This is a genomic window from Clostridium transplantifaecale, assembly GCF_900626075.1.
GTDB classification, from domain to species: domain Bacteria; phylum Bacillota; class Clostridia; order Lachnospirales; family Lachnospiraceae; genus Otoolea; species Otoolea transplantifaecalis.
On record NZ_UYZY01000002.1, the window covers coordinates 57,672 to 980,417 of the forward strand.

Consider the following 922,746-nt stretch of genomic DNA (forward strand, 5'->3'; position numbering starts at 1 on the left):
TACAGCGATGAATATTGCAAACCTGATGGACACGCCCAGAATATGCACGGCTATTGCCGAGTGGGCGGCGTGCGTCTCCTATATTATGATGATGAGGAGAAAAATTTCCGGAATCAAGCTTTACAGCGCGTTTGCCGGAATGCTTTTATGGTTTGTCCTCTATCAGCACCTGGCCGGAATTGCCCCGCTGTTTCTCTGGATACCCGGGATGCTGGGCGCCATCACCTGCATGTATCTGTTTATCTTCCGGGTATGCGATGTAACGCCCCAGGATGCAGGTTTTTGCTGTATCCGCGCGTTTGTACTGGCGGAATTTGCCGCCTCCCTGCAGTGGCAGCTTAATGTCTGGCTGGTGGTTCATTTCCAACTGTACAATTTCTTCATAACCGCGGCTATCATGACTGCGGTCTATCTGGCTGTCTATATCGTATACTGGCTTCTGGAACGTGAGCACATTCCGCAGGATGAGAATATGAATGTGGGAAATAAAGAGCTGGTGGGCGCTGCCACGATTGTACTGGCGGCATTTACTATCAGCAATCTGAGCTTTATCATGCCGGACACTCCGTTTTCCAGCGCCACCAGTTCGATCCTGTATGTCCGCACCCTCGTGGATTTTGGAGGCCTCGTCATGCTGGCCGCCCAGATGGAAAAACGGGAGGAGCTGCGGATGCGCGGCGAAAACCAGATCATGAACGTGATGCTCCAGAGGCAGTATGATCAGTACCGCATGTCCATCGACAACGTGGAGCTGCTGCGCCGGGAATTTCATGACTTAAAACACTACATGATTGCCATCCGGGCGGAGGAAGATCCTGAAAAACGCAATCAATATCTGGAGGAAATGGAACAGGCTATTCTCACGCAGGAAGCTCTGACCAATACCGGAAACCGGGTGCTGGACGTCGTGCTTACTACGAAAAGCACGTATTGCTCCCAGAAAGGGATTACCTTCACCTGTATGGCGGACGGAAGTCTCATTTCCTTTATGCATGTAAAGGATATCTGCTCTATTTTCGGCAATGCCCTGGACAATGCCATCGAATGCGTTTCCCAGTTTGAAGATCCGGAAAAACGTCTGGTCACCCTGTCCATGTTCAGGAAAAACCAGTTTTTAATGATCCAGTTTGAAAATTATACGGAAACACCGCTGGAGTTCAATTCCGGCCGGCTTCCCCGCACAACGAAGGGCAACACCCAGTATCACGGCTACGGCCTTAAAAGCATTCAAGCCGCCGCACAAAAGTACGGCGGCTCTATGACCCTTCAGTCCAAGGACAACTGGTTTACTCTGTCGGTTCTGATTCCTGTGGAGTGCCTTCCGGAAAAATAATCTTAAATACAAAGAAGAATATCACCATGGAAACTCCGCCCGTGATAAATGTCACAAGCAGATTATAAACTGCAGGCGGCATGTAACTGTAGGCAATGGGCATCCAGAGATTGTTAAATCCGTTGCAAATCAGGGAAATCACAATCCATGCGATAAAATACCACATCGCCTGATACGCGGGATTTCCATGGCTCTTGAAGGTAATATTTCTCTGCAGAGGAAAGTTGATACACTGGGCAAGAAATGAGCCCACCTCATAGCTGATAAAATATCCCAGTCCTCCGCCGATGACCACCGCTCCGGAAGCATCCCGCAGTACGTTATATCCCAGCAGGCTCCAGGTAAAATCCACGCCCAGGATGCTGAGATCCTTCTTCGGCCACATAAATTCCGTTCCCGCCAGGCCGATTCCCAGCATTCCCGGCATGAATGTGAACACCAGATACTGAAAGATCGTAACTCCCATGCTGAAAACAAAAAAGTAAAAAATCTGATAAACCCATTTCGACAGTTTGGGATGCTGTTCTTCAAATTGCTTATAACGACCCAACCAACTGTCATATATCTTTTTCAACTGTCTTGCGCCTCCTTATTATCCCGCCGATTCCGCTGATGAACACCCCGTGGGCAGCAGCCGCACAACTCGGGATTTTCACAAAAATCAAGGGAAAATACCTCGCGGATTACATCCTGTGTGTTCAGTTCCCTAATTTCTTCTCATACTGCTTATTGGCTTTTAAATTGCGGAAGAATCCGGCTATAATCCGTCCAATTCCCCGGAAGAAATGTCCGTTCACCACGGCCACGGCTCCCTCCGCCATTTCCATACTGACCATACCTCCCGTCATCTTGGCAATCGCCCGGAACGGGATATTATACTGGAACAACAGGTTGAGGTCCGGAGTCCCGGCAGCCTCGTTTTTATTCTTCTTATCGGTCAGCACCTTATAAATGAGCCTGGCGAGTCCGCTCTTTGCATAATACATCTGGCAGACCGCATCGTTGAGCCCCAGTTCTCCCATCCACTTGCCGGAGGGAAGAGGATATCCGAGAAGTTTCTCATACTCCTCCCGATCCACATTCTGAATAAAGCCGGTACGGTAAGACGGCAGTTCCAGACCTTCATAGGGCAGTCTGTCCGTTGTTCCCGTACGTGTAATGCTGCCGCTGAGCCGGATATCGAGCACACAGGCGCCGACCAGAATCTGGTAGGTTCCCGCCTCCCTCTCCCAGCGGTTTGTCGCAACATTCCAATACCGGAATGTCTTATCGTCAAACGGGATTGAAACCTGTTTTTTCTCTCCCTGCTTCAGAAACACCTTTTTAAATCCCTTCAGCTCCTTTTCCGGGCGGAATACGGCTCCGTCCCAGCACCCGACGTAAAGCTGCGCCACCTCCGCGCCGTCACATTCCCCGGTATTCTCAAGGCAGAAGGTTACCCCTGTCTCCGACACCGTCAGCCCGCTGTAGGCAAAGGACGTGTAAGACAGACCGTAACCGAAAGGATACTGCACGCGGACCCTGGCGGTGTCGTAATACCGGTAACCGATATACAAACTCTCCCTGTACTCCGAATTCCGCTCCGTACTCGGGAAGAAGCGGAATGCAGGGGTATCCTCATACCGTACCGGATATGTCTCGGCGAGCCTTCCGGACGGATTGACCTTGCCGGTCAGCACATCGAGCATAGCGCCCGCTCCCGCCTGGCCGCCCAGATAACCATGGACAATCGACTTGCAGCAGTGGTGCCATGACATTTCAACTGCGGAACCGCCGCTCAATACACCGACGATATTGCTGTTTACTTTTACGAGCGCTTCCAGCAATTCAATCTGGTTCTGCGGAATCCGCATATGGCTGCGGTCCATCCCCTCCGATTCACTGATCTCGTTGAGTCCAAAGCAGTAAATTACCACATCTGCGTTCTGCGCCAAATCAAGCGCTTCTTTTTTCAGCGCCTCATCCGCCTCACCAGTGCGCCGGTAGCCCGCCGCGCATCCGGCGTTGACGAGCGGATAGCTGGAAATCATGGTTTCCATTGTTGCGATTTCCATAATCGGATTCACCAGAGAGGAACCGGCTCCCTGATACCGCGGACGGATTGCAAAGTCTCCAATCAATGCCACACTGCATGATTTTTTAAGGGGCAGCAGAGGTTCCGGATCCGGTACATTTTTCAAAAGCACAATACTCTCCGCCGCAGCCTTCCATGCTATGGCATTATGAGCCGCCGCGTCGAATCCGGCTGCACTTTTACCTGACTTTCTATCTGCTGTTCCTACTGTCTCTCCGTCCGGCTTTTCCTCTGGCTTTGTCTCTTTGCCTTCTTCCGCTTCTGCGCCGTCCCGGCTGTTTTCCGTCAGCGTCAGCACCGCGTCGAGAAGATCGTCCACGCAGGTGTCCAGCTCCTCCATGGTCAGTCTCCCCTCGTCGAGCGCTTTGAGAAGCTGCCTTGCGGAATCCAGCCCCGGTGTCGGCATCTCCAGGTTTGAACGGCACGCCACACCGCGGACATGGTCGTTGGAACCGCCCCAGTCCGTCACTACCATACCGTCGAATCCCCATTCGCCCCGGAGGATATCCTTCAGCAAATGCTCATTTTCATTCGCATATGTTCCGTTTATCTCATTGTAACTGGTCATCAGGGCTTTGGCCCCGCCCTCTTTTACCGCAATCTCGAATCCGGTCAGATAGATTTCCCGCAGAGTACGCTCATCAATCACGGCGTTCATTGCCATTCGCCTGAGTTCCTGGCTGTTAACCGCAAAGTGCTTCGGGCAGGCCGCCACCCCCCGGCTCTGTATGCCCCTGATATAGGCCGCGGCCATTTTTCCCGCCTGGTATGGGTCTTCGGAGAAGTATTCAAAATTCCGGCCGCAGAGCGGGCTGCGCTTCATATTCAGGCCCGGGCCCAACAGCACATTCACTCCAAGGGCTGCCGCTTCCGCCCCCAATGTCCGTCCCAGTTCCTCACCCAGCTCCTCATCCCAGCTGTTTGCGACTGTTGCCGCAGTTGGGAAACAAGTTGCCGGCAGAGAGGGATTTAACCCAAGGTGATCCCCCTCGCCCGCCTGCTTCCTCACGCCATGAGGTCCGTCCGCACAGAAGATGGATGGAATGCCGAGATGCGGGATATCCCGGCTCTGCCATTCATTCTTACCGCTTAAGAATGCCGCTTTTTCCTCCACCGTCATTTTTTCTATGATATCCATATGTTTCATAAATGCACCCGCTCTTTCTTTTCCCTATTTAAAGCTTGGAATCCTCTGAATCATTTAACGGTGCGGATTCCAGGACTGCCGCCTCACCGCTTCTCTTTTTATAGCGTTTCACGGCCACAAGTTCCAGGCCAAGAATACCTGCCGCAAGGACGACATCAATTACAATCGCCATTATCTGCCATGGCAGCAATCCGGTCTGTAAATTCTCCGGTTCATAGGCACGGCTGTTTACTACCGTATACATCACATTTTTGCATGCCTGACGCATTGCCTTCACTCCGGTTGCACTCTTCGTATCTTTTACATGGTTTGTTTCTGTGTCGTATGCCACCAGCATGGCGTCGGTGCCGTTACGGATTGCCTGATCCGAACTCATGTAACCGTAAACACCAAAGTAGTCGGTCAGCACAAAGCCTTTGAATCCCCATTCATCCCTGAGTACCGTGTTGCACAGCTCGGAGGAACCGCCTGCCCATCTGGTGCCGATATAGTTGAAGGAAGACATGACTGCCTTTGCTCCGCCCTCTTTCACCGCAATCTCAAACGGTTTTAAGTAAATTTCACGGATTGCCTGCTCATTCGTCCACGTACACAGCATGCTGGTACGGTTTGTCTCCTGATCATTTAATGCAAAATGCTTGATATAGGCGTATACGCCGTACTGCTCTGCCCCGATGACTGCTTTTGCCGCAATTCTTCCAGACAGCACACCGTCCTCAGAATAATACTCAAAGTTACGTCCTGCAAATGCGGAGCGGTGGATGTTCATAGCCGGTGCATACCAGCCGGAAACTCCCATTTCATCGGCCATCTTGCCGATACTCTGTCCAAAGGCCTCCGCAATGTCTTCATTCCATGTACATGCGATCATTACTGCCGACGGGAAGCCGATGGAACCGGTTCCTGTAAAGTTATTATTGATGGAAGCCGGACCGTCACAGTCAATGGTCTGCACCTTTCCGACGCTGCCGGCTGCCGAGGTCTGGTATCCGCCAAGGGCAATGACCGTATCCATGTCGCCGACCGTCATATTGTCGAGCAGGTCTTCCCACCGCGTATCCTCATAGGATGCGCCGCGCAGATCGGCCAGTTTGATGCTGTTCTTGGCTCCTGTTACCGGCATCTCATCGTCCGCCAGGTTCAGACTCTCCGTATTATAATTGCTGTTGTTGATGAACAGCGCTTTTTCTTCGTCCTTAAGCGTCAGGCTTGCCGGTGCAGCCGTTGCCGCCTCATAGTTGGCAAATCCGTCCCTGCGTGAAAGGTAAGTCAGGTCTCCTGCCGCATAGTCAAACAGGTTGGTTGCTGTAAGTACATCGGTGGAACGTCCTTCCTCCCCTGTATAGCGGATGGTTTCATCCACGGTATAGGTCTGTTCTGCCAGGATATTGTGGGAATCACGGTTGATGCTGATAATATAGTCGCCCGCATCCAGTACATACCCTTTTGCATCCCGGTAATCATAAGATGCCATCTCTTCCGCTGTAAACGAGATTTTTAAAGTCTGGGAAGCTCCCGGCTCAAGCAAATCCGTCTTGTCAAATGCAATCAGATTAGCCGAAGCTTTTTCAATTCCGCCGTTCTCATAAGGCGGGTTGTAATATACTTCTACCACATCCTTACCGGCGGTATCCCCGGTATTGGTCACGGTCACATCAAAGCTTATTGTCCCATCCTGTTCCGAGATTTCTCCCATTTCCTGTGTAAATGCCGTGTAGGAAAGTCCGTATCCAAAGGGGTAAAGAACGGTTTTGTCATAATCTATCAGCCCCTCGGCCGCGGCCGTCTCGTAGAAACGGTATCCTACGTAAATTCCCTCCACATAATCGATAAAGGATGGTGTCGTGATCTCCTCCTTGCCGGTAAAGCCGGTCTGGGTCACTTTGAACTCATCCATGTTGTCATAGGTAAAGTTTCCAAAATTATTTGCCGTAGGCGTTGTTTCCAAATCAAATACAAAGGTATCGCTGGTTCTGCCGGATGGATTCACCTTTCCGCTCAGAACCGCTCCCAGGCCGTTAAAGCCGGACTGACCGGTTCCCGGACACCATACAACACTTTTAATCTGCTCATAATCATTTACAAAACCAAGCTCCATGGCATTTGCACCATTGTAAACGACAACGACGTTGTCGAAGTTGGAGCAGACCAGATCGATCATATCTTTCTCCGTCTTATCAAGCTGGAGGAAATGTTCTCCCGGCTCAAAATCGTTATAGCTGTCGGAGTTATTTGTATAAGTCACCTGGCTGACATCCAGCGGCAGATCCGCACCCTCACCGCCGACACGTGTAATTACCACCATTGCCGTATCGGAGAATACCCTGGCGTTATCCAGCAGTTCTGCACTGTAAGAATCGGCCGTCGGCTCAGGAAGCGTCCAGTCCTGTTCCCACATTCCGACTACGGGACGATCCGCACGGTAGGATGTGTAGAAATCGGAAAGTTCGGTATTTAACTTGAAACCGGCGTTTTCCAGGCCCTGAAGAAGGCTTACGGTCTCATATGCATCGGACAGGGAACCGGAACCCGTACCGCCGTAGCAAGGGTTGGTGGATGCCCAGCCAAATACATTTAAATTGCCGCCTGCCAGGGGAAGTGTGTTTCCCTCATTCTTCAGCAGTACGATTCCTTCCTCCGCAATCTCCGTACAAAGCTCCGTCGCCTCGTCGGACGTTTCCGTGGATATTGTGCCGTTACCGGTTGCGAGTGAAATCATGCTGGACATTGGACCCCAGCAGATTAAGTTTACGGTTACAACGAGCGCTAAAAGGATTGCGAGCCCCGCCTCGGCGCGCACCAGTTTCCTCTTGTGCGCCTGCATCTTGTGCGCTGCCACAATTGCAATAACCGCAAGTACCAGCACGACGGCAAACCCGATAAGATATGGTTTGCAGGTATTTAATACATTTACCACATCTGCCATATTGATTGCTAACATATTCTACCTCCCTGTATCTATGTGTGCACCGATAGAACCGCGGTGCTTTTGATGGTGTCACTTTACCATAATTTTTAGGGAATGTGAAAAATTCTGCACAACTTGCAGGAAATGAGGCATGATTGGTAAAGGTGAATTATTGGTTATGATAAGAATATCCCCTTCCTATGTATCTGTAAAATAAGATTACAGGTACATGGAAGGGGGCTGGAATGATGGTATAATAAAACGATGCAGTAATGGAATAGCACAATAATAGAATTAATGGGATAATAAAATGATATAGGATAAAAAGAGCCGGATATCAAATTTCGGAAATGATTAATCGTCAAATCTTATTTTCCACCCCTCCTTATCCTATTCCCCTGCATATATTCTCATAGCAGCCTCTTCCTCAAACTGCCTGGAATACAGTTCATAGTAGTATCCCTTTTTATTCAGCAGTTCCAGGTGGCTGCCCCGCTCTATAATCTTTCCATCCTTTACAACCAGGATTAAGTCCGCCTGTCGGATTGTGGAAAGGCGGTGGGCAATCACAAATGAAGTATGTCCCTTCAGCAGATGGTTCGTTGCATCCTGGATCAGCTTTTCCGTCTGTGTATCAATCGAGGAAGTCGCCTCATCCAGAACAAAAATGGCAGGGTTGGCAAGGACTGCCCGCGCAAATGAAATCAACTGCTTTTCACCGGTCGACAACAGGCCCCCGCTCTCGCCCACATCACTGTCATATCCCTTTTCCATTTTCGAGACCACCATATCCGCAGACACACTTTCAGCAGCCTCTTCAATCTCTTTATCCGATGCATCCAGGCGGCCGTATCTGATATTCTCCCTGACAGTTCCCGAAAACAGATGAGGGTTTTGCAGCACATAGCCAATCTGGCTGTGAAGCCACAACTGCGACCTCTCCCGGTAATCCACACCGTCAATCAGGATTCTTCCCCTGGTCGGCTCAAAAAACCGGCCCACGAGGTTTACAAGCGTAGACTTTCCTGCGCCCGTCTCACCGACAATCGCAACATTCATACCGGCGGGTACATGAAGGTTAAAATGCTCCAATACATATTCCTTACCATCCGGATACATAAAGGAAACATCCTCAAACTCGATATCTCCCCGGATCCGTTCCCAATTTCTCTTATTGGGTGAAAAGGCATCCCCATACTTTGCCAGCACATCGGGCCGGTCTACTACATTCGGTTTCTGTTCCAGAAGGTCCATCACCCGCTCAATATTCGCCTGACAGGAAATGAGATCAGCCAGCAGTCTGGCAAGCTGCTGGATTGGTTCAAAGATAACAACCGCATAAGAGATAAATACGGACAGTGTTCCAAGTTTTATAAGGTTCTCCTGTACCATATATCCGCCTTTTGCCAATACAACCGCGGATGCCACGGAACTGAAAAATAAAATGGCAGGGATATAGACCGCATTCAGCTTCGCCGAACGGATCGCCGCATGATGCATATCCGATGTTCTTTCAAAGAAACGGTTTTCATTGTCTTTTTCAATTACCATGCTCTTTGACGTCTTAACTCCGGTAATGCCTTCATTGTAAGAACTGGTAATCTGGGAATTAATCCGCCTCACTTTTCTGTTCCATTTCAGAATCCGGTTCTGGAAATACATAGTGAGCAAAGCGATGCATGGGACAATCACAGTAATAATCAGCGCCAGACGGGCATTCAGAATAAACATAATCACAAACACGCTGACCACATAAATAAGGGCCCAGAACATATCCACCAGCCCCCACGCGATCATGCCTGCAATCCTCAGCGTGTCGCTCATGACACGGGCATGAATATAACCCACAGGCGTCGTATTGTAATAGGAAAATGACAGCGTCTGCAAATGCTGGAACTGAGCTCTTTTTAAATCTTTTCCCACATTCATCTCGATCACCGTCGCCGCACGGACGGACAGGTAGACGCAGGCTGTCTGGCCTATAATGACCGCGATGTAAATCATTGCAAATATCCCAAGGCCATTCATACGGCCTGGTATGATGAACGTATCAATTGCATAGCTCTGGAACAGCGGCACAAGGATATCCACGCCCGCCAGCAGCATGTTAAGCCCCAGCGTAATTGCAAAAAACTTTTTATACGGTTTGAAAAACGGGGACAGCTTCATCCATATCCCGAAGCTGAAGGGACTGTTATATTCCTGTTCTTCGTACGCTGCCATCTGTTATTCCTCCATCTTCTCTCTGTCATCCCGGCTCATCTGGATTTCATAAATCCTGCGGTAGATTCCATTTTTCCGTATCAGTTCCCCATGGGTTCCGCACTCTTCTATTTCCCCCTGATTTAACACCATAATCTCGTCTGCTCCCATCAGTGAAGTTACACGATGGGATATCAGTATTACCGTTGCCTCCCTCATATGCTCTTTCAGCGCATGACGGATGTTATAATCCGTCTGGGAATCGACGGCCGACAAGGAATCGTCAAAAACCATAATCGGCGCTTTCTGAAGCAGCATTCTTGCAATGGCAATCCTCTGTTTCTGCCCGCCCGACAGAGTGACTCCCCGCTCTCCGACGAGTGTCTCATATCCATCCGGAAAGCTCATGATAGCGTCATTGATACACGCAATCTGCGCCGCATACCGGATCTCTTCCATTGATGCATCCGGAACGGAAGCCGCAATATTTTCCCGAATTGTCCTGGAATATAAAAACGGCTCCTGCAATACCATCCCGATATTTCTTCTGAGCGCCTCAATCGGGATATCCTGAATCTCTCTGCCGCCTATACAGATACTTCCCTTATTCCCGTCCAGCTCATACAGCCTTGAAAGAAGCTGGATAACCGTGGACTTTCCACTTCCCGTTCCTCCTAAAATGCCGAATGTCCGGCCCTCCGGGATCGTGAAGGAGATGTCCCGAAGCACCTCTTTTCCTTCCTCATAACCGAAGGAAACATGGCGGAAGGAAATATCATATTTTCCGGTGGTTTCTGTATTCTTGCTCCGGGATGCCTCACGTGATTTTCCTTTTTCGGATTCCTTTATGTTCCTGTAGGCCGGTTCTTTTCCGGATTTCTCTTCTTTTCTGTTTCCTGCTTTTTCTACGGATTTCTCTTCTTTTCTGTTTTCCTCTTCCTTTTCGTATTCCTCTTTTTTTCCATATTCCTCTTCCTCGGAACGAATGATATAGTCTACTCGTTCAAAAGAAACGCCGGCTTTACTCATATCCGACAGGATACGGCCGAGGCCGCGGATCGGCCACACGAGCGTAGAATTATAAGCAGCAAACGCGATAAATTCCCCTACAGATATGGAACCGTTTACCGCTTCCATGACTCCGAAAATAATAACCGCAACCACCTGCAGTCCCGTTATCAGATCTCCAATCCCCCAGTACAGGCCGGATAAAGTCCCCAGTCGGATCCACAGTTTTGCAAAAGCGTCGTTCTTCTCATCAAACCGCTCCATTTCAAACTGTTCACGGCCAAATGCCCGTACTACCCGGACTCCTGTTGCATTTTCCTGCACCACAGTGGAAAGTTCTCCCTCTGCTTCATCCGCGGTAGTAAACCTTTTTGCTATCAGCTTATAAAATACCGTGGAATATACGATTACGACGGGTACAAACAGCAGAACGATGCAGGACAGCTTCACGTTCATAGAAAACATCATAACAAAAGAAATAACCACAAGAAACGCCGTGCGAAACACCTCCAGAAGCTGTGTCACGACAAAACCGCGGATTACCTCCACATCGGAAGTACACCGCTGAATAATATCTCCTGTCTGATGCCTGTCGTGCCACTTCATCGGAAGTTTCTGAACATGGATAAATAATGTATCCCTTAAATTTTTCGCGAAGTTCTCCCCCGCCTTGGCCGTGTTGGTACGGCTTATATAGGTAAAAATTCCCGAAGCTACCGCAACGGCCACTATCATCAACGCCAACACCCAGAGTTTATCCGACAGATAATTACCGCCGTTTCCACTCAGAACTTCATCAACACTGAAACGGAAAATCTGCGGTGTCAGCGCGTTTAATACGGTCGATATCAGGGACGCGGCTATCGCCACTGCGAAGTAGCCTTTTGAACCTTGAAGGAATCTAAATATTAAATCGATTTTTCTATTTTTTGATTTCATGATTTTTTCCTTGTTTTTATTCTGGTATTTTGGTCTATTATTACGAATCGGAGGGCAGATGTGATGTTAAATGCTGTTCTGTAAATTGCTGTTTTGATAACTGCCGTCTTTTTAACCGCTCTCTTGTTAAATACTGTTTTGTTGACTTCTGCCTGCCTTCTTCATTCTATCATTTTTAAAGAAGATTACAACTGAATGACGAAGATATCTTTATAATAATCGTGTTACACATCCAAGCATTTATTCCATTTCTAATGTGAATTTAAAACTTTTTTATTTACAGCGTCATTTCCGGCTGCTTCTATTTGCTTGTATCTTTGGTCAGTCCGCAAAATATTGGGCCATCTCTAAAATATTATGCGTATTCTTTTATCATCTGTTTCATTGCCCATTCTTATTTATAGCAATCAAAAAAGCAGATATCCTCACTCCCAGCCGGAATGTGCAATATCTGCCTTCTTTTTATTGTTCTTATACGTCTGCAGCCATTATTATTTCATATCTGATTTCCGAATATGGGTCTATTCACTTCGTGAATAAGGGGCGGCCACGGAATTTAACACCCGGATTTCTGCTATAGGTACAGTAACCGGTATACGCCAGGCATAATGTCCACTTTACAGTTATTATGCCTTAATTTCATAGCTTCCATTATCCGATTTCTGAAATAACGGCAGCTTCTGCAAAAAGATGATGTCATCCCTGTTTGCCGCGTTTCCCTCTGCGAGAACCGCTGCTTTTTTAGCGACAATCCCTTCTGCACTTTCAACCAGCGCTTCCAGTGCATAGAGAGACTCTCCGGTAGAAATCACGTCGTCAACAATACACACTCTTTTTCCCCGGATCCTCTCCGCATCATGACCGTCCAAATACAAATGCTGCTCCCCCGATGTAGTGATGGAATGCACGGAAACCGATACCACTCCGCTCATATAAGATTTAATGCTTTTTCTTGCAACGATAAACTCTTTTTTCCCGAGGATTCTGCTGATTTCATAGGCCAGGGCAATTCCCTTGGCTTCCGCCGTCACAATCACATCCACGTCCCCGATCTTCTTAACAAGTTCCGGTGCACAGGCCATGATTAGTTCCGTATCTCCCATAATCACGAAACTGGCGAAGGCCAGATCATCCTCCAAATCGATAAAAGGCAGCTCCCGTTTAACACCAAAAAGATTCAATTCATAGGTTTTCATAAATGATTTCCTCCCTAATACAGTCCAAGAATTACAGTCCTAGAATTCTGGCTGCAATTCCGGCAAGCATACCAAGAAATGGATTGGAGATTGCCGTAACAACGAGTGCACTTCCGCCTACTGCCGGATTAACCGCTAAAGCCGCCGGTGCATCAAGGATAAATGTCTTAAACAGGCCAAGCACAAGCAGAAATCCTGCAATAGACGAAGCCGGAACATAATTTCCAATCTTAGGAAGCAGTCCGCTTAAAAGAATTACGCCTACCACCATCATCATCGCCACACCTGCCCATACCGGGTGGGGGGCATTCGCGGTAGCAGAGATAATCGACTCAACCGGCGCTCCGCCAAAGAAGGAGGAACCGATATCAGCAAGGGAAGAGATTAAAGTTAAATGATCCACATTAAAGGTGTCCGTTCCCGCCATACTGGCTGTGATTGCTCCGAAAGAAATATTGGAGCCAATATTTAAGCAGACCATGCCGAGAGCGCCGAAAATAACCGTTCCGTTTATTGTAAATTTCTGACGCGTAAATTTGTCATCGGCAACAACAATATTCTTCTTTTCTTTATTAAATATGGCCGACGCTATACTGGAGACGGTGACTGAGATAACAATTGTGTATACCAGTGTATTGGCACTGGTTCTGGTCAAAAGATAGGTAATCACCGCAGCGGCCAGAGAAACACCTCCTGCCAGACGATCCTCCTTAACCATGTTAACAGCCGCTTTTGTTAAAATCAGTCCTACTCCGGCCATCATTCCATTTGCAATATCCGTTCCGATAAAGTCCACGATCCTGGTCAGCATTCCGCAGGCTCCGACTACGGCAAGGATAACCGCTCCGATAAAGATCATGGTACACCGCTCCGAGCGGTTTCTTCCGCTGGTACCCGCGTACGTTATAGTCTCCGCCTGAAATGAAATCGGCGCCACATTTCCCGTAATTACGTTTCCCGCTGCCCCGATAAAAAATGCCATCGCCGTCGGGACGGCTGCAAATCCAAAAGAAAGCGCCAGAAGTCCCTGAGGCAGCGCGTTCAAAACAACACCAAATACGGCAAGTAAATCTGTCAGTAATGCATTCATTGTAATCTTTAGTCCCCCTTATTTTTTATTAATCAATATTAATTAGTATTACTTATAATATATACAGCTTTTATAAGTATGCTTTTTTAAAAACAATTTGCATTGTAGCATATATTTTAATATAATAAAACTATCATTTTTACATAGTTATTATAATAATTTTATTATGATACAAGGGAGTTTTTACCATGACTTTAGAATCTTACCGGAATTTTATTGCAATTGTAGAATGCGGAAGTATTTTAGCTGCATCAAATAAATTACTGATTGCCCAGCCTTCGCTCAGCAACCAGCTCAAAAATATAGAAGCTTATTATGGAGCAAAGCTGTTAATCCGAAACCGGCACAAGCTGGAACTGACCGATGCCGGGCGTGTATTTTATCTGCGGGCAAGAGAGATCTGTCAGGCTGAAGAAAAGCTTCACAACGAAATTCACAATAAAAAAACAGCATTTTCTGAACTGTTAAAGCTGTCGATCCCGGCGGGGAACTCAGCCTATTTTCTCCACCATCTGTTTGATGATTTCCGGGCCGAATATCCCAATGTCAATTTTGATTTTTATGAAATCCCCAGCGATTTCGCGATTCCCAATGTCCTGAACCATGTGACGGAAATCGGGCTCATACGCTCCAACCTCCCCGGCTATGCTTCTCTGGCCGTATATCCCTACGAGAAAGAGAAAATCGTGGCAATCTGCCGCCCGGAGCATCCTCTGATGCAAAAAGGTGATATGCTTGATATTTCCCAACTGGCAGATTATCCGCTGGCAGTCCCCTTTGACTGTCTGGATCTCGTCCGCTCTTCCTTTGGGCATTGCCTGCTGGCACCCAATATTTCGATTATTACTTCATCTAACGCAACTGCCATCGAATGGGCCCGATCCTTCGGCACAGTTGCCCTGGCCTCCCTGACAACGGCCGATTTTCAGCATATCCATGACCTGTCGATGAAACATTTTTCGGATGAAAATCTTTTTATTACCAGTGCTTTTATTGTTAATAAAGAATATCCGCTGTCGCAGGCAGCACGGAATTTTTTGGGGTTTCATGGGGTTGATGTTGTGTGAAGGGTGGGATAAGGAGCAATGTAGATTTGTTGTCTGATCGGGAAAATTAAATTAACAGTAATGTAATTATTATTAGAAAATGGTGGAGTTTTTAGATTCACTTACTTTGAGTCTGTAAGTCTCTGTAGAGTTTATGGCATTATGCCATAAATTCTAGTCACCAAAGGAAGAACTGCCGATTTCCTCGCGCAAGGGCTAAAGTCCCTGGAAATCGGCAGTTCAACACTACGGCGGAACTAAATTCCACCTACGTGATTTAAAATGAGGGTTGCACCCTCAAACTCCTGATATAAGGAAAATATAGTTTTTCGACAAGCTGAGCCAGTAATTAAAGTTACTGGCTTTCGTTTTGTTTATACTGCATAGTATTGATATTTTGATGCAAATAATTTCAATCCGCGTTCCCGCGAGGGGAACGACTCGATCACGATCTTATAGCAGAGATCGATAGATGATTTCAATCCACGTTCCCGCGAGGGGAACGACGAGTCTCCGACAAATATCGAGCTTGGCACAAAGACATTTCAATCCACGTTCCCGCGAGGAGAACGACACATTTGGTCTAGTCAAGTCGAGAGGATAAGGTGATTTCAATCCACGTTCCCGCGAGGGGAACGACAATGATGATGATTTAGAGGAGGGGCCATGAAATATATTTCAATCCACGTTCCCGCGAGGGGAACGACTACCCGACAAATTTGAAATAACATTCCCATAACGATTTCAATCCACGTTCCCGCGAGGGGAACGACGGTGTCCAGGCCGCCGGACAGCTCCACCTTGTCCTTATTTCAATCCACGTTCCCGCGAGGGGAACGACGTCGGGTCCTTTCAGCACTGCATCGTACTGGTCTTTATTTCAATCCACGTTCCCGCGAGGGGAACGACAGCAAATATATCCAACATTATAACACAAAACAGCCCTGTTTTTTGTATCATCTAAATATTTTCACAAAATACTCACATTAATTAAGGCTACTCCATCCTATCCCCTCCCCTTTTTGTGCATTTTTTCTGGTGCGAATCCCCTGGGCTTTTCATGTGCGCTATACATTCGTACTACAAAATAAGAGCATTATTTCTTGCCATTTCTTTGGCAAGAAAAGCAATGCCCTTATACTCCAGATTGCAGTATTGACGTTTTGATTTACAGTTCCCTCACCCGGAGTCATTTGGGACTCTTCCAGCCGAAAATATAAAGCACCCCTGTACTGTTCCTCTTCCCATTGCACCGGCCTGCTATCTCTTGGAATCTACTCCGCCCAGCTCTCTGTATACAATTTCAAAATCCAATTCCACTCCGCTTTTCATCGGACTAACAGTAATGACAAGTTATTACTTCTGCCATCAGTTATTCACGTATAGTTACCAGCTCTTCCACGCGGAAATCGGACGCATAAAAAGTCGAAAGATGGTATCTTCCTCTCTAACTTTCCATATAATTTTCGCAGATTTTTTCTTAGCCACAGGCATAGCTGCGGTTCCACTTTTTACTTTAACAGATATGCGCAAAATATTTCATAGGCAGCCTGCTTTTACTAAAATTCAGCTAACGTCATGTGAGAATAGGCAGTGTTAATACCGAAAATCCGCCGATACAGCCTGCGGCTGTTCCTAGATTTCTCCCGCAATCTTCTGAACCAACTCCGTAACTCTTTCTGCAGAAACCCCATTCCTTCCGGCATACTGAATAATCCGCCTGAGTCCTTCCATAACATATTTTTCAGGCTCGTTTTTCGTAATTCCAATAATCGTCCGACATTTTTTATATTCAGGCGGAAGTTTTCCTGGTATTTCAGCCATGGCTATAAACCGCTCAACCGCAATTGGTATAATCACAACTTTTCCGGCGCGTGACTGGCACATCACCTCTTCCAACGCCCTTCTTTCAACCTCTGTCATATCTTCTGATACGCATACGGCAACCGCCGGCTTGATAAACGTCTTTTTACCCCATACCTTTTCCAATAAACAAGTAAACAGCTGCACGGACACGAAATAATCTGCAACCGTTCCGCAGTGAAGCGGAGATATCACTCTGATATGTTCCGATTCTTTTCCGAGCATACGCTCCGCGTCCGAGCCCACTGCTAAAATTTTCCCGGTATTGGGCTCATAGGCCACGAAAGATTTTTCCCTCAGTACCATGCCTTTGTCCTGCATGTATATCACTATATCTGCCGGCTCATATTTTATATCGGTCATGCATTCCCTCTTTCTACATTTATCCGCCTTATCGTAACATCTCAATCTCGTGTACAAGCGAAGTTACTGCCGCCTCCACCACTGCCAATTGGGCTGTTTCAGAACTGATGCCATAATCAATATTTATCTCATCCACTACAACATTCAAGTTCCGCGCAGCCCCTTCAAAATACCCGGAATCTCATCATAGCGATCCACCCAGATAATATTAATCCCCAGCGATTCGTAATAACTCTCACGGATGTTATTATCAATCCGCTGATACTCCTCCAAAATTCCCTGTTTCACCCGTTCATCCTTAGGAGGCAGTTCCAACTTCTTCCGCTTCAGCACTGCATAGTGCCGCGCCTTTTCTTCTGTCCGCGACGCCACATCCAGCAGCCTGCGCATATTCGGATCCGTCAGGGAACAGCCGAGGAAAAGGCAGGTAGTATCGCGGAACGCATTGAGCTGTACCAGATTTGACCAGCCATAGGCGTCTCTGTATACGCGGTGGTAATCCTCCTCAGAGAAAACCAGGTTGAAATCCTGGCTCTCCCCATCCTCTGGCTCCTTTGGGAGAAATCCGTGAACATGATAGATACTCAGCCGGTTCCGATCCGGCATATCCTGTTCCCGGTAGATTGTTTTGTAATCCACCCCCGCCTGTTCCAGATTTTGCTCCAGCAAATCGTCAAAATTATAGCTGACGATACTCTTGACTCCTATATGGTTACGTCTCGGCGTACTAAGCCGGACAATGGCGTTCAAAAGAGCGCTCCTCGAATCGGGTTTATTTTCGTAGAGCACTTCCCGCACCAAATCATAATATTCATCGTCATCAAAGGCCGTCCGTATGTATCGCATCTGCGTCAATGGGGAGTCCTCCTGGTTCTGATAGGCCAATTCCCAAATTTCCTGTAAATGCTCATTTTCAAAATCATTATCCTTAAGCCGTTCGCTGATCATACGGAGCAGAAGTTTGCTGGTCAGCTCTCCCCAAAGCGGAACTCCGGCATCCTTCGATACACCGGCGCCCAAAAATACCGTGACATTCTCTTCATTATAGGCAGCCCGCAGTTTTGCAATTAATATATCTCTTTTCTTCTCTTCCTCCTTCTTCGTCAACTGGGTCGAAAGCTTATCCTCCACCAGCATCCGCTTCGGATTGAGCAGGTATTCTGCATGGGCATCCAGGCTGCCTATATGGTTGACCACATCCTCGTGGTCCCATATGGTTATCCGTGCATTTGACTGTTTTGGTCCATTTAAATAGTTGTTTGCCAGCTCTCGCTTTATCTGTCCGGAAATATGGGTGTTAAAAATGGTCAACAATTCTGCCTGTTCTTCCAAATCCGGAAGGCGTTTGACCGCTTGCTCGATCGACTGCTGATAAAACGTTTTCCCCGCATTCCCTCTCATCGGTTTCGAGCTGTGGTTTCTTTCCCTGTTTCAGAGCAAATTCTTTTAGCCCGGCAATGATAAACCGTTCAAATGCCTCATGTGATTCCAGATTCGTCATATCTTCCCGCTCTAAATTTTTAAAGCTCTGCTGGTTCACACTCTTGGCGATTTGCTTTTCATCGATCTGATCAATATCCTCGTCGAAACTCTCCGACAGCTTCCAGAATCCTCTGGACGGATTGTAGATCCACCCGTATTTCTTTAAATATGTCTTTGCCCATGCAATACGGTAGGACACCTCCGTGCATCTTCCGTTTCCGTGCGGGACTGCTCTTACCTGAGCGGGCAGATTAAGAATTTCTTCCACCCTTGCATCGATCGTCTCATTGTCTACTGCCTGTCCGGCTTCCGACAATACTTTTAAAACTGGCTTCATCATCATTTTAAATGAAGGCACTGTACTTTTATCAGCCATGTTTTACCTCTTTCAATGTATTCTCATCTATTCTGATCTCCCATATTGCAAAAACTCTATTTTTCTTCATCTGATTCTTCTTTATTCAAGTTCTTTTATCAGCGCTATTTCCAAAAGCTCTGCGCCCACCTAGGCCTATTTTGTTCTCATCAGGTTGTCCTAGGCGCCTGCCTTGCCCAAAAGATTCATACCTCCATGCCACAAAAGCTCATCATCCATGACTGCAAAACGCTCTGCTACCTCCTCCTTTGTAATCACACGGATTCCGCTCTGCTGCATTTCCTGTATAAGTTCCTGATAAAACTCCAGGCTTCCGTAAATTTTTTTTGAGGATCGGTTGTTATAACCGGCGTTCTCCCATCCACACAGGCTCTGGTATCTTCAGGAATCATATCGTTTCCGACCGGACTGTTGCTGATTAGAGAATACGCTTTATGAATTTCACTACTGTTTTCATCGGTATCAATTACTCTTGTATATCTCGGATAAACATAGTGGCCGCCCCCTGCTCTTTTGCCCGTTTCTTCGCCGTATAGCTGTGACGAACCGGTCCAAACAGCATATGAATTATTTTTTCCAGATTGTCGCTTCTTTTCGGCGTTACCGAAACACCATACACATACCTGGCGTTAATTTTCTGCATCACTTCCACTGAGATATTGAAACCGCAGTGATGACATTTATGCATCAGTACCATTCCATAGGAATTAATGTGGTCGTTGAATTTTCCCTTGCTGTACATAGAGCCAACCATTGCCACGTCAATAATGCCGATCAGCGTATTTTTATTCCCATAGAAAACTCTGATAATACTGTCTCTGCGTTTTTCCCTGCTGCTCTTTGTCCTGTAAACCGCCGGTTCCTCATCTATAATGAGGAATTTATTCAGTTCTTCCCCCACTGCTCAGCAGTTCCTTACTCTGAAGCAGGGTGAGTGTATTCACTTCTCTTTCAGAAATCAGATAGCTTCATACCACCGTTTTACCGAAAGCGGTATTGGTTCTTTCAAACGTCTGTTTTCGTCTTGCAGGCTCCACACTAATTTCCGAAGAGAATCCAGGTTGTATGCTTCTATCTGCATGAAATTAGCACCTACCTTTTATCTGACGTGATTTTTTACCGGTTTCATTTACTTTATCCTAAAATCCAACCCATTTTCTTCTGCCCACTCCTCAAAAATTTGAATATAAATATCTCCACAGGCATCGATAAAATCATTATATAAATCCAGCTCCCGGAGCTTATCCAGGTATAGGTCCATATATTCATCCCGCCTCAAAATATCAAACAGCTGCTTCCGAACCGCCTTATCTTCCACAAACTCTTTTACATAAAAGCGCATAATCTCCCCATGATCGATCTTCTCATAGGTGGGAAACCTGAAATTATTCAAATCTTTGTATGGAATCCGTGCATTAGGATCCAGTGTCTCCCGCTCTATTTCTGAAATTGGCCAGTAATCAAACTGATTCGTATCCTTGTGATAAAAAACCGGGCGGCTATCCCGGACTGCCAGCATTAAATCAATAACCGTATTCATTTTTACGCCTCACTACCAATACCGCTTCGTCATCATCCAAAATTCATCCATTCCTTTCAGACGCTTCACACGCCGCAGCCTGATGTTACAAACCTCACAGATTTGCTCTAAAGCTGCTTCCACGACAACATTAGACACTTTGATTTCCTTTGGCGCTCCCGCTTTAAAAATGAATCCAATCACCGACTCCGCAAGTCTCACCGCAGCATCTTCATCAAGGTCATTCATATCACAAGAAATAATCATTCCCGTATTAGCCTCTGTCAGAATACTCATGGCAGGGTTCGCAGGCTTATTGTACTTCTTGTCTGATACGGGAGCTCCCAATGGTCTCACATCCGCTTCCAGTGAAAAGGCTCCCTTCGGCGCATTGCTTAATTCTTCCAAAAGTTCTTCATCCGTGATTATGAGATTTCCAAAATTATACCCGGTAAATGGCAGCGGTTTCTCACCAAAATGCCATGTTTTCCTGTCTGCCGAATATATAAAGGAGAACATGTTTCCACTCTCAAAATCAACCTGGACGCCGGCCTCTCTATAATAAGTAAATGCCCGCTCCAGGTCCTCCAGATGTTCTGTCATCCGCAAGACTTCAGCTTGATCCAGGTTATACGGATAATATCCCGGTTCATAAGACTGGAAATACAGCCAGTTATTCTTGCCGCGATACTTATAACCCAGATTTTTAATGATTTCTCTCTGCTTCGCAGACAGTTCATCCCGATTGCCCCAATAGCAGGTAAGGTTCCTCTGATGAAACATTGCATATTCGATAGACAGATTCATCTTTTCATGCATGGTCAGCATTAAAAAACTATTAAATCCCTCATACCCTTCATAGGCTGCAATTCCATAGCACTCTCCGCCCTTTCCTAATATACTGTAAAATACCGTATTTTCAGGCTCTTTGCCTACTTGTATTCCAATGATGTCCATGTCCCACAGCAATTCCCACGGTTCCAGTTCCCGAATTCTTGTGGCTGTTTCGTATAATCTTGCCCACTCTTCCAACGTTGCCTCTGCTCTCATATCCATCTCCTTTATATGCTCGACTTGCTTTTGTTTCACCAAAACACATAATATTGAATCTTAAAATATGCTCCAGGAGCCCTTTGGTATGCTGATTTCTCATCGCGCAAGAACCGCGTTACTTTTTTGCGTCTTTAAAGCTTCTTTTTTCGTCGGCAGATATACCACATCTTCCTGATGTCTTTTCTCGGGATATTCCCCGGATACGTTTTACAGCAATTTCTACATTTATTGCAATTATAGCCTGCAAAAAGTTTCTGGTACAATTTAAAACTATTTATCTAATGTATCTTCATCAGTATGATTTTTTAGGAATGTACGCCCCCATATTTTCTTTTTTCCTGGCTTCTGCATTCACTTCGCTCGGATTTATCATCTGTATCATCCTCTCTTTTTTGCTACTTATCTTCATACATATAATAAATCAACTCTAATTTTTCTCAAATCCTTCATAAAAATTAATCAGACTATTGATCATGCCATACGCTCCTCTAAGGCCTCTAAGGCAGGTTTTACCCTTAACATAACAGCCTTTTTCCAAAAATCTCTTGCAACTCTAATACTAAACAAATGTACAGTCTAATTAAACGGTTTCTACTATCTTCCATACGAAAGTGACGGTACCACTGACATTGGTATCTTCCGGCTCAATGTCAATGGATGCTGCATACCTCGGAGCTTCACAGAGGCATCTCTTCTCTATTTCATATCTGGTATCGGAATAAAGATTCACTTCACCTCAGTTACAATCTATCGCAATCAGTTGTCTCAGCTTCACACCGGAAGCTTCACAGACACAGAGCAGTTCCACCTTTTTCTTTGCATTTATAGCTGCCTCCGCAGAAGAGCATCGTTCACTGCCACCGGGTCTCCAACCGTATATTTAATAGACAGCTCAGGGTGTATCAGCAGTCCGCAATGGCCGCCAATGCTCGTGACAGTTTTTTCATATCAAAGTCATTTGACAATTTCAGCTGATGACTACATACGAAACCATTGAATACCCGCTGATAATTCTTCTGCCTGTCCTTGCGGCTGTCGTAGTCTGTCTTGACATTAAAATCCGTGGTCTTGACAGTCTCTTTCTCAAAACCAATCCTGGCAAGGCAATCATTTAACTGGCTCAACCGCCCTGCCGCCATATCCATTGACTTATCATACTCCTTATCCTTAGCCTCCATCCTGTTTCCATGTATTCCTTTCCGATGCCTCATATGATGCAGCGCATGGCAGTATGCTTCTAAAAATATGTTTTTCGCAATGTTGCTAAACAGGCTTTTCCCTCCAGGCTCTAGAGACCCATCGATTACCCATAATCAATGTTTCCGCAAAGGGAACGACGGCGCAGTTGTTTGACGCGAGCAAAATTACAATTGGATTTCAATCCACGTTCCCCGCGAAGGGAACGACAATTCAAGACAGTGGTCATTGATACGATTAATGATTTCAATCCACGTTCCCCGCGAAGGGAACGACGGACAGTCAACCCCTTCTGCAATGGACTCATTAATTTCAATCCACGTTCCCCGCGAAGGGAACGACCATGCGCAGGAGTAAGCGCCAGAAAAGACGGAATGATTTCAATCCACGTTCCCCGCGAAGGGAACGACTATTTTCATTCAGGAAAGCTGTTGAAGCAGGAATAATTTCAATCCACGTTCCCCGCGAAGGGAACGACTCTGGTGCGCGCATATCCAACTACTTGGAAATTTCATTTCAATCCACGTTCCCCGCGAAGGGAACGACCTATACCGCACAGCGGAAAGGGGGTGCTACTTTGATTTCAATCCACGTTCCCCGCGAAGGGAACGACCATGCGTCGGCCGTTGCTTCAGGTAATACAACGGTTATTTCAATCCACGTTCCCCGCGAAGGGAACGACATGTTCGGCCGCAGCTCACGAAAGCGTAAAGAAATGATTTCAATCCACGTTCCCCGCGAAGGGAACGACGTTTTTTTTGACACGTTTGCATTGCTATTTTGATATTTCAATCCACGTTCCCCGCGAAGGGAACGACGGATTTTTGTATTTACATACTGGCCGCAATTGTATTTCAATCCACGTTCCCCGCGAAGGGAACGACGAACCAGAGCCAAGAGTCTCTAACTTCGTAAGGATAATTTCAATCCACGTTCCCCGCGAAGGGAACGACGCTGCACCGTTCTTTTTATGTCAGGGGGAAATTAGATATTTCAATCCACGTTCCCCGCGAAGGGAACGACAGGCATGACCTTTTGATGGCGTCATTTACTTTTTCCATTTCAATCCACGTTCCCCGCGAAGGGAACGACAGCAAATATATCCAATATTATATCACAAAACAGCCACATTTTTGTATTATTAGAATATTTCCTGCATAATACCACACAAGAATCTAACCAAACCTCTACTCCCTCTCCCCTTTTTGTGCACTTTTTCCGGTGCGAATCCCCCGGGATTTTCATGTGTGCTTCACATTCGCACTACAAAATCAGAGTGTCATCCGCCGCAATTCCTTTATCAACCCCTATATGCTCCACCTTCGTCTTATACTTATTGCCCAGATAATAGAACCTCAGGCTGTCGACCTCTTCATCTATAATCTCTGTCAAAATCGACTTCAGCAACACACACTGCGCATTGTCCAAGATACACTCAAACACGGAATTTTGGACTCGGCGACCGTAGTTCACACATTGCTTGGCAACCTTTCTGAGTCTCGTTTTTCCTCCGGCTGTCTCCGTATTCACGTCATATGTAATCAATACCAGCAAATTCTCTCCTCACTTCCACAAAAATGGCGGATACGCGTCCAGATCGCCCCGCAGGTATCTCGCAAGCAGCATAGCTTGAACATAGGGAACCATCCCCCACTCAACCTTTTCCTGTAAATACGGATGTGTCAGGGTTTCCTTTTTCCGGTTCTGCCACTCTGTGAGGAACCTTCTTCTGGCATCCTCCTTCATCAAAACAGCGCCATTTTCCTTTTTCAGGAAATCCCCCCGCTGAACGATTTTTTTATTAACCATAGACAGAACAAAACGATCCGCCAGTACAGGGCGCAGCTCTTCTATTAAATCCAGAGCCAGGGACACCCGGCCAGGGCGCTCCGTATGGAAGACGCCCACATAAGGATCCAGCCCGACAGTTTCCAGCGCGGCTGCAATATTATTTGTCAGCAACGTGTATACAAAAGACAGCATTGCATTTACATTATCGGTCGGCGGCCTCTTGTTTCTACCGGAAAAGGCAAAATCTTTCTTCTGCTGCAGAATCATTTCATCAAATATGCCGAAATAAACGCTGGCGGCCTCTCCTTCATAGCCCCTCAGGCGGTCCTTCGATTCGCTGGTGCGGATTCTGAGTGCGGCATCCTTAAGAAAAAGAGAGGCCCGTTTTACTTTCTCCGCATCAATCTGCATACCGTGATCCCGGACAGCGCGCTCCAGCACCCACCTCGCATTGTGTACCTTTCCAGTAATACAGTTTTTTGCAATCTCCAGACTCGCCGCCTCATCCATACACGTTCGGTACTGCTTGTCTCTCAACACTACATTCCCCTTTACTCTCCCCGTTACCCGTGCCAGAAATCTGCCGCTGGGGCTCACAAAGCAGAGAGAAATATTGCGCTCCGCACACGCTCCCATCAGGGCCGGGCTGGTTCCACGGTAACCGAACGAGACGATCCCCTCCAGATTATGGAGGGGAAGGCGCCCTATCTCCCGTTCCTTATCCAGCACAACAATATTTTCACCGTCCAGTGAAAGATAACTGTCTTCTGATGTCACATATAAGGTGTTCAGCAGTTTTTTCATTTCTCTTCCTCCAATGCCTGTTTTATATATGCTCCCACCGGCATGGTCTTTCCCAGCTTTGGCAGACAGATTTCTTTCAGAGAACAGCCATTACAGCTCTTACTCCATCTGACCTTCGGAGTGTACCGCCTCTCATAGTACTGATGCATTTCCTGAAACATATCGCGAACCCTGTCTCTCAGGTCATCTGTCATCTTTATGAGCTCACGGCGGCGTGTCTCACCGTAGAAAATAGCCGCTTCCGGTATGACCGTGGAAAACATTTCTTCCAGGCAGATTGTCTGGGCAGCAAGCTGCAGAATATCCTCTTCTGAAATCTTAGGTTTCCCCTTTTTATATTCAATGGGATAAATGCTGTATAGACCGCGATGTCCGTGAAGATGCACCCCATCTTCACTCCGATGAAATTCCACCACATCGCATTCCCCGCTTGCTCCCAGCGTCCGGGAAGAAACAGGCAGAGCCCTCGCAATGAGTATCTCCTTTCGGTTTTCCGTCAAATAAGGATCATGCGCTTTTTTGTGCATCAGCTCTCCCGTAACTGTATGCACATTTTCCGCCCATTGCTGCTCAATATGAATCAAGGCCCACTGCCTGCGGCAAAACACGAAATGCTGGATACCGGATATCATCAAATAATCTTCTTCCCTATATTCCACTATATTTTTTCTCTTTACCTCCACACATACTAATAATCTCTCGGAATCTCTAAGCCACTAAATTCAAGGCTTTCAGATTCACTTTTTATTAAAATCCCCCACTTTTTTGCCATAACACTTGACAACTTCATCGAAAAATGCGGCGCTCCGCGCCCTTGATTAAAAGTATATTTTTCGATTGGAGGCGATTTTCTTGTTACCTGTTAACTCTGGCGGTCACTCCGCCTATCAAGACTTTGTTCTTGAAAATCTTCGTATATACTATCCGAATCCTGATTCTATTGCCCGCTCCACTTGGGATATCATAGATCGGTTTTGGAACCTTGACCTTTCTTTCACGGATAGTTTTATGCGGGATAAATACTCTGTTTATGGTCCCAAACCCAGAACTCCCTCCTGTATGCAGCGGTCCTATCTGTTATCCCTTGATTTCAAAGTCTCTTCGCTGACTGACTGGGCCGCACAGCTTAAAATCAATCCTCTTTACGCCATCTTAAGTGGATTTGAGTTCGGGAACACTCCCGGTGTCGGCACTTTTTATGACTTCCTCGACCGTTTGTGGGATTCTGATGACAATCATCTTTCCCCTCATATCCAGCCTCTTAAGACAAAAGTTAAGAAGCCTAAAACCAAAGGCGCCAAGGCAGATTCTGTTGAGAAAATCAAAGTGGCGCAATTACTTCCCAAATTAGAAAACACCATTTTTGATATCAAAGACCAGCCTTATGCTTCCCTTTTTTCTCTTTATCAGAATGAATTCCTAAACAGGTCTGTTTCCAAGGGACTTATCAATCCCAAAGCTCTGGCTTTAGCTGGGGATAGAACTCCTGTTGTAACTTCTCACAGAGAGCGGAAACACCGCATCTGTGACTGTGCTTCGAACGGCATTACCGATTGTAACTGTGACAGATTTTTTTCTCAGCCTGACTGCGATATCGGTTGGGACTCCTCCAGAGACTGCTGGTATCATGGCTATGATTTATATATGCTTGTCGCATCGGATTCGGAAAGCGATCTTCCTGTCTTCCCTTTATTGAACTCCGCTTCAAAGCATGATTCTCACAGTTTTCTGCACACCTATTTCAGAATGAAAAGCTTTCTTCCCCATTTCAATGTCTCAAAGGTTCTACTGGATTCTGCTCATGACGCAATGCCTTACTATGAATATTTCAGGAAGGAAAACATCACACCTTTTATTGATCTCAATGAAAAGCGGGGCATCAAACTGCCTTACAAGGACGACTTCACCATTGGCAAAGACGGGGTTCCTGTATGCAGAGAAGGCAGATGTATGAATCATGATGGTTCTGAGCCTTCCAAACACCGTATAAAATTCAGATGTCCTTTAGCCAGCAGGAAATATGGATGCTCCTGTGAACATCCCTGCTCCCGTTCTAAATATGGAAGAACCGTACATGTGGCTATGAAAGATAATCCAAGGCTGTTTAATATTCCGCCTCGTGACTCGCAAGAATGGAAACTTGAGTATAACGCAAGAACTTCTGCTGAACGCTCGAACAAGCGTGAGAAAGTAGACTTTAAATTAGAAGACGGCAGACACCGCTCAACTAAGATGTGGTACTGCCGCCTCTACCACATCCTGATGCTGCAACATCTGGATGCATGGGATTTGCCTTTTGAATCTGCCCTAAGAAAGTTGATTCTACAAGCGGCATAATCCATTCCCTATTATAACTGATTTCTCAAGGCATAGCGACAGTTATGTCTATTTCTCCTACTCTTTTTTCCATTTTTTATTTCTTATCGGATAATAATCACTTTTCAATGTTCTGTTGCCAGCTTCGCTGGCATAATCACTCAAGATTCCGAGAGATCATACTACTTATATCTTTCTGATTACCTCCACCGTATCCGGAATCAGCTCTTCGTGAACCGTAACCTCATAGTCCTGGTATTTTCTCGGATAGAGAATTTCATCCTTTTTCTTTACTTCCACGGTCTCGAACAGTTTATAAGCAGGACAATCTCCCAGCTCTTTACTGTGTTTGAATACAATTAATTCCCGGACTGCCATCTTCCCCCTTGCCGCCGAATGATCGTGTTCAAACATATTGATAATTGCCTCCCACAAGAGTTCCAGATCCTCCTCCGAAAAGCCAGTCACTTTTCTGGCAAGATTGGCAGAAATATATCCCTCCACACGGTAGAGTCCGTAAGGCACGATATTCTTTCTGCCCATCTCCGTACTCTTATTCCCCGCATCCTTTTCCGTAGTGATAGCCACTCGCGTGATCGTCACTTCCTGGCTCACGATTGGGTCAATACTTCGGGCAAATCCCAATTGCACAGGCCCCCTCACCTGGCCGCAGTTTAGAGAAGCCTTTACAAATGTAGTCATAACTGCGCCGAATGTCCGGATATCAAAGAAGTTCTTACACATGAAATCTCTGATTTTCCGGTCTGCCTCGGGATCGTTTTTCTTTAAATCCTTTGTTTTGGACTCGTCAATATTCAAGTACTCAAATGCCATGCTGTCGCTCCGGTTCAACGGAATATTCTCTTTTATATAGATTTGATACCCTTCCTCCTCTTCTTTCACAATCTCCACATAATTGCGGATTTTTCTCTTTAAGCAGACATCCGTTACCAGTCCGTATCCGCTCTCCGGATCGATTCTCGGCATATTTCCGGCATCCGGATCTCCGTTCGGATTGCCATTTTCCACATCAAACAACACGACAAATTCGTACCTGTTTTTAATCACTTCACCCATTACTTCTCCTCCTTTTTCTCGAAACGCTTCTGAACCTGATGGTAATATCCCAGTATAAACATCCCCTGTTCTTCCAAGGACAATCTCCGCGGAAAAGCCAAAGGACACTCCTCTTCCACCTCGATCATCCCCTCGAGTCCGGTTAATATTTTTTCATAAAAAATCCGTTTCCCGGTCTCCAATTTTCGGATATGACTGTTTTTCAGCTTCAGCAAAATAGGAAATACTGACGCCGGCGCCGCGCAGGCCGAGTTAAAATACCGATCTTTAATCGTCGCATTGATTCCAGGATTGGCGTCCTCCTGAATGGCCTCCAGCACGGCAAATTCCCTGCCCAATACATAGGCCACATCCTTACACTGTTCATTTAATCCCACAAAGCTCCCCTCCTCTGTCCATTGTTTTCCGTGATTCCGAATCAAACAGGCCTTTATAATCGCCGCGCGCCCACGGGTGATTCTCCCCTGTTCCGCGCGAATCCGTATCAGCACATTGCTGTATAAGCTTTCCGGGTACTTTTTCCCGGACAAAATCGATTCAAACACCGATGCCGCCATGTTGGGCTGTGGTTTTTTTTCCTTGGATTTCTGGTTTACGGTCTCGAAAAGCACCCTCCAGGCACCCGGAAATTCAATTTTGTCCCAGGACGGCCTGATGATTTCCATCTGTTCATAGTGCTTTTTGATATTGGATAAAATTGTTCCAAAGTGATTCTCGTAAAAGAACCTGACCGACAGCCGCGCCGCATTGGGCGCCAGACCCAGTATGTAGAATTTCTGCTCCGGGTTGATATGGATTCCGTCTACATCAATCCCCCGGCCGGCCTGCAGGTTGGAAAAAATCCCCCTCAGCGCCTCCTGGTTCTCGTCCGTCGGCTCCATTACTCCCAGAAATAGCTCCTGATAGATCTCCTCGCCATCCTCCGACCAAAAGAGAATCGTCGTATCTCCCAGCATAAAGATGTATTTTCTCTGAGAGAGCAGGTAACCTAGCGCCGTCGTATAGGCAAACATCGCATATTTCCCGACTGGTGCGTTAAAACTCTGCTCCTTTCCATAGGATTCGAAGGACGGTGCGTTGAAAGACACCAATGCTGCCCCGCTGGACTGTGCGCCCTGAACACCCCGAATCACAGTATGAATCCGGGAAATCTCCGCCTTCTTTCCGGTCACAAGGCAAATTGCTTGGTTCTCGTTTCCAGCCGCCAAAAGAGCTTCATCCCAGGCATCACGTATATTCGGATCTTCTTGCGCGTACTGCGTTTCCACATAAAAAATCAGATTTCCGCCAGCCGTAATGTCTTCCCAATTCTCAAGCAGTTCCGGGGTTTCCTTCGCTTTCATGGGATCCCAATTCCTAAAGAAATTTTTCACCGCCACAGCGGCCTCGCTCTGTACTTGTTCAAGAATGGACTCATGCTTTTCTCTAGCTGCCTGAAAACATTCTAAAACGCGTTTGCCGCTTCCATCCTTATCGATCCCCAGTAGATATTTGGAATTATCACACAAAAAATTTGCCGATACTCCCGAGGAACGGGCCGCCATCTCCGGCACTTCCATCATCTGCGGCACCCAGACCGTCTTTTTTCCCCGCTCCTCTTCCTGCTTGAGTGGAATCAGCCCCAGCAGTCTGCCTTCTGCGTCAATATCCAGCGCATAGGTCACCTTTGCCCGGCACCACCCCTGTCTCGACACTTTTCCCTGCTCCGCTAAAGTCTCATAGTGCTTTACCAACGCCTGCAGTATCATCGAATCACCTCGCAGTCCCTCAAATCCACAACACCCCGACGCATGACAGCCCGAAAGAACATCGGCTGTATATCCTCCGGATTTGAGTAATCCATGTCGAAGAGCATAAATCCCAGATCCTTTTCTTCCACTACCTCATAGGCTCCATGGATCTCATCATCACAGAGACAGAAATTGACCGGAAATTCCCGGCAGCCAAAATAGGGTGTATGGTAGCATTCCCCCCGCTTTAGCCGTCTCATGATAATGTCCTTAAACTTTCCCGGATTGTCACTGTCATTTGCCTGATCCGTCATTTCAAAATGAGCCTCTATGACATACTCCACGTCCTTTAAAAGCAGCGAAGCTCTCTGGACAATCTCCTCTTTACTGCTGATGAACAAATCCTTTTTTGCCCCGTTATAGACAGAAAGAACATTGTTCGCCGAAACCTTGCTCTTGACCTCATTCCGTCGGATGGAGGTGAACTGAATCGGTTTCATGACGTGAATGCGGTCAATTTTCCACACCATGCCCGGATGCCAATAGACGGCCTCCAGAATCCCCCGGGCGGCAGACGGCGTCATGATATCATAGCTGCAGCGCTCCACTTTCATCTCTGGACGGCTGAAAAGTGCATAATCGCCCCAGACTTTCACTCTGACTCCTACGCTCATTGCAATTCCCCCTTTCATATTCAATTTCATTTTATATTAATGTTAATTACATAATAACATAAATTTTTATTTTTGCAATAGGAATCCATTCTCTTGTTAAATTACTGCTTATCTTTTTTTCGATTCTGTGGTAGGTTATATATGTATTGTCTTTTACCTTCCGGTAAATTCGGTTTAAAACAGGTAAATGCGGATTGAAATATTTTGGATTACTGTTAGGAATCCACATCGAGAGCCAGGTCCATTCTGGCTCTCGATGACATTTTACAACCACACATCCGTTCCCAGCTCCACATGAATCTGCAAGCCAGTCTCTTCCGAATAATTCCCACAGTCCGTTAAAACAAAAAACTCTTCTTTCAACTCCTCCGATACCCCAACAACCATCCCGGTGCCATACAATTTTTGAAAAAGATTATCATAAATATTAACGCAGTATTGCCCCGCCTCCCGGATTAATTTTTTTGACACCCCTTTTAACCTCAATTCCTCCGCAATTTCTTTGGCACGTTCTTCGATCGGAATCAAAATTGTTTTTGTATTCTGCTCGATCAGTTTAAATTCTCTTCCGACCGTGGAAAAAGCAAACCGGCCTTTTTGAAATTCATCTAAAATATTCTTTTTATCCAGGGCAGATCCTTTAAAACGATATAATCTGGTAAAATAATCCTGGACCGCCTCAAGGGAAGCTATGTCTTCATGATTTCGGATTACCTGTCTTGCCGTTTCGATCTGCAGTTCCTGTCCTGGAATCTTTCTGGACTCTTCCAACTGGAAATAATAGGCAAAGCTGGTCTGGGCAGGCCGGTTCCCCTCTCTGTTGCACCGGCCTGCCGCTTGTATCATGGAATCCACGCCGGCCAGTTCCCTGTAGACGCTCTGAAAGTCCAGATCCACGCCGGCCTCCACCAGACTGGTTGCTATGACAATACATTTTTTTCCCGCATCTAATCTCTCCCGTATATCCTTCAGGCGATCCTGGCGGTGATTGGGAAACATGAAGGTTGAAAGGTGATAGACTCCCTCCCCCTTGATTTCCTCATACAGCTTTTGTACATTATTCTTTGTATTCAAAATACACAGTGCCTGTTCTTCCGTTCTCAGTCTTTCTAAAAGCTCGCCCTCCGGTATTTTTCCTAAATTTTTAAAGTTGGCTCTCTTGAAAAAGCGAAACTGTTCTTCCATGCGCGGACACAGCTCCGTATGATACAAATCCTCTGGAAAGAATGGTTTCAAAGACGGCTGAGTCGCCGTACACAGCACAATGCTGCTCTCATAGTGCCGGATTAACTCTTCCATTGCGGCAATACACGGCATTAGATAATCATTTGGCAGCATCTGCGCCTCGTCAAATATGATAACGCTGTTTGCAATGTTATGTAATTTTCTGCATTTTGAAGATTTATTGGAAAATAGAGACTCAAAGAACTGGACATTCGTCGTCACAATGACAGGCAGATCCCAGTTTTCCGTCGCCAGCTGCTTTGGTTTCAGTTCCTCCGTGCTTTCATAATCAATGCCGCTATGATGTTCCAGAACATTTTCTTTCCCCAGAATATCGCTGAATACATTTGCATTCTGCTCGATGATGCTGGTATACGGAATCACGTAGATGACACGCTTCATCCCATGCTCCGCCGCATGGTTCAGGGCAAATGCCAGAGACGCCACCGTCTTTCCGCCACCGGTCGGAACGGTCAGGCGAAACAGCCCCTTCTCTTTCTTTCCCTGCTCGATACAGTATTTAAGTATCTCCGTCCTTCGCCCGTTGATCGTATCCTTTTCTTCATTTACAACCCATTTCTCGATATTGCGATTCAACTTTTCCAAAAGTACCGGGATACATTCTCCCGCTATCCGGCCTGTCCCGCCGTCCTTCATGAAGTCCTCCGTATCAAGATAATCGGCATCCACGAGGCAGGAATACAGCATGCGGATGAGAAAGCTCATGGTAAAGGTAGGCTCTCTCTTCCCTTCTCTCGTGAAAACAGGGGGTGAAAGAGGCGGCACTGAAATCTCCTCTTGATATGCTCCATAGTCTTCTATTTTCTTCTTCATCCTACCCGCGAAGGTTCCTCTTTCTCCCGTATCCGCGCTCGTCCCCGTGTCCGGAAGGCCGGCGTGATGGCCGGCAATACAGTACGCAGGGGCGACATAGAAACCGCCTTTTTGTTTGCCCAATTGCAGGCATAGCTGTGCTCCCGCCGTAGCATGATCTGCTGTCTCGCCGCTGCCTTTGATGCGCCTCTGAAATTTAGCCGAATATTTCCCAATGTCGTGGAGCTTCCCGCAGAAATAGCCCCAGTCTCCATAGCCAAACTCATTTGCAAACTTCTCTGCCAGGAGGGCCGTTCCCTCTAAATGACTTTTTATGCTCTGCTCCCGATTTTTGTCTTCGCTGATATGCGCAAGGTACTCCATAAGTGGCTCCTTTCTGGCTGAAATGCAGCTATTGGTTTTTTACTCCTTACCAAATCTTTTTCTTCTTTAAATTTTATTCAGTACTATTAAATCCCTTCCGAAGCTTCTTTTGGCACATATGTGCCATTTTATTCATATTGTAATGCCTGAGACAGCTCTTTAACTTCCTCAGACACCGTCTTCAGCAAATCTGTGATTCTTTCTGTAGAAATCCCATTTTCCCCCGCATACTTCAAAATCTGACCAAGTTCTTCTTTACCATAATTCTCAGGCTCGTCTTTTGTAATTCCAACAACTGTCCTGCATTTTTTATACGCAGGCGGAAGTTTTTCAGGAATTTTAGCCATTACCACAAACTGTTCTACTGCAAAAGGTATAATCGTAACATCTTTGGTGCGAGATTGACACATCACCTCTACAAGTGCTTTTTTTCCACTTCTGTCATATCTTCCGGTACACATACGGCCACCGATGTCCTAAATAAGGGTTTTTTACCCCATGCTTTTTCTAATAGCCAGGTAAATAACTGCACAGTTACAAAATAATCGGCAACCACTCCACGCCGCAGCGGAGACATTACACTGATATTTTCTGATTCTTTTCCTATCATACGCTCGGCATCCGTTCCATGGCTTACAACATTCACGTTTCGCGCAGGGCCTTCAAAATGTCCGGAATCTCGTCATAGCGATCCACCCATATTATATTGATCCCGAGCGATTCGTAATAACTCTCGCGGATGTTATTATCAATCTGCTGATACTCCTCTAAGATCTCCTGTTTCACCTTGCCGCCCGCTGCAGTCAGTTCCAGGCTCTTCCTTTTCAGTATCGCATAATGCCTTGCCTTTTCCTCCGTCCTCGCCGCCACATCGAGCGGCCTACGCATGTTCGGATCCGTCAGAGAGCACCCTAAAAAGAGACATGTCGTATCGCGAAATGCATTAAGCTGCACTAAATTTGACCAGCCATAAGCATCCCTGTATACTCGGTGATAATCTTCCTCGGAAAAGACCAGGTTTAAATCCTGACTCTCCCCCTCCTCCGGTTTCTGAGGAAGGAAGCCATGAACAGGGTAAATACTCAGCTGATTCCTATCCGGCATATCCTGTTCGCGATAAATCGTCTTGTAATCTACTCCCGCCTGTTCCAGATTCTATTCCAGCAAATCATCAAAATTATAGCTCACAATGCTTTTACGCCAATGTGGTTACGCCTTGGCGTACTGAGCTTGACAATGGCGTTCAACAGATCACTTTTGGGATCCGGCCCATTTTCATATATAATTTCCCGCACCAAATCGTAATATTCATCGTCATCAAAAGCCGTTCGTATATACCGCATTTGTGTCAACGGAGAATCTTCCTGATTCTGATAGGCCAGTTTCCATATTTCCTGCAAATGTTCGTTTCCAAAATTATTGTCTCTCAACCGTTCGCTTATCGTACGGAGGAGAAGTTTGCTAGTCAGTTCTCCCCATAGCAGCACCCCTGCATCCTTCAATATATCGGCGCCCAAAAATACGGTAACATTTTCTTCATTATAAGCGGTTCGAAGTTTTCCGATTAATATATCTCTTTTCTTCTCTTCCTCTTTTTTTGTCAACTGTATTGAAATTTTATCTTCTACCAGCATCCGTTTAGGATTGAGCGATACTCCGCATGGGCATCCAGACTGCCTATTTGATTGACTACATCTTCATAATCCTATATTTTAATTTTTATCTTAATCTGGGTTGATTATTTACATAACAGTTTACCAATTCCTGCTTCCGAGGACCGGAGATATGTGTATTAAAAATGCTCAGCAGCTCAGCCTTATCCCCTTGAGTCGGCAAACGCTTTACTGCTTGCTCAATCGCCTACAGATAAAATGTTTTTCCCGCATTTCCTCCCGGTATGTATTTCACGTCTACATATACGGGATTTGTACCCTCATCCATCCCACACGGAAAAAACGCATCCCAATCCATATCATCCGATTGGATCTGCATTTCCTTTCCATGTTTTTGAGCAAATTCTTTTAATCCTCCAACAATGAGCCGTTCAAATGCCTCGTGTGATTCCAGGTTCGTCATATCTTCCCGCTCTAAATTTTTAATGCTCTGCTGGTTTACACTTTTGGCGTTCTGTTTTTCATTAATCTTATCGATATCCTCGTCGAAGTTCTCCGACAGCTTCCAAAATCCTCTTGATGGATTATAGAGCCGCCCATATTTCTTTAAATATGTTTTTCCCATGCAATACAATAGGATACTTTCGTACGTCGTCCGTTCCCATGTGGGATTGTTCTTATCTGGTCCGGCAGATTAAGAATGTTTTCCATCTTTGCATCGATTGTATCGTTATCTAATGCCTGCCCGGCTTCCGACAGTACTTTTAAAATTGGCTTCATCATCTTTTCGAATGAAGGCACTATACTTTTATCAATCATGTTCCCCCTATTCTCCCTGTCATTCTACTTCCGAATAGCCAGCCTACATATGGCTTTCCCTTAACTTCAGCAGAGATATATGTTTCGGATATTCTATTATTACCTCTTTTATATAACAGTTTAATTTATTTGTTGTCCTGTATATTGCCCAACTATAAATTGCTTTTTGTAGAACTCATTCTTTCAATCAGTAATAATCACATTTTCCTTCTAATTGGATAAGGGCGTTTAGCAACTGTTCCTGAAGTTCTGATTTTGATAGACTTTTCATGTATACCTCCAAATCTTCATAGTGTTGCTGCTCCCTTTTTCTTCCTCTGCTTCATATTTCTCGACTTATTTGAGGAAATCTTCAGCAACATTAGGCTCTGCTGTAAACAGCACTGCCAGCATGTGTTTACAAATCACGCGTCTTTCATTTGCAAAAGCACAATTGCAAGTAGATTTTCTTGGATGCTGTTTGTCAATATAAACCGCATATGGTTCACCGCTACTGCCAGCTACGATGCCACTATATGAATCCTGGGTGACTTTTTCCCAAGAGATCACTTTTTTCTTGTTAAAATAGTCGATACCACGCCATATCGAATTTCCGCTGGCAAGCTCAAGTAATCCCATGTATACTCTCCTTTATCTATCCGCCACTATTTATACGACCTTTGTGTCATATCGTTTAACAAAGAATAATATTAGAATCCTCGCTCTCTACATAAAGTATCAATCTCTCTCCAGCTCATTCCACGCATAAAATCAGCGGATTCTTGCACTGATCGTTCTTCCATAAGTAACACACAAATACCAAGGCGCTTAATACGCTTACCTAAACGAGTGTACCTTTTCCGTTCCTCGGAAATCATCACCATATATAAAACAGAAAATAGAATATCAACATCCAAAGAATCAGAGTCATACTTTTTTGCAACAAGCGAAATTCTATCAAGTACTTGTGAGTCGATTTGACTTCCGGTTAATTCATAAACTAGAATATAATCTTCATACACTCGTTCTGCACTATATTTTATCGCCAACTTCTTGAGTACAATAAAACAATCTATATCTTGTGGTGGCTTACGACTTCCATTTGGCTGCGTCAAATAAACACACCAATCATCAAATTTTCCATTATCATATTCCAAATAGGAGCCATTTAAAAATCTCTTTATTATTTGACCCACAGCATACCTCCGATACAAGATATAGCCACTAATGAGCAGGATAATAATACGCAGCTATTTCAATACTTCTTTTTTAAGCATTCAGTATAAGAGTACCATTTTTATCTTTTGCCGAACCGTCATTTTCATTACCTCCATTCCGACACCGGCAATAAATCTCAACACAACCGAACAGAAGCGCGCGCGTTCATATCCTCCTCAAATCATCGAAAACCTTCGACTTACTGTTTTTCCAGCTATGCCACCGTTTCCAGATGCGGTTGTGTATAAAACTGATGCTTACAAGGCATAATTAGCCCTGGACGAACACGCGATCCTCCCTGCCGTATCCGACTTTACGACTGTTCTTTCATCCCACTCTTGCCATGCATTTAGATCGTTTCTAATTCTACCACTCCTTGTGACAGGAGCAATCCATGTCTTTTTCATTTCTTCAACACATAGCTAGGTACTCCGATTATCAAATTTAAGGTTCTGGAACAATTCCGATAGTTCAATGTCCGTTTTTGTCTGCAGCCATGCACAGTATATGCCTTTTACAAAATCTCTTCTATCTTTGGTACTATTCGCATGGTCTCTCAGTATTCTGCGCAAATCCGCAAGGCGTTCCTCTCTGTTTCTTCCTCTTCCACCTTCCCGGTTCAGTTCAGCCATAAGATCGTCATATACGTAGCCAAGTTCTCTGTTCCATCGCTTTCCAAGATGAAACAATCGCTCCATATTTTCTATTCTCTTCTCTGTATATGAATCTCCGTTTGGCCCCTTCTTCATAACAATACGCCTTTCACAGTCCTCCGATACACCAAATTTAATTTCATTCTTCCCCGGCCGCACATACGGTAAAAAAACAGTACATAGCTCTCCTGCCCCGATGTCCACAGAATCAATAGGATTCTTCACTCCCTTTAGCGCTCCATTGCAGTCGGAGCAAACAGGGAGGAGATTAAACGGATGAAACGCGAGTGCAGGAAATTTCTTACGAGAAAAATAGTGATCCGCCTGTCCCTCTCCCAGATCAAACAAATTATCTCTCACACATACAGGGCAGACACAACCATTTTCTCCGTTCTCCCGTTGATATTGTTCTTTTAATAAGCGGATATTAAAAGGGACTTTTATTTTCTTTCCATCCCTTTGTATTTCACTCATGACAATTCCTTTTTTAACATCAACAGCATCATAGAGTTCATTACAAAGTTGATTTAAAACCTCCATATATGCACCGGATCCACTTCCTCTTGCAGAGCGTTGATGTAACTGGTAATTGGTATCATCTATATGCCGTTGAAATTCCACGTCATTGCAGAAAGCGCAGAGCGCCTCTGTGCGCTCTAAAAAAGGCAATTGAAACAATTCCTCGATTGCTTTCTTAATTTTTCTGCGGTCAAGCAGCGGTGCCAGATCCGCCTCCACCAGTTTTCTAAGTTCATCAAAATCCAACTCCTGAAACAATGTTTTTACCGAATACTCCAGTATCATTTCAACCATTTTAATCAACCGATTTAATATCGCAGAGCATTCAGCCTGCTTTACAGGTAAAAACACAGCTTATCCCTTCTCTCTTCTCAAAATCTGAATTTTATCCAGCAAACGCATTCTTAGATAGCCGGAACCAATATATTTTAAACAGGTTTCCAGCTCCTGCACATCATTCACTTGATCCAGTATTTGCTCTATTTTTGCGTTTGAATAACTTCCCACCGAATGCCCGGTTAAAAACAATGCCTCCATTATCTCGTTTCTGCTGCCGCCAAAGGTAGATGCCTGAATATTACGGCATATCACCTGCCCCTCCCTCTGCTGAAAATAGTACAGCTGTTCAGGGAACGCATCCGTCAGCATCAGAGATGAATGAGTGGCTATTACAATTTCGTGCAGTGCCCCGGTACTCTCATATATTTGATGAATCATAGACACAAAATCAATGTCCCAGTGTTCATTTAGATAAACATCTGGTTCATCCATCAAATATAGGCATTGATTACTGCCGTCCTTATATCTTCCTAAAGCCAAAAGGCCCAGCCTGACAAGCAGCATAAACTCCCCCTCACTGAGAGCATTTTCCTCTACCACATCTTCTGTACTATTAATTTTAAATCCTATGTGCACACTCCTGATTAGTCCCTTATTATACGCGAGAATCAGTTTTGACAGAAATTCCATGGGACTTTCGTAGGCTTTGGACAGTTTATCGATATAAAAGGAGGCAGTGTCTCCCTCAAGTAAATGATCAAAGAGGAACGTAATGACCCTGTCCCCATGTGCATTTTCCACATCCGCGGCTTCATCCTGATATAACCGGACTGTATCCCAAGTGCCGTCTGTACCATCTTCTCCATCACTGTCAGCAATCAGCATATCAAACACCGCCCCATATTGCGCTACTTCCTGCCCCATTTCCTTCACCCGTTTTTCATCCAGAACAAAGGATAAGCTCATCGGCGCTGGACCACTGTCCAGCATCGATAATATCTTTCTCCTGCACTCAATATAACTTTTGATCTCAGTGTCACCTGCCGCCTTGGGAAGTATGGCAAAAAAAGCCGCCAGCACAAACACCGAGCTCTTTTCATCAATAAAAACGCAGATAGGGTTCTCTTCCAGGAGTTTTAAAGACAGGAGGAGTTTACCAATAGCCCTTTCGCGCTCTTTCCTGCTTTTCCTGCTTCTCCCCAATAAGCTCATATCGTACAGATCGCTATACAGGGAGGTCATCGGTGAGTGCACTACAATATCAAAAAAGTTATTATTGCTACCGGATGCACAGGTAAAAACATAATCCGGCAGCAAATAGCGGTGTTTTTCAAATGAATGCAATAAGTCCGGCTCGTTTTTCTCTTCAGCAAACACCTTTATGTCCAGCTTTTCACCTCCTGTTCCAGTTGAGACCTCCACCCGATATTCCTTGTCTCTCTGAATTTTGTATATGAGGTTAAACTGAAAACCCGGCACTTCATCCTGGACAATTCGTGAAAACAGAAGACAAATCCCCTCCAGAAATACAGACTTGCCGGACCCATTTAAACCAACAAAAAAACGAATGGGAATATCTCCAGTAAACATGACCCCGTGAGACTCCTCATTAAAGTTGACACAGGTACCTTTTAAATGTTTATATCCGTCTATGCTCACTTTTATCAATCGCATACCATCTTCCCTCTTACTTCTGCACAAATCCACGTATCCATAGCTATCGGACGCATTCTGTGATCCAGAATAATCCGGCGCTCCTCCCCCTGTTTATAATCCTCATAATAGTCCAAATAAAGCCCCTGTCTCTTTTCCAGCAATCCGGCGTTCTCCAATAGCTGTATGGCGGCAATTACATCCTGAATGCCGTATCCGGCAAATCTGTGTTTTCCTGCCCGGAATGTCACCTGCTTACTTACCACATGGGCTGCTAACGGTTGAATTGCCAAAAGAAACTCTTCGTAAACAACCTGCTGAAATGCAGATAACCGACTTATATAAGCACGGGCGGCAGCCGGAAGTTTTAAAAATCTTGAATATACTGTCTCGTGTTGTTGTGGCTGCCTTTTCATGAACTGTTCTACCATTTCAGCAGAATAAAATGGCACTTCCCTTCGTTCCCGTATGTAGCCAAAGTCCTGCTGGTCACTGAGAATTCCATCCTTCTCCAGCTGCTGTTCCACATTATCCCCAGACTCATCCCTGCCAGACCCATAGTCCACTGGTTTCATTCTGATAACCTGCACGGAATCAATTCCGATCCTGTTAAGCCTGATATGATCCAAAGAACCATAAGCCGGATCGGATGCATTTCTCACATCTTCTAAAAATTGTATCTCTACCTCCATCGGAAGCTGCGATAGACTAAGCGTTCTTTTCTCTCCCCCCGGAACCTGAATGCATCTCAGCTCTGAATCATAAAAGCACTCAACGCCTGACGGCGTAATCCAATAATTTTCTTTCTCATACTGAGAAGAATTGTTCAAAAACTCAGACTCTTCCATGCCTGTCTGCAACAAAAATCGTATCTTATCATACCATATTTGCCGCAGTTCTTTTAACGTTTCATTAATCTGCCTCGCTGTTTTGATGTATACAAAGTATCCCCTCAACTCCTCTGCAAATTCCCGCTGACGTGTCAGATTTACTTCCGGAACCGGCAGCTCTGTCAATACCCGTTTATTCAAAGAACTCTGAAAAGATGTTGAATTCTTAGAGTTCTGCTGGACATACTGTTTTACATAAGGATGTATCATCCAGGTAAAAAGGAAAAAAGGATCAATTCTTTCTTCATCCGCCCGTATTCTAACCGTATTTTGTCCAAACACCGATATCTGCTCCGGCTCTGATGCAACAATTCCGCATCTCCCCAGCCGCTCTACGCTGTTAATCCGATTCATTACAATATCACCGGTGTGTAACGTTGAGCGCCCGACCTGTTCTAATTCTACCTTCTCATGTGGCGCCTGATTATATTGTATCTCCCAATTATCCAACTGCGCGGTTGCGATATAGCAGACAGTCTCACCCACATCACCAGTCTGCATTCTCTTTGATGCGCCATTTAAAAGTATTTCAGTGCAATCTTTTAGATATGTAAACTTATTATCATATACAACACGATTAACTTCCTCATGAAAATATTTATCAAATATGGAGCAAACGGCACCCTTTAACGCTTCCTCCAAACATTTCTGCTGCGTTTCCGACTGATGCAAAGCTTCTAATTTTCCAGCCACCATTTTCTGGAATCTCATATCAGGTACTGGAATTTTAAACTTGCGGAAGACAGTAAGACGCAAGGAATCATAGACAGAACCTCTTGACTCAGCCTTGAACTCATTCTGCATGGCGGCAAGGCAGTACATACCATAAAGAGGCAGCACTTTCTGCGTATCAAACTCTACAGCAATAATATTGTTGCTTGGAGCCATGGGCTTATCCGAGATACCCACTTTTCCAATCGTACCTGTACCTGAGAAAAATACCGTTTGAGGCGGGGAAATTCTCATTGCCTCCATTCCCTCTCGTGTCAGGCTGCGTGTAGTTGTCTGCACATAAGTCCCGTTCAAATCCTCCACCCTCACCCACGGACACCCGCCCTCGCCAAATACGGTCTTACCGTTTTTTGAGTTTGTACCTGAATAAATTTTTGCTACTTGTTCCAACTTAAATAGTTTTACGTTCACAGCCATGATTCAAAATCCTCATCAAAATAATTACCAATCGCTCGCTCCAGTTTTTCATACCCATCAAATACCTTGTCTCGCAGTTCTTCCAGCTGTGTTTCCGGAAGCAAAAATTCGGGCTTTGTGTAGGAATCTGCGGCAAATATATAATCGTTGTGCCGGATTTCTTCCGCGGAAACACTCCAGGCGATATCATCTTCGTAAAGTCTCCAATAGCCATGATCCTTTTCCTTGTAATGCCGCCATGCATCTGCAATCCGGCCCATATCCTGTTTGTACACCTGGTCAGAAAACTCGTTATTCCCTCCGGCCCACTCGGGCAGACGGCTCAAAAATACAGTATAATCAGGTGTTGCCGATTGTTTTCTCAACAAAATAAGAGATGAATTGCTCTCCGTGTATGGCTTATAGATCTTCCTTGGCAAAGCCACAATCCCTTCCAGCGTGTATACTTCCAACAACCGCATTCTCATCTCAATAACTTCTCTAACTGTGCTGGTCAAAAAACCTTCGGGCACCAATATGCCGCAGCGTCCGCCCATTTTCAGCATCTCCATAATCTTATTCACAAAATCAATGGTCATGTGAATGTCATCCCCATAGGGCGGATTTGCAAGCACTGCGTCACAACGATTATATTCATTGAGATCCTCCAGGAAGTTCATGTGGTAAAGCCTTGCCGGAATTTTTCCATTAAAATACATATTAAAAAAAGTGAGCACTATCATTCTTGCATTCACATCGATCCCTGTTAGGACACAATCACTATTATACTTAGCCGCTGCCACCAGCAATCTGCCGCTGCCGCATACCGGTTCCAGAATGACCTCCCCCTGTTGAGGCGCTATCATGCAGGCCATCAGTGAACAGAGCGTTGATGGGGTAATAAAATCCTTTATATATTGTTGAGAAAACATGGTCTGCAGAAGATAACAAAATGCTTCTGAAGAATTCTCATATAAATATGTTTTATCTGAGATGAGATTTTTCAAAAAATCACTCAGATAGCTCACCCTTTTTTCATCCATAACCGCCAGCGCCCGGCCAAACGTGAATTGTTGCCTGCACAGCCAATGATTTTTACTGCACAATTTTCCCATGCCTGTTTGCCATTCATACTTGTTCGCAGACAACAATAGGGTACTGTCAATATCCTCTTCATTCATACCGTATAAAAGCAATGAAACATCACAGAGAAAATCTCCCGGTTCAGCTGACCCTAAATTTTCCAACAGGAAGTCTATCTGCTCATATATCCAATTTTGTTCCTTCCGTGTACTTGTCATCCTTTATCCTCATAATCGTTTCAGTATATGTAAAAAATTTTCTCTATTTTCATCCATCAGCTGTTTCAGTTTCGCTTCCAGCCTCTCCTCTTGAGCTTCCAAATTCTCAATATCCGGTAACTTTGACGGCGCGGAAACAATATATTGTTCAGGAGCCAGGGAATAATCCTCTGTCTCAATCTCATCTGCTTTAACAATTCTGCTAAATCCCTGCTGGTCTTCGCTACGCCCCTGTTGGTAGAATTCGTATGCCTGGCAGATTCTCTGCATCTCGGTTTCCGGCAATATTGTAGTCTTATCAACTGTCACGCCTAAATTTCTGGCATCAATCAACAGAATTTTATTTCTGCAATCGAGATTTTTACTCTTATTTATTATCCAATATGAGACTGATATTTTAGTGCAGTAAAATAATCCTGCCGGTAGTGTTACAATTGCCTCCAGAATATCATCTTTGATAATACCGGCCCTAATTCTGCGTTCAGCATTATTACTGCTATCTAATACGCCATTGCTCAATACAATGGCCATCTTCCCGCTCTCCCTCAAATGATACAACATAAGCTGCAGCCAGGCGAACTCACCTCTCTTTAAAGGCGGCATCCCGTATTTCCACTTTGGATCATATGGATCTAGCTGCTGTTCCCAGCTGTGAGTTCCAAAAGGAGGATTTCCCAATACAAAATCGGCCTTGAACGTATCACCTATGTCTTCGCCTGAATGAACTGTAATTCCCCTCAATGCTGCCTTCATACAGGTGATTCGCCACGCCGCGGAATCCGCTTCGTGCCCATATAATTGAAAACTCCCATCATGCTTTGATATATATTCTGCCGACTTAAGCAGCAAGGCACCAGATCCACAGCACGGATCGTAGACACGTCCACCTGTTGGCTGAAGAAATTGTATCATCAACTCAGACACCTGAAGCGGCGTATAGAATGCCCCTGTCGTTTCGCTTCTTTCAGGTGGCAAGTACGAGCATATATACTCAAAAACCTCAGCCATTCCACACGTTCCCTGAGCCTCACCATTTCCTGTGATCATACTGAATCCATCAAGTAACAGTCGAAGTTCCGGCTCTTCAACATTCCCCTGTACGCTCTCCGGAAATACTAAATTTCCGTAAATTTCGCTATTATCTTGCACTAATTGCAAGGCTCGATACAGGCCTCGCTTCAGCTCTGTATCCGGCATATTTTTTAGAAACTCCCATCTCAATTCAGAAGGTATGTATAAATCGTCTTCCTGATAATGGTTTTCCTGTTCTAATACGATATTGACCTGACGAAGAACCAGTAAACTCAAAATCAGGTTCCTTTTTTCTTCATCCCCCAGCCTTTTATCCAGCCGGTTTTCCAGCTGTCTCAACATAACAATGATATATCTTATTTTCATAAGCATTTACTTCCCCAATTATTTTTAGTATCAACCCTCACCCGGCACCAACACAGTCAAATGTAAGGCTTGACAGGCAGCGTGATATGCTCACGCTACCTGACAGTTAATTTTTAATAGTACTGTTCAATGTAGCTATAAGCTTTATCAAACATCTCCTTATCTTTTATTTTATATTTAATCCAGATGACGCTACGAAGTGCCTTCTTTACTTCATTTTTTCCAGTAGTAGTTTTTTGCCAGCCGTCAAATCTCACGATTTTAACAATATCATCAATGTCCGCAACAATTCTCTCTACTATTACTGGTGTTTTATCATTCTTAAGTCCGTTAAAGAGTTCTGTAAGAGCAGCTTTCCCCCTATCAATTTCTTCCTCTGGCACTACTTCTTTTTCCGCTTTTGCAGCTTCTTTCGCAAGTTCCAACAACAATTTAAGGAATTCAATGCTGGTTATTAAACCTTGTTCATGGCGGTCACGTAGTTCCTCCAGCTTTTCACCAAGCTTCTTAAATTTTGGATCATGGCTATGTTTTTGAATTCTCGCTACAAGGTCAATTTCTACTTTCATCGTTGTCTTCTTAATATCCTTTTGCTTTTGAATAAACTCGTCAATCAAGGCAGCATCAAGAGTAAGAATATCTACATCCTCATGAACAGCCCCAACCTCGATGTAATTGTGGACAAGTTCCAGTGTTTTTGCGCCCAGTGCCGCCCATAAAAGTGCACCCCTGTTATCCGTAGGTTTTACTGATTCATACAGCTTGCTTAACCATACATAATCGTACTTGAATGTTTCAAGAAATGGATCCGGTGATAAAGCATTCCATGCACGATTTAACACTCTATAATCTGCGGCAAACTCATCCTTTATTTTATTGTTTGGCAAACATTCCTGTGCTGCCAGTAATCCTTCCCAGCCTTCAACAGTACGGTCCACCCCCATAAAATAACTCAAGCATTTACGCATTAATGCCGGAACCTGCTTTTTAACCTCTTCAATATTAGTAACAACTTTTTTCATTCCCGCTTCATCAAAATTCAGCGCCTTAGCAACATTATCAAAAACGCCTATATAATCAACAATTAAACCGCTTGTCTTCCCCACATCATAGGTACGATTTACACGACATATTGCCTGAAGGAGGTTGTGGTCTTTCATAGGCTTGTCCAAATACATAACTTGAAGAATTGGCGCGTCAAATCCGGTAAGAAGTTTATTTGTTACAATTACAAACTTGAGCGGGTCATCTTGTTCTTTGAAATGCTCCAAGACCTTAGCTTCCTCGTCTCTGTTTCTCTTGTATTTTTTATATTTACCAGCTTTATCATCTCCTGTTGTCATAACAATTGTGGATGCGTCTGGAGATACAAGCTTATCAAGTTCTTCTTTATACATCAGACAGCACTCTCTGTCGTATACAACGATCTGCGCTTTATAGCCATTTGGTTCAATTTTAGTTTTATAATGATTTACAATATGCTCCACAACTTTTTTAATACGTTTGCGATCATACATAATCGCTTTCATTGTAACGTTCTTTGAAATCTCTCCCTTATCCTCATCTGAAAGACCATCTGTCATTTCTTCAAATTCCTGATTAAGCGCCTCTTTATTAACGTGTAAATCAATTGGTACCGGTTCAAAATTAAGTGGTAAAGTAGCCTTATCGCGGATAGAATCTGAGAAAGAATACTTGCTCATGTAACCGCTCTTGTCTTCAACGGCACCAAATGTCTTAAACGTATTCTTATCAAGTCTGTTGATAGGTGTACCCGTTAATCCGAAAAAGAACGCATTGGGTAATGCAAGGCGCATTTTTTCTCCCAAGTCTCCTTCTTGAGTACGGTGGGCTTCATCAACCAGCAATATAATATTATCACGGAGATTTAACGCTTTTTCCACATCACCGAAACGATAAATAGTTGTAATAGCAATCTTACGCATATCCTGTTCAAAGAAGTTCATTAAGTCTTCTTTAGATACAAGAGACTGCAAATTAGGAATATCTGCTGCGTTAAAGTCTCCCGTTATCTGCGTTTCAAGGTCAATCCTATCATCCACAATTACAACTGTTGGATTTTGCAATTCAGGTGTCATTCGGAGTTTCTGTGCAACAAAGACCATGAGTAAGGACTTGCCAGAGCCTTGGAAATGCCAGATAAGACCCTGTTTTGGATATCCGCTCTTTACACGCTCAATCAAAAGATTGGCAGCTTCATACTGTTGATACCTGCATATAATCTTAATCTTACGATGCTTTTTATCTGTAGAAAATAATGTGAAAAATTGCATTATATCCATTACTTTTTCAGGGGTAATCATATCTGCTGCGCTGTTCTTCACATCTGCCAGGCTTCCCTCTGTTTTATGGTCGTGTGTATGCCAAGGGCCCCACTTAGTCAATGGCATATTTACCGTTCCATATCGATAGCACTTACCTTCTGATGCGAAATTAAACACATTTGGAACAAACATCTCCGGCACGGATTTTTCGTAGTCAGAAATATCCTGGGCTCCATCAAGCCATGAAATAGCATTACGAACCGGAGTCTTGAGTTCACCAATTGCTACCGGAAAACCATTAACCAAAAGAACAATATCAAATCTCTTTCCATTTTCAACTGATGGGTATACCCATTGATTCGTTACAACGTATTCATTTTTAGACAATTCTTCCCTGGTAATAGTTCCAAAGAATGTAATAGGTGTTGATTTACCGTCTTTTCCAAATGGATATGAGTTTTCTTCAAACAATTTTTTCTTAAACGCTTCATTTTGAGCAACTAAGTTGTCAGCTGGAAACGGTTGGAGTAATGTTCTCAGCTTATAAATAACCTCATCTGCTCTTGATGGCTCTTCTGCTATCTCTGGATTCAATCTGATTAATGCATCTTTTACCATTGATTCAACCATTACATCGGTCAAATCACGTGGAAGTTGTTCGGCCGGAATATACTTCCATCCGTTTTTCTTTAAAGTTTCAAGAAATAATTGTTCAACCGTATTATCTTCATTAAACAGTGACATATTATCTTACTCCTTTCCTGCGGCAATTAAATTTTCTGCAATAATCTTCTTACTTAGTGCATCTAAATTGTTAATGGCGTCTTGTAGGGCGAATTTTGATTTGTCAGTCTGTCTTGCAAAATCAACATATACTTCCTGCTGTTCTCTCGAAGGAATTGGAATTTTGAAATTTCCAACATCCTTTAATGATAAATTAAGCTGAGCTACTCCTCTTTTTAACAACATATACTGGTTTTCAATATAACCAGATTGAAGTGCCGCCATTAGAAATTCTTTGCTTATTTTTGCATTATTTTTAAGTCTAATAATTGAAAGTGCCTGATTGGTGTTAGCGGGTAAGATATCCTCTGTAACCAACACACAACGCCCTATAGCACCCGCTATTGAAAATAGAACATCTCCAATTTTTAGCTGTGAACGTTTCATGGTTTCATTACAATCTTCGCCAATATACATCATTCCATCTTTTATAAAATGACCGTCCAATGATATATTTTCAATCTTAACAAAATTCACTCCCTCATCAGTAAAGTTATATCCAAGCGTCGTAGGCGTAGTTCCTTTTGTTATTAAAGCACATTCCTCCGATAAAGATTTCATAACGAAATCATTATCCCCAAACATTTCGACAAATTGCGACTTAACTAGGTCATCTGTCTGTTTAATTAAATGAATATAAGCCTGTTTCGTCTCGTTAATAGACCATAACGTTTCAGCTAACGCTTTTTGCTCCTTCATATCAGGCAGGTAAAACTCAAATTTTTTCAAATGCTCCCACTTTACACGAGGTGAAAGAGAACCGGCAGACTTTCCAACTGCATATTCAAAGAGAAAATCATTTTGAATAATAAATGGAAGTAAATCAGGAGCAACTTTATTCTCGATTGCTCTTATGACAGTAATATCTCCAGAGCAAATACCATCAAATGGGGCTACTGCAGCTTTTTTAAGATACGCACGTCTTCTGCCAAATAGCACATCGCCTTTTGAAAATTCTTTCGTAAAAGTATTATTCGTATCATCACTCCATTCACTAAGAGTTACCTCCATCGGAGTTAAATGTTCTAATCCTACTATCTTACATCCGGATTTATCACCCTTGTTTGATGATTTAACTTCCACAGCTACATCGCCCAATTTAACACTTATCATCCTTGGCACCTCCTAACATTTCACTAATCATATTATGGTACTTAATTGCTCGATTAGCCGAGGCTTCCCAATCTCTGTAACATTCCTGGACCGTTCTATCATCTGCTTCAAATTCTTTTGTAGTCTGTATGTATAGTGGAATACTAAGAGAAAAGTCATTTTTCTCGATATCCTTAATCGTCACCTTGATAGCAATATCATTATCTGATTCATATTTCTCATATGCATCAGCGATTCTCTTGATATGCTTTGATTCCAGATAGCTTTGAGCATTCTTTCTGGTAACTTCATTCAGTGCATTAATAAATAATACCTGGCCTTTTCTGTTATTCTCTTTCTTTGTCCTGCAAATTATAATGCAAGCCTCCATTGGAGAGTTATAAAATAAGTTAGGTCCTAAACCTATAACACATTCAACAATGTCTTTTCTAATTAACTTTTCACGCATATTTTTTTCTTCGTTTCTGAATAAAACTCCATGAGGAAAAAGAATTGCACATCTGCCTGTCTCTTCATTAAGACTCTTAATAATATGTTGAAAAAAAGCATAATCAGCACGTCCCTGTGGCGGCGTTCCTAAAAAATTACGTCCATACTTATCTGACTCAAAAGCGGTACGATCCCATTGACTGATTGAGTACGGAGGATTTGCGAGTATCAGATCAAACCGTTTTAATTTAGAATGTTCTGTAAATGCAGGTGTTTTGAGCGTGTCAGCATTTACGATCTCAAAATCCTGAACACCATGCAGTAATAAATTCATTCGCGCAATAGCGGATGTGAGTGTCACTATTTCCTGGCCATAAATAGAAAGATTTCTCCACTCTTTCTTCTGCTCCTTCAAGTACGCCACTGCTGAAATCAGCATACCTGCACTACCGCAGGTCGGGTCATAGATTGATTCTCCTGTTTGAGGTTTAAGTATTTCTGTCATTAAATTTACAACGGTACGATTCGTATAGAATTCCTGGGCAGTATGTCCACTATCATCTGCAAACTGTTTGATTAGATACTCATATCCCTGACCCAGCTCATCTGCCGGACAGTTTTCAATTGATAATGTCTTTGTGCTGAAATGCTCCAACATATCTTTCAACAGTCTATCTGGTAAACGGTTTTTATTGGTCCAGGAAGCATCTCCGAAAATTCCTTGTAATTTTTCAGGATTTGCAGCTTCAATCTTATGAAAAGCTTCAATAATTGCTTTACCAACATCTTGAGAAGTATTGCGGACATCACTCCAATGAGCGCCATCCGGAATTTGGAACTGATGATTTTCTTCCCAGTCAAGCGCTTCTTCCCCATATTCTGCTTTAATCTTTGCACATTCCTCATCATAAACATCACTCAAACGTTTAAAGAATAACAAAGGAAAAATATATTGTTTGTAGGCCCCCGCATCAACGTGAGTACGAAGTAAAACTGCCGATCCCCAAAGATACTTTTCTAATTCATCTAAAGTTATCTTATTTTTCATCAATGAATCCTCCTGCAATCAAATAAGCTTTCATACGTGCCTCGGCCTTTTTCACATTTTCTACCGCATTTATATACTCCATTCTAATAAGTTCAGGAGGTACTGCCTCTTGCTTTTTCTTTTCGATGTAAGTATTGACAGCCAGTGTGTTTCCCGCTGCATCTAAATCTTTAATTGTAGCAATTTTACATTTTTCAGCCTTATCCTCATATGCCTGATATAATTCAAACACCGCTTGAATATCTTTGTCTTCCATCACGTTTTGTGCACGTTTTGGAGTATAAATATTCGTAGCATCAATCAGACATACCTTACCTCTGTGTTCTGATTTCTTATGATTATTTAGGAAAATAATACACGCTGATACTCCTGTTCCATAAAATACTCCACCAGCGAGAGCAACAACTGCTTCAATCATGTCGCTCTTAATTAATTGTTCGCGGATATCGCCTTCTTTGCCGCTATGGAATAATACACCCTGAGGTAAAACAACTGCTGCTTTTCCTTCCATTGGTTTCATAGATTTAACCATATGCTGTAACCAGGCATAGTCTGCATTGGAATCCGAAGGGCAGCCCCATATATTGCGGCCATACTTATCACTTTCAAATCCGGATGCTCCCCATTTTTCCTGGCCAAAAGGTGGATTTGCAAGAACACAGTTAAATTGTTTTAGCTGATTATGTTCGATAAATTTCGGATTTCTAAGTGTATCACCTTGTGCAATTTTAAAATCGCTTGCTCCATGCAGAAACAGGTTCATTCTTGCAATGGCCGATGTGGACAGATTGTTTTCCTGCCCATAAATTCTCCCGTAAGTCATCTGTCTGTCATCTATATGCCTGATAGCCTCGATCAACATACCACCGGTTCCACAGGCCGGATCATAAACCGTATCACCAGGTTTAGGATCCATCAGCATAACCATAAGTTTTACAATCGTTCTTGGCGTGTAATATTCACCGGCATTCTTCTTTGAAAGATCAGCAAACTTCTTGATGAGGTATTCATATGCATCGCCCATTACATCAGCGTTATAATTTTTATTACCAACCTTCAATTTTGACATATGTTCAATTAAATTTTTTAAACGCTCATCCGTAAGTTTTGTTTTATCCGTCCATGTAACATCATCAAAACTTGAGAACACGCCGCTAAGTGTTTCAGGATTAGCTCTTTCAATGCCATTCATCGCTTTGACAATCATTTTACCAACATCTTTGCCGGCATTTCTGATATCAATCCAATGGCACTCTTTTGGAATTACAAAGCTATGATTTTCATCGAAAGAAGCATACTCTTCATCTCCCCCCGATTCATCAAGAGCTTTTTGTGTTTCTTCATCGTAAACATCACTTACTCTTTTTAAGAATAAAATAGGAGTCACATAATCTTTAAACTCATCCTGGTTAATTGGGCCCCTCAAAATATTACACGCTTCATATAAATGAGCAAACAATTGCTTTTTCTTTGTTTCTTCAATTTCAGATTCAGACTCTTTTAATTCCAAATCAGCAACTTTAACCGCCGATTGTATCATCGTTTCTCTGCCTCCTGTCCTAACCATATTATTTGCTGAACGTTTCACACTAACGCTCATGTCTTTACGTTTCTTTTCCATCATAGGTGGATATTTATTTTCAAATAAAATCAATAACTGTATTAAGCTCTTATCTAAAAATGTTAATGCATATTTTCTGATATCTGTAGGAATACCATAATATGCTTCAGCAACTCCTCCGCAGATTGCTGCAACTGTATCACTATCACCGCCAATCGATATGGCATTTCTTATTGCATCTTCAAATCCAGTAGATTCAAAGAAAGCAGTTAATGCCTGCGGTACCGTATCCTGGCAAGTCTCATTAAATTCATATGACTCTCTAATATCATTCAATGTAAACTCCATCGGATAATAATTCTTATCGATATAATCTCGTATTTCTAAAATATTGCTGCCTGACTTTGCCATAAAAATTGCAACTGCTGTAGCCTCAGCACCTTTTATTCCTTCGGGATGATTATGACTCACTTCCGTAACCGACCTTGAAAGAAACTTAGTTTCTTCTAAACATTTTGCAGCAAATCCTACCGCACTTACCCTCATTGCCGAATCATTCCCATAGCTGTTATATGGCTTTGGCTCGTCAGAAAAAATCCAGTCACGGAAACTTTCATCATAACCACAATTTGGATAATCTCTTCCTACCGCCTGCATACACTCGATTGCATTTTTTGAAAGATCGCTATAATCTATTTTACTTTTCATAATTGCCTGAGCAACTGCCAAGCTCATGACACTATCATCCGTTGTAGTGCATTTATATGTGAGGAAATCAAACTCCTTATTCCTATGATTATTCCGCTTAAAACGAGACCCTACAATATCTCCAATAATTGCTCCCAGCATTTATGTCCTCCTAAATTCTACCTTGAAGTCTTGACAGTGTAGAGTACCACCTCTTATCTGCTTCCTGTATAGATTTCTTGTAAATTTCAAGTTCTTTTAAATATTCATCTGCAATAGACTCTTGTTCTTCTATTGAAGGTAACGGAATCTCTATATTGTTTAACTCTTTATAGCTGATATTCATTACCGTTGTTCCTTGTTGTCTTGTAATAAGCATTTTTCTGCCCAATGGGCTATCAAAGAACAACTTTAAAAATGTTGTAGATAAGCTATCATCTATCGCTCTGACAACAATCACATTTGATGAAGCAATACATGGATATGGTTGTTCCTCAAAGATCGCCACTCTTATTACGGTTCCTCTTGCTGGAATAAGTAAATCACCAGTCTTTAACAAATAGTTCGTAATCTTGCGTTCTTCTTCCTCTAAATGGTCCAGCCCCGAATAATCTATTTCGTATTCTCCGATGTTTGAAATATTCACCACTCCAATGTTTCCATTCGGATCTTTTTTATTCACTGCTTTTCCCCTAAAGATAGAAGCTACCGTTCCAAGTTCCTGTTTTTTAACTCCGGACTCCTGAAATTTAAGCCAATCTTCATCTTGTGACTCAAATATTCTATCAATATTCCAGTCACCCATATCAGTAAGTTCATCCTCTAACACGAATGTATCGTCCTGTACAATTAATTTATTCAGTCCATTCTTGCGCGGATTCTCCGTATCCGCTATATAACGTTTTATAATAACTTCGTCGGTTCTTCCTGTCGTAATAGTTAGCAAATATATTTTTACACCTGTGTTTTCAAATATCCCTGATGGAAGATCAGCAATTTCCTTTATACAGTACATAGACTGTAAAAATTCTCGAAGTTCCTTAACATCTCCGCCACCAAAGGTAATTCTTGCAGGTAATATAATCGACAAAATACCTTCACTATTCAGATGAAGCGCCAAGTTTTCAACTGCGATTAAGTCATATTCTCTGCAAATAAATGTTGAATTTTCCTCAGCCTTATCTCTTACACCAAACACCGGCACCGACAATATTAAGTCGAATTTTCGTGATGAAAATTCGTATTCATATATACTGGTCTGAATTACATCAACCATATCATTGCCAAGAAACATTTCTGTAAGAACCTTATAATAGAAGGTGTCCATAGACGTTAATGTAAAATGCGAATCATAATGCGTCATAATTAAACGTTCTAAATAAGGCGAAAACTTTTCTGCTTCTGGAATTAGCACTTCCTGAAAGCCATCAATAAAGTTTTTTTCCATTTCATCAATCAATGCTTCCGGAACTCTAAATTTTGCTCTACTGTCACCGTATTCAATGATATCCGTCCATGTAACTTCTTCAAACCCCCGTAACGTTCTATAGATATCAATAAATCGATTTCTATCGGAAAACGGATTTGCAACACCAAAAGAATCCGCTACATCTCGCATGATTTCATATAAATCGTTATCACTTACTTCATCTGACATTTCTGAATGAATGTCTAATAACTTCTTAAGCACAGCTAGTGTGCTTTGATATTCATTTGGAGAGTTATTTCCTCTGATTGCATTAAAGAAGGAATACAACACATCTATTCTTTTCTTATCATTTTTCATTGTTATATCCATTCCTTTCGCTTCGCTCAGGCACAAAACGTAATGAAAATGTTTGTTCCTGGCGTATTTTTTCTTTATACTTGTTATTGTAGGGAACTCGGTATACTACAAATCACAGGGAGGTGAGTGGGCTGTCCGGCTTGCCGGATGACCGTATTGTTATATGTGTAGACTGTCTTTTCAGGCACAAATCAAGTGTGACACCAAGCACGAAATCTTATCTCTGTTTAAACAACTTCGTTTATGGCTTAGACAGTCAGTCAATGCTGTCTCTCCCTATAATCTTTAGCGAACCACTTCGGTTCTGAAAGGAGTCCCTATGGCTTTAAAAATCGTGTACAAAATCTGTTGTGGTATTGATGTCCACAAGACTTTTGTTGTAGCCTGCATTGCCTCTACTGACAAGCAGGGCGTTACCTCTTACGAGCGCCACCGTTTTTCTACCTTCACGAAAGGTCTGAAAAATTTGTTACACTGGCTGCTCGACCGGAATTGCAAGGATGTCTGTATGGAATCTACCGGTAAATACTGGATTCCTATCTATAACATCCTTGAAAAGGATTGTTCCATTGTCCTTGCTCATCCTAAATATGTTAAGGCTATTCGTGGAAAGAAAACTGACAAGAAAGATGCCAAATGGATTGCTGACCTGTTTAAGCATGACCTTGTTGCCGGTAGCTTTATGCCTCCTGCTGACATACGCCAGCTCCGTGACCTTATGCGTTACCGTTTCAAACTGACCTGCTTCAAATCAAGCGAAAAGCATCGTTTGCAGAACTGTCTCACAGTTTCCAATATCCAGTTGGGAAACGTTGTTTCGGACACCTTCGGCAAATCTGCTCAGGCAATACTGGATAAGATTTTAGAAAACTCTGAAGATACTTCCTTTGACCTTGAACCCCTTGTTTTCAAAAGTTTGAAAAAGAAACTTCCCGAACTGCGTGATGCCATTGACGGCTATATCACACCGGAACAGGCGGGGAAACTCAAGATAATTAAAGCCCATTACGAAAGCCTTGAATCCCGGAAAGCAGAGCTTGAAGAACTCATTCTTGCGCTCGCCGCTCCCTATCAGCAGGAACTTTCCATTCTCCAAACCGCTCCTGGTATCCGCAGTGAGTTCACTGCCATCGGTATCATTTCCGAAATCGGTACCAATATGGAGGCTTTTCCTTCGGCGAAACACTTATGCTCATGGGCTGGACTTACTCCAGCCAACAATGAAAGTGCAGGGAAGAAAAAATCTGTCCGGGTTTCCAAAGCCGGATGCTATATCAAACCGCTTTTAGTACAGTGCGCAAACGCTGTTGTGAAAAGCTCAAAGCATCCTGAAATACGTAACCGCTATCTCCGTATCAAAAAGCGTCGCGGCCACAAAAAAGCAATCATTGCCATAGCAAGAATGCTTCTTACCGCATTATACCACATGTTGAGAAACGGAGAAAACTATAATGCAGAACTTTACAGGAAATCCGATCTGCCTCCAGATGATCGTGAGATCACGGTAGAGCAGGCGATCCTTATCGCAAGAAATCAGGGTTATAAAATCAAGTCAGCAACTGCATAACCTTAACTTCTCAATATTCAATTTTTAAAGCAGCCACCAACAGATGGCTTATTTGTCGTGTGCTTAAGGTAATGGATACCCTCTACTTCCCATTTTCAATCTTACACCTCTGAAAAACTTATTTTACTTTCTAACTACAGTATATTACTATATAATTAATCCGTCAATAATTTTTGGTATTTTGATACCAAAAATTATCCATTGACTATTTCCTGTTTTTATTGAACATTCTGTTTCAATGCCCCCGATGATTTGTCTATCTTATCAATCCGGCAACACACTTTATACCGTAACCGTCAAATAACAGAGTGTATAGAAAAATCGCCAGCCTTCTGATCTTCTCAAGGTTGGCGGTTATCTACATATTTTCTGTATGACAGGTTCCCATGGCATATAGTCTTCCAGAAATTCCGGATACTGCTGGAATGCTGTTCCGGGGATATCACTCAAAATATACTGAATATATTTTCTGGGGTTTAGGCCATTGACTTTTGCCGTTTCCACCAGCGTATAGATACCTGCACTGGCCTCTGCTCCTTTGGGGCTTCCAGAAAACAGCCAGTTCTTACGTCCTATCGTAAAGGGACGGATGCAGTTCTCGGCAAGATTGTTTGAGACAGCGCAGTTCCCGTCCAGCAGATAATTCATCAACCCCTTTCTCTGGTTGAAGGCATAGGTAAATGCCTCTCCAAGTTTGGATTTTGGAAGGATTCCGGCAGATGCATCTTCAGCCCACGACCAAAAGGCATCTAATACAGGCATTTCTTGTATCAGACGCTGTTCCTTCCTGCCTTGGGGAGACAGGACTTCCAGTTTTTTCTCAATCTCAAACAGCTGATTGATGTAGCTGATGGCCTGTGCCGGTATGGTTGTTTCCCGGCTTTCCGTTTCTTTTGGAAGGGCATCCACAAAGTATCTGCGAAGGTGTGTCCAACAGAAACATCTTGTAATCCCAGATACTTTTTCATAGCCTTTATAAGCATCTGTGTGGATGTATCCGTGGTAACCTTCCAGAAACTTCTGGGGGAAAGTTCCGCTGCGTCCCGGCTTATAATCAAACAGCCTGGCGGGATGGCTGCTTTCTTTTATGGAGCAGTATACCCACATATAGGAATCCGTGGTGTTCTTCCTTCCGTCTTCCCCCAGCACCTGTAACGGCGTCTCGTCGATGTGCAGATATCCCTGTTCCAGAAGTCTTTTCCGTAACAGTCCGACAATCGGAGACAGCCAGTCCCGGTAACTGGCAAGAATCCAGTTGGACATGGTTGCCCGGCTTAAGGCCACACCAAGATCGTTCCATTCGTTTTCCTGACGGTACAGCGGTACGGCCAGCTCATACTTCTGATGGATGACCCAGGCAACCGTGGAAGGGGACGCATAAGAGTGCTGGATGACCGGACAGGGCATGGGGGATTTCTCCATATATGCTTTCCCGTTCTTACGACACTCCCTGCATTCGAATGTTTCACGGTAATAGTCAATAACACGTACCTTGGCAGGGATGAGCTCGATTTCCGTCCGGACGAATTCCTCCCCCACCGAAACAAGCGGCGAACCGCAGGTCTGGCAGAAACGGTCTTCTTCTGCAAGTGTGCAGAGTTTCTTTTCATGAGGGATGTCTTTGAGCAGTTCTTCTTTCTGACCTGGGAACCTTTTGCGCCGATAGGAAGCGACATCCTTCATATCCGGTTCAGCAGCTTTCGAATCGGCCTCCGTTTCCGCTTCATCAAAAAGAGACATCTGTCCCTCGATATCAAGGGAGGATGTCTGCTCGGTTGACCTGCCATAAAGCTTGCGGGTCAGGAAAGCTACCTTTTCCTGGAGGAGAAGATTTTCTTTTTCTAGCTCTGTAATGCGGGTTTCTAATGCTGAGATTGGTGTTCCGTCGTCCATGGAAATCGGTTCATTTTCGTATTCTAACTGTATTTAGTATAGCATAAAAGTGGCTGAGAATCCAGTATTTACAAGCTTTTCAGCCACTTTAAAGGATAGATTTCGGATGCAGCTTCTTTACCGCCTTTGGCTGGTCAATGGACAGTCCTTCCAGCAGCCAGCGCAACTCTTGAGCGGATATCCGGCGTACATCCGCCGGGGTCCTTGGCCATTGGAAGTTCCCATTTTCCAGACGCTTGTACAGTAGGACGAAACCGTCTCCCTCCCAAAACAGAGCCTTCATACGATTACGTTTATGACCGCAGAAGAGAAAGAGGCTGTTGGAGAACGGATTCAGCCGGAAGTTCTGCTGGACGATGGCTGCAAGGCCATCGATGGATTTCCTCATATCGGTATAACCACAGGCAAGATAAATCGTTTCTGCCCGTGAAAGATCCCCTAACATCTGGATGCAGCCAGAATGACGGACTGAATCAGGGAGTCTGGCGTATTCACAGCGATCTCAATCACTGCACTGCCGGAACGGATGATAACAGATGCGGGATTGGAAGGGCAATGGCTGATAACCGGAATCGATGCAAACACTGCAGTCTCCGGTGCTTCCGTGGAAACAGATCCTGCATTTCGCTTATGCGGAAGGTTCTCAATCGCCAACTTTCTGATCTTTGCGAGCCAGTAATAGTAGCTTTTCAAAGAAATGCCATTCTCTTCACACCACTGCTGGTTAGAAAGCCCACTGTCGCGGCATCGGTGAATGACTTCCAGCCATTTCTGGATATTGATTTGTGTCTTTGCTGATAATTCTTCCATGATATACCTCCGTGTTTTAGATTTTTAAGAGTAGACCCTAAAAACTCTAAGAGTAATTATCACGGATTATGGCAGGAAAAGAAATACACTATGTTATTTGACGCTTACTTTATACCCGTTCCGACGAGGCATAAAAACGAGCAAAAGAATAGAGCCTTTCCATGAATGTCAATACTAAATAACAATATCCATTGGAAAGGCTCATACTCTGCTTATTTTCTGCCCCCTATTTATCTTCCTTTGACAATAATTTTAATAATAACCTCTATCTAATACCCCTAATACTTGGTCATCATAATTTGTATTATATTTTTCTAAATAATCTGAACAAGATAATGTAATCATTCTTGCAATAAGATTAAAATAATAATCATGCTTTACACTAGGCCAAAGTTCTTCACGATTAACCGAAATGGTATCGCTTGTTAATGCACCTTGATGAAAATAAAACTTCTCTACAAAAGAGTATTTTGAAACATCCTCAATGCCTATCATTTTATCTAGAATCGCCAGACCTGGTTTATTTATGTTTTGTTGTAACTGTTCATTATATACTGTTGTAGTATTAACAGGTATTGAAGCCAGATAATAAATTGCAGAAATCATAAATCCACCACTTTGTTTAAACAGACGTGTTGTTTCTAAAAACTCTGTTAAAAAACCGCCTGAATTATTCTCCGAAACATATGAGTATATAATATCTCTAACTTTTGGAAAGTTAATCATAACAAATGGTGTAAATGTTATAGCAGGTCTATATGGTTTATATTCATCAATCAACATCATTTGTTGCTCATCCAATGCTTTTCGATGATGCCCAAAGAGGTACGGATATGGACTATTTATTTCAAATAACATGCTTTTCATAGTCTCAATACCTGTATAAGAGAATTGTTGTGTTCCCATTTTAAATCTGTATATGACCCCTAAATCATCTCCACCTGAATATATTTCATAATGTGGGTACTGGTGAGTAGCAAAGAAACATGCCGCTTTTAAATCTGACGTAATATCCAAACACTCTGAGTTAAGTCCATATTGTTGAGCTAATATATTACCAACATTCCCCCCAAACTCTTTATTTAAGCGTCTCATTTCTTGCAATTTCACCTGTTGTTGTGCGCTGTATCCACTAGTAGAATTATTGACAGGTAAAAACCCATATTTAACCTTTTCCTGGTTATTAGTAGTGGAATAGTTAGCAAAAATACAACCGTCGTCACTTGGCATAACGGTCGTGTTTTATGCAATATGCTTTCTATACAATGATGGTACCAAGAAATCATATTCCTTTATTTGACCTCGATAACAATAACTTTCAGAATGCTCCTTTAATAAATGTCGGTATAACACATTAACATTAGGTGCTGGATTCAAAATATCAAACACAATTAGTTCTCCTTTTATTTTATAATTAGAATCACAATCAAAGGTACAATATCGAGAACATTCATTTTTCCCTTAGCAAATTATCATTATACAAAATTACTATCAATATAATAAATACACACCCATATCTTGCCTAAAATCATAATTCTCTTTATTATCCCACGCCCGTAGTGAGAGCGCTCCATCGTAAGACATATATACTCTAACCACTGCCCTTAACTGAGAAATTGTTCCTTCTTCTATGTTCCGCAAGAGCTTCACAATCTGGTTTTACATGATCTTTTGATATAGTCATAACTATATATCGTGAAATATATTACCTAAATGTTTGTCTATGGTCATTTTTTTCGACACATATTCTAAAGTTGTCATTCAATGAATAATAACCCAATTCAAATGCTTCATCATGACTAGGACATCAACACAAACCATTTGAAGTTCCTCCACGCCTCTCACCGTTATCAGCCCATCTGGCAATATGAGAGGCAACTAAAAAATCTCTGTCTAAAATCTTACATTCGGAAAAGCAACAGTGTTTATTATAATTATTTTTACATTAGTTGAAAAACTTGTATACCCAACCCGAACTTTGATTTGTCTCATGACTACAGATGTCCGTACTGATACATCAACTGATGAAGTTTCCGCGCTAAATACTTCAGCATCATCTAAATATAATAGCAAATAATATTTCATCAACCTCAGACAGGTATCCCCCATTTAAGCATTGTAATCTCTAATCATTTTATAAAATCGCAGTGACAATAAGGTCTGATGATTAACTCAACTTTTGCCTAAATGTTCATTTTCCTTCCCCCCCAGTAACCGGAAACATATTTCACTCTGTCCACCCCCGAAAGCACACCTACATATCCGCCTCAAACCCCCGGAACCCTTTGATTTACTGGGCTTTCCACTCCAGTAAAACCACTGTTTCAACATGCCCCGTCATCGGAAACATATCACAACACCTAACCCTCTCCACCTCATACCCTCTCTCCCTCAGATACTTCACATCCCTGGCCAGCGTAGCCGAATCGCAGCTAACATAAACCACCTTCTTCGGCCCCATCCTGGCAATTGTATCAAGGCAGACGCTGTCACATCCCTTTCTCGGTGGATCCACAACGATCACATCCGCATAAACCTTATCCTTCTCATACTGCTGCGGCAGCACTTCCTCTGCCTTTCCAACAAAAAACTCGACATTCTCAATTGCGTTCAGTGCGGCGTTCTCTCTCGCATCCTCTATCGCCTGCGGCACTATCTCAACGCCATAAACTTTCTTTGCCTTTTGTGACAGAAACAGCGAGATAGTTCCAATCCCGCAGTATAAATCCCAGACCGTCTCCTCCCCAGTCAAACCGGCATATTCAAGCGCCGTTCCATAGAGCCGCTCCGTCTGGATTGGATTCACCTGATAGAAGGACAATGGCGAGATTCTGTACTTTACATTTCCAATAAAATCTGTTATATATCCCGGTCCATACAGATTTACAATCTCGCGTCCAAGAATTACATTTGTCTTTTCCGTATTCACATTATAAGAAATACTGGTCATCCCCGGAACTTCCAGCAGTTTTTCCACAAAAACATCCGAATGAGGCAGTTTTTTCCCATTCAGCACAAGACATACCATCACTTCTCCGGTCTTAAACCCCTTCCGGATCAGAACGTGCCTTACCAGACCGGAATGTGTCTCTTCCTGGTATGGTTTCATTCCATACTGGTTCATGACAGCTTTTACAATCTCCAGAATCTCCCTATTCTCCCGAACTCCCAGCAGGCAATCCTCATTTTCAATAATACAGTGGGTTCTTCCCGCATAAAATCCGGTTATCACCTGATTCTCTCTATTCATGCCAAATGGAAACTGCGCCTTATTCCTGTAACGCCAAGGCTCTTCCATTCCAATAATCGGTTCCATCACTACCGGCTTCTGTTCGGCCGCGGCAGACAGGCCGTTCTTATCACCCGATAAATCCTCTCCTGGTAAGTAAAGATTCTCCAATCCGCCGATCCGTTTCAGATTATTATATACTTTTCTCTCTTTAAATTTAAGCTGTTCGTCATAGTCCATCATCTGAAGTTGGCATCCGCCGCACTGGCGCGCCACGGGACATCTTTCTTTCACACGGCCTGCGGACGGTTCCAACACCTGTAACAATCTGGCAAAACCATAATTCTTTTTCATTTTCATGGCCTTTGCCTCAATCCTGTCCCCAATTATTGCGTCCTTAACAAACCAGATGTAACCATCCAATTTTCCAACGCCTTCACCGCTCTCGCTCATGTCCTCTATCGTCAATTCAAATACATCATTTTTCTTAATATCCACGCGTTTATCTCCACATTTCCCTTATAATATTTTCGACTTTCCTGTCTTAATCGCCTCTGTATCCATAGCACCCCCGAATTTATAGCCACTTAGTATCTATCCCTCCTGGGGCTCTATCCCCCCAGGGGCTATACACCTTGTATTTCCATCCCTCCCGAATTTTCACTCCCACCTTCTCCAACCTCAATACCACAGCTTCCTCTCCCGTCCTCTGCTCACATTCCTCATTCCCCATCAAAAATATCTCGCCCTCTCACCGCCGATATACTTAAGCCTGGTCCTCGCACAAACCACATGTGCCCCGCCGATCTCCTTCACCGAAATCCGCACCGGAACAGCAACCGCCCTCAAATGCATGCCAATTAGCGTATCTCCGATATCAATCCCTGCATGGGCCTGAATCCGTTCCACTGCGGCAGGCGCCTTCATCCCTGCATATGCCGCCGTTGCAAAAGAGCCCCCCGCCTTCAACTGAGGAACAACATTCACCATCTCATACCCATATTTTTCTGCCGCCTCTTTTTCCAGAATCAGCGCCCGGTTTAAATGTTCACAGCACTGAGCCGCCAGATAGATTCCTCTCGGAGCCAATTCCTTCATCAGTGCATTGTACACTGCCTGCCCAATTTCCGCGCTGGAATAGGAGCCAATCCTGTGTGCCGCGATCTCACTGGAAGAACAGCCGATAACCATAATCTGGCCTTTCCCCATTCCCGCTGTATCCAAAAGCTCTCTCACCGCAGTTTTAACCTTGTCACCTATTTCCTTTAACTGATCCGCAGTTTCTGCCTCTTCCGATATTCCTGCCTGATGCTTTTCCTCTAACACAATCTTTTCCTCTAACACGATCGTTCCTCCACCACAAACATTCCTCCACCGCAATCATTTCTTCAGAAAATACAACCTGTCGTCATCAATATCAAAAGAGACGCTGCACTCACTGCAGCATCTCCCACACTCCCTTATTTTAAAATCATAAACTTTATATCATATAAAATTCCCGAATCCTATCCATCCTCGACGTCATCCCCGCCAGCATCATATCCGCCACGGTAAATGCCGCCATCATCTCCACAACGACGACCGCCCTCGGCACAATAATCGGATCATGGCGTCCTTTAATAGTGACCTCCATCTCCTCGCCGTCCCGGTTGACCGTTTTCTGTACAGAGGCAATCGACGGGGTCGGTTTAAAAGCGGCCCGGAATACAATCTCACTTCCATCGCTGATTCCGCCCAGCACACCTCCGGCATGATTTGTTCGTTTCCCAATCTTCCCTGGCCCGGCCGTCTTAACCGCCCCAGCCACATTCACCGCCCCGGCCGTCTCCAAAAACCGCCCATCACCCTTTCCCACAACACAAAACTCGTCATTATTCACAGACCCAACCGTCTTAGCCGCCCCGAATCCGTCGCCTATCTCAAATCCTTTCACCGCTCCAATCGAGCAGATTGCCTTAGCCAGATTAGCGTCCAGCTTCTCAAACACCGGATCTCCGATCCCGGCCGGCACGCCCGATATCACACATTCCACGATTCCCCCGGCCGAGTCCTTCTGAGCCATTTTCTCTTCCAGAAAAGCCGCTGCTTCCGCAGCAGCCACGGCATCCGGCATATAGAGCTTGTTCCTGATGCATTCTTCCAGATCAAACCGCTCCGGCTGCACCGATATAGGGCCGATAGCCTTTGTATAGGCAGTCACCTTAATTCCCAGCCCCTCCAGCATCTTCGCGGCCACCGCTCCGGCGGCTACGCGGGCAATGGTCTCGCGGCCGGAGGAACGGCCGCCGCCGCGGTAATCTCTGAAACCGTATTTTTCATCAAAGGTATAGTCTGCGTGGCCGGGCCTGTAATAGCCGGCTATCTCACTATAGTCTTTAGAGTGCTGATCCTGGTTTCTGACCAGCATCGCAATCGGAGTTCCCGTCGTCTTTCCTTCAAATACGCCCGATAATATTTCCACGGAGTCGCTCTCACTTCTCTTTGTCGTAAACCGGCTCTGCCCCGGTTTTCTTCTGTCCAGGTATTTCTGGATGTCTTCTTCCGTCAGTGAAAGACCAGCCGGACAGCCGTCCACCACCACGCCGACTCCGGCGCCGTGGGACTCTCCCCAGGTGGTCATTGTAAGTATTCTGCCAAATGTAGAACCAGCCATGCTTATTTCCTCTTCTTCCCACCGGAATTTCCGTCCGGTACCTTTGTAATCACGCAGCAGTTCGGCTCGTTGACCGCAATGCTTCTGCAGCACATCACCAGCAGTCCCTTTTCATAGTCCACCTCAAAGAAGGATATGCTGTTGCTGGCGTGATTGATGGAAGCCAGATGCTTCTCATCCGGGAAAACGGCGACATCCTTTGGATAATCTCCGCTGATCGGCAGGCAGCAAAGCAGTGTCAGCACGCCCGTATCGGTATCTCTCCGGTATACGCTGACCGAGTTATCCCCCGCGTTGCTGCAGTAGAGATAATCCTCTTTCGGTGATAACCGGATAGCACAGGCTGCGGTCAACTGACTCAAACGCTCAGGAGCCGTCGATGCAATGGTCTGTATTTTTTCAAAACGGGGAACGCGGTCCCCTTCTTCATAATCATAGGTAAATACGTCGATTACGTTTCTGACTTCATACATCAGATAAATAAATTTGCCGTCTTTGCTGAACAGGAACTGCCGCGGACCCGATTCCAGTTCGCAGCGGAGGGCGTCTACCTGGGTGAGGAGGCCCTTTTTCTCATCAAAACGGTATACCTTTACCTGGTCAATCCCAAGATCGGCAACCAGTACGAAATGGCCGTCCGGCGTCCTGGCGCCGCAGCTTACATGCGGACGGAACGTACGCTCCGCAACACTTCCAAGGCCCTTATGGAATACACCGTCCGTAATCTCGCCGACGGAGCCGTCCCCATTCAGCCTCAGTACCGTCTCTTTTCCGTCGTGGTATCCTGATACAAAAATATATTCATCGGTCGCGTCCGTTGCGATATGACAGCCGCGCATCGCCTTGATATTCACGCTGTTCAGCCTGGACAGGCCCCCATTCTGCATGATGCGGAAGGAAACAATGCCTTCGTCTGCAATTGAATACAGGGTTCTTCCATCACTTGATACGGTCAGATAGGAGGAGTTGTCCACTTCCACTTCACACCTGTAATTAAAACAGCCCTTAGCCACATCCACGTCATAAACGGTGATACCCTTAGCCTGTCCGTTGTATGAATAAGACCCTACGTAAGCCATGTATTTATTCTGCATCTCTTTTCCTCCTCATAACTGTCCCTTTAATTTGTCGGCCGCATGTTGCCTTTCCCTGCGGTTATCTGTGTTCCTGCGCGCCGGTCCGGCTGCTCTTTCCCTCTATTTTACCAGCACCGCGTTATTTTTGCACCCATTTTAATCAGTTTTCGGGCATTTTTTACATCTATTATCATCTTTTTCATCCCTGTTGTCAATCGCCTCCTGAGGCAGTCCCGTTTCTCTTCCAATCCCTGCCATCCGGCGCCTTGCCTCCCCGCCAAAACCCTGCCGGAACGGCCTTTCAACACGCTTCGGCATTTTTCTCCGAATTACCCTAAAAACTATTGACAGCAGTCGCAGTTCCTGTATAATTATACTTGCGTCATGTTTATTATTGCTAAACTTTTAAGTTAATTTTACATTCATTTAGTAATGGTAAACTTTTTCCTTATAATAACAGAATTAAAACGCAAAATAAGAGTACGGTAATAACAGTGCGGTAATCACGCGCTGCGAAAAACATCCCGCACGAAAGGAGGAAGCCGTGAATATCGGAGCCAAACTGAAAGAGCTGCGGACATTAAAGGGACTGACCCAGGAAGAACTGGCGGACCGCGCAGAGCTTTCCAAGGGATTTATCTCCCAGCTTGAGAGGGATCTGACCTCTCCGTCCATCGCCACACTGATGGATATTCTGCAGTGTCTGGGTACTACCATCGGCGAATTTTTCAATGAAACGCCGGAGGAACAGATCGTCTTTGGAAAGAGTGATTATTTTACAAAAGAGGACACGGAACTTAAAAATGAAATCAAGTGGATTATCCCGAACGCCCAGAAGAACATCATGGAACCAATCCACCTTGTCCTTTCGCCCGACGGCTCCACCTATCCGGACGCTCCGCATGAGGGGGAGGAATTCGGCTACGTCCTGCAGGGCAGTATCTCCATCCACCTGGGAAACCGTACTTATAAAGCTAAAAAAGGGGAATCCTTCTACTATATAAGCGACAAGACACATTACCTGTCTAGCAAATCGGGGGCATCCATCATCTGGGTCAGCTCTCCGCCAAGCTTTTAATAATTATTACACACGGAGGAAAACTATGAGCCAGCCATTAATTGATTTAGTTAACATAACCAAGAGCTACGACAGCAATGTTGTCCTTGATGATCTCTCCCTCTCCGTTAAGGAGAATTCCTTCGTCACCCTCCTCGGCCCCAGCGGCTGCGGCAAGACGACCACCCTTCGCATCATCGGCGGTTTCGAATCCGCTGACAGCGGGAAAGTAATTTTCGGCGGAAACGACATTACCAAACTCCCGCCCAACAAACGCCAGCTAAACACCGTATTTCAGAAATACGCCCTGTTTCCCCATATGAGCATTGCCGACAATATCGCATTCGGCCTTAAAATCAAGAATAAACCCAAGCAATATATCGATGATAAGATCAAATACGCTTTAAAACTTGTTAATCTGGACGGCTTTGAAAACCGTTCCGTCGACTCGCTCAGCGGCGGACAGCAGCAGCGTATCGCCATTGCCCGCGCCATCGTGAATGAGCCGAAGGTCCTGCTTTTGGACGAGCCGCTCGGAGCCCTGGATCTCAAGCTCCGCCAGGACATGCAGTACGAGCTGATCCGGCTGAAAAATGAGCTGGGAATTACATTTATCTATGTAACCCACGACCAGGAGGAAGCGCTGACCATGTCCGACACCATCGTCGTCATGAACCAGGGCTACATCCAGCAGATGGGTTCCCCGGAACAGATCTACAATGAGCCGGAGAACGCCTTTGTAGCCGATTTTATCGGCGAGAGTAATATTGTGGACGGGCTGATGCTCCACGACGAGCTGGTGGAAATCTTCGGCGCAAAGTTTCCCTGTGTAGACCGCGGATTCGGAGTAAGACAGCCGGTGGACGTGGTCATCCGACCCGAGGACATCGACCTTGTGAAACCGGAGCTGGGAACTCTGGAAGGCGTTGTCACCCACCTGATTTTCAAGGGTGTGCACTATGAGATGGAGGTTACGACCCCCGACGGTTTTGAATGGCTGGTTCACAGTACGGATATGTGCCCGGTGGGCGAGAAGGTCGGCATCCACGTTGATCCTTTTGATATCCAGATTATGAATAAACCAGCCTCTGAAGATGAGGAGGCGGTAAGTATCGATGAATAAATCTGTAAAACGGCTTCTGGCCGGCCCTTATATCGTCTGGATGATCGGTTTTACCATCATCCCGCTTCTGCTGATCGTCTTCTACGGCCTGACCGACAAAAGCGGAGCATTTACACTGTCAAACGTGCTGGCAATCGGTACGCTCGAACACGCCAAGGCGCTTTTTCTCTCCCTTGGCCTGTCGCTCTTAAGCACACTGATCTGTCTCGTGCTGGCTTATCCGCTGGCTATGATTCTCCGTAAAAAGGACATCGGACAGGGCAGTTTTATGGTGTTTATCTTCATCCTTCCGATGTGGATGAATTTCCTGCTGCGCACCCTGGCCTGGCAGACCCTGCTTGAGAAAAACGGCGTTATCAACGGCATCCTGAACTTTCTGCACCTGCCGAATATCGCCATTATCAATACACCGTGGGCTATCATCCTGGGCATGGTTTACAACTTCCTGCCTTTCATGATTCTTCCGATTTACAACGTGCTTGCCAAAATCGACGACAACACCATCAATGCGGCCAAGGATTTGGGCGCCAACGATTTCCAGACGCTTACCCATATCTGGATTCCCTTAAGCCTGCCCGGCATCATCAGCGGCATCACGATGGTTTTCGTTCCCGCCCTGACCACTTTCGTTATCTCAAATCTTCTGGGCGGCAGCAAGATCCTCCTGATCGGCAACGTCATCGAGCAGGAATTTACAAAAGGAAGCAACTGGAACCTGGGTTCCGGCCTCTCCCTCGTGCTGATGGTATTCATTTTACTGAGTATGGCCCTCATTGCCAAATACGATAAAGAAGGGGAGGGTACGGCATTCTGATGAGAAAATATACGTTAAAACAGTTTTTCCAGGATTTTTACCTGGTGCTGATCCTGATATTTTTGTATGCTCCTATTGTCACAATGATGGTTTTGTCCTTTAATAATACAAAGTCCAGAACACTCTGGGGCGGCTTTACGACAAAATGGTATTCGCAGATGTTTGAGAACCAGGCGATTATGAACGCCCTCTATAACACGCTGCTTATCGCTTTCGCCTCGGCGCTCATTGCCACGATTATCGGAACCGTGGCCGGCATCGGCATTAACAGCATGAAAAAAGTGCCGCGCACCATTGTCATGGGCGTAAATAACATTCCGATGTTAAATTCCGAGATTGTAACTGGTATTTCCCTGATGCTGGCATTTATCGCCTTCGGTATCTCCCTGGGATTCAAAACCGTTTTAATCGCCCATATTACATTTAACATTCCCTACGTCATCCTGAGCGTCATGCCGAAGCTGAAACAGACGAACAAGTCCACCTATGAGGCGGCCATGGATCTGGGCGCAGGCCCGGTGCAGGCATTTTTCAAGGTGGTCTTCCCCGACATTATGCCGGGAGTGCTGTCCGGTTTTCTGATGGCTTTTACCATGTCGTTAGACGACTTTATCATCACCCATTTCACCAGGGGTGCAGGCATCGACACCCTGTCCACGCTGATTTACAGCGAGGTGAGGCGTGGGATCAAGCCGTCCATGTATGCTCTGTCCACGATTATTTTCATGACGGTCCTGGTGCTTTTAATCATCACTAACTTTTCTCCGGATGAACCGAAAAAGACCGCGGGAACGATTTCCCTGGATGAAAGTATCAGGCGCAGGAAGAGAAACAGCAACATTAAGCGCGGCGTACTCGGATTTGCCACGGCAGTGATCGTCTGCGTGGTCGGTTTTACCACCTACGGACGTTACTCTACCAAGCATTCCAACGAACTTTTCGTCTACAACTGGGGCGAATACATCGATGATTCCGTCATTGAGGAGTTTGAGGCGGAGACGGGCATCAAAGTCACCTATGACCTGTTTGAAACAAATGAGGAGATGTACCCCGTCATCGAGGCTGGGGCGGTAAATTATGACGTCGTCTGTCCGTCCGACTATATGATTCAGAAAATGGCCGAGAACGGTCTTCTGGCCGAGATTGATTTTGACAATATCCCGAACCTTGCTAACATCGATCCCAAGTTTATCGAAATGTCGCGGGAATTTGACCCGGAGAATCTCTACTCCGTGCCATATACCTGGGGCACCGTGGGAATCCTTTATAACACTAAGACAATTGAGGAGCGCGGCCTTCCGGTTCCCGAAAAATGGTCCGACCTGTGGAACCCGGAATACAAGGGAGAAATCCTTATGCAGGACAGCGTCCGCGACGCCTTCATGGTAGCCCTGAAAGCACAGGGGTATTCAATGAATACCGAAGATATCAATGAGCTTCAGGCCGCCAAGGCCGATTTGATTGCACAGAAACCGCTCGTCCAGGCCTATGTCATCGATCAGGTCCGCGATAAGATGATCGGCGGCGAAGCGGCCCTGGGTGTTATCTACTCGGGCGAGATGCTCTACATCCAGGAGGAGGTGGAGGCCCAGAATCTTGATTACTCTCTGGAATATGTCCTTCCCGAGGAAGGCACCAACCTGTGGATTGATTCCTGGGTCATCCCGGCCAGTGCAAAGAATAAAGAAAACGCCGAGAAGTGGATTGATTTCCTCTGCCGTCCTGATATCGCCCTGAAAAACTTTGAATACATCACCTATGCAACGCCGAATAAGGCGGCCAAGGCTCTTCTGGACGAGGATATGCAGAACAACAAAGCCGTATTCCCGGATATGGATAAGCTGGACAACTGTGAAGTTTACCGTTATCTCGGCGATGAGACGGATGCGGTTTACAACAATCTGTGGAAAGAAGTAAAATCAAACTGATTGAGAAGACTTGAAAAAGCGGCAGGAAAAACGTACAATCATACTTAGCCGGCCGTTTAAATTTCTCATTCTGTAAACGATACGGCCAGCTGAACGTTTTAATGCAGAAAGCATGGAAAGGAAGGCATCACATGAAAATTGCAGTACCTTACACAGACGGCCAGGTGTTCCAGCACTTTGGCAAATCAGAGAATTTTAAAATTTATGACACGGTGGATGATGAGATCCTCTCCTCCGAGGTTGTCGATACCAACGGAAGCGGCCATGCCGCTCTGGCAGATTTCCTCGCGGAGAGAGGCGTTAACGTACTGATCTGCGGCGGCATTGGCGTCGGAGCCGTGGCAGCTCTTAAGAATGCAGGAATCCAGATTCTGGGCGGCGCTTCGGGTGAGGCGGATGAGAGGGTAGCTGATTTTCTCGGCGGAGCGCTTCACTTTGACACAGCCGGTTCCTGCGCTACCTGCACCTCCTCCTGCGGCCATCATCACGAGGACGGCGAGGAAGAAGAATGTGACGGCAATGTGAGCGCCTGCGGCAGCTCCTGTTTTTAAAAAACGGCAAAGCATAAAAAGAACATCAGAAAGAGTCCGGCAAGCCGGACTCTTTCGCCGTGACCCCAAGACCGTCCCTACGGCATATTCTTAAACCCATGCGATGTAGCAACCGCCATCACCCGATCGGTGCTTCTCACCTCCCCTTTCTCAATCAGCTCTCTCAGTGCACCTAAAATCACTGCCGTTCCCCTACCCTCCCGGATTGCCTCTTCCTTTCTGGAATCGGGACAGCTCATCGAAATACCATACGCAGAATCCGAAAAAGGTCCGCGTGAGGAGGGTTTTCTCATCTATTCCCCAAAACGGGCGAAAGAACTGGAGCCATATATTGAAGAATTTATGAAATTCTCTTTACTGTAAAACAGCAGCACAACTATCTCCTGCATACCACTCTCATTTTTATGTGGTATGCAGGAGTTTTTAATTTGACGGAACGTTCTCAGAATTTGTTACTGTTCACTCCGCGAGACAGACTGCAGCGGGTGGAAAAAAAATAGATTTATTGTACTCTGTTGTAAAAAGTGCCGGAATACAAGCCTGTTTTCTCCTTTACCTGGAATCGTTATTGTATAAAAGGACGAAATTCAAAAGAAACTCTGGCAGAGCTGGCTATTTTCGACAAAAATTTCATTCGACTTTCAGCATGAAGCACAATTGACAGTGAAAAAGTAGTAGATTATACTTTATGTATTAAATAATACAAAGTGTACTGCGCAGAACATTTTGCCTTAAGGAGGTAATCAAACAAAGTCAATAAGGGAACAAAATTCAAAGTGAACGTAAGGAATCATGGGGAATACCGGATTAATTCCGGTAAAGTATGATACGTAAAGGAGATAGGTATGACGCTGGCAGATGTTTTAATTGACTTTTCAATGATCAGTATTCTTCTCGTAGCGGGGGCTTGGCTGAGAAGAAAAATTAAATTTTTACAGATATATTATATCCCGGTTTCATTAATAGCAGGGATTTTAGGACTGCTCCTCGGACCTCAGGTCCTGGGGAAATTTTCTCCGGTATGCTTTTCATTTTCATCATCCATCGGCCAGTGGGCGGGTGTGCTGAGCGCCATTGTTTTCAGTTGTTCCTTCCTGGGACTTAAGCTGGAAAAGGTGTCCGGGGAAGCAATGCAGACTTATTTTTTAGCCGGAACAATTCATCAGATGCAGATTATCGCCGGATTGACCGTCACCTTCCTTCTGGGCCTCGTCTTTGCAGACCTGAAATTCGGTTTTGGAATCCTGCCTGTTCTGGGATTTTACGGGGGACATTCCATGGCAATTGCAGGCGGAACCATCTTTGACGACGCGGGCTATATGGCGTCCGGCGAACAGGTGGGCGCCACCTTTGCCACAATCGGACTTCTGACCGGTGTCATCTGCGGAATGTTCCAAATCAACAGAGCGGCCCAGAAGGGCATAACAAAGGTAAAAATGAAACGGGAAGAGATGCCGGAAAGCATGCTGACGGGATTTTATCCGGAGGCTGAACGGCCTTCCATCGGCAACGCGGTGACATCCTCCGCAGCGCTCGATCCCCTTGGCTCCCAGGTCATGCTGGTCGGCTTTATCATCTTATGCGGCCATATCGTGAGGACGGGACTGATAAAAATCAATCCGTTTTTCAAGAATCTTCCTCTGTTTGCCTGCTGCCTGATCTTCAGCGCAATCTTCTGCCTGCTGACACAGAATGCGAAAAAGGTCAACGATATGATAGACCGCAAAACCGTCGTGAGAATCTCGGGAAGCGCCCTGGAGTACATGATAGCCGCCGCCCTTGCAACGACCAGCATCAGCGTTTTCACAACCTATGCGGTACCGCTTATCGTGGTTGGCCTCGCGGTCGCCGCAGTTACCTATTTTGCAAGTTTTATCCTGGCAAAATGGATCCTTCCGAAGGACGACTGTTTTGAGACATCGGTGGGGCTCTTCGGACAGTGCTGCGGAGTCCTGGCTACCGGCCTGCTGCTGTTAAAGGTAGTCGATCCCGATTTCCAGACGAATGCGGCTACGAACATCACTTCCTCCAGCACCCTGGGCTACACCTACCAGCTTCAGTATACGCTCGTATTTATCGCGCTGATTATGACCCGTCCGATGTTTGTATATCTGTGGAGCTGGGGACTTCTGCTGATACTTCTGGGAGCCGGAATCTTTTTCGGAAAGAAATACAGGAATAAGACTATATAAAACTACAGTTTAATGATTGAATTAAAAGAGGAGAAAAAAATGAAAAATACAAACTGGATAAAAGAAATGAGCTGGACCGAATTTGTAGAAAGGAAAGCCGGCTGTGATACAGTTATCATTCCTGCCGGAGCAATCGAGGTCTACGGCCCGCAGCTTCCGCTCGGTTCCGATTCCATCGTTTCAAAGGCGATCTGCGAAATGGTGGCGGAAAAGACGAACGCGATGATAGGACCGTTTATCGAGGTGGGCGAATCGGCCGCTCTCTATGGGTTCCCGGGAACAATCAAGATTATGCCGCAGACCTATTACCTGATGATGCGGGACATTATGGACTCCTTAGTCCACTGGGGTTTTAAGAACTTTATGTTCATCAACATGCACGCCGGCAACGTGCCGATTATCAGCCAGCTTTGCAGGGAATACCAGCGCTCATCCGGAATTACCTGCGCCCAGATTGACTGGTGGAGGTTCACCCAGCCAAACTCCGTTGGAATCTGTGAAAACACGGGATGGATGGCGCACGGACATGCCAGTGAGTGCGGCACCTCGGTAATGCTCTATCTCCACCCGGAATATGTGGATCTGACCAAAACAGAGTGCATTAAAATGCCGGAGGAATACACAAAATACCCGGATATCGTCACTTACACGGAGTTCATGGACAAGACGCCGAACGGAATCCTCGGAGACGCTACAATCGGAACCAGGGAAAAGGGCGAGGCGATCGTCGCCAAATGTGTAGACAGGATTGTCACCTTTATGAAGAACGAGTTTAGCGGCCAGCCATCTTAGAAGGAGAAAATACATGAATAAATTTACAGCCGCCGTCATCCAGATGGATTCCGGCAATGACATTGACCAGAACCTGAAAACACTGACGGCCTTTATCGGAGAAGCCGCCGCAAAAAATGCCGCTTTGATAGCAATGCCGGAAAATGTGAACTACGTGGGTGACGAGAGTGCAAAATACGCGGAAGAAGTTCCCGGAGGAAAGACATTCCTCACACTTTCGGCGCTGGCAAAGAAGCATCACGTCTGGCTCCACTGCGGAAGCATTTACGAAAAGAATCCAAGCGATCCACGGCCGTATAACTGCACGATGGTAATCGGGCCGGACGGGGAACTGAAAGCCAAATACCACAAGATGCACCCCTTTGATGTCGTAATTAAAAACGGCCCCACGGTCCGGGAATCGGACCGCATCTGTCCGGGGGAGGAAATTGTAACCGTGGATACGAAAGAGACAGGACACTGGGGTCTTTCCATCTGTTATGACATGCGGTTCTGTGAAATGTACCGCCTGATGGCCTTAGAAGGAGCGCAGATACTGTTTGTGCCGGCCGATTTTACCCTGAATACCGGCAAAGATCACTGGGAGACCATTCTCCGCACCCGTGCAATTGAAAACGGCTGCTATGTAATTGCACCCGGCCAGTACGGCATCAAGCCGAAGTTCCAGGCCTACGCAAAATCACTGGTCGTGGATCCGTGGGGAAACGTTATTGCCAAGGCGCCCGACCACCCCTGCGTCATCACCGCTGAGATTGATCTGGATTATCTGGACAAGGTAAGAAAACAGGTATTTACCCTGGAAAACCGGAGAGACGATATCTATCAGCTTGGCAGGCGGACGGAACGGTGAACTGCGGCCGGCGCCGCCCTCTTCGGGAAACCGGTAACGCCGCGTACGGCGATTGGAATAACGTGCATCCTGTGCGCCGTGCTCCTGATCGCCCGCGGTGAAAAGAACGTGAACGCGTGAGAAGACAATCAGCGAGAAGACAATCACAATAAGTTTTTGACTTATTAAATGTGCAATGTTAAAATTGTTAATAAAGAAGCTGATATGCGGCGTTCCGGCCCTGATAGCGGGCCGGAACGCTTACGTGATATTGCGAGGAATGCTCCAGGCCTCAGAATACGGAGGAGGAATACAAATGGCAGATTTTATTAACCGGGTAACGGCACATTTTGATGAGCTGACGAAGTCGCATAAGGAAGTTGCGAATTATTTTCTGTATAATCTGGATAAAGTAGCGGTGGGAACACTGGAAGATCTGGCCGGGCTGGTCGGAGTCAGCACCACGACGGTAATACGTTTTGCCAGGCAGCTTGGTTATGCCGGATTCACGGAGCTGCAGAAAGATGCACAGAATATTGTTTTAAATAAAGATTCCCTCCCCGGACAGACCGACGGCGAACCAGGAAAAGAGAAGGTGAACAGCAGACTGGCGGCATCCTTTGAGAGAGATATCAGAAACATAGAGAATACAATGAAGGATCTGAAGGAGGAGGAGCTTGACCGTGCAGTCGCACTCATGCAGTCCGCGGATTCTCTTTATATTATGAGTATGAGGATGGGATTTTCACTGTCCTATTACGCCTTTGCAAGCTGGGGAAGAATCAGGAAGAACCTGCATCTTATCCGTTTTACCGGGATGGAATATCCGGAGGAAATGGTCAGCATGAAGAGGGGGGACGTATGCGTTGTCTTTGCTTTCCCGCGTTTTACCTCCTTGGCGATTCATCTGCTGGAATGGATGAAGAAGAAACAGATAAAGGTAATCCTGATCACATCCGCGACGTTTGCCGCCGCCAGGGAATACGCCGAGATTGTACTCCCCTGCCGGGTAAAAACCGCGTCTTACCAGAATTCACACGTTGCGCCTATCTGTCTGATCAATTACTTTACAATGGCCCTGACCGCAGAAAATTATGATGAAGCAGCCGAACTCCTGAGAGACACGGAAGAACTTCTCGGCCCTGGTTTTTATATTGGGAACTGATATAATACGATTGAATTTTCATGAGGAAAGCAGAATGAAAAACGAGATTAAAATTATGATGTCTAATCATCACATCCATCTCTCCGGAGAACTTTCTGATATTCTGTTCGGAAAAGATTACAAGCTGACCAGGCAAAGGGAAATCGGTGACGGTGAATTTGTATCTGCTGAAACTGTCACAATTAAAGGACCTTCCGGCATCCTGGAAAATGTGCGCGTCGTAGGGCCTCTCCGTCCTCTTACTCAGGCAGAGCTGCTCGCCTCCGACTGCTGCAGACTGGGTGTCAACGCCCCTCTGCGTAATTCCTGGAATCTGGATGGCGCCGCCGCCCTTCTCCTGATTGGGCCAAATGGCCAAAAGGAAATCTCCTGCGGTATTGTGGCTGAGAAACATATCCATTTGTCTAAAGCTTTAAGCAGCCGTCTGGGAATTCGTGAGCAGCAGAGAATCAATATTCAAACCTGTAACGGCCTGGTGTTTGAGCACGTACTTGTACGTGTCCATTCAGGTAAAAGTTCCTTTATGCATCTGAATAAGGACGAGGGCCTGGCTGCCGGACTTCAGAACGGCGATATGGCGCAAATCATTCTTTGACACAGCGGTATCCTGCCAATAATGATAAGACCGCCATATTCACAGTTCCGGCTGAAGTCCTATTTCATCTATCCTGCTTTCCAGCTTTTCAATACAGTTTTCATCTCCAAACCCAATCTCCAGGATTTCTTCCGCTCCCGCTATCTCAAGAATTTCCCGTCCCGCTGCAATACGCTCCGGATCACAGCAGAGATCAGTTTTTGTAATCACTCCTATTACCGGTTTCCCGCTGAACATGGAGCTCATTCTGGGTGAAAATGTATTCTGCTCATCAATTGCTGAGAGAAGAAGCAGGATCACGTCGGCCTCTACCGCAGTAACAATCAGCGCACTGTAAAATTGTTTCTGCTCCAGATATTCTCCCGGGGTGTCCACAATCCCGTCCCCTATCACCTGGATAGACTGTGTTTTCTGATAACGGACCGTCTCTCTCATCAGCCGTTGCCCAAGTGTCGTCTTTCCGCAGCCTATCTTTCCGATCATCATAATTTTCTTCATGAGCTAAGACCTCGTAATTTCCGTCATTGTAAAATGCAGCGTCTCTCCGAGGACACGAAGGACATCTTTTAACGCCGCGTCCACCGCAGCCACATCACCGCAGATTACAAGGGAGCCGGAAAAACGGTCTACAAAAACAATCTCCACTTCGGCGGCTTTGGTCGCCACATCGGCGCCGATGATAGCCGCCTCGCTGGGAGTAATGGTTAAAATCCCCAGGGCTCCCCTGGATTTACTGACAACCCCCAGTTTCTTATACAAATCGTCGTTGGGGTTCGCAATCAGGTGGGCCATTGTCACCTGTTTTCCGGGAACAAACTCCTGGATAATCCTCTGTTTTGAATCAAAGGGGTTCTGTTCTGTCATACCGCCGTCTCCTTTATCATGTTACTGTTCACACCCCGGCTAAAAATCTCTGTGCTGCAAACACCTCCCGGAACATAACCGTAACTTTATAATAGCGCCTCAAAAATCTCTTTCCTTGGGCTTGGGATTACAGTGCTGGTCACGGCCAGGCCCTTTTCCTCCCCTGTCGCCATACCGCAGCGCACGGCCTCTTCCACCGCCGCCACTTCTCCGGTGAGAATAGCAAAGGATTTTCCTCCGATTCCCACGCCCAGGCGGACATCCATCAGTGTCACATCGGCCGCCTTAGCCGCCGCATCGGCCGCATAGACCGCAGCCGTGACGCTGAAGAATTCCATAACGCCGACAGCGTTCACCCCATCGGGCGTTGTGGAGAGATTGATTGCCTGGATTACCTGCGGATGGACGCGGGGAATCACAACAGAGTCCACAAGATGTGCGTCTACCACTGCGGCTCCCGCATCCAGGGAGGCGCTTACCGCTGCCACGTCGCCGTAAAACAGGATCGTATATTTACCGGGACATACCGGTTTTGCGTATAAAAGTGTCGTGTCCGCCGCCTTCAGAACCGCGTCCGCCGCTTCAATTCCCTTGGCAATACTATTGCTTTCAAGGATTCCGATTGCTTCCATTCTCTGTATGCTCCTTTATCTGAATACTGTCTGTTACGCATTGCCGTACAAAAACATATAAACTTTTTACGGCCTGATTACCAGGTACTGTTCCTCCAGCGCTGCAACTCCGCTTATGGAAGCGTGAAGCGCAGAACCGAGACTTCCCTCGGGGCAGACCGCAATAAGCTGTCCTTTTTCCACCCGCTCGCCGTCTTTTATGACCGGCTGCGAAGGCGCTCCGATACTTTGGCGGAGGGCCAGGCGGACCGTCCCTGATGACTCGGGAGTAATCTCTTTCAGCTCATCAATCTGAATCTCTTCAAACGCCGCCACCCCGGCTCTGGACGCTACCCTGGCCGTGGGCGCCTTGCGCATGTTCCGGTTCGGATCCGGCTCCCACTCACCTTCGGTACGCTGATAGCGGATGCCTGCCCTGGCCAGTTCCCCTTTCAGCAGGGAATTGACTTTTCTCGGCTGCAGTCCCATCGGACATGCATATACTTCACAGATTCCGCACTCGCAGCAAAGCGCCGCATTCTGTACGTCCCGATCGTCCAGTATCTCCGTCAAATCGCGGCAGGATGAGAGTTTGCGCATAATCCGGTGCGGTTCAAGCGGATGGCCGAGCAATGCCCTTGGGCAGAGCTGGGAACAGAAGCTGCACTGGATGCACGCCGATTTGGCACGGTTTAACATGTGTTTCAGCGTGACTTCGGAACGTCTGGCAATACTGCTGTCCGTGGAGAGCACGATAAGCCCCGACATGGTCTTTGTAACGCACGCAGACTCCGCCTCCTCCTTTGACATGAGTTTTCCCATCATCGGGCCGCCGTTTACCACCACATAGTCCGAAAGCAGCGGGCCTCCCGCCAGCTTCAGACATTCACCGACCGGTGTCCCGATCGGCACCTTTGCGATAACCGGATGTTTCACTTCGCCGGTCACGGTCAGATACTTCTGTGTGAAAGGTCTGCCCTCCATTGCCTCATAGATGCCGTACAGCGTGGCAACGTTATTTACAACACAGCCCACATTCAGCGGGATCCCTGCGGGCGGCACGACTTTTCCGGTCACCTCATAGACGATAGTCTGCTCATCTCCCGCCGGAAAAAAGCTCTCAAGCCTGTGAAGCCGGACGTCCGAACCGAGTGACCGGATTGCCTCCTCCAGAGCCGCTATTTCCCTTGTATAAGATGCTTTAAGCGCAATGACGCAGCCGCCTGCACCGGTCTCACGAAGCAGCATATCTGCGGCCTTAATCAGTTCCCCGGCCTTATTTCTCATGAGATATCGGTCCGTCTGCAGGAGAGGCTCACATTCTGCTCCGTTGATTATAATTGTTTCAATTGTTCCATTGTACTTTGCGTGGGTCGGGAAACCGGCTCCGCCGCAGCCGATAATTCCGGCCTGATAGATAAGTTTTGTCAGCTGCATATTACTCACCTTTTTCCTTTGAGATCTCGAGGGAATCAATAATGCCGACAATGGCGCTGTCAATCGGAGAATCGTCGGAACCGATTGCCCGTCTGGCCGTACTTCCGCTTACCACCAGAACCTGCTCTCCAATTCCCGCTCCAACGGAATCGGCCGCCACAAAGGTGGCCCCGTTTCTCCTGTTTGTCGTCACTTCCCGCACAATCATCAGTTTATGTCCGTTCAGGGCCTCTTCCTTTTTCGTCGCCCAGACATGGCCTACTACCTGACAAATCATCATATGGCCTACCTCCTCCCCTGCCAGAGGACTTCAATTCCCGACTGGCGCAAAACGTCTTTTGCCGAAGGCGTCAGAATGACTCCCTTGGCCACCGTGAGCGTTGATTGTTGTTCGGACGCAAACCGGCGCGCCACCGCCTCGGTGATCAGTTTTCCTTCAAAAACCGCACCGCCTGCGGCCGGCTTCGGCGCTTTCCTGTCCGCTTCTTCCACTGCCATCGCGGAAATTCCTTCATATTTTCCACTTCTGCATGCCTGCTCTGCGCATACGTCTCCCGAAACTCTCATTCTGGCGGTGGCATTTTTCGGCAGCATACACGCATTGGCCTCATCAAAATCAATATGCATGGCAAGCGCCGCCTGGCTGCTGACACGGCAGATGACATTTTCAAGTGTTATCTTCCGCTCTCCGCCAATGGTTACGGAAACTCTCTGTCCGTCCGTAATGCCGATTTCACCGGCCTCAGGCGGCGTGATATGGATGTGGGCCTGCGCTATGATCACGCTCTCTTTTGCAAATATCATTCCTTTGGGACCGATGATATACACATCGCCTGCTCCCGCCAGATCTCCTGACATGCAAATCGGCGCGTCGATTCCCAGCGACCGACAGTCCGTAAGAGACAGTTCCGTCTGGACTTCCTCTCTCTCCGGTCCCAGCACCGCCACGTTTTCGATTCTTCCTTTGGGCGTCACAAGAGTGACCCGTTCCTCACTCAGGAACTGTCCAGGCTGGGATAACGGCCTCTTTGGAGTCAGCTTTGCCCCAGCTCCAAACAGCTGTCCGACCGCCTCTTTCGTCAGATGAACGTGCTTGGCCGAAACCTCCACCGGAAAATCGAGAGGCAGTTCCCGGCCCGTCACCTGCTCTCCGCATTCTGCAAGAACACGGAGGATAATTTCCTGTATCTGTTGTCTATTCATAAAACCCTCCCAGGGATAAAGCGGGATTCCTGTCCCTCTTGTAATTCTATAATCCGGATACAACACGGCAGAAAAGAATATAGATGCCGCTGCTCAGCCGGTTTAAGTGTTCGATAATTCCAAGTGGATCGCCTTGCGGGAAAGCATTTGCCGCACTCAGCTCCGCCTCTCTTACCTGTGTGCGGAGAAGATTCAGCTCAAGAGCCGTTTCCCCCATCGTGCAGTCGGGAATCGGATGCTCTATCCCGAAGTTCTCCTTCACATTGTGGGACATACGCCTGATTTCACCGTGTTCCAGTCCAAACAGCCGCACCTCCCTAAGAGGCTCCTCTTTCACCTCAGCCCCGAGGATTTCCCTCAGATACTGCAGGACACTGTCCAGATCCCGGCAAAGCTCCCGATTATCCTGATTTTTTGCCTGCATCAGCAGTACGCGTGCCTGCAGTCCATCTATCTGGCCGCGGAGTGCAATGCGCGGGTGGGTCTTGGGAACCAGGAGGTTTTCACGCAGATGTGTCATATCCTCCGGTTTTTCCCCATACCCCTCGCCGGTCGCAGCATCAATATACGTACGGCCTCCCTGTTTTTTGATTGGAGTCCGGGTCATTGCGGCATGAGATGACGGGTTCACGCAGTCAAATATCAGTTCCACGCCGCGGTCACGGAGGAATTCTTTTGCCGACGGTGTGACAAAAGTCCCCTGCGGCACCCGGTATTCCCGGTCGGCCCGGGAAATCTGTTCCGTCCTTAAATCTGCTTCCGTCAATACTTTCATAGTTACGTTCCCTGTTCTTTAAATGCTGCAGTTGTAACGGTCCGCACAAGCCTGAACTGTTACCTTCCCAACGGTTACCTGCTGTTTTGCCGACTCTGCTGCCCGGTGTCCTACTCGGCGTTCTGTACCGGCAGAATCAGTTCAACCTCACCGTGCGGACGCGGAATTACATGTACGGATACGAGTTCTCCGATATTTCCCGCTGCTGCTGCCCCTGCGTCGGTTGCCGCCTTTACGGCTCCCACATCGCCGCGTACCATTACCGTCACAAGGCCGCCGCCCACATGCTCTTTTCCGATCAGTGTCACATTGGCTGCCTTCACCATTGCATCGGCTGCTTCGATTGAAGCAACCAGCCCTCTTGTTTCTATCATTCCCAGTGCCTGTAATGCTGCCATGATTTACTCTCCTTTATCTTGTAACTATTACCTTCATAGTTACCGTTTTTGTGTATCGCGAAGCGTGTTACTCTACATCCAGTTTCGGCAGAATCAGTTCTACTTCTGCATGAGGACGCGGAATTACATGTACGGATACGAGTTCACCCACGCGTCCGGCTGCCGCCGCACCCGCGTCGGTTGCCGCTTTTACAGCTCCTACATCGCCGCGTACCATTACCGTCACAAGGCCGCCTCCTACATGTACCTTGCCGATCAGAGTTACGTTTGCCGCCTTAACCATTGCATCGGCTGCCTCAATCGAACCAACCAGTCCCTTTGTTTCTACCATTCCCAGTGCCTGTAATGCTGCCATAATCTTTTCCTCCTTGGATTTTTTAATTATTGTTTGGTCATTTTCTTAATTAATGTTTCGCCCGCAGCCGTGCAATGACTGCGCGTGTAATTGCTTCTATGTCTTCTTCCCTCAAATCCTCCGTGCAGGACGGCGTCCCCGAAGAACAGGAACACTCTGCCGGAGCGCTTTCCCTCAAATCTGCCAGCTCGCAGAGGCCGTATGCCACGCGGCGGATATTGATCAGGTTGAGCGGTGTAATATTATCTGAAGTTGCGCTGCCTCCGACGGCTCCGCAGCCCAGCGTCAGCGCCGGGGCAAGTCCCGTTGTGGCTCCCACGCCGCCGAGCGCTCCCGCCGTATTGACGAGAATGCGAGAAACCGGCTTTTTGAGGGCAAATTCCCGGACTACTTCTTTATTCTTTGTGTGCAGTGTCATCGTGTGGCCGGCGCCCTCATTTTGAAGTATCCTGATGCAGAGCTCACATGCCTCTTCCCAGCTTTCTACCACAAAGTAAGCCAGAATCGGACAGAGCTTTTCCCGGGAATACGGGTTCTTCTTGCTGACATTAGCCGGATCCTGACGTGAAACCAGAAGGCGTGTCCCTTCCGGAACCCGGATTCCCGCCATTTCGGCAATTTTTTCAGCCGTTTTTCCTACAATCTTCGGATTCATTGTGCCATTGGCACGGAGCAGAAAGCCGGACAGCTGATCTGACTGTTCCTGCGTCAGGAAATAGCCTCCCTGCCGTTTCAGCTCTTCCTCCACCTGGCTCGTGATACAGCGTTCTGTGACGATTGACTGCTCTGAAGCACAGATCGTGCCGTTATCAAAGGTTTTCGAATCCATAATACGCCGGATCGCCGCCGGAATATCTGCCGTGTGCTCAATGTAGGAAGGGCCGTTGCCCGGTCCAACCCCAAGGGCCGGATTGCCGGAAGAATATGCGGCATGTACCATGGCCTCTCCTCCTGTGGCAAGGATGATGCTGACATCCGGGTGTTTTAAGAGGGTATCCGTCGCCTCCATGGTCGTAAGGCTGACACAGCATACCGTTCCCTCCGGCGCACCCGCTCGCTCGGCCGCTTCCTTTATAATTTTATATGTTTCTGTGATACAGTTTTTAGCTCCCGGATGGGGGCTGATTACAATGGCGTTTCCCGCCTTGATGGATATGATGCTCTTATACATTGCCGTTGAGGTGGGGTTCGTGGATGGAATCAGAGCGGCCACAACTCCCATCGGCACACCGATTTCACAGACTCCTCTCTCCTTATCCTCCCTTAATACGCCTACTGTTTTCATATCCTTCACGGACTCCCAGGTGATACGGCTGCCCAGTGTGTTTTTCAGGACCTTGTCCTCCCACTTGCCGAATCCCGTCTCCTGTACCGCCATTTTAGCCAGTTCCTCTGCATGCTCCATACATGCTGCGGCAATTGCCGTACAAATCGCATCCAGCTTTTCCTGAGGAAATGTGGAGAGTGTTTTCTCCGCCTCTTTTGCACGGGCTACCAAATCCCGCACTTCCTGGATGGATTGCAAATCACGATCCAATGTCAATCTGATCACGTCCTTTCTGTATATTCTTCGTAACAATTCAGACGGCTTCTTGACCGGCCTTTTGGTCAAGAAGATATTCCGTCTGAACTGTATCCATTGATACAATTCACTGCGGTTATCCCGCGGGATGTTTTCCAGTGTTTTCGGTATAATCCCAAATTATCAGTATGCCAGCGGCTCCTCTGCTATCCGGCATACCGTCTCTGCAAATGCCTCGCACGCTGCAAGGCAGGCCGCCTGGCTTCCGCAGAGCAGGCCTCCCGCAAAGTTTGTCTCGGTGGGCGGGCCGTAATACGTTTTAAGCTCCACATCTGCCGCTTTAAGCGCCGCGTCCAGCCCCACTGTCGCCTCCAGGGGCGGGGCAATCAGGTAAGCCATTGCCGTTCCCTCCGGTACTCCTGCCTGGGCAGACAGATAAGAACCGGTCCGTGAGATGCAGTGGGCAAAGTAGACGATGGAACCGTCCTCATTAGCCGTATAAAAATGTGCCTCATTTTCAATATAAGCAATCGCAGCCTCCAGGCCGCTCCTGACCTCTTCCGGATTCGGACCTGATAAAATGCCGATAAACTCTCCTGCAAGAGCCGTGTTTGCATTGGCAGAGCCTGCATACATGCTCTTTGCGTATGCAACCGATACATCAGCCTTTTTTGTAGCCTCATCTAACGCTGCATAAGATACGTCGTCGCAGTCCGTCGTAAAAATACCGAGACTGCGATCCTCCGGACGGATGTCCAGGTTCGCACGCAGCATCGGATCGGCATTTGGAAGAATGCGTACGCCGAGCACCTGCGTGCCGATTTGTTTTGAAACCATGTTTCACCTCCCGCCTTTGAGAACAAATACGCAAAGCACTGCCATGTGAACAGTAACCCTGCCTCTACTTTTTCAAGTCCACTCCGCTTGCCTGTTTTTCAAGAATCAGCGCCAGCAAATCCACGATGTAGGCTCCGGCCTCCACCGCCGGGACACCGTCTTTATGAATATTGGAAACAACCGTTCTCCTTGCCTCCGGCATTCCCACCTCGGCGTGATATGCAATATATGCGCTCATACTCTCCGCCGTTGCCAGTCCCGGCCGTTCTCCGATAAAGGAGCAGACCACCTTCGCCCCCACCAATTCCGAGATCCGGTCCTGGGCTCCTACGCGCCCATATTTCACAAAAATCGGCGTTCCTGCCGTCAGCCCCTTTTCCTTCAGCCCCTCCATCACGACGGGCAGAATACGCGCCGCATTGGCTTCGATGGCAGAGGAGGAAAGTCCGTCACTGATAATAATCTGTACATCCGGATGGGAGACACATTTTTCCTTGATATACACCTTGGTATCCTCATCGAAATCCCGACCCAAATCAGGTCTTGTAAGAAAATTGTTTTTGTCGGTACAGCATGTGGCCACCGAAAGCAGCCCAAGCTTTTGAATCAGTTCCTCACTGACATCCATGAGCACCGCATCCCTCGCTGCGGCATGATCGGCGCGAAGTGTCAGCAGCGTCTTTGTCTTCAGCCGCGGACCCGAGCGGCCGACGCCGATGCGGGCCGTCGTTTTGCCAATCATCCGCCGCAGGGCATCGGGATCCTGCGGATTTTCCAGAAGAGGCGCCTTTCTGTCTGGCTCCGGCAAAGGTTCTGAAATCAGTTCATTCCCTGTCTCTTTCCCATCCGGTTTTCCAGGCGGCATGCTGCCCGCAACCTCTTCTAAATCCTTTTTGGCTTTCTGCCTGGCTGCTTCCCGGGCGGCGGCCTCCGATTTGGCCCGCAGGTTTCCGCTTTCATACCGCCCTTCTCCTTGCAGCTCAGAAAGAATTTCTTCTGCAATCCGGTCTATCTCTGTCTGCCTCAGCATGCGCTCACCGTCCTCTCTTCGTAAATATCGTCGGATCCCCGGCCAGTTTTGTCAGCCTGCCGTTTTCCATGATTCCCATCCGTTCCAGCCACCGCTCAAATGCGGGAATCGGACGCAGTCCCAATATCTCTCTGATTGTGCCGATATCATGATAGGCGTTCGTCTGATAATTGAGCATGATATCGTCACTGGTCGGCACGCCTAGAATATAGTTGACGCCGGCCGCTCCCAGGAGGAGGGACAGGTTTTCAATATCATTCTGATCCGCCATCATATGGTTTGTATAACAGCAGTCACAGCCCATAGGCAGCCCGGAAAGTTTTCCCATAAAATGGTCTTCCAGCCCGGCTCTGATTACCTGCTTGGAATCATACAGATACTCCGGCCCGATAAACCCTACCACCGTATTCACCATAAAAGGATGATACTTTCTTGCAAAGGCGTAGCACCTGGCTTCCATCGTCACCTGATCCGCGCCCCAATGCGCATTGGACGACAGCTCGCTTCCCTGTCCGGTCTCAAAATACAGCACATTCGGTCCGGCAGCCGTTCCGTGGGTGCGCAGAAGGCCTAACGCCTCCTCCACGGTTTCCGATGAGAATCCAAAGGCCCGGTTACCTTTTTCACTTCCTGCAATCGACTGGAAAATCATATCGCAGGGCGCCCCCTGACGGAGAGCCTCTATCTGGGTTGTGATATGGCCGAGCACGCAGATTTGAGTGGGAATCTCCAGAGAATTCCGCACCTCATCAAACCGCTTCAAAACCTCCGCCAGACTGGAAACCGTATCATTGACGGGGTTCAGCCCAATCAGGACGTCGCCGCAGCCGTATGAAAGTCCCTCGAACAGGGAGGCGGTAATTCCTTCCACATTATCGGTCGTATGGTTCGGCTGAAGCCGCGTTCCCATAATTCCCCGTTCGCCCACCGTTGTGTTGCAGCAGGCCGTGATGCGGATTTTGCTGGCTCCGTATATCAAATCCATGTTTGTCATGAGTTTACAGACAGCTGCAACCATCTCGGCCGTGAGGCCCCTGGAAATCCGGCGGATTGCGCTTTCATCGGCATCATAGGACAGCAGCCACTCCCTCAAGTCACTGACCGTCCAGTTTTTGATTCCCTGATAAATCGTCTGGTTGAGGCCATCGATGTTGATTCTCGTAACCTCGTCTTCCTCATAGGGAGCCGCCGGATTCTCATACAGCTCCTGCAGCGTCATGCCCGCGAGCACTTCCTTCGCGGCAATCCGTTCTATATCCGACTGCGCCGCCACGCCTGCCAGGATATCTCCGGACTTATGTTCTCCGGCCTTTGCCAGGACTTCCTTCACGGAACCGAAAGTGAAGGTCTGCCCCGATAATATTGTTTTATATTGCATATGTACCTCCAAGGTTGTAGTTACTGTTCACAGCCGTATGTACCTGTCCCATATCCTGTTATCCAAAAATCAGGGTCTTTACAACCACCGGGATGACAAGTCCATTCATAATAGGACGGCCGAAATCCACGAAATTGTTCTGTTCCGCCTTCACGGTATCCACCGCTACCACAGGCCGTTTTCCGGCTATCCTCTGCCGTATTATCTGCCCCAGCGCTTTGGCGATATCCGTCTGGATAATTAGAATCAGCGGGGCGTCACCCGGCAGCGCCCGTGAAAGCGCATCCGCCGTCACCGCAGCCAGTTTTTTTAACTCCTGATAATCGGGATCGTTTCTGCCCTCCAGCGCCAGAACCATACGAGACGCATCGTTCTGCTCCAGAAACCATTTTGCTTTCTGATACAATGTCTCACCGTCGCCGTCCCAGCACTGCTTCTCTTCTTCCCGTGAAAGCTTCAATACCGGCACATTTTTCATTGGAAACAGCCCGTCCGTATAGGCAATTGTACTGCCGGAAATCGTGGTTGTATAACTCCCCGCCCCAATCACGGTAGCGCGTATCGTTTCGGCTGCGTCAATGACACGGAATGCCTGGAACAGACGGCCCCGGCGGATCGCGTCTCCTAACAGCACGCCGATATCCCCGTAGGCAAACGGTTCTCTGCCCGGCTGGTAAATACAGTCCGCAACGCCACCTGAAAAGCAGACGTAACGGACGGCCCGGACGGCCGGAAGTTGAAACGCCGCAGACCCCTGCGTCCTGACTTCATCCAGAAGAGGCGTGGCCTCCGAGGCTCCCAGCATCTGTTCCAGCACCTCGCTCATACCGTCACATAGCTTTTCCAGGATTTCCCGGTCGGCCGGTTCTCCTTCCCCAAGACTCAGATGACAGGCCCGTGCGATCCGCCGGGCGCTGGGACTCACATAGGCAATCCTGCCCTGTTCATCCACGGTTACCTGGCGCCCTCCAATATCAAGGCATCCCCTTGCGCGCACCTCTCCGCCATCGAACAGAACCACATTCGTCGTCCCGCCTCCGATGTCCAGGTTGACGACCACGGCTCCGTTCTCTTCAGAAAACTGTTCCGCTCCGCTCCCCTGGCCCGCAATCACGGATTCCAAATCGGGTCCGGCGGTGGACACCACAAAATCTCCTGCAAAGCCGCTCAGCCGTTCCAGAACCATCCGTGCATTCTCCTTGCGCGCCGATTCTCCGGTAATAATGACAGCCCCTGTCTCCACCTGTTCCGGCCTTACCCCCGCCGCCGAATATTCCTTTTCAATAATTGTGCGTAGGGCGTTTCCATCGATCAACGAATTATCAATCAGAGGCGTCCTGTAGACGGGACTCTGGTAAACGACTTCCTTGTCAATAATCGAGACAGAAGGCACGGAAAAATATCCGGCTGTATTCTCGACGGTCAGGCGGCTGAAAATCACCTGTGAGGTCGAAGTCCCAATATCAATTCCCGCGCTGAGCATCCGGGTATTTTCCATTCCCCACTCTCCTTTCCCAAAGCACATTTCACTGTTTTAAACCCGCTTAAACGATAAATTCTTAAAAAGGCAAAAAAGACCCAGAGTGCGGAACTGTTGGTTCCTCACTCTGAGCCTTATTGCTGTCACACCATACCCTGTTGTATGATGAAAATATTCAATTTGGGTTTACCAGAAATATATGGATTTATTATATCGCCAGGGTATGCCGGATGTCAAGATATATTTAGTTGCCGGAACCGGGAGTTCTGAAAATTGAAGATGATTATCCTCTCCATCCCCGGCAGCGCCCCATAGTTCAGCAGCAAAGAACAGCCCGGACGGCCGGAGCCGTTCGGGCTGTTCTTTATTTGTTCTGCATCAATTGTTCCTGCTGATAAGGGGCGGTAAACCGTGTATGAAGCTCCGGTTACTTCTCAGATCCATCATCCCACGTCACACCCCCCACTAGAATCAACTCTTCCCACCCTTGCCCCCGACTGCCTGTTCATGCCTTTTCCCGTTTGCCTTCCCCATCACAATCAGCACCGCCGAAGTGAGAACACAGGTAATACCTATGACAGTACGGAAGTTAAGCGTTTCACCCATCAGCGCAATCCCCAGAACAAGGCTGGTCATCGGCTCAAATGTACTAAGGAATGAAATTTTTTCCGCTCCGATTCTTTTTAAACTTTCCTGTGCTAATACAATTGCAAGAACGGTAACTCCCAATGCCAGAATTATGACAAATCCCCATGCTTTAAAAGGAAGCTTTGTAACAAATTCATCCCGCAGAACGGCAAAAAAGGAAGCCTCCAGGCCACAAATCACAGAAATGTAAAAACAAAGCTTATATGGATTCATGAGCGCCATCCCGCTTTTCTCATCAAATATAATGTAGAATGCATACGTCCACGCGGAACAGAATGCCAAAATCATACCAACTCCGGATGCCGCTTCTCCTGGAGTATAAAAACAGAACACTCCAGCCAGTCCCAAAACAGCACATATCAACTTAATCCGGTCAAACTTCTCAGATAAAATTGACACATGAATAAAAAAGACCAAAGCCGGATAGATAAAATGGATTGTTGTCGCCATACCAGATGAAATATAATTATAAGAAAAACACAGAAGTATATTAGTCAGAACATATCCCTGTGCTAAAAGAAACAATTTTCCAAACTCAACCGACGTAATTTTCAAAGGTATCTTCATTATACGGACAATCAAAAATACTATCGGTACTGCAAACAGAAAACGCAATGCAACCACCGTCAGTTCCGTCCCTCCGCAGGCGAAAATTTCCTTCGCAAGAAACGGCATAGTACCGTACAATACCGCGGAACCAATCGCAAATAAGTATCCCATTCTTTTTCCCCCACCCCTTTTTCCCGATTTTAACCTTTCCTTAAATAACATAATAGGAAAATTCGGAAATTCAGTCATGTTGAGAAAAGGTGCTTCCCTATAATCAGAAGCACCTTCCATTCATTAGCCCGCCCGTTTCCGGATCAGATTGTATAAAGCTCCGGACGGCGGTCCTTATAAGCCGGTAATTTTGCCCTTACATGATCAATGCGCTCCGAATCAATCTCAGCGCAAATCAGAGTCTCCACCTCGCCGGCGCTTGCAACCACAACGCCCATCGGGTCAACCACGACACTCTCTCCCATACCGTTTGCACCAACCTGATCGCAGGCCACCATATAAACGGTGTTCTCGATCGCCCTCGCGGAAATCAACGTGCGGAACTGGGAACTCTTTAACGGCCCCGGCACCCATGCGGTCGGCATGATAATGATATCCGCACCTTTTGAACGCTGGTAGCGGGCAACTTCCGGAAATCTCACTTCATAGCATACGAAAAGACCAATTTTTCCAAAGGGCGTATCAATCGGCTCAAAAAACTTGTCCCCCGGCTTGTTATCGTCGGATTCCTTATAGCCAAACGCGTCATACAGGTGGGTTTTCCGGTAGGTGGATACAATTTCCCCCTTGCCGTCGATGACTACAGTACAGTTATAATTACGGTCATCATCGGGATCTTCCACCTTCTCATTCATGCCGAAAATAATCCAGATTCCGTTGTCTTTGGCCAGATTTCTCATCTCCGTCACAAATGGCCCGTCCAGGGTCTGAGCGGTTCCGAGGCAGACGGCGCGATCCGTCCCGGTCGGAAAATGGCTCATGAAACACTCGGGGAAAATCATCATGTCCGGCTTATAAAGCTCCATGGCTTCGGCAACCGACTTCTTTGCATTTGCCAGATTCTCTTCCGGCAGTCCCTTCTGCTCAAGCTGCGCTAAAACAAATTTACTTTTCATAGGTTCCTACCTCTCTAATTGTCACTGTCCGATGGCCCGCAAAAAAAGCTCGCTGCGGGCGGAACTGACATTACTCCACCTTGCTCAGTTCACCGATAGCTCCTTTAACCCCTTCTTTAACAAGGCGCTCCAGGTTCACGAATTTATCGACATATCCGCCTTCTGCAAAGTTTTCTCTCCATTTTACTTCATTGGCATCCATCGCCTTAGCCGCCTTTACCAGCTCCTCAAACTGGGCTGCCGGGGCGCAGATAACACCGTCCACGTCACCGTAAACAATATCACCCGGGCGCACTACGCAGCCGCCGCAGTTGACCGGCACGCCGTATTCGCCGTCAAGTCCTTTAAAGGTATTTGTGACACAGGCGCGGCCCGTGGAAAATACCGGGAAACCCATGGCGCGGATCGCTCTGGTGTCGGTGTTTGGACCGTCCACAACGATTCCCGCCATTCCCAGGGTTTTAGCGGATAATGCCACCATCTCTCCGAGGCAGGCAATCCGCTTGTCACCCATTCTGTCTATGACAATCATGGAGCCCTTCGGCGCCAGTTTCATCGCATAGTAAAGCATTGCATTGTCTGTTCCTGGAAGACGGATGGTAAATGCCGGTCCGATGGCTTTGATTTCATCGCTGATTGGGTAAATGCCGGTCATGTACCCTCCCTGGACATGGTGTCCGATCTGGGCCGGATCCGTAGTAAGTGCAATTTCAAATAATTCGTTCTGTGTCATGATGTTTCTATCCTTTCTTTTCCTTTATTTATTATTTTTTATTTCTAAATTCGGTTTTCAGCCGGACTATGGTATTTTAATGCCGCAGTTCACAGGCGGTGTCCAGCATGGAAAGCCCGCCCGGACAGATATCAGCCGCCGGCCAGAAGTCCCATAATTGTATTGGGAACAAATGTTGTAATTGCCGGAATCAGCGATGTCAGGATCAGCGCGATTCCCAGAGGTATGTACATTGGCACCACCGATTTAATAACCTTCTCCGAAGGCACGTTGGCCACGCGGGAGACCGCATAGATGCAAAGCCCGAACGGCGGGGTGCTCAGTCCGATCATCAGGTTCATAACCATCATCACGCCGATATAAACGGGATCCATCCCGAATCCCTGCGTAATCTGAAGCACGATAGGAGCCGTCAGAATCAGAGCGCAATTGCTTTCCATAAACATTCCCATGATTAGCAGGATGATATTGACTATTAAAATTACAATTAACGGATAATTGGCAACCGGTCCCAGCAGTGCAATGATCTTAGCCGGGAGGTTTTCAAGCATCAGCGCTTTTGTAAAAATGCCGCCTGCCGTCATAATAACCATAATCGAGCTGACCGATTTACACGTCTCCTTCACGCATTTCCAGAAACCGCGCCAGGTCAGTGAACGGTGGAAGATTCCCAGCAGCAGCATATAAAGAACTGCCATACCGCCCGTCTCACCCGGGCTGAAGATACCGGAGAGCATGGTAATCAGAATCAAAACCGGAGCAATAGCAATTGGGAGGGCACGTAAAAATAATTCTCCCATAGACCGCTCCTCTTTCGCCAACGCTTTAGCCATCGGAGGATTCACCAGTTTCTTCTTATCTACAAGCAGTACATAGAACAGGAGCATCATGGACATCAGGATCCCCGGCCCCACACCGCCAAGCAGCGACTTAACGCTGGAAATCTGTGCAATGGTCGCATAGAGGACCAGAGGAATACTCGGAGGGAAAATAGGCCCTACGGTGGATGCGGCAATCGTCAGCGCCGCACCGTAGTCTCTCTCGTATCCTTCTTCCTCCATCGAATCTACGAAAATTGGTCCCAGTCCGCAGACGCCCGCAATAGCCGCACCGGACATGCCGGCAAAAATCAGGCTCAGAACGACTGCGATACGGGAAGAGTAACCGCGTTTTCCCTTTGACAGGGCGCGGGCAAAATCAAACGCCCTTGTGGTCTCCCCCAGTTCACTTACCAGGTTTCCCATCAGAATAAATGCAGGAACAGCCAGCAGAGAGAATGACATTGTGGACTGATAGAACGAATAGGCTACCAGTGAAAGTGAAGTTCCCGACACAATATAATAGACAATTGCAGGCAGACCCATGGCAACCACAATCGGAGCCCCCACGGCCAGCAGGCCCACAAAGCCGAGCAGCAGTAAAATCATATTCATGCTTTCTGTGTCCTCCTCTCTTTAAATATCTCAAACAGGCTGATGCATTCCTGTATAATCCACATGGCAGACCCCAGCACAATCAGATAATGTACATAGCGGATCGGGATATGGCATGCGGCCGTCGTCAGTTTCATTGTTGTGGGAATCAGCAGGGACTCACTGTAAATGACAAATGCGCAGTATATAATGCAGATTGTCTTCCCCGCCACATCCATGTAGAACTTCAATTTGGGCCAAATCTGGAAAAGAATTTCCAGCTGCAGGTGGGCTCCCTCTTTTTCGCACTGTGCCAGATAGCAGAAAATCAGGCCGACAAAGCACAGTTCCGCAACCTCCTCACTCCAGGTTGTCGAATATCCTAAAAAGGTGCGGCAGAAAATTTGTATGTCGAGAGCCGCAATAATGATGATACACCAAATCCCGCTTATGCCACTGATAAAGTTTCTGAATGCATTCCACGCTTTACCCAGTATTGACATATTAATTTCTCCTTTTCACTCAAAACGGTGTTACTGTTCACTCCGTGCCCAGGTAACGCGCTCCGCGATGCACAGAAACGGTAACATCATGCTGAACGCGAACCCTGATTTTTACTCGACTGCACGGATCAGGTCCGGCATCTCTCCCCAGTCCTCGCTGAAATAGTCGTAAACGCTCTCGGCCGCTTCTTTAAATGCCGCCATATCGAGACCGTTGTTCTCATCGATAATCTCCATTCCGTTGTCTTCACAGATTTTCTTATATTCCTCCACCTTATCCAGGATGTACTCGTCCATGTAAGCAGATGCGTCATAAGCGGCCTGCAATACTGCCTGCTGCTGATCCGGAGTCAGTCCTTCATAAGTGTTCCTGTTCATCCATAGGCCATGGTTCGTCGGCAGATGGTTTGTCTCCATACAGTACTTCTGAACCTCATATAAGGCATTGGTCACAATTACGGAATACGGATTCTCCTGGCCGTCAATTACATTCGTAATCAGCGCCGTCGCCACCTCGGAAAATGCCATCGGTGTTGCCGCCGCGCCGAAGGCGGTGAAAAGCTGCTGATAGAGGTCGGATGGAACCACGCGGATCTTCGCGCCCTTCATATCGTTCAGGTTCTTAATCGGGAAGTTGCATGTAATCTGGCGGTAACCGGAGTTAAAACTGCTGAGCAGCATAACGCCGTCTTCCTCCAGCGCCTCGTTGATTACTTTCAGCGGTTCTGAGTTAAACGGATCAAATACGGCGAGCCTGTGGTCGGCGTCCCTGTAAATATAAGGCGCATCAAACGCTCCAAGCCTGCTGTCCAGATCGCCCGCCGATGACGGGACATATTGGATGAAATCGCAGATACCGGCCTGCAAAGGCTGGATATCGTATCCGCAGAGTGTATTATTAAAATACAAATCGACCTGAATATGGCCTTTCGTATACTCCTTCACAAGATCGGCAAATTTCTGTTCCCACATGCCGGCCGGTGAATCCTCTGAGTTCTGATCCGTAAACTTTAATATCTTATCCGGAGTGGAAACCTCTTCCACTTCTCCTGCTGCTTCCGAGGCCGCAGCCGAAGCCGCCGGGGCACTGCCTCCGCCTCCGTTTCCGCTTCCGCAACCTGCCAGCAAACTCCCCAGCATCGCTACTGTCAGTGTCAATGCTAACCCTCTCTTCATACCTTTTCTTCCTTTCTTTTGTCTAAATGTCTCCGGAGTCTTCTCACTGTTCTCCTTGTTTACCCGGAAATTTCCTCCCCTCTCTTTTATTTGTTTTTGGAATTCGGTGTTCGGTATACCAAAAATACGTCAAATAAAAGAAGGACATTTTAATTCCCGTTTGACCACATTATATACCCATCTCATTAATTTTGCCACTAAAGTTTTAGAAAATATCTTTTTTCTCTATTTTTGACAAAATATTCCCTAAAACTTTAGTTACTTTTAATAAACTCTTCTTTAATCTCCGCATCACCGTCCTGCGGATCAAAGTTCAGCCGCTCCGGTATGACGAGGAGTCGTTTCTTCCAGGATCCATAATGAATATGGAGCAATTCCTTGCCCTTTTCCAGGTCTCCCTCTTCCACGCTGTTCAGAATCCCGATGTGATCGGCGGCAAAATTCCTTCCCCCGTGCATACTGTACTTCATGCTCAGCACGGATGAACGGACTACCTTCTCACTGATGCTGTCCTGTATCTTAATCAGCTGGCTGTTGCCGGTAATACGGGCAAAATAGTTGTGGAAATTGGTATCCATCTTCATCAGGGTGTAGTAGTCATTGGCATTGCGCACAGCAAAAAGATCCATCTCCTCGATAATTTTCCGAAGATGGGCGATATGTGCCGGAGTCACTTTTGGAAAAGCCAGCTCAAAGCACAGGATATCCAGAGGTTCACGTATCTCGAATAACTCCAGAATATCTCTCCACAGAAGAACTGCAATCTTACGGTTCTTCCCGGCCTGTTCAATCCACCCCTCATTTTCCAGTGATCGAAGTGCATCGCGCAGAGGAGTTCTGCTGACATCCAGGAGCTTTGAATATTCTCTCTCATTGATAACCGTTCCCGGCTTAATCTGACCGGTGATAATCAAAAGCTTCAGCTGATTATATATTTTAGAGCTGTATAACTCATTTTTTTCGATTCTCTCGATCTTTGTATCAATTTCAGGTAACATAAGCGCTTCCTTTTCCCTTTGGTTTGCAGTTTGGCCTAAGTAAAACTGTAACGATCATTATACTATTCCCCGCCTTTGCTTGTCAATCAACGATCTGCCGGGGAATTCTCCTTCACTCAGGAATCGCCACTGTTCACTCCATGCCCTGTGACCTGTTTATGTCCGGAAATCAAACGTGGCGGAAGTTCCCTCTTTGTCCGATGTGATGTAAAGTTTGCCGCCCAGCTTGCCGCGGACTGTCATCCTGACGAGAGACATGCCGAAACCGAAGCTGTCCTCCCCGTTAAAATCGAATCCGGTGCCGTCATCCTGAACGGTGATGGAGGAATACATCCCGCCTTTTTTCATAATCACTCTTATCCGGCCGCCCGAAAGCCCGGTAAACGCATGCTTATAGGCATTGGAGACGAGTTCGTTAACCACCAGGGCAATATCGGTTGCCTTCTCCTGGTCCACCGTCAGGTCGTCTCCTTCCAGAACAAGACTTACGGATGTCCCTGCATCATAAAGAAGAGTCAGATTCTGCCTGAGTTTTTCCAGGAACGGTTTCAGCGGTACGGGGCCGTTCTCCCCATAGGTCAGAAGCTCATTAATTGAGGCAATACTCAGGACCCTGGCCGTATTTTCCCGGAAGGCCTGCCTCACTTCCTCGCTCTCCGTATTGCGCGCCTGGATATTCATGATGCTCGCAATCAGCTGAAGGTGGTTTTTAACGCGGTGATGGACTTCACGGCGGGCCGCATCCTCCGGTGATGTCTGGATGAGATCCTGTTTTTCAACCCTGCGCGCCAGCGCCTCATACTTCTGTTCCTGTCTTATGTCGCGGCTCACATCGCGTTCTCCGATCAGCACGCCGATAAATCTGCCGTCCTCATCCGAGACAGGCACTACATCCTGGCGCACGGTCCGCTCTTCCTGGGTGACGGCCTTGATATCGCGCACCGGGGAGTTCGTCTCCATGGCGCGGTAGACAGCCGGTTCATCCTCCCGTTTGGCATAGCAGCCAACCACGCTTTTCTGGTAGGAGGACGGCATATGGCCCGGTCCCGCCTGCGCCGCGACGAACATCCGGCCGTCGGAGGGCTGCATGCAGTCGATAAACAGATCGGCGCCTACCAGATCGGCCACCAGCGGCAGAACGGCCTCGATCTGCTCCAGCTTATGGAAGCCTGATTCGCTGAGCTGCGCGCGGCTTATTATCTCGTCCCTGTTCATATTATTCCTCCCTGCTCCAGCAGTTGTCTTGCCGCTTCATTGACCGAAACCTTCCGTCTTGCCGCTTCCTGTGAAAGCAGCCTGTACGCCTCCGGTTCGGTAAGCCTTTTCTGCTTCATCAGATATTCTTTGGCCCGCACCGCTGCGTCCCGTCTCGTCTCCCGCTCCAGAACGGCTTTGGCAATCGTAATGATTGGTACACGTTTCTGCATGGCAGCCTTCTGCATTTCACGGTATGCATCCGACTCGGAAATCTTCTTTTCCTTTGAAAGCTTTCCTTTGGCCTGCTCAATCATCTTATTCTCTTCCAGACGCCGGCAGGCATCCTCCGCCTCCGCCCGTGTCTTTAAAAGCCGCTGTCCCTGAGCCCAGGCCACTTCCAGCGCCGGTTTCAGAATTCTCGGCTCAATCGGCTTTACCAGATAACCAGAGACGCCGGCGCGTCCTGCCCTCGCAATAAATTCTTCGTCTGCAAAAGCCGTGCAGATAACAACACAGCCCGCAAGATTCCCGTCAATAATCGTCTCCGCAGCCGTCAGCCCGTCAAAAAGCGGCATTTCCAGGTCCAGAAGCACCATATCGGGATGCTTCTGACGGCAGAGCTCAACGGCGTCAAATCCATCCTCCCCCTCCGCCACTACATGAAAGTCCAGTGATTCCAGCATCTGGCATAAATCCAGGCGGATTATCGGCTCATCGTCCACTACTATAATTGTACGCTGCATTTCCCCTCATCCCCAATCACACGGCCGCTTTGCACCTCTTAGACTGCATCATGGCCGTACCGTAAAAAATATATTCTCTGCTATGATTATATCGTTGTTTTTCATTGGTTGTCAATTACATGTCCGGTCGGAACCGGGAGTTCTGAAAAGTGAAGATTATTATTCTCTCCATCCCCGGCAGCGCCCCTTAGTTCAGCAGCAAAGAACAGCCCGGACGGACGGGGCCGTTCGGGCTGTTCTTTATTTGTTCTGCATCAATTGTTCCTGCTGATAAGGGGCTGTAAAACGTGTATGAAGCTCCGGTTACTTCTCCGCTCCATCAGCTCACGTCACAGCTCCCCACTAGAATCAGCTCTGCTCACTCTTGGCCCCGACTGCCTGTTCACGCCTTTTTCCGTTTGCCTTCCCCATCACAATCAGCACCGCCGAAGTGAGGACACAGGTAATGCCTATGGCAGTACGGAAGTTAAGCGTTTCACCCATCAGCGCAATCCCCAGAACAAGGCTGGTCATCGGCTCGAATGTGCTAAGGAATGAAATTTTTTCCGCTCCGATTCTTTTTAAACTTTCCTGTGCTAATACAATTGCAAGAACGGTAACTCCCAATGCCAGAATTATGACAAATCCCCATGCTTTAAAAGGAAGCTTTATAACAAATTCATCCCGCAGAACGGCAAAAAAGGAAGCCTCCAGGCCACAAATCACAGAAATGTAAAAACAAAGCTTATATGGATTCATGAGCGCCATCCCGCTTTTCTCATCAAATATAATGTAGAATGCATACGTCCACGCGGAACAGAATGCCAAAACCATACCAACTCCGGATGCCGCTTCTCCTGGAGTATAAAAACAGAACACTCCAGCCAGTCCCAAAACAGCGCATATCAACTTAATCCGGTCAAACTTCTCAGAAAAAATTGACACATGAATAAAAAAGACCAAAGCCGGATAGATAAAATGGATTGTTGTCGCCATACCGGATGAAATATAATTATAAGAAAAACACAGAAGTATATTAGTCAGAACATATCCCTGTGCTAAAAGAAACAATTTTCCGAACTCAACCAGCGTAATTTTCAAAGGTATCTTCATTATACGGACAATCAAAAATACTATCGGTACTGCAAACAGAAAACGCAATGCAACCACCGTCAGTTCCGTCCCTCCGAAGGCGAAAATTTCCTTCGCAAGAAACGGCATAGTACCGTACAATACCGCGGAACCAATCGCAAATAAGTATCCCATTCTTTTCCCCCCACTCTTTTTTCCCAATTTTAACCTTTCCTTAAATAACATAATAGGAAAATTCGGAAATTCAGTCATGTTGAGAAAAGGTGCTTCCCGATAATCAGAAGCACCTTCCATTCATTAGCCCGGCCGTTTCCGGATCAGATTGTATAAAGCTCCGGACGGCGGTCCTTATAAGCCGGTAATTTTGCCCTTACCTGCTCAATGCGCTCCGAATCAATCTCGGCGCAAATCAGAGTCTCCACCTCGCCGGCGCTTGCAACCACAACGCCCATCGGGTCAACCACGACGCTCTCTCCCATGCCGTTCGCACCGACCTGATCGCAGGCCACCATATAAACGGTGTTCTCGATCGCCCTCGCGGAAATCAGCGTGCGGAACTGGGAGCTCTTTAACGGCCCCGGCACCCATGCGGTCGGCATGATGATGATATCCGCACCTTTTGAACGCTGGTAGCGGGCAACTTCCGGAAATCTCACTTCATAGCATACGAAGAGGCCAATTTTTCCAAACGGTGTGTCAATCGGCTCAAAAAACTTGTCCCCCGGCTTGTTGTCATCCGACTCCTTAAAACCGAACGCATCGTAAAGATGTGTTTTCCTGTAAGTGGATATAATCTCACCCTCACTGTCGATAACCACAGTGCAATTATAATTGCGGTCATCCTCCGGATCCTCCACCTTCTCGTTCATGCCGAAGATAATCCAGAGTCCGTTGTCTTTGGCGAGTTTTCTCATCTCTGTTACAAAAGGGCCATCCAGGGTCTGTGCGGTCCCGAGGCAGACTGCACGCTCGGTACCCATAGGAAAATGGCTCATAAAGCATTCGGGGAAGATCATCATGTCCGGCTGATAGAGTTCCTTCGCCGTGGCAACCGCTTTTTTGGCGTTTTCCAGGTTTTCTTCCGGCAGCCCCTTCTGCTCAAGCTGGGCTAAAACAAATTTACTTTTCATAGAGTCTCACCTTTCAAATTATGTTTGTTTCAGGCTAACTGATCTGTCCCAGAATCCTGGGCAGAAAAAGTGTAATCTGAGGAATATAGGTTACTAATAAAAGCGTAATGACACTTGCAACTATGTACGGGATAACCGGTTTTACAATATCTTTAACCTGGATTCCTGAGACACCGCAGGCCACATACAGGTTACAGCCAACCGGCGGTGTAACCATACCGATGGCAACGTTCATAACCAGCACAACACCGAGAACCACCGGGTTATAGCCAAGCTGTAAAGCAACCGGCAGGAAAATCGGAACGAAAATGTACATAATCGAATTGCCGTCAATAAAGCATCCTGCAATCAGTATAACAATATTTACAACAATCAGGAAGATCACCGTGTGTCCTCCTGAAATCTGGACAACAAAATTGGACAGTGCATTGGAAATACCCGAAACCGACAGCACCCAGCTCATTAAAGCCGCATTGCCGACCGTCCACATAACCGCGCCGGTCTGCTTTCCTGAATCCACGACGATTGCCACTAATTCTTTAACCCGCAGTGTCCTGTAGATAAATACTCCAACTAAAAGGCCATATACAGCCGCAACGGCGGCAGCTTCGGTCGGTGTAAAGATTCCGCCGTAAATTCCGCCCAGGATGATAACGGGCATCATCAATCCCCAGAACGCATCCTTAAATGCTTTCCAGCGTTCCGCCGCGCTTGCTTTCGGAGCGCGCAGAAGGCTGCTTTTACGCGTCACCCACATGGATGCCGCAAACAGGGAAAATCCCATTAAAAGTCCGGGAATAATACCGGCCATGAACAATGTGCCCACCGATACATTTGCAATGGAGCTGTAAACAACGAAGGAAATCGACGGCGGTATGATAATTCCGATGCCTCCGGCCGTGGCCATCAGCGCCGATGCATCCCCCTTCGAGTATCCGACGGCCGTCATAGCCGGAATAATGATTCCGCCGAGAGCCGCCACCGTGGCGGGACCCGAACCGGAAATCGCCGCGAAGAAACAGGCTACCAGTACGCATACCAGAGCCAGCCCTCCGTTAATATGTCCGACAAAAGACTGGGCAAATGTAATCAGCTTGGTGGAAATTCCGGCTTTTTCCATGATGTTTCCCGCTAAGATAAAAAACGGAATGGCAAGGAGCAGGAATTTACTGATTGATGCATAGTAGTTGAACGGTACCATAGAAAGGCCCATTCCCGAAGTAAGCAGCGCGGAAACGCTGGAAAGGCACATGGCCGTTCCAATCGGCGCGCCGATGATAACGCAGAGGGAGAATACCCCCAGCATAATTACTGCTGTCATTTCTCTTCCTCCTCTGTATTTTTATATACCCTGACCATAAACTGAATGCTGCGGAACAGAATAAAAGCCAGGCCAAGGGGTACAAAAGAACCATATACCCAGTTTGGAATCTTAAGGGCAATCGACAGGCTGCCGATCTTCATCTGGCTCTGTACCATAGTAATCCCTGTATACATTAATACGGCAGCCGCTACACAGGTAAGCCCCGTATCTATGATTAAAAATACTGTCTTCATTCCCGGCTTCATCATCCCGGTAATCAGATCCAGTGTATAATGGCTGTTCTCTTTACTTGCCAGAGCGCCTCCCATTGTGGAAAGCAGAACAAACATCGCGCAGACAAGCTCTTCTGTAAATGAAAATGAGAAGTGGAGCACATACCGGGAAATGACACCCAGGAAAACTAATGTAAGCATGGTAAGCATTACAATCGTAGTAATAACCGATTCAAAATTAATTGAATTTTTTTTCATAGAGTCCCCTTCATCTATTTTTTATTCAACTCCCCAGGCTGCGCATGCTTCCGGTCCAACGATCTTTTTGTACTCTTCGATGGTCGGTGCAGCGCCCTCTTTGAATGCCTCTAACTCTTCTGCGGTCGGAACGTAAATGTTTACGCCATAGTCCGTCATAGCCTGTTTGACTTCCGCTTCCGTCTTGCTCATATAATCACGTCCCCACTTTGCCGCTTCGGTTGCGCACTCCTGGAGGAGAACCTGTGTATCCGGGCTCAGTTTCTCCCATGCAGCCTGGTTCGCAAGGAAATCATAAAGTCCAAGTGTTGCATTGACCTCGGTTATGTACGGCTGTACCTCGTGCATGGAACCGGAGTACAATGTCTGATAACCGTTCATGTTTCCGTCTACCGCTCCGGTCTGTAACGCAGAGTAAAGTTCGGACCAGCTTAACTGCGTCGGATCTGCCCCGAGAGAACGCATCAGGGACATCTGAAGATCACCGTAGGTACGCATTTTTAAATTCACCATATCAGCCGGTGTATGAAGCTCGCGCTTATTATTTGCAAACTGCATGATACCGTTGGGGAACGTGCTTAAATAGACAACTCCATATTTGGAAAACAGGTTTTTGCTGAATTCGCCGCCGGTGGAATCAGCCTTTTCCCATGCCTGATCATAGTTTGCAAAGGTAAACGGGATCGAAGTTACCTGGAAGGTCTGATCCACATCGGAGAAAGAGTTCTCACTGATAATAGCGAGCTCGAATGCTCCGCCTGATATCATCATTTCTACATGGCGCACCATATCTCCGCCGCTTAACTGGCAGTTGGGGAATCGGTCAATCTGCACCTGTCCGCCGCTCTTTTCCTCAACCAGACGCTCAAACTCAATTGCGGTAAGACCGTCCATTCCCGTATCGCCCGTTGCATAGCTGAGCTTTAAAGAAACCTTATCATAGCTTTTTCCGTCTGCCGCCGCGCTTTCACCAGGTTCCGCCGCCTGTGGAGCTGCCGCCGCCTGGGTTGTCTGAGCAGGGGCGCTGCTGCTTCCGCATGCGCAGAGATTCACTGCACATGCCGCCATTAATGCAATAGAAAGTACTTTTTTCATATCAAATTCTCCTTTTTCTTCAGGGAAAATCCCCAAACCGTATTTTAACCGTCCAAACTTTGAGTTCCGATTCAGGGACCTCCCCCATTTATTTTTTATTTTTCAAGATAATTTCTCACACAGTCTTCCATCTCGTTCAGCATCAGTTCCACAGCTTCCCTGCCCTTTTCGGCAGTGGCAACCTGCGCGTTGCCGAGTGTTCCCGTGTCGGTCATGCTGCAGTACGGAACGCTCTTCATAATTGCCGGCCATTTATCATCAAACATCATTGGAGTATTCGGAGCCTTGGACATGTCCACCAGTTCCGGGTATAAGTACATCAGAACAGAGGTCTGCGCCTCGCTTGCATGTGCATGAGGAGCCGGTGTATCCCACATTCCGGTCTTATCGGAAACGGCCGGAAGATACTGCCATACTCCCACCTGTGCGTATTTGATGCCATATTTGATTCTTGCGTCTTCCAGAACCTCATTTAACGGCTGGGTGTTGTGAAGGTGATTATTTACAATGAAAAACCTTTTAAAACCGAGACGCACAAACTCTGCAACCATCTCGCTGTATACGGCCTTCAGAGTCTCCGCTGAAATTGCGATCGTTCCCGGGAAAGAAGTCAGGCTCTTGGACTGGCCGACCTCCAGACAGGGACCGACAATTCCGTTTATACGCTCTGCCAGCATTTCCGACATCTTCTTTGCAACCAATATATCTGCTCCCAGCGGGTTGTGCGGGCCATAAACCTCACAGGCGCCCGATGGAAGAATAATTGTTTTTGCTGTTTTGCTTCTCTCTGCGAAATCACTCCATGACATGTCTCTTAATTTGTACTGCATAATACTTTCTCCTTTCAGAATATAACTTATTTAGTTACTACTCTTACTTAAAGCAATTCGCATGCCAACTCTGTCTCAGGTGAACTTTATCGTTAACTTTGCACAGTATTATCGGGTTTTGTTTTGTAATTATTATGCAATTATTCCAAATCATTTTATTGTTTTTCTTCTGGCTATCAAGTATGGTCTCAATTTTAAGACCATGCCCGTACACCAATTCTTATATTTGAGACTACTCCTCCATAAGCTCAGGTCTCGCCATCGGCTTTCAATACAAAAAGACCGGAACATCCGTTTGTCAGATGTTCCGGTCTTTTCTAATTCGCAGTATTTTTTATTTCATAGTTATTTTATAGTTCCGATTCCGATTTTCCGATAGTATGACGCCACGCTGATTTCCAGGCATTTGCAGATCTCCCTCACCTGTTCCTTTGTGGGATGTCCTCCATAGCGGTCTGCATAATTTTGCAGAATTTCCTGTTCCTTAAGCCGTATGCTAGTCTTCAACGGCCGAGAAGCTGTTTTATCTTCGGAATGCTCAGAACTTTGCGAAGTCTCATTATTGAGACCGCTGATTTTCTGAGGAAGCACTTCCAGAGACAGCACCGGGCTTTTTTCAAACGTCATCATGTATTCTATGCTGTTTTCCAGTTCTCTGACGTTGCCGGGCCATTGGTAATTTACCATCTTTTCCATGACCGAAGCCGAAGCTGCCCGGATCTCCTTTTCAAGGATTTTATTGTATTTGACTATAAAATGCCGAATCAAAAACGGAATATCATCCGGGCGTTCCCGCAGCGGCGGAAGATGGAGCGGCACAACATTGAGGCGGTAATATAAATCCTCTCTGAATTCCTTCCTCTCAATCATCTCTTCCAGATTCCGGTTTGTCGCGGCAATAATTCTCACATCCACATTGATCAGAGAGCTGGAACTGCTTCCGATGCGATCCACCTTTCTCTCACTGAGGACACGGAGCAATTTCGCCTGTAAATACAGAGGCATGTCTCCAATCTCATCCAGGAAAAAGGTACCATGGTTTGCCAGTTGGATTTTTCCAATTTTTCCGCCCTTCCTCGCCCCGGTAAAGGCCCCCTCCTCATATCCGAACAGTTCACTTTCCATTAAGGATTCCGGAATCGCCGCACAGTTCATCGCCACAAAAGGATGGGCCTTTCTGGGGCTCTCCGAATGGATTAGGCGGGCGAACATTTCCTTTCCGGTTCCGCTTTCTCCTGTGATCAGAACATTAGACGCGTGCTGTGCGGCAATTTTTGCCTGGTTGACAAGCATCCGCATCTTCTTCCCTGAAAAGATAAGCTTTTCCGCAACCCCCAGCCCCTCCCTCTCATTCTGCGTAATGCTGTTCTGGATCTGAGAGAACGGGTTAATAATACAGAGGACGCTGCCCTCGCTGTCCCGGATAAATTTCGTCTTTATCTGAAGCAGATACTGAAAACCGTCTATATTTTTATGTATTTCCTGAACCAGATTCGGCCGCTCCTCAGTCGTCCGCGAAGCCACCGATATCACCTCCGACAGCAGAGCGTCCTTTAGCTCATGATCGTTGAAATGGAGATATTTCTGCACATACATATTACTCTGGGAAATCCCTGCTGCCGGCGAGTATAGAAGTATCCCGTCCTCCATCGCCTCGACGACTGAGGTCAGCTGATTGTTCATGATCTGCATCTGCTCCATCAGCATCTCCTGCTCCAGCTTGCTTGAAATCAGATCCGATATCTTCTCGAGATAAGCCATAAGCTGCTGTTCTTTTTCCACGACAATCCGGTGCTGTTCTTCATCGAAAGAAGCAATGACAATCACGCCCTCCAGTTTCTCCCTTGTATTGATGGGGTAAGCCAGAACAGAATAAAAACGGCTGTCCACATTTTTCCTCATATTGGGAAACGCAAACACAAACTCTTTTGTATCAATCGCTACAATCGGCTTCCCCGTCTCAATGACCTTCATGGTGTAGCTGTTCTGCCACTGGGGAATCAGGCGGTTATTCTCATAGCAGACAAGATCCGACTGGTACCAGACCCCCGTTGCAGCAACACGTTCCAGCGGGTCCGAACTCAGAATCGTAAGTTCCAGATCCAGAACTGCCGAAAAAGATGCCAACAGTGTATTCAAATAATCCTTGATATCAGTAAGTTTCATCTGTTTCCGTCTCCGTTTCTTCTTTTGTTTCCGTCCGCTCCTTTGGCATTTTATAAAGCTTCATGCCCAGCCAAATAAACACCAGCAGATTTACGAGAAAAAACACCACTCCCTCTACGCGCCCCTTTTCCCTAAACAGAAAGATCAAATTTCCTGCAAAGCTATAGACAAGGTATGGGACATAAAAAAGAAAAGCCCACAGGACTCCTCTGCTGCGCAGTACATTCGCCCGGGAGCCATCAGACTTTTTTCGATAAATCAGGCGTCCGCCGATGTAATAAGCAAACAGGATGCCAAGGACAGCCACAAATCTTGCAAATGCCAGCCCGGCCGGCATTTCCCACCCCTCAGCCAGATATCCACGCACAATCGTCGTTGATTCCGTGAAAATCCATTCCACTAATGCTATAAGTATGAATACAATCTGCAGTCCGGTTATTTCCATTTGCTTCCTCCCTATCTCCCCTAATTAAACTAAAACCTCTGTTCGCCCGATTCAGCCATGATAGCAACTCTGTTTCTTTTTTATTTTGTTTCCACCATTCAATACTGCAACAAAATTCTTCATCTAACTTCTATTAAAATATTCTTATTTATTGATAATTTCACCTATATATTACCATATTTCCGCCTTATTCTCAACGCAATCTCAGATAGAGCCCAAAGTCACCCGACAACTACCTTTTCAGATTATACTCACAAAAAGAACACAGTTACACATAAGCCTCCGCAGGTCGGGCTTCTTACTCGTCTGGATCTTTCTGAAAATGGTTAAAGCATGCGGCTAAATTCCCATTATGAATCCTGAATTTAACCGCATGCTTTGTAGTTGTTATCTATATACCAGTAATCCGAATGATTTGTTTCCACTACCTATTTCCGCTGCCTGTCTGCACACCGCGTCAGCCCAGCAGCTGCTTTTCGCCCCTGCAGTACGTCTGGACCACCTCATAACCGTCGCCCAGAACCACCAGATCCGCATCATACCCCGTTGCCAGTCTGCCCTTTCTGTCGTCCACCCGCAGGCATCTGGCCGGATTGACCGTGCAGGAGTTGAGCGCTGCGTCAAACGGCACCATAGCTTCTTCCACAAGGAGTTTCAGCCCCCGGTTCATCTTCAGGGTGCTTCCGGCGATTGTTCCGGATTCTTTCAGCCTTGCCAGGCCGTCTTTCCCCACTTCAATCGCATGGCCGCCCAGGTCGTAGCGTCCTCCCGGCTCACATGATTTTACCCGGAGGGAGTCCGTGATCATGATAGCAAAATCCCTTCCCTTGGCCGTAAAGTAATTATTTAATGCAGCCAGATGGGAGTGACAGCCGTCACAGATAATTTCACCGTAGATATCCCTGATACGCAGGGCAGCGCCTGCGAGTCCCGGAGCCCTGTGGTTAAACGGCGTCATTCCGTTGTAGACATGGGTCATGGATGTCGCTCCGTTTGCAATAGCCAGTAACGCCTCCTCATAGGTTGCCGAAGAATGGCCAATGCTGACAACAACCCCCGTCTTGGCACAATATTTAGTCAAAGACAGTCCCTCATCGTGTTCCGGAGCCAGGGTGATATAGCGAATCATCCCCTTTGCCGCCATCTGGTATTCGCGGAACTGCTCGGCGGAGGGAACTGCAATTGCCTCCGGAGGCTGCGCTCCTTTATATTCCATATCCAGGTAAGGCCCTTCAAAGTGAATTCCCAGAATTTCGGCGCCCTCATAGCCTTCTTCCATCACCTCGGCCACATTCTTTAAAGCAGCCGTAAGAATTTCCGGCATCTGGGTAACGGTGGTGGGCAGAATTGCCGTCACGCCCTCCTCCGGCACTCTCCTGACCCAGTCCCTGAGACCTGCCGGTTCGGCGTCGTTTGTGTCAAAACCGTAGGCTCCGTGTGTGTGTACATCAATGAAGCCGGGGACGATACGGTTTGTGCCGTAATCTTCATCCGCCTCCTGAGTCCCATATGGCAGGATCCCCTGAATCACACCCGACTGAACTTCCAGCTGCAGCGGCGCAAACTGCCCCGCCACCCAGACTCTTTCACTCTGTATAATCATATCCTTGCCTCCTGTGTTCTACTATGGTCAAACAATAGTTTTATTTTCCCTCCGGTTTCCGGTGGGAATGTTCTTTGTATCCGGCGGGAATGTTCTTTATTTCCAGTCAAAATTCCTCAGATGGCCTTCCATCGTCATCTGCTCAAATCCATTCTGTCTCAGCGCCTCGTAAAGGATTATCGCCACAGAATTAGACAGGTTCAGGGAACGTGTTTCTCCCCACATCGGAATTCTGACGCAGGTCTCCTGGTTCTCCACCAGAATGTCCTCCGGGATTCCCCGGCTCTCCGGCCCGAACATGATATAGCAGTCCGGTTCATATTTCACATCGGAATACACATTCGGCGCTTTCGTCGTAGCCATATAAATCTTGGCTCCCGGATTGCGGTCCAGGAAATCCTTATAATCGCTGTAAACCGTCACATCAAGATGGGGCCAGTAATCCAGCCCCGCCCTCTTGATCTCTTTATCACTGAGACGGAATCCAAGCGGCTCAATCAGGTGGAGCCGCGTGTTGGTGGCCACGCAGCTCCTCCCGATATTGCCCGTATTCATCGGCATCTCAGGTTCATATAAAACAATGTTCACTGTTACTGCGCCGCCTTTCCGTCCAGTCTGTCTACAAAGCGCCTGATACGCGCAATTGCCTTCTGAAGGTCTTCCAGGGAATAGGCATAGGATACACGCAGATATCCCTCGCCGCAGTCACCGAATGCGGTTCCCGGAACGATGGCAATCTTCTCCTCCTGCAGGAGCCTGTTGGCAAACTCGTCGGATGTCATTCCAAACCGCTTAATGCACGGGAACATATAGAATGCGCCGTACGGTTCGAAACAGTCTATACCCAGGTCCTTAAAGGCGCGCATCAGATATTTTCTTCTCTCATCATATGCCTGCTTCATTCTGGCAATGTCTTCATCACCATTCTTCAGAGCTTCCACCGCCGCATACTGGCTGGTAGTCGGAGCACACATGATGGCAAACTGATGAATTTTCAGCATCTGGGTCAGAATTATCTCAGGCGCCGCAGCATAACCGATCCTCCATCCCGTCATGGCATAAGCCTTGGAAAATCCGTTAATCAGAACGGTTCTCTCCCGCATTCCCGGGATCGCGGCGATGGATACGTGTTCTCCCTTATAGGTCAGCTCGGCATACAGTTCATCACTGATGACAAAAATGTCCTTCTCCTCGATTACTTTTGCAATCTCCTCTAAATCTTCCCTCTCCATGATAGCGCCCGTAGGGTTGTTAGGGAACGGAAGGATCAGCACCTTCGTATTCGGAGTAATCTTCTCCAGCAGTTTTTCTTTGGTCAGCTTGAACTGATCCTTTTCCTCCAGTTCAATTACGACCGGTTTGCCGCCTGCCAGCGTGGCACAAGGCACATAGGATACATAGCTGGGCTGGGGAATCAGGACTTCCTCCCCCGGGTTTAACATGGCGCGCAGGGCAATATCGATGGCCTCGCTGCCGCCCACAGTTACAAGCACCTCTTTATTAAAATCATACTCCACATGCATGCGGCGCTTCAGGTAATTACAGATCTCCACCTTCAGCTCTTTAAGGCCCGCATTGGAGGTATAGAAGGTACGTCCTTTCTCAAGGGAGTAAATCCCCTCCTCACGGACGTGCCAGGGAGTGTCAAAATCAGGCTCTCCCACACCAAGGGAGATTGCTCCCTTCATCTCACTTACTACGTCAAAAAATTTGCGGATCCCGGAAGGCGGAATATCCACTATTGTATCTGATAAGGGGTTTCTCACGGTACGATCATCATCCTTTCATCCTGGGGCCCGTCGCAGAGTACGGTGCCATGGTCTTTATATTTTTTAAGTACAAAATGGGTAGCCGTGCTGAGCACAGAGTCTATTGTAGACAGTTTTTCAGCCACGAACTGGGCTACCGCCCTCATGGTCTTCGCCTCAAGCATCACGGTAAAATCATAACCGCCGGACATAAGATATACAGATTTCACTTCGCTGTACTGGTAGATTCTCTCTGCGATCTTGTCAAATCCCATCTCGCGCTGAGGCGTAACCTTCACCTCGATGAGAGCAATCACCTTCTCTTCATCTGTATTATCCCAATTAATCAGGGTATGGTAACCACAGATGACATGCTCACTCTCCATCTCAGCGATCTCGGCCGCGACCGCGGCTTCATTCTCCCCTAATAAATCCGCCAGCTCTTTAACGCTGATCTTGCTGTTTTTTTCAATGACCGCTAAAATTCTTTCTCTCATAGTTTACCTCCTGTTAATTGAGTTTCGTTTCACTGCCCTCCACGGCGCTTTCGCCCTTCTCCGTGCTGCGGACAGTCACTTTATATAGTTCATCGGGTTTAGGCCGATCCAGGAATGTCTGTATATCGCCGTTATAAATCTGCCTTTTAATTCCTGTCTGCGTCCTCCCGAGCACTACCGCATGTATTCCCTTTTTCTCCAGTTTGCTTACCAGAGCGCCGCCGTTTGCGGCCGTGAGGAGTGCGCACCCCTCCGATTGCAGCCTGTACGGATTTACGTCGAACACCTCGCAAACCTCCACCGTCTCCTGCAGGATTGGGAGTCTGCGCAGTTCCATCTCAAATCCCAGACCGAATCCGTCAAAATAGTCCCACAGCGCCGTCATGATTCCGCCTTCTCCGGCCAGACACCAGGACGCAGCTCCTGCGCTTTCAAAAACCTGAGCTGCAGAAACTTCAGTTGCAAAACCTTTAATTGCAAAACCTTCAGTTGTTTCCGAAGCTGAAATACCGGGGAGCTGAAACAGTCCCCGGATTTCATATAAGCTCTGGCAGCGCTTTACGTATTGTGCTGTAAAGCGTGCAAGCAGTTCTTCTTCTCTTTCAGCGGCAATTACAGACGTACCTTTTAGCGCTATGTACCCTGCAGCCACCAGATCCTGCCCGGTTTCCATAACACCGGACACTTCCGTCATTCCCTCTCTCATCATCATGCTCCTGCATCCGGAGCCGGCGGCGCCGGATCTGCTGCAGGCGCCGGAGCCGGATCTGCCGCTGGGGCCGGAGCCGGTTCCGCTGCCGGCGGTGCCGCGATTTCGGAAGCAGGGCCGTCGGAGGCCGGACCGGAAGGCGGAGCCTGGGTCTCGGCCGGAACAGCCGGCTGCTCCGGCGTTGTCGGTACAACCGGTGCGATCACAGGCGCCTCAGGGCCTACACGGTAAATTGCTTTCGATGCCATATAGCTATCGGTGTGGAGGATCTCTTTCTCTGTCTCCACTCCGTCGACATAAACATATTTCCACAATCTGGAACGGAGTCCTCTGTGAGCGGACTGCTCAAGAACTTTTGCTCCCGGACTCAGGGACGGATCCACCTTGATTGTAGGCGCTCCCGGGTCCGATGTGCCCAGAGTCTCCGACACGTATTTCACCTCGCGGTTAGCCGGTCTTGTCTCTTTTCCATAGATTGTAAATGTCAAGGTGCCGCCGCTTACGCCGCCTTCGATATAGACAGGCGTATCGTATGGGTTTTTAAACTTCAAATCCTTGATGGTTCCGGCAATAGCGGCGTCCTGTGACGGTTTCACATATGCTACCAGCATAGAATGGTTCTGTCTGTCCGTAATCTCCATCTCGGCCTGAAGCGCCGCATTATACATTGTTGTGCAGAGCTGGCAGGAGCCTCCGCCGATCGAATCAACCACACGGCCGTTCTCATAGGAACCGGCAGCCGCGTATCCGTTGGCGATGGTAAACGGCGTTAAAAGAGTATAGGCTGAGAATTCTTCTCCCGGCATGAGTACGACGCCGTTGATCTTTGACGAGCCGTTCGTCAGGTTTTTGGATCTTGAAATATTGCCCGTGCTGAAATTGGTGCTGAATGTTCCAAGCACATCCTGGATCATAGCCAGATCTTCCGACTTTCTCGCCGGCTGGGTCTCGGTTACAACCGCCGCCACTGTCACAGGGCTGTTCAGTCCGCCTTTAATCGCCTCATCGAGCGCTTTCTTTGTCGCATCTGCATCCACGGCCAGACCAACCACGGAATCCGTGATCTGGAACGCACCGTCCACTCTCGTAATCTCCGCATCCTTTGCTTCCCTTACAAAGGCGCTGCATCTGCTTTCGACAAATTCCGCCACTTTTGCGGCGTCCACAGAGGTCTCAATTTCCAGCTTGAGCGGCTGTTTCTCAAGACTCTTAAGATTTAAGTATCTTTCCAGCAGGTTGCCGCCGGCGTATTTCTCGGCCGCTTCCTCAATCTCCTCTTTATTGGTCCAGGAAAATCCTAGTTCCTCCGCCGTTGTGGTAATCTCATTCCCGTCGATCGTCAGAGTAATCTCCTGGTTCGACATTTCTTCTACATATTCCTCAATCTTCTGATCCGCTTCTTCCCCGGTCATCCCGGTCAGTTCAAAGTTCCCCACTCTGATGCCGGCTGGAAGCGTTCCCGCGGCAGCCGTTTCCGGCGGGAGCAGAAGTACCCCGGCTGCCAGCAAACAGGCCGCTGCGCCGGCAATCCAAAATTTCTTTTTCATATATATGCCCCTATTCCAATAACAATTGCGGTGAGATATGTCCGGTACGGTCCGTTCACCGCATAACGCTTATGACGCGCTCCCGCGTCCTGTCGAAATGTGCGGTTTACATTGCCATTGATAAACCGGCAAGTATAGTTCCACCTACCATTGCGAGAACTATAACGATAATAACAACGGAAGATACTACTTTCCTTGTCCTTTTATCACTGAAGTTAAACATTCCTTATCACCTCTTTTTATTCTTCCATACTGTGAGATAATTTTATCCGTCATCCTCGAAACTTCGTTCCGGGAGAGGTAGTCTATCTGCGCAGATACGTTTATTCTATGATATTTTAGTAAATCCCGCAAGACTTCTTTTTGCTTTTTTGTCGCCGGCTGCTCTTTTTTCACCTTATATACCAGAGGTCTACAGGAAAATGCCTCCGGCATTGTGGAAAAATGTATTTTTTTGACGGCCTGGTAGAGTAAATGGGCCGTCAGGGCATCCGCCATGGCGCGGTGGGCGCCCTCCTGTTTTACTCCGTAATAAAGGCTGGCATTACCCAGATTCTTCCTTTCCTCCTCCGGCATAAACCGGCGGCAGATCGTCAGCGTATCGATTCCTTTTTTTTCAAAAGACAGTCCCTGATTGACGGAGGCCCGCTTCAAAAAACTGTAATCGAAGATAATATTATGTCCCAGAAGTGGAAGGTCCCGGCAAAAGTCCACCATACGGCCGATCACTTCATTGATATCCGGTGCATCGGCCACCATATCCGAGGTAATGCCGGTCAGCTCTTCGATCCGTTCATCCAACTCTCTCCTGGGATTGACGAGGGTGGAAAACGTCTTCACGACTTCGCCTCCCAAAACAAGGGCGGCGCCAATCTCGATGATTTTATCGTGTTTCGGATCCAGACCGGTTGTCTCCAGGTCGACTGCCACGTAAGTATCCGGGCTGCCGCAGAAAGCTCCGGCCGTCTGCTTCCGGGAAATCATTTCTTCCCTTATTATGTGTGCAGATTCTTCCAAATTTATTCCTGCTTTCTCTCATTATTTAAAAATAACATTTCCTAAACTGTTATTTTGTACTTTTCCGGCTCTTTTTAACCTTTTCTGTCTCCGCGCCGGGGCAGTTCTCTCTCAGGAAGCACTCGCTGCATTTGGGGCTTCTGGCGATGCAGATGCTTCTGCCTAGTGTGATAATCTGGATATTCCACAAAATCCAGTGCTCTTTCGGCAGAACTTTCATCAGATCATATTCAATCTTTTCCGGTTCCGCCTCTTTTGTCAGCCCCAGTTTTCTGGAAATCCGCTTTACATGGGTGTCCACCACAATGCTCGGCTCATCGTAAATATTTCCCCGGATTACATTGGCGGTCTTTCTGCCCACCCCGGCGAGGGAAGTGAGCTCTTCTATGGTTCTCGGAACTTCCCCGCCAAAGTTTTCAACAAGCGATTTACAGCAGGCGATAATATTTTTTGCCTTCATATGGTAAAAGCCGATGGAGTGGATGTCCTTTTCCAGCTCCTTTAAATCGGCGTCTGCAAATTTCTCCAGTGTGTCATATTTTTTAAACAGATCGGCCGTTACAATATTCACCCTGGCATCGGTGCACTGAGCGCTCATAATCACCGCAATCAGAAGTTGCCACGGTGTCTCATGGTTTAAGTAACAGCGGTAGTCTGTCCCATATTCCTGATCAAGCAGTTCCAGAATCCTCCGGACCCGCTCATCCCTCTGTGCCTTTGTCTCCCTCGGCATCGGTTACCTCCTGTGTAGTTTAGTTTGTCAAATTTCTGCTGGTATAAGGGCGCCTTCTTTCATGACCAGCCTGAACGATCTGGCGTTTCCCAACAGGGCGTCCCTGTTTTTATAGTCAAACAGAACCACGCTGCCGTCTCCCATCCCCTCGGCATGGGCCATCTTGCTGATCTGCCTGGAATCGTACTCCTCATATCCTTTCAAAAGGAAAGGACATTTCGCCTCGCCTATGAAAAACTGCTTTACAGCCTCCTTAAACGGTGACTGTTCCCTTGCAAATGAGGGGCGGCTCTTCACATTTTCCCTGAGGTAGAGGTCGTACATCAAAAGATCACGGTACCGCTCCGCCTTTTTCCCATTCTGAATATCCGGGACATTTTCATTGATAAAACGGAACAGAATCTCATAACGGGCCAGGCGGCTGTGGCTGATTCCCGTAATCCGGTTTTCCTCATAGTAGTCCGCGAGCGCCTGGAACAGGTCAAAAGGCTCGTCAAATTCCTTCACAAGTTCCTTCAGAACCGTTCTGAACTGTCCGCTGTTATAGTGAACCTCCACCATCTCCTCCACGCCTTTTAACCTGATTACATCACCGTAACTGAGCCATCTGGTGGAAAGTACCTCGTAGGGCGGCTGCGACTTATAGAGCAGGCCGTATTCACCGGCCATCTCCTCCATATAAGAGCCCTTCAGCACCTTCAGGAATCCCAGCTGAAGCTGCTCCGGCTCCATGCGGTATACATCGTTAAATGATTTTCTGAAGCTCTCATAATCCTCATAAGGCAAACCGGCAATCAAGTCGAGATGCTGGTGGATATTGCGGAAGCTGTTGACCCGGTGCACGTTGTTTTCCAGTTTCACGAGATCCATCTTCCTCCGAATCTCCCGGATGGTATCGGGATTCGTGGTCTGGACGCCGATTTCAAGCTGGATTAATCCCGGCCTCATCCGTTGCATCAGCGCCATCTCATCCTCATCCAGAAGGTCCGCCGATATCTCAAAATGAAAGTTCGTCACTCCGTTGTCATGCTCCAGGATGAATTTCCAAATCTCCATGGAATGGCTTTTCTTACAGTTAAAAGTCCTGTCCACAAATTTCACCTGGGGCACGCGCCTGTCCAGAAAAAAGGAAAGTTCCTTCTTCACCAGGTCCAAATCCCGGAACCGCACCGTCTTGTCAATGGAGGAAAGACAGTAACTGCATGAAAAAGGACAGCCCCGGCTGCTCTCATAGTAAATAATCCTGTGTTCCAGCCCTTCCAGGCTCCCGTAGGAAAAAGGGATCCGGCTCAAATCCATCAGGGGAGCAGCCGTCCCGGTATGAATGCTGCCGTCCTTGTCCCTGAAGATCAGTCCCGGCTGCGCGGACAGAAGAGTTGGGTGTTCTTCCGACATATACTGCTCCACCAGGTGGTAAAAGGTCTCTTCCCCCTCACCTGCCATAATTCCCTTTACCTCCGGCAGTTCTCTGAGGACCGCTTCCGCATCGTAGGAAACCTCCGGGCCGCCGAGCCAGATCTGCACCTGCGGCAGCACCTTTTTCAAATCCCTGACAAGTTCCTTCACATAAAGAATATTCCAGATGTAGCAGGAAAATCCCACCACATCTGGACTGCGTCTGTAAATATCCTGTAATATCAATTCCATCTGATGGTTGATGGTATACTCCCCCATCTCTATCTGTATCCCGGGAAGCTCCTCCCCCTGCGCTTTCCTGCTTGCAAACATATCCTGCGCATACTTGATCAGGCTGTAGATTCCCAGATTGGAATGGATATATTTTGCGTTGATTGCCGCCAGTAAAAATTTCATTTTATAATGAAACCTCTATCTTTCTTCCCGTATGGTTATACTGATAATATCTGACCCCCGCCGAATCCAGCATACGCTTGGATGCGCGGACCGCCGGTGTGTTGCCGTATTTGTCGCTGTCGTATACCAGGGTTTTGATTCCGGCCTGGATAATTGCCTTTGCACACTCGTTGCAGGGGAACAGCGTCACATAAAGCTTACTGCCCTCCAGGCTGCCGCCCCTGTAATTCAGGATTGCATTCAGCTCGCTGTGGGTGGTGTAAAAATATTTTGCATTGTAGGGATCATCCGACTCATGTTCCTTTCCCCATGGGAATTCATCGTCCGGGCATCCCTTCGGAAAGCCGTTATATCCCATGGACAGGATTTTGTTATCATCGCTGACAATGCAGGCCCCCACCTGTGTGCTGGGATCCTTGGACCGCATTGCGGAAAGCTTGGCTACGCCCATAAAATATTCATCCCACGTGATATAGTCATTCCTCTTATCCGACATATGCAGCCCTCCCCGTATCTTTACCTGCTTCTCTTCCATTATAACCTCCCGTGTCCTTCAAAGTTCATGTTAATTATTGGTTACAGTTCAGCCTCCGGCCAAACCTTTACTATCCGGTATCCCGCAGCCTTGTTGAGCCTGTTCATAATCGCCTGTCCCAGATGATCGGCCGGAAATCCTTCCGAAAACAGATACTGGGCTCCTAAATCATCAAATTCCCTGAGGACGGCGTACAGATTATGGGCAACCGTCTCCTCTTTCGCCCTCTGGCCTATGCTCCTCACCATCCCAGCGGGGTATGAGTCCCTTGTCTCATCGGTGCAGATAATTCCTACCTTATATCCCTCTAAAAGCTTTTCAGCCGCCAGGCGGTTAATCTCAGAGACCACTCTGTCCTGCGGCCCCTCAACCAATGTCAGATCCGCATTGGGGGCATAATGCCTGTATTTCATTCCGGGCGCCTTCGGCTTTAAATCCGGACTTACCGGACCAAGAATCGCCGGGTCGACCCTGACTTCCCCGGCCACCGATTCGAGCATCTCCATGGTCACCGCACCCGGCCTCAGAAGCACCGGCACCTCTTCCGTCACATCCACAATTGTGGACTCCACGCCGATCCCCACCGGACCGCCATCGATAATCATCTCAATCCGGCCTTCCATATCCTGATAAACGTGCTCCGCCCTCGTCGGACTGGGCCGCCCCGATGTATTGGCGCTGGGAGCCGCCACCGGCACCCCGGCCAGCCGGATCAGCATTCTCGCCACCGGATCGGACGGCATCCGTATTGCCACCGTATCAAGCCCTCCCGTCGTTCCCAGAGGCACAAGAGCGCTCTTGGGAAATACAAGGGTCATCGGTCCCGGCCAGAACGCCTCGGCCAGCTTTCTCCCCATCTCCGGTATCCGGCTGACTAAGGGTTCAATCCCCTCAAAATCCGCCACATGGGCAATCAGGGGATTGTCCGAGGGTCTTCCCTTGGCCTCATATATTTTCCTGGCGGCCTTCTCATCCAGCGCATTGGCTCCCAGGCCGTAAACCGTCTCCGTCGGGAACGCGACAAGTCCCCCGTGTTTCAATATTTCTGCCGCTTCTTTAAGATATTCAAGCTCTTCGCCTGTAAAATTTCCTTCATCTGACACTTTTAATACTTTTGTATTCACTGCTGCGTCTTCTTTCTATAATAAAGTAAACAAATATTTTTGTTTTTTATCATAGCACATGGGCGGGTGGGGTGCAAGAGAATCTAAGGAGGGAATTGAGAAATGAGGACGCCCCCTCTCCCAACTAAACATCCTTTAATCCTGCATGAACAGCAAATCCCGGAATATACTTTTTATAACCGTTATTGATTTCAGGTGAAAATGTGTTAAAACGGATAGCAAAGCGGCTTACAGTAGAGGCGGCAGCCGGATTTGTGCTGCTGGCCGGTATTTTTATGATGACGCGGTACGCGGGCCTGTCTGTGTCCGGGACCAGCGTACATATCGGAAAGGAGAAGCCCGTTGTCGTGCTGGATGCCGGGCACGGCGGGAATGACCCGGGAAAAGTGGGTGTGGACGGGAGCCTCGAAAAGGATATCAACCTGGCGATTACGCTCAAGGTCAAGGAGTATCTGGAGCAGTCCGATGTGGACGTTGTGCTGACCAGGGATGATGACAAGGGGCTCTATAAGTCCAGCGACAGCAGCAAAAAAATGGCGGATATGAAACAGCGCTGCCAGACGATTGCGGAAACCGATCCCGACATCGTAGTCAGTATCCACCAGAACAGCTACCATCAGGAGGCCATCTCGGGCGGTCAGGTATTCTACTATAAAGGCTCAGATAAAGGAAAAAAACTGGCCGAAAAAATACAGAAACGGTTCGATTACGTTTTGGGTGAAAAAAATACGAGACTTGCCAAAGCAAACGACAATTACTATCTTCTCCTTCATGTGAAATGTCCTATCGTCATCGTGGAATGCGGTTTTCTGAGCAACTGGAGCGAGTCAAAAATGCTGAATTCCGAAGATTATCAGGACCGGGTTGCATGGACTATACATATGGGGATTATGGAGTATCTGAATCAGAGATAAAATAGGGGGTGGTTGAGAAATGAGGACGCCGCCGTCAGGCCGGGGACCGGGGTGGTGAGGGGGATCGATGCGTCTTTCGTCCCGGCGTCAGGTGGTCGCGGGCGGGGAATCCGGGCAGAAAAAGTTCCTGCGGGAAACGCTTGCGCTCGTTGGAGTACATAATGGTACTAACCTCGAAAAGACCTCGGTAAGTACCAATGAACTCCCAGGTTCCCTCCGGAATCTTTTTCTCCCTTCTTCCCCGCAGGAAGGTTATGACCGGGACGAAAGACCCAGCCAAGACGGCTGCCCGGCCCCCGGACTGCGGCGGCTGATCTGTCCTATTTCTTCAAGGGGGGGAGGCACTTGTCGCTGCCGCTACGTTTCCCCAGATGCCTGAAAACTACATTCTGTTCACTATGAGACTATGGAAACTTATAAGATTATAATCTTAGAGTATTTATTCTAATACTCTTTTTATGCAGCCCAGGATTTCGTCAGAATGTTAAATAGCTGCGACTATATCGTGGAAGCGACAAATACCACCACCCCACTTGACGAAAGAGACAATCAGCCCCTGAAGCCGGCGGACGGGGCAACAACCTTCCCTTAGTCTTCAGTCCCGCCGACCACCTGCCCGGGGAAGGAAGGAGAAAACTTTCCGAAGGGGACCTTGGAATCCGCCGGTGCTTGCTGAGGTCTTACACGAAGCTAGCATCCGCTGCGCATTCCACCAGCGGGAGCGAGTCCCCGCAGGAATTTTTTCTCCTGGATTCCCCCTCACCACACCCTACCAACCGGGACTGAAGACTCATATCCAACCTCCCACTCCCCCGTCCGCCATCTTACAGAGGCGTCCTCGCATCTCAACTAAACTAAATCTCTTTTTTTGCATCAAATCCCCCCGGCAGATACTGTTCCGGGATTATTTTCTCATAATCTATATCGGTAAAGCCGTTACAGAATGTCAATTCCACATAAATCAGCCTTTTCCCTGCCTCATCCGCTATTGCATAAATATAACCATAGTCACTGGCGCTGACGGCCAGGACGGGATAGTTGAACCCGGTGGCTCCGTAAATCAAATCATGTTTCGGGTATTGTTTCGCCTTCAGGCGGGCCGTCTCCGCTTCGTAGTCCTCCTCATCGCAGGTATAGACCAGATAACCCAGGTAGCATGGGTCCCAGGGATTATAATACTCATAGTAAAAGTCTTCCGTTTTGGCTGATTCCGGCAGCTTTTCCGGGAAAATATCATTAATTACGAGGTAGGACTCACCTGTTTTCTTTTTAATATCGGCGTGTTCCGTCCTGTGGATTCCCTCCGGTCCAAAATATGCTTCATATTTGGCAATGTCTTTTACTACCGTCCTCTCTGTCCAATTGGAAACAAAAAACAGAACAGCTCCCCCAATCAGAAGGAACACCGCGATAACGGTAATCAAAACAATCTTTACAGTTTTTTTCATAGATGGCTCTCCCTTTCTTTTACTCCGGGTAAATTGACTTCCATTTTGGGTACAGGCTTTCCTCCTGTATCCGCCTATCTTCCGGATTCCATAGCGCATATGGCACAGAATACGGGATGGCATATAGAATTAACTTATATATTTTGTAATTCTATCACATAAACCGATCATCCCGATGACAATATCCTTAAATTTCCATGACGTACTTTTTAATTTCCGGATTACTATTCCAGAATAAAAGAAAAAAGTGCATATGCCGAAGCACATACACTCTTTAATAATTGGTTTATCATGTTTTACTGTACCGCATCCGAAAAGTCCTTAAATCCCAGCCCGAATACCTCCGTCGTCTCCGTTACCATGACAAAAGCATTTTCGTCTGTTTCCTGGATAATTCTCTTGAGGCGGGAAAACTCCGATTTTCTCACCGTACACAGGACAACCGTAGTATCCTGGCCGCTGTATGCCCCTTTTCCGGGAAGTATCGTGGCGCTCCGGTCTAATTCCTGTATAATGCGCTTTGCAATCTCATCGGCACGGCTTGTGATAATGGATGCATTGCTCCCCGCATCACCTCCGTAAATGATGGTGTCGATCACTTTTGTCTGTGCATACAGGCTGATCATGCCAAACAGCGCCGCATCTACATTATGGAATACGAATGTGGAGAGCGACAGAATAATCCCGTCTATTATCAGCAGCGCACGTCCGATTTGGACATGGGGATATTTCTTCTGCATCAGATATCCGGCCACATCGCTCCCTCCCGTCGTGGAACCGGCCATGAATATAAATGCCATTCCGATCCCTACCAGGATTCCGCCGTAGAGACTGCTCATCATCCTGTCCCCCATGTAAAGCGGACATATCGGCGCCACCACATAATCCAGGATAAAAGAACAGATTCCGCAGGCCACCGCTGTGCGGATGGCAAACCGCCGGCTTAAATAAAACCATGCCAGGATGAGCAGCGGTAAATTGACCATGAGGGTCATCCGCCCCACCGGCAGTCCGGTAATATAATTGATCATCAGGGCGATACCGACCGCTCCTCCGGGTGCAATGTTAGCCGGCACAATAAAACTCTGAGTGCCTGCACTGTATATAAACGCTCCTATAATCAGAAGCAGTCCGTCTCTTACTGATCCTTTATTAATCTTTCCGCTCATGTTGTTATGCCTTTCTCCCCGCCGGCCCTGAAAAATTTCCTCGCTAAAGGTTTCCTTCCGGGCTTACGCGTCCCGAAGGCACTTAACGGAGGATTCCGTATTGTTGAATTTTTCTTTGCAGGGTCTGCCTGGGTATATCAAGAATTTTGGCAGCCTCCGAGATATTGCCCCTGGTGACCTTCATCGTCCGGACAATGATGCTCTTCTCGTAATCATCGACCGCCTCTCGCAAAGAGGAGCAAAGGGTATTTCCCTCCTCCGCATTTTCCTTTGGAGTACTTGTCATTTCGTTGAATTTATCCTCTATGTCCTCAAGCTTCAGCATATTGCTGTTCTCACCTACCATACTCATACCGTAGACAATGATATGCTCCAGTTCCCGGACATTGCCGGGCCAGTCATATTCCTCCAGCCTTGCTATCAGCTCTTTTGAAACGTATTGTACCTTCTTATTAAACGTCGTATTATGTTTGTTTACATAAAATTTGACAAAATGCGCAATATCCTTCTTCCGCTCCCGCAGCGGAGGAATTGTAATGGACATCATACTGAGCCTGTAATAAATATCACGGCGCAGGTTTCCTTGCTCAATCGCTTTCAGCGGTTCTGTATTGATGGCGGCGATAATCTTCACATCCACCGTCTTGACATCCCTCGCTCCCAGACTTCTGAAATGCCCGTCCTGCAGAACACGCAGCAGCTTGGACTGAAGGTGGATCGGCATAGAGTTAATCTCGTCAAGAAACAGTGTTCCGCCATCCGCCAATTCAAACAGGCCCTTATTTTCCGTAGCACCCGTGAAAGCGCCCTTAGCCGTTCCGAAAAGAATGCTCTCAAGCAGTGTGTCAGGAAGGGCGGCGCAGTTCTGGGCGATGAAAGGTTTCCCCTTTCTGGCGCTGGTGTTGTGGATCGCCTGGGCAAACACTTCCTTGCCAGTCCCCGTCTCACCGTATATCATGACAGGCAGATCACAGGCAGCGACAATTTTTATATACTCCCTGGCCTTCTGCATCTTTTCATCCACCGCGATAATGTCACCGATTGTAAAGGTGGCCGTGTCACGGCTGAGCAGCTTTCCCGAACCGCCTATGGGAAAAAAGGCAGAACTTAACTCAATCCGCTCCGAATCTTCTGTCTCCGCTGCATTTTCCTGCATGGACAGATCAATGGCGCCGACGATTCTCTTACCGCTTTTAATTGGAATGGACAGAGAGGTGATACGAATCCCCTCCTGTCCCTCAGCCTTCAGAAGCTGGTTCTCCACATAAACCGGCAGTCCCAGTTCCATGGCTTTGATGGTCGTGCTCGTCTTCGGATCCAGATTTTCGTAGACATCTAGAAACTTTTTACCGACCAGATCATAATTCTCCTCCTGGCTGGAGAGCTTGTTGTTCAGCTTGGCTGTGAACAGAATCTCTCCTTCCAGGTTTATAATTGTAATACCGTCAATATATCCTTTTCCGTGGAACAGTTTTTCCATCAATTCCATAGTTACATCCCCCTTTGCTCTGTTTCCCCGTCCTGTTTCCATAAAATAGCTAAAAACAACACTTAAGAAAATAGTATCAGAGTTTGGATGGGATTACAATATGTCAGATGCCCTGTTCCGTTTCATAACTTAGACCTCTCCGCCGTTCATTCCGCGTTCGACAGACGGTTTTTCCCCATCACTCTTCCCCTTCAGCGGGACGGTCTAACGGGAGCTTCAGCCACCACCATTTGAATACAATGTTGGCAATTATGCAGGCCGCCAGTATTGCCAGATAAATGCCGACAAACTTCCAGTGGTTTCCATTTAGCAGCATCATTGGACCTACGGACCAGGCAAACATCTCAATCGGCGTCGTAAACGGCGCGGCGAAAGCCGTATCATTCAGAGTTTTGGACAGATTATCCGGATCCACGATACGAAGAAGGATAAATCCAATAGCGAATACACCTGTGGAATAACCGAATACGAAGATGGAACGCTCAAACCAGCTCCCCTTGTTCATAGCAGGGCCGAAGAACATTAAAGTAATCACTACGATGACTATACCGCAGAGCAGCAGAAGCGCCAACGGAGCCGCATATTTAATAATGACCGAAATCTTGATGGATGCAATACCGAAAAATACAAGATAGTCCGTGGCAGTTCCCGAGATTCGGCTGATTATGTTCTCATCTATGTATTTGCTGACTCCCACCTTCTTAAATGCAAGGAACATGGCGATGGCAATCAGGAAAGCAACCAGATAGGTCGGCAAATCAAGGCCTGTCACACTAAGGATCCATTTATTAAGAAGCATGCCTGCGCCGGATGCCACCAGAAGAATAGCAAGATGCCAGGCCAGAGGATCTAAGACCATGGAAGATACCGTCTCCACACCCATGGATTTACGTTTTTCATTTGGAATCAGACCGGTTTTTAAGTCACCGGAGATATACTGGAAGCTCTTAATGTATTTTGTCCAGCCTTTCTTTGTACCCATCTTGATAAAGAAGAGGCCGCCGAAAATACCGGAGAGAATTCCTACTGTAGCGCATGTCATTGCGATATCCATGGCGTCCGGATCTCCCAGTCTCTGGAAGGTGGAACCAACTGCCGCCGCCGTTCCGTGACCGCCTGAAAAACCGGCTGCCAGAAGCAGGCCAAAGCCGTAGTTGATGTCCGGGAACAATTTGGAAATCACAAGGATTGCAAACAGCGGAGCAAGGCTGAACTGGATAACCTGGGCCAGTACTTTATAGGAGAAGTAGGAACCGATTCGGTCCACTTCCGATCGGAAATCATTTTTTGAAAATGAGAATCCGTTGATTCCGACTGCTGCAAAAATTACGATGATCAGCACACCGGCGTAAGAACCAATCCCTTCGGAAAACGGCAGGATATTCAGTCCCTGGCTTCCTAGCGCCAGTGCGATAAAACCGGCAATCATACTGGCCGGAACGAAGAATTTCTGCACTACCTTTACCTTTGCACGGATCAACTGCCCGATCATAATAAACAGCGACGCTAACGCAAAATCAAGTAAAAAATCATTTACACTCATATAACCCTCCTGTATTCGTATTTACCGGCCCGGGAATTACCCCGCATACCCGGGCCGTCTGTCTTCTGTATCAGGGTTCTCCCCAGAGATTCAGCTTTGTTCCAATTCCCTTTTCCAGTGCATTCCGGTAAATGGTATGGCCCCACGCCAAGTCCTCTATCGGCATCCCGTCCATGATAAATATCACCTTTTCCCTGTCGTTAAGCCTGCCTTCCGCCTTGCCTGCCGCCACATCTCCCAGTCCGGTGATATCCTCCTTCCGGATTTTACCGCTCCAGACCAGATCCATCATGAATCCGCAGATGCCGCTCAAATTCTTTGCAAAACCGCCAGGGACATTACCCAGTTCTTCCGCATATGCCTCGTACATCTCCCAGTTGTCAACCACGATACGCGAACTCTTCATCAGTGACTCACTGATATCCGCGCTGGCCGGCAGGGTCAAGAGAGCGCCCTCGCCGAGCCATTCGTCTTCGATGCGGGGAGACACGCTGCCCGATGTGGCCACATTAATCACATCGCTGCCTCTGACCGCCTCCTCCACGGAACCGGCCACCTTCACCGCCACACCGTACTTCTCTTTCAGTTCTTCGGCATACCGGGAAGCGGCCTCCATATCAATGTCGCAGATGCGGATTTCCCGGATTGTCTTCAGGACATCCATCAGGGAATCCAGACAGGCTCTTCCTATCACGCCGATACCGATGGCGCTCAGCACCTGAGCCTGGTTTTTCGCAAAGTATTTAGCTCCCACTGCCGGGATAGCCCCGGTCCGCGCCGCGCTCAGGGCGTTTGCGGACATAATGGCAATAGGCGCTCCCGTATCGGGATCATTTAGCACCGTAGTCAGAATCGAGCGTGGAAGTCCTTTATCCTGGTTGGCAAGATTGGAACCGTACCATTTCTCGCCGCAGACGTGGAAACGGCCTCCGAGATAAGCCACCAGGGCCATAAATCTCCGATCCGGCCCCTTTACCGGCATTCCCGGGAACTCCGTCTCTTTCGGGAAATAAATTTTAATTCCATGGGAGTTATGATTTGGGGCACCCATCAGATAATCTCCCTGTCCCAGAAGATCAAATACTTCATCCATCACCTGTATGCAGGTATGTACGTCGCCCGCTCCCGCCTCCACGGCCTCGGCCTCCGTCAGAAATAAAAAGTCCAGATTATGGTTCATCCCCGTATCCTCCTTTAAGTTTCTTAGAGTTTAATAAAGTTATCGGATTTCGTACTGGTTGCCGCCGGAGCCGGATCCAGTTTTTTATCCGCAATATTTAAAATGTCTTCCGGACGAATCCATGGTCTTCCCTGAATTCCGCTGGTTTCCTCATGTGTCAGGTAACCCTTGTATGCGGTAAGGCTTCTTCTCAGGAAGCCGTCCCTTGCGCAAGCCTCGGCTACTCCGTTGTTCATAATGCTTCTGAAGTGAGGAAGCACGGAAGCGGCGTATGCGATGGAAGTGGACTGTGAAATAGCTCCCGGGATGTTGCTTACGCAGTAATGTACAACTCCCTCCTCGATATAACGCGGGTCTGCATGGGTTGTCTCATGGAATGTTTCAATGGCTCCCACATCATTGCTGATATCAACGATAACGGAACCTCTCTCCATGGAACGCACCATCTCACGGTCAATCAGGAACTCTTTTGCCGTTTTCGGCCATTTAACGCAGTTGTAAACCACATCAACTTCAGGAAGAAGTTTCTTAATATTATAACGGTTGGAAATCTGAGTATTTACTTCCTCGTTAAACTGTTTTCCAATCTCACGGAGTGTTCCGATATTGATATCCATTACAGTTACCCAGGCTCCCAGGGAATGAAGAACGGAAGCAACGGATTTACCAACAATGCCGCCGCCAAGCACCAGCGCCTTGATGCCGGGCGCTCCGCCCAGACCATTGACGAATTTGCCCTTGCCGCCGTTGATGGCCAGAAGTGATTCCAGGCCCATCAGAGCGCCCTGCTTGCCTGCCGCCTCACAGTTCGGTGAGCCGTAGCGGTGGGAATCCTCTGCAGTGAAAGCGATGCATTTGCTGTCCAGGATTGCCTGAACCTCTTCGCGGTGGGCTGCCGGATGGATACAGGTAAACACGATCTGATTCTCGCGGAGCAGGCCGTATTCACAAGGCTCGAATTCTTTTACCTTGGCAACAAAATCACATTCCTTATAAATCTCTTCCTTTGTATCAACCAGCTTTGCGCCCTCGGCAGCGTAAGCTTCATCACTGAAACCGGAACCTTCGCCTGCGCCCTTCTGCACATAAACCTCATGGCCATCCATTGCAATCATGCTTACCTCTGCAGGTGTGGCAATTACACGGTACTCCCCAACTTTGATATCCTTCAGTACTCCAAACTTCATGTTCCTTCCTCCATATTATATAATTTTATTTTCCGGTGAAATACAAAGCCGAATGACAGTATCACCGTTTTTTCCGCGGGTGTCCGCAGTTTTTTTCTTTACATTTATATAATAAGCAACTTGCGTGCCAACTTTTCAAAGGTAGTGAAAAAGTGTTGTAAACGTTGTAAAATGGGGGGCTTTTCCCCTCGCCATAAGTCCTGATACTTGCAGGTGCTCATTTTTGAGCAAACAAATCGCCCGTTTGTGAGCGATATGTGCCCAAAAATGAGCATTTGTATTTTGAAAAGAGACGCCGAATTTTGCTTCCGGCGTCTCTTTCTTCTTCTATTTCTATAACTAGTTGATTCTCACCCGTTTACACTCTGATTCCTCTTAATAGCCAAACGACTTGCTGTCACGCCTGAAATCGGATCCTCCGTACAGCTTACCGTCCTCGCCGTAAAATACTGCATTGGCGTTTCCAAAGTATTTATCAATATCTTCTTTCTTATCAACCTCATATCCCATTTCTATCAGTTCATTGATTACGTTATCGTCAATCCTGCCTTCATAGGCAACGGCTCCGGTGGCAGTGTTGAATATTCTCGGGGCGTTGATAGCCTCCTGGATTGTCATACCGTGGTCAATTACATTGCTGATAATCTGTGTCACTGTTGTGATAATCCTGGTCGCTCCCGGCGTCCCAAGAACCATGAACGGCGTCCCGTCCTCCTTCAGCACTACCGTAGGACTCATGGAGGATAACGGAGTTTTTCCCGGCGCTATGGCATTTGGTGAATCCGGATCTGCTGAGAAATCGTCCATCTCATTGTTAAAAATAAATCCGTATTCGTTCATCGCTACGCCGGACGGATAATTGTGTGTCTGGGTAACCGCAACCATATTACCGGCCTTGTCCGCTACTGAAAAATGGGTCGTATCCTTGTGCTCATAGGTCCATGGGTTTACTTCTTCATAAACTGCAGCCTTGTCCGGCTGAATTTGCTCCGCCTGTTTTTTCGCATACTCTTTATTTGTCAGGCCGCCGATTGGCACATCCACATACTCGGGATCTCCCATATATAAAGCTCTGTCGTTAAACGCGATTTTAAATGCCTCCGCCAGGTAGTGAAGATTCTCGGCAGAATTATGCTCCATTGACGCAACGTCAAAGTTTTCCAGGACATTTAAAGCTTCTACGACATGGGTGCCCCCGGATGACGGCAGTGGAGATGAAATAATCTGATATCCGCGGTATGTGCCTTTGACCGGCTCCATTTCTTTAACGGTGTAATTCTCAAAATCTTCTACCGTAAAGACCCCGCCGTATTTATTAATTCTGTCCACCATAGCCTGAGCCATAGGCCCTTTATAAAATGCATCTTTGCCTTCCGCGGCAATCTTTTTCAATGTCTTTGCCAGCGCCGGTGTTTTAAACAGTTCACCCACCTCATAGGTCATTCCGTCTTCTTTTAAATAGATATCCCCAAATTCAGGATAATCCAACATCCACCCATAGTAATCTTTCCACACTTCCGCCAGGTTTGGAGCAACATAAAATCCTTCCTCAGCCAACTTAATGGCCGGCTGCATGACCTCTTCCCAGGTGACATTTCCGGATCCGTATTTTTCAAATGCATAGCTGAGACCTGCTACCTCTCCCGGTACTCCGACAGACTTTCCGCCGATGGCCTTCTGATTGCCGATGACATTACCCTCACTGTCTTTCGGCCACATCTCCGGCGTTGCGGCCTGAGGCGCTCTCTCACGGAAATCCAGGAAAACAACTTCGCCGTCCTCGCTGTGGATTGTCATGAATCCTCCGGCTCCCAGACCCGAGTAATTGCATTCCACTACGCCCAGGGCAAAACCGACTGCAACTGCCGCGTCTACGGCATTGCCGCCGGCTTTCAGGATTTCTACACCGGCCTGGGACGCTTCCACCTTTGCCGAGGCGATCATGGCATTTTCGCCCGTCGCGTCTCTGTCCTCCATATTTACCTGACCTTCTTCATCCCAAAGGTACCAGCCGTTTCCATCCGTAACCCGGCCTGTTTCCGCTCCATCCTGTACTTCTGCCTGACTTTCTGTCTCAGCGGCTTTACTGGTTTCAGCTTCAGTGGACGGCGCTGCCGTCTCCTGCGGCTTTGGCGCCGAACATCCGGCCAGAGATACCGCCGTCATTACTGCTGCAAGGGATAAAGCCGTCAGCCTTTTTCTCCTCATACTATTTCCTCCTTCTCCTGTACCTTAAAAACAACGGGTGATATATAACCCCATGATATCCCGCCGGCCCTTCAGTGTCTACTTTTTCTCATTTTTCTCTCAGATTTTATTGTAGTTTTATGTATGTTTTCTATAAAATTATGTATTTTAAACATTATTATCTTTAAATCTTTGAATAGTTCTTGTTTTTTATTATTTAACACAAAAAAGAGCGCCCTGTCGGATAAATTATCCGAAGAACGCTCTCAATCTTATATTCTATTCAATTGCCTTATCGCCACTCAAAATCCCGCCGCAATTAATTCAGGTACTCACCCAGCTTATGTCCGCCTGTTGTCAGCTCCTCATAAGTCGGCAGTCCTGTCATAACAATCTCGCCCTTTTCACTTCCGTACACCTCGGTAAAGGCCTTCATATATTCCGTACAGCCCTGCAGATGTCTTCCGACACGCAGTTCCAGCGGAACGCCGTTCTCGTCGTAAGGGATGTAAAGATAGCCGAGTTTGGAGGCCTTCATGTAGCAGTTATCCTTACCTGTCAAAATCAGGTTTTCATCAATCTTACCGTGTAAGCGGCCCTGTGCCGGGTTTCCCGTTTCCATTAACAGAGCAAGGGTACCCGTATGATCGCCCAGCTCACGGTGAGTTAAGCCGTGGAGTGAAACAGGTGACGGCTCGAGGGACATATTAATCCCTGCCATCTGCAGTTCCAGGATACCCATGGACGCCATATCCATCGCTCTCTCATGGGCTACGGTTGCATTGATTGTAGGATACTCAGGGGATGCTTCATGAAGGTCCATCTCCATATCAATATTAAGGGTATTAATCATGTTTGTAATTGCATAAGCAATCTGTTCCGTCAGCGTGCCGTCCTCTACGCCCGGATAGGCGCGGTTGATATTACGCATCTCACTTCCGGACAGCGTCTGGCCCGATGTATGGGTATATACGTCCGGGTCCGGCCACTGGTCAATCGGGTTGGAGGCACGGGAGCCGTATACAAACTGGCGTCTTCCGCTCTCCGTCTCAATGTGGAAGAAGTGCGGTGAACCCTCCTGCGGGTCATTGTGGGTAAATGCGCTGTTGTCGGTTCTCGGAATTACGTAAACGGTTCCGGATTCCACTTTTCCGCTCTCAACCACGGTTACTGCCGCCATATGACCCGACGGCTCATTCGGGTGGGTTCCGCCCAGTATCAGGAACGAACCGCCCTCTTTTTCACCCTGCATCACGTAAACCGTCGTGTCGCCGAAGGTGCCTTTTAAATTTGCATTATAATCACTTAACTGGAAAGTGGATGTCACTCCCTCACCCGGGATAATCACTTCCTGGTAATGTCTGAAATCGTAAAAATCTTTTCCCGCAACCACTGCAACGGCAATACTTGCCACAGCGCAGACTGCTGTAACGAGATTTTTATGTGTCTTAAAAAATTCCATTTTCAGTCCTCCTTATTTAATCATCAGGACGCGCAGTAAAAGAGGTACCATTACCATACAAGCGTTCACCTTCATTGACGGAGCATCTTCTTTGTACATATCAATAGCTGTAAATACAAGGAATAAAAGCGCTATGGCTCTGTAAATCAATGTAATCATATCTGTATCCCCCTTTTAGAACAACGCTGCAAGCGATTTTGAGAAGTAGATGAATGCCATTCCGTAGACAAGCATTACTGCCATCGGAACCATACATCTCTTCAGAACCTTCACGTAGTTTTCCACGCCCGTAATCTTGGCTGCGAAAAGACCTGCCAGAGCGGTCGGCGGCATCATGTCGCCCAGAGCTGCGATGAAGGACAGAGCTGCAATTGTAAATACGGTATCCATATTCAGGAATGCCAGAGCAAACGGCACGCCGAGTACGGAGGAAGCGCCAAAGGATGAAACAGCGCCGAATAACGGGATGGATACGCCGGCTGCCAGCAGACGCAGATTCTCAGGAAGTCCAAGGCAGGTCATAACAATAAATCCACGGACGCCCGTCAGTGTCATTACCTGGATAAACATACCTACACCCATCAGGATTCCCATAACGGGAAGGGAGCTGTGAAGCGCCTCCTGAATGGTTTCCACCGGATTAACCTTGCGTCCTGTGAACAGGCCGACCGCCGCGCTGACTAAGAACATCAGAGGCATGCCGATATCCGGAATTACCTTGAAAATCTTTGTGAGCATCATCAGAATAACCAGTACGAACAGAGGGATATAAACGCGGAATCCGTATTTCTCAGCCACCTCTTTGTTCAGATGGGGCTCCATTTTTTCGTAATCCATATTCTTTGCCTGTTTCAATCCCAGGAATAACGCTGAGAAGATAGCCACCGGAATGGTCAGAAGCAGAAGGGGGATGCCGAATCCTACAAAGGGAACGTCAATTCCGCCGCCGATGATCATGGCCGGAAGGTTAACAGGAGGTGCAATCATGCCCAGCAGTCCGCCCATTGCGATGAGAGCCGCTGCTGTTACCGTATCGAGTCCCATAATCAGAAGAACCGGAGCCATGATACTTCCTGCGGACAGAACGGCCGCTGTGGAAGAACCGGTAATCATACCCGGAAACATGATAACCGCCATGATAAGGATCAGCAGAATCGCCGGATGTTTGTGGAACTTTTTGATAATAACGGCGCTCAGTGCATCCAGAGTGCCCGATTTTTCAACCACCTTCATAAATACCATGGCAGTTGCGATAACAAGAATTGTATCAATATAAGAGAAGGTACCTTCTACGAGATGCCGGATCGGAAGTCCCTCCCCGGCTACCAGACAGCCGCCGATAGCTGAAAGCATCATAGACACACCTACAGGAAGTTTTGCCAGGAAGCAGCCAACCATGAAGATGCCAATCATTGCAACGAAAATTATAAATTCGTGAGTCACTTTTTACTCCTTTCTGTCCCCTTGTAAAATTAAGGGGCCGCTTTACTGCGGCCCCATTTGACAGACTTTACATTATTTACCGAAAATTGTCTTGAGAGGCTCTACTGCTCCAACCTGGTTGTCAATGAAAGCAGTTGGAATTCCATTTTCTGTAACGATTCCTTTCATCAGGCCGTCGCTGTCACCTTCAGATACAATGATAGCCGCATCTGATGCTGCCAGGGCGTCCGGAATGAATTTGTCCGATAAAGTACCGCGTCTTGCGCTTCCGCCGATATGAAGGGCGATGATTGTCATACCCTGCTCTTGAGCTTTTGCAATAACACCTTTCACACGGTCTAACTCCTGGTTCTCATCAACACCTGCTGCGCCGAGTCCTTTGGAGCTTCCTCCGATAGCCAGCACCAGTGTCTTGTAGTTTCCTAAATCATCTGCCGTGACGGTTGAGTTTAAATCGGTCTCGATCTCACACTTTTTCATCAGAGTCTGGACTACGTTTACATCGGCGCTCTGTCCTACGCTTGTGAGGACGATCGGGCTTTCTGCGATGGCTTCCGTAATCTCTTTTACTTCTCCGGACGCTGCCGCTTCACCGCCTGCTGCAGGGGTCTCCTGTGCCGCCGGAGCCTGTGTTGCCACCGTGCTGCTTCCGCCGCAGGCCGTAAGGGAACCTGCCGCCATGGAAAGGCATAATGCTGCGATTGCTAATTTCTTCTTCATTTTCATATCTCCTTCTTCTCTGTGTTTTTAACCTTTTTAATTTCGGTTATCACTGATTAATAACCGAGTGCTTTACCGTCACGTCTTGGGTCGGCGCCGCCTAACAGCGTTCCGTCCTCACCGTACATAACAGCGTTTACAGAACCGAAAGTACGGTTGAATTCTTCGTTAGGCTCTACCGTATTGCCAAGTTCCTCCAGCTTCTTGATGGAGTCTGCATTCAGACGTGTCTCATACTGGATTGCGCTTGTGGCATTGTTGTAGAGACGCGGAGCGTCGATTGCCTCCTGCATTGTCATGTCAAAGTCAACTACGTTACTGATAATCTGCGCTACCGTTGTGATAATCTTTGTTGCACCCGGGGATCCCAGTACCATGAACGGTGAGCCGTCTTCTTTCAGGACAATCGTCGGGCTCATGGAGCTTAACGGCACCTTTCCGCCTGCAATTGCATTTGGCGATTCAGGATTTGCGGAGAAGTCATCCATCTCGTTGTTTAATACAAAGCCGTATCCGTCCGGAATAATTTTTGCTCCGAAGAGGCCGTTTACGGTCTGTGTTACGGAAACCATGTTGCCTTCTGCGTCTGCCACTGAGAAGTGTGTGGTATCCTCATGCTCATACTGCCATGGGCTGATCTGCTCATATTTACTTGCAACAGCCGGGTCAATCTGTGCAGCCAGTTCTTTTGCACGTTTTTTAGAGAGAATTCCGTTGACAGGAACATCTACGTAGTCAGGGTCACCCATGAATTCTTCACGGTCGTGGAAGCACATTTTGAATGCCTCTGTCATAACATGAAGCTTCTCAGGGGAATCAAATCCCATTGCTGCAATATCAAAATTTTCCATGATATTCAGAGCTTCGATTACATGTGTGCCGCCTGAAGACGGAAGCGGGGAAGAAATAATCTTGTATCCGCGGTATGTACCGGTTACAGGTTCCATAACCTTAACCTCATAGTCTGCCAGATCCTGCATGGTGAACAGGCCGCCGTATTTATTGACAGTATCAACCATCTTCTGTGCGATTGCGCCTGTGTAGAATGCCTCTGCGCCGCCTTCGGAGATTGCTTTCAGTGTCTTTGCCAGATTCGGATTTTTAAATGTATCCCCTACCTGGTAGTTTAATCCGTCCTCGTTCAGGTAAACATTGCCGAACTCAGGATAATTTACCATGGCGTCGTAGGAACCGAACATATCATTGTAAAGTGTCGGTGTTACAATGTAACCTTCCTCGGCCAGTTTAATGGACGGTGCAATAACATCTGCCCATGTAACGTTGCCGGAACCGTACTTCTCAAATGCATATTCCATTCCTTTTACATTTCCAGGAATGCCGACTGATTTTCCGCCGATGGACTTCTGGTTGCCGATTACATTGCCTTCGGCATCCACCTGCCACATATCCGGTGTTGCCGCCGCCGGCGCTTTTTCACGGAAGTTTACGAAAACATCTTCTCCGTCTGCGCTGTGGATTGTCATGAATCCGCCTCCGCCGATACCGGAAGAGTTAGGCTCTGTAACGCCCAGTGCGAAAGATACGGCTACTGCTGCGTCAACCGCGTTTCCGCCTGCTTTCAGGACTTCAAGTCCTGCTTTGGACGCCTCATATTTACCGGATGAAACAACGGCTGTTTTTCCTTCCGCACCTCTGCCTTCCAGGGTCAGATTACCGTTTTCATCCCAGAGGTACCATCCTTCTCCGTCAGTCACACGGTTTCCGGCAGAAGCTTCGCCTTCCTCGGTTCCTGTCATCTCGGCTGCCGATTCGGCCGGCTTTGTCTCTGCTGCGCTTTCGGCCTGGGTCGAAGCCGTCTGGCCGCCGGAGCATCCTGTCATGACCGCCATCAGGGCTGCCATTGAGAGTGCAATAAGTTTTTTAGACTTTCTCATAAATTTCCTCCTTTTCCTGTTCCCATTAAAAAGTTGATAAGGTTATGATAACCATGCGAAACTGTTTTGTCTATTTTTTCCCATTTTTCTCGCAAACGGGGGGGAAATTTGTTCAAGTTTTACTTTTAGTTGATTGGGAGGACGCGGTGGGGCGGGGGAGTGATGGTGAAGGGGGAGGTTGTGAGTCTTCAGTCCCGGGGAGGGGAGTCGTTGAGGGGGAATCCGGGCGGAAAAGATTCCTACGGGGACTCGCTCCCGCTTGTGGAATGCGCAGCGTCTGCTAGAGCATGTTTGAAAATTGCTTTCCGTCAGATGTACGTCACACTTTGTGGGAGATTTTGTCGCGATGAAGGAGGCGTAGTGGGCTACGCTGACTGAATCGGGACAAAATATGCCGCGAAGTGGGGCGTGCAGATGGCGGGAATGAATTTTCAGACACGCTCTAGCTTCGATAATACCTCAGCAAGCAGCGGCGGATTCCAAGGTCCCCTGCGGAATGAATGGAGTGGGCGTATTGTCGCGGCCGGAGGAGAGGCCGGGTTGGGATAAGTGTCGTGGGGGCTCGTGGGAGCGTACCTCTTTTTTCTCATATTTCTCTCTAACAGTTGGGCCGGTTCTTTTTGATTTTTGGAGGTTTTGCTGATATGATGGAAGGAATAGGGGATGTAATGTTGCTGTTCACTCGGGATGTATTCCGCGAGGTGTTTTCATGTGTTTTTCGTAAAAATCCCCGATGTAATGTGGCAGGGGGTGTTATGATGGGGGTTTTTGTTGGATTTTTTACGGTTATGATTTTGTATTTTGTCATTGAAAACAGGATTAACCGCGCCTGTCTGGCTTCTTTTAAGGCTGTGATTCATGTGAATGGAATTCGGGGGAAAACTTCTACCTGCCGGTATATTGACGCTGCATTGAGGAGCCAGTATAAGGTTTTTACGAAGACGACCGGCACGGATGCGATGATGATTCATGCGGATGGGCGGGAGACTCCCGTCAGGCGGCTGGGGCCTGCTAATATTCATGAACAGCTTCGTATTATCCGCCTGGCCCGCAGGGAAGGGGCGGAGGTTCTTGTCCTGGAATGTATGGCCGTTAACCCGGAACTTCAGAAGATTGCCCAGGAACAGATCGTGAGGAGTAATATTACGGTAATTACTAATGTCCGTTATGATCATATTTTTGAAATGGGGGACTCTCTGGAAGAGATAGCTGCTTCACTGTCCTCAACGATTCCGGAACATGGGACGCTTTATACAGCCGACCGGAATGCCGCCGCCATGTTTGAGGAGAAGTGTAAAGAACGTGACTGCCGGCTTGTGTTCTGTCCTTCCGGTTGCGTGGCGGAGGAAAATATATCGATTGCCAGGGAGGTTTCGGCCTCTCTCGGGGTTACGGAAGAAGAATTTGCAAAGAGCCTTTCCAACGTGAAAGAAGACTTCGGAACGAAGCGGATTTACCCGATAACCAACAGGAACGGGGAAGTTTTCCACTTTCTCAACCTTTTTTCCGCCAATGATCCACAATCCACCAGAAATAATGTGGAAGATGCGGGAAACGGGTATTCCAGTATCTATTTTCTCTATAATCACAGAGAAGACAGACCCGACCGCGCCCTCCTGTTTGCCCGGTATTTTTTTCCGCACTATAAAAATTCTCCCGTATTCCTGACCGGAAAAGGAGCCTTTCTTCCAAAGCGCCTTTTCTCCAAAGCCGGGCTGACCGATCTCAGAGTGACTCCCAATTATAAAGACTGCCTTGATTTACCGGCCGGATCCCTGCTCATCGGCATCGGCAATATTAAAGGGCCCGGGTACGAGATGATAAAATCACTGGAAGAACAATCTTTAGAAGAGCGAGGTAGCCGCAATGAATGATATCCTTCTTTTGGGAATCTTTTTAAGTCTGCTGTTCACGGAACTGACCGACCTGTCTCCCGGCGGAATCATTGTTCCCGCCTATTTTGCCATGTATGCCTATGACTGGAAACGGCTGCTCGGAACGGTAATCCTCTCCCTTCTGTGCATGGTCATCGTCCACTTCATGTCCAAATATATGATTCTGTACGGCCGGAGGCGCTATGCCGTCTATGTTATGACCGGAGTCCTGCTCAAGTTTCTGTTTGGTTTCCTGGGCGCCGGAGCCGCCTTTTCAATCGGCAGCCTCATTCCCGGAATCCTGGGCCGTGACATGGAGAAACAGGGCGTTCCAAAGACGCTGATGGGGCTTGGCATCGTGACACTGCTGACGCGCCTGATTTACATAATCGTGAGATAGGTTGCAGTTCAGCCTTCGCCAAACTGCAACAAAATGATGCACAGAAACGGTGAAAAGCACCGTTGATTGTAATGAAAAGTCCGCATCGCGCACTTTTCGTTGCGTCGCGCCGCGTAACTCGGGATTTTCGCAAAAAATATGCGAAAACACCTCGCGGAATGCATCATGACTGAGCTGTTACTAAGATAGCCCTTTACGGGCATCCCAAACATGTGAGGTAGTTTAATGAAACTGAAACAATACTGGCGTTTCCTGATCGTATTCTTCTTTCTTCTCTGCTCCCTTCTCATCGTGGAACAGACGAAAACACTGACCAAAAAAGAGAACGCGGCCGTGATGCTGGACGCCTCAGCCCGGATGGAACGTGCTCTGTCCGCTCTGAACGAAGAAAAGCAGAACCGCGGATATAAGATTTCCCCCCTCGACGACCCGAACGCCACCGGTATGATCGGGGAATCTTACACGGAAATCACGACAACCCTCGGCAGCCTGGAATCCAAGCGCTCGACGACAAATCCCAATACCGCGGCCATGGTGGTGGATATGCTGACGCAGTGCGGCGTAAAACAGGGCGATACCGTTGCGGTAAACCTGTCCTCATCCTTTCCCTGCTTAAACATCGCTGTTCTCTGTGCGCTGGATGCCATGGGCCTCAAAGGCTCCGTCATGAATTCGGTGGGCGCGTCCACCTACGGGGCGAACCTGCCCAATTTTACCTATCTGGACATGGAACATTTTCTGCTGGAGCATCAGTACCTGTCAAACCATTCCTCCTGTTTTTCCCTGGGAGGACAGGACGACATCGGCAGGGAGATGCCGCAGGAAGTAAAGGATTCCATTACGGCCCGGCTGTCCGGCTATGGTTACCGATTCCTGTATTACGAAGATTTGGAGGAAAATATAAATGCCCGGCTGTCCATCTATGAGGACGGTGGGGAACCTGCCTGCTTTATCAACGCCGGAGGCAATCTCATGTCCTTTGGAGGCGGAACCGAGATGGTTTCTGCGGCAAACGGCATCATAAGGCCCGGCAGAACTGAGGTAAAAGGCCACGGTCTGATTCCTCTTTTCCTGAATAGAGGAGTCCCGGTTATTCACCTTCTGAACATGAAGGGCCTGCTGCCGTCCTACGGTCTTCCTTTTGATCCCTCACCGGTTCCGGTCGCAGGAGAAGGCGGCGTTTATGAAACATGGCAGTATAACCTGCCCCTGGCAGCCGCTCTCGTGGCCGTCGGCCTGCTTCTGCTTGTCTGGGCGTCCAAACATTACCCCCACAGAAAAATCCCCCTGTAGCTTCCGCTATGGGGGATTTCCGTTATATCCATCTGTACAGCGTCCTCGGACGGCCCATGTCACCATAGGAATACTGCTGTTCTACCCTGCCTTCTTTTACCAGATACTGCAAATAGCGGTACAGGGTCTTCTTCTTAATCTGCGTAATATCCTCCAGCATGTCGATATCCAGAAACTCCGTGATCCCCTTCATCTGATCCTCAATCTTCTGTAGCGTCACCTTGCTGATTCCCTTGTCGTAACTCTCATAATACTGGCTTTTCTCATGATACTGGAGATGAACCTTGATTCTGGAAATCAGATCCACCGCCTTAATCGGCTTCAGGGAATAGTCATTTGCCCCGGCATTCATAAACCTGGACACGATATGCTCTTCCTCTTCAATCGTCAGGACGATAATCGGAACCTTGGGCAGTTTTTTCCGGATTTCCTTTACTGCAGATATCCCATCTACCCCAGGCATGTGGTAATCCACCAGGATCAGGTCTATCTTTTCTTTCTTTATGTATTTCTCCGCCTCCTCATATCCGGCAGCCAGCAGAGGCCTCCATCCCTGAAAATTAAAAATCTGCTCCAGAGTATAGAGGATGTCCCTGTTATCGTCAATTGCCAGAATTGTTTTCATACTCTCCATTTGGCTGCTCCCCCTTCCGTAAACAAATCACCACTTTTGTGTAGCGTCCTTTTTCACTTTCAACCCGCACTTCGCCCTTATGGTTCTCGATCACCTGTCTGACAAAAGGAAGTCCCAGTCCGGTGGACTGTTTTTCCGAATATCCGAGTTCCCATATATGATCCATCTTCCACGGCTCAATGCCTGTCCCGTTATCGGCTACTGTGATGCAGACAAACTCCTCCTGCTCCTCCACGGTGAGGCAGATCTTTCCCGTTTCCTTGTTCACCGCGTTGTAAGCGTTGGTAATCAGATTGATTACCGCTCTGGACAGGCGGATTTTATTTCCCGTTATCACGGTTTCCGGACAGCCTATCTCATACTCCAGCATTTCCCTCGGCACCTGAATGGATACCTGGGCTAAAACCATCTTCATCAGTTCCTCCACCTTCATCGGTGAGTGCCTGTTTTCGTACAGAATTTCCGAAATCATCATGCTCATCGAAGTCAGGGAAGAAGAAATCTTCTTGAAATACTCCTGTATCAGTCCATCCTTCTCCATCATCTCAGCAAGGCTGACCAGCCCCTGGACAATCGTAAGAGGTGTTTTTAAATCGTGGACAAGGCTCTGGACCTCGCTTGAATTCCTCATCTTTAGAGCCTCTATCTGGGTATGGTACAGCTCTTTTTCCACCTGTCTCGTCTTCTCATTGGAGATTTTCAGTTTATGTTCCTTATAGAGCAGCTGTACCTGAATCAGCGACGTATACAGAAAAGAGAGAAACATACTTAATGCGAAAACGGTGAGCAGATTTTTTTCCTCCATAATTCCGGCTGCAATTTTCACATCCATGGAAATCTCGCCGCGGCCGAACCCATAATCGGATAAATGCGGTATTACATCCAGCCACTGGATGCTCATCAGCAGGGAGGCAACTATCAGCAGCTTATTAAGCATACTGACGGAAAACAGATTCATATAGGACAGCAGAAGGACAAAACCAATCAGAATAAGAGCCGGTATGCCAAGGTCATACCGGATTCCGTATATCCTGTAGATTACATCGTAAATCAGCACGATCAGAGACAGCGTAAAGACAACATTAAATGCAAAGCGCTTTTTCCCGTACAAATACACATGCACCGATTCATTAATCAGGAATGCCCCCAGATAATGGGGAACCGCACGGATTACATTCATCATAACGAGTTTAAGAGCTGCGATAATCAGGTAACTGGCCCTGTCGTTCATCATTCCGGCACGGAGTGATTCGTATATGCCAAGCTGCTCCTCCATGATGATCGCAGGTCCCGCCACACCCAGAAGAGCCAGGACGCAGCCCTGGATAAATAACTTCGAATTATACTGAATTCCCACTTTCTTTTCCATACCCATCCCTGCCTATTCATGCACATCGGTCCGAACGCCTCTCCCCCGACAGAAGCATCTCTTGCTGATAGTATATAATATTGCCGGCCTTTTTTCAATTCCTATACATAAAGCCCTGCCGTAAACTACTGTGCGGCAGGGCTCGTGTTCTTCTGAAAATATCGTTTTTATTCTTTTATATGCACGAAGTCGGGGCGGTTGTGGACACTCTCTGCTTTCGTTCCAAAGGTCCTGTTCCCGTCACGGTCCGCATGCGGACCATAACTTATTCCCACTTCATCACATCCCAGACATCCTGTGCTTCCAGTCCCAGTTTCCATCCAGAAACACCGGCCAAATCATACTTTTTCACCAGATCCATCTTAAGTCCCAGTGATTTGGCGTCCTCCATCCAGAGGTAATTCATTCCGTCCTCTGTCTTTACCTCACCGTAATACTGTCCCACCGTGTCGTCCCAGGTAAGTTCCATTTGGTTGTCCTCGGCCCACTTCTTTGCGGAACTCATTCCCATCGCCTTTGATGAAAGTTTCCCGTCCTTCTCCGTCCAGAGACGTGTGTAAAACGGAACTCCGTTGATTACCTTCTCCTTTGGCACCAGATCCAGGGTATTTTTGATTCCCGACTCAACATAGCCGAGGGAAGCGACGGATCCGGCATCTCCGCCCGCATAATGCTCATCGTAACCCATAATAATCACATAATCGGCCACAATTCCCTGCTCTCTGCGGTTGTAAAAACGGTTATATGGAGCCGGTACATAATTGTCCACAGACAATACCAGCCCTTTCTTCCTGCAGGATACGGACAGTTCTCTGATAAACTGAATATAGTGGACTCCGGCCGCCTCTTTCAGACTCTCAAAATCCAGGTTGATTCCGTCAAAACCATAGGTGTCGGCTTCGTCCATCAGACTGCTGATCAGCCTCTTCCTGACGGAAGTTTTAGACAGCAGTTCCTCGGACTGTACGTTTTTGCTTATTTCACGGCTGAAATTGTCCACTACGGCCCAGACCTGAAGTCCCATCGCATGAGCCTTTTCCACATAGCTTTTACTTGCCAGGGATTCATAATTCCCTTCATTGTCGCTCAGTGTAAACCAGGTCGGGGCGATTACGTTCACGCCCTTAGTGGAAGCAATCAGCTCCTCCATTGCATTATTGGCGGCATCGATTGTCACCTGATGCCAGACCATGCTGATTTTCTCGTCCAGTGATATATTCGTGTATTCCGGCGCCACAAATGTGCTGACCGGAGTCTCTTCATGAAGATTCTCGAGCTTTCTGTTCTCCATATATCCGATATGGCCGTCCTGCGTCATGACTTTAGCCCACTTATCCATGGTTTCCAGAACCACGACACTCTCGTCCTTTACAACCTCCGTGATGATCGGGCTCTTTACTCCGCCCTTAATCCGGAGCTTTCCATTCCGTCTGACGGTGGCAATCGGAACAGGCGACCAGGTATTCTCAACATAAATACGTTTCTGATCTCCGCTGTCATAGACATTCACCCGGATGTCCGTATAGTTCAGGATGAGTCCCAGCGCCAGGTAGACATTGTCGTTTTTCTCCAGCAGGATCTTCTTTCCTCCCGTACCGTCCGTCTCCGCATTCGCTGTGACCACCTCTTCCGGAAGGGCATAGACCAGCAGCTTCTCCCTGTCATCCCAGTAAAAGCGCTCGTTCAAATTGGCATTTACCCAGTCTATAGGCAGATAAGTCTGTCCGTCCTCGTAAATCCCTTTGATTTCCTGCTTCCCATAATTCAGGAAAACAGAAACTTCATCTTCCTTCCCATTATACAACCGGCTTAAATCGGCTCTCTCATTGGTAGGCATATATCGTTTATAGCCATAAACTCCGGCCGCACACACCACCAGGAGCAAAAGCACCAGAAACAGGGCTTTAAGCGGCGATCTTCTTCTCTTCATCTCTTCCTCCGGTATCCAATCATGTCTTTATATTACTATCATTAATACAGTTAGTATATCACACCTTTTCCGGGGATTGTTGAATTTTTTCTTACGTTTCTTAATGATCGGGCAATTCAGTTTCTTCCGTCTTCCTCCTGTTTTATTTATAATAAACCCTGTCAAAGCGAATTTCCATCAGCCGTCCGGTATCGGCTCCAATATAGTCTCCCATATAAAAAGAGCCGTCTTCTTTCAGTTCAAATATTTTATCGTACTCTTCGGGCGGACACTCTTTGCCGTCTATCAGGATCGGGATTCCCCTCTCCCTGTACTTCTTTAAACCTTCCACAAATATACGCTGCTGTTCTTTTTCCCGCCTTTCTTTCTCAAGCTGCCTTTTCTCTCTTTCGTTCATCGCTACCCCTCGAATCTCCGGGGACGGGATCCTGGGCGGTATAAGGCGCCTTTTGCGGGCCTTACACTACATCCTGTCAGAGACCTCAGGAAAGTATATTGTGATATATCAGTTCCCATCCCACTGGTATTTCAGGAATCTCCCAAAGAAAGCCATGACTTCTCCGGTAATGGTAAACGCATCCGGCTGCCAGGGAATACGGTTGACGCGGACCTTCAGACACCGCATAATCATATCTGCAGTCTCTTCATTTCCAAAAGCCGAAAAATATTCCCAGCCACTGTCACGTCTTGTCCGGGAAATCTGCTCCGTAAATGCCTCCAGCTTCCATTCGCTGAAAGCTCCGAGCAGAAATTTTCGGTCACATCTCGAAAAATCTTCTTCGATTCCGTCACCATATACTCCAAAATCCAGAATCACCGTGTTGAACCCCTGCCGTTGACATTCCAGCAGTTCTTTTCTGCCGGCTTTATTATAATAAGAGACTCCATAGGTAATAAACGTCTGATTCTGTCTATTTGTGACAGTTCTTGTCGAATAAATTTTCTGTATTTTCCCCAGATCGCCGCTGTCGTTCCACTCTAAAACCGCCGCTTTCCCAGCCGAAACTCCTGTCAGATAATTAGCTAGAAGAATGGAAAAATGGGTCACCCCGACGCAGCGGCTGCTTCCGGCAACCCCAATGAGCTCCGTCCTGCGGCGCTCTGTCCCTATCTGTCTTTTATTCCGTCCGCCTCTGCGGGGATGTGGAAAAATCCTGTTATCCTTTTCCGTACCGCACTTTTCCTCTCTCTCTTTCCTGTGCGCTCTTCCGCCAGTTTTCTTATTCTCTGCCCGCCTCTTGTACCGCCGGCAACCGCTTCAAAAAAACGGCCGAAGTTTGTATCCTCGGGCGCCGTAAAGCAGGGCATTCTGTAAAATGTGAGTCTTGCGATATCTTCCGGCAGTACAATATCTGTTCCGGAAGAAATATGATTAAAAATGACACGCAGATTTGAGTTCTGCGCCAGATAACGGATCGCCGTTATGGACTTCCCAAGTTCCCACCACTTTCCGCCGCATACAAGAATGAGAAGATCGCACTCCTCCTCGGAAACCGACTGGAGTTCGGTTCCAAAGTCCCCGACTACGGCGTCATATTCCGGCTGTTCCAGCCTGACGCGGCTTCCATACCTCGGTTTCATCTCCCAGTTTCCAATATGAAAAATTCCATACTGGTCCGGGTTTTGATCCAGATACCCTGCCATCGACGACACGGCCCCGGAGCCGTTATTCTCCTGGTACAGATTTGAGATTCCTTTTTTTGTCAGATACGACGATACGCTTAAAGATACATGGGTGGCCCCCATGCCGTGACTGCTGCATGCTACAGCAATTCTGAGAAGTGACATTTGCTTTTCTTTGAAAACACCCTGTTTTAATTCCATAAGATCCGTGAGCACCTGGCCGACATCCCCGTAACGCTCTTCTCTGTCCCGGTTCATACACCGCCCTGTTATGGCCTTCAGCCTCTCTTCCCATCCTGATACCGCCGCTTTGCCTCCCGTTTTCCCGCCTTCATCCTCAGACGGTATGTCCCTGGATCCAGCGCCTGCGTAAACGTCCGGCAGTCTTCCCTCCCACATATAACAAAGCAGGGCGCCAATGGCATAGATATCGGTCCTCACATCCACCGGCCCGTCCGTATATTGTTCCGGAGCGGCAAAACCGGGCGTCCCGTAACGTCTTTGGGGCATTGCGGCCTGGGCAGCTGAAACGGCCTGATCAAAATCGATCAGCTTCAGTGTTCCTTTGCAGATTAAAATATTATGGGGCTGTAGATCTAAATACAAAATTGGATTGGGTTTAAACGAATGCAGATACTCCATGATTTGACAAAGCTCCGTTCCGTATGAAACGATCTTTGTCCCTGTCAGACTGCCCTGTCGGTTAACAAGGGCATATAAGGACTCACCTTCAAGATATTCTTCGATGAGATAGTAATAATTTGAATCCTCTTCTAAGTCATATATAATCGGGATTCCCGGATGCTTCAGCTCCTTCAGTACGGCTGTCTCCCTGAAAAAACCTCCGTCTCCTTTCGGCACTCTCTTGATGGCCCGGAATTCTCCAAGTCCAAGATGCTCCGCCAGAAAAACGGTACCGCTTCTTCCTCCGCCAATCACCCGACATATCTGATATTTTCCAAATAAAATGGTGCTTTCTGCTCTTACACCTCCCTTCGGAAATATCACTTCTCAGAGCTTCATTTTAATACATTGAGGAGGGATTTACAACCTCTTTTTTGATTTTTTTTAAATATGAGGACAGAGCCAGGGCAGCCGGGACTCCGGGTTTGTTAGAAGGATGGTATGAATTTTTTTGTAAACCGGCTTAAATACCGTGTTTTGCGGTCTTTTTGCCGTTTAAAGCCATGCTTCCATAAATTTTAATAAATTTTTTTCATATATGAATTGCCAATTGCTTATATTATATAGTATATTGAATATGTAAGCTTGGTACTTTTAACCTGAAAAGACAAGGAAGTGAGCCTATGAAAATCGAACGTATCAATGAAAACCAGATTCGTTGTACACTTTCCAGTTTTGACTTAAGTGTACGCGACCTGAATCTGGGTGAATTAGCCTATGGCAGCGAAAAAGCGAAGAAGCTTTTCCGTGAGATGATTCAGAAGGCTTCCAACGAAGTAGGTTTCGAAGCAGAAGACATTCCGTTGATGGTGGAAGCGATTCCGCTGTCTAATGAAAGTATAATGCTTATCATTACAAAGATAGAAGATCCGGAAGAACTGGACACCCGTTTTTCCAAATTTTCTCCAATGGCCGAGGAAGACGAATCCCTGTCCTCGCTGGCCAGCGAACTGTTAGAAGGAGCTGACGGAATTCTTGGTCTCTTTACATCCAAGACTGCCGGTGATGCAGTACCCTCCCCGCTTTCCGCTGCCGCAGGATTAAAGAATGTGGAAAATACCGCCTCCGACGGCCAGCCCTCTGTCCGTTTTTTTACTTTTGACAACCTGGATCAGGTGTGTCATGCCGCCAGAATAGCAGGACAAGTGTTTGACGGAACCAACACGCTCTACAAGAATCCCAAGAACAACCGCTATTATCTGGTCATCAGAGAGCAGGAGGAAGACAATGACTCCTTCAAACGAATCTGTAACCTCCTGTCAGAGTACGGCAGCGCTCTGAAAGCAGATCCTGCTGCTGAAGCCTACTATCAGGAACACTATGAAATCATCGTAAAAGACCGTGCCCTGCAGACTCTTTCCAACCTGTAGGACACCATGAAGAACTCTTTTACAGTAAAAGTAAACAATAAAAAAGACTTCCGTTCAGAGGACTGGCCTTTGACGAAAGTCTTTTTTATTCAAATCCTGCTGCTCTTATTTCGCAGCAAGGTACTCGTTAATTGCAGAAACTACCGTGTCCACCTGGATTCCATGGACATAGCAAGCTTCCTCGAGAGATTCTCCCTGTGCGGAAGGGCATCCCAGACAATGCATACCTGCTCCCATAAGAATCGGGGCAATGCCTTCGTCTACCATGAGAAGCTGGCCGATTAACATATCTTTACTAACCTGCATGTTTCTTAACCTCCTTTTGTAATATATCAGATTCACGTCGTGATTATTAGTCTCCGACGGATTTCAGCGCCAGATTTTCTGCGGCAGGCGCAGAGCTCTGCATGCGCATGATATAATGTCCGCGTTGCGTACATTATATCATAACTGTTCTGAATCTTTGAACAGTTATATCTATCCATACTATAATACTTTTCCACAGGCTTGGCAAGAAATAAAATTACCTGTATTCCTTATTTTGCGCATTGCTCCTATTTTTAAACATAAAATACAGTAATTTCTTCTTGAATAATTCCCAGTAATAGTATAGAATAAATGCAAAAGTTAAATTCTAAAGGAGGTACTTAATCATGGCATATGTAATTACAGATACATGCGTTAGCTGCGGTGCTTGTGCTGGAGACTGTCCAGTAGGCGCTATCTCACAGGGAGACAGCAAATATGAAATCGATGCCGATGCATGCATCGACTGCGGTAGCTGTGCTGGTTCATGTCCTACAGGCGCAATTGAGCAGGCATAATTAAGCGTAATGCTTAAGATACATAAGAGGCTGTCAGAGATGACAGTCTTTTTATGTTATATAAAACAGGGATTTTTCAGAGACCGTAAAGAGAGGTGCAATATGAGTAAACCGGTGATTGGCCTGACAGCCTCCCACGATTTAAAAACAGATGATCTTAGAATGGGACATTTCTATATCGACGCCATACGGAAAAACGGCGCGATTCCCCTTGTCCTCCCTCTGACGTTAGATGAGGAGGAGGCAGGACAGCTTGCCGACACACTGGACGGTTTCCTGTTCAGCGGCGGACCGGATGTCCATCCGTTTCTCTTTGGTGAGGAAACACTGACCGGATGCGGGGATTTCTCGCCGCTTCGCGATTCTTCAGAGCTGCTTCTGCTCTCCCAGGTTTACGAAAAGAAAAAGCCGGTCCTTGGCATTTGCCGTGGAGCCCAGCTTCTCAACATCGCCCTGGGGGGCGATATCTATCAGGATATTTTTTCTCAGGTTCCGGAACGTTTTCCTATCGCACACAGACAGCCTTTTGGTGCGACGCATCCGGCTCACCGCGTAACACTGGAGAGCGGCTCCCGCCTGGCGCAGATAACACAGTCCCTTTCACTGGAAGTCAACAGCCTTCACCATCAGGCTATCCGGAATGCCGCCCCCTGCCTGAATGTCTGCGGGCGCGCTTCCGACGGCATTATTGAAGCAGTCGAACAGCCGGATCATCCTTTCCTGGTAGGCGTCCAGTGGCATCCGGAGCAGCTCGCCGGGAAGTATGAACATGCCGACCGCCTCTTCTCCTCTTTCATAAGCGCCTGCCGGAAAGTGTGACAGCGGAATTCCCTGCCTGGGATTTGATTCACGGAATTCCGCCGGACTTTCCTATTTTCAGCCGTGATGGAAACTGCTTAAAGCTTGTTTCCGTTGCGGCCGAATTTTTTCTTTTTAAAGCGAAAAAACGGAAATCCCGTAACAGAAGCGGCAGCTTCCGCCCTGCCCTGGTTGTCCCTCTGATAAGCGCGGATTACTTCATCGAGCTGTTTAAACCGCTCTTCTTCCCTTTCATCCGACACGCGCATCAGATACTCCATCTCCTTCATCAGCTTGTCATGTACCAGATAGCTGATGTCCTGGCTCAGCTTCTCGCTGTTTTCTTCCATAGCCCGTCCAATAATATGGTTCATCACCTTCTGGAACTGTTCCATCTTCTCTCCGGCCAGCAGAGCCTCCACGCTGTCCTTGTCGAGAGCGGTAAGTCCGGCCGGTTCGCCGTTTTCACTGGCTTGTCCATCCTTTACCCTGCCGTCCGTCTGCTCTCCTCCGGCCTTTTTTTCATTCCCTTTCTGCTCTTTCATGTCCTGTTCTCCTATACCTGTTTCTTTCAATGCGGCAATCACATCCTCTTCCAGGACCTCACTCGGGATAATCACCTTACCGTCCTGAAGAGATTTTGCCAATGCAGTCTTAATTGCTTTTAACTGATATCCCTTTTCCTTCAGCACTTTAACCTGTTTAAAAAGACGGATGTGAAAATCCGTGTAATATCGATGTCCCATCTCGTTTCTGGGGATAGGAAGCTCCAGCTCTTCCTCCCAGTACCGCAGCACATGTGCTTCTACATCCACTTTTTTCGACGCATCTGAAATCAGATAATGTATCTCAGCCATAATAAATCCTCTCCTTTAGTCCACAATATTTCGTAGCTTACTATTACTATATGCCGGGTTCAGAAGGAATATGAGTATCATGTAAAAATTTTAATGCCTGTTTTTTCTTATTTATACAGGAAATTTCTGTCTATTACTGGAAATTTTTTCTTTTTATTTGACAATTAACCCGGTGCGATGGTAGAATTTCAGTATAAGCACATTATGCCGTTATCTGTGTAATAGAATAAGCTTAGAGGAAAATTATATGAAAGGTGGCTTGAGGATGGATTATTACAATCTTGCTATTAAACGTGAATCAACGAGGAGTTTTAAGAAAAAACCGGCTTTAGAAAAACAGTTGAAGGAACTTCAGGACTATTTCCCGGAGTGCAGAAAACTGGTACAGGACATTCGGGTGTCCATCGAACTTCTTGGACCTGAAACCCATTCCATCCTGTCAGGATGCGCCGGATACCACAACTTTATGATCGAGGCCCCCCATTACATCCTGGTATCTTCACCAAAAGAGGATTACTATCTGGAAAACGCCGGATACATCGGCGAGGATCTTGTTATAAAGCTGACCGAACTGGAATTGGAATCCTGCTGGATTACAATCGGAGACAGCGCCGAGGTTAAGAAGCGCCTGTCCCTCCCGGAAGATATGGAACCGTGTGCACTGATCGCATTCGGCAACGCCACTATCATGCTCCCCTCCTCCAGACTGGACATCAAGAGCATATCCGACGTTTCAATCAAAAAACGGACCGGCTTCGTCGCGCCGAAACTTTCCGTAGACCACGCCGTATATACGAAAAACTGGGGCGAAAGCGCAGAGATCTCCTCTCTTCCGCTTAACAACAGCCTGTATCAGGCATTCATCTCCGCCTGCTGCGCTCCTTCCTATTTAAACCTGCAGTCATACCGCTTCATCCTGGATGGGGACATGATACTCCTTGTTACCCTCCCCGATGAACTGACCACCCCGGACGATACGCGCCTCAACGCGGGCATCACAATGCTCCACTTCGCCGGCACCATGGAGAATCACCACCTCTCCCAAACCGGCTGGACCCTCGGTGCGCCGGAAGGAAAATACGAGCTGCCGGAAGGGGCAAGGATTGACGGGTACTACAGCACCAGGTAAAACGAAACAAACTTTTAAAAGTGGAGGGCGCAGTTTTTGCACCCTCCACTTTATCTTTCTTTATATAATTATGATGCGCCCCTTAACTCCCGGTTCAAGATGTAATCTGCTATTTAATCAGTGATAAAAACTGTACTGCAATTAAACATACTAAAAACAAGTTGGCACCTGCAGCAATGGTACGGGCTGTTTTCTTTCTGACCGAATCTGGTTCACCACTGCCCGAGAATAAAAAGCTGACTAAAACAGGGGCAGCATCAAGATACAGGGCTATTATAGCCGACAGACGTGCCATTGATGAATGGCTGCTGGTAAACTGGCCGAGAGCTGTCTGTACATCACTTAGTTCCAGTAAATAGGTCTGTTTGAGCATGGAGAGTTCTTCAGTAAGGCCTTCTATTGCAGCAGTGTCTGAAACTCCTGTATAAGGTTCAACCGAACGAAGATAACTTTCCACAACAGATATCGTAGTGTTCCACTGGGTCCGCCAATCATCTTTATCTTCTTTTTTCATATGTCCATTGATAAATTTTTCAGCTTCATAAATAGCATTTTCACTTTCAAGCCAGTCCCTGCAGTTATTCACCGTTTGTAACAAAGACAGATTACTCTTAAATCTGGCAATTGTTTCTAACACAAGTGCGGACTGCTCCCCCTGCATACCATTACTTCGGGTAAGTTCATGAGATATTTCGGTAATAGCATTGTTAATTAACTCAATATTAGGTTCAGGGCTGAGAAGCTGGGTAAGGATTTCCGAAAACTGAACCGAAACCCGGGCACCAGGCTGAGCTTCCAGGAGATGCAGATAAGTAATTAATTCATTAAGCAAATTAATCTTTTCATTGTTCTTATCTCTGGCCAGAATTTTCTCTCCTTTTTCTTTCTCCGCTTCCTTCTGCTTCTCCTCTGCTCTCTCGATACTTTCAGTATAACTGATGTGGGCCGGGCTGTTAATATTCACTCCATAGCGAACATCAATAAGTGAGTTAATCTCATTTTCACAGGAAGCAATGGCATCCTTTAAATTTTCTATTTCCGTTTCAATTGTCACGTTATTCGCAGTGAGGTCTTCAACTTTTCCATTCAGGCTTTCGCCATATTTTTCAAAACTGCCGGCTGACGTGGTGTCGGCCGCTGAAAGAGCATCAGCAATATTTTTAACCTCACTGTCTGTATCAAAACCGGCTTTTATAGCGCTAAAATCTGGTTTTTCAATCTGATCTACATCTATCGGCAGAGAGTTCTGGACTGTAGTTATGTCTTTTGATAATTCTGTTGCGGTATTGCTGTAAATAGACGCTGTCATTGCTTCTAATTTACTCCGTGAGGTCAGAAAAGTATCCGTGAGCTCAAGGTGGGCATACTGAGTCCAGGTTTGAGAATATACCGACGTGGATATGTACGCATAATTGAAAAATGCTGACCCTAAAAGTGTTGCTATATATAAAACGACGACATACTTTTTTCTGACCTTTGCTCTTTCTGATATGAGCTTCGGAAGGTGAAGGTTAAATGTCAGGAGAAATACCTGCACTCCAAAGGATAAAGCATATGCTGCAAAAGGATGTCCCTTAAAAAAGGATCCTGTCATGCCATTCGCCGTTCCAAAAAAAGATACAATGGCAAAGAGTAAAGACCCCCATGCAAAAGGATACCAGATTTTCTTCTCGAGTCCCGTCTTGGAAACATCGGCATCAAAAAAATAATCTTTAATCCATTTGATCAACCTGGGGAAAAACGCTGCTGACAGCAATTTTATTATTCTCGGAACATCTGTGAACGGTACCAGCAGGTTAGACAGAACCCCCACGCCACACTTGAAGAATTGATCGCTGATTAGGTTTGCCTGTTTGCGAATGCATCCATCATGGCTAAAGAATGAATACAGCATTCTATAAGCAACCTGGCTTAACATCAGTAACAAAAAGATCATCAGAAGACCTTTAAGTACCGGAGCGATTTCATCCGGCCTCTTCATAAAAAGGAACCATCCGTCCAAATCTGTATTGTAGAACATTACGCCTAATACCATAATCATAGTGAAGCTGATTAACTTCAGGAAGGACGGATTGTCAATCGTGAAATTTTTGTCGCGGAGTGTATCCGCAACCACTGTTCGAATAAGCCAGATTACGTACGCCATACTGACAATCATCAAAGTCCCCAGACATAACACAAGCATTAACCAGGCAGAAGCATTTACAAAAGTCTTAACTGACTGCAGTTTAAGGCTCGTCAGTAACTGCTCGTTTTTAAGCAGGAAATATGCAGCGGCACTCAGTAATGTTACAGTAAGGACCAGTCCAATCAGAAAACCTGCCACCTGACGGAATGACAGCCGGTTCATCATTTTTCCGGCCATTTCCCCTGTGCCTGTTTCGGCAGGCTTTACCCCTTTTCCCGGATCCACTGTATTTGCTTTCCGCTCAGGCTGTCCGCCGGACGCAAAATGATTTGTCGGCTCCCGTCTTGTATCTTCCACCCAATGACGGACAAATACCGCCCAAATCCCTCCTATAGCTCCCGCTGCAATCAATCCTCCCAAAATCACCAGCATTGCTCTCTGCTGGGAGATATCTTCCAGAATAGGAAAGATCGACACAAGGGTTTCCCAGTTGAACATATCATAGGCAATCAGGCAGGAAAGAAGCAGCAATAAGATATTTGCCGCACTCAACGTTCTTCTCTCTTTATATTTAATAAGAGAATAAAATTGTGTGCAAATGCCTATGGCACACCCAACTCCCCACAAAAAACGCAGGTGCGGGTAACGATGGAAAAATGTCGGGACAGCCAGAAGAACTATGGCTGCAATAACCAGGTACAAACAACGAGTTGCGGTAGATTTGGATTTCATAAGAAAGTCCCCCTTTGTTTTTTTTATAGCAGAAAGGGAGCACACAGTGAAGTGATAACATACGGAGGACTATACATATGATAGCTGGAAATTTCTCTGAGAGTCAAAGTAAAAGTAAAAGTAAAAAGTTGTTGACAATCATTTTCACAACGTGTATAATGCTTGAGTGTATGTAATCTTGCATGAAAATAAGGATGAAATTGAAGTAGACGCGTTTTGTTAATCGTACAAAAGCACTCAACGACAAATCTGGGGACAGTATTAGCAGAGGACGGCAATCCTCTCTTCTATTGTGACAGATATTCCTTTTTTTCACGCTTTCATAGTAAAGGAAGAGAAATCTTTGACAGGAGAGTGCTCTTCCTTTTCGTATGCCCGCAGATATTTTTGAATTTGACACTTTGTCAAATATTCCGCTCTTTTCTGCTGGTTAGTTTTGACTTCATTCTATTATATTCTGCTTGGACAGGCAATAGGAGCAAGTTATAGAAAATAAGAGGAAAAACCTGGTTTTTTTAGGTCATTTCACAAAATAAGATGATAATTTTAATAAATACCATTGATTGATTTTAGAATATTTCGAAAGAATTTATTTCTGTATTTTTAAAATCAAAAGTCAATTCAGCTTAGTTTCTAATCAAATAAAGTCTTTTATAATTTCATGATATTTCTGTAAAGAAAAGGATTTTATTTATTCAACATTCACAAATGACACCTTCGACTACTCGAACGTATTACTGAAAAGAAAGTATTAACAAAAATATTTCAGGGGGATGCGAAAGATGAAAGAAGAAAAAAATCATGATATGGTCGAATTATACCGCCGATTTGAGAAAGCAGGGCTGAGTCATGCTGCTTTTTGCAAAAAAGCCGAAGAGATGGGAATAAAAATATCTCCCTCCACCATGACCAATTTGAAAAATGGCGTTCAAATATCTGGTGCCTCGGTAAAAAACGTATTGAAGGTTTTAGGCATCACACGTTCCGAATTTTACATGGATGTTGATAAAGAAGACAATCCGAAAAATCCGAAAAACAAAAAGAAAACCGTCATAGCGGAGTCTTCCAGAGGCGGATTTATTGTAGACTCTGATGATTCAGCATATTACGGATATACAGGGGATTTCCATGCCTATTTCTTCCATACCCAGAAGGAAAGAAAGGATTTGCTCCATGGTATTCTTCACTTAAGTGAGGAAATGAACGAACACGGTTTTTTCAAAGCAACACTTAAGTTGTACGCGGACAGCGTCTTCCCTAAAAGTAAACCGGTTGAAAAAAACTACACCGGAGGCTATATCATCTCAAAGCCTATGCTGTCTGTATACTGCTATCTGGAAGATGAGGATTTTGGTGAAATTTCATTTATTGTCTTCGAGCACTTCCACATTCGCAAAGAAATTTTGCACTGTAAACTTGGAAGCGCTATAACGGTTTCCAGCGGAGATCAAAAGATGCCCACTCTGCATCGAATCCTGCTGTGCAGGGAAGAACTTTCGAATGAGCAAATGAAAATTGTAAGAGGCCAGCTTCGTTTAAACGGCCCCAAAATTATTATAACCAAACAAAAATATAAAGAACTTCTTGAAAGCAATCGTCTCTCAGAAGCCTTTCAAAACAAACTCCGTGAAAATGTGCGCCTTGAAAGTTATTATGTTGTACAGGAAAGCCTCTTCATATCGGACGATACTGCCGGCTTGGATTTTGAAAAATCCCTCTCTATATTGAAGGACTACTCTATTGCCCCCCAATACAATAAAGTAGGTAAAAGTTCAAACACGCAGATGTTCGAACTTTACAAACAACTAACCTCCCACTATAAACAGAACCAGGATTAAACCAGTTTATCTACCAAAATGATAATATATTATTTATAAGAATAATGAGGACGCGTTATCCCAGCGGTCCTCATTATTTTATACAACAAATTTTATCCCTCCGCAATTTATAAAGAATTCCCGTACACTGCTGTATTTAAATATCCAAATCTGATATAATTTAAGCAGCTTTAGACTTAAATCAGCCTTAGACTTTAAAAAACAGGAGATATAACATGAACGGCGCTCTGCTTCTAATCCCATTTTTCTTAATCCGTTTCACCCTACTTTCCCATTTAAACAGGGGCGCCATAAAACGTGCGGCCCATTTTCCGCCCATGGTAGGAATCGAGATACCGGCATACTGGATTTATCAGCTTTCAAATGCCGCGCTCATACTTTATCTCTTTTTCCTCACCGTAAAAACATCTTCCTGGCAGTTCTATGCCGGTGCGGCGCTTTACCTGACCGGTCTGGCGCTATGCGCGGTCACAATCGCAAACTTCTCGGCCCCATCCGAAGACGGGGTGAACCGGAACGGCCTCTACAAAATCTCACGAAATCCAATGTACGTGTCATACTTTATCCTGTTCACAGGCTGCGCCTTCCTGACCCGCTCCCTGAGCCTGTTTGGAATCATCGTTCTCTTCCAGATTTCCGCTCACTGGATTATCCTGTCCGAGGAACGCTGGTGTCTTGAAACCTTCGGCGCCTCCTACAAGCAATACATGGAAACCGTCCGCCGCTACCTCTAAATCCCGTCGTCCCTGCTTATAACCGGGCCACCCCCGTCCTCACCGCCGCTTCCTTCACAGCCTTTGCGACAGCTTCCGCCACCCGGCTGTCGAATGCGGACGGAATAATATTGGAGGCGCGCAAATCCTCATCACCAATCAGGCCGGCGATCGCCCTGGCCGCGGCAAACTTCATTTCATAGTTGATGTCTCTGGCACGCACGTCCAGTGCTCCGCGAAATATCCCTGGAAAAGCGAGTACATTGTTGATCTGGTTCGGATAGTCGCTGCGCCCGGTTCCCATTACCTTCACTCCGGCGGAGACGGCATCCTCGTAGGTAATCTCCGGTGTGGGGTTAGCCATTGCAAACACAATCGGGTCGGGAGCCATTGTTTTTACCATTTCCGGCGTCAGGGCATTTGCAACGGAAACTCCGACAAAGACGTCTGCCCCCACTACGGCATCGGCAAGCGTTCCCTGTTTCCCTTCCGGGTTTGTAACCTGGCAAAGCTCCCATTTGTGCCCCTGCGGCTTCTCCGTTCTTTCCTTATGCAGGATTCCGTGCTCATCACAGGCAATCACATTCTTAACTCCGGCAAACATGAGCATCTTAATGATGGCGGTTCCGGCCGCTCCGGGTCCGTTCAGCACCACCTTCATGTCCTCAAGCTTCCGGCCCGTCAGCTTTGCTGCATTTAACAGGCCGGCGGTCACTACAATCGCCGTTCCATGCTGGTCGTCGTGGAAAACCGGGATGTCCAGCTCTTCTTCCAGTCTTCTCTCAATTTCAAAACACTTGGGTGAGCAGATGTCCTCCAGATTAATGCCGCCGAAGGTCGGAGCAAGCACGCGTACCGCCTGGATAATCTCCTCCGTATCCTGGGTTCCCAGACAGATTGGAAAAGCATCCACGTCACCAAACTGTTTAAATAAAATACTTTTCCCCTCCATGACAGGCATGGCGGCCTCCGGGCCGATATTTCCAAGGCCCAGCACGGCAGATCCGTCGGATACCACCGCCACCAGGTTCCCCTTGGCTGTATAACGGTAAACGTCCTCCTTATTTTCATGAATTTTCCGGCATGGCTCGGCCACCCCCGGCGTATAGGCAATGCAGAGTTCTTCCCTTGTCGTAAGCTCCACCTTGCTGGCCACCTGAATCTTTCCTTTTTTCTCCTCATGCATTCTCAAAGCTTCTTCATTGAAATACATTTTCTCATCCTCTTTTCTTCGATAATGCGGTAAGCATATTGTATAAAAGCTCCATTCTCGGTTCAACCGTGTTAAGCTGAAGTGACTCATTCTTCCCGTGAGCCCCGTCTCCTGCCGGTCCTGCCCCGTCTATGACAGCGGAGCCTGCAAAAGCCGCAAAGTTACCGTCGGAGCCTCCGCCCGTCTTTACCCATTTCATATCCATACCAATGAGCGCAGCCTGCTCCTCCATGAGCGCCATCAGGTCTTCTGTCTTTTCCGTCTTATTCATCGGCGGTCTGAAGCCGTCTCTCACTATAGTTACGGACGTTCTCGGGTTAACCCTTCGACGCTCCAGCTCCTTCAGGCTTTCCTCAATCTTCTCGTGCTCCCCGATGGTGTCAAAACGGGTGTCAACCACACATGACGCCAGATCACAGACCACGTTGGATGCCGTTCCTCCGGAAATCACTCCGACATTAACGCTGGTTCCGATCTCATAATTGTTGAGGGCCTGCAGCTTAAGTATCAGTTCGGCCAGCTCGTAAATAGCGCTTGCCCCATCCTGAGGCGCTATCCCCGCATGAGCCGCGACCCCTTGCACCGTCACCGTGTACCGCGCAAGACCTTTTCTCTCATTCACATACTCCCCGTTTTTTCGTCCCGGCTCCATTACAATGGTAATATCCGCTTTCTCAGCCAGTTTTTTAATCCATTCCTGAGATTCCAGAGAAGAAATTTCCTCATCACTGTTGTGGGCCACACAGATATTTAACCCTGTGCCGTCCTCCACCAGATTCTTAACAAGGTACCAGGTGGATAACAGGCCGGCCTTCATATCCATAATCCCCGGCCCATAACCCATCCCTCCCTCCTCCCGGTAAGGTCTCCGCTCCGGCTCCCCGGCTGGAAATACCGTATCCATATGTCCGAGGAAAAGGACGTCGATTTTCTCCTGATCGGCATGGTTGCGGATTTCCAGACAGGGTCCCAGGCTCTTTTCAGATTCGATCCGTTTCACCGTAAGGCCGAGTTCTCTATATTTTGCTTCCATGTAATCCGCCATGAGGGATGTTCCGCCCGGCACCCGGCTTCCGCTGTCAATATTAACCAGAGTCTCCAGTTCATTCAGGTATTCTCTTAAATTAAAGTTTTTCATTATCTAATCCTTTCGTGTTATTGCGGGATATCCCGCAAAGGTATCTTAAAACATCAGAAACGTTGACAGTAACAGGGCAACCAGACCGCCCGCCATTGGAATAGCCGTACGCTTTACAACGTCAACCGGGAACAGGTCTGCGCTGGCGCTTACCGCCACGATAACAGAGGTAATCGGGGAAATACTTCTGGCAATACCGCTTGCCAGCTGCATCGGCATAACCATCAGAACAGTAGAGATACCGAAGGCCGCCGCTACGGTCGGGGCAAGGGCGGCAAATGCGTAGAAAGGCGCATTTCCGGAACCCATAACAATGGAACATACGGTAATAATCAGGACCATTACAATGGTCATTGGGACAGGACCAAAGCCGGTAGCTTTACAGCTCTCGATAATCGTATCAATCGCCCCGATAGACATAAGACCTTTTGCGAAGGTCTCTCCTGCGATAATCAATGTTACAATTGTGGCAAACTGGCTGCCCATTCCGTTAAAGAACACCTGAATATCCTTTGCAACTGCTTTGCCGTTTCCTCTTTTTGTGATGAATTCAAAAATCAGGGCAATTGTTACGCCGAGCAGCATAGCCGTGATAACGTTCATGGAAATAGAGCTGATGACTAATTTACTGAACACAAAAAGGAATATCAGCGGAAGCAGAGGCAGAATCGCATAAATCTTTGGAACTGCCTTTTTCTCTTTTTTCCCGTCGTCTGCAGTATCCGGAGTAAAATTCATCTTCCTGTCACAATATTTCTGTACCAGATAGTGAAGAACTGCTATTGTCACCACAACCACTCCCGCTACCGGAAGCTGGTACTGTACAAAATATAACATCGGCTCCAGGCCCGCCGTTTGGGCCGCCATGTTCGAAGCGCCGGAAGCCGGTCCCAAGTCCAGACAGGCCGCGGTACCGATAAGGGCTGTCGCCGACAAGCGGCTGACTCCCAGTTCAACAAGTACAGGAAACAGCGTTGCCATCAGAAGTACGCTGAGTCCCGCCGCACTCGGAATAAATATGTTTAAGAACTGTCCGACCACATAGCTGAGAGCCAGAACCAGATACGGCTTATTGAGCGCCTTCAGCGGTTTAATACAAATATCCACCATTGCAGAACTTGCCCCAATGTGCTCCATGTAAACGGCGAAGCCGCCGACTGCCATGATAATCATACCGGTACCCGCCGCGTCGGCTGCAAAAACGGTTTTCATATATTCAAAAATATCAAAGAGCCAGAAGCCGGTTGACTTATCAGCCGCCATAATCTCTCCCATGTGGAACACGGAAGCAATGATCATCAGAAAAATTCCTGCCGCAAAAAGCACGGTCTGCGGTTTATACTTTTTGATAACGAAATACCCCACCACGATTGTTACAAGTAAAGCAATTAACACACTAAACATAACACCCTCCTATTTTGTTTCATCATCTGCCTGTTTATTTGTTACTTTGTTGTTGGTTCACTTATTTACGGTTATATTAAAGACGTCTTTTTATATTCACAATTATATCATGTAAAGTATCAAAGTAAAGACAAATATTTATTTTCGTTAAAAAAGGACAAATTAAACGTCTTTAATTTAGTAATAAATAACAAATTTCTTTTTTCTCCCGCTTACCGGTACCTGCACGCAGTTCCTCTGTTGTAATACCCTTTATTTTTTGCTATACTGTATAAAATTACAATGTTTGAAAAAGGTGGTGTTTTTGTGAGAATTGCGATACTGGCTACCGCATATCTAAAAGAATATTTAGAAAAAGAAGTTCAGACGCTTGATTTGGACTGTGAGACAGAACTGTTTGTCTATTATAATTATGAGCATATTGTGGAACTGTACCGCAGGCTGGAATCCGGGTTTGACGGCTTTATCACCACCGGCCCCGGTCCGATGCTTTCTATTCAGAAAAGCGTTCCGGACTGCAAGCCTATCAGCTTTTTCCTCTGTTCCGCAGGCAATTACTACAAGACTTTTTTTGAGGTAATCTATAAATACCAGGATTGGAATTTCGAGTACGGATACTTCGATTTCTGTGATTATCTCTGTCCGGGAGAGGAGAGTTCGCTGATTCAGTACCTGAGGGAGGGCACTTTCGAGGAATGGCTTCAGCGCAATAACCGGTATATAGGGGAGCTGTCCCCGGAGACGGTACAGAAAACCTCGAAGCAGAAGCTTCAAAAACACATTGAATTGTGGAATTCCAAGAAGATCAAGTATTCCCTGTCACGAATGAGCCCGATCATGCCGGAGATTCTGGAGGCAGGCGTGGAGTGTTACTATATTTCATTCAGCAGAGAAGATATCCTGGCCGGTTTTCGCCAGTTGACACACGAAATTCTGCTCAGCACCCTGAATAACAACCTGGCGGCTGCCATCGATCTGTTTCTGCCGGCCGCATCCAGGGAAGATCCCGCCTCCTGGGAGCAGTTCCAGAACCGATATGATTTGCTGGAAAAATTACTGACCGCCTTTAATAAAAAATATCTATACGATTTCATCATCCGGGATACCCGCTACGGTTTCCGAATCTCCACCAACCGAAAAACAGCTGAAAAGGTGACCGACGGCTTCACCTGCTGCCATCTTCGGGATTATATAAGGGAAAACGGTGGATTTGAGCTGGCGATTGGCTACGGCCTTGCCGAGGATTTATGTCAGGCGGAGGCCAATGCAATAGTCGCAGCAAAAGAATCCCGCATTACCGGGAACCGTGTCAGCTACCTTTTCTCTGAGAGTCAGGGACTCCTCAGCCTCCTGGGCGGGGAAGGCGCCGGCCTGTCAATCCAGAGCGCCGTCACGCCTTATATGCGCGAACTCGCCGACCGCACGGGGCTCTCGACCCTGACCGTGCAGAAACTTTGCTCCGCCCTCGCCGTAACCGGTACGGAAGAGGTTACGACACAGGAGCTGTCCCGCGTTCTGCACATCACGATGCGCAGCGTTAACCGTATTATTGCAACCCTCGTAAAATACAACCTTGCCGAAGTTGTATATACCCGCCAGACAAATACAAAAGGACGGCCAAGCAAGGTATACCGGATCTGTATTAAGACAAATTGAGCCTCTAACCGCCCCGTGTCCGGCTCTTCACTCTTTAAATAAAACACAAATGCCTCTCACTGCTGGAGAGGCATTTGTTATTTTGTCTGAAGTTGGCCGCAGTCACCCGGCGGCGGCTCTCTTATTCAAATCTATTTATCTTGAAAACAGCTGTCTGAACTCCTTCACCTGCGTTCTCCCAATCGGCAGCAAATCCTTCTCATAATATCTCATCTTAAGGCTGTATCCACTGTTATAGGTCGGGATCATCTCAAGAACATAGTCGAGATTCACCAGATAACTTTTATGTATCCTGAAAAACCGGCAGTTTCTCAGCCTGGTTTCATAATAATTCAGGGATTCATTCTGGAGGTACGCTTTTTTAGCCGTATGGATCTTGCATGAACGCTTTTCCGTCTCAATAAAAACGATATCTGCCACATCCAGCACCTGGAAGCTGGCTCCTGCATTGACCATGATCTTATTAATGGCCATCTCCCTTGCCCCTGCTGCCTCGACTCTTCTCTCCTCCAGCCTGCCCATCGTCTTCTTCACCCGGTCCAGGTCAAAGGGTTTCAGAAGGTAATCCGTGGCGCCCAGCTCAAATGCCTTCACCGCATATTCCCTGTATGCTGTGGCAAATATAATCTGAGCCTCCGGCAGCTTGCTTTTTATCATAGAAGCCAGCGTCGTCCCATTAGCCCCTCCCAGATCAATGTCCACAAAGCAGACGTCAAATTCCTCCGTATCAAGAAGCTGCATCAGCCTGTCACTGCTCTCGGCCTCTGTGATTTCCGCCTCCGGGCTGCACTGTCTGATCAGGTACACCAGTTCGCTTCTTGCAGGGCGTTCATCATCTACTACCGCTATCCTCATCCGTCTTCTCCTTCTGGTTTGGAATAATCATGCGCACGATGGTACCCGAACCGCCGGAAATAATCTGCAGGCCGGCGCTTTTTCCATAGATCCCGGTCAGCCGCCTCTGAACATTCAGCATTCCGATTCCATGGCTCTCATTCTGGTGCGGCAGCTCTGTGCTGCTCTCATAAAGCCGGTCCACGATCTCTTTATCCATTCCGGGCCCATTATCTATCACATCGATCATTGTTGACTTTTCTTCCTTCTGGATGCGGATTGTCACCTGTCCCTTATCCCTTTTCATCGCACCGTGGCGTACTGCATTTTCCACAATCGGCTGCAGTATCAGGTTCGGCACGCGGCAGGTACAGTCTTTCGGCTCAGCTTCGATTTTTATCTTCAGGTGTTCCTCGAACCTGGCCTCCTCCAGCATCAGATATGCCTTTACATGCTCAAGCTCCGTTTCCAGTGTCACGCTGCTGTCGATATCTTCCAGCATGTTTCGGAAATAGGAGCTTAAGGCCATCAAAAGTTCCCTGGCCTTTTCCGGCTTTTCCCGGCAAAAACATGAAATTGTATTTAAAGCATTAAAGAGAAAATGAGGGTTAATCTGGGACTGGAGCGCCTTGATCTCCGCTTTCCTCAGATGTTCCTTCTGTTTCTCCATATCCACCAGCTTAAACTGGGTTGCAAAATAATTTGCGATACCTGTTACAAATTCAATATCTGCCCTGTAAGAATAGGCATTCTTTCTGACCATCATGACAAAAGAGAGCACATCATCCTCCCCACGGACAATCGGAGCCGAAAGAATTACATTCTTTTCATACAGCGGATAAAAAGCATCCTCCGGCAGAGGTACTTTGCTGCTCCTTGTGGTCCTGTATGTTACAGTGGCCGTCAAAAGCCTGGGGTAAGAAGTCTTGTTAAGCTCAATTTCTTCAAATGCACTGCTTCTGCCCAGAAATTCATATCCTTTTATCACCGCCACCCCGACACATTTATATTCGGACATGACGATCTCAATAATCTTCTGCATGCTCTTGCGGTTCGTCTCCGCATCCCCCAGGTAAGGGGCACACCGCTCCGCCGTCCTCAGGGCCAGCGCCACATTGGCCGCCACCTTCAGGTCTTCATTGTTAAATATCGTCTTGAAAATACTGAAAAAAATAACCATTCCAAAGGAATTTATGATAACCATCGGCACCAGGACGATTTTTACAATCTCCAGCGCCTCAATAAACGGCCTTGTCAATATGAGGATTAGAATCATATGAATCGCTTCCGCGACAAATGTGCTCATCAGAAGAAACCAGTTTGAGTACTGCCGGTTCTCTCTCCTCGCATATCCAATCCAGGAACCGATAATGCCATGTAATACTGCCGCCAGTATACATGCCAGCGTACTGATACGTTCCGGAAAAATCAGATATCGGTGGATGGAGGCAATAACGGCCGTGGTCATTCCCGACACAGGACCACCTAAGAAACCGGCGGAAAGTACGCCTATGACACGGGCATTAGGAAGAGCGCCCTCCACCTGTATTCCGATATAGTCAGAAATAATGCAGAAAACACCGAAAATCCCTCCCAGTACAAGCTGATTACAGATTTTCCTCCTGGCGTTCCTGCCCCCGCTTCCATTCTCGTCATCCTCATTGAGCAGAAGCTCCTTGACAAACTGGATTTTGGTCAGCATCAGAGCCAGGACAATCAGCAGAGAGATATTCATACAGACACTCATAATAACATCATATACCATAGTGATCCCCCAATTCCGGCCTTTTAAAAGGATAGAAAAAGGGGTGCTGCGGAATCCTGTGCAGTCCCGCAGCACCCCATCATGCCGGTTTTAGTAACCTTTAGAAAAGCTACGTCACCATTGTAACATTTTTTTTCGCCAATGTCTTCTGTAAAATGACGATCGCCGCGCAGATGGCAATACCGATAATATCGGTAATCAGTCCGCTGTCGATCAGGAGATAAGCGCCGACAAAGCAGAGGAGCCGCAGTGCAACGTTTACCTTCTGGAACAGGAAACCTTCTACCGCCACACTGATCAGGAATACGCCGATAGCCGCCGTGATAGCTACCTGGATTCCTCTGGCAACCGGTGTGTCGAGGAGCAGAAGTTCCGTGTTATACACAAACATGTAAGGCAGGATAAATCCGGCCAGGGCCAGCTTCACCGACGCCCATCCCGTCTTCATCGGGCTTCCTCCCGCTATGCCTGCCGCAGCAAATGCAGCCAGGGCAACCGGCGGCGTCAGGTTTGCAAACATTGCAAAGTAGAAACAGAACATATGGGCCGCGATAGGCGGGATACCCAGCGTCACAAGGGCCGGAGCGGCAATCGTGGAAGTGATGATGTAGGATGGAATGCTCGGAAGCCCCATGCCCAGAATCATGCACGTTACCATCGTGAACATCAGGGTGAACATCAGGTTTTGGCCGCCGATCTGGATGATGGTGCTCGCCATATTGAGGGCAAACCCGGTGATACTGCTTACGCCTACAATAATGCCGACGCAGGCACAGGCAATGGCAACCGATACGGTCGACTTGGCGCTTGCCACCATGGCGTCGATAATGTCATCCAGGCTCATCCTCGTGTTTGGGCGCAGCTCTGCGACAACAATAGTGAAAATGATGGTATAGAATGCTGCCATAATTACCGTCTTACCGCTGAAGAACAGCATATAAACCAGGAAAATCAGCGGAATCGCCAGATGGCCGTATTCCTTCATGACCTCTCCTATCTTGGGAAGCTGATCCTTCGGCGTCCCCTGCATCCCCATTTTCTCGGCGCGCATCTGGATCTGGAGCAGAATTCCAATATAGTAAATGACGGCTGGAATAATTGCGGATACAAGCAGAGTACTGTATTTAATTCCCAGAGTCTCCGCCATGATGAATGCCGCTGCACCCATAACAGGAGGCATTAACTGGCCGCCTACGGAGCCGGTCGCAACAATAGCGCCCGAGAACTCATTGTCATATCCCGTTTTTTTCATAAGCGGTATCGTAAAAGAACCGGTTGTCACGACTACGGCCACCGCAGCGCCGTTGATCATGCCCAGAAGGCCGGAGGCCACAACCGCCACTTTGGCGGGGCCGCCTTTACTTCCGCCCGCGAGGGCGTTTGCAATATCATTGAAGAATTTGCCCATGCCGCATTTGTTCATAATCTCGCCGAATGCAATAAACAGGAATATGTAGGTCGAAGCCACGTTGACCGAGGAGCCGTAGATACCCTCCGTATTTGCAAAGAAATGGCTCATCAGCTTCTGCCAGGTGTAGCCTCTGTGGAGGAAGATTCCCGGAATATCAATCGGAATCATTCCCTGCTTCGTGCCCATCAGGCTGTATGCTATAAAAATAATGCCGAGAATCGGAAGCGCCAGGCCGCATACGCGTCTTGTTGCCTCCAGCACCAGGAGCGTAAGCAGGGTTCCTATAATGACATCCATGGAATTCGGCCTGCCCGCCCGGTTGATAATATTAAAGTAATCGAGCCACATATAAAGAGGCACCGCGGCCGAAAGCGCCATCAGGATATAATCATACCATGCGATCACCTTGCGGCTGGCCTTTTTCGTCGCCGGATACATCGCAAATGCCAGTATCAGAATCATTGATACATGGAGAGAACGGTGTTTCAGTGTCTCAGGCATCCAGAAACCCGATGCAAATACAAGGTGGTACAGTGTCACCGCAATCGCAAAAATCTTATAAACCCTTGCAACCATAGGTGATACAAAGGTACGCGTCTTGCTCTCTTTATCAAACTTTTCAAGGAGTTCCTGCTTTTCGGCATCCGTCAGCTCAGCCTCCGGTTTTCCATCGGCATTTGCCGGTTCCGGACTTTCCAAATCTTTATCCCTGAACGCATCGGCGTCCGTCCCAGAAGCAGGATCCTGTTTTTTCTCTTCATCGCTCATTTCATATCCTCCTTTCCTATTCGATACAGAGCACCATCTTCTCGTGGTGAGGCATATCCTCACCCCTGATCAGAAGCCGGCCGTTCAGGCCTATCTCTTTTAATGCCGTCTGTGAATTAATCCAGTTAAACTGAGGAAATCCACTCCCTATATCGTCCATATAAATCAGTCCGTCTTCATACCGATAGGTGCAGTCCATTTCCGCCGGAATTCCGGCGCCGAAACCCGCCACCGAGATTGTATTTAAAAGAAAACTTCCGTCTTTTTCCACCTCATAATATTCATTCCATGGGATATGCTCGAAAGAGTGCTCCCAGCCGAAGTTCAGTTTATCCCCGGTCTCCACCGGCACTCTCACGTAAGTCTCCCCCGTCTCCTGGTTCCTGATGACCAGGTACTCCCTCTGCCGCAGTCCAAAGGCGGCGGCAGAGAGAATAACCAGCGCTGATATGATCAGCGGGACGGTGAACTTAGTTCTGCGGTGTTTCATATCCGTGATCCTGCCACCATTTTGCGGCGCCGTCGTGGAGTGGGATTTTGACGTCATCGACGCCGAAGCTTATATCAATGTTTTTATCCGCCGTGTTATGGGAAGCTTTGATACTGCCGATATCATCAAAGATGCAGTTCATCATGTCATATACCATGTCATCCGAAAGGTCTTTGTTGACAAGCATGATGTTATAAACAAATACACTCTCAACATCTTCCTCATTGTTATAGGTATCAGCCGGAATCGTGCTTGCCGCAAAGAACGGATACTTCTCAACCAGATGATCTCTGCCCTCCCCATCGATCGGCACGATTACCATGTCGTAGCTGAACGCCAGCTCACTGACTGTGGAGTTTGGAAGACCCGAGGTTACGAATGCAGCGTCACACTGGCCGTTTTTCATCTGGTCAATCGCCTCTCCGTATGATAAATAGTCCACGTCACTGTCTTCATAGGTCATTCCATACGCCTCATATATCATACGTGCATTCAGTTCTACACCGGAGTTCGGCGCACCCACGCCGACACGTTTGCCCTTCAAATCCTCCACACTCTTAATCCCGGTTCCTGCCGTTGTTACAAGCTGGACATAGTTCGGCCAGAGACGCATTACTGCGCGGAGATCGGAATTGGGCGTATCAAAAGCTCCAAAACCTTCATACGCCTGCATAACGGAATCCTGCATTGCAATAGCCAGTTCGGCCTCCCCCGCGGAAATCAGGTTGATATTCTCAACGGATGCGCCCGTTGCCTGTGCCGATGTCTTATATCCCGCGTTGCCGAGAACGGTGGCAAAAGCGCCTCCAATCGGATAGTAAATACCGCTGGTAGGACCGGTCGCAATTGTAACAAATTCTTTTGACCTGTCAATGTCCACAGAAGACGCCTGGCCGCTGTCCCCTTCAGCTCCCTGCGTAGCCACGGTCGGTACCGGCGCGGCGGAACTTCCCGCATCGGATGTCCCCGTGCTGCCCGAGCAGCCCGCTAGCGACGCCGCCATTGCCAGACATGTAATACATGCAATAACTGTTCTCATTTTTTTCCTCATATCCCATACCCTCTTTCTTAAATATTCACTGACTTTTTATAATTATTTTATAATTATGAGCCAATTTTACATTTTCTTAACATCAGCGTCAACGGACCTTGTACAAACTGCCCAAAATGGCGCGTGAAGCGCAGAAATCTATGTATAAAATGCATGCGAAATAAGCCGTCCCTGCCGTTTCCTGAAGCGGCGGTATAATTTGGTGAGGACAATGTGTAAAACAGGGCTGGATCATGACGGAATGATTTGCTACAATAAGCGGAGATAATAGTGAAAGGGAGGACGATAGTATGGACTACCGCAGATTTCAGAACATAATCATAGCAAGGATTGACAAAGGGGAAGAAATCCTCGATAAAGTAAAAGAAATAGCCATAAAAGAGAACATTAAACTGGCCGGTGTCACCGCCCTGGGCGCGATCAATGATTTCACAACGGGAGTGTTTAAGACCGGGGAGAAAAAGTATTATTCCAATGATTTTAAGGGAGATTATGAGATCGTATCCCTGAACGGAACGATAAACACCATGAACGGCGAGTTCTATGCCCATCTTCATATGAGCGCCGGAAATGAAAAAGGAGAAGTCTTTGGAGGCCATTTAAACAGGGCGGTTGTAAGCGCAACCTGCGAGATGGTAATTACCGTGATAGACGGCAGCGTGGACAGGGCCTTTGACGAAGAAATCGGTTTAAACTTATTCAAGTTTTAAGAAAATATAGAAAAGGAGACAGAAACATGAAGAAAAAATTTGCTTTTATCCTGATGAGCGATGCTTATACCCCAGAGGAACACCAGGCGTGTTTTGAAAAGGGAAACATGACAAGCTACATTTACACGGTCCGCAGCTTCGACGAGGCCTGCACAAAAATGAAGGAACTCGCAGCAGAGGGCTTTGGGGCGGTGGAACTCTGCGGCGCATTCGGCCCGGAAAAGGCGCAGAAACTGATTGAACTGACGGACAACAAGATAGCAGTCGGTTATGTAGTCCACAACCCGGAGCAGGACAGCTTATTCGATGCATTCTTTTCAAAATAAGACTGTGAAAATTAAAAAGGACTGTGCGTCATCCCCTGAACCGACCTCCCAATCGTTAGATTTTTGGTCTAACTTTTGGTGAGCGGTTCAAAGGGATATAAGCGCAGTCCTTTTTTGGATTTAGAGTGAACCTCTTTATATAACTCTTTTACATGAATCTGTTATAAGGCTTGCCTACTTCGCCAGGTTAGCAAACTTCGTCAGCTCAGGCCTCCACATCAACTGAATGGTTCCGATTGGGCCGTTTCTCTGTTTCGCAATAATTACTTCCGCAATGTTCGGCATATCCGTGTCTTTATTATAATAATCGTCACGGTACAGGAACATAACAACGTCGGCATCCTGCTCGATAGCTCCCGACTCACGAAGGTCGGATAGCATCGGTCTGTGGTCGGGCCTTGTCTCACAGGCACGTGACAACTGGGACAGTGCGATAACCGGGGCATTCATCTCCCTGGCCAGCGCTTTCAGGGATCGGGAAATCTCCGAAATCTCCTGCTGCCTGTTATCCCCGCCCTTGCCGTTCCCCGACATCAACTGAAGGTAGTCGATAATAACGACGCTGAGCCCGTATTCCAACTTCATCTTTCGGCACTTTGACCGCAGTTCCATAATAGAAATACCCGGCGTGTCGTCAATAATCAGTTTTGAATTTCCAATGACTCCGATTCCTTCCACCACAGCATCCCAGTCCGAGTCGGTCAGAGTACCGGTACGCAGCTTCTGGGAATCCACGTTGGATTCCATCGAGAGCATACGGTTTACCAGCTGTTCCTTGGACATCTCCAGACTGAATACCATACAGGGCAGCCCTTTTTTGACTGCCACGTGATCCACGACGTTCAGTACAAACGCCGTTTTACCCATGGACGGACGGGCCGCAATCAGGATAAAATCCGATGGCTGGAAACCGGATGTCCGGTAGTCCAGGTCAATAAATCCGGTCGGCACACCGGTAACGGTTCCCTGGTTTTTAGATGCGGTCTCAATCTTTTCCAATACATTCAGGGCCACCTGCCGGATCGGCACGAAATCGCCCGAACCCCTGCTCTGAAGCAGATCAAAGACCGATTTCTCCGTGTGGGCCAGGATGTATTCCAGCTTATCCTTCCCCGCATAGCAGAGCCCTTCTATCTCCTCGTTAACCTTGATAAGCCGCCTTAAAACAGCTTTCTCTCTCACGATATTAGCATATGTTTTAACATTGGCGGACGTCGGCACGGTCGTGACAATATCCCGGACAAATTCCAGGCTGCTTACTTCCGGCGGCACATCCTTCTCCTTCAGACGGTTCTGAAGCGTTACCAGATCAACCGGCTTGCCCTCGTTAAACAATTCCACCATGGATTCAAACATCACGCCATACTGATGCTGGTAAAAATCGGCGCCTGTCACAATCTCAGACGCCGAAATAATTGCCTCTCTGTCCATCAGCATTGAGCCGATGACCGACTGTTCTGCTTCTACGCTGTGGGGGAGCACCCTTTTTATCAGCGCTTCATCCATCTGTAAACCTCCGATTTCCTCTGTGGGCAGTATTCTTAGCTTTCCACTACTTTAACAGCCAGCTTGCCGGTTACATCTTTGTGAAGTTTAACAGGCACTTCGTGGGTTCCAAATGTTTTAAGCGGTTCCGGAAGAATCAGTTTCTTTTTATCTATTTCCATTCCCAGCTGATCCTGGATTGCCTTTGCAATCTCCTTGGATGAAACAGAGCCGAACGCTTTTCCGCCCTCTCCTGCCTTGATAGAAAGTGTAATTGATTTACTTCCAAGCTCTGCGGCCAGATCTTTCGCTGCCTGAAGCTGTTCCGCAGCAATCTTGTCGGCGTTGGCCTTCTGCAGCTTTAAGTCGTTGAGGTTCTTTGAAGTTGCTTCAATTCCCAGCTTTTTGGGCAGGATAAAGTTTCTGGCATAGCCGTCGTTCACCTTTACGATCTGTCCCTTTTTTCCTAATGCTTTTACGTCTTCCAATAATACAACTTCCATTTCTATATATCCCCTTTCTCAAGCATTACTGTGATAATCTCTTTTAATTTGTCCTTTGCTTCCTCTATCGTTGCGCCTTTCAACTGGGCGCCTGCTATGGTTCTGTGACCGCCGCCTCCCAGTTTCTCCATCATGATCTGGACATTGATCTCGTCGATGGAGCGGGCGCTGAAATAGATGGTATCTCCCAGTTCCGTAAGGACAAAGGAAGCTTTAATCCCTACGATATCGAGCATCTCATTGGCCGCCTGGGCGCCGACTACCGTCGGGCTCTCAATTCCTTCGGCCGGGCATTCTGAGATGGCAAAATAATCTTTAAATATCTCCGCTTTCTGGATAGCCTCGGCTCTCGCCTTATAATCCTCCAGCCTATCGCGGAACAGCTTTCTAACCCTGACCACATCGGCGCCGTTCCTGCGCAGGAATGCTGCCGCCTCAAAAGTTCTGACTCCGGCCTGGTTCATGAAATTATTCGTATCGATTACAATTCCGGCATACATGGCGTCCGCCTCGGCCGGTTTAATCTTGATACCGTCGCCAATGTACTGGAGCACTTCCGCAACCATCTCACAGGTGGAGGATGCATATGGCTCCACATAGGACAGCACCGCATTGTCGATAATCTCGCTGCTCTGTCTGTGGTGATCCAGCACTACGATCGTCTTAATCTGTTTCAGCAGTTCAGGGGCTTCCGCTATGCTGGGCCTGTTGACATCGACCACTACCAGCATCGTATTGGCATCCGCCCAGTCCGCCGCCTCTTCCCCTGTCATCAGCAGATCGTCGGGATAATCAGGATTATTCTGAAATCTCGCCATCATCGGTTTAACGGAAGAATTGACGCTGTTGACCACAATCCTTGCCTTCTTGTTAAAGGAGGTGGCAATCCTGTAGATACCGATGGATGCGCCGAAGGAGTCAATATCGCCGATATGGTGGCCCATAATTAATAATTTGTCTTTTGTATCCATGAGTTCGCGCATTGCATGGGCTTTGACACGCGCCTTAACACGGGTCGTCTTCTCAAGCTGCTGGGACTTGCCGCCGTAATATCGGATTCTGGCCCCATCCTTGACCACGGCCTGATCGCCGCCGCGCCCCAGCGCCATATCAATGGCAGTTCTGGCATACTCATAGTTTGTAATATAGCTGCTTCCGTTCATACCCATACCGATACTGAGCGTAACAGCCATCTCGTTGCCAATGTTTACTGTTTTGACATCTTCCAGAAGGTTGAATCGGTTCTCCTGGATCTCTTCTGTATATTGCTGTTTAATAACAAACAGATACTTATCCTTCTCCAATTTCTTGACAATTCCGTCCATATTGGAGATATACTTATTAATCTTACGATCAATCAGCGCGGACAGCAGAGAACGTCTTACTTCCTCCACACTTTCCAGCGCCTCCTCGTAGTTGTCCAGATAAATCAGTCCCGCCACGAGCTTCTGGTTATCAATCTCCCTCTTATAAGAGAGCACTTCCGTCTCATCAAACAGGTAAACCGCAAGCAGCATCTCCTCGGGGATTTCCTGATTCAGGTCGAGCCTCAGCCCTTCATTCTCATCCACGTAAATCTGTCTGATATCAACGCGGTAAAACTTTCCGTCAAATGAAGAGTGGATGCTGGAATTTCCTTCTATCTCATCCAACATTTCCTTTGTCAGCTCCGGAAACAACGCCGCAAGGCTCTTCCTGCAGCTCTTATCCTCCTGGACAACATCCGCAAATGCCTTATTCATCCAAATCAGATGGCCTTCCGCATCGGCTATTGCATATGGCATCGCCATCTCGGAAAGCAGCTGTTTCTGAATCCCTGCATATTCTGCCGAGAATTCCACCAGCCCGCCCATGAGCCTCTTTCTCCTGTACAGGAACAGCCACAGGGCAACCACAACATAAAGTAACGTAAATCCGGACATGGCAATACCGGCCTTGGGACTTATCGCTCCCACAACCAGATTCGCTGCCATCAAAAAGACCGACAATATCAATGGCCATTGCAGGTAAAACCGCAATTGGCCTTTTATTTTTGTATTTTCTCTCATTCTCTGTCTCCCGTGAAAAAACACCCACCTATTCTCAACATTATATCATAAAGAAATCTGTTAGTCCAGAAATAGATTAAGCCACAGCCGGCGGGCAGTGACCGCAGTGTTTCTGTGCCTTTTGCTGTGCTCCGTTTCAGCAATGGCGGCGAAAAATAATGTGATTTGTCACCTCCATCTTGACTTAGCGGATGATATGATAAATGATAAGTAAAAAGGAGGAAATCTTTATGAAACTAAGCCATTCATTCAGTGGTTCATTGAGGCAATTTTCATATTGGATTGCAAATGGAACCGTGGGTTACCCGCTGTTAGAGGGGATTGACTATATTAGTGTTTTCAGGGAAGAACCGTCTCTCCTGGAGTGTGCATATGCAATTTTTGCAAACAACATTGAAATGGATGAAAACGGCACGGTGCTCAATGAAAAGTATGCCGAGCATCGGGCCGCGCAATATATCAGACAGTATTGTGACCCCGCCTATACTGCGACACCCGGTTTTGACGGTTCTGATGAATGTGAGCTGTACTGATTTCATCAAGGCCTGGAGCCGGGTGTATCTGCCGTAATATGCAAACAATAATTTATCGCGTACAAAAGAGGGCTAATGAGTATGATTCTATTAAGCATGATCGACGGGGAAGCAGAGCTCTCCAAATTTCGTCATATCTATGAGCGGTACAAAAATATGATGTATCAGGTTGCTTTTAATTTTGCCAAAAATCAACATGATGCAGAGGATATCGTTCAACTTTCATTAATCAAGCTTATTGACATTTTATACAGAATTGACGAAAATGAAGTTGAAACGCCGCGTTGTAAAAATTTACTGATAACAATAACAAAAAATACCGCAATTGATCACATCCGAAAAGCCAACCATACACCAATCCCCTTTGAAACGGTTGAAAAAACAGAAGCCGGCAGAAGCGCAGAGGACCTGTACATTGAGACAGAGGATTATAAAACAGTAATTCAACTGATAAACGAACTGGAGGACAAGTATAAGGAAATACTACGTCTGAGAATTCTTCACCACTTAACTTCCAAAGAAACAGCGCAAATCCTGAACATAACCGAATATAACGTCAACACTCGGCTTTCCAGAGCGAAAAAAGTACTGGCCGAAAAGTTAAAGGGGTGTAAAAATCATGAATGACGATTTAATGAAAAAGAAAAGTGATTATTTGTTAGAATTGGCTCTGGAAGAACAGCTTGAATCCGACGAAGAAATGAATGCATACAAACTCGACGCGGAAAGTATCCATACATTCTCAGATGAACATAACCACAGGGTCGATGAAATTCAAAAAAGAGCGGAAAAACGCAATTTATTCCCCAAAATATTTCCAAAGAAACGGCTGCAGGCCGTAGTCTGCCTGTGTTTCGCACTAACGATCAGCGTTTTTGCCGTAACCAGGGTAGAAGCATTCCGGTTACCGATAATCCAGTTTTTCACAGAGGTTAAAGAAAAGTCAACTAAATTTATCTTTCAGGGGGAGAATAATACTAACTTAACAAAAAACTATCAGGCTTATGAACCGGGATATATTCCTGATGGCTATAACATTGTTGAGGTTAATGAGGGAGATGGAACTTTTTATATGAAATTTGTGGACGATGAGGAAACAAAGTCCTACACTTTTTGGTATTATGACACTCCATCCGCCAGTGCTTTTGATACAGAAGAAGCCGGTGTGACAGAAATTCTAATCTCTGGAAACGAATCCTACGCGATTGAAAAGAACAATGAGTTAAGAATATTGATGAATAAAGACAATCACCAGTTTTTTCTTCGCGGCACACTTTCTCTAGATGAGGCCTGTAAAATTATGGAAAGTATAAAGTAATTATTAAAAATAAGAATATCAACATTTATCTAATCTGATTTTACCCATTTATCTCATCTGCTTATCTTACGTAAAAATAGCTGCTGGAAGTAGTAATCGACTTTCAGCAGCTATTTTTAGTTTGTTTAATTAGGATTCTATTTTGAATGAATTGGTAGGCAGCTATTATCAGGATTGTTTCTTTGATGCAAAAATAAATGTTCCCTTTCCGGCTTACCATTTCTCTCCTGTTTATTGTACCGACAAAATGGTCTTTACATAGCAATATTCTCATTTCTTGTTATATTTACGTTCTCATATTCGTATAACAAAGAGAAAACAAAAAGGAGGAATCTGTATATGAAAAACAAGATTCAAAAAATGATTGTAACTTTAGTTGTAGCTGTATCTATGGTAACCTGCCTTGCCATGACTGCATTTGCGAACACTCCTCAGCCAAGGTGGTCTCATTGGACGATGCTGAGCGGCGGCATAGAAATCCAGTCTGATAATTTGGCGCAATGCACTGTTTTATGTGACTGTAGCCCCGCGGAGGCCGATAATGTCAAAGTGACCTGCGAGCTTCAGCAGTACGATAAATCCTGGAAAACCATAAAATCATGGACAGAATCAAATAAAGACGGTACGGAGCTTCTGATTCAGAAATATTATGGTATTGCCAAAAACTACAGCTATCGGTTAAAAGTAACTGCAAAAGCCTATAAAGGTACAAAATTATTAGAAACGGTAACCGAGTATTTTAATTACGGTTATTATCAGTAAACAGCTTTTAAAATCATCAAAAATCCACAGGGAGACAGCGAAACATAAAAAGTTTGGCTGTCTCCTTTTTAATGGCGGCAGCCTGTATACAATATGTACATGCTATGTTAATTTGGAATAAAAGAACGTGAAGTGTTTTCCGTTATCATAAATCAGAAGGGTAAAATGGAAAGGAGCCGGTGGGTCTATTCCCACCGGCATGAGTATGAAAAAGTCTATGTAAAAGGGTGTTGCCCTGTTTGATTACTACTATACAGGAAATGTGTGACCAAAGTTTGACTAGTAGATAAAGAAAAAATAAAATAGATTAAGACTTTCTGGCAAAAATGTGAAGAACAGTAAAACAGCCCCAGGAAGAATCCGGCTTGAATTTATTTATATCATAGGAACACTTTTCTATGTATAAAAAGGGGGAGCCGGCCAGGATTGCTCCTGCCGGCATGAGTATGAAAAAGTCTATGTAATAGGGGGTTTTCCTGTTTGATTACTACTATACAGGAAATATATGGCCAAAGTTTGGCCTGGGGATAAAGAAAGAATAAAAAGAATAAAGACTTTCTAATAGAATTATTGACAAAAGTAAATTACAGTGTTACACTCACCATCAACAGGGAGCTCGTAAGCGGGCTGAGAGGAAGTAATCAAACTTCGACCTATATAACCTGATTTGGGTAATGCCAACGTAGGGATCATACAAGACGGATATTTAAAAATCAAGTCTGGGATCTGTTGGTCCCGGGCTTTTTTGTTTTATAGGAAATTACGTCCTATGAATCAAAAAATGCTCCGCAAGGATGCGCACGCCGCGCAGAGGTAAATAGTTGCTGAAGCAACCGCGCGGCAGCGCAAGAATCCCGCGTGCGGGATTCTTTGTTCTTGCAGTAATAATAGCCGCGATCCCTCCAAAACAAAAAAACAAGGAGGACATGAGTATGAATTACACCACCCAGATGGATGCTGCAAGAAAGGGCATTCTGACCAAAGAAATGAAACATGTAGCCAAAAAAGAACATTTTGAGCCCCAGGAACTGATGCACCTGGTTGCCGAGGGAAAGGTAGCCATTCCGGCCAACAAACTTCACACTTGTCTGGAACCGAATGGAATCGGCTCCATGCTGAGAACCAAAATAAACGTAAACCTGGGCACTTCCAGGGACTGCAATGATCTGGATATGGAGCTCGCCAAGGTAAATGATGCCGTAGCCATGGGCGCCGAGTCCATCATGGATCTGAGTTCCTTCGGTGATACCGGAAAGTTCCGCCGCAAGCTGACTTCCGAGTGCCCGGCTATTATCGGAACGGTTCCCATTTACGACGCCGTCGTCTATTATCACAAGCCATTAAAGGAAATTACATCCGATGAATGGATTGATATCGTGAAAATGCACGCCAAAGACGGTGTGGATTTCATGACCATCCATATCGGAATTAACAAAAATACGGCAAGCCGGTTCAAAGAGGCAAAGCGCCTGACCAACATCGTGTCCAGGGGCGGTTCCATTATCTTCGCCTGGATGGAGATGACCGGACTTGAAAATCCATTTTATGAACACTTTGACGAAATCCTGGATATCTGCCAGGAATATGATGTGACTTTGAGTCTGGGAGACGCCTGCCGTCCCGGCTGTATTGCCGACGCCTCCGATATCTCGCAGATAGAAGAACTGATTACACTGGGAGAATTGACCAGAAAAGCCTGGGAAAAAAATGTTCAGATTATCATCGAAGGCCCCGGCCACATGCCTTTGGACCAGATTGCCGCCAATATGAAAATTCAGCAGACCATCTGCCAGGGAGCCCCCTTCTATGTCCTCGGGCCGCTGGTAACGGATATCGCACCGGGTTATGATCATATTACCGCCGCCATTGGAGGCGCTATCGCCGCAGCTTCCGGAGCTTCTTTCCTCTGTTATGTCACCCCTGCGGAGCATCTGAGACTGCCGGATCTCGACGATGTGAAGGAAGGAATCATCGCTTCCCGAATCGCCGCCCATGCCGCCGATATCGCCAAAGGAATCAAAGGCGCCTCCGACTGGGATTACGAGATGAGCGAGGCCAGGAAACGGCTCGACTGGGAGAAAATGTTCGACCTCTCCATTGATCCGGAAAAAGCCAGACGCTACCGTGCCGCAGGCAAGCCTGAAAAAGAGGACACCTGCTCCATGTGCGGTAATTTCTGTGCCGTTAAAAATATGAACCGTATCCTGGATGGAGAAATCGTCAGCATTTATGACGAATAATTAAAAATTCTCCTCCACGCTTTATTAACCACAACCGTTCATTGTCCCTAACGCTTCATTGACATAACCGTCCCTTGTATATAACGCCTCATTGCTCATAACGGTGCATTGACAGATATTACCCGATACATAACCTGCATTTATAAGCAGATGTTACTGCGTTGTGAGCAGAATCTAAAATAGTAAGGAGAATTTCGATGAAAAATCAAACTACCACATTATTCGGAAATAAAGAAACTGCTGCCCCGTCTAACCATACACAGGATAGAGCTGCAAACACGCTGAGCCTGAAAAAAACAGTCCTGGGCGGCATGCTGGTGGCGCTTACCGTGGCGCTGTCCGGCTTCTCCGTTCCCATCGGGGCATCCAGATGTTTCCCGGTTCAACATTTTATCAACGTTATTGCGGGCGTTTTCCTTGGTCCTTTGTATGGCGTCTGCATGGCCTTCTGCACATCTCTGATCAGAAATCTGATGGGAACCGGAAGTCTTATGGCTTTCCCGGGCAGTATGGTGGGCGCTTTCCTGGGTGCTTTCCTTTTCCAGAAAACGGGCCGTTTTGTCCTTGCCTACCTCGGTGAAGTAGTCGGTACCGGAATCATCGGCGCCCTTCTCTGCTATCCGATAGCCGTTTTCCTGATGGGAAAAGAAATTGCTCTTTTCTTCTACGTGGTGCCGTTTTTAACCAGCACCGTATGTGGAACCGCCATGGCCGTGGTCCTTTTGGAAATTCTGCGCCGCTCGCCGTTATTTTCCCATCTTCACAAAATGATACAGGATTAATTCCGGCCATAAAAGAGAAAAGGTACAGAAAATTATGATAAATGATCCATGCTCAATAAACTCCCAATTCCCAAAGTCCGGCTCTCTCTTCCCGGATGAACTCCTGCACCTTCCGCAGCTCATCCGGGAACGGTCACCCCTGATTCACTGCATCACGAACTACGTGACCGCCTGTGAAGTAGCCAACATCATATTAGCCGCCGGGGCCGCACCCGTTATGGCAGATCACCCCGATGAGACCGCCGATATGACCTCCCGCAGTGACTGCCTGCTGCTGAACTTCGGAACTTTGAAAGAATCATCCGCTGCTGCCATGAGCCGGGCAGGCAAAAAAGCCGGAGAGCTGGGTCTTCCCCTCATCCTGGATCCGGTAGGAATCGGCTCTTCCCCATACAGGACCTCATCCATCCTGAACGTTCTCAGTCAGGTGAAGCCTGCGGTGATACGCGGGAATACCTCGGAAATCAAACGGTTGTACCTGGAATTGACACGCGGGACTGCCGCGGAGCGTAAAATCCCGGCCCTCCAGCTTCAGGATTCTCCACGAGGCGTTGACGCTTCAAGACAGGATCAGATTACACAAGTAAATCTTTCCTCCCTGATCGGCTCTGCACGCGGTTTATCGGATTTAACAGGAGCCGTTGTCGTCATGACGGGGGAAACTGATCTTGTAACCTCCGCTGATAAAACCATGCTGATCCACAACGGCTGTCCTATGATGTCGCGCATCACCGGCAGCGGCTGCATGCTGGACGGAATCATTGCCGCCTACGTCTCAACTGCGATACTTTCTGCTGCTTCTGCCACAGAATCCGCCGGAACCGCAATACTTTCCGCCACGGCCCTCGCAGTCTCGGCGGCAGGTCTATGCGGAGAGCTTGCCTGCCGGAAAGTGGGGGAACGCGGTGAGGGAACCGGGAGTTTTCTCCGGTATTTTACCGACTATGTCAGCCTGTTTGATGAAGAAACACTGAAAAGAGGGATGAAAATTGATATTTCATAGATCCGATTGTCTGCTGTATGCAGTGACAGACCGGTCGTTCACCGGTAAAAAGACGCTGGAGCAGATGGTCCGTGAGGCTCTGGCTTCCGGTGTCACAATGCTTCAGCTCAGAGAGAAAGACTTAGATGAGCGCCGTTTTCTGGAGGAAGCTCTGTTGATGCGAAAACTCACTAAGTACTACGGCGTTCCCCTGATAATTAACGACAATGTGGAAATAGCGCTGCGCTGTCAGGCCGACGGCGTCCATGTCGGACAGGATGATATAAATGCCGCCGAAGCGCGTTTGGCAATCGGTCCCGAGAGGATTCTGGGCGTCACTGCCAAAACCGTGGAACAGGCAAAACTGGCCGAAGCACAGGGGGCCGACTATCTCGGTTCCGGCGCAGTCTTCGGCAGCCAGACGAAAAAAGAGGCGCTTCCCATGACACTTGATACCCTCTCGGCTATCTGTAAAAATGTCTCCATTCCTGTCGCTGCAATCGGCGGCATCACTGCGTCAAATGTCACAAAGCTTTCAGGTACCGGAATCGCCGGAGCCGCTGTTGTATCAGGTATCTTCGGTCAATGCGATATCTCCCTGGCGGTCCGCACACTGAAAGACAAACTTATAGAGGTAGTTAATCCATGATGCGAGTTCCTTCCGTACTTACTATTGCCGGTTCAGACTCAGGCGGAGGGGCCGGTATCCAGGCAGATATTAAAACCATCACGGCGCTTGGTCTCTATGCCTCCAGCGTCATTACCGCCGTTACCGCCCAGAATACACTCGGTGTCCAGATGGTCCGTCCGGTCGCCCCTGAGCTTTTGGCCGCCCAGTTGGACAGTGTATTCTCCGATCTCATGCCCCAGGCCGTAAAAATTGGAATGCTGGGCACAAAGGGCGCCATACTGACCGTGGAAGACAGAATTAAATATTATTCACCTGCCCATATAGTCCTGGATCCCGTCATGGTCTCCACCAGCGGGAAAAGACTTCTGGATGAAGAGGCATTAGCCGCATTGTCGGAAAACCTAATCCCTCTGGCATCTTTAGTTACCCCCAATATTCCGGAAGCCGAGGTACTTTTGGGCGGCATCACAATCCAAAGCAGGGAAGACATGCAAAAGGCCGCCCTCCGGCTTTCCGGGTATTATCACGTACCCATCCTGCTCAAAGGCGGCCATTTATCCTCTGGAGCCTGCGATCTTTTATGCATCGGCGAAACGATCCACTGGTATTTTGCTCCCCGTATTGCGAATCCCAATAGCCACGGTACCGGCTGTACGCTCTCTTCTGCTGTCGCCTGCGGCCTTGCAGAGAATATTTCCCTGGAACAGAGTATCGCCCTCGCAAAACACTACCTGTCCGGTGCACTGAACGCAGGACTTGACCTTGGTAACGGAAACGGCCCCCTATACCATGCGTGGAATATTAACAGCGAAAACCGGTAGGCAATGCTTACCGGTTTTCGTTTACTCAATCAATCCGTTTACCCGATCAATCATTTATGCTATAAAACTGCTTGTTCTGCTTATCTGTCACCCTGGTACACGATTTTTCCGCCATTAACCGTAAAAAGAATTCCCTCCGGCGCCAGACCGCAGACATCCACCCCAAACTTTGCCCTGTCAGCAATGGTTTCAGGGTTAAAAACAACGAAATCCGCGTCGCATCCGACAGCCAGCCGCCCCTTGGAAGCAAGTCCCATGCGCCTGGCCGGAAGCAATGTTAATTTACTGATTCCGGTCATCAGATCCATCAATTTCCGTTCACGGACAAAATGTCCCAGAAATCTGGCTGGACTTCCCGCTCCTCTGGGATGACCCTTGATATGGCCGTCTTCCGTTGCCTGCATGTTGCCGTCACTCCCCAGCATTGCATACGGAAGCCGGTATACATTTTCCACATCCTCCATCGGCATTGCATTGTGGCAGGCCACCATGATATTCTCAGGTTCCTTCCTGAGTTTCTTAAAAAGTTCTTCGTTGCAGTATTGCCCGGCGTATTCTCCCGTCAGGATTTCCAAGTCCTCAACTGTAAAATTAAAGTTGTCAAAACCATTGTCAAAAACCGCCGACTGGATCGTTGTAGACCAAACGTTGAAAGGATACATATCGCAGGCAATATCGGCATCCGACTCCCTGATTCTCTTATCGGACCATGCTACCTTTCCACTGCCGTAAATGTTAGCCGCAAAATGGGATATTTCAAACTTTGCTCCTGTTTTCTCCGCCAGTCCAATTACTTCTTCCAGTGTTTCCTCCGCCTTTTCCGGGTAATCATATCGCATATGTACTGCGGCAACCTTGTCATTGGCCGCCACTATCCGGCACAGGGCCTCCTCCTCTTCCCAGCGGGTTCCCGGATCGTACTGCAGGCCGAACGACAGGCCCACGGCTCCCTCGTCAAACATCTTCCGGAGAATTGCACACATATCATTTATCTGAGCCTCATTGGCCCGGTCATAGCTTCCCAGCCCTGCCTGCCTTCTGAGCGCCACATTGCCTGCCAGCATATAGCAGTTGCATGGATATTCATTCTGCCTTACCGCCTCATAATATTTTGCCGGCGATGCGGAAGAACTTCCGCAGTTCCCTGTGATAATGGTGGTAACCCCTGTTTTTACCGCGCATTGCGATATCTGTCTTGGCAGCATCAGTTCCTGGTAATCGGAAATATCATCCTCATGGGTATGTATATCAATAAATCCCGGAGCGGTCACCATTCCCCCGGCATCTATCATCACAGCTGCCTCCACTGGCTCTCTTGTGACAGAAACAATCTTCCCCCCTGAAACTGCAACCGCCCCCACGGCATCGTATCCACTCTCCGGATCCATAATCCTGGAATTGTAAACACAAAGATCATACATAAATAATCCTCCTCTCATTTCCATATCAATCTGTTTTCATTATAGTCCCCGCCACGGCAAACTTCAATCCGTCAGACCTTTATACTCACCTGTTATTTCAAAAGGCCGGGAACAGTTGTCCCGGCCGGTATTTTAACAAGGTGCAATCGGGTTATCAATTAATGATGCAACCCTGAATTCATGAGTATGTCCATCTGCTGCAGTAGTGCACGCTTTGGCAAAATGAACATGTCTTCCGTCTCCTACCGGAATAGCCGTGGAGGAAGTTCCTGTAAATTTATGAAAATGTCCGTCGTATGCATCCGTACGGAAAGTCACTTCGTGAACATGGCTTCTGCCACATGGAATAGCTTCCCCGGAAACAGTCGCAAACCGATGGTTATGAGCTTCTTCACAGGACTCGGCGATAAATGTGCTGCCAACCACTTCGTGAACGTGCTGTTCCCGGCGAACGGGGTAAACAGCAGCTTCCTGGTAGTTGTTACATGAGTCATACATAGTTGAGGTCCCTTTCAGGTTCTTTTAATATTAGTATATGGACAAGAACAAAATGTGTGATAAATGCATATTACGCCTGCCCGCGGATACATATCTGCCCAATGGACAGATTTTTATTCTCCCGGGAACTTTCCCGTAAACTAACAAGGGGCCCGGACTCAACGTCCGGACCCTGCCGCCGCTCCCTTCAGAGCGCCTTGAAACTTACTGCCGCTGTTATTTAACGGCTTCACACAACAACTCTACACATTTCTCGAGGCCCAAGTCCCCGCTGTTCAGCATCAGATCGTAATTCTCGCGGCTTCCCCACTTCTGGTTCGTATAGTTCTCATAATGGATACGCCTTCTCTTATCAGTCTGGTACATAAACTCATCAATATATTCTTCAATCTCCCCGTACTCTTCGATGGCCCGCCTTTTTCTGATATCCCGGTCCGCGTAGATGAACACACGCAGTACATCCGGACGGCTCTTCAGAATATAATCGGCGCAGCGGCCTATAAAAATACAGGAGCCTCTCTTGGCCGCTTCCTCAATAGCCTTCTTCTGTGCCTGATAAATCTGCTCCGTCAGCGGAAGCTCTGTAATTTTAGGTTCTTTCGGATAGGAAATCCCGTACAGCGTTCCCATGGCAAAATTGTATAGCAGGCTGTTGGTCAGCCTCTGCTCCCTGTCGGCAATCAGATCAACAGGAAAACCGATCTCTTTTGCCGCGGCCTCAATCAGTTCTTTATCGTAGAACTCCATCTCAAGTTTCTTGGCCACCGTCAGTCCAACCTCGCGGCCTCCGCTTCCGTATTCACGGCTGATTGTGATAATCTTTTTTTTCATAATACAGGCCTCCTCCCATATATCTGCAGTTGATACAGCACTGTAATTCTTACTTATATAATACCACAACGGGAGGTGATTTACAATCAACTATGGTCCGCAGCGGGAGAACCGGTTCCTGCCGGTTCTCGGGCCCGCAGCGAGAAACAAGTCATACGGAATCTCTCTGCCCCAACTGCATACGGCTCTCTTCCACATCCAGAACAAAACTTTTATTCATCTTTTTCTGGATTGCCATGTAGATCCGGAAATCGTTCTCATCGAACTCCTCTAATTCCTGATACATCCGCATATAACAGCGGGATTCGAACTGTTCATGATCCTGAAAAATTTTCCTGCCTTCATCCGTCAGAAACAGGTTGTATTCCCGATTATTCTTCTCATTTCTCGTCTGTTCGATCCAACCTTTCTGGCGCAGCTTTTTAACTATCTGGGAACATGCGCTGGTGGTCTTTTTCAGCCTTGCCGCCAACTCGGAAGCCGTAATTCCCGGCATGCTGCCCGCCAGATGGATCAGCTTCGATTCCGCCTGGTATAACGTGGCACTCCCGTAATCATGGGGAACTGAATCATACTCCACCATTAGCTCGAACGCTTCATCCAAAACAGAAACCATTTCCCGGTACAGTTTATAGCGACTATTCATATATCTCCATCCTTTACCTTTAGACGCTTTACTATTAGATGCTTTACCATTAGATACTTTACTATTAAGTATATTTATATATTAGCACAGACTTCTAACATCTACAAGGCAAATCTTGACCGTAAGCAGGGTTATGGCCAAGCAGGTGATACCAGCCGGCAAGCGGCATAATTCCTATGATATAAAATGCCGGAGCTTCGATGTATTAGTACAACATCAAAATCTCCGGCACTTAACTGCATTTTATGAATTCTTATCTTCCGATTCTCCTGATTTCTTTTCTCAGTTTCGGTCCGACCAGAACGGCCAGAATAATCTTAGCGGCATCACCGGGAAGATAAGGTATCACTCCCACACCGAGACCGGCTGTGAAACTGATTCCAAGCTGTCCTGCCAGCCATACGGTTCCAAATACATAACATACCATTGTCCCGATAACCATACCCAGTACATGGAGCATGTATTTTCCCTGGAAATGGTCGATAACCCAGCCTGCAATGATTGCCATAAAGATAAAACCAACCAGATAACCGCCTGTAGGACCGGCCAGCTTTCCTACGCCGCCCGTAAAGCCGGAAAACACCGGGAGTCCGGCAAACCCAACCAGCAGATAAACGAGATAGCTTATTGTTCCTGCTTTCATCCCCAGCACGTATACGGTCAAATAAATAGCCAGATTGGTAAATGAAATCGGCACCGGGCTGATAGGCAGCGGAATCGCAATCGGTCCCAGAATGCAGGTCACTGCCGTCATTACTCCAATTAACGCCATCTGCTTTGTTGAAAGAGCGTTTTTCCTCGTCACTCCCTGATTTGCTGTTTTCTCCATGATTATCTGTCCTCTTTCCTGAAATTCATTGTTAATCCGGTACATTCCGAACCTGTACTTTCCAGTCTCTCCGCCAGCCGAAAGATTGTCCAATCTACACGGCCGCAAATCCCATTGCCGTCAGCATCTCGATGTCTTCGGCAATCTTATTGCCCGAAGTGGTCAGCATATCGCCTGTAATTGCGGCATTGGCTCCGGCCCTGAACGCCTTCTCGCCCGAATGTTCCATCCCGTTTCTGCCTGCTGCCAGCCTGACTTCCGCATCCGGGTTAATGTAGCGGAACATGGCGATGGTTCGCAGTATCTCTTCCTCGCTCAGAGGCGGAAGGGACTCAAACGGCGTGCCTTTAATCGGCTGAAGGATATTAATGGGAATCGAACCTATCTCCATCTCGTACAAACTGAATGCCATATCCAGCCTGTCTTCCCATGTTTCCCCCATACCTATGATTCCGCCTGAACAGACCGTTAAGCCGGCGTTCTTGGCCCTTCTAATCACTTCCAGCTTGTCATCATATGTATGTGTGGTACAGATGTTGGGGAAATTCCGCTGTGACGTCTCAATATTCGCATGGTAGCGGGATACCCCGGCCTCCTTCAGTCTCCTGAAATCCTCCTGGGAGAGCAGTCCGTGTGATGCGCACAGCTCAATCCTGCAGTTTTCCTTCATGTTTTTGTATGCTTCCAGCGCCTTATCCATCTCTTTGCCGCTCAGAGCCCTGCCCGATGTCACAACTGAATATCTGCCTACCTTTTGTCTCTCATGCCGTTTGCAGTCCTCCAGAATCTCGTCCGGTTCCAGGAACGGATACTCGTCAATCCTGGCATTATGGCAGGCCGACTGGGCGCAGAACTTGCAATCCTCGCTGCAGCGGCCGCTCCGGCCGTTGATTATCGAACACAAATCTGCTTTGTCTCCCCGCAGCTCACGGCGTATCTTATCCGCTCCCCTGCAAAGTTCATCGAGGTCTTCCTCCAGAAAAAAAGATAAATCGTCTGTCCGTGTCAGACGTCTTCCGTTTATTATTTCAACTGCTAATCTTTCGCTCATTGCAATCCCGCCTTTCGATATTGCCTATTATAAACAGGCTTCGCAAGATTGTCAACTATATTTTTATATATGGTTAACATTAGCAGTTCCCTCAGGAACTTTTCCGGAGAAATTAAGAAAGAGCCCGGCTTGCCAGACTCTCTCTTACTACGTATTTCTGCAGCCTATGAAAACAGTGACGTAAACGGCCTGATGCTCCTGTCCAGTATTTTTGTCATACATGCTATCGCAATCCCGTAGTTTGTCATAGGAACGTTCTGATCGACCGCCATTCTGAGGCGGTACTTCATTTCCCTCTCATTTAACATGCAGCCGCCGCAGTGGATCACCATATGATAACCGGACAAATCCTCCGGAAACTGGGTTCCGGATGTAAACACAAACTCCGGTTCCCGTCCCGTATATTCCCGGATCCAGGAGGGCAGCTTCTGCGTACCGATATCGCCGCATTGGCGGTGATGAGTGCAGCCCTCGGATATCAGAATCCGATCGCTGTCCTCCACCGTTTTAAGCGCCCTCGCCCCCTGGCATGCCTGTCGCAGGTCTCCCTTATATCTGGCAAACAAAATCGAAAATGAGGTCATTAAAATATGATCCGGAACCATTTTATCCACGGCCGCAAAAACCTGGCTGTCCGTAATGACAAGCTTCGGCTGCATGTTCAGGGAAGACAACACCGTTTTCAGCTCATTCTCCCTGCACATCACCGCTGATGCCCCGGTATCCAGAATATCACGGATTACCTGCTGCTGGGGCAGGATCAGCCGCCCTTTCGGAGCTGCCTTGTCAACTGGAATCACGAGTACGATCAGATCCGACGGTTTGATCAAATCCGCCACCAGTCTCCGTCCATCCCCTTCCGGGGTTACAAGACCGGCAATCCGCTCTTTGAACTCGTGAATATGGTATCCCGTAGCCGCGCTGACCCATATCTCATGCCGCTCTGCGCCAGCGTCTTCCGTGACCGATTCTCCGGTCAGATCCGTCTTGTTGTATACAATCAGGTAAGGAATATTCTTTTTACGGAAAATATGAATCAGTTCTTCTTCCTGCTCTCCCTTACCGGCTGCGGCGTCAACCACCAGAACCGCGATGTCCGTCTTATTCAGTATCTGACGGCTCTTTCCAATCCTCTTTTCGCCCAGCTCACCCTCATCGTCAATTCCCGGGGTGTCGATAATCATAACCGGCCCGAGGGGCAGAAGCTCCATGGATTTATAAACAGGATCCGTCGTTGTCCCCTTCACATCCGAGACAATAGCCAAATCCTGACCTGTTACCGCATTAACCAGGCTCGACTTACCCGCATTCCTCTTTCCAAAAAAACCTATATGTACTCTTTCTCCCGAGGGAGTCTGATTCAAGCTCATCCGCACACCTCCCGACTTGTGACGTTAAAAACGGAAATCTCTTTTACCATGTTCAATTTCATCCAGATTTTTCAGGACAATTTCACGCACCTTTTCCTTAGGAATGTTCTTTATCTCTTCAAGAATCAGTTTCTCCCCTATCTCCCGCGTATCCGGAGCCGCATAGTCCTCCAGGTACTCTTTAAGCGTCATCAGGGCATTAGGATGGCAGCAATTCTGTATCTGCCCGCTCTTACAGAGACTCATAAACCGATCCCCGGTTCTGCCTTCGCGGTAACAGGCCGTACAGAAGCTGGGGATGAATCCCTGATCCATCAGCCAGTGAACTACCTGATCCAGCGTTCGGTTATCACTAACGTCAAACTGGGCGGAATTTTCTTCCTCAGGCTCCTCCTCGGCATATCCTCCCACACTCGTTCTGGAACCTCCGCTGATCTGGGAAACGCCGAGTTTCAGCACTCTCTCCCTGCAGCTTTTACTCTCCCTGGTGGAAATAATCATTCCGGTGTAGGGCACAGCCACCCTGATACAGGCAACAATTTTTTCAAATGTGTCGTCATCAATTCCATTGTCAAACTGGGCCGGGTCAATATCGTCGGCTCTCTTGATTCTCGGCACGCTGATAGTATGAGGACCGACTCCCTGAGCTGCCTCCAGATGTTCTGCATGCATCAGAAGCCCTGCAAATTCATACCGGTAAAGTTCCAGCCCGAACAGCACTCCAATGCCTACATCGTCGATTCCGCCTTCCATGGCCCTGTCCATGGCCTCCGTGTGATAGCAGTAATCGTGTTTTGGGCCTGTCGGGTGGAGTTTTTCATAACTCTCCCTGTGATAAGTCTCCTGAAACAGGATATAAGTCCCGATTCCGGCATCCTTTAGTTTCCTGTAATTCTCTACCGTAGTGGCGGCGATGTTGACATTCACCCTGCGGATCTCGCCGTTTTTATGCCTGATTCCGTAAATGGTCCTGATGCTCTCCAGGACATATTCAATCGGATTATTGACCGGATCCTCGCCCGTTTCCAGCGCCAGTCTCTTATGCCCCATGTCCTGAAGCGCAATCACTTCCCTGCGGATCTCATCCTGGGTCAGCTTTTTCCTGGCAATGTGCTTATTCTTCAGGTGATAGGGACAGTAAACACAACCGTTAATGCAGTAATTAGACAGATAAAGAGGTGCAAACATGACGATTCTGTTTCCATAGAAATCCTGTTTAATCTGCCTTGCCAGCTCATATACCTCCTCTACTTTCTCCGGTATCTGACAGGCAAGAAGAACCGATGCCTCCCTGTGATCAAGGCCTTTTCTGAGTCTCGCTTTCGCAATAATCCGGTCTATCAGCTCCTCATTATCCTTGTTGGCCTCAGCATAGGCCAGAGTTTCCATGATTTCCTCATGACTGATAAACTCCTCCGCTTTCTTTGATGATGGATTGTACATACTTTTTTCCTTTCTTTGGAGTCAGAGAACGGAACCGGACAGCCTGTCGGCAGCACTGCTTTTACCGCATGGACCGGACATGCCGGACTTTTCTCTTCCTCTTTAGTTTGATTTATAGTCTCCACGGTTGACCGTAACCCTGTATCCAATCGCCTCCATGCTCCTTTTCAGAGAATTCAGGCTCTCGGCTGCTTCGTCTCCCGTACAGATTTTATTGTCATAGAGCAGATATTTCTTCCTGACGTCAAGCGGTGAAAGATTCGGCATCACCACATTGGCCCCGGCCAGAATTCCCATCTCTCTGCCCTGGGGATGGATTGTCCCAAGAGCCGTTGTGGCCGGTAACAGCACCCGCGGCATCATAAGGCGGATCAGTCCTAAAAGCCATAACGTCATCTCAAATGAACCTGCTTTTTCGTCCTTAAACGGCGTATCATGCTGTGGAATAAAAGGTCCGATTCCCACCATCTGCGGCTCTAATTCCTTTATAAACTCCATATCCTTTGCCAGACATTCCGCCGTCTGCCCCGGGGAGCCGACCATAAAACCGCAGCCCGTCTGGTAGCCGATGCGTTTCAGCTCTCTCAAACACCGGATTCTGTGTTCCAGTGTAAGTTCCCCCGGATGGAGCATTCCGTAGTGGCCGGTGTCGGCCGTTTCATGCCTGAGCAGGTAGCGGTCGGCTCCCGCATTGAAAAAACGCTGATATGCGGACGTGCTTTTTTCTCCCAGGGAAAGAGTCACTGCGCAATCCGGGAATTTCTCTTTGAGCCGGCCAACTGCCGTCTCCACCCAGTCGTCGGTCATCACAGGATCCTCTCCCGCCTGCAGTACGAACGTCCGAAACCCGAGCCTATAACCGTTTTCACAGCAGGACAGAATTTCTTCCCCGCTCAGCCGGTAGCGCTGCGCGTTCCTGTTTCCCCTCCTGATTCCGCAATAATAGCAGTCATTTCTGCAGTAATTGCTGCATTCGATCAGTCCCCGGATGTAGACGTCCTTCCCGTATTCCCGCTCTCTCACGGCTCTGGCATTTTCAAACAGATACTCTGCCAGTTCCGGTGTCCTTCCGTCAATCAGGCGGATCCACTCATCCCGGTTCAGCTTCCCCGATTCCCGGAGCCTGTCGATCAGCTCTTTCAGCTCAGCCGTTCCCATCCGTTTTCTCCTCTTCCTCCCTGTTCCGGGTGACCTTGGAATAAACAGCTTTGGAAGTCACTCCTGGCAGCATTCCAAGCTTACCCGACAGGGCGCTGATTACATCGGCCGGGGCGTCAATCACCACACTGATAATATTGATTTCCCTCTTGTGATAAGGAATTCCCATACGCCCCACAATATAATTGCTGTATTGATGGAGCAGTTTATTAAGCGCCTCCACCGAACTTTCTTTTTCTACCATTATCCCAATCAGGGCAACTCTTGAATCCATTTTTCTCCTCCCCTGCACAAAAAAAGCACCCTGAAAAAGGGTGCAAAAATACCGCTGTCTGCTCCTCTTTCACCTCAGAATCCTCTTTGTGTCAGTGCAACATCTAATTATTAAACCTATATGATTACCGTCATCCTCACCGGCAGAACGGGTCTTGCGGCTTGGAATATTTTGTTCATCGTATCACAGATGTAAGGGAGCGTCAAGATTTAAAATCCAAACGCTCCCGCCGCTCTTATATTAATAAATATGCATTACACCCATAAGCAAAGCAATCACACAAAGTGCAATACTGATGAGCCAGGCCTTGCCGAAATTCTTCCTCAGGTGTGCTGCCACTTCCACACCGGCAAGGCCGCAGGCCAGATAGGTAGTAGGCTGCAGGGGGCTGACAATCATACCCACATTTTTGCCGACCAGCATGGCAACTCCCACATCCAACTGAGGCACGCCGAATGCGGCTCCTGCTTCTCCCAGAAGAGGGAACACACCATAGTAGAACGTGTCCGCTCCCAATACTGCGCCTACAGGTACACTGACGAAACCTGCGATCAGGTTCATATAACGTCCCATAGCATGGGGAATGACAGCCAGTAGAACTTCAACCATGGCATCCAGCATACCGGAGTTCTGCATCACTCCGATAAATACGGCGGCAGCCAGCAGGGTAGCCGACATGTTCAGGGACTCACTGGCATGGGCTTTAAAACGTGCCTGCTGTTCCTTGAGGCCGGGATAATTCACCGTAATGCCGATGCCAAAGGCGATCATAAAGCATACATGGGTCGGCATAACTGATAAGCAAAGGCAGATAATAAGGATCAGGGTGAGCATGATATTGAACAGGAACAGCTTAGGCCGTTTAAGGGCTGCTGCCGCGTCATCCATCTTTGTCTCAGCCATCTCCTGAATTTCCTCAGCGCTGAACTGGCCCGCTCCCTTTTTCTTTTCAATAACACCGCAAATCACAGCTATCACCATAACAGCCGCCAGGCAGGCGCCCTGGAACGGAAGCAGCATATGCCACAGTTCTGTGACATCCATCTCCATCACACTGGCAACCCGGACGATAGGGCCGCCCCAGGGTACCAGATTCATCACGCCCATAGAACACCCAACGATTAAAAGCAGTGTATAGGGGGAAAGCTTCATCCTTTTGTATAAAGGCATCATCGCCGGAATCGTAACCAGAACAGTGGTGGCTGTGGCTCCGTCCAGATGGCCTAATACGGCCACAATAGCTGAAGCGACGGTAATTAGGATTACATTACCCTTGGCGTATTTAATCAGGCCGTCTACAATAGGGTCAAACATTCCCGCATCGTTCATAATTCCAAAATAGGACGTGGAAAATATAAACAAAACGGCAGTTTTCCATACGGATCCTAATCCTCCATTCACCATCTCTCCAATTTCAGCAAAACTATTGCCGAGCGCCAAAGCTGCCACAACCGGAATCGTAACAAAAATAACAATAGGCATCATTTTGTTCCGCATCAGAAGATACATGATGATAAACAACATAGCGAATCCAATAAATGCAGTCATAAGATTAAACCTCTTTTCCTGTGTATTTCACATTATAAATTTTATATCGTATATCGGGGATTGTGTTCTTATTTACCCAGAGTCTGATTCTTAATCTGTCCCGTCGGCAGCTCGCGGATTAAATCTTTAGCCTTTCCGGCGCGCAGCAGATAGCTGTCTGTGGAGTGCCCCACCAGCTCCACTACCTTCCGGCTGATCGCCATAGCCTGATCCAGGTTTATACCGGTCTCCACCCCAGATTCCTCACACATATGCAGTACATCCTCAGTCGCTACATTGCCTGCGGCACCCGGTACAAACGGACAGCCGCCCACGCCAGCAAAGCTCGTGTCAAACTGTGTAAAACCGGCCTGCATTCCCGCCAGGATATTAGCAATTCCCAAACCGCGCGTGTTGTGAAAATGGAGCCACCAGTTTACCTGAGGATAACAGCGGCGCATCTCGGTACACAGATTGTAAACCTGAATAGGATACGCCATTCCGGATGCATCCGACAGGCTGATTTCATCAATCCCCACCGATAAATAAGCATCCACTATATCTTTAACATCCTGAAGCGGAATCTCCTTATCCCAGGGTGAACCAAACGCCATGGAAATGGAACCGGAAATGCCGATACCCGCAGCGTTGGCTTTCTCAACACACTCTGAAAAACCGGCCACGCTCTGTGCCGGAGTCCGGTTCAGATTAGCCAGATTATGCGCTGCGCTGGCGGAGACATTCAGCTTCACCTTTTCACAGCCGCAGGCAGCCGCACGTTCTACGCCGCGGACATTAGCAATCAGCGCACGGTACTCCACTCCGGGGCTCTTTTCTATTTGTTGGAACACTTCATCTGTATTGGCCATCTGCGGCACTGCCTTGGGGCTGACGAAACTCCCCACCTCAATGACAGGAAAGCCGGCTTCAGACATGGTGTTGATCAGGCCAACCTTGTCTTCAGCAGAAATGATTTTCTTCTCATTTTGCAGCCCGTCACGGGGGCCGACCTCGCAGATACGAATTCTTTTTATAATTTTCATTCCCATAATTATGTCCTTTCCACCATTTTCGAAATGAATTCCGGTTTTCCCGCCGGATTAGAACAATCCGTCATATCGAACCTTCCTTTCTATTCTACATTAGATAGCTCCGCTCTCCATTAATCCAGCCAGTTCCTCTTCACTCTTCCCCAGCAAACCGCCGTAGATTTCCTGATTATATGAGCCCAGCTTGGGTCCGGCCCACTTTACCTGTCCCGGCGTTTCGCTTAGGACTGGAAATACCCCCGGCATCTTAATGCTGCCGAACTCCTCGCAGGGAACCGTGAGAATATCGTTGCGGTGATTGTACTGAGGGTCCTCGAAAATATCCTTCATACTGTAGATGGCGGAAATGGGCACGCCGCACTCATCACAACGTTTTTTTATCTCCTCATAAGTTAGACCGGCAATCCACGCTGTCACTGCGTCCATGATCGGCTTTGGTTCAGCTAGGCGCTCCTGGGCCTTTTCGTACTTAGGCAGCCAGTCGGAGCGGTCCATCGCATCGCACAGATGCCAAAAAACAGGATCGGTGCTGCACACCAGAATTACGTATCTGTGATCCTTTGTTTCAAAAGTCCCGATAGGACAGGAGGCACCGTTAGGCATCGGACTTCGTTCACGCACAGTTCCAAACTGATCGTACTGCGCCACCATGGCCTCTTCCATGCGAAAAATTCCTTCATAAAGACTGATATCGATTTCCTGAGGCATACCTTTCAAAACATCACGGTGGTACAAAGCAAACATAGTGCCGATGACTGCATTCAGTCCTGCTATATAATCCGCCAGCGCAAATGGAGGGCTGACCGGGGGACGATCCTGATATCCGGTCATGTATGTCATGCCGGAAAATGCCTGAAGTGGGGTACCGAGGCCGGCCAGCTTGGCATTGGGCCCCGTCTGTCCATATCCTGTAACATGTGTAACGATAATATTAGGGTTGGCTCTGCGCATAACCTCCACACCAATTCCCCATTTATCCAGAGTTCCGGTTTTGAAATTTTCGATCACCACATCGCTTTTTGCAACTAGCTCCAGAAAAAGTTTCTTACCTTCCTCTTTGTGGAAATCCAAGGTTATACTCTTCTTATTGCGCCCCATAGCCGGCCATCGGATACTGACTCCGTCTTTCAAGGGCCCCATGGCACGAAACGCATCTCCGCGTCCGGGCATTTCAATTTTAATAACCTCCGCGCCGAAATCCGCCATCAGACCGGCCGCCCAGGGAGCTGCAATGACAGTAGAAATATCAAGAACTCTGATTCCTCCCAATGCTTCCATTCTATTTCTCCTTTACATTCTGTGATTTTGTAATATTTACCAATAATTATTCAAATAGCCGGTACCGTTTTGTGAATTTCTTATTATGGCAATACTATATCATCCAATTCAGCAAATGAAAAGCTAATAAAATTTCAATATCGGCAAATTTAATTTGCAGCATAGAATGAACCGTGTTAGAATGAACTTAAAGCAGCCATATCACTGTCTGTGAGACTGTTTTCCACTGTAAACCTTATCTTTGAGGGACTATTTATGTTTAATAATTATCATTATTTTATTGTTCTGGCGGAAGAGTGCAATATTTCCCGCGCCGCAGACCGGCTGTTCATCACTCACCAAAATCTGAGCAAGTACCTGTCCAACCTGGAATCAGACTTTGGGGTGGCACTGTTTCAGCGCAAACCAACTTTTTCACTGACCTATGCCGGCCGCCTGATGCTGCAATCACTTAAAGAAACTGAACAAATTGAAAAAAACATCCGTGCACAGTTTGTTGATCTGCGCGGGGATGTCACAGGTGAAATCCGCATTGGCACTACAGAAGGACGGTTCCGTATATTAATGCCGGATATTATGAGCGCTTTCAGGGATGCTTTTCCTGATGTTCAGTTGCTGATCAGTAGTGCGGCATCACCGGATTTGCGCAAAATGGTGCAAAACAACCAGCTGGATCTCATGATCGCCGGGATTCCCCCCGAAAATAAGAATAAGCTGGATTATGTCAATGTATTAGATGAAAAGCTTTATTTGATTATCAGTGATAATATGCTTCAAAACATATTTGGAAAACAATTCCCAGCCTGTAAAAAGGACCTGAAGATGGGGGCAGATTTAAAATTATTTCAGAATATCCCTTTCGCCATGAACCTGCCCCACTTTAATTCCCACATTTTATTACAGCAGCACCTGGACAAACATGGAATCGTACTGAGCTGTGTGCATACCTCCAGTCATCCTGATTTGCACCATATGATGTCTGCCCGTGATTTTGCCGCCAGCTTCTGTCTAACCATGTATCTGCCAAGCCTGATGAAATTGAATAAGGAATTAGACAATAAACTTAATATCTTCCCTATCAAGGATTTTTACGATACGAATCCTGTAGCCATCTGCTATGCCAAGAATCGTATATTTCCCCGATACACCAGAGTTCTTCTTCAAATGCTGAAACAGCAGTGTAGACATTTTTCCGAATTTGATAGAATTGTTTTAGAATAGCTCGCTTTATAACGGTCACTATACCATCATAATGAGAAAAAGATTAGAAATTCTGCCTGCCGAACTCGCTCGCCGGGATGCTGCCGCATGCGGCATTCTGCCTCTTCGCGCGAGTGCGCATCCTGCCCGGAGGGCTATTTATTCTATATAGCGTTACACAAAACTTTCCTATAGAATAAAATAGGCTGCAAAGTAGGGAATTTTATGGTTTAGTTCCATAAATTGTCCTGCTTTGCAGCCATCTTGTTTTGATGATTGCGAAGTTTCCTGAAAAGGAAACATCTCATTTTCATTGAAAAAAATTAATACCAAATACCTTAAAACTCTTAGAAAATAAAAATTTTAATCACAGGTATATGGCATAAGAGCGATATGTCTTGCTCTCTTGATAGCTACTGTAAGAGCCCTCTGATGTTTAGCACAGTTTCCTGTGATTCTTCTCGGAAGGATTTTGCCTCTCTCAGATACGTATCTTTTTAATTTGTTAACGTCTTTATAATCAATTACTCCGTTTTTCTCTCCACAGAATACACAAACTTTTTTTCTTCTGCGCATGCCGCCTCTTCTCATCTTGGAAGCGTCTGTTCTATCACCTTTATTGAATGCCACTTAAGTTACCTCCTTCACAAATCAGATGTCCATATAGTCCTTGTCCGATCGACAGAGGACCGGTTTCCGTCTCTTAGTTAAACGGAAGACCTTCATCTTCTACTCCGTCAGGAATATTCATAAAACCATCACCGATTGCACTGGATGGAGCCGGGCGTTCTGCCGGGCGATAACCGCCTTCGCTTCCGCCTGCCGCATTCTTGCTCTCTGCGAATTCCTGATCCTCTACGATTACTTCTGTAGTATATACTTTCTGACCGTCTCTGTTAGTGTAGCTGCCAGTTTGAATCCTTCCGGTTACCGCAACTTTGGTACCCTGGTGGAAATATTTCTCAGCAAACTCTCCTGCTCTGTCAAATGCAACACATGTAATAAAATCTGCTGTCTGTGCGCCGTCGTCTCCACCGCTTCTGCGGCCTCTTCTGTCAACAGCCAGTGTATATCTGGCAATTGCCATAGCGCGTTCGCCCTGGGAGTATCTCACTTCCGGGTCTCTGGTCAGTCTGCCCATAAGAATAACTTTATTCATACGATCACTCTTTCTCTATTTATGCATCCTGTCTTACGCATAAGTATCTGATTACCGGCTCCATGATACGGATGTGTGCCTCAACTTCGTTAGGGCATACGGAATCAGACTCGAAATGGATGAAGTAGTAAAATCCTTCTTTCATCTTCTGAATTTCGTAAGCTAATCTCTTCTTACCCCATTCATCAATGTCTGCAACAGTGCCGCCGAAACGTGTAATGTAACCTGTCACCTTTTCGATTGCTGCTGCTCTCTCTTCATCTTCGAGTTTTGCGCTAAGAACAACTGCTAATTCATATTTGTTCATGCTCTTTTTACCTCCTTGTGGTCTCTGACCCCCTGACTCCAGCAGGGAGTAAGGATATTAGTTAATATATCACGAATATTTATGATACCAGATTTTTCAGGTGTTTGCAAGCACTTTCTTCCTGTTTTTTCACGGTTTTACATATGATTTCCTTAAAATTCCGCCATTTTTGCAATGGGTCATATGCCGTTTCCCCTAATTGCGTCATAACACTGTCCGGACCTGCGTTTTTACTGCGTTCCGGCCTGCTCCGGATTCTTCTTTTTGAGTCCCCTCGTACTTTTTTCCACCAGGGTCCTCGCCATCATGACCTGATGGCCGCATCCCGTACATTTCAGACGGAAGTCCGCCCCCACGCGCAGAATTTCCCATTCATGGCTGCCACAAGGGTGCGGTTTTTTCAGTTTGACGACATCACCTATCTCATATACCATCTATGTCTCTCCCCTTATTCATGCTTTCTGTATCTCACCGTATCAATCCAGACCGGCGGCCTCCCCCAGCACTTTTCCAATGCTGTCGCAAATGACGAGATTCGCCTGGCTGTCCCTCGATGTAACGGATTTATTAATCAGAACCAGCTTTGAGCCTCTGTAATAATCAATCAATCCGGCTGCCGGATACACAGTGAGGGATGTTCCGCCTATTATAAGGACATCCGCCTTTCTGATAAAGTCAACAGAACGCTGGATTACATCGTTGTCCAGGCCTTCCTCATAAAGAACCACATCGGGTTTTATCATACCGCCGCACTCACATTTCGGCACGCCGGATGCCTTTACGACATCGTCAAGGCCATAGAACCTTCCGCACCGTGTGCAGTAATTGCGGTGGACGGAACCGTGCAGTTCAAGAACCTCACGGCTTCCAGCCGCCTGGTGCAGACCGTCTATATTCTGGGTTATCACCGCTTTCACTTTCCCCTCCTGCTCCAGCTTTGCCAGAGCCAGATGGGCTCTGTTTGGCTTCGCATCGGGAAACAGCATTTTATTCTTGTAAAAACGGTAAAATTCCTCCGGTTTCCTGACATAGAAAGAGTGGCTGATAATTGTCTCAGGCGGATAGTCATACTGCTGGTTATAGAGTCCGTCCGTGCTTCTGAAATCGGGGATGCCGCTCTCCGTCGACACTCCAGCCCCGCCGAAAAATACAATATTATCGCTCTCTTTTATCCACTGTTTTAATACCGCAATCTCATCCATTCTGAAACCTCCCCTTTCCATCCCGGATTTTATATACATTTCTTAAATTTATACTGCTTACTTATATATTTTCTTAGGTTATATAGGCGCTTTACTTATATGCATGCTTTGCTTATATCCGTGCTTCGCTCATGTCCGTGTTTCGCTCATGTCCATGCTTCGCTTATATTTCCTTTTGTTACTTAGCTTTTCTTGATATATAACGTTTGTGTCATTACACAATTTCATCTATAAATGCCTGATTTACCGTCTCAATCTGAGCCAGTTTTTCCATCAGTTCCACAGACAGCTCAGGATGTATTTCTTCCAGCTTCCTGTAACCGCACAGCCAACCGATAAGCGCTCCCGGCGTCATGCACAGTGTCTCTCCATCCTCTCTGTGCCACTCTGCCTCTGCTCTGGCGGCTGACGAGCCGCTGTCCCAGAGTTTCCAGATATAGCTTCCATTTACGGCATCCAGAATATGATCTTCAATCTTTATCTTAATCTGAAGCTCTTTTCCCGCTTCACGCAGCCTGAACAGGGACAGAAATGTCTCCGCGCAGGTCACCCTTGCCATAATAGCTGGTTTTCTTTTAATTTCCTCAGTAAATTGCCCATCGGTGTAGAGAAGCCTCTGTTCTTTCCCGTCTGCTCCCCAGTGAGCTATAAGACCCGAGACCTGCTCTCCGTTGATGAGGAATTGAAGCGTTCCGCCCTCAGATTCCAGTTCCTTGATCAGACGGCTGACATAAGCTGCATCACGGCGGCAGTACATGTCATAGCGCCCGGCAAGCCACTGTTCCATATACTGGGCGGCCTTTTCACAGTCCTCTTCATTATCCCGGCAGTCCATCGCAGTCAGCCTCTCTCCGGCACTCTCCGTCAGGGACAGAACCGGCAGTTCACTGATATAAGCAAAGTCTAACGGCAGATAAATCCGTTCGTCCGCAGGCATGAGAAAGACGAATGGAACCTGTTCATGATTCATATCCTGCATCATGCGCATAAACACATCCCTGAAATGCCCCTCACGGCGGTGGCTTTCCTCCGTGGCGACACCCACCACATAGTAAGTTTCGACATCCTGCCCTTTGACACGGACACGGTATGGGTTCAACTGTGTCATGGATATAATTAGTCCGTTATCATTTTTCACCAGAATGCGGTTGTCCCTAGTCTTCTCGGAATAATAATACTTCACAAACTGCTCGGAGTCTTCCGGAAAACAGGAATGCCAGAGACGCTCCGTATCTGATTTATCATCGTCGGACAGGTATTCAATCCTGCTGCCCGATATGGTATTGCCAATCTGCTCAGCCCAGCGGTATCCTTTTTTACCGTCCAGAAGCTGCTCAACAAGGTATTTTCTCGCATAATCGGCCGGATTATAGGAAGATTTTGCTTTGCGCAGTCCTTCAAGTCCCATGTCATCTTCCCTGTTAACCCACTCCACTTCAGGGAATTCCTCGATTAGAAACTGCTGATTGATGAACTGGTACAGGCCGTTAATCTCCGGGTTAGCTTTCTCGATGTGGATGACGGCCATATTTTCCACCGGGTTAAAACTGCCGATGGTAAATGCCTCCAGCTGTCCGTCAATAAACACGCCTCCCATGCGCACATAGAGAGCCGAACAGTTTTTAAGAATGTCATGGATTCCGCGCACCTCATAGTCCAGATGTTCCTCCACGTCATCACCCTTCTGAAGTCTCCATTTATCAAGAAACTCCCAGACCTCATGGCTATCGGAACAACAGAGACGGCGGTATTCATATCGTCCTTCATACTCGCGTTTAAAAGCATTGACGCGGTTTTTCTTCTTATGCAGCTTCTTGCCTGCAAGAGTTCTCATTGCATTGCCGTCGTAGAGATAATCCCTGGAGTCCACCTGCTCTTCCACCAGATACTTGTCCTCCGGCAGGGCCAGATACTGTACTGCAAATTCATCCGCCAGATTGATGACCAGCGGGTATCCCAGTTCTTCATTAAAATATTGCTCTATTGCCTTAAATGCATCCGGAAGATCTTCCTCGCGGCAAAGCGGCATGGCGGAAAAACATTTGCCGCCGCTCTCCATCAGCCACAGGAGCGCTTTTCCCTCCCATATTGCATATTGTACATGATAATACTCTTTCCATATAAAACTCTCCAGGAACACGCTGTCACATGTCTTGTTGTGGCGTAAGTTATAAAAGGGAAGTACATCCCCGATATTGTCTATATTAACTGTCTTAAACTGTAAATCCATAGTTCCTCCTTGCGGTATCGTGGTTCACGTATTCAGGTATGACTCGCACTAGATTCGGAAAGACCTCATCAAGTGCTCATATTATACCGTTCTTACTAAGCTCGGTGGGACCTCGCTAAGTATTCAGGTATGACTCGCACTAGATTCGGAAAGACCTCGTCAAGTGCTCATATTATATCATACATTATATTATAAGTAAAAAAACTCTTTTTTAACATTATAAACGCAACTTAAAAAAAGAAAAAGCCCGGAGTTTCATATTTCTGGCGGATTTAAGTAAAAAAAACGGCGAAAAACGCGTTTTGCATTTCTTTCACCGTTTTTACCCAGAGGCGTGGAGACGTGTTCCGGGGCTTTGTCTTTGTATAATTCTTGTTTTGTTTTTCTGTTGTATTGCAGTATTTTATTCCGCCAGGCTGAACTCATGGGCAGGTTTGTCGTACTGGCGCTCTGTGATTACGCTGGCTGTCAAATCCGTATTGTTGTAAATAATAGACCACTGGGTCGCGTTGAGTCTTCCTGTCGTCTCAGACACATGCCAGTCGCTGGATGCCGCTTCGAGAAGATCCATTCCCGTCTGTGCATCCTTCAGCACGCCTCCGCACTCATCCAGTTTGTTTTTAAGTATCTCATAGCGATCCTGACCACTTCCAAAATTGTATTTCTTTTCGGATAGAAGAAAATTGGTCACCATCTGATAATTCTTCTCGGCTGCTATCACCTCGTATTCATTGTCAACATACTCAACTACAACGCTGTTCCCCTGCGCGTCCGATATCTGGAAGTGGTAACAGCTTCCTGCCGATGAATGCATATCATACTGCTCCAACAGCGCCAGCGCTTCGTCCACCGTAGCCGCCTTGTCGAGAATCAGACGGATTGCCGTGGTGGTTGTGACATCTGTTTTGCCCGTGTCCTGGTTGGTCGGTTCATCACCGATTCTTAAGACCGCTGCGGTCAGGCCTTTTTCATTAATTCCATCCAATGGCGCATAGGGAGCCGCCAAAGTGATAATTTTTTGTTTAAATGTTTCCGGCAGCTTGTCCTCTCCAAAACCCAGAAAAGCAAGGTTCACCGTAGAAAATGAGCGGTATCCATTATCCGGTTTTGTTTCCACGAATAATGCCGGGGAATACGTCAAGTCAAAATTGCGCCCAAAAATCTGGTCCCCGTCTTCCGTCTGGGCGCTAAACGTGGAACAGCCCAAATCCGGAATCGAAAATTCCAGAGGAACTCCCTTCAGGAGCCGATCCGTAACAAATTTCACCAGTTCCGCATCTGTGGATGCTCCTTCTTTCAAAAAGTCATCAAAACCATAATCACCTTCATATTTCATTGTATACAGGACGTTGTCATCCACCTTCTTCAGTGAATCCAGTGTCTTTAACTCATTCCGGAACATAAATGCACCTCCTGCCACAGCAATCAAGAGCAATGCCGCAAGGCAGCCCACAATGTAAAGCAGCCGTGTTTTCCATTTATTATGCTGCATATCATTCTCCTTCCATTTATCTTTTATACCTGACACGTAAAAAACCGTGTTTTTCATGCAAAAAGCCACGGAAACATAATGTTTCCGTGGTTCATAAAAGAGGCGACGACCGGAATCGGACCGGTGATAAGGGTGTTGCAGACCCGTGCCTTACCGCTTGGCTACGTCGCCAGAGTGACCCCAACGAGATTCGAACTCGTGTTACCGCCGTGAAAGGGCGATGTCTTAACCGCTTGACCATGGGGCCTCTATAAAGTATAAAATTTTTAATACAAAAAAACTCCCCGAGTAGGACTTGAACCTACGACAGCGCGGTTAACAGCCGCGTGCTCTACCGACTGAGCTATCGAGGAATAAAGGGGAATGTTTTGGCTATCTGAACCAGACTCCCTCTCGGTTATCATGCCCAGATTTCCATTACATATACCTTCAAAACCACATATTGAAATTCATCCGTTTAAACTTTGTTTCCCTAACCTAACCTTTTGGTTAAGCCCTCGACCGATTAGTAACAGTCAGCTGCACATGTTGCCATGCTTCCACCTCTGCCCTATCTACCTCGTCGTCTTCAAGGGGTCTTACTCTTGCGATGGGATATCTCATCTTGAGGGGGGCTTCACGCTTAGATGCCTTCAGCGTTTATCCCGTCCCGACTTGGCTACTCTGCCATAGGTTTGATACCTAACAGATACACCAGAGGTCAGTCCATCCCGGTCCTCTCGTACTAAGGACAGCTCCTCTCAAATATCCTACGCCCGCGCCGGATAGGGACCGAACTGTCTCACGACGTTCTGAACCCAGCTCGCGTACCGCTTTAATGGGCGAACAGCCCAACCCTTGGGACCTACTTCAGCCCCAGGATGCGATGAGCCGACATCGAGGTGCCAAACCACTCCGTCGATGTGAACTCTTGGGAGTGATAAGCCTGTTATCCCCAGGGTAGCTTTTATCCGTTGAGCGATGGCAATCCCACTTTCATACCACCGGATCACTAAGTCCTACTTTCGTACCTGCTCGACCCGTCAGTCTCGCAGTCAAGCTCCCTTATGCCTTTGCACTCTTTGAATGGTTTCCAACCATTCTGAGGGAACCTTTGAGCGCCTCCGATCCCCTTTCGGAGGCGACCGCCCCAGTCAAACTCCCCACCTGACATTGTCCCACCACCGGATCACGGTGGCTGGTTAGAAATCCAGTATCACAAGGGTGGTATCCCAACATTGACTCCAAGAAGACTGGCGTCCTCTCTTCTTCGTCTCCCACCTATCCTGTACATGCAATACCGAATCCCAGTATCAAGCTAGAGTAAAGCTCCATGGGGTCTTTCCGTCCTGGCGCAGGTAACCAGCATCTTCACTGGTATTTCAATTTCACCGGGTGCATTGTTGAGACAGCGCTCAAATCATTACGCCTTTCGTGCGGGTCGGAACTTACCCGACAAGGAATTTCGCTACCTTAGGACCGTTATAGTTACGGCCGCCGTTTACTGGGGCTTAGATTCAAAGCTTCGATTGCTCTAACCTCTCCTCGTAACCTTCCAGCACCGGGCAGGCGTCAGCCCATATACCTCACCTTACGGTTTTGCATAGACCTGTGTTTTTGCTAAACAGTTGCTTGAGCCTATTCTCTGCGGCCCACTCTCGTGGGCACCCTTTATCCCGAAGTTACAGGGTCATTTTGCCGAGTTCCTTAACAATGCTTCTCCCGCCGGCCTTAGGATTCTCTCCTCATCCACCTGTGTCGGTTTACGGTACGGGTACATATCACACAATAGCGGCTTTTCTCGACAGCCCCTACGCCAACTTCGCTACTAATAGTTCGCTACGCGTCACGTCCTCCTGTTGTTGAGCGGATTTGCCAGCTCAACCAGTCCTACGCTTGCCCCGGTCTTTTCATTCCCGGGTTTGGCACCGGTTCTGTGTCCCCACAGTTCTGATGATATGCAGTACAGGAATTTCAACCTGTTGTCCATCGACTACGCTTCTCAGCCTCGCCTTAGGCCCCGACTTACCCAGAGCAGATCAGCTTTACTCTGGAAACCTTAGATATTCGGCCTGGAGGATTCCCACCTCCATCTCGCTACTCATTCCGGCATTCTCTCTTCTTAAAAGTCCACAGCTCCTTATCGGTACTGCTTCACTCCTTTAAGAATGCTCCTCTACCAATTGTCTTACGACAATTCCTAAGCTTCGGTGTTGTGTTTTAGCCCCGGACATTTTCGGCGCAGGACCTCTCGACTAGTGAGCTATTACGCACTCTTTGAATGTGTGGCTGCTTCTGAGCCAACATCCTAGTTGTCTTTGAAATCCCACATCCTTTTCCACTTAACACACACTTTGGGACCTTAGCTGTAGGTCTGGGCTCTTTCCCTTTTGACTACCCAACTTATCTCGTGCAGTCTGACTCCCGTACATCATTTATGCGGCATTCGGAGTTTGATATTCTTCGGTAGACTTTGACGTCCCCTAGGAAATTCAGTGCTCTACCTCCGCTAAACTAATACGAGGCTAGCCCTAACGCTATTTCGAGGAGAACTAGCTATCTCCGGGTTCGATTGGAATTTCTACCCTATACATACCTCATCGCTACCCTTTTCAACGGATGTGCGTTCGGTTCTCCATTTCCTTTTACGGAAACTTCAACCTTGACATGGATAGGTCACCCTGTTTCGGGTCTGCACATGCTGACTTGACGCCATATTAAGACTCGCTCTCGCTTCGGCTCCGAACCTGTAGTGCTTAACCTTGCCAGCATCCGCAACTCACCGGACCGTTCTACAAAATGTACGCGGTCGCACCTTAACGTGCTTCCACAGATTGTAAACACAGGGTTTCAGGTTCTCTTTCACTCCCCTCCCGGGGTCCTTTTCACCTTTCCTTCACAGTACTATGCGCTATCGGTCACTAAGAAGTATTTAGCCTTGGGGGGTGGTCCCCCCGACTTCCCGCAAGGTTCCACGTGTCTCGCGGTACTCTGGATCCTGCTGCTGCCTATTGTTTTCATGTACGGGGCTTTCACCCTCTCTGGCCGGTCTTTCCAGGACCGTTCCATTAACAAATCGGCTCACGTATGCAGTCCGTAACCCCAGAGTGCACGCACTCTGGTTTGGGCTCTTTCCCTTTCGCTCGCCGCTACTCAGGAAATCGATTTTTCTTTCTCTTCCTCCGCCTACTTAGATGTTTCAGTTCAGCGGGTTCCCTTCCATACGTTATGTATTGGCGTATGGATACTTGAGGTCTTCTCAAGTGGGTTTCCCCATTCAGATATCTCCGGATCAAAGGATATTTGCTCCTCCCCGAAGCTTTTCGCAGCTTATCACGTCTTTCATCGGCTCTTAGTGCCAAGGCATCCACCCTGCGCTCTTATTAGCTTAACCAATTGACTCAAACCTGCGGGTGCGGGTTCTTGTCTAAGATTCATAGCGTTGAATCTTTGGTTTAGGTTTACAAATAAATTCGTTTTGGTTTGTTTTTTCGGTTACACTTTCGTGTAACACCTCGGATGTCTTGATTTTCTTCCATGAATTGCTCCATGAAATACTTATCTAGATATTATTTCAATATGCAGTTTTCAAGGTACATGCAGATGCTCTTTTCCCTGCGATGGCTCGCAGTTCTTTTTGCATCAAATGGAGATGGAGAGATTCGAACTCTTGACCCCCTGCTTGCAAGGCAGGTGCTCTCCCAACTGAGCTACACCCCCATGGATGCGGGCCTTCCCTAATTAAAGGCGATCCCATATTCATTTTGTTTATTATATTGAATTCAGCCGTTTATCCTGTCAGTATGCTGTTCTCGTTCCACGGCATTACCCTCTCGGGTAATGGGCTTAAGTGGACTCGAACCACCGACCTCACGCTTATCAGGCGTGCGCTCTAACCGGCTGAGCTATAAGCCCATTAATCTGGCAGCCACCTGCTTTCCCATATCGTTACCAATATAGTATCATCGGCCGCTTAGGTCTTAACCATCGTGTTCGGGATGGGAACGGGTGTGTCCCCTAAGCGCATCGCCACCAGAAATGTTTGAGTTCTTGAAAACTCAACAGTATATAAAACCTTTACTTCTTCTTCCTTAGAAAGGAGGTGATCCAGCCGCACCTTCCGATACGGCTACCTTGTTACGACTTCACCCCAGTTATCGGTCCCGCCTTCGGCAGCTCCCTCCTTGCGGTTGGGTCACTGACTTCGGGCGTTACTGACTCCCATGGTGTGACGGGCGGTGTGTACAAGACCCGGGAACGTATTCACCGCGACATTCTGATTCGCGATTACTAGCGATTCCAGCTTCGTGCAGGCGAGTTGCAGCCTGCAGTCCGAACTGAGACGTTATTTCTGAGATTTGCTCCACCTCGCGGTCTCGCTTCTCTTTGTTTACGCCATTGTAGCACGTGTGTAGCCCAGATCATAAGGGGCATGATGATTTGACGTCATCCCCACCTTCCTCCAGGTTATCCCTGGCAGTCTCCCAAGAGTTCCCATCACTACATGCTGGCTACTTAGGATAAGGGTTGCGCTCGTTGCGGGACTTAACCCAACATCTCACGACACGAGCTGACGACAACCATGCACCACCTGTCTTCTCCGCCCCGAAGGGAAGGGGACGTTACTCCCCGGTCGGATCGATGTCAAGACCTGGTAAGGTTCTTCGCGTTGCTTCGAATTAAACCACATGCTCCACCGCTTGTGCGGGTCCCCGTCAATTCCTTTGAGTTTCATTCTTGCGAACGTACTCCCCAGGTGGAATACTTACTGCGTTTGCGACGGCACCGAAGAGCTTTGCTCCCCAACACCTAGTATTCATCGTTTACGGCGTGGACTTCCCTGGTATCTAATCCTGTTTTCTCCCCACTCCTTCCGGCCTCAACTTCAGTTATCTTCCAGTAAGTCGCCTTCGCCACTGGTGTTCCTCCTAATATCTACGCATTTCACCGCCACACTAGGAATTCCACTTACCTCTCCGACACTCTAGTTCCATAGTTTCCAAAGCAGTCCCTCCGTTGAGCCGCTGGCTTTCACTTCAGACTTACAGTACCGTCTACGCTCCCTTTACACCCTGTAAATCCGGATAACGCTTGCCCCCTACGTATTACCGCGGCTGCTGGCACGTAGTTAGCCGGGGCTTCTTAGTCAGGTACCGTCATTTTCTTCCCTGCTGATAGAGCTTTACATACCGAAATACTTCTTCACTCACGCGGCGTCGCTGCATCAGGCTTTCGCCCATTGTGCAATATTCCCCACTGCTGCCTCCCGTAGGAGTTTGGGCCGTGTCTCAGTCCCAATGTGGCCGGTCACCCTCTCAGGTCGGCTACTGATCGTCGCCTTGGTAGGCCGTTACCCTACCAACTAGCTAATCAGACGCGGGTCCATCTTGTACCACCGGAGTTTTTCACACGGCATCATGCGATGCTGTGCGCTTATGCGGTATTAGCAGTCATTTCTAACTGTTGTCCCCCAGTACAAGGCAGGTTACCCACGCGTTACTCACCCGTCCGCCACTCAGTCAACTTAGCTTCCATCCGAAAACTTCCGCTAAATCGCTTCGTTCGACTTGCATGTGTTAGGCACGCCGCCAGCGTTCATCCTGAGCCAGGATCAAACTCTCATGTTTAAGATTTGATTCCGTTCAAAAATCGCTTGGCTATTTTTGTCCGTTTGTGTTCGCTTTTGTAGCACTTTCGTGCTCCGCAAGTGTATCACGTTTTTACTTGGTTTTGTTCTGAATGTTCTCTCGAACTTCTAGGCTTAACCAAAAGCCTTTGTTCTTTAAGAATTTTCAAGGTTTTACATACTGTTCAGTTTTCAAGGTTCTTTGTTGTTGAACGCTACCGTTTGTTCTCAGCAGCAACTTTTATATCTTACCATAATTGTTTTTGTTTGTCAACAACTTTTTTTATTTTTTTAATTTTCTTTTTTTGAACCGCCGCTCGTTTTCAGCAACTTGAATATCATACCACAACCCTTAATCAATGTCAACATTTTTTTTCAAACTGTTTTGCTTTTTTTACCTGGAGGGGATTCACGGATTCATTCCTGAAACTTCCTTTGATAATGAAAGACTGATTTGATTTCTGAAGTTGTGTTCCAACGCGCTAATTACGTTGGAACTAAAATATACCACTTGTGCCATAAAATGTCAATAGAATTTGTAGCTTTTTTTCGATCAATTTTTATGTTTTTCGCCGCACCACCAGATATGCTATTTTTTCAGTATATTCCCTATATTTTGTGGTGCGGGATTTTGTCTGTCTTTTTCTGTTTTTTCTCTGTTTTTCTTTTATTGTATCTTTTGTTGTAATTATATCTATTTTTTATTTTGTATAGAACCTTTTTATCTTCTCCCCAAACCGGATGCTATAAGATCGTTTTGACTACCGTCATGACAAAACTGCTCAATAGATTATGATCATATATATAAGAAAGAAGTGCACTGCTCTCTATCTGCTGTATTAATGCCTTCCCTCCCGCTGTTCCTGAGAAGGCCGTGACGAAAAGGCAGATAATCCATAAAAAAATCAGTCCCTCCGCTCCTCCCAGAAAACCTCCGGCTATTTTATTGATCCCCGACAGAATCGGCAGCTTAGCCACCAGGTCCAGCCATACCGTGATGATATTCAGCCCAGCGAAAACCACTACAAACAGGACCAGAAAACCGATAATATTGATAATGCTGTTTGCCAGGTAGCTTGCTATATACTGGGTAAATGTTTCCACCCCAAGCACTTTATAAACTTCGTTATTGTTATTCTCCAGCAGGGCTTCTTTCAGCTGCTTCGGCAGCTCCAGCCCTTCTATAATTGTGCGCTGTCCCGACGGCTCTTCCGAATCGGCGCTCTGCTCTATCTTCATCGCATCCATCATGCTCTCTTCAAACGCACTGTAGATTTTGGTATTGTTTTTCAAAAAGTCCGTTACCTGCGGCATTGCGACGTGTATTGCCGCAAAGGTAATAATCAGGGCGACTGCCGACACGGCCAGCTTGATAAATCCCTTGTAGTGGCCGTACAGCACCATCCCGATTAAATAGACTGCAACTGCAATCGATAACCAGTTTTCCATTATTGCCTCTTTTCCTGATGTGTTCCGCCGCCGTGAAAGAGAAGGGCGCTGCAGTACCAATTCCCCCTGCAGCGCCTGCTTTCCTTACCGTATATCGGAACATGTCCGTGAAATCACCCCCGCAGTCTGTGCACAGCACCTGGCTGCGGATATTCTCTGCGGCATCCTCTAGTCAAAAAAATGCTTTTCTTTTAATATCAACAGACCGTCTTTATCGTACTTGGAAGAGAACATGCCTCCAAATGAACGTTTTTCCGCTTTGTCTGCTGCTTCCTCTATCAGATCTTCTGCATTGGCTTTTGTAAGAGGCACTCCGTCCTCCTCCATCATTTCCGCCCTCTCATACAGCGCAAGCATGCTTTTGCCGGAAATGCTGCAGTCAATCTCTGTGGCGTACTTGCACGCGTACTGGGCAAATTCCTCCACATCCATCTCGCTTCCGTCATCCGGATCACGCGGATATTCTTCGTCCGGTTCATCCTGATAATCGTCCTCATCCGGCTCTTCAGGTTCTTCATCGTCCTCGTCTCCGGATTCATACTGATAACGGCGTTCGTTTTCTTCCATCTCCTGACGGCGTCTTTCTAAGTCTTCTTCATACTCAGCCTGGCGTCTGGCCTCATCTGCTTCCAGCTCCGCCTGCTGCTGCACCGCATTTGCCGCCTCGTATTCAGCCTGGCGCATTGCCTCTTCGGCTTCATATTCCGCGAGTCGTCTGCTTTCTTCTTCCTGGCGTCTGGCTTCCTCATCGCGTTCCATCTGCAGTCTTCTGGCATCTTCCGCATCACGGGCCGCCTGACGTCTAATCTCTTCTTCGCGCTCTGCCAAACGTTTTCTTGCCGCCTCGGCCTCACGCTCGTCCTGTAGTCTTAAGAGTTCTTCTTCATGAGCTCTCTCTGCCTCGGATTTTTCATTACGGCCCGGGCCGTAATGGGTATCTGATTCACCTTCACAGCCGATATACTGGAATTTTCCGGCCAGGGAAGGATAACTGTTATGCATCCGCTCCATTCTGGCAGGCGTATCGATCAGGACTACAATCATGCCCGTATTATCCTGCTCCATCAGTTCACTCAGTTCTCCGATCGTGATACGATCCAAATCGCCGGCTCTTTCCACTACTAAATCTTTTCCTGTAAGTCTGTCCGAAACCGCAAAAATTCCTTTTCTGTTCAGGTTGTCTCCGCTGATCTTAGCCACCGGATTCTTAGTTCCAAGTTCACGGTGGATCTTTTTAAGTGATTCAAGGGCAAGCACAAGTCCCTTTTCAGGATCTTCCGCCTCGATCATCAGGTGATTGCTCTGGTCGTCGTCCGGCTCCAGATCCCAATCCTCCACAATGGTCTCCTCTTCCTCCTCAAACCGGTTAATGACAGGCTCATCCGAAGCCGCCGCCTGGGCCGACGCAAGCTCATCATCCTCCAGTCCCGCATGGCCTGAAAGTCTGTATTCTTTAATATCACGGATATTGTCTAAAATCCTTGTCTCACCAAATGAGCCGCTCTCTTCCTCATCGTATGGCTCCATACGTGACATTTCCCTGGCCAGTTCTTCCTCTGCCCGGGCCTCATGGAGGCTGGAAACAAGATCGTCTTCCAGAAAGCTTCTCTCATCCGGATAGCGCTGTCCGTCATCATCTTTATCGCGTTCATCCGTCATCTCATTGTTATCCATATCATAATCGCCGTCATTCATATCATAATCGTCCGAACGGTCTCTGTCCATCTCACGGTTTCTTCTGCCGCGCTCACCCATATCCCGGCTGTCAATGTCTGCATCCTCCGCATCCTCGGAATCGTAGTACTCCTCTTCATCAGGCTCTCTTTTGAATGTCCTGCTGTTGTATTTCTCTTCCACGGCACGCAGTTTTTCTTCGTATTTCTCTCTGTTTTCCACCAGATCCATCTGATATTTTGTCAGAGGGGCAAACTGCAGCTTCAGTTCCATAGCCTTATCCACGTATTTGCCCAGGCCGAACATCAACATAATCCTGTCACACATGCTGACGCACTGGCTCTCCATACCGGCCTGCTGATACAGCTCCGCCAGATGGTACATCCACTTTTCATCCAGTTCCTCCTGGCAGTATTTCTCCAGGGAATGGATCAGTTGTTCCGTCGTCGCTCCCTTTGCCTCCAAAATCAGGAAACGGAGCAGGTTCTGCCTCGGATCATCCACAGCCAAATCACAGAACTCTCTGTAGTATGCCTCCGCTTCCGGCACATTACCCTCTCTCAGGGCAAGATCCGTAAGTTTAAATAACAGCCCTTTGCCGATTGGCGCGCGTTCAAATGCAAGGAGTAAAATATCCTTGGCATCCTGATACTCTGCATTCCTCTCATAAACCTGGGCGATTGTAGTAAGCAGGCTAGTGCTGCGCACCCTTCTCCAGTCTATGGTGTCTGCAATTTTCATGGCGGTTTCATAGTCACCTTTGTTTACCAGTTTTTTAATCTGTTCAACTTTGATGTTAAACTCGTACTTATCCATCTCTTTTGCATCTCCTAACCGTCCGCGCGGAGCGGACGACTTTTAATCCTTACAGTTCCGTCCGTCCGTCAAGAGCCCGGAGCAGCGTAACCTCGTCAATATATTCCAAATCTCCGCCCACGGGTACCCCGCTGGCGATTCTTGTAACCTTGATTCCTGTAGGCTTAATCAGTTTGCTGATGTACATGGCCGTCGTCTCACCTTCCAGACTGGAGTTGGTCGCTATGATCACCTCATTGATCTCGGCTTTTTGAAGACGGGTCATCAGTTCCTTCAGTTTGATATCATTCGGCCCTATTCCGAGCATGGGGGATATCGCCCCATGGAGCACATGGTAAACTCCCTCATATTTGCCGGTCTTCTCATAGGCTGCCAAATCTCTTGTATTTTCCACCACCATAATGGTGGCGTGATCCCGCCTGTCACTGCTGCAAATAGGGCATAGTTCTTTATCCGTCAGTGTAAAGCACTCACTGCAGTAGCGCACATTGTGCTTTGCGTCAATCATGGCCGTGGACAGGCGCTCCACCTGCTCCGGCGGCATATTGATGATATGAAAGGCCAGGCGCTGAGCCGACTTGCTCCCGATACCGGGCAGCTTTGACAGCTCCTCTATTAATTTCGTAATCTGATTGCTGTAATAATCCATAATTTAGAACGGGAAACCGCCTCCCAGGCCGCCTAAACCGCCTGTCAGTTTTGACATCGCCGCACTGCTCTCCTCTTCCGCCAGGCGGAATGCCTCATTGGTTGCAGCAACGATCAGATCCTGAAGCATCTCAATATCTTCCGGATCTACTACTTCTTCTGAAAGTTTAACAGACACAACTTCTTTCTTGCCGGAAACGGTAACCGCTACAGCTCCGCCGCCTGCGGAAGCAGTATACTGCTTTTCTTCCAGCTCTTTTGTCGTCTCTTCCATCTGCCGCTGCATCCTCTGCGCCTGCTTCATCAAATTATTCATATTGCCAGGCATTCCGCCTGGAAAACCGCCACGCTTTGCCATGGTGTCCATCCTCCTGATTATTAATCATCTTTTATAATATACTTGTTTTATGCTTTTTATCTCAAAATCCGGTCTGCCGGGAACCGGTACACCCTGATGTTCCTCTCTGCAAATCGGATTATCTGTGATCCTGTCAGTCCTCCACTACAATATCATCGTGAATGACTTTTAAATCATCGTCGCTCACATAGAGCGTTGTAGACTTTTTGCCGGAATCGTTCAGGCTGGCCTTGAAATCTATGCTCTTACCATAGTTTTTCTCCACCGCCTCTTTTAATTCCTGCATTACCGACTCCCGGTTTACGATGGAGAAATTACCGGCGTCGCTGAATGTGATGCTAAGACAGCTGTCACCGGCCGGCTCCACCTCCGTATCCCTGAGAGCCACGCGGACCGCGCCTCCCATCATCCTGGAAACCTTCTGCCATTCGCCGCGCATCAGCATCAAATCTTCATACTGGGCCTTGGGAAGTGAAACGGTTTTGGCCGGTTCTTCCGCTTTGCCCGGTTTCTGCTGTTCTGCCGTGCCTTCCTGTCCGGCCCCCGCTCCCAATGCCGCAAGCGCGGCCAGATCGGGCAGACTGGACGGAAGTTCATCCATTCTTTTCTCTATCATGTTAAGCCGCTGGAGAACGGAATCAAGATTCTGTTCCATCGACGGCCTTGTCAGCTTTATAAAAGCAATCTCCGCCAGGACACGCTTCTGGCTGGCATAGCGCAGCTGTCCCGACAGCTCCGAGAATATCCTGATATACCTCATCAGTGTCTCGCCGTCCGTCATATCCGCCTCTTCCTTTAACAGGGCGATATTCTCGGACGACATATCCAGCATATCTTCCGCATCATCTGTTGTCTTTACAATCAGAAGGTTTCTCATATACCAGACGAAATCATTCACCATCTGTGTCAGATCGCGTCCCTGGATTATCATCTCTTCTATCTTATAAATACAGCCCTTGGTGTCACCTGCCGTAACCGCCCTGAACAGACTGCTGAATACGCTGTTATCGACAGCCCCCAGCACTTCCAGCACGTTGTCATAGGTGAGCTTCTCCCCAAAATGGAATGCCGTGCACTGGTCCAACAGACTCAGTGCGTCTCGCATGGAACCATCCGCCGCTTTCGCCACATACCGCAGCGCTTTCTCATCTACGTCGATCTGCTCGGCCTGGGTCAGCTCATGAAGGCGGGCTGCAATGGTATCAATCGTAATTCTCTTAAAATCGTATCTCTGGCACCGCGACAGAATCGTGATCGGAATCTTGTGGACCTCCGTTGTAGCCAGGATAAATATAACATAGGACGGCGGTTCCTCCAGTGTCTTTAAAAGGGCATTGAACGCCCCGATGGACAGCATATGGACCTCATCGATGATGTAAACGCGGTAGCGTCCCTCCGTCGGCGGATACTGTACCTGATCGCGGATATCACGGATATTCTCCACACCATTGTTGGATGCCGCATCGATTTCCACCACGTTCAGTGAAGCGCCGGAGGATATCTGGCGGCACATCTCACATTCGCCGCAGGGGCTTCCATCGACCGGATTCTCACAGTTCACGGCCCTTGCATATATCTTTGCAATACTAGTCTTACCTGTTCCCCGCGTTCCGCAGAACAGATAGGCGTGTCCGATTCGTCCCGACGTTATCTGGTTTTTTAATGTCTTTACAATGTGGTCCTGGCCTTTGACCTCATTAAATGAGACCGGCCTCCACTTCCTGTATAACGCTGTATACGACATGACCCCTCTGCTCCTTCATTGTTGCTTACTATTCGTCGCCGAAGCTGATTCCCACAGACTTGGCTTCTTTAATTATGTCACTCTTTGGATCGACCGTCTTAAGCTTGCCTGCAATGTCCTCCAGAGGCACCTTGGTAATCTGGCTGTCGTTCAAAGCAACCATGTAACCATACTCTTCATTCGCAATCATCTGAGCGGCAGCCGCTCCGAGGCGCGTGGAAATAACACGGTCAAACGGGGTGGGCTCTCCGCCCCTCTGCATATGTCCCGGAACCGTGACGCGTATCTCCTGTCCTGTTTTCTCCTGAATCTGAGCACCCAGTGCGTATGCGACCGACGGATAAACCTGGCCGTTCTTCTTCTTTTCTTTCAGTTCCTTCTTGGTAAGCGCCGCATCATCCTTGGAAATAGCGCCTTCCGCCACCGCCAGGATGGTGAAATTCTTACCGCTCCTCACTCTGCCCTTGATAGCCTCCACGACAATATCGATGTCGTAGGGAATCTCAGGAATTAAAATGATGTCCGCACCTCCTGCAATTCCTGCATAGAGGGTCAGCCATCCTACTTTATGTCCCATTATTTCCACAATGAAAACACGGCCATGGGAAGCCGCAGTTGTATGAATGCAGTCGATTGCATTGGTCGCCACTTCTACGGCGCTGTGGAAACCGAACGTCAGCTCGCTTCCCCACAGATCATTGTCAATCGTCTTCGGAAGGGAAACGATGTTAAGCCCCTCCTCCCTGAGCAGGTTGGCCGTCTTCTGGCTCCCGTTGCCGCCAAGCACCACGAGACATTCGAGTTTTAATTTATAATAAGTATGTTTCATTGCAGCTACTTTATCCAAACCGTTCTCATCCGGAGTCCTCATCAGTTTAAACGGCTGTCTGGATGTGCCTAGAATGGTGCCGCCTCTTGTCAGTATTCCTGAAAACTCCGACGGCTTCATAATCCGGTAGTCTGCATACATCAGTCCCTTGTAGCCATCCTCAAAACCTACTATCTCAACGTCGTCATACATTTTATACAGAGCCTTCGCCACACCACGCATTGTTGCATTCAGGCTCTGGCAGTCTCCACCGCTGGTCAGCATACCAATTCTCTTCATGAATGACACACCCTTTCTTAACACTGTATTTTCATCCTGTCACCGTTCGTAACAACAGGCTGATCTCAGGTTACAATATACCCATTTTGTAATTATAATACAATCATGTTCCGTGGGCAAGGAAAATTTCTTTACGATCTTCTTTACTCCGCCTTACTCTTTTACGGGAAAGAATAAGGTTTTACAGCGCCTTCCGGGAAAGCGCCCACTGTAAATGCAGAGAACCGCACCGAAGCATAACCCTCCCGTGCAGTCCTGACCGTGAGGGCTTTTTTATATCATAGGAGTACTTCCTATGATATAAAAAAAGCCGTTCCAATCGGAACAGCTTATCATTGACACAAAAATCACGATATTAGAATATATTAAATCCGCACATCCCGCTTCGAACGTATGTCACAAACGTTACCCTCGCAGTTAACTCCGTCCAGGCAGCCTCACGGCACACAAGAGCTTCTGCTTAGTGCTGCTGCATTCCTGCCCTGACACGGTTCACAGATTCCTGTTGCGTAAGACCCAGACTTCAACGCCACTTACAAGGGGCAGCTCTGCAACAAAACGCCCTCGGCGAGGACATCACCCCTGCTGTAGCGGATTGCAGGTACAGGGCACCGCTAACTCCCCGGCTAGTGCGGAAACTTTATAACTTGATTATGGCTGATGATGTGAAATCTTCAGCTAGTTAAGTATACATGGAGGCCGACTTTTTGTCAAGCCACAACCGCTTAAGCTTCACAACTGTTACAGAGGTTTTTCGCCGCCTGCGCACACCTGTTTTCCCTGCAAGACAAGGTATAACAAAATAACATGGTAAATATGCCCAGATAGCATTTTATATTTACAGCAAAACCCTTTATAATAGGAAAAAAAGATACTGCCCCGCCGGTTGGAAGCAATTTTTCAGTTTTTTCAGCACATAATCTTGCAACGTGAGCCAGATGTTATTATAATAGGGGCAAACCATCATTTATCACTGTAACACGTTAACACCAGTTCAATAAACAAGAATGGAGTATCGCTATGGAAAAGAAAAATCTTGATTGGGCAAATATCGGCTTTAGCTATATTCAGACCGACTACCGCTATGTTTCACAGTTTAAGGACGGCGCCTGGGACGAGGGCGTCCTCACAACAGACGCAAATATTGTATTAAACGAATGTGCAGGCGTGCTCCAGTACGCTCAGACATGTTTTGAAGGTTTAAAGGCCTATACCACGGAAGACGGCCACATTGTAACATTCCGCCCCGACTTAAACGGAGAGCGTATGGAGAATTCTGCAAAAGGCCTTGAAATGCCTGTTTTCCCGAAGGAACGCTTTGTGGAAGCGGTCGCAAAGGTAGTGGAAGCCAACGCAGCTTTCGTTCCGCCGTACGGTTCCGGAGCAAGCCTTTACATCCGTCCATATATGTTCGGTTTTGATTCTGTCATCGGAGTAAAACCGGCCACTGAATACCAGTTCCGCATCTTCGCTACTCCGGTAGGACCATACTTTAAGGGCGGCGCAAAACCGATCACGATCCGCGTCAGCGATTTTGACCGCGCGGCTCCACACGGAACCGGCCACATTAAAGCTGGACTGAACTACGCGATGAGCCTCCATGCAATCGTGGACGCGCATAAGAACGGGTTCGACGAGAATGTCTACCTGGATCCGCAGACGAGAACGAAAATCGAGGAGACAGGCGGTGCAAACCTGATCTTTGTCACAAAAGACAATAAACTGGTTACTCCAAAGTCTTCCAGCATCCTTCCGTCTATCACACGCCGTTCTATCCTTTATGTTGCAAAAGAATATCTGGGCATGGAGACCGAGGAGAGGGAGGTATTCCTGGACGAGGTGAAAGATTTCGCCGAATGCGGCCTCTGCGGTACGGCAGCCGTTATTTCTCCGGTCGGCAAGATCGTGGATCACGGCAAGGATATCTGTTTCCCAAGCGGTATGGAGAAGATGGGTCCGTCTATACAGAAGCTTTATGACACACTGACCGGCATCCAGATGGGCCATATTAAGGCGCCGGAAGGCTGGATTAAGGTGATTATGTAAGTGTGCATGGAATCCATATAATTAAGAATCTGCCTTTTTTCCGCAGTCAGGCTCTTCATTAATAGAAGGAGAGTCCGGACCGTTACAGCTGACGATATGCCAAGTAACGGTTCGGACTCTCCTTTTTCATTCACTCTTTGCCTTCTCTTTGCCCTTCTTTCGCAGTTCCCTGAAGAATTCCTTCAGCATCTGTGAGCATTCCTCCCCTAAAAGCCCCGTCTCCATCTCTACCTGATGGTTAAATCCTTTTTCATCCAGCAGGTTCATCACCGAACCGGCACATCCGGCCTTGGGATTCATGGAGCCAATCTTCACCTTGGGGATGCGGGCCTGGACGATCGCCCCGGCGCACATGGGGCACGGTTCCAGTGTCACATACATTGTACAGCCCTCCAGCCGCCAGTCTCCCATCTTTTTACACGCCTTTTTGATGGCGTTTATCTCGGCATGGGACAGGACGTTCTTGTCCACGATTCTTCTGTTATAACCTCTTCCGATTATTTTTCCCTCGTATACAATAACGCAGCCTATCGGCACCTCTCCCAGTGCATACGCTTTCTTTGCCTCGCGGATCGCCGCTTTCATATATTTTTCATCGTCGGTCATTTTCATTTTTTCGCTCCATCTGACGTTATGTCTGATTTTTTCCGTTATTCCCCTAATAAGTATACAAACCATCCTCCACTTTGGCAAGTTGCACATACCGGAATTTCGTACTATAATTGTCCGTATGACCAATGTAATCCCGCCGCCGGAGCATTTTGTCCCGGGCTGTGCGGCATTTTGAAAGGATATGGAATTATGATTATTTCCGGGCTTTTAAAGACAACTTTACTGGATTACCCGCAGCATGTGGCTGCCACCGTATTCCTGGGCGGATGCAATTTCCGGTGCCCGTTCTGCCATAACAGCGATCTCCTGGAGGGCGGAAGTGAATTGTTTTCCGAAAAAGAGGTACTGGATTTTCTGAAAAAACGAGCCGGTATTCTGGAAGGCGTCTGTATCACGGGCGGCGAGCCTACCCTGCACCGCGATTTGGAACCGTTTATCAGGAAAATACGGGAGCTTGGACTACTTGTGAAATTAGATACGAATGGTTACCGGCCGGATGTGCTGATCGATCTCTGTGAGAAGAAGCTGCTGGATTATGTGGCTATGGACATTAAGTCAGGCCGGGCCGGATACGGAAAGACTGCCGGCCTGTCCGGCCTCGACCTGTCTCTGATAGAAAAGAGTGTTGATTTTCTGCTGAAAAATACGGTTCCCTGTGAATTTCGCACCACGGTTGTGAGAGAACTTCACAGGGAAGAGGATTTTAAAGAGATTGGGGAATGGCTTTCCGGGGCCTCCGCCTATTTCCTGCAGAGCTATAAAGACTCCGAGAATGTGCTGACACCCGGGTTTTCAGCCTGCAGCAAAGAGGAACTGCTGTATTTTGCCGGAATTGTCGCCCCCTATGTGCCCTCCGTCTCATTGAGAGGCGTAGATTATTAATAATACATACTATGTCTGCCGCCGGTTATCACGGCTGCAGTAATGTGTCTTTTAATCGCCTATCTTTATATCCGTATACCAGTATCCGAAACGGCCGTCTTTGGGCGGCTGTTTCTTTGCCAGGACAAAGTCTGAAAAACCGAACATGGACGCCATATATTTCTCATTGCTGAGATAATGTCCCGGGACTCCCAGCAGATATCTGGCTTTTCCGCCAGGATTGTTCAGCCTCGCAAGAATCAGGTAACGGTAATTATAATATCCGTGAAGCAGGAAACTGTTGCTGCCGTATATCCATTCCTCCCTGGGAAGAAGTCCGATATCCTGAGGTTTGATGGTAAGCACCTCACAGCCGTCGGCATAGTCGAACGCGAGTATTTTCGGATATTTTTTCCTCATGGTTTCCCATACTTCCTGTTCGCTGCATGTATCGCTCAGATCCTTAAAGGGCGCCGAAACGCCGGATGGCGGAGCAGCCTCTTTTACTACCGGCTGCGCCTCCTGGGCAATGGGATTTCCCTCCGTTATGGGGACCGGGGTTGCAGAGCCAGGATCCGCAGGTCTCAGTGTTTCAGGTCTCAGTGCTTCAGGTCTTGGTGCTTCAGGTCTTGGTGCTTCAGGTCTTGGTGCTTCAGGTCTTGGTGCTTCAGGTCTTGGTGATTCAGGTCTTGGTGATTCAGGTCTTGGTGATTCAGGTTTTTGTGCCTCAGGACTTAGTGATTCTGGTCTCAGTGTTTCGGGGCTCAGTGATTCTGGGCTCAGTGTTTCCTGCCTGAGCGCACCTGTCTGCATTCCCCTGCGCTGTGCGCCGTATCTCTGCTGCCCCCTCCCGCCTCTCTCCTGTCCGTGCTGCATCTGCCTGCCGGATTCCTGTATTACCATACCGGATGAGCGGACCGCCGTTCTTCCTATCCCCTGCCTCTGAACACCCGGGGAACGGACAAAGTTTCTGCCATTTTCCTGCATCTGGGCAGATTTACCGTCCGGTTCCCTCGTGACCTGTCTTTGAGGTTCGATGAACTCCTGGGCTGTTTCCAGTCCATCAACCGCAGAGACATATTCGGCCTCCATCCTATCTGTCATGTTGCCGCCGGACACAGGCGCCCCCGTCTCCTGCACCTCCGCACACGAAGCAAATGTCCCTGCTCCCGGCACATTGATTTCGGCATTTCTCTCTTCCGGTGCCTCCGCCTGTGCCGTTCCTGTTACCGTTGCTCTTGTTTCAATCATTACCGGAACCGCGGCTTCCGTTCCAAACACTTTTGCTGCTCTTGTGTCTGCAAATCTGATTTCCCCTGCTCCTGTTTCTACAGGTACCGCTTTCGTTTCCCATGCTCCTGCCGTCTCTGTCTCTATGGCTTCATTCGCTGCCGTTCCTGTTACTATGGCTTCTGCCCTTTCTGTTTCTGCTGGCCTTGCTCCTGTCGCCCTTATTTCCGCCGCCTCTGTCTCTGCACTGGCGGTTTCTGCCGTTTCTGCTTCTGCTCTGGCGGTTTCCGCCGCTCCTGCTTCAGCCTTAACAGATTCCGTCATTCCTGCGTCTGCCGCTCTCATGTCCGCCGTTTCTTTCTCAGGGTTTTCCGCCACAGATTCTGTGTCTCTTTGCTGTGCCTGAGTCATGATCATTTCCCGCAGGCCGGATACTGCCGCTCTGTTTTCTTCAGATGGCTCTTCACCCGGATTTTTTCTCGGGACTTCCGTGCTCAGATAGACTACCTTTTCCCGGCCGTATTTGGCAGCGTTATATTCTTCCGCCTTACGCATCGCTGCTTCATGTATTTCCGCCTCTTTTTTCGACGTTTCCCTGTCCATCTCCGCTTCTATTTCCCTGGAAATAGGCAGAAGGTCCTGCTCTTTTTCCTTATGCTGCAAAATTGTCGGTTTTTTTACCGGGCTTTCCAATTTTTCAGCCACTTTTTCCGAGGTTACATCGGCCAGCTCCACTTCTGCGGCATGAGCTACCGCATCTTCCCAGATTGTCGTGTAGGATCTCCATGCGCTTTCCACATCATGGACACTGAGTCCGTAAAATTCTTCCAGGCTGTGTCCTGAATTTTCCACATCCGCGGAATTAACCACTGCCCTGAATTCCCCTGCGCCGTTTCTGGCAAACAGAGTTCCTATCTTGACCTCATCCTGCCCTGCAAGCAGGTATACTCCTACCGGATTTCCTCCGACGAATATCTTTTTGACATTCACCGTGATTCTGCATTGGTTGCCTCTTGTTTCCAATTTTGCAAATCCAATGTTCTTTCCGCGTATCCCTCCTTCGTATGTATAGATATATGAGATTAGTCTCTGATAGTTAGACATGCTATCACTCCTTTGCTATCTATTTTATGCTGATATGCATTGAAACTATGACTTAAAAATGGTATTCTAATCTGGAAAGAGGCGACAATATTGTATGGAGGGTATTTTCATGAAAATTTACAAGGTTAAAAATTACGACGAAATGAGCAGGAAAGCAGCTAATATTATTGCTGCCCAGATCATCACAAAACCGGATTCTGTACTGGGGCTTGCCACCGGTTCCACCCCTGTCGGAACTTACAAATATCTGGTTGAGAAATACAATAACGGAGATCTGGATTTTTCTGAAGTAAAGACGGCGAATCTGGATGAATATAAGGGACTTACCAAAGACAGTGAGCAGAGCTACTATTATTTTATGTACAGCAACTTGTTTCAGCACGTAAATATTGATATGAATCAAACAAATATTCCAAACGGCATGGCAGACGACCCTGAAGCAGAGTGCAGCCGCTATGAGGATGTAATCCGTTCACTGGGCGGAGTTGACCTTCAGGTTCTCGGCCTCGGACATGACGGCCATATCGGTTTTAACGAGCCGTCCGATATTTTCGAGGGCCAGACCCACTGTGTTGATCTCACTGAGATGACAATCGAAGCAAATAAGCGTTTCTTCTCCTCCATCGAAGAAGTTCCGCGCCAGGCATTCACAATGGGTATCGGAACTATTATGAGGAGTAAAAAGATTATTTTCGCAGTTAGCGGAAAAGATAAGGCTGCTATTTTAAAGGAAGCTCTCTACGGACCTGTGACACCGAAGGTTCCGGCATCCATTCTTCAGTTCCATCCGGATGTCATTGTAATCGCCGATGAGGATGCCCTTTCCGAATGCTGATTTAAAGCAACCATTTTGTCCATTAACAGGAATTTTAAAATGCATCGGTTACCGGTTTTCCCGCCGTCTGCCGATGCATTTTTTGTTGTCCTGCAGGGAAAAGTCCGTCCGCGTACTTTTCGCTCATTTTTATCCGTGATCCGTTTGGGGAATCTGGGAAAGGAATTTCTGGATTTGCGGGTATCTGATTGAATTAAGAAATCTGTTTAGATTAAGAAGATAGATAAAAACTTTCGTGCTTATAGAAATGCAGACTGAATGATATTAGCGAACCGCATCCGGGCTGCCCGATCAGCAGATTTTATTCCCGTTTGCATTCAGTTTGAAAGTCATGCCAAGGACAGAAGCCGCTCTTCTGCACATCAGCATCCTCTGAAGAAATATTTCAAAATAATCCATCATTGAGCAGATACTCTCATCCAGCTCCAGTTCCAGTTTAAGCGTTTTTTTATCCTTCTGAATATCCAGGGAAGATGAGATTACCGCATAGTTTACGCGGTCATGTTTATCAAACGCAGCCTTATTTCTGTTCCTGACCCTGTCCCTGCGGACATCGGTTTTATCGGCCAGTATCAAAGCGGCGGACACAGCATCCACAGCTCCTCCCGACTTCTCGTCGTGCATTCCGATGGCGTTAATGATTACCGCTATGTCTTCATAATCCATATCAAGCCCCCTCAGGATCTGATGAGCCATCAACGCGCCGGAATGAGGATGATCCATACGGTTCACACAGTTTCCAATATCATGCATATAACCCGCAATTTTGGCCAGTTCCACGGTGTGGCTGTCATAATCCAGGCGCTCCAGGATTTTTCCGGCCATCGCCGAAACCTTCACCGCATGGGCCGCTGAGTGGTCCGTATATCCAAGCACCCCCAGTGTCGTGTTTCCCTTGTCGATATATGCGTTAATTTCTTTTGATTTCTTTATGTCCTTATACGTAATCTGTGCCAATTGATTCCTCCTTCTTCATTTCCGCCTTTTTAGCGGTACGTTACCTATCTTAACAGAAGGAGAAATAAACTGATATCAACAATATGCAAAAGTTATGTCAGAACAATGTAAAACGGAGCGCATCTCACGGCCTTTATGAATAATTCCAAAAATCAGGTATTTTTCATAATCGCCATCTCCACGGTATCCGCCACATGCTCGCAGCAGTCACAGCACTCCTCCAGGCAGTCATAGATCGTCGTCCAGACCAGGATCTGCACGGCATCCGTTTCCTCGGTATACAGTCTGTGGACAGCCCTGGTATAAAGCTGATCTCCCTCTTCCTCCAGACGGTTAATTGTAATGATTTTCTCCTTCAATGTGGCGGATCGGCGGAAATTGCGAAAATCCTCCAGCATCTCTTTCATCGATGCACAGCATTTACGGATCAGTGCGGCAAATTCCACTGCCTCGGGCCGCAGACTCCTCACATTGTACATATAAAGATTTCTTAAAACCTCGTCCAGCTCATCTGTCATGTCATCTATAATGTTCGTCAGAGCCATGATATCTTCCCGCTCAATAGGCGGCAGAAACTCTTTCATCAGCTTCTCCATCAGCAGGTGCTTTCCCTGATCTCCCCGGTGCTCAATCTCATGGATTGCCCTGATTTTTTCCGGAAGGCTCGTGTATTCATATTCATTGAGGTTTTCCCAAAGCAGCTCCGCCGCCTCGCAGGAACAATTTACGTTATCAACAAGCATTGCAAAATAGTCATTTCCCTTTTTCTGTGCCATACTGCACTCCTTTCATTGCCATACTCCTAATCTCAAAATATCCAGATGAACAGCTTTGCCGTCAGAAAGCCAATCAGGCCGCAGCCGGGAAATGTGAGCACCCAGGTCATTACCATCTCCTTTACGACTCCCCAGTTTACCGAGGACAGGCGTCTGGCTGCCCCGACTCCCATAATGGCCGTGGTTTTCGTGTGGGTTGTGGATACCGGAATTCCCGTGAGGGAAGATAAGAGCAGGCAGCCCGCGCCCGCCAAATCGGCCGAAAAGCCCTGATAGCGTTCCAGCTTCACCATATCCATGCCAACCGCCTTGATTATCCTGTAGCCGCCTATGGAAGTTCCAAGGCCCATCACGGCAGAGCAGAGTATCATCAGCCAGATTGGGATACTGAACTCTCCGACGTCGGCATTGCCTTTGGCCAGAAAAATTCCCAACATGAAAACGCCCATAAATTTCTGACCATCCTGGGCGCCGTGCATGAATGCCATGGCTGCGCCTCCGGCTATCTGGGCATTGTTAAAAAATCCCCGGCTCTTGTTCCTGTCTACGCCTCTGCATAAAAATTGGACGATTTTGGCAGTCAGATAGCCCATAACAAAACCGAGTATAGTGGACAGCACTAAACCGTAAAGCACTTTAACCCACTCGGATGAATGAATTCCCTCCAGGCCTCCGTGAAGTGCAATTGCCGCTCCGGAAACGCCGGCAATGAGGGCATGGCTTTCACTTGTGGGGATGCCGAACCACCAGGCGGCGGTCGCCCAGGCCACGATGGACAAAAGGGCCGCACACAGCGCAATCAGCGCCTCCCTTGAGTCACCGCCAAAATCCACCATATTGTATATTGTCGATGCCACTCCCGCATTGAACATCGTCATAACGAGAACGCCCAGGAAGTTGAAGACCGCGGCCATAATAATTGCGGCTCTGGGATGAATAGCCTGCGTAGAAACACAGGTGGCGATCGCATTAGGCGCATCGGTCCATCCATTAACCAGAATTACCCCCAGCGTCAGAATCACAGTTATGGCTAAAATGGGACTTGCCGTAAGCTGCGAAAGAAAATCTGCCAACGAAATTGTCATAGTTATCCTCACTTTTTGTGTAATATCAGGTACTGATTATAGTATTGCGCAATACTTTGCCAGTTTATTATAATATTTTTCTCCGCGCCGTACAGTGTTTACGGCAATCCTTTACTCTTTTTTTACGCCCCGTCCCGCAGAGAGACTCTTCTTGAATATTGTGATTGCATCTTCAGTTGTATAAACGTATATTGTTGTTCATCGTTCTTTCCACCATTATATTTTCTATTATTTTTTGTATTTTACAACCGAATTCTTCCTATTAGAATGATACCCTAAGAATATTTATGAATTTTATAGATGATTGGATGAATTTTATATATTAGATATTAAAATTCACAGATGTTATACTTTTTGTATATTATATCCGATTTTTTTACAAAAAATATAGTAATTTTATACATACGGCACACCCTGATTTAGATTTTAAACGCATGTTATGATCCGTACAGGATAAATCTTGCGTCTGTAAGTTACAGGAAAGGAGGAAACAAATCATAAAGATATTTAAAAACGAAGGAGTGCGAAAGGAGAAGGAAAAGCTATGCGAAAAGGTTCTGGAAAAATTCCGGTTTCAGTCTTTGCAGGATTGGCGCTCGCTTCAGTGCTGAGCGCCGGTACACTGGCTGCGCAGGAGGAAGCCCGTCCCGCGATGGGGGATGTAGAGCGCATTCAGGCGTACACAGACGATACCGTCTACGGCACCGGGCTTGTGAAGGTGGAGGTTACTTATAACGCCGGTGTCCGGCTGACGGGAATTAATGCGGAAAGTTATATTCTGGAAGACCGCGGAACGCTGTCCCCGGATTACGGCAGGATTAAAATTGCGAATGCTGTCGTGGACGGTCAGACCGTCATCTTAACTGTAGAAAACGGAACTGCCGCCACTGAAGATAATGTTCTCGTCTATACCGGTGAAAAACCGGCGGGAACCCGTGTGCGGAACGCCTTTGGCGTATATTGCACCGGTGCCTGGTATCGTGATGAAAACGGTGCAATTCATTACGGCGGCAATGCCGATAATGGATATCTGCCAAATACCACAGGAATGGGCTATCAGGCCAGGGCCTGCCTGGAACTGAAACTGCGCCATGCGTGGGAGGAGCCTTCCGCGGCAGCCTGTCTGGCCAACGAAGCCGACGGCCAATACAGAGAAGGCGGCCTGTGGGCAAAAACCATTGACCTGCAATTCGGCGAAAGAGGGTTCCGTTCCTTTGAGCAGGCGGGCATCAGAGTGAGCAGCACCGCGGGAAGGGTGTCTGACGGCACGGGCGACGATTATGTCCGCGGCTATTTCTACGTGCCGGAACATTACGATCCCGCCGCCGGAATTGTTTTTACGCTGCAGGGCCAGGGAATCTCATACTGGAAACTCGCAGACGGCTGCGATAATGATGGTACCGGAATCATGTATGACTCTGCCACCACCTCCTGGATGAACAAAGGCGCTATTGTGGTCAATATTCATGACCGGTCAAGCGCCGGACCCGGAGTATATTTTAACATCTACGATTTTGTGGCGGACGACGTCAATGTGATGAAATATTTTATCGATGCCTACGGTGTCACCGGAAATGTCGTGCTCCAGGGTAATTCGCGGGGAACGATGGCCTCTGCGCTTATTATCAAAGCGCTGGCCGGACAGCCCTATCATCCCATGAATCAGAAAATGGGAAATACTCAGAACGAAACACATAGACTTCCCACAGGCGTTTATAACTTTAACATCGATGCTTATATTTGTCAGAACGGCACCTTTGGTTATGGCTACGACGACGCCGACTGGGCCGCTGTTGCCGGAACGGGGTTGAAAGTATGGGTTTTTGATGGAGAGCAGGACACGGACAATATCGACAGCGTCGCCAAATACAGGGAGATTATGACCTCGTCCAAAGGCGCTGACTGGGCAGCCAAAAATATACGTCTTACCGGATATCCATCGGAGCTTTATGCTTACTGGGGCGAGAGTGATCACTCCACCACACGTCTCAACGGATGGTATTTCAGCGACTCCGCTTATTACGGCCCAGACTGCCGGATCGACTCCGATACCGGAAAGCTCATTTATCATACAAAACAGAAGGACGGTACATCCTATGAGCTGAAGTCCCGCGGGAAAGCTGCCGGAAGCAGCAAAGCCGGCTACCAATATACCATCTATGATGAACTTTATCAGGAGTGGGCGCTTAAACGCGAAGCCGTTCAGGACGGCGGAACAAGCTGAGTTCCGACGGCTCGCTTACCCGATACTACAGTGAATCGGCTTTTAAAATGGATGATGCGGTCGTAATTGATGTGACCAGATAAAAACATATTAAAAAAGACTGGGAAACCTTGATTTCTCAAAGTTTCCCAATCTGCTCAACTAATGCCGGCGACCGGAATCGAACCGGTACGAAGTTTAACCCTCGCAGGATTTTAAGTCCTGTGCGTCTGCCAGTTCCGCCACGCCGGCATTCATGATTACTCATGACTGGCAATATTCAATTACCAATGGATGGAGGTGGATTCGAACCACCGAAGCGTGTCGCAACAGATTTACAGTCTGCCCCCTTTGGCCACTCGGGAACCCATCCAAAATTACTCTGACAGTTAAAAATCATATCATAATAAGGTGAAAAAATCAAGGGTATTTTGTTTGTTTTTGTATTTTTTTAATATGCGGCGGCGCTGCCATCCGCATTCCGGTCATCATACGGCCGTGATGCGGACGGCGGCGCTCTGTTTTCCCCGTCTCTCCCATCAAAAGGACTGTCTTTTACAATTCCGCCGCCACCAATACCACCGAACCGACGGGCGGCAGTTCTATCTCCAGTATTCCTTTTTTCACTTCATATCGAACGGAGCCTGCGTTATATCCCTCCTCGTAGGTGAGCATCCTGCGCTCCATCTGTTCGGAATCGGTCACTCCCACACGCCAAACCGGTACCGAGTATGTTTTCGCCTCATGGCAGGTATTGATAATGACGACTCCACGGCTCTCTTCTCTCCCGTCCTCGCCGCGGTTAAAGCGGCCGTAAGCGATCATCCCCCTGTCTGCGGCAAGCTGTATCAGGGATCCGGTCCTAAATGCCGGATTTCTCTTTCTAATCCCCGTCATATAGCGGTGGAATTCGATCAGTTCCAGGTCTTCATTACCCCAGGGATATGTCCGTCTGTTGTCCGGATCCGTCCAACCACATACACCGGCCTCGTCGCCGTAATAGATGGTCGGCGCTCCCGGCCATGTCATCTGGATAACGACTCCCTGGCGGAATATGCCGTAGCTGATACCCTCGGAGGCGGCCGCTGCTCCTGCCGTAGCGAGTCTTCCCGGCCTCCTGTTAGTCCTGGTCAAAAACCGTGAGTGATCGTGGTTGGACAGCTCGTTCATCGCTGTCATCAGCGAAGGCGTCTGCATCCGGCACATATGATAACGCATTGTGTCAAAAAACGCCTGTCCGTCACCGTATAGAGCTTCGTTCACCTCATCGCTGTGTTTCTCAAGCCCCGTCAGGAACCAGGACACCGGCTCCATAAATGCGTCGTAATTCATCACCGTGTCCCACTCATCTCCCTGAAGCCAGCTGCTCGGATCCCCGTAATGCTCGGCAAGCACCACGGCCTCGGGATTTGCCTCCTTGACCGCTTTCCTGAAATCCTTCCAGAACTGGTGGTTGAATTCTCCGGTCCGGCCGAGGTCAGCGGCAACATCCAGTCTCCAGCCGTCTGCGTTAAACGGAGGAGAAACCCACTTTTTTCCAACTTCCATAATATACTGATACAGTTCCGGCGATTCCTCATAATTGAGCTTGGGCAGCGTCGAATGTCCCCACCAGCCGTCATAACTGTCGTTAAACGGCCAGTTTTCCGTATTATTAAACTTAAAGAAATGCCGGTATGGGCTTTTATCTGATACGTAAGCTCCCGGCGGATATCCGCCCTCGTGCTGGTATATAAGCTCTGCGTCCAGCCACTTGTTAAAAGAACCGCAGTGATTAAACACGCCGTCGATAATCACCCGGATTCCCTTCTCATGGGCCGCTTCCACAAACCTTGCAAAAAACAGGTCGCTGGCCAGCAGGTTCTCCTCATCCGCCGTTCTGGCCGTATATTTGCCCGCATTGTCATTGTCCAGCGCATTGGATTCCACCAGTAAATCCATATCGTGCTTAAGCACCCCGAAATGAGGATCGACGTGGTCATAATCCTGGCAGTCATACTTATGGTTGGAAGGTGATACAAATATTGGGTTCAGATAGATGGCCTCCACCTTCAGCCCTTTCAGGTAACTGAGTTTATCCCAGATTCCTTTAATATCACCCCCGTAAAACCGCCTCACGTCCATCGCGGAAGGCAGTTCATTCCAATCCCTGACCCGTTCCACCGGTTTTCCGATATAAATATATTCATTCGTCTCCACATCATTGGAAGGATCTCCGTTACAGAACCGGTCCACATAGATCTGGTATATAACGGCCCCCTTGCACCAATTGGGTACAAAAAAGCCAGGAGTCATGCAAAAAGATGCCTCCCGGTCCGGCTGTGCCACCGCTCCCATGCGTCCGTAAAAACAAATATCATCCTCACGGTCCACTCTGAAACAGTATCGCAGAGCCTCCTCGCTGAGTATATAATCACAGCTATAATAATCAAACAGGCTGTCACTGTGACTGTAGCCCATGTCACGCTCTTTCATTCTGCCCTGTCTGTCAAATTCTATAAAATAAACAGAATCCGCACCATCCCGTTCCGTACGGAAATAGAAAATTACTCTCTGTCCGGCATCCGCCTCGCAGGGATGTCGGTAATCCTCTGTCTCGTCGCAAAACAGCGCTTCTCTGTTAATCCTCTCCATGCCATTCCCTCTTTCTGCTATCATCTCTATTTTATATGATTCCCGTCAAATACACAACATAAAACCTCGATTCACTGACCGTTTCCGACAAAAAAGCTGTTTTTTTACCGCATTACCGGCCAGCGCCGCAATATGCCGTTTCAGGGCAGTAAAAAGGCCAGCGGGGTAGCTGGCCTTTTTAGGAGAAGGTATTTCGTTCTTATGGGGTGTAGCAAAAACTATATAATGTATTGGGGGGGGTTACGAGTATTATAATAGCACAAGCGCCAAAATAAGTGTGCACAAACATCGTAAAATTTATAACTCTTTTTTGTGCATTTTAGGCACGGTATTTTTAGCCTGCTAAAGCAGTTATTATCAAAACGCACAAAGGCCGCGGCAATCAACGCATTTTGATTGTAGCGGCCTTCCCGGGGCCATTAAAAGGCCCATATAACGTCATTCTAAAGCGTATTAATCGAACAGGGCCTCAAACTCTCCCTGGCCTATCTTTTCTTTCTCAAGAAGCAGTTCACAGCACCTGTGCAGGACGTCCTCATGTTCCAGAATCAGCTTTTTAGCCTTCTCATGGCAGCTGTCGATAATATTCTTTACCTCACTGTCAATCGTGCTGGCAACCACCTCGCCGTAGCTGCGGGCGTGCGCCAGGTCGCGGCCGATGAACACCTCGTTGCTGTCCCCGCCGTAGTTGATCATCCCGACTTTATCGGACATACCGTACTCCGTAACCATCGCTCTCGCTATCGACGTGGCCTGTTTGATATCCTGGGAAGCGCCGGTCGTGATATCGTCGAAAATAATCTCCTCCGCGATCCGTCCGCCCAGGGAAACCATAATGTTCTGAAGCATCTTACCCCTGGTCATATGAATGTCGTCCTTCTCAGGCAGAGGCATCGTATATCCTGCTGCGCCCACGCCTGTCGGAATGATAGAAACCGTATGGACCGGTCCGACATCGGGCAGCACGTGGAAGAGAATAGCGTGGCCCGCTTCGTGGTAGGCCGTGATTCTCTTATCTTTCTCGGAAATCACCTTGCTCTTCTTCTCAGCTCCGATTCCTACTTTGATAAAGGCCTTTTCAATGTCCGCCTGCATCAGGAACTTCCTTCCCTCTTTTGCTGCATTGATGGCTGCTTCATTCATCAAATTTTCAAGATCCGCTCCGGTAAACCCGGATGTAGTCTGTGCAATGCGGTGAAGATTCACATCTTCTCCCAGCGGTTTATCCTTCGTGTGCACGCCCAGGATTTCCTCGCGTCCCTTCACATCCGGTCTGCCAACCGCTACTTTTCTGTCGAAACGGCCGGGCCGTAAAATCGCCGGGTCAAGGATATCCACCCTGTTGGTAGCGGCCATAACAATGATTCCTTCATTGACGCCAAAACCGTCCATCTCTACAAGCAGCTGGTTCAGGGTCTGCTCTCTCTCATCGTGGCCTCCGCCCATGCCGGTTCCCCTCTGGCGGGCTACGGCGTCAATCTCGTCAATAAATACGATACACGGCGCATTTTTCTTGGCGTCCTCAAATAAATCGCGGACACGGGAAGCTCCGACGCCGACAAACATCTCCACAAAATCGGAACCGGAAATAGAGAAGAACGGAACTCCCGCTTCTCCGGCCACCGCCTTTGCAAGAAGTGTCTTACCTGTTCCGGGAGGGCCTACCAGTAATACGCCCTTGGGGATTCTCGCCCCCACCCCCGTATACTTCTGCGGATTCTTAAGGAAATCCACAATCTCTTCCAGTTCTTCCTTCTCCTCCTGGAGCCCCGCAACCTTTGTAAAATTGATATTGCTGGTATGGCTCATCTTGGCGCGGCTCTTGCCGAAGTTCATCATCTTGGCATTCGCTCCGCCGCCGGAACGGGAATTCATAAACACAAAGAAAAAGATGAGTACGCCGGCCGATAGTGCAATCGGAAGAATTACGGTCATGAAATAATTATCCTGCTGGACCTCTCCCACTTTGTACGTAATGCCTGCATCTCTCAGAGCCATCTCGATCTCTTTCGTATCGAGAACGTAAAAATCCTGTTTCTCACCGGATGACATATAAAGCTCGATCTCGCCCGTCGGAGTTTCCCGGTTGGGCTTAATGACCGCACTGCTGATGCTTCCGTTCTCCAGATTCACCATAAAGTCCGTATAGCTGATCTTTCCCGGTGTAAATATACTCTGGTTTCTTGTACTGAATAACATGATGAGGAGCATTACAAGGATCAGAAGTCCCATGCCTCCTCCAAATGACTGCCGCTGTTTCAACTGGCTTCCTCCTTATACTTCCACTACTCCTATATATGGTAAATTCCGGTATTTCTGATCATAATCAAGACCGTAACCCACTACAAATTCATCCGGTATTGTAAAACAGGTATATTTAACCTGTACCTGCTTCTTCACACGGCGCTCCGGTTTGTCAAGCAGAGTGCAGAGCTCAATGCTCTTCGGGTTTCTCTGTTTCAACACTTCGATCAGGTAGGCGAGTGTCCTTCCGGAATCAATGATGTCCTCTACGATAATGACTTCTTTTCCCTCCAGTGGTTCATCCAGATCCTTAACGATCTTAACCACGCCGCTGGACTTCGTTCCGGCTCCATAGCTGGATACGGACATGAAATCAAGGGATACGGATAAATCCAGGCGTTTCGCCAGCTCGCAGGTGAAAAACACACCGCCTTTTAAGATACAGATTAAATGAACGTGTCTTCCTGCATAGTCTGCGTTGATCTGCGCCGCCACCTCGCTGATTCTTTTATTTACTTCCTCTTCTGTTAATAATACCCTGATTTTATCGGCCACTGTCTGTTCCTCCGTCTAACTGTACTTGTAATATGTTTTTCGTCTGTTCCGTTACCTTGTAATATTCACTGATTCGGTATCCCACAATCCACAAAACATGGCTTCCCTCGGCCAGAAGCAAAATCTTGCTGCGCTTCTCCCGGGGGATTTTTTCGTCGATCATAAAGGATTTTACCGTCTTTCTGCCCCCCGGCGCCAGTGTGATATAATCACCGGTGCGGCGGTTCCTGACAGATAACGTATCTTTTATTTTATCATAATCAAACCATTTCGTATACTGGTTTTTAGGAATTTCCTCTTGATTTTGGAAGGGAAATATCTGAATATCCATCCGGGGAACCGCGTCCGTGCGCTTATCCTGTCCCCCGTCTGACCCGTCCCGGACATCCGGCCTGTCCCTCCTTCGGCTGAATTCAATTCTGCCGTAAATATGTTTTGCCTTCAGGCCGTATGGCAGATCCACTTCTTTCCCTGTCCCCTTTTCCATCAGTTCCAGGACACTGTCGATATGCCCGGCCGTGACGTCTTTTAGGGGGCAGCCCATATTCCGAAGGATCCCCCTTACCACATAACCTCTTATCACTCTATCTTCTTTCAGCAATTCCGGAACAGAAAAACCGGGCTGTCCATCTACGCTATGCAGTCCGATCCAATTCCATGCTGTTTTTTCCAGATATTCGTCGGCTTCCCGGATCCGCTCTCCCGCCCTCAGGATATTCCGTATCGCCTGCTCATTGACGGACGATGTAATAACAGGCAGAATTTCATTGCGGATTTTATTCCTGGTATAGTCATTCTCCCGGTTGGTGGAATCCTCCACATATTCAATTCCGCAGCTTCGGAGCCACTCCACGATATCTTCCCTCCGCGCCCACAAAACAGGGCGGATAACCCTTCCCCTGACCGGCGCAATCCCGGACAGGCCCTTTAATCCCGTTCCGCGGAACAGGTTATGGAGAATGGTCTCGGCGCTGTCATTGCCGTGGTGGGCCGTGGCGATCTTAATCTCACCGGCATTGCATGAGCCGGCCTCTTTCTTTTCCTGCTCCCACGAGAGGGCCTCTTCCTCCAGAATCCTGTATCTGGCCAGACGCCCCGCTTCCTCTACGGAGATTCCCTGCTTCTTTGCTTCCTCGGACGCCATGATTTTTACAAGCTTAAAAGGGATGTCCCGCTCTCTGCAAAGTATTTCCGAGAATGCGACATCCCTGTCCGCCTCCTCTCCGCGGAGGCCGTGATGCACGTGGACCGCCCGAAGTCCGATTCCAAGTTCTTCCTTCAGACACCACAAAACGTGCAGCAGACAGACGGAATCCGCTCCACCCGACAGGCCTACGATTACACCGTCTCCCCGTTCAATCATATGGTTCTTTTTAATATAATCAAAGGTTTCTTTCTTCATTTCCTCATTTCCTGCCGCTGTTTGCCTACAGTATACAGGAATTCCGGCGGTTCCACAAGGCCTGCCGCCGCTTTTAATGATGTTTTGCCTTACCTCTCAAAAATCCCGCCCACCAGGACGGTCATGTCATCGCAGGGCTCCTCCTCAAAGGAGGCGGCAAATTCAAGGATACGCTCGGCCATCTCCTGCGGGTTGCCCGCGCCGGTCCCCTCCAGAAAATCTATCATAGTCTCCTCCTTGCATTCTCCCGGCAGCGCTTCCAGAACGCCGTCGCTGACCATGATAATCCGGTCGTTGTCCCACATTTTTCGGGACAGCAGCACCGGCTCAACCGATTTTACAATTCCCATTGGGACGTCTCCCGCCTCCAGTACCTCCACGCCGTCGTGGCCCTGGATAAAAGTAGGCACGGCGCCCAGCTTCATGGCCTCCAGCACCCCCGTGTAGAGATCGACGCAGCACAAATCCAGCGTTGCCGGATTCTGCTCCGCCCCCGCAAGAAGAAGCACCGTATTGACCAGTTTCAGGGCAGACCTGGCGGAAAATCCTGTCTCCAGAAGCTGCTGTGTCAGCTCCACCACTTTACTGCTGTCCTCACACGCCAGAGGGCCGCTTCCCATGCCGTCCGACAGGCTCATAATGACCTGCCTGGGAAGTCCTTCATAGATGGTAAAATTATCACCGGACACCATCTCCCCTCCCTTAGCCGCTTTGGCGACTCCATGGAGCATTCTGTATTTCCCTTCCTCAATAAAGCGGAATGTGGCCGCATTCCTGGTGATAATGCTCTTGCTGTCTTTTGCTGCGCTCCATTTCCTTCCGGCCATAGCCCGTCCCACCAGTTCAGAAGCGTCGCGGGCGGTCATGCACTTGCCGTTGGTGCTGCGTATTGTGAGAAAAGCTTCTTTCTGCTCATTTTCATACTCCAGCATCAGCATATTTTCCACCTTCATGTGGTGGCGCCGGAAGATGTATTTAATCTGTTCTTCCCAGTCACCTGTGATGTCCGTCGCATTCTCCATCTGCCCCGAAAATTCTTCCAGAATCGATGCCAGTTCACGAAACTGCACGATCACAGTATCCCTGCTCTCCAGAAACCTGTTTTTCCATGACAGGTTCATTGTGGCCCGTCCGAGGTTCCTGTTCAGATGCAGCACATAGTCGTCTTTTTTTCTGCATGCCTCATTGAACAGCCGGGGCATGTCCTCCATATCAATCTTACCCTTCTGCTCAAAGGCCCGGAGAAGGTAATAAAGGTAATAGCTGTCATCCCTCCTGCTGCCGGAGTACAAGTTGCATTTCATGCACTCCCCGCAGACGGCCGCCGCCGCTGTCTGCATGGCCGCCAGGCCGTCATCCTTCGTAAGCTGCCTTCCGCCCCCGATTTCATCCGCAAACGCCTGCGCCAGACCGCTAAGTGACATCGCCATATCTTTCAGGCGTCTGGCCGTATAGACATTGACATCTGCCATGTCTCTATGTAAACTCTTCTTTTTAAGCACAAAAATCCCTCCTAACCTGCGTGAAACCATTATATACAGGCCGGAGGGAAATATTTGTCAAATTCATTGGGGGAATACCTGAAATCGTACGACAGATACCGCACGTTTCGCCGGATTCCCACTTCTTTTCCGGGCATTTACTTCTTTTCTGCCGGTTTAAGCAATATCTCGTCCTTATTGACAAGTCCCAGTTTTTCTTTGGCAACCTTCTCGATATACTGTTTTGTCTGGACATAAACGCGGTACTGTTCCAGCTCCGCCGCCCTCTCCTCCTCGGCCAAAACCTGGGCCTGAAGGTTTTCTTCCCGGATCTGGTAATTCAGATCCTTCTTCTTCATATCGATTCCTTTCAGGTGCACGGCTATCGCCAGGCTCAGAACGACCAGCGTAATGCCGACCAGCGCCATGCGGTTATTCAGATTTTCTTTCTTTTTTCTTCTCGCTCTTCCGCTTTCCCGCATCTTTTTTCTCTTCCGCCTTTCTGCTCCTGCGTGATTCCTGCCCCTGATCTTCGGTCAGGCTGTGCTGTTTCTCTTTCTGCCGTTTTTTCTGCTTCTCTTCCTTCTTTTCACGGAGACGAAGCTGTTTCTGCTCCTTTTCCTCGCGGAGAAGGCGCCTCTGCTCCTCTTTTTCTTCCCGGAGGCGGAGTTTCTCTTCTTTCTTTTTCTGCCGCTTCTGCTCTTCCAGAAGGCGTCTCTTCTCTTCCTCCTCAAGCCGTTTCTGCCGGATTTTTTGTCGTTTTATTTTTCTTATTGTAAGATATTTTTCTACTTTTTTCAAGAGCCTCAGCAAAATACGGCTGACCGTAAGGTTGTAGACGAGCATTCCCATAAGCACGCCTAATATTGCATACCATCTCAATATACCGTCATTTTGCCGGAACAGCAGGAGAAATGTCGTAATGCTGGATGCAGCCCAGTAGACCGCATCTTCTATGCCTGTCCAGAAATTCCCATGAGGGACCAGCGTCCTGAACACTCTCAGGCCGTCATATACCATCATCAGGCAAATGCCTACTGTCAGGCTCGCAAACAGCAGTTGCAGTTCATAGCGAATTGTCATGCTCATCCCGATTTGCCCCGCCTTTTCTTATTATTTAAACAGCCGGGTAAACAGGGATTCGCCTGATTTACGGTAATTCTCATTGGAGGAATAGGCAAAGCTGTCAAACGTCCCCTCGATATCGACCTCTCCCTTTTCCAGCGTCAGCCGGCTCACATGCAGATTCTTTCCCTTCACAGTCAGGAGACCCATATCCGTATCCAGGATAATCTGGTTCTCGTCAAAGGACACCACATCCTGTATACCGGTTACACTGCCCGTCCCCCTGCCTGTGACCTCCAGCTTATGAGGCCGCCGGTTTAACTTTTCTTCCATGCAAAAAACCTCCTGATATATCTAACTATTGTTAAATATATTAGGAGGTTATCCTCTTTATGTTTATGAATTATAAATAACGATAAAGATCTTTCGCTTCGTCCTTCTTCACGGTCTCTGTCACGTCCAGCACTTCTACTTTAACAGACTTCATTCCAAACTGAATCTCAATGATGTCCCCTGCCTTAACACTCAGGGACGCCTTGGCCGGCTTTTCATTAACCAGAACCCTGCCGGCATCGCATGCCTCATTGGCAATGGTTCTTCTCTTAATCAGGCGCGAAACCTTTAAAAATTTATCTAATCTCATAGAATTATGCGTTTACCATATCCTTTAATGCTTTTCCAGCTTTGAATTTAGGGGATTTGGAAGCTGCGATCGGCATTGTCTCGCCAGTCTTAGGATTTCTTCCTTCTCTTGCTGCTCTCTCAGCTACTTCAAATGTACCAAAACCAACTAACTGGATTTTCTCACCTTTTACTAATTCATCGGAAATAACTTCAGTGAAAGCCTTGATTGCTTTCTCTGCGTCCTTCTTGGAAAGTTCTGCTTTTTCTGCTACGGCAGCAATTAACTCTGTCTTATTCATTTGATATATTCCTCCTGTCATCTTCTCATATGAGCTCATACTACTCAACTTTGTTGTAATTCTTTACTTTACATTTATATACATTTATCCTTGCTTTGTCAAGGTTTTTTGCGCTTTTTTACTCTTTTCCTCGGATTTTATCCTGTTCCACAAATCGAGTCCTTCCTCCGCAGAATTCACTTTCTCGTCACCGAATACATTCGGATGTCTCCTGATCATCTTAGCGCTGACTCCGTCCACAACATCGTCAATTGTAAAAAGTCCCTTCTCCTCCGCAATCTGGCTGTGGCTCATCACCTGAAACAGAAGATCGCCAAGCTCCTCACATAGGTTTTCCGGGTCATTTTCCCGAATTGCGTCGATTACCTCACCCGCTTCCTCTTCCAGGCAGGGAATCAGGCTCTCGTGCGTCTGACGGCGGTCCCACGGGCAGCCATTCTCGGAGCGCAGGGTGCGCATGATGTCTTTCAGGTCGTCGAAGGTATATTTTTTCCCGGATTCGGCGTTTTTATCCATTTTACCGATTGTATCTGTATTTTTTTTATCTGATTCATTGTTCTGATGCATTATATTACCTCCCGTTCACTGGCGGATAGTAAAATAGTCTCTCTCCTTCCGCATACTTTCAGCATTAGTATAACACATTGGTAATTAGATGCAAACAGGGGAAAACTCCGGCGCAGCAATCCGTGATAGATGCACTGTGTTCCGGAGTTTTCTGTTACTATTTCCAGTCCAGTGGAATTACATTTCCTTCTGTGTCAAATCTGACTTCCTGGGGTTCCGTAACAATAGTCATATTGGTTGCTTTTTCCGCCAACGGAATAAGCGCTTCGGAAATCCAATAGCTGTGCATGCACAGAGTATTGTGAAGCCAGACTACTTTCGGTCCTGCCTGTGGATCCGCCTTATATCCCAGATTCAGGGCAAACTTCATGGCCAGCCTGTCATTTGGCATGATGGCGGGTAGCTTTACTCCTGGAGCATCCATACAGGTAATGGAGTTTGCATAAGTTGTTTCCTGATCAAACTTATTAAAAAATCTTTGTGTGGTGACATCGGCGTTTCCAATACCATTTCCGTTATGATGGGACTCATCCGTCAAATCAAAGACTGCAACCCCATCAAAATTCGGCTCCCATTGTCCCATAAAGACCGATCGTCCGGTAATATTAGGATCCATTCCGGGACCGCTGATATTTTTTCCTATCTCGTCCACAAACAAAACGTCACACTTTTCAAAAGGCAGCTTCGGCATCAAAGATTTTGCTTCCTCCAACAGCCCAGGCTCTTTTTCATCTATCTCTTTTCCCTTTAGTGCAACAATCTTATACGTTTCATGAAGTCCATTTTCCAAAATCCCCACACCGATCACAGCCGGTCTGTTCTGGATTACCGTTCTGGCAATGGAACGCACATTCTCAGCCATCATTGGAAATCCCATGGAATGGCAGATACTGGCCCCATACTGTTTTCCCATTCCTATGGTGATCATTTTCATTATCCCGCTTTCAATCGGGCCTCTGAAATCTGTGTGTGGTTTAATCCTTGCAGCTAATATTATCACATCGGCTTCTGCTGCATTCTTATCGATTCTCACATCCAGGCCGTTCTCCGTCTGCCCGATTTTAACGGTATCCATGGACGAACGTATTTCCGCTCCCACATATTCAGGGGTAAGTCCATATGTCAGAAGTATCTCTTTCTGCCCTTCTGCGGTCGCGCCTCCATGACTTCCCATTGCAGGAATGAGGAAGGGCTGTCCTCCCGCTTCCTTTACCTTTTCAACAATTGCTTTTACAATATCTTTCAGATTTGAGATTTCCCTGCTGCCGCACGCAATACAGACGGAACTTCCCGGACAAATGGCAAGCGCTGCCCGGCTTTCGTCAAATACACGTCTTGTTTCACCATAGGGATCTTCTATGTGGCTTTGAACGATTTCACAATGTACCTTAACAAATTTCGGTATTTTAACCTTTCCCAGCAATTCATCATAAATTCCCACTCTTGATTCCTCCCTTTATCCAAAGCAGCCGTTATCTTCCAACGTCTTTCTGGTTGTCTCGTATGCCCGGAAGATAATTTCTTCAGGCTGCTTCTCCCAGTATTCCGGGCGGAATGTCTCTATCGATACCATTCCTTCATAGCCCTTCGCCTTTAGTTCATCTAGAAAAGCCGTCAAATCAATTATTCCACTATCGCAGAAACGTCTTGCTTCCAGGCTTGGCTCCACAGGGTCAGCGTTATTAATATGAACGGCAAAAATTTTATCTATGTCCAACTGCCCTATTTCCTCATAGCGGCTGTCCATATATGCCATATACAAATTATAAGCATCAAGAACAATACCTATATTCGCTCTGTTAACGGCTTTTATGATAATATCCGCCTCACTGATTGTCCTGATGCTGCTTTTTGGCGCTCCCACAGGTTCCAGACACAGTTTCACATCGTAAACTCCTGCGATCTCAGAAAGCCTTCTCATAATCCTGATACAATCTTCTTCTGCCTGTTCTCTGGTTCCATCGTAAGGTACCAGGAATCCCGCAGGATTCATTGGCGGAACTACAATCAAATGACAAGCTCCTGTCTGCTGGGCCCATCGGCATACAGTAATAAACTCATCCAGAAATTTCTTTTCTTTCTCACAATCCCCGTTTCCGGAGAACAGCTCTCTGTATGTATAAACTGCATTAAGCGCATGAGGCCTGATTCCGCATTCCTTAAGCAGGCCGGCGAGCTCATCCAGGTTATGGTTTTTAAGATATTCCCTAATCATGTCCAGCCGCATTTCTATATAATCAAAACCCGCCTGAGCACAAAGTCTTACATCTTTTTCCAAATCGGAGCATCCTTTTGCGGTTGCTTCGTTAAACCCAATTTTCATTCATTCTCCTCCAGAGGAAATTTTACGGGAAGGCCAATCCGGGAACTCCTGTATATTGCTTCCAGAAGCTCAGCCGACTTCCTGCCGTCCTCACCAGATACAAGCGGTTTTCTTCCCTCAGACACTGCATCTATAAAATCCTGGATCTGAACCTGATGATAATGTTCTGTCGGATCATCACGAAAGAAGACTTCTGCATCCTCTTTCTTCCATACCTCCTTCAGAGCTTCTTCGCCCTGCACGGTCCACATATCATTAAACGGGGATTCTGTAATGGATGTCATACCTGCGATAAACATGGATCCTCCATCCGTCTGAACCCCCAGAGAAGCGCCATTGTCCCCATGAACGCGTACCTTACCATACTGGGCAGGATTCTGTGAATTACTCGCAGTGATGGTGGCCAGAGCTCCGCTTTTAAATTTAATGATAGCTACCGCAGTATCCTCCACCTCTATATATGGGTGATTGTAGTTTTTCCATACCCCGTACACCTCATCAATATCAGAATCCATAAACCACAAAAGTAAATCCAGCTGATGGCAGGCTTGGGTCGGAAGCACGCCGCCGCCTTCTCCCTTCCACGTTCCTCTCCACGGATCGGAATCATAGTATTTCTTATCACGCCAGCCAAGCATGGTAACGTCACCAAGAATCGGTCTGCCGATTTTTCCATCTTTTATTGCTTTTTTTATTCTCTGGCACGGTTCATAAAAACGTCGCTGAAACAGTGTCCCAACCTGAACATTATTACGTTTCCCCGCTTCAAGCATCTTGTCACAATCCAATATGTTTACGGCAAACGGCTTTTCAACAATTACATTGCAGCCACTGTCTGCCGCTTCCACACAGGCCTGGGCATGAAACGGGTGAGGTGTACACACGCTGGCCGCCTTTATTCCCTCTGTTTTAACCATTTCACTGATACTTGTATAAGCTTTCACTCCATACTTCGCAGCAAAACTCCCGGCCCTCTCCTTGTCTATGTCACATACGGCTGTAAAATCCGAATTTTTGATTACCTGATAAGCGTGCGCATGGGCATCGGCTACTTTTCCGCAGCCTATCACCGCAGTCTTAATTTTTTCCATTTCCCGTCACCTCTTCTTTATTCGAGTGAACCTCCGGAATTCACCGGAGGCCCTATTATTTCGTTTCAAAATATAACCCCACATCAGAAAACACCAAGCACACATGTAGTTATCTGCGGGATAAACAGCAGAAGCACTTCCATCAAGATAAAGTAACCGCACACCATAAAGATATCCGGAAACGTATCCGATACCTCCAGTCCCAGCGTTTTACATGATGTAAACAGGCAGGTAGCCATCGGAGGTGTACATGAACCGATACAGGTGGCAATTGAAATCAGAATACCAAAGTGGTACGGATTCATGCCAAAGTTCTGCACAATTGGAAGCAGAATCGGAGATAGCACAACGACAATGCTGAGTCCTTCCATGAACGTTCCAAGAAAAACAAGGAGCGCTATAATCATCAAATATATAATAGTAGGATTTGTGCTGATTCCCATAATAAATTTTGCCATTGTTGTCGTTACATTATGTGCGGTCATGATCCATCCAAAAGGCGCTGCAGCCGAAATAATAACCATGATAGATGCTGCAGACAGTGCACTATCCACCGCCACCTTAAAGAAAGACTTAAGGTTCAGCTCCCTGTATACAAAAAGTGCAAGAAATGCAGCATACACCGTAGCAAGCACCGCTGACTCCGTCGGTGTCGCTATACCAAAGAGAACTCCTCCCAGTATAATCAAAGGCATTATCAGGGGTGGGATTGCCTCCCTGATTATCTTTAACTTTTCTTTTCCCGTATAATTATATTCATCCGCATCATTAGCTCCGTAACCACGTTTTTTAGAAATAAACGTATTGAGCAGTATGAATCCGGCCACACACATAAATCCCGGAATCATTCCGCACATAAGCATACTGCCGATTGAAAGATTGACAGCCACCGCATACAGTACAAGGGTGATGCTTGGAGGAATGATTCCTCCGAGGGTACCGGACGCCGCAATAATAGAAGCTGTATATCCCTTGCCATAACCTTTCTTCACCATTTCCGGTCCTACAATTGAACCAATAGCTGCTGTTGTCGCTACCCCCGATCCGGATACACAGCCGAAGAAGCCGCAGGCTCCGATTCCGGCAGCTCCAAGGCCTCCCGGAATTTTATGGAGAAGCATGTTAGCCAGCTTCATCAATCTTGGGGTGCTGCCATAAATCATCAGGTTTCCCGAAAAAATAAACAGGGGCATAGCCAGATATGTAAAAGAACCTATTCCATCAACCATCTTCTGAGGTACAATGACGATTGGCGTCGTTCCGTTGGCCATCAAAAACGACATACAGGCAATCATAACAGCATATCCTACCGGTACCCCAATCAGAAGCATTAAAAGCAAAACTATAAATAAAATTCCAATCATTCTCCATCACCGCCTTTCCCCATGGCCAGCCTTAGATCCTGAACTGCCTGCCAGATGAAAAACAAAATCATTAATATTGCACTGATTGTGAGTCCTGCATACATAACTGCAATCGGAATTTTAATTCCAGGAGCCAGATTATGCCTGTTCAGCTGAATAATCATCCATGATTTCTGGCACATATAACCGGTAAATCCCATACAGATAAGCTGACATACAAAATCCAGGATATACTGCATCTTTGCCGGGAGCAGACGGGTAAAAAAATCTATCTTTATGTTGCTGCCTTTCAGTATATTAATAGACGCACCCAGGAAAACCATCCAGATCATCATATATATGGCGGCTTCCTCCGCCCAGGCGAAAGTTCCATGAAGCACAAACCTGTTAAACACCTGGACAAAGACAACTGCTGTCAGACCGATAAGCAGGCAGCCGCATACTACCTCCAGAAAAATTCTGATTCCGTTAATTATTTTATTTACACCGGATAAAGGATTCAACATGCAAACCGGCTCCTTTCTATGTCTATAGTATTTACTTGATATATTCCTCTGCAAGTTTGATAAGTTCATCACCACATGCGTTGATATACTTATCGTAAATCGGCTGCATTGCTTCGGCAAAAGCATCTTTATCCACTTCGTTGATTTGTACCCCTGCCTCTTCAAATTTGGTAAGAATTGTTTCTTCCTGCTCATCCATCAATTTTCTGCACTCCTTACTTCCCTCTACTGCTGCCTCCTGGAATGCCTTCTGATCCGCTTCTGAGAGGGAATCCCAAAGAGCCGGATTAACAATCAGAGTAGAAGTGTTATAAATATGTCCTGATAAAGACAGGTATTTCTGTACTTCGTAGAATTTGTTAGCCTCTATCATAGGCAGAGGGTTCTCCTGACCATCCACTGTACCCTGCTGAAGAGCTGTAAATACTTCTGTCAAAGCCATAGGTACGGCTGTTGCACCGAGTGCTTCAAACATGGCCATACGATATTCCCCCTGGTATGAGCGGAACTTAATTCCTTTCATATCTGATGGCTGATTAATCGGACGCTTATTATTTGTAAAATGACGGAACCCGGATTCCCAGAAGTTAACCGTCTTTACGCCTGTTCCATCCAGAATTTCTTTAAGGCGATCCCCGAACTTTCCATCGTATGCATTCCTGGCCTGTTCTTTTGTTTTAAAGAAGAATGGAAGTTCATCCACTGCCGTGCGCTCATCAATCCCCTGCCAGAATCCCATTCCTGTCAGCAGAGAAGCATCCGCCGTCCCCATCATAACCTGCTGCAGCACTTCATTTTCTCCGCCCAAAACTCCATTTGGAAGAATTTCAATTGTAACGCCGCTGTCCGGATTAGCGTCCAAAACAGACTTCATTTTCTCCAGAGCAACATGACCCGGCCATGTCGTTCCATTGGCATGTGCTACTTTGATTACTTTCTTATCAACTGCTGTCTGAGGCGCTTCGCTCTCCGCCGGAGCAGCCGATTCTTCTGCCTTTGTATCAGCCGCCTTTGTCTCTGTCGGCGCCGGTTTGCTGCTGCATCCTCCGAGCGCTACAACTCCCATCAGTACTGCCAGTCCCATTGCTAACTTTCTTTTTAACATAGTGTATCCTCCTCTTTCTTTAAATAAAGTGATAAATATTATTGAATACCTTTTGGTAATTCAACGTTCATTTAAGCCTCGATATATTCCGCAAGTTGCTCGCGCATGTTATGAACAATTAACTCTATTATCCCATCGTTTATGTCTCATGGCATTGGGAATTACTTCCATGCCTATTGCTCCCAGTCCGTATGGAAACACCCTTCCTTGTCCTCTCTCATATAGGTATGTGAACCAAAACAGTCACGAAGCGCCTGGATAAAATTCATCGGCATTCGTTCACTTCTGTAATAGTCGTAATAATTTAGAGAGGATGTAAAGCCCGGCACAGGCAGGCCATGCGCCACGGCGGATACCGTCATTTTTCTCAGTGAACCCTCCAAGTCTCCATATTGTTCGAATATTTCCGACAGAATCAAGGCCCTGTTTTCCGAATACTCCACCTTTTCAATCTCATTGAGAAGGCGGCTTCTGATGATGCATCCATTCTTCCATATGGCTACCAGACTGGACAGGTCTATGCCCCACTTCTCATCCGCAGAAGTTTTTGATATCAGTTCAAACCCCTGGCTGTAGGCAATTACGCAGGCCATTAGCAGCGCTTTCCCCAATTCATCTGGTGTAACTTCAGGAAAAGCCAAAGAATGAAACACCAGTTTTCTTTTTCCTTTTTCCCGCTCTTCTTTTTTTCCTGAAAATATGCGTGCTGCCTGCGCCTCATAGATAGAAGGGGTATAGACTCCTCTTTCGACACTTTCAGTGACCGTCCATTTTCCCGTTCCCTTCTGCTCTGCCACATCCAGAATGTGGTCTATCAGAAATGTGCCATCCTTTTCTTTTTTTTCAAGGACCCGAATACTGATTTCCATTAGATACGAGTTCAGGCTTCCTTCATTCCATTTCTTAAATATCCTGCAGATTTCTTCTATATCGGTGTTTTTCACTACCCTCAAATACTGATATGCCTCCGCTATGAGCTCCAGGAGTGCATACTCAATTCCATTGTGAACCATTTTAACGTAATGGCCCGCGCCTCCGCTTGCTATATACCCGCAGCACGGCATTCCATCCTGTTTTGCCGCAATTGTCTCAAGAATATCCTTTACTTCATTCCATGCCTCACTGCTGCCGCCTGCCATAATACATGGCCCTTTAAGCGCTCCCTTTTCTCCTCCTGAAACGCCAATTCCCATGTAATGAATGTTTCTCTCCCTACAGATACGACATCTGCGCTCCGTATCTTTATAGTAGGAATTCCCTCCATCCATAATAATGTCCCCAGCCTCCATCAGGGATAGGAGTTGGTCAAGTATTATATCCACCGGCTCTCCAGCCGTAATCATCATAAACACTCTTCTCGGCTTTTCCAGTCCCATAATAAATTTGCTCAATTCCGGGAACATATGATATTGCCCCTTTTGAGCGGAGAAAAGGTTGCGTTCACGCTCCGAAACGGAATAAAGCGCTGTTTTAACCCCGTTACGAATCATGTTTTTAGCGAGCGAGGAGCCCATTACCCCCAGTCCCAGCAATCCTATTTCACACTTTCTTTCCATTTCTTTGCCTCAGTCTCCTCTGTGTGTTACGGTTTACCTTTTTGCCAATTCCACTGCTTCTTTTGTCAACCTTGTTATCTCATCAAAGCGCTTCTCCAAAATGAGTTTTTCGGATACCATCCAACTTCCTCCGCATGCATAAATAACTTTATTATCCAGGTATTCCCTCAGATTCTGAGCGCTGATTCCTCCTGTAGGCATAAACCTTATTCCAGGAAATGGAGCTGCTAGAGCTTTTATCGTTTCCAGGCCTCCATACTGTTTTGCGGGAAAAAATTTAACTACCTTAAGGTTATATCTCATTGCCGCTATGATTTCGGTTGGCGTACAGCATCCAGGCAATACTGGGATATTTTTTCCGACAGCAAACTCAATCACTTCCGTTGAAAATCCCGGACTGACTATAAATGCTGCTCCTGCTTCTGCTGCTTCCTCTGCCTGCTCAATATTTACTACTGTTCCTGCGCCGCACAGCATGTCCGGATATTTCGACCGTATTAAATGTATCGCTTCTTTGGCAGCCGCTGTTCTGAATGTCACTTCTGCCACTGGCAGTCCGCCATCCATGAGGGCTTTTGCCAAAGGCAGGGCATCCTCCGCTCTTTCCAGTTTTACAACCGGAACAATTCTTTTTTCACTAATCACAGACATTACATCACTCATCTGCTTACCTTCTTCCTTTTTAGTTTCCTCTCGATTCACCCTTTTAGAAAACCAGATTGTTATATCACCCTAAATGGGCACAATTTTCCCTGAAGTATTGTAACTGCATTTTCCGCCGCCATAATGCTCATTTTGGATGATGCTTCCCTGGTTGCCGCCCCTGCATGCGGTGTCAATATACAATTATTGCACTGCATCAGCGGACTGTTATACGGTGGTTCATTCACTGTGGCATCCAAAGCTGCTCCTCTGATTCGGCCTGAAGATAGCGCTTCATACAAGGCCTCTTCATCGACAATACCGCCTCGAGCTGTATTAACAAGGACAGCATCCCTTTTCATAATGCCGAACTGTTCTTTAGATATCATATTCCTCGTCTCCTCATTAAGCGGAGAATGAATTGTGATAAAATCCGCCTCTCTGAGCAATGTCTCCATCGATACGTATTCGGCTCCTGTTTTTTTGATGAACTCCTCATTCCGACAGACATCGCATGCCAGAATCTTCATATTAAATCCCCGACACCGTTCCGCCACTCCACGTCCTATCCGTCCGGCCCCTATCACTCCCAGAGTCTTTCCGTACAGTTCCAGGCCCTGAGGCCGTATCTGATTCTGTTTTTTCATCTCTTCGTCCATAACTGTCACATTTCTGGCCACATCCAGCATTAATGCAACTGCCAAATCCGCAACTGAATTTCCGTTTGCTCCTGGTGTTATCGTAATCTGAATTCCTCTCGTTAAAGCCGCCTGTTTATCAACATTCTCATATCCTACACCATATCGGGAAATCACTTTAAGCTTTGGCGCGGCATCCATAAGTTCCTCACCTATGTATTCGAGTCCTGCTATCAGGGCATCCGCTTCTTTCATCGCCTCGATTTGCTGCCCCATATCTGTGCCCGTAAGCTTTATCCACTCACAGCCCGCTTCTCGCAGACATTGATATGCAAGGTTATCTGCTTCTCCAAATGATCTTGCAGTAATAACAACTTTATAATTTGCCATGTCTTTACCTCCGGTATTTACAAATCAGTGATTCTCAGAAATTGTTATAATATTCCAAATATTTTTCATACCGTCTTTTATAAACATCAGCCCGCTCCAGGTTTGGCTTGATAATCGATGCTGGTTTTAGAATAAAATCTTCAATGCTGCCGATCGCACCGGACAGTTCCATTGCCAGGACCACTCCTCCCATTAATGAACTCTGTATCTGTCGGTCTACCTCCATCTCTTTTCCAAAGATATCCGCACACATCTGGGTCCACAAGCAGGAATTTAGAATCCCTCCCGACAATTTAATTGATTCAGGAACACCGTTAATCTTTACCATTGTTTCATAGCATTGATACAAGTTAAACAGGATCCCCTCCTGAACTGCCTTATATAAATCCTGTGACGTATAATTACTTTGAAGATTTTGGAAAGCTCCTCTCCTGTCATCCTGCCATCCCGGACATCGTTCTCCAAATACAAATGGAAGAAATACAGGCAGATCATCGTCTGCTTTAAAATCCGTCTCAAGATTCTTGTATGATTCTGTTACGGCAAATTTTTCAAGGAACCAGTCAATACAGTTACAGGCCCCCGATGTAGCAGCTCCTGACAGCCACGACTTTGGTGAGAGATAACACCATGTGCTGGGAGTCTCCGGAATCACAGGTTTAGAGGTCGTCAGTCTTATTGCCCCGCTCGTTCCCACTGAAAACGTCATAACTCCTTTCCTCAAAGCCCCCACACCTATTTGATTCAGCCCTCCATCCGAATTTGAAGGAATTACCGGGATTCCCGATTCCAATCCCAGATATTCTGCTGCTTCACGGGTAAGCGGGTATGTTTTTTCATAAGTAACAATTTCAGGCAGAGAACTTTCAGTAATTCCCAGTTCATTCAGTAGGGCTGTCTCGTAACGCTTGCTGTATATGTTCATCAACCCTGTACCTGATACAGTGCATTCCGTTGCGACATATTTTCCCGTCATCCTGTAGGTGTTATATACCCCCTGTCCTCCTACTAGATACTTCTTAAGATTAAAACCCATTTTTTTCAGCATCAGCAGTTTAAAGAACGGGTAAATTGCATTGACCATGCACCCGGTCTTATGATAAAAATCATTTACATATTCCGGATTATCTCTGATTTCTTTACATAAATCAGAGGCGCCTGTATAGCACCACGGCAATACCGGTGTCTGAGGAACCATCTCCTCATCCATAAGACAAAGCGAATGCCACGTTCCTCCCAGTGATATCATATCAACATCACGGCAATCTCCCAGCAAAGTCTTTGCAGCCGTCATCATTTCCTCAAAAACGATTTGAGCATCATGAGTTGATTTGTTATCAAACATTTTAGGATATGGCCTGATTTTTATAGAAGATTCTTTTTTGTCTGTATCGTATAGCAGCGCTTTGGCCGACGATGTTGATGATTCCAATGCTAATATTTTCATATCACAGCTCATACCTTCCTGTTGTTGGTTCAAAAAATTAAAATAAATTTTATTTAGTTAAAATAAAATATTTTATACTTGAAATTATATATTATTTGTAATCAAAAAAACAGTGACAAAAAATACAATAATAATTTATTTTTTTGTGCATCTTGTATAAAACCCTCATTTCATTATGATGTTTTTTCACCTCTTTTCAGATTTCTTTTAATTTCGAGCCTAGTATGTACAAAATATTTATCTTAACATTTGATTATTATTATCGATACCAGCTCTTAGAAAATCATTATTTCTCTTGCTCTTATATGTTGAAACTTGCTTTTTAAATTGAAATTTAGTAAAATTTAGTTATTAAATCTAATTTGAATGCAAAAAAATTTTTTAAATTGTAGTATACAAAATAAATGTCTTATCAAACATGTAGACATAATAATCGGAGGAAAAGGGTATGGCTAAAGAAAAAAAGTCTAAAAAGGAATTTAGTAATGAAGATTTTCACGAAATCAGCGAATCGGAAGAGGGAAAAAAAGAAACTCTTGTGGATGTTATCTGCCGTAAAATCAGGCGTGATATTATTATCGGAGAACTCCAGCCTGGAAGTAAACTGATGTCAAAGGAGCTGGCCCTTAAGTATGGTACCTCTGAGACTCCGGTTAAACTGGCGCTCAACCGTATGATTTCGGAGGAAATCGTAGAAAATTTTCCTCGCCAGGGCATGGTGGTAAAACCGATTACTCTCTCCGACGCCGAAGAAGTTTTCGATCTGAGACTTATGATGGATTTGTACTATACGAGGGAAATTATCGATGCCGTCAGGGTTAATAAATCCTTGCGTCAAGAACTGGAAGAAAATATAAATGAACATGAAGAAATTATGAAACGATATATAGATACTAACGATGTCGAGCTCTTCGTCCAAGATTACAACCACGATTATGAATTCCACAGAATCTATCTGAAATGCTCCGGAAATCAAAAATTGGTAGATATGTACAAGCGAATCAATCCATTTATCTATTCCAACTATATCTTCCGCAGACAGTCTACAGAAAAAGACATGGCCGGGCTGGAAGAACACAAAGCCATTCTTCAGGCCATCATAAACGGAAACGAAGAAGAGCTCCGTTCGCGCATCAGTACACACATCCAAAATGCGGTAAAATCCATCCAGATTATTATGAAGTGTGAGCGTATAAAATAAATCTCTGTTGATGTTGTCGCAAAATTACTGAAATATAGTGATTGAACGATTCTCTCACTACATGTGGACAAAAAGGAGCTGCTGCTCCGGTAGATTATATATCTACTTTTGCAACAGCTCCAACTTTCAATAGAATGCTTTGCCTCTCGGCGGTTCTAAGTATCGCGCGGCAAGCAGAAGTCTTCTTCATCCTGCCGCCCGTAAGGTACAACCGGATTCTTCACTTTTACCCTTCCATCTGTCTTCCCAGGAACCCTGCCGCCGTAGCCGCAAGCTTCACTTCCGTATCGCCAAATCTGGTTCTCGGTTCTCTTCCAAGGATTACAACCGCTCCGATTGCATCTCCCTCACAGATAATCGGAACTACAACCTGAGCCGTAGTTCCTTCCGGTTCTTCTGATACAACAGTGATAAAATTCTTGTCCTCTTTCACCGCTGTGATTGTCATGCGCTCCGTGATTGCATTCTCAAGCTGTCTGCTGACCGGTTTCTGGAGGTAATCCTTTTTGGGGCCTCCCGATACTGCGATAACCTGGTCACGGTCTGTGATACATACCATAAGTCCGGTGGATTGAGCCATTGCCTCTGCGTACTGAACGGCAAATGCGGCCAGCTCTACCATCGGCGAATATTTCTTAAGGATTATTTCTCCTTCCCTGTCCGTAAATATTTCAAGCGGAGTACCTTCTCTGAGTCTGAGAGTCCGGCGGATTTCCTTTGGAATTACCACCCTGCCCAAATCATCAATTCTTCTGACTATACCTGTAGCTTTCATACAAAAATTCCTCCATCTTACATTTTCCACATTTATCTGTATCGTTTTGCATAAATGTAGTATCTGTAAAACAGAGGAATTTATACCAGCAAATTAAATTATAATTCAATTTCAGCAGGTTCTTTTTTTCAGTTTATACATTTAGTCAGCATCCCTGCTGTGTCACCGCGCAAACTTCGGATTGTTCCTGCGGTCCAGAATAATCAGGACAACGGTAAGGGCGATAAGACCCGTCAGGGTGCCGATCCAGCCATTCTGTGTAATACCGGCCGCCAGATATCCGATAACGCAGCATCCGGCCACACAGAGGACATAAGGAATCTGCGTGGAAACGTGGTTAATATGGTCACATTGCGCTCCGGCCGATGCCAGAATCGTCGTATCGGAGATCGGTGAAACGTGATCGCCGCAGACCGCTCCAGCCAGGATAGCCGATGTGGAGATGGTCAGTGAGTTCATATTCTCCGGACCTACCACTGCAAAGGCGATAGGAATCAGGATGCCGAACGTTCCCCAGGAAGTTCCCGTGGAGAATGCCAGTCCGCAGGCAACCAGGAACATGATGGCGGGCATCAGGGCTCCCACAAGCGCGCTTCCTCCGACAACGGAACCCACATAACCGCCTATATTCAGATAGTCGGCACTGCAGATACCGGACAGAGTCCATGCCAGGCACAGAATCATAATAGCCGGAATCATCGCTTTGATGCCGATGGTAAAACTCTCGCAGAATTCACTGAAGTGGATGACTCTTCTCGCCAGGTAAAAGATGAAGATAAACACCAGCGTAAAGAAGGAGCCTAACACCAGGCTCAGTGCGGAATCACAATTGGCAAACGCCTCGACGATTCCCACTCCGTCCATAATTCCGCCCGTGTACAACATGCCGCTGACACAAAATGCAATCAGAATAATGATTGGGGCAACCAGATCGATTACCTTGCCGTTGCCTGCAATGGTAACCGCATCCGCATCGATGGTCTTTTCTTTTCCTTCCCGTTCCACACGCTCATTGTACTTTCTCATTGCTGAGAAATCAAATCCGCCGATGATAATGAAGAGCATGAAGATAATCGTCAGGATGGCATAAAGGTTAAATGGAATCGTCCTGAGAAACAGTCCGAAACCGTCCACGCCGCTGCCCTCCGGAAGAGAGGAACCCACGGCTGCAGCCCAGCTCGATATTGGCGCAATAATACAGATAGGAGCGGCAGTGGCATCGATAATGTAAGCCAGCTTTGCCCTCGTTATCTTATGCTTGTCCGTAACCGGACGCATAACGGTTCCAACGGTCAGACAGTTAAAGTAGTCATCCACGAAAATCAGGGAACCTAAAAACATGGTGGCAAGAAGCGCGCCTTTCCTGCTTTTGATGGAGCGTGCCGCCCATTCTCCGTATGCCCTCGATGCTCCTGACTTAGTAATCAGAGCCACAACAATCCCGAGAAATGACAGGAACAGAAGAATGTTGACGTTGCCGCCAATCTTGTCCCCCATAATAGCAATAACGGTTTCAACCGCGTGAATCGGATTCAGTCCGGTAAAAAGAAATGCGCCCGACAGGATTCCAATCAACAGTGACAGATAAACCTCTTTCGTAATCAACGCCAGCGCGATTGCTACGATTGGCGGAATCAGTGCAAATATAGTACCGCTCATATTATAGTCCCCCTGGTTTTATTTTCGCATACGCGAATTTTTTTGTATAATTAATATAATAAAACGCCCCGGCTGCTTTGTCCAGCACCCCGGGGCAATTTCTTTTATATTTATGCAATTTTCACGTATTTCTTGTATCTATGCACCTGTCAAGCCTGCTCGTGTGCCTCTTCGTCAGCCATTTCCAGGGCAGTTGCTTCATATTTGGCAAGAATAATACTTTGAATCATGTCGCGCGTACAGGAATTGATTGGATGCGCGATATCACGGTATTCACCGTCCGCAGCTTTGCGGCTAGGCATTGCGATGAACAGTCCCTTCTCCCCCTCTATCACTTTGATATCGTGGACTACAAATTCATTGTCCAGCGTAATGGATACGATGGCCTTCATCTTGCCTTCTTTTTCAATTCTTCTTACTCTTACGTCCGTAATCTGCATAAATCTAACCCCTCTCCCGTCTGTTCATTATAATGTAAATCGCTCGTTCTTCTCGATGACAATCTTTAAGTTGTCCGGTGTGCCGATGTGCGTTGTATTGGCGCGGATGGTATCGCGGCTCTCCACAACACAGTTTTCGATTACAGTGTTATCCCCAATATATACGTCGTTTAAAATGATTGAATTCTTGATTACGCAGTTGTTGCCAACGTAAACCTTCTTAAAAAGAACTGAATTCTCAACCGTTCCGTTCAGGATACATCCGCTGGATACAAGGCTGTTCCTGACTACTGCGCCCGGATTGTATTTTGCCGGCGGCAGGTCGTCTACTTTGGAATAAATCTCCGGATACTCTTTGAAGAAATAATGTCTTACTTCCGGTTTTAAGAAATCCATGTTTGTCTTGTAGTATGCGTCAACAGAAGCAATATTGTTCCAGTAAGTCCCCAGCTTATATGCATAAATACGCTTCAGATTCTTATAACGCACCAGAATGTCCGTGACAAAGTCATATCTGTCTTCCGCTGCGCACCGCTCAATCAGTTCAATGAGCTGACGTCTGCGTATTACATAAATACCGCAGGAAATCGTGTTGGAGGTGGCAACCATCGGTTTCTCTTCAAAATCGGTGATACGGCCGTCGTCGTTGGTCTTCACAAGACCGAATCTTGTGACATCGGCCTCCGGTCCCATCTCTTTACATACTACCGTAATGTCTGCTTTCTTCTCGATATGATATTCAAGTACTTTGTTATAATCAAGTTTATAAACTCCGTCGCCGCTGGCAAGCACTACATAAGGCTCATGGCTTTTCTTCAGAAAATCCAGGTTCTGGAAGAGGGCGTCTGCCGTTCCTCTGTACCAGTCGCTGCTCTCCGCCGTAATCGTAGGCGTGAACACATACATGCCGCCCTGTTTTCTTCCGAAATCCCACCACTTGGAAGAGCTGAGGTGTTCATTCAGGGATCGGGAATTATACTGTGTAAGCACTGCAACACTCTGAATATGGGAGTTGCTCATATTACTCAGAGCAAAATCGACACTGCGGTAGCTGCCTGCGATAGGCATTGCAGCGATTGCTCTCTTGTTGGATAACTCTCTCATTCTCTTGCTGTTGCCGCCTGCTAAAACAATACCAATTGCTCTCATTGTACTCCACCTGCCTTTATTATGTAATCGCCGCTTTCAAGTACTCCGCCATGGTAATCGTCCGGTGTGGTCTCTCCGGAAATCGCCGTATTCCTTCCGATTCTGACTTTTCCGGGAATCGTGGAACGCTCTCCAACCACCACCAATTCAAACTGATATACCTTCGGATCATATTTACTCGGTGCCATCTCGCCTTCACCGAGCACTGCGCCTTCTCCAACCGTAACGTCCTCCGCAATGATAGCTTTATCCACTACGGCCCCCGCTCCGATTACACTTCCCTTCATAATGATGGAATCTTTGATTACGGCGCCTTCTCCGATTGTAACGCCTGCTCCAATCACAGAATTGCTGATCTCACCATAGATTTCCGTTCCCTCACCTATAATGCTTCTCTCAATCTTGGAATTCTCCGATATATATTGAGGAGGGATAATGTCACTCTTGGTATAAATCTTCCAGTATTCTTCATATAAGTTAAACTCGGGGATAATATCGATTAATTCCATATTGGCTTCCCAGTAGGATCCCAAAGTCCCAACATCTTTCCAATATCCGTTGTACTCATATGCAAAAATTCTCTTACCTGCTGAATGGCAGAACGGAATAATATGTTTTCCAAAATCACATCCAGGCTCTTCCGACAACTTAATCAGCGCGTCTTTCAACACCTGCCAGCTGAAGATATAGATACCCATGGATGCCAGGTTGCTCCTCGGGTTCTCGGGTTTCTCTTCAAACTCCGAAATACGGTTATTGTCATCTGTGATAACAATACCGAAACGGCTGGCTTCCTCAATCGGAACCTGCATGGCGGCAATTGTAACATCTGCATTATTCGCTTTGTGATATTCAAGCATTACCTCATAGTCCATCTTGTAGATATGGTCGCCGGAAAGAATCAGAACATATTCCGGATTGTAATTCTCCATATACTCAAGATTCTGATAGATCGCATTCGCTGTGCCGGTGTACCAGTCACTTCCAATACTTTTCTCATAAGGAGGAAGAACGGTAACCCCGCCTACGTTACGGTCAAGATCCCATGGAATACCAATACCGATATGCGCATTCAGACGCAACGGCTGGTATTGTGTTAAAACTCCGACTGTATCTACTCCGGAATTGATGCAGTTACTGAGCGGAAAATCAATAATACGGTATTTACCGCCAAATGAAACTGCGGGTTTCGCAACCTTCTGAGTCAAAACGCCAAGCCGGCTGCCTTGTCCTCCTGCTAAGAGCATAGCAATCATTTCTTTTTTAATCACGATATCACCCCTCGATGTGTAGATTTGTGTAGCTGTTTGTGTGCTTTCTATTATACCATACTTTTTCGAAATAGTGAACAAATCTTTACTAGAATTTGAACTTTTTTTGTGCATTTTCCGACATTTCTCTACTTTCATTCGTTATATTTTTTCAAATCCACCTCTCTCTTTCCTCTATTTACGCCTTTTTACATTAAAATTCGCGCATTCAGCCGGGCCGTCCTTCGTATTTTCCCCACCGGACGGCACATGCTTAGTTGTTTCTAACTTGAGTATTATCGCAGGAAAACAGGGGTTTTGTCTCTGGTAATATGTGGAACACAGTTGGAGCACAAAAAAAGGGAGTCTCCAAAGCCAATATCTGGCAATGAAGCCCCCTGGAACAGTGACGCCTTACCGTGTATCCGGATACACGGTAAGGCGGTGGTATTACTTATTAAAATCATTTGTCAAATTTTCTGAAAGAAGCGATCCAGCTCCCCGATCAGTTTTTCAAATACTTCATGATCGTCAAACATGAAGTCGTTGTGCTTTCCTTCGATTGCATAGAAGGTTTTTTCGCACTGCAGCTTATCGTAAAATATTTCGGATTCGCTGATTGGGTGGAGCAGGTTGTATTTGCCGTGTCCGATGAAGGCCGGTACTTTCACGTCCTCGATATTTTTCTCGGAGTTGAAGTCCATCAGGGAACGGCCCAGTTCCAGGGAAATCTCCTGTCCGTAGCCGTCCACCGTATACAAATTGTCATGGACTACTTCCTCTGTGTCGGGATCCAGCGGATAAAAATGGAACGGATTATCGAATCTTCTCGTGCCTTCCTTTACAATTCGGATCTCCTCCTCCTCTATCTCTTTCTGCATCTTTACAAAGTCTACATGGGAGAAGACCTGATGGAGCCATCTCTCGCCGCAGTAGAAGCCGTTTAAGCCTGCAACAGCCTTAACCCGCTTATCAAGCTGCGCCTCCCTGAAGGAAAGACCGGCTGCCATAGCCCAGCCAAGCAGCCCAATCCGGTCTGCGTCGACCTCGGGAAGTGTCCCGGCAAAGGTGACGGCGTTTCTGATATCTTCCACCTGCTCATCCAGCTTGCACACGCCGGCAGGTCCCTCGTTCTGAAGGAAACCGCGGTAATCAAAGCCAAAACAGGCATAACCTCTCTTTGTCAGCGCGCGGGCAAATAATGCGGGATAAATTGCGTTTAATCCGATATAACCGGAATTCGGGATAATACAGGGAAGTTCCTCCCCCTCTTTATAGTCGTCCGGAAGGTAAAGCGCTGCATCCAGACGGTAACAGTTGCTGTAAAAGTACATCGGTTTTGTTATCATTTCGTTCCCCCGTTAATCTCATTTTTTAATATGTCAGGCACTCTCAGCACCGCTCCCTGATCGGCTGATGTAACCAGTGCAGCGTATTTCTCCAGGGCCGGCGTTCTGGGCTTTACAAGCGGTTTCACCTTTTTCAGCCGCTCTTTAATCACTTCATCCGGCACATCCAAATCCAGTCTGCGGTTTGGAATGTCGATGATAATCCGATCCCCGTCCTCCACTGCGGCTATCGGTCCTCCCGCTGCCGCTTCCGGGGAGATATGGCCGATGCACGGTCCTCTCGTGGAACCGGAAAAGCGGCCGTCTGTAACCAGGGCACAGCTCTCGTCCATTCCTCTTCCTACCAGAAGCGAGGTTGTCATATGCATCTCCCTCATTCCCGGTCCGCCTTTGGGGCCTTCGTAACGAATGACTATCACATCTCCCTCTTTAATCTGGTCCGTTGAAACGGCATGGCTCGCATCCTCCATGGAATGGAATACTCTGGCGCGTCCCGTAAACTGGTACATGGACGGCTTCACGCCGGACTTTTTGACAACGGCTCCGTCCGGGGCCAGGCTGCCGTATAAGACGGCGATTCCGCCTTCTTCATTCTTAGGCTTGTCAAATGGGTAAATCACGTCGTTTTCCACAAGGGGCACATCCTTCAGATTTTCTATCATCGTCTTACCGGTCACCGTCATGTGGTTTGGTTCCAGTCTGCTCTCAATTGCCTTCAGGACGGACGGTACCCCGCCGTTTTCATGCAGAACGGAAAGAGGATATTTTCCGGACGGCTTGAGGTTGCAGAGATAGGGAACTTTCCGGCTGATGCGGTCGAAATCTTTCAGATCCAGCTTCACTTTGGCCTCATTTGCAATAGACATCAGATGAAGAACCGTATTAGTGGACGCTCCCATCGCCATGGCCGCGCTGATACCGTTTAACAGGGCATCCCTGGACAGGATTTTCCTGGCCGTCAAATCTTCCTTAATCATTTCTACGGCGCGTTTGCCTGACTGCTTTGCAAATCTGCGCTTATCGGCCGATACGGCAAGGGCCGTACAGCTGTGCGGAAGCGCCAGTCCCAGTATTTCCGCCATACAGCTCATGGAGTTGGCCGTTCCAAGCATAGCGCATGTTCCGTAAGTCGGAAGCGCTCTCTTTTCAATCTCCAGCAGATCGTCCACCGACATTTTCCCGGTCTGGACCTGACCGATGAATTCCCTCATATCGGTCAGTGTTATAACTTCCTTATCTTTATAGCTTCCTGCCATCATCGGACCGCCCGGCAGGATGATTGCGGGAATATTCACTCTGGCCGCCGCCATAATCATGCCGGGAACAATCTTGTCACACCCCGGCAGCATGACCATTGCGTCAAAATGGTGTGCCTCTATCATCATTTCTACGGCGTCGGCAATATTTTCCCGGCTGGGGAGCGGGTAACTCATTCCCCGGTGTCCCTGGCAGATACCGTCGCAAAGGGCTATGGTGCTGAATTCACGGGGAATTCCGCCTGCCTCCCAAATTCCCGCTTTCACATGCTCCGCTATCTCCCGCAGATGAATGTGGCCGGGAACCATCTCGGTAAAGGAATTCACCACGGCAATCAACGGTTTATGTAAATCATCCGTATCAAGGCCTGTACTGTACAGCAGGGCGCGGTGGGCGGAACGCTCGATACCGTTAATCAGTTCGCCGCTTTTGTATTTGCTGTATTGGAATCTTGATTCATCCATTCGAAATCCTCCTTATTTTAATTTGTTAGCCAGCGCTTGTCTGTTTGGCGCTTCATTTCTTATCTTTAATATACAACGTTCTTTATCCAATATCAAACAAGTATTTTTTGGATATAAACAAGTTATTGCTTGTTAATTTTAAAACGCCGCCTGACGGTCTGCAATGCATGACGGTACGGTATGGGACATCGTGATAATTTCTTTTTCGCTGAATCCTCTTTCGAGAAGCGTCCTCATAAAAAGCGCCATTCCGCGGGCCGGATGCTCGAATCCCTTCTGCCCCCTGTCTGTTGCAATATAGGTGTGTTCCACCCCGGACAGACGGATATTTGCGGCCATTTCTTCCGCAGTTACAGTGCCTTCCGCCAGATTGACCCAGTTCTTTTCAATCACAACTCCCAGGGCAGCCAGCTCTGCCTGCATGGCGCCGTCGATTCGGGTTCTGCTCCACTCGGGATGCGTCAGTATCATATTTACCCCGCGCTCTCTTCCCAAACGGCAGAGCCGTACCGATTCCTCCCGGCTTAAGTGCCCGGTTCCAAGATATGCTCCGTATTTTTTAACAATGTCCATAATCTCATAAACCTCCGGAAGAATCCTTCCCTCCCTGTCCAGGATCGTGATGCCAGGACGGCTGAAAAAATCTCCCGTCATCGGCCCGAATTCCAGGCAGTGCCCGGCATCCCGGGTGGGCATCCATATGAGAATCCCTCCCTCGTGGAGGCAATTTTCCACCGCATAGGGGTTCAGACCGCCCGTGGGCCAGTTGAGCGCCAAACCGCCGTACGCTTTTGCCCGGCAGCCGCTCTTTCGGTTGACCGTAGCAGCCCTGGCGGCCGTGCAGCCATAGTGTGATTTAATCAGAACACCGGCCATTCCCGCCTCGTCGGCCTCCTGCATCAGCTCCCAATCGTCCAGCGCCCGGGTGAATGCCGACGGCGCCGGGTGTACATGAAGATCATAGGCTCCTCTCAGCAATTCCTTTACCTGTTCTCCCCTGTCATGTTCCATAATATCTCCCTTCCGCCCAACGAATAACACCGGAAAATATACTCCGGGTTTATCCTTGACAATGAGCCGCAACCTGCAATGATAAGATGATAAAAGCCGGCGTCCATGGATACGTGGAATCACCGGCTTTTCAATGTCTCTTTTTTACTATCCTCCCGACGTTTAACAGGAGTCCGCTATTCGGTAATACGTGAATATAATTCCGGATGACGGTCGATCATCACCGTGTTTCCCATCCGCTCTTTGTGTACCATGCTCATATCAATATCCTGATAGAGAATCTCTTCACGATCCGGTGAACATCTTCCCAGCACCTTTCCAATCGGGCTTACCACCTGGCTGCATCCGCAAAACGGCGAATCAGGCAGTTCTCCCGTGAAATTTATCAGCGCCACAAAGACATTGTTATCCAGTGCGCGCACCTCCGTCACCTGGTTCAGCCAGTCCCTGAAATAAGATCCGTCCCTCCATGCCGCCGGACACAGGATCAAATCCGCTCCCCCGAGCGCCAGGATACGGGTTGTCTCCGGGAAACAGATATCATAGCAGATGACAATGCCGATGATTCCGTATTTTGTCCGGAATACCGGAAATTTCCTTCCCCTGTTTAAATGAAGCTGTTCCGCCCCTACCAGATGGGATTTGGAATAATGGCCGAGCACAACGCCCTCATCGTCGATCAGAACCGCCGTGTTTTCGACGATTCCGGTGCCGGCCGTCATCATAATCGGCGCCAGGAGATGGATCCCCAGTTCCTTTGCCAGACTCCTCATCTTAGTAATTGTTTCTCCGTCCAGGGGTTCGGCCGCATTTTTCATCGTCTCATAATCAAAGCAGTAATATCCCGTATTAAATCCTTCGGGCAGACAGACGAAATCGGCTCCATTGCCGCACGCCTCGCGGATCTTTTCTTCCGCCTTGCGTACATTGGCTTTCACGTCCCCTAATACCCACGATGACTGAACCAGTGCTATTTTAAATTTTTCCATCTTACCTCCTGTAAACTTATCACTTTGCGCTGAACTATTATGCTGCTTTTTTCTCCTGAATCTGTTTTGCTATCATAAATAATACGAAGATACCGCCGAGCACGCCGTATACGCCGTATACCAGTCCCAGAAGCTTGTCAAACGGGAGAAGCATGGAGCAGAGAACGGATGCAATGACCAGAATAACCGCAAATTTGTTGTAAGCCGGTGTTTTCTCTTCGCAGAATGATGCGCAGAGCGTAAACATGGACGGTGCACAGGATGAGAAAATCGCCATAAATATAACAATGATAAAGATAAATCCAAGAATCGGAGAAATCGTATTGGCCAGGTAGAGATTCGGAATCATCATTGTGCTGAATTCCTCGATGTTGGCAAAAAGAGCGGATGCCATAACGATATCGGCCGCAGCATAGAAAATAACTCCCACGATTGCGCCGTAAATCAGTTCTTTCCTTACCTTAAAACTCTTAGCCGTCGCCGAGAAGAACGGGGCCGACTGTAATGGTGTACAGGTGGTGTAATATAAACCGGCCAGCCACCATGTCGGTGCAATTCTCGAAAGATTCAGGGTCGGCGCCATTTCAATGCCCGCGGCAACTCCGCCCATATGCTGTGTCAGATAATAAATACCCGTTCCGATTGTCAGGACAATCATGAACGGCCCGATACTGCCGATAATATCAACGAGTTTTTTAAGTCCAAGAAGAATTGTAACCAGGCATAAAATTCCAAGAAGAACGGAACCCAGACGTGACGGCATGCCGAAATGCTGGTTGAGCGCCGCGCCGAAACCGGAAATCATAACAACGGGAGCCGAATATAAGAGTCCCATTGCCAGAAGCTGGAATACTTTACCCACCTTATCTCCGCAGTAGTACGTAAAAATGTCAAGCGGGCTCTTAAACTGCTTTCTGTGCCCCAGTTTAAAGAATGAAATCAACAGGAACAGATGCAGCAGCGCCTCCACTACGATTCCTGCATATCCCCATATGCCGTAACCGCAGAAATACTGCAGTGATGCCTGACCGGTAACAGAACCCGATCCGATTGCCCACGACACAAAAACGCCGGCAATTTTGATAACATTAATCCAACTCATTTTTTCATTTGTATCAACCATAACTTCCCCTCCATTTTGTAATCGACCTCTCGATGTACACCCATATCCCAGCTGTTACAATTATCATATATAATTCAAACGCCAAAATCAAACAAGTTATTTTTACAGTATCACAATATTTTTCTTGTATTTCTTCTATTCGCATGATACACTGCAATTATTCTTAATTCATACTGTAATTATTCTTATTAATATAGAAGAACTGTACTTCACGGTATAAGTATTTGTGAACGGCCGTCTGCCGTATTCCTGTTATTAGAAACACATAGAAAGGAGAACGCCTTGCAGTCAAATCAGGAAATCTTTTTATTAGTTGCCGAAGAAATGAGCATCAGCCGTGCGGCGCAGCGCGCCTTTGTCTCACAGCAGTGCGTCAGCGATCATATCAAGCGGATGGAACAAAATTACGGAGTTAAACTGTTTACGAGGAAACCCCGCTTCCAGCTCACAGAAGCCGGGCTGTCGATGCTCCACTCCCTTCAGAAAATCCAGGCCATTGAGAGCAGCCTGCAGGATAGCCTGGCCAAGCGGGCCAGCGGGATGAAGGGCAGCTTTACCATGGGAATCAGCGCGTCCCGCGCCCAAATCTTCCTTCCCTGGGTCATGCCGGAATACTCCCGTGCTTTTCCGGACGTGGAGATCCGCTTTTTCATGAACGACACCGTAGTCCTGGCTGAAAATCTCAGGAAGGGAAATGTGGATTTGTTTATGGGCGTCAATACCCCTTACGCCGAAGATTTTGCCATTACCCCGCTGTGTGAGGACGAGCTTTGCTTTATGATTTCAGACGGACTGCTGAAACGCCGTTTCGGCGATCAGTCCGGGAGCTTTCTGTCATCCGAGATCGATCTGCACCAGTTTACCGATATCCCGTTTATCAAGAGCTATTCCACTGGCGTCATCAACTCCGCCCTGCAGGAATACCTGGATCAGTGCCATATTGATCTCTATTCCCCTTACCAGATCAGTGACACGGACACCCAGATTTCCCTGTGCGCCAAAGGCGTGGGCGCCGGAATCGCTCCCTACATGTTATTGTCCCGGATTAACAGCCATAATATAAACTGCAGTAAAGAGGAATATATCCACATTCTTCCTGTTAAAAATTTCAAGAAATTCCTCCGAATTGATTTGATTTCACTGAACTATATTGAAAAACCGCTTTATATCCGGGCTTTTGAGGAGATGTCCGTACGGGCGGTGCGGGAAAATTATTTAAGGGGAACTCTAGATGAGTAATGAGAACGCGCCGGGACAGCCGGGGGGCGGGATGGTGAGAGGTTGTATATGAGTCTTCAGTCCCGGTGTAAAGGTTGTCGCTGGTGGGGAATCCGGGGTTATCGCCATTCCGCCCCGGCCTGCGGCCGCTGATTTGTTCTATTCCTTCAAGTGGGAAGGGTATTGTCGCAGCCACTACGTTCCTTTGAATTCCGGATGACTGGCTCCTGTGAGGTTTTAGAGTGTTTTGCTGGAATTAAGTATTAGTTTTGATGAATAGCGCCTCCGCATTTGACGAAAGAGACAATCAGCTTCTGAAGCCGGCGGACGGGGCAATACCTTCCCTGAGTCTTCAGTCCCGCCGACCACCTGCCCGGGGAAGGAAGGAGAAAACTTTCCGAAGGGGGCCTTGGAATCCGCCGGTGCTTAGACGGCGTTCTTTGACGTCTTAGCATCCGCTGCGCATTCCACAAGCGGGAGCGAGTCCCCGTAGGAATTTTTTCTCCTGGATTCCCCCTCACGACAATCTAAAAACCGGGACTGAAGACTCATATACACCTCCCACCACCCCGTCCGCCATCCTACAGAGGCGTCCTCACATCTCAACTAAAGACAGTACCCCCTTGAAACCACTGCAGAAATAAAGTATAATGACAACATTGATACGAAAATGCCAAAAAGCTATATAATTGAAGGAGTAACATTATGAATTTAGTAACCGTAAGAGAAATCTACCGTTCAAGCGAGTCTTATCTGGACAAGGAAATCCAGATCGGAGGCTGGGTCAGAAGTGTCAGGGGATCCAAGGCCTTTGGTTTCATCGTAGTAAGTGACGGAAGCTACTTTGAGACACTTCAGGTCGTTTATCATGATACAATGGAGAATTTTGCTGAGATCTCCAAACTGAATGTCGGCGCTGCCATCATTGTAAAAGGAACTCTAGTTGCCACACCGGATGCCAAACAGCCATTTGAAATCCAGGCAACGGAAATCCTTGTGGAAGGCCAGTCCGCATCGGACTATCCGCTTCAGAAGAAACGCCATACACTTGAATATTTAAGAAGCATCTCCCATCTGCGCCCGAGAACCAATACCTTTCAGGCCGTGTTCCGCGTGCGTTCGCTGGCTGCCTATGCGATCCACCAGTATTTCCAGGACCGTGACTTTGTCTATGTCCACACCCCACTTATCACAGGAAGTGACTGTGAGGGAGCCGGTGAGATGTTCCAGGTAACCACCCTTGATCTGAACGATATCCCGAAGACATCGGAGGGAGCTATAGATTTCTCCCAGGACTTTTTTGGTAAACCGACCAACCTGACCGTAAGCGGACAGCTGAATGCCGAGACATATGCAATGGCATTCCGCAACGTATACACCTTCGGCCCTACTTTCCGTGCCGAGAACTCCAACACGACCCGGCACGCTGCGGAATTCTGGATGATCGAGCCGGAGATGGCATTTGCCGACCTGAATGACAATATGGCCCTGGCCGAGAGCATGTTAAAATATGTTATCCGCTATGTGCTGGAACATGCGCCGGAGGAGATGAATTTTTTCAACCAGTTCATCGATAAGGGACTGCTTGACAGACTGAACCATGTATTGAATTCCGACTTCGGACATGTGACCTATACCGAAGCAGTAAAGATTCTGGAAGAGCACAATGAGGAATTCGACTACAAGGTATTCTGGGGCTGCGATTTACAGACTGAGCACGAGCGTTACCTGACAGAGAAGATTTACCAGAAACCGGTATTCGTCACAGATTATCCGAAGGAGATCAAGGCCTTCTATATGAAGATGAACGAGGACAACAAGACGGTAGCCGCCATGGACTGCCTCGTACCGGGAATCGGCGAGATCATCGGCGGAAGCCAGAGGGAAGACGATTACGATAAACTGGTAGCCAGAATGGAAGAACTGGGCCTTAAGAAAGAAGATTACGGATTCTATCTGGATCTGAGAAAATACGGTTCCACAAGACATTCCGGTTTCGGCCTCGGTTTTGAGCGCTGTGTTATGTACCTAACCGGCGTCTCCAACATCCGTGACATTATTCCATTCCCAAGAACGGTTAACAACTGCGAGCTGTGATTTTACCGCATCGCGAAGTGTGTTGCTGTTCGCAGAACCGTGCTTTTTGAGGGACTGTGAACAGTAACTTCTGTTACAGAACTCTTACGATGGAGCTGCCGCAAATAACCTTTGCGGCAGCTCTATCTGGTACTGGGTTACCATAAGCGTTACATGCAATGTACTTGAAAGGAAAGGGGAACAACGTGAAATTCATTCATACCGGCGATGTACACTGGGGCATGTCCCCGGACAGCGACAAATCCTGGAGCAGGGAGCGTGCCCGCGATATCAGGGACACCTTTTCTGCGATTATAGAAAAGACGAGAAAAGTGGGGGCCGATTTCCTGTTTATTGCAGGAGATTTGTTTCACCGCCAGCCGCTGCAGAAGGATCTGAAGGAGGTCAATTACCTCTTTTCCACCATCCCCGGCGTCCGGGTCATTATTATTGCCGGAAACCATGACAGGATCCGAAACAGCTCCGCCGTATTGAGCTTTTCCTGGTGCCCCAATGTAACATTTATCGACAGCGAGGAACTGACAAGCTATTATTTCCGCGACATTAATACCGAGGTGACCGGTTTCAGCTACCACACCGCCGAGATTACGGAGGCAAAGCTGAACCAGGCTTACGCACCCCATGACGGAAGGATCCATATCCTGGTCGGCCATGGCGGCGATTTAAACCATACTCCGATAGACAGGGCCGCCCTGGCCGATTCCGGTTTTTCCTATATCGCCCTGGGCCATATACATAAACCAGAAGTCCTGATCGACCGGAAGATGGCCTACTGCGGTTCTCCCGAACCGTTAGACAAGACGGAGACGGGAGCCCACGGCATCTATTACGGGGAAATCAATCCTTCCAGTCTCCAGGTTACAAAACTGGAATTCATCCCGATGGCCAAACTGCGCTACATCCCTCTGATTGTCAATGTAACCCCGGCCACCACCAATACTGAGCTGTGTCTTAAAATGTCCCACGAAATCGACAAGCGCGGCACGGACAATATTTACCGGTTCCGCGTGCGCGGCATGAGGGATCCCGACATTACCTTCGACCTGGATTCCCTGCTGCTGCGCTACAAAATATCCGATATCCTGGACGAGTCGGAACCCGAGTATGATTTCAGTGCGCTGTTTGCAGAGCATCCCAGCGATATGATAGGTTTTTACATCCGTGCGCTTCAGAAGCCGGATATGAGCCCGGTAGAAAAAAAGGCGCTGTTTTACGGAATCCATGCCCTTCTTCTCACCACCGATGAAAGGAGTTGACAAAGTGCGTTTTCTGGATTTATACATAAGCGGATTTGGTAAATTTCATAATACGTCTGTCTCCTTTGAGAATGGCCTCAATATCGTCTATGGCAAGAATGAAGCCGGCAAGTCCACGATACACACCTTTATCCGCGGAATGCTCTTCGGCATTGAGCGCCAGAGGGGCAGAGCCGCAAGGACGGACATTTACAGCAAATATGAGCCATGGGAGAACAGCGGCACCTATGAGGGCCAGCTCCGCCTGGAATCCGACGGCATCATTTACCGCATTGAGCGGAGTTTTCAGAAGAATAAAAAAGAGTTTATCATTATCAATGAAACCCTGGGAAAAGAAGTGGAAGCGACCAGGGCCTTCATGGACGAGCTGCTGGGAGGCTTAAGCGAGACAGCCTACAATAACACCATCAGCATCAGCCAGCTTAAAAGCGCCACCGAGGACGGAATGATTTCCGAACTTAAAAACTATATTGCCAATATGAACACCTCCGGCAATATGGCCCTGAATATCACAAAGGCAACCTCCTATCTAAAGGGGCAGAAGAAACAACTGGAAACCCAGTTAAGCCCGGAGGCCGCCAGAACCTACACGATGCTCTTAAGCGAGATACGGAACATTGAAAAAGAAATTTCCTCCCCCGAGTACGAAAATCAGATGCAGGAATATGTAAAAAAGCGTGATTCCGTCAAGGAGGAGATCGAATTAAACCAGCAGGAGAAGGACGAGCTGGCCGATAAGGTTCTCCGCGGACGCCAGATGTTAGACGATTACGAGTTCTCGGATGAGGCCTCCATCGCCACCTATCTAAATAATGCGGAGGAGATTTACAGCTATTACATGGAATCTAAGGAAGTTGCCGAGAGCAAATCCGGAAGAATGTTTCCAGTGCTGCTCTGTGTTTTGGCCGCAGCGCTGGCCATTGGCTCCGTGTACTCCCTATACTGGTATTTCTATCCGTATAATACCCTGCTGCCGGTCCTGCCAGTCGGCGTAGATCCTTATACTGCCGGTCTGGCCCTGGGGGCCGGGGCGGTACTCTCACTTGCAGGAGGCCTGTTCACACTGTTTCGCAGAAAGCGCCATATCAAGGAGGCCAAACTCTGCACGGCCACCCTGTCGGAGATTTTCAAGCGCCACCTGGGCGACAGTTCCATCACGGCCGAAGCCATGGAGGCGTTACGCACCCGCCTTTCCGAGTTTACAAGGCTCTGCCAGATGATGAAGAAGTCGGAGGAAACCCTGAAACTGCAGACCGAAAAAATCTCCACCCTGCGCGAGCAGCAGAATAACTGCAGCGAGGTCATTGAACAGCAGCAGCGCATCCAGTGGGAACTGGAGAAAAAGCTGGAGCACCTGACCGACTGTAAGGACAGGGCTGCCGCCCTGAAACGTATTATCACGGAGAATGACAGGCTGCGCCAGGACATCGCCGCCATTGACCTGGCCCAGGAAACGATGCAGGAGCTTTCCATGTCCATCCGCGATTCCTTCGGACTCTATTTGAATAAAACCACTTCGGAACTTATCAGTGAAATCACCGGAGGAATTTATACCAGCATCAGTATTGACGAGAACCTGAACGCATTTCTGAATACAAAGAAAAAACTGATTCCCCTGGAACAGGTCAGCAGCGGAACCGCAGACCAGATTTATCTGGCACTCCGGCTGGCTGCCGCCAAGTTCATCCAGAACGGGGATGACAGAATGCCCCTTGTCTTTGACGACAGCTTCGTGCTCTACGACGACGACAGGCTGCGCACTGCCCTGACCTGGCTGTCCAGGGCTTATGACGGACAGATTATTATCTTCACCTGCCATAAGAGGGAAGGACGGATTCTGAAAGAAGCGGGTGTGGAACATAATCTGATTCAGATATAAATTTTTACTCTTATGTACTAAATTTTTATCTCCGCACAGGATTCACCCTGACCGGAGATCTTCAAAAATGGAGGGAACCGCTCTTTACCGGAGCAGTCCCCTCCATTTTAGTTACCTGGCAAACGTTCTATTCAATTCGGTTCCGCCACCTTCAGCCACACTTCCATTTTTTTGGTCTCCGGGCTGTGGCTGGCATACCGTTCCGCACAGAACGGTTCCGTCACAAGATTATGGCGCGGGAGCCACACATTATATAGATACTGTTCCGCCTTGTACAGAACATCCATGACAAGAGCTTCAAAGTCTTCCGCCTCAAAGTCGCAGACAATATACTCTCCCTTCGGCAGTTCCCACTTTTTATAGCCGCAAGAGGTCACATCCGTACTGGCCCTGGCCCCTGCAAAATAGAGGAAAAAATCTTTTTCGTCACATGGGTACGCGACGCCCAGTTCCTCCTCACCGAACACTCCGCCTGCTGCCGCTTTCCCGTCATGGAAGTCTCTCCAGAGCGTATCCAGCGGATCCACTCCAGACTCTGTTCCCAGACCGCACATAAACCGGACGGGCATTTTTTTCTCCAGTCCTGTGTAGACTATCGGCTCTTTCACCTGTCTCCGGTGGATTTCCAGGACGATACCATCCGTAATCAGCGGCACCCCCTCATCGACCAGAGTATATTTGAGCATCAGTTCCGGTTTGGTCATCCGGTTGAGCGGGCCGGGATTGCTCCTGTACTCCTCGGGTGTCATTCCAAAGGTGGATTTAAAGGTCCGTGTAAAATGTTCGTGTGAAGAAAAGCCGAGTTCCACCGCAATATCCAGAATGCGTCTGTCTTTCTGAAGAAGGGCGTCCATGGCCTTTGCCATCCTCCTCAGCCTGATATATTCGGCCACCGGCTTTTTTACCAGACGGCCAAACAGCCTCTGATAGTAAAATGGTGACAGGCAGGCAAGATCCGCCAGCTCCCTGATACTGATTTCCTCTCCCAGATGTTCTTCAATAAATTCGATTGTCAGTTGTATCTGTTCCCATGCATGCATTTATAAGCACCTCCTGTATACACAGAATATCACAGCCCGGCAGGCTGCATTTGACTGTGGATGCCCTGATGCTCCTTTTTAAGTTACTTGTTGTTTCTGTCAGTTACTTGTTATTCTTGTCAAAATGCTGGTAGTCCTTCGGCGTATTCCAATCCCCGCCCCAGCGGAAACCGCGCTTTGTAAACAGTTTGTATGCCAAATCCTCATGGGTAATCACATGGGGCAGACCCGTGTCCCTGGCGATATAATCGTTTGCATTGGAATGCGACCATCTCGGCGATCCGGATGAGTAAGAAACATATGGGTTCTGCTGAGGATTCAGGTCGATTGCCCTGCCGTAGGCGTGGTTGGACAGATTGCCTCCTCCGGAAATCTCCCTGTAGCAGAAAGCCGACGTATTGTTCTCATCAATGGAGGCCGAATCCGACGTCTCGGCATCCCCGGTCCAGTAATTATCCACCAGATACATGGACTGGATCTGGTACTTCGCCTTAAACAGCTCTGTAAAGATACTGAAGACATCCTCCTGGATATCCTTGTTGACAATCATCTCCCCCACCTGAATCTGGCCCCTGAAATTATAGTGGGGCATCTTCAGATAACGCAGGGAACTAAGCGGAACGTGGTTATTGGCGCGGTAGGATTTGCCGTTAATCCTGTCATACAGGTTATCGCCTTCCTCGATCTTCCAGCTCATAAAATACCGGCTGAGACCGTCAAAATTAATCTGCTCCGGCTCAAGGATTGTCCCGGGCGCCAGTCCGCTTAAGCTCTCAAGCTGCACGGGAACGGCCTCCGTCGTTTCCTCGGTTTCGGGTTCCGTTTCCGTTTCCATTTCAGCCTCTGTTTCCGTACCGTTTTCCCCGGTCCCTGATGGCAGTGAAGCCGTTGCCCCGGTCTCGTCTCTCACATTCTCATTCCCCGGTTCTCCACCGTTCAGGCTCTCGCTGAGCTCACTTCCCGCTCCGTTTGTCCGACCGCCTGTACGGCTGGTTTGATTCATATAGATTACAGCGGCCACAACCAATAAAACGGCAAGAATCCCGGCCAGCAGCCATGTTGTGTTAAACCGGCCGCCACGGCCTGAACCATTCAGGTCTTCCTCATGTATTCCCCATCTGTCTCTGTTTTTCATTCTTTTGTATGCTCCTCCGAATTCATCCGGCTTTGTCCTTATTGCATTTTGCCTCTAATTATACTTCCCGCGCCGCGGCTTGACAATAGACAATAAATGTCACCCGGATCGCAGAATGCGTCCCAAAAGCCGCTACGGCCTTTGAAACGCACTCTTTACGGAGATTCTTTTTTTGTTCTGTTTTTTTCCGTTATTGACTACTCCGGTACAGCGTCGGCCGTAAATGGTCAGGGAGGCCAGGATAAAACAGCACCCTGAAAATATGACACATTTCCCTTTTTCATTTTATCTGCCGCCTCAGAAGAAAATAAACCCGATGGCCGCAGCCATAATCAGTGACAGAACCGTTCTCTCGAACCAAATCAGGAAGATATCTTTCATCTTAATGGGGATATCCGTGGACAGCAGACAGGGAATGGAGGCCGAGAAAAACAGGATGGCCGATACGCTCGTCACTGCAACCGTAAACTTCGTCACCATCGCGCTCTCCACCACCAGCATGGACGGCAGGAACATCTCCGCAATCTCAATAGCTGCCGCCTTTGCGGCCAGCATTGGTTCCGGCAGATGCAGAAGCCACGTTACCGGGTAAAAAAGGTATCCGACTACATCAAAGAGAGGCGTATATTCCGCGATCAGCATGCCGAGCAGACCGATTACCAGGATACTGGCCGTAACGGAAGAAGACATCTTGATAGCGTCTCCCATATAGTAATCTTTCAGATAGTAGGATAATGGTTTTGCCTCCCGGGCCTGTTTAACGCCCGCATGATAGGCGCGTTTCAGCAGCGGTTCACTGTAATCCATTGTACTTTCCGCCTTTTTCTCGTAATAATTGTTCGGAATTTTTGATATCGGATAAATACGGGCTGTAAGAGCGGTCACAAGAAAGGTTACAAAAAAGCATGCAAAAAAATACAGGGTCCAGTGCTCCATAAAACCAAGGGTATTGGCAATAACGATCAGAAATGAGATGGATACCGTTGAAAATCCGGTGGCAATAATCACACTCTCCTTTGCGCTGTATACCCCTTTTTTATACAGGTCGTTTGTCAAAAGCACCGCCAGAGCGTAACCGCCTGAGAATGATACAACCGCATCAATGGCGCTCTCCCCCGGAGTTTTCCATATTTTTCTCATGACTGGCTGCATGAATGCGCTGATAAATTCTACCAGTCCAAAATTCAGAAGCAATACATAGGCAATTCCGGTCACCGGAATCATCAGGGCAATCGGTATGACCACGCTGTTATATAGAAACGGAATCATGTCGGCACGCATAACCGCCTCTGGTCCCACATTGAAAACCGCCATAAAACCAATAACAGTGCCGAGCAGTTTAATTATCGTAAATACAAAATTAAACATTGATTTCTTATAGCTTCCGTTCATAATCGGCATAATTCCGCCGGCCATGACCATGACCAGTGTAAAATACGGTATGACAGGCCCGCACAGCTTCTTAATCAGGTTAATGATATGCTGAATCGGTATAACTGACACACCGCCTATTCTTACATTGACAAAAAACATGAATGCCCCGATTCCTGAAAAAAGGAGAAATTTCAGAACCGCCGAATTATCTTTCCCTTTTGTACTCTCCATTTTCTTTCCCCCTTACAAATTTCCCATCCTTACTCCACGTGTCTTTTCCTCATATTCTTTTCTGTCCGCCGTCAGACTGCCCGCTCCCTGATAGACGGGGGCCTCGTTGAGACGGCCGGCAAACGGATATTGTACATTAAAATATCTGAGCGAATTCAGATGCTGGTCCCTACCGTACTCCCTCTTAAGCTCCACCTGTGAGAAGTCTAGCGTCCTTGTCACAAGTGCGGGCGTCTCGGGACATTTGATGAGGACCTGGCCTTCCGGATCCACAATCACCGAGTTTCCGCAGCACGTCGAGGCCCCGAGCTGCCCCGTACCGCATGTCCAGATATAAAACAGTTCATTTTCCAGCGCCCTGGCTCTAGGCAGGATTTCCGGAACATGACGGTATTCGATGGGGTCTAACGCCGGACACAGAATCAGCTCCGCGCCCTTCAGGGCCAGAGTCCTGGAAATCTCCGGGAAAAACTGATCATAACATATCTGCAGCCCTACCGTAATCCCCTTCTCCCGGATTTTGAAAATGCAGTAGTCCTCCTCCTCATTGCTGGGCACCGACATCTCCCCGGGCCGGAACGGAACTTTTTTTCTGTACCGGCAAATCATCGTGCCGTCCGGTCCAAAAACAGGACAGGTATTGTATGCCTCGCCCTCCGCCAGCTCCTCCGACTTTTCGGCAAATGTCCCCGGCACCAGGTATACACGGTGCTTTTTTGCAAGACCTGCCAGGAACTTAATCGCCTCATCATCGATTGATATAGGGGACTTGCTGATTCCAAACTCCACACCCACAATCAATTCCGGTCTGACATATCCCATCATCAGGCTTTCTACGGAATCCCCGATTACCTTAAGGTTGGTGTTTAAGTCGGCCGATATCGTATGCTGCATGACGGAGACATTTAAAAAACGTTTTTCCATAGATACTCTCCTTTCTCAACTGCCTTAAGTGTAACCTGTTATCTTACTTGAATGTCAATACTTCCATTAAACTAATTTCAATTCATTTTTTCCTTATTTTACAGGCATTTAAACATTAAAGTCTGCTTGAATGTTTTGTCCTGTTATAGTATAACTGTCTTAGAACATGTTGTTTTGCAGCCGTCCGGCTGTTTTAATACGGCCGGGGAACCCGGCGGGAAAGGATGCATCCCCATGAACGACAAATATACCATAGCCGAGATAAGCCGTTTTTTAAATATTTCCAAATCGGCTCTCCGCTATTATGATTCCATCGGCCTGTGCAGGCCGTCCGCCCGCGATACAAACACGGGTTACCGTTACTATGAATACAACCAGCTTTTCCAGCTCAATATGATTGGTAAACTGAAAAAGCTGCAGCTCAGCCTGGAGCAGATCAAAGCCCACAGCAGCGCCAAGAATGTCGCCTCGCTGGAAAAACTGCTCCTGGAGCGCCGCAGCATCATTGAGGCCGAGCTGGCGGAATTGAATGAGTTGAACCGGCAGAATGAGGAGCTGATCAATAAAATCGAACTGTCAAAACATAAATCGTCTGCTTTTGAGGTGAGGCAGTGCCCGGAGCGGTATCTGTACAGGATGAATATTAATTTTTCCAGCGAAGATCTTTATGCCTGTATCAAACTCCTCTATTCCTCCTACATAAAGGCCCTGCACGACCGCCCCTCCTACGACAAAGGGGAAATCCTGCTGGAAATTCACCAGGAAAATCTGGAAAACCATCATTTTCTGACCTATAACTCCATTGGTTTCTTTGTAAAACCCTTTACCGGCATGGAGGCAAAACGGCTGTCTTCCATCCCTGCCGGAACATTTATCGTCGCCTGCCATACCGGAGGCTACCAGACCATATCCAGGACTTACCGCAAATTATGGAATTACATCGAGAAGCAGGGGCTGACCGTGACCGGTAACTCCATCGAGACCTCTATCATCAATATTTCCATGACCAACAACCCGAAAGAGTTTCTCACGGAGATTCAGATTCCAATTGAAACCGCCCGGCCATATCCGTAAAAAGAGCTGCCGCATCACTGCGGCAGCCCTCCTTTTATGTAAAACGTGACTTATTATTCATACATCGATGTTGTCTATCGATTTTATCTGTATTTTTCCAGTTTGCGTCCGGCTACCCATCCCTTGGTCATCCATGCAAGCAGCCACATAACAGCCACAATCGCAAAACATGCGCCAGTGACAATCCAGGAACCCGTGGTACCCATTGAGGTGATTAGAATTGGGGGAATCACCTGCAGGCCTATGATAATCGGACGGTTGAAAATATCGGAAATACCGGAATCCTCGATACCGCGGCTCTTAAGATCCGGATCCACGATACGCTGCAGCAGTACACCGGTAGCGGCAACGCCTGTGGCATGGCCCCACATCATCATATTCCGCTCAAACCAGTCTTCCTCTGAGGATTTTCCGCCAATCCAGATAAACCATACCCATACGGACAAAAATCCAAGTACGCATACGACAATCAGCGGAACCGCATAATTCATAACTACGGTCAAATTCAGTGAACCGATACCCGATATCATCAGGAAATCGGTGGCCGTTCCCTGAATTCTCTGTATGGATCCGCGATCCACATATTTATATGCTCCGCTCTTATTCAGAAGCGCGTTTATAATCAGTCCTGCGAACAATGAAAGACAGAACTCCGGGATTGATATTTTATAATTAAAGGTTGCCAGTGTCCATTTTGCAAACCCGGCGGATGCCATATAACCCAGCCAGGAAGCAAAGAGAACGATACCCAGGTGATATCCCAGCGGATCCAGGCAGATAGAGGCCACGGTTCCTTTGGAAGATGATTTTTGTTTTTCCGGCGGTACCAGTCCGGTACGCATATCAACCGGCAGTTCACTGGGATTTTCCACATAGTGGGTATAACCTTTACGCGTGCCCCAGTTAATGATTAGAATACCTGTGATAATTCCGCCCACGATTCCGATTGTGGCACAAGTATATCCCAGATCCGTCATATCGGCCACTCCAAGATCGGCCAGTGATTTACCGACGGCGGCAGCCGTTCCGTGGCCTCCGTAAAAACCGGTGGCCATCATCAGCCCAAAGTTTTCGTTCAGGGCAGGATAGAACTTGGTCAGTACCGTGATCGTCACCAGCATTCCGATCCCGTATTGGAGAACGGCAATACCGGAAATGTTGAAAAACATTCCCATAATCTTAGATCCGGCCATTGCTCCTTTCTTAGGCCTGTCCCCAATGGGTGTGGCAGCAAAAACCAGCACGATCAAAACGCTGGCGTAGGTTCCGAAGGAACTGGAAAGCGGCAGAATCCTGCATGCCTCCCACGGGCTTTTCGGCCCCAGTAAAAGAGCCAGAACACCGGCCAGGACAGCAGGCGGGATTAATGCCTTCTGAAACCATTTTACCTTAGCCCGTAAAAATTCCCCAATCAGCAGCAGCGTTCCCATAACTGCCGCATCAACCATTACCTGCCATATGGCAGAACTCATAGTCAATTCCATATAACATATACCTCCTCACAGATAGTCACTCCAAAATTATACTAAAGTCATTGATTCCAAGTCATGTTGCGTAAAATCCTTTTTATCCGGCAGAATCGCGGCCGTCTGCGAACAGGAGCAGGTTCCCCTCCCTGTCAAAAGGAACCTCCATAAATCCGCTCTCCACCTGAATCGGACGGCAGGCTGCATTAATTGCGGCTTCGGACAGATAGATCTCGTCCAGATGCTTTGTATCAGGAATGATCACCATACGAATCTCCTCATTCTTTATGCTTCCGCAGAGCTTGACGCAGGCTTTGAAAACAGCCCTGTCATCCTCCACCACCATCGGAAGCCGGGAGCTGTTGGGTTCCGTAGACGTCAGCGTGTTGACATAGGTACTGCCAAAATCAATCTGTTCATACATATGCCTGGGGATAAAATCGGCCAGTCCCATACCGTTGGCGTTTCCCTCCGATTTTTCCGTTATGTTCAGTACGCCCAGCTTTACTGTTCTGGGACCGCCCCCTGCGGCATTGGTGTGAAACCGGCCCACAATGTTGGTATCCATACCGGTTCCGCTGATCTCCTTGCCAATGGCTCCTACAACCAGCACATCAATTTCATTAAGTGCAAGCCTGGCCATCTTATTCCAGGCATCCTGAAGGTAATCCGGTTCATCGGCCATAATCTCATCCTTCCGGGAAACGTGTACCTTGGCCAGACGCCCATAACCGTTCTCAATGGTGGACACGCCGCAGATGACATTAAGCTTTTCCAGGGCGACCGAGGCCACGGCTATAATGTTTTCCGCCATATTCTCATACCGCAGAAAATGGGTGGCTTCCGCCCCCTTCTGCTTTGCAAGCCCTATTGCCAGCATCTTCACAAGGCCGCTTTCATAACGGCCGCGGAAGGACGTGTGGGGTTTCACCCTGTTGAACAGAATAATCCCATCAGCCTGACAGGCATTCCTGTCAATGTAAACGCCCAGTCCCTGCCTCGTCGTTCCAATCTGGTTTACCTCCATGCTGGAAACGACCGGAGCGCCTATGGTTTTCTCCGTAATTCCGTACTTTTCCAGCACCAGTGCCTGCCCTTTGGCCGTTGCTCCGCCATGGCTCCCCATTGATGGTACGAGAAAAGGAATTCCGCCCTTTTCTTTTACAAACGCAACAATGGTTTTAAGCAGCGGCACATACCGGTCAATTCCACGGCTGCCGCAGGTGATTGCAATTTTTGCTCCTTTTTTAATGGGAAGCTCTTTTTCCTCTAACAGTCTTTTAAGCTCCTTCTCAGGTTCCTTCAGTTCCTCACTGTTAAAAAACTGGCGTACCCTGGCTACCCTGGGTATCTCAAAGTTCTGCAAAAGCTGATTAATTTCCGTTGAGATGTTAATTCCCCCTTTCTCAATATCATTACAGCGCTTCTTAACTGGAAATCATTTTCTGCCCTGTGGGAAAGGGAGACGGAAGCAGATTCCGAAAGGATTTGTTAAGAAAGTGGCTGATTTCGCCCTCCGTTGCAAATAAGAAATCAAAAGGCTTATTAAAATATCTGCAATAGGCCCGGCACTCGCCCGGATAAAAGCTGCCGTTCAAAATCTTCCGGCTGTAATCGCTGCGGCTGACGCCTATGATTTCTCCCATATCCTGCTCAGTAAGATGAAAGAATTCTTTTTGGCCCAATAAATTGGGATACATATGTAGCATTCCTCCTTTCTTGGCGTATCGCCAAACCACAGTGTCATTATATTCTCAATTCGCCAACATGTCAATATATTAGAGGGATTTTATTGACGATACGCCAACCATATGTTATGATTCAGGCGAAAGTGAGGTGTCGTAATGAGTTTTACCGAAAGGTTAAAAGAAGCGAGAATTTCCATCGGGTACACCCAGCAGCAGGTAGCCGATGCCATGGGGATAACGAACAGCACTTACTGCGGCTATGAGACGGGAAAAAGACAGCCTGATGTGGCCAAGATAAAGCAACTGGCGAAAATCTTAAAAACCTCAGGTGATTTTCTTCTGGAAACCGGTTTTGTTCCTGTTGGCGGTGAGGGAGATATAATCGATCTTCCCGGCTGCCATGATGACTCCGTTGAGGAAATATTAGCGAATTTTGAACTTTTAGATATTGAATATAAAGATGTTGTGGAAAGTTTGATCCTGCAACTGTTGGACATTCAGAAAAAGAAACGGGGTGTTTAAGTAGGTATTAGTTGAGATGCGAGGACGCCTCTGAAAGACGGCGGACGGGGTGGTGGGTGTGTATATGAGTCTTCAGTCCCGGTTTGTAAGTTATCGTGAGGGGGAATCCAGGAGAAAAAATTCCTACGGGGACTCGCTTCCGCTTGTGGAATGCGCAACGGGTGCTAGATTCGAAAATACCTCATCAAGCACCGGCGGATTCCAAGGTCTCCCTTCGGAAAGTTTTCTCCTTCCTTCCCCGGGCAGGTTGTCGGCGGGACTGAAGACTCAGCGAAGGTTGTTGCCCCGTCCGCCGGCTTCAGGGGCTGATTGTCTCTTTCATCAAGTGGGGTGGTGGTATTGTCGCGTCCACTATATAGTTGCGATTTTAAGAAACGTAGTGGCAGCGACAAGCGCCGCCTCTTGAAGAAAGAGGACAGCGAAGCCGACGCAGGCCGGGGTCCGGGATGGTGAGAGGAGGTTGTAAGTCTTCAGTCCCGGATTGAGTTTGGTTGCGGGTGGGGAATCCGGGCAGAAAAAGTTCCTGCGGGAAACGCTTGCGCTCGTTGGAGGTTCTTCCGCAGCTATGGACATTAAGCTTTAAAACCAAAACGAGTCAGCAGTAGCTGGTTGAGATCGAAACCGGGCCGTTTTTCTAGAAAGGACAGGCAAAACTTTTTAAACAGGCTTTCCAGTTTCATTCTTCCATATTCATTCCGTTTCGTGAGTTTGAATTGATTGTTTCCCCCTTCCACAAATCCGGAACTTTCCGGATTCCTGATTGCATTTTTCACTGAGTCTATGTCTTTTTTTATGCTTTCACAAAAGGGCTGGATCCGGCTCTTCTCATACTTCCGGATGAACGGGGCTAATTCTTTCTCATTGGATCCCATCAGGATTTTATGGAATTCTTGGTACATGGTATGGATTTCTGATGTAATGGGATAGGCCTGTTGGATGGCGGAACTGTTTTTCTGCACTGTTTTATCCCGTTTGGTTTTCGCATTGACCGTCAACAAGTACCTTACCACCTGTCCCCGGCTGAGACGGATCACCCCTTCTGCCTCAGAAGAGCGATACGCACAGATCGCGTTGCTCTGTTTCCAGCCGGGAAAGTTATTTTCCTTTAGGCAGTGAATGTAATCCCATATCGTGTTCAGGCTCCCACTGTATCCTTGATACCTGATGTATTGATAAATCGTGAGATCACTTTCACCGTTTTGGATCATCTTGTAAATCAGGTTGGAATAGGCGGCTACCTTCGAACCTTCCTTCCGGATTTCTCTCCGGCCCAGGCGCATGATTTCTTCCTCTGTCATATGGATATATCGGTTTGCTGTCTCATATTTCATGTGGAACTCGTCCATCAGAGGGCGGATCTTCTTTTCTTCCATCTGGGCCCACCTCTCCTGTACGGCACGGATTCGTTCGCTTTTTTTTAATGGCTTCATCCTGTTTTTTCCGAACCGCGTCGCTCAGACGATGGAATTGGCTGTCGAAAACAAGCTCCGTCCCGTCCGTTTTTAAGGGGCAGGCGTTATCATAGTGCAGAGAGGCCATTTTAGCCGGATCGATGGTCCGTTCAACCCAGATCTTTTCAGGCCGTTTTTTCAGAATCTCTCCGTCCTTTAGATAAAGATGGTCCGGTATTTCGTCTTTAGCAAGTTTCGAAAGAGCGGTACTCAGGTTCTGCAAGAGATGAAAACGGTCGGCTATCTGGATACAGTTCGGGCGGGCCAGGCGGATTGCTTCCGAGTAAGCGCTCGCCCGGTCCCGGGCCACCTTGTTTACTTTTTTATGGGCCAGAAGCCATTCCCTCAAAGAGGCTCCGTCACGCCCTGGAAAAAGAGCGAGCGGCAGATGGGTCTGCGCGTTATAAATAACCGTCGCATAGGTCTGCCCTTTTCGGATCGCGACCTCATCCACTCCGATGGAAGTCACCTCCGGATCATCCGGCAGCTGAAACCGGCTGCCAAGCCGCAAGATGGAATCCCCGCTGACCTTTACCCCGATTTGGGCCAGCCTGCGGCTGCTGCCTTCGGCATTTCCGGCAAGAAAGGCGTCCAGGATCATTGCGTTCAGGGCGTCCGTCCTGGTTTGGGAATGTCTTGCGAAGGGAAGGGGTTCTACAAAGACCTTCCGTTGACAGTCCGGATTAGTACACTTATATTTATAAGATTTGACATGAAGGAGTGTGTGCTTGCCTCGGATGGGCGTATCCTGAAGGGTCCGGGTATAAGCCGAATTTAGGGTAGACGACAGGGCGCCGCAATCGGGGCAGGCACAAGGGTGGGACCTGGATTTTAGGTAGAGGTGCAGGGTGGAGCCATCGTCGTGCCACTCATAGATAAAGTGGTTTTCGTCAAACTTTAGGGGGCAGTTTTCCAGTTCCTTATATTTCATCATAAAAGATCCCTTCTTTCTACCACCATTATACCACGGCTGTCCATAGCTGCGGAAGAGCCTCGTTGGAGTTCATAGCGGTACTAACCTCGTGAAAAACCTCGGTAAGTGCCGATGGACTCCCAGGTTCCCTCCGGAATCTTTTTCTCCCTTCTTCCTCACAGGCAGGTTATGGCCCGGAACTGAAGATGCGAAGGTTTTCGCCACCCCGAACTCCAGGAGGATGCCTCCTGTATGGTATTAAATTGATGAGTCTGGCTTTAGCGCCTGACCTATCCTTAAATAACCATTGAATTTTTAGATTAAGCATTAAATTTAGCTTTGGACTTATCTCTGAACTCAGCCCGAAATACCTTCAAAAGGTTCACGACCATATAGTGGCCGCGTAAATACCTCTCCCGCACTTGACGAAAGAGACAATCAGCCCCTGAAGCCGGCGGACGGGGCAATAACCTTCCCTGAGCCTTCAGTCCCGTCAATATCCTGCCTGGGGAAGGAGGAGAAAAACTTTCCGAAGGGAGACCTTGAAGCCCGCCGGTGCTTAGCGAGGTCCTTTCGAGCTTAGCATCCGTTGTGCGCTTCACAAGCGGGAGCGTGTCCCCGCAGGAATTTTTTTCTCCGGATTCCCCCTCACCACAACCAACTGCTGGGACTGAAGACTCATATACAACCTCCCACTACCCCGTCCACCGTCTTACAGAGGCGTCCTCACATCTCAACTAAATCCTCATGCCTTTATTCCTTCTATAATTTTCCCATCCTTCCCTTCTACCACCACAAGTTCCCTCTTGGCATTCTGATCGCTGTCTTTGTACATCATCGCATACCGTTTCGGTGGCATTCCCGTCAGTTTTTTAAAGGTTCTGATAAAATGCTCGTTATTTCGGAAACCTACATTTTCTCCAACTTCCTGGACACGCATACCGTTTCTGAGAAGTGATCTGGCTTTCAGTATGCGGCAGTTGATGACGTAATCCATGAGACTGAATCCGGTGCCTTCTTTGAAAATATGGCACAGATGGTATTTACTCATATAAAAAGCGTCGGCAATAGACTGCGTGGTCATGGCCGCTCCCAGATGCTCCTGGATAAAAGTCAGGATCGGCGCCACTTTATCAAGACTCGGATTTGTGTGGACCTCCCCGTCCTCAGCCTCGTTAAAATGAGAAAAACAGGTGAGCAAAAAGGTCAGCAATGTGATCGTCTGCCTGATATCCCCACCGAATTCATGGCCGAAGTCTTCGGCAAGTCTGCCATAGAGCGTTTCCAGGTATTTTGTGTTCTCTTCCGTCAGTGTCGCAACCAGGCCGGACCGCTTGCTTCTCGCCTGGAAATTACTCTGAAGGGACGAAAATTCGTGCAGCATCTCCGATGAAATATGAAAAACCATACACCGGTACTCTTCATTCGCCACACTCCGGTGGAGGATCGATGAATCGATCAGGAACAACTGCCCCCTGTAAAGTGGAAACACTTCCGGCTCCAGAAAGAATACGCCTTCACCGGCAATACAGAGCACAATTTCAATATCCTCATGGAAATGAGGGCGATCCATGGAATAAGTGTCATTCTTACTGATATGTACCTCATATTGACATTGTATCATTCCGCCTTCTCCCCTCTCATTTCTATTTCTTACAGTCTATCCATTTCTCTTCTCCGTTACAAGTACTTTCCTTTCCCAGCGCAAGATTCATCATTAAAAAGGCAATTTTTTTACAAAAATGATAGATATTAAGCGCAACAACTGCACTATCTTATTATTTTTCTGCATTTTTCTGCCATTAATAAATCCAGATATTCCACTTTATCAATTGGATCTTTTATTAATATTGCACTATCAGATAGTACAAACGGTGTTTTTTCACACTGTTCTCTTTTTTATTACGCGCATTTCCCTCTTTTTTACCTTAAATTATATGATTTTTCTGGCAAATCCCAACAGCAAGATACATCAGTTTTATCCTAAGCAAATGCAGGTATTTGCAGATAAAAGGTGTTATAAATAAATCATAAAGTTGATGCGCAGAAACTTGACACACACAGGGGAGTTTAATCAAACGGGAGGTAACACTATGACACTATGGACAGTCTTTACTGACGTCTGCCTTATGGGAATGGTTTTTTTGGCAGGCCAGATACTTAGAGCGAAGGTAAAATTCTTTCAAAAATTTTTAATACCGCCTGCACTGATAGCAGGGTTTCTGGCTCTGATTTTCGGGCCCAACGGATTGGGGATTATTCCTTTCTCCAGCAGCCTCGGCACTTACGCCAGTGTTTTAATCGTCGTTATATTTGCGGCTATGGCAATCGGAGACAAACCGGCTAAGGGCGCCTTGTCCGGTCCCGCTATCGGCGGAATGTTCTTCAACATTACCGGCATTGCGGTTCTCCAGTATGCGGTGGGAATGTTTTTGACCATCTATGTACTGAATCACTTTTACAACCTGAATCCTGGATTTGGTCTTATGATGGCAACCGGATATTACGGCGGCCATGGAACAGCGGCGGCAGTCGGCCAGGCCTATGAGGCGCTGGGCTGGTCGGAAGCGACCGATTTGGCGTATACTACGGCGACCGTTGGAATTGTCGGAGGCATTATTCTGGGAATTATCATAATCAACTGGGGGGCAAGAAAAAATTATACCAATTATGTCCGCTCACCCAAGGATCTTCCTGCTTCCATGAAAACAGGCCTGATTCCAAAAGCAGAACAGACTGCCAGCACAAAAGGAACCATTTCAACCATATGTGCCGATCCGATGGCTTTTCATCTGGCGCTCGTCCTGGTTCCGTCCATAATGGGATATGCATTGTCAAAATACCTCGCGCCGATTATCGGCGTAGAAATTCCTGCATTCTGCACCGCATTGTTATTTGGTTTTATCATGAACTTCTGTCTGAATAAGACCGGTGGAGATAAATATGTGGACAGAGCCAGCATAAACCGTATCAGCGGCACTTCTACCGACTTCCTGATGATTTCAGGCATCGGAGCTTTAAAAACAGGCGTTGTCATCAAATACGCAGTTCCACTCCTTGTCATATGCGTGGCAGGCTTAATCACAAACTGGATCTGGTTCCTGGTAATCGGAAAATATTCTTCCGTTAAAGACTGGTTCGAACGTAACATGATGGTATGGGGCCACGCCTGCGGTGTTGCAGCCACAGGAGTAATGCTTCAGAGAATTGTGGATCCGGAGCTGAAGTCAAGAGGGATCGAGGATTCCGGTATTTCCGACCTGCTGAACCGTCCGATCATCATCGGGCTGCAAATTATCCCTCCGTTACTGATGTCCGCAGTGCCGGTATTCGGTCCTCATCTTGTAACCTGGGGCTGCTTTGGTATCGTAGGTGTTATGGGTGTCATCGCCTATGTATTTAAATGGTGGCGTCCCCCCTTTGGAGCCCGTAAAAATGATTCCGGAACGAGTTCCAATTCAACCCCTCTCTACGTTGGAGAAGAAGTCTTTGAATAAAAGCTGATTATCAGTTATCTGTAAAAAGTCAGCACAAATTGAAGGGAGTTTAATTATGAGCAGAAATTATGATATCATCCATTTTGAAGCACTCGGCGAAGAAGCCAGACATCTTGTAGACGAAACAAAGGCAGCGCAGGAATGCGGCCTGATTCCGGCAGACTTACGCTATCTTGTAACCCCTCAGAACCTCCAGGAATTTCTAAATCAGAATCCGGATGAGGAGCTGCCCGATATTATCAGTATTAAAACGCATTCCATCATCCCGTCCTCTTATCTTACAGGCGCAAAAAAGAGCATTATTACCAGAAGCGCCGGATATGACCATCTGGAGACACTGAGTGACAAGGCCAACATTACATCACTGAGAAATTACTGCGTCAACTCCGTCGCCCAGACCGCTATCAAATTCATGTACGCCGCGGCGGGGCTGCTCAACCAGTATACGGTAAATGCCGCCACATTTGAGCGTAACATGACCGCCTCTTTCATGGAATTCACCCCGGACAGGGTTGCAACCGTCTTTGGCGTCGGCAAAATAGGAAAGCGGGCCTATGACCTTGTAAAGGCAAACGGCCTCACCGCCCAGGCAGTTGATATCCGTGAGGAAGAGCTGAAACAGGTTTACGGCGACAGCGTGAACTTCGTATCGAAAGAGCAGGCCGTAAAGAACAGTGACATTATTATTAATGCAATGAATCTTACGAGAATTCCCGACAGCATCTTTTACAATGAGAATTACTTCTCCGAGGACGTTCTCAGGCAGGGTAAAAAGGGACTGATTTTCATCAATATAACACGTGGTGAAATTGCCCCCGAGGCAGGCCTTCTCCATCTCTACCAGGAAGGGATTATCGGCGGCATCGGCCTGGATGTCTTCACTGCAGAGAATGATTTCTCCCAGTCCTTAAAGTGCCAGAAGCCGGCCGGAGACATTAACCTTCAGTCAGCCAGAAGGCTTCTGGAAATGGCGGAAGACAGGACAGCAAACATCTATGTACAGCCTCATCAGGCATTCAACTCCGACCTCGCCGCCGCTGCCAAAGCGTCCGACACAGTCAAGCACATGATCGAGTGGTTCAAATGCGGCAAAAAGGGGTTTGAAGAACAGCTTCCTTATTACGGCAAAGCAGGCTGATCAGAGTTTTCTTTCATAACACTGTATAGTTTATCATCAGTCCACAAAAGACGGGTAGCCGGTATATCCCGGTCCCCGTCTTTTGTGGACTGACGATGGTAAAAGTCTCCTATCAATTCTTTTACCTGCTATCGCTATATTTAAAGAATCATACTGACAATACATGCCGCAACCAGCCCGGCAAACGCCATCACATGCTGCCCCACGCAGAGCGATTTCAACGTGGTCTTGGTGTCATACCCGAAGAGGTTTGCAAAGACCCAGAAAAAGCTGTTGTTTACATGGGAACCGAAGCCGGAACCCGCGCAAATTGCGATAAAGGCAACGATTGGGTGAATCAGTCCCGCATTGCAAAGCGGCAGTGTCAGGGTTGAGGCCATGATAACGGCAACCGAGGAGGAACCCTGGACAAATTTTGAAAAGCCGCAGATTAAAAACGGGATAATGATAACCGGCAGAGCGCTGGCTGCAAGGGAATCCGCAAAGAGCACACCGACTCCCGTCGCGTCGATAATTTTTGAAAGAGCGCCGCCTGCAGCCGTAATAAAGATAACCGGGCCGGCTGTGGAAAGGGCATTTGTCATCGCATCATACACCTCGTTCTGAGGAATACTTTTTTTCAAAAGCAGGATAGCCGTCACAATACCAAGGGCTAAAGCAATGTTTTTATCTCCTAAAAAGGAGCTGACGGTAAGAAGGGCCGCACCCTCAGGAAGAAGCATGCTGCATGTCGTATTAAAAAGGATTAAAACGATAGGCACCAGGATCGGAAGTATGGATGCCAGGAACGACGGCATAACGGCCGGAGCCGCATTACTCAGTTTAGTTTCCTCTCCGTCTTCGTTTTCACTGTCTTCCAATGCGGTGCTGTCTGAACGTACATACCAGTCGTCCGGCTTTTTCTGAAGGAAAAAGCGGCAGTATGCCCAGACAACCACAACTACAAACAGGGAAGCCGCCAGTCCCCAGAGAATGGACTGCCCCACATCGATGCCGAGTATGGATGCAATGGACAGCGGAGCCGGTGTCGGCGCCACATATGTATTTGTGATAAGAAGGCCCAGAGCCAGAACCGTCGCCAGGGCGCCCAGTTTTAAACGGCTCTTTTTTGCTACGGCCTTTGCAATCGGCGCCAGCATGATGAGCGCCACGTCACAGAAAACTGGAATCGATACCACGAATCCGGTGGCTGCCAGCGCCACATCAGCATTTTTGTCTCCTGTCAGACGCAGAAGCGTCGTGGCAATCTTTTGTGTAGCATTCGACTTTTCCAGGTACTCTCCCAGAATCGTTCCAAAAATGATTACAATACCAATACTTTTACAAGTGTTTCCAAATCCTCCCGCAATTGCGCTGATCGTGTCCGCGGAACTGACCCCGCAGCCCAGCCCTATCACCAGCGAGCCGAAGAGCATCGACATAAAAGGCCCGACCTTTGTCTTCAGCATCAGAAAAAACATTACTGCCAAACCAATTAAAAATGCAACCAATGTCCCCATAACCTACCATTCCTCCTGTGTAATCTCATTTGTTTTCTGAATAAAGCCACAGAGCGCCGTCCTCTGCGCCGCATACGCTTTTCCGGTATGCATTCAGGATCCCCCCTGCCTTATGATCCGGTTTTACAATCTCCTTTCTCCTCTGTTCCAACTCTTCCTCAGATAATTCCACCTCAATCCGTTTATTGTTCAGGTCAATTGTGATAATATCGCCGTTCTTAATGCAGGCAATCGGTCCTTCGTCCCATGCCTCGGGGGAAATATGGCCCACGCACGGTCCTCTGGAGGCACCCGAAAACCGTCCGTCCGTGATCATTGCCACCGAAGTATGAAGACCCATGCCAATGAGCATGGCGGCCGGAATCGACATTTCCCGCATTCCGGGGCCTCCTTTCGGTCCCTCATAGCGGATGACGAGGACGCATCCCGGCGTAATATCGGAATTGAGCATACGCTCCATCAGTTCCTCCTCGGAGTCAAAGACCACGGCAGGTCCTCTGTGGTAAAACATGGACGGTTCCACTCCGCTCTTCTTCACGACAGCGCCCTTTGGCGCCAGGTTGCCGTGCAGAATGGCAAAACATCCATCCTCATGCAGCGCCTGCTCCGGGCTGTGAATGACTTCCGGGTTAATTTTACCGGAAAACCGCTCAAGCATGTCCCCGAGCGTTCCCCCGAAGGCCATGGGAACCTGCAGATTGAGGAACTCCCGGATTGCCGTCAGGGATCCTCTGACTCCGCCCGCTTTATGATAATCATGGAGATTATACTTCGACGAGGGTTTGAACTTGGCAACGACCGGAACGCTCTCCTGAATTCTGTCAAATTCCCTCAGATCCATATCAAGGCCCAGCACCCGCGCCAGCGCCGTGACATGCATTACGGCATTGGTGGAACCGCCTGTGGCCGAAATATGCATGATGCCATTGCTGAGAGACTCCCTGGTCAGAAAGGTCCGGGCACAGATTCCCTCTTTTGTCAGGCCGACGATACGCTCTCCCACATCCCTTGCCTGCTTCTGTTTTGCCGAGGAACAGAAAAGCATTGTTGTGGAATCAACGGGACAAAGTCCCACCACCTCGGCGAACACCCCCATCGTGTTAGCGGTTCCGTACATGGAACACGTTCCGCAGGAATAACACATGTTTTCCTTGTAATCCCGAAATGTCTCCTCTGAGATTTTTCCGCTGTTCCTGGCTCCGATAGACTCTTTTAAATCCGATGTCACAAAGGTATTCTCCCCCGTTTCATAGGGAACCATCGAACCGGCCGTCAAAAACAGGGACGGCAGATTTAAGGACGCGGCCGCCATCAGCATTCCCGGAATAATTTTATCGCAGGAACACAAGAACACCATGCCGTCAAAGGAATGTGCCTCGGCCATAGCCTCGATTGACGCAGCAATGAGATCTCTCTGAGGGAGCACATACTGCATTCCACGAAGCTGGGCCATCCCGTCGCAGGGGGCCGGCACCCCAAACTCAGCCGGGACACCGCCTGCTGCCCAGATTCCTTCCTTTACATAATTTACAAGCTCCTTAAACGGCTTGTGCCCCGGATTCACGTCGTTCCAGGAATTCACCACACCGATTACAGGCTTCTTCAAATCCTGATCCCGGAATCCGACCGCGTTCATCAGCCCTTCATAATATCCATCCGCAATATTGTCCCGTATCTCTCCCATATTATCTCCTTCTTTCACGTTACGAGTTAATTTTTCAAAATGTCACTTCAGATCGTTTTTAATCTGATTTGTCATTCGGCAGAATTGTCATTATCCTGTCTTCCGATTGATTTATCGTCTGTTGAGATGATTATACCAGCAAATTCCCACCATGAAAAACAATGAAAGGCATCATTTGTCACAAATAAAATATTGTGCCATATCTTCTATTGTGTTAAGCTTTATGGAGTGGATATGGAAAGGAGAAGTTATGCAGACGAGCTATGAAATGTTTCTACTGGCTGCCGAGGAGACGAGTTTTACGAAAGCAGCGAACAAAGCCTATATCACGCAGCAGTGCCTGAGCAGCCACATCAAACGGCTGGAAGATTATTATGGGGTGAGTCTTTTTAACAGATCGCCGAAGCTGACGCTGACGCCGGCGGGTGAACTGCTCCTGCAGTCACTGCGCCAGATCGAGGTGATTGAGAAGGGCATACAGAATGAATTAATCAATACAAAAGAAGGGAAACAGGGTTCTCTGACTCTGGGAATTAATGCGACGAGGGCGCGGATTCTGCTGCCCGACGTGTTTTGCGATTACCATGAGAAATTCCCCCATGTCTGTCTGTCGGTCGTGCTGGACGATGCCAAACAGCTTCTGCCCCTCCTTCTGAACGGAAAGATAGATATGTTTGTTGGTGTAAACTGCCCCAGCCATGAACTGCTGGCGCGCAAAATTCTCAAAAATGAACGGATTTATATGATAGCAACAAGGCACCTTCTGGCACGGTACGGTAAATTGCCGGATAGCGGCACAAGTACGGGCGAACGCAGTATCAGGCTCAGTGATTTCCCCGGCCTTCCTTTCGTCGGCAACAACAGCAACAGCACATTTAACCAGTTGATTGAACGGTACCTGAACAACTGGAATGTGCAGTTGAATATGATTTTCTTTATCAGCGACTATGAGACGCAGCTTCAATTCTGCGCCAGACATCTGGCGGCGGCGTTCTGCCCGGAAATTGTACTGGAAAAAGTCGCTGCCTTTAACCAGGGCCGGGAGGCAGCGGAACAGATCCAGGTCTTCTGCCTGGACGATTTAAATGACTTCCTGAAAATAGAACTGGTCACTCACGCACAGGCTCATCAACCGCTCTATATGCGGGAATTTATTTCTCTGTTTGAACGGTTTTACGGGGAGCTGACGGATAAGGCAGTCTCTTGCCTGAAATAATAGGTTCTGAAGTAATAGGTTCTGAAATAATAAGTCCTGAAGCTGTAACTTATGAAACGATAAGTTTTAAAGCCATAACCCAGGCCGCTTATTCTCTCTATTCGTCGGCCGTAATCACCCATTTAATGCAGTTATCGTCCTTGGCTCCAAATACCCGGTATCCCTCCATGATCTCCCCGAGGGGGGAGCGGTGGGTAATCAGGAAATCCGTCCTTAAATCTCCTTTTTCTATCAGGGAAAGAAGTTCCGGACAGCGGTTCGCGTCCACGCCTCCCGTCTTGAACGTCAGGTTTTTCCCATACATGGACGGCAGCGGAAGAATCTGATTCTCCTCGTACATGGCAACCACGGAAACGACTGCATTCGGTCTTGCCAGCTTCCAGGCCAGTTCAAATGTATCTTTACCGCCTGCCGCCTCAATGACCGCATCGGCCCCCCTTCCCTCCGTCAATTTCCTGACTTCGTCTGCCGCGTCCTGCTTCCCGGTATTGACCGTCACATCCGCCAGGCCGTTCTGCACCGCCAGGTTCAGTCGGTATGCATCGCGGTCAACCAGGATCACTGTACCGGCGCCCAGGTATTTTGCCGATTCGGCCGCACACAGCCCTACTGGGCCTGCCCCAATGACGGCGACGCAGTCTCCCCTCTGAATCTCGGCGATATCGGCTCCCCAGAAACCGCTGGAGAGAATATCTCCCGTAAACAGCGCCTCCTCATAGGAAACCGTATCCGGAATCGGAGTAAGCCCCATGTCGGCATAAGGAACCCTGACATACTCGGCCTGGCAGCCGTCGATCCGGCATCCCAGTTCCCAGCCTCCATGCTCACAGTTGTTGACAAACCCTCTTTTACAGTAATAGCAGGTTCCACAGAACGTTTCGCAGTTGGCCGCCACACGCATTCCGGCTTTCAGCTTTGTAACCCCGGAGCCCGTCTCAACCACCTCGCCCGCAAATTCATGCCCCAGTATAATACCCGGCACCGCTCTTGGAACGGCTCCATTTCTGATATGCAGATCACTGGTGCAGATCGTGGAGCGGACCACTCTGACAATGGCATCCTTCGGATCCTGTATAACCGGAACCGGTCTCTCCTCCATGCGGATATCGTTGATACCGTGAAACACTACGGCTTTCATGGTCTGCTTTCTGTTTTGCTTTCCCTGATTCTGTTCCATCGTCTTACTCCTTCCCTTGATTACACTTTTTCTAAATATAAAGGACAGAAAGACTCCCCTGAATGAGAATCCCTCTGTCCTGTCTTCCTGTCTGATACGTTATAAAATTCACACCGGCCTGTCCGCATCCTCATAATGAAATAAAACAAGGTTGAGGCCAAAACGGCTGTATCCATTTTTACAATTAATCTCTGATTCCTGCCCTGTACTTTACAAGCAGCCTGTTAATTCTGCCGGTCGGGTTCAGAAGCTCGCTTAAGGATGCGTCATGGTTCAGGTTGTCGATGATAAGCGCAATATATTTACTCATATCCACATTGATATAATACGGCCTTGAAAGCAGCTCCGGGGTCTGATAAATCAGGTTCGTAGTCAGAATCCTGTCAATCAGGCCGTTGCCATAGTATTCGTCGAACTTCTGCAGTCCATTGGTGAAAAGACCAAAGGTGGAGCAGATAAATACCTTCCTGGCTTTTCTGGTCTTCAATTCTTTAGCTACGTCCAGCATGCTCTCTCCGGAAGAAATCATATCGTCCACGATGATGACATCTTTGCCTTCCACACTGGCGCCCAGGAATTCATGAGCCACGATCGGGTTGCGGCCGCCGACAATCTTTGTGTAATCGCGGCGCTTGTAGAACATCCCCATGTCCAGTCCCAGCACGTTTGCAAAGAATACGGCGCGTGACATGCCGCCCTCATCCGGGCTGATCACCATCATATGATCGCTGTCAATCTGAAGCTCCGTCTCGTACTTGAGAAGATATTTAATAAACTGGTAAATCGGCTGTACGGTCTCAAATCCTTTTAACGGGATCGCATTCTGGACACGCGGGTCATGGGCATCAAACGTGATAATGTTCTCCACTCCCATCTCCACCAGCTCTTCCAGGGCCAGGGCGCAGTCCAGGGACTCACGTCCCGATCTCTTATGCTGACGGCTCTCGTAGAGGAACGGCATAATGACATTGATCCTTCTTGCCTTACCGCCCACAGCCGCAATGATTCTCTTTAAATCCTGAAAATGGTCGTCCGGGGACATATGGTTTACCATTCCGCACAGGGAATAGGTAAGGCTGTAATTACAGATATCCACCAGGATGTATACGTCGTCACCCCGCACCGATGCGGAGATGGTTCCCTTTCCTTCACCGGAACCAAATCTCGGTGTGCTGGCGCCGATAATATAAGTGTCTCTCTGATAACCGGAGAACGCGATGGTTGTCTTATGCTCGCTCTCCCTCTCCCTTCTCCATGATACAAGATAGTCATCCACTTTCTTTCCAAGTTCAGCACATCCTTTGAGCGGGATCAGGCCAAGCGGGCCCACCGGAATCGTCTCAATGATTTTTTCTTCGTACAACATCTCTTTCCTCCAGTATGTCTATATATATTTTAATATGATCGGCCTTTGCTGTCTCCGGCCGTATTGTTCCCAATCAACGTTTCATTTATATCATTATGCACCAGATAAGTCAAGTAAATCAAGGGGTTTGTTATTTTAGTTGAGATGCGGGACGGCTCTGTTGAATGGCGGACGGGGTAGGGTGGAGTGGGTGAGTCTTCAGTCCCGGTTTTTAGGGTGTCGTGAGGGGGAATCCCGGGAAAACTTTCCCGGGCAGATTATGGCCGGGACTGAAGACAGGGCAGGGATCGGCCCCGGCCGTCACCGGCGGCGTTCTCATTTTTCAGCCTAATTTCCCCTTGCCTCTCTCAGTTTCTTCCTGATACGGATGTCCTCTCCATAGAGAGGTATCACCTTGTACTGGCTCACGATTCTGGACATAATCCGATCGGTGAACTCGTCCCTCATCTCGTTGACCGGCAGATTGGTGGAAATAATTGTGCCCAGCTTCCGGTTCATCCGTTCATTGATCACGTAGAACAGCTGGGATGTGGTGAATGTGTTGACCAGCTCTGTTCCCAGATCGTCGATGATCAGAAGGTCGCACTCCAGGAGGTAGCGGGAACGGTCCCGGTCCTCATCAGTGGAGTCATAGGAAAAGCGCTCTTTGGAAAATATCTCAAACATCTCTACCGCCGGCAGATAGACGACGGAATAGCTGAGTTCTATCAGCTCCCTGGCAATACAGTTGCTGAGGAATGTTTTGCCGAGGCCTGTCTTTCCGGTAAACAGTATATTGTCCTTCTTCTGTCCGAAATTATCTACGTACTGTTTGCAGGTGTCCACAACCTGCCGCATATATTCTCTCGCCGTCTTTCCGCTCCGCTCCCCAATCTTTGTATCGTCGAAATATTCATAGGAAAAACGCTCGAAGTTCTCCCTCTTTAATATCTCCCTGATATTGGACTGGGCGTACAGCAGGTTAATCTCCCGCTGGCGGAAGCAGTGGCATTTTCTTCCGTTGCAATAACCGGTGTCTCTGCAGTCGGGGCATTCATACTGCATCTCAAGGTAATCGGAAGGATATCCGTACGATGCAAGCAGAACCTGGCGCTCCTCCCGGAGTTCGGCAATAGTCTTCCTGAGTTTCTCAACCGCACCCTGATCGCCGGCCAAAAGCTGTTTTGCGCTCCGCACCGCAGCAGAGCTTATCTCATCATTCATCTCCCTGACGGCCGGTATCTTCCGGTATACCTCGCTGGTCCGCCGATCCAGCTCATGTTTATTGTTCAGTTGTTTTTGATTGTAGATCCGCATAATGGAATCATACTGTGAGTTACTGAGCGCCATCTCCACCTCCTGCTCACTCGGCGTGGCCCGTTCCCGGTTCCCCGCTCTTCTGTCCTGCATTGATCATGTCCCAGACCATCTCATCATAATCGTATCCGTGCTCCTCCAGATTATGGAAACGGTTAGAAGACCGGCCCTGACCGCCTTTTCCGGAACGCCCGGAACTGCCTGTCTGGCTGCGGCCGCCCTTATTCTCTTTTGTCTTTTCCTGTTCCCTGCGTATCTTGTCAAGAGCGTCGATATCACTTTTCGTCCTCACTCCGGCATCCTTCCAGTCCGAAAGGATCCGATCGGCATACTGGAAACTGGGGTTGTGAATCGCACGGATTGTCCTGTCGCATGCCTCCACGACAATCTCACGCGTGAAACCGTAGCTCCTGAACCACTTCTCCATCAGTTCAAATTCGAAATCCGCAGGGTTTCTGCCGGTGAGGCCCATGGCCTTCATAACGGCAAATGATTCCTTGGAAAAACTTCTGGAGTAGGCCCTGGCCTCTTCTACCGTCATAATCTTCTTCTCATGCCAGTTAAGGGCTACCTTTTCCACATAGCGCAGGCTGGTATGGCCGTTCTGTGCACAGTACTCCACCAGGAACTCGATGAGTTCCGGCGCCATGTTCAGGTTCTTATACAGATTTACAAACACCTGGCAGTCCACGGGCGTAAATGTTTTATTCAGATATTTCTGGGATATGTATACGAGCTGGGTGAAAGTCTCATCATCCGAAAGCGCCTCCATATCGCAGGCGCAGGCGGCGCTGGTCTCACGTGCCGCCTGGTTTCCGGCAGGCTGATTAGCGGCGGCCCCAAGTTCCGCCGCCCGGCAGACCGTTCCCTTCCTGTCCGGTACCGGGGCCTCACCGCGGTACGGCATACCGGACGCCCCGGCTCCCGATTCGCGTTCGCCGCGGGACGGCTCGAATACTCCGGCCTTCTGCCAGTAGGCAAATGCACGGCGTACGTCGGCTTCCGTATGGTTCAGCGCATCGGCCACCGCCTCCACCGTGATTGCCTCCCCTTCATGGCGGAGCAGGTAGAGGTAAACTTTTACATACTCTCCGTTGGCGTCGGCCATATATTCATCTATAAATTCATTTGCTACTACGGTAAATCTTGCAGAAAACCGGTTTGTAAACTTAAGTTCCATCCCCTCACCATCCCTCGCTTCGGTCCGATCATAATCCGGTATGGATAATAATCCACTGTTCATAACTATTCAGTACCTTCATAATTACCGCTTCACGATGCACAGAAACAGCAGAAAACGCCTCGCGGAAAACTACCTTCTGAACAGTTACCACTGTTCTTACATAATAACACAGGTCCCTGTAAAAGAAAATAGGCCCACTTATCCACCGATATTGGTGTGGATAATGTGGATAATGTGGACAAAATTGTGTACCGCCTCCGCGATATATACACATTTTTGTCGAAAGCCTTGATTTATCAACGTTCCTGCAATTTTGCCCATTTTACTCTGCAGGCAGAAAAAATCCACATAGCTTCTTTACATAAAATGTTGACAACTATGTGGATAATGTGGATAACTAGTGTCCCAACAGCTCTTCTCCAACCTTTACAATGTCTCCGGCCCCCATAGTTATCAACAAATCGCCTTGTGTACAATTTTTCAAAATAAATTTTTCCACATCGGCGAAGGTCGGAAGATACCAGGCATCGACTCCTTTTTCCTTTAAAAGAGCGACAATATCCGCAGAACTGACTCCAAGAGTGTCAGTTTCCCTGGCCGGATAAATGTCGGTCAGCATGACGCAGTCGGCCAGAGAAAGAGCCTCTGCAAACTGGTTTAAAAATGCCTTGGTCCTCGTATAAGTATGCGGCTGGAATGCACAGCAGATTCGCTTATGGGGATAATTCTTTGCGGCCTTCAGTGTGGCCTCTATCTCCTGTGGATGGTGCGCATAGTCGTCAATGATTGTAATTCCCTTCAGTTCACCCTTCTTCTCAAATCTCCTGTTAGTTCCCGTGAATTTGATAAGACCCCGGCTGATAGCCTCCATATCGGCTCCCGCTTCCAGTGACACGGCGATGGCGCCGAGCGCATTGTAAACATTGTGCTCTCCCTGCACGCCCAGGCTGAGACGTCCCCTCTTCTCTCCCTTAATATAGAGATCAAAGGACGGCCTTGCATACTCATCATACACAATTGCATCTGCGCTGTAGTCGTTTGCCCTGGAGCTGCCGAATGTAATGACCCGTCCGCCCACGTCTTTCGTAAGTTCCTGCCAGTTCTCTATGTCGCCGTTTATAATCACGGTTCCGTTCTCCGGCACTTTCTCCATAAAAAGCTTGAAAGAGCGGCGGATATCGCCGATATCCTTGAAGAAATCAAGATGGTCTTCTTCTATATTAAGTATAACCGCCATGGTCGGATAAAATGACAGGAAGCTGTTCGTATATTCGCAGGCCTCGGTTACAAAGAATTCGGGACCGCCCACACGGATATTGCCGCCTATGGAATTCAGAATTCCACCCACCGATATTGTGGGGTTATTGTCCGCCTCCAGGAAAATCTCCGTTACCATGGATGTGGTCGTCGTCTTTCCGTGGGTTCCGGCAATTGCAATTGCCTCCTTATAATTCTTCATCATCTGCCCGAGAAGATCCGCGCGGCTCATCAGGGGAATCCCTCTCCTCTTCACTTCCATAAATTCAGGATTATCCTCGTGGATGGCTGCCGTATAGACAACCACATCAATTCCATCCTTTATATTTTCAGCCTTCTGACTATAGTAAACCGCGGCCCCCCTGGCCTCAAGATGCTCCGTCAGCTCTGAACTGCGGGCATCGGATCCCGATATCTTAAATCCCTCGTCCATCAGAATCTCTGCCAATCCGCTCATGCTGATTCCGCCGATACCGATAAAGTGAACCGACTGTGGTTTTCCAAAATCAATCTGATACATACTGTTTTCCACCTTTATTCTCTATATTCTGCAGCCTCTATATATAATGTATATGCCGTTTTGATGTCCTTTGCCGTACCCTGTTTCTATGCGCTGTACGGCACCACTCTAATTTAACTTCTTTTGCTGGAAAATGTCAATAATTTTAAAAGCCCCGGAAAAGAATTATCTCTTTTCCGAGGCTTTTCATGACTCAAATTCCGGTATTTTTACCAGATACCGGTTCTGGCCGGCTTTTTCCCGTTCTATCCGGTTATCTGGCAGCCGTATTTTCTGCCAGACATCTGCCAAAAATAGTATTTTTATACCGTTCCAGTACGCGCAGGAGCATATTACCCAGAACTCCGATCGCCAGTATCTCTCCGATTCCCACTGTGACCATGGCAAATGGGATTAAATCCGCAGAGCCGTAGGCGAAGCGGAGAACCCAGGGGATAATGATCACGTTGGACAGAATCGGGGGAATGCATACCAGATTCCTGTTCCTGCGAAGCCCGTAGGAGCCTAATGCACCGATCAGCGTTGCCAGGCTTCCGAACACGACGTCTAACGGCGCCGCCCCGCTGAGCAGGTTCGACAGCAGGCAGCCGATAAAGACTCCCGGTACCGCCGCCGGCGTAAAAAACGGCAGGATGCACAGCGCCTCGGAAATCCGGAACTGCACCGGCCCGAAGGAAATCGGGGCAAACGGCACGGTAAGTGCGGTATAAATGGCCGCGATCACCGCTCCATAAGCTAAAAAGTAAACGGTTTTGTTGTTTCTCTCTCTCATATTCAGTTGTCTCCTTTAGTTTTGTTTTAGGTGTGGAAGGTCTCGAACACACCGGTCGGTTTGTGCAGAAAACTCCTGAAAGTATTGTATATTCAAGGTTTCTGCGACCTTATTGCAGAGGTTAATATATCATGATTTTTTGCAAATTGCAAGCTGTACCCACAATTTACCCACAATGAGCTTTAAAATTCAAAATGCCCCTGCTATCATGTTCATTTCTTCCGCTTTCGTCGTCGGTAAAACATGTGCATATAAATCCATAGTCATCGCCAATGAGCTATGGCCCAGGATAGCCTTAAGCGTCTGAGGTTTCATACCATTTTCTATTGCTCTTGTCGCAAACGTATGACGGAGCGCATGTAAAGTAAATGGCGGAAATACCACACCATCGTCATTTATTCTCTTAACAATCCGCTTAATTTCATTCTGCACTCTTTCTCGGCTAATTGGTCTACCATCCGGCAAATGAAATACGTATCCGTTGAGCTTTATAATATTGGGCTCTGAATAATATTTCCGCTGGTTCTCCAAGAGACTTATCATGTCGTCAGTTAGTGGAATATCTCTGATTGAAGTTCTGGTTTTAGGCGTATCTTCAAAAAAGCCGATTCCCGACTCGTATTTTAGCGTACGTACAATATGTATTAGTCTTTCACTTTTGTCAATATCCGAATATTTTAGCCCTCTCATTTCTCCGCCCCGTAAGCCTGTTCTTAAATCAAGAGCGAATAAATTATACAAATAGGAATTTTTTGCATACTTTATGAAAATCTTTTGTTCCTCTAACGTCAGCACTCTTCTTGCTTTTTTATTTTTCTCTCTAGGTATGGTGGCGAGCTGGATAGGGTTTCTTTCTATCAAGCCATTTTTCACCGCCTGCTTGAAGCACCCATTAAGTACCGCTCCGAGAGTTTTAATATTGGATACTGCCAAACCACGCTCTTCTAATTTGTTATAAAGCCTTTGTATATGTTCACCTCTTATCTGACTGAGTTTTTTGCATCCTAGGCTGTCTTTGGCATAATAATTGTAAAAATTGCTATACGTAATCACAGTACCGATCTTTACATCATTTTTTTTATATTCTTTCACCCAAATTAAAAACCACTCATCCAGAGTAATCTTTGATTTTTCCACAAAAATGCCATGTTCCAGTTTATAGCGGCAATCTACCATCTTCTTTTTAACTTCCGATATTGTGTTTCCATAAACGGAATAACTCTGATAGTCATGTTTTATCCGCCCTTCAAATTGGCCGTTTTTTCTTTGTCGGATTCCTACCGGCAGCTCCTTTCCTTTCAAATCTTTTGCCACTTGTTTGCACCTCCAGCTCAAAGAAGGGCGGAACCATATTCCGCCCACTGTTTTTCCATTATTTCGTTTGCTCATCCGCCCACTTATCGAAAGCGATTCTGTCGATTACGACGCGTCGGCCGAGTTTAATCCTAGCACCTGACAAACGAGCTAAATCGTATGCTTTGTTTCTTCCTATTTTACCGGCATAAATCTGAAACGCCGGAATGTCCATGAATCTGTTCTCCATATTTTTTCCTCCTACTCATTTTTAAAGAACCCGTCAGTTTTTTTTGCACGGGAAGTTCAACCGAGTTGTGTGAAACGCCTATTTTTCAACACATTTTTTGTCCGCTGTAACCGTTATGACACAGTCTTTTTCAAAATCATAAAAAAGTAGATTCTCTCTTTTCCGAAGCAAAACGACAGTTTTTTTACTGTCAATTATTCCCGAAGGGCAGTTTTTATACCTGTAAATTTTTCCATCCGTCGTCCGCATTTCTACCATTCCGCCGCTCCTGAATCTGTATCCAACGCCTGTTTCCAAATCAGCTAATGACACGACTCGCTCCGTCGGCCAGTAAGTTAATCTATCGAAAACCACTTCTGGCAAAAATGTTTTACCAATTCTAAAAGCCTTGATGCATGCCACGGCTTCTGAGTAAGAACTGCATGTTATGATGCTTTCAGCTCGGGCTCCCGCCTTTTTACATTTTGCCCGCACCGCCTGCTTTGAAAGGCTCAGATAAAAGGCCTTTTTACCAATTATCAAATACATTTTAATTCACCTCTTCCATCTGTTCTAGCAAATAACGCTCGCCTTTGCCCTTTATGTAAAATCCATATTTTTCACAGACTTCACGTACTTTTTTGATTCCTGGCAACCGTTTTTTATGTTCCACGCTAAGAGGTTCGCCCAACCGCTCGCACTCGTCCCGAAGCCTCTCACGAAACAAATCCCACTCTGCATCTGTTTTACATTTGCAACCGGCTTTTTGTTGCAAAAAAGCTTTAAGTTCTCGCCGTATCTCCCTCTGCCTTTTTTTTAATTCGTCCGACTCCTGATTGTATTCAATGCCGAAAAGATTCAAGATTTTTTTGACATAACTATCTCCGCCCTGCGCTATCAGCGCAATGTTTTCAGAAAGTTCTTCAATAAAATATTCTAGTGCTTTCCCCGCTAAAGGATTGACATAATGCTTTCCGCCCATACCCTTATTTAACATGCCTGACACGGAATCATTTCCCCACCGAAGAAGATATTCTTCCCGCTCCCATTCCGTCCCGGAATCAAAGACGTGAAATGCTCGTAGCCTGTTTTGAAGAGCGAATCGTTTTTTGTTAAAATAATCAGCACTGTGGCGGCAAATAAACAATTTTACCGTTTTCCCCTTTTTCTTTATACGCACGCGACCTGCTTGCTGAACAGCTGTAATCCCCTCGTAACCCGAAATAACAAGATTGGTGACTTGATTGTCCGTGATGCTTACTCCGTTGTCAATAACCGCCGTTGCTAAAAGTACCTGCACCGAAAATTTTCCCTCCTTTAGTAGCTGTTGCCACTCTACCGTATCATCCGGCTCCATTTCATCGGCAGATATAAATGCCGCCGAGATTCCCATAGCCTGCAGTCCTTCCTTTGTTTCCCGTCCTATTCGTTTCGAATCAACAAAGACTAACCACCGCCCCAGATTCCCGCCCTCTCTCTGGCTTTTAATCAGTTCTAACAGATCGTTTTGTTCTTCATAAATATATGGCAAAAAATATGAGAAATTTGGCTCCGCTCCCTTTAATTCAAGCACCTCCCGCGCAAAGGGGCCTCCTTTAATCATCGTCTCCAATAGTCCCGCTTCCATATATCGAACAGGGCTATATTTTTTTTCAAATTCATCAATGCCTTCATACAGATCCTCGATGCCCTCCATTTCCAATAGCAGTTTGCGAACCGGCTTCAGGGTTGCAGAGATGTAAATTCGAACAGCCTTCCAAAATGTTCGTGGCATTTTTTTTAAATGGCCAGTTTGTGCGGAAAAAAGGGAATCGCTGAACAGATAATGTATTTCATCTGCAACCATGAAATCAAAGTCTGCCGCTCTGGTCGCTCCAATTCGGACTTTATCAAACTCGCCAATGCGGTTTTCAAAGAGACGCTGCAAAAACTGATAACTGGTTACTGTCAGATTGTCAAATTCAATTACACCTTTTTCTTCAAAGGGCAGCCCCTCATTCACCCCGAACCGCTTATACAGCGTCGCTCTTAGCTGTCCGCGTAAAGCAGATCGGTTTACTGTCAGCAACATTTTTTTGTTCCAAACCTTGCAGTAGTACAAGAGTTCCGTGATACAAAAAGTTGTTTTTCCTGATCCCACCGGCGCATCCAGAAGAACAACCGTTCCCGGCTCCGCCGTCATAATCTGTTTTTTTACCTCCTCATCGATGTACTTCGCCATGTTTTTCCCTCCTTTTGAGTACATTTTAGCATCAAAAAAACCCCGGAGGTATTACCGGGGTTGCATACTTTTTCTGTCAAAAAACTACTTGACAAATCAGTTTTCTTTGTTCCACCATTCTGGAGAACGGCCTTCTGCAAACACAATATTATCGAAATCCCAAGGAGACGGAAACGAAACTGGCGTTCCTGTTTTATCTGATATGCTGGAATGAAATCCTATAATCCAATCCATAACTTGTTTCTGCAGCAAACACATGATTTTGTTTCCCTTATTCCTTTTATCTCCACTAATCTCTCTTGAAATTTCATTTACCCTAATTTTATCATCGTCACCAATCCAGAATTCATCCGAATTTACTACGGAACTATAATCTCGCCTTACAAAACTCGAGATTTCTTCTGCCCAGTTGTCCATATTTCTTTTATCCGTAACCAGCCAATCTCCCACTAACACCTTCAAGAATCCCCGGTATAACTTTAATAGATATTCGCCTATAGTTTCATTTGTTCCTAAGCATTGGAATATTTCACGATAAGGTTTAATATTTGGTTCACTATTCTGAAATATTGCTTCAAAATTCTTACTCGCCTCGTTTGCATTGTTCCAGTTCAAGAACGATTTCAAATTAATTTGCCGTGATTGCGCTTCTTCACCTTCGCATAAATCATAATTAAAGATGTTCTCTATATAATACCGCCTTACATGTACCCCTTTTATACTGCAAATCTGCTGAATCAGTATACTTTCTTCATCGTCGCTGAGCACCTTTTTCCCCAATACGGTATCTTTTTTCTCCATTTTTCTTTCAAATAAAGAAATCGCCATAGGATAACCGGTCAGACTCTGATACATATATTTTTCTTCAGCTGACAAACTTTCGTATATGTAATTACGTATATTTTCTGGTTTATATGTTTCGTAAAGCGAACTCCGTGTGTTCTTATTCCATATATCCGATTCCTGTATAACCAGATGTTTTAAATTCAGCCAAAGGGCATCCGTCTTAACAATCATTCCTTCTCCGCTTACCTGAAACTCGAAATCCACCTTCCAGTCTATGTCGCATATATTTTTTTCAGGCATCCAGTCCTTTTTATTTGATTTTTTTTTGCTCTTCCAGTAGTCACAAGTTAGTAAGACTAAACATAGTATATCTTTTTTTATGGCTTCACGAAATGCGGGTTCCTCCGAATAAGGTAAGTTTTTAATATCATCGTTCCACTCGCTGTCCAAATAAGATTCCAATACCGTTTCCACCGTATATTTATCTTTAGATGGCCATTCTGATGGTTCTTCTCCTGTTTGACTATATTTTTCTACACATTCAGATATTGACTTATTTTCTATCTGAGCACGCAGACCGTAATAATTACTTTTTTTCAGCTCATTAATCTCATCTTCGGAGCTAATTAACAAAAATCCTCTCATGTACCGTCTCCCTCTTGATCACAAAGTCACTTATTTACAAGGTATTTAAAAGTGTCTGCAGCACCCTATGACAGTTTTAAAAACTGTCACAGCGCACCACAGACCTCTCTCATCACAAATAACTATCCACGTTTCTTTTCCCATATAAAATTCTTCGTACCTCCATCACCTCGCCGAGAACCACATAATAAATTATGTAATTTCCTACATAAATCCGATAGTAGGGCTGTGCTCTTCTTTTGTGACTTTTGTAGGGTTCAAACGCTTCCGGACATTTTTTTCTCTGAATGATACTGCGTTCCACATCATTAATTAATTTCAGAGCCGCGTCCGGATTGTTCAGCTTCATAGAAACATAATCCACAATCTCTGTCAGGTCATCATAAAATAGTGGAAGGTATCGCAGTTTATACTTCTCTTCCATTCATCCTTCCTCTTATCCTATCAAACACTTCCGCATGAGTCAGTCTTTCAGCATCAGTTTCTGCCAGTTTATCGGCTTCGTCCAGTTTCATCTCCACATCATCCGTAAGTAATGCATATTGTTCCAGACTCAAGACAACCATTGTTCCATAACCATTCTTCGTAAGGTAAACAGGTTGCTGCTCTTGTATCACAAGTTCTTCAATCTCCGGAAATTTATTTCTTAAATCAGATACTGGCCTAATTTGAATCATTCAATCACCTCCAGCGTTTATTTATCTTTATTTTATCATAATTTTATCATAAAAATCAAGGCCCATATCTGTTTTTGTGTCCGAAAAGGCTCTGCATTTTGGAGATATACCCAGAATCAGCAGACAGAACCTTTTCGGACTTAATTTCAGACAGAATATTTACTGTCAAAAAGGTAGACCTTTTCAGACAGATATATTCTGCTTTTATTTTTAAGCATAAAATGTCCTGCCATCTGTCACAACGCGGACTTTTCCGATGTGCCTTTCAAACAGATAAATATTATCGGATAATACATCCTCCTCCGGCACATCCTCCGCATTGATACTGCAAACCATTTCTCTTAACCAGTTCCAATCCTGTCTGTTCTCTGCTTTCAGTAATATTACTTCATGAACGCTGGACGGCAAAATCAGAAGATCTCCGCCGATCCTCTGGGCTGCCTGTTCCAACACAGACGGGTACAGCATAGCGCCTGCTCCGTTGAATCCTTTCTCATTGGTCAGCACATACATAGGCAGTTGTTCTTCCGATAATTCGTGAGTCCGTTCCTCGCAGACATTCTCCCCCAGTTCCTCTCTCTCTATTTTTTTCAATACTTCAAATATTAATTCGAGCACAGACGGCATCAGCCGGGTCGTATTTTCACTGGCAAGGCGAGATACTTCTTCTAACGTCAGTCCCCACATATGGATATGCTTATTCTGAATTAGCGTTGTCAACTGCCCGCTCTCATCTTGTTTTAATAGCAGATAAAACACAACTGCCAGGTCACAAAAAGGTAAATGCGGTATCTCTTTCAGAAGTTCCCGGTTCTTTTCCGCATTGATAAGTTTAAAGCAGATCTTATTCCGGAGGCAAGAAAAATCCAGCAACATTTCATCAACCTCTTTTATTAAATTTTCGTTTATCTCCATTTCCGTTCTCCCTCTTTTTCTCCCTGTTATTTCAATCCCCTAATCGTCTGCATCAGACGAACTCCGTCTTTAATACCCGTCAGATAACAGCTTTCCATCGCCGTGGCCTGCGTTTCGGTAAGGTGGTTTAAAAACTCCTGTGTCTTCTCAAATGCCTCCGGATAGTCCTTCATAAATTTCTCCCAGCTGTTCAGGTACTCCTTCTCTTTTAAATAACTGTCCGGATTCTGGCTACGCTGTACGCTGCATACATCTGACACACGTTCCGTAATAATAAAACTGATGAGTTCTTCCCTATTCATTCCGTTTTCCTCCTTTAAACACCTTTTCATCTTATGCTGCCTCCGGATTCAAGTTGTCCGGCAGGCATTCATTATGTATTTCGCTCATATCCACGGAAATATCCGTTTTAATCGTCTCGTCCATTGACAAAGCCTTTTGGAAATCCGACGATACCGGCGCATATTTTAGAGCCCTTTTAATCACCGTCTTCTTGGCCATATCCTCATAATTGTCCGTCCATGGACTGTATTTACTGCCGAACGACTTGGCATATTTAGCCGCAAAGGCATCCATGTCTGCTTTGTTGCTGACTTCAAACCCGTATCCTCCGTTGGTCAGTTTAAACAGGCCATATATATAAGTAACTTCTCCGCGGTCGCCCTCTCCCGGACGGTGAATCAGACGTGAGTCAAGTCCGTACTGGTATTCAAAATAATCAAATTCGCGGACGGCCTGTGCCTGAATTATCTGTATCTGACCGGTGCGGTAGGCAAGGTCGATTAATCCTTTATAGCCGAGCTGGAACTGGCATTCCAGCGTTCCTTTATTTTTATATGGAATCAGGTACGCCTGACCTAAAGGTGTGTTGGGTTCCACTCCCAGCTGGGCCGCATTCATGAGCGCAGCAATAAAGGACATTGGGGTACAGTTTGCCAGTTCCGGTGTGTTATTGATAGCCGAAAGCGCCATTCTGGTAAACCGCTCCGGTGTAATCACAGCGGGAAGAGCCCTTCTTATTTCCGGCTCCAGTGTCTTTACCATGTCCGCAATTGTCATTCCCTTCGTCAGCCTTACAGGGCCGCTCTGACTGGTCGCCCGTTTCTCCAACTCGTTTTTAACGTCTATTCCCATTTGTATTTTACCTCCATTTGTATTTCGTTCCGTGTTATGCCGCTCTGACCGTGAACCGCCTTGAACTGGTGACTTTCGTAAAATCTCTGTATAGCTCCGGCCGTTCTGACTTAATTCTTTGCGTATCCAGTCTGGCCGTATCCACATTTGACCACATCACTCTATACCGGTCATTAAAAGCCGTCTCACTGTCCTTCATATAAAGCTTCACTTCCTGTTCAATCTGCCGCTGTTCCTGTTCCAGTTTTTCCTTCAGACGGATGATCTCCTCCCGTCGTTCCAGCTTTTCGTCAAAGCCGATTAAGAGCACGGATGAATCCTTCCGGGCCAGATGGAAATACTGTTCGAGTACCTCGTCACAAGCTTTGGAGCCATCCGGTTCCGGCATGATTTGGGGAATCACATGGTCAAACCAGAAAGCGGATTCTATGGCGATAAGATTGGAAATCAGCTCTTCGTCCCGCTCTATTCTTGTGTACTTAAACTCCTTTCCCAGCAGTACGACCGCCAGATACCAGTGGTCAGCTCCCATGACGGCCATATAGTGATGACACTGAATCAGATAATGGGGCGGTATCTGGCCGTCTTTCCATTTATCTGCGGAATAGGCACTGGCCGTTTTACATTCAAGGCCTGCATTTTCCCCTACTACCATACGGTCAATATCCGCCAGCATAAACGGGTACTTGTCATGCCGGTACATCGCATTGGAACGCCTTACCTTTAGTCCGCTGGCCTCCATGAAACGCTTTGCCACGTAGTCCTCCAAGTCCCGTCCCTGACGCATACTCTCGTTGTCCATATCCGGTGTGCTGCTGCTTATTTTATCCTGATATACATTCATTGGACTGGAAAATGGATTGAGTCCGGCCACCGCACCGGCATCCGAACCACCGATTCCCGTTTTTCTGTAGGCAAGCCATTCTTCATGCGGCAGATTCAGGGTGGAAATTATTTTTTTCATTATGCTGCCTCCTCTCTGTCACCAAACGGGTATATATCTCTGTCCTTAAAGCTGATGTAATCCTTCCCGAAACCGATTATGATATGGTCAACCAGCGGAATCCCGAGCAGTTCCCCCGCCTCCTTAATACGGGCCGTCGTTTCGGAATCTTCTCTGCTGGCTTCCATATTCCCCGATGGATGGTTATGAAAACAAACAATTTTGGCGGCATTGGAAAGAACCGCGTGTTTAAATATATCTCTGGTGTCTATGCTGCAGGAGCACAAGCCGCCCACCGCCACGATTTCCATGGCGATCGGCGTAAGTGTCGCATCCAGCGACATTACAACCATCATTTCACGGTCGGAATATTCAAAAAGAGGCCGCACCATATCTGCGGCCTCTTCTGCGGTTCGGAATCGTCTCGTCCCATATAAGGCGTGGCCCTCTCTGACCATCTTTAATTTTACGATTCCGACTTTTTTCTTCGGGATGGGGCGTTCCATCATGGATATTATCTGCTGTTCCTGTGTCTGTCGTTTCATTCAGATTCCCTCCTGTCTCTGTCCTCTGTACCGGCTTCCCTGATTAAAATTATACCGCCCTGTTCTCCCCGTTCCATATGGTATTCATTCCGAAACTGTTTCAAAGCTTCCATGCCTCCGCCATATAACGCCACCAACGCGGCCGATGCCAAAAGCGGTTTTCCGATTGACTTTGCTGCCGGTGTACCGGCTACCGCTCCCGAAACCATGGTAAAGGGGTATTCTTTCTGCGGCCTTATTTTAAGCAGAGCGGCAACGGCGGCAGTTAGGCTAAAAAAGCACAGCCACCACATAATCTGACTCATGGAATATAACCGTTCCATTTTAGGCGCAAAGCGCCCTGATATGTGTATGGTTTTTGCCTTCTGTTTTAAAGCGAAGCCCAGTTCCTGTTCATTATTTGCAGTCATTTTCTTCCTCCTACGCTGATTTCATCATTTCGTATGCCTTATCAATCAGCACATTTCCGTCTACCGTTCTTGCAAACAAGCTTTCTTTATAATTGGCCCGTTCCCGGAGCGGCTTTGCATGGGTGGCAAAATCGGACACCGCATTGACGAACCTGTAACAGTTTTTACCTACGTGCTGTAAATCCGGCGCATCAAAATAGCGTCTCTTCACGTCCTCTTTCATACGCAGCACATTTTTCTTTTGCTGTTCAGTCGGATTGCCCATGAGCGGAAACAGGATGTCGATATACTCACATACCTGACGGTCAGACAGTTTCTTCCGGTTTAGACGGTCAATCGCAAGGCCGAGTTCCGCCATATACTGCTCCGCATAAAGAAGCGTATTCCTGGCATCCTCCAGCTTACCGCTGATATTGCCGGTGTGGTTGGTAGCCCAGACGCGTTTAGCCGTATCTAATGCGAGGTTAAGCGTATTCTGGCACACCACCCGGATGGGCGTCATCGCCGCTTTTATCGCGCCGGAACCGTCGTGGGAATTCATAAAGACGAGATATGGCGTTATCTCGTCACCGCTGATAATGTAACGCTGCGGAAGCCTGGCTAGAAGCCATGTCCGCCGGCCATTCTGGAGAGAGCCGGCCGTTTCATAGGTGACCCCCTCCCCGAGAAGCTGGTCGGAAAAGCCGAACGCCTCGGTATTCTGCACTACCTTATAGCGGTCTGTGACCACCCCTAATACCTGTCCATCGGTATCTCTGATGTTTGCCCTGAAACCGGAAATGGGGATTCCGTCCTCCGTCTCAATTGGCTTCTGGATTACATTCCAGTCAAGCCCTGCAAGAGTCAGGGCCGTCTCTGATGTGGGGGCCTCCTGTACCATTGTTCCCAGACCGTGCCACGGTTTCTCTCTTGTGTAAAACATTGTTTCCACGTTTGCTGCCATAATTTTTTCCTCCTTTTTATTGAATGATTGTTTTGCGGTTCTACGCTCCTTTTGGAACGTAAAAAGCCCCCAAGCACCGAAGTGCTTGGGGACTGTGTGAGGGTTACTTGTCCTTCATGATAATATCTACGATTTCCAATACGACCTGAAAGACTACTGTGAGAATTTGTTTTATCATACGCTTTTCCTCCAAGATGTTTTGTTCTCACAGGTATAATATTTAATTAAAAATAGGGCCTTTTTACAAGGCTAATATTTCACTCTGTTTATGGCTTGAATATTCTTTTCTTTATGATATAATTACGCTCATATAATAGTATTCTAACTTTTATCATTCTTGTATATCATAAGGAGGCAATCTTATGTCAAATGTATATTTTCTACACGATGGAAAAACGCAAGGCATCCCCAGAAATTACCCACAGCGTCCATCAAAAGGCGGTTCTAAAACTGGCGGTAGTACCAAAAATAATGGTTCTCAAAAAGACAATACCAAATAACATAATTATTTAAATAATTGACAACTCCGTTCATTGTCAATAAAAAATCAGCTTGAATAATCTACACTTCCTGACAAAATGTATATACTCTCTCTGTATCCCAAAGCAACAATATAGAAAATCCAAAAAAAATCCGGCAGAATTAAATTTCCCTGCCGGATTAACATGTGCTAAGCCTTGCAAATATATTCCCAAACCTGCTACAGCCTTTTTAACTTTTTTATATTTAGTTGCTTTTACTATTACTTATCTTTTTCATCTCGAAGGCCATTTGTATTTACATAATAACCATCGGGTGTCTGTCTGTTCACGAACATGATTCCTTTCGTACCGTCTGATACTGTGTTGAAATAATACCAGTTTCCATTAATCTGCTGCCATCCTGTCAGCATTCCCTTATTAATGTCAATATAGAACCATCCGTTCAGTACCGGATCGAAGGTCAGACCGGATTTTGCATAACCGTCCGCACCAAATGCATACCAGGCACCATTGATCATTTCCCAAAGAGGCTGTTCCGTTACATTGCCCTGCGCATCCGCCACGTTTAAGCCAGCGGCATAAGTGCCGTCTGCATACTGTAATTTCCAACGGACATCCGTTTCTCCCGCCGCATTTACAGATGTTTCTGAAATCCATTTACTGTTGCTGTCGCTTGTTCCCGTAATAATTCCGGTCAGGGAATTTACGCGGCCTTTTTTACTGTCGATGGTGATTGTGCCGGAGGTGCTGCTGCTTGAGGAACCACGGTCTCCGCCTCCTCCGCCGGATGAAGTGCCGCCGGATGAAGTGCCGCCGGATGAAGTTTTATCCACGAAGACGAAGGTGCTGAACTCTGTGACGGCGAATGATACAGTTCCGTCACTATTTACGCGGGGATTGATTGTTTCGGCTTCTCCGTTATGTTTTATATGCACGATGGTCAATAAATTAGGTGAAATCCCATCCGGCACCGGCATAGTGATAAGAACCGGGTACTTTAATTCCCCTCCTGGAAGAGTGTTACTCTTATCCGTCAAAGAAATATTGATGGCACGCTTTATTTTATATTTAGACGCATTCGCATTAGTTAAGTCTTTCTCTTCCGTCTTTTCAAACTTGATGCCTGTGGCGCCGTTTAAAATGCCTCCCACAACTTCAACCTTTTCAGTATCTACTCCGCTTTCTCCGGCTTCGACACTGAGATCTGCTTTTTGCGCGGCAGATTTATATTCTGTCTCTAAGTCCGCATAACTCTGCGCTGCTTCTTCATCAACCTGAATCGCCAGCTTTAATGTATCCTTTTCTTCCGACTCTAGGTTTGTGTTTTCAATATTGGCCTTTATATCTCCATCCTTTAAATCATCAATAAGGCGCTTTCCCTCATTAACTGTATCATCCATAACAAACGGATCGCTAAGAGCAGAGAAATCGCTGTTCTCATAGTCTATTAAATCTCCAAGTGCCCTAACATTAAATTTGTATGTTTTACCATCTTCCATTTCATATGATAAATCCGCTTCATTCTCTACCGATGTCATAACACGGCTTTTCTCATATTCGCCTGTTGCCGGGTTCAATTCCCATAAATAAATAATATATAATTTATATGACGCACCTAATATATCATCCTTTTCCGGAACATCATCCCATGTCATGACCCCTCCCGAAATCCATTTCAAGTTAATCGGTGTAGAAACTTTCTTGTCCGGAATTTCATAGTTATATGGTTCACTATACTCAGACCAGTATTCCTCCGGAACATCCCAACCGTCTTTCACAAATGCAGCTCGAAACGTATATTCTCCCGGCTCTGAAAAACTCATACGGGCATCCCACTCCTCGTAGTAACCGGAAGAACTGGTAAATCCCTCTGTTACAGGTACACCATTATTATAGACCATTACTCTCGTATATAAAACATCTTCTGCTTCTTCATCTGAGAGTTGATCCCAATCGCCCCATCCTGGGTAATCAATACCATCCCATGCATTATCACCTACAGCCCAATGTGGATTTTTTGCCGGAATGAAAGCCGCCTCCGACGACGACGCTTTCTCAACATTCATAATGCTTCTGGTCAGCATCACTCCATCAAGAACTTCATCCGCCTCATCTTCATCTGATTCTGCAGGTTTTTCAGGTTTTTTCGATTTTTCTGATTCCTCCGACTTTGTCGGTTCTTCCGGCTCTGCTTCGGTCGGTGTTGCCGCTTTTCCTCCGCCATCAGAAGTTTCCGTTGTTTTGTTCTGCTCTGCCTTATCTGCAAAAGCAATTCCTGTCGTGGTCGAGCACAAGAGCATGACAATTATCATCATCTTGGCTATCCACCTTGTTTTCTCTTTCACTTCCTTCTTCCTCCTTGTTTTTAAATATATTTCATCAGGATAAATCTCTCCCCTTAGGGTATATTTCATCTATCCCAAAGAATTCACATTACAAAACGCAGATAATAAAAATTCGCCTCATTCATCCGAAAATGTTACCACCATTTATTTAATTATCTGCCATATTATGTATAAAAAACCTGTGTCGAGCAAACCTATAAATAATAACATATTTCTCATCTATGTTTTATCGTAATTACGATATAATTATACGTCTTTTCGCACCTATTGTCTATCGATAATTCGCAATAAAATATCGTTATTAGGTAATATTAGGAGGAAAATGCGATGTTCGATGTATTAGGAAGGATTAAAGAACTAAGAGAAGCCAGAAATTGGTCTGTATACAAGCTCGCGCTGCTTTCCGGAATACCGCAATCAACAATCGCAACGTGGTATCAGAAAAACTTATGCCCGCCGATTGATAAATTAGAAATTCTATGTAATGTGTTCGATATTACGTTGGCAGAATTCTTTTCAACTGAAGAATTTAGTGGATTGTCAAAAGAGCACTCTGAGTTGTTGCAAAAATGGATGCTCCTGGGCCACACTGAAAAAAACGCCCTGACTTCAGTAATTAATGCGTTTATTAATCAGCCAAGATAGCTATATCTGTGCTACAAATCTCAGCAATGGCCGGTTTCCATGATGTTGCAGATATGCGTTCTGGTATTGCAGTAAAATACCATTGAAATGATTCTGCCGCGCATTCAGAAGCCCTCGGTTGTCATGCCATTTAAGACCGTTCTCCAAGTTAATTGAGTTGATTACAAAATGAATATGTATGCCTATGTAGTCCTGATGGATAGCAAACAGTACCTGATTCCCTCTTTGATAATAAAAACTGCCCATGGAATTCGCCAACCAATAAATCCATCTTAAATCACATCCCAGCATGATATACTCTCCTTGAGTTAACAAAAAAACATTCTTATCGGAATAAACAAAAACCTTATGTGATAAACGCCTTCCCCTTCGTGTTGAAATATAATTCACATTCTGAACTTTTTCTATCTGGAATATGATTTCTTCTGCCGATTCATAAAAAGCAACACCGTATCCACTTGACCCAAGAAAATTCTCAGCGTCCGGTTTGTTTTCTCTCTGACACATGACATATTTAACCACATTGGACATAACGTCTATATTCGTATAATTTCCGGTTCTCGCCAAGCATAATAGTGCCATTTAAAATAAATGAATTTATACACACTTACAACCTTACTATCTCAGCGGTTTTCTTTCTATCAATATCTTTTGGTCTTTCTAATCAGCAAATCAACAAATTTTTGACTATCATGGCAGCCATTGCTGATATTCTGGATAACTTTAACTTCAACGATTATCAGTTATAACTGTGTAAAAACAAAGTGAAATAAGACCTATCTATTAAATCTTTTATACTGTACCATCGCTAAAAACATCTATATAAAGACAAAGCTTTATAAGGAGGTGTTTTAGCATGTTATTTGACAATTACGGTGATTTATTGAATCTAACTGACCTTAGCGAAATTCTGGATGTAAAACCTGCTACCGCTGCCCGATTATGCCGTTCGGGCAAAATCAAGGCTTTTAAAGCCGGAAGGGAATGGCGAACCACTAAACTTGCACTGGAAGCATATGTTCTTTCCGAAAGCTATTATCAACCATTAGCGTGATTTTATCAAAAGTCCCAGGCAATAATAATTGCCTGGGAGCATCTTTTTTAATAACCATAATAGCGTTCGCATGTTTCGTTAGCTTTCCTATTACTAATTAAATTATAATTACGTGAATCCATCCACGCATTCACTAAACTTGTCATCCATCGCTTCTCAAAGCTAAAGCTAAATCGCTTTCCATCCCTCCAGCCAATCGTATCAACAGCCAAATGAATATGAATTTGATTTGTATCCATATGAACACCATATGCTGTAATATAATTTTCTCCATAAATCTCCGCAATGTAGTGCGCTAAATCAAAAGCCTCATTTGGCATAACACTATCTGCATTATGAAAACTAATGATTCGATGTTTCAATAAATTTTCTTTTGCTTTTCCATAGACAAAATTATTTATAATCATTTGATTGGCTACCAACTCTGGCTGGATCTCTTGACACCTTGTTCCCATGAAATGTGCGCATCCCACAAAATCACTACACATATGACCTGTGCGCACCTCATCATAGAAGGTCTTACCCACATCAAAAATATATTCTATACAATTCCTTATGCTGTCCTCTGTATCGTATCGCTTGTTATTATCTTCATTTACAAATTTAATAATTGGCATGCATTAAAAACCTCCTCCCGTATAGAGTCAAATGATACGTTATTCCTATTTGCTGTTGGAAGTTCTTCCTCCGCCTTATCTACTGCACTAAGAATTTTGTGTAGGCTTTGGTAAAACTCCTTACTCTTCCCTATAACCTGTATTGGATTTGCATTAATGCAAGCTCTGATATAATCGCTTCTATTCATGCCCGAGTTCTCCATTCCCTGTTCTAGTCTTATCTCCTCTTCTTCTGTAATTTTAAAAGTAATAAGCTTCATCTTTTATGTTCCTCCTTTGGACGGTATCTCTGCAAGTAGGTGGAAGCGTATTACCGGCTCCAGTCTACTTTACTTTATTGTTAGATAGGGTTGTTAAAAATGATTTAGGAAGAATTAAATATCAGGAATCCAAAACAAAAAATAAACCCGGCAGAAATAATTCCCTCTGCCGGACTATACCGCATACCCATTTTTCCTTAATCCAACTTCAACAGCAGCCTGTCCATTTTGTTGCTACCGTGCGAAAGAACAGATAATCATGTTTGAAAATTATGATGAAATAATAACGATTGCTGAGCTATGCGAAATATTTGGCATAGGACGTAGTGCCGCATACAAAATCCTTCATGTGGGCGACATCAAAGCCTTTCGTGTCGGCCGGATATGGAAAATTTTAAAACGCAGAGTAGAAGAATACATTCAAAGAAAAAGTAAATTAAAAAACACCTCCTATAAGCTGCACCAATAAAGGCTATTCTCATACCCACTCTGTACCCACAAAGCAACAGCACACGGGAAACTTCAACAAAAAATAAATCCGGCAGAATTAAGCTTTTCTGCCGGATTAACATGCGTTAAACCTTGTTAAAATAGATGTTTTTCAAGTTTTGTTTTAGGTGTGGAAGGTCTCGAACACACCGGTCGGTTTGTGCAGCTTCTCTCGATGCGTGATTTGGCACGAGGGAATTGCGACCTTATTGCAGAGGCTAATATATCATGAATTTCTATAAAATGCAAGCTGTGCCGGCAATTCTTTCTTCGTCTGCTGCCTCCCGGCCAGACGAAGAAAACTAATCGAGCAGAGCGCTCTCCAGATCGGCCAGCATCACATCCAGCGCAGTGATACCACCCTCGGCGGTGTACCACACGGCCGGGTGCTCCAGATAAACGATATTGCCATTCTGATACGCTGCGGTGCCCATAACAAGCTCATTTTCCATAATTTCCCTGGCCAGCTGAGCGCCGTCCGTGTTAATGGCCGCATCGCGGTCCATCACGAATATGTAATCCGGGGCTTTTTCTACGATAAATTCAAAGGATGCCTCATTGCCGTGGGTTGCCGTATCGATTTCAGCGTCCACACCGATATTCTCAAAGCCTATTTCCCCGCCGATAATCGAGCAGCGGCCATCGTTGCCCAACACGTTAAAGCTGCCGCTGGTACTCATGCCCACAATGGCCGTCCGGCCTTCTGCAATGGCAGCCAGCGCTTCCACGCGGGAGGCAAAGCCGGTCAGCTTTTCCTCCACCTGACTTTCAAGTCCGAACATGGAGGCAATGGTCAGAGCGTTCTGCCCCACACTCTCCACAACGCCGATGGTGCTGTCGGTGGCCAGGTAGACAACCGGTGCAATTTCGCTGAGCGCGTCATAGGAGCTGCTCAGGCGTCCGCCGATGAAGATGACGTCCGGCTCGCAGGCCATGACGGCCTCCAGATCGGCTTCCTTAATGGTGCCCAGGTTTTCGATGCCCTCATCGGTGATATAGCTCTGCAGATAGTCAATGGAGGACCCCTTCGAAACGCCCACTACCCGGTCTCCCAAACCCAGATTATCCAAAATGTCCAGGGCGGCCAGGTCCATCACCGCAATGCGCTGGGGATTATACGGAATTTCCAGTTCGGCGGCCTTCTGATTACCGTCTAAGGACGTAATCGTAATCTTCTCAGGGCTCCGGTTCTCCGGCGCATCTGCGGCCGGCTCAGAAGCCGCGTTCTCTGTTCCATTATTGCCTATCGCGGTATTAGAATTATTTCCGCAGGCTGTAAGACTAAAAAGCATAAAGGCTGCAAGTGACAGCGTTAAAATTTTTCTCATTGTTTGATTCTCCCTTTCAAAAAAATACAGATAACTTAGTGTCTGCCGCAACGTCAATAATAAATGGACAGCGGCTTGCCTTCGATCTCCATGATCTCGAAATCGACCTTATAGATCTCGGATAGCGTCTGCCGTGTCATCACCTCCTTTACAGAACCGAATTTGGCGATCTTCCCATCTGCAAAAGCGCAGATATAATCAGAATAGAATGCGGCATAATTTATCTCATGCAGCACCAAAATCACGGTCTTTCCCAGTTCATCACAAAGGCGGCGGACCATTTTCATCATGTTGGTGGCATGATAGATATCCAGGTTGTTGGTGGGCTCATCCAGCAGGATGTAGTCCGTGTCCTGCGCGATTACCATGGCAATATAGGCCCGCTGCCGCTGCCCGCCGGAAAGCTCGTCGATGAACCGGTCCTCAAATTCCTTCAGCTCCATGTAGTCAATGGCACGCCGGATGATCTCTTTATCCTCTGAGGTGATACGGTTTCCCGAATAGGGAAACCGGCCGAAGGAAACCAGCTCCTGAACGGTGAGTTTCATTTGGATATTGTTGGTCTGCGTCAGGATGGCGAGACGCTTTGAAAGCTCCCGGCTTTTCCATTTGCCGATATCCCGCCCGTCAAAATCCACCAGCCCCGCATCCCGGGCGATGAGCCGGGAAAGCATTCCCATGACCGTAGATTTTCCCGCGCCGTTGGGACCAATCAGCGAGGTCACCTTTCCCTTCGGTATTTCAAAGGTAACGCCGTCTACCACCGGTTTACCGTCATATCGTTTTGTGAGTTCCTTTACAAACATTACAAAGCCCTCCTTTGAGTCAGCAGCAGATAGAGGAAATACACCCCGCCGCCTACGGTGATAAATACACTGACCGGAACAGAATAGGTAAAGATATGCTCCACCATCATCTGGCCGCCCACCAGCACGAGCATTCCAAACAGGGACGCCCCCAGTATCAGCTGGCTATGCCGGTAGGTTCGCAGAAGCTGCCGCGCCAGATTGGCAATAATAAGGCCCAGGAAGGATATGGGACCGACCATGGCGGTTGCCACGGCGATAAACAGTGTCACGCCCAGCAGCAGCCTGCGGATGCACTTATCATAGTCAACGCCCAGATTGACAGCCCGCTCCTTTCCCAGCGTCAGCACATCCAAAAGCGCCAGCTCACGGCGCAGTCCGATTATGACCGCGGCCAGCAGAATCAGTGCGAACACGATAATTTTAGAATTAATATTGCTGAAGCCGGCCACCAGCGTTGTGAGCAGCGCATCGTATTCGTTGGGATCCATTACCCGCGTCAGCGTCGTTTGAATGCTGGAAAAAAAGGAGGTCAGGACGGTTCCGATGAGAAGCACATACAAAACATTGTGTTTCGTCTTTTTAAACAAATAGCTGTAAATAGCCGTAGCCGCCGTGCCCATGATTATTAAGTCTACAGCAAAGGACAAATTGGCGTTGACGGCAAGGATACTTCCGGAACCGGCCACAAAAACGACCGCAGTATGGATCAGCGTATACAACGAGTTCATCCCCAGCAGACAGGGCGTGACGATGCGGTTGTTAATGACAGACTGAAATACAATGGAGGCTCCGCCGATGGCAAAGGCTGTAATGAGCATGGCGATCAACTTCGGAGTCCGGATTTTCATGGCGTATCGAACCAGCTTTTCGTTGCCGAAGCGCACGTCAACCAGCATATAGGCGGCAGCTGCCAGCAGCACCAACGCGGTTAAAATCAGCAGTTTGCGCACATTTGCGCGGTGGGCATCCGTTCTCATAACCGTTCACCTCCCTGTTCAGAGGCGGAAACAGCAGCCGCACAGCCGGAGCTGCCAGCCCCCGGCAGGCGGACTGCTTTCCGCCCGTTCTTCAGCCTGTAAAACAGCAGACCGACAAAAATAATGCTGCCGAGGATGCCCACAATCAGCTCGATGGGCAGCTCATAAGGCGCAATCACCACCCTGCCGATTATATCGCATACCAGCACGAACAGCGCGCCGAACAGGGCCGTGTCCAGCAGAGTGCCCCGAATTTTATCTCCCTTAAACATGGCGACCACATTGGGAACGATCAGCCCTATGTAAGAGATGGAGCCGACAACCACAACGATGGAGGCGGTGATCATGGCAGCTATGGTAAGGCCCATAAACAGCACCAGATTATGAGGTACCCCCAGATTTTGGGAAAAGTCCTTTCCCATGCCCACGATATTAAAGTGATTGGCAAAAATGAAGGCCAGTACAACAAGCGGCACTATCAGATATACAATCTCATAGCGTCCCCGGAGCACCATGGAAAAGTGTCCCACCAGCCAGGATGAGATCGCCTGTGTCATTTCATACTTATAGGCCAGAAAACTGGTAATGCCTCCGATGACGTTGCCGAACATGATTCCCACCAGCGGCACCATAATCACATCCTTAAACTGAACCTTCTGTATGAACCACACAAAGGTCCACGTGCCTAAAACGGCAGCGGCAAACGCGAATACGGCCCGCCCCCACAGGGTGGAAGACGGCATAAAAAGCAATGCCAGAAGAATCCCCAATTGGGCGGATGAAATGGTCGCTCCTGTTGTGGGAGAGACAAATTTATTCATGCAGAGCTGCTGCATGATGAGTCCGGCCACACTCATCCCTACGCCCGTGCACAGTATGGCCAGCAGCCTGGGCAGACGGGATATAAAAAATATCTCCAGCTTTCCGCTGTCGTGAAACAGAGAAGCAAAATCGATATCGATCACACCGACAAACAATGACAGCACCGAAGCAAGAATCAAGCTGACGGCTAAAAAAATAGTAAAAATTCGTCCTTTTATGGAAGTCTCCTCCTTTCAAGCTTAAGTTAGTTCCAGCTAACCCTCAGGTAAAAAAATACACTGCGCGAAAGCGGCGACCGGGCTTATATGCTTTCGAACAATGCTCATCGCTGATGATTATACTAAAACTCTTTTCGTCTGTCAAGTTATGACCTTGTGTCTGACGCATGAAAACCATCGCGCTTCGCCGCCAAAACAGGAACCTTCCTCTTTGGCAAAATAGCAGCTATGCCTTATTTTACAGTGAATTCCGGAAATTCTTTTCAATGCCGGAATTTTAAATACGAAACCGAATTGGAGGAAAAAATTGTCATTTGTTAAACGAGGGGAGACTGCCTGTGGTAAATCCCCCCCCCTTCTTCCCTGTTTCCCTGCCATGAAAACGTCCTTGCCTTCTCCGGAAGCATACCGCTATTTGTTATCAGTATCCTGTTTCACAGCCTGCATGTATTTTCCTTGCAGGATGAACTAACATGGAGGTAAAAGATCAAATACATGTTTTAGGGCAACCTGCTCTCCGGCAAAAGCCGGTAGTTTCCCGGAGATATCCCTGCCTCCTTCTTAAAAACGGCTCCCAGATAGCTGGTGGTCTGGAATCCCGTCTTCTCCGCAATCTGTGCAAGGCTTAAATCACTGCCCCGCAACAGCTTTTTGGCATTTTTAAGCTGAATCTCCCGGCTGTAGCGGACAAAATTCATTCCAAAACGCGCTTTAAAGGCGCGGCTGAAATAGGCCGGACTGTAACCGCATAAATCCGCCACTTCATTTAATCCCGGATTATTCATATAATACTGTTCCAGATAGGCGGCCGCCATATCGAGGGGCGTGCTTTTCGGAACCTCGGACTTTAAACTCCTCGACAGGCCCAGAAGGAACTGGTATGTCTCGGCCTTGACGTCGTTCATTGTATTGGCTTTAAAGATCGCGCCGGTGGCGGACAAGACTTTCGATGAAATATCCACCGCATCCAATCCCATGCCGACGCCGTATCCGGCCAGCTCGGAAAGGATGGAGACCGACAACGACTTTATATAGGAAGAATCCGCGTTCTGCATGGCAAGCCCGGCAAAGATATGGTTGAGTGTCTCCGCACAGAGAGAATCGTCCTGTGTTGTGACCGCAACGATCAAATCCTTTTTTCCCTGTTCCCGGAGGGCAGGCGAACCACCGGCCTTCGATGCTTTCCCCCTCTCGGAGGATGGGCTGTGATAGCGCAGAAGCTGTCCCGGCCCGGCCATAAATGACTGCTCTAGCGCCCGGAAGGACTGCTCATAGGCGCGGCAGAGCAATGCCGGAGCCGCACAAAAGCAGCTCATTCCGATTGAAACGGAATATCCCGTCACCTTTTTAATCTCCGACAGGAGCAGTTCGGCGCACCGGGCGGCGTAATCTTCCGCATCCTCCCCCGTTAAATCACGGCAGTTGAGTAAAACCACCACCTTGTCCGTCCCCATCAGCGTGGCGGACACGGCGCTGTATCCCCGCTCCAGTACCTTTCTGGTGCTGTTGAGCAGGGTTCTCTTAAGCCGGTACCGGTAAACGTTATCCCTCTTCTCGCAAACGGTCCAGAAATCATCGAACACAATGGTAAAGACAATCTGCGGATTTATCTTGATATGCATGGTCTGAAACAGGAAGTCCAGCTCCAGGATACGCTCCGGATGGCCGTATATCATGTCGTTCACATATTCCGAAGCCAGTATATCCTTAAACATCTCCGCAGAAAAGACTGCCCGTCCGTCCGGCACATTAGCCAGGCTGATCAGCCTGAACTCCGGATACAGCGTTTTCATCATCCCGATCTGCTCTGGCGACTCCGCAATAAGGCTTGCCAGGCAGGTATCTCTCTTCTCCCGAATCTCCTTCAAAATGCCCGGCGTAATATGGAGGGCATCAATAAATAACAGACACGGTTCAAAACCGGAAAGAAGTTCTCCGATCTCCCCGGCGCTCTCAGCAAAATATGGATTGAAATGTAAAAAAAACGACATTGACTCTTTTTTGACCGCACATATCACTTTCATAAAAATCCCCCTGCCTCCCTGTATTCCCGCCGTTTTCGTCTTATTACCTTTTCAAACCAAATTAACACAAATGTCAAAAAAACACAATAGCACCGCAAAAAATTGAATTTCAACTTTTTCACCGCTTTACTATAATAAATTTAAGTTAGGCGGCCGCCATACAGCACACATTTATTAGTACACTTTGATCAATACGTTTCCACCTGTACGTTTCCAACAATACATATCGCGAGTGGAATTTTGATTAAATCGTGTTTTATAACCAGAGGAGGATATCAGATGTTTTACGAACCATCAAAAAACAACCATGGATTGCAGAGAAATCCATTTAAATCCTGTTCCGTTCCGCGTGTGATCGGATGGATTTCCACGAAAAACGAGGACGGCAGCGACAATCTCGCGCCATACAGCCAGTTCACCAACCTGACCTTTGATCCGCCGATTGTACTTTTTTCATCTAACCAGAACGTGGTCGGCGACCGGAAAAATACCGTCAAAAACATTGAAAGAACCGGGGAGTTTGTCTACAATATGGTATCCTGGGACTTAAAGGAAGCGATGAACCGCTCTTCTATCTTTGAAGTTCCGGAAGGGGTAAAAGATAAATTTGAATATGCCGGAGTTTCGAAGGTTCCCTCCAACCTGATCGACGTTATGCGGGTGGCGGAATCACCGGTACAGTATGAGTGCCGTTACATGCAGACCATACGGATTCCCGGCAGCGACAACCTGGCGACGGTGGACTGCATCATAGCAGAAGTGATAGGAATCCACATCGCAGATGAATTTTTGCTTCCCAACGGCAAGATTGATATCTGCAGCATCAAACCCGTTGCCCGCCTGGGATATTTTGATTTTACCGTAGTCAATAATTCCTTTGAAATGGCTCCGCCGAAGGTGAGCCCGGAGAAACAGAAATTAGTGGACAAAGGACTGGAAGGAAAAGTGTAACGGACAGATAGAAGACAGATAGAATATTGGTAACAGATGAACCGGGGTTTAAGAAGGAGAATACAAATGAATGGGGCAGACTTAATTATAACAGGTAATTCAGTTTTTACGGCACTGGACGATGTGCCTTTTAAGGGCGGGGTTGCGATAAAGGGAAACCGGATCGCCCGGGTTTTCCAGGGGGAAATTCCGGACGGGCTGGCAGATGAACACACTGAGATACGGGAATATGGGGACAAGCTGATTATGCCGTCCTTTATCGACGCCCATACCCACTTTTCCATGGGCGCCGCCGCATCCAGCAGCCATGTGTGCATGGAGCTGGAGGATTCCTCATCACCGGAAGAATGCGTAAGGATTGCAAAGGAATTCGAGCGGACTCACCCGGATGAAAAGCGGATCATGGGAATCGGCTGGTATACTGCATGGTGGGGTGACATCCCGCTGCCGGACAAGACACTGCTGGACGAGGCATTTCCGGACAAACCTGTCTATCTTCTGTGCGCGGATCTTCACACGGCATGGGTAAACACACTGGCTTTACAGGAACTGGGGATCGATGAAAACACGAAACCGGAGTATGGGGAAGTGCGTCTCGGAGAAAACGGAAAGCCGGACGGCATTCTCTTTGAGATTGACCTAATGCTCCCTATCTTTGCCAAACTGGTGGATTATCCGCTGGAGATTCTGACCGAACTGTTCGGAGCATTTTTGAAGGAAGCCAACGGGTACGGAATTACCTGCTTAAGCGATATCACCGCGGCCAAATTGAACCCGGAATTTATCACCTATATGGATAAGCTGGTTCAGATGGAGGAAAACAACACCTTCACCGCCAGGCTCCATACATACACCAATCTGGGCGTAACGGGAAATTATGAAAAAGAGCTTGAAATGTATTCGAAATACCATACGGAGAAAATCCGGTATGCCGGTTTAAAGCAGGTAATAGACGGTGTCACCTCCACCTACACCGGACTTCTTTTAGAACCATATTCCGACCGTCCGGAAATGACCTGTGAGGCAAATTACCCGAAGGAAACATTCTTAAAATGTACAAAGGCAGCCAACAGCCAGGGGCTCGGCGTCCGCTATCACTGTATCGGGGACAAAGCCGTACAGTGGGCGCTGGACTGTTTCGAGGAGGCCAATCTTTATGCTGATAATGAAGGAAACAGAAAGCGTCTTCCAAATGCAATCGAACACATTGAAAATATCCATACGGACGATATCGGCAGATTTAAAGAGCTGGGCGTTATTGCATCCGTGCAGCCCTACCATGTGACCTTCGACAGCAATGAAAAGGTCAGCCGCATCGGCATGGAACGCTGCCGCTATGAGTGGCCGTTCAGAAGCCTGATTGACAGCGGCGCCAGGCTGGCCCTGGGAACCGACTACCCGGTGGTAGGCCTTAACCCGTTTAAGAATATTTATGCCGCCGTATCCAGGTGCGATGATGAGGGAAATCCTACGTCCGTCAATCCGCAGGAGGCAATCACGCTTACGGAGGCGCTTCAGGGCTACACCAGATGGGCCGCCTGCGCTTACGGAAGAGAGGATGAGCTGGGCACTCTGGAAAAGGGGAAATTTGCGGATATTATTGTCATAGACCGGAATATGTTTGAAATTCCGCAGAAAGATATACAGGATTGTCAGGTGGAACTGACGGTATTTGACGGAGCTGTTATATTTGACAGGGAGAAAAATGGCGTTTGCTAACAGAGGGGGAAATTACTATGGAGGAGAAAAACGGAAAGCTCAGTTTCCGCACTAAATTAAGCTACGGGGTAGCCGCCGCAGGGGACGCGGCAATCTACAATTTTGTCAGCATTTACTTTTTATTCTATCTCACAACGGTTGCAGGGATCGATCCGGCCAAAGCCGGAACCCTGTCTTCACTGTCACTTTTAATTGGGGCCATTGCCACCATATTTGTCGGATACCTGTCCGACAACAGCTCAAACCCACACGGCAGACGCCGCCCCTTTATCCGGATCGGCCTTCCGCTGTTTGCCGTTTCTTTTGTACTGATGCACTCCAGGATGGCAGGGGGCAGCATCCTTTATTACGGTATCTTCGCCACGCTGTTCTGGTCCGCCTATGCCATTTTCTACGTGCCTTATACCGCGCTCGGGGCCGAGATTACCGATGATTATGACGACAGGACGCGTCTTCGGACCTTCGCGGCGGTGGGAAGCTCCGCGGGCAACTACTTTGGCATGGTATTTCCGCTTCTCCTGGTAAGCCTGTTTGGCAGGCTGGGAAAAAGCACCGAAACAAGCTGGAGCATGACGGCCGTGATTATCGTCCTCTTTGCTGCCATTATGATTCTAACCATGCTGCGCGCAACGAGGGGGAAAGAACGCATCACGGAACCGGCGGCCGGCGCTCAGAAACCCGGTATCTTCAAGGATTATCTGAACGCGTTTCAGATTAAACCAATGAAATACCTGATTTTGTCCATCATATTCACCCTGGCTGCTTACACAATCTACTTAAGCAGCGTCGCATTTTTCATTACCTATAACCTGAACCTGCCGGAAAGCTACTCTTCCACTATCTTTTTAGTGGCCTGCATTTTTATCGTTATCTATGCGCCGTTTATCGACAAGGTGGCGACCGCCTGGGGGAAAAAGCAGTCCTTTATCCTCTGTATGGCAGTCACCTCCGTGCTGATGATCGTCATGAATTTCATCGGGATCCGGAGCCACATTATGCTGCTGATTTTTGCCGCAGTCCACACGCTTGGCGCTTCGGTCTACTGGCAGCTTGCCTCTGCCATCCTCTATGACCTGACGGAAGTGATTGAACTCAAATTCAACAAGAGAAGCGAGGGAACGCTTTCCTCTCTCCAGTCTATCTGCCAGCAGGTGGGCACCGCCTTCGGAATGCTCATCATGGGATGGATCCTCAAATTCTCCGGTTTCCAGGAAGGAATGGCCGTACAGTCCGCCGGGGCTCTGTCGGGCGTGCAGTTTTTACTGACTATCGTTCCGGCCGCGGGCTATCTGATCGCTGCGGCAATGATGTTTCTGTTCCCTCTCACGAAAAAACGGTATGAACTGGTTCAGAAAGCAATTGAAGAAAAAAATCAGACCGGACAATACTCTCTGGACGGACTGGAGCAGATTGTCTGATTTGATAAAAAGGGAGTCATTCATTGAATTTATTAAAGCAGTACCTCAAATTTGTCATTCCGTCCATCGTGTCGATGTGGGTGTTTTCTCTCTACACGATGGCCGACGGGGTGTTTGTAGCAAAAGGGGTGGGGGAGACGGCCCTGGCTGCCGTCAACCTGTCCATGCCCCTGACCAGCATGATCTTTGCCCTGGGACTGACCTTTGCCACCGGAACCTCGGTTCTGGTCTCCATCTGCATGGGGAAGGGCGATATGGATCGGGCTAACGGGCTGTTCAGCCAGAATATTGTAACAATGGCGGTTCTCGGAATAACGCTCACTGTCCTAATCCGGATGAACCTGAAATCCATAGCGCTGTTTCTCGGCGCGACGCCGGACACGCTCGGTTACGTCAAAGAATATACAGGGATTATTGCGCTGTTTGCCGTCTTTTTTATGGTCTCCTACAATCTGGAAGTGCTTGTAAAAGCGGACGGCGCTCCGCAGCTCTCCACAATAGGCGTAATGAGCTGCGCCCTGATGAATATAATTCTGGACTATGTTTTTGTCATGCACTTTCACTGGGGTGTGTGGGGAGCGGCTCTTGCCACGGGCCTCGCACAGGTGACGAGTACATCCATCTTTCTGCTGTACTTTTTGAAAAAATCACGTCACCTGCACTTTACAAAATTCCGGTTCCGGTTTTCCATCTATAAAAAACTTCTGCCGCTGGGAATCGGAGAAGGGATTTCCGATTTGTCCAGCGGCATCGTGGTTTTTCTTTTTAACCAGGTTATTCTCTCTGCGATAGGGGAGTTCGCTCTGGTCAGTTATACGGTCATTTCCTACTTAAACACCCTCGTACTGATGACAATGACCGGAACCAGCCAGGGAATCCAGCCGCTTTTGGGCTTTCATCACGGGCGGGGAGAAAACGGCGTCTGCCGTTCCCTGCTAAAATACGGAATTTGTACCGCGCTGATCTGCGGCGTCGCCGCATTTACCGTTATTTCGGCGGCTGCGCCGGGAATCGCCGGCTTTTTTATTAATGAAGACCGGGATTTGAACCTTTACGAATATACGGTCCGGGTAATGCGGATTTATTCGCCCGCATTTCTCCTCATCGGCTTCAATGTGGTCGCTGCCGGGTTTTTTGCGGCCGTCGAACGGCCGGTCTTTGCCATGACCATCTCACTGGGCAGGGGATTATTCCTGATTACGGTCTGCCTTGTGCTTCTTCCATGGCTTGTGGGGGAACCCGGCGTCTGGCTGGCGGCCGCTGCCTCGGAGGGCGTCTGCCTTCTGCTCACACTGCTGCTGGCAGCTAAGTATAAGAAACAGGCCGTTCCGGGATGCGGACTGGCGGCGGTTCCGTGAAACAACGAAAAGCACGCTCCGCGAACATTTAATTGCCACTCAATTAAAGGCTAACTGGGCAAATATTTCTGGTTGACCACATGCTCTAAGAGTTTTCCGGCTGCAAAATCCGTGATGTCCTTTACCAGCATGGGAATAATCATATCGCTGATATCCGCGGTTCCGCCACCTATGTGGGGTGTTACTATGATATCAGGAAGAGCCAGAAGTTCGTCATCCGCTTTCAGCGGCTCATTCTCCACACCATCCAGTCCAGCGCCTGAAAGTTTTCCGGCTTTTACGGCTCCGGCCAGGGCGTGATCGTCTACCAGCCCTCCGCGGGCCGTATTAATGAGAATCGCTCCGTCTTTCATCCGGGCCAACTCCGCTGCACCGATCAGGTGATGTGTCTCTTCACTCAGGGGAATATGAAGAGACACAATATCAGAGGTCTCCAGCAAAGTTTTAAAGTCTACGTAGTGCATTCCATACTTCTCCTCCTGTTCATATGTCAGCCGGAATGGATCGTAATACTGGACTTTTGCACCAAATGCCTGTACTCCGGCCGCCGTCCGGCGGCCGATATTACCGGCTCCCACAATTCCTACAGTCTTGTGGTTCAGGCAAAAAGAACTGTTCATAAACGTATTCTTGCTCCACATACCACTTTTTAAGCTCTCCGTGTGGCATAGAAGTTTTCTTCCTACCGCCATCATCAGCATCACAGCCAATTCTGAAACAGCCGGCGCATTGGCCCCGGGAGTATTGGTGACCACCACCCCTCTTTCTCCCGCCGCTTCAATATCGACCGAATCAAATCCAGCTCCCCAGCGGAGAATCATCTTCAAATTCCTGTTTTTTTCTATTACATCCCGCGGGGCTTTAAAAATGCGTAATATAATAATTTCCGCATCTGTCATTGCTTCATAAGCTTCCGCCGTATCCACCGGTATTAATTCAAAATCTTTTTCCGAAAGAAGTTTTCTGAGTTTTTCAAATGTATGTTCAGGGTAATTTCCTGCTAATACTACTCTTGTCATTTCTGTCACCCCATTCCATTATCTCATTTGTTCTGCCGTCTCTGCAATCAAAGCCCCGGAAGGACTTTTACGGTCAATGGCGGATACCTCGGTAATCAGTTTGAACAAATTCACCTGTTTTTCCTCTGCCGTCTTTTTAAAGGTTTTCACAAAGCTGGAATGACAGCCGGAAAGGCCCAGCGTCAAGTCGAGCGGCGTCACAGGATTATGGTAATGAAACTCTTTCATGGCCGGCTGAAGGCGGCTTTCAATAAAGTCCAGCATACCGAATAAATCAATTTCCTTCATCTCGCCGATCCGATGCATCAGAGCAACACAAATTTCCGTCGCCAGATTTCCAGCACTTCTGGCCATTCCCATCAAGCCACAGTCCAAAATGTCAGCTCCGTTCCGATAGGCCGCCAGGGCATTGGCTGCGGACAGACCAAGATTGTTGTGGCAGTGGAAGGCAACCGGAATAGATACCGCATTATGGAGTTTTTCCGTATAGGCCGCAACCTGGTCCGGCAGCATGGTTCCCGCCGAATCCATAATCGTAATCTGGTCAAGGCCTGCATTTTCCAGCATTTTTCCCTCTTCCGCCAACTCCTCCGGCGTCAGCAGATAGGCTTTCATTGCGGAATAGTACGCTTTTATCCCTCTCTTTTTAATTGCGTTGAGAGCGTCAAGTGCGATGGCGCCGTCACCGGCATCTGCCCCTACCCTCAAAAATCCGAGGCTATAATCCTTTGCCAGATCAATGTATTTTTCCCGGTAGCGTTTTGCGTTTAGAAACATTCCAAGTTCCGCTCCCCGGCCCATATACTTCTTGGCAATCTCCAGATATTCCATATCCGTGAGGGCCTCAGTAAATCCAGCCACCTCGTAGGCCCCAATACCGCCAGCATTGCCAAATTCAATAATCGGCACACCACAGGCTGTCAGGCCGTCCAGCACCATATCCGTAATTTCTGCTGAAAACCCCTTCCCAACCACATTGGCCCCGTCCCGGAGCGTGCAATCCATCAATGTCACTTTACTCATTTTATTTTCCTCATTTCTTCAACTTTTCCTAACAGAAATTTAATTTGTTATTTATTTAAATCATGCTATTCTTTCTTTAACAATTACTTTTTTATTTAGATTCCCATTTCACAATATAAATATTGTCACTGGAGGGTGCAGAATGAACCTTAGGAGTATCGAATACTTTTTACGGACCGTAGAGGAAATGAATATTACAAAAGCGGCAGACCGCCTTTTCATCAGCCAACAGGCCCTGAGCAGCCATATAAGACGCCTTGAAGATGAATATCATGTACGGCTTTTTGAACGGAAACCCTGCCTTCATCTCACACCTGAAGGGGAAGAGATGGCTTTTTACGGAAGACAGCTTTTGGAGGCGGAATCCAAAATGCGGGCGGCCTTCTCCGATATCAGCCAGGACTGCCGCGCTACTTTAAAGGTAGGCATCTCCCGTCTTAGAGGAGATGTCTTCTTTCCTCTGATCTGGAAATTCTATCATCCCTCGCACCCTAATATTTCCATAGAACTGGTAGACGGCAACAGCAAAAAACTGGACGAGCTCCTTCAGGCCGGTAAAATTGATCTCTATGTGGGCATTGATATCCCCTCCAGCCCGAACCAGCAGCGAATTGAACTGGCCGCGGAAAAAATTCAGTGCTGTTTTTCTGAAAAACTATTGAGACAATATTATCCCGACACCTGTGATGAACTCATGACCGGCTTTCAACACGGAGTGGACCTGACGAAAATCATCCGCCTGCCGTTTCTTACGCTCCGCCCCGGTAACCGCCTGAGAAAAGGAGTGGACCAGTTCTTTTCTCATTTTTCAAAGCCCCATCTTATGCTGGAATGCGATCAACAGGGCTTGATATACGAGATGTCGAAAAATGGGGATGGTGCCGGACTGCTGTCTCCCGTCATTTTTTATCAGCACATGCATGACAACAGGGATGACAGCGTTCCTTTTCATGTTTTTCCAATTATCAATGATATTTCATACAACACTTTATATATGGTGTATCGCAGCGATTACCATCTACCGCAATATGCCATGGACTTTATCGGTGATGCCAGCATGGTTTTCCGCAGCTATTCCCGTTCCATCGACCGGCACTTTACAAAGTAGGCCGGGCGCTCTTTCAGTCACCCGACTTCCACTGAAATACGTAGCTCATGACAAAGGCCACGATTGCAGTCACCGAACACATAATACATACGGGAGCCTCCAGATTCGCCTCTGCCCAGACAGTCAGGCTGCCGTTTGCGGTCAGGACTGCTGCCGCTTCCAGCACAACATATGCCGCGGCAAGGGCAAGGGCGGTACACAGGCACGCTATAAAGATACCGTTCAATATTTTTTTCATTTCTCATTACCCTCCTATTATCGGCAATATTCCCATGGCGACGAGCACTCCCACAAGTACGACCGGTATGACATAGTGGAATATCAAAGGCTTGAACATCACGCTAACATCCTCCACACCGGCAATACTGCTGGATACGAAGATGGGCGAAGACATAGGCGGTGAAGCTCCCTCCGTGGAAGCAAAAATCAGGAATGCCACGATTGCAGTCACTGGAGATACCCCTACCGCCACCATGGCAGAATATGCGACAGGACCAAGGCTGACCGTTGTGGATGTTGCATTAAGCGGGCCGGCTACCAGAGCGACAACAAAGCCGATAATTAAAATCATAATTACTTTTGGTAATTCCATGGCCGAAAGGAGGGTCGTCAAATCGTCTCCGAAACCGGTTGTCGTGAGAGCATTGCTGCCCGCCATCGCAAACAGTGAGACCGCGCCGCAGGAACAGCAGGTCTTTGCAGTGGAACCGAGGAGTTTACCAAAACCCTCTGCCGTTTTCGGGAGGAGCTTGCGCCCCTCTATCAGACAAATGAACATAATCAGCACTGGTACCCAGATAATGATATTCATGGCGCTGACACCGTCCTCGCCAAATGTGGCTTTCTTCTCCATCATCTTTCCTACCGGTCCGGTAATAACAACCAGTGGAATAATGATGCCTAAAAACATAGTCAGAGAAGTCCCTCCCTCCTTAAGCGCCCTGCCCAAACCTACTATATGATCTGCGGACACTGCAGGAATATGGTGACGGCCTACATAATAACGGGTCAGGAGAAGACGGTAAACCAGGGTCCACAGGCCTCCGCACATCAGGGCCAGGTAGAGATCGCCTGCTTCCACCGTTCCGGCTACTACCGGCAGCCCCAGCATCAGGAACATGGAGGAGGAGGGAGGAATGCAGATTCCCAGTCCCGCATTTCCCGTATTCATCGTAGCCGCCACACTTTTTGGCCATCCGGATTCCGTCATCCAGGGAATTGTGATAGACCCCACCGTTGCAGCATTGGCGCTGCTGGCGCCGGATACCATGCCGAACATGGCGCTGGCACAGGCCGATACATAGGCAGGGCCTCCCCTGAACCGTCCCAAAATTGAGTTTAAAATATTGACAAGTCTTGTGATAATTCCGGTCTGCATCATAATAGACGCCATTACCGTAAATAAAATGATTGCTGCCATAACATCCTGTTTCAGAGCCTTGTTTAAACTGGTTATAAAGGTCTGGGGGATTTGTGTGACTCCGTTAAAGGCACAGACAATAATAAGTCCCAGAAGCATAGCCTCCGCAATACTCCGCTTCAGCAGCAGATACCAGACCATAACAAATATGATGTAAACAGCAAAAGCGATAATACCAATACCGATTTCCAATCTACTTTCCACTCCTTCCATTCATTGCAGGATTATCTAATAACCAGACAGCGCTTATTCATAATTATGTAAAAATCCCGTACTCTTTTGATAGGCTTATCATATCATTGCAGACCATCGGAGTCTAACAGGATAATTTTCTCAAACCCACAACATAAATTTTGTGGCAAAGAAAGCGGCAGCACATAAAAGACGGTAAAAGGCACACATGGTGCGCTTATTACCGTCTTTTATTAAGAGTCACAGCTCCGGGATAGGGACTGTACCTTTTTATAAATCTTTAAGCCAGAAAATTCATAAACGTAGTGAGCAGAAGCCCGTTAACCACATCGATAATTACAGAGCCCACACCCGGGACTACGAAGAATGCCGTATCCGAGGGTCCCCATCGTTTTGTAAATGCCTGCATGTTGGAAACTCCGTTGGGCATAGCTCCAAGGCCGAAGCCGCAGCATCCCGTTACCATCACGGCGGCATCGTAATCTCTGCCCAGAATATAGTAACCGGCAAATACCATGAACAGTGCAATAAACGCCACCTGGGTAGCCAGAGTCACAATCATCGGAAGCGCCAGGGCTGCCAGCTGCCAGAGTTTTAAGGACATCAGCGCCATTGACACGAATATGGTAAGGCTGATATTGCCGATACAGTCAATCTCCGCGAGGGGCGTTTCAAATTTACCTGTATAAGCGCTGATATTGCGGAGCACGACTCCCATCAGCATACCGCCCACATAGGAAGGGAAGGTAATGCCTACCATCTTAAGCAGGATATAAATAATTGTGCCGATTCCCATTGAGATGACAATCTGATTCGTGGCATGAAACATGTTTCCGGCGCTTAACGGCGTCTCCTGCTTTGTCTCTGCCGCTCCCTCATTCTGTTCCCCTTTCCGGGCCGATGCGACGGCCTCCAGACGGTGTTTTCTCACAAGGATGTTACCCACCGGGCCGCCGATTAAACCGCCCGATACAAGCCCGAAGGTTGCGGCCGCCATGCCTACCGTCATTGCTCCGTCACAGCCGTAAAGCTCTTCAAACAACGGTGCAAAGGAACCGGCGGTTCCATGGCCGCCCGTCATAGCTGCGGAACCGGTGCACAGTCCCAGAAGCGGGTGAAGCCCGAACAGCTTCGCATATCCGACGCCGATAATATTCTGGAATATAACAAGCAGGAAAACGATGATTGTAAATTGAATTCCCCTTTTTCCATACTTCTTCAGCACCTTCAGATCACATGTAAAGCCAACCGCGGTGAAAAATACGGTCATAAAAACATTTTGCAGCGTCGTGTCCAGTTCGAGGACACACACTCCGGAACTGTAGCCCGCCAGCATCAGAAGCGAAAAGATAATGCCGCCGACCACCGGATCGGGAATGCACAGCCGCTCCAGGCATTTAACGTATTTTTTTACAAATCTTCCTATAAAAAGGACAACTACCGCGACCGCCAGCGTTTGGATGATATCCAGTTCAATTACCATAAATTTTTCCCCCTGCCCCATTTTCTTGTGTGCCGATTTCCTTTAATCAGCGTTCATAAATCCCCTCGTTCAAATAATTTAAAAGCTCTGTCCTGGACATATGATCGATTCCAAGATATGCAAGATTATACCTGCTTGTCTCGAAGAAATTCTTCTTGTGCATCGCGCCCGCCAGAGTAATCATGGAATCAATCACCGGGGTCGGCACATCGTACTGGACTCCCAAATCATGGTAAATCTTGCAGCCGACCGGCACATCCTCCGTCAGATACCTGTGATTGATGCTGTTAGGGCCTGTATTTCCTTCGTCGGATGGTTTATCTAACGGAAATACGACGTTATCTTTTCCGTCTTTATCAAGACCCATGTATTCCTGCGTCAGTACGCTGCGGCGGGAGAAGAAAGACTCATACGCATATTCCGGCGTCCCGACTCCAATGGCCTTTGCCAGCGCTTTCTCCTCCTCAAAGAACTGGTACTGTACCTCGCAGATGGACGGACACAGCCCGTGACAGTACATGGAATAACTGTTTTTATCATATCCCCCGAAGATGACGCCCCAGTTTTCCATCGTCGATACGCCCAGAACCGTTGCCGGAACATGGATAACGGGATTGATATTGGCAAATCCGGTATCCAGTACGGTAATGCCCGCCTCCGGCCCGTTGCCGTATGTCACGGCGTCAATACAGGGCAGATACTTGGATGATTCCATAAAAGCGTCAATATCGGACATTGGCAGAGAGGCTCCGCGCAGTGTAATTGCGCGGTATTTTACGCCCACATGGGGAAAAACAAATTTGCCTACCGTCTCGATACGAGTTCCATAGGGAGCGGAGGACCATCCGCCGATAATTACCTTCTTTGTGCAGCCCATCTCACGCATCAGGCGGCGCAGTATCAAAGTGCCGTAATTGTCGGTGAATATATGTACCACCTGGCCGTCCTCGAGAAGAGGCACGAGTTCACGGAAAAACGGCTCATGGGCAAAAGCCGGAACCGCGACTACAATCAGGCCGGCTCCCTTTACCACCTTCTCCATATCGCTGCTCACCAAATCCAGATAAGCTCTTCCCGAGCGCTCGAAGCAGTACAGGTTGCGCTGCACGCCGTCCAGAAGAATTCCCGTTTTGTCCAGATTTGCCAGTGTGTTTTCGGCAAACGGCATCATGTCAAAGAGGCGGACCTCCCGCCCGGCCAGCTTCATGTCGGCGGCACAAGTCTTGCCTACGGCCCCGCCTCCCAAAACGGCAATCGGCATATCCTTCAAATACTCCATGTCTCCCATCATCTTAAATACCCTCCTGAGTTCTAAATAGTGTATAAACTGTAATCTGTTTACACGCTAATTCTAATATGGTAGTATATATTTGTCCAACGATGGTTTTTGATGTCAATTATCAAATAATTTGATATGGGAGTCTTATGAATATACGAGTCTTACAGACCTTTATCCGGGTGGTTGAGCTGAAAAGCTTTACAAGAGCTGCCTGCGAACTGAATTATGTGCAGTCTACCGTTACCATGCAGATCCAGCAATTGGAAAAGGAACTGGGTTTTCCTCTCTTTGACCGAATCGGTAAAAAGATTTCCCTGACTGCCTACGGTGAAAATTTTTATGCCTATGCCAATAACATCCTGCAGACGATGATGCAGGTTAATAATCTGGGGAAAAAACCGGAAGAAATGAGCGGCAGCCTGCGGATCGGGATACTGGAATCCCTGCTTTCCGCCGCTACGCTTCATATTTTTCCGCGCTTTCAAGAACGCTATAAGAATATCGAGATTCAATTAAAAATAGGGCAGCTGTCCGATCTCAGGACTCTGCTTAAACAGGGACAGTTAGACATGATTTATATTTCCGGGGAGCTTAATACGGATCCCGATCTGCACTGCGGTTATAAACGGAAGGAAAACCTGATTTTTGTCACGGCCCCTGAGCACGAACTGGCTCAAAAATCCGGCGTCACTCTGGAGGAACTGCTGACATATCCTTTTGTCGTGACCGAACTGTCGGGCACCTGCTACGGAAAACTGAGCCGTCTGGCCTTTTCTCACGGCCTGATGCTGAAACACACGTTGATCGTGGACAGCACGGCCGCAATCGGGGAACTGATCAGCACTGGAATCGGCGCTGCCTTCCTGCCCGAGTATTCGGTGATGGAAATGCTCCAGCAGAACCGACTGGCAAAAGTGAACGCAGATGTCCCGCCTCAGACCTATTACAGCCAGGTGCTTTACTGTAGGGATAAGTGGCTTCCTCCCTTTATGGAGGAGTGGATTACCCTGATCAGGGAGTTCCGCCCCGAGCGCCTGGAGGTATGACAGGACAAACGAACCGTGCATGCGTCTTTTTCAAAGCATGCACGGTTCTGTATTACGGCCTATCTTACCGCTTTTATCCCGAGCGCTTCCGCTTCTCCGGGCCTTAAGTCTCCTGCTTTTCCTTTAAATATTCCGTACTTTTTCACACAGATACCCATCAGAATCAGAAATACAATAAAGCAGGCTCCTCCCGCCAGCATGCCATAGCCTTTGACAATAATAGTAGGCAGGACGGCAATCAGGCCAATCTCAATAAAGGACATAAACACATAAGCCATGCCGTAATCTTCCAGTGTTTTACTCTTGAACTCCGGATCCACGATCCGAAGCAGCGTAACGCCGATGGCAACAACGCCCGTAGACCATCCGAATATGAAAATCCCCCTCTCAAACCAGTAATTATGAAACAGCTTGCGTGATATTACCACAAGGTAGAAGACCACGGAGGCAATTCCCACCACTGTCATTAACAGGATCGGATAAAGATATTTGAGTACAACGGATATCTTAATTGAGGCAATGCCGAATGCCACGAGATAATCGGTAGCCGAGCTTCCAATACGGGTTACCACGTTCTTATCCACATACTTTGTAAGTTTCAATGCCTTCAGAATCATCTGGAGGATTACTCCGCAGATCATGGAAACGGAAAACATCGGGACGCTGAGTGACGGGAACAGGCCCTGGAGCCAGTTTGTGAGATAATAACCGGCGCAGGTGGCAATCAGGACCAGCATCAGGTGCCAGGTCAGAGGATCCAGCGTCATCGGGCTGACTGTATTGCGGCCCATGGACTCCTGCTCCTTCGGCGGCATCATACCGGTTCTCATCCCTTCCGGCAGCTCCGCCATGGTCTTGATAAAACGGGTGGCTTTTACGCGGGTGCCGATGTTAATTGCGATAACGCCGCCGATTACCCCGATCAGCAGCCCAACGGTGGCAAACGTCTGTCCGATTGGGAGTGCCTCGTCCCAGTTTAGCAGTTCTTTAAACGAACCGCCGAATGCTGCCGCCGTTCCGTGGCCTCCCATAAATCCTCCCGGCATCAGAATTGCAAATGCCTCGGGAACCTGGGGGAACAGCACCATCAAAAGCCCTCCTCCGAGCAGCAGCGCAGCGGCATACTGTCCAAAGTACACGCCTGAATTCAACAGAAATGTATCCCCCACCTCGTCCATGGTCTGTTTAAAGGAGCCTCCCCCTTCATTTCCGATAAAGAGAGACGCAAATAAAAATACAACCAGGAGATAAGCATAGGAACTGATAGCGGATGAAAACGGCAGAACATTTAAAAACTGGGGTCCGAGAAACAGGCCGAGGAATCCGGCCACAAGGGATGACGGAAGCAGAAGCTTCTGGAAAATAGTGACTTTCGCCCTTAAAAACTGGGCGACAAACAACAAAATCGACATAATGGCAAAATCCATCAATACATCATAGGGGCTTAAACTCATAGCGCTTCTCCTCACATTATAAATGATATCGGCTCACTGTTTGTGTGAACCGTTTCAATATTGACACGAGGGGAATCTTTTATGGCTGTGCGGCAGTTTCATTCCTGCCGCGCAGCGTATATCTGTTATTTACCTTCTATTACACTCCAAGCATTTGATTAATCCCTGCAACCTGGCTGCGCAGCGGCGCATCCAAATCGGCGGAGAGGCGGCGGATGAGCTCCGTCTGATCTTCCGGTTTCAGCATCGGTCCCGTAATCCTCATAAATTTATCCGTGATCCATTTCAGATCCACATGATCCGTATGCTCTCCCGGAGCCTCATACACCCTGGAACGGTATTCGCATCCGTCCTTCAGTTTTATACTCACCCATGCAAGACGTTTTGCCGGAAACTGTCTGTCTATTTCCTCATCCACACTGAACTTCAGGCGTTTCATCATATCCAGGACTTTCGGATTACCCAGTCCGCTTTCGTGCACCTGTTTAAAACCGACGTCTCCAAATACAAGCGCGGATGCCACCGGCCATGCGATATTGTACTGGGCCTCATCAGCAGACTCCGGAATCTTCTTGCTCAGTCTCGCTGCCGAGTCAAATGTATGCACCTCCACCAATTCCACGTCCTCACCGTCAAAACCATGTTCTTCCATTAAATCCACGCAGGCCGCAATCGGCTGGTGAGCCCAGCGGCAGCATGTGTATGGCTTAAAATACAAATTCATGATTTCATAGTCCGAACCCAGGGTCTCCGTCAGGCCGCGGTATTCCGGCATTTCCAGGATATTTCCCACACCGCTGCTTCCGGCAAGCGTTTCAAGCACGGCCGTCATTCCGACAAGTGAGCCGAAGGGGACACCGTCTTTATTCATGGAAGGATATTCGACCGAACGCATCACCGGCGTCATCGGCGCGTGAAAATCTGCGATAGACAGAGCATTGTTAAGCTGCGCTCTGCCAAGTCCCAGGATTCTTCCTGCTCCGGCCGCAGTCCCATAGGCGCCGTAAGCGCCCGTGCTGTGCAGATAACCGTAATGGTTCTGCATGGCCTTCGCCCAGCGGATTGACGTCTCATAGGCCGTCACAAGCACCGTAAGATACTCTCTGTAAGAAATGTCCTTCTCCAGTCCGGCTGCGAGAATTCCGGCCACAAAAGAGGTTCCCGGATGACCTTTTATCATATTATGTCCGTCGTCAATATCAAAGGAATTCGACGCGTGTGACATGGCAATCGTTGCACCCAGAAGGTTATACTTTTCCGCTGTCCCAACCGCCGCGGTCTCTCCCAATGCCCCTATCTTCTTTGCCAGACGGGTTCCGGCGGCAAACTGTCCGCCCCGGCTCCCTATAATGAGAGCCATCATCAGATCGATTCCGCACACGATGGCCCGCTCCCTGATATCGTCGGGAAATGAATCCCACTTTGTGTTTAATATATAATCCTCGACTCGATAATCAACAGTAAACTCCATAAAAATTCCTCTCAATATGCTGCCGCCCACGGCTTCGTCCTGATAGCCTCCTGCGTGTAACACCCCTGTAACCGCCGGGCAAAGGGCCATGGACAGCGGCAGCTTTTCCGTATCTCTTCCCGGTACGGCATTGCATAAATTACAATTCTATACTGCAATGCTGTCCTGCAATGCTGTCCTAGCGGTTGTAAACGCCCTGGTTGAGATACGCCAGCAGCTCTTCCTTCGGCATATTGTCAATGCCCAGGTAAGCCAGATTATATTTGCTTGTTGCAAAGAAACTCTTCTTGTGCATTGCGCCTGCCAGAACAATCATGGAATCGATGACCGGAGTAGGAACTCCGTACTGGACACCTAAATCATGATAAATCTTACAGCCCACCGGCACATCTTCCGTCAGATAGCGGTGATTGATGTTGTTAGGACCTGTGTTGCCCTCATCGGACGGCTGATCAAGCGGGAAAACCACATTGTCCTTGCCGTCTTTATCAAGTCCCATATATTCCTGGGTCAGCACACTCCGGCGTGAGAAGAAAGAGTCATATGCGTAAGTAGGCGTTCCTACGCCGATTTCTTTTGCCAGCGCTTTTTCTTCCTCAAAAAACTGGTACTGGACTTCACAGATAGACGGGCAGAGGCCATGACAGTACATGGAATATTTGGTCTTATCATATCCGCCGAATATAACGCCCCAGTTCTCCATCGTTGATACTCCGAGAACCGTTGCCGGCACGTGGATAACCGGATTGATATTGGAAAATCCGATATCAAGCACCGTATTTCCGGCCTCCGGGCCATTGCCCTGCGTAACGGCATCGATACATGGAAGGTATTTGGATGACTCCATAAAGTCATCAATGTCCGACATCGGCAGGGATGCCCCGCGCAGTGTGATTGCACGGTATTTTACGCCGACATGAGGAAATACGAATTTTCCGATGGATTCAATACGCGTGCCGTAAGGCGCCGAGGACCAGCCTCCGATAATCACTTTCTTCGTACAGCCCATCTCACGCATCATTCTGCGGAGAATTAAAGAGGCATAGTTATCTGTAAAGATATGTATTACCTGCCCGTCCTCCAGATGAGGAATCAGCTCGCGGAAAAACGGTTCATGTGCAAATGCCGGAGCCGCAACAACAATGAGTCCCGCGCCTTTTACCACTTCTCCCATGTCACTGCTCACCATATCCAGAAAAGCTCTTCCGGAACGCTCGAAACAGTACAGGTTTCTCTGCACGCCGTCCAGGAGAATTCCCGTCTTATCCAGATTTGCCAGAGTATTCTCTGCAAACGGCATCATATCGTAAAGTCTTACCTCGCTTCCGGCCAGCTTCATATCGGCCGCACATGTTTTACCTACCGCACCCCCGCCGAGAACGGCGATTGGCATATCTTTTAAATATTCCATTCTTCCCATAATGCAATCCTTCTTTCACCGTGTTGTTAAAACTACAATTGAATTAACTGCCCGCTCCTGTTATAATCCGAAGTAAATATGATATAATTGGAGCAGCCGATGGTTACCATCTCAGCGCTGAATTTGTAAACATCTTTGATGATTCTGATTATAGTACGGGCATATCGTTTTGTAAAACGAACGATTTAGAATGTATCGTTCGATATTTTCGAATAATAAAAAGGGGGATCCGATATGGAATTAAGAAATATCTCGACGTTTATCCGGGCTGCCGCCCTGGGGAATTTTGCGCGTACCGCAGAGGAACTGGGGTATGCCCCCTCCACGGTGACCACCCAGATCCAGCAGCTTGAGGAAGAATTGGGTTTTCCTCTCTTTGACCGAATCGGGAAACGCGTTTCCCTGACTTCCCTGGGGCAGCAGTTTCTGGCTTATGCAAATGAGATGGACAGCCTGTCGGAAAAAGCAAAATTATTGGGCGTAGAGCCGCATAACATCAGGGGAAACCTGCGCGTCGGAACCCTGGAGTCCCTGTTTTCCGCCGTACTGCTTCCCCTGCTGCCCAAATATTCCAGTGAATTTCCCAATGTGACCCTGGATTTCAAGACGGCGCCGTCCCAGGAACTTTTTTCCATGCTGAAGAGAAATGAGCTGGACATTATCTTTGTTCTGGATCGTAAAATCGTGGAACGTGATTGTATCAGGGCCTACGCCAATCTGGAGAACCTGGTGTTTGTCTGCACCGCCGGACATCCGCTGGCCGGACGGCGGAATGTTCCTTTGAGCGCGCTTCTGGAACAGCCCCTGATACTGACCGAAAAAATCGGCCTTTACAGACATGCCCTGGAGGAGCTGGCGGCATCGCAGAACCTGCTGGTGCAGCCTTATATGGCCATCGACAACACCGGTTTTATCATAACCCTTGTAAAACAGGGCCTGGGGATTTCTTATCTCCCCGAATATGCGGTCCGCTCTTTTGTTGATTCGGGAAAACTCGCGGTCATTCAGGCCGACGTTCCGCCCGTGCGGTTTTTAAGCCAGCTCTTTTACTACAAGAATAAATGGATTTCACCTCAGCTTCAGGGACTTATCTCCCTGATCGCCTCCCGGGCCGACGGATGATAGGCGGACTTTTATTGCCACCAAAAAAAGAGAAGCCCCCACACCGGGTATGAACCGGAGCGAAGCTTCTCTTTTTTGATGAGGGCTGGACCTCATCTCAACGTAAACAAATATTAGAAATCAATCCTGCGTCCTTCTTCAGCGGACTGATAAGCGGCATAAACAACTTTCATCGTCTCATAAGCCAGTGCAAAATCGGAGGATGGAGCCCTGTCATAGGCAATTGTCTCCACGAAATCCTGCAGCTCTCCCATGTAACCGCGGATAATCTCGTCGGATACAAAGGCCTTGTTCCATCCGAGTTTTGCCGGAAGCATCTCGGAAATGGTTACGTCCTCCAGACCGTCCTCATCCAGGAAATAGGTGTTCAGGATATCGGTAGGAGTAATGTTGCACATCAGGGCATTGTCATTGCTGTATACTTCTATGTAATTCTTGGTTCCGCCGAGCACGGTATCACTGGCGATTGTCATGCACTTTGTTCCGTCGGAGAACGTCACTGTTACGGTGCCGAAATCTTCAACGTCCTCAGGACGTGCGGAGATGTGGCGGTGTTCGTCTTCCGTCAGGCATGCGGTAGCAACGCCGCAGTCTGCCGTTACACTCTTAACGGTGATCTTCTCGCCCCGCGCCTCGGCCTCCTGCTGTTTTAACCACAGCATACCGGAAAGCGGATGGCAGCCCGTACGGATTAATGTGCCGCCGCCTGTTCCGTTCCATTTACCGGCAAGCGGGGAACTGGAACCTTTCAGGCTCTCCTCACCCTTCATGAAAAGCACTTTGCTCTTCTTGGCACGCAGAATCTCTGCTGCTTTCTGTACCGGAGTTGCATATACGAAGTTCTCCGCATAGAGAAACTTTTTACCGCATTCGTCCACGACCTTCTTAAGCTCGTCCATCGTGTTCATAACTTCCTCAAACATCTTGGACTTTGGTGTGCTCTTGCCCACGTTCTCTTCACCGCGCTGTCCAAAATATCCGGTCAGAGGTTTTTCACAGATGACGTGCTTTCCGGCCTTTAATGCCTGGATAGCCATGGAGCAGTGAAGGAATGGAGGCGTCACAATATCGATCACATCAATTTCGGGATCCTTTAACATCTCCTCATAGCTGGTGACTGCCTGCTCGTAGCCGTAGCGCTCTTTCACCTTTTCAGCCAGTTCCAGTTTCACGTCGCAGATGGTTTTCAGACGTACCGGGACGCCGCTTACTTTCTCATATCCGTTGCCGTGCAGGTACGCAGCGTAACCTGCCCCTATTGTTCCGATTACAACCGGCTTTACATTCTTTGTCATCTTTACCTCTCCTTTTGCTTTTAATTACTTTGTTCATATCAAGCACTGTTTTATAGTAGTATCATACCGAATAATGAGTAAAATATCCAATTGAACGTTTTCACCAACCCATCTGTTTTATTCATAGATCGGCTTTCACTTTAACGCATTAATTTTTAATAGTTTAACGCAAAAAACTCTTGACTTAAATCGGTTCTGCATTTATACTGTAACCAACATTTAACAGAACCCTTAGTTTTAAATTATTTAGGAGAAAATTGCCATGTCAGAAACCGTAAAAATCAGAAATGTCGTATTCGGAGAAGGAATCCCGAAAATCTGTATCCCGCTTACGGATACAAACTTTGAAGAACTGAAAGAATCCGTTGAAAAAATGAAAAGCGCTCCCTTTGACCTCGTTGAATGGCGTGCCGATTTTTATAAAGATATTGAAGATTATGAATTCCGATTTAAGGCCATGACATATCTCCGCGAACAGTTAGGTGACGCTCCAATCCTCTTTACCATCAGAACGAGTGTGGAAGGAGGCAAACTGGAGATTTCCACCGAGGACTACATAAGCGTTCTCACTTCCGCGGGCCGCAGCGGCCTTGTGGATCTGATCGACGTGGAACTGTCCAGAGGCGACGACACGATGGCCGTCATCCGGGATGCCGCCCATGAATCCGGGGCAAAGATTGTAGGCTCCCTTCATGACTTCTCTTCCACGCCTTCCAAAGACAGGATTGTGCACCATCTCTGCCAGATGCAGCAGCTTGGCGCAGACATTGTTAAATTTGCAGTTACGCCGCAGAGCGCAAGGGATGTCCTGACTCTGCTCGACGCCACCCTGACCATGCACGAGGAGCACAAAGAGACTCCGGTTGTCACCATGTCCATGGGCGGACAGGGCGCGGTAAGCCGTGTGTGCGGCAGCGTCTTCGGCTCCTGCATCACTTTCGGAACCGCCGGTAAATCATCGGCTCCCGGACAGCTTCCGGCCGACCTTCTCTCCACCTTCATCCGCCATATGTAGGCAGAACCCGGAATAGATTCCCGGTCAGCAGCCAAAGTCGGGAATAAAGTATGTATATGGAAAAACCGGAAATTTTATATGAATCATTTCGATTAATTAATTACCAATAGAAAAAAGCAGAGCGCCTTGCCTTACCGGTTATTCGGTAAAGAAAGCGTTCTGCTTTTTATTTATGCCTTAAGAAGCTTTGTCAAATCTTCAACCGAGGCGTCCATTCTCACCGACACTTCCTCCATCGTCATGCCGGAAGCGAGAAAACGGTTAATTACCATTTTCATATCCTCGCCCACTTCAATTATATGGCCGTCCAAATCATAGAATCTGACGACGCGCTGGCCCCAGCCGTGCTCAATCACTTCTCCCAGATATTCAATGTCAGGATACGCTTTGAGTTTCTCCATGAAGCCGTCAAAGTCCGTTTCTTCAAAGCAGATTTCCATATTATTGGAATTCTTCATCACTTTCTCTTTCGGCAGGTTCACAAGCCAGTCAAAATCCTGCTGAAGGGCTAAACCGCAGGTGAACGAAATGTTGATGCCGTAGTCCTGATAAACTTCCAGCCCGAATAAATCTTCGTAAAATTTCCTCGCAGCGTTGACATCCGCCACCGATATAACGATACAGGTATGTTTCATTTGTGTTTTCCTTTCAAAATCCGCTCTTTTGCAGAGTCTCCCGGCGGTGCGGCGCGGATTGTTCTGTTTTTCTTAAAGTATATTGCAGTTTCCGGTCTCTGTCAATTATGGCGGTTATGCGGCGGAGCACGGTATCTCCCCGCCAGAGTGCCGTTAATAACAACGAAAACAGGCTGCAGAGCTGTCCGCTGCTCTGCAACCTGTCTTTGTTGTTAACGGCCTGAAACACGTGAGGGGGCGCTTCAGTCCCGTACGCCCTGCCCTTTCCAGGTGGGAAGGCGTTTTTATTCATTCACGATCTGAGTCTTAATGCTTTACTATCACTTTTCACTATCAATCTTATTTTACTGCAGACTCCTGTTTTCCAGGCTCTTATTCTTCGTCCATACCCGGTTTGAAGAAGTCACCGAACAGTTCTTCATTGGACGGCATATCTTCCGGAAGAGGACGTGCTACCCATGTCGTGTTCATGTAGTGCTTTAATGCGATGTTCTCGGAAACAATGTTTCCTCCCCATGTTCCGCAGCCCATGGATGATGTTGGAGGCATTCCGTTTGTGGAGGAACCGGAGTTACCTCTGTTGTTTGGCTGACGTACCATAATACGGGATACGGGAGCTGCCATTCCAAGTCTGTGGATGTGCTCGTCGTCGAAGGAGTAGATACCACAGGAGTGGCCTTTTCCGCCTACGTTGAAGATGGCCTGCATCATGGTCAGGGCATTCTCAAACTCTCCCTCATACTTGAAGAGGCTTAACAGTGTGGTCAGTTTCTCGCTGGAGAAGAAGAACTCTTTTCCAATCTCACCTATTCCGCCGCCTGTTACTGCGATGAACTTGCGGTCTTCCGGAATCTCGAATCCGGCGATCATAGCCAGCTTCTGTGGGCTGATGGCTACGGTCTGCGGCAGACGGTGGCCTGTCTCATCCCACATAACCTTCTTGATCATCTCAGCTTCTTCTTCGTTGGCAAGGTAAGCGCCTTCTGCCTCCAGAGCCTTTACGAAATCATCGTAGATGGACTCGTGGATTACCAGGTTACCGTCACAAGAGCAGCCTGAACCGAAGTCGGATGTCTTGGAAATACGTGTATTGCTGGCTGCCTCTTTCTGACGCTCCGGTGTGTTGCAGGTGTCGTCGATGATGACAGTTGCATTTCCTGCGCCTGAACCGTATGCAGGAACACCTGCAGAGTAAGCGGATTTAACCATTGGGCGGCCGCCTGTTGCGATGATCAGGTCTGCACGCTTCATCAGCTCGTTGGTCAGGGAGATGGACGGCTCTTTGATACCCTGGATGATGTCGGCCGGTGCGCCTTCGCGTACAAGAGCCTCACGGATGATATCAATACACTTGTTGGTTACGTTTTTAGCACGTGGATGCGGGGAGCAGATGATTACGTCTCTTGCCTTGATAGCGTAGATAATCTGTCCTGCAGGTGTTAAACATGGGTTTGTGGTTGGAACCAGGGAAGCGATAACGCCGACTGGTTTTGCATATTTCACAAGTCCTTTTTCTTTATTCTCCTCGATGATGCCGACGCTCTTAGCGCGGAGGCAGTCTCTCAGGATCAGTTTAATTTTGTTGCGTTTGTTTCTCTTTGTGACTTTGTCGCCGAGGGATGTCTCATCAACAGCCTCGTCACAGATTGGAGCCCATACTTTCATATCGCATACAGCGGCAGCGACAGCCTGGCAGAGGCGGTCAACGCGCTCCTGGTCATATGTAGCGATAATGTCGGCTGCAACGCGTGCGCGTGCTACCATTTCTTCGATCATCTGGATCTGCTCTGGGGTTACTTCTTTTGCCATAACAAAAATCTCCTTTACACTATATTGTTTTTCTCGCGAAAGCAGTGTGCCTGGCGGCCATGCTTGCATGGTCAATGGCGGCTGCCCGCGGGGTCAAATGCTCCGCAATTTGCTCCGGGATATTTGACCTTTTACCTCGTCCTTACGGTAATTTCAGTATATATGCCACGGCCCCAAAAGTCTAATACCGGAATTCTCTCATGTTCATAGAGAATGTCTATAATTGAAAAGAACCCTTGTTTTACAAGGGTTCCCCGTTGAATCAGTGTTTGAATTCTCTCCGAATTTCTTCCCTGATCCCCTCTGCATCCAGTCCATATTTTTTCAGAAGCTCACCGGCAGGGCCGGACTCTCCAAATGTATCACGGATACCGATTCTGTGTACCGGGACGGGATATTGTTCCGACAGAGCCTCACAGACGGCGCTGCCCAGGCCGCCGATGATGGAATGTTCCTCCACGGTGACGATCCTTCCTGTCTTTTTGGCCTCCTTTAACAGCAGCTCTTCATCGATGGGTTTGATGGTATGGATATTCACCACCTCCGCGCTGATACCCTCTTTTGCAAGCATTTTTGCCGCCTCCAGACAGGCGGGAACGCACAGGCCGGTGGTAACAATCGTCAGATCGGTTCCCTCCCGCAGCACGATTCCTTTTCCCAGTTCAAACCGGTAACCTGCACCATCGTTAATCACCGGGACGGGAAGACGGCCGAACCGCAGGTAAACCGGTCCGTCGTACTCATAAGCGGCCTTCACCGCCGCCCTTGCCTCCACATCGTCAGCAGGGCAGATAACGGTCATTCCGGGAATTGTCCTCATCAGTGCGATATCCTCGTTGCACTGGTGGGTCGCCCCGTCCTCCCCAACGGAGATTCCCGCATGGGTGGCCGCGATCTTTACATTGAGATGGGGATAGCCCACGGAGTTTCTGACCTGCTCAAAGGCCCGTCCTGCTGCGAACATGGCAAAAGAGCTGGCAAAAGGCACTTTCCCCGACGCCGCAAGTCCGGCTGCAATTCCAATCATATTGCATTCCGCAATTCCGCAGTCGATGTGGCGTTCGGGAAAGGCGCTGCGGAAAATCGCGGTCTTCGTCGCCTCCGCCAGATCGGCATCCAGCACAACCAGATCCTTATGCAATTTTCCAAGCTCCGCCAGGGCGTTGCCGTAACTCTCCCTGGTTGCAATCTTTTTATTCTCCATCTCCACATCCCTCCTTTTCAAGTTTTTCCCCGAGACTTTCCAGTTCTTCCATAGCGGTTTCATATTCCGCGTCATTCGGAGCCTTGCCGTGCCAGGACGCTTTATCCTCCATAAAGGAAATTCCTTTTCCCTTTATGGTTTCCGCGATAATCGCGGTCGGTTTACCGGTCACCGTCCGGGCCTCCCGGAACGCGCTCCTCAGCTTTTCCATATCATTTCCGTCGTCCACACAGATGACATGGAAATGAAACGCCTCAAATTTCTTATCAATCGGATAGGCGGAGCAGACCTCCTCGAGGGAGCCGTCTATCTGGAGATTGTTGTTGTCCACGATGACCACAAGGTTGTCAAGTTCCCGGAAACCGGCGAACATGGCAGCCTCCCAGACCTGACCCTCCTGAAGCTCCCCGTCTCCCAGAAGCGCATACACCCGGTGGGATCGGCCGTCCATCTTAGCGGCCAGCGCCATCCCTACCGCCGCCGAGATTCCCTGTCCCAGGGAACCGCTGGACATGTCGACGCCGTTTATGTTTTTCATATCGGGATGCCCCTGGAGATAGGAGCCGGTGTGGCGCAGCGTCACCAGATCCTCCTTTGGGATATATCCTCTTTCCGCTAAAGCCGCATACAGCCCCGGCGCATTGTGTCCTTTGGACAGTACGAAACGGTCCCTGCCCTCCCAGTCCGGCCGGGAGGGATCGATATTCATCTCCTCAAAATACAGATAAGTCAGAATGTCCGCAGCCGACAGGGAACCGCCCGGATGGCCGGACTTTGCCGCGTGTACGGAAGTTAGGATTCCTTTTCTGACTTCATTTGCCGTTGTTTTAAGCTTCAATAGATTCATAGAAAAACTCCTTTTCTGAAAAGAGCCTGCTCCTTAATCCATTAACGGCAGGGCGCAGGCTCTCTTATCACTTACTGTCTTCTTTAAACTTTTCAATTCCCGCATCGGTCAGAGGATGTTTCACCATCTGCATGAGGACCTTATACGGCACGGTTGCGATGTCGCCTCCCGCCTTTGCACACTCAATAATGTGCAGCGGATGCCTTGTGGACGCGCAGATAATCTCCGTACTGATGTCCGGGTAATTGCCGAATATCTGCGTAATATCATAAATCAGGTCTGTGCCGCAGGTGGAAATGTCGTCCAGTCTTCCGAGGAAAGGAGACACATAAGATGCACCCGCCCGGGCGGCTAAAAGAGCCTGGCTGGCGGTGAAAATGAGGGTCACATTCGTTCGGATTCCCTCTGCCGAAAGCGCTTTCACCGCCTTAAGCCCCTCCGCCGTCATCGGAATTTTGACGACCATATTAGGGTGGATTTTGGAAATCTCCCTGCCCTGTGCAATCATATCCTCCGCTTTTTCCGCATCCGCCTTCACTTCCCCGGATACGGGACCGTCCACAATTTCCGTGATCTCTTTGATTACCTCAGAAAAGTCGCGGCCTTCCTTTGCGATCAGGGACGGGTTTGTCGTCACTCCGCAGATAACTCCCATCTCGTTCGCTTCCCTGATCTCGTCTACGTTAGCCGTATCTATAAAAAATTTCATACTATTCTCCCTTAAAAAAATGCTCTTTTCAGAAATAGCCTGTCTCTCTTCGACAATCACCGCGTCTCTTTATCAGAGACCATTCGCAGCGAGGTATTTTTTCGCCGTCTCCAGGCAGCGGCCCGCGTGTCCCAGCTTGCCTCTGGCTTCCATCTCGGCAGCGTTGGGCAGTTCGATGGCATAGTACGGGATATTGGCGATTCCATGCAGCATTCCGGCAATATCAATCTCTCCCTCTCCGACGTACAGACGTCCGGAACGGGCCACGCCGGTCATATCGGGATGCTCTAACGGAGGGATAAAACCAGGTCCGTCACACAGATGGACAAAGCCGAACCGCTCCGCCGGTATCTCTTTCAGCATTTCCTGCGTCACACCGGCTCTGTGGGCATGGAGCGTATCCACCATAAGCTTTAAGTTAGGACGCTTCAGAATATCCATTACCTCAAGAGCTTCTTCGAGGGTCCGCACATTGGCGAATGCCATAAATTCCAGGTTCACAAGCAGATCATACTTTGCAGCCATATCGCATATCATTTCAAGCTGGCGAAGAGCCGCCTCCCGATCCGGGGTCCAGACACTGGAAATCACGTACTTTGCACCCAGCTCGGCGGCTTTCTCAAAGTCCGCCTCGTAGGAGGCCACATCAAGTCCGTCCCCCACGCGCGCCAGCTCAATATCCATCAGGCGCACTCCGGTTCGTTCAAGGGCCGCCCTGACACTTTTAAAGATCACTTCATTTGCCAGACGAAAGTCGGGCTCTCCCGGCATTTTCATTGAAATCGGGCGCAGGCTGACTCCCTCGTAGCCGCATCCCGCTGCGATTTCTATCTGATCGGCCGGGTGGGTACCCGGCACGGTCAGATAAGCCAAAGAAAATATATTTTTCATCGTTTACCTCCGTTTCATGCAATTATGCATCATGAGATTTCGAATGGCTTGGCGCAACATAACGGCCGTTCTCTTTCTTAATCAGTTTTCCTTCTTTAACGAGTGCGTTCGGCGTGTAAATATCGTTGATATTCCAGCAGCCCGGTGTCGGCACTACGATGTTCTCCATTGGAGCCTCCACTAAGAACGGACGTCCCGCCTTGTTGGCTTCAATGGCCTTTTCCATGGCCGGTTTAAATTCTTCCGCAGAACTAATGCAGATGGACTCGATTCCGTAGCTCTTTGCCACGTCCGCCCAGGAAATGGTGTAGCGCTCTCCGTCGGCTTTATAGAATACCGTACCGAATTTTGTTTTATAATTGGCATTTTCAAGTCCTGCGATTGTGCCAAAGGCCGAGTTATTCATAACCACCCAGGTGCAGGCAATTCCCTGCTCTACCGCAGTGGCCAGACAGGACGGATTGATGCCGAAACCACCGTCTCCGGTCAGATTAAGCACAATCTTATCTGGAGCAGCCAGTTTGCCGCCCAGCACGGCCGACGGACCGAATCCCATGGTAGCCAGACCGGACGAGTGATGAATGGCGCCAGGACGTGTAATGTCGAATTCCTGTGCAACGCCGTTCTTGTTCCAGCCTACATCGGTAAAGATCACTGCATCCTCCGGAATCACTTCCTTGACGTCCTTAAGGATTCTCTGAGGCGTCATCGGGAAACGGTTATCACTTGAAATTGATGCGTTGGACTGTTTGAACTCTGCCTTGGCCCTGGCGATTCTGGCCCGGAGTTCCGGATTACTCCGTCCTTCCGGACAAATCTTTTTCACTTCTTCAAGGATCTGGGCAAGACCAATCTTTAAGTCTCCCATGGCTCCGATTTCTACCGGATAGTTGCGTCCAATCTCCATCGGGTCGATATCAATCTGTAAAAAGGTGGTCTTATCAGGGTCGAATGTGACTCCCTGATACCAGCTTGAACTGTCGGCCTCGCCGAATCTGGTGCCGAGGCCCAGGATTACATCGGCATTCGTGGTCAATGAGTGGGTGAATTCAAGACCCCAGAAACCGGTCTGTCCAATCATCAGCGGGTGCAGGTCGGATAAGCAGCCCTGTCCTGCCAGTGTACGTGATACCGGAATGTCCATGAACTCAGCCAGGGCAGCCAGTTCTTCGGACGCTTGGGATAAAAGGATTCCTCCGCCTGCATGGAGAACCGGGTTCTTTGCCTCCACCAGTTTCTTTGCGATTGCCTTTGCAGCCGCAGGATCCAAGGCAGGGCGCATGGTTACGAGATTACCCTTGTAGGTGCGTGCCCAAAGTTCTTCATCCATCTCTCTTGAGAACATATCCATCGGAACGTCCACAAGGACAGGTCCCGGACGGCCGGACTCAGCCAGGCGGAATGCCTTGTCGAGAATGTCTGGAAGCGCTTCCACGTCATCCACTCTCCATGCGCGCTTTACAACCGGCTCCAGCAGTTTGTACTGGTCGCCGTCGGCATGCATCTGCACTTCCTGGTGAGGATGGCGGCCGTAGTAGTAGCTCGGCACATCACCGGCAATGACTACCATAGGGATGGAATCCAGCGAGGCGTTGGCAACGCCTGTAATTACATTGGTAAGTCCAGGCCCCAGATGGCACATTACCACCGATGCCTTATGTGTCACACGGGCATAGCCGTCTGCGGCCGTAGAAGCCACGCTCTCATGTCTTGTTCCTATGTACTGGATTTTCTCGCTGCGGGACAGGGCGTCCAGCATTCCGATTACGGTATGGCCGCAAAGGCCGAATAACTTGGTAACGCCTCTGCGCTCCAGATAATCTACTAATAAATCAGATACTAATTTGCTGCTCATTTTAATCTCCTCCATTTACTCTTTTACGTCCGATTTCATACTTAATGTCCGGTTCTGTTGTTAACGTCCGGCTTTATTCTTAACGCCCGGTTCTATTCTTAACGCCCGGTTCTATTCTTAACCCCTGGTTCTATTCTTAACGCCCGGTTTTATCCTTATTTTTCTGCCGCAATTTCATTCAGCTTTTCGGCAATTCTTCCGTAGCCTGAGAAAAAGCTGCACAGTAAAGGTGTTTTTACGTCTTTTAAGTCGGGCAGCAGCGCGCGCATGGACACCTGGGCCATGACGATGGCGTCGTATCCCATTTTATCCAGCTCCCTGATGTTTTCCATCAGTATGCGGTTGTGCTCTTCCGGGTGTCCTGCCTGAAGGGCATCCCAGGCTGCGTTCTGCAGATACTGTGTGCACTCCATCTTTTTACCCTGTGCGGCGCCTGTCTTTTCAATCAGCCTCTGGCTGGGCCCAAGCGTTGTTTCCACCGTGGCAATCAGGGCAATCTTCGTTCCCAGGCTCACCGCCTCCTCGGCCATCGGCAGATCCACCTTCATAACAGGGACATTCACTTCTTTCTCATAGATGTCGGCCACTTCTCCCACCGTGGAGCAGGAGTTGACGATTAAATCCGCTCCGGAGATTTCCGCCGCTTTTGCGTAGAGAGTCATCCTGTCGATTACCGCCTGGCTGGGCCCGCCGTTTGCACGGACATCATTCAGCAGGGTGCTGTCGGTGATAAATTCCACCCTCACTCCCGGGACTTTTTCCTTCAGGAATGCGATGGTATCCTCCCGTTTGGCAAAACTGGTCTGTAAAATACATACATGTGGGGATTTCATATTTACCTGTCCTTTCCCGGCCGGGTTTACCGCCCGGTCTTATACTGTTTTATTTCATTTGATTGGTTTATTTTGTTTGATTGGCTTATTTTGTTTGATTGGTTTATAATGTTACACCGTTCACTTTTTTCTGGCGATAAGCGTCTTTGCCTTTGCCACGATGGAATCTACATCCATGCCGTGGTCACGGTAAAGCAGTTCCGGATCGCCGGATTCGCCGAATTTATCCTGGACGCCGATTCTCTGCATCGGGACCGGTTCCTGTTCCACCAGCACTTCCGCCACTGCGGAACCAAGACCTCCAAAAATGGTATGATCCTCGATTGTCATAACCGCTCCGGTCTCCCGCGCCGCCTTAATTACCGCCTCGTTGTCCAGTGGTTTGATGGTAGCCATGTCGAGCACCCTGACAAGGATTCCCTGCTCCTTCAAAACAGCGGCCGCATCCAGCGCTTTTTTTAGCAGTATTCCGGAGACTATCATTGTCATATCGTTTCCGTAATCCACTACGGTGCGCGCCTTGCCCCATTCAAATTCATAGGAGGCAGGGTCATAGATGTCTTCCACCGGATTGCGGTGCAGCCTGACATAGAGAGGGCCGGTAAAATCTACCGCCGCATGGGCCAGGGCTTTTGCGGATACCGCATCGGCCGGCTGTACCACCGTCATGTTCGGGAAGGAGCGCATGATAGACACGTCCTCAATCGCCGCATGGGTGGCGCCGTCACCGCCAACCTGAAGTCCCGTATGGGTTCCTATCACCGTCACGTTCAGATTCGGGTAGCACACGAAGGTTCTTACCTGCTCACAGGCCCTCATGGAAGCAAATACCGCAAATGTTGCAAGGAAAACCTTGTTTCCGCAGGCTGCCAGACCGGCAGCGCCTCCCACCATATTCTGTTCGGCAATGCCGAATGAGAACTCCCTCTCGGGAAAGTATTTTCCGAATTTTTCCAGTCCGCATGCCTTGGTGTCGGCGTTGCAGACTACGAAGTTTTCATTTGTTTTTGCGATTTCTATCAGTTCATGGCCGAATGCCATTCTGGTTGCAAGTGTCTTTGCCATCACACAACACCTCCTTCCTCTATCTCTGAGATTGCCTTTACAAGCTGTTCGTCATCGGGGGCCGCTCCGTGCCATGCTGAGTCGTCCTCCATGAAGGAAACTCCCTTGCCCTTGACGGTGCGCATCAGGATAACCGTAGGGTTCCTCATGGTCTTTGCCGTGTGGAGCGCCGTAAGCACATCTTTCATGTTGTGTCCGTTTACTTCCACAACCCTCCAGCCGAAGGAGCGCCATTTATCTCCCAGAGGCTCAACGGTCATGATGTCGTTCACCCAGCCGTTAATCTGGACGCCGTTGCAGTCCACAATCGCCACCAGATTTTTTAGGTTATGGTGGCTGGCCGCCATTGCAGCCTCCCAGACCATACCCTCCTGTATCTCTCCGTCACCCATCATGACATAGGTCATATAATCCTGATGGTGGAGCCTGGCCGAAAGAGCCATTCCCACGCCTGCCGAGAGTCCGTTTCCAAGGGAACCTGCCGTCATATCGATGCCCGGCACCTTATTCATGTCCGGATGTCCCTGAAGAATGGAGTGATACTGGCGCAGCGTGTTCAGTATCGCCGGGTCAAAGAATCCGCGGCGTGCCAGGGCTGCATACAGTACCGGGCAGGAGTGGCCTTTAGAGAGGATGAAACGATCCCGGTCTGCGAAGTCCGGCTCCTCCGGTTTAATGTTCATTACATGAAAATACAGGGCTGTCACCATTTCCACCGCCGACAGGGAGCCTCCCGGATGACCGGCTTTTGCAGAATGTATCATTGAAATGATATCCTGCCTGAGCTGTACCGCCTGTTTCTCCAGGCGTTCTACATCACGCTCTGTGAAATAATTGCGATTTTCCATAATTAATCCTTCCTATCCTAAAATATATAAAATCTTATGTTTTCTGGACTTTCAGGTTCCTCCCGGGTGGCAGCCTTTTTAGTTCAGTTCCTGTTTCTGACTTGATCTTACTACAGCCGCTCAGAAAGATCCAATTCTTCTTCCTGACAGTTACTATCACTAAAAATGATAGCTAAAAGGAGGTCATAACACCGCAGTATTATGACCCCCTTTTGTTTTCTTCTCCTCCTCACCGACCATGCTTCCGCTTTAACCTTGCCTTTGCTTCGGCCACCGACTCTCCTTTCCGCGTGAGATACTGATCCACAAAGCGATCCTCAATTTTTGTATAACCACCGATTACAGCATTGCTGATCTCACAGAATTTTGACGTTACGTTTCCGGCTATCTTTTCGTTCATCTGCACTAATTTTGATTTTGCCATTTTTATCCTCCTCACTTAATTCCTCTGACAAGCGGAATCAGGCTCATTAGAATCACGATTCCCGCAATGCCGATGATGATTCCAGGTATCAGACTGCCATATGCCGCTGGCCGCCGCCATTACTATTGCAACAAAACTGCTTTTTTTCATATTCATATCCTCAGTATTTTTTATTAATACAACAGTTGTTTGTTTATTGTATTTATACTATAATAAATCCGGAAACATAAAACAATCATCATTTTTCATACAAGTGTTGGAATAATGGAGTATCTATGAATACAAAAAATAATAAGCGGAGAAGGGAATCAAGAGAATCCATTGAAAAAGTTTTTATTGGGCTTCTTCAGGCAAAGGAACTAAACCAGATTTCTGTATCCGACATCTGTAAAAAAGCCGGATTAAACCGCAGTACCTTCTATGCCAATTACGTTGATATCTATGAACTGGCCGATACAATCCGGAACTCCCTGGAAGAGAATCTCAATGAGCTCTACCGTGAGGATATCGCCGCCGGTTTCAACAGCAATGACTATTTGCGTCTGTTTCAGCATATCCGCAATAATCAGCTTTTCTATAAAACCTATTTTAAACTCGGATATGATAACGACTATAAAATTGTTCAGTACGATACAAACCTGGCAAAAGCACACTTTGGCAACCGCTTTATTGAATATCACTGTGAATTTTTTAAACAGGGCATCACTGCCATTATCAAAAAGTGGCTGGCGAAAGGCTGTACGGAGACTGCCGAGGAAATGAATGAAATTATTATGAGCGAATACAGGGGACGGGCCGAATCGGTCCGGTAACCATGAGAGAAAAAAGGAGATATTTTATGGAACTCTATACGATGAATTATGTTCTGGCCGTGGCGGACTGCGGGAATTTTTCCCTGGCCGCCCAGGCCTGCCATGTGGGACAGCCCGCACTGTCCCAGCAGATCGCAAAACTGGAACGGGAGCTGGGCCTGCCCCTGTTTTACCGTAATTCCCGCGGCGCCACGCTCACCGACGCGGGTAAGGAATTCGTCCTGCGTGCGCGTGAGATCGTGCAGCGCACCGAGGCCCTGGAAGCCGAGATGGCATTCTATGCCGGTCTCCACAAGGGCAGCCTGACACTGGGGATTATCACCAGCCTGCAATGCATTGATTTCGGGGAGATGCTGTCGTCCTTCTGCTATAACTACCCCGATATTTCGGTAAATATTATCCAGGAGGGAACCCACCGCCTTGTGGATCTGCTGCTGGAACGGAAAATCGATCTGGCCTTCTTAAACAGGCCGCTGACGGAACTGCCGCAAAGCCTCGACTTTGCCAAACTGGGCGAGGACTGCTACTCTCTGGCCGTTCCCAGCCGCCATCCGCTGGCAGGCAGGAAAACAGTGAGCTTAAAGGAGCTTAAGGATGAGCACTTTATTTTTCACCAGAGCGGACAGGTTGCCTCGGAGCTGTGCCTCCTTGCCTGCCGGAACGCCGGATTTGAACCCGATATCGTCTGCCGCTCCGGCAGCCCTACCACCGGACTTTACATGGTCCAGGGCGGTCTCGGTGTGGCTTTCCTTCCATCCGAAGAATTTCTGTCCCGTACCCTGTCGGGTGTCGTAGAACTGAAAATAGAGGAAAAGATCACAAAAGAAGTGGGGATCGCCTGGCGCAGGGATGCGTCATCACCTCTCCTGGACGCCGCCGTGCGGTTCGCAAAAGGATGGGTCAGCGGCTGACGGGGGAGAACTTCCCTGTCAAACAGTAAAGGGACTTATTTTACAGCCCCATTAAAAGATGCTCCCATCCATACAGGTAAATGTTATAGTAAAACATGCCTGTATGGACGGGAGCATTCTATATTCCAATCCTTATATTTAGCTTTTTGCTCCTTGTTTTGATCCTTGTTCCGCTTTTTATTCTTTTCCTTTCTGTCTTTATTCTTTCAAATCATACTTTTTAATTCGCCGGTATACGGTCGCCCTGCTGATGCCCAGCTCGGCCGCCGCCTTCAACCGTCCTTCCTCGCTCCATCCAAAACGCTCCAGCGCCTTCTTAAGCTGTACAGCTTCTTCCGGCATAGATATGGGCGAAGGTAACGAGATAGGCAGAGAGGAATCTCCCACCGCATGAACCGCCTTAAATCCACTGGGGAGCATCCGGCGTGCCGCAGTGATCAGCGATTCCGGAAGATCCTGCAGGCCAATCTGGCTGCCCTCACACATGCAGACCGCATATTCCATCGTGTTCTGCAGTTCCCTGATATTGCCTCTCCACGGATAGGAAAGGAACAGGGACTGCACCTCTTCGCTCAGTCCGCTGATCTCCTTATGGAAGGTATGGTTATACCTGCGCAGCATAAACTCCGACAGATAAAGGACATCCTTGCCCCGCTCCCTCAGGGGCGGAATCTTAAGTGAAATCACGTTCAGGCGGTGGAACAGATCCTCCCGGAATGTGCCGCGCTCCACCAGCTCTTCCAGCGGCCGGTTGGTGGCGGCTATGATGCGCAGATCAACGTGAATCGGCCGTGAGCCGCCAAGGGGTTCTATCTCATGGGTTTCTAACGCCCGAAGAAGTTTCTGCTGAAGATACAGGGGCATGTTTTCCACCTCGTCGAGGAACAGGGTGCCGCGGTCGGCTGAAAGAAAACGGCCCTGCTTGTCCGTGGAGGCTCCGGTGAAAGCTCCCTTTTTGTAGCCGAATAACTCGCTCTCAATCAGCTGTTCCGGAACTGCCCCGCAGTTGATTGCCACAAACGGCCCGGAACTCCTGGGGCTCAGCTCATGGATTCCCCTGGAAAAGAGTTCCTTCCCCGTTCCCGTCTCGCCGGTCAGCAGCACCGTGGATGAATACCGGGCCAGTTTTGCCGCCTTCTGCTTAAACTGGATAAAAGACGGATCCTCCGACAGGATACGGGAAAATGGTTCGGCCGGCGGCAGGGAATTCTGTGGGACGATGATGGTCCGCGTCACCGGCGGGCTGCTGCTTCGAAACTGCATGTATCCGCTCAGAAGCTCCACAAAGGAGTCGGTAAACTGGGCCATCTCCTCAAAACGGCTGCTCAATAATTCCGCCTGTCTTTCATTGGTCGCCGTAACGCCGAAGATTCCCACCGGCTCATCGTTCACCCAGATGGAGGCGTGGACGGAAGCCATCCAGGGACACTTATGAAAACGCGGGCAGTTGCGGCAGCGCTCGTCACTTCCCGGATGGTGGATGATGGTGCGCCTCTCCTTCTGCTGGTAGAGAGCGCGGTTTAAAACACCGTTCGGGGTCAGATAGCAGCCTACCAGAGGCCGGGCATATCCGGTGCAGGCCACCCTTCTCAGGTTTTTATCAATAAATTCGATATCCAGGTTCAGGGCACTTGAAGTGTTGTCAGCTAAAATCTGAAGTTCATTTTGTATTCCACTAAGCAAAGTATTCAAACAGCAGCCTCCTTTCAGTGAGACACGATATGTCATGAGATATCACGCCGTACTCAGATGACATGTATGAGGATGATGAATCACCCTAATTACAGTAATTATTGCATAAGAAACGGGTTTTTACAACCGAATAGTGGCTATAAAATGGTTAATTTTTCCTATTTTACCCCTGCGAGGCATTTTGGCACGGAAGTTGCTTATTAATACAGTGCCATGGCAAGTTAAATAACTAAAAGGAGGGTTACAATGAGTTTTTGGGATGTTATATTGGACTTCGGCCTGATGAGTGCCCTGATACTTCTGGGACAGCTGCTGAGGGCAAAGGTAAAAATTCTTCAGGAGCTTTTTATTCCGGCATCACTGACGGCAGGCGTGCTTGGACTGATCTTCGGGCCAAACGGCCTTGGGATAATACCATTTTCATCTGCCTTCGGTTCCTACTCCGGTGCATTGATTGTCCTGGTGTTCGCAGCGCTTCCGCTTTCACAGGAAAACGTCAAAAAAGAGAAAAGCAGTTCAGGTGTTGTCCAGATGTGGAGTTTCCAGCTGGTAGCTTACCTGGGACAGCATCTGTGGGCTATGATTTTAGGCCTTTTACTGTTCGTTCCCGTTTTCGGCACTCACCCGGGCTTTGGCTACATGCTGCCCACAGGCTTTGTAGGCGGCCACGGAACGGCTGCCGCGGTTGGGGATTCCTTTGCCGGAATGGGCTGGGAAGATGCCGGGGCCTTAGGCATGACTTCCGCTACGGTGGGAATCCTGTCGGGACTGATAGGCGGTATTATTTTAATTAAACTGGCTACGAAAAAGGGCTATACAAACTATATCACAGACTTTGTCAAACTCCCCGAGAGCTTCCGTACCGGACTGATCCCGGAACAGGAGCGGGAGGTCATGGGCCGGGAATCCTTTTCCACCATCTCCGTGGATCCGCTGGCGGTCCATACAGCCCTTCTCTTCGTGGTAGCCTACGGAGCGAAGAAAATTGCCGATTTTGTACTTTACCTGAATCCGAAACTGAGCCTGCCGGTCTTTTCCCTGGCGGTGCTGGTCGGTTTTATCGTCATGAAACTGATGCGGCTTGGAGGAGCTGACAAATATGTGGACCGGAGGGTGATTACGCGTCTCAGCAGTACATTTACCGATTATCTGGTTGGTTTCGGCGTAGCCTCCATCCAGCTCGGCGTAGTGGTTAAATATGCGGTTCCTCTGGCTATTCTGTTCACCTGCGGTATCCTGTTCAACATATTTATAGCCGTGTGGCTGGCTCCCAGGATGTTCACCAAAGACTGGTTTGAAAAGGGAATCTTCACCTACGGCTGGGCCTCGGGCGTTACGGCAATCGGTATCACAGTTCTCAGGATCTGCGATCCGAACTTCAAGAGCGGCACCCTGGATGATTTCTCGCTCTCTTACCTGTTTGGAAATATGTGGGCGGAGCTGACGGTCGTAACAATGGGACCGATTTTAATCGCCACGGGACTTGCGGTGCCTTATACACTGGCCCTGGCGGGTGCATTCGTGGTAGTCCTGCTGGTTACATGGAAACTGAAAGGATTTCATAAGAGCGTTCAGAAATCTAACGCCTGAAATGAGAACAAATAATAATTTAATATATAAAGGAGGATTTTTATCATGAGCAGCACAAAAATTGATTTTTTGTATCTGGATGAACAGGAGATGATCAAAGCCGGCGTAAAGGACATGCATGAATGTGTCGGTGTAATGGAGGAAGTATTTACCCTCCTGGGTCAGGGAGACTATGTCATGGGCGGAAGAAACCACAATTCCCATGGCATCCTGATCTCATTCCCGGATGAACCGCAGTTTCCAAATATGCCTAAGAACGGACCAGACCGCCGTTTTATGGCGATGACGACTTATCTGGGCGGCCGGTTCCATGTTGCAGGAGAAAAATGGTATGGATCAAATAAGGCAAACCTGGAAAAGGGACTTCCACGCTCCATTCTCATGGTAATGCTCAATGACGCCGATACGGGAGCCCCGCTGGCCCTGATGAGCGCCAACCTGATCAGCGCAATCAGAACGGGAGCAATCCCAGGCGTGGGAGCAAAATACCTTGCCAGGGAAGACGCTAAGACATGCGCCCTGATCGCAGCCGGCGTTATCAGCCGCACCTGCTTTATGTCCCTCATCGACAGCAGGCCGGGAATTGAAACTGTACGCATCTACGACGTATTTCCGGAACCGGCCGGGCGCCTGGCCGCTTTTATCAGAGAGACTTATCCGACGGTTAAAAACGTGGAGATCTGCTCCAGCATTGAGGACGCTGTCCGCGGAGCCGATATTGTCAATGTGGCGGCTTCCGGAAAAGTTTACCCGCGTATTGAAGAAGACTGGCTGAAACCCGGCGTATTTGTCTCACTTCCGGCCGGTATTGACATGGATTCTGATTTCCTGATCAGTGACCGCTGCCGCCGCGTGGTAGATAACTGGAAAATGTACGAAGCATGGTCAGAGGAGCTTACAACGCCGTATTGGAATATCATGGGACTGATCGGCACAAAATATCTCGATTTAATTGATGAGGGTCTTATAACGAAAAAACAGATTGACAATCTCGGAGACATCACGGCAGGTAAAATCCCGGGACGCAAGAGCGAGGATGAGAAGATTCTGTTCGGTATGGGCGGTATGCCGGTCTATGATGTGGCCTGGGGATACCAGCTGCTCCAGAACGCAAAGAAACTGGGACTCGGCACTTCGCTGAACCTGTGGGAAAAGCCGGATCTGGCATAAGCGCCCCACCGCTTGGCCTTAACATACCGGAACGCAATTGAGGGAGCCGCCAAATCACATGAGTTTCAGTGATTTGGCGGCTCCCTTTACTTTATTTCTTATTTTGCATTGTGGGATTTGGCATGGCTTGGAGCTACGAACCTTCCGTGCTCATCTTTTACCAGCTTACCTTCTTTTACAAGGTCGTTCGGGCTGAAGATATCGTTGATATTCCAGCAGCCTGGGGTTGGAACCACGATGTTCTCCATCGGAGCCTCTACCAGGAACGGACGTCCTGCCCTGTTCGCTTCCATTGCTTTCTCAAGGGCGGGTTTGAACTCTTCTGCGGAGTTTACACAGATGGACTCAACGCCGTATGCTTTTGCGACATCGGCCCAGCGTGGTGTATAGCTTTCGCCATCCGGTGTGTGGAATACGGTACCGAATTTTGTATGGTAGTTGGCATTCTCAAGTCCTGCGATTGTGCCGAATGCAGAGTTATTCATAACCACCCATGTGCAGGCGATATTCTGCTCTACTGCAGTTGCAAGGCAGGTTGGGTTTACGCCGAAACCGCCGTCGCCGGTCAGTGTCAGGCAGATCTTGTCAGGAGCAGCCATCTTGCCGCCGAGTACTGCGGATGCGCCGAAGCCCATTGTCGCAAGGCCGGAGGAGTGATGGATGGTTCCCGGAATAGTGATATCATACTGCTGTGCAACGCCGTTTTTGTTCCAGCCTACATCGGTGAAGATTACTGCATCCTCCGGGATAACTTCTCTTACATCCTTTAAGATGCGCTGAGGTGTCATTGGGAAACGGCTGTCGTTGGCAATATCTGTTCTGCTTTCTTTGAAGGCTGCCTTTGCCTCCGCAATCATAGCTCTCAGCTCTGGATTCTTCTTGCCCTCCGGACAAATTTTCTTAACTTCTTCCAGAATCTGTGCCAGGCCAATCTTCAGGTCGCCGATGGCTCCGATTTCAACCGGATAGTTGCGGCCGATTTCCAGTGGGTCAATATCGATCTGAAGGAATGTCGTATAGTCAGGGTCAAATGTTACGCCGCGGTACCAGCTGGAGCTGTCTGCCTCTGCGAAACGTGTTCCAAGGCCAAGGATGACATCTGCTTTTGTGGTAAGGGAGTGTGTAAATTCAAGTCCCCAGAAACCTGTCTGGCCAATCATAAGAGGATGACGGTCTGAGAGACATCCCTGTCCCATCAGTGTACGGGATACCGGAATATCCAGGAACTCAGCCAGAGCGGCCAGTTCTTCTGATGCCTGGGAAAGCAGGATTCCGCCGCCGGCATGGAGTACCGGGCTCTTTGCCTCAACGAGCTTCTTGGCAATAGCTTTTGCAGCTGCCGGATCCAGTGCAGGACGCATGGTCATATGGCTGTCTTTATAAGTACGGTCCCAGAGATAATCTTCCATCTCGCGTGAGAACATATCCATCGGCATGTCAATCAGGACAGGTCCCGGACGGCCGGACTCCGCAAGGCGGAATGCCTTATCCATGATGTCCGGAAGAGCCTCCACGTCGTCTACACGCCATGCGCGTTTAACAACCGGCTCAAGCATCTTATACTGTGTTGCGTCGCCGTGCATATTTACTTCCTGATGAGGGTGGCGGCCAAAGTAGTAGCTCGGTACATCGCCTGCGATAACGACCATCGGGATGGAATCGAATGCCGCGTTGGCAACGCCTGTCAGCACATTTGTAAGGCCAGGCCCAAGGTGGCATAAAACAACGGATGCCTTGTGTGTAAGACGGGCATAACCATCTGCCGCAGTGGATGCCACCGCCTCATGTCTGTTTGAGATATATTTTACTTTATCATTGCGGGACAGAGCGTCCAGCAGACCGATTACCGTATGTCCGCAGAGGCCGAACACATATTTTACATCGCGGCGCTCCAGGTAATCCACCATCAAATCGGAAACCAGTTTCTTACTCATAGTTGTTCCTCCATTTAGATTCTTTCTTTGAATTAATGTGTGTTATAGTATCTGTTTTTGATTTTTTCTATGTTTCTAACTGTTTCTTAACACTTTGGATATTCTTTGATTCGTACTGTGATATCCGGATTTCCTATAGCAGCTTCCGCTCCGTCTATATCAGTCCGTGGTGTTCCATATACTGTTCGAACACCTCTCCGCTGCGGATGACATAGTCCCGGAAATACTTGGCTGCCGGAGGGATATACCGCTCCTTATTCCACTGCAGGTACAGCTTACGCTGGGGAATGTCGTTGGCAATAGGCAGAATCTTTGTATTGTAAGGCGCCCCAGCCAGCGGATATGGCACAATCGCTACCCCGCGTCTGGCTGCCACCATGCCGTATATTATCTGATCACTCAGTGTCTCCATGACAATATTGGGGCGGATTCCCAGCTCTCTGAAAATCTCATCCAGCTGGTTTCTCAATTGGCCGCTGGGGTCGAAGGCGATAAAGTTCTCTCCGGCCAGCTCCCTCAAATCCACGCTTCCCTCCCTGGCCAGCCGGTGCCCTTCCGGCGCCAGCACTACCAGGCGGTGCGTTCCTATGTAAGCAGCTTCAACCTGCGGGTGATTCAGTCTTGTTGAAAGTATCAGGTCGACCGAACCGTCCAGCAGCATGCTGTAGAGTGTCTTCCAGCCCTCCTGGCTGTACTGGAACTGTACGTCCAGCCGGTTCGTATCAGACTGGTACCGCACCATAAGATCCGGTGCAAATTGAGCCATTGACGGAAATCCCGCCAGGGATATCGTCCCTTCATTCGGATCGATATACCCTTTTAGAGTTGTAATGCCGTCCTCCAGTGAATTTATAGTCCTTTGAACATATGGCTGAAATATTTCACCATACTTGGTTAATTTGATATTGCGTCCCTGCCGCTCAAACAGCTCTGCCCCAAGTTCATTTTCCAGTTCCTTGATGGCATGGCTTAAATTTGACTGACTTACGTGCAGCTTTTCCGCCGACCTCGTATAGTGCTCCAGTTCTGCAATCGTGTTAAAATAATACAGCCACTGCAAATTCATATGTAATCCTCCTAACGCTTTTCTGCATGTTTCCCCGTCCCTATTATCTATAAGTTTCCGGGAAACCGCAACCGTTTTATATATTGGAGGATTCTCTTGCCGCCCGCTCTTTGTCAAGCTGGCGCGTCTCCCATGTATTGAGAACTACGTCCAGTGAAATCAGGAGCAGCCCGATGAAAAATGCAGGGGTAAAGGTTTCACCCAGAAGCCAAGCTCCTAAAAGCGCTGCAAATGCAGGCTGTAACGGGTAAAACAGGGAACAGGTGCTCGCCGGCAGTATGGACAGGCATTTTGTCCAGGTATACTGCGCCAGGCCGGAACCTGCAAAACCGAGATAAAGGATAACCGCCACACTGAGCGGGGTAACCGAAACCGGCTGTGTACAAACTGACACAATTCCCACGGGTATGTGGAAAATCAGGCTGATGGCCATACTGTAGGTAGTCACCAGTACCGCCGGATACTTTGCAGTCAGTCTGCGCATGTATACGGAGGCGGCGGCAAAGGATACAACTCCCACCAGAACCACGGCGATTCCAAGTGTTTCCCCCTGAGTGGAGGTGCCGCTGGTGATGACAATGGTTCCCGCCAGCGCCAGAACAAGGCAAAGGCATTTTACCGGAGTGATCTTTTCCTTAAGAATGAATGCCGCAAGGATGGTCACCGCTACCGGAGTCATTGCATTAATCAGGGCCGCCATCGATGCCCCCGTAAGTGCAATACCCAGCTGAATCATTTGAATCGTCAGAAAGTAACCGAGTGCTCCTACAAGAAAAAAGTACTTCCAGTCTGCTCCGTCGATCTTTGTTTTCAGATGTTTCCGTGACATGAGCAGCAAAGGAATCATGGCGGACACACATCTTAAACATGCCACCAGGGAAGCCGGTATATCGGCTGCAATCATTTTTCCGGTCACATAGATGCTTCCCCAGATGAAGAATGTGAAAAATAGTAATGGAAACGCCTGTTTCTGACTGGTCTGCGCCATATCTGCCTCCTGGTCTTTCCGCCGTCATCTGCGATATAAGGAGTCCCGGGCTGCGGCAGGCCGCTGCCCGGTGACTTCCGTCTGTTTCAAGCAGTAACTGCTGCTTTTATTTTGCCGCACTTTCCAGGGAATCCTGAAGAGTTGTTCCAAGTCCGCCGCACTGTGTGTCAATGTCGGAATAGAGTTTCTGAACTGTATCAAGGGCAAGGATTTCATCGTAGAAAGCGTTATCGTATTCGATGAGTTTCATGCCTTTGTCCTGCAGAGTCTTTTTATTGTTAGCATCGATATCTGCAAGCTGTGGACGAAGCTCAGCCATTGCCTCTGATACAGCCTGGTTAAGCGCTGCCTGGAAAGCAGGATCCAGAGCGTCGTAAGCTTCTTTATTGATGGACATCTGGTTTGCATAGAGAATATGGTTTGTGCAGGCCAGTACATTCTGAACTTCGTTCAGGTTTGCTCCCACGATTGTATCGGCCGCATTTTCTTCCGCGTCGATTGTTCCGCTCTGCAGTGCAAAGTAAACCTCGGACCATGCAAGAGGTGTCGGCTCTGCGCCGATTGCCGTCCAGAATGCCATATGGTTGCTGTTATTCATCGTACGAATCTGAAGAGTCTTGAAATCAGCCAGTGTGTTGAGTTCTTTATTGGCGCTTGTCAGACGGTATGTAGCGTTCTGAAGAATACCAAGCAGATGTGTGCCGGATGCCTCATAAGCTTCATTCAGCTCCTGACGGAAAGCAGAATCGCTGCCGTTTAAAACCTTGTCAATTGTGTCTCCGTCATATTTGGAGAATATCATAGGAAGGTCGAACACTGCCACGCCCGGTACAAAGGATACAACCGGAGCCGTCTGGCACACTACAATCTGGATATCGTTAGACTGCTGCTGACGGAGAAGGTCACCGTCATCACCCAGCTCACTGTTCGGGAAATATTCGATTGTCAGCTTGCCGCCTGTAATCGTATCTACTTTCTCCGCTACCAGCTCACCGAAAAGCTGTGCTGCGGCGCCTTTACTGCTGTTGTCCGCTGCAATCAGGGATACGGCATCCAGGTCATCATAGCTTGCTGCGTCTGCTGCCGGCGCTGCTGTATCTGCCGCTGCCTCTTCCGTCTTCGCAGCCTCTCCTGCTCCCTGTGTTGCCGCCGGTTCGGAAGTCTTTCCACTGCCTCCGCAGGCTGTTAATGATGCTGCCATCGCTGTGGCCAGAACCAATGCTGTAATTTTTCTCATTACTATATTCCTCCTTTAATTTGTTTTACAATTGTCTGTAAAAAATGTATCTTTATTTTTGTATCAATCCGTGCGTCCTGTCCTTAGAAGATATTCGGAAGGAATGTGGAGAACCACGGTACATATACGATAGCTAACAAAGCAACCAGGAAGGCCAGCATAAATGGAACAGCCTTCTTTGCCACCGCCATCGGCGGCTCTTCCGCAATATTACCTGCCACAAACAGGTCGAGTCCAAAGGGCGGCGTAGCCAGACCGATGGAAAGGCAGCAAACCAGAACAACACCGAAGTGTACCGGGTCAACGCCCAGAGCCTGAACAGCCGGGAGAACGACCGGAGCCAGAATAATAATTGCAGGGCCTGTATCCATTACCATACCAAGAATCAGGAAGATAATAGCCAGTACGGTCAGAATTGCAATACCGGAATGGAAGTTGCCAAGGATAAATGTTTCAACGGCTTTTGTCGCTCTCGTAAGGGAAAGCACGCGTCCGAATGCAGTTGCAAATGCAAGTACGAATGCCAGGCCGCCGTATGTCTTAACCGATTCGCAGAGGAAAGGAATCAGCTCGTTCACCTTAATGGATTTGTAGATGAACAGGGAAACAATAATTGCATAGAATACGGAAAGTGTTGCCGCCTCGGTTGGTGTAACAAAACCTGTGTAGATACCGCCGAGAACGATTACCGGGCAGAGCAGAGCCCAGAAGCTGTCTGCAAACAGTTTGCCAAGTCCGGTGGAACGGAGTTCTTTCATTCTGGCATCAATTAATTCTCTGTCCTCACCGTGGCGCACACAGTAAAATACCGCATAAATCATCAGGAAGAGACCAATCAGAATACCAGGGAAAACACCTCCCAGGAACAAATCACCTGTGGAAACTCCCGTTGCCAGCGAATAAAGTACAAACGGAATGGACGGAGGGATAATAACTCCCAATCCTCCGGCAACTGCAATCAGGCCGGCGCTCCATTTTTTCTCATATCCCAGATCCGTAAGGAAAGGAACACACATGGAACCTACGGCTGCTGTTGTAGCCGGACCGGAACCGGAAATGGCTCCGTAGAACAGACAGGTCAGAATTACCGCACAGGGAAGGCCTCCCGGCATCCTGCCTGCAAAATAGGAGAAAAAGTTAAACAGTTTCTTAGAAATACCACCTTTTGCCATAATGACGCCGCCCAGGATGAAAAGGGGAACCGCCAGGATAGGTGTGGAGTTGGCTCCGGCAAATGTGTTATTCAGGAGCTGAACAATTGTTCCTCCTTTGCCCATTGTCATAATGGGTGCGATGGAACCAAGAATCATGCTGACGCCGATCGGTATGGAAATCGCAATTCCAATCAGAAATACTATAAATACTAACAGTGCAGCCATCTATTCTTCTCCTCCTTTCGCCAGAGCAGCTTCTTCCGCCGCTTCAAGCATAGTCTGTTCGAGAGTGCTTAACTCTTTCTCGTTGAAATGCTTAATATGGAGTACAATCTGCTGAATTCCGCGAAGCACTGCAAGACAGAAACCAATCAGCATGACACTGTATACAATCCACATGGGCCACAGCATTGCCGGTGAAGGCTCACCGCTGGCCTTAATTGACTGAACAACCGTAACGGAATGGTAAGCCAAAAGAGCCATACTGCCCGTTGTAACGAAATCTACGATAATGTTAATTACTTTATGTACCACATTGGGCATCATATCTAAGAGAACCCCTACCCTCAGCATATTTCCCATCCTGATTGTGTATGGAAGGGACAGGAACACGCTCCAGATCCAGCAGAACCGGCAGAATTCTTCTGCCCAGGTCAGAGACGGAATCCACGGTGTCTTTCTGATAATAACCTGCAGAAGGCTGACGCAGGAAATTATTACCAGAAGGATGACCAGAAGAAATTCCTCCAGGTGCTCATCCAGCCATTTGACAATTTTCATCTTATACCTCCTCGTTTTTTACATACTCCCGGCCGATTGTAATATCAGCCGTTGCCCTCAGCCACAATTTTCAGCAGCTCCTGGCGCATCACTTCTACCGGGGCTTTCTTATCTGTCCACAGCTCAATCTGAGCCGCGCCCTGATATAATGACATTCCAAGTCCGTTCAGAATCTGGCAGCCTTTCTCTTCGGCATCCAGTAAGAACTGAGTCTTAGCCGGATTGTAACATGCATCAAAGTAGAACTGGCTTGGTTTGATATATTCTTTCGGAAGCAGGCTCTGGCCTTTCGTAGAGCCCATACCGATGCCGCTTGCATTCAATACAACGTCGCAGGCAGCCAGTTTTGAGAAATCTCCGGATGGTACAAACTCGGCAATCGGAGCAAAATTCTCGTTAATGTCGCTTACGAGAGATTTTGCACATTCCTCATAGGCATCTGTGATATAAATCTTCCTCGCCCCGTGGTAGGCCAGGATGGAACACATTGCCCGTCCCGCGCCTCCTCCGCCGAAGCAGAAGAATACGCACTCGTTCACTTTGATGCCGCCCTCCTCGGTCAGGGAAGTGTAGAAGCCCACACCGTCCGTATTGTAACCGACAAGCTTACCGTCCGGCGTTTTTACCACCGTGTTGCTGGAACCCATCTTCTCGCATAACGGGTCAAGTTCGTCCAGGTACTCAAGCACCTTTACCTTATTGGGCTTTGTTACCGCCATACCGGCAAAGTTCATATACCGAAGGCCGTTCACTACCTCGCCCAGATGCTCATTATCAATCTCTGTGTAGAAATAACACATATTCAGCCCGGCTGCCTCGTAGGCTTTATTCTGCATCCTGGCAGCGAAGGACTGGCTTAATGGTGTGCCCAACAGAGTGATCATCTTAGTATCAATATCGATTTTCATACTCTTTCCTTCTTTCATAATCTCGCTAAACACCGTTGTCTTTAAAGGCCTGCCTTCTGAAAAAGCGCTTTTGCATTATCCAGGCACTGTTTTGCATGGCCTGCCCCGCCGTACTCGGCTATGTATTTTGTATTTGGAAGTTCGATGGAACAGGTGTTGGCCGGAAGCGCTTTTAACAGGCCTTCCAGGTCAATGGCTCCCTTGCCGCAGTATTCCCTAGCCTCACGGACAACCTGAGGAATTTCCATTCCCTCCATATCCTTCGGGCAGTCACAGAGATGAATTACACCGAAGCGAGCCGGGTCAATTCCCTTAATCTTCTCTGCCGTTACATTATCCCAGTGGCAGTAAATCATATCCATCAGAAGCTTCATGTTTGGTGCATTCACCTTATCCTGCATTGCTATTGTCTCATCCAGTGTGGTCAGCCCCGATACGATTGGAAATTCCAGGTTAATCGTGAGCCCGAACTCTTTTGCCTGTTCACAGATTTTTCCATACTGTTCTACTGCAAATGCGTGATCCTTTGTCCATACACTCGACAATACGTCGGTGGCTCCCAGTTCAGCGCCGCACTCAAATGCTTTTCTGAAGTCGCAGGGAAGATCTTCACGTACGCGGACAAGTTCAATGTCGAACAGCTTCATATTATAATCCTTGAGAGTCTTTTTGACTTCCTTAAAAAGCTCAGGGTCTTTCTCAAGGCATATCTGCGGCTCTCCCGGCAATCCCATCGGTATGGTGCGAAGACTTACATAGTCATAACCTGCTTCAGCGGCAATTCTAATCTGGTCCAGCGGCTCCACGCCCGGGATTGTAAGATAGGCCAGGGAAAACTTTCTTTCCATCAATGATTCCTCCTCTTTCTATGTTGATACTTTAGTCATTTCAACCAATTACTTGCTTTCTGTATTTACATTCTATTGGATATTTGCACAAACGTCCAATGGGCAGTTTTCATCGATCTATCAATTTTCTGCATGGTTCCGTCATTTTGTTCACTTTTCTTCATAGAAACTAAGCAAATCATCTAAATTTCAGCCCGAATCATCACTTTTATCGATGATTCGATTCATATTAAGCATTGGATTGAAGGGTGAAACTCCGATATACTGAACTCATAAGGAATCTCAGACTGGAGCAGCGGCATTACTGTACGCATCTTACGCAGTAATAAAGTGGCTGCTTCTTGTCCTGCTGAAAACGATACCTAAAAACGAAACATATATTAAAGGAGGAACTATTATATGAAACTTCCCTCATCAATCACCCTGTGTGAGGTGGGCTTGCGTGACGGCCTTCAGAATGAAAAGTATATCTTAAGCACCGAGCAGAAGCTGGAACTGCTGCGCGGCCTCATTGATGCAAAATTTCCGGTCATTGAAGTCGGCTCTTTTATGCATCCGAGGGCCGTACCTCAGATGGCAAACACCGATGAAGTCTTTAAGGCCATCGGAGAGGTTCCCGGAGTTGAGCTGCGCGCACTCATCCCGAACCTGAGAGGAATCCAGAGAGCTATTGACTGCGGCTGTAAAAAGGTGAAGCTCAACGTCTCAGCCAGCCGTCAGCACAACTTAAAAAATCTGAACATGACTCCCGAGGAGAGTGTAGCCGGTTTCGCCTCCTGCGTGGAAGCCGCAGGTGAAAATGGAATTGAAATTTCCGGTTCCATCTCCATGCCGTTCGCCTCCCCATGGGAAGGACGCATTCCGATCGAGGATGTCGATGCCATCATCGAAGCTTACCTGAAGGTGGGAATCACCGAGATTTCCCTGTCTGATGCCTCCGGTATGGCGGTACCTAACCAGGTTTATGATATCTGCTGCCATGTCAAAGAGAAATATCCTCAGGCAACCTGGTGGCTGCATTTCCACAACACACGCGGCATGGCTATGGCCAACATCCTGGCAGCCATGGAAGCCGGAATGGACCGTTTCGACAGCTCCTTCGGCGGACTCGGCGGATGCCCGTTCGTACCGGGTGCGGCCGGCAACATTTCGACAGAGGACGTGCTCCACATGTGTGAAGAGGCAGATATCGCTACGGGAATTGACATTGCGAGGGTAATTGAACTTTCCAAAAATCTCCGAGAGGTTTTAAATCATGATATGGAAAGCTACATACTGCGCGCCGGAAGATCCAGGGATCTGATCCAGTCGCAGCAGGTGTAAGGTTAGCGGTAATAAAAAAAGCGCGCTCCTGAGGGGAGCGTGTTTTTTTATTGCCGCTAAAGGGGGTGGAGATGGGGCTTCAGTCCCGGCCATAACCTCCCTCTCACCATCCCGCCCCCGATCGTTTTGGCGCGTTCTCATTTCTCAATTAAAGGGTATATTGAACGTCTTCCCGCGTTCTGATATAATGAAATTAATAAATAAATCTGCGCCCCGCGTACCCTGAACCGCTCTTCATCTAAGGCCGGTTTTTAACCGCATCCCCTTGTCAGGAGGCTGAATCTATGAAAATGAGGACCTGTACCCGAAAGCCGGTACGGCTGCGCACGGCAAGTGCTGCAATCGTACCGGGAACTGTGACGTCGTTTACATCCCTTCCCCTGTTTCTGTTTATTTTTGTATTTACTCTTTTCTGCTCTTTCCCATCCGCCGCGGCTAACATAAACGCCCCGTCACCGGAATCTTTTATTGACGGTGTTTCGCTGCAAAAGAAAGTGATCGTGGACACGGACGGATTGCGGATCACTGCCGATCATCTGGAGATTACGGAGGATACCTTCGACTCCTCTTACAAGGTGTCCGTCATCTTCCGTGTGGAAAACCGTTCTTCGCAGAATGTTCATCTTATGACATCCGCTTTAGGATGTTATGTAAACGGTCAGCAGGTCGGCGGAGGCAGTGAGATGCTGGACATTCCCAAAGGCGAAACACAGTCTCCCGCTCTTGTCACCCTGACTCCATCCTCCCTGGCCGGAAGCGGTATCCGGTATATCAGTACGATTGAAAACTCACTGTTTGTCCGTATCGGTGAATCCGGAGGAAGTTCTACCCGTTTACTGAGTGAAAAGTATACGCTGGAGACAGCTTCCACGCGCTCTGATGAGTCCGTGGTTCCTTTCGCAGGTTCCTGCCTCCATGATGGGGACGGAATTAAAATTTATGCAGTGACGGAAGAAATCAACAGTAGAAATGCCGGCAAGTTATTTCTGCTCCGGGTGGAGAATTATTCCGGGCATTATCTAGAATTAAAAGCGCCTCTGGGCATGATGTACGGCGGCTCACTGAAGGCCGTCATCGGTCCTAACAAATACAGCGAGGTATCCCTGCCCGACGGTAAGACCGCCACCCTCACTTATTTCCCCGAGCTGGGATTCCGTTCCGACGGCTCCGGCTCCTCGCAGTTTGAACTGAATATCCAGGCGGAATTCTTTGACTTACTGGAAGAAAAGACTCCCGTCAGCACAAAGACGTACGGGCCGTTCCGGTTCCGGTACTGATTGTCCAGGCAAAGCCCCCTAAATAAGCACAGCCCCGGCAGAATTAAACAATTCTGCCGGGGCCGGCTTCTTTAGGGGGAATTATATCAAATAAGATACGCCTGCCGCAAAGCTGCTTTCCGGAATGCACATTTCCTTCCGGCGGCTTTTTGGGGATTATGATAAGCAGGGATATCGAATCTGCTCTGGTGTGGCTGTTCTCTAAATCTTAATCTCTCAGATATTTATCGACCAGCTCTTTGTAGTAATCGGCTCCAATAAATTTCAGATAGTCGGCAAATGCCATAAACTCTCCATTGTAGCCTTCATCCGTCTCATTTTCTTTGATGTACTTTAAGAGTGATAGAACGGACGCAGTCTGCGCAAACAGGCAGCTGACGGGGAACGTGATAATCTTGTATCCAAGTTTTCCGCAGTCGGCGGCTGTCATGCCGTCATTGATTCCTTTATTGGCATAGAGGCCAAGATGGATTGGACCGTTAACTCGCGGCGGGAGTGCTTCCAGTTCCTGCCTTGTCTTCGGCAGGATTTTAACCATATCGGCTCCGGCTGCCATATATGCATTGGCTCTTTCAATCGCCTCCTCAAAAGGCGCATCGGTCCGGGCAATAATCACCATATCCGGATCTTCGCGTGTTGCAACCGCCGCCTCAATTTTTCCAACCATTTCGTCGGTACTGATTAATTCTGGGGCTTTGATAAACGGACAGTTCGGCGGCTGCTTCTGATCTTCAATAAACAGTCCGGCAACGCCTGTCTTCTCATATTCCTTTACCGCACGGATTACGTTTAAGGCGCTTCCGTAACCACCCTCCGCATCGGCGAGGATCGGGATATCGACTGCATCAACCATCTTACTGAGAATGGAAACCGTTTCATTCAGGGCCAGAAGGCCCGTGTCCGGCTGTCCCAGCACTACTCCGTGCATTCCATATCCGGTTGTACCGGCGATGGAGAACCCGGAAGCCTGGATCGCCCTCGCACTCAGTGCATCATAGGCACATGGCGCGATTAGGTAATCGCGTTCCGCAAGAAGTTTACGTATTTTTTTACTCTGTTTTCCCATAAAAACCCCTCTTTCTTCTCTCTTTAACATTGTTTTCCGGCACTCTCTTCAATATTCACTTACACTGAATCACACTGCTGGTTTTGCTCCGTCCGGCTGGTATTACCGGTGTTCTAAATTGTTTTTATTATATCGCCTCCGCCTCACCAAAGTCTAATACCTGTTTTATATCGGTTTGATAGAATGATTCTATGAAGCTTTTTCAACGTTTTGTGGTATTTTTACAATTTTTTGCCGCTCAGAAGATAGATAACTATATAAATAGTACAATGTATTTTGTTTATTCTTCTTTATTATCATTGTAATCCAAAAAATGTATGAATAATCTAAATACTCTTCTTGACTTTACCATGCTACCATGCTACAATGCTGAGCATTACACAAATACGAGGGTCCATGCAGCCGGCCGTTTCTTAAATTCGGAGTTTTTCCATATTTCTGACAGCGGTGGGGACGGCTGTGGGATGTGTAAAAGTTTATGTGAGGAGGAAAAATCTATGTCGTACGTTGATGAAATCTACAGCAAAACAGTCAAAAAAAATCCTGGTGAGGAAGAATTCCATCAGGCGGTCAAAGAGGTACTCGATTCTCTCAGACCTGTTATTGAAGCAAATGAAAAGCAGTACCGTGAGACAGCCCTGTTGGAACGCCTTGTCGAGCCGGAGCGGATTATCTCTTTCCGTGTTCCCTGGGTGGATGACCAGGGCCGGGCGCGCATCAATAAAGGATACCGCCTGCAGTTTAACAATGCAATCGGACCTTATAAAGGAGGACTCCGCTTCCATCCGTCTGTAAATCAGGGCATTCTTAAATTCCTGGGTTTTGAGCAGACTTTTAAAAATGCCCTGACCGGTCTTCCAATCGGCGGAGGTAAGGGCGGTTCCGACTTTGATCCAAAAGGTAAATCAGCTCATGAGGTGATGGTATTCTGTCAGAGCTTTATGACGGAGCTTTATAAACATATTGGCGCAGATCAGGATGTACCGGCCGGTGATATCGGTGTCGGCGGCAGGGAACTGGGCTACATGTACGGCCAGTATAAAAGGCTGACCGGACTTTATGAAGGCGTCCTGACCGGAAAAGGGCTGACATTCGGCGGTTCCCTTGTGCGTACCCAGGCAACCGGCTACGGTCTTGTCTACATACTGGAAGAGATGTTAAAGAGCCATGGGGAAAGCCTGGAGGGTAAAACCGCCATTGTATCCGGATCCGGCAACGTGGCCATTTACACGGTGGAAAAGGCGGTGCAGCTGGGCGCCAAAGTAGTCGCCATGAGCGATTCCAACGGTTATATTTATGATAAAGACGGAATTAATCTGGATGTGGTAAAAGAGATTAAAGAAGTGCGCCGCGGACGCATCAAGGAGTACATGGATGAGGTTCCGGGCGCCGTATATACGGAAGGGAAAGGAATCTGGTCCATTCCCTGTGATATTGCCCTTCCATGCGCAACCCAGAACGAGCTGAACCTCGAAGACGCTAAACGTCTGAAAGCAAACGGCTGTATCGCCGTGGCCGAGGGCGCCAACATGCCTTCCGATATGGAGGCGACCGAATTCTTCCTTTCCAACTCCATTCTGTTCATGCCGGGCAAGGCAGCCAACGCAGGAGGCGTTGCAACCTCCGCCCTGGAGATGAGCCAGAACAGCCAACGCATGAGCTGGTCATTCCAGGAGGTGGACGAAAAGCTCCACGACATCATGGCCGGAATCTATACCAAGGTGGCCGATGCCGCAAAACGCTATGGCGAAGCCGGAAACTATGTGGTTGGCGCTAATATCGCCAGCTTTGAAAAAATCGCTAACGCTATGATGGCTCAGGGATTTGTATAAATAATGCTGATTTGAATTATGGATACAGACAAAAGAGCCTCCCTCCCCGGTATGAAACCATTCTGATTTTGTGCCGGGGAGGAGGGCCGTTTTCTATTTATTTATACACAAAAAGGGATACTGCTCCAGTAGGTTTTTCATCTACTTTTGCAATATCCCCATATTCTTTCATAAACTGTATTTAAAACTGCATATCCGCTAAGCCAAACCGATCAATTGTTTTATCTGGAGCTGCATCGTGAAAATATACATTATCTTCCTCGTAAGTTCCACTTTCCTCCTGCTGATCCATCAATCTTTTCCGGGCCTCCAGCCCCTCCAGATTTAAAATAGACTGATAATCATTTTCAAAGTTTAATCCATTGTCTTCGTGATTCGTACATCTTCCGTTGCTATCAAAATTGTAGACACGGCCATTTTCTGTTAACTCGTCATACCTTAATTCGCCTGACGGATTAAGATAATACCAATTCCCCTGCGTGGTCAGCACCCATCCTGTTTTCATGTAGCCGTCTGCATCAAAGTAATATAGTTTTTCATCAATTGTTACCCACTGAGAAGCCGGATAGCTCCCATCATCATTCTGATACCACCATCCTGTCGTATTCTGCTCCCACTGTCCTGCAAAAGATGTCATGCTTACCATCATTGACAAACATGCCGCTACAAGAAATGTGCTCAATTTCTTCATCCCCAACTACCTCCTCCTGCTATAATAATCTGTTTCTATTATAACGTGGATTAGAAATTAATTCCACCCCTTTCGTCCCTCTAAAAGCTCATACTGCTTATCTCTTCCATTTACTTTGTTACGTATTACTAATTTATTAATTACTAATCTTATTCTTACTTTATTTTCATAACTGTTTTTATGGCTTTCCCATACGCGGCATGCATGCTCTGCTGCCCTGTATCTACTTTTTTACAACCGGAATCCAGACTTCAAACTGCGCATTCGCCGGATCCGGGTTGAGGTAGACCTCGATATCCGGGGCGCTGCCATACTCATATCCGGACGAAGGCAGCCATTCCGTCACGATGCGCTGTTCCAACTCCTGAATGGAGCGGTTAGTTCCCGAGCCGGCGAATATCGCCCAGGTGGCAGCCGGTACCGTGAACTCTTCAAAAGAAGTACCCTCCACCGGATGAGAACTTGCAACAGCAATAAAGTACTTCCAGTCTTCCTCGTCATAGCAGGCGCTCACGCCCAAAAGCCCCATGGGGCTGCCGTCCATCATTGCAGCCAGTTTCTGCACCGTGCCATCCATAGCCGCCTTTTGCCACATACCGGGAACGACTGCGAAATTTTCCTCAATGTCTTTGCTCATGGAACCGGATACCCCAATAATACGGAACGCTTCTTTTTCTTCGATTCTGTAATTCATCTCTTCCACTCCTTTAATCGTGATTTTAAAGCTGAGCGGCGGAAAAGATTTGAGCGGCGTTCCCCCTTTGCGGACTGCCGAGGGCGCGATTCCCTGAACGCCCTGGAACGCCCTGTTAAAAGCGGTCGGGGAAGAATAGCCGTATTTCAGCGCTATGTCTATGATTTTTTCATCGCTTCCCTGCAGTTCCACCGCTGCCAGGGACATTCTCCTGCGGCGGACATACTCCGACAGGGACACTCCCGCCATATACCCGAACATCCTTTGAAAATGATAGGTGGAACAGCAGGCGATCTTCGCAAGCTGTCCATAATCAATTTCCTCCGCAATGTGCTCTTCGATATAATTCATTGCTTTATTCAGGCGTTCTATCCACTCCATCTTTTTTCCTCCTGCTCTTTGCTCTTTGCTCTTTGCTCTTTGCTCTTTGCTCTTTGCTCTTTGCTCTTTGCTCTTTGCTCTTTGCTCTTTGCTCTTTGCTCTTTGCTCTTTAAAGAGATTCTATCCGTTATTCCTGTTCTTTTCCTCTCTTTCCATGCACAAAAAAGAGAGGTTACCTGACCGTGGCCCGCCTGACATGACGGCTCACCGCCTCAATCCGTTCCAACTCCCGCTCCATAACCGCCAGAAACTTTTCTGCGGCCCCGTTCCGGTCCGTTTTTCTTTTTAGATAGTAAATAATCTGGGCCGGAGGGCCTTCTTCCAGGGGCCGGATTGCAATGCCCAGTTTTTCTCTCAGTTTCAGCGCGGCCGTAGCCGGGATAATAGCCCAGACATCCCTGAATCCAAGAAAATACTCCATAAGTGACATCTGGTCAAGCACCATCCTGGCACACGCAGAAGATTTAAACCGGAAATCATGCCACAAATCATATTCCGGGCTCCAGGGCAGCCGTATTTCATCGGATGCATTGAGCTGCGAGGGATGAACCGCCTCTGCATAACGTGTCCCCGGCCCCAGGGCCAGCAGCATGTCCTCCTCAAACAGAGGGACCGTCTCCACTCCCCTCACCTCCATATCGTCTGAGATCAAAGCCAGATCAATCTGTCCTTCCGCCACATGCCCATACGCCTCCAGGGAGTGATAATTGGAAAATTTCAGCAGATATTCCGGGTTCTCGGCCATAAAACCGGAACAAACGGTAGGGAACAGGTACGTACTGATACTGTTAACAGCCGAAACCCTCAGTGTTCCGGCCTGATCCATCCGGTCAATCTCTCTGGCCTCCTTCCACAGCTCCAGATACCTCTCCGCGACCGGCACAAACGCTTCTCCTTTGTCGGTCAGCTCAATCGTCCTCTGTCCTTTCCCTCTTTTTATAAGCCTATACCCCAGCTCATTCTCCAGCGCCTGAATCCGCTTGCTGAGAGCTGGCTGAGTTACATAAAGTTTTCCCGCAGCCGATGTAATGCTGCCCGACTGCAGAGCCGTGAGAAATGCCCTAATCTCAAGTTCTGTCATATTCTCCCCCTCCATGACCGCCACCGCAGCAGCGGCCACCCCCATAATGGCCTCTCTTGTGAGGACGGTTCCTGTAATAGTCGCCTATAATCCGTTCAAAATATAACTAATAGTTTATATTATAAGGCAATATTCAGAATTTTACAATACAGGCCGCCTGACTTATAATATCACCATACCGGCCGGGGCCACTCCCTTCCCTTTTCTGCCCCGCCGGTAGAGTCCTTGCTTCACATCTTAACTTAATTGCAGAAAGCAGGTAACTAAAATGCAAAGAGAAAAAGACTTACTCCATAGCGGCATCTGCTCCTCCCTCCTGTTCCTGATGGGTCCATTAATTATAGGGAATATTTTTCAGCAGCTTTATAACACCATAGACGCCGTTGTAATCGGTAAATATGCAGGATTAGAAGCCTTTGCAGCCATCGGGGTATCGGGAACTATTATGAATCTCTTTATCTTTGTAATCAGCGGCTGCTGTTCGGGCATTGCCATCATTCTGGCCCAATATTATGGGGAAGGGAATGATTCTGATTTCCGGAACGAGGTGTTCATGGCATTTACCCTGGGCAGTGCCGGCGTCCTGGGTATCAGCATCCTGGCTTTTTGCAGCGTCGGGTCCATCCTCCGTTTTCTTCAGACTCCTCCTGAAGTAGCCGCACAGGCGGCCGTATACCTCAAGATTATATTTGCCGGGCTGATTCCCGCCTTTTTTTACAATCTCTGCTCAGCCATCCTCCGTTCCATCGGCAATACGGTAATTGCTCTTTTGATTCTAATCTCTGCCATCGTACTGAACTTTGCCATGGATCTGCTCTTTATCAGAAACTTCGGCATGGGGATAGCGGGAGCCGCGGCCGCGACAATACTGGCCCAGATCCTGTCCGCCATTCTCGGAATTATTTATCTTGTGAAAAGTTACCCCTCCCTGCTCTTTCGGAAGGAAGATATGCATTTCAGCCGCGGGCTTTTTTTCAGGACTCTGCGCTACTGCTTTGTATCCGCGCTTCAACAGGCCAGCCTGTATCTGGGGAAGCTTCTGGTGCAGGGCACGGTCAATTCCATGGGAACGGAAATGATTTCCGCCTACACAGCTACGACAAAGGGGGAAGGTTTTGCCAACTCCTTCGGAGACAGCGGCACAGATGCACTCTCGGTCTTCATCGCCCAGAATACGGGGGCAGGAAACCGGGACAGAGTCAGAAAAGGATTTAATAAGGGATTTCTGCTGCTGGCTGCCATGGGAATCTCCCTGTCCTTTGCCATGTACATAACCGCCGGCATAAGCGTCTCCTTTATTTCCGGCACAGATAACCCGATCGTAATAAAAGAGGGAGTGCGCTACATGGCAGTCATCTCCCTCTTCTATCTCTTTAATTATATCGGCGCCGCTTATGTGGGCTTTTTTAATGGTATCGGAAAGGTGGGCGTATCGGCCGTCAGCGTTGTATTCCACATCTCCATCCGTGTCGTCATCTCCTGGCTCTTCATCCGGAAACTGGGGCTCATTGCCGTGGCTTTCGCCACCGGAACCGGCTGGGCCGCCCTGGCGCTGTGCCAGACCGTGCTTTATCTGGCACGTTACCGCAAACGTCAGTCAATTACCGCCTCCGCAGGAAGCCGCTGTGAATAAACCACCACGAGGTCCTGATCCTGTATCCCGGTATTTCCTCCCGGAATAATGACCTGATCCCCGCGCTTAATCATAACAATAATCGTATTTTTATAGAATTTAGCTTCGGATACCTTTTTATTGCACCAGCGGTGTTCCTGAGTGATCCGAATCTCCTTCAGAAGAATCTCGCGGTTGTCGGAAAAGCCTTCCGCGCCGAGAATAACCGTATCACCCGCAAGAATCTCCGTATTACCCTTGGGGACCACCACCTGCTCCCCCCTCTTAATTACGGCGATAAGCGTTCCCGGATGGAGACTAATATCGCGTATCTTCTGGCCTGCCCACGGATGATCCGCCCCTATCGGAAGCTGGATAAATTGGATCTGGGTATTTTCCGTATAGTCGGTAAATGTTTTCATAACATCGGCGTTCTCGTCTATCATGTCGCACTTCTTCGCCAACACTGGAAGCAGGGAACCCTGAAAGATGATGGAGAACAGAACCACACAGAACACGATGTGGAATACATCGATACTGGTATTACTGCCGCTCACAGTCACCATGATAGCAAACACAATGGATGCCGCTCCGCGAAGACCGGCCCAGGAAACAACAAAATACTGGTTGAGCGGCGTTTTAAATGGAGCCAGCAACAGCCCTACCGCTGCGGGACGTGCGACAAAGGTCAAAAAGAGTGCGATAGCAGCAGCCGGTAAAACGATAGCCGGCATCCGGGAAGGAAAAGACAGAAGTCCCAACAGGAAAAAGAGCAGAATCTGCATGAGTCCGGTACATGCATCGAAAAAGCTCACCAGCGTTTTCTGATTTTTAAGCGCCTGGTTTCCCAGGATAATGCCGGTCAGATATGTGCTCAGGTAGCCGTTTCCTCCTAGCAGGGAGGAGAGGGCATAGGAAATAATTGCGACGGCAAAGACGAATATTGTGTCAAAACCCTCGCCGTAAAACTGATATCTGTTCAGGAAACGGGACGCCACAAACGCCACCGCCACGCCGGTAAACAAACCGAAGAACAGCTGGCTCGCCAGCATTCCTACAATCTCAGAACCACCCATTGACCCAGACATGGCGGAGAGAATGATGATTGTCATCATATAGGAAAACGGGTCATTGCTTCCGCTTTCCAACTCCAGCATGGAGGCGGAACCGTATTTCAGGTTAAGTTTTCTGGATCTCAGGATAGAGAATACGGAGGCTGCATCAGTGGAACCGAGAACGGAACCGATCAGCATGCCCTCCAGGAAATCCACATGCAGGACAAAGTAACAGAAAAGTCCCGTCAGCACGGCCGTCAGTACTACTCCGATTGATGACAGCAGTATGGACTTAAACGCCACCGGCCTTGCCTCGCTCCATCTGGTGCCGAAGCCTCCGTAAAACATGATAAAAATAAGGGCAACCGAGCAAATCTGTTCTGCAAATTCGTAATTGTCAAATGCTATCTTAAAGACTCCATCCGAACCGAACAGCATCCCCAGCACAATAAAGACAAACAGTGTAGGTACGCCGAGCCGGCCTGAGATTTTGCTGCTGAGAATACAGATAAAGATTACAACAGATGTAATGAACAGTGCTAATGTAAGTGTAATAATATCAACTCCCTCTAACGCGATTTTATTATAGTTTACAACATTTTAGCAATAAAATACCAATAAAATCGCGTTCAGATATTGTTAAGAACGTATGAGTCCGGCCATGCCGCCTTTTTGCAGCATGGCCGGACCGCAGCTTAAGTCCCCGGCTGCTCCTCCCGGGCTTTTAAGAGTTCTTCAAATTTGTCTACCGTCAAAGGCCTTGCATAGTAATATCCCTGGGCCAGACAGCAGGAGTAACTTTTGAGCATTTCAACCTGGCTCTTTGTCTCAACGCCCTCCGCAAGCACCGGTATGGAGAGTGCTTTTCCCATGGCAATCACCATGTGGAGGATTGTCTCAGCACGTCCATAAGGATCGGACGCGCTTAAAAATTTCATGTCCAGTTTAATCTGATCGACGGGCGCCTCTTTCAGCATGTTTAGCGATGAATAACCGCTTCCGAAATCATCCATCAGAATCTTGAATCCCCGTTCCCGGAGCTGCTGAATATGATCATGGACCGTCCTGGAGTCGGAAACATATGCCGATTCTGTTACTTCCAACTCGATTAAATCAAGCGGGATCTGATATTTTTCGGCAATCCGATACAGATTATCACTCAGTTTTGGATTGTAAAAACCAACTCTGGAGAGGTTGACGGAAACGGGCACCGCCCCTCTCCCCTCATCCAGCCATTTTCTTAACAGTTTGCACGTCTCCTCAAACATGTAAGTGTCAAGCTGTCCGATAAAACCGTTGTGCTCAAAAATCGGAATAAAATCGGAAGGGGGAATGATTCCCCTCTCCGGATGCGCCCAGCGCACCAACGCCTCGGCACCGATGATTTCTTCCGTGTTCATATTGTATTTCGGCTGCAGGTAGACCTTAAATTGCTTTTCCGTCAAAGCCGCGTTCATCTCGCTCACGATAAGCTGTGTATGGATCAGCGTCTCCCTGTGGGAATCGTCATAGACGGCAACGCGGCGTGCGTAATTTCCCTTTACGCTGTTCACCGCCAGATGGGCCCTGTCACACATGATGTTAATGCTCTTGTCCACACTGTGCACATGATAAACGCCGCATGAGACATCAACAACCATATCGATAGGGTACGCTTCCAGCTCTTTTCTAATCTTCTCCGTGATCTCTTCCGCTGCCGCTTCATCCTCCTCAATGCATACGACAAAGTGATCCGCCTCAAACCGTGAGCAGACGCCTCCGAGACGGGCCGTCCATTCCTTAATAACGCCCGCCAGGAAAAAGAGAAGCTTGTCCCCGGCCTCTACTCCAAACAAATCGTTGATCACCTTGAAACTCTCCACATTAAAGAAAAGGATCTGATGTTTCCGTTCAGGAGAGTCCTCCATATACCGGATCGCCTTCTCATAAAATGCCTTGCGGTTGTACATTCCCGTTAGTTCATCGGTCTCAGCTATAATCTGGTATGCCTCTTTCTCCTTCAGTTCCATCCTGATATTCATATGTTTGCGGTACATAAGGGCCAGCAGGATAATAACAGCCGCAGCAAGAAGGGAAATCAGGATGATTCTGACTCTGTAATAGTATATTGTGTCGGTCAGTGTCTCGTGATACGGGTGTGCCACCGTGTGTGCCATAATAATCTGGTTGATCGTATTGTCGTCCAGGCAGCTGATGGATTTATTCAGAATACTGATCAGCCTGCGGTCCACGTCATCGGAGATCATCATACACGTTTTCTCTTCCAGAGACTCCATTGCCGCCACTTGGAGCCCTGCATATCCTCTTTTCTGGAGGAAGTAATTGGCCACATGGGTATTCTGTATTGTAATATCGGCCTCCTGATCCTTAACCGCAGCAAAACAGTCCTCAATATTTTCTTTAAAGATTATGTCAAAACCGCTGAACTCCTCCGGGATAAGGCTGTGTCCGGACTCATAGGAGTATGGAAGCGCCAGCACTGCCTTGTCAAGCTCATAAATATTGACTCCCGAATTCACGACCGCCAGGGCCGGCTGTGAAGTCAAAATCTCCGTAAGCTGCCCGCCTGCCTTCTGTATCCTCTCCTGGCTGAACAGAATTCCGTTCACAATATTGACCTGGCGGCCCTCCATCAGGTTTTCCGGACGGCTGCCAATCGGTTCCGGGCTCATCTCGAGCCTGAGTCCGCTTATCTCCCCAATCTTTCTTGCAATATCCGGCAGGATTCCGGATGCCTCCCCGGTCTCACGATCGGTGTAGGAGAGCGGATAAAAACCGTCAATACAGGCCACCTTGAGAATTTGTCCCTCTTTTACGTATTCCATCTCTTCTCTTGTAAGCAGAGGTTCCTCCGAGGCGCTGTTATGTCCGTAGTATTCATGATACAGTTCTTCCACTATGTAAGGCGATGTTGAGTAAATATTACGGAGGGCGTCATTCAGGTCATTCAGCACAGCGCTGTTTCCTTTTGTCGTAATAATGTAAAAGGGCGCTGTGTCCAATTTCTCCACTATCCTCAGATCCGGCTGTCTCGACAGGCTGCCCAGAACTGCCAGGTCTGCGGCACCGCTTTTTACCGCTTCCGTTATCTCGTCGACCGTACTGCAGCCCAGCTCCTGATAGGAAAATCCCTTCTTCCGGGCAAAAGAGGCAAACTCCTCGCTCTGAAAGGATCCCTTCAGCACGGCGGCTTTCGTACCGTTCATTGCGCCGTAATCCTGATAATAGATATCATCGCTGCCTTTTCTAGTATAGACAAACGTGCTCTCCCGTCCTATCGGATATCCCGCATACTCAAATAATTCCATTCTTTGAGGATTCTTCTGGGCGCAGCAGACCAGGTCTATCTCCCCCTTCTCCAGCGCATCCAGACAGTCTTCCCACGTATAGTAATCATATTCATAGTTCCATCCGGTGTACTGCGATATTTTACTCAGGAAAGCCACCCCGTAGCCGCTGAAATATCCGCCGCCCTCAGGTTTAATGAATCCCTCATAATTGATATATCCGACTTTCATCGTTTTCTGCCCTCCGTCGGAAGCATCGGAACCGGCAGGCGCCGCCAGCGGAAATGCCAGAACCAGCACAAGCGACAGTATAAACAGCCTGAGGCGCTTTATATAATTTATCATACCAATACTCCCCACATAAGATGCATTTCACAGCTCCTTTACTGAAAAGTAAAGGTTTTGACCTATTGCTATTATATCACTTCTGCCGGAATTTGCAGTATATTCTTTTACCGTCCCCCCTCATTTCCAGTTTAGCAATATTTCAGACTTTAAACGCAGAATCTCACTGTCTTTTCAGCGAAGTGCCAAAAATTCTCCAGGCCCTTGTGTTGGCTGGAGTTCGGTGCTATACTTCACCCTTGGAAAGATATACAAGTGAGGTATTATGGAAATGAAAAGAAAATACATAGCGGCCGGCATTGCCGCTGCGGCAATACTGGCCGCCGTTTCGGGATACAGGACCACTACCCTGGCCGCAGGCTCCGCCGGTACAGAATCATATACAAACACAGACGGAGAAGTAATCCAGGTCTCTTTAGACCTCCGGGCATTCATGGAATCCATGGAGGCGGAGGAGCTCAAAAGCTCCCCGGCCGCCGAGATTACCGCGTTCGCCACAAAGGTGCAGAATACCGTTTCAGAGCAGGATCTGGAAGCTCTGGCCGATCTCTGTGATTTCCCTATTCAGATCACTATGGAAGACGGGCAGACATGTGCCGTCGCCTCCCGCGAAGATTTTATCGCTCTGGGCAGGGATTCGGTTTTTACAAGAAATCTGGTGCATGAGATCGGAATCGCAGAACCGTCGGAGCAGCAGCTCTATGGAAACGGGATTGTGATGGGAAATAACAACAACGTCATCATCAACAGGATGGATGGTTCCCTTTCCGTCACAGGGTTTAATTTCTAGAGCGTGTTTGAAAATTGCTTTCCGTCAGCTGTGCGTCACACTTTGTTAAATACAGATTATCTTTAACAGCAGAAAAGGAGATATGGAATGCCGCGAGGGTCCATATCTCCTTTTCTGTTTTGAACTGACGGTGAATAGTCCGCAAATCGGGCTTTCCGCCGTGTATCCTATTTATGCGCAAGGCCCGGTTACAGGGAAATGTCGCTTCCCGCCCTGGCTCTTCTGTCCAAAATTGAGTGGATAACAGGCACCATGAAGATTGCCACGATACCGCCGGCAAACCCGTTATTGTAAAGATTCATTCCGCCGTATACGATGCCGACATTCATCGCCACCGACGCGTGAAGGAATCCTGCCAGCAGACCTGCAACGACTCCGAATTCGCCGGCCACCGGAGCAAGCGTCGTGGAAAAGAGCAGCGCCAGCATCGCGGACGGAGCGTTGATACTCCATGCATGGGTCAGGCTGGCCAGACAGACACCCACCATGATTGGAAAAATATTTCTCAGGTGTTTTCCCGTCGCGCTGAAGCCGACAATCGTAAAAATACCGCCTATGGTCGGTCCGTTCAGATCACTTCCCACCGCCAGCACAAACAGGGTGGCGAAAATTCCGTTGATTCCCATGTTCAGGGCGACTGCGGCCCCGCCCTCATCGGCCAGGTAATCGGTTCCTGAAATCCCCGAGGTCTTCAGAATCCTGCAGTATGACTGTATCACCTTTTCCCCTCCCACCAGAAGGGCGCCCAGTATCATTCCCCCGAACAGGACGCCTAAAAGGATCAGAAAAAGGCGGTTGTTGCCCGTGGACCAGATGAGGCGTTCCTTTGTCTCAATTCCGAATGACTTCAGGGCCGATACAATCACCGTTGCAATAATACCTGCGGCAAAACCGACATTATAAAGTGAGTATCCCTTATGGGCATAATGAACATGGGTAGATAAAGGCGGCAGTACAAAGCCGATAGAAATTCCGACAGCCAATGTCAGACAGAGGCGGCCGAGAAACGGCATATCCACAATATGCATAATCTGCGTGATAATCGGTGACAAACTGGTCCCGTATATTCCCACATATATGTATTTGGAAAGCGAGACCCGATGATATTTGGCGTAGAGGAGGACTCCCAGAAGAATCGCCCAGATATTCATCAGATTTTTACCGAACAGTGAAAAGCCGAACATCAGACAACTGGATGTGATGGTGTGCCCATCCATCTCCATGTCAAGATAATAGATAAATCCGATACTGATTAATGTGAGGGCGCCCGCATTGATAAATGCCGCCCCGATGCCGCCCACCGCGATATAGTCTGTAATCAGGAAATCCGGTTCCCGTATCATCGTGAATACGCCTTCCAGAATGCCATCCAGCGGCTGAAGTAAAAGTCCTGCAACAATGAAGTAAGCTGGAATCAGAGCCAGTAAAAAGAATTTCTTTTCCCTGGTCAGAGATTTCATTTCGATCATAAATACACTGCCTTTCTATGGTGCGGATCTGCTTTACACTCCTCACCACCTTCAAAAAAAGGGTATGCAAATATTCAAGTGCTGCCTCTTTGCATACCCCATTCGTCTGTTAATATACTGTTAAATTTTCATCCTTTTTCTATTTTATTTCTTTTACGGCATATTTGCAACTATTATTTTTATTTTATAACAATAATAAATGTCGGCTTATACTCATCCGCTTTTTCTCATCGCCTCCTCTTCCTGTTCCTGCTCCAGTTTTTTCACGAGCACGGATTCAATTCTCATATTTTTAATCTGTTCCACATGGATTCCAAGGCCGTCCGCCTCCACATCCAGGGTTGTTCCGTCGGCCGGGATTGTATTCAGGCAGCTTAAGACCAGACCGCCTATTGTCTCGTAATCATCCGGCTCCGGAAGGTCCACGTCGAGCGTCTCCGAGACATCCTTAATCAGTGTGCTGCCCGGAAAACGCCAGAGGTTTTCTTCCACCTGCTCAATCTCAGGCTCCTCCTCCGCGTCAAATTCATCATAAATATTTCCTACAATTTCCTCCAAGAGGTCTTCTAATGTGATAATACCGGCTACCTCCCCGTACTCATCCACAACGATCGCCATATGTATCTTTTTAGACTGCATATCGCGGAACAACTGGTCTGCATGGATGGATTCGGGCACAAAATATGCCTCATGAAGCAGTTCCTTCAACGGTTTCTTATCAGTTCTCATGTTTAAAAGGTATTCTCTGGAATAGAGGATGCCCAGTATCTCACGGCCATCTTCATCATATAAGGGGAAACGCGACAGGCCGGTATTCCGGATTTTCTCCACTATCTCCTCCTCCGTGTCATCGATACAGAGAGACTCCACCTCGAACTCCCGCGTCATGGCCTCCTGTACAGAGGTGTCGTTGAATTCAAATACATTCTGAAGCCACTCTTTTTCTTCCTCATCAATGGCTCCGTTTTCTTTTCCCAGATCTATCATCATACGGATTTCGTCTTCCGTCACCTGCTCTTCCTGCGCCTCGGTCTTCATGCGGAGAAGCTTAAGCGTAGTGTTGGTTGAAAAAGCCAGGAAAGCGATTACCGGTTTCATGCCGAATGCAATGGCCGACACGGGCCCGCTGGCGATTTTCGCCACCTCATACGGTTTCTGCATCGCAATACGTTTGGGCACCAGTTCACCGAATATCAGCGTAAAATAAGACAGGATGATGGTAATCACAATAACGGAGACCGTGTCCAGCGCGCTTTCCGGCAGCGCCCTGAAGCCAAGGCCGTTGTAGATCCAGTTCGTCAGGATATCCGAAAAGTTTTCCGCAGCAAAGGCACTTCCTAAAAATCCGGCCAGGGTAATTCCTATCTGTATTGTTGAGAGGAAACCTGCCGGTTCCTCCGCCATTTTAAGCAGTCTCCCGGCCGTCTTATCACCGTTCTCCTGCATTCTCCTCAGTTTCGCCGTATTTAATGATATCACGGCAATCTCCGTCGCGGCAAAAAAAGCATTTAACACAATAAGCGCCGCCTGCACAATTAGTTGTTGTGGTAATTCTCCCACTTTAATCTCTCCTTTTCATTTTTATATTTTGAGCGCGAAAAGGCACAATCTGCTTTTAAAAATGCAGATCGCGCCTTTACTTTATGGCTCAATATTTAAATTGTTATTTTCCGCATCAGCGTCTGGTGCGCTGTCGTCCATCCTGTATAACACTCCTTCTTGATCTGCCGCCGCATTAGGCAGCGGTATCGTTGCTGCACCATTATATTACAGGATATGCAGCCTGACAGCAATAGTTTACGCAGGAGCTTAACGAAAGCTTAGCAGGGCCGTGATAGGAAACTTAACATTCCGTCATGATTCTTATGATCTCTTTATCTGTCTCACGCATTCCGTCTTTGCCAAGGCGGCCGATATTGCGGATGGTATTTTCCACCCCCTTGGCCACAAGGCCGTCTCCTCCGTAGAACTGCTGGCCCCTCTGAAACATCTTGTATCCCAGGATTCCGGTGTCCACCGCCACCGCAATCTTGGCCGCACAGGATGCCTTAGCCCCGTCGCAGACAATTCCCGATGTGACGGCCAGGGCATTGACCAGCGTGTGGGCAATGACCTCCAGGCTGCCGCCTTCCAGATAAGCGATTCCCGCCCCGGCCCCGGCTCCTGCGCTGACCGCGCCGCAGTAGGCGGACAGACGGCCGATTCCGGTCTTCTGGTGCAGTGTGACGAGGTTGGACAGCAGAAGGGCGCGGTAGAGTTTTTCACTGCCGCTCTGAAGCTCCTTTGCGTACTCTATTACCGGGAGAGATGCCGTCATTCCCTGGTTTCCGCTGCCTGAATTGATGATAACGGGCAGATCGCAGCCGTTCATCCTGGCATCAGAACCGGCTGCCGCCATGGCTTTTGCCCTGTTCTCGATCCGATCTCCGTACTCTTCCATCAGTACACGGCCGATGTTTGCGCCGTAATCCCCTCGGAGGCCCTCTTCTGCAATAGCCGTATTATATTCAATCTGGCGGTCCAGAACTGCCTTTACATCCTCCAAATCCGCGGTATCTGCAAAATCATAGATTTTCTCAATAGTCAGCAGGGAATAGTCTGGAACGTACTCTTCATCTTTCTCTCCTGCCGTCTTCTCAAAGAGAATCGCGCCGTTTTTGCTGATCTCCACAATATTGGTATGTTCCTGTGCAATGCGCACCCGGGCGGTGGAACCGTCTTTCTCCACCGTCACCGCCATATCCAGAAGATAGGGTGTGTCAAGCGGCTCCACCGTAATTTCGGCCCTCTCCATATAGGCTCCCAGACCGGCCTTCTGCTCTTCTGTTACCTTGGAAAGAACCTCCAGTTCCAAATCCTCCCTGCCCGCAAGGATACCTACGGCCGCGGCCGCTTCAATTCCCCGGCGGCCTCCCGAGTTGGGCACAATAACGCTCTTGACGTTCTTGACAATATTGCCGCTGACTTCCACCAGCACTTTATCCGGCAGCGCTCCCAGCACGGATCTCGCCTTTGCACTGCAGTACGCAAGGGCAATCGGCTCCGTGCATCCCATTGCCGGAACCAGTTCGCGCTCTAATATTTCCACATAGGTCTTATAACAGATATCGCTTTTTTCCATCCTGTAACTCCCCTTCCGCTGAATTATTTAAACAGCTCCGTCGATAAATAGCGTTCTCCGGTGTCGGGAAGAACCACCACAATTTTCTTGCCTTCATTCTCCGGCCGTTTAGCCAGCTCTACTGCGGCCCAGAGAGCTGCTCCGGAGGAAATACCCACAAGAAATCCCTCTTTAGCCGCCATCAGCCTGCCCATCCTGTAGGCATCTTCTTCCTGGGCCAGCATAATTTCATCGTAAATTCCGGTATCCAGGATTTCCGGGATAAATCCAGCCCCGATTCCCTGGATTCCGTGAGGTCCCGGAACTCCGCCCGAAAGCACCGGAGATTTCACAGGCTCCACCGCTACCACCCGGATGGACGGATTTTTCTCCTTCAGGTAGCGCCCGGTTCCCGTAAGTGTTCCACCGGTTCCCACCGTTGCCACGAAGATATCCACACCTCCGTCCGTATCTTCCCAAACCTCCGGTCCGGTGCTTCTATAATGCGCCCCCGGGTTGGAGGGATTAACAAACTGTCCGGCAATCCAGCTGTTTTCTACCGTTTTCTGAAGTTCCTCGGCTTTCTGTATGGCCCCCGGCATTCCTTTCTTTCCCTCCGTCAGGATCAGCTCCGCACCATGTGCCGTAAGGAGTTTCCTGCGTTCCATGCTCATGCTGTCGGGCATGGTGATGATGGTTCTGTATCCTCTCGCTGCCGCTACAGCCGCCAGGCCGACGCCCGTGTTGCCGCTGGTCGGTTCAATAATAACCGAGCCTTCTTTCAGGATTCCCGCCGCTTCCGCGTCCAATATCATCTGAAGTCCCACTCTGTCCTTGGCGCTTCCTGCCGGGTTAAAGCATTCGAGCTTTGCAAGAATTTCTGCCTTTGCCCCTTCCTGCGCCGCCAGTCTTCTCAGACCGACAAGCGGTGTATGGCCTACGAGTTCTTCAATTCCCTGATAAATTTTTCCCATGGCAATTCTCTCCTTTTCCTGATCTGCGGCTGCCTGCCATCACATTTTACCGTCTGATATATAATACTTTCCTTATATGGAATTAACAGGTTGCCCCTCCTTTGAGATGCACCTGGGCATTGATAATTTCTTCCTTCCGCTCCAGAAGTCCGTTGTCCAGAAGCTGTGCTTCCACGTTGTCAAATCCCAGTCTTTCTATTGTATCGGAGAAACGCTCTCCGGTTATTCCCTGTTCCCGGAACAGAAGGATAGCCTTCTCCAGTACGTCAAGCACTTCCTCTTCCGATTTGAAAACAGTCCTTACCGGGCGTCCTTTAGCGATCTTCTTACCCCATCTTCCTCCAATTACGGCTTTGTATCCTTCGAAGGAGGATGTCACGGCGCCGAACGGGCATTTGCCGACACAGCGTCCACAGTTGTTGCACTGGTCTTCCTGAACCGCGATGCCGCTGTCATTCAATACCGCAGCTCCCACCGGACAGGCGTCAACTACCGTACATTTATTACATCCGCGGCAAAGTTCCGGATCGGCCGCCGGTACGTTCTGTCCTACGATACCGAAATCATTCAGACTCGGCTTTACACAGTTATTCGGACATCCGCCCACTGCTATTTTAAACTTATGAGGCAGTTTGACGCCCCGGTATCCCTTGTAAAATCTCGTATGGATCTTGTCGGACAGGGCAAATGTATCGCACAGCCCGTACTGGCATGTCGTTCCCTTGCAGGAAACAACCGGACGAACCTTGGAACCGGTTCCTCCCGTCTCCAGTCCTACCTCTGCCAGACTCTCCCTGAACGGTTCGATGTTCTCATAGGGAATTCCCGTTACCTCCATTGTGAGGCGTGTGGTCATTGCGATATGTCCGTCACCGTATTTTTCTGCCGCCTCGGCTATCTTGGCATTTTCAGCCGCCGTTATTTTTCCGTTTCTTGTGACAATACGGCCGTTGAAACAATCGGTTCCCTTATTATGTAAAAATCCCAGCGCCTTGACTCTTGTGATATCTTCCTGACTCACCGTAACGCCCTTTTTCTCCGCCTCGATGAGGCCCTCAGCCGCCAGGAAATTCTCCAGGAGGCTGTATGAGAGTTCTACCGTCTTCAGGCATCTGCTCTCTTCCACGGTATATTTGTCCTTCAGAACGGAACACTTCGTGCTTCCCAGTTCCCGCTCAAAGCTCTGGCAGAACTCCGCACATTTCTCTTTAAAACCTTCCGTGGCATGGGCCCTGTCCTCCACGAGAAACATGCTGATAACCGCCATCGCGCTGCTGAGCGCCCCGCAGGTCTCACCGCAGCCCATTCCGCCGCCGAACCCGCTGACCAGCCGGAATGAATCCTCATTCAGTCCCAGATTGTATTCCTCATTTGCTACACGGAGCACCGTCTCTGCACAGTTGTAGTCCTTTTCAAGATAATAGTGGCGTAACTTCTGTTTGTTCATTTGCATATTCCCTCTCTTTAATATATATTCTTATGTATTCCTATCCCACTCAAACCGTATACGGCGGTACCTCTGCCGCCGTGCACTGAATCCAGCCATACATGCCCCGGATCTTTTAAACCTGCCTGTTCTAAAGGCCCTCGTAAGCCTGGATGTCTCTTATCCGGCTTTCCTGACCCTGACTGTCCCGGTCTCTATACTCTTATCCCAGTACCAGCCCTCTTTCTTCCATCAATTCACGGAGTTCATCCACGACTGAACCCAGTTCCTTCCCTTCCTCATCTATGATGATATCGGCGTACTTCTCAAAATATGTAATTCTTTCCTCATAGAGATCTTTAAGCGTCATTCCGTCCTTCAGGACAACCCCGCGGTCAACCACATCTCCAAGCCTGCTGAGCAGTTCCTCATAGCTGATTTTGAGATACACGACCGGTCCCAGGGATTTCAGGTTTTCCATCGCCTCTTTCCCGTAGATTACGCTTCCTCCGGGGGCAATTACGGCGCGGTTTGCTTTCAGCCCCGCATTGACCTGGTTTTCTACTTCCATAAATCCGTCGAGGCCCTGTTCTTTAATAATTTCCTTCAGCAGCTTTCCCTTTTCTTCCTGAATCACAATATCCACATCAATGAAAGAGTAACCGAGGCGCTTGGCGAGCAGCACTCCGACCGTGCTCTTTCCTGCTGCCGGCATACCAATCAATGTTATGTTGTTTCCCGTGCTGCGCACTCCCATCTCTGATTCAGTCTTATCGTCCCTGTTGAGTACCATGCTTTCCTCCTGCCGTTTTTCTTCCGCCTTTGACGGATACCGTCTTTTTTCTTATGCTGTAGCCGAATGTTCCCAAAAGGCTGGAAAGTCCGTAATATTCTCCGTGGGAATAGACAATCGGCGCCGCTTTGTGCAGTTCAAACTTACCCCTCTCATCCAGATAGGCCTCATCCACATCCACAGCTACCACTTCAGCCAGGAACATATGGTGGGACCCCAGTTCCTTTACCTCCGTCACACGGCACTCAATGTTGACGGGGCTCTCCTTGATCAGCGGAGCGCCGACCGCGTGCGCCGGAATAGGGGTAAGTCCGGTGTCTTTCCATTTATCCGTATCCCGTCCCGATTTGACCCCGCAGTAGTCGGTTGCATGAACCAGCTTCTCTGTCGTCAGATTGATGACAAATTCTCCCGACTCCTTCAGCATTCTGTATGAATAGCGCTCCGGCCTGACCGATATATAGGCCATGGGCGGGTTGGTACAAACCGTGCCGGTCCAGGCGATTGTAATAATGTTGCTCGCCCCGTCCCGATCCGCAACCGTCACCATGACTGCAGGTACCGGATACACCATATTTCCCGGTTTCCACTGCGCCTTCCGGGAAACCGGACCGCCCGGGGTGTCTGTACCGTTTTTTTTACTGGTTTTGATGGCGCCGTTTTCCTGTTTTACCGTATCCTTTTTTATTTCTTTATTATCGTTTTTATACCTCATCTACCATATCCCTCTTAGTGTTGACCTGCTTTTTATAATAACAAAAAATGAGGGTAATGTATACCCTCATTCAAACTGTAAGCAGACTATATTTTCCCTGTATTGGGAGTTTGAGGGTGTAACCCTCATTTTAAATCGCGAAGGCGGAATTCAGTTCCGCCGTAGTGCTGAACTGCCGATTTCTAGGGGCTTCAGCCCTTGCGCGAGGAAATCGGCAGTTCTTCCTTCGGTGGCTAGAATTTATGGCGTATGCCATGAATTCTACAGAGTGGCGACTTTGTCGACGCTCTGAATAAGGGTAATGTATACCCTCATTTCCTGCCAGTTGAGCTATTGTTCCGTCGCTACCATCAGGCCCGGCACAAGCTGTTTTTTTCTCGAAACAACGCCCGGCAGGCTGACAATATGTCTTTCCGTATCCGTTTCTCCCTCGCCTATGTGGAATGCGTCGGTAGCCAGTTGTTCGGCCCCCTGTCCATCACAGATAAGCTCCGTGGACTCCGTCAGGATATTGGTCAGCATGAAGAACATCATATCCACCTTCTCGTCTTCCCTGGCCCTGTCCATATATGATAACATCCTGTCTTTCAGTTCATCCAGCTCGCCGGAATTCAGTGATGTGATCTGGCCCACGCCGAAGGAAATCTTTCCGGCCGTAAAGCGCTTGAAATCCTGATAGAAGATTTCTGCGTCACTCTTGCCTTTCAGTTTGCTTCCTGCGGCAAACATCTTGTTGGCAAGCTGTTCCACATCGATCTCGGCAATCGCCGCGAGCTTCAAAGCCGCGTCTTTATCCACCGGTGTACAAGTCGGCGAACGGAAGAGAAGCGTATCGGAAATAATAGCGCTGCAAAGCAGCCCCGCAATCTTTTTCTCGATAGTGACTCCGTTCTCTTTATACATCTGATAAATAATTGTGGCCGTGCAGCCAAGCGGCTGGTTCCTGAAAAATACCGGTCCCATCGTCTCCACCGTACCGAGCCGGTGATGATCGATGATCTCCAGGATATTGGCGTTCTCTATTCCGTCGACGGCCTGGCTCCGCTCGTTATGATCTACAAGTATCACATTCTTCCCCCTGGCGCCCAGCAGGTTCCGGCGGGATATCATTCCCTTATATTTGCCGTTCTTGTCGAGAATCGGGAAATCGCGGTGGCGTTTGCTCGCCATCACCTCTTTAATATCGTCAATGTAATCATCGGTGTCAAACGTGATTAGGTTCTCTGTTTTCATGAAAAAACTGATCGGCATACTCTGGTTGATCAGACGCGCCGCCGTATACGTATCGTAAGGCGTCGTAATTACGGTACAGCCCCTCTCCTGAGCCAGCTTTTTGATTGTCATGGATACGCCTGCTCCCTCGCAGACAATGATACAGCCCGCCTCCATCTCTATCGCGCAGAGCTGGGATTCATACCGGTTGCCCAGGATGACGAGATCGTTTTTCTCAATGTAGTATTCCATCATATCCGGGTTTGCTGCGGCAATCAGCACCTTGCCTTCTTTAAAATATTCCTTCTCATCGCCAATCAGCATTGCCCCTTCCAGGGTCTCGATGATATTCGTATACTGTGTGCATGCCTTTGAGAGGATGCTGCTGTCGTAAACGTTCATGTAGGAACGTGTTATGTCTCCTACCGTAATCAGCCCCTCCAGCACATTGTCCTCGGTAACGGCCGGAATCGTCACAACACCGGCGTCCTGCATCAGGTTCCATGCTTTTTTCAGGGATATATTCTTTGCCACGCCTTTTGTTTCTCTTATGTCTATATCCTTTACCTGGGTTTTGACCGTCAGGGTCTCCTTCGGCGCTGCCATCCCGAAATAATCAAGCACAAACTGTGTCTCAGAATTGACGTGCCCCGCCCGGCCCGGCACATACTCCCCTCCGGTCGTAATCTGCTTCAAATTCGCGTAACAGATGGCAGAGCAGATTGAATCCGTATCAGGATTTTTATGCCCGATTACTATCGTCTTTTTCGTTTTATCAACTGTCATGCGGCCTCCTAATTTTTATAGTCCTGTTTTATTTATTCATAATCGATTCTTTTTTAATCCGTCCGCAGCACAGCCGCTGTCCGGCAGATGTGTTAACGGTAACCTCTTCTCAGGTATTTTTCAGTATAGCACATTTGCAGAATACCGAACAGCTACCTTTTTGTATTTTTTACAGTTCAAACGGGGGAAAATCACGCTTTGCAGGCCTTTCACCGCCGGATTGAAGCAATATCAGGCAGAACCGGCCGGATATTCCGGCTGTTCTGCCTGACATTCTGCCGCGGCCGCGTACCACCCTGCCGCTTTTTATTATTGGCGCGCCAATCCGAAGGCGGATTACGCGCTCTCAGGTTTTAACTGCCTGTGTTTGGATTCCTGCTGCTTATGTCCGGCTATTCACCGTTTTACTTAAGTCCTTTATTACCTGCCTCCAGGTCTTTACTTTTATCACTTACTTCAGGATCCTGAGCGTCTGCTTCAGACTCTTTATTGCTTACTTCAGGCTCGTTGGCGCTAACTTCCGGTGCTTTGTCTCCTGCTTCCGGTTCCTTAGAGCCTGACTCCTGGTTCTGGCCGCCTGTCTCCGGCTCCTGGTCTCCTGACTCCGGCTCCTGGTCTCCTGACTTCGTTTTCTGGTCATCTGTCTCCGGCTCCTGGTCGCCTGTCTCCGGCTCCTGGTCACCTGTCTCCGGCTCCTGGTCACCTGTCTCCGGCTCCTGGTCGCCTGACTCCGTTTTCTGGTCATCTGTCTCCGGTTTCTGGTCGCCTGTCTCCGGTTTCTGGTCGCCTGCCTCCGGCTCCTGATCGCCTGTCTCCGGTTCCTGGTCGCCTGACTCCGGCTCCTGGTCTCCGGCTTCCGGCTCCTTATTATCTACTTCCGGTTTATTACCGTCTTCCTCTGTTTTGCTGTCTGTCTCGCCCGGCTCTTCGGATGGCGGTAAAACATCTTCGGAAGGGGCTGGCGTCACGGCAGAGTTGTCTATATCCTCCTCCGGTTTTGCCACTTTTCCGGTTTCGTCGAGGTAAATCTCAAAGCTCAGTTCGTCATAGCCTTCCGCCTCGATGGTTATGGCGTTCTCTTCTTCCGTGTTGAATCCGTTTACACTTAAATCAAGGTATTTTAGAATTCCGTAGGATTCATCCTCCGACACCTTGTACCGATCCACATCATCTGAAGAAATTGACGAGCCGCTATACGTATATTCCTGTCCGTTTACCTGAATCGTTGTCTTATCCGTATTTTTAAGGACGTTCAGATACGCCTCTAATTCTTCTTCCGTTGCCTTTTCAAAAGTTACACGATAATATTTTCCCAATAGTATAGAAGATTTAAGTTCCGCTTTTTTTACCTCCGGCGCCGTCAATAATCCGGCCGGCGGCTCCTGCTCCTCTCCCTCTGTTATATCCCCATTTTTATCCAGGAATACGTCAAAGCTCAAATCATCGCAGCCCTCCACTTCGATTGTTACGGTGTTTTTTCCTGCCGCAAAGCCGTTGATACTGAGATCCAGATACTGTATTCCACCATTTGTTTCATTATCAGATACCGTGTATCGGTACTGATCACTTTCACTTACCGAAAGGCCGCTGTAGGTATATTTTTCTCCATTTACCTGAATTTCTGTTTTTGTGCTGTTTTCCAGCTCCTTCAGATATAATTCCAGCGCCTGTTCCGAATCGGCATTAAAGGATACGCGGTAATATTTTCCATAGAAAAATGCTGATTTTTTCTCCACCTTATCCACCTCAGGCGTTGCCGGGGTTTCGGACGGGTTCTGCTCTTCCTCTCCCTGTTCAATCCTGAACTCCAGTGTTTTCGGCGTATAATTATCGGCACGTACCGTTACCATATAATCTCCGGACTCTTTAAAAAGCCCTTTTTGTAACACAAAGCCAAATTTACCGGGCACATAATTATCATCACCGGAAAGTGAACCTTCCGTATTGGAAGTCACTTTAAAGCTGCTTCCGTCCGGTTTCCTGAGCTCAATTCCCTTCAGGTTCTTCATAAAGTCCCCGCGCAGCACGCCCTGGTCCCCGTCGTCCTCTCCGCAGGCTGCCGTCACATGCACATCCTGGCCGGTATAATATACAGATGCATCTGCCGCATCTTCTCCCGCCGCCGGGTTCGGATTGGACAGCGACAGGTCAAACTGTTCCTGTGCCTTATTTATATTCAGCTCTGCTATTGCCGTCTGGTATCCTTCAGAAACGATTCTCAGCTCGTGGACTCCCGCAGTTAGTTGGATGCTTCCTCCTGCAGTCCCCTTTGTGGAGGAGTAAATGACAGCTTTCCCGGTGTCCTCATCAAACATATATCCGGCCAGGTAACTGTCGTTACGAAGTTCCGTTGCACTGCCATCCAGATAGAATCTGGTGTTTTTATTCAAATATAGCGGATCCGTGCTGCAGCCCAGCACCAAATCTTCTCCAAATGCACCGCTAAGTCCTTCCAACTGAGGCGCACGTTTACCCGTCATCTCGGTAAACAGGAAGGTTGAACCAAGAAGGCCGTCTTCCAGCACCCGTTTTACCTGATATGGCCGGTTTTCCGTCTGTCCTTTGCCAATCTCCGCATACCGGCGGAAGGAAAGCACCGCGTTGTCTCCCATTCCCGCATCCTTTACCGCATTCAAATACGTTACGAAATCAAACAACTCATCTGCATTCTCGTCCATTACCGCTACCGGGCTCTGCGACTCCCAGCGTTCGAGAACAGCTTCAGCAGCTTGATTAGTCATTCCGATCTTTTCCAGTATCAGCGCATTGACAATCAGATCATGATCAAAAATCAGGAATGCGTTCATATCACCGCCGCCTGATGAACCGGATTCTCCGGAGGAACCTGATGATCCGTTCCAGGATGCACCGGAAATGGCATCTGCGCCGTAATCCGAACTGCCGGAACGTTTACCGAATATTGTTACGGCAGAACCGATTTCTACGGATTTTGTCATTGTTTTATAGCCGTTGGCATAGGCCGTTACCGTATATATTCCGGATTCATCCGTGACTGTCTCTTCTTTCGTATTAGTGCCGCAGATATGAAGCATATCCCCTATCTCATACCATTCCGTTATATTTTCCAGCTCTTTTGTTTTACCGGATGGGGCCGTCAGCTCCACTCTGTAAATCGGTGACAGGATTTCATTGCCAAATGTTGCGCCGTCCTCCCCTTCGATTGTAAAAGCAAAGCATTCTCCCGGCTCGGGGTTCAGATTCAGTGTATTCAGCTTCATTGTAAATGTCCTGTTATCCACGAGGTGGACCGGAACCGTCACCGTTGCAGTGCTGTAACCGGATACCAGGTTTAACTGATAGCGGCCTCTGGAAAAAAGATTTGTCTGCGGCAGGCTGATTTTCAATACCCCCGTTTTTCCATATGCATTTTCTGTGGACTTCCTGAATGACAGCTCACTGTTCAGAATGCTGTTCTCCTGATTGAGAGCCTTTATTGTTTTAATCTCATTAAACCACTCTTCCTGGGCCTTCGTCTCCAGTGAAAGCTTAACAGTAATTTCACCGTTCCCTGTCTCCTGGTCAATCAGAGTATCCGGAACATAATATGCGGACGGTATCTCCTCCGATGCGCTTCCCCTTCGGTCACTCAGATCAAATGTGGTTCTCTCAGGCTCCACTCTGACCTGGCCATTCTTATCATAAACATCCAGATAGTAGTCGAACCTGGATACGGGCCCGTTCGTCAGTATTGCCTTCGGAGCATTATCCGCGCCTCCGGCATCCGGAGCCGTTGCCGCAGCCGCGCTGCCAAGCTTCACAGTCTGTTTCCTGCCGTCACTTTCCCTTGTCACGGTGACTGAACCGGGTTTCAGCACCGTGCTTTCCCATTTTACAACCGAACCGTCATCATCAACCCTGGTCAGCGTATCTGTTACATCGGTTCCGTCAATCCGGACGCTGTAATCATCAATCGTACCATCCTCAAAGGTGATAACGGCATATCGGATCCATCCAAGATTCAAAAATTGGGTTTTATCCTGGTCAATCAGCTCACCTGATTTACCCTCATCACCGGTATTTTCATCAACAGTATTTTCACCACTGCCATTCAGGTCGTCACCGCCCGGCTTAACCGTATTTTCAGAACCGCTGCCCCCGGAATTGCCACTGCCCGCACTTCCGCTTCCGGAGCCTGCGCTTCCGGAACTTCTGCCGCCGGAGCTTTTGCCGCCGGTAGAAGCGGCCTTCGTATTATCTGCGGAAGAGAACCCGCGGCCTGGTTCGTAATGAACACTTCCGTCTTTTTCAATCCATCTTCCCTGTGCATCCGTCAGAAATCCCCCCGGAGCTTCCTTCCCGGCATACATTTTTCCCTTTTCACTGCCTTCTGCCGACTCAAAGAAATAACAGTAGCCGTCAATCCACTGCCAGCCCGTCAGGGCAGAACCCTGGCTTCCGTCGCTGGCCGTATTCAAAAAATACCGTTGTCCGGACGGTTCCTGGAACCACCCGGTGCGCATCATTCCTTCCACTCCATCCTGAGCGGTGTTCAAATAAAACAGCTTTCCGTCTATATTCTGCCAGCCCGTCCTCAGCGCTCCATTTCCGGGATCCAGGTAATACCACCCGCCGGCCGTCTGAAGCCATCCCGTCCGCGCCGTTCCTGCCGAATCATAGTACCTCCAGATTCCGTCTCCGAAATCCCATCTTCCCTGTGTGAGAACCTCCTGTGACGGTCCGGTGGGGACCGCCCATGCCGTTCCCGTCTGGAAGGTCATACAAGCCGCCGTCAATATTGGGACGACCGCCCTGCGCATACACTTTCTCATTGTTTTTCCTCCTATTTCCTCTGTGGTTAGTTCCGTCTAACCACGTATTACAGTCTAGCATTGGAAATATTTGGTTGTCAACGCCAATAGTTAGTTTTGACTAACTATTTTTCTCAATATGCTTTTGGCATATTATGAAAGACACAGCCTGTGAACCAGGAAATGCTGTCCACAGGCTGTATTCCGCAAAGGAGTTTTGCAGGCGTTTTATTTCTTATCTTTCATAATCTGTTAACAGGTTGTTCACAATCTATTCACATATAATTTTTATACTAAAAGCATAAGAAATTTCATTTTTTCTTTACTTTTATGGTGATTTTGCACATAGATTTTTCATAATTGCCCCGGCAGCCTAACGGCTCCGGGGTCTCCTCATTTTATCGTTTTCTTCTCATCATTTTCCCTGTCTGACAAGCCCTCCGGGCTGCCTGGCCATGAATGGTTCCATATTATAACCTTTTATACAGGATTTTTCCGCTCTTAATTGTCTCAAGGACTCGGATTTTCTTAATCTCCATCGGTGGCACGGTAAGCGGATTTGCAGTAAGTATGACGAAGTCTGCTTTTTTCCCCGGTTCTATTGTCCCTTTTTCCGATTCCTCCCCATACTGGTATGCCGCGTTAACCGTCACCGCTTTCAGGGCCTCGTATGGCGTAACCCGCTCCATCACTCCCATTGGGTGTCCTCCGCAGCTGATTCTGTTTACCGCGCACCAGATCGTCTCTATCATGTCGGGCTGAATCACCGGCGAATCCTGATGGAAAGTCACATTCACTCCATCGTCGATGGCCGTCCTTGCAGGACTGATTTTAAGGGCGCGCGCCTCCCCAAAATTCTTCAGATGCACGTCTCCCCAGTACCAGGTGTGGGCCGTAAAGAAGGACGCGGTAATGGAAAGCTCCGCCATCTGCGCAAGCTGATCGGATCTCACCATCTGTGCATGGATCATGACCGGCCGGGTCTGTCCCGGATCCGCGCCTGTCTCCCGGGCCGCCTCTCTGCAGGCATCTATCATCTGCTGTGCAGCTGCGTCCCCGTTGCAATGTACCAGAAGCTGCCGTCCCTCCCGGAGCGCCGTCTCAAAATATGACCTAACCTCTTCATCTTTAAAAATAGGATAACCGCAGTATCCCTCCGGTTCGCGCTCGTATGGGCTGCTCATCCAGGCGGTCCGTCCCTGTGGGGATCCGTCCAGGAAAATTTTATAGCCGCCGATGCGCAGATGATTGTAGTATTGACCGGTATAATCAGGATTTTCTTCCGTCAGCTCATGTGCGTCGTTAAGCGCTGCGTACGCCACTACATCCGCATGCAGCAGCTCATTCTCTGCCGCGTATTTTAAGAGCTTCCACTCATCACTCCGGGTGCGTCCGTCCTGAATTGTCGTGATTCCATGGCTCAGGTAAATCTGTTCCGCAGCCTCCAACTGCCTTGCGAGCTGCTCCATACCCGGCTCCGGAATCACGGAAGAGGAGCCGGTAAATGCAGTCTCTTCCAGATAGCCGTCCGGCTCGCCATAACCGTGCAGGCTGTCGCTCCCGGCTTCACCGGTTCCTCCGTTCCTGCTTTTTCCGTTCCCGGATCCGGCTGCCGTCCGGCCGATACGGCCTCCGTCCGGGTCTTTCGTATCCTTTGTTATTCCCATCTTTTCAAGAGCCGGAGTGTTTACAACTCCCATGTGGCCGCTGGCATGGGTTATCATCACAGGATTATCGGGAAATGCAGCGTCCAGGACAAAGCGGTCCGGGTGCCTCCCCTCCGCCAGTTTATTGTGGTCGTAGCCTGTCCCGATAATCCAGTCTCCGGCGCCGAGCTTCCGCTCCTCCTTAAACTTCTTAAGAAGCGCAATCAGGCTGTCAAAGCTGTCGGCCTCCTGAAGCACCGCATAAGACAGCACCTTTGCCATCGCCGTAATATGGCTGTGGGGATCTATAAATGCAGGGAGCATCACTGCCCCCTGCAAATCCTTTAAAACCGGCTCTTCCGCCATGGCTCTCACCTCTTCGAGGGAACCTGCGGCCTGAATCCGTCCGCCGTCCGTCAGCACTGCTTCCGCCATGACAGGCTCAGTGCCGGTCATCGTGATAATTGTTCCATTATAATATAAAGTCTTCGCCATAATAACACTCCTGTTTGAATCACTCCGTTTTTTATCCGGCTTCTCTATGGTTAAAGTGCCTCTTGCGGCACATCCTGCGTGAACCGTAAACCTCTATACCCATTATTATGCTCAGACCCGCCTGTTCTTAAACTTAATCAGTCCAGAATCAGCCTTGCGGCTCCATAGATTCCAGCGTCATTACCCAGTGTTGCAAGCTCGATTCCGGCCTTGTTCTCTGAAATAGGCGTATACTCCTCATAGTACTTGCGAATCTTGTCCGTCAGGAATGTGCCGGCCTTTGAAACGCCTCCGCCAATGACAAACACTTCCGGATCCACGGTCATCGACACGATGGCAAGCGCCCATCCGAGATAGTAGCAGACCGTCTCCATCACTTCCAGCGCCAGGGCATCTCCCGCCTTAGCGCAGTCCACTACATTCTTTGCCGATATGCGGTCTCCGAATTTACGCATAGCAGAATCCGCGCTGCTCTTCTCCATGATCCTCCTCGCCTCTCTGGCAATGCCGGTAGCCGATGCAATCTGCTCGACGCAGCCGTAGCCTTTACAGTTGCACGGTTCCTTCTCTCCCTCGCGGATCCGCATATGGCCAATCTCACCTGCCAGGCCGTGTTTTCCGGGAATAATCTTCTGATCAATGATAACGCCTCCGCCGACACCTGTCCCGAGAGTCACCATGACGATGTCGCAGTATCCTTTACCGCCGCCCTGCCACATCTCTCCAAGAGCCGCCACATTGGCGTCGTTGCCCGTCTTTACCGTAATGCCGTCCAGAAGTCCGCTCAGGATTTCCTGCGGGTTCATATCATGCCAGCCCAGATTGACACAGACCTCCACATATCCGTTCGGAAGCACCGGTCCGGGAATTCCAAGACCCACTCCCGCAACATCGGACAGGGTAATATTCTGCTCTTTTAAAACCTTCCGGATCGATGCCGCTGCATCGGGAAGGATGTATTTTCCGTTCTCCTCTTTTCTGGTCGGCACTTCCCACTTCTTTACCAGTGTCCCGTCCAGTTCGAACATTCCAACCTTTACCGTGGTTCCGCCTACGTCTACGCCAATACACTTTTTACTCATGCTACGGCCTCCCTTAACTCTCTCTGTTCCATTTATTATTACCCGATTGTGTGATTATACTGCAATCTCTTTATTTTTCATTTCCATTATAAGAGATAGGCTGGTATATTGCAAGAGAGGGATTTAATTGAGAAATGAGGACGCCGCCGTCAGGCCGGGGACCGGGGTGGTGAGGGGGATCGATGAGTCTTTCGTCCCGGGCGTCAGGTTGTCGTGGGCGGGGAATCCGGGCAGAAAAAGTTCCTCCGGGAAACGCTTGCGCTCGTTGGAGTACATAATGGTACTAACCTCGAAAAGACCTCGGTAAGTGCCAATGAACTCCCAGGTTCCCTCCGGAATCTTTTTCTCCCTTCTTCCCCACAGGAAGGTTATGACCGGGACGAAAGACTCAGCCAAGATAGCGGCCCGGCCCCCGGCCTGCGGCGGCTGATCTGTCCTATTCCTTCAATGGGGGAGGCGCTTGTCGCTGCCACCGCGTTTCCCCAGATACCGGAAAACTGCATCCTATTCACTATGAGACTGTGTAAGATTATAAGCTTAGAGTGTTTATTCTAATACTCTTTTTATGCATCCCAGAATATCGTCAGAATGTAAAATAGTTACGACTATATCGTGGCCGCGACAATACCACCTCCCCACTTGACGAAAGAGACAATTAGCCTCTGAAGGCGGCGGACGGGGCAATAACCTTCGCTGAGTCTTCAGTCCCGCCGACAACCTGACCGGGGAAGGAAGGAGAAAACTTTCCGAAGGGGACCTTGGAATCCGCCGGTGCTTGCTGAGGTCTTACACGAAGCTAGCATCCGTTGCGCATTCCACAAGCGGGAGCGAGTCCCCGTAGGAATTTTTTCTCCTGGATTCCCCCTCACAACAACCTGCAAACCGGGACTGAAGACTCATACACACCCTCCCACCACCCCGTCCGCCGTCTTACAGAGGCGTCCTCGCATTTCAATTAAATCCCCATTACTATACCTATAAGTGTGGATACATAATAAAGCGTGAGGAGCCCCGGAACACCGGTTCTCCTCACGCTATTCAGCCACCCTATATGACTTTCGCTTACATAATCTCTTTCACAGCGGCTGCCACGTTCTCCACTGTAAATCCAAATTTCTCAAAGAGCTGTGACGCCGGGCCGCTTGCTCCGAAGCCGTCCATGGTCACAGTTTTTCCGTCCAGGCCGGTGTAGCGTTCCCAGCCGAAGCCGCTGAGGGCCTCCACCGCTACTCTGCGTCTTACCGATTTTGGAAGGACGGATTCTTTATATTCGTCGGTCTGCTCTTCGAACAGATCCACACACGGCATGGATACGACACGGATCTTGATTCCTTCCGCAGCCAGTGTCTCTTTAGCTTTGACGGCCAGGGCCACCTCGGATCCTGTTGCAATCAGGATTGCGTCGGGTGTTCCCTCACAGTCGTCAATGACATATCCGCCCTTTAATGCCTCTTTGCTGCTTCCGTCCATCGGCTCCAGGTTCTGTCTTGTCAGAACAAGGGCTGTCGGTGTGTGCTCCGAGGTCACGGCGCTGTACCAGGCCGCCTGTGTCTCTGTCGCATCACACGGACGGAATACATGGAAATTCGGCATTGCGCGGAGCGCCGCCATCTGCTCAACCGGCTCATGGGTCGGGCCATCTTCCCCTACGCCGATACTGTCGTGGGTGAAGACGTAGGTCAGCGGAGTTCCCATCAGTGCGGAAAGACGGGCCATTGGTTTACAGTAATCGCTGAACACAAAGAAAGTGGACACATAGGCCCTGAGCCCTCCGTGCAGCATAATGCCGTTGCCGATTGCAGACATGGCAAGTTCCCTGACGCCAAAGTGCAGGTTACGTCCGCTCCTGTCCTCTTTGGAGAAATCCCCGGCTCCGGACATGTTCGTCTTATTGGACGGAGCCAAATCGGCGGAACCTCCGAACAGGTTCGGCATCACATCTTTCAAATAATTGATGATATTTCCGGAAATCGAGCGGGTTGCCTCCGCTTTCTCCTGCTTCTTCCAGAACTGCTCATCTTCTTTTAATGCCTCAGCGGCATGAATGTCATGATACTTATTCCAGAGCTCTTCCATCTCCGGATATTCTTCACAGTATGCGGCAAACATCACGTTCCACGCTGCTTCTGTCTCCGCCTTTTCCTCTGCGATCTCTGAGAAATGTTTATACACCTCGTCAGGCACATAAAACGGTTCCTCATAAGGCCATCCCAGGGTTTCACGGAGCGCTTTCACGTTTTCTGCTCCTAACGGCTCCCCATGGGCGCTTGCTTTGCCTTGTTTTGCCGGGCAGCCAAAGCCGATCTGGGTCTTAACCGTAATAAAAGACGGGCGCTCCGTATCTCTTCTCGCCGCCTCAAGCGCCATGCCGATGGCGCCAATATCATTGCCGTTCTCCACCGTGATCGTCTGGAAGCCGAACGCGCGCATACGCTCTTCCACATTCTCACGGAATGCAATATCCGTATTTCCCTCAATGGAAATATTGTTGGAATCGTAAATCACGATCAGTTTGGAAAGTCCCAGTGTGCCTGCCAGGGAAAATGCCTCGGAGGAGATTCCCTCCATCATGCAGCCGTCTCCGCCCAGCACATAGGTATAATGATCCACTACGGGATATTCTTCTTTGTTAAACACGGATTCCAGATGGGCTTCCGCCATCGCCATACCCGTTGCCATCGCCATTCCGGCTCCCAGCGGTCCTGTCGTCGCCTCGACGCCGACGGTGTGGCCGTACTCAGGATGTCCCGGCGTCCTGGAGCCCAGCTGTCTGAAATTCATCAGATCTTCTTTGGAAAGATCTCCGTATCCGAATAAATGGAGCAGGGAATATAACAGCATGGAACCGTGTCCTCCCGACAGGACAAAACGGTCTCTGTTCGCCCAGTTTGGATTGGCCGGATTGTGATTCATCTGGTTTGCCCACAGCTCATATCCGATAGCTGCGCAGCCCAACGGCAGTCCCGGGTGGCCGGAATTTGCCTTCTGGATGGCGTCCGCGGACAAAATTCTGATTGAATTAACTGAAAGAGTGTCAATCTGGTTCATTTGTAGATCCTCCTGAAAGATATACTTTTGTTGTTAGCCGGTGTAACTATTCAATACCGTCTGAACAGTTGTTAACTGGTTACTTTAATGTGATCTCACGTATCCTGTCCCCGCCTGTGATGATGAGGGAGTTAAAACGTGAGCCTCTTGTTATTTTGGCAACTGTGAAATCAAATTCGCCGGAGAAACGCTCTCTTCCCGACATATCATAAATTTTACAAGAATTATCATTATACAAAATTACGAAATCCCCGTCAATATCCATGTTCTGATACAGATAGGTAAATTCCCTGCTGAATGCAGGCGATCCGTCCGACTTATACACATCCAGCCTGTTGTCGTATTCGCCGGAGGGCGCATCCACGATTACGGCCACATAGCTGTCGGAATAAGCGATACTCTTTATCTGTTCTTCCACCGGTATCTGCTTAACAAGCTCCGGTGAGGTCACATTCTCCAATGAGAAAAAGGCCAGCTGGTTGTCCGTCACCGCGCAGGCGTGATCTTCGTCGAAAAATCTCACCCTGGGGCACAGGCTCTCCCCAAACTCATCAAACCCGCCCACAAGACGGTCCGGGTAGCTCTTGCCAAATTCAGAGAAGTTGTAAAATACGATTCTGTTTTTAAGGGTGCTGTCCTGAATATATAAATCCGACAGCATGACCTGGGTTCCTTCCGGGGACATGGAGACGTCCATCAGGTATCCGCTCTTCGACATAACGGTCTTGATGCTCCAGTCCAGAGTGCTTCCGTCTTTCTTAAAAAATGTGATATAGGAAGATGTGCTGTCTTCCACCAGCGCCGCCGCGACTCCGTATGCCGATACGCTGACCCTCAGAATCGGAAGCAGGGTGGTCGCTTCCCCCTGAAGTCCGGAGGTATCGCAGATGTAAATGGAATTGCCCTGCTGATCGCCTAAGACTGCATAGTTTCCATTAATATAACATACCGGTGATTTCATCTGATAGCTCAGGGACCACACGGCATTGCCCGATTTGTCAATATAGGACGCTCCGTCCTTACTGTATTTGAGCATGTTGTCGCCGAATTTCATATATCCGGTAAAGCTGCTCTCGCTGGCCGGAATCTCCTTCTCCCAGGCAACCGTATATTCAGTATACTGATGGCCGCGGACATAACGGACTGCCAGGAATATGATAAGAACCGCCAGAAAAGCAAAAAACATGACCAGCCTGAAGTGTTTCACCCGCGTCTTCCACTCCGCCTTGCGGACAATCTCTTCCTCGCTGTCCTCCTGTTCCTTTCTCGGCCTGCCGCCTCCCGGCGGTGCCCCTGGTTCTATGATGCGGCGTTTTAACTGCCTCTTTTTTTGTTCTCGTTCCATTGAGTTCATATTGCTCATTATTTATCTCCTGTAACCGCGAATCATTTTCACTAAAAATGAAAACGGATATCCGCCGTGATTCAGCGCTTAACGGCTGTGGCTTACCCGGCTGAATAGTTGGTAACAATTATACACTATTTTCAGGAGATACGCATTATATTTTCCCTATTTGGCGGAAAAATAGTAACAGTTCAGTCAGGATGCATTCCGCGAGGTGTTTTCACATGTTTTTTGCGAAAATCCAGGGTTGCGCGGCGCGAAAAGGTCCTTTCAACCGTTTATTCAAGCCCGGTTACATCCGGGAGGACGAGTTCCTGTCCGGCTATGATCTTGTTGACGTCGTCTAATTTGTTGAGAGCGCAGATATCGTCGAGATAATCCAGGTTACTGTAGAGTTTGAAACAGATTCCGTAGAGTGTCTCGCCGTCGCCTATTACATAGGTTCCGCCCGGTTTCATATTGGTAACCGGGTAATCCTTGATTGCGGTGGAGTTGCCGCCGCTTTCGTTCTGGCCGCCTTCAGAGGCGCCGCTGTTCTGGGAAGCCGACTGTCCCGCGTCTCCCTGAGGTGTGGCGGAGGGTTGTCCTCCTGCCTGGTTTTGGAGGTCAGACTGGATTTTACCGCCCGTCTGCCCCTGGGCGTCGGACTGTGGTTTAGCTCCTGCTTCACCCTCGCCCTGTGCCGGCTGGCCTGTGGTTCCGCCCTGGCTTCCGCTCTCCGTCTGTGCTTGTCCACCGGACGGATTCTGGGCCGAGGCCTGCTCTCCTCCCTGATTTTCGGTCTGGCCGGACTGGGCCTGTGTCTCAGAGGTGCTTGTCCCTGACTGGGTCTCAGCGCCCGGTATTGCCGTTTTTTCTACGGCCTCACCGCTGTTCAGGATGGAATTTCCGTCGGACTGGCCTGTTTTGGCTTCCTCGGCCGAGGCCTCCGTCGGATATACGTTGCCCTTGATCTGCTCCACCACCAGGTTGTCGTCGTCCTCTTTCCCGATGTAGTTTTCAAGCCCTTTTACACCGCTTGGCAGGACCGAGACAAGGACGGTCTCCATCTCCCGCATTTTCTGGTAGTTGTTAAACATGACAACGCCGCCGGCAAGCACCGCTACCGACAGCACGCTGCAAAGCATTCCAAGTGTTTTTATAGTTCCTCTGCGGGAGACGGCTTCCATCTTCCGCCCTTCCATCCTGTGGCGGAAGTCGCGGATCACCCTGTCCCCGCCTCCTGTTTCCACGCGGTGTACGTCTTTGCGGAGAATCATGTAATCCTGCATCATCTGATTGCGCTCATAGTAGATGCTGTATCCCTTCATCCGGTAAAAACCGTCGTCGGACGTTATGTAAGCCGCCTCCTCGCCGTCGATTCCGCTGTTTAGATACATGAGCTGATTCTTTCCGCCGAAATACTGGGTGTGCTGTTTCCAATAATTAAGAGGACTCAAAATACAGCCGGGCGCTCCGCAAATAAACCACCCCTGTACGGTCCTCTTTGGAAAAGTTTCTTCTATGCTTTGGTATGCTTTCTTCCAGGCTGCTTCGGAAAAAATCACTTTTTCCCCTGCCGCAGTCACATCTTCCATCTCCAGCGCCCCATCGATAAATATATAAGGCACCCCTTCGTATTGTTCCGTGCTGCCGAGCAAAAGCCCGACTCTCAGGTCTTGTCCTCCTGTTGGAAAGAGACGTTTCAGATAAGTGTTTACATAATCTTCCACGTACAGCTTGACCACATCATCCCTGTCACCGATCTGCCTGATATTTTTCGGCAGTCTGGGAAACGGATTGTATAATTCTCCCATAGACTCACCCCGCTATCGTTTTATTAAATCTAGGCGATCATAGCACAGGATCTATGAAAAACTTGTCAAACAAAGGCCGTGTTATCCCAGAACTTTTCGACAAGACCAATACTTCTGCTGATGCAGTCCGCCATCTGCATGACAACCGACAGCCTGACACTCTGCAGCATCAGCGGATCGTAATTGCCGCAGCTCCCCACAATTCCGGTTATAAAAATATCACCTACCGAGTGGAGCTCCTTGCTGACTCCTAGCCCCGGTTTCAGCGCTCCCTTACCCAGGGTTACGTATCCCACATGCTCCCTGTTTCCCACCGAAGCATCGACCGCTACAATCAGATCGTCCTGATAACACGTTCTTAAAACCGCCATATAATTTTCCAGGTTCATCGCGTGCACCGGCCGTTCCAGGGTGCCGAACACCGTAGCCTTTGTCATCTTCATCCTGCTCAGTTTATATCCGATAAGCGGCCCCAGACTGTCCCCCGTGGAGCGATCCGTGCCAATGCATAAGAATACGATCCCCCGCTTGTTTTTGCGTTCCCGCTCTTCCAGTATCATTTCAAGGAGCTGTCTGGCAAATTCCTCCGGGATAAAATTGCGGGATGCATTATAGTAATAAATTTCCTGGTCATTCCGGATTGTCTTCCATTCCCAAATTTTCATAAACTTACCGCCTGTCTGATTAGTTAATTCTATTATAAACAGGCAGTATAAAAAATATGCAGGGGATCTGCTCCCCTGCATATTTTTACTGAGCGGCAATGAAAAGTTCGCAAAGCGCGGTTCACGACCTATTTATTTTCTCGACATATTTCTGTCGCGGTATACCTCGATCGCCTCACTGATATTGCCGGCTTCGCCGGATTCCAAAATCCGCTTCAGTTCCTCCAGTCTCTCAGCCGTCAGGAATTCCTTCCCCACGTAGCTTTCATACGTATCCGTGATAAATATTTTCTTTTCTTTTACAATCGTCTCTGTGTATCTGAGGCGGCTGCTTGCATCCTCGTAGGCGGCCTGCAAATCGTCAATTTTCGCCTTGCTGTTGCCGGTAATCTCATCGGTAATGATCGTTTTTGTCACATTTTCAAATGTGTTTAACGCCTCTTTTTTCTTGCGGACCGTCTCGGCCATCTCCTGCTCAAGCTGGGCAATCTCGTCGTCAAACTTCTCCAGATCATAGATTGCTTCATTTCTGTCTCTCTTGATCGAAGCCGTGATGACGCGGATCTTTTTATTATTGGAGTTGATGAGGCTCCTTATCTGCCGGCCCTCCTGGAGGGCGCTCTGATGGCGGCCTTTTGTCGCGTTGCCCACAATTGTATAGATTCCGCCGAAGATGAGAATCGCAACCACATAAATCAGCACCAGATACAGAGTTTTTTTATCGGGAAGAGCAGTGTACACTCCGTATGGAATCAGCAGGAAACAGACTGCAAACGTCAGCAGGAAGGTAAAAATTTCCTTAAGTCCTCTAGGAAAATAGAGAGCATAATAAAATCCGCTTCTGCAGAAAGACGGCACTCTCTGGGACTGGAACAGGGTCTTCATCCTGACGTTCAGCTCCCGGTTATGTTCATGAAGCTCCACGGTCTCTTCCCTGATTCGGTCCTTCATCCCCTGATTTTTGGCTTTTTCCCTGCGGGCCCTGATTTTCTTCAGCTTTTCCTGGAGCTTTCCTATCTCCGCGTCATAGCTGCTCTCCATCTCATCCCGCCTTTTCCGGACGGTCATGCTGATGGCGTCATCAACCGCCTTCTTCTCTGCTTCCAGAGATTTCTCCAGGCGCAGCTCCTCCATCCGGAGCTGTTCTTCCTTCTTCGTGAAATCGGAAAGCTCAGTGACCGCCTCTTTGGCATCTTCCAGAAATGATTTAAAATCCGTTATCGTCTGTGCCATAACTACCTCCCGGATAGTTTAAATTATCTATTTTGTGTAATTATCAAAATAGCCCTGGATCAGGACGATCGGCGTCCCCTTATCTCCGCTTCCTGAAGTCAGGTCACAGAGGGAGCCGATGAGATCGGTCAGTCTTCTTGGAGTAGTACCCTGGGATACCATGTTTCCTGTCAGATTTTCCGCTTTCTCGTCTTTTTCCCTGATGTAATTTGAAATCGCGCTCTTAAGCTCTTCACCGGCAAGGTCGGCAAAGTTATTGTCTGCGAGATATTTTAATTTCACTTCATTCGGTGTGCCTTCAAGTCCGTCTGTGTAAGCAGGGGAAACAACCGGATCGGCCAGTTCCCAGATCTTTCCAACCGGATCCTTGAAAGCGCCGTCGCCGTAAACCATGACTTCGATATGTTTTCCAGTCGCTTCCATCAGTTTCTTCTGCACATCATGCACAAATTCGCCGCAGTGGATCGGGAAAAGCTTTACGGAATCTTCCGTCGCCTTGTTGGAACCAAGGAGGCCGTAGCTGTCGTTATATCCGCTGCCGTCCATACTCTCCGTCATAATGTCGTCGAGGGAAAGAACCTTAACGGCGCCCGCCTTAAGAAGCATGTTCTTTGTCCTTTTCCTGGTATGGATGTCACAGTTTAACACGGTCTTTGTATAGTCCAGTATCGCTTTTGCATTATTAGCAAAAATAATCTCGACTTCAGCCCCTGTATCTTCAATTAGTTTCTTATAGTAGTCCACATAATCCACGCCTGTAAACTCGTGTTTTCTGTAGCCGAACAGCTCACGGTATTTCTCCTCCGTCAGCACGTCGCTCCACGGATTCACTCCGCTCTCATCCATCTGCTCCGGGGTAATCAGATGATTGCCCACTTCATCGGAAGGATAGCTAAGCATCAGAACCACCTTTTTGCAGCCCATGGCAATTCCTTTTAAACAGATAGAAAAACGGTTTCTGCTCAGGATTGGGAAGATGATTCCCACTGTCTCGTCGCCGAATTTATTGTGCACATCCTTTGCGATCTGTTCTATGGTTGCATAGTTGCCCTGTGCTCTCGCCACTACGGCCTCCGTCACAGCCACCACATCTTTATCGCGCAGTGAAAAGCCCTCGCTCTCTGCTGCTTCCAATACAGAATCTGCTACAATCTGAACCAGATCGTCCCCCTGTCTGATAATCGGGGCACGGACGCCTCTGGAAACGGTACCAATCAGTCTATCCATCTTCCATTCCTCCATACGTATAATGTTCGCAGCCATCCAGTATGCACCGCAGGGCACGCTCCGGGATTCCCCCGTAAACAGCAGTACTTCGGCAGAAACCGGACAGTTACTTTATTTTCAATATTATCTCCCTTTATCAGGGATTTTCACAAGAATAACTCTACCATATTTTAGAAGGGTTGTCACGTCCTTTATGTGAGGAATCCCAGTCTTCAGTCCCCCTCCTCATTTACTGGAAAATAGGGCGATAAAATGTTACAATAACAAGGTCAATTAAATCCGCTTACAACCGGGGCCGCTTAACGGCGGGCGCCTGCCCTGCATACAAAGGAGTTGGAATATGAAGAAACTGGCAATCGTGGCATATCAGGAATATACGGGCCATCAATACGCGGAGACGCTCGAAAAGCTGTTCGGAACCTCTGTGGAGGTGGCGTTTTATTCCATCTACAGTGATCTTTTAAAAAACCTGGAGGCCGATATTGTCGTGGCGTCCACCTATACCGTCTGCGAACTGTTGAAACAGTATGTACCCGATTTCGACAACATTACCATCGCTAACATCACGCTGCAAAAGAAGTCTGTCGCGCGGCTCCGGGCGATCCCGGAGGGGACGCAGGCATTGCTTGTGAACGTTTCCCTGCAGGACGCCATTGATACCATATCCCTGATTCACAGGTGCGGTATCAAGCATATTGATTTTGTCCCGGCCTATCCGCCCATTTCACCGGATCTCTCCTGCGGCCTGGCCGTCACTCCCGGTGAGATAGACCTGGTTCCGCCAGGGGTTAAAAAAGTGATCGATCTGGGTGAGCGGGTACTGTCGATGAAGACCATTATTGAAATAGCCATCCGCCTGAATACCATCGATGTACTGCACCGCCCCATCTTCCGGCAGTACTTCGACAGCATTATTTCCACCGACACCAGTGTCCTGGGAATGCTCGATCAGATTAATTTCCTGGAACAGCAGCTCAAATTTGTGACGCAGGTGTTTGATTCCGGCATCATGAGCCTGAACGAGCAGGGAGACATCATCTATGTCAACGATTCCGCCGCAAGGCTCATCGGGCAGCCGCCCCAGCATATGATAAGAAAACATCTGCACCAAGCTCTGCCCCCGCTCTGGGACAGCAAAACGCCAATGGCCGTTAAAGACAAGGTCATCACCCTGAATTCCAATGTGCTTATCGTATCCGTTTACCCGGTCGAATATACCTCCGTACAGCAGGGATACATTGTCCTTTTAAAAAAATTCACGGATTTGGAACAGGAGCAGTATAAGATACGCAGGCAGATTATGGCCAGAGGGCATGCGGCAAAATACACGTTTGACGATATCGCCGGTGACAGCCTGGTGATCCGCCAGACCAAACAGCTCGCCGCCAAAATGGCGCGCTCCAATTCCTCCGTATTAATCTACGGCCAGACCGGAACCGGAAAAGAGCTGTTTGCCCAGTCGATCCACAATGCATCACCGCGCAGGAACTTTCCTTTTATCGCCATCAACTGTTCAGCCATTCCCGAAAGTCTCCTGGAAAGCGAGCTGTTCGGCTATGCGGAGGGAGCTTTTACCGGAGCCAGAAAAGGCGGAAAATCCGGTTACTTTGAGCAGGCCCACGGAGGCACGCTCTTCCTGGATGAGATCAGCGAGATGAATATCCACCTTCAGACCCGTCTGCTGCGCGTCCTTCAGGAAAAGGAGATTACGCGCATCGGCGGCGATTCCGTGATCAATGTGGATGTCCGTATTATCGCGGCCTCCAATATCAAACTGAAAACACTGGTCAACCAGTCGGCCTTCCGAAAGGATCTCTACTACCGCCTGAACGTACTGAGCATCCAGATTCCGACGCTGGATGAGCGCAGGGACGATATCCCGATTCTGGTTGAAAAGATGAAGGAGGGGCTGCATGCCGCTTTTTCCCTGACGCAGGATGCCGTGGAACTTCTTCAGAACGTTCATTTTGAGGGGAATATCAGGGAACTTCAGAATCTGGTGGAACGGCTCAATTACTCCGACCGCCAGGTCATTGACGCCGATGAATTAAAACGGTATCTGGATCAGGACGTATTCGGTACAGACAGCGCCAGCCTGCAGGACATAGAAATAATAGAACGTTTTATAAAGGAAAACAGCCATCAGGCGGACCGCATTTTCCCTGTCCTTTCCGTACTTCAGACAACGTGCCGCAGCAGCCGAAAGCTGGGCCGGAAGACGGTTTTGCAGGAACTGGAAAAAAGCGGCGTCTATTTCTCCGAGCAGGAGATACGGACCATTTTCCAGACCCTTGCATTCTACCGCCTGATCCGGATCACGCGCGGGCGGGGCGGAACATGCATTACGGACCTTGGTATGAAGGCATACTACTATATCATGGAAAAAGGAGCGGCTCAGACCGAGTCGCCCCAATAACGGTAAAAGAAATTTTCTGCATTGCGGTAACAGATAAGCTCTGTCAGCCGTTCGGAAAAGCCATCCCTCTCCATGGCATTTGCAAGTTTTACGATCTCTTTTACCCCATCGATTTCCAGTTCAATATCCATACCGTCAAAGTCGGCGCCGATTCCCAGCACTTCCTCGCCGCCGATGTTGATGATATGGCGGCAGTGGCGGAGCATATCCGGGATGCGGCTCACCGGATCCCCGGATAAAAAGTCGGAGTAGAAATTAAGTCCAATCATGCCTCCGCGGTCTGCAATCCGTCGTATCATATCATCGCTTAAGTTGCGGCTCACCGGCCGCAGGGCGCGGGCATTGGAATGCGTTGCCATCACCGGCCTGTTTCCATACCGCATAACATCCTCGAATCCTTCGTCCGACAGGTGGGATACATCCGCTATGATTCCCAGCTCATCCATCCTGTTTAACGCCTCCAGTCCGAATGCCTTTAACCCTCTTGGCTGGGACTGTGCCGCGCAGTGGGGATAGCCCAGGCAGTTTTCATGGTTCCAGGTCATGTTAATCACCCGTATGCCTTTTTCGTACAGTTCATCCAGGCGCTCTATCCTGTTTTCCAGAACCCCGCCTTCCTCCAGCGTCAGAAATCCCGATATCACTCCCTGCTTCTTATTCTCGGCATAGTCCTGAAAACTTCCTGCAAAACGCACTTTATCTTCGTATTCACAGGCCTGCTGCCGGAACAGATCGATCATGCCAAGCACATCCTGATAATGGCTCCCCAGACGCGGAGGCCTTTTAAGATTCAGAAAGCAGGCAAACATCTGGGCAGTGTAACCGCTCTGCTGCAGCGTTTTAAGCGATACGTGGCATTTATTTTCCCATAAATCCCCCAGCTCCGTTCCCTCCTGGTAAAACAGGCGGTTTAAGGTATCCGCATGAAAATCAATGAAATGCATTTCTTACTGCTCCTCTCCCATTTTTAAAATGTGAACTGATCTCTGGCCGGAAACAGACCAAACAGGCCGCCCGTATGAATAAACAAAATATTCTTACTGTCGGAAAAACGTCCCTTTTCGAACTCCTTCGTAAATCCGTACAGACATTTACCAGTGTAGACCGGATCTAATATGACGCCTTCCTTGCGGGCAAAGTCACGTATAAAGTCGAGTTCTTCTTTTTGGCTGAGCGCATATCCCCTTCCGACATAACCATCCAGAATTTCGACTTCCTCCGGACGGATCTCAACCGGTTCATCCAGATACCTCCCGGCCTCCTCCACGATCTCGGAGACGCGTTTTTGAAAGAATTCCGCATCGTCGCAGACATTGACTCCTGCGATCCGTTTGTTCAGTCCGTACAACCGGTTTGCAAGACAAAGTCCGGCAAATGTCCCGCCCGAACCCACGGCGTCTATGATGGTGTCAAAGGTGACGCCAAGCAGTTTCTCCTGTTCCATGATTTCCTGCATACAGGTAAGATAGCCGAAGGTACCGATTCCGTTTGACGCACCCTCGGGAATGATGTATGCCTTATGTCCTGCAGCGTTGTATTCCTCCGCTATTTCTTCCATAATTTCACTGCGCCTGGAGCGGTAGCTCTCCGCATCGATAATGCGCACATCCGCCCCCAGAATCTTATCTATAAAGTAGTTTCCGTCTGCCGGCGGTTCCGGCTCACCGTTTCTGAGCACCAGACAGCAGCGAAGTCCCAGCTTGACTGCAACCGCCGCCGTGGCGCGGCAGTGGTTGGACTGGAGCCCTCCGCAGGTGATAAGTGTGTCGGCCCCCATATTGACTGCCTCCCCGACGGAATATTCCAGCTTGCGGATTTTATTGCCCGAGAACTCCATTCCCGTCAAATCGTCACGCTTGATAAAGACGGAAACGCCAAGCTCCTGTGAAAACCGGTTCAGCATTTCAATTCTAGTCGGCAGATTCGCCATAGGGACTCTGTTTGGAAAAGGTTTCATCATTATTTCCTCCTGTTATATTGATTCGCCTCCTGAGCGGCGCTGTACCCGAATCCTGGGTTACAGCACAAAATGGAAAAACCGGAGGACTTCATAATAGTCATTATGTTTAAATTCAACGGTATGTGCATCCGTCTTATAAGCGCCCGGGTAATAGGAGGCGTGTTCCGCATCATAATGTCTCTGATAGGCTACGGTGACCCGGAATTCAGGGGGCAGGGGACTCATCGGCCCGCCATGGCCCACCCTCAGCGCCCTCTCCGCGGCATCCTCCAGCATCCGTTCCACTACCGCCGGATGCAGGCTGGCAACGGCTCCTCCGATTCCTATCTTCGTGCAGCACGTCACAATCTTTGGGTTCGCAAACGACGCCTTGTCGCAGATTCCGGCATCTCCTGATACAAAGACCGTGGGAATTCCAAGATAAGCGGCCGCATAGGAAAACAGAGTCATCTCCGACGCCGGGGCGCCGTTGACGGTGATCTCCCTGATACTCCGGCTGCTGATCGTGTGGGCCATCGGATTTCCATTCTGTCCGGCTGCGTCGTGATAGCCCACGAACATCACGGCATCATAGCTTTTATTAATGCCTCCCACCATGGAATACGGGTTTTTCACTTCCCCGCGTATCAGCGTGACCGATTCCGGCAGATACTCATGCATAATATTAAGCCCATATCCGTGTGCATCCTTGACCGCCACAAAATCAGCTCCGGCAGACAGCGCTCCGCGGCATACGGCGCCCACCTCTTTACTCATCTGGATCATGCCCCTAGTATAGAGCTGCGGATTATCGTTGCCGGCCTCCGTAAAGGATGCCAAATCCGCAATGCCTTCAATGTCTGCGCTGATAAATACTTTCATCGCTTTTCTCCTTCCCATGGAATCCGGCAAATCTCCAGAATCTCATGTTTTATCTCATACTCGTCTGCCTTTAAGGCCCGGTGTCCGTACTCACACTCGCCGTACTGGTTATCGGTCGGATCCTGGCGCATATGCTTTTTCGGCGGTGTAAACTCATGCTGGAATGCAGAATTGGCAGGCATACGGAACGGATCCAGATTCCCGAAGTAAAAGCGTCTTCTCTCTTCGTTGCCGGCCCGGTGGGAACTGCCCCCGAACGACAAATCGGCAAAAAGCCAGCCGTAGGGAGCCACGTAGAACTGTGCCCAGTCATGGCCGCCGATATCATAAGGCGCTGCAAACAGACCCGATTGCCACCTGGCGGGAACCCCTCCGTAACGGCACAGCGTGATGAACAGTAATGCCTGAATGCCGCAGTCTCCTTTTTGGTTTATGCCGGCATACTCTGCGATATTCCTGATGATGCTGTATTTTCTCACATAGGAATATCTGACGTTCAGCGTAATATAGTCATAAATTTTTCGGGCTTTTAAAAGCGGATTTGTCTCTTCCCCCACAACCTCCTCATACAGACTGCGGATAAACGGCGTATAAAGGATATGAGGGGCCTGTTCTTCCAGACAGAAGTCCGGCTGTTTTGCCTCCACCATGCCGGGATCCGGTTCCGTGTACGCCACATGGTTCTCATATTCATACTCAACGGTAAACGTGTCTCCCTTTATATAAGGCCTCTGAAAGCAGACGGTCCGGCTCTCAAAACCCTCCGGTGCGATTACCGCGTCTGTTGGGATCCCTATCAGGCGGATCTTTCTCACCTGCGTTCCCGCATTGGGTATAGGCAGGTGCACGGTAATCCGATCCCCTGCATCCTCCTCTCCCTTCACCTTCAAGGTGCTTCTGATATGAATGCGGTAAGCGTTTCCCCCCTGCTCCTTCATATCGTTCATATTCCGGTTGAGAACCGCCTGCTTTTCCTCCTGCTCCTCCGGTTTCTGCGGCACCGCCAGTCTGTCTGTTACGGGATGCCGCACCTTCAGAAGGTTCTCATAGAACGTGCGGATAAAATACATCTTCCCGTCACTGTAGATCCAGTCAAATACGCCCTGTTCAATCAGATCTTCAAACTCCTCCCCGGTAAAATCACGGATGTTCAGGCAGAGGACGGCCAACGCCTCCTCATAGGAAACTGGATATTCCGCCTCCCAGATTGGGAGCTGTGCTTTCTGAAGCTCCAGACACTTTCTGAGAGCCCGGGGAAGTTCCCCCTCAAGCCGTCTGTTGATCAGCTTAACCGCCTTTGAAAAATACCCGGCCTCCAACTGCCTTCTGATATCCTCCGGAAGCTGCACGGACAAATACTTTATCTCTTCCAACATGTCAAGTTACCTCCCTCTCTTAAAACTGTTAAAACTGGGTGAACAGCGCGCCGAACCCGCCCGAATGAAGATAGCAGGCGCTGCCGTTTACGGTTCCGTTTTCCACTGAATCCACCATTCCGTACAGGGTTTTACTGGTATAAACTTTTTCAATAAAAATGCCCTCTTCCTTAGCCAGATCGTAAATCTGATCCACCGATTCCTTTGTGGGCCTGCCCCATCCCTCTCCTCTGTATTCCTCGTGGACGGTATATAGCTTTTCAAAGCAGAATCCTTCAAGCTGTCCGGTCAGCTGCTGCAGTTCTCCCAGAAAACCACTGAGGATTTCTTCCAGTTCCGCTTTTTCATGCTCAACCGTCACAACATGTACGTGAAAGGGCGCCCCGGTCAAAGCCGCGCCGAATATGGCTCCGGCCGCCAGCCCCCCGTTTCCGCCCGGAACAAAGAGATGGTCAAGCTGCAGTTCCTGTGCCCCGCACTGATCACAAAGTTCCACAACGGCCTGGACATATCCCAGAGAGCCAAGGGCCGTCGATGCCCCATTTTTAATCAGGTAAGGATGCCTGCCCTGATTCTCAAGCTCACGGCAGAACTCCTCCACATACGCCTCCCTCTCGTGATCCGGCATATCTCCAATATAACGCATGTCTGCACCGGAAAGAACATTGAGAAGCTGGTTTCCTTCCATCCGCTCCGGCCTGACGTCATTGTGAATAATGATGCAGTCCAGATTCGCTTTGTTGCATGCAGATACGGCGAGGGCGCAGAGATTCGACTGGCATTTTCCGGAGGCTATCACAACGTCCGCTTTTTTCCGTACCGCGTCGCCCAGAAGATATTCCAGGTTTCTAATCTTATTTCCTCCCGCTCCCAGTCCGGTGAGGTCATCCCTCTTGATATACAGGGGAAAACGGGATCCTGTTTTTTTCTGTATGTTTTTCACCTGGTGCAGCGGGGTTGGGAACGTTCCTAACTCCAGACGGTGAAAATCAGCCAAAACATTTTTTGCTTGCCGGGTATTCATATCCATCTCCATTCCGCCGCCGACGCAGGCGGCCTGATTATTTCAACTTATATAGTCGCGTCTTAAAATACCGGTCCATCCGGGGGACGGATCGTGTCACACCAGGTGGCAGGCCACAAAATGGCCTCTGGCAGCTTCTTTAAACTCCGGCGCTCTATCCCTGCACTCATTCTTTGCATAAGGACAACGGCTGGCAAATTTGCAGCCTGCCGGTGAATTCAGGGGACTCGGAACATCCCCTTCTAAAAGTATCTGGCCGGACTGTCTGGACAGAACCGGATCCGCTATCGGGATCGCGGAGAGCAGCGCCTTTGTGTAGGGGTGCTGATTATGGTTATACAGTTCCTCCGTTTCGGCTATCTCCACCAGACTTCCCAGGTACATAACGCCGACACGGTCCGATATATGGCGCACCATGGAAAGGTCATGGGCCACAAACAGATAGGTTAACCCCAGCTCCTCCTGCAGGTCTTCCAACATGTTGATTACCTGTGCCTGAATCGACACATCCAGAGCCGAGATCGGCTCATCGCAGATAATAAACTCCGGATTGACCGCCAATGCCCTGGCTATGCCCACGCGCTGGCGCTGGCCTCCTGAAAATTCATGGGGATAACGGCTGGCATGATCCTTGTTCAGCCCCACCCGTCTCAACAGCTCCAGAATATATTCCTCCCTCTGCTTTCCGGAGCAGATGTGGTGGATATCCAGGGGTTCACCCACGATGTCCGCCACCGTCATACGCGGATTCAGGGATGCGTACGGATCCTGGAAAATCATCTGTATTTTTTTACGGTACGGCATGAACTCCTTTGCATTTAAATGGGTGATATCGGCGCCGTCATACCTTACGCTTCCCCCGGTCGGTTCATAGAGGCGGCTTATTGCGCGGCCCGTGGTCGTCTTTCCGCACCCCGATTCGCCGACCAGGCCGAATGTTTCGCCTTTGTCGATAAAAAATGATACATTGTCTACGGCTTTTACATAGGAAATCTTCTGTTTTACCACGCCCTTGACCTTTTTAAAATACATGCTGAGGTTTTCCGCTTCAATCAGGTGATGCTGTTCCACGCCTCACACCTCCCTTCTGATTTTCATACTTATCTACTACAGGCGCCCCGGGATGGCAGAGCCAACACCGGACGGCATGCTCTTCCCCTCTGTGGAATTCCGGTACCGTCCGCTCCCTGCAGACACCCATGGCAAATTCACAGCGGGGGTAAAACGGGCAGCCTGCGGGAGGCTGCAGCATATCCGGGGGAGTTCCTGCAATCGACTGCAGCCGTTCCCTGCTGCCTCCGGCCTTGGGAATAGATTTTAAAAGTCCCATGGTATATGGATGAAGCGGGGAATAAAAAATGTCTTCCACCGTTCCAGTCTCCATAATCTGTCCCCCGTACATTACGATAATGCGGCTGCATGAGCTTGCCACAACTCCCAGATCGTGTGTGATCAGGATAATCGAAGTATTTGTGCGTTCCTTCAGATCATTCAGGAGGCGGAGGATCTGGGCCTGGATCGTCACATCCAGCGCCGTGGTCGGCTCGTCCGCAATCAGAAGTTCGGGATTGCAGGACAGCGCCATGGCAATCATGACTCGCTGGCGCATACCGCCGGAGAATTCATGCGGATAACAGTGGATGCGTTCCTCCGGGTCGGGGATTCCGACCAGGCGCAGCATTTCAACCGCCCTTTCCATCGCCTGTTTTTTGGACAGTTTTTCATGTTCTAATACGGCCTCACTGATCTGGCTGCCAATCGTGATCAGCGCATTCAGGGAGGTCATGGGATCCTGGAAAATCATTGCTATTTTGCTGCTGCGCATTTTCCGAATCTCTTTTTTATTCTTTTTAAGCAAATCCTCACCGTGAAAAAGGATTTCCCCTCCCATAATCCTGCCCGGGTGCTGTAACTGCATAATCGACAGGGAGGTCACACTTTTGCCGCTGCCGGATTCGCCGACAATACCTACCGCCTCGCCCTTCCGGACCGAAAAGCTTATATCACGGATTGCCTTGACCTCTCCCACATGGGTAAAGAAAGAGGTTTTAAGGTTTTTTACCTCTAATAATTGTTCTTCCATGAAAATCACCTCTCTTTACTTTCTCTGTTTCGGGTCAAAGGCATCCCGCAGACCGTCGCTGAACAGGTTGAATGCCAGGATTGTGACGGAGATGGCGATGGCGGGGGTGAGCATCTGGTACGGATAGACGTATATTCCCGGGAGCGCGTCGTTGCAGAGTGTACCCCAGGAGGCCATCGGAGCGGAAACGCCGAGTCCGACGAAGCTTAAAAACGCCTCCGTAAAAATTGCATTGGGAATCTGCATTGCAATGGCTACCATGATGGCCCCCATCATATTGGGTATCAGGTGTTTGACGAAAATACGGCGCGTGGACGCACCCAGTATTTTTGCCGCCAGCACAAACTCATTGTTTTTTAAGCTTAGAACCTGTCCGCGCACAATCCGGGCCATTCTGACCCAGTAAGTGAGCCCGAGGGCGATAATAATGGATTTCATGCCGGGTCCAATCACAACCATGATGAGAATTACATACAGCATCATCGGAACGGAATCCACCACATCCACGATACGCATCATCACATTGTCTACCGTGCCGCCCTTATAACCGGCAAAACAGCCGTAAAAGACGCCTATCACAAAGTTGACGAGGGCGGCAAAGACACCGACCGTCAGGGACATCCTGGCTCCGTATATCACGCGGATAAAAAGGTCCCGCCCCAGCGAATCGCTTCCTAAAAGATAGGTCTTATTCCGCAGAGTACGCGTTTCGTTCATGGCGCGGCCGTCGTATGTAATGCTGCATTTTTGTATCTCTTCTTCCAGAATTCTTTTGGCTTCCGCCAGGGAAATAAGCGGAGTTTCCTCCCCGCCGTCCAAATATCCTGTCAGATAAGAGGCTGCCGACGTGGGAACGCAGTCTCCCTCCGCTGCCGAATACTTCTTTTCCAGTTTCCGGTATTCCTTCAATGCCTGTGTATACATACTGTAATCGATCGACAGTATTTTTCCGTTCAGGTCAAAGGTGCTTTTTCTGGCTATCGTGTCTTTATACGTGGGCTGCAGAAGCTCCACCAGAGTTCCGTCGGCCGCCACTTCAACCACATCGTAGTTTTGTGTGATATAGATATTGCGCTCATTGGCCTCATCGGAGAGGGGGTAAACCTTAAGCACCGGAGGGATATTGGAGAGCGTCAGGTTCTGTTCTGCGTAACTGTATTTCCAGAAAAAAGGAATAAAGACCGCGCAGAGAACCAGAATAATGATGACGGCCATGGATATCATCGCAGTTTTGTTCTGTTTAAGCCGTCTCCAGCCATCCTGCAAAAAGGTCAGGCTCGGTTTTTCAATTTTTTCAGAATTCTTTTCACCCAATTCCAGAGGCTCCCAAAGAGAGTCCGGAATCTGTTCTATGTTATTATCCATGTGCACTCTCCTAGTCGTATTTGATTCTCGGGTCTACAAAAACATACATGATATCCACAATGAGCGTGCATACCACTAAAAATACGGCAAAAAATACCGTAATTCCCATGATCAGCGTATAATCACGGCTGAGGATACTCGTTGTAAACAGGCTGCCGATGCCTGGAATTCCAAACACCTTTTCAATGACAAATGAACCGGTGACAACCATGGCAACCATCGGGCCGATATAAGTTACAACAGGCAGAATTGCATTGCGCAGCGCATGCCTGGTGACAACTTTAAACTCGGAGATTCCCTTGGCTCTGGCCGTCCTTATGTAATCCTGGTTCAGCTCCTCTATCATGGAAGTCCTCATCAGGCGTGTGACAAAGGCCATGGAAAACACGGAGGTAACCAGGACAGGGCCGATATATCCCTTCCAGTCCGCCACGCCGAATGCGGGAACCAGTCCCAGAATCTTGCTGAACAAAAACAGATACAGCGTCGCAAATACAAAGCTCGGAATCGTGGAACCCAGGGTCGATAACACCATCAGGAAACGGTCCACGAACCGGTTCTGTCTGAGTGCGGCCAGGATTCCTGCCGCGATACCGAAAATAATTATCAGTATGGACGAATAAATGCCAATCCGCAGGGAATAGGGGAAACCGGCTGCAATTATCTCATTGGTGGAAAGTCCCACTTTAATATAGGAAATGCCAAAGTCACCGTGAAAATAATCCACCAGGTATTTAAAATACCGTTCATACAACGGCCGATCCAGGCCGTACTTTGCATTCATGGCCTGTTGGAGTGTCACATCGAGAAATTTTTCGGAATCCAGAGGGCTGCCCGGAATTGCGTTCATCAGTACGAAGGTAATCGTCATGATAAACCATATGGTTATAAGCGCCGCCAGCACCCTCTTTATAATATATCTGGCCAAATCATTCCCTCCCTCAAAAGAGATCGGGAGCGCCCGCCCGGCGGGCGCTCCCAAACCTTCCTTACAATCAGTCTACAAATTCTGCATTGCGGAAAATCCAGTTGCCGGTCTTGGAGAACTCCACATTCGTAACAACATCCTCATTAATCAGCGCTTTCAGTACATAGTAGTAGATCGGGCAGGCGGGAGCCTCTTCCATCAGAACGGTCTCGGCTTGTGCCCAAAGCCCGTCTCTCTCTGTTCCCTGTGCCGCCATGGCTGCCTGATAAGCATCTTCAAATGCCTTCTGTCCCGGGTTCAGGGTATGGTCGTGAGGGGCGCTTGGATGTTCCGCATATCTCCACTGTGCATAGCATCCGGAATCCAGCTTAAACTGTTTCATCATCTGGCTGGCGTCATAATAGCCTGCGCTCCAGCCCGAGAGGCTGATATCGTATTTACCGTCTGCTTTTGTCTGCAGGGCTACGCTCTTATCTTCATTGCGCAGTTTCACGGTAATGCCGAGATTTTCCTTCCACATCTGCTGGATGGCCTCACAGATTTTTTTATCACTCTCTCCGGTGTAGTATAAAAGCTCAAGTTCAGGGAACCCTTCTCCGTCCGGAAAACCAGCTTCCGCGAGAAGCTGTTTTGCCGTATCGACGTCTGCGGAATCGGGTGAAATGCCGAATACCGGCTCAGGCAGACCGTTGGCCTGCAGTGTGCGGTAGGAACTGCCGTCCGTCTTCTGTGTCGTAATAGGAAGGAAACCGCTGGCAGGTATTTCTCCGGAGCGTGTTATCTGATCCGTGATCAGCTTGCGGTTGATGGCAAGGGTGAGGGCGCGGCGGACCCTGACATCGCTTACCGGATCCCTGTCCACGTTAAAATCAAGATATTTTGTTCCTGTAAGAGGTGAAATATACAGGTTGGGATCTTCCGCCAGGAGCGTCGGGATCTCTTCTGCCGGGATTACTTCGGTACAATGGATATCTCCTGCTTTATAGCCCTGAAGGGATGTGTTTTCATCGTTGATCATGATTCCCTTAATGGCCGGCATCTTGATACTGTCTGCATCATAATAGGCGTCGTTCTTCACCATCAGGATATGGGAGCCGATCTGGTATTCACCGAGGATGAACGGTCCGTTAGAGATAAAGGTTTCCGGGCGTTTTTCCCATCCCTCACCGAGATCCACGCATTTTTTATTTACCGGACAGTAAATATCGGCTGAGATACGGCTCAAAAAGAACGGAGCCGGGTTCTTAAGTACCACTTCGAAGGTATAATCATCCAGGGCGTGCGCCATCACTTCCTCGGCCGTACCGGTCCCGGCCAGATACTCGGCGGCTCCGACCACATAGTCGGTCACACCGGCTGCGGAAGGTGATGCTACGGTCGGGTCGCAGAGACGTCTCCAGGTATATTCAAAGTCGTGGGCCGTCAGAGGTGTTCCATCCGACCAGTTGGACTTACGCAGGTGGAACGTATAGGTCAGGCCGTCGTCGGAGACATCCCAGCTCTCGGCCACTCCCGGTTCTATGCCGTCCGCACTCTGCCTGGTCAGTCCCTCGAACATAGAAATGGTAATGTACTCGGAAAGAGTTTCCGAACTGAGGGTAGGATCCCAGGTTTTAGGCTCACTTCCCATATTCCATATGAGAGCCTGCGGCTTCTCTGCTGCAGAAGCTGCCGGAGCCGCGGTAGATTCCGCCGGGGCCAGCCCGGAAGTTTCGGGGGCGGACGATTTCTGGCTGCATCCCGCCAGCGCACCGCCAAATACCATAATTGCAAAAATACCGATTAACATACTGCTTTTTCTCATAAAAACCTCCTTATTTGTTTTTGATAAAGGAAGACCTCCGGTCTCCGCAAAACCCATTCTGATATTTATAAACAGAGCAATATGTGTGCCAGATTTATCTAATATCTTAATTAAAAAACAAATATTATTTTATAACAGTATGTTTTATCATTCTTTTGATAGGTAAAATTATTTTTTTATCAGTATGTTAAATCATAATTTCACGAAATAAAAAGAAGACAAATTATATTTTTTTGCATTTTATATGGTTATTAATTTTAAATATATAACCATATAAAACCATTCTGATGCTCCACAGCCTTTCACGGATAATCATAAAAGCACTTTCCTATGACATAGAAAAACCCGGATACCGCCACATTCAAAAATGTGTGCGATATCCGGGTTCTCTGTTATCCTGCCGACAGCACGCGTTTTCCGCGCTACTCTTCCAGTACCTGAATTTCCAGATAATCAAAATCAATGGATTCTATAAAGTTGTCACTCGTAAACCGTGCCTTGTCATGACGTTTGAATTCCCCGACCGTAGCGTCCAGCCAGACCGGATGCCCCAGATCGAACTGGTAGCATATCTGATCCACAGCGTCAAAAATCATGGCCGTTCTGGACATGGAATAGTCGCCATTGCAGATTACCGTGTCCTGCAGCATTCTGTTATCTTTAAATATTTTTCCCCACAAGCGGAACATGGCAGGTCTCCTTTTGTTGTGTAGTTTTGATAGAATAGTATCAGTCTTCTTCCGGCTCCATATCCATCCATTCTTTTCCCTCTACCATACGTGTTACCATCATGGATGCAACCGTATCGCCCGTGGCATTGATCCAGGTTGCAGGAGGATCCACAAGAAATCCGATCGTTGCAATGATTGGGAATGCTTCCGGCGGGAAGCCGAACAGGTTGACAATCAGCATCTCGCCAATCAGCCCGCCGCCTGGGACACCGGACATAACGACACCGCCCAGAATCGCAATGCAGACACAGGTAATGTAGGTGCCGATTCCCGAGAAATCCTGACCGAAGATGCCAAACAGGAACGATATCTTTAAGATAGAGGAAAGGCAGGTTCCGTCCATATGCATCGTCGCCCCGATAGGAAGCACAATATCCCTGATGTCCTTCGGCACGCCGATGGTCTTCGCCGCATCCAGGTTAACCGGAAGCGTGGCGATGGAGCTCTGGGTAGCCAGGGAAGTTACCGAGGCGTTCAGAATATTTTTGAAGAACTTTCTCGTTCCTTTCTTCCCTCCGGCAAAATACGAGTATGCCGCAAATGCTGCGAAGAAATACACGATACACAGCGGATAGTAAATAATCATCGCTTTTGCGTAGGATCCCAGAAGCTGGGGGCCAAACTCGCCGATCAGGGATGCAAAATACGCTCCCAGTCCGATCGGCGCATAATACATAATCAGTGAAATCATTTTCATCATGACTGCGGAGAGTGCCTCCAGGCCTTTTGCAACCATGCTGTTATTATCTTTTCCCGTAAGGCTGACACATACGCCGAACAGGACGGAAAAACAGATTAGCGGCAGCATATTGGCCTTGGAGAGCAAGCCGGAGAAATCATTCACCGTGAGCGCTTTTACAATCTGCTCTCCCAGGTTGACGCTGTCCAGCGAATCCGGAGCCGTGAGGGCGATGTTGACCCCCTCTGCCGGCGGGAATATCTTCACCATCACAATAATAGCGACAGACGCGATCGCTCCCGTCACAATGAAAACTCCCAGCATATAGCCCAGGATTTTCCCGAGGCGCCTCATACTGAGCATATTTCCGACCGCACTGGAGATCGTGATAAATACTAACGGCACCACCGCACAGAACATCAGATTGATAAAGATATCCCCTAACGGTTTTAATATTACCGCTTTGTCACCAAATACAATACCTATAATACTGCCGATTGCAATACCCGCAATCAGCGTCAGAGGAAAACGATAATTTTCCCAGAATGTTGATTTACTTTTCTCCATACCCCTGATACCTCCCTTTTCATCATGCCCGCCCTGCTACTGCCGGCCGGAGCGTTCCCGGGCAACAGCGTCCTTAAGCTGTTCCATTGCCTTTTCCAGTACCTGTCTCGGGCAGGCGGCATTCAGACGCATATATCCGCTCAGTTCCCGGTCGAAATCACATCCGGCGTTTAAACCTATACCGGCCTTCTCTATCATAAAACGGTTCAGCTCATCATCCGGCAGTCCAAGTCCGCGGCAGTCCAGCCAGACAAGGTAGGTGCATTCAGGGAGATTTGCCTTAATCTCAGGGATATTTTTCTCACAGTATTCCTGTATGTACTTTATATTTCCTTCCAGATAGGGAAGTAACTGTTCGAGCCATTCCTCCCCCTCGTTGTAGGCGGCAATTGAGGCTACCAGACTGAAGCAGTTATTCCTGTGTATCTCCAGATTGTGCCAAAACCTCTCAAACCTGGCCCGCTCCTCCTGGTTGTTGAAGATAACGGAGGATGCCTGCAGTCCGGCCAGATTGAACGTCTTGCTGACTGCCGTGCAGGTGATTGTATCAGCGGCAATTTCGGGTGAGATGGATGCCATCGGTGTATGGCGGTTTCCCCACAGCATCAGGTCGGCATGGATCTCATCCGACAGGATTGGAACATGGTATGAAACGCAAAGCTCTCCCATCCGTTTCAGTTCCTCCCTGCTCCAGGAACGTCCCACCGGGTTCTGCGGGTTGCACAGGATAAATGCCTTCGGTCCCTGTTTCAGCTTCTCCTCAAAATCCTCAAAATCAATCTCATAGCGGCCGTTCTTCTCGATCAGGCGGTTCGTAACAACACTGCGCCCCGCATTCTCCACCACCTCATAAAATTCAGGGTAGACCGGAGTCTGAATCAGGATGGTTTCACCCTCCCCGCTGAACTGGCGTACCAGGGCAGCCAGTGACGGAACCACACCGCAGTTAAAGCTTAAGAGCGATTTATCCACATCCCAGCCGTTTCTTCTCTTCTGCCATCCCACCAGGGCGTCCCAGTATTCCTCAGGCCTGGATACATACCCGAAAATCCCCTGGCGGGCTTTATTTACCAGAGCGTCTTCTATCGGTTTTGCAACCCTGAAATCCATATCGGCAATCCACAGCGGAATCACATCGTCAGTCCCGAATTTTTTAATTCTTTCGTCATATTTGGCAGCATTATTGTGAGTTCTGTCAACGATCTCATCAAAATTATATATCACACGCACCGCCTCCCTTCTTGTTATAGTATATCAAGTTCGGTGTCCAATCACAATGTGAATTTTTTACGCCGCTTTTTTACGCCCACCCGGAATTGCTTGAACCGCCTTCCCGGATATGATACTATTTAGGATAGATGATACACGAAAAATGTATGGAAATAAACAATGCGCGCAAAATTGCCGCTCAGGAAAGGCACCCTATGTATAAATACACACTGCCCGTCAGCAATAAGGATATTGTAGAAATTGTAAAGAGAGCATTCAATCTGGTCGACAAACGTCTCATCGGCCACGGTTCCCGCGTCTCCTATATTGTGTTTCAGATGTTAAAAGCTTCCAGTGATTATACGCCACGGGAGATCCGCAACCTTTTGATTCTGGCAGCCCTCCACGATATCGGCGCCTATAAGACGGATGAGATCGACCGGATGGTGGAATTCGAAACCCGGAATGTCTGGAACCACTCCATTTATGGCTATATGTTTTTCAAATATTTTACTCCATTTAAGGATGAGGCTCCCGTTATCCTGTTCCATCACACGCCCTGGAAGAAGATGAAGGACCTGGATCAGGTTCCCCTGTTTGCCAGAAGAGCCGCCCAGCTTGTCAATCTGGCCGACCGCTTTGATATCTATCTCTCCCAGACAAAAGGAAAGAGGGACTATTGCAATTTCCGAAATTATGTTAACAAAAACACGCCGGATATTTTCAGTCCCAAAGCGTCCGATCTGTTTAACCAGACTGATTTTTCATTTCTCTTCAGTGCGGCGACAGAGTCACAGACCGCCTATCTCCTGTCCGAGCTCCTGGAAAAAGAATTTGACCAGGTTTTGGAGGACGTTCCTTTTACGGAGGAAGAGAGAAATGCGCTGCTCACAATGATGACTTATGCAATCGATTTCCGAAGTCCGCATACCGTCACTCACACGATCACGACAACGGTAATCAGCACGGAACTGGCAAAGATCTTCTGCAATACAGAGGAGGATATCAATGATATCACCTGCGGCGCCATGCTCCATGATTTAGGCAAGCTCGGCATTCCCTCCGAAATCCTTGAGTTTCCCGGCAAGCTGAGTCCACAGGCCATGACCGTGATGAGAACCCATGTAGATTTGACCGAAATTATTTTGGGAGGAAGCGTCACGCCGAAAGTCAGGGATATCGCACTCCGACACCACGAAAAGCTGGAAGGTTCCGGCTACCCCCGCGGCCTGGACGGAAGCGAACTGTCAGCGCCGCAGCGGATCGTCGCTATCGCCGACATCGTCAGCGCCCTTTCCGGCACCAGGAGTTACAAGGACTCCTTTTCCAAGGAAAAAACTTGCTCCATTCTAAACGATATGGCGGGGCACGGACTGGTTGATCCAGTCATTGTGGCAAGAATTGTCGAAAACTATGACGGGATCATGGGAACCGTACGCGAAAAAGCGGAACCAATACTGGGAATTTATCAGGAAATGCAGACGGGATATATGGCGCTGCTGAGACAGCTCACCGAATACATGTAAAGTAATGCCCCGCGGCCGGGATTGATACCTGGCTGCGGGGCATTGTATGTCAGATTACACTTTTATCTTACTTTCAACGTCCGGACTTACCGTCCTCCATTGCCACTGTAATTACAGCCTCTTTAAAAGTTCTTCTCTCACCTTTTCATATCCCGGTTTTCCAAGAAGTGCAAACATATTGCTCTTATAGCTCTCAACGCCCGGCTGGTTGAACGGATTCACGCCCAGCAGGTATCCGCTGACTCCGCAGGCGAACTCAAAGAAATAAAACAACTGGCCAAGGCAGAATTCATTCTGCTCCGGAATATTCACCTTCAGGTTCGGCACATCACCGTCCGTGTGAGCCAGGATTGTTCCGTTCATGGCGCTCTTGTTTACAAAGTCTACATTCTTTCCAGCCAGGTAGTTCATGCCGTCCGTATCCACTTCTTCCTCTTCCAGAATAATCTCGGCAGGGGAATCCTCCACGTTCAGAACCGTTTCAAACATAATCCTGGAGCCGTCCTGGATGAACTGGCCCATGGAATGAAGATCTGTGGTCAGGTCAACGGAGGCAGGCATGATGCCTCTTCTGTCCTTGCCCTCGCTCTCGCCGTAAAGCTGCTTCCACCACTCTGACACATAATGGAGGCTTGGCTCATAGTTTGCCACAATCTCGACCATTTTTCCTTTTCTGTGAAGAATGTTTCTGATAGCGGCATATAAAAGAGCCGGATTTTCCTCATACGGTGTTTCCAGGGCTTTTTTCTTTCCGTAAGCTGCGCCTTCCATCAACTGATCGATATCGGCTCCGCTTACTGCAATTGGAAGCAGACCAACCGCCGTCAGTACGGAGTAACGTCCGCCCACGTCGTCCGGAACAACGAAGGATTCGTATCCTTCCTCATTCGCCAGGTTTTTGAGCGCGCCTCTGGATTTATCTGTTGTTGCATAAATTCTCTTATTTGCCTCTTCTTTGCCGTATTTCTCAATCAGCATTTTCTTAAATACGCGGAATGCGATAGCAGGCTCTGTCGTTGTGCCGGATTTGGAGATAATATTGATGGAGAAATCCTTGCCCTCCAGCATATCCTGCAGATCTTTAATGTATTTGCTGCTGATGCTGTTGCCCACAAAGTAAATCTCCGGTGATTTTCTCTTGTCTTTCGGCAGGTTATTGTAAAAGCTATGGGATAAGAAATCGATGGCTGCTCTCGCACCGAGGTAAGAACCGCCGATACCTACCACCAGAAGTACATCTGAATCATTCTGAATCTTCTTTGCTGCTTCTTTAATTCTCGCAAATTCCTCTTTATCGTAATCTGTCGGCAGGTCAATCCAGCCCAAGAAGTCATTGCCTGCGCCTGTCCTGTTTACGAGGATATCCCTGGCAAAAAGGACTGTATCCTTTAAATTGTCCATCTCCTCCTGATTTACAAATCCGGCTGCCTTCGAATAATCGAAGCTTACTTCTCTTCCCATTGTCTTCGTCTCCTTTTCACATGCTGCGCGGATGCCCGGAGGGACCGCTCAACTTTGATAAAAACTTGTCTATGTTTCTTTCTTATTATAGCAATGTGGGGGGTATTTATCAATGGGGAAATTTTGATGAAAAATGGGGACGCCGAGGGGAGGAATGGTGGACGGGGAGGGGGTGGTTGTGGTGAGGTCTTCAGTCCCGGTGGAAGGTTGTGGTGAGGGGGAATCCGGGAGAAAAAATTCCTGCGGGGACTCGCTCCCGCTTGTGGAATGCGCAGCGGATGCTAGCTTCGTATAAAACCTCAGCAAGCACCGGCGGATTCCAAGGTCCCCTTCGGAAAGTTTTCTCCCTCCTTCCCCGGGCAGTTTGTCGATGGGACTGAAGACAGGAAGGTAACTGCCCGTCCGCCATTCCTGCGTCGGCTGATTGTCGAGTTTTTTCACAAGGGGAAAGGGGGGACGGCCACTACTTTTATTGGGTGCCTTTTTTATGTTTTTTTTATTGGGTTCCTTTTATTGGATGCCTTTTATTGCATATCATTTGTTATATGTCTTTTGTTGCATGTTTTTTGATGTATGTCTTTTGTTGTATCTCTTCTGCTGTAAGTCTTTCGGTGTAAGTGCATCCCATTCTTGACTTTATTACGGTACAACGGTACAATGGATGGAACCGGCGGGGATGGGCAGGCACAGGCCTGTTCTGACTGTTTTGGGTTGATGCCGGAGCTTTAGGGGAGCTAACGTGAGTAAGAGGAGGATTTTGTTATGTCGTACGTTGATGAAGTTTACAGAAGGACAGTGGAGGATAACCCCGGGGAATTCGAGTTTCACCAGGCTGTCAGGGAGATTCTGGAGTCCCTTAAGCTAGTTATTGATTCGGATGAAAAGAAGTACCGGGATGTCTCTCTGTTAGAGCGCCTGATTGAACCGGAGCGGATTATATCTTTCCGTGTACCCTGGGTGGATGACAGAGGCCATCTCCAGATTAATAAGGGATACCGCATCCAATATAACAGCGCAATCGGGCCTTACAAGGGAGGGCTGCGTTTTCATTCATCCGTCAACCTGAACCTGCTTAAATTCGTGGGTTTTGAGCAGACATTTAAAAATGCCCTGACCGGGCTTCCAATCGGCGGAGCAAAAGGCGGCTCTAATTTTGACCGCAAGGGCAAATCCGATCGTGAAATTATGGCATTCTGCCAGAGTTTTATGTCGGAACTTTTCAAATATATTGGAGATGATCTGGATATCCTGGGCGGTGACATTGGTGCGGGGGCCAGGGAAATCGGTTATCTCTTTGGACAATATAAAAGACTGGCCGGGCTACACTGCGGTGCCATGACCGGGAAAGGCCCCTCCTTTGGAGGCTCCCCTATCCGCACCCAGGCTACGGGATACGGCCTTGTTTACATGCTGGAAAATCTGCTGCGCCGCCATGGAAAAGGACTGGACGGCAAAGTCGTGGTGATATCAGGAGCAGGCAGCGTAGCCGTTCACACCATTGAAAAAATACAGCAGTACGGGGCCAAAGTCGTGACATTAAGCGACTCTGACGGCTACATTTATGATAAGGACGGTATCCGTCTGGATGTGGTAAAACAGATTAAAGAAGTAAGACGCGGGCGAATCAAGGAATATTTAGATGAAGTCCCCTCCGCTATTTATGAGGAAAAGAAAAGTATATGGGATATCCCATGCCATATAGCCCTTCCCTGCGCCACGCAGAACGAAATCAACCTGAACGCCGCTAAAACCCTGGTGCGTAACGGGTGTATCGCATTAGCCGAGGGAGCCAACATGCCCTGTGATCAGGAAGCAACTGAATTTTTCCAGCAAAGCGGTGTCCTGTTTATGCCCGGTAAAGCGGCCAACGGCGGCGGCGTGGCTGTTTCAACTCTGGAGATGCGCCAGAACAGCATGCGAACGAGCTGGACCTTTGATGAGGTGGATGGACAGCTCCACAAGATTATGTCGGAGATCTATGATAAGACATCCGATACGGCTGAACGGTACGGTGTAAAAGGAAATTTTGTCGCCGGAGCCAATATTGCGGCGTTTGAAAAGATTGCTGAAGCTATGATGGCACAGGGATTTGTGTAAAAAGCAGCTATTTCCAACCATTTATAGAAGGAAAAGGCCGGAACTGCAATTAATGGAATGCAGTTCCGGCTCTTTTTCTCATTTTTCTATTTTTCCGTCTGTTCCAATTTCCCCGCACTGTTCAACAATTCCACTACATATTCTCCTGAAGTGAATAAGTAAGATAATCCGCCAGCTCCCGTAAAATCTGAACCCTGGGAAATGATCTTCTGGCCAGCATGACAAGCGAATATTCAAGGAGCGGCTCTTTGAACGGAACAAGCTTAATATTTGGGTAATGATCAAGCATCCTGTCTGCGATAAATGAAATTATAATCCCGGTCATGCCGTCCGTGTTGCAGAGTTCACACATGTAGATTGTGTCGCTGGTTCTCTTGACATCCGGGACAAATCCGTTTTCCCTGCAGAGCCGGATGAATTCCCTGTATGCAAAGTCATTGATATATAGGATAAACTTCTCATTCTTTAAATCTTTTATTTCTACGCTTTCCCGGTCTGCCAAGGGATTTGACTTCGCTACTACAAGACAGCGGCTGGAACTGTGAAGCTCAAAAAGCATGTAGTCATCAACCTGCTCAAACTGTTCCGAATCAGAAATAATCACTGCGTCGATTTCACCGCTCCTCAGCAGGCTCAGACTCTCCTTGTAGCTGTACTCCGCGGCTTCTATCTGGACATTCGGATAAAGTTCCTGAAAATCCGACCATATCTTATTAGAACCAAGATACATAATTCCTCCGGCGACACCGACTCTCAACCGTCCGCTGTTTAACCGGAGCGCTTTTTCCATATTTGTATTCAGGTGTTCTACGCTGTCCAGGACAGGCCCGCAGTTCCTCCTGAATTCCTGTCCAAACTGGGTCAGAAACACTCCCTTGGCCGTTCGGTAAAAAAGAGGAGCGCCCATTTCTCGTTCGAGCGATGCGATTGATTTACTGACTGCCTGTTGTGTCATAAATAGCTTATTGGCCGCTTTCTGAATGCTTCCACTCTCACATATCTGCATGAAATACTCCAGCTGTCTTAGTTCCATAGCATCCTCCCCTGTTTTTCCTACTATTTTATCAAACTTCAGTGTATGATACAACTTTTGGATGTATCAATTCAAAATTTTATTCGTTATTTTTATATAATTTAATATTATATAATCTAATTACCAAAAAACAAACTATTTGTTTTCCTGAGCCAAGACTATTTTATTATTCAGTTGAAAAAATCCGGGCGCGCCGGTTTTTGATAAACAATCAAACAACTAAAGGAGGAAGGATATGGGCCATGTATTATCAGATGATATGCTCGATATTCAGAAAATGGCACGTAAGTTTGCCGATGCAAAGATCCGCCCTATCTCAAAAGAATGGGATTTAAAGGGTGAGACCCCGGTGAAAATTTATCAGGAGGCCGCAGATTTGGGATATACCTCCATTGATATTCCCGAAGAATTTGGAGGCGCCGGGCTGGGCGCCATGGCAAATGCCCTTGTTGCAGAAGAATTTGCCCGCGGAGATGCCGGTTTTTCCGTTACAATCCAGTCCAGTAACCTGGCCTTAAAACCTGTGCTTCTGGCCGGAACCGAAGAACAGAAAAGGTTTGCTTCCGAAGTTGTAGTTTCGGGAGGAATGGCCGCATTTTGCCTTACAGAACCCAATGCTGGCTCCGATGCCGCCTCCATCAAAACAAAAGCAGTCAAACAGGGTGGAGAATATGTCATTACGGGACGTAAATGTTTCATCACCAACGCTCCTCATGCCCAGTTCTATATCGTATTTGCAAAAACCGATATGGACGCCGGAACGAGAGGAATCTCCGCCTTTCTGGTGGAGCGCGGGCTTCCCGGACTGTCCGTCGGCAAACACGAGGATAAAATGGGAATCCGGCTGTCCACTACGGCAGACGTGATTCTGGAAGACGTCCACGTCCCCGAAGATCACCTTCTTGGAAAGGAAGGACGAGGATTTCATCTTGCCATGCAGACGCTGGACCGCACGCGCCTCGACTGTGCCGCCGCAGCTCTTGGAATCGCCCAGAGAGCTTTGGATCTGAGTGTTGAATACGCAAAAACCCGTGTCACATTTGGAAAGCCCATTGCTGGTCTTCAGGCGATTCAGTTCATGCTGGCCGACATGGACATCCGCTGCCAGACCGCCAGAAGTCTCATCTACCAGTGCGCACAGATGATCGATGCAGACTCGGTTGACGGAAAAATGAATTCCATTGCCAAGGCCTACGTTTCAGAAGCCGCCATGCAGAACGCACTGGATGCCGTCCAAATTTTTTCGGGCTACGGCTATTCCAGGGAATATGAAGTTGAAAAGCTGATGCGCGACGCCAAGATCTTTATGATATTTGAGGGAACCAATCAGATACAGAGAGTCGTTATCGCCGGCCATTTGTTAAAATAATGATCGTTTACAAAAAGCCTGTGAAGGAAATACGGCTTTGTCAATATGAATGATTTACGAAAAGGAGATCGCTATGAGTGATTTACTATATGAAAAACAGGGGGAGATAGCCTGGATTACCATCAACCGGCCTGCCAAACGCAACGCTTTGAATACGGCCGTTATAAACGGAATCGACGAATCCTTAAAAAGAGCGGAGGATGATCCACAGGTGCGTGTAGTCATTCTCTGCGGCGCCGGTGAAAAAGCGTTTACCGCAGGTTTTGACTTAAAAGAATCCATGGAAAATGACATCACCGGCATTGTGGAGCGGCGCGCCGACACGGCCCATGAAATTGATTTCTTTATGCGGATGTGGCGGTTTCCGAAGCCAATCATAGCAGCCATCCAGGGGTATTGTATCGGCGGCGGAGTCACCCTCGCCATGCTCAGCGATATCATCATCGCATCGGAAGACGCCACCTTTGGGAACCCCGAAATCCTTCTGGGCTACACCCCTGAAATACCGATGGAGGTCTGGAAAATGCCGTTTAACAAGGTCAGAGAGTTCTTTTATCTTAGTAAATATTTTACCGCAAAAGAGATGGCGGATATGAGCGTCGTCAATGCGGTGGTTCCTTTTGAAAAGCTCCGGGACGAGGCATTAAAAACGGCTGAGCGGATTGCCCTCGTGCCGCCTGAAAGCATGAAAATGATCAAGTATTCCCTGAATAAATGCTATGAGCTTCAAGGGTTCCATTCAACAATAGATTTCGTTTCCGAGATGTTTAACCTCGGGCGGACCTACATGCAGACATCCCAGGTGGATGAATTCAAAACCGATATCCAAAACGGCGGCCTGAAACAGGCCCTGAGTAAAAAATATGATAAATAACTCCGGAGGTTTTTATGGAACGTTTATGGGAACAGGAATATGAAAATAAAAAAATCAGCGCCGAAAAGGCTGTATCCCTTATAAAAGACGGCGATAGTCTTACCTCTGGAGCCAGGGAACCGGCGACGTTTCTGGAGGAGTTGGGACTGAGAACAGATCTGAAAGATGTGGTTTATTTTTGTGCCGAGGCCAATTTTCTGCACCTTTTTAAAAACCTTGGAAAAGGGATCACCGTCTATACCAGTTTTCTGGACAGTCTGAACCGTGGCTACGCGGAGCGGGGTCTGGTAAAGTATCTCCCCAGCGGCTTTTCAGGATACAGAAAAAACGCGATGAAAGGCCTGAAGTGCAATGTCGCCCTTCCAACGGTTTCTAAACCCAATAAAGACGGCTATGTATCATTTGGCAACTCTGCGGATCTGATACCCGATGTGTGCCGTGAAGCAGAACTTGTCATTGCGGAAATCAATGAACATATCCCCTTTGTGTACGGTGATAATGTAATGCATATTTCAGAATTTGACTTCATCGTAGAAGGACGCGGCTATCCGATGAATGTCCGCCAGATTGACGATTCGGATGACCGCAGGGACGTTTACAAAAGGATCGGCGGCTATCTTTCCGAATTGATTGAGACCGGAGCCACTTTAGAGGTCGGCATCGGCAGGCTGAATTCCTCTTCTCTGATGTATCTGGAAAATGCACGCGATTTGGGGGTACATACCGAGGTTTACGGCGATATTTTCATGGAGCTTACGAAAAAAGGGATTATTACGAATCAGAAAAAAGTGCTGACCCCCGGCGTCTCTGTCTGCACTCAAATTGTCGGTTCCCGGGAACTTTTAGATTATGCGGCAACTAATCTGGAGATACGGCTGGATCGGTGCAACAACGTGCTGAATCCCGGGATCATAGCCCGAAATAATAAAATGACCGCTATCAACAATGCAATCCAGATGGATCTGCTGGGTCAGGGAAATGCCGAATACCTGAAGGGAGTCCAGTATTCCGGAATGGGCGGCATCGCGGATTTTGCCGTCGGCGCGGCCAACTGCCCAGATGGAAAATCCATCATTGTAATAGAATCGACCACACGAAACGGTAAGTTTTCTAAGATTGTGCCGTATTTCACCCCTGGCACCCCCGTTTCACTGAGCCGGGTCTCAGTTGAGTATGTCGTGACGGAATACGGCATTGCAACCCTGATAGGAAAATCACTTCAGGAGCGGGCAAAAGAAATGATACGAATCGCACACCCCGGTTTCCGTGAGGAGCTGGAGTATGAAGCAGAGAAACTCGGATTATAGACGGGGTCTTCCCTGCCAAGCTACCATACAAGATTAACTTCTGTGGATATTCACAGATGCATTGCAGGCGCTGCCTTTATGCTGCCGTATTTTACGGTACAGGGATAATCTGGCAGTGTTTTGCAGAAAGGGGAATTATATGAGTAATCTTACTATCGTTCTGATTATCCTAGTTATTTATATGGCTTTGATGGTCCTGATCGGCCTTCAGGGGAGAAAACACAGCTCAAACATGCAGGACTTTCTTACTGCAGGTAAACAGGGAACGCTCCTTCTTGTCACCGGCTCCTATATGGGTTCACATATTGGTAACGGTATTGTTGTAGGCGGTGCCGAGTATGGAGCCACCTACGGAATCGGAGGCATGTGGTACGGTGTCGGTGCCGCAATCTCTTTCTATCTCTTTGCTATCTTTATGGCACGCGTCGTATACCGCAATAATTACGTAACTCTGTCGGATCTTCTTGAACAACGGTACGGCGATAAAATGACGTCTATCGCGGTCGCCCTGTTAAATGCAGTTTCCAATATCGCTGTTATGGCTGGACAGATTATGGCCGGTGAACGTCTTTTTCAGTACATCGGACTAAATCCTCTGGCCGGCGCCATTGCCACCACGACCATTGTCATTATCTATTCTTCTCTCTCCGGTCTGTGGGGCGTTATGATGACGGATGTAATCCAGGTTACGGTTATTGTGATTTCTGTCATTGCCACCATGATTTTTATTGCCACCCAGGGAGGTTTTTCCATCATGGCCCAGAATCTTCCGGCCACAAGTTTTGAGATGATCCCGTTCGACGGAGAAACCTTCATCATGATGCTGGGGCCGACTGCCCTGTTCGGGCTTGTATCTTCTACCGGTTTCCAGCGTACCGTTTCCTGTAAAAAGGAAAAAACCGCGATCCTGGCGCCTGTTCTCGGAGCCAGCCTGATTCTGCTGTTTGTTCCCCTCCCTGTAATGATCGGAATGTACGGCAAGGCATTATGGCCGGACGCAGCCAGCGGCACAATCATTTTCCAGGTACTGTTTGAAGCTATGCCTCCGCTTCTGGCAGGTCTTTTAATCGCCTCCATCTGCGCAGCCGTTATGTCCACCAGCGACGGTATTCTTGTAACCGTTACGGCAAATATCGTGAGTGACATTTACCACAAACACATTAACCCGGACGCGGATGAAAAAAGCCTTGGCCGGCTGAGCCGGATTTCTTCCGTTGTTATCGGTATTTTTGCACTGATTATCGCGCTCCAGTTCAGCAGCCTGATTTCTCTCCTCTCACTGTCCTATACGTTGATCACGGCCGGTGGACTCGTCATGATTGTCGGTGCTATATTCTGGAAGAAAGCGACCAGACAGGGCGCACTGGCAAGCTTTATCGCCGGGGTTGCCTGTGTCGTTATCAATAAGATGGGAGTTTCTCTTCCTTACGCCTCCGTTTTCCCACTGATTCCTTCGTTTCTGGCTTATGTAATTGTAAGTCTCATGACACAGAATAAAAATGCAGCGGCGGCTTGACCGAAGCTGAGATAGTTCAGCATAAAATACAGCATAATTATAGAACAAATAAATGAGCAGAATCACAGGAGGCATCATGAACATTCTGGTATGCATAAAACAGGTTCCTGATACGACGGAAATTAAGATAGACCCGGTAACAAACACTCTAATCCGCAGCGGTGTGCCCAGCATTGTAAATCCTTATGATGCTTATGCGCTGGAAGCAGCCGTCCGTTTAAAAGAAGAACACGGCGGCTGTATAACGGTCCTCTCCATGGGGCCGGAGCAAGCCGGGGCCGCACTCAGAAACTGCCTTGCAGTCGGCGCCGATAAGGCTTTTCTATTAAGTGATCGGGCCTTCAGCGGCTCCGATACCCTGGCCACCAGCTTCATTCTCTCCGAATCGGTCCGTTATCTGGAATCGAAAATAGGAATCTTTTCCTTGATTCTCTGCGGCAGACAGGCGATCGACGGGGATACGGCCCAGGTGGGACCGGAGATGGCGGAGCATCTTGAAAGATCACAGTTAACCTGTGCCTTTGACCTGTCTCTTGAACATGGTGGTGTGGTTGCCAAACGTGAGAACGAGGACGGCTATGATCGGATTTTCTGCGATCTGCCTGCCGTGGTGACGGTAATACGTATCTCCGGTGAAGTCCGTCTCCCGTCTGTCCGCAGCCGGATGGCGGCCAACAAAGCTGTAATTGAGACTATTTCGGCAGAATCACTTCGGATCGATACCCTCCGCTGCGGTCTTAAGGGCTCCCCAACAAGAGTAAAAAAAACCTTTACCCCGGTCAGGACAAAAACGGGTGTCATTATACACGGAACCAATGCGGAAACGGCTGCAAAAAAGCTTGCTGTTTTCCTGGACTCTGAAAAACTGATATAAGGAGGGAGGCGCCAATGAATCCTACAGAATGTAAAAATGTCTGGATATTGATAGAAACAGAGCACGGCTGCGCCAAATCCTCGGGATACGAGCTTTTGTCAGCCGGCCGTCTGCTGGCTGACAAATCCGGTGAAGAACTGGTTGCCGTGGTGATCGGCAGCCGGGTAACAGAGGCAGCCATGCAGGCCGGAAGGTACGGCGCCGACCGGGTCATCCTGGCCGACGGCCCGGAATATGAAATCTATTCCACTGATGCCTTTGCCGGCTGTCTCACCGCCCTGGTAGAAAAATACAGGCCATCCGTTCTTCTTCTCAGTGCTACAAACAACGGCCGTGATCTGGGACCCAGAGTAGCCTGCAGACTGAAAACCGGTTTGACGGCAGACTGTACATCACTCGACATCGACGGTGAGTCCGGCAATGTGGCCTGGACCCGCCCCGCCTTTGGCGGCAATTTGATGGCAACGATCCTCTGCCCGGATCACCGTCCGCAGATGGGCACTATCCGCCCCGGCGTATATAAAAAACCGCCCGAACGGCCGGACACCAGTCTGCCATCCCCAGATTCTTTTATTATCAGGGAAGATATCCACATTGATATGTGTAAAATCCACACAAAGCTTGTGGAACAAATACACGAAGCCGCGCAGGCCATCAACCTGTCCGGCGCTCAAATCATTGTATCCGGAGGCCGTGGAATCGGAAAGCCTGAAAATTTCTCTTATATTCAGGAATTGGCGGATACACTGGGCGGAGCCGTTGGCGCTTCCAGAGCCTGTGTGGATGCGGGATGGATCTCCCACACCCACCAGATCGGCCAAACCGGCAAAACCGTCGCGCCAAAGCTCTATATTGCCTGCGGTATCTCCGGAGCGATTCAGCACTTGGCCGGAATGTCAGGCTCCGATTATATTGTAGCTATCAACAAGGATCCTGACGCACCGATTTTTGAGGTGGCTGACTATGGGATTGTGGGGGATCTTTTGGAGGTTATTCCAGAATTAATTAAGGATTTGATCGAGAAATGAGGACGCCGCCGTCAGGCCGGGGACCGGGGTGGTGGGGTGGGATCGATGAGTCTTCAGTCCCGTCGACAACCTGCCCGGGGAAGGAAGGAGAAAACTTTCCGAAGGGGACCTTGGAATCCGCCGGTGCTTGCTGAGGTCTTACACGAAGCTAGCATCCGCTGCGCATTTCACAAGCGGAAGCGAGTCCCCGTAGGAATTTTTTCTCCTGGATTCCCCCTCACCACAACCGGCAAACCGGGACTGAAGGCTCATATACTCCCTCCCACTCCCCGTCCGCCGTCTTACAGAGGCGTCCTCGCATCTCAACTAAATCCTCATCTAATGTACTTCTCATACGGCCGCGCCGTCAAACTCCCCCGGCACCCCATTTTCTTAAAAAACACCCTGAAAAACAGTTTTTGAAGCGGACTCATCAATGTATAAAGGATAATTGTTTTCCTGGATGAGTATTCCACGCCGTTAAATCCCGCCGCCTCATCCTCCGGAAACTCCCCTTCCCTGGCAAACAGTTCCCCCATCCGCACAAATGGTTCAAGCACTTTATCTACCGCAGGAACAGGCAATAAATGTGTTACAAACATCTCGCCTTTCATCAGAACTCCGCCGTATTCACAATTCAGATACCCAGGGAGCACTCTCAGATACTCTTCACAGCACCGTCTCTGCGACGCCTCTGAAAAGCCACTCTGTAAGATAAAGCTGAGCCTTGTTGCTTTTTGTCCCTCTGCCGGGACTTTCGGTTCAAGAGTCTCCAGAAATTCAGTCATAATTCCGGGAATACATTCCACATAGAGAGGCAGGGCCATCAGAATATCGGTATTGTTGTAAAATGCTTTTCGTATTTCTTCCCAGCTTCCCATCTCTGAAAGCTGGTATATTTCTGCCGTATTGCCGGTTTTCGTGTATCCCGCCGCAAAGGCGTTTATAATCATGTTTGTATTGCTCTTTGCTTTCATCCGCGGAGAACAGTTAATAATTACCAAGTTCATGATAGAGCTCCTTTCTGTGGTCATAGGAATATGCGCCAATCGGTTTTCTATTCAGATTGATCTGAACCCGTCCAAGCCACCGGTTCAGAAAACCGTTATCGGCCTCACCCAGGTAAATGAGCGCCATGCGTGGAGCTTTATCATACCGGAGATAATGACGCATCTGCCCGTTCACATATTTCAGATGCATAGTCAGCATCGGAAGAATGCGGTCGATGGCATTTTTCATGCTGCTGCATACAAATCCCAATTTTGTCTCGGTGAGCAGAATCACAACATCTGCCTGCAGCAACTTTATAAATATCGGTTCATAGTCATCATGAATGCAGCAAATGCCCGGTGTCTTGATCCAACAGTCATTACATCCGATACAGTGCCGTATTGTCAGCCCGGCAGTGGATATAATCTCGACGTCACCGATAACCGGCGCCAGCTCTCCGCGCAATGTCTTCACGGCCTGCGCGTCCGTGTTATACGTTGTGAGAACAAGATATTTTTTACTTCTATTTCCCTCTTTTTTCATGAATCAGCAGTCCCCCTTCTCCTCTTCTGTGCCCGATATGCGGGATCTGAGCTTTTTAAACCAGTCAGCCTGAAAACTGGTGATGTTGATCCCATACTGTAATGTGACCATTTCATAATCACTGATTTCCTTCACATTCTCGTTCAGATCCCTGTTTTGGGTTGCCCATTCGATACCCGCCCGATATTCGGGATCACGCTCGATTCTCTGAACCGTTTTCTGGCTTGACTGCTCACGCCTGATGGAGGACCATATTTCTTCCAGACCCTTCAGTTCCAACTCCAGCTTATTTATAATTTCATCCAGAAGGAGCCTCCTCTCTTTTGACGGAACCATCCCCATAAACAGAAGCTTTGCCAAATCCATGTTCTTGATCTTTGCCATTTCCGCAGGGGTCCTGAGCCACTCCATAAAATAGGTACGCCCGGAATCCGTAATGGAATACCGTTTCTTATTAATCCCATTTTCTACATGCTCGGAACACGTTACCCTTCCATCCGCCACCAGTTTCTTAAGTGCAGCCTGTATGCTTCCCAAGCTGTCACTGCACATCAGTCTGAAGTTATCCCTGATAATATTGCGTATCTCGTAGGCCGTCAGCCTCTGCACCATAAGAATTCCCAAGATCATCTTATCCATGTTTACCTCCCTGTTATATACCGCTCAAACCACATTTCACCGTACTTTCTATTATACTAAAAATTCAAATTATACCTAATAATAACATACCTATTAGGTATATACAAGTAAATCAACCTGTTTGCAGTAAATCTGTCGTTCCTTTCTTTTGGATGTTCCCTAGCACTGAATCGATATAAAGGATCCCGCAGCCAAAAAGCGGTACAGAAAAAGCGGAAACCTACGTCAAAACACCGTTTTTCCGTGTATCACCGCAGGTTTCCGCTTTTCACTATATGCTTATTTCAATAATAACCGATTTGTTTTATCTCCTCATCATTTTATAACACTACCGTATATTTTCTACTTTTCTTGCCCTGACAATCATAATATCGGGAATTTCTTTACTCCCAAAACACTCTTCATAAAAACCATCAATCACAAATCCATTTTTAAAACAAAGCTGAAAGATATCCTGCAGGGAACGGTGATAATAGCATTGTTCCCGTGGCTGTCCCTTGATTGCTTCACCGTAATAACTGTGCGGAGTCATATATTGTTCCGTCAGTGTAACAAAACAGGGATGCTGGGTGGCAAATACAAAAATGCCCTTATCGGAAATCATCCGGTTGATGCACTGAAACAGGTCTGTAACCTCCTGGATATCCATAATCGCCATATTGGAAACCGCCTTGGTAAATGGTCTTCTTCTTTTCAGCGACATCAAACTGCTTTCACTCGCTGCGTCTGCAACACAAAATTCAATCTTATCGCCGAAATGCGCCTGCCGCTTTTTTGCCAATTCAATCATTTTAGGTGAGTAGTCGAAGGCAACAACACTTGCCCCGCGTTCTGCCAAATAAGCGGAATAATTTCCATTTCCGCATGCAATATCTAAAATATAATCATCCGGCTGTACCTCCAGCAGCTCATTCACTTTAGGCCGCACTGTTTTTCTATGAAACTCATTCGATTTGTCTCCCATCGCGGTGTCCCAAAACTCTGCATTTGCTTCCCATGCCTTCAGACTGTCTTCCAGTGTATATTTCATCATTATTCACCTCAAATCCAGATTTACTTCAGTATAACACATATAAAACCGGAAATGAAATATTGCCTGTTTATTATTACAATGTGCGCTTTTCAATGTAAAAGATTTTGTCCGCAGTCCAAAACGGGAGGGGTATCTTTACAGATATCCCTCCCAGTTACATATGTACCTGCCACTCTATTCCCAACTGAAATCATACACATTATAGAATGACCACGGGCTGACGACAACACCTTTCAGTCCCTTTTTAATCGCAATATTGTTAAAGCCGCTGACCGTTGGGATAACCGGCACATCTTCGCTGAGTTTGATGAGCAGTTTTTCATAGATTGCCGCCCTGTCGTCCTCGTTAAGGGTGACGCGGGCTTCCTCCAGATACTGATCGGCCTGCGGATCGGCGTACTTGCTGAAGTTCTGGACTTCGATCTGAGCGGAATGGATGGTCGGGTACAGTGTCTCGTCGACCGTCGGGGCCGTATAGGTGCCGCTGCCTACAATCAGATTGGCTTCACCGTTTAAGCAAGCTGCCTCATAGGCGGAACGCTCCATCTGAGAGATTTTCAGCTCTATGCCGATTTCAGCCAGGGAGTTCTGGAGAATCTGAGCAAATTTCGAGTCCTGCGGGGAATAAAGAATAGCCGTAAGCGGCTCGCTTCCATCGATTCCCTCCGCTGCCAGCAGCGTCTTTGCTTTTTCCAGATCGTAAGGATATTTAACTACCTTGTCGGTATATCCCAGGTAATTTTCCGTCACAAAGGTATCCATAATCATGCCGTTGCCGTCGAGAATTCCGTCCAGCATTGCTTCTTTATCAATTGCATAGCAGAGAGCCTGACGAGCTTTTACATTGTCAAACGGCGGCTTTTCCGTATTAACCTGGATAAATGAAAGGCCGAAGGTCGGTCCCTGCAGCATTTCCAGCTTCTCATTTTCCTCGATACGTTTTACGCTGGACTGCTGTACCAGTATATAGGTATCAATATCACCCGCCTCCAGGCTCAGAATCGCCGAGTTCGGATCCGTGATCACGCGGTACTGTAAATTCTTAATCGGAGCCTCTCCAAGATGGTAATTCTCATTTGCCACCATTGTAAGCAGTTCCCCGCGCTTCCAGTCTACAACCTTGTATGGCCCGGTCGTAACCGGATTGTTGAAAAATTCGCTTTCCCCCTGTGCCTCATATGCCGTCTTGCTGAAAATACCAGCCGTCGGAAGAGCCATAGCGAATAAAAATTCCGGGTACGGGCCGTCCAGCGTCACTTTGACATGGCTGTCATCCACTTTATCAACGGCCGTCACGCGGGCAAAGCTGGGCACTGCCAGCGGTTTTGTCATTCCTCTCTGAAGGGAGAATACTACATCGTCCACGGTCATATCGCTGCCGTCGGAAAATTTGACGCCCTGCTTAATCTGAAAAACGTATTCCATACCGTCGTCGGAAATCTCCCATGACTCGGCCAGACACGGTCTGATTTCATAAGTCTCATTGTCCATCCTGAGAAGCGGATCGTAGAGTACCGTGTTAACGCGCATTCCGTTTCCGTCCAGGTTATTATGTGTGTCAAGGTTGGGCGTGTCCCCCGGCTGGCCCATAATAATCGTATCCTTTGCAGTCCCCTCTTTCACTTCCGCCTCACCGCTGCCCGTTTTTGCCTGGCACCCTGCCAGAGATAATGCCATTGCTGCTGCCAAAACGATTGAAATAGCTTTTTTCATGTCCCTCTCCTTTTCCTGTCACTGTCTTGATATCTCTTATTAAATTTTCCAGGTTCCCTGTTCCATCAGCACCACGGAAGCCCCATTTTCATCCTCGGCCGTCACTTTGAGTTCTTCCGAGCCTATCATGAAATCCACATGGATGCTGCACTGGTTCAGCCCTGCCGCTTCCAGCTCCTCCTCCGTCATCGACGAAGCCCCCGGCACGCCGCTGGTAAGGGCACGCCCCAGAGCCATGTGGCATACCGCGTTCTCATCCAGAATGGTATTATAGTAAATCGTCCCGGTCTGATAAATAGGTGAAGTGACGGCAACCAGAGCCGTTTCTCCAAAATAACGGGAACCCTCATCGGTCTCCAATATCCCCTTTAATGCCTCCAACCCCGAATCCGCTCCATATTCAACCACTCTGCCGTCCTTAATTACAAGCCGCAGCCCCTCAATCAGGGAACCGTTATAATTTAACGGCATTGTTGCTGCCACCGTTCCGTTGATCCGTCGTTTATGAGGCGCTGCAAACAGTTCTTCCGTAGGAATATTGGGAATGTATTCCCTCCCTGTCCTCTTATTCATATCACAGCCGCCGGTCCAGCCTGAATTTTCCGCCAGCTCCACGGTCAGTTCCGTACCCGGGCCGTCAAACCTGAGTTTTCTGAGATGCATCGCATCCAGCGCCGCCTTTTTCTCCTGCAGCCCACGCTTATGATCCAGCCAGGCCTGTACCGGATCTTCCCGGTCCAGACGCAGGATTGGGATCAGGGCCTCCCACAGCTTTTGTATCGCTTCCTCTCCCTTCAATCCAGGATATACCGTCTCCGCCCATCCGACAGACGGCAGAGAACTCTTGACCCAGGTAACACCCTTTGCCGATCTGGCCTTATTGTAACGATCCCCCGACCTGGCCCGGAGTTTCCGGACCGCCGCCAGCTTTTCCGTCAGCACAGAATCTGCGGCGCCAAATACAGGCGGCAGCAAATCCAGGATCGCCACTCCCTGTTTTGCATAACTGCACATGTAATCCGTCACCCACTCCGGATAGTAATCCAGATATTCTTCCCGCGAATGAAGACATCGCAGCCGGTCTTCCTCCGGATCCACATAATCGCAGCGCACATAAGCCGCGCCCGCCTCATAAGCGGCCTCCGTCACCGTCCGGACAAATTCGCAGTCCCATGGAGCCGCATTGATCACAAGCACTTCCCCCGGCTGCAAATCCAGGGCCGCCCGTATTAATACTCCGGCATATTTTCTGTAATAATCTGTGTACAGAACGCTTCCCCCTCTCTTCTCCCGTAGGTTCAGACAGAAAACCTACGATATTTTCTTACTCCCCCGTATTATACATACGTGTATGTTTGCATATTAACATTTCAGTTTTTATTTGTCAATTACTTTCATTCAATATCGCAAGTAAACTGTATACATCATTATTTTTCTATATATTTACATGCTTTTTCCATCTTTTTGTCTTTATAGCCGGATGATCGCCCTTAAAGACAGGTTCCTTTTAATAGAAACTCTGAACGCATGGAGATGAAAACAGACACAAAAAAGAGAAAACATGCGCAAAAAGAGGCATTGTTCACCCAAACAATGCCTCTTTTTATCTATGATCAATTACACTATGTAATTATTTAATCCACGATATTCAGTTTTTAACAGCAGCGCGCCTGCCTGTCCATTCAAATCCTGTTATAACCGCCTCATAACCGGTTATTTCTATATGATTTTACTCTATGTTTTAAGCTCCGGTAAAATACTGGCGCATAATCTCCCCGATGATCTTCATCTCATCGCCATTCAGATTCTTCATCCAGTCTTTGTCGTCCCGGTCTTTTTCCTTGCTCGCCGCTATCTGATCCAGGCTGTGCTTCAGATAGTCGATATCCCTGCGGACGGTATTGTCGCCCTCCCGGTTCCTGGACGGACCTTCGTTATCGCTGTCCCGCATCATACTGTCCCTGTTTCTGCCGCGCAGCGGCACGGTGTCGCCCCTGGATGCGGAGGGCTTGTCCACGGCGGAGTTCTCTTCCTCATCTGAACGCAGATCATCATCTTTCATATTGCGCACCGTCCTGAGCAGTTCCTCCGCCTTGGAGTTCCTGCCTCTTATATTTCTCGGAGACAGCTGGCGGGGTTCTTCCTCTCTTACCAGACCGTCTTTGATTTCATTTTCACGTGTCAGCCGTTCTCTGCTCTGCGCCGTGGCAGCCGCACGGACCTGTCCGGCCGTCTCTCTGGCCGAATTATCTCTGGCTGCTCTCACAAATACGGAATTATCCACATATTCCAGCAAAACCGTCTCCAGTTTCTGCTGCTTTCCCGTAATATTAAAACTGCTGTCCATAAACGTAAGCAACAGGCCGCCCAGTGCTCCCATTGCCGCATACAGTACAATATAGTAGGAATCCAGTCTGTACCAGTAGGACATAAAGGAACCGGCTCCACCGGCCAAAAGGCCCAGGATCGTCATCTGTAAAGACAGATTGTTCCATGTTTCCAGGGAAATGTGCATAAACTTAAACCCATACAGCTGCTTGTCCAGATACGCCTGGGTATTGACGATATTCTGATTTAAACGGTACGCATTCTCCAACTTCTGCTTCAGTACTTTCAGATTCTTGTTCTTGGTCATTGCCATGTTATCAGTTTCTTTTAATAATCTTTTGTAGAGGCTCCGTGTGATTAATTTACTGACGATTCCTATAATTCCGATCGCCGCAAGCACGGTTAATGCTTTTCCGGTTTGTAATAATTCCAGCATAAAAAGCTCCCCTTTCTTCTCCAGATTGTTCCAGATGACATTTATTATAGCCGCCAGTTCCTGGTTTGGGAAGATGAGAATGGCATAAATCGATCGTCAAATATAGCCACAATTCGATTATTAAGTTAAGAAACCCTGGTCTTATCCCATTTATAAAAGGTTGGAAAGAGCTGCCTGTTGCGGGCTGAAACTAAGCTCTGGACACCATTTCAAGCAGGAGCCGCACCGAATGCCGGATTGCCTGCGCCTCGAATACGGGGTAATCTATTCCGGCGCTGTCGTCGGCTTTATCGGAAATTGCCCTGATTACAAGGTATGGTATCTGATTGAGATAGGCCGCCTGTGCGATCGCCGCTCCCTCCATCTCCGTACAGCTTGCGTCAAATGTCTCGATCAGCCATTTCTTCTTATCTTTATCTGAAATAAACTGATCCCCGCTCACAACGCGGCCCTTAAACGCCTGAATATCGGGATTCACTTCCCGGTTGCACTGAAGCGCCAGTTCAATTAGTCCCTCATCCGCCTTAAATGCAAAGGTGTCGACTCTGGGAATCTGTCCCTTCTTATAACCAAAGCCGCTGGCATCCATATCGTGCTGCACCGCATCGGTGGAAAGTACAATATCGCCGATATTGATCTCATTCCTCAGTGAACCTGCAATCCCCGTGTTGACAATTGCGTCAACATGGAAGCGGTCGGCCAGAATCTGGCTGCACATACCCGCATTGACCTTGCCGATTCCCGAGCGGACCACAACCGCGTCCTTCCCGTTCAGTTTTCCTTCGTAAAAATCCATGCCTGCCACGGTTGTAATTGTGACATCCGTCATTTCTTCCTTGATTTTAGCAACTTCCTCATCCATTGCGCCAATAATACCAAACATTACAATTCCTCCATCTCGTTGTTCATTTACATTACTCTTATTTGATTTAAAATCTTCATTATATAAACGTCTGCTTTGTCACAGACGCCTTGTCCTTCGCATATCTGATCATTATAATGTATTTTTACAATCTTGACAATTCCTTTAGCACGGGGCTATAATCAATTGTTACCGTTCACACCGGACGTATTCCGCATATCGCATAAATATATGAAAGCACGCCCACTGAATGCAACCAGGCCTTAGTTATAATCGTAATATACATAATTTCATGCGGCTTTGCATGATTCAGAACGTAAATCAAGCGCGATTGCAACGCGTATTACAGAACATGACTGTGTCTGTTTTGACAGTCTGCAAACACAATATATCTGGAGGAAAGAATTATGAAATTTAAAACGCAGGGAGTCTGTTCCCGTGAAATCAGTTTTGATGTGGAAAATAACAAGCTTACAAATGTACATTTTATCGGCGGCTGCTCCGGTAATACTCAGGGTGTTGCCCGTCTCGTCGAGGGTATGGATATCGATGATGTGATCGCCCGCACAGAGGGTATCAACTGCGGTTTCCGTCCTACCTCCTGCCCCGACCAGCTCGCCCGGGCATTAAAGCAGTATAAAGCCGAACAGGCCGGCCGCTAATCATTCACAGTCCGCTCCCCGCAGTTCACCCATACCGGCGTGTTCAGCGGGGAGTTTTTTACACCGCGGTTCCTAAAAATAATAATTTATAGTTTCATAATACATTTTCTTCCATATACATGATATAATGGGGATATCTGATGCGGCATCGCAAGGATGGATTTAATTCAATGATGCTGTTTTGCGGGGCACCCGGCCGTTTGTTGCCGGGGAGGCGCCGCGGGATTTATACTCAGTAACTATTATCATATTTGAAGGGAGAAGCAAGAATGAACGATAAGACAATGTTTAAACTGACTTATGGCCTGTTTGTACTGACGGCCAGACAGGATGAGAAAGACAATGGATGTATTATTAATACGGCAGGCCAGGTAACGGCTGTTCCCAACCGAATCAGCGTTGCTGTAAATAAAGCCAACTATACACATGACATGATCAAAGCCACCGGGAAATTCAACGTTTCCATATTAAGTGAGGAAGCTAAATTTTCCACGTTCCAGAGATTCGGATTCCAGTCCGGAAAAGACGTGAACAAGTTTGAAGGTTATGATCAGGTAAAACGCAGTGAGAATGGAATCTACTATGTGACCGAAGGCACCAACGGATTTATCTCCGCCACCGTGGAAAACACCATGGACCTCGGAAGCCACACACTGTTTATCGCCGCTGTCGATGACATGGACGTTCTCAGTGAAGTTCCTTCCACAACCTATAACTTCTATCAGAGCAATATTAAACCAAAACCAGCCGCACCTGCTGTAAAGACAGGAAAGACTATCTGGCGCTGCCGGATTTGCGGATATGAGTATGAAGGTGAAGAGCTTCCGGCCGACTTCGTTTGTCCGATCTGTAAGCACCCTGCATCCGATTTCGAGAAAGTGATTGTTTAAAGCCGTATCTATATAACAATGAAGTCCTCCGTATTCAGCCCCGGCTAATGCGGAGGATTTTTCTCTTTCTGCCGGTTGTCCTTCTTCTGTTCCGCTCCGGCCTCATGCGCCCCGTCCGCATCCCCGCCGCCGTCCGTCTGCTCTCCTGTTTGATCCAGCTGTTTCATTTTAAAGCACAGTTCCATAAAATCTTTGGCCGGTTTGTTCAAAAACTTATTCTGATGATAAACGATATAAAATTCCCGTTTCAGGTTCACCCCACTTACATAAAACTGCATGACTTTCCCTGACTTAAGGTATTCTTTCGCTGCCTGATAGGAGATGGCCGCGATTCCCAGATTCTTTTCAACCGCCTTCAGAATCGCCTGGTAACTTACGCTCTGCCATGCAGTGTGAAACTGTATCTTATTCATCTGAAGCAGATCGTTCAGGAGCTTGCGTTCAAAGGAATCCTTTTCCCTCATAATAAAACTGCAGTCGGCCAGCCGTTCCATTTCCACCGCCTTCCCGGCCCACGGATGCTCCGCCGCACAGATAAAGACAAGGGAATTATCCATGAAAAGCTCACTTTTAATAAAATGGTTGAACACCGGCCCTTCAATGAGGGCAAAATCCAGCTTGCTGTTTAAGATAAGCTGTTCAATCTTCGCGGAATTGTCAACGGTCACCTCAATCTCAATATCGGGATATATTCCCTTGAATGCCTTCACACATTGGGGAAGGAAGCTGTTGCCAATCGTCACATTACTTCCGATTCTTAATGAACCAAGAGAGTCCCAGTTCTTAATCTCAAATTCCATCTCATCAAACAGAATCACAATCTGTCTCGAATATTCCAGAAAGCGCCGCCCCGCCTCCGTAATCCTGAGCCGGTTGGAAATGCGGTCAAATAATTTCTGCCCGTAATAATGTTCCAGCTCCGCGATGGCAAAACTGACCGCAGGCTGCGCAATATAAAGTTCCCTGGCCGCCGCAGTTGTGCTTCCGGTGTCGCAGACTGCTATGAATATCTTAATGTGTCTCAAAGTCATAAAATCTCCCCGATCCTTCAGGCTTTCTATATGCCGGTCCCCATACTGTTAGATGCATATCCTGATTCTATCATATTTCCTCACCAAATTAGTATACGGATTCCATATAGTCTGTATACTTTTATATTATTTTACATATAGTCCGTCAAGATATACAATATTTTCATAATTCAACATCTTCTGGAAGGAGATATTTATGGATATCCTGAATCTGGCTTCTGAAGCAGAAAATTATATTATCGGACAGCGCCGCTATTTTCACCGTTTTCCCGAACCGGCCTGGGAAGAGGTTAAGACAACACTTGCAATTGAAAAACAACTGAACGAAATCGGTCTGGAACCGATCCGGTTTGACGATATCTCAGGCGTTTATGCCTATATTCACGGCAAAAAAGCCGGTAAAGACGCTAAGACCATTCTGCTCCGTGCAGATATAGACGGTGTTTCCGTTCAGGAGAAGACCGGCCTCGATTTTGCAAGCGAGAATAGCGGCATGATGCATGCCTGCGGACGTGACTGCCACATCGCAATGCTGCTCGGAGCCGCGAAGCTCTTAAAGGGACTTGAGGATTCCCTGGCGGGCCATGTAAAGCTCTTTTTCCAGGCCGCCGAGGAGAGCGCCTGCGCCTCCCAGGAATATATCAGGCGCGGGTTCCTGCAGGATGTGGATGCGATCTGTGCCGCCCATGTATACGGCGGGCTGGAAGCTCCGTTTATCGACATCGCCCCGGGATACAGAATGGCCAGCGCCGACAAGTTTGATATTGAGGTAACGGGCCTTGCCGCACACGTGAGCCTCCCTCATACCGGGAAGGACGCCATTGTCGCCGCAGCGGCTATTATAAACGGCCTCCAGACCTGTGTCTCCAGGGATAACGATCCTCTGAACCCCCTCGTCATCAATATAGGCACAATCCACGGCGGGACACAGCGTAATATCATCGCAGGCAAGGTAAAAATGGAAGGCACGGTCCGGATGCATTCCGCCGAAAAGAGGAAACAACTTGAAAAAACGCTGGAAAATATCGTGACGGAAACCGCGGGAGCCCTGGGCTGCGAAGCAAAACTGTCTTATCAGTACATGCTCCCCCCTCTGTATAATTCTCCCGAACTGAGCGTCATTGCCGATAAGGCCCTTCATAAACTTTTTGGCAGTGATATCAGAAAAGATGTGCCCCCGGTGATGGCCAGCGAGGACTTTGCCTGTCTGACGGAACATATTCCGGGCCTTTATATCAATATAGGATGCGCCAATAAACAGCTCGGATACACGGAAAATAACTACAGCAGCCGTTTCATGGTGGATGAAAGTATTCTAAAAAACGGAACCGCCCTCTGCACGCAGATCGCGGTGGATTACCTGGGCGGCGGGTTTCCTGAGTGAATGACCGGCAGAAACTACAAGGAGGAAAAGGATGGCCAGAAGACTAAAGTATTTTAATGAAGTTCAGATTATGAGAAACAACATGGAACAGGTGAAGGACAGTAACGGAACCGTGCGGGTGGAACCGGAGGAGATCACCGTCGGAGGAAGCGGAACCTTTACCATAACTTATACGGTTGGGGAAGAGCCGATTTATATCGGCGGTGTGCTGCGCTTTACCATTCCGTTCGGCTTCACAAAACCCCAGATTGCGATGCCCATCTATCCGGGTTATGCCACGGCCGCCGTATCGCGGAAGAATGCTTCAGTTAAAACCTTTATCGTGGAAAACGACTGGTGGAAACGGGGACCTGACCGCTCCAAGACAGAAAATGTCTCCGAACACGTAGGCTCCCATGTCTGGGTCAGGGTGCTGGGCCATGCACTTACAAAAGGGGATCAGGTGATTCTCACCTATGGCGACACCTCCTACACCCCTCAGGCCGCCGCCCGGTACTGCCGCACCACCGGACCCGTCCAGTTTGACGTGGCGACCGATCAGAGAGGGACACTGGAAGCTCCCTACAGCGGCTATTATCTGACCTCGGATTCTCCCACTGTAATGGTGCATCCCGAAGCGGCCTCCTTTTTTGAGGTGTACATCCCATCCGACCTGCAGGCCGGGACAGAGGCCGAGTGTACCGTCGCAGCCATTGATCCATACCGCAACCTGGCCGAACACCATACCGGAGAGCTGAGATGCCGCCTTGAAGATACGATTATTTATGAAGGGGTATTTGAACCGGATGACTGCGGCATTAAAAAGATCAAATTCACTCCAGTCAAAGAAGGCACCCTGAGGGTATACGCCAAAAACCAGGACGGGAGCCTGTTAGGAGAGAGTAATCCAGGGATCTGTTCTGTACGGGCGGATAACTGTAAGGTAATTGAACTGTCAGGTGACCCGGCAAATGGGCCGGCAAGCCAGCCGCTCCGTCATTTCTGGGGTGACATGCATGGACACACGGGGATCCAGTGGGGCCGCGGAAGCGGCCGCTCCTATTATGAGTATGCCAGAGAAGCGGCTGCCGTTGATTTCTGTGCGCTGACCGACCCCGATTCCGGCAGATACACGAATAACAACAAAACCGCCCATCTGTCTCTGAGCTGCTACATGACGGACGCACAGTGGAAAGAGATTCAGGATATTAATAAAGCCTTTTATGAGGAAGGACGATTTGTCCCGATTCTGGGATATGAGTATCATAACGATGCCCCCAACCCGGAGTTCGGAGGCGACCGCAATGTCTACTATGAGTCATATGACGAGCCGATCCGCCGCTGTGTCGATGAGGGCAGCTACTGCCCGGAAGAACTCTGGGCGCAGCTTAAGAACCAGAATGTCAGGGCAATCACGGTTCCGCATCACAGCGCCAAGAAGGTGATGCTGGGAAGTTTTGAAATCCACGATGAGGAAATTCAGCGTCTGGTGGAAATCTATTCCTGCTGGGGCAACTCGGAAGGGGAAGGATGTGAGCGGCCAATCATTGGCGGTTCCGTCTATGAAAACCACTCCGTCCAGTATGCCCTCAGCAAGGGCTACCGCCTCGGTTTTGTAACCGGCAGCGATACGCATGCGGGTAATCCCGGATATTCCCACTGGGTATTCTCATCCGAACTGATGAGCTACCGGGGAGGCCTGACCTGCATCATGGCGGACCGTCTCGACCGGCACAGCCTGTTTGATGCTCTGTGGAACCGGAGAGTCTACGCCACGACGGGTGAGCGCATTATTCTTGATTTTACGGTAAACGGAGCCATGATGGGGCAGGAAATCAGCCTGTCGGAAAATCCGGTCCGAAATCTGTCTGTCCGGGTTACAGGAACCGCCGACATCGAATCCGTTGAAATTATTTCAATGGGACATACTGTTTACAGAAAAGAAGGGAGCGGAAGAGAAATCGAATTTAACTGGCAGGATAGGAACCTGCCCAAAGCCGGATGGCTTTACTATTACGTTCGGGTATACCAGAAAGATAAGGCCATTGCCTGGTCAAGTCCAATCTGGGTAAGTTGATAAGGGGGATATACAATGGAAAGTGAGAAAAAGGAAAGAACAAATCAAAAAGAAGAAAGAAAAGAGTTACCTGCCTCCAGGTCATTAATCATCTTATTAGTGTCCTTGGCAGTCCTGCTGTACTGTGTTGCCATCTTAAAGGCAAATCCCGGCGTCAGCCTGATTCTTTCGGCGCTGTCGGCCGTCTATCTGGGTATGGCCTTCGGCTGCCCCTGGAAACAATTCGAAAATGACATTGGGGACACGTTTAAAACCATGTTCATGGGAATGCTGATCATGATGTTCGTAGGAATTCTTATCGGCTCCTGGATGATCTCCGGCACCGTTCCGCTGATGATGTATTATGGCCTCAAACTGCTCCCGGCCCCCCTTTTTCTGGTTGCCAGCTGTCTTCTCTGCTGCCTGATGTCACTGATGACCGGAACTTCATGGGGTACCATGGGAACGGTAGGCGTAGCGCTGATCGGTGTGGCTGAGGGCCTCGGGATCCCGGTGGCCTATGCGGCCGGTTCCATCGTAGTGGGAGCCATCTTCGGTGACAAGCTCTCTCCGCTTTCGGACACGACGATTATGGCTCCCTACGTCTCGGGCGTAGACATTATCGACCATATAAAGTCCATGCTCTATACGACTATCCCCTGCCTGGTTATCTCCCTAATCCTCTATGCGGCGCTGGGAATGAAGTTCCAGGGCGGCCATATTGACAGTGAAGCTTATACTCAGATTTTAACGACACTGCAGGGTACTTTTATCTTAAATCCTATCCTTCTGCTGCCTCCGGTCGTCGTGCTGGTCCTCATCTTCCTCAGAAAGCCGACGATTCCCGTATTCGGAATCGGAATTCTCCTTGCGGCGATACTTGCCGTCACCGTACAGGGGAAAGGAATCAAGGAAGTGCTGACCGCCCTCACAAGCGGACTCGGCATGTCAACCGGAGTTAGCCTGGTGGACTCGATGATTAACCGCGGCGGACTGCTGAGCATGATGCCGTCGGTGGCTCTGATTATCGGAGCGGCAGTGTTCAGCTCCGCCCTGAAGGCCACCAATGTGTTCCAGATGTTCCTCGACGCCATCCAGAAGTACGCCACCGGACGCAAATCACTGCTGGGTTTCAGCTACCTCCTTCACCTGATCCTGGCATCCTTCACCGGCGTATACCTGGTTACCTTCTCCATTGTCGGGCCGATACTGGGGCCGATGTTTGATAAATACGACCTGCACAGAAAGAACCTCTCCCGGATGCTGGAAGACACCGGAACCGCGTTCTCCCCGATCGTGCCATGGAGCAATATCTCCATTTTCATACTAGGCACACTGGGCGTCAGCTCTTTCCAGTACGTTTTATATGCGCCGATTACCTATCTGGGGATTGTATTTGCGGCTATCTACATATTTACTGGATTCGGGATATTTAACAGCAAGGGGGAAATGCTGATTAAGGAGAAAAAATGACAGCCTGTGTATGGAGAGCCTTCCTGTTGAAAAAAAGAAGACCGGCCGTCACCGGCTGATCTTCTAATCATTTCTTTGCAAATAAATCCATATTACAGTTCCGCAGCACACTCCACCTCTACCAGTCCTCCAAGCGGCAGTTTAGCCACCTGGACACAGGAACGCGCCGGGAAGTCTCCTCCAAAATAGGACTCATAAATCTTATTAACAACTGTAAAATCGTTCATATCGGTTAAAAATATCGTGGTTTTAACGATTTTCTTATAATCGCTTCCCGCTTCATGAAGAATCGCTCCCAGATTCTTCATGGAGCAGTGGGCCTGTGCCTCAACTCCGTCCGCAAGGCCTCCCGCCGTTACATCAATTCCCAGCTGGCCGGAAATATAGACCATGCCGTTTGATTTCACCGCCTGTACATAAGGCCCCACCGCCTTCGGCGCTTTTTCCGTAAATACAATCTCCCTGGCCATTTATCTGATTACCTCTTTTCCTTTTTTCCTGAGCACCACGCCGTTTCTTCTTCCGGTGTGTTTTCCCTTTTCAACGGCCAGCTCGCCGCCGACAATAACATATTCAATTCCCTCCGGATACTGTACCGGATCGACGAAGGTGCCTTTGTCGATAACCGTCTCGGGATTGAAGATACAGAGATCGGCCTGATACCCCTCCTTCACCTCTCCCCTGCCCGTCATGTTGAAGGTCGTGGCAGGTTTTTTTGTCATCTTATAAATAGCTTCCTCCAGCGTCAGGGCTTTTTCTTCCCTCACGTATTTTCCGAGGATTCTCGGGAAGGCACCGTATACACGCGGATGCGGCTTGCCGCCTAACAGGCCGTCTGTGCATGCGTTCATCTCGGGACGTTTCATAATGCGGATTACGTGCTCTTCGGTTCCGTAGAAATCCACCATGCCCACGGCATTTTCTTCTTCATAGAGGAGGTCGAAGGTGGCGTCATATGGATCTTTCCCTCTCAGAGCTCCGAGTTCAACCAGGTTCAGGCCGATGGCGTCTTTATTCTTATCCGTCTTTACGCTGGTAACAAAGATCTGATCCAGACCCGCAAATTCCACAAAGTTATCCCAGCCCGGGATGCCGTGTTCGATATCGTAGACCATCTTTTTTCTCAGCTCCGGATCCGCCAGGCGCTCTAACACCTTGTCCGTTCCGCCGTCGTGCACCCATGGCGGAAGAATAACGCCCAGCATTGTGCTGCCTGCCACATACGGATACTGGTCAAAGGATACGCGGATTCCCTCTTTTTTAGCCTCTTCCAGAAGCTCAATTACCTTGTCGACTTTATCCCAGTTCTTCTTTCCGCAAACCTTAAAATGGGAATAGTGGATTTTCACTCCCGACTCGCGGCCGATTTTTATAACCTCCTCCATGGAGTCGAGGATTGTGTCCGCCTCGCTTCTCTGGTGGATAACGAAAAGTCCGTCATATTCCGCAACCACCTTACACATCTCGATTATTTCCTTAGATTCGGAATAAGCGCACGGCATGTAAATGAGTCCCGTGGAAAGTCCTACGGCTCCCGCCTCCATCTCCCGTCTGGTGATAGCGCACATTTTTTCAAGTTCCTCATCGTTTGGAAGACGGTTCTCAAGGCCCATGGCCTCCATTCTGATATTGCCGTGAGGCACGAGATAACATTCATTGAGGCCCGGTTTCACCTGGTCGATCATGTTCAGGTAATTTTCCGTTGTCTCATAATTCCAGTCAATCTGGTCGCTGTCACCGTCCAGGCCGGCCAGGTTCTTTCTCCAGGGACTTATGTACTCCTTCGGGAGCGGAGCCATGGATATTCCGTCCTGTCCCAGGATTTCCGTTGTAATTCCCTGCATGACTTTGGGGGCAACCTCAGGTTCTACCAGCACCCGGAGATCGCTGTGGCTATGAGTATCAATAAAACCAGGTGCCACAACAAGGCCCTCTGCGTCAATCACCTGCGCCCCTTCGGCTTCGGCCGTCGCTGCATCGATTGTCGGCGCTATTTTTTCAATTATTTCATCATTTAATAAAACATCCGCCTTATATCCCGGATTTCCGCTTCCGTCAGCGATAAATCCGTTCTTAATCAGTTTTTTCACTGTTATCACCTCTGTTTTCCATGGTTTCCGTCATTTATTCCCGGAACGGGATATCCTGTCCTAATTTCTGGTCATATTTCTTCAGGGTAAAATTCTTCATCAGCACAACATAAATTACCACACTGATAGCAAGACCCGCAAAGAAGGAGTAGTCTCCGGCCAGCAGTGACAAGCCGAAGGAAAGGATCATGGTTACCACTGAACTCATATTGAAACCGCTTGTATAATGGTACTGTCCGCCTACATTGTAAAGGTCGTCCACGTTAATCGTACATTTGCGTACAAGGAAATAGTCTGCCAGCATGATGCCGATGATCGGCCCTAAAAGTGTTGAAAAATTCGACTGGATTACGACCAGGAAGTCTCCTCCCTGCTGTTTCCACGGCATCATCAGAAGACCGATCACGCCCGAGACAATTGTTGTCATCCAGAATTTCATTTTCGGGAAAATATTCAGCAGGATGTATGCGGGAGGCATCAGGTTGGCTGCCGTATTGGTTGACCACTGGGCAAATGCAATGGCAATGAAACAGAATACAAGCACCAGCATATTGTTGGAGAACAGGCTGTAAACCACGTTGTTTAAATCCCACTCATGTGTGTAGATACCTGCCGCCATACCAACCATCATGGCGATGATTCCGACTGCCATAAGGCCGACAAGCTGTCCCACAATGGCATTCTTGTTACGTTTTATAAGACCTTCATTCTTATAGTTATCACTGCGTCTGATCTGTCTTGCAAGGTCGGGGCCGTTAAGCGCCATGGTAATCCATCCGCCTGCGATACCGGAGATGGCAAATGCCATGGAATAGTTGCCCGCCGCTTTGACACCCATAATATCGGGGATGGACACTCCGTATTTGTTACATACGGTGACTACGATAGCGGCAAACATGATGCCCAGCATCGGAACCGCGATCCAGTCGAATTTAGCCATGGCCTCCATGCCGAAAAGGGCATTGACAATCTGGAATGCGGCAAAGAGAATCAGCATCAGGGTAACATTATTAAAGGACGGGAACATAATTCCCATTATCATGTTGAGGGCGTTTGCCCCTACCCATGTCTGGAATCCGAACCAGTAAAAACAGGGAACACACCGGACAAGTCCCGCAAAGAAGGAACCTTTGTATCCAAATGCGGCTCTGCTGTATACGGCAAACGGAACGCCGTATTTTGTTCCGATGTCTCCGGCCAGAACGGTCAGAACCGTAACAAGGCCGTAGCCGAGGAAAACCACCAGGACCAGCATCCAGGGGGAGAGCCCGTCTCCGCCGTTGAAATACTGAGCGCCTAAACTGAATGCTACTATATTAATTGTCATACCTGCCCAAAGAATCGTATAATCCCACAGGGACAGGGTTCTCTCGCTGTCTTTTGTCGGGAGCAGTTCCGGGCTCCTTAAACTCTGTGACTTGTCGTTCTGCATAAGAATATAACCTCCACCCATTATTGTTTTAGTTCAGACCGTATCGTTCCAGGTAAGCAGGATTTATTTTTCTCTTAATAAATTCTCCTTTGCCCTTTTCCCCTTTAAATTCCCCATTCTCGACAATGACTCTGCCTTTTGCAATCGTCATTACCGGGTAGCCCTTTACCTTAAATCCTTCATGGAGGCAGTAGCTGATGTTATTGTGAAGCACGTCTTTGGAGAGCGTAACCTCCTTGTCCATATCCACCAGGACAAGATCCGCGTCGGATCCCGGTGCGATAATTCCCTTCTGCGGATAACAGCCGTAAATCTTTGCAATGTTGGTGCTCGTCAGTTCACAGACTTTATTAATGGAAATACGTCCCTTGGACACACCCTCGGAAAGCATCAGCGGAAGTCTGATTTCAATGCCGCTCATACCGTTAACAACCTTTGTGAAATCCTGCTTCCAGGTTCCGTCCGGATTTTTTTCAAGGAACAGAGATTTTTCATCCACATCAAAGGTACAGTCGTCGGAACCGGTCAGCAGGATAGTGCCGTCTTTTAAGCCCTCCCATAACTCCTCTGCCTCTTTTGGCGTGCGCAGTGGCGGGGAGCAGATGGCCAGATGGCCGTTCTCGCCTTTGTACAGATCATCAAACAGGGTCAGATAGTGAGGTCCCGTCTCCACGTAAAGCGGAAGTCCTTTGCCATGGGCTCTTCTGGCGGTGCCAAGAGCTTCTCCATTGGTTGTATGAACAACCAGCAGTGCATTTCCTACATACTCCTGGAAATAGACAGCCCGGGCAAATGCCTCGGCCTCGCAGAGCACCGGCTTGCATTTTGAAAAATTCACCCAGCTTAAGTCGTTTTCCGCCATGCACTTTTCAATATTGGTCTCGGCAATCGCATTACTCTCACAGTGAACCATCGGAAGGCCGTTTACAGATTTTGCTTTTTCAAACACCTTAAGCATCGTCTCGTCGTCACTCATAACGCCTTCTTTTTTATAGGTCATGAACATTTTAAAGGTCGGAATTCCGTAGTCCGCCATCTTTTCAATGTCGGCAATCGCCTCCGGCGTAGATTCCACAAACTTGCCGTGAACGCTGTAGTCAATGGCGGACTCTTTCATCTCATCGGCCCTTGCAAGCGCCTGTGTATACGGGGAATCGCCTTTTCCCATGTTGGCAAAATCCATATACATCGTCACGCCGCCGTATGCGGCGCTGACACTCTGCTCATAAAAACTGTTGGCGCCGAGGCAGCCCTGGAACGGCGCCTGGCAGTGCATATGCGCCTCAATGACTCCGGGCAGGACGTATTTTCCTTCTGCGTCAATCACGCGTTTTCCTTCGGACTCAGCATAAGTTCCAAGGCCCGCAACCGTTTTTCCGTTTACGGCGATATCGCATTTTACTGTGGACGACGGAGATACTACATATCCGTTTTTGATAATTAAATCATACATAAAATAACCCTCCTCAATACTCTTCACTTCTGCTTCAAAACAGCAGATCGTACTTTTATTTTAAAAGCGCTTCCATAACCCCATAGTAGCACTCTGTTACTTTTGTAAGCTGATCAAGTTCAACGTACTCATTCAGTGTATGGGCCAGATTTTCTTTGGACGGCCCGAGGCCGAATGTTTTAATGCCCGCCTCACCGGCGTAGTGGCTGCCGTTCGTGCAGAAATTGTACTGTGTAATTTCAGGGGTAAATCCCTTTTCCTGCAGCTTTTTATAAACGTCCTGAACAAACTCGTCGTCCTTGTCATATAACCAGCCCGGGAAGAAGCGCTCGCCCTCGATCTCATTGCCCGTATGGCACTTCTCTTTCCCCAGTGCGTAGGAGGCCTTTACCTTTAACTGCGGGTCTTCCGCCATCAGTTTTTCAAGCAGCTCATTGATGGGGGCCAGGACGCTCTCTTTCGTCTCGCCTACGAGAAGCCGTCTGTCATAGGTTGCGCGGCAGTACTCCGGTACTACGGATGCCCCGGGATACGGCGCGGATTTGATGTCCGTCAGTTCCAGAATTCCATCGCCCAATACTGGGTGGTGGGTTGGTGTAAGAGTGCGGATTACCTCAATGACCTTTGCCATCTTATAGACCGCGTTTATTCCCTTTTCCGGATTGGCGGAATGGCACGGTTTTCCGAAGGTTTCGACCACAATCTCGGCTCTTCCCCTCTGTCCGATCTTCAGGTTGAGCTCGGACGCCTCACCGATCACTACGTAGTCCGGACGGACGTTTTTACTGATTTCCCTGGCGGCAACGCCTTCAAAGCACTCCTCGTGCACCACGCCCGCCACATATATTTCTCCGGCAAAATCTTTATCCGTATCCTTCGCGTAACTGGAAGCCGCACATGTCATTGCCGCCACAGCGCCCTTCATATCACTGGTTCCTCTGCCGTAAATCTTTCCGTCATGGATTTCCGCTGCAAACGGAGGATAAGTCCACTCTGTTTCCTCTGTAACAGGTACCGTATCAATGTGGCCGTCAAACAGTATCTTCTTGCCCGGTCTTTTTCCTTTGATGCAGCCGATGATGTTGCCGTACTTATCTACTGTCACCTCGTCAAATCCCATCTGCTTCATGTTCTCCGATAGAACACTCACCACTCCGCTCTCCTCGCCGGAATAACTTTTCTGCTGAACCAGTTTCTGACACAGTGAAATCACCTGCTCTTCTCTCTCTTTATCCATTATCCTGTCCTCCTGCTTTGAATTTTGTTATTGCCCTTTCTGTTATGTGTCTTACTTTCTGGGATATGCTCCGTCCCAGACGATTGATTTATAATTTTCTTTATCCGTGTCCCCCTCCGTACTGAAGAATAACACTCTGGAGTTTTCATCCAGTTTCAGCTTCGTCCTCAGTTCTGCAAGTGAAGGATCCCTCATAATCTCTGCCACGCAGCCAAAAGCGGATGCTCCGCTCTCTCCCGATATCACCTTCGTGTCTCCGGCCTCCGGGTTCCCAAGAAGTCTCATGCCTTGTGCCGCCGTGTAATCGGGGCACGAGATAAAGTTGTCGGCGTAATCTCTCAGGACGTTCCAGCCGATGCTGCACGGTTCTCCGCAGGCCAGCCCCGCCATGATGGTATCCATATCTCCCGTTACAAAATGGAGGGTTCCGTCTGCCGCTTCCGCCGTCCTGAAGATACAGTCGGCCTTATTTGGCTCAACAATTGTGATAATCGGCCTATCCTCGCCGTAAGCCGCTGCAAAAAATCCTGCCACAGCCCCGGCCATGGAGCCCACTCCTGCCTGCAGGAAAATGTGGGTTGGTTTTTCGGGAAGCTGTGTGTATGCCTCATATCCCATCGTACTGTATCCCTGCATGATCCAACCGGGAATATCCTCATATCCTTCCCATGCCGTATCCTGGACCATTACCCAGCCCTTCTGATCCGCCTGCGTGTTGGCAAGGCGTACCGCTTCATCATAGTTCAAGTCTGTTATGGATGCGTCTGCGCCCTCCGCCCTGATATTCATCAGGCGTTCCTCCGCGCTGCCCTTCGGCATGTATACAACGGATTTTTGCTGTAACTGTTTTGCGGTCCAGGCAACTCCACGGCCATGGTTGCCGTCTGTTGCCGTCACGAATGTGATGTCGCCCAGATCTTTTCTGACCTCTTCGGAAATCAGTTTATCATATGGCATTTCAGTAATACTCTTGCCCAGGCGTTTCGCCAGGTAATTGCCGATGGCGTAGCTGCCGCCCAATACCTTAAATGCATTCAGCCCGAACCGGTAAGATTCGTCCTTAACATAAATGCTGCCAAGCCCTATCGCTTTTGCCGTATTTTTCAGTTCTACCAGGGGTGTCTCTCTATATACCGGAAAGCTCGCATGGAAACTTCTTACTTTCTTTGCACTCTCAAGATTCAGGAAATTCAGGTTAAACTTTGGGCCTGCTTTGCGCTCATATTGAACAACTTTAAATTCCTCTCTCATTACATTCCTCTCCTTTGGGTTTATTCACTTTTATTTAAAGCAAACTGCGTGCCAACATTTACACCAAATCATAACTTTTTCTCTCCTTTCTCTTTACATTTGTGCATAATATCTAAAACTATATTTGAAGAACCCACTAAATATGTTGGCCCTTTAGTGAATTTTATCATAAATAAAAACGCATCAAAATCTCAGAATTGATTTTAATGCGCTTTTAATCTATTTCTTTCTTTTTTTGACGCGAATTAAGATAGATTTCTATCCGGTTTTTATTCTCATAATGAGAATTTTTTCTCAAATCGAGAATTAATATTTCTCATTATGAGAATTCCGTTGTGTTATTGCCTATGGAACCGTAACTTTTATTGTATCGGGAATTTTATTATTTTGTTGTTTTTTATGATTCCAATGCGTTCCATATCGCTCCGGAAAAAATCCTTTGGTTCATTATAATCTTCGAATCCGCTGGGTGAACAAATATCCCTGTTCATCCGCCAGCAGTGCGCCGCCTGAAATTTCCTCTGCTTATCCAGGGATTCAGGTACATAGTACATATATTCAATTGCTTTATTCAACCCTGCTACCGGTTTTCTTCCGTGCGTCTTCGTCAATACAGGTGGTCCTGCAATATTGAAGTAGGCGTCTATCTCCTTCTGAGAATAACCTTCCATATACAATCCGGCTTCAATCCCCTCTTCCACCAGCTTCGGGAGGTTCTTCCACTCCGATGCTTTTATTCCGCTCATAACAATCCCAAACCGGTTATTGGCGTTTACCGCTACCAGAGTGTTGCAGCCCTCATATTTAACCCTATGAACTTCCCAGCAGAAAAACAAATCTTCCGGCTCTCCATATGATTGTTTCGGGAGCTTTAACGCTTTCTGCAATGGTATTGTGATCCCTAACTGCATCTTTCACCTCCTTAATGTTCCGTAACATTGCGTAATATTCCGTCATCCGGCCAAATACTGATATGCAATTCTCGGACTTCCGTCTTCCATATAAACAATACCGCATTTCTCAAAACCGTTTTTCTCAACCAGATGCTGCATGGTGAGATTATTGTGATGTGTGTCGATCCTCAGGTTGGCAATTTGAGATTTACAAAAATCGAGGCACTTCTCAAATACCCCTTTAGCCACACCATCCCCGGCGATGCGGTGAATGGTTCCATAAACCTCGTCATTGAGCCACGCGCCGTCTTCTATATAAGTGTAAATTGGGTCAGGGCCAATGATGAAGGCAAACACTCCGTGTATTTGAGCCATTTTTAAATCCTCTGTCAGAGCCTCATCATTTTCCGTATACACATAAAGTTCGCCCTTTCTGATATCTTCCTCCAGAAGTTGTCTCGGCGGATGATTTTTCCCCCACTGGTCCGGATTTCCGTTGGCCTCCATATAATTTCTTGCTTCCTGGTAAATTTCCATTATTCTGTCTAAATCATCGTATTTTGCCAGACGTATCATCTATTCCCTCCACTTTCCGGTACAAAGTCGCCAGTCCAATTCCCAGTTTTTTTGCCGCCTGTTTTTTCCCCTCCGTGTCATTGCCGCAGAGACGCAGAGCCTTTAGAATTTCACTGCGTTCCAGTTCTTTGAGAGGAATCACTGCTTCCTGTAACGCCGTGTCCTCCTGTATAACGTTCCCCGCTTCCGTCTGCAGTTCCCAAATATTAGCCGGCAGCGTCCTCGTATCCAGAACGCCGTCTTCCTCCATCATATTAATCATAAATTCAACCGTATTTTCCAGCTCACGGATATTTCCGTACCATGGATACTCATACAGGCGGTCCATAGTCTCCTCGGAGATTTTTAAGAGATTCTTATCAAACAGGCTGGCATAGCGGTTGGCAAAATAGTAAACCAAATCCTTAATATCCTCACGCCGTTCCCTTAATGGGGCAATCTTAAGCGGTATGACATTCAGCCGGTAATAAAGATCCTCCCTGAATTTATTGTTTGCCATCATCTCTTTCAAATCTTTATTGGTCGCCGCAATGATCCTGACATCAATGGGAATCACCTGATTCGAGCCGATACGGATGATTTTGCGTTCCTGGATCACCCGCAGCAGTTTAACCTGAAGATACAGGGGCATATCCCCTATCTCATCGAGGAAAATAACGCCTTTGTTAGCCAGTTCAAATTTACCCATTCTCCCGTTTGGATCCGCGCCGGTAAATGCGCCTTTCACATATCCGAATAACTCCGACTCCAGAAGAGGTTCCGGAATCGCTCCGCAGTTGATAGCGATAAAGCGGTTCTCCCTCCGGTCGCTCGCTTTCCAGATGGCAGTCGCCACCAGCTCCTTGCCCGTTCCGCTTTCTCCGGTAATCAGGACGGTGGAGGTGCTCCTCGCTATTTTTTTAATCTCTTCCTGCATCTGAAGTGTCTGTGGGCTGGTTCCTATAATATTAAATGTACTGAGCGGGTTAACTGTGTTCGTAATTTCATAAAACCTCTCCTGCATTGCCCTGGTGCTCTCAAATATCAGTACCTTGGAGTACCGTCTGGGATCCTGATCCAGATCATAGAGATGGCCCATAACATAATATTCCTTGTCATTTAACAGCACCTTAAATTCATTCTGATGGCTGAAGTTATCACCGGTCGGTGTGACAACCGCCATCTGCCCCTCCGGCATATCGATCGAAAGCTGCCGTTTGGCCGGTTCGTTTGCCATCGTAACAACATTATCGCCGCCCAGAATTAAAATGCCCTTCTCCACATGGTTAATCACGCAGTCCAGGGCATCCAGCAACACCGCCCTCTTTTTGGACTCCGTCAGTTCCCCTGCCTTCACTGCAATGAAATCCGCAATCTGTTCCAGAAGATCCAGATACATCTTTTCATTGGAAAGAACCCGCTCTTTTTGCTCCAGGCTGCTTCCTACCAGGCCAATTACCCCAATGATCTCACCACCCAGCCGGATGGGCATGGAAATCTCAATTTCTTCACTGCAGCTGTCCTTCTTCGGACATTTCTGGCACAACTGCTCCTTGCCCGGGTTGTAAATAATCTCTACACTTCCCGTACGGAGCAGGTGTTCATAGACATATCCCTCCTGAGCCATATCCTCATTTACATGCTGTTTGAAAAGCCCTGTTCCTGCTACACGGAATAAGTTCTTATCCACAACCTCTACTTCCACCTGGGCGATCTTGGACATGATATCTGCATATTTCATTACTGTTTCTTGGATTTCTAGGAGGATGCTTGGCATGAGGGAGGTCCTTTCTTGTGAAGTGGGAGATTTATGGGGGTGGTTGGGTAAAAACAGGTTGGTTTTTAGTTGAAAATTAATATCTTTATCTTATTTTCAATAGGGTAAAATGTCAATAAACTTTTAAAGACAGATACCCAAAAATGTAATTACTCAATTTAGTATTATAAATTAATACTAAAAAACTGCCGCGTCAATACCGCGACAGCTTTTATATAATATTATTAATATTTGGTTACCTGCACACCATTAGTTTTCGAAGAAAATGACTCATATCCTGCTTTGAAATAAACTGCATGGAGTCCTCGGGCTCTATATTTTCCGGGTTCCAAATTTTCAACATCCACACCGTTTATCAAATATCTCAGCTCCTCATCTGGTTGATTTTCTTGTAACGCTTCAAACTCATATCGGCCCACTTGCTCCCAGTCTTCTGCTGATTCACTCCATTTTTGTAATGTTATCGAGTTACATATTTTATCACATTGTATGTGAGCTAAAGTCTCAATCGTTAGAGCAACTTTTCCTTTCCCTTCGTTTTTAATATTGAGTATTCCTGTAGATATGACCTCTCCTCTTGCCTGGCCTGTAGATTGTGTTACTTCTTCCGGCAAAATTACTGATTCTTCACCGGTATCTTGTATTTCCATTCCATTCCAATAGAATACCCCCGATGCATATGCCGGAATTACATTAAGCAATGTGAGTACAGCAACAATAATCAACAATCGTGTCCATTTATTTTTCATTTCTATTGTGACTCCTTTTCTATATAAACATTCTGTACTATTTTAGCAAACTCTTCTTTTTCCATGACCCCAGTTAAATAGTAATACGAATTTCCTATAATTATCTCTGAACTGTACTCAATATCTCCTGTTTTCCTCTGTGCTTTTTGAATTTCCACTTCTCTATTCAGCCATTTATTATAAACATCTTCTTTTTCTTTAAATTTTCTATCAGAAATAATATTTACAGAATTCTCAGAATCTTTAGTTGTTTGCACGATGTCAAAGGAATTACCTTTATAATCAAAAATCATCGTGGCCATTTCACCATTAATTATTGTTTTTTGATAAATCAACTCTGGTGGAACTTGATCCAACCGTATTACATTTATTCCTGTTTTCTCACTTATCTCATTATAAGCTTCTTCTAATCTGCCAGCATCAGTCTTGTTTTTATCATTATCTATAACTACATCACTCCTAAAACTCGGCCTAACTGTCTTCCTATAAACAAAATACTTCTTAGCCCCAGCAGTAATAGTCGTCGCCAACAAAATCATCACAACAACTCCTGCCACCATAGCAACTTTAAAAATCGGCTTAAGCCTGCGAATCTTCTTGAATTTCTTTTCAGGCATGCTATCCCTGGTGTATCTCGGCTCTATTTTTTCCAACAACCGTTCAAAACCATCTTCTGGTTCCGGAGGTATCTGGCTATCGTCTATTTCAGTCTGTGCGCGCTGAAACCTCTCCAGGAGCGTTTTATCGTCCATTCTAAATGACTCTTTCAGAAGCTGATCCAAATCATATTCTGTTTTGTGTCTGTCCCGGTCCTTGCTCACTGTTTGCCTCCTGCTTAATCATAGCTATATGATAATCTCTATTTTTTTCCATGGCTTTTCCCGCCGCTTTCCCTGGCTTTGGGGTTGACTTTTTGTCATTTAAGTTTACTATACTAATATAAATAATAATTTAGTATAATAGTTTAGTCGTCCTGCGGCCTGTCGCTGCAGACAACATTCCACTGTTCGGAAGTTGAGTTTGCCGGACGGTTAAATTTATGGAGGAAAACCCTATGAAAAAAATCATCCTGACCGGAGGCGGTACAGCCGGCCATGTCACCCCCAATCTTGCCCTTCTTCCGTCTCTTCAAAAAGAAGAATTTGAAGTACGCTACGTTGGTTCCTACAATGGGATCGAACGCCGTCTGATTGAGGAAACTGGTATTCCCTATGACGGAATTTCGTCCGGAAAACTCCGCCGTTATTTTGACATCAAAAATTTCTCTGATCCCCTAAGAGTCCTCAAAGGTTATGCAGAGGCCCTGAAAATTATAAAAAAATTCAAACCTGACGTTGTATTTTCAAAAGGGGGGTTTGTAGCTGTCCCTGTAGTCTTAGCCGCCAGGCATCATAAAATCCCTGTGATTATACACGAATCAGATATGACACCCGGCCTGGCCAATAAAATATGTATTCCTTCTGCTAAAAAAGTTTGTTGTAATTTTCCTGAAACATTGAAGTATCTCCCTGAAGACAAGGCTGTGTTAACCGGCTCTCCTATTCGTGAAGAGCTCTTGAGCGGCGATCGCCTGGCTGGGCTGCAATATACCCATCTGTCCTCCAGTCATCCGATTATCCTGGTAATTGGAGGCAGTCTCGGTTCTGTGACAGTAAACCAAGCGGTCCGCAGCATTCTGCCTGAACTGTTAGAGCATTTCCAGATTATACATATCTGTGGCAAAGGTAATCTGGATGAAAGCCTGATTGGCAAAGAAGGTTATGTTCAGTATGAATATGTAGATAAACCACTGAGACATCTCCTTGCGGCTGCCGACCTCGTGCTATCCAGAGCGGGGGCGAATTCCATCTGTGAAATTCTTGCTCTCAGAAAACCAAATATTTTAATTCCGCTTTCCGCTGCCGCAAGCCGAGGAGATCAAATCCTGAATGCCAATTCCTTTGCAAAGCAGGGCTTTAGCACCGTTCTGGAGGAAGAGGCGCTGACAGGCGATTCTCTCCTGCAGGCGATTACCGAAACCTATAAAAACCGCCAGGCCTTTATAGACAAAATGGCTGAAAGCCAGCTAAATAACGCTGTTTCTACTATCATCAATCTGATCGATGATTGTATCAACGCTTAAAATAGCCATCATCAATCAAACCGGCTTCCAGAATTCTTTTGCGCAACTCTTTTCTGGCTCTTGACAACCGGGTTCGGCAAACCGTTCCCGGTATGTTCAGGATTTCACATGTCTCTTCTGTCGACAATTCCTGTATCACTCTGAGAAGAATCACATCACGCCAATCCTTCTTCATACCCTCAACAAGTTTCCATATTTCACGGTACATTTCATTATCCATAATATAGGTTAATGTGTCAGCTCCAAGCAGTTTAGTCATGAACAGAAATTCCTCGTCCTGAGCGTCGATGCTCGTTACACAACGTGAATTCTTCCTGTAGCAATCTCTCCATCTGCTGTATAATATCTTGATAAGTATGGTTGTCTTCAGTTTCGCATCCCAATCCATTGGATAACGATAATAGTATCCCATAATTGTATCATGCACTATATCTTCAATGTCATCATAATGTACGCCTATACTGGCGGCAAACCTTTTCAGTGGAACAGAGTAGTCTTCGTAAAGTTCCTTTAAAAGCCTGCGTTCATCCTGCCGCATACATTTCTCCTATGATTTCATTGCTTCTTTTAAGCTGTCACTAATTTCAGCAAGTTCCGTTGAATCAGCATTCCCCGGCGTCCAAGTAACCATCGCCGGTCCGCCTTCGTATCTTGGAATGATATGCACATGAAAATGAAAAACTGTCTGTCCTGCTGTCTCCCCATTGTTCTGCACCACATTAAATCCTGAACATCCCAGAACCTCTTTCATTGCTGCTCCGACTTTACCGGCTAACGGAAGCACCTTTGCTGCGACTGATTCATCCAGTTCACAGAGATCTTTAAAATGTTCTTTTGGCAAGATCAGGGCATGTCCCCTGGATGCCGGACCCAGATCCAGAATTACCCTAAAATCTGAATCTTCGTACACTGTGGCTGATGGTATCTCCCCTCCTGCGATTTTGCAAAAAATGCAATTGTTATCTGTCATTTTCACCACTCCTTATTTTCTGCATTATATATGCATCTTTTATTTTTACCGGGCTTTCTATAAAAAATCATGCCCAGAAAAATACCAATTATCAGGCCGCCCACATGCGCAGCATTGTCTACTCCCACACTCGTAAAACCGTGATAGAGTGTTACTGCAACCAGTATCATCAACTGCTGTGTGCTCAGATCTTCCAGACGTCCCTTGTTTACAGCCACAGCATACACAAGTCCGCCTACAACACCGAAAATTGCCCCCGATGCTCCAGCCGAGACAACATAAGACCCTCTACCTATGTTGACAGCCAAAGACACGATATTGGCCCCTACACCACATAACAGGTAAAATATAAGATACTTCACCTTGCCCAACGCCCGTTCCAGGTTGTCCCCAAGAACGAATAAAACCAACATATTATTGATCAGGTGGCCAATTCCAAAATGCATAAAAACAGAAGTGAGCAGTCTGTAATATTCCTTGTACCGCAATATAAGAGGTGCGTACATAGCTCCCCGCTCAACCATAAACCCCGTATTTAATGTAGAGCCTGTTATCTCCAGGAAAAGAAAATAAATCACGTTAACTGCTATAATAGTTCCGTTGACATATGCTTTTTTTCTATAATTATTCATATTGGCACATCCCTCAATGGCACTATTATAGCACAGCAATTACCGTTCTTCTATGGTATTTTTGAAAAACTCCGTATTGATGTAAATCGACATTTTTCTACATCTTTTTTAAGTTATCTGTAACGCTTTTTTAACCCTGTTGCATTTCTGCGAACCGGTATTTTACCTCTGCAATTGAAATTATATCACCATCCCGGATACTCACTGTCTCATTCGCCTGTAGCTTGTATCCCTCCACCGCCGTTCCATTGGTTGAATTCAAATCCGTTACGATGTATACGCCCTCCCTTTTGTCAATCCGAAGATGCAGTCTGCTTACTGTGGGACGAGAGAGACAAAAGTCCGCCAGTTCAGCATGTTTCCCAATTACGAATGGCAGGTAGGGTATCTCAATGCTGTTCTCATTCTCCCCCATGCTCACGAGAACCGGGCCTGCTGATTGCCCGGCATTCTCCGAGAGAAGGGCCGTCCCCTCCTCCCGCGAATGCTGCTCTTCCCGTTTTCTTTCTTCCATCATTCTCTGATGGTATTCCTCCTCACTTTCAGGGCGGAGGCGGAACTCAGCCCCCGCTATTGCATCCTGTTCGTCATACCGGATCCGATCTTCTGCTTTTTCTGTTCTGTTTCCGGTCATCCGACGGGTAGGACTTTTATTTGAAATTTTAGTGTCTCCAACTCCCGGCTCTTCTTTAACGTATGCCGACAGAAACTTCACAATAAAAATAATCACCGCCCCTGCTGCAAGCCATAACCCATATCGTTCAAGCCCCTCTGTTCCAGTAAAATACCAGACTCCAAACACGGCTCCTGCTAAAAAAACTAAAACCTGCAGACAATCTTTTATCCTGATGCGGCCTCGACCTTGTTCCGTTTTTTCTCCCGTCTGTATGTTCTTTGGGCCCTTTTTGCCCCGTTCCTGTCCCCCGGTCTCGTTTTTCTCCATATGGCATTTTTCATTTCCGGGGCGTCCCGGGCAGAATTCTCTCTGATGAGGTGATGGCATACAGGAATCTTCCATATGAGAAGGTTTCGTATGTGCCGGTTTCGTATACAATGCATCTATATATGGTTCCCCAGCATATGAGCTTTCTGAAAAAAGCCCTTTTGTATAAAGTCCCTCCATACATGACGCTTCCTTACCTGAGCCGGCTAAATAAGTTCCTTTCATATGTGATATTTGTGAACACATTTCCCTATCCTGCTGCCGAGCTCTATGTTCCTCTGTATCATGCTCCTCAAAACTGTTTTCTGGCAAACAGAGTCCTCCAACCCGTCCTGTATACCCGGGTCCGCCTCTTTTTACCGCTCCGCCTTCTCCCCGGTTTCCAAAGACAGCATCCCCGGTTCCTGTCAGGTGCCGAAGCAAATTCGCCATTCCATAGTTCTCCCGCAGGCTCTCCTGATACAGGTTATATGCCATGACAACGCCTTCCCTGTCCTGATGGTTTATCTTTTCTAACAGGTATTGCAAAAGTCCTGAGAGGACTTCTGGAAAGTTACAGGAATACCCGGGCAGGAGGCAGAGATAGACTGCAAAGCTGTCGGGATCAATATAGATAAAATCCGGATCCAGGAGTAATTGCTCTTCTTTCAGAAGGAATTCCTCTATCTTTACCGTCACAGCAGAAATTCCCAGCAAAAGAGAGCGGAGCTCCCCTCCGCTTATTTTTCTCTGTTCCAGCAGCCTTTTTAATGGCTGCTTCGATGTTATCTCATAATAAAATTCCCTTTTTTCCTCATACTGTCTTACTCTGAACTTTAACAGACCTTTAATGGTATTTGCCGCAAGCATGCGGCACTCATATCCCCCTCCCTGGCCGGGAGCATCTAATATCATGTAGTTATGATTTACCTCTCTCTGATAACGAACTTCCACCTGTCATTCCCCCACCTAAACTCCGGCTGCCCTGAGCAGCCGGAGAAAATTCTCAGGATCAAATTTTTTGACCGATATGCTTGTCTCTGTTTTCCCCCCTGCCTCACCTTCAAGCCTGTTTCCTGCTTCCCTCAAAGCAATACGGCCACCACTGCACCAAAAATACCCCCGGTAATCCTGCTGTGCCCTTATTTCCAGTTCCCGTGCCGTCTGTCCTTCCTCCTCTTCCTCCAAATGAACATACCGTTCCAGAGCCTCCTGTAAAACCATGTTTCCCGTCACACGAGCATGAATCTCAAACACGCCTGTTAACAGCGATGCAATGAACAGGAACATAGCCGACATGACCAAGGCCGCTTCCACCGTAAGACTTGCTTCCAGACAGAGAATCCCGGTTTTTATTCTTGTGTTTTTTATTCTCCCGGCTTTTTTATTTACTTGATTTTTCACTTGATTCTTTATTCGTATTTTTATTCGTTCCTTTATTCGATTTTTTATTTGATTCTTCATTTTACTCTTCATTTTGTTCTTGTTTTTCACCATAGTATTAACTCCCCCTTAAACACCATTTATCCCACCGCTATCCTGCAAAACATCAGCCAAAGCCAGGCAGGAATAACAAATGGAATGAACGGCAGACGCATTTTTCCGGCATTGATGCCATGTGTAAAGCCCCAGGCCGCCATTCCCAGACTGCATGTTCCGCAGAACAGAACACTGCAGATAAAAAGTGTAACCGTCTGTGATAAACCAAGATAACAGGCGGACACTATAAAAAAACAACCATCCCCGGCTCCGGCAGCCCCTCCTGTGCAGACGGTCAGAATCAGCAGCAAAATACCGGGCAAAAATGCCGCCATTCCTGCCCATCCATTTCCCGAACCCGAAAACAGACTTAATAGTCCTGCACTCCCAAACACACCAAAAATCCACACGGGAATCTTTTTTATCTTCAGGTCATACCAGGCAGACGTCAGTAAAAATATGCTGTATATCAGCTCCATGTACTCATTCCCCCTATTTTTTTCCACAGTAAGAACAGGCCCCCAGATATTCCACCTCGGATAGAGGTACCTTCTGCACGTAAAATACAATTGAAGAGCAGTCCTTTCTGCTGTGATAATACTTTCCATTCGGCATTACATAAACAGTCGTGCCGGCTCCCTTTCCGCACACACTGCACGGCTTATAATGGGTCCCGCTGCTGCTGACTTGTTCTCCAATGCTGTCCCATGGCAATGATATAATATCGTTCGATATGTAATGACAGTCAGGGGACATATGATATCTTGTTCTGGTTCTCCCCACATAAACCATAATCTCATTTTGAGCCCCCTCTTGATTCCGGTGGGAATTTCGTCCTCCTTCACTTCCCGTCCATCCTCTCTTAAAGCTCCCGGAGGCCGCGGGAACACTGTCCAGTATGAAAACGCTGAACGGCAGTTTGAGCCTGTATTTTGCCTGCAGGCTGATTTCCTCCCCCTCCTCTGAAATCCTCGTACCGGAAACGTCAAGATTACTGATTTTTCCCTCCCCCGCTGCTTTTCCGATTTTAACGGCAAGCAATGTTTTCGCCGCCCCCTCTGCAAAAAATCCTGAAATATCCGAAGGTTCTTCCCCGTTTTCTGTGTCACGGATTTCCTCTCCCTTTGAAAGCCGGTAGCGGATATACGCATACTGGCTCATCTCCCTGGCCGTTGTCTCCAGTACCATCTGTATTTTTCTCTGCGTATCCAGCAATTCCATCGGAACCGCGAGGAGTATTACGGTAAATATGAATATAGTAAAGCTTAAGGCTGCTTCAACGGTCAGGCTGGCCTCAAAGCCGTATTCATGTATTTTACCAGTCACTCTTTTTTCACCCCCTGCCTTTACGGGGCGGAGTACAACACCCTTTTCAGAATCAGACTATAAGGAATATAATATCCATGGCATTCTATATGTAAAGAAGCTCGGAGACTTATCAGGTGTACTTGGAGAGGCACATTTTCTGGATCTGATTTCTGAAAAGGGCATTGTACTCCGCCCCGTAATGATGCAGCCTATTTCCGGTTTCCCTTTAATCCTAATATGCCTTTACAATCCGTTTCTTCACAGGTATCAGGACTCCCCGGCCTTTCACCTCCGCCTCCAAACGGCAGGCGCACTTTCTAACCAGAAAATCGGGCTGGTTGATTCTTATGTTTTTTTGTATCATATCCATCATCCTGTATTCCTTTTGCGTTCTTCCGACCAGCAGAAGCAGCAGCTTAAGATATGCCTGATAATCAAATCCTCTCCCCTCTTTTCCGGAATCCTCCGCCTTACCTAAAACAGCAGTCCCTTCCCCGGCTAAGCCCGACAGAGAAACCTTCCAATCATCTTTCTGTTTTATAAAAGGCACTTTTCCTCCCTTTAAAAGGATGCTTACATCCTCAATAGATTCAGCCAGCGCCCATACAGTGAGAATAAAGAAGGTTGTGACCGCTGCGAGCGGTGCAAGCCCCGATGTGCCGGTTATGGCAATCGCCAGTTGCTCCGCCTCAGCCCTTTTCTCTGTATTCCCCAGCAGATATAAGAGATTCATTGCCTCCCTCACCGCTATGATTTTGTTCACGGCCGCCTTCAGGTTCCCGCGGTCCGTATCCTTACCAGACAAAAGGTATTCCTGCTCATATTTTACCGGCCGCTCCTGCTCTGAAAGAAAACTGGTAAAAAACGCGGCAGCGTACTCATGAATCAGCGCCGTATTCAGAAGATTGCCTCCTGTCTCCTCTTTCTCACCACCCTGGCCGCCCCTTAGTTCCGTGACCGAAGGAAATTGTGATGTATCCACTCTGTCCCCGGACACCTCTTTTCCTTCCGGTACAACAATTGACAGTAAATCAGTGCCTGCCAGACGGCTGAGTGATTCCAGGACGTTCAGTTTTTTCCTGTCTTTTATTCCTGTTTTCTCAAACCGGGTATCCACTCTGAATCTGGCGGTTACTGTGAGTACCTTTCTCCAAAGACGTTCTTCATCCAGCTCATCATCGTCGTCATCCGGTTCCCAGGAATCTATATACTTCTGAACCTCCTCCGCCTTTTGAATCGCGGCTTTGACGATCTCCTTATTCTCCCCGGCCGTCGTTTCCGTCTGTTTTACTTCCTTCCGTCTGCTTCCCTCACTATCGGTATAAGAACGGTAGCTGTCCATCTCTTCCGTCACCAGCTCCCAGGTCTTGGGCTGCAGGTCGTTGCGGCGTTCCTCCGCCCCCTGTTCCGTTTCTTTGACCACTGTTTTCAGTTCCTCCGCCTTCTCCTCATATTTGCGCACGAGAGCCGGGATTTTATCCAGCTCCCGTTCCAGCTTTTCGGCCGTACGTATGAATCCGGAACTATTTCCGTCTTCAAGCTGCCTGTTTCCTTTCTCCAGATACTCTCTCTGCTTTTTCAGGTTTTCTCCAATCTCCTCCACAATCCGTTCCAGTTCCAGGAGGCGCCTGCCGTTTTCCTGATATTCCTCCGCAATGGCTCCCAGACTTTCAGCCTCTTTTATTCCATCCGCCATCTCCTTAAGCGCCCCCGGTTCTTTTTCCATGTTCCAGACCCCGAGCCTCATGTAATCAAGTATCTCCTTCTCAAACCAGCGGCCTTCCTCCTCCGCAATACCTGTAATCTTTGAAACGCTCAGTTCCCTGTCCCCAACCGGATAAAACGGCGCAGAATTAAAATAGCCCTCCAGATACGGATCCATCTCCGCAGCCAGCCCCTCAGCATCCTCGAATTCCAGCGCAAAGATCCTGTACTGCTCCCATACATCCCTGTGATATTTACTCATCAGGGAGTCGAGGGAAGAGTCGAGAGCCATCTGCATATACCATCCTGTTCCCGCTGTCCTGGCAGATTCAAAAAGTCCTCCCATGAGAGCACAGATACAGGTTAATGTGAGGCTTAAAAATACGGTAATGCTTCCGTCTGCCGACCCGGGTACCTTCCCAAAACACGGTTGTTTTATAGTTAAATGCCGCCTGATGCAATGCAGCACTAGTAAACCTCCTTCGACTTGTTGTTAATCTGTTTGAATATATTGTTGAGCAGTGTATTAATCTGGGTCTTAAAAATCAGAACCAGGCCGATCACCACCACGAGCAGCAGAACTATCTCGATCACAGTTACCCCATTCTCATCGTACCAGAACGCCATTACTTCATTTTTTAATCTCATACATTCTCTCCTCTCCGGTGTATCAGATTCCGAAAGCCAGGAAGGCCGGAACCGATATCATCACCATCACAATCAACAGCATCATAAACAAAGGCAGAAGCAGCTTTGTGGAGGCCTCCTCCCCCAGCCTTCTGGCAAGATTCTTTCTTTGTTCAAAAGCATTCTCCATCTCGGTTTCCAGAATTGGCGCAAGGCTCTTAGAGCCGTTTTTCACATTCTGTTCCAGTATCCCGGCCAGTTTCCTGTAAGGAAGCACTCTGCAGCGGTTGCCAAATTCTGAATAGGCCCGTATTTCCGGCACTCCTCTCTGCATCTGGTGATAGGCTGACGCCATTTCTTCATAAGCCGCCCTCTTTCCATTATCCTCTGCCGTCTGCATATAATCCGCCACTATCTTTTCCCAGGCCTTTCTTACGGGAAGGCCGGCTCCCAGAAACACAACGAGCCTGGACAGGATCTCGGAATAGTCCATCATCATCTGCTGTTCCCTGTTTTTCTTTTCCTCCTTCTCTTTCTGTCTGTCCTTAAGGGGCAACAGCACTGCCGCCAATACGCCGAGCAATGGAAATGCCAGATAATCCCGTCCTTTTTTCACGGTATAGGATATATCCTCGCCCTCAAACTGCGCGGGCAGAAGAAATACTTCCGAGTGCTTCTGCTTCTCCTCTTCCTCGGCCAGGAACCGCTTAAAAGCTGCAACCTTTTTCTCTTCCGCCGAGCCTCCCGGCGGAAAAACCGTCAGCCGGAATATGTATTCTTCTGAGCGCTCTCCTGCCCTCAATCTGGCCGTTAATAACGTCTCCGTGCCGTTCTCAGGACAGTCTCTGTTGAAAACTTCCCCGGATGGGCTGATTAGTTCCGTATCCTCCGGCTGCCACTGTACGGCTACTCCATATTCATCCAGCCAGGAGGTCAGCTTCAGATTGCCCCGTACCCGTTCCAGTGATTCATTGTCCCCTGACATTTCTGCGGATAATTCCTCTACGGCTGATTGGATAGCCTGTGCAGCCTCCTCTCCGGTATACTGCCGCTCTCCAATTCGTACGTCCACGGGCGTCTTTTCCGTAAGCAGTCCTTTTACAATGACAATCTGTTCCTTTTCCCCCTGTCCATAGGAATTTCTCCCAATTCCACGGCCCCCGGCTAACCCCGGCTCCTGCCTGTCCACAAAAAAGCAGGCCAGGGCAAGAATTATCCCCAAAATGACACAGGTAACCTGCCGTTTTTCCACCTTCATCGCTCCATCTCATCTCCATCTCTTCAAGGTCCATTCCCTTTCATGTTTCTTCCGTCTCCTTCGGTTCCCTTATCGGCTCATTATTCGAATCTCTTTTCGATTCTCTTCTTGGGTTTCTTTTCTGCTCGCTTCTCACTTTTTCCCTTTTGTTACTCTGCCTTTATCACTAAAGCTCAATATTCAGTATCTTCAACGCCAGAAAACAGGCAGCTACATACACGATAAGGCATCCCGTCATCACCACCCGCCCCGCCGTTGTCACATACATCTGTGAGAAGAAACCGGGCGATGAAAACTCGATATAGAAAACAATAAAATAGGGAACCAGGTTCATAATCTTCTGCTCAAACTGCTTTTCGGACGTCATCGTCAGAATCTCCTCCCTGACCTGCAGGCGGTCACTGATCACATGAACCGTATGGTCGACGACGGAGACAAGTTCTCCCCTGCTCCTCTTGGAAACGGCAAATATCTCGGCAAAGTTCTTTATCTCCTCCAATCCGCTTCTTGCTGCGAACTCGGCCAGCAGCGTTTCTATCGTCCTGTTCATTCTCAACTGGTATGAGATGTAGGCGAATTCCACCGTAATCATCCCCTCCGCTCCATAAAGCTCCTCCAATTCCCGCAGACTCGCGGCAAAAGCATTTTCTACGGAATATCCCGCGCCCAGGGAGGAGGAGAGAATCAGCACCGCCTCCTTAAACTGCTGCCTGAGCGCCTCCTTTCTCCGTACCGTCAACTCCTTTCTTTTTATTAACGGATAAAGAATTCCCAAAGGAAGAAAAATCAAAAAAGCTGCAATGCTTCTGTAGAATACATACGCCGTCGCGGCACAGGCCACGGTTCCTCCGGCCGCATACGTAAACCACTCCCGGCCTGAAAGACTGTATCTGTCGTATACCGTCTGGCCGCCTGCTTTAATCCGGCCTTCCTGCCGATCCTGTTTCTGCATCCCGATAGATTCACTTATCCAGGCCAGCGGCCCGCAGTTTTTCTCTCCGCCGCAGTTCGCCCACCTTTTCCAGTGTGCCTTCCACCCGCTTCCTGTCCTTTCCTTCTCTCTCCCGAAAGGTAAAGATTGGTTCCAGTATGACTTGTCCCTCCTCACATCCCGTCACCTCCGATATCTCCAGAACTTTTCTGCTTTTATCGCGCAGTCTTCCCACGTGTACCATTAACTCCACCGCCGAGGCGATTTGATTTCTCACAGCGGCCAGGGGCAGATCCGCGGCCATCAGGACCATCGTCTCCAGGCGCGTTATCATGTCCTTCGGGCTGTTTCCGTGGCCGGTAGAAAGGGAACCGTCATGGCCCGTATTCATGGCCTGAAGCATCTCCAGGGCCTCCGCCCCTCTAACCTCACCCACCAGAATCCGATCCGGCCTCATGCGCAGGCTGGCCTTTATCAAATCCCTGACCGAAATCTCCCTGCTGCCATCCCGGTTCTCAACCCTCGTTTCCAGGCGGACCAGATTAGGGATATGACGTATCTGAAGTTCCGCCGAATCTTCAATCGTGATAATTCTCTCATCCTCCGGTATAAACTCCGACAAGGCGTTTAAAAACGTAGTTTTTCCGGATCCCGTTCCGCCGCTCACAAAAATGTTATACCCCGACCTGACTGCTGTCTTTAAAAACTGTGCCCCTTCCCTGGTGATACTCCCCAGGCCGATCAGCTTATCCATTGTGATAGGTTCCGGAAACTTCCTGATGGTCAGGACCGGTCCGTCGATTGCCACGGGTGCAAGTACCACATGCACCCTGGAACCGTCCTCCAGCCTGGCGTCCGCAATCGGGGAGGAGAGGTTTACCGTCCGGTTCACCCGGCTGACAATCTGCTGTATCAGATCTTCAAGCTGCTCTGCCGAGTCAAAAGTCCGATCGGAGCGGCTGATCCGGCCGCCCTTTTCTACAAATATGTGATCCGCTCCATTGACCATGATTTCCGTTATCTCCGGATCATCCACCAGCTCCTGCAGAATGTCCAGACGTCTGAACGAATCGAACAGCTCTTTCTTCAGGCGGAGCCTTGCTTTCAGGGTCAGATATGTCTCCTCCGCCTCCTTGAGGACAGCGCTGTCGATCATCTCGCGCAGCTCCTCATCCTCCACCTGCATTCTCCCTTCCAGTTCAGCCATCATCTTGGCCCTGAGCCTGTTTTTCCTCTCCTTTTCCTCTGTCATAACCGCCGTGTCTATGGCTGTCGCCTGCCTCCTCTCAAAAGCTGTCTCACATAGTCTCCCAGTTCTCCCCATAAAAGCTGTTCCAGATAATTCTCCCTCCGCCCGAAGCTGCTGTGATACGGGAGTCTCAGCTTCCTGATTTTGTCTTTCACCGCCTCATTCCCGGATACGTCCAGGTAGTGTTCAAATTCCTCCAGCTTGGCAAGGGATACGCTGTCCTCCTTGATCGGCATATAGATGACAGAGCACAGGTCCATCAGTCCGGAAGCGAACTTCCCCAGACTCCCGATATCCAGGATAATGCTCTCGTAGCCGCTTTCGCAGGCTATCTTCCCAATCAGTCCGGCCACCTGCTCCGTGTCGGTCTGGGCAAGGTCCTCCGGGTAACGCACGGGAGGCACGTAGTCCAGCGCATTGATGGAATGTACCACGCTGTTCAGCCGGAGAAGGTTATAACTTCCCTGGGTGTAAAAATACAGCAGATCCGATAAATCCTCCCTGTACTCCTCCCTGGTCAGAACCGACAGGCCGGAGCACTCCTCCAGGTTCAGATACAGGGTCCGCCCCTCCTGGGCCAGTAGCTGCCCCATCGTGAGCGCCAGGGAGGTCTTCAGGCATCGTCCTACCGGCGAATATATCCCCAGTATCCTTGCCGCCGTTCCCAGAGCCGGTCCGACCGGAAGATCTTTCTCCTTCTCACAGTAGCAGGCCATCACCTCCCGGATAATATTCTCGCTGGATTGATACTTGTAAATACTCGGATACTCCATATCAGCCTGCACGGTCTCCCCGTCCGCCAGCCGGATCACCCTGCCCGCGCCGAGCGCCTCCGCCTCCTCCCGGCTGACCGCGCTGCTGAGTAAAAGCAGCTCCACCGGATTGTCCTTTGCATAGCTTTTCAGCCTGTCGAAAGAGGAGAAGGCAAGCACCTCAAAAGGAATCTTCTCTTTCTGGTTCACCACATCCGCAAACCTCGCCGCATAGAGCGGGTCTACGTCATAAATTGCCATAACATGTCTCATACCATGCCTCCGTTCGCCGCCAGCCAGAGACAGTACCCGCACCACAGAAAGGGGACGAAACAGAGTCCCGCTCCATCCTGTCCGCATGCACAGTAATAGGGTAGTATGCACTCTGTCCGGAATATATTTTTCATGTAATTCAGGAAATATCTGATACGATTTAAAAGAATGCGCTTTCGCAGCATATAGATAAAAGACCACGCGGCCGCGGCCGCCAGACCATAGAATATAATTTGAAACCCTCTGTCCATGCCCAGGTATCCGGACGTCACCGCCATCACCTTAATATCCCCGGCTCCCATCATTCTGAACAAAAAAAGCGGAAAGAGCACACTGGCCGTAAACAGGATCCGGACAAAAAACAGAATAAAAACCGTCCCTGTCTCCCAGACTCCAGTCCCGGAGGACGGCCCCCTGATAAAAACGGTAATTCCGAATGACGCAACCCCAAGCAGCACTAAAACATTCGGAATCTTTCCTGTCTTCAGATCGGATAAAGCACAGCCCGACAGAAAAAACAGTAACACAAAATCTCCCACCCAATCCCTCCTTCCGAAGCGGCGGTAACGCACCTGCAGCCTGTAATATCAAACGGCGGCCAATAACACAAAACAGCAATCAAACCGGAAAATAAGCGAAAAACAAATGATATAGATAACAATAAAAGATAAACCACGCTGCGGGATGCAGCAAGAATATTTGTTACAGGATAGCCTCTGCTAAACTGTGAAGAACGTTTTTTTATTATGAACACTTTTGTCCAAAAAGTCAACTCCCTTTTTCAAAAAAAATCACCAAAAAACAGGTCGGAATTTTATTCATTTATTCCTCCGGTCCCCGCAGGCTTTACGTTGACTGGCTTTCCTAAAAATGTTAAAATAATATTAGTTCAAATTTTTAAACCAAAGGAGGAAACGCCTTGCCCGACGTATTGGAACTGAAAAATTTATTCCACGACTGCATGCCTCTGTTTATCGCGCTCGGCGATGAGATACGGCTGTCCATTATCGAGTCCCTGACCGATGCTGCCTACAGAACGTGCGGCGGAGATTTCTCGTTGGAAAACTTAAGCCGCCACGGTATGAACGTGCGGGAAATCACTGAAAAAACCAGCCTGTCGCGTCCGGCTGTTTCCCATCATTTAAAACTTTTAAAAGATGCCGGGCTGATTTCCATCCGCCGTGAAGGCACCTGTAATTATTACTATCTGTCTATCGTCGACAGCACCAGACAGCTCACAAAACTGGGTACAAACCTCCAGTCATTTCTGGGCATGGATGCATAAACTTTCCATTCCTGTATATACTAATTACAGCATCCATAAACTGCTGACAAAGCGCATATTTGTCGGCCGGACCATTGCACGGATTATACAGGAGTGAAATAATATGAGATTATCAAGACAGGCAAAACGCAGTATGAAAGCCCGCAGGCTGGATCCTGAACTTCTGGAAGAGCTTAAGCAGGCTATGGGTACCATTGACACCGCTATCAACCGGTTTGAACAGGTCGTGGATCCCACATTGATCGATTGTTATATTTATGAATTAAAAGCTGCGCAGCTTCGCTATCAGTTCCTTCTCCGAAGCATTAAGGAGCAGGAAACTTACGCATAGCACACGCTGCCTGGGGAGGACAAGCATGGCACACAATAAACACACCTGGTATGAAGAGGCCGTCTTTTATCATATGTACCCGCTGGGTATGACGGGCGCGCCCAGGCAAAATGCGGAAACCGCGGCCGCAGACCGTTTTACCGAACTGGATCTGTGGGTTTCGCATATTAAAAGTTTAAACTGCAGCGCAGTCTATATCGGACCGCTGTTCGAATCTTCGACCCATGGCTATGACACCAGGGATTTCAGGGCCGTGGACCGCCGTCTCGGCACGAATGAAGACTTTATAAATTTTGTTAACCTCTGCCATAAGAACGGCATACGCGTCGTCGTTGACGGGGTCTTTAACCACACGGGACGTGAATTTTTCGCATTTCAGGATATCTGCATCAACCGGGAGGCGTCTCCATACCGGGACTGGTATAAAGGCGTGAACTTCGGCTTTAACAGTCCCATGGGGGATTCCTTTGGATATGAGGCCTGGCATGGTATCTGGGAACTTCCCTGCCTGAATCTGCATCACCAGGATGTGAAAAACTATCTCCTGGATACGGTCAGGTTCTGGGTCCGTGAATTTGATATTGACGGCATACGCCTGGACTGTGCCAATGTCCTGGATTTTCAGTTTATGAAGGAGCTGCGGCAGGTCTCAAATGCCGTTAAACCTGACTTCTGGCTGATGGGAGAAGTTATCCACGGAGAGTATTCCCGCTGGGTCAATGATGAGATGCTCCACTCGGTGACGAATTACGAGATGCACAAGAGCATTTATTCCGCCCACAACGACCACAATTATTTTGAACTGGCCCATAATGTCCGCAGGCTGGAGGCCGTGGCCAGAGAACTTTATACCTTTGTCGACAACCACGATGAGGATCGGATCGCCAGCAAATTAAACAGTAAGGCGCATCTGAAACCAGTCTATGCGTTGCTGTTTACCCTGCCCGGAATCCCTTCCATCTACTACGGCGGCGAATGGGGTACGGAGGGCCGCAGGACCCCGTACTCGGACGACGGACTCCGCCCTGCGATCGCCATTTCAGAGGCGGCTTCGCGGTCCTGTGAACTGACGGAACTGATTCGTAAGCTGGGGCAGATTCACCTGGCCGAAGAGGCATATCACGGAGGATCTTATAAGGAGCTGCTGCTGACCAACCGTCAGTATGCTTTTGCCCGTCTGTCAGAGGACGTTTCGATGATTACAGCCGTGAACAACGACGAAAATCCTGCATCGGTGAATATACCCTTTAACACCGGCGCGGATGTTTGCACAGATCTATTAACCGGACGGACATTTACTATTCAAGGCGACCGGATTCAAATAGAATTAGAGGGTAACGACGCAGTTATTCTCAGAATAACGGAGGGTTAACATTATGACGGGAAGCAAGAACACCGGCAGAACAACCAGGAAAACACCTGCTGCCAAATCAAAGATGTCCGGTCTTGGAGTGATCGGTGAGCTGGATCGCTATCTTTACGGCGAGGGACGCCATTACAAACTCTTTGACAAGCTGGGGGCCCATCCGTTTACATATCAGGGAAAAGACGGGTACTATTTTGCCGTGTGGGCGCCGCACAGCGAATCCGTCAGCGTGGTGGGTGATTTTAACGGATGGAATCTGGACTCTACACCGATGAAACAGGTGGAAAACAGCGGTATCTATGAGGCGTTTGTCCCCGGCCTTGGCTCGGGCCAGCTCTACAAGTTCGCCATCACAACCACCAGCGGCAAGATCCTCTTCAAGGCAGATCCCTATGCATTTGCTGCCGAATACCGGCCCGGGACGGCATCCGTCACTACGGATATCAGGAATTTCGGCTGGAGCGATTCCTCCTGGATGACAAAGCGCCGGGAAGCCGATCCTGTAAAGTCTCCGATGTCCATCTATGAGGTACATATTGGTTCCTGGAAGAAGAAAAACCGCCAGGAGAAGGACGGATATTACACCTACATGGAGGCCGCGCACGAACTGGCCGACTATGTGAAAATGATGGGATACACCCATGTGGAGCTGATGGGCATTGCCGAACATCCCTATGACGGTTCCTGGGGTTATCAGGTTACCGGCTATTTTGCTCCGACTTCGCGTTACGGAACGCCCAAAGAATTCATGTATTTTGTTAATTACCTGCACAAAAAAGGCATCGGCGTCATCCTGGACTGGGTACCCGCCCATTTTCCAAAAGATGCCCACGGCCTTGCCGATTTCGACGGGCAGCCGCTCTATGAATATGCAGATCCCAGAAAAGGGGAGCATCCCGACTGGGGCACCAAAGTATTTGACTACGGCAAAAACGAGGTCGCTAATTTCCTGATTGCCAACGCCCTTTACTGGATCGAGAATTACCACATTGACGGACTGAGAGTGGATGCCGTTGCATCCATGCTCTACTTAGACTACGGGCGTCAGGACGGCCAGTGGGTTCCCAATAAATACGGAGAAAATAAAAACCTGGAGGCTGTTGAGTTCTTCAAGCACTTAAACAGCGTGATTACCGGCCGGAAGGACGGATCTATCATCATTGCGGAAGAATCCACGGCATGGCCCAATGTGACGAAACGGCCAGAGGATGACGGACTCGGCTTCACCTTTAAGTGGAATATGGGATGGATGCACGACTTCCTGGAATATATGAAACTGGATCCTTATTTCCGAAAACCCAACCACAATAAGATGACCTTCGGCATTACATACAGCACCAGCGAAAACTTTATCCTGGTTCTTTCCCATGATGAAGTTGTGCACCTGAAGTGTTCCATGCTGAATAAGATGCCCGGCGAGTATGAAGATAAATTTGCCAACCTGAAGGCAGGCTATACCTTTATGCTGGGCCATCCCGGCAAAAAGCTCCTGTTTATGGGCCAGGACTTCGGACAGCTCCACGAGTGGGATGAAAAAGCCGCGCTGGACTGGTATCTGGCCGACGAACCACTCCACGAGGATTTACAGAAATACGTCCGCGGCCTCCTCACCCTCTACAGGAAATATCCTGCGATTTACCGTCTGGACGGCGACTTTTCCGGGTTCGAATGGATCAATGCCAACGATGCCGACAGAAGTATTTTCAGCTTTGTCCGCCGTGACGAGACGAAAAAGAAAAACCTGCTCTTTATCTGCAACTTCACCCCGGTCGCCCGCGAAGATTACCGGGTCGGCGTTCCGAAGCGGGGCAACTTCACGCTGCTCCTGGACAATGAGCACGGCCTTTATGAGCGAGGTGAAGAGCAGAAGGTGTTTAAATCCGCCAAAGGGGAGTGTGACGGCATGCCGTATTCCTTCTCCTATCCGCTTCCGGCTTATGGAACCGCTATATTCCGTTTCTAATGGTCTGCCGGAATTGAAAGATTCATTATTTTTTTAAGAATTATGGCTAAAAAAATAACAGGCCGGTTAAAAATACCGGGCTGTCGGAAAATTTCCCGACAGCCCGGCTTTTTTGTTTTCATGATTACCCTAATATGAAAGGCCAGCTTCCATCTCCGGCGGCATGCCATCCCTTACCGTTCTTCTTTCTCCGGCATGGCAAAGCTTTTCACTGCCACAGCCGTCTCCCTGCAGATCTCAACCATTGCAGTAAGTTCTTCAAAATCAATCGTCTTCCCCTGGATTTCCACTCCCAGCGTCCTGTTTCTGAAGACCTGGACCGCATGCAGGTTACGCTCCTTGGCAACCGGCTCCACCTTGATCCGGAATGCCTTGGTCTGCAGAAGTAAATCCGCCAGGCGGCTGCCGGGGAGTATCAACTTCGTAAAGGCGGGTTCATCGCTCTTGATCCGATACCTGGAATCCAGATCGCGGTATCTCACCTTGATATCGGCCTTGGCAATCAGCTCCATCCCCTTTTTGAAAAAAGTCATCGGCACAATCTCCAGATGATAGGGATATTTAAGCTCCGCCTGTGTCATCGCCGCGCAGGTTAAGCCATAACCATAATTGGACTGGGAAGTCACTACCGGGAGCACCGACACCGGCGCGTTGTCCATATCAAGAATCAACTGGCAGTGAGGATACTGTCCCGCGTACGGATTCCCCAGAAAGTATCCGCCGTTCTCTCTGTAATACTGGTATATCACCCTGTCGATCTCATTGTCCGCATAATAGGAATCCTCGTACATGAACCTCTCCTTTGTATTCTACTCTCCGTCTTCCAGAAGCTGCTGGTAGACATCCCTCTTACTGATTCCTCTGTCCTTTGCCACCAGCTTCATCGACTCTTTCTTATCCTTCCCCTGGGAAAGATAATGTTCCATGTGTTCGGCAAGCGGCATCTCTTTCCAGTCCTCCTGCCCCTCTGTCTTAAGCTCTTCGATCGTCCGTCCTTCCAGCACAATCACGCACTCGCCCTTCGGGTCATTCTCAGTGTAATGGTTAATCGCCCCGCTGAGCGTCGTCCGGAACACCGTCTCGTATTTCTTGGTAAGCTCCCGGCATACGGCCACGCGCCGGTCCCCCAGCGCCTCATAAAGCTCTCCCAGCGTCCTGAGAAGATGATGGGGCGCCTCATATAAGATAATCGTCCTGGTCTCCGTCTTAAGCTCTTCCAGAATCCACTGTTTTTCCTTCTTATCCGTCGGCAGGAATGCCTCAAAGCAGAATCTCCTCGTCCCCATCCCGGAGATGGTCAGCGCGGTAACGCAGGCCGCAGGTCCCGGAAGCGAGGTCAGTTCGACTCCCGCCTCATAACACTGCTTCACCAGCTCCTCCCCGGGATCCGAGATTCCCGGCGTTCCCGCGTCGGTAATCAGGGCCACATTCAGGCCCTCTTTTATCTTGTCCACCAGGTATCTCGCCTTATCGATCTTGTTATACTCATGATAACTAGTCATCGGGGTCTTTATGTCAAAATGGTTCAGCAGTTTGATGCTGTGCCTGGTGTCCTCCGCCGCTATCAAATCCACAGTTTTGAGTGTGTTAAGCACACGAAGCGTTATGTCGTCCAGATTTCCAATCGGTGTGGCACACAAATATAATTTTCCCTGCATTTTATTCTCCCTGCGGCTCTCCGCCAATCGCCAAAATGATTAGTTGCCAATCCTCCAAACCTGCGGTTTAATACCCATAGATATCGTAAATCTCATCGGTGTAAACGCCCGGTTCTTTATAAACAATCAGCGGTTTTTCCACCTTAATCATGGACCGGCCTCCCCTGACTGCCTCGATCAGGACCATATTGGCCTCCTTGTCCACAAAGGGATGCACCATCTTCATCCGCTTCGGCTCCAGCCGGTATCTGGTGAGGGCCGTAATGATCTCGATCAGCCTGTGGGGCCGGTGCACCATATAGAAACGGCCCCCCGGCCGAAGTACGCGCGCTCCCTCCCTCACCACATCATCCAGCGTGCACAGCACCTCGTGGCGGGCTATCGCCTTGGGAAGTTCCGGGTTTTTAAGACCGTGGCTGTCGTTCATATAGGGCGGATTTGTCGTCACTACATCAAAAGAGGCCCCGCCGAAGATCCGGCCCGCCTCTTTGATATCGCCTGTTATGATGTCTATTTTTTCTTCAAGTCCGTTAAGCTTTACGCTCCGCGATGCCATCTCGGCCATCTCTTCCTGGATTTCCAGCCCGGTAAAATGGTTTCCCTCCGTCTTGGCCTCCAGAAGAATCGGGATAATCCCGGTTCCGGTTCCCAAATCCAGAGCTTTCTCCCCCGGCTTCACAAAGGCGAAACCGGAGAGGAGCACTGCATCCATACCGAAGCAGAATGCGTTCTCCCTCTGGATGATGCGGTAGCCGTTCCGGTGCAGCTCATCGATTCTCTCATGTTCCTTCAGGTCAATTGTCATCTAACTTCGATTTCCCTTCCTTGCGCTCCAAAGCTTCCAGCGCCTTCAGTTCCGCATCGTTGACATTGACGCGCTCACGTCTGCGCTTTGGCCTGAACTTAAGCTGTTCCACCTTGTATTCCCTGATTTCCTTCTCGTCCCTGTCCACAATTACGACTACCTTGACAAGCTGGCGCAGTACGCTCACGCTGTGGACTTCGCCCTTCAGGCCGTCGTCCGTCGTCACATAGTCTCCGATATTCGGCAGTTTGCTGTTCAGATCCTCGTAGGTCTCTTCCTCATTCTTCAGACAGCACATAAGGCGTCCGCAGACACCCGATATCTTGGTCGGGTTCAGGGACAGGTTCTGCTCCTTCGCCATCTTGATGGATACGGGTATGAACTCGGACAGATAAGAATGACAGCAGAGAGCCCTGCCGCAGATTCCCACGCCGCCCATAATCTTCGTCTCATCGCGCACGCCGATCTGACGAAGCTCAATCCTCGTTTTAAACACAGCGGCCAAATCCTTTACCAGCTCACGGAAATCAATTCTTCCGTCCGCGGTAAAGTAAAACAGCACTTTATTATTGTCAAAGGTATATTCCGCGTCGATCAGCTTCATCTGAAGATCGTGTTTCTTAATCTTCTCAAGGCAGATCTTAAACGCCTCTTTTTCCTTCTCTTTATTCTTTCTCTCCACCTCTTCGTCCGCACGGGTGGCCATCCTGATAACCGACTTCAGCGGCTGTACCACCTTCTTGTCCTCCACCTCGCGGTTCCCGAGAACCACATGGCCAAACTCGATACCGCGTGCAGTCTCCACGATCACGTGATCGCCGGTCTTTATCTCCATACCGGCCGGGTCGAAGAAATAAACCTTACCGGCCTTGCGGAACCTGACTCCGATAACTTTTGTCATAGATTAATTCTCCTTCATTGTTAACAGCATAAGCTCCAGGGCCAGCTCCGTATTGACATTCGCATTCAGCCTGGCCTTAGCTTTCTCTATTGCATTTAAAATCAGCTCCAGGCCTTCATAAGAACTCTTCTGGCACAGATTGCTGACCGTTGTATATTCATCCTTAAACACCAGTGTGTTGATGTCTTTTGTCACCTTAAACATCAGGATATCCCGGTACCAGAGCTGCATGAAATCAAGGCATTCAAACAGATCCAGGTTGTCCTCCTGCAGCTTTTTAATGTAATCAAGCAGCATGGGAATGTCCATCTCTTTTATATTTTTAAGCAGTGTCAGCACTTCTTTATAAAGCAGGGAAAATTCCTCCGAGGAAGCCAGGTGAATGGCTTTTCCCAGATTTCCCCTTGCAAATGCCGCATAGATATCCGCTTTGCTCTCCGGTATCTCCATCATCTCCTCCAGGTAATCACTTATTACATGATCTTTCAGGGGACGCAGCTTCAACTGGATGCACCTTGAAAGGATCGTTGGCAGGAACACCTCCTGGTTCGTTGTCATCAGAATGATGACCGCATAGGAAGGCGGTTCCTCTATTGTCTTTAAAAGCGCGTTCTGCGCCTGTACCGTCATCTTTTCGGCCTCGTCGACCATGTAGATCTTATAACTGCTGCTGTACGGCTTCACCATAATCGAGTCATTGATCTGGACACGGATATCGTCAACTCCGATACTGGCCGGTTTCTCGTGCGTCACCCAGATGACATCCGGATGGTTGCCCGACATAATCTGTTTACAGGAGTGGCACTGCATGCATGGTTCCTTATCACTTTTTTCGCAGAGAAGCGTCATGGCAAATGCCTTGGCAAGCGTCTTTCTGCCCATCCCCTCTTCACCCGATAAAATGTAGGCGTGGGATACCTTGTGATACTCGATTGCTTTCTGTAAATGGTCCTTCACCATGTCATGTCCGATTATATCATGAAAACCTGCCATATCTTCCTCCTGAAACGGCGTAACTCCCCACCGCACACAAAATTGTCTCATATAGTATAACACAAGATTAAAATGCTGCCTAGTAGGGAATCCGAGGTTAATTCAGGGTTTTAGTTGTTACTGTGCACAGAGTGAACAGTCACTTTGGGTTAGTGTTGTTATTGTCTCCGCAATTTCAGAAAGGCACTTTTCCATCCCTGAATTGACGTACCGTTTCTCAATTCCCGCCTCTTCGAGCTTCTCTTCGCTGAAATCTTCCTCATCCGCCAGGAAGCGGCGGCACAGTTCTGCGTATTTGGGCTGTTTCTGCTGTTTTTCCCTCTCCAGGGCACGTGTCAGCCGTTCCCCGTCCTCCACCTGGATATAGAGAGGCACCAGTTTGTCCGCGCCGAAATATTCCCTTATGCTACGGTAGGATTCCAGCGTCCCAATCATCAGATAATTGTCTTCCGCAAGGTTGATCTGGCCGTCGTTTACCGTGCTGTAGCTCCACGGCCCAAACACCGTATCATACGTCCTGATCTCAATCAGTTTTCCTTCCCGCTGAAACTGTTCCAACTGTCCGGCCGTGGTAAAATGGTACTCCACGCCCTCCGTCTCCCCATCCCGTATCGGCCTTGTCGTATAAGTGACAACCGTCTTAAGCCCGGGCAGGCGCTCCAGCAGCTTTTTATAAATTGTGTCCTTCCCGGACGCACTTTTTCCCATTACATAAAATATTTTTCCCATGACTCCATACCTCTGTTATCTGTTTAAATATTACTGTTCACACCGCATTGCGCTGTGAACAATAACACGCTCCGCGATGCACAGAAACGGCAATGGTCCCGTCCTCTGCGATTCCCTCCACGGTCAGGCCAATCTCTCTGTTTTTCTGTATCAGCTCCACGGCTTCCTCCGAAATCAGCTCCCCCGGAACAATCATCGGCACACCGGGCGGATATACGGTAATAAAACCTCCGCTGACGGCTCCGGCCGCATCTTTAAGGGGTATGTGCTTCAGTTTTTGTCCCCATGCATCAGAGATCTTCACAACCTTCCGGATTCCGGAAAGCCAAGTGTTCGCCGGGCCATACCACGACTTCCCTGTCCCCGCCGTTTTCCCACCGTTCTCTTTTTCCTCAGTGCCATTTTCTTTTTCCTCCGGGCCGCTTTCCCTGCCGCCGGCCAGTTCATCCAGGCAGCAAAGCGCCTCATATAATCTTCTGAATCCGTCTTCCGTATCCATCAACGACGTCATCAGAATTAAGTAGCTGCCGCAGGCCATCTCAGGTTCCAGATGAAAACGGCTGCGCAGCAGCTTTGCCGCCTCGGCTCCGTTTATGCCGCTTTCTTTTGTGGAAACCACGATCTTGGACGCGTCCCTGTCCTTTATATGAAAACGGCCGCAGATACCGTCATCCACCAGCCGCAGATGTTTAAATTTCCTTCCGCACTCCATCAGTTTCTGCAGGGAAGCGGCGTAACACTCCATCCGCGCTCTTCCCTCCCCGTCCATATAGCGGATGCAGTTTTCTATGGATGCCAGAAACACATAGGAAGGGCTGGAACTCTGGAAAACGGACAGATACCGCTCCACCCCCGCCCTATCGGCAAACCCGTCCTTTATATGCATCACAGCCGTCTGGGTCAGGGACGGCAGTGTCTTATGGAGGCTCTGAATCACGATGTCCGCCCCGCAATCCAGAGCGGAACAGGGAAACTGGGCCCCAAACGGGAAATGCGCCCCGTGGGCCTCATCCACGATCAGCGGCACGCCGTGACGGTGGGCAATCTCTGCAATGGCTCCGATGTCCGAAACCATTCCCTCATAGGTCGGCGATGTGATAAACACCGCCTGGATTCCGTCCCCGTCCTCCCCTGTCCCGGAATGCAGACCCGCCATCTTTTCCGTCCTCTTATCCGTGTTTTCAAAGGCGGCTTCGACTGCCGCAGGGTCAATACCTCCCTGGATTCCATAGTCGTCTGCAAAGTCTGGATAGACATACACCGGATCCAAATGACCGAGCAGCACCGCATGATAAGCCGCTTTATGGCTGTTTCTGGCCATAATGATCTTTCCGCCGGAGGATGTCACCCCGCTGATGGCGCTCAGGATTCCCCCGGTGCTGCCGTTTACCATATAATAAGTCCGGTCCGCCCCGTAGACGGCCGCGGCCTGATCCATAGACTCGCGCAATATTTCTTCCGCATGGTGCAGGTTATCAAATCCGTCAATCTCTGTGATATCCACAGAAAATGGATTTGGAAAAGAAGTTATCCCCATTTCTACCTGCCGTTTGTGTCCGGGCATGTGGAAAGGATAACAGTCCGACTCACTGTAACTGATTAGCTGTTCCAGCAGGGGATTCTTCCACTCCCCCTTACTATCCTTATTCATCCTCTGCTCCATTCTGGATTTCTGTTCCGTTTAATCTTATTTCCAGCGGCTTTGTCGTCTCCCAGGCCATCTGCCCGGATTCACTGTCATAGCTGCATCTGTGATACAGGCAGTATATCCTGTCTCCCTCGGCCATGACCATCTCTAACATATCACTGCCGTCTGTTTCCGGCCTCACTCCCGTATCATTGACCGGTTCAATTCCGCCGCCCAGCGAAATCACCGAAATCTCCCCGTGGATATCCTCCGGATCCGCCACCGAGGGGATGTACTCGCCAAAAATAGCCTGAACATTGTCAAAATAATACATGTTCTTCATATAGCCTCTGAACGGAGCGCCCGATTTCTCCAGGGTCATGGTCTGTAAATTAAGACGGTAAATCTGACTGTCACACTCAGCTCCGTACTGCTCCGTTCTGGCGCTGTAGTAAAGCCAGTCCCCCGCAATGCAGAAGCTGTCCGCCACCAGCCCTTCCTGCCGTATCAGTCCTCTTGTACCGGCTCCGTCTTTCCAGTAAATTTTCTTATCCGTACCCGCATCGTCGATGTAGTACGTGACGTCTCCGTCTTTTCTGGGTGCCGGGCTTACCGATTTGATTACGCCTTCCTCCAGCCGGTAGATTCTGTCTCCGGCACGCACCTCGCCGCTGCCTTCCTCCACAACCGGATTTCCCGACGCATCAAACAGAGATAGAACCAGCCCCTGCTCCTTCAGTTCAATCCGGTATCCGGCCTCTGTGCCCGAATATTCCACTCCCTGTGACACACTTTCGAGAGTCCTGTCTTTCATGTAATAAGCCGTATCTTCCCAGGCAAAATAATGTTCTACATCCGAGGCCAGAGATTCCGTGTTGCCGGTACTGAGTTCTTTCCGGTACAGCGTTCCGTCGGACAGGTAATAAAGCCACCGGGATGTGACCTGAAAGCTCCCCGATTCAAGGGTACTGTCCGTCGTATAAATTTCCTCCTGCTTCCCGCCCTCCGGTTCGGCCCTGTAGAGCGTTGTCTTTACCTGTGAGGAATTGGGGATCTGATATTGGCTGATATACCACAGATAGCCGCACCTTACGTCGGCCTGGGTCACATGGCCGTTCATCACGACGCGTGTTTCCTCTCCCGTATCGGGATCTTTTATATAAATATCACCGGACTTCACCTCATAGCGCGTTTTTTCATCAAAGGACAGGTTCATATTCTCCACCACATCCTTGTTGCTTCCGATCATGGTCAGCTCACCGTTCCTGGAAAATGTCAGGATCTGTTTTCCCAACGAGACGGGGCCATCGGCCAGCCTTCCCTCTTTCGTCGTATAATAAAGTTTTCCATCCGGCTTCTGCTCCCATCCCGGGTTCAGCCGTTCTCCCTCTATGACGACCGGAGCCTCGCTGCTTGGCGCCGCCGTCTCCACCGCAACGGCGGGGATTTCCTCCCCTTTCCTGCTGCCGCGGAACCACCTCAGGCCTTTGTAAAAGACTGCCACCGTGAAAATCAGGATAAGCACCGTCATGACCACCTTCAGGAGGCTGTAGAGGTATGCGGCAAACGAGCCCTTGTCTTCCTCCGGCTCCTCCCGGGTGAGGCCTGCTTTCTCCTCGATCTTCATCCACATCGTTACCGCCGTTTCTTCCTTCAGGCTCTGATATTCCCCATCAAACTCAAAATGAGCCGGTTCATGTCCCAGTTCCTTTTCAACCACGCGGTAAATCTCTTCCTCAATCCGGTCCGTGAGTTCCTCCTCATCGACCGGCAGAGTGTTGGCTTTTTTGCAGAGCCTTAAATAGACCTCCACCAGAATTGATTCCGTTTTCTCCCGATCCTCCACAAGAGAGCCGACTTTTCCGTAGGTATCCTGCACCGTCAGGATATAAAAATTCTGAAACGCATCCGCGTCCCCTGTTCTTGCCAGATCCATTGTCTTTTTTAAAAGAGTACGCTGATTCAAACGCATTCCTCCTTTATCGTCTGCTATTTTACCGTGAGGAAACGGCCGTTGAAGCTCAGCAGTTCCAGATCAGGATAAATCATTCTGAGCTTTCTCTCCGCTTCTTTCCGCCCTTCCTCGGTTCCATTTCTGCAGTAAACTGTTTCCCTTATCCTTCCATCCTTCAATATTACAATCTCATCACAGTAACGCAGGGCATAATCGGGATCATGGATGGTAATCAGGCCGCCGTATTTCTTTTCCCTTATAATACCGGAAATCCGGCTCAGGATCATTCTCCTGTTTCCATAATCCAGCGCGCTGTCCGGCTCGTCAAACATCATCACCGGAGCATTCTGCATCAGGGCACGGCAAAGAAGCGCCAGTTGTTTCTGGCCTTCACTCAACGTCAGAAAATCCCTGTCCGCTTCCTCCAAAAGCCCCATCTGTTCCAGGAGCTCCCGCGCTTCCCGCCTGTGTGCGGCAGAAGGCGCCTCATACCAGAAAAGACGCGGGTTTGCCCCCATGACAACCACTTCCTCTGTCCTGATATGATATAAAATACTGTTTTTCTGGGGAATATAACTGATACAGGACGCCAGTTCCCTGCGGCTAAACGCCGTCAGGTCACGCCCGCATACCGTCACTCCGCCATTCCGGGACGGTATCAGTCCGCACGCCGCTTTTAGAAGTGTCGTCTTACCCGAACCGTTCACTCCCAGAAGCGCCGTCAGGCAGCCCTTTTTCACCGTTAAATTCACACCGTCCAAAACTGCCGGCTCTGGTTCCCTGGAGTTCCTGCCGGCGGCAGTTGTCCCCTTTTGGTAGGAAACCTGTAAATCCCGTATCTCCAGAAGGAAATCCTTCTCTACATTATAACCGTTCATCCTTCGTCCGTCCATCCTGTGTTCAAGGTTTATTCCCCTTCCCCCTCACGGGCAGTCAGTTACCGTTTACTCCGCGCCTATTGCCAACAAGCAGCCACACCAGCACCGGCACGCCCAGGAGCGATGTGAGAATGCTGACCGGGATTTCACTTCCTCCCAGGGATCTGGCCAGACAGTCCGCTGCAAGCATAATGATGCTCCCTACAAGTCCGCTCAGAACAGCGGCTGAAAATCCATTTTCTTTCAGAAGTATCCTGGCGATATGAGGAGCCACAAGTCCTATGAAAGAGATAGCGCCCGTCACACTGACAATTCCCGCAACAATCAGCGTCGTCAGTGCCAGAACTGAGATTCTGACTACTCTGACGGACACTCCGAGCATAGCCGCCTCATCGTCGGCCAGGGAAAGCATCTGAATCTGCCACCGAAAGAACAAAAGCCCGATAAACCCGGCCAACACCACAGGAGCTGCCGTCATCAGCTTCTCATAAGTCATGCTGGAAAAGCTCCCCATAGTCCAGTATTCAATCGACGCAAGCTGGCGCTCCGGATCCGCAAGGTATTTCATCGCCATGATAAAGGAATCCGCCAGCGCCCGCACCGCAATACCGGCCAGCACAAAATCGGAGGCGGAGCGGTGTCCGGCCATTCCCGCCAGCGCTACCGCCGCTCCAACGGCAATCAGGCCGCCCGCGAATGCGCTGCCGACCACCATACCTCCGCCCTGCCCGAAGCAGACAATAGCAAACGCCGCTCCTGCCCCGGCTCCGCTGGTAACGCCGATCAGGTCCGGGGATGCCAGTGGATTGCGGAATATATCCTGATAAATAGAGCCGGCCATACTGAGGCCGGCTCCTGCTATAAATGCCATAACCGTACGTGGAAGACGCAGAGTTAAAAATACGCTCTTTGCCGTCTCATCTGCTCCCTGTCCTGACAATATACGCCCTATCTCCCGCACTTCCAGCGGATATCTCCCGGTACAGAGAGATATCACAAGGAACAGCATCAGGATGATCAGGCTTATAATATATACTTTTTTCTTATTTCCCGTTCTTTTTTGAACTGTCATATTTTTTCTTTATCAGCGCGTGATCAGTGACCGGTCGATCTCTGCGCCGTAAAACCCCCTGTAAAATTCCGCGGCTTCTTCCTTAAATTCATCAAACGGGTACAACTCCTCATGAAGCGCCGACGACAGCCACATACAGCCGAGAATTCCCGACGGAACAGGAGAATCCCATGCCTCAAAAGAGGACGGCATCTCATATACCTGTCCGTTCTTCACCGCATTGACACCGGTGAGGCGGCTGTCCTTCATCACATCTTCCTTCGTGTAGTCCGCCTCGGGAATCACCACAATCACATCCGGGTTATAGGCAATCAACTGCTCATAGGAAATGTCCGCCCAGCCGTTATCCTTCAAATCGGAAGCCGCATTCACTCCTCCGGCCAGCTCGATCAGGCTGCTCTGGTACATCTGGGGCGTTGAGGCCCTCAGTATGCTGCTTGTACCGGCAATATATACACTTGGAACGCCTTCTTCCGGCTTCTTTTCCGAAGAGGCCCCCTCAAGGATATCCGCCAGTTTTTCTTCCTTCTGCGCATACCAGCCGAGCAGTTTTTCCGCCTGCCCTTCCGTTCCCGTCAGGGCGGCAATCTCCCGGATTGTCTCCTTAAGGGCCTCCATGCTTTCCGGATTTACCACCAGTGTCCTGATATTCATTCCCTCCAGAATATCTGCCTGTTCCGACAGCTTCTTTGGAAGAATGACGAGATCCGGTTCCAGTGCGGCACATCCCTCCAGGTCGAACTCCTTGGCGGTTCCCACACTCGGAAGATCTAAAAATTCAGGAGCCGCCAGTTTATAGACAGGGCGGCTTGCCGCCTTGGCTTCAATTCCAACCATCCTGTCCTGCAGTCCCAGGGCAATACAGGCGGATGACGTGATATAATAACCGCTCACAATCCGCTGTGCCGGTTCCCCTGCCTCGGTACTGTCTTTACCTGTGGATTCAGATACCTCCGCTGCCTTTGGCGTCTCCGCTGTTGTTGCCCCGCCTGATGCCGCGCAGCCGGTAAACACTGCCGCCGCCATGATTACTGCCAGTACTGCTGATATACGCTTTTTCATACTTCTTAATTTTGCCATAATTGACTCCCCTATTGCAAGCTTTTATCTCAGAATCTGATCTCCGTCTTTTGCACAGAGATTGCGTTTAACGCCCAGAGCTTCCATCCATTTACGGACGGTCAGCGTCTTCCAGGGTCCCGCATCCACCTCACCGTTCTTCACGTTGTCCCAAAGCCAGTCGGGAGTCGGCCACAGACAGATTTCAGGTCTGATAACACGGTAGAGATCCAGCTCCACCCCGTCCTGTCCGTGATGGGCCATCTGTACAATATCAGCCTTCAAATCTTCCGGTTTATTCTTATTCAGAAGGTTCTGGCCTGCATCCCAGCCCATATCCCCGAGAAAGAGGATTCTCCTGCCGTTTAAGTCCAGGCGGTATGCGATGGAACTGTTGTTAAAGGTGTTATGGAAACTCCGGAATGGCTTGTTCATTACATTGATCGTCACTTCGTCGACCTGGATCTGCTGCCCTTTATCTATGGACGGATGCAGCTTCTCCGGCGCAATATTGTTAAAGGCCGCCAGCAGATTGTCCAGGTTGTCCATCCTGCCCATATGCTCGCCTCTCTCATAAAACTCTCTCTCTAAAAATGAATAGTAGATATTATCAATCTCAATCGGTATCGGCTGTGTATTCAGAATTTCCGTCAGGGCGCCGATGTGATCGCTGTGCGGGTGGGTAATCAGCCACGCCGAAACACGGCCTCCCTTGGCCTGAATCGTCTCAATCAGATGAGGGGCATCCTCCCTGAGGCCGCCGTCCACTACAATCACGCTTCCCGCCTTAGTCTGGATTACACAGGACAGGTTCTGGCTCTGGGTTGCCGGTGCAAGCAGCGTAAGCTCCGCCCCTCCCAGGTAAGTCTCTTCCGCCTCCGCGGTATCCTGCACAGTGGCCGTCGGGACTGGTGGAATCACATCCGCATATACCGGAACCGTCACGGTCATAGCCGCTGCCAGGTAAATGCCGGCTGCTCTTTTCACCCATCTATTTATCGCTTTTCTCATCTTTGTGCTTTCTCCTTTATGATCGTAGAAGTAACTATTCAGTACCTTCATAATTACCGCTTCACGATGCACAGAAACAGCAGAAAACGCTGTTTCGCGCTGGTTAAACTCGGGATTTTCATACAAAAACGTATGAAAACGCCTCGCGGAATACTACCATCTGAACAGTTACTCGTAAAGTTTCCTCCCACGATTATAACAGTTAGTCACAGCAAAGACAACTTAATAAATTCTGTCAATCCTTGAGAAATTCTGTCAGCGCTGTTATTTATTCTCTATCTGACTGAAGGTTAAAAAAGAAGAGCCGGCTCTGTCCTTCGGGTTGGTTTCATTTCCCGGGGCAGCCCCTTCTCTTCTTTTTTTGTATTATCCACTACTTGCAGATTTCCGCAATGGCAAGTGCAAACAGCTCCGCACTTTTAACCATATCATCAATAATCAAATACTCGTCGGCCCCATGCATATGATAATCAATTCCCAGTTTCATGCATCCGAAAGCAACGCCGTTTTCCAGGCGGTGTGCGTAAGTTCCTCCGCCGATCGCCATACAGTAACCTTTTTCACCCATCACCTGCTCATAGCAGGATAACAAGGTCTGTACAAACGGTTTTTCGGCCGGCACGTGGTGAGGCGGCGTCATCTGGCTTTCCGGGGCAACCGTTATTCCGGCCGCGCTGAGCCTTGCGCTCAGTACATCCAGCATATTTTCCTTCGTAGCGCAGATCGGCGCACGGCAGTCTATCTTGCCTATCAGTCCCGTTGTCCCGTATTCCACCATATTGGTGCCAAGAGTGAGTACGCCAGACACTTCATCCTTCTGGGCAACTCCTGCTGCCTCTCCATAATAATCATTGTGCGGAAAGATTTCGGAAAGTCCCTTTAAGGTCTTAATCCCCGTGCTCCCGGCAAGCGGGAGGCTCACAACGGCTTTAATCAGCCCTGTAACCGCATTATTACCGTCCCAGGGTGTGGAGGCATGGGTGCTGATTCCCGTTGCACGGATAACATACCGTCCTTCATTTCCGGCCTCTGCATTCTCTTCGGGATCTACGGTAAACTGGATTCCCGTCTCTTCCCCTGCTTTTTTGCAGATATCCCTGAGCACATCTTCCCCAAGGCCTTCAACAACGGCTTCCGCGCGGTTTGGAACCACATTTCCCGCCGTTCCTCCTTTCAGGGAGATGAGTCTGGGAAGGGCAGTGTCTTCTGCCCACTCAGCGCTGTATTTCGTATATAGTCCGCCCTTTTCAATATTAATCAGCGGATACTCGGCATCCGGCGAAAATGAGCAGGGCGCTTCATTAAATTTACTGTAATAATATGCGGTATCGCGGCAGGCGGTCTCTTCATCCGCCCCCAGAACCAGACGTACATTTTTAGTCAGCGGAATTCCCAAATCCTTTACCGCCTTCATTGCATACAGTGCCCCAATAGCCGGTCCCTTGTCATCCGAGGAACCGCGCCCATACAGGCGTCCGTCCCTGATAACCGGCACAAACGGATCCGTAACAGTCCATCCGTCTCCAGCGGGAACCACATCAAGATGCGCCAGAATGTCAAGTTCTGTCGGGGCGTCGTTCAAATCGATCACCGCAACTTTATTTTCCAACACCTCGGCTTTCATTCCCAACTCTTTACCAAGCATCTGGGCAAACGCCAGAACCCTGGCATTCTCTTCCCCGAAAGGCATGCCCGGCTGTTCCGGCCCATTGACGCTGGGGATTCGGATTGCAGCCATGATATCGTTTAGCATTTCCTGCTTGTGGACTTCAAAATATTCTTTAATTTTCTGATGCATAATCTCCCTCTGCCTCCCGGCAATGCCTATTCGTATAATCTGCAGGCTACATGGTGTCCCGGTTCCACTTCCTTGAGCTGGAAGTTTCTGCCCCGGCATTCATCCGTCGCATGAGGACATCTCGAAGCGAATCTGCACCCTGCCGGCGGTTCGATCGGGCTCTTAACCTCTCCCCTCAGTATCTGTCTCGGTTTTCCTCTCATGGAGAGATCCGGGATCGGGATCGCTGAAAGCAGCGCCTGTGTATAAGGATGCATCGGATTGACGAACAACTCCTTGCTGGAAACGCGTTCCACGCACTGTCCGAGATACATAACGGCAATTTCATCGCTGATATGTTTAACAACGGAAAGATCGTGAGTAATAAACATATAAGTCAGGCCGATGCTGTCCTGCAGATCCATCATCAGGTTCAGAATCTGTGCCTGGATAGACACATCAAGGGCCGATACCGGCTCATCGCAGACAATGAAGTCCGGGTTAACCGCCAGCGCCCTGGCTACGCCGATTCTCTGGCGCCGTCCGCCGTCCAGCTCATGCGGGTAGGCATTGATAAAACGCTGGGCAAGGCCGACCGTCTCCATAAGTTGTTCCACACGTCCCTGGATTTCCCTTTTTTCCGTCATCAGTCTGTTGGCGATAAGGGGTTCTGCAATAATCTCACTGACCGACATTCTGGGGTTCAGGGAAGAATAGGGATCCTGGAAAATCATCTGGGCCCTCATTCTCATTTCTTTCTGAGCCGCGCCGTGCAGCTTATACATCTCCTGGCCGTCGATAAATACCTGGCCGGAGGTTGGTTCCAAAAGGTTGAGCACAACTCTTCCAAGGGTGGATTTACCGCAGCCGGATTCTCCTACTACCCCCAGAGTCTGTCCCTTCTCAATGCTGATATTGACATCGTCTACGGCGTGAAGCATGCCCTTTGAGGTCTTAAAATATCTTTTCAGGTTCTTTGTCTCTATAAAAGCCATCAGCACGCTCCTCCTTCCTTGTCATCCGTCATCGTATGGTCATCGGCCATTCTGATACAGCGGATTTTATGGGTTCCGGAATGGTAAATCCCCGGCTCCGCCTGTTCACATTTACCGATGCAGTGCGGGCAGCGCGGATGGAAACTGCACCCTCCCGGCAGCGCCGTCGGATCCGGCATAAGACCCGGAATCGGCTGCAGCCGTTCCGATGTATCGGTCAGCCTCGGAATCGAATTAAAAAGTCCAACCGTATACGGATGGTGGCTCTTGGTCATGTCGAAGATATCCTCGACCGTGCCGTATTCGATGATCTCTCCGGCATACATAATTGCCACATCATCGCAGGTCTCGGCCACAACACCGAGATCATGGGTAATTAAAATCATGGATGTATTTAATTTCTTCTTCAGGTTCTCCATCATCTCCAGAACCTGCGCCTGGATTGTAACATCCAGGGCTGTCGTGGGTTCATCGGCGATTACCAGCTCCGGTTCACAGACAAGGGCCATGGCAATAACCACCCTCTGTTTCATACCGCCGGAAAACTGATGAGGATACTCCACCTTACGTTCCGTCGGGATGCCTACCATCTCAAGGATCTCATCGACCCTCTTCATAATTTCGGGGCTGGGTTTACCCAGCTTTTTACCTGGTCTTTTGCCGCCTTTTCCCTCGGCTGCCTCATGGAGCTGCAAAACCTCGGCAATCTGGTCGCCTACCGTGATTACGGGGTTTAAGCTGCTCATCGGATCCTGGAAGATCATCGAGATTTTCTCGCCCCTGACCTTCTGCATCTCTTCTATCGGGAGATCCAGCAGGTTTCTGCCGTCATAGACAATACTTCCCTTTCGGATATTGCCGGTTCTCTCCGGGAGGAGTCTCAGTATACTCATAGCGGTTGTCGTCTTACCGGCTCCGGTCTCTCCCACGATACCCAGGGTTTTTCCTCTGACCACGCTGAAGGAAATATTATTGACCGCGCGGACAATTCCCTCCTCCGTATCGTAGGTTACTTCCAAATCCTTTATATCAAGCAAAATATCATTATTATTCATCGTCATACTCCTTCCATTGTTACCATAAACCAGTTCGGGCTTCTTAAAGACTCTACTGTTTCAGCTTCGGATCGAGAGCATCTCTGAGTCCATCGCCCAGGAAGTTACATGCCAGCACTGCCATCATGATGGTAACACCCGGGAAGAATACAAGGTACGGGAAGTCACGCATGAACTCCTGTCCTTCTGTAAGGATAGCGCCCCATTCCGGTTCCGGAGGCTGAACACCCAGGCCGATAAAGCTCATGGAGGCCGCCGTCAGGATAACACCGCCCAGTGCCAGAGTTGCCTGCACGATGATAGGTCCCATGGCGTTGGGGATAATGTGACGCATGATGATACGGGCCGTGGACGTACCGCCGCACTGCGCCGCTTCAATGAATTCCGAACCCTTGATTGTCAGCACGGAAGACCGGACAATCATTGCAAACTGAGGTATCATGGAAACCATGATAGCCAGAAGCAGGTTCATAACGCCGGTACCAAGGGCAGATACGACACAGATGGCGAACAGCGTGGAAGGAATAGCCATCAGCATATCCATAAAACGCATTACCACAATATCAATCTTACCGCCGTAGTAACCGGAAATCGCTCCGATTGCGCCGCCGATAAACATCGCTCCGGCTACGGAGACAAAACCGATAAACAGGGAGATACGCGCACCGTATATAATCCTGTAAAGCAGGTCGCGCCCATAAGCATCTGTTCCAAACCAGTGCGCCATACTCGGTCCCTGCAGCTTATTCTTCAAATCATGTAAAATAATTTTATTATAGTCGACCGTGAATCCGATTCCAATCGAGGCTACAATCATGGCTACAATGATAACCAAGCCGATGACGGCCAGTTTATTCTTTGTCAGACGATGCCATATCATGCCAAGCTGTGAATTTTTTTTCGCAGTCTGTATTTCCAACGTTGTGCTTCCCATGATGCCACCCCCCTACTTTGCGTATTGTGCCTTGATTCGTGGATCCACATATGCATAAATAACATCCACAATCAGATTGACAAGCCCGAACATCACTGCCAGAAGCAGAGTACAGGCCATAACAGCCGGAACATCCTTAGAACGGATGGACATAATCAAAAGCTGGCCGATACCGGACATTCCGAATACGGACTCCGTGATAACGGAACCGCCCAGCATACCGCCGAAGTTAACGCCGACAACCGTGATCAACGGAATCAGTGCGTTCGGAAGGCAGTGGTGGAAGATAATCCTGCTTTTCTCCGCCCCTTTTGCATATGCCGTCGTAACGTAGTCCTGACGGATTACTTCGAGCATTGTTGAACGCGTCATTCGAAGCAGTGTTGCAAATGTAGATGCCGAACTGGTAAGCGCCGGCAGGATAAAGTGTGCAAAGGAATCTGAACCGAACGACGGAAGGATTCCAAGCTTTGCTGAAAAGAGAATAATCAGCATAAGACCCAGCCAAAACGGCGGCATGGAGATGAATCCAAGTCCCAGCACGGTTGTCAGGCTGTCGATCCAGGAATACTGCTTTACGGCTGAAAGAATACCAAGAGGAAGGCCGATCGCAGTTGCAAAGAGAACACTCAGAACCGCAAGTTTGGCGGTGGTTGGAAAACGTCTTACAATTTCTTCCACTACCGGCATGCCCGTTCTGTAAGAAACGCCAAAATTCCCTGTTAATACATCGCCCATATACCTGAAATAACGCATAATGAACGGATCATTTAATCCCATCTGCTCGTTTAAAGCGGCTATTGATTCGGCTGTCGCTTTCTCCCCCAGAATCAGACGGGCCGGATTACCTGGCATAAAGCTCATAATTGAGAAAATAATAAATGAAATGCCGACGATAACCGGTATCATCAAAAGAAGTCTTTTTGCAATATATTTATGCATACCCCGCTCCTATCTCGAACTGTATTACCGTCCGCTCCGCGGACAGTAACCAAACTACTCCTGATTTCATTCGTCCCGCCTCCGGTAACGCTGAATTTCGGAAGGCGGGACAAAATCATCATTCAATTATGTAACGTTCGTAAGGAATCTAATTATTCCCAGCTGAATTCGTAAATGTTGTAGAAGGACCATGGGTTAACCGTAACACCCTTCAGGTTCTTATTTGTAGCGATGTTCTTGGTTCCGCTTAATGTAGGAATCATCGGAAGATCCTCACTCAGTTTAATGAGCAGTTTCTCATACAGAGCGGCTCTCTCCGTCTCATCCAGTGTTACACGTGCCTCATCCAGATACTGGTCGGCAACCGGGTCGGAATATTTGCTGTAGTTGCGGACATCCATCTGGCTGGAGTGGATACCGGAGTAAAGCGCCTCATCAATCGTAGGAGCTGTAAAGGTTCCGCCGTCAACCATAATATTTGAATCGCCGTTTAAGCAGGCGTCGTCATATGCAGATCGTTCCATCTGGGAAACATTAGCTTTCAGGCCGATCTCTGCAAGAGAGTTCTGTAAAACCTGAGCATATTTGGAAGCTTTTGTATCGTAAACGATGATGGAAATTTCCTGGCTTCCGTCTACGCCGGCCTCTGCGAATAATTCTTTTGCTTTCTCAAGGTCATAAGGATATTTAACAACCTGATCTGTGTATCCAAGGTACTTCTCATTTGCGAAAGTATCCATGATTGTTCCGTTTCCATCCAGAATACCGTATAACATGGATTCTTTATCTGTAGCGTAAGCCAGGGCCTGACGTGCTTTAATGTTGTCAAACGGAGCTTTGTCGCAGTTGATGGTAATGTAGTTAAGACCGAATGTATCACCCATATGAAGCTCTAACTTATCATTTTCCTGGATACGTTTAAAGCTTGTCGGCTGTACGTCTACGTATGCATCGATATCGCCGGACTCAAGGCTCAGCACTGCGGAGTTCGGGTCTGTGATAACACGGTATTCCACGTGTTTAATCGGAACTTCGCCCATGTGGTAATTTTCGTTGGCTTCAAGAACAACCTTCTCTCCTGCCTTCCAGTCTGCCACTTTGTAAGGAGCTGTCGTTACAGGATTCTTCTTAAATGCATCCTCGCCCATGGACTCAAAAGCAGTCTTGCTGAAGATACCGGCTGTCGGAAGCGCCATTGCGAATAAAAACTCGGGATACGGTCCGTCCAGGATTACTTTTACATGGCTGTCGTCCACTTTTTCAACGCCTGTTACACGTGCAAAGCTAGGAACTGCCATCGGCATTTTCATGCCGCGCTCCAGTGAGAAGACAACATCGTCGATTGTCATATCGGTTCCGTCTGTAAATTTAACTCCTGACTTGATGGCAAATGTGTATTCCTTACCATCTTCGGAAAGCTCCCAGGATTCTGCCAGACATGGTTTAATCTCATAAGTTTCGTTGTCCATACGAACCAGCGGATCGTAAACGCACATATTGATACGCATACCGTTGTCGTTTAAGTTGTCGTGTGTATCAAAGTTTGGTGTATCGCCATAATGTCCGATCACCAGTGTATCTTTCACTTCGCCGCCTGTGCTTGTGCCGCCTGCGGGCTGTGTGCCTGAATTTCCTGAGCTTGCCGCATTACCGCCGCATCCCGCCAGAGAAACTGTCATTGCTGCTGCTAAAACAACTGCCAGTATTTTTTTCATAAAATTCCCTCCTGTATTTTACTTGGAAAAATCAAACCAGCTGTCCACGGCCTGTGGCTGCAGGTATTCGCATGTTACAGACTCCAGTTCAAAGAATTCCTGATATGGATCCACCGCCTTGTATGCCTCGTATGGTCCGTCCCAGTCTTTGCGGCGTTCTTTATATGCATGATGTCCTTCCAGGGACTCATATTCAAATAACATAACAAACAGTCCATTGGGATTTCCGTCTCTGTCTGTCTTTCTGAAATACTTTGCGCTTACCCATTCAGGGAACAGTTCTTCTTTATTCTTCTTAACGAATTCGAACCAGTCCTTGATGATTTTGTCGTAAGCCTCCATATCAATATCTTTTTTCAGTCTCCATGTTTCGTACTCTAAAAAACGCATAATATAACCCCTCCTTATTTCTTATCCGTATCCAGCCAGCGCTCCGGCTCAATCGGCTGCCAATATGTACATGTGGTCTCGTCGTAATTAAAATAGTGATAATACGGATCCACCAGTTTATATGGAGCATACGGCCCCTTATAATTTCTGCGCTTCTTGTATGTGTGATGTCCTTCCAGCGACTCATACTCGAATACCATAATGTAACGGCCGGAGGGAACTCCCTCGATGTCTGTCTCTTTATAGTATTTTGCGCTAATCCACTCCTGGAACAGCTCCTCTTTGTGGTCGTGTAGGAACTGGAACCAGTCACGGAGCATCTGGTCGTACTCTTCCACATTTACCCCGTCTTTTAACTTCCATGTCTCATATTCGTAAAATCTCATTGTAACCTTCCCTTTCATTCATAAAAACGATCCGTAAACTGTTCCGCCTGCCTCTGTCACTGCCGCCCGGCTAATAGCTTACTTACAGTAACATTTCTTATTCAGAACTTCCTGCATCATGTACACTCCCGTATTAATATCAAATACAGGAATCTTAAACTCCCTGGTAATCTCTGCCCCAAACACGGCCAGGTTACTGCACTCGAGGAGTACCGCTCCCAGAGCCCCGCATGACTCCTTCAGATGCATAACTCCATTCCGTACATCTTTTTTCATCTTTTCATAATCCTGCTTTGCCGTTCCTTCGATTACCACTTCTTTAAAATGAGGTTCATTCTGCATTCCGTAGATTACGATTCCATCCAGGTTTCCGACACCGGCCGCTTTCAAATGATGCTCCCCAAGAAGCGCCGAGTGGCCTGTCAGAATTCCGATGGACTGCTCCCCGGATATCATCATCCTTGCAAACGGAAGAAATAAAAGGCTGGAAGATATCACCGGAATTCCGACTGAATCTGCTATCTGCCGCTGGTAGAGGGCCATCAGTCCGCAATCCCCTGCTATTGCGGATACATTCTTTCGTTCCAGCTCTTTTGCAGCTTCACAAAGTCTTTTACATGCATCGGGCGAGCCCTCTATCAGGTCTCTGTAACTGCCTTCCACAATGCCGTATTCAACAGGAAAATCAAACGTTCCGGGAAATCCGGGATCCCCTTTCAGTCTGTCGCCGGCCGTGGCGAATAATAAAATTCCAATCGACATCTTCCTCCCCTTTCTTCATAAGTCATTGGTTTTACCGTCTTCATCAGAACAATTCGCTGAGTGCCCCTGATGTAAACTGTTCCACTTCAAAGTGGTATCCTTCCGGACCGGTAAAGAAGAACGATTTAAGATCCAAATCCTTTACCTGCTTGATGTCGGAAAGTCCGTCCACTCCTTCACATCCCTTCAGAGCATCGTGAACCTCCTCAATATTGCCGACGGTAAGGCTAATCAGCACGCTGTCCGTGGAGGTAACCTGAATGGAACCGCTCTTGTTGTCAACTGCTCCTAAAAATGCTTTATCACGGAGCCGGTATACTACTGCCCAACCAGGATCGTAAGCCTTTTCCAGCCCCAGAACCTCTTCAAAAAATGGTTTCGCAGCTTCTAAATCGTTAAAATATAAAAACGTGATGTTTGACGTAAGCTGAAGTTTGGCCATTCTTTTACTCCTCTTTCATAAATTCATACTGTTAAATCATTTCTTATAGTCAGGCTCTCTGCCAATTTCTTTAATGATTTCTTTCATAGCGGCGATCATGGTGTCGATATCTTTCTCATTATTAAAATACTGGCAGGAAATTCTGAAACCGCCGATATAATCAGTAAATCTCTGTGCGATAAAAATCTTCTGTGCGTGAAGTTTTTTAAGAATCATTCTGTCAACATCGAGATCGTCATATAATCTTGCGATTACGATTCCGCCAAAATGTCCCGGATCTCTGTGCGTAATAAGTGTACCGCCGATCTCTTCAATTCTGTCCATGCAATATGTAGCAATTTCACGAATCCGCTTCTCAATGTTCTCGATTCCAATCTCATTGACAAGAGCGAGGGATTCGCCTAAAGCAATTGCTCCCGTATAGTTGGAGGTTCCGCCGATTTCAAACTTTCTGGCTGTCTCATCAAATGTCCAGGCATTTACAGACGGTGCTGCCGGATTCTCCCAGTATGCGCCCCATCCGCCTTCCGGAACGGTTGTGTTTAAATATCCTGCATATGACTGTTTAATCTTTGGAAGCGCTTCCTTGTTTACATAGAGAACGCCGGTTCCGTATGGGGAGTTAAGCCACTTGTGGCCGCCCGCCGTCAGGATATCGACATGGCACTCTTTTGTATCAATCTTTGTAACGCCGAGCTGCTGAACGGCATCTACTACAAGGAAAATACCTTTCTCTTTACAGAACTCACCAAGTTCCTTCAAATCTGTCTGCCATCCGTTACACCACTCCAGAGTGGACATAACAATCAGTTTTGTCTTCTCATCTGCAAGAGCTGCAAAATCCTTTGCTGTGAAACGGTTGTCATCTGTCTTGCAGACACGAATATCGATGTTCTTGTCTTTTCTCATAACACACCAGGGTAACGCTACCTGGATAAACTCCAGATTTGTTGTGATGATGTTATCGCCATCCTGCAATTCAATACCCTGTGCCGCGATATTAAGACCATGGGAAGTACTCTCAACAAGAGCAATTTCTTCCGGATCCGCATTCAGCAGTTTTGCGGCTTCTTCATAAGCCTTATGCCGGAGAGAGTCCATCGCGATATGGTGGGCGCTGGAGTTGGCCTCTTCCTGTGTAGCCGTCATTTCCGCAAATGCCTTTACTGCCTTCACGGTACGCTGAGGAGCAAAACTCACACATGCTGCATCTAAAAATGTCATCGTTTCAAGTACCGGCCACTCCTCTTTACGTATCTTTTCAAAATCAATATTCATTTCAATAATCCTCCTTGCATACATTTCCGTTAAAGCTGTCCCAAGACCTTTTCCGTACGTATACATTCATGCATGTTTGTATATTTGTATATTATCAGTTTTCTGTTTACTTGTCAATTGCTTTACTTTATTTTAATAATAACTTTTCATTTATACTTTATACTGCATGTTACAAAATATTTTATAAAAAACTTTAATAATTATGTAGTTTTTTTATTCTTTTAAGTTAACTCCCGGAAATTATTTCAAATAAAATCAGATAATTTCAAATTGACTCTCGTAATATATTGGATTTTTAACATAATTTCTCGTCTATCCGGAGGACATAAATCGACATTCCATATAAATATTGTAATAAGCGGCATAATTTCTTTCCACCGCAGTGCAATCCTGCCCGGAGGGCTTATTAATATCACAGGAGCGCTTTCCTATGATATCGAAAACGCACAGAAGCGGAATCAGTTCCGCCCTGTGCGATATAATTTCTATCCTGTTATAACATATTTCTTAAACATCGTTCTCTTAAATTTCATTCTCTTAAGAGCAGATGAACATACTTCCGAATCAGCTTTTTATCTATTCCTATAGCAATCTCTCTCGGTATATCCTGGATATAAACACCGTCCAATGCATAGAACATCAGGAAAGCCAGTTCATTCTCCGATATATCATCCAGTTTATTGTTCCTGTTCTTGATACGCCTGATAGGTTCCAGAAAATAGCCGTACTGACGTTTCTTATCCTCCAGCATTCTCTCTCTCAGCTCAGAAAACTCGTCATGTCCCTGGACATAAGCCATCGTCTTCCTGGCAAACCGGAAATCATCCGTCATACAGTTCGGCAGCCACATAAGTTCGACCAGAATCTCCTCGTCCTTAAGGCCGTCATTGTGGGCAATATTCTTTACCACTACATTATGTATACGGTTCAACGTCTCGAGCACCGTATTCTCAAAAATCTCATATTTGTTTTTAAAATGCCAATATGCCGCCCCCCTGGTAACCTGGGCCAGCTGACAAATCTGCTCAAGTGACGTCCGGTCGTAACCATTCTCTAAAAAAAGATGAAATGCTGCTTCAAGCAGATTCTGCTTTGTAAGCTCTGCATCTTCTTTCGTTTTTCTCATGAAAAAGCAATCCCCCTCGATCGTTTTATTTTACAAACATACAGCATATATGATACGAAAGTCTGGTCTTACAAAGGCATATTCTTTTTTCGGTCTGACGTTATTGGGCTATTTTTAAAAATACTTAAACCTTTGGTACACTTACATACTATCATGATCTTATCTTTATGTCAAATTAAACTCTTCCCGCAAAAATAGAAGCATTTTCTGTGCTGCCAGGGAGACATAACTTCCCTGTAACAGGGCGGCAAAGAAGCCGAACGGCACACCGTACCGCTCGTCAATCAAAAAATATTCCCGGTCCTTTAGTGCGGCAGAAATCTGCTTTTCGGGCAGGATCACGGTGGCGTAATCCGCCTGTGCCAGCGCATCCAAAGTGCTGAGATTGCGCGACACCTGCTTGATCCGCGGTATAATTCCGGCCTTAGCAAATATCTGTTCCGTGACCATGCGGCTCCTCTGCCTGTCCGGTGTCAGTGCCACCGGCTCCATCTCCAGAAACCGGATATCCAGATAGGGACGCCCGGAACCGGCGCCTGTCTCTTTATCTCTATAGATGAATTTCCGATAATCACTGTCCCTGCGGGGCACAATCACCATTTGATCGTGTATCAGTTCAAAACTCTCCAGGCCGTGTGTAAGGATCGGAGGATGTAAAATGCCCACATCGATCTCCCCGGCCGCCAGCATCTCCTCTATCCTGTCACTGGCAGCTTCCTCCAGAATAATGTCAATAAAGGGGCACTGCTCCCGGAATCTCGGCAGAAAATGCGGCAGGACATGGGCCGCCTGTGAGCCGGTAAAACCAAGTTTTACCTCTCCGCGCTCCGCATGGGCGATATCCTCAATCTCCTTCTTCATCTGCTGCTCTTCATACAGCATCTTATTCACGAACTCCAGGAACCTTTGGCCCTCCGCTGTCAGTGACACTCCCGCCGCCGTTCTGACAAACACAGGCGTCCCAAGCTCCCGCTCCACCTTCTGGACACACTGGCTGAGCGCCGGCTGTGCTACGAAAAGTTTGGCCGCAGCCTTTGTCATATTTTTTTCAGCAGCTATCCGGCTGATATAGTGCATGTCTTTTAATGTCATAATTTCCTCACAGGTATCTGTATCTCAGTCACAAAATCTTCCGGGTTACTGGTATGGACGACATTGATCAGGGACACCTCCACTGCGTGTCCGTTTATCTGATATCCCTTTTTCCCAATAAAAGAACCAACTCTTTTATATTCGGCGGGAAGACCGATATAATCGCCTATATGGATCACTGAGGCATAGAGCGATTCCGGAAGCTCAAATACATTGGGGCTTTTAAAGGGGTTCGGCATAAGCAGGCCGATTCCGCTGTAATACTTAAATCTGCCTTGCTGAATCTTATCCTGGTCCATTGTCAAAACCATCTTATTATCCAGCTCCCGGGGAAGAGACAGGCCGGCTGCCTTCACGTATGCCTTATACAATACCTCTACATATTGACTTAATTCGTTCAGTTGAAAATTAGCATTGATATAAAATACGTTTCTTGCAGGGATGTACCTGAACTCACACTCCATTTTACGGTGGCCGCGGCCGGCCAGCCGGATCATCTCCAGATAAAAATCAATCCGCTCCCGGATGCTGATTAGTTCCTGTATCTTATCTTCTACATCACCGCGGTTTATTTTCAGCACTTCGCCAAGGGATTCCAAATTCTTATTCTCCGCAAAAACTGCTATTTCATCCAGGGAAAAGCCAATCCGTTTCAGTTCCCTTATCATGAACATCTTATTAAACTGCTGTTGATCATAAAAACGGTACTTTGTCTGAGGATCTACAACACTCGGTTTTAACAGGCCAATCCTGTCATAATAATGAAGTGTCTGGTTCGAAACATTAAAATAACCGGCTACCTCAGAAATAGTATAGAGTGATTTCATGGCACCTCCTCCACCGAATTCTTAAAACTTTATTTACTACCTCGCATTACCCACCTGTGGTCATTATATCACAAAGAAGAGGACCAGGTGAACAATTAAATTGAGTTATACGGGAGGGCATAGGGGGCATAGTTACTGTTCACACAGGATGTATTCCTCGAAGTGTTTTTTGTGAGTGGGGCATAGTGGAAGTCACAGAAAATCCGATGGTTGCGGCGCGACGCAACGAAAAGTGCGCAATGCGGTGTGAACAGTAACAGGGCATATGCGCAATACGCATACACCCTTATCTTTTACACCGCATCATGGAAAATATATTCCGCTATTCCTTCCGCATACTTTTCAAACTGAACCTTCACCCTGCCGTAATCTGCCGGATGGCCCAGATAGCCGTCCGGAGTCAAAGCCACCGTATCCTGTCCTCCTGCCATCCATCTCTGAATATCATCCTCCCCCAGCTCGAGAGGAGGAAGTTCCCCGGCCATCTGCCGGTTCACCTGTTCCGGATAATATCTGAGCATCTGTGCCGTCTCAATGGCACCCGCATGGATATCGAAAAAGCCAGTCTCCGGCGTTTCAATTACCTCAGGTCCCAAAAAAGTTACATGTTTTTCGGTTCCGGTCAGACCATATGACTCCTTAAGGCGATGTTCCAGCACATACCTGGCATTCATTCCCGTATGTTCCACTGCCTCTTTAAATGCTTCAATTAATATCTTTCCATGCGCTTTATCCCCATGATGGTTTACGCCAAACACATTGGAAAACCCAAAATTGGCAAGCGACTCGATTATATCCTGAATTATTGCCATAACCGTTTCAGGACGCGAGGTGAAACACCCCGGAAAAGCGCCTGTCGCCTGGTTAATTCCCCAGTAAAAAGGCGGCGCTATAACTGCTTTGTGCCCTTTTCTTTCCAAAATGTCCCTGATAAGTACACACTTTGCATAAACCAGATAAGTATCTGTCCCCAGACTCAGCTGAGGTCCATGCTCCTCCACCACGCCAAGCGGCAGAATTACAAAAGCGTTTTCGTCTGCGAGTTCTTTAATCTCCCTCCAGGTCATATCAATCATTGTCTGTGTAAAATGGTCATTTAAAATAATCGGCATTTTTATTTCCACCCTTTCTTTTTCATTTCATCCGGAGCGTTCATCCTACCGCAGGAAAATATGGGCCACAGCCGATGCAATTCCCAGGGAGAGAATGGTGCGTTCAATCCAGATAATAAGGATATCCTTCATCTTCAGAGGAATATCCGTGGCCGTCAGCGCCGGAATACAGGCCGAAAAGAATAATATGGCCGATACGCTTGTTACTCCTACCGTAAATTTTGTGATAACCGGCGCTCCGGCCACTACTGCCGCCGGAAGAAACATTTCAGCAATTTCAATAGCAGCTCCCTTCGCCGCCAGCATCGGCTCCGGTATCTGGAACAGCCAGGTAAACGGGTAAAAAATAAGTCCGATGACGTCAAAAACAGGCGTCATATCGGCAATCAGAATACCCAGGAGTCCAATCGACAAGATGCTTGCCACCTGTGAAGTCAGCATGAGAACAGCGTCCACATAGTAATCTTTAAACAGGGATACCATTGACTTGGCATTCCGTGCCGTTTCCACTCCCTGATTCCATGCAAAGACCAGAATACTCCCCTCCGGCTGCGGCGGCTGTTCAGCAGGCTTATCATAATAGGTTTGCGGAATCCGGCTAATCGGATAAATTCTGGCCGTAATAGCGGTAGTCCCAAAAGTAGCCAACAGGCAGGTAATCAAAAACAGGCTTGAATAATCCCCCAATCCCAGCGTATTGGCTATAATCAGCATAAACGATACTGCTACAGTGGAAAAACCCGTTGCTATAATCGCGCTCTCCCTGGCCGTATAGACGCCTCGCTTATAAAGCTTGTTGGTCACAAGAAGGGCCGTGCCATACGCGCTGATGGTCGATACCAGGGCATCAAGGGCACTTTGACCGGGAGTATGGAACACCTTTCTCATAATCTTCTGCATCAGGGCGCCGAAAAATTCAACCACGCCGTAATACATCAGAGGTACAAACCCAATACCGTAAATAACCGACATTAGGGTAATGGAACAGACTAAATTGTCCCATAAAAACGGCAGATAGTCGGGTTGTTTAAACAGCTCCGGCCCCATATTAAACGCTGCCATGACCGCCACCCCTGCGCCCAGCACTTTAAAAACAGTAAATATCCGGTCCGACATTGAGCGGTTAAACGTCCCCCTGATGAACGGCAGCGCCGCTCCCGCTATCACAAACAGCATCGCAATAAACGGCACGGCCGGTCCAAGCAGTCCGTTCAGCCAATTATAAATATGCTGCAGTGGCGTCGTCTTTACGCCTCCTATTGAAATGTCAATAAAAAACATGAACATTCCAATCAGTGAGAACACAACAAACTTAAAAGTTCCTAACGCTTTTCCCACCGTCTTAGTACCAGTCTCCTCCTGTACACTCATCATAATTCACCTTTCCTTTCCTTCGTAACCCCGGTTTGTATCTGTTTTAATTATGAAAGATCAAGTAACTATAGAGTCAATATAAAAATAGCAGATTAGGCATAAATAAAACCGCCAAATAGCAGGTAAAAACCTTATACCAGGTATAGAGTTTTTCACAACACCGTTTTTTCTCTTTCTCATTGATTTTCTACACCTGCCGTACGGTTTGAAAAATAAACGCCCGTAAGAACCGCTGCTGAGCCAACAAACTGCAGAATCGTAAAGGACTCTCCCAAAAACATCACTCCTGCCGAAATGGAAACTACAGTTACGATATTTGTAAATATACTGGCCTGCGCCAGGCTCAGGCAGGAGAACGCATAATTTAGCAGAAAGAAGGCCCCGACCGAAGAAAATGCCGCCAGATAAAATATGCTTCCCCAGACATACGGCTGCTGAAGCGGACTAAGTATCTCCGCCAGGGAAGCGCCGCCGGACTGGAACAATGCAAATGATGCAAAAAAAACACTGCCGAAGGCAATCATGACATAAGTTCTTTCAAAGGAAGTAAAAAAATCAGCCGTATCTCTCATAAGAAGATTATATGCCACGCTCGATATTACCGCACAGAATAAAAAGATTATACCTTTTATCTCAGTGCTGCCTTCCTTTTGAGCGATTGAAATTACTGCAACCCCGGCCAACGAAACCACCGAACCAAAAAGCTGCAGCCTGGAGGGAATCTCTTTTCTGAATATCACTCCGGCAAACAGGGTGATAACCGGAACGACAGCCAAAAGCGTACCCGCAAATGCTGTAGACGTGCTCCTGATGCCGTAATTTTCAAATGTGTAGTAAAGAACCGGCTGAACCATCCCAAGTAATAATATTTTCCCCAGAGGCTTACCTTTCAGACTAATCTTCACTTTTCCCGTCAGTAAAATTAAATTGAGGATCATAAATGCCGTTATAAACCGCACTGCCAGCAGAACAAATGGTTCAAGCCGCACAAGCGCCACCTTGGAAAACAGGAAGCTTAAGCCAAAAAACGTATTACCCAGGATTGCCGCCCCGACTGCTTTCATAAATTTCGTTTCTTTTTTTATAACTTTTGTTTCTTTTCTTAATACTCTCATTGCTTTCATCCTTTCTCTCTTTTCCGAGCGTAACAGTACAAAAAAGCTATTCCCACTGCCTTAAGCACTTAACAGTATAAAGGCACTTAAAAAGAACTTCTATTTATCCACAACAACTCTTTAAAATGTTAATCTTTTCCTCATTGAAACGTTAAAATGTGAATAACAGCGTATAAAAAATAAAGTGCTGCTTTTACAACCAAGCTTCAATTGTGTTTAAATCATACTTTTGCTATAATTATGTAAAATGCCAAAAGGGGGATGAAGAAAATCGATCAGACCGACCAAAAGATTATTAAACTTTTACAGGAGAATGCCCGCATGTCTTTTTCCGAAATTGGAAACAGGACTTCTCTGTCCACACCGGCTGTGAGTAACCGTGTGCAGAAGCTTCAGGAACAGGGCGTTATAAAAGGATATACCGCTATCCTGGATGCACAGGCCATGGATAAGCAGCTGGTATGCTATTGCCAGATCTATTTGCAAGGCAGACAGGCTGCAGGGAACCAGCCCTTCTTAGATGCGGTTTTAGAGGAACCGGATATATGGGAGGCCTACTGTGTCAGCGGCGACTATGAGTATCTGCTGAAGATTGTAACAGCCTCCACTCAGTCCCTGGAATCCGTATTATCCGGACTCCGAAGCAGGTTTCCCGCTATGAAGACTAAATCTTCCGTTGTTCTGTCTTCACTGAAGGAGCCGCCCTCTGTTCTTGATATTTCAAATAAAACACTTAAATAGCAAAAAAGCGGAAAACCTGCATTCCACAAGGTTTTCCGCTTCATTTCATTCATGAGGCATCGGGGATTCGAACCCCGGACAACTTGATTAAAAGTCAAGTGCTCTACCGACTGAGCTAATACCCCATTGGTATTAAACCAAAGTGCCCAGAGCCGGAATCGAACCAGCGACACGAGGATTTTCAGTCCTCTGCTCTACCAACTGAGCTATCTGGGCTTGTCCTTTTTAGCACTTTGATGTGAAGCTGAGACTTTTAGTCTTCACTTACGCCATTCGCCGTATATAGACAAAATGCCAAAAACGTTCAAGAGTGCAAACACTCTTGCCAGTTTTCGGCAGCTTATCTACGCACATCTCATTGCAAAAAAATTGCGGGGGCAGGATTTGAACCTACGACCTTCGGGTTATGAGCCCGACGAGCTTCCAGACTGCTCCACCCCGCGCTAATTAATACATATTCTATTATATACAATAAGTGTGAAAAATACAACACCTATTTAATGGATGGAGGTGGATTCGAACCACCGAAGCGTGTCGCAACAGATTTACAGTCTGCCCCCTTTGGCCACTCGGGAACCCATCCAAAAAATATAAGAGCCGATGATCGGACTCGAACCGATAACCTGCTGATTACAAATCAGCTGCTCTGCCAATTGAGCCACATCGGCGTTTTTATAGAAGAAATGGGGCCTATAGGGCTCGAACCTATGACCCTCTGCTTGTAAGGCAGATGCTCTCCCAGCTGAGCTAAGACCCCTTATCTTTATAAAAAACGACCCAGATCGGACTCGAACCGACGACCTCCGCCGTGACAGGGCGGCGCTCTAACCAACTGAGCCACTGGGCCATATATACCTTCAAAACCACATATTGAAATTCATCCGTTTAAACTTTGTTTCCATAACCTAACCTTTTGGTTAAGCCCTCGACCGATTAGTAACAGTCAGCTGCACATGTTGCCATGCTTCCACCTCTGCCCTATCTACCTCGTCGTCTTCAAGGGGTCTTACTCTTGCGATGGGATATCTCATCTTGAGGGGGGCTTCACGCTTAGATGCCTTCAGCGTTTATCCCGTCCCGACTTGGCTACTCTGCCATAGGTTTGATACCTAACAGATACACCAGAGGTCAGTCCATCCCGGTCCTCTCGTACTAAGGACAGCTCCTCTCAAATATCCTACGCCCGCGCCGGATAGGGACCGAACTGTCTCACGACGTTCTGAACCCAGCTCGCGTACCGCTTTAATGGGCGAACAGCCCAACCCTTGGGACCTACTTCAGCCCCAGGATGCGATGAGCCGACATCGAGGTGCCAAACCACTCCGTCGATGTGAACTCTTGGGAGTGATAAGCCTGTTATCCCCAGGGTAGCTTTTATCCGTTGAGCGATGGCAATCCCACTTTCATACCACCGGATCACTAAGTCCTACTTTCGTACCTGCTCGACCCGTCAGTCTCGCAGTCAAGCTCCCTTATGCCTTTGCACTCTTTGAATGGTTTCCAACCATTCTGAGGGAACCTTTGAGCGCCTCCGATCCCCTTTCGGAGGCGACCGCCCCAGTCAAACTCCCCACCTGACATTGTCCCACCACCGGATCACGGTGGCTGGTTAGAAATCCAGTATCACAAGGGTGGTATCCCAACATTGACTCCAAGAAGACTGGCGTCCTCTCTTCTTCGTCTCCCACCTATCCTGTACATGCAATACCGAATCCCAGTATCAAGCTAGAGTAAAGCTCCATGGGGTCTTTCCGTCCTGGCGCAGGTAACCAGCATCTTCACTGGTATTTCAATTTCACCGGGTGCATTGTTGAGACAGCGCTCAAATCATTACGCCTTTCGTGCGGGTCGGAACTTACCCGACAAGGAATTTCGCTACCTTAGGACCGTTATAGTTACGGCCGCCGTTTACTGGGGCTTAGATTCAAAGCTTCGATTGCTCTAACCTCTCCTCGTAACCTTCCAGCACCGGGCAGGCGTCAGCCCATATACCTCACCTTACGGTTTTGCATAGACCTGTGTTTTTGCTAAACAGTTGCTTGAGCCTATTCTCTGCGGCCCACTCTCGTGGGCACCCTTTATCCCGAAGTTACAGGGTCATTTTGCCGAGTTCCTTAACAATGCTTCTCCCGCCGGCCTTAGGATTCTCTCCTCATCCACCTGTGTCGGTTTACGGTACGGGTACATATCACACAATAGCGGCTTTTCTCGACAGCCCCTACGCCAACTTCGCTACTAATAGTTCGCTACGCGTCACGTCCTCCTGTTGTTGAGCGGATTTGCCAGCTCAACCAGTCCTACGCTTGCCCCGGTCTTTTCATTCCCGGGTTTGGCACCGGTTCTGTGTCCCCACAGTTCTGATGATATGCAGTACAGGAATTTCAACCTGTTGTCCATCGACTACGCTTCTCAGCCTCGCCTTAGGCCCCGACTTACCCAGAGCAGATCAGCTTTACTCTGGAAACCTTAGATATTCGGCCTGGAGGATTCCCACCTCCATCTCGCTACTCATTCCGGCATTCTCTCTTCTTAAAAGTCCACAGCTCCTTATCGGTACTGCTTCACTCCTTTAAGAATGCTCCTCTACCAATTGTCTTACGACAATTCCTAAGCTTCGGTGTTGTGTTTTAGCCCCGGACATTTTCGGCGCAGGACCTCTCGACTAGTGAGCTATTACGCACTCTTTGAATGTGTGGCTGCTTCTGAGCCAACATCCTAGTTGTCTTTGAAATCCCACATCCTTTTCCACTTAACACACACTTTGGGACCTTAGCTGTAGGTCTGGGCTCTTTCCCTTTTGACTACCCAACTTATCTCGTGCAGTCTGACTCCCGTACATCATTTATGCGGCATTCGGAGTTTGATATTCTTCGGTAGACTTTGACGTCCCCTAGGAAATTCAGTGCTCTACCTCCGCTAAACTAATACGAGGCTAGCCCTAAAGCTATTTCGAGGAGAACCAGCTATCTCCGGGTTCGATTGGAATTTCTCCCCTATCCACACCTCATCGCCACCCTTTTCAACGGATGTGCGTTCGGTCCTCCATTTCCTTTTACGGAAACTTCAACCTGGACATGGATAGGTCACCCGGTTTCGGGTCTGCACATGCTGACTTGACGCCCTATTAAGACTCGCTCTCGCTTCGGCTCCGCACCTTAAGTGCTTAACCTTGCCAGCATCCGCAACTCGCCGGACCGTTCTACAATAAGTACGCGGTCGCACCTTAACGTGATTCCACAGATTGTAAACACAGGGTTTCAGGTTCTCTTTCACTCCCCTCCCGGGGTCCTTTTCACCTTTCCTTCACAGTACTATGCGCTATCGGTCACTAAGAAGTATTTAGCCTTGGGGGGTGGTCCCCCCGACTTCCCGCAAGGTTCCACGTGTCTCGCGGTACTCTGGATCCTGCTGCTGCCTATTGTTTTCATGTACGGGGCTTTCACCCTCTCTGGCCGGTCTTTCCAGGACCGTTCCATTAACAAATCGGCTCACGTATGCAGTCCGTAACCCCAGAGTGCACGCACTCTGGTTTGGGCTCTTTCCCTTTCGCTCGCCGCTACTCAGGAAATCGATTTTTCTTTCTCTTCCTCCGCCTACTTAGATGTTTCAGTTCAGCGGGTTCCCTTCCATACGTTATGTATTGGCGTATGGATACTTGAGGTCTTCTCAAGTGGGTTTCCCCATTCAGATATCTCCGGATCAAAGGATATTTGCTCCTCCCCGAAGCTTTTCGCAGCTTATCACGTCTTTCATCGGCTCTTAGTGCCAAGGCATCCACCCTGCGCTCTTATTAGCTTAACCAATTGACTCAAACCTGCGGGTGCGGGTTCTTGTCTAAGATTCATAGCGTTGAATCTTTGGTTTAGGTTTACAAATAAATTCGTTTTGGTTTGTTTTTTTCGGTTACACTTTCGTGTAACACCTCGGATGTCTTGATTTTCTTCCATGAATTGCTCCATGAAATACTTATCTAGATATTATTTCAATATGCAGTTTTCAAGGTACATATTTGACTGAAGTTTATCAGTCATTAGCAAACTCGATGAACTCAAATTCACTAATCACTGGTAAAAACCAGTTATATGGAACAGCACTACCCTGCTGGAGTGGGTTAACACATCGTCGTCACAGATGTCTTTTTCATCTGGTTAAAAATTACAAATTCATCCATTCAGATGTGTCCGTTCTATATAAAACACTCTTGCGAGTGAGTTTTTAAAAAGTAATCCGGCAGCCACCTGCTTTCCCATATCGTTACCAATATAGTATCATCGGCCGCTCAGGTCTTAACCATCGTGTTCGGGATGGGAACGGGTGTGACCCCTGAGCGCATCGCCACCGGAAATTTTCATTTCCAGGACTTCGATATTAAATTATATTCGATATCCTCGAAAACTCAACAGTATATAAAACCTCTACTTCTTCTTCCTTAGAAAGGAGGTGATCCAGCCGCACCTTCCGATACGGCTACCTTGTTACGACTTCACCCCAGTTATCGGTCCCGCCTTCGGCAGCTCCCTCCTTGCGGTTGGGTCACTGACTTCGGGCGTTACTGACTCCCATGGTGTGACGGGCGGTGTGTACAAGACCCGGGAACGTATTCACCGCGACATTCTGATTCGCGATTACTAGCGATTCCAGCTTCGTGCAGGCGAGTTGCAGCCTGCAGTCCGAACTGAGACGTTATTTCTGAGATTTGCTCCACCTCGCGGTCTCGCTTCTCTTTGTTTACGCCATTGTAGCACGTGTGTAGCCCAGATCATAAGGGGCATGATGATTTGACGTCATCCCCACCTTCCTCCAGGTTATCCCTGGCAGTCTCCCAAGAGTTCCCACCTCTACGTGCTGGCTACTTAGGATAAGGGTTGCGCTCGTTGCGGGACTTAACCCAACATCTCACGACACGAGCTGACGACAACCATGCACCACCTGTCTTCTCCGCCCCGAAGGGAAGGGGACGTTACTCCCCGGTCGGATCGATGTCAAGACCTGGTAAGGTTCTTCGCGTTGCTTCGAATTAAACCACATGCTCCACCGCTTGTGCGGGTCCCCGTCAATTCCTTTGAGTTTCATTCTTGCGAACGTACTCCCCAGGTGGAATACTTACTGCGTTTGCGACGGCACCGAAGAGCTTTGCTCCCCAACACCTAGTATTCATCGTTTCCGGCGTGGACTACCAGGGTATCTAAGCTGGTTTGCTCCCCACGCTGTCGAGCCTCAACGTCAGTTATCGTCCAGTAAGTCGACTTCGCCACTGGTGTTCCTCCTAATATCTACGCATTTCACCGCTACACTAGGAATTCCACTTACCTCTCCGACACTCTAGTTCCATAGTTTCCAAAGCAGTCCCGCAGTTGAGCCGCGGGCTTTCACTTCAGACTTACAGTACCGTCTACGCTCCCTTTACACCCAGTAAATCCGGATAACGCTTGCCCCCTACGTATTACCGCGGCTGCTGGCACGTAGTTAGCCGGGGCTTCTTAGTCAGGTACCGTCATTTTCTTCCCTGCTGATAGAGCTTTACATACCGAAATACTTCTTCACTCACGCGGCGTCGCTGCATCAGGCTTTCGCCCATTGTGCAATATTCCCCACTGCTGCCTCCCGTAGGAGTTTGGGCCGTGTCTCAGTCCCAATGTGGCCGGTCACCCTCTCAGGTCGGCTACTGATCGTCGCCTTGGTAGGCCGTTACCCTACCAACTAGCTAATCAGACGCGGGTCCATCTTGTACCACCGGAGTTTTTCACACCGCATCATGTGATGCTGTGCGCTTATGCGGTATTAGCAGTCATTTCTAACTGTTGTCCCCCAGTACAAGGCAGGTTACCCACGCGTTACTCACCCGTCCGCCACTCAGTCAACTTAGCTTCCATCCGAAAACTTCCACTAAATCGCTTCGTTCGACTTGCATGTGTTAGGCACGCCGCCAGCGTTCATCCTGAGCCAGGATCAAACTCTCATGTTTAAGATTTGATTCCGTTCAAAAATCGCTTGGCTATTTTTGTCCGTTTGTGTTCGCTTTTGTAGCACTTTCGTGCTCCGCAAGTGTATCACGTTTTTACTTGGTTTTGTTCTGAATGTTCTCTCGAACTTCTAGGCTTAACCAAAAGCCTTTGTTCTTTAAGAATTTTCAAGGTTTTACATACTGTTCAGTTTTCAAGGTTCTTTGTTGTTGAACGCTGTCGTTTGTTCTCAGCAGCAACTTTTATATCTTACCATAATTGTTTTTGTTTGTCAACAACTTTTTTTATTTTTTTAATTTTCTTTTTTTGAACCGCCGCTCGTTTTCAGCAGCTTGAATATCATATCACAACTCTCAGTCAGTGTCAACACTTTTTTCGAATTATTTAAACATTATATTCAATAGGTTCTTTTCAAAAAAGAAAACGGAGAAAGAGGGATTTGAACCCTCGCGCCGGTTACCCGACCTACACCCTTAGCAGGGGCGCCTCTTCGGCCTCTTGAGTATTTCTCCGCAGTTATTACTTAACACTATTTAGTTCTGCGCATTGGACATGCTCATGTCGAGCGCATTGTCAATTATACTAAATAAGATTTGGGTTGTCAAGCCTGTTTTTCCAGATATTTTTATATATTTTCATTAATCTTATTTTGTATCCGTTCATGCACTATATCTGCGATTTCTACCGTCTTTAGTCCCATATATTGTTCATATGGAATCGGCTCCAAATAGTGAACCTGAACTGTTTCCTTCTTAATAGAAGAAACGCCAAACGGTTTATAGCTGTCAATCAGCGCAACGGGTACAATGGGACACCTGGCATTAAACGCGCTTTTAAAGGTTCCGCCTTTGAATTTCAATATCTGATTCCCCTCCCTGCTTCTGGTCCCCTCAGGGAAGATAACATAATTGTTGCCATTTTTCACATCTTCAGTCATCTGATTAATAATTCGCAGAGATTCCCGGATATCCTGGCGGTCCATCGGAATCCCTTTTAAAAGCTCCAGAACCTGTTTGACCAGAAAAACATTGGAAACCTCTTTCTTAACGACAACGCTGAGAGGCCTCGGGCATGTGTCTATGATTGCAAGCATGTCGAACAGTCCCTGATGATTGGGAAAAAGAATAAAGCCGTCCTGAGCCGGGATGTTCTCCTCACCGTATCCCGTCACATCGACACGGCCGGTCTTATTTACCTTTCCCACAACGCCCTTCAGATAGTTGTACCGTTCCTCCTGTGTGTGAGTGTCGCTTTTGCGGCCCATCTTCCATATATTAAACATCCACCATGGAGCTCTGTAAATGTTTCTTAAAACCATATATGTGATTCGATTCATGATGTCCCCCTGTCAGTCTTAATCACCGTCTTACCGTTTCAGTCTGCCCATGGCAAGCATGCTGCCCAGACAGCCGGATAGGATTCCCACGGCCGCGCAGGCGCGCACGACTCCCGGAAATACAGACCGGAGCGGTAAAAGGCGTATTCCTTCCCCAAATAGATGAAACTGTGTAACCGCGAATTCTGTTCCCCAGCGGTATGTAAAATACAAAAGTACAATAGGCAGGACCATACCCGCGATTCCCATAATCAGTCCTTCAATGATAAACGGAATTTTAATAAAAATGTCCCTGGCTCCCATCAGCAGCATCGCCTGGGTCTTCTCCCTCTGTGCCGCTATTCCAATAGCCAGCGTATTATAGATCAGCAGCACTGACATCAGTACAATGACAACGACACTTCCAAATGTAATTGTGGAGATGGCATTTTTGATCTTCAGTACCGCCTTTACCGTGTCCGCCGAGTTCCTGACACTTCTGACCCCGTCCAACTGCCCTACATAGGCTACAAATTTCTCCTGGCTCTCCACATCTTTTAAAAACACCTTATAGTTATTGGAGTGTTCCAGCGGATTATCCTCCTCAAACACGCCTTCCAGCAGATTTTCGCCTTCGTAATACGTGTCACGGAATGTATTCCACGCCTCTTCCGAAGAAGTGTAGACCGTATTGGTCACTTCCGGGCGTTCCCGGAGCAGTTCCCCGATTTCGTCCACGCGCCCGACAGGCACATTATCATCGAAAAATATCACCACCGCCACGTCTTTTTCCGTATTCCTGATGGCCGTGTTGACATTGAGTACGACCAGGTAAAAAAGACCGAACAGAAAGATACAGACCGTCATCGTGACAACCGATGCGATCGTATATACCTTATTTCTCCATGTGTTTTTAAATCCCAGCCTGCACAGGTATGAAAATGTCTTAAGGCTCATAGAAATATCCTCCCCGTCTGCTGTCCATTATCACCTTGCCGTGCTGAAGTGTAATTTCCCGTTTCTGCATCCGTTTCACGATATCCCGGTTGTGGGTCACTACTATGACCGTTGTACCGGCCTCATTAATCTTCTCCAGGAGCCACATGATCTCAGCCGCATTTTTCTGATCCAGGTTGCCTGTCGGCTCATCGGCCAGGATCAGGGCCGGTTTATTCACAATCGCCCTTGCCAGAGCCACACGCTGCTTCTCACCTCCGGATAACTGATCCGGATAATTCTTAATCTTCCGTTCCAGCCCCACCCTGGTGAGGGCCGTCATCACCTGTTCTTTTATCTGCGCCGGCGGCGTCTCGTTGACCATCTGGGCAAATGCCACATTTTCATATACATTAAAATCGGAAAACAGTTTAAAGTCCTGGAAAACAACACCCAGAAAACGTCTGTAGCGGTATACCTGCCTTTGTTTCAGCTGACTCAGCACAATCCCGTTTACCGTGATTTCCCCCTCCGTCGGTTCCGTCTCCTTTAGGATCAGATCCAAAAATGTCGTCTTGCCCGCGCCGCTGTCTCCCAGGAGAAATACAAATTCTCCCTTTTCTATTGTCATGTTCACCTGCTTTAAGGCCTTCTGCCCCGTCTGGTAAACCTTACTTACCTTATCAAAAACAATCATATTGTTTTCCATCTTCATCCATACCCCGTATGCAGCTCATCCGTCAGTGTTTTCCGCCGTTCGTCTTCTTTAGATTATATACGAAAGCTAGAATTCCCGCCACTGTCTGGTAAAATTCTTCCGGAATTTCCATGTCCAGTTCCACATTTTCATACAGTCCGCGGGCCAACGGCCGGTTTTCCATAATATAAACGCCATTCGCCTCGCCAATCTCAACAATCTTAAGCGCTACACGGTCTGCTCCCTTGGCTACCACACGCGGCGCACGATCCTGATCCGTATTATAGGAAAGAGCCACCGCAAAATGGGTTGGGTTTCTGATAATCACATCCGCTTCCGGCACCTTCTGCATCATTCTTCTGGATGCCATTGCTCTCTGTTTCTGGCGGATCATGCCTTTTATCTGCGGATCCCCCTCCGTCTGCTTATACTCTTCCTTCACATCCTGCTTGCTCATGCGCATATCTTTTTCATACTCCCACCATTGAAAGAGAAAATCAAATACGGCAATGAAAATGAATATCGCGCCTACGGTATTTACCATCGACGTCATCGTGGAACCGACATAGGCAATTGCCCCCGCCACGCTCCCGTCCATCAGACGGGCAAATTCGTGGAGTCTGTTTTTCAGCACATCAAAAATAATCCAGGTCAGAACCGAAACCTTAATAAGTGCTTTCAGCAAATCCACCATAGAACGTATAGAAAACAGCCGTTTCATCCCCTGGATTGGGTTCATCTTGCTTGCCTTGAATTTAATCGCATCCATAGAGAACAGCATCCGCGTCTGGGCGGCCGTCGCAACAACTGCAGCCAGGATACTGAGTCCGGCAATCGGAAGTATCGTCTCGATAAATAGCAGCATCCCCTTAGAAAGCTTGTCCCCTACATTAGCGGGGTTGACCGGATAGGATGTTCCTGCATAGGAAAAGAAAAGACTCACGCATTTTCTTATATTTTCATACATAAAAGGAGCCAGCAGTCTCAGTCCATTAAAAAGAACCAGGAGCGATACCACCGCAACGATATCCTGGCTCTGAAATATATGTCCTTTTTTCCGTTCATCCCTCCGCCGTTTGGGAGTGGCTTTCTCAGTCTTCTCGTCAGCAGCCAAACAGTATCCCCCCTCTCATATCAGAACAGTGTCAGAACCTTCTGCATATCTTCCATCAGACTTACAACATAACGATCTATAAATTCGCCCAAAGGCTGTGCAAATAACATCATCAGTAGAATGCCGGCCGCAATCTTGGTCTGGAGATTGATGACAAATACATGTATCTGGGGGATCAGTTTCATCAGAATCCCCATTGCCGCTTCCAGGATGAACTCAGCCGCCACAAACGGCAGCGCCAGTTTTGCCACCAGAATGAACACGGAATGGAAAAGGGTGAGCAGATACGCCGTGACCCGCGGTAGCAGAATCATATAAGCGCCCACCGGTACCACTTCATAAGAATAGGCAAAGAGTTTGATCATGACCAGATGGCTTCCCGTTGCAAAAAAATAGAGCACAAACAGCATATTCAGCATCTGCCCCCAGGTCGACGCCTGCACGCTGCTCACCGGATCCATCACTTTTGCCATGGACAGGCCGAATACCGTATCCATCAAATCACCGGCCACATAGAGCATATAGTAATAAATCTGGAATACCATCCCCATCAGGAGTCCGATTCCCAGTTCCCGGATCATGGCAAACATCATATCCGGCGGTTCCAACGCCGCCACTGCCGCCCCATCCTGCAGCGGAGCCAGCAGAAGACTCACTGAAAAAACCAGTCCCACCCTGGCCATCATCGGTACATTTTTTCTTGAAAATATCGGGTTCATCCACAGGAGGGCTCCCATCCTGACAAATACAAGGAGAAAGACATCCAGATAACCAAGAATTTCATCCATAATCATCACCCTCTACAGCCCGGCCATGAGAGAAAAAATGTGCTGCACGAATTCCGTAAAAACACCCAGCATCCAGGAACCGGTCACCAGAAGCACAATAGCAATTACGATGAGCTTCGGCACAAAGGTCAGGGTCTGCTCGTGAATCTGCGTCGCTGCCTGAAAAATAGCTACAATAAGTCCTACCACGATACTGACAAGCAAAAGAGGTCCGGCCATCTGAAACGCAACCAGCATTGCCTGTTTTAATACTTCCATTACTTCCGATGTCGTCATCTTCTTACCTCCCGTCCGGACTGCTGTTTCGTCCGCTTTATCTGAATCCCTGCACCAGCGTCTTGATTACCAGATCCCAGCCGTCTACCAGCACAAACAGCATCAGCTTAAACGGCAGCGCTATCATCGTCGGCGGCAGCATCACCATGCCCATTGACATCAGGGTGCTGGCCACCACCAGGTCAATAATCAAAAACGGAAGGAAAATCAAAAATCCCATTGTAAAGGCCCTGTTCAGCTCGCTCAATATAAAGGACGGCACAATTACAATCAGATCAAGCTGCATATAACGCTCCGGTCCTTCAACACCTTCCAGTACCACGGGATCTGTTTTGGAAATCTGCATGAACAGATCGAGACTTTTCTTCTCCGTCTGCTTCAGCATAAACTCCTTCACCGGAACCTGGGCCCGGTCAAAGGCCTCCTCCCTGGCTATCTCCCCGCTCCGGTACGGCTGGTATGCCTCCGTATTCACCTTTGCGATCACCGGGGTCATGATAAAAAGCGTAAGAATCAGCGCCAGCCCGACCAGAATCTGGTTTGGCGGCGACTGCTGTGTTCCCAGCGCATTCCGGAGAAATGAGAGCACAATAATTATCCTTGTGAAACTCGTCATCATGATAATAAAAGACGGAACCACCGCAAGGAACAGGAAAAGGAACAGCACATCCAGAGAATCCAGGGAATTGGCGCCGTTTCCATTGTCATACTGGATCGAGAAACCGCCTGCATAGGATGTTTGATAAAATGATAAAACAAAGACCGCCGTCAGGATCATCAGACCGGCAGCCGCCATCATTTTTTTCTTTAATTTGTGCACCTCTATCTGCTGTTCCATCATCCGTATCTCTCCTGTATCTGTATATCAGTTTACACTCTTTTGTCCTTATTTGGCTCGTTACAAATTCGGCCCTTTCCCGTTCTGCCGGTCCCTTAGCTGCTTTGCAAACGCCGAAGTAAACGAAGAAGCGGCTGTCTTCCCGGCATCTGTATTCTTAGCCGGATCATAAGAATCCAGATCACAAATCTTCTGTATTCCCGAGGGGGATACCCCCAAAACCATAAATGTTCCCTGTATTTCCACGACAAGAAGGAAACTGTCCCTGGCAACCGCCGTACGCTCCCATACACGGATACCGCCCGAGTCCTGTTTCCTTCCTATCCCATTGCCTACTAATTTGGTCGTATAATATGCCAAAAATAAGATGGCGATCATTACTATAAAATATAAAACGAGTTTTACTGCCGTCATAGCTATTCCTTCTTGCCAATAATTTCCGTGATTCTGGCGGCAAAATTGTCATTGGAGACCAGCACGTCCCCTCTTCCGATCAGGATCCCGTTAACCACAACATCCGCCGGCGCGCCTGCCTGTTTGTCCAGCATCAGCACCTGGCCTTCCTGCATATCGAGGATATCCTTCATCTTGCAGACAGCTCTTCCGATTTGCACCGAAATATTGAGGGAAATATCGCGGATTTTTTTCCGGTCCTCACCGATATCGGATACCGTGTTCTCAGTCTCCTCCATCTTAAATTCCGGAAATGAAACGGTCTTCACTGAAATTGGCCTTTTCTTCCTGTTTCTTTCCTGACTATCCAGAATCTCCTGACCCGAGACATCCCGGCTCTCTTCCCTGGTTTCATCCTCCATAGATGCAAAGAGTCCGTCCGTTGTAATCTTGTAAAACTCCGCCTTCATCACATCTTCAATTTCCAGCCCAAAACGGACAAACTGAAGAATCCCGTTATTCCAGTCCTTGAGGCGCTGCTCTATATCCCGTGCGCTCTCCGACATCATCAACTCTCCGACCGTGCCCGTCTGCTGGACATTTAGGAGCGTCTGAAGCTGGGACTCCTCGATCCGGATGCACTGGGACAGCACCTCTTTAAACGTGCTGAGCGCCACCTCATCCAGAGGATTATAGGCATCCGCATCGACACCCATGATAAAATTGGTGATGCGCCTTACCGTCTCTTTCTCAAATATATAGAGGTTCCGTATCTGTTTCTGCCCTGCCGCCCGGTCCTCCTCCACGGCTACGGTGCTGCGCGGAAGTTCGAGTTCCAGCCCTTCCGGTATAATGCGCCGCACTTCCCTGCATTCAATCCGGGACTTTCTGCCCAGCAGCTGTTTTAATTTATCCCCCATCATCAGGGTAATCGCGTTCATCATCTCTAACGCCGCGTCTTTTTCGATTTCAGGCATGAGCTCCATCCCCCCTGTTTATAAAATCTTACTGATCTGAACTGCTTTTCTGAGTTTCGTGTGGCCAATTCTGGCCTGAAAACAATTCTTATCCTCCACATACAGCTCCACATCACTGTTAATCAGTTTGGTCAGCGGAATAACATCCCCCGCCTGAAGCTCTAAAATATCCTGGGCATCCAGTTCAAAATCATGCAGAACCGCCCTCAGCTCCACCTCCGAGTCCAGCAGATGCTGGGTAATCGAGGTGCGGCGCACCAGGCTCTTCTCCTGATCCTGTTTCCTTACGCCAACGGCAAATTTATAGCCGAATTTGGAGGTAAGCTCCTCCACGTTGGATGCGGGCATCACAAGATGCATACGGGTTGATAAGTTATTGACATTCACCTCTATCTGGACGATAACCGACACATCTTCCGGAGCGCTGAGCTGCAGCAGATGAGGGTTCGTCTCCAGACCGGTCAGCGTTGCCTGCATTTCAATATAGCCATTCCAGGCGTCATCCACAAGTCCCGTCATTTTCTTCAGGATAAATTCCAGGATCGCTTTTTCAATGTCTGTGAAATCTCTCTGGAATTCATATTCCGTGCCGGGTCCGCCGAGCAGCCGCTCGATCATAAAAAATCCCAGGGACGGTTCAATCTCCAGGATTAGAGGAGCCTCATTATAATCTTTGTTCTCCGGCATCAGGCTGATAATGCCAAACAGGGACTGATCCTCGATCTGTCCCGCGTATTCCTGATACCTTTTTTCTTCTATATTGATAATATTTACTTCGCAGTACGCCTGTAAAAGTCCGGTAAGATAAGTAGCAAGAGACCGTGAAAATCCATCGTACAGATTTTCCACGGTACTCATGCGCTCTTTTGTAAACTTTTTAGGAGATTTAAAATCGTACGATTTAATCACTGGCTTTCTCCCCTTCCTGTTCTGAATTCTTAGCACCGGGTACATCAAAGGGTGATACCGGATTAAATATCTCCGCATCTTCTTCAGCCACATCGGACATCTGGAAATCCTGTCCCAGAATGATCATGTCGACGCGCCGGTTCTGCTCCCTGCCTTCTTTTGTGGTGTTGTCTGCGATCGGGTAATATTTGCCGTATCCTCTGGTAATCAGCTTCCTGGGATTTACCCCGGCCTTTTCCTCCAGATAAACCGCCACATTGGCCGCCCGTTCGGAAGAAAGGAGCCTGTCGTTCACTAGCGATCCCGCCGATTCCGCCGTGTGGCCGTTAATATAGACCGCACTGATCTCCCCATTGTCTTCCCTGAGCAGCGTTCCTATGTAATCCAGCGCCGACTTACTGTTGTCAAGCAGTACGGAACTGTCCGGGCCAAACAGAAGGTCATTCTTGAATCTCAGATACATATAGTTCGCCCTGCTGGTTACGCTTACCTGGATATTCTGATCTTCCATGTACTGCTGGACGCTGCTTGCCATGCTCTGCATCTCGGTAAGCGGCTGATCCGTCGGTATCCCGTTCGGCACCGAATCCTCGCCGATCGACGGATACTTTAGGTCGGGAGGCACGTCGTTCAGTTCCACGTTCGTCTCCAGCCCCAGCTTCTTCTGCATCGCATTAGCGATCTGTTCCAATTTTGTGATATTAACATTAGATATACTGTAGAGGAGAACAAAGAACGTCAAAACCAGTGTGATCATATCCGCATACGTATTCAGCCATTCCTGTGTATTCTCTTCTCCACGCTCTTTTCTCTTCACTGAGATTTCCTCACTTTGTCAGTCACTCTGTATCTATAACTATTCAGTACCTTCATCGTTACTGCTTCACGAATGTACAGAAACAGCAGAAAACGCTGTTTCGCGTTGGCTAAACTCGGGATTTTTCATGCAAAAATGCATGCCGTTTTATTTCCCAATATCGAGCGCTTTCAGCGTCATGCTTTTGGCAATATTGAGGGCGGTGATATTAGCCTCGTAGGCACGGGTAGCGGCCATCAGATCGACCATCTCCTCCGCGCTGTTGACATTGGGCATCATTACGTAGCCGTCTTCATCAGCGTCAGGATGGGTCGGATCATATACCGGCACAAACGGATTCTCGCTCTCGACAACCTCTTCCGCGATTACGCCTCCGCCGCCGGACGTAGAGAGCGCTCTGTTAAGTTCTGACTTGAAATCCATCTGCTGTTCTCTGAACACCACCTGTTTTCTGCGGTAGGGACCTCCGTCCTCCGTCCTGGTAGTTCTCTGGTTGGCGATGTTCTGCAGAATAATATCGGTTCTGAAACGCTCCGCAGTGAGTGCGGAACCTGTAATATTAAGTGAATCTAAAAAGGCCATCATACCCTCCCCGGCTCATTATTTACCCGTATTGTTGATCACATAGCGGAGCGTTGAAAAACGCCCGGAAATCCGGTTGGTGAGCGCGGAATACTGTACGTAATCCTTCCACATCTCCAGCTCTTCCGCTTCTACCTGTACATTATTACCGTCCGGCCTTGCCTCCGTCTGGTTATCTTCGCTGAGAACCGGCTTATACTGAAGTTCCGGCTTTCCCGTCACCTCCGATTCCCGGAGCACGCGCTGGAAATCCAGCTTTTTCGCCTTAAAGCCAGGTGTCTCCACGTTGGCGATATTATGGCTGTGGACCTGTTGTTCCATCCATGTCTGATCCAGCGCATTACCCAGCGCCCGGATCGACGGGTCTTCAAATAGAGACATTCTTTTACCTCTTGTTATCCTTCTTTACACGCCTTTAGCGCTCTGTGACATCCGCACCTGCCTGTCGGCCTGGGCAAATGCATCCTTTAATTCCTCTACCATAGGCAGAATCTCCTGAATCTGCCCCGCATCATTGTTTATATTCGCCTGCACAATGGAATAGCTGAAGTATTCATAAAGGGAGGAAAGTCCCTTCGACACCTCGTACTGAGGGTCCAGCGTCGTGCTTAGATGGGTTACGATCGCTCTGGCCTTCTTCAGATGTTCATTTCTTCCTGCTATATCTTTTTCCCCGATGCAGATTACCGCCTTGTTCAGGCGGGAAATAATCTCTTCATAGAGCAGTTTGAGCATATCGCCCTGGGTCATTGTCATGACCGACTGCTCTTTATATTTTGCGTATGGATTTTGCATACTGCCAAACCTCCGTTTTGTAGACTTTCCTGAGATACCTGTGGTTTAGAAACTTATGAGAACTGCTGGGTAAGCCAGGAGCTCTGGCTGTTCATATTGGAAATTGCCTTCTCCATTGCGGTGAACTGTTTCCAATAACGCGTTCTCTCCGTCTCATATTTCGTATTCAGGCGGGACAGTGTCTCTTTCACACTCTTCATCTCATAATACAGAGTGTTGCTGGTCACCATCACGTCCTTCGTTCCCGCATATCTTACCAGGGAACCAGGACTTCCGCTGCTGGGGTTGGCTGCTTCTTTAAGCGCCTGCTGAAGCTGTACCGCAAGGCCTTCATCCTTATCGGTGAACATTTTCTGGATTTCGTCCAGTTTTGTCGTAAGCGCTCCCTTTAACTTATTCTCATCAAGAACGAGTTTTCCATTATCCTTATAGTTACTGGACGCTTCTATACCAATGTCATAGAGAGCAAGGCCTGCGCTGTCTACGGTCTTATACATTACCGAGCGCATCTCCTGAAGGAACTTGGAGATATTGGAATCATTCCGAAGGAGGCCCTCCTTGGCTTTCTTTTCCCAATTCTCTATCTCTCGCTCGCTCATCTCTTTCTTCTGAGCATCCGTCAAAGGCGTATATTTCTGATAACTTGCCTCCGCACTAATCTGATCATTTAATTCTTCTATAAGAGCATTATAATCGTCTACAAAACTCTTCAAACCTTCTACTATTTTATCAGTATCTTTAGAGGTAGTCAAGCTAATTGGGGGGTCTCCGGCCGCCGTTGAGGCCGTTAATTCCATGGTAATTCCATCCAATTCGAACGCATTGGAATTTCGTTCAATCGTGGTTCCATTTACTTCCAGTATTGCGTTCTGTCCGCCGTCAAATGTGAATCCCGAACCGATAGTCTGGCTCTGAAAAAGAGCGTCGGTACCGAACAGGGCATTCATAGCATTTTTGCCATCTGCATTGACCGCTGTGATTTTTGCCTGATCTAGTCCTCCTTCTATAGATATCTTACCCGTTACAGGATCAAACGAAGCAACACGTTCAGTACCGTAACTGAGTTCACCCATTAACTGATCAATTGTTTTTCCTGTTAAATCAATCTCTCTTCTTGCAGACACACCGGGTTTTTCAATTGCGATCTTTCCCGTGATCCCAAGCCGACTGAGCTGTGTGTTTCCATCATACTTTGTAAATCCCAGAATACCGGCCAGGGAGGAATCCTCATTATCGGCCGCAAAGCTTACCTGATAACCCTTTGTTGCTCCTGAGTTGACTGCTTTATCATCATCGTTAAGCTGAACACCTGTAAAGGTAGCCTTGCCTGTAGTGCTGTCAATTGCTAACTGTAAAACCGGAACCTTAACAGGCGCACCCGAGGAATCCATATCAGTCGCATGTTCTATCGTGCCAAACTGCTGCGTTAATTGCTGGTTGATTATACGAATCAGTTCATCTTGGTTTCCAACGTCCTGCTTGGGAATAGAAAGACTGTACTTGTTTTCCTTTCCATCCGGACCTGTAAGATAGAAAGAGAATGTCTGGCCTTTATCTTTAGCATTATCAAGGTAGCCCTGCAGAGCTGCCGTATCCACAGTTCCGGCTGCCTCACTCCCCTTAGTAAATTGAATGCCTTTCGTAGTTCCACCGACACAATTTGCTCCCTCAATACCGAACAATGCAGTCAAAAGGTTTCCTTCTGATTGTTCCATCTCTATATTAATACCCGAGCCCGTATTGGCCGATTCAATGATAAACTTGTCTTTAACAGAAGAATATGATACTTTTACTTCCGCTTCACTATTGTTAATACGGTTGATTACATCGCCCAGAGTATCACTGGATGAGGCTTTGATCTCCGTACCGTTGATCGTAAATGTAAAATCTTTTCCCTGCAGCCTGGTTGCAAACGGAAGATCCTCCAAATTTGCATTATAGCTGAGTTTATTTGAAGTACCCTGGGTAAATCCTAAACTATCAAGTACTCCTTCCTTTTCAACGGTATCATCTGATTTGTCCACCGTATTATAGAAAATTACGCTGTGACTCAAGTCTGCTGATGAAGTTGGTGTAGAACCGGAGGTCTGAAACTTAAGTTCCATACTGGTTTCATCAAATGAAACCGTTTCTCCGTATACCCGTTTCATACTGCTATTGATATTTTTTATAAGATCCTGCTCATTATCCGCTCCCTGAAACTTGATTGTCTTTCTGACTCCATCCAAGCTCATATCAAACGAGTATGTCTTATTTTCCGAAAAATTATCCAGACTGATAGCGCCCTTTATAGAACCGGTTACTGTTGATGAGGATTCCCCCCTGCTCGCCGTTGCCAGTTGGGTAATACTGTTAATCACCATATTGGAAGGCGCCTTGCTTGTTGCGGAAGATACCTTTACCGCACTGTTTGTGCTGGTCGCAGTCATTACATTATAGAAACTGCTGCTCAGAAGGTTAGTTCCACCCGCACCAAAATATGAAAAATACTTATCTGTAAATCCATTAATCTTAGTAATTAAATCCCGATATATATCTTGTTTCCACTCAATTTGCTGCTTCTTCGCATTCTGCTTATCTATCTTAGCCTGGGTACCGGACAACAACTTTTCCACCATATCTTCTGTGTCAAGGCCAGATGCCAGGCCCGACATATAGTTAGAAGTGCCGTTAGGACCCAGAATGTTGCTTGTAGAACCTGTCGATGATGCCATATCTTATCCCCTTTCCATTAAAAAGAATGGTTCTATCTTTTTTTATCGTAAAGCGCTCCCTTGGAGGCCTGTAATCCCATAGTATTAATATAACCAGTAAATTTTGAGTTCTTTTTATTCTGCCTGATTTTCTGCTGCAGCTCCTCCATCATGGCCTTCATATTTCTAACTGCCTGGGGATCTGCACTCTGAATTCTGGATATAACCCCAAACACTTCCTGCCCCGCTGTAAATACTTTCTGTAGCGCCGGACTCACTTCTGAAAAATCGCATAAATTTTTTGAAGCTTTGATAATCTCTTCTCCGTTTTCACATTCCATAGCGGTACTGCTGATCTTGAGATCAAGCTCATCGATTTGTTTTCTAAGCTCCTCCCTGCGGTCAACACATTCTACTATCATGTCTATTTCATCGAAAGAATCCGTCATCATTTGTTCCGTGATGGACTCAAATTTCTCAAATAACTGTTTTTTTTCTGCAAGAAGTTCAGCAATAATTTCTGATATTTCGTTCTCAGTCTTCATCCTGCTCCTCCTTTTCCTCCTGATTCGAGGCATAGAGGTTCTTGGTCAACTGAAATACCTTCAGCAGATCCACTTTATCTACAGCTTCTTTATTGTTCTCGACCGTGAGATAAAGTTCCGTCCTGGTTATCTTCATATGTTCCGGTGCACTGATACCGATCCGTACCTTATCACCTTTAATTTCAGTGATGAAAATTTCAATTTCGTCTCCGATTTTGATAGACTCGCCTTTTTTTCTCGTTAAGATCAGCATACCGATTCCTCACTCTCCGGACCGAAAACAGGCATACGTATTGGGTAATCCTGGTCCAGGATTACCTGCATGGCAAGATTCCTCTTGTGGTTGATAATAATCGGACTTTTCATGTTTACGGTGGACTGGCGGAATGTTTCCCCTATCACGGCAATTACCCAGCAGTCCAAATCATCTTTGGGGGTGGCCTGCAGTGTAATCAGCACATCCTGCATAACAACAGGTGCATAATCCTTCTTTACCTGCAGGGGATTCATCAAAATAAAACACACCGATTTCTGCTCAATCGACTGAAGCCAGCAGATTCCATTCCCCATGTTTGAATCTGTGACCAGCACATATTGTGTATACTCTTCAAAACCGTAAATCGGCTGCTTAAACGTGATGATATTATTGTCCTTAATCTCAATGATTCCAAAATCACGCGTCTCTATTTTCATATCTTCTTCCTTCCGTCAGTTCCGCCTGTCAGCAATGATATATATGCCCAATTATACTATCGGGCTTCTCCCTCATAACCAGGCGCGGCGCTCGGAGGCACATACAGGGGATCTCCCGTATATTCTATCTCGACTCTTGGATACTGCTCTACATTAAATGACAGTTCGCCCGGCACATAGGATGTTTGACTTCCCTTTAGCTCCGCCTGAAACTCCAATTTAGACGGTGAATAGTTTATATCCAGTTTTTCCGGCGTCCAGCTTATATCGGGGCCAGGAAGAGGAACTGCTTCCAAATCTGCCTTGGGCTGCATTTTCGAAATCATCTGCATATAAATAATGTCGGGGATATTGGCTCCGTTTTGTATCTGGGACATCTGATTTCCTACCTGCACATAGCGTGCTGTAGCATCATCTGCCGCAGACTGCCCTTTTGCGGCCTGATAAGCAAGAAAGTCCTTATTCGTCCTGCGGCCCAGGCTCTGCCTGGCATCATATGTATCTATATTTACTTTAATATTCTGGGAATGCATCTGTAGATTCCCCGGCATCTCATCAATACTTACCTTTGAAGAGGGAAGTTGGGATTCCAGCCTCGCCCTCTGTGATGTCATTGACAATTTAATCGGAGTTGTCGTAATTTTCAACACATTCATCATAATAACACCTCTTCACCTGATCTTTTTATTTCATAAAATCAAAAATGGACGGCGGTATGATGCTGGTGCCTAACTGTAATGTAACCATCCATGCCATCTCATAGCTCTTATTGTCAGTTGCTTCTTTTTCCAGCTCTACTCCTTCCAGATTCTGCTGGCTCTCTTTCAGGTTAATTAGATTCGTCTCCATACGGTCCTTCGTCCGTTCCAGAAGTTTCTCCCTGGTACCAATCTCCGTTATGGAATTGGAAATGCTGCTGGCCTTATCCTTTAATAACCCTGCCGTATCCGCTACCCCGGAGGTATCCCCAGCCCGAAGCTGCTGTTCCAGTTTATCCATCAGGCTGTATACATTGTTTGGCTGATCTCCATTTTTTCCGAAACCTAGAACATCCACTCCCGATGTAGATATCTTAATTCCAGTTTTTGCCCCTGTTCCCATCTGACCGTTAATTCCAAATCCAATGTCCAGATATACTTCCTTATTTCCACCAAAGTCATCCGCAGACACTGCATCATCCACCGCCACGCCATTGAATAAAAGTTTGCCGTCGGCACCAATGCTAAAGGGCGCTTCATTGCTGGAGCCGGAAAACAGATATTTATTGGCATAGGTGGAATTCATCGTCTGTATAAGCTCTTCTTTAAGCCCCTTTATCTGCTCAGCAATAATATCAAGATCCTTCTGTTCCTTGGGGCCACCCGCACTCGTTGCTGCCTCATAAGCACTAGTCGCAATTGACTGGACCACCATGATATTACTTTCGGCAGAACTCAATTCGCCTGCTGCATTTTCAATCGTCCTGATATGTTCATCCGTTTTTGATATTTGATCCCGGATGACAAATGCACGGGCTGCAGAAGATGTATCTTCCGATACATGATTAAATTTTCGCTGGGATTCCAATCGCAGATTGGAGGCCGCTAAATTGCTGATATTTGTCTGAAGATTGGAGTTATATCTTGTCTTCAGCATATTTTCCGTTATTCTCATGGTCTTCTCTCCCTTATCCCCTGCTTATCGTCCTACAAGTCCTACATTATTAATCAGTATATCCAGCTGCTCATCCATGGTTGTCATCAAACGCCCCAAAGCCTGGTACGCTTTATTGTAAGCCATCATGTTAATGCCTTCCTCGTTTAATGACACCCCGGACTGTGACATCCTGTCGGTATCCACACTCTGGGCCGTTGCCACGCTGGCCTTCATCCGCGCCGTATTGGAACTGATATCCGTACCCAAAGTTGTTGTTACATGTGTTACAAATTCACTGAAATTGCCGCTGAATCCTCCGAATTCGTTATCCTGCGTCAGGAGTTTTTTCATATCCAGTATATTTTCATTATCCAGAAGACCATTCGGGTTGTTTTTCTCTATCAGATATGAAAAATCCTTTGCCCAAATGTCACTGATAGAAATATTACCTGCCGTCACCACGCCGTCTTCATCTCCCTGAAGGAGTTTCTTATATGTATCCGGTACTTTCGGATCTCCTGCCTGATAGGTATCGGGGATGACCTTGTTAAATAACTCTGCCATCTTTGACGCCATTGCATCCAGCTTATGCTGATAATAAGGTATACCCTTGTTCAGGCTGCTGTCTCCAGTGATAACTTCGGAAAAGCTGCGAAGCGCTCCGGTAGGAAGTGCAATCTTCTTTCCATCACTGGTCCACGTCATCGTAGTTCCATCTTCTCCCAGTTTTATAGTATCATTCCAGTAATTGTTATTCTGTCCGTCCACCACAACCTTACCGTTAAATTTAACCTGTACCGTTCCGTCACTTCTGTTTGTAACATTTACCTCGCCATAGCGGGACAACTCATCCAGAATCACATTTCTCTGATCCAGCAAATCATTTGGCCCGTATGTGACCCCGTCATAGTCCGTGTTCAGAAAGATTTCATGTGCTATTGTTTCATTCAACTGAGTCAGTTGTTCGAACTTTGTATTAATGTCATCAATTGCGATTGAAAGGTCATTTTTCTGATTCTCCATTACGCCCTTCAATTTTGTGTCATATTCATTCAGTATCTGTGTAAGCCCCATAAATGCATTCATAACAATATTCGCATGAGTCTCTTCCTGGGGATTTTCACTGAAATCGGATATTGCCTGCGACAATACTGCCAGTGCATTTTTAATTCCTGTTCCATCTACTTCGGGATCACTGATTGCCGCCTGTATTTCATCCAGCATAGCCGCTTTCTGGTCATAGTACCCCACATCACCATATTCCTGGCGGAACTTACTGTCCAGAAATGAATCCCTGATTTGGGCAACGCCTTTCATATCCACACCCTGGCCGGCCAGAGGAATTGAACTGGCTGTGAAGCGATCATTTCCGTAAACCTGAACTGTCACTGTGTCCAGACGCTGTCTGGTATATCCTTTTGTACTGATGTTGGTTACGTTATTTGCAATAATATCAAGAGCTTTCTGCTGTACCATCAGCCCTCGTTTGGTTGTTTCCAACCCCATAAATGTAGGTCTCAATTTTTCCACTCTCCTGTATATGATGCCAAAAGTTGATAGTCCGCTTAAATCTTTTTTTCAAAAAGGGTTCTTCTCTGCCCTGCTGCCGGTTTGTAAACACCGCTTGGATTGCCGGTAAGTCCCGATGTGGAGACACCCATGCGGGCAAGTTCCGTCTGCGCCATTTTCACTGCCTTTTGATTGATGAATTTTACATTATCAATGGCCTCCCCAAGGCGTCCGTAGAGTGTAAGCAGCTCTGACTTTTCTTCTTCGGCTGAATTGTCTATCAGTTCTTTGAATGTACATCCGGAGTATCCCATGGAATCCAGCAGTTCCCCTCTCTGTTTTTCCATGTTTTCCATCTGTTTATCCATCGCCTGCTGCAGAACAATTGTCTCCTCAATCTGCTTTAAATCCTTTGACGCCAGATGCTCCAGCTTATCTTGCTGCTTTAACTGCATCTGTTCAAAAAACTCTGTATATTCTCGTAAAAAGCTGATTAATTTTTCCACTTAATTTTTTCTCCTATATCATTCTCCGTTCTATCAGCAGCCGTTTTTTCCCTCTACTCATATACCGGTCATTTATATCCCCGACATTAAACGTTTGGCAATTATCTCTGCCGATACCTGATAGCTCCCATCCTGTATTTGTCCCTTCAACTGGGAAAGGCGCTCTGCCGATGCCCCTTCATTGATAGATTTATGAAGATCCGCGGAAATTTTCGCTGCCTCCTGCTTCTTTATTGCATCACTGCTGATGATAATCTCATCATTTTTTACTTTGCTGTCTGCTGATGCTGGCACTGCCACATTTTTATCACTGCTTTTTACAGAAGCCATCGTACTTTTATATACAGATAAATTTCTTGTTACTTTTACATCCATTCTCTTCACCCTTTCCCAAAATTTTATAATATGTCTATTTATACTTAAATAATAATTTTCTTCTAATAATGTTATCGTATCATTCTCTCAAAACTTTAGCCTGTTTTCGGTAATTTATTTTATTATTTTTAGAGCTGCAGAGTCCGTTACACAATCTGCAATTCCCATTCCTGTATCATATTTCTTTCGTTGTATATTGCTAATATTCTTGCTATAATAAACCATAGAAAAAGTCGAATTTTCTGTTATGGGCTGCTTTTATAGCACAAGGTGGAACTGTAACAATTTTCTCGTTTAAGGGGGTATCTATAATGGCAAAAACCATCGTCCTTTCCAACCAAAAGGGCGGCGTCGGTAAAACGACGACGGCAAACGCCCTGGCTGTAGGCTTTAAATCACGCGGTTTCAACGTATTGGCAGTAGACATGGATCCACAGGGTAATCTTTCCTTCAGCCTGGGCGCAGACACTGAAAGCAGCGCAACTATTTATGATGTCCTGAAGGGGGAATTAAAAACAAGATTTGCCGTTCAAAAGGCTCCTCTTGTGGACACTATTTCGGCCAATATTCTGCTCAGTGGCATTGAACTTGAGTTTACCGGCTCGCAGAGAGAATATCTTTTAAAAAATGCGCTGGCGCCGCTGCAGTCTATGTATGACTATATTTTTATTGACTCTCCTCCCGCGCTTGGAATTCTGACCGTCAATGCTTTTGCTGCTGCGGACTATGTACTAGTTCCAATGCTTTCCGATATTTTCAGTCTTCAGGGAATCACACAGCTCGCTGAAACAATAGAGCGGGTTAGAAATTATTGTAATCCTTCGATCCAGGTACTGGGAATATTTTTAACCAAACATAATCCAAGAACCCGTTTCAGCAAAGAGGTAAAGGGGACGGTAGATATGATAGCAGAAGATCTGCGCATACCGGTTCTTAATACCTATATTCGGGAGAGTGTCTCTCTCAGAGAGGCTCAGTCACTGCAGCAGTCCATTCTGGAATATGCTCCAAAGAGCAATGCTGTGATCGACTACGAAGAGCTAATTGATGAGCTGATAAGGAGGGGATTATAGTCATGGCAAAAAGCAGAGCAGAAATTGACAAGGACATGATGTACCGCAAAATCATGCCCAGCACAGCCCGAACCGGGAAAGCTATAACCGGAATTGATTCTGAAAGCTCAGCCAATAGTGATTTTGACTACGACGCTGGAAAAACATCCCTACTGTCTAGAGGGGCTGGAAATAATCTTGATACAACTTTCTCCCCGTCGTACAATGGAGAGTCCGGTATTTTACCTGCAGTACGTCCTCGCAAAACTTCCGGACTGCAACTTCCTGAATCGCAGGACATGATACTGGTTAATGTGATAGAAGAGTTGGTGATTTCCCGGTTGGAGAGCACGTTGATGCGGTTTAACTGCTGTAAATGCGACAAGTGCAAGAAGGATATCGCCGCAATTACGCTTAATAAACTGGCTCCACATTATGTAGTTATACAGAGAGGCGATCGCGAAAAACAGGAACAGGCAGAAGAATTATATGGTTCCTCTGTCACTGGAGCGTTGGTACAGGCAATTATGTTGGTAAAGAAATCGCCTAGACATTGATGTTGCATTACAGTCATATGAATCAAACTCCATATCAGGCCAGTCTGGCTTGGATACTATATCAATTTAAATAAAGGATAACATCTTATATGCTAAAATATTCCACTCCGAATCCCGGCCCTGTAGAGTTTGGTGATTTTATTTCCTTATCCCCACGATCCTTTCCTGAGGATAAGGAAACCATTTGAGCGTGGTTGATTTTGTTCTTTTACCCAGAATGTGACAATTATGCTCGGAGTCTAACATAATACAGACTGGGGCACCACGTATCCATTTAACATTTTATTGAAGTCCATCTCCGAAATCAAAGGACATCCTAAAACCAAAGGAGATGTTGTCATTGGGAATGATGTATGGATAGGGGCTGGAGCAAAGACTTGTTCCGGTGTCTATATAGGTAATGGACGCACAATAGGAGGGACGCTTTAGTTAAAAAAATATGCCGCCTTATTCTGTATTCAGTGGTAACCCTGCTACAGAGTAAAAATATGGATGAGCCGTTTGAATATTTTAAAACAGCCGTCCCCAAACAAACTATTTAATACACATTATTGAAAGGGCAAAACCATGGGGGAAAATAGAAAGATATCCGAAGGGAATATAACGAGGGAAGAGCTTCTATACAAAATTCAAATAGCATTGGAACAGACAAACTTCTCTGTCTCACAGCAACTGATAGAAACATACAAAAAACACTGGGAGTACAGCGATGAACTAGCTGTGCTGGAAGGAGAGAGCCTTATCTCTACCGGCCAGCCTGATAAGGCCCTTTTTTGTATAGAAGCGGGGTTGGCCTGCAACAGTTCCAACCATGAACTTTATTTTATGCTTGGAGAGGCCTATGAACTGCTTAATAACATGGTGTGTGCCGAGCTTTGTTATCGGTACTCAATATACCAATGCCACGAAAAAAACGATTTAGATTTTCTTTTAGATAATTTAAGCCGCTTTCATACATCTTTCGGTTCGCCTCTGCCCAAACTCTCACTTGTGCTAAGGGTCAACAAAAATACATCTTGGCTAAAGCTTTGCCTTCAGGTAATCTCATTATTTACTATGCCTGAACATTTTGAAATTCTCTTCTTAAAGGAATTTTCTTCACCTGTACAGGATGAGTTAATCGCTAATCAGTCCTTGGGGACTATTATTCCCTACGATGCACAAAATATTAGCGCCTGTTATAACCTAGCTATTGAACAGGCAGAGAAAAGTTCAGATTTTGTAATTATTGATGAGGGTGGTCTGCCTCTCGAGCATTCTCTTTTCACATTACAACTGGCTCTGCATCAATCTCATGAAGTTGGAGCCGTCGGCTCTATCTCAAACCACCCGTCCTGCTCCGGCTATATGAAGAAAACTTGTCCGACTGTAAATGACGCTATGGCATATGCGCATATATACAATGTTCCCAATCAGTCTGCCTTAGTAAAAACCTTCGATCTTCCTGGTCCCATTTACATGTTTAAACGGTCATTTATCAAAAGGTATGGTTGGTTTGATACGGAATTCACCTTGGGCAGTTATCAGATAAAAGACTATTTGATACGGCTGATCCGTAGTGACAAAAGTGTGCTTCTCTGCCCTAACAGCCTTTCAATTCTTACAGCGGATTGTCAACTCCCGACATTAGGTGAGGAAACGGAATTATTTTATAAAAAAAATGGTATTAATCTTTCCTATTCCTGCTTCGCCCGAAAGGATTTGCTTTCACTAATAAGCATCCCTTCAGCAGACTATTCTGTGCCTATTAATGTACTCGAAGTAGGCTGTGCATGTGGTTCTACTCTCATAGAGTTAAATAGACGATTCCCGAATGCTGCACTCTATGGTATAGAAACGGATGAAGGTGCCGCTTCTATTGCGGCTCACTTTGCTAACATAAGTAACGAAAATATTGAAAATTTCTCCCTTAACTACCCGAATGACTTTTTTGACTATATTATTTTCGGAGACGTACTGGAACATTTAAAAGAACCAGGAAAGGTATTAGATACAGTAAAAACATACCTGAGAAAAGATGGCTGGATTCTCGCCAGTATTCCAAATGTTATGCATATATCGGTTTTACGGCCCCTCCTAAACGGATTCTGGACCTATGAAAATGCTGGCATTTTAGATCGTACCCATCTTAAATTTTTTACCTATCAGGAGATTCTCCGCCTGTTCCAGGACGAGGGGTACTTAATAAAGGAAATATCAGCTACCACTGTCCCTATTACAGAAGAAGATAAAAAATTAATCTCCCGACTGGCGGAACTGCAAAATGTACCCGAACAGTGGTTTCAGGCCTACCAGTACTTGGTATTGGCGCAAAAAAGAAAAGGAGTAATTAATTAGTATGATAAATTACAACTTAACCACCATTACCACACCTCTCATAAGAGAAATATTATCCCTTATAAATGTAATGGAAAAAACGACTCTAGAATTCTGTTGTAGCTTAACCGAGAAAAATGAGAACGATGAAAAAAATCAACTTTTTTTTAATGATTTGGAAGCAGGAACCTCCATTTTACTGCAATATTATGATAGCTTGAAACCGCTCCTAGGACGTGCCTGTTATCTTGAAATGTCAAAGAATATAAACCATACTTTGTTTTGTGTAGCCGATTTGATCAACAATAATCAGGATAGGAAAGCTATAATAAAACTCAAGTACCAACTCTGTCCCATATTACAGGAATTGAGCGAGGAAATTTACTTTTGGGGCGTTATCTATCCGAATCCAGATGCCATGGAACTTTATTATAAACAGGAATTCGCCCTACACCATGCCAATTCTTATATTGCAAACAAAAAGCCAAAATACAAACTCTCCATTTTTATTCCCGTTTACAACAAATTGGAATATACAAAACAGTGTCTGTCCAGTATCTTCCAGAATACTGAACTGGAGAAATTTTCATATGAGTTTATTCTTCTGAATGATGGTTCCAGTGATGATACACAAGATTATTTTGACAGCCTGAATTTTGATAAGGTAATAGAACTAAAGGAAAATGTAAAGACAACTATATTTTCATTGGCATATCGCATTTGTGAGGGCGAATATTTTCTCTTTATAAACAATGATACATTAGTAACAAAAGGGTGGCTGGATAATCTGATTACTTGTATAGAGTCAGATCCGACACTAATCAGTGCTACCCCCTGTACTCCCAATACTTCCAATTACCAAGGTGATATGGACGGTTTTTACACATTTACCTCTTTAGAAAAAGTAACTAACCACTTTAATCAAAGTAACCCTCTGTTATGGGAAGAACGCGCCAGAATTATGCCTGTCATTGCCATATATCGCTCCGTCCTTGTCAATCAGATTGGCTTTTCCGATCGGCTTTTCTATACGATGGAATTTTGGGACGATGACTTCAGCCTCCGTGCCAGACGAGCCGGATACAAACAGATGCTGTGCAGGGACACTTATTGCTACCATTTTGGAAGTGTAACAGGAAAAGAAGCTCAGGTGAAGAATAACACTCTGGCAGACGGAAGAAAACTGTTCCAGTTTAAAAATCATATGGATCCATGGGATCGAGATTATTGCTATGACCACCAAATTATTTCAATGGCTCAGTCGGCGGGGTTTTCTCACTTTACCGGCTCCCCCATAACAATCCTTGCAATTGACTGTGGTTTTGGGGATACTCCCCGGCAGCTAATAAATCTACTTCGAAAAAATATAGGTGCTGGATTTTCAAAATCAACTGACATAATGCTAATAACCGCCTATTTGAGCATCAATGAACAATTGTATGCCGAAGATTTAAAGTCCGCCTCTCAACAATGTTTTTTTGAAAAGGATTGGAGAACACTTTTCAGAACTATTGGAGAAAATCGCCTCGACTTTATATATGTCGGAAAGCCCTTAGAAACGTATGAAGACTATAATTTATTACTAGAATTAGCTGTAACATCTCTAAAAAAAGATGGAAGATTTTTATTCTCGGCATCAAATATTTACTATAAGCCATTTCTGGAAAGCTTATTAATGCTATCTTTTCCAGAAAACAGCGAATTTGTACGGTTTTTAAATATCGCTTCTTTACAAAAAAAATTAACCAATTTATTTTCAAACATGGAATGTGCTACACAACCGGAATCTCAGTCAGGTGTAGAAGAATTTAAAGCCCACCATCTGACTGATAAAAATAATCCTACCGCTAAACCACTTCTTTCTTCAAAATACTTAAAATTTTGTTGTCAAAAGTAGCTGAAATTAACTTATAAAGCAAAACGCCGAGGCTAATAACCAATAAATAGCCCCGGTAGTTTTTTCGAAGAATATTTTAATTAACTTCCTTATTCAAGGACTGTTCTAAAATTTCTATTTCCTTGTCTGTTGCATTAATTTTCTTATAGGCTCCAAGTGTTTCCTGCGCTATTTTAAAATTGTTTTCCTGAATCATTTTCCATATATACTTCTTTATTTTAATTGCATTTTCATCAAACTCTTGCTTATCTTCTCTCTCACTCTCAAATTTTGCTTTAATTCTTTTGGTTTTAATACTAATAATGTCTTTCATAAACGGCCAGCATTTCAAAGCTTTTCTATAATAATAAAAACTGTTTTTTAAATCTCTTTTTTCGTAATAATCAAGTGCAACTTCGGAATAAACAGCAAAGCAATATTCTCCAGGCAGGTTATTACACTCATTTTCATTGAGCATCTCGTTTCGTATTAACTTTCTCAAGTATCTCATTTTATCCCGAGTATAGCAGTCGAATAAAAATTCAATCTTATCATTTGTCAGATGTATATCAAAAAGTTGCCTCTCTAACATTTTAATTTTAAAAAACTCTTCTTTGATAGTAAGATTTTCACTACATTTAGCGTCTTTATTGTCATCATTATGCTGGTATAGTTCAATCATTTGATATGCTAAAACCGCAATCTCATCGGATGAACAGGACCCAATATATTTTTTTAAAGGAACATCATATTTTTGAGCCAGATAAATAAGTCTGCCATATTCTTTTCTGGGAGTTATTGTATCCATTAAAGCTTCCAGATCTGGTATCACTTCAGCTCCATTTTTTTCAGCATAATAATATACTTTAATTAGACGGACAAATTCGTCATCATCCGGAAGGGATAAAAAGCCCTGTGCTGTTTTCTCCCCCAACTTGGAATCTCCATCCCATATGCTAAGTATAATTTTACTTACATATTCCATTTTTCCACTATTTTGTTTTACTTTTAAATAATATTTACATAGTTCTCCATACTCCCCCGTCTCTGTCAGTATGTCATGCCATAACTCAACATTTTCCTCTATAAGCCTGTCTCCCAAAAGACCCTTTATATTTTTAAGATGAACCAAACTGTCTCTGTATCTTCTACACTGAAATAAAGAGAAGGCGAACTGAAATAACCGTTTTTCTCTTTCCATCTCATCCTGTGCCCAAACAGAAGCTCCAAATCCTTCTTCTCCATGAGATATTCTTTCATCACACTCGCCGAGTAAGCTAAATAGTCGTTCAAACATTCTAGTTACTTTTTCATACTCCTTTAATCGTAAAAGAACATCTATTGCTTGACAGAGAACATCCAGCATCTTGATATTATAATGTTGCCTACTGTCTTCCATATAATTTTCTACAACATCTATAATTTTTTCATATTCGCCTCTGGACATATATACCTGATTTAACATCCAGTATGCTTTTATTACATAGTAATTATCAATTTCTGAACTGTACTTTGTGATAATTTTATTACAGGTTTGTATAATTTTATCTTTGTCATCAAGACATAAATATTCCTGCGCTAATTGATAAAGCATCAACAGGTTATCCGGTTCTTTTTCCAATTCCCTTATTAAAAGAGGTAAATTTCTTTTATTTTTTTTATTCCTCTCGAAATTTGTTGAATCCTGAACATAACCGTAATGGTTAATATGTTCATCAATAAATTTTAATTTTCCCATATTCGTCACATGTTCATGGACTATTCCTTCGAATTTTCTTCCCGGAAGTTTCCGGAACAAGCGTTTGATATATTCCTCCGTATAATTGCTGCTTCTGCTAAATGAGTCATAATTTCTTATAATGAAGCATGCATCATTATAACATTCTGATTCAGATGAATTAAGAAACGCTACTATTAAAGATACGCTTTCAAACCATTCATCTGCATCTATATAGAGAAACCACTCCCCCTTTGCCTTATCAAGGACATAATTTCTTGCTTCTGCAAAATCATCGCACCAATCAAAGAAATGCACTTTCTCTGTATATTTATGAGCAATTTCTACAGTTTGATCCGAGGAGCCCGTATCCACTATAATCAATTCTGAAGTAACACCTTTTAATAAAGGCTGGAGTGCAGTGAGGCACCTATCTAGATTCTTTTCTTCATTTTTTACAATCAAACCTATTGATAATTTCATTTTTATATGTCCCCTTACTATAAAATAAAGGCTGTGGAAATTTCCACAGCCTTTATTTTTTGGCAAATTACTGAAGCAACTGGAGAACCGACTGCGGCTGCTGATTAGCCTGTGCAAGCATTGCCTGTGCAGACTGCTGAAGAACGCTGTTTTTCGTAAATGTCATCATCTCCTTAGCCATATCTACATCTCTAATACGTGATTCTGCTGCAGTGATATTTTCGGTTGTAACACCAAGGTTGTTAATTGTGTGCTCCAAACGATTTTGTAAAGCGCCTAAGCGGCCTCTCTGTGAAGAAACTGTATTAATTGCGTCTTTAATCGTTTTCATAGCGCCGGTTGCATCATCAAGCTTATCTACGCTGATCGCTCTTACCCCTAAGCTGGCTGCCTTCATATCGTTGATCGTCAAATTCAACTGATTGTATCCGTCATTTGTATCACCAATCTGAAGTTTAAGCGCTGCCGCACCTGCCAGAGCTGCACTTGTAGGTTCCGCCGTTCCGGCCTGTGATGTATCATCGGCAACATAACTTATTGTCTGACCTTCTGCCTTAAAGGAAAGCAGGCTGTTAGCCAAATCCTTATTTGTAAGAGTTCCGTCATCAACAGCTTTCTGTACTGCATTTTTAACAGCATCTTCAATCTGTTTTGCAGAGTATGTGGATGCATTATCCTTAGTACCCAGTACAATTTTTAATTCACCGGCTGAATCTACACTCGCATTAATTGTATTTCCTGCTTTACTATCATCAGTACCAATGGTGATTTTTTTACCCGCTGCATCTTTTCCTACACTTACTCTGAACGTATTGGCTCCTGTACCTACTGTTACAGTTGCAGTTGAAGCATTATTCAAAGTACCATCGAGAAGTTTAATTCCATTAAAGTTTGTGCTATCAGCGATACGATCAATTTCATCATTTAATGCATCAAACTCATCCTGAATCGCCTGACGGTCAACATCATCATCATAAGTTCCATTAGCAGACTTGGTAGCCAGCTCCGTCATACGGTTTAACATGGAATGAACTTCCTGTAATCCACCTTCAGCCGTCTGAATCAGGGAAATTGCATCGTTTGCATTATCAGTTGCTGTTTCCAGACCTTTGATCTGAGCTCTCATCTTCTCGGAAATAGCAAGACCTGCTGCATCATCGCCGGCGCGGTTGATCCTGTAACCGGATGATAATTTCTCAAGAGATTTGGAAATATTTGTGTTGTTGATACCCAGCTGTCTCTGGGAGTTGAGTGCCATAATGTTGTGCTGAATCCTCATAATATTACCTCCATGTAATAGTTTTCCGGACTTCCATGTCCTTTTTTTGAGTGGCAGTGAAAAGTGCGCCAAGCGTGCTCTCCATTGCCCGGTTTGTCTGCCAAACGGGCCCTGTCTGGCAGGGAGACTGGTGAGAACATACCATCCTTACCGTCCTACTTTAAATATCGAACCGAATGGGAAAGTCTTTACCGTAAAAATGCACAAAATTGATCGCTCAATTTTGTGCATTTTTATCTTTCACTATTTTTTCATTCTCAGTTCTGTTGTTCCGGCTCATTAACCGTACAAACTTTCCTCAATATAAAACTCTTCCAGCGTTATTCCCTTTTCCATGATATATTTTGCAACATCGATACCTACATACCGGAAATGCCACGGCTCATAATTAATACCCGTACTCTCTTCTTTCCCCTTATCATACCGCAGTATAAATCCGTATTCTGCGCAGTGTTCCCGCAGCCACTTTCCTTCTTTTGTATCCTCAAATCCCTCTTCAAGTCTCTGATAGGACTGGGAGCACACGTCAATGGCAAGTCCCAGGCAGTGTTCCCCGGAACCTGGAATTGAAAGTACATGCTGGGCCTCTCTGGAAGCCGCCTCCATACTGTATCCCTTCTTTACATAGCTCTTTACCTTCCGGTTAAACAGTATCTCCTGGCGGTCCAATGTCCTGTAAGCCGAGCAGACAATCGGGCGAAGCCCTTCTGCTTTCATATCCGATATCATGCGAAGTGTGGTGTCATAGATTCTGGCGTCCACGGACTGTTCCGTACCCGGAAGAACCTTCAGTTCCACGGTATAATCCTCCGGAATCGGATACCTGGCATTTGTAAGAATCAATGCCCACATATCCTCCTGTCGGATCACCGGGCCTGTTTCCCCACTGTTTCCAGCCGCCTCTTTTACCGCTGCATCTTCTGCTAATGATGTATTTTCTTTTATATTGTCATTCTCATTTTTACTACTAATTTGTTCTTCTCGTCCGGCTCCAGCTTTTCCTCCAACTTCGCCATTTCCACCAGCTCCGTCTTTTCCTCCGTCTTCGCCTTCTCCTCCAGCTCTGTCTTTTCCTCCGTCTTTGCCTTTTTCCTCAGCCTCGTCTTCTCCTCCAACTTCCTTTTTCCCATCAGTCAGTCCCTTCACCCATGCAAAAAATCCCGTCTGTTCACCGGCATCCGGGTCCTTCGGCTGTTCTGTCAACTGTTCTTCCGGCGATTCTGCCATCTTTTCAAGCACCGCGCCGTCCTGTGCCTTTAGTCTCCTGACTTGTCCTCTGGCACCTATATATGTAAACACGAGGATCAGAAGAAACGTGTAAATCATCATTCTCCTGCTCCTCACCACTAATTTATCCTGGGAAGTTTTTCTATGCAACCTGATTTCCCTCTCAATTCTCTATCTATTAACTGACCACTCCAGCAAACCATACCTGTTCTTGTATCCTGGCTCTGCCACCTGTCCTGGTTTTGTATCCTGGCTTTTTACATATTGACCTCTTACATGCTGATCTTCGCATTCTGGTCTTCTGCATCCTGATTTTTCCAGCTTTATCTTACCTTATTCTCCGCAACTGATCATTCTGCCTCTTCAATATATACTTATACAGCAGATCCTCCTGCAGATTAGTCATATCCATGAACTCGCTGCCATACCCCACCAGGTTATCAGCTCTTGGGACAACACGGCGGATCGTGCAGTTGTAAATCATGGAATCCCGCATCTCCTCTATGACGATATCGAAGGTGTCTCCTATACCCAGTTCCAGATCTGATTTAAACATCAGGCCTCCCAGGCTGATGTCCACCAGTTGAACGTTCTGGTTCAGATATTCCAACTCACCTGTTTCACCGTTTTCGTCGGTATAGGTGTGACTGATTCTGAGAATCACGGCCTTGCTTCTGGAACTGATCCGGAAGTATTGGCGTCTCTCGTCGTTGGTCGCCTCCGTCAGATTGATAATACGGACGATCTTAGAGGTAGACAGGTATACGTTTCCCACAAGCACGCGGAATCCCTGCTTTGCGTTGTAGATTTCCACCTTAACCACCATGTTGTATGGGATCTCAGGAAGTTCATTTCTGGAACTGTTGATATCAATGTACGTATCCTTGACTTTATGTAAAATACCCATGGTGAGCAGATCGTTACTGGTCGATTTAATCACGCAGGAAGAACCAATATAATCATCCGGTAATATAACCACTTATGCTACCTCCTTTTCACACCTTACTTATCATCACACCTTACTTCTAAGTCCGTTTCTCCCCATCCCCCCCATTGTCTCCAAGCTCCCCACCGGCTTCCTTCTCCGCCCGCTTAGCCCGCTCCGCCGTTCTGGCCGAGGTACGGGATCTTAAGAGTTTTCTGCCTGCCGTTTCCTGCTTTTTTGCCTGGGAGATGACTTCCTCGCTCTTGATCTGGGCCGATGCCTCCAGCAGCCTGCAGTAGATGGCTGCCACGACCTCGTAGAGGTCCACCGGAATGTTGCTCCCGACTTCCAGCATACAGAGAAGGGAGGCGGCGCTGTCATCCTTGAATACGGGGATTCCTTTTTTCTCGGCAATATCTATGATTTTTTCCGCCACGGTCCCGTAACCGGAGGCAATGACCACCGGGGACGTGTCTTCTTCGGCGTTGTATTTAAGCGCAACCGCTTTGTTTTTCTTAGATTTTGACATCGACACCAGTCCTTTTATACGGTAAATTTTTGAAAACGTCCATCAGGGAGCGGTTTTTATCGAGTTTATCCACCTTAAGCTCCGACAGACGGTATCCTTTTTCCTGGATGATTCCGGTGAATTCCGGAATCAGGCCTGCAAATATCCTGGCGTAATCGCCGGGGCAGAACAGGTAAAAGGACAGCTCCTTTCCGTCCGCCATAAATTCGGCCTCAAACTGGCCAATTCCACTTATATCAAAAGTGATTAGGACATGAACATGGCTTTCCCCGTCTTTCTCGCCCTTGTAATTCTTCGAACCGCTGTCATTGGGGTCGAGCCACAGTTCTGAGAATGCAGTGAGGCCCTGGTATTCCACGGGAATGACAAAATGGAGCAGCGGCGTGTAGTTGCACGGCGATGACAGCAGGCTCACGATGATCTTTTCTATCTTGTCACCGTTTAAGCTGGCCATCTCGGATTCCCGATCCTGTTTTCCGATAATTTCGGCAAGGACATCCATGATTCTGGAACGGTTTTTAACCGTCTCCCCGGATCGGAATCCCTCTATATAGTCAAATATAAGCTGTTTTAGTTCTTCTTTGTTTTCCCTGCCGTTGATATGAATCAGCACATTTAACAAGGATTCCTGGAAAAAGGACTCATTGTCCTGAAAACGCGACAGGTTGTAAATGATGATGGGAACTACCTTCTCAATCTGCGGGCTGTAGAGGATGCTGCTTTCCAGATCCTTTAAAAGTTCCAGGATTTCTCCTTTTAGCGCCTGAAAATGCGAAGCGCTGTCCGGCGCCCGAAGCTGCATCAGCAGGTCACTGATACGCCCCGACAGGCGGCTGCTTCCCGCAAGCTGGTCGCTCAGATATTCCAGGCTGTTTGCCGCCGAATTCATCACGTCCTGTCTCGCAATGGTCCCGTTTACCGATTTCAGGAGATCAGCAATCTCCTTCGACATACCGGGATTATCAGCCAGAAGTCCTCTGAGAGTTTCGAATAACGGTCCTTTAAAGAGGGTGGATGCGTATTCTTGTTTCAGAAGCTCTTCCACTATCTGATCCGGCTTAATCAGGAGGGACTGGAATAGCTGCTGAATCTCCTGTGTCACCGTTTTATTATTGACCGGAAGAAGACTAATGATCTCCTCCAGCATATAGATGTTTTTGAGGTAATTTACCGTGACGTCGGGATCCTTTAGGAGGTTCATCAGAATGGCGGAACCCGTCTCCTTCTGCAGCACGTTATGCTGTCCTAAAAGGCCGCTGCTGTTCGGATTCTTTACTATGTGGCTGATCTCCTGGAGATCAAAGGGAATGGACGGATCCGCAACCGGTTTATTTGATTCTACTACATTTTTACTTATCACCGGTGACGTCACCCTGAGTATATCTGCCATTACCGCAATCCCCTCTTAATCTGCCCATCCATATAATAATAACTGCAGTTTTCTTCTTTTCTCGATATTACCAGACGGCTGTCCCCGATGGAAATGATGGTTCCGCCGTAAACTTCCCTGGCAATCAGTCTGGATTTTTTGACCTCTTTAAGCTGCAAGGTCAGCTTCTGCATCTGATCTTTCATTTTCTTCTGCTTCATCGTGTTGATAGGCAGCCATATCTTTAATTCGTTCAGTTTTTCCGTCTGTTTAGGCGAGATGGTCCCCGCCTTCTGTCTGGTGTTCAGGTAGGTGATATTCTTTTTGCACTCATCTAACTGCGCCGTGATGTCTGCAATATCCTGTTTCAGTTTTTCCACCTCTCCCAGAAGCTGCGGCGTCACACCGAGCGTCACCAGCGTCGTAATCTGGCTCATGGCGCCTACGGTTTTTACATTCATGACATTATAAACAGAACACACTCCTCCGATAAAGGCGGCTCTTCTGCCCGTCAGAGTCAGGTTATTACCGCAAGATACCTCCGAGTTTATGATGTATTCTGCCTGGATATCACCCCTGGCGTAGATTTTACTGTCTTCCAGGAACTTGGCGGTGATGTCGCCGGCCGCCTCCAGAACGCCGCTCTTCATTCCGCGCATTCCTTTATAGAGGGTAATACTGCCTCCGGAAATCAGGGTTGCCCCTTCCACAATACCCATCACGGTAATGTCGCCTTTTGCTTTTACTGTAAATCCCTCTAAAACGTCGCCCTTAATGCTGACACTTCCGGTAAAATCGATATTTCCAACCGAGTTGTCCACATTTCCGCCGATATTTAAAATCTTTTCCACATGAAACCGGCCGCTGCGGAACGACAGGTTCCCCTCGCAGCCCGTGAGTAATTTGTCTTTTTCCTCGTTGTATACTACGTTTTTTCCCTGTGGGATAGGAGGCATAATGCCCGGTTTTCCATACACCGTGTTGCCGAAGATATCCACACCGTCCTGGGGCGGCTCCGGCGGGGTCAGTTCGCAGACAAGCTCCCCTGCCTTTACATTGTGGATGTAGTTTGTGCTTTTAAAATCGATGCTGTCATTTTCTTTGGAGGCGAACTTGACTTCCTTGTGCCTGGGAAAATAGTCCTTGATTTTTCCGTTGGTTCCGTCGATAGCCGGCGTTCCCTCCGCAAACTGGAACACCTGATTGTAAAGCTCATTTTCCACGATGTCTTTCAGTTTGTCTTCGTCAATTCCGTATTCAATTCCCATCTGGTCCAGCATATCCCGGAGTTCTTGCAGCGTAATGTCCCGGCCGCCTCCCACTGGGCTGTTAACCAGAATCGAGGCGCTCATCTTATCCTCTGCAACTGCGATTTCTGCAAATGCATCTTTTGGTTCAACCTCTGCATCTTGATCGCTTTCAGCAGGATTCCCACCCGCCGGGGCATCATTCCCGGCGGACGGCGAAGAGCCGGAAGTATCCTCTGTTCCAAGCTCTCTCTTTTTCTCCGTATCATTCCAGTCTTCCACGGTCTCAATTAAATCGCTCATACTGTTGAATGATTTATTGAGCGGTTCCTCTGGTTCTTCCTTTAGGTATCCCTCGTCCGGATCCAGATCTTTAAGCCGGAATTTCTTTTTCTCTTCCGGCTCATGTTGCTTTTCTTCTATTTCTTCCTCGCTTGCCCCATTTTTCCTGTTTCTCGAAAATAAGCTGAAAAACCGGTTTTTCTGTCCCATAAGAGCCCTCCTGTTACTATTTCCGGTCCATATTCCGCGAGACATTTTTAAGTACATGCCGCATTAATTAGAAAGATATCGCAATTATACTCCCATATTACACGCAGACATCCCTATCTCAGATTATTGATCATTTCCTCAAGCTGATCCGCCACCGTGACGATCCGGCTGTTAAGCTGGAATCCTCTCTGCGATTCAATGATGCTGACCATCTCAGTTCCGATATCCGAGTTGGAACCTTCCAGAGCCTGTGCTATGATTTTGGGACTGCTGCTTACATATTCATCCTCATCGGCCTCTTCCTGATCCACCTCATACCACTCACCGCTGGTGGTGCTGGTGCGGAAACGGTTATTTCCCGCAGCTTCAAGCCCTGCCGGGTTATCGCAGGTAAATAAGCCGATCTTGTCTTTCAGGTTCTCAAGGTCAAGGACGTTCGTATCTTCCTCACGCTCCTCTTTACCCTTCACCGTCTTATATTCCAGCTCTATGTAGTCGCCATCCATGCTGAGCACATAATGGCCGTCCTTTGTAGTCAGGTAATTGCCGTCTTCCGTGGCCGATATCTGGAAGGATCCGTCCCGTGTATAGAGGGGTTCTTCCTCATCCTCACCGCCCTCGATGGCAAAATAGGCATTTCCCACAATGGCAAAATCTGTCGGACTGTCGGAGGGGAGCAGATTGCCCGCCGTTACATTAGTTTTTATCTGCCCGACTTTAATTCCGTGTCCTACCAGATGTTCTCCCTCAACCTTTGTATCCATCTGTGTCTTCATAAGTTCATCAAAAGAAACCTTTGATGCTTTAAAAGCGGTTGTATTGACGTTTGACAGGTTATTAGCCGTCACGTCCAGCTCGGCCTGAAATGACTTCATGCCGGAAACCGCTGAATAAAATGCACTGCTCATACTATCTATCCTCCCGGATCGTGAATCAGATCTTTCCTATTTCCGATGCCGTCTTCTGGTTCATCTGATCGATAATCGTGATTGCCCGGCTGCAGGACTGGAATGCCCTTTGTATTTCCATCGTCCTCGCCATCTCATCGTTTAAATTTACATTGGACTGTTCCAGCTTTCCCTGGTACACCTCCGGATAACTCTCCGTAAGCTGTGCCGTTCCCGCCCCGAACATTCCGTTGTCATAGACCGTCAGATTCTCGTAATTATCTGCCTCTACAATGCGGAATAAATCCAATTCTCCGCCCTCATTGTCGTAAATGACGCCGTTTGTCCCGACGTTAAAACCGTCCTCTCCAATTTCGATTGGACCCGCGTCTCCCATGACGTATCCCTTGCCGGGAAGCACCAGAAAACCTTCCTCATCCTTCTCAAAATTGCCGTTTCTGGTCAGATATTCTCCGTTTTCTCCCTGGATGACAAAGAAACCGTCACCGTGAATCGCCATATTAAAGGCGTTATCCGTATCTATGATAATTCCTTCTTCAAAATTCGTCGCTTCCTGGCCTACGATGGCAATCGGCGATCCCTGGCCGATCGGCGTTGTCCGGCCGCCCATCTGGCGCACCAGCTGCTGATCAAACGTGGTTCTCACAAGGCGTTTGGAACGGTATCCCGGCGTCTTCTGGTTTGCCATATTGTCGGCCGTTACATCTAATGCCCGGCGGTTCATCAGCATTCCCGAGGCCGCCGTATAAAATCCTGAAAACATACTCTCATCCTCTCACATACTCGTCCAGATCCGCCTTAAGCTTTGTAATCGCCTTTGTATGTATCTGGCAGACCCTGGATTCGCTGATTTCCAAAACCTCTGCGATTTCCGAGTATTTCAATTCCTCATAATAATAAAGAGTAACCACAAGCCGTTCTTTCTCCCCAAGAGACTCAATAGAGCGCGTAAGCGTCCGGCATATCTCTTTATAAAACAGGCTCTCCTCCGGCTTGTACGAATCGTTCCTGTTCTCCGGCTCCGCCCGGAGGGCTGATCCGGTTATATCCTCCAGCATGGATTCCAGAGAAATAATCGAGGAATGGTTCATATACTGAATGTGGCTTTCCACTTTTTCCTTCGGTAACTCCATATAACGGGCTATTTCTTCCACGTCGGGTTCCCTCATATCGCGGTTGGCGAGAAAAGCGGAGGCCTCCTCTATCTTTTTGTTGAAGTTTCTTGCCCTGTGCGGAACCCAGTCCTGTTTTCTGACAAAATCGATCAGGGCGCCGCGGACTCTTATATACGCATACGTTTCAAATCTGGCTCCCTTTGTTTCGTCATACCGGTCCATGCAGTCCATCAGGGCCAGAACTCCCTGGTTAATCAAATCTTCTTCCTGGGCGTAACCGGATGCCACCGCCCGCATCTGTGCCGCTGCGGAGCGTACGATGTAGAGGGTGCTCATGGTCAGTTCGTTTCTTATCTCATGGTTCTTCGTCTTCTGATACTGTAGAAGCGCCTGCATGAAACCGCTCTGCTCCGTGACGCCATGCTCATGCCCGGTCCCCGGTTTTTCATGGTTATTCCGACTGCTTTCCATAGGCATCTATCTCTTTGCTTTCGTTAGTTTAAGGCGATGCTTCCCAACGCCTGTATCTGAATATTGTTGTCAATCTCACTGAAAGAAACGACCGTCACATTGGGATAGAACTGATCGATCAGTTTTTTGAAATAAATCCGCACCATCGGCGATGTAAGTACGATTGGCACGCTGACCAGCTCTTTAATCTTGCCGATCTCGGTGGTGGAGACATTGATAATCTTCTGGATTGTCACCGGATCAAGAGCCAGGTAAGACCCCGTATCCATCTTTTTCACGGAAGACATAATCATATTCTCTATCTTTTCATCGAGACTGATCACCTTCATCTGTCCCGCCTCGGAGAAGCGGTGGGAAATAGTCCTCTTAAGCGCCTGTCTTACATACTCGGTCAGCATATCGGTATCCTTGACCTGGGAGCCGTAATCGGAGAGTGTCTCAATAATCGTCTCCATATCCCGGATCGGGACGCCTTCCCTGAGAAGGTTAGCAAGCACTTTCTGGAGATTTCCGACCGTAATGACGGACGGGATGGTATCATCCACAATAGTGCTGTTGGTTTTCTTTAAATTCTCCAGCAGGTTGTTGACTTCCTGCCTGTTTAACAGTTCATGCAGATGTTCCTTGATAATCTCCGACAGATGGGTAATGATAACCGAGGTCGGATCGATCAGGGTGTACCCCGCCAGTTCGGCCTGGATCTTCTTATCCTCGCTGATCCATTTGGCCGGAATGTGAAATGCGGGATCCACGGTCTCTATTCCCGGAATGTCGTCGCTGTCCTCACCGGGCGCCAGCGCAAGAAAGTGATCCGTCAGGATATCTCCCCTTGCCACCTCTTCTCCCTTCAGCAGAATACTGTACTGGTTGGGATTGAGCTGGCCGCTGTCCTTAATTCGTACGGAAGGAATGACAAATCCCATCTCCACGGCCATCTGTTTTCTGAACATGACGACGCGATCAATGAAATTCCCGCCGCTGGACTCGTCGACCAGCGGAATCAGACTGTAGCCGAATTCCATTTCGATCTGCTCCACACTCAGCAGACTGTATACATTTTCTATGTTTTTGTAAAAGGATGCCTCACTGGTCACTTCCGTCTCAATGAGACCGGGAGCGGCAGCCGCTTCCTCCGCGATGCTTTTTTCTTTTTTCTGCAGGTAGTAGCCGCCCCCGATCATGATCGCCGAGATGACGAGGATCTGAGGTACCGGAAATCCCGGAATCAGCACAAGGCAGAGAATCGCCGAGCCCGCAATCATAATCACCTTGGGCTGTGCTAAAAACTGGCTGGCCACGTCTTCACTCAGGTTGTTCTCCGATGCCGAACGCGTAACAATCATACCCGTTGCCACCGAGATCAGCAGCGCCGGAATCTGGGATACCAGTCCGTCACCAATGGTAGCTGTCGTGTAAATCTGCATGATATCGGAAAAGGTCCCCTGATGGTTGGTAAAACCGACGATAAGACCGCCTATAAAGTTGATCAGTGTGATGATAATGGAGATGATAGCATCTCCTTTTACGAATTTAGTGGCACCATCCATGGAACCGAAGAAATCGGCCTCCCTCTGAATCTTGGAACGCCTTGACCTGGCCTGGTTTTCGTCAATCAGTCCGCTGTTTAAGTCGGCGTCAATGGCCATCTGTTTTCCCGGCATGGCGTCCAGGGTGAACCGGGCCGCAACCTCCGCTACTCGCTCCGAACCCTTGGTGATGACGATAAACTGTACTAAAACGATAATCAAAAAGATTACAAAACCAATGACCACATTGCCTCTGATGACAAACTGGCCGAATGTCTTTACAACCTGACCTGCGTCTCCGTTATTAAACAGGATCCGCCTTGTGGATGAGATATTCAGTCCCAGACGGAACAGCGTCGTAATCAGAAGGATAGACGGGAAAATGGAAAATTCCAGCGCCTCTCTGATATACATGGTCATACACAGGATCAGGAATGACAGTGTAATATTGATTATGAAAAAGAAATCCAGTAAAAAGGTCGGCAGAGGGATGATAATCAGGAATATAATCCCGATTACACCGGCTGTCACCAGCATATTAAATCGTTTCAAGACAATCCACCATTTCGAATGATATTCCTGGTATTGATAATCTCACTGACTTTCACGCCAAAGTTATCATCAATCACTACTACTTCACCTCTGGCAATGAGCTGTCCGTTGACGATAATGTCCACCGGGGCGTCCGCGGCCTTATCCAGCTCGATCACCGTTCCGTTGTTAAAATTCAGAACATCCCTGAGCTTGCGTTTTGTTTTTCCAATTTCCACGCAGACATTCAGAGGGACATTCATAATGAGGCCAAGGTTGCCCTTCACCGCTGGTTCCGCCTCCTGGCTCTGTACCGCCGGATGAACCGCGCCTCCCAAATTTTCGGCCTGCGTTGCTAAAGCTCCTGTTGCCTGCTGTACGGGGATGGATGATGCCTGCGCCTGACCGGCCGCCATACCGGCTCCCGCTTCGATATTCTGCAGATTTAACGCCCTCTCCAGTTCCAGTTTCTCCTTATTTGAGGCTATTTTCTGTTCCATGGCCTCTTCTATGCTCTGGAACGCTTCTTCCGACAGACACTGGATAAACTCGCTCTCGATCATGTCATTGATTACGAGTTTATAAGTGATTACGTTCGTAGTGTCTTCTCCGTCTCCGCCCATCACTTTCTCCAGCTTTAAGCCATCGTCGGAGAGAAGGAGCTGGCAGGATGAAGCCCTCATTCCGGCGCCCTCCACCAGATATTCGGAGATAGCGTCGGCCGCGGTTTTTGTCATCTGACTCATAATCTCGCCTGCGGCGCTGACGGCCACCTCATCGAACAGGAAATCGGGCTCCGGAAGATCATCGTTGCCCATCAGTTCATTTAAAAATACCTGCATGTCCCTCTGACGGAAAATCATAGCGATCGTTCCGGCCGCCCCGTCGGTGAGACAGAATTTAACAAAAATCACCGGTTCTAAAAGAGCGTATTCCACCTCTTTTACCTTCATCTCCTTTAACTGGGGAGATTTTATTTCAATATTGGATTTCAGTATGGACGAAAGGGATTCTCCCGATCGCTTTGCAAATAATCCCATAATGTCATGGAAAATCACTACCTGTTCATTCGTCATAACCCTCAACTCCTCTTATTTCTCTTTCCTTCTGCCGAATCGTTTTTCTTTCTTTTCCTTCTTCTCTTCTTTCTCTTCCTGCTCCGCCTGAGCCTCCTTGACACTTACCGGAAGCAGCTTGTAGAGCTTCTCCTCGATAAAGCGGGGATTTTCACCCTCCTGGATGGCGAGTACTCCCTCCATCACAAGGTTTTTACAGATAAACTCCTCTTCATGGCGCATCTTCAGCTTGGAAGCGATGGGAAGAAATACAATATTGGCAAGGAAAGAACCGTATAATGTTGTAATCAGGGCTACGGCCATACCGGATGCAAGCACATCCACGTCCTGCATGTTGCCCAGCATCAGGATCAGACCGATCAGCGTTCCTATCATACCGAAGGCCGGGGCAAAGGCGGCTCCCTTCTCGTAGAAAGCCCGGTCCAGGGCATGGCGGTCTTCCAGCTGCATCAGTTCTGTCTCCATCAGTGTTTTAACTTTTTCCTGATCCACGGAATCCACTACCAGCATCAGGCTGTTGTAGAGAAATGGATCGTCGATCTCCGTCAGTTTGTCCTCCAGGGACAGGAGACCTTTCATTCTGGCCTCCGTCGCCAGGTCGACAATCTGCTGTATTACCTGCTTGGTATCGAATTTCTGAGGCCTGAATACGATTTTTAAGTGTTTTCCAATTTTCTTGAAGGAACTTCCGGGAAATGCGATCATCATAACGCCGATGGTTCCTCCCACTGTGATAAAAAGGCTGGGGATATCGCCGAATGCCTTTAAGTTCGTAAAAATGAACCTCATGGTATCCGAATCGAACATCATGCCGAATAATACAAATCCTACCGCCATTAATAAACCGAATATTGATAAAGCATCCATAATGTTGTTTCCTTCTCACTTAATCTTTTTCTTATGTCCTCAATTTACTTCATTCTGTCCAGCAGTTCTCTGAATGTGTCTCTCTTAAATTCCACGACCTTATCAATTACCTGTTCTTTTTTCTCCCGGACAAGCAGGTGCTTTCCGTTTGTCAGCAAGATCGTCGTGTCCGGATTCTCCGTGATAATCTCGATCAAATCGCTGTTGAGCACGAACTGTTCTCCGTTCAGTTTTGTCAGTGTAATCATAACCTCACCTGTTTAACCTTTCTCTCTGCCTGTCCGGGTTATCTATACTCGTAATTCCTGTCTTACCCGCTCACTATCGCTTCAGGTTTACAAGCTCCTCAAGTACCTGGTCGGATACCGTGATTATACGGGAGTTGGCCTGGAATCCTCTCTGGGTGACAATCATATCCGAGAACTCCGTTGAAATATCCACATTGGACATCTCAAGAGCCGAAGAGCGGAGGGAGCCTGAACCGCCGTTGCCGGGCTGGCAGGCTTTTGCCTCTCCAGAGTTGGAAGAAGCGGTAAAATAGGAGTTACCTATCTGCTCCAGACCGTATGGGTTATCAAAGGTTACCAGATCGACACGGCCAATCTGGAGAATTCCAAGCTGTGGGTGAGTAATCTGTACAATACCGTCGGAGAGAATTGCGATCGGGCAGTCCGACAGCGCCTGTGCTCCGCCCTCAGTTCCGCTTTTAAGCGTAAATGACTTATCTCCAAGCCCCAGGTTCTTCGCCTGGTAGGAGGCGGTTGCCTTACCTTTCTCAGGATCCGCAGCAAATTCAATTGAATCGCTACCGGCATCGTCCGCCGCCTCATCCGGGCTTTTTCCACCATTGGCGCTCTTGAAAGCCGTTGAAATAGAGTCAAATCCTTTATGCGTCAGTTCAATGCTCTGTCCCGGTTTCTCCATACTTCCTGCAGTAAGCACCTCTGTCAGCAGAACCGATTTCGGGCTTACGCTGTCCGATGAAATTTTCCCTGTGAATTTCCTAATGTCGGATCCGTCCGTAATCTTTGCCGTAACCTCCCAGTATGCCAGCTCCGTCCCGTCGGCCTTATGGTAAACGGCGCTGTATTCTACATCGCCTTTTGCCGTAAACATCGGGCTGGTGCTGACGGTCTTTGGTTTCATTCCGCCAAAGATTTCTTTGTTATCCATAGTCATGGTACCGGGATTTATACCAAAATTTGCTTTTACTATCTCCTCACCGGTCAGAGACACGGCAAAGTTACCCATCTCCGGCTGTGAGGAAATAGTAAAGTTTCCTGCCGGATGGGTCTGGCCTCCGTTCGCTTCGGAGATCGCTTCGTTCATTTTATTTGAAAAATCATCCAGTGATGTGAATCGGGCAGTCGGATTGACACGGACTGTGATTGAATTGGATGTAAGTTCACTCGTATTGATCTTTATATCGGATCCATCCGGAAGTGTATCATCTAACTGAAAGCGAAAAGTAACATTTGCCGCATCATTTGCATTTTCTGATGTGATGGTATATTCAACCTCGTTGATTGTTTCCTTTGCTTCTGCTTTCGATGCAGAAAGACTTGGAACAGTGAGGTGAATCTTTTCACTGGCGGCCGCCTTACCCATTGGATTACCTGATACGCCGAGTACGGTGTATCCATTGCTGTCTACCAGATTATTTGTGCTTGGATCCACATAGAGCACGCCCGCCCTTGTATAAAACGTATTGCCAAATGCATCCTGAACCTGGAAAAATCCTTCTCCCGTGATAGCAAGATCAAGGCCCCTGTCGGTACTCTGCAATGCGGAGCGTCCCATGTTCAGATCGATGCCTCCAAGCTGTACACCGTATCCTACCTGGCTGGCATTCTTGCCGCCCGTATCATTATCGCCTCCGGTTGCACTCTGGAGTGTCTGGTAAAAAACATCCTGAAATCTGCCCCGGCCTGATTTAAAGCCAAAAGTATTTACGTTCGCAATATTGTTGCCGATTACATCCAGTTTGCTCTGGTGTGCTCTCATGCCCGATACTGCGGAATAAAGAGATCGTAACATATTAAATTCTCCTTTTCCGAACCGCCCCATCCGTCCGACATTCGGGATGGGCATTAGCTTCCAAAAGGACCAGCTATATCATAACGGTTCCATCAATATTCGTGAAGATCGCGCCTTTCAGGCTCTCATCACTGACAACGGTTACCACTTTGTTATTTTTCAGATTCACCACATAAGCGGTGGAATCGACCAGAATCAAAGGTTCTTTAAGTCCCTTCTCCTCTGCCAGGCGCACCCCCTCATTGAGACGCTCCAGATTGGCGGACGATACATCCACATTTCTCTCCATCACCCTGTTCACGGCGTGCTTCGAAAATGAGAGTTTGCTCTCCTCACTGATTTTCTGCTCCAGAATTTCCTTAAACGAAGTCTCCGGTTGTTCCTTGTGCTGTTCCTGTTTTTGAATCTCCCAGGGATTTCCGGTGCAGATAGGTGACTGTAATCGTTTGTTATATAAAAATGAATCCATACAGTGCCTCCTTTCTCCTGATATCTCTGTTTTAAGTTTCCTGTTTTTGCTTCCTTCCCCGTTATAATCGCGGGGCGCCTTTTTACTGCGCTGTGTAATACGTACCGTTACTCGCCGCTGTTATTCTTTTTGTCATTATCATCTTTGCCGCTGTTGTTTCCGTCGCTGTTTCCACTGTTGGAATTATCTGCTGGCGGGGTCTGGACTTCCATGATTTCACTCATTTTATACGGTTTGTCGTTGACAAAAACCAGATACTCGTTGTCCACCAGGGAAATCTTGTTGACAATTCCCTTTGTCGTGTCCAGCTCACCGCTTACCGTCATCTTTGAGGCAACCACGTATTTTCCCACCATCGATGTGATATAGGTGCTCTTGGAATTGTAGGCCATCTCTTCCATCTGCTGCATTGTCGTAAACTGGGCAAGCTGTGTTACATACTGCGTATCATCCACAGGATTCATAAAATCCTGGTTTTTGAGCTGGGCTATCATAAGCTGCAGAAAATCGTCCACCGATACCTGTTGATCCTCGGGATCCGCAAAGACTGCATCGATATTGTTTCCTGTCTGGTTCGTCTTATCGGTTCCGTTGTAAGTATAGTCGTTGACCTTGTTTGTAGGGGTCGTATAGTCTGTATTGACCGGCATCTTTCTCCTCCTTTCCCTTTATTAAATATAGGCGGAAAGCCGTCCATACTCTGCGTGAAGGTCAATGGTTCCCGTTAACCGGTCCTCCTCACCTTCCTCTTCTTCACCGTTTCCCGCAAAATGCCTGCGTGTATTCCCGGCTCCGTTTCCCTGCTGGTTTCTGAAAAATCCCTGTTCATAATTCATCATCTCCATGCCGCCCTGGCTGTTGTGATAAATCTCCTGAACTTCCGCATTCAGCGGCTGCAGTGACTCCTTCAGATGCATCATCTCGCTGGAAAGCAGCTTCTGCGTATCCAGATTACTGACTCCGATACTTAAGGCTACCTTACCTCCCGACGATGTCATATGTACCAGGATTTCTCCCAGTCCCTCCGGTTTCAGACGGATGGTAAACTGGTTCAGCTGTTTGGACAGCCCCTCTTCAATTCCTGTCTTAAGCTGGTTTGTCAGCGGTGTCGCATCGGTAACGCCCCTGTTGCTCATCACCGGCGCTGCGGTTCCTCCCGAAAGTTTAGCTCCAACCATACGCTCAAACGGTAGGAATGACTGCTGCTCCGCTTTTTTCTGAAGGTCTTCCAGTGTTACAGCTCCCTGTTTTTCTTCTGATTCACCGCTCTCCCGTACTTTTTCTCCTGGGGCCGCGTGATCCAGAGAAAACCACTTCGTAAATTCATTTCCTTCTTTGGTAGAATTTTCTGTCTGCCCTTCACTGTTTTCCGTCTGTGTTCCCGCCATAACCGCTTTTTCAAATATCGGCTGCGGTTCCTTTGAGACGGCTGTTTCTTTCAACTCCCGGTATCCGTTGTTTGCAGACGGCTGCTTAACGCGGTTTTCCAGTTCCGCCGGAAAGTTTTCTTTTCCATTTGCGGCTGCTGCTGTTATATCCGTTTGCTGTCCTTCCGTTGTACGGTTATCAGTCACATTTTGGAGAACTGCCTGCTGTCTTACATTTTCCAGAGCGCTGTTTTTAATCTCCTGGCTGCTGTCCGGAACCAGCCTGGATTTTTCCTCCGCATTACCGGAAATTATCTCCCCTGCCATTTGAAAATAACTGACTGCCGTTATTATGGAATCCTGCTGAGGTTCCGTACCTTTTTCTGCCACATTGTTACTTTCATCCGGCTTTTCGGCCACCCTGTTTTCATCCTGGTTATTCCGGTTATCCAGATTGGTCTGGCCGCTCAGCGACTCGGCTTCTCTCTGATCCTTTGGCGGTTCCTGTTTTTTTGTCTTTTCCGCCGTTTTCTCCGTCTTTTTTACGGGTTCATCACCGCGGCTTTTGGACTGTTCCTTCAGGATTGATAAGAAGTCTCCCTGGCTTTCCTTTTCCGGTTTCCTGCCCGCCTTTGTTTCTCCTGTACGGACTGCCGCTTTCATGATCTGCACATTCATAATCTCACCACCTTTCCCGGCAAATCAAAATTTAAATCATTTATTTGGAAACGCCACGACGTGCAAAAGACTCTGAGACATGTTCGGAAATAAACTCCTCCTGTTCTTTCTGCTCACTGTGACGATATTCCTCCATTTGTTTTTCCTTCAGCTTTTCCAGCTTCTTTACCTCCCTGGACGCTTCAATTACTGCCTGCCGCTGCCTCTCAATCTCAGAGTTGCGGATCAAAATATGTTTTTTCAGTTCTTCCAGCTGCGTTTTACCACTTTTTATGACAGCCGTAAAAACATTAATTTGATAAATGGTTGTTCCCTTTTGGATTTCACGGTTCATGTCCCCATGAATCTGATCCATCTGTTCCAGAATTACTCCCTGCCTTGCCTCCATTTCATCGCGCTCTGCAATCAGCCGTGCCATGGTTCCCTTTTCTTTTTCCAGTATCTGTTCCTGATAATTCAGCATTCTCGCAAGTGAAAACGAAAATTTCTTCATACCTTTTTCCCCGATTCATCAGAATTTATTCGGTTAATTTAATCATTTTGAGTACCGTCTCGTCCATGTCAAAACTCTCGTCCGTTTTCTGCTGTAAAAATCCGTTGATTTGATCCATCTTTGCCAACGCCTCATCCAGATCCTTGTTACTTCCCTTTTTATAGGCGCCGATTGCCACGAGATCCGCATTATTTTCGTATACGGATAACATTTTTCTTATCTTGTTGGCCGCCTCTTTCTGTTCCGGCAGCACAATCTCGTTCATCAGTCTGCTGATACTGTTCAGAACGTCTATAGCCGGATAATGATTTTTCGCGGCCACCTTTCTGGACAGAATAATATGTCCATCTATAATTCCACGGACCGTATCAGATATCGGTTCATTGGTGTCGTCTCCTTCCACCAGAACCGTATATATTCCTGTAATTGAACCTTCCTTAAAGTTCCCCGACCGTTCCAGGAGCCTTGGTAACTCCGAATAGATTGAAGGTGTATAACCTCTTGCCACCGGCGGCTCCCCCACACTCAGACCGATTTCCCTCTGAGCCATGGCAAATCTGGTAAGGGAGTCCATCATCAGAAGAACATCCATTCCCTGATCCTTAAAATACTCGGCAATTGCAGTGGCCGTCATCGGACATTTCGACCGCATCATGGCCGACTGGTTTGAAGTGGCCACAACAAGAACAGAACGTTTTAATCCCTCTTCCCCCAGGTCGCGCTTTATAAATTCCACAACCTCACGGCTTCTCTCCCCGACCAGCGCAATGACGTTGACATCCGCCTTCACATTTTTAGCTATCATGCCCATCAGCGTACTTTTTCCCACGCCGCTGCCCGCAAAGATACCCATTCTCTGGCCCTTGCCGATGGTGAGAAGACCATCAATAGCCTTGATTCCCATCTGGATGACGGTGTCAATCTGCGGACGTGACATGGGATTGGATTTCTGTCCGCTGATTTTATAGTATCTTCCCGATTTAATGTCCCCCAGGTCATCCATCGGATAACCAAGGGCATCTACGGTTCTTCCTATCAATTCATTACTCACCGCAATATTTAATTTGTGCCCCGTGTTTTTCACGGCGCTGCCGTATCCTATGCCCTCTATCTCATCATATGGCATAAGCAGTACTTTATTTTCACGGAATCCGACTACTTCCGTGAAGACTTTCTTGGAACTTCCGGGAATCTCTATGCTGCAGACATCACCTATGTTACATTCGGGTCCTATCGATTCTATGGTCGTTCCTACAATTTTATCAATTTTACCTAAATACTGGTACAGGCTGGTATTTCTCAGCTGGCTCTCCATCCGTTCTATATCCATAAACTTCCTCCGGTAACAGTCAGTTTTCTTCTCTGTATTCATCCAGAAACTTTTTCAGATTTTCCAGCTGTACGGAGATAGAGGCATCCACAATGCCCTCTTCTGTCTCTACTTTTACATCGCTGTATGGAATATCATCTTTTTTTATCTTAATGTTTCTGCCGCTCTGTTCCCTGATGGGTTCCAGCTGCTGTTCCAATTCTTCAAACATTTTATAAGCGCGGTTCGAAAGATGGACCGTCAGGTCACTTTTACCCGCCTCTTCCCTGAGCACCGATTTGACAAGCTCTAAAAGCGCCTTCTCATCCTTTTCCAGTGTCTTTTTCAGGATTTTCTCCGTCATATTAAAGGCCAAATCCAGAATATCCCGGTTAAATTCATCAAACATATCCTTCTGGACCCGGTTCAGCCCGTCTATCTCCCGGTTAAGGATCTCCAGTCTTTCTTCTACAAATTTTTTTGATTCCCGGATCCCCTCTTCGTAGCCCTCTTTCCTGGCAGCCTCTTTCAGACGTTCTGCTTCCGTCTCGGCGGTATTTACGATTTTGTCCCTCTGGGCGTAAGCATCCTCTAATAATTTCGATGCCGATTGTTTTGCCTGGATTCTGGCATGTTCCAGAATCTGCTTTTTCTCTTTGGAGATCAGTTCATACTTTTTACGGTACTCTTCCTCCCCGACAGAATCAGGTTCCTTTACCGGCTCCTCCACGTCGTTTACATGGTAAAGATTGACACGGAAATCTTCCAGCACTGCCTCATCTGATTTTATAATCTTAGACAATTATCTCATCCTTTCCATCCTTGGAAATTACGATCTCCCCATCCTCTTCCAGTCTTCTGATGGTGCCTACAATCCGCTGCTGAGCCTCTTCCACATCACTCATCCTGATATTCCTCAGGTATTCCATATCCGTCTGGATACTCTCCCTCATACGGTTGGACATATTGGAGAATATGGCGTTCGTCACTTCTTTATTAGCTACCTTAAGTGCAACGGCAAGATCCTTGGAATCGATATCCCTGATAAAACGCTGGATAGAAAGCGGATCCAGATAAGCGATATCTTCAAATACGAACATCAGCTTTCTGACATTCTCGGCAAGCTGTGGATTCTTGATGTTCAGTTCGTCAAAGATATCCCGTTCCGTGCTTCTGTCCACGTGGTTCATCACGTCGGCTATGTAGTTGAGTCCGCCCACTTCCATGGCTTCTTCCGATTCGGAAGAGCCAATCTTCCGTCTCACCACGTCCTCCACAATCTTGACAGCCGTGGGATAGGCCCGATCCATGTTGGCCACCCTCTCCACCACGTCAATCTGTGTCTCCCTTGGAAGATTCACAATAATACGGGACGCCTGTTCCGGTGTTGCATAGGAAAGTATCATAGCAAGTGTCTGAGGGTGTTCATTCTGGACAACGCTCATCAGACTCTTATAGTCTACCTTTCTGATAAAACCAAATGATTTGGTCTTCAGGGCCTTGGTCACCCGATCCATCAGGTTCCTGGCCTGCTGCTGCCCAAATGCCTTTTCAAGGACCTCTTTCGCATAGTCCTTGCCGCCCTCGGATATTACCTTCTGTGTGACGCAGCACTCATAGAATTCTTTCGAAATATCCTCTATTTCCGCCTCATTCAGTCTCGGAAGCCGGGCCAGTTCTATGGATATCTGTTCTATTTCCCCGTCATTCAGATACTTAAACACTTCGGAAGCCGTTTCCGCACCGATGATACTGATGACGGCCGCCGCCTTCTCCGCGGGGTTCATCATTGTTTTCTCTTCATCTGCCATATTATTTCTTAGCCTCCTTCAACCATGAACTGATCATAGACGCTATGATTTCGGGATTTGTCTTAGCAAAGTCTTTTACCTTCTCCGCAGGATTCTGACTCTTCTTAATCTTTTCACTGAGTTCTATGTTGACTGCATTGTCCTCAGCCCGGTTGACCGCTTCCCCGAGAGGTCCTCCCTCCGGAATAATCAGGCCGTCTGCCGGTCCGAATAAGGCCTCATCCTCCCTGGCAATCTTCCTGCCTTTCCTGATCATCATGATAATCGACATCAGAATAAGGATAATCAGTGCGGCTGCCGCATAAAGAATCAACCGGTTATTCCAGATTGCCGCTCCGCCCGACTGTGCAGGAACTGCATCAGGTACCTTGGCCTCCGTATTTTCCAACTGCTTGAAGCTGGTCACAACGATATCTTCGGGCGCTATATTCGCCGCCTTGGAAGCCGCCTCTATCAGCTGTTGTTTCTTTGTCTCCGTCAGATTGTTATCATTGACGGAAATTGCCACCGTAGCTTTCTGAAGCTCCACGTTGTCTTTCTCTATCTGGCGTTTTATGTAACTTACGATATAATCCACATTGCGGTAATAGTCACCATTACGGCCGGCTGTTCCGCCGCCTGCGGCCCCTCCATAAGTGGGTATATCCGTATTATTCTCCTCACCGGCGATCCCTCCGGCTCCGGGCAGAGTTCCGCCCGTGCCACCCTGTTCCTGGAAGTCTTTCACTATTCCCTGTCCGTTTTCCTCTGGAACATAGCGTAGGTCTTCCGTGATCATCTTGTCGTAATCGATTACAACTGTAGCCGATACTCTGATCTGACCCGGTTTATATCCGAGCGCCAATACATTTTTGATTTTATTTTCCAGCTTTTCTTCCACGCGCTCCTCAAAATCGAGACGGCTTAATCCATACAGATTTCCGTCCCCCACATCGCCGGATACCAGCTCCTGCATCGTGTCTGCATTAATTACCGCTACATTCTCCGGGAGAAGACGGGGCACGCTGTTTGCCACCAGTTTCTTGATCGCCGCAACTTTATCGGGTGAAAGCTCATAAGATGGAAAAAAGGACAGGGAGACAGAACCCGTGCTGTCAGAATCCTGTTCTTCCCACACATAGGTACTGTCATCCGGAACATTCAAAGTGACGATGGCATTCTTAACACCATTCATATCTTTTAATGTCCTCTCTATCCTGTCCTGAAGATTTAATAATAAATATTGTTTTTTTTCAAATTCGGTCGTGGTAAATCCCGTGTTATTCGAGAATATATCAAATGGAAGCGCCGTTTTAGGATAACCTAATACAGACATGTCAAGCATGACATCCCCTATCTCCGATTCCGGAACTATAACTTCTCCATCTGAATTTCTTTTTGCTTCTATATCTTTACTCTGCAGAACGGCAAATACCTCTGCATTCTCTTCTCTCGATATACCGGGAAACAAAACTTCATAGTTACTGTTTTTCGTATTCAAGTAAACTGTTGCCAGTAATGCAACAATGGCAGCCGTACCTATACCGGCTGCTATTTTTCCATTCCTGCTTTTAAAAAAGGCAGGAATTCCTTTTATTTTATCATTAATTCCCATACTCTATCCTGCAAATATAATTAGATTTGCATCCCCATTATTTGATTATAGGCACCTACGGCCCTGCTTGTTAACTGTGTCGTAAACTCAATTGCTGCGGCGCTTTTCTCAGCCTGGATGAGTGCGGTATGCAGATCGTCTATCTGCCCTGTGGCCAGTAATTTGTCCACCTCTTCTCCTTTAGCGCTTTCCTCCTGCGCCGTCTGAATTGCTTCCTGTAATATGTTCTTAAACTCTTTTTCCGGCCTCTTGCTGCCACTCTGTTTCCCTGCTTCTTCCAGAGACGAAACTATATCCATTTTTGTGATTGGAACTATAAACATAACGGCTCCCTCAATACAATTTTGTATTTTTTCTTTCTTTTTTCTTACGCTAAATATGTAAATAAATTAATTTTTTTGTAACTTTTTAATTATCATAACATTCCGGCGATAAAATGTAAATATAAAAAGCCATTGGATTTTACTGGAAATCTGCTTTATTTAAATAAAAAAATATTCATTTTTCCTTTGGACAGAAAAAGCAGAAAGGGAGGTTATTTTCTATCAAATGTCTTCTCCATTTCTGCCTTTTTCGTACTGTTTTTTTATCTGTCTGTTATTGCTGCCTCAGCTGTTATCTGTTAGCCCAGATGCCGTCTGCGTTTACATATCTGCCGTCGATTGTCACGTTTCTCATCATACTTCCGTCCGATGGGTTTAAATAATACCAGTTTCCGTTATTTAACAGCCAGCCGGTCTGCATTCTTCCATCGCCGTCCATGTAATACAGATTGCCGTTTATATTAGCCCAGCCGGTCTGCACTTCTCCGCTGTCTCCCAGCAGATACCACTGCTTATCGAGTTCCAGCCAGCCGGTCTGCATCTCGCCGTTGCTGTTCATATAATATTTTTTGCCATTTTTACTCTGCCAGCCGGTCAAAATATAACCGCCTCCGTCAAACAGATACCATTTGCCGTCAATAGCCGCCCAGTCTCCGGCCGGGTAACTGCCATCCGCATTTCGGTACCACCAGCCGTTCTTGTCATGCCGCCAGCCCAAATCATTCGGCGTCATATTCTGTCCCGACGGTGTCGCACCCGCTCCGTTATCCACAAAAGGGGACGTCTCATCCGCATCAACTCTTAATTCGTCGGAATAAACCCAGTCTCCGCTGGTCATGTATTTTAACTCCTCGGAATCTTTCGGAACCGCCCTGACACAAAATTTGTATCTTCCCGCCTCCGTAATATAGGGATGAAAATCATAGAATGTAGTGCTTACCCTGTCTACGCTATGGATAATCTGCTCTCCCTTGAAGAGTTTGAGTTCATAAGCGCCCGCACCCTCCACCGCCTCCCAGTCGGCTTTCCCGACCGGATATCCTTTCCACTCGGCGTCATCCGGCTCGTCCAGCTTTCCGCTTGCCGGCTGGAGCTTTACGGTGAGATAAAGCGTCTCATAATTCTTATCTTTGGAGGCCGAACCGTACTCGCCTCCCGTAATCTGATATTTGCTGGATCCCGTTACCTTGAAATAATATCCCGTCTTTGCATGAATATTGATTTTAATTTTGGGGACATCTCCTATTTTCCATGAGTCCTTCGGCGGTTTCACCCATTCATAAGAACCTATCTCATACTGGTTATCCGTTGTTGTTATCATAACCGTCGCTTCATCATAATCCGTATCTGCCTCTACGTTTGACCTCACATCAACTCTTATAAATGTAATCGGAGTCCTTGTTTCGGGTTTTCTGGCAGCAAAACATGGACCTGCACACAGAAGCGCAAGACCTGCCGCAATAATTCCCGTCCATATTTTTTTGCTGGTAACATGCATAAAAACTTACCCCTCTCTCAGTTGTTCTTACGGAATCCAGACTCCGTCCTGATTAATATAATAACTCTCCACCACCGTGTTTGTCATCATTTTTCCATCGGCGGGATTCAGATAATACCAGTTATCCTTCCATTTGAGCCATCCTGTGGCCTTCACACCGTCCGGTCCCGTAAAATACCAGCTTCCGTCCGTCTGGATCCAGCTTGATACCATCTTTTTTCCTTCCGGGCTGAAGTAGTACCATTTCCGGTTATCCTGATACCAGCCCGTAATCATATCTCCATTACTGGTGAGATAGTATTCATCCGTTCCATACTTCTGCCAGCCGGTCATCATATATCCGTTCATGTCGAACAGATACCACTTGTCATTAATATACTGCCAGCCGTTTTTCGTATAGGATCCATCCTGGTTTTTGAACCACCAGCCGTTCTGATCCCGAATCCAGCCGTTATTTTGACTGCCGGACGGCGTACCTGAGGAACTGGACGGACCTCCCTGGGAGGAACCGGAACTTCCCGTCGACGACGAACCGGAATGGCCGGATGAGGCTGCTTCCTTTTTATCAATATCCAGCTCGTCCGACTCGATCCATTCTCCCGAATCCAGATATTTGCTGTCCCCATCTTTCGGTATCGCCCTAACCTTAAATGTATAGGTTCCCTGCTTATCCATAAACGGGTAGAAATTGCAGCTTGTCCCCGTTACCTTGTCCTTATGTTCCACCAGTGTATTTCCTCTGTATAACTTCACCTCGTAGGCATTGGCATTTTCCACCTTGTCCCACTTTGCTTTTCCAAGGGAATCTTCATCCCAGTATGCACTCCCCGTATTACCCAAGGTGCCGCTGACTGCTTTTAATTTGATTGTGAGTTCTGCCGTCTCACCTTCATCTGTTATTTTTAAAGAGGTACAGGAACCGCCTCCATGGACGGATACCTTGCTCTTACTCATTCCTTTTTTGAAATAATACTCGTCATTTGCACCGATGTATATCTTGATTTTCGGCTCTTCGCCCGCTTTCCATCCACTGCTCTTCCCTGAGAACTCCCAGGAGTCGACGCTGTAGCGGGAACTGCTGACCGCCACGTTTACATCCGCGCCGGAATCTCCTGCTTCGATGGAGGATTCAACGGTAATTGATATTTTCGTGATTTCATCGGAGGTCTCCGCCCCATAGGCAGCAAAAGAACTGCCGCTTAACGACAGTAACAATAAAATGCCTATTAATTTCTTACTTATTTTTCCCATAGTCCGTTTTACCCCCTGGGACGTCTGATCCCCAAAATCGTTCTGTATGTGACATCGTCACTGATTTTAATACCTTCTTTTGCTGAACTGGCGTGGACAATTCTCCCGTCTCCGATGGAGATTGCCACGTGGCCGGCATAAAATACAAGATCCCCCGGCTGCAGATCATCAAAGGCCACTTTTTGTCCGTACTGTGATTGCTCCGCCGATGTTCTTGGGATACTGATTCCAAAATGTTTATAGACTGACTGGGCAAACCCCGAACAGTCCGCGCCGTTTGTCAGACTTGTTCCTCCCCATACATACGGGTTCCCTACAAACTGAAGCGCAAAGTCGGCAATTGCCCTTCCCTCCGCCGTTCCGCCTGTGCTTTTTACAATCTGCTTTCCGGTATTCCCTTTTGCAGGGCTGTTATTAAACTGGCTGCCGGAGAAAGTGCCGTTTCCCGATCTGTTCCCGTTATTGCGGGCCTGCTGTTTCAGCCGTTCTCTCTCCTCGACCCTCATGATTCTCAGCTTTTCCGTCTGCTTTCTGACGTCTTCTGCATAGAGGGCAGCATCTGTTTTTGCCTTATCAAGCTTTTCGTTAAAATCGGAAATCTCGGCTTTTTTAGCAGAAACAGTCTGTTGCAGTTCCTTCTTTTCCGCCAGATATTCCTGCTCCATGACCTCCATCTCGGCTTTTTCCTCTTCCAGCCGGTTTTTTAGTTCTTCAGCATGGTAGCGGACTTCCTTATATCGGAGTATCATGTTCTGATCGTATTCATACAACTGCCGAAAGTACTCATTTTCACAGAGTGCGTCCGACAGGCTGTTGGATTTTAAGAGAATATCGAGATAATCGGGTTCTCCTTTTTCATAGACATACCGGATTCTCTTTTTCATTGCATCGTACTGGTCTCTCTCGTCGGATGCGGCCCGATCATATGCCTTTTCTGCTGCGCGCAGTGAGACTTTTTTTTCTTCCAGCTCTTCTTCCAAAACCTGGATTGTGACGAGAAGGGCGGTCAGTTTGTCTTCCAGTTCCGATACCTGCTGCGTTGCAAAATCCTTATTCTTTTGAATTGTATCTATCTCTTGATTGACAGAATCGAGTCTGTCCTGTGACTTCTTTTTTTCTTTCTCTGTCTGTGTGATGGGCGTCGCATAGATGACGCCCGCAAATACCATCTGGAACAGAAGAAGTAGTATCACAGACCGGACCGCTGTTTCTGCAAATCTGCCCTTCCCCCACTTCATATCCTTTAAATTTCTTTATATTTCAGCAATGCGGTTTCATACAAGTTATTACCCTCCGAATCAATCACAACGATGACAGGAAAATTCTCCACCTTAAGTTCCCTGATTGCTTCCGTGCCTAAATCGTCATAGGCAACTACGGTTGATTCCTTAATGCACTTTGAAAGGAGGGCTCCTGCGCCTCCGATTGCCGCGAAATAGACGGAACCGTTTCTTACAATGGCATCGATTACTTCTTTGCTTCTCTTTCCCTTGCCAATCATAGCTCCCATGCCGAGATCCAGAAGTTCCGGCGTATACCGGTCCATACGGCTGGCCGTAGTCGGGCCTGCGGAACCAATCGGCCGCCCTTCCCTGGCCGGGGACGGTCCCATATAATATATGACATTACCCTTTATATCAACCGGAAGATTCTCACCTTCCTGCAGCGCCTCCTGCATCCTCTTATGGGCCGCGTCGCGCGCCGTATAAATGGTTCCTGTTATGTATACATAATCTCCTGCTTTTAAACTTTTTGCCGTTTCTTTATCAACCGGCGCTGTAATTTTCTTCTCCATTTGACCTTTCCTCCGTCTGTTACCTTATCCTGTCTTTTATGTGCCGGACTTCTTCCTGTTTAACCCCGATCAAAGCACTCTGTGAGCATGACGGTTTACGTGACAACAGATGTTAACGGCCATAGGAAGACCGGCAATATGGGTTGGATAGGTCTCTATGTTTACGGCAAGCGCGGTCGTGCTGCCCCCCAGGCCTCCCGGCCCGATTCCCAGCTTATTAATCTTTTCCAGCATCTCTTTTTCAAGTTCCCTCACATATTCAACAGGTGACTCTTCTTCCAGGTTTCTGGTAAGGGCGTGTTTTGCCATCAGTGCACACTTTTCAAAGGTGCCTCCGATTCCGACTCCTACAACCATAGGAGGACAGGCATTCGGGCCTGCGTCGCGGACCGCGGTCAGGATGGATTCCTTTACCCCTTCGATTCCGTCGGCCGGTTTCAGCATAAATACCCGGCTCATATTCTCACTTCCAAATCCCTTTGGCGCAACGGTGATGTCAACCTGCTCTCCTTCCACTATCTCATAATGGATAATGGCAGGTGTGTTATCCTTTGTATTTTCGCGGAATATCGGATCTTTTACAACGGATTTTCTTAAAAATCCCTCCGTATATCCCTGTCTTACGCCTTCATTGATTGCCTCTGTGAGAGAGCCTCCCTCCAGATGAACTTCCTGTCCTACTTTGATAAATACGACAGCCATACCGGTGTCCTGGCAGATTGGTATCATATCCGAACCTGCAATCTCCAGATTTTCCTTCAGCTGATCGAGTATCTGCTGTCCGAGAGGAGATTTCTCCTCATGGACAGCAGCTTCAAATACCTTTTTCATATCATCGGATAGAAAATGATTGGCTTCGATACACATTTCCTTTATATTTTTTGTTATTTCCTGAACATTTATTGTTTTCATAAAAGATGCCTCTTCCATTCGTTTTTTCGACCTGTATTTGTCTTAATCATACTGGATTTTCGTGGTTCTGGCAATCCCTTTTTTGATTGCTTCCCCGGCCACGGCCTCCGCCACCGTAACGGCTACATTTTTGTCCAGGGCCGACGGCAGAATATAATCCGGTTTTAACTGATCGTCCGGGATCATCGCCGCAATGGCGCGGGCTGCCTGCTGTTTCATCTCTTCCGTTATCTCTTTTGCACGCACCGACAGGGCGCCCTTAAAGATGCCGGGGAATACCAGGACATTATTGATCTGATTCGGATAGTCGGACCGCCCTGTTCCCACAACGGCGGCGCCTCCTGCAATTGCCTCCTCCGGCATAATCTCCGGCACCGGATTGGCCATAGCAAAGACAATTCCATTATTCATCGAAGCCACCATCTCTTTTGTTACAAGACCCGGCCGTGAGACACCGACAAAGGCGTCGGCTCCTTTTAAAGCATCAGCCAGTGTTCCGTGTTCTTTCTCCCTGTTGCTGATATGGGATATTTTCTCCTGCCCTTCGTTCAGGCCTTCATCTCCCTCGCAGATAATCCCATTGATATCGCACATCAGAACATTTCCAAATCCCATGCTAATCAACAGATTGCCGATGGCAATTCCGGCGGCTCCGGCCCCGTTAATAACAATCTTAATTTTCCCCATCTCTTTCCCAGCCACCTTAATTGCATTTATCATAGCCGCAGCCACCACGATAGCCGTGCCGTGCTGATCGTCATGGAATACGGGAATATCACATACTTCCTTTAACCGCCTCTCAATCTCAAAACACCTGGGCGCCGAAATATCTTCCAGATTAATACCTCCGAAGCTCTTGGAAATCAGGCTGATCGTATTCACAATCGTATCCGTATCCTTAGAGTCAATGCAGAGAGGAAAGGCATCTACATCCGCAAATTCCTTGAACAGTACGCATTTCCCCTCCATCACCGGCATTCCGGCCGCCGGCCCGATATCGCCCAGGCCAAGCACCGCTGTTCCGTCTGTAATAACGGCTACCAGATTGGATCGCCTTGTCAGTTTAAATGACTGATCGTAGTCCTCTGCAATGCGGCGGCATGGCTCCGCAACGCCTGGGGTGTATAAAAGGGATAAATCTTCTTTTGTGTTGATTTTCTTTCTGGAAATTACTTCGATTTTTCCTCCAAGCTCATAGTGGAGCTTCAGGGATTCTTCATTTACATTCATAATGTCTCCTTTTGATCTTTTTCTAATTGAGGAATGAGAACGCCGCCGGGACGGTCGGGGGGCGTGATGGTGAGAGGGGGGTTATGAGTCTTCAGTCCCGGCTTGAGTTTAGTCGCGGGTGGGGAATCCGGGCAGAAAATGTTCCTGCGGGAAACGCTTGCGCTCGTTGGAGGTTCTTCCGCAGCTATGGACATTAAGCTTTAAAACCAAAACGAGTCAGCAGTAGCTGGTTGAGATCGAAACCGGGCCGTTTTTCTAGAAAGGACAGGCAAAACTTTTTAAACAGGCTTTCCAGTTTCATTCTTCCATATTCATTCCGTTTCGTGAGTTTGAATTGATTGTTTCCCCCTTCCACAAATCCGGAACTTTCCGGATTCCTGATTGCATTTTTCACTGAGTCTATGTCTTTTTTTATGCTTTCACAAAAGGGCTGGATCCGGCTCTTCTCATACTTCCGGATGAACGGGGCTAATTCTTTCTCATTGGATCCCATCAGGATTTTATGGAATTCTTGGTACATGGTATGGATTTCTGATGTAATGGGATAGGCCTGTTGGATGGCGGAACTGTTTTTCTGCACTGTTTTATCCCGTTTGGTTTTCGCATTGACCGTCAACAAGTACCTTACCACCTGTCCCCGGCTGAGACGGATCACCCCTTCTGCCTCAGAAGAGCGATACGCACAGATCGCGTTGCTCTGTTTCCAGCCGGGAAAGTTATTTTCCTTTAGGCAGTGAATGAAATCCCATATCGTGTTCAGGCTCCCACTGTATCCTTGATACCTGATGTATTGATAAATCGTGAGATCACTTTCACCGTTTTGGATCATCTTGTAAATCAGGTTGGAATAGGCGGCTACCTTCGAACCTTCCTTCCGGATTTCTCTCCGGCCCAGGCGCATGATTTCTTCCTCTGTCATATGGATATATCGGTTTGCTGTCTCATATTTCATGTGGACCTCGTCCATCAGAGGGCGGATCTTCTTTTCTTCCATCTGGGCCCACCTCTCCTGTACGGCACGGATTCGTTCGCTTTTTTTTAATGGCTTCATCCTGTTTTTTCCGAACCGCGTCGCTCAGACGATGGAATTGGCTGTCGAAAACAAGCTCCGTCCCGTCCGTTTTTAAGGGGCAGGCGTTATCATAGTGCAGAGAGGCCATTTTAGCCGGATCGATGGTCCGTTCAACCCAGATCTTTTCAGGCCGTTTTTTCAGAATCTCTCCGTCCTTTAGATAAAGATGGTCCGGTATTTCGTCTTTAGCAAGTTTCGAAAGAGCGGTACTCAGGTTCTGCAAGAGATGAAAACGGTCGGCTATCTGGATACAGTTCGGGCGGGCCAGGCGGATTGCTTCCGAGTAAGCGCTCGCCCGGTCCCGGGCCACCTTGTTTACTTTTTTATGGGCCAGAAGCCATTCCCTCAAAGAGGCTCCGTCACTCCCTGGAAAAAGAGCGAGCGGCAGATGGGTCTGCGCGTTATAAATAACCGTCGCATAGGTCTGCCCTTTTCGGATCGCGACCTCATCCACTCCGATGGAAGTCACCTCCGGATCATCCGGCAGCTGAAACCGGCTGCCAAGCCGCAAGATGGAATCCCCGCTGACCTTTACCCCGATTTGGGCCAGCCTGCGGCTGCTGCCTTCGGCATTTCCGGCAAGAAAGGCGTCCAGGATCATTGCGTTCAGGGCGTCCGTCCTGGTTTGGGAATGTCTTGCGAAGGGAAGGGGTTCTACAAAGACCTTCCGTTGACAGTCCGGATTAGTACACTTATATTTATAAGATTTGACATGAAGGAGTGTGTGCTTGCCTCGGATGGGCGTATCCTGAAGGGTCCGGGTATAAGCCGAATTTAGGGTAGACGACAGGGCGCCGCAATCGGGGCAGGCACAAGGGTGGGACCTGGATTTTAGGTAGAGGTGCAGGGTGGAGCCATCGTCGTGCCACTCATAGATAAAGTGGTTTTCGTCAAACTTTAGGGGGCAGTTTTCCAGTTCCTTATATTTCATCATAAAAGATCCCTTCTTTCTACCACCATTATACCACGGCTGTCCATAGCTGCGGAAGAGCCTCGTTGGAGTACATAACGGTACTAACCTCGTGAAATACCTCGGTAAGTGCCGATGAACTCCAGGTTCCCTCCGGAATCATTTCCTCCCTCCTCCCCACAGGAAGGTTATGAACCGGGACTGAAGACACGAAGGTTTTCGCCATCCCGAACCCCGGCCTGCGGCCGCTGATCTGTTCTATTTCTTTAAGTGGGAACGGTATTGTCGCTGCCACTACGTTTATTCGGATACTCGAATGACGTCTCATTTTCAGTTTTTACTTTTTAAAAATTTGAATTTATATTTGTCTTAGATTACCCGTTATAATGATTATCTCCGAAACTAAATCTACCTTTAATCAGGCTTCAATTTCACTTCACTCTCAATTTAAATTCAATTATATAGTAATTTAATCTAAGATGCCGCTGGAATGTGAAATGGACACGACTCTATTGTGGCCTCGACAATACCTTCCTCTAACTTGACGAAAGAGACAATCAGCCCTGCAGATGACGGACGGGGCGATCCCCTTCGCTGAGTCTTCAGTCCCGTCGACAACCTGCCCGGGGAAGGAGGAGAAAAACTTTCCGAAGGGAGACCTTGAAGCCCACCGGTGCTTAGCGAGGTCCTTTCGAGCTTAGCATCCGCTGTGCGCTTCACAAGCGGGAGCGAGTCCCCGTAGGAATTTTTTTCTCCGTATTCCCCCTCACCACAACCTACAAACCGGGACTGAAGACTCATATCCAACCACCCACTCCCCCGTCCGCCATCTTACAGAGGCGTCCTCGCATCTCAACTTACCTCACCGTCTCTTTGCCCAGAATTCCCGGCTCCGTCATGGTATATGGATTGAGCACCGTATTAAGCTGCTCCTCATCCAGAAGATTCTTTTCCAGGATCAGCTCTCTCACCGACTTATTAGTTTTCAGCGCCTCTTTAGCGATATCGGCGGCTTTCTCATATCCTACATAGGGGCAGATTGCCGTTATAATTCCGATGCTGTTGTTGACCATATTTTTGCAGTGTTCCTCATTGGCTGTTATTCCTGTAATACAGTTATCTACAAAGGTCTTTACCGCGCATGTGAGTGTCTCGATAGACTGGAACAGGTTGTAAAAGATAATCGGTTCAAAGGCATTGAGTTCTAATTGGCCTGCTTCGGCCGCCATGGTGATGGTCATGTCATTTCCTATGATGTTAAATGCAACCTGATTCATAACTTCAGGAATAACCGGATTTATTTTTCCCGGCATGATGGAGGAACCGTTCTGTTTTGCCGGAAGGTTAATCTCTCCAAAACCGGTTCTCGGGCCTGAAGACATCAGCCTTAAGTCGTTGGATATTTTGGACAGGTTCACGGCACAGGTCTTTACGATTCCGGAAACGGATGCATAACTGTCCAGGTTTTGTGTGGCGTCGATCAAATCATAGGACTGTACCAGATCCTGGCCCGACAGTGTAGAGGTGTTTTTTACCACCCTCTGGAAATACTGCACATCCGCATTCAGTCCTGTTCCGATTGCCGTTCCGCCCAGGTTTAAGCACTTGATTTCTTCCTTTGCCGCCTCAAACCGTTTGATATCACGTTTGATTGCCGTGCTGTATGCATGGAATTCCTGGCCCAGGCGGATCGGAACCGCATCCTGAAGTTGCGTTCTTCCCATTTTTATTACATGGTCAAATTCATATGCCTTTTTAGTCAGAGCCTCTTCCAGACGGATAAGCTGTTCATGGGCATTATCCAGCAGCTTGAGCGCCGCCATTTTTCCGCAGGAGGGGAATACATCGTTTGTTGACTGACCGAAGTTTACATGATCATTGGGATTTACGATGGAATAGTCTCCTTTTTTTCCTCCCAGTATTTCTATGGCGCGGTTTGCGATTACCTCATTGGCATTCATGTTAAGGGATGTACCGGCGCCTCCCTGGATTGGATCTACGATAAACTGATCGTGAAGTTTTCCGGCTATAATTTCGTCGCAGGCTTTTACGATGGCATCCGTACGCTTTTTATCAAGTTCACCCACCTCGTAGTTGGTGATGGCCGCCGCTTTTTTAATCTGGGCAACACTGTTAATCAGTTCAGGCTGCATTTTTAAACCCGTTATGTAGAAATTCTCATAGGCGCGCAATGTCTGCACTCCGTAATAAGCATCCGCCGGAACCTCTTTTGTCCCTATCGAATCATGCTCAATCCTGTACTCCTTTTTCTCTTCCATTCAGGTGATCCTCCTCTTTTTAAGCTGCTGTTCACTTTGTACCTGGTATTATTTCTGGTAACTTGTTTTATGATGTTATGAATTCCTTCTGCTTTGAACAGTGCTTTTTTCATTCTGTATCTATTATTTGACGCCTCACCGGCTTGATTTCATTATAGATTTACACTACAATAGAATCTAATACTTATAGTAATATATTTACTATAGACATTCATCTATAGTATAGAGGTGAAAAGTATGGAGGTTAAGTATGTTTCAGAGAATGGATTATGTTTATGAAGTATATAAAGAAATGAATTTTTCGAAAGCTGCAAAAAATTTGTATATTTCCCAACCTTCTCTAAGCGCGGCAGTTAAAAAGGTGGAGACGCGTCTTGGATTTCCCATTTTTGATCGAAGTACAACACCGATTCAGCTCACGGAGTTTGGAAAGGAATATATCAAGGCCATTGAAGTAATCATGGACGTGGAAAATGGTTTTAATAATTTTGTTAATGATGTCAATGAGTTAAAAAGCGGCTCTATCTCCATTGGAGGAACAAATCTCTTTGCCTCCTACATACTTCCCCCGCTTCTCTCCGGATTTACTGAAAAATATCCGTTTGTAGATGTTAATCTGGTGGAGGCCAGCACAAGTGAATTGACGGAAAAGCTTTTTTCAGGCAGCCTGGATTTAATCATTGATAATAATTTTATGGATTCTTCTATTTATGAAAAGGTATTTTTCTGTGAGGAACATCTGATTTTGACGGTTCCCAAGGCCTTTTCCTCCAATGAAAAAGCGAAAGATTACAAGATGGATCTGAAGGATGTAAAAAATGGCCGCCATCTGGAACCTGATTTTCCCGTTGTGCCGCTTGATTTTTTCAGGGATGAACCGTTTCTTTTTTTGAAATCCGGCAATGATACCAGGAGCAGAGCGGATAAGATTTGTCATAACAGCCGGTTTACACCAAAAATAAAGCTGAAGCTGGATCAGCAGATTACGGCTTATAATCTTTCTTCTTATGGGATGGGGATTTCTTTTACCGGAGATATATTACTTAGCCATATTTATGAGAACGATAATCTGGTTTATTATAAGCTGGATAACCGTGATGCTACGAGGGATGTGAATTTTTATTATAAGAGGAACAGGTATATGACGAGGACGGTAAGGGAGTTTTTGAAGTTGAATTAGGGGGACGCGATCTTGGGGGGAACGGGATGGGCTGGGGTGGTTATATGAGTCATCAGTCCTGGGGAGAGTGTGTCGTGAGGGGGAATCCGGGCAGAAAAAATTCCCTCCGGGAACCGCTCCCGCTGGTGGAGTGCATAACGGTCACTAACCTCGTGTAATACCTCGGTAAGTGCCGATGGACTCCAATGTTCCCTGCGGAAAAGTTTTCTCCCTCCTAGTATAATAATGGTGTAGTCAAGAATGACTGCTAAATGAATCGTTACAGTTCGATTTTTTTATTATGTCTGAGGTTTCCATGATGCACCAGGCTTAGCATTGAGGTATAATCATTCTGAGCAGGATGATCGACGTTCCCTCCTTGGGAACCAGCGGTAGTTCGCCGGCAAAACCTCTTAGGAAGTCTGTCTGTCCATTCGGTGGTGATTTATGCTTTGGCTGGTTGGGAAGCCTCAGGCCATACCCGTATAAGCCGCTAGGTTGTGTATCCACCTTTTGGAAATGGAATCCTGCCAGAAAGGAGAAGACCATGCATGTTCAAAAAACACTTCCGATGCCTAAAGGCATTTCCTATCTCTCCGTCGGGTTTGATGTTGGCGCTGATTTTTCCTGGATGTCCATCATGCTCCCAAACGCCACTCTGAGCGGAAAACCTTCTAAGATCCTGCATACGGACTCGATTTCCAGGGAACTTGCTGTCGCAAAAATAAAGGAAGCACAAGAGCTGTATTCCCTTGAAAGCAAATGCTTCCTCGAGTCCACTGGGATCTACCACATCCCACTCCTGTACTTCCTTCGTGATAAGGGGTTTGACTGCTCGGTCATTAATCCTATCATCACTAAGAATAGCACAAATCTGAACATAAGGAAACTGCATAGTGACAAATTCGATTCAAAAAAGGCTGCAAAAATCGGTCTGGATCCTTCCCTGAAGACCTCGATTGTCCCGGATGATGACATCATTGACCTCCGGAACCTTGCCCGTGACTACTATTACTTCAAAGATCTGCAATCCGCAGTTGTCCTAAAGCTGCATGCAGAGCTTCGGGTATCGTTCCCGGCATATCTGCATGTATTCAGCAAGATTACCACGCTGACTTCACTTAAGCTGCTTGCTGAATACCCACTCGCCTCAGACATGCTTGCCGCCCCAAAAGAGAAGATCATAGAAATGATTAAGGGTATATCCCGTTTTGGGGATGCATATGCCCTTTCCAAATATGATGCTATCTGCGCGGCGGCCAGGGATGCAGCTGTCTTTGGACGGGCCCTTCCCAGCAACGCCCTCCGGATCAGGCTGTACATACAAACCTATCTGGAGTACCAGAAGCATCTGGATTCCCTACTGGAGGAGCTCCACAAAGCGATGGATAAGCTGAAGGGAAAGCCTGCCTATGACCGGTTCTGCCTTCTGCAGTCCCTGCACGGGGTCGGTTTCCTGAGTGCTGTGGTCCTGATTGCGGAAATGGGTGATTTTGACCTGTTTACTTCGCCAAAAAAGCTGTACGCCTACTTTGGCCTGGATCCTGCCGTGAAGCAGTCCGGCAAGTTTCATGGGGATAATGTCCATATGTCAAAACGGGGTTCAAGCCTCGCACGGCGCGTCCTGCATATGGTTGCCGTAAACAACCTGAAGATGGATAAAGGTACAAAATCACCGGTAAACCCGGTCATTTACGATTACTATATCCGTAAATGTGTGGGAAAGAAAAAGAATGTTGCGGTTGGGGCTGTCATGCATAAAATCTGTAATATTATTTTTGCGATGCTCCGGGATAACAAGCCGTTTGAGATCATCACACCACAGGAACATTGCAGCCGCTATACGGCAGAGCACCCTGCATCGATTGAGGGAGCTGCCTAATGAATCACGAAACAAGTTGATAGGTTCCCATGTAGATGGGCTTATTAAATTTACCCTTTTGTAGGAAGCGAAAAATATTTAATTTATTTAAGTTCCTACTTGACATTTCTTAGCTGGACTTCCCCGGGAAGTATATGATCGGGACTGATGACGCGTAGGTTGTCGCCATTCCGTTGCCCTGCCAGAATCCGCTAATTGTCCTGATAATTCATTTAAGGTTGTATTGTGGCAACCACTACTTTTTCATTATTCCATCCATTTTACTGACATTTATAATGACAACTGTAATGATATTTATAATATTATGCTGGTTATTTTTAGCCATTTATGGTTAAAAATTGCCTGTTCATGATAACAAATCGGTCGTTACACCGCTATATTTTTTATAGTTTCATTTTCTGCTTTTTATTTTTTCTTGTATTTTCAGTGGTTTTATTGATTTTTTCTATTTTCTTTTCCCCATTTTAAAATTTGGCATGGAAAATGCTTATATATATGACATTGGTAACTTGTGGTAGGTCTTGAGGCCGTTTTTGTTGAAGGAGGTATTGGATACTGTGCTTTTGATTAGAAATGCAAAGGTTTATAGTCCGGATTTTCTGGGTGTGAGGGATGTGTTTGTTGCCGGAGGGAAGGTTTGTTGTATTAGGGAGAGGATTGATTTGGAGGATTGTCTGCCGGTGGAGGTGATTGATGGGCAGGGTTGTGTGCTTCTGCCCGGGTTTATTGATAATCATGTCCATATTCTGGGAGGCGGGGGGGAAGGTGGATACAGGACCAGGACTCCTGAGCTTTCTCTCTCAACTATGATTGAAGCCGGGGTGACAACTGTGGTTGGCTGTATTGGCACCGACGGAGTAACCAGGAGGATGGAGAATCTGGTTGCCAAGGCTAAGGGGTTAAAGGAAGAAGGAGTCAGCTGCTTTATTTATACCGGTTCTTATGATGTTCCCGTCCGGACACTTTTGGGAGATATCCGAACCGATATGCTGATGATTGAGGAAGTGATCGGGGTTGGTGAGATTGCCGTGGCCGATCACCGTTCTTCTCTTCCCACCTTTGATGAACTGGCCAGAATTTTGTCGGATGCCAGGGTTGGCGGGATGCTGTCAGGCAAGGCAGGTATTGTCAATGTCCACCTTGGGGACGGCGCTCAGATGCTGGATTTGCTGGAAGAAATTAAGGAAAAAACGCCGCTTCCCACGTATCATTTTGTACCGACTCATATGAACAGGAATCCTGAACTGTTTGAAAGAGGGATAACCTATGCTAAAAATGGAGGAAATGTTGACTTTACCACCAGCAGTTTTACTGCATTTACCGATCTTGGAGAAATTAAATGCAGTAAGTCACTGCGGAGAATGCTGGACGCCGGGGTTCCGGTGGAGCGTATTACATTTTCCTCGGACGGTCAGGGTTCTCTCCCGGTATTCAACAGCGCCGGTGAAATGACGGGACTGCAGGTGGGTAAGATGAATTCTCTATTTGAAGAAGTGAAGGATGCCGTTGTGGAAGAGAATATTCCTCTTGAAACAGCTGTTCGTGTCATCACATCCAATGACGCCGATCTGCTTAAACTGCCGAAAAAAGGCAGGATCAGGGAAGGCAATGACGCTGATCTCGTTCTGGCGGACGAAAATTCACTTTCTATCCGAACCGTCATCAGTCTGGGGCAGGTTATGATGCGTGACGGAGAACACATTGTAAAAGGTACATTTGAATAAATATAAAATCGATATGATGAAGCTTATGGAGGTTAGGTATGAAAAATATTAAGGTTCCCCATACATTTACTATTATTTTCTTTGTAGTTTTTTTCTGCGCCATCTTGACTTATGTGATACCAATGGGGCAATATGATGTACAGGAGATTACATATGAGCAGAACGGCCAGGAAAAGACGAAAACGGTTCTGGATGCCGATTCTTTCCGCCTGGTGACGGATGAAAACGGAGAAGTCTGTAAATACAATGCCCCGCTGTTCGGCACCGACGATGTGGGCGGCAAAATTGGTCTGTTAAACTATATGTTTGAGGGTCTTGTTTCCGGCGATAAGGGAGGCGCAGCCGTCGGTATCGTCGCTTTTATCCTGGTTGTGGGCGGCGCATTCGGAGTCATGTTCCGGACGGGGGCAATTGAGAATGCTATTTTTGCCACGATCAGTAAGACGCAGAATAAAGAAATCCTGATTATCCCTATCCTGTTTACCCTGTTTTCGGCAGGAGGCGCCATTTTCGGTATGAGCGAGGAGGCCATCCCCTTTGTCATGATTGTCGTTCCCGTCGTTGTTATGATGGGATATGACGCCGTTGTCGGAATCATGATCACATATGGAGCAACACAGATTGGTTTTGCCACATCCTGGATGAACCCGTTCAGTGTTGCGGTTGCACAGGGTATTTCCGGTGTTCCGGTTATGTCGGGTTCCGGGCTGCGAATCTTTATGTGGTTGTTCTTCACCATTTTCGGTGTTGCCTTTACAATGCTTTATGCCACAAAAATTAAAAAGAATCCTCAGAAATCGGTCAGCTATACCTCAGACGAATATTTCAGAAAAGATGCCGAAAATAAAGACGTCAGCAGTATCCGTCTCAAAACCGGTGATATACTTGTTATTATCACCTTATTTGTGACAATTATATGGGTAATCTGGGGTGTTATCAAACACGGCTATTATATTCCTGAAATTACTTCCCAGTTCTTTATCATGGGACTTGTCTCCGGTATTATCGGCGTTGTTTTCAAAATGAATGAAATGACAACCGACGACATTGCAAAGTCCTTCCAGAAGGGAGCCGCAGATCTTCTCGGCGCTGCACTCGTAGTCGGCATGGCCAAAGGTATCCTGATTATTTTGGGCGGCGCTGATCCCAGTATTCCAAGCGTGCTGAATACGATTCTGGACGGCGCATCGCGTGCAATCGGCAACCTGCCAACGGCTCTATCTGCCTGGTTTATGTATGTGTTCCAGAGTATTTTCAATTTCTTCGTCGTATCCGGTTCGGGACAGGCCGCGCTTACTATGCCGCTCATGGCGCCCCTCAGCGATCTGGTCGGCGTTACAAGACAGGTTGCCGTCCTCGCATTCCAGCTCGGCGACGGTTTTTCCAACCTCATCGTTCCTACTTCCGGCGCTTTGATCGGCTGCCTCGGCGCTGCCAGACTGGATTTTGGAAAATGGATTAAATTCTCTATCAAACTGCAGGCCTGGTTATTTGCCTTCGCAAGTATTTTCATGATCGCCGCAGTTATGATAGGATATAAATAATAAAACAATAATTGAATCAATCATTATAGCCCGGAAAGAAAAATTTCTCTTTCCGGGCTTACGGAGGTTTTAAACATGAAAAATATTCTGGTAGTGAGTGTCGGAGCGCCGACCGGCGAGTCGATGGTAAAAGAAATCGATTCTATTTTCAAGGACTATGCACACACGGAATTTTGTCTCTGCCACCAGCTTGCCAGAAAATCTTCCGGCTTTGACATTGTCATTTTTTCTTCCCGTTATTCGGAATTACTCTGCACCCAGTATAAACTTCCCAATATTCTCTATCTGCCGGCGCGCCGTGTCATCAATTATACGAATATCAGGGAAATCATTGAACTTGAAAAAGGGACCAGGGTGCTTCTTGTCAATGACTGCGAAGAGACTGCCAACGAGGCTATCGATCAGCTGATCGAAATTGGTTTAAATGAACTCCAGTATATCCCTTACTATCCGGGGTGTAAAACATTTTCCGATACCTCCATTGCCATCACACCGGGAGAGTTGTCCTATGTTCCCGATCAAATCACAAAATTGATCGATATCGGAGTCCGAACCCTGGATATCCAGACCATTTATGATTTAATGCTTTTGCTGGATGCAGGCCATCTCTTTACACGCAACTTCGTTACCAGATATTTAAAAGAGATTGTAACCATCTCAAAATCATTTTCAGAAAGCCATAAAAAAGCAGAGCAGTCTGAAAAACTGCTGGAAACGATTTTCAACAGCGTTGAGAGCGGAATTGCCTATATCGGGTCAAACCACAACTTTATCAGAACAAACCTGATTTTTGAGACTATCTTAAACCAGTCTAAAGAAAAACTCTATCAGAAAAACTTTGATAAAGTGATGGAAAATAAAAGGATCAGCCTGAAGGAAGGCTCTTTTGTCGTACCGATCAATGAACGGACCGTCTTATTTAAAATAAAAGAGGTTGAAACAGAAAATATCCCGGCTTTCCTGGTCACTGCCGATTATGCCGATAATATCAGCAAAATGAACCAGAGGATCAAAATAGACAGTACTCCCCGGCCAAACCGCAAGCTCTATACCTTTAACGATTATCTCACCTGGGATGAACAATGTATAAAATTACTTACTTTGGCTAAAAAATTCACTAAAACGGACGGTACTGTCCTGATTCAAGGCGAAAGCGGAACCGGAAAGGAAATTCTTGCTCAAAGCATCCATAATGGTTCTGCAAGAAGAAATTATCCTTTTATACCGGTCAATATTACCGCACTTTCACAATCTTTGATCGAAAGTGAACTGTTTGGCTACGAGGATGCCTCCTTCACGGGAGCAAAGAAAGGCGGAAGGCCGGGAATCTTTGAACTGGCCGATAAGGGGACTGTTTTTATTGATGAGATAGGGGACGCCTCCCTGGAATTTCAGGTGAAACTGCTGCGGACTCTAGAAAGTAAATGTATCAGACGGGTAGGCGGTGTAGAGGAAATCCCGATCGATGTGCGTATTATTGTGGCAACCAATAAGGATCTTCCGGATTTGATCGGTAAAAATTTGTTCCGCGAAGATTTATTTTTCAGGTTAAATATCCTTCCCCTCTCCACTCTTCCCCTGAGAGAACGTAAAGCGGATATTCTGCCTCTAATGCGGCATTTTCTGTCTTTTTATTTTGATGAGACTACACTGAATCAGCTTCTGAACCGGGAATTATGCCATTTCTTTGAAAATTACAGATGGAAAGGAAATGTGAGGGAACTGATTAATATTACGGAATATCTGAGACTGACCTATGAGGGCGGCAATTTTCCTGTCTCCTCACTGCCGTCATACATGCATGCTTTACCAGATTCGAAAAACCGCGTATTTTTAAGCGAGCAGACATACAAAATACTCAGCAAACTGGGGGAGTGCGGCAGCCAGAGCACGGGGCGCATCAGACTCCAGGCCCTCCTGGCCGAAGACGGATTTGACATTGGTACCGGTAAAATACGAAATATATTAAAAGAACTGGAACAAAAAGGATTGATCGATCAAAATGCCTCCGGATGCAATATCACGGATGAGGGACTGCATGTATTATCGGGATGTTGAGCTTTTGTCTTTTCTCTGCACCGGACGTTCATCATCATTACGATACCAACAACCAAAATCAGAAAAACCGCAGGATATTTACGTATCCTGCGGCAATTCTTTCTTTATAGCTTATTATCGGCTAATAATATTATAGATTAATCTTTTAGCTTGCAATTCAGCCTTATAAAATTAAGACTTACTCTTCCGTCACTTCCTCAGAATCTTCTTCGCCAGCTTCTTCAATTTCCGTATCCTCATCGCCATCCACATCGTCTGGCAGTTCTTCTTCGTCCTGGCTGTTTTCACTTTCACGGACTTTTGCAATGCTGGCAACAGCGATTCCCGAGTCGGGATCAATACTCATCAGTTTTACTCCCGAGGTATTTCTACCAATAATGGAAATGTCGTTTACTGCCATTTTAATAATAATTCCTTCGTTAGTGATTAACATGATCTCCCTGGTGCTGTCGACCAGTTTGGCTCCGATCAGATCTCCCGTTTTATCTATAATCTTATAACATCTTACACCCTTACCGCCCCTGTTCTGGCAGTTAAACTCTTCTATCGGCGTTCTCTTACCGTATCCGTATTCGGATGCCACCAGCAGGCACTCTCCCTGGCTGGACATCTGCATTCCGATTACTTCATCATCTTCTTCGAATTTCATGCCGATTACACCCATTGAAACACGGCCCGTTACTCTTACGTCGGTCTCATGGAAACGGATACACATTCCCTTCTTTGTAACCAGGAAGATATCTTCTGTATTATCGGTTTTCTTTACTTCGATCAGTTCGTCATTCTCGCGCAGGACGATCGCCTGAAGACCATTCTTCCTTACATTCTCGTATTCCTTTAGGGAAGTCTTCTTCACCATACCGTTTCTGGTAGCCATAAACAGATACTTGTCATCCTCAAACTCTTTCATTGCTATGATCGAGGTGATCTTCTCACCAGGCATAAGCTGAAGGAGGTTTACAATCGCCGTTCCCCTTGCCGTTCTTCCTGCCTCCGGAATCTCATATGCTTTCAGGCGGTATACACGGCCGGTGTTGGTAAAGAACATCACGTAATGGTGATTGGTGGTCATAATCAGATCTTCGATGTAATCCTCATCAATTGTCTGCATTCCCTTGATTCCTTTGCCGCCGCGGTTCTGGCTCTTGAAGTTGTCGCTGGACATACGTTTAATATAACCAAAGTTTGTCATGGCTACAACTACGTCGTCGTCCGGGATCAAATCTTCGGCCGACATATCATACTCGTCGTATCCGATTGCCGTTCTTCTCTCATCACCGTACTTGTCGGAAATCACAAGAATTTCTTCCCTGATAACACCAAGAAGTTTCTTTTCGTCGGCGAGAATTGCTTTTAATTCATCAATCTTAGCCATCAGTTCACGGTACTCATTCTCAAGCTTTTCTCTTTCCAGACCTGTCAGAGCCCTCAGACGCATATCCACGATAGCCTGAGCCTGGACGTCACTGAGTTCAAAGCGCTCCATTAACTGGTTTTTGGCATCGGCCACGTTGGAAGACCCACGGATAATCTTAATTACCTCATCGATGTGATCCAGTGCCTTTAAAAGACCTTCCAAGATATGGGCGCGCTCTTCCGCCTTGTTTAAATCGTATTTTGTCCTTCTGGTTACTACTTCTTCCTGATGTTCAAGGTAGTATTCCAGCATCTGTTTTAAGTTGAGGATTCTCGGCTCATTGTTCACAAGGGCCAGCATGATAACGCCGAAAGTATCCTGAAGCTGGGTATGTTTTAACAGCCTGTTGATCAGGACATTGGCATTGACGTCACGGCGAAGTTCGATACAGATTCTCATTCCCTCACGGTTGGATTCATCGCGGAGATCCGTGATTCCGTCAATCTTTTTATCCTTTACAAGCTCGGCAATCTTTTCGATCAGACGTGCCTTATTCACCATATATGGAAGCTCTGTTACAATAATGCGGTTCTTGCCGTTGGCCATCGCCTCAATATCATATACGGCGCGCACGCGGATTTTGCCTCTTCCTGTCCTGTATGCCTCCTCAATCCCGGCTCTGCCGAGAATAGTGGCTCCTGTCGGGAAGTCAGGTCCTTTTACAATTTCAAGGATTTCTTCCAGGGAGGTTTCCCTGCCCTCTTCAATCCTGTTGTCGATAATCTTTATAACACCGCCGATTACCTCTTTTAAGTTGTGCGGCGGAATGTTGGTTGCCATTCCTACGGCAATACCGGATGTTCCGTTTACCAGAAGGTTCGGATAACGTGACGGAAGTACAACCGGTTCTTTCTCCGTCTCATCAAAGTTCGGTGCAAAGTCAACCGTATCTTTATTAATATCGGCCAGCATCTCCATCGAGATTTTGCTGAGTCTGGCCTCTGTATATCGCATTGCCGCAGCTCCGTCGCCGTCTACGGAACCAAAGTTTCCGTGACCGTCTACAAGCGGATATCTGGTAGACCATTTCTGCGCCATATTAACGAGAGAACCGTAGATCGAGCTGTCACCGTGAGGATGGTATTTACCCATCGTGTCACCGACGATACGGGCACATTTACGGTGCGGCTTATCCGGTCCGTTATTTAACTCTATCATGGAAAAGAGAACTCTTCGCTGTACCGGTTTTAAACCGTCTCTTACATCGGGAAGGGCCCTGGCCGCGATTACACTCATCGCATAATCGATATAGGATTTTTCCATGGTTTTTTTCAGGTCTATATCATGAACTTTATCAAATACATTAGGTTCCATTCTTTCTCCTCTCAATCCTGACCTAACAGTCCAGAACTGGCCAAACTGTTACATCCTGGCTGCTATTTGCTGTTCTTATCACATCCGGCCGGTTATCATATATCCAGATTCTGGACATATTTGGCATTAGCCTCGATAAATTCACGTCTCGGCTCTACCTGATCTCCCATCAGTGTAGCAAATGTCAGATCCACTTCTGAAGATGTCTCATTGTCGATCATAACACGCAGAAGAATTCTTCTCTCCGGATCCATTGTTGTCTCCCAGAGCTGCTCCGCATCCATCTCACCAAGTCCTTTATAACGCTGGATCTTGTTGTTGGTATCGCGGCCGATTTCTTTCAGGATGGCATTCAGCTCATCGTCGCTGTATGCATACCATACACGCTTATTTTTCTCCACTTTAAAAAGCGGCGGCTGAGCCAGATATACATGTCCCTGCCGGATCAGTTCGGGCATAAAACGGTAGAGGAAGGTGAGAAGCAAGGTGCTGATATGGGCGCCGTCCACATCGGCATCGGTCATGATAATAATCTTATTATATCTCAGCTTCATGATATCGAAGTCTTCGTGGATTCCCGTACCGAATGCCGTGATCATCGCACGTATCTCGGCATTGCCATAAATCCTGTCGAGTCTTGCTTTCTCTACATTCAGGATCTTTCCTCTCAGAGGAAGGATAGCCTGGTTTGACTTATTTCTTGCCTCTTTTGCAGAGCCGCCGGCGGAATCTCCCTCTACGATGTAAATCTCGCAGTTTTCAGGGTTCTTATCGGAACAGTCGGCCAGTTTACCTGGAAGAGCCATACCGTCCAGAACAGACTTCCTTCTCGTCATCTCTCTGGCTTTTCTTGCTGCATCCCTGGCTCTCTTTGCAAGGATTGATTTTTCACAGATAATCTTAGCTACAGACGGATTCTGCTCCAGGAAATAGGTGAGCTGCTCACTTACCACCGCATCCACGGCTGTCCTGGCCTCGCTGTTACCCAATTTCTGTTTGGTCTGACCTTCAAACTGAGGGTCTTCTATCTTGACACTGATGATTGCAGTGATTCCCTCACGGATATCCTCGCCGCTGAGGGCAGGCTCATTATCCTTAAGCAGTTTATTCTTTCTGGCATAGTCATTGAATGTCTTTGTAAGGGCATTCTTAAAACCGGTCAGATGAGTTCCGCCTTCCGGCGTATTGATATTGTTAACAAATGTATAGATATTCTCCGTATAGGAATCATTATGCTGTACGGCTACTTCCACGTACACTTTTTCCTTAGTTCCCTCACAGTAAATAACCGGCTCATAGAGCTTTTCGTTGCTCTTGTTTAAGTAGGTTACAAACTCCTTGATTCCTCCCTCATAATGGAAGGTTTTTTCCTTCTTATTATCTCTGTCGTCACGGAGAACGATCATTAAATTCTTTGTAAGGAAAGCCGTCTCCCTGAGTCTGATCTTGAGAGTATCGTAATCATATACCGTCTCTTCAAATATATCTTTATCCGGCAGGAATGTGACTTTTGTTCCGTGCATTTCCGGATCACATTCTCCTTCGACACGGAGCGGATACATTACTTTTCCCCTCTCATATCTCTGTTTATAAATTTTTCCTTCTTTGTAAATTTCAACTTCCAGCCACTCGGAGAGAGCATTTACGACAGAAGCTCCTACACCGTGCAGACCGCCGGATACTTTGTATCCCCCGCCGCCGAATTTGCCGCCGGCATGAAGGATTGTGAAAACAACCTCAACCGCAGGAAGACCCGCTTTTTTCTGTATTCCAATCGGAATACCGCGGCCGTCGTCTATTACCGTGATCGAATTATCCTCATTAATCTGCACTTCGATCTTATTACAGTAGCCGGCCAAAGCTTCATCTACCGCATTGTCTACGATCTCATACACAAGGTGATGGAGGCCCCTCATGGAAGTACTTCCAATATACATACCGGGACGTTTACGGACCGCCTCCAACCCTTCCAATATTTGTATTTGATCTGCACTATATTCTGAACCCATAAGTTCCTCCTTAACTTTACTCACAGTTAACAGTTCCATTTACCACTTTAAAGGTTTTATCTATTTGAAAACAATGGCTTATAAAATCATCCAGACCCGTACATGTTATGACGGTCTGTATATGGCTGATCCCGGAAAGAAGATGTTCCTGCCTTCCCGAATCCAGTTCGGAAAGTACATCGTCCAGCAAAAGTATCGGATAATCTTTCACTATCTTCTTCACCAGCTCTATCTCGGCCAGCTTCAGTGATAGCGCTGCCGTTCTCTGCTGGCCCTGGGAACCGAACCTTCTGATATCAATATTGTTTACATAAAAACTGATGTCGTCCCTATGCGGGCCGGTCAGCGTCATTCGTTGTTTCATATCCTGCGCCCGGTTCTTCTTAAGTGCTTTCTCCAGATCGTCCGAATTCACGTTGGGCTCATACCGGATCTCCAGCTCCTCTTTCCTGCCTGAAAGATTGTAATGGATATCCCTGATGATATCATTGAGCTGATCGATAAAATCCCTTCTGTAATGGATCAGTTCACGGCCGTAAGAAACTAACTGCATATCATATATATCCAGCATCTCCTCATATTCCGGCCGGAACGCGATTTCCTTTAAAAGCTTGTTCCTCTGCAGAATAATTTTATTATATTGAACAAGAGAATGGACATAGAGCCTGTTGAGCTGGCACAATTCCAGATCAACAAACCGGCGTCGTTCCGCCGGGCCGTTTTTAATGAGGTTTAAATCTTCGGGTGAAAAAAACACCACATTGACAACTCCAAAAAGCTCACTGGCTTTATGGATTGCAATGCCGTTGATGGCAACTCCCTTTGTCTTATTCTTCTTGAGGTGCATATCAATCCGGTAAGGAACATCGTCCTTTCTGATGTTCATTTTGATATGGGATTCTTCCTCCCCGAATTCTATGATCTCCCTGTCCTTGCTCCCCCGGTGCGATTTAGTTGTGGCGCATACGTAGACGGATTCCAGAATGTTGGTCTTCCCCTGGGCATTGTCTCCATAAAGCACATTCGTTCCCGGATCAAAATTGATATGTAGTTCTTTGTAATTACGGTAATTCTTCAGTTCCAGCGATTCAATAACCATGAAAGCAGTCCTTTATGATAAATATGAAAAGTTTAATAAAACATGCTTTTCATCATTTTATGATTTTGATCGTTGTGCCTTCAAAGGTCACTTCGTCTCCATCATACAGTTTTTTTCCTCTCTGGCACTCGGTCTGACCATTTACCTTCACGAGACCGTCCTGAACGGCAAATTTGGCATCCACACCGTTCTCCACCAGGCCGGCCGCTTTCAGCGCCTGGCCCAGTTTAATGTATTCATCTCTTAATTTGATCGTTTCCATTCTTATTTCCTCTATCAGATTGCTGCCGCATTGAAGTTTACAGGAAGGATCAGATAGATATAGTTCTCTTCCTCGTCTTTGATAAAGCACGGCGACTTGGGATTCATCATATAAAGAGTAACTTCCTCGTCATCAATAATACGAAGTGCGTCGCTCAAAAACTTCGGATTGAAGCCGATCATCAGATCTTTACCGAATTTTGTGATATTGATCTCTGCATTCATCGTACCGAAAGCGGAATTCAGCTTCAGTTCCATTCCTTCGTCCGTTATATTGATGATAATTGGTTTTTTATCATTTTCACGGATCAAAATGCTGGCGCGCTCAATAGAATCCAGGAATTCTCTTCTATTTACCGTGACTTTTGTCTCGTAGTCACTGGACAGCATCTGATTGATCCTGAAATATTCGCCTTCGATCAGACGGGAAACCACTACGGTATCGTCAAATTCAAACATAATATGGTTTGTGGTGAAGAATATAAGTACTTCTGATTCATTGTCTCCGTTTAAAATCTTGCTGATCTCACTGAGAGTCTTGCCAGGAACGATGACTTTTATATCATGATACTGATCTTTTAATGAAACTTTTCTGATTGACATACGGTGTCCGTCGAGTGAAACCACCTTTAATACGTTGTCTTGTACTTCGATCAGTTCGCCTGTCATCATCTTATTGCTGTCGTTCGGTGAGGTGGAGAAGATAGTCTGGCGTATTACTTCTTTCAATGTAAACTGGGAGAGGCAGATATAATTGTCTCTTTCTATATGAGGAATGTAAGAAAATTCTTCTCCGTCTTTTCCCTGGATTTTGAATACGGATTTCTCACAGGTGATAACCGTATTGAATTTTTCGTCTGATTCAATGGTGATTGTGGAATCCTGGCCTGAAAGTTTTCTGATGATATCGGAGAGCAGTTTCGCATCGAGGGCAATCTTGCCTCTCTCCAGGATCATTCCTTCTACCTTTGTCTCGATTCCCAGCTCCATATCATTACCGGTCAGTTTTATCTCATTGGAAGTGGCATCGATCAGGATGCACTCTAAAATTGGCATGGTTGTTTTGGAAGATACAGCCTTAAGAACGATGTTGATGCCGTTCATTAAACTGTCTTTATTAAATGAAAGCTTCATAATTGTTGATAACTCCTTTGCTAAGATTGATTGTGATGGTTAAGGATAATTATATATAAATTCCGTAGCATTCGTAGTAGGGGGTGTGGATTTGTGTAAAAGCCCGGACAGGCCTTAAAGTAAGAGGTTTGTCCCTGTTTAAACCTTTGTGTAAAACTCCGGTTTTTATGAAGGATAACTTGATACTTATCCACAGCCTGAAAATGAACCTGAAGTTCCGATCATTTATCCACACGTTATCATCGGTATATCCACAGCCTATTGTGGATTGATTTTCTTCTTAAGGATCTCGATGGTGTTGCGGAGACTTTCGTTCTTTTCCATATCGTTCCCTATCTTTTCATAGCCGTGAATAATGGTGGTGTGATCCCTGCCTCCTAAATATTTGCCGATAGCCTGAAGTGGGGTCTCCGTCATGCTGCGGCATAAGTACATAACGATCTGCCGTGGAAATACGACTTCTTTATTTCTCTTCTGGGAAGAGATGTCAAGCGGGGTGATGCCGAAATGATCGGCAACTACCTGGATAATCAGTTCCGGGGTCACTTCTTTCATCTCATTCGGTGAAATCAGATCTTTAAGCGCCTCTTCGGCCAGTTCAATCGTAATTTCACGTTTGTTAAGCTTTGAGAGGGCGACGATCTTGGTAAGCGCCCCTTCAAGTTCACGGATATTGGATTTGACATTGGTAGCGATGTATTTAATTACCTCGTTGTCGATGTTATATCCTTCGAGTTCTTCTTTTTTTCGCAGTATTGCCATTCGCGTTTCATAGTCAGGAGACTGTATGTCCACTGTCAGGCCCCATTCAAAACGGGAACGGAGACGCTCTTCCAGAGTTTCAATTTCCTTCGGAGGTTTATCCGATGAAATAATAATCTGTTTTTTCGCTTCGTAGAGGGAGTTGAAAGTGTGGAAGAATTCTTCCTGGGTACTCTCCTTACCAATAATAAACTGGATATCATCGATCAGAAGAATATCGTTATTCCTGTACTTTTCCCTGAATTCCGTGGTGGAAATGTTGTTTTTATTACGGATGGCATCGATCAGTTCGTTGGTAAATTTCTCACTCGTTACATATAAAACCTTGGCTTTTGGGTTATTCTTCAGAATAAAATGGCCGATGGAGTGCATAAGGTGGGTTTTACCAAGGCCAACTCCTCCGTAAATAAAAAGCGGGTTATAAATTTCACCTGGAGATTCTGCTACAGCCAAAGAAGCCGCATGCGCCAGATTGTTGTTGGCGCCTACGACGAAGCTGTCAAATGTATAGCGTGGATTTAAGTTGGCGTTCTGAATTACCTGGCGGTTTACTTCCAGAGGACGGTTGATCAACTGATTCTTGTCCGCCTCATCCTGTGCTCCAACCTGTTCCGCTGTTACAAATTCCAATTCACATTCAATTTCTGTCAGCTCTTCGATGGTAATCTGAAGCAAAAATCCATATTTTTTCTTGATATAACCGAGAAAATGGATGTCCGGCACCAGGATCTGAAGAGTATTACCTTTGACAGCATATGGTTCCGTCGGAAGCAGCCATGTTTTAAATGAAACGTCGGTCAGCTCGTGCTCCTCTTTTATGTGCAGGAGAATCTGATCCCATTTTTCCTTGATTTTTTCTAACATAGTAAGTCTCCTAAGTGTATTAAACAAGCAAAACTGCAAATTTGCCCAATCTAATACCTATTCTACATTATTATAAAGTATTTTTCAATTAAAAGATTAAAAATGGGAGGAATGTGTATAACTGAAATTTATTTATCCACTATCCGGAAGTATTGAAAAATAAAGGATTCAGACATAGGGGTGTGAACAATATACAAGATATTCAGATATTATCCCACTATTTATCCACAAGTTATCCCCAAAGTGTGGATAAGTTATGTAAAGCATGTGAATAACCGGTGGAAATGCAGTAAAATCAAGGGTTTCGTAATCCACAAAATGTAGTTGAAAAAATGAAATCAGGCACATTTTATGGATTTTTAGTGGGGATAACTTAGAATAATTACTTTTTTGTTGTTTTTTGGTTGGATAAGAAAAATGGTGTGTACGGATCAGAGGTTTTTAATTTTAGCAAGAGTAAATTAACAGAAAAAGAACTTTTTGATGAATTTTCCGCCTGCGGCGGTTTGGTTTAAAACTATAATTTATGTACGACACTACTGTATGTACAAAAACTGGCCTTTTAAAAAATATAAAAACTGGATATATTTAACGAGTCAGTTAGATGCTATACTAGGGGCACTTGAAGCGGAGATATAAAATATAATATGAAATATACCGGGATATTCAATGAGGTATTGCCGTGCCTGTCACAGCATTAAAAGTGTTTATTTTACAGAAAGAGAGGAAGATACAATGGCTAAAGAAAAAATGATGATAATGGAACATAAAAAAACAGATGCTCAGGACAGAGGACAGGTTCACTCCAGCATACTTTCTGTGGTTATGACTGCTTTTTTTGCGGCCGTCATCTTCCTGGGAATCCAATCTTTTCGAATTCCGCTGCCTGCGGCGGTTGGAACACCGTTTCTTCATTTTGGACATATTTTTGTCATGCTGGCAATTGTGTGCCTCGGGGGAAAACGTTCAGCAGCAGCCGGTGTCCTGGGACTTGTTATTTTTGATATTTTAAACGGCTATATCCATTCAATCCCGAATGTATTTGTCAGCACGATTATCAAATGTCTTCTGGTAGGGGCTGTATTTAATATTATGAAAAAGCGGGCGGCGGGTGACCGGAAAAAAGAATATACTGCGGCGGTGATTTGTGCGGCTGTCTATGGTGTGCTGAACATCGCAGTGGATTTTACCTGGTCTGTGGGTGAATTGATGCTGATAGGAAGTACTTTTGGCGCTGCATTGGCCGCAGAGATTACATCGATTCCGGCTACGGTTATTAATGCGGGATTTACTGTGATCGGAACTGGACTGCTTTATATCCCGGTTGTTTCGGCTTACCGGCGTATTATAAAGGGTTAATACAGAATGGAGGAATGACAGATGGATAGAAATCTAATTCAATCAGCCGAACCGGATCAGACCGGCGAGGCTGGTGGTATAATTCCGGATATTGAGAAAATCCAGTCGCTCTTAAGACAATACGGTCTGGACGGCTGGATTTTCTCCGATTTTCAGGGCCGCGATTTTATCACTGGTGATTTTCTGAAGCTGACGAAGCGAAAATGCACCAGGCGGCTGTTTTACTTCATTCCGGTGAAAGGGGAACCGGTCAAAATATTATCGGCGATTGAACCATTGCTGCTTGACCACCTGCCCGGCAGAAAAGTTCTTTATAAAGGAATGCGGGAGCAGAAAAGAGAGTTATCGGAATTTCTTTCACCGGGTATGCAGATTGCCTGCCAGTATTCGCCTGGGGGTAATGTTCCAACGATAAGTTCTATGGATGCGGGGCTTGTGGAATATTTGAAGACATTTGAGATAGAACTGATTTCCTCGGCAGATTTAATGCAGTTTTTCGGTGCGGTGCTTACAAAGTCACAGATAGAATCCCATATACAGGCAGGGAAAGCCATCCACCGGATTTTGGAGCAAACGTTTTCCTGGATAAGGAGCAGCCTGAATGCCGGGATTTATATTGATGAATGGATGATGTTAAAAGAGATGGAGCGCCTTATTGCGGCTGAAGAAATTTATATGGATTCACCGCCGTTTTTTGGAATTGACGAACATGCCTGTGATCCGGGATATGAGCCTTCGGAACACGGTTCGGCACAAATCCGGGAGGGCAGCCGTCTGATTATAGATATAGCCGGCCGGATGCCGGGAACGGATTCTATTTATTATGATATCTCATGGTGCATGAATGTGGGGCCGGAGATTGATCCGGAATACCGCCGCCTGTTTGAGACGGTGAATGAGGTGCGGAACCGGCTGGTGCTATTTATTGAAGAGCGCCTCAATCAGGGAAGGGAGATCCGCGGCTATGAGGTGGACAAGCTGGCGAGGACCCTTTTTGGCCAAAAGGGGCTAGATAATTTCCTGATGCACAGGACAGGCCACAATATCGGCCATTCCTGCCATGGAATCGGCGCCAATCTGGACGACTTTGAGACCCATGACGTACGTTGTTTACTGCCAGGCACCATGTTCTCAGTGGAACCCGGGATTTATACGGAGAAATATGGGGTAAGACTGGAATTCGATGTACATTTGACAGAAGATAAGAAGGCCAGAATTTATGGGCCGGTTCAGACGGAGATATTAGTGATATAGTTAATTGAGATGTGAGGACGCCACTGTAAGATGGCGGACGGGGTGGTGGGAGGGTGTTTATGAGTCTTCAGTCCCGGTTTGCAGGTTGTGGTGAGGGGGAATCCGGAGAAAAAAATTCCTGCGGGGACACGCTCCCGCTTGTGAAGCGCACAGCGGATGCTAAGCTCGAAAGTACCTCGCTAAGCACCGGCGGGCTTCAAGGTCTCCCTTCGGAAAGTTTTTCTCCTCCTTCCCCGGGCAGATGATCGATGGGACTAAAGACTCAGCGAAGAGCGCAAGCGTTTCCCGAAGGAACTTTTTCTGCCCGGATTCCCCACCCGCGACAACCTAAAGTCCGGGACTGAAGATTCATAGTCTCCCCTCACCATTCCGAACTTCAGCCGTCCCGGCGCAGTTCTCCTTTCTCAATTACAGTGCAAAAACGGGTGCCAGGGCGATCCCTGCGACTGCTGAAGACGCAATATACACGATGGGATGTTTTTTTAATTTTTTGATCAGGATAAAAATAACTATAAAGTAAGCAATTTTCCCCCATGAAATCATGGAAATAACATTCATTAGCGTAGGGACGGCGGCAGAGGCCTTGAGCATTGCTATTTTGAAAACATCAAATCCGGCGGCCGCGATCAGTCCTGTGACAGCGGGGCGCAGACCGTAAAAGATATTGTCTATCTGCCGGTTATTACTGAATTTCTCCAGCGATTTTGACACGAGGGTGACAATAATCATGGCCGGAAGGATTTCTCCCAGGGTGGCGGTTATTCCCCCGGCGATGCCGGCTATATTGTATCCGACATAGGTTGCCATATTTATTCCAATCGGGCCTGGAGTAGATTCTGAGATTGCTATCATATCGGTTATCAGTTCTATGGGGAACCATCCCGTATTAAGACTTAACTGCTGGAGAAAGGGGATGGTCGCCATGCCTCCGCCTATAGCGAAAAGCCCTATCTTGAAAAATTCAATAAATAAATTAATGAATATCATTTTACCACCTCTTTTTTAGTCAAAATCCAGTTTTTAAGGATCACTCCCGTCAGACCGGCGCCTATGATCACAAGGATCGGGGATATGGGGCTGAATTCGGTGAGGATAAATACAAGCAGACAGATGGCAAGTCCCCAGATATCCTTGACGCCCTTTTTCCAGAGTCCCAGGACAGCGTCCAGGATCAGAGCCACCACACAGATGGAAACACCGGTCATGGCCTGCTTTATAAATACGTTATCCTGAAAATTGGAAAGGAAGGCGGCGATAATACTGATTATGATGATACAGGGAGTCACACAGCCCAGAGCCGCGGCGATTCCGCCGAGGAATTTTTTGCGGTGGTATCCGATGAAAACAGATACATTAACTGCAATGATTCCCGGAAGTCCCTGGCTGACGGCGTAATAATCCATCACCTGTTCTTCGGTAATCCATTTTTTATTTTCCACACATTCCTTTCTCAGGATAGGGAGCATGGCGTATCCACCGCCAAATGTAACGCTTCCCATCTTGAAAAAGGAAATAAAGATTGAAATTAATTCCTTCATATTTTTCTGCAGCTCCTGTAATGGTTGCTTTTATTGGTTGATTTCAAAGCTGATAAAATTTATTTGTTTTATTTTACCAGGCGGCAACTGTTCCGTCCGTCCGTGGCTCGGTTGCTCCGGTCAGCGTTCCATTTTCGTCTTTCCAGATAATCTGTCCGCGGCCAAAGTTCAGCGATTCCGGCAGGACTTTAATATTATGGCCTCTTCTGACAAGTTCCTCGGTGAGAGCGTATGGGAATCCGCGTTCCACTTCAATATCCTTTCCGCCGGTCCACTGCCATCTGGGTGCGTCTAGCGCCTCCTGCGGGTTCATATGAAAATCAAGCGTATTGGTAATTACCTGTAAATGGCCCTGAGGCTGCATAAAACCGCCCATTACGCCGAACGGGCCGACGGCTTCGCCGTCTTTTGTAAGAAATGCAGGAATAATGGTATGGAATGCTTTTTTTCCCGGTGCGAGACAGTTGGCGTCTTCTTTGTTGAGAGAGAAGCTGTATCCCCTGTTTTGGAGACTGATTCCGGTTCCCGGGATGACAATGCCGGAGCCGAATCCCCAGTAGTTGCTCTGAATGTAAGAAACCATATTTCCTTCTCCGTCTGCAGCGCACATATATACGGTACCGCCGCATTTGGGATCACCTGCCGACGGCATGATGGCATCGCGGCCGATCAGTGCGCGGCGTCTGGCAGCATATTCTTCGGACAGCATTTCATCAGTAGTAACTCTCATGGCCGTTTCATCGGATACGTAATGTTTACCGTCGGTGAAAGCGAGTTTCATAGCTTCTAACTGTTTATGTATGGTTTCTGCCGTATCTCTCTCCGTAAATTCAAATCCCCTTAAGATATTGAGGGCCATCAGTGCAATAATGCCGTTGCCGTTGGGAGGCATTTCCCAGATATCGTAACCGCGGTAGTTGGTATGGATTGGTTCTACCCATTTGCACCAGTAGTCTTCCAGATCTGATTTTCTGATGTAACCGCCCGTTTTTTGGGAAAATGCGTCGATGGCGTCGGCCAGTTCTCCCTGATAAATGGCTTTTGACTTTGTGGCGGCTATTTTCCGGAGTGTATCGGCCAGTTCGAGGGAGTTCCACACCTCACCCGGTGCGGGCGCATGGCCTTTCGGGGCAAATGTTTGAAACCATGGTTCATACTCTTCACCGGCAAATTCGGCTGAAAATTCACGGTAGGAATTGCCCCAGAGCCTTGAAATAACAGGGGAGACACCATATCCTTCTTCTGCATAGGTAATGGCCGGTTTCAGGACTTCTTCAAAGGGAAGTCTGCCGTATTTTTCCGATAATTCAGCCCAGGCTGAGGGCGCTCCGGGCACCATTACCGGGATCCATCCTCTTTTTGGCATGGAGTTATGGCCGAGACTTTTCACCGTATCGATATCCAGAGACATGGGGGCTTTGCCGCTGGCATTTAAGCCGTGCAGTTGTCCCTTTGTCCATACAAGGGCAAAGGCATCGCTTCCGATTCCGTTAGAAGTAGGTTCCAGCACGGTCATACAAGATGCCGTTGCAATAATTGCATCGATGGCGTTTCCTCCCTTTTTTATCATATCAAGTCCGGCCTGGGCGGCGAGGGGCTGAGAGGTGCATACCATTCCTTTCCTTCCATATACCACGCTTCTTCTGGAAGGGTAGCTGTTTTTTAATGCATCGTAGTTCATAAGATTCTCCTTAAAATAAATATTTTTGTTTTGTTATGTTAAAGCCGGATTAAAGGAAGTTGACCAGGACTCCGGCAATAATGATGGACAGGGATGTGACGGAAACAAATCCTGACACGACAAAGGCAGGCGTCAGTTTTGTAATCACATAATTTTTTTCTTCTTCGGTTTCGGATACTGCCAGGGCTACTTCATTGACAATCAGTTGTGTGGCAGGGAAACCTAACAGCTGGGCCATGGCACAGCCCATTGCCTTATTCTTGGAACCTACAATTTTCCATAATGGAAGAACGCGCAGGCAGATAACGCTGAAAATAAGTACGGCGGCAAATACCAGGACGGTCTGGAAGCCGATCAGTGCGATATTGCCCAGGTTTACATTGGCAAGGGCAGGAATGATATCGGCAAACATGGCCATCATTACGATACCCATGGAGTTACCGTAATTTAAAATACGGGTCGGGATAAGTCCGAGACAGTTAGCCCCGCATCCGAATATAAGGGCCCAGATCCCGTAGTTAATGCCGGGTGTGTGTGCGGCAACCAGATAGGAGAGGAAACCGCCGCAGGCCGTGATGGCAAGGCAGGTATAATCGGTATAATATTTTTTGTGTTTCTGGAAAAAGGTCTGTTTGTGGCCGTTTGCATCGTCATTTTCAGAAGAAACATCTTCCAGGCCTTTTAAAAGATCGATACCCTGAGCTTTCTTTTCGCGGTATTCATTGACCAGGAGAAAACCTTCCTGACGGCCAAAGTAGGATGCAGGTATTGTTCCCACGAATTTCTGGATGGCATAGATAAACGCGCCCAGAGCCGCTGCGGTGGTAAGGCCTTTTTCAAGCGCTCCCTCGGTCATAATCTGGGTTGCATTAATACCGCCGTTTACAATCGGAATCGATACAAGTGCAGATTCCCTGCCGATGAACGGGATAATCACAAGGACGCCGACAAGAGCTACGGCCATAGCCACCAGGGACATGATAACGACACGCCATTCCTTCTTCAACTGTGCCAGGTTGATCTGTGAGCCGATACTAAAAATAATGAAACATGCCGACCAGCGGCTGAATTCAGTAAGTCCCGCCTGATCGATGATATCTTTTGGAAAGATACCTGACATGAACCCGCCCAGAAATATCATGAAGATGATAAATACGGATGATATTTTTGCCTTGGTGAACACCCCAAAAAAATCACCAATAGCAAAGCAGAGCAGGACGATAAACAGATACTTGGTCATTACTAACATGATGGAACCCTCCTCAAATAGTTTGATACCGTTATATAAAGCATGAACCGTGCCAAAAATTAAAAAATGGGGGAGAAATTAAAAAATAGATGAAATTTTCCGCTGATCCGAAAGAAAAAGCTGTTTTTATAAAGCTATTTTATATCATGTATGGGTTAAAGTTCTACCTGAAAATAGATAAAATAATAAAAGATGGGGATATTAAAATGGTTTTATAATAATTAAGAAGTGAAAATATAATTATTATAAAACTATTTTAATGTTAATATTGTTATGTTTTGAGCTTAATGTTATAGTGAAGGTAGAAATATACCGTCATTAAATGGTATATTTCTATAATTCTGTTTATCATCGTAGAGTAAACCGATATTTGGAGTAAGGGAGGGGAAAATTATATATGGAGATTTTTAATATGACGCGGGAACGCATTCCTGCAGTGGCAGAGCTGATGAGCACGATAAAACCGGAGTGGTGGGATTATGAAGGCGCCTATGGTCAGCTGAGTGATATCAATGAGTCCATTAAAACAATCGGATGGTATATGGGGGAAGATGCAGAACATCCCGCGGGCTGGATTCTCTGCAGGGAGCTTGTGGGACTCCGGGCAATCGAGCTGGAATGCAGCGGTTTCAACGACAACGGGGTATTTAAGCTCGAACATAAACTGGGACGGTTGATCGATACGGCGGCAGGATATGCAAGGGGAAAGGGGTATTTGACATTCAGAAACGGCATCAGTTCCGTTGGTTTTAATATTCATGGAAAGAAGATTGACAATATTGCCGATGCCATCCGTGATCTCAAATGTGACAGAGTCGATTACAGGTGGATGCTGGATTATGGATTCAGGGTGATCGGGATTCAGCCTAATGCCTATGAAAAGGGGTTCCATCTGATTATGATGGCAAAGGAGATATAAACCATATGAAAAAAATGGTGTTATTTACATACCGGCCGGAAATAGGGAAAATTTACTATGATGATCTCTGCATTCTTTTTGGAGAATACATGGAGATCTACACATGTTCCCTGAACAAGGAGGAGCCTTCCAGGGAACAGCTGGCCCATGCCGATATTGTGCTGGTAAGTAATGCGGAAATCATTAATAAAATCCACTATTTGATCGAAGAGCAGACAAAAATTGTGACGATTGATTTCAGCTACCCGGAGATGAATATTGAACAGATGAGAAAGTACCCGGCCGGCACCTATGCCCTGATGTGCTTTGATCTGTTTGTGTGCAGAAAAATGGTCAATCTGTTATATGAACAGGGAATTAATAATTTTATCTGGATCTTTCCTCAGGAGAATGGTGAGGTTCCCACTTCTGGTTATGATGTGGTGGTAATGGATGATTATTCTCCGCATCTTGTGCGGAAGGATAAAACGATCATGAGTTTGGGAAAGAGAAAGATTGCATTCTCGACTCTTCTTAAAATTGCCCAGGAGGCAGATATCTTTAATAAGGAGCTGGAAAATGAGCTATTCCGGTACAGCTACAGTTATAAAGGCGCATCAACGCTGGTTAATACGATATACAGTGATATGTCCTCCTTTCATTTACAGATAAAAATGATACTTAATTATATAGACAGCGGAATTGTAATACTGAGTGACCGGCATGAGATTATTGAATATAATACGCGGTTTATGGATATGTTTCACGTTACCGGGGAACTGTACGGGAAAAAAATTAGAGATGTAGAAGGAGCGGAAGAATTTCTGTCTTATATTAACAAAGGTAAGGCTGTGCGTAATGAACTGATCGTTTATCCGGACGGGAAATCCTCCCTTGTTTTCAATATGGAGTGCATTGTAAAGGGGAATAACCAGGGATGTATTTATATGCTGATACTTCAGGAGGCAGAGGAGATTGAGAACAAGAGCCATTCACTGAAACGTCAGCTCAGCATGAAGGGATACACATCCAAATACCGTTTTTCCGATATTAAAACAGAGAGTCCGGTTATGATTTCATGTATTAAGAAAGCAGAGAAGATTGCCAGGATTGATAAAACCACATTGGTGATGGGGGAGAGTGGAACAGGAAAGGAACTGATGGCTCAGTCACTTCATTCGGCGTCCAGCAGAAGAAATTATCCCTTCGTCAGCATCAACTGTGCGGCAATTCCGTCATCTCTGCTGGAGAGCGAGTTATTCGGTTACGTGGAGGGAGCATTTACCGGTTCTAAAAAAGGTGGCAAGATCGGGCTGTTTGAAATGGCAAATTACGGAACCCTGTTTCTCGATGAGATAGGGGAGGCATCCCTGGAAGTACAGTCCAAACTCCTGCGCGCCATTGAAACAAAGGAGATAATGCGCCTTGGGGGAGACAAAATCACTTCTGTAGATGTGCGGATTATCGCCGCGACGAACCAGAATCTGAAAGAACTGGTGGATAAGAAGGAATTCCGTCTGGATCTTTATTACAGGCTGAATTCAATTATTATTAAAATACCGCCTCTGCGGGAGAGAAAGGAAGATATCCGTTATCTGGCCGAATATTTTGTATACAATGAGATTCATAAGAAACGGCAGGTGGAAGACGAACTGTGGAATTTCATGGAGCGCTATACCTGGGAGGGAAATGTGCGGGAGCTGAGAAATGTCATGGAATATATGGTGAACATTACGGATGCGCCGCTTAAGATATCCGATCTTCCCGACTATATCAGGGATGAGATGGAAGAGAGCGGACTGGAAATCAGGACGGTATTCCAGAAAAATCAAAACCGGGAGCAGGAAGAATTTGCGCGGGTAAACGGGAAAGCTGGCAAGGAAGAAAATACAGTTACAGATACAGAAGAAAATTCATCTGAAAATATAGAACGGATCCTGTCTAACCAATATTCCCTGAGAGAAAAAAGATTGATAATGAGAATTCTGTTCCTGATAGCAGGCGGAGTGAAAAGCAGGAAAGAAATAGGCGCCGGACTGGATGCGGCGGAGGACGGATGCACCGGTTATAAACTGAAGAAAATCCTTGAAAATCTGCGAAGTTTGGGACTTATTTCCTTTTCCAGGGGGCCGGAGGGGATTATTCTGGAAAAAAAGGGCAGGGAATTTATAAAAACACGCGAAAAATCTTGATTTTCTTATTGACGAAGTGATTTTTCTTCTATATAATTGAGAAGATGTTTAATTTAGAATAGTCTAACTATGTTAAGATGATTTTTCTGAAGATATATTAGAGTACAAGGAGGTGTTTGCAATATGAAGATGACATTTCAGCCTAAAACAAGACAGAGAGCGAAAGTTCACGGCTTCAGAGCTAGAATGAGCAGCGCAGGCGGAAGAAAGATTCTGGCTGCAAGAAGAGCAAAAGGAAGAGCAAGATTATCTGCTTAATGAACCAGGGCCGCAATTTTGATTGTGGCCTTTTGTTTATTGAATATGAAAACATGAAATATGAAGAAATTTAATTCGATTAAAAAAAACAACGATTTTCAGAAAGTTTACAGGACGGGGAAATCATATGCCAACCGGCTTTTAATCATGTATGTAATGAGAGCGGAGAGGGAAGACACAAGGATAGGAATATCCGTAAGTAAAAAGGTCGGGAACAGCGTTGTACGCCATCATGTTACAAGACTCGTGAGAGAGAGCTACAGGCTCAACAAAGACAAAGTAAAGACAGGGTTAGACATCGTCGTTGTAGCGAGAGCTGCAGCAAAAGATTCAGATTTCAAAAAAATCGAAAGTGCATATATGCACTTGTGCGGACTTCATAACATATTAGAGAATCGAAGTGAGAATATTGATTAAAAAAATCTTTATAATGATGATTCGGGGGTATCAGAAATTTATTTCCCCGCTTACAGGACCTCACTGCAAGTACACGCCTACCTGCTCTCAATACGCCATTGAGGCAGTACAGAAGTATGGCGCGTTTAAAGGTATGATTTTGGCCTGCAAAAGGATACTGAGATGTCATCCATTTGCAGAAGGCGGTTATGATCCAGTTCCGTAGAGGATGAGGAGGTAATTCATTGGAATTTATAGTAGCTACTAAGGCGGGGTCCATTATGGGGCCGATTATCAGCCTGTTTGGGTACATCATGGACTTTCTGTTTCGGATCACCAGTTCTTTTGGTATCTTAAATCTCGGTCTTTGTATTATCCTTTTTACAATTATTACAAAATTGCTTTTATTTCCGCTGACGATCAAACAGCAGAAATCGTCAAAACTGATGTCTCTTATGAATCCTGAAATTCAGGCGGTTCAGAAGAGGTACAAGGGTAAAACAGATCAGACATCCATGGCAAAGCAGCAGGTGGAGATGCAGGCCATCTATGAAAAATATGGTTCCAGTCCGACTGCGGGCTGTCTTCCCATGTTAATTCAGTTTCCAATCATCATTGCATTATACCGTGTTATCTACAATATCCCTGCCTATGTTCCGTCGGTAAGGGTGTTCTTCGATAACGTAGTGGAACCGCTGCAGAAACAGCCGGATTTTATTAACAAAATCGCAGAAATCGCCAACAGCTATGGTTTAGCAATTGATAAAGTAGACTATACGAATGCAGACAAGGTTGTAGATTTATTATATAAATTCACACCTGCCAACTGGCAGCATCTCGGAGAATTATTCCCTCAGATTTCAACTGTAATTGCCGACAATGCAGGCAAGATTGAACAGATGAACTCCTTCCTGGGAATCAACCTGGCAACACAGCCGTTTACGGGATTCACCAACATTACAATCGCATGGCTTATCCCGATTCTGGCAGGTCTTACACAGTGGTTCTCCACAAAACTTATGAACACCAACCAGCAGATGGATCCTGATGCGCCTGGTGCACAGACAATGAATACCATGATGATGACAATGCCTCTGGTATCCGTATTCTTCTGTTTCACATTCCCGGCAGCGATCGGTATTTACTGGGTAGTGCAGGGTGCGTTCCAGATTGTACAGCAGCTGGCTGTAAACTCTTACATGAACAAAGTGGATATGGACGAGCTCATCCAGAAGAACGTCGAGAAGATGAATAAGAAGCGCGCCAAGAAGGGACTTCCCCCGGCAAAGGTGAACCAGAACGCCAGCGTTAATCTTAAGAATATCCAGGCTCAGACAGAAAAAGAAGAAGCAATAAGACAGGAAAAAATGTCAAAGACCGACAAACTGGTGAAGGAGTCAACGGAGTATTACAATTCCGATCCGAAACCTGGAAGCCTTGCATCCAAGGCAAAAATGGTGCAGAAGTATAACGAGAAGCACAACAAGTAGGAGGGGTGCCGTATGGATATGATAACAGTTACCGCAAAAACAGTAGATGAAGCAGTGACAAAAGCACTGATTGAACTTGAGACAACCAGCGATAAGTTAACATATGAGGTAGTTGAAAAGGGAAGTGCAGGATTCCTCGGCATTGGTTCCAAACCGGCCATTATCCGTGCAAAGAAGAAGGAAACACTTCAGGATAAAGCGATTGAATTCCTTGAGCAGGTATTTGACGCAATGAATATGGCGGTTGATATCAGCGTAGAGTACAATGAGACGGAAAAAGAGATGAGTGTGAACCTGAAAGGTGAGGATATGGGCATCCTGATCGGTAAAAGAGGACAGACACTCGATTCTTTACAGTATCTTGTAAGCCTTGTTGTAAACAAATCCACCGGTGACTATATCCGTGTAAAACTGGACACGGAGAATTACCGTGAGAGAAGAAAAGAAACGCTGGAGACCCTTGCCAAAAACATTGCCTATAAAGTGAAAAGGACAAAACGTTCCGTATCCCTGGAGCCGATGAATCCTTATGAGAGACGTATCATTCATGCCGCTCTTCAGAATGACAAATATGTTGTGACGAGAAGCGACGGTGAAGAGCCGTTCAGACATGTTATTATTTCTTTAAAGAGAGAAAACAGAAGAGATAGAAACGACAGATATGACAGAAGCGACAGAACTGAAAGAGCAGACAGAACTGACAGAAGTGAAAAGTAAGTTATAAGCTGTGATATAAAAAATGTTCAAATAGATGTCTTTTTACAAAAAAGCCCCTGTTTGAACATTTTTTTAAATCAGAATATAATCAGAATCAATGTAAAAATTAAAGTGAGGATTGAAATCCGGCATCTTCTAAAATTCTGTGAAAAATTGAGGAATGAAAAATATGATGACTTCAGATACAATAGCCGCCATTGCGACGGCGCTTACAAATTCGGGAATTGGTATCATAAGAGTCAGCGGAAATGAAGCATTTGATATTGTAGATAAAATATTCCGCCCTAAGAATAAAAAGAAGAAATTAAAAGAGGAAAAAACATATACCGTCCACTATGGACATATTTGTGACGGTGATGAGATAATAGATGAGGTTTTGGCAATTGTAATGAGAGGACCGCACAGCTATACTGCCGAAGATACGGTGGAGATAGACTGCCACGGCGGTGTCCTTGTCATGAAAAAAATACTGGAAACGGTAATCAAATACGGCGCCAGGATGGCAGAGCCGGGCGAGTTTACCAAACGTGCCTTTTTAAATGGAAGAATTGATCTTTCCCAGGCCGAAGCGGTCATTGACGTTATTAACTCTAAAAATAATTATGCCTTGAAGAGTTCTGTCAGCCAGCTTAGTGGAGCGATGTCAAAAAAAGTAAAAGATCTCAGGGAAAAACTTCTCTATGAGATTGCCTTTATTGAATCGGCACTTGACGATCCGGAACATATTTCCCTGGAGGGATATCCCGAAAAATTGAAAAAAACGGTTACTATCCTGGAGGGAGAACTTAATAAAGCGCTTTCCTCATTTGACAGCGGCAGAGTTTTGTCCGAGGGAATCAGGACCGTAATTCTGGGTAAGCCAAACGCAGGTAAATCCTCTCTGATGAACGTACTGGTAGGGGAGGAGAGGGCGATTGTGACGGATATAGCAGGAACAACCAGGGATACTCTGGAGGAAAATATCCGCCTGCATGGAATCAGCCTGAATATCGTGGACACCGCAGGAATCCGTGATACAGAGGACGTCGTGGAGAAAATCGGGGTGGACAAGGCCAGGGCTAATGCGGATGACGCAGACCTGATTATCTATGTCGTGGACGGCTCATGTCCTCTGGATGAAAATGATTACCAGATTATGGAGCTGATTAAAGGCCGCAAATCGATCGTTCTTTTAAATAAGACAGATCTCGAAACGGTTCTTACACCGGGGGAGGTTGAGAGAAGAACCGGCAATGAGGTGATTGCCGTATCGGCCAAGGAGCAGAGAGGGATCGATCTTCTGGAACAGAAGGTGAAAGATCTGTTTTTAAATGGTGAGATTGATTTTAACGATGAGCTTATGATCACGAATGTAAGACACAAAACCGCGATGAGCGAGGCGTTAAAGAGCCTTGAACTGGTGGAGCAGAGTATAGAGGATCAGATGCCGGAAGATTTTTATTCCATTGATTTAATGAATGCCTATGAACAGCTCGGAACGATTGTGGGAGAGTCGCTGGAAGATGATTTGGTAAATGAGATCTTCAGTAAGTTCTGTATGGGGAAATAAGCGGATTTGATCGTAAAAGTAAATGAGGACCATAGCATTAAAAGCTGTTATTTATAGAAAAGAGGAAGTTAGATGCCGTGTTTAACAGAAAATTATGATATTGTGGTAGTAGGCGCCGGACACGCGGGATGTGAGGCCGCCCTTGCTGCGGCAAGACTTGGATTTGAGACAATTGTATTTACTGTAAGTGTGGACAGCATTGCCCTGATGCCCTGTAATCCGAATATAGGAGGAAGTTCCAAAGGCCATCTTGTCAGAGAACTGGATGCTATGGGCGGAGAGATGGGAAAGACGATTGACAAGACGTTTATCCAGTCGAAAATGCTCAACCAGTCTAAAGGACCTGCCGTACATTCTCTGCGCGCCCAGGCGGACAAACAGGCATATACAAGACAGATGAGAAATACGTTGGAAAACACGGATCATCTGACCATCAGGCAGGGAGAGGTATGTGAGATTCTGGCTGAAGATGGTAAGGTACGGGGTGTTAAAACGTTTTCGGGAGCAACCTATTACTGTAAGGCCGTAATCCTGGCTACAGGTACATATCTCAGAGCCAGATGTATATATGGGGATGTGAGTAACCCGACGGGGCCGAACGGACTTCAGGCTGCCAACCATCTGACAGATTCGCTGAAGAGCCTGGGAATCGAGATGTACCGGTTTAAAACAGGTACACCGGCCAGAGTAGATAAGAGAAGTATCGATTTTTCAAAGATGGAAGAGCAGTTTGGGGATGAGAGAGTAGTGCCGTTCTCCTTTTCCACTGATCCGGAGTCTGTACAGAAAGAACAGGTTTCTTGCTGGCTCACTTATACAAATGACAGCACCCATGAAATTATAAGAGCAAATCTTGATCGCTCGCCACTTTTCTCCGGTGCGATTGAAGGAACAGGGCCGAGATACTGTCCGTCAATCGAGGACAAGGTGGTGAAATTCCCTGATAAGAACAGGCATCAGGTGTTTGTGGAGCCGGAAGGTCTTTATACAAATGAAATGTATCTTGCAGGAATGTCCAGCTCCCTGCCGGAAGATGTCCAGTTTGCCATGTACCGGACCGTGTCAGGACTCGAAAATGTCAAAATTGTTCGAAATGCTTATGCAATTGAGTATGATTGCATCAATTCAAGGCAGTTAAAAGCTTCACTGGAATTTAAAAAGATAGAAGGATTGTTCAGCGGCGGCCAGTTTAACGGCAGCTCCGGTTATGAGGAGGCTGCGGTTCAGGGATTTATGGCGGGTGTTAATGCAGCCAGAAAGCTTCAGGGTAAGGAACCAATCGTTCTTGATCGCTCACAGGCATATATCGGTGTCCTGATCGATGACCTGGTGACGAAAGAGAGCCATGAGCCTTACCGTATGATGACTTCCAGGGCTGAGTACCGCCTGCTTCTGAGGCAGGATAATGCAGATCTGCGCCTGAGGGCTATAGGCCATGAAATCGGTCTCATAAGCGATGAACAGTATGAGCGCGTCCTCTGGAAGGAAAAGGATATCGAAGAAGAGGTAAAACGGCTTGAAAAGAAAAGCATTGGAGCGACGAAAGAAGTTCAGGCTTTTCTGGAAAAGAATGGAAGCACGCTGTTAAAGACGGGTACGACACTTGCAGAGCTGGTTCGCAGGCCAGAACTCGATTATGTTATGTTAACTGAACTGGATCCCGACAGGCCGGATCTTCCAGATGATGTGGTTCAGCAGATTAATATTAATATTAAATACGACGGATATATCCGCCGCCAGAAACAGCAGGTAACACAGTTTAAGAAGATGGAAGGCAAAAAGCTGGATGAGAATTTTGATTATTCAGAGGTAAAGAGCCTGAGAAGAGAAGCAGTCCAGAAGCTGAATCTTTATAAACCAGCTAATATAGGCCAGGCATCCAGAATTTCAGGGGTTTCGCCTGCCGATATATCGGTGCTGATGGTACATCTGGAGCAGATGAAATACCAGAGGGATAAATAGGGAACGAAGCGGTAAAAAGAAGGAAGCACATGAGGATATTATATGAAAAATAAATTTGCTACCCAGTTGAAAGAAGAAGTCAAGCAGATGGGAATTGAACTGACGGATCATCAGATAGATCAGTTCTATAATTACTACGAACTGTTAATTCATTGGAATTCTATGGTGAATTTGACTGCGATTACACAGATGGAAGAGGTAGTGACAAAACATTTTGTGGATAGTCTTTCTTTGAAAAAAATAATTGTGGATATCGATCAGAAATCGTGCAAGCTGATTGATGTTGGGACCGGCGCCGGATTTCCTGGAATACCGTTAAAAATAGCTTTTCCGGAGCTGGAGGTAACTCTTTTGGATTCCCTTAATAAAAGAGTGAAATTTCTCAATGAGGTAATAGAAAATCTTCAATTAGACGGAATAACTGCCATACATGGCAGAGCAGAAGATCTGGGACGCGATAATGTTTCACGTGAAACATACGATCTATGTGTATCCAGGGCGGTAGCGAATCTCGCGACGTTATCGGAATATTGTATGCCGTTTGTAAAAACCGGTGGTTACTTTGTTCCTTATAAATCCGGTAAACTGGAAGAGGAACTGGGAATAGGCAAAGGCGCTGTTAAAAAGTTGAGCGGAGAGATAGAAGAGATTCTTACTTTTACATTGCCAAACGCAGATGAACGCTGTCTTGTTAAAATTAGAAAGACTGGCCCCATGAGTAAAAAATATCCCAGAAAAGCGGGAATGCCTTCCAAAGAGCCGTTAAAATAGGATAGAAAAATAGTGATGACGAAAAGGAGAGCAGAAAAGAAAAACTGCCTCCTTTTATTTATGCTAACTGAAGAAGCGGTGAATGCTGTAGAAATATATTAGTATCTAATGCAAATCAGAAAACTGGCAGAGGAGGAGAAGAATATGTTACAGGAAAAGTTAGGTGGAGTAATAAGAGCTGTAACGGAAAAAGATGTTCGCGAAATATATGATTTTGTTGAGACTGCATTTAAAACGGCGGAAGTCAGTGATGGTACAGAACAGGATTTTGTGCTTGAACTGAGAAAGGGCGCATATCTCCCGGAACTGGAACTTGTCATGGTGGATAAGACAGGAATTATAGGCCATATTATGTTTACAGAGCAGAAGATAGGTGTTACGGATGTGAGTGGATTATCATCTGTATTTACTGGCCTTTTGATTGCACCTTTATCTGTAAAACTAGAATATAGAAATAAAGGTGTCGGCGCAGCGTTAATAAAAGAGGGATTTAAGCGGGCTAAGGAGGCGGGGTATCAAGCTGCTTTTTTAGTGGGAAATCCAGAATATTATAAACGGTTTGGATTTAAAGAAACGGGATGCTATGGAATAAAAAATGACTCAGAAATACCGGATCAGTTTGTTTTAGGATGTGAAATAGTCCCGAATTCGTTAAGTGGACTGGCGGGCAGCATAAAGATAATTTAAAAAACGGATTTGGGTACAGGATATCATCGTAAGTAAATGAATGCAACGGTATATGTAGTAAAGAATTAGTTCAAGATAAAACGTAATTTGAAATAAAAATGATTAAGGATAAAAATGATTCAAGATGAAATGATTCAAGATGAGAAATGATTCAAGATAAAATGATTCAAGATAACAGAGAAGAGAGATGTTTCACGTGAAACATCTCTCTTCTCTATCTTTTCACTATGAAAAAGAATATACCTATTTATAAATAGGACTTAGATCAATAAAACATTCAATAAAAGCATTTATCAAGCAAAGAACATGGAAATAACATCAAGTAATTTACCGGGAGTCTCCAACTGTGGGAGATATTTTGTTTTACTGATAATAGAAGATTCGATTGCAGAGTTGTAAAGTTTATATTCTTCTATATTATCGGCGATACAGGGAACCTCTGCTCCCCCCACAATGAAGATACTGTTATCAATTTTCTTCAGTGCATTGATGATATTACATTTAGTAAATTTACATTCCATACTGGAGAATACGGCTTTAGGACATTCACCTAAGTGAGCTGATTCAAAGTAGTGGTCGATATAGATTGGCTTTGCCGAGTATGGATTATAAAAATACTTCTCCTCAAAGGCTTCTTCGATCAGATTACGGCTGCTTGCAATATGATAGAGCAGTGTACCAATAATTGGTAAATCAAGGATTAGTTTATACAGCTTTGCATTTTTTCCGGGAATCTGACTGCAGCTCATCAGACTGTCCGGATTAATTAACATAAGCTGATCAAAAAGTTCGGGCGAGTTATTGCAGGCCATAATAGCCAAAGCAGCAGATTCTCCGGTAGCAATAATATTGGTTCTATGTCCAATTTCTGATTTAATAAAATCGCAGATAAGCTGCACATAGAGATAATTTGTATAGGTAAGATTCGGTTTTTCCGAACGGCCGCAGCCGAGTAGGTCAATGGTATAAACAGTGTAGTTCTGTTTCAGCTTGTCAATCAGAAGACTCCATTCATAGCCGCTGGATGAAAAATTGAGATCATGTACCAGTACAAGAGGTTTTCCATTCCCGGTCTTAGTATAATGAATATTGCCGAGACGCCATTTATAGCAGAGCGGATGAGGTTCACTCATTAAGTTCTTTGAGACAGCGGAAAATTTAATGTATTTGTTAAAAAGAGCAGTGGCAGTGGCTCCGCCTGCCGATAACGCTAACAAAGTCATTACTTTATTCTTCGTATTCATTGATGCCTCCTGACAAAATAGATAGTAGGTAAACTGTTAATATAATATTACAGTATAAAAAGCTGAAGCTTTTCGTAGAAATATTGTCAAAGCTCTTTCTGATCGTATTGCGGTTAATAGTGTAAGGGCTTTATCTTTTATAAAGAGTATGTTAGAATCTACAGGTATTTTATACCACAAATTATACCACAAATATAGGTACATGTGCATTACAATATTCTTAAAGAAAAGGCCGTTATGACTAGTGTATGCAGCTTTAGCAAAATTAAAGATGTTTCACGTGAAACATTTAAAACTGATTCCCGAATTGAATATAAGCAATATTTACAAAAAAATAGATGTTTCACGTGAAACATTTTAGCAAAGAAAATGGACTTTTTTCTATAAAAAGTAGGAAATAGAATTTATCTGTGCTATACTATAAAATGATGCGTAAGAGAAATACGTTTTAGAAAGGAAACATCATGGGACGTACAATTGCGATTGCAAACCAGAAAGGCGGCGTCGGTAAGACAACGACAGCGATTAATCTCTCTTCCTGCCTGGCCGAAGCAGGACAGCGGGTCCTGACGATCGATTTTGATCCGCAGGGTAATGCTACCAGCGGACTTGGGTTGGAGAAAGGCCAGATTGAGGATACAGTATATGAAATGATGCTGGGAGACTGTACTTTTGAGGATTGTCTTCAGCAGGATGTTCAGGAAGATCTGGATGTACTCCCCTCGGATTCCAATTTATCCGGCGCTGAGATTGAACTTCTGGATATAGAAAATAAAGAGTTTGTTTTGAAAAGTCATCTTGACAGAGTAAAGGATGATTATGATTTTATTATCATTGATTGCCCTCCGTCACTGAGTCTTCTGACGCTAAACGCTTTGGTTGCCGCCGATACGGTGCTTGTTCCGATTCAGTGTGAATACTATGCACTGGAAGGTCTGAGCCAGGTGCTCCGCACGATTAATATCGTTAAGAGAAAAATGAATTCATCATTAGAGATGGAAGGCGTCGTATTTACCATGTATGATGCCAGGACGAATCTTTCTCTGGAAGTGGTCGAAAATGTAAAGAGTAATCTGAATGAGAAAATTTATAAAACAATTATTCCAAGAAATGTGCGTCTTGCAGAGGCCCCAAGCCATGGAATGCCGATCAATATCTATGACAGTAAATCTACCGGCGCCGAGAGTTACCGGCTTCTGGCCGCAGAAGTGATAAGCAGAGGAGAAGAACTGTAAGATACATAAAAACATTCTGCGGAATATGGTCTTTTGTATAGTTATGCATAGACTTACATTTGTTACTTCCCGGTTCGGGAAGGCATATAGTAAAATAAGGTTAATTGGTAGGAAGGTATTACAGCACGATTGGAGGAAACAATGTCGAAAAGGACAGGACTTGGAAAAGGATTAGGAGCATTTTTTGGTGATGATTATGATATTTCCCAGACAAAGCCCAGAGCTCCGGAGGCTGCCAAAGAGGAGATTAATCCGGAAGGGCAGGAGGAACATGCGGAACATGCTGATAAAAAGGCTAACCTGAAGGAACTTGATATGGTACTTCCCGTCGCTAAAAAGCCGCAGAAAAAAAGTGTCACTGCCGCGAAAAAAACGGCAAAGCCGGCTCCAAAGGTAAAAATAGTGGAGGTGGAGAAAGAAAAATTTCTGAACATTACACAGATAGAACCAAACGGAAGTCAGCCACGTAAGATGTTTGACGAAGAACAGCTGAATGAACTGGCCGACTCTATAAAATCATACGGTGTACTTCAGCCACTGCTCGTACAGAAACAGGCACAAGGTGACAATTATGAAATCATAGCCGGTGAGAGAAGGTGGAGGGCTGCAAAGCTGGCCGGACTGAAGCAGGTTCCGGTAATTATAAGAGAATATACCAGACAGCAGACAATGGAGATTGCACTTATCGAAAATGTTCAGCGAGAGGATTTGAATCCAATCGAGGAGGCCAAGGCGTATCAGATGCTTATCCAGGAATTCGGGCTGAAGCAGGAAGAGGTAGCTGAAAGAGTGGCTAAAAACAGGGCTACGGTTACAAACAGCATGCGTCTTTTGAAGCTGGATGAGAGAGTTCAGGAGATGCTCATTCAGAACCGCATAACAGGAGGTCATGCCAGAGCGCTTCTCGCACTGGAAGACGGCGAACATCAATATCAAATTGCAGTTAAGATTGTCAATAACAAACTGAGCGTGCGGGAGGTTGAACGGCTGGTCAAGCTGTTAACAAAACCGGCTAAGAAGAAGGAAGAAAAACCGGAAGAAAGAGACTTTAATATTTTTTACCAGGATCTCGAAGAAAGATTAAAATCGGTAATGGGTACAAAAGTAATTATTAATAAGAAGGACAAAAACAAGGGACGCATTGAAATAGAGTACTATTCATCTGCGGAATTGGAAAGAATAGCAGAGCTTCTCCAATCTATAAATGGTTAAATATTAATATTATTGAATTTTCATGCAACCGTTTTTATTTTATATCGATCATAGAGATTAGAAGAACTGAAATGAGGACATAAGATGGAAAACAGTATTTTAAATAACCTGGGGTTTGATCCCGGATTTTTAATCATCGGCTTGATCATACTCACTTTGATATCGCTTATCGCCACGCTAATCTGCTTATCACAGTATAAGAAACTGTATCGCAGATATGATATGTTTATGAGGGGAAAAGATGCAGAGACCCTTGAAGATACCGTACTGGATCTGATGGATGAGGCCGCATTCCTCCGTTCCGAAGACAGGGCCAATAAGGACTTGATCGAATCTATGGAGGAACAGGTAAAAGCCGGATATCAGAAGACCGGAATGGTAAAGTACAATGCGTTTAAAGGAATGGGCGGCAACCTGAGTTTTGTAATCGCTCTCCTGGACGACAACAATACCGGTTTTGTTCTAAATTCCGTGCACAGCAGAGAGGGGTGCTATCTCTATCTGAAGGACGTGGTGGAAGGAAAGACGGAAGTTCTTCTAGGAAGTGAGGAAAAGGAAGCGCTTGAACAGGCTCTTGGTTATCACTAGCATGCTGTAAGGAAATAATATGAAAAGACAAGATGAAGTTGACATAATATGGAAAAACGGCTGTAAACGGCAGGAAAACTATTGCAAATTTTCGTGATTTGTAGTAAAAGTAATAGATACAATGGGACTCAACAAAAATAATAAAGATAGAAGGTGAGAGAATGCATAAGTTTTTACGCGCTGCAGGATTCAGCATGTACCAGAGAAAAAAAGATATCAGGGCTCTTCTGCGCTGCCTTTCCAAGGAAGCGGCAAGATCCAAATGTATACAGATAGACAGGGACACCAGTTTGTGTGAGATGAAGACGGAAGTAGCACCGGGGATCGGTCTGGCTATGTATGGCGAGCTGAATGATAAGGAAGAACTGGATATTGAATATTACTATCCATACATTACAAGTGATACTGTTACAACAAAAGCCGAATGTTCAATACAGCGCCATGCGGAAAAAGAAACATATGCAGGTCTGCTGGATGAATATAAAGTCGGGATATCACTGATTTTCTATCTACTTAACCCCATGGAGTACAGGGAAAGGTTTCAGAAAGCAAACTCACCGATCAAAATAGAGTCGGCGACACTTTCTGCCCTGTCGGTTCATGGAAAAGTATTACTCCCCATTAAGAAGACGGCCATGCAGATTGAGAAAGCCAAAGTAGCATCCCGCAATAGGGACAGTCTGCTGGAAGCGGCCAAGAATGGGGATGAGGATGCGATGGAATCGCTGACGATAGAAGATATAGATCTCTATTCACAGGCGTCCAGGCGTGTGATTAAGGAGGATATCTACTCAATCGTGGACACCTGCTTTATGCCAAGCGGTATCGAGTGCGACCAGTATTCCGTCGTAGGGGAGATATGTGAAGTCGAACTAAAGAAAAACAGGATAACAGGTGAGGAAATCTACGATATGAAGCTGGAGTGTAATGATCTGTTTTTCAGGGTTGCAATTAACAAGCTGGATTTACTCGGAGAACCATGTCCGGGACGCAGATTTAAAGGCCGTATCTGGATGCAGGGAATCGCAAATTTCAAAGACTGATTTTTTTATAAAGGGACTTGACTTAGAGTAGGAATATGAATTATAATTAACATTATGCCTTTGAATATTAATGGGTACAGATGCAGTTTTTTTACAGGCTGTATTATAAATTTTCAAGATGTTTCTGTAGCTCAGCAGGATAGAGCGTCCGCCTCCTAAGCGGAAGGCCAGCGGTTCGAATCCGCTCAGGAACGTTTTAACAAAACGCTGAAAACTCGATGTTGTGGGTTTTCGGCGTTTTGTTTTTGGGCTGATCTTTCTAATTTCTATTCTGTGTCGGATTACGTATCCTTTATAGTAGTCAATTGTGATGTGTCCAGGGCATAACTTACAAAGAGATATTCAGTGCCGCGGATGTACTGACAAGGGGGCAAACGGCGTTTCTCGGAAGATTGCGGATGGGATAAAGTCCGGAACCATATGGAAAAATTATTTATCCCAAATAGAGGAATGGTCTTATAACTTCAAGATAAACTGCATTGTATAAAGTGCGTCATGCAAAATCTTGCAGTCATAGCATGGTTATAAAGATCCGCTGTGCACCGTAAATCGGCCGCGCATCATTTTTATCAGTCAGCGTATAGCGTACATAGATTTCCAATCCATCCTCCGTGGTATTGACTTTATAATCGTCTGTCTGGATCACAAAATCTGTTTCGACAGAAAATACTGCATACTTTGTAATCGTGGCGTTCCGCAGATCAAAAAGCATATCGCCGGTGATTCCGCCGGTTCGGTGTAACAGCATAGATTCTTTACCGGCATAGAGTCCGTTCTTAGTAATCGCATTGCTTGCATAGTCCGTATATGCAAGCAGGTGCGTATCGCCGTCTAATCTGTATTCTCCTGTGGTTTGCCAGTGATTTTCTTCGCCGTTTATAACACTGACAATCTCGATACTGACTTTTTTAACATCATTTTTCATGTTTTAATTCAACCGGCAAGCGCCATTATCGCAGCCGGAGGCCTCCTCATCTTCAGATGCATTCAATTCTTCCAATGCCTTTTTAAATATGTCCTCGGAACGGGCGCCAACAACTTTAACTTGTTCTTCAATAATAAATGTCGGAACACTGTCCACGCCATATTTTATTCCCTCACGCATATTATTTTCCAAAGCTTCGGCATACTTTTTGTTGTGAAAAGCAGCATGAACTTCCGCTTCTGTAATACCAACCTTTCCTGCAGTGTCAACAATCACCTGGTCCTCTCCAATATTTTTTCCGTCCTTGAAATAAGCCTGCCACATAGCTGATACAAACGCCTCATTTTTTCCAATCTCTTTCGCATATTCGCCTACCAGTAAAGCCTTTCTGGAATTGGGAAGAACAGTTAAATGAGCAAAGGATAGCCCATACTTTTTACCGCGTTCCCGTAAATAGTCAAACATTTCGTCACTGCCCGGAAATTGTTTTAAAAGGTCATTTCCCTCAGGGGCAGTATCGGGATGCAGCTCAAAACCAATATGGTCAATTTCAATGTCATAATCCTCTTTTAAATTCTTCACAACTGCGTCACCCAGATAACACCACGGGCAAATATAATCTGTAAATAACTTCATTTTTATTTTCTTTTTCATGTTCGTTTACTCCTCTCGGTAAATTGTTCTAATGCCTTTTTCGCCCACATAGGATCTTTAAATATAGGGCGACCCACACCAATCAGATCGGTTGCGCCGTCAGTCAAAAATGCTTCCGCCTTATCAAGCGTTCTGATCCCCCCGGTCAAAATGACCGGAATGGAAATATGTCGTTTCAATTCAGTCGTAACATCGGCAAACCAGCCTTCCTCTGTTGTATGCCCAGGAAGATTAAAGCCATATAAACCGCCGGAAACATCCAAAACATCGATACCGGCCTTTTCAAATTCCTGTGCGGCGATCATACTGTCCTTTATCGTTGTGCCTCCTGCTTCATAGTCACAGGCGCCCAGGCGAAGAAATAGGGGATATTCTGTGCCGACTTTATCCCGGACAGCTTTAACTATTTCCAAATGAATTTTAATCCGCCCCAGCAGATCTCCGCCATAATCATCCCGGCGATGATTGAAATAGGGAGAGTAAAACTGGTTTAACAAATAGCTGTGTGCAGAATGGATCTCTACCCCGTCAAATCCGGCTTTTTGCGCGCGTTCTGCTGCATCCGCAAAATCAGAAATGATGTTTTTGATTTCCGATTTTGAAAGGGGATGTGAGTTTTCCCGTCCATCTCTGCTTGCTAATGCAGACGCGCTGACCGTCTCACAGCCTGTAATGCTTTTGCTGGCTGCCACTCCTGCATGATTGAGCTGTAACACCGCTTTTACTCCGTTTTTTTGAATGGTTTCTGCAATTTTTCGGAGCCCGTCTATGGTACTGTCATCAGCAGCGGATAACTGATACTCACTGGCCTTTCCCTGCTGTGATACGAAGCTGTGTTCAACAATGATCAAAGAAAGATATCCATCGCGCGCCCTGTCATCGTAGTAGCGGATCAATTTTTCATTTACTTTGCCATCTGCATTTGCCATTCCTGTTCCCATTGGCGGAAATATTAAGCGATTTTTTAATGTCAGATTTTTAACTTTTAATGGGGACTCTAAAATAAACATATTGTCACCTGACTTTCTTGTTTTTTATTATGTTTTAAATTATAATGAGTATGTGTTCATTATGCAAGAACGCACAATAAAGGTAGATACTATCCATTAAGAGAGTATGAGGTGATCCTATGGACGAAAAAATAAAATTTCCAGAAGAAACAGTAGATATAAAACCTTTTGACTATGCGATTTCTGTTATCAATGGTAAATGGAAAATGCACATTTTGTTTTGGCTTTGGAAGCAGGAAACCATGCGTTATTCAGAAATCAAGCGTGCTCTTGGAAATGTAACGCATAAAATGCTTTCTAATACGTTAAAAGAACTGGAAGCCGACGGACTAATCATCCGCCACGAATACCCGCAGGTTCCGCCCAAAGTTGAATATTATCTTTCTGAAAAAGGCTATTCGCTTTTGCCTGTAATTCGTTCAATATGTAAATGGGGTCATCTTCAATTGGGCGAACCACTTCCACCAGACCAGGAATAAATATTAAAAAGCAGAAAAACAATAATTCTTGAAAATTGAAGATTTCCTACTTGATTTTCGGAATAGCAGGAGTAGCACTCCTCCTTAAATTCATACTTATAGAGCCGGGCGGCGGTGGTAAGATACCGTTTCCAGCCGTCCACGTCCCGCGTTACCTCGCGGGTGGTTTCACTTGCCAGCTCGGAAATGAGCTTGAGATTGCTTGCCATTTATGAATGACCCCTTTCTAATTGAAAAAGACCCATGATGGACGTTTTCCCGTCTGTCATGGGTCTTGATTGGTGTCTTACTGCTTATCTTTGATTTCCGACAAAAATTCGGTGCAAAGGAACTGCTTGAGTACTTGTTGGTTGTTCCCTTCAAATATCTGCCTGAATCCGGTTCCTGCAGCCATGCCGTATAATAAGGCCGTCCGGCGTTCCATGTCCCCGATAAGGCATGAAAGCGTCAGACAGCGTTCCGGTCCGGGAATCTGGCCAGAGATTTCTTCTGTCAGTGCATGGAACTCCTCCCGGTAGGCATTGTACTCCGGCTCCTCTCGCATTCCCTCCAATATCATTTGGTCTAGTTCATCTAACATCATGCATACCGTATCATCAAACATTTCCTTCATCGTACCCCTCCTCGTTTTCCCTGGACTTGCCCGGCTACATAACATATTACTTCCTCTGGGGTAGGGATTACTCCTTTGCGAGGTACACGTCGCTGGTATGCTGCAATCACACCGCCGTCATTTGGTGTGTTTTTGTATGCAGCGTCAACCGCAATCTGAATTTCTGTTCTCACTTCCGACAAGCTGACCTTGTTTTCCCTTGCAATCCTTCGGTAAAGCCGCCTCATGCTCATTGTATCTCTCCTTTTCTCCACTTTGTAGAATTAAAATCAATATCGTATCAGATTATAGGGAATTATATTCCCTGCCCAATGCTAATTGATAATTCATTTCCCTAACAATCAATACCTCATGGAATACAATGATATAAAAAGGACGGTAATCACATGAATGAAGAATTTTTCCGGCAGAGGCTGGCACAACTGCGGAACCAGAAAGGCGTATCAGCAAGGGACATGAGCTTGTCGCTGGAGCAGAGCGAGAGTTATATCAACAAAATTGAGAATGGGAAAGCATTTCCCTCCATGCAGATTTTCTTTTACATCTGCGACTACTTCTCCATATCGCCAAAGGATTTCTTTGACGATGGGGTTCAGAATCCACAGCAGATTCAGGCGGTGGCGGACGATCTGAAAACGCTGGACGATGGTCAGATTGCGAGTATCGCGGAGATTGTGCGGGGCCTAAAACGATAATAAGCAGAAAAGCCCGGAGCGGGACAGTCATGAAAAACTGTTCCGTTCCGGGTTTTTGACATTCATGCCGCTATTCACTGTCCCCGTCCAGTCCACCCCAGGGTTCCATACCCATTTCTTCCCACGTCACGCCATAGGGAGCGCCGCCGGGGGTGTATCCGGCGATAAAGAAAAAGGTGTCGTCAGAATCGGGGTAACGGTCATAGACGGCCTGTTGTTTCCGTTCTTCACGTTTCCGGCGCGCCGCTTCCTGTCGGAGCTGTTCCGACCGCTGCATGACGGCCAGCTTTTCCGGTGGGATTGCGCCGATCTCGCCCAAATCCCGCAGCGCGCAGGCAGGGTCTACCCCAAATTTCTTCCGATAGGCACGGACAAGGTGGCTCCCCGCATAGGTCGGCACCCACGCCCGCGCCTTTTTAAGGCGCGCTTCCCGGCGTTCCGGTCTGGGCTGTTTTTTCTTCTGCTTCGGCATAACTCACTACCATTCCTTGAATATGCGTCTTTTACCAATAGGGCGCAGTAAAATCAAATCGACAAATGAGAAATTATTGGTCTATTATTCGAAATCAATTCTTTCAATTTTGAAAATTACTGGCCTTGTTCCATCCGAACAGCAAGTAATCATTTCATTTTCATTCTTCATCCAGCCTTTCATAATGGAGCCACCTTGCAAACCAGTATAAATATAACGAGAAATCGCATCCCAAGCCTCGGAACAGAATGGCATTTTGGGTCCACCTGCAACAGTATCAGCGTCTCCATCGGTTTTAACCAGCGTGTTCAGTCCCATGTGCCAGAAGTCATCCCGTTCCTCATCACGGTAAAAAACAAACTCGTCGCCTACATTGTAGCAAGGGCAGATACCTGACGCGGGGTCAGCACAATACTGGTGCTGTATTTCCGGGTACAACTTCTTATCCAAAACTGTTACTTTTACTTTATGTTTCATATTGTTTTACCTCCACATATTTCGATTTATAAAATAGCCAATTACTAAAACCATTGTAGTACATAGCATGGATTATCGCAATAAAATTACAAAAACCCAGCGACAAGCACACGTCCTATCGCTGGGTTTGGTTATCCGCAAAATTAAAATAATCGCAGGCGAAATTATGTATTAAGTAGCAAAGAGGCAAGATAGCGTTCCTACGGATATTCGTATTCCTGGCGTAAGGTCATTACTTTTTCCCAATCACGCTCCTCGCGAAGCACCCTGAGAACATGAATTTCCTTTGTGAATCGCATGAGCTGCCGAGGCGCCGGTTTCCAGAGTCTCCTCCAGACCGTTTTTTTGTTGTCCTTCCATTACATACGATCCTTTCTGTGGGGAGGCTGCGGCAGTTTCTTCACAATGGTTTCGTTATACGCAATAGACCCGTCCGGCGCCATGTAGGGATTCTTTTCAACGGTATCAACGGCATACTGCTTATACCAGGACGTACCATCAGCCGCCTGCACCGTGGAATACGCGCCCTGGGGAGCCGCATATTGCGCCGTATGGTACATTCCGAAGGAAATGCCTTCTGGATTTTCCTCGGAAACCTCTGTGCCGGTAATCCTTCCGCCTCCGATTTGCACATTGGAAAAGGACGGAATATTCTCCGCGCCGGCCTCCAATGCGGCGTACCCCATATAGGATTGAAGAGCCTGCGCTGCCTTTTCCCCGCTCATGGAGCCAAGAGAAGGGGTATTCCCGGTAGCAACCGATCCGATGACATTGTTGGCAAATTCACCGCCGCTTTTAACAGACGAGTTGTAAAGGTGCCCTCCAAGACCGCTGGAAGCCGCAGCTACAAGACCGCCCAATCCTCCGGAACTGTGTGAATTTGAGCTGCTGTCTGTGTGAGAGGTCGCTGTCTTGACCGCGCTGTTTGTGACTTTACGGCTGACTACTCCCGCAAGCCCTCCGCCCATAAAGGTACCGGCTCCCGCCGACTCCTTTTGCCGCAATCATAGCCTCAGCCAGCATATTGCCGCCGGTATGCCCGACGTTTACCCCTAAACTCGACATGAAGGAGTCGATTTTCTGGGATACCTTTAAAAAGGCAACGGCACACAGGAACCAGACTAAAACATTTCCTGCCACGGCCTCTTTTCCGGCAGCATCGACCTGGGCCTGCACATCGCTCTCCGTGATGGCGAAAACCGGCTGGCAGAACAGACAGGTCAGCAGGGCTGCCAGAAATGCTGCAAACAGGATTTTATGTAATCGTTTCACTTGTTTTCCTACCTCCTTACAAAGAAAGTGGGTTGGCGATAAAAGAACCAACCATACTGGTAAATAACCGCAGGCACCAGGCATTCATGACCAGCAGAAAAATCTGCCCGCCAAACATCCGGCACCAGGATTTGAAGATATTTGATGTGTTCTGCGACGCGCCCATGGCAAAAGCCACCGGTGCGGTATAGACAAGTACACCAAGTAAAACATAGCGTTCCGCCGCCTCGAAAAGCAGCTTCAGATAATTCCACGCCAGAATAACCACCAGAATCAAGGTGATTAAAGCAACCGCGCCATTGGCGCAGACGCCGATAATAGCAAGCATAGCGGAATTGAAGTCTGCAAAGCTGAGAGCCGGCAGTTCTGAGTCCATAATCCACTTATAAGGGGTTCCCCCAATTTTCAGGACAATATCGACAATGCCATCTGAAAAATATGCCAGTGTGATAAACAGGACAGAGCGGATACACAGCTTTACCGGATCTTCGGCCTCCAGACCGATGCCGAGGCCAAAGTTCTTAAAAAGCTGCCACACCAGATTCAACAGGATCAAACCAATGGAAAGCGCTACAAATACCTTGTACATTGTCTCGGCAGCGGGGAAATAGCGGAGAAAAACGGTCATATCACAGCCCAACGCCCCCAAAACCGATGTTGTTATCAGATCCAGACCGTTCATGACCTGTTCCGCCAGCCATTCTACAATGCCATCTAAAATGCCCATGCAATCACTCCCTTCTTAATCCGGGCATCCGGGGCCGTTCTCAGCCTGTCCATTTTCCATCCGCGAAGAACGGAGTGATATACGCCATAATAAAACCCAGTCCATTAAGGACAATCCAGGAAATGCAGATCCGTTTCAGCCACGCCCTGCTTTCATCCACCGTTTTGCCGCTTCTTGAAAAGTTCATCATGAGCAATGCCACGGAAGCTGTTACAATAGCCGCCACGGTGGAGATAAGGACAATCTGGTTATACACGTCCTGCATAATTTCTCTGGCCTTTGTCCACACATCTGTCGCGGCGAATACCGGCTGGCAGTACATAACGGACAGCGCCATGCAGAGAACCGCACATTGCGCCAGTCCGGCGGCAGAGAACCGGCGCGGACGTGCCTTCTTAGGTTCAGGCAGGGTCTTGGGACGGGAATCAATAGTTTTTTTCAATTTTGTTGATCTCCTCTTTTTTCTGTGCTAAAAAGAAGAACCACATCCGATTCTGTCAGATGTGGTTCCTTGCAGCCATAGGCTGTCCGGGCAGAAAAAAGGCGCCGGAAACACGGCGCAGATTTCTGTCCTATTTGGTTTTGGGTGTAAGTTTGAGCATACTTAGTTTAACATATATGGATTTGCGGCGAAAGAGCAGAAGTGTGCCAATGTTATATCTGTTCTGTGCCAATATTGTGCCGATTATCCAGACATTTTCTTTTGAAATCATAAAGGCGTTTTTCTTGACATTTTTCGGAATAAGCGTTAATATAATCTTAGCTAAGAAAGCTGTTATGTCCATTGGACAGACGAAAACCCCTGGAGTGCTGGCTCTGGGGGTTTTCTTGCTCGTTAAGGTGAGCTGCTCCTTCTAGGCTGGTGCTGTCTATTCATCCCCATCCAGCCATTTGCAAATGTAGTAGCTGGCCACACCTGCTATTATGGAGATTAAGAAAGCTGCTATGTATTCCATTGGACGTCACCTCCTTTCTGCTGGAGGTTCGACAGCATACATAGCATATCATAGTAATTCTGATTTATCTACTGTTTTAATGCAAAAAAGGCGTTTTAAGACGAAGTCGCCGCACAGCTTATAAATGATTAAACAGACATTTTATTTACCGGAAAAAGTGTTGTTAATATATCCAAGCTGTCTTTTGAGGTATAGCCCCACAAGATAGAGCTGAGTGCGTCAATCGCTTCCCGGCGCCGGCGGTAATAGGTCCTGAAACTGATATCCCGGATATGGGGGCGCAGTTTCTCAATAATCTCCTCCACATTCCGAAGCTGCTGCGGGGAAAGATAGGTGTAATACAGTAGCCAGTAATAAGCCTCCCCGTTTTTGTGCTTATTTCTTAACAATTCGATTGCAGAGTCCAACAGCTTTAACATTTTATAGCTGTGCTCTATGCACTTGGCATGATGTTCAATGCTGCCCCCGGACAGATCGGCCCCTGCCAGGTATACGGAGTCCAGAAATTCCTCAATGGAACTGCCAAACTCAATCTCAAACCGGTTCCTGACCTGCTGAACCGACAGTTCCAGGCTCCAGACCACATCACGGTATTTTTTAGCAGTTTCCAGGTATCGTGGTATAACGGATCATCAATCATATCTATCTCTTTATTCTTTCCCATAATCAAAATCTCCTTTATTATTTTCGCAAGGTGAGAGTGTAAGCTTAAATGTACGAACCGGTCTGTCCCCACAGAGAATCGCCAGCCCGAACCGGTAGGCGTATTCCTTACGCGCGCGGATATAATACTCACCCATGCAGTCGTCAGATAAGGGATATAACTTATATCTGGAATTGGGACATTCAAAGCATGAAATTCCTTGTGCAGACAGGACTTCTGCCATTTTTTGAATAATAATTTCAATGTGCTGTTTTGAAACGCTGTCAAGCTCGTCTGAAACACAGATTTCATGTTCCGGAGTGGATTCATTTTCCAAACTTTCTTTTTTCGGAAGTTCTAATTTAATATTAAGAATCATTGCGACCTCCTCTTTGTCAATCATTACATCGGATATCTGGAACATGGTGGATAGGTAGCTTTGCAGATAAATTACGCTGCCGTGGCGTCCGGGAAATGTCATGAGCGATATGTATTCCCGGTCAGACAGTCTTTTTAAAATTCTCCCTACTGTAGCTTTGGACAATCCCCACCGCTCCGCCAGTTCGTTATAGGACACCAGTGGATTTCCAGTTCCATTTCGCATATAAACCACTGGGCCGACTTCTGAACCCTCCACCTGTTCATCGTTGTAAATAGTAGAGAGCCATAGATCCAGGATAATATCCATCTCCGAGCAGCGGCCGGTACTGATAAGCTCTGCGGCTGTGGAAACCGGCATGAAGAAAAACCCGGTATCTTTCTGACAGGGGCAGTTGTAATCCAGTACAGTATTGTGTTTCTTCCAGTCCCGAATTTTGTATTTGATGACCTTTCCGCGGCCAAGCGGCAGGAATGAGATAAGGTGCATGTCCTGCAGGTTTTCTAAAATGTTCAGTGCCTGGCATTGAAAACGGGTACGGAACCACTGGGATAATTCCTTTACGGTACAGACCCACTCGCCGGGATAGACCGTGTAGGAGATACCGTCTATACGGCGGTATGAGGTACGGAAGTTTGCATAGCAGCATAGTACCGTAAAATAAAAAAGGCCGGAGTCTCCGTTTAAACGGAGATTCCGGTCATTCATCAAACTATGCACAAACTGCCGATAAATCCGGCAGCGAGGATAGTCTACGATTTGTTTGATTTGAAATTGATATTCGGACATAAAACCTCCTTGCAACCATTATTTTTTCGTAATATAATAAAAGAACAAAATTGAACTTAAAGCTTTCAATTTTGCTCTTTTTGAAAAAATGCTAATAATCTGCTAATAACACCACAAGATACTATTAGCTTTTCTGTGGAAGCAGGAACTCTTATGAGGAAAATAGACGTTCGAATTGCTTGATTTTATTGGACTTAGAGAACTCACATGGAATACGCTGTACCCCTGTGGAAACGTCGATTTTAACTCCTAAGCGGAAGGCCAGCGGTTCGAATCCGCTCAGGAACGCCAGTAAATAATGCCGAAAACCTTGAAGTTACCAGGTTTTCGGCTTTTTTTGTCTGTTAAGGTGAGACGTTCCTTATAGGCAATCTTTAGGCCGGCAAAGTCAAAATTTTTCGCCCTCCTCAGCTACGCTTCTACCAGGTATTTCGTCTCAAATTCATCCGCCGTAACAGGCTGCGAATAATAATATCCCTGTATGTAATCGCAGCCCATCCCGGTGAGTTCCCTAACCTGCTCGGCGGATTCAATTCCTTCGGCCACTGTTACCATCCGGAGCTGCCTGGCCATTTTAAGGATGTTGGCAACAATGATGTGCTTGCGCCTTTCATTCGTCTTATCACGGAAAAACATCTGATCCAGTTTGAGAATATCTAAAGGAAGGGCCTGCAGCACATTCAGCGAGGACTGTCCGGTCCCAAAATCATCCATGGCGCAAAGAAAGCCGTTGTCCTTCAGCCTTTTAATGATTGCTGCAAAGTATGACACATCCTCCACAACTACACTTTCTGTAAATTCCAGTTCTATAAGGCCGCTCTGAATTTGATAGCGGTTTTTAATGGAACAGTAGTACTCGATGAAATTCGGCTGAAGCATGGTAATCCTTGAAACATTGACCGAGAGGATAAGCTGTTTTCTAATCCGGGGGAGAATTTTATTCAGGTACATGCAGACATGTTCAAACATGTAATGGTCTAAATCCACAATAAATCCGTTGCGTTCAAATAAATCCACAAATTCTCCCGGCATTGCAATTATAGTTCCATTTTGCTGCCAGCGGACCAGTACTTCGGCCCGAATGGACTGGTCCGGGGCAGCGCGGGTACAGAGCTGGGGCTGGAAAAACATCTCGAATTCTTCTTTTCGGATGGCCTCGTGCATGTTGGCCACAAATTCCATTTCCCGCATCTCTTTTTGCCGCATGGTATCGGTATAGAAGCCAAGGTGGCTTCCGGGCATAATTTTAATGTTTTTTTGAGCCATATTGGCCCGGTTCATCATTTCACCAATTTGGCAGCAGGAGTTATTATCGATTAGATAAACACCGCAGGCAAGTTCAATATGATGGCGTTTTTGATAAAGTTCCGGGTAATCTGATATATGGACAGACATTTCCCTGAAATTCTTTTCCAGTTCGGACGGCTCATTATCATAGTAGAGAAGATAGGCCAGTGTATCCCCGGAAATCCGGCAGAATACTTCACCCTCACGGCAGACGGAGGCCAGATAATCACTCCAGTATTTAAGAATACAGTCCCCTGTATCATATCCATAAGCTTCATTGATAAATTTGAATTTCTTTATATCACAGTAGTGAAGGGCGTATTTACGTCCGGAATTGTTGTTTAAAATACGTTCTGCTTTTATTTTAAACCCTTCAAAATTCAGACGGCCAGTCAAGGGATCAGTATATTGGATTTTTGCTTTTTCTTCCTGAATCGTTAATCTCTGCACCGAGGCCGCAATATAGTCTCCCAGTACTTCCAGGAGGAAAAGAGACGTCAGGCGCTTTTTCAGGTTGCCCAGGCAAATCAGCCCTACCAGGCGTCCCCGGCAGATAATCGGAGCCAGACATAAATTGTGAAGTCTGTATTCTGACAGAAAACGGTAGCTTTCAGGATCACGGTCCGCAAGTTCATCCACGGAACGGATCAGAATCAGCTTATTATAGCCGATCAGGCGCTCCCAGCGTTTAAGCAGCCGGGAATCCAATTGGTCGATATAGGGAATGCCCGTACCGCAGCCGCATTTTGAGAAAAAACGTACCGTCTCGATAGCCGTAAAGGAACGGATAAAACCGGTATCAGCCTCAAAATAATTTTTTAAATCTTCCAGAATCAGCCCAAATGCTTCCTCCGGCGGTTCCTGTTTCAGAAGACAGCGCATCCAGTGCATCATCAGGTTCTGTTGGTTTGCATTTTCAATCAGCACTTTTTTTGCCTGTTCCGGATTGGTAATGTTTAATGCGACTTCGATGCGCATTTTACGTCCATTCCAGTCAAAAAGCCGATCTTTGATTAGAAAATTTTTTTTTGCTGCCTGATTGCAGTGTTCCCAGATATAATACTGTTCCGTGGTAAGCAGGGAGCTGGTACAGAATGGACAGGGAGAGCTTCGGTTTTGAAGCAGTTCATAACATTTTCTTCCTCTGCCGCCTTCAAGTCCGCCGCCATCAGCAACGCCTCTGCTGATAAGGCAGAGTTCGTAGGTTTTCGGATCACTTACGTAAAAAATGTCATCCGGATCATCCAGCATGGTTATTTCGCTGAAGAGGACGGCATATCTGCGCAGCAGAGTTTCAAATTTATCTATTATCTCCTGATGTTCCTGTAGCATGTATTCCACCTTTTCTTTCCCGGAAAAATTCTGAGCTTGCTGATGCGCCGGGCGCGTCATGTGGAAACCCGGGCATAGCAGGCTGACTGTGTTGATGACATAATGGTGATTATGCCATCAGGCAGAACAATTTAAGATGTTCTTTGTTATATGGGAAAGAGACTTTTGTAGAAAAATCATAGTATCCCAGGTAAAAAGGCACCAAAACAGACCGGAATGATTTTACTTATTCTATGCCGGTCTGTTTTGGTGCTTTATAAATTTTTACATACGGAATTCCGGATCATGATCAGCGGTCGGATATTGGAAGATTGTAATTTCCCTCCTCTTATGATAATATGATTATATGTAAATTTATCCGAATGAAAAGCGGCATGATGGCATAATCACCATTATGTTGCTTTTTTACGTCACGCTCAGGACGAGCTGCATAAGAGCCAGTTGTTTTGCATGTTCTTCCCCGGAGTCCATTGTATAAATACGGGTGGTTGAGATATTAGCATGTCCGAGCAGATCCGCCAGCCTGGATAAATCTTTTTCCATGGAGTAATAGGTTCGGGCGAACAGATGGCGCAAGTTGTGGGGAAATACTTTTCCCGGTTCCACACCGGCGCTTTGACAGAGGGATTTCATGTCTCTCCAGATATTGTTTCTGTTTAACGGCTTTCCATCCCGGGTGCAGAAGATGGGGCCTCGTGTGATATTGTTTTCCCTGCAATAGGAACGCAGGGCGCGGCAAAGTTCTTTTGTCAGGAATACAACGCGGATTTTACCCTTACAGTCCACCTCGGCGCGTCCTGTGTACAGTGAATTCACGGTAAGGTACCTGAGTTCTGAAACGCGGATGCCGGTGGCGCAGATGCTCTGCATTAAAAGGGAGAGCCGACGGTTGCCTCTTGATTCCGCAGCCTGTACAAGACATACATATTCCTCCCGGGTCAAAACCTTTTCGGGTTTCAAAAATATTTTGCGCTGCATTTTGACTGGTTTTACTTTACAGAGCGTTAAACCGCAGAAGTCCAGATAGCCGTTGACTGCCGCCAGCATGGAGTTGATACTGGCAGGCCGGTGGCTCTCGGCCAGACTCTCTTTCCAGCCCAGTACGGCTGCCTTATCGATTTCTTTCCCGCTGAGATAAAGAAAAAACGCGCGAAGATCGCGGATATATTTTTCTATGGTATTAGAGCTGCGTTCCTGTTCGTGCAGATAGGATGCGTAATCTTTTAAAGATGCCGGAGATACGGCTTGATGCATAAGAATATTTGTGTCATGTTCCATCTTTTTTACTTCCTCTCTTCGGTTTGATATTTGTTATTTTACCGAAAATAAGGTGATATAATACCCTGAAAATTGAAAAATTAAAAATTCCATATCTTACCACTATCATCCATCGGAAATATTAATATGAGGAATTAAAACAGAAAAGAAAGAAAAAGACTATGCGCCGTTCTAATAACAGCGCATAGCCCTTTTCTAATTTGATTGATACGTTTAACAATTCAGACATTGATGCAGGGTAAGCAGCAGCTCCTCCATCTGTATGGGTTTAGAGAGATGTCCGTTCATGCCATTTTGCAATGATTTGCGGCTGTCCTCGCTGAAAGCGTTGGCCGTCATTGCGATAATCGGTATGGTGCGTGAATCCTCGCGTCCCATGGTGCGCAGCCGTTTGGTGGATTCGATGCCATTCATAACCGGCATATGGATATCCATCAAGATGGCATCATAATAAAAGGTGTCATGGCTGGCGAACGTCTGGAGGGCCGTTTGACCGTTTTCTGCTGTTTCCACGATAAAACCGTTCATCTCCAGGAGTGTCTGCGCTATTTCACGGTTCAGTTCGTTGTCTTCAACGATTAGGAGGCGTTTTCCCTTAAAGCAGTCTGACCGCATATTCTGCAGCTGTTTCTTTACCACCGGCAGAACATTGCTGTAGGGAAAGCTCAGGGTGAAGAAGAATTCCGAACCACGGCCGGGTTCGCTTTTTACTTTCAGCATTCCGCCCATCATCTGGACGAGACGGCTTGAGATGGCAAGGCCAAGTCCCGTCCCTCCGTATCGGGATGAGGTGTCTCTGGCAGCCTGCTCGAACGCATTGAAAATATTCTGCAGCGCTTCCGGAGCAATTCCGATACCTGTATCGCTTATCGTAAAATGGAGAGTCAGGCAGTCCATATCCTCCTGAATCGGTGTCACACGCAGGGTAATATGACCTCCGGGTTCCGTAAATTTGACCGCATTGCCAATAATGTTTAAAAGGACTTGTTCCAGGCGGAGTTTGTCTGCCAGGAGAGGCCTGTTATTTTTATAGTCATTAAAAATATTAAGGTGCAGATTCTTTCCCTTGGCCTGAGGGAGCATCATCCCTTTTACTGAGGAGATAAGCGCCGCCAGATCAATCGTCTCGGGATTTAGTTCCATTTTACCGCTCTCAATGCGGGACATATCCAGGATATCATTAACCAGATTTAATAAATACTGGTTGGAGGTGTCAAGTTTATCCAGACATTCCAAAACCTTTTCCCTATTGCCGGCCATGGATCGGGCAATTGCAGTCATTCCGACGATGGCGTTCATCGGAGTTCTTATCTCGTGGCTCATGCGGGACAGAAAGTCAGTTTTTGCCTGGCTAAAGGCATCAGCACGGGCTTTCATGACAAAGGAAGGGACGATTTTGCCCATCTCCGCCAGGACACGGCGCTGTTCTTTCGTCCAGGTGTAGTTCTCCTGGCTGACTTCGAATCCGAGGGCGCCGATAAATGTGCCATGATTCCAGATACCTGCATGGAGGCAGGATGGAAACGGAGATATCTCTTTATTTGGACATGAACCATACAGACCGTCCGAACCGTAGCAGGAGGCAGCCGTTTCATAGCTTCCTTTCGTTATATAAATCGGTTTGTTAAGGTGGAGGAACGACTTATCCCTGGCCCATTGGTAGGTAAAATGGCAGGTCAGGAATGCAGGATCAATCTCCAGCAGTGACACACGGTCCAAATGATAAGTTTTGCCCATCCTGGCAAACAGCAGAGATACGGCATCCTCCAGATTACTTGCTTTGCCGAGAAGATCCAGGGCAAAGGAGATCAGGTTTTCCCCACGTTCCGAGTCTTCCTGCTCAATTGTATTGACGATATATTTTTCCGTATACAGATTGGTCAGCATCACACCGAGTTCGTTGGATGTATCGAGATAACAGGCGGCATGTCCACGGCAGTTCTCTTTCACATACTTCAATGTGCTCTCTGCACAGCGGTAGAGGCCGCTGTATTCGTTGACCACCTCGGTGGAGCACATGCCGATGCTGACGGAGATGGGAGTGGAGCTGTCCGTCTGGGCCAGAAGATTTTGCACCTGTTCTGCGATGTGCGGGCCGATCTCAGTGGCCTGCTTTTTATCACAGTTTTTTATGAAAAGCATAAATTCGTCGCCGCCGAGACGGATTTGGAAATCCTGTTCGGCGGTTGATGTCCGGAGGATGTCAGCCACTTCCAGCAGTACGGCATTGGCAAATGCTGTCCCTTCCTCCTCATTGAGCCGGGAAAAATTATCCATATCCAGGAGCATGATGACACAGTTCTCTTCGACAGGTTTTGTCTGCATATATTCCTGGGCAAGTCTTGTACCTGATTCCTTATTCCAGAGTCCTGTCAGGCTGTCCCTGGATCTGGCTTTTTCCAGTGCTGAGGCCATGTCTTTTTCATTTGTTATATCTTCTATAATTCCAACAACGAAATCAGGCTTTCCCTTTTCATCCCAGCTTACGGTTGACATAATGACGCGGCACCATACACCTGTACTGGTCAGAAACTCGGAATTAGCCGTTCGGCTCCCCTGGTGGATGGCATCATACATCTGCCTGCAGACGGTGTGGAAAGCGGGCGGGACGAGATGCTCAAGAAAACTGTCGGGCATTCTGTCATAACGCCCGTTACAGTGATAGTATTCGCAGGTACGCTGCGGAATTACACAGCTGCGGATATCGGGATAATAGTAGAATTCACAGATGGAGGTGTGTTCCAGCGCTACCTTCAGAATCTCATTGCGGGCCTCAAGCTGGGCCGACAATCTATGGTTTTGGAGAATTGCCTGTTTTTCATGATCGGCGGTAAAGAACACACTGTGGTTTAACAGATCTTCCCCGATGTAATCATTCTTGATGGAGGAGGTATCACGCAGGATGCGCGGATCAGATACATGGAGTGAGGTGATTTTCCAAACATCATCCCTCTGCGCACAGGAAGCGCTCAAATGTGCTTTGAGAGTGTAGGACGGTCCGGCTGGAACGGGCCTCATCAGCTTCAGGTCCGACATGAAAACAGCGTGATCGGGCGAATCTGCCACCTCACATGGCTGAACCAGTTCGGTTATATACGGATCGGGATCACAAGATATTTCTTTTTCGAGAAGTTTTTCCACCTCCCGGATTCCGCAGAGAGCAATGTCGTTCCCAACACCGATCCACAATATATGATCCGACAGAAATGAGAGTGCGCTTTCTATATTCCGGTGTATTAAATAAGCATCTAAAAAGTCCCTGACGGTCTTTTCGGCTTGGCCTTTTCGTTTGTCCATTCATATCCTCCCAAACCTAAAGCAAAGTGGCTTCGGGCTGTGTCGTTAGCGGGCTTTTCAGAGTGTCAAAATCAAATCTTTTTCTGTTTTAACAATACCATTTATATGACTATTTTGCAACGGATATCAGCCCGTGGGAGAGGAATAAATTTTTTTAGTTCGCCATTAAGGAAATGAGAAACTAATATTAATAAACTGGATCATCAAAATATCCGCGGGCTTTTTTTGTGCCAATATTTCTTTCGGTTTAAGCACAGTAGCGGAGTGTTTCGACATAACCCCATAGGCAGGGAAGAATCAAAAATCTATATTCTGCACACTAAGTAAGTGATAAACTGGGCGGGAGGCTGATTTTTTCAACATTGAAATCGATCATTTGCCGCAGTATACGCTTGCCGCCGATCAAAACATCCATTTCTTTGGCGGAGAGAGACGCCTACTAATAAGGACAGAAGAGGAAATTTCAACCACCTAATAATACTCGACTTATGTTTCATAATGTGGTAAAGTTATATAGTGCGACTTGATACCGAATGAATGATTGGAATGTTTAGTTATGGGACAGTATATTGTATTAGACTTGGAATGGAATCAGAGTCCTCTTGGGAAAGACGGCTCGATGGACCGGCTGCCGTTTGAGATTATAGAGATAGGCGCGGTCAAGCTGAATACGAGCCTGCAGATCATATCGGAATTTCACCGCCTGATCCGCCCCAGGGTATATCGGCAGATGCACTTTAAGATATCCGAAGTAACCCATATGTCCATGGAAGAACTAAACATGGAGGGCGAAGAATTCGGAAAAGCCATGGAAGAATTTCTGGCCTGGTGCGGAGATGATTACAAATTCTGTACATGGGGTACCATGGATCTGACGGAGCTTCAGAGGAATATGGTGTACCACGGGCTGGACATACCTTTTAAGATGCCGCTGCTTTATTATGACCTTCAGAAGATCTACGGTCTTATCAAGGGGGACAAACGCAAGGATTCCCTGGACACGGTTGTAGAGGAGCTGGGTATTGCGGAGGACAGGCCGTTTCACAGGGCGTTGGACGATGCGTACTATACGGGCCGTATTATGGCTGAGATGGATTTTTACAGCATGGTGGAATACGTTTCCGTGGATTATTACAGACTGCCGGAGACGGAAGAGGAAGAGATTTATTTGGAATTTCCGGGGTACGCAAAGTTTGTATCCAGGACTTACGATACAAAAGAGAAGGTGCTGGAAGAGCGAAGGGTAACCGACATGGTCTGTTATAAATGCCACCGCACCCTCAGGAAAAAAATAAGGTGGTTTTCTTCAAACCAGAAGTTCTATTTCTGCCTTTCATATTGTCCGGAACACGGCTATATGAAGGGGAAAATCCGCATGAAGAAGTCGGAGGACGGCAGCGTCTATGCAGTAAAGACGACAAAGCTGACCGGCGAGGAGGGCGCAGCCCTTATCATGAAGAAGAAGGAAGAGGCGAAGAAGAAACGTACGGAGAGAAATAAAGCCAAACGTGCGTATAAACACGATTCGGAAGATGAATGGCAGCAGTGATGCCGGTTTAGATGAAAAAGAGAAATACGCAGGCGGGAATATATCAGGATGATATACTCCCGCCTTTTACATCATAGGAAAAGGCTTCTATGATATAAAAAGCCCTCCGGGTGGGAACGCACTGTGGGGAGAATCCCTTTACGGGAATCTTTTCATATTCCCCTTGCCATGCCTGTCAACACCGGATAAAATAAAAACAGATGATAAAGTGCGTGAAAGGGCTGAGGAAATGACGAGAAAAATTACGATGGCGGACATAGCTGAGATGGCGGGTGTGGCAAAAAGCACGGTGTCCCGGTATTTTAACGGCGGTTATGTCAAGCAGGAGACCAGGGAACGGATCCAGGAGATAATTAAAGAATATAATTATGAGCCCAATACATTTGCCAGATTGAACGCCAGGGAAAGCAATGTGATCGGCGTGGTGGTTCCCACTCTGAATTCCAAGGTGACGAGCCGTGTTATCACAAGTATTGACCGTTATCTGAGAAACCAGGGATATGAGACGTTAATTAAGAACTCGGATCACGACAGTGAACTGGAGATTAAGAATATCCAGCGGCTGATCAGCCTGAATGTGGACGGCATCCTGTTCAGCGCAATTACCCTTACAAAAGCGCACAGGAAACTGCTTGCAGACTGCGGGATTCCTGTTGTAGTCCTCGCTCAGGATTGGGAAGAGGGAATTGCCGTCGTAGACGACGACTACAGCGCCGGCCGCCGGATGGGGGAATACATCGGTAAAAATCATCCGCAGCAGGTGGCTTATATTGGCGTCGGTGAATCGGATGCGGCCGTGGGGATTCAGAGAAAGAAAGGGGTACTAGACGGGCTTAAGTCCTGCGGAGTGCCAAAACCGCTGGTTGTAACTGGAGACTACAGCTATGAGAGCGGTCAGGAGTCAATGAAACAAATTCTGAATTCCGGTCCTGTGGATGCGGTTATCTGCGCAACGGACCGGCTGGCATATGGTGCATACCGTGTTCTGCAGCAGGCGGGTCTGCGGATTCCTGAGGACGTGTCGGTCGCCGGATTTGGCGGCTATGATGAGAGTGAGCTTTTGAGTCCGGAACTGACGACGCTCAAGTTCGATTCCTACGCTATGGGATATCTGGGCGCGGAGACGCTTTTGAAAATTATAAAGAGGGAACCGGTTCCAAAGAAGCAGGTTGTAGGATATGAATTTATCTGTGGTAATAGCGTGAGAGCGGATGAAAAATAAGGGGCGGCGGAGGAGGACAGACAGGGGAAGATTTTTTGGCTAGTCTTCGGCGCTGGCTACGAGGAGGCGAGCCGGAAAACGGCGATGGAAAGAGTTCTGATCCAACCGTGCTGGATGGTAAAAAAAGTATTCTGAGGAGGAAAATTCTTAGAATACTTTTTTGATTGGCTGCTTTAGCGACTAAAATTGTATAAACTGCACAAAAATAAGAGAGAAAATTCTACATCCAAACATGGAATCGGTTCCATAAACTGTATTGACTTTAGGGTGGAGATGAATTAATATTAAAACATGGAACCGATACCACAAACAGTTGCAGAAAAGGGGTTATAGTTATGAATTATGAGAAGATTGCCAGTGAAGTAATCCGTTATGTAGGCGGAAAGGGGAATATCAAATCGGTGGCGCATTGTGCGACCAGACTGCGTTTTCAGTTGAGGAATAATGAACTGAGGGATGAGGATGCCCTGGGCGGTGTTGAGGGCGTCAAAGGAGTTTTTCTGACTCAGTCACAGTTCCAGATTATTTTCGGTTCAGGCACCGTTAATCTGGTGTGCCAGGAAGTCCAAAAGCAGTTAGGGACCGCGGAGGAGAGCGGGGATGAGGCGGAAGAAAAGACGGAGAAGAAGGGGAATCCGCTCCAGCGCTTTGTGAAGATGCTCAGTGATATTTTTGTTCCGATTATTCCCGCCATTGTGGCCGGCGGTCTTTTGATGGGACTTAATAACCTGCTGACCTCCGGTCTGTTCCACGGACAGTCGGTGATTGAAATGTATCCTCAGTGGCAGGGGCTGGCAACGGCGATTAATACATTTGCCAGCGCACCATTTACCTTTCTGCCTGTCCTGATAGGATTCAGCGCGACCAAGAAATTTGGCGGCAATCCGTTTCTGGGAGCTGCCATGGGAATGATCATGGTTCACCCGGATTTGATGAACGCCTACCAGATAGGAGTGGGAACCGCACCGGTCTGGAACATATTCGGACTGGACATTGCGGCTATCGGCTATCAGGGAACTGTACTTCCGGTACTGGCGGTATCCTGGATTCTTGCCAATCTGGAAAAACGGCTTCACAGAGTTACACCGTCCTGGCTGGATAATCTGACAACCCCGCTGCTTTCTATTCTGGTTACATCATTTTTAACTTTTATCTTTGTAGGTCCGCTGCTCCGCGAGGCAGGAAACATTCTGGCAGCAGGCATTACATGGCTTTATAATACACTTGGGCCGGTCGGCGGCGCTCTGTTCGGGCTCGCCTACGCGCCAATCACATTGACCGGTATGCATCACAGTTTTATCGCGATTGAGACACAGTTGATTGCAGACAGTGTGCATACAGGCGGAAGTTTTATTTTCTCGACGGCAAGTATGAACAATGTAGCTCAGGGCGCCGCTGTGCTGGCCGTTCTGATGCTGACAAAGAACGAAAGAATGAAGTCCATCTGTTCCGCGTCAGGAATCTCCGCACTTTTGGGAATTACGGAACCGGCCATGTTCGGTGTGACTCTTAAGTTAAAATATCCATTTTACGCGGCAATAGCCGGATCGGCGGTGGGCAGCGCTTATCTGGCCTGGACGAAGACACTGGCACAGGCTCTGGGAGCCGCCGGTCTTCCGGGATTCATTTCCATGAAACCGGATCACTATCTGAATTTTGCAATAGGGCTGATTTTATCTATGGGCGTCTCCTTCCTGCTGACAATGTTCTTCTGGAAAAAGTATGGCATGGGGCAGGCAGAGGCCGCCGGGGAGAATGGCGGACAAAAGAAAGCTGAGGATAGGGCGGCTGTAGTAGACGGCATGGCTGTAAAAGGTACAGAGGAAGAAGCAGCCGTATTGGAGGCATCAGAAGAAGAGAGAAAAGAAAGCGTTCTGGAACTTTATGCGCCTGTAAAGGGAGCTGTCATACCGGTAACTGGTTCCGACGATCCGATGTTTGCGTCAAAAGCGCTGGGAGACGGTGTTGCGGTTAATCCGGCTGACGGAACGGTCTATGCACCGTGTGACGGAACAATCAGTCTGCTGTTTCCGACAAAGCATGCGGTTGGCATTACTTCCGATGCCGGAATTGATGTGCTGATTCACGTGGGTATTGATACGGTCCAGATGAACGGGGAAGGTTTTGAGGCATTTACCGAACAGGGAGCAAAGGTAAAAAGGGGCGACCGCCTGTTATCGTTTGACCTCGCCCTGCTGAGAGAAAAAGGCGTCAATCCGCAGACTATGATGATTCTGCCGGAGGCTGGCGGAATTGAACTGGAAATCATGGAGTTTGATGCGGCAAAGCCGGAAAACCGGGTTGCTGTAATCAGTAAAAAGTCAGAGGTTTAAGATGGAAAAATATCAGAAAGTATATAGGTCAGACTACGAGCAGTGGTATAGAGACAACAGGAATTACAGGGAAAAGGTAAAAAATGCTCCGGGCAGGCTTAAATACCACCTGATGCCGGAAACGGGCTGGCTGAATGACCCGAACGGCCTCTGTCAGAAGGATGGTACTTATCATATTTATTATCAGTATACGCCGTTCGAACCAACGGGGGAGATAAAGCTCTGGGGACATTACGCTACAAAAGACTTTATCCACTATGAGGACAGAGGACCATTTCTGTTTCCCGATCACGACTATGACGCCCATGGCGTTTACTCGGGTTCCGCTTTTGTTGAAAACGGAACGATTCATTACTTTTATACAGGAAATATCAAACTGTTTGACCGGGATGATTACGATTATATCACTGCCGGCCGTGGAAGCAATACACTCCATTTCACCAGCAGGGACGGTGATGCGGCGGGAGCGAAGGAGCTTATTTTTACAAACCGGGATTATCCGCAGGATGTAAGCTGCCATGTGAGAGATCCTAAGGTGTTTAAGAGAAATGGCGCTTACTATATGGTTCTGGGAGCCAGGGACAGAGAAAGCCGCGGACTGGTTCTTCTGTACCGCTCAGATGACCTGAAAAACTGGAAATATTATAGCCGAATTACGACAAAAGAACCGTTCGGATATATGTGGGAATGCCCGGATTTATTTGAACTGGACGGACAGCTGTGCATGCTCAGCTGCCCGCAGGGAGTCGGGCCCCAGGGGATCGACTATCGGAATGTGCATCAGTGTACGGTAATGCCTCTCAGCTGCGACTTTGAGCGTAACAGCTGCGAAATCGAGGAAGAAAAGATTCGGATGGTGGACAGAGGCTTTGATTTTTACGCGCCTCAGACCTTCTGTGACGAAAAAGGGCGCAGGATTCTGATAGGATGGATGGGAATTCCAGATGCCGAATATGGCAATCCGACAGTGGAAGACGGGTGGCAGCACGCCCTGACTCTGCCAAGGGAGCTTCATATGAAAGATGGAAGGCTGATACAGACGCCGATTGAGGAACTTAACATGCTCCGCAGTGAGGGATACAGTTATGAGAGTAAGGAAGAGCTGAATGAAGCGGGTGAAGAACAGCTGGTATTTGAGGCGGAGATTTGCTTTCATTCCAGCAATGATAATTCCTGCGATGATACGGTGATAGAGCTGAGAAAAGGAACAGAACTTATCTACAGCCGCAGGGACGGATTGTTGACACTTTCTCTGAAAGAGGGGGGCTATGGCCGGACGGAAAGAAGCGTGAAGGTGGAGGCGCTTAGGAATCTGCGGATTTATTCCGATACAACTTCCCTGGAGATATTTGTCAATGACGGAGAAGAGGTATTCACGACAAGAGTATATGGGAAAAGGGGAGGTTTCCGGATAGATGGCGGATGCAGTGCAAAGGTCAGAATTTACCGGATGAATTCCTTTATAATCGACAGAGAGCCGGGACGGCCGGAGGCGGAGAAACAAAAAGGTCTCTGCGCCATAGGAGAAGCGCTGATCGATTTTATTCCCGAACGCAAAGGACAGCGGTTAAAGGATGTGACGGCCTTCAAACGGGCGGCCGGAGGGGCACCGGCCAATGTGGCTGGGGCGGTCAGCCGTCTGGGACTTCCGGCCAGGCTCCTGACCAAGACAGGAAATGACGCTTTCGGAGACTATCTGATTGAATGTTTCACTGCGGCCGGGATAGACACAAGCTTTATAAAGAGGGACAGTATTAAAGAGACACCTCTGGCATTCGTCTCTCTGGCGGAGGACGGGAATCGGGATTTCCAGTTTTACAGAAAAAACAGCGCGGATTTATTTTACTCTCCGGAAGAGGTGACGTCGGAGGTTCTGGATGGCTGCGGGATCCTGCATTTTGGCAGCGTGGATCTGGTGGAGTCACCAATGAAGGAGGCCCACCGGAAATTAATCCGCATGGCGGCTGATAAGGAGATTCTGATTTCATTTGATCCGAACCTGCGCCTGTCGCTTTGGAAGGATGATGTGAAATTGAAAGAAACCGTACTGGAATTTATGCCGCAGGCGGATATTGTCAAGATTTCAGAGGAAGAACTGGAATTTATTACGGGCAAAACGGAAATCAAAGAGGCGCTGCCGGAGCTTCTCCAGGGGAAAACCAGGTGTGTCCTCTATACACGCGGTAGAGACGGGGCGGCCGCATATACCGAGCAATGGTCGGTTTCACGTCCAGGGCTCAGGGTTGAGGCAAGAGATACGACCGGAGCCGGTGACTCCTTTACCGGTGCATTTCTCTCACGGCTGCTGTCTTACGGCATTACCGATATAACGGAAATATCCATCGGACAAATGGAGGACTTCCTGGACTTTGCCAATGCCTATGCGGCCCGTACAACGATGGCAGAGGGCGGACTTACGGCAATGGCATCGAAGCAGGCGTTTGAAGAGTGGATGAGACGGAAATAAATTATCGTGCAGAGGAGGGTATCTCCCCGGCCTGTTTATGGCCGAAGAGATACCCTCCTCATTTGAATTTATTTACGTTTTTTATGCAATTTTATTTCAGCACGCCAATCTCTTTATAATATTTAGCGGCGCCGTCGTGAAGAGGCAGGTCTGCAATGTCTGTGATGGCATCCTCTGCCTTTAAGCCGGTCATGGAGCTGTTGCTTTCAGCCAGCTTGTCAACGTTCTCCCAGAACGTTTTTGTCAGATCGTAAACAGTATCTTCGTCCAGATCGGCAGTTGTAAACATAACCATCTTGATGGCCGTTGTCTGGATATCGGAATCCTGGCCGGAGTAGGTGCCTGCCGGAATGGTAAATTTGGCATACCAGGGGTACTGCTCCTGGAGAGCTGCAATCACATCATCGCCAATATTCAACACTTTTGCATCGGCGGTGGAGGTGGCCTCTGTTACGGCTGAGTTGCCGAGAGCGGCCATGATCCAGGCACCGTCAAGCTGTTTATTTCTCATCATGTCTACTGCTTCGGTGAAGCCGATATTTTCGATTTTGATATCGTCCGGGTAGGTGAGTCCGGCGGCTGTGAAATGGTTTCTGGATTCTCCCTCTGTGGAGCTTCCTACTGCGCCGCTGGCAAAGTGTTTGCCTTTTACATCGGTCAGGCTGTTGATGCCGGAGGCTCCGGTAACTACGACCTGGTTTGGATTGTAGTAAAGGCCTGCGATTACGCGGAAGTTTTCATTCTTGCGGCCGTCAAAAGTGCCGGTTCCCGTATAGGATTCGTAGCAGTTGCTGCTGATGGCGATACTCACCTGAGCTTCTCCGTCCGCCAGCAGATTCAGGTTCTCAACGCCGCCGCCGGATGCCTGGGAGCTTGCTTTCACATAATCAAGCTGTGTACTCCAGAGATTTGTAATTGCAGCACCCAGCGGGTACAGGGCGCCTGTGGTGGCAGCTGTCGGAAAATTGATTGTTACGGTATCTTTTTTGTCACCAGCGGCTTTTTCGTCACCAGCCGCTGCGCTCTCGCCGGATTTGGCCTCTTCCGTCTTTGCTGGTTCCTCCTTACTGCTGCTGGAAGAACCGCAGCCGGTAAGCATGGCTGCGCCCATGGCAATGCATAAACCCATGGCTAATACTTTTTTCATTGATTTTTTCATCTCGTTTTCCCTCTCTTTTTTACATTTTTCCTTGCATAATATATTAATTTATTTATTAATATCTGAATTGAATGCCGTGAAAAGCCAGGCACCGGACAAAATGAGGCCGGTATAAATCAGGCCGAGTATGAATCAGGCCGAACACTGGAACAGGCTGAACACTGAAACCGGCTGAACACTGAAACAGCTGTACATGGACCGGGTGGAAGACTAGCAGGCTGTTGCATCCGGATCCATTTTATGTTTTTTCACTGCCGAATATTGGAACAGGAGCACGGCAGCAAACAGAACGACTCCCACCACATCGGTGATCATTCCGACATCGATGCCGCAGAAAGCAACAACGAGAAGAATGGCACGTTCCGGCAGGCTGCAGACCTTCAGGAGCATTCCCTGGAGCGCTGCGGCCAGGGCAATTACGCCGATGGTTGCCGTAGCTGCGGCCACGGCAGTGGCGATAAATGAGGCATCCGTCACACCGATCAGCAGGATCGGGTTTCCCAGGAAGAAGAACGGAAGGATAAATCCGGTCAATCCCAGTTTCACCGCAATCAGCGAAGTCTTTGTCTGATTGGAGTCGGCAATGCCTGCCGCCACATAAGAACTCATGGCTACCGGCGGTGTAATATTGGACAGGCAGGCGTAAATCAGGCAGAACATATGGGCGGCTACCGGATTTGCCCCAATCTCGATTAGAACCGGAATTGCCACAGCCACCACGATAACGTATGCCGCAACTCCGGGAACGCCCATTCCAAGGATAATGCTCATAATCATAACCATAAAACCGCCCAGATAGAGCTGGTTTTCGCCTACCACACGCAGAATCAGATAGCCGATAGTCAGCCCAAGTCCGGTCAGGGAAACGGTTCCGATAATCACACCGATTACAACGCAGGAAACGCCCACGCTGACCGCGCCTTTAGAACCTTCCACCGTGGCATCTATGATATCCCGGAAACTCATTCTGGTATCTTTTCTGAGCCAGGAGGCCAGTACCGTGGAAAAGGTGGCAAATACGGCCGCATAGAGTGGTGTATAACCTGCCACAATCATACCAATTAAAACAACAAGCGGGATAACAAGGTGGCCCTGCTTTTTAATTACCTCCATAGCATTTGGAATGTTTTCCGGGGCCAGACCCTTGAGCCCCAGTTTCCTGGCCTCAAAATGTACGGAGAAGAGCAGGGATAAATAGTAAAGGAACGCGGGAATACACGCTGCAATCATAACCTTGCTGTAACTGATGCTCAAAAATTCCGCCATAACGAATCCGACCGCGCCCATAATCGGAGGGGCAAACTGTCCGCCGGTGGATGCCACGGCCTCGACTGCGGCAGCAAACTCTTTCTTGTAGCCGGTCTTTTTCATCAACGGGATCGTGATAGTTCCGGTGGTTGCCACGTTGGCAATAGCGCTTCCGTTGATCATGCCCAACAGTGCGCTGGCCAGAACCGCCACCTTGGCAGGTCCGCCCGGGCTCCGTCCCACCAGCGTCAGCGCCAGATCGTTGATAAACTGGCTGAATCCGCTGTATTTCAAAAATGCCCCGAACAGTACGAAAAGGAAGATATAGGTAGCGCTGACGCCGATGCCGACGCCGAAAATTCCCTGGCTGCCCCAGACCATATGGCTGAGAACGCGCTTTAAAGAGAATCCTGTATGGCCCAGTTCTCCCGGGATATAGGCCCCGAAAAAGTTATAGGCCAGGAAGATAAGTCCCAGCACCGCCAGGCTGGGGCAGGCCCTTCGGGCTGCTTCAAATACCATCAGAAGTCCGATGGCGGCGATCCAGATATCCTGTTTTGAGAGATACCCGCCGCTCTGGGCAATCTTTGTGTAATGAAGCAGCATGTAACCGAATGCAAAAGCCGTCAGCCCGATCAGGACAAAATCCCAGATGGGGGGCAGCACACGCTTCTTTTTCTCTTTTTTATAAGTTGGGTACAGTAAAAATGTAAATACCAGCAGGAACATGCAGTGCCACATCCTGAGATTCATGGCGTTCATTACGCCGATCGTATTGACATAGAGCTGAAAGACTGCCCAGCCCGTCAGCAGAACCACCAGAAGGCCGCCGAATATTCCGTCATAGGAGCGGGTTCTCGCTTCCGCCTCCTTCTCCTCCAAAAGTTTCTGGGCTCTTTCTTCTACCGTCTCAGAAACCTCTGATTTTCCTTTCTTTTCCATCACTCTTTCATCCTCCTGTATTTCTTTAAACCCGGTACACCGGGTGACTTGCCGCGTTAAATCGCTAAACCGACACTATTATATCAGACAAATGGGAAATAGTCAAAGAAATAACGGGGAAATGGTTGAGGAATGAGAAGGCCGCCGGCCGCTATCCCCATCAGACAAAAACAGGCCGTCCATATGTATATGGATGGCCTGTTTGCTACAATAAAACATCTATCGTCCTTTACGTCCTTTTTTCCTTATACTGTCATTCTCCCGGCCGGGTGAAAAAGTTCTCTTTTCCTGCATCATCAGGTCAAATTCAGCTTCTGAGATGCCGGTTTCCTTCAGTCTCTCGGCCCTGCGTCTGCGCCGTTCCAGGAGCGCAGCTTCTTCCTGCGCCCTGCGCCGTTTGATGGTGAAGACAGCAACGGTTCCAGTACCGCCGATGATGATAACTGCGGCCAGTATCTTCCAGAACAGGGAGGGAATCTTTAATGATATCTTAAATTTGCTGCCGCCGGAGCCGTCCGGAGACGACTCCGGTTCGGCCGCCTTACCCAGGGGAGAATTGGCGGAGATGCTCTCCGCTATGCCTTCGCTTCCCGAGTGGGCCGCTTCAGGATCCTCTGCAGCGGGTGCTAGAGCAGAGGGCTGTATCTCAATAAGCGCCTGGGGCAGCTTTATTCCAGCCTCCGATACAGCGTCTTTCAGTGTTAAATAAGCCTGTCCAACCGTCCTGTCGCCGAGCAGGTAATTCACACAGGCGATTGAGCCGTCCGGCGCGCCCGCGGGTAAGACGTAATCCAGAGATACGGTGGTCTCGGAAAAGTCGGCGGTCATGGGCAGGATAATCCGGCTGTCGGGATCAATGGTGAGAACCTGCTTTTCTGATGTCGGTAACCCCGATATCTTTAAATCGTCCCCTATCGTAGAAAATGTCTTGTCATAATCTGCAATCTTCACGGATTTAAAATTGGCAAAACCGAAGTTCAGCAGTGCCTTTGTGTCGCTATACTGCGTTGCCGAGCTGTGCAGGATAACGGTGATAAACTTTGTATCTCCCTGCTGTGCCCCGATGACAAGCGTATTAAGCGCGATGGAGGTATAACCGGTCTTGCCTCCGATGACATCGGCGCGGTACTGGTCCGGCCAGTTTTTCTTGACCATCTTGTTGCCGGGGGAGATTCCCTGACCCTCCGGATTCTTTTTGTTGGGAGGCAGCTCATAATAGGTTGTTGCCACAATCTTGGAAAATTCCGCATTTTCAAAGGCGGCTTTTGTAATCAGAGCCATATCGTAAGCGCTGACATAGTGAGCGTCATCATTCAGACCGCTGGGATTGGAAAAATGGGAATCCTGGCAGCCGAGCTGCTCGGCCTTCTCGTTCATCAGTTTTGCGAATTCTTCGGTGGTGCCTGAGATATGCTCAGCCAGGGCGTTAGCGGACTCATTGGCGGACTTCAGAAGAAGCGCGTACAGGCAGTCTTTAACACTGGCCGTGTCTCCGGTGTCATAACCGGCGCTGCTGCTGTTGGACTCTACGTTATACACCGCATTCTGTGAAAAGGTTACCGTCTCGTCCAGGGAACAATGTTCCAGCACAATCAGAGCGGTCAGTACTTTGGTGATACTGGCCGGTGCATAGGTGTCGTGAATATTCTTACCATATAATACGGCACCGGAGTGGGCGTCCATGATAATACCCGCATCGGACTCAATCGAGACATTATCCGGCCAATCTGTGGAAGCCAGGGCGGTTGATGGAAAAAGCCCTGTGAGCAGAAGCAGGCATAATAACATGCTTATAATTTTTCGTTTCATTCTATAATCAAATCCTGTTCTTGTTTTTATTGAGTGGCAATGAAGAGTCCGCAGTGGGTACTTTTCGCTGCTTACGGGTTTCTAAGGCTCACACGCATATATTAATAATTGTAATAAAAACGTAATTTCTATTTAACAGTATATAGGATTCCCATTTTCATGTAAAGAAAAATTGTCCGCATGTGGAAAAGTCTGTTAATTCAGATAACTGTTTGCACAGAAAGTAATCAGCGCTTTTCCCGTCCGGTCTTTGGGGTGCGGCGGATGATCCAGACGCACACGGCAAACAGCAGCGCCGTCGCCAGGGCGAACAGAATTCCGATTCTGGCGGCTGTATCCACAAAAAATGGCTCCGGCACGATGTTTATCAACAAATCCGTGGAAGGATCGAGGATCCACAGGTCGTTATTGAAAAAGATTTCGTGGAAAACTATAAAATATTTTGTAAAGTTTGTGGATATCACTCCGGCCAGGATAGCGGTCAGAGCAAAAAACAGTGCAGTTCCGGTACAGAGCATCCGTGGCAGCAGGCGCCGGATATCGGCTCTGGTCCAAAAGAGCACGCCGACACAGATGAGAATCACAAGCGCACAGATCCTCCGAAGGGCGATGGCCGCCAGAAAGAGGTTCCGCACATCGACCATATGGGCAATTTCTCTCTCATTAAAAAACTCGCGCTCCACGCCGCCTACGACTGTCGGTACATGAAGATTGTCACGGTTACCGCGCAGGAACGCCATCATTTCGTGAGTCACGTCGAGCAGGTCGTCCATCTCCATATTGACATCTGCGGTGACATTGTACTTGGCATATTCTTTTTCATAATACCCCGGGGTCCAGTACGCGACAGCTTCCACCGAGGTGATTAGAAAAATAATCATCAGGCAGAAGGCGCACAGGATACCGAGAAAATTCTGGAAATATTTCATTATCGTTTATTGCAGGTGGCCGCTCATTACGAGGGGGTCTGCAGCTCCTTTCTCATTATCGATAAGACTCATCAGGGTGTATCATCAGATTGTAATAAAATCAGCGATCGACACTCAAGGGTAAATCCTCCCGCAATTCTCCTTGTAACTATGAAGGTGCTGAACAGTTGCAATCTCTCTCGATTATAACAGAAAGGAAAAGGGAGGAAAAGGCAGTGTGCAGGAAAAATTATGTTTTTTTTAATGATTTTTTTGTATTCCAGAGGGCCGAACGCCTTGCAAAAAACCACCTGATTCCTGTATACTATCAGCAAAAGGCAAAAAATCAGGAGGTTTTATGATAAAATCAGTAATTTTTGACATGGACGGAGTAATAATCGACAGCGAGATGGAATACCTGAAATATATCTATGAGTTTGCCAGGGAGAAGAACCCGGATATCCGGATCGAAGACTTATACGGTACGGTCGGCACAACGAAAAGGGACTGCTGGATCGTGGTGGAGAAGGCCGTAGCTAACGGGGAAACATGGGAAGAGCTCAGGGAACAGTACCGCGGCCGTTGGGATGAGGTATTTGATCTCGTGGATTACCAGGAGATTTTCCGGCCGGAGATTCTCGGCGTTATGGACTGGCTCCGGGAAAAGGGGCTTAAACTGGCCGTGGCATCATCCACCAACATTGAACAGGTAACAAAAATACTGACGATGAACCATGTGGCGGAGCGTCTGGAGCTGATGGTCAGCGGAGGAATGTTTAAGAGGAGCAAACCGGATCCGGAGATTTATTACTACACGGCTGAAAAGCTGGGAGTGAAACCGGAAGAATGCCTTGTAATTGAAGATTCCACGGTAGGTATTACTGCGGCTCACAGAGCCGGCATGCATGTGGCCGCCCTGATCGACCGCCGCTTTCATTTTGACAGGAGCCTTGCGGAGTTTGAGCTGGAAAGTCTGAAAGATATACCGCCACTTATTGAAAAAATATGCGGTAAAAAGGTTGACAAAAGCATAACTTTACATTAACGTTAATGTAAAAGGGGGCGACCGTGTGAAAAGACCAAAAAGAACCGTGACTTTAAAAGATCTGGCTGAGAAAACCGGATACAGCATCAATACAATATCCAGAGCCCTCCGTGGGAAGGACGATATAGCACAGGAGACAATCCAGAGAATTAAGCAGACGGCCAAGGAGATGGGATATATCAATAATACAATTGCATCCTCCCTGCGCCTGGGTTATACCAATACGATTGCTGTGATTCTGGGAGATATCTCCAACCCGCATTTTGCGATTATGACAAAAGAGATTGAGAATCATGCCAGGCAGTTTGGCTACAGTGCATTTCTTCTCAATACAAACGAAAACAGCGAGGTAGAGCGGGAGGCAATCAAAACCGCTATCAATAAAAACGTGGACGGTATTATAATCTGTCCGACTCAGGAAACGGATGATAATGTTAAATTTCTTATGGAGTCCGGCGTGCCGTTTATTCAGATTGGACGTCATAGCGAGAAACTCGATGCCAATTATGTTGTCTGCGACGACGTACAGGGCGGCTATCTGGCGGCAAGGTATCTGATTGAGAACGGCCACAGCCGGATTCTTTTCCTGAACGGTCCGTCTTACATATCCAGTGCAAAAGAGAGATGCAGGGGTTACATCCAGGCCCATGAGGAGGCCGGGATTCCCGTCTGCCGCGACTTGATCCGGGAAGTATCCGTTTCGGAAAGCAATATCCCGGATATTATGGAACAGATGAAAGCGGACGGCGTGGATTATACCGCGATTTTTGCATTCAGTGACAGCATGGCCTGGGAGGCCTGGACCTGGCTTGACCAGAACGGCAGCAGCGTGCCGGGAGATTATTCCCTGGTGGGCTTTGACCACATCCAGTCCCGGATGGCAATTCCCTTTCCGCTTACGACGATAAGTTCGTATAAAGCAAAGATGTCTATCACCGCGGTGGATTGTCTGCGATGCAAAATAAACCCGGACTGTGAAGAAGCTGGGCACTGCGACGAGATTTGCCGTCATGTGATTAAGACGGCGCTGGTGAAAGGGAAGACGGTGAAACATTTAAGAGAATCAAGGTAGTTTGATAGGTGAAAACGAGGGAAGCCGGGAGCGGAAATAAAGCTACGGATACACATATTGGTGCAAAAATAATTATCACAACTACGATAATTGCGATAGGTACAATTTTGCTCGCTTGTCTGAGAGGCACAGCCAGGAATTATTTCTATTATGCTGTTACATGCGGCTTTTTGTTAGTAAGCAGTATCGCGGTTTACAGGTTTTCATTATCTGACAGTTCAAGTAGGATGAAATAAAAAATGTGCTGACACATTTATGGTAGAACAACCATTAGTGGATCAGCACATTTTTGTCGGTCCAGGTTCTATTTCGGTGTATACAGTAATACGGCATGTATAATTGCCAGATGGCATATATTGCTCTGCTCGGCCGTCCTTCGTTTTAGCGGCCGTCCTCCGTGGTCAAGAGACCGACTGCCACATATACTCCTGCGCTTATAAGAATACTGCTGATACTGGCATAAGGCAGACGGATCAGTTCCAGAGAGGCGGCCAGAGAGAGGGTCATACCGGCAAAAGCACTGTACAGCGCTCCGCGGCTTGTTCCGCGTTTCCAGAGTACGCCGCCCAGAAAAGGAACGAGACAGCCGGAGGCCATCAGGCTGTATCCCATTGACAGGACCCTGATAATGTCATTCATCCTAAGTGCCAGGACTATACCAACGATACAGACCGCCACATCTGCTAGCAGCATCAGGCGCTGGCAGGTCCTGCTGTCTGCCTTGGGGGTGATCATACCCAGATAGATATCATGCACAAGATTGGCGGCTACGGCAATATAGGCGCTGTTACAGGAGGAGACCACTGCACATATCACCGCAGCCAGTATCACCGCGGCTACGACTGTTGAAAGGCGGGTGAGCAGCAGAGAGGTAAATACATTCTCGGCGGGCAGACCGGGAAATAGGGCGCGGCCAAACATGCCGAGCAGTGGTGGAATGAAAGCGATCGGAATCAACACCGACCCGGCCAGAAGGTAACCTCCCTGAGCCGATTTCATGGATTTAGCGGAGGAGGCACTCTGGAATGAGATCTGGTTTACCGCGCTGGCCAATACGATAGGAGCCGTCATAGAGACCAGAAACTCGCCGCCGAACGGCGCAATTTGAAAGCTGGAAGCAGGCAGGGCAGCGGCCAGTATTTCGGGGCCGGGAGAGGACAGCATGAGGAACAGCGCTGTGGACATTCCGATGAAGATTATAATACTCTGAATCGAAGAGACTGCCATAGAACCCCACAGTCCTGCGGCGTTAGAATATGCCAGAGCAATAACTGCGGTTAGGATCACGCCCCACCGGGCGGGAAACCCAAGGGTTAGAAATATGGCCCTCCCGGCCAGAAGCTGTCCGGCCAGCAGTGAGACGCTGCAGCAGATACTAGCGGCAGTGTAGATCAGACGGGTTGCACGGCCGCTGTAACGGTGGGCAAAGTAATCGGCAGGAGAGACATAGTGGCGGGTACGGATAAAATGGCACAATGCGACTGTGATAAAGTAGGACAGGCCACAGCCGACACCGTACCATGCACCTGCGATGCCGTACCTGGCTCCGTATTCGGCGCCCCCAATGACAAAACCGCTGCCTATTTGGCCGCCTATGGCGCTGCCGGCAAGCAAAAGAAGGGACGTTTGTCCGGGAGCCGCAATGGTGTCCTGAAAACTGCGGATCCGCCGGCTCGCTCTCCTGCTGATGACAATCATGGCCGTTCCATAGGACAGCAGGATTAAGATGACAATAGTCGAAGTAGTCATAAGACGCCTCGCTTTCGGTTGAAATAGGAAAAGGGGGTGCTGCAAAAATAAAGCAGCACCCTCAGTATGTATTAAAGGCGGCAGCCTGCGCGCACAGCGTACAGCTCACCATCAATCCGTCATCACAGGGATGTCGGTGTAATAACGTTTCTTATGCAGCCTTTACCTCTGTATTCTTAGTGCAAAGACTTACAATAATATAAGCAATGGCGGAAGGAATAACAGGGAAGACACCGCTTGGGATGATATTGCCAAGCGGGAAGACGATACCCGTCCAGCTTATAAGTACAGTGGCAACGCCCACGACGGAGGCTGCCACGGCGCCCATAGCCGTGCCGCGTTTCCAGGCCACACCGCCGACGAACGGAACAAAGCAGGCGGCTGCCAGGAAGGAATATACGGAGTTAAGCAGACCTAAAATGCTGCTGGCGGACAGAGCCAGGGCAGTTGAGGTAACCATGAAGCCGATGTTGACTCCCAGTGTGATTTTCTTTAACTGAGCCTCTGTTGGGTTTTTCTTAAGCGTACCCTGCCAGATATCGCGTGTTAATACGGTGGACATCGTGATCAGGCCGCAGTCGATAGTCGACATGCAGGCGGCCAGAACGGCGGCAATAATCAGTGCGCATACGACAGCGGGAAGTTCCATCAGGATAACATCGAAGAAAGCGCTGTTTCCGGTGGCGCCGTATTTGAAGGAGCCGTAGGAACCGATGAAGGCGGGCATCAAAGCCAGCGGAATCATAACGAGGCAGGAGAAATAACAGGCAACACGGGAAATCTTTGCACTCTTTGCGGAGTTAATACGCTGATAGGTCGGCTGATCGGTAACAATACCTAAGAGCAGAGGCAGCATCATGCCTGCAAAGCCGGCTGCGGACAGACCGCTGAAATCCAGTGATGAGCTTGCCAGAGTGCCGGCCTGGACAGCCGCGCTCATTTCACCGACAGCGCCCTTGCTGAACAGGACAAGCGTGGTGGAAACGAGACCAACCAGGATAACGCCGGTCTGGATAACGGAGGTGGCAAAAGCGCCCCAAAGTCCTGAGAGCTGAGAGTACAGCAGAACGACTACTGCGATAGCGATAGCCCCCACATTGCCGGGAAGACCGAGTGCTTCGAACAGGGCCTTACCGGCCATAATCTGTCCGGCGATTAAGCCAATGGAGGAAATGGCGGTACTTAAGTCATAGATAGTACCCGGAATTTCGTTCTGATAGCGTTTACGTGTATAGTCTGTCATAGACATATAGCCGTTGTTGTAGATAAAGTTGTTCAGGAAAAGGGCGACTACGACTGTGGAGAGTGCACAGGCGATACCGTAGGCAGCGCCGGCCAGACCGCTGACAGCGCCCTCGGCAGCGCCGCCGACTACGAAGCCGTTGCCGATCTGTCCGCCGATAGCTCCGCCCATCAGAAGCAGCACGCCTGCGGAACGGCCCATGCTCAAATAGCCCTCAAAGTTACTTGCCTTACTGCGGCCCATCCATCCGATAACGACCATTGCCGCGAAATAAATGATCAGAACAATTACAATTGTAGGAATCATTGCATTCATAATATTACATTCCTTTCTGCCGTGTTGCACCATCGAACACGGTCTCCAGATTATTAGGATATATGTATTTTTTATTCGATGTAGGAACCTGCATCATAACCCTCATGAACGGCAAGCCGGACATTCCGGGCCTGTTTGCAGTCGCCGATCTTCCAGAATTCCGAAGCGCAGGAACGGAAGGATTCCGCCTCCTCCAGACATGGAGCCAGACCGGCTGCGATGATAATGGTATCAGCGGTAATTTTAATTTCTCTGCCGCTTTGCTCCGCCAGGACGCCGTCAGGAAGGATTTCCGTGCAGCGTGTGCCGGTTTGGGTGACCACGCCCAGCCGCTCCATTTCCAGGAGCACTGCCTCGTGGTGCAGATAGGGGGCATCGCGGCACAGCTCGGGTTTCATCTCAAGAACAGTCACATTCTTTCCAAGACCGCCGAGGACGATGCTCTCCTCACAACCGACCAGGCCTCCGCCCAAAATCACAACATTTTGGCCGATTTCTTCCATGTGCTCATGCATGCCCACTGCGGAAACTACGTGTTCCAGCTCTACACCGGGAATCGGAGGAACGATGGGGGAAGCTCCGATGGCACAGACAATTGCGTCGGGTTTTATCTGCCGGGCCAGTTCCGGGGTCATGGCTGTGTTCAGCCTGACGGTAATTCCACGTTCTCCAACTCTTCGGATCAGTACCTGCATAAACTGATCCAGCTTGTTTTTGAAAGACACATGTCTGGCAAAACGGATGGCGCCGCCGAGACAGTCCGATTTTTCAGCCAGGATAACCTGGTGTCCACGGTCTGCCAGAGTGATGGCTGCTTCCATGCCTGCGGGACCGCCGCCGATGACCAGAACCTTTTTTGGGGAAACGGCAGGGCGGACGTCTTTTTCGGTGTACTCCCGTCCGGCTACCGGATTGACCGAGCAGCGGACCAGGCGGGAAGAGTATTTTACGTAGGGAACAAAGGATTCGCTGATGCAGTTGTTGCAGCGGATACACGGGGTAACGTCATAATCGCGCCCGTTTATCAGTTTACACGGCATCTGTGCGTCGGCAATAATGGAACGCCCCACGGCGATGACATCCGCCTTACCCTCGGCAAGCACCTGTTCCATCAGTTTCGGGTCATCCAGTCCGCCTACCACGGCCACCGGAGTCTTTACCGCTTTTTTGATAGCTGCAGCAAATTCCACATTGACGCCGAATGGGTGGAACATGCTGGGAACCATGTGCTGGTTGGTTTCGGGGTAGTGAAAGGTTCCGGCCGTGACATGAAGTAAATCCACTTTGCCGTCCAGCATCCTGGCGAATTCGACCTGATCCTCTATAGTCAGTCCGCCCTCCACCAGTTCGCTGCCGCTGAGTCGAAACTCGATCAACAGGTCTGGGCAGCGGCTGCGGATTGCATCCACTACCATGAGGGAAATTCTGGCCCGGTTTTCCAGGCTGCCGCCGAATTTATCGGTGCGGTGGTTATTCAGCGGGGAAAGGAACTCATGAAGCAGCCACCCGTGGCCGCCATGAACCATAACCATCTCCACACCGCCCAGATATGCGATTTCCGCAGCATCGGCAAAGCGTTTTACTATGTAGTTTATGGTCTCCTCGTCCAAGGCGGTGTAATCCTTGCCAAGGTGTCCGGGGGCATCACTGGGAGCCCAGATGGGACCGTCATAATATTCCGGATTGGCACGGCCGCCGGGATGAAGGATCTCGATGGCAGGAATTGCATTATGGCGTTTGATGGCATCGGTAGCCAGGATCAGGGATGGCATAACCTCCGGATCGTCCAGAGCCAGGCACAGCAGATGGGAGATACCGGTTTTCAGATCGATGCGGGCCTCACCCATGTTGATGATGGCGGCTCCGCCTTTGGCCTTGCGTTCAAATATGGCAATATTGTCCGGGGTGAAGTGGGCCTGTGGCGTCAGATTAGACACCGATACAGGAGCCGCTTCAATTCGGTTTTTTAATACGGTGCGGCCAAGCCGCAGAGGCTGGAACAGCTGTGGATACGGACTCATAGCAGTTCTCCTTTCACGTGACCCTCGTTTCATTGGCTGAGGGTATATTGGAATAATTTGATTGCGGCACAGAAAAAAGCTTATTGATATTATAATCGGGTAAAGTGAAAAAGTAATTCAACAATTCTGACGAATAATTTAATAATTTTGACATTAGAGCGAAGAATGAGAACGCCGCCTTACAATGCTATCCTCCCATCTCAACTATCCGATAAGCTCCTCTATGGGCTTGTGTTAACATCCAAAATTTGATAAAATTTAAACAAATAGATTGATTAAAAATAACTGTAACCCAGAAGCCGGTTTTACCGGGAAAGGTAGGTAGATGTTGTGGATAAAACAAAAATGATTCCCATGTCGCTGGACTATTGGAAAGGTTATATCACGCTGTATCACGTACTGGCCTGCGAGCTGTCTTACAGCCTGATCTACAACAATATCCGCCCGGACAAGGTGGGGGATGCCCTGGCTACCGTAGGCCTGGACACGCTTCCCAACCGTTTTCTTTTGATCCAGGTGGATGACTACTATAATTTCAGCAGCAAGATGCATATCACCCAGGAATTTTTTCAAAAGACCGCCCTTATCAATATGCTTCGGGAAAGCATGGATAACATGGGCCTGAAGGGATTTATGGCCAATCTGGTAGGCCTTGACAAGCTGATCTGTTTTTTATGCTGCCCGGAGTGGGAGGGAGCGGAGATTTATGCTCAACTGTCCCGCGTGGCGGAGGCATTAAAGAAAGAGATCAGAACCAGAAGCGCCTACACCATTTCGGTCTGCATCAGTCAGCAGTGCCGCCGTCTTGGCCAGTATTCCCAGATGTATCCCAGGATGGATTTGGCTCTGAATAAAAGCTATTTTTCCGGAAAAGAAGTCACAATGCTGCTGGAAAACATGGAGCTGGAGATGAAGGAGCCGGAGGAGATTGACTTAAACCGGTATTATCCCGAACTGCTGGCTGCTTTTGCACGGCGCAACCGGGAACAACTGGAAGGCGTGCTTCAGGAGATGGTGCGCGCCCTTCTGGAGGGAATGACGCGGCCGCAGAAGGCAAAGGTGGAAATGCTCCGCCTGGTGCAGCGCATCGGAGACTACTGTGTGCGGTGCGGCATCCCGGAGAACTGGATGCAGCGCAGAAGTGATACAGCTATGTCACGCATCCTCTCGTGCAGCTTTGTGGCGGATACGAGGAGCTGTTTCCTGGAGTTTTACGACGAGGTGACCCAGGCGCTGGAGGAACACGGCTCCGACGAGGAATATTCGTTCAAAATTCCGGTCTCCGAATATATCGATACCCACTATATGGAGAATATCAGGCTGGGGTATCTGGCGGATATGATGGGATTCAGCGAGGGGCATTTTGCCAGGATTTTCAGGAAAGAGTTCGGTGTGACATTCGTCCAGTATCTGACGGAGTGCAGGATCCAGCGAAGTAAAGAACTGCTGGCAGATACATGTATTCCTATTGAGCAGATTGCCTACCGGGTGGGGTTGAACAGCTACAGCTATTTTTGCACCTGCTTTAAGAGATCCTGCGGCATGTCCCCCGGCGCATTCCGGGCTGGTACGGCCTTGCAGGATGAAAAGGAGGGAACGGAGAAGGATGAGACAAAAAGGAATGGGCGAAAGGAAGATGGAACAGAAACCGGGCGGACAGAAATGAACGAAACGGTCTGTCCCAATGAAAAAGTTGATTATTTTAAATAAAATGTTTGAAAATTGAATAACATTTGATGCGGTAAGTTGTTAGTATGTACATATTGGCACAGAGAAAAAAGCGAATTTTTAAGTACAGAAAATTTGACGGAGCGGATTAGGTCCGCTCCTGGATTATGATGCTTCAGACTGATACCCTGAAGAGAAGAGGAGGCCATTATGTCCAATTATCCGCATCTTTTTGCGCCCATCCGTGTGCGCAATGTTTACATTAAAAACCGTGTTGAATCGGCTCCCATGTCCGCCAGCGGCGAAGTTCCGTTCTATACCCGCGAGGCCTATGAGATGTACAATTCCATCGCCAAAGGGGGCGCAGGTATCGTCACTCTGGGTGAGGCAGGCGTTCACAGCCTGACGGATCATGCCCATCCCGCCATGCCGCATCTGGATGACGAGAATCTTCTTCCGTCCCTGATTCAGACCGTGGACACCGTACATAAGTGGGGAGCGCTTGCATCGATTGAGCTGACCCATTCCGGCTGCCGCGCAAAAGGAGCGTTCCTGGCCGAGGGCGGTTATGTCATCGGGCCGAGCCCCATGGAGGAAAACCTCTATGGCGATAAGGTCATCGAGATGGATGAAGACATGATGAATGAGATTGCCGACGCCTATGCGCAGGCTGCCTATATGGCCGAGTTTGCAGGCTGTGATATGGTAAATATCCATGGAGGCCACGGCTGGCTCATCAGCCAGTTCCTGTCCGACTTAAATAACCACCGTACCGATAAATACGGCGGTTCCATCGAGAATAAAGCCCGTTTTCCACTGATGATCGTAGACCGAATCCGGCAGAAATGTCCGAACCTGATCATCGAATTCCGCTTAAGCGGCGTTGAAGAGACCGAGGGAGGCATTACCATTGACGAGACCGTGGAATTTGCCAAAATGCTGGACGGAAAGGTAGATATTATCCATGTTTCCGCAGCCACTTTCCACGATACGGGATCCGCATCCCGCATGTTCCCGACCGTGTTCTATCCAAGAGGCTGCAACGTAGAAAATGCGTCAAAAATTAAAGCCGTAGTGAAAAATTCGCTTGTGTCCGTAGTGGGCGGAATCAACGATCCTGAATTTATGGAGGATGCCCTCGCCGATGGAAAAGCCGACTTTGTAGTAGTGGGACGTCAGTTTATCGCCGATCCTGACTGGGTTGTAAAAGCGCGTACGGGCAGAGCCGATGAGATCAGCAAATGTATCCGCTGCGAGACATGTATCAGCGCCGGATTCATCCCTCATGTTCCGTTCTCCTCCGGTGTACTCCGCTGCAGTGTTAATCCTGCGTGGGGACGCGAGTATGAGAACACCCGCAAAGAGGAAAAGCCGGAACGTCTGAAAAAAGTACTGGTAGCAGGCGGAGGACCGGGAGGCATGGAAGCGGCGATGACGGCGGCACGCCGCGGCCATACGGTGATTCTCTGTGAGAAGAGCGATCACCTGGCGGCCAATCTGGACTACGCAAAACAGATTTCATTTAAACATGATATTGTGGATTTCCTGAAATCCATGGTGGTAAGAGTCCAGCGCACTCCTAATCTGGAAATCCGCCTTGATACGGAAGTGACTGAGGAACTGATCCGCGCCGAGAAGCCGGATGTAATTATTGCAGCCTGTGGTTCAGAACCCATCACGCCGCCTATTCCGGGACTGGACCGCCCGATTGTCCACCATATCACCGACCTGTACAGGAAACATCTTTCCGTAGGGAAAAAGGTCGTGGTAATCGGCGGCGGCCTGGCAGGATGCGAAGAGGGCCTTGGCCTTGCATGGGAAGGGCATGACGTCACCATCGTGGAGATGAAGGATGGCCTGGCAAAAGACGCTCCTTACATCCACTGGCGCCATCTGCTTACCAAGCTGAATGAATCCGTTCACTCCTACTGCTCCGCCAGGGTACTTTCCGTGGAGGAGAACGGTGTGAAAATCGTGGATGCCGAAGGAACGGAACAGCTGTTAGAGGCCGACACCGTTCTGGTTGCCGCCGGTATGCGCGGCACTTCCGAGCGTTTCGACAGCTGGCATGATCTGGCCGACGAAGTGATTGTTGTGGGCGACTGCCGCAAAGCTTCCAAGATTCTGGAGGCCATGAGAACCGGTTACTGCGCCGGAATGACGATATAAAAATTTTCTGGAATAACCCGTATGTACCGCATATAAGCGGCTACAGATGATAAAAGGGCCGGACTTTGTTTAACTGCAAAGTCCGGCCCTTTTGCCGACCGGTGAGGAAGCACATATTCAGCTTATGTTTTACTTAATCATTCTTCATTCAAATAGCTGAGTTCTGCTTCTAATAGTTCAAGAAATCGCGGCAGAATCGGGTTTAATTTGGACTCTGATGATATCAGATATCCCAATTCCATGGTTGCGCCCGGAATCGGGATGCTGACCCAGTCAAGCTGTGCAACACGCCTTGGCGGCAGCTTGACACCGATGCTGTAAGCTTGTGTATTCAGTACCAGAAAGCTGCGTATCTGGGCTGAATCGACCATAATTACTCTCTGGGGATTGACAAAAGAGAAGATCTGCTTATGCTGGAACGGAGTGTTGCTTTTTTGGCTGTTTCCGTAATCCACCAGAGGATAACGGTAAAGTTTTTCAAAATCAAATGGCTCATTCTTCAAAAGCAGTGGATGGTCTTTGGATAAATTGATGTTGCACTGCAGGGTGTGCAGGGGAGTGTACAGCAGGCCGCGGGCAGCGAGATATTCCCGATAAGAAGGCGTGAAGGTGTCCATTCCCACTATAAATGCTATATCACATTCGCCCCTGGCCAATTGATCTGTCGCAAGCTCTCCCCTGAGCTGTGACAGGGTGAGACAGTAATGATGCGCCGCCTGGAGTTCCAGGCAGAGCTGGCTGAACGCATAGTCAACCGGAGCATAGCTGCAATTGATGACAGAGAAACGATTGAGATGTTCTTCACTGGAAATATCCTGGATCTGCTCCAGTTGGTAAATAATGGAGCGGGCATGTTCCAGAAAGGTAACGCCCTTTTCTGTGAAGGTAACGCCGCTGGAAGCGCGTGTGAACATCTTATATCCCAGTTCATCCTCCAACGATTTTACAGCCCGTGATAGATTGGGCTGGGACAAAAATAAATTTTTAGCCGCCTGGGAAATTGAACCGGTTCTGTAGATTTCCAGTACATATCGGATTTGCTGAATCTTCATCTGTGACCCCCCATATCAAAATCTGTATACCTGCATACAAAACATATATTTTTCAGTAAAAAAAAGCCATAGTATAATGAGCCTATGGTCAGTTCCAAAAGATTACACAGCTTTATAATCTTGCGGGCAGACCTGTAATTCATTATATCAGGAAAACGGAGAATTTGTAGATTTTTTAATCACAATGATTATCCTGAAATGTAAATGTGAAAATGGGAGGTTACAAATGGACAAATGGAAAGCAGTGCAGGAAGTAGACCGGCAGGCAGACATGTTTTGCCGCATTAGCGATGAGATCTGGGAGCATCCGGAACTCAGATTCGAAGAATACGTATCGGCGCAAATCCTTAAAACGGCATTAGAGGAATTGGGATTTGAACTGTCTGATCATCTCGCCGGTCTTGAAACTGCCTTTTGCGGCAGATATGGGAGCGGCCATCCGGTGATTGGGATTCTGGGAGAATTTGATGCTCTGTCGAATCTGAGCCAGAAAGCGGACTGTACAGAACCCAGCCCGCTGGTTCCCTCTGGAAATGGACATGGTTGCGGGCACAATAATCTGGGGGCCGGATCTCTTGCAGCGGCAGCAGCCATTAAAAAATATCTGGAGGAGAGCAAAAATCCGGGCACAGTTATCTACTTTGGATGTCCCGGAGAAGAAGGGGGAGGCGGAAAGACCGTCATGGCCCGTCAAGGGATATTTGAGGAACTGGACTGTGCACTTACCTGGCATCCCAACGATATTAACAATGTCTGGACGGGAAGCTCGCTGGCCAATGTTCAGGTTCACTATTATTTTAAGGGCATAGCAGCTCATGCCGCCGCCTGTCCTCACCTGGGCCGGAGCGCCCTGGATGGCCTTACGCTTATGAATACAGGGGTACAATTCCTGCGGGAGCATATCATCCCGGAAGCGCGCATCCACTATTCCGTCCTGAATACGGGAAGCGTTTCTCCTAATGTAGTACAGGCGGAAACGGAAGCTCTCTATCTGATCCGTGCTCCAAAGAGTGAACAGGTAAAAGAACTCTATCAGCGGGTATGCGATATCGCAGAGGGAGCGGCGCTGATGACGGGAACTACCGTCAGCTATTACATTGAAAAAGGTTATGCTGAAATTGTTCCCAACCATACGTTGGCCCGCTGTTTGTATGATAACATGGAACAGATTCCTCTTCCGACCTATACAGAGGAAGAAAAAGCCTATGCGAGGGCGATGAGGGCCGTTAATCCAAGATACGTAAAACTGTCGGAACGGTTAAAAGGCGTACTTGGGGAAAAGGGCGGCGCGCTTGGAGTGCCCCACGACGGCGAGGATGTCAGTGAATTCCTTTTTCCATATACGCCGAGCGATCGGGCGCTGTCCGGTTCTTCCGATGTAGGCGACGTAAGCTACATCTGTCCGGTATCACAAATCGTAGCCGCCACAGTGGCGCTGGATACGGCTGCCCATTCATGGCAGCAAGTGGCACAGGGTAAAAGCTCGATTGCACATAAGGGTATGCTCTATGCCGGAAAGGTCCTGGCAGCCGCGGCCATTGACCTTTTTGAAAATCCGGAGCTTCTAAGGAAGGCTAAAACAGAACAGAAAAACCGTTTAGGAGATCGCAGCTACCTTCCATTAAAGGAACTGTGTGAACAGGCGGATAAGAAGACTGGGAAACAGGCAGATAAGCAGGACAGGGAACCAGTGGCCATTTCCGGCAGTGGTGCGTCATAAGAGAGGGGAGTTACCATGGGAGAAAGTATTGCAGAGGGAAAAATTTTTAAAGCCGCCGTGCAGAAGCCAGAAGCAGTTGCAGCGGCTCATAATACCGCAGCATTGTCAGAGGACAGCTTCGAGCGTAAAATGACAAAAGGAGAACTGTTTTCTTACGGCCTGGGAGGCGTAGCCAGCACGATGCCGTCCCAATTTAAGATCAGCTATGCCATGAACTTTATGAGCGATGTAGCCGGTCTGCATGTTGGCGCTGTTGGTCTATTAAACACTCTGCTGATTATTTGGGACGCGATCAACGATCCTATCATCGGCGGGATCGCCGATCGCACCAATACCAAACGCTGGGGAAAATACAGGCCCCACATGATGATGGGAATACTGATGTGGGCCGTAATTATGGTGGCATTGTTTACCGTACCGAATATTCCGAAAACAGGCCAGTGGATTTATTACATAACGGCTTTGCTTTTGTATTCCGTGTTTTATACACAGTTTACCGTTCCGTGGCAGGCCTTGAACAGCGCCATGACCCATGACCCGAAGGAACGCAACCTGATGTTAACCTGCCGTCAGTACGGTGGCTCGATTGCCGGTGCAGCAGTAGGAATATTTGTAATTCCGATTGTGGGCCATGCGGCGAATCCAAAGACAGGGTGGCACATCAGTGTCGGAATTGTCTGTGCTGTCATGGTCATTGCCGGTCTCCTGGCAGCGAACGGCGCTAAACGCGTGGACTATTATAATTCATTGGAAACTCCGGAGAAGGTTCACTTAAAGGGGCAGATACATATTATTACTAAAAATCGCGCCGTAATCTGTGCAGCTCTTCTTTTGGGCATTGTAAACCTGGTTAATACCACCAATGCTGCAATATCGCTGTATTACCTGCGCTGTGTGGTGAATAACCTTGGTTTGAAAGCAATTTTTTCAATTGTCACACTGATCATTGGGCTGATTGTTATCCCGGTTATGCCTGCAATCTTAAAAAGGTTCGGAAAATCAAAAACCTTTCTCTTTGGCATGGCAATTATTTCCCTTCAGTCCATTCTGCTGTTTATCCGCCGGGAATTTGCCACGGATTTTGAGGTGGTGTTCATGTCATTCCTGAATGGTCTGGGATTTGTAATTGCAAATGTAGCTGTGCTTGCTATGATTCCCGACTGCACCGATTTTACGGAATACAAATTTGGTACGGCTCAGGCGGGCTTTATCAATGCGGCCATCACCTTCATGAAAAAGTTCTGTTCCAGCTTTTCTACGTTGATTGTTGGCTGTGTTTTAGCCGCCGTCGGCTACAGCGCTCAATCGGAGGTGAGCCAGGAGCTAATTGATGTGATTATCAATTTAAAAATTGCTTATCCGATTGTTCTTGTTGCAGCAACCATACTTGTCATCAGACAGTATCCTATTACACCGGAATTCGCAGTCCAGATGCGTGCCGAACTTAAAGAACGGAGAGCAGAAGCAAAACAAAAAAATAATAAGTAATTGCCAAAATAACAGAAATGGGATTCTGCCTGTACACAGGAGGACGCCGCACCGGATAAAACTGGTGCGGCGTTTACACTTTCGGCAATTAAAACTGTTTCTGTTCACTCCGAGTCCAGTATAACACGCTCTGCAATGCACAGAAACGGAAAAAGCGCCGAACCCGATAAAGCGGGGCATGGTATTTCATACAGTATGTCTTGGGACTTTCGCGAAAAATACGCTCGAAAGCAACTCCCGTGACATTACTCTGTGAACAGATATAATAAAATCTATAAAATTTGCTAAAAATCAAAAATATATCTTGACAAATCTGTGCAATGCATATAATATAAAATTACATTAACGTTAATGTGAACGTTAATGTAAGGTGTAGCAGAACACCAAAAAAACAAATGTATGGGAGGAAAACGAATGAAGAAATTAGTTGCGGCATTATTAGTATCAAGTATGGTACTGGCTACGACAGGGTGTTCATCTAAGACAGAGGCACCGGCACCGACAGAGGCGCCAAAGACAGAGGCTCCGGCAGAAGCCGGCGGCGAGACAGAGGCGGCAGAGAGTAAAGAAGCAGGAAAACAGTATGAGATTGCTTTCAGTTTAAAGACAGTTACCAACGATGCATTCCAGAGCGGAATTGCAGATGCGATTAAGTCGAATGTTGAGGCGGCAGGCCACAAGTTCACACTGGTTACGGCCGGTGACGAAACTGCAGTATCCGCACAGGTAACACAGATTGAGGATTTAATTGCTAAAAAAGTTGATGCCATTATCGTTAACCCAATGGATGCCAACGCAGTCGTGCCGGCTCTCCAGAAGGCAAAAGACGCAGGTATTCCGGTTGTCCTTGTAGACAGCACAATTGCTGAAGGCAATGAAGATTTATATATTACATATGTAGGTACGGACAACTACGCAGCAGCTAAACTCGGCGCAGAGAAGCTGACGGAGAAACTTGGAAACAAGGGAAAAGTTATTATTGTCAGAGGCGCTAACGGAAACTCCGTAGGCGATGCCCGTGTAAACGGATTCAAAGACGGCCTTGGCGACGGAATCGAAATTGTAGGCGAGCAGCCAGGCGACTGGAGCAACGACGTGGCAAAACAGGTTACGGAGAACATGCTTCAGGCAAACCCGGAAGTAGACGGTTTATTCACAGCATCCGACGTTATGCTGGACGGTATCCTTCAGGCAATGGATGATGCAAAACGTGAAGGCATCCAGATTATGAGCTTTGACGGTTCTGACGATGGAAAAGCGCTGATCGAAGAAGGCCTTGTACTTGGTACAATGGCACAGTTCCCGGATCATATGGGCAAGATTGCCGTAGATACCCTGGTTGGCGTATTAGACGGAACAACCGATGCGGCAAGCGTTGACAAATACATCGACTCCGGTACAGAATGTGTTACCGCAGAAAACCTTAAATAATAAAGGAATGAAGTAAGTACGGGATAGTGGAGGAGGTGCTGCAAAATTCTCAGGGAAGCAACAGGCTGAAGAATTTTACAGCACCTTTTCTTAAAAGCAGCAGTCGCAGAGTGAACAGTAACTTCGCATGGACTTTGCGTTTATCAGGAAAGGTATGGGAGTAGTGAAGGATAAAAATCTGAGAATTTCAAAGAAAACAATGCTTATCATTGGTGCAGTCTTACTTTTTTTAATTGTTGGGTCGCAGATTCCAAACTATCTTACAGTCAGAAACATTTTTAATGTAATAAGACAGAGTTCCATCGTCTCACTGGTGTCTTACGGTATGACCATGGTTATCATTGTAAAGGGAATCGACCTGTCGGTCGGCGGAATTATTGCATGCTGCGCTATGATAAGCGGATTAATGATGAAGGGCGGATGCCCGATATGGCTTTCGATTGCCGCAGGTTTACTGGCGGGCGCCCTGATGGGATGGTTTAACGGCGTTATGGTTGAAAAACTGGAAGTGCCGGCTTTTATTACAACTCTGGTGGTTGGACAGGTGGCAAGCGGAATTGCCCTTATGTTAAATGGAGGCGGCTCCCTGGGCGGCTTCCCGAAAGAATATGTCAATATCGGAAACGGAACACTCTTAGGAATGCCAATTTCTAATTATATTACATTTATCTTCTGTATCGTGTCGGCCCTGATTATGGGACGGACCCGCCTGGGGACTTACATCTATGCCCTCGGCGGCAACGATATGGTTGTGAAGCAGCAGGGAATCAGCACTGCGAAAATCAACTATTTTGTATTTGCATTTTCCGGCTTCTGTGCGGCGGTGGCGGGGATCCTGCTGAGCGCGCAGATGAATACGGTCCACCCGACACAGGGAGGAACTTATCAGCTCGATGCCGTTGCGGCCTGTGTCATCGGCGGCGTCAACATGGCAGGCGGGGAAGGCAAGGTTTATCTGTCTCTCGTAGGCGCCCTTCTCATTGGTTTCCTGAGGAACGGCCTGAACCTTTACGGACTTCATCCGTTCTATCAGAACCTGGTGATTGGATTTATTATTATCGTGATTGTAGCCGTATCCATTTACAGCCGTAACCGGAAGATAGAGGCGGCCAAGGTATTTTAGTTACGGTACGTATTTTAACATATATTGCGAAGGGAAGAAAAATGGGTAAAGAACAAAAAACTATGGAAAATAATAAACAGGCGCTGAGGATGTTTGTGAAGAAAAATGGCAGCGTTGTTGTTTTTGCAATTCTCTGCATCGCGGCTGCCATATTTGTTCCCAGATTTGCTTCTGTGAACAACTTTCTTCTGATTATTAAGCAGTCGGCTATCCCGGTTATTGCCTGTATCGGTATGACGATGGTACTGATGACCGGCGGCATCGACCTGTCGCTCGGCTATACGATAGGACTCAGCTCCACGATTGTCGGCATGCTTGTAAAGACTCATGAAATGGCGTATCTGCCGGCGATTCTCATCACGCTGGGAGTCGGAGTGGTCATCGGCCTTATCAACGGTTTCTGTGTGCAGGCCATTAAAGTGCCGGCATTTATCACAACCCTGGGAACCGGATACATCATATATGGAATCGCAGAAATTGTAAGCCACGGCGAGTCGGTTAACCGTCTGCCGAAGGGATTTCTGGCAATCGGTAAAACAGAGGTGTTTGGAGTTAATACAACCGTAGTGATTACCGCAGTAATCTGTCTCGTGTTTTTTTACATATTACATATGTCCACATTCGGCAGGAACTTGTCGGCATTCGGACTCAGTGAACCGGCCAGCCGTCTGAGCGGCGTGGCGACGGCGAAAATCAACGTTCTGGTTTATGTAAACTGTGCGGTTCTCGCCAGCCTCGTGGGAATCCTTCTTTCCATCGACGTCAACTGTGCCCAGCCGACCATGGGCGGCGGAAATTATACGTTCGAAGTCATCACGGGCGCAGTGCTTGGAGGCGCCAGCCTGTTCGGCGGAGTCGGTTCCGTTGTGGGCGCGCTCTTCGGCGTCATGACCATCAAAGTAATCGGTAACTGTATCAACCTGATGAATGCGGCTTACTACCTTTATGACGCAATCATGGGAATCATCATTTTAGCTGCGATTGTTTTTGAAAATGTCAAGAACAGAAAGCTGTAAGGAGTCGATCAGATGAGCAAAACCATTTTAAGAATGGATCATATAACAAAATATATTTTTGACGCCTACGGAAAACCGATTCGGGGGACGGATGTAAAGATACTGGATGACGTGCATTTTGACATGTATGAGTCGGAGGTGCATATCCTAATTGGTGAAAACGGCGCCGGCAAATCCACCCTGATGAAAATTTTGGGAGGCATTATTCCCCAGGACGGAGGGGAGATGGAGCTGTTCGGGCAGAACGTGAACTTCTCTAACCCAAGGCAGGCCGAGGCGATGGGCGTCGGCTTTATCCATCAGGAACTCAACCTCTGCCCGAACCTGAGCGTTGCGGAGAACCTGTTCCTGGGAAGGGAAATCACGGGCAAGGGAAATATTTTCAGCAACAAGAAAGAGATGTATGCCCAGAGCCGGAAGATGCTGATGAAGCTGGGATTTGACATTGATCCTCAAATCCTGGTGCGCAACCTTTCTACGGCACAGCAGCAGATTGTGGAGATTGTAAAGGCCATCTCCTATGATTCGAAGATTATTATCATGGATGAGCCGACGGCCAGCCTGACGCAGGCTGAGATTGACCATCTGTTTGAGATTATCAGGGATATGAAGAAACAGGGAATCAGCATTATTTATATTTCCCACCGTTTTGAGGAGTTAAAAGAGATTGGCGACAGATTGACGGTACTCCGCGACGGCTGTTATGTCGGAACGATTGATATGGCAGAGTTCAGCCATGACAAGGTAATCGGCATGATGGTCGGAAGAACTTTAAACCAGATGTATACATGCGCCCACGTACCGCAGGACGAGGAAATCCTCAGAGTGGAGAACCTTAAAATTGCCCCGAACACCGCTCCTCTTAACCTCTATGTGAAAAAAGGCGAGGTTGTGGGAATCGGAGGGCTGGTGGGAGCCGGAAGGACGGAAGTGGCCAAGAGTATTTTCGGCGCCCGTAAATTCTACGGCGGTAAGATTGTCTATAAGGGTGAGGCGGTAACAAAACCGGCCCCGAAAGAGATGATTAAAAAGGGACTGATGTATCTGACCGAGGACCGCAAAATTGAAGGCCTGGTTCTCCGGATGGATATTGAACAGAATATTACCCTGGCCTCCCTGTCCGAAATGTTTAAGAACGGGTTTATAAAGAAGGGACGGGAGCACGAAGTATCCGAGGAAAAAATAAAGGAACTGAATATCGTATGCACGTCCGGCCATCAGCTTGCCAATACGCTGAGCGGCGGGAACCAGCAGAAGGTGGCACTGGCAAAATGGCTGGCCAGCCATCCGGCCCTGCTGATTCTGGATGAACCGACAAGGGGTATCGACGTCAATGCGAAGTCGGAGATTTATCAGATTATCGATGATCTGGCGAAAAAGGGCGTTGCCATCCTCATGATATCCTCCGAACTGCCGGAACTGATTGGCATGAGCGACAGGATTTATGTAATGAGACGCGGAACCATCTCTGCGGAGCTGACTGCGCGGGAAGATTTCCAGCAGGAAAAGATCTTATCATATACAATTTGACGGGCCATGCGAAAGGAGTTTAACAATGAGAAAACTGATGGTTAAAAATATATTGGACAGCGATTTTTCCGTCTATGGAAGATGCGTGGATCTGCTGTCTCCGTGCTCTCCCTGTATTGGGGAGAAGCCGATCCGGTTTTACAGGGATATGATGCCCCTTGGAGGCAATGAGACACTCTCCCTGTCCGTGACGGCGGTGGAGCCGATGAAAATGGTTGTAGATGTGCTGGAGTTCCACTCCAGTACAGGAGAATGTTTCCTGAGTTTGGATGGAGACACCTGTATCTGCGTCGGACCAGCGACCGCGGACCCGTACCCGCAGGCGGAGACGCTGGAGGCATTTTTTGTGCCGTCAGGAACCGCGGTTTACATCCATCCCGGCGTATGGCACTATGCACCATATCCGGCCGGCGATCATCCGATCCACTCCCTGGTGATGCTGCCTCAGAGAACTTACGCCAATGACTGTTATAAGTGCGAACTTAAGGCGGATGAGGTAATGGAACTGGAGATTTAAAGACGGAATGGAAAAAACAGGCGTAATATTTGATATAAAGCAATTTGCGGTATTTGACGGACCGGGCATCAGAACCACCGTGTTTTTAAAGGGCTGTCCTCTGCGCTGCATGTGGTGCCACAACCCGGAGGGGCTGTCGTATAAACCACAGCTTATGGTGTCGCCAAACGGCTGTACAGACTGCGGAAGCTGCCGTCTGGTCTGCAAGCACCCGGACGGCTGTATGCTCTGCGGAGACTGTGTGAGAGCCTGCCCGGCGCGTCTTAGAAAGATCTGCGGGGAGCGCATGACGGTGGAAGCGTTGACCGGAAAGCTGCTGCGCGACCGGGAATACCTGGAAATGCAGGGCGGAGGGGTTACCTTTTCCGGCGGGGAGCCGACGGGACAGCCGGAATTTCTTCTGAATTGCCTGAAAGAACTGCGCACAATGCACCGTGCGGTTGAAACAAGCGGATACTGCAGGACCGATATTTTTAAGAACATCATTGATGAGCTGGATTATATCATCATGGATATCAAGATTGCGGATGATGAGATACATAAGATTTACACCGGAGTGAGCAACCGGATAATCCTTGAGAATCTTGAACAGGTTAAGAAAAGCGGGAAACCGTTCCGGATCCGGATTCCTGTCATTCCCGGAGTCAATGATACAGAGGAAAACTACCGTCTGACGGCGGAGCTTTTAAAAGGAGCCGAAAACCTGGAGATGGTGGAACTTCTACCCTATCACAAAACGGCAGGGGCCAAATACAGTATGGTGGGGCGCGCCTACGCCCCGGACTTTGATGTCGACAGGGAACCGGTCCTTGAGACGTCGGCTTTTGAAAATGCGGGAATCTGCTGCCATAAGATGTAGACCGGACAGCAGTTGCCGATGAAGTTACAGTTCAGCCATGATGTATCCCGCGAGGTGTTTTCACGTGTTTTTCGTGAAAATCCCGAGTTACGCGGCGCGAAACGGTGTTTTTTATCGTTTCTGTGCATCATTTTGTTATAGTTTAGCCAAAGGCTGAACTGTAACCCGATGAAGTTAGGAGGAAAAAATGACAGCATATATAGAAAAATTGCTGGAACGTTTTATCGTAGAAAAGGATCAGAAAAAATACCGCGACACTCCGGAAGACCCGAGGGCCCTTGCAGCCGGTTTTGAGGAGGAAGGACTCCCGGATCTGGAACGGGCGGTGAGAAGACTGGCCTTTATGCTGAAAGAAGAACGTCCGGTCGTATATCCCGATGAAAAAATCGTCCTGCTCCGCACAAGAACCACAGTGCCGGAAATCTTTACGGAACGGGAATATGAAGAGATAAAAAAAGAGCATTATATCCACGAGCAGGGTAAGGTGTGCAACATTAACCCCTCATACAGCATGCTGATTGACGCCGGCTTCGACAAAAAACGGGAGGAAATCAGGGAGGCTCTGGGCGAACCGGCAATTTCACAGGAGAAAAAAGAATATCTGGATGCGCTGATGACCGTTCTTGACCTGATCGAAGAATTTGCAGGGCGGTACAGGGAAGAGGCCGAGCGCGTCGGAAACATAGAAGCGGCAAAGGTATTTGAAAGAATCCCGTCCAAAGGGGCGGAAAATTTCAGGGAAGCGCTCCAGTTTCTCCGCCTGATCCATTACTGCCTGTGGTGCAGTTTTAACTATCACAATACCTTTGGCCGGTTTGACCAGTACATGTATCCTTATTTTAAAAAAGATATGGAGAGCGGGCTGATTAACAGGGAGCAGGCCCTTGAGCTGGTGGAGGAATTCTTTATTTCCTGTAATAAGGACAGCGATCTCTATACGGGGATGCAGCAGGGGGACAACGGACAGAGTATTGTTCTTGGAGGATTGAATCCGGACGGCACGGAGAGCTATAATGAACTTTCGGATCTCTGCCTTCAGGCCAGCCTGGAACTGAAATTGATCGACCCTAAAATCAATCTCAGGGTAAATAAGAACACGCCACTAGATATGTACGAAAAAGGCACCCGCCTGACCAAACAGGGGCTGGGATTTCCGCAGTATGCCAATGACGATGTGATTGTGCCTGCCCTGAAACGCTGGGGATATGAGGAGGAGGACGCTTATAATTACGTGGTGGCCGCCTGCTGGGAATTTATTATACCGGGAACCGGAATGGATATTCCCAATATTAACGGCCTGTCCTTTGCCCATGCAGTGATTTCCAGCATGGAAAAACTGCCGGAATGCAGTACATTTGAGGAATTCATGGAGCTTGTAAGGGAGAAAATCATGGCTCAGGCGGACGAACTGATCGCCGGGGTTAAGAATGTTTATATGGAGCCTGCGCCGCTTATGAGCCTGATGATGAAGGACTGCATCAGCACGGGCCGCGATGTGTCGGAGGGTAATAAGTACAACAACTACGGCTTCCACGGCACCGGCCTCTCCACTGCGGTGGATTCTCTGGCCGCCATCAGGAAGTACGTGTTCGAAGAGCGGAAATTTACAGCGAATGAGCTTAATGAGATGCTGGCTGTTGACTTTAAGGGATATGAGAGGGTGCAGAATATGCTGCGCTATGAGGCTCCGAAGATGGGCAATGACGATGACCGGGTGGACGGTCTCGCCGTGACGCTTCTGGACTGGTTCGCCGATTCCCTGGAAGGGAAAAAGAACGACAGGGGCGGCATTTTCCGGGCAGGAACCGGTTCGGCCATGTACTATATCTGGCATGCAAAGGACGAGGTGACAACTCCCGACGGAAGAAAGAAAGGGGAATCCCTGGCCTGCAACTACTCGCCAAGCCTGTTTACCCGTCTGGACGGTCCGGTATCCATTATTAAATCCTTCGCCAAACCGCACCTGGTACGGGTTGCCAACGGCGGACCGTTGACTATAGAGCTTCATGATACGCTGTTCCGTAACGACGACAGCATCCGCAAGGTTGCCATGTTTGTAAAGAGCTTCATGGACATGGGAGGCCACCAGATGCAGATCAATGCGGTCAACCGCGACAAGATGGTGGACGCTAAAAAACATCCCGAAAATTACAGAAACCTGATTGTCAGGGTCTGGGGCTGGAGCGGATATTTTGTGGAGCTGGATGAGGTTTACCAGGATCACATTATAGAGCGTATGGAACTTTCGATGTAAATTAGAAAAGGTTATCACCCCATAGATTAGGAGTATGCAAAATTAATTCATCTATGGGGAAACAGCCTTTTATATCTGAATATAGAAAATAGATGGGGAGAATTCAACACTATCGTATAATATAATCAATGAGGACATACTTGATATGTAACAGTATTAGTCAAAGATCCTTTTACAAGTTTACCACATTTACTACATCTTTTTGCATTATAATATTTTACAACACATCCACCATCCGATTTCTTTGAGTGACTGGTATAACTTCCAGGTACATATGCATGCTCACAATTCGCTTTAGGAGTTATGGTATCGCTTTGTAAATCATAGGTCATGCCATTACTATTCGTAAATTGCTCATCAAATAAAATGGGTTCGGAGGAAAAGGGAGCAGTAGCGCCAATTGGATTGAAGATAATAGTTTCATCAGGTGTGATATGCACTAATTCATCATTGTCTTCCACTACTTCGTATTTTTTGGGGGTCTGATAGGCAAATGTTGGGACGCTGCTGCAAAAAACTATAAATAAAGCTAGGAGAGTTGATATAATTTTATGTTTTGGTGATGATTTTTTTGATTTCATAATAAAAGTAATCCTTTCTTTAAAGTCTTTATGTGTACGATTTTCTTTACTAGAGCAAAACATTGATGTATAGATACCAGCGTCTTCTTTATAGGAAGATGCCATCTCAAGAATAAGACTGCCGTAAATTTTTCTGGTCGCTGAAGGTTTTGTTTGTATAACTTCTTCATCACAGGCTAGTTCTGTTGTTTTTTCAAGATAATAATCTAATAGATAAAAGATAGGATTAAACCAGTAAAAACCAACAGCGAGTGGACGGATAAATTTATATAAGTTATCATAATTCTTAATATGGCAAAGCTCATGGTGGATAATCAGCTCCATTTTATCAAGCTCTATATTATCAGGTAAGACAACTACAGGTGACCATACTCCTATGGTAAAAGGCGGAATTTCAGGCGGACAGATATAGAGTCGTACCGAACGCCTTATTTTAAGAGAGGTTCGATATTGTTCGACTGTTTTTAAAATTTCTGGGGTAGAAACACTTTGCATAGAACTCAGCACTGTTTTTTTTTGTAAAAAATAACGTGAAGAGCGCAAGCAAAAAACAATTATACCTATAGAGAGCCAAACAGTGAAAATAGCCAATTCATACCGGAGAGAAACACTAATTTGTATTTCCGTTGGGGCAACAATAATGAACTGTTTGTGGCCGTCCAATGTTAGAGCGATATTTTCAGAAAATGGAAATAGCTTAAAAAGAGCAGCCTCTATAGCCGTTCGAATATAGGCAAGGGGTATAATAGAAAGAAGAAGGGAAATTTTCAAAATTCTACATTTCCAACGGGCACTAAGCATTTTTCCATACAAGTAATCAACTAATAGAAATAAGCAGAATAAAAAGTTGCTGGAGAGCATCATTGTGGATAAAAGCCTCATAAAATCGCCTCATTCACTTTCTATTATGTCATCTAAATATTCTTTTAATTCATTCACATATTTTGGGTCTAGTGTATTTTTACCAGTTAATGCGGACATAAAATTTTTGACAGATCCGCTATAAAATGTCTCTACTAACTCTTTTGCTTTCAAAGAATCAAATTCTTCTTTAGTAAAATTATAAATGTAACTTCGTCCATTCTTTACGACAAATCCTTTCCCAAGTAACCGTGATAAAAAGGTATTAACAGTCTGTCTTTTCCAATCTTTACCTTGTTTATGAAAGTGACTTACAAGTTCACTACAGGTGGTCCATTTTTTATTTTCCCATAAAACTGTTAGAATTTCTTCTTCGGCTGGAGATAAGCTATATTTCATTTATATTATCCTTTTTAGTCCATTATTTAATTTAAATAATACTACAATACAGTAGTCGTGTCAAGAAAAATAAATTCATAGAGATAATTGACATATGGTTATTAAAGGAGTATTATAATAAAACAGACTACAGACGTGTAGTCGAATTCCCGGGAGAGATAAATGAAAATAATTTTTGTAATCGCATCCAGAGGAGGTGGAGTATTTAAAATACTGATTAAATTGGAGGGAAACGATGAAAAAAAAGGTGGGATTTATTGTTTATGGCCTAACTTATATTTTTATTTTGCTAAATATTAATAGTATTATTTTTAATATGAAAAATTATTCAAAATATTCTCTTCTTTTAATTGTTTTTGATGTATTAGCTATTATTAATTTGATTTATTTATTTTGCAAATATAAGAAAAATGGAGGATTCAAATGAAAAAAAAGAATTTAATAACTGGTCTGTTGTGTTTAACAATATCGATAAATTCATTAATTCCGACACTTGCTTCGCCGTATGAAAATACTAATTTAAGCAAGAACAGCCAGGTGACCTCAAAGAATTATGAGGTGTATTCTGATGATGGATCGCTTGAAGCAGTAATAACTTTTAATGATGAATACACTTATGCAACTATTAATGATATTATTAATAATAGGGTAGATATACTTACAAAGGATAATAATGGTAACGTTTACATTAATGGGCAACAAGTTGCAACAGGACAAAGTAATATAGCTGAATCGCCTACACCGCTTGCAATCGATTATACTTATTCAGGTACAAGCGAACTGAATTTAAATGCGGAAATGTCAAAAGCTCAAATGCTAGCAGCTATTACGTCTCTGATTCCCTATTGGCCAACCTCAGGCGCATCAAATGCAGCAAGATATTGTTACGAAGCGGCACAAAAATATGGTGGCACAATGACTTTATATTGTCAGTTATGGGTGAATTATGATTACAAAAAGTTTAAAAGCCATAACTGGATTTATAGTGACAATCTTGCTATGACAATTAAAACGTGGGATTTCAATGGTAGTATGCGATAACTGAAATATTACGGGAGAGTGTTAGACAGAATTAAAAAACTGTGATACATGATATTTGTCTTGATTAATTATAGAAAACTAACAGGATTGTCATAAAATAGGAATTTATAAGACATGATCATAAAAAGCAAATTCAGATAGAAATAAGATTCCGTCTGAGTTTGCTTTTTTTGCTTTAGTATATAAAAGGAATAGAACAGTAAATTAATTAAGGCGATGTCTTATACGGGGTGATATCATGACAGGAAAGCAGGCAGGCATCTTCGGACTCCCAATGGATAAAGGAGGCGTCCGCCAGTGACCAGACATTGAGCAGCGGGTTGAAAACTTCCATCGTACGGTTGATCGCCGTACGAATATTATGGGCCGGACAGCGTTTGCACGGTTCCTTAAGGTTAAAAAATGCCTTATAGCAGGGAATTCCCAGCGCAGCGTCAGGGGCAATTGCATAGGTCTTCGCGTTGATGTACTTAAGCGCATAGGTATCAGGATCGATCACATAGATCCAGGAATTCTGGTTATCGAGCACCATCTGGAGGTTTTCAGCCATAGACACCGCCCGGTCCTGGGCGCGCATTTTTAACAGGAAGGTGGATAAAAGCTCTGAAATAAAGGTCAGAGCATCTATCTGCGCCTGTGTCCAAATCCTTTTTTCACTGCAGTCGTCAAAGCCCACAAAACCCGCAAAATGGCCGTCATTGCGGATTGCGCACTGCAGCAGGGATTGGATTCCCTGGGTGTCCAGCATCCCAAAAAGCCTGTGCGGCAGGACCGAAACATCGGGACAGTAAAAAACGCCGTTCTCATTAAAGAGATCACTGTACTTGCCGTCCAGATAGGAGTCATAGACAACATGCTGCAGATTCGCGATCTCGGGAGAGATCCCTTCATTGCACCATTCAAAGGTATTAGCGCAGCAGAAACCGTCACCGAATTCCTCGAAAATATAGACACGGCTGACATTATATTTGCGTCCCACCATTTCGAGGATAGAATAGATCGCCATCTCCAGGTCCCCGGCGGCATAGAGCATTTTAAATGCCTGCTGGATAATGCCGTATGTGACCAGATTTGGGGAGTCGTCCGACTCGATCCGGGTGCTGGCCGTCATGCCCTGTCCCGAGTTACGAAGGAATGCGTTTGTAACAACCGATTTGTCAAACATGGAAAAACGGTCTTTCCCCTGCAGTTTGGCATGGTAAAGCGCCTGGTCGCAGGCCTGGAAGAGCGTCTGGTAATCTGTGCCGTCATCCGGAAAACAGGAGATGCCGATGCTGCAGGAAAGGCGGGTATCCTGCAGTTCCTCGGTGAGGCAGTTGTGAAAGGCCTCGATGACTCTCCGGGCGCGCGCCTGTATGGCCGGGACGTCGGCAAAGTTGTAGACAAACACGAGGAATTCATCTCCGCCAATCCGGGCCACGATATCTTTTGAACGGAACAGACGCAGGAGCTGGGAGGAGATTTCCGTCAGCACGGCATCGCCAAACATGTGGCCGTAAGAATCATTAATCTGCTTGAAATTATCCAGATCAATAATCATCATGGCCGAGCGCTCCGCCTGGCTGTGGTTATCCAGAAGGTACTGTATTTTACGCCAGCCGGCAGTCTTGTTATACAGTCCGGTCAGCGCATCCCGCTCCGCCTTATCGGTCAGTTCCTGTGTACGGCGTTTTTCGGCATCGATATCGAGTATCACTCCGACCGCTTTAATGGGAGCGCCGGAGCGGTCGAACTGGGCGGTCGCGCGCACACGGCACCAGATATAGCGGCCTGCCGAGTTGGCAATGCGCAGCTCTTCCTCGCCGTAGGGGCTGCCGGTTTCAATATTGTTAAGCAGAGCAAGGAACTTGGGAATATCGTCCGGAAAAAAGTGGGAGGCCTGCGGAATCTGTGTGCGGACGCTCTCGGCAGCCGGTTTATAGCCAAATTTTTTCTCCCAGTTGGGGGAATAGTTAATGGTGTTTCCTGTGATGTCCCATTCAAAAATAATGTCATTGGTCTGATCGAGGATAATCTGATGACGTTCCATGGTCAGCCGGAGCGCCTCCTGGGCCTGCATTACCTGGGTCATATCGGTGAGGACGCAGTTTAAGTATTCCGTTCCGTCTTCGTCGACGGACAGGCGGCATTTATCTAAAACCCAGATAATGCGGCCGTCCTTTGCCGTGACACGGTATTCAAGTTCAATAGACTGTCCGGCCAGGAGCTGTTCTTTAAAACGAGTTGCTACCGATTCCCTGTCGTCGGGATGGATCATGGCAACATAGCGGCTGTGGAACCGTTCGCGGATCTCTTCGCGCGTATATCCCAGCAGATTCAGGAACCCCTGATTGACGTCACGTATCGTGAACCAGCGGTCGTTGACGCACTGGCTGATGGCGACCATCAGGTTCTGGATGGCGTCAATCTCCTTGGAGTTGTCTTTTTGACACGGCAGTTTTTGCGCCTCGAATTCAGTTTCCTTCCAGACAATCAGGATTCTGTGGGAATGAGGAGACTGAATATTTACCCGGAGGATAACCGCATCGTACCAGAGATAAGTTCCGGTAGCGCGGTGGAGCACCCTGTATTTCCGGGTGCGTTTGAGCAGGCCGTTGTCCACGAAATCGTGTATGTATTCCGCACTTGAACCTGATACAATGTCTCTGTCGTCCGGATGCACGGATTTTTCGATAAAGTTGTGGAGGGAGTCACGGTAATTGTCGCCGTGTCGCAGCGTGTCGAAGTCGTCGCTGGAAATGTACACCAGATGGTAGATTTCCGAGCTCAGATCCACCTCCATGACCGTGGCGCCAAGGCAGCGCAGCAGGGCCGCGTACTTCATCTGGCCGAACTGCTGAGTATCCTGTTCCTCCGTCTGATGAAGCTGAGGCGGTGTCTCCAGCTTTTTTAAATCCATTTTAGGGGAATGGCCGTCGGCGTAGCTGTGTGTCAGCTCTACAAACTGTTCCCTTGAACTTTTGAAGCACTCCAGCAGTTTGGGTGAAAATGCGCCGCATTCTCCGTTCAGAATCATCGTATACGCTTTTTCAGGCGTAAATGCCTTTTTGTATACGCGGTCGGTAGTCAGGGCGTCATAGGCATCGGCAATGCCGGCCGCCTGGGCGCAGATTGGGATACTGTCTCCCTTCAGCCCGTCGGGATACCCGCGGCCGTCCCAGCGTTCATGATGATAGCGGCAGATTCTGTAGGCGTAACGCAGATATTCCTTGTCATCCATGCGATCGAGCCCCTCCAGTATTTCACAGCCCTTTTCGGAGTGGGTTTTCATGATTGTAAATTCCTCTGCGGTGAGAGGCCCCGGTTTGTTTAAAATGGCGTCGGGAATTGATATTTTACCAATATCGTGAAGCGCCGATGCGCTGGCGATTACATTGATAATGCGTTCATTTAACGAATATTCGGGATAGCTGCGCATGATGTTTTCAAGCAGTATTTTTGTGAACATACGGATACGCAGAATATGCTGTCCGGATTCCACATTCCGGTGTTCTACGACGGAGGAGAGAGCATCCATCAGGACATCCTGTGATTCGCGCAGCTTTATGGCCTGGCGTTCTACAAGATCTTCAAGGTGCTCTCTGTGAAGGTTCAGTTCTATGGCATTCTGTACCCGCCGCTTGACGACATGGGGTTCAAACGGCTTCATTACAATATCCGAGGCGCCGAGATCAAAGGCGCGGACCTCGCTCTCCATAGAATCTTCTGCGGTGATGATAATGACAGGGATATTTTTTAAAAGACCGGCTCTGCCCATGTCGGCCATGACCTCAAAACCGTCTTTGACCGGCATGATAATGTCCAGCAGTAAGGCGGTGATGGAATCACGGTACTGGTGCAGCAGAAGCAGGGCCTGTTCCCCGTTTTCAGCCTCCAGAATATTGTAGTCCTTCTCAAACAGGTTCCGGAGGATGGCGCGGTTTATCTCTACATCATCCACAATTAAAAGTGTGTTACGGTTCATATGGAGTATCTCCTCTTTAGCTCCGCCTTCTCTTAATCACTTTCAGACGGGTAAATTCTTCACGGTCTTTTTCTTCCAGAGAGTTCGTAATGTTACGGACGAGACTGCTGTAAGACGGAATGGTAATATTTTTCAATGCGTTGGCGCGTTTCTGGGTCTTCTTAATGCTGGCAGCCAGGCGGTAAGCGGAATTCTCCACCATAGACAGCCGGATAGTCAGCTCTTTTACCCGTTCAAATGCGGCGCGCGCCTGATCCAGGGATTCTTTTGTGCTGTAGAATGCATAGGAGGGAGGTTCTCCCTCTGCCTTGTGAAAACGCACAAGGGGAATCTCCGTTCCCATAATGCTGCGGGCCTTTATCTCAATGGAGTCCTCAACCGGGATAGACTCCCCGGCCTCCTGGACATAGCTGATACCCAGTTCAATATTGGCCTTCTGCAGACACTTATAGGCGGTCTGGAAGGTGACATCGATTTCCGACTGGATGTCTTTGGCCTGATCGATCAGGGCCATCAGTTCCCGGATCAGGATATTCCTCTTTTTATCCATCAGCTCATAACCCTGGCTTGCCAGAGCCAGGGAATTTTTGGCCAGTATGAGGTTTCCCTTTGTAGGGAATGTATTTGGATTCATAATTAATACCTCCTGTGAGCTGCGGTGCGTTTATTACTGTCCGGTGTCGGCCGGTTTGTAGTATTGATCCAGCACCTTGGTGTCGATACGGTCGAGTTCCGTTCTCGGGAGCATGCCCAGAAGTTCCCAGCCGATGTCCAGCGTCTTTAGTATGGTCCTGTTTTCATGAGGATCCTGGCCGATAAACCGGGTCTCAAATTCTTTGCCGAATTTCAGATACAATTTATCGATCGGCGACAATTCGTCCTCACCGATAACCGAAGCCAGGGCTCTTGCATCACCGACTTTGGCGTAGCAGGAGAACAGCTGGTTGGCCACGTCCTGGTGATCGGCTCTGGTGAAACCTTCGCCGATGCCGTCCTTCATCAGTCGGGACAGGGATGGGAGGACGCTGACGGGAGGGTAGATGGACTGTCCCTGAAGCCCGCGGTCTAGAACAATCTGCCCTTCGGTGATATAGCCGGTCAGATCGGGGATCGGATGGGTGATATCGTCATTCGGCATGGTCAGAATCGGGATTTGCGTCACGGAGCCGCTGATTCCCGCCACAATGCCTGCGCGCTCGTAAATGGAGGCGAGCTCGCTGTACAGATAGCCGGGATAACCTTTACGCGACGGGATCTCTCCTTTGGAGGAGGATACCTCACGCATGGCTTCTGCAAACGACGTCATATCCGTCAGGATAACCAGAATATGCATATGCTTTTCGAATGCCAGATACTCTGCCGTGGTCAGGGCGATCTTTGGTGTGATCAGACGTTCCATAACGGGATCATTAGCAAGGTTGATAAAGGTGACGACGTGATCGGAAACGCCGCTCTCCTCAAAGGTCCGGCGGAAATAGTCGCCGACCTCGTATTTTACGCCCATGGCCGCGAACACGATGGCAAATTTCTCTTTGGAGTCATCGCCGAGGGAGGCCTGCTGTACAATCTGTGCTGCAAGCTGATCGTGGGGAAGTCCGTTGCCGGAGAAAATCGGCAGCTTCTGTCCGCGGATCAGAGTGGTCAGGCCGTCGATGGCGGAGATGCCGGTCCTGATGTAGTTTCGCGGATATTCCCTGGAAACCGGGTTAAGCGGTTTTCCGTTGACGTCCAGTCTGACATTGCCGGGTACGGGACCGAGTCCGTCGATGGGCTGGCCGATTCCGTTGAAGGTGCGTCCCAGCATCTCCTCTGAGACGATAATCTCCATCGGATGGCCGGTCAGTCTGGTGTGGGTATTGCGAAGGGCCATATTTTCCGTGCCTTCGAATACCTGTATGATGGCTTTTTCGCCATAAAGTTCAATGATTTTTCCGAGTTTGCGTTCCTGCCCGCCGACGCTCATCTCCACGATCTCGTCGTAAGCGGCATTCTCAACGCCATCCAGTATTACCAGAGGTCCGTTAATGGAACTGAGCCCTAAATATTCAATTGCCATAATAAAGTCCCTCCTTAAGCGTTCCGCTCCACGACGGCGTCGTAGAATTTGTCGATTGCCTCGCGGTATCCGTCAAAAAGATCGAGGCGGTTGTTGGGAACGTCGTATTTGATTGATATGATTTTTTCGAAAATATTATCCTGTTTTAAGATGGACATCGGCATTCCCATTCCTATCAGGGCGCGGCAGCGCTTGAAGAGATAGAGGATGATTTCCATCATCTTAAACTGCTTTTTCATCGGCACGCAGGTATCCTCCGCATGAAACGCATTCTGCTGCAGAAAGCCGAGTCGGATGACCTTGGCGATTTCCAGCACCAGTTTCTGATCGTCCGGCAGGACGTCGCTTCCGATCAGCTTGACAATTTCCATCAGGCTGTTTTCCTGGGTCAGGATGTAGACGAGCTGGTTCCTGTAGTCGATAAACCGCTTATCCACGTTTTCCGTGTACCAGGGAGCCAGATCGGTCAGATACTCCGAATAGCTGGTCAGCCACTGGATAGCCGGGAAATGTCTGGCGTACGCCAGGTTTTTATCGAGTCCCCAGAAGCAGCGGACAAACCGCTTGGTGTTCTGGGTGACGGGTTCGGAGAAATCTCCGCCCTGCGGGGAGACTGCGCCGATAATGGAGACGGAACCCTCCGTACCGTTTAAGTTCTGCATCATTCCGGCCCTTTCATAGAAGGCGGAAAGGCGGGATGCCAGATAGGCCGGGAAACCTTCCTCGGCAGGCATCTCTTCCAGACGGCCGGACAGCTCTCTGAGCGCCTCGGCCCAGCGGGACGTGGAGTCGGCCATAATCGCAACGTGGTAGCCCATATCGCGGTAATATTCCGCCAGGGTAAGTCCCGAGTAGAGACTGGCCTCACGGGCCGCTACCGGCATGTTGGAGGTGTTGGCGATCAGGGTGGTCCGGTCCATCAGAGGGTTGCCAGTACGGGGATCCGTCAGCTCCTGGAATTCTTCCAGAACCTGGGTCATCTCGTTGCCGCGCTCTCCACAGCCGATATAGATGATAATGTCCGCATCGGACCACTTGGCAATCTGATGCTGGGTCATGGTTTTTCCCGTACCGAATCCACCGGGGATACAGGCCGTACCGCCTTTTGCAAGGGGGAACAGGGTATCCAGGATACGCTGGCCTGTGATAAGCGGCCGGGATGCCGGATAACGTTTGCCAACGGGACGCGGAATACGGATCGGCCATTTCTGCGCCATCGGGAGTTTAATCTCCGTGCCGTCCGGGCGCTGAAGCGTAATGAGCGGGTCGTGTATTGTGTATTTGCCGTCAGGAACGACGTCTAGTACGGTTCCTTCCGTGCCCGGAGGGAGCATGACTTTGTGGACAATAGCCCTGGTTTCCGGAACTTCAGCGATGATGGAGCCCTGATACAGCGTATCTCCTTTTTTTACCGTGAGGCGTGTATCCCACAGTTTGCCGCCGTCCAGCGATTCCACGCTGACACCACGGTCGATGTAGGCGCCGCCGGTTTTCTTGATTTCCGTCAGAGGGCGTTCGATTCCGTCGAAAATATTAGTGAGGATGCCGGGAGCCAGGATGACCGATACGGGAGAACCGCTTCCGCTGACGCACTCGCCCGGTTTGATGCCGGATGTTTCCTCATATACTTCAATGGTGGTCCTTTCGCTGGTGAGGCCGATAACCTCTCCGACGAGCTTGTCGGTCCCCACATAGACCAGTTCGTTCATTTTAAAGCCCGGATCGCCCTTCAGGTAGACGATGGGACCGTTGATACCGTATATAATGCCTGTGCGTTCCATCTTATCTGCCTCCTAACCGGAACTGGAATTTCTCGGAGATTTCTTCCAGCTTTGTTTTAAATGAATTGTCTATCAGGATGTTCTTGGACGGAATGACGGCACGGATACCACCCAGAAATGTGGTATCGCTGAGCTTTATGTCCGCCCCGGTATGAAGCGCGATGCGGTTCAGTTTGTCGGCGTCCGATGGATCCAGATAAACGGTCATCGGAGCTTTCTGGGCGAATTCCATCGCCTTTTTTACCTCCGACTCAAGGAAATGCTGATAGTCGGCGGAATCCATGAAAAGAGCCAGGCGGTTGCGCAGCTCGCTGATCAGCATGGTCTTAAGCTCTTCCTGCTTTTTGCTGTATTCGCGTTTGATGTTAATCTGTTCAATGGACAGCTGTTTGTTGATGTCATGTTCGATTTTTTCAGCCTCGACGGCTACCTGCATGTCGGCCTGACGGCGGGCATCCCTTTTATGTTCCTCCATAATGGATCTTAAGGAGGCGGTATAATCGGCCAGCATCTTGTCGCTGCGCTCGGTGGCATCCCCATAACAGAGGGATTCAAAATGTTCCAGTTTTTCTTCTATGGTCAAGTATGTTCACCTGCTTTCCAAATACTGCGCCAGAGCGTGTTTGAAACTTCATTCCCGCCATCTGCACGCCCCGAATTAGAGTTTGAGGCCAATGGCCTCATTGACATAGGCAGTGATAAAGTCCGGCTTGCGGCCGGTTCCGTGACGGTCGGGGATCTCCACAAAGAGCGGGAAATTATGTTCCAGCCTGACACGGTTGATGAGGTCGGGAAAATCGCGCCCGAATTTTTCGGTTAAGAGCACGATTCCGATCTCCTTATCGGCGAGGACTTTATCAAGCGCCTCTTTTACCTCCTGCTGTTCATGCACAACAACACCCTCCACGCCGGCCAGGCGCATTCCAGTGAGAGTGTCTATGTTGTCGCTTAACAGGTACATCTTCATTATAATTTACCCAGGATCATGAAGGAGATGATCAATCCGTAGAGGCAGACACCTTCGGCAAGGCCGGCGAAGATGAGGGATTTACCAAAGATGGAGGAATCCTCACTGATAGCGCCCAAAGCGGAGGAGGCAGCGGCGGAAACGGCGATACCGCCTCCGATGCCGGAAAGTCCGGTGGAGAGAGCAGCTGCGATGTAGCCCATGCCTGCGGCGGCGCCTGCAGCGGTCCCGGCGGCCTCCTCAGCGGCATATGCGTTGCCGGAGAACATCAGGACGGATGCGGTGATAAGCGTCCCGAAAAACAGTAATACGTTGACACCAAGGGCCCTTTTATATCTGCCCCTTGTTTTTTCACCTGCGGCAAATGCGCCGAAAGGTACGGCAATACTTAAGATGAGTGCGGCAGCTAATAAGATTTTGACTGTTAATGACATAATAGTAATCCTCCATTATTTTTATATTACCGGCGAAGGGCTTTTTAAGGACTTCCAGCGCCGTTTTCAGTGTTCAGGCTTTTTTTACCGGCCTCAGGCTTTTCCGTAAGGGCGGAATTCACGTCCGCTGCCCTTGTAGAAGCGGCTGAAGATTTCATAGTATTCCAGTCTCAGTACCTGGATTCCGACAATCAGTCCCTCCATCGCGCAGACGAACAGGTTACCGATAATGACGACAGCCCAGTTTGGAGCTCCTGATTCGGCTCCGGCCAGCATCATGACGACTTCCATCATGGCCGCGTGGCTGACTGCAAACGCGCCGACACGTACAAAGGACAGGGTGTTGGAGAAGTAGCTGAGCAGCATCTCAAACATTTCAAAGAATCCCTGGACAAAGAACATGGCGCGGGATTCGGAAATGTGTCCGGCCTGTTTTTTGACGAGTGCTGCGAGCGGTTCCTTCAGGAAAATGATAATTAACGGTATTCCGAACATGACGGCCAGTACGCCGGCGGCGGGAAGTGTTTTCCCCATCATGAAGAGAACGACAACAGCCAGAACGCTTCCGTAGAAGACAAGGCCGGCCAGACCGTTGGTATCAAACCAGGATTTTTCGGGATCCTTAAAACGGACCGAATTAATGATGTTCAGTATCATGGTCAGTACAATAATTCCCATTCCCAGGGCGACCGCGACGATAAATACGGTGTTGAGCTTTCCGATAAACGGCAGGTTCATCATCTGGGCGGCGGGCCGCAGCCAGAGCGGATGGAGGATATCTTCAAATCCAAAGACACTGCCGAACAGGAAACCGAATATGGTGGAGAAGAATCCGCAGCATGAAACAACAGCGGCCAAATCCATCTTTTTCACGCGGTAGAGCGCATATCCGCCGCACAGGAGGAACAGTCCCTGCCCCACGTCGCCGAACATGAAACCAAAGAGGAAGGAGTAGGTTACGGCAATCAGGATCGTGGGATCGAGTTCTCCGTACGCCGGAAGCCCATACATCTTGATAAACATCTCAAACGGACGGAACAATTTCGGGTTCTTCAGTTTGGTGGGCGGAGGAGTGAGCAGGTTGTTGTGATCATCCTCCACGAGGCAGAATGTCTTGTCATCCAGCTCCAGCTCCTTCCGGAACTGTTCGGCATCCCGTTCCGTCATCCATCCGCAGAGGATGTAGAACGTGTTGACATCGTGGTTTGTACAGGCGGCCAGTTTCCTCACGTTAAAGTTCGTGTTGTAGGAGTTGAGTTTTGTGTAAGCGTCCAGGATATCCTGCCTGTTGTCTTCCAGGATCCGGTTAATTTGCGCATTCATTTCCGCGAGTTCGGACTCGGCTTTCCGGATCTGTTCTTCCAGGGCGTCGATGGCCTCGCCCGGCGTTCCGTTGTATTCGTCCGGCACAATAAACCGTTCAAAGTGAAGCGACGTATAAATGGCGTCGATTCGTTTGGATATAACGGCCGGAACAAAGTAGACGATGGAAACATAATTTTCATCCTCATGGCATTTGTAGAGGATGGTATCTAACGACTCATAGACGACCTTCTCAAATTTTGCATAATATTCCCGCGGGATCCGGCCGAACCGGAACCTGATGTGCCGGAAATGCAGAATCGACCGGATATCGTAATCCAGCTCCCTGAATGGAAGGATTTTATTGTGGGAAGTCCGCAGCGTATCCAGTTCCCCTTCCAGTTTTGTCCTGTTTCCCATAAAATCTGCCAGGGCCTTATCTACCCGGATGACAGTCTCGGACGCCTTTTCTATGGAAATATCCCTGCTGTCCGGCAACAGAGTTCCTTTTGCCGGTGTTTCCGCGGTTTTGGCAGGACCACCCGAATTCAGGGAGCCGACCAGGCGGGAGGCTCTTGTGAAGAGCTCTTTGTAGGGATTGATTTCAATATAAGGGCGGAGGTCTTTTACGGTTTTCAGCTCGGACAGAGCATTCTCAATCTGAATCTCATATTTGCTGAGATACTGATTGACAACCCGGTCAATATCTTCTTTGGGACCGGTTATGCTTAGAAATTTCATTTTTTCTATCACGTCGCATTCCCCCCTGTTTCATGTTTTTCTATAATATCCAGAATTTCTCCGGCATCGAGGCGATAGCGGATTCCTTCTATAACCGTGACGATTTTCCTCAGCTCATCTTCTTTGAAATACAGGTAAGAGTAGAGCGAGGCGATGGAGTACGGATTCCTGGCGGCCGCAGTCCTGTGGATGTGGGCCAATATCACGTCGTAGAGGATTTCCAGATTTGGCTTTTCATCCAATGCGGACTGTTTGGTCTGGGAACCGTACCATGTTTCCGAGAGCGCGGAGAAATATTCCTCCATGCTTTCGGCGGCGATCAGCTGTTCAAGCTGGCTGTTTCGCAGGCGGTAACGGATGGGGATGAGAAGCTTTTTCACTTCCGATCCCGGAATTGTGTAATACCGTTTGGTCCTGTAAATCCACTGAAGGTTCAGCAGGTCCAGTTTTGTTCCGAACCCCTGCAGGATGGTTTCCTGTTCCCTCTTCGGAATATTCTTTTTAATTGCTTTCCAGGTGACGTTGAAATAATAGAGATCCAGCGCCATCTCGTAATCAAAGTGGCCTCCGTCGCCGGAATCGCGGATGCGCGCCAGCAGCGGGTAATAAACCGTGCCTTCCAGGCTGTCGATGAACTCATCCGTTGTGGCGGCCGTGCCGATGGCCGACAGATCCAGTTTGGAATGGGAACGGAAAAATTCCTCGTACCGGGACAGGCCGACCGGAACCGGCTGATGGGCCGCTGCATTTCTCAGACAGCTCTTCATAATATCTATCTCGAAGTGCATAAAATACAGTTTGAAAAAACGTCTCTGTTTTATGTTTGAAAAACGGTACAGCCTGGCGTAATCCCTGTACAGGGAACCGGCCAGAAGCCGCTCAATGGTTCCCCGGTGCAGATCCTCACTGTCCATATCCGGGAACACGCCCGAATAGGCAGGAAAAGCGCGTAAGAATTCCACCGCTTCCGGTACGCTTTCCAGTCCGGCCATGGCCCGGTACTGGTCCCTGGTGAGGAGCTGTCCCGTCATTGCACGGACCTTGGTAGTCAGCCCGCTGTAGGCCAGAAGTCCTCTCATAAGAATCACGCTCCCGTCATTTCTTTAAATAGCTGCTCCACATAGGTCTGGCTCTGGCACTTATAGTGGTTCTCCAGTTTCTGAATCATGTGTTCCGCCCGGCTTCTCTGGCAGGACAGTTTCTTTTGCATCTCGTCTTCCATGGAAGTCCGGACTTCGGCAATCCGTGCCTCAGTCTCAGCCTCCAGATCCCGATTAAATTCTTCCGTCTCTTTGTGGATCTGATCCGCAATATCCTTTTTCCGGGCAGCGGCATCTTCCATAATTTTTACGGCTTTATTTTCTATTAGAGATATTTTTCCTATAATCCGGTCCATTTAAGGCACCTCCTGTGGTTATTATAAACTTGTGCCGCGTTATTGAAACTATTATACGCATAAATGCAGGAAAGAATCCGGCAGGAACAAAGGATTCTCCGCCACCGCCAACAACGAAAAGCACGCTTCGCGAACTTTTTATTGCCACTCAATAAAAAAACCATAGCAGAATTGGGAAATTCCGCTATGGTTATTGGACGATTAAAATAAAAAATCAATTTCAGCCAATGGAATCCTGTCTTCTGTCATTCAGTTATTGGGTGACAGGTGCGAGGTATTCCTTTGCAACGTAAGCGTCCTGGCCGTTGTATCTGATAATACACCATCTGTCATCATGATCACGCACATATTCAACTTCTGCATCCCTGGCCAGCTGTACGACGATTCTTCCGTCTGTAGCAGGAGTGGCCCGAACATTTAACGTGTCGGCATTGACTTTGTATTTTACAGTTGCAGCCTCTGTTGTCGGTTCTTCAGTTGGGGTCTCTGTTTCGGTCGGTACCGGATCCGTCATTTCTGTCGAGACAGCCGGTGCAGTCGTTTCCGGGGCTTTTTCTTTTCCCGGGTGAATCATCTTGATGATAAAAATTAAAACTACAATAATTGCAATCAGTAAAAGTGGTTTGATGATGCTTCCGGCATCGAAGGAAGGGCCGGAAGACTGTACCCTGCGCCGGCTGCTTGCGCCGCCGGAGGATGACCGCCTGTGCTGGGGTTCGTCGCTGCGCCGTCTTGCAGATGAGGCCTGCGCCGGTTTGCGCCGTTTCTCGCTGTAATCGTTAGCGAAGGTGTATACCTCCTGTGAAAGAAGATGGTGGGCCTGGTTGGCGTTGTAGGCGCTGTTGTCTTCTTCATGGATGGCCTTGTTGCCGATGGTCCTGATCTTGTGGTAATGTTCGCAGGTGGTCTTGCTGATAATGCCGTCATCGTACAGGGCGTCAATCATATCAATGAGATTGCCCTCCATAACACCCGATTTGTCACAGAGGCACTTTACCATAAACTCAAGTGTCTGGCGGGCTTTCACCATCGCCATGTTATATTTTTTCTGCCCGATAAGGCGTTCCGTATCCCGTACTCCGCTTTGGATCTTATCCCAGCTGTTTGTGCCTGGATTGTCTGTATTGTTCATAGGCCGTCTCCTTTGTATCAGTAATGCTTAAGTCTTAATTAACCCTATTATAATATATAGGAAAATTTTATGCACCTATATTTTGAAATAAATTTATAAAATTAGGAAAAATGTAATATATATCTTAGAATTATTGGAACAGTAGCAGAATTTACAGATTAACTTGCATAAAAATGACTGAAATGGTAAGATAGTAAAATAAAAAGAATGAAAAAAATAGGAAAAAAAGATGTAAAGAACACCAGGAGGAAACAGTATGAGACTACGCCATATACCGGGCGCAGAGCAGATGATAGAGGAAAGCCCCTACGTAATTCAGAAACCGGAAGAGCGGAAGGGAAAGTGGCATGAGGTATTTGGGAATCATAATCCGATTCATATAGAAGTAGGCATGGGCAAGGGCAAATTCATCATGGAACTGGCCCGGACAAACCCAGAAGTTAACTATATCGGCATAGAACGGTATTCGACCGTAATGCTGAAAGCGCTCCAGAAGAGAGAGCAGCTTCAGCTGTCTAATATTTATTTTATGTGTGTTGACGCTAAAAACATGGCTGAAATTTTTGAGCCGGGCGAGGTCGCCAGGATTTACCTGAATTTTTCCGATCCGTGGCCCAAGGACAGACATGCCAAGAGAAGGCTTACATCACCTCAGTTTATGGAGGTATACGATAAAATTTTGAGCAGAGACGGCAGAGTGGAATTCAAGACGGATAACAGGGGACTTTTCGATTACTCCCTGGAATCGGTGCCTGAAGCGGGATGGAAAATCCTTGAATCTACATTCGATCTTCATCACAGCGAGATGGCGGAAGGAAACGTAATGACCGAATATGAAACAAAGTTTGCGGCAGAGGGAAAACCAATCTGCAAGCTGACGGCTGTCAGATAGAATACGAATGTGAGAAAGCGCGCCGAAAGCGCTGCCGGTAATCTGTATGCGGTGAATCCGCATATAATGTAGCAAACAGCAGACGGCAGGTGTGCAGAATGAGTATGAAGGCCAGGATTACCCGTGAATTGTCGAAGGCGACCAGTGACAAGACGGAACTTAATAAAACCGTTTTGAAATGGAAAAAGCATTTTGACGAGGTGGGTAAGGTGATAGACACTGACAGAAAAAAGAAGAAGTAGGAGGAGCTGCGAATGGAGACAAGATTTACGAGTGAGAATTTTGAAACAGAAGTTTTAAAATCAAATATACCGGTGCTGGTAGATTTTTATGCAGACTGGTGCGGCCCGTGTAAACTGATGGCGCCCGTAGTCGAACAGCTGGCCAGTGAATACGACGGCAGGATAAAGGTCGGTAAAGTAAATATAGACGAGAGCGCAGATCTGGCTATGAAATACGGAGTCATGTCAATTCCTACCCTGATTGTGTTCAGCAAGGGCCAGGTGATCCGGAAAGAAGTCGGAGTACAGACAAAAGCGACCATCGTGAAGGCGATTAACCAGGCTATCTGATGACTGGCGCCGGGCCGGTACGGCCGCGATTGGACTGATAAAACTGAATAATCATAAAACTGAATAATGATAAAACCGAATAAAGATCAATTTTGGAGAGGGTGTTGCGAAATCACTTGAGAAGAGTGGAGGAGTGGCACCTTCTTTTGTGTGAGTGACGGTCATTGTTTTTAGTGGGGAGGAGGAACTGAATTATGACACTGATTCAGTTAAAGTATGCGATCACAGTTGCCGGTGCGAATTCAATGAACGAGGCGTCCAGGCTGCTTTTTATCTCACAGCCAAGCCTGTCGGCCGCTATCCGGGAGCTGGAGAACGAGATTGGCGTGGAACTGTTTAAAAGGACGAACCGCGGGGTTTTCGTAACGCCGGAGGGGGAGGAATTTATCGGCTATGCCAGGCAGGTGGTCGAGCAGTACCAGCTGATTGAGACAAAGTATGTGTCCAAGGAGAGTACGAAAAAGAAGTTCAGTGTTTCCATGCAGCATTACACATTTTCCGTCAATGCCTTTGTGGAGATGGTCAAGCAGTTTGGAATGGATGAGTATGAGTTTGCCATCCATGAGACGAAGACGTATGAGGTGATCGAGGATGTAAAGAATTTTAAGAGTGAGATAGGAATTCTGTATATCAACGATTTTAACCGCAAGGTCCTGACGAAACTGTTCCATCAGTTTGATCTGGGATTCCATGAGATACTGAAATGCAGCATTTACGTCTATATGTGGAAGGGGCATCCGCTGGCAAAGCGGGAGCTGATTACGCTTCAGGAGCTGGAGGAGTATCCCTGCCTCTCATTTGAACAGGGCAATTATAATTCTTTTTATTTTGCTGAGGAAGTCCTCAGTACTTACGATTACAAGCGCCTGATCAAGGTCAATGACAGGGCTACGATCTTAAACCTGATGGTAGGGCTGAACGGTTACACGCTCTGCTGCGGTATTATCTGCGAGGAATTGAACGGCACCGATTTCTGTGCGGTGCGGCTGGACAGTGACGAGGTTATGTCGATTGGGTATCTGGCGCGGAAAGGGATGGCTATCAGCCCTCTGGGACAGAAATATCTGGAGGAGATTGCGAAGTACAGGGATAAGGCGCTGCGGTAGGGGATAAGGCGCTGGGGTGAGGTATAAGGCACTGCATAAGGTATAAACGCTGCGGTAAGGTATAAGGCGCTGCGGCAGGGTATAAGGCGTTGTAGTAGGGTATAAGGCGCTGCAGTAAGATATAAGGCACTCTGCGGCAGAGAGATAAGATGCAGCAGTAGGCGCAGAGCAGAAGAAAATAAAAGATTGTGGTACAGGCGGCTGGCTATAGGTTTATCCTATAACTAGCTGCATTTTTTATGAATTAGCGCAACAATCAGGGAGGTGATATACTGTGATGCATCAGAAGCGAGACGGTTTTTGAAAAACGTCTCAGGGCAAGAGGGGGATGGAATGTGATACGGTTTGAACATGTCAGCAAAGAGTATTCCTCGCGGAGCGGTGAGGTTGTGGCGGTGCGGAATGTGTCTCTGGAAATAGAAAAAGGTGAAATATTCGGTATTATCGGATTCTCCGGCGCAGGGAAGTCCACATTGGTACGGTGTATCAATCTGCTGGAGGTTCCAACCAAGGGAAGTGTTTATTTCGATGGCGTGGATTTGACAAAGGTGAGCGCCGGGGAGCTGCGGAATTACCGCCGCAAGATAGGAATGATTTTTCAGCAGTTCAACCTCCTGGAGCAGAGAAATGTCATAGACAATGTCTGTTATCCTCTGGAGATTGCCGGAGCCAAACGGAACCAGTGCAGGGAGCGGGCAAGGAAACTGCTGAAGCTGGTGGATTTGGAGGAAAAGGAAAACGCCTATCCGGCACAGCTTTCGGGAGGACAGAAGCAGAGAGTGGCGATTGCACGGGCTCTTGCAACCGAGCCGGAAGTGCTTCTCTGCGACGAGGCAACCAGCGCGCTGGATCCCATAACAACGAGAGCGATTCTGGAACTGCTGAAACAGATTAATGAGCGTCTGGGTGTCACAATTGTGGTAATTACCCATGAGATGAAGGTGGTGCAGCAGATTTGCACCAGAGTGGCCGTAATGAACGGCGGGAGCATCGAGGAGACCGGCACGGTCCGGGATGTCTTCCTGAATCCGAAGACGGAGACGGCCCGCAGGCTGATTCTTCCGGACAAAACAGGCCTGGAAGAGACGGATGGGAAACATGTGCTACGGATTGCATTTGACGGCCAGTCGGCGTCGGAACCCGTTATATCGGCTCTCAGCCTGAGCTGCAATGCAATGGTAAGCATTCTTGGGGCCAATACGGAGAACATAGGCGGCAAGGCCTACGGCCAGATGTTGATTGAACTGCCGGAGGACAGGGAGAAAGTAGAAAAGATACAAAAATACCTGAAGGAACACCGTATTTATTTTGAGGAAGGAGGCGCAGGTGCATGAGCCGGGAAATGATTCTGCTTTTATTAAAAGGAACGGGGGAAAGCCTGTATATGACATTATTTTCTTCCGCTATGGCCTACCTGTTTGGAATTCCCCTTGGAGTTCTCCTCTATGTGACGGACAGCGGAGGGATTTGCAGAAACAGGAAGATAAATACCATTGCGGGCGTTGTGATCAATTTACTGCGTTCAGTGCCTTTTCTGATTCTGCTGGTAGCGATTCTGCCGTTCACGCGGCTGGTTGCAGGGACGACGATAGGTTCTACGGCCACGGTGGTGCCGTTAATAGTTGCGGCTACGCCCTTTGTGGCACGGCTGGTGGAATCTTCGCTGAAAGAGGTTAACTACGGCGTGATTGAGGCGGCCAGGGCCATGGGTTCCTCGCCGATGCAGATTGTACGCAAGGTGCTCATTCCCGAAGCGGGACCGTCCCTGCTGGTGGGAAGTACAATAGCCGTTGCCACCATTCTCGGATATTCGGCAATGGCGGGATTCACCGGAGGAGGAGGCCTGGGGGCAATCGCCATCAACTACGGATACTACCGTTACCAGTCGGGGACAATGCTTGTCACGGTGGTGCTGCTGGTCGTTATCGTCCAGCTATTTCAGGAATTTGGGATTCGGCTTGTACAGCGGGTGGATAAGAGAAGCCGGTGATTAGGCGGGCCGGCATGAATGGAACAGAAGGGAATGAAACATAGAGACCGGGCAGAAAGGACGGAACAGCAGGAATAGAGGAACTGAAACGGAATCGCTGAGAAAAAGCAGCAGAGACAGAACAGATGAAGCAGAGGAACTCAGATAGAGCAACAGAGATAAGGCAGCAGAGACAGGAAAGTAAACAAAAAATCACATATAAAATAAAAACATTAAAAAGTGAGCAATTTTAAGGAGGAAAAAGATTATGAAAAAGGGATTAATTGCAGTATTAGCAGGAGTTTGTGTAGTATCAACAGCCTTGTCCGGCTGCGGAAAGCCGGCCGCTGCAAGCGAGAAGGATACAGTCATCAAAGTAGGGGCGAGTGTAACGCCCCACAGCGAGATTCTTAATGCCGCAAAGGAAGAATTAAAAGCCAAAGGCTATGATTTGGAGGTTGTGGAATACAACGATTATGTCCTGCCCAATACGGCCCTGGAAAACGGAGAGCTGGATGCCAATTATTTTCAGCATCAGCCTTACCTGGACAATTTCAACGAAGAAAATAAAACACATCTTGTGTCGGCTGTAAAAGTGCATTTTGAGCCATTTGGCATTTATGGAGGAAAAACTACCGATCTGGAGGCGCTAAAGGAGGGGGCGATCGTTGCCGTTCCCAACGACACCACCAATGAGGCGAGGGCGCTGCTGCTTCTGGAGGCTCAGGGGCTGCTGACACTTAAGGAAGATGCCGGCCTTACGGCGACGGCAGTCGACATCAGGGAAAATCCGCTGAACCTGGAAATCAAGGAACTGGAAGCCGCTCAGCTGGCCCGCTCCCTGCAGGATGTGGATATCGCCTGCATCAACGGAAACTATGCGCTGGAAGCCGGGTTAGAAACAAAAGATACTCTGGCCGTTGAGGCATCCGACTCACTGGCAGCCCAGGCTTATGCCAATATTCTTGCGGTAAAGGAAGGAAACGAAAGCACGGAAAAGACAAAGGCTCTGAGTGAAGCGCTGACTTCGGATACGGTTAAGAAATTTATCAATGAAAAATATGACGGAGCGGTTGTGCCGGTATTCTAAATAAAAGCTAAATAAAAGAACAGTGAAATACGACACCGGGAAAAAGATAAAGAGCGACTGTAAAAAGGGCGGAACGAGTGCTTCCTGCCCTCTTTATAGTTGTAAGGTTTAAGGCCTCAAAATGGGAGAGATTTAATTAAATATATAATTCAGACATAATTTTTACAAGATTTTTAAAAAAGAGGTTGACATTTTATGATGATTGAGATAGAATAATTCATGCGTCACAAAAAGTGACAAAACAACAATTAATACGCGCCTTTAGCTCAGTTGGTAGAGCAGTAGACTCTTAATCTATTTGTCCAGGGTTCGAGTCCCTGAAGGCGCACTGAAGAGTGCTGGTTTTGCAGACAGAGAGCTGCGGGGTCGGCGCTTTTTTTTATGCGTGGAAAAGCTAGTGTTTATATAGGTTTGCAGGAAATCAGAAAAATTAAAAATGAGTTGTAATTAGTGAAAGCAGTGGGGATTTTTCCTTACTGCTTTTTTTGTTGGAGGATAGTGGTTGCAGTTTGGTTGCATATTTGCAAAAAAGTGACCGTATAAAATTAATCGGAGTGTGAGGAACGGTGCTATGAAGAATAAAAAGAAAAAAAATTTTAACAGTATTAGCGATTTGGAGCGGATCGTGAAAATTATTAATGAGGCGTATGAATTATTAGGCGAATGCGAAAGAAAGAGATTAAAGGAGAATGTATCGAAGTTAAAAGCTGCGTTTCTGGGGGCATCCATAGGAAAAGGATTTTCTATAATACTATTGCTATATATGGATGAAAAGAGAAGGTTTGATACTGTGATGCCATTCAACCACTATCTATATAAAAAAACATTTATGAAAGGGGTATTAAATGGTGCACTGATGTCAAATATACCGGCTGCCGTTTTATCGAGAGTAGGGTTTTTATGGGCGGAGCACTTATTAAGCGAGCAGTTATTGAAAGAAGAGATGCTGCTTTGTTTTGAAATTCGAGAACTACTCCTTATTTTAGAAAAGGGGGTGGAACAAGAGGATGCCCGAGGGGATGAACGTACTAGGGAGATAGAGACTATTGTTATATTACTGAAAAGAGCACTGAAGGAAATGGAGGAAGACTTAAAAGTATGAAGATATAAGGGTATTAGGATACTTGATGCGCCGTTTTCTGGTAGCTGCAATAAAAAAACCGGATTTCTCAATCCGGCTGGTATTATTTACGATGATTTTTAATTACCTTTACCATCTCTATAATCATTTCTTTTTCATCATTGGATAATTCCTGTGTCATTTGTACCCATAAATTTGAAAGGGTAGTTGAAGAGGGCTCTATAGACTCATGCAAGAGATAATCAATGCTCACACCGAGACGATTTGATAGCTTAATTAACGTTTCTAGGGTGGGACAGCGTTCTCCTCTCTCGATCTGTCCAATATAGGTGGTGGATACGTTGATAGCCTCTGATAATTTTTCTTGTGTGAGGTTCAATTTTAGACGCTCTTCTCGGATGCGTCGGCCAAGATCGATGTAGTTCATAAAGTAATTCCTCCAATGATATGATTCTACTTTGTTTTTATAAAATTATTAATTAACTAATTGCTCTAATGTACATAACTAAAAGCTTTATACCGACGATAAATCAATATCTATGCTACATAAAGGAAAGGAGTTTCAAATTAAAATGAAAACAACACTAAGCGGAAATATTAAACTATTTAAAATGTTTGTAAAATTAATCTTTCATCTTGTTTTATCGGTTTTAGATATATTAGAGGAATTTATAAAAATTAAGAATTAAAATCTAGGTTATATAAATACAACTTGAAAAAATAAACTGAAAGCTGTTATTAGATAAACTATATGTTGTTATGTGCGCGGAGAAATGTTATAATCAATTAATAAAGTACCGTATTAAAAATAAAAAGCAAAGACTTATATTATTAGAAGGGAAAGAAATGACGCAAGCAAATAATAGGGTAGAATATATGTGCAGTTGGTGTGGTAAAAAAGTAATCCGTTTTAAAAATTTGGGTAGACCGATGCCGGGAATATGCCCTAAAAAAAACAATAAAAAACCGCATACATGGGTTAAAAATAGAGTTTTTTAGTAGTAAAGGAGAAAAGATGCCAATTACTTTTACTGAAAAAATGCAGGAACAAAAATCTGACCATATTTGTAAACTATTCAAACCACAAATACATTTGTCGGATGTAATTTTAAATAACGGGATAAAAGAACAGATTTTAGATTTAATTGCAATTCCAGATGTTTGGGAAACAGTATTCGATAAATGGAAATTGTCAAAGGTTGTTAATAAAATACCCAAAATGGCCGTAAATTTTTATGGACAGTCGGGAACTGGTAAAACAATGATTGCAAATGCTATTGCTACAGAAACAGAGAAGATGATTTTGCAAGTAAATTACGCGGAAATTGAATCAAAGTATGTTGGAGAAACATCGAAAAATCTTACAGATGTCTTTAAAACGGCTACAGAAACAGATGCAATACTTTTATTTGATGAAGCTGATGCTCTTTTAAGTCGGAGAGTGACGGATATGAAAAATGCATTAGATGTGAGCGTAAACCAAACACGTTCAGTTTTACTAAATCTGTTAGACGAATATACAGGTATGGTGATATTTACAACAAATTTTATTAGTAACTTTGATTCTGCATTTATGAGACGAATTCCTTATCATATTAAAATTGATTTACCGGATTTGCAGGCTAGAGAAAATTTGTGGAGTCATTATTTAATTGATGAGTTGCCTAATAATGTAAATCAGCAAGAGCTTGTTTTTAATTATCCCAAGGTTAGTGGAGCGGATATTGTCAATTCTATTGTCACTGCCGCTATAAAAGCTGCGCGGAATAAAGAAAAACTTGTAGAACAAAAATATATAGAGGAAGCACTAAATAACTTACAAGCTAGCAGAGCTGAAAACTACTGTTCAAATGTTGCATTTTCTAAATCAGAAGTGACAGAGTTAGAAAGGGGATGATAGTCATGGGAATAATCCCATATACGAAAATTATGACAGGAACAATAAAAAAAGTAGTAGGAGTTGTAATGGCATTTTTTGAGAAGATTCTAAATATGTTGAGGAAAATTATTCAGAATTTAGAAAATAAATTGAAATATGCAATAGAAGGTTCTACTGTATTGATAGAAAAAGGAATTAATAAATGTCAGGTTAAAACAAAAAATTATGTTAGGGATGAAGAAAAACATTGCTGGAAAGAGGTTGTGGTTGAGTATACCCAATCAGAAAAAGAAATACCACCTGAATATAGGCAGCGGTATGAAAACGGAGAAGTTATTGATATAACAGAAGATTTTATATTGAAGCTGGGGTGATATAGGAGGAAAATTATGTCAGAGAAAGAAAAGAGTATTAAAGAATTAACCGAAAAATTTATGTCAACTCTTTATGAACTGTTTCAGTCGTCTCAGGGAAAATATACCTTAGAAATGTATATAAACCTTGTGGGAGAATTTACTGACGAGGTTATTATGGCATCAAAACGAAAGGGGCTGAGTTTTAATGAGGGATCTTGCTTTATACGTGATATTGGCACGAATAAAGATGTATTTACAATTTTCTTGGAGATGTATTTTATTGACATCTCGGGAAAAAAAATACTAGAAAAAGCAGAAAGAGAAATGGAAAAAAGAAAATTTACATATGATTCAATAAAACAAATAGAAACAAAGCGATGCATGGAGTTTATAATAGAGAAACCTTCGAAGGGATAAAGTAGAAATGTGGAAAATAGTAATAATTGTGATTGTCGGTCTGATGATTTTAGGGGCATTCATGTCAATTGGTGAGTACCTAATAGAGCATAAGTTAGTTTGTGCGGCGGGAGCAATTGTTTTTATTCTTTTTTTTCTGTCAGGGAGAAAAGCTGCTTTATCGGTGTTACTACTAATTGTACTTGGAACTATTGTTTACACGGTGTTATTAAATACATATAAATCGAATAATGAAAAAAAATTAAAAAAATATTTAGAAATGAATTGCAAGAGTTTAGGTTACATGGATATAGAAATGTGGAAGGCAGAATTACCTACGTTTGTTGCACTCCCATACAAAGATACTTTCTTTGGCATAACAACAGATTTTGCTCGCGCGCAGGAAAGACTTTTCTTTTCAGAAACAAAGTTGCGTGCCCATTATAAGGAGTGCCGTAGAGCTCTGGATGAGAATAAAGGGGCAATTACGGTTGAAGCCCTTTTGCCGATGTATAGTGAATTTTTGAGAACAACACATTCCTCTGAGGACTATAATATTATTAATAAATTGGTTGAGCAACTTTGTAAAGAGGATGATGCCCTTAGGTGTATTAAACTTAAAGATGGAAAAACATTACTAACACGGGAGGGCAAAGTAACTACAAGCGGAAATATGAATGAAGTTTGTGGCAGTTGCAATGGAGAAGCCACAGAAATAGAGACTGAACAGATATCATTAGAAGAATTAATGGGGTGATATATAATGAAAGAAGGCTATTGTGATTTCGACATAAACGACTTTGATTTAAATAGCGAACTTGAAAAACTTCAAATGGATATTCAGAAACCCAATATTTTGGTTTGCGGTGGGACAGGAGTAGGAAAAAGCAGTTTAATAAATAATATTTTTGGTAAAGAAGTTGCTGAGATTGGACATGGTGTACCTTTAACACGTGGAATTAAAAAATATTCTTCAACGGATACGTCGGTTAACTTATATGATAGTGAAGGATATGAAACTGGATCGGAGAGGCAGTCTTATTATGAAAACAATATTTTATCGATATTAAATGAAAATGCTGCTGTTGAAGAAAAAATTCATGAGGTTTGGTATTGTATTAGTGCAGCTAATAAACGAATTTTTGATATAGATCAAAAAATGATTTGTACAATTAAAGATAAAGGAATTCCAGTTACGGCTGTTTTAACACAAATTGATGGTGTCGATGAAATTGAGCTGACCAGCTTAATCCTTTCTTTGCGACAAATTGATAGTAATTTAAAATATTTTACATACTGTACATTGGAAGATTCAAACTTAGAAGAATACATACAACGGGATGAACTAATTCGATGGTCATTAGACCAACTGCCGGAAGCATTAAAGGCAGGATTCATAAGTTCGGTCTATGGAGCTTTAGAAGAAAAAAAGGAATATGTAAAAAATGTTGTGATTCGTGATGCAGTTGCGCAGGCGCTGGCAGCGGTATATGTTCCGATTCCAGGTTCCGATGCATTGCTTCTGGCACCTATTCAAATGCGAATGGTTTCTAAAATTATTAAAACATATGGGACAGATAAGGTTGCAAGCTTAACAACCTCCCTATTAGAGAGCCAGGTTATGAGCTATGTCGGGAAAAATTTATCAAAGGCAGTTTTAGGGAGTATGTTTAAGTTTATTCCAGGAATTGGGACTGGTGTGAGCAATGTAATTAATAGTGGTATTGCAACAATAATGACGAAATCATTAGGAGAAGCAATGTCACAGATGTGCTATAAATATTCTAATGCAAGACTTAGGGGGGAGGATGTAGAGCTTGTAAAATATTTTAATCCAGAAACTATAAGCGATCTTATAGAAACAATTCGGCTAGCAATGCAAAACCAGTAAATAGGGGGGGCATAATGGATAGTAAGACGGGAGCCATGGACATAAATGTACTTATTATTGGAAAATCCGGAGTAGGAAAAAGCAGTTTGCTGAATTATTTGTTTGGCAGCAAAGCGGCAGAATCTGGTACGGGAAGGCCGGTAACAGAGAAGGGAATTTATTCATACCACCGTAGAATAGATGGTGATATAAATTTGAATATATATGATACATGGGGGTTAGAAGCAGACAAAGCAGATGAATGGAAGCGACTTATCCTAAATGAAGTAAAACAGCATGATCATAGTGACATTAAAGATTGGTTTCATGTAATACTTTATTGTTTTTCTGCAAAATCGGCCAGGATTGAAAAGTTTGAGGAAGATATTATTTCCGAGTTATTAGAAGAAAAAAATAAGGTAATTACTGTTTTAACGCATTGTGATCTGAAGGGAATTGACCAGTCTCTTAAGGAAATCAAAGAACGTTTGTTTAAATTAACTTTGGATGAGGGTGATATTATTTGTGTATGTAGTGAAGGAAAAAAATTGTTAGGAGGTATACAAACAGAACCATTTGGTCGAGAGCAGATATTAGTAAAAATCAAAGAGGAATTATGGGAAAGAATACAAGTTAAGCTGCCTCAGACAGTGGAAAAATACGGCTTCAGTTGCATAGAAAGAACAATACAAAAGTGCCGTAATTATTCTGATAGTAAAATAACAATTATAAATATACACTCAAAGAAAGTTGCTGATGATATTAGTTCCTATTGTAACGAACAAATTGAACTGTGTGCAAAAGATATAGAAATATATTTTCAAAAGCAAATGTTAAATATGTTTGAGTATTTTTATAACTTATGTCATAGAATGCTATCTAGCGAAACAAAAGAAGTAAGGAAACCATATGTGAACTTTTCATTTGTTGTAAATTTTCGTATGGACTTTATAAAAATACTAGCAGAAAATATTTCTTCTACCATTTTTCTGACAATTCCAGGACTTAATCTTTTAGTCCCTAAAGTTATGTCTGATATAAGAAAGGAAAAAATAGCTCAAGAATTAATGGGCTTGGAGCGAGCGTTCAAAGAAAAAATACAGTTTAAACGCATGAGCCTTGAGGCGGAACTTAGAAGTATAAAAATGTAAATCATTAAAAAAGGAAGGAACAGTTAAAAAATGGAAAAAAACAACAAAGATCAGAACTACATTATATACGAACAAAAGTGAATTTGATGGTCTTGCATCTGCGGCAGATATTGTAAAAAGAGTTTACGAGTTGAAAGCTTCGTAACCGCCGAGCAAATACGTTTTAACATGAAATATTCCCCTTTCTAAAAATATAATTAATTTGTAAAAGTAAAAACTTTCGATTGGATCATATATATGTTCCATGGTTAATTAGTAGAGGTTCCCAAGGAAAAAAGGGAGCCTCTATTTTTTAAACATCCTGTTACCCTCGTGGGTTTCATTTCAAAAAGGACTCATTTAAAATATATTCTTCTACTGCCTTTCGAGGGATTTTCCAATCCCGGCCAATCTTGAATGCTTTTATTTTTTTATTGTTTAATAAAGAATAAGCCGTGTTTTTTCCAATCTCCAGCATCTCGCATAGCGTTTCAATCGTAACAATTTCTCCGTAATCTGTAAACATAGTGCTCTCCCCTTTGTCATTACAGTGAGTTATTTGACGTTGTCTTCACTTATATGTTAGTAGGGAAAAAAATAAATTTTAAGGGAATCTCATCTATAATTAAAAATTCATTGTGTGTATACAAACAAGTAATCTTGTGTATATAACAAGATAAACCTATAAAGTATTGAACAGTAATTTTATAAATATAAAGATTACTTAATAGGTTATTAGTATCCCTCATTAATGTGTTATAAGAAAATATAAAGACAAATAATTCGATATAACAAATTAAAAATTAAGACAAACGAACATAAAGTTAAATAAAACAAATCGGGAGGCAAGAGAATGAAGAAAGAGAAAACAATTCATTTACGCTGCTCTGCAGAAGAGAGGAATCAAATTGAGCAAAAGGCAAATAAAACGAGAATGGGAATATCGTCGTATTTAATTCAATCAGCACTAAGTGGGAAAGGGCATTCGGGTATATCGAAAAAACAATTGGTATCATATGCGATACAAATTCAAAAAGAATTTAATACCATAGATTTTTATCAAAAATTAGGGGCGTCTGAAAAAGAGATAAGAGACATAGTGGTCAATATAGAAAAAAAGCAGGAGGAGTTATTATGGCTATTATTAAAATAAAAGGAAACGCTTATGCCGATCAAAAGGCGGTTTGTGACTTGCTCCACTATGCATTGACAGATAAAGAGAACGGAGGGGTAGTGCGGTATTATGGGGCGATCGGGGTTAATTTAAATGGCGACTTAAGTTTTATGGCAGAACAATTCCGAATGGTAAAGAGAGCTTTTGGAAAAATGGATGGAAGGCAGGTCAGACATATTATTGTTTCTTTTGATCCGGATGATCAGATAGGACCTTATTGCGCTTCTATGATTGCATTCAAAATAGCTCAATATTATGGGGAAGAATTTCAAGTGGTTTATGGAGTGCATGAGGACACGAATGATTTGCATGTCCACTTTATCATTAATACCGTAAGTTATATTGATGGAAAAAAATTTAGCAGGGGTCCTGCAGAGGTATGGACTTTAAGGACTTATGTGGAACAAGTGATCAATTCCTTTAGAGCAATACATAAAAAAGTTTTATTAGAAGCCTTCGACTGCTGCTAAAGTCGCGGATTTCGATTATATATTATCTCTTTGAATACAAAAAACAATCTATTCAAGGAGGTAACGAATATGTCAGCAAATGTAGAAACCATGTTTTACACCAGAGAAAAGCCATGGCACGGTTTGGGAACCATGGTGATGGAAGCGCCTAATTCGGCCGAAGCGCTGCGGCTCGCAGGGCTCGACTGGAAGGTAAACCAGAAATCCATTTTAACCAATGAGGGAGTGCTAATCCAGGGGTTCAAAGCCAACGTCCGGGATTCAGACAACCAGGTTCTGGGCGTTGTAACCGATCGTTATAAGGTAGTCCAGAACGAGGAGGCATTTGCATTCACGGATGCCCTTCTGGGGGAAGGCGTTACCTACGAAACGGCAGGGAGCCTTCAAAACGGCCGCCGCGTCTGGGTTCTCGCCCGGTTGCCGCAAAAGTATTTCATTTCAGAGGACGAGATTGCCCCATACCTGGTATTCATGAACACACATGATGCGACAGGGGCTATAAAAGTGGCTATTACGCCGATCCGTGTTGTGTGCCAAAACACGCTGAATTTTGCCCTTGCAACGGCGAAGCGATGCTGGGCGGCCAATCATACAGGAGATATTAGCGGAAAGCTGGAGGATGCCAGGAATACGCTTCTGTTTGCTGACCTTTACATGAAAGAGCTGGGAGAGGCGATTGAGCATCTGAATCAGATTAAGCTGGCGGATTACCAGGTGATGAAGTACATTGATGCCCTGTTCCCGCTGTACGAGAACCCGACCGAGCTTCAGAAAAAGAATCTAAGCCGGATGAAAGAAGACTTAAAAATGCGCTATTTCGAGGCACCGGATCTGGAAAACAGGGACAAGAATGCATACCGGTTTGTCAATGCAGTATCAGATTTTGCCACTCATGCAAAGCCGTTACGGGAGACGTCCAGTTATAAAGAAAATCTGTTTGCGCGGACGGTAGAGGGGAACGTCATGATTGATCGGGCTTACAATTTGGTAAAAGAGGCCGAGTAAAGGAAGTAGTAGTTTTATGGGAAAAAGACAGTATATGGGCTAAGGGGAGTACCGCAATGCGGTACTCCTGATTTATTTTAGAAGGAGGGATTTCCGTGAAAGAAGATAGAAAAAAGGTAATTCAATTATTTAAAAATCCAAAACCAAAGCAAAATGTGGGAATCGTTAAACTCCAGATGTTCCGGGAAGAAAAAGCTCTATATGGAACGGCGCCTTTTCATCGGCCGGGTGAAGCAGCGGAGATGATGGCGCCTCTCTTTCAAAATGCAGATCGGGAGATTTTGGCTGTTCTTTCGCTGGATATAACAATGACGCCAATTGCAGCAGAGATCGTCGCGGTAGGAGGTGTGACAGGCTGCAGCGTTGACACCAGAGACCTGTTTAAACATGCAATTTTGTCGAACGCCACCCAGATTCTTTTGTTTCATAATCATCCATCCGGCAGATTGGAGCCCAGCCGGGATGATATTTCCGTGACGGTCAGAATCAAAGAGGCTGGAGACATTCTCGGAATACGGCTTCTGGATCACATTATTCTTGGACTGGATGGAACGTATGTCAGCTTTAAAGAGAGCGGCTTCCGTCCGTTTGAGCACAGAGAGGGCGCGGCCTAAAAGATGGAAAAATGAAAAACGTAGAAGAAGGTAGGCAATTATAGAAAGAAGCCATAGAAGCATAGAAGAATTTCAACGAGGAGGAACGCGTGATGAAGAAGTTGGTATCGACGCTCAATTTATCTCATGAGGAGTGGCTGAAATATCGAAAACAAGGGCTAGGCGGCTCTGATGCCGGCGCGATCTGCGGTCTGAATCCTTATGCCAGTCCAATGAGTGTCTACTATGATAAAATCCGGGAGGACACAGAAGAGACAGACAACGAGGCCATGCGCCAGGGACGGGATCTGGAGGATTATGTAGCAAGACGATTTATGGAGGCGACCGGAAAAAGAGAGAGGCGGGCCAATGCAATATTCCAGAGCGAGGCACATCCATTTATGTTGTCCAATGTCGATCGGATGGTAGCAGGGGAGCGAGCCGGTTTAGAGTGCAAGACGGCCAATTCCTATCAGCTGGCCAGATGGAAGGATGGAGCGATTCCGGCGCACTACCTGATTCAATGTTTCCACTACATGGCCGTGACAGGTTCGGATGCCTGGTATCTGGCTGTGGTAATTCTCGGCAGGGAATTTCAGTACCGGAAAATTCTGAGGGATGATGAAATGATAGAAAATCTGATTCAGATCGAGTCGGATTTCTGGAATAACCATGTATTGGCCGGTGTAATGCCGGAACCGGATGGTTCCGAGAGCTGCGAGGAGATCTTGAAGAAATATTATCCGTCTGCAAACCGACAGACAATTCTGCTTCCAGAAGCCTTGAATCAACAGTTAAAGCGCCGGGAGGAGATATTGGAACTGACTAAACGCCTTCAGACAGAGCAAAAACAGATCGAGCAGGAAGTAAAACTATATATGAAAGAGAATGAAACAGCGGTTGGGAACCTTTACCGGGTCAACTGGAGCAATGTAGAGACTGCCAAACTGGACACAAAGCGTCTGAAGATAGAGGAACCGGAGATCTATCGGAAGTATTCTGTGGGAAATGCGATGCGTAGATTCACCGTCCGGGCGGCGTAGTATTTAAGAACAGAGAGGAAAAGCGGGATGACAGATGTAAAAGAGGAACTTGCCAGGAAAGCGGGAAATACGGGTAAGCAGGAGATCCGCCTGAATAAAAATATGAGTATTCCCGACATGGTGAAGGTGCTGGAGCCGGAGATTAAGAGGGCGCTTCCTTCGGTTTTGACCCCGGAACGCTTCACCAGAATGGCACTGTCGGCTATTAACAATACGCCGAAGTTAGCCGAGTGCAGCCCTATGAGTTTTATTGCGGCATTGATGAATGCGGCGCAGCTTGGCCTGGAACCGAATACTCCGTTGGGCCAGGCTTATTTAATACCTTATAAAAATAAGAACCAGTTGGAGTGCCAGTTCCAGATCGGCTATAAGGGGTATATTGATCTGGCTTACCGAACCGGGCAGGTTCAAATGATACAGGCGCAGGCCGTACACGAATTTGACTATTTTGAGTATGAATATGGTTTAACCCCAAAACTGGTTCATCGGCCGGGAGAGGGGGAACGGGGCGAAATTACATATTTTTACGGGCTGTTTAAGATGATCAACGGCGGGTTTGGATTTGAGGTGATGAACCGTGCTGCCATGGACGCGTTTGCAAAGCAGTATTCCCAGTCGATCAATTCTAAATACAGCCCGTGGAATAGTCAATATGAGGAGATGGCCAAGAAAACCATTATTAAAAAGGCATTAAAGTACGGTCCGGTAAAGTCAGATTTCCAGAAAGCTATTTCGATGGATGAATCCATTAAAACGGAACTGTCAATTGACATGTCAGAAGTACGAAACGAGGATCTGATAGATGGAGAGTTTGAGGAGGCGGCATAGATAAATGTTTTCCCTATGGTAAATACACCATAGGGAATTTTAATTGCCATTGATACTTTAGGCTTAAATAATTTTAACGAGGCGCAAAAACCAGAAAGGAAAAAGAGATGGAGAGATATGAAGAATTTAAAAAGGAACTGAAAAAAGAATTGGAGCGATGGCTTGGGCCGAAGTACCGGATCAAGTTTGATACGGTAATGAAAAATAACGGGGTGAAGCAAGACTGCATCTTGATTCAGCAATGGGAAGAAGAACAGGAAACCACAATTTCTTTAGCCCCGTATTGGGATTTGTTTTGTAGAGGGGACGGGATGCAGAGAATCTCTTCGGAATTTTTGTCGTATTACGAGAGTGAAAAAAATTCCGTGCCGTATACTGCAGCGCAGCTTTTGGATTTCACTCTAATGAGAGAGCGGGTGGTATACCGATTAATAAATGCAGATTTGAATCACGATCTGCTGACACAGGTCCCATACATCCCGTTTTTAGATCTTGCAATTGTGTTTTCATTACAGCTCTGGTCAGGGGAAGACTGTCAGATGAACTGCTTAATCGATAACCGTCACCTGCAGAACTGGGGGAGCGCCCCGGAGATTCTCTATCCTCTGTCTGTAGAAAATACGCCCAGGCTGTTACCGCTCCAGTTCCGTCATATCTGTGATGTGATTGGTCTTCCGGAACTGGAGGATGAACCTCTTATACGGGAACCGAAAATGTATGTATTAACGAATCAGACTGAAGTATGTGGAGCAGCAGCCCTTTTATACCCGGATGCGCTGAAGGAGGCAGCTGATAAGCTGGACTCGGATCTTCTGATCATTCCATCCAGTATCCACGAGGTACTGTTGGTTCCAATGACGGATCTGATCGATGAGATGGATTTTGAAGCGATCGTTCGTGAGATCAACGATGATGATGTTGCTGCGGAGGATATTTTGTCATACCGGATTTATCAGTATGACAGAAAGACAGAGCAGGTGACATTTTTTAAAAGCAATGAAAATTCAGGAGGTAAAGAAAATGGAGCAGGGGCGAGGTATCAGTAATTGCTTTGCAGGGAAAGCATGGTTTGCTTTAAGGGAGTGGGAAGAACAAAAGATGGGGGAGCCATGGAGGCGGGGAGAATCCTTAAGACAGGTTCACAGGCATCTGCACCTTATGGAGGACAATGGTGTGGTTTGTGTCATTCTGGAGCGGGATGGAAGAAGCCTGGACATGCTGTCGGATCAGTCCATTGAAGCAATTGTGACCGATCATCCCTGGGAAGACATGGCTTCCAATAAAGGCGGAAACCGATCTTTTGCCGACTTTGACTGTTTCCGTTACACTGAAGCGGACTTTCATGAAAAAGCACGTGTTCTGAAAGCAGGCTGCTTCCTGGCAGAAGTGCTTCCCGAGGAGAATGAGAGTAACTATGAGTATTTATATCAACTTAAGCAGATGGCGAAGGCAGCCGGCTTTCTCTATTATTGTAAAGTGCCATGGAGGAAAAACGGATTTGTCAGCAACACAGGGAGAAAAGCTAAAAATATGCAGGACATTCTGATACTCTCCAAAGGAAAAGCCAGAAATCTCAGGCCTGATGCGAAACGGATAAAACGGGAGGGAGGGCAGGTTTACATGAGTGGAGCAAGAGGAATGCTGCCAGCCATATTTGATGTTGCACCGGTTCCGAAGAAGAAAAAAATCTGTCAGGGAGAACTTCCGGTGACATTGTGCCAGGAGATTCTCTCCTATCTGACACTTCCTGGGGAAATCGTACTGGATCAATTTTCTGGCAGCGGTGCGATCGGAGTTGCAGCGCTTGGAATGGGAAGAAGCTGTATTTTAATCGAAAAAGACCCGGATCAGGCTGCCAGGCTTAGAGGACGTGTCTGTGGAATCATTTCTAAATCCCGTGAACTGACAGAGGTGATTCCTCCGTTGACAAAAGGGGCGGCCTAAGCCTTATAGGGCGTGACAAGGCGGATTTCCCCAAAATAGGAGAGGAGAACAGGAAGATGAATGAAACGGAATGGGTTTTAAAAGTACAGGAGGAGGTAAAGAAGCGACTGGGTACTACTTATGATGTGGATTTGGGAAACTTGAGAAATACAGCCGGTTTTTATATGCAAGGTCTGATTCTCAGAAAAAAGGGAGCACCAGTCTCTTTAACGGTGGAAGTCCCTGCTTGGGCAAGCTGCTCAGAAAGGACGGTCGGAAAAGCGGCGGACTTGATTGTTGCGCTTTTTTACAAAGAACGTTCTTTTAATAAGGGAATGTGGGATCCAGGGGATTTTTCAACCATAAAGCACAGAATCGCACAGCGTATCATCTCGACCAGGGAGAATAAGGAGCTGTTAGAGGAAGTGCCGCACTTCAATTTTCTGGATTGGTCAATTGTAAGTTATATATATTTGACAGATGAGGAGGAAAACGTGTGGACGGCCCTGATCCGATGGGAACATTTACGGTTTTGGGGGATTACGGAACAGCAGATTTGGACACTGGCAAGAGAAAATACACCGACATTGCTGCCAGCCTGCATTCGGCATATCAGTGAGTGGGAAGACTCACATCCCGGTAGAAAAAATGTGGAAACAGATCAAGAGGAACTGGCAAGACGGGAAAGATTCACGGAAGAAAGCAAAGAGGTGCTGCCGCTGTATCTGCTGTCCAGCGAACAGGGGATCTATGGAGCTTCCTGTCTCTTATATGATAACCTGCTCCGGCGTTTCTGTGAAGAAAAGGGGTACAATTCTCTTTTGATTCTTCCGCATAGCGCCCATGAAGTGTTTTTGCTGCCGGAGGAAAAAGAATTCTATGCGGCCTATTTAAAAAAGGCAGCTATGAGAGGATTTAATAGAGAGAACTGGCGGGAGGAGCGGCTGACAAATTCGCTTTATCGGTATGAGCGTGAAAAAGGGCGGCTTACCATTTGCTAAGCAGGATGATAAGAATATACCGATATAAGGAGCAGGCGGTAGCCATTATACTTGAGTTCGCAAAGCATTAGAGCTCGCAGGATTTAAAACCGGCCTCCCTTGGGGCGGCCTAAAAGGTCTGCAAATAAAAGTGTCAAAATATTTGCAGACCTTATTGGACAAAAAGAATTTGCTTCAAGATCGGGGTATGATATAATGAAGAAGCTGGAAGAATGAAATATGATAGAAATGTGGTGATTAGCATGGAACTTAAGCGGGACATTTACAGTGAACTGATAAAGTGGAAGAAGAGGAACAGCGGAAAAGTCCTGGAATTGAAGGGGGCACGCCAGACCGGTAAGACTTTTATTCTGGATAAATTTGCGAGAGAGAATTATAAGCGGTTCTTTTACATCAACATGGCACAGTCTACAGGAGAGGATTTTTTGATGTGTCTTGCACAGGCCACGGCATGGACCCCGGGAGAACCACGTATTGAAAAGCCGCTGCATCGGGCGTTACAATTGTTTGATCCGACATTTGTAGACGATATGGACACAATTGTGGTGGTCGATGAAATTCAGGAATCCGCGAAGGTATTTTCTTTAATCCGTCAGTTTTCCAGAGAGTTTATCTGCCATTTTGTTGTAACGGGCAGCTACCTGGGAAAAACGCTGCAAAAAGGATATTTTCTTCCGGCCGGTGATACGGAAGATTTGATGATGGAGACTCTTTCGTATGAAGAATTCCTGGATGCCATTGGAAAGCGTGAACTTTATGAAACGATTGATTTATATGGCTCGGGGGCTCACGCAGATTACGATGAGTTAAAAGCATATTACGAAATATACTGTGAGATAGGAGGCTACCCGGCGGTAGTGACCCGGTACTTGGAGACAGGGAATCTGGATGAGTGTAGAGAAGTACTTTCGCAGGTCATACGGATTTTTGTGGAAGAGTCATTGCATTATTTCGGAAACATATTAGAGATGAACCTGTTTGAGCAGCTGTTTCCTGCAATTGCACAGCTGTCGGTCCGTGAGAAAAAGGGATATGATAATCTGGTAAAAGAGCTGTCGGAGATTATTTATAAAGAAGATAGCAATAAGGCGACAAAAACCAGCGTGAACTATGCCACGGCATGGCTGTACCGATCAGACATTATAGGCTTTTGTGGGAAAGCAGTTGAGTGTAATCCGGCCGATACGAGGGCTGATGTGCGTTTTTATTTCCGGGATTTAGGAGTAGCCCGATATTTCCTGAAAACGGGAGGCGTTACAGGGGCGGCGGTTTCTGGATATTTGAGTGAGAACTTTGTCTATCTGGATTTGTTCAAAAGAGCCAGACGGGTGGAGATATCGGGTATGGCTCCGATGTTCGGAACCTATAAAACAGGAGAGATTGATTTTCTGGTTAATAACACGCAGAATGAGAAGATATATGCCGTCGAGGTAAAGGCGGGAAAATCGGCTGGGAAGACGGCTCAGATGCTGTTGAAGGACGGCCGGGTAGAAGCGGTGTATTTTCTGAAGGGTGATACTTACGGGGGCGTGGCGGAGCGGATGGTTACGGTTCCGATCTATTTGGCAGGCCGGGTAGGATTTGATTACAAAAGATAATAGAAACGGGACATAATTTATTGTGTCCCGTTTATTCAAGGCAATAGAAAGTTCGCAGAGCGTGACTTCTATTGTTTTTAGGAGGGTAATTGTGAAAAGATATGGAGATTTAATCTTTGGCAATTCGACAGAAGTGAATACAGAATTGAAAGTAAAAATAGACAAGGCAGTAACAAGCGAACAGCTATCCTTTGAAGATATTTTTGAGATAATAATGGAGCCGGTTCTTCTTAAGGATGTTCCGCATATTACATATAATAACGCGATTGTTTTGTCTTCTTTTGATATTGACGTGTTCTATGAGGCGAACACGTTTTTATCGAAGGAAGAGATCGTAAAGAAAATATGGAAAAAAGACATAAATATATTTTGGGAAAATCTTTTACTTTACGCGAATAATGTATCCCTCTACTATGAAGACTTACGAATGAGCTTGACTTACAATGTTAGTGTTGATTGTAGATGCGCCCTCGAAACGGAAACAAAGAGATTTGACGATACTTATGACATTGCAACAGAAGAGGAGTCAAGATATACACTTCCGTTTAAACTACCTGAGAATAAATATGCCGATTTTTGTGCCTATACTTGGAAAGCAATATTTAAAGACGCCGATTCGATAGAATGTTTCAAAAACGGTAAGAGTAATCGGGTATATGCTAATAGCCGCTGTTTCGGAAATATAATGAAAACTATAACGTGTAGAGAAAAAGACATCATTCTGACAGACAATGACAAATGGTTAATTGAAAAAATGCTTGGGATAAGTACTGTATTGAGTTTATTCCCATTAGCGAGGGGATATTACGATAAAAAAACGAATGAGTCTGTTTATATTCCAATTTTAAAATTACTGATAAAATGTAGGCCAGTAAATATTAGGATGGCATTAGCGGATCTTATATGCATATTTCTAGAGAGTAATCCTTACGTTGACGATGAATCTCCCTATTGGAGTGGGGCAGATAATGACTTATATAATAAGAAGATGATAGAAAGACTTCTGGGGGAGTTAAGACGGGTAATTGACAGGATCAATAGTAATTATCAAACGATGCTTCAAGGTTTTTATGATCTTATAAAAAGCCGAAGAATCCAGTTTGATATTTATAAAATTGAACTCGTTGAAATATTGGGCATTGAGAACGAAAATAAAGAGGAAATACTGAAGGATGAACAAGAGAAATACCGTAAAAATGAGGAAGAGTTAAAGACATCGAGTATCATTTACAATAAGGTGGGACTAATGAATATGAATCAGATGCTCCTGAATTATCCTAGAAAAAGAACCTACAATAGCGGAGATCCACAGTGGCGTTTTGCAGTTTTGCAGGCGGAGGCCATAAAAAGATCCTATGAGATATACCACCAACAGAAGTAAAAAAACAGGGCTGCCGAGAGACTCATTAGAGTTGCGGTAGCTTTTTTGTTGCAAATTGCAACGTGTGTTCTAGCGATTTTTTCGTGTTACACTGTTAAAAATTAAAAACACAGGAGGGATACAAATGAACTATATAAAAAAAGAAATAAAAGATAGCATAATCAGGGCAAGCCCTGGAACGGTTATTTTGCTGTCAGCACCAGTAGGGTCGGGAAAAACGTCATTTTGTCTGAACGAGTTATGGCTACATTGCCGCGTCCAGGGGCAACAATTGCTGGTGGTGGTAAATCGCTCGGCACTGCGCGGACAGTTAAAAAAAGAAATTTTCAAAAAGATGGGACTACCCATGGAAGTTCCGATAGTTGAACAAGGGTACCTGGAATTTGATAATCTTATTATAGCGTCCTACCAGTATCTGCAAGAACTATTTCGGTGGAATCAGGGTTCCTCGCCGGAGATGAGGATTGGAAGCATGAGGGCAAAAGATTTTGATTTTGTGGCCTTTGATGAGATTCACTACTTGATCCGAGATTCGATATTTTCTGCTAAAACCGCATATTTAAATCGACTACCAGCGGCGTTTCCAAGAGCAGTTCGGATATATATATCAGCAACGTTGGCTCCGGTAAGAAACTTAATCTTAGAGCTTGAGCAAATCAGAGATTTATACGAGGATTATTCGGATAATTTGCGTAGAAAGCTACTTGACTTTCGATACATAGACGTGGGCCCTGTAAGGCGAGGGGTTCAACGAGATGTTCTGGAGCTGAGAGGTGCAGAGGCAGACTTTTCCTACTTTGTACCCGTGATTCTAGAAGAAGATTCGGATTTGGTAGCGGTTATCAGCTCGAAAATACAGAGCGGAGACGCTGGGAAATGGCTGATTTTTACAGATAGTAAAGAGCAGGGAAAGGAGTTAAAAACAAACCTAATCACCGCAGGCATTAAAGCGGCTTTTGTAGCGGCTGATGGTATGGACGAGGACGATCAAAAGGAACTTGAAAATGTTCTGTTGAAAGGGAGGTTTTCCACTCAGGTTCTATTAGCGACGGACGTGATTGACAATGGGGTAAGTCTTCTTGATAAAAATTTAATGCATCTGGTCATTTCAGGTTTTGAAGCAATCCGCGCAGTTCAGCAGGCAGGCCGAATTCGGGTAAAGAGTAGAGAGACGCGGATCGAGCTTTTGATTGTTCGACATTCAGCAGAGTATTTCAATCGAAAACGGTTTAGCTACACTAAAAAGCTCATGGCATATAAAGTTTTTTCATCTGGAAATGAGGAACGTATATTTAACTATCTAATGGAATTTGGCAATAAAGAAATCACGGGCCTTTTCTACCAAGGAATAGATGGAAAAAATCGCCCTAATTTTTTTGCAGGCAGAGCATTAGAATATTTTTCGACCGAATTAACTGATAATATAGAAAGAATTCGGAAAGATCCTGATGGTTATATAGAGAAAGTACTAAGATGGTTTGGTCTCTCCTATAATCCGGAAAGTGATCAACGATTAAAAAATCGAAGTGTAGCCGAAAAGGAGTTAAAAGAGTTTTTGCAAAAGGGCATAAATGTACCGATGACAGGTATGCATTGGGACTGTTTTCGGAAACGATTCCGGGAACTCCATGAATCTGCAACGGGGGAGCAACTTTGTTCTGGACGAACTGACCGACTTCCCGGTGTGGGAATAATTAAAAAAATATTAATGAGTTATGGATATGCATTGACGGGAGAACGAAAAATTTACGTAATTAATGAGGAGAAAAAACGATGTACTATCTCGTGATTAGCAAAATAGGTTTTTTTTGCAGCTTATCAAGGGAGGCGGCAGAGGGTCACTGCAAAGCTTTAAGAGCAAAAAAGTCGGAAATAATCGTCTGTTGGAACATTCGAGATGCCGAGAATTGTCTTGATTCCGTACGAGAAGGTTACGAGGAGGCGGAACTATTGATCGGTCAACTTACATACTGGAAACCGATTCGCTGCCGAGTTCTGGTGGATTTGAAGGAGGGGAGGACGTGTTTTTGCTACAGTGACGGAGCCATCCATCTGGAATTAAAAGAGAATCAAAAATATGACTTCAAAATTTGTCAAGGACAGCTTTTGGCGTGCAAAAAAACTGTAAGAGCGCTAATTAAATTGAAAAAAATTAAATATTTCGATTTTGCTTGTGGGGTGACGGTCACTTTGGATTTAAGACCTAAAATAGGAGAACTTAGAAAGACTGTCAAAAGCGTTAAAAACTGTCAGAGCGCTAAATATTAATGGAGGTAAAAAATGCAGGAAAAAACAATAGACATAGAATCTGCTCCAACTCTGGTATATTCACCGCAGCAAGCGGCGGCCGTGCTAGGAATTTCTAAATCTTTAATGTATAAAGAATTAAAAAACAATTCCGCTTTTCCACGAAAGATGATAGGTGGAAGGATCGTTATCCCCCGTAGGCGGCTGGAGGAATACATCAACACAGAAACGGAGGTGAGCAGATGAAAACCTATGCGGTGGTATCAACTGGGATGGTGGGCGCATTTTCTTCATGGGAAAAAGCCTGTAGGTATGCACATTATCGCGGTTTTAAAGTTAAAAAGGTGAGTTCGCTAGACGAGGCGCAGGATTTTATCGAAGAAGAGCTAGCATTGGAGCAGCTGATCGACTTTCATTTTACAGAGAAAGAACTGGAGTTAGATCGGCCGGTTTTTCGTGAAAAAACGTAAACATGGGGGCAGAATGTCCCCCCCAGCTAATTAAGGAAGTGAGAAATATCGAAAATAAAAGGCAGGCATCACGGAGCACGTATGGAGCGGGTACAATTTATCAAAAAAGAGGAAAGTTCGTATCGCAGCTAACATATACGATTGAGGTTAACGGCGAGGACTATTCTAAAAGAATTTCCGGCACGGGCTCAACTGAGACAAAAGCAGTACGGGCGAGAAATGAAAATGCAAAGGAGTGGGAACGGGCTTTGCGAGAGTCGCTTAAGTTGGAAGAGGAAAAGAAAGCGAAGCAGGAAGAAAGTAAATCACAAGGGCCTACCCTAGATGCTCTTTTCCTTTTAAACCTCAGTCTAAAAGATACCAGTGTCCAGATCTCTACCTCGGACAATTACCAAATGTATTACCGTGTATATGTCAGGGGGACATCTCTAGGGCAGACACCTGTTAAAGAAATAACAGAAGAGCAGTTGCTAGAGTATTATACATATACTCGAATTCATGGAAGAAAAAAATCTGAGAAGAAGAGACAAGCGGAGCTGCCTGTTAAACCGTTAAGTATTACGACCATCAATCACATCCGCTTTGTGATAAGTAATACGTTGAGTTATGCTTTAACAAAGGGGTTGATTGATAAAAACCCCCATGTATCGATCCCTCCGTTTAAAGCAGGAACAGCAGCTATGATCGATATGGCTCAGGAAGATATAGATGCTGATAGCGATACAGCAGATGCACTGCATCGAGTGATACCGATGGACAAGGTAGAAGCTATCCTAGATTATGCATTTAAGCATTCACGTCTTGCAGGCCTGTTTGCCTGGGCGGTTAACAGTGGGATGAGAGAGGGGGAATGTCTGGGACTAAAAAGAATTTACGCAGCTCCGGAAAAAGACTATATCTTTGTGAAAAAAAGCCTGGCTTATATTAGGAACAGGGATGAAAATACAGACAAAGTTATGATTCCTAAATTAAAAAAGCCGAAAAACGGAAAGGAGAGAAAAGTACCTTACAATCAAAATCTGAAGGAAGTCTATCAATATCAGATTGCCCAGATAGAGAGGGAGAAAATATCCGCGGGTAGTCTGTACCATGACAAAGGTCTGCTCTTTGCGGATGAGTACGGTAATTTTCTTCGTCCTTGGAAGGTGCTGAAAGAATTTCAGGGAATCTTGACCGCATTGGGGCTGGAAAAAAGGAGATTTCATGATCTGAGGCATACTTTTGTCTCGTTATTAGTAAAGGAAAGCCAAAAAGCCGGTGACGGAATCAGCATTCTGGAAGTGAGTGCCATCGTAGGACACAGTGATCCGTCTGTGACAATGAATATATACGGCGGGTTGTTTCCCGATGCGACGGAGAAAGCTATGAAACTTTTGGATAACTGTTCCAATATTAAAATCCCTACCACAGAAGAAAGACCTTGTGCGTAGGGATTTCCTTTAGGTACGGTGTTTAATCTAAGAGAAGCTGCATTAAAGTATGTAGCCACATGTAGGCGGTTGCAATTTGGCTGCAAATATGAGAGAAAAGCAACGGAAGATTCTGGTATTCCTTAGACGATTGTAGGCCCAAAATACCTATATAGACGTTAAGAAAACCAGAAAAACGCCCAGTTAGAACTCTTAATCTATTTGTCCAGGGTTCGAGTCCCTGAAGGCGCACTGAAGAGTGCTGGTTTTGCAGACAGAGAGCTGCGGGGTCGGCGCTTTTTTTGTACGGAGGAGAGAATGAATCGATTCAAAAGCTTTTTCTTTTGGGGAGCTTACCAAGTGCTGCTTCTAACATTTACCATAAAGGCAAACTTTCCCAGCCCAGAGGAACAAATTATAGGAACCATCATCTATATGGTAATACCAAACCTGATCGACGGAATACTATATACCTTTGCATATAAAGCCACCGGGATAGTAACAACGGACTACGAGGGCAAAGAACAGCGAAGTGCTATTCATTGGAAAATCAGAGTCATTCTAATGGTTATTGTAATCCTAATAGGCTTAACAGGGCTTTACCAATACTTTCTGATACAGATAACCCACAAGATTTACATAATAATGATAAATCTCTATAATAGCTGGGTAAAGCTCTACCTGCGTCCAATATTTCGGGAATCGTTATAACAAGAAAGACAATCAATAAAAAATAATAAAGAAGATAAAATAAAATTGGATTTTTTTCTTTCGTTATAAAATAATCACCAAAGTATTTAAGCAGAACACAAAAAAGCGAACCAAAAACCGCTAACCCAATTAAAAAAACAGATGAATAAAAATTATCTATAATAATATAAGCTTCGTCATAAGTATACATGAAATACCTCCATTCTATTGCAGGCCCCGGCAGAACCGGAGCCCGTTTTTGTATCTCAAATTATTCTGCAGCAGTTCCCGGCCGGAGCCAACGCCAGCCGGGTATGAGATACAAACTCTAATAACCAGTCTTAAAAAACGATGGATCTAATTGATAAATGTCAGTATGTAATATCAAATACTGATTGGCTAAATGCAGATATAACCGGGTTACATTATAATCGCAATGTCCCAACAGGAGCCGGAGCTGCTCCAGGTTGCCTCCTCCCATGATATAGCTTGTTGCAAAAGTATGCCGAAGCAAGTGAGGATGGATCCGCTCAATATCTGTATTGCGCTTGATTCGAAGAAATAGCGCTCGTATTACATCCTGGGTGATACCTTTGTTTTCGGTCGTTTTACGAAACAGGGTTCCGGAAGGCTTGAATGCCTTTACATAGTCCTGAAGCATATCAAGTAGCGGCGGAGCCATCGGGACGACTCTTGATTTATCATACTTTGACCGGTTGATTGTAATTGCCTGGGAATTAAATATCAGGTCGCCAGGAGTCAGGGCAATCACTTCGCAGCAGCGAAGACCAGCATCCAACATTAAATGTAATATACATAGATTGCGGAGATCATTATTTGTTGTGCGGTCAAACATAGCATCAATCGCGGCAACCTCTTTTGCCAGTAATGGAACAATCATATCATCATCCTTACGGGGAAGTTTCACATCTTCCGTTAACCGTTTTGCAACGTAGCCACTTTTGTATAACCAGTTTAAAAACGTCCGTACAGCACGAGAATAAGTGCATACAGTATTAGACTTAATACAGCCGTTTACATTCATAAAACTACGTAAAGGATGGCTGGAATACTTTTCTTTTGCGCGCAGATAAATAACATACTCTGCATAAATCGTTTCAGGTAAATCACTGACGGGAAGTTCAGGAGTGCATCGGGTTCCATAATACTGCAAAAAGTAGCCTATATTTTTCCGGTAATATGATAGCGTCCGAGGTGCCCAATAAGAACTGCCGTACTTTAAAAACTCACTTAACGCGTCATAAATAGTCACCTGAAACACCTCCGTCTTGTAAATCATTTAGGAATGTGCTATCATCATAGAAAGCACCAGAGGACTTATCAAAGAGAACAAAATCATGCGTGAGATTTTCTTCAACGAGTCCCGTGAGTTCATTCGGGTTGAATTCACGGGATTTTTTATTTTTATATCTCAGTGCATTCATTAAATCATTGTCATTCATCTTTAAAAGTGCGTCCATAGCATCTTGCATCACTCCATCATTGTTAATTCCTTTCGTATAAATTCCAAACACAATCGCTTTATTCAGTAAGCTGCGTTTCATTACATCTTTATTCAGTTGTCGATTATACATTCGTATGAGGCGGAGCTGCTCCGGAAGCTGCCGCATATCAACCAGCTTTGTATTCCGCAATGCAGCCCAGAAGCCACAGTAATCGCGGCGGCTCTTGTTACTGTCACCGGATGACTGCACCATGCGAAAAATATCATGGGTCAAATATTTAATAATCAAAGGCCGGTTGTCAAGGTAATCATAAACCCGCTTTGCAGCCCCCTTAAGCCGGTTATCCGCAACTGGTAGCAGACAGTAGGACTTTGTCCCCTTTCTCATAGTCTGATACTCCACATTGGTGACCAGATGGATCTTAGGCGTGAGGAAGTCAGCAAACGCAATCATAGCATCCGTGACATTACGGGACTTGTCATATTGCTGGATGTATGCCCGGCAACTCCGTTTAAAGTCTTCACGCTCACCAAATTCTATGTAATATTCCAGACGGGCAATTGTCATGTACTTCCAGCTCCGCTGTACGTAAGCCTTTTCGTAACAGTACAGATCGTATCGGTTAATCAGTCCGTTAAATAGCCAGAGCTTAAAAAAGAATGCCTTATAGCCTTGCTCAACTACCTCTTTACTTTTCAGATAAATCCGGACAAAGCACTTTCCGCCACGGTTCCCCAGAGAAACGTAATCAATTTCATAATCTTCACTGCCGACCTTCGCCGTATGGTAATTTGCACCCCGGTATCGGTCGACGCGCATTTTATAAAAGTTGTCGATAGAAAAAAACTTTTCCGGGTTCGCGAGGTAATTACTGTGCCAACAATAATCAATCCGGTTCTCCTGGACAAACGCGATGTCAAAACCGAACTGATCCACAATGGCCTGGACGTATCGCAGAGATTCTTCAAAGGCGGCATGGATACCATACATCCAGAGCATGTAACTACGCAATTGCACGATAATCTCACAAGTGACCGATTCACAACCAGCAGCCGAGGGCGGAACCTTTGACGCAATGAAGACATGAAAATATTCTGGGCATTCCAGACAAACGTTATAATATTTGCCATAGGATAAATTAAGCAGATTCATATTCTCACCGATAGGATTCAGGTAAAAAGGAATAGAATCGCTATACCCCATTTTGTCACGTAGCTGTTCCGTCACCTTGCGGAACTGAAGCACCGCAGTATCTTCAGATTTTACGGTGAAATCATTTAACAACTTCACACTATAGTAAAACGTATCGATATTATGTAAAAATTTGTCACGCTTAAAATCAAACCAAAACGAACAATCATTAGGAGCGAATTCGTTCGTAATTAAAGCATTCATTAAATATTTATCAGTAGCCACAATATCCCCCTTGTATCTCAAAATTGATGTTTTGCAAAAACCGGGCAAAAGGCCATTTGCCCAGAAAAAATTTCTATCGTTTTAGCCTGTATTTGCAAGCAAAAAGCACTGTATCTCAGTGTATTTTGAGACCACCTATTAGAAGAAGGTGGAGGACGGTTCGGACGGCCTCAGCGGACCGGTTTCGCACCGCTCAACCGGCTCCGCTTTCGGCTTCGTCCGACCGTCCGAACAACAATTCAATTGCTGCCTGCCGCTTATCCTGTTCTTCAGTTGCTTTTGCTGTCATCCGGTCAACCTGGCGCAGCGTATCATACAATGCATAAAGATCATCGCCCGCTACATATGTCCGGATAAATTCAGCACGTTTGCGCTTGCCGGAGAATTTGTCTTCATAGTCGGACTTTGAAAAATAATAATTCATAAAATGACGGTCAAGCCCAAGCGTGTTCTTACAGATAACCGTATAATTTGCAATATCACGCACCTTCTTCGGGATTCGGTCATAAATCTGGCTGCTGCACAAAAACTGCATACCATATTTCCGGTTAAAACTCAGCAGGGCTAACAGCTCCGGAGGAAAGCTCTTCCAATCACTGGCGTCAAAGGTTGTATGTATTTCATCCAAGGCGATAACGGAATGCATATGATGATCATTTGCATACCGGCTGGCTGTAATCATATCCGTCCAGTGATCAATGGACATATTTTCATGGGTATAGCAAAAATTTGTTGCAATGTAAACATGGTCAGCCCCCAGTTCCTTACGCACCCGTTCCATATGTGCCACCATAGATAAGGTTTTCCCTTCCCCTGGGAGTGCAACAAACTGATAAATACCCCAAAATTTCCGGGGCTTTGCACGGAGAAAATCAACGATCACCCATCGGATCGTGCTTAATATTTTCGGCTTGATTTTCAAACCGACCAGGAAACGTATCTGTTTCCGGAGCCGAAGTTTAAAACATAGGTCACGCCGGTTCTTCCGGTACCAGTTCTTTAAATGACGCTGATAACGTTTGCTGGATTTCACTTCCCGCTTAAGATAAGCCGCTTTCCGTTCAAGAATAGGGGCGGAGACAGGCTCTCTTTTCTTCTTAGAACTTTTCTTTTTAAACAATTTAACCCTCCTTTTGTATCTCAAAACAGTTTGGCTGCAGCGTGCATCCGCATCCGGCCATGTCACTCTTGAGATACATTTGTATCTCACGGTTCTTCGGAGACCGCTCTGGCCGGGAACGGCAGCGTAAGTTTTTGAGATACATTTATGGAATAATATCCGCAATCCGGCGAATTACCCAGTTAACTAAAAACACAACAAATTTTCCAATCTTCAAGCCATATACAAGAGACAGGATTGTAAACATCGTAGGGAGGGGGACTAGAAAATTAATCTGGGCGATGAAAGATATCATTGTTTCAAAGGCATCGGCAACACTGGAAAGATTACCGGAGCCTATGCTGATATCGGGAAAATGGTTCACGATCAGATCGCGGAAAAAACTTAAGACATTGCAAATAATTTCAGTCACATTTCCACCCCCTAACCAACATGGAACTTAACATCGAATTGATCAATCACCCATTTACCAAAAGCAACCCACATCATGGCAGCTAAAATGGTACGGCACCAGGAGAAAAGTTCTGCAAACTGCGTTAAATCCATTATCACCATTTCATCATCATGAATAGCGAACTTTAATGCATCCGGTGTTTTCATTCGGATAATTGGGGGAGTGTCAGAAAAAGAATAATTCGTTTTATCAAAGATATCGATAATCTGATTGAGGGCAGAAAGTTTTGCCTTTAAGGCGTCTGTCATGTCAGAAAATGAATTATTAATCTGGACGGTATCAATTGCAAAAAAAGCAGATATTTCAGCACCGATGGCCTTCGGAACTGCAAGGACAGAATCATTAATTCCGGCCAGCGTCCCGGGAATCGTCTGCAACCAGTCCCCCAGCTTTGCAAGCTCTTTGCCAATGTCATCAGGGATCGTGCTTATCCGTTCCCCAATATCCGCCAGAGCTGCCGGAATACCGTCAATTCTGGTGCCAAGGCCAGCAAGCGCAGAATCAAAAGCAGATACAAGATTTTTGGGGAGGGCGATTACACCATTGTAGATTTTAGACAACCAATCGATAATACCCGATAAGCTGATATCACCACCGCTTTCACCGCTACCTTCAGACTCGGTCGGGGCCTCAGTAGGAACTACAACCTCACCTGATGCAGTAAGCGTTTTACCGACATATTCCTCCTGACTGGATGCCGCATTTTGGTTATCAATTGTCGTTGCTATATCCGCCGTTCCATCCCATGCAACAGCACCAGCGCCAACATACGATACGTCAACAGAGGGAGCAGAAGTGTATGCAAAATTAAATGGAAATGAAAAAGAAGCAGCATTAAAATTATACGGAAAAGCAAGATTAGGAATGTCACCATCGTAACCTAATGCATCTCTAAAAGCATCTAACGAAGCGGGGTAAGGAAAAGAACTATCCTGAGCCCAAAACCGAATTGCACATATCCCATTATCCTGAGCACTAGAAAAAGTAGCAGTGTTAGTAGTACCATTATAAGCATCATATCTATTAATCACTGTCCCTGGCATCGCATAAAAATAACATTTAGATGAAGAACCCCAGTCTGAAACCCATACTTTAGCTGATGACCAAAAATGGTATCTACCATCTCGAGAATAACCATCCAGCTTTAACGCTGGCTGCGCATTAAACCATTGAACGGCAGAAAGATATTTTATAGTTATAAGTGCAGTACCGTCCAACGCACTTATGTTAAGTTCTGAGACAGCAAACGCCTGAGCCGCCTGCACAAACTCCTCCGGTAAATCAGACAGACTATCAATCTTATCATCCGCTTTATGGGTATCCACCCAGTCCGCAGCCGATACCATTTTTTCTTTTGTAATAACAACCTCTTTATCCCTGGTATCATCTTTCGCCTTATAACCGAAACGCAACTGTTCTTTCAAGTAATCTGGATTTTCCGCTGCTTCTGCTAAAATTTCCACACGCCGTTTTTCCGTGAAATCAGTAAACGATACAGCCGCGGCAGCTGCATTCGCATACTTAGAAAACTTACAACCGAAGCTAAATAACACATCAGCGACAAGGGACAGGAACCCCTCACCAAATTCCAAAGCGACCGATGCGGCATAAACTTCCATCGGCCGCACATAAAGGGATGTAATCATGGTCGAGGAAAAAATAAAGACAGCACAACACAATGACAAAAATTTTCTAAAGGATCGTTTCGTTCCCATCTTACTCCTTTCCTTGTATCTCAAAATCTTCGCTGCAGCCTGGCATCACCCCGAAAAATGAGATACAAGATCTAATGTTTGATTATCTACTATTTTCCAGACTAAAAATCGCCCAACGAAGCGCCGCAGCCGCTTCTATGTCATTCTCTTTTTCTGCCCGTTCTAACAACTCATATAATCGTTCAAGCTTTTGCTTATCCATATATTTCCTTTCCCGGCCTACGCCGATAAATATTCTGTATCTCATTTTTTCTGCAGAACCAGGCTAACTCGAGACATTTTGAGATACACACCTGTTTTTGGGTACAAAAAAGGAAGGGCTTAACCCTTCCCCTTTGCAAGCAGTGTCAGGCCGCCTGGCTCAGCATACCTTTGATTTTCTTCATCGCATACTTTGCGGCGGTTGTCATCGCGATGATTCCGCACCCGGTCACGACGGCGATCGCCATTACCTGGCTTGCTGTGACTGCTAAGCTGCCGAATGCATCCGTTATCGCAGTCCATACATCACCTTCCAATGCGGAACTGGCTCCGGAAGACGGCTCCGATGCAAATGCAGTGAGGGATGGGACTGCCGTCATCAGGGCGATAGAACTTGAAATCTTAAACTCGGTTGCGTGCTGTCTCATGGTGTCCACTAAGCTGTCAAAACGTTTTGTCATACAAAAACCTCCTTAAATGTAGTTGAATATATTATGATTAATCAGCCGCATGATAAAATGCATCACGCCAAAGATGGCAAATATGATTAGTATTGCGTTTTGCGTACCAAGCAAGCCGTTAGTCACCTCCAATTGATGGACAATTAAAGCAGCGTCTGCATCCGTTAAAGTATAAGAGGAGATTTCATCCGCTTCATCGTCAAAGTTACTGTTAAAAAATGCTTCTCGTTCTGCCGCCTGGTAAGATTCTTCTTCCAGCGCAGACGTAATTCCGTATGAAGAGTAATGCTGGGGGGGTATCAGACAATTTTCTTGCCTCCATTTCCGGCAGCTATCAGCCAGCTTTCTGTTTCTCAGCTCCGGCCACAGGGGCGGCGCCTACCTGGGGAACCGGCTGCATGACAATTTCCGAGATGAATTCCAGGTCACAGATTTTAAGCACTGGTTTACCATCAGAGCCGATGTTCATCGAAAATTCGGCATCGTACAGGCCAGGGGCTTTAACAATCTTGTTCATCAGATTGTAATCACAGGAACTCTTTGCTGGCCGTGTACCTTTGGTACCATTCGTATTATCTTCAGCGGATAAATTTACGTTAAAATAATAGTTACAAGTGACACCCTGATTAATAGCCCCGGTCTTCTCGTCAACAATGGCGTACTGGCCAGCGTAAAGCAAAATAATTTGCTGTTTCATAATAACCTCTCTTTCTTACTCGCACCGACATAAGAGCCAATGCACATAATGTTATGGTATATCAACCCTACAAGGAGGATTGCGATTAAATTGGCTCCCCTGAACTGCTATAATGTAATCAGCACAAAAACATATAGAGAGGAGGGGAGCCGTGAACAAGATATGGAATATCCTGCTCTGCTTTGCTGAGATCACACTCGAAGTTGTGCTCTACATAGGCGCTTGTTACTGCATAATAGTTTTTACTGGCACCGACATAAGAGCCGATGCACCTAATGTTATGATAGATTAACCCCACAAGGAGGATTGCGATTGAATTGGCTCCCCTGAACTGCTATAATAAAGCTGACAACAAAAATTAATGAGAGGAGGGGAGCCGTGAACAAGATATGGAATATCCTGTTCGGGCTGGTTGAGATTGCACTGGGAGGTGCGATCTGCATAGCCGCTTGTTACTGCATGATGATTACTGTTTTATACATCATCGGTAATCGGTTTATGTAATCAGCCTTGCTTTTGGTTTGCCTGACGTTAGCTCGAACTTTTTCCGCTATTATACGGATTCTGTCCAGGAGCTGTCGACACACCAGAAAAAGCAGAACTGCAGCAACCATAAGGTATTTCATGTTCAGGCAAAGGCCTGAATTTTTTTGCCTAAATTTATGCCCGGTACGGATTTACACCATTTGGGCATTGGCTGCTTTCCAGGACATACAGGGGGAGCCGTACGGGATATACCTACCTGGAAAGCAGCTGCAGGCCAGAGTAACATGGGGGATTCTCCTCCACCCCCCTGACCAGGAGCCAGCCCCTGAACCCGGATAGCACCCCAGCCCCAGGAACCGACTCACTGGAAAAAAAAATTGCTTTATTGAACGACTCTCCCGATACTACTATAATGAAATCACCACAAAATCAAATATAGAGGAGGGAGAGCCATGGACAAGATATGGGATATCCTGTTCAGGTTGGTTGAGATTGCACGGGGAGATGCGATCTGCATAGCCGCTTGTTACTGCATGATGATTACTGTTTTATACATCATCGGTAATCGGTTTATGTAATCAGCCTTGCTTTTGATTTGTCTGACGTTGGCCGAACTTTTTCCGCTATTATACGGATTCTGTCCAGGAGCTGTCGACACACCAGAAAAAGCAGAACTGCAGCAACCATAAGGTATTTCATGTTCAGGCAAAGGCCTGAATTTTTTGCCTAAATTTATGCCCGGTACGGATTAATACCATTTGAGCATTGGCAGCTTTCCAGGATATACAAGGGGAGCCGTACGGGATATACCCACCCGGAAAGCAGCCGCAGGCCAGAGTAACATGGGGGATTCTCCCCCAAACCCCTGACCAGGAGCCAGCCCCTGGACCCGGATAGTCCCCCAGCCCCTCAAGGGGAGCCGCGCTCGCCGCCGAGGCAAAAGGGGCAAGTCTCTGTCTTGCCCCTTGCAGGGGCAGCTTATGGGGATCGGGTAAGTCAAGGGACTTTCGCGGCATATGCTCGCTACGCTGCGCTATTCCACGGTTCCCTTGACTTACGCCGGGGGGATCTCAATGGCCAAGGTGCATCCTGGCCGAAAGAAGGAGATAAAAGCCAAAGCACCCTGGCGGCGAGCGCGGCTCCCTCTCTCGCAGCTGGATGCCCATATCCAGCCCCAGGAACCGGCTCACTGGAAAAAAGAAATTGCTTCATTGAACGGCTCTCCCGATTCTGCTATAATAAAGTTGGAAACAAATCAAATAGAGAGGAGGGAGAGCCATGGACAAGATATGGAATATCTTGTTTTGGCTAATTGAACTGGTATTAAGCGTATCAGGTATATTAGCCATTTGTTACTGCATGACGCCGCTTTTACTACGCGCCATCGGTATATAGTTATCAGAGATACTTTCGGCGTGATTCTGACATCGGCCGGGATAGAATCCGCTCTTATACGGGTTTCACCCAAAAGGCTGTCAGCACACCAGAAAATACTTCTGGAATAACATCGCAAGTCATTTCATATCTGCAAATGTAATATAATAAACACAGGGAAACCAATACGGAAACGAAAAGTAATTTACGGATACCAAGGTAGGATTCATAATCCAGCATGTTCCGCAAAATCTTCAACATAAAATACACTGAGGGGATAAATCCCAGAATATACCAAGCCAAAAACATAGCCGCCCCCCTAATCTGATTCTGCAGGATGCAAGAATTCTTTGCACTCACCAGAAAGTTCATAAAGCATTCGATGCACATTTACAGCATTACGATGGATACTGTTTAATTTTGCGAAAGACTGCTGTAGTGTTACATACTTCGCGTAAAGTCCATCATAGTCCTTTTGGAGCACGCCCAGGCGTATACGGCGTTTCTGCTCGCTGTCTCTGGCATCCAGAATCACGTTCTCAAATTTCTCATTAAATCCTTCCCCGCGATAGTTGTCAATGTACTTGTATAAGTCTTCCGTCAGGCGGATGGACTTAGATACTTTTTTCGGTGCATTACACATAAGCATGCACCCGGCTCAGAGCCTCATGAAACGCACCGGATTGATTTAAATCGCCATAGGAGAATCCGGAATATTCATAAATCTCTTTTGTCAATGAAATGTCTGAAGAGCGGTACCAGACAGATTTTTTAATTTCACCGGTGTAATCAACAGCCGGATAACAGCGTCCTTCGCGGATGAAATTTAACTGACATGTAACAATGCCATCCACATGGGTAGGACGTAATTCCATGGTGCAGTCACAGTTCTGGGAACCTACGTAAGATAAATAGATTACATCTGTTCCGATGTATTCATACTGCCATTCGCTAAACTTCCCAACACCCCACGAATACTTGATAATCTGCTTTACATTTGCTTTCGTCAAAAATCCTTTTGTCATATTTCCCTCCTATCTGTGACCGGTATAAGAGCCAATCACACACCGTTTTACATTACGACATTTTCGATTTACAATAGACTTAGAGATATGGTAAAATGTTATATTAATAACTGAGTCTACTTGTCTACCTATTATTAATTATAGTGCAATTTTGCGTACTTGTCAATGGGATAAGTGCAATTTTGCATACTTTATTTGAGGGGAAATATGGATATAAATAAACGAATGTTCGAACAGATGGAGCAGAAAAACATAAAAATGTCAGATTTAGCAAAGCATTTAAACATAAATAAGACTGTTGTAAGCTCTTGGAAAAACAGAGGGACGAATCCACCAGCAGAATATATAGTGCAAATTTGCGAACTTTTAAATATGTCCATAGAATTCTTGATTACAGGTAAAGAATACCAGGGATGGAGCCGAGAAGAACAAAATCTTATAGATGCTTACCGCAAAGCGACACCGGCCATGCAAGAAGCAGCACGGAAAATTTTAGATGTTGGAGAGCCGGAAGAGGAAAGATCATCAGGCTTCAGGACTGGTTAAAAAAAATGGTAGATATTGGTAGAATATACCAATTAATGGATATGTATCTCAAGAAAAAAGCTGCAGCCTGGCATCCGGATGTCTTTTGAGATACAAAGAAATTTAGAATAGACGTAATCGACAAATAGAAGTATAATGAAATTGCTGTCGGCACTCCCAGCAGAAGGGAGGTGTACAAAATGCAAAATCTAATTGCTTTCCTAATTTCGATTGCGGCAAGTGTAGCTGGCTACTACATATGCAAATGGTTAGATCGAAAATAAGCACGACAGTTAACCAAAAAAGAACCCCCGAGACTGGCCTCTCGGGGGTTCGCTTTGTACAAAATGCATCTAATAGCTTTCCCAGCTAAGATCATATTATACCACAACATAAAAAATGTCAAGAAAAATGTATCTCAAAACCAGCTCTCCAGGACACCCATCCACGCCGCAGCTGAACTATTTTGAGATACAAAATATATAGTCTACTTGTCCGAAGACAAAACGACTCTTAATCTATTTGTCCAGGGTTCGAGTCCCTGAAGGCGCACTGAAGAGTGCTGGTTTTGCAGACAGAGAGCTGCGGGGTCGGCGCTTTTTTTGTACGGAGGAGAGAATGAATCGATTCAAAAGCTTTTTCTTTTGGGGAGCTTACCAAGTGCTGCTTCTAACATTTACCATAAAGGCAAACTTTCCCAGCCCAGAGGAACAAATTATAGGAACCATCATCGGTATGATAATACCAAACCTGATTGACGGAATACTATATACCTTTGCATATAAGGCCACCGGGATAATAACAACGGACTACGAGAGCAAAGAACAGCGAAGTGCTATTCATTGGAAAATACCTGTATTGCGCTTGATTCGAAGAAATAGCGCTCGTATTACAACCTAGGTGATACCTTTGTTTTCAGTCGTTTTACGAAACAGGATTCCGGAAGGCTTGAATGCCTTTACATAGTCCTGAAGCATATAAAGTAGCGGCGGAGCCATCGGGACAACTCTTGATTTATCGTACTTTGAACGGTTGATTGTAATTGCCTGGGAATTAAATATCAAGTCGCCAGGAGTCAGGGCAATCACTTCGCAGCAGCGAAGACCAGCATCCAACATCAAATGTAATATACATAGATTGCGGAGATCATTATTTGTTGTGCGGTCAAACTTAGCATCAATTGCGGAAACCTCTTTGGCCAATAACGGAACAATCATATCATCATCCTTATGGGGAAGTTTCACATCTTCCGTTAACCGTTTTGCAACGTAGCCACTTTTGTATAACCAGTTTAAAAACGTCCGTACAGCACGGGAATAAGTGCACACAGTATTAGACTTAATACAACCGTTTACATTCATAGAGCTGCGTAAAGGATGGCCGGAATACTTTTCCTTTGCACGCAGATAAATAACATACTCTGCATAAATCGTTTCTGATAAATCACAGACGGGAAGTCCTGGAGTGCATCGGGTACTATAATACTGCAAAAAGTATCCTATGTTCTTACGATAATATGATAGCGTCCGAGGTGCCCAATAAGAACTGCCGTACTTTAAAAACTCACTTAACGCGTCATAAATAGTCACCTAAAACCACGACAAACGCATGAGTAAATAAAATGTGAACAAATCCCCCTTTTCTGATATGATTAAAAAAGAAGGATTTGCCAATGAACGAACTGCTGGATTGGATGGAGTGTATTGAGAATATACGCCAGGAAAGAAAAGTACGCCATAAATTAAAGGACATTCTTGTCACTGTCTTATTCGCCACACTGGCAAACGTGGATGACTGGGTGGAGATGGAGTATTTTGCCCACTATCATCAGGATTACCTGAAAAAGTAAGTGGAATTGAAAAACGGGGTTCCGTCTCATGACACCCTCTGCCGTGTCTTTGGGATGATATCCCTGGATGTACTGCAGCAACTTTATCAGAAGTGGCAGGAGCTGCTGAATCGGAATGAGGGGGAAGCACTCAGAAAAATCATCTGTATTGATGGAAAAACCATGCGTTCCAATAAAAGAAAAGAGGGTAAGCCCAGCCATATCGTATCGGCCTGGAGCCGTGAAGACGGGTTCTGCCTGGGACAGAAAGCGGTAGACGAAAAGAGTAATGAAATCACCGCGATACCACAGGTGTTGGAGAAGATCCAGATAAAAGGCCAGGTGGTAACAATCGACGCGATGGGGACGCAAACTTCAATCGCAGAAAAGATAAGGAACAAGCGTGCAGATTATGTACTTGCATTAAAACGGAACCAGGGAAATCTGTATGAAGATGTGAGCCTGTATTTGAAAGATGAGGAAGAAAAAGGGAAGATACGGGCCGCGGGGAATTATAAACGGACGATAGAGAAAGCGCGAAGCCAGATCGAGATCCGTGAATACTATCAAACGGAGACCATAGGTTGGCTGGGGCAGAAGAAAGAGTGGAAAGGACTGAAAAGTATCGGAATGGAAGAAAAAACGATACGGACAGAAGGGGGAGAGGAAAAGAAAGAGTACCGCTATTATATAAGCAGCCTAAAAACAGAAATCGAACTGTTCAGCCGAGCGGTGCGTGGACACTGGAGTATAGAAAGTATGCATTGGCAATTGGATGTAACCTTTCACGAAGACGCGAATACGACGTTGGATAAACAGGCGGCCCAGAATCTAAATATCATACGGAAGTGGAGCCTGAGCATCCTGAAAATAATCGAGATATTCCGCCCTAATCTATCAATGAAAAAGAAACGCTTTGTGATCAGCATGAATCCAGAACAATTTCGTAACCAGCAGGAAAGATCATCAACCTCCAGGACTGGTTAAAAAAATGGTAGATATTCGTAGTATATACCAATTACTGGATATGTATCTCAAGAAAAAAGCTGCAGCCTGGCATCCGGATGTCTTTTGAGATACAAAGAAATTTAGAATAGACGTAATCGACCAATAGAAGTATAATGAAATTGCTGTCGGCACTCCCAGCAGAAGGGAGGTGTGAACATGCAGAATTTAATAACCTTCTTAGTTTCGATCGCGGCAAGTGTAGCTAGCTACTACATATGCAAATGGCTAGACCGAAATAAGCACGACAGTTAGCCAAAAAACCAAAAAAAGAAGCCCCTCAGACTGCCATCTGGGGGGCTTCACTTGTGTCAACATGCATTTAATAACCTTCTAGCTAAGATCATATTATACCACAACATAAAAAATGTCAAGAAAAATGTATCTCAAAACCAGCTCTCCAGGACACCCATCCACGCCGCAGCCTATATATTTTGAGATACAAAATGTATAGGCTATTTGCCCGAAGACAAAACGACTCTTAATCTATTTCTCCAGGGTTCGAGTCCCTGAAGGCGCACTGAAGAGTGCTGGTTTTGCAGACAGAGAGCTGCGGGGTCGGCGCTTTTTTTTGTACAATAAAAAAGGCTCCGGCAGAACCAGAGCCGGACAAAAAAATCATATTCTCACAACCAGACGAAAATGGTATAATGAACCGAAAAGGCGATAAAACACTCGGCTCCGGATGGGGAAAGCGCCTTTGTTACAGGGACAATAGTTTGGGAAGGAGGCCCCCATGAATGTTATATCAGGTGAAAGCGAAAGCAGGGAATTGCAAAAGTCTTCAAAGACGGATACCGATGTTTTAACCGGGACGATTTTAATTGATAAAGATTACCGTATCATTTACTATAATGACTACGCGAAAGAAATCCTTTCTGCCGAGGATGATGCAATTTCGCATCAATCGGTAAAACACTTTCTTGGCAAGTCATTTTTTCTGCCGGAGGAACCGGACGGAGAAAAGACGTTCCACTATCAGATACAGGGCCGGCAGGTATTTGTCACCGTGTCCAGGTGGGCCTGCGGGGAAGAAAAAGACGGGCCGACCTATCTGATTCTGCTGCTTTTGGGAGCAAAACCGTCTCAGAACGAGATGGAGGAGTACGCCAAAAAGCATGTGCTCCAGGATTTACAGGAGATCATAGAGGCATCCTTTGACGGAATTCTGGTGACGGACGCCGAGGGGAATGTGGAGATCGTGAACCAGGGATATGTACATAATACGGGCATCACGCGGGAGGAACTTTTGGGGCGGAATATCCTGCATCTGGTCAATCCTGTATGGATGAAACAGTCGGTGGTAGGGATGGTGCAGGAGAAGAAAGAAACCGTCTCTCTCCAGCATATGACCAGAAACGGGAAATCGATTATCGTGACGGGTACGCCGATTTTTGACGGGCAGAATAATATCAGGAAAATTGTTGTAAATTCCAGGGATATATCGGAGATTTATGCTCTCAGTGAGAAACTGGAATCAGCCAAGAAGATGGAAGAGATCTACATGCAGAGGCTGAAACAGCAGGAGGAAAGAGGTGAAACAGCCGACGATGTGGTCATCGTCAACCAGGAGATGCAGGACGTATTCCGCCTGGCTAAAAAACTGGGGAATTTCAACACTAACGTTCTGCTTACCGGGGAGTCCGGTGTGGGTAAGGACGAGGTGGCAAAATTCATTCATAAAAATGGTCTGCGCTCCACAAAACCTTATGTAGCGGTTAACTGCGGGGCAGTCCCGGAAAATCTGCTGGAATCGGAGCTGTTCGGTTATGAAAGCGGAGCCTTTACAGGCGCCCTCAAATGCGGGAAAAAAGGTCTTTTCGAGCTGGCGGACGGCGGCGTGCTGTTTCTCGACGAGGTTGCGGAGATACCGCTGAGTCTGCAGGTTAAACTGCTGCGGGTGCTGGAGAACCGGGAAATCATGCGCCTTGGGGGGACGAAGCTGCTCCCCCTGAACGTGAGAATCATCGCCGCAACGAACCGGGACCTTCCGGCGATGATTAAGAACGGAAGCTTCCGCGAGGATCTCTATTACCGTCTCAATGTGGTAAATATCCGGATCCCTCCCCTCCGTGAGCGGAAGGATGAGATTCCGCTTTTCTGCCTGAAATTCGTCCACCATTATAACAGGCAGTATGGGGAAAATAAGAAACTGACCTATCCGGTCATTGATGAATTCCAGAAGTATTCCTGGCCGGGCAACATAAGGGAGTTAAAAAATGTGATAGAGAACATGTTTGTACTTTCGGACGGCGAGTATCTGCAGGTCAAGGATATCCCGTGGAACTGCCGGAGGCAGAAGGTGAAAAACAGCTATGAAGGCGTATCGCTGGAGGAGGTGGTAGGGGAGGTGGAGCGGGAGCTTTTAAAAGAGGCAAAAGAAAAATTTCACACTACCCGCCAGATTGCCGATTATTTAAAGGTGAACCAGTCCACAGTAGTCCGTAAACTGAAGAAATACCAGTTATAATGCCTCTTTGCCTGAAAACTCCATCAGCAGTACAGAGGTATCGGTTAACAGGGCAGAGACACCGTAGTTATTGTTCGCGCGTGCCCAGTAACACACCGTACAACAGAATAGAAATTTTAATTACCAGTATGCCGTTAGGCGTCTTTATGCAAAAATGCATCAAAGATGCAAAACGGCATCATTTTTTATCTTTTTTCTCGTTTAGTACATGTCTTTTATAAATATTTTAATCAAAACAGGCCTACAATCCATTTTTTATGTTTCGTTTTATCCTGATGAGACTCTATTTTAAGGAGTATTTAAGGCGAATAAACGAATAAAAAGCAGAAAACAAAAATAATTTATCAAAAATTGTAGATTCCGGCACCGAAAATAAAACAAATGGCACGGAAATTGCTTTTAAGTAAAGCAGAAAAGGGAAAGGAGTTTACAGTATGACGTCAAAAGAAATGCTGAATCAGCTTTTGGAACAGCATTATCAAAACGCGATGGAAGCAAAACAGCAGGGGCGGCTTGTAGCCTGGGCAACTTCCATATCACCGCAGGAGCTGTTAGAGACTATGGATATTGCCGTAGTCTACCCGGAAAACCACGCGGCGGCTATCGGAGCCAGGAAATGTGCGCTGGATTTGCTTGAACACTCTGAGGCCAACGGATACTCAGTGGATATTTGTTCCTATGCACGGGTGAACCTGGGTTACATGGAGGTTCTCAGCAGCCCGGCGGGTGACATCCCACTGCCGGATCTGATCTTCTGCTGCAACAATATATGTAATACAGTGCTGAAATGGTATGAGAATATTGCAAGGGAATTGAATATCCCGATGATTATATTCGACCTTCCGTTCAACCATGAATATGAGGTGACGGAACAAAACGTGCGTTATATAAAAGGCCAGCTTACGGATGCCATCCGGAAACTGGAACAGCTTACGAAGAAGAGTTTTGACTATGACAGATTCCACGAAATTATGAAAATATCATCAGAGACGGCCAGATGGTGGAAGAAAGCTTCGCTGATAGCCAGGGCGAAACCGTCCCCCTTAAATGGGTTTGATTTATTCAACTATATGGCGGTCATTGTCTGTATGCGGGGCCGGAAAGAGGGACTGGAGCTTTTTAAACTGTGGGTAAAGGAACTGGAGGAGAAACAGGCGGCTGGACTGGGGCCGTGGAAGGACCAGGAAGAAAAGATCAGGATCTTGTGGGATGGAATCGCATGCTGGCCGTATCTCTCATCCACCTATAAGACACTCAAGAAATACGGCATCAACTTAGTGGCGTCCACGTACCCGGATTCCTGGACCATCCTGTACGAAGCCGGGGACTTAGACGGAATGGCCCGTGCCTACAGTTCGAATTATGTTAACCGGAATCTGGATTTTGGAGTGGACAACCTGTCGGAACTGGTGAAAGAATTTTCGGTGGACGGCCTGATCTTCCATTCCAACAGAAGCTGTAAGCTGATGGATTTCAGACAGTTTGAAGTGGAGCGCCGGGTAGTGGAACGCACCGGAGTGGCTGCGGTGGTTTTTGACGGCGATCAGACGGATCCAAGGGCTTTTTCCCTGGCACAGTTTGAGACCAGGATTCAGTCCCTGGCAGAGACTATAGAAGAGAAGAGGAAAAGAGGTGTGCAGAATGGGGGAGCTTGAACAATTGATTAATAAGCTGTGCCGGGCAGCCGATCATCCGAAGGAGGCCGTTTTGTGTGCCATGGAAATGAGCGGGAGAAAGGCAGTGGGCTGTTTTCCTGTCTACACGCCGGATGAGCTTGTGGACGCCGCGGGTTTCCTCCCGGTCGGAATGTGGGGAGGCGGGGAAGAGACGCCGCGCGTGGGGCAGTATCTTCAGCCCTTCTGCTGCTCCGTCATGAAGGCAAATATGTCCCAGGCCCTGAACGGAACGTATGACATGCTCTCGGCCGTCCTGATTCCCACATTTTGTGATACTCTCAAGTGTGTCTGTGAGAACTGGAAAGCGGCCATACCGCATATTCCCGTTTTCCCTATGGTCTACCCGCAGAATACGGAGAGCGCCGTCTCTTCAGAGTATCTGGAAAACGAACTGATGAGAATCAGGGGAAAGCTGGAGCTTCTGGCGGGACGGAAAATCAAAGAACAGGAACTCGCGGAGAGCTGGAACCGGTTTGAGGCATGCAGGGCTAAGAGGAGGGAGTTTACCGCATTGGCGGCGTTACACCCGGACGTGATTGGCATCGGTGCCAGGCACAAGGTTTTGAAAGCATACTATTTCATGGATAAAACGGATTACAGTGAGACACTGGACGCTGTCAATGAGAAGCTCCGCCAAAGAGCAGCGCCGTCTGCCGGGAATTTGATCCGGGTAGTGGCAACCGGTCTGATGCTGGAACCGGATGCGGTTATCAGCGCGGTGGAGAAAAACGGGCTCTGCATTGCGGCAGATGATTTGTCCCAGGAGTCCAGAAGCTTCCGCATTCCGGGAACAGGGGAGGGAACCATTCTGCAAAGGATGGCCGCGCGGTTTCTGGCACAAAGGGGTGATCCGTTCCTCTGTGAACAGCAAAAAAGCAGGGGAGGCCGCCTGATTGAACTGGTAAGACAGACGCAGGCGGACGGGGTTCTGATTGCCATGATGAAATTCTGTGAACCGGAGGAGTTTGATTTCCCCGTCTATAAAAAGGAGCTGGAACGGGAGGGGATCCCCTACCTGTATCTCGAGCTGGAACAGTCAATGAGCTCCGCGGAAAGCGTCGAGACAAGAATAGAGGGGTTTGTGGAAGTATTAAATGAAAAGCGGGAGCAGCAGGGAGGTGTGAAATGAGAATTAACAATGTAACTGTGATTGGATGCGGCACGATGGGAAACCAGATTGCCATGCAGGCCGCTCTGTGCGGATACCAGGTAAAAAATTATGATTTAAACAGGGATATGATCCAAAAGGCCGAAAAGTTCGCGTGCGATTGGTTTGCCTCCAGAGTTTTAAAAGGAAAAATGGCACAGGAGACCGCGGCAGAGGCACAGAGCCGGCTGGTATTTACCGACTGCCTGGAGAATGCGGGGGTGGGAGCCGATCTGGTGATCGAGGCGGTTCCCGATATCCTGGAAATTAAAAAACAAGTTCTGGGCTCGATCGACCGCTATACGCCGGAGCATACAATCTATGCAAGCAACAGCTCCTATATCGTGAGCTCTCTGTTTGCAGACGCGGTTCAGAGACCGGATAAGGTTGTAAACTTCCATTTTTTCAATCCGGCACTTGTAATGCAGCTTGTTGAGATTGTAAAGGGGCCGCATGCGTCCGGGGAGACAATCGACACCGTGATGGAATTTGCGGTTTCGATTAAGAAAACTCCGGTGTTGGTGAAAAAAGAGATTTACGGGTTTGTAGTAAACCGCATATTCAGCGCCGTGACAAAGGAAGCGTGCTATCTGCTGGATCAGGATATCGCATCGGCGGAGGATATTGATCTGGCGGTAAGAAAAGGGCTGAACCACCCGCTCGGACCGCTGGAACTGCTGGATATGACGGGAATCGATCTGGAATACCACGTTTTGATGGAACGTTACAAGATGACCGGAGATCCGGCGGATAAACCGTCCGCTGCAATCGTGGAGCATTTTGCAAAGGGGGAGTACGGCAGAAAGACGGGCAAAGGTTTTTACCGCTATGGTGCCAGTAAGGAGGACAGTTGAGAATGGGACGGTTTATCAGGCTGGAGATAAGAAAACACATCGCCTGGCTGTCAATTGACCGGCCGGAGGCATATAATGCGCTGTCAAGGCGGGTGGTGGACGAGCTTGACAAAGCTCTCGACAGTGCGGCGGCAGACCGGGATGTCAAAGTTCTGGTGATAAAGAGCAGAAAAAATTTCGCATCGGGAGCCGATATCAGGGAGATGGCGGATTTGACTCCCGGTGAGGCGTTAAACTTCTCTTTTGGCAGCACATTCGACAAGCTGGCCGGGATGAAAATCCCAACGGTGGCGGCCATTGAGGGATATGCCCTGGGCGGCGGCATGGAGCTGGCCCTGGCCTGTGACTTCCGTATTGCCTGTGCGGATGCAAGGATGGGATTTCCGGAAATTACGCTGGGAATCATGCCGGGAGCCGGAGGAACCTTCCGTCTGCCGCAGCTTATCGGAGAGGCAAAGGCAAAAGAACTGATTTATCTGGGAAAGCAAATCACGGCGAAAGAGGCTCTGGATATCGGCCTTGTGAACCGGGTGGAAAGCCGGGACTGCTTCTGTGATGCGGTGGAAAAACTGGCAGAATGTTTAAGCGCCAAATCCGGGGCGGCATTGGCGGCGGCCAAACAGACGATAGAAGAAAACCTGCGGGAGCCGGATCCTGGGAAGACGTCGGACCGGGAACGGAAGAACTGGGCCGCGTTGTTTGCGGGGCCTGATCAGAAAGAGGGAATGAACGCTTTTCTCGAGAAGAGGGCGCCGGAATTCCGGTATTAAAAGAAAACGAGATAAGAGAGGGGAGGAAGACATGAGAAGTGTAGTAATTGTGTCGGCGTGCAGAACACCGATCGGAGCGTTGGGGGGAGCCTTCAGGAACCTGGGAGCGCTGGATTTGACAATCCCGGTGATGCAGGCCCTGATTAAGAGGAGCGGCCTGGATGCGGCACTGCTTGACGATGTGATCTGGGGATGCAACTACCAAAAGACGTATAAGGAGAACAACCTGGCCAGGGTGGCCGCGGTGAAGGCCGGACTTCCGGTCACGGTGCCGGGAATTACGGTACACCGCAACTGTACATCGTCGATGTCCTCGGTGCAGCTCGGATTTTATCAGATTATGGCCGGTGAGGCGGACTTTATCATGGCCGGAGGCACCGAAGTGATGAGTAATGCCCCGCATATTGTTGAAGGCGCGCGCTGGGGAAAGAAACTCGGCAACTTTGAAATCCGTGATTCTATGTGGGATTCCCTTACCAACCTGGGAGTTGGGCCTGCCATGGGTATTACCGCGGAAAACCTGGCGGAGCGGTATGGCATCACCCGCGGGGAGCAGGACGAACTGGCTCTGCTCAGCCAGCAGAGGGCGTGCTGTGCTATTGATGAAGGGAGGTTCCAGGCTGAGATTATCCCCATCGAGGTAAAAGGAAAAAAGAAGACGGTTCTGGTGGAGCAGGATGAATATCCAAAGAGGGATGCATCCCTGGAAGGCCTTTCTTCACTCCGGGCCTCCTTCAAGGAAGGGGGGACTGTAACGGCGGGTAATGCGTCGGGAATGAACGACGCCTCCTCCGGTCTTATCCTGGCATCCGAAGAGAAAGCAAAAGAATTAGGCCTCCCAATTCTGGCCCGCGTCCTCTCCACGGCGACGGTCGGGGTGGAGCCCGACATTATGGGAATCGGGCCTGTCGGAGCCGTGACAAAAGCGCTTGGGAAAGCCGGACTAACGCTTCAGGATATGGAACGGGTGGAGATCAATGAGGCATTTGCGGCTCAGTATCTGGCCTGCGAGAAGGAGCTTAAGCTGAACCGTGATATCACCAACGTAAATGGCAGCGGAATATCACTGGGCCATCCGGTGGGAGCCACGGGCACACGGATTATCACGTCACTCGTCTATGAACTTCTACGGGAAAAGAAACGTTACGGCCTGGCGTCGGCCTGTGCCGGGGGCGGCATGGGAACAGCGGTGGTTCTTGAGGCACTGAAAAATGAAAATCCCGAGCCGCTTAAAAATGAAGAGCAGGAGGAGTTTTCAAATGTACAAGATGAGCGAGCTTAACATCCGTTACCGGGAAAAGCTTGTGACGGCAGAGGAGGCGGTGAGAGCCGTCAAATCGGGAGATCGCGTCCACTACGGGCTGTTTGGCGGAATTGTGCGGGAGCTTGACCAGGCGCTGGCCCTGAGGACGGAGGAGCTTACGGATGTCACAGTCTATGCCACGATATGGGGAAACGGATATATACCGGCCATTTTACAGGCGGATCCCGGGGCGGAGCATTTTCACTACTGCAATACTCATTTCAGCGCATTGGACAGGAAGATGAACAAGGAGGGGGTATGCTGGTTTGTCCCGGTGCAGTTCCGTGAAAATCCGAAGCTGTTTGCCGAAAATGTGGACGGCGGAATTGATGTGGCCATGTTTCAGGTGGCTCCGATGGATGACTACGGAAATTTTAATTTAGGGCCGCAAATCGCGGAGTATTGGGGAATTTTAAAAAAAGCAAAAACCGTGATTGTGGAAGTAAACAAAGATATGCCGGTCAACCACGGGATGCAGAATGTGATTAATCTGAGCCGGATTGATTACGTGGTGGAGGGCAGAGGCTATCCGTTAAACTACCTGGAAGCGAAACCTGCGACGGAAGTGGAACTGAAAATTGCGGAACACATCGTGCCTCATATAAAAAGCGGAAGCACGCTGCAGCTCGGAATCGGTGGGATCCCGAACACCATCGGAGCTATGCTGGCCGATTCGGATGTGGAGGACCTGAGCGTCCATACGGAAATGTTTGTGGAGGCTTATTTAAAGCTCTATCAGGCCGGCAAAATTACCAGTAGCAAAAACATTGATAAAGGAAAAATGGTCTACACCTTTGCCAGCGGCAGCAGGGAGCTGTTCGAGTTTATCGACAACAATCCTATTACATGCGTGGCTCCGGTTGACTACGTCAACGACATAGGGGTAATCGGGAGCATCGATCGGATGGTATCCATCAACAGCTGCCTGCAGGTGGATCTCTTCGGCCAGGTCAACTCCGAGTCATCCGGATGGCAGCATATCGGCGGCACGGGGGGACAGCTGGACTATGTGCTGGGAGCCTTCCACTCGAAGGGTGGACAGAGCTTTTTATGTACGCCGTCGGTCCGGATATCAAAGGATGGAAAGAAAGAATCCCTGATCCGGGCGAGACTTCCGGAAGGCAGTATTGTATCGGTGCCGAGAAGCGCGGTTCATTACGTAGTGACCGAGTATGGAGCGGTCAATTTAAAGGGAAAGACCACCTATGAAAGAGCGGAGCTTCTGATATCCATCGCACATCCTGATTTCAGGGAGGAGCTGGCTGAAGAGGCGCTGCGAATGGGTATCAGCAGAACAAGCAGCAGAGTTTTGGCATAAGGAAGAGCATTTAGTATCATTATTCATCGGCAAATCTATTACAGGGGGTAAAAGATATGACAGTTTACACAGTTTTAACAGATTTCGCATTGGCATCCTTTTTAATCTTGATTGGACAGCTTATACGCGCCAAGGTGCCATTTATCCAGAAGTATTTTATTCCGTCCAGCCTGATGGCAGGTTTCCTGGGACTGTTTGCGGGTCAGGAAATGCTTAATATTCTGCCGTTTTCCGACTCCATGGGGTCTTATACCAGTGTTCTGATGATCGTGATTTTCGCCGCTATCGGAATCAATGGATTTACGATCAACAAGGGCGTTTTAAAGAGAGAAGCGGAACGCGTGGTGGGATACGGCTTGTACAAGGGGGCGCAGAGCGCTCTCCAATGGTGGCTGCCCGCACTGGTGGGCGTGCTGGTTATCTCCAAAATCTGGCCGGACATTAACTATGGCTTCGGACTGCTTCTGGCGGCAGGCTTTTTAGGCGGACACGGAACGGCAGCCGCGGTCGGTACAACCATGGCCGAACTGGGCTTTGCCGACGCCCCGGATCTTGCGATGACATCGGCAACGGTCGGCATTCTGGCAGGCGTGTTCGGAGGCCTGATTTTTATCAAGTGGGCGACGGCAAAGGGATATACCCAGTACATAAAGAGCTTTGCCTATCTGAGCGGTGATTTAAAAACAGGAATGGTCAGCAGGGAGAACCAGGAAGTGATGGGAAAAGATACGGTTTCCTCAATTGCCCTGGATCCCCTGTGCTGGCACTTAAGCCTTCTGATGGTTCCCACGGGACTCGGTTACCTGTGCAGCAAGCTGGTAAAAAGTTATTTTGCCGTCAATATTCCAAACTACGCCTGTGCGTTTATTCTGGCCCTGCTTTTCTTCTGTGTGGCCGGAGGAAGGACAGACAGCGGAATCTATAAATATATTGACAAACGCGTTAATACGCGCATCAGCGGAACATGCACCGACTACCTTGTATTTTTCGGCGTTGCCGGAATCAAGATACCGATTATTGTGAAATATGCGGGACCGCTTCTGGTACTGATGCTGTTAGGTATCTTTATTGTATGGTTTATTCTGCGTATTTTAGGGCCGGCCATGAACCGCGACAGCTGGTTTGAACGCTCCATCTTTGTGTACGGATATGCAACCGGCGTGTTTGCAATCGGTTTCCTTCTTCTGCGCATTGTGGACCCGGAAAATGAATCCAAGACGCTGAATGATACGGCATTTACCACACCGTTTCTCACTCCGGTGGAAACCTTTGTATGGGCGGCAGGCCCCGCAATGCTGATGGGCGGCCAGCACTGGCTGTTTATAGGAATCTTTGCCGCCATGTTCTTCGGCCTTATCATCGCGGCAATGGTAATGAAGTGGTGGTATATAAAAATTCCATTATCCGAGAGAAAGGCAATTGTGAATTACAGCGCTGACGAGCGGGATCAGGAAAGCGCGGAGGCTTAGCAGGGTGTGCTGCCGGATGCAGGGGGATTATTACCCGCATCCGGCGGCATCTGTCATGGGAAAATAAAGGAACAGTTTTAAGTTACAGGAGGAACAGACATGAGAATTGAAACGCATCCGATCATTGGAAAAATAGAGAAAGGCCGGATGGTAGAATTTGAATTTGACGGCAAAAAAATAAACGGTTATGAGGGTGAGCCTATTGCAATGGCGCTTAAGGCCGCGGGAATCCAAATTCACAGATATACGTCAAAAAAGCATAAACCGCGCGGAATCTTCTGTGCTATCGGAAGATGTACGGACTGTGTCATGATCGTGGACGGAAAACCGAATACCCGTACGTGTGTGACTCCACTGGAAGAAGGAATGAAAGTACAGACACAGTACGGCGTCTCAGCGAAACCGGAGGAGTAAAAATTATGAAGAGATATGAATTAATTGTAATTGGAGCCGGTCCTGCCGGACTCTCCGCCGCGATCGAGGCGGCTAAACAGAACATGCAGGTGGTCGTGTTTGACGAGAATGCCCGTCCCGGCGGCCAGCTTTTTAAACAGATCCACAAGTTTTTCGGCTCGAAAGAGCACAAGGCAAAAACGAGGGGCTTTGTAATTGGGGAGGAATTGCTTGCACAGGCGGAGGAAGCGGGGGTGGAAGTGGTTTTAAACGCCACTGTAATCGGCCTTTACAGGGAAAAAGAAGTCTGTGTCATGCGTGACGGACAGATTGTTCATTATAAAGGAGACAACATTATTGTAGCGGCGGGAGCGGCGGAGAACATGGTTACATTCCGCGGCTGGACGCTGCCGGGAGTCATCGGGGCCGGGGCTGCCCAGACGATGATGAACCTTCACGGCGTCAAACCGGGAGAACGGATTCTGATGGTTGGTTCCGGCAACGTGGGTCTGGTCGTCAGCTTCCAGCTTCTTCAGGCGGGATGCAGGGTAGTGGGAATCATCGATGCGGCAAAGAGAATCGGCGGATATGGTGTCCATGCGGCAAAACTGGCCAGAACCGGCGTGCCATTTTATCTTTCCCACACGATCGTTGAGGCACAGGGGGATGACCATGTGACGGGAGCCGTGATAGCGGAAGTGGATGACAAGTGGCAGACGGTGCCGGGAACGGAGAAACACCTGGAAGTGGATACAATCTGTATAGCCGTGGGCCTGTCCCCGATGTCCCAGCTCGTCCGCATGGTGGGCTGTGAGACGGTGGATGATCCCGGAAGCGGAGGAATTGTACCGGTATGTAACGAGTACGGTGAAACCTCAATTCCCGGTATCTTTGCGGCCGGTGATGTGGCGGGAATTGAGGAGGCCAGCTCTGCGATGATACAGGGAAGAATAGCGGGGCTTGCGGCGGCCGAGAGAAGCGGCTACATGGACAAAGACAGGATGAGCAGAAAATTCGAGGAGGCCAACGGCTCCCTTTACCAGCTCCGCCAGGGGATGTTCAGCCATGCCAATAAGGGACGGACAGATCTTACAGAGACGGATGAGGGGTATCCGCTTTCTTCATGCCTGTTGTCGAAGGGATACGTAGATGATTCTGAAATAACGGAATTTCCCGGCGCGTCCTATAAAACCTCCGGGATTCATCCGGTTATTGAATGCACGCAGAATATTCCCTGCAATCCGTGCCAGGATGCCTGCAGGATTGGGTGTATCAAGGTGGGAGAGACCATTACATCGCTGCCGGAGGTGAAGAAGGATGTCAAATGCGTGGGATGCGGAATGTGTGTCGCCAACTGTTCCGGCCAGGCAATTTTCCTGGTTGACGAAGATTATGACGATGTTCATGCCAGTATCACAATTCCTTATGAATTTTTACCGCTTCCGGAGAAGGGCGCGGTGGGAACAGCTCTTGGAAGGAGTGGGAATAAGCTGTGCCCGGCTGTGGTGTCGGAGGTCAGGGCCGTAAAGGTGATGGATCATACGAATCTGGTTACGATGCTGGTTCCAAAGGAATTTGCAGGCACGGCCAGGTTTATCGAATTTGAGGAGGTGTAGCAGGATGGAAACTATCATGGATCGTTCAATCGATTTAGGGGAATTGATTCCACAGCCGGATGACGATGTCATTGTCTGCCGGTGTGAGGAAGTGACAAAAGGTGAAATCCGGCAGGCGGTTCACGACGGCATGCGCACATTGAATGAGGTTAGACGGTATCTGCGGACCGGAATGGGACTTTGCCAGGGGCAGACCTGCGGAAAACTGGTGCAGTCCATTGTAGCGCGGGAACTCGGGATAAGACCGAGGGATCTGGAAATGAATACGGCTAGGAGTCCGGTGAGGCCGACTGAAATGGGCGTATACGGAAACGAGGTAATTGAACAGGAGGCGGAGTATGAAGCATAATGCACAAGTGGTAATAGTCGGAAGCGGCCTGGTGGGCTGTTCCGCGGCCTATTATCTCTGTAAACAGGGCATCAAACCCATTGTTCTTGAGAAAAAAGAAATCGGACACGGAGGCTCCAGCCGCAATGCCGGAGGCGTCCGCCAGTCGGCCAGAGATCCCAGGGAACTTCCGATGGCAATGTACGCCGTACAGCATATCTGGCCCGGCCTTTCCGAGGAATTGGGGATTGATATCGAATATAAGCAGAAAGGGAACCTGCGGCTTGCCAAGACGAAGGAGCACATGGCCACATTGGAAAAAACAGCTGTAAAGTGCCGGGCGCTGGGACTTGAGATGACTATGCTGTCAGGGGAGGAAACGAGAAAAATTAATCCCTTCATGTCCGATGAGGTGATTGGATCCAGCTGGTGCCCGTCGGATGGACATGCAAATCCGCTCCTGACTACACTTGGATATTATAAAAAGGCCAGGGAGATGGGGGCCAGGTTTATTACCGGGGAAGAAGTTGTTTCTCTTAAAAAGGAAAGAGGGAAAATATCCGGCGTAGTTACAAAAAGCAATGAATATGGGGCGGAGCAGGTGATTGTTGCAAGCGGGTTTGAGAGCAGGGAGATTCTTAATTCGGTAGGAATCGATATCCCAATGCGCAAAAAGCTTTTGGAAAGTCTTGTGACGGAGGAGATGCCTTACATGTTTGACGAAATGCTGGGCGTGGCTACTTCGGATTTCTACGGCCATCAGACGAAGCATGGTTCCTTTGTCTTTGGCGGCGGTGCAGGTTTCGGCAACTACTTTGATTTTCAGAAGGAGACAATGGCTACCAGCATGACCCCGCCTGTAATCTGCCGCGGCGTCCTGCGTTATTTTCCCATGCTGAAGGAATTGAAAGTGGTGCGCGTTTGGGCCGGATGGAAGGATGAGAGCTCCGACGGCATTCCGGTGATCGGTCCGATTGAGGAAGTGCCGGGACTTTATACGGCCTGCGGCTTTTCGGGACACGGTTTCGGCATTGCCCCGGCAGCGGGAATGGAACTTGCGAACCTAATTGCCGGCGGAAAAAGCGCTCTTGATTTGAGTGAACTCAGATATAACCGTTTTCTGCCGGCCAAATAGAACGGAGGGAACACGATGAAAGAATTTACATTTAACCTGCCTGTCAAAATCTTTTTTGGGGAGGGGATCAGCGGGGACTTATCAGACCTGGCACGCCGTTACGGGGCAACCAGGGTTATTCTGGTAACGGACCGGGTAATTGGAAAGACAAAGGGATTTGCCGCAATTGAGGCAGGCCTGAAAGAAAAGGCAATACAGACCGTGGTTTACGATGAAACGGAGCCGGAACCGCCGGTGGACGCGGTGGACAGGGCGGCTGCCGTCATGAGGGAAAGCGGCTGCCAAATGGCCGTTGCAGTGGGCGGAGGCAGCGCCATAGACAGCGCCAAGGCAATGTGTATGCTGTGCACGAATGAAGGTTCCGTAAAAGAGTATCTGTTTGGTGGTACCCGCACAGTGGAAAAACGTCCCCTTCCACTGGTCTGCGTTCCTACAACGGCGGGGAGCGGCAGCGAAGTGACGGCATCCAGCGTAATTTCTGATCCGGAGAGGGGAATTAAGCTGTCTATTACCCACGAATGGCTGATTCCGCTGGCCGCGGTAATCGATCCCATGATGCATAAGGATATGCCTCCTGTTATAACGGCGTCTACGGGTATGGATGCGTTGACGCATGCCATAGAGGCGTATGTTTCCAGGAATGCGGAGCCTTTGTCGGATGCGCTGGCTCTTGCCGCCATCCGTCTGATAGCCGAAAATATCAGAACCGCAACATACCGGCCGGACTGTATGGAGGCCAGGTCGGGTATGGCCCTTGCAAGCGTGATGGCCGCTGCGTCCTTTGTGAACGCCGGGCTGGGTGCGGTCCACGGAATTTCCCAGGCTATGGGCGGAGTCGCCCACGTCTCCCACGGTATCGGCAATGCTCTGCTCCTGCCGTTTGTCTGCGAGGCGAACCTGCCGGGCAATATGGAACGGTATGCACAGATTGCCGCGCTTCTTGGGGAGAGAACGGAGGGATTGACAGTGCATCAGGCGGCAGGATGCTGCGTGGAGGCAATTCACCGTATGATCAGGGAGCTGAGACTGCCTGCAACGCTGCACGAAGTAAAGGTGACGAGGGAAATGTTTCCGGAGATTGTGAAGGGAGGCATGGAATACCGGCTGATGCCGTTGAATCCGGTGCCTTTAAAGGAAGAGGATATATATGCGATTCTTGAGAAGGCTTTTTAGGGTTTAATTGAGATGTGAGGACGCCTCTGTAAGACGGCGGACGGGGGAGTGGGAGGGTGTATATGAGTCTTCAGTCCCGGTTTGAAGAGTGTGGCGAGGGGGAATCCGGAGAAAAAAATTCCTGCGGGGACACGCTCTCGCTTGTGAAGCGCGCAGCGGATGCTAAGACGCCAAAAAACGACGTCTAAGCACCGGCGGGCTTCAAGGTCACCCTTCGGAACGTTTTTCTCCTTCTTCCCCGGGCAGGTTGTCGACGGGACTGAAGACTCAGGGAAGGTGATTGCCCCGTCCGCCGGCTTCAGGGGCTGATTGTCTCTTTCGTCAAGTGCGGAGGGAGGTATTGTCGCGGCCACTATGGAGTCGTGAATCTTTTACCTTATGAAGGTATTTCTGGCTGGATTCAGCGAAAGATCCAAAGCTAAATTTAAGGATTAATCATAAAATTCGCTGGTTATTCAAGGATAGGTCAGACGCTAAAGCTCAGATTCATCAACTTAATATCATACAGGAGGCATTCTCCTGAAATTCAAGGAAACGTAGTGGCAGCGACAGTACCTTTCCCCTTGAAGGAATAAGAACAGATCAGCGGCCGCAGGCCGGGGTACGGGATGGCGAAAACCTTCGCGTCTTCAGTCCCGGGCCATAACCTTCCTGTGGGGAAGAAGGGAGAAAAAGATTCCGCAGGGAACCTGAAGTTCATCGGCACTTACCGAGGTATTTCACGAGGTTAGTACCGTTATGTACTTCGAAGAGCGCGAGCGTTTCCCGTAGGAACTTTTTCTGCCCGGATTCCCCACCCGCGACAACCCACAGCCCGGGACTGAAGACTCATAACCCTCCCTCTCACCATCCCGCCCCCCGGCCGTCCCGGCGGCGTTCTCTTTCCTCAATTATCCCCCTTTTTATAATCCTGCCATCTTCTCCATCGTCTTTTTCAAGAAGTGATTAAACAACGCAATAAACCGCCCCACCCCGACCATAGCCAGCAGGGTACCGATCCCAATTGCCGCAATCTCTCCGGCGGCCAGATAGCCGAGCAGGGAGGACAGAATGACACAGGCTCCGTCGAGCACGTTCTTGCCGAAACCGACGCCGCGGTGCAGGGCATAACCGGTTGCCTGGGCCATTCCGTCGCCCGGGTTGGGAACCAGCTTCATATTGACGGTCATAACGACACCCAGGGCGGTGATGATAATGGCCGCCAGAAGCAGAATGAGATTCTGCCACAGGGTGGGGTAAGTGATGTTCAGGATATCACTGAACAGATTCAGAAGCATGCTGAACAGGAAACTGACCGGAATCTGCAGTAAATCCAGCCATGTTCTGGTGCTGCCCTTAAGTAAAAACTGAAGACCCACAAAAACGGAGTAAACTGCAAAGGTCATCATTCCGAAATTCAGGTTCCATATGCAGGAAATGGTAAATGGGATGGAGATAATCGGGGATACTCCCAGACCGGTTTTGGTATTCAGCGTGATGCCGGCGGCCAATATTACCATTCCTATGACGTAGATAAGGATACGGAAACACCACGCATGTTTCTGATTTGTGTTCATAATAGTTCGTTCTCTTTTCCTGTTATTCTTTTGTTCGCAGTACAGACCGGGCATTTTCTTCATTAGAATTTTGTACCGGATTATGCTCTTTTCCCTTTATTCTAGTATCTTCTGCATGAATTTTCAAGAAGTTAATCTCACGGCTTTGAAAAAACGTCCTGCAATAAAAGCAGTCCATTTCACCCGCAACAAATGCTTAGTGCGATATTGCTTGTGAAATCGAATCAAATTGTTCCGGATTTCAGTCGTAAAACAAAGAAAAGCTTGACATTGTTATATCGTGTTGTTATCATTAAAACATAAAATAATACAATTAAAATACAAAAAAGAGCGGAGCTGAGACAATGGAGATGACCAGTAAGAAAAAAGGACCTTTATATTATACCGTGAAGGAAGGAATAAAGGAACAGATCCGTAAGGGGGAGCTGAAAAAAGGGGAAGTGATCCCGACCGAAAAAATGCTCTGTGAAGAATATCAGGCAAGCCGGGTTACCATCCGCAGAGCGATAGAAGAGCTGATAGAGGAGGATGTTCTGGAGCGGGGGTTTGGCAAGACGGCGACGGTAAAGTTTGATAAGGTGCCGAGAAAAGTGAATAATCTCACCAGCCTTCAGGAGGAGATGGAAAAGATTGGGGTAAAATGCACCTCTTTTATTCTGAATTCCGAGATAATGGAGGCCCCGCCGGAGGTGGCGGAGGAGATGAAGCTGCCAGAAGGCGAAAAAGTAATGAAGATTGAGCGGCTTAGATATGCCAATGAAAAGCCGCTCTGCTATCAGGTACTTTACCTCTCGGAGCGCCTGTGCGGAGCGCTGGAACCGGCCAAGCTTGTTTCCCAGTCACTGTACAGAATTCTTGAGCAGGAGATGGGGATACGAATTAAGCGGGCGGATCAGGTCATCCAGGCCGTGACGTCGACATACCGAATTACCGCGCTTTTAGAGCTGCCGTCACAGACGAGCATGCTGTTTGTCAAAAGAATTGCCTATACGGAAGCTGAGGAATGCCTGGAGTATTCGGAGAGCTTCTATGTGGGGGACAGATACAATCTGACAATGTCGCTTTTCAGGGAGATATAGCCCGGGAGGTTTGAAGATGAGGATGATACTGGTTGTAGATATCGGAACAAGCTCGGTGAGAACGGTACTGACGGGAGAGGATCTGGAAATCCGGTCCATGGTGCAGAGGAAGCGCACCGCCGGAATCTGTATGGATGCCGAGGTGGAATGGGAGTTCATCCGCAGCATGATAAAACAGCTTTCGGAAGAAAACAGGGAAATGCTGGAAGCAAATCCGATATCTGCCGTTGCCGTATCTGCTCTGGTGGGCTGGGTTGGGGTGGATTGCAACGGCGGGGCGTTGACGCCCTGTTATACATACATGCACCGGGAGCGGAGAATGTTCGGGGAGATGGCGCCCCGGATTGATGAGGACGAGGCGTTCCGGATCTGCGGCAGAGCGCCTGCGCCGGAATGGCTGGCCTATAAGCTATGCCGCCTGAAGCGGGAGCAGCCTGCGCTCTATGGAATGATAGCATCGGTAATCTCGCTTAAAGATTTCATTAATATGAAGCTTTGCGGGCAGGCGGCTCTCGATCATACGACGGCAGGCTATACGTTTCTGTATGATATCAGGAAAGGTGGCTGGAGTGAGAAAATGCTGAAAACTTTTCGGGCCGATACGGAAAAACTTCCGGGACTGAAAAGACCGTGGGAGTTACTGGGAACATTGAAGCGGGAGCTGGCGGAGCAGTTTGCGTTTCCCGGTGAAATTCCCGTAGTCATGGGGAGCTGTGACGGCTCCACGGCCGTTCTGGGAGCCGGAGGAGTGCGGGAGAAAACCGCAGTGAGCGTGATGGGCACGACAGATGTATTTTTTCTGGTGGCAAAACAGTGGAGTTCCAAGGAGGGCAGGGGACTGATAGTCAATCCCCACGTGATTCCGGGATACTGGCTGATTGGCGGTCCTATGGGAATGTATGGAGGCACGGTTGACTGGTACATGAACCACATTATCGGGGAACGGTTGAGCATGGAAGAGATGACGCTGCTTGCGGAGCGTCTGGAGCCTGGATGCTCCGGACTGACCGTTCTGCCGAACCTGGCCGGCGAGCGGGCGCCCTATTGGCGTCCGGAGAGTGTCGGAACTCTTGTGGGACTCACGAGGGAACATCGGGCGGAACATATTTTCCGTGGAATTATGGAGGCAAACGGATACGACTGCCGGGAAATCCTGGAGCGGGCGGAAGAGATGGGGGCGGAATGTACGGAGATAGCCGCCATCGGCGGGGGCGCGTTGAATCCCCTGTGGCTCACGATAAAATCGGAAATTACAGGAATACCCGTACAAAAATCGGGGGTGACGGAAGCAACGGTGGTGGGAAGCGCAATGCTGGCGCTGTATATGCTGGACGGAAAGCTGCCCGAAGGAAGGCTGCACAAAAAGGAGTGGTTTAACGGAACCGGGAAGCAGAGGGAACAATACCGGGTGGAGTATTTAAAGTTTAGGGAAAGACGGGAAGTGGCGGAGAAATTATATAGTATATAGTGCAGTGGAACGATAAAAAGCTCCTGTATGGAAAAATACAGGGAGCTTTTTTTGTAGAAAAATAGGTACTGTTAATCAAAAATTCTGTACGCGAGTTTGACGAGCTCGTTTATCGCATGAAAAAGCTACTCCCGGGCAGAGGTTTTGCCGGTGCAGAAGATAGGGCGAGAATTCCAATGATAAAATACAATTGAAATACAAACATATGGATTGAAAACAGGAAAATTATGGAATATAAATACAAAAACAAACAAAAATTGGCAATAACGCACAAAAATAAATCGAATATATATTAATATTGTATATTTACACAAAAAGAGAAAGAGGATATTATATACAATATAAATACATTTTGGAGGAGGAATGGAATGGAAACTAATAATGTTTGGAGGGATATTACGGATCCAAGAATTGCAGAAATAAAAGACGATCTGGAAGAAGGGCTGAAAGAACCTAAATTCGAAAATATCACAATACCGGAACATTTTGGTCCGGTACGTGTAACCATCGACGACCATAAGATAAAACGGTATGCATTTGAACTGAATGATTATCTTCCGTGGTCAATGGAAGAAAAAGAGAATCCGTTCGGGAAAGAGAGGATTGCACAGGCGGGCCTTCTCACGAACGATATTGTCCAGCTTTTTACACTGGCATACCGCGGGAGCAAGGTAATAGGGCTCCATACCGAGGCCCAGCTCTGGTTTAAGAGTCCGGCGAAACTCAACGAGGTGGTAACGCTGGAAGGCGCTTACACGGATGCCTATGAACGGCGGGGACAGGGGTATGTGGTTCTGGAGGCCGGGGTAAAGGGAGAAGATGGTCGGGAGATCGTTCGCTACCGTGGTGTGGAGATTTTCCAGACGACCCCGGGCACTATTGCCGGAAGGGCGTCGGCGTCACCAGATAAGAAGGTGAGTGGTGAGGTGCCGGAGAGCGCCAGATATATCGCGGAGGCCCCGGAAGATTTGAAGTGTGGCGATGCGCTGGAACCGTTGAAGAAGACGATAACCGCGGAACAGGCGGCGGTATTTTCCAGGGTTGGCGAGTTTGTCATCAATATCCATAACAATCTGGAGACGGCGAGAGTTGGAAACCTGAGAATCCCGATTGTGCAGGGCGCTCAGTTTTTTTGCACGCTGGCGGAGCTGATGACACGTACATTTGGCGCTGACTTTTTTACGGACGGTTGGCTGAGAGCCAAGTTTATCGCCCCGATCAAGGTGTTTGAACCGTTTGAGACGGCGGGAATTGTGACGGGAGTCTATCCGGCGGAGGACGGAAGGAAAAAGGTGGAGCTGGAAGTCTGGGTGAGAAGAAGTTCCGACAACCGGCTTGCAGCAATAGGATGGGCCAGTTGTATAATTTGACGGAAGATGCGAAAGGGGCAGAATATGGGAGAATTGTTGTGCGGAGGAGAGCTGGTAGTTAAGGTTCTGGAAGAGTTTGGGACAAGAGTGGTGTTTGGAGTGCCGGGAGGACAGACGCTGTTTGTGACCGATCCGCTTATGGACACGCCGATCCGCTTTGTACACACAAGACACGAAAATGGGGCGGCCTGCGCGGCCGACGGCTGGGGAAGGATGACCGGGGAACCGGGAATCTGCCTGGCCACTACGGGGCCGGGAGCCACAAATCTGATTACGGGAATTGGGGGAGCTCTCAGGGATTCCAGCCCGATGATAGCGCTGATATTCCAGAACCGTCTGCCGGATGCGGGCAAGGGAGATGCGCAGGAATGCGATCACGAACTGGTATTTACCGGGATTTGCAAAAAATACATTCCGGTGCGTGATGTCACATCGGTCCAGTGGGCAATGCGCGAGGCATACAGGGTGGCAAAAAGCGGAAGACCGGGGCCGGTTGTAGTCGATCTATACAGAGATGTAATTGAGAGCCAGAGGGCGGAGTACGTTCCCGAACGGCCGGAGCAGTATTGTATCAAAGCGGACTCCGTGGCAAACGAGGAGACAATTCGGTGTGCGGCGGACGAGATGAAAGCGCATAAAAGGATTTGCATCTGGGTAGGGAACGGCGTAAAACTTGCCGGTGCATCAAAGGAAGTCATGGAATTATCAAAGCGGCTCTGCGCTCCGGTGGTCTGTACCTATAACGGAATCGGCGCGGTTGACAGCAAATTTGAAAACTTTGCAGGCCCCAGATCCAGGCATGGAAGCCGGGTGGCCAGGACGGCAATTGAATCGGCGGACTGCGTGATTGTGGCAGGTTCCTCCCTGACCGCAATCAGCACAAACCGCTGGGAGATTTCTCCAAAACATGTGATCCAGTTTGACATTATACCGGAGAACATCGGCAGGCATTATCCGGTGGAAGTGGGGGTGCTGGGAGATGCCGCACGCTCCATCAGAAAAATCCTGGATTGCCTGGAGGAAGAGGGATACCATGGGGATCCGTCTTTCCTGAATGAGATACTGGCGGAGAAGGAGGCATGGACGAAAGAGGTATACAGCGGCAGCATCACGGATACCGCTGCGACGCCCGTACCGCCCATCGCCCTTCACATGGAACTGGAAAAGGTTCTCAGTGAGGACGGTGTGTTTGTTGTGGACGCCGGCAACCCGGGAGCCTGGACACATCTGACCAGGTTTCCCAAAAACACCACATACATGAAACCTGTCAATTACGGCAATATGGGATTTGCCTTGGGAGCCGCCCTAGGATGCAAGGAGGCGTGCCCGGAGAAAGAGGTGATTGCCCTTCTGGGAGACGGTTCCCTGGGAATGACACTGGGAGATTTAGAGACGATCGGAAGGGAAAAGCTACCGATTATCATTCTTCTGGTCAACGATTCGGCATACGGAAATATCCGCCAGGAGGAGCTTTACAAAATGGGGGAGAACCGTTACACAGGAGTAGATTTTCCGGACATCGATTATCTGGAAGTGGCAAAAGTCCTTGGGGTGGACGGATGCATTGTCAGAAAGGCGGAGGAAATCCCGAATGCCTTTAAGGCGGCCAGGGAGTCAGGTAAACCTTATATGGTCGAAGTAAAACTGGACGGTTCCTACTCGGTGTGGCCGGAGGCGTTTTAAATAAGTAACACTGAAAAGAAGGTAAGATAGAGAGGAGAAGGTACATGATGAAAAAAAGAATGGCGGCAGCGGTTATGGCGGCGGCACTGGCGGCAGCGGCGCTCGGCGGATGTGGAGCGAAGAAGTATCCGTCCAAGAATGTTACGGTAATATGTCCGTATTCGGCGGGAGGAACAACGGATTTGACCATCCGCGGAATGTTGGATGCAATTCCGGAAAAGACGCTTCCATCCAACGTGAACATGGTAGTTTCCAATGTGGCCGGAGGCAGCGGGATCGTGGGGACGAGCCAGCTTTTATCAAAGGAATCCGACGGATACACAATCGGTGTGGTAAACTGTGACCTGATTTTAAACAATGTACTGGGAAATACAGATATTACCTATGAGGACTTTACGCTTTTAGGCTGTATCATGGATGATATCAACATCCTGATTGTACGTGCGGATGCCCCGTATCAGACATTTGAAGAATTTGTAGCTTATGCAAAGGAAAATCCGGGCGTGGCAATTGGGGACAGCGGCGCGGGAACGATTCCAAACCTTGCGACAAAGGCTCTGAACCGGCATCTGGGAACGGAATTTAAGTCGGTCTCCTATGACAGCGCGGCTCCCAGTGTAATTGCGGTGGTGAGCGGGGAAATCCCGGCGGCTATCTGTGCGACACCGGCCGCCATGGGACAGCTCCAGGCCGGAGAGATCAAGGCCATTGCCGTGACGAGCACGGAGCGCAGCGGCTACATGCCCGATGTTCCCGCATGGAATGAAGGCTTTTCGGAGCTGGATGGAATCGAGGTACCGGTGTGGGTGTTTATGGCGGCTAAGAAAGATATTCCGGATGAGGCCAAAACCTTCCTGTCGGATGCCATTGCTAAGGCGATCACCTCCGACAAGTTTGCCGGGACCAGAAAGAATTTCTATATGGAGGCCTCTGATTTTGGCAGTGAGCAGGAGATGCTTGATTTTGTGAAGGAACAGTACGAGCTGTACAAATCTCTGGCGGAAGACTGACAGGCAGGATAACCTGTTCTTGCGGAGTGCCGGATAGGACGGGGCTGGATTTCCAGCCCCGAAACTGAAAATGCGGGGTGACTGAATGAAGAAATATAACTTGATTGCCGCGGCTGTTTTTGCACTGGTTGGCGTGGGAATGATCGTGTCAATCAGAGAATTTGAATATAATGGCCTGTCTGAAATCGGAGCCGGATTCTGGCCGCGGGTTCTGGGGGTGCTGATGATACTGCTTTCGGCGGCTTACACGGTGGAAACGCTGTGCGGTAAGGAGGAGCCGGTTTCCATTGATTTTAAATCGGAGGGGCTGCGGCGTGTCTATGGCATGTGCGGAATTCTGCTGGTTTTTGCCATTCTTATCAAGGTCCTGGGATTTTTCTGCGGGGCTGCATTTTTTATTCCGTCGTGTATGTGGGTGTTTGGGGAGAGAAGTAAAAAGAAAATTTTTGTAATTACGGCAGGGGTGGTCCTGTTTGTGTATGTGGTCTTTGTCGCGTTGCTGCAGATTGGACTGCCGCGCGGTTTTCTGATGTAGAGGAGGGATAGAATGGAGTTTTTTATTTCAGCGCTGGGGGAAGCGGTCCAGCCTCTGAACCTGCTTGTCATGCTGGCGGGAACCTTTGTCGGAATCGCGGCAGGAGCCATGCCGGGACTTTCATCGGTTATGGCCCTGACAATCATGACGCCTTTTACGTTTTCCCTGGGCGGGAATTCTGGTTTTTTGATGCTGCTCGGCATCTTCTGCGGCAGTATTTATGGAGGTTCAATCACCGCAATCCTGATTAACACACCGGGAACTGCCAATTCTGCAGCTACCTGCCTGGATGGTTATCCGATGGCGAATAAACTGGGGCAGCCGGGAAGAGCCCTTGGGATCTCTACCATGGCATCCACCTTTGGGGGGCTGTTCAGTGCGGCGGCCCTGTTTTTCACCGCGCCTCTTCTTGCAAAAGTGGCGCTTCAGTTTGGTTCTCCCGAGTATTTTTCTATTGCAGTGTTTGGAATCAGTATTGTGACGGGAATATCATCCAAGTCGGTGATTAAGGGGCTGATCGGAGCGGTAATCGGGCTGGCTCTGGGAACCGTAGGAATCGATGCCATCACGGGTACGCCGCGTTTTACATTCGGCAGCGCGTATCTGACGGGCGGAATCAGTTTCGTGCCTCTTCTGATAGCGCTGTATGCCTTTTCCCAGGGACTTAAAAATATGCAGTCTGGGGAGGACAGCGTTTCGGTGGGGAAAAAGGTGAAACTCGATCACGTCCTTCCAAACAAAAGTGATATTAAGAGGACGTTTCCTACGATCCTCGGGTGCAGTGTGATCGGCACCATCATTGGGGCAATACCGGGAACGGGCGGCGATATTGCCTCCTGGTTCGGATATACACAGGCAAAACGTTTCTGCAAACACAGGGCGGAATTCGGTAAGGGGGCTCCGGAGGGGATAGCGGCGCCGGAATCCGCCAACAACGCGGTTTCGGGTGGCGCGCTGATTCCGCTCCTCACTCTGGGAATACCGGGGGACGCAGGAACTGCGGTCATGCTGGGCGCGCTGATGATGCAGGGAATTATTCCCGGTCCGCTGCTTTTTAAAGAGCAGACGGAGAAGGTCTACATCATCATTATCGGCCTGATTTTTGCCAATATTATGATGTGCCTCCTGGGATACGGGGGACTGAAGCTTTTTGCGAAAATATCCTCTATCCCGTCGGTGATTCTGACCCCAGTTGTGTTTATCTTCTGTTTTGTCGGGACCTATGCGCTCAATAACAATATTAACGATATTTATTTTATGATCATTGCCGGGATAGCAGGATTTATCCTACTGAAGCTGGATTTTGCCATGCCGCCGGTAATATTGGGGCTGATACTGGGAACCAAGATCGAGACCAATCTGTCAAAATCATTGGCAATCTCGGACGGGAGCTTCGCAATCTTTTTTACCAGGCCGATTTCCTGCGTTCTGCTGATTGTGGCGGCCATTTCTCTGCTTTCACCGCTTTTGGTACCGCTTATCAGGCGGACGGCGGGGAAGATGGGAGTTGAGAAGGCGGGATAACTGAGAGCGAAAACAGAGATTGAGATAATAGTGGTTTATAGAATAGTAGTTGAGATAATTACGGTGAGATAACAACGAGGAAATTGATAACAGAAAAAACAATATCAGGGAGGAAATGCTTATGAATGGTGCATTGGACGGCATACGTGTGATTGACCTGTCGAGAGTGATTGCGGGACCGCATTGTTCCATGATCCTGGGTGACTTTGGCGCGGATGTCATCAAGATAGAGAAAAAGGGCGAGGGGGATATGGCCAGGGGCTATGCACCATATTTCAACGGTGAGAGCACGTATTTTATGACCCACAACAGAAATAAACGGAGCGTCACCCTGGATTTCAGGAAACCGGAGGCACATGGAATTCTTATGGGACTTCTGGAAGGCGCCGACGTGCTGGTGGAAAACTTCCGCGCGGGAACGCTGGAAAAGATGGGACTGGCTCCGGAGGAACTGCTGAAAATAAATCCCCGGCTGATTATCACGAGACTGTCCGGATTCGGTCAGGACGGCCCTTATAAAAACCGTGTCTGCTTTGATGCTGTGGGACAGTCAATCAGCGGCCTGATGGATATCACAGGAGAACCGGATGGGAAGCCAACGATGGTAGGGACTTATATCTGTGATTTTACCTCGGGGCTGTATGGGGCGATCGGGACTTTGGCCGCCCTTCAGGCAAGGCAGCGGACCGGAAGAGGGCAGGTGGTGGATGTATCCCTGCTTGATGCGGCCAGCTCACTGACGCATTCCGCGGTGATCAACTATTATGAACTGGGGGAAGTAATGAAACGTAACGGAAACCAGGACCGGGCTTCCTACCCCGCCAATTTTTACGGAACAAAGGACGGCAGGATGGCATTTATTCATGCGGGTCAGGATGGAGCCTTTGCCGGTTTGTGCAAGATGATTGGCAGGGAAGAAGTCCTTGCTGACCCGGAATACCGCCTGCTTGCAGGGCGGTGCCGTCACATTAGGGAATGCGATGATATGGTGGAGGCGTGGGCAAAAACAAAGGAAATGGATGAGATCCTCCGGTGCTGTGAATTGTATGGGATACCGGCGGCGAGGGTGAATACAATCGAGGAGATGGTTCGGGACGAGCAGCTCCTTTACAGGAAAGCAATACGCCGGGTGGAACATCCCGCTTACGGTACGATCACGATGAACGGGCCTGTGGTAAAAATGTCTGAGACAGAGCCGGATATATACAGGGTGCCCCCGGCGCTGGGGCAGCATAACCGCGAGGTTTACCGGGAGCTGCTGGGACTTACGGGGGAAGAGATTGAAAGGCTTGAGGAGGATGAGGTTATCTGAAGAATTATTTCCTGGAAAACACAGCCTCAGGGGCAGCATATTGCTGCGGGGGCTTTGCAAATTCGAGTGTACGCTTGATAAATTCAATGTCAAAAGTCCTGTTTTGCCTGGTTTTCCCCACTTATATAGAAAAAAGTTATTGAAAGCGGTCCGATTCAATGAAAATATCGTTTTTCCGAAAAAAAACATCGATTTGACGAAGGGAACGCGTTGTAATATGCTTCAGATAGAATTGTTCCTGTACGGGAAAAGGAGAAAAATCGCCTATTTACCAGAAACAAATACAGAATCTGAAGTTGGTTAGAAATCGGAAATATATAGAGGGCAGGAGGAGTGTATGAAAGCAGCAATAGAAGAATTTAAAGTAAGACCGGCGATCTGCAAATACAGGACCGCAGAGGAATTTGCCGCTGGTCTTGAGCTTGGGGAAGGAGATCTGATCCTCACGAATGAGCCGGTCTACCGCCCTTATTTTGAAAAACTGAAGCTGAACTGCGACGTATTATATCAGGAACGGTACGGCACGGGAGAGCCAACAGACGAGATGGTGGAGGCCATGGCCCGCGACCGGAAAGGCGAGTATAAACGTGTTATTGGAATCGGCGGGGGAACCGTAATCGATATTGCAAAACTGTTTGCCCTGAAAAAGCTGACTCCTGTTGAGGAGCTTTATGGTGGAATAATCCGGCCCGAAAAAGCCAGGGAACTGATACTTGTTCCTACAACCTGCGGTACGGGGAGCGAGATGACCAATATTTCCATACTTGCTTTAATCTCGAAAGGGACGAAAAAGGGACTGGCAAACGATGCAATGTATGCGGATCGGGCAGTGCTGGTGCCGGAACTGTTGGAAAAGCTGCCGCCTTATGTGTTTGCAACCAGTTCAATCGACGCCCTGATCCATGCGGTGGAGTCGGCGCTGTCCCCGAAAGGGAATGAGTTCACCCGGCTTTTCGGATATAAAGCAATGGAAATGATTCTGAAGGGATATAAAAAAATCCTCACGGAAGGAGAGAGGGCCAGGACGGAGCTGGCGGATGACTTCCTGACGGCAAGCTGCTTTGCCGGGATTGCATTCGGAAATGCAGGCTGCGCCGCGGTCCATGCGCTGAGTTATCCTCTGGGAGCCGCCTTTCACGTTGCACATGGGGAGTCGAACTATGCTGTTTTCACAGGGGTCATGAATCATTATATAGAACGCAGGACGGATGGTGAAATTGCCGTTCTGAACCGTTTCCTGGCCGATATTTTGGAATGCCGGGAAGGGGAGGTATATGAGGAACTGGAAAAACTGCTGGGATTTCTTCTGCCTAAAAAGACCCTGCGAGAATACGGCGTACCGCGTGAAAAACTGGCTGAATTTGCCGACTCCGTCATGGAAAACCAGGGCAGGCTGATGGCTAATAATTTTGTGGAGATAAACCGGGAGCAGGTTCTGGAGATTTACAACAGACTGTATTAGGGAGAGAAATGCTTCATTTCCAGAATCCTCTATCCCCAGAGTCCTCTGTTCCCAGAATCCTCTATCCCCAGAATCCTCTATCCCCAGAATCCTTAACCTTTAGAACCCATTACCCCTTGCATAAGAGAAGGGAATCCTGCTATGATTTAGACAGAGGATTCCGACAACAAAGGTTGGTGATAACAACCTGAATGATCTGTAAAAAAGCGGATGTCTGAACATGGGCACCCGCTTTTTATTATTACAAGATTACTACAATATTACTGGCAGCAGGAGGTAATGGCCTATGGAGCCGATAGAACGAATTATAAAACTCTCAGACGAACTGGAAAACAACACAATCTCCATCCGGCGCAGGATTCACCGGAACCCCGAAACGGCCTTTGAGGAGTACAAAACGAGCGCACTGGTGGCAAAAGAGCTTGAACGAATGGGAATATCCTATGAAAAAAGTCCTGTGGAACCCGGTATTGTGGCGTGTATCGACAGCGGAAGGCCGGGAAAACTTCTGATGCTGCGGGCGGATATGGATGCGCTGCCTATCGGTGAGGAGACGGAACTGCCTTTTAAATCGGAGACGGAAGGAATTATGCACGCCTGCGGGCACGATGTGCATACGGCCAACCTTCTGGCCGTGGGAGAAATTCTCAGCAGAATGAAAGACTCCTGGTCTGGGCGGGTAAAACTCGTATTTCAGCCGGGGGAAGAACGGGGCGGAGGCGGCCGCAGAATGATAGAACAAGGATTGATGGACGAACTGCCGGATGCCTGTTTCGGGCTGCATGTGAATCCGACCGAGGGCGGACAGTTTCTGATTGGGACCGGATATCTGACTTCCTACTCGGACGGCTGCCATATCACGGTTCACGGAAAAGCGGCTCACTCCTCCGCGCCCCAGGACGGAGTCGACGCGATCCAGATTGCCGCCAATATTGTGATGGCGCTGAATACCATTGTGTCAAGAAACATAAGTCCCATGCAGCAATCGACCCTGAATGTGGGCCGGATTTCCGGCGGCCGGGCAGGCAATATCGTGGCCGACCGGGCCGAACTCTTCTGTATGATGCGGAATACAAGAGAAGAGACACGGGAAGTCATGTTCCGCCAGATTCGCGAAATTTGTGCAGGGATAGCGGCGGCCACCGGCGGAACATGTGATGTGGACATCAATCCCGGTTATCCGGCCATATACAATGACAGGACTCTGACGGAATTCGTCACGTCGCTGATGGGGAAATATACCGCTGAACTCTACGGCGGGATCATGGAGCGGATTCCAGAGCCCTCTGTGCTGACGGGAAACCGCCAGGCGCTGACAGCGGAAGATTTCGGCTTTTATTCCCGAAAAGCGCCCTCCTGTTACCTGCAGCTTGGTACGGGGAACTTCGCTCCGGCCCACAGCGGACAATTCATGGTGGATGAAACCTATATCAAACTGGCAACCAGGGCAATGGCGCTGGCGGCGTTTGAGTTTTTATGTTAAGAAGAGAGAACGCTGCGCGATGAGCCGAATGCTTGCTGCCACTACCTTTTTGTACGGTCAGCGCAGTAAATGCGCAGACCTATCTGAACTGTTACTTCCTCCCTCCTCCCACATAAAGTAGTTGCGATAACCGCTTGTCTATTTCCCTCATTAACGTTAAACTGGTAATAAGAATTGTTATGGGAGGTGTCATATGGCATACACAATCTATGCAAGGATGAAAAGGGTGGGAAAACAGAAAAAAGAAGATCTGCTCCCGGTCGCGTTTGAACTGGGAAAAAAGCCGGACACGGTGCGGGAACTTCTCACGGAGCTGGTGAGACTTTCCGTAAGGCAGTATAATGAGCGGAAGGATGAGGGGCAGGTTCTTTCTTATCTGACAAAGGAGGAAATCAGCGGACAGGCCGCAGCGGGGAAGGTTTCTTTCGGCCTCCGGGGAGGCAATGACGCGGATCCCGAAAAGGCGGTGGATAACGCGGTGCAGTGCTTTGAAGACGGAATATACCGTGTGTTTGCCGGCGAGGAGGAACTGACCGGCCTGGAGCAGGCAGTTCCCTGGGGAGCAGGCGAAGAGGGGAAACTCGTATTCACATTCATAAGACTTACGATGCTGTCGGGCTGGTAAAGAAAGGGAGGATTAGATGGCAGATTATACATATCAGACAAGACGGAAAATAACGGAAGACTGGATCAACGGGGCCAAGGCGAAGGCGCATGCCCTTTCCAACAGGGAGAAGCAACTTCTTCCCGGAATAGCATATTATTCCGTACCCCAGGAACCGCAGAGATGGATGAGGGAACAACTGCAGAGCGGCAGATACGAAACCCTCAGCGAGCTTTATAAAAGTGAACTGAGGGGACTGGTGGCGGTCTGCGTGCCGGAACATCTGACCGAAGAATTTTATTATGCCCTGGATCAGATGAACCAGTTCCAGATGACGGCCGGGTGGTACAGGCGCAGCGTGCGCTCAAAGAGCTACGTGCCGTTTGTATACCAGAGCATCAAGCTCCTCTGGGCCTATTCGAGGCTGGATTTTTATGGGGCATCACTTGCCGGGGTCCTGACCGGACAGGTGGATCCGGAGATTTACGACCATGCCAGATCGGAGCATTTCAGTTACGCGGGAATGCTGGCGGCCGGAATTGACCGGGGAGATGCGGACATAATCCGCGCCGTGGAAGATATTCTGATGGGGGAAGGAAACACTTTGATGATCAGCCATGAGCTGATCCGCGGAATCATTATGAGCAAAAGCAGCAAACTCTATGAGGTGCTCGGCAAATTTCTTTTGGCGGCGCGGCTTCAGGAGGGAGCGAGGCAGGCGGTTTGTGAAACCATGGATGCCGGCCGCCCCGAGGCATTCCTGCATCTGTTTGCGGTAATTGAGGAAAATAATCTGGTCCGCTATTCTTCTATAAAGCGTGCTGTCAGCACCTGGATCGGCATTTTCGATGAAAAAAACATCGATCGCATTACGGAAAAGTTGGTGCGCTTGATGGGAAGCTGTCTGAGGGACGAGGCGGCTTGCAGGGAACAGCTGGAAAGCAATGATTCCGTGGCGATCAGCTGCGGTCTGTGGGCGCTCGGATTCTACGACGCGGATCGGGCGGTCGAAGCGATGCAGAAACTGATCCGGGAGGGAACGAAGAACCAGAAGATGACGGCCTCCTATTTTAACCGCTCCCTGCAGTACGAACATCTGAAGAGAAAAGCGGCAAAAGAGGCCATCTTAAGCTGGCCGGAGGATTTGGAACTGGTGGCCTGTTTCCTTCCCGGCTTTATGGACAATACATACGGCGATTTCCGGGCGCTGATCGAGGAGAAGGACGAGAGGTCCTATTTCCAGCTCCGCGACGGCAAAGTCAGGGAACCGGACGTGAAGCCGGTAACCGATCTGTTTGAGAATGAGGAGGAGGCCAGAAAGATTTACGGCCTGTTCCGGAACATCCTTAAACAAATTCCCAAAAAGGGGCTGGATTTAAACCCGTGCATTTTTCCCTGGTACCGCGTAACCATGACACAGTCCGACATTGCGGTCAGGATGTGCCTGATTGCCTGGATGCTGCAGGATGAGGCGTATCTGGACGAGGCGGCAGGATTGATCCCGACGGTCGGCCAGGGCAGTTCGTCCGGCGCCTCCCGCGCTGCGGCCGCCCGTGTGCTGCTATACCGGCCGAACTCCCAGGTAAGGCGTGACATCCTCTTTGAACTGCTCCACAATCCGGAGGAGTATACGATGCAGTCGGCTTTCCTTCTGGTGGAGGATATGGAACTGACGGCGGAGGATTACCTGAAGATTGAACAGAACCTGAAATATAAGAAGGGGAGGGCCGGGGTGCTGAAACTTCTCAGAAAGCAGGAACCGGCTGCGCTCCAGGCCTCCGTCGGCAGGCTGATTAAGACCGGGTCCGAAGAATGCCGCATGGGAGCTCTCGACCTCGCCCTTCAGATAAAGAAAGAACAGCCCGCAGAGTTTCCCGCCGTCAAACCGCTTTTGCAGGAGCTCACGGAGCCTACGGGGCGCGAGCAGGTGCTGCTAGGCGAGCTGCTGGGGGAGAAAAGTGAAGCTCAGGATATCTTAAACACGCCTGGATACGGGCTTTACGATACGGAAAAAGAATGGATTCTGCCGCCTGTGGACGTAGATGAAAAGCAGGCTTCAAAGCTGTTTGCAAATGGAGAAGGCGCCTGCATCCGCATTCTGAACCGGTTAAACGATCTGATCGAAGAAAAGAAAGAACTGGAATACACAACAGCCTGGGGCGTTGAGATGCTTCTGGGCACAAAGCTGGACAACTGCCGGTGGATCCACGGGGATCCCGATGCAAAACCCCTGGATGCCCTGCCGTTCCGGGAAATGTGGGAAGAATTTTACAGAAATGAAATTAAAACCCCGGAAATGCTCCTGGAGCTTTACCTCTATCAGAAGTGCCGCGCCCAAAGAGGACCCTACGAGAGGAACATTGAGCTTTATAAGAAGGTTTTCGGCAGCGGCCTGATAAAGAAGCCGCCGTTTAAAGACCTGATACAGGGACTGAGATACGGCGAGCAGGCCAGGACGGTAATCGACACATTGTATTCCCAGTTTGTGCCGGATGGACTCAAAGCCCGATTTGGCCTTATCGGGACTGCGAAGTTTCTTTCTGTTCTGGATAAATCCAATGCCTTATACGAGTGCGAGGAAAAAGCGTGGAACGGCACGAAAGAAAAGTATACGAAACGGGCCGCGGATCTCCCTGTGTTTGAAGAAATGCGCTGGTGGCTGTCCCTGGTGGATGAAAAGGACTGGGGAAACGCCTTCACGCTCCGTTTTAAGCTTCAGGAATTCTACGGAAAGATCAAAGACAGTGAAAAGTTCCGCCGCTACGACAGGGGGAGGACCGGTTATCTGAGTCTGTCCGACTATGTACAGTGTTATGTTAAGGGGATCTGGGATAAGGATCTTTTCTATAAATCCGTATTCAGTTTTCTGGGCATGAAAAGCCTGCTGGGACCGGTCAGCACGGTGGAGCAAAAAGGAGCCGTGTCGTCAAGGGATGCCCATGTGGGAGAATTGAATGCATTCTTCGGCCAGGGTGTAATAAAGCCGGTGGACGGAAAATATCACTTCGACCAGATTGGGGCTGAAGTCCCGGCAATGAATCTGGCGCACGAGGTTTACCATGAGACAGTCCCGCTGGTTCTTAAGGTGGAATTAAAACGCGGGGAGCAGGAGACCCCGTTTTCCGGGTATGTCTCCTCGATTCGTGTGATTTACGGCATTGATTTGATGATTCAGATTTTGACGGCGCTGGGTAAAGAGACATTACAGAGAGCCGGAGGATATTATTCCAATATCGGCGATCGGAAGATGGTTTTAAGCCATCTGCTGAAGGTGTGCCGCCCGAAACCCGGGGAGCCGGCGAAAGATCTGAAGAAGGCGCTGAAGGGAACGGATATCACGAAAAAACGTCTGGTGGAATTGGCGATGTATGCCCAGCAGTGGATACCGCTTTTAGAAGAGTACCTGGGACTTCCGGGATTCCAGAGCGGATGCTATTATTTTATGGCCCATACCGGTGAACGTCTGGATGAATTTACCACATCCATGATTGCGAAATACACTCCCCTGACTCCGGAGGAGCTGAGGGACGGAGCCTTTGACATCCACTGGTTTTTTGAGGCCTATGATAAACTGGGGGACAAAGAATTCAAACTTCTGTACGATGCGGCAAAGTATTCCTCTACGGGAGCGGCCCATGCCCGCGCCAGGAAGTATGCCGACGCTGCGCTCGGAAAAGTGGATAAAGAGACGCTGAAAGCGGAGATTACGGATAAGAGAAATAAAGATCTGCTGATGAGCATCGGCCTTCTGCCTCTGGCCGGAAATGAAAAGACTGCCGGGGGGAAAATCTCAGAACGCGATAAAAAGAAACGTGAGGAAGATCTTCTGGACCGCTACCAGTTTATCCAGAAGTTTCATAAGGAAAGCAGGAAATTCGGTGCGCAGCGCCGTGCCAGTGAGGGACGCGCCGTGGCGCTGGCGCTTCAGAACCTCAGTGTAAATGCCGGATTCACGGATGTGACACGCCTGACGCTCAGGATGGAAAACCGCCTTGTAGAGACGATGGACCGTTATTTTGACTGGAACCGCATCGATGATGTGGAACTTAGGATCCTGGTGGATGAAAACGGCAAGAGCAGTCTTCAGTGCGGCAAAGGCGGGAAACTGCTCAAATCACTTCCCGCTAAATACAAGAAAAATGAGACGGTTCTGGAATATCAGGAAGTCAACAAGAAGTTAAAGGAGCAGTACAGCCGGACCAGACAGATGATGGAACAGGCCATGGAGGACAGGACGCCCTTTGAGGTGTGGGAGTTCCTGGAGCTGGCAAAGAACCCGGTGGTAAGGCCGATAGTAACGCCGCTTGTGATGATGGCCGCAGAGGATGCCGCCGCAGGAGACGGAGGAAATCCGGATGCTGGAATCCGGCTGGGCTTCCTGAAAGAGGAGGGGCTGGAGGACTGGTCCGGCGCCATAACGCCTTTGAAGCCGGATGAGAAGATTCTGATTGCCCACCCGTCCGATCTCTACAGGGAGGGGCACTGGCACGAATACCAGAAGATGCTGTTCGACAGGCAGATAAAGCAGCCGTTTAAGCAGGTGTTCCGCGAGCTGTATGTGAAACTCACGGAGGAACTGGATAAGGACGATTCCAGGATGTTCTCAGGCAATCAGATCCAGCCGCAGAAGACGGTCGGCGCGCTGCGGAGCCGCCGCTGGGTTGCCGATTATGAGGACGGGCTGCAGAAGATTTACTATAAAGAGAATATTGTAGCCAGGATTTATGCAATGGCCGACTGGTTTTCACCGAGTGACGTGGAGGCACCTACCCTTGAGTGGGTGGTGTTCTCCGACAGGAAAACATTCAGGCCCCTCAAAATCAGGGAAATTCCCGACGTGCTTTACAGTGAGGTCATGAGAGATGTGGATCTGGCGGTCAGCGTTGCCCACGCCGGAGGCGTGGATCCGGAGACCAGTCACTCTACCGTTGAGATGAGAAAAGCCATCGTGGAATGCAATCTGGAGCTGTTTAAGATTAAAAATGTGCGCCTGGAGGGCAGCCACGCCTTTATCGACGGAAAACTGGGCCAGTACACGGTACATCTGGGAAGCGGTGTCGTCCACCAGATGGGCAGCGCCATGCTCTTTGTCGTACCGGTCCATTCACAGCACAGAGGACGTATTTTCCTTCCGTTTATTGATGATGACCCGAAAACGGCGGAGATTTTGTCAAAGATACTGCTGTTTGCGGAGGATACGAAAATTAAAGACCCGAGTATTCTGGAACAGATCCGGTAGTGGCTGCAGTCTTATTCCAGCCAAGGTCTCAGAACAGGGCCGGCCAGTACGATCAGGGGAAACAGGATTCCGATTATGTGTAAATAAACAATAAACAGAGTCGGAGGATTCTCATAGCCCGGAACATAGATGTATGACGGCAGATCCGGTGTAAAAAAGAGATCAACATGGTCTCCGGCTTTCAGCGGACATTTATAGAAAGAGGAAGGCGAGGTCACCTTAAATACGGAGCCCTCGGCAAAGAACTCATATACGGGAGCATAGGAAACGTGGCTATCCCTGCTCACCTTTTTCTCAATAGAAACCACCTCTGCGGAGGCCGGGGCCGTTGCAAGCCGCCGTCTTTTGTCATAACTGTATTTCATAGCGGCGCCTATGGCGAGGAACACCGGAGGAACAAGAACGACTACGATGTCCGCATAATACCGGCCTGGTATTCCCTGTCCGGCCTGCCACAGGATGAGAACTCCGATGACGCAGTAGAAGACGAGCCAGAACAGAATCATAGGGCCGGGCCGCACTTTCAGACGGGGATCCGTCCATCCCGCCCTGCGGATGACACCGCTGTTCATTTTTTGCTCGCGTTCCCTTTTCCGCCTGAAAACAAAGGCTAAAATAAAGGCGGAACCAGCAAAACAAAAGATTGTGACAACTGCGATAAAGATAATAAGTGTTGTTTGATTCATAAACCCCTCCGGTGTACAGGCTCTCCTGAGATTGACGCAGACGAGACAGACTGGTTCATAATCAGGAGAACTATTTGTTAAATACTATCTTAACACACCGGATAGGGGTTATAAAAGGGATTATTCCTTTCACGGCCTAGAATGTTCTCCTGATTTCATTCCCGTCCGCCGGGAATATGCGGTCAGAGCCTGCCTACCGGCTTAAAAAGTATGGGATTGAAATTTAATATAGACGGCAGCACGGGAAACCGGGCCGGATTAGCCTGCTTTTGCAGACGATCCGGTCCGGTTTTTGAATTGTCGGGAGCGTATTGACCTTTCTGAAATAATTTGTCAGGATGTTCGGAACATACCTGTAAAGAAACTGTAATAATATTTCAAAGACACTCGAAAAAATAAAAAACAAAAATATACAAACTGCACATAAAATATTATTTTATAAAGCGATTTAAGTCTTGTTATACTATAAAATTAACAAAAATTGAAATAAACTTACAAAAATAAATGAAACATATTGAAATAAAATTACAAATATGATATTATCCTAGTGTAATAAAACTACAAAAAATCCAATTAGGAAACAATCAAAATAGGAGGGGTTAAAATGAAAGCAGTAGTTCTTCATGGACCGAATGACTTTGCGACGGAAGAGATAGCAAAGCCGGCAATCGGAGATCACGAGATGCTCCTGAAGATGAAAAAGGCGGCTATCTGCGGAACCGACATGAGAATTTTCGCGGGCACGAAGACAAAGGGAATCAGGTATCCTTCTGTTGTCGGCCACGAGATGTGCGGAGATATCTGCGAGGTTGGAAAAGATGTGGAAGGCTTTAAAGTTGGAGACAGAGTTTCCATTGCCAACGTGATACCGTGCGGTTCCTGTCCGGCCTGTCTGGAAGGCAGGGAAAATGCCTGCATGAACAGAAAAGCAATAGGATACGAGTTTAATGGCGGCTTTGAAGAGTACGTGCTCCTTCCTGAGATTCTGATGAAGAGCGGCAATGTGGTGAAATTACCCGAGGATGTTTCCTACACGGCGGGCGCCCTGATTGAACCGCTGGCCTGCTGTATCAGAGGGCTTAAGAATGCAGGGACAGGTTTTAACGACGTGGTCCTGATTGCAGGGGCCGGACCAATCGGCCTGATGCATATGCAGCTTTCCAAAATTGCGGGCGCCAGGATGGTAATTGTCAGCGAACCTAACGAGATGAGAAGAAAAGCGGCCCTGGATTTGGGAGCGGACCTGACGGTTGACCCGACGGCGGAAGATTTACATAAAATCGTCATGGATGCCACAAACGGCATGGGAGCGGACGTCATCGTGATGGCAATCGGAGTTCCGGCACTGGTAAATTCGACGCTGAAACTCTGCAGGAAGGGCGGAACGGTCAATCTTTTTGCAGGATTTGCAGGCACGGGCGAGTGTACGATAGAGGTAAACACCATCCACTACAATGAAATCAATGTAAACGGCAGCACGGCGTACAAACGTATCGATTACCTTGAGGCAGCCGATATGGTTATAAATAAGAAGATTAACCTTGACAGAATAGCGACGGATACATTTAAACTCGACGAGTTCAAAGAGGCATTTGAATACTGTAAGAGCGGACAGGGACTGAAGGTCATGATAGAGCCTTAGGAATTATTGGGCACACAGCAAACAGTAGCCATCGGGACGCGATAGGAAAATCGTAATAGAAAAATTATTATAGAAAAATCACAATAGCAAACAGCAAAATCAAACAAGATTCAGGAGGAAAAAGTTATGGCAATGTTAGGAAAAGAAGTAAGAATGAGCAGATTAGTCAATCAGAAGAGCAACAAAATGATGGCAATCACAGTAGACCATGCCACATCCAGGGGAATTGCACCGATGACGGGAATCCAGGATGTCCAGTCCGCCATTGATAAAATCATTCTCGGCAGACCGGATGCAATGACAATGACAAAAGGAATCGCCGAGAGATGCATGTACCAGCACGCAGGTAAGGTTTCCATTCTGATGAAAATCTCCAATTACTCCCCGGTAGCTCCGACCAAGGATACGATTTTCGGAACCGTAGACGAGGCAATCCGCATGGGCGCAGATGCTGTTTCCATGGGCTGCATGACACTGGGAGATTTCCAGGGCGAGCAGTTTGAGGCAATCGGCAGAATCGCCGAAGAGTGCATGAGAAAAGGAATGCCGTTAATCGGCCACGTTTATCCAAAAGGCGAGAGCGTACCGGCAGACAAGAGAGCGGCATGGGAAAATATCGCATACTGCGTAAGAAGCGCCTGTGAACTCGGAATGGATATTGTAAAGACTACCTATACAGGAGATCCGGACAGCATGGCAAAGGCAATTGCCTGTGTGCCTTCCAGCTTCAGGGTCGTAATCCAGGGCGGCGACGCATGCAAGACACTGGACGACTACCTTGTTATGACGAGAGAAGCAATGGACTGCGGCGTAGGCGGCGTTACGATGGGACGTTTCGTATGGGACTATAAAGATGTGACAGCCCTCGTTATCGCACTGAGATATATGATTCATAACGGCTACAGCGTAAAAGAAGCAAAAGAGCTGCTTGCACAGCTTGAGAACGACAAAAATTACGGAGATTTCTAAATTTCCGGCCTTAATAACAACGAAAAGCACGCTTTGCGAACTTTTCAGTGCCATTTAACGATAACCTGCATGATTCACGGGCAGGTTACGGCCTACAATAAAAGCAGAGGTTAATGTATATGGAGGGGAAATACTTATTGGGCGTTGACGTCGGCACCACCAGCGTAAAGGTGGCGGTGATCGACGAAAACGCCGGGGTACTGGGAATCAGTAAAAGTTCATACCGCCTGATTACACCGAATCCGGACTTTCAGCAGATCGATACGGAAGACATGTGGAACGCTTTTCTGAAATGCGTGGTACTGGTATCCGAGGGCAAGGGACTTGATTTGTCACAGATTGCGGGAATCGGAATTTCAAGCCTCTGCCCCGGCCTCGCTGCATTCGGAGAAGACGGAAAAGTGCTGGTGGATCCGATTCTGTATTCCGACAGAAGGAGCACCAAAGAGGCAGAGATGATTCTTGAAGCAGTAGGCAGTGAAAAGCTGTTTGAGATAACGGCAAATACTGCGATGGCGGGAGCTACATCGGGGACATCCATGCTGTGGATCAAGGGAAATCTGCCGGAGGAATATGCAAAAACAAAATACTTCGGCCATGTCAACACACTGATGGCCCACCGTATGACGGGACGCTTTGCCATTGACTATTCCAATGCTTCCTACAGTAACTTTTTCGAGACGACGGGCGGATTTAAGTGGTCCTCCTATATCTGCGGCAAGGTGGGAATCGATATTGAAAAGCTGCCTCCGATTCTTCATTCAACGGATGTGGTGGGAACGCTTATCAACCGCGATTTAATCGGACTCGGCCTTCGGGAGGGAATACCGGTCGTGATTGGCGGCGGGGATACGGCGTGCGCATCCCTGGCGGTGGGCGTGACCGGAGCGGGCGACGTCTGTGAGTCGGTGGGTACCACTAATGTCCTTACCATCTGTGTGGATCAGCCTAAATTTGACCATGGTTTTATCAACCGGTGCCACGTGGTGGACGGCACCTGGATTTACCAGGGGGCAATGTCGCATACAGGTTCCGCGTACCAATGGTTCAAGGATGAATTCTGCCGGGATCTTCAGGATGAGTCGGAACTGACCCACCAGGATGTATTTCTCAGGATGAACGAGGAGGCGGCTAAATCAAAACCGGGCTGCGGCGGCCTTGTGTTCCTGCCCTACATGCTGGGGGAGAGGAGCCCTATCTGGGATCCGTATGCCAGAGGCGTCTTTTTCGGCATCTCCCTTCAGACTACGCGCAGTGACTTCAACCGTGCAATTATGGAAGGCTGCGGATATGGGCTGCGCCAACTGGCCGAGATAGCCGGCCGGGTGACGGGGAAACGCATCGGTGAATTCGTATCCATCGGCGGCGGAGCCAAAAGCGAGGTCTGGGCGCAGATTAAGGCGGACATCATGGGGGTAAACATAAAAGTCCTGGATTTAAATGATATGGCGCCAATCGGAGCCGCTCTTCTGGGCGGCGTCGGAGCCGGTGTCTTTAAGGATGTCTATGAGGCGTCGGAGAAAGTGGAGAAAAAAGTCTGCCGGGTGGTTACGGCCTCCCATGAGAACGATGAAGCTTATGAGAGAGGATACCGCGTATACACGGAATTATATCCGAAAATTAAAGATCTTTACCGGGTGACCAGCAATTTATACTGACCGCCCGCACAATCCCGGGTTGTGCAGAGCAAAATGGCGTTTGTAACACCAGAAAGAAATAGAATGAGGAGGAGTTCATTATGAGCAAAAAAATTTTAGCAATGGTTTTAGCTGCGGCTATGGCATGTATGGGGCTGACAGGATGTCAGAGTAAGGGGGCAACATCGGCGCCGACCGGGGAGAGCAAAGCAGAGGCATCCGCAGAGGCAACCAAGATTACAATCTGTGTACCGGATCCGGAGGCTTCTTATATTTATCAGGCGGCACAGGAATTTGCAAAACGTGCGGAAGAGTATTCGGGCGGCACACTTACATTTACAATTTCAGGAAACGGTTCCCTTTACGGCGGCGACACGGCGGCAGGAATCAAGCAGCTTTCTGCAGGCTCTCTTGATATGGTTATTCTGGCAACTTCCGTATACGCAAGCTTTAACCCGGGATTCAACGTAATTTCAGTACCTTATATGTTCGACGATCAGACACAGCTTCTCGACTATTTAAACAGCGACACAGGAAAAAGGCTGATGAACAGTGTTTCAGAAATGGGAATCACCACGGTGGGAAGCTGGACCAGATCCTTTAGGAAAGTAACCAATTCCAAACACCCGGTCAACACGCCGGACGATGTAAAAGGACTCGTGCTCCGCGTTCCGAACAACTCCCTCTATGTGGAATTCTTCAAGGCATGCGGCGCAACCTGCACGCCGATGAACTTCAGCGAGGTTTATAATGCCCTTCAGCTTAAGACTCTGGACGGCCAGGAAAACCCGATTGATGTGCCGTATTCCAATAAATTCTACGAAGTGCAGAAATATATCTCCCAGACCGATCACATGGCGGACGCATGGCTGGTTGGCTTCAACATGGCAAAGTTTGACAAACTGACGGAGGAGCAGAAAAACGCCATTACAAAGGCAGGAGAAGAAGTACAGCAGTGGAATGTGGATTTTATGGCAAAAGAAGACGAGACAGCGCTTAAGACACTGCTTGACAACGGCATGGAATATAATGAGGTTTCCTCTGAAAACCGCCAGTTATTTATCGACATTTCTAAGAGCTGCTATCCGGTATTCAAGGAACTGATTGAAGATGATGCATTATTTAACGCAACTGCCGAGTTCTGCGGAAAACAGTAAGGCAGAAGGAAGTTACGTCCCATGGCCCGCAAAACATGCGGGGCTGTGGGGGTAACGCACGGAAAGGGCTGCGTACCATAACGGAGGGATTACATAATGGAACGGAAAAAATCACCGCTTTATAAGTTTTTTGACTGCGTTGACTTTTTGGAGAATGTTATTGTTGGGGTTGCACTCATTGGCATGTTTTTTACAATCATGGCACAGATTATAGGGCGTTTGGTGGCACATCCGTTCCCATGGACAGAAGAAACCACGCGTTACCTGTTTATCTGGATGATGTTTATCGCCCTGGCGTCCGGCTTCAATAAAGCAGAGTCGTCGCGAGTTGTTTTATTCTTAAATATGGGCCCGAAATGGCTTAAAAAGTTCAGTGAGCTTTTATATGCGGTCATTGTAATCGGATTCTTTGGTTTCATGATCATTTACGGATGGGAACTGGTAATGCAGCAGAAGATGTTGAATGAGATGGGAACGGCCCTGCGCATACCAATGACAATTGTAGGCTTCTGCGTCCCGCTTTCCGGCGTACTGGGAATTGCCGGAACGGTTCAGAGTTTCCTGGAATACAGGGGTAATGTATCAATTCCCGAGAAAGTGAAAGAAGGGGGTGGCCAGGCATGAGTTTAGTGCTTCTTGTACTCTTTATGGTGCTGATGTTTCTGGGAGTGCCGATTGCAGTCTCCCTGGGCGCGGCTTCCGTTATCACAATTATTACAATGTCGGAACTGCCCCTGAGCATGGCGGTGCAGTCCATGTTTACGTCGATGAACAGCTTTATCATGGTCGCTGTTCCGCTGTTTATCCTTTGCGGCTCCCTGATGGACGAGGGAGGCGTTGCAGACAGGATTTATGAGCTGGCGGATGCCGGAGTGGGCTGGATTTACGGCGGCCTCGGCCATGTTTCGGTAGTGGTTAACATGCTCTTTGCCGGAATGTCGGGCTCTTCCGTTGCGGCGATTGCTTCCATTGGTAAAATGAGCATTAACGCCCTCTCAAAGAAGGGATACCCAAAGGACTATGCGACGGCGATCAACCTGTCCGGCTCCATGCTGGCCTCCGTTATTCCGCCCAGTATCCTGATGATTGTCGCGGCATCCACTGCTAATGTATCAATCGGCCAGGCGTTGATTGCAGGCCTGATCCCGGGTATTATTATCGGACTCGTCTTCATGGTATACAACTTTATCTACTGTAAGAAACATGGCATCGGAGACCGCTCCAAATTTGAGCTGAAACGGTTGGGAAGGGCATTTCTCACGGCCATACCGGCTCTGCTCACCCCGGTTATCCTGCTGGGCGGCGTGTTCACCGGATTCTACACACCGACCGAGGGAGCGGCCATCGGCGTGGGCTATACAATCCTTGTCTCCATTTATGTTTACAAAGATCTGAAGTGGAGCGATATACCTAGAATTATCTGTAAAAATGCAAGAACTACAGGTACCATCCTGTTTGTGGCGATTACAGCCAAACCGGCCTCCCTGATATTTGAGATGGACGGACTTCCCAGCCGTGTGGCAAATATGATTATCGGAGTTTCCGACAACCGTATCATCATTATGTTTATCCTGTATGCATTCCTGATTCTCGTGGGAATGTTCATGGATGCCACAGCCGCTATCTACATCCTGGTTCCGATTCTTTTACCGGCCGTAATTTCCGTAGGCGTATCACCGCTGTTCTTCGTGGTGTTCCTTGTCATTACCCTGTCCTTCGGACTGATTACGCCTCCGGTTGGAGTGTGTCTGTACGCGGCCCAAAATGTCACAGGACTGACGCTTGAGAAGATTATAAAGGCGTCGATTCCATGGATTATTCTGATTGCGGTGGCGCTGTGTATTTTCATTCTGGTTCCGGGAATCATTACCGGGCCGGTTGGACTTCTGTTTGGGTCATAAGGATTTAGTTTAGTTGAGATGCGAGGACGCCTCTGTAAGACGGCGGACGGGGGAGTGGGAGGGTGTTTATGAGTCTTCAGTCCCGGTTTGTAGGTTGTTGTGAGGGGGAATCCAGGAGAAAAAATTCCTACGGGGACTCGCTTCCGCTTGTGGAATGCGCAACGGATGCTAGCTTCGTGTAAGACCTCAGCAAGCACCGGCGGATTCCAAGGTCTCCCTTCGGAAAGTTTTCTCCTTCCTTCCCCGGGCAGGTTGTCGGCGGGACTGAAGACTCAGGGAAGGGTGTTGCCCCGTCCGCCGGCTTCAGGGTCTGATTGTCTCTTTCGTCAAGTACGGTGGTGGTATTGTCGCGGCCACGATATAGTCGTGATTCTTTTACATTCTGATGATATCCTGGGTTGCATTAAAAGAGTATCAGAATAAACACTCTAAGATTATAAGCTTACACAGTCTCATAGTGAACAGGATATAGTTTTTAAGCATCCTTAGGCATCCTGAGAAACGTAGTGGCAGCGACAAGCGCCTCCCCTCTTGAAGAAATAGGACAGATCAGCCGCCGCAGGCCGGGGGCCGGACGCTATCTTGGCTGAGTCTTTCGTCCCGGCCATAACCTTCCTGTGGGGAAGAAGGGAGAAAAAGATTCCGGAGGGAACCTGGGAGTTCATCGGCACTTACCGAGGTATTTTCGAGGTTAGTGACCGTTATGTACTCCAACGAGCGAAAGCGTTTCCCGCAGGAACTTTTTCTGCCCGGATTCCCCACCCGCGACAATCTGATGCCCGGGACGAAAGACTCATCGATCCCCTTCATCACTCCGGTCCCCGGCCTGACGGCGGCGTCCTCATTTCTCAACCAAATCCCTATTTAAATGCGGAACTGTTACGATCTAACCATATATGCATAAAATTATCTAATTGACATTGGGAGTGAACAATAACATAATTCAGACAGGAACAATAAATATCAAATCAGGAGGCTGAGACATGAAAATTGTAATATTGGACGGATATACAGAAAATCCCGGAGATCTGAGCTGGGAAGGTTTTGAAGCGTTAGGTGAGGTTACTGTATACGACAGAACTCCGGAGGATAAGATCACGGAGAGAATCGGAGACGCGGAGATTGTTATTATCAATAAGACACCGATCAGCAGGGAAACGCTGGATGTTTGCAGAAATATCAGATACGTTGGCGTACTGGCTACCGGATTTAACGTAGTTGACATAAAAGCATGCAAAGAGGCGAGCGTGGTGGTAGCGAATATCCCTACCTACGGAACGGACGCAGTGGGACAGTTTGCCATCGCACTTTTGCTTGAAATCTGCCATCACGTGGCACATCACAGCAATGCGGTTCATGAGGGCCGTTGGTCATCGAACGAGGACTGGTGTTTCTGGGATTATCCCCTGATTGAACTGGCCGATAAGACTATGGGTATTATCGGTTTCGGCCGGATTGGAAGGGCGACAGGCCGGATTGCAAAAGCCATGGGGATGCGCGTTATAGCCTATGACGGTTATCCGTGCGAGGAAGGCAGGGAACTGGGAGAGTACGTCGGCCTAGATGAGCTTCTTGCCCAGTCGGATGTGATTGCTCTCCACTGTCCTCTGACGCCGGAGAATACCGGTCTTATCTGCAGGGCGACGATTGATAAAATGAAGGACGGTGTGATTATTCTCAATAATTCCAGAGGTCCTCTGATTAACGAGGAGGATCTGGCGGAGGCCCTGAACCTGGGAAAGGTCTATGCCGCCGGACTGGATGTGGTGGGAGCGGAGCCAATCAGTATGGATAATCCTCTCCTGAAAGCAAAAAATTGTTTTATCACCCCCCACATTTCCTGGGCTCCGAGGGAATCCAGAAAACGGCTGATGGATTTGGCCGTAGACAATTTAAAAGCTTTCCTTGCCGGAAATCCAATCAATGTGGTGAATTAACAGGCAATGATGAAAAGGGGATTTTACAGCGGAAGCTGGAGGATGCCCCTTTTTCTATTAAAGACGGCAACCAGCCCGCCGGGTATGCGGGTTACCGTTCGGTTGGCGGGCGGCGTAAAGTTTACTGAGTGTGCTTTTCACTGCTTCATTATGGAGGTTATAATATGAGGACATTAGAGTTTAATTATGAATATGCAATGAATTTTTTAGACAGTGACGAACTTGCCTGTTTTGGGCCTACCGTCAGGAACGCAAGGAATCTGTTGGTAAACCGGGAAGGGGAGGGCAGTGACTATCTGGGCTGGCTCGATCTTCCCGAAAACTATAATAAAGCAGAATTTGCGGCAATCAAAGAGGCAGCGGAAAAGATTCGGAAGGATTCGGACGTCCTGCTTGTGATCGGAATCGGCGGTTCCTACCTGGGAGCGCGCGCGGCATATGAACTCTTGGCGGCAAACAGGCCGGAAGGGCCTGACAGGGAAGGTAAAACAGAACTTTACTTTGCGGGCAACAATCTGAGTTCCCTCTATATCGAAAATATTAAGAGTAAGCTTGCCGGAAAGGATTTTTCCATCAATGTAATATCCAAGTCGGGCACGACCACGGAACCTGCGGTTGCCTTCCGGATTTTTAAAGAACTGCTGGTGGAGAAGTACGGCGCGGACGAGGCAAAAGGCCGGATTTACTGTACCACCGACCGAAAAAGAGGAGCGCTGAAACAGATGGCGGATGAGGAGGGATACCGGACTTTTGTCATTCCCGACGATGTGGGCGGCCGGTTTTCCGTTCTGACTCCGGTGGGACTCCTCCCTATTGCAGCGGCGGGGATCGACGTGGATGCTCTGCTGCGGGGAGCCGCCGATATGAGAAAAACGGCTCTCGGAGCGCCTCTGGAAGAAAATCCGGCTCTCCTTTATGCAGCGGTTCGAAATCTCCTTCACCGGAAAGGAAAGTCGGTGGAGATTCTGGTGAATTATGAACCGAATATGCAATATATTGCGGAGTGGTGCAAGCAGCTTTTTGCGGAGAGCGAAGGAAAGTCGGGAAAGGGGATTTTCCCAGCCTCGGTCAATATGACAACTGATCTTCATTCTCTGGGCCAGTTTATCCAGGACGGTTCCCGCATCATGTTTGAGACGGTGTTTGAAATTGAAGAATCCGGGGCCGAGATTATGCTCAAAAAAGAAGAAAAAGACCTGGACGGCCTGAATTATCTGGATGGAAAAACGCTGGACTTCGTCAACAGGAGCGCAATGAAGGGGACGATGAAGGCGCATGTCGAGGGCGGCGTCCCCAACCTGATCGTTCGGATGCCGGAACAGTCGGCGTACTGGCTCGGGCAGCTTTTCTATTTCTTTGAGTTTGCAATCGGGGTCAGCGGATATATATCGGGCATCAATCCGTTTAACCAGCCCGGAGTGGAAATGTATAAATCCAATATGTTCGCCCTTCTTGGAAAGCCGGGGTATACGGATTAAGCGGCAAAGGATTAAGTATATGTTATGGCCCGCGCCGGGTTACAAGCGCGTGTCTGAACATGAGGTGAACAGTTACAGAATTCTTCCATGCAGGAATAATTGTATGATATAATGTCTGCGTAAGCGGATATTGTATCATGCGCATACCGTTTTCTGGGTCCACCGCAGAAATGCGGGCGCTAAGTTCCGTCGGAGACACGTATTCACGAAGTGAATATGGTGTCATGTGCGCGTAGCGAACATGATACTGCGCATACCGTTTTCTGAGTCTACCGCAGAAATACGGGCGCTAAGTTCCGTCGGAGACACGTATTCACGAAGTGAATATGGTATAATATAACTGGTTAGAGCTGATATTGTAACTGCACATCTTTGCTGCCGTAAAACCAGCAGGGGCAAACGGCGGCGTCAGAAAAGATAGGGGGAATTTGCGTGATTGAAGTAAGCTGCAAAGAAAAAATAAAGGGCAGTATGCATTTGCTTACCAACAGTGAGAGTAAAATAGCCAAATACGTACTTGACAATTATAATGAGACACTGAACTATAACGTGTCGGAGCTGGCTGATAAAGCCGGAGTCAGCGACGCCTCGGTCGTCCGTTTCTGCAAGAGCCTGGGCTATAAAGGATTCCAGGATTTTAAAATCAGCGCGGCGCGTGACATTTTGCCGCGTGACCGCTATTTCAATCCCAGCCTGGAACAGAACGACGATGTGGAGACAATCTGCAAAAAGATATTTAATCTGGAGATGGCGGCTCTCAACAGAACGTTTTCCCTGATTAATTTTAGCGATATGGAGGCGGCCTGCGAGGCCATCAGCAGGGCGGACAAGGTTCTGGCCATGGGCAGCGGCGGGAGCCTGATTGTGGCAAAGGATATGCAGCACAAACTCATGAAAATCGGTGTCCAGTCATTTGTCCATGATGACATCGATCTGCAGATGATGGCGGCATCTCTGCTGACAGATAAAGATGTTGCTATCTGCATTTCCCATTCTGGCAGCAACCGCAATATACTGAGCGGGCTGAAGCTGGCCCACGACAACGGCGCCACGACGATCGCACTGACGGGACAGGGAAAGACGCCGATTGCCAACACCGCGGATATTGCGCTGTATGTGGCGTCGGAGAAAACTATGTTCCGCTCCGAATCTGCGAGTACGAGAATCGCCCAGTTGTCCATGATTGATTCCATGGTGTCCATTATTGCGTTTAAAAATTATGAGAAGTCATACCGGGCCGTCCAGCAGACGAGGCAGGCGACGGCGGAGAATAAATTCTGATTTTAACGGGAGGAGTAGGATGAAGGTAACTATTGCAATTGACTCACTGAAAGGGAGCCTGACTTCCCTGGAGGCTGGAGAGGCGGCCGCGGAGGGCATCAGGAGAGTATACGGGGATGCCGCCGTCTGTGTGCGCCCCCTGGCTGACGGAGGAGAGGGGACCGTGCAGGCCCTGGCCTGCGGAATGGGCGGAATGCTTAGAAAAGTCACCGTTACCGGGCCTTTAGGGGAGCCGGTGGACTGTGAATACGGGATTATTAAGGAGAGCAGAACTGCGGTCGTAGAGATGGCCGGAGCAGCCGGAATTACCCTTGTTTCAGACGCGGAGCGCAATCCGCTCTATGCGACTACATACGGAGTCGGCGAAGTAATCAGGGATGCAATTGCAAACGGCTGCCGGAGATTTGTCGTGGGAATCGGAGGAAGCGCCACCAATGACGGCGGCGTGGGAATGCTGCAGGCGCTGGGATATGGGATCCTGGACGGAGACGGTGCACAGGTGCCATTCGGCGCCGCCGGTCTTGAAAGAATCATATCCATCACCGATGACAACGTGCTGCCGGAGCTATCCGAGTGCACGTTCCGGATTGCCTGCGACGTGACGAACCCCCTCTGTGGGGATAAGGGATGCAGCGCCGTGTTCGGCCCTCAGAAAGGTGCGGATCCGGATATGATCCGCCGGATGGATGAGTGGCTGATGCAGTTCGCCGCGCTTGCGCAGAAGAAATACCCGAATGCCGATCCGAAATATCCGGGAACGGGTGCCGCGGGAGGCCTTGGTTTTGCATTCCTTGGCTTTACAAATGCGGTTCTGGAATCAGGAGTGAAGATTGTTCTCGATGAAACAAGGCTGGACGAATACGTCAGGGATGCCGATATCGTCGTCACAGGAGAGGGCAGGCTGGACGGCCAGACCGTGATGGGAAAGGCTCCCATCGGAGTGGCCCGGACGGCAAAGAAGTACGGGAAAACGGTCATTGGATTGTCCGGCTGTGTGACCAGGGATGCGGTGGCCTGTAACGCGGAGGGCATCGACGCATTTTTCCCGATTCTGCGGACCGTGGTCAGCCTGGAAGAGGCTATGGAGGCGGAGACCGCGGGGAGAAACCTGGCGGATACGGCGGAGCAGGTATTCCGGCTGATTCATACCCTGAAGGAACAGTAAATTGTATATTGCATACAGAATGCCGCGGATGTCCCATACCGCTATAACAATTGTTACCACCATAAAAGCCAATACCGGCCGCTGCTGTTACGCAGGACCGGTATTGGCTTTTATGGGTTCAAAGTTCAGTGAGTTTGGCTGCCCCGGTATTCGAGGGTCCACGGACAGCCTTAATAAGGATAGGTTGAATATATTGTAAAGGCTTATAAAGCCAGTTTACCAACAGCTTTTTCTGCGGCTTCTACAAATTCGCCGTCTTTTAATACTTTAAAGATCTTGTTCATGTCTTTGTAGATAGCGCGGTCTGTTTCCATGAAGGATACTTCGCGGCGTACCAGGTCATAAACGGCCTTTGTACCTTTGCCGAGTTTGTCGGCGCCCTTGAAATCAGCAGCCTGTGCAGCACAGATAAGCTCGATAGCCAGTACATGCTCTGCATGGTCGATGATGGTTGCTGCTTTACGGGAAGCGATGGTACCCATACTTACATGGTCTTCCTGGTTGGCGGATGTTGGGATGCTGTCTACGCTGGCCGGATGAGCCAGAACTTTATTCTCGGAAACAAGAGCTGCTGCAGCGTACTGTGCAACCATGAATCCATCATTGATTCCTTCTTCTACACATAAGAAGCCCGGAAGTCCGCTGAGCTGCGGGTTAACAAGGCGCTCAATTCTGCGCTCTGCAACGTTTGCAAACTCTGCCATAGCGATTCCCAGAGTATCCATAGCGATAGCAACAGGCTGTCCGTGGAAGTTTCCGCCGGAGAAGATGTCGCCGTTATCCGGGAAGATAATTGGGTTGTCTGTTACGGAGTTGATCTCTGTCTCGATTACGCCTCTTACATAGTCGAGGGCAAGGCGGCTTGCGCCGTGAATCTGAGGCAGGCAGCGTAAGGAATATGCATCCTGCACACGGATCTGTCCCTGTCTGGTGGTCAGCTTGCTGTCCTGTAAAAGCTGGAGCATGTTGGCGGCAACGTCAACCTGGCCCTTGTGAGGACGAACCATCTGGATTCTTGGATCGTATGGGTCGATAATGCCTTCCAGGGAATCTACGGTAAGAGCAGAAGTGATATCTGCCATCTTTGTCAAAATTTCAGCGTCATGGATTGCCAGGCTGGCTACGCCAAGCATAGCGCAGGTACCGTTGATTAAAGCCAGGCCCTCTTTTGCTTTTAATGTAACTACGGGGATTCCGGCTGCTTCCATTGCTGCGCGGCCTTCCATTACTTTACCCTCGTATTCTGCTTCACCTTCTCCGATCATCGGAAGAACCATATGAGCCAGTGGGCACAGGTCGCCGCTGGAACCTACGGAGCCTTTTTCAGGAATAACAGGATGAACGCCCTTGTTGATCATGGCAATCAGGGTCTCTACGGTAGATAAACGGATACCGGAGAATCCTTTAGCCAGAGCATTTACACGCAGCAGCATGATAGCTCTTGTAACATCCTGTTTAAATGGATCGCCTACGCCAACGGCGTCGGATAAGATCAGGTTTAACTGCAGTTTGTCCAGTTCATTTTCTGATATTGCCACATTTACGAATTTACCAAAACCTGTGTTAAGTCCGTAAATAACTTTCTTTTCTTCAATGTTTTTCTCTACGATATCACGGGAAATCTGAATATTTTTTTTGGCCTCTTCGCTTAAGCCCACTTCTGCCTTATTGCGGGCAATGTCCACCACCTGATCAATTGTCAGGCTGTTGCCGTCCAGAAAAATCATAATATGTAAACCCTCCAATCACATAATTTGCCGCTTTGGCGGCCGTTCGTTGTTTTGATGTTTTTAGTCTACACCCTGGCTGTCGATAAACTGTCGATGCCGGAGCCTGTACTAGATTATATTCGATTTTTTTCTAAAACAGAAGCAAATCTTTTATCGTCGTTATACAGGCGGGTTAATGGAAAGTTTTATTTCGTAATACTTTACAAAAATAAGTTGTGTTTTGTTGCGAATTTATGAGATATGCTTTAATATTGTATAGGGAACATTCAGACATGACTTGGGGAGGGCTTACTTGATGAAGGACGTTACTGTAGTATTAATGAACACGCCGTCAGTGATGGTGGATGGGGAGAAGAAAGTATTTCCATACAGGAAAGTCGAAGGCCTATTCTATTACATATGTGTGAGAAAAAGAATAACGAGGGATGAAGCAATCGGAATTTTCTGGGCGGACTGCGATGAGACCAGCGCCAGGAAAAATCTGAGGGATGCGCTGTACCATATCAAAAAGATTGTAGGCCCGGATATCATCAGCATGGACGGCAACGTGTTTATTTCGCTGAATACCGAGCTTCATATAAAAGTAGATGTGGACGAGGCAAGAGCGAATATTCTGGAACATTATGATGGGGAGTTTATGAGCTTCTTCTATGTAAAGAACTGTCTGGAATTTGAAAACTGGATGGATGATTACAGAAGAGAGCTGAAGGAACATTATATTAAAGCGGCTCAGCATAAAGCGGAGCAGGCTATCCACGACGGCGACACTTCGGAGGCGCTCCGCTATGCGGGGAAGCTGGTTGAAGTTTTATTCCTGGACGAGAGCTTTTACAGAAAGATGCTGACATTCCTGATGGGGGAGGGGGAATATTCCTCGGCAATATCCCTGTATCAGAAGTTTGCACTGGCGCTTAAGCAGGATCTCGAGGAAGAACCGGAGGCGGAAACAAAGGCGCTGATGGATAAGATTCTCAAACTGCGTAAGAAGATCGCGGAGCATCCGGTGAAGGAACAGCGGCTTTTTATGGGGCGGCAGAAGGAACTGTACGGAATCTACGAGAGTATTCAGAAACACAGGGTAAAAGGCAAGGATTCCGGAGAGAATTTTGTTCTTATTTCAGGGGAGGCGGGAGTCGGCAAGACGGCTCTGATGGGCCAGCTCCGTACACTGCTGGAGGAGGAAAACCATACCGTATTTTCCTATTGCTGCTGTCCGTCGGAGTCGGATCTGTATCTGAAACCGTGGAACGATATTTTAAACCAGGTGCGGGAATTCTGCTTAAAGCAGCGTAAGGATCTGAAGACTCTGGAATATTTTACTTCCAAGGAGGTGACGGATTACAGGATCTTTGCCACCCAATACGGAATTCACATGGAAGATATGCTCCGGACCTTCTGCCGGGATTTCGGCAACTCCGAGATTATTATTTTCCTGGACGATATTCAGTGGATGGATTCTTCGAGTATCCAGCTTCTGAACAATATGCTGTTCCATCTGAGGGACTGTCCGATTTTCATTGTCGCGGCCAGCAGGCTGGAGACGGTGAAAGAGATTCGGGATATGGAAGTTTCCCTCATGAGGGAGGGCCTGATTCGGGAACTGAAATTAAAACGGTTTACCCTGGAAGAGACGAGAGAACTAATCGAGGCACAGGCTCATGAGCTTCTGGGAGAGCCGGATAAACTTGATAAAATATATGAATATACGGATGGAAATGCATTATTCCTGACCGAGCTTATCAAGATATTGAAAGACAATGACGGGGGGATGATGACGGACAATCCGCTGACCTCCAAGATGGTCAGCATCATCCAGAGCCGACTGATGAAGCTGACGGATGAGGAACAGAATCTGCTTAATGTAATGTCTGTTTTCTACCATGAAGTGACGATAGAAGACATTCAAATCCTGTATCCGGAAGCGGAGCTTCGAATCTATGATCTTTTGGAGGGTCTTCTGGCGCGCCAGATTATCTATGAGAAGGTGGAAGCGTCAGCCATTACCTATCAGTTTACCCACAGCCTGATCCACAACTATGTCCAGTCGAAGATCTCGGCGGGCAGAAAGCAGATTTACCACAGGCAGGTTGCCGGATTTTACGAGCAGAAATATAAGGAAACAGGGGATATCACCCTGATGCCGGAACTGATCTACCATTTTGAAAATGCCAAAGATTTATATAAAAAATATGAGTACAAGCTGGAATACTTTAAAGAGTTTTTCTCCGGCACCCAGGAGATTTATCCGGTGATGTCATCCAGCTTCACCGACAAATTCTTCTTCCCGGATCTGGATTCCAGTGAAAACGTGCTGATCCCTCTGGCGGAGGAGATCAGGGCATTGCCGAACCGGGATCAGAAATATCAGGAACTCCGAATGAAGGTGGAGTATCTGATTGGAAGGTACGATCTTTCGAGCGGGGATTACCAGTACGGCCTCCGCAATATGAATGCCTGCATTGAGGCGGCGAGGATACTTAAGAATTCCAGATACCTGATGGACAGTTATCTTCAGATGATTTATTATGCGATCCAGGTGTATGATCTGGATATGATGAAGGAATATGTCGGGTACTGTTCGGAACTTCTGGATGAATATCATTATCCGGAATCCACATCCTATATGATACAGCGCCTCACCGCGCTGTACTACAGCAAGACACAGCAGTACGATAAAGCGGCCGAGCTTCTGGAAACCCTGATTCCAAAACTGGAAAGACTTCAGATGGATCCGTCCTGTATGGCGGGACTGATTGCCTGCTATAATTACCGAGGTGAAATCTACATGAAGCTGGAAGACTGGGAGAACGCACACACCTGTATCAGCAAAGCTCTCTCCTTCAGTCATGCGGCTCCTCCGACGGCGGGACTGGGAATGTCGTTTACCAATATGGGTATCATCCTGTACAGAATGGATAATTACGACAAAGCCTCCGAATACTTCGACAAAGCCAGGGGCTGTTTCCAGAATCTTTCCATCCAGTGGGGACGTGCGAAAGAAGAGGCATACTCCGCGCTGCTGGAATTGAAACTGGGCAAAACAAAGAGTGCGCTGGTGCGTTACAAGGCGGCATGCAAATACACGGACAAAGACTACAGCCCGAACACGCTGCTGATGCTGCAGACTGTCTATAGCCAGCTGAAAGAGATTCCAGACCTGGATGTCCCGGAACCACCGAAGATTCCGGCAAAGAAGGTTAAGACGGTATAACCTGAGCGGCAAACTAACCCGGTATTGAAGAAACAAAGATATATAAAAAAATAAAAAGAGGAAATTCAGTTATGCAGGGCAGCGCCCGACTGGATTTCCTCTTTTTTCTAATACTATAATACCACAAAAACGCCTTTTTTTCAAGACTTGTAATGCATCTGCGCCCGGCGTATAATGAGCAGCTACAATACATTTTGCCAGACCCGGACCGAAAAGAGAGCCGGATCCGGAACCGTTAAGAGCAGAGGAAAGGGGGATATATGGAGGAACGGATTTTTGAGGTTATGCAGCTTAAGAATGCGGAGAAAGAGATTGCCGGACTTCTGGCATGCAGTGAAAAGACAGAGGAGTACGGCCTGACTCTGACCAGAGAGGAGGCGGCGGAGCTGGTGGCCAGCCGCAACGACAGCCTGAAGAAATACCGCCGTGTGGAGTTTGGCAGGGGAATGTTGGATAAACTGGTATATACATTCTGCGATTCAGAGTATATAAACAGCGATAACTACCTGGAAACTCTGGAGGGGCTTTTGGAACTGTTCTACGAATTCAGGAACGAATCGGGGGACCAACTCAGCGACGATGAACTTCTGACATTCATGAAAGAGCAGTTTGAGGGTGTCTGTTACGGCGACCTGGAATACCTGGGCGGAACCTGCCTGGAACGTTTCGCCGCGTCGGTGAGAGCCGGATATACCGGATTTCGGAGCACACAGGGGAAAGGAGAGTATGAGGCCCTTTCTTCAGAACAGAGATGGGATAATGAACTGTACATGAAAGTTTTAAAAGAACAGTTCTGGGAGTAATAGTAACAGTTCTGCCATAGTTAATTTCGTTGCAGTTTGGCCGAAGGCTGAACTGTAACGAGTAACACGAAAGGAGTATGGTATGGAATATGAGATGGCGCAGCTTCTGGAGCTGACGAAACAGCTGACTGAACAATACACATCAAAAGATATGAGTTCGATCACATACGAAACAGCGGGAATGCTGATGGAGGCGGTTCTCTACTGCATCAGAGAAGACAGATACCGGCAAGAATCTGCGCTCCCGGGAAAACAGATGCCCGCAGAACAGGGAATATTGGATGCCGCAGCCGCTTATGCAAGAGGTTATAAAACCGTTCTGGGCAAGGTGAACCGCGCAAGGGGAATCTACGGAATGTTAATCAACGGGTTTGAAGACTACGGCTGTATCAATTACAGAGACACAATAACCAGGGGAATGCCGGGATTCTTCGTAAAATACGACGCCAAATACTGTCCCCAGGATCACATCCTGACCCTGGACTATCCCGTCATAGGAGGCAACGCTATCAAAAGAGGAGAGCACACACTCTGCGGAATCGATCTTATCTACGAATACCTGAAAGGCATATGGACGGAGAAGCAGTTCCTGGCCCACTTCGGGCGCCAGGAGATCATAAACCTGATGCATTCACTCTACGGTGAGTACGAGTCCCTCTACCTGGATAACTTGTGCGAACCGGTCCTCCTTAACGCCGCAGGCTGCCTAATCGCCCAAAAACCGGTCCAGACCCTGGAAGTAGGCCGGGACGGCCTCTGCCTCCTGGAAAACTACTTCGAAAACTGCACCACCGCCCAAATAGCCGCCAAACTACAACCCTACATCCTGGCCCTGACAGAAAACACAGAATGGTTCCGCCAGACCCCCACCCTCTACGCCCCCAGCATAGAAAACGCCATAAAACATAAAAAGCTGGAATCACTTTTTCAGATTTAAATCCCCCTGAAAAACGAGGCAGCCAGCCGTTTCAGGACACAGGCCGGGCCGATCCCTTCCCTGGTCTTCAGTCCCGCCGACACGCTGCCCGGGGGGAAGAAGGGTGAAAACATTCCGCAGGGGACATTGGAATCCGCCGGCGCTTAACGAGGTATTCCACGAGTTTAGCACCGTTGTGCATTCCACAAGCGGGAGCGAGTCCCCGGAGGAATATTTTCAGCCCTGATTCCCCCTGCCGATCCCCCCTCTCCGGGACTGAAGACCCGCCAACAAACTCCCCCCCGTCCGTCCCCCTCCTGTAAACAGCCCTCATTTTTCCCCACACAAAACAGGGAGAGAAACCTATCACAATCTCTCTCCCCATATATAATCACCATTTTAAAGAACTGCAGCTTTCCGGCTTCCGGTCTGCCGCATTGTATTTATCACCAAAGAGGGTTTTTAGAAATATAACTGATCCATTGAGAAGGTATGTGTTCTCAGATAGAACTTAAGAACTTCTTCCAGAGCGTAAACAGGAACCGGTCCTACCAGTTCGCAGTCCTCAACCAGGATACCGTACTGGGATGCCTCGGATTTGATTGTTTCAAATACGCGGTGGATTGGTGTCTTCTCATAGTTTGTCAGGTTCATGGAAACCTGAACGATTCCGCGCTCTTCCAGAGGAAGTGCGATGGCGCGTACATTCTGATATCCGCCGGCAGCGCCTCTGACCGCTTTTACAATCTGTTTTGCAATAGCGATGTCAGCTGTTTTTAAGTTAACGTTGAAAGCAACAAGCGGGAAACGTACGCCGGTAACGGTAGCGCCGCTCTTGGCATTGAAGTCCTTAGGTCCTTCGTCCGGAACCCATGCAGGATCTTTCATACGCTCGCAGAGAGCTTCGTACTCGCCCTTACGGATGCGTACCAGGTTCTTTCTCTCTTCACAGGTAGCTGCGTCTTCGTAGTAATATACCGGAACGCCCAGTTCGTCGCCCAGATATTTTCCGAATGCTCTTGCAATAACGAGAGCTTCGTCGATCGATACATCTTTTACAGGGATAAACGGAACAACGTCTACGGCGCCGATACGTGGATGGCTTCCGATGTGTTTTGTCATGTCGATCAGCTCGATCGCCTTTGCTGCCAGACGTTTTGTGCCGGCTAAAACAGCCTCAGGGCTCCCCTTGTAGGTAAATACGGTACGGTTGTGGTTTGCATTGGAGTTAATGTCCATTACATCAACTTCTTCTCCGTCCAGAAGAGCGGCCTTAACCTGCTCAACCAGATCCAGATCCTTGCCTTCGCTGATATTAACTTCAGCCATTAAAACTTTCATTACTTTTCCTCCTGATTTCTTTAATTCATGGCGTATGTAATTACACACATCTATTTCAAAGGGGCGTTTCGCCTCTGAAATGACTTTTACATCATTCCCTTTCCGAGATCTGCCATTGCGTCTTCCATTTCCTTTGTCCTGGCTTCGTCCTTAATCATGGACAGGTTGGCCTGGATGTTTAAAACACAGCCCTTCACGCCGGATTCGGACAGATATTTTGCGCTCATAAGGTCGGAGAGGCAGGCCGGATTGGAAGAGCCTTCCAGACGGCATACCAGATCATAAACTCTCTTATTGTTATATCCATTGTTCTTCGGAACAAGGGCAGCCTGGTAAGCGGCGTCGCGGACAGCCTGTTTTCTTACTTCTTTTTCTTCGTCTGTGGACTTTGGAAGTGCGAAAGCGTCTTTAATCATGCAGTAAGCTTCCGTGTCCTGCTCGGATCCTTTTAAAAGAATCTGGGCGAGTTTATCCAGTTCCTCAGACATAGCCGTGTATTCTTCTACGGTGAGATTAACCGGTTTTGCCATGGAAAGTTTTGCAACCATGGATGCCATACCGGCTGCCATAGCTCCGGCCAGAGCGGAAGCGGAACCGCCTCCTACGGTAAAGTCATCAGAATCAACAACCTTGTTAAATACATCTAAATACATAAAATGCCTCCCTGGGCCGCTACTTTGCCTTTTTTGATGATTGTTTCGATCGGATTGCGGCCATATTTGTAAATTAAATCTTCGTAAGTGTCTGTGTCTAGAATTAAGAGATCCGCCATCTTACCAGGGGTAAGAGAACCTCTGTCTTTTAAGCCCATTGCCTTGGCGGCGCCTTTAGTTGCGGCGCGCAGCGCTTCTTCCGGAGTAAATCCATGCTGCCTGCAGGCAAGCACAAGAATAAAGATCATGGATTCGCACCAGCATCCGGGACAGCAGTTGGTAGCAAGGCCCAGATCCATTCCAATTTCTAACATTGGGCGCGGGTTAACCTGTTTTGCATGGTTTACGGCAAAATCAGTGCCTACCAGTAAAACTCCGGTAACATCGGCATCCTTCAGCTTCTGGAATACGCTTACCGGTGTGTAGTTCAGATGATCGGCCGACAGCATATGCATATCGGCAGCCAGATCGGAACCGCCTATATAAGAGTAGGCGTCGGTGTGAATTCTTGGGGCCAGTCCGTAGTCGCGGCCGGCGGCCAGCACGGTTTCACATTCCTTTGCCGTATAATGTCCTTCGTCACACCAGATGTCGTTGCAGCCGGCCAGTTTCTCTTCGGCCACGCGCGGAATCATCTCTTTGCAGAGAAGATCTATGTAATCCTCTTTTTTCATTCCTTCCGTCCAGCCATGGGCTCCGAGGAAGGTGGAGAAGATATCCAGAGGCAGTTCTGCGTTTAACTCGCGGTTTACCTCCAGCATGCGGATTTCGGATTCCATTGTCAGGCCGTATCCGCTCTTTCCTTCAAGAGTAGTGGTTCCGTTCATAAACATATTTTCCAGACGGCGTTTCGTCTGTGCCTTTAATTCTTCTTTCGGAAGGTTCACCGTCATGTTGACGGAGGCATAGATGCCGGTCGGGATTCCTTTTTTAACCAGAGTTTCCGGATTATCATCCGTAACGGAAATGGAATAAGCGGCTACTCTGGAACCGCCGAAAGTCACGTGGGTATGGCAGTCGATAAAGCCCGGCAGTACGACCTTCCTGGAAGCGTCGATGGTTTCCACTTCGGTGCCTTCGGTTTTTAGTTTATCAGCCAGTTTGTCAATCTCCGCCGCTTTGCCTGCGGCCTCGATCAGACCGTCACGGATCAGGACGCTGCCGCCTTCAATCAGGCCGATATCGTTATTATGATCGCCTTCCATAGTCAGAAGCTGCCTGGCGTTTCGGATCAGGAGAACTTTTTTACTGTTATCCATTGTGATCTCCTTTCATAAATCAAACAGTTTACATAAATTAAAGGTATAAAAAAACACAATCAGGAGGGCACATAAGTACCCTTATGAACCCTCCTGCAATGTACATTCCTGTACGATTATCTGATATATTCGCCTTCTGGAGCAAATGTAACCTTATCGGCCGGCTCCCACCAAAGCGGAATCTTGATGCCTTCGCCGCCTGCAATCTTGCCGGTTCCGTTGCAGACATCTTTTGCAGCCTGGTATCCGGACTGAGCGTGACGTACAACACCGATACCGGAGTCAACGGTAAGTGCAGAGTCAAGTCTTACATCGGCTTCTTCTGTACCATCAGCGATCATGGTAACACCTGTATGTACAGCCTCACCCATGGAGTAGTTAGCCTGGATAGCGATCAGGTCGCAGCCGGCTGCACAGTTTAATAAACCATTTAAGTATGGCCAGTCAGAGATGTAGTCTCCGCCGTCTGGCATGTTCTCGGACTCGAATGTCGGGTTAACGATAGAACCGGAGTCTAAGTTATCTCTGGAGAATGCTACCGGGCCCTTTACCTCGCCCTTCTTAATTAATTCGTTAACAGCAAGACCGAAACGTCTTCTTTCGCCATAGCCCATGTAGCAGATACGTGCCGGAAGAGCCTCGATTGGAAGATGTTTTCTCGCCAGGTTGATCCATCTCTCAACGAGTTTGTCACCCTTGCAGATTTCAAGCGCCAGGTCATCCAGACGGGCAAGGTCGGATGCTTCACCGGAGATACAGGTCCAACGGAAAGGTCCGCGGCCTTCGCAGAACAGTGGTCTGATGTATGCTGCTACGAAACCTTCAATCTGTTTTGCTTCTTTCTCAGGCATACCTGCATCGATACACTCTTTACGGATGCTTGTGCCGTACTCAAATGCTTCAACTCCGCGTTTTTTGAACTCGATCATAGCGCGTAACTGACGCTGCATTGTCTCACGTGCTGCTGCAAGATAAGCTTTTCTGTCTTTTCCACGGAATACGTCAGCCTCTTCTCCTGTGTATCCTGATGGGATATAGGAAATCGGGTCGTGGCAAGGACACATTTCTGTAACTACGTCAGGAAGGAAGTTCTTAGCAAGTGCCTCTTCATAAACGTCTGCTGCGTTTCCAACAACACCGATGGAGATCGGGTCATCTTTCTCAAGATGCTCTTTAGCAATAGCGATAGCTTCGTCTAAAGAACGAACCATTAAATCCATGTAATCTTTCTCAATACGTCTCTGGATTACTCTCTCGTCAGCATCAACAAGAATAACTACTGCGCCGTGCATTTTGCCTGCCCATGTCTGGTTTCCGCCCATGCCGCCTGCGCCTGCTGTTAAGAAAATCTTGCCGTGCATGTCATTATCCCACTCTTTTTTAAGCGCGATAGCTGCCAGAGTCTCAAATGTTCCTTCGATAACGCCCTGTGTACCAATGTACTCCCAAGGAGCAGCTGTGTACTGTGCGAAGATTGTAAGGTTTTTATCCTGAAGGTCGTAGAAACGCTCCCAGTCAGCTTTCATAATATTAGTAGTAGCCATAACAACACGTGGAGCTAATTTGTGTGTTTTGAATACTGCAACCGGCATACCGGACTGGATAACCAGTGTCTCATTGTCTTCAAGGTCTTTTAAGGACTGAACGATTGCATGGTAGGATTCCCAGTTTCTTGCGCATTTTCCATTGCCGCCGTAGATAACTAACTGCTCCGGAATCTCTGCGTTCTCCATATTGTTCTCAAGCATTCTTAAGATAGTTTCCTGTTTCCAGCCTTTACATCTTAATGTGTCACCTCTCTGAGCTTTTACGGAATAGTAGATTTCCGGTTTTCCTTCCTTTGGTGCATACATGTTTCCACCGTTCATTGACATAGCTAAATTCCTCCATTTCTTTCTGTTTGTTTTTGATTTCTACACCCTATGTAGTATTGTTTCTTTCCGGCCGTCTACGGTATTGGCATTTCGTAAGCGGCATTTGTTTGTATCTGATGGTTCAAGTATATGTACAGGCAGTCGAGGAAATGTCGATGTTTTGGGGTAAATCGCAGAAAGTTAAAAATATTTTTGAAAGGGGGGTATTCGACGCTTTATCGGCGGGCTGACACTATACTGGACATAGTTTTTTAAACCTTGTTTTATCCTAATAAATGAAAGGGTGAAGTATAGTCCTCTTAATGAGTTGCGGATGTGCGCAAGCTCCTGCTTTGATATGTAAAGCGGGATTACTGCCGTTCTGATATCCTGTTTTAAGTTTCTTCTATAATAACGTGAAAAATTGCAGGAACGGATATTAACGGGGCTGTGAGAAATAACCGTAATATAGCAGAACAAGAACGGCGTAAAAAACGGACTGGGGTAAACACAGTTAAGAGTGAGATGCGGGAAGGGGGAATGTTCTTAAAGAAAGTCAAAAAGAATAAACTGATACAAAAGGGGTTTAGTTATGGACAGACAAATGCCGTCACAGGCGGCAGCGCTGGAGGCCGGTTTTTTAACCGGGATTGGGACCCAGTGACAATCTGTTAATGAAAAGTTGATGAAGTAGTGAAAGAGGGGGTATTCAGTTATGGCTGAAAATGAAAAGAAGAAAAGATTCCAGTTACCGCACATTTATCTGTTATTGCTTATCATTATTTTTGCCTGTGCAATTGCAACCTGGATTTTACCGGCAGGTGAATTCGAACATACGATTAATGATGCCGGAATCGAAGTAGTAGTTCCCGGGACATTTCATATTGTTGAGTCTACACCGGTAGGGCCGTTTGCAGCTTTAAAATCATTATATGGCGGCATGCTGAACGGTGCGGGCGTTATTTTCTTCGTATTTATTTCATATGCATCGATTGGACTTATCATTCAGACCGGCGCTTTTAACGGTCTTGTTGCATTCCTTCTAAGGGTTCTCAAGGGAAATATGAGAGCAATTATTATACCAATCTTTATTACAGTGATTGGTGCGGCCTCCTCAACGATCGGTATATTTGAGGAGACGCTGCCTTTTATTCCTATTTTTGTCGGTATCGCAATAGCGATGGGATACGACGCTCTGGTGGGAACTGCCATCGTTGCACTTGGAGCCGGACTTGGCTACAGCGGAGCCTTTATGAATCCGTTTACCGTTGGAATGGCACAGAGTATTGCAGGTCTTCCCCAGATGTCGGGAGCCGGATACCGAATCTTCTGCCATGTCATGATGATTGCGGTGGCTTCAATTTATGTTGTACGTTATGCATTAAAGATACAGAAAGATCCGACCCAGAGCCTTGTATACGGGGATGATTTCAGCCATATGACGATGGACACTTCAGATCTTGAAAACCATCCTTTCGGCATTCGTGAGAAGCTGGTGCTCTTTACACTGGTAGCCGGTATTGCAGTCATTGTGTGGGGCTCCAAGACACAGGGCTGGTACTTTGAAGAATTAAACGTTATTTTCCTTCTTATGGGCGTTATCAGCGCCATTATCATGGGCTGGAAACCAAACGATATTGCCGACAGGATTGCCCATGGATTTACAGATATCGCCATGGCTTGCCTTATGATCGGACTTGCACGCTCGATTCTTGTTGTACTGCAGTCGGGCCACATTATTGACACAGTTGTATATGGCGCATCGATTCCGCTGTCCTATCTGCCGAACTGGCTGTCATCTATCGCCATGCTGCTTGTGCAGACAGTGCTTAACTTCCTGATTCCGTCTGGATCAGGCCAGGCCGTAACCAGTATGCCGATTATGGCTCCTCTTTCGGACCTGATTGGTGTTTCCCGTCAGACGGCAGTCCTTGCTTTCCAGTTTGGCGACGGTATCTCCAATATCCTCTGGCCGACCGGTTTTGCTCCAATTCTCTGTGGTATTGCGGGCCTTAAGCTTGATAAGTGGTGGAAATGGTTTGTTCCGCTGTTCCTGCTTATCCTGCTCACTCAGGCGGTTCTGATGGCGCTTTCCGTAGTAGTTTGGGCATAGAAAGACAGGGGATGTAAGACAGCACCGCAAATAACAGCAGATCTATTATCTGTTTTGTTTTAACAAAGATATGATACATATTCAGGAGGTATAGAAGTGAACGACATATTAAAAGAAGCTCAGGAGCTGCAGCATAAAATAGTAGAGTGGAGAAGAATTCTCCACCGTTATCCGGAGACAGGGTTAGTGCTTCCGAAAACAGCGGATTTTGTGACAAAGCAGCTTACTGCGGCAGGTATCGAATACCAGACATATGAAAACCATTCAGGAATCACGGCAGTGATTGGCAAAGGCGAGGGAAAAACAATTGCTATCAGAGCCGATATGGACGGCCTGCCCATCAAGGAAGAGACAGGACTCACCTATGCTTCCGCGAACGAAAATATGCATGCCTGCGGCCATGACGCCCATACGGCTATGCTAATAGCAACGGCTGTAATGCTTAAGAATCATGAGGATGGACTGAAAGGAAAAGTCAAACTTATATTCCAGCCGGCCGAGGAGGGACCGGGAGGAGCCGAGCCAATGGTAAAGGACGGAGTGATTGAGGATGTGGACGCGATTCTGGCGCTGCATGTCGGCTCTATGTTCGGTCCTTATAATAACGGTGATATCGCGGTGAGCTATTCCAATACTACGGCGGCAGATGATCAGCTTCTAATCAAAATACAGGGTTTTGGAGGCCACGGTTCCGTACCTCAGGAGTGTATCGACCCGGTTGCAATCGCAGCGCTTATTATCAACAACATCCAGTATATTATCAGCCGTGAAGTTGCACCGGCTGAATCTGCGGTTATCACTCTTGCCAGCGTCGAAGCAGGCAGAGGGGCTTACAATATTATCCCGGAGACGGCGGTAATTAAGGGAACGATCCGCAACGGTTCACCGGTGGTGAGGGAATTTGTACTGAAGAGAATCGAGGAGATAGCCAAAGCAACCGCACAGATGATGAGGGGAAGCTGTACCGTTGAAGTGCTGGACGGTTATCCGGCTCTGGTGAATGATCGAGCGATGGTGGAAAGCTTTTTGAAATCGGCTAAAAAGCTGGTTTCCGAGGAGGAGATTCACATTGCGGACCATGGAATGATGGGAGGAGAAGATGCGGCATTTTTCTTCCAGGAAGTGCCCGGCTGTTATTTCTTCCTGTCGAACCACGCGGAATGCCCGGCAGACGGAAAAGAGTACGGCGCGCATCATCCAAAGTTCTGTCTGAATGAGGATGTGTTTTACAGAGGGCCAGCGTTATTTACGCAGGCGGCAATGGATTGGCTGCAGGAAAACTAGAAGTTAAAGACTAAAATAAAGGGGAATATTTATATGTATTTGGATGCAATATTTTATTTTGCACTGTTAATGCTGATATTTGCGCTCAGCGATATTATATCGACTGTGACAAAGGCGGCGGTTCCGTCTATGTTTGCGCTATCCGTATTCTGTGTAATTCTGTTTTGGGGAGGGCTTGCGCCGACCAATATATTGGAGCTGGCCGGGATCAGCTCGACTTTAGTATACGTTGTTTATTACTTACAGCTGCCTCATATGGGTTCGCTGATGAGCGTGAAAGAAATTTCGGTACAATGGAAGACCATTATAGTATGTGTTGCAGGACTGATTGGAATGTGTCTGGCTACAATGACAATAGGGATGCTCGTTTTCGGCAAGCTGGCGGCAACGGTAGCGACACCTCCTCTGACAGGAGGAATTGTGGCATATCTGATTGTCAGTGAGCAGGCAGTGGCGATGGGGCGCCAGGATTTGGCCACACTGGCATTAGCCGTACTGGTTCTTCAGAGCTTTGTAGGTTACCCTTTGACATCATTTCTATTGAAAAAGGAAGCAAAACGACTGGCATCAAAATTTAGAAATGGGGAACGAGAGGGAAGTGATGAGAAGCTGGCAGAGGCGAAAAAACCGATTTTTCCTCAGCTTCCGGAGAAGTATGTAACAGACAATGTGGTTCTGTTTAAGGTCTCTGTGGCCGGTCTGATTGGTATCCTAATTACAGTTGCTACAAAAGAATTCCTTTCGAGATACGTAATTCTTCTTTTAGTAGGCGTGATTTTGTCGGAGATCGGGTTTCTGGACAGAAAACCGCTTATTAAATCCCAGGTGTTTGGCTTTACTTCGGTGGTTATCGTAGGATATGTTGTAGTCAGCGGTATTGCGGCAGCTTCTCCTGAGACAGTAATATCGATGCTCATTCCGGCTATGGGAATCATTATCATAGGCTGTATCGGCCTTTGTATCGCGGCCTCTGTTGCGGGACGCTTTGTCGGCTTCCATAAAGAGATGGCAATGTCCGTGGCGTTGACTGCCCTTTATGGTTATCCGGGAAATTTCATTCTTTCACAGGAAAGTGTCAAGGCAGTAGCTGAAAGCAAGGAAGAAAGTGATTACCTCACATCCAGAATCGAGCCACAGATGATAGTCGGCGGCTTCACAACAGTAACAATTGCATCCGTTATCGTTGCAAGTATTTTTTTAAAGATGTTTTTTTAGCGGCAGTAATCTGTGTTTTATATACAGCGCAGATGAATGCAGACAGCAATCTAAAAAGGCGTCATGCCCCGTTTCGTGGGTATGGCGCCTTTTTCTTTTTTACATCTGAAACTTATAACGCCGAAACTCCCTGCATTATAAGTCTGCTGCGGTTTCAGACGGAGCTTCGGCAGCGGGCTCCTTATCGGAGCTGAGATAATCAAACTGTTTCATATTGATGTCCGTAAAGGCCAGATCAAATTTAAACGTGATGTTGTCTCCCCTGAACTCAATGCGCCCTGCGCCTTCTTCCAGTCCGATTATAGTATCAAATTTTACCTTTTTCTGGTGCGAACGGCTGGTGTCCAGTATTACGACGTCCTCATTTTCTGGGGTCACATATACAATTTGAACATCTCCGGACAGAGAACTCAGCCTGCCTTTAAATGTTACCTCTGTATTTTCCGAGGGCGTAATGTACAGAATATCAGAAGTACCGTTCACTTTTGCTTTACCAGTGAGCGTATATTTGGCGTCCTCGCCCTTTGCCGTAAAATCGTTGTAGTAACTACCGGCGCTGAGCGTAAGGCCGCTGCAGGACGTAAGGCCAATAAACAGGATGATGCAGGAAATGGACATAATAATGTTTTTCATATTGGGGGCTCCTTTCTGGTGCGGGAAAAGCAGAGGGCGGATAAATACTGCTTAATTATTTTAACGAGGTAAGGCGGAATTTTCCTTCATGATTGTATTATGAGCGGAAATCATAGCGTCGAATCATATAAAATACCAGAAAAACAGAATCGGTTGTAAATTTATTTTAGCCGTGTTACACTATGATTTATCAGGTCTTTTCGGGGCATAATAGGAAAAACGGTGTGGATGATGACAACTAGACAAGGATACAGGAGATGGCGCAATGGCAGCGGAAGATAAGACAGGAATAAAGAAAAAGAATGATATGATGACAGGACATCCGGGAAGGAGCCTGTTGTTTTTTGCCCTTCCGATGATACTCGGCAATCTTTTCCAGCAGTTTTATAATATAGTCGATTCAATCGTAGTGGGAAAGTTCGTCAGCGAGGAAGCGCTGGCCTCGGTCGGAGCCTCCTACGCAATTACCAACGTTTTTATTGCAGTCGCTATAGGCGGAGGCGTGGGAAGCGCTGTGATTATATCCCAATTTTTGGGAGCCGGAAGAAGCGGCAAGATGAAAACGGCGGTTTCCACTACACTTATCAATTTTCTCATTATCAGCCTGCTTTTAGGCACAGTAGGATTCATCGGGAACGACTGGATACTGCATCTTCTAAAGGTACCGGCTAATGTATTCGACGACGCAGCCGCCTATCTGAGAATTTATTTTATCGGCCTGCCTTTTCTTTTTATGTATAATGTGCAGGCGTCCGTATTCAATTCCCTGGGCGATTCGCGCACGCCGCTGTATCTGCTGATTTTCTCATCACTTCTGAATATCGTGCTGGATCTGGTGTTTGTCATCCGGTTCGGATTAGGCGTGAGGGGCGTGGCCTATGCCACTCTGATTGCTCAGGGCATATCAGCCATAATTTCCTTTGGGCTTCTGCTCCGGAAGATTAAAAAATATCCCCATGAACGGAGGGAATTCCATTTTTACGACGGAAAAATGCTGCACTCCATGACCAGGGTCGCGATTCCGTCGATATTGCAGCAGTCGATTGTCAATATGGGAATTCTTCTGGTCCAGTCGGTGGTCAATACATTCGGTTCGGCCGTTATGGCCGGTTATTCGGCAGGAACCAGGATAGAATCTCTGGCAATCGTTCCGATGACGGCGGTCGGCAACGCCATGTCGACGTTTACGGCCCAGAATATGGGAGCCGGCAATGTAAAACGGGTCAAAGAAGGTTACCGCTTCTGCTATATTATACTTGGATGTTTTGCCGTGATACTGTGCGTATCCATCCAGCTTTTCGGACATTCCTTTGTGTCTGCCTTCCTGGATGCGGATGCCAGCAGCGCAGCGTTTGAGACAGGAATGTCTTACTCGGACTTTATATCGTTTTTCTTTATTTTCATAGGTCTCAAGATGACGACTGACGGACTTCTCCGCGGGTCGGGCGATGTTGTGGCTTTTACAATTGCAAATCTCGCCAACTTGAGTATCCGGGTGTTTGTCGCCAATTATTTTGCTCCAAGGTACGGGGTGGCGTTCGTATGGTATGCCGTGCCAATCGGTTGGGCGGTTAACTATATAATTTCTTTTTCCTGGTATCTGACCGGCCACTGGAGCCGGATACGGCTGGTTGGCAGGAAAGGCGCTGAAGCCCGCGGCAGCGAAGGATAGCAGTGAGTCACGGCAGGTTATTACAAATGAGAAGAACAGGAGGTATAACATGAAGGAAAAATCGTACATGCTGGCAATACCAGGGCATCAGGAGCCGGAAGGAAGAATGGAGGTGCTGGGAAGACTTAAGAATGCACCCGATTTCCGAGTGATTACGGCGGATATGGAAGAGGAAGGCAGCATCGGGCTGACGGCGGAATATGGCGGCAGCCGATACAGGAGCCTGATTTATCCGACGGACTTTGAGCTGCCGGAATTCTACCGCTGCCAGCATCTTTTTCCAGATGTGGATATAGAGGCGATGCAGAGAGCCGAAGGCGGCCTGGCGGTGGAGATGATGTTCGGGGAAGACGCCCTCGCGTCCTACCATCTTCAGTTAAAGATTATTCATGCCATTCTTCCGGACGCCGTAGCGGTTTTGGATGACAGCTCGGAAAAGATTCTTTCCGGCCACTGGGTGTCTCTGGCCGCCGTATCCTCCGTGCCTCCGGCGCCGCGTTATATTTACACGGCCCAGGCTGTATCCGGGGATGAGCCGGTAGTCTGGCTCCATACGCACGGACTGAACCGCTGCGGTATCTCGGAACTGGAAATCCTTAATTCTACCAAGGAAACCTACAACAGCCATTACAATGTCCTGGAGACAATGGCAAACCGCCTGTTGGAACTGGAGGAGCCGCTGGAACCGAAAGAACCGCTGTACCTTGCCAGACTGACCGACCGGGCAGCGCTGATGACGACGCTGGTTCCCTGGGAAGAGGCGGTCGATCTGTATGACGATGATATGCTGGGAGGAAAAGACGATAGAACCGAAGGACATAATGGGAATACCAGCGCCATCTTTACATATAAGACAAAAGACGATTATGAGGCGGGAAAATACTCCCCGATTTCCATATACGATGAAATTCTCGAGAAGAATCCTATCTATTGGATTTCTACATCTGAGACAGAGCGGATGAAAGCGCTGGCGGCCGAGCGGGCCTCCTATATGCTCCGGTCCCTTTCGGATAAGGAAAACCATATACTGATCAAGATTGGTCTCACAATTGACGATGAGTATCAGGAGGAGAACAATACCAAAGAACATATCTGGTTTGAACTGCTTGAAGCAAAAGACGGAAAACTCACGGGCAAACTGACACAGGAGCCGTATTACGTGAGCGGTATGCATCAGGATGATATTGGGACTTATACGCTTAATGATTTAACGGACTGGATCATCTTCACGCCAAAGCGGAGAATTACGCCGGATGATGTGTATATCATGGATTTGGAAGAGAAAGAGTAAAAGGTAATTGCTATGGAATTTTTGCAGATCAGCGCCTTCGTCAGCCTGTCCCAGTCCCTGCATATGCCCCTGACGGCCCAGGAACTGAACACTACCCAGTCCCATATCAGCAAGCTTCTGTCTTCGCTGGAAGCGGAACTGGGAGTAAAACTTTTTGACCGGGTGGGACGGGGGATAGTCTTGAATGAGCATGGAAAGCTGCTATCCATGCTCCTGTTTAAAACGCCCCGGGCGCCAGTTTCATCATGTCTTCAGGAATTCTGCCCTGTTCCCGCTCCACCACCTCGTAAACGACCACATCCGGTTTATATTCCTCCAGCATGGAGGCGTCGAAGGCCTGCCAGTGGTAGAAATCCGTATACTGAAAATATTTGTTCAACGTCTGTGAAAGCGAGTATCCGAAGGAATCGCGGTACACTGCGATCCGGCGCGGATCGGGCGCTCCCGGTGTGACCAGGTGGGTGATGTTGCCGTCTCCGTTTACGTCCTCCCTGGTTGTTTCCAGTTCATCATAGTAACCGCTTATGGCAGCAAAGGTGTCGTCGGTTCGCGATGCGGGCATGTGGAACAGTTTTCCCAGATCCCCGACACCGGAAGGGAGATAGGATACGGTCACATCATCTATGGATACCGGAGTGCCATCCAGCGCCTCGATCAGCATCTGGTTTGTCACAAAACCGGCTGCATCGTTCCAATGCGTGTCGGTCTTAAAATACCACTTATACTCTCTGCTTTCCTTAAAACAGGGCGCCGGATCAATTACCGTTACATTACTGTGCTCCTTAATATAGGAAATCAACTCCTCGGAACGCGTGGGAGAACTGAGCTGACGGCAGCTGTCGGGAAGGTATTCCCTGTATACAGATTCCTTGCTGGGCGGGAGTACGAGCAGAAATTCGATCCCCTGCGATTCAAAATAGTCGGCCGCCGTCTGGATGTGTGCGGTGATTGATTCCAGAATAGGCTGCGGATAACGGTTGATGCCAAGACAGTCGGCTATGGACGAACCGGCTGTATAGAAATACCATCCGTCTTTTCCCTTCAGTACCTGCGTGGAATCGGGATAATCGAACAGATCCAGATTCAGTCTGGAGTTGAGAGACAGAAAACGGTTCCGGAAGGCGGCATGGTCATTGATATAGCTGTCCATCTGGGAGGGAATGTGTTCCAGATTCTCAGCGGACAACACCGGAAACTCTGCAAGCGCACGGTTCTCATCACTTCCGGCGTCCGATTCATTTTTCATAAGTGGGAACAGCAGGTTGGGTGCCAGAAGGCACAGCCAGAACCCGGCAATCATTATGATCTTTTTGTTCATAAACAAAACTCCTTATATCAGAACTTATCCGAATTAATCAGAACTGGAAATAAATAAACGCGGTATAGGTGCTGCTTACAACGACCATAGTGGACAGGAATAAGAGCACGATCATCACGGCAATATCTCCAAAGGATACAGATTCTTCATCAAAAATACGGGCCTTAAACCGGGGGAAAAGAGCCTGCACCGGTCCGCACAGGAGAATCCCCAGGGCGGAGAGGAACAGAATCTTGTTGTTGGCAAAAAGCCCGGCATTCCAGAGACCGCGGGTGGGGCGGATCATAGCTTTGGCCAGGTCGAGGGCAAAGGTCATGCTGGGAGCACGGAACAGGAGCCAGCCGAAGACGACCACGATCATCGCATACAAATGGTTAAGAAACTTAAGAGGGTTTTTATCCAGCAGCTTTTTCAGCCAGAGCCGTTCCGACAGGATAAAAATACCGTGGTAGATTCCCCAGATAATAAACGTCATGCTTGCGCCGTGCCAGAGGCCGGTTGCCAGAAATACGATAAAGAGGTTTACACAGGTTCTCGAAAGTCCTTTCCGGTTGCCGCCGAGAGGGATATACAGATAGTCCCTGAACCAGGTTGACAGGGAGATATGCCACCGCCTCCAGAATTCGGTAATGGAAGAGGAGAGGTAGGGGTAATTAAAGTTTTCCTCATAGTAAAACCCGAAAATCCTTCCCAGCCCGATTGCCATGTCCGAATAACCGGAAAAGTCGTAGTATATCTGAAGAGTGTATAAAATCACAGCCAGCCAGGCGGTGACGGTACCCATCTGATCCGACGGAACTCCCATAATATAGTCGACGGATTGGCCGAATGTATTAGCCAGCAGAACTTTCTTTGCAAGGCCGTATACAAACCGTTTTATTCCGTAAAACTGCATGGAAAGCGTTTCCGTGCGCTCCGTAAGCTGTCCGGCAATCTGGTGGTATTTTACAATAGGGCCCGACAGAATCTGTGGGAACAGGAAGATGTAAAGCGCCATGTGAAACAGATTTTTCTGTGCCGGGCGTTTGCCGCGGTAGACGTCGACCACATAGGAGATGGCCTGGAAGGTGTAAAAAGAGATGCCGAGGGGAAGGACAATATTCCTCAGAGGGAAAAGTTCCGTTCCGGTAAGGCGTCCCACCGTTGTTACAAAGAAATTATAGTATTTAAAATACCCGAGGATCCCCAGGGTAATCACGGCAAATACCGCCACGGTCAGTTTCTTAAGACCTGTGCGGCTGCCTGCGGCATCCAGGCACAGTCCGGCCGTATAGCACAAAAAGACTGTAAGGAGCACTAAAAGCAGATAACGCGGTCCGCCCCATCCGTAGAAGATGAGGCTGGCCGCGAAAAGGACAATATTTTTAGCATTCCTGCCTGGAACCAGGTAGTAGAGAAACGCCGTGGCCGGCAGGAAAAACCAAAGAAATACAAGGGAACTGAATAACATAATAATACCGCCTTTTGTATATTATCTCAGGATGTTTTTGTTATGGGTTGTCTGTAAAGAACCGTGGCCGGTTGGTTACCGCTTCAGCTTCTGTCCTCAGAGCTGGATTCGGCTGGAACAGATGAAATTTCTACTGCAGGAGCAGATGTCTTAACAGTGTCTGCCGATGCAACCGGTGTCTTAGCCGGTTTTATAGGCTTTGGCTTTTCCTTTACATCAAATGCCAACTGTACTTTAAACAGATCACCGTCAATGTAAATTTCAAAACTGCCTTTCTGGAGCTCCGTCAGACTCTTGGCAATGGACAGGCCCAGTCCGCTTCCCTCCGTCGCTCTGGCTACGTCGCCGCGTACAAAACGCTCCGTCAGCTCATCACCGCGGATATTCAATGGATTGGCCGAAATATTTTTAATAGTAAATACAACCTGTGGTGGAAGAATCAATCCCTCCTCGTTAATCCGCAGATTGTCCTTCGTGATATCAATGTAAATTCGGCTGTTTTCCATTGCATACTTAAACGCGTTGTTATAGAGGTTTTCCAAAACGCGCCACAGTCTGCGTCCGTCGGCTTCTATCAGCAGTGTTTCCTCAGGAGCGGTGGTGATGAGTTCCAGGTGCCTGCTGGCAAATTTCTCTTCAAACTCCCCGTTTGTCTGATAGACCAGCTCAATAAAGTCGATATCGCTTATTTCCAGTTTCAAATTGCCAGAACTGGCCTTCGACGCTTCCACCAGATCTTCCGTCAGCGTCTTCAGACGGTTGGATTTCTGTTCCAAAACGTCCAGATAGCGGAGGATTTTTTCATCCTGGATATTTTCACGCCGGATCAGTCCGACATAATTAATAATAGAAGTCAGGGGTGTTTTTATATCATGGGATACATTCGTAATCAAATCTGTCTTCAAGCGCTCGCTCTTGACCTTTTCCTGAAGCGCGGACTCCAGGCCAAGGCTGATATTGTTGATATTGGCCGCCAGTTCGAATTCCCTGCCGTCAAAATCATCCAGATTTACCTGATAGCTCGTCTCACCGGCCGCCAGGCGTTCTATGGCCGTGCTGATCATATCGTGTTCCACTGCATGTTTAAACAGCAGGTAGAAAATCCAGAGATTAAATGCAACGCATGCAAGAATCACCATTCCCGTCAGGAGGTAAATGGCAGTCTTGCTCAGGTAAATTCTGTCCCACAAAAACCATGCAAGGCTGATGAGGGAGGTGTTGATGGCTGCGTAGGCCAGGAAACTGACAACCATACGGCTTGTAAAGCTCTGTCCGGTAAAAAAGATAGACATGCGCTCGCTCCACCGATAAATAAAACTTCCGGTCCAGATGGTTCCGGCCTTATATCTTCTGAGCAGGCTGAAGAACAGAAGCAGCGCTCCCAGATAGAAGACTGCCGTATAAAGCACGCGTTCCGACAGCGCCCAGGATTCCTCCGGCAGCACCAGATGGGCAATCCGCACAAGGGCCAGACGGCAGAAGGCGAAGCCTGCAATGGTTAAGAGGGAGAACATGACAATGCCTGTCTCCGTGCTCGTTCTGTCAAATCCGTGCAGGGTGATGGTCTTGTCACCGGCATTTTTGTGCCCTGATACCTTGAGCAGGAACAGGAGCGTGAGCAGGGCGATCATACCTCCGGTCACCAGGAGGACAAATCCGCTGATATAGTAGTGCTGCATGCTCCGAAAGGCGTCCCGGTTATTCGAATAGACATCCTGCACCGGATAGGTGGTATCCACTCCGGCCAGCAGATAAAATGTATTCGTATTATAAGGATTGTTCGCCGCCAAGGCGGACACGGTATTTAACGCAATTGATTTCAGGTTTGTATCATAGAATACGGAGTTTCCCGGAAGGTATGCATATTTGCCGTATGTTTTTAACGTGTCTGAAGTCAAATCACGATCGTTGGCATAAACGGTCGCTCTTTTTGTGCTGGATTCATCGTCATAATATTCCACCTTAAAATGCAGGTTGCTGGGATTGACCAGCAGCCGGTTGTAAGTGGAATAATACTGGTGAAGCATTTCCATAATCTCAAGTGAAACCTCTTCCAGGGAAGCTCTGCGCGTTCCGGGGATAAGGTAACTGTAATGTTTTTCAGGCTCACTGGCTGCCCAGTCGATGTAGCCTTCCCTGGTTCTGGCGTCGATAGCCGGTGTGGAGACTTTTGTGCACTGAAAATCTTCATTCATCTGGTAGCCCATGGACTGTAGATAGGAAATGATATCCGCCAGGCTGAAGCTCTCCGTCTCGTTTGGGCCAAAGGTCATCTGCAGCATCTCCTTGGAAACATCGATGGCCCCGCCGCTCTCAAACGTGGAATTGTATTCAATGTACTGGAAAATGTCATTCAAATCACGGTTAAACTGTCTTGTAAATTCATCGGTATCCTCATAAGCCATATTCTGGACACGCGTGATGCCGACGCCAAAGTTATCATTCAGATACATGGTGCCGATGCCCGCGAACATAACAGTCAGGAAAATGAGGTGCAGGACGCTGGCGATAAGCTTCTGGGCCTGCATGGATAGTCGCGAATATTTCATATTATTTATCACCTGTTTTCTGCATTAGAGGATGAAAGACAGCCGTCTCAGACGACTGCTGTTTCTCGATTAATCAGCCGATACCTGCTGTTTCTCAGTCAATCAGAGGACGCCTGCTGTTCCTCAGTCACTTAGCCGACGTCGGCTGCTTCTCAATCAATTAGCGGACGCTTACTGCTTCTCAATCTTGTAGCCGACGCCCCACACTACCTTGAGGTAACGCGGTTCTCTGGGGTTAATCTCAATTTTCTCCCGGATGTGACGGATATGCACAGCCACCGTATTGTCGGCTCCAATAGCCTCCTCATTCCAGATTTCTTCATAAATCTGGTCGATAGAGAAGACCTTCCCTGCATTCTTGACGAGCAGGAGAAGGATATTGTATTCAATCGGTGTCAGTTTAATCAGATCGCCGTCCACAGTCACTTCCTTATTTTCATCGTTGATCAGGAGGCCGCCGCATTTGAAAATATGGCCGCCGGCCTGGGTGTTCATATTGCCGAGCTGGGTGTAGCGGCGAAGCTGGGATTTCACCCTTGCCACCAGTTCCAGCGGATTAAACGGTTTTGTGATATAGTCGTCGGCCCCGATATTAAGTCCCAGAATCTTATCGGCGTCCTCAGACTTTGCGGACAGGATAATAATCGGGATACTGCTGGTTTCACGCACCTTAAGAGTCGTCCTGATACCATCCAGGCCCGGCATCATCACATCTATAATCATCAGGTTTACATTGTGGGACTGTAAAAGTTCCAGCGCCTCGAACCCGTCGTAGGCCTTAATCACCTCAAAACCTTCCCCGGTGAGGTAAATATCGATCGCTTCCACAATTTGTTTATCATCATCACAGACAAGAATACTCTGCATAAGTAAACCTCCTTCTCCATTCTCATTATCGGTAAAAAAGCATAGTTTTTTTCATTATACAACGAAAATGGATAAAAAGGGTATTACTTTTTCTTAAGCTTTTTTCGGGGAGGGGGAATTAGTTGAGATGTGAGGACGCCTCTGTAAGACGGCGGACGGGGGAGTGGGTGGTCGTGTATGAGTCTTCAGTCCCGGTTTGAAGGTTGTGGTGAGGGGGAATCCAGGAGAAAAAATTCCTGCGGGGACTCGCTCCCGCTTGTGGAATGCGCAGCGGATGCTAGATTCGACAAGACCTCATCAAGCACCGGCGGATTCCAAGGTCCCCTTCGGAAAGTTTTCTCCTTCCTTCCCCGGGCAGGTTGTCGGCGGGACTGAAGACTCAGCGAAGGTTATTGCCCCGCCCACCGGCTTCAGGGGCTGATTGTCTCTTTCGTCAAGTGCGGCGATGGTATTGTCGCGGCCACAATATAGTCGTAACTATTTTACATTCTGACTACATCCTGGGCTGCATAAAAAGAGTATCATAATAAACACTCTAAGATTCTAAGTTTACATAGTCTCATAGTGAACAGGATGTAGTTTTCAGGCATCCTTAGGCATCCTGAGAAACGTAGTGGCAGCGACAAGCGCCTCCCCCATTGAAGGAATAGGACAGATCAGCCGCCGCAGGCCGGGGGCTGGGCAGCTGTCTGGGCTGAGTCTTTTGTCCCGGTCATAACCTTCCTGCGGGGGAAGAAGGGAGAAAAAGATTCCGGAGGGAACCTGGGAGTTCATCGGCACTTACCGAGGTCTTTTCGAGGTTAGTGACCGTTATGTACTCCAACGAGCGCAAGCGTTTCCCGGAGGAACTTTTTCTGCCCGGATTCCCCGCCCGCGACCACCTGACGCCCGGGACGAAAGGCTCATCGATTCCTCTCACCACCCCGGCCCCTGGCCTGACGGCGGCGTCCTCATTTCTCAACTAAATCCCCATATTCGACACCGTTTCGCGAAAACTTATTCTTGACAAACAGAAGGAGATTGGATACACTGTGAATAGTTTGAATATCAAAGCATTTAATACCAAAAGTAAATCGGGGATAAAATATGACTTCAAGAATAATCGGAACCGGCTCATATCTGCCGGAAAATATTGTTACAAATACAGATTTAACAGAGTATATCGACACAAGCGACGAGTGGATCCGCGAGAGGAGCGGAATCTGTTTCCGCCGGATTTCCACTGAGGAGGGCACATCGGCCCTGGCGGTCCAGGCGGCTCAGAGAGCCATCGAGAATGCGGGCATCGCCCCGGAGGAGATTGAAATCATCGTTCTGGCTACTTCCTCACCGGACAGGAGCTTTCCCAGCGCGGCGACGGACGTGCAGGCGGCGGTTGGGGCGCTGAACGCGGTAGCGTTTGATATCAGCGCGGCTTGCTCCGGATTTATCTATGCCATGCACATTGTACAGGGATTTATCCAGTCAGGCATTTACAAGACAGGCCTGGTGATTGGCGCCGAGACACTCGGAAAGGTACTTGACTGGACGGACAGGGGAACCTGCTTCCTGTTCGGCGACGGAGCCGGAGCCGCAGTAGTGAGGGCCGATGAGAAAGGCCTGATAGACACCCTGGTAGGCAGCGACGGGAGAAAAGGCTGGGTACTGGAATGCCAGTCCAGAAGTCTCGGCAACTGCCTGACAAAGGTTAAACCGGAACTCGGTTTTATGAAGATGGATGGTCAGGAGGTCTTCAAATTCGCGGTCCGCAAGGTGCCGGAGATTACGAAGCAGATTATGGAAGATAATGGTCTGGTTCAGGAGGATATCCGCTATTTTGTGCTTCATCAGGCGAATATCCGTATCCTGGAGGCTGTTTCCAGAAGACTAAAGATTCCGATGGAAAAGATACCCGTCAACCTGGATCAGTACGGCAATACATCCGCAGCATCGATTCCGGTACTCTTAGACGAGATGAACCGGGACGGCCGTTTACAGCGCGGTGACAAGATTGTTTTATCGGGCTTCGGCGCGGGACTCACCTGGGGAGCCATGCTTCTGGAATGGTAAGGTAAAAGGCCTCGGACCGGCCAGGCCGGCTGAATGGCTTTATAATAAAGAAACAATATTAAAAAATAAGAAATAGTAAAAGGAGACAAAGAGCTATGTTAGAAAGAATGAAAGAGATGATTGCAGACCAGTTAAGCGTAGATGCGGAGAGCATTACAGAGGTTTCCACATTTAAAGAGGATCTTGGCGCAGATTCACTGGATCTGTTCGAGCTTGTAATGGCGCTCGAAGATGAATACTCCGTTGAAATTCCGGCAGAAGACTTACAGAATCTCTTAACCGTTGGCGACGTAATGAACTATTTAAAAGAAAAAGGTGTTGAGGCATAATGAAAACAAGAGTGACAGAACTCTTAGGGATTGAATACCCGATTATCCAGGGCGGAATGGCCTGGGTGGCAGAACATAATCTGGCGGCGGCTGTTTCAGAGGCAGGCGGTCTTGGACTCATCGGAGGAGCAAGCGCTCCTGGAGAAGTAATCCGTGATGAGATCAGAAAAGCCAGAGCATTGACGAATAAGCCCTTCGGCGTAAATATTATGTTGATGAGCCCCTATGCCGATGAAGTGGCAAAGGTGGTTGTGGAGGAAGGCGTCAAGGTTGTTACAACCGGAGCCGGAAACCCGGGCAAATATATGGAAATGTGGAAGAACGCAGGAATTAAGGTAATTCCTGTGGTTGCTTCCGTGGCCCTTGCCAGAATGATGGAAAAGGGCGGAGCCGATGCGGTAGTGGCAGAGGGCACAGAGTCCGGCGGCCATATCGGCGACCAGACAACGATGAGCCTGGTTCCCCAGGTAGTGGACGCCGTTTCCATCCCGGTGATTGCAGCCGGAGGAATCGCAGACGGCAGAGGAATCGCAGCGGCATTTATGCTGGGCGCCGAAGCAGTCCAGATGGGAACCCGCTTTGTAGTGGCCAAGGAATCTATTGCCCATCAGAACTACAAAGACAGGATTATTAAGGCTAAGGACATCGATACGGCGGTTACGGGACGCAGCCATGGCCATCCCGTGAGAGGCCTTAGAAATAAGATGACCAGGGAATATATCAAACTTGAGCAGGAAGGAAAGTCCTTCGAGGAACTGGAATACCTGACCATGGGCTCCCTCAGGAATGCCGTAATGGAAGGTGATATCATGACCGGAACTGTTATGGCCGGCCAGATTGCAGGAATGGTAAAGAAAGAACAGACCTGTAAAGAGATGATCGATGAGATGATGGCTGAGACAGAAAAACTGCTGGGAAGAAAATAAAGATGAGAAGCACGCTCCGGGGCCTTTTCCCGCCGTCTGATGAGAAGACGGCGGAAGAAAATGTACAGAGCGGCTTTTTACCGCCCGGACGCCGGAGATAAGGTGAAGGGGCGGATGGGAAATCAGTAAAAAGTAAGTAAGTATAAGTTGGGAGCGAGGTAACGCTATGAGCAAAATTGCATTTATTTTCCCGGGACAGGGAGCGCAGGCCTGTGGTATGGGTCAGGATTTTTATGAGCAGACGAACGACGCAAAAGAGATTTTTGACAGGGCATCCGAAATACTCGGATTTTCCATGCAGGAGCTCTGCTTTGAAAAAAATGACAGACTGGATATCACGGAGTACACACAGCCGGCTATGGTTACGGCCAGCATCGCTATGATGAAGGTTTTCATGGAGCGGACGGGGATCAAACCCGATGTGGCGGCCGGTTTAAGTCTGGGAGAATACCCTGCAATGGTAGCGGCAGGCGTTATGTCAACTGAAGACGCAATCCGGACAGTAAGGCAGAGAGGAATCCTGATGCAGGAGGCGGTTCCGGCGGGAGTCGGGGCTATGTCTGCCGTACTGGCCATGGATGCGGAGAAAATTGAAGAAGTGATTGCCGATATCAGCGGCGTTCAGATTGCCAACTACAACTGCCCGGGCCAGATTGTAATATCCGGTAAAAAAGAGGCGGTTGAAGAAGCGGCGGAAAAATTAAAAGCGGCTGGAGCCAAGAGGGTTCTTCCGTTAAATGTAAGCGGTCCGTTCCACTCCTATCTGCTGGAAGAAGCAGGGGAGAAGTTATACGGAGTGCTTAAAGAGGTGGAAGTACATACGCCGGTTATCCCTTATGTGGCCAATGTGACAGCGGAATACGTCACGGACAGCCGGGAAGTGAAAACGCTCCTTAAGAAACAGGTATCATCATCGGTGCGCTGGGAGCAGAGTATCAGAAAGATGCTGGAAGACGGAGTGGATACATTTATAGAGATTGGGCCGGGCAGGACATTGACCGGTTTCATGAAGAAAATCGATAGAAACGTGAAAGCGATGAATATAGAAAAACTGGAAGACATTGAGAAGGTAAAGGAGGCGTTAGGATGTTAAACGGTAAAATTGCAGTTGTGACGGGCGCCAGCCGCGGAATCGGCAGACAGATTGCCCTGACCATGGCAAAAGAAGGCGCAACCGTAATTGTTAATTATAACGGCTCCGCTGCAAAAGCAGAGGAAGTGGTAAAGGAAATCTGTGAGGCAGGCGGCCAGGCGGAGGCGGTTCAGTGCAACGTGTCCGACTACGCAAAGGCGGAGGAATTCCTCAAATATGTCATTGGAAAATATAAGAGAATCGATATTCTGGTAAACAATGCGGGAATCACAAAAGATAACCTGCTGATGAAGATGAGTGAAGAGGAATTCGATTCTGTAATTGATATCAACTTAAAGGGTGCATTTAACTGTGTGAAACACGTGTCCCGCCAGATGTTAAAGCAGAAGGGCGGACGTATTATCAATATTTCTTCCGTATCGGGCGTAATGGGCAATGCGGGCCAGGCAAATTACTGCGCATCCAAGGCAGGCGTGATTGGGCTTACAAAGTCGGTGGCGAGAGAGCTGGGAAGCCGCGGCATTACAGTCAATGCAATCGCACCGGGATTTATTGAAACAGAGATGACGGATGTACTCCCGGACAGTGTAAAAGAGACAATGGGAGCGCAGATACCGTTAAAGAAATTCGGAAAAACAGAGGATGTGGCGAATATGGCGGCATTTCTGGCATCCGATAAGGCGGGATACATTACAGGCCAGGTTATCTGCGTAGACGGCGGAATGGCAATGTAGGTTTTCAGGTATAGCGAGAAAGGCGGTCGGATATGAGCAATATGACAAGAGTAGTTGTAACAGGAATGGGTGCCATCACCCCAATCGGCAATGATGTGGAGTCCTTCTGGGAAGGGCTGAAAGAGAAGAAAATCGGCTTTGGGCCAATCACATATTTTGACACAACAGATTATAAGGCAAAGGTAGCCGCCCAGGTAAAGGATTTCAATGCGAAAGACTATATGGACCCAAAGGCAGCCAGGAGAATGGAGACTTTTTCCCAGTATGCGGTAGCAGCGGCCTCACAGGCAATCAAACAGGCTGGACTGGATATGGAAAAAGAGGATCCCTATAAGGTGGGCATCAGCATCGGCTCCGGTATCGGCAGCCTACAGGCAATCGAGAGAGAATATACAAAACTTCAGACCAAGGGTCCGGGCCGCGTTAATCCGCTGCTCGTTCCGCTTATGATCAGCAACATGGCGACAGGCAACGTCTCTATCCAGTTCGGGTTAAAAGGCAAGAGCATCAACGTGGTAACTGCCTGTGCAACGGGAACACACTCCATCGGTGAGGCGTACCGCTCCATCCAGCACGGCGAGGCCGATGTGATGGTGGCAGGCGGAGCCGAGGCCTGTATCACACCTCTCGGCGTGGCGGGATTTACCGCTTTGACCGCTCTTTCCTCCAATGAGGATCCGCAGACGGCGTCCAGACCGTTTGACAAAGACCGCGACGGGTTTGTCATGGGAGAAGGCTCCGGCGTGGTAGTTCTGGAATCACTGGAACATGCACAGAAGAGAGGGGCGATTATTCTGGCCGAGTTGGTCGGATACGGCTCCACCAGCGATGCATTCCATATCACTTCCCCTGCAGAGGACGGAAGCGGCGCCGCGAAGGCAATGGAATTTGCAATGAATGACGCCGGCATTAAACCGGAGCAGATCGATTATGTCAACGCTCACGGAACAAGCACCCACCACAATGACCTTTTTGAGACAATGGCCATCAAGCTGGCGCTTGGCGAACATGCATATAAAGTAAAAGTGAATTCTACCAAATCCATGGTCGGCCATCTTCTGGGTGCGGCAGGCGGAGTGGAGTTTATCACCTGCGTGAAATCCGTTATGGAAAATTATATCCACGCAACGGCAGGTTTAAAAGAAGCCGACGAGGGCTGCGACCTGGACTACACCATGGGTGAGGGCGTATCGACGGACGTTAATTACGCCATCAGCAATTCCCTGGGCTTTGGCGGTCATAACGCCAGCCTGATTGTAAAGAAATTTGAGGCATAGAATCTTCCCGGAATAGAAGAAATCAGGAATATGATACAGGATATGCCCGTCCGGCGGCAGAGATACGCCTGACGGAGACGGATATAAATCAGAGATGCAGAGATAGAATGAGGTTCAATATGGAAATAAATGATATTATAAAGTTAATCGAGGCAGTTTCCGAACACGGCCTTACAAGCTTTGTCCTGGAGGAGAATGGTTCCAAGGTCTCCATGAAAAAAGAAAAAGAGATTGTCACCGTATCTGCGCCTGCGGTCCAGACCGTAATGGCTCCCGGAACGGCAATGTCCCAGGATGCAGCGCTTTCCGGGCTGGCGGTACAGCCTGTATTTACAGCCGCCGAGGCAGTGCAGAGTACGGGCGCGGCAGCCCAGCCGGGGGCCATTGGTTCCGATAAGGTTGTGACATCCCCGCTTGTGGGAACGTTCTACAATTCACCGTCACCCGAGGCAGGCGCATTTGTCGGCGTAGGCGATACGGTGAAGAAGGGCCAGGTGCTTGGAATTATCGAAGCAATGAAGCTGATGAATGAGATCGAGAGCGAATATGACGGCATTGTGGAGGCGGTTCTCGTAGACAATGAAGAAGTTGTGGAGTACGGCCAGCCGTTGTTCAGGATTAAATAAACAGAACGAACGGAATAAATGATTCACGGGCATTGTCTCGGAAAGAAGGTAAAACATGTTAGGAATCAAAGAAATCCAGGAAATCATTCCTCACCGTCATCCGTTCCTCCTCATCGACTGTATTGAGGAAGTGACACCGGGTGAAGGCGCGGTAGGCTATAAATCAGTTACTTATAATGAGCCGTTTTTTGCAGGCCATTTTCCCCAGGAACCGGTTATGCCGGGCGTGTTAATCGTAGAAGCGCTGGCACAGGTCGGTGCGGTGGCTATCTTAAGCCAGGAAGAGAATAAAGGCAAGGTCGCTTATTTTGGGGCTATCAACAGCGCAAAATTTAAGAAAAAGGTAATTCCGGGCGATAAACTCAAGCTGGAATGCCATATTATCAAGCGCAAAGGGCCGGTGGGAATCGGCAGCGCAACCGCAACGGTGGACGGCAAGGTTGCCGTTGCAGCGGAATTAACATTTATGATTGGATAGGTGAGGGCCGATGTTTAATAAGATTTTGATCGCAAACCGGGGAGAGATCGCAGTTCGGATCATCCGGGCCTGCAGGGAAATGGGAATAAAAACGGTAGCTGTTTATTCGGAAGCCGACAGGGATGCGCTCCATACATTTCTGGCCGATGAGGCCATCTGTATCGGACCGGCTGCATCTACGGAAAGCTATCTGGATATGGAGAGAATTATCTCCGCCACCGTGGCGATGAAAGCGGATGCGATTCATCCGGGCTTTGGTTTTCTCTCTGAGAATGCCCGCTTTGCAGAGCTGTGCGAAAAGTGCAATATTAAATTTATCGGGCCGTCCGCAGAGATTATCCATAAGATGGGCAACAAGTCGGAAGCCAGAAAGACCATGATGGAGGCCGGAGTTCCGGTTGTTCCGGGCAGCAAGGAGCCTGTTTTTACAGCAGCGGAAGGGCTTAAGATGGCAGAGACCATCGGTTTTCCTGTCATGATCAAGGCGTCCTCCGGAGGAGGCGGAAAGGGAATGAGAATTTCCCGGGGAGCGGATGATTTTGAGGCTAACTTTAACCAGGCCCAGATGGAATCTGTCAAAGGTTTTTCTGACGATACCATGTACATCGAAAAATATATAGAACAGCCAAGGCATATCGAGTTCCAGATTCTGGCCGATTCATACGGGAATGTGGTTCACCTGGGCGAGCGCGACTGCTCGATCCAGAGAAGACACCAGAAGGTATTGGAAGAATCACCTTCCGTCGCCATCTCGGCCGACTTAAGGAAACGGATGGGTGAAACCGCAATCAAAGCGGCGGAGGCCGTAGGCTATGTCAATGCGGGAACCATCGAATTCCTGCTGGATAAGAGCAAAGAGTTCTATTTTATGGAAATGAATACCCGTATCCAGGTGGAGCATCCGGTCACGGAAGCGGTCACGGATATGGATTTAATAAAGGAACAGATTAAGATCGCGGCGGGAGAGAAACTTTCCTTTACCCAGGAAGACGTGGTCATCCGAGGCCATGCCATCGAATGCCGGATTAATGCGGAGAATCCTGAAAAGAATTTTATGCCGTGCCCGGGACGCATTACCAACGTCCATGTGCCGGGAGGAAGAGGAGTCAGGATTGACACCGCCATTTACAATGATTACATGGTTCCGCCGAACTATGATTCCATGCTCTTAAAGCTTATCGTATACGATAAAGACAGGGAGTCCGCCATTGCCAAGATGCGCAGCGCCCTGGGCGAGCTGATCATCGAGGGAATCGAGACCAACCTGGATTTCCAGTATGAAATCATGAGCAGTGAGGCCTACCAGAGCGGGGAGGTTGACACGGACTTTATTCCGCGTTATTTCCCTCAGTACTGTAAATAGTAACAATAAAAGTGCAAACAAAAATTTCCGTCTAAGAAGGGGAGAATGCCTATGTTAAGAGATATGTTTAAGAAAACGTATACCTTAATCGATACAAAATATGCGGACAGGAACGGGGAAGACCAGCCGGAAAACGGGGAAGAACCCAATATCCCGAAAGGATTATGGCGCAAATGCAATAAATGCGGCCGTCCGATTTATACAGAGGATGTTAAGAACAATTTTTATGTCTGCCCCAAGTGCAGCGGTTATTTCCGTATCCATGCCCACAGGCGTATTGAAATGCTCATAGACGAAGGAACCTTCGAGGAATGGGATAAGGAAATGGAATTTGTAAATCCTCTCGGTTTCCCGGGATATGAGAAGAAGATCGGGGCTGCGAAGGAGAAATCGGGCCTCAATGAAGCCGTCGTTACGGGCCAGGGAAAGATTTACGGACAGGATACCGTGATTGCGGTCTGTGATTCCAGATTCCTGATGAGCAGCATGGGCCACAATGTGGGTGAGAAAATCACCAGAGCCGTGGAACGCGCTACCTGCGCAAAGCTTCCGGTCATTATCTTTGCCGCTTCGGGCGGAGCCAGGATGCAGGAAGGGCTTGTTTCCCTGATGCAGATGGCGAAGACTTCGGCTGCCCTCAAGCGCCACCACGATGCGGGCCAGCTCTATGTCAGCGTCCTGACCGATCCGACAACGGGAGGCGTAACGGCCAGTTTTGCCATGCTGGGTGACATTATCCTTGCCGAGCCGGGAGCCCTGATTGGTTTTGCAGGCCCAAGGGTAATTGAGCAGACAATCCGCCAGAAACTGCCGGAAGGATTTCAGAGAGCGGAATTTTTACTGGAACACGGCTTTGTGGATCGCATTGTAGAGCGTAAAGACCAGAAAGAGGCGCTTGCGCGGATTCTCCGGATGCACAGCGGAAAGAAGAGCTGGCAAAAGGATATGGACGAAGACGAGCGTAAACGCGAGACGGCGGCCAGAATCTGCGCCAGGGAGGCGGCAGGCCTTGCAGCGGGAAAACCGAGGGGACCGATTGCGCCGTTCTCGGGCGAGATGAGGATGAAGACGCTTGATAAGATAACGAACCGGCAGCAGGATGCATGGGAGACGGTGCTGAAGTCCAGAAGCGGCGATCGCCTTGTGGCCAGTGACTATATCCGTGTTTTATTTGACAATTTTATGGAAATGCACGGTGACCGCTATTACGGCGACGACGGCGCGGTGCTTGGCGGTATTGCAACCTTCTACGGTATGCCGGTGACGGTAATCGGACAGGAGAAAGGCAAAACCACCAAAGATAACCTGAAGTGCAACTTCGGAATGCCCTCCCCGGAAGGTTACAGAAAGGCGCTCCGCCTGATGAAACAGGCAGAGAAATTTAACCGTCCGATCATCTGCTTTGTAGACACGCCGGGAGCGTTCTGCGGACTGGAAGCGGAGGAAAGAGGACAGGGCGAAGCTATCGCAAGAAACCTGTATGAAATGTCTGATTTAAAGGTTCCGATTTTGACTATTGTAATCGGCGAAGGCGGAAGCGGCGGGGCGCTGGGCCTGGCCGTAGCTAATGAAGTGTGGATGATGGAAAACTCCGTTTACTCCGTCCTGTCACCGGAGGGATTTGCTTCGATTCTCTGGAAAGACAGCAAGAGGGCAAGTGAGGCGGCGAAAGTGATGAAGATGACGGCCAGGGATCTTTATGAGCTTGGACTTGTGGAGCGCATCATAGCCGAGGATCTGCCTGCTACTGCAGAGACTGTGGAGATAGTCGGGGAAATCATCGACCGTCATATGAGAGAGTTCTTTAAAACCTGCGAAATCATGACCCCTGAAGAGATAATCAGTCAGAGATACGACAGGTTCAGAGGATTTTAAGTTACTGCTGCGGGTACAGTTAACAGGTGATACCTTGTTACCGTTTATTAGAAACAGGATAGGAGACATAGAATGTGTAATTTAAAACCGTTGAAAATAGGAGAGCTGACGGCAAAACTTCCTATTATTCAGGGCGGGATGGGAGTAGGCATCAGCCTCTCTTCTCTGGCGGGAGCCGTGGCAAAGGAAGGCGGAGTGGGAATTATATCCACAGCACAGATTGGCTTTCGGGAGCCGGATTTTGCCGAGGATTCCCAGGCGGCCAACTTAAGGGCCATCGGAACGGAATTTAAGAAGGCGAGAGAAATATCGCCGGACGGGATTATAGGATTCAACATCATGGTTGCCACCCGCAATTATGCCGAGTACGTGAAGGCGGCGGTAAAGGCGGGAGCTAATCTGATTATTTCCGGAGCGGGGCTTCCCATCAACCTTCCGGAGTATGTAAGAGGTTCCGCGACAAAGATCGCGCCGATCGTTTCTTCCGTAAAATCTGCCATGGTCATCTGCAAGATGTGGGACAGGAAATATAAGACGGCTCCGGATCTGGTAGTGGTGGAGGGACCTCTGGCAGGCGGCCATCTTGGTTTTGACCGGGATAAACTTCATGATCTGGGAGCCGACACGGAACATGCAGCAGATACATTCAAAAAGGCTGAGTATGATGACGAGATCAGGGGGATTATCGCCCTCGTCAAAGAATACGCACAGAAATATGAAAAAGAGATCCCGGTAGTAACAGCAGGGGGCATTTATTCCCATGAGGATGTAATGCACCAGCTTGAACTGGGAGCCGACGGTGTCCAGGTCGCCACGCGCTTTGTGACCACGGAAGAGTGTGATGCGCCGATGGCATATAAGCAGGCCTATCTGGATGCAAAGGAAGAGGATATCATCATCGTTAAGAGCCCGGTCGGAATGCCCGGTCGTGCGATCAGAAACCACTTCCTGAAAGAAGTGGAAAAAGGGAAGCAGGCGATTACCCACTGTTACCGCTGCCTGGAGAAATGTGATCAGGCGAAGATACCATACTGCATTACAAAGGCCCTTGTCAATGCGGTGAGCGGTGATGAGGAGAATGCCCTGATTTTCTGCGGAAGCAATGCATGGAGAGCCGATAAGATAGTGACGGTGCATGAGGTGATGCAGGAGCTGTATGTCGGCCAGAAGGCCGGAGCCATAACGGAGCAGTTTCGGCGGGGCGGACTGATGGTTCAGCCGCTGGACGTACTTAGCTGAAAAAGTCAAACGGTGCAGGGACGGATTATGCTTTACCAGAGCGAAATCTGTCCCTGTACCGTTTGGCTTTTTTTTGGCTGAATCACTCCTCTTTTTTTGTGCATATCTTACTAAGAACCGGTCGTTGTATTAGCCGTTTTGTATATTGACGACGAATTGTTTGTATGCTAATATATGAACAGTGAACGAAATAGTATTTTGGTCACAGAACGCCTTACTTGCTTTTGCATACTCTAAGTGGTAAAATTATTGTAATTATCCAATAATTAGACGATGCATAAGAATGAGGAGGGCATATGCCGAAACCGTTTTCTCCTGAAGAACGTAACCAGATACAACAACTGATTCTTGAGAAGTCAAAAGAATTATTTGTGCATTTTGGATTTGAAAAAATTACGATTGCCGATATTACTGAGGCAACAGACATCGGAAAGGGAACTTTTTATCAATTTTATAAATCAAAAGGGGAACTTTTTGTCGATGTTTATGCCAGAGAATGGCGGAGGCTGCAAGAGGAATTACTGCAAAAATATAAAGGATATTCCGGCGATATTGCTGAAATTGTCCTTTCCTATATCAGGGATAACCGAAAGAACTTACTCGGCAGTCCCGTACTAAGCATTATATACCAGCGTGGAACCCTGAAACATATCAGTGATAAGTATGGAACACAGGGGTTGAAAGAGTTCAGTGAACTGAATAAATCAGTTTTGGAGGAACTGATTAACAGCTGGTCACCCGGATGTAATTATGAGCTGAAGATGGATTCACGGATCCTTTCCGGAATGATGCGTTCTCTCAGCTATCTGACTTACCACCGGGATGAAATTGGTGAAGATATATTTGAGGATGTCATCAACACATTTATGGAGTCGATGGCTCTGGAAATAAAAGCCAATATTGCAGTTAAAAAGGAATAAACATACGATAGGTTATATTCGATAGTCTACCATAAGATGTGGGAACAACTGACACAACATCTTATGTTTTCATAAGTTATATATCATACCCGGAGGGATACCGAGCAGTTTCAGGGGATATTCCGGATGAGTTGTAACAGGTAAAATGCCGTTTTCAGGCAGCTATTGGGGATAGCCTATTTTTTTGCGCCTTTTTTACCGGATATTCATGCGGGCAGATTCATTTTTTCGTTTTTATTCTTAAAATTGTTGTTGGCCACACAATTGAAATAAACAGAGAAACACGATAACACACACATAAGGAGGAAAAAAATTGCAAATTACCTACTTAAAAAAATATCTTGTTATTCTATCTACAGTTTTATGGTGCGCTATTACAGTGCTTGGCTGGAAAAACGAAAACTATTTAATCTGTCTCATTCTCAGTGTTTTCATTATGGGGTGCTATCTGATGCTCGGCGCCGCAAACAAAGGAGTATTGAAACAAAGATTTTTTATTTATCCGATTTTAGCTTGGGCGGTGGTATGGATTGCAGCATTTGTCTGTGCCGCGTACTTTGCGGATATCTACGCAGGTGTGGTACCTCCCCTGATTCTGGGCATTCATCCGTCCCTTGCCTGCATTATCGGCGGTTTTTGGTTCGGTGGCCTTCTGACGCTTCTTCTTGGCTGGCGCGTGAATAAAAGCGATTGGATGTCATCGGAGGACTGGGATGAATTTGTAAGCTTAATAAAAGAGCTGGATGTACAGGAGCAAAAGGAGGCTGGACAGAATGGACATTAATACGATTATTATTCTTGGAGTTGCGATTGCGATTATTCTCTCATCATTTGTAATTGGATGGCTCGGCATGAAAAAACTGAAAAGCAACCAGGACTTTTTTGGGGCGACCATGCAGTTTGGGCCTTTTTCAACCGGCATGTCCGTTATGGCGGGCACGGTCAGCGCGTTTGCCCTGGTGGGCGTAAACGGCCTCGTCTACGCAAACGGAACGTCTATGGCTCTCTGGATGCTGACATCCTGCGCCGGTGCGTTTGCCATGCTGCTTCTGGCTAAGAAAGTGCGCGGCATGGCGGAGCTTGGGCCGGTTTCCTCCCTCGGCGATTTAACGGATTTGAGGTTTGCCAACAGCCGTGTGATCAAAGGATTTATGTCATTTGTACTGATGCTGGGCTGTCTGGCTTACCTCTCTTCTCAAATCACTGCAGGCGCTGCGATGCTCAGCCATCTGATGGGATGGAGCCAGATTGTTTCCGGACTGGTTATTTTCTCGGTGGTTGCCCTTTATATGTCTTTCTCGGGAGAGATTGGAGGCATGCTCACCCAGGCATATCAGGGAGTTGTTATGTGTGTCGCCGTAGTCGTACTGCTGATTGCGGTGCTGGTCACCACCGGCGGTATGGGAGGCGTTATGGAAGCCGTCGCTTCAGCCGGAACGGTCACCTCGGCGGATGGAAGTATTACTAAAACATTTTCTCCCGACCTGTTAAACGCCTGGGGAACCAGCGCTAAGGCTACCTGTTTTGCATGGATTTTTATTCCGATAGTCGGCACAATCGGCCAACCCCAGTGTATCAGCCGAATGTATGCGCTGAAGGACCCCAAGGATGTACCCAAAACCGCAATCATTAACTGTCTGAGCCATATTATTGTTGCCGCCGGTTCGGTATTCATCGGGTACGGCGTCCTTTATCTGGTTGCATCGGGGAAAATCCAGCCTCTGGCTAAAGCAGACGACGCGATTTTCGTTTTTGCCGATTACTGCGGGCTGGGAGTCCAGATTGCCGCTTACACCGCTGTTTTAGCCGCTTCGATGTCCTCAGCCTCACTTTACCTTTCGACCTCTGCAATCTGTCTGTCGAAAGACCTTCCGTCTGCTCTCGGCGTTCACTTTAAACCCGAAACGCAGTTGAAGGTGTCGCGTATCACCATGCTAGCAATGGGATTTGGCGCAATATTCTACTCCCTTTACGCCAGTGAGAGTGTTGCTATCCTGGGAACCTTCGGCTGGGGAACCCTGATGTCGGCGACCTTCCCTCCCTTTATTCTTGGATTTTTGTGGAAGGGAATCAGCCGCCGCGGCGTTGAAGCCGGGCTGATTGTATCTGCGGTCTTAAATGTACTGTCTCTGTCCGTTATTAAGTGGCCGGGCGCTCTTCCGTGGTACATCAATGTCATATCACTGACCCTGGCGGCTACCGTAATCGTCTCACTGCTTGTTCCCGACAGGGACAAGGACTCTATCCATGCAAAGAAAATTGATGCTGTAATTAATTTATAAATCAATACCGGTTGCTGTCGCGGCAGTTACTGCTGTAAAGAGTAATACCGGTATATAAGGAGCGTAACAATAGAATGGATCATACAAGAATTTATCTGAACGGACACATTCTTACCGTAGACAAGAATGACAGCGTGGCCGAAGCACTGGTAACACAGGGAAAGCTTATTAAATATGTCGGCACGCGGGAAGACGCTATGAAATATTCGGGTGGTGAGGCAGAAATAATTGATTTAAGAGGAAGAGCTCTGGTTCCCGGATTTATTGATTCTCATATTCATCTGGGACAGATTGGAATGGGGCAGGTATCCGCAGACTGCCGGCGGGCCACTTGCATCGCAGATGTTGTGGAGCTGATTCGCAAGCAGGCGCAGAAGACCCCGAAGCACGAGTGGGTCCGGGGCTGGGGGCTTAACGAAATGAAACTGGTTGAAAAACGAATGCCAACCTGTGAAGAACTGGACCAGGCAACAATGGATCATCCGGTCATGATTACGAGAGCTTGTTACCATGTTTCCGTCAATAATACAATGGCGCTTCGTCTTGGCGGCATATCCGACGGCACGCCCTCTCCAGAGGGGGGACTGATTGAAAAAATTGACGGACACATAACCGGAACGCTTAAAGAGGCTGCACACAATAATCTTTTAAAGGTGGCCATGCCCGGAGAGGATATGCTTGAAGATGCTATGGTATGCGCCTCGGTTAGTCTGATCCGTCAGGGTATCACATCGATCCATGTAGCCGGCTGTTACGGATATCCACAGATGCGGGCCATGCGGAGAGGAGTGCAGAGTGGCAGGATCAAAAACCGCATCTATGCTGTTTTATTCACCTTTATCGACTGTGAACAGTTTATCGATGATTACATCAAATGCGGCATTGTAACCGGATTTGGCGACGAACATTTTCGTATCGGTCCGGTCAAGCTGATGATTGACGGATCCACGAGCGCCCCTACCGCGGCCATGTTTGAACCTTATGATTCGCGTCCTGGTGATACGGGCATCCTCTGTTATACTCCGGAGCAGGTGGAACGCATGATGGTTAAAGCCAACCGGGCCGGTTATCAGTGTACCGTCCACGCCGTGGGCGACCGGGCCGTGGATGTGATGGTAACGGCAGTCGAAAAGGCGCTGGAAGATACACCCAGGGTGGATCACCGGCATCGGATTGAGCACTGCGGCTTTATCAATGAAAATCTGGTAGGGCGTATTAAAAAATTGGGCATTGTTGTTGTCCCCCAGCCGGCTTTCTTTTATGAATTCGGTGATGGTTATGTGGTAAACTACGGTAAACGGATTGATTCAATGTTTCCCTGCCGCACATGGTTCGACAATGGGGTTGTCGCTGCCGGAAGCTCCGATTGCCCAGTCACCAGTTCTGATCCCCTCTTCGGCATTTTTGAAGCGGTCAACCGTGTGACGATCAGCGGCAGAAAAGTTTCCCAATGTCAGAGGGTTAATATAAAAGAAGCATTGCGGATGCATACATACAACGGAGCCTACGCCAGCTTTGAGGAGCAGATAAAAGGTTCTCTCGAAGTTGGAAAATTGGCCGATATGGTAGTTCTGTCCGAGAACCTCTATGAGGTTTCTGCAGAAAATATAAGAAATGTTCGCGTGGAACGTACAATTATTGACGGCGAAGACGCTTTCATTGCCGACTAAAAAAAGCCTCCATTGGTGCTGTCCAGTGGAGGCTTTTGGGTAATTTCCATGTCCTTTATATCCGTATATTGTTTTTATCCCCGGAAACGGTTAAGACATGCGTAAACTTCCTGTACGCGGGGCATGCATAATCCCATCGCCGTATAGGAGGAGCTGTTAAATGCCGCCAGCCCCTTTTTCTCATATTCCCTCATAAGAAGGGACACGGTTTCCTGAAGGGTATAACGTGACAGTAGATCGCGTTCCAGGCAGAACCGGACCATCTGAGCCAGAGCCGCTGTCTGCTCGCTGTCGGCCAGCTGCTCAACAAACCGGAGGTCAACCGGCTCTTTTGCAACCTGGAAGGAATCCTTACCGAAAACTTTGACCTTAATTCTGTCGTCACCTCTACGGCCATCTCTACGGTCATCCCTACCCTCTCTGCGGATGTCCCCACGATCATCTCTGCCACCTCTCTGGTCTTCGCCGCGGTTAGCTCTGCCGCCCCTTAGTTTTTCACTGCGGTCGTCTCTGCCATTTCCACAGCTTTCACTAAGGTCTTCACTGTGTCGGGTATCTCTTCGCCCGCAAGAACTTGAGCCGCTGTTCCTGCATATCAGTTTCCTGTCGGCAGCAGGAAGATTAAATCCGGGCGCTGTGGTTGAGGGAGCTGCTGAGGAGGCACGATATTCATCGCAGGCCTTTCTAACCTGCTCCGTGATATCGCAGGGGCGGTAAGAATCCATCTGGATTACCGTGTCGGCAATATAGAAGTAGGCACCGGAGCTTCCGGCCACCAGTATGGTAGAAATCCCGGCTTTCTCGTAGAGTTCCCGGGCCCTCTCGATAAAAGGAGTGATCGGTTCCTTATCACGGCTCACAATCTTCTCCATCAGTTCGTCCCGGAGCATGAAGTTTGTGGCGGATGTATCCTCATCGATCAAAAATGCCGCCGCACCGGCTTCGATTCCCTCAATGACGGCCGCCGCCTGTGATGTGCTGCCGCTGGCGTCTTCGGAGGAGAAGCGGGAGGTATCCCTGCCGTTCGGCAAATCATTGATGAACAGGGAGATATCCACATTATTGATACTCCGTCCGTCCTCCGCGCGCAGTTTGACCGCGGTTTCGTCCGTTATCACATATTCACGCCCGTCTCCGGCAATATGATTGTATACGCCGCTTTCCAGGGCCTTCAGCAGGGTGGATTTGCCATGATAGCCGCCTCCGACTATCAGGGTAATTCCTCTGTGGAGCGCCATGCCGCGGATTGGGCCATGGTGCGGCAGGTTAAGGGTGATGCTTAATGAAGCGGGAGACATAAACGGGACACTGCCTTTCATAGGCCGATCCGAAATACCCGTTTCTCTGGGCAGCACGGAGCCGTCAGCGGCAAATGAGACAAGATTAAGGCGCTTCAGTTCATTCCGTATAAATTCCTGATCCTCTGCGAGTTCGATCACGCTGCGGACCTGTTTCGGATCTCTGTTCTTATAAATGAAAACATTCCTGACGCAGCCGGGAAGAAAATCGAACAGTATTTTAATCAGTTCGCCCGAGTTGATAGTCCTGCCAAAGGCCGGAAATCCCACTTCGAAACGCGCTGTGATTCCGCTGTCCGTACACTCGCATGCCGTGCGCTCCAAAACCTCCTGCCCCGGCCTGCTGGTAGCAATAAGGCCGCTTTTGCCGGAGCCTTTGGCCTTGAAGTTAAAACGGGAGATTTCCTGGCTGAAACAACGCAGCAGATAATCTTCCAGGGCGGTTTTCTTCCATGGCCTGTCGGTATATTCGGAAGGAAATGCATTTATTTTGCGGGGAACAAACACACTGACTTTGGACGGGGAGGCAAACGGATCTCCCTGAACGTGGTCGAACGATAAAATATAGTCTTTAAAATCATAGGAACCCTGAGCAGATTTATAAGCGGGATAGCTTTTGTGATCAACGGATTCCAGAAGTCTTTTTAAATCCTGGGACTGATTCATGGTTTTTTCCTTTTCTGCAGATATATTTGGGTCTGCAATTGATATTTGATGGTGGTAAACCGGGCGCTCTGTCTTTGAAGGCCAACATTTTTAGCCAACGCGACTGAAAGGCAACACGAATAAAGATTAACGTGTATGAAAGTCAATGTACATAAAAATCAACATACATAAAGGTCAATATTAAGAGTCCGGCAGAATACGGAAGGAGTATCAAACAACCCGTACCAGAATATTTTAATTCATCCGTGCCAAAATGGCAAGAGATCCATACGGTTCAAATATCGCTGTCCACTCCGCGTTCGGTGTCCCATTGTATAATGCAGGAAAGAGGAAAAATGCGGTTTCACATTCAGGACCAGGTAACACAGGAGACGGTTCAGACAGCTGCGGCCTGCCGGGATATTGAATTTCCTTTTTGCCTGTGATATTATTGGCAGAGATATAAAAAATGCCCAGGCAATTGCAGAGGGCATGTACGGAGGAAAAAATGGGACATTTTGAAAATGATTTATCTAAGGGAAATGTGGTGAAGCAGCTTATCATGTTTGCAATTCCCTTTCTGATATCCAGTATTGTTCAATCGCTTTACAACGTGGCGGACATGCTGATTGTAGGTAATTTCAGCGGTACGGCCAGTATGTCGGGAGTAAATATAGGAGGTCAGGTGACATTTATCCTGACTAATATCGTGGTAGGGCTCTGTTCGGGCGGAACGGTGCTTGTGGCTCAGTATCTGGGGGCCAAGAAGAGAGACGATATGCAGGATACGGTAGCGACCCTGATGAGTACGCTGTTAGCTGCGGCCGTTGTCATAACAATTATGATGCTGTTTCTGAAGAATCAGGTTCTTCACGCGATCAACACACCCGCTGAATCTTTTGAGGAGGCCAGCCGGTACCTGACCGTGACGGTGACCGGTGTTATATTTATTTTCGGTTACAATGTATTGAGTGCGGTTATGAGGGGAATGGGGGACAGTAAAAGACCGTTCTATTTTGTCCTTATTGCCTGTGTAACCAACATATTTCTGGATCTGCTGCTGGTGGCCGTATTCGGCATGGGAGCGTTTGGAGCCGCCGTGGCGACAGTTATATCACAGGCGGCCAGCATGATATTCTGTATTATCTATATGGTGAGGAATGATTTCATTTTTGATTTCAAGCCGTCTTCATTCAAGTTTCATAAAGAAAAGCTTTCACTGATTATTAAAATCGGCCTTCCAGCGGCGATTCAAAACGGAATTACCAGTTTCTCCTTCCTGATTATTACAACACTTGTCAATACCATCGGCGGGGTGAATGCTTCGGCGGCCGTAGGTGTGGTGGGAAAGGTCAATGGGTTTGCCATCATGCCGGCCATTGCAATGGGCAGTTCCATCGCCACAATGTGTGCACAGAACATCGGAGCCGGGCAATGGGAACGAGCCGGAAAAACCTGCAAGGCCGGCACACTGATAGCGGTAGGGTGCAGCTATATGATTTTTATTCTGGTGCAGCTGTTCCCAAGACAGATTCTGGAATTGTTTGACAGTAATCCGGACATGATACAGAGTGGTATACAGTATTTCAGGACATTTAGCTTTGACTATTTGTTCGTACCCCTTTGCTTTTCGATAAACGGCCTGTTTATTGCATCCGGCCATACGACATTCTCACTGATAAACTCCGTAATGTCCGCATTGGCTCTGAGAGTTCCGGCTTCCGTCTTATTCGGCATGGTCTTCGGTATGGGCTTAACCGGAGTGGGGCTGGGAGCCCCGATCGCTTCTTTTGGGAGTCTGATACTGATTATCTGGTTCTATCTGTCGGGTAAATGGCGGGAGAATGTAGTGAAGCAATGAAATTTTCAGACGGTAAAGACAAAAAGAGAAACAGGGATGGAAGAGTGACTTCCGCCTGCTTCTCTTTTTTGATGCCGATACGATTATGCAAATGGCATCCTGTTTTCTGGTGGTTTTATGTCAGATGATAGTATTCCATCATTTCAGCGAGAAAGTCAGGCTCACTTTGCAGTTTTGCCAATTCTGCCGTACGGTGATCGGCAATCATGGCGTTTATTAGATCAAGCATTAACTTTTTACCTTGAAGTTGTCCCTCTTTAAGACCTTCCTTTTGCCCTTCCTCAAACCTCACATCCAGCGCATCTTCCATATTAAATTCCGTAAACAGCATATTCACCGCCTCCGTTCCATGCTCTTTCAGAAATCCAGTCATAATACCTTCACGTTCGCAATCTGCCATGGCCTGAATAATAGCCTCGTCGCGGTTTTTTCCCTCACTTATATAATCCCTTATAGTCTGTATGAAAAAGGAATATTCATAAAGCGGTCTGCACCGCTCCAGGATCGGATGGCTGGCCGGCAGATTGATATTGATTACCTTTACAATTAATTCTAACATAGGCGGATCGGCTTTTTCAAGATATGCGTCGGAAAGTTTAAGGATTTTTTCACCGGGGAAATCTTTGCTTCCGTTATAGAATACAAAGAATTCGGGAGTGGGGACCGGAATCTGGCCTGTCCGGTAAAGTGCCCTGGGCTCAATGAGCTTTTCCATCGTCCGGCCATAATAAATAGCGTCCCGAAGCGGCATATTCGCATTGACTGTGGACTGATGTTCACTGATTACTAATACTTTGTTTTTCACTGTAAATGCCATGTCATTTTTTCTGGCCATAAAAAGTACTCCGCTGAGAGTGGTAAATGTAATATCTTCCGGACGTACCATATCGGCTCCGTCCAGGGCAGAATAAAGCCTGGCCGCGTTTTCGGGGTCGCTGAAAAATGCTGTAAATGCGCTGGATTTTACTTCTCTGTTTGTAAGGCGGCTTTCAGTGCCCGTAGGGTGATTTTCAGGGTTTGTAAGACGATTTCCGGTGTTTGTGCCATGGTTTTCGGGGCCAATAATCTGATTTCCGGAGCTGGTGATGCGTCTATCGAATTCAGCGATATGATTTTTAGAATTTGCCATAGAATCCCTCCTATATGAAGTTGTTTTGAGATTAAGAAATGATTTGCAGAGACTGCAGGAATTTAAGAATGTTCAGATTTATTCTGATTGGTTGTTTAATAGTAACACAGAGCCGGAAAAATGTCTATTGCCCCGCGGCATTTTCCGTACGGAATATCTGTCTGCCGCTTCACATACATTAATAACAATCGACTGTATCAGGGAGTATATTTCATGCTGAATTATCTGTGGGCATTTATGATGCTTGTTGGAATTATCTGGGCGGCTCTGCACGGAAACCTGGCTCTCGTGACCACCGGCGCTCTGGATTCGGCCAGGGAGGCTGTGACTCTCTGCATTACCATGCTCGGCGTCATGTCATTCTGGACCGGAATTCTGGAGGTTGGCAGGCGGGCCGGGCTGATTGAGCAGCTATCAAAGAAAATGACCCCCATTCTGAGGTTTCTCTTTCCGAAGATCCCCAGGGGGCATCCTTCCCTGGAATCCATTTCTGCCAATATGATTGCCAACATGCTGGGACTTGGCTGGGCTGCGACGCCGGCCGGCCTTCAGGCAATGGAAGAACTGGAAAACCTGGAGGAAGACAGAAGACGGGAAGGGAAAAAATCAGTTCCAAAGGGAGTTGCCAATAATGAAATGTGCACATTCCTGATTATCAATATATCCTCTTTGCAGCTGATCCCAATCAATATGATTGCATACAGGACTCAATATGGCAGTATCAACCCTACGGCAGTTGTGGGCCCTGCACTGGTGGCTACGACAATCAGCACGATTGTAGCGGCAATATTCTGTAAATGGAAAAACAGGAAAGCCGGCTAGCGCGCTTAATACATATAGGTTGGTACACTGGCATCAATATTCTGCATCGGAAACACAGCATACACGAAAAGCGGATGAAATGGGAGGCAGGATGGCAGAGAAGGCTGTGCAATCGAGGAGGCAGGCGGCAGAGGAAGTAGGGCGGTAAAAAAGCAGGATGGCAGAATAATAGGAAAAGAAGAAAATAAGAAAAATAAAAGCGCCGGATGACAGAAAAACTCCGGCGCTTAAACAATATATTTTCGATAACAATGGGGGGACAAACTATAATATCACTTCAGCTTCTCTGCCCACTCGGCCTCTTTAAAACCAACCAGTACAAAATCTTCTGCAATAATAAGAGGACGTTTTACAAGCATTCCGTCTGTGGACAGCAGGTTATACTGTTCTTCCTCACTCATGGCCGGCAGTTTATCCTTCAGTCCCATGCTCTTATAAAGCAGACCACTGGTATTGAAAAATTTCTTGAGCGGAAGGCCGCTTCTGCTGTGCCACTGCTTCAGTTCATCGGCCGAGGGATTTTTCTCCTTGATATGACGGGCCTCGTAAGAGATGCTGTGGCTGTCCAGCCATTTTTTTGCCTTCTGACAGGTGGAACAGGGGGGATATTCTAAAAATAATACGCTCATGATAGTCTCCTTTCGCGTTTCCGTAATTTTACCTGTAATCGTTTCGAGTCTCGATTACTTTCAGCACAAATTGTCTCAGGTTTTTTATACTGTTGTTATCATATCATAAAAATCGCGTTCTGCCAGCCCCCCGGCTCAGGCGTAGATTAACAATTTTATATGCCGGCCGGACCAAAGATCTATTTTATCGGGTTTTCAGTATGTTCAAGCAGCAGGGGCCTTATTTCACAGTATGGTCACAAATACCATATATAATTATTCCGATAAATGACGGGTAATCAGAATGGAAGGAGTGGTATACGAATAAAATAGTAATGATAACGGCTTCGTCAGGAGCGTCCAATGAAATTTATTCTTTATCTATCGGAATATCTGGTTCCGATCATCATTTTTTATATTGCCGGTTTTGCCTTTCTCTCAAAACGTCCGGTTTTTGATGATTTTATAGAAGGTGCAAAACAGGGAATGAAAACAGTCGCAGACATTCTCCCCACCCTGATAGGACTGATGACGGCCGTGGGAGTGCTCAGGGCCTCCGGCTTTCTTGATTTTTTGTCCGGCGTTCTGGAAAAACCGGCGGGACTTTTACATATTCCTTCCCAGATCGTTCCGGTCATTCTGGTCAGGCTCGTTTCCAGTTCGGCGGCCACGGGGCTGCTGCTGGATATTTTTAAGACCTCGGGTCCGGATTCCTTTGTCGGAATGATGGTTTCCATCCTGGAAAGCTGCACGGAAACCGTCTTTTATACAATGAGCGTTTACTTCATGACGGCGAAGGTAACGAAGACAAGATGGACATTTGCCGGGGCAATGCTGGCCACGGCGGCGGGCATCGCAGCCAGTATTTTCCTGGCTTCGATCGGATAAAAACATATGAAAATACTGGAAAAATGCCATTTTTTGTAAGAATTTTGACGGTTGTCTTGACAGGGAGAATATTGTATAATCAGTTAGTACGCGGATGAGTACGCGAAAACTATGAAATGAAAGGGATTGCCGTGGATCATTACGAGACGCTCAATGAAGTACTGGTAAAGTTGTTCCGTGATATTATGGATATAGAACAAAAGGCCATAATCACACCGGAATATAAGGATATCACCAATAACGATATGCATGTGATCGAAGCGATCGGGATTGAGGCTCCAAAAAACATGTCCTCTATCGCCAGAGAGCTGTCAGTTACGGTGGGAACCCTTACGATTGCCATGAACAGTCTTGTGAAGAAAGGCTATGTGGAGAGAACACGCGGCCAGGAAGACAGGAGAGTCGTGTATATATCCCTTTCAGAAAAAGGCAGGGGAGCTTACGAGCACCACGCCCAGTTCCATAAGGAAATGATAGACAGCGTTACCAGTGAGCTTACCAAAGAAGAGCTGGAAACTTTAATAAAGGCATTGTCCAAGCTGAAGAAATGGTTTGACCGCTGGAAAGAGTAGAATATGAGGAGGCATCACGCAAATATGAAAAGATTTATGGTAGTATTAACCGGAGTGATTATGGCAGCAGCCCTTGTTGCATGTACCCCGACCAAGCAGAGCAGCGAGAAGAGACAGAACCCTCCCGCAGGAGCCACACAGGAATCCACGGTTGACGGAGCCCTTGAGAAGCAGGAGATGGTGGTAGATGCAGATCCAACCGTAACAGTCTGCGTATATTCTTTAAATGATGATAAGACAGGCCTGAAACAGAATATCGATGCGATTGACGGTGAAGAACTGGATGCTCAGCTGCTGGTTGATAAGATGGCGGAACTGGGAGTAATCGAAGAAGGAATCAAAGTAAAGAGCTTTGACAATAAGGACGGCGTGATTACACTTGATTTATCAGCCCTGGCAGGCGCTAAGGATGATAAGACGGTAACGGCTGTTGTCAATACCTTCATCCAGAACTACGAGGCAGAGGAATTGGCTCTGAGTGTAAATGGAGAGAAAATCGGCAGCGGAAATTATAAGTTTGTCAAAGAATATAAGAAGATGAATTAATAACAAAGAACAGTAAAAAATAAGTCAGAAGCCGCAAAAACAGGGTTTCGCTGAATCAGAATTCGGCGAAACCCTGTTTTTTAGAACGGTCCCATTTCTTCTTACTCAGAAGCCTGTTGCCTTGCTTGGGCAAGCGATTTCCCTTCCCTTAATAATTCCGCAACCAGGTCTTCCCTGGCTGTAATATGGGATGCGATGTCATAAACTTCAGCAATTTTCGCGGCAGGAACCACCATTACCCCCGTCCGATCCATAACCACCAGATCACCTGGAATAATTTGTACCCCGCCAATCACGACCGGAACGTCCCAAGCTGTTGTTTCGATGTCGAAAGCGCTTTTGACCGGCACTGTACCGGCGCAATAGACCGGAAACTGCATGGCTGCAATCTCGTCTGCATCACGAAGGCAGCCATTTGTCAGTTCTCCTGTGACGCCTCGCAATTTTGCCCGGAGCGACAGCAGATCGCCGCCGGTTGCGACGTCTGTGATGCCATCCATATCAATGACTAACAGATCACCCGGTTCCGTGCGGGTATCAATGATATTTCCTTGTTTTGCCAGGTTTTGGCCGTCCCATGGCGTCTGCCGGCGCTGCTGCCGGATCGTTCTTGCGAACCCCGCAGTCCGCGGCTGATGAGATTCCAGGGGCCGGAGCCCCTGTACCGCACCCCGCTTCAGCCCCAGGCTGTCCATGGCATCCGATATGGCGCCTGTTGCAAGTGTTCTGTATTTTTCTGTCCATATAAGTTTTTCCTCAACGGTCATTCTAATTTCCTCCCTCTTTCCGGAGTTTTCCGGGTTGGTTAATGTTTATTCTATACAAACACATGGTAAAAACCGAGTATTGCAAATACGGCCAGGACTGTCAGCGCCAGGAAAGAAACGGCAAAAAGCTCAATAAACAGCCTGTTTTGAGGAAACCGCTCCTCTGAATCCCGCTGCTGGGCCACACCGGCCATTATGAGAGCGCCCGTGGTGGAAATCGGTGTAAATCCGGAAACGGTTCCTCCAATTACAATGACGGCAACCAGTTCCAGCGCACTGGTTCCCAGGCCGGCCGCGAGTTCACCGGCAGCGGGAATCAGGGTTGGGAATACAACTCCAAGACCGGAACTGAAAAAGGACATCAGGCCGGCAGCCACCGCCATAACCATAGCAGCTGATTTTGGCCCCATAATTGATTCCAAAGCAGATACCATGATATCAATCCCTCCAGACAGGGAAATCACATTCATCAGAATGCCGACGCCCAGAACCATCAGAATGACACTCCAGGGAATTGACTGTATGGCTTTCTTTTCATCCCCGCAGTCCAGTATAATCAGAAGAGTTCCCATTAAGAATCCCATAAGTCCCACATTCCAGGAGAAAAACAGGACACCCACGGCCAACACGGCGAGACCCGCCAGAGAGAGGAGCTGTTTTCCCGAGAATCCTGGAAGTTTTACTTCTATGGCGGATGCGGATTCTTCCACTATCCAACCCTTATAATAGATATATACTACCGCAACTACGACCAGGGCAGTGACCGTCAGGCAGAACATGATGGGCACAGTATTACCGGCCAGCCCCTGCTTTTCCATCAACTCGCGCACGACAGCGCTCTCCGGCGTCAGCGGGCTCATACGGCCGGACATCACACCCAGGTCTCCAATGATCGCTGTCATAATCGGATTGATTCCAGCCGACAGGGCTACCGGAATGGCGATTACCGGAATGATGGCCAGGCTTGGGATAGCTCCGGGGCCTACGGCACAAATGATAAAGCCAAGAATGTAAATAACAAAGGGAATCAGCATTTTTTTATTTCCAACAAGGGATACCATTTTTCTTGCCAGCAGCTCCAGAGTTCCATTTCCGTTAATAATCGCAAACAGATAGGTTATGCCAACCATCTGGATACAGAGGGAAGAACTGAAGCCCTTTATAATATCAGCCGCCTTGATACCGTAAACCACGCCGAGAACTGCGGCTATTCCCATGCATAAAATTCCCACGTTACATTTTCTGATAAAACCGACTGTGATAGCGGCCAGAAGACCTATCAGCGATATAAGACCTAAGTTCATTTTGTTCCTCCCTCTATTTAAACGTAATGCAGACTGGACTTTCCGTATGCAGAACTCTGCCTGTATAATCCATTCTGCCGTTTTCTTCATCCAGCTTCATTTCAACTATCGTGTCGCTGTCTTCATTAGCCACATAAAACAGGCTGTAGTCCCGGTTAAATGAAATAAAGCGGGGCGTCATCCCAAGCGTGGGATAATAACCGATTTCCTTCATGTAGCCGGTGTGCTGGTCGATGTGGTAAAGAACGACGGATTCATGGATCCGGTTGGAACCAATGAGAATTTTTCCATTCTTACTCATAACAGAGGCGCTGGCCTGTCCCTGTCCCGTGTAGACATCGGGCAGCGTCGGAAGAATTTGACGGGCCGTGAGCTTTCCCTTTTCATCATCAAATTCAAGAAAGGTCATGGTGTTTCCCTTTTCATTGATTAAGTAGACAAAGCGATTACCGGGGTGAATGGATAGATGCCTCGGTTCATCATATTCCCGGCTGTGGTAACGGTCTGTTTCTGTAAGCGTTCCGTCTTCCGGACGAAAACGGTATACTATAATCTGACCGTAACCCTGAAGCCTGGCCTGGCATACGACAAATAAAAACTGTTTTTTCTGATCCCAGATGCACTGGTGGGCAAAAGAGACGGTTCCCTCCTCCTTGCCTTCCATATGGACCGTATGTACAATTTCACCCAGAGAGCCGTCCTTCTCTTTCCTGATAACATAAACGGCGCCTCCCTGAAGAGCAGCGACAATAAGATAACGGTTTGTACGGTCCGGAGTAATATAAACCGGATTTCTGCCTCCGATGTCAATGGTATTCAGAGGGCACAGGGTCCCGTTGCCATTGATTCTGAAGCTGGAGACACAAGATATGTCCCCGTGGACTGAATAAAGAAAACGTTCTTCTAAATCCATTGTCTGATAAGAGGGATTTGGAAGCGTTTCCAGACACTGAATCTCTTTAAAGTCTCCTGTCGTTCCAGAAATTTCATAGACTTTAAGCCCCTTTCCCCTGGCGTTCCGTTCTCTCGTTGTGCGGCATCCCACATAAGCATAACCCATCCTGATTCCTCCTCAATATGATTCTGCCGGTGCTGTACCGGCTCTTCCTTTTGATAAAATTATAACAGTTATGCAGGGGGGACGGAAATTCAGTCTGGGACTGAAAGAGCCATTCCGAAACGGAATGGCTCCTAATTCGCTTGATAGTAATTTTCGGTAAATGTGACAAAATCCATGATGTCCTGGCTCTTGCAGCAGGAATCCGACAACATCATCCAGACATTTCTGGATACAGGTGTCCCCTCTTTATTATAGATCGGGATTAGCTGGAAGCGTTCCCTGTCAATATTCCATCCGGAACCGAAGAGAAAACAGATTCCCAGCCCGTTTTCTACCATCTCGATCGCAATATCAGGATAGGGGACGTAGTGGGCCGTATGTATGACCTCACCGAAGTGATCTTTCCACCACTGAATCAGGAGAAGCTTTACCATGGGATTCAAAAATGATTCGATAATGGGAAGGTGTTCCACATCATCCAGGTTGAAACCCGCGGGAGCCATGATAAACAGTTCTTCCTCAAACAGGCGGGTCTTTTCGCCCAGAAACGGATAATCTCCGCAGACAATGGCGATATCCAGTGTCCCGTCCGTGATTTGGCGTATCAGCATATCACTGGAGTTGGGAATTGTCTTAAACTGAAGCTGGTTGTATTTATCAACATAAGCTTTTAATAGTTTTGGCATATGGAGCCTGGCAAAGGAATTGGGAACGCCGATCCGGAGAAGTTCCTTCGTCCCGTGGCGTTCAGAAAAATGATCCCGTATTTCGCCGAAGAAATCCAGCATAATACCGGCTTTTTTCACCAGATATCTGCCGTCCTCCGTAAACGTGACCCCCTGGCTGCTTCGTTTCACAATCTCCACGCCCCACTCCTGCTCGATGGAACGCAGCCGCTTGGTGAGGGCTGACTGGGTAAGGTAGAGATCTTCGGCCGCCTTACTGATGCTTTTTTTCTCATAAAGTTTTTTCAGAACAAGCCAATCCAGATCCTTCATTCGTTAATCTCCTTTCGTTGCTTGTCTGGAAATGCCTGCTCTCTTTCAATATAGCGTATAAACTGTTCCAGGGAATCGGACAGCCTCTTGCTTTTAGGGTAAAAGAACCAGGTATTCCGTATAACCGGGAGTCCGCTCGCGTTCTTGAGAGGGGTCAGGCATAGGTTATATTCATTTACAAAATTTTCCGGCAAAAAGCAGAGGGTATAACCGAATCCGCGGTGGATCATCTGCCAGGCGACATCAATATAGCCCACCTCCATTCCCGGGGACAGAGGTTCCCCATAATGCTCCTGCCACCAGCCGGAAAGCAGTTCCATCGTCCTGTCATTCGTTTTATAATCGATCCGCTGCATGGCTGGGAGACAGCCGAAATCCACTGGTTCCTTTGTTACGAGACAGGCTTCACTGTGCCCTACCAGAATCCGGTTGACGCCTCCCTCATAATCACCGCGGATAAAACCAACATCCACAGAGCCGTCCAGCACCTTGCGGAACAGGTTGCCGCTCTGATCCGTGAGTACATTGAACCGGATGCCGGGATGCTCATTCCGGTATTGGAAAAGGATATCTGACAACATGTATTTGCTGTAAGTATAAGAGGAACCGATCGTGATCGTTTCACCACAATTTTGTCTGAACAGTGCCAGACGGTCTCTCGTTTCTTTTATAAACTGAAGATAGAGCCCCGCCTGCCCGGCCAGATAAGCGCCTTCCGGCGTAAATTTAAGGCCATGGGGAGTGCGGTTAACGATGGCAACCTGGAATTCTTCTTCCATTTGTTTTAAACGTTTTGTCAGGGCAGGCTGGGTCATATAAAACAGATTAGCCACCTTTGTCATATTCGGATTCTTGTAAAGTTCACTCAGAATTTCCCAGTCCGTATCTCTCATAAAAAATATTCCTCCCTGCTTTCTTCTCTTTATCTTAGCAAAAGGGAGGAAGAAAAACAAGGAGGAGGCGGGACTCATCGGATGGCGCCGTTTTGTGATAGCTTCTTTTTTAATGTTCTCAGCTGTCCGCCGTTTAGGATGACCTCGATTTCGTTATCTGAGAGATCGAGCACGGTGTGGAACGTAATGCCTTTTGTCGTATCTTTAACCTGAATCCGTTTGGCAGGGATTTGGCCAATCAGATCTTCGATGACCAGTTCATCTCCCTGCTCCAGGCTGTCGTATACGGAGGCGTCGCCGAAGAGCATCGGTATGATTCCGTGGTTAACCAGGTTCCCTTTGTGAATCCTGGCAATACTCTTTGCGATAACTGCCTTCACGCCCAGATACATTGGATTGATGGCGGCATGTTCGCGTGAAGAGCCCTGCCCGTAATTTTCTCCGCCTATGATAATACTCTGCCCCATCTCCCTGGCCCTGGCTGCAAAGTCCGGATCATAGCGGTGATAACAGTATTGTGACATCAAAGGAATATTGGAGCGCATGCTGCTGAATTCCGCGCTGGCCGGCGTAATGTCGTCTGTGGAGACATTATCGCGCGTTTTCAGGCTGATGGGGGCGCATAAGCGGGTTGCCGGCGGCTCCGGAACCGGAAGAAATTTAATATTGGGGCCGCGCGAAATTTCGATTTTCGCCGCCTCTTCCCTCGGCAGCGGTGCGAGAATCATTGAATCGTCCACGTCATAACAATCAGGTTCCCTGATTGCCCCCAGTAATGCGACATCGGCACCCATAATATCTTCTGCTGTGGCGAAAGTCCCGGCAATTGCGGTGGCCGCGGCGCTCTCCGGACTGACCAGATAGATTTGGGCCGAGGGGCTGCCCGCCCTGCCTTTAAAGTTCCGGTTGGAGGTACGGACAGCAACACCGTCGGTGGCCGGTGTCTGGCCGATGGCACAGCAAGGGCCGCAGGCAATTTCCAGCATCCGTACACCGGCATCCAGAAGGATTTCGATATAACCGTCACGCATCAGCTGGCGGTAGGTCTGCCTGGAGGCGACGGCACAGGTACAGCTGACATCTTCGTGGACATGGCGTCCTTTGAATACGAGAGCGGCCTTCGCGAGATCGGCGTAACTTGTGTTGGTGCAGCTTCCGATAAATACCTGCTGCACCCTCTTTTTTTCGGCCTCATGGAGCGGTATTACGTTGTCTGGCTGGTGGGGACATGCGATGAGCGGTTCCAGGCTGCTCAGGTTAATCTCGATTGTCTCATCGTACTCGGCATCTTCATCAGGAAGAAGTTCGAGGTAGGCATCCGGCCTGCCCTGTGCGGAAAGAAATTTTTTCACCTGACCGTCGGCAGGGAAAATGGAGGCGGTGGCGCCCATTTCGGCCCCCATATTGGCAATTGTCGCCCGGGCAGGCACTTCCATCTCCGCAACGGCAGGACCCGTGTACTCATAGACATTTCCAAGTCCGCCTTTAATTGTTACCCGTCGGAGCATTTCCAGGATGACTTCCTTGGCATTGCAGCCTGGATTCAGACTTCCGGTCAGATTGACGCGGATGATCCGAGGCATAATCAGGCGCATGGGTACTCCCGTCATGGCTGTCGCCACGTCCATTCCGCCAACACCGATGCTGAGCATGCCGACGGCGCCGCCGTGCGGGGTGTGGCTGTCGCCTCCCATGGATATTTTGCCGGGAGCGCCGAAACGGGCCATATGGACGGTATGGCAGATTCCATTGCCGGGTCTGGATACATAGACGCCAAACCGTTTTGCAGCCGACTGCAGATAGATGTGATCGTCTGGTGTTTTATTGTCCACGTACAGCAGGTTATGATCCAGATAGCTGACACTGCACTCCGTACGCACCCGGTCAAGGCCAGTTGCCTCAAATGCCAGATAGGTCATAACCGCATTGATATCGTGAGTCAGGGTCTGATCCACTTTGATAGAGATTTCTTCGCCCGGTGTCATGATTCCGGCCACATAATGAGCTTCTAAGATTTTTCTTGTCAATGATTTTCCCATAAATAATCCCTCCGTTTTCTGACTTAATTTTACAGCCGGAAAGCGGAGGGATACCAATTCATTATAAGAATGTTGGCATAACTTTTTTTTATAACATTAAGAAAGTGCTGCTATGATAATAAAAGCACTCCGGGGCAGGCCTGCGTTATCGTGTATGCACACTCGCCCGAAGAAGTAATTTGCCGCTATACGGCCGCGCCCGGCGCAGAGACCGGCAAAATCAACTGTTAACATCATAAGTCAGGAGCCAAGTCTCAAAGTACGGTTTAATCACCCGGAAAGAGGCGCCCTCCATATCCAGGATAAACTTATGGAATGCCTTTGCCGAGTATCGGCTGCCCAGCGCTTTCTGGGCGGCATCCCTCAGGGTGCAGATTTCCAGATAGCCGGTGTAATACTTCAGGTAGTTGCCCGGATTATCAATAATGGAGTTAAACATTTCCTCGCAGACCTCCGGATCGCTGATCCCGTAATATGTGCTTAAGAAACCGGAAATTTTATCCAGATCCCAGCCGTCATAATGGATATGGATATCCAGCAGGGCATACAGCGCGTAGATAGATGCCTGGCTGCGGGCCATCAGCTCCTTCATATCGGGGGAGAGGCCATTGTCAAATGAATAGCTGTACAGTTCACAGTATAATCCCCATCCCTCATCATATCCGCCGCAGGAGAGAACGTGCCGCAGAGGGCAGCTCTTTTTCCGGTTAAAATAAACAGACTGGTAAAGATGGCCGGGATATCCCTCATGGGCAAGGACAGAATAGAGATCCGCTCCTTCTTCCCTGGACTTATCATTAATATAGATTACATTGGTAGTGTCCGAATCAAGGGGAGGAATCAGGAAAAATGCAGGTGACAGCGAGGATTCCAACGCTTTCGGAACGTGCTTTACCTGGTAGGAGGAATCGGTGAGCTCCGGGAAATCCTTTTTAATCTGTTCACGCAGATGATCCAGAATTTCTACCGGTTCGGTCAGGGAAACGCTGCTCCTCTCTATCTCGGTTGCCAATTTTGGGTTATTCTGCAAAAGCCTTGCGGTTTCGGCCATATCACGCCCGAACTGCTTTTCAATCCGATCTTTGAGCTCGGGGATGGAGCTGTCGGTTCCGGTGAGGGTAGCCACGAGATATTCATAATATTCTTTGCCCTTCTCATAGTGGCAGAGACCGTTATTGTTGGTTCCGCGTCCCTTTAATTCCTCCAGGGATTTGGACAGATTCGTGTAGGCGGGGATGAAATGCTCTTTTAAAATCTGAAGATGTTTTTTCTTGTATTCCGCCTTCTCCTCATCGGTCAGCCCATTCACCTCGTCCAGACGGCTGCTGAAGGTCTCCGTAAGGAAGCTGTTCTCCGGCCGGATCAGATAATCCTTGCAGGACTGCAGCATGCGGTCGATTGTAACGTCGCTGGGCGCCAGCCCGGCATCGGCCTGCTCTATCTCGTAAGCGGCCAGCTGGCCGTAGTAAACATCAATCTGGGAGAGCAGTTCCAGATAGTGGTCAATGTCGTTCTTGTCGTAAAATGTGTACTCGGCGAGCAGTACAGGAAGCTGGGCCTGGGTTCCGATTAGCGGACTCAGCGGCTGGCCGTAGAGTTCCAGTCCCTTTGACGCCATCCCGATTTCCAGGGAGTCCTTTAACATTTTATAGGTAAAAAGCTGATCAGCCGTCAGGAGAGATGGATCAAACGCCTTAAGCTCCGTGAACAGTTTCTCATTATCCGCTGTATCTTTTTCCAGTTCCTCTTTGGAAATGGTCTGGAATTTTATCTCGGGTGTGTCGATGCCGTAGTTTTCGGGATTCCTGAGCATAAAGTGGAGACTCAGAGGGTCGGAACCGACAATCTCCCGGAAAATACGATCCGTAAAAGTATCAAATTCAGCCTGGACAGCCGCCGCATCTTTACCGCTGCCGGGATTCTCTGCGTCCTGCTCCGAACCGCTCTGTGCGGGCTGTGACGACGCCTCCGATGCCTGGTATGATTCCACAGGCGGGTTATAACGGGAGCAGCCGCAGAGCATAATCGTGGCCACCAGGGCCAGCAGATAGTATAAACAGGTTTTACGTGCCTTCATTTTTTACCTCCAATTGCCTACTATTATAATTTATATTAGGGGAGATTACAACTTATCAATGAAAATTGAAAACAAGGGGGCCGCTGGGATCGCTGTGGGGGGTTATGGGAGGGAGGGGTGAGTCTTCAGTCCCGGGGGAAGTATGTCGCGAGAGGGATTCCGGGAGAAAAAATTCCTACGGGGACTCGCTCCCGCTTGTGGAATGCGCAGCGGGTGCCAGCTTCGAAAATACCTCAGCAAGCACCGGAGGATTCCAATGTCCCCTTCGGAAAGTTCTTCATCCCGACATAGGCGTCCTCATTTTTCAATCCATTTGCCACTCCCTTTATAATGTGATAAAATATAGTGTCTTGAATCGAAAAGAAGAAAAGGAGCCGTAATGCAAATGAAAAGAGAACATCTATTCCCGCTGGATTTTGTCCGTGTCCTGGCTGCCGTGTCGATTGTTGTTTTCCATTATAATGCAGTGACCTTCATGGAACCCATTGTTAATAAACCGATCCTTTTATTTTTTAATTATGCTAACGGAAGTATGGGCCATATCGGCGTTTCCCTGTTCTTTATTCTGGCGGGGGCGTCGCTGATGTATTCATCGATGGAAAAGCTGGATCTTAAGACGTATTTTAAAAAACGTTTCCTTGCGATTTATCCGCTTTACTGGACCGTTTATGCCGCTTTTTTTGTATATAATTATCTGATTAAGCATAACTTTGCCTTTGATAAACCATTGTCCAGGCTGCTTCTTACGGCTGTTGGCATGGATGGGTATCTGAATTACCTGATTCCGAACTACTATCTGTTAGGCGAGTGGTTTATCGGCTGTATTCTTTTGATTTATCTGATGTTTCCGGCGCTCCGGGCGTGTATGCTCCGCTGGCCGGTGCTCACTTTAGTTGGCACGGCGCTTATTTATATTCCTCTCACGCTGTTTTATCCGTTTCAGATGGATATTCAGTTTTTCTTCCTGCTCAGGGTGCCGGAAGTGCTGTTTGGCATGTATTTTATAAAATATCTGTATGGAACTAGGCAGCAGCGGGAAAAATATGACTGGAAATGGGGACTGGCGTCTTTTATCGGAGTTTTTACGGTTATGACGGTGAAAACGTCACTGCCGGTTCCGTTTAAAATCCTGTGGACGGGAATACCGCTTTTTCTCTTTCTCGTATGGGTGGGGCAGTTTATTAAAAATACGGTCGTGAAGAAGGGAATTTCCATTTTCTCTTCCTATACCTTTGCCATTTATCTTGTACATCATATTCTGGTCGGGAAATTTGTGTTTCCACTGATCGGACGGCCGGTGGGAAGATTGGAAAACTATCTTGTTTTCTGGAAGTATTTTGTATTCATCAGTATAGCCGGTGCGGTATTTTACTGGCTGAGCCGTATTTTAACAGGAATTGCCGCTCTTTTGTGGGGCAGCGCGGTTTCATGGCTGAACTGCAGGAAGGATACAACAAAACGGTAATAACAGCGCTTCATGCCGCGGGTACCAGGCCCCGGCAGTTCCATTAAAAGCGTGTGAAAATGTCCCGCGGGATATGTCATGGCCGGACTTTTGCCGGTTTGTGCCGCATTTTGAGGAATCCTTCTTGACAAAAAGAGTTGAAAACGCTAGACTAAACTATATCTTTTAGAAAGTAACAATATAAAACAAAGGCTGTGAAGAGAAGAGTACGCAGAAGGAATGATTACAGAGAGTCCGGGCTGGTGGAAACGGATTGTCAGGAGAGCTGCCGAAGATGGTCTCAGAGCTGCGCTGCCGAAGTATGGATGGAGTGCCTACGTAAGCGCCGGGTCCGTTGATGACGACGAACTGTGTGCGGGGTGTTCAGGCTGTCTGTTTTAAGCAGTGACGGAGCAGGTCCGTTAACACCGCAGGCTGTGAACACGCAGTGGGCCGGCAGAAATGCCGGAACAGAGACGTTTTTCTTCAGCCGCAGAGGCATCCGTTGTGAGACGGTATGCGAATTAAAGTGGTAACACGGGAAAATAACTCTCGTCTTTAATGGTGATCCAATCACCTTTAAAGACGATTTTTTTATATCATTTAGGAAGTTTTTCCTATGATATAAAAAGCCCCCGGGCGGGATTCCTTGTTTTTTTCTTCAACTATAAAACGATTATTCATAACAGGAGGAACGATTTATGTGTCAGAATTGCAAAAAACCATATTATATAACTACCGCAATCGCCTATACATCAGGCAAGCCGCATATCGGCAACACTTACGAGATTGTCCTGGCGGACAGTATTGCCAGATATAAGAGGGAACAGGGCTTTGATGTGCGTTTCCAGACGGGAACCGACGAGCACGGCCAGAAGATCGAGCTGAAGGCCGAAGAGGCCGGCGTAACGCCGCAGGAGTTTGTTGACGGGGTGGCAGGCCAGATTAAGTCGATCTGGGATCTGATGAATACTTCCTATGACAAATTTATCCGTACAACCGATAAGGATCATGAAGAACAGGTACAGAAGATTTTCAAAAAACTGTATGACAAGGGCGATATTTATAAAGGCCACTATGAGGGACTCTACTGTACGCCGTGTGAGTCCTTCTGGACCGCCTCCCAGGTAGTGGACGGCAAATGTCCCGACTGCGGCCGTCCGGTTATTCCCGCGAAGGAAGAGGCATATTTCTTTAAAATGAGCAAGTACGCCCAGAGGCTGATTGACCATATCAATGAGCATCCGGAATTCATCCAGCCGGTATCCCGTAAAAATGAGATGATGAATAACTTCCTGCTCCCGGGACTCCAGGACCTCTGTGTGTCCAGGACTTCCTTTAAGTGGGGAATTCCCGTATCCTTTGATCCGAAGCATGTGACTTACGTATGGCTGGATGCCCTGACCAACTATATCACCGGCTTAGGTTATGACTGCGACGGAAACCACGGAGAATTATTTGAAAAATTCTGGCCGGCCGATCTCCATCTGATTGGTAAAGACATCATCCGATTCCATACGATTTACTGGCCAATCTTCCTGATGGCTCTGGATCTTCCGCTGCCGAAACAGGTATTCGGACATCCATGGCTTTTACAGGGCGACGGCAAGATGAGCAAGTCCAAAGGAAATGTGCTTTATGCAGACACTCTGGTGGATTTCTTTGGTGTGGACGCGGTGCGTTACTTTGTACTTCACGAGATGCCGTTTGAAAATGACGGAGTTATTTCCTGGGATTTGATGGTGGAGCGTATGAACTCCGACCTGGCAAACATCCTTGGAAACCTGGTAAACAGGACTATTTCCATGAGCAATAAATACTTTGGAGGCGTTGTTACGGATACCAGCGTATCCGAGGAAGTCGATGCGGATTTGAAGGCCACCGTACTGGATGCCGTGAAGAAGGTGGACGAAAAGATGGATAAGCTGCGCGTAGCGGATGCCATTACGGATATCTTCGGAATATTCAGAAGAAGCAACAAATATATTGATGAGACCACCCCGTGGACACTGGCAAAGGATGAGGAAAAGAAGGACCGCCTTTCAACCGTTCTCTACAACCTGACGGAGGCTATCACAATCGGTGCATCCCTGTTATACTCCTTCATGCCTGAGACGGCTGAGAAGATTCTGGCTCAGATCAACACACAGAAGAGAACCCTGGAAGAGATGGGCACATTCGGCCTCTATCCGTCAGGCGGGAAAGTGACCGAAAAACCGGAAATCCTCTTTGCACGTATGGATGTGAAAGAGGTAATGGAGAAGGTCGAAGCAATGAGGGCGGCCGAGGCGGCCGCGTCCGAACAGCCGGAAGAAGAAAAAGAGGATGAGAATGTCATTGATCTGGAAGCAAAGCCGGAAATCACATACGATGATTTTGCAAAGCTCCAGTTCCAGGTTGGCGAAATTATTGCCTGCGAGGCAGTTCCGAAGTCCAAAAAACTTCTTTGCTCCCAGGTAAAAGTGGGAACAAAGGTACGCCAGATCCTGAGCGGAATCAAGGCAAACTACACACCGGAAGAGATGGTTGGCAAAAAGGTTATGGTTGTGACCAATTTAAAACCGGCTAAACTGGCGGGAATGCTGTCCGAGGGAATGCTGCTCTGTGCAGGAGACAGTGAGGGCAATCTGGCGCTTATGAAGCCGGAGAAGGATATGCCGGCAGGCGCTGAAATCTGCTAAATCCGTAAGATTCACGATGCGGCCCGGCAGAATACGCTGCCTTTCATATAAGAAGAAATCAGACAAGACAAAATCATATAAGACAAAATCATATAAGACGAAATTCGGGTTGAACCCCGCCTGGAAACGCAGTGTTCCCGGCGGGGATTCTTGTTATTGAGTGGCAATGAAAAGCTCACAAAGCGTGCTTTTCGTTGTTTTACAGGAAGTGAGCGGTGAAAGGAGATGGAACGGATGGCGGATAAAAAGACACCTCTGGAAAAGGAATGGGATTCCTTTCTGAAACGTGAAAATAAGACCCTTAAAAAGTATGGAACCAGAAAGGAACCTTTCTGGGAGAAAAAACTGCATAAGGCGGTGCCGGACGGGCTGAGGGAAAAGCTGGAAGATGCATTTTACAAGGCATTCTGCGTGATTTTGGAAAACGGCACCGGGGTGATTGAGAAGACATTTCCCAAGGAAAAGCTGGAGGCGGAGTTCAAGACGCGGGAGTACGCAGGCAGGCTCTATCCGGTCAGGAAAAATCTGGCGGCGGGCAGAAAGCTGGCGGCCCGCCAGGCGGCGGCAGGGGTGGCCGGAGCCTGTGCGGAGGGGGCGGTCCTGGGGCTGCTGGGAATCGGTCTTCCGGACATTCCTCTCTTTCTGGCGGCGCTGCTCCGAGGCCTGTATACGCAGGCTCTGCATTTTGGCGTAGATTACAGAAATCCGGAGGAACAAGAACTGCTTCTGGAGCTTCTGACGCTGTCACTGTACAACGGGGAAGATTTTAAGGAACGGGACGCGGCGATGAACCGGAAACTCTATCGGATGGCCCGCAGGCCGCACAGAGAAGCACTGCCGGAGAAAACTCAGGCGTACGGAGCAGCGTCGCCGGGGAAAACGAAAGAATTTGAAGCCGCGCCGCCTGAGAAAGCTCCGGCAGACGTGGATGCGGCCGCCCTTAATGCCTCACGGGCACTTTCCGGGGAACTTCTGTATATGAAATTCCTGCAGGGAGTTCCCATTGCAGGCGTAATCGGCGGACTGTATGACGGTATTTATATGAAAAAGGTGACCGGCTATGCGGCGATCAAGCTGGAGAGAAGGTATCTGCTTGGTAAATCAGAGGAAAAACGTGGATAAAAGGCGTAAAAACGGAAGTAAAACCTCGATAGTCATTGTTTTTTCGCGGGAGATTGGCTATAATGGTGCGTGAGTAACGGATAAATACCAAAACGGATAAGAAGACCGGAGGAAACAAATGATTTTTGATACACATGCCCATTACGATGATGAGGCATTTGACGAAGACAGGGAAGAATTGCTGCAGGGCCTTACCGAGCATGGAATTGAGGCTATTGTAAATATAGGAAATGATATGGCCAGCACCGAACACACGCTGGAGCTGACGAAACGCTATCCCCAGGTATACGGGGCCGCGGGAGTCCATCCCAGCAGCAGCGCGGAGCTGGATGAAGAAAAATTTGCCAGGCTTAAGACAGCGGCCATGGATCCCCAGATAGTAGCGGTGGGAGAAATTGGGCTTGACTATTATTGGGACGAGCCTGCCCATGAGATCCAGAGGTACTGGTTCGGCCGCCAGCTGGAGCTGGCGAGGGAGGTCAATAGGCCCGTTGTCATCCACAGCAGGGATGCGGCCAAAGATACACTTGATATTCTGAAGGAACATAAAGCGGAGGAGATCGGCGGAGTGATCCACTGTTTTTCCTATGGCAAAGAGATGGCCAGAGAATTCCTGAACCTGGGATTCTATCTTGGGATCGGCGGAGTTCTGACCTTCAGCAACGCAAAGAAGTTAAAAGAGGTGGTGGAATACGCGCCGCTTGACAGGCTGGTGCTTGAAACGGACTGCCCTTATCTGGCGCCGGTCCCAAACAGAGGGAAACGGAATTCTTCCTTTAATCTGCCGTACGTGGTGGATGCCATGGCAGAGATAAGGGGATTAAGCACGGAGGAAGTAATCCGGGCAACCAACCTGAATGCCAAACAGCTTTACCACCTGGCTCCGGGGAAATCAGAAAGGAACTGATATGCGCATAGATTTGGGAAATCCCAAAAACACAATCGAGATTATACAAAAGTACGGCTTTGCCTTCCAGAAAAAATTCGGCCAGAACTTTCTCATCGACACTCACGTCCTCTCTAAAATCGTAGATGCGGCCGGGGTGACGAAGGAAGATATGGTTCTGGAGATAGGACCCGGAATCGGAACGATGACCCAGTACCTGGCCGACAGTGCCGGTAAGGTAGTCGCTGTTGAGATAGACAGCAACCTGATACCGATTCTGGAGGAAACGCTTAAAGATTATGAAAATATTACAGTAATTAATGGGGATATCCTAAAGGTTGACATAAAAAAACTGGCAGAGGAATACAACGGGGGAAAGCCGATTAAGGTGGTGGCTAACCTTCCTTACTATATTACGACGCCAATTATTATGGGACTGTTTGAAAGCGGTGTTCCTATTGACAATATCACGGTCATGGTGCAGAAAGAGGTGGCTGACCGAATGCAGGTCGGGCCGGGAACGAAAGATTACGGCGCCCTGTCCCTGGCGGTTCAGTACTACGCAGAACCGTATATTGTGGCTAATGTGCCGCCCAACTGCTTTATTCCACGCCCCAATGTGGGTTCAGCCGTAATCCGCCTGACACGCCACAGGACGCCGCCGGTGAACGTGGCCGACAGGGAACTGATGTTCAAACTGATCCGCGCTTCTTTTAACCAGAGGCGGAAGACTCTTTTAAACGGCTTAAACAATTCACCGGAAATACAGATACCCAAGGAAATTATAGCAGAGTCTATCGGAAAACTGGGCGTACCGGCCGCAGTCAGAGGCGAGGCACTCACGCTGGAGCAATTCGCTGAGCTGGCTAACATTCTTTCTGAAAGCTAAAACCGGGGACCGGCGGCAGGATATGCCGCCGCTTCCCGGTTCACAAAACGGTGCGTATCGGATAAAATAAGAAAGTGCGGGAAAACGATTCCCGGCATGATTAAAAACACGTGAAACAACGAAAAAACTCCTTGACAACAGGGAGAAAATTTAGTAAAATGATTTACGTTGCTGGTAACACCAGTGCGGTGAGAGAATCAATAATTTCTCAGGAGGCCCAGATAGCTCAGTTGGTAGAGCAGAGGACTGAAAATCCTCGTGTCGCTGGTTCGATTCCGGCTCTGGGCACTTTAATCTAACAATATTATTATTTATATACTATGCGGGTGTAGTTCAATGGTAGAACACTAGCCTTCCAAGCTAGATACGTGGGTTCGATTCCCATCACCCGCTTTTTTGCTGCCCTGATTTGTCAGGGCAGTTCGTCTTTCCGGATCTAAATTAATTCAATATGACAGGAAGTCAAAAAACCGGCGCTGGAGGTATCCAGTACCGGTTTTTCTTTGCTGCTGCCCACAAAGCGGCAGTAACATTGTCACTTGTCGTTCTCTTCAAATTCTTCCAAATCCCTGGACATTCCTTTTTGCTCTTCCACAAAAACGGCAGACTGTATGATATCGTCCATGGTGGCGGCGCCTGCCTGGACAGGGTGATTAAGGACTATCTGCGGGAATGGGATGTTAATATGATTTCTGTCAAATATTAGTTTCACTTCCCGGTTCATATCCCGACAAAGCTGAAGCCGGTCCGTCTCGGCACATTGTGCCACCAGACGTATGTTTACGCTGCTGTCTCCAAGGGCTACCACGCCTTTATAAAACGGCCCGTCGACGATGGAAGGGATTCTCTGCTTCATAAGAGGAAGTTCTTTTTGCAGGATATGTTCAACACGTTCCAGTGATTCGTTGTATTCAATTCCCACGTCACAGGAGGCATAGGAGTATTGTTTAGTCATGTTGATTACCCCGGTAACACTGCTGTTGCTTACAATTTTTATGTTTTTGCTGGCGTCCTCAATTTTCGTTGTACGCACTCCTATTTCCAGCACAGTACCCCTCCAGTCGCCGATGGTGACAATGTCTCCGACACGGAATTCACCCTCAAATACAATGAACAGGCCGGCCAGTATATCGCTGATTAAAGACTGTGAACCCAGGCCGATGATGACGGACAGGATACCGGCCGAGGCCAGGAGTGTCTTTGTGTCGACGCCGAACATGCCCAGACAGTAATACAGGATACAGAGTATCGTCATATATTTGATTACATTGTCCAGAAGGCGGCATACTGTTTCGCCGCGGGCTCCGAAAATGCGGGCAAAGGCCATTAAAAGCCTGCGCACGATAGCGGCGATTACATTTGCCAGTACAAACAGTATGATGGCATTTGTGATTGCAAAAATATTGAGTGAACGTTCCCACTTTCCGCTCAGTACGTATTGCATGACGGAATCATTAGCCAGGAAATAATCTTTAAACATGATTACAATGAGCAGCAGGAATGCAACGGCGCTCAGTAAGAAATTCATTACGGAGAGCAGCTTCTGCTCGGGTGTTTTTTCCTGCCAGCCGATGCCCGGGATATTACTCCACCGCACCGTAGCAGCCATTGTTTTCTTTACACGGCCGTCGGGCATCACAACATCGATCATAGGACCGTTCTCTCTTTTTTCTTCAGGTGTCTCAAAGCCGGGAACGCGTCTGCTGAGAGTTAAAATTAATCCAATTATCAGAAGGCACAGGAGACTGGCGGCGGCAGTGGTGAGCGCTACCGGAATGCAGAAACGGTTCATTTCTGATGAGGGAACGGCTACATAAACCAGATTATCCCCGATTTCCATAGAGGAGCAATAATACTTTTCTGACTGGATATTAACAAAATCGGAGAATTCGTCATGGAGGACAAAGTCGGTAATACCATAGTCGTAAACGCTTTTGCCAATTAATTTAGTGTCAGGAAAATAGGAAAAAGTATGCTCCTGCTTATCTATGGCAAAAGCAAATCCATGAGTTCCTACCTTTATCCCGGACAATACAGATTCAACGGTTGTATTGTCAAGCAGAGTTTCAAGTTTATCCGGGGCGACGCAGATCTGAACAAAACCGGCCTCGCGCTCATCGGTTTCCCGCATGGAGACTCCGATATACTGACGCATTTCCCCTGTGACTTCATCGGGGCGGGCCTCCTGTATCAGATAGTCGGAGTAGCCTTTAATCAGATTTCTGAATTCGTAAGACTGTTCTTCCGGATCCCTGCTGATTTCAAAATCCCAGAATGGGGAGTCTGTTGCAATGGTACTGCCGTTTTTGTCATAAACCCAGATGTTAATTACGTCCAGGATATCGCTGAGCTCCGCCAGATCCCGCTTATTCATTCGTTCAGGGCTGCGTTTCAGTATGTCGGCCAGAACCTGGCACTTATTCAGATAGCGTTCGTTATACTGCTCGGTCAAGGTGCCCATTTCTATTTTATTTTTCCCGTTCGTTTCCTGGATAGTCATCAGTGGATGGCGGTTACTCATTGTCTGCCTGGACAGGGAGAACAGAGTCTGCATAAAGATGGAAACAATAAGAATGGCGATGACGCCCATAAATCCAACGGAAAACAATTTTCCGGCAACCGCGGTATTAAAATAGAATGGTCCGGCCTTTTTATAATGTGAGGAATCTTTTTGGGTCGCTTTGCTCTCTTCCTCGTTTAGAAAGATCGCATATGTAATAACCAATGTCACAACGACAAAAAAGGTTAAAAGTGTTACCAATACGGTTGCGGAACGTGATGCGTTAATTTCTTCCCCCGGTATTGCGCAAACGGCGTAGATATTGCCGATGAGCCGGGAGGTACAGTAAAGCTCCTGGCCGTTAATTGTTACCCATCCGGAATATCCATCTTTTAGAAGTGAGGTGTCAAATCCTGCGTTAACGGCATCCATGCCGATCAGGTTTTTATCAGGATAATACAGAAAAGAATAGTCCTGGTGGGATATTGCAAAAGCATATCCGGTAAGACCTACACTGATGCCGCTGAACACACTTGAAATAGAAGTAGTATTTTCCAGAGTATTGTAAAGCTCCTGGGGATTTATAACTACAGCGGCCATAGTTTTTTCATCAATTTTTGCGCCATAAAAACGGAGCCGGACATCATTTTTTATTACATTAAATGCCTGGGAAGGCTCAGAAGTTTCAAATACGGTTCTTAACTGGTTGTATCGGCTGGCCGTATAATCCGTATTGCGTCCTGCGGCGGCTGCCAGAGTATTTCCCTCTGTATCCAGTATTAGAATATCGTCCACCTGCATAAGTTTACTGAGCTCACGCATTCTTGAGTCTGTATAGTTGAAATCATCCTGATTACGGGCCATAAAAGCGACGCTCCTGGCTTTGGACGAATAAACCTCGTCGTAGCTGCTGATGGTCTGCTGTGTCTCCTTGTCCCGATTTTCCAAAAGAACGGTGATTTGGTTCAGTATTTCCACGTTTGATATTTTCTGGTTTTCTGTTGAAAGGGAAGTCTGCATGGATAAGAGAAAACCGCCCAGCAGTAAAATAAAAATCATTTCCACCAGAAGCATTACGATTAATTTCTTTTTAAGCTGATTTGACATGTGTGTATTCTCCTTATTCATTTAAATCCCATTTTTTCATTAGACTGTCAAGCCGGCCGTCGGTCTGCCACTGGTCAATCTGTGTTTGTATTTTAGGGCTCAGGGGTGAGCCTTTCGGCGTGCACACGCCCAGTTCCTGTCTGGAGAATGTTTCCGGCAGAAAGCTGCGTTCCTCATTCATATATCCGGCCAGAATACTTCCATCGCTGCATGCCGCATCGATATTTCCTTCTTCCAGTGCGGCAATTAAATCCGGATAGGTTTCAAATTGCCGGAATGAGATACCTCCGCTAAATACCGAAGAATCGAAGCTGCCTGTGTCAAACTCGGGAATAAGTCCCAATGATACCATTTCCTCCGCCAGGTATAAAGCCGATGTAGAACCGGCGGTTATACCAATACATTTACCTTTGAGGTCGGAAAGACTCTGGAAGAGGGAAGAATCTTCGACCATAATACGTACATAATTCGTATAGTATGGAGCTGAGAAATCGAATTCCTGCCGACGCTCCTCAGTGATTGTAAAGGTTGCAACTACAAAATCCACCGCATTGTCTGTAAGGACCTGCTCGCGGCTTTCTGCCGTAACGCCTGTGAATTCCACTTCGCTGTACCCCATAGCCTCGGCAAGCATTTTTGCCAGTTCAACCTCCATACCGGAGTACGTTCCCGATATGGGATTCTTGTAACCGAACCCGGGGACAGAATCACGAACCCCGACGCGTGCAGTTCTACCCTGCCCTGCATTGCCGCATCCGGGCAGAAATGCAGTCAGGAGCAGAAGCAAGAACAAAATCCCATTTAGCTTTAGCTTTTTCATCTCTCTTTCCTCCATAAGAATTGTATAGTACTATTTTATCATTTAAGAATTGGACAGAGAAGGAGAAAAAAGACTGATTCGTTTGTAATGTGGTAAGAATTGATATTATTTAGTAAAATTGCTGAAATTGAAATATAAAAAGATGCTGCACCGGATACACCCGCTCTCAGCATCCAGGTTGTTACAGAACCTGTCAGACTAAAAGAGAGATTATCTAATGCAGCATCTTTTTTCAAGGCATAAGCCCCGTTTCCATGCCCGGTTTTTAACGGATTACATTCTGGAAAAGTCATCTTTCCTGAAGAGAGAGCGCAGCAGCACCATCCATCCCCATGAGATGGAGAGGGATGGCATGCAGGCCAGGAATATTGCTTTCACAGGCGGTATGGCCGAAAAGCAGATGGGGCCGAAGAAAATGACGAAGGTGACCACCAGCATGGCTAACAATGTGATTTTTTCTTTTCTTGTATTAGGAGGTGTGAGAAAGATTTTTGTGAGATCTATTTCCACCTGTCTTTTTTCTGCGCTTTTCATCTGCTTTTTCTCCTTTTATATTGTTATTAATTCAATTCCCCGGTAACCGACTCCACGATGCGGACCAGCTCTCCCGAGTGGATTAACTCCCTGAGATACTCAATATAGGGATGGAGGAACATATCCTGTTCCATGACAGGAACGTGCCTGCCAATCTCTTTCATAACTGCGTCTGTGGCGGGAGCCCGGTTCACGCCGGTATCCAGAAACTGCTGTGTCTGGTAAGCGGAAAGCAGCTCGATAGCCAGGATGTATTCCAACTTTTCGGCCGCGGCTCCCGCCTTTTTACAGGCGTTGTAGCCCATTGCTACATAGTCCTCCTGGTTGCCGCAGGTAGGGGTGTTATCAATGGTAGCCGGGGTGGCAAGGCCGCGCATCTCGTTTAACAGACCGGCCTGGGTGTACTGAGGGATCATCAGTCCCGAATTCAGTCCGGGGGTCTTGATGCAGAACCAGGGGTTTCCCGACAGGCTCTCGTCAATCAGGCGGTTGTTTCTGCGCTCGGACATCTTTGCCATGCCTACGGCGGCGATGCAGGCGCTGTCCATTTCCATGCCTACATAGGAGGAATCCGGGTTGCAGGCGGAGATTACGTCCTGGTTTCCCTCGCCCGGCCAGATGATGGGGTTATCACAGCAGGAGTTCATCTCAAGTTCAATTGCTTCCCTGGCATCCTTAAGCGTTTTTTTCGCGGCGCCGTGAAGCTGCGGGATGCAGCGGAGGGAAAGAGCGTCCTGGACACGGCTTCCCTTGTATTTTTCAATAATGCCGGAGCCGTTTAAAATTTTTCTTACATTTTCCGCCGTTTTTCCCTGCTCGCTGTGCGGACGGACAGACATGACACGCTCGTCAAATGCATTCATAACGCCCTTGCAGGCCTCCAGTGTTGCGGAGCCTACTATATCGGCGGATTTTGCGGCGTTTAAAAGGTCATAAACAGCCAGCGCCGCCATTGCGGTGGGAGAAGTGGTTCCGGATACCAGGGCAAGCCCCTCCTTGGAACTGAGTTCCAGAGGCTCCATACCGGCTCTGCGGAGCGCTTCGCTGCCGGAGAGCAGTTCACCTTCATACCAGGCCTTGCCTTTGCCCAGCAGCACGAGGGCCATGTGGGCCTCCGGGGCCAGATAGCCGACGCTGCCGCTGCCGGGAGCCCATGGGGTAACGCCTTTGTTTAAAAAGTCTCTGTAGTATTCCAGAAGAGTAAGGCGCACTCCCGAGTATCCCTGTCCTAGGTTCTGGAGAACCATAAGCATGGTTCCCCTTACCCTCTCGATGGACAGCGGCTCGCCTACGGAAACAGAGTGGGAGAGAATGATGTTTTCCTGAAGCTTTGCCGTTTCATCTTTGCCGATCGCTTTGGTACAGAGGGCGCCGAAACCGGTGGTTACTCCGTACATGACTTTTTCTTCGGCGACCCATTTTTCCACCAGTTCGCGGGACTTTTTAACCCTGCGGCAGTATTCGTCGGAGAATTCGACCCTGGCGCCGTATCTGACAACCGCGATAAAGTCTTCCAGGGTAATGGGGCTGCCCAGAATTATATTTTTGATACTGATATCCATATTGCTTTCCACCTTTTATTTTGTTTCTGATGTTAATAAGATATTTTGTTCAGCCTGTTCAGCCGTGTTCTCAGGCTTTTGCTTCTTCAGCCGTTACCTCGGCTGCTTCGGCGCCCGTGTTTTCAGCGCAGGCCTCAATATCTTTTTTCGTCTGCGGGTCAAAGAAGAATACTTTAATGCTTGCAATTAACTGAAGGATGAAAATGGCCAGCACGACGAAACCGCCGCAGGCTGCCAGATATTTAACTCCGTCCACGCCCTGTGAACCGCCGCCAAAGGCAACCATGATGCAGGCGATGAGACCGATGGAAACGCCCCATACAACTTTCTGCCAGAGTGCAGGTTCTTCGTCGTGGCGTGCGCCTTCGGTACAGAGCGCTGCGATTGTAGTGGACATGGTATCGGCCGTTGTGGAGAAGGCTGCAATCAGCGTAACGATGATAACAGGAATCAGGATAGCGCCTAACGGTACATGTTTTAAGAATTCCCAGATACCGGATACGGCTCCGCCTTCATTGATGGCGGCGATAATATCTGCCTTGCCGCTGATCTGCCAGTTGAGGGCTGTGCTTCCCCATACGGAGAACCATACGAAACCAAAGGATGCAGGCAGAATCCAGTTGATAATCAGGAACTGGCGGATGGTTCTTCCGTAAGCGATGATAGCGAAGAAGATACCCATCAGAGGAGCATAAGCAATCCAGATAGCCCAGTCGTACATGGTCCACCATGTTACAAGTGCGTCGCCGCCGACTGTGGATGGGTCAAAACCCCAGGTCCAGAAACGATCCAGCCAGTAGCCCAGACCTACGTTAGCCATATTGAGGATGTAAACGGTCGGTCCGATAATGAAAAGAAGGATTAAAAGCACGTAGAAAATTTTGGATGTTAAACCGGCCAGCCATTTGATGCCTTTGTCGATACCGGCAACCGATGCTGCGGTAAATGTTACGGTGATAATTGCAGTCAGGATAAACCATACGATCGGGCCCTGAGCAATGCCGTAAGCTGCGGAAAGTCCCGTTCCGATTAAAGCGAGGCCGGCGCCAAGTGAGGAAGCCAGACCGAGTGCGATTGCCAGAACGGATAAAACGTCCACCAGCGCTTTCCAGAATCCCTTTGTAATCTTCTGGCCAAACAGCGGTGTAAGAGATGCGGAAACGGATAATTCCTGTTTGCGGTTAAAATACATGTAAGCGATAATGACGCCGGAGAGGGCATACATGGCATATGGAATTACCGTCCAGTTGTAGAAGCAGCGTCCAAGTGAGAAGTATGCGGCTTCGTTGGTGTACGGCTGGACGCCGTAACCGTTCAGCTCTCCGTATACGTTTCCAAAATAAATCAGAACCTCGTTAACGCCGTAAGTAATCAGTCCGGTCGCGATGCCGCCTGTCAGTGTCATAGCGAACCAGGAGCCGAAAGAATATTTCGATTTTGCCTGAGGGCCGCCAAGACGGATATTACCGATCTTTGAGAAGCAGAGAAGGGATACCAGAACCAGTGTCACCATTGCGACGATCTGATAGAGCCAGCCGAAGTTTCCGAGGGACCATGTAAAGATTGTTTTGGTGACGTCCGTCAGCCAGGCATTGTTTACGATGCCGAGGATGGCGGCTCCGCCGACAACCAGGAAGCAGGGAATAAACACGCTCCAGCGGATCGGCTTAGAACTTAAATTATTTTCACTCATGTTTTTTGTTTGTATGGAGGTACGCTTTATGCGTCTCCATACTCTCCTTTCCGTTTTTCTGACTTTATATAAAGCAAAACCCGTGCCAACTTTTTTGGATTTTGCAAATGTAGTTAAAAATATATTATAGTATTACACAATTTTTGCTGTATTTAAAAGTATTTTGAGAGAATTTAAAAAATAAACAAAAATCATCAGAGCACCTTACAAATTAATTGGGATGGCACTGGGCGGCAGTCATATTAGTAAAAAACGCATAATAATTTGGCGTACTGCATAATGATTTGGCATATATCTTGACGCAGCATCTTCATTTGTGCTACACTCTGTTCAGAAAATGTCAATATTGCACAGGAGAAAGCGGGGAAAGTAATGAAATTTTATGATTTTTACTTTGTGCTGGACGGAAATCAGGTGATGCTTCGCGTAGAATGGGGGACTCCGCAGGCTGAGAGCATGTATAAACTGCTTTTTTCCAACTGGATTCTGAGGGGAGAAAAGCCATCCAATGTTTTTTCCGTGAAGGATGATGAGAGAGAAGGCGAGATATTTTGGGACGAAGATCATTTTAATTTTGAAAAGCTGGAGGCGGCGGACGGCCATTCCTATCTGTTTTTTAAGAAAAGAGATGATCAGGGCTATTTGTTTGCGAAAACGCTGGATCATATTGCGGAGGGAATCCAGATCTATGATAAAAATGCCTGTGCTGTATTTTTTAACAAGGCCAGCAGGGAGATTGCACACATCCCAAACGATGTTCCGATAGAGGGGCGTCATCTGCTGGATATGTATAACCTGGATGAGAATATCAGCACGATTATGACATGTCTGCGGACCCAGTCTCCGGTAATCAACCGGGTGGATCACTATAAGTCCAGCGACGGTATTTCCATTGCCACGGCAAATACGGCTTATCCCATCAGAAAGGGGAAGGAGCTTTTAGGTTCCGTTGTATTTGAACAGAACAGTGACATTGTAAAAACGTATAATAAGAAAATGGGAGAGATCGACCATGCGCTGAAGCTCTATGAAGAGCATTCCCACTATACGCGTTTTACGGGTTATTCCTTTGAACATATTATCGGCCATGGAGCTAAACTGAAAGAGGCGGTAAATATAGCCAGGAAAGTGGCGCATCAGAACAGTTCCATACTTCTGGTGGGGGAAACCGGGACGGGCAAAGAGATTTTTGCCCAGAGTATCCACAGGGCCAGCGGCCGGAAGGACAAGAAATTTGTTGCGCTGAACTGCGCGGCTATACCGGAATCCCTGATTGAGAGTCTGCTGTTCGGAACGCAGAAAGGCAGCTTTACGGGCAGTGAGAATAAAGCCGGTTACTTCGAGGAGGCCGAAGGCGGAACTCTGTTCCTGGATGAGCTAAATTCCATGAGCCTGAGTATGCAGTCCAAGATCCTGAGGGCGATACAGGAGAATACATTCCGCAGGGTGGGCGGACAGAAAGACATCAGGATGGACGTGCGTATCGTTTCCTCCTGCAATGAGGATCCCTTCCATGCGATTGCGGAAAACCAGTTCCGGAAGGACTTGTTCTATCGGCTGTCGACGGTTATGATTGAACTGCCGCCGCTGAGGGAGCATAAGGAGGATTTGGAGGAGCTGATCGAGTACCGGCTGAATGCCACGGCATTTCAGTATGTACATTCTTTTTCCGGCATTGCCCAGGAGGTTATGGAGGTGTTCCGCGCCTATTCCTGGCCGGGAAACGTCAGAGAGCTGTTTCATGTGCTGGATTACGCGCAGAATGTGGCGGATGGGGAGGTGCTGAAACGGGAGCATCTGCCGGGCTACCTGCGTAAATTCGGGGAGGAGAGGAGTGAGACAAGGCCCGCCGCTTCATTCGGCGGGGACGGCGCCTCCGGCTTTACACCGGGCGTGGAACTTCAGGGGATTATGGATGCGTATGAGCACCAGATAATACAGAAGGCGCTGGAGCATTACGGATACAATATCACAAAGACCGCGGACGCCCTCGGCCTGAGGAGACAGAGTCTTCAGTACAGGATTAAAAAGTACGGTATCATCATTTAAAACAGCCGAATCTTTTTTATCCGGAGGCAGTGAAAAGGAAAACAGAGGAGCATTAGGAGGAATAAAATAAAAAAATTAAAAAATCTGCAAAAACCACTTGCCATAGCGCATAAGTTATGATAGAATATTTCTCGTTGACAGGTCATTATAAAACTTGGGAACAGAAACAATTCATACAATTTATGCGCGAGTGGCTCAGTGGTGGAGTATCGCCTTGCCAAGGCGAGGGTCGCGGGTTCGAATCCCGTCTCGCGCTCTTTTTAATGGCTGGAATTTCCTTGATTTACAGGGGGATTTCAGCCTTTTACGTTTTTGAAATGCTGTAGACAGCTTTTGGGGATAAAATCACGAAACGGTCAAGGTTAAGTGAGGAATACAAGAACAGAAGCGGGGAAGGAGATAATCCGGATATTATGACTATCTACATAGGAATGATAATTGCTGGAATACTTTTATTTTTTATTTTAAAGTCGCCGTATAAATATCCTTATTTTGTACACTATTTTGACGTTTCTGGAAAAAGAAAACCTCAAAAAGAAGACTTGCTTGACAAATTTTTAAATGAAGGAAATTTTTATTTGATTGAGCAACACAATGAGAAAGTACAAAATTGGAAAGAGGATTGTCAGAAAAAACTTGAAAAAGGTGTATTGAAAAATTTCCGCACGAAACAATATCATAAAATTTTAAATGACGATAATGCATTTCAGTTTGTACTGACCCGTCAACAGACACGGTACAGACAGAGAAATTATATTAAGTCTTCTTATAAGGTTGATTCAGTTGACAGCCAATTTTCATGCAGCTATCTTTATATCAAGAATCGTAATGAGCAGCTCAAAGAGATTAATTCAGAATGCACACTTAGGGAATACCATAGCAAAAATCAAAGAAAACTTATGACAAAAGAACTTAGAAAAAAGATTATGACAAGAGATAATTATACTTGTAAACTATGTGGAAAATATATGCCGGATGAAGTTGGATTACATATAGACCATATTATACCGGTTTCTAAAGGCGGTAAGACAATTGTATCAAATCTTCAAGTTCTATGTTCCAAATGTAACGGACATAAATCGGATATGGTGTAGTTCAAAGGCCGTTCTCCGGGAGTGTATCACAAAGCTCCCCGGAAACCGGCCTTTTGTATTTTTCTTAAAAAGAATCAATTTCGGCTTTGCTGTTACTTAAGCGCCTTCTCCCATTCTTCCTTCAGCCGTTCCAGTGTAAACAGTGCATTAGCCGGGCTGGTGGAGGGGCATTTTACCGCCTCTCTTCCGGTCTGTTCCTGGCAGTATTTACGGTAAAGATGAAACGCGGAGTCGCCGTTGGCTATGATTTTTTCAATGTTTGCCGAGCGCAGGATCCGGTTGATATCGGTCGGAATGATATTGCGGATGCTCTTGTCGCTGGACCCCTTGATATCGCAGACGGCGACCACATCCCATACTGCGATTCCATGGCGCAGCAGCAAAGCTTTTTTCTCTTCGATAGTTTCGGGAACCGGTTCTTCGGTCAGGCGGGCAATCAGTCTCCAGAAGCGGTTCTGGGGGCGTCCGTAGTAAAAATTCGTTTCCCTGGATTTGACGGATGGAAAGCTGCCGAGGATTAAAATACGGGAGTTTTCATCATATACCGGTTCGAAGGGGTGGGATACCCGGACATAGCCGGGAGGAAGTTCGTCTTCAATATAGATTTCCTCGTCCAGCCTCTGCCTGCGCCGGCTCAGGGGGACCGCCACGCCGCCGTCTTTGGCGAAGGCAACTACAAATGCATTGATGCGCAGTTTATTTTCCTCATACAGGTTCATGCTCTGATACAGTTCTTTATAGACTTTCAGCAGATAGAATTTGAGCAGCAGTGCATTGGCTTTTTTCCAGTCTGTGCTGACAAGGCTCCCTTTCCGCTTCATGTAGTAGTATATCGGCGTCTGGATTGCGGTAAAGCGCTCGGCGTACCGGATAAAGCTGAGGTTAAAAAGAAAATCTTCACACCACTGGAGCTTTTCCTCCATTTTCAGGCGGTGTGTCTCTATAATGCTGCGCCGGTACAGTTTGTTCCAGAGCACGCCGTAATAGAAATCCGCAGGGTCCTGCATCATATATTCCGCATACATCTCCCGGCTTAACAGGCCCCGCTCCCGGATATGCTGCTTTTCAGTAAATACGGCTTTATCTACGCGGTAGAAATCCGCAATAACCAGATCACAGTCGAATTTTTTTGCCGCATGGACAAAGCTTTCCGTTGCATCCGGAGTCAGCCAGTCATCGCTGTCCATGAATTGAAGATAGGTCCCGACGGCGGCCGATATGGCCTGGTTGCGGCTGTCCGATACACCGGTATTCTCTTTGTCGATAATCCGGAACCGGCTGTCCAGTTCCCCGTATTCCCGGCAGATGTCCAGGCTGGTATCATCGCTTCCGTCATTGACCAGGATGATTTCCATATCCTGAAAGGTCTGCCGCATTACGCTGTCCAGGCATCGGCGAAGGTATTTTTCCGCATTGTATACGGGAATAATCAGTGAAACAAAAGGCATAATCAGACTCCTTTAAATCGGTTTGTAAGATGGTTTCTGTATTTTATGATAACTGAAGTGAAAAAATAATTCAAGGCGACAAAGAGGGAGCTGTCATCCTTTCTGCCGGTGTCCTTCACTCAGAGACAGTTTTACTGGAAAGAATCTCTTATAAAGACAATATTGTAATAAAAATGACGCAAAATATTAATTAAATGGTAAATATAGACAATTGTCCGCCACATAAATAAATGTTATACTTCTATTATACTTTTTGGTAAACAATTCAGTATTACGGTAAGAAGTATAAAGAGAGAGGAAAAAGGAGTAACACTATGAAAAAAATGATTAGAACAGCAGCAGTGATTCTGTCTGCCATGATGGTATTTTCCATGACAGCCTGCGCAAAGAAAGCAGACCCGAAAGAGGTTTTTGACACAGCAGTTAAAAAGAATTCAGAACTGACTTCCATGGATATGGATACAACAATGAAGATGACTATGACGCAGGGAGAAGAGAATATCGACGTAACCGTGGATATGAATATGAAGATGAGTGATATCAGCAAGGATACCATGCAGTACCTGGCTGAAACAAAGACATCACTGATGGGCCAGACCCTGGATGCAACTATCTTTTATAAAGACGGTTACTACTACATGGACAGCATGGGCCAGAAGATTAAATATCCAATGGATCTGACAGCTCTTATGGAATCCGTAAAACAGAGCACGGAGAGCACAAATCTTCAGTCCGATCAGCTTAAGGATCTTACAATGGCGAAAGAGGGAGACAACACCATCCTGACATTTACCGCAGATCCTGAGAAGATGAACGAATACTTAACCGACGTTATGGGCAGCATGAGCGGAATGGGCGCTATGGGCGACACACAGATGTCATTCAAGGAAGCCAGCGGAACCTATACGGTTAACAAAGACGGATACTATACTGACATGACTATGAAGATGACCGTGGACATGGATCTTCAGGGGGAAGCCGTTACTATGGTAATGGATCTGACCGGTAAAGTAAACAATCCGGGACAGGAAGTTACAGTGGAGCTGCCTGATACGGAAGGATACACGGAAGTGGAAATGCCAGCAGCACAGTAATGCGGGCGGTACAAAATAAAAGAAGAAATAAAAATAGGAAACCTGTATGGGCAGTCATTGCCTGTACAGGTTTTTTAATATCGTAGGAAAGCGCTTTATATCCGGCCTTTTTAAGCTCTTTTATGGCAGCAAATGTAAAGTACATGTAAAATATGTATACAATAAACAAAGTACTTAAAAAAGAACTTGTATCCGCATGGAAAGAGAGTGTAAGATGGATATATCTTTGCAGGATTTTAACGGTTCTGCGGAGAATTACTATTTAAGGGGTGTTTTACTGATTATGAAAGAGCTGAAACCACAATTCTTTTTATCCATCAAAGGCTATTCCGGCAAACAGTTCGCCGGGGATCTGACGGCAGGCGTTATCGTTGCGATTATTGCGCTGCCGCTTTCTATTGCCCTGGCGCTGGCCTCGGGTGTCACGCCGGAACAGGGACTTTATACGGCGATTATCGCAGGATTCATCATATCATTCTTCGGCGGCAGCAAGGTACAGATTGCCGGACCGACGGCCGCGTTTGCATCAATCGTAGCAGGAATCGTGGCCCGCAACGGTATGGACGGTTTGATTATCGCAACTGTGATTGCCGGTATTCTTCTGGTTGCCATGGGACTTCTCCGGCTGGGCAGCATGATTAAGTTTATTCCCTTCACGATCACGACCGGATTCACGGCGGGTATCGCAGTGACCATCGTGGTAGGGCAGATTAAAGATTTTCTGGGGCTGACCTTTGAAAAGACGCCGCTGGAGACTATGGAGAAACTGGAGCAGGTAATTACCTGCATTGGCACTGCAAATCTGCAGGCGCTTGGAGTGGGGCTGATTGCCCTCGCTATACTGATTGTGTGGCCGAGATTCAATAAGAAAGTGCCGCCGTCCCTGATAGCGGTGCTTGTATCGGCAGTCCTTGTAAAGGCGATGGCGCTTAAGGTCAATACGATTGGGGATCTCTATACGATTTCCTCCTCCTTTCCGGCCTTCCGCCTTCCTGAGGTTACATATGGAACTGTGAAAACCGTTCTTCCGGATGCATTTACCATCGCAATTCTGGCTGCGATTGAATCTCTGCTATCCTGTGTGGTGGCGGACGGCATGATCGGCAGCAAACATAACTCTAACATGGAACTTGTTGCACAGGGTCTGGGAAATATCGGTTCCGCCCTCTTTGGGGGTATTCCGGCGACGGGCGCCATTGCAAGGACGGCGGCCAATATTAAAAACGGGGGAAGTTCCCCTGTCGCGGGTATGGTACATGCGGTAGTCCTGCTTTTGACGCTGCTTCTTCTCATGCCGTATGCTGCGCTGATCCCAATGCCTGCTATTGCGGCAATCCTGTTCATGGTGGCCTATAATATGAGCGGCTGGCGCACCTTTTTAGAGATTGCGAAGACCTCGCCGAAGAGCGATGTGGTGGTGCTGGTCCTGACATTCTTTCTCACGGTGGTGTTTGACCTAGTGGTTGCCATTGCGGTCGGCCTGATACTGGCATCCCTTCTTTTCCTGAGCAGGATGGCCGATGTCGCCGACGTACAGGAATGGACCTACCTGGATGAGTATGAAGAAGGAAAAGACACCAGGGATTTGAAGCCGGTTCCCGGCCACACAATGGTATTTGAGATTACAGGGCCGATGTTTTTTGCTGCTGCGGACAAGATTCTGGAAGTGCCGTTTTGCGAGGAAAAGAAAGTCATGATTCTGAGAATGAGGAGTGTCCCGGCCATGGATATTACGGCGCTGAACAGTTTGAGAAAATTAAACCGGGTATGCCGGGAGAAGGGAATCAGACTGATGCTGTCACACGTCAATGAGCAGCCGATGAGGGTAATGAGGAAAGCCGGTTTCTGCCAGGAAGCCGGGGAAGATAATTTCTTCGGTTGTATTGATGAGGCTCTGGCAGAGGCGAAGAAGATGGCCGAATAAAATGTAATATTGCAGCAGGAGCCAAAGTCATCCGTACGCACGATGACTTTGGCTTTTTTCATTTCTTCCGTAAATTCTTTCTGGGTGAGGAGTGTTTTTTCCTGGGCAGGCATCATCCCGTTCAGGACAGTGTACATTTCGGGACGGTAATCGTGGCATTCCCATGTCCAGTATGACGATGGAGTCCCGGTGCTGACAAGTTGTGTTTTTTTTAACGAAACAGATGGACCTTTACGCGACTCGCGGAGGAACCTGACCCTCCATTTATCAAGGGATAAATGGAAAACTTGGGACGAATCATTATGATTTGAGAATAAAGGCGGCTATTCCAATATCATTTATTGTCAGAAATCTAACAAAATAAAATGTATTTGTGAAATAGACTAGAATAAAAAAAGGTTGTTTTCATCCTGAGAAGATAGTGATAAAAAGTTTTCAAATATCTTGACAAGAATTTTACAAAATGATACTATTTTCAATAGAGAATAACATTCTGTAATGTTATATAATGAGCTAGATGGAAACGGCCGCTGGAAGGCCGGAGCAGACAGGGGCGGCATAGAGTCCGTTTACCGGACGAGCGACCGACAATAGAAAGTTTGAAAAGCAGGTTTTCGTTGTTGGGGACAGCGACCTGTGCGCAGAGCGCGCAGGTTATCGTTTTGAGACAACATATCATATAATGATACATAATAACTTGCAAAATATTATACGCAATCGGGGTGAAGCTGCGGTGAGAACGTGGATCAATGGAAACGGCAGCCGGGGAGCAGAAAGACGGCACCGGAACGGTGCAGAGTAAAAAAGAAGAGAGTGAGAGCGGATGGGAGAAGTTTTACTGAAAGTTAATAATCTTAAAATGGTGTTTCAGAATAAGAGATCATCATTTGCCGCAGTAGAGGGTCTTACTTTTTCGGTAGAGCGGGGAAAGACTCTTGGGATAGTAGGGGAAAGCGGAAGCGGAAAGACGATGGCGTCCCTCTCCGTGCTGGGATTACTCCCAAATCAGGGGAGGGTGGCGGAAGGTGAAATTCTGTTTGACGGGAAAAACATTCTGGAATTGAGTGAAAAAGAAATGCAGAATCTCAGGGGTAATGAGATGGCCATGATTTTTCAGGATCCTGTCATGTCGTTAGATCAGATTTACACGGTCGGCGATCAGATTATCGAAGCGATCCTGACACATAGAAAAATATCAAAAGACGAGGCGAAGAAGAGGGCGCTCGCTCTGCTGGAGGACGTGGGGATTCCAAATCCGGAGCGTGTGTACCGTTCCTATCCGTTTGAGCTGTCAGGCGGCATGTGCCAGAGGGTTATGATAGCGGTTGCCCTCAGCTGCAATCCGAAACTGCTGTTTGCCGATGAACCTACGACGGCCCTCGACGTGACGGTGCAGGCCCAGATTATGGAACTGCTCAAAAAAATCCAGAAGGAATACGATATGGGGATCGTCCTCATTACTCACGACCTGGGAGTGGTAGCCGATGTGGCGGATGATATTGTGGTGATGTATGCGGGGAAATCCATGGAGATTGCGCCGAAAGAGGTGATTTTCAATTCGCCCTGCCATCCTTACACCCATGGCCTGATCCGTTCGATTCCCCAGCTTGATAAAAAGGAGGAGCGGCTCTACAGCATTCAGGGAATGGTGCCCGACATCAGGAACTTCCCTCCGGGCTGCCGTTTCTGTACGCGGTGTCCTCTGGCGCTCGATGAGTGCAGGGAGAAAGAACCGCCGTTTATAGAGCTTAATGAGAAACATTTTGTCAGATGCCACAGGGCGGAGGAAATTGCGAAGGGAGGTCTGGCCCATGAGTGATGTAATTCTGAAAATCGACCACCTGAAAAAGTATTTTCCCGTCAAGGCCAAGATGTTCTCCGGGGGCAAAGGCACGGTCCATGCAGTGGACGACGTCTGTTTTGAGATAAAAAAGGGGGAGACGTTCGGTCTGGTAGGAGAGTCGGGATGCGGAAAGAGCACCCTGTCCAGGACGATTCTGAATCTGGTTCCCGCCGATGGGGGAACGATCACGTTTAACGGAGAAGATATAACAGGCTTAAAGGGCAGGAAGATGGAAAAGATACGGCGGAAGATGAGAATGATTTTCCAGAAGCCGTACGGTTCCCTAAATCCCAGGGAGAGGGTGAAGGACATTATCGGCGCGCCGCTGAAAATTCATCATGCGGTGCCGGACGGTGAGATTGAAAATGAGGTTCTCAGGCTGATGGATATGGTGGGGCTTAACAGGGAATGGCTGAACCGCTACCCCCATGAATTTTCAGGAGGACAGAGACAGAGGATCGGGATTGCGAGGGCGCTGGCCGGCAATCCGGAACTGATTATCTGTGACGAACCCGTCTCCGCTTTGGATGTATCAATCCAGTCGCAAGTTTTAAACCTTTTAAAGGATCTTCAAAAAGAATTTGAACTTACGTATTTGTTCATTTCACATAATTTATCCGTCGTAAAATTCATGGCGGACAGAATTGCCGTCATGTATCTTGGGGTGATAGTGGAACTGGCGGACAGCGATGAGATTTATGAAAATGCCGCCCATCCCTATACAAAAGCCCTGCTCTCGGCCATTCCCGAAGCAAAGACAACACAGAAAAAAGAAAGAATCATATTAAACGGGGATATTCCAAGTCCGGTAAACCCACCGGAGGGCTGCCGGTTCTGTACCCGATGTCCCTTCGTGGAGGAGCGGTGCCGGACGGAACGGCCGGAGCTTGCGCAGGTAAAGCCGGGACACTATGCAGCCTGTTTCCTGGCCGGGAAAGGGGGCGGCGCTCATGTTTAAATTTATAGCAAAAAGACTGGCCATATCGGCGCTTTTACTGTTCATCGTGACCACGCTGGTGTTTGCATTTGTACATATGATGCCCGGCGATCCCGTTCTGACGATGCTGGGAGTGGACAGCAACCCGGATCCGGTCACCGTTGAAAAAATCCGTACGGAACTGGGGCTGGATCAGCCAATCCTGGTTCAGTACGCCAATTATTTAAAAGGAATTATCCGCCTTGACCTGGGAAAATCATATTCAGAGAAAATTCCTGTCGTACAGGCTATTGCTTCACGTTTTCCGAGAACACTGGAACTGGCCTTTGTATCGCTTGTGCTGGCCTGTCTGGTCGGAATTCCATTTGGAATCATTGCCGCAGTGCGGAGAGGAAAATTCTCGGATCTGGCGCTGACGACGATGGCGTCGGTGGGTACATCAGTACCGGTTTATGTTCTGGGATATCTGCTTGTGGTAATTTTCGCCCTGAATATTTTCAACCTTCCGATTGCGAAACTGCCTGCCAGCGGATTTACCGCATTTTCAAAGAATCCGGGCCTGCATATACAGAAAATCATACTTCCGGCCATTACGCTGGCCCTGGGAGTCGCCGCTTCCATCATGAGGACAACACGTTCCTCCATGCTGGACGCAATGGCCGCGGAATCTGTCAGGCCGCTGCGGGCCAAGGGACTTTCAAATGGAAAGGTAATCAGAAAACATGTAATCAGGAATGCAATGATTCCCGTTATCACAATTATCGGGCTCCAATTGGGTAACCTGATCGGCGGAACTGTGCTCTGTGAGACCGTGTTTAACTGGCCGGGGGTGGCGTCCCTTCTTGTAAAGGCCATTAACCACCGTGATTATCCCCTGATTCAGGGGTGTGTACTGCTGATCTCCGTAGTTTACATATTTACAAATATGATGGTCGACATAATATACGGAATTCTTGACCCAAGAGTCAGATAGGAGGGATACAATGCTTAAGAAATGTTTCAGCAATAAAAAATTTGTTGTTGGCTTTATTATTCTGGTCCCTCTGATTGTTGTTATGATATTCGGCAATTTCCTGATACCCAATGATCCCTACGCGCTGGATACGGTGAACATGCTGCAGAATTCATCGGTTAAATATCCGCTGGGAACCGATGAATACGGACGGTGTATCCTGACCCGTCTGATACTGGGAATCAGGCCGTCCATGATGGTGGCGCTCGGGGGAACGGCCATCGCCTTTGCCGGAGGAACCGTCCTGGGAGTCGCGGCCGGTTACCTGGAGGGCAAAATCGGAACGGTCATTATGAGGGGAATTGACATTATCCTCTGTTTCCCGCCCATCCTGCTGGCCATGATTATCGCGGGCCTGTGGGGAGCCGGAGTCATCAATCTGATGTTTGTAATCGGGATTCTGTACATACCGCACTTTTCACGTATTGCCTACTCTTCCACGCTCCAGGTCAGAAAAATGGAGTATGTGGAGAGTGATTTATCCATTGGAGCCACACCGGCGGCCATTATGAGAAAGGCAATTTTCCCAAACATTATATCGGTTCTGATTGTCCAGGTGAGCACGACGATTTCCAATGCGATACTTCTGGAATCTGGACTCAGCTTTCTGGGACTGGGCGTTCTGCCGCCCACACCGTCCTGGGGCCAGATGATCGGTTCGGCAAGGGGCTATCTGAATGTCAATGTCATGTATCTGTTCTGGCCTGCGCTCTGTCTGTGCCTGACAATTCTGGCGGTGAACCTGATGGGCGATGCCATAAGAGATATTCTGGATCCGAAGCTTAACAACAGTTTTTAATGGCTGGCGCCGGGTGACAGAGAAAATACAGCGCCGGGTACCGTTAACAATAAAAAAGGAGGAAATTTCATGAAAAAAAGAGGTTTGAAAAAAGTAGCGCTTACATTGGCGGCCGCCCTGGCGGCATCCGTAATGCTGACGGCCTGCGGCAGTTCACAGACAGGCGGGGACACACAGCCTGCGGCAAAGGTGGAAGGAGGCACGGCAGCGGGAAGCGAAGAAGCGGCGGGCGCCGAAACGGGTAACAAACGCGATACCTTAAACGTGGGAATCAGCGCCGAGCCGGCCACCCTGGATCCCCATCTTCAGTCGGGACAGGCGACAAGGCTGATTAAACAGCAGATTTACCGCGGACTTATGACTTATACGGCAGATTCCGGAATCGCCCCGGATGTGGCGGATTCCTATACCGTATCGGATGACGGGCTGACCTATACCTTTATATTAAAGGATGCCACTTTCCATGACGGTTCACCAGTTACGGCTGAGGACGTGAAGTTTTCCGTAGAGCGTGTCATGGACGAATCCGTGGCGGCCACATTCGGAAGCGATTTCCGCTCGGTAGTGGACCACGTAAATGCACCGGATGAAAAGACGGTGGAAATTGTCCTGAAACAGCCCTGCGCGCCTTTCCTGGAGTACCTCTGCCTGCCCGAAGCAGCAGTGGTTTCAAAGGCATTCTGCGAGGCGAACAACAACGATTTAAGCACGGCAGCCATGGGATGCGGACCTTATACATTCGGCGGATGGGAGAACGGCCTCTCTATCAGCGTCAGTGCATATGACGGCTGGTACGGAACACCGGTACAGACTCCAAACATTGATTTCTTCTTCTACACAGACGAGACAACGAGGGCCAATGCGCTCCGCACGGGCGAAGTGGACATCATCGACTACGTTCCGTCCAAGGAGGTTATCGCATTTGAGGGCGCCGGTGACGCCAATGTGGACGTGTCGGTTGCACCGTTCATGTGCCTGCAGATTAACTGTACCGAAGGCAGCCCGCTGGCCGATCCGAAGGTGAGACAGGCCATTTCCTACGCAATTAAAAGAGACGATGTAATTAACGCGGCATTTATGGGACGCGGCGAGCCAATCTTTGGTTTCCCGACCATCGTAGGCCAGAACGGCTATGACGGCAAATATGACAACTATTTCTCCTATGACGTTGAAAAGGCAAAAGAGCTTCTGGCGGAAGCAGGTTATCCGGACGGTTTCTCCTGCAAGCTCTTATCCTCCTCCACCTACGCAATGCACGAGCAGACCGCAGTATGCGTACAGTCCAGCCTCGCCGAAATCGGTATCAAGGTGGAACTGGAGCTTCCGGACTGGGCAACGCGTATCGAGCGTTCCAACGTGGGTGACTACGACATGATGGTATCGGGAACAACGGGAAATATCGTGGATATGGACTGGGCGACCAACTACTATGAGAGCGGAGATGTGCGGATGAACAGCTGCCCGGGATTTGCCGACGACAAGATCGATGAGCTTCTTGCAAAGGGCAGAACTACTCTGGATGAAAAAGAAAGAGCAGAAATCTACGATCAGTTCAGGGAGAGGGCGCTGGAGCTTTCACCATTCGTATTCATCAACTTCAGGGAGCAGGTATTCGCAACAGCCAAGAACGTTCACGGATTCCAGAACCTGGACGGCATCCTTACCTACCTTTCCGGCCTTACATTACAGGATACTTACGTAGAGGAATAAGAAACCGGCGCGGGAAAAACACCGCCCATCATAAAATTAAGTTTTATCCGGGGCAGTACAGAAACTGCCCCGGAGTAAAAGATATAAACATATTGTAATGATATATAATGACACAGCAATTATGGATACGGATGACAGAAACCTGAATGATGCGGCGCCGCTACACCGCCGCACGGGTAATGGGGCATGCGGAGGCAGAACAGATTGAGAGTAATAGGTATTGGTGACAATGTATGCGATAAATATGAACATTTAAAGACCATGTTTCCGGGAGGCCAGGCGCTGAATTTTTCCGTCTACGCCAAAATGCTGGGCGCGGATGCCTCTTATATGGGGGTATTCGGAACGGATGAGGCCGCAGACCACGTGATAAGCACGCTGGACGAACTGGGAATCGAGCATGGCAGGTGCAGGCAGTATGAGGGTGAAAACGGCTGCGCCAGGGTGACCCTGGTGGACGGGGACCGTGTTTTTCTTGGAAGCAATAAAGGGGGAGTTACCAAGAAACATCCTCTGGAACTTACGGAGGAGGACCTTAAATATATAAAGACATTTGCTCTGGTGCATACCAGCAACAACAGCTATATGGACAGCCAGCTTGAGAAAATCCATGGGGCAGGGGTTCCCCTTTCCTATGATTTTTCCGGACAGTGGGTAAACGGGAGTCTGGTGTCAAAGGTGGCGCCCTATGCCACTTATGTATTTTTATCCTGCGGTTCCGTGACAGAGGAAGAGGGCAGGCGCATCTGTCTTGATATGTATGAAAAGGGGTGCCGGTTTATCGTGGCGACAATGGGCAGCCGGGGAGCGCTCGTTTATGACGGCAAAGAATTCTACAGCCAGCCGTCCCATCTGGTGGAGGCGGTGGATACGCTGGGCGCAGGGGACTCCTTTGCAACGGCATTTCTGCTTTCCATGATAAACGAGGACGGGCGCGGGCAAAAAGAGGACGGCGCTAAGCCGGACAAAGACGGGGAACCTTATAGGAAGAAGTTAAGAACGGCAATGGAAAACGGAGCGGCATTTGCAGCCGGTACCTGTCTGGCACAGGGAGCATTCGGGCACGGCAGGAAATTTTGATACAGTTCAGATTTCGGCCAAACTGCAACAAAATGATGCTTTATGGCTGAACTGTCACAATTCCTGCACCTAAAAGACGAAAATACGAGGTGAAAATATGAGTTATATGATTGGCGTAGACGTCGGCGGTACGTTTACAGACTTTTCAATATTCAACACAGAGACGGGGAAATTAAAACATTTCAAGCATAGCTCCACGCCGGATGATCCGTCAAGAGCAATTGTAAACGGCATCCTCCATGTTCTCTCAGAAGACTGCATTGGCCCGGAGCAGGTGAGCTACCTGGCACACGGAACAACGGTTGCAACCAACGCCCTGATAGAAAAGAAAGGCGCGCGCCTGGGACTGATTACAACAAAAGGATTCCGCGACCTGATGGAAATCGGCTGGCAGAAACGGCCGTCCCTCTATGATCTATCAAAACAGAAACCCGAGAGCCTGATCCCGGACGGCATGAAATGCGAGGTAGAGGAGAGGATTTTATACGACGGTACGGTTAAAACAGCGTTAAATGAGGACAGCGTCCGCGAAGCGGTGCGCTATCTGAAGGAACAGGGCGCCCAGACGATTGCCGTCTGCACTCTTTTCTCCTTTATCAACCCGGAGCATGAGGTGAGAATCAGAGAAATCATAGAAGAAGAGTATCCGGAGGCCTATGTTTCCACCTCCCATGAGCTGGTTCCCGAATTCCGGGAGTATTCCAGGATGAGCACAACCGTGCTCAATGCCTATCTGGGACCCGTTATGGAAAAGTACGTACATAACTTTGAAAAATCTATTCTGGACTCCGGGATCACGGTAGCCCCTTATGTGACACAGTCCAACGGTTCCGTCATTTCCATTGCGGAGACTATCGACTGCCCGATCAAAACGGCCGTGTCGGGACCCAGCGCCGGCGTTATCGGCGCCGTCTATATCGGAAAGCAGTGCGGCATCGACAAGGTAATCACCTTTGATATGGGAGGCACCAGCATCGACGTCAGCCTGATTGAAAACGGAAAGGCGTCCCTGTCCAACGAGAGGCTTGTGGAGGGGTATCCGGCCAGAATTCCAATGATAGATATTGTAACGGTAGGCGCAGGCGGCGGTTCCATCGCCCGGATTGACGCCGGTGGAGCCTTAAAGGTAGGACCCGACAGCGCCGGAGCGACGCCGGGACCGGCCTGCTATATGCGCGGCGGTACGGAAGCTTGTGTCACGGATGCCAACATCGTACTCGGCAAGCTGAACCAGTCAAAGATTCTGGGCGGCCGGATGGACGTGGATTTGGAACTGGCTAAAAAAGCCGTCAAAGAGAATATCTGCGGCAAGTCCACCCTGGATTTGAAACAGGCGGCAGCAGGAATTATCTCGGTTGTGAACTCCAATATGACTCGCGCCATCCGCGTTGTGTCCGTGGAGCGCGGATACGACGCACGGGAATTCACACTGATGGCCTTTGGCGGCGCAGGCCCGCTCCATGCGTGTGAGGTGGCGAGAGATATGGGAATCACCTCCGTGCTGCTTCCGCCGTCACCGGGAACGCTTTGCTCCCTGGGGCTTCTGATGGCCGATACGAAGTTTGACATCAGCCGTTCCAACGTCATGATTGCGGAGGAGGAGAACCTGGACAAAGTACAGAAGATTTTTGATACGCTGACCGAAGAGGGTAATGAGCTTCTCGACAAAGAGAGTGTTGCAGAGAAAGACAGAAGCTTTACTTACCTGATCGAGTGCCGGTATGAGAGACAGAATTATGAGATTGGCATCGAGGTGGATGGCCGTTTCACAAAAGAGGTGATGGAGGAGATGATCGAGAATTTCCATCAGGAACACAACCGTTCCTACGGCTATTTCAACAGGAACATGAAGCTTCAGATGGTCAACTACCGTGTCAGCGCCATCGGAGACATCATCAAACCGGATCTGGCGGAAATGCCGGTGGATCCGAATGCGGAGCCGCCGAAGCCGTTTACCACCCGCGACGTCCTGTTCGATCGGGAGAACGATTATATAACCACCAATATTTACAACAGGGATGATTTCAAACCGGGCTGCACGGTTATGGGGCCGGCGATTATTGAACAGATGGACTCCACCTCGGTAATCCCGCCGGACTGGAAGGCGTACACGGACGGATACCAGAATATCATCGTGACTTACGAGGGAGGTGCAAAGTAATGAAAAACCAGGTTGATGCAGTAACGGTGGAAATCGTGGGAAACCTTCTCTTATCCATCGCGGAAGAAATGGGAGTGGCGCTAATCAAGAGCGCCTATTCCACCAACATCAAGGAACGGCGCGACATTTCCACCGCGGTGTTTGATCCGGAAGGAAATATGGTGGCCCAGGCCGAGCACGTCGCCATGCACCTCGGCTCCCTGCTTGGAATTATCAAAGAAGTTTATAAAAAACATGCCCCGGAGGACATCAGGCCCGGCGATATGTTTATGGGAAATGACCCATATAACGGCGGCGGAACCCACCTGCCGGACATCACGGTGACGCAGCCGGTGTTTGTCGGAGAAAAGCTGATTGGCTGGGTAGCCAACCTGGCCCATCACAGCGACGTGGGCGGCAAAGTGGCCGGTTCCACCTCGGGTGATGCGGTGAGCATTTTCCAGGAAGGACTTAAAATTCCGCTGGTCAGAGTGTGCCGCGATGATGAGGTCAACGATGATATTATCAGTTTCCTCATGGCCAACAGCCGTATCCCCGGGGAGCGTTACGGGGATCTCCAGGCTCAGATTGCTTCGAACCGTGTAGGGGCAAAACGTCTGACCGAGGCGTTCGACCGCTATGACGATCTGCTGGTGGACAGTATGCACGAGCTTCAGAACTATGCGGAGAGAAGGCTGCGGGCCGGTATCCGGAATCTGCCGGACGGAGAGTATGAATTTACCGATTACATGGACGACGCGGGCGTGGGCCATCCTGAGCCAATCAGGATTCAGGTCAGGGTCACCATAAAAGGGGACGATATGCACCTGGACTTTGCGGGAACCGATCCCCAGGTGAACGGACCGAACAACGTGACCAAGAACGGGCTTCTCGCCACCGTGTTCTACTCATTAAAAGCCCTGATTGATCCGGGAATCCCGTCCAATGCCGGAATATACAGGGCATTCAGCGTGGAGGCGGAGCCGGGAACCATCATCAATGCCACAAACCCGGCGCCTGTGGGAGCGCGTATCGATACGTGTATGCGTGTTGCGGACGTTATCTTTGGGGCGCTTGGACCGGCCGTGCCGGAGCGCGCCCTGGCAGGATGCAATTCTTCCTGTACCTCTGCGATATTCAGCGGAACCGACCCGGAAGATCCGGAGCATTTCTACGTATACCTGGAAACCATTGCAGGAGGATCCGGGGCACAGAAAGCGAACGACGGCCTGAGCGGCGTCCAGGTACATATGACTAATACCTCAAATCTTCCGATCGAGGCCCTGGAGATGGAATTCCCGCTATTGATTGTCCACAAGTACGGGTTGATTGAGAACAGCGGAGGAGCCGGGGAATACAGGGGCGGACTAGGAATCGAGCGTATTTTCGAGGCGATGTACGACAACATCAATTATACAGGGCTGGGAGACAGACAGGTTTATAAACCCTGGGGACTCTACGGCGGCATGGAGGGGGCAGGCGGTGAATATTTCATCACCCGCACCGACGGTACGGTGGAAAAGCTGATTTCCAAATGTACCGACGTACCGCTGCATAAAGGTGATATTGTCACGGTGCACACGCCGGGAGCCGGCGGTTACGGGGATCCGAAAAAGAGGAAACCGGAGGCGGTGCTGAGTGATGTAATTGAACATAAGGTTTCAATTGATAAGGCGGAGGAGCTTTACGGAGTAAAAATCAGAAAGGACGGCGGCAGTTACAGGCTGGCCTGACAGGAGGAATACAATGAGCGTTAAAGAAATTATCAGTGAGATTAAAGTGAAAATAGATGCGGCCGGCGGCCTTAAACATGTTTATTTTGTGGCCTGCGGAGGTTCCAAGGCGGCAATATTCCCGGGACTTTACCTGCTTCAGAGCGAGGCAAAGACATTTGGAGCAACCACCTATACCAGCAATGAATTCGTGCATGTGACGCCGAAGGAGCTGGACAGCCGCTGCATCGCCGTCGTATGCTCCCTGAAGGCCACGCCGGAGACCGTGGAGGCCGTGAAGACCGCCAATGCGGCAGGCGCCGTGACTATTGCAATGACGGGTTCCATGGAAACCGGAATGGCGCAGGTGGGACAGTATGTCGTGACGTATTCAAGCGGCGACGACCAGGTATACAGCGAATCCAACCAGGCGGGTGTCCTTAGAATCGGTTTTGAGATTCTGGACCAGTTTGAAGGTTACGAAAAGTATGATATGGCAATGGAGGCATACCGGTACATTGACGAAATCGTCGCCGAAGGGAAGAAGAACTGCCTGCCTGCGGCTAAGGAATGGGCCGAAAAGTATAAGGATGAGCCGGTTTTCTATGTTCTGGCGTCGGGACCGAACTATGGGGTGGCCTACTCCATGTGCTGCTGTCACTTCATGGAAATGCAGTGGAAACACGGAGTATGCCTGCACACGGGAGAGTATTTCCACGGCCCGTTTGAGACGACGGACAAGGAACTTCCGATGGTGCTTCTGATGAGCGAGGGCCGTACACGCGCCCTCGATGAGAGATGCCTGACATTCCTGAAACAGTATGCGGAAAACTATATTATCATTGACTTTAAGGAACTGAACGCTGGAAGGATTAATCCGGAGATTGCCGAATTCTTCAACCCGGTAGTGATGATTCCGGTGGAGCGGTATTATGTGGCGCAGATGGCTGAGGTTCGGGCTCACTCTATGGATTATCGAAGATACATGTGGAAGGTGGAATATTAAGTTTCAGAAGTATGAACCGGGCGGGAGTTCATTCCCGCCCGGTTACCAGGGTATTATTCGGTTCCGCACCAGCTCATAATCGTCCTGGCCAGAATTTTAACAGCATTTATATAATCTTCGGCATAAACCCACTCATTATTAGCGTGCATTTGTTCCGTTAGCCCGGGACCGAAAATAACGGTCGGCGTGTTTCCGTAAGTATTCAGATGGCGGATATCGGCCGCCCCCTGCCTGCCGCTGACCACCGGCTCCTGATGCATAACATTTTTGTACTCATTGATAAGAGCGGCAACGATAGGAGCGTCTGCCGGAATGGCGGAAGGTTCAGCAAAATATCCGTTGAAAATTATTTCCGGAGGATTTTCCGCCAGCCATTTACTTTCTTTTGCACAGGCGCTGCGGATATATTCCACAAATTCGGCTTTTACAGCGTCGGAGCTCTCTCCGGGTACGGTTGCCATAGATCCCTTTAAAATGCAGCTGTCCGGGAAGGCGCTGGCGTATGACCCGCTGGTAAACTGCCCAATCATACAGGGGATAGAGCTTAAGAGATCCGGATAAAGAGGATGAGATACTTTTGCAAGCCTCACTTTTTCAAATGCTTCCACGGCTTTGGTTACGATATAGCCTAAATCGATTGCGTTGACGCCTTCATAGCGTGTCTGGATCCCTGCCGCTTTTCCTGTAACCTTAATGGTGAACCAGATACGGCCAATAGAACCCGGCTGAACGCACATGCTGGAGGTTTCGCAGCAAATCCCGGCATCAGCCTGTATTCCTTTCATAACGCAGGCCAGCGTACCGTTACCAGTCAATTCCTCGTCCATTACGTACTCTAAAATTACGTCTCCCTTTAGCTGGATGCCGCAACTTTTGAGTGCCAACACAGCCATCGTCATTGCGGCGACGCCCGATTTCATATCGGAAGCGCCCCTGCCGTATATTTTACCTTCCGACCAGTCGCCGGACCAGCAGCCGTGTATCCATTTATCTTCCGGTCCTTCCGGAATAACGTCTACATGTCCGTTAAAAAGAAGCGATTTACCTGTTCCCAGGCCGTGGAATACAGCTACTACGTTAGGCCGGTTTTCATAAGGAAGGTCGGATTTTACAAATGCCGGATGTTTTTGCAGTTCTTCCAGGACAGGAACAAATGTGTCCACCTCAGCCCCCATATTCTTTACATATTCTGCGAGAAAATCCTGGATAGCGGCTTCATTTCCCGTTACGCTGGGAATGCGGAGTAGAGTCTGGAGAAATGAGATCATGTCCTCCCGGTTACTGCCGATCCACTGTTCAACACATTCAAATTGGTTCATACTGTTACCTCCTTTTTTAGATAGTATATCGTTACCGCAGAAGGAATAATATGAACTTATTGACGGAATATGCAACAATATTGACATCCGTATGACCGGTATATTTCTAAGCATTGTGTGCTTTACGCGATACAGGCTGTTTCATCTTTCGATAAGCGCCAGGAGTCATGTGCATAGTCAGATTAAATTTTTTTATGTAATAACTCACACAGGAAAAGCCCACATCGTAGGCAATCTGCGTAACAGATTTATCTGTGCCGGTCAGCAGCGTCAGGCTTTTTTGAATACGGTATTCGGTAAGATAGTCGAGAATCGTACAATTTAGTGCCTGTTTAAATAAACGGCAGCAGCCGCTTTTACTGATATGCAGTGAGGATGCAATATCCTGAAGAGAAATATGCCCGGCATAGTGTTGCTGGATATAAGTTATTATTTCTTTAATTTCCTCATGGCGGAAAACTGAAAATTCCACCTGGCCTGAGACATCCGCATTTAACACCAGGTCTTTCCAAATGGATATCAGATGGATATAAACTTCCAGCTCATAACCCGGCTCTTGCTTCTCCATAAGGCCTGAGAGGATATTCTGACGTTTTAGAACCTCCAGCTGCCATTCCGCATCCGGCTTCAGTGGAACCGCGAAAAAACCTCCATTTTGTATATATGGCAGAAAATACTTTTGTTCCAAGAGGCTGCCGCGGAAAAAAGAAAACATGACTGGGTGGATATTGATGCAAAGATACCTTGCATTGTGTCCCTGTATCGGATGGGTCATGTGCAGAAGCCCTGCATTTATAAAAATTCCCTCTCCTGTCTCAAGCAGATACTCCTTTTTCTGCACGGTCATACAGATGGCACCCTCCTGCACAACACATAGCTGGAATTCATCGTGCCAGTGCCAGCCATTATATCCATAGGGTTTTTCCTGCAGATTTGTCTCGTATACCCTGATTGGAAAATCACATGGAAGGGAAAAATTAGCTTTTTGATTTTCATCTACTATAATACCATTATTCATAGAACCTCCTCCTGCCCATAAGACAGATTCATCTCCACTTTTTTAGTGTAAGTGATTTGAAAAAAAACATCAAGGGCAGTAAGAACTGCGTCGGTTAAAAACGTTTAAAACTCTTTGCCTTTTGGCTAAAGATAATATATAATCGGTATATAATGATATATCAGGATTCAAAAAAAATTCAAAGGAATGATACAGCGATGTTGGATGGGAAGGCAGTTACACCACTATATGTTCAATTGATGACGGATATTGAACAAAAGATTTTAAAAGGCGTATATCAGCCTGGAGAAAGGCTCCAGTCTGAGAGTGAGATGGCCAAAACTTTCGGTGTGAGCATTATCACGGTAAGGAACGCTGTAAGCACGCTGGTGGAAAAAGGACTGGTGGAGAAGAAGCAGGGAAAGGGTACCTTTGTCTCAAAGCCCAAGTTTACAAAGGACATTAAGAAACTTCAGAGCTTTACCGAGATGTGTGAGCATATGGGGATGAAGTCTGGCGGCCGGATGCTTGAGAACAAGCTTGTTGTGGCGGATGAAAAAACAAGAAAGCTTCTGGGGCTTGAAAAGGGAAGCCAGGTTGTCTTTATTTCCCGGGTGCGTTATGCAGATAGTGAGCCGGTGGCAATAGAGAACAACTATTTTCCGCTAAAGTATGCATTCCTTCTTGGCGAGACTTTCGACAACAATTCCCTGTTTGAATTTATGAAGGATAGAGCAGGCGTTATGGTCGCCGTCTCGGAGAAATGGATTGAACTGTGCAAAGCCACGGCCCGGGAGGCGGAATTACTGCAGTTAAACAAAGGGACCTCTCTGCTTTATATTAAAAGTGTTGCTTACACCCATGAGAAAGAACCAATTTATGTGGGTTCTCAGATTTTTAACGGGGACAGGTGTTCATTCTATGTATGTGAGTCAACCGGTATTTAAATTTGGAAAATTAATAGATAATGTATAAATCGGCGCGCGGAAAATTTAGAATAATTTCCGGGCGCCGTTCATTCCTTTGGTACAGGTGTTGAAATCATGGTATAAACATAACGGTGCAGTCTTGGATAACGTCCGCAGTAAGTGGAAATAAAGCCTTTTTATTATTTTCTGACAAATAAAACCCAAAATGGTAAAAGTACAATATTTCTGTTGAAAGTTGACTCAGAAAGCCCTATACTTAATATATTGGAACAGAGGATTAAAAAATTGTCAGGAGGAAAAAGGATATGAAGAAATTGATGACCGCACTGCTTGCTGGTGTGATGACCGTGGCTATGACGGTGACGGCATTTGCTGCCGAGGATCCGGCCGCTCTGCTCGACAGGGTTGCCCAGAAGTCCAATGAGTTGGATTCTATGGACTGCGATATGGGAATCCATGCCGTACTGGTTTTACCGGATCCGGAAACGAAACAGGATTTAAGTATTAACCTGGATATGCTGATGAAGATGAAGATGGATCAGATTAAGTCAGGTAATCTCCGTTATAAAGCCGACATGGCGATGGAGTTCCTGGGCCAGAGCGAATACGCAACTATTTTCTATAAGGATGGCTATTACTACATGGATGCTGACGGAGAGAAGATCAAGTATCCAATGGATCTGAACAGCATGATAGCGTCTGTTGAGCAGACTACGGCTGCCACGGAACTCTCTTCATCTCTGATGAAGAGCCTTGCAGTCAGGGAAGAGGGAGAGAACAGAATTCTGTCCTATGTTGCGGATCCGGCCAAGATGAATGCATATGTCAATGATGCTCTTGATTCTTTAATGGGGACGATGGACGTGAAGATGACGATCCGGGAAGTAAAAGGCGAGTATGTTATTAATAAAGATGATTATTACACCAGTATGAATATGAACATGTCTATGGATATCACAATGTATGGTGAGACGGTCAGGGTTATCATGCTGATTGAGGGAACTATCAACAACCCGGGACAGCCGGTGACGGTTGACCTTCCTTCAACGGATGGATATACGGATATTAATACATATTACCAATCACTGTATGGCGGGAGCGGAAGTGGAAGCGGATATGGCCCGGCATCAGAAATCTGGTAAGAGTCTGCGGATTGGAAGGTATGCAGTAGAATAACAATCCTATAACAATGAAATTGAGAGGGGATATGGGCCGCATTGTATGGACGCATATTCCCTCTTTTATGATACTCTGCAACACAGCTGAGCCAACACAGCAGTTTTACAAATGAAGGGAGATTACTAAAATGTCAGATATACAATATAGCATAGGAATTGATCAGATACCCGGCTTTGCTGCCTTAATTCTGGTTCGTGAGAATGACATATATCTGGCGGAGGCGGGGAGAAAATATCGTGAGTATTTTAATGCAGGAATGAAATGCGAAGGGCGGAGCGTGTTGGAAGCGCTGACAGACAGTGAAAGGCATGCGCTATGCAGTGAAATAGACAGTTGTGTAAAAAAAAGAGAAGAATTTTCTTATTTCAGGAAAGCCGCAGTCAGCGGACGGGAGGACTGTTGGATTAGAGTCAGAGCCTCTTATCTGAAGGATGTAAATGGAGCATCCCTCTATTTGGCAATAGCTGAGGAAATGTCGAAATATATAACCATAGAGAAAGAATTAAAGAAATCTATCAAGAGTTTAGAAAATGCAAAAACAGAACTTATGTTCGATTGGGGTGGAAGAAAATAGAGGAGGGGGAAGCCCTCACACATCAAACAAAACAAGAGCAACAAACAGTATATATTAAAAGAGACTTTCCTCAGGTATATATCCGGACATTTGGATATTTTGATGTTTTTGTAAACGGAAAAATCCTTGGTTTTCCCTCAAAAAAAGGCAAGGAACTGCTGGCAATATTAGTAGATCGCAGAGGCGGAAGCTGCTCCACGGAAGAAGCGGTCTCTATATTATGGGAAAATGAGCCTATGAGCCGGCGGAGTACCGGACGTTATCGCCAGACGGTATTGAGATTAAAAAAAATACTCGATGAAGCGGATATAGGTGAAATTTTAATAACTAAAAGAGGGGAACGGTGCGTGGATACGTCCCGCTTTAGCTGTGACTTGAACCAATATCTGAGCGGGGAAGAGAAATACTCCAATTTATATCATGGTCTTTATATGATGAATTATAGTTGGGGGGAAAACACTCTGGCCATGCTGTCGGCAGTAAAAAGAGGATAATCAGAAAAGAAAACGGGATTTTTACCGTTTTCTTTTTTTTGTTGCTAAAAATGACGATTTTTATAACAGTAAAATGCCGGAACAATAACGGAACCATAACGCTTGTGCGCATATAATACACATTGCAATCAAACTGCTGACGTGCAGGGGAAAAGAGGAAGAAGTGTGGGTGCAGGGAAATTATATGTGACAATGTTTGGCGATTTTTATTTGGAGTATAACGGAAAGCCACTCCAGCTTCCGCTGGACATACACAGTATTATTGTACAGTTTCTTGTCATTTTATGGGAAGAGGAAGACAAAGGGCTCAACAGAGATTTGATTCTCAGCCGTCTTTACGGGGAAGCGGATGTCAGCAATCCTGCCAACAGCATGCGGGTGAATATTTTCAGGCTGCGAAAAATGATTAAAAATCTGGGGCTTCCGGAACATGAGTACATAACGTCAGAACACGGGTGCTACAGATGGGATCCGGGAGAAATCATTTTTGAGACAGACATCCATAGGTTTAAGGAGTATTTGAATCGGGCACGGACCATTCCGGCGGGGGAAGAGAAGAACATGCTGCTGGAAAAGGCGTGCGATTTATATAAGGGAGATTTTCTCCCGGCATTGGCTGCAGAACAGTGGGCGGCGGTAAAAGCCATTAATTACCAGAATATGTATGTAGACGCAGTCACTCAACTCTATGAGAGCTTTAAAGGGAGGGGAGATTACGATCGTGCAGTGGCAATAGCGGATCGGGCTCTCAAGCTTTATACCTTTGAAAATTTTGCAATAATGAAAATAGATGCTCTGATGTCACAGGGGCGCTTTCAGGAGGCGATGAATGCACTGGATGAGGTTGGACGTAAAATGTTCCGGGACTTGTCGGTTGTTCCCTCTGAGGAAATGATGAAACGGTATGAAGCTCTTGGCAGCCATATCAGAACAGCACATACGACCATTAAAAAAATCAAGACACAGCTGGAAGAAGAAAAGGCCAATGGAGCCTATTTCTGTTCCTTTCCAAGTTTTGTGGACTGCTATCGGATTCTGAAAAGGATCTCCATACGCAGTGGCCGAACCTTATTTCTTGTAAATTGCATTATGACGGACAGCCGCGGAAAGAGGCTGGGTAAAGCCGGTAAGGGGAGGGATAATGTTCCGTTTGCGATGAAGGCCATCGAGGGAGCTCTCCGCTCCGGAGATATTTACACGAAGAGCAATGATACTCAGTTTCTGATTCTTCTATCGGGGCTGACATTAGAAAACTGCAGCCTGGTAACAGACAGAATCAGCGAAAAATTTCTGAATTCCGGAGCAATCCACGGAATAAAGCTTGATTTTCATATTACGGTTGCTGTTTCAGAAAAAAAAACGTGAAACGAAAGCTTGTGTAATGTTTGGTGTAATGCCTGCCTTTGTATAATAATCACATATGCTGGAAGAAAATACTTATATATCAGACAAAACTTAGGTTTGAGAATCAGGATTAGGGAGTGAAAATGGAGAGAATTGAATCATATCCAGGCACTTTATGTGTTTGTGTAAATGAAGAGGAGCCGGGTTCTTTTTCGGGGGAGTTCTATCACAGATACAGCGCAGAACCTGTAAAGTTTACCAATCTACTTGATATGATATTAATAGCAGAAAAAATATTTGATGGAGAGGGAGCGCCGATGGCGTTTCTTGCGGAGCGCAGCTTCAAAAAGAAAACGGTGAGAAAGCCGAGCAGGAGGTTAGGTGCATTGAATGATACTAAAGAAATGATAAAACATGAGGGAATGAAAGCCACATTTGTTGTTAATGTGATATTCAGGCAGCATGCCAGCTGGCAGGGTAAAGTAAGCTGGGTGGAAGGCAAAAAAACATCTTATTTCCGCAGTGCATTGGAGCTGATAAAGCTGATGGACAGTACAATGGAGGAGTCTGAGCCGAAGGAACTGGAAAATCTGCATCAGTCACAGGACATGCCATGTGAAAAATAGTGGCCATCAGTTAACTTCTGTTAGTGACTTTGTTTTATATCAGCGTGAAAGAATTACAGAAACTGCCGCACTGACGTTTATCAGTGCGGCAGCTTTACTGACTGGGGGTAAGAAGCCTTTTTGCAGTATGCCGGGGAAGTTTGGTGAGCCGCAAAAAATGCAGCTTTTTAAATTGGTGTAATGCCTAATGTAATGCCTGGTTTTATATAATGCTGGTATATCATATGGAAAGCTTGACGCCCAGTCGACATAAACTGCACATGGTGCAGCCGCAAGCTATAGAAAAGAGGGAATGGTTGATGACGGATAAAGAGCTTCGCAAGCTGCGGCGTTCAGATTTGCTGGAATTGCTGATTGAGGCGGAGAAAAGAAATGAGAAATTGAACGAGGAAAATCAGACGCTGAGAGAACAAATAAAAGAGAAGAAAATTAACATCTCAAAGGCAGGCTCGATTGCCGAGGCCGCTTTACTGTTGAATGGCGTATTTGAAGCAGCTCAAGAAGCCGCTGACCAATATATTGAAAATGTTAAAAGGATGGAAGAGATATTTGGAGAGAGGGAAGAAGACCTTAAAATTGAACATCAGGAACGAAAACAGGGATTTGAACCGGAAGTAATGGATTAAAAAGACAGTTTGCAGGAAAAAGAGAGGAATCTTAATGAATAAAAGAGATACTCAGCTACCTTCTGTAGAGCAGCTGGAAACAGAGCTGAAGAGGGTGAGACATAAAAATGAATATAAAAGAACCTTTCGCGGAACCGTCTATATATTGGTGACAGTAGCGGCTATTGCTGTTTTAGTTGCCACAATGTTTATGCCGGTTCTGCAGGTATGTGGAAGCAGCATGGAACCGACTCTTGAAAATGGGGAATTGGTTCTCTCGTTAAAAAACGGAAAATTCCGCAGAGGTGAAGTGGTAGCTTTTTATTATAATAACAAAATACTTTTAAAGAGGGTGATCGGAGTTCCCGGGGACCAGATAGTGGTGAAAGACGATGGCACAGTTTTAGTAAATGGAACGGCTCTTGATGAGCCTTATGTGACGGATAAGGGGCTGGGGGAATGTGATTTGGAATTTCCGTACCAGGTACCAGATAACCGAATCTTTGTTATGGGGGATCATCGGCAGACCTCGATCGACAGCCGTTCGTCCACGATAGGATGCGTATCGGAGGAATTGATTGTGGGAAAGGTAGTTCTGCGGTTTTGGCCTTTGAAAAATATAGGCGGTGTACAATGATGAAAAGTATGCAGAAGGAGGTGAAGCACAATGCAAAATGAGCTTATGAAAAAAATAGAAAGATATCTGGCAGAGCATAAGAAGAAAAAACGTACATATGCCGTTCTATTTATTCTGTCCGCACTCATGGCGGGAACCGTGTATGGTTCTCTCTGCGTGCCGGCCGTCAGTATGACGAAAGATGAACCTCACCTGGAGGCCAGGGCGGTCAGATCAGTTTTTGGCGAAGAACTTTCTTTCAGGGTCAGCGCGGAGGCGGCTAAAGGAGATGATCCATCTGTTTTTGTGCTTCATACGGAAAGCAATGGAGCTGGCCTTTCAGATTACTATAATTTCGAAGAAATCGAAGATGAGGATGGTAATGCAGACGGTGAAGTCTGTTTGATAGACACGGATGAGGGTAATATAGTGGAACTCCATCGGGAATTTAAAAAAAATGGCGAGGTGAATTACTGGTTCAGTCTGGAGCCGGAGGAAATCGTTTCTTTTTCCCTGAACTGTAATTCGGATATGTATAAAATTCTCGAGGCTGAAGAGGCAGAGCGTAAGGCGGAAAAGAGAGAGGAAGAGGCTCAAAACGCGGAAACAGAGTCCGGACAGAACCCTGGGGCAGGCGCCGGAAACGCAGAAAAAGAGGAAACTCAGCCGGAAAAAGAAATTGATAAGGACGAAGAGACAAATGAAACCCCTGATAATAATCAACAGGGTGACAGCAATACAGATAATGAAGAAAATACGTCAGAGGATGTGAAAGAGTCCGAAACCTCGGATACGTTAGAAGACAATGGACATAAGGATAATGGAAATTCGCAGGAAGCGGAAGAATCCGGCCGCTCTGAGGATGAAAATCAGGAGAAAGAGGATGATGGAAAAGACAAATCGGATCCAGGTAGTGACGCCGGGGCAGGCAGTGACAGCGAGGATTCCGGAAGTGAAAGTGGGACCGGAAACGAGAATGGCGGATCTGAAGGCGGAAGCAGCGATAAAGAAAGCGGCGATAAAGAAAACAGCGGCACAGACAGCAGCCCGGAGAGCGGAGACACGGAAAAGGGTAGCAGTGACGGAAGTGAGGGAGCAAACTCAGGGAGTGGAAGCGGCACCGAAAGTGAGAGTAAAAACCCGGGAGGTGGAAGTGACTCCGGAAGCGGTGATGGAGACTCAGAAAGTGAAAAGGGATCCGGCAGTGAAAAAACCGATGATGTATCTGCGGCCGGTTCTTCTGATAATTTAATATCCCATTTGTTTCTAAGAGGCTATGCCCTTGATGAGGATACAGCGGAAACATGGAGCGATGAGATACAGACGCCGGATAGTTTAAAAACGAAAAGCAGCGCTGAAACCAGGAAGGCAAGCGCCTCTGATGCAGAGAAAGCAAGTCCTTCCGAACCAGAAGCTGAGAAACAGTTTTTAAGAATATACGGCGGCGCCGGGAAAAAATATGTACCTGCGCTGCGCGAGGCAAAACGTAAAGATAATTCCCTGGAACTGATATGGAGTGAAGAATATGAAGAAATCACCCTTACAGCCGAAACGGAGAGTGGAGTAACGGTGGTTATGACAGGCCCCGAGGATTCCTTCCCCGAGGGTGACTTAAGACTGGTTGTAAGGGAACTGGAAGCTTCCAAGGCCAGCCCGTCCGAAGCGGCGAAAGCAAGTCCCTCCGAGGCGGCGGCTGCCGTTCTGGCGGAGTGGAACGAGTCGCTGGAAGAGGAAGAGGAGCAGACTCCGGTACAGACCTCCAGATGGCTGTTCGACATCTGTCTTATGGATGGAGACAAAGAAATAGAACCTATAGGCCCTGTTCAAGTTTCATTTGAGGGGCTGGCAGCGAATGGCGGCAATACAAAGGCAGCGGTTTTCCATGTGGATGAGCGTAGGGGTACATCCACAGTGACCGATATGGATGCATGGGCTGATGACGAAGGAAACGTGGTTATGAATACAGACCATTTCTCGACGTTTGAGGTGGTAGTTATGGCGGAGGAAGGCGTTGGGCCTGCTCTGGATGATATCATGGATGTACTTGGCGGGCCGATAAGCGGCGCAGAGTATTACAGTGTTAACCATTTTGGGGTATTTGCTAAGAATATGACTCCGGGAGGAGGCCATTCAGCAAGTAATATCGCAGTGGGAAGCCTAGACTTTACAAAAGACAGTGACTTGTATGTTGATATTGACGGAAGTGTTATTAATGCCTTGGGCAACCGGTTTAATATCAGGGTCAGCAAAATTTATAACGGAACTGGTAATCCTCCGGTTAGCTGCAGCTTTGGCTTATACAAAGCTGGAAACATCGTACAGTTTATTGAAAAAATCGAATTGGATGTAGTAGATAATAAATGTTCAGGAGTATTTGAAAATCTGGATACTGAAAAGACCTATGTGGTTTATCAGTTAGATGCAGAGGGGAATCCGATCCTGGAACCCACAGAGGAGTTGAAATGGGAAGGCGGCCCTTATAGGGGAACGGGTAATGAGACTTTTATCGGTGAGTTCATAGTAGGGAGCGGACAGAAAGCAACATTACGGTTAAATGGCGGATCCGACTTTGTACTGCATGTGGGAAACCAATATACAGTCGAACAAAGCCAGATCAAAAACAATGGTACGGTTGTTGCAGAACTCCAAAACTTTAATTCCGGTAAAGCGGTAGCTGACTGTGATATTGACTGGGATAGGGAATTTGTCAGACTCACTGAATTTGCACAGAGTTTGAATGAATGGACCGCCAATACGTATACTAAAAATGATTCATCACCAGGTGTAAAAATCTTAAATGTTACGGTTCAGGAGGCTGAAAATGAATGGGACGATCCCTTTAAGTTGGCGCTGGCCAAGGCAATGGAAGAGGATGACTTGACCAACGGCCTGACAAATAATGATCACTCTCTTGGGGAAAAGCAGTACCTGGTTGTCAATGTCCGCGTGGCGGAAGGTGTAAACAACATCAACCTTCCTCCTGTGAAGATTGGCGGAGGAACTGGTGAAATACCTGTTGCACAGCGAATTATATGGAATTTCGGAAACTTTCCCGGAAGTGTTACAACGGGAGATAATACGATGGGAACGCTCTTGCTCCCAGAGGGAACTGCCAAACAGGTGCAAAATCATAACGGTGAAATTATTGCAGAAACTTTTAACCGTCAGGGAGGAGAGCTTCATAAACTTCCATTCGAACAAATATATGAGCCGGAAGTGCGTTTTACCGAAGGCGGCGAAGCGTCAGGTTTTCCACTGGTTCTGAAGAAAACAGACTCAGAGGGAAAACCAGTAAACGGTGCAGAGTTTGACTTGTATAAAGCCGATGAAAATTGGGAAAAGAGTGAACTTATCAAGAATGCGATTTCAGCAGAGGACGGTATGTTTACCTTTGACAATCTGCTGGCAGGCAATTACCTGCTTTATGAAACAAAGGCAGCGGATGGTTTCATACTTCCTGCGGAACCCTGGAAAGTAAGTATTGGTCAGGACGGCGCGGTTACTATGTCTAAACCGAATGGTGAAGAGATGTTACCGGTTTCAGAGGAGGGCAGCGTTTCTCAGCAATATTTTCAGATTGTGAATCAAAAAGGAGATCAACATACCAACATATCCGTAAATAAAATATGGGTCGGCGATGAGGGAAATCATCCTTCTCAAATTAACGTGTGGCTGTTAAAAAATGGTACAAAAGTGGAGCCTTCCGTTACACTCAGCAATAGTAACGAGTGGTCTTACACCTGGAGTGACCTGCCTCTGGATGAAAATGGTGTGCAGATTTCCTATACAGTACAGGAAGAAACGGTGGATGGTTATTATGCCACAATCAGCAGGACAGAGGATGCAGGGGATGGAAAAGCGTCGGGATGGGTGAAGGCAGAAGGGATTACGGATGGCCAGACTTATATTCTGGTATATGGCTCCGGTTCCTACAAGGGTCAGGCTTTGGCCAGATCCGGAGAAAATTCAGCGAACATGACAATTGCCAAGGTGGATATAAACAGCAGTACAAAGCCTGATTCTAACGCTATGTGGAAAGCTTCCAGTAGTGGGAAAGGTTTTACGCTTACGTCAAATGGAAGAAACTTAGGATTAACTTCTGAGGGGATTTCTGCCGTCGCTGCTGGAACCTCTGGTTACAGTAAAGAGTTTGCATTTTATAACAATTGTCTTTCAAGTAATTATAAGAGAAATCGATATTATCTGGCAGACGGATTTAGTAATGGCAAGGGGACGGTAACATCCTATTCTGACTCTGCATCTGCTTTCACGCTCTACGAATGGCAGGAAAGTAAGAATCCGAATGTAAATTACACCATCACAAACACGAAGGAAGCAGTGATCCCCAACAAGCCCAACCTAGAGCACCGAAAGACGATTGATGCCCTGAGGGATAGTCAGAATAATCCGGATACCAGTCTGGATGACAGCGCAGATGATATGACCGATTTCTACCGTTTGTATCTGGACGTGAAGACAGGAATGATGAAGACGCCGGTAGATGTCGTGTTGGTTCTGGATAATTCCGCGAGTATGCAGGAAACAGATATGGGAGAGGAAACCAGAGCAAAGGCGGTTGTAGAGAATGCTGAGTGGTTTGCAAAGGAAATTCTTTCAAGTGATTCCAGAAATAATGTCAGTGTAGTGGGGTATTCAGGTTCATGGAAGAACAACGCTACAGAGAATGGTATGCGTAAGGATTATGATATGTTGTACAGCTCTGGTATAGAGGATGCCTGGAGTACGTCAGGATGGAGTAGAGACTATAATGTACTGAAAGAAAAAGACTTAAAGCCTCTATTGAACGACATTCTTATAAAGAAGGGGTTCAGTGACAGTTTAGGAAGCGGCACTAATATCATGCAGGCCCTGCGCAAGGCGGGAACGCTGCTTGAGGAATCAGAAAAAAAACGGCCGGAAGCAAACCGTTATATGATTTTTATCAGCGACGGATATCCAACATACTACTATCTTAGACCAGATACAGCAGGGGTCACCAATATCCAGGGTTACTGGCGGTATTACGGGATTTATTTTACTCCATACAAGTACAATCAGTCAGGTGCTTTTGACAGCCAATATTTTCAAGGACGTTTCGGCACAGGTGCGGCCAATTCGGGGAATTATGCTAAACAGCCAACAATTGACTATGCTAATACATTCCATACCAGTCACGATGATACAATCGTGTATACTCTGGGAGTTGGAGGCAAGGAAGAAACAGACAGCCCTTTGATGGAGGACACTCTGAAACAGATTGCCACTGACCCGGATAATTATTTTGTGGTAAATGACAAGAAAAAGTTGGAGGAAGCATTCCAAACGATCATGTATGGTCATCCGGTTAGTCATGTGGAAGTCACAGATCAACTGAGCCAATATGTAAACTGGTATGCGAGCCAGCCGGATGTGCTTGTCACCATGAAGGATAAAAACGATAAGGTCACACATCTCTGGGAGGGGACTGGGGCAGCAGGCTCAGGGGCTGTCGGGCATCCAACAGTGTCGGGGCAGTCTATTATTGAAAGCGTAACCTATACCCCTGTCGCCCAGGACAATCAGACGGATGGCCAAAGCACCGGAACGGTGACGGTAAAGTTTAAAAGTGACTATGTACTTGAAAACGACTGTGTTTATACCCTGTCTTTTAATGTCCAGACAACGCAGACCGCCTATGAGGAGTATGCAAAAAATCTTCAGGAAAACGGCAGTGATGGATATAGAGGTGTAGAAGGGGATGAAAATACGGACTACAGCAATACTTTGACTCCCGGTTTTACAAACGACACCAGTTCCGGCTACCCGGGTTTTCACTCGAATCAATCGGCAGATGTCCAATATGTAATGCAAAATATAAATTATACAGAAGCTTACGATCATCCGGTTATTCAGGTAGCATCCTGTGGACTGATACTTAAAAAGCAGGATGTTGCCGACCAAAATAAGTTGCTCATGGGGGCCGAATTTGACCTTTACCGCGCCGCGTCGGGAGAAGGGGCAGTAACGATACCGGGAACAGACCCCGCTATCAGTGGCATTAAGATAAATGCAGAGCCGCTTGTAACCGGGGAAGACGGTCAGGTTACAGTTGAGAATTTATCTCCGGCTGTCTACTACCTGGTGGAAACCAAAGCACCTTCCGGGTATATCATTTTAGAGAAGCCGGTCCGGTTTCTTCTGAAACCGGACGGTGTGGATGTGTCCGGTGACGGACCGGAACAAAATATGGTTCATGGCGAAACAGCCGGTGAGGGGCAGAACCAGATTCCGGTGCTGGTAATTAAGAACAGCAATGGCTTTGAACTGCCTCATACAGGAGGGAAAGGCAGCGTCCCGTATACTGCAGCAGGTTTGTTTATGATACTGATGGCTGCAGCATGTTATGTGAAAAAACGCCCGTTTGAAAGGAAGGAAGCATAACCTTTCAACGGAAAGAATGGCGTTTTTATAAATTAATATAATTTCAAAAAGATGAAAGAGAGGATTATGGAATGAAAAGGTTATTAAAAAAAGTGTCGGCATCCCTGCTGACAGCGGCCCTGGTAGCGGGCTTGTGTTTCCCTGCCTTTGCAACAAGTAAGGGAGAAGGAACAGCGGTAAAGGTTACAGAGGGTTCCACGGCTGATATTACGGTGGGAGTGTCCAATCCGGAGGATGGATCAGCAAACGGAGGGGACACCCTTCAGGCTTATAAGGTTGTCAGTATCACATATGCAGACAATAAGCTGAGCTATGAATTTACAGATGCGTTTAAGGCATTCTTAGCTGCGAACGAGACATGGGCTTCGGAGATACGTACTCCTGATGATTATGCAGAGGTGTCCAATGAGAGCGAAAAACTGAAGGAGCTTCTGGGTAATTTTGCAGCGTATGTGAAGGACCAGAAAATAACGCCTGACAAGAGCGTAACAGACGAAGAAAATGGGGACGGAGTTGTTACTTTTGACAGCATGCCAATGGGGCAGTACATCATCGTTGGCGCCGGCACAAGCAAGGGCGCTAAGATTTATCAGACAGTGACTGCAGAAGTCAATCCTACGGTAGTAGATGGTTCTCCTGTATTGTATCCGGAGTACACAGTTGCGATGAAGACCTCAAAACCTTCCGTTGACAAAGCAATTACCGGCGGAACTGTAGCAGACGATAAAATCCCGGACAAAGAAGGCCTGGAAGGCGACAAGCATGATGGAAAGCACCAGCAGACGTCCGAAATAGGCAAAGAAATCACTTATCAGCTGAAAGTAAGCGTTCCGACTTATCCGGAGGGAGCTACAAACAAAACGTTCTATGTAGGCGATATGTTATCCAAGGGACTTGACTTTGTAGACGGCTCTCTCAAAGTTACTGGAAACGATACCACTACCACTAAGGAATTAGCTAAAGATGATGACTATACGCTCGGAGTAACCGAAATAAAGGACCCTGAGAGTAGTTTAAAAACAGGTACACAGCTTTTCGTTGATTTTGATTTTGACAATATTTCCGCATATACAACTGTAGTAATCGAATATAAAGCAAAACTGAATGCGGATGCCAACCTGGGTACAACAGAAGGTAACCCTAATAATGTGGAGCTGATTTACAGCAATGACCCATATAACGGAAATTCATGGAAACCTGGAGACGGCGGCGATAGACCTGGGCATAAAAATGGTTACGGTAAGGATGAAGACCTGGAAATTGTACATATGTACGCCCTGGTTATTGATAAGTTTGAAGAAAAGCATGAAGGCGAGAAACTGTCCGGTGCAGAATTTGAACTGTACAGAGATGAAGCGTGTACGGATCCGGTAACAGATGCTGACGGAAATGTTGTTTTGGTAACGGATGCAAACGGTGCAGCACAGTATGCAGGACTTGAAATGGGAGACTATTATCTGAAAGAGACGAAAGCTCCTGAGGATTACAACCTGATGACAGAAGTTGTGAAAATCGAGATCAATGCAACCAATATTCCATTTTTCACAAAGAGGGTGACTAGTGTTAACCATTACACTTACACTACCAATTCAGGAGAGGCGGAGTCCCCAGTACCGGCCGAAATTAATGGAGTCCCGGCATATATGAATCCGGCAACCGGAGAGGTTAAGACATTTGCTGACAGCACGGAAGTGACAGAGGGCTTTGAGATAGCCTATGTAAAATCCACGATTACGGAAGAAACAGAAGTAATAGAAATCAACAAAGATGCAGCAGGCGGCAAAGGATATTACAAAGCAGGCATTTCCAACAACAAGGGAGCACACCTTCCAAGCACCGGTGGTATGGGTACCACAATGTTCACGGTTATTGGTATTGTGCTCATGCTCGGCGCAGCTATTGTAATGATTACAAGACGCCGTATGTCCAGAAGATAAAAGTTGGTTCGTCAGATATCATAGCGGAACATCCAGCTAAAAATCAGTACCGTGGGAGGGAGAGATTTCTCCCTCTCCCACGGTACATAATAAGAATCCCGGGTACGACATCAGGGAGAGGAAAATGAAGATTCTAAGAGGATATCTTCATTCTTCTCTCCGTGCTGTTGTAGTTATTTACAGGAAAAACAGCGGAGGAGAAAGGGTGCATGAATAAAAGAAAATTTTCAAACCTGCTATTGGGGCTTGTGTTTTTCGCAGGACTGGTTATTCTCATGTATCCGTCCATCAGCGATTACATAAACCAGTTCACGGCTTCCCATGCTATTGCCGGATATGTGGAGGCTCTGAGTGAGATGCCCAGGGAGGAATATGACAGAATTCTGGAAAGTGCGGATGAATATAATAAGAAACTGGGTTACGGTGATTTTGTTGACGGAGCTTCTGAGGATGAGGAATACAAGTCACTTTTAAATGTTACCGGAACCGGTATGATGGGATACATTGAGATAAAAAAATTAAAGGTAAACCTTCCGATTTACCATGGTACTTCCGAGAATATCCTCCAGCACAGCGCCGGACATTTGGAGGGTTCCTCCCTTCCGGTCGGAGGTGAGGGCACCCATGCCGTTATCACAGGGCACCGGGGACTTCCCACCGCGAAACTGTTTACTGATTTAGACCGCATGGAGCAGGGAGATCTGTTCACTCTGAGTATCATGAATGAGACACTTACATATGAGGTGGACCGGATTTCCATTGTTAAGCCGGAAGATGTGTCAGAGCTTGCAATTGTTCCGGGAGAAGATCATGTAACGCTCGTGACTTGTACACCTTATGCGGTAAATACGCACCGCCTGCTGGTGAGAGGGGTGAGAACTGATGGTCCGTCAACGCTGCATATATCGGCAGACGCCATCCAGATCGATCCAATCCTGGTTGCACCTGTTGTTGCGGCTCCCATATTGCTGGTGCTGTTCATTTTCCTGATTGTGAGCACCGGAAAACCAGGGGATAGGGAGGTAAACGGAGAGGAAGAGAAAACAAAGAATAATGAAGGAATGAAAAATATAGAAAAGAAGAGTAAGGAAAAGAGAAGTAACGAGAAAAGAAGTAAAGAGAAGAAAAGTAAAGAGAAGAAAAGGACCACAGCACAGAAAACACCGGCCGGACAGAGTACATCTGAGCCGGTGAAGGAGCAGGAAAGAGGGCAGGAGTATGATATATAAAAATCAGAGAAAGAAATTTTCTTTAAGGCGGTACATGGCGCTGCTGCTCTTATCCGCTATGGTATTGGCGGGCACAATGGAGGCGCAGGCAGCCGGACGCGTGGAGGTGGAGCGGGAAGGACAGTTATCCCTGGAATACAGCTATGATGGAAAAGCGCTGTCGGGAGCCGTTTTCAGTCTCTACAGAGTGGCTGATATCACGGAAGGCGGGGAATATGTGCTGAGCGGATCATTCAGCGAATATCATGTGAATCTGAAAGAACTGGATTCCACGGGCTGGAAAACAGCTGCCAACACTCTGTCTGTCTATGTATCTTCTGACAAGATAGAGCCGTTCAAGACGGGGAGGGCAGACAGTGAGGGCCGGGTGGACTTTGGTACACTTGCCACGGGTTTATACCTTCTGCAGGCGGAGGATTTAAAAATAGGGAGCGCTACCTACCGGTCAGATTCGTTTTTTGTCAGTCTGCCCGCCCTGGAGGAGAATGACGAATGGAATTACACAGTGGAAGTGCGTCCTAAGACGACAGCAGATACTCCGTCCTCGCCTGACGGGGGAAACCCGTCAGGTGGGAATCCGTCGGGGGAAAAACAAAAACTTACCGTGATTAAAGTCTGGAATGATGATGGATACCGGGAAATGCGGCCTCGAAATATAGAAGTGGCGCTGCTGAAGGACGGGGAGGTTGACCGTAAGGCAACGCTGTCTTCTTCCAACTATTGGCGCCACACCTGGAGCGGCTTGAGTGATGAGTACACCTGGGAGGTTGTGGAGCGCAATGTGCCAGATGGTTATGATGTTTCCTACACTGAGGAGGAGACGGTTTACACGATTACAAACTCTGTTTTGGAAGAAATCTTAGACGGAGATGTTCCGGAGGGCAGCATGTTAACTAATATTGAAGAAGAGCCTGTTCCTCTTGGCAAGCTTCCGCAGACAGGACTGTTATGGTGGCCTGTGCCGTTTTTGGCCATAGCGGGTATGCTTTTATTTGGTTTTGGATACAGGGACTATTTCAGCAGAAAGAGAAATGAAAATGAAAATTAAACGAGGCAGTTTTTTAATGCTCATCGGTATATGCTGTGTTGCTGCCGCCGCCGCTCTGACGGCTGCTAACCGGCTGGAAGAAAAGCGGGGGGCGCAGGCCGCGGACCGGGCGGTGGAAATCCTGTCCAGGGACGTCATTCCGACTCTCACGGAAAATATGGACGGTTACGGAACTACGGCGACCCAGATGCAGACTGTGGAACTGGATGGAAAAGAGTACATCGGGGTTCTGTCCCTGCCATCTCTGGAACTGTCACTCCCCGTTCTCTATGAGTGGAGTGATGAGCTGCTGAAGCAGGCGCCCTGCCGCTATAACGGTTCTTTTCTGGACGACACAATGATTATCGCGGGTCATAACTACCGGAAACATTTCAGCGCAATTAAGAGTATGAGACAGGGGGATTCTGTTCGCTTTACGGATGTCAACGGCGCGGTATATAATTACACTGTAGATTATCTGGAGAAGATAGAGGGTACGGATCTGAAGGGCATGGAAGACGGGGAATGGGATTTGACCCTGTTTACCTGTACGTATGGAGGGCAGGACCGCATGGCCGTTCGCTGCGTGCGGGAAAGAAATACCCCTTAGCTTAGAGAAACTGCGGCATCGCAGATTAAATGGTTTATCATACAGATAATAGAATAAATGTATTTTACTTATGCTGTCCGATTTACACGGGCAGCATTTTTGAGTGGCAATGAAAAGTTCGCGAAGCGTGCTTTTCGTTGTTACGCAGGAAAGTTCTGTGTAATAAATAGAATATGCACCTGCGTCAAGATGCAGTATGCCGATATGCAGCAGGGTTCGATGCAATAGCCAAATGCTCAGGACTCTTTTGGACAGGCTTGCGGTCATGGTGTCCCTGCTTTATAATAAAGAGAGGACAGGGGGAGGTTAGATGAAAAACAATAACGAAGAAGGCAAATTTCAAAAAAATCTTCAAAAGCTGGCTGCCAAGCGCATTGCTCTTTTGATCCTGGTCAGTTCCCTGCTTTTTCTGGCGGGGCAGTATCTGGCGGCGCTGGCGACTAATGAGCTTGATGCATCCTCCCATCTGAAAAAACTGGAGGAGGTTTTTCTGAGGTTCGATATGCAGAACAGGGAATTCCTTCTGAGCGGCAGGACCGTGGAGTCGGTGGAGAAGATTATATCCGGGGATGAGCCGGAAGCAGTAGATGAATTTAAAAATTATTTCCGCCAGTTTGATGAAAGCTGTGATGTCCATAACCAGGTGATAATCACGAGCAAGGACGGAGATGTTTTATTCACGTCCTTTAGTGAGAGCCAGTTATCATCCTACCTGGTGAACTATAATAATGCGGTCTGCTACAACGCAAGGAACTGCAAAGAGGGAGAAATCTACCGCGCCGTCTATTATGACCGCGGTGACTACGCTGACGCTCTGTTTATCAAGCCGATTTTTAAGAATGAAGAAGTCAGCGGATATATCACATTGTTTTTATCGGGAAGCGGATGGAATTTTTACCTGTCGGAAAGCAATTTTGACGGCGTAATCACGGATCTGAGACAGAACGTAATGTATATCAGCAAACCGGGGCTGGCCGACAGCAGCAACAAATTCTATGGGACCGAACACGGAAGCTGGATGCATGGCCACGCCCGTTACTGGGTGGTGTCGAAGGAGCTGCCGGAGTATTCGGCCGTAATCTATTCCCTGGTGTATTATCCGAGAAACGAGGCCGTCCACATCGGACTGGCGGCGCTGCTGGTGATGGGAGCCGTATGGTACTGGATTGCAAGATGGATGGCAAAATCCATGGCGGAGAACAACGCAGCGTCCATTGAGCGGCTGGTCAGTGAGATTAGAATTATACGCAAGGGAGACTATGACCACAGAATCCAGATGAACACGGATGATGAATTTAATGAAGTGGGGTATCAGGTTAACAACATGCTTGACAGCATCCAGGCATTGAACGGCAGGAACACGGAGCTTTTAAAGCTGAACAGCAGAATCGAAATGGACCAGCTTACGGCGCAGATGAATCCCCATTTTCTGTATAACACCCTCGAAATCATCAGAAATCTGGTGGTCTTTGATGCCGATAAGGCGGAGGAGCTGATTGTAAAGCTGACTGAAGTTCTCCGCTACAGCGTGGATACCTCCAGAAAAGAGGTTACGCTGGAAGAGGATATGCGCTATATTTACTGCTATCTGGATATCCAGAATTGCCGTTTTGGGGACAGGTTTAGCTGCACGATCGACTTTGCTCCCGAATGTTTTGACTGTATTGTACCGAAACTGCTTTTGCAGCCGCTGATCGAGAACAGCATTAAGTATGGATTCCAGAAGAAAATGGATCTCAACATCACCATACACGGGACGCTGGAGGGGCATGTTCTTTATATCAGTGTTCTGGATGACGGTCTTGGAATGGAGGAGGAAAAGGCGGAGGAACTGAGAGAACAGCTCCGGACACATGACAACAGTTCTCCCTCCATCGGCCTGAGAAACTTATCGCGCCGTCTGTACCTGAAATATGGGGATGGAAGCGGCCTGCAAATCAGAAACATGGAGGGAACCGGTTTTGAGGTACTGGCGCGGATAGAACAGCAGAAAGGGGAGACATAATGTACAAAGTAATCGTCGCGGAGGATGAGGATATTATCAGAAAAGGTTTGGTGTACTCGGTCCCCTGGGCAGACATGGACTGTTCGGTAGTCGGGGAGGCGAGGAACGGAGTAGAAGGCGTGGAGCTGATAAAACGTCTGGAACCGGATATTGTGATGGCTGATATTAACATGCCGGTCATGGACGGACTGGGGATGATCCGGGAGACATATGAAGATTATAATTATTCCGCTATTATACTGTCGGGTTATTCGAACTTTGAATATGCGAGAACCGCTATCCGCTACGGCGTGACGGGCTATCTGCTGAAACCGCTTAAAAAGGAGGATTTATTGGAGGCGGTAAAAGATGCAAAGGAGAAGTGCCTGCTCAGACGCACCTGGTGCAACCGCAAACAGGAACAGGAAAAGTGGAAGAATATCCAGCTTGTTTCAAAGGAGGAAATCAGCCGGGAAGACGATGCGGTAGTGAGAGATATGCTGGCCTTCATTGCCCGGCATTACAGGGAGAAAATGGTTCTGCAGGATGTTGTGGACGCCCTGAACTACAGCGAAACCTTTCTGAATAAAAAATTTAAAAAGCAGATGGGGACTACCTTTATCGAATATTTGAACCGCTATCGGATCCAGAAAGCCCTGGAGCTTCTAAAGGAGGGAAAAACAGCGGTCCAGGATGTTTCCTGGATGTGCGGGATCGGTGATTACAAATATTTCAATATGGTGTTTAAGAAGTATATCGGGTGCAGCCCGAAAGAATACGTTTCCGAGATCAGGGAGCGGCAGGAGTAAAAGCTTAACAGGTTAAAGTCTGGACAGCCGGAATTAAAGTTCCGGCTGTTTTTAATCTAATAGGAAAGTGGCCCTATGAGATTAAAAAGCCCTCCGGGCAGGAGCGCACTGTGGCGGAGAGGGATTCTTCATCTGCAGATTAAGAAAAAAATACAAAATAAATGAAGAAAATATTAAAATGTTTGATATTTTTTCCTTTTGAACGGTATTTGAGGTAGAATGCAATGTTAAAGTTGTATAGTATTATAAACAACAAGAGGGAAACATATACAATATATATAAAAAACAGGGGCGGTGATGAATGTGAGCGTGGTAATTTCGATTGAAAATGCAGTAAAGAAATATGGGGAAGTGACAGTCATCCCTGATTTATCGGTCACAATACGGAATGGGGAACTTTTTACCCTGTTGGGGCCGTCGGGATGCGGCAAGACCACCCTGCTGAGGATGATAGCAGGATTTAATACCATAGAGGGCGGCAGTTTCCGGTTTAACGACAAAATCATCAATGACATGGAGCCGGGAAAACGCGGAATCGGTATGGTATTCCAGAACTACGCTATCTTCCCCAATATGTCGGTCAGGAAAAATGTTGAATTCGGGCTGAAATATAAAAACATGCCCAAAGAGCAGATGAGAACGCAGGCCCAGAAGTTTCTGGAGCTGGTGCATGTGGATCAGTATGCGGACAGAATGCCGGAACGGTTGTCCGGCGGACAGCAGCAGAGGGTGGCGTTAGCGAGGGCGCTTGTGATACAGCCGGACGTGCTGCTGATGGACGAGCCATTATCCAACCTGGATGCCAAGCTCCGTGTAGAGATGAGGACGGTGATTAAAAATATTCAGAAGGAAGTGGGAATCACCACGGTCTATGTCACACATGATCAGGAGGAGGCGATGGCGATCTCCGACCGGATTGCGGTGATGAAAGACGGCGTGATCCGCCACTGCGGAGAACCGAAGAATATTTACCAGAGACCTGCGGATCTTTTTGTGGCAACCTTTATCGGCAAGTCGAATCTTCTGAGCGCAAGACTGACACGGAACGGAGCGGAAACGATCCTGGTATTTCCCAACGGATACAAAGTTAAAATGGATTCCGTCCGCGAGGAGGAGAGCCATGACAGGGACGTAACCCTGTCGGTAAGGCCGGAAGAACTATTTGTACATTTATATAAAGAGGGGGAAGATACGGACGGTATCAGCGCCAGGATTCAGGACAGCGTATTCCTTGGTTCCAATACCCATTATTTTGCAGAACTTGAGACAGGGGAGACGGCTGAAATCATCCAGGAGTCGGAGATAGATGAGATTATTCCTCCGGGAAGCAGGGTAATACTCACCCTGAACAGCCGCAAAGCCAACCTGTTTGATCCGGAAACGACGGAAAGCCTGATGAAAGGGATTAAAAACAGCATGGCTCTTCCCCCGGAGGCTGGCGGACGGGAGGTGGCCGGATGAGTCATTCAAAAGCTAGAAAGGACTTCTGGAACGTCATTTCCTGGATTCTGATGGGGCTTTTTATGATATTTCTCGTTTACCCCATTGGAAAATTGCTGAAAGAAGCGGTATATACGAATGGAGAGTTCACTCTCGACGCATTCCGGATGTTTTTTGCCAAATCCTATTACTATGACTCTATTTTTCATAGTGTAAAAATAGGAGTCTGTGTTATGGTGACAAGCCTGCTTCTGGGTATTCCGTTTGCCTATTTTTACTCTTTTTACAGGCTGGGAGGCCGTAAGGTACTGTTTGTGCTCTGCCTGCTCTGTACTATGTCGGCCCCGTTTATCGGAGCTTACGCGTGGATTCTTCTGATGGGTAACTCCGGGCTTATAACCGGTTTTCTGAAATCAATGGGGATTTCCGGAGTTTCGATATACGGTTTTGGCGGAATTGTTTTTGTTCAGACATTAAAGCTGTTTCCGCTGGTTGTAATCTATATGAACGGAGCGTTCCGGGATATCGACAATTCCTTGCTGGAGGCGGCAGAGAGCATGGGATGTAAGGGGGTGGACCGTTTTAAGAGAGTGATTATGGCGCTCACAATGCCGACAATCCTGGCGGCGGCCCTGCTGGTGTTCATGCGTTCCTTTGCCGATTTCGGAACCCCGGTTCTAATTGGACGCGGATACAGTACGTTCCCGGTTCTGATTTATAACCAGTACCTGGGAGAAAACGGGACCAATTATCACTTTGCGGCAGCCATCAGCGTTATTGCCGTACTCGTGACGGCCGCTATTTTCATCATTCAGAAGGTGGCGTCCAACCGGTTTAAATTTACCATCAACGCCCTGCACCCGGTAGAGCCAAAAAAGGCTGCGGGAATCGGCAATTTCATGATGCATGCATACTGTTACCTGCTGGTGGGCATTTCACTTCTGCCGCAGATATATATCGTAAACATGTCGTTCAGAAACTACAAAAACAGCATTATTAAACCGGGTTATTCCCTTGTGAATTACCAGAAAGCAATGGAAAAGATGCTGGCGCGTTCGATTGGAAATACACTGATTGTCAGCGTCGTGACACTGGCCGTAATCATTGTGGTGGCAGTCCTGATTGCCTACCTGGTGGTGAGGAGAAGCAGCCTGTTTAACAATGCGATTGATACGATTTCCATGATGCCTTATATTATGCCGGGCGCAGTAATCGGTATTGCACTGGTGGTGGCATTTTCCAGAAAGCCGTTTTCCCTCACAGGAACGCTGGTGATTATGATAATTGCCCTGGCCATACGCCGTATGCCGTTTACGAGCCGTTCAGCGACGGCGGCGATGATGAAAATTCCGGTTAATATTGAGGAAGCCGCTCTGAGCCTGGGAGCATCCAAGGCGGCTGCCTTTACTAAAATCACGGTTCCCATGATGTCCAGCGGAATCATATCGGGTGCGGTATTAAGTTTTGTTTCTATTATTACGGAGATGTCATCGGGGGTAATTCTTTATAATAACAGGACGATTACACTGACTATCAGCACTTATTCGGCTATTACCAGCGGTATTTACGGCGTGGCTGCCGTGTTTGCAACTATCACGATGCTGCTTACCGTAATCTGTCTGATTATCTATCTGAAATTTACGAAGCTGGAAGATGTGAGAATGTAACATGTAAAGTTATTAAAACTTAAAAAATATATAAGAGGGAGAGTGTATTTTATGAAAAAAAGAAGACTGACAGCAGCATTTATGGCAGCATTTATGGCATTGTCCATGACCGCATGCGGAGGAAAAGAAGCTCCGGCTGAGACAAAGAAAGCAGAACCGGCAGCGGAGAACACTCAGGAGCAGGGGGAATCTGAGGCAAAAGAGGAAAGCAGCGAGAGGCCGTATTACGTAAGGCCGGAGGGTGAGATATCAGGGAAAATCACCGTTTACACGACAATGGAAGAAACACAGCAGCAGGTCCTGAGCGACATATGGAAAAAATATTATCCAGACTGTGAACTGGAAATCCAGGCCGATTCGGTAGGAACACTGGCGACGAGAATCAGAAGTGATGAATCATGTGATGCTGACGTGGTAATCGGCGGTATGTTTGCCGCGGACGGTGATACCTATCACGATATCCTGCAGCCGTATACTGCCGCATGTGACAGCGAACAGCTTTACCACGATGAGTCGGGATATTACAATTTTTATGATGTTCAGGTTATGTGTCTCGTAGTCAATCCGGCGCTCAGGGACGAGTTGGGGGTTGAAATCAACGGATATGAGGATTTGTTAAATCCGGCCCTGGAAGGAAAGATTATTCTTGCGGCGCCTGATTCCACATCTTCAGGCTGGCGCCAGCTCCAGACGATTCTGGCTGTAATGGGAGATAAGTTTGACGATGACAAGGGCTGGGATTATATCAAAAAGTTGATTCCTGCCAGCTTCTCCACAACATCCTCTAAGGATGTTTACAACCTGGTCAGTAACGGGGAGTATGTAGCGGGGCTTTCCTATGAATCAAGTGTAGTCGCCCTGATTAACGACGGCGCTCCGATTGAGTGCATCTATATGGAAGAAGGAAACACGGCCATGGCAGGCGGCGCGGCAATCGTTAAAAACGCCCCGAACCTTCCGGCAGCCCAGGCAATGGTGGATCTCCTCACCTCAGCCGAATTCCAGGACGCCCGTGCAGAAGTATCAGCAGGACGCGGTTCTAACGGCAACTGCAATTTAAGCGGCCTTCCGGCGGAAGATACACTGGGAATGAAGGAGCTGGATTTTGCTTATCTGAAAGATCATAAGGAAGAGATTCTGAATCACTGGAATGAGTTATATGCGGAGCTGAATTAGTGCCCGGTAGACAGCCAGCAGCTCTCATAAACAAATAGACAGATAAGGGGCTGTAAAAAAACAGCCCTAAAGAAAACTCGCTGAGGTTGTGAGACTTCAGCGAGTTTTCTTTGTAAGTGTAAAATCCATTATTTATGAGCGATTAATATCTTTCTCATGATTACAAATCGAGTTAGCACCACTAGGCCCAAAATGATTCCAACCGCACCCATAATAGAAAACATAATATTAGATATTTTGCTAAAGGGAATAAAGGATGCGCCAACAGATGCAAATATGGTAATACTGATTATAATCGCACGATGTAAGTTTTGATTTTTGCGATCAAACCTCGTTGCAATCAGAAACAGTCTGCCGGACACTGTAGAAAAGATTGCAAGAATGATGATGCAGGAGTATATGGCAGATAACTTTGGCAAAAAGAACTGCACAACCTATTCGCATTGCCACTTTAGCTAGTGTTTCAATTCAATGGCTGCCTATCATTATTCAACGTTTCAGTGCAAAGCATCCGAATGTCAATGTTGATTTCCGCATGATAGATTTATCGGTTACGATTGAACAGTTACTTGAGCAAGAGGGGATGGACATAGTCTTTACAAGCAGACTGGCGAAAGGGAACTATGACTGGATTCATCTGAAAAAAGATCCCTTATACGCGGTTCTTCCACCTGATTATAATAACGGAGGCGAGCCTGTCTTTCGGCTTGAAAAATTTGACGGATTGGATTTTTATGTGGCATCGCAGGGATTCGATGTTGATATGATGCACGCTATGGAATCAACCAATGCGAAGCCGAATTACAAACCTGTAAACATCGACGATCAGGCATTGATTAATCTCATAGAGCATGGCATGGGTGTTACAATTCTACCGGAGCTGGCCATACGGGAGCGAAGCAGCAAAGTCCAAGTTATGCCAGTATTTCCCCATTCATATCGGGAACTTGGAATTGCCATACATTCTTTGGAGCATTCTCCGATTATCATTCGGGACTTTATTAAGGTGTCCCAGGAAATGGTCAGCTTTTTGTGTAAGGATGTTGATGCCTGAAATTATATGGAAGTTTGTCGAAAATTGATGTTGTATGATTGTTCCAAATTGCTTGTCATTCCGCACATCCACAAAACCGACAGACCTAGGGACATTTTGTCCACAAGCTATAGCGCGGGAGGGACAGGGCGTATAACACACAACAAACAAGCGGTATGCCACCTACCGGGAGCATACCGCTTGTTTGTTGTTCAAATCCATAAACGACACAGGTCTATGAGTTATCCTCGGCGTCCTAATTTGCCGCCTCATCCTCCACCATACGGTACCCGATGCCGATCTCGGTAAATATGTACTGCGGTTCCGCTGGATTCTGCTCCAGTTTCCTTCTGATGTGGGCCATGTTCACACGGAGAATGCTGTTGTCATCATCCGCGTACGGTCCCCATATATTAGAAATGATGGCGTCGTATGTCATGACACGGCCCGAATTCTTGGCCAGCAGGGCGATAATCTTAAACTCGATCTGTGTCAGATGAATCTCTTTATCCCCCAGCGTTACCAGATGTTTTTCAAAATCAATCGTCAGGTCCTTGGTATGGAACGGCCTCTTGTAGAGCGGAGAGTCCGTATTCAGCCTGTTGCTGTGGCGGAGTGCGGTACGGATTCGCGCCAGCAGCTCGGAGGTTCCGATTGGTTTTGTCAGATAATCGTCGGCTCCCAGATCCAGGGCCTTTACCTTCTCCTGTTCCTGAGTACGGGCGGAGATAACAATAATAGGAATGCTGGCCCATGTACGCACCTGCTTGATAATCTCCATTCCGTCCATATCCGGAAGACCCAGATCGAGAAGAATGAGATCGGGACACTGCGATGTGATGATAGGTAATGCCTCCTTGCCCGAATGTGTTTCCGTGATTTTATAATCCTGGGCGGATAATGAGGTTGAGATAAAGTCACAGATATTTTTTTCGTCTTCAACAAGAAGAATAGATGTTTTATGAGTCAATTTTTGCGCCCTCCTTTGGCAGTGTAAAGTAAAATTCGGCGCCGCCGTTATGGTTGGCCGCCTTGATATCGCCTCCATGGGCGACAATGATTGTCTTACAGATGGATAAACCGATTCCCATTCCTTTTCTTCCGTCGTTGGATGTGCTGGTGGTGGAAGAGGAACCGTCAAAAATCGTGCTCAGTTTCTCCGGGGGAATGCCGATTCCGTGATCCTGTACGTGGAATGTGACGAATTCATCTCCGCTGTCCACATAGCATTCGACCGGTTCGGTGGTTTTGGAATGGACAAATGCGTTCTCGATCAGATTAATCAAAACCTGCTCGATCAGAACGGCATCCATTGGAATCATCAGCACCTCATCAGGAACACATACGTTAACCTTGGCATCCGGAAGTCTCTTCTTCAGCCGGATTACGGCTTCGGCCACAACTTCCTCGACTGGTTCCAGGGATTTATTCACTTTTGTGGTTTCATTGTTGATACGTGTGACAGACAGCAGATTTTCCACCATGTTTAAGAGCCAGTTGGAATCCTCCAGAATATGGGAAACCAGGTCGCTCTTCTCCGTCTCGGTCAGATACTTGCCGTTCTCCAGATAGACGGTGCTGGAACCGATGATGCTGGTCAGCGGAGTACGGAGATCGTGGGAAATGGCACGGAGCAGGTTGGCTCTCATCTTCTCTTTTTCCGCCTCCATCAAAAGTTTCTCACGCTCGGAGAGAATACGCGCCTGCTCCTTCATATTCGTGGTAAGGGCGCTGGTGGCGATGGAGATGGAGAACATGGCGATGAAAGTAATCGGATATCCAGTCAACGTAAAATCCAGTGCAAAATAAGGGTATGTAAATAAAAAGTTGACGCAGACAACGCCGAAAAGAGAGGCGAACAGTCCGAAAAAGTATCCGGTTGTAAAACGTGCTGTCAAAAACAGGGCCAGAATGTAGCACAGGGCGATGTTGGCAGTAGGATTCTCCATAATATGAAAGAAAACGTACGAGAGACAGGTGGCAATAGCGAGCAGAGCGCCTGTCACGAACCAGTCGTTAATGGTTCCGTACTGCTTAAAAGGTGTTTGATGTTTGACTGTTTCTTCGATGTCCTGATTGCTCATAGCCGGGTAGTCCTCCTGCACATACTGTTACTGTTTGTTAACATTATACAATCTTTCGCGCCAAAAGAGCAATGAAGATGTGTTAAAAAGTTGAAAAGGATGCGGACATTGATTTTTTTACCGCCTTGTGCTACACTCCAATGCAGTGGGAGATCGGGAAAACAGGAGCCGTCCGGCGTTTATGGCGGTCTGTAACCTGTAGACATATTAGTAGTCAGAAAGGAAAGATATGAAAAAGTTAGGAAGAAATGATGCCTGCTGGTGCGGCAGCGGAAAGAAATATAAACATTGCCATGAGATGATAGATGAGCGTCTGGCCGCAGAGTCCGACAGGGGCCATATTGTCCCGACAAGAGATCTTTTAAAGACCCCGGAACAGATAGCGGGAATCAAAGAGAGCTGCGCGATTAATATCGCGGTCCTGGACTATGTGGCGGAACATATCAGAGAGGGCGTGACGACGGAGGAAATTGACAAGTGGGTTTACGACGAGACCACAAAGCGCGGTGGAATCCCGGCTCCTCTGGGCTATGAAGGATTCCCGAAGAGCGTGTGCACCTCAATTAACGAACAGGTATGCCACGGAATTCCCTCCGAAGATATAGTGTTAAAGGACGGAGACATCATCAATGTGGATGTTTCTACTATATACAAGGGATATTTCTCAGATTCCTCCAGGATGTTCTGTATCGGCAATGTAAGTGAAGACAGACGGAAACTGGTGAACGTCGTAAAAGAGTGCGTGGAGCTGGGGCTTGAAGAAGTAAAACCATGGGGATTCCTGGGCGATATGGCCGAGGCGGTGAACGAGCATGCGGTAAAGAACGGATATACTGTTGTGCGTGAAATCGGAGGCCATGGAGTCGGCATCGAATTCCATGAAGAGCCGTGGGTCGGCTACATTGGAAAACGCGGTACCGATATGATGCTGGTTCCGGGCATGATTTTCACAATTGAGCCGATGGTTAATATGGGAACGAGTGATATTTATGTGGATGACTCGGATAACTGGTCGGTTTATACGGCAGACGGGGAGCCGTCCGCACAGTGGGAGATTATGGTGCTGGTGACGGAAGACGGGCATGAGGTGCTGGCGTATTAAAGGATACAGAAGGGACGGAAGATGGGGACAATTGAAAAGATTGTAAAAAAGGTCGCTGATTTTAAAACAGAGCTGGAAAACATGCCCGTGAACAGTGAGGCCGCAGCGGTCAGCCGTGAGGAATTCACCCTTTTGCTCAGCGGGATATCCACGTGCCGGAAGGCGCCTGGAATATCGGAACATATGGGGTATGAGAAACTGTATCACTGTAAAACCAGGGAAGATGCGGAAGAGACGCGGGAACATCTGCAGAGACTGTTCGGCATACATGACGAAGAATCATTTCTGGAGGCCTGCCGCAGAGAATATTCCGGCAGCGATCAGTATGAGCAGTTCATGACCTTCTGGGCAGGTGCGCCTCTGTTTGATGTGAGTGAACTGTCACCGGAAGGGAAAGAAGCATTCAGCGAATGCTTTGAACTTTCGGAGCAGTTTTATCCGATTTTGAAGGAGAAGGGCTATTATGCCTGGGATATCAGTGAAAAGATCGGACTTTTGAGAAAGGCCGCCGCCTGCGGGATTGTGTCTGATGAGAGGTTCTGGGAACTGTCGGATCCGTGGGTGAGGCAGGCGCAGGTATTTTACCATTCTTACAGGGAATATGCGGTTAGCTGCCTGTGCGGAGCAGTTTATTTTATGCACCGTGACAGCCCGGACCTGGAAGGATTTTACCAGCTCAATGAGAATCTGGCCCGCCACTTATTCGAAGAGGGCGGCGCCTGGCAGAGATCCGGATGGTATGAGCCAAAGGAGCGCGAATGGGCCGATTTGATGGCCGGTTCAAATCCGGGCTGCATCATCACGAAGAAGGCCATAGACAGCGGTGAAATTGGCTACATGTACCGGGAAGAGCCGGTGGAAGGATTTCCTGACTGCGGCTGGCGTTTCTTTGTGGGAGACGAGCCGGATGAGTATGTCAACCAGGTGGAAAACAGCACCGTCTGCAGTTACAATACAGTCTGCAACCTGGATCCGACGGTATTGGCGTACTTTTACGCGGACTGCGGCCGTAAATTTGGGAAGACAGAGGATGGGTGGAAGGAAGAATTCTAATAATTCGAATATGCAAAAAACAGGAGCCAGACATATCAAAATGCCTGTGCTCCTGCTTTTTTTCTGAAAACGGAAAGGGGGAAGTGAAAAAGTTTTCAGAATCTATATTAAGGAAAATTATTGTTAGTCGAGCCCAATGACCATTGCGCGCTGTGTAATTATCATTGGCCTCATTGATGTTATGTACTTATCATACAGGAGAAGTGTGTCTATTGTTTGACCAACATATAAAAAGAGTCTAAAATAAATTAAAAAAGCAGGACAGTACAGGTATAAAATGGGGATTTAGTTGAGATGCGAGGACGCCTCTGTAAGACGGCGGACGGGGTGGTGGGAAGGTGTGTATGAGTCTTCAGTCCCGGTTGGTAGGGTGTGGTGAGGGGGAATCCAGGAGAAAAAATTCCTGCGGGGACTCGCTCCCGCTTGTGGAATGCGCAACGGGTGCTAGATTCGAAAATACCTCATCAAGCACCGGCGGATTCCAAGGTCTCCCTTCGGAAAGTTTTCTCCTTCCTTCCCCGGGCAGGTTGTCGGCGGGACTGAAGACTCAGCGAAGGTTATTGCCCCGTCCGCCGGCTTCAGGGGCTGATTGTCTCTTTCGTCAAGTGGGGAGGTGGTATTGTCGCGGCCACGATATAGTCATAACTATTTTACATTCTGACGATATCCTGGGCTGCATAAAAAGAGTATCAGAATAAACAGTCTAAGATTAAAAGATTACAAGTTTTAATAGTCTCATAGTGAACAGAATGTAGCTTTCAGGCATCCAGAGCAACGTAGTGGCAGCGACAGGTGCCTCCCCCATTGAAGAAGTAGGACAGATCAGCCGCCGCAGGCCGGGGGCCGGGCAGCCGTCTTGGCGGAGTCTTTCGTCCCGATCATAACCTTCCTGCGGGGAAGAAGGGAGAAAAAGATTCCGGAGGGAACCTGGGAGTTCATTGGTACTTACCGAGGTCTTTTCGAGGTTAGTACCATTATGTACTCCAACGAGCGCAAGCGTTTCCCGCAGGAACTTTTTCTGCCCGGATTCCCCGCCCGCGACACCCTGACGCCCGGGACGAAAGACGCATCGATCCCCCTCACCACCCCGGCCCCCGACCTGACGGCGGCGTCCTCATTTTCAATAATATCCCCTTAATGACAGGCAATATACTCCTCCAGCGTATCATGATAAACATCAATTCTCATTTCCTGCAGTTCAGTCTCCTCGCCCAGGACAAGATCGGTCATGTGATGCGGCGTTTTTCCGCCGATTGCCATGGATTTGATACAAGAGACGCAGTATACGGCGACGTCCTGGCAGGGCATTTGGGCGGCGCGTTTTTTCTGAAGCTCGGTCACTTTCTCAATTGGAAGACGAGGATAGAAATTATCTCCGCAGCAGATAGACTTCGTGCCGCTGAACTCCGAATCGATGACCTTAATATTCATCTTGCCGAGAAGGCTCCGCACTGCGGCATGGACCTGCGGCTTCGGGCGGTAGGAGCAGGAATCATGGACCGAGAGTGTCAGTCCGGCATAATCCGGCAGAGGCAGCTCTTCTATGCTGTCCAGCACCTCCCACAGGGAGATGGTCCGGATCCCATCATACAGGGAACGGAACCTTCTGTCACAGCCGGCGCAGTTGTTGATGATGGTAGAGCCCTGCGGCAGACCTGGATCGTGGTGGCAGCAGATGTTGTGCATCCGCACAGGCCCGAAGTAACGGTTTAAAAGCTCCAGAAGTTTGTGCTCGGAGGACGGCTTATAGACGCTGAGCGCGCAACCGGGGTTAAAATAACATTTTTCCATATTGATATCCGATATTTTAATACTGGGTATGATATATTCTTTCATTTGTGTTTTCTCCTTCTGTTTTTTCATTCGCAGGTTAATGCTTCATTCGGCCGGTGAGCTGAATGTATTTATTCTTTTAACAGCCTCCAAAGTGTAGTTCTGCTGATTCCAAGCCTCTTTGCCGCCGCGCTCTGGTTGCCGCCCAGTTCCTCCAGAACGGCGTGGATGATGTCGTGGTTTATCTCATCCAGCGTCCTGTTCAGGCTGACTCCCTGAAGCGGTGAGAAAGATGAGCCGTGATCCGTGTCTGATTCGGTACTGCGCTCCTGTTCCAGGCACCTTGCAACCGTGGCTTCCAGGATATATGGGGTCGTGGTAACCGCCGTCAGTTCGCTTAAAATCCTCTTGAACTGCGTGTAATTGCAGGGCCAGTCATACGCGGCCAGAAGTTCCATGGCGCCGGCTTCCAGCCCCAGGATTTCTTTGGCCAGGCTGATATTTAAAGAGCTTAGTGAAAGGTTGGCCAGAACCGGTATTTCTTCCTTCCGTTCCCGCAGCGGCGGCAGGTGGATAGTCAGACAGGAAAGCATATTGACAAATTCCATGCACTGCTTCGGAATTATGCCGTCCCTGCCGCACACGCAGGAAAAGAGAAGACGGTTGCGGCGCGCCAGGTTCATATCCACGATGAGGGAAAGTAACTGACGGTGGCGATCCTCCGGGAGCGAGTCGACATTTTTCAGGTAAATTGTATTATTATTATCATTAAAGGGAGAGTTATAGTGGTTTGTCAGGAAGGTCCAGCTCTTGTCGTTCATCATGGCAAAATTGATGACAACCAAAGGATTGTGCTGGAGCGGACTCTGGGTGTAAATGGCCCCGGCCACGCGTTCCTTGCCTGTCCCTTCCTCGCCGATAATCATAATGGGAAAATCGGTCTGGGTCATCTGTTCCACTGTGGACTGAAGTCCCCCGATGGCTCCGGTTACGTTATAAAAACTGTTGTAAAATGTATTTTCTACATCGTTCTTACTCAGATACTGAACCCCGTATTTGCTGCTTGCAAAAGGCACCTTGTTGGAGGAAAAGTAAAAAACCACGTAAGCCCGGCCGTAAAATGGGATCTGGCGGCTGGTGATGGAGTACAGCGTGCCTCCGATATTTTTAAACGAGCGGTGTGTGTCAACAGCGAGCGCAGCAGGAATTTCACGTCTCAGCACATCAATGATGGGTGTACCGGCATCCGCTTCCAGCGTAGAGAAGAACACCTCCTCCTTCTCATTAAAAACTACGGTTTCATGGCTGTCCTTGTGGATGACATTCTGGAGGAATTTATTCTCCTCCCGAAGGAGAGAGTGGCTCCGGCATAATTTTACCGCCTGGTCAAAGGCATTGCCGATGCTTTCGTTGCCGGAAGTGATTAAGATTGCATTTAACCCAAGCTTTTTAGCTGTCGTGTTTGCGATCATATCACAGAGCACCATACGGTAGCCCTTCTTTTTTAGAGATAACAGGACATCCTGGACCTCATCCCCGCTGTGTATCGTGCAGATTTCCACTTTATACTGGAGAAGATCGCAGAGAAGCTGGGCACTGCTTGTAATGCCCGGGAAACCGACGATTGCATAGCGGGAAGAAAAGTTCTCCGCCATCTTGATTGCGCGCAGGATGTCGTAGACCGAGAGTGCGATCTCAATAACGGGCAGAGGCGTGATTGCCCCGATCAGTTCCGCCGTGCCGCCGCGCGAGATGATAATGTCAAAATCTTCATGGAAATTCTTCTGGGCGATTTCCGCGCCCTTGTGGAGATCGCCGACAAATACGCTTAAATCAATGTCGTCGCGCTCTTTGGCCAGTTTCTGCATGATAGACTTCATGCCTTCATATGGCGCAATTCCGAGTATTCTGATCTTTCCCTGGTTCATAAAATCCCCCTCCCGGCAAATCCGGTTCCAAAGTGGTTACGGTTCACTCTGTGTCCGATAACACGCTCCGCGATGCACAGAAACGGCAATAACGCCGTTTTGCGCCCAACAATACTGAGATTCATTCTTAACACGTTTTTGTTTCATTCTGAAACAATTGTATCATATCGCAACAAAAAAAGAAAGGAAAAATAAAAAGTGTTTCAAATATAAACAATAAAATGGATAAAAAAGGTTGAGGAAGGAGGAAATAGCTAGTAAAATTAAACACAACAAAGGAAAAGAAACAGTTATTGACAATAAGCCAGAAAATCAACTGGTCAATTATGCAGAGGGTGTGTTTAAAAATGAAACAGTTGATATCGGGCAGGAAAGGAAACAATATGGTGAAATTACTGATAATCGCAGATGATTTCACGGGCGCACTGGATACAGGAGTACAGTTCGCGGCAGGTGGAGCAGAGACAAGAGTAGTGACCAATACGGAATATAATTTCGACAGCGTGGACGGGCAGGTACAGGTTCTGGTTCTGGATGCCGAGACAAGGCATCTGGGCCGGGAAGAAGCCTATCAGGTTGTTTTCCATATTACTGAAAGAGCATATAAGAGTGGGATTCCATTTATATACAAGAAGACAGATTCCGCACTCAGAGGAAACGTTGGAAGCGAACTCAAAGCAGTTCTTGATGCCACTAGGCAGACCTCCCTCCAATTTCTTCCCGCGTTTCCAAAAATGAACCGGGTGACCAGAAATGGAATCCACTATATCGACGGGATTCCGGTTCACGAGAGTGTATTTGGAAAGGATCCGTTTGAACCCGTTCTCTATTCAGGCATACCGGAGATTATCGGAAAAGATGTCCCTTCCACGGTGGTGCGGAATATGAACGATTGGAGCCGGGTTCCCGGAATCATGATATATGATACTTCCACCGAGGAGGAGATGAGGGAGCAGGGGAAATTCTTAATGGAGAAAGACGAGCTTCACATCATGGCCGGATGTGCCGGTTTCGCAGGGGTTCTCCCCTCACTGCTGGGACTGAAAGGCAGCGGACAGAGAAAGGTGGCAATGAAAGGAAACTTCCTCGTCGCATGCGGAAGCGTGAACCCTATCACCAGAAAGCAGCTTGACTACGCCGAGAAGCACGGTTTTAAGAGAATCCGGATGACGCCGGAGCAGAAGCTGGAAGCCGGATATTATCAGACGCCGGAAGGAAAAGCAGTGCTTTTGCACTGGAAAGACATCTGCAGCCGGAACACCTGCAGCATTATAGACACCAACGACCTGCCGGGGCAGAATGAAACACTTCAATATGCAAAAGCGCAGGGAATTACGATGGAAGAGCTGAGAGTCAGAATTTCATCCACTCTGGGATTTGTGGTGAAGGAACTGATTCTGATGGGGCTTGACACTACACTTTTGATAACGGGAGGCGACTGCCTGACCGGTTTTATGAAACACATCGGCCGCGAGGAGATTGCGCCTGTGTGCGAGATGGCGCCGGGAACGGTACTTTCGGGCATTGAGATAGGTGATAAAACATTTGCAGTCATATCCAAGTCGGGAGGATTCGGAAGCAGCACCCTGATGGCAGATTTAGCCGGAATTATCACAGGAAATGCAGAAGAGACAAGACAGGATAAGAAAGAGGAGAAAAAGTATGTTAACACAGTATACGCTTAAAATGCCGCACGCAGTGTACAGCGGAGAGAATGCCTTAAATCACATGGCCGCCCTCATCGGCGCCGATACAAAGAAAATCGCCGTATTTACCGATAAGGGAATTATCGGAGCGGGACTTCTCAGACTGCCGCTGGAAAAAATTGAGGAAACCGGCAGAGAGTATGTGATTTTCGACGAGCTGGCAGCAGAACCAACCTACGGTCAGGTGCAGGAGGTTGTAGACGGGTTTAAAAAATCGGGAGCCGATTTTATCATAGCGGTCGGCGGAGGCAGTGTGATGGATACAGCCAAGCTGGCTTCCGTACTGGCAACCGATGAGTACGGTGTAAAAGAACTTCTCGACAATCCGGGAATGGCCGGAAAATGTGTAAAGACCCTGATGATACCGACCACGGCCGGCACAGGGGCGGAGGCTACGCCGAACGCCATCGTGGCGGTGCCGGAGAAAGAGCTGAAGGTTGGAATTGTCAATGACAATATGATTGCCGATTACGTCATCCTGGATGCGGTTATGATTAAGGAGCTGCCGAGAAAGATTGCGGCTTCCACCGGAGTGGACGCCCTGTGTCATGCAGTCGAGTGCTTTACTTCTAATAAGAAGAATCCGTTCAGCGATATTTTCGCTCTTCAGGCATTCGAAATGATTATGAAGAACATTGAAAAAGCCTGCGACGACCCGGAAGCGCTGGAGGAGAAGAACAACATGCTGATTGCATCCTTCTATGCGGGGGTTGCCATCACGGCGTCGGGAACCACGGCAGTCCACGCGCTTTCCTATCCGCTGGGCGGCAAGTACCACATTCCGCATGGCGTTTCTAATGCAATCCTGCTGGCCCCTGTCATGAAGTTCAATGAACCGGTCTGCCGGGAGCTTTTTGCCGAGGCATATGACAGACTTGCCCCGGATGCCGGTGCAAAGACGGCCGGAGAAAAATCGGCGTGGGTCGTAAACAGGATGAATGAGATTGTGGAGCATTTGAACATCCCGAAGAGCCTGAAGGAATTCGGAATCGGGGATGAGGACCTGGATACCCTGGTTTTAGCGGGAATGGACGTACAAAGGCTCCTTGTCAACAACATGAGAACGGTAACGGCAGAAGATGCCAGGAAACTATATCTTGAAATTATGTAGCAGATGAAGATAAAACCGGGCCAAAGCAGTCCGGTAACCGTCCAAGGTACAAGCGGCATTCCGCCGGAGCCGGCGACGTGAGAAAAAACAGCAGGAAACCAGGAGGAAATCAGGAAATGAAGAAGGTAGAGATTAAAGGAATTATCCCGCCGATCGTTACGCCGATGAACGAAGACGAGTCCATCAACGGGCAGGAGCTGCGCAATCAGGTAAACCGCCAGATTAAAGGCGGAGTACACGGCTTATTCCCATTTGGAACAAACGGCGAGGGCTACATATTAAACGAGAAAGAAAAAGAGGAAGTTCTAAGCATCGTGATCGATGAGACGAAAGGCCGTGTCCCGGTCTATGCGGGAACGGGCTGCATCAGCACAAAGGATACCATCAGACAGTCACAGATGGCAAAATCCCTGGGTGCAGATGTTCTCTCTATCATCACACCATCGTTTGCGGCGGCTTCCCAGAATGAGCTTTACGATCACTATAAGGCGGTGGCTGAGGCTGTGGATATGCCGATTGTATTATATAACATCCCGGCCAGGACGGGAAACGCCCTGGCTCCGGCAACCGTGGCAAGGCTCAGTAAAATAGAGAATATCGTGGGTGCCAAGGACAGCTCAGGCAACTTTGACAATATGCTCCAGTATATCGAGCAG

799 protein-coding genes, 20 tRNA genes, 6 rRNA genes, 1 other RNA gene, 4 pseudogenes, 1 CRISPR repeat array and 1 riboswitch (2 of these 832 running past the window's edge) are annotated in these 922,746 nt (G+C 47.6%); of the genes and pseudogenes, 297 read left to right on the top strand and 533 right to left on the bottom strand.

The features are described 5' to 3' along the window. Together EJL91_RS05965 and EJL91_RS05970 are read left to right on the top strand one after the other, a co-directional pair. Positions 1 to 11, top strand: partial view of a LytR/AlgR family response regulator transcription factor gene (locus tag EJL91_RS05965; RefSeq protein WP_125141078.1) — the 3' end only. It extends 706 nt beyond the left edge of the window; only the last 11 of its 717 coding nucleotides appear in the window; the start codon falls outside the window, past its left edge; the stop codon is at positions 9 to 11. After that, positions 8 to 1,333: a sensor histidine kinase gene (locus EJL91_RS05970; protein ID WP_125141079.1), complete on the top strand. Its 1,326-nt coding sequence runs from the start codon at positions 8 to 10 to the stop codon at positions 1,331 to 1,333. The genes EJL91_RS05965 and EJL91_RS05970 overlap by 4 nt, the downstream gene beginning before the upstream one ends. Here the strand turns inward: EJL91_RS05970 and EJL91_RS05975 are convergent. The 7 genes from EJL91_RS05975 to EJL91_RS06005 form a co-directional block, all read right to left on the bottom strand. Continuing rightward, positions 1,287 to 1,907 (bottom strand): hypothetical protein, encoded by a 621-nt coding sequence (locus EJL91_RS05975; protein ID WP_243125251.1) that lies wholly within the window; start codon positions 1,905 to 1,907, stop codon positions 1,287 to 1,289. The genes EJL91_RS05970 and EJL91_RS05975 overlap by 47 nt on opposite strands. A 124-nt stretch (positions 1,908 to 2,031) precedes the next feature. Next, entirely contained in the window at positions 2,032 to 4,554 is a 2,523-nt protein-coding gene (locus EJL91_RS05980) for a glycoside hydrolase family 3 C-terminal domain-containing protein (RefSeq protein ID WP_125141080.1), read from the bottom strand. Positions 4,555 to 4,582: 28 nt separating this feature from the next. After that, entirely contained in the window at positions 4,583 to 7,495 is a 2,913-nt protein-coding gene (locus EJL91_RS05985; protein ID WP_125141081.1) for a glycoside hydrolase family 3 protein, read from the bottom strand. A 357-nt stretch (positions 7,496 to 7,852) separates the two neighbouring features. Next, positions 7,853 to 9,685, bottom strand: a complete 1,833-nt coding sequence (locus tag EJL91_RS05990) for an ABC transporter ATP-binding protein (RefSeq protein ID WP_125141082.1) — start codon at positions 9,683 to 9,685, stop codon at positions 7,853 to 7,855. Between the two features lie 3 nt (positions 9,686 to 9,688). Next, positions 9,689 to 11,611 carry an ABC transporter ATP-binding protein gene (locus EJL91_RS05995; RefSeq protein ID WP_125141083.1) on the bottom strand — a complete coding sequence of 641 codons (1,923 nt, stop codon included), beginning with the start codon at positions 11,609 to 11,611 and terminating at the stop codon, positions 9,689 to 9,691. Positions 11,612 to 12,237: 626 nt separating this feature from the next. Next, entirely contained in the window at positions 12,238 to 12,807 is a 570-nt protein-coding gene (locus EJL91_RS06000) for a phosphoribosyltransferase family protein (RefSeq protein WP_125141084.1), read from the bottom strand. A 31-nt stretch (positions 12,808 to 12,838) separates the two neighbouring features. Next, entirely contained in the window at positions 12,839 to 13,897 is a 1,059-nt protein-coding gene (locus EJL91_RS06005; protein ID WP_125141085.1) for an NCS2 family permease, read from the bottom strand. 188 nt (positions 13,898 to 14,085) lie between these two features. On the opposite strand from EJL91_RS06005, the gene EJL91_RS06010 reads away from it, so the two are divergent. Further along, the gene (locus tag EJL91_RS06010; RefSeq protein WP_125141086.1) at positions 14,086 to 14,964 is read left to right on the top strand and encodes a LysR family transcriptional regulator; all 879 of its coding nucleotides are present in this window, start codon (positions 14,086 to 14,088) and stop codon (positions 14,962 to 14,964) included. 1,614 nt (positions 14,965 to 16,578) lie between these two features. On the opposite strand, the gene EJL91_RS06015 is transcribed toward EJL91_RS06010, so the two are convergent. From EJL91_RS06015 to cas4, 10 genes are all read right to left on the bottom strand, one after another. After that, positions 16,579 to 17,169: a rod shape-determining protein gene (locus tag EJL91_RS06015; protein WP_125141087.1), complete on the bottom strand. Its 591-nt coding sequence runs from the start codon at positions 17,167 to 17,169 to the stop codon at positions 16,579 to 16,581. 144 nt (positions 17,170 to 17,313) lie between these two features. After that, on the bottom strand, positions 17,314 to 18,480 hold the full coding sequence (locus tag EJL91_RS06020) for an SIR2 family protein (protein ID WP_164516761.1): 1,167 nt from the start codon (positions 18,478 to 18,480) through the stop codon (positions 17,314 to 17,316). Next, entirely contained in the window at positions 18,467 to 19,027 is a 561-nt protein-coding gene (locus EJL91_RS06025) for a winged helix-turn-helix domain-containing protein (protein ID WP_125141089.1), read from the bottom strand. Before EJL91_RS06025 ends, EJL91_RS06020 begins: the two co-directional genes overlap by 14 nt. Before the next feature lie 466 nt (positions 19,028 to 19,493). After that, a complete protein-coding gene (locus EJL91_RS24860; RefSeq protein ID WP_243125252.1) occupies positions 19,494 to 19,928 on the bottom strand; it encodes a hypothetical protein in 435 nt (144 codons plus the stop codon). Between the two features lie 228 nt (positions 19,929 to 20,156). Beyond that, on the bottom strand, positions 20,157 to 20,567 hold the full coding sequence (locus tag EJL91_RS06035) for a hypothetical protein (RefSeq protein WP_125141090.1): 411 nt from the start codon (positions 20,565 to 20,567) through the stop codon (positions 20,157 to 20,159). A gap of 12 nt (positions 20,568 to 20,579) precedes the next feature. Next, complete coding sequence (locus EJL91_RS06040) at positions 20,580 to 21,596, bottom strand: DUF7309 domain-containing protein (RefSeq protein ID WP_125141091.1); 1,017 nt, start codon at positions 21,594 to 21,596, stop codon at positions 20,580 to 20,582. Between the two features lie 905 nt (positions 21,597 to 22,501). Next, positions 22,502 to 22,777, bottom strand: a complete 276-nt coding sequence (locus EJL91_RS06045) for an SIMPL domain-containing protein (protein WP_206429470.1) — start codon at positions 22,775 to 22,777, stop codon at positions 22,502 to 22,504. A 196-nt stretch (positions 22,778 to 22,973) separates the two neighbouring features. Continuing rightward, positions 22,974 to 23,888: a CRISPR direct-repeat array (repeat unit 33 nt; unit sequence ATTTCAATCCACGTTCCCCGCGAAGGGAACGAC). Positions 23,889 to 24,059: 171 nt separating this feature from the next. Further along, positions 24,060 to 24,350, bottom strand: a complete 291-nt coding sequence (cas2, locus tag EJL91_RS06050) for a CRISPR-associated endonuclease Cas2 (RefSeq protein WP_125141093.1) — start codon at positions 24,348 to 24,350, stop codon at positions 24,060 to 24,062. A 9-nt stretch (positions 24,351 to 24,359) separates the two neighbouring features. Then, complete coding sequence (gene cas1c, locus EJL91_RS06055) at positions 24,360 to 25,391, bottom strand: type I-C CRISPR-associated endonuclease Cas1c (protein WP_125141094.1); 1,032 nt, start codon at positions 25,389 to 25,391, stop codon at positions 24,360 to 24,362. Next, positions 25,388 to 26,050, bottom strand: coding sequence for a CRISPR-associated protein Cas4 (gene cas4, locus EJL91_RS06060; RefSeq protein ID WP_125141095.1), 663 nt, complete (start codon positions 26,048 to 26,050; stop codon positions 25,388 to 25,390). The genes cas1c and cas4 overlap by 4 nt, the downstream gene beginning before the upstream one ends. A 193-nt stretch (positions 26,051 to 26,243) precedes the next feature. On the opposite strand from cas4, the gene EJL91_RS06070 reads away from it, so the two are divergent. Beyond that, complete coding sequence (locus EJL91_RS06070; RefSeq protein ID WP_125141096.1) at positions 26,244 to 27,728, top strand: hypothetical protein; 1,485 nt, start codon at positions 26,244 to 26,246, stop codon at positions 27,726 to 27,728. Between the two features lie 165 nt (positions 27,729 to 27,893). On the opposite strand, the gene cas7c is transcribed toward EJL91_RS06070, so the two are convergent. From cas7c to EJL91_RS06180, 22 genes are all read right to left on the bottom strand, one after another. Continuing rightward, positions 27,894 to 28,784 (bottom strand): type I-C CRISPR-associated protein Cas7/Csd2, encoded by an 891-nt coding sequence (gene cas7c, locus EJL91_RS06075; RefSeq protein ID WP_125141097.1) that lies wholly within the window; start codon positions 28,782 to 28,784, stop codon positions 27,894 to 27,896. After that, the gene (cas8c, locus tag EJL91_RS06080; RefSeq protein WP_125141098.1) at positions 28,784 to 30,532 is read right to left on the bottom strand and encodes a type I-C CRISPR-associated protein Cas8c/Csd1; all 1,749 of its coding nucleotides are present in this window, start codon (positions 30,530 to 30,532) and stop codon (positions 28,784 to 28,786) included. The genes cas7c and cas8c overlap by 1 nt, the downstream gene beginning before the upstream one ends. Next, complete coding sequence (gene cas5c, locus EJL91_RS06085) at positions 30,529 to 31,188, bottom strand: type I-C CRISPR-associated protein Cas5c (RefSeq protein ID WP_125141099.1); 660 nt, start codon at positions 31,186 to 31,188, stop codon at positions 30,529 to 30,531. Before cas5c ends, cas8c begins: the two co-directional genes overlap by 4 nt. Positions 31,189 to 31,452: 264 nt before the next feature. Next, positions 31,453 to 33,609: a CRISPR-associated helicase Cas3' gene (gene cas3, locus EJL91_RS06090; RefSeq protein ID WP_125141100.1), complete on the bottom strand. Its 2,157-nt coding sequence runs from the start codon at positions 33,607 to 33,609 to the stop codon at positions 31,453 to 31,455. Positions 33,610 to 33,737: 128 nt separating this feature from the next. After that, positions 33,738 to 34,070 (bottom strand): hypothetical protein, encoded by a 333-nt coding sequence (locus EJL91_RS06095; RefSeq protein ID WP_164516762.1) that lies wholly within the window; start codon positions 34,068 to 34,070, stop codon positions 33,738 to 33,740. Continuing rightward, on the bottom strand, positions 34,025 to 34,219 hold the full coding sequence (locus EJL91_RS06100) for a rod shape-determining protein (RefSeq protein WP_125141102.1): 195 nt from the start codon (positions 34,217 to 34,219) through the stop codon (positions 34,025 to 34,027). Before EJL91_RS06100 ends, EJL91_RS06095 begins: the two co-directional genes overlap by 46 nt. 32 nt (positions 34,220 to 34,251) lie before the next feature. Continuing rightward, positions 34,252 to 34,761, bottom strand: coding sequence for an SIR2 family protein (locus EJL91_RS06105; RefSeq protein WP_423243437.1), 510 nt, complete (start codon positions 34,759 to 34,761; stop codon positions 34,252 to 34,254). A gap of 32 nt (positions 34,762 to 34,793) precedes the next feature. Beyond that, positions 34,794 to 35,243: a hypothetical protein gene (locus EJL91_RS06110; RefSeq protein WP_125141104.1), complete on the bottom strand. Its 450-nt coding sequence runs from the start codon at positions 35,241 to 35,243 to the stop codon at positions 34,794 to 34,796. 226 nt (positions 35,244 to 35,469) lie between these two features. Next, positions 35,470 to 35,847 (bottom strand): hypothetical protein, encoded by a 378-nt coding sequence (locus EJL91_RS06115; protein WP_125141105.1) that lies wholly within the window; start codon positions 35,845 to 35,847, stop codon positions 35,470 to 35,472. After that, entirely contained in the window at positions 35,829 to 36,041 is a 213-nt protein-coding gene (locus tag EJL91_RS06120) for a winged helix-turn-helix domain-containing protein (RefSeq protein ID WP_125141106.1), read from the bottom strand. The genes EJL91_RS06115 and EJL91_RS06120 overlap by 19 nt, the downstream gene beginning before the upstream one ends. 336 nt (positions 36,042 to 36,377) lie before the next feature. Continuing rightward, on the bottom strand, positions 36,378 to 36,659 hold the full coding sequence (locus EJL91_RS06125; protein ID WP_125141107.1) for an SWIM zinc finger family protein: 282 nt from the start codon (positions 36,657 to 36,659) through the stop codon (positions 36,378 to 36,380). Positions 36,660 to 36,730: 71 nt separating this feature from the next. Then, positions 36,731 to 37,216 (bottom strand): DUF7004 family protein, encoded by a 486-nt coding sequence (locus EJL91_RS06130; RefSeq protein ID WP_125141108.1) that lies wholly within the window; start codon positions 37,214 to 37,216, stop codon positions 36,731 to 36,733. Between the two features lie 444 nt (positions 37,217 to 37,660). Continuing rightward, on the bottom strand, positions 37,661 to 38,704 hold the full coding sequence (locus EJL91_RS06135) for a hypothetical protein (protein ID WP_125141109.1): 1,044 nt from the start codon (positions 38,702 to 38,704) through the stop codon (positions 37,661 to 37,663). Positions 38,705 to 38,764: 60 nt separating this feature from the next. After that, a complete protein-coding gene (locus tag EJL91_RS06140; RefSeq protein ID WP_125141110.1) occupies positions 38,765 to 40,363 on the bottom strand; it encodes a hypothetical protein in 1,599 nt (532 codons plus the stop codon). Then, a complete protein-coding gene (locus EJL91_RS06145) occupies positions 40,354 to 42,381 on the bottom strand; it encodes a restriction endonuclease subunit S (RefSeq protein ID WP_125141111.1) in 2,028 nt (675 codons plus the stop codon). Before EJL91_RS06145 ends, EJL91_RS06140 begins: the two co-directional genes overlap by 10 nt. Beyond that, positions 42,372 to 43,403 carry an HsdM family class I SAM-dependent methyltransferase gene (locus EJL91_RS06150; RefSeq protein ID WP_164516763.1) on the bottom strand — a complete coding sequence of 344 codons (1,032 nt, stop codon included), beginning with the start codon at positions 43,401 to 43,403 and terminating at the stop codon, positions 42,372 to 42,374. Before EJL91_RS06150 ends, EJL91_RS06145 begins: the two co-directional genes overlap by 10 nt. A 267-nt stretch (positions 43,404 to 43,670) precedes the next feature. Further along, positions 43,671 to 45,059, bottom strand: a complete 1,389-nt coding sequence (locus EJL91_RS06155) for an N-6 DNA methylase (protein WP_164516764.1) — start codon at positions 45,057 to 45,059, stop codon at positions 43,671 to 43,673. Between the two features lie 113 nt (positions 45,060 to 45,172). Continuing rightward, positions 45,173 to 48,088: a type I restriction endonuclease subunit R gene (locus tag EJL91_RS06160; RefSeq protein WP_206429471.1), complete on the bottom strand. Its 2,916-nt coding sequence runs from the start codon at positions 48,086 to 48,088 to the stop codon at positions 45,173 to 45,175. A 6-nt stretch (positions 48,089 to 48,094) separates the two neighbouring features. Continuing rightward, positions 48,095 to 49,240 (bottom strand): restriction endonuclease subunit S, encoded by a 1,146-nt coding sequence (locus EJL91_RS06165; RefSeq protein WP_125141114.1) that lies wholly within the window; start codon positions 49,238 to 49,240, stop codon positions 48,095 to 48,097. Next, positions 49,227 to 50,717, bottom strand: coding sequence for a type I restriction-modification system subunit M (locus tag EJL91_RS06170; RefSeq protein WP_125141115.1), 1,491 nt, complete (start codon positions 50,715 to 50,717; stop codon positions 49,227 to 49,229). The genes EJL91_RS06165 and EJL91_RS06170 overlap by 14 nt, the downstream gene beginning before the upstream one ends. Beyond that, the gene (locus tag EJL91_RS06175) at positions 50,707 to 53,127 is read right to left on the bottom strand and encodes an N-6 DNA methylase (protein ID WP_125141116.1); all 2,421 of its coding nucleotides are present in this window, start codon (positions 53,125 to 53,127) and stop codon (positions 50,707 to 50,709) included. Before EJL91_RS06175 ends, EJL91_RS06170 begins: the two co-directional genes overlap by 11 nt. A gap of 10 nt (positions 53,128 to 53,137) precedes the next feature. Next, positions 53,138 to 54,751, bottom strand: a complete 1,614-nt coding sequence (locus tag EJL91_RS06180; RefSeq protein WP_125141117.1) for a restriction endonuclease subunit S — start codon at positions 54,749 to 54,751, stop codon at positions 53,138 to 53,140. 319 nt (positions 54,752 to 55,070) lie between these two features. Between EJL91_RS06180 and EJL91_RS06190 the strand changes: the two genes are divergently transcribed. Next, on the top strand, positions 55,071 to 56,318 hold the full coding sequence (locus EJL91_RS06190; protein WP_125141118.1) for an IS110 family RNA-guided transposase: 1,248 nt from the start codon (positions 55,071 to 55,073) through the stop codon (positions 56,316 to 56,318). 354 nt (positions 56,319 to 56,672) lie between these two features. Here the strand turns inward: EJL91_RS06190 and tnpC are convergent, their stop codons facing one another. The 8 genes from tnpC to EJL91_RS06230 all read right to left on the bottom strand — a co-directional run bounded on the left by tnpC (position 56,673) and on the right by EJL91_RS06230 (position 65,997). Next, the gene (gene tnpC, locus EJL91_RS06195; protein ID WP_125141119.1) at positions 56,673 to 58,211 is read right to left on the bottom strand and encodes an IS66 family transposase; all 1,539 of its coding nucleotides are present in this window, start codon (positions 58,209 to 58,211) and stop codon (positions 56,673 to 56,675) included. A gap of 88 nt (positions 58,212 to 58,299) precedes the next feature. Beyond that, complete coding sequence (gene tnpB, locus EJL91_RS06200) at positions 58,300 to 58,656, bottom strand: IS66 family insertion sequence element accessory protein TnpB (RefSeq protein ID WP_125141120.1); 357 nt, start codon at positions 58,654 to 58,656, stop codon at positions 58,300 to 58,302. After that, positions 58,650 to 59,021, bottom strand: a complete 372-nt coding sequence (tnpA, locus tag EJL91_RS06205) for an IS66 family insertion sequence element accessory protein TnpA (protein WP_125140623.1) — start codon at positions 59,019 to 59,021, stop codon at positions 58,650 to 58,652. The genes tnpB and tnpA overlap by 7 nt, the downstream gene beginning before the upstream one ends. Before the next feature lie 252 nt (positions 59,022 to 59,273). After that, positions 59,274 to 60,251: a hypothetical protein gene (locus EJL91_RS06210; protein ID WP_125141121.1), complete on the bottom strand. Its 978-nt coding sequence runs from the start codon at positions 60,249 to 60,251 to the stop codon at positions 59,274 to 59,276. A gap of 1,060 nt (positions 60,252 to 61,311) precedes the next feature. After that, positions 61,312 to 62,742, bottom strand: coding sequence for a 23S rRNA (uracil(1939)-C(5))-methyltransferase RlmD (gene rlmD, locus EJL91_RS06215; protein WP_125142077.1), 1,431 nt, complete (start codon positions 62,740 to 62,742; stop codon positions 61,312 to 61,314). Positions 62,743 to 62,982: 240 nt separating this feature from the next. Beyond that, on the bottom strand, positions 62,983 to 63,510 hold the full coding sequence (locus EJL91_RS06220) for a TIGR01440 family protein (protein ID WP_423243438.1): 528 nt from the start codon (positions 63,508 to 63,510) through the stop codon (positions 62,983 to 62,985). 220 nt (positions 63,511 to 63,730) lie between these two features. After that, a complete protein-coding gene (gene aroC, locus EJL91_RS06225) occupies positions 63,731 to 64,903 on the bottom strand; it encodes a chorismate synthase (RefSeq protein ID WP_125141122.1) in 1,173 nt (390 codons plus the stop codon). Between the two features lie 2 nt (positions 64,904 to 64,905). After that, on the bottom strand, positions 64,906 to 65,997 hold the full coding sequence (locus tag EJL91_RS06230) for a lactonase family protein (RefSeq protein ID WP_125141123.1): 1,092 nt from the start codon (positions 65,995 to 65,997) through the stop codon (positions 64,906 to 64,908). Positions 65,998 to 66,523: 526 nt separating this feature from the next. Between EJL91_RS06230 and EJL91_RS06235 the strand changes: the two genes are divergently transcribed. From EJL91_RS06235 to EJL91_RS06255, 5 genes are all read left to right on the top strand, one after another. Next, the gene (locus EJL91_RS06235; protein WP_125141124.1) at positions 66,524 to 67,057 is read left to right on the top strand and encodes a helix-turn-helix domain-containing protein; all 534 of its coding nucleotides are present in this window, start codon (positions 66,524 to 66,526) and stop codon (positions 67,055 to 67,057) included. 25 nt (positions 67,058 to 67,082) lie between these two features. After that, positions 67,083 to 68,159 carry a spermidine/putrescine ABC transporter ATP-binding protein gene (gene potA / locus EJL91_RS06240; RefSeq protein ID WP_125141125.1) on the top strand — a complete coding sequence of 359 codons (1,077 nt, stop codon included), beginning with the start codon at positions 67,083 to 67,085 and terminating at the stop codon, positions 68,157 to 68,159. Further along, entirely contained in the window at positions 68,152 to 68,973 is an 822-nt protein-coding gene (locus tag EJL91_RS06245) for an ABC transporter permease (RefSeq protein ID WP_125141126.1), read from the top strand. Before potA ends, EJL91_RS06245 begins: the two co-directional genes overlap by 8 nt. Then, positions 68,973 to 70,901 (top strand): extracellular solute-binding protein, encoded by a 1,929-nt coding sequence (locus tag EJL91_RS06250; protein WP_125141127.1) that lies wholly within the window; start codon positions 68,973 to 68,975, stop codon positions 70,899 to 70,901. Before EJL91_RS06245 ends, EJL91_RS06250 begins: the two co-directional genes overlap by 1 nt. Positions 70,902 to 71,032: 131 nt before the next feature. Continuing rightward, positions 71,033 to 71,452 (top strand): NifB/NifX family molybdenum-iron cluster-binding protein, encoded by a 420-nt coding sequence (locus tag EJL91_RS06255; protein WP_125141128.1) that lies wholly within the window; start codon positions 71,033 to 71,035, stop codon positions 71,450 to 71,452. 77 nt (positions 71,453 to 71,529) lie between these two features. Here EJL91_RS06255 and EJL91_RS06260 read toward each other — a convergent pair whose 3' ends face one another. Beyond that, positions 71,530 to 71,745, bottom strand: a complete 216-nt coding sequence (locus EJL91_RS06260; RefSeq protein ID WP_125141129.1) for a hypothetical protein — start codon at positions 71,743 to 71,745, stop codon at positions 71,530 to 71,532. Positions 71,746 to 72,297: 552 nt separating this feature from the next. Between EJL91_RS06260 and EJL91_RS06265 the strand changes: the two genes are divergently transcribed. From EJL91_RS06265 to EJL91_RS06285, 5 genes are all read left to right on the top strand, one after another. Then, positions 72,298 to 73,644: a sodium/glutamate symporter gene (locus EJL91_RS06265; protein ID WP_125141130.1), complete on the top strand. Its 1,347-nt coding sequence runs from the start codon at positions 72,298 to 72,300 to the stop codon at positions 73,642 to 73,644. A 39-nt stretch (positions 73,645 to 73,683) separates the two neighbouring features. Next, positions 73,684 to 74,436, top strand: coding sequence for a creatininase family protein (locus EJL91_RS06270; RefSeq protein WP_206429473.1), 753 nt, complete (start codon positions 73,684 to 73,686; stop codon positions 74,434 to 74,436). A gap of 13 nt (positions 74,437 to 74,449) precedes the next feature. Further along, complete coding sequence (locus EJL91_RS06275) at positions 74,450 to 75,286, top strand: carbon-nitrogen hydrolase family protein (protein ID WP_125141131.1); 837 nt, start codon at positions 74,450 to 74,452, stop codon at positions 75,284 to 75,286. Between the two features lie 295 nt (positions 75,287 to 75,581). Beyond that, complete coding sequence (locus EJL91_RS06280) at positions 75,582 to 76,430, top strand: MurR/RpiR family transcriptional regulator (protein ID WP_125141132.1); 849 nt, start codon at positions 75,582 to 75,584, stop codon at positions 76,428 to 76,430. A 34-nt stretch (positions 76,431 to 76,464) separates the two neighbouring features. Next, positions 76,465 to 77,025, top strand: a complete 561-nt coding sequence (locus tag EJL91_RS06285) for a PduL/EutD family phosphate acyltransferase (RefSeq protein WP_125141133.1) — start codon at positions 76,465 to 76,467, stop codon at positions 77,023 to 77,025. Positions 77,026 to 77,064: 39 nt separating this feature from the next. On the opposite strand, the gene EJL91_RS06290 is transcribed toward EJL91_RS06285, so the two are convergent. From EJL91_RS06290 to EJL91_RS06495, 42 genes are all read right to left on the bottom strand, one after another. Then, entirely contained in the window at positions 77,065 to 77,523 is a 459-nt protein-coding gene (locus tag EJL91_RS06290; RefSeq protein ID WP_125141134.1) for a EutP/PduV family microcompartment system protein, read from the bottom strand. Positions 77,524 to 77,526: 3 nt separating this feature from the next. Then, positions 77,527 to 77,889, bottom strand: coding sequence for an ethanolamine utilization microcompartment protein EutS (gene eutS / locus EJL91_RS06295; RefSeq protein ID WP_125141135.1), 363 nt, complete (start codon positions 77,887 to 77,889; stop codon positions 77,527 to 77,529). Between the two features lie 86 nt (positions 77,890 to 77,975). Then, entirely contained in the window at positions 77,976 to 78,521 is a 546-nt protein-coding gene (locus EJL91_RS06300; protein WP_125141136.1) for a BMC domain-containing protein, read from the bottom strand. A 66-nt stretch (positions 78,522 to 78,587) separates the two neighbouring features. Next, positions 78,588 to 79,937 carry a 4Fe-4S dicluster domain-containing protein gene (locus tag EJL91_RS06305; RefSeq protein ID WP_125141137.1) on the bottom strand — a complete coding sequence of 450 codons (1,350 nt, stop codon included), beginning with the start codon at positions 79,935 to 79,937 and terminating at the stop codon, positions 78,588 to 78,590. 1 nt (position 79,938) lies between these two features. Continuing rightward, positions 79,939 to 80,217, bottom strand: a complete 279-nt coding sequence (locus EJL91_RS06310) for a EutN/CcmL family microcompartment protein (protein ID WP_125141138.1) — start codon at positions 80,215 to 80,217, stop codon at positions 79,939 to 79,941. Positions 80,218 to 80,222: 5 nt separating this feature from the next. Beyond that, entirely contained in the window at positions 80,223 to 81,140 is a 918-nt protein-coding gene (pduL, locus tag EJL91_RS06315; RefSeq protein WP_125141139.1) for a phosphate propanoyltransferase, read from the bottom strand. A gap of 46 nt (positions 81,141 to 81,186) precedes the next feature. Then, a complete protein-coding gene (locus tag EJL91_RS06320; protein ID WP_125141140.1) occupies positions 81,187 to 81,915 on the bottom strand; it encodes a hypothetical protein in 729 nt (242 codons plus the stop codon). Between the two features lie 110 nt (positions 81,916 to 82,025). Continuing rightward, entirely contained in the window at positions 82,026 to 82,313 is a 288-nt protein-coding gene (gene eutM / locus EJL91_RS06325; RefSeq protein ID WP_125141141.1) for an ethanolamine utilization microcompartment protein EutM, read from the bottom strand. Between the two features lie 67 nt (positions 82,314 to 82,380). Continuing rightward, entirely contained in the window at positions 82,381 to 82,668 is a 288-nt protein-coding gene (locus EJL91_RS06330) for a BMC domain-containing protein (RefSeq protein WP_164516765.1), read from the bottom strand. Positions 82,669 to 82,717: 49 nt separating this feature from the next. Continuing rightward, a complete protein-coding gene (locus EJL91_RS06335) occupies positions 82,718 to 84,211 on the bottom strand; it encodes an acetaldehyde dehydrogenase (acetylating) (protein ID WP_206429474.1) in 1,494 nt (497 codons plus the stop codon). A gap of 162 nt (positions 84,212 to 84,373) precedes the next feature. Further along, positions 84,374 to 85,027 carry an ethanolamine utilization microcompartment protein EutL gene (gene eutL / locus EJL91_RS06340; protein WP_125141143.1) on the bottom strand — a complete coding sequence of 218 codons (654 nt, stop codon included), beginning with the start codon at positions 85,025 to 85,027 and terminating at the stop codon, positions 84,374 to 84,376. A gap of 64 nt (positions 85,028 to 85,091) precedes the next feature. Continuing rightward, positions 85,092 to 86,057, bottom strand: coding sequence for an ethanolamine ammonia-lyase subunit EutC (eutC, locus tag EJL91_RS06345; RefSeq protein WP_125141144.1), 966 nt, complete (start codon positions 86,055 to 86,057; stop codon positions 85,092 to 85,094). Between the two features lie 4 nt (positions 86,058 to 86,061). Next, on the bottom strand, positions 86,062 to 87,435 hold the full coding sequence (locus tag EJL91_RS06350; RefSeq protein WP_125141145.1) for an ethanolamine ammonia-lyase subunit EutB: 1,374 nt from the start codon (positions 87,433 to 87,435) through the stop codon (positions 86,062 to 86,064). A 58-nt stretch (positions 87,436 to 87,493) separates the two neighbouring features. After that, positions 87,494 to 88,933 carry an ethanolamine ammonia-lyase reactivating factor EutA gene (locus tag EJL91_RS06355; protein ID WP_125141146.1) on the bottom strand — a complete coding sequence of 480 codons (1,440 nt, stop codon included), beginning with the start codon at positions 88,931 to 88,933 and terminating at the stop codon, positions 87,494 to 87,496. Between the two features lie 453 nt (positions 88,934 to 89,386). Then, positions 89,387 to 90,283, bottom strand: a complete 897-nt coding sequence (locus tag EJL91_RS06360; protein WP_164516766.1) for a DMT family transporter — start codon at positions 90,281 to 90,283, stop codon at positions 89,387 to 89,389. A 143-nt stretch (positions 90,284 to 90,426) separates the two neighbouring features. Then, positions 90,427 to 91,239 (bottom strand): carbon-nitrogen hydrolase family protein, encoded by an 813-nt coding sequence (locus EJL91_RS06365; RefSeq protein WP_125141148.1) that lies wholly within the window; start codon positions 91,237 to 91,239, stop codon positions 90,427 to 90,429. Between the two features lie 70 nt (positions 91,240 to 91,309). Next, positions 91,310 to 91,972 (bottom strand): RraA family protein, encoded by a 663-nt coding sequence (locus tag EJL91_RS06370; RefSeq protein WP_125141149.1) that lies wholly within the window; start codon positions 91,970 to 91,972, stop codon positions 91,310 to 91,312. A gap of 131 nt (positions 91,973 to 92,103) precedes the next feature. Then, on the bottom strand, positions 92,104 to 93,405 hold the full coding sequence (locus EJL91_RS06375) for a TRAP transporter large permease (protein WP_125141150.1): 1,302 nt from the start codon (positions 93,403 to 93,405) through the stop codon (positions 92,104 to 92,106). Then, positions 93,402 to 93,887 carry a TRAP transporter small permease gene (locus EJL91_RS06380; RefSeq protein WP_125141151.1) on the bottom strand — a complete coding sequence of 162 codons (486 nt, stop codon included), beginning with the start codon at positions 93,885 to 93,887 and terminating at the stop codon, positions 93,402 to 93,404. Before EJL91_RS06380 ends, EJL91_RS06375 begins: the two co-directional genes overlap by 4 nt. A 111-nt stretch (positions 93,888 to 93,998) precedes the next feature. After that, positions 93,999 to 95,063 carry a TRAP transporter substrate-binding protein gene (locus tag EJL91_RS06385; protein WP_243125253.1) on the bottom strand — a complete coding sequence of 355 codons (1,065 nt, stop codon included), beginning with the start codon at positions 95,061 to 95,063 and terminating at the stop codon, positions 93,999 to 94,001. A 254-nt stretch (positions 95,064 to 95,317) separates the two neighbouring features. After that, positions 95,318 to 96,061, bottom strand: coding sequence for a GntR family transcriptional regulator (locus EJL91_RS06390; protein WP_125141152.1), 744 nt, complete (start codon positions 96,059 to 96,061; stop codon positions 95,318 to 95,320). Between the two features lie 156 nt (positions 96,062 to 96,217). Further along, positions 96,218 to 97,276 carry a sensor histidine kinase gene (locus EJL91_RS06395; protein WP_125141153.1) on the bottom strand — a complete coding sequence of 353 codons (1,059 nt, stop codon included), beginning with the start codon at positions 97,274 to 97,276 and terminating at the stop codon, positions 96,218 to 96,220. Beyond that, complete coding sequence (locus EJL91_RS06400; RefSeq protein ID WP_125141154.1) at positions 97,273 to 98,001, bottom strand: ANTAR domain-containing protein; 729 nt, start codon at positions 97,999 to 98,001, stop codon at positions 97,273 to 97,275. The genes EJL91_RS06395 and EJL91_RS06400 overlap by 4 nt, the downstream gene beginning before the upstream one ends. Positions 98,002 to 98,349: 348 nt before the next feature. Then, positions 98,350 to 99,246 carry a DMT family transporter gene (locus EJL91_RS06405; protein WP_164516767.1) on the bottom strand — a complete coding sequence of 299 codons (897 nt, stop codon included), beginning with the start codon at positions 99,244 to 99,246 and terminating at the stop codon, positions 98,350 to 98,352. 143 nt (positions 99,247 to 99,389) lie between these two features. Further along, on the bottom strand, positions 99,390 to 100,202 hold the full coding sequence (locus EJL91_RS06410; RefSeq protein ID WP_125141156.1) for a carbon-nitrogen hydrolase family protein: 813 nt from the start codon (positions 100,200 to 100,202) through the stop codon (positions 99,390 to 99,392). A gap of 34 nt (positions 100,203 to 100,236) precedes the next feature. Further along, complete coding sequence (locus tag EJL91_RS06415) at positions 100,237 to 101,523, bottom strand: TRAP transporter large permease (protein ID WP_125141157.1); 1,287 nt, start codon at positions 101,521 to 101,523, stop codon at positions 100,237 to 100,239. Further along, positions 101,520 to 101,996 (bottom strand): TRAP transporter small permease, encoded by a 477-nt coding sequence (locus EJL91_RS06420; RefSeq protein WP_243125254.1) that lies wholly within the window; start codon positions 101,994 to 101,996, stop codon positions 101,520 to 101,522. The genes EJL91_RS06415 and EJL91_RS06420 overlap by 4 nt, the downstream gene beginning before the upstream one ends. Positions 101,997 to 102,017: 21 nt before the next feature. Then, a complete protein-coding gene (locus tag EJL91_RS06425; RefSeq protein ID WP_125141159.1) occupies positions 102,018 to 103,091 on the bottom strand; it encodes a TRAP transporter substrate-binding protein in 1,074 nt (357 codons plus the stop codon). A 95-nt stretch (positions 103,092 to 103,186) separates the two neighbouring features. After that, positions 103,187 to 103,921, bottom strand: coding sequence for a creatininase family protein (locus EJL91_RS06430; RefSeq protein WP_125141160.1), 735 nt, complete (start codon positions 103,919 to 103,921; stop codon positions 103,187 to 103,189). A 345-nt stretch (positions 103,922 to 104,266) separates the two neighbouring features. Then, positions 104,267 to 106,087, bottom strand: coding sequence for a sigma 54-interacting transcriptional regulator (locus EJL91_RS06435; RefSeq protein ID WP_125141161.1), 1,821 nt, complete (start codon positions 106,085 to 106,087; stop codon positions 104,267 to 104,269). Further along, positions 106,074 to 106,532: a hypothetical protein gene (locus tag EJL91_RS06440; RefSeq protein WP_243125255.1), complete on the bottom strand. Its 459-nt coding sequence runs from the start codon at positions 106,530 to 106,532 to the stop codon at positions 106,074 to 106,076. Before EJL91_RS06440 ends, EJL91_RS06435 begins: the two co-directional genes overlap by 14 nt. A 457-nt stretch (positions 106,533 to 106,989) precedes the next feature. Next, the gene (nagA, locus tag EJL91_RS06445; RefSeq protein ID WP_125141162.1) at positions 106,990 to 108,135 is read right to left on the bottom strand and encodes an N-acetylglucosamine-6-phosphate deacetylase; all 1,146 of its coding nucleotides are present in this window, start codon (positions 108,133 to 108,135) and stop codon (positions 106,990 to 106,992) included. Positions 108,136 to 108,231: 96 nt separating this feature from the next. Further along, entirely contained in the window at positions 108,232 to 108,723 is a 492-nt protein-coding gene (locus EJL91_RS06450; protein ID WP_125141163.1) for a tRNA (cytidine(34)-2'-O)-methyltransferase, read from the bottom strand. Positions 108,724 to 108,725: 2 nt separating this feature from the next. Continuing rightward, complete coding sequence (locus EJL91_RS06455; RefSeq protein WP_125141164.1) at positions 108,726 to 109,901, bottom strand: aminotransferase class I/II-fold pyridoxal phosphate-dependent enzyme; 1,176 nt, start codon at positions 109,899 to 109,901, stop codon at positions 108,726 to 108,728. Beyond that, complete coding sequence (locus EJL91_RS06460; protein WP_125141165.1) at positions 109,898 to 110,380, bottom strand: Lrp/AsnC family transcriptional regulator; 483 nt, start codon at positions 110,378 to 110,380, stop codon at positions 109,898 to 109,900. The genes EJL91_RS06455 and EJL91_RS06460 overlap by 4 nt, the downstream gene beginning before the upstream one ends. A gap of 13 nt (positions 110,381 to 110,393) precedes the next feature. Continuing rightward, positions 110,394 to 111,092 (bottom strand): AIR synthase family protein, encoded by a 699-nt coding sequence (locus tag EJL91_RS06465; RefSeq protein WP_243125256.1) that lies wholly within the window; start codon positions 111,090 to 111,092, stop codon positions 110,394 to 110,396. Further along, positions 111,089 to 112,636 (bottom strand): VanW family protein, encoded by a 1,548-nt coding sequence (locus tag EJL91_RS06470; RefSeq protein WP_125141166.1) that lies wholly within the window; start codon positions 112,634 to 112,636, stop codon positions 111,089 to 111,091. Before EJL91_RS06470 ends, EJL91_RS06465 begins: the two co-directional genes overlap by 4 nt. A gap of 186 nt (positions 112,637 to 112,822) precedes the next feature. Beyond that, a complete protein-coding gene (locus tag EJL91_RS06475; RefSeq protein ID WP_125141167.1) occupies positions 112,823 to 113,653 on the bottom strand; it encodes an exonuclease domain-containing protein in 831 nt (276 codons plus the stop codon). 49 nt (positions 113,654 to 113,702) lie between these two features. Then, positions 113,703 to 114,386, bottom strand: a complete 684-nt coding sequence (gene nth / locus EJL91_RS06480) for an endonuclease III (protein ID WP_125141168.1) — start codon at positions 114,384 to 114,386, stop codon at positions 113,703 to 113,705. Positions 114,387 to 114,413: 27 nt separating this feature from the next. Continuing rightward, positions 114,414 to 116,198: a B12-binding domain-containing radical SAM protein gene (locus EJL91_RS06485; protein ID WP_125141169.1), complete on the bottom strand. Its 1,785-nt coding sequence runs from the start codon at positions 116,196 to 116,198 to the stop codon at positions 114,414 to 114,416. A gap of 1 nt (position 116,199) precedes the next feature. Beyond that, positions 116,200 to 116,694, bottom strand: coding sequence for a deoxycytidylate deaminase (locus EJL91_RS06490; protein WP_125142082.1), 495 nt, complete (start codon positions 116,692 to 116,694; stop codon positions 116,200 to 116,202). 80 nt (positions 116,695 to 116,774) lie between these two features. Beyond that, positions 116,775 to 117,857, bottom strand: a complete 1,083-nt coding sequence (locus tag EJL91_RS06495; RefSeq protein WP_125141170.1) for an L-threonylcarbamoyladenylate synthase — start codon at positions 117,855 to 117,857, stop codon at positions 116,775 to 116,777. A gap of 203 nt (positions 117,858 to 118,060) precedes the next feature. On the opposite strand from EJL91_RS06495, the gene EJL91_RS06500 reads away from it, so the two are divergent. Next, positions 118,061 to 118,771, top strand: coding sequence for an N-acetylmuramoyl-L-alanine amidase (locus tag EJL91_RS06500; protein ID WP_125141171.1), 711 nt, complete (start codon positions 118,061 to 118,063; stop codon positions 118,769 to 118,771). Positions 118,772 to 119,625: 854 nt separating this feature from the next. Here EJL91_RS06500 and EJL91_RS06505 read toward each other — a convergent pair. From EJL91_RS06505 to EJL91_RS25235, 13 genes and pseudogenes are all read right to left on the bottom strand, one after another. Continuing rightward, positions 119,626 to 120,219, bottom strand: a complete 594-nt coding sequence (locus EJL91_RS06505) for a hypothetical protein (RefSeq protein WP_125141172.1) — start codon at positions 120,217 to 120,219, stop codon at positions 119,626 to 119,628. 296 nt (positions 120,220 to 120,515) lie between these two features. Then, positions 120,516 to 121,388, bottom strand: coding sequence for a YitT family protein (locus EJL91_RS06510; RefSeq protein ID WP_125141173.1), 873 nt, complete (start codon positions 121,386 to 121,388; stop codon positions 120,516 to 120,518). 82 nt (positions 121,389 to 121,470) lie between these two features. Further along, positions 121,471 to 122,877, bottom strand: a complete 1,407-nt coding sequence (locus tag EJL91_RS06515; protein WP_125141174.1) for a sigma-54 interaction domain-containing protein — start codon at positions 122,875 to 122,877, stop codon at positions 121,471 to 121,473. Positions 122,878 to 123,055: 178 nt separating this feature from the next. Continuing rightward, positions 123,056 to 124,420 carry a sodium/glutamate symporter gene (locus tag EJL91_RS06520; protein WP_125141175.1) on the bottom strand — a complete coding sequence of 455 codons (1,365 nt, stop codon included), beginning with the start codon at positions 124,418 to 124,420 and terminating at the stop codon, positions 123,056 to 123,058. A 70-nt stretch (positions 124,421 to 124,490) separates the two neighbouring features. Continuing rightward, on the bottom strand, positions 124,491 to 125,600 hold the full coding sequence (locus EJL91_RS06525) for a tyramine oxidase subunit B (protein WP_125141176.1): 1,110 nt from the start codon (positions 125,598 to 125,600) through the stop codon (positions 124,491 to 124,493). A 23-nt stretch (positions 125,601 to 125,623) separates the two neighbouring features. Then, positions 125,624 to 126,787, bottom strand: coding sequence for an alanine dehydrogenase (locus tag EJL91_RS06530; protein ID WP_125141177.1), 1,164 nt, complete (start codon positions 126,785 to 126,787; stop codon positions 125,624 to 125,626). A gap of 375 nt (positions 126,788 to 127,162) precedes the next feature. Continuing rightward, on the bottom strand, positions 127,163 to 128,995 hold the full coding sequence (gene ggt / locus EJL91_RS06535; protein ID WP_125141178.1) for a gamma-glutamyltransferase: 1,833 nt from the start codon (positions 128,993 to 128,995) through the stop codon (positions 127,163 to 127,165). Between the two features lie 298 nt (positions 128,996 to 129,293). Further along, positions 129,294 to 130,436: a succinylglutamate desuccinylase/aspartoacylase family protein gene (locus EJL91_RS06540; protein ID WP_125141179.1), complete on the bottom strand. Its 1,143-nt coding sequence runs from the start codon at positions 130,434 to 130,436 to the stop codon at positions 129,294 to 129,296. A gap of 12 nt (positions 130,437 to 130,448) precedes the next feature. Beyond that, positions 130,449 to 130,595: a hypothetical protein gene (locus tag EJL91_RS24520; protein ID WP_009297281.1), complete on the bottom strand. Its 147-nt coding sequence runs from the start codon at positions 130,593 to 130,595 to the stop codon at positions 130,449 to 130,451. Between the two features lie 15 nt (positions 130,596 to 130,610). Then, entirely contained in the window at positions 130,611 to 131,879 is a 1,269-nt protein-coding gene (locus EJL91_RS06545) for a TRAP transporter large permease subunit (RefSeq protein ID WP_125141180.1), read from the bottom strand. A gap of 72 nt (positions 131,880 to 131,951) precedes the next feature. Continuing rightward, entirely contained in the window at positions 131,952 to 132,599 is a 648-nt protein-coding gene (locus EJL91_RS06550) for a DUF6305 family protein (protein ID WP_125141181.1), read from the bottom strand. A gap of 56 nt (positions 132,600 to 132,655) precedes the next feature. After that, positions 132,656 to 134,494, bottom strand: a complete 1,839-nt coding sequence (gene ggt, locus EJL91_RS06555) for a gamma-glutamyltransferase (RefSeq protein ID WP_125141182.1) — start codon at positions 134,492 to 134,494, stop codon at positions 132,656 to 132,658. A gap of 42 nt (positions 134,495 to 134,536) precedes the next feature. Continuing rightward, positions 134,537 to 134,869: pseudogene (locus EJL91_RS25235) on the bottom strand (DUF6783 domain-containing protein); the annotation flags it as partial. Between EJL91_RS25235 and EJL91_RS25240 the strand changes: the two are divergent. The 4 genes and pseudogenes from EJL91_RS25240 (at position 134,807) to pgsW (ending at position 138,061) form a co-directional block, all read left to right on the top strand. Further along, a pseudogene (locus tag EJL91_RS25240) lies at positions 134,807 to 135,043 on the top strand (DUF6783 domain-containing protein). The pseudogenes EJL91_RS25235 and EJL91_RS25240 sit on opposite strands and share 63 nt — an antisense overlap. 206 nt (positions 135,044 to 135,249) lie before the next feature. Then, positions 135,250 to 136,368, top strand: coding sequence for a poly-gamma-glutamate synthase PgsB (pgsB, locus tag EJL91_RS06560; protein ID WP_164516768.1), 1,119 nt, complete (start codon positions 135,250 to 135,252; stop codon positions 136,366 to 136,368). Beyond that, positions 136,361 to 136,768, top strand: coding sequence for a poly-gamma-glutamate biosynthesis protein PgsC (gene pgsC, locus EJL91_RS06565; protein WP_125141183.1), 408 nt, complete (start codon positions 136,361 to 136,363; stop codon positions 136,766 to 136,768). The genes pgsB and pgsC overlap by 8 nt, the downstream gene beginning before the upstream one ends. A 225-nt stretch (positions 136,769 to 136,993) precedes the next feature. Next, a complete protein-coding gene (gene pgsW / locus EJL91_RS06570; RefSeq protein ID WP_125141184.1) occupies positions 136,994 to 138,061 on the top strand; it encodes a poly-gamma-glutamate system protein in 1,068 nt (355 codons plus the stop codon). Positions 138,062 to 138,083: 22 nt separating this feature from the next. On the opposite strand, the gene EJL91_RS06575 is transcribed toward pgsW, so the two are convergent. From EJL91_RS06575 to EJL91_RS06600, 6 genes are all read right to left on the bottom strand, one after another. Continuing rightward, positions 138,084 to 138,695, bottom strand: a complete 612-nt coding sequence (locus tag EJL91_RS06575) for a response regulator (RefSeq protein ID WP_125141185.1) — start codon at positions 138,693 to 138,695, stop codon at positions 138,084 to 138,086. Next, positions 138,664 to 140,064, bottom strand: a complete 1,401-nt coding sequence (locus EJL91_RS06580; RefSeq protein ID WP_125141186.1) for a sensor histidine kinase — start codon at positions 140,062 to 140,064, stop codon at positions 138,664 to 138,666. Before EJL91_RS06580 ends, EJL91_RS06575 begins: the two co-directional genes overlap by 32 nt. Before the next feature lie 265 nt (positions 140,065 to 140,329). Next, complete coding sequence (locus EJL91_RS06585; RefSeq protein ID WP_125141187.1) at positions 140,330 to 141,994, bottom strand: glycosyl hydrolase family 18 protein; 1,665 nt, start codon at positions 141,992 to 141,994, stop codon at positions 140,330 to 140,332. 142 nt (positions 141,995 to 142,136) lie between these two features. Further along, positions 142,137 to 142,391, bottom strand: a complete 255-nt coding sequence (locus tag EJL91_RS06590; RefSeq protein WP_125141188.1) for a hypothetical protein — start codon at positions 142,389 to 142,391, stop codon at positions 142,137 to 142,139. Positions 142,392 to 142,499: 108 nt separating this feature from the next. Next, positions 142,500 to 143,042: a hypothetical protein gene (locus EJL91_RS06595; protein WP_243125258.1), complete on the bottom strand. Its 543-nt coding sequence runs from the start codon at positions 143,040 to 143,042 to the stop codon at positions 142,500 to 142,502. Positions 143,043 to 143,101: 59 nt separating this feature from the next. Further along, positions 143,102 to 144,625 (bottom strand): serine/threonine protein kinase, encoded by a 1,524-nt coding sequence (locus EJL91_RS06600; RefSeq protein ID WP_125141190.1) that lies wholly within the window; start codon positions 144,623 to 144,625, stop codon positions 143,102 to 143,104. A gap of 299 nt (positions 144,626 to 144,924) precedes the next feature. Here EJL91_RS06600 and EJL91_RS06605 point away from each other — a divergent pair, with 299 nt between their 5' ends. Beyond that, positions 144,925 to 145,671 (top strand): adaptor protein MecA, encoded by a 747-nt coding sequence (locus EJL91_RS06605; protein WP_125141191.1) that lies wholly within the window; start codon positions 144,925 to 144,927, stop codon positions 145,669 to 145,671. 105 nt (positions 145,672 to 145,776) lie between these two features. On the opposite strand, the gene EJL91_RS06610 is transcribed toward EJL91_RS06605, so the two are convergent. Beyond that, positions 145,777 to 145,977, bottom strand: a complete 201-nt coding sequence (locus EJL91_RS06610) for a DUF1858 domain-containing protein (protein ID WP_125141192.1) — start codon at positions 145,975 to 145,977, stop codon at positions 145,777 to 145,779. Positions 145,978 to 146,324: 347 nt separating this feature from the next. Between EJL91_RS06610 and EJL91_RS06620 the strand changes: the two genes are divergently transcribed. Together EJL91_RS06620 and EJL91_RS06625 are read left to right on the top strand one after the other, a co-directional pair. Then, a complete protein-coding gene (locus EJL91_RS06620) occupies positions 146,325 to 146,495 on the top strand; it encodes a DUF362 domain-containing protein (RefSeq protein ID WP_125141194.1) in 171 nt (56 codons plus the stop codon). A gap of 102 nt (positions 146,496 to 146,597) precedes the next feature. Next, entirely contained in the window at positions 146,598 to 147,314 is a 717-nt protein-coding gene (locus EJL91_RS06625; protein WP_125141195.1) for a gamma-glutamyl-gamma-aminobutyrate hydrolase family protein, read from the top strand. Positions 147,315 to 147,391: 77 nt separating this feature from the next. Here EJL91_RS06625 and EJL91_RS06630 read toward each other — a convergent pair whose 3' ends face one another. After that, positions 147,392 to 148,150: a helix-turn-helix domain-containing protein gene (locus EJL91_RS06630; RefSeq protein WP_125141196.1), complete on the bottom strand. Its 759-nt coding sequence runs from the start codon at positions 148,148 to 148,150 to the stop codon at positions 147,392 to 147,394. Positions 148,151 to 148,415: 265 nt separating this feature from the next. Here EJL91_RS06630 and EJL91_RS06635 point away from each other — a divergent pair, with 265 nt between their 5' ends. Further along, positions 148,416 to 149,279, top strand: a complete 864-nt coding sequence (locus EJL91_RS06635; protein WP_125141197.1) for a nitroreductase family protein — start codon at positions 148,416 to 148,418, stop codon at positions 149,277 to 149,279. 109 nt (positions 149,280 to 149,388) lie between these two features. Here the strand turns inward: EJL91_RS06635 and EJL91_RS06640 are convergent, their stop codons facing one another. Then, the gene (locus EJL91_RS06640; protein WP_125141198.1) at positions 149,389 to 152,139 is read right to left on the bottom strand and encodes a hypothetical protein; all 2,751 of its coding nucleotides are present in this window, start codon (positions 152,137 to 152,139) and stop codon (positions 149,389 to 149,391) included. 782 nt (positions 152,140 to 152,921) lie between these two features. Between EJL91_RS06640 and EJL91_RS06645 the strand changes: the two genes are divergently transcribed. Together EJL91_RS06645 and EJL91_RS06650 are read left to right on the top strand one after the other, a co-directional pair. Then, a complete protein-coding gene (locus tag EJL91_RS06645) occupies positions 152,922 to 153,977 on the top strand; it encodes a hypothetical protein (protein ID WP_125141199.1) in 1,056 nt (351 codons plus the stop codon). Positions 153,978 to 154,192: 215 nt separating this feature from the next. Beyond that, a complete protein-coding gene (locus EJL91_RS06650; RefSeq protein WP_125141200.1) occupies positions 154,193 to 154,711 on the top strand; it encodes a methyltransferase family protein in 519 nt (172 codons plus the stop codon). 16 nt (positions 154,712 to 154,727) lie between these two features. Here the strand turns inward: EJL91_RS06650 and EJL91_RS06655 are convergent, their stop codons facing one another. From EJL91_RS06655 to dcuC, 3 genes are read right to left on the bottom strand one after another with little or no spacing between them, the layout of a single operon-like run. Next, positions 154,728 to 155,903, bottom strand: a complete 1,176-nt coding sequence (locus EJL91_RS06655) for an NAD(P)-dependent malic enzyme (RefSeq protein WP_125141201.1) — start codon at positions 155,901 to 155,903, stop codon at positions 154,728 to 154,730. A 4-nt stretch (positions 155,904 to 155,907) separates the two neighbouring features. Next, the gene (locus EJL91_RS06660) at positions 155,908 to 157,041 is read right to left on the bottom strand and encodes a M20 family metallopeptidase (RefSeq protein WP_125141202.1); all 1,134 of its coding nucleotides are present in this window, start codon (positions 157,039 to 157,041) and stop codon (positions 155,908 to 155,910) included. A gap of 45 nt (positions 157,042 to 157,086) precedes the next feature. Further along, positions 157,087 to 158,445, bottom strand: coding sequence for a C4-dicarboxylate transporter DcuC (gene dcuC, locus EJL91_RS06665; protein ID WP_125141203.1), 1,359 nt, complete (start codon positions 158,443 to 158,445; stop codon positions 157,087 to 157,089). A gap of 306 nt (positions 158,446 to 158,751) precedes the next feature. Here dcuC and EJL91_RS06670 point away from each other — a divergent pair, with 306 nt between their 5' ends. Beyond that, positions 158,752 to 160,101 (top strand): hypothetical protein, encoded by a 1,350-nt coding sequence (locus EJL91_RS06670; protein WP_125141204.1) that lies wholly within the window; start codon positions 158,752 to 158,754, stop codon positions 160,099 to 160,101. A gap of 135 nt (positions 160,102 to 160,236) precedes the next feature. On the opposite strand, the gene EJL91_RS06675 is transcribed toward EJL91_RS06670, so the two are convergent. From EJL91_RS06675 to EJL91_RS06695, 5 genes are all read right to left on the bottom strand, one after another. Further along, complete coding sequence (locus EJL91_RS06675; protein ID WP_125141205.1) at positions 160,237 to 160,956, bottom strand: LytR/AlgR family response regulator transcription factor; 720 nt, start codon at positions 160,954 to 160,956, stop codon at positions 160,237 to 160,239. Then, a complete protein-coding gene (locus EJL91_RS06680; protein WP_243125259.1) occupies positions 160,934 to 162,700 on the bottom strand; it encodes a LytS/YhcK type 5TM receptor domain-containing protein in 1,767 nt (588 codons plus the stop codon). The genes EJL91_RS06675 and EJL91_RS06680 overlap by 23 nt, the downstream gene beginning before the upstream one ends. 109 nt (positions 162,701 to 162,809) lie before the next feature. Next, positions 162,810 to 164,879, bottom strand: a complete 2,070-nt coding sequence (locus EJL91_RS06685) for a TRAP transporter permease (RefSeq protein WP_243125260.1) — start codon at positions 164,877 to 164,879, stop codon at positions 162,810 to 162,812. A 16-nt stretch (positions 164,880 to 164,895) separates the two neighbouring features. Beyond that, entirely contained in the window at positions 164,896 to 165,369 is a 474-nt protein-coding gene (locus tag EJL91_RS06690; protein ID WP_125141206.1) for a DUF1850 domain-containing protein, read from the bottom strand. Further along, on the bottom strand, positions 165,350 to 166,408 hold the full coding sequence (locus EJL91_RS06695) for a TAXI family TRAP transporter solute-binding subunit (RefSeq protein ID WP_243125261.1): 1,059 nt from the start codon (positions 166,406 to 166,408) through the stop codon (positions 165,350 to 165,352). The genes EJL91_RS06690 and EJL91_RS06695 overlap by 20 nt, the downstream gene beginning before the upstream one ends. Before the next feature lie 302 nt (positions 166,409 to 166,710). Between EJL91_RS06695 and EJL91_RS06700 the strand changes: the two genes are divergently transcribed. Beyond that, positions 166,711 to 167,130, top strand: a complete 420-nt coding sequence (locus EJL91_RS06700) for a PPC domain-containing DNA-binding protein (RefSeq protein ID WP_125141207.1) — start codon at positions 166,711 to 166,713, stop codon at positions 167,128 to 167,130. Between the two features lie 26 nt (positions 167,131 to 167,156). Beyond that, positions 167,157 to 167,456 carry a DUF6506 family protein gene (locus tag EJL91_RS06705; RefSeq protein WP_125141208.1) on the top strand — a complete coding sequence of 100 codons (300 nt, stop codon included), beginning with the start codon at positions 167,157 to 167,159 and terminating at the stop codon, positions 167,454 to 167,456. Between the two features lie 174 nt (positions 167,457 to 167,630). Here EJL91_RS06705 and dnaB read toward each other — a convergent pair whose 3' ends face one another. The 3 genes from dnaB to EJL91_RS06720 are packed head-to-tail and all read right to left on the bottom strand — an operon-like array spanning position 167,631 to position 171,492. Further along, on the bottom strand, positions 167,631 to 168,962 hold the full coding sequence (gene dnaB, locus EJL91_RS06710; protein ID WP_125141209.1) for a replicative DNA helicase: 1,332 nt from the start codon (positions 168,960 to 168,962) through the stop codon (positions 167,631 to 167,633). A 35-nt stretch (positions 168,963 to 168,997) separates the two neighbouring features. After that, positions 168,998 to 169,444, bottom strand: coding sequence for a 50S ribosomal protein L9 (gene rplI / locus EJL91_RS06715; RefSeq protein ID WP_125141210.1), 447 nt, complete (start codon positions 169,442 to 169,444; stop codon positions 168,998 to 169,000). 2 nt (positions 169,445 to 169,446) lie between these two features. Then, the gene (locus EJL91_RS06720) at positions 169,447 to 171,492 is read right to left on the bottom strand and encodes a DHH family phosphoesterase (protein ID WP_125141211.1); all 2,046 of its coding nucleotides are present in this window, start codon (positions 171,490 to 171,492) and stop codon (positions 169,447 to 169,449) included. A gap of 230 nt (positions 171,493 to 171,722) precedes the next feature. Between EJL91_RS06720 and EJL91_RS06725 the strand changes: the two genes are divergently transcribed. The 9 genes from EJL91_RS06725 to thiD all read left to right on the top strand — a co-directional run bounded on the left by EJL91_RS06725 (position 171,723) and on the right by thiD (position 179,561). Continuing rightward, positions 171,723 to 172,025, top strand: a complete 303-nt coding sequence (locus EJL91_RS06725; RefSeq protein WP_125141212.1) for a DUF7677 family protein — start codon at positions 171,723 to 171,725, stop codon at positions 172,023 to 172,025. A 75-nt stretch (positions 172,026 to 172,100) separates the two neighbouring features. Continuing rightward, positions 172,101 to 172,652, top strand: a complete 552-nt coding sequence (locus EJL91_RS06730) for an RNA polymerase sigma factor (protein ID WP_243125262.1) — start codon at positions 172,101 to 172,103, stop codon at positions 172,650 to 172,652. Beyond that, complete coding sequence (locus EJL91_RS06735) at positions 172,645 to 173,343, top strand: DUF4367 domain-containing protein (RefSeq protein ID WP_125141213.1); 699 nt, start codon at positions 172,645 to 172,647, stop codon at positions 173,341 to 173,343. Before EJL91_RS06730 ends, EJL91_RS06735 begins: the two co-directional genes overlap by 8 nt. Positions 173,344 to 173,682: 339 nt before the next feature. Continuing rightward, a complete protein-coding gene (locus EJL91_RS06740) occupies positions 173,683 to 174,105 on the top strand; it encodes a hypothetical protein (protein WP_125141214.1) in 423 nt (140 codons plus the stop codon). Between the two features lie 598 nt (positions 174,106 to 174,703). Next, a riboswitch (TPP riboswitch) is annotated at positions 174,704 to 174,810 on the top strand. Between the two features lie 227 nt (positions 174,811 to 175,037). Next, positions 175,038 to 176,345 (top strand): phosphomethylpyrimidine synthase ThiC, encoded by a 1,308-nt coding sequence (gene thiC / locus EJL91_RS06745; protein ID WP_125141215.1) that lies wholly within the window; start codon positions 175,038 to 175,040, stop codon positions 176,343 to 176,345. A gap of 197 nt (positions 176,346 to 176,542) precedes the next feature. After that, positions 176,543 to 177,127 (top strand): energy coupling factor transporter S component ThiW, encoded by a 585-nt coding sequence (gene thiW, locus EJL91_RS06750; protein WP_125141216.1) that lies wholly within the window; start codon positions 176,543 to 176,545, stop codon positions 177,125 to 177,127. Positions 177,128 to 177,161: 34 nt separating this feature from the next. Further along, entirely contained in the window at positions 177,162 to 178,130 is a 969-nt protein-coding gene (gene thiM / locus EJL91_RS06755) for a hydroxyethylthiazole kinase (RefSeq protein ID WP_125141217.1), read from the top strand. After that, entirely contained in the window at positions 178,117 to 178,758 is a 642-nt protein-coding gene (gene thiE / locus EJL91_RS06760) for a thiamine phosphate synthase (protein ID WP_125141218.1), read from the top strand. Before thiM ends, thiE begins: the two co-directional genes overlap by 14 nt. Beyond that, complete coding sequence (thiD, locus tag EJL91_RS06765) at positions 178,755 to 179,561, top strand: bifunctional hydroxymethylpyrimidine kinase/phosphomethylpyrimidine kinase (RefSeq protein WP_341466962.1); 807 nt, start codon at positions 178,755 to 178,757, stop codon at positions 179,559 to 179,561. Before thiE ends, thiD begins: the two co-directional genes overlap by 4 nt. An 80-nt stretch (positions 179,562 to 179,641) precedes the next feature. On the opposite strand, the gene EJL91_RS06770 is transcribed toward thiD, so the two are convergent. The 13 genes from EJL91_RS06770 to EJL91_RS06830 form a co-directional block, all read right to left on the bottom strand. Then, the gene (locus EJL91_RS06770) at positions 179,642 to 180,982 is read right to left on the bottom strand and encodes an amidohydrolase family protein (RefSeq protein WP_164516769.1); all 1,341 of its coding nucleotides are present in this window, start codon (positions 180,980 to 180,982) and stop codon (positions 179,642 to 179,644) included. Positions 180,983 to 181,114: 132 nt separating this feature from the next. Continuing rightward, entirely contained in the window at positions 181,115 to 181,480 is a 366-nt protein-coding gene (locus tag EJL91_RS06775; protein ID WP_125141220.1) for a YmaF family protein, read from the bottom strand. 216 nt (positions 181,481 to 181,696) lie between these two features. Beyond that, a complete protein-coding gene (locus EJL91_RS06780) occupies positions 181,697 to 182,311 on the bottom strand; it encodes a cytidylate kinase-like family protein (RefSeq protein ID WP_125141221.1) in 615 nt (204 codons plus the stop codon). 151 nt (positions 182,312 to 182,462) lie between these two features. After that, positions 182,463 to 182,957: a MarR family transcriptional regulator gene (locus tag EJL91_RS06785; RefSeq protein ID WP_125141222.1), complete on the bottom strand. Its 495-nt coding sequence runs from the start codon at positions 182,955 to 182,957 to the stop codon at positions 182,463 to 182,465. 253 nt (positions 182,958 to 183,210) lie between these two features. Then, positions 183,211 to 183,786, bottom strand: coding sequence for a biotin transporter BioY (locus EJL91_RS06790; protein ID WP_125141223.1), 576 nt, complete (start codon positions 183,784 to 183,786; stop codon positions 183,211 to 183,213). 94 nt (positions 183,787 to 183,880) lie between these two features. After that, positions 183,881 to 184,837 (bottom strand): biotin synthase BioB, encoded by a 957-nt coding sequence (gene bioB / locus EJL91_RS06795; RefSeq protein WP_125141224.1) that lies wholly within the window; start codon positions 184,835 to 184,837, stop codon positions 183,881 to 183,883. Positions 184,838 to 185,001: 164 nt separating this feature from the next. Continuing rightward, on the bottom strand, positions 185,002 to 186,207 hold the full coding sequence (hydF, locus tag EJL91_RS06800) for a [FeFe] hydrogenase H-cluster maturation GTPase HydF (RefSeq protein ID WP_125141225.1): 1,206 nt from the start codon (positions 186,205 to 186,207) through the stop codon (positions 185,002 to 185,004). A gap of 24 nt (positions 186,208 to 186,231) precedes the next feature. Then, the gene (gene hydG / locus EJL91_RS06805) at positions 186,232 to 187,650 is read right to left on the bottom strand and encodes a [FeFe] hydrogenase H-cluster radical SAM maturase HydG (protein ID WP_125141226.1); all 1,419 of its coding nucleotides are present in this window, start codon (positions 187,648 to 187,650) and stop codon (positions 186,232 to 186,234) included. A gap of 102 nt (positions 187,651 to 187,752) precedes the next feature. Next, positions 187,753 to 188,793, bottom strand: coding sequence for a [FeFe] hydrogenase H-cluster radical SAM maturase HydE (hydE, locus tag EJL91_RS06810; RefSeq protein WP_479723355.1), 1,041 nt, complete (start codon positions 188,791 to 188,793; stop codon positions 187,753 to 187,755). 1 nt (position 188,794) lies between these two features. Then, positions 188,795 to 189,082, bottom strand: coding sequence for a TM1266 family iron-only hydrogenase system putative regulator (locus tag EJL91_RS06815; protein WP_125141228.1), 288 nt, complete (start codon positions 189,080 to 189,082; stop codon positions 188,795 to 188,797). 240 nt (positions 189,083 to 189,322) lie between these two features. Next, positions 189,323 to 190,630, bottom strand: coding sequence for a CitMHS family transporter (locus tag EJL91_RS06820; RefSeq protein ID WP_125141229.1), 1,308 nt, complete (start codon positions 190,628 to 190,630; stop codon positions 189,323 to 189,325). Positions 190,631 to 190,698: 68 nt separating this feature from the next. Beyond that, complete coding sequence (locus EJL91_RS06825) at positions 190,699 to 191,658, bottom strand: hydroxymethylglutaryl-CoA lyase (protein WP_341466963.1); 960 nt, start codon at positions 191,656 to 191,658, stop codon at positions 190,699 to 190,701. A gap of 93 nt (positions 191,659 to 191,751) precedes the next feature. Then, positions 191,752 to 192,936 carry a CaiB/BaiF CoA transferase family protein gene (locus tag EJL91_RS06830; protein ID WP_125141230.1) on the bottom strand — a complete coding sequence of 395 codons (1,185 nt, stop codon included), beginning with the start codon at positions 192,934 to 192,936 and terminating at the stop codon, positions 191,752 to 191,754. Positions 192,937 to 193,191: 255 nt separating this feature from the next. On the opposite strand from EJL91_RS06830, the gene EJL91_RS06835 reads away from it, so the two are divergent. Further along, complete coding sequence (locus EJL91_RS06835; protein ID WP_125141231.1) at positions 193,192 to 194,157, top strand: LysR family transcriptional regulator; 966 nt, start codon at positions 193,192 to 193,194, stop codon at positions 194,155 to 194,157. 342 nt (positions 194,158 to 194,499) lie between these two features. Here the strand turns inward: EJL91_RS06835 and rpsR are convergent, their stop codons facing one another. The 22 genes from rpsR to ffs form a co-directional block, all read right to left on the bottom strand. Continuing rightward, positions 194,500 to 194,766, bottom strand: coding sequence for a 30S ribosomal protein S18 (gene rpsR / locus EJL91_RS06840; protein ID WP_125141232.1), 267 nt, complete (start codon positions 194,764 to 194,766; stop codon positions 194,500 to 194,502). Between the two features lie 73 nt (positions 194,767 to 194,839). Continuing rightward, positions 194,840 to 195,295, bottom strand: coding sequence for a single-stranded DNA-binding protein (locus tag EJL91_RS06845; RefSeq protein WP_125141233.1), 456 nt, complete (start codon positions 195,293 to 195,295; stop codon positions 194,840 to 194,842). Between the two features lie 19 nt (positions 195,296 to 195,314). Continuing rightward, on the bottom strand, positions 195,315 to 195,602 hold the full coding sequence (rpsF, locus tag EJL91_RS06850) for a 30S ribosomal protein S6 (protein ID WP_003511098.1): 288 nt from the start codon (positions 195,600 to 195,602) through the stop codon (positions 195,315 to 195,317). 230 nt (positions 195,603 to 195,832) lie between these two features. Continuing rightward, a complete protein-coding gene (locus tag EJL91_RS06855; protein ID WP_125141234.1) occupies positions 195,833 to 196,036 on the bottom strand; it encodes a DUF951 domain-containing protein in 204 nt (67 codons plus the stop codon). 42 nt (positions 196,037 to 196,078) lie between these two features. Further along, positions 196,079 to 196,804 (bottom strand): NAD-dependent protein deacylase, encoded by a 726-nt coding sequence (locus EJL91_RS06860; RefSeq protein WP_125141235.1) that lies wholly within the window; start codon positions 196,802 to 196,804, stop codon positions 196,079 to 196,081. Positions 196,805 to 197,018: 214 nt separating this feature from the next. Next, a complete protein-coding gene (locus EJL91_RS25245; RefSeq protein ID WP_125141236.1) occupies positions 197,019 to 199,034 on the bottom strand; it encodes a GNAT family N-acetyltransferase in 2,016 nt (671 codons plus the stop codon). Between the two features lie 403 nt (positions 199,035 to 199,437). Continuing rightward, positions 199,438 to 200,526 carry a linear amide C-N hydrolase gene (locus EJL91_RS06870; protein WP_125141237.1) on the bottom strand — a complete coding sequence of 363 codons (1,089 nt, stop codon included), beginning with the start codon at positions 200,524 to 200,526 and terminating at the stop codon, positions 199,438 to 199,440. Positions 200,527 to 200,626: 100 nt separating this feature from the next. Continuing rightward, positions 200,627 to 200,697 (bottom strand) — tRNA-Cys (locus EJL91_RS06875). Between the two features lie 4 nt (positions 200,698 to 200,701). Further along, positions 200,702 to 200,773 (bottom strand) — tRNA-Glu (locus EJL91_RS06880). A 33-nt stretch (positions 200,774 to 200,806) separates the two neighbouring features. Then, positions 200,807 to 200,879 (bottom strand) — tRNA-Asn (locus EJL91_RS06885). A gap of 132 nt (positions 200,880 to 201,011) precedes the next feature. Next, a 23S ribosomal RNA gene (locus EJL91_RS06890) occupies positions 201,012 to 203,899 on the bottom strand. A 253-nt stretch (positions 203,900 to 204,152) separates the two neighbouring features. Then, positions 204,153 to 204,225: transfer RNA gene (locus tag EJL91_RS06895), tRNA-Ala, on the bottom strand. A 121-nt stretch (positions 204,226 to 204,346) separates the two neighbouring features. Then, positions 204,347 to 204,420, bottom strand: a tRNA-Ile gene (locus EJL91_RS06900). A 4-nt stretch (positions 204,421 to 204,424) separates the two neighbouring features. Further along, positions 204,425 to 204,542: ribosomal RNA gene (gene rrf, locus EJL91_RS06905) — 5S ribosomal RNA — on the bottom strand. A 58-nt stretch (positions 204,543 to 204,600) separates the two neighbouring features. Beyond that, positions 204,601 to 206,132 (bottom strand): 16S ribosomal RNA (locus EJL91_RS06910). Together the 16S, 23S and 5S rRNA genes with 5 tRNA genes alongside form the textbook arrangement of a ribosomal RNA operon. A 743-nt stretch (positions 206,133 to 206,875) precedes the next feature. Then, on the bottom strand, positions 206,876 to 207,580 hold the full coding sequence (locus EJL91_RS06915; protein WP_125141238.1) for a CvpA family protein: 705 nt from the start codon (positions 207,578 to 207,580) through the stop codon (positions 206,876 to 206,878). A gap of 168 nt (positions 207,581 to 207,748) precedes the next feature. Continuing rightward, positions 207,749 to 210,070 carry a tetratricopeptide repeat protein gene (locus tag EJL91_RS06920; protein WP_125141239.1) on the bottom strand — a complete coding sequence of 774 codons (2,322 nt, stop codon included), beginning with the start codon at positions 210,068 to 210,070 and terminating at the stop codon, positions 207,749 to 207,751. Between the two features lie 49 nt (positions 210,071 to 210,119). Then, positions 210,120 to 210,719, bottom strand: coding sequence for a recombination mediator RecR (gene recR, locus EJL91_RS06925; protein WP_125141240.1), 600 nt, complete (start codon positions 210,717 to 210,719; stop codon positions 210,120 to 210,122). Between the two features lie 3 nt (positions 210,720 to 210,722). Next, positions 210,723 to 211,076 (bottom strand): YbaB/EbfC family nucleoid-associated protein, encoded by a 354-nt coding sequence (locus tag EJL91_RS06930; protein ID WP_125141241.1) that lies wholly within the window; start codon positions 211,074 to 211,076, stop codon positions 210,723 to 210,725. 133 nt (positions 211,077 to 211,209) lie between these two features. After that, positions 211,210 to 212,820: a DNA polymerase III subunit gamma/tau gene (dnaX, locus tag EJL91_RS06935; RefSeq protein ID WP_125141242.1), complete on the bottom strand. Its 1,611-nt coding sequence runs from the start codon at positions 212,818 to 212,820 to the stop codon at positions 211,210 to 211,212. Between the two features lie 28 nt (positions 212,821 to 212,848). Beyond that, positions 212,849 to 213,928, bottom strand: a complete 1,080-nt coding sequence (locus EJL91_RS06940; protein ID WP_125141243.1) for a 6-phosphofructokinase — start codon at positions 213,926 to 213,928, stop codon at positions 212,849 to 212,851. Between the two features lie 371 nt (positions 213,929 to 214,299). Beyond that, positions 214,300 to 214,563: signal recognition particle sRNA large type (ffs, locus tag EJL91_RS06945), an RNA gene on the bottom strand. 376 nt (positions 214,564 to 214,939) lie between these two features. Here ffs and EJL91_RS06950 point away from each other — a divergent pair. After that, a pseudogene (locus tag EJL91_RS06950) lies at positions 214,940 to 215,974 on the top strand (branched-chain amino acid aminotransferase); the annotation flags it as partial. 126 nt (positions 215,975 to 216,100) lie between these two features. Here the strand turns inward: EJL91_RS06950 and tadA are convergent. After that, complete coding sequence (tadA, locus tag EJL91_RS06955) at positions 216,101 to 216,586, bottom strand: tRNA adenosine(34) deaminase TadA (protein WP_423243427.1); 486 nt, start codon at positions 216,584 to 216,586, stop codon at positions 216,101 to 216,103. Positions 216,587 to 216,775: 189 nt separating this feature from the next. On the opposite strand from tadA, the gene EJL91_RS06960 reads away from it, so the two are divergent. Continuing rightward, positions 216,776 to 217,468 carry an anaerobic ribonucleoside-triphosphate reductase activating protein gene (locus EJL91_RS06960; RefSeq protein WP_125141245.1) on the top strand — a complete coding sequence of 231 codons (693 nt, stop codon included), beginning with the start codon at positions 216,776 to 216,778 and terminating at the stop codon, positions 217,466 to 217,468. A 51-nt stretch (positions 217,469 to 217,519) separates the two neighbouring features. Here EJL91_RS06960 and EJL91_RS06965 read toward each other — a convergent pair whose 3' ends face one another. Beyond that, positions 217,520 to 219,781, bottom strand: a complete 2,262-nt coding sequence (locus tag EJL91_RS06965) for a DUF6128 domain-containing protein (protein WP_125141246.1) — start codon at positions 219,779 to 219,781, stop codon at positions 217,520 to 217,522. Between the two features lie 109 nt (positions 219,782 to 219,890). Here EJL91_RS06965 and nagB point away from each other — a divergent pair, with 109 nt between their 5' ends. Further along, positions 219,891 to 220,616 carry a glucosamine-6-phosphate deaminase gene (gene nagB / locus EJL91_RS06970; protein WP_125141247.1) on the top strand — a complete coding sequence of 242 codons (726 nt, stop codon included), beginning with the start codon at positions 219,891 to 219,893 and terminating at the stop codon, positions 220,614 to 220,616. A 291-nt stretch (positions 220,617 to 220,907) separates the two neighbouring features. Here nagB and EJL91_RS06975 read toward each other — a convergent pair whose 3' ends face one another. The 3 genes from EJL91_RS06975 to EJL91_RS06985 all read right to left on the bottom strand — a co-directional run bounded on the left by EJL91_RS06975 (position 220,908) and on the right by EJL91_RS06985 (position 223,434). After that, positions 220,908 to 221,573, bottom strand: a complete 666-nt coding sequence (locus tag EJL91_RS06975) for an HD domain-containing protein (RefSeq protein ID WP_125141248.1) — start codon at positions 221,571 to 221,573, stop codon at positions 220,908 to 220,910. Positions 221,574 to 221,725: 152 nt separating this feature from the next. After that, on the bottom strand, positions 221,726 to 222,349 hold the full coding sequence (locus EJL91_RS06980; protein ID WP_125141249.1) for a DUF47 domain-containing protein: 624 nt from the start codon (positions 222,347 to 222,349) through the stop codon (positions 221,726 to 221,728). A gap of 32 nt (positions 222,350 to 222,381) precedes the next feature. Beyond that, positions 222,382 to 223,434: an inorganic phosphate transporter gene (locus tag EJL91_RS06985; protein WP_125141250.1), complete on the bottom strand. Its 1,053-nt coding sequence runs from the start codon at positions 223,432 to 223,434 to the stop codon at positions 222,382 to 222,384. A 544-nt stretch (positions 223,435 to 223,978) separates the two neighbouring features. On the opposite strand from EJL91_RS06985, the gene EJL91_RS06990 reads away from it, so the two are divergent. Further along, on the top strand, positions 223,979 to 225,658 hold the full coding sequence (locus EJL91_RS06990; RefSeq protein ID WP_243125263.1) for a hypothetical protein: 1,680 nt from the start codon (positions 223,979 to 223,981) through the stop codon (positions 225,656 to 225,658). Between the two features lie 145 nt (positions 225,659 to 225,803). Here EJL91_RS06990 and EJL91_RS06995 read toward each other — a convergent pair. From EJL91_RS06995 to EJL91_RS07105, 23 genes are all read right to left on the bottom strand, one after another. Beyond that, positions 225,804 to 225,889: transfer RNA gene (locus tag EJL91_RS06995), tRNA-Leu, on the bottom strand. A 39-nt stretch (positions 225,890 to 225,928) separates the two neighbouring features. Continuing rightward, a tRNA-Tyr gene (locus EJL91_RS07000) sits at positions 225,929 to 226,010 on the bottom strand. Between the two features lie 182 nt (positions 226,011 to 226,192). Beyond that, a complete protein-coding gene (locus EJL91_RS07005; RefSeq protein ID WP_125141251.1) occupies positions 226,193 to 228,271 on the bottom strand; it encodes a glycoside hydrolase family 13 protein in 2,079 nt (692 codons plus the stop codon). A 453-nt stretch (positions 228,272 to 228,724) separates the two neighbouring features. Continuing rightward, positions 228,725 to 230,503 (bottom strand): ATP-dependent zinc metalloprotease FtsH, encoded by a 1,779-nt coding sequence (ftsH, locus tag EJL91_RS07010; protein ID WP_125142091.1) that lies wholly within the window; start codon positions 230,501 to 230,503, stop codon positions 228,725 to 228,727. A 42-nt stretch (positions 230,504 to 230,545) separates the two neighbouring features. Further along, positions 230,546 to 231,070, bottom strand: coding sequence for a hypoxanthine phosphoribosyltransferase (gene hpt / locus EJL91_RS07015; protein ID WP_125141252.1), 525 nt, complete (start codon positions 231,068 to 231,070; stop codon positions 230,546 to 230,548). Continuing rightward, positions 231,060 to 232,472 carry a tRNA lysidine(34) synthetase TilS gene (gene tilS / locus EJL91_RS07020; protein ID WP_125141253.1) on the bottom strand — a complete coding sequence of 471 codons (1,413 nt, stop codon included), beginning with the start codon at positions 232,470 to 232,472 and terminating at the stop codon, positions 231,060 to 231,062. Before tilS ends, hpt begins: the two co-directional genes overlap by 11 nt. Positions 232,473 to 232,561: 89 nt before the next feature. Continuing rightward, positions 232,562 to 233,974 carry a SpoIIE family protein phosphatase gene (locus EJL91_RS07025; RefSeq protein ID WP_125141254.1) on the bottom strand — a complete coding sequence of 471 codons (1,413 nt, stop codon included), beginning with the start codon at positions 233,972 to 233,974 and terminating at the stop codon, positions 232,562 to 232,564. A gap of 137 nt (positions 233,975 to 234,111) precedes the next feature. Next, positions 234,112 to 234,435 carry a septum formation initiator gene (locus EJL91_RS07030; protein ID WP_125141255.1) on the bottom strand — a complete coding sequence of 108 codons (324 nt, stop codon included), beginning with the start codon at positions 234,433 to 234,435 and terminating at the stop codon, positions 234,112 to 234,114. Further along, on the bottom strand, positions 234,386 to 235,042 hold the full coding sequence (gene yabQ / locus EJL91_RS07035; protein WP_125141256.1) for a spore cortex biosynthesis protein YabQ: 657 nt from the start codon (positions 235,040 to 235,042) through the stop codon (positions 234,386 to 234,388). Before yabQ ends, EJL91_RS07030 begins: the two co-directional genes overlap by 50 nt. Positions 235,043 to 235,066: 24 nt before the next feature. After that, complete coding sequence (gene yabP, locus EJL91_RS07040; protein WP_125141257.1) at positions 235,067 to 235,351, bottom strand: sporulation protein YabP; 285 nt, start codon at positions 235,349 to 235,351, stop codon at positions 235,067 to 235,069. Between the two features lie 70 nt (positions 235,352 to 235,421). Further along, positions 235,422 to 235,661, bottom strand: a complete 240-nt coding sequence (locus EJL91_RS07045) for an RNA-binding S4 domain-containing protein (protein WP_125141258.1) — start codon at positions 235,659 to 235,661, stop codon at positions 235,422 to 235,424. 4 nt (positions 235,662 to 235,665) lie between these two features. Further along, the gene (locus EJL91_RS07050; protein WP_125141259.1) at positions 235,666 to 235,941 is read right to left on the bottom strand and encodes an HU family DNA-binding protein; all 276 of its coding nucleotides are present in this window, start codon (positions 235,939 to 235,941) and stop codon (positions 235,666 to 235,668) included. 84 nt (positions 235,942 to 236,025) lie between these two features. Beyond that, positions 236,026 to 236,508, bottom strand: a complete 483-nt coding sequence (locus EJL91_RS07055) for a MazG family protein (RefSeq protein ID WP_423243429.1) — start codon at positions 236,506 to 236,508, stop codon at positions 236,026 to 236,028. Between the two features lie 157 nt (positions 236,509 to 236,665). Next, positions 236,666 to 237,949, bottom strand: a complete 1,284-nt coding sequence (locus tag EJL91_RS07060; protein ID WP_125141260.1) for a nickel pincer cofactor-dependent isomerase, group 22 — start codon at positions 237,947 to 237,949, stop codon at positions 236,666 to 236,668. Between the two features lie 15 nt (positions 237,950 to 237,964). Beyond that, a complete protein-coding gene (locus tag EJL91_RS07065) occupies positions 237,965 to 238,831 on the bottom strand; it encodes a sugar phosphate isomerase/epimerase family protein (RefSeq protein WP_125141261.1) in 867 nt (288 codons plus the stop codon). Beyond that, positions 238,828 to 239,922, bottom strand: a complete 1,095-nt coding sequence (locus tag EJL91_RS07070) for a Gfo/Idh/MocA family protein (RefSeq protein WP_125141262.1) — start codon at positions 239,920 to 239,922, stop codon at positions 238,828 to 238,830. The genes EJL91_RS07065 and EJL91_RS07070 overlap by 4 nt, the downstream gene beginning before the upstream one ends. Positions 239,923 to 240,005: 83 nt before the next feature. Then, positions 240,006 to 241,286, bottom strand: a complete 1,281-nt coding sequence (locus EJL91_RS07075) for a TRAP transporter large permease (protein WP_125141263.1) — start codon at positions 241,284 to 241,286, stop codon at positions 240,006 to 240,008. After that, on the bottom strand, positions 241,283 to 241,792 hold the full coding sequence (locus tag EJL91_RS07080; protein ID WP_164516770.1) for a TRAP transporter small permease: 510 nt from the start codon (positions 241,790 to 241,792) through the stop codon (positions 241,283 to 241,285). The genes EJL91_RS07075 and EJL91_RS07080 overlap by 4 nt, the downstream gene beginning before the upstream one ends. A gap of 31 nt (positions 241,793 to 241,823) precedes the next feature. Beyond that, positions 241,824 to 242,897: a DctP family TRAP transporter solute-binding subunit gene (locus EJL91_RS07085; protein WP_125141265.1), complete on the bottom strand. Its 1,074-nt coding sequence runs from the start codon at positions 242,895 to 242,897 to the stop codon at positions 241,824 to 241,826. Between the two features lie 173 nt (positions 242,898 to 243,070). Beyond that, positions 243,071 to 244,453: an NADP-dependent phosphogluconate dehydrogenase gene (gene gndA / locus EJL91_RS07090; protein WP_125141266.1), complete on the bottom strand. Its 1,383-nt coding sequence runs from the start codon at positions 244,451 to 244,453 to the stop codon at positions 243,071 to 243,073. 33 nt (positions 244,454 to 244,486) lie between these two features. Further along, a complete protein-coding gene (gene eda / locus EJL91_RS07095; protein ID WP_125141267.1) occupies positions 244,487 to 245,116 on the bottom strand; it encodes a bifunctional 4-hydroxy-2-oxoglutarate aldolase/2-dehydro-3-deoxy-phosphogluconate aldolase in 630 nt (209 codons plus the stop codon). A gap of 59 nt (positions 245,117 to 245,175) precedes the next feature. Further along, positions 245,176 to 246,123, bottom strand: coding sequence for a phosphoglycerate dehydrogenase (locus EJL91_RS07100; protein WP_125141268.1), 948 nt, complete (start codon positions 246,121 to 246,123; stop codon positions 245,176 to 245,178). A gap of 34 nt (positions 246,124 to 246,157) precedes the next feature. Further along, complete coding sequence (locus EJL91_RS07105) at positions 246,158 to 247,570, bottom strand: gluconokinase (protein WP_125141269.1); 1,413 nt, start codon at positions 247,568 to 247,570, stop codon at positions 246,158 to 246,160. 448 nt (positions 247,571 to 248,018) lie between these two features. On the opposite strand from EJL91_RS07105, the gene EJL91_RS07110 reads away from it, so the two are divergent. Further along, entirely contained in the window at positions 248,019 to 248,771 is a 753-nt protein-coding gene (locus tag EJL91_RS07110) for a GntR family transcriptional regulator (protein ID WP_125141270.1), read from the top strand. A 226-nt stretch (positions 248,772 to 248,997) separates the two neighbouring features. On the opposite strand, the gene spoVT is transcribed toward EJL91_RS07110, so the two are convergent. The 10 genes from spoVT to EJL91_RS07160 form a co-directional block, all read right to left on the bottom strand. Next, positions 248,998 to 249,546, bottom strand: coding sequence for a stage V sporulation protein T (gene spoVT / locus EJL91_RS07115; RefSeq protein ID WP_125141271.1), 549 nt, complete (start codon positions 249,544 to 249,546; stop codon positions 248,998 to 249,000). 162 nt (positions 249,547 to 249,708) lie between these two features. Continuing rightward, entirely contained in the window at positions 249,709 to 251,205 is a 1,497-nt protein-coding gene (locus EJL91_RS07120) for a Na+/H+ antiporter NhaC family protein (protein WP_125141272.1), read from the bottom strand. A 149-nt stretch (positions 251,206 to 251,354) separates the two neighbouring features. Next, on the bottom strand, positions 251,355 to 251,645 hold the full coding sequence (gene spoVG / locus EJL91_RS07125) for a septation regulator SpoVG (RefSeq protein WP_125141273.1): 291 nt from the start codon (positions 251,643 to 251,645) through the stop codon (positions 251,355 to 251,357). A gap of 27 nt (positions 251,646 to 251,672) precedes the next feature. Beyond that, a complete protein-coding gene (gene glgD / locus EJL91_RS07130) occupies positions 251,673 to 252,794 on the bottom strand; it encodes a glucose-1-phosphate adenylyltransferase subunit GlgD (RefSeq protein ID WP_125141274.1) in 1,122 nt (373 codons plus the stop codon). Next, positions 252,791 to 254,065, bottom strand: coding sequence for a glucose-1-phosphate adenylyltransferase (locus tag EJL91_RS07135; RefSeq protein WP_125141275.1), 1,275 nt, complete (start codon positions 254,063 to 254,065; stop codon positions 252,791 to 252,793). The genes glgD and EJL91_RS07135 overlap by 4 nt, the downstream gene beginning before the upstream one ends. Positions 254,066 to 254,514: 449 nt before the next feature. Next, the gene (locus EJL91_RS07140; protein WP_125141276.1) at positions 254,515 to 255,393 is read right to left on the bottom strand and encodes an alpha/beta hydrolase; all 879 of its coding nucleotides are present in this window, start codon (positions 255,391 to 255,393) and stop codon (positions 254,515 to 254,517) included. Further along, complete coding sequence (gene ilvD, locus EJL91_RS07145) at positions 255,390 to 257,114, bottom strand: dihydroxy-acid dehydratase (protein WP_125141277.1); 1,725 nt, start codon at positions 257,112 to 257,114, stop codon at positions 255,390 to 255,392. Before ilvD (EJL91_RS07145) ends, EJL91_RS07140 begins: the two co-directional genes overlap by 4 nt. 138 nt (positions 257,115 to 257,252) lie before the next feature. Beyond that, on the bottom strand, positions 257,253 to 258,125 hold the full coding sequence (locus EJL91_RS07150) for a DUF6282 family protein (protein WP_125141278.1): 873 nt from the start codon (positions 258,123 to 258,125) through the stop codon (positions 257,253 to 257,255). Between the two features lie 176 nt (positions 258,126 to 258,301). Further along, on the bottom strand, positions 258,302 to 259,114 hold the full coding sequence (locus EJL91_RS07155; protein WP_125141279.1) for a carbon-nitrogen hydrolase family protein: 813 nt from the start codon (positions 259,112 to 259,114) through the stop codon (positions 258,302 to 258,304). 37 nt (positions 259,115 to 259,151) lie between these two features. Continuing rightward, positions 259,152 to 260,237 carry a YkvI family membrane protein gene (locus EJL91_RS07160; protein ID WP_125141280.1) on the bottom strand — a complete coding sequence of 362 codons (1,086 nt, stop codon included), beginning with the start codon at positions 260,235 to 260,237 and terminating at the stop codon, positions 259,152 to 259,154. A 282-nt stretch (positions 260,238 to 260,519) separates the two neighbouring features. On the opposite strand from EJL91_RS07160, the gene EJL91_RS07165 reads away from it, so the two are divergent. After that, complete coding sequence (locus EJL91_RS07165; protein ID WP_125141281.1) at positions 260,520 to 261,476, top strand: LysR family transcriptional regulator; 957 nt, start codon at positions 260,520 to 260,522, stop codon at positions 261,474 to 261,476. 405 nt (positions 261,477 to 261,881) lie between these two features. Here EJL91_RS07165 and EJL91_RS25100 read toward each other — a convergent pair whose 3' ends face one another. After that, positions 261,882 to 262,007, bottom strand: a complete 126-nt coding sequence (locus tag EJL91_RS25100) for a hypothetical protein (protein ID WP_279230034.1) — start codon at positions 262,005 to 262,007, stop codon at positions 261,882 to 261,884. A gap of 153 nt (positions 262,008 to 262,160) precedes the next feature. Here EJL91_RS25100 and asnS point away from each other — a divergent pair, with 153 nt between their 5' ends. From asnS to EJL91_RS07180, 3 genes are all read left to right on the top strand, one after another. Further along, positions 262,161 to 263,552 carry an asparagine--tRNA ligase gene (gene asnS / locus EJL91_RS07170; RefSeq protein ID WP_125141282.1) on the top strand — a complete coding sequence of 464 codons (1,392 nt, stop codon included), beginning with the start codon at positions 262,161 to 262,163 and terminating at the stop codon, positions 263,550 to 263,552. 185 nt (positions 263,553 to 263,737) lie between these two features. Then, the gene (locus tag EJL91_RS07175; protein WP_125141283.1) at positions 263,738 to 264,808 is read left to right on the top strand and encodes a metallophosphoesterase family protein; all 1,071 of its coding nucleotides are present in this window, start codon (positions 263,738 to 263,740) and stop codon (positions 264,806 to 264,808) included. Between the two features lie 4 nt (positions 264,809 to 264,812). Next, positions 264,813 to 266,687 (top strand): ATP-binding protein, encoded by a 1,875-nt coding sequence (locus EJL91_RS07180; protein ID WP_125141284.1) that lies wholly within the window; start codon positions 264,813 to 264,815, stop codon positions 266,685 to 266,687. Between the two features lie 131 nt (positions 266,688 to 266,818). On the opposite strand, the gene EJL91_RS07185 is transcribed toward EJL91_RS07180, so the two are convergent. The 4 genes from EJL91_RS07185 to EJL91_RS07200 all read right to left on the bottom strand — a co-directional run bounded on the left by EJL91_RS07185 (position 266,819) and on the right by EJL91_RS07200 (position 271,391). Then, entirely contained in the window at positions 266,819 to 267,727 is a 909-nt protein-coding gene (locus tag EJL91_RS07185; protein ID WP_125141285.1) for an AraC family transcriptional regulator, read from the bottom strand. Positions 267,728 to 267,830: 103 nt separating this feature from the next. Further along, positions 267,831 to 268,862 carry a M15 family metallopeptidase gene (locus tag EJL91_RS07190; RefSeq protein WP_125141286.1) on the bottom strand — a complete coding sequence of 344 codons (1,032 nt, stop codon included), beginning with the start codon at positions 268,860 to 268,862 and terminating at the stop codon, positions 267,831 to 267,833. Positions 268,863 to 269,159: 297 nt separating this feature from the next. Further along, positions 269,160 to 270,467, bottom strand: a complete 1,308-nt coding sequence (locus EJL91_RS07195; protein WP_125141287.1) for a YjiH family protein — start codon at positions 270,465 to 270,467, stop codon at positions 269,160 to 269,162. Positions 270,468 to 270,479: 12 nt separating this feature from the next. Then, positions 270,480 to 271,391, bottom strand: a complete 912-nt coding sequence (locus EJL91_RS07200) for a carbon-nitrogen hydrolase family protein (RefSeq protein ID WP_125141288.1) — start codon at positions 271,389 to 271,391, stop codon at positions 270,480 to 270,482. Positions 271,392 to 271,625: 234 nt separating this feature from the next. Here EJL91_RS07200 and EJL91_RS07205 point away from each other — a divergent pair, with 234 nt between their 5' ends. After that, entirely contained in the window at positions 271,626 to 272,465 is an 840-nt protein-coding gene (locus EJL91_RS07205) for a MerR family transcriptional regulator (RefSeq protein WP_243125264.1), read from the top strand. 83 nt (positions 272,466 to 272,548) lie between these two features. On the opposite strand, the gene EJL91_RS07210 is transcribed toward EJL91_RS07205, so the two are convergent. The 3 genes from EJL91_RS07210 to EJL91_RS07220 form a co-directional block, all read right to left on the bottom strand. Beyond that, positions 272,549 to 273,949: a sodium/glutamate symporter gene (locus EJL91_RS07210; protein ID WP_125141289.1), complete on the bottom strand. Its 1,401-nt coding sequence runs from the start codon at positions 273,947 to 273,949 to the stop codon at positions 272,549 to 272,551. Positions 273,950 to 274,031: 82 nt separating this feature from the next. After that, entirely contained in the window at positions 274,032 to 275,297 is a 1,266-nt protein-coding gene (locus EJL91_RS07215) for a nickel pincer cofactor-dependent isomerase, group 22 (RefSeq protein ID WP_125141290.1), read from the bottom strand. 61 nt (positions 275,298 to 275,358) lie between these two features. After that, positions 275,359 to 275,631: a helix-turn-helix transcriptional regulator gene (locus EJL91_RS07220; protein WP_125141291.1), complete on the bottom strand. Its 273-nt coding sequence runs from the start codon at positions 275,629 to 275,631 to the stop codon at positions 275,359 to 275,361. Between the two features lie 144 nt (positions 275,632 to 275,775). Here EJL91_RS07220 and EJL91_RS07225 point away from each other — a divergent pair, with 144 nt between their 5' ends. After that, a complete protein-coding gene (locus EJL91_RS07225) occupies positions 275,776 to 276,141 on the top strand; it encodes a helix-turn-helix domain-containing protein (RefSeq protein ID WP_125141292.1) in 366 nt (121 codons plus the stop codon). A gap of 572 nt (positions 276,142 to 276,713) precedes the next feature. On the opposite strand, the gene EJL91_RS07230 is transcribed toward EJL91_RS07225, so the two are convergent. From EJL91_RS07230 to EJL91_RS07240, 3 genes are all read right to left on the bottom strand, one after another. Beyond that, on the bottom strand, positions 276,714 to 277,514 hold the full coding sequence (locus tag EJL91_RS07230) for a transposase (protein WP_164516771.1): 801 nt from the start codon (positions 277,512 to 277,514) through the stop codon (positions 276,714 to 276,716). Next, positions 277,462 to 278,526 carry an ISL3 family transposase gene (locus tag EJL91_RS07235; protein WP_243125265.1) on the bottom strand — a complete coding sequence of 355 codons (1,065 nt, stop codon included), beginning with the start codon at positions 278,524 to 278,526 and terminating at the stop codon, positions 277,462 to 277,464. Before EJL91_RS07235 ends, EJL91_RS07230 begins: the two co-directional genes overlap by 53 nt. Before the next feature lie 724 nt (positions 278,527 to 279,250). Then, positions 279,251 to 280,129, bottom strand: a complete 879-nt coding sequence (locus tag EJL91_RS07240) for an AraC family transcriptional regulator (RefSeq protein WP_125141294.1) — start codon at positions 280,127 to 280,129, stop codon at positions 279,251 to 279,253. Positions 280,130 to 280,598: 469 nt separating this feature from the next. Between EJL91_RS07240 and EJL91_RS07245 the strand changes: the two genes are divergently transcribed. Both EJL91_RS07245 and EJL91_RS07250 read left to right on the top strand, forming a co-directional pair. Next, positions 280,599 to 282,002, top strand: coding sequence for a sodium/glutamate symporter (locus tag EJL91_RS07245; RefSeq protein WP_125141295.1), 1,404 nt, complete (start codon positions 280,599 to 280,601; stop codon positions 282,000 to 282,002). Between the two features lie 55 nt (positions 282,003 to 282,057). Further along, on the top strand, positions 282,058 to 283,140 hold the full coding sequence (locus EJL91_RS07250) for an NAD(P)-dependent oxidoreductase (protein WP_125141296.1): 1,083 nt from the start codon (positions 282,058 to 282,060) through the stop codon (positions 283,138 to 283,140). Positions 283,141 to 283,280: 140 nt separating this feature from the next. Here EJL91_RS07250 and EJL91_RS07255 read toward each other — a convergent pair whose 3' ends face one another. Both EJL91_RS07255 and ilvD (EJL91_RS07260) read right to left on the bottom strand, forming a co-directional pair. Beyond that, complete coding sequence (locus EJL91_RS07255) at positions 283,281 to 284,639, bottom strand: GntP family permease (RefSeq protein ID WP_125141297.1); 1,359 nt, start codon at positions 284,637 to 284,639, stop codon at positions 283,281 to 283,283. Between the two features lie 25 nt (positions 284,640 to 284,664). Then, entirely contained in the window at positions 284,665 to 286,323 is a 1,659-nt protein-coding gene (gene ilvD / locus EJL91_RS07260; protein WP_125141298.1) for a dihydroxy-acid dehydratase, read from the bottom strand. A gap of 250 nt (positions 286,324 to 286,573) precedes the next feature. Here ilvD (EJL91_RS07260) and EJL91_RS07265 point away from each other — a divergent pair, with 250 nt between their 5' ends. Beyond that, complete coding sequence (locus tag EJL91_RS07265; RefSeq protein ID WP_164516772.1) at positions 286,574 to 287,539, top strand: LysR family transcriptional regulator; 966 nt, start codon at positions 286,574 to 286,576, stop codon at positions 287,537 to 287,539. Positions 287,540 to 287,636: 97 nt separating this feature from the next. Here EJL91_RS07265 and EJL91_RS07270 read toward each other — a convergent pair whose 3' ends face one another. From EJL91_RS07270 to EJL91_RS07360, 20 genes are all read right to left on the bottom strand, one after another. Further along, on the bottom strand, positions 287,637 to 288,716 hold the full coding sequence (locus tag EJL91_RS07270) for an alcohol dehydrogenase (protein WP_206429477.1): 1,080 nt from the start codon (positions 288,714 to 288,716) through the stop codon (positions 287,637 to 287,639). A gap of 184 nt (positions 288,717 to 288,900) precedes the next feature. Then, complete coding sequence (locus EJL91_RS07275) at positions 288,901 to 290,082, bottom strand: ribose-phosphate pyrophosphokinase (RefSeq protein WP_125141300.1); 1,182 nt, start codon at positions 290,080 to 290,082, stop codon at positions 288,901 to 288,903. 327 nt (positions 290,083 to 290,409) lie between these two features. Next, complete coding sequence (locus tag EJL91_RS07280) at positions 290,410 to 291,471, bottom strand: ATP-binding protein (protein WP_341466966.1); 1,062 nt, start codon at positions 291,469 to 291,471, stop codon at positions 290,410 to 290,412. Beyond that, complete coding sequence (locus tag EJL91_RS07285; protein WP_341466967.1) at positions 291,425 to 292,621, bottom strand: DnaD domain protein; 1,197 nt, start codon at positions 292,619 to 292,621, stop codon at positions 291,425 to 291,427. The genes EJL91_RS07280 and EJL91_RS07285 overlap by 47 nt, the downstream gene beginning before the upstream one ends. 337 nt (positions 292,622 to 292,958) lie before the next feature. Then, a complete protein-coding gene (murC, locus tag EJL91_RS07290; protein WP_125141301.1) occupies positions 292,959 to 294,338 on the bottom strand; it encodes a UDP-N-acetylmuramate--L-alanine ligase in 1,380 nt (459 codons plus the stop codon). Between the two features lie 253 nt (positions 294,339 to 294,591). Beyond that, complete coding sequence (locus EJL91_RS07295; RefSeq protein ID WP_125141302.1) at positions 294,592 to 295,110, bottom strand: QueT transporter family protein; 519 nt, start codon at positions 295,108 to 295,110, stop codon at positions 294,592 to 294,594. Positions 295,111 to 295,299: 189 nt separating this feature from the next. Beyond that, positions 295,300 to 296,424 (bottom strand): tyrosine-type recombinase/integrase, encoded by a 1,125-nt coding sequence (locus tag EJL91_RS07300; protein WP_125141303.1) that lies wholly within the window; start codon positions 296,422 to 296,424, stop codon positions 295,300 to 295,302. Between the two features lie 58 nt (positions 296,425 to 296,482). Next, positions 296,483 to 296,653, bottom strand: a complete 171-nt coding sequence (locus EJL91_RS24525; protein WP_164516773.1) for a hypothetical protein — start codon at positions 296,651 to 296,653, stop codon at positions 296,483 to 296,485. A gap of 78 nt (positions 296,654 to 296,731) precedes the next feature. After that, a complete protein-coding gene (locus EJL91_RS07305) occupies positions 296,732 to 297,181 on the bottom strand; it encodes a hypothetical protein (protein WP_125141304.1) in 450 nt (149 codons plus the stop codon). A gap of 1 nt (position 297,182) precedes the next feature. Continuing rightward, positions 297,183 to 298,853, bottom strand: coding sequence for a DEAD/DEAH box helicase family protein (locus tag EJL91_RS07310; protein ID WP_164516774.1), 1,671 nt, complete (start codon positions 298,851 to 298,853; stop codon positions 297,183 to 297,185). A 96-nt stretch (positions 298,854 to 298,949) separates the two neighbouring features. Then, complete coding sequence (locus tag EJL91_RS07315; protein WP_125141306.1) at positions 298,950 to 300,284, bottom strand: hypothetical protein; 1,335 nt, start codon at positions 300,282 to 300,284, stop codon at positions 298,950 to 298,952. A 112-nt stretch (positions 300,285 to 300,396) separates the two neighbouring features. After that, positions 300,397 to 300,708, bottom strand: coding sequence for a type II toxin-antitoxin system RelE/ParE family toxin (locus EJL91_RS07320; protein ID WP_125141307.1), 312 nt, complete (start codon positions 300,706 to 300,708; stop codon positions 300,397 to 300,399). Continuing rightward, positions 300,692 to 300,961 carry a type II toxin-antitoxin system Phd/YefM family antitoxin gene (locus EJL91_RS07325; protein WP_125141308.1) on the bottom strand — a complete coding sequence of 90 codons (270 nt, stop codon included), beginning with the start codon at positions 300,959 to 300,961 and terminating at the stop codon, positions 300,692 to 300,694. Before EJL91_RS07325 ends, EJL91_RS07320 begins: the two co-directional genes overlap by 17 nt. A gap of 210 nt (positions 300,962 to 301,171) precedes the next feature. Beyond that, complete coding sequence (locus EJL91_RS07330; RefSeq protein ID WP_125141309.1) at positions 301,172 to 301,876, bottom strand: DUF5688 family protein; 705 nt, start codon at positions 301,874 to 301,876, stop codon at positions 301,172 to 301,174. 26 nt (positions 301,877 to 301,902) lie between these two features. Then, positions 301,903 to 302,178 (bottom strand): hypothetical protein, encoded by a 276-nt coding sequence (locus EJL91_RS07335; RefSeq protein WP_125141310.1) that lies wholly within the window; start codon positions 302,176 to 302,178, stop codon positions 301,903 to 301,905. Between the two features lie 31 nt (positions 302,179 to 302,209). Beyond that, positions 302,210 to 303,010 (bottom strand): recombinase RecT, encoded by an 801-nt coding sequence (locus EJL91_RS07340; RefSeq protein ID WP_125141311.1) that lies wholly within the window; start codon positions 303,008 to 303,010, stop codon positions 302,210 to 302,212. A 34-nt stretch (positions 303,011 to 303,044) separates the two neighbouring features. After that, positions 303,045 to 303,974 (bottom strand): YqaJ viral recombinase family nuclease, encoded by a 930-nt coding sequence (locus tag EJL91_RS07345; RefSeq protein WP_125141312.1) that lies wholly within the window; start codon positions 303,972 to 303,974, stop codon positions 303,045 to 303,047. Next, entirely contained in the window at positions 303,974 to 304,498 is a 525-nt protein-coding gene (locus tag EJL91_RS07350; protein ID WP_125141313.1) for a JAB domain-containing protein, read from the bottom strand. The genes EJL91_RS07345 and EJL91_RS07350 overlap by 1 nt, the downstream gene beginning before the upstream one ends. Further along, positions 304,495 to 304,908: a hypothetical protein gene (locus EJL91_RS07355; protein ID WP_125141314.1), complete on the bottom strand. Its 414-nt coding sequence runs from the start codon at positions 304,906 to 304,908 to the stop codon at positions 304,495 to 304,497. The genes EJL91_RS07350 and EJL91_RS07355 overlap by 4 nt, the downstream gene beginning before the upstream one ends. Positions 304,909 to 304,918: 10 nt before the next feature. Next, entirely contained in the window at positions 304,919 to 305,851 is a 933-nt protein-coding gene (locus EJL91_RS07360; protein WP_125141315.1) for a DUF932 domain-containing protein, read from the bottom strand. 362 nt (positions 305,852 to 306,213) lie between these two features. Between EJL91_RS07360 and EJL91_RS24530 the strand changes: the two genes are divergently transcribed. Further along, positions 306,214 to 306,351, top strand: coding sequence for a hypothetical protein (locus EJL91_RS24530; protein ID WP_164516775.1), 138 nt, complete (start codon positions 306,214 to 306,216; stop codon positions 306,349 to 306,351). 242 nt (positions 306,352 to 306,593) lie between these two features. Here the strand turns inward: EJL91_RS24530 and EJL91_RS24875 are convergent, their stop codons facing one another. Further along, a complete protein-coding gene (locus tag EJL91_RS24875; RefSeq protein ID WP_243125266.1) occupies positions 306,594 to 308,678 on the bottom strand; it encodes a hypothetical protein in 2,085 nt (694 codons plus the stop codon). Positions 308,679 to 309,005: 327 nt separating this feature from the next. On the opposite strand from EJL91_RS24875, the gene EJL91_RS07370 reads away from it, so the two are divergent. After that, positions 309,006 to 309,323, top strand: a complete 318-nt coding sequence (locus tag EJL91_RS07370; protein WP_125141316.1) for a helix-turn-helix domain-containing protein — start codon at positions 309,006 to 309,008, stop codon at positions 309,321 to 309,323. On the opposite strand, the gene EJL91_RS25345 is transcribed toward EJL91_RS07370, so the two are convergent. Next, complete coding sequence (locus tag EJL91_RS25345; protein WP_125141317.1) at positions 309,324 to 309,905, bottom strand: relaxase/mobilization nuclease domain-containing protein; 582 nt, start codon at positions 309,903 to 309,905, stop codon at positions 309,324 to 309,326. A gap of 274 nt (positions 309,906 to 310,179) precedes the next feature. Between EJL91_RS25345 and EJL91_RS07380 the strand changes: the two genes are divergently transcribed. Beyond that, entirely contained in the window at positions 310,180 to 310,377 is a 198-nt protein-coding gene (locus tag EJL91_RS07380) for a helix-turn-helix domain-containing protein (protein WP_125141318.1), read from the top strand. Between the two features lie 47 nt (positions 310,378 to 310,424). Here the strand turns inward: EJL91_RS07380 and EJL91_RS07385 are convergent, their stop codons facing one another. Both EJL91_RS07385 and EJL91_RS07390 read right to left on the bottom strand, forming a co-directional pair. Further along, entirely contained in the window at positions 310,425 to 310,994 is a 570-nt protein-coding gene (locus EJL91_RS07385; protein WP_125141319.1) for a relaxase/mobilization nuclease domain-containing protein, read from the bottom strand. Beyond that, positions 310,973 to 311,254, bottom strand: a complete 282-nt coding sequence (locus EJL91_RS07390; protein ID WP_125141320.1) for a plasmid mobilization protein — start codon at positions 311,252 to 311,254, stop codon at positions 310,973 to 310,975. Before EJL91_RS07390 ends, EJL91_RS07385 begins: the two co-directional genes overlap by 22 nt. Before the next feature lie 259 nt (positions 311,255 to 311,513). Between EJL91_RS07390 and EJL91_RS07395 the strand changes: the two genes are divergently transcribed. After that, a complete protein-coding gene (locus EJL91_RS07395) occupies positions 311,514 to 311,723 on the top strand; it encodes a helix-turn-helix domain-containing protein (protein WP_125141321.1) in 210 nt (69 codons plus the stop codon). Positions 311,724 to 312,045: 322 nt separating this feature from the next. On the opposite strand, the gene EJL91_RS07400 is transcribed toward EJL91_RS07395, so the two are convergent. The 5 genes from EJL91_RS07400 to EJL91_RS07420 all read right to left on the bottom strand — a co-directional run bounded on the left by EJL91_RS07400 (position 312,046) and on the right by EJL91_RS07420 (position 317,921). Then, positions 312,046 to 313,071: a siderophore ABC transporter substrate-binding protein gene (locus EJL91_RS07400; protein ID WP_125141322.1), complete on the bottom strand. Its 1,026-nt coding sequence runs from the start codon at positions 313,069 to 313,071 to the stop codon at positions 312,046 to 312,048. A gap of 53 nt (positions 313,072 to 313,124) precedes the next feature. Then, on the bottom strand, positions 313,125 to 313,877 hold the full coding sequence (locus EJL91_RS07405; protein ID WP_125141323.1) for an iron ABC transporter ATP-binding protein: 753 nt from the start codon (positions 313,875 to 313,877) through the stop codon (positions 313,125 to 313,127). Beyond that, positions 313,877 to 314,857, bottom strand: coding sequence for an iron chelate uptake ABC transporter family permease subunit (locus EJL91_RS07410; protein ID WP_125141324.1), 981 nt, complete (start codon positions 314,855 to 314,857; stop codon positions 313,877 to 313,879). The genes EJL91_RS07405 and EJL91_RS07410 overlap by 1 nt, the downstream gene beginning before the upstream one ends. After that, positions 314,854 to 315,858 (bottom strand): ABC transporter permease, encoded by a 1,005-nt coding sequence (locus tag EJL91_RS07415; RefSeq protein ID WP_341466968.1) that lies wholly within the window; start codon positions 315,856 to 315,858, stop codon positions 314,854 to 314,856. The genes EJL91_RS07410 and EJL91_RS07415 overlap by 4 nt, the downstream gene beginning before the upstream one ends. A gap of 539 nt (positions 315,859 to 316,397) precedes the next feature. Beyond that, positions 316,398 to 317,921: a helix-turn-helix transcriptional regulator gene (locus tag EJL91_RS07420; RefSeq protein WP_125141326.1), complete on the bottom strand. Its 1,524-nt coding sequence runs from the start codon at positions 317,919 to 317,921 to the stop codon at positions 316,398 to 316,400. A 279-nt stretch (positions 317,922 to 318,200) separates the two neighbouring features. Here EJL91_RS07420 and EJL91_RS07425 point away from each other — a divergent pair, with 279 nt between their 5' ends. The 4 genes from EJL91_RS07425 to EJL91_RS07440 all read left to right on the top strand — a co-directional run bounded on the left by EJL91_RS07425 (position 318,201) and on the right by EJL91_RS07440 (position 323,367). Further along, the gene (locus tag EJL91_RS07425; RefSeq protein ID WP_125141327.1) at positions 318,201 to 318,872 is read left to right on the top strand and encodes a flavin reductase family protein; all 672 of its coding nucleotides are present in this window, start codon (positions 318,201 to 318,203) and stop codon (positions 318,870 to 318,872) included. A gap of 66 nt (positions 318,873 to 318,938) precedes the next feature. Then, complete coding sequence (locus EJL91_RS07430; RefSeq protein WP_164516777.1) at positions 318,939 to 320,591, top strand: amidohydrolase; 1,653 nt, start codon at positions 318,939 to 318,941, stop codon at positions 320,589 to 320,591. Positions 320,592 to 320,608: 17 nt separating this feature from the next. Further along, positions 320,609 to 322,009, top strand: coding sequence for an MFS transporter (locus EJL91_RS07435; protein ID WP_125141329.1), 1,401 nt, complete (start codon positions 320,609 to 320,611; stop codon positions 322,007 to 322,009). A 23-nt stretch (positions 322,010 to 322,032) separates the two neighbouring features. Beyond that, positions 322,033 to 323,367, top strand: a complete 1,335-nt coding sequence (locus EJL91_RS07440; protein ID WP_243125267.1) for an MATE family efflux transporter — start codon at positions 322,033 to 322,035, stop codon at positions 323,365 to 323,367. Positions 323,368 to 323,417: 50 nt separating this feature from the next. Here the strand turns inward: EJL91_RS07440 and EJL91_RS07445 are convergent, their stop codons facing one another. After that, entirely contained in the window at positions 323,418 to 324,386 is a 969-nt protein-coding gene (locus tag EJL91_RS07445; RefSeq protein ID WP_125141330.1) for a 2-hydroxyacid dehydrogenase, read from the bottom strand. Positions 324,387 to 324,404: 18 nt separating this feature from the next. Beyond that, on the bottom strand, positions 324,405 to 325,409 hold the full coding sequence (locus EJL91_RS07450; RefSeq protein WP_125141331.1) for a beta/alpha barrel domain-containing protein: 1,005 nt from the start codon (positions 325,407 to 325,409) through the stop codon (positions 324,405 to 324,407). 142 nt (positions 325,410 to 325,551) lie between these two features. On the opposite strand from EJL91_RS07450, the gene EJL91_RS07455 reads away from it, so the two are divergent. After that, positions 325,552 to 326,517, top strand: a complete 966-nt coding sequence (locus tag EJL91_RS07455; protein ID WP_125141332.1) for a LysR family transcriptional regulator — start codon at positions 325,552 to 325,554, stop codon at positions 326,515 to 326,517. A gap of 13 nt (positions 326,518 to 326,530) precedes the next feature. Here EJL91_RS07455 and EJL91_RS07460 read toward each other — a convergent pair whose 3' ends face one another. The 4 genes from EJL91_RS07460 to EJL91_RS07475 form a co-directional block, all read right to left on the bottom strand. Next, positions 326,531 to 326,755, bottom strand: a complete 225-nt coding sequence (locus tag EJL91_RS07460; protein ID WP_125141333.1) for a cobalt ABC transporter substrate-binding protein — start codon at positions 326,753 to 326,755, stop codon at positions 326,531 to 326,533. A gap of 6 nt (positions 326,756 to 326,761) precedes the next feature. Next, the gene (locus EJL91_RS07465; RefSeq protein WP_243125268.1) at positions 326,762 to 328,129 is read right to left on the bottom strand and encodes a TRAP transporter large permease subunit; all 1,368 of its coding nucleotides are present in this window, start codon (positions 328,127 to 328,129) and stop codon (positions 326,762 to 326,764) included. 280 nt (positions 328,130 to 328,409) lie between these two features. Further along, positions 328,410 to 329,612: a sodium/glutamate symporter gene (gene gltS / locus EJL91_RS07470; RefSeq protein ID WP_125141335.1), complete on the bottom strand. Its 1,203-nt coding sequence runs from the start codon at positions 329,610 to 329,612 to the stop codon at positions 328,410 to 328,412. 46 nt (positions 329,613 to 329,658) lie between these two features. Beyond that, a complete protein-coding gene (locus EJL91_RS07475; protein ID WP_341466969.1) occupies positions 329,659 to 330,903 on the bottom strand; it encodes an NAD/NADP octopine/nopaline dehydrogenase family protein in 1,245 nt (414 codons plus the stop codon). 134 nt (positions 330,904 to 331,037) lie between these two features. Here EJL91_RS07475 and EJL91_RS07480 point away from each other — a divergent pair, with 134 nt between their 5' ends. After that, on the top strand, positions 331,038 to 331,937 hold the full coding sequence (locus tag EJL91_RS07480) for a LysR family transcriptional regulator (RefSeq protein ID WP_125141336.1): 900 nt from the start codon (positions 331,038 to 331,040) through the stop codon (positions 331,935 to 331,937). 59 nt (positions 331,938 to 331,996) lie between these two features. Here the strand turns inward: EJL91_RS07480 and EJL91_RS07485 are convergent, their stop codons facing one another. The 3 genes from EJL91_RS07485 to EJL91_RS07495 all read right to left on the bottom strand — a co-directional run bounded on the left by EJL91_RS07485 (position 331,997) and on the right by EJL91_RS07495 (position 336,282). Then, complete coding sequence (locus EJL91_RS07485; RefSeq protein ID WP_125141337.1) at positions 331,997 to 333,391, bottom strand: sodium/glutamate symporter; 1,395 nt, start codon at positions 333,389 to 333,391, stop codon at positions 331,997 to 331,999. Between the two features lie 139 nt (positions 333,392 to 333,530). Then, positions 333,531 to 334,862 carry an MmgE/PrpD family protein gene (locus EJL91_RS07490; RefSeq protein ID WP_164516778.1) on the bottom strand — a complete coding sequence of 444 codons (1,332 nt, stop codon included), beginning with the start codon at positions 334,860 to 334,862 and terminating at the stop codon, positions 333,531 to 333,533. 178 nt (positions 334,863 to 335,040) lie between these two features. After that, positions 335,041 to 336,282, bottom strand: a complete 1,242-nt coding sequence (locus EJL91_RS07495; RefSeq protein WP_125141339.1) for an NAD/NADP-dependent octopine/nopaline dehydrogenase family protein — start codon at positions 336,280 to 336,282, stop codon at positions 335,041 to 335,043. Positions 336,283 to 336,516: 234 nt separating this feature from the next. Between EJL91_RS07495 and EJL91_RS07500 the strand changes: the two genes are divergently transcribed. Then, positions 336,517 to 337,404, top strand: a complete 888-nt coding sequence (locus tag EJL91_RS07500) for a LysR family transcriptional regulator (RefSeq protein WP_125141340.1) — start codon at positions 336,517 to 336,519, stop codon at positions 337,402 to 337,404. 113 nt (positions 337,405 to 337,517) lie between these two features. Here EJL91_RS07500 and EJL91_RS07505 read toward each other — a convergent pair whose 3' ends face one another. Continuing rightward, positions 337,518 to 338,699: a Gfo/Idh/MocA family protein gene (locus EJL91_RS07505; RefSeq protein ID WP_125141341.1), complete on the bottom strand. Its 1,182-nt coding sequence runs from the start codon at positions 338,697 to 338,699 to the stop codon at positions 337,518 to 337,520. 262 nt (positions 338,700 to 338,961) lie between these two features. On the opposite strand from EJL91_RS07505, the gene aroD reads away from it, so the two are divergent. Then, the gene (gene aroD, locus EJL91_RS07510) at positions 338,962 to 339,714 is read left to right on the top strand and encodes a type I 3-dehydroquinate dehydratase (protein WP_125141342.1); all 753 of its coding nucleotides are present in this window, start codon (positions 338,962 to 338,964) and stop codon (positions 339,712 to 339,714) included. A 170-nt stretch (positions 339,715 to 339,884) separates the two neighbouring features. On the opposite strand, the gene EJL91_RS07515 is transcribed toward aroD, so the two are convergent. From EJL91_RS07515 to EJL91_RS07565, 11 genes are all read right to left on the bottom strand, one after another. Beyond that, entirely contained in the window at positions 339,885 to 340,349 is a 465-nt protein-coding gene (locus EJL91_RS07515; protein ID WP_125141343.1) for a VOC family protein, read from the bottom strand. A gap of 372 nt (positions 340,350 to 340,721) precedes the next feature. Then, a complete protein-coding gene (locus tag EJL91_RS07520; protein ID WP_125140566.1) occupies positions 340,722 to 342,158 on the bottom strand; it encodes an aldehyde dehydrogenase family protein in 1,437 nt (478 codons plus the stop codon). Between the two features lie 262 nt (positions 342,159 to 342,420). Then, complete coding sequence (locus EJL91_RS07525) at positions 342,421 to 343,362, bottom strand: transketolase family protein (RefSeq protein WP_125141344.1); 942 nt, start codon at positions 343,360 to 343,362, stop codon at positions 342,421 to 342,423. Further along, positions 343,352 to 344,209: a transketolase gene (locus EJL91_RS07530; protein WP_125141345.1), complete on the bottom strand. Its 858-nt coding sequence runs from the start codon at positions 344,207 to 344,209 to the stop codon at positions 343,352 to 343,354. Before EJL91_RS07530 ends, EJL91_RS07525 begins: the two co-directional genes overlap by 11 nt. Positions 344,210 to 344,276: 67 nt before the next feature. Continuing rightward, positions 344,277 to 344,918 (bottom strand): fructose-6-phosphate aldolase, encoded by a 642-nt coding sequence (fsa, locus tag EJL91_RS07535; protein WP_125141346.1) that lies wholly within the window; start codon positions 344,916 to 344,918, stop codon positions 344,277 to 344,279. Positions 344,919 to 344,990: 72 nt separating this feature from the next. Continuing rightward, positions 344,991 to 345,809, bottom strand: coding sequence for a sugar phosphate isomerase/epimerase family protein (locus tag EJL91_RS07540; protein WP_125141347.1), 819 nt, complete (start codon positions 345,807 to 345,809; stop codon positions 344,991 to 344,993). A gap of 22 nt (positions 345,810 to 345,831) precedes the next feature. Then, positions 345,832 to 347,664 (bottom strand): thiamine pyrophosphate-binding protein, encoded by a 1,833-nt coding sequence (locus EJL91_RS07545; RefSeq protein ID WP_125141348.1) that lies wholly within the window; start codon positions 347,662 to 347,664, stop codon positions 345,832 to 345,834. A 155-nt stretch (positions 347,665 to 347,819) separates the two neighbouring features. Next, positions 347,820 to 348,497 (bottom strand): aspartate/glutamate racemase family protein, encoded by a 678-nt coding sequence (locus tag EJL91_RS07550; protein ID WP_125141349.1) that lies wholly within the window; start codon positions 348,495 to 348,497, stop codon positions 347,820 to 347,822. Between the two features lie 120 nt (positions 348,498 to 348,617). Beyond that, positions 348,618 to 349,562 carry a transketolase family protein gene (locus EJL91_RS07555; protein ID WP_125141350.1) on the bottom strand — a complete coding sequence of 315 codons (945 nt, stop codon included), beginning with the start codon at positions 349,560 to 349,562 and terminating at the stop codon, positions 348,618 to 348,620. Continuing rightward, the gene (locus EJL91_RS07560) at positions 349,562 to 350,410 is read right to left on the bottom strand and encodes a transketolase (RefSeq protein ID WP_125141351.1); all 849 of its coding nucleotides are present in this window, start codon (positions 350,408 to 350,410) and stop codon (positions 349,562 to 349,564) included. Before EJL91_RS07560 ends, EJL91_RS07555 begins: the two co-directional genes overlap by 1 nt. A 229-nt stretch (positions 350,411 to 350,639) precedes the next feature. Continuing rightward, positions 350,640 to 350,834, bottom strand: a complete 195-nt coding sequence (locus EJL91_RS07565) for a hypothetical protein (RefSeq protein ID WP_125141352.1) — start codon at positions 350,832 to 350,834, stop codon at positions 350,640 to 350,642. A 275-nt stretch (positions 350,835 to 351,109) separates the two neighbouring features. Here EJL91_RS07565 and EJL91_RS07570 point away from each other — a divergent pair, with 275 nt between their 5' ends. Beyond that, a complete protein-coding gene (locus EJL91_RS07570) occupies positions 351,110 to 351,646 on the top strand; it encodes a TetR/AcrR family transcriptional regulator (protein WP_125141353.1) in 537 nt (178 codons plus the stop codon). 26 nt (positions 351,647 to 351,672) lie between these two features. Further along, positions 351,673 to 352,557: a LysR family transcriptional regulator gene (locus EJL91_RS07575; protein WP_125141354.1), complete on the top strand. Its 885-nt coding sequence runs from the start codon at positions 351,673 to 351,675 to the stop codon at positions 352,555 to 352,557. A gap of 198 nt (positions 352,558 to 352,755) precedes the next feature. Here the strand turns inward: EJL91_RS07575 and EJL91_RS07580 are convergent, their stop codons facing one another. After that, the gene (locus tag EJL91_RS07580) at positions 352,756 to 354,249 is read right to left on the bottom strand and encodes a sigma-54 interaction domain-containing protein (protein WP_164516779.1); all 1,494 of its coding nucleotides are present in this window, start codon (positions 354,247 to 354,249) and stop codon (positions 352,756 to 352,758) included. Positions 354,250 to 354,495: 246 nt separating this feature from the next. Here EJL91_RS07580 and EJL91_RS07585 point away from each other — a divergent pair, with 246 nt between their 5' ends. Continuing rightward, the gene (locus EJL91_RS07585; protein WP_125141356.1) at positions 354,496 to 355,839 is read left to right on the top strand and encodes a sodium/glutamate symporter; all 1,344 of its coding nucleotides are present in this window, start codon (positions 354,496 to 354,498) and stop codon (positions 355,837 to 355,839) included. Between the two features lie 45 nt (positions 355,840 to 355,884). Beyond that, on the top strand, positions 355,885 to 357,009 hold the full coding sequence (locus tag EJL91_RS07590) for a tyramine oxidase subunit B (RefSeq protein WP_125141357.1): 1,125 nt from the start codon (positions 355,885 to 355,887) through the stop codon (positions 357,007 to 357,009). 98 nt (positions 357,010 to 357,107) lie between these two features. Here EJL91_RS07590 and EJL91_RS07595 read toward each other — a convergent pair whose 3' ends face one another. The 8 genes from EJL91_RS07595 to EJL91_RS07630 all read right to left on the bottom strand — a co-directional run bounded on the left by EJL91_RS07595 (position 357,108) and on the right by EJL91_RS07630 (position 365,924). After that, on the bottom strand, positions 357,108 to 358,943 hold the full coding sequence (locus tag EJL91_RS07595; RefSeq protein ID WP_125141358.1) for a thiamine pyrophosphate-binding protein: 1,836 nt from the start codon (positions 358,941 to 358,943) through the stop codon (positions 357,108 to 357,110). 154 nt (positions 358,944 to 359,097) lie between these two features. Then, positions 359,098 to 360,009: a LysR family transcriptional regulator gene (locus EJL91_RS07600; protein WP_125141359.1), complete on the bottom strand. Its 912-nt coding sequence runs from the start codon at positions 360,007 to 360,009 to the stop codon at positions 359,098 to 359,100. Positions 360,010 to 360,085: 76 nt separating this feature from the next. Continuing rightward, on the bottom strand, positions 360,086 to 360,997 hold the full coding sequence (locus EJL91_RS07605) for a DMT family transporter (RefSeq protein WP_125141360.1): 912 nt from the start codon (positions 360,995 to 360,997) through the stop codon (positions 360,086 to 360,088). 106 nt (positions 360,998 to 361,103) lie between these two features. Then, positions 361,104 to 362,234 (bottom strand): TRAP transporter substrate-binding protein, encoded by a 1,131-nt coding sequence (locus EJL91_RS07610; RefSeq protein ID WP_125141361.1) that lies wholly within the window; start codon positions 362,232 to 362,234, stop codon positions 361,104 to 361,106. An 83-nt stretch (positions 362,235 to 362,317) separates the two neighbouring features. Then, a complete protein-coding gene (locus EJL91_RS07615) occupies positions 362,318 to 363,613 on the bottom strand; it encodes a TRAP transporter large permease (RefSeq protein ID WP_125141362.1) in 1,296 nt (431 codons plus the stop codon). Next, positions 363,614 to 364,168 (bottom strand): TRAP transporter small permease, encoded by a 555-nt coding sequence (locus tag EJL91_RS07620; protein WP_125141363.1) that lies wholly within the window; start codon positions 364,166 to 364,168, stop codon positions 363,614 to 363,616. A 44-nt stretch (positions 364,169 to 364,212) separates the two neighbouring features. Further along, complete coding sequence (locus tag EJL91_RS07625) at positions 364,213 to 365,076, bottom strand: shikimate dehydrogenase family protein (RefSeq protein WP_125141364.1); 864 nt, start codon at positions 365,074 to 365,076, stop codon at positions 364,213 to 364,215. Between the two features lie 41 nt (positions 365,077 to 365,117). After that, positions 365,118 to 365,924, bottom strand: coding sequence for a sugar phosphate isomerase/epimerase family protein (locus EJL91_RS07630; RefSeq protein ID WP_125141365.1), 807 nt, complete (start codon positions 365,922 to 365,924; stop codon positions 365,118 to 365,120). A 399-nt stretch (positions 365,925 to 366,323) separates the two neighbouring features. Here EJL91_RS07630 and EJL91_RS07635 point away from each other — a divergent pair, with 399 nt between their 5' ends. Continuing rightward, positions 366,324 to 367,247 carry a hydroxymethylglutaryl-CoA lyase gene (locus EJL91_RS07635; protein ID WP_125141366.1) on the top strand — a complete coding sequence of 308 codons (924 nt, stop codon included), beginning with the start codon at positions 366,324 to 366,326 and terminating at the stop codon, positions 367,245 to 367,247. 284 nt (positions 367,248 to 367,531) lie between these two features. Beyond that, positions 367,532 to 368,524: a hypothetical protein gene (locus EJL91_RS07640; RefSeq protein ID WP_125141367.1), complete on the top strand. Its 993-nt coding sequence runs from the start codon at positions 367,532 to 367,534 to the stop codon at positions 368,522 to 368,524. Positions 368,525 to 368,732: 208 nt separating this feature from the next. Here EJL91_RS07640 and EJL91_RS07645 read toward each other — a convergent pair whose 3' ends face one another. Next, positions 368,733 to 369,590, bottom strand: coding sequence for an isocitrate lyase/PEP mutase family protein (locus EJL91_RS07645; protein ID WP_125141368.1), 858 nt, complete (start codon positions 369,588 to 369,590; stop codon positions 368,733 to 368,735). A 497-nt stretch (positions 369,591 to 370,087) separates the two neighbouring features. Here EJL91_RS07645 and gdhA (EJL91_RS07650) point away from each other — a divergent pair, with 497 nt between their 5' ends. After that, positions 370,088 to 371,422 (top strand): NADP-specific glutamate dehydrogenase, encoded by a 1,335-nt coding sequence (gene gdhA / locus EJL91_RS07650; RefSeq protein WP_125141369.1) that lies wholly within the window; start codon positions 370,088 to 370,090, stop codon positions 371,420 to 371,422. Positions 371,423 to 371,603: 181 nt separating this feature from the next. On the opposite strand, the gene EJL91_RS25105 is transcribed toward gdhA (EJL91_RS07650), so the two are convergent. From EJL91_RS25105 to EJL91_RS07665, 3 genes are all read right to left on the bottom strand, one after another. Beyond that, on the bottom strand, positions 371,604 to 372,113 hold the full coding sequence (locus tag EJL91_RS25105) for a hypothetical protein (protein ID WP_125141370.1): 510 nt from the start codon (positions 372,111 to 372,113) through the stop codon (positions 371,604 to 371,606). A gap of 223 nt (positions 372,114 to 372,336) precedes the next feature. Beyond that, a complete protein-coding gene (locus tag EJL91_RS07660) occupies positions 372,337 to 373,188 on the bottom strand; it encodes an AraC family transcriptional regulator (RefSeq protein WP_125141371.1) in 852 nt (283 codons plus the stop codon). Between the two features lie 172 nt (positions 373,189 to 373,360). Further along, the gene (locus EJL91_RS07665) at positions 373,361 to 374,269 is read right to left on the bottom strand and encodes a LysR family transcriptional regulator (protein ID WP_125141372.1); all 909 of its coding nucleotides are present in this window, start codon (positions 374,267 to 374,269) and stop codon (positions 373,361 to 373,363) included. Between the two features lie 268 nt (positions 374,270 to 374,537). Here EJL91_RS07665 and EJL91_RS07670 point away from each other — a divergent pair, with 268 nt between their 5' ends. After that, complete coding sequence (locus EJL91_RS07670; protein ID WP_125141373.1) at positions 374,538 to 375,902, top strand: MATE family efflux transporter; 1,365 nt, start codon at positions 374,538 to 374,540, stop codon at positions 375,900 to 375,902. Here EJL91_RS07670 and EJL91_RS07675 read toward each other — a convergent pair. Both EJL91_RS07675 and EJL91_RS07680 read right to left on the bottom strand, forming a co-directional pair. Further along, on the bottom strand, positions 375,863 to 377,515 hold the full coding sequence (locus EJL91_RS07675; protein ID WP_423243439.1) for a potassium/proton antiporter: 1,653 nt from the start codon (positions 377,513 to 377,515) through the stop codon (positions 375,863 to 375,865). The genes EJL91_RS07670 and EJL91_RS07675 overlap by 40 nt on opposite strands. 116 nt (positions 377,516 to 377,631) lie before the next feature. After that, positions 377,632 to 380,568, bottom strand: a complete 2,937-nt coding sequence (locus EJL91_RS07680) for an EAL domain-containing protein (RefSeq protein WP_125141375.1) — start codon at positions 380,566 to 380,568, stop codon at positions 377,632 to 377,634. A gap of 265 nt (positions 380,569 to 380,833) precedes the next feature. Here EJL91_RS07680 and EJL91_RS07685 point away from each other — a divergent pair, with 265 nt between their 5' ends. Continuing rightward, the gene (locus EJL91_RS07685; RefSeq protein WP_243125269.1) at positions 380,834 to 381,358 is read left to right on the top strand and encodes a hypothetical protein; all 525 of its coding nucleotides are present in this window, start codon (positions 380,834 to 380,836) and stop codon (positions 381,356 to 381,358) included. Here EJL91_RS07685 and EJL91_RS25350 read toward each other — a convergent pair. From EJL91_RS25350 to EJL91_RS07775, 19 genes are all read right to left on the bottom strand, one after another. Continuing rightward, positions 381,348 to 381,638, bottom strand: coding sequence for a DUF6783 domain-containing protein (locus EJL91_RS25350; RefSeq protein ID WP_423243431.1), 291 nt, complete (start codon positions 381,636 to 381,638; stop codon positions 381,348 to 381,350). The two genes, EJL91_RS07685 and EJL91_RS25350, sit on opposite strands and share 11 nt — an antisense overlap. Further along, positions 381,547 to 382,827, bottom strand: a complete 1,281-nt coding sequence (locus EJL91_RS07690) for a DUF1576 domain-containing protein (RefSeq protein ID WP_125141376.1) — start codon at positions 382,825 to 382,827, stop codon at positions 381,547 to 381,549. Before EJL91_RS07690 ends, EJL91_RS25350 begins: the two co-directional genes overlap by 92 nt. 213 nt (positions 382,828 to 383,040) lie before the next feature. Continuing rightward, the gene (locus tag EJL91_RS07695) at positions 383,041 to 384,387 is read right to left on the bottom strand and encodes a hemolysin family protein (protein WP_125141377.1); all 1,347 of its coding nucleotides are present in this window, start codon (positions 384,385 to 384,387) and stop codon (positions 383,041 to 383,043) included. Between the two features lie 283 nt (positions 384,388 to 384,670). Beyond that, positions 384,671 to 385,948 (bottom strand): L-cysteine desulfidase family protein, encoded by a 1,278-nt coding sequence (locus EJL91_RS07700; protein WP_125141378.1) that lies wholly within the window; start codon positions 385,946 to 385,948, stop codon positions 384,671 to 384,673. Positions 385,949 to 385,971: 23 nt separating this feature from the next. Next, a complete protein-coding gene (gene cysK / locus EJL91_RS07705; RefSeq protein ID WP_125141379.1) occupies positions 385,972 to 386,901 on the bottom strand; it encodes a cysteine synthase A in 930 nt (309 codons plus the stop codon). A gap of 82 nt (positions 386,902 to 386,983) precedes the next feature. Continuing rightward, positions 386,984 to 388,348 (bottom strand): C-GCAxxG-C-C family (seleno)protein, encoded by a 1,365-nt coding sequence (locus EJL91_RS07710; RefSeq protein WP_125141380.1) that lies wholly within the window; start codon positions 388,346 to 388,348, stop codon positions 386,984 to 386,986. A gap of 202 nt (positions 388,349 to 388,550) precedes the next feature. Continuing rightward, positions 388,551 to 389,120 (bottom strand): shikimate kinase, encoded by a 570-nt coding sequence (locus EJL91_RS07715; protein WP_243125270.1) that lies wholly within the window; start codon positions 389,118 to 389,120, stop codon positions 388,551 to 388,553. After that, the gene (locus tag EJL91_RS07720; RefSeq protein WP_341466970.1) at positions 389,098 to 389,835 is read right to left on the bottom strand and encodes a flavin reductase family protein; all 738 of its coding nucleotides are present in this window, start codon (positions 389,833 to 389,835) and stop codon (positions 389,098 to 389,100) included. Before EJL91_RS07720 ends, EJL91_RS07715 begins: the two co-directional genes overlap by 23 nt. Before the next feature lie 330 nt (positions 389,836 to 390,165). Beyond that, positions 390,166 to 391,833: a putative manganese-dependent inorganic diphosphatase gene (locus EJL91_RS07725; protein WP_125141381.1), complete on the bottom strand. Its 1,668-nt coding sequence runs from the start codon at positions 391,831 to 391,833 to the stop codon at positions 390,166 to 390,168. Between the two features lie 404 nt (positions 391,834 to 392,237). Continuing rightward, the gene (locus EJL91_RS07730) at positions 392,238 to 396,623 is read right to left on the bottom strand and encodes a hemoblobin-interacting domain-containing protein (protein ID WP_243125271.1); all 4,386 of its coding nucleotides are present in this window, start codon (positions 396,621 to 396,623) and stop codon (positions 392,238 to 392,240) included. Positions 396,624 to 397,072: 449 nt separating this feature from the next. Beyond that, complete coding sequence (locus EJL91_RS07735; protein ID WP_125141382.1) at positions 397,073 to 398,743, bottom strand: amidohydrolase; 1,671 nt, start codon at positions 398,741 to 398,743, stop codon at positions 397,073 to 397,075. Positions 398,744 to 398,880: 137 nt separating this feature from the next. Then, on the bottom strand, positions 398,881 to 399,825 hold the full coding sequence (locus EJL91_RS07740; RefSeq protein WP_125141383.1) for an ROK family glucokinase: 945 nt from the start codon (positions 399,823 to 399,825) through the stop codon (positions 398,881 to 398,883). A gap of 123 nt (positions 399,826 to 399,948) precedes the next feature. Next, positions 399,949 to 400,221 (bottom strand): hypothetical protein, encoded by a 273-nt coding sequence (locus tag EJL91_RS07745; protein ID WP_125141384.1) that lies wholly within the window; start codon positions 400,219 to 400,221, stop codon positions 399,949 to 399,951. A gap of 666 nt (positions 400,222 to 400,887) precedes the next feature. After that, positions 400,888 to 402,873, bottom strand: coding sequence for a transketolase (tkt, locus tag EJL91_RS07750; protein WP_125141385.1), 1,986 nt, complete (start codon positions 402,871 to 402,873; stop codon positions 400,888 to 400,890). A 79-nt stretch (positions 402,874 to 402,952) separates the two neighbouring features. Continuing rightward, positions 402,953 to 404,236: a DUF5711 family protein gene (locus EJL91_RS07755; RefSeq protein ID WP_125141386.1), complete on the bottom strand. Its 1,284-nt coding sequence runs from the start codon at positions 404,234 to 404,236 to the stop codon at positions 402,953 to 402,955. A 260-nt stretch (positions 404,237 to 404,496) separates the two neighbouring features. After that, positions 404,497 to 406,014: a LysM peptidoglycan-binding domain-containing protein gene (locus EJL91_RS07760; RefSeq protein ID WP_125141387.1), complete on the bottom strand. Its 1,518-nt coding sequence runs from the start codon at positions 406,012 to 406,014 to the stop codon at positions 404,497 to 404,499. Positions 406,015 to 406,079: 65 nt separating this feature from the next. Further along, positions 406,080 to 406,679 carry a spore protease YyaC gene (gene yyaC / locus EJL91_RS07765; RefSeq protein WP_125141388.1) on the bottom strand — a complete coding sequence of 200 codons (600 nt, stop codon included), beginning with the start codon at positions 406,677 to 406,679 and terminating at the stop codon, positions 406,080 to 406,082. Between the two features lie 132 nt (positions 406,680 to 406,811). Beyond that, positions 406,812 to 407,912, bottom strand: a complete 1,101-nt coding sequence (locus EJL91_RS07770; RefSeq protein WP_125141389.1) for a hypothetical protein — start codon at positions 407,910 to 407,912, stop codon at positions 406,812 to 406,814. A gap of 27 nt (positions 407,913 to 407,939) precedes the next feature. Next, on the bottom strand, positions 407,940 to 409,139 hold the full coding sequence (locus EJL91_RS07775; protein ID WP_125141390.1) for a coenzyme F420-0:L-glutamate ligase: 1,200 nt from the start codon (positions 409,137 to 409,139) through the stop codon (positions 407,940 to 407,942). A gap of 340 nt (positions 409,140 to 409,479) precedes the next feature. Between EJL91_RS07775 and EJL91_RS07780 the strand changes: the two genes are divergently transcribed. Beyond that, positions 409,480 to 411,555 (top strand): sigma-54 interaction domain-containing protein, encoded by a 2,076-nt coding sequence (locus tag EJL91_RS07780; protein ID WP_125141391.1) that lies wholly within the window; start codon positions 409,480 to 409,482, stop codon positions 411,553 to 411,555. On the opposite strand, the gene EJL91_RS07785 is transcribed toward EJL91_RS07780, so the two are convergent. The 13 genes from EJL91_RS07785 to EJL91_RS07845 form a co-directional block, all read right to left on the bottom strand. Further along, the gene (locus EJL91_RS07785; RefSeq protein WP_125141392.1) at positions 411,534 to 412,499 is read right to left on the bottom strand and encodes a dipeptidase; all 966 of its coding nucleotides are present in this window, start codon (positions 412,497 to 412,499) and stop codon (positions 411,534 to 411,536) included. The genes EJL91_RS07780 and EJL91_RS07785 overlap by 22 nt on opposite strands. A 23-nt stretch (positions 412,500 to 412,522) precedes the next feature. After that, positions 412,523 to 413,515: a D-cysteine desulfhydrase family protein gene (locus tag EJL91_RS07790; protein ID WP_341466971.1), complete on the bottom strand. Its 993-nt coding sequence runs from the start codon at positions 413,513 to 413,515 to the stop codon at positions 412,523 to 412,525. A 57-nt stretch (positions 413,516 to 413,572) separates the two neighbouring features. Then, on the bottom strand, positions 413,573 to 414,376 hold the full coding sequence (locus EJL91_RS07795) for a M55 family metallopeptidase (protein ID WP_243125272.1): 804 nt from the start codon (positions 414,374 to 414,376) through the stop codon (positions 413,573 to 413,575). Continuing rightward, complete coding sequence (locus EJL91_RS07800; protein ID WP_125141394.1) at positions 414,373 to 415,752, bottom strand: transglutaminase-like domain-containing protein; 1,380 nt, start codon at positions 415,750 to 415,752, stop codon at positions 414,373 to 414,375. Before EJL91_RS07800 ends, EJL91_RS07795 begins: the two co-directional genes overlap by 4 nt. 28 nt (positions 415,753 to 415,780) lie before the next feature. Beyond that, positions 415,781 to 416,776, bottom strand: coding sequence for a 1-aminocyclopropane-1-carboxylate deaminase/D-cysteine desulfhydrase (locus tag EJL91_RS07805; RefSeq protein ID WP_243125273.1), 996 nt, complete (start codon positions 416,774 to 416,776; stop codon positions 415,781 to 415,783). A gap of 96 nt (positions 416,777 to 416,872) precedes the next feature. After that, positions 416,873 to 417,808, bottom strand: coding sequence for an oligopeptide/dipeptide ABC transporter ATP-binding protein (locus EJL91_RS07810; RefSeq protein WP_164516823.1), 936 nt, complete (start codon positions 417,806 to 417,808; stop codon positions 416,873 to 416,875). Positions 417,809 to 417,824: 16 nt separating this feature from the next. Continuing rightward, positions 417,825 to 418,859 (bottom strand): ABC transporter ATP-binding protein, encoded by a 1,035-nt coding sequence (locus tag EJL91_RS07815; RefSeq protein WP_125141397.1) that lies wholly within the window; start codon positions 418,857 to 418,859, stop codon positions 417,825 to 417,827. Positions 418,860 to 418,874: 15 nt separating this feature from the next. Further along, the gene (locus EJL91_RS07820) at positions 418,875 to 420,224 is read right to left on the bottom strand and encodes an ABC transporter permease (RefSeq protein ID WP_125141398.1); all 1,350 of its coding nucleotides are present in this window, start codon (positions 420,222 to 420,224) and stop codon (positions 418,875 to 418,877) included. 10 nt (positions 420,225 to 420,234) lie between these two features. Then, positions 420,235 to 421,152, bottom strand: a complete 918-nt coding sequence (locus EJL91_RS07825; RefSeq protein WP_125141399.1) for an ABC transporter permease — start codon at positions 421,150 to 421,152, stop codon at positions 420,235 to 420,237. Positions 421,153 to 421,219: 67 nt separating this feature from the next. Next, positions 421,220 to 422,956, bottom strand: a complete 1,737-nt coding sequence (locus EJL91_RS07830; protein ID WP_125141400.1) for a peptide ABC transporter substrate-binding protein — start codon at positions 422,954 to 422,956, stop codon at positions 421,220 to 421,222. 422 nt (positions 422,957 to 423,378) lie between these two features. Continuing rightward, a complete protein-coding gene (locus EJL91_RS07835; protein ID WP_125141401.1) occupies positions 423,379 to 423,645 on the bottom strand; it encodes a hypothetical protein in 267 nt (88 codons plus the stop codon). 40 nt (positions 423,646 to 423,685) lie between these two features. Beyond that, positions 423,686 to 424,933 (bottom strand): dicarboxylate/amino acid:cation symporter, encoded by a 1,248-nt coding sequence (locus tag EJL91_RS07840; protein WP_125141402.1) that lies wholly within the window; start codon positions 424,931 to 424,933, stop codon positions 423,686 to 423,688. A gap of 36 nt (positions 424,934 to 424,969) precedes the next feature. Beyond that, positions 424,970 to 426,157 carry a MalY/PatB family protein gene (locus tag EJL91_RS07845; protein WP_125141403.1) on the bottom strand — a complete coding sequence of 396 codons (1,188 nt, stop codon included), beginning with the start codon at positions 426,155 to 426,157 and terminating at the stop codon, positions 424,970 to 424,972. A gap of 200 nt (positions 426,158 to 426,357) precedes the next feature. Here EJL91_RS07845 and EJL91_RS07850 point away from each other — a divergent pair, with 200 nt between their 5' ends. Next, on the top strand, positions 426,358 to 427,668 hold the full coding sequence (locus tag EJL91_RS07850) for an HD-GYP domain-containing protein (RefSeq protein WP_125141404.1): 1,311 nt from the start codon (positions 426,358 to 426,360) through the stop codon (positions 427,666 to 427,668). Positions 427,669 to 427,779: 111 nt separating this feature from the next. Here the strand turns inward: EJL91_RS07850 and EJL91_RS07855 are convergent, their stop codons facing one another. Beyond that, positions 427,780 to 429,129, bottom strand: coding sequence for a glucose-6-phosphate isomerase (locus tag EJL91_RS07855; RefSeq protein WP_125141405.1), 1,350 nt, complete (start codon positions 429,127 to 429,129; stop codon positions 427,780 to 427,782). 762 nt (positions 429,130 to 429,891) lie between these two features. On the opposite strand from EJL91_RS07855, the gene gdhA (EJL91_RS07860) reads away from it, so the two are divergent. After that, positions 429,892 to 431,226, top strand: coding sequence for an NADP-specific glutamate dehydrogenase (gene gdhA / locus EJL91_RS07860; protein ID WP_125141406.1), 1,335 nt, complete (start codon positions 429,892 to 429,894; stop codon positions 431,224 to 431,226). 133 nt (positions 431,227 to 431,359) lie between these two features. Here gdhA (EJL91_RS07860) and EJL91_RS07865 read toward each other — a convergent pair whose 3' ends face one another. Beyond that, positions 431,360 to 432,259, bottom strand: coding sequence for a LysR family transcriptional regulator (locus EJL91_RS07865; protein WP_125141407.1), 900 nt, complete (start codon positions 432,257 to 432,259; stop codon positions 431,360 to 431,362). A gap of 235 nt (positions 432,260 to 432,494) precedes the next feature. On the opposite strand from EJL91_RS07865, the gene EJL91_RS07870 reads away from it, so the two are divergent. The 6 genes from EJL91_RS07870 to EJL91_RS07895 all read left to right on the top strand — a co-directional run bounded on the left by EJL91_RS07870 (position 432,495) and on the right by EJL91_RS07895 (position 439,227). Then, a complete protein-coding gene (locus EJL91_RS07870) occupies positions 432,495 to 433,628 on the top strand; it encodes an acyl-CoA dehydrogenase family protein (RefSeq protein WP_125141408.1) in 1,134 nt (377 codons plus the stop codon). Between the two features lie 73 nt (positions 433,629 to 433,701). Then, entirely contained in the window at positions 433,702 to 434,502 is an 801-nt protein-coding gene (locus tag EJL91_RS07875) for an enoyl-CoA hydratase/isomerase family protein (protein ID WP_164516780.1), read from the top strand. Positions 434,503 to 434,516: 14 nt separating this feature from the next. Then, positions 434,517 to 435,809, top strand: a complete 1,293-nt coding sequence (locus tag EJL91_RS07880; protein WP_125141410.1) for an acetyl-CoA hydrolase/transferase family protein — start codon at positions 434,517 to 434,519, stop codon at positions 435,807 to 435,809. 139 nt (positions 435,810 to 435,948) lie between these two features. Next, positions 435,949 to 437,325 carry a sodium:solute symporter family protein gene (locus EJL91_RS07885; protein ID WP_125141411.1) on the top strand — a complete coding sequence of 459 codons (1,377 nt, stop codon included), beginning with the start codon at positions 435,949 to 435,951 and terminating at the stop codon, positions 437,323 to 437,325. A gap of 76 nt (positions 437,326 to 437,401) precedes the next feature. Further along, on the top strand, positions 437,402 to 438,199 hold the full coding sequence (locus tag EJL91_RS07890; protein ID WP_125141412.1) for an electron transfer flavoprotein subunit beta/FixA family protein: 798 nt from the start codon (positions 437,402 to 437,404) through the stop codon (positions 438,197 to 438,199). A gap of 14 nt (positions 438,200 to 438,213) precedes the next feature. Next, complete coding sequence (locus EJL91_RS07895) at positions 438,214 to 439,227, top strand: electron transfer flavoprotein subunit alpha/FixB family protein (protein WP_125141413.1); 1,014 nt, start codon at positions 438,214 to 438,216, stop codon at positions 439,225 to 439,227. Positions 439,228 to 439,541: 314 nt separating this feature from the next. Here EJL91_RS07895 and EJL91_RS07900 read toward each other — a convergent pair whose 3' ends face one another. From EJL91_RS07900 to EJL91_RS07935, 8 genes are all read right to left on the bottom strand, one after another. Next, on the bottom strand, positions 439,542 to 440,216 hold the full coding sequence (locus EJL91_RS07900; RefSeq protein WP_125141414.1) for a flavodoxin family protein: 675 nt from the start codon (positions 440,214 to 440,216) through the stop codon (positions 439,542 to 439,544). After that, positions 440,197 to 440,739, bottom strand: coding sequence for a flavodoxin family protein (locus tag EJL91_RS07905; protein WP_125141415.1), 543 nt, complete (start codon positions 440,737 to 440,739; stop codon positions 440,197 to 440,199). The genes EJL91_RS07900 and EJL91_RS07905 overlap by 20 nt, the downstream gene beginning before the upstream one ends. A gap of 3 nt (positions 440,740 to 440,742) precedes the next feature. Further along, the gene (locus tag EJL91_RS07910; protein WP_125141416.1) at positions 440,743 to 441,378 is read right to left on the bottom strand and encodes a PadR family transcriptional regulator; all 636 of its coding nucleotides are present in this window, start codon (positions 441,376 to 441,378) and stop codon (positions 440,743 to 440,745) included. A 328-nt stretch (positions 441,379 to 441,706) separates the two neighbouring features. Further along, positions 441,707 to 442,411 carry a class I SAM-dependent methyltransferase gene (locus EJL91_RS07915; RefSeq protein ID WP_243125274.1) on the bottom strand — a complete coding sequence of 235 codons (705 nt, stop codon included), beginning with the start codon at positions 442,409 to 442,411 and terminating at the stop codon, positions 441,707 to 441,709. 174 nt (positions 442,412 to 442,585) lie between these two features. Then, positions 442,586 to 444,124 (bottom strand): ABC transporter substrate-binding protein, encoded by a 1,539-nt coding sequence (locus tag EJL91_RS07920; protein ID WP_125141417.1) that lies wholly within the window; start codon positions 444,122 to 444,124, stop codon positions 442,586 to 442,588. Between the two features lie 39 nt (positions 444,125 to 444,163). Continuing rightward, positions 444,164 to 445,426 (bottom strand): aminopeptidase, encoded by a 1,263-nt coding sequence (locus EJL91_RS07925; RefSeq protein WP_125141418.1) that lies wholly within the window; start codon positions 445,424 to 445,426, stop codon positions 444,164 to 444,166. A gap of 439 nt (positions 445,427 to 445,865) precedes the next feature. Then, the gene (locus tag EJL91_RS07930; protein WP_125141419.1) at positions 445,866 to 446,888 is read right to left on the bottom strand and encodes a hypothetical protein; all 1,023 of its coding nucleotides are present in this window, start codon (positions 446,886 to 446,888) and stop codon (positions 445,866 to 445,868) included. Between the two features lie 190 nt (positions 446,889 to 447,078). Beyond that, positions 447,079 to 447,771, bottom strand: coding sequence for a 5'-methylthioadenosine/adenosylhomocysteine nucleosidase (locus EJL91_RS07935; RefSeq protein ID WP_125141420.1), 693 nt, complete (start codon positions 447,769 to 447,771; stop codon positions 447,079 to 447,081). A gap of 386 nt (positions 447,772 to 448,157) precedes the next feature. On the opposite strand from EJL91_RS07935, the gene EJL91_RS07940 reads away from it, so the two are divergent. Together EJL91_RS07940 and EJL91_RS07945 are read left to right on the top strand one after the other, a co-directional pair. Further along, positions 448,158 to 448,412, top strand: coding sequence for a TIGR03905 family TSCPD domain-containing protein (locus tag EJL91_RS07940; protein WP_125141421.1), 255 nt, complete (start codon positions 448,158 to 448,160; stop codon positions 448,410 to 448,412). Between the two features lie 269 nt (positions 448,413 to 448,681). Continuing rightward, the gene (locus tag EJL91_RS07945) at positions 448,682 to 449,302 is read left to right on the top strand and encodes a flavin reductase (protein ID WP_125141422.1); all 621 of its coding nucleotides are present in this window, start codon (positions 448,682 to 448,684) and stop codon (positions 449,300 to 449,302) included. Positions 449,303 to 449,346: 44 nt separating this feature from the next. On the opposite strand, the gene EJL91_RS07950 is transcribed toward EJL91_RS07945, so the two are convergent. Beyond that, positions 449,347 to 450,333, bottom strand: coding sequence for a LysR family transcriptional regulator (locus tag EJL91_RS07950; protein WP_125141423.1), 987 nt, complete (start codon positions 450,331 to 450,333; stop codon positions 449,347 to 449,349). 196 nt (positions 450,334 to 450,529) lie between these two features. Between EJL91_RS07950 and EJL91_RS07955 the strand changes: the two genes are divergently transcribed. From EJL91_RS07955 to nhaC, 3 genes are read left to right on the top strand one after another with little or no spacing between them, the layout of a single operon-like run. Further along, positions 450,530 to 451,717, top strand: a complete 1,188-nt coding sequence (locus tag EJL91_RS07955; RefSeq protein WP_125141424.1) for an amidohydrolase — start codon at positions 450,530 to 450,532, stop codon at positions 451,715 to 451,717. Positions 451,718 to 451,748: 31 nt separating this feature from the next. Next, the gene (locus EJL91_RS07960) at positions 451,749 to 453,773 is read left to right on the top strand and encodes a DUF3604 domain-containing protein (protein ID WP_125141425.1); all 2,025 of its coding nucleotides are present in this window, start codon (positions 451,749 to 451,751) and stop codon (positions 453,771 to 453,773) included. Positions 453,774 to 453,788: 15 nt separating this feature from the next. Beyond that, complete coding sequence (gene nhaC / locus EJL91_RS07965; RefSeq protein WP_243125276.1) at positions 453,789 to 455,225, top strand: Na+/H+ antiporter NhaC; 1,437 nt, start codon at positions 453,789 to 453,791, stop codon at positions 455,223 to 455,225. A 92-nt stretch (positions 455,226 to 455,317) separates the two neighbouring features. Here the strand turns inward: nhaC and EJL91_RS07970 are convergent, their stop codons facing one another. From EJL91_RS07970 to EJL91_RS08020, 11 genes are all read right to left on the bottom strand, one after another. After that, a complete protein-coding gene (locus tag EJL91_RS07970) occupies positions 455,318 to 455,695 on the bottom strand; it encodes a RidA family protein (RefSeq protein WP_125141426.1) in 378 nt (125 codons plus the stop codon). After that, on the bottom strand, positions 455,696 to 457,315 hold the full coding sequence (locus EJL91_RS07975; protein WP_125141427.1) for an N-acyl-D-amino-acid deacylase family protein: 1,620 nt from the start codon (positions 457,313 to 457,315) through the stop codon (positions 455,696 to 455,698). It lies immediately after the preceding gene. 34 nt (positions 457,316 to 457,349) lie between these two features. Next, a complete protein-coding gene (locus EJL91_RS07980) occupies positions 457,350 to 458,747 on the bottom strand; it encodes a cytosine permease (protein ID WP_125141428.1) in 1,398 nt (465 codons plus the stop codon). Positions 458,748 to 458,775: 28 nt separating this feature from the next. Beyond that, positions 458,776 to 460,200, bottom strand: coding sequence for a dihydropyrimidinase (hydA, locus tag EJL91_RS07985; RefSeq protein WP_125141429.1), 1,425 nt, complete (start codon positions 460,198 to 460,200; stop codon positions 458,776 to 458,778). Between the two features lie 55 nt (positions 460,201 to 460,255). Beyond that, on the bottom strand, positions 460,256 to 461,440 hold the full coding sequence (locus EJL91_RS07990) for a YgeY family selenium metabolism-linked hydrolase (RefSeq protein WP_341466988.1): 1,185 nt from the start codon (positions 461,438 to 461,440) through the stop codon (positions 460,256 to 460,258). Between the two features lie 48 nt (positions 461,441 to 461,488). Continuing rightward, entirely contained in the window at positions 461,489 to 462,688 is a 1,200-nt protein-coding gene (dpaL, locus tag EJL91_RS07995) for a diaminopropionate ammonia-lyase (protein ID WP_125141431.1), read from the bottom strand. Positions 462,689 to 463,050: 362 nt separating this feature from the next. Beyond that, the gene (locus EJL91_RS08000; protein WP_125141432.1) at positions 463,051 to 463,599 is read right to left on the bottom strand and encodes a DUF6933 domain-containing protein; all 549 of its coding nucleotides are present in this window, start codon (positions 463,597 to 463,599) and stop codon (positions 463,051 to 463,053) included. A gap of 42 nt (positions 463,600 to 463,641) precedes the next feature. After that, positions 463,642 to 464,157, bottom strand: coding sequence for an N-acetyltransferase (locus tag EJL91_RS08005; RefSeq protein WP_125141433.1), 516 nt, complete (start codon positions 464,155 to 464,157; stop codon positions 463,642 to 463,644). After that, positions 464,132 to 465,913: a sigma 54-interacting transcriptional regulator gene (locus EJL91_RS08010; protein WP_125141434.1), complete on the bottom strand. Its 1,782-nt coding sequence runs from the start codon at positions 465,911 to 465,913 to the stop codon at positions 464,132 to 464,134. The genes EJL91_RS08005 and EJL91_RS08010 overlap by 26 nt, the downstream gene beginning before the upstream one ends. A gap of 224 nt (positions 465,914 to 466,137) precedes the next feature. Continuing rightward, on the bottom strand, positions 466,138 to 466,662 hold the full coding sequence (locus EJL91_RS08015; RefSeq protein ID WP_125141435.1) for a DUF6147 family protein: 525 nt from the start codon (positions 466,660 to 466,662) through the stop codon (positions 466,138 to 466,140). Positions 466,663 to 466,664: 2 nt separating this feature from the next. Further along, positions 466,665 to 467,483 (bottom strand): hypothetical protein, encoded by an 819-nt coding sequence (locus EJL91_RS08020; protein WP_125141436.1) that lies wholly within the window; start codon positions 467,481 to 467,483, stop codon positions 466,665 to 466,667. A gap of 233 nt (positions 467,484 to 467,716) precedes the next feature. Between EJL91_RS08020 and EJL91_RS08025 the strand changes: the two genes are divergently transcribed. After that, the gene (locus EJL91_RS08025) at positions 467,717 to 468,784 is read left to right on the top strand and encodes an undecaprenyldiphospho-muramoylpentapeptide beta-N-acetylglucosaminyltransferase (RefSeq protein ID WP_125141437.1); all 1,068 of its coding nucleotides are present in this window, start codon (positions 467,717 to 467,719) and stop codon (positions 468,782 to 468,784) included. On the opposite strand, the gene EJL91_RS08030 is transcribed toward EJL91_RS08025, so the two are convergent. The 14 genes from EJL91_RS08030 to EJL91_RS08095 all read right to left on the bottom strand — a co-directional run bounded on the left by EJL91_RS08030 (position 468,774) and on the right by EJL91_RS08095 (position 481,428). Then, a complete protein-coding gene (locus EJL91_RS08030; RefSeq protein WP_125141438.1) occupies positions 468,774 to 469,322 on the bottom strand; it encodes an RNA polymerase sigma factor in 549 nt (182 codons plus the stop codon). The genes EJL91_RS08025 and EJL91_RS08030 overlap by 11 nt on opposite strands. Positions 469,323 to 469,331: 9 nt before the next feature. After that, the gene (locus EJL91_RS08035) at positions 469,332 to 469,754 is read right to left on the bottom strand and encodes an HIT family protein (RefSeq protein WP_125141439.1); all 423 of its coding nucleotides are present in this window, start codon (positions 469,752 to 469,754) and stop codon (positions 469,332 to 469,334) included. A 2-nt stretch (positions 469,755 to 469,756) separates the two neighbouring features. Continuing rightward, positions 469,757 to 470,386, bottom strand: coding sequence for a rhomboid family intramembrane serine protease (locus EJL91_RS08040; RefSeq protein ID WP_125141440.1), 630 nt, complete (start codon positions 470,384 to 470,386; stop codon positions 469,757 to 469,759). 130 nt (positions 470,387 to 470,516) lie between these two features. Continuing rightward, entirely contained in the window at positions 470,517 to 472,262 is a 1,746-nt protein-coding gene (locus tag EJL91_RS08045; protein WP_125141441.1) for a DUF6382 domain-containing protein, read from the bottom strand. A gap of 15 nt (positions 472,263 to 472,277) precedes the next feature. After that, positions 472,278 to 472,712, bottom strand: a complete 435-nt coding sequence (locus EJL91_RS08050) for a hypothetical protein (protein WP_243125278.1) — start codon at positions 472,710 to 472,712, stop codon at positions 472,278 to 472,280. A 119-nt stretch (positions 472,713 to 472,831) separates the two neighbouring features. Beyond that, positions 472,832 to 473,266: a hypothetical protein gene (locus tag EJL91_RS08055; RefSeq protein ID WP_125141442.1), complete on the bottom strand. Its 435-nt coding sequence runs from the start codon at positions 473,264 to 473,266 to the stop codon at positions 472,832 to 472,834. A 13-nt stretch (positions 473,267 to 473,279) separates the two neighbouring features. Next, on the bottom strand, positions 473,280 to 474,113 hold the full coding sequence (locus EJL91_RS08060; RefSeq protein ID WP_125141443.1) for a hypothetical protein: 834 nt from the start codon (positions 474,111 to 474,113) through the stop codon (positions 473,280 to 473,282). Positions 474,114 to 474,327: 214 nt separating this feature from the next. After that, the gene (locus EJL91_RS08065; RefSeq protein WP_243125279.1) at positions 474,328 to 476,268 is read right to left on the bottom strand and encodes a DUF5702 domain-containing protein; all 1,941 of its coding nucleotides are present in this window, start codon (positions 476,266 to 476,268) and stop codon (positions 474,328 to 474,330) included. After that, the gene (locus EJL91_RS08070; RefSeq protein WP_125141444.1) at positions 476,268 to 476,447 is read right to left on the bottom strand and encodes a Flp1 family type IVb pilin; all 180 of its coding nucleotides are present in this window, start codon (positions 476,445 to 476,447) and stop codon (positions 476,268 to 476,270) included. The genes EJL91_RS08065 and EJL91_RS08070 overlap by 1 nt, the downstream gene beginning before the upstream one ends. 22 nt (positions 476,448 to 476,469) lie before the next feature. Beyond that, entirely contained in the window at positions 476,470 to 477,684 is a 1,215-nt protein-coding gene (locus EJL91_RS08075; RefSeq protein WP_125141445.1) for an immunoglobulin-like domain-containing protein, read from the bottom strand. Between the two features lie 166 nt (positions 477,685 to 477,850). Next, positions 477,851 to 478,636 carry a type II secretion system F family protein gene (locus EJL91_RS08080; protein WP_125141446.1) on the bottom strand — a complete coding sequence of 262 codons (786 nt, stop codon included), beginning with the start codon at positions 478,634 to 478,636 and terminating at the stop codon, positions 477,851 to 477,853. Between the two features lie 10 nt (positions 478,637 to 478,646). Beyond that, positions 478,647 to 479,825, bottom strand: coding sequence for a TadA family conjugal transfer-associated ATPase (locus EJL91_RS08085; RefSeq protein ID WP_423243440.1), 1,179 nt, complete (start codon positions 479,823 to 479,825; stop codon positions 478,647 to 478,649). A 53-nt stretch (positions 479,826 to 479,878) separates the two neighbouring features. Beyond that, the gene (locus tag EJL91_RS08090; RefSeq protein WP_125141447.1) at positions 479,879 to 480,889 is read right to left on the bottom strand and encodes a P-loop NTPase family protein; all 1,011 of its coding nucleotides are present in this window, start codon (positions 480,887 to 480,889) and stop codon (positions 479,879 to 479,881) included. Next, positions 480,886 to 481,428: a prepilin peptidase gene (locus tag EJL91_RS08095; protein WP_125141448.1), complete on the bottom strand. Its 543-nt coding sequence runs from the start codon at positions 481,426 to 481,428 to the stop codon at positions 480,886 to 480,888. Before EJL91_RS08095 ends, EJL91_RS08090 begins: the two co-directional genes overlap by 4 nt. Before the next feature lie 380 nt (positions 481,429 to 481,808). Between EJL91_RS08095 and EJL91_RS08100 the strand changes: the two genes are divergently transcribed. The 4 genes from EJL91_RS08100 to glgB all read left to right on the top strand — a co-directional run bounded on the left by EJL91_RS08100 (position 481,809) and on the right by glgB (position 485,834). Further along, positions 481,809 to 482,174, top strand: a complete 366-nt coding sequence (locus EJL91_RS08100) for an ArsR/SmtB family transcription factor (protein ID WP_341466972.1) — start codon at positions 481,809 to 481,811, stop codon at positions 482,172 to 482,174. A gap of 103 nt (positions 482,175 to 482,277) precedes the next feature. Continuing rightward, complete coding sequence (locus tag EJL91_RS08105; RefSeq protein ID WP_125141449.1) at positions 482,278 to 482,505, top strand: YaaL family protein; 228 nt, start codon at positions 482,278 to 482,280, stop codon at positions 482,503 to 482,505. 25 nt (positions 482,506 to 482,530) lie between these two features. Next, positions 482,531 to 483,877 (top strand): alpha-amylase family glycosyl hydrolase, encoded by a 1,347-nt coding sequence (locus tag EJL91_RS08110; RefSeq protein WP_125141450.1) that lies wholly within the window; start codon positions 482,531 to 482,533, stop codon positions 483,875 to 483,877. Between the two features lie 4 nt (positions 483,878 to 483,881). Then, complete coding sequence (glgB, locus tag EJL91_RS08115; protein ID WP_125141451.1) at positions 483,882 to 485,834, top strand: 1,4-alpha-glucan branching protein GlgB; 1,953 nt, start codon at positions 483,882 to 483,884, stop codon at positions 485,832 to 485,834. 173 nt (positions 485,835 to 486,007) lie between these two features. Here glgB and EJL91_RS08120 read toward each other — a convergent pair whose 3' ends face one another. The 29 genes from EJL91_RS08120 to EJL91_RS08260 form a co-directional block, all read right to left on the bottom strand. After that, the gene (locus EJL91_RS08120; RefSeq protein ID WP_125141452.1) at positions 486,008 to 486,625 is read right to left on the bottom strand and encodes a hypothetical protein; all 618 of its coding nucleotides are present in this window, start codon (positions 486,623 to 486,625) and stop codon (positions 486,008 to 486,010) included. An 18-nt stretch (positions 486,626 to 486,643) separates the two neighbouring features. Then, positions 486,644 to 487,492, bottom strand: coding sequence for a 16S rRNA (cytidine(1402)-2'-O)-methyltransferase (rsmI, locus tag EJL91_RS08125; RefSeq protein ID WP_125141453.1), 849 nt, complete (start codon positions 487,490 to 487,492; stop codon positions 486,644 to 486,646). 67 nt (positions 487,493 to 487,559) lie between these two features. After that, the gene (locus EJL91_RS08130) at positions 487,560 to 488,297 is read right to left on the bottom strand and encodes a tRNA1(Val) (adenine(37)-N6)-methyltransferase (protein ID WP_125141454.1); all 738 of its coding nucleotides are present in this window, start codon (positions 488,295 to 488,297) and stop codon (positions 487,560 to 487,562) included. After that, positions 488,287 to 489,198: a PSP1 domain-containing protein gene (locus EJL91_RS08135; protein ID WP_125141455.1), complete on the bottom strand. Its 912-nt coding sequence runs from the start codon at positions 489,196 to 489,198 to the stop codon at positions 488,287 to 488,289. The genes EJL91_RS08130 and EJL91_RS08135 overlap by 11 nt, the downstream gene beginning before the upstream one ends. 3 nt (positions 489,199 to 489,201) lie before the next feature. Continuing rightward, the gene (holB, locus tag EJL91_RS08140) at positions 489,202 to 490,191 is read right to left on the bottom strand and encodes a DNA polymerase III subunit delta' (protein ID WP_125141456.1); all 990 of its coding nucleotides are present in this window, start codon (positions 490,189 to 490,191) and stop codon (positions 489,202 to 489,204) included. Between the two features lie 117 nt (positions 490,192 to 490,308). Further along, a complete protein-coding gene (locus tag EJL91_RS08145; RefSeq protein WP_125141457.1) occupies positions 490,309 to 490,920 on the bottom strand; it encodes a nucleoside/nucleotide kinase family protein in 612 nt (203 codons plus the stop codon). 37 nt (positions 490,921 to 490,957) lie between these two features. Beyond that, positions 490,958 to 492,571 carry an aminotransferase class I/II-fold pyridoxal phosphate-dependent enzyme gene (locus EJL91_RS08150; RefSeq protein WP_125141458.1) on the bottom strand — a complete coding sequence of 538 codons (1,614 nt, stop codon included), beginning with the start codon at positions 492,569 to 492,571 and terminating at the stop codon, positions 490,958 to 490,960. Further along, on the bottom strand, positions 492,564 to 494,513 hold the full coding sequence (locus EJL91_RS08155) for a hypothetical protein (RefSeq protein ID WP_125141459.1): 1,950 nt from the start codon (positions 494,511 to 494,513) through the stop codon (positions 492,564 to 492,566). Before EJL91_RS08155 ends, EJL91_RS08150 begins: the two co-directional genes overlap by 8 nt. A gap of 23 nt (positions 494,514 to 494,536) precedes the next feature. Continuing rightward, complete coding sequence (locus EJL91_RS08160) at positions 494,537 to 495,379, bottom strand: ABC transporter ATP-binding protein (RefSeq protein WP_125141460.1); 843 nt, start codon at positions 495,377 to 495,379, stop codon at positions 494,537 to 494,539. A 55-nt stretch (positions 495,380 to 495,434) separates the two neighbouring features. Beyond that, positions 495,435 to 496,451, bottom strand: coding sequence for a FecCD family ABC transporter permease (locus EJL91_RS08165; protein ID WP_125141461.1), 1,017 nt, complete (start codon positions 496,449 to 496,451; stop codon positions 495,435 to 495,437). 12 nt (positions 496,452 to 496,463) lie between these two features. Then, positions 496,464 to 497,531, bottom strand: a complete 1,068-nt coding sequence (locus EJL91_RS08170; RefSeq protein WP_125141462.1) for an ABC transporter substrate-binding protein — start codon at positions 497,529 to 497,531, stop codon at positions 496,464 to 496,466. A 24-nt stretch (positions 497,532 to 497,555) separates the two neighbouring features. Beyond that, positions 497,556 to 498,521, bottom strand: coding sequence for a ComEC/Rec2 family competence protein (locus EJL91_RS08175; protein ID WP_125141463.1), 966 nt, complete (start codon positions 498,519 to 498,521; stop codon positions 497,556 to 497,558). Positions 498,522 to 498,894: 373 nt separating this feature from the next. Next, positions 498,895 to 500,319, bottom strand: a complete 1,425-nt coding sequence (locus tag EJL91_RS08180; RefSeq protein ID WP_125141464.1) for a Sapep family Mn(2+)-dependent dipeptidase — start codon at positions 500,317 to 500,319, stop codon at positions 498,895 to 498,897. A gap of 26 nt (positions 500,320 to 500,345) precedes the next feature. Beyond that, positions 500,346 to 501,293, bottom strand: coding sequence for an ABC transporter ATP-binding protein (locus tag EJL91_RS08185; protein WP_125141465.1), 948 nt, complete (start codon positions 501,291 to 501,293; stop codon positions 500,346 to 500,348). Further along, positions 501,293 to 502,348, bottom strand: coding sequence for an ABC transporter ATP-binding protein (locus EJL91_RS08190; RefSeq protein WP_125141466.1), 1,056 nt, complete (start codon positions 502,346 to 502,348; stop codon positions 501,293 to 501,295). Before EJL91_RS08190 ends, EJL91_RS08185 begins: the two co-directional genes overlap by 1 nt. Before the next feature lie 52 nt (positions 502,349 to 502,400). Further along, positions 502,401 to 503,282 (bottom strand): ABC transporter permease, encoded by an 882-nt coding sequence (locus tag EJL91_RS08195; protein WP_125141467.1) that lies wholly within the window; start codon positions 503,280 to 503,282, stop codon positions 502,401 to 502,403. Positions 503,283 to 503,294: 12 nt separating this feature from the next. Then, a complete protein-coding gene (locus EJL91_RS08200; RefSeq protein WP_125141468.1) occupies positions 503,295 to 504,224 on the bottom strand; it encodes an ABC transporter permease in 930 nt (309 codons plus the stop codon). Between the two features lie 152 nt (positions 504,225 to 504,376). Further along, positions 504,377 to 505,939: an ABC transporter substrate-binding protein gene (locus EJL91_RS08205; RefSeq protein ID WP_125141469.1), complete on the bottom strand. Its 1,563-nt coding sequence runs from the start codon at positions 505,937 to 505,939 to the stop codon at positions 504,377 to 504,379. Positions 505,940 to 505,957: 18 nt separating this feature from the next. Beyond that, positions 505,958 to 506,329: a hypothetical protein gene (locus tag EJL91_RS08210; protein ID WP_125141470.1), complete on the bottom strand. Its 372-nt coding sequence runs from the start codon at positions 506,327 to 506,329 to the stop codon at positions 505,958 to 505,960. Between the two features lie 14 nt (positions 506,330 to 506,343). Beyond that, the gene (locus EJL91_RS08215; protein ID WP_125141471.1) at positions 506,344 to 506,715 is read right to left on the bottom strand and encodes a hypothetical protein; all 372 of its coding nucleotides are present in this window, start codon (positions 506,713 to 506,715) and stop codon (positions 506,344 to 506,346) included. Between the two features lie 78 nt (positions 506,716 to 506,793). Next, complete coding sequence (locus EJL91_RS08220) at positions 506,794 to 507,477, bottom strand: aspartate/glutamate racemase family protein (protein WP_125141472.1); 684 nt, start codon at positions 507,475 to 507,477, stop codon at positions 506,794 to 506,796. A gap of 43 nt (positions 507,478 to 507,520) precedes the next feature. Next, positions 507,521 to 507,919, bottom strand: a complete 399-nt coding sequence (locus EJL91_RS08225) for a VOC family protein (RefSeq protein WP_125141473.1) — start codon at positions 507,917 to 507,919, stop codon at positions 507,521 to 507,523. Positions 507,920 to 507,955: 36 nt separating this feature from the next. Next, a complete protein-coding gene (locus tag EJL91_RS08230) occupies positions 507,956 to 509,197 on the bottom strand; it encodes an aminotransferase class V-fold PLP-dependent enzyme (RefSeq protein ID WP_125141474.1) in 1,242 nt (413 codons plus the stop codon). A 529-nt stretch (positions 509,198 to 509,726) separates the two neighbouring features. Then, positions 509,727 to 510,323 (bottom strand): TetR/AcrR family transcriptional regulator, encoded by a 597-nt coding sequence (locus tag EJL91_RS08235; protein WP_125141475.1) that lies wholly within the window; start codon positions 510,321 to 510,323, stop codon positions 509,727 to 509,729. Between the two features lie 165 nt (positions 510,324 to 510,488). Continuing rightward, positions 510,489 to 511,415: a LysR family transcriptional regulator gene (locus EJL91_RS08240; protein ID WP_125141476.1), complete on the bottom strand. Its 927-nt coding sequence runs from the start codon at positions 511,413 to 511,415 to the stop codon at positions 510,489 to 510,491. Further along, positions 511,412 to 512,242 carry a MerR family transcriptional regulator gene (locus tag EJL91_RS08245; protein ID WP_125141477.1) on the bottom strand — a complete coding sequence of 277 codons (831 nt, stop codon included), beginning with the start codon at positions 512,240 to 512,242 and terminating at the stop codon, positions 511,412 to 511,414. Before EJL91_RS08245 ends, EJL91_RS08240 begins: the two co-directional genes overlap by 4 nt. Before the next feature lie 293 nt (positions 512,243 to 512,535). Beyond that, positions 512,536 to 513,354 (bottom strand): creatininase family protein, encoded by an 819-nt coding sequence (locus EJL91_RS08250; protein ID WP_125141478.1) that lies wholly within the window; start codon positions 513,352 to 513,354, stop codon positions 512,536 to 512,538. 45 nt (positions 513,355 to 513,399) lie between these two features. After that, positions 513,400 to 514,728 carry a YjiH family protein gene (locus tag EJL91_RS08255; protein WP_243125280.1) on the bottom strand — a complete coding sequence of 443 codons (1,329 nt, stop codon included), beginning with the start codon at positions 514,726 to 514,728 and terminating at the stop codon, positions 513,400 to 513,402. Positions 514,729 to 514,904: 176 nt separating this feature from the next. Further along, on the bottom strand, positions 514,905 to 515,843 hold the full coding sequence (locus tag EJL91_RS08260; RefSeq protein WP_125141479.1) for a DMT family transporter: 939 nt from the start codon (positions 515,841 to 515,843) through the stop codon (positions 514,905 to 514,907). A gap of 261 nt (positions 515,844 to 516,104) precedes the next feature. Between EJL91_RS08260 and EJL91_RS08265 the strand changes: the two genes are divergently transcribed. Further along, a complete protein-coding gene (locus tag EJL91_RS08265; RefSeq protein WP_125141480.1) occupies positions 516,105 to 516,584 on the top strand; it encodes an Lrp/AsnC family transcriptional regulator in 480 nt (159 codons plus the stop codon). 52 nt (positions 516,585 to 516,636) lie between these two features. Here EJL91_RS08265 and EJL91_RS08270 read toward each other — a convergent pair. The 34 genes from EJL91_RS08270 to EJL91_RS08435 all read right to left on the bottom strand — a co-directional run bounded on the left by EJL91_RS08270 (position 516,637) and on the right by EJL91_RS08435 (position 540,940). Then, positions 516,637 to 516,709, bottom strand: a tRNA-Lys gene (locus EJL91_RS08270). 18 nt (positions 516,710 to 516,727) lie between these two features. Further along, positions 516,728 to 516,800, bottom strand: a tRNA-Phe gene (locus tag EJL91_RS08275). Between the two features lie 153 nt (positions 516,801 to 516,953). Continuing rightward, positions 516,954 to 517,027 (bottom strand) — tRNA-Met (locus EJL91_RS08280). A gap of 58 nt (positions 517,028 to 517,085) precedes the next feature. Then, positions 517,086 to 517,167: transfer RNA gene (locus EJL91_RS08285), tRNA-Tyr, on the bottom strand. Positions 517,168 to 517,179: 12 nt separating this feature from the next. Beyond that, positions 517,180 to 517,252: transfer RNA gene (locus tag EJL91_RS08290), tRNA-Thr, on the bottom strand. A gap of 16 nt (positions 517,253 to 517,268) precedes the next feature. After that, positions 517,269 to 517,341, bottom strand: a tRNA-Val gene (locus EJL91_RS08295). 16 nt (positions 517,342 to 517,357) lie between these two features. After that, positions 517,358 to 517,431, bottom strand: a tRNA-Asp gene (locus tag EJL91_RS08300). A gap of 66 nt (positions 517,432 to 517,497) precedes the next feature. Beyond that, positions 517,498 to 520,385: ribosomal RNA gene (locus EJL91_RS08305) — 23S ribosomal RNA — on the bottom strand. Between the two features lie 424 nt (positions 520,386 to 520,809). Beyond that, positions 520,810 to 520,927: ribosomal RNA gene (rrf, locus tag EJL91_RS08310) — 5S ribosomal RNA — on the bottom strand. Between the two features lie 90 nt (positions 520,928 to 521,017). Then, positions 521,018 to 522,549 (bottom strand): 16S ribosomal RNA (locus EJL91_RS08315). Positions 522,550 to 522,971: 422 nt separating this feature from the next. Continuing rightward, positions 522,972 to 523,059: transfer RNA gene (locus tag EJL91_RS08320), tRNA-Ser, on the bottom strand. 113 nt (positions 523,060 to 523,172) lie between these two features. Next, positions 523,173 to 523,883, bottom strand: coding sequence for a lysophospholipid acyltransferase family protein (locus tag EJL91_RS08325; RefSeq protein WP_125141481.1), 711 nt, complete (start codon positions 523,881 to 523,883; stop codon positions 523,173 to 523,175). 30 nt (positions 523,884 to 523,913) lie between these two features. Then, on the bottom strand, positions 523,914 to 524,819 hold the full coding sequence (locus EJL91_RS08330) for a permease-like cell division protein FtsX (protein ID WP_125141482.1): 906 nt from the start codon (positions 524,817 to 524,819) through the stop codon (positions 523,914 to 523,916). Then, positions 524,809 to 525,513, bottom strand: a complete 705-nt coding sequence (gene ftsE, locus EJL91_RS08335; protein WP_243125281.1) for a cell division ATP-binding protein FtsE — start codon at positions 525,511 to 525,513, stop codon at positions 524,809 to 524,811. Before ftsE ends, EJL91_RS08330 begins: the two co-directional genes overlap by 11 nt. 25 nt (positions 525,514 to 525,538) lie before the next feature. Beyond that, positions 525,539 to 526,609: a flagellar biosynthesis protein FlhB gene (gene flhB, locus EJL91_RS08340; RefSeq protein WP_125141483.1), complete on the bottom strand. Its 1,071-nt coding sequence runs from the start codon at positions 526,607 to 526,609 to the stop codon at positions 525,539 to 525,541. A gap of 20 nt (positions 526,610 to 526,629) precedes the next feature. After that, positions 526,630 to 527,397 carry a flagellar biosynthetic protein FliR gene (locus tag EJL91_RS08345; RefSeq protein WP_125141484.1) on the bottom strand — a complete coding sequence of 256 codons (768 nt, stop codon included), beginning with the start codon at positions 527,395 to 527,397 and terminating at the stop codon, positions 526,630 to 526,632. A 12-nt stretch (positions 527,398 to 527,409) separates the two neighbouring features. After that, positions 527,410 to 527,673 carry a flagellar biosynthesis protein FliQ gene (gene fliQ, locus EJL91_RS08350; protein ID WP_125141485.1) on the bottom strand — a complete coding sequence of 88 codons (264 nt, stop codon included), beginning with the start codon at positions 527,671 to 527,673 and terminating at the stop codon, positions 527,410 to 527,412. Positions 527,674 to 527,710: 37 nt separating this feature from the next. Beyond that, positions 527,711 to 528,514 carry a flagellar type III secretion system pore protein FliP gene (gene fliP, locus EJL91_RS08355; RefSeq protein WP_243125282.1) on the bottom strand — a complete coding sequence of 268 codons (804 nt, stop codon included), beginning with the start codon at positions 528,512 to 528,514 and terminating at the stop codon, positions 527,711 to 527,713. Between the two features lie 57 nt (positions 528,515 to 528,571). Continuing rightward, the gene (locus EJL91_RS08360; protein WP_125141486.1) at positions 528,572 to 528,925 is read right to left on the bottom strand and encodes a flagellar biosynthetic protein FliO; all 354 of its coding nucleotides are present in this window, start codon (positions 528,923 to 528,925) and stop codon (positions 528,572 to 528,574) included. A gap of 2 nt (positions 528,926 to 528,927) precedes the next feature. Then, the gene (locus tag EJL91_RS08365) at positions 528,928 to 529,881 is read right to left on the bottom strand and encodes a FliM/FliN family flagellar motor switch protein (RefSeq protein ID WP_164516781.1); all 954 of its coding nucleotides are present in this window, start codon (positions 529,879 to 529,881) and stop codon (positions 528,928 to 528,930) included. Positions 529,882 to 529,899: 18 nt separating this feature from the next. Continuing rightward, complete coding sequence (locus tag EJL91_RS08370; RefSeq protein ID WP_125141488.1) at positions 529,900 to 530,790, bottom strand: flagellar motor switch protein FliM; 891 nt, start codon at positions 530,788 to 530,790, stop codon at positions 529,900 to 529,902. Next, the gene (locus EJL91_RS08375; protein WP_125141489.1) at positions 530,783 to 531,607 is read right to left on the bottom strand and encodes a flagellar motor protein MotB; all 825 of its coding nucleotides are present in this window, start codon (positions 531,605 to 531,607) and stop codon (positions 530,783 to 530,785) included. Before EJL91_RS08375 ends, EJL91_RS08370 begins: the two co-directional genes overlap by 8 nt. Before the next feature lie 147 nt (positions 531,608 to 531,754). After that, complete coding sequence (gene flgC / locus EJL91_RS08380; protein ID WP_125141490.1) at positions 531,755 to 532,189, bottom strand: flagellar basal body rod protein FlgC; 435 nt, start codon at positions 532,187 to 532,189, stop codon at positions 531,755 to 531,757. An 18-nt stretch (positions 532,190 to 532,207) separates the two neighbouring features. After that, on the bottom strand, positions 532,208 to 532,570 hold the full coding sequence (locus EJL91_RS08385) for a flagellar basal body rod protein FlgB (protein WP_125141491.1): 363 nt from the start codon (positions 532,568 to 532,570) through the stop codon (positions 532,208 to 532,210). A gap of 24 nt (positions 532,571 to 532,594) precedes the next feature. Beyond that, a complete protein-coding gene (gene fliS, locus EJL91_RS08390; RefSeq protein ID WP_125141492.1) occupies positions 532,595 to 532,984 on the bottom strand; it encodes a flagellar export chaperone FliS in 390 nt (129 codons plus the stop codon). 53 nt (positions 532,985 to 533,037) lie between these two features. Beyond that, positions 533,038 to 535,698 carry a flagellar filament capping protein FliD gene (gene fliD, locus EJL91_RS08395; RefSeq protein WP_125141493.1) on the bottom strand — a complete coding sequence of 887 codons (2,661 nt, stop codon included), beginning with the start codon at positions 535,696 to 535,698 and terminating at the stop codon, positions 533,038 to 533,040. Positions 535,699 to 535,730: 32 nt separating this feature from the next. Beyond that, positions 535,731 to 536,222: a hypothetical protein gene (locus EJL91_RS08400; RefSeq protein ID WP_125141494.1), complete on the bottom strand. Its 492-nt coding sequence runs from the start codon at positions 536,220 to 536,222 to the stop codon at positions 535,731 to 535,733. Continuing rightward, a complete protein-coding gene (gene csrA / locus EJL91_RS08405) occupies positions 536,212 to 536,475 on the bottom strand; it encodes a carbon storage regulator CsrA (RefSeq protein ID WP_125141495.1) in 264 nt (87 codons plus the stop codon). Before csrA ends, EJL91_RS08400 begins: the two co-directional genes overlap by 11 nt. Further along, the gene (fliW, locus tag EJL91_RS08410; RefSeq protein WP_125141496.1) at positions 536,469 to 536,915 is read right to left on the bottom strand and encodes a flagellar assembly protein FliW; all 447 of its coding nucleotides are present in this window, start codon (positions 536,913 to 536,915) and stop codon (positions 536,469 to 536,471) included. The genes csrA and fliW overlap by 7 nt, the downstream gene beginning before the upstream one ends. Before the next feature lie 56 nt (positions 536,916 to 536,971). Further along, positions 536,972 to 537,574 (bottom strand): DUF6470 family protein, encoded by a 603-nt coding sequence (locus tag EJL91_RS08415; RefSeq protein WP_341466973.1) that lies wholly within the window; start codon positions 537,572 to 537,574, stop codon positions 536,972 to 536,974. Positions 537,575 to 537,599: 25 nt separating this feature from the next. Further along, positions 537,600 to 538,568: a flagellin N-terminal helical domain-containing protein gene (locus EJL91_RS08420; protein ID WP_125141497.1), complete on the bottom strand. Its 969-nt coding sequence runs from the start codon at positions 538,566 to 538,568 to the stop codon at positions 537,600 to 537,602. A 24-nt stretch (positions 538,569 to 538,592) separates the two neighbouring features. After that, the gene (gene flgK / locus EJL91_RS08425) at positions 538,593 to 540,071 is read right to left on the bottom strand and encodes a flagellar hook-associated protein FlgK (RefSeq protein WP_125141498.1); all 1,479 of its coding nucleotides are present in this window, start codon (positions 540,069 to 540,071) and stop codon (positions 538,593 to 538,595) included. A gap of 44 nt (positions 540,072 to 540,115) precedes the next feature. Next, positions 540,116 to 540,565, bottom strand: a complete 450-nt coding sequence (gene flgN / locus EJL91_RS08430) for a flagellar export chaperone FlgN (RefSeq protein ID WP_125141499.1) — start codon at positions 540,563 to 540,565, stop codon at positions 540,116 to 540,118. 72 nt (positions 540,566 to 540,637) lie between these two features. Further along, positions 540,638 to 540,940, bottom strand: coding sequence for a flagellar biosynthesis anti-sigma factor FlgM (locus tag EJL91_RS08435; protein WP_125141500.1), 303 nt, complete (start codon positions 540,938 to 540,940; stop codon positions 540,638 to 540,640). A gap of 311 nt (positions 540,941 to 541,251) precedes the next feature. Here EJL91_RS08435 and EJL91_RS08440 point away from each other — a divergent pair, with 311 nt between their 5' ends. The 4 genes from EJL91_RS08440 (at position 541,252) to EJL91_RS08460 (ending at position 546,762) form a co-directional block, all read left to right on the top strand. Beyond that, positions 541,252 to 542,013, top strand: coding sequence for a ParA family protein (locus tag EJL91_RS08440; protein ID WP_125141501.1), 762 nt, complete (start codon positions 541,252 to 541,254; stop codon positions 542,011 to 542,013). A 2-nt stretch (positions 542,014 to 542,015) separates the two neighbouring features. Beyond that, complete coding sequence (locus EJL91_RS08445; protein ID WP_125141502.1) at positions 542,016 to 542,549, top strand: late competence development ComFB family protein; 534 nt, start codon at positions 542,016 to 542,018, stop codon at positions 542,547 to 542,549. Positions 542,550 to 543,116: 567 nt separating this feature from the next. Further along, a complete protein-coding gene (locus EJL91_RS08455; RefSeq protein ID WP_125141503.1) occupies positions 543,117 to 544,886 on the top strand; it encodes a class I SAM-dependent methyltransferase in 1,770 nt (589 codons plus the stop codon). A gap of 1 nt (position 544,887) precedes the next feature. Further along, a complete protein-coding gene (locus EJL91_RS08460; protein WP_125141504.1) occupies positions 544,888 to 546,762 on the top strand; it encodes a glycosyltransferase family 2 protein in 1,875 nt (624 codons plus the stop codon). A 76-nt stretch (positions 546,763 to 546,838) separates the two neighbouring features. Here the strand turns inward: EJL91_RS08460 and EJL91_RS08465 are convergent, their stop codons facing one another. The 33 genes from EJL91_RS08465 to aspA all read right to left on the bottom strand — a co-directional run bounded on the left by EJL91_RS08465 (position 546,839) and on the right by aspA (position 583,531). Further along, positions 546,839 to 548,941 carry a tetratricopeptide repeat-containing glycosyltransferase family 2 protein gene (locus EJL91_RS08465; RefSeq protein WP_125141505.1) on the bottom strand — a complete coding sequence of 701 codons (2,103 nt, stop codon included), beginning with the start codon at positions 548,939 to 548,941 and terminating at the stop codon, positions 546,839 to 546,841. Positions 548,942 to 549,008: 67 nt separating this feature from the next. Then, on the bottom strand, positions 549,009 to 550,220 hold the full coding sequence (locus EJL91_RS08470) for a flagellin N-terminal helical domain-containing protein (RefSeq protein ID WP_125141506.1): 1,212 nt from the start codon (positions 550,218 to 550,220) through the stop codon (positions 549,009 to 549,011). A 279-nt stretch (positions 550,221 to 550,499) separates the two neighbouring features. Next, positions 550,500 to 551,549: a M15 family metallopeptidase gene (locus EJL91_RS08475; protein WP_243125283.1), complete on the bottom strand. Its 1,050-nt coding sequence runs from the start codon at positions 551,547 to 551,549 to the stop codon at positions 550,500 to 550,502. Positions 551,550 to 551,775: 226 nt separating this feature from the next. Next, on the bottom strand, positions 551,776 to 552,426 hold the full coding sequence (locus EJL91_RS08480; RefSeq protein WP_125141507.1) for a PilZ domain-containing protein: 651 nt from the start codon (positions 552,424 to 552,426) through the stop codon (positions 551,776 to 551,778). 46 nt (positions 552,427 to 552,472) lie between these two features. Then, positions 552,473 to 552,901, bottom strand: coding sequence for an EscU/YscU/HrcU family type III secretion system export apparatus switch protein (locus EJL91_RS08485; protein ID WP_125141508.1), 429 nt, complete (start codon positions 552,899 to 552,901; stop codon positions 552,473 to 552,475). After that, complete coding sequence (locus EJL91_RS08490) at positions 552,888 to 554,291, bottom strand: antitoxin (RefSeq protein ID WP_125141509.1); 1,404 nt, start codon at positions 554,289 to 554,291, stop codon at positions 552,888 to 552,890. The genes EJL91_RS08485 and EJL91_RS08490 overlap by 14 nt, the downstream gene beginning before the upstream one ends. Further along, a complete protein-coding gene (locus EJL91_RS08495; RefSeq protein ID WP_125141510.1) occupies positions 554,291 to 556,009 on the bottom strand; it encodes a DUF342 domain-containing protein in 1,719 nt (572 codons plus the stop codon). Before EJL91_RS08495 ends, EJL91_RS08490 begins: the two co-directional genes overlap by 1 nt. A 113-nt stretch (positions 556,010 to 556,122) precedes the next feature. Beyond that, positions 556,123 to 556,917 carry a flagellar hook-basal body protein gene (locus EJL91_RS08500; RefSeq protein WP_125141511.1) on the bottom strand — a complete coding sequence of 265 codons (795 nt, stop codon included), beginning with the start codon at positions 556,915 to 556,917 and terminating at the stop codon, positions 556,123 to 556,125. A 25-nt stretch (positions 556,918 to 556,942) separates the two neighbouring features. Further along, positions 556,943 to 557,680, bottom strand: a complete 738-nt coding sequence (locus EJL91_RS08505; protein ID WP_125141512.1) for a flagellar hook-basal body protein — start codon at positions 557,678 to 557,680, stop codon at positions 556,943 to 556,945. Positions 557,681 to 557,684: 4 nt separating this feature from the next. Then, a complete protein-coding gene (locus EJL91_RS08510) occupies positions 557,685 to 558,503 on the bottom strand; it encodes a sigma-70 family RNA polymerase sigma factor (RefSeq protein WP_341466975.1) in 819 nt (272 codons plus the stop codon). A 23-nt stretch (positions 558,504 to 558,526) separates the two neighbouring features. Next, entirely contained in the window at positions 558,527 to 560,581 is a 2,055-nt protein-coding gene (flhA, locus tag EJL91_RS08515; RefSeq protein WP_125141513.1) for a flagellar biosynthesis protein FlhA, read from the bottom strand. Then, positions 560,578 to 561,636: a flagellar motor switch protein FliN gene (fliN, locus tag EJL91_RS08520; RefSeq protein ID WP_125141514.1), complete on the bottom strand. Its 1,059-nt coding sequence runs from the start codon at positions 561,634 to 561,636 to the stop codon at positions 560,578 to 560,580. The genes flhA and fliN overlap by 4 nt, the downstream gene beginning before the upstream one ends. 15 nt (positions 561,637 to 561,651) lie before the next feature. Then, a complete protein-coding gene (locus EJL91_RS08525) occupies positions 561,652 to 562,503 on the bottom strand; it encodes a motility protein A (RefSeq protein ID WP_125141515.1) in 852 nt (283 codons plus the stop codon). Positions 562,504 to 562,547: 44 nt separating this feature from the next. Continuing rightward, entirely contained in the window at positions 562,548 to 562,751 is a 204-nt protein-coding gene (locus EJL91_RS08530; RefSeq protein ID WP_125141516.1) for a flagellar FlbD family protein, read from the bottom strand. Positions 562,752 to 562,824: 73 nt separating this feature from the next. Continuing rightward, positions 562,825 to 564,540: a flagellar hook-basal body complex protein gene (locus tag EJL91_RS08535; RefSeq protein ID WP_125141517.1), complete on the bottom strand. Its 1,716-nt coding sequence runs from the start codon at positions 564,538 to 564,540 to the stop codon at positions 562,825 to 562,827. A gap of 73 nt (positions 564,541 to 564,613) precedes the next feature. Then, entirely contained in the window at positions 564,614 to 565,009 is a 396-nt protein-coding gene (locus tag EJL91_RS08540; protein ID WP_125141518.1) for a TIGR02530 family flagellar biosynthesis protein, read from the bottom strand. A 107-nt stretch (positions 565,010 to 565,116) separates the two neighbouring features. Next, positions 565,117 to 565,659 carry a flagellar hook assembly protein FlgD gene (locus tag EJL91_RS08545; protein WP_125141519.1) on the bottom strand — a complete coding sequence of 181 codons (543 nt, stop codon included), beginning with the start codon at positions 565,657 to 565,659 and terminating at the stop codon, positions 565,117 to 565,119. Between the two features lie 21 nt (positions 565,660 to 565,680). Further along, a complete protein-coding gene (locus tag EJL91_RS08550) occupies positions 565,681 to 567,054 on the bottom strand; it encodes a flagellar hook-length control protein FliK (RefSeq protein WP_125141520.1) in 1,374 nt (457 codons plus the stop codon). A gap of 40 nt (positions 567,055 to 567,094) precedes the next feature. Continuing rightward, entirely contained in the window at positions 567,095 to 567,547 is a 453-nt protein-coding gene (gene fliJ, locus EJL91_RS08555) for a flagellar export protein FliJ (protein ID WP_125141521.1), read from the bottom strand. 25 nt (positions 567,548 to 567,572) lie between these two features. Next, positions 567,573 to 568,877, bottom strand: a complete 1,305-nt coding sequence (gene fliI, locus EJL91_RS08560) for a flagellar protein export ATPase FliI (RefSeq protein WP_125141522.1) — start codon at positions 568,875 to 568,877, stop codon at positions 567,573 to 567,575. Between the two features lie 19 nt (positions 568,878 to 568,896). Continuing rightward, positions 568,897 to 569,658 carry a FliH/SctL family protein gene (locus EJL91_RS08565; RefSeq protein WP_125141523.1) on the bottom strand — a complete coding sequence of 254 codons (762 nt, stop codon included), beginning with the start codon at positions 569,656 to 569,658 and terminating at the stop codon, positions 568,897 to 568,899. Further along, positions 569,651 to 570,667 carry a flagellar motor switch protein FliG gene (fliG, locus tag EJL91_RS08570; protein ID WP_125141524.1) on the bottom strand — a complete coding sequence of 339 codons (1,017 nt, stop codon included), beginning with the start codon at positions 570,665 to 570,667 and terminating at the stop codon, positions 569,651 to 569,653. The genes EJL91_RS08565 and fliG overlap by 8 nt, the downstream gene beginning before the upstream one ends. Position 570,668: 1 nt before the next feature. Continuing rightward, positions 570,669 to 572,261: a flagellar basal-body MS-ring/collar protein FliF gene (gene fliF / locus EJL91_RS08575; protein ID WP_125141525.1), complete on the bottom strand. Its 1,593-nt coding sequence runs from the start codon at positions 572,259 to 572,261 to the stop codon at positions 570,669 to 570,671. Between the two features lie 20 nt (positions 572,262 to 572,281). Next, the gene (gene fliE / locus EJL91_RS08580) at positions 572,282 to 572,584 is read right to left on the bottom strand and encodes a flagellar hook-basal body complex protein FliE (RefSeq protein ID WP_125141526.1); all 303 of its coding nucleotides are present in this window, start codon (positions 572,582 to 572,584) and stop codon (positions 572,282 to 572,284) included. Between the two features lie 292 nt (positions 572,585 to 572,876). Continuing rightward, positions 572,877 to 574,082, bottom strand: coding sequence for an N-acetylmuramoyl-L-alanine amidase family protein (locus EJL91_RS08585; RefSeq protein ID WP_125141527.1), 1,206 nt, complete (start codon positions 574,080 to 574,082; stop codon positions 572,877 to 572,879). 27 nt (positions 574,083 to 574,109) lie between these two features. After that, entirely contained in the window at positions 574,110 to 575,333 is a 1,224-nt protein-coding gene (locus EJL91_RS08590; protein ID WP_125141528.1) for an N-acetylmuramoyl-L-alanine amidase family protein, read from the bottom strand. Positions 575,334 to 575,341: 8 nt separating this feature from the next. Continuing rightward, complete coding sequence (locus tag EJL91_RS08595; RefSeq protein ID WP_125141529.1) at positions 575,342 to 576,571, bottom strand: C40 family peptidase; 1,230 nt, start codon at positions 576,569 to 576,571, stop codon at positions 575,342 to 575,344. Positions 576,572 to 576,576: 5 nt separating this feature from the next. After that, entirely contained in the window at positions 576,577 to 577,128 is a 552-nt protein-coding gene (locus EJL91_RS08600) for a Fe-S-containing hydro-lyase (protein ID WP_125141530.1), read from the bottom strand. 69 nt (positions 577,129 to 577,197) lie between these two features. Next, complete coding sequence (locus EJL91_RS08605) at positions 577,198 to 578,040, bottom strand: fumarate hydratase (protein WP_125141531.1); 843 nt, start codon at positions 578,038 to 578,040, stop codon at positions 577,198 to 577,200. Positions 578,041 to 578,082: 42 nt separating this feature from the next. Next, on the bottom strand, positions 578,083 to 579,270 hold the full coding sequence (locus EJL91_RS08610; protein ID WP_125141532.1) for an NAD(P)-dependent malic enzyme: 1,188 nt from the start codon (positions 579,268 to 579,270) through the stop codon (positions 578,083 to 578,085). A 193-nt stretch (positions 579,271 to 579,463) separates the two neighbouring features. Beyond that, on the bottom strand, positions 579,464 to 580,264 hold the full coding sequence (locus EJL91_RS08615; RefSeq protein ID WP_164516783.1) for a transposase: 801 nt from the start codon (positions 580,262 to 580,264) through the stop codon (positions 579,464 to 579,466). Further along, positions 580,212 to 581,276, bottom strand: a complete 1,065-nt coding sequence (locus EJL91_RS08620; RefSeq protein ID WP_243125284.1) for an ISL3 family transposase — start codon at positions 581,274 to 581,276, stop codon at positions 580,212 to 580,214. Before EJL91_RS08620 ends, EJL91_RS08615 begins: the two co-directional genes overlap by 53 nt. 833 nt (positions 581,277 to 582,109) lie before the next feature. Further along, positions 582,110 to 583,531, bottom strand: a complete 1,422-nt coding sequence (aspA, locus tag EJL91_RS08625; protein ID WP_125141534.1) for an aspartate ammonia-lyase — start codon at positions 583,529 to 583,531, stop codon at positions 582,110 to 582,112. 250 nt (positions 583,532 to 583,781) lie between these two features. Between aspA and EJL91_RS08630 the strand changes: the two genes are divergently transcribed. The 5 genes from EJL91_RS08630 to EJL91_RS08650 all read left to right on the top strand — a co-directional run bounded on the left by EJL91_RS08630 (position 583,782) and on the right by EJL91_RS08650 (position 591,898). Then, positions 583,782 to 584,711 (top strand): LysR family transcriptional regulator, encoded by a 930-nt coding sequence (locus EJL91_RS08630; protein WP_125141535.1) that lies wholly within the window; start codon positions 583,782 to 583,784, stop codon positions 584,709 to 584,711. A gap of 526 nt (positions 584,712 to 585,237) precedes the next feature. Continuing rightward, the gene (locus tag EJL91_RS08635) at positions 585,238 to 586,572 is read left to right on the top strand and encodes an IS110 family RNA-guided transposase (RefSeq protein WP_125141536.1); all 1,335 of its coding nucleotides are present in this window, start codon (positions 585,238 to 585,240) and stop codon (positions 586,570 to 586,572) included. Positions 586,573 to 587,129: 557 nt separating this feature from the next. Beyond that, entirely contained in the window at positions 587,130 to 588,296 is a 1,167-nt protein-coding gene (iadA, locus tag EJL91_RS08640; protein WP_125141537.1) for a beta-aspartyl-peptidase, read from the top strand. A 38-nt stretch (positions 588,297 to 588,334) separates the two neighbouring features. Then, positions 588,335 to 589,840, top strand: coding sequence for a putative basic amino acid antiporter YfcC (yfcC, locus tag EJL91_RS08645; RefSeq protein ID WP_125141538.1), 1,506 nt, complete (start codon positions 588,335 to 588,337; stop codon positions 589,838 to 589,840). Positions 589,841 to 589,915: 75 nt separating this feature from the next. After that, the gene (locus EJL91_RS08650; RefSeq protein ID WP_125141539.1) at positions 589,916 to 591,898 is read left to right on the top strand and encodes a sigma-54 interaction domain-containing protein; all 1,983 of its coding nucleotides are present in this window, start codon (positions 589,916 to 589,918) and stop codon (positions 591,896 to 591,898) included. Positions 591,899 to 592,076: 178 nt separating this feature from the next. Here the strand turns inward: EJL91_RS08650 and gyrA are convergent, their stop codons facing one another. From gyrA to dnaA, 6 genes are all read right to left on the bottom strand, one after another. Further along, on the bottom strand, positions 592,077 to 594,629 hold the full coding sequence (gyrA, locus tag EJL91_RS08655) for a DNA gyrase subunit A (protein WP_125141540.1): 2,553 nt from the start codon (positions 594,627 to 594,629) through the stop codon (positions 592,077 to 592,079). A 95-nt stretch (positions 594,630 to 594,724) separates the two neighbouring features. Further along, positions 594,725 to 596,638, bottom strand: a complete 1,914-nt coding sequence (gene gyrB, locus EJL91_RS08660; protein ID WP_125141541.1) for a DNA topoisomerase (ATP-hydrolyzing) subunit B — start codon at positions 596,636 to 596,638, stop codon at positions 594,725 to 594,727. A 16-nt stretch (positions 596,639 to 596,654) separates the two neighbouring features. After that, a complete protein-coding gene (gene recF / locus EJL91_RS08665) occupies positions 596,655 to 597,737 on the bottom strand; it encodes a DNA replication/repair protein RecF (protein ID WP_125141542.1) in 1,083 nt (360 codons plus the stop codon). A gap of 52 nt (positions 597,738 to 597,789) precedes the next feature. Then, on the bottom strand, positions 597,790 to 597,999 hold the full coding sequence (locus EJL91_RS08670; protein WP_125141543.1) for an RNA-binding S4 domain-containing protein: 210 nt from the start codon (positions 597,997 to 597,999) through the stop codon (positions 597,790 to 597,792). Positions 598,000 to 598,013: 14 nt separating this feature from the next. After that, a complete protein-coding gene (gene dnaN / locus EJL91_RS08675) occupies positions 598,014 to 599,132 on the bottom strand; it encodes a DNA polymerase III subunit beta (protein WP_125141544.1) in 1,119 nt (372 codons plus the stop codon). Between the two features lie 258 nt (positions 599,133 to 599,390). After that, positions 599,391 to 600,758, bottom strand: a complete 1,368-nt coding sequence (dnaA, locus tag EJL91_RS08680; protein WP_125141545.1) for a chromosomal replication initiator protein DnaA — start codon at positions 600,756 to 600,758, stop codon at positions 599,391 to 599,393. A gap of 735 nt (positions 600,759 to 601,493) precedes the next feature. On the opposite strand from dnaA, the gene EJL91_RS08685 reads away from it, so the two are divergent. Together EJL91_RS08685 and EJL91_RS08690 are read left to right on the top strand one after the other, a co-directional pair. Next, positions 601,494 to 602,117 (top strand): ECF transporter S component, encoded by a 624-nt coding sequence (locus tag EJL91_RS08685; RefSeq protein WP_243125285.1) that lies wholly within the window; start codon positions 601,494 to 601,496, stop codon positions 602,115 to 602,117. A gap of 21 nt (positions 602,118 to 602,138) precedes the next feature. Next, on the top strand, positions 602,139 to 603,371 hold the full coding sequence (locus EJL91_RS08690) for a M24 family metallopeptidase (RefSeq protein ID WP_125141546.1): 1,233 nt from the start codon (positions 602,139 to 602,141) through the stop codon (positions 603,369 to 603,371). Between the two features lie 408 nt (positions 603,372 to 603,779). On the opposite strand, the gene EJL91_RS08695 is transcribed toward EJL91_RS08690, so the two are convergent. The 4 genes from EJL91_RS08695 to EJL91_RS08710 form a co-directional block, all read right to left on the bottom strand. Next, entirely contained in the window at positions 603,780 to 604,358 is a 579-nt protein-coding gene (locus EJL91_RS08695; protein WP_125141547.1) for a chromate transporter, read from the bottom strand. Then, the gene (locus EJL91_RS08700; protein WP_125141548.1) at positions 604,355 to 604,909 is read right to left on the bottom strand and encodes a chromate transporter; all 555 of its coding nucleotides are present in this window, start codon (positions 604,907 to 604,909) and stop codon (positions 604,355 to 604,357) included. The genes EJL91_RS08695 and EJL91_RS08700 overlap by 4 nt, the downstream gene beginning before the upstream one ends. A gap of 73 nt (positions 604,910 to 604,982) precedes the next feature. Next, positions 604,983 to 606,590 carry a gamma-glutamyltransferase family protein gene (locus tag EJL91_RS08705; RefSeq protein ID WP_125141549.1) on the bottom strand — a complete coding sequence of 536 codons (1,608 nt, stop codon included), beginning with the start codon at positions 606,588 to 606,590 and terminating at the stop codon, positions 604,983 to 604,985. A gap of 49 nt (positions 606,591 to 606,639) precedes the next feature. Beyond that, the gene (locus EJL91_RS08710; RefSeq protein WP_125141550.1) at positions 606,640 to 607,839 is read right to left on the bottom strand and encodes a hypothetical protein; all 1,200 of its coding nucleotides are present in this window, start codon (positions 607,837 to 607,839) and stop codon (positions 606,640 to 606,642) included. A 397-nt stretch (positions 607,840 to 608,236) separates the two neighbouring features. Between EJL91_RS08710 and EJL91_RS08715 the strand changes: the two genes are divergently transcribed. The 11 genes from EJL91_RS08715 to EJL91_RS08765 all read left to right on the top strand — a co-directional run bounded on the left by EJL91_RS08715 (position 608,237) and on the right by EJL91_RS08765 (position 618,759). Further along, positions 608,237 to 608,758: a hypothetical protein gene (locus EJL91_RS08715; RefSeq protein ID WP_125141551.1), complete on the top strand. Its 522-nt coding sequence runs from the start codon at positions 608,237 to 608,239 to the stop codon at positions 608,756 to 608,758. A gap of 5 nt (positions 608,759 to 608,763) precedes the next feature. After that, positions 608,764 to 610,929 (top strand): sigma-54 interaction domain-containing protein, encoded by a 2,166-nt coding sequence (locus EJL91_RS08720; protein ID WP_125141552.1) that lies wholly within the window; start codon positions 608,764 to 608,766, stop codon positions 610,927 to 610,929. Between the two features lie 123 nt (positions 610,930 to 611,052). Next, complete coding sequence (gene rpmH / locus EJL91_RS08725) at positions 611,053 to 611,187, top strand: 50S ribosomal protein L34 (RefSeq protein WP_125141553.1); 135 nt, start codon at positions 611,053 to 611,055, stop codon at positions 611,185 to 611,187. A 60-nt stretch (positions 611,188 to 611,247) separates the two neighbouring features. Next, positions 611,248 to 611,604: a ribonuclease P protein component gene (gene rnpA, locus EJL91_RS08730; protein ID WP_125141554.1), complete on the top strand. Its 357-nt coding sequence runs from the start codon at positions 611,248 to 611,250 to the stop codon at positions 611,602 to 611,604. Beyond that, on the top strand, positions 611,600 to 611,809 hold the full coding sequence (gene yidD, locus EJL91_RS08735; protein WP_125142119.1) for a membrane protein insertion efficiency factor YidD: 210 nt from the start codon (positions 611,600 to 611,602) through the stop codon (positions 611,807 to 611,809). Before rnpA ends, yidD begins: the two co-directional genes overlap by 5 nt. Before the next feature lie 19 nt (positions 611,810 to 611,828). Beyond that, positions 611,829 to 613,073, top strand: a complete 1,245-nt coding sequence (locus EJL91_RS08740; protein ID WP_125141555.1) for a YidC/Oxa1 family membrane protein insertase — start codon at positions 611,829 to 611,831, stop codon at positions 613,071 to 613,073. 12 nt (positions 613,074 to 613,085) lie between these two features. Next, positions 613,086 to 613,790, top strand: a complete 705-nt coding sequence (gene jag, locus EJL91_RS08745) for an RNA-binding cell elongation regulator Jag/EloR (protein WP_125141556.1) — start codon at positions 613,086 to 613,088, stop codon at positions 613,788 to 613,790. Between the two features lie 169 nt (positions 613,791 to 613,959). Beyond that, complete coding sequence (mnmE, locus tag EJL91_RS08750; protein WP_164516784.1) at positions 613,960 to 615,339, top strand: tRNA uridine-5-carboxymethylaminomethyl(34) synthesis GTPase MnmE; 1,380 nt, start codon at positions 613,960 to 613,962, stop codon at positions 615,337 to 615,339. Between the two features lie 72 nt (positions 615,340 to 615,411). Next, positions 615,412 to 617,301 (top strand): tRNA uridine-5-carboxymethylaminomethyl(34) synthesis enzyme MnmG, encoded by a 1,890-nt coding sequence (mnmG, locus tag EJL91_RS08755; protein WP_125141558.1) that lies wholly within the window; start codon positions 615,412 to 615,414, stop codon positions 617,299 to 617,301. Between the two features lie 42 nt (positions 617,302 to 617,343). Further along, positions 617,344 to 618,072, top strand: a complete 729-nt coding sequence (gene rsmG, locus EJL91_RS08760; protein WP_125141559.1) for a 16S rRNA (guanine(527)-N(7))-methyltransferase RsmG — start codon at positions 617,344 to 617,346, stop codon at positions 618,070 to 618,072. Positions 618,073 to 618,216: 144 nt separating this feature from the next. Then, positions 618,217 to 618,759, top strand: a complete 543-nt coding sequence (locus EJL91_RS08765; protein WP_125141560.1) for a GNAT family N-acetyltransferase — start codon at positions 618,217 to 618,219, stop codon at positions 618,757 to 618,759. A 293-nt stretch (positions 618,760 to 619,052) separates the two neighbouring features. Here EJL91_RS08765 and EJL91_RS08770 read toward each other — a convergent pair whose 3' ends face one another. Beyond that, on the bottom strand, positions 619,053 to 620,003 hold the full coding sequence (locus EJL91_RS08770; RefSeq protein WP_125141561.1) for an alpha/beta fold hydrolase: 951 nt from the start codon (positions 620,001 to 620,003) through the stop codon (positions 619,053 to 619,055). Between the two features lie 464 nt (positions 620,004 to 620,467). Here EJL91_RS08770 and EJL91_RS08775 point away from each other — a divergent pair, with 464 nt between their 5' ends. The 5 genes from EJL91_RS08775 to EJL91_RS08795 all read left to right on the top strand — a co-directional run bounded on the left by EJL91_RS08775 (position 620,468) and on the right by EJL91_RS08795 (position 624,275). Then, positions 620,468 to 621,238: a ParA family protein gene (locus EJL91_RS08775; protein WP_125141562.1), complete on the top strand. Its 771-nt coding sequence runs from the start codon at positions 620,468 to 620,470 to the stop codon at positions 621,236 to 621,238. Positions 621,239 to 621,379: 141 nt separating this feature from the next. Continuing rightward, on the top strand, positions 621,380 to 622,450 hold the full coding sequence (locus EJL91_RS08780; RefSeq protein WP_125141563.1) for a ParB/RepB/Spo0J family partition protein: 1,071 nt from the start codon (positions 621,380 to 621,382) through the stop codon (positions 622,448 to 622,450). 84 nt (positions 622,451 to 622,534) lie between these two features. Further along, a complete protein-coding gene (locus EJL91_RS08785; protein ID WP_125141564.1) occupies positions 622,535 to 623,038 on the top strand; it encodes a DUF4446 family protein in 504 nt (167 codons plus the stop codon). A 161-nt stretch (positions 623,039 to 623,199) separates the two neighbouring features. After that, positions 623,200 to 624,081: a DUF3881 family protein gene (locus EJL91_RS08790; RefSeq protein WP_125141565.1), complete on the top strand. Its 882-nt coding sequence runs from the start codon at positions 623,200 to 623,202 to the stop codon at positions 624,079 to 624,081. Between the two features lie 120 nt (positions 624,082 to 624,201). Further along, positions 624,202 to 624,275, top strand: a tRNA-Arg gene (locus tag EJL91_RS08795). 317 nt (positions 624,276 to 624,592) lie between these two features. On the opposite strand, the gene EJL91_RS08800 is transcribed toward EJL91_RS08795, so the two are convergent. Genes EJL91_RS08800 through EJL91_RS08810 form a run of 3 tightly spaced genes read right to left on the bottom strand, consistent with a single transcriptional unit; the run spans position 624,593 to position 626,670 of the window. Beyond that, complete coding sequence (locus tag EJL91_RS08800; RefSeq protein WP_125141566.1) at positions 624,593 to 625,006, bottom strand: DUF1934 family protein; 414 nt, start codon at positions 625,004 to 625,006, stop codon at positions 624,593 to 624,595. 3 nt (positions 625,007 to 625,009) lie between these two features. Continuing rightward, entirely contained in the window at positions 625,010 to 625,660 is a 651-nt protein-coding gene (locus tag EJL91_RS08805; protein WP_125141567.1) for a DsbA family oxidoreductase, read from the bottom strand. Continuing rightward, complete coding sequence (locus EJL91_RS08810; RefSeq protein WP_125141568.1) at positions 625,657 to 626,670, bottom strand: NADH:flavin oxidoreductase; 1,014 nt, start codon at positions 626,668 to 626,670, stop codon at positions 625,657 to 625,659. The genes EJL91_RS08805 and EJL91_RS08810 overlap by 4 nt, the downstream gene beginning before the upstream one ends. A gap of 119 nt (positions 626,671 to 626,789) precedes the next feature. On the opposite strand from EJL91_RS08810, the gene EJL91_RS08815 reads away from it, so the two are divergent. After that, positions 626,790 to 627,149, top strand: a complete 360-nt coding sequence (locus tag EJL91_RS08815) for a winged helix-turn-helix transcriptional regulator (RefSeq protein ID WP_125141569.1) — start codon at positions 626,790 to 626,792, stop codon at positions 627,147 to 627,149. Positions 627,150 to 627,435: 286 nt separating this feature from the next. Here the strand turns inward: EJL91_RS08815 and EJL91_RS08825 are convergent, their stop codons facing one another. Next, positions 627,436 to 627,762, bottom strand: a complete 327-nt coding sequence (locus EJL91_RS08825; protein ID WP_125141571.1) for a hypothetical protein — start codon at positions 627,760 to 627,762, stop codon at positions 627,436 to 627,438. Positions 627,763 to 628,148: 386 nt separating this feature from the next. Between EJL91_RS08825 and EJL91_RS08835 the strand changes: the two genes are divergently transcribed. Next, positions 628,149 to 628,457, top strand: coding sequence for a helix-turn-helix transcriptional regulator (locus EJL91_RS08835; protein WP_125141573.1), 309 nt, complete (start codon positions 628,149 to 628,151; stop codon positions 628,455 to 628,457). Between the two features lie 70 nt (positions 628,458 to 628,527). Here EJL91_RS08835 and EJL91_RS08840 read toward each other — a convergent pair whose 3' ends face one another. The 11 genes from EJL91_RS08840 to EJL91_RS08885 form a co-directional block, all read right to left on the bottom strand. Beyond that, entirely contained in the window at positions 628,528 to 628,929 is a 402-nt protein-coding gene (locus tag EJL91_RS08840) for a hypothetical protein (RefSeq protein ID WP_125141574.1), read from the bottom strand. 84 nt (positions 628,930 to 629,013) lie between these two features. After that, positions 629,014 to 629,406 (bottom strand): TIGR04076 family protein, encoded by a 393-nt coding sequence (locus EJL91_RS08845; protein ID WP_125141575.1) that lies wholly within the window; start codon positions 629,404 to 629,406, stop codon positions 629,014 to 629,016. A 359-nt stretch (positions 629,407 to 629,765) separates the two neighbouring features. Next, on the bottom strand, positions 629,766 to 630,374 hold the full coding sequence (locus EJL91_RS08850; protein ID WP_423243432.1) for a hypothetical protein: 609 nt from the start codon (positions 630,372 to 630,374) through the stop codon (positions 629,766 to 629,768). Beyond that, entirely contained in the window at positions 630,340 to 630,678 is a 339-nt protein-coding gene (locus EJL91_RS25355) for a hypothetical protein (protein WP_423243433.1), read from the bottom strand. The genes EJL91_RS08850 and EJL91_RS25355 overlap by 35 nt, the downstream gene beginning before the upstream one ends. A 16-nt stretch (positions 630,679 to 630,694) precedes the next feature. After that, entirely contained in the window at positions 630,695 to 631,405 is a 711-nt protein-coding gene (locus EJL91_RS08855; RefSeq protein ID WP_125141576.1) for a hypothetical protein, read from the bottom strand. A 40-nt stretch (positions 631,406 to 631,445) separates the two neighbouring features. After that, positions 631,446 to 631,847 carry a fimbrial protein gene (locus EJL91_RS08860; protein ID WP_479723353.1) on the bottom strand — a complete coding sequence of 134 codons (402 nt, stop codon included), beginning with the start codon at positions 631,845 to 631,847 and terminating at the stop codon, positions 631,446 to 631,448. 642 nt (positions 631,848 to 632,489) lie between these two features. Next, positions 632,490 to 632,945 carry a hypothetical protein gene (locus EJL91_RS08865; protein ID WP_479723354.1) on the bottom strand — a complete coding sequence of 152 codons (456 nt, stop codon included), beginning with the start codon at positions 632,943 to 632,945 and terminating at the stop codon, positions 632,490 to 632,492. A gap of 66 nt (positions 632,946 to 633,011) precedes the next feature. Continuing rightward, on the bottom strand, positions 633,012 to 634,172 hold the full coding sequence (locus tag EJL91_RS08870; protein WP_125141577.1) for a MarR family transcriptional regulator: 1,161 nt from the start codon (positions 634,170 to 634,172) through the stop codon (positions 633,012 to 633,014). 411 nt (positions 634,173 to 634,583) lie between these two features. Further along, positions 634,584 to 636,791: a sensor domain-containing diguanylate cyclase gene (locus tag EJL91_RS08875; RefSeq protein WP_164516785.1), complete on the bottom strand. Its 2,208-nt coding sequence runs from the start codon at positions 636,789 to 636,791 to the stop codon at positions 634,584 to 634,586. A 405-nt stretch (positions 636,792 to 637,196) separates the two neighbouring features. Next, positions 637,197 to 638,069, bottom strand: coding sequence for a tyrosine-type recombinase/integrase (locus EJL91_RS08880; protein ID WP_243125286.1), 873 nt, complete (start codon positions 638,067 to 638,069; stop codon positions 637,197 to 637,199). 213 nt (positions 638,070 to 638,282) lie between these two features. After that, entirely contained in the window at positions 638,283 to 641,366 is a 3,084-nt protein-coding gene (locus tag EJL91_RS08885; protein ID WP_125141579.1) for an ATP-binding protein, read from the bottom strand. A 556-nt stretch (positions 641,367 to 641,922) separates the two neighbouring features. Between EJL91_RS08885 and EJL91_RS08890 the strand changes: the two genes are divergently transcribed. From EJL91_RS08890 to EJL91_RS24885, 4 genes are all read left to right on the top strand, one after another. Further along, positions 641,923 to 642,915, top strand: coding sequence for a 3'-5' exonuclease (locus EJL91_RS08890; RefSeq protein WP_125141580.1), 993 nt, complete (start codon positions 641,923 to 641,925; stop codon positions 642,913 to 642,915). Between the two features lie 229 nt (positions 642,916 to 643,144). Continuing rightward, the gene (locus EJL91_RS08895; protein ID WP_125141581.1) at positions 643,145 to 644,137 is read left to right on the top strand and encodes a LacI family DNA-binding transcriptional regulator; all 993 of its coding nucleotides are present in this window, start codon (positions 643,145 to 643,147) and stop codon (positions 644,135 to 644,137) included. Positions 644,138 to 644,472: 335 nt separating this feature from the next. Continuing rightward, positions 644,473 to 646,470: a sucrose-specific PTS transporter subunit IIBC gene (locus tag EJL91_RS08900; protein ID WP_125141582.1), complete on the top strand. Its 1,998-nt coding sequence runs from the start codon at positions 644,473 to 644,475 to the stop codon at positions 646,468 to 646,470. A gap of 1 nt (position 646,471) precedes the next feature. Beyond that, the gene (locus EJL91_RS24885; RefSeq protein ID WP_243125287.1) at positions 646,472 to 648,937 is read left to right on the top strand and encodes a sucrose-6-phosphate hydrolase; all 2,466 of its coding nucleotides are present in this window, start codon (positions 646,472 to 646,474) and stop codon (positions 648,935 to 648,937) included. Between the two features lie 91 nt (positions 648,938 to 649,028). On the opposite strand, the gene EJL91_RS08910 is transcribed toward EJL91_RS24885, so the two are convergent. From EJL91_RS08910 to EJL91_RS08925, 4 genes are all read right to left on the bottom strand, one after another. Further along, the gene (locus EJL91_RS08910) at positions 649,029 to 650,096 is read right to left on the bottom strand and encodes a TAXI family TRAP transporter solute-binding subunit (RefSeq protein ID WP_125141583.1); all 1,068 of its coding nucleotides are present in this window, start codon (positions 650,094 to 650,096) and stop codon (positions 649,029 to 649,031) included. Positions 650,097 to 650,306: 210 nt separating this feature from the next. Next, on the bottom strand, positions 650,307 to 652,286 hold the full coding sequence (locus tag EJL91_RS08915) for a TRAP transporter permease (protein ID WP_125142122.1): 1,980 nt from the start codon (positions 652,284 to 652,286) through the stop codon (positions 650,307 to 650,309). A 219-nt stretch (positions 652,287 to 652,505) separates the two neighbouring features. Continuing rightward, complete coding sequence (locus EJL91_RS08920; RefSeq protein ID WP_125141584.1) at positions 652,506 to 654,095, bottom strand: D-alanyl-D-alanine carboxypeptidase family protein; 1,590 nt, start codon at positions 654,093 to 654,095, stop codon at positions 652,506 to 652,508. 227 nt (positions 654,096 to 654,322) lie between these two features. Then, a complete protein-coding gene (locus EJL91_RS08925) occupies positions 654,323 to 655,024 on the bottom strand; it encodes a TIGR01906 family membrane protein (protein WP_125141585.1) in 702 nt (233 codons plus the stop codon). A 337-nt stretch (positions 655,025 to 655,361) separates the two neighbouring features. On the opposite strand from EJL91_RS08925, the gene EJL91_RS08930 reads away from it, so the two are divergent. Then, the gene (locus EJL91_RS08930; RefSeq protein WP_125141586.1) at positions 655,362 to 656,048 is read left to right on the top strand and encodes an HAD family hydrolase; all 687 of its coding nucleotides are present in this window, start codon (positions 655,362 to 655,364) and stop codon (positions 656,046 to 656,048) included. 25 nt (positions 656,049 to 656,073) lie between these two features. Next, the gene (locus tag EJL91_RS08935) at positions 656,074 to 657,120 is read left to right on the top strand and encodes a LacI family DNA-binding transcriptional regulator (protein ID WP_125141587.1); all 1,047 of its coding nucleotides are present in this window, start codon (positions 656,074 to 656,076) and stop codon (positions 657,118 to 657,120) included. Between the two features lie 381 nt (positions 657,121 to 657,501). On the opposite strand, the gene EJL91_RS08940 is transcribed toward EJL91_RS08935, so the two are convergent. The 3 genes from EJL91_RS08940 to EJL91_RS08950 form a co-directional block, all read right to left on the bottom strand. Next, complete coding sequence (locus tag EJL91_RS08940) at positions 657,502 to 658,869, bottom strand: sodium:solute symporter family transporter (protein WP_125141588.1); 1,368 nt, start codon at positions 658,867 to 658,869, stop codon at positions 657,502 to 657,504. A 151-nt stretch (positions 658,870 to 659,020) separates the two neighbouring features. Next, complete coding sequence (locus EJL91_RS08945; protein WP_125141589.1) at positions 659,021 to 660,427, bottom strand: sodium:solute symporter family protein; 1,407 nt, start codon at positions 660,425 to 660,427, stop codon at positions 659,021 to 659,023. Positions 660,428 to 660,498: 71 nt separating this feature from the next. Beyond that, positions 660,499 to 662,448, bottom strand: coding sequence for an oxidoreductase (locus EJL91_RS08950; protein WP_125141590.1), 1,950 nt, complete (start codon positions 662,446 to 662,448; stop codon positions 660,499 to 660,501). A 330-nt stretch (positions 662,449 to 662,778) separates the two neighbouring features. On the opposite strand from EJL91_RS08950, the gene EJL91_RS08955 reads away from it, so the two are divergent. After that, entirely contained in the window at positions 662,779 to 664,158 is a 1,380-nt protein-coding gene (locus tag EJL91_RS08955) for a helix-turn-helix domain-containing protein (protein WP_125141591.1), read from the top strand. A gap of 168 nt (positions 664,159 to 664,326) precedes the next feature. Further along, on the top strand, positions 664,327 to 666,285 hold the full coding sequence (locus EJL91_RS08960; protein WP_125141592.1) for an oxidoreductase: 1,959 nt from the start codon (positions 664,327 to 664,329) through the stop codon (positions 666,283 to 666,285). Between the two features lie 137 nt (positions 666,286 to 666,422). On the opposite strand, the gene EJL91_RS08965 is transcribed toward EJL91_RS08960, so the two are convergent. Beyond that, positions 666,423 to 667,337, bottom strand: a complete 915-nt coding sequence (locus EJL91_RS08965; protein WP_125141593.1) for a LysR family transcriptional regulator — start codon at positions 667,335 to 667,337, stop codon at positions 666,423 to 666,425. A 226-nt stretch (positions 667,338 to 667,563) separates the two neighbouring features. Here EJL91_RS08965 and EJL91_RS08970 point away from each other — a divergent pair, with 226 nt between their 5' ends. The 9 genes from EJL91_RS08970 to EJL91_RS09010 all read left to right on the top strand — a co-directional run bounded on the left by EJL91_RS08970 (position 667,564) and on the right by EJL91_RS09010 (position 679,275). Next, the gene (locus EJL91_RS08970) at positions 667,564 to 669,057 is read left to right on the top strand and encodes an amidohydrolase (RefSeq protein ID WP_125141594.1); all 1,494 of its coding nucleotides are present in this window, start codon (positions 667,564 to 667,566) and stop codon (positions 669,055 to 669,057) included. Positions 669,058 to 669,072: 15 nt separating this feature from the next. Further along, on the top strand, positions 669,073 to 670,545 hold the full coding sequence (locus tag EJL91_RS08975) for an MFS transporter (RefSeq protein WP_125141595.1): 1,473 nt from the start codon (positions 669,073 to 669,075) through the stop codon (positions 670,543 to 670,545). Positions 670,546 to 670,959: 414 nt separating this feature from the next. Beyond that, entirely contained in the window at positions 670,960 to 671,976 is a 1,017-nt protein-coding gene (locus tag EJL91_RS08980; protein ID WP_164516786.1) for a sugar ABC transporter substrate-binding protein, read from the top strand. A 154-nt stretch (positions 671,977 to 672,130) separates the two neighbouring features. Then, entirely contained in the window at positions 672,131 to 673,099 is a 969-nt protein-coding gene (locus EJL91_RS08985; RefSeq protein WP_164516787.1) for an ABC transporter permease, read from the top strand. Positions 673,100 to 673,140: 41 nt separating this feature from the next. Further along, complete coding sequence (locus EJL91_RS08990) at positions 673,141 to 674,115, top strand: ABC transporter permease (RefSeq protein WP_125141598.1); 975 nt, start codon at positions 673,141 to 673,143, stop codon at positions 674,113 to 674,115. A 12-nt stretch (positions 674,116 to 674,127) separates the two neighbouring features. Then, a complete protein-coding gene (locus tag EJL91_RS08995; RefSeq protein ID WP_125141599.1) occupies positions 674,128 to 675,645 on the top strand; it encodes a sugar ABC transporter ATP-binding protein in 1,518 nt (505 codons plus the stop codon). A gap of 25 nt (positions 675,646 to 675,670) precedes the next feature. Then, positions 675,671 to 676,162 carry an ureidoglycolate lyase gene (locus EJL91_RS09000; RefSeq protein ID WP_125141600.1) on the top strand — a complete coding sequence of 164 codons (492 nt, stop codon included), beginning with the start codon at positions 675,671 to 675,673 and terminating at the stop codon, positions 676,160 to 676,162. Positions 676,163 to 676,169: 7 nt separating this feature from the next. Next, on the top strand, positions 676,170 to 677,021 hold the full coding sequence (locus EJL91_RS09005; protein WP_125141601.1) for a glycyl-radical enzyme activating protein: 852 nt from the start codon (positions 676,170 to 676,172) through the stop codon (positions 677,019 to 677,021). Positions 677,022 to 677,208: 187 nt separating this feature from the next. After that, positions 677,209 to 679,275: a pyruvate formate lyase family protein gene (locus EJL91_RS09010; RefSeq protein WP_125141602.1), complete on the top strand. Its 2,067-nt coding sequence runs from the start codon at positions 677,209 to 677,211 to the stop codon at positions 679,273 to 679,275. A 125-nt stretch (positions 679,276 to 679,400) separates the two neighbouring features. Here the strand turns inward: EJL91_RS09010 and EJL91_RS09015 are convergent, their stop codons facing one another. Continuing rightward, positions 679,401 to 680,738, bottom strand: a complete 1,338-nt coding sequence (locus EJL91_RS09015; RefSeq protein ID WP_125141603.1) for a M56 family metallopeptidase — start codon at positions 680,736 to 680,738, stop codon at positions 679,401 to 679,403. 9 nt (positions 680,739 to 680,747) lie between these two features. After that, positions 680,748 to 681,116 carry a BlaI/MecI/CopY family transcriptional regulator gene (locus tag EJL91_RS09020; RefSeq protein ID WP_125141604.1) on the bottom strand — a complete coding sequence of 123 codons (369 nt, stop codon included), beginning with the start codon at positions 681,114 to 681,116 and terminating at the stop codon, positions 680,748 to 680,750. A 235-nt stretch (positions 681,117 to 681,351) separates the two neighbouring features. Between EJL91_RS09020 and EJL91_RS09025 the strand changes: the two genes are divergently transcribed. Beyond that, positions 681,352 to 681,543, top strand: coding sequence for a hypothetical protein (locus EJL91_RS09025; RefSeq protein ID WP_125141605.1), 192 nt, complete (start codon positions 681,352 to 681,354; stop codon positions 681,541 to 681,543). Beyond that, the gene (locus EJL91_RS09030; protein WP_125141606.1) at positions 681,540 to 682,157 is read left to right on the top strand and encodes a hypothetical protein; all 618 of its coding nucleotides are present in this window, start codon (positions 681,540 to 681,542) and stop codon (positions 682,155 to 682,157) included. The genes EJL91_RS09025 and EJL91_RS09030 overlap by 4 nt, the downstream gene beginning before the upstream one ends. A gap of 208 nt (positions 682,158 to 682,365) precedes the next feature. Here EJL91_RS09030 and EJL91_RS09035 read toward each other — a convergent pair whose 3' ends face one another. From EJL91_RS09035 to EJL91_RS09085, 12 genes are all read right to left on the bottom strand, one after another. Next, the gene (locus EJL91_RS09035) at positions 682,366 to 686,121 is read right to left on the bottom strand and encodes a diguanylate cyclase domain-containing protein (protein WP_125141607.1); all 3,756 of its coding nucleotides are present in this window, start codon (positions 686,119 to 686,121) and stop codon (positions 682,366 to 682,368) included. Between the two features lie 16 nt (positions 686,122 to 686,137). Then, entirely contained in the window at positions 686,138 to 686,755 is a 618-nt protein-coding gene (locus EJL91_RS09040) for a V-type ATP synthase subunit D (protein WP_125141608.1), read from the bottom strand. Between the two features lie 33 nt (positions 686,756 to 686,788). Next, positions 686,789 to 688,177, bottom strand: a complete 1,389-nt coding sequence (locus EJL91_RS09045) for a V-type ATP synthase subunit B (RefSeq protein WP_125141609.1) — start codon at positions 688,175 to 688,177, stop codon at positions 686,789 to 686,791. Positions 688,178 to 688,191: 14 nt separating this feature from the next. Then, complete coding sequence (locus tag EJL91_RS09050) at positions 688,192 to 689,958, bottom strand: V-type ATP synthase subunit A (protein WP_125141610.1); 1,767 nt, start codon at positions 689,956 to 689,958, stop codon at positions 688,192 to 688,194. A 1-nt stretch (position 689,959) separates the two neighbouring features. Further along, positions 689,960 to 690,541: a V-type ATP synthase subunit E gene (locus EJL91_RS09055; RefSeq protein WP_125141611.1), complete on the bottom strand. Its 582-nt coding sequence runs from the start codon at positions 690,539 to 690,541 to the stop codon at positions 689,960 to 689,962. Continuing rightward, positions 690,510 to 690,608: a hypothetical protein gene (locus EJL91_RS25360; protein WP_423243434.1), complete on the bottom strand. Its 99-nt coding sequence runs from the start codon at positions 690,606 to 690,608 to the stop codon at positions 690,510 to 690,512. The genes EJL91_RS09055 and EJL91_RS25360 overlap by 32 nt, the downstream gene beginning before the upstream one ends. A gap of 8 nt (positions 690,609 to 690,616) precedes the next feature. Further along, positions 690,617 to 690,925, bottom strand: a complete 309-nt coding sequence (locus tag EJL91_RS09060) for a V-type ATP synthase subunit F (RefSeq protein WP_125141612.1) — start codon at positions 690,923 to 690,925, stop codon at positions 690,617 to 690,619. Then, complete coding sequence (locus tag EJL91_RS09065; protein WP_125141613.1) at positions 690,925 to 691,359, bottom strand: ATP synthase subunit C; 435 nt, start codon at positions 691,357 to 691,359, stop codon at positions 690,925 to 690,927. Before EJL91_RS09065 ends, EJL91_RS09060 begins: the two co-directional genes overlap by 1 nt. A 93-nt stretch (positions 691,360 to 691,452) precedes the next feature. Then, positions 691,453 to 693,414 carry a V-type ATP synthase subunit I gene (locus tag EJL91_RS09070; protein WP_125141614.1) on the bottom strand — a complete coding sequence of 654 codons (1,962 nt, stop codon included), beginning with the start codon at positions 693,412 to 693,414 and terminating at the stop codon, positions 691,453 to 691,455. After that, complete coding sequence (locus EJL91_RS09075) at positions 693,411 to 694,481, bottom strand: V0D/AC39 family V-type ATPase subunit (protein WP_125141615.1); 1,071 nt, start codon at positions 694,479 to 694,481, stop codon at positions 693,411 to 693,413. Before EJL91_RS09075 ends, EJL91_RS09070 begins: the two co-directional genes overlap by 4 nt. A gap of 5 nt (positions 694,482 to 694,486) precedes the next feature. Continuing rightward, entirely contained in the window at positions 694,487 to 694,798 is a 312-nt protein-coding gene (locus tag EJL91_RS09080; RefSeq protein ID WP_125141616.1) for a hypothetical protein, read from the bottom strand. Between the two features lie 253 nt (positions 694,799 to 695,051). Then, entirely contained in the window at positions 695,052 to 695,930 is an 879-nt protein-coding gene (locus tag EJL91_RS09085; RefSeq protein ID WP_125141617.1) for an SH3 domain-containing protein, read from the bottom strand. A 256-nt stretch (positions 695,931 to 696,186) separates the two neighbouring features. Here EJL91_RS09085 and trmB point away from each other — a divergent pair, with 256 nt between their 5' ends. The 9 genes from trmB (at position 696,187) to EJL91_RS09125 (ending at position 702,661) form a co-directional block, all read left to right on the top strand. Next, a complete protein-coding gene (gene trmB / locus EJL91_RS09090) occupies positions 696,187 to 696,822 on the top strand; it encodes a tRNA (guanosine(46)-N7)-methyltransferase TrmB (RefSeq protein ID WP_125141618.1) in 636 nt (211 codons plus the stop codon). 98 nt (positions 696,823 to 696,920) lie between these two features. Next, positions 696,921 to 697,064 (top strand): hypothetical protein, encoded by a 144-nt coding sequence (locus tag EJL91_RS24535; protein WP_164516788.1) that lies wholly within the window; start codon positions 696,921 to 696,923, stop codon positions 697,062 to 697,064. A 12-nt stretch (positions 697,065 to 697,076) separates the two neighbouring features. Then, on the top strand, positions 697,077 to 697,394 hold the full coding sequence (gene trxA / locus EJL91_RS09095; protein WP_125141619.1) for a thioredoxin: 318 nt from the start codon (positions 697,077 to 697,079) through the stop codon (positions 697,392 to 697,394). A gap of 194 nt (positions 697,395 to 697,588) precedes the next feature. Beyond that, positions 697,589 to 698,500 carry a LysR family transcriptional regulator gene (locus tag EJL91_RS09100; protein ID WP_125141620.1) on the top strand — a complete coding sequence of 304 codons (912 nt, stop codon included), beginning with the start codon at positions 697,589 to 697,591 and terminating at the stop codon, positions 698,498 to 698,500. Positions 698,501 to 698,835: 335 nt separating this feature from the next. After that, a complete protein-coding gene (locus EJL91_RS09105) occupies positions 698,836 to 699,834 on the top strand; it encodes a methionine ABC transporter ATP-binding protein (protein ID WP_125141621.1) in 999 nt (332 codons plus the stop codon). Then, on the top strand, positions 699,831 to 700,490 hold the full coding sequence (locus tag EJL91_RS09110) for a methionine ABC transporter permease (RefSeq protein ID WP_243125288.1): 660 nt from the start codon (positions 699,831 to 699,833) through the stop codon (positions 700,488 to 700,490). The genes EJL91_RS09105 and EJL91_RS09110 overlap by 4 nt, the downstream gene beginning before the upstream one ends. 247 nt (positions 700,491 to 700,737) lie before the next feature. Next, positions 700,738 to 701,559 (top strand): MetQ/NlpA family ABC transporter substrate-binding protein, encoded by an 822-nt coding sequence (locus tag EJL91_RS09115; protein ID WP_125141622.1) that lies wholly within the window; start codon positions 700,738 to 700,740, stop codon positions 701,557 to 701,559. Positions 701,560 to 701,814: 255 nt separating this feature from the next. Beyond that, positions 701,815 to 701,887 (top strand) — tRNA-Lys (locus EJL91_RS09120). 243 nt (positions 701,888 to 702,130) lie between these two features. After that, on the top strand, positions 702,131 to 702,661 hold the full coding sequence (locus tag EJL91_RS09125; RefSeq protein WP_125141623.1) for a hypothetical protein: 531 nt from the start codon (positions 702,131 to 702,133) through the stop codon (positions 702,659 to 702,661). A gap of 82 nt (positions 702,662 to 702,743) precedes the next feature. On the opposite strand, the gene EJL91_RS09130 is transcribed toward EJL91_RS09125, so the two are convergent. After that, entirely contained in the window at positions 702,744 to 703,067 is a 324-nt protein-coding gene (locus tag EJL91_RS09130) for a helix-turn-helix domain-containing protein (protein ID WP_125141624.1), read from the bottom strand. 588 nt (positions 703,068 to 703,655) lie between these two features. Here EJL91_RS09130 and EJL91_RS09135 point away from each other — a divergent pair. The 6 genes from EJL91_RS09135 to EJL91_RS09160 are packed head-to-tail and all read left to right on the top strand — an operon-like array spanning position 703,656 to position 708,292. After that, complete coding sequence (locus tag EJL91_RS09135; RefSeq protein WP_125141625.1) at positions 703,656 to 704,537, top strand: ATP-binding protein; 882 nt, start codon at positions 703,656 to 703,658, stop codon at positions 704,535 to 704,537. A 5-nt stretch (positions 704,538 to 704,542) separates the two neighbouring features. Next, positions 704,543 to 704,893: a hypothetical protein gene (locus EJL91_RS09140; protein ID WP_125141626.1), complete on the top strand. Its 351-nt coding sequence runs from the start codon at positions 704,543 to 704,545 to the stop codon at positions 704,891 to 704,893. Between the two features lie 15 nt (positions 704,894 to 704,908). Further along, the gene (locus tag EJL91_RS09145) at positions 704,909 to 705,292 is read left to right on the top strand and encodes a hypothetical protein (RefSeq protein ID WP_125141627.1); all 384 of its coding nucleotides are present in this window, start codon (positions 704,909 to 704,911) and stop codon (positions 705,290 to 705,292) included. A 7-nt stretch (positions 705,293 to 705,299) separates the two neighbouring features. Further along, positions 705,300 to 706,028 (top strand): hypothetical protein, encoded by a 729-nt coding sequence (locus EJL91_RS09150; protein WP_125141628.1) that lies wholly within the window; start codon positions 705,300 to 705,302, stop codon positions 706,026 to 706,028. A 6-nt stretch (positions 706,029 to 706,034) separates the two neighbouring features. Then, positions 706,035 to 707,162, top strand: coding sequence for a GTPase (locus EJL91_RS09155; RefSeq protein WP_125141629.1), 1,128 nt, complete (start codon positions 706,035 to 706,037; stop codon positions 707,160 to 707,162). A 14-nt stretch (positions 707,163 to 707,176) separates the two neighbouring features. Beyond that, positions 707,177 to 708,292, top strand: coding sequence for a GTPase family protein (locus EJL91_RS09160; RefSeq protein ID WP_125141630.1), 1,116 nt, complete (start codon positions 707,177 to 707,179; stop codon positions 708,290 to 708,292). Positions 708,293 to 708,611: 319 nt separating this feature from the next. Here the strand turns inward: EJL91_RS09160 and EJL91_RS09165 are convergent, their stop codons facing one another. Continuing rightward, a complete protein-coding gene (locus EJL91_RS09165; protein WP_125141631.1) occupies positions 708,612 to 708,797 on the bottom strand; it encodes a helix-turn-helix domain-containing protein in 186 nt (61 codons plus the stop codon). 327 nt (positions 708,798 to 709,124) lie between these two features. Between EJL91_RS09165 and EJL91_RS09170 the strand changes: the two genes are divergently transcribed. From EJL91_RS09170 to EJL91_RS09245, 16 genes are all read left to right on the top strand, one after another. Beyond that, positions 709,125 to 709,424: a plasmid mobilization protein gene (locus EJL91_RS09170; protein WP_125141632.1), complete on the top strand. Its 300-nt coding sequence runs from the start codon at positions 709,125 to 709,127 to the stop codon at positions 709,422 to 709,424. After that, positions 709,406 to 709,915, top strand: a complete 510-nt coding sequence (locus EJL91_RS09175) for a relaxase/mobilization nuclease domain-containing protein (protein ID WP_125141633.1) — start codon at positions 709,406 to 709,408, stop codon at positions 709,913 to 709,915. Before EJL91_RS09170 ends, EJL91_RS09175 begins: the two co-directional genes overlap by 19 nt. 69 nt (positions 709,916 to 709,984) lie before the next feature. Then, complete coding sequence (locus EJL91_RS09180; protein ID WP_125141634.1) at positions 709,985 to 710,920, top strand: DUF932 domain-containing protein; 936 nt, start codon at positions 709,985 to 709,987, stop codon at positions 710,918 to 710,920. Between the two features lie 95 nt (positions 710,921 to 711,015). Beyond that, positions 711,016 to 711,534 carry a JAB domain-containing protein gene (locus EJL91_RS09185; protein WP_243125289.1) on the top strand — a complete coding sequence of 173 codons (519 nt, stop codon included), beginning with the start codon at positions 711,016 to 711,018 and terminating at the stop codon, positions 711,532 to 711,534. Between the two features lie 92 nt (positions 711,535 to 711,626). Beyond that, on the top strand, positions 711,627 to 712,556 hold the full coding sequence (locus EJL91_RS09190; RefSeq protein WP_125141635.1) for a YqaJ viral recombinase family nuclease: 930 nt from the start codon (positions 711,627 to 711,629) through the stop codon (positions 712,554 to 712,556). 27 nt (positions 712,557 to 712,583) lie between these two features. Beyond that, positions 712,584 to 713,384: a recombinase RecT gene (locus EJL91_RS09195; protein WP_125141636.1), complete on the top strand. Its 801-nt coding sequence runs from the start codon at positions 712,584 to 712,586 to the stop codon at positions 713,382 to 713,384. 107 nt (positions 713,385 to 713,491) lie between these two features. Then, positions 713,492 to 714,430, top strand: a complete 939-nt coding sequence (locus tag EJL91_RS09200; RefSeq protein WP_125141637.1) for a DUF5688 family protein — start codon at positions 713,492 to 713,494, stop codon at positions 714,428 to 714,430. Next, positions 714,405 to 715,328: a DNA-methyltransferase gene (locus tag EJL91_RS09205; protein WP_243125290.1), complete on the top strand. Its 924-nt coding sequence runs from the start codon at positions 714,405 to 714,407 to the stop codon at positions 715,326 to 715,328. Before EJL91_RS09200 ends, EJL91_RS09205 begins: the two co-directional genes overlap by 26 nt. A gap of 56 nt (positions 715,329 to 715,384) precedes the next feature. After that, complete coding sequence (locus EJL91_RS09210) at positions 715,385 to 716,308, top strand: DUF5688 family protein (protein ID WP_125141639.1); 924 nt, start codon at positions 715,385 to 715,387, stop codon at positions 716,306 to 716,308. Between the two features lie 212 nt (positions 716,309 to 716,520). After that, entirely contained in the window at positions 716,521 to 717,906 is a 1,386-nt protein-coding gene (locus tag EJL91_RS09215; RefSeq protein WP_243125291.1) for an ATP-binding protein, read from the top strand. Positions 717,907 to 717,997: 91 nt separating this feature from the next. Then, complete coding sequence (locus EJL91_RS09220; protein WP_125141640.1) at positions 717,998 to 719,287, top strand: hypothetical protein; 1,290 nt, start codon at positions 717,998 to 718,000, stop codon at positions 719,285 to 719,287. Between the two features lie 124 nt (positions 719,288 to 719,411). After that, positions 719,412 to 721,076 carry a DEAD/DEAH box helicase gene (locus EJL91_RS09225; RefSeq protein ID WP_125141641.1) on the top strand — a complete coding sequence of 555 codons (1,665 nt, stop codon included), beginning with the start codon at positions 719,412 to 719,414 and terminating at the stop codon, positions 721,074 to 721,076. Next, a complete protein-coding gene (locus tag EJL91_RS09230; RefSeq protein WP_125141642.1) occupies positions 721,061 to 721,555 on the top strand; it encodes a hypothetical protein in 495 nt (164 codons plus the stop codon). The genes EJL91_RS09225 and EJL91_RS09230 overlap by 16 nt, the downstream gene beginning before the upstream one ends. 12 nt (positions 721,556 to 721,567) lie before the next feature. Next, positions 721,568 to 721,780 carry a helix-turn-helix domain-containing protein gene (locus EJL91_RS09235; RefSeq protein ID WP_125141643.1) on the top strand — a complete coding sequence of 71 codons (213 nt, stop codon included), beginning with the start codon at positions 721,568 to 721,570 and terminating at the stop codon, positions 721,778 to 721,780. Continuing rightward, positions 721,777 to 722,004 (top strand): hypothetical protein, encoded by a 228-nt coding sequence (locus EJL91_RS09240; protein ID WP_125141644.1) that lies wholly within the window; start codon positions 721,777 to 721,779, stop codon positions 722,002 to 722,004. Before EJL91_RS09235 ends, EJL91_RS09240 begins: the two co-directional genes overlap by 4 nt. Positions 722,005 to 722,042: 38 nt before the next feature. Next, complete coding sequence (locus EJL91_RS09245) at positions 722,043 to 723,434, top strand: tyrosine-type recombinase/integrase (RefSeq protein ID WP_164516789.1); 1,392 nt, start codon at positions 722,043 to 722,045, stop codon at positions 723,432 to 723,434. Between the two features lie 547 nt (positions 723,435 to 723,981). Here the strand turns inward: EJL91_RS09245 and EJL91_RS09250 are convergent. The 8 genes from EJL91_RS09250 to EJL91_RS09285 all read right to left on the bottom strand — a co-directional run bounded on the left by EJL91_RS09250 (position 723,982) and on the right by EJL91_RS09285 (position 731,633). Further along, the gene (locus tag EJL91_RS09250; RefSeq protein ID WP_125141646.1) at positions 723,982 to 724,314 is read right to left on the bottom strand and encodes a hypothetical protein; all 333 of its coding nucleotides are present in this window, start codon (positions 724,312 to 724,314) and stop codon (positions 723,982 to 723,984) included. Positions 724,315 to 724,431: 117 nt separating this feature from the next. Then, the gene (locus EJL91_RS09255; RefSeq protein ID WP_164516790.1) at positions 724,432 to 725,376 is read right to left on the bottom strand and encodes a tyrosine-type recombinase/integrase; all 945 of its coding nucleotides are present in this window, start codon (positions 725,374 to 725,376) and stop codon (positions 724,432 to 724,434) included. After that, positions 725,363 to 726,985, bottom strand: a complete 1,623-nt coding sequence (locus EJL91_RS09260) for a hypothetical protein (RefSeq protein ID WP_125141648.1) — start codon at positions 726,983 to 726,985, stop codon at positions 725,363 to 725,365. The genes EJL91_RS09255 and EJL91_RS09260 overlap by 14 nt, the downstream gene beginning before the upstream one ends. A gap of 193 nt (positions 726,986 to 727,178) precedes the next feature. Further along, on the bottom strand, positions 727,179 to 728,105 hold the full coding sequence (locus EJL91_RS09265) for a zonular occludens toxin domain-containing protein (RefSeq protein WP_125141649.1): 927 nt from the start codon (positions 728,103 to 728,105) through the stop codon (positions 727,179 to 727,181). Positions 728,106 to 728,250: 145 nt separating this feature from the next. Further along, entirely contained in the window at positions 728,251 to 728,517 is a 267-nt protein-coding gene (locus EJL91_RS09270; RefSeq protein ID WP_125141650.1) for a hypothetical protein, read from the bottom strand. 11 nt (positions 728,518 to 728,528) lie between these two features. After that, positions 728,529 to 730,274 (bottom strand): hypothetical protein, encoded by a 1,746-nt coding sequence (locus tag EJL91_RS09275; RefSeq protein ID WP_125141651.1) that lies wholly within the window; start codon positions 730,272 to 730,274, stop codon positions 728,529 to 728,531. 347 nt (positions 730,275 to 730,621) lie between these two features. Next, positions 730,622 to 730,936: a hypothetical protein gene (locus tag EJL91_RS09280; RefSeq protein WP_125141652.1), complete on the bottom strand. Its 315-nt coding sequence runs from the start codon at positions 730,934 to 730,936 to the stop codon at positions 730,622 to 730,624. Positions 730,937 to 731,270: 334 nt separating this feature from the next. Further along, the gene (locus tag EJL91_RS09285; RefSeq protein WP_125141653.1) at positions 731,271 to 731,633 is read right to left on the bottom strand and encodes a hypothetical protein; all 363 of its coding nucleotides are present in this window, start codon (positions 731,631 to 731,633) and stop codon (positions 731,271 to 731,273) included. A 151-nt stretch (positions 731,634 to 731,784) separates the two neighbouring features. Between EJL91_RS09285 and EJL91_RS24540 the strand changes: the two genes are divergently transcribed. From EJL91_RS24540 to EJL91_RS09290, 4 genes are all read left to right on the top strand, one after another. Further along, positions 731,785 to 731,925 (top strand): hypothetical protein, encoded by a 141-nt coding sequence (locus EJL91_RS24540; RefSeq protein WP_164516791.1) that lies wholly within the window; start codon positions 731,785 to 731,787, stop codon positions 731,923 to 731,925. 86 nt (positions 731,926 to 732,011) lie between these two features. Continuing rightward, a complete protein-coding gene (locus EJL91_RS25110) occupies positions 732,012 to 732,137 on the top strand; it encodes a hypothetical protein (RefSeq protein ID WP_279230035.1) in 126 nt (41 codons plus the stop codon). A gap of 434 nt (positions 732,138 to 732,571) precedes the next feature. After that, entirely contained in the window at positions 732,572 to 732,697 is a 126-nt protein-coding gene (locus tag EJL91_RS25115) for a hypothetical protein (protein WP_279230036.1), read from the top strand. Between the two features lie 495 nt (positions 732,698 to 733,192). Continuing rightward, complete coding sequence (locus EJL91_RS09290; RefSeq protein WP_125141654.1) at positions 733,193 to 733,435, top strand: hypothetical protein; 243 nt, start codon at positions 733,193 to 733,195, stop codon at positions 733,433 to 733,435. A gap of 377 nt (positions 733,436 to 733,812) precedes the next feature. Here the strand turns inward: EJL91_RS09290 and EJL91_RS09295 are convergent, their stop codons facing one another. Both EJL91_RS09295 and EJL91_RS09300 read right to left on the bottom strand, forming a co-directional pair. Next, positions 733,813 to 734,136 (bottom strand): hypothetical protein, encoded by a 324-nt coding sequence (locus EJL91_RS09295; RefSeq protein ID WP_125141655.1) that lies wholly within the window; start codon positions 734,134 to 734,136, stop codon positions 733,813 to 733,815. Then, positions 734,129 to 734,518, bottom strand: a complete 390-nt coding sequence (locus EJL91_RS09300) for a hypothetical protein (RefSeq protein ID WP_125141656.1) — start codon at positions 734,516 to 734,518, stop codon at positions 734,129 to 734,131. The genes EJL91_RS09295 and EJL91_RS09300 overlap by 8 nt, the downstream gene beginning before the upstream one ends. Positions 734,519 to 734,725: 207 nt before the next feature. Here EJL91_RS09300 and EJL91_RS09305 point away from each other — a divergent pair, with 207 nt between their 5' ends. Next, positions 734,726 to 735,064: a helix-turn-helix domain-containing protein gene (locus EJL91_RS09305; protein ID WP_125141657.1), complete on the top strand. Its 339-nt coding sequence runs from the start codon at positions 734,726 to 734,728 to the stop codon at positions 735,062 to 735,064. Positions 735,065 to 735,661: 597 nt separating this feature from the next. Then, positions 735,662 to 735,943, top strand: a complete 282-nt coding sequence (locus EJL91_RS09310; RefSeq protein WP_125141658.1) for a hypothetical protein — start codon at positions 735,662 to 735,664, stop codon at positions 735,941 to 735,943. Here the strand turns inward: EJL91_RS09310 and EJL91_RS09315 are convergent. Next, positions 735,940 to 736,533, bottom strand: a complete 594-nt coding sequence (locus EJL91_RS09315; RefSeq protein WP_125141659.1) for a tyrosine-type recombinase/integrase — start codon at positions 736,531 to 736,533, stop codon at positions 735,940 to 735,942. The two genes, EJL91_RS09310 and EJL91_RS09315, sit on opposite strands and share 4 nt — an antisense overlap. A 182-nt stretch (positions 736,534 to 736,715) precedes the next feature. On the opposite strand from EJL91_RS09315, the gene EJL91_RS24890 reads away from it, so the two are divergent. The 16 genes from EJL91_RS24890 (at position 736,716) to EJL91_RS25120 (ending at position 753,716) form a co-directional block, all read left to right on the top strand. After that, positions 736,716 to 736,892: a transposase family protein gene (locus EJL91_RS24890; protein ID WP_243125292.1), complete on the top strand. Its 177-nt coding sequence runs from the start codon at positions 736,716 to 736,718 to the stop codon at positions 736,890 to 736,892. Then, the gene (locus EJL91_RS09320; protein WP_243125293.1) at positions 736,893 to 737,858 is read left to right on the top strand and encodes an ISAs1 family transposase; all 966 of its coding nucleotides are present in this window, start codon (positions 736,893 to 736,895) and stop codon (positions 737,856 to 737,858) included. A gap of 754 nt (positions 737,859 to 738,612) precedes the next feature. After that, positions 738,613 to 740,346: a sigma-54 interaction domain-containing protein gene (locus tag EJL91_RS09325; protein WP_125141660.1), complete on the top strand. Its 1,734-nt coding sequence runs from the start codon at positions 738,613 to 738,615 to the stop codon at positions 740,344 to 740,346. Between the two features lie 434 nt (positions 740,347 to 740,780). Beyond that, positions 740,781 to 742,001, top strand: coding sequence for a 2-hydroxyacyl-CoA dehydratase subunit D (locus tag EJL91_RS09330; protein ID WP_125141661.1), 1,221 nt, complete (start codon positions 740,781 to 740,783; stop codon positions 741,999 to 742,001). Then, positions 741,988 to 743,151 (top strand): 2-hydroxyacyl-CoA dehydratase subunit D, encoded by a 1,164-nt coding sequence (locus EJL91_RS09335; RefSeq protein ID WP_125141662.1) that lies wholly within the window; start codon positions 741,988 to 741,990, stop codon positions 743,149 to 743,151. Before EJL91_RS09330 ends, EJL91_RS09335 begins: the two co-directional genes overlap by 14 nt. Continuing rightward, positions 743,148 to 744,023, top strand: a complete 876-nt coding sequence (locus tag EJL91_RS09340; RefSeq protein ID WP_125141663.1) for a 3-hydroxyacyl-CoA dehydrogenase family protein — start codon at positions 743,148 to 743,150, stop codon at positions 744,021 to 744,023. Before EJL91_RS09335 ends, EJL91_RS09340 begins: the two co-directional genes overlap by 4 nt. Before the next feature lie 2 nt (positions 744,024 to 744,025). After that, complete coding sequence (locus EJL91_RS09345) at positions 744,026 to 744,793, top strand: enoyl-CoA hydratase/isomerase family protein (RefSeq protein ID WP_125141664.1); 768 nt, start codon at positions 744,026 to 744,028, stop codon at positions 744,791 to 744,793. Between the two features lie 31 nt (positions 744,794 to 744,824). Then, positions 744,825 to 746,075, top strand: a complete 1,251-nt coding sequence (locus EJL91_RS09350) for a thiolase family protein (protein ID WP_125141665.1) — start codon at positions 744,825 to 744,827, stop codon at positions 746,073 to 746,075. After that, positions 746,053 to 747,414, top strand: a complete 1,362-nt coding sequence (locus EJL91_RS09355) for an acetyl-CoA hydrolase/transferase family protein (RefSeq protein ID WP_125141666.1) — start codon at positions 746,053 to 746,055, stop codon at positions 747,412 to 747,414. Before EJL91_RS09350 ends, EJL91_RS09355 begins: the two co-directional genes overlap by 23 nt. A gap of 56 nt (positions 747,415 to 747,470) precedes the next feature. Then, positions 747,471 to 748,883: a sodium/glutamate symporter gene (locus EJL91_RS09360; RefSeq protein ID WP_125141667.1), complete on the top strand. Its 1,413-nt coding sequence runs from the start codon at positions 747,471 to 747,473 to the stop codon at positions 748,881 to 748,883. Positions 748,884 to 748,982: 99 nt separating this feature from the next. After that, entirely contained in the window at positions 748,983 to 749,297 is a 315-nt protein-coding gene (locus EJL91_RS09365) for a (2Fe-2S)-binding protein (protein ID WP_125141668.1), read from the top strand. A 5-nt stretch (positions 749,298 to 749,302) separates the two neighbouring features. Further along, entirely contained in the window at positions 749,303 to 750,892 is a 1,590-nt protein-coding gene (locus EJL91_RS09370) for an FAD-dependent oxidoreductase (RefSeq protein ID WP_125141669.1), read from the top strand. Between the two features lie 4 nt (positions 750,893 to 750,896). Further along, positions 750,897 to 751,241, top strand: coding sequence for a (2Fe-2S)-binding protein (locus tag EJL91_RS09375; protein ID WP_125141670.1), 345 nt, complete (start codon positions 750,897 to 750,899; stop codon positions 751,239 to 751,241). Next, the gene (locus tag EJL91_RS09380) at positions 751,231 to 752,355 is read left to right on the top strand and encodes an NAD(P)/FAD-dependent oxidoreductase (protein ID WP_125141671.1); all 1,125 of its coding nucleotides are present in this window, start codon (positions 751,231 to 751,233) and stop codon (positions 752,353 to 752,355) included. The genes EJL91_RS09375 and EJL91_RS09380 overlap by 11 nt, the downstream gene beginning before the upstream one ends. A gap of 15 nt (positions 752,356 to 752,370) precedes the next feature. Beyond that, positions 752,371 to 753,528: an iron-containing alcohol dehydrogenase family protein gene (locus EJL91_RS09385; RefSeq protein ID WP_125141672.1), complete on the top strand. Its 1,158-nt coding sequence runs from the start codon at positions 752,371 to 752,373 to the stop codon at positions 753,526 to 753,528. Between the two features lie 62 nt (positions 753,529 to 753,590). Beyond that, positions 753,591 to 753,716, top strand: coding sequence for a hypothetical protein (locus EJL91_RS25120; protein ID WP_279230037.1), 126 nt, complete (start codon positions 753,591 to 753,593; stop codon positions 753,714 to 753,716). A gap of 714 nt (positions 753,717 to 754,430) precedes the next feature. Here the strand turns inward: EJL91_RS25120 and EJL91_RS09390 are convergent. Further along, positions 754,431 to 755,084 (bottom strand): YczE/YyaS/YitT family protein, encoded by a 654-nt coding sequence (locus EJL91_RS09390; protein WP_125141673.1) that lies wholly within the window; start codon positions 755,082 to 755,084, stop codon positions 754,431 to 754,433. Positions 755,085 to 755,428: 344 nt separating this feature from the next. Here EJL91_RS09390 and EJL91_RS09395 point away from each other — a divergent pair, with 344 nt between their 5' ends. The 12 genes from EJL91_RS09395 to EJL91_RS09450 all read left to right on the top strand — a co-directional run bounded on the left by EJL91_RS09395 (position 755,429) and on the right by EJL91_RS09450 (position 773,853). Further along, positions 755,429 to 756,163 (top strand): GntR family transcriptional regulator, encoded by a 735-nt coding sequence (locus EJL91_RS09395; protein ID WP_125141674.1) that lies wholly within the window; start codon positions 755,429 to 755,431, stop codon positions 756,161 to 756,163. A gap of 16 nt (positions 756,164 to 756,179) precedes the next feature. Beyond that, entirely contained in the window at positions 756,180 to 757,631 is a 1,452-nt protein-coding gene (locus EJL91_RS09400; RefSeq protein WP_125141675.1) for a xylulokinase, read from the top strand. Between the two features lie 368 nt (positions 757,632 to 757,999). Further along, complete coding sequence (locus tag EJL91_RS09405) at positions 758,000 to 759,001, top strand: hotdog family protein (protein ID WP_125141676.1); 1,002 nt, start codon at positions 758,000 to 758,002, stop codon at positions 758,999 to 759,001. Positions 759,002 to 759,025: 24 nt separating this feature from the next. Next, positions 759,026 to 760,684 (top strand): thiamine pyrophosphate-binding protein, encoded by a 1,659-nt coding sequence (locus tag EJL91_RS09410; RefSeq protein WP_164516792.1) that lies wholly within the window; start codon positions 759,026 to 759,028, stop codon positions 760,682 to 760,684. A gap of 44 nt (positions 760,685 to 760,728) precedes the next feature. Then, on the top strand, positions 760,729 to 761,694 hold the full coding sequence (locus EJL91_RS09415) for a tripartite tricarboxylate transporter substrate binding protein (protein ID WP_125141678.1): 966 nt from the start codon (positions 760,729 to 760,731) through the stop codon (positions 761,692 to 761,694). 85 nt (positions 761,695 to 761,779) lie between these two features. After that, complete coding sequence (locus EJL91_RS09420) at positions 761,780 to 762,229, top strand: tripartite tricarboxylate transporter TctB family protein (protein ID WP_125141679.1); 450 nt, start codon at positions 761,780 to 761,782, stop codon at positions 762,227 to 762,229. A gap of 12 nt (positions 762,230 to 762,241) precedes the next feature. Further along, positions 762,242 to 763,753: a tripartite tricarboxylate transporter permease gene (locus EJL91_RS09425; protein ID WP_125141680.1), complete on the top strand. Its 1,512-nt coding sequence runs from the start codon at positions 762,242 to 762,244 to the stop codon at positions 763,751 to 763,753. A 121-nt stretch (positions 763,754 to 763,874) separates the two neighbouring features. Beyond that, entirely contained in the window at positions 763,875 to 765,065 is a 1,191-nt protein-coding gene (locus EJL91_RS09430) for a CaiB/BaiF CoA transferase family protein (protein WP_164516793.1), read from the top strand. A gap of 349 nt (positions 765,066 to 765,414) precedes the next feature. After that, positions 765,415 to 766,527, top strand: a complete 1,113-nt coding sequence (locus EJL91_RS09435) for a 4-hydroxybutyrate dehydrogenase (protein WP_125142126.1) — start codon at positions 765,415 to 765,417, stop codon at positions 766,525 to 766,527. A 286-nt stretch (positions 766,528 to 766,813) separates the two neighbouring features. Beyond that, the gene (locus EJL91_RS09440; RefSeq protein ID WP_125141682.1) at positions 766,814 to 768,010 is read left to right on the top strand and encodes a M20 metallopeptidase family protein; all 1,197 of its coding nucleotides are present in this window, start codon (positions 766,814 to 766,816) and stop codon (positions 768,008 to 768,010) included. Between the two features lie 193 nt (positions 768,011 to 768,203). Then, a complete protein-coding gene (locus EJL91_RS09445) occupies positions 768,204 to 768,635 on the top strand; it encodes a hypothetical protein (protein WP_125141683.1) in 432 nt (143 codons plus the stop codon). 16 nt (positions 768,636 to 768,651) lie between these two features. After that, complete coding sequence (locus EJL91_RS09450; protein ID WP_125141684.1) at positions 768,652 to 773,853, top strand: DUF4132 domain-containing protein; 5,202 nt, start codon at positions 768,652 to 768,654, stop codon at positions 773,851 to 773,853. Between the two features lie 11 nt (positions 773,854 to 773,864). Here the strand turns inward: EJL91_RS09450 and EJL91_RS09455 are convergent, their stop codons facing one another. Further along, positions 773,865 to 774,539 (bottom strand): DUF3592 domain-containing protein, encoded by a 675-nt coding sequence (locus EJL91_RS09455; protein ID WP_125141685.1) that lies wholly within the window; start codon positions 774,537 to 774,539, stop codon positions 773,865 to 773,867. Positions 774,540 to 775,143: 604 nt separating this feature from the next. Here EJL91_RS09455 and EJL91_RS09460 point away from each other — a divergent pair. The 11 genes from EJL91_RS09460 to EJL91_RS09505 all read left to right on the top strand — a co-directional run bounded on the left by EJL91_RS09460 (position 775,144) and on the right by EJL91_RS09505 (position 787,706). After that, positions 775,144 to 776,181: an alcohol dehydrogenase catalytic domain-containing protein gene (locus tag EJL91_RS09460; RefSeq protein ID WP_125141686.1), complete on the top strand. Its 1,038-nt coding sequence runs from the start codon at positions 775,144 to 775,146 to the stop codon at positions 776,179 to 776,181. 126 nt (positions 776,182 to 776,307) lie between these two features. Then, the gene (locus tag EJL91_RS09465) at positions 776,308 to 777,150 is read left to right on the top strand and encodes a class I fructose-bisphosphate aldolase (protein WP_125141687.1); all 843 of its coding nucleotides are present in this window, start codon (positions 776,308 to 776,310) and stop codon (positions 777,148 to 777,150) included. A gap of 119 nt (positions 777,151 to 777,269) precedes the next feature. Next, positions 777,270 to 778,808 carry a xylulokinase gene (locus EJL91_RS09470; RefSeq protein ID WP_125141688.1) on the top strand — a complete coding sequence of 513 codons (1,539 nt, stop codon included), beginning with the start codon at positions 777,270 to 777,272 and terminating at the stop codon, positions 778,806 to 778,808. 80 nt (positions 778,809 to 778,888) lie between these two features. Beyond that, positions 778,889 to 779,944 carry a DctP family TRAP transporter solute-binding subunit gene (locus EJL91_RS09475; RefSeq protein ID WP_125141689.1) on the top strand — a complete coding sequence of 352 codons (1,056 nt, stop codon included), beginning with the start codon at positions 778,889 to 778,891 and terminating at the stop codon, positions 779,942 to 779,944. 96 nt (positions 779,945 to 780,040) lie between these two features. Then, entirely contained in the window at positions 780,041 to 780,568 is a 528-nt protein-coding gene (locus EJL91_RS09480; RefSeq protein WP_125141690.1) for a TRAP transporter small permease, read from the top strand. Further along, positions 780,565 to 781,845: a TRAP transporter large permease gene (locus EJL91_RS09485; RefSeq protein WP_125141691.1), complete on the top strand. Its 1,281-nt coding sequence runs from the start codon at positions 780,565 to 780,567 to the stop codon at positions 781,843 to 781,845. Before EJL91_RS09480 ends, EJL91_RS09485 begins: the two co-directional genes overlap by 4 nt. A 703-nt stretch (positions 781,846 to 782,548) precedes the next feature. Further along, on the top strand, positions 782,549 to 782,713 hold the full coding sequence (locus tag EJL91_RS24545; RefSeq protein ID WP_164516794.1) for a hypothetical protein: 165 nt from the start codon (positions 782,549 to 782,551) through the stop codon (positions 782,711 to 782,713). Between the two features lie 115 nt (positions 782,714 to 782,828). Beyond that, positions 782,829 to 783,782, top strand: coding sequence for a D-2-hydroxyacid dehydrogenase (locus tag EJL91_RS09490; protein WP_125141692.1), 954 nt, complete (start codon positions 782,829 to 782,831; stop codon positions 783,780 to 783,782). Between the two features lie 164 nt (positions 783,783 to 783,946). After that, positions 783,947 to 785,260, top strand: a complete 1,314-nt coding sequence (locus EJL91_RS09495) for a glucose-6-phosphate isomerase (RefSeq protein WP_125141693.1) — start codon at positions 783,947 to 783,949, stop codon at positions 785,258 to 785,260. A 432-nt stretch (positions 785,261 to 785,692) separates the two neighbouring features. Further along, positions 785,693 to 786,541 (top strand): MurR/RpiR family transcriptional regulator, encoded by an 849-nt coding sequence (locus tag EJL91_RS09500; RefSeq protein WP_125141694.1) that lies wholly within the window; start codon positions 785,693 to 785,695, stop codon positions 786,539 to 786,541. A 19-nt stretch (positions 786,542 to 786,560) separates the two neighbouring features. Beyond that, entirely contained in the window at positions 786,561 to 787,706 is a 1,146-nt protein-coding gene (locus tag EJL91_RS09505; protein WP_125141695.1) for a glycerate kinase family protein, read from the top strand. Between the two features lie 203 nt (positions 787,707 to 787,909). On the opposite strand, the gene hutH is transcribed toward EJL91_RS09505, so the two are convergent. Continuing rightward, a complete protein-coding gene (hutH, locus tag EJL91_RS09510; protein WP_125141696.1) occupies positions 787,910 to 789,433 on the bottom strand; it encodes a histidine ammonia-lyase in 1,524 nt (507 codons plus the stop codon). 298 nt (positions 789,434 to 789,731) lie between these two features. Between hutH and EJL91_RS09515 the strand changes: the two genes are divergently transcribed. The 3 genes from EJL91_RS09515 (at position 789,732) to EJL91_RS24895 (ending at position 794,387) form a co-directional block, all read left to right on the top strand. Continuing rightward, the gene (locus EJL91_RS09515) at positions 789,732 to 792,647 is read left to right on the top strand and encodes an AAA family ATPase (RefSeq protein WP_125141697.1); all 2,916 of its coding nucleotides are present in this window, start codon (positions 789,732 to 789,734) and stop codon (positions 792,645 to 792,647) included. A gap of 260 nt (positions 792,648 to 792,907) precedes the next feature. Beyond that, positions 792,908 to 793,450: a DUF6323 family protein gene (locus tag EJL91_RS09520; protein ID WP_125141698.1), complete on the top strand. Its 543-nt coding sequence runs from the start codon at positions 792,908 to 792,910 to the stop codon at positions 793,448 to 793,450. Between the two features lie 82 nt (positions 793,451 to 793,532). Further along, entirely contained in the window at positions 793,533 to 794,387 is an 855-nt protein-coding gene (locus EJL91_RS24895) for a DUF6179 domain-containing protein (RefSeq protein ID WP_243125294.1), read from the top strand. Positions 794,388 to 794,828: 441 nt separating this feature from the next. Here EJL91_RS24895 and ftcD read toward each other — a convergent pair whose 3' ends face one another. The 4 genes from ftcD to EJL91_RS09545 form a co-directional block, all read right to left on the bottom strand. Further along, on the bottom strand, positions 794,829 to 795,707 hold the full coding sequence (ftcD, locus tag EJL91_RS09530) for a glutamate formimidoyltransferase (protein WP_125141699.1): 879 nt from the start codon (positions 795,705 to 795,707) through the stop codon (positions 794,829 to 794,831). 86 nt (positions 795,708 to 795,793) lie between these two features. Beyond that, the gene (locus tag EJL91_RS09535; RefSeq protein ID WP_125141700.1) at positions 795,794 to 796,360 is read right to left on the bottom strand and encodes a cyclodeaminase/cyclohydrolase family protein; all 567 of its coding nucleotides are present in this window, start codon (positions 796,358 to 796,360) and stop codon (positions 795,794 to 795,796) included. Next, positions 796,351 to 797,619, bottom strand: a complete 1,269-nt coding sequence (gene hutI, locus EJL91_RS09540) for an imidazolonepropionase (RefSeq protein WP_125141701.1) — start codon at positions 797,617 to 797,619, stop codon at positions 796,351 to 796,353. Before hutI ends, EJL91_RS09535 begins: the two co-directional genes overlap by 10 nt. Positions 797,620 to 797,735: 116 nt before the next feature. After that, a complete protein-coding gene (locus EJL91_RS09545) occupies positions 797,736 to 799,493 on the bottom strand; it encodes a urocanate hydratase (RefSeq protein WP_125141702.1) in 1,758 nt (585 codons plus the stop codon). 694 nt (positions 799,494 to 800,187) lie between these two features. Between EJL91_RS09545 and EJL91_RS09550 the strand changes: the two genes are divergently transcribed. The 3 genes from EJL91_RS09550 (at position 800,188) to EJL91_RS09560 (ending at position 804,084) form a co-directional block, all read left to right on the top strand. Further along, a complete protein-coding gene (locus tag EJL91_RS09550; protein WP_125141703.1) occupies positions 800,188 to 801,585 on the top strand; it encodes a YfcC family protein in 1,398 nt (465 codons plus the stop codon). Between the two features lie 96 nt (positions 801,586 to 801,681). Then, positions 801,682 to 802,869, top strand: coding sequence for a M20 metallopeptidase family protein (locus EJL91_RS09555; RefSeq protein ID WP_125141704.1), 1,188 nt, complete (start codon positions 801,682 to 801,684; stop codon positions 802,867 to 802,869). Positions 802,870 to 802,902: 33 nt separating this feature from the next. Next, on the top strand, positions 802,903 to 804,084 hold the full coding sequence (locus EJL91_RS09560) for a hypothetical protein (RefSeq protein WP_243125295.1): 1,182 nt from the start codon (positions 802,903 to 802,905) through the stop codon (positions 804,082 to 804,084). A 135-nt stretch (positions 804,085 to 804,219) separates the two neighbouring features. Here EJL91_RS09560 and EJL91_RS09565 read toward each other — a convergent pair whose 3' ends face one another. Continuing rightward, entirely contained in the window at positions 804,220 to 804,717 is a 498-nt protein-coding gene (locus tag EJL91_RS09565) for a hypothetical protein (RefSeq protein WP_125141705.1), read from the bottom strand. Positions 804,718 to 804,982: 265 nt separating this feature from the next. Between EJL91_RS09565 and EJL91_RS09570 the strand changes: the two genes are divergently transcribed. The 3 genes and pseudogenes from EJL91_RS09570 to EJL91_RS25365 form a co-directional block, all read left to right on the top strand. After that, positions 804,983 to 806,389 carry an MATE family efflux transporter gene (locus EJL91_RS09570; protein ID WP_125141706.1) on the top strand — a complete coding sequence of 469 codons (1,407 nt, stop codon included), beginning with the start codon at positions 804,983 to 804,985 and terminating at the stop codon, positions 806,387 to 806,389. Between the two features lie 49 nt (positions 806,390 to 806,438). Further along, a complete protein-coding gene (locus EJL91_RS09575) occupies positions 806,439 to 807,680 on the top strand; it encodes a DUF4026 domain-containing protein (protein WP_125141707.1) in 1,242 nt (413 codons plus the stop codon). Positions 807,681 to 807,692: 12 nt separating this feature from the next. Next, a pseudogene (locus EJL91_RS25365) lies at positions 807,693 to 807,866 on the top strand (LysR family transcriptional regulator); the annotation flags it as partial. A 31-nt stretch (positions 807,867 to 807,897) separates the two neighbouring features. On the opposite strand, the gene EJL91_RS09585 reads toward EJL91_RS25365, so the two are convergent. From EJL91_RS09585 to EJL91_RS09600, 4 genes are all read right to left on the bottom strand, one after another. Then, entirely contained in the window at positions 807,898 to 808,998 is a 1,101-nt protein-coding gene (locus tag EJL91_RS09585; RefSeq protein ID WP_125141709.1) for an alginate O-acetyltransferase AlgX-related protein, read from the bottom strand. 37 nt (positions 808,999 to 809,035) lie between these two features. Then, on the bottom strand, positions 809,036 to 810,448 hold the full coding sequence (locus EJL91_RS09590; RefSeq protein WP_125141710.1) for an MBOAT family O-acyltransferase: 1,413 nt from the start codon (positions 810,446 to 810,448) through the stop codon (positions 809,036 to 809,038). Positions 810,449 to 810,531: 83 nt separating this feature from the next. After that, a complete protein-coding gene (locus tag EJL91_RS09595; RefSeq protein WP_125141711.1) occupies positions 810,532 to 812,997 on the bottom strand; it encodes a sensor histidine kinase in 2,466 nt (821 codons plus the stop codon). 171 nt (positions 812,998 to 813,168) lie between these two features. Further along, positions 813,169 to 813,864 carry a response regulator transcription factor gene (locus EJL91_RS09600; protein ID WP_125141712.1) on the bottom strand — a complete coding sequence of 232 codons (696 nt, stop codon included), beginning with the start codon at positions 813,862 to 813,864 and terminating at the stop codon, positions 813,169 to 813,171. 812 nt (positions 813,865 to 814,676) lie between these two features. Between EJL91_RS09600 and EJL91_RS24550 the strand changes: the two genes are divergently transcribed. The 16 genes from EJL91_RS24550 to EJL91_RS09675 all read left to right on the top strand — a co-directional run bounded on the left by EJL91_RS24550 (position 814,677) and on the right by EJL91_RS09675 (position 830,725). Beyond that, positions 814,677 to 814,829, top strand: a complete 153-nt coding sequence (locus tag EJL91_RS24550; RefSeq protein WP_164516795.1) for a hypothetical protein — start codon at positions 814,677 to 814,679, stop codon at positions 814,827 to 814,829. A 121-nt stretch (positions 814,830 to 814,950) separates the two neighbouring features. Continuing rightward, positions 814,951 to 815,913, top strand: a complete 963-nt coding sequence (locus EJL91_RS09605; RefSeq protein ID WP_125141713.1) for a beta-ketoacyl-ACP synthase III — start codon at positions 814,951 to 814,953, stop codon at positions 815,911 to 815,913. A 95-nt stretch (positions 815,914 to 816,008) separates the two neighbouring features. After that, positions 816,009 to 816,242: an acyl carrier protein gene (gene acpP / locus EJL91_RS09610; RefSeq protein WP_125141714.1), complete on the top strand. Its 234-nt coding sequence runs from the start codon at positions 816,009 to 816,011 to the stop codon at positions 816,240 to 816,242. Further along, positions 816,242 to 817,168: an enoyl-[acyl-carrier-protein] reductase FabK gene (gene fabK, locus EJL91_RS09615; RefSeq protein WP_125141715.1), complete on the top strand. Its 927-nt coding sequence runs from the start codon at positions 816,242 to 816,244 to the stop codon at positions 817,166 to 817,168. Before acpP ends, fabK begins: the two co-directional genes overlap by 1 nt. Positions 817,169 to 817,334: 166 nt before the next feature. Beyond that, positions 817,335 to 818,261, top strand: a complete 927-nt coding sequence (gene fabD, locus EJL91_RS09620) for an ACP S-malonyltransferase (protein WP_125141716.1) — start codon at positions 817,335 to 817,337, stop codon at positions 818,259 to 818,261. Continuing rightward, positions 818,255 to 818,995 carry a 3-oxoacyl-[acyl-carrier-protein] reductase gene (gene fabG, locus EJL91_RS09625; protein ID WP_125141717.1) on the top strand — a complete coding sequence of 247 codons (741 nt, stop codon included), beginning with the start codon at positions 818,255 to 818,257 and terminating at the stop codon, positions 818,993 to 818,995. The genes fabD and fabG overlap by 7 nt, the downstream gene beginning before the upstream one ends. 41 nt (positions 818,996 to 819,036) lie before the next feature. After that, positions 819,037 to 820,272: a beta-ketoacyl-ACP synthase II gene (fabF, locus tag EJL91_RS09630; RefSeq protein WP_423243442.1), complete on the top strand. Its 1,236-nt coding sequence runs from the start codon at positions 819,037 to 819,039 to the stop codon at positions 820,270 to 820,272. A 119-nt stretch (positions 820,273 to 820,391) separates the two neighbouring features. Further along, on the top strand, positions 820,392 to 820,898 hold the full coding sequence (gene accB, locus EJL91_RS09635; protein ID WP_125141719.1) for an acetyl-CoA carboxylase biotin carboxyl carrier protein: 507 nt from the start codon (positions 820,392 to 820,394) through the stop codon (positions 820,896 to 820,898). A gap of 55 nt (positions 820,899 to 820,953) precedes the next feature. Then, positions 820,954 to 821,376 (top strand): 3-hydroxyacyl-ACP dehydratase FabZ, encoded by a 423-nt coding sequence (gene fabZ / locus EJL91_RS09640; protein WP_125141720.1) that lies wholly within the window; start codon positions 820,954 to 820,956, stop codon positions 821,374 to 821,376. A 10-nt stretch (positions 821,377 to 821,386) separates the two neighbouring features. Beyond that, a complete protein-coding gene (locus EJL91_RS09645; protein ID WP_125141721.1) occupies positions 821,387 to 822,739 on the top strand; it encodes an acetyl-CoA carboxylase biotin carboxylase subunit in 1,353 nt (450 codons plus the stop codon). A 51-nt stretch (positions 822,740 to 822,790) separates the two neighbouring features. Then, entirely contained in the window at positions 822,791 to 824,614 is a 1,824-nt protein-coding gene (accD, locus tag EJL91_RS09650; protein ID WP_125141722.1) for an acetyl-CoA carboxylase, carboxyltransferase subunit beta, read from the top strand. Positions 824,615 to 824,686: 72 nt separating this feature from the next. Beyond that, complete coding sequence (locus tag EJL91_RS09655; RefSeq protein WP_243125296.1) at positions 824,687 to 825,853, top strand: NAD(P)H-dependent flavin oxidoreductase; 1,167 nt, start codon at positions 824,687 to 824,689, stop codon at positions 825,851 to 825,853. 296 nt (positions 825,854 to 826,149) lie between these two features. Next, positions 826,150 to 826,773: a TetR/AcrR family transcriptional regulator gene (locus EJL91_RS09660; protein ID WP_125141723.1), complete on the top strand. Its 624-nt coding sequence runs from the start codon at positions 826,150 to 826,152 to the stop codon at positions 826,771 to 826,773. A gap of 313 nt (positions 826,774 to 827,086) precedes the next feature. Next, positions 827,087 to 827,557: a hypothetical protein gene (locus EJL91_RS09665; protein ID WP_125141724.1), complete on the top strand. Its 471-nt coding sequence runs from the start codon at positions 827,087 to 827,089 to the stop codon at positions 827,555 to 827,557. Continuing rightward, positions 827,547 to 829,055 carry a sodium:solute symporter family protein gene (locus tag EJL91_RS09670; protein ID WP_164516796.1) on the top strand — a complete coding sequence of 503 codons (1,509 nt, stop codon included), beginning with the start codon at positions 827,547 to 827,549 and terminating at the stop codon, positions 829,053 to 829,055. Before EJL91_RS09665 ends, EJL91_RS09670 begins: the two co-directional genes overlap by 11 nt. Before the next feature lie 74 nt (positions 829,056 to 829,129). Then, entirely contained in the window at positions 829,130 to 830,725 is a 1,596-nt protein-coding gene (locus tag EJL91_RS09675) for an amidohydrolase (RefSeq protein ID WP_125141726.1), read from the top strand. 74 nt (positions 830,726 to 830,799) lie between these two features. On the opposite strand, the gene EJL91_RS09680 is transcribed toward EJL91_RS09675, so the two are convergent. Then, complete coding sequence (locus EJL91_RS09680) at positions 830,800 to 832,689, bottom strand: ABC-ATPase domain-containing protein (RefSeq protein WP_125141727.1); 1,890 nt, start codon at positions 832,687 to 832,689, stop codon at positions 830,800 to 830,802. A 487-nt stretch (positions 832,690 to 833,176) separates the two neighbouring features. Here EJL91_RS09680 and EJL91_RS09685 point away from each other — a divergent pair, with 487 nt between their 5' ends. Next, positions 833,177 to 834,529: an MATE family efflux transporter gene (locus EJL91_RS09685; RefSeq protein WP_125141728.1), complete on the top strand. Its 1,353-nt coding sequence runs from the start codon at positions 833,177 to 833,179 to the stop codon at positions 834,527 to 834,529. Between the two features lie 115 nt (positions 834,530 to 834,644). Here the strand turns inward: EJL91_RS09685 and EJL91_RS09690 are convergent, their stop codons facing one another. Further along, entirely contained in the window at positions 834,645 to 835,658 is a 1,014-nt protein-coding gene (locus EJL91_RS09690) for a hypothetical protein (protein WP_125141729.1), read from the bottom strand. A 213-nt stretch (positions 835,659 to 835,871) separates the two neighbouring features. On the opposite strand from EJL91_RS09690, the gene EJL91_RS09695 reads away from it, so the two are divergent. Next, the gene (locus tag EJL91_RS09695; protein WP_125141730.1) at positions 835,872 to 836,480 is read left to right on the top strand and encodes a nucleoside recognition protein; all 609 of its coding nucleotides are present in this window, start codon (positions 835,872 to 835,874) and stop codon (positions 836,478 to 836,480) included. A 272-nt stretch (positions 836,481 to 836,752) separates the two neighbouring features. Here EJL91_RS09695 and EJL91_RS09700 read toward each other — a convergent pair whose 3' ends face one another. Further along, positions 836,753 to 837,109, bottom strand: coding sequence for an arsenate reductase family protein (locus EJL91_RS09700; protein ID WP_125141731.1), 357 nt, complete (start codon positions 837,107 to 837,109; stop codon positions 836,753 to 836,755). Positions 837,110 to 837,451: 342 nt separating this feature from the next. Here EJL91_RS09700 and EJL91_RS09705 point away from each other — a divergent pair, with 342 nt between their 5' ends. The 3 genes from EJL91_RS09705 (at position 837,452) to EJL91_RS09715 (ending at position 839,094) form a co-directional block, all read left to right on the top strand. Then, positions 837,452 to 837,976 carry a spore maturation protein gene (locus EJL91_RS09705; protein ID WP_125141732.1) on the top strand — a complete coding sequence of 175 codons (525 nt, stop codon included), beginning with the start codon at positions 837,452 to 837,454 and terminating at the stop codon, positions 837,974 to 837,976. 116 nt (positions 837,977 to 838,092) lie between these two features. After that, positions 838,093 to 838,548 (top strand): MarR family winged helix-turn-helix transcriptional regulator, encoded by a 456-nt coding sequence (locus EJL91_RS09710; protein WP_125141733.1) that lies wholly within the window; start codon positions 838,093 to 838,095, stop codon positions 838,546 to 838,548. A 24-nt stretch (positions 838,549 to 838,572) separates the two neighbouring features. Then, positions 838,573 to 839,094 carry a GerMN domain-containing protein gene (locus EJL91_RS09715; protein WP_125141734.1) on the top strand — a complete coding sequence of 174 codons (522 nt, stop codon included), beginning with the start codon at positions 838,573 to 838,575 and terminating at the stop codon, positions 839,092 to 839,094. Between the two features lie 101 nt (positions 839,095 to 839,195). On the opposite strand, the gene EJL91_RS09720 is transcribed toward EJL91_RS09715, so the two are convergent. The 7 genes from EJL91_RS09720 to EJL91_RS09750 all read right to left on the bottom strand — a co-directional run bounded on the left by EJL91_RS09720 (position 839,196) and on the right by EJL91_RS09750 (position 848,232). Further along, the gene (locus EJL91_RS09720) at positions 839,196 to 839,861 is read right to left on the bottom strand and encodes an RraA family protein (protein ID WP_125141735.1); all 666 of its coding nucleotides are present in this window, start codon (positions 839,859 to 839,861) and stop codon (positions 839,196 to 839,198) included. Between the two features lie 50 nt (positions 839,862 to 839,911). Next, positions 839,912 to 841,165, bottom strand: a complete 1,254-nt coding sequence (locus EJL91_RS09725; protein ID WP_125141736.1) for an SLC13 family permease — start codon at positions 841,163 to 841,165, stop codon at positions 839,912 to 839,914. 13 nt (positions 841,166 to 841,178) lie between these two features. Beyond that, positions 841,179 to 842,225, bottom strand: coding sequence for a lactonase family protein (locus EJL91_RS09730; protein ID WP_125141737.1), 1,047 nt, complete (start codon positions 842,223 to 842,225; stop codon positions 841,179 to 841,181). Positions 842,226 to 842,356: 131 nt separating this feature from the next. Beyond that, on the bottom strand, positions 842,357 to 843,223 hold the full coding sequence (locus EJL91_RS09735) for a LysR family transcriptional regulator (protein WP_125141738.1): 867 nt from the start codon (positions 843,221 to 843,223) through the stop codon (positions 842,357 to 842,359). Beyond that, on the bottom strand, positions 843,220 to 844,116 hold the full coding sequence (locus tag EJL91_RS09740) for a LysR family transcriptional regulator (RefSeq protein ID WP_164516797.1): 897 nt from the start codon (positions 844,114 to 844,116) through the stop codon (positions 843,220 to 843,222). Before EJL91_RS09740 ends, EJL91_RS09735 begins: the two co-directional genes overlap by 4 nt. Positions 844,117 to 844,190: 74 nt before the next feature. Continuing rightward, on the bottom strand, positions 844,191 to 846,155 hold the full coding sequence (locus EJL91_RS09745) for an aconitate hydratase (RefSeq protein WP_125141740.1): 1,965 nt from the start codon (positions 846,153 to 846,155) through the stop codon (positions 844,191 to 844,193). Positions 846,156 to 846,375: 220 nt separating this feature from the next. Next, entirely contained in the window at positions 846,376 to 848,232 is a 1,857-nt protein-coding gene (locus EJL91_RS09750; protein ID WP_125141741.1) for a DUF885 domain-containing protein, read from the bottom strand. Positions 848,233 to 848,617: 385 nt separating this feature from the next. Here EJL91_RS09750 and EJL91_RS09755 point away from each other — a divergent pair, with 385 nt between their 5' ends. The 8 genes from EJL91_RS09755 (at position 848,618) to EJL91_RS09785 (ending at position 855,647) form a co-directional block, all read left to right on the top strand. After that, a complete protein-coding gene (locus EJL91_RS09755) occupies positions 848,618 to 849,697 on the top strand; it encodes an acyltransferase family protein (protein WP_125141742.1) in 1,080 nt (359 codons plus the stop codon). Positions 849,698 to 849,916: 219 nt separating this feature from the next. Beyond that, positions 849,917 to 850,078, top strand: coding sequence for a hypothetical protein (locus EJL91_RS24555; RefSeq protein ID WP_164516798.1), 162 nt, complete (start codon positions 849,917 to 849,919; stop codon positions 850,076 to 850,078). 299 nt (positions 850,079 to 850,377) lie between these two features. Continuing rightward, a complete protein-coding gene (metG, locus tag EJL91_RS09760; RefSeq protein WP_125141743.1) occupies positions 850,378 to 852,357 on the top strand; it encodes a methionine--tRNA ligase in 1,980 nt (659 codons plus the stop codon). Positions 852,358 to 852,591: 234 nt separating this feature from the next. Then, positions 852,592 to 853,479 (top strand): EcsC family protein, encoded by an 888-nt coding sequence (locus EJL91_RS09765; protein WP_125141744.1) that lies wholly within the window; start codon positions 852,592 to 852,594, stop codon positions 853,477 to 853,479. Between the two features lie 118 nt (positions 853,480 to 853,597). Next, on the top strand, positions 853,598 to 854,386 hold the full coding sequence (locus tag EJL91_RS09770) for a TatD family hydrolase (protein ID WP_125141745.1): 789 nt from the start codon (positions 853,598 to 853,600) through the stop codon (positions 854,384 to 854,386). Position 854,387: 1 nt separating this feature from the next. Further along, a complete protein-coding gene (rsmA, locus tag EJL91_RS09775; RefSeq protein ID WP_125141746.1) occupies positions 854,388 to 855,254 on the top strand; it encodes a 16S rRNA (adenine(1518)-N(6)/adenine(1519)-N(6))-dimethyltransferase RsmA in 867 nt (288 codons plus the stop codon). 215 nt (positions 855,255 to 855,469) lie between these two features. Then, positions 855,470 to 855,542: transfer RNA gene (locus tag EJL91_RS09780), tRNA-Phe, on the top strand. A gap of 34 nt (positions 855,543 to 855,576) precedes the next feature. Beyond that, positions 855,577 to 855,647: transfer RNA gene (locus EJL91_RS09785), tRNA-Gly, on the top strand. A 142-nt stretch (positions 855,648 to 855,789) separates the two neighbouring features. Here EJL91_RS09785 and EJL91_RS09790 read toward each other — a convergent pair. The 5 genes from EJL91_RS09790 to EJL91_RS09810 all read right to left on the bottom strand — a co-directional run bounded on the left by EJL91_RS09790 (position 855,790) and on the right by EJL91_RS09810 (position 863,470). Further along, positions 855,790 to 858,861 carry a mechanosensitive ion channel domain-containing protein gene (locus EJL91_RS09790; protein WP_164516799.1) on the bottom strand — a complete coding sequence of 1,024 codons (3,072 nt, stop codon included), beginning with the start codon at positions 858,859 to 858,861 and terminating at the stop codon, positions 855,790 to 855,792. Positions 858,862 to 858,874: 13 nt separating this feature from the next. Continuing rightward, the gene (locus tag EJL91_RS09795; RefSeq protein ID WP_164516800.1) at positions 858,875 to 859,681 is read right to left on the bottom strand and encodes a transporter substrate-binding domain-containing protein; all 807 of its coding nucleotides are present in this window, start codon (positions 859,679 to 859,681) and stop codon (positions 858,875 to 858,877) included. A 273-nt stretch (positions 859,682 to 859,954) separates the two neighbouring features. Beyond that, a complete protein-coding gene (locus EJL91_RS09800; RefSeq protein ID WP_125141749.1) occupies positions 859,955 to 860,215 on the bottom strand; it encodes a hypothetical protein in 261 nt (86 codons plus the stop codon). Between the two features lie 26 nt (positions 860,216 to 860,241). Continuing rightward, positions 860,242 to 861,777, bottom strand: a complete 1,536-nt coding sequence (locus EJL91_RS09805) for an HAL/PAL/TAL family ammonia-lyase (protein ID WP_341466981.1) — start codon at positions 861,775 to 861,777, stop codon at positions 860,242 to 860,244. A 70-nt stretch (positions 861,778 to 861,847) separates the two neighbouring features. Then, positions 861,848 to 863,470 (bottom strand): BCCT family transporter, encoded by a 1,623-nt coding sequence (locus tag EJL91_RS09810; protein WP_125141751.1) that lies wholly within the window; start codon positions 863,468 to 863,470, stop codon positions 861,848 to 861,850. A 372-nt stretch (positions 863,471 to 863,842) separates the two neighbouring features. On the opposite strand from EJL91_RS09810, the gene EJL91_RS09815 reads away from it, so the two are divergent. The 3 genes from EJL91_RS09815 (at position 863,843) to EJL91_RS09825 (ending at position 866,613) form a co-directional block, all read left to right on the top strand. Further along, positions 863,843 to 865,519, top strand: coding sequence for a sigma-54 interaction domain-containing protein (locus tag EJL91_RS09815; RefSeq protein WP_125141752.1), 1,677 nt, complete (start codon positions 863,843 to 863,845; stop codon positions 865,517 to 865,519). Between the two features lie 184 nt (positions 865,520 to 865,703). Then, positions 865,704 to 865,775: transfer RNA gene (locus EJL91_RS09820), tRNA-Gly, on the top strand. 157 nt (positions 865,776 to 865,932) lie between these two features. Continuing rightward, on the top strand, positions 865,933 to 866,613 hold the full coding sequence (locus tag EJL91_RS09825; RefSeq protein ID WP_125141753.1) for an HNH endonuclease: 681 nt from the start codon (positions 865,933 to 865,935) through the stop codon (positions 866,611 to 866,613). Between the two features lie 92 nt (positions 866,614 to 866,705). On the opposite strand, the gene EJL91_RS25250 is transcribed toward EJL91_RS09825, so the two are convergent. Continuing rightward, positions 866,706 to 868,061 carry a DNA-deoxyinosine glycosylase gene (locus EJL91_RS25250; protein WP_125141754.1) on the bottom strand — a complete coding sequence of 452 codons (1,356 nt, stop codon included), beginning with the start codon at positions 868,059 to 868,061 and terminating at the stop codon, positions 866,706 to 866,708. 314 nt (positions 868,062 to 868,375) lie between these two features. Between EJL91_RS25250 and EJL91_RS09835 the strand changes: the two genes are divergently transcribed. The 11 genes from EJL91_RS09835 (at position 868,376) to EJL91_RS09885 (ending at position 883,318) form a co-directional block, all read left to right on the top strand. Further along, complete coding sequence (locus tag EJL91_RS09835; RefSeq protein WP_125141755.1) at positions 868,376 to 869,155, top strand: DUF6612 family protein; 780 nt, start codon at positions 868,376 to 868,378, stop codon at positions 869,153 to 869,155. A gap of 283 nt (positions 869,156 to 869,438) precedes the next feature. Next, on the top strand, positions 869,439 to 871,079 hold the full coding sequence (locus EJL91_RS09840) for a SulP family inorganic anion transporter (protein WP_125142129.1): 1,641 nt from the start codon (positions 869,439 to 869,441) through the stop codon (positions 871,077 to 871,079). A gap of 823 nt (positions 871,080 to 871,902) precedes the next feature. Beyond that, positions 871,903 to 872,898 (top strand): ABC transporter ATP-binding protein, encoded by a 996-nt coding sequence (locus EJL91_RS09845; protein ID WP_125141756.1) that lies wholly within the window; start codon positions 871,903 to 871,905, stop codon positions 872,896 to 872,898. After that, positions 872,891 to 873,880 (top strand): ABC transporter ATP-binding protein, encoded by a 990-nt coding sequence (locus EJL91_RS09850; protein ID WP_125141757.1) that lies wholly within the window; start codon positions 872,891 to 872,893, stop codon positions 873,878 to 873,880. Before EJL91_RS09845 ends, EJL91_RS09850 begins: the two co-directional genes overlap by 8 nt. Beyond that, a complete protein-coding gene (locus EJL91_RS09855; protein ID WP_125141758.1) occupies positions 873,873 to 874,832 on the top strand; it encodes an ABC transporter permease in 960 nt (319 codons plus the stop codon). Before EJL91_RS09850 ends, EJL91_RS09855 begins: the two co-directional genes overlap by 8 nt. Before the next feature lie 10 nt (positions 874,833 to 874,842). After that, on the top strand, positions 874,843 to 875,670 hold the full coding sequence (locus EJL91_RS09860) for an ABC transporter permease (RefSeq protein ID WP_125141759.1): 828 nt from the start codon (positions 874,843 to 874,845) through the stop codon (positions 875,668 to 875,670). A 69-nt stretch (positions 875,671 to 875,739) separates the two neighbouring features. Further along, entirely contained in the window at positions 875,740 to 877,380 is a 1,641-nt protein-coding gene (locus tag EJL91_RS09865; RefSeq protein WP_125141760.1) for an ABC transporter substrate-binding protein, read from the top strand. Positions 877,381 to 877,584: 204 nt separating this feature from the next. Beyond that, complete coding sequence (locus EJL91_RS09870; protein ID WP_243125297.1) at positions 877,585 to 878,460, top strand: fructoselysine 6-kinase; 876 nt, start codon at positions 877,585 to 877,587, stop codon at positions 878,458 to 878,460. Between the two features lie 97 nt (positions 878,461 to 878,557). Next, the gene (locus tag EJL91_RS09875) at positions 878,558 to 880,621 is read left to right on the top strand and encodes a hydantoinase/oxoprolinase family protein (RefSeq protein ID WP_125141762.1); all 2,064 of its coding nucleotides are present in this window, start codon (positions 878,558 to 878,560) and stop codon (positions 880,619 to 880,621) included. Then, the gene (locus tag EJL91_RS09880) at positions 880,621 to 882,333 is read left to right on the top strand and encodes a hydantoinase B/oxoprolinase family protein (protein ID WP_125141763.1); all 1,713 of its coding nucleotides are present in this window, start codon (positions 880,621 to 880,623) and stop codon (positions 882,331 to 882,333) included. The genes EJL91_RS09875 and EJL91_RS09880 overlap by 1 nt, the downstream gene beginning before the upstream one ends. Before the next feature lie 13 nt (positions 882,334 to 882,346). Continuing rightward, positions 882,347 to 883,318 (top strand): SIS domain-containing protein, encoded by a 972-nt coding sequence (locus tag EJL91_RS09885; RefSeq protein WP_125141764.1) that lies wholly within the window; start codon positions 882,347 to 882,349, stop codon positions 883,316 to 883,318. 53 nt (positions 883,319 to 883,371) lie between these two features. Here EJL91_RS09885 and EJL91_RS09890 read toward each other — a convergent pair whose 3' ends face one another. Both EJL91_RS09890 and EJL91_RS09895 read right to left on the bottom strand, forming a co-directional pair. Further along, positions 883,372 to 884,637, bottom strand: coding sequence for an ArgE/DapE family deacylase (locus tag EJL91_RS09890; RefSeq protein ID WP_125141765.1), 1,266 nt, complete (start codon positions 884,635 to 884,637; stop codon positions 883,372 to 883,374). A 106-nt stretch (positions 884,638 to 884,743) separates the two neighbouring features. Further along, complete coding sequence (locus EJL91_RS09895; RefSeq protein ID WP_125141766.1) at positions 884,744 to 885,655, bottom strand: AraC family transcriptional regulator; 912 nt, start codon at positions 885,653 to 885,655, stop codon at positions 884,744 to 884,746. 197 nt (positions 885,656 to 885,852) lie between these two features. Between EJL91_RS09895 and EJL91_RS09900 the strand changes: the two genes are divergently transcribed. From EJL91_RS09900 to EJL91_RS09995, 20 genes are all read left to right on the top strand, one after another. After that, positions 885,853 to 886,581, top strand: a complete 729-nt coding sequence (locus tag EJL91_RS09900) for a GntR family transcriptional regulator (protein WP_125141767.1) — start codon at positions 885,853 to 885,855, stop codon at positions 886,579 to 886,581. 287 nt (positions 886,582 to 886,868) lie between these two features. Then, positions 886,869 to 887,705 carry a DUF6612 family protein gene (locus EJL91_RS09905; protein WP_125141768.1) on the top strand — a complete coding sequence of 279 codons (837 nt, stop codon included), beginning with the start codon at positions 886,869 to 886,871 and terminating at the stop codon, positions 887,703 to 887,705. A gap of 164 nt (positions 887,706 to 887,869) precedes the next feature. Further along, positions 887,870 to 888,316 carry a hypothetical protein gene (locus EJL91_RS09910; protein ID WP_125141769.1) on the top strand — a complete coding sequence of 149 codons (447 nt, stop codon included), beginning with the start codon at positions 887,870 to 887,872 and terminating at the stop codon, positions 888,314 to 888,316. Further along, positions 888,298 to 888,810 carry an AfsR/SARP family transcriptional regulator gene (locus EJL91_RS09915; RefSeq protein ID WP_125141770.1) on the top strand — a complete coding sequence of 171 codons (513 nt, stop codon included), beginning with the start codon at positions 888,298 to 888,300 and terminating at the stop codon, positions 888,808 to 888,810. The genes EJL91_RS09910 and EJL91_RS09915 overlap by 19 nt, the downstream gene beginning before the upstream one ends. Positions 888,811 to 888,975: 165 nt before the next feature. Continuing rightward, on the top strand, positions 888,976 to 890,175 hold the full coding sequence (locus EJL91_RS09920; RefSeq protein WP_125141771.1) for an AfsR/SARP family transcriptional regulator: 1,200 nt from the start codon (positions 888,976 to 888,978) through the stop codon (positions 890,173 to 890,175). Positions 890,176 to 890,540: 365 nt separating this feature from the next. Continuing rightward, entirely contained in the window at positions 890,541 to 890,780 is a 240-nt protein-coding gene (locus EJL91_RS09925; RefSeq protein WP_243125298.1) for a hypothetical protein, read from the top strand. Next, positions 890,770 to 890,961, top strand: a complete 192-nt coding sequence (locus tag EJL91_RS09930) for a hypothetical protein (RefSeq protein WP_125141772.1) — start codon at positions 890,770 to 890,772, stop codon at positions 890,959 to 890,961. Before EJL91_RS09925 ends, EJL91_RS09930 begins: the two co-directional genes overlap by 11 nt. Before the next feature lie 43 nt (positions 890,962 to 891,004). Further along, the gene (locus EJL91_RS24785; protein WP_206429479.1) at positions 891,005 to 891,406 is read left to right on the top strand and encodes a hypothetical protein; all 402 of its coding nucleotides are present in this window, start codon (positions 891,005 to 891,007) and stop codon (positions 891,404 to 891,406) included. 34 nt (positions 891,407 to 891,440) lie between these two features. After that, on the top strand, positions 891,441 to 892,022 hold the full coding sequence (lepB, locus tag EJL91_RS09940) for a signal peptidase I (protein WP_125141773.1): 582 nt from the start codon (positions 891,441 to 891,443) through the stop codon (positions 892,020 to 892,022). A gap of 30 nt (positions 892,023 to 892,052) precedes the next feature. Then, positions 892,053 to 898,421 (top strand): SpaA isopeptide-forming pilin-related protein, encoded by a 6,369-nt coding sequence (locus EJL91_RS09945; protein ID WP_125141774.1) that lies wholly within the window; start codon positions 892,053 to 892,055, stop codon positions 898,419 to 898,421. Between the two features lie 71 nt (positions 898,422 to 898,492). Beyond that, positions 898,493 to 900,358, top strand: a complete 1,866-nt coding sequence (locus EJL91_RS09950; RefSeq protein WP_125141775.1) for an isopeptide-forming domain-containing fimbrial protein — start codon at positions 898,493 to 898,495, stop codon at positions 900,356 to 900,358. A gap of 209 nt (positions 900,359 to 900,567) precedes the next feature. Further along, positions 900,568 to 901,587, top strand: coding sequence for a class C sortase (locus tag EJL91_RS09955; RefSeq protein ID WP_125141776.1), 1,020 nt, complete (start codon positions 900,568 to 900,570; stop codon positions 901,585 to 901,587). Next, positions 901,577 to 902,635 carry a Cna B-type domain-containing protein gene (locus EJL91_RS09960; RefSeq protein WP_125141777.1) on the top strand — a complete coding sequence of 353 codons (1,059 nt, stop codon included), beginning with the start codon at positions 901,577 to 901,579 and terminating at the stop codon, positions 902,633 to 902,635. The genes EJL91_RS09955 and EJL91_RS09960 overlap by 11 nt, the downstream gene beginning before the upstream one ends. Next, positions 902,625 to 903,224, top strand: coding sequence for a sortase (locus tag EJL91_RS09965; RefSeq protein ID WP_164516801.1), 600 nt, complete (start codon positions 902,625 to 902,627; stop codon positions 903,222 to 903,224). The genes EJL91_RS09960 and EJL91_RS09965 overlap by 11 nt, the downstream gene beginning before the upstream one ends. A 310-nt stretch (positions 903,225 to 903,534) precedes the next feature. Then, the gene (locus EJL91_RS09970; RefSeq protein ID WP_125141779.1) at positions 903,535 to 905,229 is read left to right on the top strand and encodes a sensor histidine kinase; all 1,695 of its coding nucleotides are present in this window, start codon (positions 903,535 to 903,537) and stop codon (positions 905,227 to 905,229) included. Further along, positions 905,229 to 906,017: a response regulator transcription factor gene (locus tag EJL91_RS09975; RefSeq protein ID WP_125141780.1), complete on the top strand. Its 789-nt coding sequence runs from the start codon at positions 905,229 to 905,231 to the stop codon at positions 906,015 to 906,017. The genes EJL91_RS09970 and EJL91_RS09975 overlap by 1 nt, the downstream gene beginning before the upstream one ends. Before the next feature lie 303 nt (positions 906,018 to 906,320). After that, entirely contained in the window at positions 906,321 to 907,478 is a 1,158-nt protein-coding gene (locus EJL91_RS09980; RefSeq protein WP_125141781.1) for an ABC transporter ATP-binding protein, read from the top strand. Continuing rightward, positions 907,475 to 909,124, top strand: coding sequence for an ABC transporter permease (locus EJL91_RS09985; RefSeq protein ID WP_125141782.1), 1,650 nt, complete (start codon positions 907,475 to 907,477; stop codon positions 909,122 to 909,124). Before EJL91_RS09980 ends, EJL91_RS09985 begins: the two co-directional genes overlap by 4 nt. 51 nt (positions 909,125 to 909,175) lie before the next feature. Beyond that, entirely contained in the window at positions 909,176 to 910,300 is a 1,125-nt protein-coding gene (locus EJL91_RS09990; RefSeq protein WP_125141783.1) for an extracellular solute-binding protein, read from the top strand. Positions 910,301 to 910,712: 412 nt separating this feature from the next. Continuing rightward, entirely contained in the window at positions 910,713 to 911,354 is a 642-nt protein-coding gene (locus EJL91_RS09995) for a LysR family transcriptional regulator substrate-binding protein (protein ID WP_164516802.1), read from the top strand. A 235-nt stretch (positions 911,355 to 911,589) separates the two neighbouring features. Here EJL91_RS09995 and EJL91_RS10000 read toward each other — a convergent pair whose 3' ends face one another. Both EJL91_RS10000 and EJL91_RS10005 read right to left on the bottom strand, forming a co-directional pair. After that, positions 911,590 to 912,303 (bottom strand): response regulator, encoded by a 714-nt coding sequence (locus tag EJL91_RS10000; RefSeq protein WP_125141785.1) that lies wholly within the window; start codon positions 912,301 to 912,303, stop codon positions 911,590 to 911,592. Beyond that, the gene (locus EJL91_RS10005) at positions 912,293 to 913,417 is read right to left on the bottom strand and encodes a sensor histidine kinase (protein WP_125141786.1); all 1,125 of its coding nucleotides are present in this window, start codon (positions 913,415 to 913,417) and stop codon (positions 912,293 to 912,295) included. Before EJL91_RS10005 ends, EJL91_RS10000 begins: the two co-directional genes overlap by 11 nt. Positions 913,418 to 913,646: 229 nt before the next feature. Here EJL91_RS10005 and EJL91_RS10010 point away from each other — a divergent pair, with 229 nt between their 5' ends. The 3 genes from EJL91_RS10010 (at position 913,647) to EJL91_RS10020 (ending at position 916,710) form a co-directional block, all read left to right on the top strand. Further along, complete coding sequence (locus EJL91_RS10010; RefSeq protein ID WP_125141787.1) at positions 913,647 to 914,519, top strand: methionyl aminopeptidase; 873 nt, start codon at positions 913,647 to 913,649, stop codon at positions 914,517 to 914,519. A gap of 21 nt (positions 914,520 to 914,540) precedes the next feature. Next, on the top strand, positions 914,541 to 915,572 hold the full coding sequence (locus EJL91_RS10015; protein ID WP_125141788.1) for an immunity protein Imm33 domain-containing protein: 1,032 nt from the start codon (positions 914,541 to 914,543) through the stop codon (positions 915,570 to 915,572). 856 nt (positions 915,573 to 916,428) lie between these two features. After that, positions 916,429 to 916,710, top strand: coding sequence for a hypothetical protein (locus EJL91_RS10020; protein ID WP_125141789.1), 282 nt, complete (start codon positions 916,429 to 916,431; stop codon positions 916,708 to 916,710). On the opposite strand, the gene EJL91_RS10025 is transcribed toward EJL91_RS10020, so the two are convergent. Then, entirely contained in the window at positions 916,707 to 917,408 is a 702-nt protein-coding gene (locus EJL91_RS10025) for a (Fe-S)-binding protein (protein WP_125141790.1), read from the bottom strand. The genes EJL91_RS10020 and EJL91_RS10025 overlap by 4 nt on opposite strands. A 68-nt stretch (positions 917,409 to 917,476) precedes the next feature. Next, a complete protein-coding gene (locus tag EJL91_RS10030; protein ID WP_125141791.1) occupies positions 917,477 to 919,273 on the bottom strand; it encodes a sigma-54-dependent transcriptional regulator in 1,797 nt (598 codons plus the stop codon). 235 nt (positions 919,274 to 919,508) lie between these two features. Here EJL91_RS10030 and EJL91_RS24560 point away from each other — a divergent pair, with 235 nt between their 5' ends. The 4 genes from EJL91_RS24560 to dapA form a co-directional block, all read left to right on the top strand. After that, complete coding sequence (locus EJL91_RS24560) at positions 919,509 to 919,685, top strand: hypothetical protein (protein WP_164516803.1); 177 nt, start codon at positions 919,509 to 919,511, stop codon at positions 919,683 to 919,685. Continuing rightward, the gene (locus tag EJL91_RS10035) at positions 919,657 to 920,958 is read left to right on the top strand and encodes a four-carbon acid sugar kinase family protein (RefSeq protein WP_125141792.1); all 1,302 of its coding nucleotides are present in this window, start codon (positions 919,657 to 919,659) and stop codon (positions 920,956 to 920,958) included. Before EJL91_RS24560 ends, EJL91_RS10035 begins: the two co-directional genes overlap by 29 nt. After that, complete coding sequence (locus EJL91_RS10040) at positions 920,936 to 922,090, top strand: iron-containing alcohol dehydrogenase (RefSeq protein WP_125141793.1); 1,155 nt, start codon at positions 920,936 to 920,938, stop codon at positions 922,088 to 922,090. Before EJL91_RS10035 ends, EJL91_RS10040 begins: the two co-directional genes overlap by 23 nt. Positions 922,091 to 922,206: 116 nt before the next feature. Next, positions 922,207 to 922,746 carry the 5' portion of a 4-hydroxy-tetrahydrodipicolinate synthase gene (gene dapA / locus EJL91_RS10045; RefSeq protein ID WP_125141794.1) on the top strand. The gene runs 363 nt beyond the window's last position, so only the first 540 of its 903 coding nucleotides appear in the window; its start codon is at positions 922,207 to 922,209; its stop codon lies off the right edge, out of view.

Bases quoted from the DNA above. Each gene is read 5' to 3' on its own strand.
- EJL91_RS05970 (WP_125141079.1), top strand. From the start codon at position 8: ATGAATATTGCAAACCTGATGGACACGCCCAGAATATGCACGGCTATT.
- EJL91_RS05980 (WP_125141080.1), bottom strand. From the start codon at position 4,554: ATGAAACATATGGATATCATAGAAAAAATGACGGTGGAGGAAAAAGCG.
- EJL91_RS05985 (WP_125141081.1), bottom strand. From the start codon at position 7,495: ATGTTAGCAATCAATATGGCAGATGTGGTAAATGTATTAAATACCTGC.
- EJL91_RS05990 (WP_125141082.1), bottom strand. From the start codon at position 9,685: ATGGCAGCGTACGAAGAACAGGAATATAACAGTCCCTTCAGCTTCGGG.
- EJL91_RS05995 (WP_125141083.1), bottom strand. From the start codon at position 11,611: ATGAAATCAAAAAATAGAAAAATCGATTTAATATTTAGATTCCTTCAA.
- EJL91_RS06000 (WP_125141084.1), bottom strand. From the start codon at position 12,807: ATGAAAACCTATGAATTGAATCTTTTTGGTGTTAAACGGGAGCTGCCT.
- EJL91_RS06005 (WP_125141085.1), bottom strand. From the start codon at position 13,897: ATGAATGCATTACTGACAGATTTACTTGCCGTATTTGGTGTTGTTTTG.
- EJL91_RS06010 (WP_125141086.1), top strand. From the start codon at position 14,086: ATGACTTTAGAATCTTACCGGAATTTTATTGCAATTGTAGAATGCGGA.
- EJL91_RS06015 (WP_125141087.1), bottom strand. From the start codon at position 17,169: ATGACCGATATAAAATATGAGCCGGCAGATATAGTGATATACATGCAG.
- EJL91_RS06025 (WP_125141089.1), bottom strand. From the start codon at position 19,027: ATGGCTGATAAAAGTACAGTGCCTTCATTTAAAATGATGATGAAGCCA.
- EJL91_RS06035 (WP_125141090.1), bottom strand. From the start codon at position 20,567: ATGAATACGGTTATTGATTTAATGCTGGCAGTCCGGGATAGCCGCCCG.
- EJL91_RS06040 (WP_125141091.1), bottom strand. From the start codon at position 21,596: ATGAGAGCAGAGGCAACGTTGGAAGAGTGGGCAAGATTATACGAAACA.
- EJL91_RS06045 (WP_206429470.1), bottom strand. From the start codon at position 22,777: ATGGAGGCTAAGGATAAGGAGTATGATAAGTCAATGGATATGGCGGCA.
- cas1c (WP_125141094.1), bottom strand. From the start codon at position 25,391: ATGAAAAAACTGCTGAACACCTTATATGTGACATCAGAAGACAGTTAT.
- cas7c (WP_125141097.1), bottom strand. From the start codon at position 28,784: ATGGGTGAAGTGATTAAAAACAGGTACGAATTTGTCGTGTTGTTTGAT.
- cas8c (WP_125141098.1), bottom strand. From the start codon at position 30,532: ATGATACTGCAGGCGTTGGTAAAGCACTATGAGACTTTAGCGGAGCAG.
- cas5c (WP_125141099.1), bottom strand. From the start codon at position 31,188: ATGAGCGTAGGAGTCAGAGTGAAAGTCTGGGGCGATTATGCACTTTTC.
- cas3 (WP_125141100.1), bottom strand. From the start codon at position 33,609: ATGGAGTACCTTGCGCATATCAGCGAAGACAAAAATCGGGAGCAGAGC.
- EJL91_RS06095 (WP_164516762.1), bottom strand. From the start codon at position 34,070: ATGTGTACCGGAAGATATGACAGAAGTGGAAAAAAAGCACTTGTAGAG.
- EJL91_RS06100 (WP_125141102.1), bottom strand. From the start codon at position 34,219: ATGATAGGAAAAGAATCAGAAAATATCAGTGTAATGTCTCCGCTGCGG.
- EJL91_RS06110 (WP_125141104.1), bottom strand. From the start codon at position 35,243: ATGCTGGTAGAAGATAAAATTTCAATACAGTTGACAAAAAAAGAGGAA.
- EJL91_RS06115 (WP_125141105.1), bottom strand. From the start codon at position 35,847: ATGGGAAAAACATATTTAAAGAAATATGGGCGGCTCTATAATCCATCA.
- EJL91_RS06120 (WP_125141106.1), bottom strand. From the start codon at position 36,041: ATGATTGATAAAAGTATAGTGCCTTCATTCGAAAAGATGATGAAGCCA.
- EJL91_RS06125 (WP_125141107.1), bottom strand. From the start codon at position 36,659: ATGGGATTACTTGAGCTTGCCAGCGGAAATTCGATATGGCGTGGTATC.
- EJL91_RS06135 (WP_125141109.1), bottom strand. From the start codon at position 38,704: ATGGTTGAAATGATACTGGAGTATTCGGTAAAAACATTGTTTCAGGAG.
- EJL91_RS06140 (WP_125141110.1), bottom strand. From the start codon at position 40,363: ATGCGATTGATAAAAGTGAGCATAGACGGATATAAACATTTAAAAGGT.
- EJL91_RS06145 (WP_125141111.1), bottom strand. From the start codon at position 42,381: ATGGCTGTGAACGTAAAACTATTTAAGTTGGAACAAGTAGCAAAAATT.
- EJL91_RS06150 (WP_164516763.1), bottom strand. From the start codon at position 43,403: ATGGATGAAAAAAGGGTGAGCTATCTGAGTGATTTTTTGAAAAATCTC.
- EJL91_RS06155 (WP_164516764.1), bottom strand. From the start codon at position 45,059: ATGAAAATAAGATATATCATTGTTATGTTGAGACAGCTGGAAAACCGG.
- EJL91_RS06160 (WP_206429471.1), bottom strand. From the start codon at position 48,088: ATGTCACTGTTTAATGAAGATAATACGGTTGAACAATTATTTCTTGAA.
- EJL91_RS06165 (WP_125141114.1), bottom strand. From the start codon at position 49,240: ATGATAAGTGTTAAATTGGGCGATGTAGCTGTGGAAGTTAAATCATCA.
- EJL91_RS06170 (WP_125141115.1), bottom strand. From the start codon at position 50,717: ATGAAAAATAAGATAACTTTAGATGAATTAGAAAAGTATCTTTGGGGA.
- EJL91_RS06175 (WP_125141116.1), bottom strand. From the start codon at position 53,127: ATGCTGGGAGCAATTATTGGAGATATTGTAGGGTCTCGTTTTAAGCGG.
- EJL91_RS06180 (WP_125141117.1), bottom strand. From the start codon at position 54,751: ATGAAAAATGATAAGAAAAGAATAGATGTGTTGTATTCCTTCTTTAAT.
- EJL91_RS06190 (WP_125141118.1), top strand. From the start codon at position 55,071: ATGGCTTTAAAAATCGTGTACAAAATCTGTTGTGGTATTGATGTCCAC.
- tnpC (WP_125141119.1), bottom strand. From the start codon at position 58,211: ATGGACGACGGAACACCAATCTCAGCATTAGAAACCCGCATTACAGAG.
- tnpB (WP_125141120.1), bottom strand. From the start codon at position 58,656: ATGTTAGGGGATCTTTCACGGGCAGAAACGATTTATCTTGCCTGTGGT.
- tnpA (WP_125140623.1), bottom strand. From the start codon at position 59,021: ATGGAAGAATTATCAGCAAAGACACAAATCAATATCCAGAAATGGCTG.
- EJL91_RS06210 (WP_125141121.1), bottom strand. From the start codon at position 60,251: ATGCCAAGTGACGACGGTTGTATTTTTGCTAACTATTCCACTACTAAT.
- aroC (WP_125141122.1), bottom strand. From the start codon at position 64,903: ATGGCTGGTTCTACATTTGGCAGAATACTTACAATGACCACCTGGGGA.
- EJL91_RS06230 (WP_125141123.1), bottom strand. From the start codon at position 65,997: ATGCAGAATAAATACATGGCTTACGTAGGGTCTTATTCATACAACGGA.
- potA (WP_125141125.1), top strand. From the start codon at position 67,083: ATGAGCCAGCCATTAATTGATTTAGTTAACATAACCAAGAGCTACGAC.
- EJL91_RS06245 (WP_125141126.1), top strand. From the start codon at position 68,152: ATGAATAAATCTGTAAAACGGCTTCTGGCCGGCCCTTATATCGTCTGG.
- EJL91_RS06250 (WP_125141127.1), top strand. From the start codon at position 68,973: ATGAGAAAATATACGTTAAAACAGTTTTTCCAGGATTTTTACCTGGTG.
- EJL91_RS06255 (WP_125141128.1), top strand. From the start codon at position 71,033: ATGAAAATTGCAGTACCTTACACAGACGGCCAGGTGTTCCAGCACTTT.
- EJL91_RS06260 (WP_125141129.1), bottom strand. From the start codon at position 71,745: ATGAGAAAACCCTCCTCACGCGGACCTTTTTCGGATTCTGCGTATGGT.
- EJL91_RS06265 (WP_125141130.1), top strand. From the start codon at position 72,298: ATGACGCTGGCAGATGTTTTAATTGACTTTTCAATGATCAGTATTCTT.
- EJL91_RS06270 (WP_206429473.1), top strand. From the start codon at position 73,684: ATGAAAAATACAAACTGGATAAAAGAAATGAGCTGGACCGAATTTGTA.
- EJL91_RS06275 (WP_125141131.1), top strand. From the start codon at position 74,450: ATGAATAAATTTACAGCCGCCGTCATCCAGATGGATTCCGGCAATGAC.
- EJL91_RS06280 (WP_125141132.1), top strand. From the start codon at position 75,582: ATGGCAGATTTTATTAACCGGGTAACGGCACATTTTGATGAGCTGACG.
- EJL91_RS06285 (WP_125141133.1), top strand. From the start codon at position 76,465: ATGAAAAACGAGATTAAAATTATGATGTCTAATCATCACATCCATCTC.
- EJL91_RS06290 (WP_125141134.1), bottom strand. From the start codon at position 77,523: ATGAAGAAAATTATGATGATCGGAAAGATAGGCTGCGGAAAGACGACA.
- eutS (WP_125141135.1), bottom strand. From the start codon at position 77,889: ATGACAGAACAGAACCCCTTTGATTCAAAACAGAGGATTATCCAGGAG.
- EJL91_RS06300 (WP_125141136.1), bottom strand. From the start codon at position 78,521: ATGGAAGCAATCGGAATCCTTGAAAGCAATAGTATTGCCAAGGGAATT.
- EJL91_RS06305 (WP_125141137.1), bottom strand. From the start codon at position 79,937: ATGCAGCTGACAAAACTTATCTATCAGGCCGGAATTATCGGCTGCGGC.
- EJL91_RS06310 (WP_125141138.1), bottom strand. From the start codon at position 80,217: ATGATGATTTGTCAGGTAGTAGGCCATGTCTGGGCGACGAAAAAGGAA.
- pduL (WP_125141139.1), bottom strand. From the start codon at position 81,140: ATGAATAGACAACAGATACAGGAAATTATCCTCCGTGTTCTTGCAGAA.
- EJL91_RS06320 (WP_125141140.1), bottom strand. From the start codon at position 81,915: ATGAAAGTATTGACGGAAGCAGATTTAAGGACGGAACAGATTTCCCGG.
- eutM (WP_125141141.1), bottom strand. From the start codon at position 82,313: ATGGCAGCATTACAGGCACTGGGAATGATAGAAACAAGAGGGCTGGTT.
- EJL91_RS06330 (WP_164516765.1), bottom strand. From the start codon at position 82,668: ATGGCAGCATTACAGGCACTGGGAATGGTAGAAACAAAGGGACTGGTT.
- eutL (WP_125141143.1), bottom strand. From the start codon at position 85,027: ATGGTTTCAAAACAAATCGGCACGCAGGTGCTCGGCGTACGCATTCTT.
- eutC (WP_125141144.1), bottom strand. From the start codon at position 86,057: ATGCTGAGGCAGACAGAGATAGACCGGATTGCAGAAGAAATTCTTTCT.
- EJL91_RS06350 (WP_125141145.1), bottom strand. From the start codon at position 87,435: ATGCAATATAAAACAATATTATCGGGGCAGACCTTCACTTTCGGTTCC.
- EJL91_RS06355 (WP_125141146.1), bottom strand. From the start codon at position 88,933: ATGGAAAATACCCGGATGCTCAGCGCGGGAATTGATATTGGGACTTCG.
- EJL91_RS06360 (WP_164516766.1), bottom strand. From the start codon at position 90,283: ATGGGATACTTATTTGCGATTGGTTCCGCGGTATTGTACGGTACTATG.
- EJL91_RS06365 (WP_125141148.1), bottom strand. From the start codon at position 91,239: ATGAAAAGTAAATTTGTTTTAGCGCAGCTTGAGCAGAAGGGACTGCCG.
- EJL91_RS06370 (WP_125141149.1), bottom strand. From the start codon at position 91,972: ATGACACAGAACGAATTATTTGAAATTGCACTTACTACGGATCCGGCC.
- EJL91_RS06375 (WP_125141150.1), bottom strand. From the start codon at position 93,405: ATGAATATGATTTTACTGCTGCTCGGCTTTGTGGGCCTGCTGGCCGTG.
- EJL91_RS06380 (WP_125141151.1), bottom strand. From the start codon at position 93,887: ATGTCAATACTGGGTAAAGCGTGGAATGCATTCAGAAACTTTATCAGT.
- EJL91_RS06385 (WP_243125253.1), bottom strand. From the start codon at position 95,063: ATGAAGAGAGGGTTAGCATTGACACTGACAGTAGCGATGCTGGGGAGT.
- EJL91_RS06390 (WP_125141152.1), bottom strand. From the start codon at position 96,061: ATGTTACCTGAAATTGATACAAAGATCGAGAGAATCGAAAAAAATGAG.
- EJL91_RS06395 (WP_125141153.1), bottom strand. From the start codon at position 97,276: ATGAACAGGGACGAGATAATAAGCCGCGCGCAGCTCAGCGAATCAGGC.
- EJL91_RS06400 (WP_125141154.1), bottom strand. From the start codon at position 98,001: ATGCAGCGTACAATTATAGTAGTGGACGATGAGCCGATAATCCGCCTG.
- EJL91_RS06405 (WP_164516767.1), bottom strand. From the start codon at position 99,246: ATGGGATACTTATTTGCGATTGGTTCCGCGGTATTGTACGGTACTATG.
- EJL91_RS06410 (WP_125141156.1), bottom strand. From the start codon at position 100,202: ATGAAAAGTAAATTTGTTTTAGCCCAGCTTGAGCAGAAGGGGCTGCCG.
- EJL91_RS06415 (WP_125141157.1), bottom strand. From the start codon at position 101,523: ATGACAGCAGTAATTATGCTGGGGGTATTCTCCCTCTGCGTTATCATC.
- EJL91_RS06420 (WP_243125254.1), bottom strand. From the start codon at position 101,996: ATGAAAAAAAATTCAATTAATTTTGAATCGGTTATTACTACGATTGTA.
- EJL91_RS06425 (WP_125141159.1), bottom strand. From the start codon at position 103,091: ATGAAAAAAGTACTTTCTATTGCATTAATGGCGGCATGTGCAGTGAAT.
- EJL91_RS06430 (WP_125141160.1), bottom strand. From the start codon at position 103,921: ATGCAGTACAAATTAAGAGACATGTCATGGAGTGATTTCGCAGAGAGA.
- EJL91_RS06435 (WP_125141161.1), bottom strand. From the start codon at position 106,087: ATGAAACTTACTGATATCAAGGATTATTTGAATACACTGTTGGCATCT.
- EJL91_RS06440 (WP_243125255.1), bottom strand. From the start codon at position 106,532: ATGGAAATAACCGGACTGCAGATTGTATTCATACTTATAGCATTAGTG.
- nagA (WP_125141162.1), bottom strand. From the start codon at position 108,135: ATGATTATACAGAGTGAAAGAGTCTGGGTGGCGGGGCAGTTTGCGCCG.
- EJL91_RS06460 (WP_125141165.1), bottom strand. From the start codon at position 110,380: ATGAGAGAAAGAATTTTAGCGGTCATTGAAAAAAACAGCAAGATCAGC.
- EJL91_RS06465 (WP_243125256.1), bottom strand. From the start codon at position 111,092: ATGATGATGAGAGAGGGAATGACGGAAGTGTCCGGTGTTATGGAAACC.
- EJL91_RS06470 (WP_125141166.1), bottom strand. From the start codon at position 112,636: ATGAAAAAGAAATTTTGGATTGCCGGCGCAGCGGCCTGTTTGCTGGCA.
- nth (WP_125141168.1), bottom strand. From the start codon at position 114,386: ATGCCGAGGGAGACAAAGGCACAGAGGGATGAGCGGGTCCGGAGGATT.
- EJL91_RS06485 (WP_125141169.1), bottom strand. From the start codon at position 116,198: ATGAAATTTTTACTGGCGGCAATCAACGCAAAATATATCCATTCCAAT.
- EJL91_RS06490 (WP_125142082.1), bottom strand. From the start codon at position 116,694: ATGTCGGATAAGAGGAATGACTATATCACGTGGGATGAATATTTTATG.
- EJL91_RS06505 (WP_125141172.1), bottom strand. From the start codon at position 120,219: ATGAAAAAAACTGTAAAGATTGTTTTGATTACCGTTATCGCGGTGTTC.
- EJL91_RS06510 (WP_125141173.1), bottom strand. From the start codon at position 121,388: ATGAGCGGAAAGATTAATAAAGGATCAGTAAGAGACGGACTGCTTCTG.
- EJL91_RS06515 (WP_125141174.1), bottom strand. From the start codon at position 122,877: ATGGAATTGATGGAAAAACTGTTCCACGGAAAAGGATATATTGACGGT.
- EJL91_RS06520 (WP_125141175.1), bottom strand. From the start codon at position 124,420: ATGAGTGTAAATGATTTTTTACTTGATTTTGCGTTAGCGTCGCTGTTT.
- EJL91_RS06525 (WP_125141176.1), bottom strand. From the start codon at position 125,600: ATGAACCATAATCTGGACTTTTTATTTCTGACGGAGGCCGAGGCCGTG.
- EJL91_RS06530 (WP_125141177.1), bottom strand. From the start codon at position 126,787: ATGAAGTTTGGAGTACTGAAGGATATCAAAGTTGGGGAGTACCGTGTA.
- ggt (WP_125141178.1), bottom strand. From the start codon at position 128,995: ATGAGGAGAAAAAGGCTGACGGCTTTATCCCTTGCAGCAGTAATGACG.
- EJL91_RS06540 (WP_125141179.1), bottom strand. From the start codon at position 130,436: ATGGAATTTTTTAAGACACATAAAAATCTCGTTACAGCAGTCTGCGCT.
- EJL91_RS24520 (WP_009297281.1), bottom strand. From the start codon at position 130,595: ATGATTACATTGATTTACAGAGCCATAGCGCTTTTATTCCTTGTATTT.
- EJL91_RS06550 (WP_125141181.1), bottom strand. From the start codon at position 132,599: ATGAAGAAGAAATTAGCAATCGCAGCATTATGCCTTTCCATGGCGGCA.
- ggt (WP_125141182.1), bottom strand. From the start codon at position 134,494: ATGAGAAAGTCTAAAAAACTTATTGCACTCTCAATGGCAGCCCTGATG.
- pgsB (WP_164516768.1), top strand. From the start codon at position 135,250: ATGATGGGGGTTTTTGTTGGATTTTTTACGGTTATGATTTTGTATTTT.
- pgsC (WP_125141183.1), top strand. From the start codon at position 136,361: ATGAATGATATCCTTCTTTTGGGAATCTTTTTAAGTCTGCTGTTCACG.
- pgsW (WP_125141184.1), top strand. From the start codon at position 136,994: ATGAAACTGAAACAATACTGGCGTTTCCTGATCGTATTCTTCTTTCTT.
- EJL91_RS06575 (WP_125141185.1), bottom strand. From the start codon at position 138,695: ATGGAGAGTATGAAAACAATTCTGGCAATTGACGATAACAGGGACATC.
- EJL91_RS06580 (WP_125141186.1), bottom strand. From the start codon at position 140,064: ATGGAAAAGAAAGTGGGAATTCAGTATAATTCGAAGTTATTTATCCAG.
- EJL91_RS06585 (WP_125141187.1), bottom strand. From the start codon at position 141,994: ATGAAGAGAAGAAGATCGCCGCTTAAAGCCCTGTTTCTGGTGCTTTTG.
- EJL91_RS06590 (WP_125141188.1), bottom strand. From the start codon at position 142,391: ATGAACGAAAGAGAGAAAAGGCAGCTTGAGAAAGAAAGGCGGGAAAAA.
- EJL91_RS06605 (WP_125141191.1), top strand. From the start codon at position 144,925: ATGAAAATCGAACGTATCAATGAAAACCAGATTCGTTGTACACTTTCC.
- EJL91_RS06610 (WP_125141192.1), bottom strand. From the start codon at position 145,977: ATGCAGGTTAGTAAAGATATGTTAATCGGCCAGCTTCTCATGGTAGAC.
- EJL91_RS06620 (WP_125141194.1), top strand. From the start codon at position 146,325: ATGGCATATGTAATTACAGATACATGCGTTAGCTGCGGTGCTTGTGCT.
- EJL91_RS06625 (WP_125141195.1), top strand. From the start codon at position 146,598: ATGAGTAAACCGGTGATTGGCCTGACAGCCTCCCACGATTTAAAAACA.
- EJL91_RS06630 (WP_125141196.1), bottom strand. From the start codon at position 148,150: ATGGCTGAGATACATTATCTGATTTCAGATGCGTCGAAAAAAGTGGAT.
- EJL91_RS06635 (WP_125141197.1), top strand. From the start codon at position 148,416: ATGGATTATTACAATCTTGCTATTAAACGTGAATCAACGAGGAGTTTT.
- EJL91_RS06640 (WP_125141198.1), bottom strand. From the start codon at position 152,139: ATGAAATCCAAATCTACCGCAACTCGTTGTTTGTACCTGGTTATTGCA.
- EJL91_RS06645 (WP_125141199.1), top strand. From the start codon at position 152,922: ATGAAAGAAGAAAAAAATCATGATATGGTCGAATTATACCGCCGATTT.
- EJL91_RS06650 (WP_125141200.1), top strand. From the start codon at position 154,193: ATGAACGGCGCTCTGCTTCTAATCCCATTTTTCTTAATCCGTTTCACC.
- EJL91_RS06655 (WP_125141201.1), bottom strand. From the start codon at position 155,903: ATGTATTTCAATGAAGAAGCTTTGAGAATGCATGAGGAGAAAAAAGGA.
- EJL91_RS06660 (WP_125141202.1), bottom strand. From the start codon at position 157,041: ATGAAAAACTTTAATTTAAGAGAATACCTGAATGAACTGGAGACTCTG.
- dcuC (WP_125141203.1), bottom strand. From the start codon at position 158,445: ATGTTTAGTGTGTTAATTGCTTTACTTGTAACAATCGTGGTGGGGTAT.
- EJL91_RS06675 (WP_125141205.1), bottom strand. From the start codon at position 160,956: ATGAGGATAGCGGTAGTAGATGATGAACGCCCTGCAAGAAGCGAACTG.
- EJL91_RS06680 (WP_243125259.1), bottom strand. From the start codon at position 162,700: ATGGTATATGATGTTATTATGAGTGTCTGTATGAATATCTCTCTGCTG.
- EJL91_RS06685 (WP_243125260.1), bottom strand. From the start codon at position 164,879: ATGAGCGATGAAGAGAAAAAACAGGATCCTGCTTCTGGGACGGACGCC.
- EJL91_RS06690 (WP_125141206.1), bottom strand. From the start codon at position 165,369: ATGAAACACCGCAGAACTAAGTTCACCGTCCCGCTGATCATATCAGCG.
- EJL91_RS06695 (WP_243125261.1), bottom strand. From the start codon at position 166,408: ATGAGAACAGTTATTGCATGTATTACATGTCTGGCAATGGCGGCGTCG.
- EJL91_RS06700 (WP_125141207.1), top strand. From the start codon at position 166,711: ATGGACTACCGCAGATTTCAGAACATAATCATAGCAAGGATTGACAAA.
- EJL91_RS06705 (WP_125141208.1), top strand. From the start codon at position 167,157: ATGAAGAAAAAATTTGCTTTTATCCTGATGAGCGATGCTTATACCCCA.
- dnaB (WP_125141209.1), bottom strand. From the start codon at position 168,962: ATGGATGAAGCGCTGATAAAAAGGGTGCTCCCCCACAGCGTAGAAGCA.
- rplI (WP_125141210.1), bottom strand. From the start codon at position 169,444: ATGGAAGTTGTATTATTGGAAGACGTAAAAGCATTAGGAAAAAAGGGA.
- EJL91_RS06720 (WP_125141211.1), bottom strand. From the start codon at position 171,492: ATGAGAGAAAATACAAAAATAAAAGGCCAATTGCGGTTTTACCTGCAA.
- EJL91_RS06725 (WP_125141212.1), top strand. From the start codon at position 171,723: ATGAAACTAAGCCATTCATTCAGTGGTTCATTGAGGCAATTTTCATAT.
- EJL91_RS06730 (WP_243125262.1), top strand. From the start codon at position 172,101: ATGAGTATGATTCTATTAAGCATGATCGACGGGGAAGCAGAGCTCTCC.
- EJL91_RS06735 (WP_125141213.1), top strand. From the start codon at position 172,645: ATGAATGACGATTTAATGAAAAAGAAAAGTGATTATTTGTTAGAATTG.
- EJL91_RS06740 (WP_125141214.1), top strand. From the start codon at position 173,683: ATGAAAAACAAGATTCAAAAAATGATTGTAACTTTAGTTGTAGCTGTA.
- thiC (WP_125141215.1), top strand. From the start codon at position 175,038: ATGAATTACACCACCCAGATGGATGCTGCAAGAAAGGGCATTCTGACC.
- thiW (WP_125141216.1), top strand. From the start codon at position 176,543: ATGAAAAATCAAACTACCACATTATTCGGAAATAAAGAAACTGCTGCC.
- thiM (WP_125141217.1), top strand. From the start codon at position 177,162: ATGATAAATGATCCATGCTCAATAAACTCCCAATTCCCAAAGTCCGGC.
- thiD (WP_341466962.1), top strand. From the start codon at position 178,755: ATGATGCGAGTTCCTTCCGTACTTACTATTGCCGGTTCAGACTCAGGC.
- EJL91_RS06770 (WP_164516769.1), bottom strand. From the start codon at position 180,982: ATGTATGATCTTTGTGTTTACAATTCCAGGATTATGGATCCGGAGAGT.
- EJL91_RS06775 (WP_125141220.1), bottom strand. From the start codon at position 181,480: ATGTATGACTCATGTAACAACTACCAGGAAGCTGCTGTTTACCCCGTT.
- EJL91_RS06780 (WP_125141221.1), bottom strand. From the start codon at position 182,311: ATGAAAAAAAAGATTATCACAATCAGCCGTGAATACGGAAGCGGAGGC.
- EJL91_RS06785 (WP_125141222.1), bottom strand. From the start codon at position 182,957: ATGAATAGTCGCTATAAACTGTACCGGGAAATGGTTTCTGTTTTGGAT.
- EJL91_RS06790 (WP_125141223.1), bottom strand. From the start codon at position 183,786: ATGGAGAAAACAGCAAATCAGGGAGTGACGAGGAAAAACGCTCTTTCA.
- bioB (WP_125141224.1), bottom strand. From the start codon at position 184,837: ATGAGCGAAAGATTAGCAGTTGAAATAATAAACGGAAGACGTCTGACA.
- hydF (WP_125141225.1), bottom strand. From the start codon at position 186,207: ATGAGCTTGAATCAGACTCCCTCGGGAGAAAGAGTACATATAGGTTTT.
- hydG (WP_125141226.1), bottom strand. From the start codon at position 187,650: ATGTACAATCCATCATCAAAGAAAGCGGAGGAGTTTATCAGTCATGAG.
- EJL91_RS06815 (WP_125141228.1), bottom strand. From the start codon at position 189,082: ATGGATTCAAGAGTTGCCCTGATTGGGATAATGGTAGAAAAAGAAAGT.
- EJL91_RS06820 (WP_125141229.1), bottom strand. From the start codon at position 190,630: ATGACTGCATTTATTGGATTCGCTATGTTGTTTATCATCATGTATCTT.
- EJL91_RS06825 (WP_341466963.1), bottom strand. From the start codon at position 191,658: ATGGGAATGAAAATTATAAAAAGAATTCGTATCTGCGAGGTCGGCCCC.
- EJL91_RS06830 (WP_125141230.1), bottom strand. From the start codon at position 192,936: ATGGAAGCATTGGGAGGAATCAGAGTTCTTGATATTTCTACTGTCATT.
- EJL91_RS06835 (WP_125141231.1), top strand. From the start codon at position 193,192: ATGTTTAATAATTATCATTATTTTATTGTTCTGGCGGAAGAGTGCAAT.
- EJL91_RS06845 (WP_125141233.1), bottom strand. From the start codon at position 195,295: ATGAATAAAGTTATTCTTATGGGCAGACTGACCAGAGACCCGGAAGTG.
- rpsF (WP_003511098.1), bottom strand. From the start codon at position 195,602: ATGAACAAATATGAATTAGCAGTTGTTCTTAGCGCAAAACTCGAAGAT.
- EJL91_RS06855 (WP_125141234.1), bottom strand. From the start codon at position 196,036: ATGGTATATGAGATAGGTGATGTCGTCAAACTGAAAAAACCGCACCCT.
- EJL91_RS06860 (WP_125141235.1), bottom strand. From the start codon at position 196,804: ATGGATGAGATTGCGGTATTAAAACAGTGGATAAAAGAGAGCGATAAT.
- EJL91_RS25245 (WP_125141236.1), bottom strand. From the start codon at position 199,034: ATGGATTTACAGTTTAAGACAGTTAATATAGACAATATCGGGGATGTA.
- EJL91_RS06870 (WP_125141237.1), bottom strand. From the start codon at position 200,526: ATGCAGCATAATAAATGGAAAACACGGCTGCTTTACATTGTGGGCTGC.
- EJL91_RS06915 (WP_125141238.1), bottom strand. From the start codon at position 207,580: ATGGAAAACTGGTTATCGATTGCAGTTGCAGTCTATTTAATCGGGATG.
- EJL91_RS06920 (WP_125141239.1), bottom strand. From the start codon at position 210,070: ATGGATAAGTACGAGTTTAACATCAAAGTTGAACAGATTAAAAAACTG.
- recR (WP_125141240.1), bottom strand. From the start codon at position 210,719: ATGGATTATTACAGCAATCAGATTACGAAATTAATAGAGGAGCTGTCA.
- EJL91_RS06930 (WP_125141241.1), bottom strand. From the start codon at position 211,076: ATGGCAAAGCGTGGCGGTTTTCCAGGCGGAATGCCTGGCAATATGAAT.
- dnaX (WP_125141242.1), bottom strand. From the start codon at position 212,820: ATGTCGTATACAGCGTTATACAGGAAGTGGAGGCCGGTCTCATTTAAT.
- EJL91_RS06940 (WP_125141243.1), bottom strand. From the start codon at position 213,928: ATGAAGAGAATTGGTATGCTGACCAGCGGTGGAGACTGCCAGAGCCTG.
- tadA (WP_423243427.1), bottom strand. From the start codon at position 216,586: ATGAAAATGACCGACGATGAAAAATATATGAAAGCGGCGATCCGCGAG.
- EJL91_RS06960 (WP_125141245.1), top strand. From the start codon at position 216,776: ATGATTATTTCCGGGCTTTTAAAGACAACTTTACTGGATTACCCGCAG.
- EJL91_RS06965 (WP_125141246.1), bottom strand. From the start codon at position 219,781: ATGTCTAACTATCAGAGACTAATCTCATATATCTATACATACGAAGGA.
- nagB (WP_125141247.1), top strand. From the start codon at position 219,891: ATGAAAATTTACAAGGTTAAAAATTACGACGAAATGAGCAGGAAAGCA.
- EJL91_RS06980 (WP_125141249.1), bottom strand. From the start codon at position 222,349: ATGGCACAGAAAAAGGGAAATGACTATTTTGCAATGCTTGTTGATAAC.
- EJL91_RS06985 (WP_125141250.1), bottom strand. From the start codon at position 223,434: ATGACAATTTCGTTGGCAGATTTTCTTTCGCAGCTTACGGCAAGTCCC.
- EJL91_RS06990 (WP_243125263.1), top strand. From the start codon at position 223,979: ATGCGAAAAGGTTCTGGAAAAATTCCGGTTTCAGTCTTTGCAGGATTG.
- EJL91_RS07005 (WP_125141251.1), bottom strand. From the start codon at position 228,271: ATGGAGAGGATTAACAGAGAAGCGCTGTTTTGCGACGAGACAGAGGAT.
- ftsH (WP_125142091.1), bottom strand. From the start codon at position 230,503: ATGGGACTTCTGATCCTTGTAATGCTCCTCATCATGTTATTCAGTACA.
- tilS (WP_125141253.1), bottom strand. From the start codon at position 232,472: ATGAAGAAAGAAACCTTTGATTATATTAAAAAGAACCATATGATTGAA.
- EJL91_RS07030 (WP_125141255.1), bottom strand. From the start codon at position 234,435: ATGCGGGAAAGCGGAAGAGCGAGAAGAAAAAAGAAAGAAAATCTGAAT.
- yabQ (WP_125141256.1), bottom strand. From the start codon at position 235,042: ATGAGCATGACAATTCGCTATGAACTGCAACTGCTGTTTGCGAGCCTG.
- yabP (WP_125141257.1), bottom strand. From the start codon at position 235,351: ATGGAAGAAAAGTTAAACCGGCGGCCTCATAAGCTGGAGGTCACAGGC.
- EJL91_RS07045 (WP_125141258.1), bottom strand. From the start codon at position 235,661: ATGAGATTAGATAAATTTTTAAAGGTTTCGCGCCTGATTAAGAGAAGA.
- EJL91_RS07050 (WP_125141259.1), bottom strand. From the start codon at position 235,941: ATGAATAAGACAGAGTTAATTGCTGCCGTAGCAGAAAAAGCAGAACTT.
- EJL91_RS07055 (WP_423243429.1), bottom strand. From the start codon at position 236,508: ATGCATCAGAACAATGAATCAGATAAAAAAAATACAGATACAATCGGT.
- EJL91_RS07065 (WP_125141261.1), bottom strand. From the start codon at position 238,831: ATGAAAATTGGGTTTAACGAAGCAACCGCAAAAGGATGCTCCGATTTG.
- EJL91_RS07070 (WP_125141262.1), bottom strand. From the start codon at position 239,922: ATGGAAAAAATTAAGACTGCGGTGATAGGCTGCGGAAAAGTAGCCGAT.
- EJL91_RS07075 (WP_125141263.1), bottom strand. From the start codon at position 241,286: ATGATTGGAATTTTATTTATAGTTTTGCTTTTAATGCTTCTGATTGGG.
- EJL91_RS07080 (WP_164516770.1), bottom strand. From the start codon at position 241,792: ATGTTGAATCCTTTATCCGGTGTAAATAAAATAATTAACGGAATCAGA.
- EJL91_RS07085 (WP_125141265.1), bottom strand. From the start codon at position 242,897: ATGTTAAAAAGAAAGTTAGCAATGGGACTGGCAGTACTGATGGGAGTT.
- gndA (WP_125141266.1), bottom strand. From the start codon at position 244,453: ATGGAAAGAAAGTGTGAAATAGGATTGCTGGGACTGGGGGTAATGGGC.
- eda (WP_125141267.1), bottom strand. From the start codon at position 245,116: ATGAGTGATGTAATGTCTGTGATTAGTGAAAAAAGAATTGTTCCGGTT.
- EJL91_RS07100 (WP_125141268.1), bottom strand. From the start codon at position 246,123: ATGGCAAATTATAAAGTTGTTATTACTGCAAGATCATTTGGAGAAGCA.
- EJL91_RS07105 (WP_125141269.1), bottom strand. From the start codon at position 247,570: ATGAAAATATTAGCATTGGAATCATCAACATCGTCGGCCAAAGCGCTG.
- EJL91_RS07110 (WP_125141270.1), top strand. From the start codon at position 248,019: ATGGCTAAAGAAAAAAAGTCTAAAAAGGAATTTAGTAATGAAGATTTT.
- spoVT (WP_125141271.1), bottom strand. From the start codon at position 249,546: ATGAAAGCTACAGGTATAGTCAGAAGAATTGATGATTTGGGCAGGGTG.
- EJL91_RS07120 (WP_125141272.1), bottom strand. From the start codon at position 251,205: ATGAGCGGTACTATATTTGCACTGATTCCGCCAATCGTAGCAATCGCG.
- spoVG (WP_125141273.1), bottom strand. From the start codon at position 251,645: ATGCAGATTACGGACGTAAGAGTAAGAAGAATTGAAAAAGAAGGCAAG.
- glgD (WP_125141274.1), bottom strand. From the start codon at position 252,794: ATGAGAGCAATTGGTATTGTTTTAGCAGGCGGCAACAGCAAGAGAATG.
- EJL91_RS07140 (WP_125141276.1), bottom strand. From the start codon at position 255,393: ATGATAACAAAACCGATGTACTTTTACAGCAACTGTTACCGTCTGGAT.
- ilvD (WP_125141277.1), bottom strand. From the start codon at position 257,114: ATGGATGAATCAAGATTCCAATACAGCAAATACAAAAGCGGCGAACTG.
- EJL91_RS07150 (WP_125141278.1), bottom strand. From the start codon at position 258,125: ATGGAACATGACAGGGGAGAACAGGTAAAGGAATTGCTGAGAGGAGCC.
- EJL91_RS07155 (WP_125141279.1), bottom strand. From the start codon at position 259,114: ATGGAAAAATTTAAAATAGCACTGGTTCAGTCATCGTGGGTATTAGGG.
- EJL91_RS07160 (WP_125141280.1), bottom strand. From the start codon at position 260,237: ATGGTTGATACAAATGAAAAAATGAGTTGGATTAATGTTATCAAAATT.
- EJL91_RS25100 (WP_279230034.1), bottom strand. From the start codon at position 262,007: ATGAGTCTTCAGTCCCGGTTTTTAGATTGTCGTGAGGGGGAATCCAGG.
- asnS (WP_125141282.1), top strand. From the start codon at position 262,161: ATGAATTTAGTAACCGTAAGAGAAATCTACCGTTCAAGCGAGTCTTAT.
- EJL91_RS07185 (WP_125141285.1), bottom strand. From the start codon at position 267,727: ATGCATGCATGGGAACAGATACAACTGACAATCGAATTTATTGAAGAA.
- EJL91_RS07190 (WP_125141286.1), bottom strand. From the start codon at position 268,862: ATGAAAAACAGAGACAGATGGGGAATACATGAGGAAGACCTGAATGGT.
- EJL91_RS07195 (WP_125141287.1), bottom strand. From the start codon at position 270,467: ATGGAGAGTACAAAAGGGAAAGATAATTCGGCGGTTCTGAAATTTCTC.
- EJL91_RS07200 (WP_125141288.1), bottom strand. From the start codon at position 271,391: ATGGAAAAACGTTTTTTAAATGTCTCCGTCATGCAGCATACGATATCG.
- EJL91_RS07205 (WP_243125264.1), top strand. From the start codon at position 271,626: ATGAACGACAAATATACCATAGCCGAGATAAGCCGTTTTTTAAATATT.
- EJL91_RS07210 (WP_125141289.1), bottom strand. From the start codon at position 273,949: ATGGAATTGACTATGAGTTCTGCCATATGGCAGGTAATGGTTGATGCG.
- EJL91_RS07220 (WP_125141291.1), bottom strand. From the start codon at position 275,631: ATGTATCCCAATTTATTGGGCCAAAAAGAATTCTTTCATCTTACTGAG.
- EJL91_RS07225 (WP_125141292.1), top strand. From the start codon at position 275,776: ATGAGTTTTACCGAAAGGTTAAAAGAAGCGAGAATTTCCATCGGGTAC.
- EJL91_RS07230 (WP_164516771.1), bottom strand. From the start codon at position 277,514: ATGGAAGAAAAGAAGATCCGCCCTCTGATGGACGAGTTCCACATGAAA.
- EJL91_RS07235 (WP_243125265.1), bottom strand. From the start codon at position 278,526: ATGATGAAATATAAGGAACTGGAAAACTGCCCCCTAAAGTTTGACGAA.
- EJL91_RS07240 (WP_125141294.1), bottom strand. From the start codon at position 280,129: ATGATACAATGTCAATATGAGGTACATATCAGTAAGAATGACACTTAT.
- EJL91_RS07245 (WP_125141295.1), top strand. From the start codon at position 280,599: ATGACACTATGGACAGTCTTTACTGACGTCTGCCTTATGGGAATGGTT.
- EJL91_RS07250 (WP_125141296.1), top strand. From the start codon at position 282,058: ATGAGCAGAAATTATGATATCATCCATTTTGAAGCACTCGGCGAAGAA.
- EJL91_RS07255 (WP_125141297.1), bottom strand. From the start codon at position 284,639: ATGGGGACATTGGTTGCATTTTTAATTGGTTTGGCAGTAATGTTTTTT.
- ilvD (WP_125141298.1), bottom strand. From the start codon at position 286,323: ATGGGAGAGATACGGGACAATATTGCGGATGGATATTATGAAGGGCTG.
- EJL91_RS07265 (WP_164516772.1), top strand. From the start codon at position 286,574: ATGCAGACGAGCTATGAAATGTTTCTACTGGCTGCCGAGGAGACGAGT.
- EJL91_RS07270 (WP_206429477.1), bottom strand. From the start codon at position 288,716: ATGGAACAGAATCAGGGAAAGCAAAACAGAAAGCAGACCATGAAAGCC.
- EJL91_RS07275 (WP_125141300.1), bottom strand. From the start codon at position 290,082: ATGTTGTACGAAGAAAAAATCATTGAGACGATTCCGGTGGGCCCGCTT.
- EJL91_RS07280 (WP_341466966.1), bottom strand. From the start codon at position 291,471: ATGCAGGACAGAAGAGCGGGGAACCGGGAACGGGCCACGCCGAGTGAG.
- EJL91_RS07285 (WP_341466967.1), bottom strand. From the start codon at position 292,621: ATGAACAGTGGATTATTATCCATACCGGATTATGATCGGACCGAAGCG.
- murC (WP_125141301.1), bottom strand. From the start codon at position 294,338: ATGTATCAGATTGATTTTGGAAAACCACAGTCGGTTCACTTTATCGGT.
- EJL91_RS07295 (WP_125141302.1), bottom strand. From the start codon at position 295,110: ATGAGAGAGAGAAACAACAAAACCGTTTACTTTTTAGCTTATGGAGCG.
- EJL91_RS24525 (WP_164516773.1), bottom strand. From the start codon at position 296,653: ATGGAGAACAGATTCATGGACATTCCGGCGTTTCAGATTTATGCCGGT.
- EJL91_RS07305 (WP_125141304.1), bottom strand. From the start codon at position 297,181: ATGTATTTGATAATTGGTAAAAAGGCCTTTTATCTGAGCCTTTCAAAG.
- EJL91_RS07310 (WP_164516774.1), bottom strand. From the start codon at position 298,853: ATGGCGAAGTACATCGATGAGGAGGTAAAAAAACAGATTATGACGGCG.
- EJL91_RS07315 (WP_125141306.1), bottom strand. From the start codon at position 300,284: ATGAGAGGATTTTTGTTAATTAGCTCCGAAGATGAGATTAATGAGCTG.
- EJL91_RS07320 (WP_125141307.1), bottom strand. From the start codon at position 300,708: ATGGAAGAGAAGTATAAACTGCGATACCTTCCACTATTTTATGATGAC.
- EJL91_RS07325 (WP_125141308.1), bottom strand. From the start codon at position 300,961: ATGATTCAAATTAGGCCAGTATCTGATTTAAGAAATAAATTTCCGGAG.
- EJL91_RS07330 (WP_125141309.1), bottom strand. From the start codon at position 301,876: ATGGAGATAAACGAAAATTTAATAAAAGAGGTTGATGAAATGTTGCTG.
- EJL91_RS07335 (WP_125141310.1), bottom strand. From the start codon at position 302,178: ATGAATAGGGAAGAACTCATCAGTTTTATTATTACGGAACGTGTGTCA.
- EJL91_RS07340 (WP_125141311.1), bottom strand. From the start codon at position 303,010: ATGGGAATAGACGTTAAAAACGAGTTGGAGAAACGGGCGACCAGTCAG.
- EJL91_RS07345 (WP_125141312.1), bottom strand. From the start codon at position 303,974: ATGAAAAAAATAATTTCCACCCTGAATCTGCCGCATGAAGAATGGCTT.
- EJL91_RS07350 (WP_125141313.1), bottom strand. From the start codon at position 304,498: ATGAAACGACAGACACAGGAACAGCAGATAATATCCATGATGGAACGC.
- EJL91_RS07355 (WP_125141314.1), bottom strand. From the start codon at position 304,908: ATGACTGCAAATAATGAACAGGAACTGGGCTTCGCTTTAAAACAGAAG.
- EJL91_RS07360 (WP_125141315.1), bottom strand. From the start codon at position 305,851: ATGGCAGCAAACGTGGAAACAATGTTTTACACAAGAGAGAAACCGTGG.
- EJL91_RS24530 (WP_164516775.1), top strand. From the start codon at position 306,214: ATGTCAAATGTATATTTTCTACACGATGGAAAAACGCAAGGCATCCCC.
- EJL91_RS07370 (WP_125141316.1), top strand. From the start codon at position 309,006: ATGTTCGATGTATTAGGAAGGATTAAAGAACTAAGAGAAGCCAGAAAT.
- EJL91_RS25345 (WP_125141317.1), bottom strand. From the start codon at position 309,905: ATGGCACTATTATGCTTGGCGAGAACCGGAAATTATACGAATATAGAC.
- EJL91_RS07380 (WP_125141318.1), top strand. From the start codon at position 310,180: ATGTTATTTGACAATTACGGTGATTTATTGAATCTAACTGACCTTAGC.
- EJL91_RS07385 (WP_125141319.1), bottom strand. From the start codon at position 310,994: ATGCCAATTATTAAATTTGTAAATGAAGATAATAACAAGCGATACGAT.
- EJL91_RS07390 (WP_125141320.1), bottom strand. From the start codon at position 311,254: ATGAAGCTTATTACTTTTAAAATTACAGAAGAAGAGGAGATAAGACTA.
- EJL91_RS07395 (WP_125141321.1), top strand. From the start codon at position 311,514: ATGTTTGAAAATTATGATGAAATAATAACGATTGCTGAGCTATGCGAA.
- EJL91_RS07400 (WP_125141322.1), bottom strand. From the start codon at position 313,071: ATGAGAAAAATTTTAACGCTGTCACTTGCAGCCTTTATGCTTTTTAGT.
- EJL91_RS07405 (WP_125141323.1), bottom strand. From the start codon at position 313,877: ATGTTTGTAAAGGAACTCACAAAACGATATGACGGTAAACCGGTGGTA.
- EJL91_RS07410 (WP_125141324.1), bottom strand. From the start codon at position 314,857: ATGAGAACGGATGCCCACCGCGCAAATGTGCGCAAACTGCTGATTTTA.
- EJL91_RS07420 (WP_125141326.1), bottom strand. From the start codon at position 317,921: ATGAAAGTGATATGTGCGGTCAAAAAAGAGTCAATGTCGTTTTTTTTA.
- EJL91_RS07425 (WP_125141327.1), top strand. From the start codon at position 318,201: ATGTTTTACGAACCATCAAAAAACAACCATGGATTGCAGAGAAATCCA.
- EJL91_RS07430 (WP_164516777.1), top strand. From the start codon at position 318,939: ATGAATGGGGCAGACTTAATTATAACAGGTAATTCAGTTTTTACGGCA.
- EJL91_RS07435 (WP_125141329.1), top strand. From the start codon at position 320,609: ATGGAGGAGAAAAACGGAAAGCTCAGTTTCCGCACTAAATTAAGCTAC.
- EJL91_RS07445 (WP_125141330.1), bottom strand. From the start codon at position 324,386: ATGACAAGAGTAGTATTAGCAGGAAATTACCCTGAACATACATTTGAA.
- EJL91_RS07450 (WP_125141331.1), bottom strand. From the start codon at position 325,409: ATGAGTAAAGTGACATTGATGGATTGCACGCTCCGGGACGGGGCCAAT.
- EJL91_RS07455 (WP_125141332.1), top strand. From the start codon at position 325,552: ATGAACCTTAGGAGTATCGAATACTTTTTACGGACCGTAGAGGAAATG.
- EJL91_RS07460 (WP_125141333.1), bottom strand. From the start codon at position 326,755: ATGAAAAAAATATTGAACGGTATCTTTATAGCGTGCCTGTGTACCGCC.
- gltS (WP_125141335.1), bottom strand. From the start codon at position 329,612: ATGGTAATTGAACTGGATATCATCCAAACGCTGGCGGTCGCGGTAGTT.
- EJL91_RS07475 (WP_341466969.1), bottom strand. From the start codon at position 330,903: ATGATGGGAGACATGGAGTATTTGAAGGATATGCCGATTGCCGTTTTG.
- EJL91_RS07480 (WP_125141336.1), top strand. From the start codon at position 331,038: ATGAATATACGAGTCTTACAGACCTTTATCCGGGTGGTTGAGCTGAAA.
- EJL91_RS07485 (WP_125141337.1), bottom strand. From the start codon at position 333,391: ATGAGTTTAAGCCCCTATGATGTATTGATGGATTTTGCCATTATGTCG.
- EJL91_RS07490 (WP_164516778.1), bottom strand. From the start codon at position 334,862: ATGGAGTTTACTGTTGATTATCGAGTCGAGGATTATATATTAAACACA.
- EJL91_RS07495 (WP_125141339.1), bottom strand. From the start codon at position 336,282: ATGGGAAGAATGGAATATTTAAAAGATATGCCAATCGCCGTTCTCGGC.
- EJL91_RS07500 (WP_125141340.1), top strand. From the start codon at position 336,517: ATGGAATTAAGAAATATCTCGACGTTTATCCGGGCTGCCGCCCTGGGG.
- EJL91_RS07505 (WP_125141341.1), bottom strand. From the start codon at position 338,699: ATGACAAAGAATGTAAAGCCGGTTGTAATCGGAACAATAGGGGCAGGT.
- aroD (WP_125141342.1), top strand. From the start codon at position 338,962: ATGTCAGAAACCGTAAAAATCAGAAATGTCGTATTCGGAGAAGGAATC.
- EJL91_RS07515 (WP_125141343.1), bottom strand. From the start codon at position 340,349: ATGAAACATACCTGTATCGTTATATCGGTGGCGGATGTCAACGCTGCG.
- EJL91_RS07520 (WP_125140566.1), bottom strand. From the start codon at position 342,158: ATGGCAAAAGAAGTAACCCCAGAGCAGATCCAGATGATCGAAGAAATG.
- EJL91_RS07525 (WP_125141344.1), bottom strand. From the start codon at position 343,362: ATGGAGAATAAAAAGATTGCAACCAGGGAGAGTTACGGCAACGCCCTG.
- EJL91_RS07530 (WP_125141345.1), bottom strand. From the start codon at position 344,209: ATGAATCTATTGAAGCTTAAAACAACGGCAAATGAAGTCAGAAAAGGA.
- fsa (WP_125141346.1), bottom strand. From the start codon at position 344,918: ATGAAATTTTTTATAGATACGGCTAACGTAGACGAGATCAGGGAAGCG.
- EJL91_RS07540 (WP_125141347.1), bottom strand. From the start codon at position 345,809: ATGAAAAATATATTTTCTTTGGCTTATCTGACCGTGCCGGGTACCCAC.
- EJL91_RS07545 (WP_125141348.1), bottom strand. From the start codon at position 347,664: ATGAGCAGCAAATTAGTATCTGATTTATTAGTAGATTATCTGGAGCGC.
- EJL91_RS07550 (WP_125141349.1), bottom strand. From the start codon at position 348,497: ATGAAATCCCCACATGTATGTATTTTACAGACCAGTTTTGCCAAACGG.
- EJL91_RS07555 (WP_125141350.1), bottom strand. From the start codon at position 349,562: ATGGCAAAGACACTTGCAACCAGAATGGCATTCGGCCATGAACTGATA.
- EJL91_RS07560 (WP_125141351.1), bottom strand. From the start codon at position 350,410: ATGGAAAATCGCAATTATTTCACAGAGCGTGATGTAGAACGCCTGGAG.
- EJL91_RS07565 (WP_125141352.1), bottom strand. From the start codon at position 350,834: ATGGCAAAATCAAAATTAGTGCAGATGAACGAAAAGATAGCCGGAAAC.
- EJL91_RS07570 (WP_125141353.1), top strand. From the start codon at position 351,110: ATGAATACAAAAAATAATAAGCGGAGAAGGGAATCAAGAGAATCCATT.
- EJL91_RS07575 (WP_125141354.1), top strand. From the start codon at position 351,673: ATGGAACTCTATACGATGAATTATGTTCTGGCCGTGGCGGACTGCGGG.
- EJL91_RS07585 (WP_125141356.1), top strand. From the start codon at position 354,496: ATGAGTTTTTGGGATGTTATATTGGACTTCGGCCTGATGAGTGCCCTG.
- EJL91_RS07590 (WP_125141357.1), top strand. From the start codon at position 355,885: ATGAGCAGCACAAAAATTGATTTTTTGTATCTGGATGAACAGGAGATG.
- EJL91_RS07595 (WP_125141358.1), bottom strand. From the start codon at position 358,943: ATGAGTAAGAAACTGGTTTCCGATTTGATGGTGGATTACCTGGAGCGC.
- EJL91_RS07600 (WP_125141359.1), bottom strand. From the start codon at position 360,009: ATGAATTTGCAGTGGCTGTATTATTTTAACACGATTGCAGAACTGGAG.
- EJL91_RS07605 (WP_125141360.1), bottom strand. From the start codon at position 360,997: ATGGCGCAGACCAGTCAGAAACAGGCGTTTCCATTACTATTTTTCACA.
- EJL91_RS07610 (WP_125141361.1), bottom strand. From the start codon at position 362,234: ATGAGAAAAATTACAGCATTGGTTCTGGCCACAGCGATGGCAGCATCA.
- EJL91_RS07615 (WP_125141362.1), bottom strand. From the start codon at position 363,613: ATGGCTGCACTGTTAGTATTTATAGTATTTCTGATTGGAATTGCGATT.
- EJL91_RS07620 (WP_125141363.1), bottom strand. From the start codon at position 364,168: ATGAAAATTGTCAAATGGCTGGATGAGCACCTGGAGGAATTTCTTCTG.
- EJL91_RS07625 (WP_125141364.1), bottom strand. From the start codon at position 365,076: ATGAAAATCGATATTGATACTAAGATGATCACTCTGTTGGGCACACCA.
- EJL91_RS07630 (WP_125141365.1), bottom strand. From the start codon at position 365,924: ATGGAAAGAAAGTTTTCCCTGGCCTATCTTACAATCCCGGGCGTGGAG.
- EJL91_RS07635 (WP_125141366.1), top strand. From the start codon at position 366,324: ATGAAACTTCCCTCATCAATCACCCTGTGTGAGGTGGGCTTGCGTGAC.
- EJL91_RS07640 (WP_125141367.1), top strand. From the start codon at position 367,532: ATGAAAATGAGGACCTGTACCCGAAAGCCGGTACGGCTGCGCACGGCA.
- EJL91_RS07645 (WP_125141368.1), bottom strand. From the start codon at position 369,590: ATGGGAAAACAGAGTAAAAAAATACGTAAACTTCTTGCGGAACGCGAT.
- gdhA (WP_125141369.1), top strand. From the start codon at position 370,088: ATGTCGTACGTTGATGAAATCTACAGCAAAACAGTCAAAAAAAATCCT.
- EJL91_RS25105 (WP_125141370.1), bottom strand. From the start codon at position 372,113: ATGAAGAAATTGAGCACATTTCTTGTAGCGGCATGTTTGTCAATGATG.
- EJL91_RS07660 (WP_125141371.1), bottom strand. From the start codon at position 373,188: ATGGAGTGGATAGAACGCCTGAATAAAGCAATGAATTATATCGAAGAG.
- EJL91_RS07665 (WP_125141372.1), bottom strand. From the start codon at position 374,269: ATGACAGAACTTGAGATTAGGGCATTTCTCACGGCTCTGCAGTCGGGC.
- EJL91_RS07670 (WP_125141373.1), top strand. From the start codon at position 374,538: ATGCAAAGAGAAAAAGACTTACTCCATAGCGGCATCTGCTCCTCCCTC.
- EJL91_RS07680 (WP_125141375.1), bottom strand. From the start codon at position 380,568: ATGATAAATTATATAAAGCGCCTCAGGCTGTTTATACTGTCGCTTGTG.
- EJL91_RS07685 (WP_243125269.1), top strand. From the start codon at position 380,834: ATGGAAATGAAAAGAAAATACATAGCGGCCGGCATTGCCGCTGCGGCA.
- EJL91_RS07690 (WP_125141376.1), bottom strand. From the start codon at position 382,827: ATGATCGAAATGAAATCTCTGACCAGGGAAAAGAAATTCTTTTTACTG.
- EJL91_RS07700 (WP_125141378.1), bottom strand. From the start codon at position 385,948: ATGGAAAAAAGCGATATCTGTTATAAGACCTATGTGGAAATATTAGAG.
- cysK (WP_125141379.1), bottom strand. From the start codon at position 386,901: ATGGGAAAAATTTATCAGGGAATTGAAGAACTCGTAGGCCATACACCG.
- EJL91_RS07710 (WP_125141380.1), bottom strand. From the start codon at position 388,348: ATGAACAAACAGAAGTTACGCCACTATTATCTTGAAAAGGACTACAAC.
- EJL91_RS07715 (WP_243125270.1), bottom strand. From the start codon at position 389,120: ATGGTACTCAACAGGGACGATAAGACTGAATCAGAGATGGGAGTGCGC.
- EJL91_RS07720 (WP_341466970.1), bottom strand. From the start codon at position 389,835: ATGAGGTATAAAAACGATAATAAAGAAATAAAAAAGGATACGGTAAAA.
- EJL91_RS07725 (WP_125141381.1), bottom strand. From the start codon at position 391,833: ATGACAGTTGATAAAACGAAAAAGACGATAGTAATCGGGCATAAAAAT.
- EJL91_RS07730 (WP_243125271.1), bottom strand. From the start codon at position 396,623: ATGAGAAAGTGTATGCGCAGGGCGGTCGTCCCAATATTGACGGCGGCT.
- EJL91_RS07735 (WP_125141382.1), bottom strand. From the start codon at position 398,743: ATGGCGAAGACTTTATATTATAATGGAACAATTATCACGATGACCGGC.
- EJL91_RS07740 (WP_125141383.1), bottom strand. From the start codon at position 399,825: ATGAGTAAAAAGTGTATTGGCGTAGACGTAGGCGGAACCACGGTAAAG.
- tkt (WP_125141385.1), bottom strand. From the start codon at position 402,873: ATGAACCAGATTGACACTCTTTCAGTTAATTCAATCAGAATTTTGTCC.
- EJL91_RS07755 (WP_125141386.1), bottom strand. From the start codon at position 404,236: ATGAGCAATATGAACTCAATGGAACGAGAACAAAAAAAGAGGCAGTTA.
- EJL91_RS07760 (WP_125141387.1), bottom strand. From the start codon at position 406,014: ATGGGAGAATTATACAATCCGTTTCCCAGACTGCCGAAAAATATCAGG.
- yyaC (WP_125141388.1), bottom strand. From the start codon at position 406,679: ATGAAAATTTGGGAATGGAAGACAATCCGGAATGACCAGGAAATTTAT.
- EJL91_RS07770 (WP_125141389.1), bottom strand. From the start codon at position 407,912: ATGGCACAGACGATAACGGATTTTAAATCATTTCTGGAAGATGCCAAA.
- EJL91_RS07775 (WP_125141390.1), bottom strand. From the start codon at position 409,139: ATGGATAGACTGATTGGTACCGTTTCCAGAGGCGTCCGTGCCCCGATT.
- EJL91_RS07780 (WP_125141391.1), top strand. From the start codon at position 409,480: ATGAAGAAACTGGCAATCGTGGCATATCAGGAATATACGGGCCATCAA.
- EJL91_RS07785 (WP_125141392.1), bottom strand. From the start codon at position 412,499: ATGCATTTCATTGATTTTCATGCGGATACCTTAAACCGCCTGTTTTAC.
- EJL91_RS07790 (WP_341466971.1), bottom strand. From the start codon at position 413,515: ATGATGAAACCTTTTCCAAACAGAGTCCCTATGGCGAATCTGCCGACT.
- EJL91_RS07795 (WP_243125272.1), bottom strand. From the start codon at position 414,376: ATGAAAGTATTTATCAGCGCAGACATTGAAGGCATTGCGGATTTGGCA.
- EJL91_RS07800 (WP_125141394.1), bottom strand. From the start codon at position 415,752: ATGTTGGAAGAGATAAAGTATTTGTCCGTGCAGCTTCCGGAGGATATC.
- EJL91_RS07805 (WP_243125273.1), bottom strand. From the start codon at position 416,776: ATGAATACCCGGCAAGCAAAAAATGTTTTGGCTGATTTTCACCGTCTG.
- EJL91_RS07810 (WP_164516823.1), bottom strand. From the start codon at position 417,808: ATGTATTTTAAAAAGGTCAAGGGCGTGGTAAAACAGAAGATTTCCTAT.
- EJL91_RS07815 (WP_125141397.1), bottom strand. From the start codon at position 418,859: ATGGAAGAACAATTATTAGAGGTAAAAAACCTTAAAACCTCTTTCTTT.
- EJL91_RS07820 (WP_125141398.1), bottom strand. From the start codon at position 420,224: ATGGATAATAACATAGAACAGATTCCGGACTCTCTTTGGGAGCCTCTG.
- EJL91_RS07830 (WP_125141400.1), bottom strand. From the start codon at position 422,956: ATGAGAAAAAGCAGTATGTTAATCGGTATTTTTGCAATTATGGTATTT.
- EJL91_RS07835 (WP_125141401.1), bottom strand. From the start codon at position 423,645: ATGTTCCGCTTGTGGGGAAAAATATTTAAAGATAACAGAATGCTGCAG.
- EJL91_RS07840 (WP_125141402.1), bottom strand. From the start codon at position 424,933: ATGGAGAAAAGTAAATCAACATTCTGGGAAAATTATCGTTTTCCTCTG.
- EJL91_RS07850 (WP_125141404.1), top strand. From the start codon at position 426,358: ATGTATAAATACACACTGCCCGTCAGCAATAAGGATATTGTAGAAATT.
- EJL91_RS07855 (WP_125141405.1), bottom strand. From the start codon at position 429,129: ATGGGAAGAGAAGTAAGCTTCGATTATTCGAAGGCAGCCGGATTTGTA.
- gdhA (WP_125141406.1), top strand. From the start codon at position 429,892: ATGTCGTACGTTGATGAAGTTTACAGAAGGACAGTGGAGGATAACCCC.
- EJL91_RS07865 (WP_125141407.1), bottom strand. From the start codon at position 432,259: ATGGAACTAAGACAGCTGGAGTATTTCATGCAGATATGTGAGAGTGGA.
- EJL91_RS07870 (WP_125141408.1), top strand. From the start codon at position 432,495: ATGGGCCATGTATTATCAGATGATATGCTCGATATTCAGAAAATGGCA.
- EJL91_RS07875 (WP_164516780.1), top strand. From the start codon at position 433,702: ATGAGTGATTTACTATATGAAAAACAGGGGGAGATAGCCTGGATTACC.
- EJL91_RS07880 (WP_125141410.1), top strand. From the start codon at position 434,517: ATGGAACGTTTATGGGAACAGGAATATGAAAATAAAAAAATCAGCGCC.
- EJL91_RS07885 (WP_125141411.1), top strand. From the start codon at position 435,949: ATGAGTAATCTTACTATCGTTCTGATTATCCTAGTTATTTATATGGCT.
- EJL91_RS07890 (WP_125141412.1), top strand. From the start codon at position 437,402: ATGAACATTCTGGTATGCATAAAACAGGTTCCTGATACGACGGAAATT.
- EJL91_RS07895 (WP_125141413.1), top strand. From the start codon at position 438,214: ATGAATCCTACAGAATGTAAAAATGTCTGGATATTGATAGAAACAGAG.
- EJL91_RS07900 (WP_125141414.1), bottom strand. From the start codon at position 440,216: ATGAACTTGGTAATTATTAACTGTTCTCCGCGGATGAAAGCAAAGAGC.
- EJL91_RS07905 (WP_125141415.1), bottom strand. From the start codon at position 440,739: ATGAAAAAAGAGGGAAATAGAAGTAAAAAATATCTTGTTCTCACAACG.
- EJL91_RS07910 (WP_125141416.1), bottom strand. From the start codon at position 441,378: ATGGATAAGATGATCTTGGGAATTCTTATGGTGCAGAGGCTGACGGCC.
- EJL91_RS07915 (WP_243125274.1), bottom strand. From the start codon at position 442,411: ATGATGAAATATACACTGGAAGACAGTCTGAAGGCATGGGAAGCAAAT.
- EJL91_RS07920 (WP_125141417.1), bottom strand. From the start codon at position 444,124: ATGAAAAAAGCTATTTCAATCGTTTTGGCAGCAGCAATGGCATTATCT.
- EJL91_RS07930 (WP_125141419.1), bottom strand. From the start codon at position 446,888: ATGCTGGAATTATTACAAACCGGAAAAGCATTAACCGTGCTTGCGGCG.
- EJL91_RS07935 (WP_125141420.1), bottom strand. From the start codon at position 447,771: ATGTTTGGTATTATTGGCGCAATGGATGAGGAAGTTGCTAAAATCAAG.
- EJL91_RS07940 (WP_125141421.1), top strand. From the start codon at position 448,158: ATGAAATTTAAAACGCAGGGAGTCTGTTCCCGTGAAATCAGTTTTGAT.
- EJL91_RS07945 (WP_125141422.1), top strand. From the start codon at position 448,682: ATGAACGATAAGACAATGTTTAAACTGACTTATGGCCTGTTTGTACTG.
- EJL91_RS07950 (WP_125141423.1), bottom strand. From the start codon at position 450,333: ATGACTTTGAGACACATTAAGATATTCATAGCAGTCTGCGACACCGGA.
- EJL91_RS07955 (WP_125141424.1), top strand. From the start codon at position 450,530: ATGGATATCCTGAATCTGGCTTCTGAAGCAGAAAATTATATTATCGGA.
- EJL91_RS07960 (WP_125141425.1), top strand. From the start codon at position 451,749: ATGGCCAGAAGACTAAAGTATTTTAATGAAGTTCAGATTATGAGAAAC.
- nhaC (WP_243125276.1), top strand. From the start codon at position 453,789: ATGGAAAGTGAGAAAAAGGAAAGAACAAATCAAAAAGAAGAAAGAAAA.
- EJL91_RS07970 (WP_125141426.1), bottom strand. From the start codon at position 455,695: ATGGCCAGGGAGATTGTATTTACGGAAAAAGCGCCGAAGGCGGTGGGG.
- EJL91_RS07980 (WP_125141428.1), bottom strand. From the start codon at position 458,747: ATGCAGAACGACAAGTCACAGAGTTTAAGGAGCCCGGAACTGCTCCCG.
- hydA (WP_125141429.1), bottom strand. From the start codon at position 460,200: ATGTATGATTTAATTATCAAAAACGGATATGTAGTATCTCCGTCGTCC.
- dpaL (WP_125141431.1), bottom strand. From the start codon at position 462,688: ATGAGAGAGGAATTTAAAGTTGTTCAATATGAGCGCAAAGCAGGCCCA.
- EJL91_RS08000 (WP_125141432.1), bottom strand. From the start codon at position 463,599: ATGCAGTTAGGGATCACAATACCATTGCAGAAAGCGTTAAAGCTCCCG.
- EJL91_RS08005 (WP_125141433.1), bottom strand. From the start codon at position 464,157: ATGATACGTCTGGCAAAATACGATGATTTAGACAGAATAATGGAAATT.
- EJL91_RS08010 (WP_125141434.1), bottom strand. From the start codon at position 465,913: ATGCCAAGCATCCTCCTAGAAATCCAAGAAACAGTAATGAAATATGCA.
- EJL91_RS08015 (WP_125141435.1), bottom strand. From the start codon at position 466,662: ATGAAAAATAAATGGACACGATTGTTGATTATTGTTGCTGTACTCACA.
- EJL91_RS08025 (WP_125141437.1), top strand. From the start codon at position 467,717: ATGAAAAAAATCATCCTGACCGGAGGCGGTACAGCCGGCCATGTCACC.
- EJL91_RS08030 (WP_125141438.1), bottom strand. From the start codon at position 469,322: ATGCGGCAGGATGAACGCAGGCTTTTAAAGGAACTTTACGAAGACTAC.
- EJL91_RS08035 (WP_125141439.1), bottom strand. From the start codon at position 469,754: ATGACAGATAACAATTGCATTTTTTGCAAAATCGCAGGAGGGGAGATA.
- EJL91_RS08040 (WP_125141440.1), bottom strand. From the start codon at position 470,386: ATGAATAATTATAGAAAAAAAGCATATGTCAACGGAACTATTATAGCA.
- EJL91_RS08055 (WP_125141442.1), bottom strand. From the start codon at position 473,266: ATGGAGCTGATATACAGCATATTTTTACTGACGTCTGCCTGGTATGAC.
- EJL91_RS08070 (WP_125141444.1), bottom strand. From the start codon at position 476,447: ATGAGATTAAAAAATGAAGTAATGGCGTTCTGGTACGATGAGAATGGG.
- EJL91_RS08075 (WP_125141445.1), bottom strand. From the start codon at position 477,684: ATGAAGGTGGAAAAACGGCAGGTTACCTGTGTCATTTTGGGGATAATT.
- EJL91_RS08080 (WP_125141446.1), bottom strand. From the start codon at position 478,636: ATGCAGAAACAGGATCGGCAGGAAGGCCGGATTAAAGCAGGCGGCCAG.
- EJL91_RS08085 (WP_423243440.1), bottom strand. From the start codon at position 479,825: ATGATGGCTGAACTGGAAGGGAGAATGCAGGTGGAGGATGAGGAGCTG.
- EJL91_RS08090 (WP_125141447.1), bottom strand. From the start codon at position 480,889: ATGAGACATGTTATGGCAATTTATGACGTAGACCCGCTCTATGCGGCG.
- EJL91_RS08105 (WP_125141449.1), top strand. From the start codon at position 482,278: ATGAGATTATCAAGACAGGCAAAACGCAGTATGAAAGCCCGCAGGCTG.
- EJL91_RS08110 (WP_125141450.1), top strand. From the start codon at position 482,531: ATGGCACACAATAAACACACCTGGTATGAAGAGGCCGTCTTTTATCAT.
- glgB (WP_125141451.1), top strand. From the start codon at position 483,882: ATGACGGGAAGCAAGAACACCGGCAGAACAACCAGGAAAACACCTGCT.
- EJL91_RS08120 (WP_125141452.1), bottom strand. From the start codon at position 486,625: ATGTACGAGGATTCCTATTATGCGGACAATGAGATCGACAGGGTGATA.
- rsmI (WP_125141453.1), bottom strand. From the start codon at position 487,492: ATGCAGGGAAAATTATATTTGTGTGCCACACCGATTGGAAATCTGGAC.
- EJL91_RS08130 (WP_125141454.1), bottom strand. From the start codon at position 488,297: ATGACAATTGACCTGAAGGAACATGAGAGAATCGATGAGCTGCACCGG.
- EJL91_RS08135 (WP_125141455.1), bottom strand. From the start codon at position 489,198: ATGACAAAAGTTATCGGAGTCAGGTTCCGCAAGGCCGGTAAGGTTTAT.
- holB (WP_125141456.1), bottom strand. From the start codon at position 490,191: ATGGCAGGTTTTCATGATATAATCGGACATGACATGGTGAAGGACCAT.
- EJL91_RS08145 (WP_125141457.1), bottom strand. From the start codon at position 490,920: ATGGGAAAAATATTTTATGTAATGGGAAAAAGTGCGTCCGGGAAGGAC.
- EJL91_RS08150 (WP_125141458.1), bottom strand. From the start codon at position 492,571: ATGAATAAGGATAGTAAGGGGGAGTGGAAGAATCCCCTGCTGGAACAG.
- EJL91_RS08160 (WP_125141460.1), bottom strand. From the start codon at position 495,379: ATGAACGGTTATAATGTAGAGAAGGATTTCCTTCTGGAGATACGGGAT.
- EJL91_RS08165 (WP_125141461.1), bottom strand. From the start codon at position 496,451: ATGACAGTTCAAAAAAGAACGGGAAATAAGAAAAAAGTATATATTATA.
- EJL91_RS08170 (WP_125141462.1), bottom strand. From the start codon at position 497,531: ATGGCAAAATTAAGAAGTATGAAAAAGCGTATATCAGCAGTACTGGCA.
- EJL91_RS08175 (WP_125141463.1), bottom strand. From the start codon at position 498,521: ATGAGAAAAGCGATAAATAGATGGGTGAAAAGAGCAGCCGGCATTTAC.
- EJL91_RS08180 (WP_125141464.1), bottom strand. From the start codon at position 500,319: ATGCATCAGAAAATTAAAGAATATTTTGAAGTCCACAAGCAGGAAATG.
- EJL91_RS08185 (WP_125141465.1), bottom strand. From the start codon at position 501,293: ATGGCTTTTATAGAGACAAAGAACCTGAAAAGATATTTTAAGACCTCA.
- EJL91_RS08190 (WP_125141466.1), bottom strand. From the start codon at position 502,348: ATGAATAATAATGATATTTTGCTTGATATAAAGGATTTGGAAGTAACC.
- EJL91_RS08195 (WP_125141467.1), bottom strand. From the start codon at position 503,282: ATGGGAAGCACAACGTTGGAAATACAGACTGCGAAAAAAAATTCACAG.
- EJL91_RS08200 (WP_125141468.1), bottom strand. From the start codon at position 504,224: ATGCATAAATATATTGCAAAAAGACTTCTTTTGATGATACCGGTTATC.
- EJL91_RS08205 (WP_125141469.1), bottom strand. From the start codon at position 505,939: ATGAAAAAAATACTGGCAGTTGTTTTAGCAGCAGCAATGACAGTTTCT.
- EJL91_RS08210 (WP_125141470.1), bottom strand. From the start codon at position 506,329: ATGCGTTTTTTAGAGTACGAAACATGGAGACTGAAAAAAGATATTGAT.
- EJL91_RS08215 (WP_125141471.1), bottom strand. From the start codon at position 506,715: ATGAGATTTTACGAATATGAGACATGGAAGTTAAAAGACGGGGTAAAT.
- EJL91_RS08220 (WP_125141472.1), bottom strand. From the start codon at position 507,477: ATGTCGATTGGAATTTTATTATTCGCCACGGCCGGCGACAGACTGAAA.
- EJL91_RS08225 (WP_125141473.1), bottom strand. From the start codon at position 507,919: ATGGCCAAACTTCAGCTTACGTCAAACATCACGTTTTTATATTTTAAC.
- EJL91_RS08230 (WP_125141474.1), bottom strand. From the start codon at position 509,197: ATGAATATTGATTTTGAAAAGATACGTAAAGAGGAGTGGCCGGTACTT.
- EJL91_RS08235 (WP_125141475.1), bottom strand. From the start codon at position 510,323: ATGAGAAAAACGAAAGAAGATGCAGAGCTTACAAAGCAGAATCTGCTT.
- EJL91_RS08240 (WP_125141476.1), bottom strand. From the start codon at position 511,415: ATGACATTAAAAGACATGCACTATATCAGCCGGATAGCTGCTGAAAAA.
- EJL91_RS08245 (WP_125141477.1), bottom strand. From the start codon at position 512,242: ATGAAATCACTCTATACTATTTCTGAGGTAGCCGGTTATTTTAATGTT.
- EJL91_RS08250 (WP_125141478.1), bottom strand. From the start codon at position 513,354: ATGCCGATTATTTTAAATGACCATTTTACACAGACAATGATTGATATG.
- EJL91_RS08255 (WP_243125280.1), bottom strand. From the start codon at position 514,728: ATGATGAGTGTACAGGAGGAGACTGGTACTAAGACGGTGGGAAAAGCG.
- EJL91_RS08260 (WP_125141479.1), bottom strand. From the start codon at position 515,843: ATGAGAGTATTAAGAAAAGAAACAAAAGTTATAAAAAAAGAAACGAAA.
- EJL91_RS08265 (WP_125141480.1), top strand. From the start codon at position 516,105: ATGAAGAAAATCGATCAGACCGACCAAAAGATTATTAAACTTTTACAG.
- EJL91_RS08325 (WP_125141481.1), bottom strand. From the start codon at position 523,883: ATGAATCGAATCACATATATGGTTTTAAGAAACATTTACAGAGCTCCA.
- EJL91_RS08330 (WP_125141482.1), bottom strand. From the start codon at position 524,819: ATGAGCCTTAAGACATTTTCATACCTGTGCAGGCTGGGATTTAAAAAC.
- ftsE (WP_243125281.1), bottom strand. From the start codon at position 525,513: ATGAAGATGGAAAACAATATGATTGTTTTTGATAAGGTAAGTAAGGTT.
- EJL91_RS08345 (WP_125141484.1), bottom strand. From the start codon at position 527,397: ATGGATGAAATTCTTGGTTATCTGGATGTCTTTCTCCTTGTATTTGTC.
- fliQ (WP_125141485.1), bottom strand. From the start codon at position 527,673: ATGACGACATCGGAAGTAATGGAAGTATTAAAACAGGCAATGCTGGTT.
- fliP (WP_243125282.1), bottom strand. From the start codon at position 528,514: ATGATGGAACAGCAGATAGAGGTGCACAAATTAAAGAAAAAAATGATG.
- EJL91_RS08360 (WP_125141486.1), bottom strand. From the start codon at position 528,925: ATGACGGCAGTAAAACTCGTTTTATATTTTATAGTAATGATCGCCATC.
- EJL91_RS08365 (WP_164516781.1), bottom strand. From the start codon at position 529,881: ATGCCTGAAATCGAAAAAGACGCGGCGTTAGAGATGATGAACGCGATT.
- flgC (WP_125141490.1), bottom strand. From the start codon at position 532,189: ATGGCCTTTTTAGATTCACTTAATATTACAGGTTCCGCACTCACTGCG.
- EJL91_RS08385 (WP_125141491.1), bottom strand. From the start codon at position 532,570: ATGTCTCTATTTGAAGACCCGTCGATCCGGGCGCTGGGTAATGCGCTG.
- fliS (WP_125141492.1), bottom strand. From the start codon at position 532,984: ATGCAAAATCCATACGCAAAATATAAAGAGCAGTCGGTCATGACAATG.
- fliD (WP_125141493.1), bottom strand. From the start codon at position 535,698: ATGGCATCATCGACAGGTTCTACAAGCAACATTCTGGGTCCTAACGGC.
- EJL91_RS08400 (WP_125141494.1), bottom strand. From the start codon at position 536,222: ATGAAGACTGAGAACGAAATATCAGAAATTATTGCTGAACTTCTTGCA.
- csrA (WP_125141495.1), bottom strand. From the start codon at position 536,475: ATGCTGATCTTAACGAGAAAAAAAGGCGAGTCTATCAAAATCGGAGAC.
- fliW (WP_125141496.1), bottom strand. From the start codon at position 536,915: ATGAAAATAGAGACGCGTGATTTTGGAATCATTGAGATTAAGGACAAT.
- EJL91_RS08415 (WP_341466973.1), bottom strand. From the start codon at position 537,574: ATGATGAATGTGTTGAAAATTACGACAACTCCGATTAAATTGTCAATG.
- EJL91_RS08420 (WP_125141497.1), bottom strand. From the start codon at position 538,568: ATGAGAATAACGGAAAATATGCTGAAGACAAGATATAACTCCAATCTT.
- EJL91_RS08435 (WP_125141500.1), bottom strand. From the start codon at position 540,940: ATGGATGTAAAAGTAACAAGAAATTTATCTGTATATAAAAGTACGATG.
- EJL91_RS08440 (WP_125141501.1), top strand. From the start codon at position 541,252: ATGGCAAAAACCATCGTCCTTTCCAACCAAAAGGGCGGCGTCGGTAAA.
- EJL91_RS08445 (WP_125141502.1), top strand. From the start codon at position 542,016: ATGGCAAAAAGCAGAGCAGAAATTGACAAGGACATGATGTACCGCAAA.
- EJL91_RS08455 (WP_125141503.1), top strand. From the start codon at position 543,117: ATGGGGGAAAATAGAAAGATATCCGAAGGGAATATAACGAGGGAAGAG.
- EJL91_RS08460 (WP_125141504.1), top strand. From the start codon at position 544,888: ATGATAAATTACAACTTAACCACCATTACCACACCTCTCATAAGAGAA.
- EJL91_RS08465 (WP_125141505.1), bottom strand. From the start codon at position 548,941: ATGAAATTATCAATAGGTTTGATTGTAAAAAATGAAGAAAAGAATCTA.
- EJL91_RS08470 (WP_125141506.1), bottom strand. From the start codon at position 550,220: ATGAGGATTCAGCACAACATTATGGCACTCAACTCCCAGAGACAGCTG.
- EJL91_RS08475 (WP_243125283.1), bottom strand. From the start codon at position 551,549: ATGATGATTTACACGTTTCTTCTGATCCTCGTGTTTACATATATAGGT.
- EJL91_RS08485 (WP_125141508.1), bottom strand. From the start codon at position 552,901: ATGTCAAAATCTAAGAAAAACAAAGCGGTTGCGCTTAAATACAACGCC.
- EJL91_RS08490 (WP_125141509.1), bottom strand. From the start codon at position 554,291: ATGGCAGATATACTCAGGGTGACGTCACCGGTGATAAGTAAAAATGTA.
- EJL91_RS08495 (WP_125141510.1), bottom strand. From the start codon at position 556,009: ATGGGACAGAAAAACCGGTTTTTCAGCTTATTTTCGAGAAACAGGAAA.
- EJL91_RS08500 (WP_125141511.1), bottom strand. From the start codon at position 556,917: ATGAGCAGTGCATTTTATTCAGCGGTTTCCGGCATGAAGTCATTTCAG.
- EJL91_RS08505 (WP_125141512.1), bottom strand. From the start codon at position 557,680: ATGTTTTCAGGATTTTATACGGCGGCCTCGGGAATGCTGATGAACCGC.
- EJL91_RS08510 (WP_341466975.1), bottom strand. From the start codon at position 558,503: ATGGAAAGCAGTCGGAATAACCATGAAAAACCGGGGACCGGGCATGAG.
- fliN (WP_125141514.1), bottom strand. From the start codon at position 561,636: ATGACGAATGAACAGGTAGTGATTTTCCATGACATTATGGGATTATTT.
- EJL91_RS08525 (WP_125141515.1), bottom strand. From the start codon at position 562,503: ATGGATGCTTTATCAATATTCGGTTTATTAATGGCGGTAGGATTTGTA.
- EJL91_RS08530 (WP_125141516.1), bottom strand. From the start codon at position 562,751: ATGATTACACTGACAAAACTGAACGGAGAACAGTTCGTGCTCAACAGC.
- EJL91_RS08535 (WP_125141517.1), bottom strand. From the start codon at position 564,540: ATGTTACGATCTCTTTATTCCGCAGTATCGGGCATGAGAGCACACCAG.
- EJL91_RS08540 (WP_125141518.1), bottom strand. From the start codon at position 565,009: ATGGATTCATTTTTATATAACAAACGATTACAGTCACCTATCTGCACC.
- EJL91_RS08545 (WP_125141519.1), bottom strand. From the start codon at position 565,659: ATGCCGGTCAATACAGACTATACGACCCCTACAAACAAGGTCAACGAC.
- EJL91_RS08550 (WP_125141520.1), bottom strand. From the start codon at position 567,054: ATGAATGTGCAGATCATGAAAGCGGCAGTCCGTACAGGAGAAACAAAG.
- fliJ (WP_125141521.1), bottom strand. From the start codon at position 567,547: ATGAAGAAATTTTCGTTTTCACTTGCGAGAATGCTGAATTATCAGGAA.
- fliI (WP_125141522.1), bottom strand. From the start codon at position 568,877: ATGGATATAGAACGGATGGAGAGCCAGCTGAGAAATACCAGCCTGTAC.
- fliG (WP_125141524.1), bottom strand. From the start codon at position 570,667: ATGGCAGATGAAGAGAAAACAATGATGAACCCCGCGGAGAAGGCGGCG.
- fliF (WP_125141525.1), bottom strand. From the start codon at position 572,261: ATGGGAATTAATGATAAAATAAAAGGAATTCCTGCCTTTTTTAAAAGC.
- fliE (WP_125141526.1), bottom strand. From the start codon at position 572,584: ATGTTTATAGTTCCAATCACAAAAATGGATATAGTTTCGTCTCTGGAA.
- EJL91_RS08585 (WP_125141527.1), bottom strand. From the start codon at position 574,082: ATGCATGTTACCAGCAAAAAAATATGGACGGGAATTATTGCGGCAGGT.
- EJL91_RS08590 (WP_125141528.1), bottom strand. From the start codon at position 575,333: ATGGGAAAAATAAGTAAGAAATTAATAGGCATTTTATTGTTACTGTCG.
- EJL91_RS08595 (WP_125141529.1), bottom strand. From the start codon at position 576,571: ATGAAGTGGGGGAAGGGCAGATTTGCAGAAACAGCGGTCCGGTCTGTG.
- EJL91_RS08600 (WP_125141530.1), bottom strand. From the start codon at position 577,128: ATGGAGAAGAAAATTACAGCGCCGGTTGATAAAGAAACGGCAAAAAGT.
- EJL91_RS08605 (WP_125141531.1), bottom strand. From the start codon at position 578,040: ATGAAAACAATAAATGTTCAGGAAATAACAAAAAATATAAAGGAAATG.
- EJL91_RS08610 (WP_125141532.1), bottom strand. From the start codon at position 579,270: ATGAATGTAAATGAAGAATCCCTGAAGCTCCACTATGAGCTTGGAGGA.
- EJL91_RS08615 (WP_164516783.1), bottom strand. From the start codon at position 580,264: ATGGAAGAAAAGAAGATCCGCCCTCTGATGGACGAGGTCCACATGAAA.
- EJL91_RS08620 (WP_243125284.1), bottom strand. From the start codon at position 581,276: ATGATGAAATATAAGGAACTGGAAAACTGCCCCCTAAAGTTTGACGAA.
- aspA (WP_125141534.1), bottom strand. From the start codon at position 583,531: ATGGAAGAGAAAAAGGAGTACAGGATTGAGCATGATTCGATAGGGACA.
- EJL91_RS08630 (WP_125141535.1), top strand. From the start codon at position 583,782: ATGTTTCAGAGAATGGATTATGTTTATGAAGTATATAAAGAAATGAAT.
- EJL91_RS08635 (WP_125141536.1), top strand. From the start codon at position 585,238: ATGCATGTTCAAAAAACACTTCCGATGCCTAAAGGCATTTCCTATCTC.
- yfcC (WP_125141538.1), top strand. From the start codon at position 588,335: ATGAAAAATATTAAGGTTCCCCATACATTTACTATTATTTTCTTTGTA.
- EJL91_RS08650 (WP_125141539.1), top strand. From the start codon at position 589,916: ATGAAAAATATTCTGGTAGTGAGTGTCGGAGCGCCGACCGGCGAGTCG.
- gyrA (WP_125141540.1), bottom strand. From the start codon at position 594,629: ATGGAACCTAATGTATTTGATAAAGTTCATGATATAGACCTGAAAAAA.
- gyrB (WP_125141541.1), bottom strand. From the start codon at position 596,638: ATGGGTTCAGAATATAGTGCAGATCAAATACAAATATTGGAAGGGTTG.
- recF (WP_125141542.1), bottom strand. From the start codon at position 597,737: ATGGTTATTGAATCGCTGGAACTGAAGAATTACCGTAATTACAAAGAA.
- EJL91_RS08670 (WP_125141543.1), bottom strand. From the start codon at position 597,999: ATGGAAACGATCAAATTAAGAGATGAATACATTAAACTGGGCCAGGCG.
- dnaN (WP_125141544.1), bottom strand. From the start codon at position 599,132: ATGAAGCTTTCATTTAATAAAGACAGTTTAATGAACGGCATCAACATC.
- dnaA (WP_125141545.1), bottom strand. From the start codon at position 600,758: ATGTTAGAAAAAATCAAGGAAAAATGGGATCAGATTCTCCTGCACATA.
- EJL91_RS08685 (WP_243125285.1), top strand. From the start codon at position 601,494: ATGGCTAAAGAAAAAATGATGATAATGGAACATAAAAAAACAGATGCT.
- EJL91_RS08690 (WP_125141546.1), top strand. From the start codon at position 602,139: ATGGATAGAAATCTAATTCAATCAGCCGAACCGGATCAGACCGGCGAG.
- EJL91_RS08695 (WP_125141547.1), bottom strand. From the start codon at position 604,358: ATGATATTCATTAATTTATTTATTGAATTTTTCAAGATAGGGCTTTTC.
- EJL91_RS08700 (WP_125141548.1), bottom strand. From the start codon at position 604,909: ATGAAGGAATTAATTTCAATCTTTATTTCCTTTTTCAAGATGGGAAGC.
- EJL91_RS08705 (WP_125141549.1), bottom strand. From the start codon at position 606,590: ATGAACTACGATGCATTAAAAAACAGCTACCCTTCCAGAAGAAGCGTG.
- EJL91_RS08710 (WP_125141550.1), bottom strand. From the start codon at position 607,839: ATGTTAGTAATGACCAAGTATCTGTTTATCGTCCTGCTCTGCTTTGCT.
- EJL91_RS08715 (WP_125141551.1), top strand. From the start codon at position 608,237: ATGGAGATTTTTAATATGACGCGGGAACGCATTCCTGCAGTGGCAGAG.
- EJL91_RS08720 (WP_125141552.1), top strand. From the start codon at position 608,764: ATGAAAAAAATGGTGTTATTTACATACCGGCCGGAAATAGGGAAAATT.
- rpmH (WP_125141553.1), top strand. From the start codon at position 611,053: ATGAAGATGACATTTCAGCCTAAAACAAGACAGAGAGCGAAAGTTCAC.
- rnpA (WP_125141554.1), top strand. From the start codon at position 611,248: ATGAAGAAATTTAATTCGATTAAAAAAAACAACGATTTTCAGAAAGTT.
- jag (WP_125141556.1), top strand. From the start codon at position 613,086: ATGGATATGATAACAGTTACCGCAAAAACAGTAGATGAAGCAGTGACA.
- mnmE (WP_164516784.1), top strand. From the start codon at position 613,960: ATGATGACTTCAGATACAATAGCCGCCATTGCGACGGCGCTTACAAAT.
- mnmG (WP_125141558.1), top strand. From the start codon at position 615,412: ATGCCGTGTTTAACAGAAAATTATGATATTGTGGTAGTAGGCGCCGGA.
- rsmG (WP_125141559.1), top strand. From the start codon at position 617,344: ATGAAAAATAAATTTGCTACCCAGTTGAAAGAAGAAGTCAAGCAGATG.
- EJL91_RS08765 (WP_125141560.1), top strand. From the start codon at position 618,217: ATGTTACAGGAAAAGTTAGGTGGAGTAATAAGAGCTGTAACGGAAAAA.
- EJL91_RS08770 (WP_125141561.1), bottom strand. From the start codon at position 620,003: ATGAATACGAAGAATAAAGTAATGACTTTGTTAGCGTTATCGGCAGGC.
- EJL91_RS08775 (WP_125141562.1), top strand. From the start codon at position 620,468: ATGGGACGTACAATTGCGATTGCAAACCAGAAAGGCGGCGTCGGTAAG.
- EJL91_RS08780 (WP_125141563.1), top strand. From the start codon at position 621,380: ATGTCGAAAAGGACAGGACTTGGAAAAGGATTAGGAGCATTTTTTGGT.
- EJL91_RS08785 (WP_125141564.1), top strand. From the start codon at position 622,535: ATGGAAAACAGTATTTTAAATAACCTGGGGTTTGATCCCGGATTTTTA.
- EJL91_RS08790 (WP_125141565.1), top strand. From the start codon at position 623,200: ATGCATAAGTTTTTACGCGCTGCAGGATTCAGCATGTACCAGAGAAAA.
- EJL91_RS08800 (WP_125141566.1), bottom strand. From the start codon at position 625,006: ATGAAAAATGATGTTAAAAAAGTCAGTATCGAGATTGTCAGTGTTATA.
- EJL91_RS08805 (WP_125141567.1), bottom strand. From the start codon at position 625,660: ATGAAAAAGAAAATAAAAATGAAGTTATTTACAGATTATATTTGCCCG.
- EJL91_RS08810 (WP_125141568.1), bottom strand. From the start codon at position 626,670: ATGTTTATTTTAGAGTCCCCATTAAAAGTTAAAAATCTGACATTAAAA.
- EJL91_RS08815 (WP_125141569.1), top strand. From the start codon at position 626,790: ATGGACGAAAAAATAAAATTTCCAGAAGAAACAGTAGATATAAAACCT.
- EJL91_RS08825 (WP_125141571.1), bottom strand. From the start codon at position 627,762: ATGAAGGAAATGTTTGATGATACGGTATGCATGATGTTAGATGAACTA.
- EJL91_RS08835 (WP_125141573.1), top strand. From the start codon at position 628,149: ATGAATGAAGAATTTTTCCGGCAGAGGCTGGCACAACTGCGGAACCAG.
- EJL91_RS08840 (WP_125141574.1), bottom strand. From the start codon at position 628,929: ATGCCGAAGCAGAAGAAAAAACAGCCCAGACCGGAACGCCGGGAAGCG.
- EJL91_RS08845 (WP_125141575.1), bottom strand. From the start codon at position 629,406: ATGAAACATAAAGTAAAAGTAACAGTTTTGGATAAGAAGTTGTACCCG.
- EJL91_RS08850 (WP_423243432.1), bottom strand. From the start codon at position 630,374: ATGGGCGGAGGGCTTGCGGGAGTAGTCAGCCGTAAAGTCACAAACAGC.
- EJL91_RS08855 (WP_125141576.1), bottom strand. From the start codon at position 631,405: ATGGGCATTTTAGATGGCATTGTAGAATGGCTGGCGGAACAGGTCATG.
- EJL91_RS08870 (WP_125141577.1), bottom strand. From the start codon at position 634,172: ATGTCCGAATATCAATTTCAAATCAAACAAATCGTAGACTATCCTCGC.
- EJL91_RS08875 (WP_164516785.1), bottom strand. From the start codon at position 636,791: ATGCTACAGGAACATCAGGAGATAATAGATAAATTTGAAACTCTGCTG.
- EJL91_RS08880 (WP_243125286.1), bottom strand. From the start codon at position 638,069: ATGGAACATGACACAAATATTCTTATGCATCAAGCCGTATCTCCGGCA.
- EJL91_RS08885 (WP_125141579.1), bottom strand. From the start codon at position 641,366: ATGGACAAACGAAAAGGCCAAGCCGAAAAGACCGTCAGGGACTTTTTA.
- EJL91_RS08890 (WP_125141580.1), top strand. From the start codon at position 641,923: ATGGGACAGTATATTGTATTAGACTTGGAATGGAATCAGAGTCCTCTT.
- EJL91_RS08895 (WP_125141581.1), top strand. From the start codon at position 643,145: ATGACGAGAAAAATTACGATGGCGGACATAGCTGAGATGGCGGGTGTG.
- EJL91_RS08900 (WP_125141582.1), top strand. From the start codon at position 644,473: ATGAATTATGAGAAGATTGCCAGTGAAGTAATCCGTTATGTAGGCGGA.
- EJL91_RS24885 (WP_243125287.1), top strand. From the start codon at position 646,472: ATGGAAAAATATCAGAAAGTATATAGGTCAGACTACGAGCAGTGGTAT.
- EJL91_RS08910 (WP_125141583.1), bottom strand. From the start codon at position 650,096: ATGAAAAAATCAATGAAAAAAGTATTAGCCATGGGTTTATGCATTGCC.
- EJL91_RS08915 (WP_125142122.1), bottom strand. From the start codon at position 652,286: ATGGAAAAGAAAGGAAAATCAGAGGTTTCTGAGACGGTAGAAGAAAGA.
- EJL91_RS08920 (WP_125141584.1), bottom strand. From the start codon at position 654,095: ATGAAACGAAAAATTATAAGCATGTTATTATGCCTGCTTCTGCTCACA.
- EJL91_RS08925 (WP_125141585.1), bottom strand. From the start codon at position 655,024: ATGAAATATTTCCAGAATTTTCTCGGTATCCTGTGCGCCTTCTGCCTG.
- EJL91_RS08930 (WP_125141586.1), top strand. From the start codon at position 655,362: ATGATAAAATCAGTAATTTTTGACATGGACGGAGTAATAATCGACAGC.
- EJL91_RS08940 (WP_125141588.1), bottom strand. From the start codon at position 658,869: ATGACTACTTCGACTATTGTCATCTTAATCCTGCTGTCCTATGGAACG.
- EJL91_RS08945 (WP_125141589.1), bottom strand. From the start codon at position 660,427: ATGAATGCAATGATTCCTACAATTGTAATTGTTCTGATCATTTATTTC.
- EJL91_RS08950 (WP_125141590.1), bottom strand. From the start codon at position 662,448: ATGAGTCCGTATCCACAGCTGTTCCAGCCTCTGCGGCTTGGCCGCACC.
- EJL91_RS08960 (WP_125141592.1), top strand. From the start codon at position 664,327: ATGTCCAATTATCCGCATCTTTTTGCGCCCATCCGTGTGCGCAATGTT.
- EJL91_RS08965 (WP_125141593.1), bottom strand. From the start codon at position 667,337: ATGAAGATTCAGCAAATCCGATATGTACTGGAAATCTACAGAACCGGT.
- EJL91_RS08970 (WP_125141594.1), top strand. From the start codon at position 667,564: ATGGACAAATGGAAAGCAGTGCAGGAAGTAGACCGGCAGGCAGACATG.
- EJL91_RS08975 (WP_125141595.1), top strand. From the start codon at position 669,073: ATGGGAGAAAGTATTGCAGAGGGAAAAATTTTTAAAGCCGCCGTGCAG.
- EJL91_RS08980 (WP_164516786.1), top strand. From the start codon at position 670,960: ATGAAGAAATTAGTTGCGGCATTATTAGTATCAAGTATGGTACTGGCT.
- EJL91_RS08985 (WP_164516787.1), top strand. From the start codon at position 672,131: ATGGGAGTAGTGAAGGATAAAAATCTGAGAATTTCAAAGAAAACAATG.
- EJL91_RS08990 (WP_125141598.1), top strand. From the start codon at position 673,141: ATGGGTAAAGAACAAAAAACTATGGAAAATAATAAACAGGCGCTGAGG.
- EJL91_RS08995 (WP_125141599.1), top strand. From the start codon at position 674,128: ATGAGCAAAACCATTTTAAGAATGGATCATATAACAAAATATATTTTT.
- EJL91_RS09000 (WP_125141600.1), top strand. From the start codon at position 675,671: ATGAGAAAACTGATGGTTAAAAATATATTGGACAGCGATTTTTCCGTC.
- EJL91_RS09005 (WP_125141601.1), top strand. From the start codon at position 676,170: ATGGAAAAAACAGGCGTAATATTTGATATAAAGCAATTTGCGGTATTT.
- EJL91_RS09010 (WP_125141602.1), top strand. From the start codon at position 677,209: ATGACAGCATATATAGAAAAATTGCTGGAACGTTTTATCGTAGAAAAG.
- EJL91_RS09015 (WP_125141603.1), bottom strand. From the start codon at position 680,738: ATGAGGCTTTTATCCACAATGATGCTCTCCAGCAACTTTTTATTCTGC.
- EJL91_RS09020 (WP_125141604.1), bottom strand. From the start codon at position 681,116: ATGAAATATAGCTTATCTCCAGCCGAAGAAGAAATTCTAACAGTTTTA.
- EJL91_RS09025 (WP_125141605.1), top strand. From the start codon at position 681,352: ATGAAAAAAAAGGTGGGATTTATTGTTTATGGCCTAACTTATATTTTT.
- EJL91_RS09030 (WP_125141606.1), top strand. From the start codon at position 681,540: ATGAAAAAAAAGAATTTAATAACTGGTCTGTTGTGTTTAACAATATCG.
- EJL91_RS09035 (WP_125141607.1), bottom strand. From the start codon at position 686,121: ATGAACCGTAACACACTTTTAATTGTGGATGATGTAGAGATAAACCGC.
- EJL91_RS09040 (WP_125141608.1), bottom strand. From the start codon at position 686,755: ATGAATCCAAATACATTCCCTACAAAGGGAAACCTCATACTGGCCAAA.
- EJL91_RS09045 (WP_125141609.1), bottom strand. From the start codon at position 688,177: ATGGCAATTGAATATTTAGGGCTCAGTTCCATTAACGGACCTCTGGTA.
- EJL91_RS09050 (WP_125141610.1), bottom strand. From the start codon at position 689,958: ATGGAACGCACAGGCATTATATACGGTATCAACGGTCCCATCGTCTAC.
- EJL91_RS09060 (WP_125141612.1), bottom strand. From the start codon at position 690,925: ATGAAGATGTACCTGTTAAGCGACAACATAGACACTCTCACTGGAATG.
- EJL91_RS09065 (WP_125141613.1), bottom strand. From the start codon at position 691,359: ATGTCATTAACAGTCAAAATCTTATTAGCTGCCGCACTCATCTTAAGT.
- EJL91_RS09075 (WP_125141615.1), bottom strand. From the start codon at position 694,481: ATGAGAGGACTTCTGGCCTACAGCGGGCTGACTACCAAGGTCCGTGCA.
- EJL91_RS09080 (WP_125141616.1), bottom strand. From the start codon at position 694,798: ATGGACCGGATTATAGGAAAAATATCTCTAATAGAAAATAAAGCCGTA.
- EJL91_RS09085 (WP_125141617.1), bottom strand. From the start codon at position 695,930: ATGAACAATACAGACAATCCAGGCACAAACAGCTGGGATAAGATCCAA.
- trmB (WP_125141618.1), top strand. From the start codon at position 696,187: ATGAGACTACGCCATATACCGGGCGCAGAGCAGATGATAGAGGAAAGC.
- EJL91_RS24535 (WP_164516788.1), top strand. From the start codon at position 696,921: ATGAGTATGAAGGCCAGGATTACCCGTGAATTGTCGAAGGCGACCAGT.
- trxA (WP_125141619.1), top strand. From the start codon at position 697,077: ATGGAGACAAGATTTACGAGTGAGAATTTTGAAACAGAAGTTTTAAAA.
- EJL91_RS09100 (WP_125141620.1), top strand. From the start codon at position 697,589: ATGACACTGATTCAGTTAAAGTATGCGATCACAGTTGCCGGTGCGAAT.
- EJL91_RS09110 (WP_243125288.1), top strand. From the start codon at position 699,831: ATGAGCCGGGAAATGATTCTGCTTTTATTAAAAGGAACGGGGGAAAGC.
- EJL91_RS09115 (WP_125141622.1), top strand. From the start codon at position 700,738: ATGAAAAAGGGATTAATTGCAGTATTAGCAGGAGTTTGTGTAGTATCA.
- EJL91_RS09125 (WP_125141623.1), top strand. From the start codon at position 702,131: ATGAAGAATAAAAAGAAAAAAAATTTTAACAGTATTAGCGATTTGGAG.
- EJL91_RS09130 (WP_125141624.1), bottom strand. From the start codon at position 703,067: ATGAACTACATCGATCTTGGCCGACGCATCCGAGAAGAGCGTCTAAAA.
- EJL91_RS09135 (WP_125141625.1), top strand. From the start codon at position 703,656: ATGCCAATTACTTTTACTGAAAAAATGCAGGAACAAAAATCTGACCAT.
- EJL91_RS09140 (WP_125141626.1), top strand. From the start codon at position 704,543: ATGGGAATAATCCCATATACGAAAATTATGACAGGAACAATAAAAAAA.
- EJL91_RS09145 (WP_125141627.1), top strand. From the start codon at position 704,909: ATGTCAGAGAAAGAAAAGAGTATTAAAGAATTAACCGAAAAATTTATG.
- EJL91_RS09150 (WP_125141628.1), top strand. From the start codon at position 705,300: ATGTGGAAAATAGTAATAATTGTGATTGTCGGTCTGATGATTTTAGGG.
- EJL91_RS09155 (WP_125141629.1), top strand. From the start codon at position 706,035: ATGAAAGAAGGCTATTGTGATTTCGACATAAACGACTTTGATTTAAAT.
- EJL91_RS09160 (WP_125141630.1), top strand. From the start codon at position 707,177: ATGGATAGTAAGACGGGAGCCATGGACATAAATGTACTTATTATTGGA.
- EJL91_RS09165 (WP_125141631.1), bottom strand. From the start codon at position 708,797: ATGTTTACAGATTACGGAGAAATTGTTACGATTGAAACGCTATGCGAG.
- EJL91_RS09170 (WP_125141632.1), top strand. From the start codon at position 709,125: ATGAAGAAAGAGAAAACAATTCATTTACGCTGCTCTGCAGAAGAGAGG.
- EJL91_RS09175 (WP_125141633.1), top strand. From the start codon at position 709,406: ATGGCTATTATTAAAATAAAAGGAAACGCTTATGCCGATCAAAAGGCG.
- EJL91_RS09180 (WP_125141634.1), top strand. From the start codon at position 709,985: ATGTCAGCAAATGTAGAAACCATGTTTTACACCAGAGAAAAGCCATGG.
- EJL91_RS09190 (WP_125141635.1), top strand. From the start codon at position 711,627: ATGAAGAAGTTGGTATCGACGCTCAATTTATCTCATGAGGAGTGGCTG.
- EJL91_RS09195 (WP_125141636.1), top strand. From the start codon at position 712,584: ATGACAGATGTAAAAGAGGAACTTGCCAGGAAAGCGGGAAATACGGGT.
- EJL91_RS09200 (WP_125141637.1), top strand. From the start codon at position 713,492: ATGGAGAGATATGAAGAATTTAAAAAGGAACTGAAAAAAGAATTGGAG.
- EJL91_RS09205 (WP_243125290.1), top strand. From the start codon at position 714,405: ATGGAGCAGGGGCGAGGTATCAGTAATTGCTTTGCAGGGAAAGCATGG.
- EJL91_RS09210 (WP_125141639.1), top strand. From the start codon at position 715,385: ATGAATGAAACGGAATGGGTTTTAAAAGTACAGGAGGAGGTAAAGAAG.
- EJL91_RS09215 (WP_243125291.1), top strand. From the start codon at position 716,521: ATGAAATATGATAGAAATGTGGTGATTAGCATGGAACTTAAGCGGGAC.
- EJL91_RS09225 (WP_125141641.1), top strand. From the start codon at position 719,412: ATGAACTATATAAAAAAAGAAATAAAAGATAGCATAATCAGGGCAAGC.
- EJL91_RS09230 (WP_125141642.1), top strand. From the start codon at position 721,061: ATGTACTATCTCGTGATTAGCAAAATAGGTTTTTTTTGCAGCTTATCA.
- EJL91_RS09235 (WP_125141643.1), top strand. From the start codon at position 721,568: ATGCAGGAAAAAACAATAGACATAGAATCTGCTCCAACTCTGGTATAT.
- EJL91_RS09240 (WP_125141644.1), top strand. From the start codon at position 721,777: ATGAAAACCTATGCGGTGGTATCAACTGGGATGGTGGGCGCATTTTCT.
- EJL91_RS09250 (WP_125141646.1), bottom strand. From the start codon at position 724,314: ATGTATACTTATGACGAAGCTTATATTATTATAGATAATTTTTATTCA.
- EJL91_RS09275 (WP_125141651.1), bottom strand. From the start codon at position 730,274: ATGGGAACGAAACGATCCTTTAGAAAATTTTTGTCATTGTGTTGTGCT.
- EJL91_RS09280 (WP_125141652.1), bottom strand. From the start codon at position 730,936: ATGACAAAACGTTTTGACAGCTTAGTGGACACCATGAGACAGCACGCA.
- EJL91_RS09285 (WP_125141653.1), bottom strand. From the start codon at position 731,633: ATGAAACAGCAAATTATTTTGCTTTACGCTGGCCAGTACGCCATTGTT.
- EJL91_RS25115 (WP_279230036.1), top strand. From the start codon at position 732,572: ATGGACAAGATATGGGATATCCTGTTCAGGTTGGTTGAGATTGCACGG.
- EJL91_RS09290 (WP_125141654.1), top strand. From the start codon at position 733,193: ATGGCCAAGGTGCATCCTGGCCGAAAGAAGGAGATAAAAGCCAAAGCA.
- EJL91_RS09295 (WP_125141655.1), bottom strand. From the start codon at position 734,136: ATGTGTAATGCACCGAAAAAAGTATCTAAGTCCATCCGCCTGACGGAA.
- EJL91_RS09300 (WP_125141656.1), bottom strand. From the start codon at position 734,518: ATGACAAAAGGATTTTTGACGAAAGCAAATGTAAAGCAGATTATCAAG.
- EJL91_RS09305 (WP_125141657.1), top strand. From the start codon at position 734,726: ATGGATATAAATAAACGAATGTTCGAACAGATGGAGCAGAAAAACATA.
- EJL91_RS09310 (WP_125141658.1), top strand. From the start codon at position 735,662: ATGAATCGATTCAAAAGCTTTTTCTTTTGGGGAGCTTACCAAGTGCTG.
- EJL91_RS24890 (WP_243125292.1), top strand. From the start codon at position 736,716: ATGAACGAACTGCTGGATTGGATGGAGTGTATTGAGAATATACGCCAG.
- EJL91_RS09325 (WP_125141660.1), top strand. From the start codon at position 738,613: ATGAATGTTATATCAGGTGAAAGCGAAAGCAGGGAATTGCAAAAGTCT.
- EJL91_RS09330 (WP_125141661.1), top strand. From the start codon at position 740,781: ATGACGTCAAAAGAAATGCTGAATCAGCTTTTGGAACAGCATTATCAA.
- EJL91_RS09335 (WP_125141662.1), top strand. From the start codon at position 741,988: ATGGGGGAGCTTGAACAATTGATTAATAAGCTGTGCCGGGCAGCCGAT.
- EJL91_RS09340 (WP_125141663.1), top strand. From the start codon at position 743,148: ATGAGAATTAACAATGTAACTGTGATTGGATGCGGCACGATGGGAAAC.
- EJL91_RS09345 (WP_125141664.1), top strand. From the start codon at position 744,026: ATGGGACGGTTTATCAGGCTGGAGATAAGAAAACACATCGCCTGGCTG.
- EJL91_RS09350 (WP_125141665.1), top strand. From the start codon at position 744,825: ATGAGAAGTGTAGTAATTGTGTCGGCGTGCAGAACACCGATCGGAGCG.
- EJL91_RS09355 (WP_125141666.1), top strand. From the start codon at position 746,053: ATGTACAAGATGAGCGAGCTTAACATCCGTTACCGGGAAAAGCTTGTG.
- EJL91_RS09360 (WP_125141667.1), top strand. From the start codon at position 747,471: ATGACAGTTTACACAGTTTTAACAGATTTCGCATTGGCATCCTTTTTA.
- EJL91_RS09365 (WP_125141668.1), top strand. From the start codon at position 748,983: ATGAGAATTGAAACGCATCCGATCATTGGAAAAATAGAGAAAGGCCGG.
- EJL91_RS09370 (WP_125141669.1), top strand. From the start codon at position 749,303: ATGAAGAGATATGAATTAATTGTAATTGGAGCCGGTCCTGCCGGACTC.
- EJL91_RS09375 (WP_125141670.1), top strand. From the start codon at position 750,897: ATGGAAACTATCATGGATCGTTCAATCGATTTAGGGGAATTGATTCCA.
- EJL91_RS09380 (WP_125141671.1), top strand. From the start codon at position 751,231: ATGAAGCATAATGCACAAGTGGTAATAGTCGGAAGCGGCCTGGTGGGC.
- EJL91_RS09385 (WP_125141672.1), top strand. From the start codon at position 752,371: ATGAAAGAATTTACATTTAACCTGCCTGTCAAAATCTTTTTTGGGGAG.
- EJL91_RS25120 (WP_279230037.1), top strand. From the start codon at position 753,591: ATGAGTCTTCAGTCCCGGTTTGAAGAGTGTGGCGAGGGGGAATCCGGA.
- EJL91_RS09390 (WP_125141673.1), bottom strand. From the start codon at position 755,084: ATGAACACAAATCAGAAACATGCGTGGTGTTTCCGTATCCTTATCTAC.
- EJL91_RS09395 (WP_125141674.1), top strand. From the start codon at position 755,429: ATGGAGATGACCAGTAAGAAAAAAGGACCTTTATATTATACCGTGAAG.
- EJL91_RS09400 (WP_125141675.1), top strand. From the start codon at position 756,180: ATGAGGATGATACTGGTTGTAGATATCGGAACAAGCTCGGTGAGAACG.
- EJL91_RS09405 (WP_125141676.1), top strand. From the start codon at position 758,000: ATGGAAACTAATAATGTTTGGAGGGATATTACGGATCCAAGAATTGCA.
- EJL91_RS09410 (WP_164516792.1), top strand. From the start codon at position 759,026: ATGGGAGAATTGTTGTGCGGAGGAGAGCTGGTAGTTAAGGTTCTGGAA.
- EJL91_RS09415 (WP_125141678.1), top strand. From the start codon at position 760,729: ATGATGAAAAAAAGAATGGCGGCAGCGGTTATGGCGGCGGCACTGGCG.
- EJL91_RS09420 (WP_125141679.1), top strand. From the start codon at position 761,780: ATGAAGAAATATAACTTGATTGCCGCGGCTGTTTTTGCACTGGTTGGC.
- EJL91_RS09425 (WP_125141680.1), top strand. From the start codon at position 762,242: ATGGAGTTTTTTATTTCAGCGCTGGGGGAAGCGGTCCAGCCTCTGAAC.
- EJL91_RS09430 (WP_164516793.1), top strand. From the start codon at position 763,875: ATGAATGGTGCATTGGACGGCATACGTGTGATTGACCTGTCGAGAGTG.
- EJL91_RS09440 (WP_125141682.1), top strand. From the start codon at position 766,814: ATGGAGCCGATAGAACGAATTATAAAACTCTCAGACGAACTGGAAAAC.
- EJL91_RS09445 (WP_125141683.1), top strand. From the start codon at position 768,204: ATGGCATACACAATCTATGCAAGGATGAAAAGGGTGGGAAAACAGAAA.
- EJL91_RS09450 (WP_125141684.1), top strand. From the start codon at position 768,652: ATGGCAGATTATACATATCAGACAAGACGGAAAATAACGGAAGACTGG.
- EJL91_RS09455 (WP_125141685.1), bottom strand. From the start codon at position 774,539: ATGAATCAAACAACACTTATTATCTTTATCGCAGTTGTCACAATCTTT.
- EJL91_RS09460 (WP_125141686.1), top strand. From the start codon at position 775,144: ATGAAAGCAGTAGTTCTTCATGGACCGAATGACTTTGCGACGGAAGAG.
- EJL91_RS09465 (WP_125141687.1), top strand. From the start codon at position 776,308: ATGGCAATGTTAGGAAAAGAAGTAAGAATGAGCAGATTAGTCAATCAG.
- EJL91_RS09470 (WP_125141688.1), top strand. From the start codon at position 777,270: ATGGAGGGGAAATACTTATTGGGCGTTGACGTCGGCACCACCAGCGTA.
- EJL91_RS09475 (WP_125141689.1), top strand. From the start codon at position 778,889: ATGAGCAAAAAAATTTTAGCAATGGTTTTAGCTGCGGCTATGGCATGT.
- EJL91_RS09480 (WP_125141690.1), top strand. From the start codon at position 780,041: ATGGAACGGAAAAAATCACCGCTTTATAAGTTTTTTGACTGCGTTGAC.
- EJL91_RS09485 (WP_125141691.1), top strand. From the start codon at position 780,565: ATGAGTTTAGTGCTTCTTGTACTCTTTATGGTGCTGATGTTTCTGGGA.
- EJL91_RS24545 (WP_164516794.1), top strand. From the start codon at position 782,549: ATGTACTCCAACGAGCGAAAGCGTTTCCCGCAGGAACTTTTTCTGCCC.
- EJL91_RS09490 (WP_125141692.1), top strand. From the start codon at position 782,829: ATGAAAATTGTAATATTGGACGGATATACAGAAAATCCCGGAGATCTG.
- EJL91_RS09495 (WP_125141693.1), top strand. From the start codon at position 783,947: ATGAGGACATTAGAGTTTAATTATGAATATGCAATGAATTTTTTAGAC.
- EJL91_RS09505 (WP_125141695.1), top strand. From the start codon at position 786,561: ATGAAGGTAACTATTGCAATTGACTCACTGAAAGGGAGCCTGACTTCC.
- hutH (WP_125141696.1), bottom strand. From the start codon at position 789,433: ATGATTTTTCTGGACGGCAACAGCCTGACAATTGATCAGGTGGTGGAC.
- EJL91_RS09515 (WP_125141697.1), top strand. From the start codon at position 789,732: ATGAAGGACGTTACTGTAGTATTAATGAACACGCCGTCAGTGATGGTG.
- EJL91_RS09520 (WP_125141698.1), top strand. From the start codon at position 792,908: ATGGAGGAACGGATTTTTGAGGTTATGCAGCTTAAGAATGCGGAGAAA.
- EJL91_RS24895 (WP_243125294.1), top strand. From the start codon at position 793,533: ATGGAATATGAGATGGCGCAGCTTCTGGAGCTGACGAAACAGCTGACT.
- ftcD (WP_125141699.1), bottom strand. From the start codon at position 795,707: ATGAAAGTTTTAATGGCTGAAGTTAATATCAGCGAAGGCAAGGATCTG.
- EJL91_RS09535 (WP_125141700.1), bottom strand. From the start codon at position 796,360: ATGTATTTAGATGTATTTAACAAGGTTGTTGATTCTGATGACTTTACC.
- hutI (WP_125141701.1), bottom strand. From the start codon at position 797,619: ATGGATAACAGTAAAAAAGTTCTCCTGATCCGAAACGCCAGGCAGCTT.
- EJL91_RS09545 (WP_125141702.1), bottom strand. From the start codon at position 799,493: ATGTCAATGAACGGTGGAAACATGTATGCACCAAAGGAAGGAAAACCG.
- EJL91_RS09550 (WP_125141703.1), top strand. From the start codon at position 800,188: ATGGCTGAAAATGAAAAGAAGAAAAGATTCCAGTTACCGCACATTTAT.
- EJL91_RS09560 (WP_243125295.1), top strand. From the start codon at position 802,903: ATGTATTTGGATGCAATATTTTATTTTGCACTGTTAATGCTGATATTT.
- EJL91_RS09565 (WP_125141705.1), bottom strand. From the start codon at position 804,717: ATGAAAAACATTATTATGTCCATTTCCTGCATCATCCTGTTTATTGGC.
- EJL91_RS09570 (WP_125141706.1), top strand. From the start codon at position 804,983: ATGGCAGCGGAAGATAAGACAGGAATAAAGAAAAAGAATGATATGATG.
- EJL91_RS09575 (WP_125141707.1), top strand. From the start codon at position 806,439: ATGAAGGAAAAATCGTACATGCTGGCAATACCAGGGCATCAGGAGCCG.
- EJL91_RS09585 (WP_125141709.1), bottom strand. From the start codon at position 808,998: ATGAACAAAAAGATCATAATGATTGCCGGGTTCTGGCTGTGCCTTCTG.
- EJL91_RS09590 (WP_125141710.1), bottom strand. From the start codon at position 810,448: ATGTTATTCAGTTCCCTTGTATTTCTTTGGTTTTTCCTGCCGGCCACG.
- EJL91_RS09595 (WP_125141711.1), bottom strand. From the start codon at position 812,997: ATGAAATATTCGCGACTATCCATGCAGGCCCAGAAGCTTATCGCCAGC.
- EJL91_RS09600 (WP_125141712.1), bottom strand. From the start codon at position 813,864: ATGCAGAGTATTCTTGTCTGTGATGATGATAAACAAATTGTGGAAGCG.
- EJL91_RS24550 (WP_164516795.1), top strand. From the start codon at position 814,677: ATGTACTCCAACGAGCGCAAGCGTTTCCCGGAGGAACTTTTTCTGCCC.
- EJL91_RS09605 (WP_125141713.1), top strand. From the start codon at position 814,951: ATGACTTCAAGAATAATCGGAACCGGCTCATATCTGCCGGAAAATATT.
- acpP (WP_125141714.1), top strand. From the start codon at position 816,009: ATGTTAGAAAGAATGAAAGAGATGATTGCAGACCAGTTAAGCGTAGAT.
- fabK (WP_125141715.1), top strand. From the start codon at position 816,242: ATGAAAACAAGAGTGACAGAACTCTTAGGGATTGAATACCCGATTATC.
- fabD (WP_125141716.1), top strand. From the start codon at position 817,335: ATGAGCAAAATTGCATTTATTTTCCCGGGACAGGGAGCGCAGGCCTGT.
- fabG (WP_125141717.1), top strand. From the start codon at position 818,255: ATGTTAAACGGTAAAATTGCAGTTGTGACGGGCGCCAGCCGCGGAATC.
- fabF (WP_423243442.1), top strand. From the start codon at position 819,037: ATGACAAGAGTAGTTGTAACAGGAATGGGTGCCATCACCCCAATCGGC.
- accB (WP_125141719.1), top strand. From the start codon at position 820,392: ATGGAAATAAATGATATTATAAAGTTAATCGAGGCAGTTTCCGAACAC.
- fabZ (WP_125141720.1), top strand. From the start codon at position 820,954: ATGTTAGGAATCAAAGAAATCCAGGAAATCATTCCTCACCGTCATCCG.
- EJL91_RS09645 (WP_125141721.1), top strand. From the start codon at position 821,387: ATGTTTAATAAGATTTTGATCGCAAACCGGGGAGAGATCGCAGTTCGG.
- accD (WP_125141722.1), top strand. From the start codon at position 822,791: ATGTTAAGAGATATGTTTAAGAAAACGTATACCTTAATCGATACAAAA.
- EJL91_RS09655 (WP_243125296.1), top strand. From the start codon at position 824,687: ATGTGTAATTTAAAACCGTTGAAAATAGGAGAGCTGACGGCAAAACTT.
- EJL91_RS09660 (WP_125141723.1), top strand. From the start codon at position 826,150: ATGCCGAAACCGTTTTCTCCTGAAGAACGTAACCAGATACAACAACTG.
- EJL91_RS09670 (WP_164516796.1), top strand. From the start codon at position 827,547: ATGGACATTAATACGATTATTATTCTTGGAGTTGCGATTGCGATTATT.
- EJL91_RS09675 (WP_125141726.1), top strand. From the start codon at position 829,130: ATGGATCATACAAGAATTTATCTGAACGGACACATTCTTACCGTAGAC.
- EJL91_RS09680 (WP_125141727.1), bottom strand. From the start codon at position 832,689: ATGAATCAGTCCCAGGATTTAAAAAGACTTCTGGAATCCGTTGATCAC.
- EJL91_RS09685 (WP_125141728.1), top strand. From the start codon at position 833,177: ATGGGACATTTTGAAAATGATTTATCTAAGGGAAATGTGGTGAAGCAG.
- EJL91_RS09690 (WP_125141729.1), bottom strand. From the start codon at position 835,658: ATGGCAAATTCTAAAAATCATATCGCTGAATTCGATAGACGCATCACC.
- EJL91_RS09695 (WP_125141730.1), top strand. From the start codon at position 835,872: ATGCTGAATTATCTGTGGGCATTTATGATGCTTGTTGGAATTATCTGG.
- EJL91_RS09700 (WP_125141731.1), bottom strand. From the start codon at position 837,109: ATGAGCGTATTATTTTTAGAATATCCCCCCTGTTCCACCTGTCAGAAG.
- EJL91_RS09705 (WP_125141732.1), top strand. From the start codon at position 837,452: ATGAAATTTATTCTTTATCTATCGGAATATCTGGTTCCGATCATCATT.
- EJL91_RS09710 (WP_125141733.1), top strand. From the start codon at position 838,093: ATGAAAGGGATTGCCGTGGATCATTACGAGACGCTCAATGAAGTACTG.
- EJL91_RS09715 (WP_125141734.1), top strand. From the start codon at position 838,573: ATGAAAAGATTTATGGTAGTATTAACCGGAGTGATTATGGCAGCAGCC.
- EJL91_RS09720 (WP_125141735.1), bottom strand. From the start codon at position 839,861: ATGACCGTTGAGGAAAAACTTATATGGACAGAAAAATACAGAACACTT.
- EJL91_RS09725 (WP_125141736.1), bottom strand. From the start codon at position 841,165: ATGAACTTAGGTCTTATATCGCTGATAGGTCTTCTGGCCGCTATCACA.
- EJL91_RS09730 (WP_125141737.1), bottom strand. From the start codon at position 842,225: ATGGGTTATGCTTATGTGGGATGCCGCACAACGAGAGAACGGAACGCC.
- EJL91_RS09735 (WP_125141738.1), bottom strand. From the start codon at position 843,223: ATGAAGGATCTGGATTGGCTTGTTCTGAAAAAACTTTATGAGAAAAAA.
- EJL91_RS09740 (WP_164516797.1), bottom strand. From the start codon at position 844,116: ATGAGAGATACGGACTGGGAAATTCTGAGTGAACTTTACAAGAATCCG.
- EJL91_RS09745 (WP_125141740.1), bottom strand. From the start codon at position 846,155: ATGGGAAAATCATTGACAAGAAAAATCTTAGAAGCTCATTATGTGGCC.
- EJL91_RS09750 (WP_125141741.1), bottom strand. From the start codon at position 848,232: ATGAAGGCACGTAAAACCTGTTTATACTATCTGCTGGCCCTGGTGGCC.
- EJL91_RS09755 (WP_125141742.1), top strand. From the start codon at position 848,618: ATGAAAAGAGAACATCTATTCCCGCTGGATTTTGTCCGTGTCCTGGCT.
- EJL91_RS24555 (WP_164516798.1), top strand. From the start codon at position 849,917: ATGATTACAGAGAGTCCGGGCTGGTGGAAACGGATTGTCAGGAGAGCT.
- metG (WP_125141743.1), top strand. From the start codon at position 850,378: ATGTGTCAGAATTGCAAAAAACCATATTATATAACTACCGCAATCGCC.
- EJL91_RS09765 (WP_125141744.1), top strand. From the start codon at position 852,592: ATGGCGGATAAAAAGACACCTCTGGAAAAGGAATGGGATTCCTTTCTG.
- EJL91_RS09770 (WP_125141745.1), top strand. From the start codon at position 853,598: ATGATTTTTGATACACATGCCCATTACGATGATGAGGCATTTGACGAA.
- rsmA (WP_125141746.1), top strand. From the start codon at position 854,388: ATGCGCATAGATTTGGGAAATCCCAAAAACACAATCGAGATTATACAA.
- EJL91_RS09790 (WP_164516799.1), bottom strand. From the start codon at position 858,861: ATGTCAAATCAGCTTAAAAAGAAATTAATCGTAATGCTTCTGGTGGAA.
- EJL91_RS09795 (WP_164516800.1), bottom strand. From the start codon at position 859,681: ATGAAAAAGCTAAAGCTAAATGGGATTTTGTTCTTGCTTCTGCTCCTG.
- EJL91_RS09800 (WP_125141749.1), bottom strand. From the start codon at position 860,215: ATGAAAAGCGCAGAAAAAAGACAGGTGGAAATAGATCTCACAAAAATC.
- EJL91_RS09805 (WP_341466981.1), bottom strand. From the start codon at position 861,777: ATGGATATCAGTATCAAAAATATAATTCTGGGCAGCCCCATTACCCTG.
- EJL91_RS09810 (WP_125141751.1), bottom strand. From the start codon at position 863,470: ATGAGTGAAAATAATTTAAGTTCTAAGCCGATCCGCTGGAGCGTGTTT.
- EJL91_RS09815 (WP_125141752.1), top strand. From the start codon at position 863,843: ATGAAATTTTATGATTTTTACTTTGTGCTGGACGGAAATCAGGTGATG.
- EJL91_RS09825 (WP_125141753.1), top strand. From the start codon at position 865,933: ATGACTATCTACATAGGAATGATAATTGCTGGAATACTTTTATTTTTT.
- EJL91_RS25250 (WP_125141754.1), bottom strand. From the start codon at position 868,061: ATGCCTTTTGTTTCACTGATTATTCCCGTATACAATGCGGAAAAATAC.
- EJL91_RS09835 (WP_125141755.1), top strand. From the start codon at position 868,376: ATGAAAAAAATGATTAGAACAGCAGCAGTGATTCTGTCTGCCATGATG.
- EJL91_RS09840 (WP_125142129.1), top strand. From the start codon at position 869,439: ATGAAAGAGCTGAAACCACAATTCTTTTTATCCATCAAAGGCTATTCC.
- EJL91_RS09845 (WP_125141756.1), top strand. From the start codon at position 871,903: ATGGGAGAAGTTTTACTGAAAGTTAATAATCTTAAAATGGTGTTTCAG.
- EJL91_RS09850 (WP_125141757.1), top strand. From the start codon at position 872,891: ATGAGTGATGTAATTCTGAAAATCGACCACCTGAAAAAGTATTTTCCC.
- EJL91_RS09855 (WP_125141758.1), top strand. From the start codon at position 873,873: ATGTTTAAATTTATAGCAAAAAGACTGGCCATATCGGCGCTTTTACTG.
- EJL91_RS09860 (WP_125141759.1), top strand. From the start codon at position 874,843: ATGCTTAAGAAATGTTTCAGCAATAAAAAATTTGTTGTTGGCTTTATT.
- EJL91_RS09865 (WP_125141760.1), top strand. From the start codon at position 875,740: ATGAAAAAAAGAGGTTTGAAAAAAGTAGCGCTTACATTGGCGGCCGCC.
- EJL91_RS09875 (WP_125141762.1), top strand. From the start codon at position 878,558: ATGAGTTATATGATTGGCGTAGACGTCGGCGGTACGTTTACAGACTTT.
- EJL91_RS09880 (WP_125141763.1), top strand. From the start codon at position 880,621: ATGAAAAACCAGGTTGATGCAGTAACGGTGGAAATCGTGGGAAACCTT.
- EJL91_RS09885 (WP_125141764.1), top strand. From the start codon at position 882,347: ATGAGCGTTAAAGAAATTATCAGTGAGATTAAAGTGAAAATAGATGCG.
- EJL91_RS09890 (WP_125141765.1), bottom strand. From the start codon at position 884,637: ATGAACCAATTTGAATGTGTTGAACAGTGGATCGGCAGTAACCGGGAG.
- EJL91_RS09895 (WP_125141766.1), bottom strand. From the start codon at position 885,655: ATGAATAATGGTATTATAGTAGATGAAAATCAAAAAGCTAATTTTTCC.
- EJL91_RS09900 (WP_125141767.1), top strand. From the start codon at position 885,853: ATGTTGGATGGGAAGGCAGTTACACCACTATATGTTCAATTGATGACG.
- EJL91_RS09905 (WP_125141768.1), top strand. From the start codon at position 886,869: ATGAAGAAATTGATGACCGCACTGCTTGCTGGTGTGATGACCGTGGCT.
- EJL91_RS09910 (WP_125141769.1), top strand. From the start codon at position 887,870: ATGTCAGATATACAATATAGCATAGGAATTGATCAGATACCCGGCTTT.
- EJL91_RS24785 (WP_206429479.1), top strand. From the start codon at position 891,005: ATGGAAAGCTTGACGCCCAGTCGACATAAACTGCACATGGTGCAGCCG.
- lepB (WP_125141773.1), top strand. From the start codon at position 891,441: ATGAATAAAAGAGATACTCAGCTACCTTCTGTAGAGCAGCTGGAAACA.
- EJL91_RS09945 (WP_125141774.1), top strand. From the start codon at position 892,053: ATGCAAAATGAGCTTATGAAAAAAATAGAAAGATATCTGGCAGAGCAT.
- EJL91_RS09950 (WP_125141775.1), top strand. From the start codon at position 898,493: ATGAAAAGGTTATTAAAAAAAGTGTCGGCATCCCTGCTGACAGCGGCC.
- EJL91_RS09955 (WP_125141776.1), top strand. From the start codon at position 900,568: ATGAATAAAAGAAAATTTTCAAACCTGCTATTGGGGCTTGTGTTTTTC.
- EJL91_RS09960 (WP_125141777.1), top strand. From the start codon at position 901,577: ATGATATATAAAAATCAGAGAAAGAAATTTTCTTTAAGGCGGTACATG.
- EJL91_RS09965 (WP_164516801.1), top strand. From the start codon at position 902,625: ATGAAAATTAAACGAGGCAGTTTTTTAATGCTCATCGGTATATGCTGT.
- EJL91_RS09970 (WP_125141779.1), top strand. From the start codon at position 903,535: ATGAAAAACAATAACGAAGAAGGCAAATTTCAAAAAAATCTTCAAAAG.
- EJL91_RS09975 (WP_125141780.1), top strand. From the start codon at position 905,229: ATGTACAAAGTAATCGTCGCGGAGGATGAGGATATTATCAGAAAAGGT.
- EJL91_RS09985 (WP_125141782.1), top strand. From the start codon at position 907,475: ATGAGTCATTCAAAAGCTAGAAAGGACTTCTGGAACGTCATTTCCTGG.
- EJL91_RS09990 (WP_125141783.1), top strand. From the start codon at position 909,176: ATGAAAAAAAGAAGACTGACAGCAGCATTTATGGCAGCATTTATGGCA.
- EJL91_RS10005 (WP_125141786.1), bottom strand. From the start codon at position 913,417: ATGAGCAATCAGGACATCGAAGAAACAGTCAAACATCAAACACCTTTT.
- EJL91_RS10010 (WP_125141787.1), top strand. From the start codon at position 913,647: ATGAAAAAGTTAGGAAGAAATGATGCCTGCTGGTGCGGCAGCGGAAAG.
- EJL91_RS10015 (WP_125141788.1), top strand. From the start codon at position 914,541: ATGGGGACAATTGAAAAGATTGTAAAAAAGGTCGCTGATTTTAAAACA.
- EJL91_RS10025 (WP_125141790.1), bottom strand. From the start codon at position 917,408: ATGAAAGAATATATCATACCCAGTATTAAAATATCGGATATCAATATG.
- EJL91_RS10030 (WP_125141791.1), bottom strand. From the start codon at position 919,273: ATGAACCAGGGAAAGATCAGAATACTCGGAATTGCGCCATATGAAGGC.
- EJL91_RS10035 (WP_125141792.1), top strand. From the start codon at position 919,657: ATGGTGAAATTACTGATAATCGCAGATGATTTCACGGGCGCACTGGAT.
- EJL91_RS10040 (WP_125141793.1), top strand. From the start codon at position 920,936: ATGTTAACACAGTATACGCTTAAAATGCCGCACGCAGTGTACAGCGGA.